This window comes from Ferruginibacter sp. SUN106, from assembly GCF_050611765.1.
Taxonomy (GTDB): Bacteria; Bacteroidota; Bacteroidia; order Chitinophagales; family Chitinophagaceae; genus Ferruginibacter.
Window position 1 is genome coordinate 173,015 of the sequence record NZ_JBODJC010000001.1, and the last position, 922,746, is coordinate 1,095,760.

The 922,746-nt window shown below is 38.3% G+C and carries 748 protein-coding genes, 12 tRNA genes, 2 pseudogenes and 1 riboswitch (2 of these 763 only partly in view); of the genes and pseudogenes, 416 read left to right on the top strand and 346 right to left on the bottom strand.

From position 1 onward, the window contains the following. On the bottom strand, positions 1-440 hold the beginning of the coding sequence (locus ACQ334_RS00670; protein WP_430986221.1) for an alpha/beta hydrolase. It extends 472 nt beyond the left edge of the window; only the first 440 of its 912 coding nucleotides appear in the window; its start codon is at positions 438-440; the stop codon falls past the left edge of the window. 116 nt (positions 441-556) lie between these two features. Between ACQ334_RS00670 and ACQ334_RS00675 the strand changes: the two genes are divergently transcribed. Beyond that, positions 557-3,490: a M16 family metallopeptidase gene (locus tag ACQ334_RS00675; protein ID WP_430986222.1), complete on the top strand. Its 2,934-nt coding sequence runs from the start codon at positions 557-559 to the stop codon at positions 3,488-3,490. Positions 3,491-3,537: 47 nt separating this feature from the next. On the opposite strand, the gene ACQ334_RS00680 is transcribed toward ACQ334_RS00675, so the two are convergent. The 4 genes from ACQ334_RS00680 to acs all read right to left on the bottom strand — a co-directional run bounded on the left by ACQ334_RS00680 (position 3,538) and on the right by acs (position 8,916). Continuing rightward, on the bottom strand, positions 3,538-4,626 hold the full coding sequence (locus tag ACQ334_RS00680) for a C1 family peptidase (protein ID WP_430986223.1): 1,089 nt from the start codon (positions 4,624-4,626) through the stop codon (positions 3,538-3,540). A 97-nt stretch (positions 4,627-4,723) separates the two neighbouring features. Then, positions 4,724-5,218 (bottom strand): CRTAC1 family protein, encoded by a 495-nt coding sequence (locus ACQ334_RS00685; RefSeq protein WP_430986224.1) that lies wholly within the window; start codon positions 5,216-5,218, stop codon positions 4,724-4,726. Further along, positions 5,203-6,924: an FG-GAP-like repeat-containing protein gene (locus ACQ334_RS00690; RefSeq protein ID WP_430986225.1), complete on the bottom strand. Its 1,722-nt coding sequence runs from the start codon at positions 6,922-6,924 to the stop codon at positions 5,203-5,205. Before ACQ334_RS00690 ends, ACQ334_RS00685 begins: the two co-directional genes overlap by 16 nt. 54 nt (positions 6,925-6,978) lie before the next feature. Further along, complete coding sequence (gene acs / locus ACQ334_RS00695) at positions 6,979-8,916, bottom strand: acetate--CoA ligase (protein WP_430986226.1); 1,938 nt, start codon at positions 8,914-8,916, stop codon at positions 6,979-6,981. A 149-nt stretch (positions 8,917-9,065) separates the two neighbouring features. Between acs and ACQ334_RS00700 the strand changes: the two genes are divergently transcribed. From ACQ334_RS00700 to ACQ334_RS00710, 3 genes are read left to right on the top strand one after another with little or no spacing between them, the layout of a single operon-like run. Beyond that, on the top strand, positions 9,066-10,667 hold the full coding sequence (locus ACQ334_RS00700; protein WP_430986227.1) for an MFS transporter: 1,602 nt from the start codon (positions 9,066-9,068) through the stop codon (positions 10,665-10,667). 10 nt (positions 10,668-10,677) lie between these two features. After that, on the top strand, positions 10,678-10,965 hold the full coding sequence (locus tag ACQ334_RS00705) for a DUF6814 family protein (RefSeq protein ID WP_430986228.1): 288 nt from the start codon (positions 10,678-10,680) through the stop codon (positions 10,963-10,965). Positions 10,966-11,019: 54 nt separating this feature from the next. Continuing rightward, complete coding sequence (locus tag ACQ334_RS00710; RefSeq protein WP_430986229.1) at positions 11,020-11,865, top strand: alpha/beta fold hydrolase; 846 nt, start codon at positions 11,020-11,022, stop codon at positions 11,863-11,865. Positions 11,866-11,878: 13 nt separating this feature from the next. On the opposite strand, the gene ACQ334_RS00715 is transcribed toward ACQ334_RS00710, so the two are convergent. Next, the gene (locus tag ACQ334_RS00715) at positions 11,879-12,241 is read right to left on the bottom strand and encodes a hypothetical protein (RefSeq protein WP_430986230.1); all 363 of its coding nucleotides are present in this window, start codon (positions 12,239-12,241) and stop codon (positions 11,879-11,881) included. A 9-nt stretch (positions 12,242-12,250) separates the two neighbouring features. After that, positions 12,251-15,187, bottom strand: coding sequence for a glycoside hydrolase family 3 N-terminal domain-containing protein (locus tag ACQ334_RS00720; RefSeq protein ID WP_430986231.1), 2,937 nt, complete (start codon positions 15,185-15,187; stop codon positions 12,251-12,253). An 82-nt stretch (positions 15,188-15,269) separates the two neighbouring features. Between ACQ334_RS00720 and ACQ334_RS00725 the strand changes: the two genes are divergently transcribed. After that, on the top strand, positions 15,270-15,809 hold the full coding sequence (locus tag ACQ334_RS00725; protein ID WP_430986232.1) for a Uma2 family endonuclease: 540 nt from the start codon (positions 15,270-15,272) through the stop codon (positions 15,807-15,809). Positions 15,810-15,874: 65 nt separating this feature from the next. Continuing rightward, the gene (mutL, locus tag ACQ334_RS00730; protein WP_430986233.1) at positions 15,875-17,716 is read left to right on the top strand and encodes a DNA mismatch repair endonuclease MutL; all 1,842 of its coding nucleotides are present in this window, start codon (positions 15,875-15,877) and stop codon (positions 17,714-17,716) included. A gap of 194 nt (positions 17,717-17,910) precedes the next feature. Here mutL and ACQ334_RS00735 read toward each other — a convergent pair whose 3' ends face one another. The 3 genes from ACQ334_RS00735 to ACQ334_RS00745 all read right to left on the bottom strand — a co-directional run bounded on the left by ACQ334_RS00735 (position 17,911) and on the right by ACQ334_RS00745 (position 22,709). Then, positions 17,911-18,762, bottom strand: a complete 852-nt coding sequence (locus ACQ334_RS00735) for a hypothetical protein (protein WP_430986234.1) — start codon at positions 18,760-18,762, stop codon at positions 17,911-17,913. Between the two features lie 140 nt (positions 18,763-18,902). Next, positions 18,903-21,125: a PKD domain-containing protein gene (locus ACQ334_RS00740; RefSeq protein ID WP_430986235.1), complete on the bottom strand. Its 2,223-nt coding sequence runs from the start codon at positions 21,123-21,125 to the stop codon at positions 18,903-18,905. 96 nt (positions 21,126-21,221) lie between these two features. Beyond that, positions 21,222-22,709: a D-alanyl-D-alanine carboxypeptidase/D-alanyl-D-alanine-endopeptidase gene (locus tag ACQ334_RS00745; protein WP_430986236.1), complete on the bottom strand. Its 1,488-nt coding sequence runs from the start codon at positions 22,707-22,709 to the stop codon at positions 21,222-21,224. A 119-nt stretch (positions 22,710-22,828) separates the two neighbouring features. Here ACQ334_RS00745 and ACQ334_RS00750 point away from each other — a divergent pair, with 119 nt between their 5' ends. After that, positions 22,829-23,815, top strand: a complete 987-nt coding sequence (locus ACQ334_RS00750) for a potassium channel family protein (protein ID WP_430986237.1) — start codon at positions 22,829-22,831, stop codon at positions 23,813-23,815. Between the two features lie 138 nt (positions 23,816-23,953). Here the strand turns inward: ACQ334_RS00750 and ACQ334_RS00755 are convergent, their stop codons facing one another. Continuing rightward, positions 23,954-25,081 carry a formimidoylglutamase gene (locus tag ACQ334_RS00755; protein WP_430986238.1) on the bottom strand — a complete coding sequence of 376 codons (1,128 nt, stop codon included), beginning with the start codon at positions 25,079-25,081 and terminating at the stop codon, positions 23,954-23,956. 127 nt (positions 25,082-25,208) lie between these two features. Here ACQ334_RS00755 and ACQ334_RS00760 point away from each other — a divergent pair, with 127 nt between their 5' ends. The 5 genes from ACQ334_RS00760 (at position 25,209) to ACQ334_RS00780 (ending at position 33,039) form a co-directional block, all read left to right on the top strand. After that, a complete protein-coding gene (locus tag ACQ334_RS00760; protein WP_430986239.1) occupies positions 25,209-27,053 on the top strand; it encodes a 2-oxoacid:acceptor oxidoreductase subunit alpha in 1,845 nt (614 codons plus the stop codon). A gap of 237 nt (positions 27,054-27,290) precedes the next feature. After that, positions 27,291-27,788, top strand: a complete 498-nt coding sequence (locus ACQ334_RS00765) for a hypothetical protein (protein ID WP_430986240.1) — start codon at positions 27,291-27,293, stop codon at positions 27,786-27,788. 178 nt (positions 27,789-27,966) lie between these two features. Next, the gene (locus ACQ334_RS00770; protein ID WP_430986241.1) at positions 27,967-29,649 is read left to right on the top strand and encodes a DUF1800 domain-containing protein; all 1,683 of its coding nucleotides are present in this window, start codon (positions 27,967-27,969) and stop codon (positions 29,647-29,649) included. Positions 29,650-29,667: 18 nt separating this feature from the next. Then, positions 29,668-31,245 (top strand): DUF1501 domain-containing protein, encoded by a 1,578-nt coding sequence (locus tag ACQ334_RS00775; RefSeq protein ID WP_430986242.1) that lies wholly within the window; start codon positions 29,668-29,670, stop codon positions 31,243-31,245. A 45-nt stretch (positions 31,246-31,290) separates the two neighbouring features. Continuing rightward, positions 31,291-33,039 (top strand): gliding motility-associated C-terminal domain-containing protein, encoded by a 1,749-nt coding sequence (locus ACQ334_RS00780; RefSeq protein ID WP_430986243.1) that lies wholly within the window; start codon positions 31,291-31,293, stop codon positions 33,037-33,039. A gap of 72 nt (positions 33,040-33,111) precedes the next feature. Here ACQ334_RS00780 and ACQ334_RS00785 read toward each other — a convergent pair whose 3' ends face one another. From ACQ334_RS00785 to gldA, 7 genes are all read right to left on the bottom strand, one after another. After that, positions 33,112-34,047 carry a hypothetical protein gene (locus ACQ334_RS00785; RefSeq protein ID WP_430986244.1) on the bottom strand — a complete coding sequence of 312 codons (936 nt, stop codon included), beginning with the start codon at positions 34,045-34,047 and terminating at the stop codon, positions 33,112-33,114. Between the two features lie 200 nt (positions 34,048-34,247). After that, positions 34,248-35,162 (bottom strand): DUF6089 family protein, encoded by a 915-nt coding sequence (locus tag ACQ334_RS00790; RefSeq protein ID WP_430986245.1) that lies wholly within the window; start codon positions 35,160-35,162, stop codon positions 34,248-34,250. Positions 35,163-35,218: 56 nt separating this feature from the next. Next, on the bottom strand, positions 35,219-35,875 hold the full coding sequence (gene nth, locus ACQ334_RS00795) for an endonuclease III (RefSeq protein ID WP_430986246.1): 657 nt from the start codon (positions 35,873-35,875) through the stop codon (positions 35,219-35,221). Positions 35,876-35,932: 57 nt separating this feature from the next. Beyond that, positions 35,933-36,172, bottom strand: a complete 240-nt coding sequence (locus ACQ334_RS00800; RefSeq protein ID WP_430986247.1) for a hypothetical protein — start codon at positions 36,170-36,172, stop codon at positions 35,933-35,935. A 90-nt stretch (positions 36,173-36,262) separates the two neighbouring features. After that, entirely contained in the window at positions 36,263-36,571 is a 309-nt protein-coding gene (locus tag ACQ334_RS00805) for an FtsB family cell division protein (protein ID WP_430986248.1), read from the bottom strand. Between the two features lie 64 nt (positions 36,572-36,635). Beyond that, entirely contained in the window at positions 36,636-37,925 is a 1,290-nt protein-coding gene (gene eno, locus ACQ334_RS00810; protein WP_430986249.1) for a phosphopyruvate hydratase, read from the bottom strand. Between the two features lie 20 nt (positions 37,926-37,945). After that, positions 37,946-38,860, bottom strand: a complete 915-nt coding sequence (gldA, locus tag ACQ334_RS00815; RefSeq protein ID WP_430986250.1) for a gliding motility-associated ABC transporter ATP-binding subunit GldA — start codon at positions 38,858-38,860, stop codon at positions 37,946-37,948. 129 nt (positions 38,861-38,989) lie between these two features. Between gldA and ACQ334_RS00820 the strand changes: the two genes are divergently transcribed. From ACQ334_RS00820 to ACQ334_RS00845, 6 genes are all read left to right on the top strand, one after another. After that, the gene (locus ACQ334_RS00820) at positions 38,990-39,343 is read left to right on the top strand and encodes an S-adenosylmethionine decarboxylase family protein (protein WP_430986251.1); all 354 of its coding nucleotides are present in this window, start codon (positions 38,990-38,992) and stop codon (positions 39,341-39,343) included. Further along, positions 39,343-41,235 (top strand): DUF4178 domain-containing protein, encoded by a 1,893-nt coding sequence (locus ACQ334_RS00825; protein WP_430986252.1) that lies wholly within the window; start codon positions 39,343-39,345, stop codon positions 41,233-41,235. The genes ACQ334_RS00820 and ACQ334_RS00825 overlap by 1 nt, the downstream gene beginning before the upstream one ends. Before the next feature lie 198 nt (positions 41,236-41,433). Beyond that, complete coding sequence (locus ACQ334_RS00830; RefSeq protein WP_430986253.1) at positions 41,434-41,637, top strand: DUF350 domain-containing protein; 204 nt, start codon at positions 41,434-41,436, stop codon at positions 41,635-41,637. A 4-nt stretch (positions 41,638-41,641) separates the two neighbouring features. Beyond that, complete coding sequence (locus ACQ334_RS00835) at positions 41,642-43,165, top strand: polyamine aminopropyltransferase (RefSeq protein ID WP_430986254.1); 1,524 nt, start codon at positions 41,642-41,644, stop codon at positions 43,163-43,165. Positions 43,166-43,168: 3 nt separating this feature from the next. Continuing rightward, complete coding sequence (locus tag ACQ334_RS00840) at positions 43,169-44,770, top strand: NAD(P)-binding protein (protein WP_430986255.1); 1,602 nt, start codon at positions 43,169-43,171, stop codon at positions 44,768-44,770. Between the two features lie 11 nt (positions 44,771-44,781). Beyond that, positions 44,782-45,858, top strand: a complete 1,077-nt coding sequence (locus tag ACQ334_RS00845; protein ID WP_430986256.1) for a hypothetical protein — start codon at positions 44,782-44,784, stop codon at positions 45,856-45,858. Positions 45,859-45,917: 59 nt separating this feature from the next. Here ACQ334_RS00845 and ACQ334_RS00850 read toward each other — a convergent pair whose 3' ends face one another. After that, entirely contained in the window at positions 45,918-47,354 is a 1,437-nt protein-coding gene (locus ACQ334_RS00850; protein WP_430986257.1) for a PSP1 domain-containing protein, read from the bottom strand. Positions 47,355-47,457: 103 nt separating this feature from the next. On the opposite strand from ACQ334_RS00850, the gene ACQ334_RS00855 reads away from it, so the two are divergent. Beyond that, a complete protein-coding gene (locus tag ACQ334_RS00855) occupies positions 47,458-47,622 on the top strand; it encodes a hypothetical protein (protein WP_430986258.1) in 165 nt (54 codons plus the stop codon). An 89-nt stretch (positions 47,623-47,711) separates the two neighbouring features. On the opposite strand, the gene ACQ334_RS00860 is transcribed toward ACQ334_RS00855, so the two are convergent. The 7 genes from ACQ334_RS00860 to radA form a co-directional block, all read right to left on the bottom strand. Next, on the bottom strand, positions 47,712-48,962 hold the full coding sequence (locus tag ACQ334_RS00860; protein ID WP_430986259.1) for an ATP-binding protein: 1,251 nt from the start codon (positions 48,960-48,962) through the stop codon (positions 47,712-47,714). Between the two features lie 40 nt (positions 48,963-49,002). Continuing rightward, positions 49,003-49,353, bottom strand: a complete 351-nt coding sequence (locus ACQ334_RS00865) for a hypothetical protein (RefSeq protein ID WP_430986260.1) — start codon at positions 49,351-49,353, stop codon at positions 49,003-49,005. An 83-nt stretch (positions 49,354-49,436) separates the two neighbouring features. After that, positions 49,437-49,811, bottom strand: a complete 375-nt coding sequence (locus ACQ334_RS00870; RefSeq protein ID WP_430986261.1) for an aspartyl protease family protein — start codon at positions 49,809-49,811, stop codon at positions 49,437-49,439. 138 nt (positions 49,812-49,949) lie between these two features. After that, positions 49,950-50,540 (bottom strand): glutathione peroxidase, encoded by a 591-nt coding sequence (locus ACQ334_RS00875; RefSeq protein WP_430986262.1) that lies wholly within the window; start codon positions 50,538-50,540, stop codon positions 49,950-49,952. A 109-nt stretch (positions 50,541-50,649) separates the two neighbouring features. Further along, positions 50,650-52,056 (bottom strand): hypothetical protein, encoded by a 1,407-nt coding sequence (locus ACQ334_RS00880; RefSeq protein ID WP_430986263.1) that lies wholly within the window; start codon positions 52,054-52,056, stop codon positions 50,650-50,652. 20 nt (positions 52,057-52,076) lie between these two features. Next, the gene (locus ACQ334_RS00885; RefSeq protein WP_430986264.1) at positions 52,077-52,778 is read right to left on the bottom strand and encodes a ComF family protein; all 702 of its coding nucleotides are present in this window, start codon (positions 52,776-52,778) and stop codon (positions 52,077-52,079) included. Between the two features lie 155 nt (positions 52,779-52,933). Then, positions 52,934-54,307, bottom strand: a complete 1,374-nt coding sequence (gene radA, locus ACQ334_RS00890; protein WP_430986265.1) for a DNA repair protein RadA — start codon at positions 54,305-54,307, stop codon at positions 52,934-52,936. Between the two features lie 451 nt (positions 54,308-54,758). On the opposite strand from radA, the gene ACQ334_RS00895 reads away from it, so the two are divergent. The 6 genes from ACQ334_RS00895 (at position 54,759) to ACQ334_RS00920 (ending at position 59,640) form a co-directional block, all read left to right on the top strand. Beyond that, entirely contained in the window at positions 54,759-57,017 is a 2,259-nt protein-coding gene (locus ACQ334_RS00895; RefSeq protein WP_430986266.1) for a TonB-dependent receptor, read from the top strand. A 46-nt stretch (positions 57,018-57,063) separates the two neighbouring features. Further along, the gene (locus tag ACQ334_RS00900) at positions 57,064-57,387 is read left to right on the top strand and encodes a 2TM domain-containing protein (RefSeq protein WP_430986267.1); all 324 of its coding nucleotides are present in this window, start codon (positions 57,064-57,066) and stop codon (positions 57,385-57,387) included. A 24-nt stretch (positions 57,388-57,411) separates the two neighbouring features. Then, the gene (locus tag ACQ334_RS00905) at positions 57,412-58,053 is read left to right on the top strand and encodes a hypothetical protein (protein WP_430986268.1); all 642 of its coding nucleotides are present in this window, start codon (positions 57,412-57,414) and stop codon (positions 58,051-58,053) included. A gap of 101 nt (positions 58,054-58,154) precedes the next feature. Next, on the top strand, positions 58,155-58,733 hold the full coding sequence (locus ACQ334_RS00910) for a hypothetical protein (RefSeq protein ID WP_430986269.1): 579 nt from the start codon (positions 58,155-58,157) through the stop codon (positions 58,731-58,733). Between the two features lie 18 nt (positions 58,734-58,751). Next, positions 58,752-59,354: a hypothetical protein gene (locus ACQ334_RS00915; protein WP_430986270.1), complete on the top strand. Its 603-nt coding sequence runs from the start codon at positions 58,752-58,754 to the stop codon at positions 59,352-59,354. Continuing rightward, entirely contained in the window at positions 59,347-59,640 is a 294-nt protein-coding gene (locus ACQ334_RS00920; protein ID WP_430986271.1) for a winged helix-turn-helix domain-containing protein, read from the top strand. Before ACQ334_RS00915 ends, ACQ334_RS00920 begins: the two co-directional genes overlap by 8 nt. 66 nt (positions 59,641-59,706) lie before the next feature. Here the strand turns inward: ACQ334_RS00920 and ACQ334_RS00925 are convergent, their stop codons facing one another. Further along, positions 59,707-61,104, bottom strand: coding sequence for a T9SS type A sorting domain-containing protein (locus ACQ334_RS00925; RefSeq protein ID WP_430986272.1), 1,398 nt, complete (start codon positions 61,102-61,104; stop codon positions 59,707-59,709). Between the two features lie 325 nt (positions 61,105-61,429). On the opposite strand from ACQ334_RS00925, the gene ACQ334_RS00930 reads away from it, so the two are divergent. From ACQ334_RS00930 to ACQ334_RS00940, 3 genes are read left to right on the top strand one after another with little or no spacing between them, the layout of a single operon-like run. Continuing rightward, positions 61,430-62,359: an ABC transporter ATP-binding protein gene (locus tag ACQ334_RS00930; protein ID WP_430986273.1), complete on the top strand. Its 930-nt coding sequence runs from the start codon at positions 61,430-61,432 to the stop codon at positions 62,357-62,359. After that, the gene (locus ACQ334_RS00935; RefSeq protein WP_430986274.1) at positions 62,337-63,230 is read left to right on the top strand and encodes an ABC transporter permease; all 894 of its coding nucleotides are present in this window, start codon (positions 62,337-62,339) and stop codon (positions 63,228-63,230) included. Before ACQ334_RS00930 ends, ACQ334_RS00935 begins: the two co-directional genes overlap by 23 nt. 1 nt (position 63,231) lies before the next feature. After that, positions 63,232-63,930: a LolA family protein gene (locus ACQ334_RS00940; RefSeq protein ID WP_430986275.1), complete on the top strand. Its 699-nt coding sequence runs from the start codon at positions 63,232-63,234 to the stop codon at positions 63,928-63,930. An 81-nt stretch (positions 63,931-64,011) separates the two neighbouring features. On the opposite strand, the gene ACQ334_RS00945 is transcribed toward ACQ334_RS00940, so the two are convergent. Then, positions 64,012-67,692, bottom strand: coding sequence for a PQQ-dependent sugar dehydrogenase (locus ACQ334_RS00945; protein ID WP_430986276.1), 3,681 nt, complete (start codon positions 67,690-67,692; stop codon positions 64,012-64,014). A gap of 428 nt (positions 67,693-68,120) precedes the next feature. On the opposite strand from ACQ334_RS00945, the gene ACQ334_RS00950 reads away from it, so the two are divergent. Next, the gene (locus ACQ334_RS00950; protein ID WP_430986277.1) at positions 68,121-74,858 is read left to right on the top strand and encodes a T9SS type A sorting domain-containing protein; all 6,738 of its coding nucleotides are present in this window, start codon (positions 68,121-68,123) and stop codon (positions 74,856-74,858) included. A 226-nt stretch (positions 74,859-75,084) separates the two neighbouring features. Next, positions 75,085-77,145 carry a TonB-dependent receptor gene (locus ACQ334_RS00955; protein ID WP_430986278.1) on the top strand — a complete coding sequence of 687 codons (2,061 nt, stop codon included), beginning with the start codon at positions 75,085-75,087 and terminating at the stop codon, positions 77,143-77,145. Between the two features lie 282 nt (positions 77,146-77,427). Here ACQ334_RS00955 and pdxA read toward each other — a convergent pair whose 3' ends face one another. Together pdxA and ACQ334_RS00965 are read right to left on the bottom strand one after the other, a co-directional pair. After that, positions 77,428-78,522, bottom strand: a complete 1,095-nt coding sequence (gene pdxA, locus ACQ334_RS00960) for a 4-hydroxythreonine-4-phosphate dehydrogenase PdxA (RefSeq protein ID WP_430986279.1) — start codon at positions 78,520-78,522, stop codon at positions 77,428-77,430. Positions 78,523-78,645: 123 nt separating this feature from the next. Further along, positions 78,646-80,694, bottom strand: a complete 2,049-nt coding sequence (locus ACQ334_RS00965) for a T9SS type A sorting domain-containing protein (protein WP_430986280.1) — start codon at positions 80,692-80,694, stop codon at positions 78,646-78,648. Positions 80,695-81,072: 378 nt separating this feature from the next. Between ACQ334_RS00965 and ACQ334_RS00970 the strand changes: the two genes are divergently transcribed. From ACQ334_RS00970 to ACQ334_RS01020, 11 genes are all read left to right on the top strand, one after another. After that, a complete protein-coding gene (locus ACQ334_RS00970; RefSeq protein WP_430986281.1) occupies positions 81,073-83,490 on the top strand; it encodes a M1 family aminopeptidase in 2,418 nt (805 codons plus the stop codon). A 41-nt stretch (positions 83,491-83,531) separates the two neighbouring features. Further along, on the top strand, positions 83,532-90,839 hold the full coding sequence (locus ACQ334_RS00975; protein WP_430986282.1) for a T9SS type A sorting domain-containing protein: 7,308 nt from the start codon (positions 83,532-83,534) through the stop codon (positions 90,837-90,839). A gap of 122 nt (positions 90,840-90,961) precedes the next feature. Then, positions 90,962-92,800 carry a cytochrome-c peroxidase gene (locus ACQ334_RS00980; RefSeq protein WP_430986283.1) on the top strand — a complete coding sequence of 613 codons (1,839 nt, stop codon included), beginning with the start codon at positions 90,962-90,964 and terminating at the stop codon, positions 92,798-92,800. A 184-nt stretch (positions 92,801-92,984) separates the two neighbouring features. Continuing rightward, the gene (locus ACQ334_RS00985) at positions 92,985-95,159 is read left to right on the top strand and encodes a metallophosphoesterase (RefSeq protein ID WP_430986284.1); all 2,175 of its coding nucleotides are present in this window, start codon (positions 92,985-92,987) and stop codon (positions 95,157-95,159) included. A gap of 80 nt (positions 95,160-95,239) precedes the next feature. Beyond that, positions 95,240-99,583, top strand: coding sequence for a T9SS type A sorting domain-containing protein (locus ACQ334_RS00990; RefSeq protein ID WP_430986285.1), 4,344 nt, complete (start codon positions 95,240-95,242; stop codon positions 99,581-99,583). Positions 99,584-99,647: 64 nt separating this feature from the next. Then, complete coding sequence (gene rsmA / locus ACQ334_RS00995; RefSeq protein WP_430986286.1) at positions 99,648-100,400, top strand: 16S rRNA (adenine(1518)-N(6)/adenine(1519)-N(6))-dimethyltransferase RsmA; 753 nt, start codon at positions 99,648-99,650, stop codon at positions 100,398-100,400. Positions 100,401-100,411: 11 nt separating this feature from the next. After that, positions 100,412-101,308, top strand: coding sequence for a hypothetical protein (locus ACQ334_RS01000; RefSeq protein ID WP_430986287.1), 897 nt, complete (start codon positions 100,412-100,414; stop codon positions 101,306-101,308). 141 nt (positions 101,309-101,449) lie between these two features. Continuing rightward, positions 101,450-104,848 carry a methylmalonyl-CoA mutase family protein gene (locus tag ACQ334_RS01005; RefSeq protein ID WP_430986288.1) on the top strand — a complete coding sequence of 1,133 codons (3,399 nt, stop codon included), beginning with the start codon at positions 101,450-101,452 and terminating at the stop codon, positions 104,846-104,848. Positions 104,849-105,005: 157 nt separating this feature from the next. After that, positions 105,006-105,578, top strand: coding sequence for a hypothetical protein (locus ACQ334_RS01010; RefSeq protein ID WP_430986289.1), 573 nt, complete (start codon positions 105,006-105,008; stop codon positions 105,576-105,578). Positions 105,579-105,651: 73 nt separating this feature from the next. Next, positions 105,652-106,041 (top strand): VOC family protein, encoded by a 390-nt coding sequence (locus ACQ334_RS01015; protein WP_430986290.1) that lies wholly within the window; start codon positions 105,652-105,654, stop codon positions 106,039-106,041. Between the two features lie 86 nt (positions 106,042-106,127). After that, positions 106,128-106,991, top strand: coding sequence for an aldose 1-epimerase family protein (locus ACQ334_RS01020; protein WP_430986291.1), 864 nt, complete (start codon positions 106,128-106,130; stop codon positions 106,989-106,991). An 11-nt stretch (positions 106,992-107,002) separates the two neighbouring features. Here ACQ334_RS01020 and ACQ334_RS01025 read toward each other — a convergent pair whose 3' ends face one another. From ACQ334_RS01025 to ACQ334_RS01035, 3 genes are all read right to left on the bottom strand, one after another. Beyond that, positions 107,003-107,272, bottom strand: coding sequence for a hypothetical protein (locus ACQ334_RS01025; protein WP_430986292.1), 270 nt, complete (start codon positions 107,270-107,272; stop codon positions 107,003-107,005). Between the two features lie 162 nt (positions 107,273-107,434). Further along, positions 107,435-107,797: a hypothetical protein gene (locus ACQ334_RS01030; protein WP_430986293.1), complete on the bottom strand. Its 363-nt coding sequence runs from the start codon at positions 107,795-107,797 to the stop codon at positions 107,435-107,437. Between the two features lie 108 nt (positions 107,798-107,905). After that, positions 107,906-108,487, bottom strand: a complete 582-nt coding sequence (locus ACQ334_RS01035; RefSeq protein WP_430986294.1) for an RNA polymerase sigma factor — start codon at positions 108,485-108,487, stop codon at positions 107,906-107,908. A gap of 1,113 nt (positions 108,488-109,600) precedes the next feature. Here ACQ334_RS01035 and ACQ334_RS01040 point away from each other — a divergent pair. Both ACQ334_RS01040 and ACQ334_RS01045 read left to right on the top strand, forming a co-directional pair. After that, positions 109,601-110,434: a DUF6159 family protein gene (locus ACQ334_RS01040; protein ID WP_430986295.1), complete on the top strand. Its 834-nt coding sequence runs from the start codon at positions 109,601-109,603 to the stop codon at positions 110,432-110,434. A gap of 198 nt (positions 110,435-110,632) precedes the next feature. Further along, complete coding sequence (locus tag ACQ334_RS01045; protein ID WP_430986296.1) at positions 110,633-112,978, top strand: WG repeat-containing protein; 2,346 nt, start codon at positions 110,633-110,635, stop codon at positions 112,976-112,978. A gap of 588 nt (positions 112,979-113,566) precedes the next feature. Here the strand turns inward: ACQ334_RS01045 and ACQ334_RS01050 are convergent. Then, positions 113,567-114,421 (bottom strand): ChaN family lipoprotein, encoded by an 855-nt coding sequence (locus tag ACQ334_RS01050; RefSeq protein ID WP_430986297.1) that lies wholly within the window; start codon positions 114,419-114,421, stop codon positions 113,567-113,569. A 128-nt stretch (positions 114,422-114,549) separates the two neighbouring features. Here ACQ334_RS01050 and ACQ334_RS01055 point away from each other — a divergent pair, with 128 nt between their 5' ends. After that, positions 114,550-115,365, top strand: a complete 816-nt coding sequence (locus ACQ334_RS01055; protein WP_430986298.1) for a histone H1-like repetitive region-containing protein — start codon at positions 114,550-114,552, stop codon at positions 115,363-115,365. A gap of 246 nt (positions 115,366-115,611) precedes the next feature. On the opposite strand, the gene ACQ334_RS01060 is transcribed toward ACQ334_RS01055, so the two are convergent. Both ACQ334_RS01060 and ACQ334_RS01065 read right to left on the bottom strand, forming a co-directional pair. Further along, positions 115,612-115,791 carry a hypothetical protein gene (locus ACQ334_RS01060; protein WP_430986299.1) on the bottom strand — a complete coding sequence of 60 codons (180 nt, stop codon included), beginning with the start codon at positions 115,789-115,791 and terminating at the stop codon, positions 115,612-115,614. A 145-nt stretch (positions 115,792-115,936) separates the two neighbouring features. After that, positions 115,937-116,215: a hypothetical protein gene (locus ACQ334_RS01065; protein WP_430986300.1), complete on the bottom strand. Its 279-nt coding sequence runs from the start codon at positions 116,213-116,215 to the stop codon at positions 115,937-115,939. 563 nt (positions 116,216-116,778) lie between these two features. On the opposite strand from ACQ334_RS01065, the gene ACQ334_RS01070 reads away from it, so the two are divergent. Further along, on the top strand, positions 116,779-117,336 hold the full coding sequence (locus ACQ334_RS01070; RefSeq protein WP_430986301.1) for a helix-turn-helix domain-containing protein: 558 nt from the start codon (positions 116,779-116,781) through the stop codon (positions 117,334-117,336). 162 nt (positions 117,337-117,498) lie between these two features. Here ACQ334_RS01070 and ACQ334_RS01075 read toward each other — a convergent pair whose 3' ends face one another. Beyond that, entirely contained in the window at positions 117,499-118,125 is a 627-nt protein-coding gene (locus ACQ334_RS01075) for a hypothetical protein (protein ID WP_430986302.1), read from the bottom strand. Between the two features lie 316 nt (positions 118,126-118,441). Here ACQ334_RS01075 and ACQ334_RS01080 point away from each other — a divergent pair, with 316 nt between their 5' ends. Further along, positions 118,442-118,864, top strand: coding sequence for an XRE family transcriptional regulator (locus ACQ334_RS01080; RefSeq protein ID WP_430986303.1), 423 nt, complete (start codon positions 118,442-118,444; stop codon positions 118,862-118,864). A gap of 27 nt (positions 118,865-118,891) precedes the next feature. Here ACQ334_RS01080 and ACQ334_RS01085 read toward each other — a convergent pair whose 3' ends face one another. The 5 genes from ACQ334_RS01085 to ACQ334_RS01105 all read right to left on the bottom strand — a co-directional run bounded on the left by ACQ334_RS01085 (position 118,892) and on the right by ACQ334_RS01105 (position 120,998). Beyond that, positions 118,892-119,083 carry a hypothetical protein gene (locus ACQ334_RS01085; RefSeq protein WP_430986304.1) on the bottom strand — a complete coding sequence of 64 codons (192 nt, stop codon included), beginning with the start codon at positions 119,081-119,083 and terminating at the stop codon, positions 118,892-118,894. A 298-nt stretch (positions 119,084-119,381) separates the two neighbouring features. Further along, on the bottom strand, positions 119,382-119,597 hold the full coding sequence (locus ACQ334_RS01090) for a hypothetical protein (RefSeq protein WP_430986305.1): 216 nt from the start codon (positions 119,595-119,597) through the stop codon (positions 119,382-119,384). Then, a complete protein-coding gene (locus tag ACQ334_RS01095; RefSeq protein ID WP_430986306.1) occupies positions 119,581-119,820 on the bottom strand; it encodes a hypothetical protein in 240 nt (79 codons plus the stop codon). Before ACQ334_RS01095 ends, ACQ334_RS01090 begins: the two co-directional genes overlap by 17 nt. A gap of 1 nt (position 119,821) precedes the next feature. Next, a complete protein-coding gene (locus tag ACQ334_RS01100) occupies positions 119,822-120,217 on the bottom strand; it encodes a DUF5675 family protein (protein WP_430986307.1) in 396 nt (131 codons plus the stop codon). 25 nt (positions 120,218-120,242) lie between these two features. Then, entirely contained in the window at positions 120,243-120,998 is a 756-nt protein-coding gene (locus tag ACQ334_RS01105) for a hypothetical protein (RefSeq protein WP_430986308.1), read from the bottom strand. 492 nt (positions 120,999-121,490) lie between these two features. Between ACQ334_RS01105 and ACQ334_RS01110 the strand changes: the two genes are divergently transcribed. Continuing rightward, complete coding sequence (locus ACQ334_RS01110) at positions 121,491-121,913, top strand: XRE family transcriptional regulator (protein WP_430986309.1); 423 nt, start codon at positions 121,491-121,493, stop codon at positions 121,911-121,913. Positions 121,914-122,043: 130 nt separating this feature from the next. On the opposite strand, the gene ACQ334_RS01115 is transcribed toward ACQ334_RS01110, so the two are convergent. After that, a complete protein-coding gene (locus tag ACQ334_RS01115; RefSeq protein WP_430986310.1) occupies positions 122,044-122,754 on the bottom strand; it encodes a competence protein CoiA in 711 nt (236 codons plus the stop codon). 232 nt (positions 122,755-122,986) lie between these two features. On the opposite strand from ACQ334_RS01115, the gene ACQ334_RS01120 reads away from it, so the two are divergent. The 4 genes from ACQ334_RS01120 to ACQ334_RS01135 all read left to right on the top strand — a co-directional run bounded on the left by ACQ334_RS01120 (position 122,987) and on the right by ACQ334_RS01135 (position 127,070). Further along, the gene (locus tag ACQ334_RS01120; RefSeq protein ID WP_430986311.1) at positions 122,987-123,730 is read left to right on the top strand and encodes an HNH endonuclease; all 744 of its coding nucleotides are present in this window, start codon (positions 122,987-122,989) and stop codon (positions 123,728-123,730) included. Between the two features lie 210 nt (positions 123,731-123,940). Further along, positions 123,941-124,900, top strand: coding sequence for a DNA cytosine methyltransferase (locus tag ACQ334_RS01125; RefSeq protein ID WP_430986312.1), 960 nt, complete (start codon positions 123,941-123,943; stop codon positions 124,898-124,900). Between the two features lie 14 nt (positions 124,901-124,914). Then, positions 124,915-126,042 carry a ParB N-terminal domain-containing protein gene (locus ACQ334_RS01130; protein ID WP_430986313.1) on the top strand — a complete coding sequence of 376 codons (1,128 nt, stop codon included), beginning with the start codon at positions 124,915-124,917 and terminating at the stop codon, positions 126,040-126,042. Next, positions 126,039-127,070: a hypothetical protein gene (locus ACQ334_RS01135; RefSeq protein ID WP_430986314.1), complete on the top strand. Its 1,032-nt coding sequence runs from the start codon at positions 126,039-126,041 to the stop codon at positions 127,068-127,070. Before ACQ334_RS01130 ends, ACQ334_RS01135 begins: the two co-directional genes overlap by 4 nt. On the opposite strand, the gene ACQ334_RS01140 is transcribed toward ACQ334_RS01135, so the two are convergent. Beyond that, complete coding sequence (locus ACQ334_RS01140; RefSeq protein WP_430986315.1) at positions 127,047-127,478, bottom strand: very short patch repair endonuclease; 432 nt, start codon at positions 127,476-127,478, stop codon at positions 127,047-127,049. The genes ACQ334_RS01135 and ACQ334_RS01140 overlap by 24 nt on opposite strands. A gap of 152 nt (positions 127,479-127,630) precedes the next feature. Between ACQ334_RS01140 and ACQ334_RS01145 the strand changes: the two genes are divergently transcribed. The 11 genes from ACQ334_RS01145 to ACQ334_RS01195 all read left to right on the top strand — a co-directional run bounded on the left by ACQ334_RS01145 (position 127,631) and on the right by ACQ334_RS01195 (position 140,787). After that, entirely contained in the window at positions 127,631-127,834 is a 204-nt protein-coding gene (locus ACQ334_RS01145; RefSeq protein WP_430986316.1) for a hypothetical protein, read from the top strand. A gap of 205 nt (positions 127,835-128,039) precedes the next feature. Then, positions 128,040-128,399, top strand: a complete 360-nt coding sequence (locus tag ACQ334_RS01150; protein ID WP_430986317.1) for a type II toxin-antitoxin system RelE/ParE family toxin — start codon at positions 128,040-128,042, stop codon at positions 128,397-128,399. Positions 128,400-128,403: 4 nt separating this feature from the next. After that, positions 128,404-128,730 (top strand): helix-turn-helix domain-containing protein, encoded by a 327-nt coding sequence (locus ACQ334_RS01155; RefSeq protein ID WP_430986318.1) that lies wholly within the window; start codon positions 128,404-128,406, stop codon positions 128,728-128,730. 335 nt (positions 128,731-129,065) lie between these two features. Next, entirely contained in the window at positions 129,066-131,510 is a 2,445-nt protein-coding gene (locus ACQ334_RS01160) for an outer membrane beta-barrel protein (RefSeq protein ID WP_430986319.1), read from the top strand. A 446-nt stretch (positions 131,511-131,956) separates the two neighbouring features. Next, complete coding sequence (locus tag ACQ334_RS01165) at positions 131,957-133,042, top strand: sensor histidine kinase (RefSeq protein WP_430986320.1); 1,086 nt, start codon at positions 131,957-131,959, stop codon at positions 133,040-133,042. Continuing rightward, a complete protein-coding gene (locus tag ACQ334_RS01170) occupies positions 133,039-133,758 on the top strand; it encodes a LytR/AlgR family response regulator transcription factor (protein ID WP_430986321.1) in 720 nt (239 codons plus the stop codon). The genes ACQ334_RS01165 and ACQ334_RS01170 overlap by 4 nt, the downstream gene beginning before the upstream one ends. 1,082 nt (positions 133,759-134,840) lie before the next feature. Then, positions 134,841-135,464, top strand: a complete 624-nt coding sequence (locus tag ACQ334_RS01175) for a hypothetical protein (protein WP_430986322.1) — start codon at positions 134,841-134,843, stop codon at positions 135,462-135,464. Positions 135,465-135,766: 302 nt separating this feature from the next. Next, a complete protein-coding gene (locus ACQ334_RS01180) occupies positions 135,767-136,810 on the top strand; it encodes an NAD(P)-dependent alcohol dehydrogenase (protein WP_430986323.1) in 1,044 nt (347 codons plus the stop codon). 116 nt (positions 136,811-136,926) lie between these two features. After that, the gene (locus ACQ334_RS01185) at positions 136,927-137,733 is read left to right on the top strand and encodes an N-acetylmuramoyl-L-alanine amidase (protein ID WP_430986324.1); all 807 of its coding nucleotides are present in this window, start codon (positions 136,927-136,929) and stop codon (positions 137,731-137,733) included. Positions 137,734-137,945: 212 nt separating this feature from the next. Next, complete coding sequence (locus ACQ334_RS01190; RefSeq protein ID WP_430986325.1) at positions 137,946-140,345, top strand: beta-propeller fold lactonase family protein; 2,400 nt, start codon at positions 137,946-137,948, stop codon at positions 140,343-140,345. An 82-nt stretch (positions 140,346-140,427) separates the two neighbouring features. Then, entirely contained in the window at positions 140,428-140,787 is a 360-nt protein-coding gene (locus tag ACQ334_RS01195) for a cupin domain-containing protein (RefSeq protein ID WP_430986326.1), read from the top strand. Positions 140,788-140,799: 12 nt separating this feature from the next. Here the strand turns inward: ACQ334_RS01195 and ACQ334_RS01200 are convergent, their stop codons facing one another. Beyond that, entirely contained in the window at positions 140,800-141,807 is a 1,008-nt protein-coding gene (locus tag ACQ334_RS01200) for a metallophosphoesterase (RefSeq protein ID WP_430986327.1), read from the bottom strand. Positions 141,808-141,964: 157 nt separating this feature from the next. After that, on the bottom strand, positions 141,965-143,467 hold the full coding sequence (locus ACQ334_RS01205; RefSeq protein ID WP_430986328.1) for an oligosaccharide flippase family protein: 1,503 nt from the start codon (positions 143,465-143,467) through the stop codon (positions 141,965-141,967). 148 nt (positions 143,468-143,615) lie between these two features. Here ACQ334_RS01205 and ACQ334_RS01210 point away from each other — a divergent pair, with 148 nt between their 5' ends. Beyond that, a complete protein-coding gene (locus ACQ334_RS01210) occupies positions 143,616-144,254 on the top strand; it encodes a hypothetical protein (protein ID WP_430986329.1) in 639 nt (212 codons plus the stop codon). A gap of 7 nt (positions 144,255-144,261) precedes the next feature. On the opposite strand, the gene ACQ334_RS01215 is transcribed toward ACQ334_RS01210, so the two are convergent. From ACQ334_RS01215 to arfB, 3 genes and pseudogenes are all read right to left on the bottom strand, one after another. Next, entirely contained in the window at positions 144,262-145,305 is a 1,044-nt protein-coding gene (locus ACQ334_RS01215) for a cytochrome-c peroxidase (protein WP_430986330.1), read from the bottom strand. Between the two features lie 2 nt (positions 145,306-145,307). After that, the gene (locus ACQ334_RS01220; protein ID WP_430986331.1) at positions 145,308-146,090 is read right to left on the bottom strand and encodes an MbnP family protein; all 783 of its coding nucleotides are present in this window, start codon (positions 146,088-146,090) and stop codon (positions 145,308-145,310) included. Next, positions 146,090-146,479, bottom strand: a pseudogene (gene arfB / locus ACQ334_RS01225) (alternative ribosome rescue aminoacyl-tRNA hydrolase ArfB); the annotation flags it as partial. The pseudogene arfB and the gene ACQ334_RS01220, both read right to left, overlap by 1 nt. Before the next feature lie 129 nt (positions 146,480-146,608). Here arfB and ACQ334_RS01230 point away from each other — a divergent pair. The 5 genes from ACQ334_RS01230 to ACQ334_RS01250 all read left to right on the top strand — a co-directional run bounded on the left by ACQ334_RS01230 (position 146,609) and on the right by ACQ334_RS01250 (position 151,835). After that, positions 146,609-147,364: a geranylgeranylglyceryl/heptaprenylglyceryl phosphate synthase gene (locus ACQ334_RS01230; protein WP_430986332.1), complete on the top strand. Its 756-nt coding sequence runs from the start codon at positions 146,609-146,611 to the stop codon at positions 147,362-147,364. Between the two features lie 128 nt (positions 147,365-147,492). Beyond that, entirely contained in the window at positions 147,493-148,029 is a 537-nt protein-coding gene (locus tag ACQ334_RS01235; RefSeq protein WP_430986333.1) for an ORF6N domain-containing protein, read from the top strand. 207 nt (positions 148,030-148,236) lie between these two features. Then, positions 148,237-150,009 carry a sensor histidine kinase gene (locus ACQ334_RS01240; RefSeq protein ID WP_430986334.1) on the top strand — a complete coding sequence of 591 codons (1,773 nt, stop codon included), beginning with the start codon at positions 148,237-148,239 and terminating at the stop codon, positions 150,007-150,009. Further along, complete coding sequence (locus ACQ334_RS01245; RefSeq protein ID WP_430986335.1) at positions 150,006-150,767, top strand: LytR/AlgR family response regulator transcription factor; 762 nt, start codon at positions 150,006-150,008, stop codon at positions 150,765-150,767. Before ACQ334_RS01240 ends, ACQ334_RS01245 begins: the two co-directional genes overlap by 4 nt. Before the next feature lie 36 nt (positions 150,768-150,803). Further along, positions 150,804-151,835, top strand: coding sequence for a thioredoxin-like domain-containing protein (locus ACQ334_RS01250; protein WP_430986336.1), 1,032 nt, complete (start codon positions 150,804-150,806; stop codon positions 151,833-151,835). 477 nt (positions 151,836-152,312) lie between these two features. Here ACQ334_RS01250 and ACQ334_RS01255 read toward each other — a convergent pair whose 3' ends face one another. After that, on the bottom strand, positions 152,313-153,869 hold the full coding sequence (locus ACQ334_RS01255; protein ID WP_430986337.1) for a T9SS type A sorting domain-containing protein: 1,557 nt from the start codon (positions 153,867-153,869) through the stop codon (positions 152,313-152,315). A 247-nt stretch (positions 153,870-154,116) separates the two neighbouring features. Here ACQ334_RS01255 and ACQ334_RS01260 point away from each other — a divergent pair, with 247 nt between their 5' ends. Then, positions 154,117-155,310 carry a T9SS type A sorting domain-containing protein gene (locus ACQ334_RS01260; RefSeq protein ID WP_430986338.1) on the top strand — a complete coding sequence of 398 codons (1,194 nt, stop codon included), beginning with the start codon at positions 154,117-154,119 and terminating at the stop codon, positions 155,308-155,310. Positions 155,311-155,371: 61 nt separating this feature from the next. Here the strand turns inward: ACQ334_RS01260 and ACQ334_RS01265 are convergent, their stop codons facing one another. The 5 genes from ACQ334_RS01265 to ACQ334_RS01285 all read right to left on the bottom strand — a co-directional run bounded on the left by ACQ334_RS01265 (position 155,372) and on the right by ACQ334_RS01285 (position 161,161). After that, a complete protein-coding gene (locus tag ACQ334_RS01265; protein ID WP_430986339.1) occupies positions 155,372-156,814 on the bottom strand; it encodes an alpha/beta fold hydrolase in 1,443 nt (480 codons plus the stop codon). Between the two features lie 65 nt (positions 156,815-156,879). Further along, a complete protein-coding gene (locus ACQ334_RS01270; protein WP_430986340.1) occupies positions 156,880-157,707 on the bottom strand; it encodes an AraC family transcriptional regulator in 828 nt (275 codons plus the stop codon). 136 nt (positions 157,708-157,843) lie between these two features. After that, positions 157,844-159,142 (bottom strand): M28 family metallopeptidase, encoded by a 1,299-nt coding sequence (locus tag ACQ334_RS01275; RefSeq protein WP_430986341.1) that lies wholly within the window; start codon positions 159,140-159,142, stop codon positions 157,844-157,846. 31 nt (positions 159,143-159,173) lie between these two features. Beyond that, a complete protein-coding gene (locus tag ACQ334_RS01280; protein WP_430986342.1) occupies positions 159,174-159,905 on the bottom strand; it encodes a LytR/AlgR family response regulator transcription factor in 732 nt (243 codons plus the stop codon). Between the two features lie 32 nt (positions 159,906-159,937). Beyond that, entirely contained in the window at positions 159,938-161,161 is a 1,224-nt protein-coding gene (locus tag ACQ334_RS01285) for a sensor histidine kinase (RefSeq protein ID WP_430986343.1), read from the bottom strand. 189 nt (positions 161,162-161,350) lie between these two features. Here ACQ334_RS01285 and ACQ334_RS01290 point away from each other — a divergent pair, with 189 nt between their 5' ends. The 15 genes from ACQ334_RS01290 (at position 161,351) to ACQ334_RS01360 (ending at position 175,172) form a co-directional block, all read left to right on the top strand. Next, the gene (locus tag ACQ334_RS01290) at positions 161,351-162,643 is read left to right on the top strand and encodes a DUF937 domain-containing protein (protein WP_430986344.1); all 1,293 of its coding nucleotides are present in this window, start codon (positions 161,351-161,353) and stop codon (positions 162,641-162,643) included. 109 nt (positions 162,644-162,752) lie between these two features. After that, positions 162,753-163,925, top strand: coding sequence for a hypothetical protein (locus ACQ334_RS01295; RefSeq protein WP_430986345.1), 1,173 nt, complete (start codon positions 162,753-162,755; stop codon positions 163,923-163,925). A gap of 87 nt (positions 163,926-164,012) precedes the next feature. After that, complete coding sequence (locus ACQ334_RS01300) at positions 164,013-165,806, top strand: DNA polymerase III subunit gamma/tau (protein ID WP_430986346.1); 1,794 nt, start codon at positions 164,013-164,015, stop codon at positions 165,804-165,806. A 176-nt stretch (positions 165,807-165,982) separates the two neighbouring features. Beyond that, a complete protein-coding gene (locus ACQ334_RS01305; RefSeq protein WP_430986347.1) occupies positions 165,983-167,611 on the top strand; it encodes a pyruvate dehydrogenase complex dihydrolipoamide acetyltransferase in 1,629 nt (542 codons plus the stop codon). 102 nt (positions 167,612-167,713) lie between these two features. Further along, the gene (locus tag ACQ334_RS01310; protein WP_430986348.1) at positions 167,714-168,457 is read left to right on the top strand and encodes an energy transducer TonB; all 744 of its coding nucleotides are present in this window, start codon (positions 167,714-167,716) and stop codon (positions 168,455-168,457) included. 60 nt (positions 168,458-168,517) lie between these two features. Continuing rightward, complete coding sequence (locus ACQ334_RS01315) at positions 168,518-169,024, top strand: GbsR/MarR family transcriptional regulator (RefSeq protein WP_430986349.1); 507 nt, start codon at positions 168,518-168,520, stop codon at positions 169,022-169,024. 147 nt (positions 169,025-169,171) lie between these two features. Then, entirely contained in the window at positions 169,172-169,531 is a 360-nt protein-coding gene (locus tag ACQ334_RS01320; RefSeq protein WP_430986350.1) for a hypothetical protein, read from the top strand. A gap of 30 nt (positions 169,532-169,561) precedes the next feature. Next, positions 169,562-169,939 carry a hypothetical protein gene (locus tag ACQ334_RS01325; RefSeq protein ID WP_430986351.1) on the top strand — a complete coding sequence of 126 codons (378 nt, stop codon included), beginning with the start codon at positions 169,562-169,564 and terminating at the stop codon, positions 169,937-169,939. Positions 169,940-169,963: 24 nt separating this feature from the next. Further along, complete coding sequence (locus tag ACQ334_RS01330) at positions 169,964-170,407, top strand: hypothetical protein (RefSeq protein ID WP_430986352.1); 444 nt, start codon at positions 169,964-169,966, stop codon at positions 170,405-170,407. Between the two features lie 3 nt (positions 170,408-170,410). After that, positions 170,411-171,304, top strand: coding sequence for a TIGR01777 family oxidoreductase (locus tag ACQ334_RS01335; RefSeq protein WP_430986353.1), 894 nt, complete (start codon positions 170,411-170,413; stop codon positions 171,302-171,304). Positions 171,305-171,326: 22 nt separating this feature from the next. After that, positions 171,327-171,752 carry a thiol-disulfide oxidoreductase DCC family protein gene (locus ACQ334_RS01340; RefSeq protein WP_430986354.1) on the top strand — a complete coding sequence of 142 codons (426 nt, stop codon included), beginning with the start codon at positions 171,327-171,329 and terminating at the stop codon, positions 171,750-171,752. 1 nt (position 171,753) lies between these two features. Continuing rightward, on the top strand, positions 171,754-172,119 hold the full coding sequence (locus ACQ334_RS01345) for a CoA-binding protein (RefSeq protein WP_430986355.1): 366 nt from the start codon (positions 171,754-171,756) through the stop codon (positions 172,117-172,119). 133 nt (positions 172,120-172,252) lie between these two features. Beyond that, positions 172,253-172,711: a hypothetical protein gene (locus tag ACQ334_RS01350; protein WP_430986356.1), complete on the top strand. Its 459-nt coding sequence runs from the start codon at positions 172,253-172,255 to the stop codon at positions 172,709-172,711. 50 nt (positions 172,712-172,761) lie between these two features. Next, a complete protein-coding gene (locus ACQ334_RS01355; protein ID WP_430986357.1) occupies positions 172,762-174,342 on the top strand; it encodes a T9SS type A sorting domain-containing protein in 1,581 nt (526 codons plus the stop codon). Between the two features lie 356 nt (positions 174,343-174,698). After that, positions 174,699-175,172, top strand: coding sequence for a ribonuclease H-like YkuK family protein (locus ACQ334_RS01360; protein ID WP_430986358.1), 474 nt, complete (start codon positions 174,699-174,701; stop codon positions 175,170-175,172). A gap of 64 nt (positions 175,173-175,236) precedes the next feature. Here the strand turns inward: ACQ334_RS01360 and ACQ334_RS01365 are convergent, their stop codons facing one another. Beyond that, positions 175,237-175,941: a GTP-binding protein gene (locus ACQ334_RS01365; protein WP_430986359.1), complete on the bottom strand. Its 705-nt coding sequence runs from the start codon at positions 175,939-175,941 to the stop codon at positions 175,237-175,239. A 145-nt stretch (positions 175,942-176,086) separates the two neighbouring features. Between ACQ334_RS01365 and ubiE the strand changes: the two genes are divergently transcribed. Next, entirely contained in the window at positions 176,087-176,830 is a 744-nt protein-coding gene (gene ubiE, locus ACQ334_RS01370; protein ID WP_430986360.1) for a bifunctional demethylmenaquinone methyltransferase/2-methoxy-6-polyprenyl-1,4-benzoquinol methylase UbiE, read from the top strand. Further along, positions 176,803-177,534 carry an outer membrane beta-barrel protein gene (locus ACQ334_RS01375; RefSeq protein ID WP_430986361.1) on the top strand — a complete coding sequence of 244 codons (732 nt, stop codon included), beginning with the start codon at positions 176,803-176,805 and terminating at the stop codon, positions 177,532-177,534. The genes ubiE and ACQ334_RS01375 overlap by 28 nt, the downstream gene beginning before the upstream one ends. On the opposite strand, the gene ACQ334_RS01380 is transcribed toward ACQ334_RS01375, so the two are convergent. Both ACQ334_RS01380 and ACQ334_RS01385 read right to left on the bottom strand, forming a co-directional pair. Continuing rightward, positions 177,535-179,790, bottom strand: coding sequence for a S9 family peptidase (locus ACQ334_RS01380; protein ID WP_430986362.1), 2,256 nt, complete (start codon positions 179,788-179,790; stop codon positions 177,535-177,537). Positions 179,791-179,909: 119 nt separating this feature from the next. Next, positions 179,910-181,631 carry a capsule assembly Wzi family protein gene (locus ACQ334_RS01385; protein WP_430986363.1) on the bottom strand — a complete coding sequence of 574 codons (1,722 nt, stop codon included), beginning with the start codon at positions 181,629-181,631 and terminating at the stop codon, positions 179,910-179,912. A gap of 37 nt (positions 181,632-181,668) precedes the next feature. Between ACQ334_RS01385 and ACQ334_RS01390 the strand changes: the two genes are divergently transcribed. The 7 genes from ACQ334_RS01390 to ACQ334_RS01420 all read left to right on the top strand — a co-directional run bounded on the left by ACQ334_RS01390 (position 181,669) and on the right by ACQ334_RS01420 (position 189,908). Continuing rightward, positions 181,669-183,012, top strand: coding sequence for a dihydroorotase (locus tag ACQ334_RS01390; protein ID WP_430986364.1), 1,344 nt, complete (start codon positions 181,669-181,671; stop codon positions 183,010-183,012). A gap of 167 nt (positions 183,013-183,179) precedes the next feature. Next, positions 183,180-184,499 carry a MutS-related protein gene (locus ACQ334_RS01395; RefSeq protein WP_430986365.1) on the top strand — a complete coding sequence of 440 codons (1,320 nt, stop codon included), beginning with the start codon at positions 183,180-183,182 and terminating at the stop codon, positions 184,497-184,499. A gap of 151 nt (positions 184,500-184,650) precedes the next feature. Beyond that, on the top strand, positions 184,651-185,247 hold the full coding sequence (locus tag ACQ334_RS01400) for a hypothetical protein (protein ID WP_430986366.1): 597 nt from the start codon (positions 184,651-184,653) through the stop codon (positions 185,245-185,247). 294 nt (positions 185,248-185,541) lie between these two features. Beyond that, a complete protein-coding gene (locus ACQ334_RS01405) occupies positions 185,542-187,086 on the top strand; it encodes a YifB family Mg chelatase-like AAA ATPase (protein WP_430986367.1) in 1,545 nt (514 codons plus the stop codon). Between the two features lie 183 nt (positions 187,087-187,269). Continuing rightward, on the top strand, positions 187,270-189,072 hold the full coding sequence (locus tag ACQ334_RS01410; protein ID WP_430986368.1) for an ABC transporter ATP-binding protein: 1,803 nt from the start codon (positions 187,270-187,272) through the stop codon (positions 189,070-189,072). A 12-nt stretch (positions 189,073-189,084) separates the two neighbouring features. Next, positions 189,085-189,345 carry a SemiSWEET family sugar transporter gene (locus ACQ334_RS01415; protein ID WP_430986369.1) on the top strand — a complete coding sequence of 87 codons (261 nt, stop codon included), beginning with the start codon at positions 189,085-189,087 and terminating at the stop codon, positions 189,343-189,345. Positions 189,346-189,473: 128 nt separating this feature from the next. Beyond that, complete coding sequence (locus ACQ334_RS01420) at positions 189,474-189,908, top strand: DUF983 domain-containing protein (RefSeq protein WP_430986370.1); 435 nt, start codon at positions 189,474-189,476, stop codon at positions 189,906-189,908. On the opposite strand, the gene ACQ334_RS01425 is transcribed toward ACQ334_RS01420, so the two are convergent. Beyond that, positions 189,905-190,348 carry a DUF2721 domain-containing protein gene (locus tag ACQ334_RS01425; protein ID WP_430986371.1) on the bottom strand — a complete coding sequence of 148 codons (444 nt, stop codon included), beginning with the start codon at positions 190,346-190,348 and terminating at the stop codon, positions 189,905-189,907. The genes ACQ334_RS01420 and ACQ334_RS01425 overlap by 4 nt on opposite strands. A 25-nt stretch (positions 190,349-190,373) precedes the next feature. Further along, the gene (locus tag ACQ334_RS01430) at positions 190,374-191,003 is read right to left on the bottom strand and encodes a phosphatase PAP2 family protein (RefSeq protein ID WP_430986372.1); all 630 of its coding nucleotides are present in this window, start codon (positions 191,001-191,003) and stop codon (positions 190,374-190,376) included. Positions 191,004-191,053: 50 nt separating this feature from the next. On the opposite strand from ACQ334_RS01430, the gene ACQ334_RS01435 reads away from it, so the two are divergent. Beyond that, the gene (locus tag ACQ334_RS01435; RefSeq protein WP_430986373.1) at positions 191,054-192,139 is read left to right on the top strand and encodes a PepSY-associated TM helix domain-containing protein; all 1,086 of its coding nucleotides are present in this window, start codon (positions 191,054-191,056) and stop codon (positions 192,137-192,139) included. 49 nt (positions 192,140-192,188) lie between these two features. Here the strand turns inward: ACQ334_RS01435 and ACQ334_RS01440 are convergent, their stop codons facing one another. From ACQ334_RS01440 to ACQ334_RS01450, 3 genes are all read right to left on the bottom strand, one after another. Continuing rightward, positions 192,189-194,675: a TonB-dependent receptor gene (locus ACQ334_RS01440; protein WP_430986374.1), complete on the bottom strand. Its 2,487-nt coding sequence runs from the start codon at positions 194,673-194,675 to the stop codon at positions 192,189-192,191. 140 nt (positions 194,676-194,815) lie between these two features. Further along, positions 194,816-195,172, bottom strand: coding sequence for a hypothetical protein (locus tag ACQ334_RS01445; protein WP_430986375.1), 357 nt, complete (start codon positions 195,170-195,172; stop codon positions 194,816-194,818). 55 nt (positions 195,173-195,227) lie between these two features. Further along, entirely contained in the window at positions 195,228-195,965 is a 738-nt protein-coding gene (locus ACQ334_RS01450) for a VanW family protein (protein ID WP_430986376.1), read from the bottom strand. Between the two features lie 176 nt (positions 195,966-196,141). Here ACQ334_RS01450 and glpK point away from each other — a divergent pair, with 176 nt between their 5' ends. The 3 genes from glpK to ACQ334_RS01465 all read left to right on the top strand — a co-directional run bounded on the left by glpK (position 196,142) and on the right by ACQ334_RS01465 (position 200,037). Continuing rightward, entirely contained in the window at positions 196,142-197,629 is a 1,488-nt protein-coding gene (glpK, locus tag ACQ334_RS01455; RefSeq protein ID WP_430986377.1) for a glycerol kinase GlpK, read from the top strand. 98 nt (positions 197,630-197,727) lie between these two features. Continuing rightward, positions 197,728-199,284 carry a glycerol-3-phosphate dehydrogenase/oxidase gene (locus ACQ334_RS01460; RefSeq protein WP_430986378.1) on the top strand — a complete coding sequence of 519 codons (1,557 nt, stop codon included), beginning with the start codon at positions 197,728-197,730 and terminating at the stop codon, positions 199,282-199,284. Between the two features lie 30 nt (positions 199,285-199,314). Beyond that, positions 199,315-200,037 (top strand): MIP/aquaporin family protein, encoded by a 723-nt coding sequence (locus ACQ334_RS01465; RefSeq protein ID WP_430986379.1) that lies wholly within the window; start codon positions 199,315-199,317, stop codon positions 200,035-200,037. Positions 200,038-200,043: 6 nt separating this feature from the next. On the opposite strand, the gene ACQ334_RS01470 is transcribed toward ACQ334_RS01465, so the two are convergent. Then, entirely contained in the window at positions 200,044-201,177 is a 1,134-nt protein-coding gene (locus ACQ334_RS01470; protein WP_430986380.1) for an endonuclease/exonuclease/phosphatase family protein, read from the bottom strand. Between the two features lie 202 nt (positions 201,178-201,379). Between ACQ334_RS01470 and atpD the strand changes: the two genes are divergently transcribed. Continuing rightward, the gene (atpD, locus tag ACQ334_RS01475; protein WP_430986381.1) at positions 201,380-202,885 is read left to right on the top strand and encodes a F0F1 ATP synthase subunit beta; all 1,506 of its coding nucleotides are present in this window, start codon (positions 201,380-201,382) and stop codon (positions 202,883-202,885) included. A 93-nt stretch (positions 202,886-202,978) separates the two neighbouring features. Next, a complete protein-coding gene (atpC, locus tag ACQ334_RS01480) occupies positions 202,979-203,230 on the top strand; it encodes an ATP synthase F1 subunit epsilon (protein ID WP_430986382.1) in 252 nt (83 codons plus the stop codon). An 84-nt stretch (positions 203,231-203,314) separates the two neighbouring features. Here the strand turns inward: atpC and ACQ334_RS01485 are convergent, their stop codons facing one another. Together ACQ334_RS01485 and ACQ334_RS01490 are read right to left on the bottom strand one after the other, a co-directional pair. Beyond that, positions 203,315-204,277 carry a 1-acyl-sn-glycerol-3-phosphate acyltransferase gene (locus ACQ334_RS01485; protein WP_430986383.1) on the bottom strand — a complete coding sequence of 321 codons (963 nt, stop codon included), beginning with the start codon at positions 204,275-204,277 and terminating at the stop codon, positions 203,315-203,317. Positions 204,278-204,399: 122 nt separating this feature from the next. Continuing rightward, positions 204,400-204,951 (bottom strand): YqgE/AlgH family protein, encoded by a 552-nt coding sequence (locus tag ACQ334_RS01490; protein ID WP_430986384.1) that lies wholly within the window; start codon positions 204,949-204,951, stop codon positions 204,400-204,402. 145 nt (positions 204,952-205,096) lie between these two features. On the opposite strand from ACQ334_RS01490, the gene ACQ334_RS01495 reads away from it, so the two are divergent. From ACQ334_RS01495 to ACQ334_RS01525, 7 genes are all read left to right on the top strand, one after another. Continuing rightward, complete coding sequence (locus ACQ334_RS01495) at positions 205,097-206,416, top strand: sensor histidine kinase (protein ID WP_430986385.1); 1,320 nt, start codon at positions 205,097-205,099, stop codon at positions 206,414-206,416. Positions 206,417-206,843: 427 nt separating this feature from the next. After that, positions 206,844-208,439, top strand: a complete 1,596-nt coding sequence (locus ACQ334_RS01500) for a vitamin K epoxide reductase family protein (protein WP_430986386.1) — start codon at positions 206,844-206,846, stop codon at positions 208,437-208,439. A gap of 136 nt (positions 208,440-208,575) precedes the next feature. After that, complete coding sequence (locus tag ACQ334_RS01505) at positions 208,576-208,803, top strand: hypothetical protein (protein WP_430986387.1); 228 nt, start codon at positions 208,576-208,578, stop codon at positions 208,801-208,803. A gap of 66 nt (positions 208,804-208,869) precedes the next feature. Beyond that, positions 208,870-210,312, top strand: coding sequence for a TlpA family protein disulfide reductase (locus tag ACQ334_RS01510; RefSeq protein WP_430986388.1), 1,443 nt, complete (start codon positions 208,870-208,872; stop codon positions 210,310-210,312). Between the two features lie 106 nt (positions 210,313-210,418). After that, the gene (locus ACQ334_RS01515) at positions 210,419-212,053 is read left to right on the top strand and encodes a DUF6734 family protein (RefSeq protein WP_430986389.1); all 1,635 of its coding nucleotides are present in this window, start codon (positions 210,419-210,421) and stop codon (positions 212,051-212,053) included. Then, entirely contained in the window at positions 212,050-214,260 is a 2,211-nt protein-coding gene (locus ACQ334_RS01520) for a peptidase domain-containing ABC transporter (protein WP_430986390.1), read from the top strand. The genes ACQ334_RS01515 and ACQ334_RS01520 overlap by 4 nt, the downstream gene beginning before the upstream one ends. Positions 214,261-214,319: 59 nt before the next feature. Next, on the top strand, positions 214,320-215,654 hold the full coding sequence (locus ACQ334_RS01525; protein ID WP_430986391.1) for a hypothetical protein: 1,335 nt from the start codon (positions 214,320-214,322) through the stop codon (positions 215,652-215,654). Between the two features lie 4 nt (positions 215,655-215,658). On the opposite strand, the gene ACQ334_RS01530 is transcribed toward ACQ334_RS01525, so the two are convergent. Continuing rightward, positions 215,659-216,069 carry a hypothetical protein gene (locus ACQ334_RS01530; protein ID WP_430986392.1) on the bottom strand — a complete coding sequence of 137 codons (411 nt, stop codon included), beginning with the start codon at positions 216,067-216,069 and terminating at the stop codon, positions 215,659-215,661. Positions 216,070-216,287: 218 nt separating this feature from the next. Between ACQ334_RS01530 and mraZ the strand changes: the two genes are divergently transcribed. The 14 genes from mraZ to ACQ334_RS01600 all read left to right on the top strand — a co-directional run bounded on the left by mraZ (position 216,288) and on the right by ACQ334_RS01600 (position 235,784). Further along, the gene (gene mraZ, locus ACQ334_RS01535; protein ID WP_430986393.1) at positions 216,288-216,743 is read left to right on the top strand and encodes a division/cell wall cluster transcriptional repressor MraZ; all 456 of its coding nucleotides are present in this window, start codon (positions 216,288-216,290) and stop codon (positions 216,741-216,743) included. 25 nt (positions 216,744-216,768) lie between these two features. Continuing rightward, positions 216,769-217,734 (top strand): 16S rRNA (cytosine(1402)-N(4))-methyltransferase RsmH, encoded by a 966-nt coding sequence (gene rsmH / locus ACQ334_RS01540; protein ID WP_430986394.1) that lies wholly within the window; start codon positions 216,769-216,771, stop codon positions 217,732-217,734. A gap of 31 nt (positions 217,735-217,765) precedes the next feature. Next, positions 217,766-218,110, top strand: coding sequence for an FtsL-like putative cell division protein (locus ACQ334_RS01545; protein WP_430986395.1), 345 nt, complete (start codon positions 217,766-217,768; stop codon positions 218,108-218,110). A 31-nt stretch (positions 218,111-218,141) separates the two neighbouring features. Continuing rightward, on the top strand, positions 218,142-220,307 hold the full coding sequence (locus ACQ334_RS01550) for a penicillin-binding protein (RefSeq protein WP_430986396.1): 2,166 nt from the start codon (positions 218,142-218,144) through the stop codon (positions 220,305-220,307). Then, on the top strand, positions 220,304-221,767 hold the full coding sequence (locus tag ACQ334_RS01555; RefSeq protein WP_430986397.1) for a UDP-N-acetylmuramoyl-L-alanyl-D-glutamate--2,6-diaminopimelate ligase: 1,464 nt from the start codon (positions 220,304-220,306) through the stop codon (positions 221,765-221,767). Before ACQ334_RS01550 ends, ACQ334_RS01555 begins: the two co-directional genes overlap by 4 nt. A gap of 94 nt (positions 221,768-221,861) precedes the next feature. Continuing rightward, positions 221,862-223,151, top strand: a complete 1,290-nt coding sequence (gene mraY / locus ACQ334_RS01560; RefSeq protein ID WP_430986398.1) for a phospho-N-acetylmuramoyl-pentapeptide-transferase — start codon at positions 221,862-221,864, stop codon at positions 223,149-223,151. A gap of 279 nt (positions 223,152-223,430) precedes the next feature. Then, the gene (gene murD / locus ACQ334_RS01565) at positions 223,431-224,771 is read left to right on the top strand and encodes a UDP-N-acetylmuramoyl-L-alanine--D-glutamate ligase (RefSeq protein ID WP_430987248.1); all 1,341 of its coding nucleotides are present in this window, start codon (positions 223,431-223,433) and stop codon (positions 224,769-224,771) included. A gap of 63 nt (positions 224,772-224,834) precedes the next feature. Continuing rightward, positions 224,835-226,088 carry an FtsW/RodA/SpoVE family cell cycle protein gene (locus tag ACQ334_RS01570; RefSeq protein WP_430986399.1) on the top strand — a complete coding sequence of 418 codons (1,254 nt, stop codon included), beginning with the start codon at positions 224,835-224,837 and terminating at the stop codon, positions 226,086-226,088. Next, a complete protein-coding gene (gene murG, locus ACQ334_RS01575; RefSeq protein WP_430986400.1) occupies positions 226,081-227,169 on the top strand; it encodes an undecaprenyldiphospho-muramoylpentapeptide beta-N-acetylglucosaminyltransferase in 1,089 nt (362 codons plus the stop codon). Before ACQ334_RS01570 ends, murG begins: the two co-directional genes overlap by 8 nt. Beyond that, positions 227,169-228,533: a UDP-N-acetylmuramate--L-alanine ligase gene (murC, locus tag ACQ334_RS01580; protein ID WP_430986401.1), complete on the top strand. Its 1,365-nt coding sequence runs from the start codon at positions 227,169-227,171 to the stop codon at positions 228,531-228,533. The genes murG and murC overlap by 1 nt, the downstream gene beginning before the upstream one ends. Positions 228,534-228,577: 44 nt before the next feature. Continuing rightward, positions 228,578-229,840, top strand: a complete 1,263-nt coding sequence (locus tag ACQ334_RS01585; protein ID WP_430986402.1) for an FtsQ-type POTRA domain-containing protein — start codon at positions 228,578-228,580, stop codon at positions 229,838-229,840. Between the two features lie 125 nt (positions 229,841-229,965). Further along, the gene (gene ftsA / locus ACQ334_RS01590) at positions 229,966-231,339 is read left to right on the top strand and encodes a cell division protein FtsA (protein ID WP_430986403.1); all 1,374 of its coding nucleotides are present in this window, start codon (positions 229,966-229,968) and stop codon (positions 231,337-231,339) included. A gap of 168 nt (positions 231,340-231,507) precedes the next feature. Next, positions 231,508-233,412, top strand: coding sequence for a cell division protein FtsZ (gene ftsZ, locus ACQ334_RS01595; protein WP_430986404.1), 1,905 nt, complete (start codon positions 231,508-231,510; stop codon positions 233,410-233,412). A 218-nt stretch (positions 233,413-233,630) separates the two neighbouring features. Then, the gene (locus tag ACQ334_RS01600; protein ID WP_430986405.1) at positions 233,631-235,784 is read left to right on the top strand and encodes a PAS domain-containing protein; all 2,154 of its coding nucleotides are present in this window, start codon (positions 233,631-233,633) and stop codon (positions 235,782-235,784) included. Positions 235,785-235,844: 60 nt separating this feature from the next. Here ACQ334_RS01600 and ACQ334_RS01605 read toward each other — a convergent pair whose 3' ends face one another. Then, the gene (locus ACQ334_RS01605) at positions 235,845-236,648 is read right to left on the bottom strand and encodes a DNA alkylation repair protein (protein WP_430986406.1); all 804 of its coding nucleotides are present in this window, start codon (positions 236,646-236,648) and stop codon (positions 235,845-235,847) included. Positions 236,649-237,076: 428 nt separating this feature from the next. Between ACQ334_RS01605 and ACQ334_RS01610 the strand changes: the two genes are divergently transcribed. From ACQ334_RS01610 to ACQ334_RS01625, 4 genes are all read left to right on the top strand, one after another. Further along, positions 237,077-239,092 (top strand): KUP/HAK/KT family potassium transporter, encoded by a 2,016-nt coding sequence (locus ACQ334_RS01610; RefSeq protein WP_430986407.1) that lies wholly within the window; start codon positions 237,077-237,079, stop codon positions 239,090-239,092. A 122-nt stretch (positions 239,093-239,214) separates the two neighbouring features. Continuing rightward, on the top strand, positions 239,215-239,520 hold the full coding sequence (locus tag ACQ334_RS01615) for a rhodanese-like domain-containing protein (RefSeq protein WP_430986408.1): 306 nt from the start codon (positions 239,215-239,217) through the stop codon (positions 239,518-239,520). A 98-nt stretch (positions 239,521-239,618) separates the two neighbouring features. Then, positions 239,619-240,407: an alpha/beta hydrolase gene (locus tag ACQ334_RS01620; protein ID WP_430986409.1), complete on the top strand. Its 789-nt coding sequence runs from the start codon at positions 239,619-239,621 to the stop codon at positions 240,405-240,407. 34 nt (positions 240,408-240,441) lie between these two features. Next, positions 240,442-241,272, top strand: coding sequence for an alpha/beta hydrolase (locus tag ACQ334_RS01625; protein WP_430986410.1), 831 nt, complete (start codon positions 240,442-240,444; stop codon positions 241,270-241,272). A 4-nt stretch (positions 241,273-241,276) separates the two neighbouring features. On the opposite strand, the gene ACQ334_RS01630 is transcribed toward ACQ334_RS01625, so the two are convergent. From ACQ334_RS01630 to ACQ334_RS01640, 3 genes are all read right to left on the bottom strand, one after another. After that, positions 241,277-241,537 carry a hypothetical protein gene (locus ACQ334_RS01630; RefSeq protein ID WP_430986411.1) on the bottom strand — a complete coding sequence of 87 codons (261 nt, stop codon included), beginning with the start codon at positions 241,535-241,537 and terminating at the stop codon, positions 241,277-241,279. Between the two features lie 21 nt (positions 241,538-241,558). Beyond that, positions 241,559-242,944, bottom strand: a complete 1,386-nt coding sequence (locus ACQ334_RS01635) for a TIGR04222 domain-containing membrane protein (protein WP_430986412.1) — start codon at positions 242,942-242,944, stop codon at positions 241,559-241,561. 62 nt (positions 242,945-243,006) lie between these two features. Next, complete coding sequence (locus ACQ334_RS01640) at positions 243,007-243,918, bottom strand: S66 peptidase family protein (protein ID WP_430986413.1); 912 nt, start codon at positions 243,916-243,918, stop codon at positions 243,007-243,009. Between the two features lie 73 nt (positions 243,919-243,991). Between ACQ334_RS01640 and ACQ334_RS01645 the strand changes: the two genes are divergently transcribed. Then, on the top strand, positions 243,992-247,120 hold the full coding sequence (locus ACQ334_RS01645; protein WP_430986414.1) for a PKD domain-containing protein: 3,129 nt from the start codon (positions 243,992-243,994) through the stop codon (positions 247,118-247,120). An 81-nt stretch (positions 247,121-247,201) separates the two neighbouring features. Here ACQ334_RS01645 and ACQ334_RS01650 read toward each other — a convergent pair whose 3' ends face one another. After that, entirely contained in the window at positions 247,202-248,230 is a 1,029-nt protein-coding gene (locus tag ACQ334_RS01650; RefSeq protein WP_430986415.1) for a S66 peptidase family protein, read from the bottom strand. Between the two features lie 138 nt (positions 248,231-248,368). Here ACQ334_RS01650 and ACQ334_RS01655 point away from each other — a divergent pair, with 138 nt between their 5' ends. Further along, positions 248,369-248,929, top strand: a complete 561-nt coding sequence (locus ACQ334_RS01655; protein ID WP_430986416.1) for an RNA polymerase sigma factor — start codon at positions 248,369-248,371, stop codon at positions 248,927-248,929. Beyond that, positions 248,916-250,625, top strand: coding sequence for a hypothetical protein (locus ACQ334_RS01660; protein WP_430986417.1), 1,710 nt, complete (start codon positions 248,916-248,918; stop codon positions 250,623-250,625). The genes ACQ334_RS01655 and ACQ334_RS01660 overlap by 14 nt, the downstream gene beginning before the upstream one ends. A gap of 56 nt (positions 250,626-250,681) precedes the next feature. On the opposite strand, the gene ACQ334_RS01665 is transcribed toward ACQ334_RS01660, so the two are convergent. Continuing rightward, complete coding sequence (locus ACQ334_RS01665; RefSeq protein ID WP_430986418.1) at positions 250,682-251,452, bottom strand: NUDIX hydrolase; 771 nt, start codon at positions 251,450-251,452, stop codon at positions 250,682-250,684. Between the two features lie 108 nt (positions 251,453-251,560). Between ACQ334_RS01665 and ACQ334_RS01670 the strand changes: the two genes are divergently transcribed. Together ACQ334_RS01670 and metG are read left to right on the top strand one after the other, a co-directional pair. Then, a complete protein-coding gene (locus ACQ334_RS01670) occupies positions 251,561-253,885 on the top strand; it encodes a glycoside hydrolase family 3 C-terminal domain-containing protein (RefSeq protein WP_430986419.1) in 2,325 nt (774 codons plus the stop codon). Positions 253,886-254,224: 339 nt separating this feature from the next. Continuing rightward, positions 254,225-256,363, top strand: a complete 2,139-nt coding sequence (metG, locus tag ACQ334_RS01675) for a methionine--tRNA ligase (protein WP_430986420.1) — start codon at positions 254,225-254,227, stop codon at positions 256,361-256,363. On the opposite strand, the gene ACQ334_RS01680 is transcribed toward metG, so the two are convergent. Further along, on the bottom strand, positions 256,360-258,195 hold the full coding sequence (locus tag ACQ334_RS01680) for a PAS domain S-box protein (protein ID WP_430986421.1): 1,836 nt from the start codon (positions 258,193-258,195) through the stop codon (positions 256,360-256,362). The two genes, metG and ACQ334_RS01680, sit on opposite strands and share 4 nt — an antisense overlap. Positions 258,196-258,461: 266 nt before the next feature. On the opposite strand from ACQ334_RS01680, the gene ACQ334_RS01685 reads away from it, so the two are divergent. From ACQ334_RS01685 to ACQ334_RS01715, 7 genes are all read left to right on the top strand, one after another. Beyond that, positions 258,462-260,840 carry a 3-hydroxyacyl-CoA dehydrogenase/enoyl-CoA hydratase family protein gene (locus tag ACQ334_RS01685; protein WP_430986422.1) on the top strand — a complete coding sequence of 793 codons (2,379 nt, stop codon included), beginning with the start codon at positions 258,462-258,464 and terminating at the stop codon, positions 260,838-260,840. A gap of 161 nt (positions 260,841-261,001) precedes the next feature. Continuing rightward, positions 261,002-261,553, top strand: coding sequence for a transposase (locus ACQ334_RS01690; protein ID WP_430986423.1), 552 nt, complete (start codon positions 261,002-261,004; stop codon positions 261,551-261,553). A gap of 96 nt (positions 261,554-261,649) precedes the next feature. Further along, positions 261,650-263,803 (top strand): DPP IV N-terminal domain-containing protein, encoded by a 2,154-nt coding sequence (locus tag ACQ334_RS01695; protein ID WP_430986424.1) that lies wholly within the window; start codon positions 261,650-261,652, stop codon positions 263,801-263,803. A gap of 257 nt (positions 263,804-264,060) precedes the next feature. Continuing rightward, a complete protein-coding gene (locus tag ACQ334_RS01700) occupies positions 264,061-264,561 on the top strand; it encodes a transposase (RefSeq protein ID WP_430986425.1) in 501 nt (166 codons plus the stop codon). A gap of 207 nt (positions 264,562-264,768) precedes the next feature. Continuing rightward, complete coding sequence (locus tag ACQ334_RS01705) at positions 264,769-265,422, top strand: peptidase M10 (RefSeq protein WP_430986426.1); 654 nt, start codon at positions 264,769-264,771, stop codon at positions 265,420-265,422. 78 nt (positions 265,423-265,500) lie between these two features. Further along, positions 265,501-266,421, top strand: coding sequence for an ABC transporter ATP-binding protein (locus tag ACQ334_RS01710; protein WP_430986427.1), 921 nt, complete (start codon positions 265,501-265,503; stop codon positions 266,419-266,421). Between the two features lie 23 nt (positions 266,422-266,444). Beyond that, positions 266,445-267,245 (top strand): ABC transporter permease, encoded by an 801-nt coding sequence (locus tag ACQ334_RS01715; protein ID WP_430986428.1) that lies wholly within the window; start codon positions 266,445-266,447, stop codon positions 267,243-267,245. A gap of 1 nt (position 267,246) precedes the next feature. Here ACQ334_RS01715 and ACQ334_RS01720 read toward each other — a convergent pair whose 3' ends face one another. Beyond that, the gene (locus ACQ334_RS01720) at positions 267,247-268,158 is read right to left on the bottom strand and encodes a TIGR01777 family oxidoreductase (RefSeq protein ID WP_430986429.1); all 912 of its coding nucleotides are present in this window, start codon (positions 268,156-268,158) and stop codon (positions 267,247-267,249) included. A 112-nt stretch (positions 268,159-268,270) separates the two neighbouring features. On the opposite strand from ACQ334_RS01720, the gene ACQ334_RS01725 reads away from it, so the two are divergent. Next, entirely contained in the window at positions 268,271-269,788 is a 1,518-nt protein-coding gene (locus ACQ334_RS01725) for a hypothetical protein (protein WP_430986430.1), read from the top strand. 81 nt (positions 269,789-269,869) lie between these two features. Here ACQ334_RS01725 and ACQ334_RS01730 read toward each other — a convergent pair whose 3' ends face one another. The 6 genes from ACQ334_RS01730 to ACQ334_RS01755 form a co-directional block, all read right to left on the bottom strand. Continuing rightward, positions 269,870-270,766, bottom strand: coding sequence for a hypothetical protein (locus tag ACQ334_RS01730; protein ID WP_430986431.1), 897 nt, complete (start codon positions 270,764-270,766; stop codon positions 269,870-269,872). 34 nt (positions 270,767-270,800) lie between these two features. Then, complete coding sequence (locus ACQ334_RS01735; RefSeq protein WP_430986432.1) at positions 270,801-271,541, bottom strand: hypothetical protein; 741 nt, start codon at positions 271,539-271,541, stop codon at positions 270,801-270,803. A gap of 74 nt (positions 271,542-271,615) precedes the next feature. Continuing rightward, complete coding sequence (locus ACQ334_RS01740; protein ID WP_430986433.1) at positions 271,616-272,437, bottom strand: hypothetical protein; 822 nt, start codon at positions 272,435-272,437, stop codon at positions 271,616-271,618. A gap of 70 nt (positions 272,438-272,507) precedes the next feature. Beyond that, positions 272,508-275,441, bottom strand: coding sequence for a CHAT domain-containing protein (locus ACQ334_RS01745; protein ID WP_430986434.1), 2,934 nt, complete (start codon positions 275,439-275,441; stop codon positions 272,508-272,510). A 37-nt stretch (positions 275,442-275,478) separates the two neighbouring features. Continuing rightward, positions 275,479-276,345, bottom strand: coding sequence for a hypothetical protein (locus tag ACQ334_RS01750; RefSeq protein ID WP_430986435.1), 867 nt, complete (start codon positions 276,343-276,345; stop codon positions 275,479-275,481). Continuing rightward, positions 276,345-276,962, bottom strand: coding sequence for an RNA polymerase sigma factor (locus ACQ334_RS01755; protein WP_430986436.1), 618 nt, complete (start codon positions 276,960-276,962; stop codon positions 276,345-276,347). Before ACQ334_RS01755 ends, ACQ334_RS01750 begins: the two co-directional genes overlap by 1 nt. Before the next feature lie 203 nt (positions 276,963-277,165). On the opposite strand from ACQ334_RS01755, the gene ACQ334_RS01760 reads away from it, so the two are divergent. The 4 genes from ACQ334_RS01760 to ACQ334_RS01775 all read left to right on the top strand — a co-directional run bounded on the left by ACQ334_RS01760 (position 277,166) and on the right by ACQ334_RS01775 (position 281,542). Further along, on the top strand, positions 277,166-278,149 hold the full coding sequence (locus tag ACQ334_RS01760; protein WP_430986437.1) for a DUF6427 family protein: 984 nt from the start codon (positions 277,166-277,168) through the stop codon (positions 278,147-278,149). 122 nt (positions 278,150-278,271) lie between these two features. After that, positions 278,272-278,943 carry a phosphoribosylformylglycinamidine synthase subunit PurQ gene (gene purQ, locus ACQ334_RS01765; protein WP_430986438.1) on the top strand — a complete coding sequence of 224 codons (672 nt, stop codon included), beginning with the start codon at positions 278,272-278,274 and terminating at the stop codon, positions 278,941-278,943. Between the two features lie 184 nt (positions 278,944-279,127). Then, positions 279,128-279,574, top strand: a complete 447-nt coding sequence (locus ACQ334_RS01770; protein WP_430986439.1) for a protein-disulfide reductase DsbD domain-containing protein — start codon at positions 279,128-279,130, stop codon at positions 279,572-279,574. Between the two features lie 6 nt (positions 279,575-279,580). Then, positions 279,581-281,542: a protein-disulfide reductase DsbD family protein gene (locus ACQ334_RS01775; protein ID WP_430986440.1), complete on the top strand. Its 1,962-nt coding sequence runs from the start codon at positions 279,581-279,583 to the stop codon at positions 281,540-281,542. 4 nt (positions 281,543-281,546) lie between these two features. Here the strand turns inward: ACQ334_RS01775 and ACQ334_RS01780 are convergent, their stop codons facing one another. From ACQ334_RS01780 to ACQ334_RS01790, 3 genes are all read right to left on the bottom strand, one after another. After that, the gene (locus ACQ334_RS01780; RefSeq protein ID WP_430986441.1) at positions 281,547-282,209 is read right to left on the bottom strand and encodes a gluconate 2-dehydrogenase subunit 3 family protein; all 663 of its coding nucleotides are present in this window, start codon (positions 282,207-282,209) and stop codon (positions 281,547-281,549) included. 120 nt (positions 282,210-282,329) lie between these two features. Beyond that, positions 282,330-284,078 carry a GMC oxidoreductase gene (locus tag ACQ334_RS01785; protein WP_430986442.1) on the bottom strand — a complete coding sequence of 583 codons (1,749 nt, stop codon included), beginning with the start codon at positions 284,076-284,078 and terminating at the stop codon, positions 282,330-282,332. A 613-nt stretch (positions 284,079-284,691) separates the two neighbouring features. Beyond that, on the bottom strand, positions 284,692-285,273 hold the full coding sequence (locus tag ACQ334_RS01790) for an RNA polymerase sigma factor (protein ID WP_430986443.1): 582 nt from the start codon (positions 285,271-285,273) through the stop codon (positions 284,692-284,694). A 407-nt stretch (positions 285,274-285,680) separates the two neighbouring features. Here ACQ334_RS01790 and uvrA (ACQ334_RS01795) point away from each other — a divergent pair, with 407 nt between their 5' ends. Beyond that, positions 285,681-288,506 carry an excinuclease ABC subunit UvrA gene (uvrA, locus tag ACQ334_RS01795; RefSeq protein WP_430986444.1) on the top strand — a complete coding sequence of 942 codons (2,826 nt, stop codon included), beginning with the start codon at positions 285,681-285,683 and terminating at the stop codon, positions 288,504-288,506. Positions 288,507-288,848: 342 nt separating this feature from the next. Further along, the gene (locus ACQ334_RS01800) at positions 288,849-290,687 is read left to right on the top strand and encodes a T9SS type A sorting domain-containing protein (RefSeq protein ID WP_430986445.1); all 1,839 of its coding nucleotides are present in this window, start codon (positions 288,849-288,851) and stop codon (positions 290,685-290,687) included. A 91-nt stretch (positions 290,688-290,778) separates the two neighbouring features. Here ACQ334_RS01800 and ACQ334_RS01805 read toward each other — a convergent pair whose 3' ends face one another. After that, on the bottom strand, positions 290,779-291,189 hold the full coding sequence (locus ACQ334_RS01805) for a DUF4293 domain-containing protein (protein ID WP_430986446.1): 411 nt from the start codon (positions 291,187-291,189) through the stop codon (positions 290,779-290,781). A gap of 87 nt (positions 291,190-291,276) precedes the next feature. Continuing rightward, the gene (gene glyA / locus ACQ334_RS01810) at positions 291,277-292,557 is read right to left on the bottom strand and encodes a serine hydroxymethyltransferase (protein WP_430986447.1); all 1,281 of its coding nucleotides are present in this window, start codon (positions 292,555-292,557) and stop codon (positions 291,277-291,279) included. 187 nt (positions 292,558-292,744) lie between these two features. On the opposite strand from glyA, the gene ACQ334_RS01815 reads away from it, so the two are divergent. The 4 genes from ACQ334_RS01815 to ACQ334_RS01830 all read left to right on the top strand — a co-directional run bounded on the left by ACQ334_RS01815 (position 292,745) and on the right by ACQ334_RS01830 (position 298,480). Beyond that, on the top strand, positions 292,745-293,752 hold the full coding sequence (locus ACQ334_RS01815; RefSeq protein WP_430986448.1) for a sugar phosphate nucleotidyltransferase: 1,008 nt from the start codon (positions 292,745-292,747) through the stop codon (positions 293,750-293,752). Between the two features lie 118 nt (positions 293,753-293,870). After that, entirely contained in the window at positions 293,871-294,812 is a 942-nt protein-coding gene (locus tag ACQ334_RS01820; protein ID WP_430986449.1) for an NAD(P)H-dependent flavin oxidoreductase, read from the top strand. A 160-nt stretch (positions 294,813-294,972) separates the two neighbouring features. Next, entirely contained in the window at positions 294,973-297,390 is a 2,418-nt protein-coding gene (locus tag ACQ334_RS01825; RefSeq protein WP_430986450.1) for an SLBB domain-containing protein, read from the top strand. A 25-nt stretch (positions 297,391-297,415) separates the two neighbouring features. Beyond that, a complete protein-coding gene (locus ACQ334_RS01830; RefSeq protein WP_430986451.1) occupies positions 297,416-298,480 on the top strand; it encodes a hypothetical protein in 1,065 nt (354 codons plus the stop codon). Between the two features lie 76 nt (positions 298,481-298,556). On the opposite strand, the gene ACQ334_RS01835 is transcribed toward ACQ334_RS01830, so the two are convergent. From ACQ334_RS01835 to ACQ334_RS01850, 4 genes are all read right to left on the bottom strand, one after another. Further along, entirely contained in the window at positions 298,557-299,834 is a 1,278-nt protein-coding gene (locus ACQ334_RS01835; protein WP_430986452.1) for an ABC transporter permease, read from the bottom strand. 51 nt (positions 299,835-299,885) lie between these two features. Further along, entirely contained in the window at positions 299,886-300,818 is a 933-nt protein-coding gene (locus tag ACQ334_RS01840) for an ABC transporter ATP-binding protein (protein WP_430986453.1), read from the bottom strand. Between the two features lie 129 nt (positions 300,819-300,947). Continuing rightward, positions 300,948-302,549 (bottom strand): NAD(P)/FAD-dependent oxidoreductase, encoded by a 1,602-nt coding sequence (locus tag ACQ334_RS01845; protein ID WP_430986454.1) that lies wholly within the window; start codon positions 302,547-302,549, stop codon positions 300,948-300,950. A gap of 98 nt (positions 302,550-302,647) precedes the next feature. After that, on the bottom strand, positions 302,648-303,037 hold the full coding sequence (locus ACQ334_RS01850; protein WP_430986455.1) for a DUF3127 domain-containing protein: 390 nt from the start codon (positions 303,035-303,037) through the stop codon (positions 302,648-302,650). A gap of 619 nt (positions 303,038-303,656) precedes the next feature. On the opposite strand from ACQ334_RS01850, the gene dnaA reads away from it, so the two are divergent. Further along, positions 303,657-305,090 (top strand): chromosomal replication initiator protein DnaA, encoded by a 1,434-nt coding sequence (dnaA, locus tag ACQ334_RS01855; RefSeq protein WP_430986456.1) that lies wholly within the window; start codon positions 303,657-303,659, stop codon positions 305,088-305,090. A 332-nt stretch (positions 305,091-305,422) separates the two neighbouring features. On the opposite strand, the gene ACQ334_RS01860 is transcribed toward dnaA, so the two are convergent. From ACQ334_RS01860 to ACQ334_RS01870, 3 genes are all read right to left on the bottom strand, one after another. Continuing rightward, the gene (locus ACQ334_RS01860; protein WP_430986457.1) at positions 305,423-305,677 is read right to left on the bottom strand and encodes a GIY-YIG nuclease family protein; all 255 of its coding nucleotides are present in this window, start codon (positions 305,675-305,677) and stop codon (positions 305,423-305,425) included. Between the two features lie 62 nt (positions 305,678-305,739). Then, positions 305,740-305,814 (bottom strand) — tRNA-Pro (locus ACQ334_RS01865). A 212-nt stretch (positions 305,815-306,026) separates the two neighbouring features. Next, positions 306,027-306,115, bottom strand: a tRNA-Ser gene (locus tag ACQ334_RS01870). Between the two features lie 231 nt (positions 306,116-306,346). On the opposite strand from ACQ334_RS01870, the gene ACQ334_RS01875 reads away from it, so the two are divergent. From ACQ334_RS01875 to ACQ334_RS01930, 12 genes are all read left to right on the top strand, one after another. Then, positions 306,347-307,804 carry a CoA-acylating methylmalonate-semialdehyde dehydrogenase gene (locus ACQ334_RS01875; RefSeq protein WP_430986458.1) on the top strand — a complete coding sequence of 486 codons (1,458 nt, stop codon included), beginning with the start codon at positions 306,347-306,349 and terminating at the stop codon, positions 307,802-307,804. A gap of 60 nt (positions 307,805-307,864) precedes the next feature. Beyond that, complete coding sequence (locus tag ACQ334_RS01880; protein ID WP_430986459.1) at positions 307,865-308,554, top strand: hypothetical protein; 690 nt, start codon at positions 307,865-307,867, stop codon at positions 308,552-308,554. Positions 308,555-308,558: 4 nt separating this feature from the next. Beyond that, complete coding sequence (locus tag ACQ334_RS01885) at positions 308,559-309,905, top strand: aminotransferase class III-fold pyridoxal phosphate-dependent enzyme (RefSeq protein ID WP_430986460.1); 1,347 nt, start codon at positions 308,559-308,561, stop codon at positions 309,903-309,905. 53 nt (positions 309,906-309,958) lie between these two features. Then, positions 309,959-311,392, top strand: coding sequence for an NCS1 family nucleobase:cation symporter-1 (locus ACQ334_RS01890; RefSeq protein WP_430986461.1), 1,434 nt, complete (start codon positions 309,959-309,961; stop codon positions 311,390-311,392). Positions 311,393-311,475: 83 nt separating this feature from the next. Beyond that, positions 311,476-312,858: a dihydropyrimidinase gene (gene hydA, locus ACQ334_RS01895; RefSeq protein WP_430986462.1), complete on the top strand. Its 1,383-nt coding sequence runs from the start codon at positions 311,476-311,478 to the stop codon at positions 312,856-312,858. Positions 312,859-312,882: 24 nt separating this feature from the next. Further along, complete coding sequence (locus tag ACQ334_RS01900) at positions 312,883-313,272, top strand: four helix bundle protein (RefSeq protein WP_430986463.1); 390 nt, start codon at positions 312,883-312,885, stop codon at positions 313,270-313,272. Between the two features lie 16 nt (positions 313,273-313,288). Beyond that, positions 313,289-314,155 carry a nitrilase-related carbon-nitrogen hydrolase gene (locus ACQ334_RS01905; protein ID WP_430986464.1) on the top strand — a complete coding sequence of 289 codons (867 nt, stop codon included), beginning with the start codon at positions 313,289-313,291 and terminating at the stop codon, positions 314,153-314,155. Positions 314,156-314,164: 9 nt separating this feature from the next. Continuing rightward, positions 314,165-314,800, top strand: a complete 636-nt coding sequence (locus ACQ334_RS01910) for a hypothetical protein (RefSeq protein ID WP_430986465.1) — start codon at positions 314,165-314,167, stop codon at positions 314,798-314,800. A gap of 20 nt (positions 314,801-314,820) precedes the next feature. After that, a complete protein-coding gene (locus tag ACQ334_RS01915) occupies positions 314,821-316,155 on the top strand; it encodes an NAD(P)-dependent oxidoreductase (protein WP_430986466.1) in 1,335 nt (444 codons plus the stop codon). A gap of 30 nt (positions 316,156-316,185) precedes the next feature. Further along, entirely contained in the window at positions 316,186-316,542 is a 357-nt protein-coding gene (locus tag ACQ334_RS01920) for a four helix bundle protein (RefSeq protein ID WP_430986467.1), read from the top strand. A 31-nt stretch (positions 316,543-316,573) separates the two neighbouring features. Then, positions 316,574-317,842: an NAD-dependent dihydropyrimidine dehydrogenase subunit PreA gene (gene preA / locus ACQ334_RS01925; protein WP_430986468.1), complete on the top strand. Its 1,269-nt coding sequence runs from the start codon at positions 316,574-316,576 to the stop codon at positions 317,840-317,842. 69 nt (positions 317,843-317,911) lie between these two features. Beyond that, positions 317,912-318,448, top strand: a complete 537-nt coding sequence (locus ACQ334_RS01930; RefSeq protein WP_430986469.1) for a GNAT family N-acetyltransferase — start codon at positions 317,912-317,914, stop codon at positions 318,446-318,448. 266 nt (positions 318,449-318,714) lie between these two features. On the opposite strand, the gene ACQ334_RS01935 is transcribed toward ACQ334_RS01930, so the two are convergent. Beyond that, a complete protein-coding gene (locus ACQ334_RS01935) occupies positions 318,715-320,163 on the bottom strand; it encodes a hypothetical protein (protein WP_430986470.1) in 1,449 nt (482 codons plus the stop codon). Between the two features lie 242 nt (positions 320,164-320,405). Here ACQ334_RS01935 and ACQ334_RS01940 point away from each other — a divergent pair, with 242 nt between their 5' ends. The 3 genes from ACQ334_RS01940 (at position 320,406) to ACQ334_RS01950 (ending at position 322,184) form a co-directional block, all read left to right on the top strand. Next, positions 320,406-321,335: a DUF2167 domain-containing protein gene (locus ACQ334_RS01940; RefSeq protein WP_430986471.1), complete on the top strand. Its 930-nt coding sequence runs from the start codon at positions 320,406-320,408 to the stop codon at positions 321,333-321,335. A gap of 202 nt (positions 321,336-321,537) precedes the next feature. After that, positions 321,538-321,783 carry a hypothetical protein gene (locus ACQ334_RS01945; protein WP_430986472.1) on the top strand — a complete coding sequence of 82 codons (246 nt, stop codon included), beginning with the start codon at positions 321,538-321,540 and terminating at the stop codon, positions 321,781-321,783. Further along, positions 321,780-322,184, top strand: coding sequence for a putative toxin-antitoxin system toxin component, PIN family (locus ACQ334_RS01950; protein ID WP_430986473.1), 405 nt, complete (start codon positions 321,780-321,782; stop codon positions 322,182-322,184). Before ACQ334_RS01945 ends, ACQ334_RS01950 begins: the two co-directional genes overlap by 4 nt. 25 nt (positions 322,185-322,209) lie before the next feature. On the opposite strand, the gene ACQ334_RS01955 is transcribed toward ACQ334_RS01950, so the two are convergent. Together ACQ334_RS01955 and ACQ334_RS01960 are read right to left on the bottom strand one after the other, a co-directional pair. After that, entirely contained in the window at positions 322,210-323,373 is a 1,164-nt protein-coding gene (locus tag ACQ334_RS01955; RefSeq protein ID WP_430986474.1) for a trans-sulfuration enzyme family protein, read from the bottom strand. A gap of 77 nt (positions 323,374-323,450) precedes the next feature. Continuing rightward, positions 323,451-323,870, bottom strand: a complete 420-nt coding sequence (locus ACQ334_RS01960; RefSeq protein ID WP_430986475.1) for an OsmC family protein — start codon at positions 323,868-323,870, stop codon at positions 323,451-323,453. A gap of 216 nt (positions 323,871-324,086) precedes the next feature. Between ACQ334_RS01960 and ACQ334_RS01965 the strand changes: the two genes are divergently transcribed. The 6 genes from ACQ334_RS01965 to ACQ334_RS01990 all read left to right on the top strand — a co-directional run bounded on the left by ACQ334_RS01965 (position 324,087) and on the right by ACQ334_RS01990 (position 334,702). Further along, on the top strand, positions 324,087-325,106 hold the full coding sequence (locus tag ACQ334_RS01965) for a homoserine O-acetyltransferase family protein (RefSeq protein WP_430986476.1): 1,020 nt from the start codon (positions 324,087-324,089) through the stop codon (positions 325,104-325,106). A 58-nt stretch (positions 325,107-325,164) separates the two neighbouring features. After that, entirely contained in the window at positions 325,165-326,799 is a 1,635-nt protein-coding gene (treF, locus tag ACQ334_RS01970; RefSeq protein WP_430986477.1) for an alpha,alpha-trehalase TreF, read from the top strand. 93 nt (positions 326,800-326,892) lie between these two features. Next, positions 326,893-328,227 (top strand): MFS transporter, encoded by a 1,335-nt coding sequence (locus ACQ334_RS01975; protein WP_430986478.1) that lies wholly within the window; start codon positions 326,893-326,895, stop codon positions 328,225-328,227. 76 nt (positions 328,228-328,303) lie between these two features. Beyond that, entirely contained in the window at positions 328,304-329,314 is a 1,011-nt protein-coding gene (locus ACQ334_RS01980; protein ID WP_430986479.1) for a carbohydrate kinase family protein, read from the top strand. A gap of 156 nt (positions 329,315-329,470) precedes the next feature. Continuing rightward, positions 329,471-331,423, top strand: coding sequence for an amylosucrase (locus ACQ334_RS01985; protein WP_430986480.1), 1,953 nt, complete (start codon positions 329,471-329,473; stop codon positions 331,421-331,423). Between the two features lie 480 nt (positions 331,424-331,903). After that, on the top strand, positions 331,904-334,702 hold the full coding sequence (locus tag ACQ334_RS01990; RefSeq protein WP_430986481.1) for a family 78 glycoside hydrolase catalytic domain: 2,799 nt from the start codon (positions 331,904-331,906) through the stop codon (positions 334,700-334,702). A gap of 49 nt (positions 334,703-334,751) precedes the next feature. Here ACQ334_RS01990 and ACQ334_RS01995 read toward each other — a convergent pair. The 20 genes from ACQ334_RS01995 to hemA all read right to left on the bottom strand — a co-directional run bounded on the left by ACQ334_RS01995 (position 334,752) and on the right by hemA (position 355,057). Then, a tRNA-Cys gene (locus ACQ334_RS01995) sits at positions 334,752-334,824 on the bottom strand. Positions 334,825-334,851: 27 nt separating this feature from the next. Beyond that, positions 334,852-336,060 (bottom strand): sterol desaturase family protein, encoded by a 1,209-nt coding sequence (locus ACQ334_RS02000; protein ID WP_430986482.1) that lies wholly within the window; start codon positions 336,058-336,060, stop codon positions 334,852-334,854. 10 nt (positions 336,061-336,070) lie between these two features. Then, the gene (locus ACQ334_RS02005) at positions 336,071-336,322 is read right to left on the bottom strand and encodes a hypothetical protein (RefSeq protein WP_430986483.1); all 252 of its coding nucleotides are present in this window, start codon (positions 336,320-336,322) and stop codon (positions 336,071-336,073) included. Positions 336,323-336,480: 158 nt separating this feature from the next. Next, the gene (locus tag ACQ334_RS02010) at positions 336,481-337,371 is read right to left on the bottom strand and encodes an aldo/keto reductase (RefSeq protein WP_430986484.1); all 891 of its coding nucleotides are present in this window, start codon (positions 337,369-337,371) and stop codon (positions 336,481-336,483) included. 48 nt (positions 337,372-337,419) lie between these two features. Continuing rightward, the gene (locus ACQ334_RS02015; protein WP_430986485.1) at positions 337,420-338,187 is read right to left on the bottom strand and encodes a DUF2490 domain-containing protein; all 768 of its coding nucleotides are present in this window, start codon (positions 338,185-338,187) and stop codon (positions 337,420-337,422) included. A 390-nt stretch (positions 338,188-338,577) separates the two neighbouring features. Continuing rightward, a tRNA-Cys gene (locus tag ACQ334_RS02020) sits at positions 338,578-338,648 on the bottom strand. A 75-nt stretch (positions 338,649-338,723) separates the two neighbouring features. After that, positions 338,724-341,651, bottom strand: coding sequence for a TonB-dependent receptor (locus ACQ334_RS02025; protein ID WP_430986486.1), 2,928 nt, complete (start codon positions 341,649-341,651; stop codon positions 338,724-338,726). A 257-nt stretch (positions 341,652-341,908) separates the two neighbouring features. Continuing rightward, positions 341,909-342,634 (bottom strand): Fe-Mn family superoxide dismutase, encoded by a 726-nt coding sequence (locus ACQ334_RS02030; protein ID WP_430986487.1) that lies wholly within the window; start codon positions 342,632-342,634, stop codon positions 341,909-341,911. After that, positions 342,631-343,818, bottom strand: coding sequence for a chromate transporter (locus tag ACQ334_RS02035; RefSeq protein WP_430986488.1), 1,188 nt, complete (start codon positions 343,816-343,818; stop codon positions 342,631-342,633). The genes ACQ334_RS02030 and ACQ334_RS02035 overlap by 4 nt, the downstream gene beginning before the upstream one ends. Positions 343,819-343,945: 127 nt before the next feature. Then, positions 343,946-344,914 (bottom strand): sulfite exporter TauE/SafE family protein, encoded by a 969-nt coding sequence (locus ACQ334_RS02040; protein ID WP_430986489.1) that lies wholly within the window; start codon positions 344,912-344,914, stop codon positions 343,946-343,948. Beyond that, on the bottom strand, positions 344,907-345,500 hold the full coding sequence (locus tag ACQ334_RS02045; RefSeq protein WP_430986490.1) for a precorrin-2 dehydrogenase/sirohydrochlorin ferrochelatase family protein: 594 nt from the start codon (positions 345,498-345,500) through the stop codon (positions 344,907-344,909). Before ACQ334_RS02045 ends, ACQ334_RS02040 begins: the two co-directional genes overlap by 8 nt. Further along, positions 345,487-346,311, bottom strand: coding sequence for a DUF2490 domain-containing protein (locus tag ACQ334_RS02050; protein ID WP_430986491.1), 825 nt, complete (start codon positions 346,309-346,311; stop codon positions 345,487-345,489). Before ACQ334_RS02050 ends, ACQ334_RS02045 begins: the two co-directional genes overlap by 14 nt. Positions 346,312-346,332: 21 nt before the next feature. Continuing rightward, positions 346,333-347,328, bottom strand: coding sequence for a porphobilinogen synthase (hemB, locus tag ACQ334_RS02055; protein ID WP_430986492.1), 996 nt, complete (start codon positions 347,326-347,328; stop codon positions 346,333-346,335). 227 nt (positions 347,329-347,555) lie between these two features. Next, positions 347,556-348,842 carry a glutamate-1-semialdehyde 2,1-aminomutase gene (hemL, locus tag ACQ334_RS02060; RefSeq protein WP_430986493.1) on the bottom strand — a complete coding sequence of 429 codons (1,287 nt, stop codon included), beginning with the start codon at positions 348,840-348,842 and terminating at the stop codon, positions 347,556-347,558. Between the two features lie 80 nt (positions 348,843-348,922). Beyond that, positions 348,923-349,900, bottom strand: a complete 978-nt coding sequence (gene hemB, locus ACQ334_RS02065; protein WP_430986494.1) for a porphobilinogen synthase — start codon at positions 349,898-349,900, stop codon at positions 348,923-348,925. Positions 349,901-349,944: 44 nt separating this feature from the next. Further along, positions 349,945-350,937, bottom strand: a complete 993-nt coding sequence (hemF, locus tag ACQ334_RS02070; protein WP_430986495.1) for an oxygen-dependent coproporphyrinogen oxidase — start codon at positions 350,935-350,937, stop codon at positions 349,945-349,947. Between the two features lie 95 nt (positions 350,938-351,032). After that, a complete protein-coding gene (hemE, locus tag ACQ334_RS02075) occupies positions 351,033-352,064 on the bottom strand; it encodes a uroporphyrinogen decarboxylase (protein WP_430986496.1) in 1,032 nt (343 codons plus the stop codon). Positions 352,065-352,165: 101 nt separating this feature from the next. Beyond that, entirely contained in the window at positions 352,166-352,867 is a 702-nt protein-coding gene (locus ACQ334_RS02080; RefSeq protein WP_430986497.1) for a uroporphyrinogen-III synthase, read from the bottom strand. Further along, on the bottom strand, positions 352,854-353,828 hold the full coding sequence (gene hemC, locus ACQ334_RS02085; protein ID WP_430986498.1) for a hydroxymethylbilane synthase: 975 nt from the start codon (positions 353,826-353,828) through the stop codon (positions 352,854-352,856). The genes ACQ334_RS02080 and hemC overlap by 14 nt, the downstream gene beginning before the upstream one ends. A 5-nt stretch (positions 353,829-353,833) precedes the next feature. Next, a complete protein-coding gene (hemA, locus tag ACQ334_RS02090) occupies positions 353,834-355,057 on the bottom strand; it encodes a glutamyl-tRNA reductase (protein ID WP_430986499.1) in 1,224 nt (407 codons plus the stop codon). Between the two features lie 266 nt (positions 355,058-355,323). Between hemA and hemH the strand changes: the two genes are divergently transcribed. Further along, positions 355,324-356,367: a ferrochelatase gene (gene hemH, locus ACQ334_RS02095; protein ID WP_430986500.1), complete on the top strand. Its 1,044-nt coding sequence runs from the start codon at positions 355,324-355,326 to the stop codon at positions 356,365-356,367. Between the two features lie 74 nt (positions 356,368-356,441). Then, positions 356,442-356,975 (top strand): CopD family protein, encoded by a 534-nt coding sequence (locus tag ACQ334_RS02100; protein ID WP_430986501.1) that lies wholly within the window; start codon positions 356,442-356,444, stop codon positions 356,973-356,975. A gap of 5 nt (positions 356,976-356,980) precedes the next feature. Here the strand turns inward: ACQ334_RS02100 and hemN are convergent, their stop codons facing one another. From hemN to ACQ334_RS02155, 11 genes are all read right to left on the bottom strand, one after another. Next, entirely contained in the window at positions 356,981-358,348 is a 1,368-nt protein-coding gene (gene hemN, locus ACQ334_RS02105; protein ID WP_430986502.1) for an oxygen-independent coproporphyrinogen III oxidase, read from the bottom strand. A 91-nt stretch (positions 358,349-358,439) separates the two neighbouring features. Beyond that, the gene (locus ACQ334_RS02110; RefSeq protein WP_430986503.1) at positions 358,440-360,107 is read right to left on the bottom strand and encodes an NADPH-dependent assimilatory sulfite reductase hemoprotein subunit; all 1,668 of its coding nucleotides are present in this window, start codon (positions 360,105-360,107) and stop codon (positions 358,440-358,442) included. A 269-nt stretch (positions 360,108-360,376) separates the two neighbouring features. After that, complete coding sequence (locus ACQ334_RS02115) at positions 360,377-362,083, bottom strand: diflavin oxidoreductase (RefSeq protein ID WP_430986504.1); 1,707 nt, start codon at positions 362,081-362,083, stop codon at positions 360,377-360,379. An 18-nt stretch (positions 362,084-362,101) separates the two neighbouring features. Continuing rightward, positions 362,102-362,902 carry a uroporphyrinogen-III C-methyltransferase gene (gene cobA, locus ACQ334_RS02120; RefSeq protein ID WP_430986505.1) on the bottom strand — a complete coding sequence of 267 codons (801 nt, stop codon included), beginning with the start codon at positions 362,900-362,902 and terminating at the stop codon, positions 362,102-362,104. A gap of 129 nt (positions 362,903-363,031) precedes the next feature. After that, positions 363,032-363,943, bottom strand: coding sequence for a cysteine synthase A (gene cysK, locus ACQ334_RS02125; RefSeq protein ID WP_430986506.1), 912 nt, complete (start codon positions 363,941-363,943; stop codon positions 363,032-363,034). 9 nt (positions 363,944-363,952) lie between these two features. Further along, positions 363,953-364,783 carry a serine O-acetyltransferase gene (locus ACQ334_RS02130; RefSeq protein ID WP_430986507.1) on the bottom strand — a complete coding sequence of 277 codons (831 nt, stop codon included), beginning with the start codon at positions 364,781-364,783 and terminating at the stop codon, positions 363,953-363,955. A 7-nt stretch (positions 364,784-364,790) separates the two neighbouring features. After that, on the bottom strand, positions 364,791-366,032 hold the full coding sequence (locus ACQ334_RS02135) for a sulfate adenylyltransferase subunit 1 (protein ID WP_430986508.1): 1,242 nt from the start codon (positions 366,030-366,032) through the stop codon (positions 364,791-364,793). 90 nt (positions 366,033-366,122) lie between these two features. Then, positions 366,123-367,031, bottom strand: a complete 909-nt coding sequence (gene cysD, locus ACQ334_RS02140; protein WP_430986509.1) for a sulfate adenylyltransferase subunit CysD — start codon at positions 367,029-367,031, stop codon at positions 366,123-366,125. 45 nt (positions 367,032-367,076) lie between these two features. Continuing rightward, the gene (locus tag ACQ334_RS02145) at positions 367,077-367,811 is read right to left on the bottom strand and encodes a phosphoadenylyl-sulfate reductase (protein ID WP_430986510.1); all 735 of its coding nucleotides are present in this window, start codon (positions 367,809-367,811) and stop codon (positions 367,077-367,079) included. A 366-nt stretch (positions 367,812-368,177) separates the two neighbouring features. Then, positions 368,178-369,431, bottom strand: coding sequence for a homoserine dehydrogenase (locus ACQ334_RS02150; protein WP_430986511.1), 1,254 nt, complete (start codon positions 369,429-369,431; stop codon positions 368,178-368,180). A 173-nt stretch (positions 369,432-369,604) separates the two neighbouring features. Next, positions 369,605-369,727: riboswitch (SAM riboswitch) on the bottom strand. Between the two features lie 108 nt (positions 369,728-369,835). Next, positions 369,836-370,399: a hypothetical protein gene (locus tag ACQ334_RS02155; RefSeq protein ID WP_430986512.1), complete on the bottom strand. Its 564-nt coding sequence runs from the start codon at positions 370,397-370,399 to the stop codon at positions 369,836-369,838. 260 nt (positions 370,400-370,659) lie between these two features. On the opposite strand from ACQ334_RS02155, the gene ACQ334_RS02160 reads away from it, so the two are divergent. From ACQ334_RS02160 to uvrA (ACQ334_RS02210), 11 genes are all read left to right on the top strand, one after another. Then, positions 370,660-373,692: a ligand-binding sensor domain-containing protein gene (locus ACQ334_RS02160; protein ID WP_430986513.1), complete on the top strand. Its 3,033-nt coding sequence runs from the start codon at positions 370,660-370,662 to the stop codon at positions 373,690-373,692. 59 nt (positions 373,693-373,751) lie between these two features. Then, positions 373,752-374,372 (top strand): response regulator, encoded by a 621-nt coding sequence (locus ACQ334_RS02165; RefSeq protein WP_430986514.1) that lies wholly within the window; start codon positions 373,752-373,754, stop codon positions 374,370-374,372. A 92-nt stretch (positions 374,373-374,464) separates the two neighbouring features. After that, a complete protein-coding gene (locus ACQ334_RS02170; RefSeq protein ID WP_430986515.1) occupies positions 374,465-374,848 on the top strand; it encodes an ester cyclase in 384 nt (127 codons plus the stop codon). 215 nt (positions 374,849-375,063) lie between these two features. After that, a complete protein-coding gene (locus ACQ334_RS02175) occupies positions 375,064-376,395 on the top strand; it encodes a LamG-like jellyroll fold domain-containing protein (RefSeq protein WP_430986516.1) in 1,332 nt (443 codons plus the stop codon). Between the two features lie 7 nt (positions 376,396-376,402). Continuing rightward, positions 376,403-376,846, top strand: a complete 444-nt coding sequence (locus ACQ334_RS02180; RefSeq protein ID WP_430986517.1) for a hypothetical protein — start codon at positions 376,403-376,405, stop codon at positions 376,844-376,846. A 17-nt stretch (positions 376,847-376,863) separates the two neighbouring features. After that, a complete protein-coding gene (locus ACQ334_RS02185) occupies positions 376,864-377,646 on the top strand; it encodes a hypothetical protein (protein WP_430986518.1) in 783 nt (260 codons plus the stop codon). A 42-nt stretch (positions 377,647-377,688) separates the two neighbouring features. Beyond that, positions 377,689-379,038: a hypothetical protein gene (locus ACQ334_RS02190; RefSeq protein ID WP_430986519.1), complete on the top strand. Its 1,350-nt coding sequence runs from the start codon at positions 377,689-377,691 to the stop codon at positions 379,036-379,038. Positions 379,039-379,093: 55 nt separating this feature from the next. Beyond that, positions 379,094-379,603 (top strand): hypothetical protein, encoded by a 510-nt coding sequence (locus ACQ334_RS02195; protein WP_430986520.1) that lies wholly within the window; start codon positions 379,094-379,096, stop codon positions 379,601-379,603. 244 nt (positions 379,604-379,847) lie between these two features. After that, a complete protein-coding gene (locus ACQ334_RS02200) occupies positions 379,848-381,881 on the top strand; it encodes a hypothetical protein (protein WP_430986521.1) in 2,034 nt (677 codons plus the stop codon). 31 nt (positions 381,882-381,912) lie between these two features. Beyond that, positions 381,913-382,950, top strand: coding sequence for a hypothetical protein (locus ACQ334_RS02205; RefSeq protein WP_430986522.1), 1,038 nt, complete (start codon positions 381,913-381,915; stop codon positions 382,948-382,950). Between the two features lie 91 nt (positions 382,951-383,041). Then, complete coding sequence (uvrA, locus tag ACQ334_RS02210) at positions 383,042-385,912, top strand: excinuclease ABC subunit UvrA (RefSeq protein ID WP_430986523.1); 2,871 nt, start codon at positions 383,042-383,044, stop codon at positions 385,910-385,912. Between the two features lie 625 nt (positions 385,913-386,537). On the opposite strand, the gene ACQ334_RS02215 is transcribed toward uvrA (ACQ334_RS02210), so the two are convergent. The 10 genes from ACQ334_RS02215 to aspS all read right to left on the bottom strand — a co-directional run bounded on the left by ACQ334_RS02215 (position 386,538) and on the right by aspS (position 395,769). Continuing rightward, positions 386,538-387,536 carry a hypothetical protein gene (locus tag ACQ334_RS02215; RefSeq protein ID WP_430986524.1) on the bottom strand — a complete coding sequence of 333 codons (999 nt, stop codon included), beginning with the start codon at positions 387,534-387,536 and terminating at the stop codon, positions 386,538-386,540. Positions 387,537-387,682: 146 nt separating this feature from the next. Continuing rightward, positions 387,683-388,132 (bottom strand): GNAT family N-acetyltransferase, encoded by a 450-nt coding sequence (locus ACQ334_RS02220; protein ID WP_430986525.1) that lies wholly within the window; start codon positions 388,130-388,132, stop codon positions 387,683-387,685. Positions 388,133-388,203: 71 nt separating this feature from the next. Beyond that, positions 388,204-388,599 carry a group III truncated hemoglobin gene (locus tag ACQ334_RS02225; protein WP_430986526.1) on the bottom strand — a complete coding sequence of 132 codons (396 nt, stop codon included), beginning with the start codon at positions 388,597-388,599 and terminating at the stop codon, positions 388,204-388,206. Continuing rightward, complete coding sequence (locus tag ACQ334_RS02230) at positions 388,596-389,945, bottom strand: hypothetical protein (protein ID WP_430986527.1); 1,350 nt, start codon at positions 389,943-389,945, stop codon at positions 388,596-388,598. Before ACQ334_RS02230 ends, ACQ334_RS02225 begins: the two co-directional genes overlap by 4 nt. Continuing rightward, entirely contained in the window at positions 389,921-391,180 is a 1,260-nt protein-coding gene (locus tag ACQ334_RS02235; protein ID WP_430986528.1) for a replication-associated recombination protein A, read from the bottom strand. The genes ACQ334_RS02230 and ACQ334_RS02235 overlap by 25 nt, the downstream gene beginning before the upstream one ends. Positions 391,181-391,241: 61 nt before the next feature. Then, positions 391,242-391,841, bottom strand: coding sequence for a hypothetical protein (locus tag ACQ334_RS02240; RefSeq protein WP_430986529.1), 600 nt, complete (start codon positions 391,839-391,841; stop codon positions 391,242-391,244). Positions 391,842-391,879: 38 nt separating this feature from the next. Beyond that, on the bottom strand, positions 391,880-392,785 hold the full coding sequence (locus ACQ334_RS02245; protein WP_430986530.1) for an alpha/beta hydrolase fold domain-containing protein: 906 nt from the start codon (positions 392,783-392,785) through the stop codon (positions 391,880-391,882). 66 nt (positions 392,786-392,851) lie between these two features. Continuing rightward, positions 392,852-393,343 (bottom strand): hypothetical protein, encoded by a 492-nt coding sequence (locus ACQ334_RS02250; protein ID WP_430986531.1) that lies wholly within the window; start codon positions 393,341-393,343, stop codon positions 392,852-392,854. Between the two features lie 51 nt (positions 393,344-393,394). Beyond that, positions 393,395-393,871: a hypothetical protein gene (locus ACQ334_RS02255; RefSeq protein WP_430986532.1), complete on the bottom strand. Its 477-nt coding sequence runs from the start codon at positions 393,869-393,871 to the stop codon at positions 393,395-393,397. Positions 393,872-393,939: 68 nt separating this feature from the next. Beyond that, positions 393,940-395,769 carry an aspartate--tRNA ligase gene (gene aspS, locus ACQ334_RS02260; RefSeq protein ID WP_430986533.1) on the bottom strand — a complete coding sequence of 610 codons (1,830 nt, stop codon included), beginning with the start codon at positions 395,767-395,769 and terminating at the stop codon, positions 393,940-393,942. Positions 395,770-395,918: 149 nt separating this feature from the next. On the opposite strand from aspS, the gene ACQ334_RS02265 reads away from it, so the two are divergent. From ACQ334_RS02265 to ACQ334_RS02295, 7 genes are all read left to right on the top strand, one after another. Next, entirely contained in the window at positions 395,919-401,726 is a 5,808-nt protein-coding gene (locus ACQ334_RS02265; RefSeq protein WP_430986534.1) for a carboxypeptidase-like regulatory domain-containing protein, read from the top strand. A 131-nt stretch (positions 401,727-401,857) separates the two neighbouring features. Beyond that, positions 401,858-402,385 carry a hypothetical protein gene (locus ACQ334_RS02270; RefSeq protein ID WP_430986535.1) on the top strand — a complete coding sequence of 176 codons (528 nt, stop codon included), beginning with the start codon at positions 401,858-401,860 and terminating at the stop codon, positions 402,383-402,385. Positions 402,386-402,536: 151 nt separating this feature from the next. Next, positions 402,537-404,765 carry a histidine kinase gene (locus tag ACQ334_RS02275; RefSeq protein WP_430986536.1) on the top strand — a complete coding sequence of 743 codons (2,229 nt, stop codon included), beginning with the start codon at positions 402,537-402,539 and terminating at the stop codon, positions 404,763-404,765. A 48-nt stretch (positions 404,766-404,813) separates the two neighbouring features. Continuing rightward, the gene (locus ACQ334_RS02280; RefSeq protein ID WP_430986537.1) at positions 404,814-405,461 is read left to right on the top strand and encodes a response regulator; all 648 of its coding nucleotides are present in this window, start codon (positions 404,814-404,816) and stop codon (positions 405,459-405,461) included. Positions 405,462-405,533: 72 nt separating this feature from the next. Continuing rightward, complete coding sequence (locus tag ACQ334_RS02285; protein ID WP_430986538.1) at positions 405,534-406,049, top strand: CARDB domain-containing protein; 516 nt, start codon at positions 405,534-405,536, stop codon at positions 406,047-406,049. 61 nt (positions 406,050-406,110) lie between these two features. Beyond that, positions 406,111-407,442, top strand: coding sequence for an OmpA family protein (locus ACQ334_RS02290; RefSeq protein WP_430986539.1), 1,332 nt, complete (start codon positions 406,111-406,113; stop codon positions 407,440-407,442). 35 nt (positions 407,443-407,477) lie between these two features. Beyond that, complete coding sequence (locus ACQ334_RS02295) at positions 407,478-408,734, top strand: hypothetical protein (protein ID WP_430986540.1); 1,257 nt, start codon at positions 407,478-407,480, stop codon at positions 408,732-408,734. Positions 408,735-408,752: 18 nt separating this feature from the next. Here ACQ334_RS02295 and ACQ334_RS02300 read toward each other — a convergent pair whose 3' ends face one another. Then, a complete protein-coding gene (locus ACQ334_RS02300; protein WP_430986541.1) occupies positions 408,753-409,151 on the bottom strand; it encodes a hypothetical protein in 399 nt (132 codons plus the stop codon). A gap of 101 nt (positions 409,152-409,252) precedes the next feature. On the opposite strand from ACQ334_RS02300, the gene ACQ334_RS02305 reads away from it, so the two are divergent. After that, positions 409,253-409,849, top strand: coding sequence for a hypothetical protein (locus tag ACQ334_RS02305; RefSeq protein WP_430986542.1), 597 nt, complete (start codon positions 409,253-409,255; stop codon positions 409,847-409,849). 69 nt (positions 409,850-409,918) lie between these two features. Here the strand turns inward: ACQ334_RS02305 and ACQ334_RS02310 are convergent, their stop codons facing one another. Then, positions 409,919-416,071, bottom strand: coding sequence for an alpha-2-macroglobulin family protein (locus ACQ334_RS02310; RefSeq protein WP_430986543.1), 6,153 nt, complete (start codon positions 416,069-416,071; stop codon positions 409,919-409,921). Positions 416,072-416,442: 371 nt separating this feature from the next. On the opposite strand from ACQ334_RS02310, the gene ACQ334_RS02315 reads away from it, so the two are divergent. After that, positions 416,443-416,940 carry a hypothetical protein gene (locus ACQ334_RS02315; RefSeq protein ID WP_430986544.1) on the top strand — a complete coding sequence of 166 codons (498 nt, stop codon included), beginning with the start codon at positions 416,443-416,445 and terminating at the stop codon, positions 416,938-416,940. 88 nt (positions 416,941-417,028) lie between these two features. Here the strand turns inward: ACQ334_RS02315 and sucD are convergent, their stop codons facing one another. After that, complete coding sequence (gene sucD, locus ACQ334_RS02320; protein WP_430986545.1) at positions 417,029-417,904, bottom strand: succinate--CoA ligase subunit alpha; 876 nt, start codon at positions 417,902-417,904, stop codon at positions 417,029-417,031. Positions 417,905-418,122: 218 nt separating this feature from the next. Here sucD and ACQ334_RS02325 point away from each other — a divergent pair, with 218 nt between their 5' ends. Both ACQ334_RS02325 and ACQ334_RS02330 read left to right on the top strand, forming a co-directional pair. Continuing rightward, entirely contained in the window at positions 418,123-418,671 is a 549-nt protein-coding gene (locus tag ACQ334_RS02325; RefSeq protein ID WP_430986546.1) for a hypothetical protein, read from the top strand. Positions 418,672-418,691: 20 nt separating this feature from the next. Next, a complete protein-coding gene (locus tag ACQ334_RS02330) occupies positions 418,692-419,141 on the top strand; it encodes a hypothetical protein (RefSeq protein WP_430986547.1) in 450 nt (149 codons plus the stop codon). A gap of 20 nt (positions 419,142-419,161) precedes the next feature. On the opposite strand, the gene ACQ334_RS02335 is transcribed toward ACQ334_RS02330, so the two are convergent. The 4 genes from ACQ334_RS02335 to ACQ334_RS02350 form a co-directional block, all read right to left on the bottom strand. Continuing rightward, the gene (locus ACQ334_RS02335) at positions 419,162-419,971 is read right to left on the bottom strand and encodes an ABC transporter ATP-binding protein (RefSeq protein ID WP_430986548.1); all 810 of its coding nucleotides are present in this window, start codon (positions 419,969-419,971) and stop codon (positions 419,162-419,164) included. A gap of 224 nt (positions 419,972-420,195) precedes the next feature. Further along, positions 420,196-420,546, bottom strand: a complete 351-nt coding sequence (locus ACQ334_RS02340; RefSeq protein WP_430986549.1) for a four helix bundle protein — start codon at positions 420,544-420,546, stop codon at positions 420,196-420,198. Positions 420,547-420,682: 136 nt separating this feature from the next. Next, on the bottom strand, positions 420,683-421,420 hold the full coding sequence (locus ACQ334_RS02345) for an MlaE family ABC transporter permease (RefSeq protein ID WP_430986550.1): 738 nt from the start codon (positions 421,418-421,420) through the stop codon (positions 420,683-420,685). 96 nt (positions 421,421-421,516) lie between these two features. Beyond that, positions 421,517-423,862: an NADP-dependent malic enzyme gene (locus ACQ334_RS02350; protein ID WP_430986551.1), complete on the bottom strand. Its 2,346-nt coding sequence runs from the start codon at positions 423,860-423,862 to the stop codon at positions 421,517-421,519. A 263-nt stretch (positions 423,863-424,125) separates the two neighbouring features. Between ACQ334_RS02350 and ACQ334_RS02355 the strand changes: the two genes are divergently transcribed. Then, positions 424,126-427,404 (top strand): S41 family peptidase, encoded by a 3,279-nt coding sequence (locus tag ACQ334_RS02355; protein ID WP_430986552.1) that lies wholly within the window; start codon positions 424,126-424,128, stop codon positions 427,402-427,404. 152 nt (positions 427,405-427,556) lie between these two features. Here ACQ334_RS02355 and ACQ334_RS02360 read toward each other — a convergent pair whose 3' ends face one another. From ACQ334_RS02360 to ACQ334_RS02400, 9 genes are all read right to left on the bottom strand, one after another. Then, entirely contained in the window at positions 427,557-428,021 is a 465-nt protein-coding gene (locus ACQ334_RS02360; RefSeq protein ID WP_430986553.1) for a hypothetical protein, read from the bottom strand. Next, complete coding sequence (locus ACQ334_RS02365; RefSeq protein ID WP_430986554.1) at positions 428,018-428,509, bottom strand: PaaI family thioesterase; 492 nt, start codon at positions 428,507-428,509, stop codon at positions 428,018-428,020. The genes ACQ334_RS02360 and ACQ334_RS02365 overlap by 4 nt, the downstream gene beginning before the upstream one ends. Before the next feature lie 27 nt (positions 428,510-428,536). Further along, on the bottom strand, positions 428,537-429,031 hold the full coding sequence (locus tag ACQ334_RS02370; protein ID WP_430986555.1) for a hypothetical protein: 495 nt from the start codon (positions 429,029-429,031) through the stop codon (positions 428,537-428,539). 90 nt (positions 429,032-429,121) lie between these two features. Next, entirely contained in the window at positions 429,122-429,610 is a 489-nt protein-coding gene (locus tag ACQ334_RS02375; protein WP_430986556.1) for a thioredoxin family protein, read from the bottom strand. A 100-nt stretch (positions 429,611-429,710) separates the two neighbouring features. Next, the gene (locus ACQ334_RS02380) at positions 429,711-431,294 is read right to left on the bottom strand and encodes a C1 family peptidase (RefSeq protein WP_430986557.1); all 1,584 of its coding nucleotides are present in this window, start codon (positions 431,292-431,294) and stop codon (positions 429,711-429,713) included. Between the two features lie 110 nt (positions 431,295-431,404). Continuing rightward, positions 431,405-433,735: a penicillin-binding protein 1C gene (pbpC, locus tag ACQ334_RS02385; RefSeq protein ID WP_430986558.1), complete on the bottom strand. Its 2,331-nt coding sequence runs from the start codon at positions 433,733-433,735 to the stop codon at positions 431,405-431,407. 610 nt (positions 433,736-434,345) lie between these two features. Beyond that, the gene (locus ACQ334_RS02390; protein ID WP_430986559.1) at positions 434,346-439,961 is read right to left on the bottom strand and encodes an alpha-2-macroglobulin family protein; all 5,616 of its coding nucleotides are present in this window, start codon (positions 439,959-439,961) and stop codon (positions 434,346-434,348) included. 153 nt (positions 439,962-440,114) lie between these two features. After that, a complete protein-coding gene (locus ACQ334_RS02395; protein WP_430986560.1) occupies positions 440,115-440,810 on the bottom strand; it encodes a response regulator transcription factor in 696 nt (231 codons plus the stop codon). Further along, complete coding sequence (locus ACQ334_RS02400) at positions 440,807-442,306, bottom strand: sensor histidine kinase (protein WP_430986561.1); 1,500 nt, start codon at positions 442,304-442,306, stop codon at positions 440,807-440,809. Before ACQ334_RS02400 ends, ACQ334_RS02395 begins: the two co-directional genes overlap by 4 nt. A 124-nt stretch (positions 442,307-442,430) precedes the next feature. On the opposite strand from ACQ334_RS02400, the gene ACQ334_RS02405 reads away from it, so the two are divergent. Beyond that, positions 442,431-443,648, top strand: a complete 1,218-nt coding sequence (locus tag ACQ334_RS02405) for a redoxin domain-containing protein (protein WP_430986562.1) — start codon at positions 442,431-442,433, stop codon at positions 443,646-443,648. On the opposite strand, the gene ACQ334_RS02410 is transcribed toward ACQ334_RS02405, so the two are convergent. The 10 genes from ACQ334_RS02410 to ACQ334_RS02455 form a co-directional block, all read right to left on the bottom strand. Then, positions 443,645-444,073: a hypothetical protein gene (locus ACQ334_RS02410; protein WP_430986563.1), complete on the bottom strand. Its 429-nt coding sequence runs from the start codon at positions 444,071-444,073 to the stop codon at positions 443,645-443,647. The two genes, ACQ334_RS02405 and ACQ334_RS02410, sit on opposite strands and share 4 nt — an antisense overlap. Then, positions 444,070-444,372: a hypothetical protein gene (locus tag ACQ334_RS02415; RefSeq protein WP_430986564.1), complete on the bottom strand. Its 303-nt coding sequence runs from the start codon at positions 444,370-444,372 to the stop codon at positions 444,070-444,072. The genes ACQ334_RS02410 and ACQ334_RS02415 overlap by 4 nt, the downstream gene beginning before the upstream one ends. Next, positions 444,373-444,603, bottom strand: a complete 231-nt coding sequence (locus tag ACQ334_RS02420) for a hypothetical protein (RefSeq protein WP_430986565.1) — start codon at positions 444,601-444,603, stop codon at positions 444,373-444,375. It lies immediately after the preceding gene. Between the two features lie 45 nt (positions 444,604-444,648). Further along, a complete protein-coding gene (gene lysA, locus ACQ334_RS02425; RefSeq protein WP_430986566.1) occupies positions 444,649-445,857 on the bottom strand; it encodes a diaminopimelate decarboxylase in 1,209 nt (402 codons plus the stop codon). Between the two features lie 110 nt (positions 445,858-445,967). After that, positions 445,968-446,732, bottom strand: coding sequence for an SMC-Scp complex subunit ScpB (scpB, locus tag ACQ334_RS02430; RefSeq protein WP_430986567.1), 765 nt, complete (start codon positions 446,730-446,732; stop codon positions 445,968-445,970). Positions 446,733-446,819: 87 nt separating this feature from the next. After that, positions 446,820-447,701, bottom strand: a complete 882-nt coding sequence (atpG, locus tag ACQ334_RS02435) for an ATP synthase F1 subunit gamma (RefSeq protein WP_430986568.1) — start codon at positions 447,699-447,701, stop codon at positions 446,820-446,822. A 278-nt stretch (positions 447,702-447,979) separates the two neighbouring features. Next, on the bottom strand, positions 447,980-448,984 hold the full coding sequence (locus ACQ334_RS02440; protein ID WP_430986569.1) for a helix-turn-helix domain-containing protein: 1,005 nt from the start codon (positions 448,982-448,984) through the stop codon (positions 447,980-447,982). A 167-nt stretch (positions 448,985-449,151) separates the two neighbouring features. Next, positions 449,152-451,944, bottom strand: a complete 2,793-nt coding sequence (locus tag ACQ334_RS02445; protein WP_430986570.1) for an outer membrane beta-barrel protein — start codon at positions 451,942-451,944, stop codon at positions 449,152-449,154. A gap of 178 nt (positions 451,945-452,122) precedes the next feature. Continuing rightward, entirely contained in the window at positions 452,123-452,551 is a 429-nt protein-coding gene (locus ACQ334_RS02450) for a tetratricopeptide repeat protein (RefSeq protein ID WP_430986571.1), read from the bottom strand. A gap of 380 nt (positions 452,552-452,931) precedes the next feature. Next, positions 452,932-453,342: a hypothetical protein gene (locus ACQ334_RS02455; RefSeq protein WP_430986572.1), complete on the bottom strand. Its 411-nt coding sequence runs from the start codon at positions 453,340-453,342 to the stop codon at positions 452,932-452,934. Positions 453,343-453,502: 160 nt separating this feature from the next. Between ACQ334_RS02455 and ACQ334_RS02460 the strand changes: the two genes are divergently transcribed. From ACQ334_RS02460 to ACQ334_RS02480, 5 genes are all read left to right on the top strand, one after another. Further along, positions 453,503-453,877, top strand: a complete 375-nt coding sequence (locus ACQ334_RS02460; RefSeq protein ID WP_430986573.1) for a helix-turn-helix domain-containing protein — start codon at positions 453,503-453,505, stop codon at positions 453,875-453,877. Positions 453,878-453,970: 93 nt separating this feature from the next. After that, the gene (locus ACQ334_RS02465; protein ID WP_430986574.1) at positions 453,971-454,120 is read left to right on the top strand and encodes a hypothetical protein; all 150 of its coding nucleotides are present in this window, start codon (positions 453,971-453,973) and stop codon (positions 454,118-454,120) included. Beyond that, the gene (locus ACQ334_RS02470; RefSeq protein WP_430986575.1) at positions 454,117-454,263 is read left to right on the top strand and encodes a hypothetical protein; all 147 of its coding nucleotides are present in this window, start codon (positions 454,117-454,119) and stop codon (positions 454,261-454,263) included. The genes ACQ334_RS02465 and ACQ334_RS02470 overlap by 4 nt, the downstream gene beginning before the upstream one ends. Next, a complete protein-coding gene (locus tag ACQ334_RS02475; RefSeq protein ID WP_430986576.1) occupies positions 454,263-454,574 on the top strand; it encodes a hypothetical protein in 312 nt (103 codons plus the stop codon). Before ACQ334_RS02470 ends, ACQ334_RS02475 begins: the two co-directional genes overlap by 1 nt. A 4-nt stretch (positions 454,575-454,578) precedes the next feature. Next, positions 454,579-455,652 (top strand): MFS transporter, encoded by a 1,074-nt coding sequence (locus tag ACQ334_RS02480; RefSeq protein ID WP_430986577.1) that lies wholly within the window; start codon positions 454,579-454,581, stop codon positions 455,650-455,652. Here the strand turns inward: ACQ334_RS02480 and ACQ334_RS02485 are convergent. Beyond that, complete coding sequence (locus ACQ334_RS02485; RefSeq protein ID WP_430986578.1) at positions 455,640-456,233, bottom strand: DUF6992 family protein; 594 nt, start codon at positions 456,231-456,233, stop codon at positions 455,640-455,642. The genes ACQ334_RS02480 and ACQ334_RS02485 overlap by 13 nt on opposite strands. A 40-nt stretch (positions 456,234-456,273) precedes the next feature. Beyond that, the gene (locus ACQ334_RS02490) at positions 456,274-456,978 is read right to left on the bottom strand and encodes a hypothetical protein (RefSeq protein ID WP_430986579.1); all 705 of its coding nucleotides are present in this window, start codon (positions 456,976-456,978) and stop codon (positions 456,274-456,276) included. A gap of 262 nt (positions 456,979-457,240) precedes the next feature. Between ACQ334_RS02490 and secA the strand changes: the two genes are divergently transcribed. Together secA and ACQ334_RS02500 are read left to right on the top strand one after the other, a co-directional pair. Then, a complete protein-coding gene (secA, locus tag ACQ334_RS02495; RefSeq protein WP_430986580.1) occupies positions 457,241-460,567 on the top strand; it encodes a preprotein translocase subunit SecA in 3,327 nt (1,108 codons plus the stop codon). Positions 460,568-460,742: 175 nt separating this feature from the next. Then, positions 460,743-463,541 carry a TonB-dependent receptor gene (locus ACQ334_RS02500; RefSeq protein WP_430986581.1) on the top strand — a complete coding sequence of 933 codons (2,799 nt, stop codon included), beginning with the start codon at positions 460,743-460,745 and terminating at the stop codon, positions 463,539-463,541. A gap of 57 nt (positions 463,542-463,598) precedes the next feature. On the opposite strand, the gene ACQ334_RS02505 is transcribed toward ACQ334_RS02500, so the two are convergent. Then, the gene (locus tag ACQ334_RS02505; protein ID WP_430986582.1) at positions 463,599-464,378 is read right to left on the bottom strand and encodes a transporter; all 780 of its coding nucleotides are present in this window, start codon (positions 464,376-464,378) and stop codon (positions 463,599-463,601) included. A gap of 234 nt (positions 464,379-464,612) precedes the next feature. On the opposite strand from ACQ334_RS02505, the gene ACQ334_RS02510 reads away from it, so the two are divergent. After that, entirely contained in the window at positions 464,613-465,521 is a 909-nt protein-coding gene (locus ACQ334_RS02510; protein ID WP_430986583.1) for an SAM hydrolase/SAM-dependent halogenase family protein, read from the top strand. On the opposite strand, the gene ACQ334_RS02515 is transcribed toward ACQ334_RS02510, so the two are convergent. From ACQ334_RS02515 to ACQ334_RS02550, 8 genes are all read right to left on the bottom strand, one after another. Continuing rightward, entirely contained in the window at positions 465,518-466,981 is a 1,464-nt protein-coding gene (locus ACQ334_RS02515) for a geranylgeranyl reductase family protein (RefSeq protein WP_430986584.1), read from the bottom strand. The genes ACQ334_RS02510 and ACQ334_RS02515 overlap by 4 nt on opposite strands. A gap of 2 nt (positions 466,982-466,983) precedes the next feature. Then, complete coding sequence (locus ACQ334_RS02520; protein WP_430986585.1) at positions 466,984-468,012, bottom strand: polyprenyl synthetase family protein; 1,029 nt, start codon at positions 468,010-468,012, stop codon at positions 466,984-466,986. Positions 468,013-468,022: 10 nt separating this feature from the next. Then, positions 468,023-468,736, bottom strand: a complete 714-nt coding sequence (locus ACQ334_RS02525; protein ID WP_430986586.1) for a hypothetical protein — start codon at positions 468,734-468,736, stop codon at positions 468,023-468,025. Next, positions 468,714-469,379 (bottom strand): hypothetical protein, encoded by a 666-nt coding sequence (locus ACQ334_RS02530; protein ID WP_430986587.1) that lies wholly within the window; start codon positions 469,377-469,379, stop codon positions 468,714-468,716. Before ACQ334_RS02530 ends, ACQ334_RS02525 begins: the two co-directional genes overlap by 23 nt. A gap of 3 nt (positions 469,380-469,382) precedes the next feature. Beyond that, complete coding sequence (locus tag ACQ334_RS02535) at positions 469,383-470,090, bottom strand: hypothetical protein (protein ID WP_430986588.1); 708 nt, start codon at positions 470,088-470,090, stop codon at positions 469,383-469,385. Positions 470,091-470,096: 6 nt separating this feature from the next. Further along, a complete protein-coding gene (locus tag ACQ334_RS02540) occupies positions 470,097-470,879 on the bottom strand; it encodes a hypothetical protein (RefSeq protein ID WP_430986589.1) in 783 nt (260 codons plus the stop codon). Between the two features lie 34 nt (positions 470,880-470,913). Further along, positions 470,914-471,396, bottom strand: coding sequence for a hypothetical protein (locus tag ACQ334_RS02545; RefSeq protein WP_430986590.1), 483 nt, complete (start codon positions 471,394-471,396; stop codon positions 470,914-470,916). A 203-nt stretch (positions 471,397-471,599) separates the two neighbouring features. Continuing rightward, positions 471,600-472,793, bottom strand: a complete 1,194-nt coding sequence (locus ACQ334_RS02550; RefSeq protein WP_430986591.1) for a pyridoxal phosphate-dependent aminotransferase — start codon at positions 472,791-472,793, stop codon at positions 471,600-471,602. Between the two features lie 46 nt (positions 472,794-472,839). Between ACQ334_RS02550 and ACQ334_RS02555 the strand changes: the two genes are divergently transcribed. Beyond that, complete coding sequence (locus tag ACQ334_RS02555; protein ID WP_430986592.1) at positions 472,840-474,009, top strand: THUMP domain-containing class I SAM-dependent RNA methyltransferase; 1,170 nt, start codon at positions 472,840-472,842, stop codon at positions 474,007-474,009. Positions 474,010-474,107: 98 nt separating this feature from the next. Here ACQ334_RS02555 and ACQ334_RS02560 read toward each other — a convergent pair whose 3' ends face one another. The 3 genes from ACQ334_RS02560 to ACQ334_RS02570 all read right to left on the bottom strand — a co-directional run bounded on the left by ACQ334_RS02560 (position 474,108) and on the right by ACQ334_RS02570 (position 476,072). After that, positions 474,108-474,872: an NYN domain-containing protein gene (locus ACQ334_RS02560; RefSeq protein ID WP_430986593.1), complete on the bottom strand. Its 765-nt coding sequence runs from the start codon at positions 474,870-474,872 to the stop codon at positions 474,108-474,110. 30 nt (positions 474,873-474,902) lie between these two features. Beyond that, entirely contained in the window at positions 474,903-475,532 is a 630-nt protein-coding gene (locus ACQ334_RS02565; RefSeq protein WP_430986594.1) for a Pr6Pr family membrane protein, read from the bottom strand. Positions 475,533-475,718: 186 nt separating this feature from the next. Then, positions 475,719-476,072 carry a helix-turn-helix domain-containing protein gene (locus ACQ334_RS02570; RefSeq protein WP_430986595.1) on the bottom strand — a complete coding sequence of 118 codons (354 nt, stop codon included), beginning with the start codon at positions 476,070-476,072 and terminating at the stop codon, positions 475,719-475,721. Positions 476,073-476,350: 278 nt separating this feature from the next. Here ACQ334_RS02570 and ACQ334_RS02575 point away from each other — a divergent pair, with 278 nt between their 5' ends. Both ACQ334_RS02575 and ACQ334_RS02580 read left to right on the top strand, forming a co-directional pair. After that, positions 476,351-477,304 carry a hypothetical protein gene (locus tag ACQ334_RS02575; protein ID WP_430986596.1) on the top strand — a complete coding sequence of 318 codons (954 nt, stop codon included), beginning with the start codon at positions 476,351-476,353 and terminating at the stop codon, positions 477,302-477,304. Positions 477,305-477,417: 113 nt separating this feature from the next. After that, entirely contained in the window at positions 477,418-478,209 is a 792-nt protein-coding gene (locus tag ACQ334_RS02580; RefSeq protein ID WP_430986597.1) for a hypothetical protein, read from the top strand. Positions 478,210-478,261: 52 nt separating this feature from the next. Here the strand turns inward: ACQ334_RS02580 and ACQ334_RS02585 are convergent, their stop codons facing one another. The 3 genes from ACQ334_RS02585 to ACQ334_RS02595 form a co-directional block, all read right to left on the bottom strand. Next, a complete protein-coding gene (locus tag ACQ334_RS02585; RefSeq protein ID WP_430986598.1) occupies positions 478,262-478,489 on the bottom strand; it encodes a VF530 family DNA-binding protein in 228 nt (75 codons plus the stop codon). 3 nt (positions 478,490-478,492) lie between these two features. Next, positions 478,493-479,371 carry a DUF6263 family protein gene (locus ACQ334_RS02590; protein ID WP_430986599.1) on the bottom strand — a complete coding sequence of 293 codons (879 nt, stop codon included), beginning with the start codon at positions 479,369-479,371 and terminating at the stop codon, positions 478,493-478,495. Between the two features lie 93 nt (positions 479,372-479,464). After that, positions 479,465-480,697, bottom strand: coding sequence for an isocitrate dehydrogenase (NADP(+)) (locus ACQ334_RS02595; protein ID WP_430986600.1), 1,233 nt, complete (start codon positions 480,695-480,697; stop codon positions 479,465-479,467). Between the two features lie 266 nt (positions 480,698-480,963). Here ACQ334_RS02595 and ACQ334_RS02600 point away from each other — a divergent pair, with 266 nt between their 5' ends. After that, positions 480,964-481,848: a T9SS type A sorting domain-containing protein gene (locus tag ACQ334_RS02600; protein WP_430986601.1), complete on the top strand. Its 885-nt coding sequence runs from the start codon at positions 480,964-480,966 to the stop codon at positions 481,846-481,848. 204 nt (positions 481,849-482,052) lie between these two features. Here the strand turns inward: ACQ334_RS02600 and icd are convergent, their stop codons facing one another. From icd to ACQ334_RS02625, 5 genes are all read right to left on the bottom strand, one after another. Then, positions 482,053-483,363: an NADP-dependent isocitrate dehydrogenase gene (gene icd / locus ACQ334_RS02605; protein WP_430986602.1), complete on the bottom strand. Its 1,311-nt coding sequence runs from the start codon at positions 483,361-483,363 to the stop codon at positions 482,053-482,055. A 187-nt stretch (positions 483,364-483,550) separates the two neighbouring features. Further along, positions 483,551-485,335, bottom strand: a complete 1,785-nt coding sequence (locus tag ACQ334_RS02610) for a hypothetical protein (RefSeq protein ID WP_430986603.1) — start codon at positions 485,333-485,335, stop codon at positions 483,551-483,553. Positions 485,336-485,421: 86 nt separating this feature from the next. Then, the gene (locus tag ACQ334_RS02615; protein WP_430986604.1) at positions 485,422-485,880 is read right to left on the bottom strand and encodes a GNAT family N-acetyltransferase; all 459 of its coding nucleotides are present in this window, start codon (positions 485,878-485,880) and stop codon (positions 485,422-485,424) included. Positions 485,881-485,882: 2 nt separating this feature from the next. Beyond that, entirely contained in the window at positions 485,883-486,341 is a 459-nt protein-coding gene (locus ACQ334_RS02620; RefSeq protein WP_430986605.1) for a hypothetical protein, read from the bottom strand. A gap of 2 nt (positions 486,342-486,343) precedes the next feature. Next, complete coding sequence (locus ACQ334_RS02625) at positions 486,344-487,570, bottom strand: trans-sulfuration enzyme family protein (RefSeq protein WP_430986606.1); 1,227 nt, start codon at positions 487,568-487,570, stop codon at positions 486,344-486,346. A 66-nt stretch (positions 487,571-487,636) separates the two neighbouring features. Here ACQ334_RS02625 and ACQ334_RS02630 point away from each other — a divergent pair, with 66 nt between their 5' ends. Next, complete coding sequence (locus tag ACQ334_RS02630; RefSeq protein ID WP_430986607.1) at positions 487,637-488,131, top strand: DinB family protein; 495 nt, start codon at positions 487,637-487,639, stop codon at positions 488,129-488,131. Between the two features lie 56 nt (positions 488,132-488,187). On the opposite strand, the gene ACQ334_RS02635 is transcribed toward ACQ334_RS02630, so the two are convergent. Both ACQ334_RS02635 and mnmA read right to left on the bottom strand, forming a co-directional pair. Next, on the bottom strand, positions 488,188-488,898 hold the full coding sequence (locus ACQ334_RS02635; RefSeq protein ID WP_430986608.1) for a hypothetical protein: 711 nt from the start codon (positions 488,896-488,898) through the stop codon (positions 488,188-488,190). Between the two features lie 22 nt (positions 488,899-488,920). Then, positions 488,921-490,039, bottom strand: coding sequence for a tRNA 2-thiouridine(34) synthase MnmA (gene mnmA, locus ACQ334_RS02640; RefSeq protein ID WP_430986609.1), 1,119 nt, complete (start codon positions 490,037-490,039; stop codon positions 488,921-488,923). Between the two features lie 190 nt (positions 490,040-490,229). Here mnmA and ACQ334_RS02645 point away from each other — a divergent pair, with 190 nt between their 5' ends. From ACQ334_RS02645 to ACQ334_RS02725, 17 genes are all read left to right on the top strand, one after another. After that, positions 490,230-491,024 (top strand): thymidylate synthase, encoded by a 795-nt coding sequence (locus tag ACQ334_RS02645; RefSeq protein WP_430986610.1) that lies wholly within the window; start codon positions 490,230-490,232, stop codon positions 491,022-491,024. Between the two features lie 138 nt (positions 491,025-491,162). After that, the gene (locus ACQ334_RS02650; protein WP_430986611.1) at positions 491,163-491,810 is read left to right on the top strand and encodes a hypothetical protein; all 648 of its coding nucleotides are present in this window, start codon (positions 491,163-491,165) and stop codon (positions 491,808-491,810) included. Positions 491,811-491,894: 84 nt separating this feature from the next. Then, on the top strand, positions 491,895-493,496 hold the full coding sequence (locus ACQ334_RS02655) for an OmpA family protein (protein WP_430986612.1): 1,602 nt from the start codon (positions 491,895-491,897) through the stop codon (positions 493,494-493,496). Between the two features lie 106 nt (positions 493,497-493,602). Further along, complete coding sequence (locus tag ACQ334_RS02660; RefSeq protein ID WP_430986613.1) at positions 493,603-494,094, top strand: dihydrofolate reductase; 492 nt, start codon at positions 493,603-493,605, stop codon at positions 494,092-494,094. Then, positions 494,091-494,675, top strand: coding sequence for a hypothetical protein (locus tag ACQ334_RS02665; protein ID WP_430986614.1), 585 nt, complete (start codon positions 494,091-494,093; stop codon positions 494,673-494,675). Before ACQ334_RS02660 ends, ACQ334_RS02665 begins: the two co-directional genes overlap by 4 nt. Before the next feature lies 1 nt (position 494,676). Further along, complete coding sequence (locus ACQ334_RS02670) at positions 494,677-495,474, top strand: O-methyltransferase (protein ID WP_430986615.1); 798 nt, start codon at positions 494,677-494,679, stop codon at positions 495,472-495,474. Positions 495,475-495,575: 101 nt separating this feature from the next. Next, the gene (locus ACQ334_RS02675; RefSeq protein ID WP_430986616.1) at positions 495,576-496,700 is read left to right on the top strand and encodes a Re/Si-specific NAD(P)(+) transhydrogenase subunit alpha; all 1,125 of its coding nucleotides are present in this window, start codon (positions 495,576-495,578) and stop codon (positions 496,698-496,700) included. Between the two features lie 80 nt (positions 496,701-496,780). After that, the gene (locus ACQ334_RS02680; RefSeq protein ID WP_430986617.1) at positions 496,781-497,089 is read left to right on the top strand and encodes an NAD(P) transhydrogenase subunit alpha; all 309 of its coding nucleotides are present in this window, start codon (positions 496,781-496,783) and stop codon (positions 497,087-497,089) included. Between the two features lie 75 nt (positions 497,090-497,164). Further along, on the top strand, positions 497,165-498,601 hold the full coding sequence (locus ACQ334_RS02685) for an NAD(P)(+) transhydrogenase (Re/Si-specific) subunit beta (RefSeq protein WP_430986618.1): 1,437 nt from the start codon (positions 497,165-497,167) through the stop codon (positions 498,599-498,601). Positions 498,602-498,847: 246 nt separating this feature from the next. After that, on the top strand, positions 498,848-499,444 hold the full coding sequence (cysC, locus tag ACQ334_RS02690; protein WP_430986619.1) for an adenylyl-sulfate kinase: 597 nt from the start codon (positions 498,848-498,850) through the stop codon (positions 499,442-499,444). Continuing rightward, entirely contained in the window at positions 499,441-500,265 is an 825-nt protein-coding gene (locus ACQ334_RS02695; RefSeq protein ID WP_430986620.1) for a sulfotransferase, read from the top strand. The genes cysC and ACQ334_RS02695 overlap by 4 nt, the downstream gene beginning before the upstream one ends. Positions 500,266-500,330: 65 nt before the next feature. Then, the gene (locus ACQ334_RS02700; RefSeq protein ID WP_430986621.1) at positions 500,331-501,458 is read left to right on the top strand and encodes an OmpA family protein; all 1,128 of its coding nucleotides are present in this window, start codon (positions 500,331-500,333) and stop codon (positions 501,456-501,458) included. 52 nt (positions 501,459-501,510) lie between these two features. Continuing rightward, the gene (locus tag ACQ334_RS02705) at positions 501,511-502,161 is read left to right on the top strand and encodes an alpha/beta fold hydrolase (RefSeq protein WP_430986622.1); all 651 of its coding nucleotides are present in this window, start codon (positions 501,511-501,513) and stop codon (positions 502,159-502,161) included. Beyond that, complete coding sequence (locus ACQ334_RS02710; protein WP_430986623.1) at positions 502,151-502,660, top strand: hypothetical protein; 510 nt, start codon at positions 502,151-502,153, stop codon at positions 502,658-502,660. The genes ACQ334_RS02705 and ACQ334_RS02710 overlap by 11 nt, the downstream gene beginning before the upstream one ends. 120 nt (positions 502,661-502,780) lie before the next feature. Beyond that, a complete protein-coding gene (locus ACQ334_RS02715; protein WP_430986624.1) occupies positions 502,781-505,258 on the top strand; it encodes a DUF5686 and carboxypeptidase regulatory-like domain-containing protein in 2,478 nt (825 codons plus the stop codon). A 53-nt stretch (positions 505,259-505,311) separates the two neighbouring features. Further along, complete coding sequence (locus ACQ334_RS02720) at positions 505,312-506,154, top strand: maleylpyruvate isomerase N-terminal domain-containing protein (RefSeq protein WP_430986625.1); 843 nt, start codon at positions 505,312-505,314, stop codon at positions 506,152-506,154. A 74-nt stretch (positions 506,155-506,228) separates the two neighbouring features. Further along, entirely contained in the window at positions 506,229-507,734 is a 1,506-nt protein-coding gene (locus ACQ334_RS02725; RefSeq protein ID WP_430986626.1) for a DUF4394 domain-containing protein, read from the top strand. Positions 507,735-507,859: 125 nt separating this feature from the next. Here ACQ334_RS02725 and ACQ334_RS02730 read toward each other — a convergent pair whose 3' ends face one another. Continuing rightward, the gene (locus tag ACQ334_RS02730; protein WP_430986627.1) at positions 507,860-508,600 is read right to left on the bottom strand and encodes a hypothetical protein; all 741 of its coding nucleotides are present in this window, start codon (positions 508,598-508,600) and stop codon (positions 507,860-507,862) included. A gap of 184 nt (positions 508,601-508,784) precedes the next feature. Between ACQ334_RS02730 and ACQ334_RS02735 the strand changes: the two genes are divergently transcribed. From ACQ334_RS02735 to ACQ334_RS02750, 4 genes are all read left to right on the top strand, one after another. Further along, entirely contained in the window at positions 508,785-509,096 is a 312-nt protein-coding gene (locus ACQ334_RS02735; RefSeq protein ID WP_430986628.1) for a Dabb family protein, read from the top strand. 13 nt (positions 509,097-509,109) lie between these two features. Then, positions 509,110-510,486 (top strand): methyltransferase RsmF C-terminal domain-like protein, encoded by a 1,377-nt coding sequence (locus ACQ334_RS02740; RefSeq protein ID WP_430986629.1) that lies wholly within the window; start codon positions 509,110-509,112, stop codon positions 510,484-510,486. 124 nt (positions 510,487-510,610) lie between these two features. Then, positions 510,611-511,654 (top strand): DPBB and LysM peptidoglycan-binding domain-containing protein, encoded by a 1,044-nt coding sequence (locus tag ACQ334_RS02745; RefSeq protein ID WP_430986630.1) that lies wholly within the window; start codon positions 510,611-510,613, stop codon positions 511,652-511,654. Between the two features lie 5 nt (positions 511,655-511,659). Then, positions 511,660-512,856: a C1 family peptidase gene (locus ACQ334_RS02750; protein ID WP_430986631.1), complete on the top strand. Its 1,197-nt coding sequence runs from the start codon at positions 511,660-511,662 to the stop codon at positions 512,854-512,856. A gap of 82 nt (positions 512,857-512,938) precedes the next feature. Here the strand turns inward: ACQ334_RS02750 and ACQ334_RS02755 are convergent, their stop codons facing one another. Continuing rightward, on the bottom strand, positions 512,939-513,997 hold the full coding sequence (locus ACQ334_RS02755; RefSeq protein WP_430986632.1) for a methionyl-tRNA formyltransferase: 1,059 nt from the start codon (positions 513,995-513,997) through the stop codon (positions 512,939-512,941). Between the two features lie 197 nt (positions 513,998-514,194). Here ACQ334_RS02755 and ACQ334_RS02760 point away from each other — a divergent pair, with 197 nt between their 5' ends. After that, on the top strand, positions 514,195-517,632 hold the full coding sequence (locus ACQ334_RS02760; RefSeq protein WP_430986633.1) for a DUF2126 domain-containing protein: 3,438 nt from the start codon (positions 514,195-514,197) through the stop codon (positions 517,630-517,632). Positions 517,633-517,663: 31 nt separating this feature from the next. Here the strand turns inward: ACQ334_RS02760 and ACQ334_RS02765 are convergent, their stop codons facing one another. From ACQ334_RS02765 to ACQ334_RS02785, 5 genes are all read right to left on the bottom strand, one after another. Beyond that, a complete protein-coding gene (locus ACQ334_RS02765) occupies positions 517,664-517,885 on the bottom strand; it encodes a hypothetical protein (protein ID WP_430986634.1) in 222 nt (73 codons plus the stop codon). A gap of 295 nt (positions 517,886-518,180) precedes the next feature. After that, entirely contained in the window at positions 518,181-519,050 is an 870-nt protein-coding gene (locus ACQ334_RS02770) for a transglutaminase family protein (RefSeq protein WP_430986635.1), read from the bottom strand. 5 nt (positions 519,051-519,055) lie between these two features. Beyond that, a complete protein-coding gene (locus ACQ334_RS02775) occupies positions 519,056-521,635 on the bottom strand; it encodes a circularly permuted type 2 ATP-grasp protein (RefSeq protein ID WP_430986636.1) in 2,580 nt (859 codons plus the stop codon). Positions 521,636-521,810: 175 nt separating this feature from the next. Then, positions 521,811-522,854 carry a hypothetical protein gene (locus ACQ334_RS02780; protein WP_430986637.1) on the bottom strand — a complete coding sequence of 348 codons (1,044 nt, stop codon included), beginning with the start codon at positions 522,852-522,854 and terminating at the stop codon, positions 521,811-521,813. 8 nt (positions 522,855-522,862) lie between these two features. Beyond that, positions 522,863-523,669, bottom strand: a complete 807-nt coding sequence (locus ACQ334_RS02785) for a M48 family metallopeptidase (RefSeq protein ID WP_430986638.1) — start codon at positions 523,667-523,669, stop codon at positions 522,863-522,865. Between the two features lie 117 nt (positions 523,670-523,786). Here ACQ334_RS02785 and ACQ334_RS02790 point away from each other — a divergent pair, with 117 nt between their 5' ends. Next, positions 523,787-524,233, top strand: coding sequence for a hypothetical protein (locus ACQ334_RS02790; RefSeq protein ID WP_430986639.1), 447 nt, complete (start codon positions 523,787-523,789; stop codon positions 524,231-524,233). A gap of 8 nt (positions 524,234-524,241) precedes the next feature. On the opposite strand, the gene ACQ334_RS02795 is transcribed toward ACQ334_RS02790, so the two are convergent. From ACQ334_RS02795 to ACQ334_RS02875, 17 genes are all read right to left on the bottom strand, one after another. Then, on the bottom strand, positions 524,242-524,637 hold the full coding sequence (locus ACQ334_RS02795) for an SET domain-containing protein-lysine N-methyltransferase (RefSeq protein WP_430986640.1): 396 nt from the start codon (positions 524,635-524,637) through the stop codon (positions 524,242-524,244). After that, the gene (locus ACQ334_RS02800; RefSeq protein WP_430986641.1) at positions 524,634-525,059 is read right to left on the bottom strand and encodes an SET domain-containing protein-lysine N-methyltransferase; all 426 of its coding nucleotides are present in this window, start codon (positions 525,057-525,059) and stop codon (positions 524,634-524,636) included. The genes ACQ334_RS02795 and ACQ334_RS02800 overlap by 4 nt, the downstream gene beginning before the upstream one ends. Beyond that, positions 525,059-525,322 (bottom strand): hypothetical protein, encoded by a 264-nt coding sequence (locus tag ACQ334_RS02805; RefSeq protein ID WP_430986642.1) that lies wholly within the window; start codon positions 525,320-525,322, stop codon positions 525,059-525,061. Before ACQ334_RS02805 ends, ACQ334_RS02800 begins: the two co-directional genes overlap by 1 nt. A 32-nt stretch (positions 525,323-525,354) precedes the next feature. Then, positions 525,355-525,867, bottom strand: coding sequence for a type VI secretion system tube protein Hcp (locus tag ACQ334_RS02810; RefSeq protein ID WP_430986643.1), 513 nt, complete (start codon positions 525,865-525,867; stop codon positions 525,355-525,357). A gap of 25 nt (positions 525,868-525,892) precedes the next feature. After that, the gene (locus ACQ334_RS02815; RefSeq protein ID WP_430986644.1) at positions 525,893-527,374 is read right to left on the bottom strand and encodes a hypothetical protein; all 1,482 of its coding nucleotides are present in this window, start codon (positions 527,372-527,374) and stop codon (positions 525,893-525,895) included. A 72-nt stretch (positions 527,375-527,446) separates the two neighbouring features. Beyond that, the gene (locus tag ACQ334_RS02820) at positions 527,447-529,297 is read right to left on the bottom strand and encodes a hypothetical protein (protein ID WP_430986645.1); all 1,851 of its coding nucleotides are present in this window, start codon (positions 529,295-529,297) and stop codon (positions 527,447-527,449) included. A gap of 8 nt (positions 529,298-529,305) precedes the next feature. After that, positions 529,306-530,325, bottom strand: a complete 1,020-nt coding sequence (locus ACQ334_RS02825) for a hypothetical protein (RefSeq protein WP_430986646.1) — start codon at positions 530,323-530,325, stop codon at positions 529,306-529,308. A 76-nt stretch (positions 530,326-530,401) separates the two neighbouring features. Further along, positions 530,402-531,502 carry a hypothetical protein gene (locus tag ACQ334_RS02830; protein WP_430986647.1) on the bottom strand — a complete coding sequence of 367 codons (1,101 nt, stop codon included), beginning with the start codon at positions 531,500-531,502 and terminating at the stop codon, positions 530,402-530,404. Positions 531,503-531,558: 56 nt separating this feature from the next. Further along, positions 531,559-532,962 (bottom strand): hypothetical protein, encoded by a 1,404-nt coding sequence (locus ACQ334_RS02835; RefSeq protein WP_430986648.1) that lies wholly within the window; start codon positions 532,960-532,962, stop codon positions 531,559-531,561. Between the two features lie 67 nt (positions 532,963-533,029). Then, on the bottom strand, positions 533,030-534,934 hold the full coding sequence (locus ACQ334_RS02840; protein ID WP_430986649.1) for a hypothetical protein: 1,905 nt from the start codon (positions 534,932-534,934) through the stop codon (positions 533,030-533,032). Between the two features lie 32 nt (positions 534,935-534,966). Next, the gene (locus ACQ334_RS02845; protein ID WP_430986650.1) at positions 534,967-536,337 is read right to left on the bottom strand and encodes a hypothetical protein; all 1,371 of its coding nucleotides are present in this window, start codon (positions 536,335-536,337) and stop codon (positions 534,967-534,969) included. Between the two features lie 192 nt (positions 536,338-536,529). Continuing rightward, entirely contained in the window at positions 536,530-538,467 is a 1,938-nt protein-coding gene (locus ACQ334_RS02850) for a hypothetical protein (protein WP_430986651.1), read from the bottom strand. Between the two features lie 12 nt (positions 538,468-538,479). Next, a complete protein-coding gene (locus ACQ334_RS02855; protein WP_430986652.1) occupies positions 538,480-540,555 on the bottom strand; it encodes a tetratricopeptide repeat protein in 2,076 nt (691 codons plus the stop codon). Positions 540,556-540,589: 34 nt separating this feature from the next. Next, positions 540,590-541,237, bottom strand: a complete 648-nt coding sequence (locus ACQ334_RS02860; RefSeq protein ID WP_430986653.1) for a hypothetical protein — start codon at positions 541,235-541,237, stop codon at positions 540,590-540,592. Positions 541,238-541,320: 83 nt separating this feature from the next. After that, a complete protein-coding gene (locus ACQ334_RS02865) occupies positions 541,321-542,550 on the bottom strand; it encodes a hypothetical protein (protein WP_430986654.1) in 1,230 nt (409 codons plus the stop codon). 77 nt (positions 542,551-542,627) lie between these two features. Beyond that, complete coding sequence (locus tag ACQ334_RS02870) at positions 542,628-543,932, bottom strand: M12 family metallopeptidase (protein ID WP_430986655.1); 1,305 nt, start codon at positions 543,930-543,932, stop codon at positions 542,628-542,630. A gap of 182 nt (positions 543,933-544,114) precedes the next feature. Further along, complete coding sequence (locus tag ACQ334_RS02875) at positions 544,115-546,031, bottom strand: T9SS type A sorting domain-containing protein (protein WP_430986656.1); 1,917 nt, start codon at positions 546,029-546,031, stop codon at positions 544,115-544,117. 158 nt (positions 546,032-546,189) lie between these two features. Between ACQ334_RS02875 and ACQ334_RS02880 the strand changes: the two genes are divergently transcribed. The 3 genes from ACQ334_RS02880 (at position 546,190) to ACQ334_RS02890 (ending at position 550,840) form a co-directional block, all read left to right on the top strand. Beyond that, complete coding sequence (locus ACQ334_RS02880) at positions 546,190-548,154, top strand: tetratricopeptide repeat-containing sensor histidine kinase (protein ID WP_430986657.1); 1,965 nt, start codon at positions 546,190-546,192, stop codon at positions 548,152-548,154. Positions 548,155-548,250: 96 nt separating this feature from the next. Continuing rightward, positions 548,251-550,188: a tetratricopeptide repeat protein gene (locus ACQ334_RS02885; protein ID WP_430986658.1), complete on the top strand. Its 1,938-nt coding sequence runs from the start codon at positions 548,251-548,253 to the stop codon at positions 550,186-550,188. 28 nt (positions 550,189-550,216) lie between these two features. Then, positions 550,217-550,840: a response regulator gene (locus ACQ334_RS02890; protein WP_430986659.1), complete on the top strand. Its 624-nt coding sequence runs from the start codon at positions 550,217-550,219 to the stop codon at positions 550,838-550,840. A gap of 5 nt (positions 550,841-550,845) precedes the next feature. On the opposite strand, the gene ACQ334_RS02895 is transcribed toward ACQ334_RS02890, so the two are convergent. Further along, entirely contained in the window at positions 550,846-553,887 is a 3,042-nt protein-coding gene (locus tag ACQ334_RS02895) for a two-component regulator propeller domain-containing protein (RefSeq protein ID WP_430986660.1), read from the bottom strand. Positions 553,888-553,899: 12 nt separating this feature from the next. Continuing rightward, the gene (locus ACQ334_RS02900; protein WP_430986661.1) at positions 553,900-555,186 is read right to left on the bottom strand and encodes an exo-beta-N-acetylmuramidase NamZ family protein; all 1,287 of its coding nucleotides are present in this window, start codon (positions 555,184-555,186) and stop codon (positions 553,900-553,902) included. A gap of 177 nt (positions 555,187-555,363) precedes the next feature. Here ACQ334_RS02900 and ACQ334_RS02905 point away from each other — a divergent pair, with 177 nt between their 5' ends. Together ACQ334_RS02905 and pepT are read left to right on the top strand one after the other, a co-directional pair. Continuing rightward, entirely contained in the window at positions 555,364-555,789 is a 426-nt protein-coding gene (locus ACQ334_RS02905; RefSeq protein WP_430986662.1) for an FKBP-type peptidyl-prolyl cis-trans isomerase, read from the top strand. Positions 555,790-555,914: 125 nt separating this feature from the next. Further along, complete coding sequence (gene pepT, locus ACQ334_RS02910) at positions 555,915-557,165, top strand: peptidase T (protein ID WP_430986663.1); 1,251 nt, start codon at positions 555,915-555,917, stop codon at positions 557,163-557,165. Positions 557,166-557,215: 50 nt separating this feature from the next. Here pepT and ACQ334_RS02915 read toward each other — a convergent pair whose 3' ends face one another. Further along, positions 557,216-558,346 carry a PDDEXK nuclease domain-containing protein gene (locus ACQ334_RS02915; protein ID WP_430986664.1) on the bottom strand — a complete coding sequence of 377 codons (1,131 nt, stop codon included), beginning with the start codon at positions 558,344-558,346 and terminating at the stop codon, positions 557,216-557,218. A gap of 161 nt (positions 558,347-558,507) precedes the next feature. On the opposite strand from ACQ334_RS02915, the gene ACQ334_RS02920 reads away from it, so the two are divergent. The 4 genes from ACQ334_RS02920 (at position 558,508) to ACQ334_RS02935 (ending at position 561,219) form a co-directional block, all read left to right on the top strand. Next, a complete protein-coding gene (locus ACQ334_RS02920) occupies positions 558,508-559,434 on the top strand; it encodes an SPFH domain-containing protein (RefSeq protein WP_430986665.1) in 927 nt (308 codons plus the stop codon). 92 nt (positions 559,435-559,526) lie between these two features. Then, positions 559,527-559,883, top strand: coding sequence for a cupin domain-containing protein (locus ACQ334_RS02925; RefSeq protein ID WP_430986666.1), 357 nt, complete (start codon positions 559,527-559,529; stop codon positions 559,881-559,883). 131 nt (positions 559,884-560,014) lie between these two features. Next, on the top strand, positions 560,015-560,692 hold the full coding sequence (locus tag ACQ334_RS02930) for a MotA/TolQ/ExbB proton channel family protein (protein WP_430986667.1): 678 nt from the start codon (positions 560,015-560,017) through the stop codon (positions 560,690-560,692). 125 nt (positions 560,693-560,817) lie between these two features. Next, positions 560,818-561,219, top strand: a complete 402-nt coding sequence (locus tag ACQ334_RS02935) for a biopolymer transporter ExbD (protein WP_430986668.1) — start codon at positions 560,818-560,820, stop codon at positions 561,217-561,219. Between the two features lie 14 nt (positions 561,220-561,233). Here ACQ334_RS02935 and prmC read toward each other — a convergent pair whose 3' ends face one another. After that, positions 561,234-562,097: a peptide chain release factor N(5)-glutamine methyltransferase gene (prmC, locus tag ACQ334_RS02940; protein WP_430986669.1), complete on the bottom strand. Its 864-nt coding sequence runs from the start codon at positions 562,095-562,097 to the stop codon at positions 561,234-561,236. Between the two features lie 30 nt (positions 562,098-562,127). Between prmC and ribD the strand changes: the two genes are divergently transcribed. The 7 genes from ribD to ACQ334_RS02975 all read left to right on the top strand — a co-directional run bounded on the left by ribD (position 562,128) and on the right by ACQ334_RS02975 (position 568,894). Further along, on the top strand, positions 562,128-563,174 hold the full coding sequence (ribD, locus tag ACQ334_RS02945) for a bifunctional diaminohydroxyphosphoribosylaminopyrimidine deaminase/5-amino-6-(5-phosphoribosylamino)uracil reductase RibD (protein ID WP_430986670.1): 1,047 nt from the start codon (positions 562,128-562,130) through the stop codon (positions 563,172-563,174). Further along, positions 563,171-564,055, top strand: a complete 885-nt coding sequence (locus ACQ334_RS02950) for a hypothetical protein (RefSeq protein ID WP_430986671.1) — start codon at positions 563,171-563,173, stop codon at positions 564,053-564,055. The genes ribD and ACQ334_RS02950 overlap by 4 nt, the downstream gene beginning before the upstream one ends. Next, positions 564,048-564,719, top strand: a complete 672-nt coding sequence (locus ACQ334_RS02955) for an IMPACT family protein (RefSeq protein WP_430986672.1) — start codon at positions 564,048-564,050, stop codon at positions 564,717-564,719. Before ACQ334_RS02950 ends, ACQ334_RS02955 begins: the two co-directional genes overlap by 8 nt. 157 nt (positions 564,720-564,876) lie before the next feature. Beyond that, on the top strand, positions 564,877-567,153 hold the full coding sequence (locus tag ACQ334_RS02960) for a gliding motility-associated C-terminal domain-containing protein (RefSeq protein WP_430986673.1): 2,277 nt from the start codon (positions 564,877-564,879) through the stop codon (positions 567,151-567,153). A 210-nt stretch (positions 567,154-567,363) separates the two neighbouring features. Continuing rightward, on the top strand, positions 567,364-567,708 hold the full coding sequence (locus ACQ334_RS02965) for an Mpo1-like protein (protein ID WP_430986674.1): 345 nt from the start codon (positions 567,364-567,366) through the stop codon (positions 567,706-567,708). A gap of 7 nt (positions 567,709-567,715) precedes the next feature. After that, a complete protein-coding gene (locus ACQ334_RS02970) occupies positions 567,716-568,042 on the top strand; it encodes an MmcQ/YjbR family DNA-binding protein (RefSeq protein WP_430986675.1) in 327 nt (108 codons plus the stop codon). Between the two features lie 9 nt (positions 568,043-568,051). Continuing rightward, the gene (locus tag ACQ334_RS02975) at positions 568,052-568,894 is read left to right on the top strand and encodes a hypothetical protein (RefSeq protein WP_430986676.1); all 843 of its coding nucleotides are present in this window, start codon (positions 568,052-568,054) and stop codon (positions 568,892-568,894) included. Between the two features lie 73 nt (positions 568,895-568,967). Here ACQ334_RS02975 and ACQ334_RS02980 read toward each other — a convergent pair whose 3' ends face one another. The 4 genes from ACQ334_RS02980 to ACQ334_RS02995 all read right to left on the bottom strand — a co-directional run bounded on the left by ACQ334_RS02980 (position 568,968) and on the right by ACQ334_RS02995 (position 572,708). Further along, the gene (locus tag ACQ334_RS02980) at positions 568,968-569,579 is read right to left on the bottom strand and encodes a YdeI/OmpD-associated family protein (protein ID WP_430986677.1); all 612 of its coding nucleotides are present in this window, start codon (positions 569,577-569,579) and stop codon (positions 568,968-568,970) included. A gap of 7 nt (positions 569,580-569,586) precedes the next feature. Further along, positions 569,587-570,336: a class I SAM-dependent methyltransferase gene (locus ACQ334_RS02985; RefSeq protein ID WP_430986678.1), complete on the bottom strand. Its 750-nt coding sequence runs from the start codon at positions 570,334-570,336 to the stop codon at positions 569,587-569,589. 205 nt (positions 570,337-570,541) lie between these two features. Next, positions 570,542-571,432, bottom strand: a complete 891-nt coding sequence (locus ACQ334_RS02990; protein WP_430986679.1) for a 3-hydroxyacyl-CoA dehydrogenase family protein — start codon at positions 571,430-571,432, stop codon at positions 570,542-570,544. Between the two features lie 91 nt (positions 571,433-571,523). Beyond that, positions 571,524-572,708 (bottom strand): acyl-CoA dehydrogenase family protein, encoded by a 1,185-nt coding sequence (locus tag ACQ334_RS02995; RefSeq protein ID WP_430986680.1) that lies wholly within the window; start codon positions 572,706-572,708, stop codon positions 571,524-571,526. Between the two features lie 194 nt (positions 572,709-572,902). Here ACQ334_RS02995 and ACQ334_RS03000 point away from each other — a divergent pair, with 194 nt between their 5' ends. From ACQ334_RS03000 to ACQ334_RS03035, 8 genes are all read left to right on the top strand, one after another. Beyond that, positions 572,903-573,454 (top strand): RNA polymerase sigma factor, encoded by a 552-nt coding sequence (locus ACQ334_RS03000; protein WP_430986681.1) that lies wholly within the window; start codon positions 572,903-572,905, stop codon positions 573,452-573,454. Next, complete coding sequence (locus tag ACQ334_RS03005; RefSeq protein WP_430986682.1) at positions 573,451-574,032, top strand: hypothetical protein; 582 nt, start codon at positions 573,451-573,453, stop codon at positions 574,030-574,032. The genes ACQ334_RS03000 and ACQ334_RS03005 overlap by 4 nt, the downstream gene beginning before the upstream one ends. Beyond that, the gene (locus tag ACQ334_RS03010) at positions 574,007-575,014 is read left to right on the top strand and encodes a hypothetical protein (RefSeq protein ID WP_430986683.1); all 1,008 of its coding nucleotides are present in this window, start codon (positions 574,007-574,009) and stop codon (positions 575,012-575,014) included. The genes ACQ334_RS03005 and ACQ334_RS03010 overlap by 26 nt, the downstream gene beginning before the upstream one ends. Before the next feature lie 77 nt (positions 575,015-575,091). Continuing rightward, entirely contained in the window at positions 575,092-575,529 is a 438-nt protein-coding gene (locus ACQ334_RS03015) for a YciI family protein (RefSeq protein ID WP_430986684.1), read from the top strand. A gap of 1 nt (position 575,530) precedes the next feature. After that, a complete protein-coding gene (locus ACQ334_RS03020) occupies positions 575,531-576,001 on the top strand; it encodes a hypothetical protein (protein ID WP_430986685.1) in 471 nt (156 codons plus the stop codon). Continuing rightward, positions 575,991-576,404, top strand: coding sequence for a hypothetical protein (locus ACQ334_RS03025; protein WP_430986686.1), 414 nt, complete (start codon positions 575,991-575,993; stop codon positions 576,402-576,404). The genes ACQ334_RS03020 and ACQ334_RS03025 overlap by 11 nt, the downstream gene beginning before the upstream one ends. 5 nt (positions 576,405-576,409) lie before the next feature. Beyond that, positions 576,410-577,039 carry an SGNH/GDSL hydrolase family protein gene (locus ACQ334_RS03030; protein ID WP_430986687.1) on the top strand — a complete coding sequence of 210 codons (630 nt, stop codon included), beginning with the start codon at positions 576,410-576,412 and terminating at the stop codon, positions 577,037-577,039. A 2-nt stretch (positions 577,040-577,041) separates the two neighbouring features. Then, on the top strand, positions 577,042-577,566 hold the full coding sequence (locus ACQ334_RS03035) for a hypothetical protein (RefSeq protein ID WP_430986688.1): 525 nt from the start codon (positions 577,042-577,044) through the stop codon (positions 577,564-577,566). A 1-nt stretch (position 577,567) separates the two neighbouring features. Here the strand turns inward: ACQ334_RS03035 and ACQ334_RS03040 are convergent, their stop codons facing one another. From ACQ334_RS03040 to ACQ334_RS03070, 7 genes are all read right to left on the bottom strand, one after another. Further along, positions 577,568-578,113, bottom strand: coding sequence for a thioredoxin family protein (locus ACQ334_RS03040; RefSeq protein WP_430986689.1), 546 nt, complete (start codon positions 578,111-578,113; stop codon positions 577,568-577,570). A 32-nt stretch (positions 578,114-578,145) separates the two neighbouring features. Beyond that, a complete protein-coding gene (gene pyrF, locus ACQ334_RS03045) occupies positions 578,146-578,994 on the bottom strand; it encodes an orotidine-5'-phosphate decarboxylase (protein WP_430986690.1) in 849 nt (282 codons plus the stop codon). Positions 578,995-579,003: 9 nt separating this feature from the next. Further along, entirely contained in the window at positions 579,004-579,615 is a 612-nt protein-coding gene (locus ACQ334_RS03050) for an FMN-binding negative transcriptional regulator (RefSeq protein WP_430986691.1), read from the bottom strand. 97 nt (positions 579,616-579,712) lie between these two features. After that, positions 579,713-581,056, bottom strand: a complete 1,344-nt coding sequence (locus tag ACQ334_RS03055) for an FAD-dependent oxidoreductase (protein ID WP_430986692.1) — start codon at positions 581,054-581,056, stop codon at positions 579,713-579,715. A gap of 74 nt (positions 581,057-581,130) precedes the next feature. Beyond that, positions 581,131-582,408 (bottom strand): kynureninase, encoded by a 1,278-nt coding sequence (gene kynU / locus ACQ334_RS03060; protein ID WP_430986693.1) that lies wholly within the window; start codon positions 582,406-582,408, stop codon positions 581,131-581,133. Between the two features lie 100 nt (positions 582,409-582,508). Beyond that, positions 582,509-582,925, bottom strand: coding sequence for a RidA family protein (locus tag ACQ334_RS03065; protein ID WP_430986694.1), 417 nt, complete (start codon positions 582,923-582,925; stop codon positions 582,509-582,511). A 94-nt stretch (positions 582,926-583,019) separates the two neighbouring features. Continuing rightward, entirely contained in the window at positions 583,020-584,480 is a 1,461-nt protein-coding gene (locus ACQ334_RS03070; RefSeq protein WP_430986695.1) for an aldehyde dehydrogenase, read from the bottom strand. Between the two features lie 83 nt (positions 584,481-584,563). Here ACQ334_RS03070 and ACQ334_RS03075 point away from each other — a divergent pair, with 83 nt between their 5' ends. Together ACQ334_RS03075 and ACQ334_RS03080 are read left to right on the top strand one after the other, a co-directional pair. Continuing rightward, entirely contained in the window at positions 584,564-585,088 is a 525-nt protein-coding gene (locus ACQ334_RS03075; RefSeq protein ID WP_430986696.1) for a 3-hydroxyanthranilate 3,4-dioxygenase, read from the top strand. Between the two features lie 106 nt (positions 585,089-585,194). Next, positions 585,195-586,187, top strand: a complete 993-nt coding sequence (locus ACQ334_RS03080) for an amidohydrolase family protein (protein ID WP_430986697.1) — start codon at positions 585,195-585,197, stop codon at positions 586,185-586,187. Here the strand turns inward: ACQ334_RS03080 and ACQ334_RS03085 are convergent. The 3 genes from ACQ334_RS03085 to ACQ334_RS03095 all read right to left on the bottom strand — a co-directional run bounded on the left by ACQ334_RS03085 (position 586,177) and on the right by ACQ334_RS03095 (position 588,721). Further along, complete coding sequence (locus ACQ334_RS03085; RefSeq protein WP_430986698.1) at positions 586,177-586,524, bottom strand: hypothetical protein; 348 nt, start codon at positions 586,522-586,524, stop codon at positions 586,177-586,179. The two genes, ACQ334_RS03080 and ACQ334_RS03085, sit on opposite strands and share 11 nt — an antisense overlap. Next, positions 586,517-587,461, bottom strand: a complete 945-nt coding sequence (locus tag ACQ334_RS03090; RefSeq protein WP_430986699.1) for a glycerophosphodiester phosphodiesterase family protein — start codon at positions 587,459-587,461, stop codon at positions 586,517-586,519. Before ACQ334_RS03090 ends, ACQ334_RS03085 begins: the two co-directional genes overlap by 8 nt. A 159-nt stretch (positions 587,462-587,620) precedes the next feature. Further along, the gene (locus tag ACQ334_RS03095) at positions 587,621-588,721 is read right to left on the bottom strand and encodes an Mrp/NBP35 family ATP-binding protein (protein ID WP_430986700.1); all 1,101 of its coding nucleotides are present in this window, start codon (positions 588,719-588,721) and stop codon (positions 587,621-587,623) included. Between the two features lie 171 nt (positions 588,722-588,892). On the opposite strand from ACQ334_RS03095, the gene ACQ334_RS03100 reads away from it, so the two are divergent. The 3 genes from ACQ334_RS03100 (at position 588,893) to ACQ334_RS03110 (ending at position 590,631) form a co-directional block, all read left to right on the top strand. Continuing rightward, positions 588,893-589,615 carry a carboxypeptidase-like regulatory domain-containing protein gene (locus ACQ334_RS03100; RefSeq protein WP_430986701.1) on the top strand — a complete coding sequence of 241 codons (723 nt, stop codon included), beginning with the start codon at positions 588,893-588,895 and terminating at the stop codon, positions 589,613-589,615. A gap of 126 nt (positions 589,616-589,741) precedes the next feature. Then, a complete protein-coding gene (locus ACQ334_RS03105) occupies positions 589,742-590,260 on the top strand; it encodes a shikimate kinase (protein WP_430986702.1) in 519 nt (172 codons plus the stop codon). Then, the gene (locus ACQ334_RS03110) at positions 590,257-590,631 is read left to right on the top strand and encodes a DUF423 domain-containing protein (protein ID WP_430986703.1); all 375 of its coding nucleotides are present in this window, start codon (positions 590,257-590,259) and stop codon (positions 590,629-590,631) included. Before ACQ334_RS03105 ends, ACQ334_RS03110 begins: the two co-directional genes overlap by 4 nt. On the opposite strand, the gene ACQ334_RS03115 is transcribed toward ACQ334_RS03110, so the two are convergent. Further along, entirely contained in the window at positions 590,615-592,525 is a 1,911-nt protein-coding gene (locus ACQ334_RS03115; protein WP_430986704.1) for a sensor histidine kinase, read from the bottom strand. The genes ACQ334_RS03110 and ACQ334_RS03115 overlap by 17 nt on opposite strands. 102 nt (positions 592,526-592,627) lie before the next feature. On the opposite strand from ACQ334_RS03115, the gene ACQ334_RS03120 reads away from it, so the two are divergent. The 6 genes from ACQ334_RS03120 (at position 592,628) to ACQ334_RS03145 (ending at position 599,681) form a co-directional block, all read left to right on the top strand. Further along, a complete protein-coding gene (locus ACQ334_RS03120; RefSeq protein WP_430986705.1) occupies positions 592,628-595,153 on the top strand; it encodes a DNA translocase FtsK 4TM domain-containing protein in 2,526 nt (841 codons plus the stop codon). A gap of 136 nt (positions 595,154-595,289) precedes the next feature. Continuing rightward, entirely contained in the window at positions 595,290-595,643 is a 354-nt protein-coding gene (locus ACQ334_RS03125) for a four helix bundle protein (RefSeq protein WP_430986706.1), read from the top strand. A gap of 81 nt (positions 595,644-595,724) precedes the next feature. Continuing rightward, a complete protein-coding gene (gene pth, locus ACQ334_RS03130; RefSeq protein ID WP_430986707.1) occupies positions 595,725-596,303 on the top strand; it encodes an aminoacyl-tRNA hydrolase in 579 nt (192 codons plus the stop codon). A gap of 86 nt (positions 596,304-596,389) precedes the next feature. Then, positions 596,390-597,001 (top strand): fumarylacetoacetate hydrolase family protein, encoded by a 612-nt coding sequence (locus tag ACQ334_RS03135; protein ID WP_430986708.1) that lies wholly within the window; start codon positions 596,390-596,392, stop codon positions 596,999-597,001. 63 nt (positions 597,002-597,064) lie between these two features. After that, positions 597,065-597,493 (top strand): DUF2846 domain-containing protein, encoded by a 429-nt coding sequence (locus tag ACQ334_RS03140; protein WP_430986709.1) that lies wholly within the window; start codon positions 597,065-597,067, stop codon positions 597,491-597,493. A gap of 121 nt (positions 597,494-597,614) precedes the next feature. Then, a complete protein-coding gene (locus tag ACQ334_RS03145; RefSeq protein ID WP_430986710.1) occupies positions 597,615-599,681 on the top strand; it encodes an alpha-ketoacid dehydrogenase subunit alpha/beta in 2,067 nt (688 codons plus the stop codon). Positions 599,682-599,718: 37 nt separating this feature from the next. Here the strand turns inward: ACQ334_RS03145 and ACQ334_RS03150 are convergent, their stop codons facing one another. Next, complete coding sequence (locus ACQ334_RS03150) at positions 599,719-602,250, bottom strand: hypothetical protein (RefSeq protein WP_430986711.1); 2,532 nt, start codon at positions 602,248-602,250, stop codon at positions 599,719-599,721. Positions 602,251-603,133: 883 nt separating this feature from the next. Between ACQ334_RS03150 and ACQ334_RS03155 the strand changes: the two genes are divergently transcribed. Both ACQ334_RS03155 and ACQ334_RS03160 read left to right on the top strand, forming a co-directional pair. Next, complete coding sequence (locus ACQ334_RS03155) at positions 603,134-603,931, top strand: hypothetical protein (protein WP_430986712.1); 798 nt, start codon at positions 603,134-603,136, stop codon at positions 603,929-603,931. Between the two features lie 556 nt (positions 603,932-604,487). Continuing rightward, the gene (locus ACQ334_RS03160; protein WP_430986713.1) at positions 604,488-606,743 is read left to right on the top strand and encodes a sigma 54-interacting transcriptional regulator; all 2,256 of its coding nucleotides are present in this window, start codon (positions 604,488-604,490) and stop codon (positions 606,741-606,743) included. A 3-nt stretch (positions 606,744-606,746) separates the two neighbouring features. Here the strand turns inward: ACQ334_RS03160 and ACQ334_RS03165 are convergent, their stop codons facing one another. Genes ACQ334_RS03165 through ACQ334_RS03185 form a run of 5 tightly spaced genes read right to left on the bottom strand, consistent with a single transcriptional unit; the run spans position 606,747 to position 610,950 of the window. Continuing rightward, positions 606,747-607,601: a hypothetical protein gene (locus ACQ334_RS03165; RefSeq protein WP_430986714.1), complete on the bottom strand. Its 855-nt coding sequence runs from the start codon at positions 607,599-607,601 to the stop codon at positions 606,747-606,749. Positions 607,602-607,611: 10 nt separating this feature from the next. Further along, on the bottom strand, positions 607,612-608,649 hold the full coding sequence (locus tag ACQ334_RS03170; protein WP_430986715.1) for a Rieske 2Fe-2S domain-containing protein: 1,038 nt from the start codon (positions 608,647-608,649) through the stop codon (positions 607,612-607,614). Between the two features lie 3 nt (positions 608,650-608,652). Then, complete coding sequence (locus tag ACQ334_RS03175; protein WP_430986716.1) at positions 608,653-609,075, bottom strand: hypothetical protein; 423 nt, start codon at positions 609,073-609,075, stop codon at positions 608,653-608,655. 7 nt (positions 609,076-609,082) lie between these two features. Next, the gene (locus tag ACQ334_RS03180; protein WP_430986717.1) at positions 609,083-609,289 is read right to left on the bottom strand and encodes a hypothetical protein; all 207 of its coding nucleotides are present in this window, start codon (positions 609,287-609,289) and stop codon (positions 609,083-609,085) included. A 5-nt stretch (positions 609,290-609,294) separates the two neighbouring features. Further along, positions 609,295-610,950: a S8 family serine peptidase gene (locus tag ACQ334_RS03185; RefSeq protein WP_430986718.1), complete on the bottom strand. Its 1,656-nt coding sequence runs from the start codon at positions 610,948-610,950 to the stop codon at positions 609,295-609,297. Between the two features lie 162 nt (positions 610,951-611,112). Between ACQ334_RS03185 and ACQ334_RS03190 the strand changes: the two genes are divergently transcribed. Beyond that, positions 611,113-611,295, top strand: coding sequence for a hypothetical protein (locus tag ACQ334_RS03190; RefSeq protein WP_430986719.1), 183 nt, complete (start codon positions 611,113-611,115; stop codon positions 611,293-611,295). Positions 611,296-611,347: 52 nt separating this feature from the next. Here the strand turns inward: ACQ334_RS03190 and ACQ334_RS03195 are convergent, their stop codons facing one another. The 6 genes from ACQ334_RS03195 to ACQ334_RS03220 form a co-directional block, all read right to left on the bottom strand. After that, positions 611,348-611,932, bottom strand: a complete 585-nt coding sequence (locus tag ACQ334_RS03195; protein WP_430986720.1) for a peroxiredoxin-like family protein — start codon at positions 611,930-611,932, stop codon at positions 611,348-611,350. Between the two features lie 51 nt (positions 611,933-611,983). Further along, on the bottom strand, positions 611,984-612,916 hold the full coding sequence (locus ACQ334_RS03200; RefSeq protein ID WP_430986721.1) for a hypothetical protein: 933 nt from the start codon (positions 612,914-612,916) through the stop codon (positions 611,984-611,986). Positions 612,917-612,961: 45 nt separating this feature from the next. Then, on the bottom strand, positions 612,962-613,972 hold the full coding sequence (locus ACQ334_RS03205; RefSeq protein WP_430986722.1) for a VOC family protein: 1,011 nt from the start codon (positions 613,970-613,972) through the stop codon (positions 612,962-612,964). Continuing rightward, complete coding sequence (locus ACQ334_RS03210) at positions 613,938-614,735, bottom strand: aquaporin (protein ID WP_430986723.1); 798 nt, start codon at positions 614,733-614,735, stop codon at positions 613,938-613,940. The genes ACQ334_RS03205 and ACQ334_RS03210 overlap by 35 nt, the downstream gene beginning before the upstream one ends. Positions 614,736-614,795: 60 nt before the next feature. Continuing rightward, a complete protein-coding gene (locus ACQ334_RS03215; protein ID WP_430986724.1) occupies positions 614,796-615,143 on the bottom strand; it encodes a DUF1622 domain-containing protein in 348 nt (115 codons plus the stop codon). A 71-nt stretch (positions 615,144-615,214) separates the two neighbouring features. Beyond that, on the bottom strand, positions 615,215-616,801 hold the full coding sequence (locus tag ACQ334_RS03220) for a GMC oxidoreductase (RefSeq protein WP_430986725.1): 1,587 nt from the start codon (positions 616,799-616,801) through the stop codon (positions 615,215-615,217). Positions 616,802-616,956: 155 nt separating this feature from the next. Here ACQ334_RS03220 and ACQ334_RS03225 point away from each other — a divergent pair, with 155 nt between their 5' ends. The 14 genes from ACQ334_RS03225 to ACQ334_RS03290 all read left to right on the top strand — a co-directional run bounded on the left by ACQ334_RS03225 (position 616,957) and on the right by ACQ334_RS03290 (position 626,861). Further along, on the top strand, positions 616,957-617,487 hold the full coding sequence (locus ACQ334_RS03225) for a TlpA family protein disulfide reductase (protein WP_430986726.1): 531 nt from the start codon (positions 616,957-616,959) through the stop codon (positions 617,485-617,487). A gap of 163 nt (positions 617,488-617,650) precedes the next feature. After that, complete coding sequence (locus tag ACQ334_RS03230; RefSeq protein WP_430986727.1) at positions 617,651-618,181, top strand: carboxymuconolactone decarboxylase family protein; 531 nt, start codon at positions 617,651-617,653, stop codon at positions 618,179-618,181. A gap of 297 nt (positions 618,182-618,478) precedes the next feature. Next, positions 618,479-619,330, top strand: coding sequence for a class I SAM-dependent methyltransferase (locus ACQ334_RS03235; RefSeq protein ID WP_430986728.1), 852 nt, complete (start codon positions 618,479-618,481; stop codon positions 619,328-619,330). A 128-nt stretch (positions 619,331-619,458) separates the two neighbouring features. Continuing rightward, positions 619,459-620,397 (top strand): alpha/beta fold hydrolase, encoded by a 939-nt coding sequence (locus ACQ334_RS03240; RefSeq protein WP_430986729.1) that lies wholly within the window; start codon positions 619,459-619,461, stop codon positions 620,395-620,397. 155 nt (positions 620,398-620,552) lie between these two features. Then, positions 620,553-621,146: a DJ-1/PfpI family protein gene (locus ACQ334_RS03245; protein WP_430986730.1), complete on the top strand. Its 594-nt coding sequence runs from the start codon at positions 620,553-620,555 to the stop codon at positions 621,144-621,146. 124 nt (positions 621,147-621,270) lie between these two features. Further along, complete coding sequence (locus tag ACQ334_RS03250) at positions 621,271-621,906, top strand: thioredoxin family protein (protein ID WP_430986731.1); 636 nt, start codon at positions 621,271-621,273, stop codon at positions 621,904-621,906. Positions 621,907-621,921: 15 nt separating this feature from the next. Next, positions 621,922-622,332 carry a DUF1348 family protein gene (locus tag ACQ334_RS03255; RefSeq protein ID WP_430986732.1) on the top strand — a complete coding sequence of 137 codons (411 nt, stop codon included), beginning with the start codon at positions 621,922-621,924 and terminating at the stop codon, positions 622,330-622,332. 16 nt (positions 622,333-622,348) lie between these two features. Beyond that, positions 622,349-622,543: a hypothetical protein gene (locus tag ACQ334_RS03260; protein WP_430986733.1), complete on the top strand. Its 195-nt coding sequence runs from the start codon at positions 622,349-622,351 to the stop codon at positions 622,541-622,543. Positions 622,544-622,557: 14 nt separating this feature from the next. Further along, entirely contained in the window at positions 622,558-623,184 is a 627-nt protein-coding gene (locus ACQ334_RS03265; protein WP_430986734.1) for a pyridoxamine 5'-phosphate oxidase family protein, read from the top strand. Then, a complete protein-coding gene (fabF, locus tag ACQ334_RS03270; RefSeq protein ID WP_430986735.1) occupies positions 623,181-624,434 on the top strand; it encodes a beta-ketoacyl-ACP synthase II in 1,254 nt (417 codons plus the stop codon). Before ACQ334_RS03265 ends, fabF begins: the two co-directional genes overlap by 4 nt. 3 nt (positions 624,435-624,437) lie before the next feature. After that, the gene (locus ACQ334_RS03275; protein WP_430986736.1) at positions 624,438-625,319 is read left to right on the top strand and encodes a helix-turn-helix domain-containing protein; all 882 of its coding nucleotides are present in this window, start codon (positions 624,438-624,440) and stop codon (positions 625,317-625,319) included. A 36-nt stretch (positions 625,320-625,355) separates the two neighbouring features. Further along, on the top strand, positions 625,356-625,934 hold the full coding sequence (locus ACQ334_RS03280; protein ID WP_430986737.1) for a Crp/Fnr family transcriptional regulator: 579 nt from the start codon (positions 625,356-625,358) through the stop codon (positions 625,932-625,934). Between the two features lie 108 nt (positions 625,935-626,042). Beyond that, positions 626,043-626,396, top strand: coding sequence for a nuclear transport factor 2 family protein (locus tag ACQ334_RS03285; protein ID WP_430986738.1), 354 nt, complete (start codon positions 626,043-626,045; stop codon positions 626,394-626,396). A 9-nt stretch (positions 626,397-626,405) separates the two neighbouring features. Further along, positions 626,406-626,861: a DoxX family protein gene (locus ACQ334_RS03290; RefSeq protein WP_430986739.1), complete on the top strand. Its 456-nt coding sequence runs from the start codon at positions 626,406-626,408 to the stop codon at positions 626,859-626,861. 57 nt (positions 626,862-626,918) lie between these two features. Here the strand turns inward: ACQ334_RS03290 and ACQ334_RS03295 are convergent, their stop codons facing one another. The 6 genes from ACQ334_RS03295 to ACQ334_RS03320 all read right to left on the bottom strand — a co-directional run bounded on the left by ACQ334_RS03295 (position 626,919) and on the right by ACQ334_RS03320 (position 635,091). After that, entirely contained in the window at positions 626,919-628,904 is a 1,986-nt protein-coding gene (locus ACQ334_RS03295; RefSeq protein ID WP_430986740.1) for an amylo-alpha-1,6-glucosidase, read from the bottom strand. Between the two features lie 60 nt (positions 628,905-628,964). Further along, on the bottom strand, positions 628,965-631,577 hold the full coding sequence (locus ACQ334_RS03300) for an MGH1-like glycoside hydrolase domain-containing protein (RefSeq protein WP_430986741.1): 2,613 nt from the start codon (positions 631,575-631,577) through the stop codon (positions 628,965-628,967). Between the two features lie 290 nt (positions 631,578-631,867). Then, positions 631,868-632,674: an SDR family oxidoreductase gene (locus ACQ334_RS03305; RefSeq protein ID WP_430986742.1), complete on the bottom strand. Its 807-nt coding sequence runs from the start codon at positions 632,672-632,674 to the stop codon at positions 631,868-631,870. A gap of 20 nt (positions 632,675-632,694) precedes the next feature. Beyond that, positions 632,695-633,936, bottom strand: coding sequence for a glycoside hydrolase family 57 protein (locus ACQ334_RS03310; protein ID WP_430986743.1), 1,242 nt, complete (start codon positions 633,934-633,936; stop codon positions 632,695-632,697). 108 nt (positions 633,937-634,044) lie between these two features. Continuing rightward, positions 634,045-634,725 carry a Crp/Fnr family transcriptional regulator gene (locus tag ACQ334_RS03315; protein ID WP_430986744.1) on the bottom strand — a complete coding sequence of 227 codons (681 nt, stop codon included), beginning with the start codon at positions 634,723-634,725 and terminating at the stop codon, positions 634,045-634,047. Positions 634,726-634,761: 36 nt separating this feature from the next. Further along, positions 634,762-635,091 carry a thioredoxin family protein gene (locus tag ACQ334_RS03320; protein ID WP_430986745.1) on the bottom strand — a complete coding sequence of 110 codons (330 nt, stop codon included), beginning with the start codon at positions 635,089-635,091 and terminating at the stop codon, positions 634,762-634,764. A gap of 357 nt (positions 635,092-635,448) precedes the next feature. Between ACQ334_RS03320 and ACQ334_RS03325 the strand changes: the two genes are divergently transcribed. The 8 genes from ACQ334_RS03325 (at position 635,449) to ACQ334_RS03360 (ending at position 642,493) form a co-directional block, all read left to right on the top strand. Then, positions 635,449-635,916 carry a YHS domain-containing (seleno)protein gene (locus tag ACQ334_RS03325; RefSeq protein ID WP_430986746.1) on the top strand — a complete coding sequence of 156 codons (468 nt, stop codon included), beginning with the start codon at positions 635,449-635,451 and terminating at the stop codon, positions 635,914-635,916. A gap of 21 nt (positions 635,917-635,937) precedes the next feature. Further along, positions 635,938-636,339 (top strand): DoxX family protein, encoded by a 402-nt coding sequence (locus ACQ334_RS03330; protein WP_430986747.1) that lies wholly within the window; start codon positions 635,938-635,940, stop codon positions 636,337-636,339. Between the two features lie 9 nt (positions 636,340-636,348). Then, positions 636,349-636,849 carry a hypothetical protein gene (locus ACQ334_RS03335; RefSeq protein WP_430986748.1) on the top strand — a complete coding sequence of 167 codons (501 nt, stop codon included), beginning with the start codon at positions 636,349-636,351 and terminating at the stop codon, positions 636,847-636,849. Further along, entirely contained in the window at positions 636,837-637,565 is a 729-nt protein-coding gene (locus ACQ334_RS03340; RefSeq protein ID WP_430986749.1) for an NRDE family protein, read from the top strand. Before ACQ334_RS03335 ends, ACQ334_RS03340 begins: the two co-directional genes overlap by 13 nt. Before the next feature lie 14 nt (positions 637,566-637,579). Then, on the top strand, positions 637,580-638,704 hold the full coding sequence (locus tag ACQ334_RS03345) for a hypothetical protein (protein WP_430986750.1): 1,125 nt from the start codon (positions 637,580-637,582) through the stop codon (positions 638,702-638,704). A gap of 5 nt (positions 638,705-638,709) precedes the next feature. After that, complete coding sequence (locus tag ACQ334_RS03350; protein WP_430986751.1) at positions 638,710-639,324, top strand: TMEM175 family protein; 615 nt, start codon at positions 638,710-638,712, stop codon at positions 639,322-639,324. Positions 639,325-639,363: 39 nt separating this feature from the next. Further along, positions 639,364-641,844 carry a DUF5686 family protein gene (locus tag ACQ334_RS03355; protein ID WP_430986752.1) on the top strand — a complete coding sequence of 827 codons (2,481 nt, stop codon included), beginning with the start codon at positions 639,364-639,366 and terminating at the stop codon, positions 641,842-641,844. A gap of 97 nt (positions 641,845-641,941) precedes the next feature. Further along, positions 641,942-642,493 carry a hypothetical protein gene (locus ACQ334_RS03360; protein ID WP_430986753.1) on the top strand — a complete coding sequence of 184 codons (552 nt, stop codon included), beginning with the start codon at positions 641,942-641,944 and terminating at the stop codon, positions 642,491-642,493. Between the two features lie 56 nt (positions 642,494-642,549). Here ACQ334_RS03360 and ACQ334_RS03365 read toward each other — a convergent pair whose 3' ends face one another. The 6 genes from ACQ334_RS03365 to ACQ334_RS03390 form a co-directional block, all read right to left on the bottom strand. After that, positions 642,550-643,245: an SDR family NAD(P)-dependent oxidoreductase gene (locus tag ACQ334_RS03365; RefSeq protein ID WP_430986754.1), complete on the bottom strand. Its 696-nt coding sequence runs from the start codon at positions 643,243-643,245 to the stop codon at positions 642,550-642,552. 16 nt (positions 643,246-643,261) lie between these two features. Continuing rightward, entirely contained in the window at positions 643,262-643,684 is a 423-nt protein-coding gene (locus ACQ334_RS03370) for a DM13 domain-containing protein (protein ID WP_430986755.1), read from the bottom strand. Positions 643,685-643,735: 51 nt separating this feature from the next. Further along, complete coding sequence (locus ACQ334_RS03375; RefSeq protein ID WP_430986756.1) at positions 643,736-645,409, bottom strand: SMP-30/gluconolactonase/LRE family protein; 1,674 nt, start codon at positions 645,407-645,409, stop codon at positions 643,736-643,738. A gap of 20 nt (positions 645,410-645,429) precedes the next feature. Further along, positions 645,430-645,915 (bottom strand): GlcG/HbpS family heme-binding protein, encoded by a 486-nt coding sequence (locus ACQ334_RS03380; RefSeq protein WP_430986757.1) that lies wholly within the window; start codon positions 645,913-645,915, stop codon positions 645,430-645,432. Positions 645,916-646,008: 93 nt separating this feature from the next. Continuing rightward, the gene (locus ACQ334_RS03385) at positions 646,009-647,004 is read right to left on the bottom strand and encodes a YHS domain-containing (seleno)protein (RefSeq protein ID WP_430986758.1); all 996 of its coding nucleotides are present in this window, start codon (positions 647,002-647,004) and stop codon (positions 646,009-646,011) included. 164 nt (positions 647,005-647,168) lie between these two features. Beyond that, on the bottom strand, positions 647,169-648,029 hold the full coding sequence (locus ACQ334_RS03390; protein ID WP_430986759.1) for an alpha/beta fold hydrolase: 861 nt from the start codon (positions 648,027-648,029) through the stop codon (positions 647,169-647,171). Between the two features lie 240 nt (positions 648,030-648,269). On the opposite strand from ACQ334_RS03390, the gene ACQ334_RS03395 reads away from it, so the two are divergent. After that, the gene (locus ACQ334_RS03395; protein ID WP_430986760.1) at positions 648,270-648,815 is read left to right on the top strand and encodes an RNA polymerase sigma factor; all 546 of its coding nucleotides are present in this window, start codon (positions 648,270-648,272) and stop codon (positions 648,813-648,815) included. After that, complete coding sequence (locus ACQ334_RS03400; protein WP_430986761.1) at positions 648,815-649,585, top strand: anti-sigma factor; 771 nt, start codon at positions 648,815-648,817, stop codon at positions 649,583-649,585. The genes ACQ334_RS03395 and ACQ334_RS03400 overlap by 1 nt, the downstream gene beginning before the upstream one ends. 127 nt (positions 649,586-649,712) lie before the next feature. Here ACQ334_RS03400 and ACQ334_RS03405 read toward each other — a convergent pair whose 3' ends face one another. From ACQ334_RS03405 to ACQ334_RS03465, 13 genes are all read right to left on the bottom strand, one after another. Beyond that, complete coding sequence (locus ACQ334_RS03405; RefSeq protein WP_430986762.1) at positions 649,713-650,105, bottom strand: GIY-YIG nuclease family protein; 393 nt, start codon at positions 650,103-650,105, stop codon at positions 649,713-649,715. Between the two features lie 111 nt (positions 650,106-650,216). Beyond that, positions 650,217-650,453 carry a GIY-YIG nuclease family protein gene (locus ACQ334_RS03410; RefSeq protein ID WP_430986763.1) on the bottom strand — a complete coding sequence of 79 codons (237 nt, stop codon included), beginning with the start codon at positions 650,451-650,453 and terminating at the stop codon, positions 650,217-650,219. A 111-nt stretch (positions 650,454-650,564) separates the two neighbouring features. Next, positions 650,565-650,801 carry a GIY-YIG nuclease family protein gene (locus ACQ334_RS03415; RefSeq protein WP_430986764.1) on the bottom strand — a complete coding sequence of 79 codons (237 nt, stop codon included), beginning with the start codon at positions 650,799-650,801 and terminating at the stop codon, positions 650,565-650,567. Positions 650,802-650,852: 51 nt separating this feature from the next. Then, a tRNA-Met gene (locus ACQ334_RS03420) sits at positions 650,853-650,926 on the bottom strand. Positions 650,927-651,045: 119 nt separating this feature from the next. Beyond that, positions 651,046-651,618 carry a c-type cytochrome gene (locus tag ACQ334_RS03425; RefSeq protein ID WP_430986765.1) on the bottom strand — a complete coding sequence of 191 codons (573 nt, stop codon included), beginning with the start codon at positions 651,616-651,618 and terminating at the stop codon, positions 651,046-651,048. A 401-nt stretch (positions 651,619-652,019) separates the two neighbouring features. Then, positions 652,020-652,580, bottom strand: a complete 561-nt coding sequence (locus ACQ334_RS03430; RefSeq protein WP_430986766.1) for a hypothetical protein — start codon at positions 652,578-652,580, stop codon at positions 652,020-652,022. 38 nt (positions 652,581-652,618) lie between these two features. After that, the gene (locus ACQ334_RS03435; protein ID WP_430986767.1) at positions 652,619-653,335 is read right to left on the bottom strand and encodes a hypothetical protein; all 717 of its coding nucleotides are present in this window, start codon (positions 653,333-653,335) and stop codon (positions 652,619-652,621) included. A gap of 64 nt (positions 653,336-653,399) precedes the next feature. Then, positions 653,400-653,837, bottom strand: coding sequence for a hypothetical protein (locus ACQ334_RS03440; RefSeq protein WP_430986768.1), 438 nt, complete (start codon positions 653,835-653,837; stop codon positions 653,400-653,402). A gap of 69 nt (positions 653,838-653,906) precedes the next feature. Beyond that, positions 653,907-655,274, bottom strand: a complete 1,368-nt coding sequence (locus ACQ334_RS03445) for a dipeptidase (RefSeq protein WP_430986769.1) — start codon at positions 655,272-655,274, stop codon at positions 653,907-653,909. A 225-nt stretch (positions 655,275-655,499) separates the two neighbouring features. Then, positions 655,500-656,033: a hypothetical protein gene (locus ACQ334_RS03450; protein ID WP_430986770.1), complete on the bottom strand. Its 534-nt coding sequence runs from the start codon at positions 656,031-656,033 to the stop codon at positions 655,500-655,502. Between the two features lie 128 nt (positions 656,034-656,161). Beyond that, positions 656,162-659,554: a VIT domain-containing protein gene (locus tag ACQ334_RS03455; protein ID WP_430986771.1), complete on the bottom strand. Its 3,393-nt coding sequence runs from the start codon at positions 659,552-659,554 to the stop codon at positions 656,162-656,164. 129 nt (positions 659,555-659,683) lie between these two features. Continuing rightward, on the bottom strand, positions 659,684-660,439 hold the full coding sequence (locus ACQ334_RS03460) for a superoxide dismutase (RefSeq protein ID WP_430986772.1): 756 nt from the start codon (positions 660,437-660,439) through the stop codon (positions 659,684-659,686). A gap of 6 nt (positions 660,440-660,445) precedes the next feature. Beyond that, positions 660,446-661,897, bottom strand: coding sequence for an LptF/LptG family permease (locus ACQ334_RS03465; RefSeq protein WP_430986773.1), 1,452 nt, complete (start codon positions 661,895-661,897; stop codon positions 660,446-660,448). A gap of 48 nt (positions 661,898-661,945) precedes the next feature. On the opposite strand from ACQ334_RS03465, the gene ACQ334_RS03470 reads away from it, so the two are divergent. Further along, positions 661,946-662,560: a hypothetical protein gene (locus ACQ334_RS03470; protein ID WP_430986774.1), complete on the top strand. Its 615-nt coding sequence runs from the start codon at positions 661,946-661,948 to the stop codon at positions 662,558-662,560. Here ACQ334_RS03470 and ACQ334_RS03475 read toward each other — a convergent pair. Then, positions 662,557-662,937, bottom strand: coding sequence for an START-like domain-containing protein (locus ACQ334_RS03475; protein ID WP_430986775.1), 381 nt, complete (start codon positions 662,935-662,937; stop codon positions 662,557-662,559). The genes ACQ334_RS03470 and ACQ334_RS03475 overlap by 4 nt on opposite strands. Positions 662,938-663,203: 266 nt before the next feature. On the opposite strand from ACQ334_RS03475, the gene ACQ334_RS03480 reads away from it, so the two are divergent. From ACQ334_RS03480 to ACQ334_RS03490, 3 genes are all read left to right on the top strand, one after another. Beyond that, complete coding sequence (locus ACQ334_RS03480) at positions 663,204-664,079, top strand: sigma-70 family RNA polymerase sigma factor (RefSeq protein ID WP_430986776.1); 876 nt, start codon at positions 663,204-663,206, stop codon at positions 664,077-664,079. A gap of 156 nt (positions 664,080-664,235) precedes the next feature. Beyond that, positions 664,236-665,453, top strand: coding sequence for a 2-oxoglutarate dehydrogenase complex dihydrolipoyllysine-residue succinyltransferase (odhB, locus tag ACQ334_RS03485; RefSeq protein WP_430986777.1), 1,218 nt, complete (start codon positions 664,236-664,238; stop codon positions 665,451-665,453). Positions 665,454-665,515: 62 nt separating this feature from the next. Beyond that, complete coding sequence (locus ACQ334_RS03490) at positions 665,516-666,709, top strand: Fmu (Sun) domain-containing protein (protein WP_430986778.1); 1,194 nt, start codon at positions 665,516-665,518, stop codon at positions 666,707-666,709. 159 nt (positions 666,710-666,868) lie between these two features. Here ACQ334_RS03490 and ACQ334_RS03495 read toward each other — a convergent pair whose 3' ends face one another. Beyond that, the gene (locus ACQ334_RS03495; RefSeq protein WP_430986779.1) at positions 666,869-669,268 is read right to left on the bottom strand and encodes a S8 family serine peptidase; all 2,400 of its coding nucleotides are present in this window, start codon (positions 669,266-669,268) and stop codon (positions 666,869-666,871) included. Between the two features lie 297 nt (positions 669,269-669,565). Between ACQ334_RS03495 and ACQ334_RS03500 the strand changes: the two genes are divergently transcribed. Continuing rightward, positions 669,566-669,907, top strand: a complete 342-nt coding sequence (locus ACQ334_RS03500) for an RNA recognition motif domain-containing protein (RefSeq protein WP_430986780.1) — start codon at positions 669,566-669,568, stop codon at positions 669,905-669,907. Positions 669,908-670,018: 111 nt separating this feature from the next. Here ACQ334_RS03500 and ACQ334_RS03505 read toward each other — a convergent pair whose 3' ends face one another. Both ACQ334_RS03505 and ACQ334_RS03510 read right to left on the bottom strand, forming a co-directional pair. Continuing rightward, a complete protein-coding gene (locus ACQ334_RS03505) occupies positions 670,019-671,014 on the bottom strand; it encodes a beta-ketoacyl-ACP synthase III (RefSeq protein ID WP_430986781.1) in 996 nt (331 codons plus the stop codon). Between the two features lie 346 nt (positions 671,015-671,360). Continuing rightward, positions 671,361-672,173 (bottom strand): hypothetical protein, encoded by an 813-nt coding sequence (locus ACQ334_RS03510; protein ID WP_430986782.1) that lies wholly within the window; start codon positions 672,171-672,173, stop codon positions 671,361-671,363. 195 nt (positions 672,174-672,368) lie between these two features. Here ACQ334_RS03510 and ACQ334_RS03515 point away from each other — a divergent pair, with 195 nt between their 5' ends. From ACQ334_RS03515 to sprA, 3 genes are all read left to right on the top strand, one after another. Then, entirely contained in the window at positions 672,369-672,626 is a 258-nt protein-coding gene (locus ACQ334_RS03515) for a hypothetical protein (RefSeq protein ID WP_430986783.1), read from the top strand. Positions 672,627-672,846: 220 nt separating this feature from the next. Continuing rightward, entirely contained in the window at positions 672,847-673,431 is a 585-nt protein-coding gene (ruvA, locus tag ACQ334_RS03520; protein WP_430986784.1) for a Holliday junction branch migration protein RuvA, read from the top strand. Between the two features lie 85 nt (positions 673,432-673,516). After that, a complete protein-coding gene (gene sprA / locus ACQ334_RS03525) occupies positions 673,517-680,707 on the top strand; it encodes a cell surface protein SprA (RefSeq protein WP_430986785.1) in 7,191 nt (2,396 codons plus the stop codon). Positions 680,708-681,028: 321 nt separating this feature from the next. Here sprA and ACQ334_RS03530 read toward each other — a convergent pair whose 3' ends face one another. The 11 genes from ACQ334_RS03530 to ACQ334_RS03580 all read right to left on the bottom strand — a co-directional run bounded on the left by ACQ334_RS03530 (position 681,029) and on the right by ACQ334_RS03580 (position 698,905). Next, the gene (locus ACQ334_RS03530; RefSeq protein ID WP_430986786.1) at positions 681,029-681,505 is read right to left on the bottom strand and encodes a hypothetical protein; all 477 of its coding nucleotides are present in this window, start codon (positions 681,503-681,505) and stop codon (positions 681,029-681,031) included. Positions 681,506-681,679: 174 nt separating this feature from the next. Then, positions 681,680-682,441 carry an SDR family NAD(P)-dependent oxidoreductase gene (locus ACQ334_RS03535; RefSeq protein WP_430986787.1) on the bottom strand — a complete coding sequence of 254 codons (762 nt, stop codon included), beginning with the start codon at positions 682,439-682,441 and terminating at the stop codon, positions 681,680-681,682. 156 nt (positions 682,442-682,597) lie between these two features. Beyond that, positions 682,598-685,933: a PKD domain-containing protein gene (locus ACQ334_RS03540; protein WP_430986788.1), complete on the bottom strand. Its 3,336-nt coding sequence runs from the start codon at positions 685,931-685,933 to the stop codon at positions 682,598-682,600. A gap of 92 nt (positions 685,934-686,025) precedes the next feature. Beyond that, a complete protein-coding gene (locus tag ACQ334_RS03545) occupies positions 686,026-688,638 on the bottom strand; it encodes a PKD domain-containing protein (RefSeq protein WP_430986789.1) in 2,613 nt (870 codons plus the stop codon). 93 nt (positions 688,639-688,731) lie between these two features. Next, positions 688,732-691,383, bottom strand: a complete 2,652-nt coding sequence (locus tag ACQ334_RS03550) for a PKD domain-containing protein (RefSeq protein WP_430986790.1) — start codon at positions 691,381-691,383, stop codon at positions 688,732-688,734. Between the two features lie 85 nt (positions 691,384-691,468). Further along, positions 691,469-692,281, bottom strand: a complete 813-nt coding sequence (locus tag ACQ334_RS03555; RefSeq protein ID WP_430986791.1) for an alpha/beta fold hydrolase — start codon at positions 692,279-692,281, stop codon at positions 691,469-691,471. Between the two features lies 1 nt (position 692,282). Continuing rightward, positions 692,283-693,452, bottom strand: a complete 1,170-nt coding sequence (locus tag ACQ334_RS03560; protein WP_430986792.1) for a DUF4105 domain-containing protein — start codon at positions 693,450-693,452, stop codon at positions 692,283-692,285. 219 nt (positions 693,453-693,671) lie between these two features. Continuing rightward, the gene (gene guaB / locus ACQ334_RS03565) at positions 693,672-695,159 is read right to left on the bottom strand and encodes an IMP dehydrogenase (RefSeq protein ID WP_430986793.1); all 1,488 of its coding nucleotides are present in this window, start codon (positions 695,157-695,159) and stop codon (positions 693,672-693,674) included. Positions 695,160-695,358: 199 nt separating this feature from the next. After that, on the bottom strand, positions 695,359-696,459 hold the full coding sequence (gene dprA / locus ACQ334_RS03570) for a DNA-processing protein DprA (protein ID WP_430986794.1): 1,101 nt from the start codon (positions 696,457-696,459) through the stop codon (positions 695,359-695,361). 44 nt (positions 696,460-696,503) lie between these two features. Continuing rightward, complete coding sequence (locus ACQ334_RS03575) at positions 696,504-698,435, bottom strand: OmpA family protein (RefSeq protein ID WP_430986795.1); 1,932 nt, start codon at positions 698,433-698,435, stop codon at positions 696,504-696,506. A gap of 98 nt (positions 698,436-698,533) precedes the next feature. Further along, positions 698,534-698,905 carry a hypothetical protein gene (locus ACQ334_RS03580; protein ID WP_430986796.1) on the bottom strand — a complete coding sequence of 124 codons (372 nt, stop codon included), beginning with the start codon at positions 698,903-698,905 and terminating at the stop codon, positions 698,534-698,536. A 156-nt stretch (positions 698,906-699,061) separates the two neighbouring features. On the opposite strand from ACQ334_RS03580, the gene ACQ334_RS03585 reads away from it, so the two are divergent. Beyond that, complete coding sequence (locus ACQ334_RS03585) at positions 699,062-699,322, top strand: hypothetical protein (protein WP_430986797.1); 261 nt, start codon at positions 699,062-699,064, stop codon at positions 699,320-699,322. On the opposite strand, the gene ACQ334_RS03590 is transcribed toward ACQ334_RS03585, so the two are convergent. Together ACQ334_RS03590 and ACQ334_RS03595 are read right to left on the bottom strand one after the other, a co-directional pair. Further along, positions 699,309-699,929 (bottom strand): 7-carboxy-7-deazaguanine synthase QueE, encoded by a 621-nt coding sequence (locus ACQ334_RS03590; RefSeq protein WP_430986798.1) that lies wholly within the window; start codon positions 699,927-699,929, stop codon positions 699,309-699,311. The two genes, ACQ334_RS03585 and ACQ334_RS03590, sit on opposite strands and share 14 nt — an antisense overlap. Before the next feature lie 7 nt (positions 699,930-699,936). Continuing rightward, entirely contained in the window at positions 699,937-700,815 is an 879-nt protein-coding gene (locus ACQ334_RS03595) for a bifunctional 5,10-methylenetetrahydrofolate dehydrogenase/5,10-methenyltetrahydrofolate cyclohydrolase (protein ID WP_430986799.1), read from the bottom strand. 100 nt (positions 700,816-700,915) lie between these two features. Between ACQ334_RS03595 and ACQ334_RS03600 the strand changes: the two genes are divergently transcribed. The 6 genes from ACQ334_RS03600 to ACQ334_RS03625 all read left to right on the top strand — a co-directional run bounded on the left by ACQ334_RS03600 (position 700,916) and on the right by ACQ334_RS03625 (position 710,242). After that, positions 700,916-701,749, top strand: a complete 834-nt coding sequence (locus ACQ334_RS03600) for a hypothetical protein (protein WP_430986800.1) — start codon at positions 700,916-700,918, stop codon at positions 701,747-701,749. Positions 701,750-701,785: 36 nt separating this feature from the next. Continuing rightward, positions 701,786-703,894 carry a ComEA family DNA-binding protein gene (locus ACQ334_RS03605; RefSeq protein ID WP_430986801.1) on the top strand — a complete coding sequence of 703 codons (2,109 nt, stop codon included), beginning with the start codon at positions 701,786-701,788 and terminating at the stop codon, positions 703,892-703,894. A gap of 139 nt (positions 703,895-704,033) precedes the next feature. After that, entirely contained in the window at positions 704,034-707,276 is a 3,243-nt protein-coding gene (locus ACQ334_RS03610) for a SusC/RagA family TonB-linked outer membrane protein (RefSeq protein ID WP_430986802.1), read from the top strand. A 27-nt stretch (positions 707,277-707,303) separates the two neighbouring features. Next, on the top strand, positions 707,304-708,716 hold the full coding sequence (locus ACQ334_RS03615; protein WP_430986803.1) for a SusD/RagB family nutrient-binding outer membrane lipoprotein: 1,413 nt from the start codon (positions 707,304-707,306) through the stop codon (positions 708,714-708,716). Positions 708,717-708,792: 76 nt separating this feature from the next. Continuing rightward, positions 708,793-709,851 carry a hypothetical protein gene (locus ACQ334_RS03620; protein WP_430986804.1) on the top strand — a complete coding sequence of 353 codons (1,059 nt, stop codon included), beginning with the start codon at positions 708,793-708,795 and terminating at the stop codon, positions 709,849-709,851. Between the two features lie 79 nt (positions 709,852-709,930). Continuing rightward, entirely contained in the window at positions 709,931-710,242 is a 312-nt protein-coding gene (locus ACQ334_RS03625) for a DUF3467 domain-containing protein (RefSeq protein WP_430986805.1), read from the top strand. A 281-nt stretch (positions 710,243-710,523) separates the two neighbouring features. Here ACQ334_RS03625 and radC read toward each other — a convergent pair whose 3' ends face one another. Further along, complete coding sequence (radC, locus tag ACQ334_RS03630; RefSeq protein ID WP_430986806.1) at positions 710,524-711,225, bottom strand: RadC family protein; 702 nt, start codon at positions 711,223-711,225, stop codon at positions 710,524-710,526. A gap of 73 nt (positions 711,226-711,298) precedes the next feature. Here radC and ACQ334_RS03635 point away from each other — a divergent pair, with 73 nt between their 5' ends. The 4 genes from ACQ334_RS03635 (at position 711,299) to ACQ334_RS03650 (ending at position 715,767) form a co-directional block, all read left to right on the top strand. Beyond that, a complete protein-coding gene (locus tag ACQ334_RS03635; RefSeq protein WP_430986807.1) occupies positions 711,299-712,252 on the top strand; it encodes a ribose-phosphate pyrophosphokinase in 954 nt (317 codons plus the stop codon). Between the two features lie 99 nt (positions 712,253-712,351). After that, a complete protein-coding gene (locus ACQ334_RS03640) occupies positions 712,352-712,984 on the top strand; it encodes a 50S ribosomal protein L25 (RefSeq protein WP_430986808.1) in 633 nt (210 codons plus the stop codon). A gap of 131 nt (positions 712,985-713,115) precedes the next feature. After that, positions 713,116-714,981: a membrane protein insertase YidC gene (gene yidC / locus ACQ334_RS03645; RefSeq protein ID WP_430986809.1), complete on the top strand. Its 1,866-nt coding sequence runs from the start codon at positions 713,116-713,118 to the stop codon at positions 714,979-714,981. Between the two features lie 114 nt (positions 714,982-715,095). Beyond that, positions 715,096-715,767, top strand: coding sequence for a GLPGLI family protein (locus ACQ334_RS03650; RefSeq protein ID WP_430986810.1), 672 nt, complete (start codon positions 715,096-715,098; stop codon positions 715,765-715,767). 56 nt (positions 715,768-715,823) lie between these two features. Here ACQ334_RS03650 and ACQ334_RS03655 read toward each other — a convergent pair whose 3' ends face one another. Next, positions 715,824-716,183 (bottom strand): hypothetical protein, encoded by a 360-nt coding sequence (locus ACQ334_RS03655; protein ID WP_430986811.1) that lies wholly within the window; start codon positions 716,181-716,183, stop codon positions 715,824-715,826. Positions 716,184-716,340: 157 nt separating this feature from the next. On the opposite strand from ACQ334_RS03655, the gene ACQ334_RS03660 reads away from it, so the two are divergent. The 3 genes from ACQ334_RS03660 to ACQ334_RS03670 all read left to right on the top strand — a co-directional run bounded on the left by ACQ334_RS03660 (position 716,341) and on the right by ACQ334_RS03670 (position 719,418). Continuing rightward, the gene (locus tag ACQ334_RS03660) at positions 716,341-717,762 is read left to right on the top strand and encodes a tetratricopeptide repeat protein (RefSeq protein ID WP_430986812.1); all 1,422 of its coding nucleotides are present in this window, start codon (positions 716,341-716,343) and stop codon (positions 717,760-717,762) included. A gap of 145 nt (positions 717,763-717,907) precedes the next feature. Then, complete coding sequence (locus ACQ334_RS03665) at positions 717,908-718,678, top strand: phosphosulfolactate synthase (RefSeq protein WP_430986813.1); 771 nt, start codon at positions 717,908-717,910, stop codon at positions 718,676-718,678. Further along, on the top strand, positions 718,678-719,418 hold the full coding sequence (locus tag ACQ334_RS03670) for a shikimate dehydrogenase family protein (RefSeq protein ID WP_430986814.1): 741 nt from the start codon (positions 718,678-718,680) through the stop codon (positions 719,416-719,418). The genes ACQ334_RS03665 and ACQ334_RS03670 overlap by 1 nt, the downstream gene beginning before the upstream one ends. Positions 719,419-719,425: 7 nt before the next feature. On the opposite strand, the gene ACQ334_RS03675 is transcribed toward ACQ334_RS03670, so the two are convergent. From ACQ334_RS03675 to ACQ334_RS03695, 5 genes are all read right to left on the bottom strand, one after another. Next, positions 719,426-719,851: an acyl-CoA thioesterase gene (locus tag ACQ334_RS03675; RefSeq protein WP_430986815.1), complete on the bottom strand. Its 426-nt coding sequence runs from the start codon at positions 719,849-719,851 to the stop codon at positions 719,426-719,428. Positions 719,852-719,943: 92 nt separating this feature from the next. After that, complete coding sequence (locus ACQ334_RS03680) at positions 719,944-720,930, bottom strand: hypothetical protein (RefSeq protein WP_430986816.1); 987 nt, start codon at positions 720,928-720,930, stop codon at positions 719,944-719,946. A gap of 37 nt (positions 720,931-720,967) precedes the next feature. Beyond that, positions 720,968-721,540 carry an RNA polymerase sigma factor gene (locus ACQ334_RS03685; protein WP_430986817.1) on the bottom strand — a complete coding sequence of 191 codons (573 nt, stop codon included), beginning with the start codon at positions 721,538-721,540 and terminating at the stop codon, positions 720,968-720,970. Positions 721,541-721,593: 53 nt separating this feature from the next. Then, entirely contained in the window at positions 721,594-722,172 is a 579-nt protein-coding gene (gene rdgB / locus ACQ334_RS03690) for an RdgB/HAM1 family non-canonical purine NTP pyrophosphatase (RefSeq protein WP_430986818.1), read from the bottom strand. Positions 722,173-722,190: 18 nt separating this feature from the next. Next, positions 722,191-722,694 (bottom strand): hypothetical protein, encoded by a 504-nt coding sequence (locus ACQ334_RS03695; RefSeq protein ID WP_430986819.1) that lies wholly within the window; start codon positions 722,692-722,694, stop codon positions 722,191-722,193. A gap of 55 nt (positions 722,695-722,749) precedes the next feature. Here ACQ334_RS03695 and ACQ334_RS03700 point away from each other — a divergent pair, with 55 nt between their 5' ends. The 4 genes from ACQ334_RS03700 to ACQ334_RS03715 all read left to right on the top strand — a co-directional run bounded on the left by ACQ334_RS03700 (position 722,750) and on the right by ACQ334_RS03715 (position 725,952). After that, the gene (locus ACQ334_RS03700) at positions 722,750-723,814 is read left to right on the top strand and encodes a branched-chain amino acid aminotransferase (protein ID WP_430986820.1); all 1,065 of its coding nucleotides are present in this window, start codon (positions 722,750-722,752) and stop codon (positions 723,812-723,814) included. Positions 723,815-724,033: 219 nt separating this feature from the next. After that, the gene (gene rpsL, locus ACQ334_RS03705) at positions 724,034-724,414 is read left to right on the top strand and encodes a 30S ribosomal protein S12 (RefSeq protein ID WP_430986821.1); all 381 of its coding nucleotides are present in this window, start codon (positions 724,034-724,036) and stop codon (positions 724,412-724,414) included. 101 nt (positions 724,415-724,515) lie between these two features. Further along, positions 724,516-724,983, top strand: a complete 468-nt coding sequence (gene rpsG / locus ACQ334_RS03710; protein WP_430986822.1) for a 30S ribosomal protein S7 — start codon at positions 724,516-724,518, stop codon at positions 724,981-724,983. Between the two features lie 93 nt (positions 724,984-725,076). Further along, positions 725,077-725,952 (top strand): sugar phosphate isomerase/epimerase family protein, encoded by an 876-nt coding sequence (locus tag ACQ334_RS03715; protein WP_430986823.1) that lies wholly within the window; start codon positions 725,077-725,079, stop codon positions 725,950-725,952. 98 nt (positions 725,953-726,050) lie between these two features. Here the strand turns inward: ACQ334_RS03715 and ACQ334_RS03720 are convergent, their stop codons facing one another. The 5 genes from ACQ334_RS03720 to ACQ334_RS03740 form a co-directional block, all read right to left on the bottom strand. Further along, a complete protein-coding gene (locus tag ACQ334_RS03720; protein WP_430986824.1) occupies positions 726,051-730,541 on the bottom strand; it encodes a PKD domain-containing protein in 4,491 nt (1,496 codons plus the stop codon). A gap of 656 nt (positions 730,542-731,197) precedes the next feature. Next, complete coding sequence (locus tag ACQ334_RS03725) at positions 731,198-731,599, bottom strand: VOC family protein (protein ID WP_430986825.1); 402 nt, start codon at positions 731,597-731,599, stop codon at positions 731,198-731,200. A gap of 3 nt (positions 731,600-731,602) precedes the next feature. Further along, positions 731,603-732,952 carry a hypothetical protein gene (locus ACQ334_RS03730; RefSeq protein ID WP_430986826.1) on the bottom strand — a complete coding sequence of 450 codons (1,350 nt, stop codon included), beginning with the start codon at positions 732,950-732,952 and terminating at the stop codon, positions 731,603-731,605. Next, entirely contained in the window at positions 732,953-734,995 is a 2,043-nt protein-coding gene (locus tag ACQ334_RS03735) for a DUF4836 family protein (RefSeq protein ID WP_430986827.1), read from the bottom strand. 1 nt (position 734,996) lies between these two features. Further along, positions 734,997-735,668 carry a hypothetical protein gene (locus ACQ334_RS03740; protein WP_430986828.1) on the bottom strand — a complete coding sequence of 224 codons (672 nt, stop codon included), beginning with the start codon at positions 735,666-735,668 and terminating at the stop codon, positions 734,997-734,999. A gap of 284 nt (positions 735,669-735,952) precedes the next feature. On the opposite strand from ACQ334_RS03740, the gene ACQ334_RS03745 reads away from it, so the two are divergent. Next, complete coding sequence (locus ACQ334_RS03745; RefSeq protein ID WP_430986829.1) at positions 735,953-739,264, top strand: TonB-dependent receptor; 3,312 nt, start codon at positions 735,953-735,955, stop codon at positions 739,262-739,264. 126 nt (positions 739,265-739,390) lie between these two features. On the opposite strand, the gene ACQ334_RS03750 is transcribed toward ACQ334_RS03745, so the two are convergent. The 11 genes from ACQ334_RS03750 to ACQ334_RS03800 form a co-directional block, all read right to left on the bottom strand. Next, on the bottom strand, positions 739,391-739,585 hold the full coding sequence (locus tag ACQ334_RS03750) for a hypothetical protein (RefSeq protein WP_430986830.1): 195 nt from the start codon (positions 739,583-739,585) through the stop codon (positions 739,391-739,393). A gap of 117 nt (positions 739,586-739,702) precedes the next feature. Next, the gene (locus ACQ334_RS03755; RefSeq protein ID WP_430986831.1) at positions 739,703-740,911 is read right to left on the bottom strand and encodes a hypothetical protein; all 1,209 of its coding nucleotides are present in this window, start codon (positions 740,909-740,911) and stop codon (positions 739,703-739,705) included. Between the two features lie 23 nt (positions 740,912-740,934). Next, entirely contained in the window at positions 740,935-741,450 is a 516-nt protein-coding gene (locus ACQ334_RS03760) for a hypothetical protein (RefSeq protein ID WP_430986832.1), read from the bottom strand. A gap of 12 nt (positions 741,451-741,462) precedes the next feature. Beyond that, positions 741,463-741,957: a lysozyme inhibitor LprI family protein gene (locus tag ACQ334_RS03765; protein ID WP_430986833.1), complete on the bottom strand. Its 495-nt coding sequence runs from the start codon at positions 741,955-741,957 to the stop codon at positions 741,463-741,465. 82 nt (positions 741,958-742,039) lie between these two features. Then, a complete protein-coding gene (locus ACQ334_RS03770; protein ID WP_430986834.1) occupies positions 742,040-742,786 on the bottom strand; it encodes an SIMPL domain-containing protein in 747 nt (248 codons plus the stop codon). Between the two features lie 153 nt (positions 742,787-742,939). Next, on the bottom strand, positions 742,940-743,611 hold the full coding sequence (locus ACQ334_RS03775) for a VOC family protein (RefSeq protein ID WP_430986835.1): 672 nt from the start codon (positions 743,609-743,611) through the stop codon (positions 742,940-742,942). A gap of 27 nt (positions 743,612-743,638) precedes the next feature. After that, a complete protein-coding gene (locus ACQ334_RS03780) occupies positions 743,639-744,184 on the bottom strand; it encodes a hypothetical protein (RefSeq protein ID WP_430986836.1) in 546 nt (181 codons plus the stop codon). 12 nt (positions 744,185-744,196) lie between these two features. Further along, on the bottom strand, positions 744,197-744,664 hold the full coding sequence (locus tag ACQ334_RS03785) for a hypothetical protein (RefSeq protein WP_430986837.1): 468 nt from the start codon (positions 744,662-744,664) through the stop codon (positions 744,197-744,199). Between the two features lie 23 nt (positions 744,665-744,687). After that, positions 744,688-746,127: a serine hydrolase gene (locus ACQ334_RS03790; RefSeq protein ID WP_430986838.1), complete on the bottom strand. Its 1,440-nt coding sequence runs from the start codon at positions 746,125-746,127 to the stop codon at positions 744,688-744,690. A 39-nt stretch (positions 746,128-746,166) separates the two neighbouring features. Then, complete coding sequence (locus ACQ334_RS03795; protein ID WP_430986839.1) at positions 746,167-746,565, bottom strand: VOC family protein; 399 nt, start codon at positions 746,563-746,565, stop codon at positions 746,167-746,169. A gap of 199 nt (positions 746,566-746,764) precedes the next feature. Next, entirely contained in the window at positions 746,765-747,193 is a 429-nt protein-coding gene (locus tag ACQ334_RS03800; RefSeq protein WP_430986840.1) for an SRPBCC family protein, read from the bottom strand. 132 nt (positions 747,194-747,325) lie between these two features. Between ACQ334_RS03800 and ACQ334_RS03805 the strand changes: the two genes are divergently transcribed. Then, a complete protein-coding gene (locus ACQ334_RS03805) occupies positions 747,326-748,327 on the top strand; it encodes a GlxA family transcriptional regulator (protein ID WP_430986841.1) in 1,002 nt (333 codons plus the stop codon). 42 nt (positions 748,328-748,369) lie between these two features. Here the strand turns inward: ACQ334_RS03805 and ACQ334_RS03810 are convergent, their stop codons facing one another. From ACQ334_RS03810 to ACQ334_RS03840, 7 genes are all read right to left on the bottom strand, one after another. Beyond that, positions 748,370-748,957, bottom strand: a complete 588-nt coding sequence (locus tag ACQ334_RS03810; RefSeq protein WP_430986842.1) for an acyl carrier protein — start codon at positions 748,955-748,957, stop codon at positions 748,370-748,372. A gap of 45 nt (positions 748,958-749,002) precedes the next feature. Continuing rightward, positions 749,003-750,820, bottom strand: coding sequence for a glycoside hydrolase family 13 protein (locus ACQ334_RS03815; protein WP_430986843.1), 1,818 nt, complete (start codon positions 750,818-750,820; stop codon positions 749,003-749,005). Between the two features lie 237 nt (positions 750,821-751,057). Continuing rightward, entirely contained in the window at positions 751,058-751,408 is a 351-nt protein-coding gene (locus ACQ334_RS03820) for a hypothetical protein (RefSeq protein ID WP_430986844.1), read from the bottom strand. A gap of 288 nt (positions 751,409-751,696) precedes the next feature. Then, positions 751,697-752,305, bottom strand: a complete 609-nt coding sequence (locus tag ACQ334_RS03825; RefSeq protein ID WP_430986845.1) for a hypothetical protein — start codon at positions 752,303-752,305, stop codon at positions 751,697-751,699. 270 nt (positions 752,306-752,575) lie between these two features. Further along, on the bottom strand, positions 752,576-752,857 hold the full coding sequence (locus ACQ334_RS03830) for a hypothetical protein (protein WP_430986846.1): 282 nt from the start codon (positions 752,855-752,857) through the stop codon (positions 752,576-752,578). A 213-nt stretch (positions 752,858-753,070) separates the two neighbouring features. Further along, the gene (locus ACQ334_RS03835; RefSeq protein ID WP_430986847.1) at positions 753,071-753,994 is read right to left on the bottom strand and encodes a hypothetical protein; all 924 of its coding nucleotides are present in this window, start codon (positions 753,992-753,994) and stop codon (positions 753,071-753,073) included. A 205-nt stretch (positions 753,995-754,199) separates the two neighbouring features. Next, positions 754,200-755,459 carry an aminotransferase class I/II-fold pyridoxal phosphate-dependent enzyme gene (locus tag ACQ334_RS03840; RefSeq protein WP_430986848.1) on the bottom strand — a complete coding sequence of 420 codons (1,260 nt, stop codon included), beginning with the start codon at positions 755,457-755,459 and terminating at the stop codon, positions 754,200-754,202. A 266-nt stretch (positions 755,460-755,725) separates the two neighbouring features. Here ACQ334_RS03840 and pafA point away from each other — a divergent pair, with 266 nt between their 5' ends. Both pafA and ACQ334_RS03850 read left to right on the top strand, forming a co-directional pair. Beyond that, on the top strand, positions 755,726-757,363 hold the full coding sequence (gene pafA / locus ACQ334_RS03845; protein WP_430986849.1) for an alkaline phosphatase PafA: 1,638 nt from the start codon (positions 755,726-755,728) through the stop codon (positions 757,361-757,363). Positions 757,364-757,433: 70 nt separating this feature from the next. Next, positions 757,434-757,835, top strand: a complete 402-nt coding sequence (locus ACQ334_RS03850) for a hypothetical protein (RefSeq protein ID WP_430986850.1) — start codon at positions 757,434-757,436, stop codon at positions 757,833-757,835. A 28-nt stretch (positions 757,836-757,863) separates the two neighbouring features. Here ACQ334_RS03850 and ACQ334_RS03855 read toward each other — a convergent pair whose 3' ends face one another. Both ACQ334_RS03855 and ACQ334_RS03860 read right to left on the bottom strand, forming a co-directional pair. Continuing rightward, on the bottom strand, positions 757,864-758,427 hold the full coding sequence (locus ACQ334_RS03855) for a cupin domain-containing protein (RefSeq protein WP_430986851.1): 564 nt from the start codon (positions 758,425-758,427) through the stop codon (positions 757,864-757,866). Between the two features lie 56 nt (positions 758,428-758,483). After that, positions 758,484-759,767 carry a vanadium-dependent haloperoxidase gene (locus ACQ334_RS03860; RefSeq protein ID WP_430986852.1) on the bottom strand — a complete coding sequence of 428 codons (1,284 nt, stop codon included), beginning with the start codon at positions 759,765-759,767 and terminating at the stop codon, positions 758,484-758,486. A 229-nt stretch (positions 759,768-759,996) separates the two neighbouring features. Between ACQ334_RS03860 and ACQ334_RS03865 the strand changes: the two genes are divergently transcribed. From ACQ334_RS03865 to ACQ334_RS03875, 3 genes are all read left to right on the top strand, one after another. Beyond that, positions 759,997-761,106: a sensor histidine kinase gene (locus tag ACQ334_RS03865; protein ID WP_430986853.1), complete on the top strand. Its 1,110-nt coding sequence runs from the start codon at positions 759,997-759,999 to the stop codon at positions 761,104-761,106. Further along, a complete protein-coding gene (locus ACQ334_RS03870; protein ID WP_430986854.1) occupies positions 761,081-761,791 on the top strand; it encodes a LytR/AlgR family response regulator transcription factor in 711 nt (236 codons plus the stop codon). Before ACQ334_RS03865 ends, ACQ334_RS03870 begins: the two co-directional genes overlap by 26 nt. A 115-nt stretch (positions 761,792-761,906) precedes the next feature. Beyond that, complete coding sequence (locus ACQ334_RS03875) at positions 761,907-762,857, top strand: alpha/beta hydrolase (protein ID WP_430986855.1); 951 nt, start codon at positions 761,907-761,909, stop codon at positions 762,855-762,857. Positions 762,858-763,241: 384 nt separating this feature from the next. Here the strand turns inward: ACQ334_RS03875 and ACQ334_RS03880 are convergent, their stop codons facing one another. From ACQ334_RS03880 to ACQ334_RS03895, 4 genes are all read right to left on the bottom strand, one after another. Continuing rightward, on the bottom strand, positions 763,242-767,219 hold the full coding sequence (locus tag ACQ334_RS03880; RefSeq protein ID WP_430986856.1) for a LamG-like jellyroll fold domain-containing protein: 3,978 nt from the start codon (positions 767,217-767,219) through the stop codon (positions 763,242-763,244). 161 nt (positions 767,220-767,380) lie between these two features. Further along, positions 767,381-768,496: a helix-turn-helix domain-containing protein gene (locus ACQ334_RS03885; RefSeq protein ID WP_430986857.1), complete on the bottom strand. Its 1,116-nt coding sequence runs from the start codon at positions 768,494-768,496 to the stop codon at positions 767,381-767,383. 333 nt (positions 768,497-768,829) lie between these two features. Next, positions 768,830-768,900 (bottom strand) — tRNA-Gln (locus tag ACQ334_RS03890). Positions 768,901-768,980: 80 nt separating this feature from the next. After that, positions 768,981-770,396: a DUF92 domain-containing protein gene (locus ACQ334_RS03895; RefSeq protein WP_430986858.1), complete on the bottom strand. Its 1,416-nt coding sequence runs from the start codon at positions 770,394-770,396 to the stop codon at positions 768,981-768,983. 19 nt (positions 770,397-770,415) lie between these two features. Between ACQ334_RS03895 and ACQ334_RS03900 the strand changes: the two genes are divergently transcribed. Next, complete coding sequence (locus ACQ334_RS03900) at positions 770,416-771,156, top strand: hypothetical protein (RefSeq protein ID WP_430986859.1); 741 nt, start codon at positions 770,416-770,418, stop codon at positions 771,154-771,156. Next, positions 771,153-772,040 (top strand): homogentisate phytyltransferase, encoded by an 888-nt coding sequence (locus ACQ334_RS03905; protein ID WP_430986860.1) that lies wholly within the window; start codon positions 771,153-771,155, stop codon positions 772,038-772,040. Before ACQ334_RS03900 ends, ACQ334_RS03905 begins: the two co-directional genes overlap by 4 nt. 8 nt (positions 772,041-772,048) lie before the next feature. On the opposite strand, the gene ACQ334_RS03910 is transcribed toward ACQ334_RS03905, so the two are convergent. Both ACQ334_RS03910 and cphA read right to left on the bottom strand, forming a co-directional pair. After that, on the bottom strand, positions 772,049-773,095 hold the full coding sequence (locus ACQ334_RS03910) for a hypothetical protein (protein WP_430986861.1): 1,047 nt from the start codon (positions 773,093-773,095) through the stop codon (positions 772,049-772,051). A gap of 67 nt (positions 773,096-773,162) precedes the next feature. Further along, a complete protein-coding gene (gene cphA, locus ACQ334_RS03915) occupies positions 773,163-775,784 on the bottom strand; it encodes a cyanophycin synthetase (RefSeq protein WP_430986862.1) in 2,622 nt (873 codons plus the stop codon). Between the two features lie 178 nt (positions 775,785-775,962). Between cphA and ACQ334_RS03920 the strand changes: the two genes are divergently transcribed. The 5 genes from ACQ334_RS03920 to ACQ334_RS03940 all read left to right on the top strand — a co-directional run bounded on the left by ACQ334_RS03920 (position 775,963) and on the right by ACQ334_RS03940 (position 781,300). Continuing rightward, positions 775,963-777,252, top strand: a complete 1,290-nt coding sequence (locus tag ACQ334_RS03920; protein WP_430986863.1) for an aminotransferase class V-fold PLP-dependent enzyme — start codon at positions 775,963-775,965, stop codon at positions 777,250-777,252. 90 nt (positions 777,253-777,342) lie between these two features. Continuing rightward, positions 777,343-778,227, top strand: a complete 885-nt coding sequence (locus ACQ334_RS03925) for a cyanophycinase (RefSeq protein WP_430986864.1) — start codon at positions 777,343-777,345, stop codon at positions 778,225-778,227. A 95-nt stretch (positions 778,228-778,322) separates the two neighbouring features. Beyond that, positions 778,323-778,820, top strand: coding sequence for a hypothetical protein (locus ACQ334_RS03930; protein WP_430986865.1), 498 nt, complete (start codon positions 778,323-778,325; stop codon positions 778,818-778,820). 374 nt (positions 778,821-779,194) lie between these two features. Continuing rightward, entirely contained in the window at positions 779,195-780,616 is a 1,422-nt protein-coding gene (locus ACQ334_RS03935) for a glycoside hydrolase family 125 protein (RefSeq protein WP_430986866.1), read from the top strand. A 15-nt stretch (positions 780,617-780,631) separates the two neighbouring features. After that, on the top strand, positions 780,632-781,300 hold the full coding sequence (locus tag ACQ334_RS03940) for an SGNH/GDSL hydrolase family protein (protein WP_430986867.1): 669 nt from the start codon (positions 780,632-780,634) through the stop codon (positions 781,298-781,300). Here ACQ334_RS03940 and tyrS read toward each other — a convergent pair. Beyond that, entirely contained in the window at positions 781,297-782,577 is a 1,281-nt protein-coding gene (gene tyrS, locus ACQ334_RS03945; protein ID WP_430986868.1) for a tyrosine--tRNA ligase, read from the bottom strand. The genes ACQ334_RS03940 and tyrS overlap by 4 nt on opposite strands. Positions 782,578-782,944: 367 nt before the next feature. Between tyrS and ACQ334_RS03950 the strand changes: the two genes are divergently transcribed. The 4 genes from ACQ334_RS03950 (at position 782,945) to hscA (ending at position 796,327) form a co-directional block, all read left to right on the top strand. Then, entirely contained in the window at positions 782,945-788,023 is a 5,079-nt protein-coding gene (locus tag ACQ334_RS03950) for a C25 family cysteine peptidase (protein WP_430986869.1), read from the top strand. Positions 788,024-788,224: 201 nt separating this feature from the next. Further along, the gene (locus ACQ334_RS03955; RefSeq protein WP_430986870.1) at positions 788,225-789,331 is read left to right on the top strand and encodes a PorV/PorQ family protein; all 1,107 of its coding nucleotides are present in this window, start codon (positions 788,225-788,227) and stop codon (positions 789,329-789,331) included. Between the two features lie 12 nt (positions 789,332-789,343). Next, positions 789,344-794,404, top strand: a complete 5,061-nt coding sequence (locus ACQ334_RS03960) for a C25 family cysteine peptidase (protein ID WP_430986871.1) — start codon at positions 789,344-789,346, stop codon at positions 794,402-794,404. Between the two features lie 81 nt (positions 794,405-794,485). Beyond that, positions 794,486-796,327, top strand: coding sequence for a Fe-S protein assembly chaperone HscA (hscA, locus tag ACQ334_RS03965; protein ID WP_430986872.1), 1,842 nt, complete (start codon positions 794,486-794,488; stop codon positions 796,325-796,327). Here hscA and ACQ334_RS03970 read toward each other — a convergent pair. Beyond that, positions 796,281-798,245, bottom strand: a complete 1,965-nt coding sequence (locus ACQ334_RS03970; protein WP_430986873.1) for a hypothetical protein — start codon at positions 798,243-798,245, stop codon at positions 796,281-796,283. The two genes, hscA and ACQ334_RS03970, sit on opposite strands and share 47 nt — an antisense overlap. A gap of 177 nt (positions 798,246-798,422) precedes the next feature. On the opposite strand from ACQ334_RS03970, the gene ACQ334_RS03975 reads away from it, so the two are divergent. Next, entirely contained in the window at positions 798,423-799,121 is a 699-nt protein-coding gene (locus ACQ334_RS03975) for a class I SAM-dependent methyltransferase (protein WP_430986874.1), read from the top strand. Between the two features lie 3 nt (positions 799,122-799,124). On the opposite strand, the gene ACQ334_RS03980 is transcribed toward ACQ334_RS03975, so the two are convergent. Continuing rightward, positions 799,125-800,051 (bottom strand): glycosyltransferase family 2 protein, encoded by a 927-nt coding sequence (locus ACQ334_RS03980; protein WP_430986875.1) that lies wholly within the window; start codon positions 800,049-800,051, stop codon positions 799,125-799,127. A 95-nt stretch (positions 800,052-800,146) separates the two neighbouring features. On the opposite strand from ACQ334_RS03980, the gene ACQ334_RS03985 reads away from it, so the two are divergent. Continuing rightward, positions 800,147-800,974, top strand: a complete 828-nt coding sequence (locus ACQ334_RS03985; protein ID WP_430986876.1) for a class I SAM-dependent methyltransferase — start codon at positions 800,147-800,149, stop codon at positions 800,972-800,974. On the opposite strand, the gene ACQ334_RS03990 is transcribed toward ACQ334_RS03985, so the two are convergent. Next, on the bottom strand, positions 800,958-801,545 hold the full coding sequence (locus ACQ334_RS03990) for a riboflavin synthase (protein ID WP_430986877.1): 588 nt from the start codon (positions 801,543-801,545) through the stop codon (positions 800,958-800,960). The two genes, ACQ334_RS03985 and ACQ334_RS03990, sit on opposite strands and share 17 nt — an antisense overlap. A gap of 196 nt (positions 801,546-801,741) precedes the next feature. Here ACQ334_RS03990 and rpsU point away from each other — a divergent pair, with 196 nt between their 5' ends. The 27 genes from rpsU to ACQ334_RS04125 all read left to right on the top strand — a co-directional run bounded on the left by rpsU (position 801,742) and on the right by ACQ334_RS04125 (position 826,494). Then, positions 801,742-801,936, top strand: a complete 195-nt coding sequence (gene rpsU / locus ACQ334_RS03995) for a 30S ribosomal protein S21 (RefSeq protein ID WP_430986878.1) — start codon at positions 801,742-801,744, stop codon at positions 801,934-801,936. 66 nt (positions 801,937-802,002) lie between these two features. Beyond that, positions 802,003-802,905, top strand: a complete 903-nt coding sequence (locus ACQ334_RS04000; RefSeq protein WP_430986879.1) for a tyrosine-type recombinase/integrase — start codon at positions 802,003-802,005, stop codon at positions 802,903-802,905. Between the two features lie 256 nt (positions 802,906-803,161). After that, on the top strand, positions 803,162-803,461 hold the full coding sequence (locus tag ACQ334_RS04005; RefSeq protein WP_430986880.1) for an HPF/RaiA family ribosome-associated protein: 300 nt from the start codon (positions 803,162-803,164) through the stop codon (positions 803,459-803,461). A gap of 185 nt (positions 803,462-803,646) precedes the next feature. After that, positions 803,647-803,719: transfer RNA gene (locus ACQ334_RS04010), tRNA-Thr, on the top strand. A gap of 12 nt (positions 803,720-803,731) precedes the next feature. Beyond that, positions 803,732-803,814: transfer RNA gene (locus tag ACQ334_RS04015), tRNA-Tyr, on the top strand. A 90-nt stretch (positions 803,815-803,904) separates the two neighbouring features. After that, positions 803,905-803,977 (top strand) — tRNA-Gly (locus ACQ334_RS04020). Positions 803,978-804,010: 33 nt separating this feature from the next. After that, positions 804,011-804,082: transfer RNA gene (locus ACQ334_RS04025), tRNA-Thr, on the top strand. 113 nt (positions 804,083-804,195) lie between these two features. Beyond that, the gene (gene tuf, locus ACQ334_RS04030) at positions 804,196-805,383 is read left to right on the top strand and encodes an elongation factor Tu (protein ID WP_430986881.1); all 1,188 of its coding nucleotides are present in this window, start codon (positions 804,196-804,198) and stop codon (positions 805,381-805,383) included. 103 nt (positions 805,384-805,486) lie between these two features. After that, positions 805,487-805,557 (top strand) — tRNA-Trp (locus tag ACQ334_RS04035). 78 nt (positions 805,558-805,635) lie between these two features. Continuing rightward, entirely contained in the window at positions 805,636-805,833 is a 198-nt protein-coding gene (gene secE / locus ACQ334_RS04040; protein WP_430986882.1) for a preprotein translocase subunit SecE, read from the top strand. Further along, complete coding sequence (nusG, locus tag ACQ334_RS04045; RefSeq protein ID WP_430986883.1) at positions 805,833-806,438, top strand: transcription termination/antitermination protein NusG; 606 nt, start codon at positions 805,833-805,835, stop codon at positions 806,436-806,438. The genes secE and nusG overlap by 1 nt, the downstream gene beginning before the upstream one ends. A 51-nt stretch (positions 806,439-806,489) precedes the next feature. Beyond that, positions 806,490-806,957, top strand: a complete 468-nt coding sequence (locus ACQ334_RS04050) for a DUF4920 domain-containing protein (protein ID WP_430986884.1) — start codon at positions 806,490-806,492, stop codon at positions 806,955-806,957. A 153-nt stretch (positions 806,958-807,110) separates the two neighbouring features. Continuing rightward, positions 807,111-807,572, top strand: coding sequence for a hypothetical protein (locus ACQ334_RS04055; RefSeq protein ID WP_430986885.1), 462 nt, complete (start codon positions 807,111-807,113; stop codon positions 807,570-807,572). A gap of 96 nt (positions 807,573-807,668) precedes the next feature. Then, the gene (locus ACQ334_RS04060) at positions 807,669-809,231 is read left to right on the top strand and encodes a serine hydrolase (protein WP_430986886.1); all 1,563 of its coding nucleotides are present in this window, start codon (positions 807,669-807,671) and stop codon (positions 809,229-809,231) included. Between the two features lie 109 nt (positions 809,232-809,340). Further along, positions 809,341-809,877, top strand: coding sequence for a GNAT family N-acetyltransferase (locus tag ACQ334_RS04065; RefSeq protein WP_430986887.1), 537 nt, complete (start codon positions 809,341-809,343; stop codon positions 809,875-809,877). Continuing rightward, on the top strand, positions 809,874-810,893 hold the full coding sequence (locus ACQ334_RS04070; protein WP_430986888.1) for an aminotransferase class V-fold PLP-dependent enzyme: 1,020 nt from the start codon (positions 809,874-809,876) through the stop codon (positions 810,891-810,893). The genes ACQ334_RS04065 and ACQ334_RS04070 overlap by 4 nt, the downstream gene beginning before the upstream one ends. A gap of 175 nt (positions 810,894-811,068) precedes the next feature. Further along, entirely contained in the window at positions 811,069-811,512 is a 444-nt protein-coding gene (rplK, locus tag ACQ334_RS04075; protein WP_430986889.1) for a 50S ribosomal protein L11, read from the top strand. A 25-nt stretch (positions 811,513-811,537) separates the two neighbouring features. Then, positions 811,538-812,227 carry a 50S ribosomal protein L1 gene (rplA, locus tag ACQ334_RS04080; RefSeq protein WP_430986890.1) on the top strand — a complete coding sequence of 230 codons (690 nt, stop codon included), beginning with the start codon at positions 811,538-811,540 and terminating at the stop codon, positions 812,225-812,227. A gap of 33 nt (positions 812,228-812,260) precedes the next feature. Beyond that, entirely contained in the window at positions 812,261-812,788 is a 528-nt protein-coding gene (rplJ, locus tag ACQ334_RS04085; protein WP_430986891.1) for a 50S ribosomal protein L10, read from the top strand. 154 nt (positions 812,789-812,942) lie between these two features. Then, complete coding sequence (gene rplL, locus ACQ334_RS04090; RefSeq protein WP_430986892.1) at positions 812,943-813,314, top strand: 50S ribosomal protein L7/L12; 372 nt, start codon at positions 812,943-812,945, stop codon at positions 813,312-813,314. Between the two features lie 265 nt (positions 813,315-813,579). Next, complete coding sequence (gene rpoB, locus ACQ334_RS04095) at positions 813,580-817,389, top strand: DNA-directed RNA polymerase subunit beta (protein WP_430986893.1); 3,810 nt, start codon at positions 813,580-813,582, stop codon at positions 817,387-817,389. Positions 817,390-817,501: 112 nt separating this feature from the next. Further along, positions 817,502-821,794 carry a DNA-directed RNA polymerase subunit beta' gene (rpoC, locus tag ACQ334_RS04100; RefSeq protein ID WP_430986894.1) on the top strand — a complete coding sequence of 1,431 codons (4,293 nt, stop codon included), beginning with the start codon at positions 817,502-817,504 and terminating at the stop codon, positions 821,792-821,794. Positions 821,795-822,039: 245 nt separating this feature from the next. Continuing rightward, entirely contained in the window at positions 822,040-822,537 is a 498-nt protein-coding gene (locus ACQ334_RS04105; RefSeq protein ID WP_430986895.1) for a hypothetical protein, read from the top strand. Between the two features lie 116 nt (positions 822,538-822,653). After that, entirely contained in the window at positions 822,654-823,262 is a 609-nt protein-coding gene (locus tag ACQ334_RS04110; protein ID WP_430986896.1) for an OmpH family outer membrane protein, read from the top strand. A gap of 55 nt (positions 823,263-823,317) precedes the next feature. Next, on the top strand, positions 823,318-824,766 hold the full coding sequence (locus ACQ334_RS04115) for an APC family permease (RefSeq protein ID WP_430986897.1): 1,449 nt from the start codon (positions 823,318-823,320) through the stop codon (positions 824,764-824,766). A 6-nt stretch (positions 824,767-824,772) separates the two neighbouring features. Beyond that, on the top strand, positions 824,773-825,768 hold the full coding sequence (locus ACQ334_RS04120) for a bifunctional heptose 7-phosphate kinase/heptose 1-phosphate adenyltransferase (RefSeq protein WP_430986898.1): 996 nt from the start codon (positions 824,773-824,775) through the stop codon (positions 825,766-825,768). A gap of 9 nt (positions 825,769-825,777) precedes the next feature. Continuing rightward, entirely contained in the window at positions 825,778-826,494 is a 717-nt protein-coding gene (locus ACQ334_RS04125) for a permease-like cell division protein FtsX (protein WP_430986899.1), read from the top strand. Here ACQ334_RS04125 and ACQ334_RS04130 read toward each other — a convergent pair. Beyond that, positions 826,484-827,161 (bottom strand): DUF6498-containing protein, encoded by a 678-nt coding sequence (locus ACQ334_RS04130; RefSeq protein WP_430986900.1) that lies wholly within the window; start codon positions 827,159-827,161, stop codon positions 826,484-826,486. The two genes, ACQ334_RS04125 and ACQ334_RS04130, sit on opposite strands and share 11 nt — an antisense overlap. Positions 827,162-827,236: 75 nt before the next feature. Between ACQ334_RS04130 and ACQ334_RS04135 the strand changes: the two genes are divergently transcribed. Both ACQ334_RS04135 and ACQ334_RS04140 read left to right on the top strand, forming a co-directional pair. Beyond that, positions 827,237-828,187: an isoaspartyl peptidase/L-asparaginase family protein gene (locus ACQ334_RS04135; RefSeq protein ID WP_430986901.1), complete on the top strand. Its 951-nt coding sequence runs from the start codon at positions 827,237-827,239 to the stop codon at positions 828,185-828,187. 79 nt (positions 828,188-828,266) lie between these two features. Next, positions 828,267-828,959: a 2-C-methyl-D-erythritol 4-phosphate cytidylyltransferase gene (locus ACQ334_RS04140; protein WP_430986902.1), complete on the top strand. Its 693-nt coding sequence runs from the start codon at positions 828,267-828,269 to the stop codon at positions 828,957-828,959. Positions 828,960-828,962: 3 nt separating this feature from the next. Here the strand turns inward: ACQ334_RS04140 and ACQ334_RS04145 are convergent, their stop codons facing one another. The 5 genes from ACQ334_RS04145 to ACQ334_RS04165 all read right to left on the bottom strand — a co-directional run bounded on the left by ACQ334_RS04145 (position 828,963) and on the right by ACQ334_RS04165 (position 836,333). Next, on the bottom strand, positions 828,963-829,874 hold the full coding sequence (locus ACQ334_RS04145; RefSeq protein ID WP_430986903.1) for a hypothetical protein: 912 nt from the start codon (positions 829,872-829,874) through the stop codon (positions 828,963-828,965). Continuing rightward, complete coding sequence (locus ACQ334_RS04150; protein WP_430986904.1) at positions 829,874-832,708, bottom strand: M1 family metallopeptidase; 2,835 nt, start codon at positions 832,706-832,708, stop codon at positions 829,874-829,876. The genes ACQ334_RS04145 and ACQ334_RS04150 overlap by 1 nt, the downstream gene beginning before the upstream one ends. 116 nt (positions 832,709-832,824) lie before the next feature. Further along, complete coding sequence (locus tag ACQ334_RS04155) at positions 832,825-834,222, bottom strand: sugar transferase (RefSeq protein ID WP_430986905.1); 1,398 nt, start codon at positions 834,220-834,222, stop codon at positions 832,825-832,827. Between the two features lie 39 nt (positions 834,223-834,261). Further along, positions 834,262-835,233 carry a Gfo/Idh/MocA family protein gene (locus ACQ334_RS04160; protein WP_430986906.1) on the bottom strand — a complete coding sequence of 324 codons (972 nt, stop codon included), beginning with the start codon at positions 835,231-835,233 and terminating at the stop codon, positions 834,262-834,264. 128 nt (positions 835,234-835,361) lie between these two features. Next, on the bottom strand, positions 835,362-836,333 hold the full coding sequence (locus ACQ334_RS04165) for an acetyl-CoA carboxylase carboxyltransferase subunit alpha (RefSeq protein WP_430986907.1): 972 nt from the start codon (positions 836,331-836,333) through the stop codon (positions 835,362-835,364). A 193-nt stretch (positions 836,334-836,526) separates the two neighbouring features. Here ACQ334_RS04165 and ACQ334_RS04170 point away from each other — a divergent pair. From ACQ334_RS04170 to ACQ334_RS04185, 4 genes are all read left to right on the top strand, one after another. After that, positions 836,527-836,600, top strand: a tRNA-Asp gene (locus tag ACQ334_RS04170). 567 nt (positions 836,601-837,167) lie between these two features. Beyond that, a complete protein-coding gene (locus ACQ334_RS04175; protein ID WP_430986908.1) occupies positions 837,168-839,606 on the top strand; it encodes a glycoside hydrolase family 127 protein in 2,439 nt (812 codons plus the stop codon). Between the two features lie 27 nt (positions 839,607-839,633). After that, a complete protein-coding gene (locus ACQ334_RS04180; protein WP_430986909.1) occupies positions 839,634-842,003 on the top strand; it encodes a beta-L-arabinofuranosidase domain-containing protein in 2,370 nt (789 codons plus the stop codon). Between the two features lie 46 nt (positions 842,004-842,049). Further along, positions 842,050-843,819, top strand: a complete 1,770-nt coding sequence (locus ACQ334_RS04185; RefSeq protein WP_430986910.1) for a DUF885 family protein — start codon at positions 842,050-842,052, stop codon at positions 843,817-843,819. An 89-nt stretch (positions 843,820-843,908) separates the two neighbouring features. On the opposite strand, the gene ACQ334_RS04190 is transcribed toward ACQ334_RS04185, so the two are convergent. From ACQ334_RS04190 to ACQ334_RS04200, 3 genes and pseudogenes are all read right to left on the bottom strand, one after another. Beyond that, entirely contained in the window at positions 843,909-844,910 is a 1,002-nt protein-coding gene (locus tag ACQ334_RS04190) for a 4-hydroxyproline epimerase (RefSeq protein WP_430986911.1), read from the bottom strand. Positions 844,911-844,932: 22 nt separating this feature from the next. Continuing rightward, a pseudogene (locus ACQ334_RS04195) lies at positions 844,933-846,408 on the bottom strand (aldehyde dehydrogenase (NADP(+))); the annotation flags it as partial. Between the two features lie 60 nt (positions 846,409-846,468). Beyond that, positions 846,469-847,383 carry a dihydrodipicolinate synthase family protein gene (locus tag ACQ334_RS04200; RefSeq protein WP_430986912.1) on the bottom strand — a complete coding sequence of 305 codons (915 nt, stop codon included), beginning with the start codon at positions 847,381-847,383 and terminating at the stop codon, positions 846,469-846,471. A 124-nt stretch (positions 847,384-847,507) separates the two neighbouring features. Between ACQ334_RS04200 and ACQ334_RS04205 the strand changes: the two genes are divergently transcribed. Next, positions 847,508-848,386 carry an AraC family transcriptional regulator gene (locus tag ACQ334_RS04205; RefSeq protein ID WP_430986913.1) on the top strand — a complete coding sequence of 293 codons (879 nt, stop codon included), beginning with the start codon at positions 847,508-847,510 and terminating at the stop codon, positions 848,384-848,386. A gap of 3 nt (positions 848,387-848,389) precedes the next feature. Here the strand turns inward: ACQ334_RS04205 and ACQ334_RS04210 are convergent, their stop codons facing one another. After that, complete coding sequence (locus ACQ334_RS04210) at positions 848,390-849,496, bottom strand: DUF6544 family protein (RefSeq protein WP_430986914.1); 1,107 nt, start codon at positions 849,494-849,496, stop codon at positions 848,390-848,392. 33 nt (positions 849,497-849,529) lie between these two features. After that, positions 849,530-849,916 carry a hypothetical protein gene (locus tag ACQ334_RS04215; protein WP_430986915.1) on the bottom strand — a complete coding sequence of 129 codons (387 nt, stop codon included), beginning with the start codon at positions 849,914-849,916 and terminating at the stop codon, positions 849,530-849,532. A 249-nt stretch (positions 849,917-850,165) separates the two neighbouring features. On the opposite strand from ACQ334_RS04215, the gene ACQ334_RS04220 reads away from it, so the two are divergent. Next, positions 850,166-850,564 (top strand): hypothetical protein, encoded by a 399-nt coding sequence (locus ACQ334_RS04220; RefSeq protein WP_430986916.1) that lies wholly within the window; start codon positions 850,166-850,168, stop codon positions 850,562-850,564. 9 nt (positions 850,565-850,573) lie between these two features. On the opposite strand, the gene ACQ334_RS04225 is transcribed toward ACQ334_RS04220, so the two are convergent. The 9 genes from ACQ334_RS04225 to ACQ334_RS04265 form a co-directional block, all read right to left on the bottom strand. After that, positions 850,574-851,638: a response regulator gene (locus tag ACQ334_RS04225; protein WP_430986917.1), complete on the bottom strand. Its 1,065-nt coding sequence runs from the start codon at positions 851,636-851,638 to the stop codon at positions 850,574-850,576. 242 nt (positions 851,639-851,880) lie between these two features. Next, positions 851,881-852,186 (bottom strand): hypothetical protein, encoded by a 306-nt coding sequence (locus ACQ334_RS04230; protein WP_430986918.1) that lies wholly within the window; start codon positions 852,184-852,186, stop codon positions 851,881-851,883. After that, positions 852,173-852,535 carry a phage holin family protein gene (locus ACQ334_RS04235; protein ID WP_430986919.1) on the bottom strand — a complete coding sequence of 121 codons (363 nt, stop codon included), beginning with the start codon at positions 852,533-852,535 and terminating at the stop codon, positions 852,173-852,175. The genes ACQ334_RS04230 and ACQ334_RS04235 overlap by 14 nt, the downstream gene beginning before the upstream one ends. Positions 852,536-852,577: 42 nt before the next feature. Further along, positions 852,578-852,814 (bottom strand): YtxH domain-containing protein, encoded by a 237-nt coding sequence (locus ACQ334_RS04240; RefSeq protein ID WP_430986920.1) that lies wholly within the window; start codon positions 852,812-852,814, stop codon positions 852,578-852,580. Positions 852,815-853,192: 378 nt separating this feature from the next. Continuing rightward, positions 853,193-853,945 (bottom strand): SDR family NAD(P)-dependent oxidoreductase, encoded by a 753-nt coding sequence (locus ACQ334_RS04245; RefSeq protein ID WP_430986921.1) that lies wholly within the window; start codon positions 853,943-853,945, stop codon positions 853,193-853,195. Positions 853,946-853,969: 24 nt separating this feature from the next. Further along, the gene (locus tag ACQ334_RS04250) at positions 853,970-855,067 is read right to left on the bottom strand and encodes a hypothetical protein (RefSeq protein ID WP_430986922.1); all 1,098 of its coding nucleotides are present in this window, start codon (positions 855,065-855,067) and stop codon (positions 853,970-853,972) included. 125 nt (positions 855,068-855,192) lie between these two features. Further along, positions 855,193-855,684, bottom strand: a complete 492-nt coding sequence (locus ACQ334_RS04255) for a hypothetical protein (protein WP_430986923.1) — start codon at positions 855,682-855,684, stop codon at positions 855,193-855,195. Continuing rightward, complete coding sequence (locus tag ACQ334_RS04260) at positions 855,681-855,848, bottom strand: hypothetical protein (protein WP_430986924.1); 168 nt, start codon at positions 855,846-855,848, stop codon at positions 855,681-855,683. The genes ACQ334_RS04255 and ACQ334_RS04260 overlap by 4 nt, the downstream gene beginning before the upstream one ends. A 26-nt stretch (positions 855,849-855,874) precedes the next feature. Continuing rightward, positions 855,875-856,717, bottom strand: a complete 843-nt coding sequence (locus ACQ334_RS04265; RefSeq protein WP_430986925.1) for a universal stress protein — start codon at positions 856,715-856,717, stop codon at positions 855,875-855,877. 462 nt (positions 856,718-857,179) lie between these two features. Here ACQ334_RS04265 and ACQ334_RS04270 point away from each other — a divergent pair, with 462 nt between their 5' ends. The 42 genes from ACQ334_RS04270 to ACQ334_RS04475 form a co-directional block, all read left to right on the top strand. Next, entirely contained in the window at positions 857,180-857,623 is a 444-nt protein-coding gene (locus tag ACQ334_RS04270; RefSeq protein ID WP_430986926.1) for a MaoC family dehydratase, read from the top strand. Between the two features lies 1 nt (position 857,624). Next, the gene (locus tag ACQ334_RS04275) at positions 857,625-858,791 is read left to right on the top strand and encodes an extracellular solute-binding protein (protein ID WP_430986927.1); all 1,167 of its coding nucleotides are present in this window, start codon (positions 857,625-857,627) and stop codon (positions 858,789-858,791) included. Then, complete coding sequence (locus tag ACQ334_RS04280; protein ID WP_430986928.1) at positions 858,788-859,933, top strand: CaiB/BaiF CoA transferase family protein; 1,146 nt, start codon at positions 858,788-858,790, stop codon at positions 859,931-859,933. Before ACQ334_RS04275 ends, ACQ334_RS04280 begins: the two co-directional genes overlap by 4 nt. A 232-nt stretch (positions 859,934-860,165) precedes the next feature. After that, positions 860,166-861,329, top strand: coding sequence for a CaiB/BaiF CoA transferase family protein (locus ACQ334_RS04285; RefSeq protein WP_430986929.1), 1,164 nt, complete (start codon positions 860,166-860,168; stop codon positions 861,327-861,329). 26 nt (positions 861,330-861,355) lie between these two features. After that, positions 861,356-862,207 (top strand): amidohydrolase family protein, encoded by an 852-nt coding sequence (locus tag ACQ334_RS04290; RefSeq protein ID WP_430986930.1) that lies wholly within the window; start codon positions 861,356-861,358, stop codon positions 862,205-862,207. A gap of 17 nt (positions 862,208-862,224) precedes the next feature. Then, a complete protein-coding gene (locus ACQ334_RS04295) occupies positions 862,225-863,259 on the top strand; it encodes an L-rhamnose/proton symporter RhaT (protein ID WP_430986931.1) in 1,035 nt (344 codons plus the stop codon). Positions 863,260-863,350: 91 nt separating this feature from the next. After that, a complete protein-coding gene (locus tag ACQ334_RS04300; RefSeq protein WP_430986932.1) occupies positions 863,351-864,412 on the top strand; it encodes a Gfo/Idh/MocA family protein in 1,062 nt (353 codons plus the stop codon). Between the two features lie 44 nt (positions 864,413-864,456). After that, positions 864,457-865,842, top strand: a complete 1,386-nt coding sequence (locus ACQ334_RS04305; protein ID WP_430986933.1) for a pectate lyase — start codon at positions 864,457-864,459, stop codon at positions 865,840-865,842. A 5-nt stretch (positions 865,843-865,847) separates the two neighbouring features. After that, positions 865,848-868,649: an alpha-d-galacturonidase gene (locus ACQ334_RS04310; protein ID WP_430986934.1), complete on the top strand. Its 2,802-nt coding sequence runs from the start codon at positions 865,848-865,850 to the stop codon at positions 868,647-868,649. Between the two features lie 126 nt (positions 868,650-868,775). Continuing rightward, the gene (locus tag ACQ334_RS04315; RefSeq protein ID WP_430986935.1) at positions 868,776-870,308 is read left to right on the top strand and encodes a glycoside hydrolase family 28 protein; all 1,533 of its coding nucleotides are present in this window, start codon (positions 868,776-868,778) and stop codon (positions 870,306-870,308) included. 175 nt (positions 870,309-870,483) lie between these two features. Then, a complete protein-coding gene (locus ACQ334_RS04320; RefSeq protein ID WP_430986936.1) occupies positions 870,484-873,225 on the top strand; it encodes a glycosyl hydrolase family 95 catalytic domain-containing protein in 2,742 nt (913 codons plus the stop codon). A gap of 109 nt (positions 873,226-873,334) precedes the next feature. Further along, on the top strand, positions 873,335-876,742 hold the full coding sequence (locus ACQ334_RS04325; RefSeq protein ID WP_430987249.1) for a malectin domain-containing carbohydrate-binding protein: 3,408 nt from the start codon (positions 873,335-873,337) through the stop codon (positions 876,740-876,742). 74 nt (positions 876,743-876,816) lie between these two features. After that, a complete protein-coding gene (locus ACQ334_RS04330) occupies positions 876,817-877,803 on the top strand; it encodes an aldo/keto reductase (protein ID WP_430986937.1) in 987 nt (328 codons plus the stop codon). Between the two features lie 26 nt (positions 877,804-877,829). Next, a complete protein-coding gene (locus tag ACQ334_RS04335) occupies positions 877,830-880,220 on the top strand; it encodes a sugar-binding domain-containing protein (RefSeq protein WP_430986938.1) in 2,391 nt (796 codons plus the stop codon). Between the two features lie 167 nt (positions 880,221-880,387). After that, positions 880,388-881,146 carry a DUF3826 domain-containing protein gene (locus ACQ334_RS04340; RefSeq protein WP_430986939.1) on the top strand — a complete coding sequence of 253 codons (759 nt, stop codon included), beginning with the start codon at positions 880,388-880,390 and terminating at the stop codon, positions 881,144-881,146. Positions 881,147-881,185: 39 nt separating this feature from the next. Further along, entirely contained in the window at positions 881,186-884,527 is a 3,342-nt protein-coding gene (locus ACQ334_RS04345; protein WP_430986940.1) for a SusC/RagA family TonB-linked outer membrane protein, read from the top strand. Between the two features lie 28 nt (positions 884,528-884,555). Next, positions 884,556-886,550, top strand: coding sequence for a RagB/SusD family nutrient uptake outer membrane protein (locus tag ACQ334_RS04350; protein WP_430986941.1), 1,995 nt, complete (start codon positions 884,556-884,558; stop codon positions 886,548-886,550). A gap of 155 nt (positions 886,551-886,705) precedes the next feature. Beyond that, positions 886,706-888,370, top strand: a complete 1,665-nt coding sequence (locus tag ACQ334_RS04355; protein ID WP_430986942.1) for a polysaccharide lyase — start codon at positions 886,706-886,708, stop codon at positions 888,368-888,370. 2 nt (positions 888,371-888,372) lie between these two features. After that, complete coding sequence (locus tag ACQ334_RS04360) at positions 888,373-890,022, top strand: pectate lyase family protein (RefSeq protein ID WP_430986943.1); 1,650 nt, start codon at positions 888,373-888,375, stop codon at positions 890,020-890,022. 135 nt (positions 890,023-890,157) lie between these two features. Then, positions 890,158-893,157, top strand: a complete 3,000-nt coding sequence (locus ACQ334_RS04365) for a DUF6298 domain-containing protein (protein ID WP_430986944.1) — start codon at positions 890,158-890,160, stop codon at positions 893,155-893,157. A 222-nt stretch (positions 893,158-893,379) separates the two neighbouring features. Beyond that, on the top strand, positions 893,380-894,726 hold the full coding sequence (locus ACQ334_RS04370) for a glycoside hydrolase family 140 protein (protein WP_430986945.1): 1,347 nt from the start codon (positions 893,380-893,382) through the stop codon (positions 894,724-894,726). Next, on the top strand, positions 894,726-895,628 hold the full coding sequence (locus ACQ334_RS04375; protein ID WP_430986946.1) for a glycoside hydrolase family 43 protein: 903 nt from the start codon (positions 894,726-894,728) through the stop codon (positions 895,626-895,628). The genes ACQ334_RS04370 and ACQ334_RS04375 overlap by 1 nt, the downstream gene beginning before the upstream one ends. Before the next feature lie 9 nt (positions 895,629-895,637). Beyond that, positions 895,638-897,455 (top strand): six-hairpin glycosidase, encoded by a 1,818-nt coding sequence (locus ACQ334_RS04380; protein WP_430986947.1) that lies wholly within the window; start codon positions 895,638-895,640, stop codon positions 897,453-897,455. Position 897,456: 1 nt separating this feature from the next. Continuing rightward, positions 897,457-898,872: an L-fucose/L-arabinose isomerase family protein gene (locus ACQ334_RS04385; protein ID WP_430986948.1), complete on the top strand. Its 1,416-nt coding sequence runs from the start codon at positions 897,457-897,459 to the stop codon at positions 898,870-898,872. A gap of 281 nt (positions 898,873-899,153) precedes the next feature. After that, positions 899,154-899,978, top strand: coding sequence for a transketolase (locus ACQ334_RS04390; protein WP_430986949.1), 825 nt, complete (start codon positions 899,154-899,156; stop codon positions 899,976-899,978). After that, positions 899,978-900,934, top strand: coding sequence for a transketolase family protein (locus ACQ334_RS04395; RefSeq protein WP_430986950.1), 957 nt, complete (start codon positions 899,978-899,980; stop codon positions 900,932-900,934). Before ACQ334_RS04390 ends, ACQ334_RS04395 begins: the two co-directional genes overlap by 1 nt. Positions 900,935-901,140: 206 nt before the next feature. Further along, on the top strand, positions 901,141-902,085 hold the full coding sequence (locus ACQ334_RS04400) for a D-ribose ABC transporter substrate-binding protein (protein ID WP_430986951.1): 945 nt from the start codon (positions 901,141-901,143) through the stop codon (positions 902,083-902,085). A gap of 3 nt (positions 902,086-902,088) precedes the next feature. Beyond that, complete coding sequence (locus ACQ334_RS04405) at positions 902,089-902,715, top strand: DUF2291 family protein (protein ID WP_430986952.1); 627 nt, start codon at positions 902,089-902,091, stop codon at positions 902,713-902,715. 7 nt (positions 902,716-902,722) lie between these two features. Then, positions 902,723-904,219: a sugar ABC transporter ATP-binding protein gene (locus ACQ334_RS04410; RefSeq protein WP_430986953.1), complete on the top strand. Its 1,497-nt coding sequence runs from the start codon at positions 902,723-902,725 to the stop codon at positions 904,217-904,219. Position 904,220: 1 nt separating this feature from the next. Beyond that, a complete protein-coding gene (locus ACQ334_RS04415; protein ID WP_430986954.1) occupies positions 904,221-905,195 on the top strand; it encodes an ABC transporter permease in 975 nt (324 codons plus the stop codon). A 191-nt stretch (positions 905,196-905,386) separates the two neighbouring features. Continuing rightward, complete coding sequence (locus ACQ334_RS04420) at positions 905,387-906,880, top strand: FGGY family carbohydrate kinase (protein ID WP_430986955.1); 1,494 nt, start codon at positions 905,387-905,389, stop codon at positions 906,878-906,880. Continuing rightward, on the top strand, positions 906,877-908,415 hold the full coding sequence (locus ACQ334_RS04425; protein ID WP_430986956.1) for an MGH1-like glycoside hydrolase domain-containing protein: 1,539 nt from the start codon (positions 906,877-906,879) through the stop codon (positions 908,413-908,415). Before ACQ334_RS04420 ends, ACQ334_RS04425 begins: the two co-directional genes overlap by 4 nt. A 2-nt stretch (positions 908,416-908,417) precedes the next feature. Next, positions 908,418-909,875 (top strand): sialate O-acetylesterase, encoded by a 1,458-nt coding sequence (locus ACQ334_RS04430; RefSeq protein ID WP_430986957.1) that lies wholly within the window; start codon positions 908,418-908,420, stop codon positions 909,873-909,875. A 2-nt stretch (positions 909,876-909,877) separates the two neighbouring features. Continuing rightward, the gene (locus ACQ334_RS04435) at positions 909,878-912,649 is read left to right on the top strand and encodes a glycoside hydrolase family 2 TIM barrel-domain containing protein (protein WP_430986958.1); all 2,772 of its coding nucleotides are present in this window, start codon (positions 909,878-909,880) and stop codon (positions 912,647-912,649) included. 68 nt (positions 912,650-912,717) lie between these two features. Beyond that, complete coding sequence (locus tag ACQ334_RS04440) at positions 912,718-913,815, top strand: PDDEXK nuclease domain-containing protein (RefSeq protein ID WP_430986959.1); 1,098 nt, start codon at positions 912,718-912,720, stop codon at positions 913,813-913,815. Between the two features lie 2 nt (positions 913,816-913,817). Further along, entirely contained in the window at positions 913,818-916,574 is a 2,757-nt protein-coding gene (locus tag ACQ334_RS04445) for a family 78 glycoside hydrolase catalytic domain (protein ID WP_430986960.1), read from the top strand. After that, complete coding sequence (locus ACQ334_RS04450) at positions 916,571-917,230, top strand: DUF3826 domain-containing protein (protein WP_430986961.1); 660 nt, start codon at positions 916,571-916,573, stop codon at positions 917,228-917,230. The genes ACQ334_RS04445 and ACQ334_RS04450 overlap by 4 nt, the downstream gene beginning before the upstream one ends. A gap of 9 nt (positions 917,231-917,239) precedes the next feature. Then, a complete protein-coding gene (locus ACQ334_RS04455; protein WP_430986962.1) occupies positions 917,240-918,355 on the top strand; it encodes a sialidase family protein in 1,116 nt (371 codons plus the stop codon). A 97-nt stretch (positions 918,356-918,452) separates the two neighbouring features. Further along, positions 918,453-920,021: a sodium:solute symporter gene (locus ACQ334_RS04460; protein ID WP_430986963.1), complete on the top strand. Its 1,569-nt coding sequence runs from the start codon at positions 918,453-918,455 to the stop codon at positions 920,019-920,021. Positions 920,022-920,366: 345 nt separating this feature from the next. Then, entirely contained in the window at positions 920,367-921,344 is a 978-nt protein-coding gene (locus ACQ334_RS04465; RefSeq protein ID WP_430986964.1) for a dihydrodipicolinate synthase family protein, read from the top strand. A gap of 92 nt (positions 921,345-921,436) precedes the next feature. Beyond that, positions 921,437-922,582 (top strand): iron-containing alcohol dehydrogenase, encoded by a 1,146-nt coding sequence (locus ACQ334_RS04470; RefSeq protein WP_430986965.1) that lies wholly within the window; start codon positions 921,437-921,439, stop codon positions 922,580-922,582. Beyond that, positions 922,582-922,746: the start of a dihydrodipicolinate synthase family protein gene (locus ACQ334_RS04475; protein WP_430986966.1), read on the top strand. It continues 738 nt past the right edge of the window; only the first 165 of its 903 coding nucleotides appear in the window; the start codon lies at positions 922,582-922,584; its stop codon lies off the right edge, out of view. The genes ACQ334_RS04470 and ACQ334_RS04475 overlap by 1 nt, the downstream gene beginning before the upstream one ends.

Below are 922,746 nucleotides of genomic sequence, written 5' to 3' on the forward strand. Positions count from 1 at the left end.
TTTACATCTTCGCTTTCGTAATAGCCAATGGTGCAGGTATTGCCCTCGCTGCTGCCATGCGCCCTGAAGTCTAACTGAAAAGTATTGTAACCCAGTTTTCTGAATGCCTCGGCTTCGGCATTGGTGCCGCTTTTTTTGCCTCCATGGCCGTGAAATAAACATACTGTTCCTTTGGCAACAGCCGCTGCGCTGTACCAGCCTTCTAATTTTAAATGGTCAGCCGTGGTTAAAATAACTTTTTCATTACCGGAATCTGCAGCTGCATTTTGTTGTTTAAAAGCATTGATGCCCAATAAAATTGCGGCGGCTTTGTTTTGTGGTGCGGCTTCGGCAGCATCATAAAAATGGGTGAATTTATAAGCGTGAAAAGCCGTGATGATATTTACCAGGATAAATAACACTAAAACCGTACGCAAAAAATACTTCAGGAATTTCTTCATATCAATGGTGCTAAAAATTTTTCAAATGTAAAGGTAATAATGTTGCGAACGGTATAAATTTAAGAGGGAGAATCAGTATTTTAGCCGCTCATTTTAACTTTTAAAAATAATCTTGTATGCGATTTTTTAAACAGCTGAGTTTTGTACTGTTGCTGGCAATTACGGTTAGCAGTTTTGCCCAGACCGGCAAATACGAGTGGAAAGAAGCCACTTCGGGAGGGTTCACTTACAAATATGTAACCAACGATCCGGCAAAAGCCAGGTTCTACACTTTAAAAAACGGGTTGACGGTAATTTTAAGCCCTACCAATAAAGATCCACGAATTCAATGCTATGTGGCTACAAAAGCAGGTAGTAAAACTGACCCTGCTGATCATACCGGGCTGGCGCATTACCTGGAACATATGTTGTTTAAAGGAACGGATAAATTTGGTTCTTTAGACTGGGCCAAAGAAAAACCAGAGCTGGATAAGATAGATGCCTTATATGAAGAATACAATCACACAACAGATGTTGAAAAACGTAAAGCTATTTATCACCGTATTGATTCTGTATCAGGGGTGGCATCAAAATTTGCGATTGCCAATGAGTACGACAAGATGATGAGCTCAATGGGAGCACAGGGCACCAACGCTTTTACTTCTTTTGAACAAACAGTATATACCGATGATGTACCTGCTAATGCCATTGATAAGTACCTGAAAGTACAGGGTGAAAGATTCAGGAACCCGGTACTGAGGATTTTTCATACCGAACTGGAAGCCGTGTATGAAGAAAAAAACCGTGGATTAGATAATGATGGCAGAAAAGTGCAGGAAAAATTATTTGCCGAATTATTTAAGAATCATAATTATGGTAAACAAACTACCATTGGTACTATTGAGCATTTAAAAAATCCATCTTTAACAGAGATCAGGAAATATTTCAACACCTGGTATGTACCCAATAACATGGGTGTTATTTTAAGTGGTGATTTTAATTGCGATGAAATGATTAAGAAAGTGGATGCTACATTTTCTTATATGCAAAACAAACCAGTTACAAAATATAGTTTTAGTGCAGAAGAACCAATTACTTCACCAGTTGGAGCAGAAGTTATCGGGCCTGATGCAGAAAGTGTAACTATTGGTTTCAGGCTGCCGGGTAATAAAGATAAAGATGTGTTACTTGCAGATTTAGTAGGGCAGATTCTTACTAATGGCAAAGCAGGCTTAATGGATCTTAACCTGGTGAAAAAACAAAAATTATTAAGGGCATCAGCTTCAGCTTTTACACTGATAGATTATGGTATTTTATTTATGCAGGGTAATCCAACACAAGGCCAGTCATTGGAAGATGTAAAAGCTTTAATGCTGGGCGAAATAGAAAATTTAAAGAAAGGCAACTTTGATGATAATCTTATTACAGCCATCATCAACAACCAAAAGAAAAATAAAATACAGGGTACTGAAACATATGGCTCCAGGGCAAACGACCTGATGGATGCTTTTACATCTGAATTAGATTGGAAAGACCAGGTAGCTTATACCGATCAGTTGTCTAAATTAACCAAGAAGGATATTGTGGCTTTTGCCAATAAATATTTCCAGGATAATTATGTTTTTATTTATAAACGCAAAGGAGAAGATAAGAGTATTGTAAAGGTAGAAAAGCCACCCATTACTCCCGTAGAAACTAACCGTGATGCACAATCAGATTTTGTAACTAAGGTAAATAATATGCCTGCCAGTGTGGTAAAACCAGTCTGGCTTGATTATAATAAAGACGTACAAAAAGCAAAAATCGGCCCGGCTGAAGTATTGTATGTACAGAACAAAGACAACAGTATTTTCCGCTTACGCTACCGGTTTGATATGGGTACCTGGAATAATAAAAAATTAAGCCTGGCTGCACAATACCTGCAATTTTTAGGTACAGATAAAATGAGTGCTGAAGAAATTACCAAATCATTTTACCAGATTGCCTGCAGCTTTACCATCAGTGCCGGTACAGAATTTACAACAGTAACTATTGAAGGGTTACAGGACAATTTTACTAAAGCAGTAAGTTTATTTGAAGATGTACTGAAGAATTGTAAAGGTGATGAAGCGGCATTGAAATCTTTAAAAGCAAGATTAACCAAATCTAGAACTGATGCTAAAGCCAACAAAGCAGCTATTATGGGTGGTTTGGTTTCTTATGCAAGATTCGGCAATAAAAATCCTTTCAACTATACATTAAGCAATGATGAATTGCAAAATGCTACTGCCGATGAGTTAGTAAATGCATTACATAGCTTAAACAGTTACAGCCATAAAATTTTATATTATGGCCCTCAGCCGCTGGCACAATTAACTGCAGCTTTAAAAACAGTACATGCAATACCTGCTGCATTTAAAATGGCAGATAAAAAAATGGAGTTCCCTGCAATAACACAAACTAAGAATGAAGTACTATTTGCAGATTACAATATGGTGCAGAGCGAAATACGCTGGGTAAGGAATACAGCGCCGTACAGTGCCGATAAAGAACCGGTGATTGATATCTTTAATAATTATTTTGGCGGTGGAATGGGTGCATTGGTATTTCAAACGATAAGAGAAAGTAAAGCTTTGGCTTATTCTACTTTTGCTTTTTATGCAAAGCCTGATAAAAAAGAAGATCCGTTTTATACTTTAGCTTATGTAGGTTGCCAGGCAGATAAATTTAACGAATCCATTGTAGCGATGAATGAATTGCTGAATGATTTACCGAATGTAGAGGCTAATGTTAAATTTGCCCGTGCCGGTATTAAAAAAGATATCGAAACAGAACGTATTACACAAGACGGTATCATTTTCAATTATCTTACTGCACAGCAAAAAGGATTGAACAGCGATATCCGTAAAACAACTTATACTGCGGTAGATAAGATCAGTTATCCTGAACTGAAAAAATTCCACAGTGAATATATCGCTAACAAACCTTACACGTATTGCGTGGTGGCTTCTGATAAAAAAGTTACAGAAGATACTATGAAGAAATATGGCGAATTGAAAAGGTTGAGTTTGGAAGAGATTTTCGGGTACTAATATTTTAATTTTATTTTTTTTAAGAGCTCCGTTACGGGGCTCTTTTTTTATTCTTTCATTTTATTTTTTATTATCAAAGGAATCGCCTTTTTATTCACCACAATTGCAGCAGTCTTTATGGCAAAATAATTTTCATCCATCAGCATATAACCATCCAGCGCATTATTGGTTCCCCAGGAATTTTTTAGGTAATACCATTTGTGGCCTTTTTCATCTTTTGTTACACCAACAATGTGCATCAGGTGATCCATATAACTGCTGCTGTCTGCAAATGCGGCTTGCCTGCTGAGTACTTTGTTGCTGAAGGTATCTGGTAAAAATGCAATCCCTTTGGTAAAATCAAATGCATCATCAGTAACATCACCATTCCATAAAACGGTGTAGCCGTTCTGTAAGGCATTGTCGGTAATGGCAACAAAATCAGCAAAAGGCACATTCATGTATTTATCAAAAGAGTAATTGTATTTGTTTTCAAAAACAGCTCCCTGGTAATAAGGATGATGGGTGAACGACATGATCTCCATATAATCATCCGGGTTTATTTTCAAAAAATCAGCCGCATAGGTTTTGGGTGTATACAGCTTACCCTGTACAGAAAATGATGCAGGTATTTTGCCAAGGTATTTATCAAAAAGAGCATTGATGTATTTCCAGTCTGCTGCAGAGGGTGTTTTCTTTTTACTTTTTACCAGGCCTTCCACAAATTTTGTAATGGCAGTATCCAGCAAAATATGATTGTGATTTTTTTCTTTCAATGGCTTTCCGGTATACACTTCTTCAGGCACCATACCATAATTTTTTATCACCCATTGTATGTTATGAAATTGTCCGCCGGGAGTTAAGTAATTCAATCCGTTTTTCTCCAGGTGTAATTTTATTTTTTGTAACCATGCAAAACGGGCCGTATACATTTCGCTGATATCAATATTGTTTTTTCCGTTCTTTAATAATTCGCTTTCAAAAAAAGAATTGCCGCCAAAGCTCCAGCAGGTAGATGAAAGGTATTGATCTTTGATACCGGTACAAGGCAGGTTGCTGGTAAATGTAAGTGTATGATTAGCGGTGCTAATGGATTGCGCTGTTATACCAATTGCATTAGAAAGTAATACTGTAATTAATAATAAGCGATGCATCATAAAATGTTTAGTGCAAGTTATGTTGCAGCAGACGATACTGCAATACCGCTTGTTGGGTATTTGTATTAAAATGTTGGTTAAGAAATGCAAAGAGGTATTATTGTTTACCCAAACCTTCTTTTATTTTTACCATTGTGTTCAGGGTAACACCGGTAATGATCTCTTTAGTTTGTTTGGCGTTAGGCCATTGTATTTCTATTGCTTCAATAGATTTTGCTTTGCCAAGGCCGGCTTCTACACGAAGTGTTTGCGAACCAAAACTTCCTCCTGTGGAGACAGTATGATAGAAGTACTGCACTGTTCCATCTTCCATGATGACTTTTATTTTTACTCTTGCACCAATGGCAGCACGGTTGGATGTAACACCTTCCAGTTTTAATTGTATCCAGTGATTGCCCGTGGTAGTTGTATTTTCAAAAAGTATATTTCTAAAACGATCTCCTTCCACGGCGCCACCCATTACTTCATAAATATCCTGGTCGCCATCATTATCAATATCTGCAAAAGCCACGGCATGCCCTTTTTGAATATGCGCTGTGTTGGTGGAATAACTGATGTCTTCAAATTTTTTACCACCTAAGTTGTGGTACAATTTATTAGAAAGATACTTTGAAATTCAGGAGCTCCTGTGCCAAGATAAAAATCGGGCCAGCCATCATTGTCAATATCTCCGTAGTTACAACCCATCGCATAGCTTACATGATCCACACCATATTGTTTGCTTACGTCAGTAAAAGTATTGTTGCCATTGTTATGATAAAGACGTGGCAAATCACCCAATGGGCTCATACCCATCATATCCCGTGCAACATCCTGGGCCACCATTGTAAATTGACGGGTATCATACCCGGAAACATAAAGATCCAGTAAGCCATCATTGTCAAAATCAAAAAACCAGGTAGGAAAACTGTAGATCGGTTCTTCTACACCTGCAGCTTTACTGATGTCTTCAAACATTCTTTCGCCGGCAACAGTGCCTGGTTTGTTAAGCCATAACTTATTGGGTTGCCCTAAAGCAGAAAGATAAAGATCAGGAAAGCCATCGTTGTTGATATCGCCCCACACACAACCCTTAGCAAAAGTGGTAATGTTTAAACCATACTTTGCAGCTTCATCTTTAAATTTTCCTTTGTGATTGATAAATAACTGGCAGGGGTAATTTTCATGCGGTACAAAAAGATCTATCCAGCCATCGTTATTAAAATCGCCCCAGCTGGCAGACTGTGTTGGTGCCGGAGAAAATAATCCTGCCTCAATTGTAACATCTTCAAAAGTGTTGTTGCCATTATTTTTCAACAAAGAGAACGGAAATTTTGCATTCTTGCCCCACCAGCCACCACGTAACACAACGATATCTTCAAAGCCATCATTATTATAATCGGCATGAATTAAATTTAAGCCACCTGTTATGCCTACTAACCCGGATGAAGTGGTTTCTGTTTTAAAAGTACCATCTTTCATCTGGTGCATGTAACGAATCTGGTCACTCAATCCATAAGAAGTAGCCATAATATCAAGCAAACCATCATTATCCAGGTCTTCCACAACACAACCGCCGGATATACCATTCATATCAACACCTTTTTTACCGGCAATATCTTTCAATATAATATTACTGCTATTGCTTTGCGTAAATACTCCTGATTCAATCAACCATTGTTTGGGTACTTCTGCAGGATATTTTCCCAGTGTCATGTAAGCGATGTTCAATAAATATCTTGATTGCAGATCATCAGGGTATTTATTTAGTATGAGTTTATACAATTCAATAGCTACTTCCGAACCATAAGTTAATTTGTGTATGCCCTCGCCTTGTATGGGAATGATGCAGCTTTGCGGATTGTGGTTGGCAGCACAATTTTCCAATTCGCCTTTACGCATATAGCTGATGGCTAACTGATCAAAAAATTGTTTGTATTGTTCGGTAAAATTCTGGCCGGTAATACCCATAGTAGACATTACCTGTTTAAGTACATTAATTGCTTCTTCAGTATTACCTGCATTTAAAGATTCAATGCAATATTGAAAATAGAGATTAACTCTTTTGTTGGGATCTTTTTCTGTATCCAGTTTTTTTCTGAAGATGGCAGCACGCTGCGTATTCATCACATAAAAATCTTCGGGATTGGCATGTTTGCTGATGCTGTCCAGTATTTTCACCATTTTTAAAGTACCCTTTGTTTGAGGTACAGTAGAAATTAATTGTACACCATCAGGTTCGCAACAACTTTTCATTTGTGCGTTTAATGTACTGTTGAGAGTAGTTAATGCAATACAACAAGAGATATAATATTTCATATAGTGCGCCACCTAAATAATAAAGTATAGTATCACCTATCTAAAAAAACGATATTATAATTTACCGTTTTTAATTTCTTCCACCACAGTAGGATCTAATAAAGCAGATGTGTCACCTAAGTTTGTCATTTCACCTTCTGCAATTTTTCTAAGTATCCGGCGCATGATCTTTCCACTTCTTGTTTTAGGCAGGCCGGTTACAAATTGTATCTTATCAGGTTTTGCAATTGCACCGATCACTCTTGTTACAGTTTGTAAAATATCTTTTTTAGTATGTTCTGCATCGCCATGCATATGGCCATAAATAACATACGCATAAATACCTTGCCCTTTTATATCATGCGGATAACCTACTACCGCACTTTCTACCACACCGGCATGCATATTAATGGCATTCTCTACTTCGGCAGTACCAATACGATGGCCGCTTACATTCAATACATCATCTACTCTTCCGGTAATTCTGTAATTGCCATCAGCATCTTTTAATGCACCATCGCCGGTGAAATACAAATTGGGGTAGGTTGCAAAATAGTTGATACGGCAGCGTTCATGATCACCATAAGTGGTTCTTAAAATAGAGGGCCACGGTGCTTTAATGCAAAGGTTTCCTTTCAGCATACCATGCTCATCTTTTTCAGTTACTTCTTTTCCATTCTCATCTACTAAAATGGGTTGCACACCCGGCATTGGTAAAGTGGCCCAGCTTGGCTTTGATGGTGTGATGCCGGCAAGATTTGAAATGAGTACACCACCGTTTTCTGTTTGCCACCAGGTATCAACAATAGGGCATTTTTTCTTGCCGATATGTTCATCGTACCAATGCCAGGCTTCTTCATTGATAGGTTCGCCAACAGTACCTAATATTTTTAAAGAAGAAAGGTCTTTCCCTTTTAAAGGATCTAAGCCAAAACCCATCAGGCTTCTTATAGCTGTAGGAGCAGTGTATAAAATATTTACTTTGTGCCTGTCTACAATATCCCAGAATCTTCCTGCATCAGGATAGGTGGGCACACCTTCAAACATTAATGAAGTACCGCCTGCGCTTAACGGGCCGTAAACAATATAACTGTGGCCTGTTATCCATCCAATATCGGCAGTACAAAAATGCACCTGCCCCGGTTGGTATTGAAACACATTTACAAAAGTGTAGTTGGTCCACACCATATAACCTGCACTGCTATGCACCACACCTTTTGGTTTGCCGGTGCTGCCCGAAGTGTATAAAATAAATAAAGGGTCTTCTGCATCCATTTCCACTGCCGGAAAAGAAACCACGCCATCTTTTTCCACTTGTGTTTCGGCATATTCCATTTCATCTTCCCACCACAGATCCCGGCCCTTGAGCATAGATACAGGAATTCTTGTACGGGTATACACAAATACTTTTTTTACAGTACGGTTGCCTATCAATGCATCATCAATCACACTTTTAAGCGGAATATCTTTTGCACCACGGTAAGCGCCATCGCAGGTAATTATAAATTCGGCTTGTGCATCATATAACCTGTCGGCAATACTTTGTGCACTAAAGCCACCAAATATTACGCTGTGTATAGCACCAATTCTTGCACAACCTAAAATAGCATAAGCCAGCTCGGGCACCATGCCCATGTATATGCAAACACGGTCGCCTTTTTTTACACCGTTGTTTACCAGCATTTGTGCTACCTGGCATACACGTTTATGTAAACGGGCGTAGGTAACAATGCGTACTCTTTCTTCAGGGTTATTAGGCTCCCAGATGATAGCAGGCTTATCGGCCATAGTTTTTAAATGACGGTCGATACAATTTTCGGTAATATTAAGTTTAGCACCTTTAAACCATTCTACTTTGGGCTCGGTAAAATTCCACTCTAAAACTTTATCATGTTTTTTGCGCCATTCAAAATTTTCGGCAATGCTTCCCCAAAAACCTTCAGGGTCGTCTACACTTTTTTTATAATCAGCATGATATTGTTCTAAAGAAGCAATCTGATAAGGATATGACATGATCGTTTTTTTATCTTGCCCAAATTTATAGATACCAATTGATTTAATTGTACTTTAAAAACATTTTGTACATTTTTTTTATCATAACCTACATTACAGGACAGTTGACTTTAAAAACATAGTATCTTTCCCTAACAATTGTTTACTATATGAATGAGCATTCTACAAAAGGAATAGGTAAGGTTATTTTCTCTTCTTCGCTGGGCACATTAATTGAGTGGTACGATTTTTACATTTTTGGTATGCTGGCCAAAACAATTTCCACACAGTTTTTTCCCGAGGGCAATGAAACAGCAGCATTGCTTAGCACACTGGCTATTTTTGCTGCAGGTTTTTTAGTGCGTCCGTTTGGTGCATTAGTGTTTGGAAGATTGGGTGATCTGATCGGCAGAAAATATACTTTTTTATTAACGCTGGTTTTAATGGGCGGCTCTACGTTTTTAATTGGCTTAGTGCCTTCTTATAAAGCTATAGGCATGGCTGCACCATTACTGGTTTTATTATTAAGATTAGTACAAGGTTTGGCATTGGGTGGCGAGTATGGTGGTGCCGCAACTTATGTGGCAGAACATGCGCCAGCACATCGCCGTGGTTATTTTACAGCCTGGATACAAACTACTGCTACATTGGGTTTGTTTGTGGCGTTAGGGGTGATTATGCTGGTAAAAAGCAGGCTTACAGAAGCACAGTTTAATGCAGAGTGGGGCGGATGGCGCTATCCTTTCTGGATATCTATTTTACTGGTAGGTGTTTCTATTTATATCCGTTTAAGGATGAATGAATCGCCGGTGTTTGCAAAACTAAAAGCAGAAAAGAAAACATCGGTTAATCCCTTAAAAGAAAGCTTTGGCCATAAGGCTAATTTTAAAATGGTATTGCTGGCTTTATTTGGTGCAGTGATGGGACAGGGCGTTATCTGGTACACCGGACAATTTTATGCACAATCATTTTTAGAGAATACAGTAAAGATTGAATTTGTACAGAACCGGGAAATATTATTATGGGCAATAGGTTTAGCCACCCCATTCTTTTTAGTGTTTGGTGCACTGAGCGATAAGATCGGCAGAAAATGGATCATGCTTACAGGGATGTTATTAGGCGTTATTTTTTACAGGCCCATATTTGGTACGTTATTAAAAGATGCCAATGCAACAGAATGGAGAAACAGGAATGAAGGCATGCGTTATGCAAGTATTGAAGGACAAAATAATCCTTCGGTAAAATATGATACCGTAAAACGAAAGGAAGAAACTTTAGTTATTACACATGTAAAAAGCGTTTGGCAACTAAGCAGCGGATTAAAATTTACAGAAACCTATGCAGATACCGGTGCGTTGGTAAAGAATGGGGATGTAAAAAGTTATTATAAAGACCAGTCAGGATTTTTGTGGATCAGTAAAGATGTAAAACCGGCGTATTCAGATAAAGTACTTACCAGCGGGTTGAAATGGAAATTTATTGGCCTTATCTGGATCATGATCATTTTTGTAACGATGGTGTATGGGCCTGTTGCAGCGTTTTTGGTGGAATTATTCCCAACCAAAATAAGATATACATCAATGAGTTTGCCTTATCATATTGGTAATGGGGTGTTTGGTGGACTGGTGCCGTTTATAGCTACACTATTGTCTGCAACTTTTACAACCGATCCTTTGGTGGGCTTATGGTACCCGATTGGCGTGGCAGCATTGTGTTTTGTAATTGGTGCTTTGTACCTGAATAATAAAATTGATAAAGAAATTAACGACTAAAAATATTTTTATGAGTGATAATACTGGAATCATAGGCATTCTTAGAGTGATTATGAATAAACTTAAAAGAATAATGGGTTTAGTATGGATGATAGTAGCACCCGTAGTAATTTACTTTTTAGTAATGGGTGCTGTTCACAATATAGGTGCCGGTACAAAAGATATTAATAAGCCTATTCCATGGGTAATTATCATTACCATATTTACACCAATTGCTATTGGCCTGATGATATTCGGTTTCTATGCCTTTAAGGGTGAGTATGATAAATTGCCTGAAAGCTCCGAAGAGTTGAATTAAAAATTTAACACAAGCCTTGTAACAAAAATGCTTTCCCATCGTTCTAAAAAAATTATGAGGCGTACATTAATTTACTCCCTGGCTTTAATTGCAGTATGGCTGTTATTGGCACAATGTTTTATTATGCGTAACCGCTGGAGCGATAAAAAAGCTTACAGTGTCTTCAAATCAAAACAAGTTCCGCTTACTATTTATGATACTATAATTAATGAACGGCATTTGCATTACGCCGTTTGCGGCCCCGATACTTTACCTACACTGGTTTTTATACACGGCAGTCCCGGCAGCTGGATGAATTATATGAAGTACATGTGGGATTCATCCATGCGTAAAAAATTCCGCATTGTAGCAATAGACAGGCCAGGCTTTGGGTACAGCGATTTTGGCAAAGCCATGCACTTACAGGAACAATGCAAAATTATTTTACCGGTATTGCAGCAATTAAAAACCAGCGCACCCATGTATGTAGCCGGCCATAGTATGGGCGGGCCGGTGGCGGTAAAATTAGCCGCAGATAATCCTGCACTATTCAATACCGTAATTCTTATTGCCGGTGCTATTGATATTAACCAGGAAGCCAAAGAAACCTGGCGAAAAATTATGAATGTACGGCCAATGTATTGGGCACTGCCCGGTGCATTTGGCCCCAGTAATACGGAATTACTTTATCTTAAAAATGACCTGCTTCCCTTGCAGGAAGATTTTAAAAAGATTACCTGTAATATTTTATTTGTTCATGGTGATGAAGATACCTGGGTACCTATAAAAAATATTGCTTACGGTACAAAGATGATGGTGAATGCAAAATCAATTACTGCAGATACATTGCATGGTGCCGATCACCAGATACCATGGAAAAGAATGGATGAGTTGAAACAGATATTACTGGGTTTATATTAATGACGACTTATCATTACCTGGCAATATCACTGTAACTGCAATACCTTGAACTATCAATTACTATTTTTAACCCGGTATTATTTTTTTCAATAAATGTTGTGCTGGAATTTTTGTTGCAGAGAATTTTTATAGTGTCAACAAATACGTTCACATCGCAAATGGAATTATTAATAAAAAGATGTTGGTAATCGCCGCTTTTTGTTTTTAGGTCGATATAATCCGGCGAACTGCCACCAATCAAGCTGTAATAATATAATTCAACAGATCTTCCCCTGGTTAACGGAATTGTTTTTCTTATGGTTCGTTTGTTGTACTCATTACAACTAAAAACTGTACAAGTAAAAATAAACAAGAGCAGGTAGTTGATACTTTTCATAAGGCATTTTTACAACCCCAATGCTTTATAAATCGCTTCATGAATTTTTGGCCGCACATTCATGTTCAGTAATTTTTTATTGATATCGCCGCCATCAGGATTAACACGGTTACTTAAGAAGATAAAGATGAGTTTGTTTGCAGGGTCGGCCCATACACAAGTACCCGTATAGCCAGTGTGGCCAAAAGTTTGCAGCGATGCTGATAAGCAGGGGTAAGGCTCAGGCCTTGTGGCATTATCTTTTTCAGGTTTATCAAAGCCATAACCACGGCGGCTGATAGTACTGTGGTAAGCAGTAAATAATGCTACTGTTTCCTTATTCAGATATTTTTTTCCGTTGAACGTACCCTCATTCAAAAGCATTTGCATGATCACTGCTAAATCATAAGCATTGCTAAACAAGCCTGCATGGCCGGATACGCCCCCGAACATGGATGCCCCGGGATCATGTACATCGCCACGTAATAATTGCAGGCGGAAAGTTTTTTCGTTTTCGGTAGGTATTATCCTGTTGAGTGCAAAATGTTCTCTTGGTTTAAAACCTGCAGTGGTTAATCCGAGTGGTGTATAAAATTCTTTTTTGGCATATTCATCCAATGGTAAGCCGCTTACAGCTTCCACTACTTTGCCCAGGAAAATAAAATCATTATCACTGTAAATGTATTTACCGGTTTCTCCCAGTGGGCTTTGCAAAATTCTTTTGTATAAAGTATCTCGCCAGTCGTTACGCATAAATAAATTTTCTGCCACACGAATGCTGAACGAATCTGTTTGTCTGGTGGAATAATATTTAGCTAATGGTTTACCTTCTGCATCAATAGTTTCTTTATAAAAAGGAATAAAAGAAACCAGGCCTGCCTGGTGCAGTAAAATATTTTCAATCAGTAAATGTTCTTTGTTGCTTCCTTTTACCCAAGGCAGGTAATCGCCTAAAGTTTTTTTAAGATCAATTTTTCCGGCATCGTACAATTTCATGATGCTGATAGTAGTGGCACAAATTTTTGTAACCGAAGCCATATCATAAATAGATTCCAGCTGAACAGGCTCTTTGTTATCATAAGTGTAATAACCATAAGCTTTGTGGTAAGCGATCTTACCATCTTTAACTACCAGTACCACGCCGCCGGGTGTGGCGCCTTTTTCAATGGCATCTTTTACAACAGAATCAACAGTGTTTAATTTAACAGGGTCAAGGCCAGCTTCGTCGGGATTGATATGCGGTAGAAAAAAGCCGGAAGCAATAATGCCACTGCCGTATTTATAGTCATCACAAACCGTAACCGGTAATTTTCCTTTAGCAGCAATCTTCCCTTCCAGTAAATCTATCGCCGTATTTTGTATAATATCATCATCTTCATAACAAGCCACCATGTTTTTTGCAGCACACCAGTTTTTTATAGCATAACAATTGCCAAACACAAAAGTGATGGCATTGGTTTGTTGCTGCAATTGTGTTACCAGGTCAACCGCCGCTTTTGAAATACCGAAATTATTTGCAGGCGCCCTGTTATAATTATGAATACCGATGATTACTTTTTTATACACTTTCTTTATAGAATCCACCAGCTTTATATTATCAGCTCCGTTTTGCGAATAATTAAAAAAGAAAACATCTGCAGCGTAATCGTTACGCATGCGTTTTGCAAAAGCATTATCACTGCTGTTACCAATGCTTATGTACGCCACATCATTTGCTACAGGTTTGGCAGGCACCAACATAGGAAAAAATACATCATCAGTTTTTTTCAATACCGTCAAGGCATTTTCTGCAATTAATTGTCTCATTGCAGGCACTTTGCTGTTAAGGTCATTGGTAAGGTTATCTGTATTGATAGGTTGCAATGTGGTTAATCCATATTGGTATTTTGCCAGCAATACTTTTTTACAATGCATTTCAATGTCTGACCAGCTTATTTTTTTTGCTTTAATAGCCGCTTTAATTTTGTCAATTGCTAACGGCACGTCACCAGGCAAACATAACATATCATTACCCGCCACTAATGATTCTACCGAAGCAGCGCCATCAGGATAATATTTTTTTACTCCCTGCATTTCCAGAGCATCAGTAAAAGTCAGGCCCTGGTAGCCTATTTCGTTACGCATTAACTCCGTAACATTTTTAAAACTTATAGAAGTAGGTTTGTTAGGTGTATTGTCAATTGAAGGCACAGATAAATGTGCAATCATCACACTACCAATGCCGGCTTTAAAAATTTCTTTAAAAGGATATAGTTCCAGCGAATCTAATTGTGCCATCGATTTATTGATCACCGGAAGGTCCAGGTGAGAATCAACTGCTACATCACCATGACCAGGAAAATGTTTGGCACAAGCCATCACACCATTATCCTGCATGCCCTTCATGTACTGAATACCGAATAAAGCCACTTTATATTTGTCTTCACCAAAACTTCTGTCGTTAATAACAGGGTTATTGGGATTGTTGTTTACATCAACAACAGGAGCGTAGTTAACCTGTATACCAACCCTCTTACATTGCTCTGCCACAATCTTTCCATATTGATAAGCAATGCCTGCATCCGATACCGCACCCAGCATCATTTGTTTAGGTAACGGCAACACACTGTCGATCATTCGCATGCCCACGCCCCATTCTGCATCTATACACATAAGTACCGGCGTTTTTGCAATGGCTTGTAAATTATTGATGATAGTAGCCTGTTTAACCGGGCTGCCCTGGAAAACACAGATGCCACCAATATTATATTGTTTAATTAAAACGGTAACTAAGGAATCAAAAAAAGTAACGGTCTTTGTCCGGGCATCGTAGGTAGATAAACGAACCACCATTAATTGTGCAATGCGTTCATCATCGGATAAAGTTTTATAAACACTATCTGCCCAGCGGTTGGCCGCTGTGGTTTGTGCTACCGAAAATTTACTGCATAAAACAATGGAAAAGAGTAATAAATAGTGCTTGATCATATCTATAAAAATACTTAATAAAGACAAATATCAGCCATTTTAAATAGGAGGTAGTTTTAAAAATATTTTTTAACTTTACTATATGTCAATTGCAGAAAAATATCGGCCTCATTATACATACGATGAGTATTGCCTATGGGAAGGCAAGTGGGAAATAATTGAAGGAATGCCTTATGCTATGAGTCCTGCACCCGTGCCTGCTCATCAAATAATTGGAGGTAATTTATATGGTGTGTTTAAAGAAGCATTAAAGAAAGGTTGTGGTAAGTGCAAAGCGTATCCTCCAATCGATTGGAAAATTGCAGAAGATACTGTGTTGCAACCTGATTTGTTAGTCGTATGCGATAAAATAGAAAAGAAATTTCTTGACTTCCCCCCGGTTTTGGTAGTAGAGATATTGTCTCCTTCAACAAGCGTTAAAGACAGAGGTTTAAAAAAGGAAGTATACCAATTACAAAAAATAAAATATTATCTTATTATCGATCCTCAGTTTAAAAAAATAGAAATTTACCAATTGGCTGAAGGACAATATCACCTTAATACATTCAATACCGAAAGTTTTACTTTCAATTTAGAAGACAACTGCACAGCCGAAGTAAGCTTTGCAGATATTTGGGACTAGTATAGTTTTATCTCCATTTAGTCAGAAAATTTTGCGACTTTTGCCAACTAAATAAAGGAGGACTTTTGCCCGATATCATTCAATTATTACCCGATAACATTGCCAATCAGATTGCAGCAGGTGAAGTAATTCAGCGGCCGGCAAGTGCTGTAAAAGAATTGCTGGAAAACGCTGTGGATGCCGGTGCGGATGAAGTTAAACTCATCATCAACGATGCCGGTAAATCGTTGATACAGGTTATTGATAATGGCAAGGGCATGAGCGAAACCGATGCCCGTATGGCTTTTGAACGCCACGCCACTTCCAAGATCAGCAATATTGAAGACCTTTTCCGCATAAAAACTATGGGTTTCAGGGGAGAAGCACTGGCAAGTATTGCTGCGGTGGCACAGGTAGAATTAAAAACCAAGAGAGCGGAAGATGAAACAGGTGTGTATCTTGAAATTGAAAATAGTATTGTAATAAAACAAGAACCTGTTGCAGCACCCACCGGTACCAGCATTGCCATGAAAAATCTTTTTTTCAATGTACCGGCAAGAAGGAATTTTTTAAAAAGTAATCCTGCAGAGTTACGGCATATTGTAGATGAGTTTATAAGAGTGGCAATGGCTTTTCCTGAAGTGTTTTTTTCGCTTAGCAGTAATGGGCAGGAAGTTTTTCATTTGGAAAAAGGTACTTTAAAACAACGTATTGTTCAGATACTCGGTAATAATTATAATGCCAAACTGGTAAGTGTACAGGAACATACTGATTACATGAATATTTACGGCTTTGTAGGCAAACCTGAAACCGCAAAGAAGACAAGAGGCGACCAATACTTTTTTGTAAACAACCGGTTTATAAAAAGTGCGTATTTAAATCATGCCCTGATGAATGCTTTTGATGCAATGATTGCTAAAGATAGTTTTCCGATGTATGCTTTGTTTATTGATCTTGATCCATCACAACTGGATATTAATGTACATCCTACTAAACAGGAAATAAAATTTGAAGATGAAAAGATTGTGTACGCTTTTGTGCAGAGTGCAGTAAAACATGCGCTGGCACAATTCAGTATTACACCAACATTGGATTTTGATTTAGATGTTTCCATTCAGCAACTGGATGCAGTAAGCAAACCTTTTACTGAAGAAAAGAAATCATCAGCAACATCATCTTCTTTATACAGTACGTTCACCAAAAAACATCAATCACATTTTATTGAAAGTAAAAGCGAACTGAAGCATTGGAAAGATTTTTACGAACCGGAAAATAAGGTCAATATTGATAATCCGACCTTATCAGGCGACGAAATAGGAAGAGGCCAGCAAGCTTTGCATGCAGCCAACGATCAAAGGACATCTACTGATAATCTTACGCAGTTGCACAATAGCTATATTGTTGTACAAACCAACAAAGGTTATTACCTGGTGCACCAGCAAAATGCCCACGAAAGAATTTTGTACGAGCAGTTTATTGCTGCTGTAGATGGTAAACCAATTGCTACACAACGCAGTTTATTTCCTGCTACATTAGAGCTTTCTGTTACAGATGCGGTTTTGCTGAACGAATTATTGCCCGACCTTAATCACCTTGGTTATTTATTAGAACCATTTGGCAATAATACCTTTGTGATCCAGGGCTCACCTGCAGATGTTACTGATGGTAATGAAAAAGTTGCGGTGGAAAAAATGCTGGAACAATACAAACATTTCAGCAACGATCTGAAATATACCAAAAGAGAAAAACTACTTCGCTCACTGGCATTGCAGCAATCTATTAAAGCCGGTGTAAGTTTAACCGATAAAGAAATGCGGGTACTGATTGAAAATCTTTTTAATTGCAGTACGCCCAATATTACGCCTAATGGCAAACCTACTTATTTGGAGTTTAAAAAAGATGAGCTGGATAAAATGTTTGGCAGGTAGAGTATCATCTCAATGCTGTAATTTTTTGTAAAGGAGTAGCCAGCTATGCCCGCAGGCTGAGAAAAAATATTCAATAATCAACTTTCAATATTCAATGCTCAAGGTAAAATGCAATTGTATTGTACATTGATTATTGAGCGTTGAAAATTGAACATTGAAAAATGCTGTTATTGCATTAAAAGAGGCTTCCTGCTTTAGTAATCCACATCAACCATTGGCACGTAGGTAGTCTCCGGTTTTTTCTCTTTATCTAAAATTGTCAGCAGCTTGCCCAGCATTTCTTTGTACTGCACTGTTTTGCCAAACTGTGTTTCAATATTGATATAACGTTTGTTTAGTTCGCCATAGTACACACTCAGCGATCCGTCCTTATCCACTTTTACATTATCCTGCAAAATACTGTTATAACCCATTGCCGACATTTTAGCAAACAGGTTTTCATCAGTGGTCAATGCAATATCATCTGCATCCTGCCAGTCATCAGCATATACCTGTTTGGCATCGCTCTGTCTTTTGCCACCAGCCTGGTAACTTTTAACTGAATAATCACCATCGGTATTATTATGTAAGGCCACAATACAGGAAGTAGTATCGGGTATCAATTGTAAAAGATGTGCAGCAAATTTTTCCACTTCAATTATTGCTAATGGATTTATTTTTCCTTTTGCTGTTAACGTAAGCCTGATACCTGATGCAGAAAATATCCTGTTGGGGTCAAATGTATACACCACACCTTTAAATGAAAAACTCACCAGTCGCTGTGCATTGTTATCGATCTTTATCAATAATCCCCCTTCCCGTTCTAAAATAGCACGTGCGGCCTGAACTGCTGTGGCTTCATTGTCGTGTACATTGATACAGCAGGTACTAACAGATTCGCCGTATTGAATTACTTTAAAAGAAATGGTCTTATCACCCAATTGATGCTGTACTGTTTTTTCGGCAGGTGTAAAAGTTACCGGTTTCAGCGGCGGTATTGTTGCAGCAGGATGTATTAAACTGCTTATGGTGGTGGTTAAGGAAAGTAATAAGGCAATGCCCGGCATCAAGGTTCAATTTACTGCGAATATATTTATAAATTTTTAACCTCCTGTACTTAACCGGCCGTTATCCACGGGCTGTTTAAAAAAAGATCCTGCAACAATTACGCTGCAGGATCTTTTTCTATTATCATGAAACCAGTGAGCTAGAGTTTGGTAAACCTGGCATAACAGGTTTTGCCGCCGTAAACCACTTTAATAGTGTATAAACCCGGTGCAAGATCATTAACATTAAAGCTAACTACATTGTTGCCGGTTACACCTTGCTGATGTTTTTCTCTTACCTGTACATTTAAAGTGTTGTAGATGTAAGCATCAATCATACCTGGCGCTGTTAATGTTACATTTACATTTACCAGGCTGCTGGCAGGATTAGGGAAGGCCTGCAATTCACATACATTACTTACCACATGTTCAATTCTGATAACACTGCAGAACTCTTTTACACAACCGCCCAGTGTAATTGCTTTTAAACAAACCCTGTAATACCCGGTATCATTAAATACATAGATAGGGTTATTCTGGTGCAATATTACCGGAACTGTTGTAGCCGGAGATAGTTTTGTTATCGTCCAGGTTTGATCCAGTATCGGGAAGTTAGCATTAGCATAGAAATACAATTTGTTCGGCACAATCGGATCTCTCTGGAAAGTATAGATTACGTGAATACTATCGCAGTTGATCTGTGGCAATACTGTAATTGTTTTACAAGTAGTGCTGGCGCAATTAGGCCCACGCCATGCAGTCAGGCAAGCGGTGTATACACCTGGTTGGGCGTAACGATGAATGGCGATCGGGTCGTGGCTTCCGGTGCCGTCACCAAAGGTCCAGGTATATACCACATCAGTAAAGATATGATCAGGAGTAAATTTATATTTCTGTGCATCAGTGCTGAATTTTTCATAAGTAAACTTAGAAAGTTCAAGGCAGCCTGGAGGAGGATTAGGTATCACTACAGTATCACAGGTTTCTTTAACACAGTTAGGAGCAAAGGTTACAGTTAAGCATACCCTGTAAGTTCCGGCTTGTGCGTATTCATGTACTGCATTCCATGTAGTGGCAGTAGTGCCATCCCCAAAATGCCATACCGCAGTGGCCGTAGCTGTTGGCGCAATAGTGGTATTGTTGAAATATACTTTACGGATATTAATCGAATCCCTGTGCATGGTAAAGCTTGCAGGTATATTGCAGGGAGAAAGTACAATAACTGTTTTACATATTTCACCAACACATGGTGTGGTAGAAGTATTAAGGTTTCTTTTTACCCTTAAACAAACATTGAAAACACCAGCTTGTGTATAATCATGTGTTGGGTTAGCAACAGTAGGATCGCTTTGTAAACCACTTACTGAAGTACCATCGCCAAAGGTCCAGCGAACAGAATCGGAAGCATTTGATACCACGCTGAGATTAGTAAACTTCATACGTAACGGATGTAAACTATCCGGTTGTGAACTGAAGTTAGCTACAAGATTACAAGCAGTAGTTATTACAACTGTTTTGCAGATTTCACTTACGCAAGCCGGTACTCCTGCAATGGTTGTATTCTTTTTTACTCTTAAGCAAACAGTATAGGTGCCCGGTTGAGTATAAGTATGAGTTGGATTAACATCAAAAGAAACAGTACCGTCACCAAATATCCATCTTACAGAGTCTGCAGATGAAAGAGGAACACTTAAATTATGAAAAGCAATTACTAACGGACTTGCAGCAGTGCTTGTCCAGTTAAAATTAGCTACCAGGTTACATACAGGAGCTACTACAACAGGTTTACAAAATTCGCTTACACATGGTGCACCGCCGGTGGTATTATTTTTCTTTACACGTATACAAACATTGTAGGTACCTGCGTTAGCATATACATGTGTTGGTGTGGAAAGTGTACCTACTAAACCATTAACAGGCGGTGTACCATCACCAAAGTTCCAACGGATAGAATCGCCGGGAGCATTGGGTAATGATTGATTCTGGAAATGAATGGTATTCCAGTTTAAAGAATCGGCATTCCATGTAAAATAAGCCTGAAGGTTACAAGCTGTGGTTTGCTGAATCAATACAATTTTTGTAACAGAGTCGGCACATACAATAACACCATTAGGATTATGCTTAATGATAAGGTGTTTTACACTATAGCTGCCAACAGAAGCATAAGTGTGTGAAGTAGTAACTGCCGATACGCTGTTACCATCACCAAAACTCCAGTAGTGTGTGGTGTTGATAGAATCACCTATCATTACTGGTGTAAACTGGGCCGTAAAGTTGCTGATGGTAAAATTAAAATCAGCATTACAAACCACAGTAGTTTGGGCTTTGGATGTAAAACTAAATGCTGTGAGTACGGTCAGCAATAGTGTAATAATTTTTTTCATAACAAACATTTTTGATTAAAGGGTAATTTGGTTTTTCTTGTTGTTTAAGGTAGATACCGCCAGTTTCGGATGTGTTGCCTGAGGGGACAGGAAATTTTAATATTTTTCACGGATACCTTCTAAAAACCGCTCTGCTGCACGACGAATGGGAGTAGCGCCGGTTATATAATTATTAGCTAATATAGAAAAAATGAGCAATTTCCCTTTATTGGTGATGAGGTAGCCACTTAATGCACAGTTATTACTTAAAGTACCGGTTTTGGCATAGATAAAGCCGGCATCTTTTTTAAAATAGTTCGCTAATGTGCCTTCACCACCGGTGGCTAAAATATTCTTCATTCTTGCCAAGCCAAATTCATTTTGCATCTTATTTAAAATGTACACAAAACTTTTTGGGGTAAATAAATTATAACGGCTCAGCCCGCTGCCATCCACCCATTTGGGTCGTTGGGGTACATCTTTTAAATCAGTCTTTAAAACGGTATCAATAATTTTTTCATCATTCATATAACCCAAATGTTCATTGCTGGCCATTAATAAAGTTTGCTCTGCAAAAAAATTATCGCTGCGGTGCATCATGGGTTTAAAGAGGGAGTCGGAGGGTTGGGAGTGGATGATTTTGTATTTTGTTAAATCGACATAATCAGATAGACTACCTCTGACCATATCTACTAAAAGAACATTTCTGACTGAGTCTGAGTTTACTTTAGGCTTTAAAGTTGAAAGATAATCTCTATGTTCTTGTTGGGCAGTTAATCTGTTGACTGAATCTTCTTTTATATTTCGATTATACTCAAATTCATACAATAAATCATTCAAGATATATGCTGCAGTATATATACCATTGGTCACAAATGGAATTGTTTGCCTGCTAAAATTACTTGTAGATTGTTTCAGGTAAAAACGGTTTTCGGATATTGATCTTTTCAAGTAAAAGTTTCTTTTGGGCACTTCATAACCATTTTGATAAATCTTGTTTTTATATAATGCCGGATAGGAGATCATATTATTTGTTCCCTGAAAAGGATCTATATAAAATGAATCCTGGTTTAGTTTAAAATCAATAACATTTCCATAAATTGGAAATGGACTTCTTTCGGCCATATAATCATCATTGTAATCATTCCATGACCACCCGCTACCTAAAGCGTCAGCTTGCCAAATTGAATTAATAAATCTTTTTGACCAAGCAATAGTTTTGATATTTTTCTGTAAAAAATCAAATACAGGTTGGATTCTAAAATCTGGGTGTAAAAAAGTTGGGTCCCCTGTGGGAATTATATTATTGATAGAAGTTGAATTGTTATACCTCAACCCCACCAAACTATCCCCCAAATATTTCATCCCTGCATACAATGTAAACAACTTGGTATTACTGGCCGGTATAAAATAATGAGTTGCATCATAATTATACCAGTATTTATTAGTAGCCGGTTCGTAAATACAAATACCAATATGCCCGGTGCTGATGGAAGAATCTTTTAATAAAATAGTATTGGCCTGTTTGCTTATTTGTTTAGATACAGAACAGCCATTTAAAACGCATAATAGTATAAGTGTAGCAAATAAATTGAGTAACCTCATTATATTGTATTTCCGTTAGCGGTTGGGCAAATTAATGTATTTCAGTAACTACTATGACCAATGTCTTTTTTTATCTGGCTTTAAAGTTATAATTTTCGGCCGTTGTTACAATACATTTAATGAAACGACTCTATCTTTTTAAAGGACTATTACAACCACTGCTATTACTCAACAGCCTGATACTGGCCGGCACTATTGGTTATATTCTGATAGAGCACTACAGTTTCCTGGATGCATTGTTTATGACGGTGATCACCATTGCATCAGTTGGGTTTAATGAAGTTAAGCCTTTGAGTGAAGCAGGGCAGGTGTTCACCATCATCCTCATCTTAGTTAACCTCGGTTTATTTACCTATTTCATCACTTTATTATCCCGTTATTTTTTTGATACCGAATTGGTGAAAAAATATAAAATGATCAAAATGGAAAACAGTATTCAGAAATTGCAGAACCATGTTATCATCTGCGGCTTTGGCCGCAATGGAAAAGAGAGTGCACAGGTATTACATGATAATAAAATTCCGTTTGTGGTGCTGGAAGAAAAAGCTGACCTGGAGACTGACCTTCCTTTTGAAGTAAAGTATTTTATTAAAGGCGATGCTACTAAAGATGAAGTTTTGCTGGAAGCAGGCATCAACAATGCCAAAGCCATCATCATCACTTTGCCGGTGGATGCCGATAATTTATTTGTGGTGCTTACGGCCAAACAACTCAATCCAAAAGTTACTATCATCAGCCGTGCCTCACAGGATTCATCTATAAAAAAATTAAAGATAGCAGGTGCCAGTAATGTAATAATGCCTGATAAAATCGGCGGCGCTCACATGGCTACATTAGTAATGTTGCCCGATGTGGTGGAGCTCATCTCTATCATGAGTACAAAAAACAACAGCGACTTCAGGGTAGCAGAATTAAAAACGCAGCAAAATATTTCTTTAGCAGAACTTGATCTCTGGAAAAAAACCAATTGCACTATTTTAGGAATAAAAGATGCAGAAGGGCATTATACCATCAACCCATCTTCCTCATACCAGGTAAACCCCGGCCAAAGCATGATCGTTATGGGCAGCGATGCACAAATAGAAAGTGCAAAAAAATTAGTGTAAATAAACTGCAGCACCAATGCAGCATATATCAATCGCAAACCAATCCGGCTTTAAAAACTCTAAACTCTAAACTCTAAACTCTAAACTCTAAACTCTAAACTCTAAACCAATCAACTAATTAACCAATTAACTAATCAACTACCCCCTCTCCTGTGCCCTCAACCACCGCTCCGGAATTTCATTACGGCTGGCTTGTATATAATCTTTATAACTGCTGGCAATATATTTTTTATCAGGTAATTGCATCCACCAGCGACCTGTTTTCTTACTCTGCAAAAAATTAGTTTCCGTTTCAGTAAAATGGCAATGGTATTCATTAAAGTTGCTACGGTCTTCAATAACAGCTTCCTGCTTAGCCCTGTTTTTACCATCAATAAAATACCAGAGCATTTGTGCAATTTGTTTGGCGGTAAGATCATTTACATCATGCTGTGGCAAATAACCATAAATGCCAAAACTGTTCAGGTTGGTACTCATACCTGCATAGCGGGTAAGCATACAAGCCTCTTCACCAGTAAAGCCATTAGGACTTTGTATAGAAGCAGGAGAATCGCCATACTTTATCGCACAAATATCAAAGCTTAATAAATTGGTGTTGCGTAAAACGGGTTCCATTTCTTCCATATCTTCCTTAGCCATTCCTAAGCGGAAACAATCAAAACGAAGTTTGTCCATTGTTTCCAGCATACGTGGATGCACAAAATAACTTTGAAAGCCGATATGATTGTAATGCTTTACCAGGTTAGGTTCGCCGGTAAGCATTTCCATTAAAAAATTTTCACTGCGTTCGGGGCTTTCGCCACGCAGGTTAATATTGGCATCAATGCAAGTAGCTTCCACCACTCTTTTCAGATCAACATAAGCAAAGTATTGTGCCAGCGTAATATCGTGTGAGCCACCCAATATCACTACTGTTTTATTTTGACGCAGCAATTCAGTTAATACAGTTTTTACGGCGGCATAACTATCATTGAGCGTGGCACCGGTTTTAATATTGCCAATATCAGCAATACTGATCTCCTTATGCCACAAGTGAAGCTGGTACAATTGCTTACGGATGGCATCAGGCGCCGAATGCAGGTTATTGAAAATACCTGCGCCCCTGCTTTCTGTAACACCTACCAAAACAATATCTGCATCGGTAATATCAGGCATCTCTGTGTCATATAAAGCAATATGTTTGGCAAATTGCCCGTCGTTATAGCCATTATCTTCATTAATGGCACTCAGTAAAACAGGCTCTAAAAAGTCATGCAGGTCGTACATCTAAAAAATTTGAGCAAACCTAATTTAATAATTTCAAATTGTGGGAACGTTGCCGGAAAAATTGTATAAATATCAGGCATTTAAAAAGCTTAAAATCGGTAACTTCGCTACCACAATTTTAAAAACGATGAGCTATAAAGAAGAAGTACTTAAAGACGTAGTGATAAAATTTGCCGGCGATAGCGGCGACGGTATGCAGCTTACGGGCAACCAGTTTACCAACAATACTGCAATGCTGGGTATTGACCTGGCTACTTTTCCTGATTTTCCTGCTGAGATACGTGCCCCGATAGGAACCCTGCCCGGTGTGAGCGGATACCAGTTGCGTTTTAGCAGCGACAGGATATTTACCCCGGGAGATGCCTGTGATGTATTAGTAGCTATGAATGCTGCTGCATTAAAAGCTAATTTAAAAGGATTAAAACCAGGCGGTAAAATTATTGCTAATGTAGATGGCTTTGATGCTAAGAATTTGCGGTTGGCTAATTATCCTGAAGGAGTACATCCTTTAGAAGATAACAGCCTGGGCAATTATGAAGTGATAAAGATCGACGTTACTAAAATGACCCGTGAGGCATTGAAGGAGATCACCATGGGGGTAAAAGAAAAAGACCGTGCAAAAAATATGTTTGTACTGGGCTTTTTGTACTGGATGTACAATCGTGACATGGAGAATACCATTAGCTTTATTAAAGATAAGTTTGGTAAAAAGCCGGAAATATTTGAAAGTAATGTGAAAGCATTGCAGGCAGGTTATAATTACGGCGATACTACCGAAACCTTTACTACAAAATATACTGTTGAAAAAGCTAAGATGGAGCCGGGTACGTATCGTTCTATCATGGGTAACCAGGCAGTTGCGTATGGATTGATTGCAGCATCACAAAAAAGTGGTTTGCCATTATTCCTGGGCAGCTATCCTATAACTCCTGCAAGCGATATTTTACATGAGTTAAGCAGGTATAAAAATTTTGGTGTAAAAACCTTCCAGGCAGAAGATGAGATTGCAGCGATCACTTCGGCTATTGGTGCCAGTTATGGTGGTAGTTTAGGCTTAACTACAAGCAGCGGCCCTGGTATTGCATTAAAAGCAGAAGCAATGGGTTTGGCAGTAATGCTGGAAATTCCTTTGCTGATCATCAATATTCAGCGTGGTGGCCCTTCAACCGGCTTGCCTACCAAAACAGAACAGAGTGACCTTATGCAGGCTTACTATGGCAGAAATGGCGAATGCCCGATGCCGGTAATTGCTTCAAGTACACCGAGTGATTGTTTTAGTGCTGTATATGAAGCCGCAAGAATTGCTGTGCAGCACATGACACCGGTAATGTTTTTAAGTGATGGTTATATTGCTAATGGTGCAGAGCCATGGAAATTTCCCAAGAGCGATGACCTGCCGGAAATAAAAGTTCATTTTACTACAGCTAATGATATTGCTGAAAGTAAATTTATGCCTTACCAGCGTGATGAAAAATTAGTAAGGCCATGGGCCATACCTGGTACACCCGGGCTGGAGCATAGAGTAGGAGGTTTAGAAAAACAGGATGGTACGGGTAATATCAGTTACGATAGCGATAACCACCAGCACATGGTTAAAACCCGCCAGGCAAAAGTGGATCTTATTGCTAATTATATTCCCGAACAAAAATTAGACAGTGGTCCGGCTAAAGGAAAAGTATTGGTATTAGGGTGGGGCAGTACCTACGGCTCTATCAAAAGCGCTTGTAAAGAATTGCAGGATGAAGGAGTAGAAGTAAGCCATGCTCACCTGCGTTATGTTCGTCCTTTCCCTAAAAATTTAGGCGACATCCTGAAAAATTTTGACACTGTTTTAATACCAGAAATTAATAATGGCCAGTTGATAAAAATTATCCGTGATGTTTATTTTGTAGATGCAAAAGGCTACAATAAAATTATGGGTGTGCCTATCACCAAAGGTGAACTGGTAGATGCAATAAGAAAACTATTATAATTCTTTCAACATAAAATTTCAGTAAAGTCCCAATTTTAAATTGGGACTTTTTTTATTTCTTATGTATCCTATGTATCCTCTGTGCCTATGTGGTTGAATTTACCACATAGGCACAGAGGATACATAGAAAAACAAAAAAAGTAAAACCTTTTTAGCTATACCATTATTGCTGAGTTTAAAAATGGCATTGATATTGCTGTATCAAAATCCTTAAACCTTTTATCCCAACAACTAACTATGAAAAATACTACACTGCAATCCATTTTTTTATTAGCTGTTATTTTCTTTATCTCCTGTACTAAACAGGAAGCATTGGTGCCGTTACCAGAGCCGGAAATTAAATTATCCTATATCAGTTTTAAGCAAGACACTATTGCGGTAACACTTTCAGTAACAACAGCAAGAAAAGAAAATGTGGGCACTTTATTTACTACAACTATTGAAGGAAAATTACCTGATAGTACTGTACGTAAGAACAATTTAATTATAAGAGTTACCGGCGATAGTGTAAAAACATACAAGGGTAATGAAATATTTGCCAGCTATACAGATTCATTGGGTATTACTTATGCTAATAACGTAAGCGATACCTCAAATAAAGTAACAGTTACAAAATTGCAAAAAATAAAACAAGGTATTGCAGAAGGTAATTTTACGATTAAGGTTAGTAATTCTACCAAAACAAAAATATTATTATTAGCAGAAGGAAAATTTTCTACCAGTTTTTCAGAATAAAAAAATCTTTGGCAAATTATTTGTTAAAGAAACGCATAGAACTACCCTTATCAATTCAGCGCAATGCAAAACACGTTTCCTGAATTTTGATTCCCTGGATATATCAGTAAAGTATTTTTATAAGATTGTATTAACCCTGTTTGATATTTTTTTATAGCTGTTAAACCACTATCCGTTTATGAATGAAACGCTGCTGACTAAAACTACTGTTGCAAAGCAACAACTGTCTCCTGCTGCAAAAAAATTGCAAGGCCCTTTAACTGAGGGTTTACAGGAATATTCCGGCACCTGGGATACGCCGCAAATTGTACATCTTTTAAAGCGAACCTTATTTGGGGCAAAGCAAAAAGACATTCAGTATTTTAAAACAAAAACTTTGTCGCAGGCTGTTGATGAAATATTACAGCCCACTACAGCACCGTCTTCTGTTCCGCTCAATAACTATAATGTTAATGGTTATGCAGACCCCACGGGAGTTGCTTTATGGCAAACCTGGATCAACACTGGTATTAGCCTTGCAGATACAGAATTAAACAGGCATCGCATTGATTCTTTAAAAACCTGGTGGCTGGGGCAGGCTGTACAACCTTCCCGTTCTATTCATGAAAAATTAACCGTGTTCTGGCATAATCATTTTGCTACCAACATTAATAATTCAGGTGATAAAATAAAAGCCAGGTTCTGGTACGATCATTATTTAACCTTGCGCCAGAATGCATTGGGTAATTTTAAAACGATGGCTAAAGCAATTACGTTGGATCCTGCCATGTTATATTTTTTAAATGGAGATAGTAATGTAAAAGGCTCACCCAATGAAAACTACGCAAGAGAATTGCAGGAATTATACACTGTTGGTAAAGGCCCTAATTCAAAATATACTGAAGATGATGTAAAAGCTGCAGCATTGGTACTTACAGGCCATACAGTAAGCCCGACTACTTTCACTTATTTTTTTGATGCCGGAAAACATGATGCTACTAATAAAGAGTTTTCTTCTTTTTACAGCAATAAAATAATTACCGGCTTTAGTGGTGCTAATGGTGCATCGGAAGTAGATGCATTACTGGATATGATATTTTCGCAGGAAGAATTATCCAAACACATCTGCAGAAAAATTTACCGTTTTTTTATTTATTATAAAATTGACAGCAGCATTGAGCAAACGGTGATAACTCCGCTGGCACAAATTTTCAGGAATAATAATTACGCTATTCAGCCTGTACTGTCTACATTATTTAAGAGTAAACATTTTTACGACCTGGTATACTCTTCGGCTTGTGTAATTAAAAGTCCGCTGGACTTTGTAATTGACCTGTGTAATGAATATAATGTGGTAATGCCAGATACTAGCAACAACGAAGCTACTTATGCAGTATGGCAAAGTATACAAAATGAAGCCAGCGAAATGCAACAGGAATTGGGGGCTATACCCGAAGTAGCAGGATGGTATGCTTATTACCAGGAGCCCGCCTTTCATGAATTATGGGTAAACTCTTCAACGTACACCCGCCGTAATATTTTTACCGACAGGATGATTGCCGATGGCATCATGAATAACAATCAAACTATAGTGATTGACCCCATTGCATTTGCTGATCAGTTAGCCAATCCCGGCGACCCTAATTTATTAATTAATCAATCGCTGGAAATTTTATTGCGCTATCCATTATCAGAAAGTGCAAAAGAGTTTATCAAGCGTTCTATTTTATTAAGTGGACAGTTGCAGGATTATTACTGGACCAATGCCTGGGATGCATATAAAGTAGATACCAGTAACCCGGGTACCAAAGCAATTGTTTTAAGCCGGTTAAAATCATTCTATAAATATATTATGAACCTGCCGGAATATCATTTGTGTTAAACCATCCAATTCCATTCTATGCAAAGAAGATCCTTTTTAAAACAAAGTATACAAGGTGCAGTATTGCCCTCAATATTAGGTAGCTTATCTGTAAAAGCATTTGGTAACTCTGCATTTTTACAATCGCTTACCGGTGCAGATAATGACCACGTACTTGTGCTGATTCAGTTAGCTGGCGGTAATGATGGATTGAATACCATTATTCCCCTGGAATTTTATAGTGATTACAATCGCATCCGTCCCAATATTGCGATACCGGAAAATAAAGTGCTGGCTTTAAATAATAATCTTAAATCAGGATTGCATCCCTCATTAACCGGTATGCAGCAAATGTATAACGAAGAAAAATTGTGTGCTATACAAGCGGTGGGTTATCCATCTGCTAATGGCTCACATTTTCGTTCTATGGATATCTGGTTAACAGGGGCCGATGCCGAACAATATTTATCTACTGGTTGGGCAGGAAGATATTTGAATCATCAGTATCCTAATTACCCTGTAGGTTTTCCTAATGATACCATGCCCGATCCATTAGCATTGCAGATCGGCTCTGTGTTATCCCCTGTATTTTTAAGCCCTACCGGTTTTGATGCATTAGCTATTGATGAAAGCTTAAACTTCTATAATTTAATTGATGCCATACAAGACCCTACACCCAATACACCCAGCGGTGTGGAACTAACTTACCTGCGTACTATTGCAAAGCAAACCAATAAATATGCAGAAGTTATTAAAAAAGCAGCTGATAAGGTAACACAGCAGTCAGCATATCCTGCAGATAATTACCTGGCAGCACAATTAAAAGCCGTTGCCAGGTTAGTAGCAGGCGGATTGAAAACAAAAATTTACATGGTAGGCATGGGTGGTTTTGATACGCATGCAGGCCAGGTAAACGGCGGCAATACGCTTACAGGAAATCACGCTGGTTTATTAAAGCAGGTTTCGGAAGCTATTACAGCATTTACAAAAGACTTGAAATTTTTAGGGGTTTCACAAAAAGTACTGGGTATGACGTTTTCTGAATTTGGAAGGCGTATGCAGAGTAATGGCAGCTTAGGTACAGATCACGGTGCCGCACAACCGGTATTTTTATTTGGCGACAGCGTAAAGCAGGGAATACTCGGTAAAAATCCTTCTATGCCAATAACAGGGCAGGCAGTGGATAATGTGCCAATGCAATACGATTTCCGTTCTGTTTACTCAACTATTTTAAGAGATTGGTTTTGCTTGCCTCCGCAGGATGTGGATAGTGTATTGCTTAAAAATTATCAATACCTGCCGGTGATAAAATCCACCGCTTGTAATATGGATATGCAGGAGTTGAATAACCTGGGTGATAACTTAATTATCAATTACCCCAATCCATTTGCCAATTCAACTAAAATTACTTTTAAAACAACAGGTGGCCATACATTGGTACAAATATTTGATACCGCAGGTAAAAGAATTGCCACATTGATAGATCAGGAGTATGCAACTGCAGGTACTTATACCGTAACTTTTAATACGCCGTTATTGCCAACGGGTGTGTATTATGCAAGATTACAAAACGGAGCTTTGCAACAAGTGCGGCCAATGTTAAAAGTAAAAGGATAAATTATTTAATTCAATACCCTTACAACTGTACTTAAAATAAACCTAATGAAGTGTTTTCTTTGTATCATATTTTTTTGCTCTTCATTTTTGATAACTGAAAGAACAGCTGCGCAAATGGTGTATGCTATCCAGCATAGCAGTAGTTGTGCAGGGAGTGCCGTAACTTTTAATTCTACTGCTTTTGAAACAGCACAATTTCCCTCTGTCATTCTCTGGAATTTTGGAGATACTGCAAGTGGCTTATTAAATACAGCAAAAGATATTCAGCAGCCTTCACACATTTACAGTACTCCGGGTACTTATATTGTTACCTTACATGTAGTGGATGGTGGCGCAGGAACTATTGATCTTACCGATACTATTAACTTTGTATTGCCTGTTGCTTACAATTTTGGTCCGGATGTTTTTTTATGCGGCGATACCGGAACATACATCCTTAACGCACCCATTATACCTAATGCCCTGTATGAGTGGAATGATGATACTACAACAATAGGGCCGGTACTTGCAGTAAAAAAATCGGGTACTTACACCGTAAAAATAAATGGTTGTGAAGTAACAGATACAATCGGTGTTTTTTTTACCAAAGAACCCAATCTTGACCTGGGAAAAGATCATACTTTATGCCAGGGCGAACGACTTACTTTAGATGCGTCCAGTGAAAATGCTACTTACCAATGGCGTTTAAATGGAACAGTATTAAGTTACACCCAATCGCAAATACCGGTTATTGCACCGGGCGGACAATACATTGTAAATGTTGGTGTGGCAGGATGCGGTGCTTACAGTGATACCGTTAATATAAATTTCAGTAATTACGCTGCACCGGTTTTTAATTTAGGTCCTGATACTTTATTATGCCCCAAAGAAATCTTTAATTTAACTGCACATGTTGCAGGTGCTACAAGTTATGCCTGGAGCAGTAAGGGCCTGAATGTAAATGATGCCGTATCATACAATATTGATAGGGATTCAACAATTACAATAAACAGCCAGGGGCGTTACTGGGCATTTGTTACTATTGGCAAACAATGCGAAGTAGTGGACACAATGATCGTACGCTATCGTGGCAACAAGCAATTGAATTTTAATGACACTGCACTTTGCCAGGGTAATACGCTGGTGCTGGATGCAGATTTTGGTACCGGTGTTTATAAATGGGAATCTATACCGGCGCAAAGAGATGATCAGAATAATACCAATCAATCTACTTACTTTGTTTATAAACCCGGTTTTTATGCAGTAACGGCAACGGTTGGCCACTGTGTATTTAAAGATAGTTTATACGTAGTGTTTAATGATACCTTGCAGTTAGGCTTACCAAAAGACACTACCTTATGCCGTGGAGAAACATTTATTATTCAACCCAAAGCCAATGCACCGGATTATAAATGGCAGGATGGATCAGTAGGAGGTATGTTTACCGCAACCACTACAGGCTTGTACCAGATTACTGCACAAAATGGTTGTGGCAGAGATACAGCGTCAATGAATATTATTTTTGAAGCCTGCCCCTGCGCTTTATTATTACCCAATGCGTTTACACCTAATGGTGATGGTGTGAATGATAATTTCCGTCCATTACATGCCTGCGATATGCAGGATTACACCATGACCATTCTTAACCGCTACGGAGAAAAAATTTATATCAGCAAAGACCCGTTGGAAGGTTGGGACGGTACACTGAAAGGTACTTTATTAAATATGGGAGCTTATGTGTGGATGGTAACTTATACCAAAATAAGCAACAAGCAAATAATTCAAAAACAAGGAACGGTATTGTTGCTGAGATGATAAATTGTTTTTTCAATCAATAAAAAAGTCCTGAAAATTTTCAGGACTTTTTTTATAAAAATTATTATTTAATTAATGCGATCTCTTTTCTCTGCCCAATACTAAACTTACTTTTACGTTAAAAGTAAAATACGCATCATTGTTTTTTGAATTGCCTCTCTGGTCTCCATCACCGGTAATATGTGTAGGATCCAGTTCGTACTGGCGGTCGTTCAACAATAAGGCGTTGGTTAATTTGGTGCCTGTAAAATAATTGGCAAATAAATTCGGGTCAACGTAACTGGTACTTACATCATCTAAATAATCGGTACTTAAAATGCGGTATAGAATTTCTGCTCTTAAATTTATCATTGGAGACAGCTCGTATTTAGCCCCAACACCAACGGGGATATTTACCTGGTGTAATGAGTAAGGTTTTCTTTTAGGGTATTCAGCAAAGCCTTGCCCTTCTGTACTTAGCGGCTGAAGGTCAACCCAGCGGTTTAATAATTTAGCCTGTGGGTTAAAGGAATAAAAACCAATACCTGCTGCTAAATAAGGAGAGCATCTGGGCACTGTACTATTTTCATCATACCTTTTAAAAATAAACAAAGGATGGATTTCTGCCAACAGGGAGAATTCGGTGATATTACTTCTAAAGCTCAGGTTGCGTTCGTACCGGCCGTTTGTAGAAGCTTTAACAGATTTTAAAATACTATCGTAAGCTTTAACCTGTCCAAAAGTACCTTCCAGCCTTAAAGCAACTGCATTTTTATAAAGGGCGTTGAAAAAAAGACCACCTGCAAATTGCGTATTTCCAAAGTTCAGATCTTTAATAAATTTTTTACCGATCCCTTTTTTACCACCAAGATCAGTAAGGCAATTCATCACACCAACAGATGCCCCCATTTCGTACACCACAGGATTATCATAATAGTTATTATCGTAAAAATAATATTGAGCCGAAGTTTTTTGAGCAGAACAAAGCAGTAAAAAAATGAGTGCGGTAACTGGAGCCAGTTTTTTCATGTACATAAATATCCTTTTGTATTAATATTAATTTTGGCGGTTGGGGGAGATACTTCAAAGGGATATAGATTAAGATACAAATAAAGCGATTATTCCGCAATAAAAATTCAGGTCGTGGATAATTGTTTACAAATTTTAGGATACTTAATATTAAGTATATGCTGCCTGTTACAGCTATTTCATTCAATTACAAAGCTATTTTAGAAAATAAAGCCGATTTTAAAATTCATAGAAAAATAGGCATCATTCTTTTTAGGATTGCCCCGTATGTCGCCAATATTGGTAGCATGCGCCGGATTGATTTCATTTTGCCGGTTATATAATCTCAATGCTTCTGCCAGCTTTTCGCCGTCTAAATATTTCGAGAATAAGCTTTTGTCGATATAAGTGGTACTTACATCATCTAAATAATCGGTCAGTAAAATGCGGTAAACAAACTCGGTACTAAAATTAACACCATTGGCAATTTTATATTTTATACCGGCACCCACAGGAAAATTAATTTGCTTTAATTTATAGATCTTCCTGTCCGGATATTCTGCAAAACCCTGGCCTTCGGTACTCAGCGGCCTAAGGTCTACCCAGGCACTATCGTATTTAGCCCGTGGATTAAATACAAAATAGCCTATGCCTCCCAACAGATATGGAGACAGCCTTGGCAGTTTTTCATTTTGCGAATACAATTTAAAAAAACGGGGATGAATTTCGGTCACCAGCGACATTTCAAAAATAGTACTCCTGAAACTCAGGTTACGGTCGTACCTGCCCAAGGTAGATTCCTTTACATTTTTCAGTACGGCATCGCTTGCTTTTACAATGCCCCATACAGCTTCTGTTCTTAATGCTACGGCATTGCGGTACACAATACTTGTGTATATACTTCCTTCGGGCTGACTGTAACCAACATTTACATCTTTAATAAAATTTTTGCCTATTCCTTTACCTCCACCTAAATCGGTAAGACAATTCATAACGCCTAAGGATGCGCCTACTTCAAGAGTAAATTTGCTGTAGTAATAAGGATCTTCAGAAAAATCAGGCCTTTGTGCAAATACAGTTGTAAACGAGCATACCAATATGATGGCAATGCCCAAAAATGGGATGATTCTTTTCATGAAATAAGGTTTCCTGTTAGTGAAAAATGGGGTTATTTAAGAGGATACCTGGAATTTCACAATTGAATATCTGATTTTTTTTTAATGCGGACAAATTTACAGGCAGTTTTTAAACCACATTCGCTGCATTTGGGACTTCTGGCGGTACAAATATACCTGCCATGCAATATTAACCAATGATGTGCCTTGTACACATATTCGGCTGGAAAATTTTCAATTAATTGTTTTTCGGCTGCCAAAGGAGTTTTGGCATTGGTGGTAAGGCCGATCCTGGCACTCACCCTGAATACATGTGTATCCACAGCCATATTGGGTTGCTGATCTACAACAGATGTGATTACGTTGGCTGTTTTTCTTCCTACACCAGGTAATTGAATGAGCTCTTCCACAGTCATAGGCACTTCGCCACTAAATTTTTCCAATAACATTTTGGCCATGCCAATAAGGTGTTTGGTTTTGTTGTTGGGGTAAGAGATGCTTTTAATAAATGGAAACAATTCTTCAAAACTTGCCTTGCTTAAGGCTTCGGCTGTGGGGTATTTTTCAAAAATAAAAGGCGTGGTAAGATTAACTCTTTTATCAGTACACTGGGCAGATAAAATTACGGCTACTAATAATTGAAAAGGGCTATCAAATAATAATTCAGTTTCCGCATCAGGGGCATGCTCTAAAAAATAGTCAATTACAAACTGGTAACGTTCCTTTTTGGTCATAAAAAAATCCCCCTACATATGTCGGGGGAACTAAATTACGTTAAAAACGGGACGATATTAAACTGATGCAGAAAGTTCGCTGACAGCTTTTTCGGCATAATTCAAAATATTGTCAATCGTTTGTTGGCTAGGTGACATCTTTAAAGTTTCCAGCTGGTTTTGAGCAGCGGTGATCTCTTCAAATTTTTCACGAAGACTCCAGTCATTTTCCAAAGCAGCTTTTATTTCGGCTGTTTGTGCTGGGGAAGTTTCCTTGTACAAATACTGTAATAGATCTTCCGGGGTAAAATTGTGCATAGCAAATGTGGCTTGTGTTAAAAAATTAAATATCCATTATCCGTTTACATAAACGGTATTTTTACGGCGATATTGTATTTTAGCGCAAAATTATTTGCTTTCGGAGGGGGTGGTTATAATGAACAGATCTTCATTATCTTTTTTCATCATATAGTTCTCCCGGGCATATTTCTCAATAGTTTGGGAGTTGGTCTTCAATAAATTACGGTCTTTACTGGTCTCCACTATCAATTTAGTCATGTGCTGCTCATTCTTTTGCAGCTTACTGTAAGTTTCAATTCTATTGATAGTAGATGGAATATCTTTTGGATCAAAGAAAAAAATCCAGACTAAGAAGGCTGTGCCTGCAATCAGGTACTTATTTTTTAGCCAGGATGGTATGTGTGACAGAAGTTTCAAATCAGAAGTTATAAAGTTAAGGGTTATGAGTTACGGGTTATTAACCCGTAACTCGTAACATTTCTTATTGACCAAATTTAATCTTTCCTTTTGGATAAATGCCGCTTTCGCCCAACATTTCTTCAATGCGGATCAGCTGGTTGTACTTGGCCATACGATCGGTACGGGAAGCAGAACCGGTTTTGATTTGTCCGCAATTTAATGCTACAGCCAGGTCAGCAATGGTAGTATCTTCAGTTTCGCCGCTGCGATGGCTCATAATGGTATTATAACCACCTTGCTGAGCCATACTAACCGCATTGATAGTTTCAGTAATAGTACCAATCTGGTTTACTTTTACTAATAAACCATTAGCAATACCTTCAGTAATACCTCTTTCTAATCTTGTTACATTGGTTACAAAAAGATCATCACCTACCAACTGGCATTTTTTACCCACAGCTTCAGTCAGCATTTTCCAGCCTTTCCAGTCATCTTCCGCCATGCCATCTTCAATACTGCAGATGGGATATTGTTTTACCCAGCTGGCCCAGAAATTCACCAGTTGTTCGCTGGTCATTTCTTTACCTGAACTTTTATGAAAAACATATTTTTTCTTTTTGCTGTCCCACAATTCACTGTTGGCAGCATCCATTGCGATAGTGATCTGAGAGCCGGTTTTAAAACCTGCTGCCTGTATAGCAGTCAGTACTGTTTCAATAGCTTCTTCGTTGCTTTGAATGTTGGGAGCAAAACCACCTTCATCACCTACGTTAGTGCTGAAGCCTTTTTTCTTCAATACAGTTTTTAATGCATGAAAAATTTCAACACCCCAACGTAAACCTTCGCTGAAAGAAGTAGCGCCAACAGGCATTACCATAAATTCCTGGAAGTCGATCTTATTATCCGCATGTGCACCACCGTTTAAGATGTTCATCATCGGTATCGGTAAAATTTTTGCATTTGTTCCGCCAATATAACGGTACAAAGGAAGGTTGGCTTCCAATGCAGCAGCTTTTGCAACAGCCATACTAACGGCAAGCATTGCATTGGCACCTAATTTACCTTTGTTGGCAGTACCATCCAAAGCCTGTAGGGCAGCGTCAATACCGGTCTGGTCAGCCACATCCCATCCTAATAAATTATCTGCAATAACTGTATTTACATTCTTCACTGCTTTTAAAACACCTTTACCACCATACAGTTTTTTATTATTATCCCTTAACTCCACCGCTTCATGAATACCCGTACTGGCACCACTTGGCACAGCGGCACGGCCCAAATGTTCGTTCTCTGTTAAGATGTCAACTTCTACTGTTGGATTTCCACGGCTGTCTAATATCTGACGGGCATGAATGGAGGCGATGTAGCTCATTTTCTTTGTTGTTTGATTATTTAATTATTATTTGAGGTTAAATTCCTGAACACTTCTTCCAGGCTGTTATTTTCACTTTGCAAAGAAACAATGTTCCAGTTGTTCCGCAAACTCAGTTCCATTAATTGTTTTCTAATACTTTCGGGATTTTTTGTTGAAAGTTGAAAATTAGAAGCCGAGGGCTGGCTGATACCGGTTACGTCTTGTATAGATTGTAACATTTCTAAAGGCACATTTTCTTTAAACTGTACCAGTACCACATGGTTGCCGGAATTGTTTTTTTGAAGATTACTTAATTTGTCATCTGCCACAATATTCCCTTTGTTAATGATGATCACCCTGTCGCAAATAGCTTCTACTTCCTGCATGATATGCGAAGAGAATAACACGGTTTTATTCTTACCCAGTTCTTTTATCACTTCCCTTATTTCAACGATCTGGTTAGGGTCAAGGCCGCTGGTAGGTTCATCTAATATCAATACATCGGGGTTGTGTATCAGTGCAGCGGCTAAGCCTACACGTTGTTTATACCCCTTGCTTAACTGCGCTATCTTTTTATTGGCTTCTACCTGCAAACCAACGGTGGCTATAACTGTTTCAATCTGTTGTTTAAGATTGTTCACTTTATGTACATTACCTACAAACTCCAGGTACTCTCTCACAAACATATCGTAATACAAAGGATTGGCCTCGGGCAGGTAACCGATTTTCTTTTTGGTTTCGTTGCTGTTTTCATCCACCGCAATTCCGCACACTACTGCATTACCGCCATCGGCTTTAAGATAGCCGGTGATCATTTTCATAGTGGTGGATTTACCTGCACCGTTAGGCCCCAGGAAACCAACGATTTCGCCTTTATTGATGGCAAAGGAAATATTGTTAACCGCTTTTTGGGCGCCGTAAATTTTAGAAAGGTTGCTGACTGTGATAGACATGTAAGACTGGATTACCTGACAATTGAAATATGAATTTTTTATTTCAATTGCGAAAGTACAAAATATAATGCTTAGAAAACATGATAGAAAACACGGGTAAATTTATTGGGATTATCTATTTTTACCGTAATGGAATATAAACCCGGTAAACATCTTATTGCTACCCTGCAACCTGGTATTGCTGAGCTGATAAAGCACTATGCCGGTTTTAAAGACCTGATCAACCATTTGATTACCGAATATCAGCTGGTTAAATTGGGCGAAGTGTACCACAATTTTTCTCCCGAAGGTTTTACTGCCGTGATCTGCCTGAGCGAAAGCCATATTTCTATACATACCTGGCCAGAGCATAACCTGGTAAATGTGGATGTTTACCTGAGCAATTTTCAAAAGACCAATGATAATACTGTGCAGGCTGTTTTTGAAAGTATCACTGCTTACTTTGATGCTGTTGTTTTATCTGTACAAACAATAACCCGGTAATGAGCGATCTGCGTACCATATTACAATGCCCTAAGTGTAATGCCATGGTGGCGTTTGAATACCCGGCATCCAATATTAAAGAATGTACCTGCGGTGCAGTTGTATTAAAAAAAGATAACCAGTTAACAGTTGCCGAAGGGTTAAATAATGTTACTGTAAAAGGATACCAGCTAAAACCCGGCACTACGGGACAATGGGATGGCAGGCAGTTCAGGATATTGGGAAAAATGGGGGTGTGGTTTGAAGAATCTTTTTTCAGTTACTGGTGTATTGTTTTTAAGGATGGTGTCACCGGATTTTTAGCAGAGGGCTATGGCCTGTATTCCATTTTGCTGGAAGACAAACAGGCGGTTATAAAAGACAGCGATCTCGGCAGTAATAAGGTGGGGCAGGTGGTGATCAATACAGATTACCAGTTTCAAAAAAAGAGCAGCAGTTTTTACTGGGAAGTGGAAGGGGAGTTGTACCTTAAAAATTTCAGCACTTATTTTGACGTGTATGAGTATGATGGCGAAGGCGGAAAACTTTTTACAATTTTTAAATGGGGTGATAAAACAACGGAGATCTTTAGTAATAACCCAACTTCATTTGACGATCTTAAGCTGGAAAATATACAGGAGAAAAATCCTTATGGCATACAATTAAAATGCCCGCAGTGTGCTAAAGGAATAGCCATCAGCACTTATCCCATGGCTCAAAGCTGTACCTGCAATGATTGCGGCACTTTTTACAGCATCGAAAAAAAGAGACTGATCGACAAAGGCAAAAATGATAAGAACACCTTTACTACCTTATTACCTTTAGGTACCAATGGGGTTATTAAAAATATTAACTACCGGGTGGTGGGATACACTAAAAAGCAGGAACAAAATGCCTATAAGGCCAAATGGAGGGAATATGTTTTATTTAATCCCACTTACGGTTTTGCTTTTTTAAGTGAATTTGACGGGCACTGGATATACGTTAAGGAAACCCTTGCAGCACCGGTGATATTAAACGAGAATACCAAAACTTTTGAATTTGGTAACGAATCGTTTCATTTGTATAACTCTTATTCATATACAGTAATAGAAGCCCGTGGCGAATTCCCTTATAATGCTTTTGACAATAAAAATACTACGGTAAAAGAATACATTTCGCCACCAGAGATATGGATAAGAGAAAAAGACAGTAAAGAAGGGATCAGCTGGTTTTGGGGCGAACATATTGCGCCTAAAGAAATAAAAAATGCTTTTGGTATTGAGAATGCCATGCCATACCGGAGTGGGATAGGTGCAGTACAGCCTACCGGTTACATCAACATAAAAAAATTAGTGTTGATGAGTGCATTAGGTATTTTAGGTTTATTGCTGGTGTTCATGATCTCTTCCGGCAATAAACAAAATAAAACTTTGGCACAGGATACCTATTATTTCTCGGATTCAACTGATAAAATAAAAATTGTTACCGAAAAATTCATGCTGAATAAATGGCGGAGTAATGTGCAATTTGATATATCGGCACCGGTAAGTAACAGCTGGTTTGAGTTGAGTGCTACATTGGTAAATGTGGAAACAGGTAAAGAGTACACGATGGAACAGGGCATTGAATATTATTACGGCTATACTGATGGCGAAAACTGGAGTGAAGGCAGCCACGACGAAACAGCTTATATTACTAATGTGCCTGCCGGCAAATATTTCCTGGAAATGGAAGGCGCAAGGGAAACAAATTCATCAGTAAAGTTAAACAGCTTTAGTGCAAAAGTAATTTATGATGTAGCTGCCTACAGAAATCTTTGGTTCGCCATTTTTCTGCTATTGCTCTGGCCGGGAATTAACTATTTTAGAAACCAATATACCGAAAAAAGCAGGTGGCAAGACAGCCCTTATTCTAATTACAGCGACAATTAAAATAGTATACAAAATGAATTTTAATTTTTTTAAAAACCGATCACCATTGTTTCAATTCCGGTGGTTTATAGTAACCTTTCTTGCAGTAACATCACTGATGCTTTTTTGTGATATTACAGGAAGGAGAATGTTTTCTCTTAGTAACCAGCAGCAATGGAGCAGCAGCGGACCAGGCAGCCACAAATAAAACTTTTATATATGACACAGCCCATCATCAACTCTCTTTTATATGCTTTTTTAGGCATAGCTATACTGGCCGTATCCTTCGTGTTGTTAGAGATATTAACACCCCGGCATAATTTACGCAAAGAGATATTGGAAAATAAAAATGTTGCCCTTGCTATTTTAGCTGGTTTTTTTATGCTGGCAGTGGCTATAATTATTGCTTCGGCCATACATTAAGATAATGATAAAAAAAGAAAGCAGCGCCCAGTGGATATTACTGATTGCAGTATTTTGTATTGCCACCTGTGGTTTAATTTATGAATTGGTAGCGGGTACGCTGGCCAGTTACCTGCTCGGCGATAGTGTTACGCAATTCAGCACCATCATCGGTACGTATTTATTTGCAATGGGCATCGGGTCTTTTTTTTCCAGGTATTTTAATAATGATATTTTAAGATGGTTCATTAAAATAGAATTGCTAATTGGTTTGATAGGCGGCTTCAGTTCTGCATTATTATTTTTATTATTCCCCTTAGTGGTTTCTTTTAGACTGGTTCTGTATTTAATGGTGTTAGTAACCGGTATTTTAGTTGGGCTGGAAATTCCGTTGCTGATGCGTATACTAAAAGACAAGATTGAATTTAAAGACCTGGTCAGTAAAGTTTTTTCCTTTGATTATATTGGCGCATTACTGGCATCGGTGGTTTTCCCTTTAGTGTTAGTTCCTCATTTGGGTTTGATAAGAACATCGTTATTTTTTGGCATCATTAATATTGGCGTTGGCTGGTACCTGGCCCATTATTTTACCAGCCAGATAAAACAGGCCGTAAGTCTTAAAGCCATAGCTATTATATTATTACTTGTAGAAGTGGTGGCATTTGTATTTTCAGATAATATCATGTCGTACAGTGAAAGCCTAACGTACAGGGATAACATTGTGTTTGCTACTTCATCTCCCTATCAACGTATTGTGATCACCAAAAATAAAAGAGAGTTAAGGTTACACCTGAATGGCAATTTGCAGTTTAGCACTGCAGATGAATACCGCTATCATGAAGCACTGGTGCACCCGGCACTGTCATCCGTTGCCAGCTTAAAAAATGTATTGGTTTTGGGTGGCGGCGATGGTTTGGCTGTAAGAGAAATATTAAAATATCCTTCTGTAGAAAAAATTAAACTGGTAGACCTTGATGCAACCATGACTAAATTATTTTCAACACAGGAAGTATTGGTGCATTTAAATAACGGATCACTACTGAATAAAAAAGTACTGGTGCAAAATGAAGATGCTTTTTTATGGCTGACAAAGAATACCGAAAAATTTGATGCCGTGGTGGTTGATTTCCCCGATCCGTCTAATTTTTCTATTGGTAAATTATACAGCACCATGTTTTATACACTTTTAAAAAAAGTACTTAACCCCGATGGTGTAGCTGTTATTCAAAGCACTTCACCTTATGTAGCGCCAAAAAGTTTCTGGTGCATTAATAATACTATACAAGCTGCAGGCTTTTTTACAAAACCCTATCATAATTATGTGCCTTCTTTTGGCGAATGGGGTTATATCATTGCCAGCATTAATCCCAACCTGCATTGGTTTGCAGCATACCCGGCAGGATTAAAATATTTAAACGATGCTGTTATTCCGCAAATGTTTGTTTTTCCGCAAGACATGCAATACAATAAACCCATACCGGTAAATAAATTGAATAACCAGGTGCTGGTAGGTTATTTTGAAGAAGAATGGGATAAATACCTGGATTAAAAAATGAACAGGAAACAATTTATACAAACTGTTTTAGGGGCAACTGCAATAACCACAGTTGCAGCATCCTGCAATACAAAAAAACATATTGTAAAAGGAGCAATCATTGGCGCTTCTTCAAACATTGGCCATTTACTCAGAGCAGAAAAAAATTATACCATCGCAACAACTATTCAAAAAAAAGTAGTGATAATAGGAGCTGGCATAAGTGGCTTATCTGCTGCAAGGCATTTACAGGCCAATAACATTTCTGATTTTATTTTACTCGACCTGGAAAAAGAAGCTGGCGGTAACGCAAAAAGTGGCGCCAATGAAATATCGGCATTTCCGTGGGGAGCGCACTATGTACCGATACCCAATAATAATCTTACAGAATACATTGATTTTTTATCGGCCTGTGGTATTGTAAAAAGTATAGGCGAAGATAAAATTCCACAATACAAAGAAGAGTATTTGTGTTTTGATCCTGAAGAAAGATTATTTATTAATGGCAGGTGGCAGGATGGCCTCATTCCTCATTTTGGTGTACCCGATGCCGAGCTTGCACAGATAGATATGTTCTTAAAAAAAATGAATATTTACAGGTATACAGTTGGTACTGATGGTAAAGATGCATTTGCAATCCCGGTTAATGAATCCAGTGCGGATGAAGTTTATATAGCGCTTGATCAGATTACTATGAAAGACTGGTTGCTAAAAAATGGATTTACAAGTACTTATTTACATAATTACGTTAACTATTGCACTAAAGATGATTTTGGTACAGCCTATCACAATATCAGCGCATGGGCAGGCATACATTATTTTGCGGCAAGAAAAGGAAAAGCAGTGAATAGTACTTACAGCGATGTAATTACTTGGCCTGAAGGAAATGGATTTTTAGTAAACAAATTAAAAGCTTTATGTGAGCCTCAGACTAAAACCAATTGCCTGGCTACTAAAATTATAATGCAGGATGATAAAGTAGTAGTAGAATATTTTGATGTGATAACACAACAATACATTGCAATTGAAGCAGCACAATGCATTGTAGCCACACCGCAATTTGTAGCCAGCCGTTTGCTACATAACGAAGCAAGGGCAGCTGTGGTAAAAAATAATTTCAGTTATTCGCCATGGATGGTGGCTAATATTACAACCAACGAATTAAAACAAAAAGAAGGAGCGCCAGTATCCTGGGATAATGTGGTGTATGATACAGCATCTCTGGGTTATATTGATGCCACCCACCAGCAATTACAACTGTATAAAAATAAACGTAACCTTACTTATTATATGCCTTTGTGCAGTGCTGATGCTGTAACGGAAAGAAAACAGGCGCAGGGAAAAAAGCATGCAGACTGGACTGAAATAATTTTTAATGATCTGAAAAGGATACATGAGGATATTGAAACACAGACGGAAGAAATTAATGTCATGGTTTGGGGACATGCCATGATTCAGCCCTTGCCCGGTTTTATATCTGGCAAAGCAAGACATGAAATGGCACAATCTATCAATAATAAAATTCATTTTGCCCATACCGATATTGCAGGGATATCTATTTTTGAGGAAGCATTTTACCAGGGCTTACAAGCAGCGAAGAAAGTAATTGCAGCAGTATAAACTATTTCATTATGAAACCACAACCATGGATAGGCAATCGTACCATTGATGTGTTGTTTATTTTACTACCTCCATTTATAAGCCTGCTCATTATTTTTCTTTTTCCGCAGTTGTTTCAAAATGTAAAAGCCATGCCCGATGCAGGCTGGGTAATTTTAATTTTGTTGATTGATGTGGCGCATGTGTACACCACTTTGTTCCGAACGTATTTTGATACCGGTGCATTTAAAAAGCAACGCCTTATTTTATCTGCCATTCCGTTTATAGGATTTGTAGCTGGTGTAATAGCCTATTCTATAAGTAGTATTTTCTTCTGGAGGTTGCTTGCTTATGTGGCTGTGTTTCATTTTATCCGGCAGCAATATGGATTTATGAGGGTGTATAGCCGTAAAGAAATTACAGGACGATATGCTACATTGATTGATACCATTACTATTTACTACGCCACCATTTACCCAATTGCATACTGGCATTTAAAAGGACCGAGAAATTTTAATTGGTTTACCGATAACGACTTTGTTTATTTTAATGCCAATACAATACTTAACATTTTAACCGTGTTATATTTTGTAAATGTATTGGTATTTATTGGCAAAGAAATTTACGGATATATAAAAAGCCATACTATCAATATTCCAAAACTGGCGGTTATTACGGGTACATTGGTATCCTGGTATTTTGGTATTGTATATTTTAATGGAGATATGGCATTCACTATTTTAAATGTGGTAAGTCATGGCATTCCCTACATGGCTTTAGTATGGATCTATGGAAGAAAAAATTATCGGCAACCACAAAAAGGTAATCGCTTTCTTAAAATAGTGTTTAGTAAATATGGTATTCTTATTTTCCTGGCACTAATATTTTTATTTGCTTTTGTAGAAGAAGGGTTATGGGATTTTATAGTTTGGAAGGAACATAGCCTGGTATTTAATTTTAGTAATTTCCCTGCCGTAAATATCAGCGATAAGGCATTAAGTTTTATTGTACCCTTGCTGGCATTGCCACAAATAACACACTATATTTTAGATGGCTTTATCTGGAAAATAAAAGAAGATAATTTTAAATGGAATAACGAAAGCCGTTAGACTGCATTTGTTTCTTAAATAAAAACGCCGGTATTAAACCGGCGTTACTGTATAATGTTTTATTTATTTTCTCCACTATTATTGTTGTTTGGATTGGGCCTTTGCTGATTAGGATTAGGCCGCTGTGGTCCACGGTTTTGTGGCGGCCTTTGTTGTGGCCTGTTTTGCTGGCCGCCGCCTTGCGGTGGTCTTCCTCCCGGCTGATTTGGTCTTTGTTGTTGTGGCTGGTTAGGTCGTTGTTGATTTTGACCGCCACGATTTTGCTGATTGCCCCCACCTTGTTGCGGCCTGTTGCCTTGTTGTCCACCACCTTGCCTGTTACCCATTGACTGTTGCCTGTTATCTCCCTGCCTGTTACCTTGCTGCCCACGTTCGTTCTCTCTCCTTTTACGGCTGGTTTTTTCCAAACTCTTTAAACTGATCTGGCCTACCACATCTGCATAAACCGGCTCGATATCTTTTGGTTTACTGGTCACAACTTCTACAGGTTCCAGGTCTGCAGGGCGTACACCCTGCCTATTCAATTCTTTAATTTTTTTAACCCTTTCAATAGTTAACGGATATTGTTTATTGCTATCCGGCATGGTGTACCACATCAGGTTTTTAAAAATATCCTTCTTCACTAAAAAGGCACGGCTTCTTTCCATTTCCAGCATATCGGCATCATCAGGAAAAAACTGCAATGCATCCATGTATGTATCCAACTCGTAATTCAAACAACATTTTAAACGACCGCATTGGCCGCTTAATTTGGTTTGATTAATGCTTAAATTCTGGTAACGAGCCGCATTGGTATTTACACTTTTAAAATCAGTCAGCCAACTGCTGCAACACAATTCTCTTCCACAACTTCCAATACCACCAACTTTCCCGGCTTCCTGGCGTGCACCAATCTGGCGCATTTCCACTTTCACTTTAAACTCGGCAGCATATAATTTTATCAGCTCACGAAAATCCACACGGTCATCAGCAATATAAAAGAAAGTGGCTTTACGGCCATCGGCCTGTATTTCCACTTCTGCCATTTTCATTTCTAAATTAAGCTGGCGGGCCATAGCACGGCTGCGGATCAATACCTGTGCTTCCCTTGCCTTGGTTTCCTTCATTTTGGCAAGGTCAGTTTCGTTAGCACGGCGCAATACTTTTTTAATGTCCGGGCTTTTCTCGTCCACATTCCTTTTTTTCATCTGTAAACGTACCAGTTCGCCGGTCATATTTACAGCGCCCACATCAAAACCGCTGATGCCTTCTACAGCGATCATATCTCCTTTTTCGTAAAAATGCAGCGTATTATTTTTAAAGAAATCTTTGCGGCTGCCATTATTAAAGCTCACTTCAATAATGCGGCAACTGCTTTCAGGATCGCTGAAAGGTAAGTTAGCCAGCCAGTCGTGTACATTCATACGGTTGCAACCACCGGTGCTGCAACTGCCATGGCTCTGGCAGCCACCTGGTGCACCATCTTTTGTGCCGCATCCTCCACTTCCACATCCCATATCTTAATAATTGATAATTGGTTAATTGATAATTAAAAATGGTTTAACTGCATTTCGTTAGTAACGATGAAGCAGGCAATACATTTTAAAAAGTAGGAATTTTTTGAACCCGGCTGTAGAATTACTATGTGGCCCCGAAAATATCGGGATTTCGCAAGTAAGAAATTTTGAATTCAGCTATATTGCCTTGCTCAACTTTATTGGCGTTGCACTCTTGTGCAGTAAATCATTATTGGGCATTAATGAATTGAATAGTAAAATGCCATAAAAATAAAACGCCTTAATATTGACCAAAGATTATATGCTGATGACAAAATAATCGTTCTTAGTAATTGTCTATTTCCCTGTTCAAATTCCTCAATTCACCAAAATTACTGATTTGTTGCTAATAATGTGGTATAACCTGATAGAAAGGGCATGGAAGAGCATTTTTGCATTAGCATTTCTTTCAATATAGTAGCTGGCCTTGTCTAATTCATTGATGATGGCTTCTTGCTGGCCAATGCCGCATATCTTGTTCAGGCGCAACGCAAAATCATGGTCTGCAGTCTGTTGTATATTATTTGAGTCGCCCAAAGCCCTTAAACGTACTGCCTGTTCCAGCAAATGAATAAAGTATTTGAGGAATTGTTTTTGTTTTTCCCTGCCCAGTTTGGCGGTCTCGTCAATCCATTTTACCTGTGCTACAGGCCCGGTTTTTAAAACAGCGTTCAGCCAATCCCTCAACATCGCCTGCCAATCGTCTTCGGCATGTTGCAATAATTGCAGGGCTTCCCGGTAATTGCCTTCGGCCAAAGCGGCAATTTGTCCCGCTTTTTCTATGCTTACCCCTTCTTTTAATTCCAATGCGGCTTCCACTTCTAAATTGGTGAGCAGTGGAATTTTCACCAGCTGCGTCCTGGATAAAATGGTAGGCAGTATTTGCTCCTCGCTTTCAGCCACAAACAGAAAAAGTGTATTAGGTGGTGGCTCTTCAATCAGTTTTAATAATTTATTACCCTCTTTGCCTAAAAACTCCGGCTTCCACATGATAAGGATCTTGTATTCACTCTCAAAACTTTTCAGGCTCATGGTGCGGTTAATATCATTGCATTCTGTTGCGGTGATATTACCTTGTTTGTTTTCGGCGCCAATAAATTGCAACCAATCATACACATTGCCATAGGGGCTTTGCACCACAAACTCCCGCCACTCTTTTATAAAATCGGCACTGATGGGTTTTTCCCCCGCTTTTTTTGTAATTACCGGGTAACTGAAATGTATATCGGGATGAATTAACGCTGTAGCTTTTTTGCAGGCAGCACATTCGCCGCAACTATCGTTGAAAGTTGAGAGTTGAGAGTTGAGAGTTGGTAGTTGGGCTTCAGCGACAGGTTCCGGCTCTCCAAATAATGATGGCTCTGCTTTCAACTTTTCACTTTCAACTTTCAACTGTTTTCCGTTTACTTTTTCGCAAACAATATATTGTGCAAAAGCCATGGCCAGTTGCAAAGCGCCGCTGCCTTCTTTACCTAAAAATAATAAAGCATGGCTCAGGCGGTTGTGCTGAATCATTTGTACCAATTGTTCTTTGGTATCTTTTTGGCCGGTGATGGAATGGAATTGCATGGATTGCAAAGATAAAGGAGAGTAGATGGAAATGAATTGCCTAAAATGTCCAGAAACGTTTTCTTTTAAAATCTATCCATAATGGCGGTCCATCATCAGTATTTAAAGTTGGCGTTGTTTTATCTTTTGATGAATACGGGGTTATTATCCACCTCCCTTTACGGTCTTTGTGTAATGTTCCGCTTTCGTACAATTCTCCTTCTTTAATACCTGTAAGATTTGCCGGAGCGTATATCCAGATATTATTGCCTTTGATTTTTATTGTACACTTACCTATACATTTATTGTATTCCATATCGCAGTAGTTATAAATATAAGTACCACTCTTGGGTATTTGTGCAAAGGGTATTGCAGTATATAATGTAAAGAAAATTATAAGTAAATTTTTCATTTCAATTTCATCTGAGCGAAATAAGGATGCTCAGGATTTACAATCAATTCCCTGCGATAAGGATGAATCACAACATCTCCCGATTATTCTAATAATTTAATATAAGGTATCGGGACAGGCATATCCTCAAGCGGAATCGCTCCTAATAAAAGTTCATTATCACCGGGAATTACCATGGCATCAACCACACAACGACGATTTTTAAAACGGACTTCAATCGGTCCAACCACATCATATTCTACCACACTGCCATCTGCAAGTTGTCCCTTTCTTTTTTCTACTACAGCCAATTGTAATTGTTCCTGCACCGTTTCGTTGATGCACATATAAACACTGCCGGTATCCACCAGCATATTTACGTGAATACGTTTTATTTCTTCTTCACCAATCTGATGACGTTTTGCCAATCCTAAATCAATAGCATTGATCAGTTCTATATCCGCATATATTAAACCCATTTGCTGCATATTATAAAGTTAATAAAAATGTTGGTATGCTTATCTGGCAAGATGAAAGAACCACAATCGGGGTTGCATAAAACAAAAAGAGGATGCAACTATTTTGTTGCATCCTCTTTTTATAAAATATTTTTAGACTTATAATTTACTTGTGAGCTCTTCACTCATTGGTTCTACCTTGCTGGGAAAATAAGTAATTAAATGTCCGTTTTCATCCAGTAAAAATTTACCAAAATTCCATTTGATTTCTGCATCCAGTACGCCGTTTTGTGCTTTGTTGCATAACCATTGAAAAATAGGTGCCGTATCATCACCTTTTACAGAAACTTTTGCCGCCATAGGAAAAGTAACACCATAATTCTTTTTGCAGAATTCTTTTATTTCTGTGTTGGTGCCAGGTTCCTGTCCGCCAAAATTATTGGCAGGAAAACCTACGATCACTAATTTATCTTTATACTTTTCGTACAGTTTTTCCAGGCCTTCGTATTGCGGTGTATAACCACATTTAGAAGCCGTGTTAACTACTAATATTTTTTTGCCTTTGTATTTTGCAAAATCGATAGTGCCACCATCGAGTGCTTCTACTTTAAATTCGTAAATAGATTTTGCAGCAACAATTACCGGAGGATTGAAGCCTGTTTGATTCTGGCCATCTCCGGATACAATTTCACTTGTTGGCGCTGCTGTACAGGATAATAATACTGTTGCAATCGCTAATACTTTTATCATAGTTTTAAAGTTTACTTTTTTAAATAACACAATTGTTGAAATATTGTTCGTGCAATTTTACTGCCAATTTGGTAAAGCAGCAGTACCGCTTATAAAAAATAATACAGGGCTACTGTTTTTCATAACAACCTAAATCGGGTAAACCAACGTTTCGGTTGCCATCGTCAAGATCTTTTGTAAAACCTGTAGCTACACCTTTGTTAATGCCCGGGGCAGTATTAGTTTTGGTGATCCTGAAATCATAGATACGTTTGCTGATATCAATACTGTCAAATTGAGGGTACAGGTTTTTGATATTGGCCGTTAAAGTGCTGTTGGCAGGGTCGTTTTGTGCCCGGTATAAATTCTTTTCAAATAATACATTAAAGGTATTACTGCCTTGTTTGTTTACCACTACTTCATTATTAACAAAGCCGGTATCGGCCCAAAAAATACAATTACGGAATGTGGCATTTAAATTGGCAGTAACTGTAGTGCCGCCCTGCGTTGCAAAATTACTTACTGTTAACACCGGGTTTTTATGCAATAAGTAGAGATTAGAAAAACTGGCTACAGTACAATTGGTGAAATTATAATCGCCGCCATATATTAAAGCAATATTACTGCCGCAGTTACTGATTAAACTGTTGTTAGCATAGATGCTTGTATTGGCTGCCAACACCCCGGCATCATAAGCATTATCAATAATGCATTGTTGCAAAATAAGTTTTGGATTGGCATTTACAGAAGGGCTTGTTGCCACCACCGCCTGGTAGGCATTTTTAATGACTGCAAATTTCAACACATTGTTTTTACTGTTGCCACGGAAATAAATACCGGGCCAGCCTGCGGGCAGATCTTTATAATCATTGTCCAATCTGTCGCCTGCAAAAACCACTTCATTACTTTTTGTACCATTAATAATAAGTGTACCATCTACAATAAAAGGCGCATCAGCATGACTGTAAATTTTTGTGCCCGGCTGAATGGTTAATGTTGCTGTGGTATCAATGCGCAGGCTTTTTAAAATTACAAATGGCAAAGTGTTTGTCCAGGTTACATTGCCTGTAATAACTTTGTTGGTAAGGTAAACAGCATTTTGCCCGTAAGCTTGTAACTGCACAAAACGATCGTTACCATTATAGTTAATTAAAATACTATCACTAACAATAAAAGGAAGATTGGCCGCATTAGGATTGATGGTTACCGATGCAAAAACATAAATACTATCATTAGCTTCAATTTCTACATTATTCAATTCGGTAGCAGCGGTGCCATTTACATTTATTTTAAAAGCAGATGCAGTGCCGCCCATTAATTTCACTTTACTTAATCTCAGCTTCTGGCTGTTTTCATTAATGATCTTAAATGATTTGGTGATAGAGCCGGTGGTGGTAAAAACAGTATCGTATTTTAAAGAGTCTGCGGTAATAGTAAGCCTGGCTTCTGCACTGGTAATGAAGGAATCTTTCTTACACGATGCCAACACTATCAATACGCAGAAACTAACAAAAAATAAAGACAGGCTTGATTTCATAATTCAAATTTAAACCAAAACTATTTAGCAGCGTGTGCTAATGTGGCAATATACAGTTTTACCTCTTCGGTTTGTAATATTACACTGCCGCAGGCTTCTAAAGTTGCGCCGGTGGTAACCACATCATCTACCAGCAAAATATTCTTTCCTTTTATAATTGCCGGATCTTTAACCACAAAGCTCCCTTCTACATTTTCCCATCTTTCGGTACGGTGTTTACGGGTTTGTGTTTCAGTAAAGCGCTGGCGGATAATAGTATCTTTTAAAACCGGCACATTCATAACCTCAGACATGCCATTGCAGATTATTGCTGCCTGGTTATAGCCTCTTTTACGTTCTTTATCGGGATATAGTGGTAACGGAACCAGGTAATCAATATGGTTAAAGCGATTGCTTTGTAGTAAACTGGTACCCATTAATTCGCCTAAATAAAAACCAATGGCGGTATTGTTTTTATATTTCAATTGATGAATAAGATGCTGTAACAAAGTTTCTTTAGCAAAATAAAACTGGCTGTGTGCGGCAGTAACGGGTATGCGCCCCCAGAATATCTTTTCTACCGGGTTATTATTGAATTGAGCAAAATCAGTGTGCGGCAGATCGTTGATACAATGTAAACAGAGTAAATTATTTTCTTCCAGTAAATCGCTGCCACAACCTGTGCACACGTGTGGGTAGAAGAGGTGAAGGGTAGAGGAGAATATATTTTTTAAAGATTGCATAAATTTAAGTCTCAGGTTGAGGAATAATTTTCAATATTCAATTTTCAACGCTCAATGTTCAATGAAATACACGTGCATTTTAAGTTGAGCATTGAATATTGAAAATTGGGCGTTGAGCATTTTTCTTAAATGCATGGCGAACTTCTTAGAGTTAATCAAAACAAATACTGATACACTTCCTCTACTTTCCCCAACGCCACTATCTCAATATTGGTTTTTTGTTTGGGTAAACTTTTAGCATTGTACTTACTCACAATAATTTTTTCAAAACCTAATTTTTCTGCTTCGGCAATGCGTTGTTCAATTCTGTTTACAGCTCTAATCTCACCACTTAAACCAACTTCACCGGCAAAACAGATCAGTTGCGGCAGCGGCACATCTTCGTAGCTGCTGAGTAATGCACATACAATCGCAAGGTCAATAGAAGGATCTTCAATCTTTAATCCGCCTGCAATATTTACAAAAACATCCTTTACACCAAAATGAAAACCCCCACGTTTTTCCAGTACAGCTAATAATAATTGTAAGCGGCGCAAATCGAAACCAGTTACAGTACGTTGTGGTGTACCATACACACTTTGCGTAACCAATGCCTGCGTTTCAATCAGTAAGGGCCGCATGCCTTCAATAGTGGCAGCAATAGCAATACCACTTAAGGCATCTTCTTTTTGTGTAATTAAAATTTCGCTGGGGTTGGTTACGGCTCTCATGCCTTCGCCGGTCATTTCATAAATACCTAACTCTGCTGTAGAACCAAAGCGGTTTTTTAATGTTCTTAAAATACGATAAGCATAATGACGATCGCCTTCAAACTGCAATACCGTATCCACCATATGTTCTAAAATTTTCGGCCCTGCTATATTGCCATCCTTGGTAATATGGCCGATTAAAAAAACCGGTGTGTTGGTTTCTTTAGCAAAGCGTTGCAGTTCTGCGGCAGTCTCTCTTATCTGGCTGATACTACCTGGTCCGCTTTCTACAAATGGCGATTGCAATGTTTGTATAGAATCAACAATGACTAATTGTGGTTTTAATTTTTTTACTTCCTGGAAAATTGTTTTGGTATCAGTTTCAGTAAGTAAATAAAAATTTTCGCTGGCAATGCCAATTCTGTCAGCACGCATTTTAATTTGTTGTTCGCTCTCTTCTCCACTTATATATAATGTAACCACATCTTTCAGTTGTAAACCAATTTGCAAAAACAAAGTTGATTTACCAATACCCGGTTCTCCTGCAACCAAAACAATACTGCCCATTACAATGCCACCACCCAGCACACGATTTAATTCTGTGTCTTGTGTAAGAATTCTTTTTTCTTCGGCACTGCTTACTTCGTTAATGGAGATGGTTTTTATTTTTCCATCTCTTTTATAATCTGCCCATTCATCTTTTTCTTTTTTATCGCTGCCTTTAACAATTACTTCTTCCACAAATGTGTTCCAGTTATTACAGCTGGGGCATTTGCCTAACCACTTTGCACTTTCATATCCGCAGCTCTGGCAAAAAAATGCCGACTTAGTTTTACTCATGTTGTAAAGTTAACGGAGGATTTGAAATTGAAAATTTTAGATTTATAAAAACAGTTTGAGGACTATTAATTACAAAAATTAAGTAGAAAATATTTTAGGTATGGTTGTACGATATTTTAAAATTACAAACCAATTTCAGTAACGACTAAAAAGTAAAAGGGCTATCATTTCTGATAGCCCTTTATACTTACTAACCCATTAAATTCTATTGCTAAATTACAATTTACGGCCACATAAAAAAATATATTTTGAGCGATGTTGATAAGTTCTGCGTTAAATACTTGCCAGGGCTGGCGGGTAAAGCGCTGCTTTAAAATATTGATAATCAATTTATTAAAAACAAAATTGGAGCAAAAGAATCGGGTAAAACCCAAGGTTAAGAAAAAATTATTTCTTTAAAACATTTGGTTTATAAAATAAACTACTTTACGTTTGTGTAAAATTTAGAAGGATGAAAAATTGGTTTACTTTACTACTTACGGTGTTGATTTTTTCGGCAAAAGCCCAGGTTAAAATCAGCGGTAAAGCGTTGGATAATAAGAACAAACCTCTGGCTGGCGTTAGTATAGTATTAAAAAATACATATGACGGAGCCACCACAGATTCGCTGGGTAATTTCTCTTTTACCACCACCGAAAAGGGGGAGCAGGTTCTTGAGGCTACTTCATCAGGTTACAGGACTTTTGAGCAAAAAATCACCATTGGCACCACAGATATTACAATTTCCGCTACTTTGAAGGAGTTGGTAACCGAACTGAAGGCAGTTGTAATTTCAACAGGTTCGTTTGAGGCAAGCGATAAGAAGAAAGGAGCCGTTTTAACCGATATTGATGTGGTAACTACCCCAAGTGCCAACGGCGACGTAACGGCGGCCTTTAAATCGCTGCCAGGTGCCCAACAGGTGGGTGAAAGCGAAGGCTTATTTGTAAGAGGCGGTACTGCTACCGAGAGCAAGATCTTTATTGACGGTACGCAGGTAAATAACTTCTTCTATAGCGGTACACCCGGTGTCGCACAAAGGGGAAGGTTCAATCCGTTTTTATTTAAAGGCACGGTATTCAGCACCGGCGGTTACTCCGCTTTATACGGCCAGGCTTTATCATCAGCCTTAATTTTAGAAAGTAAGGATTTGCCTGAAAAAAGCGAAGCTGACCTTGGCGTAAGCGTAGTAGGAGTAGGCGGCGGTATTCAGCACCTGGCGAAAGATAAAAAAAGCAGCTGGGGTTTTAGTGGTAACTATACCAACCTTTGGTTAGCATTTAATGTGATCAAACAAAAACTGGATTATTTTAAGATACCGGTGGTCATTGATGGCGATGCTAACTTCCGTTTTAAGACAAAAGGTGGTGGCATGGTAAAATTTTTCTCTTACGTCAGTAGTACCAATGTGGGCAGCCGCAATAATGATATTGATTCTATTGGCATGAAAGATGCGTTTACTATTCAAAACTTTAACCAGTATCATAATATCAGCTGGAAACAACCTTTAAAGAATAAATGGAAATTGAACGCCGGTGTTTCTTACAGCACTAACAAAAATGATATTGATAATGAATTGCAGAATGCCAATAATGTTAAGCAGATCATTACCACACCAATGTTTTATGCTTTTAAAAATTTCTCTCTGACAACTAAAGGTAATTTTTTACAAAACAGAATTGTGCTGGATAAAAAGTTAAGCGGTTTAAGTGCTATTCGCTTTGGAACAGAAGTAAGTGTAAGCAATGAAAAATCTGCTTATACATTATACGATGGCACAAAATATAACCAGACTGTAAAAGAAACCATGGCAGCAGTTTTTGCCGAATCAGATATTTACATCACCAATACACTGGCAGCAAAATTGGGTGTGCGTACCGAACATTCTGACCTGTTGAATAAATGGAATGTAGCGCCAAGAGCTTCACTGGCATACCAGTTAAGTAAAAACAGTTCTGCAGGATTTGCGTATGGTATTTTTTATCAGAACCCCGAAACAAAATATTTACCCAGCAGCAGCTTGTTGAATTTTTCGCAGGCAGCGCATTATATTTTACAATACCAGATGCAAACCGGTGTACAAACTTTAAGAATGGAATTATTCTATAAAAAATATAACGACCTGTATAAAACGGGCTATACTACAAACGGACAGGAAATAGCAAGCAGCAATTCCGGATCAGGGTATGCAAAAGGATTTGAACTTTTCTGGAGAGATAAAAAGACCATAAAAAATGTTGACTACTGGATATCTTATTCTTATTTAGACACTAAAAGAGATTTTTTAAATTTCCCTTCTTTAATACAGCCATCATTTGCTGCAAAACATACGGCTGCCTTTGTTTTCAAAAAATTCTTTTTGCCCTGGAAAACACAATTTAACCTGAGTTACAATTTTGCTACCGGAAGGCCTTATTACCGCATAGCTTATGACAATGCCCAACAGAAAAATGTATTTACTGATATGGGTACTACTATTAATTACAACAGTTGCAGCTTTAGTATAAATTACCTGCCTACCATTGGCAGAAAAGATACCAAAAACTTTGCAGTGTGGGTATTAGGTATCAATAATGTGTTTGGGCAAAACCAGGTGTTTACATACAATTATTCTAACGATGGTAGCCGTAAAGAAGCAGTAACACCACAGAGCAAACGATTTGTATTTATAGGCTGCTTCTTAAGCTTTGGTACCGACAGGACACAAGACGCCATTAATAATAATTTATAAAAATTAAAGTATAGCCATTTAAATTTTTAAAATTAAAAATCACATTATGTCACACTATCGTCAACCTGCTCCCGAAGGAAAGGATCCTGAACTTTGGGAGATTGCACAAAAGAGAGCCGGTTTTAAAAATCACCTGATTGTTTATGTAATTGTGAATGCATTTTTGTGGGGCATTTGGTTTGTTACCGGAAACCAGCATAGGATATTTAATATGGACGAATGGAATATGCATCGTTACCCATGGCCTATATGGACAACTTTAGGCTGGGGTATCGGTTTGGCATTCCATTTTGCAGGTGCTTATATTTTTCCTAAAACAAATTCGGTGGAAAGAGAATATCAAAAATTAAAAAATCAACAAAACAAATAAATCAACACTTTAAAAAATACAACAATGAAAAAGTTAATCATCGTTTCGGCTTTATTATCCATTTCTTTTTTATCCTTTAGCCAAAGTGATAAATATGTGGGTGCTATGAAAAAAAATCTTGCAGCTATTGATACCAGTTTTCAAAATCCTGCAAGCCTTTTAACGCTGGCCAATAATTTTGAAAGGATTGCAACGGCAGAAAAAAATCAGTGGCTGGCGTATTATTATGCTGCATTTTGCCAGGTAAATTATGGTTTTATGTTGCAGGATAAAGATAAAGTAGATGGCTTTGCAGATAAGGCAACTGATCTTATTAATAAAGCTGATTCATTAATGCCAAACAATTCTGAAATTTCCTGTATTAAAAGTATGATTGCAAGTTGCCACATGATGGTAAACCCGATGCAACGCTGGCAGGAATATGGTGCAGAAAGCAATGGTAATATGGAAAAAGCCATGCAGCAGGATCCTAATAATCCAAGGCCTTATTATTTAAAAGGACAGGGTTTAAAATATACACCGGAACAATTTGGTGGTGGTTGCAAAACTGCAAAACCGGCATTGCAAACGGCATTGGATAAATATGCTACTTTTAAACCAGCTGGTGAATTAGATCCTAACTGGGGCAAAGCGCAGGTGGAGATGTTGATAAAAACCTGTAATTAATCTGGTGTAGAAGTTTAGGGTGTAGAGGTTTAGGGCTGGAACAAAATGCGCCTTCTAAACTTCTAAACCCTAAACTTCTACACTCCTAAACCTACACAATAATGGAAGAGGAAAATTTTTCACCGCAAGACAGTCTTCAACTGATACAATCAATGATTGCAAAAACCCGTAGGGATATGGGTGATAACAGCAGTCATTTTTTGCTATGGGGCTGGGTAACTTTTGCAGCCTGTACCGGACAGTTTATTTTAAAAAATGTACTGGACTACGAAAAACATTACCTGGTATGGTTACTTATCATTCCTGCTATAATTTTCAGTGCTTACCTGGGTATAAAAGAAAGGAAGAAAAGAGAAGCCCAAACTTATATTGGGGAGAGTATGAAATATTTGTGGATGGGTATGGGTATCAGTTATTTTGTGTTGAGTATGATATTGAGTAAGATGGGGTGGAATACCAATATTTTTCCTTTCTTTATTTTGTTATATGGATTGGGTACGTTTATTTCCGGTAAGTTGCTACAATTTAAACCATTGGTAGTTGGAGGAATAAGCGCATGGATACTTGCTATCTGCTCTACTTATTTTAATTACGATTACCAGATGTTGTTTGGTGCCGCAGCAATTTTATTCAGTTATATTATACCGGCATACCTGATGCGCCAAAAAAATCATTTGTAAATATTTAATAAGATGGCAATGAACGAAAAAAAAATGACAGAGCAGGAGAGCCTTAATTTAATTAGCGAAACCATTAACAAGGTAAAAACCAGTTACCACGAAAAAGGCATTGGGCCTATACTGTGGGGCTGTATAATTACTGTGTGCAGCCTGGTAAGTTTTTATGCCTTTAAATACAATATTTACTTGCTTTACAATGTATGGTTCCTTACAATTATTGCTGTGGTGCCGCAAATAATTATAAGTGCAAAAGAAAAAAGGGAGAAAAAATTTGTAAGTTTTACTGACGCTGCTGCAGGTGCTATATGGATAACGTTTGGCTTCTCCATGATGGTGTTAAGCATTTTAGAAAATGTAATGAGGGCAAAGTATGACTTGGGGATGCATAGTTCTGTATATATGCTTGTTTACGGGATACCAACTATTATTACAGGTTTAATTTGCAAAGTAAAACCAATGGTTATTGGTGGCATATTTTGCTGGGTATTTGCAATTGCCAGTACATTTGTTCCATACCCTTATCCGCTTTTGTTTATGGCCGCATCCGCCGTTGTTGCCTGGCTTATACCTGGCCTGCTTATAAATGCCAAATACCGCAAACACAAAGCTGCCAATGTTTAAAGAACTGGATCCTATATTACATTCTCAATTGCGTTTAGCAGTTATCAGTTTACTGATAAGTGTTAAAGAGGCAGAGTTTACATTTCTCAAAGAAAAAACAAATTCTACTGCAGGTAATTTAAGTGTGCAGGTGAATAAACTTAAAGATGCCGGTTATATCGATGTAATAAAACAATTCAATAATAACTATCCTCAAACTATTTGTAAGATTACGCCAAAGGGTATTGATGCTTTTGAAGAATATGTAAAAGCATTGCAATCATATATGAATCCTAACGGTAAATAAAAAGCCCCTTCCTTTGCAGGAAAGAGCCTTTGTTTGTGCTTGGTTATCAAAAAGACCTTTATATCGTTATTTCCAGATCAGTAATTTTGAACTGAAGCTTTCATTGTTAGTTGTAAGCCGGATAGTATAATAACCTTCACTTAAAGAAGTGATATTATTTATAATGATCGTGTTATTACCTTCCAGTAATGATGCCTGTTGCTTTAATACTAATTTACCTGTAGCGTCAAAAACAGTGATATCTCCTTTACCTGCCTTTTTAGTGATTACTTTTATTTGAGCATGGCTGCTTGACGGGTTGGGAGAAACCAGCATTTCATTTCCCTTAGGGCTTGCAATTTTAATGATTACGGTATTGGTAAGTTTCATACTGTACTCCAGGTCAGCAATTCTTATGCGGTAATAAATGTATTTGGAATTAAAAGCAGTAACATCATCTGTAAAAGAATACTCCTGTGTAGAAGTTAAATTATTAGCTTTTACATTTCCTGCTACTTCAAAATTTATACCATCAAAACTTCTTTGTATTTCGTAGCTGTCCAGGTTATGTTCCTGCAAACTCGTCCAGGTTACTATTGTTTTTCCTGCAGCATAACTGGCAGCAAAATCTACCAGCGAAACCGGCAAAGGCCCGGCTGCAGGTAAGTTAAAGCAACCAAAACGTACGCCATAATCTCTTGTGGGTTGAATACTACTGCTATTGCAATTAACACCAGGCGCTTTATAATCGTATCCCATTCTGAATGAAATGGCAGTCTGCAAATTGCTGTAAACAGATCTTTCTATAATCTCTGTGCAACCTGCCACACCTGTTCTTTCAGCAGTGCTGCCATAAGTTAATAGCCAACCGCCAACATTTCCACCTTGCAATAATTCGGTTGCCGGGGCACTATAATTTGCAGGATCAAAAGCATTTGTTTTTGCATAACTGATCTCTTTAAACCAACCGTTATTGCCTACATTAAAACCATCCATATCAAAGCTCAGCAAATTAAGGTTGGCTACTGCCATTTCGGTACCGCTTACGGGAGCTCCGTTACCGCTGCTATGCGTATAAAATTTAATGCTGAATTCAACATATCCGGAACGACTGGTGCAGGAAAGTTGTTGATCGGGAGCAATACGTGGTGAGAATAAAGAAGCACCGCTGCCTGCAGCACCTGTTTCTGTAACTATACCATCATCATCTATAGTGGGGCTGCCGGCTCCTGCTAAAGTAGCATTCACGATAGCATCAATGGAAATAACGGCATCTAAATTTAAAGCGGGTATAGCATTGCTGAATTTATATTTTGCTCCTACAGTTAAAGGGCTGCCTGTGCCATTTAATTGCACCGCATTTCTAAAGTCTGAACTTACAGATTTTGCCGGGTCGCAAATATCAAAGCCTGACGTAGTACAGGTTTGAGCAGTGGCAATAAAACCTGCGGCTATTGCAATTACCAGGGTAAAGATTTTTTTCATCTTGTGTGATTTACGGTCTATTAAGTTTACAGAGGTTAATACTTATAAATTATAAGCATCAGGTAAGATCACAGCATAATGGATACGGTAATACATTGCATGGCCAGAATAAAATGACATTTCATTTTATATGACTGCTACAAATAAATTGATCTGTGGGGATGTGTGGTTGAATCAAGAATACGGGTAAGTAGGTAAGCGGAGGCAAACATAGCGCATTTTTTGGGGCTATGCAAGTTTTTTCGGTTGTTTTTTAACCGGCTGCTGTACTTTTGCGAACAAATAGCGCTACTATCCGTTTTACCTTTACTCATATTAATAAATTATGCCGGTAATTCTCAGTGTTAATCGCCTTTCAAAAAAATTTAAAGATCTGATAGCAGTGGATGACCTTTCTTTTACTGTTAATGAAGGAGATGTGTATGGTTTTTTAGGTCAGAATGGTGCCGGTAAATCCACTACCATAAGGATGTTGCTGTCGCTTATTAAACCCAGTTCTGGCGAAATAGAAATTTTTGGTAAGAACCTGTTTACTCACCGCACAGAAATTTTAAAAGAAACCGGTGCTGTTATCGAAAAGCCTGATCTGTATAAATATCTTTCTGCTTATCAAAACCTTTTCATTTTTGCTAAAATGAGCGGCATAAAAGTTAACCGCCATTTATTGATGGAACAATTAGAAATGGTGGGCCTTGCAGAAAGGGCAGATAGTAAAGTAAAAACCTTTAGCCAGGGTATGAAACAGCGTTTAGGCATTGCTGTTGCATTGGCGCATGATCCACGTTTGATAGTGTTGGATGAGCCTACCAACGGGTTAGATCCGCAGGGGATTGCTGACATGCGCAACCTGATACTGAAGCTAAGTAAAGAAATGGGTAAAACCATTGTGGTATCTTCTCATTTGTTAAGTGAAATAGAAATTATAGCAAATCGTATTCTTATAATAAATAAAGGGAGAAAAGTGGTGGAAGGTAATGCTGCCGCATTATTGGACCCTGCAAAAACAATTGTGCAAATAGATACTTTAAATAATAGTGAAGCAAAAGATAAACTGATGCAATCTAAATGGGCATCATTTGTTTTACCTTCGGCAGATGCCATAAAAATGCAAATGAATAAAAATGGAATACCGGAATTAACCACCTATATGACTGGTATGAATATCGGCATCTTATCCATTCAGCCCAGGCATTCTTTAGAAGATTATTTTTTATCACTAACAACTCAGCAATATGTGGACACTGTTAAAAATTGAGTTGTATAAAATTTCTAAAAGGCCCCGTACCTATATTGCTTTTGTTGCAATTGCGGCGATAGCTTTTATTTTTCAGTTTGCTTTTAAAGCAGATGGACAGAACTATATGGACATGATGCTGCAAAGTGTGAAAGATACTTTTGAATTTGAAAGGGTAAAAGCTATCAACGGATATTTTATGTGTTATATTATTTTAAACACATTGCTGATACAAGTGCCTATACTGGTTGCGCTTATTGCCGCTGATTCTATTTCGGGAGAAGCAAATATGGGTACGTTGCGGTTATTGATTTCAAAACCGATAAGCCGTACGCAACTAATTTTGGTAAAATTTGCTGCAGCAACAATTTTTACTATTTTATTACTGCTGTGGATGGCGATAACTTCACTTGTATTCAGCCTTATGATATTTGGTGCCGATGATATGCTCATCTTCCGGTCTAAGGGTGAAGAATCCCAGATACTGCTGATTACAAAAGATGATATTGTGTGGCGGTACATTGCTGCATTTGCATACGCAACAGTAGCACTCACAGTTATTGCAGCATTATCTTTATTCCTTTCCATTTTTGCCGAAAATTCTATCGGGCCAATTATTGCAACAGTATGTATTGTTATTGTATGCACCATTATTTCTAATATTAATGTACCCATCATTGATAAAAATGTAAAGCCGTTTTTATTTACGTCTTATTTAGTAGGGTGGAAGGGGTTCTTTTACATAGGTACCACAGAAGATGGTGAAACGATAAAAGGAAGTATTGAAAACTGGCCTGCAATACAAAGAAGCCTGCTTATTTTACTGGCACATATTTTTATCCTGGTATCAGCATCTGTAATTGTTTTTAAAAGAAAAGATATTCTATCGTAACATGAAAAAAATAAATCCTGTTGTTGTATTGCTGTTCATTTGCAGCCCTTTGTTTTCTGTAGCGCAGGATGTAACTGCACTGGTACAAAAAGTAAAAGCCAAAATTGAAAAGGTGAATGATTATGAGGCCGCCGGTAAAATGAAGACGAACGTAACTTTTTTAAAAATTCCTGTAGCAACCGTAAAAATTTATTTTAAAAAACCTAACCGGCTTAAAATAAAAAACGAAAAGGGAATTTCATTTGTGCCCAAGGGGGCTGTTAATATTAATCTGAATAGCATTATCAGTGGCGGTAAGTTTACAGTATTGGATGCCGGTACAGATAAGGTAGGAAGCATAATTGTAAAGGTGGTGAAATTGTTGCCGGAAGATGATAATGCAGACGTAGTTTTATCTACCTTATATATTGATGAGGCCAACTTGGTGATTCTTAAAGCAAAAACAACTACCAGGGAAAACGGCAGTTATGAATTAGGGATGAGTTATGGAAAATATATCGACTATGGTCTTCCCGATAAAATAATTTTCTCCTTTAATACTAAAGATTACAAATTACCCAAAGGAGTAACTTTTGATTTTGATGATGGCAGCGAACCTAAAAAAACAGAAGATAAAACAAAAGGTAAAAAGGGCAAGGCAGAGATCAGTATCAGTAATTATAGTATTAATAAAGGTATAGCTGATTCGGTGTTTCAATAAATTGTATTCAATTATAAAAAACTCCCGAAGGATTTTATTCCTTCGGGAGTTTTTATTTTAAAAGATATTTATTAAAACTGATTATAGTTTCTGGAACTTGGTTTTAAGCGTAATATCTGTTCCCGAAATATTCATGTAATAAGAACCGGCAGCAAGGCGGGTAATATTTACAGGAATTTCATTGCTGCCTTTCTTCAGCAAAGTGGTACCGTACATAATTGTTCTGCCTGTGTTATCAACAATTTTCCATGTTGCATTACCCGTAACCGGAGATACAACTGTTGCTTTCATATCATTCACCGCAGGATTTGGAGACACAGTGATGGAACCTTTTGTAAGCGGCATAGTAATGCTGATGGTATTTGAATATTTGAATACACCATTTACATCATTAACTTTTAACCTGTAGTAGAGTATTGCTGATTGCTGATCAGCGGCATCAATATCAGTAAAGTCGTAATTAGAAATTGTGCTGGTGTTGCCATGTGCAGTAACTGTACCAATTGTACTGAAATTAATACCATCAATACTTCTTTGTACCGCAAAGTTTGAAGTGTTGATCTCATGATCTGTCTGCCATTTCAATAAAGATGTATTGTCGTTTTGTAACGTTCCTGTAAAAGTTAACTGGTCAACTGGCAATACAACATTATTAGCTGCAAAATAGAAAGAAGAAAAACCAGGAACAGCTGTTTGCAATACGTACCCGTTAGGGCCTTGTTGTAAGTCGGTTAAAACTGTATTTGAAGGGGTAAACAATGTAGTAGCATTTGTAATGGCTGATCCGCAGGGGTCGCTGTTTTTCAGGATCTTTAAATTGCTGATAGAAGCCACACCGCTGGAACCATCTGCAATTAATGCATCTAATTCAGCTTTAGAAATATACAACCTTACTTTTACAGGCGTAGCAAAACTTGTTACTGTTGGTGTAATGGTAATATTTCTATCCAGGTAATGGATGCTACCTGCCACCCTTATAGAACCGGTACCGTTTTTATAAAAAGAGGAAGTAACCACACCAAGGCTCTGGCCCATACAATTTAATTCTGCCAGGATGTTTCCGTCTGGCCCGGTAATAGGCACCCATAAATAATTATTAGAGCCATCAATGGTTATAGTAGTACCCGGTATACAGGTATTTGTTGGTCCGTCGGTAACGTTAACTGATTTTGGTATAGTGCTGAATCCACCTGCATCTGCATAACCTAAGAAAGAGTATTTGATCACACAGCCAGGACAAGCCGGAGTGGTAGGATTACCCACACCAGGGCCGGAAGTAGCAGAGCTGTTATCCATTACCAAAAAGATGTCTTTTCCATTGGGGGCAAAAGCTAAATCCCTGTAGCGGTTTGTACTTTGAAAATACGTTATGGTATCTGAAGTATTCAGAGAATCGAGGTTGCTTGGTAAAGTCGTAGTACCGGTAGCACCTAATGGTAACCGTATAAGGCGGCCCCATTTTAATCCGGCAGCTACTAAAGATTTTTTCCAGCCCGGAATTATTGTATTGGTGTACAGGTCTAATCCCGACCATGCTTCTGAATACCAGTTAGCATTACCCGTATTCACTTTCCATGTATTAGCAATGGTAGCAGCTGGTGTAGGATAAGCAGAAAAAAGAGGGCGCTTAAACAATCCGTTACCTGCTGCATTTATAGTAGCAATATTATTCAATTCGTTACCAACAGGAGGACAGGTTGAATTACCGCTGTTATCGGTAAAAGGAGCGCCTGCAGAGATACTGGTATTAGTACTTGGACTGGTGGTGCCATTATAATTACCTTCGGCATAACCAATTACTAATGGATGGCCATAGTTTCTGTATGGTTCAATGATATTGATCTCATCATCACTATATGGTCCGTGAGAGGAGCCATATAAAATATTTAGTGCTGTATCGTAAGCAAAGCCCTGGTTATTCCTGATACCAATGCTGTACACAGCACTGTTTGGCGAGTAAGGGTTATCGTCAGGTATCCATGGAGAAGTTCCGGCAGGAATATCAGGTACCAGGTTAAACCTTAATATTTTTCCTTCATAAGATCCAGGAATTTGTGCTCTTTGTGGACGGTCCCTGTTTTCAAACTGGCCCGAGCCCATATCACCGGAACCATAGAATAAATAATTGGTGCCGCCTTTAACTACCGGCGCTATTAATAATCTTTGAGAATTGTGATCCTTGCTGCCTGGTAATGTGTCGCATATCACTACGGGAGACCCTAATTTGCCTGTAGCAGTATTATAAGTAAAGCGAACCAGTTTATTTCTGTAGATCAATCCTGCAGGCGAAGAGCCGCCTAAAAACCTGTGTACATAAGCTACATAAACAAAATCAGTATTACCGGTTCCATCTAAAAAATTAGGATGCAATGCCATGCCTGCAAAACCACCTTGAGGCCATGGGCTCCAGCTTCCCATACTCTGGGCATTTAAAGAATCTGATGGTGCCGGAAGAAAAGTGCTGCCACTTGAAAGGTCTAATACAGTTGTTTTTACGCCGGTATTGGGATCCATCTTCTGTATTCTATAGCCCTGGGCCTCAGTTATCCATAAATTATTATCGGGGCCATAAGTAATTTCCCACGGGTAATTAAGTACACCTGCGGGTGATAATACGGTACGTGAAAAAATTTCACTCATACGCCCACCTTTTGTTTGTGTATTGGTAACACAAATATCAAATGTATAATTGGCAGGTACAATTCCTGCAGCATTTCTGTGTATTCTTATATAGTACGTGTTCCCCTGAACCAAAGGATTGGTGATAGCGGGCGTGAGTGTGGCACCGCTTGCACAAGCTACTTCTGTAAGTGCACCACAACTACCTGAAAGCAATTGAACTTTTACATTGCCAATTCCTCCCCAGCCACTACCCTGATTACTTATAGTAATGGTTGGGTTTTTGCTTCTGGCTACAAATTTATACCATACATCCGGTGTATTGGTTGAAGAAAAACATGAAGAAGCAATAGTGTACCCCTGGTCGGTAGCATCCGTGAGCGTTTCTCCTGTAAGTGAACTTGTTCCTGCAACACAGGTAGAATCTGAAACGATCAGTTTAGCATTGGCACAATCGTCATTAGCCGGCGGTTGAAATAATATGGTTTGAGAAAACTGGAACCAGGGGTTATTAGCCGTTGTTGTTGAATTGTCAACAGCCAGGTCGGTACCGGACGCACTTCCTCTTGATGCAGAATAGGTTCTGGTAACAGCAGCCGAAACATTATAACTGCAACCTACTTCAATACATAAACGTTGCCCTGAAGTTATTGATACAGTACCCACATTTACTGAGGTTACTGTACGGTTGGTTAATGCGGCAGCTAAGGCACTGGTTGTAGTATTGCCTAATTCTGATGCGATAGATCCATCAGCATTGATAAGTCTTACATAGACAAACCCCGTACCCGAGGCAGAAGTTAAGCTGCTTAACTGATAACGGATCTGGCCTGTTAAATTTAAAGGCCCTGTTATGGTTTGAGTAGCTAACGGAGCAGAAATAAACTGGTCGAATAAACACTTGCCCGTACTTACTACAGTTATGTTAGTTGATTTGCTGGCACTGGCACTCCCATCTTTTACCGGGCTCATTATATACCTCGTTGCACCGGTAGTAACATTCCAGCCAGGATTGAAAGCAGGGCTTAATGGTGCAGTAGTATTCAGGTTGAGGTAAAACTTGGTTTGAGCAACTGTTATTTTGCTAAAAGCACCCATTAATAATAAAAAGGCAAATAAACTTTTAGTAAAAAAGAATTTCATAAAAAATTGGATTTACAAGGATAAGTTTGATATGTGAATAGGACATATACTACAAGTTGTAGTGCATATCTTACCCAAAAAGTAATTATAAACAGTTAAAATCTAAAAATATTGCGATTTGAAAAAAATATTTATTAAGTGATTTACGCAGTATTTATACGATTTCGCCTCGATTTTATACAATTTTAGCCCTGAATCAGCAAAAACAACCAATATACAATAAAAAACATTTTATGCCGTTTGTAGTAAACCGGCCACATGTTGTATATCTATAATATTACGAAGTTGTATAGTAGTGGTTAGTTTATTTTAGACTCTCTTATATCCTGTTAAACCAATATAAGTTAACTATGGAACCAATTTTACTAAAGCTGCTACGCTGTAAAAAAGCGATACTGTTTTTTTTCGCAGTATTTCTATTTAACAGTTTGGCATTTTCCCAAACCAGGTTTTACCTCAACCTGAACACTACCGCAGCGCTTTCTCCGGCATATAATGCCGGATGGAATGTGACTACCGGGGCAAGCAGGTATGAAATGAGCCCATACAAAGACGCCAGCACTATTACCAGCAAAACAACTGCTAATAGTGGTGCTATTGCAACAAGAAAGGTTTTACTTGATCAATGGGTTTCTGCGCCATTGGCTGCACAGACAATAACAGGAACTTTTACGGGGCAGGTTCGTTTTAACTTAAGTACTACTACAGCTGTAACAGGCCAGGGATTTGTATATTTAAGAGTTATAAATACTGACGGTAGTATTGCTACAGAAGTAGGTAGTTGTACTACTACTAACCTCACTACCACATTAACCAACCGCACTTTGATCTCTTTAAGTGTAGGTACATTAAATATCACCGCAGGGCAAAGAATAGCAGTTGACTTAGGCTGGAATTATTCTATTGGTGTACTTACCAATGTAAACTGTGTAATGTCGAGAGGTAGCTCATCAGCTACTGATTTAGCAGCAGATAACACAACAACAACTGCTAATAATCCATGGGTGCAATTTTCTCAAACATTAATATTTCTTCCACCGGCAAATGATGATTGTGCAGGAGCTGTTAGTTTAACACCCGGTGCATCATGCGTAAATACAGCCGGTACTTTAAATAATGCAACAGCTAATGGAGCAACACCAATAGGCTGTTTTGCTGCAGGTACCTATTATGATGTGTGGTATAAATTTGTTGCAACTACTTTTACGCATACAGTTACATTAAGCAGCTTAGGTGCAAATTTTACTGCTCCGCAAATACAGGTTTACCAGGGTACTTGTGGTGCTTTGGTTTCACTGGGTTGTGCTTCTGGTACCAGCCTTGTTCAGGCAGGCCTTACACCAGGTAGTACTTATTATGTACGTATAGCCAATTTTAATACCAATCCATCAGGCCTGGGTACTGTTGCCGACTTTAATGTTTGTGTAACGTCTCAGCCTCCGGCAGCAAATGATGCCTGTGCCAACGCTACTACATTAACTTCAGCATTTGCCTGCAGTAGTATTACAGGTAATCTTCAATATGCAGCCAGTGCAGCACCGGCAGGTGCATGCGGTGGCGCAACCGCTGCTACCACTTATGATGTATGGTACAAGTATGTGGCAACAGCTACAACTGAAACAGTAACACTTAGTAATCTTGGTACTAACCTTAGTGCAGCCTCTACTTATATAGAAACGTTCAGTGGTACATGCGGCAGCTTAACTTCACTGGGATGCCAGGCTGCAAGTACAAGACAAACCTTAAGCGGTTTAACCATTGGCGCTACTTATTATGTAAGGGTATATGTTACAGCAGCACCAAATAATGCCACTACTGCAAACTGGAATTTTGATATCTGCATACAACAACCACCTGCCAATGATGATTGTACAGGAGCAGTTACATTAACGTCAGGCGCATCTTGTGTAAATACAGCTGGTACACTGGATCTGGCAACCGCAAATGTGGCCACACCAATTGGCTGTTTTGCTGCCGGTACCTACTATGATGTATGGTACAAATTTGTAGCAACTTCGGCTACACATACCGTTACCTTAAGTGGTTTGGGTACTAATTTTACTGCTCCACGCATTCAGATTTACCAAGGTAGTTGCGGTGCACTTACCTCTGTAAGTTGTGTAAGTGGAACAACACTTTTGCAAACAGGTTTAACTATTGGTACTACGTATTACGTTCGTATTGCCAACTTTAATGTCAATCCATCTGGTACAGGTACTGTAGCTAACTTTAGTATATGTGTTACTACCCAGGCACCTGCTAATGATGATTGTGTAAATGCCACCACCTTAACATCCGGTGCCACCTGTGCTACAACTACCGGTAATATACAATATGCCAACACTTCCGCACCGGCAGGTGCATGCGGTGGTGCAACAGCTACTACAACTTTTGATGTATGGTTTAAATATGTGGCCGTATCAACTACTGAAACAGTAACATTAAGCAGTCTTGGTACTAATCTTACGGCTGCAAATACTTATATAGAAACACTCAGTGGTACTTGCGGTAGCTTAACATCATTAGGTTGCCAGGCTGCAAGTACAAGGCAAACGCTTACAGGGCTAACTATTGGAGCCACTTATTATGTAAGAGTATATGTTACTTCGGCTCCAACAAATGTTACTACTGCCAACTGGAATTTTAATATTTGTGTACAACACCAGCCAGTTAATGACGACTGTACGGGAGCGGTTACACTAACACCCGGCGCAGCTTGTGTAAATACAGCTGGTACGCTGGACCTTGCAACTGCAAATGGAACAACTCCTTTAGGTTGTTTTGCAGCAGGTACTTATTATGATGTGTGGTACAAGTTTGTAGCTACTACTACTATAGAAACAGTAACACTAAGCAGCTTAGGTACTAATTTTACCGCACCAAGAATACAGATTTATTCAGGTACTTGTGGTTCGTTAACTTCAATTAGCTGTATTTCAGGAACAACCCTGATGCAAACAGGCTTAACGGTTGGTAGTACTTATTATGTACGTATTGCCAATTTTAATGTTGACCCATCCGGACTGGGCACCGTTGCTAACTTTAATATTTGTGTAACCTATCTTACACCACCTGCTAATGACGATTGTACAGGAGCTATTACACTTACCAGTGCTTCTGCCTGTGCTAATACAGCAGGTACATTTATAAATGCAACACCAAGCAGCAGTTTGCCAGGTTGTGGTAATGCAGGGTCGGCAGATGTATGGTATAAATTTGTGGCACAAAGTAATCACCCTGTAATTACATTAAGTAGTATAGGAGCCAACTTAGGAACAGCGTCGCCACTTATACAATTATTCTCAGGTTTTTGTGGTACACTGGTTCCTTTATCAGGAGCTTGCGTTGCATCACCACTTAATACCGGTGTTACACCGGGTGGTGTGGGGTTAACCATAAACAGTACCTATTATATCAGGATCACCACCAATACTAATACCGGTGTACCAACATCGGGTACATGGACGTTTAATATTTGTGTTACTGAACCAGCAGGAGCTGCAGTGGATTATGCAAAAAGTTATATCAATGTTACCGATGGTACTGTGGGTGGAACTATTGACCCGGGTGATGTATTGGAGATAAGATCTATTCTTGTGGTGCAAAGGCCAAGTACCAGCGGAGCAAACATAGCTATTGATAGTGTTGCTTTTTACGATACTTTATCTGCCGGCAAAGGTTTTGCTTTGCTGAAAGATAGTATGGCGTTAAAAACAAATGAGGGTAAACTTTTCCGTCCTTCAACCACGGCTTATTTTACAGATGCCAGTGATGCGGACGCAGCGTGGATTACCACCGCAGGTGCAGGTACTGATACAGCACTGCAGATTAATATGGGCATAAACGCAAGCAAAACCGTACGGGGAAAAATAAGGTACAATTCAAAACCATCTAACTTTGGTAGTACCTGTATTATAATGGCTACCTACCGGGTACGTGTAAATGCAACTTATGGCACCAAGATTAAGTATGGCGGAGGTGCTTTCAGGTACAGGGATTCTACAACTAATACTTTTTATACTATTAATTTCCCCAGTGATAGTTTGGTGGTATATGCAAGTCCGGGTGCATGCCCGGATGCGGTTTCGCCAACCAATATTGTTGGTGATGAAGTAGGCGGAACTTTCGGCGCACCTTCGGGGGCACCCGTATACCTGCAAAACAGGGGTACTACAACTAATACCAATTATGCTTACGCTCCGTTTGGTGGTGGTAATGGCCCGGGTGATTATTTTTATAGCGTGGCCAATAATACCAGTGGTAATGGTACTATTATACAAACAGTTCCCAAGCCTACTGCCACAACAAGGGTTTTTGGTGTATGGGATATCACTGGTGATCATACCGGTGCTACAAATACGGCAAAAGGAAATCCACCTTGTAACCTTAATGCTCCTATAAGCGCTACTAACCCTTGTGGTTACATGCTGGTAGTAAATTCGGCATATCGTACCGACGTGGCCTTCCAGTATAATTTCAGCGGGGCCTGTACAGAAACCTACTATGAAATTTCAGCGTGGTTAAAAAATATCTGTTCTAAATGTGGTTGCGATTCTAACGGTGTCGGGTCAACCAATGCCGGGTATCAACCTACCGGAGTAGGAGATTCATCGGGTATAAGGCCTAATATCGCTTTCCAGATTAATGGTGTGGACTATTATACCACAGGTGATCTGACATACCAGGGTTTAGGCGGCACACAAAACGGTTCTGATACCTTAAATAAATGGGTAAAACGTTCATTTGTATATAAAACCAAACCGGGTGAAACAGGGTTTACCATGACCTTCCGTAATAATGCTCCCGGTGGCGGAGGTAACGACTGGGCAGTGGATGATATCAGTATCAGAACCTGCTATCCTAATATGTCGTATTCTCCTTCGGCAAACCCAACGGTGTGTGCCGGACAAACCCTTACACTTTCTGATACAGTAAGGTCTTACTATAACGTATACATTTACTACAAGTGGCAAAGAAGTACAAATGGTGGTGGTACATGGGTTGACCTGGCCGGTAGTTCCGGTGTGGCAACGCCAACATTGATCAGTCCTAATAATTACCAGTTTATAAACTCATATACTCTTCCCCCATCTGCAACAGCTCCTTCTAATACCGGTAATTTATACCGTATGGTGGTAGCTACCAATGCAACAAACCTGGCAGGTACTGCTTGTAACTATTCTGATTTTATTCCGGTTACATTAACTGTAAATGGTTGTATTGATATTGATGATGATAATGATGGTATACCGGATTATGTTGAGTTCAATAATCCCGTTGCGTTACAGGATGCAAATGGTAATGGTATTCCAAACTGGAATGATGCTACTTACCCTGGTTATGTAGATTATAACTTTGATGGTGTAAATGATAATTTTGATTATGGAGCCGATGCTAATAACAATGGTATCCCTAATTATCTTGATCCTACCTTCCCGGGCTTTGTAGATAGCAATGGCGATGGTGTAAATGACAATGCGGATAAAGATCTTGATGGTATTATCAACCAGTATGACCTTGACAGCGATAATGATGGTATACCAGATGTGGTAGAGTCTTATGGTGTGGATACAGATGGTAATGGTGTTATTGATAACTATACTGATACTGATAATGATGGCTTTTCTCAAAACGTAGATGCTAATGCTACCGGCGTGGCAGGGTCTGCTACTGGCTTGGGTGCACAGGATTTTGATAATGACGGTATCCCTAATTATTTAGATTCTGATAGTGATAATGATGGTATACCAGACCTGGTGGAAGCCGGCGGATCAGATACTAATAACAATGGTTTAGTAGATAGTTTTACTGATACCAATTATGATGGTATGAGTGATAATAACTTTGCTGCAACTGCATTATTAAAAACAGGACCGGATACCTCACCTGTAGATGGCCGTGCAGATAACTATCCAAATAAAAATCTTGACAGGGACTTCAGGCCGAATGCATATGATATGGATAGTGATGGTGATGGTATTGTGGATGTAATTGAAGCAGGCTTGCCTGACGCTAACTTAAATGGAGTTGTAGACGGCGTAATTGCAGCAAATGGATGGTCTACTTCTGTATCTTCATTAGTAGCTTTAAATTTAAGGAATACTGATGGTAGTGGTAATCCTGATTACCTGGATATTGATTCAGACAATGATGGTATCCCTGATAATATAGAAGGCCAGTCAACAGCAGGATATAAATTACCGGGCAGTGTTGATACAGATGGTGACGGTTTAATTGACACCTATGATAACGTAATTGGTTTTGGCGGCTCAGGTATATTTGTTTACGATCATGATGGAGATGGTATACCCGATTACAGAGATCTTGATACTGACGGTGACGGGCAACCGGATATAATTGAAGGCAATGACTTTAATTTAAATGGCATAGCTGATGACCTGGTTACTTTAACCGGCCTGGATACAGATGGTGATGGTTTGGATAATCGTTTCGATTCATTGACTTCTGTTACCAACCTTAAAGGAACTTCTTACAAAATGGGTAACAGCGGATCGTTGATCGGGGATCCGGCACCTGGTACAAGAGCCACTGTACAAAAGAAAGTACCATCACAAATTGACAGAGACTGGCGCTTTGTAGGTGTAGTGCTTCCGGTAGAAGTGCTTAAGTTTACAGGTGTGCCGCAAAACAATAAAGTATTGCTGGACTGGACAATAATCGCTTCAAAAGAAATTGATCATGTTGAAGTGGAACGAAGCCTGGATAACATTGCCTATATTAAAGTGGGCGTTGTAAATGATGCAGTAAAATTAAATGAACAGCAAAGCTTTGGATTTACCGACGATATTACCGGTATAAGAAATGAAATTATTTATTACAGGCTTAAAATAATTGGTAAGGCCGGAGAGATAAAATATAGCAGTGTATTGGTGGTAAGGCAAAGCCAAACCGGAATGCCTGTTACCATTATGCCTAACCCTGCAAGCAGTAATGTAACCATCAACATGTACGTTGATAAAAATGTGCAGGTAAAAATTGGCCTGGTAGATAAAACCGGCCGGAAAATTTTGAACAAAACGGAAAATTTAAATAAGGGCTTTAATAACATTACATTGAACCTGGATACTTATGCCGAAGGTATTTATGCCATGATAATTGAAACACCTTCTGAAAGAATAGTAAAACAACTGGTAATAATCAGGTAGTTTAACACAATGTATTTATTCGCAATCAAAAAGGCCTTATGCTTAAGCATAGGGCCTTTTTGATTATACTCACCTGTTGTATTTTCATTTACTACAACCTCTGATAACAGTACTATTTATTTTTTTGTAATTTAGTGGCACAGTGCAACCAAACAATTTACCCGGTAAAAAGTCGTTTTTATCTTTCCTGAGTAAATTACTTACACCTGCAATTAAACCAGCTTCCATGAAAAAAATTACCTGCTTAATAATTATAACAGGGCTGGCGCAACAGCTTTTGTTTGCCCAGCAAAAAACTACTATTGATTCATCATTAACACTGGATAAAATTGAGGTTACCGCCTTTGAACAAAACAGGGTGGTAAGTTGTGGCACTATTGTAAAAGTGCTTACTAATAATAATGCCGACAGGTTCAACAAAACATCTTTGGTAAATGCTTTTAATTCCGTAGCCGGTGTAAGAATGGAAGAACGTTCTCCCGGTAGCTACCGCATTAATATCCGGGGTAGTTCATTACGCTCTCCGTTTGGGGTAAGAAATGTAAAAGTATACTGGAATGATATTCCTGTGACCGACCCGGGTGGCAATACCTATTTTAACCAGTTTGCCTTTAATAATTTTTCTTCTATAGAAATATTTAAAGGCCCTGCAGGTAGTATGTATGGTGCAGGCACGGGAGGCTTATTGCTGATGCATAGTTTTGGCAATACCTGGAAGCCGTCTGTAAATATTGACTATGTTACCGGTAGCTACGGACTGCAAAATATTTTAGCTTCAGCAGCATTGGGCGAAAAAAATAACAGAACACTTATTACCTATGCACACAACCAAAGCGATGGTTACAGGGATAATGCTAAAAGCCAGAAAGATAATGTGAGTTATAATACACAGCTAAAAATTTCTGACAAACAACAATTAACTGCCAGTGTTTTGTATACTAATTTATTTTATCAAACACCCGGCGGATTAACCAGGGCAGAGTTTATGGCCAATCCTGAGCAGGCAAGGCCGGCAGCGGGAGGTTTGCCAAGTGCAGCCACTGCCAAAGCTACCATCTATCAAAAGAATTTTTTAGCAGGCCTTAATCACCAATATAATTTTACTTCTGAGTTTAAAAATTCCACCAGTATTTACGGCACTTTTGCTCAAATAAAAAATCCCACATTCCGTAATTACGAACGACGTAATGAACCAGGCTTTGGCGCCAGGACCTCATTTGTGTACGATAAAAAAATAAACGATGCCAAATTGCAGTTAGTGGCAGGAGGCGAATTGCAGGAAGGTTATTTTAATACACAGGTTTCTAAAAATAAAAATGGCAGCCCCGATACACTGCAAACCAACGATGATATAAGATATACCACTTATAGTATTTTTCTGCAGGGCGACATCAGTTTTAAGAATGACTGGATCATTACTGCGGGAGCAAGTATCAACAAATCTAAAGTTGATTTTACAAGACTGAATAGTTACCCGGTATTGAACCAGGGACGTACTTATCAGAACGAAATATCGCCAAGGCTGGCAGTACAAAAGAATATCGGTAAAAATAATACCGTGTTTGCAAGTATTGCTAAAGGATTTTCTCCGCCTACTATTGCAGAATTATTGCCTTCTACCGGGGTTATCAGCACTTTTCTGGAAGCAGAAGAAGGTACCAATTACGAGGTGGGTGGAAGGACAGGATTGCTGAATAATAAATTGCGTGTAGAACTTACAGGCTTTTATTTTAAACTGAATAATGCGTTAGTGTCGAGGAAAGATAACAGCAACGCAGATTATTTTGTAAATGCGGGCAACACTAAACAAAAAGGTTTTGAACTAAGTGCCGACTATACCACTACTTTTGATAATAATATCCTGGATTACCTGGTGATAAGATCTGCGTATACCTTCAGTGATTTTAAATATGGCGATTTTCAAAAAGGAACAACAGATTTTTCAGGAAAATATTTACCTAGTGTACCAAAAAGTATTTTTTCTTTTTTAGCTGATGCACAATTTAAAAAAGGAATTTATTTAAACAGCACTTACTATTATGCCACCAAAATATTTTTGGATGATGCCAATACAGTGGCTGAAGATGGTTATCATTTATTGGGCGGCCGCATAGGTTGGAAAACAGCCATCAAAAAAACTACAAAGTTGAATTTTTATTTTGGTGCTGATAATTTACTGAATGAAACTTATAGCCTGGGTAATGATATTAACGCAGCCGGCGGACGTTACTACAATGCTGCTGCTAAAAGAAATTATTATGCTGGTGTTGCATTACAATTCAATTAAGCTGCAAGGGAGGAGCTGCAAGGGGAGAAGCCGCAAGGGAGAGAAGGCTGCATCAAATAGAATGATTATCCCTTGAAGCTTGTGGCTTGAAGCTGAAAAAAAGTTACAAGGGGAAGAGCTACAAGGGAGAGCAGGCTGTATCAAATAGAATGGTTATCCCTTGAAGCTTGCGGCTTGAAGCTGAAAAAAGTTGCAAGGGGGAAAGCTGCAAGGGCAAGCAGGCTGCATCAAATAAAATGTTTATTCCTTTAAGCTTGTAGCTGATCCCTTGAAGCTTACTAATTAATCTTCAGTAATTTTTTCATCTACAGCCCTTGCCAACATACCGGCACTCATTTTCTTTAAGGGGTTCTTATATTGTGTTTCAAATTCTTTGCGGCTGTTGATAATATCCACACATTTAAAAATGGCTTCTCTAAAGGAGGCTTCATCAGCTTTACCTTTTCCGGCAATATCGAAGGCCACACCATGGTCAGGTGATGTTCTTACACCTTTAAGGCCTGCTGTATAATTTACGCCTTCACCAATAGCCAATGATTTGAATGGGATCAATCCCTGGTCGTGATACATCGCCAGTACACCATCAAATTTTTCATACTGCCCCCTGGCAAAAAAAGCATCAGCGGGATAAGGTCCAAAGCAAAAGATATCTTTTTGTTTGGCCTCTTTAATAGCAGGTTTTATAATTTCTTCATCTTCTTTTCCAATCAATCCTTCATCACCTGCATGAGGATTTAAACCTAATACCGCTATTTTAGGTTTAGTGATTCCGAAATCTCTTTTTAATGAATTATTTACTATCTGCAGTTTGCTTAAAATATTTTCTTTGGTAACAAACTGAGCAATATCTTTTACTGCAACATGTTCGGTAAGCAAAGCCACTTTAATATTTTCAGCTACCATAAACATCGCTACGTCAGCAGCACCAAACAGGTTTTTTAAATATGGGGTATGTCCGGTGTAATTAAACTGGTCGCCCTGTATATTTTTTTTGTGAACAGGAGCTGTTACCAGGCCATCTATCTTCCCTTCTTTTAATGCCTGTGCTGCAGCAGTTAAACTTTTTATAGCATAATTACCACCTGCATCACTTAATGTACCCGGTGTAATATTGATCTCTTCTTCCCAGCAATTGAACAGGTTTACCTGCTTGTGATTAACACGGCTGAAGTCTTTTATGCTTACAAAGTTGATATTAATGTCTGGTACACTTTTGCGGTAAAAATTGATCACCTTATTGTTGGCGAAAATTATTGGCGTGCAAATATCCAGTATCCTGGCATCACCAAGTGTTTTAATGATCAGCTCAATGCCGATGCCATTAATATCGCCACAACTGATGCCAATAACAGGTTTGTTTTCTACAATCGAACTCATATTTTATGCTATTAAAAAGTAAAAATACAATATCTTATTTTAACCAGTTAAAACAGCCTGCTTTAAACAACAAAGCAGCTATAAAAAGCTGCCTTGTTTCTTTATCAATAGGGGGTTAGTAAATTATTGTTTTATCAGTTTTGTAGATTGCGGCGTTGCTCCCGGGGCATAAGTGGTAACCTGGTAAGCCCCCCTGGCCAAAAACCGGGTATTTAATACAACCTGGTTGATGCCCGGTAATAATTGAGCTGTTTGATTACCGATGATCCTTCCACTAAAATCAGAAATACTGATGGTAACCTGTGTTTTTTCGCCGGCATTAATTTTTAATATGGCTTTTTCCTGTGCTACCGGGTTAGGGCTTATGTTTACCATTTCAAAACCTTTTGTTTTTACCATCAACACAATGGTATTACTGTAATAAAATTTATCATTCGGATCAATAATTTTAATGCGGTAGTAATTAAGGCCGCTCAGCGGATGTTCATCTGCATTGTCGAATGGCTGGCTGCACCTTAACTGATCTGCTGTTACCGTTGATAGCGTAGTAAAATGCTGTCCATCGGCACTGCGTTGTATTTCAAAAATTACTTTTTCAGAAGTGCAGTTTACTTTCCAGCTCAATAAATTTTTAGTATCTGCCTGTACACCTTTAAAATAATCAAGTGATACTGCCAGCGGGCCTAATGGTGCACTGGTGATATAAAAACCTGAAAAACTGGTTACAGGAATTTTTACTTCCCACCAGCTACGGGTACTGTTCCAGGTTACGGTAAAGCCACTTATTGCAGTAGTGAAATCCTGCGATGGACCGGTGTAATTATTAGGGTTGGTTCCTGTACCATGAAATTGCCTTAATACCAGGTTGCTGATGCCTGTTGCATCTGCGGGGCCGGCAGGTAATAATTTATAACCGCTATCCACTGCTTTTAAATTGTAATTGTTAAATTCTGATTGCAGGTAATATAAAGTTACATCGGCTGTGGAAGTTGCCGGGTAAGGATTAATGATTGGCTCAATATCATACCTCCTGGCAAGGTATAAAGCAGAAGTGCCTCTTTTGGTAGCACCGGTATCAATTTTTATACAGGTATTAATGGAGTTGCTAACTGCTGTAGCTCCGCCTGTGGGAAGAATGTTGGTGATAAGGTTACAGTTGCCATCACGGTAATTAGTACCCGATGGCGAAACGCTTATGTTCTGGCAGATCTGCGGGCCGCCTGCCACTGCAGCTAAAGTATAAGATGCAGGGTTTACCGTTACGGTTACAGTGGTATTTCCTGTGGCGCTGTTCACTGTATTTAATGCAGTAACCGTATAGGTGGTGGTGTTGGCCGGTGTTGCAATTACTGTTGCACCAGTGGTGGTATTCAATCCCGTAGCAGGAGACCAGGAATAAGTAATATTATCTGGTGTAAAACGGTAAGCATTGGGCATACCGGTCCAGCTTGCGGTATTATTTCTGCCTGTGGCAACTGCTGCAATAGTTCCTGTACTGTTTTCAATACCCTGTGCTTTATTGGCAGCCGTATTGGTACAGTTAGTGGTATGAATTTCTATTACGTTAGTAGTTTCGTATAATATAACCTGTACATTGGCTGTGGCAGAACCACTAAAAAATTTAAGGTTACTGAAATCAACCACAAATCTTCTATTGGGGGCAGACCCCGCCTCAAAGTATTGTAATACTGCTGCATTGGATACACCAGCAAAAGTTAAATCGGTAGTAATTGCATGAATAACATTATTAGGTGCACCTGCATTGGGCAATGTGGTATTAAGCCCGGTGGCAGTGCTATTGGTACTACCTAAACCTACCCAGCCATTAGTACTTATATGTATTGAATTAAAAGTATTGCCATAAAAACGAAAGGTAAATGGTAAGCTGATATTATCCCAACGGCCATCATCAAGGGTACCAAAACTTAAAGGCTCAGCAATACCATTTGCCTGGTCAAAAAGTTCAGTAGTGGCAAACATTGTAGGGTCGTAAGGATTGTTGGCAATTGCAGCTACTGTATAACCAACCGGTGTGGCAGTTGCTGTGATGGATACAGAATTACCTGCACATACATTGGCAGCGGCACTGGTAGGATTAGTTGTAACAGTAAGTTGGGCAAATGCAAAATTGGTAATACAAAGCATTACCACTAACAGGTAGCGATTTTTCATGATAAAGGATTTCTTAATGGTTACAAACGGTTTAGGAAAAAAAATATTGTAGAAAAAATATTACATATATAGTAGCAATAAAAAAAATGTACTTATTTGTATGGTAACGTAAAATCCACAAGTAAAAATACGAAGAGCTTATTTCAGTGTAATAATAGCTTACGCATACCCGAAATTATAGTGCTGATATTCTGATGGTTTGCAATTAAAGTCATCTGAAAACTACATAGCTTGTAGTAAAATAACGTAGTGGTTTTTCATTCTAGTGTAGTAAAAAAATGACAACAATTGTAATGAAAAATACAATTTGTTTACTTTCTTTACGTTTCAACCAATATCTAATATCTAATATCCATTTAAACCAGTAAATCCAATCTAATGAGAAGGAAGTTGTACCTACTTACGGCTATTTTATCTTTTGTACAATTGTGCTTTGCACAAGAAAGAGATACAAAATTTTACTATCACGGTAACCGTACTGCAAATGCCAGCCTTGCACCACACATCGATGTTTCCAACTCAACTGGCCAGAGTGGCACAGGTTCTAATATCGACATAAAATATCATAAAGTATGGTGGAGAATAAATCCTGATTCTATTGTTACTGTCTCTTCTGTAAAGAGAGGATATATCAAAGGTTGGGTGCAAACCAACTTTCTTACCACACAAAATAATGTCAGCAGTATATCATTCGATTTAAACTCTGCACTTACAGTTGATTCTGTTCGTTACAGGGGGGCTAAATTACCAGGAGCAAGTATTGTCAGTTCCGGGAATGTGCTCACTTTAACATTGGGGGTTACTTTAGCTAATAATGTACTCGATTCAATATGGATCTATTATAAAGGCATTACGCCTGCGGTTAACGGTACTGCACAAGGTTATCAATATACCAGTGTAGCCGGTGCCGGTAATATTATTAATACTTTATCCGAATCTTATGAAGACAGAGACTGGTGGCCCTGTAAAGCTGATATGCAGGATAAGATCGACTCTATGGATATCAGTGTTAATGTTCCCTGGGCCACGCCTACTGCAGCCGATACTTTTTGGGTAGCTTCAAACGGAGTATTAATAGATTCTGCCATCAGTGGAAGCAGCCGCACTTTTAAATTCAAAACACGCTATCCGATAGCATCATACCTGGTGTGTGTTTCTGTAGCACATTATCAACGTTATTATAAAGGAGTAAATATCAACGGTACTAACGTGCCGGTAGTATATTACTTACTTAGTGGAAAAACAGCCGCAACCTATACCTCCATTGTTACGGCAATGGATAAGATAAATCTTGTGCTGGCAGCCTTTAGTGCAAAGTTTGGCGACTATCCGTTTAAATTAGAAAAACACGGGTTTTATGATGGCCTTGTTGGGGCAGGCGGTATGGAGCATCAAACATTCTCTGCCATTGACCCTACGGCACTAACTGATCTGCGTACACTGGCACATGAATTAATGCACCAGTGGTTTGGTGATAATGTAACTTTTTCAACATGGAATGATCTTTGGCTGGCAGAAGGCTTTGCCCGTTACAGTGAAGTGTTGTGTGGTGAGTTGGTACCTTCACTGGGCCTCAATCCGTATACAATCAGAAATAGTTTTAAAACTTCGGCCCTGGGTTATACTGCCAACAGCGCATGGATTCCTAATGCCAATGCAAGTACCTCTAATTTAATCTGGAGTTCCACTTATGGATCTACAGTTTATCAAAGAGGTTGTATGGTGGTTTCTATGTTAAGGGCTTTAGCCGGTGATACTAAATTTTTCCAGGCATGTACTAATTACCAAACAGCCCTGGCTGGTAAATCAGCAACTACCGATTCGCTGAAAAATTATTTTAATGCAGTTTTAGGCGCTGATATCAGTGAATTTTTTAACGACTATGCAGGAGGATCCGGCAATGGTGCCATCAGAGGTGGTATTGGTAACCCTATCAATACAGTTAACTGGTATAGCCCATCGGCAAAAAAGTTAGCTATAAAAATTACAGGTCAGGCTAAATCAGCGGGTAGTAATGTAACTTATTTTAATGGCCCTGTAGTATTGCATGTTAAGGGCACTGTTCCGGTAGCAATGGATACTACTATTGTGGTGTACGATTGGGGCGGTGGTAATCTTTCTTATGCCGGTAATGGTTTAAGTGCACCTATACCAGGTAACCTGTTAACCTACAATTTATCTGCTACGCCAACATCGGTACAATATGATGATAGTGCAAGAACTTTATCAACCGGCGTTATCACTAATAACCTGATTGTACTGGCAACTACAGTTGTTGATTTTTCGGGCCGTAAAAAAGCATCCGGAAATGAACTGTCACTTACCTTAAACAGTACTGACCCGATAACAAAAGTAGAATTACAAAAAAGCAACAATGGTACCGATTTTGTTGCCGCAGGCAGTATGAATCTTTTAAACCCGGGCAGCCAAACGATGAATTATAATTTTACCGACGGTACCCCTTACACAGCAGCAACTTTTTACCGGGCTAAAATTTACTACCTGGGTAAAGAAGAGCTGACCAATATTGTAAAAATTCAATCTGCTCAGCTTAAAGAAATCAGTGTTTCGCCTAATCCTGCCAATAAAGAGCTGAGAGTAAATATTGATAATCCTGCCCGTGAAGAATTTAAAGTAAGAATTGTGAATGCGGAAGGAAAGCAAATAAAAGAAACAACAACAAACAGTGATTTTATACATTTTGACACAAGTGATTTACCCGCAGGCATATATATGGTACAGGTAGTACAGCAGGGGCAGGTAGCACAAACCAGTAAATTCCTGGTACGTCATTGATGCATATAATAACTGGCTAATATCCTTTTAAAAATACCAATATGAAAAGAATTTTATTCTTTCTGATCTGCATGATTTGCCTGGCACAAACAGCACTGGCTCAACCGGCAACCTACGGTATACCGGTAGGGCTTGGACGAAATAATTGCGGCAGTGGCGGCGGAACCGACTCTATGTACTTCTTTAACTATGCAGCTGCAGGTTTAACGAGAGCTTCGTATCCTAATGCATACAGGCCAAGGCTTAAAGTAGGTCCTGCATCTACCACAGACAGGTGGTCAATTTTCCAGGCAAGTATTTCATTCAATCCGAAAGATCAGAAATTGTATTATCTCTGGACTGATTACTCACATAATATCAGGCCAACAGGAACATGGACGTATATATGGAGATTTAAGCCAGATACTACTTTTGCTACTGCTGCGTCGCCAGGAACTGCAAACTTTATAGATACCCTCCGGTCATTCCCTTATGATATCGGAGGTGTGGCTTTTGATAATAATGGTATTGGATGGACACTGGAATTTCCTTTAACCAATCCATGTGCAAGGGCTTTTTTCAGACCCATTGATTTTGCTGCCAATATTTATAATGCTGCAGATACGCTTGACTTTACCAGCGGTGCAGGTGGTATAGGAGATACCTTATGGAATCCCGGTAGTGGTGATATTACCATGTTACCCTCGGGCCAGATCTATTACAACTTTGATAATAAATTATATACTCCGGATTATGGTAGTTATGGCGGGCCAACACACCATATTAAATCAACTTATATTGATACTACAAGGCGGCCAGCGGGTACCACTGCGCTGGTAGGATTGGCTTTTGCTGATGGTGATCTGATATCATCTTATGCAACAGGATGTATTTACAGGCGATTGGATCCCGTAACCGGTGATACCAACTATGTCAACTATACCTATGCCGCTAATAAGGGGGTGTATTCTGTTGATATGACGCAGATAAACTCTGGTATTGGCGCTTCTAAAAAACTGGTTTCTGTTACAGCTACAGGTACGGCTAATCAGTATGATGTAGTATACGATGTGTATGTACGGAATTATGGTACGGTTCCGGTCACGAATGTGCAGGTATCAGATAACCTGGGATTGATTAATGGCATTGGTAACGTATCCAATGTAACGGCAGCGTTTACCAGTAATCCGGCAGGACTTTCACTGAATCCTTTATACAATGGTACTGTTGTTACTAATCTTTTATTGGGCACACAAACGCTACCCAACTATCCAACAGCCAATAATAATTTTACGATAAGAATTTCCTGCCGGTTATCAAATATACAGGCCGGTGTGGTGTATAATAACCAGGCTGTGGCTACAGCAGGAGGTTTTAATAATACAGCATTAAGAGATTCTTCTACCAACGGTAATAACCCCGATCTTAATCAGAATGATAAACCCGATGATGTGGGTGAAAGCCAGCCAACACCTTTTGTAATTATACTTACGCCGGTAACAGCACCTTGCGCTGTATTGGGTAATGTATTATACACACAGGATTTTGGTAGCGGCGTTGGTTTAAAAAATGCTATACCAACATCTCCTAATACAGCAAGTACAACCTATATCGGATCAACAACTGCTCCATTATCAATAAACAGGTTTAGTATTACCAATAATGCTGTTAACGGGGATGCTTCCAACTGGATAAGTCTCACCGATCATACGGGTGGTGCAAACGGAAATATGATGGTAGTGAATGCTGACGCTTCAGCCAGTATTTTTTACAGGGATACCTTGCCTGTGGCCTGCCCGGGGCAGCAGTATTCTGTTACATTATGGGCGGCATTTATCGGTAATACTTCTTATCAAACCACCTGTAATGGGTTGGGTGGATTTAAGTATCCTAAGTTTTTAATAAAAATAAGAGACTTAGCCACCGGACTTGTAATTACTCAAACAACTACAGCCGATATTACCAGTACCAGCTGGACACAGTATGGTATGAAGTTTGGTTTACCGGCAGGTTACAGCAACCTTATACTTGAAATTGTGAATGCAGGCCCTGGTGGTTGCGGTAATGATGTGGCGATTGATGATATCCAGTTTGGTAGTTGCAGTGCAGCACCTACAGCTAATGTAAGTGGTGCCGGCGGATGTTTAGGTACTTCTACAACATTCAATTCTACCTTAAGCGATCCAACTGCAATTTCGGGTACACCGGTTTATCAATGGCAGGTGGCCACTGCACTGGCAGGCCCTTATACTGATATTGTGGGAGCAACTTCGGCAAATTATACCATACCTTCTTTGGCAGCATCCGATACCGGTAAATACTATCGTGTTATTGTAGCTTCATCGGGTAATATTGGTATTGCAGGATGTCAATATATTTCTCCGGGAATCAAATTAAATGGTTTGGTACCATCTACAGCACCGGCAAGTGTTTCTGCAACAGCAAGCACTATCTGTAATTCAGGTTCTACCACCTTAACAGCTGTTGGCGCAACATTAGGTACCGGTGCTAATTACCAGTGGGGTACCGGCTCTGTTGTAGGTACTAATCCTATAGTAGGTGCCACCAGTTCAACGCTTACAGTATCTCCATCCAGTACTACAACGTATTGGGTGCAGGTTCAAAATACAACTTCACCTTGTTCTGCCACTACCGGTGGTGTAACAAAAGTGGTAACAGTAAATCAACCATCAGTTGCACCAAGCAGCATCAGTGGTGCAGATTTTTGTAACCCGGGTTCTACTACATTAACAGTAGGTGGAGGCGCTTTGGGTACAGGTGCTAACTATCAATGGGGCACAGGCTCAGTTGTAGGCACCAGTCCAATAGTTGGTGCTACCGGCTCCACACTAACGATATCGCCTACCAGTACTACTACATACTGGGTGCGTATAGAAAATGGTACTGCACCTTGTGCACTTACAACCGGTGGTGTAACTAAAATAGTAACAGTAATGCAGCCGTCTGTTGCACCGGCCAGTGTTTCTGCAACGGCATCTACTATTTGTAACTCCGGTTCTACTACATTAACAGCTGTGGGAGCAACCCTGGGTACCGGTGCTAACTACCAATGGGGTACCGGCTCGGTTATAGGTACAAATCCTATTGTGGGAGCCACCAGTTCAACGCTTACTGTATCTCCATCCAGTACTACCACATATTGGGTGCAGGTTGAAAATACAACTTCACCTTGTGCCGCCACTACAGGTGGTGTAACCAAAGTGGTAACAGTAAATCAGCCATCAGTTGCTCCAAGCAGCATCAGTGGTGCTGATTTTTGTAATCCCGGTTCTACCACATTAACAGCTGGCGGAGGTTCTCTTGGCACCGGCGCCAATTACCAATGGGGTACCGGCTCAGTTATAGGTACTAATCCTATTGTGGGTGCCACCAGCTCAACACTTACGATATCGCCTACCAGTACAACAACGTATTGGGTACGTATAGAAAATGGTACAGCACCTTGTTCATTAACAACCGGTGGAGTAACAAAAGTAGTTACAGTAACGCAGCCATCTGTTGCACCTGCAAGTGTTTCGGCAACAGCAAGTACACTTTGTGGTTCAGGGTCTACAACATTAACAGCTGTTGGTGCAACCCTGGGTACCGGTGCTAACTATCAATGGGGTACCGGCTCTGTAGTGGGTACTAATCCTATTGTGGGTGCTACCGGTTCAACACTTACAGTATCTCCATCCAGTACTACCACATATTGGGTGCAGGTTGAAAATACTTCTTCACCTTGTACAGCTGTAACCGGCGGGGTAACAAAAGTAATTACAGTAAACCAGGCATCTGTAGCACCTAGCAGTGTAACAGGCGCAGATTTTTGTAATCCTGGTTCTACTATATTAACAGCCGGCGGAGGTTCTCTTGGTACCGGTGCTAACTATCAATGGGGTACAGGTTCTGTTGTGGGTACAAGCCCGATAGTGGGTGCCACCAGTTCAACACTTACGGTGTCGCCTACAAGCAGTACAACTTATTGGGTACGTATTGAAAACGGTACAGCCCCATGTGCACTTACAACCAGTGGTATAACCAAATTGATAACAGTAACGCAACCATCTGTTGCACCGGCAAGTGTTTCGGCAACAGCAAGTACACTTTGCGGTCCAGGGTCTGCAACATTAACGGCTGTTGGCGCAACCCTGGGTACAGGTGCTAATTACCAATGGGGCACCGGCTCTGTTGTAGGTACTAATCCTATTGTGGGTGCTACTGGTTCAACACTTACCGTATCTCCATCCAGTACTACCACATACTGGGTACAGGTTCAAAATACTACTTCACCTTGTACTGCTACAACCGGTGGCGTAACAAAAGTAATTACAGTAAATCAGGCATCAGTAGCACCAAGCAGCGTAACAGGCGCAGATTTTTGTAACCCTGGTTCTACTATATTAACAGCTGGCGGCGGCACACTTGGTACAGGCGCTAATTATCAATGGGGTACCGGTTCTGTTGTGGGTACCAGCCCGATAGTGGGTGCTACCAGTTCAACACTCACGGTGTCGCCTACAAGCAGTACAACTTATTGGGTACGTATTGAAAATGGCACAGCCCCATGTGCACTTACAACCAGTGGTATAACCAAATTGATAACAGTAACGCAGCCATCTGTTGCACCTGCAAGTGTTTCGGCAACAGCAAGTACACTTTGCGGTTCAGGGTCTGCAACATTAACGGCTGTTGGTGCAACCCTGGGTACAGGTGCTAATTACCAATGGGGTACCGGCTCTGTAGTGGGTACTAATCCTATTGTAGGTGCCACCAGTTCAACACTCACTGTATCTCCATCCAGTACCACAACCTATTGGGTACAGGTTCAAAATACTACTTCACCTTGTACAGCCACAACCGGTGGTGTAACAAAAGTAATTACAGTAAACCAGGCATCAGTAGCACCAAGTAGTGTAACCGGCCTCGATTTTTGTAATCCTGGTTCTACCACATTAACAGCCGGTGGCGGTACACTTGGTACCGGTGCCAACTATCAATGGGGTACGGGATCGGTTATAGGTACAAGTCCAATAGTTGGAGCTACCAGTTCTACACTAACAGTTTCACCAACAACTACTACCACCTATTGGGTACGTATTGAAAACGGTACTGCACCTTGTGCACTTACAACCGGCGGTGTAACAAAACTGGTTACAGTAAGCCAGCCATCGGTTGCTGCAGTAACAGCTACAAAAAATAAGAATAATATTTGCCCCGGTATTTCCGTTAGTCTTGGTATTACAGGTGGAACCCTGGGTACCGGTGCCAGCTGGAAATGGTATACCGGAAGCCCCGGTGGCACCTTAGTGGGTACAGGAAGTACGCTAAGTGTAACACCATTGGTTACCACTACCTATTATGTAAGGGCAGAGGGAAATTGTAATACTACTACAGATCAGTCCGTAACCGTATTTATATCCTGCGATATTGATAAAGATAAAGATGGTATCCCTGATTTTGTGGAAAGCGGTATGGCAGCAGCATTTGCAGATGCCAATAGCAATGGTGTTATTAATGCTTATGATCCTACTTATGCAGGATTTGTAGACAACAACAATGATTTTATAAACGATAATTTTCAAGCTGATGGTGATTCTGATAACGACGGTATTCCTAATTACCTTGATACAACGTTCCCTGGCCGTGTGGATAGTAATGGCGATGGAGTTGATGACAGATTTGATGCGGACAAAGACGGTATCATAAATATGCTGGACCTTGACAGTGATAATGATGGTATACCTGATGTGGTGGAAGCTTATGGTGTTGATACTAATGGTGATGGAAAGATTGATGGGTTTAGCGATACCGACGGCGATGGTTTATCACAAAACGTAGACGGTAATAATACAGGTGCTTACAATACCGGCCTGGGTTTAGGAAATATTGACCTGGATGGTGATGGTGTACCAAACTTTATTGACCTGGATAGTGATAACGACGGTATTCCTGATGTAGTAGAGTCTGGCGGTGCAGATACCAACAACGACGGAAAGATTGATGGATTTGTGGATGCGAATGGCGATGGTTTACATGATGGATATATTAATGCAAGTGGTTTATTAAAAACAGGTGCCGACACAAACGGTGACGGTAAAGCAGATAGTTATCCTAATAAAAACCTGGACCAGGATCTACGTCCCAATGCTTATGATATAGATAGTGATGGTGATGGTATTGTAGATGTAATAGAAGCAGGTTTACCGGATGCTAACCTTGATGGTAAGGTAGATGGAGTGATTGGTACGGATGGCTGGTCTGGTACGGTATCAGCAATGGCGGCATTAAATTTAAGAAATACAGATGCTTCCGGAAATCCCGATTACCTGGATATTGATGCCGATAATGATGGTATTCCGGATAATATAGAAGGACAGTCTACTGCCGGGTATAAAACACCTGTTACTACAGATACCGATGGTGATGGATTGGTTAATACTTATGATAATGTTTCAGGCTTTGGTGGTTCGGGTATATTTGTGTGGGACCAGGATGGTGATGGTATTCCTGATTACAGGGACCTTGATACTGACGGTGACGGACAACCGGATATTGCAGAAGGTAACGACTTTAACCTTAACGGTAAAGCAGATGACCTGATAACATTAACTGGTTTAGATACTGATGGTGATGGTTTAGATAACCGCTTTGATTCACTGAACTCTGTTACCAATTTAAAGGGTACATCTTATATGATGGGTAATAGTGGTAGTTTGATTGGTGACCCTGCTCCGGGTTCAAGGTGTACTGTTCAAAAGAAAACACCGGGACAAATTGACCGTGACTGGCGCTTTGTAGGTTCGGTATTGCCGGTTCAGTTCCTTGGCTTTACAGGATCAACCCAGAATACACAGGTATTATTAAGCTGGACGATACTAACAACTAAAGAAGTGGATCATTTTGAAATTGAACGTAGCTTGGATAATACCACCTATATCAAAGTAGGTACAGTTTCAGACGCAGTAAAATTAAATGAGCCGCAAAGCTTTGGGTCAACAGATGATATTGCAGGAATAAATAGCGATATCATTTATTACAGGCTTAAAGTAGTAGGCAAATCAGGAGAAATAAAATACAGTAATGTTTTAGTGGTAAGAAAGAGCCTGGTTAAAACGCCGGTAGCTATTATGCCTAACCCTGCTAACGATTATGTTTCGGTAAAATTCTTTGCAGAAAAAGAATCGGAAGTAACCATAAGGCTGGTAGATAACCTGGGTAAGACTGTATTGATACAGAAACAAAGAGTAAGCAAGGGAAATAATGTGCTGCAGCTTAACAATCTTGCCAAATACAGTGCAGGTGTATACACAGTGCAGGTATTTGTGAACGACGAAATTGTTACGCATAAGTTGATACTGGAAAGATAACAGTACTGAAGAAAGTATAATTTTACAGGCTGCCTTTTTACAAGGCAGCCTTTTTTAATTTCCCCGCCATATAGTAAAATGCCTGCGATTGTTTTACTAATTTAGTAGCTTATATAGCAGGTATGTCCGGAAAAATACTGATCACCAGCATTATTATATTCTCCATCACGGCATTTTCTTTTTTCATAAAAAAAAATGAAGCGCCGCCGGAGCCAGTTAAATTATGGTATTTACAAAAGGCCAAACTATTAGAGAATGAAATTGTGCAATTGCAAAAACTGGCAGCAACGGCAAACGAAAAGCAACTACAGCAACAATTTTTAAGAACCCGTTTAGTCTACAAACAAATAGAGACGATCACTGAATATTACTTCAATTTTTTTGCAGTAAAACTAAATGGGCCGGCTATTCCTTTTTTTGAAGAAGATGAACCAGATATGGGGCAGCAGCAACCCAATGGCATGCAATTGATCGAAAGCATGCTCTTTCCTGCCTATAATAAAACAAATGCTACAGCATTAGATGAGGCCATTGCAAGGCTATTGCTGGATACCAGGACGATGCAGGAAACCAACGAATCGGATGCATTCAGTGAAGCATTTGTTTTTGATGCTGTTACCGAGGAGTTATTCCGCATTACTGCTTTAGGTATTACCGGTTTCGATTCGCAATTGGCAATAAACGGCTTGCCTGAATGTGGTGCAGCCCTGAAAGGATTGCAAGAGATAATTGCGGTTTTTGAGAACAATTTTAACACAAAAGAATATGCACAGCTTCAACGGTTACTAAACGATGCTCAACATTATTTACAGCAGCATAACAATTTTAATACTTTCAACAGAATGGAGTTTATCCGGGCTTATCTGAACCCGGTTACGGCAATTATTGCCAGGTATAAACTGGCAAAGGGTTTAGCCGAAAATAAATCACCCATGTTTTACAGCAGCATCAAAAAAAATAATACGCTTTTTGATGCAGGAGTATTTGATGTAAATAAATATTTAGATGACAATACCATCTCTCCCGAAAAAATAGCATTAGGCAAAAGGTTATTTTTTGATACACAACTATCGGTAGATAATAGACGTAGTTGTGCTACCTGTCACAATCCTGCAAAAGCCTTTACGGACGGGCTTTCCACCAGTGTTGCCATGGACGGCCATACCGCTTTGCCACGTAATGCCCCCACCATCTGGAATGCTGCTTTGCAACGGAATTTATTTTTCGACAACCGCAGCTCTTCATTGGAAGACCAGGTAATGCAGGTGCTGAATAATGCTAAAGAAATGCATGGCTCGGCCCAACAGGCAGCTGAAAAGATCATCGCACAAAAAGAATATAAACCTGTTTACGCCAAGGCATTTCCTGCTGCAGAAAAAGCTAATGCGGCACAGAATATCTGTAATGCCATTGCATGCTACGAACGCACCCTAGTGGCGCTTAATTCAAAGTTTGATAAACATATGCGTGGGCAATTAGTGCTGAGTAATAAAGAAATTAATGGCTTTAATCTCTTTATGGGCAAGGCCAAATGCGGCACCTGTCATTTTATGCCTTTGTTCAACGGCACAAAACCGCCCCGTTATTATTATTCCGAAACAGAAGTTATTGGAGTGCCGGATAAAAATTTACCAGCAAAAAATAAACTGGATGAAGATATAGGGAGGTTTGCTGTAACTAACCTGCCCATTCATCAATATGCATTTAAAACAAGCACGTTACGCAACATTGCACTTACTGCACCATACATGCATAATGGCGTATTTAAAACATTAGAGCAGGTGCTGGATTTTTATAATAATGGTGGCGGAAAAGGCTTAAAAATTGCACCATCCAATCAAACATTACCCTTCGAAAATCTGCATCTTTCAGGCAGCGAAAAGGCCAATATTATCCTCTTTTTAAAAACACTTACAGATACTGCAGGGATTTCTGAAAGGCCCGTCCAGAGTAGTTTTTAGCGAATTTCAGAGTGTTTTGTCTTAGTATTTATACTTGTTTCAGGCAGTTTTGTTGTCACTACAGTTTTTTTAGAAAAAAAACTACAGACAAGGACTGTGAGATGAAATTAAACTGTTCTAATTTTAAAAATGTTTCTTAGGCCAATTTTGTGCGCAAGCTTAAATTAACCTATAATCCAGATTTATGAAAACCAATTTTACCCCAAAAAAAACTGTAGTTTTTTTTATTACAGTAGTATTAATTTCAACAGGTTTTGTACAAGCTCAAACCTTAACTCGGGGCCCATACTTACAAGTGGGTAAACAGGATTCAATTACCATTCGGTGGAGAACAAGCAGTGCTACTAACTCTAAAGTTACCTGGGGTACTTCATTTGGCTCTTATCCCAATGTATTTACACAGGATGTTGCTACACCTGTAACTGAACATATTGTTAGAATCGGGGGATTGACTGCCGATACCAAATACTGGTATACCATTGGCTCTACCACTACCACGTTACAACAAACCAACACCAATTATTTTCTTACGTTGCCATTAGATAATACTACCCGTATACTTCGCTTTGTGGCAATAGGAGATTGTGGTAATGCTTCCACTAACCAGGTTGCTGTAAAAAATACATTTATCAATTATATCGGCAGTAATGATATTGATGCCATGATATTATTAGGTGACAATGCATATACCACCGGACTGGATGCCGAATTTCAAACCAATTTTTTTGATATTTATAAAGATGACCTGTTAAAGTACAATAAACTGTACCCTGCACCCGGTAATCATGATTACGGCAACAGCACAGCTAACAATACCAAAACAGGTTCTACGCCTGCTAACAGTATGCCTTATCATTTAAATTTCACCACTCCCATGGGTGGTGAGATAGGAGGGGTACCTTCGGGTGTAAAAAATTATTATTCTTTTAATGTAGGTGGCGTACATTTTATTTCGCTGGATTCTTATGGCAAAGACGGCGGTAATTTATTGTACGATACAACAGGAGCACAAGCTACCTGGTTAAAAGCCGACCTTGCAGCCAATACACAAAAATGGACCATCGCTTATTTTCATCATCCGCCCTATACAAAAACCAGTCATACATCCGATAGCGAAACAGACCTGGTAGCGGTACGTGAAAAATTTATCCGCATCCTGGAACGCAATGGTGTAGACCTTGTTTTGTGTGGCCATGCACATGGATATGAAAGAAGTTATTTATTAAAAGGTTTTTATAATACTTATGCATCGCCATTACTGGATGCTAATTTTAACGCTGCAACGCATACGGCCACGGGTAATACGCAAAATGGTTTGTATGATGGTGCAACAGGTAATTACAAAGCCTTCACCTATAATTCAGGAAAGTATAATCACGGTACGGTATACACGGTTTCCGGTTCGGCCGGGCAAATAGGAGGTACATCAACAGGGTATCCACAGGATTGTATGTATTATTCCAATGCCACCAATGGCGGTTGCTTTTATTTTGAAGTGGATAACAACCGTTTGGATGCTAAATTTATCTCGTATACAACAGCTCCAACACCTGTTATAAGAGACCAGTTCACCATTTTTAAAGATGTAAAACAAAGAACGAATTATTCTATTACTGTCGGACAGTCTTTATCGTTTGATGCTTCATGGCCCGGCAGCTATAACTGGACAATTCCGCTTAATGGCGGATCTGCAGTAGCACAAACTACCCGTTCAATAAGTGCAACTCCAACCACTACAGGTACGTTTGATTATATAGTAGCAGATGATTACGGTGATCTGAAAGATACTTTCAGGGTAACTGTGAATGCCGTGGTGTTACCCATACTGGTAAATTCTTTTACAGCTTCATTAGATAATAATAAAGTGTTACTCGACTGGTCAACTGATGTAGAACAGGATAATAAATATTTTACCATTGAACATTCAACTGATGGCATGAATTTTCTGCCACTGGGTAATGTAAATGCTGCAGGTAATTCCAATAGCTTTAAGGCATATCACATGGTGGATCTTGCCCCTGCAGAAGGCGTTAATTACTATCGTTTATCACAAACAAATTTCGACGGTAAAAGAACTTTATTTGAAACCAGGAAAATAAATTATAAAACCAACAAACCCTTCAGTTGTATTGCGGTCAATCAATCCAATGGTGCAGTGGTACTGGTGATAAGCAGCATTAAAGCTGATGCGCTTGATTTAAGAGTAGTTGATATGTCGGGTAAAGAAGTGCTGGTGAAAGAATGTAGTGTGGCGGTGGGCAACAATACCCAGGCGCTCCGGTTAAAAAATGGCGCTTATATTGTCACACTTACCAATTCGGCAGGTGAAAGAATAAGCAATAAAATTATAGTACAATAAAATTGATAGAAGCCTTAAAACAAGTCTTTACAAAAAATATTAAGTTTTGATACCTATGAAAATATTTAATCCCAATCCGTATGAAAAAATTTTTACTAACGATCATTTGTGCCATTGCCTTTCATGTTTTTGAAAGCAATGCACAGGTACTAAGGGCTTTTGCGCCCCGGTACTATAATGCTTCTGCCAGAGGTAGTATAGTATATGTATCAAATAGTATCGTCTCCTCAAGCGGTATAGGAAGTGGTTCGCCAGGTACCGGGGAAGTTCCTCCTGCCGGCTCCACAACTAATAATAGCAGCACTGCTATTAACATAGATATTGATAATCCTGCACCCACAACAAAGCTGGCTTTTGGCAGTGTATGGAATTATTTTTCCAGTACTACTGCGCCGGCTAATGATGGCTCAGGCAATACCTGGAAACAATCAGCCTATACATTACCTGCCGGTTGGAATACGGGAGCATCTCCTGTAAATGGTGCTGGTAAATATGGATACAATGCTACGCAAACCACTTGTATACCCAGTGGTATTACACCCATTTGTACGCCAGGGGCAGGTGCTAAACGTACAGCCTATTATTTTCGTAATACAGTAAACTTTACAGCAACAGAACTAGCTACTACTTTTTATTCCATTCAAATGGATTTAAAAAGAGATGATGGTATTGTAGTGTACATAAACGGAGTAGAGCAGGTAAGAAACAATATGCCTGCAGGTGGGGTTACTTATGCAACATTGGCATCTTCTAATATTGCAGTAGGTGCTACAGAAAATGTAACAGTTAATTTAAGCCCGTCGGTTTTTACAGCTGGTGTTAATACCATTGCAGTAGAAGTGCATTTAAATGTAGCTACCGCTTCTGATATGTCCTTTGACATGGACATTATTGGATTAGATAATAATGGTACCTATAATTCTTCTGCTGCCAATTTAGGCCTGCCCGGTTGTTCCAATGTGCTTTTTGCTGGTTTATACTGGGGTGCAGGGCAGGGTAGTGGCGGTGCCAATACTGCATGGATGACAGGTGTGGAAACCACTTGTAAATTAAAAGTACCCGGGGCTGCTTCTTATACCACTATTACTTCTTCAAAAACCGATTACTGGAATAATACTTTGATTGCCGGTTATGCCCATACAGGATACCAGTGTTTTTTTGATATCACTTCAATGCTCAACCTCACCAATCCCAACGGCACTTTTACCGTAGGTAATGTATTGCCGGCATTAGGTATTGGGGATGCTTATGGCGGCTGGACGATTGTTATCGTGTATGCCAATCCGTCATTGCCTCCAAGAAACTTAACCGTGTTTGATGGTTGTGCTATTGTTAAAAGCGGTAGTCCGCCGGCCGACGTTGCTATTTCCGGCTTTCTAACGCCACCTGGCGGCCCTGTGAGTTGCGAACTGGGTGCTGTGGTGTACGATGGTGACAGGACTTCTAAAGACTCCTTTTTATTTAAGCAATCAGGTGCAGCAGCATTCTATAATCTTACGCCCAATACATTGGCCAACCTTAATGATATGTGGAATAGTGTGATCTCCTATAAAGGAGCAGTAGTTACCACACGTAATCCGTCTTTTCAAAATACATTAGGCTACGATGCCAGTATACTGGATTTACCCAATACACTTAATGCCCAGCTAGGTAATAGTAAAAGTGCAGCAACCGTTCGTTTTGCTTCACCCAGTGAAAACTATATTGTACAGGTTTTAACAACAGGTATTTCACAGTATAATCCCACCTTTGCTTTTGATAAAACGGCAACAGACGTAAATGGAGGTGCACTTGTGCCCGGTGATGTACTGCGTTATCTGATCAACTACAGTAATGTGGGTAACGATTCCAGCACCAACACCATAATTACAGATAACATACCCGGCGGTACCAGCTTTGTGCCCGGAAGTATAAAAATAAATGGCGTTGCTAAAACGGATGTAGCTGCTGATGACCAGGCAGAGTATAACTTTGCCGGTAATAAAATCCTATTTCGTATAGGCGTTGGCGCTAATGCAGTAAATGGTGGCAATATTGGCATTGGTGTTACCGGTACGGTTCAATTTGATGTGGTTACTACTTCATCCTGCGATGTACTATCCTGTATCGGGCCGGTGCAAAATAGTGCAAGGGTGGATTATAAGGGTAAAACATCATTATCGGTACTTTATGATTCCAGCGGTGTAAATACTGCAGGATGTATAATTAAAGGGCCTGTTAATTTAACAGTTACAGGTAGCTGCTTTTCTCCAAAAGACACTGTGATCATTAACCAGTGTAATAATTTAACAGTAACACTGCCGTGGGTAAAATACGCAGGGTATAAATTTTATGCTGCCCAGCCTTTTATACCGGCAAATGAATATAACCCCTATACGCCGGTAACTTATCCCGGAGGCGTTTACTGGGCTTATTTTTCCAATGGGGCAGGATGTTCTGATACGGCAAGAATTGCAGTGATAATACATGCCTGTCCGGATATTGATGATGATAATGATGGTATACCTGATTACGTGGAATTTAATAACCCGGTGGCTTTACAGGATGCCAATGGTAATGGTATACCTAACTGGAACGATCCTGCTTATCCGGGTTATGTAGACAATAACTTTGACAATGTAAATGACAATTTTGATTACGGAGCCGATTCTGACAATGATGGTATTCCTAATTTTTACGATACCGATTTTCCTGGTTTTGTAGATACTAACGGTGATGGTGTAAACGATAATGCAGATAAAGACAAAGACGGTATTCCCAATCAATATGACCTGGATAGTGATAATGATGGCATTCCTGATACTGTGGAATCTTATGGTGTGGATGCCAATGGTGATGGTATCATTGATAATTATACTGATACAGATAATGACGGTTTTTCTCAGAATGTAGATGCAAATAATACCGGCGTTAACGGGTCTAATGTTGGCCTGGGCGCACAGGATTTTGATGGAGACGGTATTCCTAATTATTTAGATACGGATAGCGATAATGATGGCATACCCGACCTGGTGGAAGCAGGAGGTACAGATACCAATAATAATGGCCTTATTGATGGTTTTGCAGATTCCAACAGTGATGGTATCAGTGATAGTTATATCAATGCAACGGCATTATTAAAAACAGGTGTTGACGTTTCTCCTGTTGATGGCCGTGCAGATAATTATCCTAATAAAAACCTTGACAGGGATTTCAGGCCCAATGCCTATGATATTGATAGCGATGGCGATGGTATTGTGGATGTAATTGAAGCAGGCTTACCCGATGCTAATTTTGATGGCAAGGTGGATGGCTTAATTGGTACCAATGGATGGTCAACTACCATTTCGGCAATGGGTGCCTTGAATCTCAGAAATACAGATGGCGTAGGTAATCCCGATTACCTGGATATTGATTCGGATGATGATGGTATTCCTGATAATATTGAAGGTATGTCAACCGCAGGATATTTATTACCTGTACTCACAGATACCGATGGCGATGGCCTGGTAAATACTTATGATAATGTGGTTGGCTTTGGCGGCTCGGGTATTTTTGTGTACGACCATGATGGTGATGGAATACCCGATTACAGAGACCTGGATACCGATGGTGATGGCCAGTTAGACATTGTGGAGGGTAATGACTTTAACCTGAATGGTATTGCCGATGACCTGGTAACACTTACCGGTTTGGATACCGATGGAGATGGTTTGGATAATCGTTTTGATTCTTTAAACTCGGTTACCAATGTAAAGGGAACTTCTTACCGGATGGGGAATGGAGGAAGCCTTATTGGTGATGCCACTCCGGGAAGCAGAACAACAGTACAAAAGAAAACATCCGGGCAAATAAACCGTGACTGGCGTTATGTAGGTGTGGTGCTTCCTGTACAGATCATCAGCTTTACAGGTACACATCAAAATACACAAGTGTTGCTAAACTGGACGATCATCACGCCAATTGATATCGATCATTTTGAAGTGGAACGAAGCCCGGATAACAGTTTGTATGGTTTTGCGGGAATGGTAACAGATGCGGTAAAGCTAAATGAACAACAGCGCTTTAGTATGATTGATAATATCAGTAATCTTACCAATGATATTCTTTATTACAGGCTTAAAGTAGTAGGTAAAAACGGGGAGGTTAAATACAGTAATACATTAGTAGTAAGAAGAGACCGGTCAGCATCCCCTGTTACCATTATGCCTAACCCTGCAAAAGATTATGTAGCCATAAGGTTTTTTACAGATAAAGAATCTGCAATAAGTCTGCGTTTGGTTAATGATATTGGAAAAGTAGTGCTGTTACAGAAAAGCAATGCTTCAAAAGGATTGAACACCGTACTCATTAATGATCTTGCTGCTTATGGCGCAGGGGTATACACACTACAGGTGTGGCTTAATGGCGAAGTGATAAGCCACAAATTAATATTGACTAAATAGGTGCTTCTGATAGTTTTGGTTAAGCCTCCCGTAAAGGGGGGCTTTTTTATATTACTTTTGTTCTATGTACACACTAAAAAAATCGCTGGGGCAACATTTTTTAAAAGACGAACAGGTTATTCAGAAAATCATTGATGTTGTTAAAGAACAGGTGTTTACCAATTTGCTGGAAGTTGGTCCTGGCGCAGGTGCTTTAACCAAATATTTAATAGACCTGCCGGGTATTAATTTTAAGGCGGTAGAATTAGATGAAGAAAAAGTGAATTATCTTTTTCAAAAATACCCTGTTTTAAAAGATAAGATTATTCACGAAAGTTTTTTAGACATTGCAAAACCATTTGATCAGCCTTTTACCGTAATTGGCAATTTTCCTTATAATATTTCAACACAAATTTTATTTAAGATTTTAGAGTGGAAAGAAGATGTGCCTTGTGTGATAGGTATGTTTCAGAAGGAAGTGGCAGAAAGAGCAGCCTCAAAAGAAGGTAGTAAAGTATATGGTGTATTAAGTGCATTGGTGCAGGCTTATTACAATGTGGAATATTTATTTGATGTAGGCAACGAATGTTTTAACCCGCCGCCAAAAGTACAGAGTGGTGTAATAAGATTAATAAGAAGAGCAGAGCCATTGCACGTAAAAAGCGACAGGGCATACTGGGTATTGGTGAAAACTGCTTTTAACCAACGTCGCAAAACATTACGCAATGCAGTAAAAAGTTTATTTACTGCAGAAGCCTTGCAGGATGATATTTTTAATAAACGTGCCGAAGCCTTAAGTATTGAAGATTTTGCAGCACTTACTTTTAAAATGAGTTGATAGAAAACAGCATGATACAATATTCTGTATTGTTAATCAGTAATTATAAAAAGCTAATTACAAATTGCCTGTTGCTTATTGCCGTTTGTGTATCGCTTTTTTCGTGCTATTCGCCACGTTATGTATATAGCCCGGCTGCACATAATGTGCCCGTGTTTACAAAAAAAGGAGATAGTAAACTGGCGGCAAATTATTCTTTCAATCTTTCGGAAAATACAATAAAAGATAGTGTGCCTGTAAAAGCAAAAGCACATGGCTATGATTTGCAGGCGGCTTATGCAATTACAAAGCATTGGGCGGTACAGCTAAATTATTTTCAGCGTACCGAAAGGAATACGGGTGATTTTGATACCGGTATAAGAGATAGTGTGGTGATCAATTATAAAAGAAACCTTGCTGAAATTGGAGGAGGATATTTTCATTTATTGAAGAACAGACAATCACTATTCCAGGTGTTTGCAGGCATAGGTTTTGGAAAATCCAGCTTTACAGATGATGGTAAAGACCCTAACCGTGTTTATCGCAACAGGTATCATCAAATGAACGTTACCAAAGTTTTTATTCAGCCGGCATTTACAGTAATGAGTAAAAAGAATTTTGCGACTACTTTTTCATCCCGGCTAAGTGCTGTTTATTTTACAAACATCAATACCAACTATACCGCTGCCGAATTGGATAACTATAAATTAGATGGCCTTAATTACAGCCCACGGATTTTTTGGGAGCCTGCAATTGTAAATACTTTTGGGTTTAAAAAGCTACCCGGGCTGAAACTGGAATTTCAGTTAGGTTTTGCATTTTTAGTAAGCCGCCGGTTTGTAGATGCAAGGGCATTCAATCTTTCAGGTGGTTTGTTGTTTGATTTACCAAAACTTTTTGCTTTTACCCAGCATTCATCTAAAAACTAACTACTGTTATTTTTGTAACAGCTTTTACAGGTAAATTTGTGCATAAACCACTAAGGCAGAAAGGCGCAAAGTAGCACAAAGAAAATAAAGATCCCTTTGTGTTTTTAGTGACTTAGTCGTTCACCCAATCGAAATCATTTTATGAGTCTTACATTAAATAACAAAGTCAGAATTGTAACAGCTGCCAGTTTATTTGACGGGCATGATGCAGCAATCAATATCATGCGCCGCATTATGCAGTCCAAAGGTGCCGAGATCATTCACCTGGGCCATAACCGCAGTGTGCATGAAATTGTGGAATGTGCTATTGAAGAAGATGTACAGGGTATTGCCATTACCAGTTACCAGGGCGGGCACGTGGAGTTTTTTAAATACATGAAAGATTTACTGGAACAAAATGGTTGCGGCCATATTAAAATTTTTGGTGGCGGCGGCGGAACAATTTTACCCAGCGAAATAGAAGAGTTGCATAATTACGGTATCACCAAAATTTATAGTCCTGATGACGGCAGAAAAATGGGATTGGAAGGCATGATTGAAGATGTTATTTTATCCTGCGATTTTGCATTGAATGGAAATGGGCATTATAAAAATGCAATGACGCTTGGTGAAGTAAATGATGTAAGAAAAATTGCAAGGCAGATAACAAATGTGGAGAATGGTGTCAATGGGTCTGACGGTATTAAGGGGTCAGACGGCTCTAAGCCGTCAGACCCCTTGATACCTGTACTCGGCATTACCGGAACCGGCGGCGCAGGAAAATCTTCTGTTACCGATGAGATCGTTCGCCGTTTTTTAAATGGATACACCGATAAAACCATCGCTGTAATTTCTGTTGATCCATCAAAGAAAAAAACCGGCGGTGCTTTATTGGGCGACAGGATAAGAATGAATTCTATTTCTTCTCCCCGTGCCTACATGCGTAGCCTGGCAACAAGAGAAAGTGAAAAAGCATTAAGTAAATATGTACAGGAAGCTATTGACATCTGCAAGGCAGCCGGTTATGATTTTATTATTTTAGAAAGCGCCGGAGTGGGACAAAGTGATGCCAGTATTTTAGATTACTGCGATGTAAGTATGTATGTGATGACGCCGGAGTATGGCGCTGCATCGCAACTGGAAAAAATAAACATGCTGGATTATGCAGATGTGGTTTGCGTAAATAAATTTGATAAAGCAGGCGCATTGGATGCCTTGCATGATGTACGTAAGCAATACAAACGCAATCATAATTTATGGACGGCAAAAGATGAGGAGTTACCCATCGTTGGCACTATTGCAGCACAGTTTAATGACACCGGTGTAAACGAATTGTTTGAAAGGCTGATGGAAAAAGTAGCTGAAAAGACAGGTGTGAAATTTCATGGCGAGATAACACATCATGCGCATGTGAAAGACACGGTAAGCCAATCAACGATTATTCCGCCAAAGAGAGTGCGATACCTGGCAGAGATTGCTGAAACCATTGCTGCATATGATAACTGGGTAGAAGAGCAAAGTAAACTGGCTACGCAATACTACCAGTTAGATGGCGTGAAAAAAATATTACCCGATGCAGAAAAGTATATTGGTGAAACAGAAAAGAACCTGCTGAAAAAAATTGATCCTGATAATCTTGATCTCATCAACAACTGGCCTGTTGTATTGGAACGGTATGAAAAAGAATTTTACGAATTTAAAGTTCGTGATAAAATCATTAAGCAACCGCTTACCTATAAGAGTTTATCTGGCACGGTAATACCAAAAGTTATTTTACCTAAGTACAAAGACTGGGGCGATATTTTAAAATGGCAGTTGCAGGAAAATGTGCCGGGAGAATTTCCTTATACTGCCGGTGTGTTTCCATTAAAGAGAGAAGGTGAAGACCCTACAAGAATGTTTGCAGGAGAAGGCGGCCCGGAAAGAACCAACCGTCGTTTTCATTATGTAAGTATTGGCCAGCCTGCAAAACGTTTATCCACTGCATTTGATTCGGTTACATTGTATGGTGAAGATCCCGGTCATCGTCCGGATATTTACGGTAAAGTAGGTAATAGCGGTGTAAGTATTGCCACCGTGGATGATGCTAAAAAATTATACAGTGGTTTTGATCTCTGCGACCCTAAAACATCTGTAAGCATGACCATTAACGGGCCTGCACCAATACTGCTGGCATTTTTTATGAACGCAGCTATTGATCAGCAATGCGAAAAATACATTGTAGAAAATAATTTAAGAGAAGCCGTTAATAAAGCCATTGAAGCAAAGTATAGTATTGAAAGCCTGCCCAAATATGTAGGTGTTGATGGGATAGAAATTGTGCCTGCAAAAGGAAATTTGCAAGGCGTATTGCCCGAAGGTAATGATGGATTAGGGTTACGTTTATTGGGATTGAGTGGCTCTGATGTGCTACCTGCAGATGTATATGCCACCATAAAAGCCAAAGCTTTAGCAACAGTAAGAGGAACAGTGCAGGCAGATATTTTAAAAGAAGACCAGGCGCAAAACACCTGCATCTTCTCCACAGAGTTTGCATTAAAACTAATGGGTGATGTGCAGGAATATTTTATCAGCCATAAAGTACAGAATTTTTATAGTGTAAGTATCAGTGGTTATCATATTGCAGAAGCAGGGGCCAACCCAATTACACAACTGGCATTTACTTTATCTAATGGGTTTACTTATGTGGAATATTATTTAAGCAGGGGCATGAACATTGATGATTTTGCACCTAACTTATCTTTCTTCTTTAGTAATGGTATGGATCCGGAGTATAGTGTAATTGGAAGGGTAGCAAGAAGAATCTGGGCCAAGGCCATGAAGAATAAATACAAAGCCAACGACCGTTCGCAAAAATTAAAATACCATATACAAACATCAGGCCGTTCGCTGCATGCGCAGGAAATTGATTTTAATGATATCAGAACAACATTGCAGGCTTTGTATGCTATTTACGATAACTGTAATAGCTTACATACTAACGCTTACGATGAGGCTATAACCACACCAACAGAAGAGAGTGTGCGCCGTGCCATGGCCATCCAATTAATTATTAACAGGGAATTGGGCACTGCAAAAAATGAAAACCCTAACCAGGGCGCTTTTTTAATTGAAGAATTAACCGACCTGGTAGAAGATGCGGTAATGAATGAATTTAACCGCATTACGGAACGTGGCGGTGTATTGGGTGCTATGGAAAGAATGTACCAGCGCAATAAAATACAGGAAGAAAGTTTATACTACGAAACATTAAAACATACTGGTGAATACCCGATTGTTGGTGTAAATACTTTTTTAAATAAAAACGGTTCGCCAACAATTTTACCTACCGAAGTTATCCGCAGTACTACCGAAGAAAAGGAATTCCAGATTAAAACATTAGAGGCATTTCATGCAAGGCATGCAAAAGAATCGGCCGGCAGGTTGAAAAAATTGCAGTCCGTTGCAGTAGCCAATGGTAATTTATTTGATGAGTTAATGGAAACGGTTAAATACTGTTCCCTGGGCCAGATCACCAATGCATTGTATGCAGTAGGCGGGCAGTACAGGCGCAATATGTAAGCCATTACATTTAAAATTATCGTTTATGCTTGCATTTTACAATGCAAGTGAGTATCTTATGCTCCATATTCATTGTTCCGCTTGTCTTTCCCTCTGAAATCATCACTTCTTTGCCGCTTAATTTTTTAACCATTTACTTAAAACAAAAACCTTTTACATGAAAAAATTTCTTTTTATTGCCTGCACGGCATTGTTTGCTATCAGTTGTACCAACAATGAATCTAAAGATGCCAAACCGGGTGGCGACAGCACCAAAATGGCGGATGCAAAAATGATGGACAGTAAAGCCATTCCGGAAATGCCATATAAACTGGAACAACCGTATCAAAACTGGCAACCCGGCGATCCGCAACATGCTCTTACAGTGATGAAAGGATTGAAGGCATTTGAAAATGGCGATATTAATACCTGTATGGATGCTTTTGGCGACAGTGTGAGGGTAGGGTTTGACAATTACCAGACAAGACTGAGTAAAGACAGCCTGAAAGCATCTTTTACACAGCAAAGAGCCATGTACAGTGCCGTTACAATAAAAATGCAGGACTGGGAATCTGTAATATCTGCCGATAAAAAAGATGAATGGGTAACGTTATGGTATAAAGAATACCATACTGATAAAAAAGGAAATGTAGATTCACTGGGCGTTGTAGATGATTGCAAAATAGTAAATGGCAAAGCGGTGGTACTGGATGAAAAGACACAGAAGCTGGGGCCGCCTAAAAAAATGTAACTAATGGTTTTTCTCATAAAGTCTCCTGTAATTTTGCAGGAGACTTTTTATTTAAAATATAGCCGGTTTTAAAATGCTTAAACTAAATCAAGTTCATCATATCGCCATCATTTGTAAAAACTATCCGGTATCTAAGAAATTTTATACTGAAGTATTGGGCTTTACTATCGAACAGGAAATTTATCGTAAAGAAAGAGATTCTTATAAATTAGATCTTTCTTTAAACGGACAATACGTAATTGAATTATTTTCTTTTCCCAATCCACCATCAAGGCCATCCCGGCCGGAAGCAGCAGGGCTAAGGCATATTGCTTTTGAAGTGGATGATATGGAAGCAACCGTTGCTGAATTGAATAAACACCAGGTTGCAGTTGAACCTGTACGCATTGATGAATTCACCGGTAAAAAATTCACCTTCATTGCAGACCCTGATGATTTGCCCATAGAATTTTACGAAAAATAATCCCCGGTTTTTTATTGGTGTAAATAAGTGTTATTAGTGGCAAAATTTCTTCACCATAATCTCCGCTCAATAATTTATTTTGCAGCATGATAATTTTAGAAAACGAAATACTCCGTGCCACCATTGCACCAAAGGGTGCCGAACTGCAAAGCCTTATTAATACAACAACCGGTATAGAACATATGTGGAGCGGCGATGCGGCTTATTGGGCAAAATTCAGTCCTGTATTATTCCCCATTGTCGGCGGATTAAAAAATGATACTTATTATTTTAATGATACTGCTTACCAATTGCCAAGGCATGGTTTTGCAAGAGATAAAACTTTTGCAGCAGAACAATTGAGTTTAGCTGAAGCAGTGTTTACACTTACTCATGATGAACAAACACTTGCCGTTTATCCTTTTGAATTTGTACTTAAATTAAGGTATCGTTTAAATGGATCAACGCTTTCCTGTACTTACGAAGTGTATAACCCGGGTAAAGAGGAATTGTTGTTTTCTGTTGGTGCACATCCTGCATTTGCAGTGCCTTTTGTAAAAGATACCAACTACTCCGATTACTACCTGCAATTTAATGTGGCAGAAAAATTAGACCGCTGGAAATTAGAGAATGGATTGATTGCAGCACCGGAACCATTGCAGTTTGATAATAATACCTTGCCTTTACAGCCCTCTTTATTTTATGAAGATGCGATAGTGCTGAAACATATGCAGACAAATACAATCACATTGGCTTGCACCAAAAACGATCATGGTATTCATTTTAAATTTGATGATTTTCCTTTCTTTGGTATTTGGGCTGCAAAAGATGCACCCTTTGTTTGCTTAGAACCCTGGTGCGGTATTGCTGATAGTGTAACACATGATCAACAGTTAAAAAATAAAGAAGGCATAAATGTTTTGGCAGCAAATACTAACTGGCAAAGGAGCTGGAGTGTGGCATGTTTTTAATTAAGAAAATCTCACTGCAGCTCTTCACAATAATACCCTGCATTCAGCAACATATTCTCCACTTCCTGTGCGGCCATATTCCTGCCTACTATGCGTAGCACATTATCGCAATCATCCAGGTCAACATTCCATTGCACAATATGCGGATGAATATCCAATAATGATTCTATATCGCTGATACGTTTGGTATCAGTAAGATTAGTTTTAAAAACAAGGATCTCAATACCATTTTTTACCGGCAAAGGAGCGGTGGCTACTTCATGCATTTGAAATTGATTCATTGTTGGATAAGTTTTGATTGCTATAATAACGCCTGCATTTTAATACAGCAGCATAAAAATGCAGGCGTTGTGTAAGATATTACTGCAGGCACTTAATTTGTTATTTTATTGAGTGAGCTGCAGATTTTAAGGAATGAATTGCAGTGTGCAGCCGGGGCAGTTTTAATCTGCCATCATGGTCTCTTCATCTTTTTTGTCAAATCTTCCCCATCTGCCGCCACAGCGGTTCTTCCATTCAGCTTTAAATTTTTCTCTTTCGTCGGGTGTCATTTTATCCCAGCGTTGTTTCATTTTTTCTTTCCAGGCCGGGCTGCCTCTCCAGCTGCCCCTGCCATGAAAGCCCCCAAATAATATTTTGCTCAGCAATAAAATACCCAGGGCCTGCCAGAATGAAATCACTTTTACACTTAACACCTGTACCAGGATGTTATTCCATAAACCCATTACTATAAAGCCAAATACTGTAACAGCAATTGTGCCGAAAATCAGTATCATTATTCCTTTTTTAATCCAGAATTTTTTCATGTTATTTTTTTTATTCCACAGAGATTCCCGGAGGATACACTGAGCAACACAAAGAGATATTACTCTGTGTAGCTTTGTGAAAACTTTGTGTATCTCTGTGCCATTTGTTTAATAATTTAATAATTCATCTTTTAATACACTCAGCCTGCTTCTTAAATGTAATACTGCATACCTTTTGCGGCTGATGAGTGTGGCCACACTTTCTCCGCTTACTGCCGCCATATCTTTAAAAGCAATACCATCAATTTCGTTTTGAATAAATACGTCCCTTTGTTCTGCAGGCAATTCATCTAATGCTGCTTTCAGCTCTTCCCAAAAAAGATTACGCAGGTATTCTGTTTCAGGCGTACTGTCGTTGGTAAACATTACTTCCTTCCAGTCAAAACTATCGGCTTCACTTTCGCTGGTTTGCAGCACATCATCTGCCAGCGGCAGTTTTTGTTTACGATAGCTATCGGTGATCTTATTGCGGGCTACTTTATACAGCCAGGCAGTGGTTTGTTCTATCGGCTCGGGGTTACCTGCAAACTGGAAAAAAACATCCTGCAGAATGTCTTCCGCATCTTCATTACTGGCCACCCGCTGTTTAATAAAACCAAAAAGCTTTTTACTCATCAACCTGATGGTATTGGTAATATTTCTGTTACGTTCAGCAGCCATTGGTATTGCTATGGTCATTGCATCTTCCATGTATATGTATGAAGACGAATCACCTTAAAGAATGTTTTATAAAAACGAAAATATTTTTTAAGGTACCATTTTTTTTACGGGCAGCTGTATTTTACTGGTTATGTGCTGCTTAGATAAGCCTGTAGTACAGTTATAAAACAAGTAGTGCTACTACTACAGGTTTTTCAATCCACTGCTATAAAATATGATATCATGCAGAAGTACATTTGAGTAATGTTTTAGTAAAGCGTCCGTTAATAATCCCATTATCCCTGAAAACTAACCAATCCACTTTACCCATTGAAAAGACTGCCAGTATTTTTGAAAACCCCCTGACCCAGGGGTTTTTTCTTTTATCAATAAGAATTCTCCTTTTTACTAAAAAACAAATTAAACAAATCGATAGTATAACTACTACAAGTTTTTCCGCAGCTTGTCTATATGCCAGAATTAGTTAACGTGTTAATTTTACACCATGTTTTAGTTATTAAATATCCAATATCCAGATTTACCTCTGAAACCAACCACCATTGAGCCACAGTAAACACTGATCAGCATTATTGAAAACCCCCGGTTAAGGGGGTTTTCTTTTATTTTTTTAAAGGCAGGCGGCAGGCTTTTTAGTAGGGCAAATACTACAGGTATTGGCACTAAATTCTATACAAATGCCTGCCAGTACAAAGTACATTTACATCGTGTTCTAAAAGAATATTTCCTTATCCAATCCATCCCTTGAAAGACTTCGGAATTGATTCAAACCCCGGAAAACATTAATCAGTTCCTCTGAAAACCCAGCAATGGGTTTTTTTATTTCTGTTGCACCAGTTTAATCCCAACATACCTGAATGTAGTTATATTACTACACGCTATTTATATATAGGTTGACTAAACCAGTTTACCTGCTGGTATACATTTGTGTTGTATTCAGGCATGAGAATTTTTTCAATATCCAATTATCTTTATAAAACCGGCAAATAATTTTATTACAACAGGAAAACCATTGAAAGTCCTTTTTTAGAAAGCCCCGTAAGGGGTTTTTCTTTTTAAGGTATGCCAGGGCTGTACAAAAGCAGTGAAAGCTTATTTCTCACAGAAAAAAGAAGTACATTTATCATATAACTAAATCTATTTTTTATGGACTTCTTTACCCGGCTTTCTAATGGATGGAAAATTACCATGAGCAGCTTTGATGTTTTAAAGAAAAATAAACAGCTGCTGATCTTTCCTGTTTTATCAGGCATATCGATGGTGCTGATAATGGCGGCAATTATTGTACCTGTACTGGCAGCTGCCGGTTGGGATGTTGACAATCTGAATATTGGTTCGGATAACCAGGTGGTACCCTATCTTTTTACCTTTCTGTTTTACCTGGTCAATTATTTTGTGGTGGTATTTTTTAATATGGCATTGATCCATTGCACCAAATTGTATTTGCAAGGCGAAGAAGTAAGTGTAATGATCGGTATAAAGTTTAGTATGAGCCGCATTGGCGTTATTTTTTCGTGGGCACTATTTGCAGCCACAGTGGGTACTATATTAAAGGCCATACAGGAAAATTCTGGCTGGCTGGGTAAAATTGTTGGCGGTATACTGGGTTTTGTATGGGGTGTTACCACATTTTTTGTGGTGCCTGTAATTGCATACGAACAACTGGGGCCAATTGATGCTTTTAAACGTTCGGGCCAGATGATGAAAGAAAAATGGGGCGAAAGCCTTTCTTCTACTTTTAGCCTTGGGCTGATACAATTCATTGCTTTTATACTCATATTGATTCCCTGCGGATTGATTGCCGTATATGTAAATCCTGTTGCAGGTATTGCATTGGGTTTATTACTGGGCTTTATTGTAATGACCATCATCAGCGCTGCACAAACTATTTTTGTAAGCCTGGTATACCAGAACATCAATGGTAATGTGCAGGAACATTTTAACCAGCAGATCATTGATAACCTGTTTGAAAGAAAATAACAATTCTTTATGCCGGTTTGCAGGGGCTGCCGGTATTTTTCATCAATTAATTTTTAATTTAGTTGCCAGCCATAAAAAGCTGGCAATTTTTTTTAACCTGACCACCCACTTTTCTGCTGTAATCACTTTGAAAATACCCACTATCACTCATTTATTTTTTTTATACCCTGCTTATTTTAGTACCAAAAATATGTTCTGATGAAAAATACAATACTACTGCTGTTGCTGCTGGCAACAAATCATTTATTGGCACAACAGGATTATACCGTTGGGCTGAGCAATAAAGATGGCTTTGCCAATATTTATAAAACCGTTACCACTTACAAAGACCCTTATAATTATAATAACAAAACCGAAACCCGTTACGGGCTGATGGAAATAAAAACACAAAAAACAGTATTGCCCGTTTTGTACAGGATGGTATACACTTCGATGGAAGATAATATTTACGTGGTAAAAGACACGCTGGATATGTTCAGCCTGTTTAATGCACAAACCAAAACCTTTATTACTGCACCGGAATATGCTGCTATCGATTATTTTTCAGAAGACCTGGTGGTGGTACGTAAACCCATACCCAACAGTTATAGCAATGTGTGTGGTGCTATAGATAAAACAGGTAAAGTAATTATCCCGGTAGAATATGATTACCTGGGCAGATCAGCCGAAGGCTTACTCAACTTTAGAAAAGACGATGCCTATGGTTTTATTAATAAGCAAAATAAAGTGGTGATTCCTAACCTGTATAAAAATGCCTCCGATTTTGGGGATGGCCTTGCACCGGCCTGTTTAAAAGATGCGGCGCAATATGGTTACATCAATGCTAAAAATGTTTTTGTAATTGCACCGCAGTACGCTTATGCCGAAAATTTTTATGCCGGTTATGCCGGTGTATATAAATCCAAAGGCAGCAGGAGCAGGGCACAGGGCGGCGATGAAATGGGCATTATCAATACCACCGGAAAAACGATTGTAGAACCCTTGTATGAAAATGTATCCATTAAAAGAAAAGGCGGTGTATTTGTAGTGCGGCAAAAAGATAAATACGGAATGGTGGACAGCACCGGGAAAACTATACTGCCCGTAAATTATAAAAAAGTGGGAGAGTTTAACAACAACGGCTATGCCATTGTGGAAGAAACCGGCGGTACTTCGGGCATGATTGACAGCAAAGGGAATTTTGTATTGCCGGCTGAATATACAGAACTCTACGGCAGTTATACGTCGGATTATTTTATTGCCAAAAAAGATGGTAAGTACACCGTAATGGATAGTAAACTAAAAGTGCTGGTAACACCCGACACTGCTAAAAGAGTGCTGAGCGAAAAAAATAATTTTGCATTGATCTATACCAACATGGTAAAAATATTTGATGCCGGTGGAAAGCCTGTGAAAACTATTCAGCAGGAAGGATTGGATATGTATGGGGTAAGATTTATGGGCGATAAGATAAAAGATTCGATAAGGGTGCCGTATTTTTCAAAGATGGTATTGATAAACTTACAGGGCAATACACAAACCAAAATACCGGGCTACGATATCAGCGATTTTAATGAAGAAGGGATTTTTGTAGTCAATGATAACGACTATTCTTTTTATGATTATACCGCTAAAAAACTCTCCACCAAAAAATACAACCAGGTGGTTAATTTCAGCGAAGGTATTGCAGGCTTAAAAGAAACGTCTACCAGCACGCCTTACCTGGCGGATAAAAATTTTAATAAGATCATGGACCTTACTGCGTATTACACCGGGCCATTTTCTGAAGGTATTGCAGCCACCAAAGGACAATACGACGGTACTTTGTATTACATTGATAAAACAGGTAAAACAGTTTTTAGCATAAAAGCCAAAGAAGGGTATGCCTGCAAAAACCGCCGGATAGTAGTAATGAATGATTACGGTAAATACCTTTATATTACTAAAGAAGGCAAACCACTTAACAATGCTACTTACGACCTGCTGGGCCTGTACACCGAAGGGCTGGCGGGATTTAAGAACAATAATAAGTTTGGCTTTATTGATACCGCCGGTAACGTGGCAATTAATGCCGACTATGATGCAGCCACCAGTTTTACCAGCGGTGTAACCATGGTTAAAAAAGGCACTGATTTCTTCCTCATTAATAAGAAAGGGCAACCGGTTACCACAGATAAATATATTGAAGCTACGGATTGCGCCAATGGTACTTTTCCTGCTAAAAAAGCAAGCGGCTATGGATTGCTGAATACCCTGGGCAAACCCATCATTGAATTTAAATACGAGAGCATTTTGCCTGAATACGATGATATGATATGGGCCCGACTGAATGGCAAATGGGGTGTGCTGAATGCCACGGGTAAAGCCATCACTGCATTTGAGTACGATAATGTGGAAAATTTTAATAACGGTTATGCTAAAGTGCAGCAGGGAAAAAAACTTGGCCTCATCAATAAAGCGGGTAAGATTGTGTTACCGGTATTGTATGATAAACTGAGTACGGTGTATAAGAATATGATTATCGGGTATCTGCCTTCGGGGAGTAATATGGTTTCGGTGAAGTAGAAATTCTTTTTTAATAATAAGCTATTTGGGAAGCAGCTTTTAAATAAAAACTCTTCTTCTTTTTCTTGATAAAAAGAAGCAAAAATCAAGGGCTGCGGAAAAAAAAGCTCCCGAGTTCCGCTTCGCTCTTCGGGACAGGTAAAAATTTATCGTCAAGGGTAAAATGAAATTAGCTCGAACATTTATGCAATACCCAGCTATGTGCGACTTACCAGCTACAAATAAAACCAGGCATCGGTAACATCAATTTCATTTTTACCACTTGCCAATAAATTTTCTTAACGCAATTTTTTCCGAGGCCCGTACTTCAAACCCCTGTGCTGAGTAGGGGAGGGTGGGCTCTTTTTGTTTACAGTCTGCCTGTGAAAAAAGGAAACTGTATAAATTAAAGAGTAGCATTACCAATGCTGAAGCTACAGTAGTACAAAAGTTCAACATAGCTACCTGGCATGAAAGGGATGTAATCTTTCCTGCCTTGATTTTTTTTGTATCAAGACAAAAAAGTAAATAGGGTATAGCCTATACCAAAAAAAGCAAAACAGCAAATGCTGCTACACTAACGTTCAGGAAAAAGAAGGAGAAAAAAGATCAATACGTATTCGTCATATCCTCATCCACACAAATAATAAAATCAGCCTTACCCTTATTTTCTGCAAGCAAATGCAAAATATCTTTCTGGCTTACTGTGGTAACGGTAGCTATTTTAAGATCGGGTTTACTGTGCTTTAAATGCCACACAATACCATCATGATTATCGGAATGATAACTGCCATTGTAATGAATGAATAAACTGCCGGGTACAAAATGCTGCAGAATAAAATGGGCCATGGTAGCATCCTTAATAGCCTGTGCCTTTATCATGTTAGCCGTGCCGTGGCCCGCCATCATGGTAAGCATATTTTTATAACCGGGCAATTCGGCATCATAGGCAATGGGCAATGGAGCTATCCAGTTTTTTGCAAAAGGAGGCACTGTATCCAATGCTTCAAAACCACCTTTGCTAACGGCGGCTGCATATTTACGGGGTATATTGGTGGCAGCAAAAGCAATGTGATTGTCTTTAGCAAAATCAACTAACGGCGCATAATCGGTAGGATAATTTTTCCAGAGGCGTGCCATACTGTCTAAGCCTTTGGCAGATAATTTTCCCTGCAGGTAAAGATCGAGTGCAGGCTGGTTATCCTGTTCAAACATTTCGGCACCCAATACCAGGTCACGTTGTGTTTTTGCATCTTTGGTAATTTCCAGTTCCATCCAGTGGCTGATAGCATTGTTGTGAAACTCGCCAATGAGCACTATATCCTGCTGTGTAAGCAGGCGCATCATTTTTTTATAACTAACTTTTTTACCTTTGGTATTGTATAAAACATAAGCCGGTTTATTTTGCGCCGAGACGCATACGACCAGTAAAAAGCAACAGGCAAGCAAAAATATTTTTTTCATGACCGAAAGGTCGGGAATTTTTAATCGCATTCTGAAGATTTTTTTACTGCCAATAACATTACTGGTACAATTTTAGCGGCTAGGATAATACACTGAAAATTGTTACATTAGTTTTTAAAAACGCAATTATGGCAAAAAAATCCAAAACGGTAAAAAAAGCTGCAGCCAAAAAGGTAGTGGCAAAAAAAGGCAAGGCTAAAAAAGCAGTTGCTAAAAAAGCACCTGCAAAAAAAGCAGTAGCAAAGAAAAAACCTGCAGCTAAAAAACCAGTTGCCAAAAAAGCACCTGCAAAAAAAGTAGTGGCAAAGAAAAAAACAGCGCCTAAAAAAGCAGTAGTAAAAAAAGCAGCCGCTAAAAAACCCATCGCTAAAAAAGCGCCTGCAAAAAAAGCGGTAGCCAAAAAAGCAGTTGCTAAAAAAGTGGCTCCTAAAAAAGCGGCTGTAAAAAAAGCTATTGCAAAAAAAGCGGTTGCTAAAAAGGCGGTGGTTAAAAAAGCTATTGTAAAAAAGATCGTTCCTAAAAAAGTAGCTGCCAGGCCGGCCACTGCAAAGAAGCCAGCTAAAAAAGCCATTGTAAAAAGTATCAGTACAGTTGTGGCAGCCCCTAAGCCTGTAATTGAAACAGCGCCGGTAACCACAGCACCGGCAATAACAGCACCCGAAGTAGTGCAGTCAACCATTCCATTGCCTTCTATTACAGAATCGGCAGACGACCTGGTAGCCAAGGCTGCTAATATTAAAACCACTTTACCTGTGGCAGCAGCAGAAACTGAATCTGAAACTGCAACACCTGCAGCACCAACTGAAGATCCGCTGACCTTATTTGATAAGCATGAATTTGAAAAAGCCACTTCAAAGGGAGATCCGCAGGGTAAACTGCAATTGTCTAATGTAGCTAAGGGCAGTGTAAAGCCATCGGGTAAAAAACCATTGTGGCGCAAGTAAACTCACATTCCCTCTATTATATATGGTGAAGTACGGTGCCGGTTAGCATACCACAGGTTGGTAACAGGCATGAAGAAAAAAGATTGGCTGCGTGATCAGCCAATCTTTTTTTATTGGGTGAGTCACCTCTTCAAAGGAGGCTCACCCTGTATTGTTTTTAAAGTTTGGGATTATTTTCTTAATGGCACCCTTGTGCAGATTTTACCGGGTGAGCCACCCTTACCGGGGTGACCCACCCTGGGGCGATCAAAAAACAAATTGCTGCAGGTCGCTCTCCTGGTACTGGTAATGCAATACCCTTACAATACCTGGGGTGTCTTTTTTACCGGTAATGGCTTTAAAGGATACACGAAGTTTGCCGGCAGTCTTTCTTTTGCCGGTTGGGGTGGTTTTGGTGTTGTGGTTTTTAATTACAGACTTATTCATAGGATGATTTTATAGGGGTGAAAACGATGCAACAGGTTTTCTATTGCGTATGTAATATCTTAAATGTGATGCATTGCTGCAATAGAATAATGATCACTTTGTGTATAGGGATATTACTACAGCAAAAAAGCGGGGCATTTTTTTCTCAATACATTTCTATACCCACATTCAATTCCTCAATGGGGTTGCGGCCCCTTTGCTGCAGCACGGCATTACAGCGGTACAATAAAGCTGCGGGCAAATTAGCTGCATCTGCATTGTTCCAGAAGGTGAGCAACAGGTTTTGCTGTATGGTGGTTAGCGGTTCCTGCAGGCGCACTATCAAATGGTGCAAGGCAGATATTTCATCATCTTTAAGATGGCTGAAGCCCCCATTGGCCAACAGGTCGATAGTAAGCGTAAGGATAGTTTTACTTTGTTGCATGTATAGTTTTTTTCAAGTACTAAATTTCTATCTATAACGTAAAGAAATTGTAAAGATTATGTTATGCAATTGTGTGGCAGCGCAAATGTGTGTAGCGTGTGGATAAGCAGGTGTTTTGGTAGTGCCGTTTTATGCTGCCTGTTGTTGCAGTAAGTTACTACAGCGGGCCACTAATGATTAAGAATGCGGCCTTGTTTTGTAATAATCATTCAACAGATGCTGCAGTCTTTTTACTACATATCTTTTTTATAATTTACAAACTATAATGCTGGTGTTTTAATAGCCTGCAATTGTATAGTACAACTACAACACAACATTAAAATGGCATTAAATCTTTTACTGCCCTGCAGTAAAAATACCAGGCGCATAAATGTAGCTGCTGGTTATATAATTACCACATTTTCGCTCTATGTCACAGCTATGTAAAATGATTTTTTAACAGTTGTTAAAAACATTAATAGCAGATTAAAAAATGAATAGAATTTTTTACCGCCATTTTTTTTGGCACGGTTATTATTTATTGGTAAGGGTAAACAATATTATTTAACTAAACGAACAAACATATGCTTATCAATATTAAAAACATGGTTTGCCAGCGTTGCGAAATAATTGTAAATAATATTTTAACCAATTTAGGATTAGATGTTGCCTGGGTTACCAAAGGCCAGGCAATGATTAAAGGAAGGGTATTGCAATACCAATTACGATTGCTGGACAATGCCTTAAAAGAAACCGGGCTTGAAATTATCATTGATAAAAAAAGCCTGCTGATACAAAAAGTAAAAAACATCATTCACGAAACGGTGTACTGGGATGCCGAACCACCGGCCATAAAATTTTCGTGTTATTTAAGCCAGCGTTTAAATTACAGTTATACTTACCTGGCTAATCTTTTTTCGCAGCAGTGCCATATGACCATTGAACGCTACATTATTGAACAAAGGATAGAAAAAGTAAAGACCATGCTGGTGGCCGAAAATTATATCCTTAGCGAAATAGCGAGCAAGATGAATTACAGCAGTGTGGCCCACCTGTCGGCACAGTTTAAAAAAGTAACCGGCATTACTGCCAGCGATTATAAAGCCATGCAGGGCGAACACATGATGCGCCTATCGGCATAGCACAGGTACGCACAACAACTCAACATATATAAGCAGTTTTGGAAAGGGCCCGGTAATCATTTTCTACAGTTTGCATTACCAGCCCGGGGTGATAAAAAAGATCAGCTGAGCAATTGGCTGATCTTTTTTTTATGGCGGAGCAGGGAGGGGTTTGCAGAGCATTCATGATCGTTTCTTTTTATTTGCGGAAGCTATTTTTTTTAGAGTTTTTGTTTGGGGCCGTGTGCGTACATGCAGCAGGTGGCAGGCTTCTATAAGCTGCAACAGGCGCAGGCGTATAAGCAATAACTCAGCCGCAGCATATTCTTCGCCGGCGGTGCAGTTGGTATATGCATATTCCAACAAGTCTTTCAGTATTTTTTGCCATGCAGGTTCGGTACAGTGGCCTGTAAATTTTTTAATGGCCCTGCAGGGGTTACTGTATTGCCTGGCGCTAAGGTGCCGTGGAAAGGCAGCCCATGCCGCAATGTAGCCCGGCAGCTGCACATAGTTGTTTTGTTTACTGATGTCGGGCAGGCCCGTTGCCTTATCGGGGGGTACCATTGCTGCCGGCGGCAGGTAGTAATTATTATGGATGATAAAAGCAGCCGTAATAAGCTGCTGCAAACTGTTGGTAAAAGAAAAGAGATTGCTGCCACGGCGATTTTTATACCTTTTGTTGCCGGCTGCTGCTGTTACCAGCGCTGTTGCATCTTGTATAGCATGCTGCAAATCGATATCGGAAAAAAAATCCCTGATGCAGTGGCAGGCGTAGGTAAGCTCTTTGTTTTGATTACAGGATGTATCCATAAAAATACAGGGTTATGCAGGCCCGGGCTACAGTGCTGTTGCCAGGCGCTGCTGGTAAATAAATGCTTTTAAAAAAAATGATTGAAGTAACCGGTGTATCTGTACTAAGGGGTTGTGCGGCTGTATCTGGATTAATTGCAGTACAAAGTAATTACTATAAGGCATAGCCGCAAAAAAATGTAGCAGCTAAAATATCCTTTGAGGCGGATATTTTAGCCCAGTTGGTACCCGGAGAAATTTTAATAACAGCGGGTGGTAAATACTGCTACGCAACTTAAAACTATTTATATTTGTAATACACATAACCCCTACTGATATGAGTAATACCATACACCACGGCCGCAATGTAAAACGCTTTAGAGAAATGCTGGGCATTAAACAAGAAGCACTGGCCCATAGCATGGGCGAAGACTGGAACCAAAAGAAAATATCGCTATTGGAAAGTAAAGAAGTAATTGACGATGCCTTGCTGGAGCAGGTAGCTGGTATATTTAAAGTGCCTGCTGTGGCGATAAGGAATTTTGATGAGGAGAGGGCAGTGTACAATATTCAGAATAATTATGAGGGCTCGAATACTAATGCTTCACATATCAATACTAATAATACAGATTGTACAATTAACTACACCGATAGATGGATAGAAGCATTGGATAAAATGGAAAAAATATTTGAAAGATTGCTGCAGGTTGAAAAAGAGAAAAATGAATTGTTGCAAAAATTATTGGACCTTAAGAAATAAGTTTTAATATTCAGGTGAGCGTTTGTATTAATCTGGCTCGCCGAGTAAATCAAAAATCTTCTTTATCTGCAGAATAGTGAAATAACGACCTGTTTTTTCACCAATAACCTGGTTGTGTGGCAGCAGCCACATCCGTAATACTTTAGGTGTTACACCATACTTTGCTGCCAGTTCTTTTGTATTATACGGCTTTACTGCGTTTGCCTTTTGCGTTATCATACCTTTAATGGATGTTAGTTTGTACTATGATATTATTTAAGGTGGATAAGGTGTAATAAAAGTAAGCCGATTTTGGCTTATTTTTTTGATGTTTATACTTAGTAATTGTTAAACCTATAAGTATTTATACCTAGGTTAAAACGTGTAAGCATTTATTGTTAAAAAAAGTAATAAACCAAAGCTGTATACAATTAAAATTAGTGTTTGCACCCATTTGTTATACCATTCGCTCATCTTACTCCTGTACCCCTTTTTTAACTGCGTTTATGCTTAAAGTTTATTACTCTTTTGTTTTTTGTCAGGTGGTTGTTTTTTTGCCTTTATTTTTTTTACTGATATTATTTACCAGTTTTTTACATAAAAGGCTGGTGCCAAAACTTACCACTGCCCCAAGGGCGGCAAGTACTATTGTTTGCAACAATGCGCCTGTGGTAATCTGTAAAAAGATGACCATGCATGTGCCCCCGATAGTACCTGCTGCTGTTGGGGTGCTGCCGTTATCCTGAAGATTCATCTACCTGTTTTACGGGTGAATCGGTAACTGTAGCTGCCTGGCTTACTGTTGAGGCTACTGCGCCTGCAACTGTTAAATAACCGGCAACCGTAATAACGGCGGTGGGTAAGCTAACCGGGGCTGTTAATAAAGCGCCACCTATTCCTGCTACAATAAGCCCCCATTTGCGCAGCTTTTTAAAGAAGGGTGGGGTAGGTGCCTGCATTCTTTGTTTTACATTCATGTTATGCTTTTTTAATTGTTAAATAAACGGGTTTTGTTTGCATGGCGGCAAAGACTTTTGTAAAAAGTGCTTCCACTGCCAGTTTTGATTTGATGCCTATACCGGGCTGTACCAGCGCTGATACCGGCGCAATACATCCCCGTAACTCTTTAATTGCATTATTGGCGGGGTGCATAAGAATGAGGGCCCTGCCCGGCACGTCTGTCAGTAACAGGTGAAACCCTCTTTCTGCCGTCCACCTTTTCAGCAGCAGGTACCTGCCTTCGGGCACACAGGAGTGCTGAGGGGCATTATTAAGCCAGGGGAGTTCAATGGTATAGCATTGAAAGGCTCCGTTGATATACAGCAGGCCATTAGTGCCGGCGGCAAAGTACGAGCGGGAAATTGTGAGTTGCATGATGGATGGTTTTGGTGGTGTACTGTTAAATACCGTTTACGTTAATAATACTTAAAGGATTGAATGCCCCGTTTTTAAGCGGGTATTCTGTGCCGTTAACTACCTGAAAGAACTGAATACCAAAAACCAGGAACAAAGGATGGGAGCTTCCTGCAGGTAAGGCATTTACCAACTGGCTTGCGGCTACCTGCGTTGCGTTCCATGGCAGTATACCTGAATCAGCCGACACGATAGTGAATTCCGCTTTTTCGAAATTGACCTCGCTTGCAGCGGCGATAAGCTTAAAATGAGTGATACCATCGGGACCCACAATATCGTTGGCAGGAATAAATGCCGGAATGTCTACCACAGTATTTCCTGTTGCCCTGTCGATACTGGATTGGTAATGTGCAAATAATGTACTATCCAATACTGCATTAAGGTTAAACTGAAAACCCTGTAACAGCTCTGTTTCGCCATCCATTACATTGCGCATACCCCGGGTACTGGTTGCATCTGCATGCAATACCTTTATCATTTCCTTTAACAGGCGGCTTATTACCCTGCCGTCTTTTGCGTACTGCATCTGGTTACGAAAAGCCTTGCGCAATACTGTTGCCGCAGCGGCTGCCTTTTTAAACTCGGCATTATTTTCCCGTGTACGTTGAAATGCAGGATCGGACTTAATGCGATTGCCAGATACGCTGTTGTTTTTCCTGGCTACGTACCCATCTACTGTTTTCATAAAAGTGATGTCGTCCATCGTGCCTTCAAGTTTAATAATACTTCTTTGTTTTGCCATGTTGTTGTTTTTTGTGCCTCTTTTATTTTTTGGAGGCGGTTAAAAAATAATAATCGTCTATGGCAGCAAGTGATGATCATTAAGCGCTTTTGATGCCATTTGACTTTTGTACCACAAAGATGGGAAGGTGAAAAAAGGCGTTTACCCTTTTGGGCACTAACGGGAATACTTGTATGCAAAATGGATGTAAAAGGAACAGGTTGGCTTAATCGGGCACATTCGGGCACAACCGGGCTTGTTTGAGAGGAGGGTATTTGCCGAACTATCTACGGCTGATCTACGGCTGATCCCCGGCTGATGTAAGGGGCAGGCGCAGGTTGCAGGATATTGTTGTTATAAGAATGAATTGCTGAGGCTACGTTGAGCCCTGGTAAAGGCTTTCTTTAATTTATCTACCTGTGAAAGCGGAGAAATTTTAATAACAGCGGGAGGCAAATACTGCTACGCAACTTAAAACTATTTATATTTGTAATACACATAACCCCTACTGATATGAGCAATACCATACACCACGGCCGCAATGTAAAACGCTTTAGAGAAATGCTGGGCATTAAGCAAGAAAGCCTTGCCCTGAGCATGGGCGAAGACTGGAACCAAAAGAAAATATCGCTGTTGGAAAGTAAAGAAGTAATAGACGATGCCTTGCTGGAGCAGGTGGCCGGTATATTTAAAGTGCCTGCAGTGGCGATAAAGAATTTTGATGAGGAGAGAGCGGTGTACAATATTCAGAATAATTATGAGAATTCAAATAATAGAGGTGGTGTAGGTGTTGATACACAAAATATCGAATGCACTTTTCATAACGATAAACTTGTAGAAGCATTGGAAGAAATTAAAAGCCTTCATATTGCTTTGTTGAAAGAGAAGGATGAGAAGATTGCGTTGTTGGAGAAGATGTTGGAGATGAAGAAGTAAAGTAAATATTATAAAATATAGAGCTTCGATGAGAGGCTTTTTTATTTTTAGGGTTGTCATCTATAAATAATTAGTAGTTTGGAATTGACAATCAGAACGGCATTTGTTGAAGATATAAAGGCAATAATTATTACTTAATATTAATTACTGTTGAAACTAAAGATTCGTCTCCACCATGTTCGATAATAAATTGCTTTTTAGAAATATTTGCTCCAGTACCATTTGAGGTACCTAAGCCTTGGATTATAAAAAAAAGAAATTCATTTCCAAAATCTATATAAACTTGCGCTTTTGCATGTCCCCACACTTGTTTTGGCCTTTTCCATTTAAATCGTTCTCTGTTTTCCTCTCCAAGCATCCTATACTTTGGTGTAAATCCATGCATTTTTGCGAATTTTTCAAATTCCGGAGTGTAAGTATCAAATTCGGTACCCTGAGTAGGATAAGTAATAAAATTTTCAATAAAATGAATGCCATTAATTATCCATATCATATTAGATCCATAAAATTTTTCTCTGGATTCAATTGTTTCTAAATTGATTGGAGAATTTTGTAATTCAATAATTCGACCATGAATTGTTTGAATATCGGCAATATGTTTTTGCCCGGCTCTTATTAAAATAACTTCACAATTTTTTATACCGAATACATTTTTCCACCTTCGATGCCATTCGGTTTCGGGTTTATACCAAGCATCACAAGAAACGACTCTTTTATGTGCCCAATGCCAAGACTTAAAATCTCCACATTTGGGAACCATTTCGCTTTCGCAAAAAGGGCATTGCCCTTTGCTTGTTGGGGAAGCACTTTCTTTGACTCCTTCAACAATGGCATATAGCATATGGAATAAATTATTTAGTAAAAGGTAAGAAATTTTTAGAATTAATTTTATCAGTCTTAGCCTAGCTATTTTAGGAGCAACTGAGACATATTTTAAAAGCAATCGTTCAAGTTTTGGGGATAGATTTTTATCGATGGATATTGCGATGGTTAAAATTGTGATGTGAAATAGAGGTATAGTATGAATTTTTTATAATTATATTTGTAGAGAACCTTATCAACGCAACCTGCGCATGCGCAATCCTAAATGGCATAGGGATGAAATAATCCTTGCGCTCGATTTATACTTTCAAGATGAACGTGGCTCTGTGGATTCACGTAATCCTAAAATAATTGAACTCAGTGAGGTTATTAATCAATTACCAATATTTCAGGAGAGACCTGACGAAGTGAAATTTCGTAACCCAAATGGAGTTTCATTGAAGCTATCTAATTTCATGGCTATCGATCCTGATTTTGATGGGAAAGGCATGACTTCTTTTTCAAAATTAGACGAAGAAGTCTTTAAAGAATTTGCAAACGATAAGAAGAAACTCCACTCGATTGCTACTGAAATAAAGAAGGTTGCTAAAGATATTGAACTAAGGGAAAAGGTTTTTGCAATTGAAGACGACGAAAGTACCTTAACTGATTCTGTAATAGAGGGGCAGGTGCTTTACAAATTACATAAAGTGAGAGAAAGGGACAGTAGAATAATACAATCAAAGAAAAATCATGTACTGTCACTAGTCGGTTTTTTGTCTTGCGAAATATGCGCTTTTGATTTTCACAAATTTTATGGTGAGGCGGGAAGAGGATTTATAGAATGTCACCATAAGACACCTCTTGCAGGATTTAAAGCTTCGACTAGAACAACGCTAGAGGATTTGGCATTGGTATGTTCTAATTGCCATAGGATAATACATCGATCAATTGATGTGTATAATATTGATACGATGAAGGCATTTGTTGAAAATAATAAGAGTTTTAACCCTTAATTGACTTACAAGTAAAACATCAGCCCGCTAACAATCTCGATTTTATTGTCAATTTTCCAAACCCAACTTCATATTGAACCCCTTGCCTAAAATGGGCTTCTGAGATATAATGTATTGGTTCAGTAAGTTTTACAAGGTAACAAGTTATTCAAAGTCGTAACTTTTGTATTATCTTTATTTTTTTATTATCTTTTATCCACAATAAAATTAATGACTTATATTGAGTGTTTAAACTTGCTGTTAAGGCCAAACTTGTGTACTAAGTATCTTGCACTAGACCTGTATGCAGGTAGTGGCGGGTTATCGTTAGGGTTTGAGGCAGCCGGTTTCGAAACAATTGGATATGAGCATAATTCTAATGCATGTAAAACATATAATGGCAATTTGAATGGATATTGTTTTCAAACCGAATTGAACATCGATACAATTTTCCCTAAAGCAGATATATTGATTGCGGGTCCACCGTGCCAGCCTTTTAGCATAAATGGAAATCAAAATGGAGTAAGTGATAGTCGTAATGGCTTTCCAACTTGTTTGTCAGCTATTGAGCAAATTTCTCCAACTGTTTTTGTTTTAGAAAATGTGAAAGGCCTACTAGGGAAAAATAAATGGTATTTAGATTTTTTAATGGAACATTTTCAAAGTCTAGGATACCAATTGAGTATTAATCTTTTGAATTCAAAGGACTTTTTAGTTCCTCAAAATAGAGAGAGAGTTTTTATTATCGGTTCAAAAAATCGAAAAATAGAAATTGATTTTAAACAGTCATTTCATGTTACATCAGGTCAAGCATTGGATAATCTGGCTTTTGATTTTGATGAGAATTCCAAATTCATTACGCCGGATATGGAAATGTACATAGATAGGTATGAGCGTGCATCAAAATGTATTACACCTAGAGACTTACATTTACATAAGCCCTCTAGAACATTAACATGTCGCAACCTTGCCGGGTCTACAGGAGATATGTTGCGGATTTCACTTCCAAATGGTAGGCGGCGGCGGTTAAGCGTTAGGGAAGCAGCTCGTTTACAAAGTTTTCCTGACTGGTTTACCTTTGAAGGGAACGAAACAAGTGTTTTTTCTCAAATCGGCAATGCCGTACCCCCTATGATGGCATTTCATGTTGCCACTCAGATTAAAGCATATTTAGATTCACCTATAACTTAATAAATGTTCACTATATGGCTAAAAAAAAATCTGCTGAAATTGCAAAATTAGCCCCTAAGACTATCGATTACATTTCCGTCGATGATTTGCTTTACGATCCCGAAAATCCTAGATTACCACACACCATTGTTAATAGTCATGATGAAGCGGAAGTGATTAATTGGATGCTTAGCGATGCTTCAATTCTAGAACTTATGGGCTCTATTGGGTTAAAAGGTTTTTTTGAGGCTGAACCGTTATTGGTTGTCCCTGGGAAAGACAATAAATTTATTGTTGTTGAGGGCAATCGAAGGTTAACAGCTGTAAAGTTATTAAGGAACCCAGCTCTTGCTGAAAAACGTTCAAAGGCTGTGCTTGAAATTAGTAAAGAAGCAGTGATGGAAACGGAAACAGTTCCAGTTATTAAATATGAGAACAGAAAACAAATATTGGATTATTTGGGGTTCAAGCACATAACTGGAGTAAAACCTTGGCCTGCTTTAGCGAAAGCGAAATACTTGCAACAGCTTCAACCTGAATACAAAAATCTTAAAAGAAATGATCAATACAAAGCATTAGCAAAAGCTATAGGAAGTCGGTCTGACTATGTTAAAGATCTATTATCTACCGTAGATATTTATGATAAAATGGCAAAAAAGGATTTTTTTGACATTCCAGGATTGAAGGAAGATACGATTGACTTCGGTGTATACTACAATGCAATGAAATATTCTGGAATAGCAAAGTATATCGGCGTTGATGAGAAACTTCAAAATCCAAATGCTAAGTTAGATTTAAATAGATTGAAGGACTTAGCTTCGTGGATTTCAGAAAAAGATGAAAATAAGCAGACTCGACTTGGGGAATCCAGGAATTTGGGTTTATTAAATCAAGTACTTGATAACCCGAAAGCATTAGCCCTGTTTAAATCCGGGAGAAAGTTGGATGATGCTGTTACCTATACTGGAGAGCCTTCTGAACTCGTACAACAAGCCATTAATGAAAGCTTTACTCAGCTACAATATGCTAATACAAACGGTTACTTAGTTACCAAACCCAGTGAATCTGCTATAAATACATTAAAAGAGATTATAGCGATTGCTGAGACTTTAGTAGAAAGTTTTAATGCAAAATTGTTAAAAAATAAAGTCAAAAGGAAATGACCCTTGTAAAGAACTATCTCTCTCTCTTATCTAAAAAGCCAGCTGTAACTAAGTCTTCAATTTGGGCTGATTATCTAGAGCTATTATGTCTTGCAAATATTGACGGGGAATTATCAGATGAAGATGTCATAAAGAGATTAGCGATACGCTTAAGAGATTTAAAGGAAGGAAGTGCAACTGAAATATCGGAAGATGAGGAACTAGATTCTGATGCTGGCGAAAAGGCGTCAAATAGATCAAGAATTTCTGACAAATGGGAAACTGAACTACGGGATTGGTTTGCAGTATTAATTATGAGGCAAGCATCTTATAAAGACTTTTATCCCTTTGTTGTTACTGAGCGAGAAATTTGTTTAAAAAAAAACAAGCTTTCATTAAAAAACAAGTTATATATCTACCTCCTGCTTTGTTCAAACCTTAATCTGTTTTCAAAATTAGAGAGTAATCAGTTAAGTAATTCTTTTGAGCTTTTAAGTCTAGAAGCATTTAAAAATGTAATGCCCAATGATGCCGAAGTGCATTTATTTGGAAAGAATCCATTGAATAAGACAGGACCGTTCAGAGGCAGTTTAAGTCTTTGGGAGAAAATTCATAATCTTGCGAGTCATGTTAATGAATCAGTATCTCAAAGAATGCATAAAGAAGATTTTCCTTCAAGTAATACGGGTGATGGTGGTCTTGATATTGTAGGCTGGATACCTACTAACGATACATTGCCTAGTAAACTTATCTTTCTCGTTCAATGTGCTTGCGGAGAGTGGTCAAAAAAAGTTCATGAATCTTCACCAGAAGATTGGGGTATGAGGATTGATTTTACAACAACTACTGTTAATAATATTTTTATACCATTTTGTTTTAAGCAAGCAAATGGTGGATGGCAAAAAGCAGCTGACATAAGAAAAGCATTTCTCGTTGATCGAAAACGTATATTGGATTATTGTTGTAAGAAAAAAATATTAGACTATAGGCTGCTGCCTGCATTTAAAATTGTAGACGAAATAGTATCAGCAAAAGAGAGTATTCTTTAAAATATTTTGTAGCAATTGCTGTAGTGTAGTTTCAAGGAAAGCTGTTTTCAAATTACACTCCCACACCTCCACCACCTTCCACCCCGCCAACCGTAATGCCCGAATGGCAATATGATCCTTCAACTTATTCTTATTGATTTTGTTGCGCCACCATTCTGTTCGGGTCTTAGGCACCACATAATACTTGCAGCCAGAGTGCCCATGCCAAAAACAGCCATGCACAAAAATCACCGTTTTGTATTTGGGTAAAACAATATCCGGTTTGCCTGGTAATTTTTTATCGTGGAGTTTGTAACGAAAGCCATGTGCATGCAAAAACTTCCGCACCAGCATTTCGGGCTTTGTATCCTTGCCTTTAATACGGCTCATATTATAGCTCCTGGTTTTTTTGTCATGCACATCTGCCATGGTATAAAGCTACAATCTTACCGCTATGTGGCAACCTTACCACAAAATTTTTAAATAACTACCGCTTAACTGCCGCAGCGTTTATTGGCATGGCTATTGTCTCAATAAAGAGCAGACAATATTGTCCGTAACAACTTTTAAATTTTACAACAATGAAAAAGATAATCGTATTACTGGCGCTGAGCTTAGCTGTGGGCAGCTTTAGCTTTGGCCAGGGCATAACGCAGCAACCGCCACAAAAAATGGAGCACAGCGGAGTGCAGCAAAACAAAAAGGATAAAAAAACAAAGTACGAAAAGCACAAGCATAAACATAAGCATAAACATATGAAGCATACGAAGAAGCATAAGAAGTAGGGGAAGGGAGAAGGGGGAAAGGGGAGAAGGGGAAGAGGGGAAGAGGGGAAGAGGGAAAAGTAAATAAAGTAGAAAGGGTAAATAGGGTAGAAAAAGTAAGTAGGGTATATAGAGTAAATGGAGTAGTTGTGCATCACCCTTAATGACCGTAGCTTCAGTTTTGTAGAATAAAACAAGTTTCTAATTTTGGAAACTTATTTTATATTTGCAAAAACGATTTCAATTGCAATATTTCCAGACCCGATTTTTAGAAGAAGCAGATAAATTCATTGCGGGGCTTGACCCTAAGGCTGCCAGGAAAGTGTTCTATAACATTGACCTTGCAGAACAAAGTAATGACCCAAAACTTTTTAAGAAACTTCAAAAAGACATTTGGGAATTCAGAACAAAGTTTGGCGGTGTACAAATCAGGCTACTTGCATTTTGGGACAAAGACAAAGAAACTGAAACATTAGTTTTTGCAACACATGGTTTTATTAAAAAGGTTGACAAAGTGCCTGCAAATGAAATTGAAAGAGCAATTAACATTCGGAAAAAATATTTTGAAAGCAAACTTAAAAAATAACATTATGGCAAAGACAGCAATGAAATCATACTCACTTGCCGAAATGAAAGATAAATACATCGGTAAGAAAGGTACAAAAGACAGGGACCAGTATGAATACGAACTTAGTATGGATGTTTTAGGACGAATGATTAAGACTGCAAGACAGGAACGTAAATTGACACAAGAGCAATTAGGCGATCTTGTTGGGGTACAAAAGGCACAGATCTCAAAATTGGAAAGCAGTGCCAACAGTGCTACAATTGATACCGTATTAAAAGTCTTTAAGGCGTTGAAAGCAGATATTCATTTTAATGTGACCATTGAAAAGCAATACCTGAAACTCGTTTGAAAATAAGGTGAGAAAGGTAAATAAGGTATAAAGCGTATTGAAGAAGCCGGTTGGGGTATAGAGAGCAAAGAAAAATTCGATTATAGTCAGGCAGTCTCGTAGAACGGGGCTGCTTTTTTTATGGGGTTTAGCATAGGCAAAAGGCCCGAAGTACAACTCCAGGGTACTAAAAACGGGGTTTGTATTGGTAAAAGGGCCCGGAGTATAACGCCGGGGTACTAAAAAAGGCTTTTGGCATAGACAAACAGCCCATTGGCATAACAGTTTTTAAAAAGCTTAATGGCCGATATAGGTTTGCACTATCAAAAAAAGTTAACCATAAAAACAAACAGATTATGAGACAAGTAATTTTATTATTCCTGGCCGGTTTATTTGCTGCTAACAGCCAGGCACAGGTAAGCGGTGCTACCAAAGATGCACAGGGTGCGGCTATTACCGGCGCTACTGTAAGCCTGCTGGCAGCAAAAGATTCCAGCATTAAAAAACTGGCGGTGAGCAAAGAAAATGGCGTGTACAGTTTTGCCAACCTTGCCGCTGGTAAATATTTAATTAAGGCTACCAATATTGGTTACCTGCCCGTTTTTAGTGCCCCCTTTGACGTAAATGGCAGTGCAGTAACTGTTGCGGACCTTAAATTAGAAAAAGCCGCCGCTAATTTAAAAGGCGTGGTGGTTACCTCACAAAAACCAATGATTGAAATGAAGGCCGATAAAATGATTGTTAATGTGGAAGGTACCATCAACTCGGTAGGCAGTGATGCGCTGGACCTGTTGCGCAAAAGCCCGGGTGTGCAGGTGGATAAAGATGATAACCTGAGCCTGAGCGGTAAAAATGGCGTGCAGGTATATATTGATGGCAGGCCATCGCCACTGGGCGGACAAGACCTGGCGAATTATTTAAAGACTTTAAACTCGGCACAGATAGAATCTATCGAGATCATCACCAACCCTTCGGCTAAATATGAAGCGGCGGGTAATGCCGGTATCATCAACATCCGCTTAAAGAAAAATAAAGCGCTGGGTACTAACGGATCGGTAAATGCGGGGTGGAATATTGGTGTGTATGCTAAATACAATGCCGGTATTAACTTAAACTACCGCAATAAAAAAATAAACCTGTTTGGTAATTACAGTTATAATAAGGGGTTGAATGAAAGCAGTATTAACCTTAACCGTACCGTGGCCGATAGTTCTTTTAACCAGAAGGGACTTATTACCATGGATAATGAAAGCCACAACTTTAAAGCGGGCATGGATTATTTTATTGATAAGAAAAACACTATTGGCGTAATGGTGAATGGTACCCTGAGCGACCCCGGCGTAAACAACTACGGCAGAACACCGATTGCGTATATCCCTGGTGGTGTGGTGGACAGGATTTTGATTGCGGATAATACCAGCATTTTAAAAAGAAACAATGTAAACTTTAATGCTAACTACAGCTATACAGCAGGTGGTAAGAGTTTAACGGTAAATGCTGACCATGGTTATTATGATATTAACAGCAACCAGTACCAGCCGAATACCTACTACGATGCTGCGGAAAAAAATATTTTAAGCAGCGTGATCTACAGGATGAAAGCGCCTACTACTATCAACATTAACTCGGTAAAGGCAGATTGGGAACAACCTTTTAAAAAAGGTATGCTTGGTTTTGGTGGTAAATTCTCGAACGTAAAAACGGATAATGATTTTCAACGCTACAATGTAAGTGGCAGCGTGGAAACACTGGATAAAGACCGCAGCAACCGCTTTACGTATAAAGAAAACATCAGCGCAGGTTATGTTAATTACAACCGTGCTTTAAAGGGTATTGCCTTGCAGGCTGGTGTAAGGGTGGAGAACACGGATGCGGCAGGTACCAGTAACAGTGAAAAGAAAACGGGTACTGTATACAATCCGTACACCGAAACTTTTAAACGCAGTTATGTTGATTTCTTCCCGAGTGCCGCTATTACGTTCAATAAAAAACCAATGAACCAGTATAGCGTTACCTACAGCAGAAGAATTGACCGCCCTAATTACCAGGACCTGAATCCTTTTGAATTTAAACTGGATGAATATACTTTTCAAAAGGGTAATATCAACTTACGTCCGCAATACACTAACAGTATTGGATTAAGTAATACCTACAAATACAAACTAACTACTACTTTAAATTACAGCCATGTAAAAGACCTGTTTACCCAGGTATTTGATACGGCTGAAAAATCAAAAGCGTTTATCTCTAAACAAAATTTAGCTACGCAGGATGTGGTGAGCTTAAGCATCAGCTATCCTTACCGCTACAAAGCGTACAGCATGTTTGCTAACGTAAACAGTTATTACACCAAATACGAAGCAGATTTTGGTGCCGGCAGAAAAATAAATGTGAATGCCGGTGGCCTTACTTTGTACGTGCAGAACAGCATTAAATTTGCTAAAACATTTACAGCAGAGTTAACGGGTTACTACAGTGCACCTACTGTGTACCAGGGAACGATAAAGGCTAAAAGCATGTATTTTGCTGATGCCGGTTTGCAAAAACAAATATTAAAGGGCAGGGGTACCATTAAAACATCGGTGAGTGATGTGTTTCATACGTTTAAATTCAGTGGCACGAGTGATTTTGCAGGGCAACATTCTGATATCAGCTCAAGATGGGAGAGCCGCCAGTTTAAATTGAATTTTGTGTATCGCTTTGGCAGCAACCTGGTTAAAGCTGCCCGGCAGCGTGGTACTGCTGCTGATGATGAAACAAAGAGAGTGCAGAGTGGCGGGGGAGTGGCGCCGGGGCTTTGATAATGGATAATGGATAATGAAATAATGGATAATGAATAATGAGGAATGCGAAGATTGGAGTTTTAGGATTGGGGCGGAGGGAATGTTCAATGCTCAATGTTCAATGTTCAATGCTCAATGTTCAATATTCAATGTTCAATGAGGAAAGCGGAGAAGGGAATTTGAGAGTGAAAATATAGCAATGAAATAAAACGGTGTTGGGTTGGGTTTGGGGAGAGGGCTTGGGTTAAGCCGGATCCGGCAAACTCAGCCTGGCATCTTTTAATGGAGGTTTAGGATTGGAGCGGAGGGGAATGTTCAATGCTCAATGCTCAATATTCAATGTTCAATATTCAATGTTCAATATTCAATGTTCAATATTCAATGAAGAAGAGCGGAAACTGTGCAGACTTATAACTTAATACTTACAACTTATTACTATTTTTACCAGTAAACGAATAGCAGGTATGCCAAGTAAAAAAAGATATTCCTTATTCACGGTGTTTTGGGTGGTGGCGGCTATCAATATCTTTTTTTTCATACTGGGGTATGCGATATCCAGGTTTGTAAAAACGCCGGATGTAAAAGCTGCTACGGAGCAGGCATTTACTTTAAAATATTTATTGAAGCAATGTATCAGCATCGCTTTTCAAACTTTGTTTTTCTATTTTTCTTTGAATTATTATAACCGGTGCATGATGAGGCGGGAGAGGGCTGTTGCGTACATTGCTTTTTCTGTAGCGGCATTTGCAGTTTGCTTCGGTTATTTTTTAGTGTTGCATTATGGTTTTCCTGAAGTGGCTAATTCGGCTATTGATAATAAAAATGGTATCGGTATTTATATTGTTTCGTATTGCCTGTCGGCTGTATTTTTTACCGGTATTGCTTTATTACTGGCCTACCTGAATAACCTGCGTGACGAAAAACAACAACGCAAAATACTGGAAGCACAAAAGCTGCAACTGGAAGTGGATAAATCGCAGGCTAACTTTAAATTTTTAAAATCGCAGATCAATCCACACTTTTTACATAACACATTGAATTTTTTGTATGCTAAATCATTGCCGTATTCTGCAGAATTATCGGAGGGTATCTTAACCTTATCCGATATCATGCGCTATGCATTGAACGAGGCTACAGGTGCTGATGATAAAGCGCCACTGAAAGATGAGATTGAGCATGTACGGAATGTGATCAAAATAAACCAGCTGCGTTTCAGCAATAACCTGCACGTAAATTTTGAAGTGCAGGGCGTGGTGAATGGTGCCGAGATCATTCCTTTTGTACTGATTACCATTGTAGAGAATGCGTTTAAACATGGCGACCTGCAAAAGCCTGATCAGCCGATTGATATTAAACTGGTGATTGAACATAACCGGTTATATTTTTACTGCCGCAATAAAAAGAAAAGCGGGCCTAAGGAAATCTCCACCGGGCTTGGCCTGGATAATATCCGTAATCGCCTGGACTTTGCGTATGGCAGCAATTATAAACTGCTGATAAAAGACGAAGCCGAATTTTATACCACCGAATTAACTATTGATACTTTATGATACGCTGTTTAGTTGTAGATGATGAACAACATGCCATTGATATTATTGCGCATTATATCGGGCAAACTAATTTTTTAGAACTGGTGAGCAGCACTACTAATCCTGTTGCGGCATTACAAACGGTGATCACAGAAAATATTGACCTGGTATTTTTAGATATCCAGATGCCCGAGCTTTCGGGTATTGATTTTATTAAAGCGATCAATGGCAAAGCAAAGGTTATTCTTACCACTGCCTATAGTGAATTTGCTATTGAAGGGTTTGAGTTAGATGTGGTGGATTATTTATTGAAGCCGATCCGCTTTCCCCGTTTTTTAAATGCGGTGCAAAAAGTAGTGAAGGCCAACACTGAAAAAGCGGAGGCTGCAGAAACTACTGCTGATGACAATTATATTTTTGTAAAGACAGAATCCAAAGGCAAATTATTAAAGATCAACCTTGATGAGATCGAATACATTGAAGGGATGAAAAATTATGTGGCCATTTACCGTGGCGGGCAAAAAACACTGGTGTATACTAATCTTAAAGACCTGATCCTTCATTTACCTGCTAAACAGTTTATCCGCATTCATAAATCTTTTATCATTCCTGTTAACCGTATTACGGGTATTGAGGGCAACCGTGTGGTGTTGAAAAATGTTGCAGCTGAGATTTTGATTGGCGAGAGTTATAAGGAGGATCTGATGGAGATTATTAAGCATCGGATGATAACGTGATGTTGCTTTGCTTCTTGATAAAAACTAATACTTCGAATCTATCACTAAGTAGGATGTTACTGCATTTAATTGTTTTAATAGCTTGTTAATGGTTGTTTTTCTTCTTTTTCTTGATAAAAAGAAGCAAAAATCAAGGGCTGCGGAAAAAAAAGCTAAAAATTGTTCGTCGGGTGTAAAATGAAATTAGCTCGAACATTTGTGCAATTCCCAACTATGTGCGACTTACGAACAAAGAATAAATCCCAGCTTCAGTAACATCAATTTCATTTTTACATCCCGCCACCCAATTTTCTTAACGCAATTTTTTCCGAGGCCCATACTTCAAAGCGCTTTGCTGAGTAGGGGATAGTGGTAGTATAAGTATGCTGGTGTATTTGATTCTGTCAATAGTTTTTGATAGTTGCTTTTCTTCTTTTTTTACTAAATACTTTTATAACTGTTGGTTTCGCCTCCACAGTCGTCCCGAAAGCATTCGGGATGCGTACCTGCGCCGGCGCTGCTTTTTCCCCTTTGAAAAAATTATCGCTGAAGCGAATTTTTTCAATCCCGCCTTCGGCGGTACCGGAGAAAAAGAGGCGCCTTACGCAGGTACTGGTGAGAAATAAATGCAGTGGCTTTCTAATGTTGTCAAAGTTGGAAGAAATCAAATACACTTAAACACACGTAACAAATTATTTTTTAGCATTACAGGAAAAGGAAGGCGACCGACTTTACCACTAAAAATATTTTTAAAAAGTAAAGGCGTTTTATAACGTGTAACAATTATTTGAGTGAATGAGTTGCAGCAGAGTGGTCACGCAGGGGTGGGAGACAAAACGGCCGGAGGCATTCGTGTTTGTCTTGAATTTTTGCTTCTTTTTTTTCAAGAAAAAAGAAGAGCAGCATTTTGCTGACAAGAAAAGGAGGCCAATTGCAAGGAGAAGTTTCCCGGTCTGACAAATTTTTGATGTGACTAAAAAAATAACTCCCTCTTACCGTTTACTAAATAACACTGCACTTTAACTCATATGCAATAAATAATTTTTTTACCAGGCAGTAGGTTTGCCACCACAATGAAATTTACAATACAACAACAACTGCTAATGAGCAGTTTACTTTTAAGCACAACAATTATGGAAGCACAAACAGCAACACTACCAGCCACCGGCACTTATTATTTAGAAGGCGTGATGGAAACCGCATCGGGGTTTAAACTGAATGCCGATAACAGCTTTGAATTTTTCTTTTTTTATGGTGCATTGGATCGTTCGGGAGAAGGACATTGGAAACAGGACGGCGATGCAATAATATTCAACAGCAATAAGCAGCAGGAGGATTATACTTTGCTGCAATCAAAAACACAACCTGCAAAAGGCATTACCATACAAATAAGCGGTAGTAATCCGCAAGCCAACCAACTGGTGCAGGCCATTGTAAAATCAGGGGCAAAAGAAGAAATGGCAAAAGCAGATAGGGAAGGCCGTATGCATTTTAATATGCCGGCGGCAGATAGTATTGTGGTATTGTTTGAATGGTGCCCGGATAAACGTTCGGTATTTGCAGTTAAAAATGCGGCGCATAATTTTTTCGAATTCAGCATTAAACCTTCCTTGCTGGATGTGGTATTCAGCAACTTTACATTGCAGTTAACAGAAGAAGGCCTGGAGGGTGCTCATCCATTGAATACAACAAAATCGTTCCACTACAAAAGAGCGGATAAAAATTAATACCCTTGTTACTGCAGGTGCATTACAATACAGTCTGGTTCGATGGTAATGTGTATAGATATGACCCGGGGAAGAGACAAACTAAAAATGCGTTTACCATTCAGTAAAAGGCTGCCTTACTCCCCGCAATCAACACCTCCGGGACGAATGCATCGGCAACCGGAAAGTATATATGCAAAAATTACAGGTGTTGATGCAATGGCAGGCATTAATTTTTAATTAAAAAAAATGAATAAAAATATTTAGACAAAGGTTTGCAACTTTATCTATTTACATTTGTTGCAACTTTAAAATAAACATACATGTCATCAACAAGATCCTATGCGGCACAAAGTGCCAGCAGTCCGTTAGCACCCTGGACCATTAAAAGAAGAGCTCCCAAACCACACGATGTAGAAATTGAAATTTTATACTGTGGTGTTTGCCACAGTGATTTACATACAGCCCGGGATGAATGGGGTGGTACTAAATACCCCTGTGTACCCGGCCATGAAATTGTGGGCCGTGTTACCGCAGTTGGGGAACATGTAACAAAATTTAAAGCAGGTGATATTGCTGGTGTGGGTTGCCTGGTAGATAGTTGCCAGGAATGTGATAACTGTAAAGACGGGCTGGAACAATATTGCAGTAACGGAATGGTAGGTACTTATAACGGCAATGAAAAAGATGGCAGTGGCTATACTTTAGGCGGTTATAGTAAATCAATTGTTGTACGTGAAGAATTTGTGTTGCGTATTTCTGACAAGTTACCTTTAGAAGCAGTAGCGCCATTGCTTTGCGCAGGCATTACCACTTACTCACCATTGCGCCACTGGAAAGTGAGCAAAGGGCAGAAAGTTGCTGTATTGGGATTGGGTGGCCTTGGACATATGGGTGTAAAGCTGGCGGTATCAATGGGGGCAGAAGTAACGATGTTGAGCCATTCGCCATCAAAGGAGGCTGATGCCAAACGTTTAGGTGCACACCAGTTTGTTTTAACCAGCGATGCTGAACAGGTAAAAAAAGTGAGCGGTTATTTTGATTTTATTTTAGATACAGTTTCTGCAGACCATGATTACACTTTTTATCTGAATCTTTTAAGAACCAATGGAGTAATGGTTTGTGTGGGAGCGCCTCCTGCACCGGCGCAGGTGCATGCATTTAACCTTATCATGGGTAGAAAAAGTTTTGCCGGTTCATTAATTGGTGGTATACCTGAAACACAGGAAATGCTGGACTACTGCGCCGAACATAATATTGTAAGCGATGTGGAAGTGATTGCGATAAAAGACATTAATGAAGCGTATGAGAGAATGCTGAAAGGCGATGTGAGGTACAGGTTTGTGATTGATATGGCCACTTTATAATGGATAATGAAATAATGAATAATTAAAAATGAGCTGCCTGTTTGGGCAGCTTTTTTTTATTGGTGGTAAAAGCAGGAGATGAATTTGCACTAACTTTCATTTTTAAAAAATAATTGATGCGGTACAAAATAATGCTGATGCTTTTTATTGTTGTTATTGGCAACAGTTGCAGTAATAATAAATATGCTGCCACTAATAAAGTGTATAAAAAACAGGCGAAAAAATTAGCGAAGGAATTGAGTAAACAACCGAATACCATTGATAGCGCTATGAATGCCGGGCAATGGGTGGGCACCACCAATTTTGGTATGCGTAAACCTAATTTTGTAATCATTCATCACACGGCGCAAAATGCCTGCGACAGTACGCTGCGTACATTCACTTTGCCCCGTACACAGGTAAGTGCACATTATGTAATTTGTAAAGATGGTACCATACATCATATGCTGAATGATTACCTGAGGGCATGGCATGCCGGCAATAGCAAATGGGGCAATCTTACTGATATTAACAGCAGTAGTATTGGTATTGAATTAGATAATAATGGCTTTGAAGCATTTACAGAACCGCAGATCAGCAGCTTGTTGCTGCTATTAAAAAAACTGAAGAAAGATAATAATATTCCTACTGCCAATTTTATCGGCCATTCTGATATTGCGCCTAAAAGAAAAGTGGATCCCAATAAATATTTTCCCTGGCAGCTGCTGGCACAAAATGGTTTTGGCAACTGGTATGATACGGCGCATGTAAATATTCCGGCTAATTTTAATGCGGTACAATCTTTACGTGTTATCGGGTACGATACGAAAGATTCTGTTGCGGCCATTAAAGCTTTTAAACTGCATTTTGTACAGCAGGATACCATCCCTCAAATAAATGAAGCAGATAAAAAGATCATTTATGATTTGAGTAAGAAGTATTGAGCTACGCTCAAGACTTCTCTGCCACAGATTGCACAGATTACACCAATTTTTTTGTAATACGTGCAGCTTTGTTTTTTTGTATTCATCGGTGTAATTTGTGCAATCTGTGGCAACCCTTTTCGCCGCAGGCGAAATGCCTTAACCCAGAAATAATATGCGGCCTTGCTTCTTGTGTGCTCCATTTACTACCTTAGCAGCTTAATAATTTATCTATGAAGAAAATAATTGTTGCGTCTTGCGTTTTGCTTTTTTGGGTTGTAACGGCTCAGGCACAAAAAGAATTGACCCTGCCTAACGGGTGGTCCCTTTCTCCTGCCGGCAGAAGTTTGCCTTTAGGTGATCTGCCATTGAACATGGCGGTAAGTAATTCTAAAAAATTAATGGCGGTTACCAATAATGGCCAAAGCAAACAAACGCTGCAATTGATCGATATTAAAGCAGAAAAAATTCTTGATAATATAGAAATTCAAAAAAGCTGGCTGGGGTTGCACTTCAGCAGCGATGAAAAATATTTATACGCCAGTGGTGGTAATGATAACTGGATTTTGCAATACGCTATTGTAAATAATAAACTGCTGCTGAAAGACAGTATTAAACTGGGTACCAAATGGCCTAATAAAATTTCTCCTGCCGGAATAGACATTGATGATGCTAAACATTTATTGTACGTGGTTACCAAAGATGATAATTCATTGTACATTGTTGATCTTACCACTAAAAAAATTGTACAACAGGTTGCATTAGCCGCAGAAGCATATACCTGCTTATTATCTCCCGATAAAAAACAATTGTACATTTCTATCTGGGGCGGAAAAAAAGTAGCCGTGTTTAACACGATGGAAAAGAAATTAAGCGGCAGTATTGATGCAGGCGAGCACCCCAATGAATTATGTTTATCTAAAAAAGGCAATTATTTATTTGTTGCCAATGCATTGGATAATTCAGTTTCGGTAATTGATACCAAACAACAAAAAGTTATTGAAACATTAACGGCTTCTTTATATCCTGATGCGCCGCAGGGCAGCACTACCAACGGTTTGGCATTAAGTGCCGATGAAAAATCTTTGTTTATTGCCAATGCCGATAATAACTGCCTTACTGTTTTTGATGTAAGCCAGCCAGGTAGGAGTAAATCAAAAGGGTTTATCCCGGTGGGCTGGTATCCTACCTGTGTTAAAGTAATTGGTAAAAAGATCTTTGTTACTAATGGAAAGGGCTTTTCTTCTTTTGCCAATCCTAAAGGTCCGCAGCCAACTAAGAAAAGAGTAAAACACCAGTCTGATGATGAAGATGGCCCGCAATACATTGGTGGTTTAATGAAAGGCACGATGAGTATAATTGATATGCCATCAGAAAAGCAATTGAGTATTTTTTCGCAGCAGGTATATAAGAACACGCCTTATACCAAAGAAAAAGAAATGCTATCCAAAGGCGAAACGGGTAATCCCATTCCGCAAAAGATAGGTGATCAATCGCCGATAAAACATGTGTTTTACATTGTAAAAGAAAACCGTACTTACGACCAGGTGTTGGGAGATGTGAAAGAAGGAAATGGTGACACGTCGTTGGTTTTATTTGGCGAAAAGGTTACGCCCAATCAACATAAACTGGTGCAGGATTTTGTGTTGCTGGATAATTTTTATGTAGATGGAGAAGTAAGTGCCGACGGACATAACTGGAGCCTGGGTGCTTATGCCACTGATTATTTAGAAAAGAATTGGGTAACGAGTTATGGTGGCCGTGGCGGTGGTTATGATGCGGAAGGCACCAGGGAAATTGCCAATAATAAGGGCGGATTTATCTGGGATGCCTGTAAAAGAGCAGGGGTGAGCTACAGAACGTATGGGGAATTTGCTGATGATTATAAAGCTAATATTCCTGTTTTAGAAAATCATTTTTGTACCTATTATACCAGCTGGGACCAGAAGGTAAGAGATACCACAAGGGTGAATCAATGGAAAAGAGATTTTGATAGCCTGGTAGCGATAAATCAATTACCGCAAATGAATACGCTGCGTTTGATCAACGATCATACAGAAGGCATGAGTAAAAACCGGCCCACACCATTTGCACATGTAGCTGATAATGATTTAAGTGTTGGCATGTTCATTGAATTTTTAAGTCATAGTAAAATATGGAATGAAAGCGTGGTGTTTATTTTAGAAGACGATGCACAAAACGGCCCTGATCATGTGGATGCACACCGCAGCCCTGTGTATGTAGCGGGCCCGTATGTAAAGCGGCATTTTGTTGATCATACACCTTACACTACCAGTGGTATTTTACGTACCATGGAATTAATTTTAGGTGTTGCACCCATGAGCCAGTATGATGCTGCCGCAACACCATTGTGGCGCTGCTTTACTGCTACGCCTGATTACACGGCATACAATGCTGTGCCTGCACAGGTTGATATTACAGAGAAGAATACCGTGTGGAATGAATTGTCACAACGCTCGGCACAATTTGATTTAACCAAAGAAGACCGTGTACCCGACCTGGAATTTAGCGAAGTGATATGGAAAGGGGTGAAAGGTTTGCATAGTGTAATGCCTGCACCAAGAAGAGCGGCTTTTGTAAAAGTGAGTGCGGCAAAAGATGAGGATGATTAAGGGAAAGAAGTATAAAGGGTTTATAAAGTATGTAAAGTAGAAAAGTATGTACAAAGGTTGGCAACCTTAAAAATAATATGCAATGGAGAAAATAAATGTTGAAGAAAAATTATCGTTGTTCAATGATTATTTTAACCCCAGGATTGCAGGAGAATTAAACGGGCAACAGGTAAAGCTGGTAAAATTCCAGGGGGAATTTGTGTGGCATAAACATGATAATGAAGATGAAATGTTTTATGTGATAAAAGGACAATTCAGTATTCATTTCAGGGATAAGGTGGTGGAGATAAAAGAAAATGAATTTATCATTGTGCCCAGAGGTGTAGAGCATAAACCTGTTGCGGAAAATGAAGTGTCCATCATGTTGTTTGAGCCTGCTACTACTTTAAATACCGGCAATACTGAAGGAGATTTAACAAGACATCAGTTGGAGAAAATATAATGGGTTGAAATTTTAATCGAGGTCTTTCATTAAATCCTCCAGTTTAATTTCTTCCAGTATCATTCTTACAGCAGCATCATTATCATCGTACCATTTTACCAGGCGGATATAGCCACCTTCAATTTCTATACCGGTTATATCGCCATCATTAAAACAGCAACAACCGCTGTTGAAATAAGAAGGCCTTAATTTTTCATTGGCATCTTTTTCAATTTTATTAGCAGGGTGATCAGAGTATTTACCCGAGGCAAAAACAGGGCTATGTGTATGGCCTGTAATTAAAACCATATTTTTCCTGTGGCTGCTCCATTGGTACATGAGCTGGTTGTGTTTGTTGCGTAGGGTATAATCTTTGCTGGGTGTGTTTACATTTATTTGCAGGTAACGCTGTATGGGTGCCCATATATGTGCTACAATCCATGTGCTTAATGCATTGTTATCACTCATTTTATCGCCCTGGTGGCCATGCGTACAAAATACAGTGAGCGCTTGCTGATAATTAGTTGTTTTTAAAATAATGCCTTCGTAAACCGGTAAGGGCATCATGAAATAATCTTTCAGGTAATTTTCAACATCCAGTTTGTTTTTCCAGGTAAGATCGTGATTGCCAAAAGTTTTAAAATATTTATCAGGTTGAAAAGCAGCTTCGGCTGCAAACACTGTTTTGTTGGCGGGCAATACACTTGAGGCTTTGTATTTCCACAGCTCTTCACTATCACCTAAATTAATAAAACAATACCCCTGTTGTTTGTAATATTCCAGTGCTTTAATATAATTGAATTCGCTGGCGGCAAAATCATCGCCGCTATTACGGTTGCCTTTATGCTGATCGCTGAAGATGATGAATTTATCTTTTGAAGCATCAATAACGAGGCTGCAAACTCTTTTACTATTTTTCTTTGCGCTGTTATAGAGTTTGGTCAATGATTTAAACACGGCTTCCTTCTCAGGTTTGGCGCTGAGGGAATTGCCCATCCAGGTAAGGGGCTTTCTGAATAAATATTGTAACAGCTTGCGCATGATGGTGAATCGTGAGTTGTGAGTCGTGAATCGTGAGTTGTGAGTCGTGAATCGTCAGTAAAGCAGCAGTCGGAGTGTTATTATACCCTTGTGAATTTAATGCACCTACTCACGTCTCACCACTCACGTCTCACCACTCACCACTCACGACTCACGCTCACGCTTTAAAATATTTTCCAACAACAGGCAATTTTGCCAATTCCTTTTTCTCTACCTGTGCAACAAACCACACATACATTGCCAGCAATACAGTAGCTGCAGCGTGAGAAATAATGATGTTACCAGTAAAAGAAATAATTGCTTTGTGAATAAAAAATAACAGTACCGCAATTACAATATAAGCACATAGTTTTTTCCAGGGATAAGGCACTTTGTATTCTTTTTGTCCCCATACAAAAGAGAATACCATCATGCTGCCATAGCAAAAGAAGGTAGCCCATGCACAAGCCATATAACTGTAATGCCTGATAAAAATATAATTTATAGCTATTGTTATTGCAGCACCGGTTAACGTAATGTAGGCGCCTGCCGAAGTTTTATGGCCCAACTTATACCAGATAGAAAGGTTGTAATAAATACCCAGAAACATATTGGCCAGTAAAAGTATTGGTACCACGGTAAGGCCATCCCATAATTTTTTAGCAATAAAAAATTTCCACACATTGAGGTAGAGTGCTACTACCAAAAACATCATGCAGATAATGATCACAAAAAATTTCATTACCCTGGCATAAGTACGTTGCGGATTTTCGGTGCCGGCTTGTTTAAAGAAAAACGGCTCGGCACCCATACGGAATGCCTGTACAAAAAGGCTGATGAGAATAGATAATTTATAACAGGCGCTGTAAATGCCTACCTGGGTTTCTTTAAAGTCATCTGTACCGGGCACCCACCACTTCAGCATGATGCGGTCCATAGTTTCGTTAATTACGCCGCCCATACCTACAATGATCAGCGGCATGGAGTACACGATTATCTGCCGCCATAATTTTTTATCTATCTTAAAACGGATAGCCAGTATTTCTTTTGACAAAAACAGCAACGTAACAATGGCCTGTATTAAATTGGCCACTACAATATAATATACGGGGTTATGGGAAGTGTCTACCAGTTTGGCATAAAAAGAAGTGGGGTCAGCTTTTGCATGCACATAACAAACTGATAAAAAGAAATACGTAAAGAAGAGGTAGGCCAGTATTCCGCTGATCTTTGCCATAGCATATCGTACCGGCCGGCCTTCGTAGCGTAATTTTGCAAAGGGTATAATAGTAAGCGTATCTATCATAATGATAAAAACGCTGAGTTTAATTAATTCGGGGTAGTTGCCCACGCCGGCAAAATTGGCCAGCTGGTGGTGAAATAATAATAAGGTTGTACCAAAGCACAGTGTACTGATAAGTATGGATGAGGCGGTAGTATTATAAATGGTATCCTTATTTTCGCCATTGTTGGAAAAGCGGAAAAAAGCAGTTTCCATACCGTAAGTGAACAGCACATTTAAAAATGGCAATACCGAATATACCAGGCTCATTTTACCATAATCTTCCCTGGTCAGCACATCGGTTAAATACGGTGTGATGAGGTAATTTAAAAACCTTGCGGCAATAGAGCTTACACCATACCACATTGTTTGCCCGGCTAATTTCTTGATATTGCTCAATTCCCTTGTGATTTAGCTTCAAATTTACCGTATAATTTTAATTTATTTTAAAATAGTGGGGAGAAGGTGACCCGGCTTATTACCGGATTTTGAATATGTAATACAACCATTTGCCAACAAAATATATCTTTGTTGTAAATAATTTGATATGAAACACCTGTTTACATTGATTACCGCTCTTACAGTATACACTTTATCTGTTGCACAGTCCCGTACGGCCACTGTGGAATACCAGAAGATCAACCGCCAGGCCGTGGTAAATGAAATTCCTTTTCCTGAAAAAACCATCAGGGATGCCATTAATAATAAAATGGAACAAATGGGCTACAAAGGAAAAGACAGTAAAGGCTTTACCGTATATAAAGGCGTAAGAATGCCGGAGCTGGGCAACGATAGCTATGACCTGTATTTTATGGCCGACAGGAAAAGCAGGAAGGAAAAAGAAAATTCTACGCTTACTTTAATGGTATCAAAAGGGTTTGACAGTTTTATAAGTGATAGCAGCGATAGCCGTGTACTTAGTAATGCAAAAAATTATTTAGACACCATTAAAAACATGATTGCCGCTTACGACCTGGAGCAGCAAATTATTGCACAGGAAGATGCAGTGAAAAAAGCGGATAAAAAATACAGTAATCTTATTGATGATGCCGCAAGCTTAGAGAAGAAAAGAAAAAGTATTGAAAAAGATATTGAAGACAATAAAAAGGACCAGTCTAATCAACAGGCCGAAATAGAAAAACAAAAACAGATATTAGAAACCCTGAGAGGCAAACGTAAACAGTAGCATACTATTAATGCATGGCAAACCTGGTGCTCCGGGTAAGTGTAGTGTCGCTGAGCGTAAATAAAAAATAGATCAGGTCATTCTTCTCCGCATTGTTAATAGCAATGCGGTTTTTTAATAAAGTATCCAGTGTAGGTTGTGTGGTAACAATACCGGTACGGTAATGATCGATGGCCTGGCCAATACTGTAATATCTGCCGTCGTGCATATAAGGAAATGTAAGGGTTACATTACGCAGGCTGGGCACTTTAAATTTTAAAGAATCATTTTTATTATTGGTGATCCGCATACGGCCATAATCATTTAAATAAGCATTTACTGATAACCCGTTATTGCGGAATGAATTATCGGTGAATAAAGGTTCGGCATGACAAGCGGCGCATTTATTTTTAAAAAATGTATATCCTCTTTCTTCGGCGGGTGTAAATTTGTCTTCGCCTCTTAGTACTTTATCGTACTTGCTGTTGTAGCTGAGTATAGAGCCTGTAAACTGTGCCAATGCTTTTAACATGCGCTGGCTGTTGATCAACGGTGTACCAAATGCTGCTTTAAACATTTTTGGGTAGGCTGTATCTTTTCTTAATTTTTTCAGCACGCTGTCGATAGTTTCTCCCATTTCGTTGTGTGCAGTAAGTGGCGCTAAGGGTTGCACTTCAATGTGGTTGATGCCTCCATCCCAATGCAGCAATGGCATCCAGGCTAAATTAAATAATGCGGGGGCATTTCTTGTGGTGAATAAATTATTAATGCCGTGACTAAAATCGTGTTCGTAAGTTGCAAATGCGGCAAACTGCTGGTGGCAACTGGCGCAGGGAAAATTGCCATCTTTGCTGAGGCGGCCATCATAAAATAATTTTTTGCCCAACTGAAAACCTTGCTCCGTTAAAGGGTTATTGGCAAAAATATCTTTAGCAGGTTTGGGCCATCCTTTAGGAATTTCTAATTTAAGATAAGTAGGTTTATACGGATCGTTTTCTTTTTTTGATGCACCGATAAAAAGAAATGCGGAGCTAACAAATACTATCAATGCTATAATAACTCTGGTTGTCATTTTTATTTGTTCAGCACCTCTTTAATGGTAAACATCCTGTTATAGTTAGCTGCAATTTTTTTGGATAATGTTCCTGGTGTCATGGTAGCAGGTGTGGTGGCAATTTTTAAATCGGTAGCACCTTGCCATAATTTATCCAGGTCGGCCATAATAATAATTTCACTGTTCTTACCTTCTTCTATGTTTAATTTTTTTTGCAATGGCAATGTGATAGTTTGCAATACATTGTCGGCACCGCTGAAACCACCAATATGATATTCTATTCTATGATTAATAATAGTTGAAGCCGGAGAATTGCCTTCTAACTTAAACATTACATAACCACTGTTCCATGTCCAGAACATACCGTTGGCAGGATCGAGTGCACCACTTTGTGCACCACTTACATTTTTCAAACTATCTACACCTACTATAAATGAAATGCTGTTGTACGTATCGGCTGTAGCATCAATAGTAAAACTTAAAGAATTGCTGTCTGCTGCATCAATCAAATGATAACTGTTGGTTTCGGCAAATTGCTGCGATGCGTTGTGCAGTGCAATATTGCTGATATAATATTTCAGTCTTGCTATATGATACTCTTCACCAAAAGGGTTTTTGTAGGCAATACTATCTAAAACAAGCGGCATATTTTTAACCGTATTAATAAAACAGATCTTTACGATCCCTTTTTTTTGAGTAGCCCATTTACCATTCACGATTGACGACTGACGATTCACACTGCTACAAATGATCACCACAAGGCAGGCTACTGTACATACGGATATTTTTTTTAGCGTTGCCATTACCATTTATCAGGCGTTATCTTTTTTCTGAAATCTTTTAAAGTGCCCACTTTCTTTTTAAACTCAATTCTTTTTTCTTTTGCAGCTTTGCCTGGTTTGGTGGCTTTTCTTTTTTTAGGAACGATAAGGGCTTTATTCACCAGCTCATTCATTTTTGTTACCACCAATTGCTTATTGCCCAGCTGGCTGCGTTCGGTCTGGCTTTTTACCAGCAAAAAACCTTCCGAATTGATCTTGTTGGTTAACTTATTACTGATGAGTGCTTTTTGTTCGTAGGTAAATAAAGCTGAGCTTTCCACATGCCAATAGCCTTCCACCATGGTTTCCACCTTGTTCACATTCTGGCCCCCTTTGCCGCCACTCCGGGCCGTTTTAAATTTTATCTCGGCAGATATATCCGTCATTATCACAAATTTACCGATAAAAAGAAGGAAATTGCATCCGGAATCGCCTTATTTACGTCTATTATTTCGGTAAGACGATTTTTTTTTACATTTTTGCAATCAATCAGACAGGGAATGACCAAAGGCATTTATAATTCACTAACCGAACGAAAACAACTGGGCAAAAAATCTTTTGCTGTACTCATCGACCCCGATAAGGTGACTGATGATAATATGGAGCAATTGATACAGCTTTCTGTTGCTGCCGGCGTGGATTATTTTTTGGTGGGTGGCAGCCTTGTTATCTCCAGTTACCTGGACGAATGCCTGCAACTGATCAAAAAAAACTGTTCTATCCCAACCATTCTTTTTCCCGGTAGCCCCAGCCAGGTAAGCAAATATGCCGATGCTTTATTGTACCTCTCATTAATCAGTGGCCGCAATGCCGACCTGCTGATTGGCCAGCACGTAATCAGTGCGCCATTTGTAAAACAAAGCGGACTGGAAATTATGCCTACGGGTTATATGGTGATTGACGGTGGCGCACCTACAACGGTGTCGTATATCAGCAATGCCACTCCTATACCTTCCGATAAAAATGAAATTGCTATGTGTACGGCCATGGCCGGCGAAATGCTGGGCATGAAATTGATTTATATGGATGCCGGTAGTGGCGCCAAAAGAGCCATCACCGAAGATATGATCGCCAAGGTTTCCAAATCCATCGACGTGCCACTGATCATTGGTGGCGGCATCATTGAACCTGAAAAAGCCTATCTTAACTGCAAAGCCGGCGCCGATGTAATTGTGGTGGGCAATGCTATAGAAAAAGACCCCAACTTAATTAAAGAAATGGCCGCAGCGGTGCATAGTGTGCCGGTGAAAGCTTGATTTTAATTGTTGTTATTTTTTACGTTAATACACAATCCATAAGGTCGATATTGCAACGACCGCAAACCTTCTCCTATCTATTTTGGTATCATCTTACCTATTGTAATTTAAAAATAAAAAATATTGCTATGGCGAAGGAAGAATTACAGACGCTAGTGATGGAACAAAAAATATTGAATCGGATATACGTAATTCGGAATCAAAAAATAATGCTTGATGAAGATTTAGCAACGATGTATAAAGTAGAAACAAGACGCTTGAATGAGCAGGTAAAGCGTAATTTAAACCGGTTTCCCAAAGACTTTATGTTTACCCTTACTCAAAAAGAATACGAACACTTGAAGTCGCAAAATGCGATATCAAGTTGGGGCGGAAGAAGGAAATTACCCAATGCATTTACAGAACAGGGAGTTGCTATGCTATCAAGTATTTTAAATAGCGACATTGCCATAGAAGTAAATATCAGGATAATAAGGGTTTTTTCTAAAATGAGAGAGTATGCACTTACGCATAATGAAATATTGGTGCATCTTTCAAAACTTGAAAAGGAAGTGAAAGGAAACAGTAAGGATATTGAGAATATCTTTACTGTATTAAAAGAATTAATAGAAAAACAGGCTAAGCCAGTGCCACCAAGAAATAAAATCGGGTTTAAACACTATTAATAAAATATAATCTGCAAAATAGATAAGTACTAAACTTTTCACTGTTATTTGTCTTCGCCAACTGCAATGCAACCATTATCAACCCGGTCAGATCATATTATCCCTCCTCAATTCAAATTCATTTGCACATTATTCAAAGTTTGCCCTGCCAAAGCTGATTAATTTTCCTTCTTTTGTTAAAGAATGAAAAGCAAGCCAACTTTAAAAATGAAAATTATTTCCTGCCTGTTGGTATTAATTACCACAAGCTTTACTTTATGGGGTCAGAATATAATAGTAGATAGTATTCATCCATTATTTAAAGGGGAATTGAATGGTGATCTGATAAGAGAACAGTTTGCAGCATCTTCCAGTCCGAGAAACGCTGCGATGCTAAAAAATAACCCGGTTATTTCAATCGGTGTTTTTTCTTCTAATAAATTATCTGTCACCAGGCAAATGGCGCATGAAAAATTGCCTGAGTTAAAGAATTTTAATCTTGATTCTTCAGCAATTATGGAAGTACCAGCAGGAGGATACGCCGGAAAATTTGCCATACCTGTGTTTGATTCATCAGGCATTATTGTTACGGTTAATGGAATAACTCAACAGAATGCTGCTGATTATGAATTCAGGGTGCTGGAAAATAAAACTAAAGAGATACTGACATGGCAGCGGGTGAAGTTGTTTTGTGAGCCTTACTTTTTCATTAGTCCAAATGGTATAGATGAAACAGAAGTAGCTTACCTGGGACAATTTAAAACGGGCTTTGGTAACAGCCTTACAATCCAGGTGCGAAAAAAGAATCCGTTAAAAGAGCTGAATACTTTACAAGGTAAATCAGGTTCAGAAAATATCGTAGCCTCTATATCAGCACTCTGGATAAACAGGGCACCATCAGTGTTAGGGGTATTTACTACCAATAATATGCAATCATTCCTGGCTGTTTTTAAAACGCAATGGCAAAATGATGTTTTGATGCTACAAACAGTAGAAGAAAGAAAAACAAAGGACAGCCTGTTAGTATTACAAAAAGAATTTAAACCGGGAGAGAACAATCTTATTTTTTACCTGGATGATAAAATCAGAACAAAGGAGATCATTGAATACAACCTGGTGCTGGATGGAAAAAGCAGCGGCTGGAAAATTAATGATTTTGATCTGAACCTGATCTGGTTGAAAAATCTGGTACCTGGTAAATATGCATTACAAATAAGGTACAGTATACAACGACCAAATGTTTTTGTATATGAGTTTACTGTTGCAGCAGCATGGCATCAAACATTGGCTTTTAAAATAATTGCTGTAGCGCTTACTATTGGATTGATAGGTTTTGTGTTGTTGTTTTTTAAATCCAGAAGGCAAAAACTGCAGTTGCAAAAAGAAGCATTACAAAAACATCAAACACAAACAGAATTAAAATCTATACGATCGCAATTTAATCCGCATTTTGTTTTTAATGCATTAAGTTCCATCCAAAGTCTGATCACTAAAAACGATACAGAAGGAGCCAATAAATATTTATCAGAGTTCAGCACCTTACTGCGTGACTCATTAAAGGGAAGCAGTAATGAGATGATCAGTTTAACTACTGAAATAAAAATGCTGGAAAGCTACCTGAACCTGGAGCAGCTTCGTTTTGGATTTACATATACCATTACTACAGATAGTGCTATTGATAAAAATGCCATTGATGTACCAGCTCTCTTACTGCAGCCATTGGTGGAAAATGCGGTAAAGCATGGGATAGCTTCTTTATACAAGGAAGGTAATTTAAACATCAACTTCAAAAAAGATGCTTCTGATATGCTGGTAATAATTACAGATAATGGCAAAGGATTTGATACCGGTGCAGCAACAAATGGCTATGGTATGAAGCTAACGCATGACAGGATAAGTTTGCTGAATAAAATATTAAAAGAACAATCTATTGAAATGGTAATTGACAGTTCTGTCAAAGGAACAAACATCAACTTATTGTTTAAAAACTGGTTGCTATGATACGGGCTGTAATTATTGATGATGAAAAAAATAATATTGATAACCTTGAAGGTTTGCTGCAAAAGCATTGCCCTGAAGTAGTGATAACGGCACATGCATTGAATGCAGATGAGGGAAAGCAAATTATTTTACAATACCAGCCCGATATTGTTTTCCTGGATATACAAATGCCGGGTAAGAATGGTTTTGACTTGTTGCAGTCGTTACCACAATATAGTTTTGAAATTATTTTTGTCACAGCGTTTGATCAGTATGGTATACAGGCGGTAAAATTTTCGGCCATAGATTATTTACTAAAACCTGTAAATACAGCAGAACTGAAAATTGCTGTTGAAAAAGCGGTAGTAAAAAGTAAAATGAAAATGCAAAACCTTCAGTTGCAAAACCTGATGGAACTATTGCAACACAAGCAAGAAAAAAATGAACACCGGCTGGCATTAACTACTGCAAAAGAAACAAGGTTTGTAAAGCCGGAGCAGATCATCCGCTGCGAATCTTCCAACTCGTACACCAGTTTTTATTTAACGGATGGCAAAATGATCATGGTGTCAAAACCCATTTTTGAATATGAAGAGTTGCTGAAAGAGTATGGATTTATCCGCTGCCATCAATCGCATGTAATCAATACAGCCAAGGTAAAAAGCTGGATAAAAGAAAATGGCAGCCAGTTATTATTAGAAGATGGATCAATAGTACCCATATCCCGGAATAAAAAAGAAATAGTTGCAGAGGCTTTGCGAATCTTTAAAGCCGGTTAATTACAAATATTTATTGATAACAATTAAATAATTACAATGAAAAAACTAATTATTGCTGCGTTGTGCAGTATAGCTTCCTGTACCGTGTCATCACAAAATAATTTTACCATCTCAGGAACGATAGAACGCTTATCAAAAAGCAGGTCTGTTATTTTAAGCAGCAGGGCCGGGCAATTTATTGCACCTGTTGATAGCGCCGGCAAATTTGAAATAAAAGGTACCGTTGATGAAGTGGGCTTTGCATTAATAAAAACGGATAGTTCGGGTGCAGATGGGCTGTGGCTGGAACCCGGTGAATACACTATCCATTGTAAAGAGATAACCAGGGAAGGTGTTAAGGGCTATTTATTCAGGATGCCCGGATTTAAAGGGCCACAGGATGCTACAATCAATTATGGGTTTAATCAGCCACGGTATTATATCAAAGGCGACGCTGTTGGAGAAACTATGTTGAAGCAGAAAAATTTTGCCATGCATTATATTGACAGCATCTTTCAATATTTTCCCACGTCTAAAACTTTGCCTGAAATGATCAGGCTATCACAAACTTTTATAGGCGACGAGGCTGTACTGGCCTACCAGGCCTTATTATCAACCGATCAGAAAAATGATTCCAACTCAAAACAACTGGAGAATTATTTTAAACGCAAAGAGAAAATTAAAACTGACATTTTCTTTGACAACTTTACTATGAAAAATAATAAAGGAAAAAAAATTACGCTTTCTTCTGTAACAGGAAAAAAATTACTGCTGATCGATTTCTGGTCGAGTGATTGTTCACCTTGCAGAAGTAAACATAAAAAACTGGTGGAACTATATCAAAAATATGCCGGCAAAGGATTAGAAATTATAAGTGTATCGCTTGATAACAATAACAAAGCGTGGCAGACTGCAATAAAGAATGATAAGATGACGTGGATAAATGTATCCGATCTAAAAGGCTGGAATAATAGCCTGGCAAAAAGTTATTATGTACAATCTATTCCTTTTGCACTTTGGCTTGATGGGAACAGAAAAATACTTGGAGCAGAACTGAGTGAAAAGGAGATTGAAAAGTATTTAGAATAAACAACGGCTACGAGAAAATTTTCACTCCCTGCCGGTGTCTTCACTGGACGGGAAAGAGGATTTAATGAATTTACAATACCAGTACTTTAAGTGGCAGTATTATGTTGAAACATTTCGGTCGGTGAAGACACCGACCAAGGGAAAATAAAGTGGATTTCACTCCCTGGTCGGTGTCTTCACCGAACGGAAAAAGGAACTTAATCAATTTGAAATACCGTTGCTTGACATAACATCATTATGCTGAAACATTTTGGTCGGTGAGGACACCGACTAAGGGAAAATAATAATTAAACTCCCTTGTCGTTATTATTGAATAATTAATTTTTTTCACTCCCTGGTCGGTGTCTTCACCGAACGGGAAAAAGAACTTAATCAATTTGAGATACCTGTGCTTGACATAACATCATTATGCTGAAACATTTTGGTCGGTGAGGACACCGACTAAGGGAAAATAATAATTAAACTGCCTTGCCATTATTATTGAATAATTAATTTTTTAGAGATTTTTTCTGTTTCTGTTTGCAAAGTGTAGACATATGTGCCGGCAGCTAAAAATAATTTTTTAGAATCAATTGGAATTACATTCCGTCCCTCGGGCATAAAAGCATTTTTTAAAGGGGTGGCCAGCAGTTTGCCCGACATATCGTAGATATAAATACTTACATTTTGTGCGTTGTGTAATTTGAATGCGATAAACGTAAGGTTACTGGTAGGGTTGGGATAGTTTTGTTGTAATACGTTACCGCCATTGTTGCCGGCATTTGCCACAGGGTTATTGATAAGTGCAGTAAATACACGGGAAACACCATTAACATCCATACGGCCCCAGATAGGGCGAACGATATTGTTATGCGCTGTTATGTTAAGGTAATCACCAAAGAATACGGTGCTTACCGGGACAAAAGGTGTTTCACTTATTCGCTCATTGGTAAAAGTATTGCCCCCATCGGTAGAATAAGCCATGTACACATCTGTTTGCAGATCAGTATAATTTCTTCTGTCGTAAAAAGCCGTATATAAATTACCGTTAGACTGATCGATTGTCATCCAGGTAAAAAATTGCTGGCTTCCCTTGGTGTCATCATTTACTTTTTTTATGGCAGACCAGGTGTTGCCACCATCCGATGATTTTGTCATCCATATATCGGTATCGGTTACCCCATTTCTCTGGTCACTCCAGTTTACGTATATGGTGCCTTTGTTTGGCCCGTTACTTACATCGCAAAGTGTGATGGGCAAACCATTGGCCCTGTAAATTCCGGGCACATCAAAATCCCAGCCGCCGGGTATTGGCGTAATTATTTTATCAGCAGCTAACCAGGTGTTACCACCATCCAGTGATTTATTAAAGACGAGGCCATCTGGCCCGGCCCAGCTTACGTAGATCTCCCCGTTAGGGCCAACAGCAGGTACTGCACCTTCTACCGTATTATCGCCGTCAATACAGTCGCCCGATTTTTTATTGATCCTTTTTTGAGTACTCCAGGTATTACCACCGTCGGTAGATTTAGAGAACATGATCCTGCTGCTGTCAGTTGGCGCACTGCTGCCATAGCGGTCAAACTCTGTCCAGGTAACATAAATAGCATTGTTCCTTCTATCAATAGCTGCCCATTGTTTATCCTGTTGTTTGGTGCCATTTAAACCCATAAAAGTTCCCGTGCTCCAGGTACTGCCCTGGTCGGTACTTTTTTGTACCACTATCCTGTCAATAAAAGAACCGTTTCCGGGAACAGGGTTAGACAGATGGAAAAAGAAAAAATGTCCATTGGTATCTACACTGATGGCAGGGTCGCCCCACACGCCATAGGGTGAAGAAAGAAATCCTTTGGACCAGGTTTTACCTGTATCGCTAGAGTAATAGTAATTGTTGAGATTAGCGCCTGCCACCAACCTTGCAGGATTTTTGGGATCTATGATTATTGAAGGCTCTTCAGGATTATTACTGGCATGTATCTCAATGTTTTTGTATTGAGCTGATATTGTTGTACCCATTAAAAGGAACAGTAATAAAAAGAGTAGAGATTTTTTCATTGCTTTTTGGTTGGTTTATAAATGGCAGTTCAATTTCCTTTTATGCTATAATTTTTCAAATGACAATAAAAATGCATAAATCATTGCATGGATTTTTATTTTTATTTTTCAGCAATGCGGCTGTTAATCTGAAAGTGTTTTTTAATGGTCTTTCTCTATTTATTGGCAATTACTTGCAATTCTCTTATATATTTTTTAATTTCATTGCAGTTTAACCCACTTCTTTATTTCGCCAAAGCACTACTGCATGATAAGATCTTTACCTGTTTCTTTTTTTATTGCGGTATTATTGCTCACTTGTACTTCTGCAACAGCGCAGCATACCCAATTTCAAACCGGAGATATTTTTTTAGGCCAGGGTGGCGGCATTATACAATGGCGTGATGCCAATGGAACATTGATAAAAAATATTATTACCGGCGATGGAGGAGGAAATGGCAATGGAACGGGCCTACGTATTCATCCGCTAACAGGCAAATTATGGGTTACCAATTCCAACCTCACTGCCAACAGCACCAATGGCATACGAATAATTAATACAGATGGAACAGTTGGGAATGCTATTGATATTTCTGCCTACCAGCAGGCGCCTACATCAATAACCTTTGATAGCAAGGGCAATGGTTATATCGGCGATCTGTGGAATGGGGTAATAGTAAAAATAAATCCTGCAGGTACAGCCATACTCGATCATTACTCCGTATCAACAGATAATTTTGTGCATGGCCCCGAATGGGTGGAAATGGATTGTAATGATAGTATTGTTTATTACACCAACTTAAAAGAAAGAGTAAAACGTTATAATGTTGTTACCCGTCAGCAGCTTTCCAATTTTACCGACCTTACAGGAATACCTACCTGGCTTTTTGCCATGCGGCTTTTACCAGACAGTAGTATGATAGTGGTGTCTGCGGATAACAGGATATTACGGCTGAATAAGAGCGGCGCCATTGTAAAATCGTATGCACCTGCCAACCTCTGCGGCTTTTTTGGAATGGGGGGCACACCCGATGGAAAAAGCTTCTGGGCGGGAGGCTTAGCTTCTTACGGGCCGATGTATAAGTTTGATATTACCAGCGGCAAAGTGGTGGATTCCTTTTTTGCCAGTGCTAACCAGGGCGTGAATATACATGGTATTGCTGTTTATGGCGATCAGTTAAAAAATTGTGTGGCCACTGTACCCGATCCTGCAATTGTAAAAGCCGGTAACGCATACCCTAATCCCAGCCACGGCAATTTTACATTGCCAACTGAACTTACCGGCAAAGTAACAGTACGGGTATTTAATAAATTGGGACAACCTGTTTTATCAAAGGAATTTAATTTTACTGGTACCAATAATAAAATTCCGGTTAACCTGCTTAATCTTGCAGCAGGTGTTTATGTAGTGCAAATAAAAAACAGGGACGAGGTGCGTTCGCAGAAAATAATTATTAATTAAACTGGTCCTGGCCGGTGTCTTCACCTGCCAGGAAATGGAAAATTTCTCTTTTTCACTCATCTCATTCAACTATCACATTCTTTGAAGTGGAGATAAGTTTTTTATAAGGGTTCTCCATAAACATTTTTACAAAATCAATTCCATCTACACCAAATCCAGAGCCGTGTGCCCGGTTATGAATAATTAATAACTGGCTGTTGGGCATATATCTTTTTATCAGCCTGTTATAAAATGGCCTGCACCAGGGATCGGCATCACCTGCGGATATTAATGCAGGAATAGTGGAATACACTGCTGTTTTAGCTACGGGAGGTTCGGGCTTTACATTCCAGCAACTGCATATGGCATGGTTTACATTGTTGAATGGATAACCCGAAAGCCAGGGCAGCATCAGCTCTTGTTTTTTTACCAGTGCTTTATTGGCATACGCAATTTGTTCGCTGCAATACACCGAGTAGCGCATACCATGTGATAAATTTCCATTGCCGCTAAAATTATCGTCCAGTACTTCTGTTATATATTTTTTGTGGTTGCCATTTATCAATTCGTTTATTACAAAAGGAACTGTTTTTAACTGGCTGTTGTTTATCCTGTTGATCACAGCATCTAACAATTCATTTTTTGTATAGTGTAACTGCAAGCTGTCATGCGTATCTTTTTCAGCATAAGCTATTGTAAAAACTTTTCCATTAATAGCTGTAAAATACTGGTGAAACCGTTCTCTTAAATTTTGGTATTGCAAATTGTTGCCTGAATCTTTTTCGCAATTATCAAATACCTGGTTAAGTGCTTCGTTAATATTAAACAAAGCATCTTCCTCGTAATTAGCGTAACCGGGTAGTGGCGAATTTAATATCAAAGATTTTACAGCTGCAGGATGATTTCTTACTACTGTAAGCATTAAGCCTCCGCTGTATGAAATGCCCAATAAATTCAATGAATCAAGATGCAGTGCCAATCTTAAGTCATTAATATCTGCGGCACTTTCAATGGTATTGTATGCCGATAAGTCAATGCCTTGTGTTGCTAATCTGTTGCGGCATTTTTTTACAGCATCCAGTTCCAAACTATCTTTGGATAAGTTTTCTTTGTAAGCTCTTTTAATGGCTACATTTATTTCATCACATTGCAGGCAGGGTTGTGATAGTTTAGTGCCCCGCTGATCAAATGCAATAAAGCCACCAAATTTTAAAAAATCCGATCTGTAGCGGATGCTGTCGAAATTAGCGATGGTGCTGTACCCTGGCCCGCCCGTAGTATACAGCGTGAAGTTTTTTGCTGCATCCTGTTCTGGTTTTCTTGCTGATACAAAAGGTATTTTTATTTGTCTCCCTGCTGGCTTCTGCCTGTTTTCCGGTACTACCAGGTAACCGCATTTTGATACCAGGCCACTGTCAATTTTAATAAGACAAGGGCATGGTTCAATTGAAGGCGTATAGTTTTGCGCTAAAGATCTTTGTATAATGCATGATAGGAAAAACAGGAATAGAACAACAGGCTTCATGTTATTTTGTTTGTACTGCAATTTATGCTGGCAGTACAAACAAAGAGGGTAAAAACCGGACAAAATCAGGAATGGCATTGTGATAATGGCTGCCCGGTAAATTGTATTACTGCTTTTCTGAAATGACTCATATCGTAATAACCAAAATGGTAAGGAGAAAATAATTCTTTATCGGAAACGTAAGCCGTGAGTGCAGTTCTTGTTCTTACTATGGAAAAATAATTTTTAGGCGCAATACCGATGATACTTTTAAAATACCTGTACATGGTTTTATCTGTAAGTGCAAGTTCGCCGGCAAGTTTATTATTGCTGTACGACATATCAGATTTTTGAAAAGTATGCACTGCCTTCCATACTTTTTGATACAGGTAATTATCCCGGAATTGCACCTGCAAGAGATGTAAAAAATATTCCTGCAGCATTGTTGTCCGCTCTTCAAAAGCATCCAGTTTTTTTAGCTTGCAAAGAAAATCAGCAGGTAACAGGGTGTTGATATTGATGATAGCATTACCGATCTTATTTTGTTCAATGCCAAACACGGCTTCAAAACCACCGGGATGAAATTTTACAGTAAAAATATTATCCGTACGCAGGTTGGTTCTTTCTACGATATTATTTCTTAGTAAAAGGATATCCGTGTGGGCATCAATACAAACCTGTTTCCTGCCATTGCTTAACCGGTAGGGCGACCCAAGGTTGATCCATATTGTAGGTGTATAACTAGGGAAAAGTTTTACAGTAAATTTTTCGGTATTGATGTATTGATTGGTGGCATCAAGAGAAGTCTCTGAAAAAAACTCAATATAATCTGACAACTCCTCACAAGGACTTTTGAATTTGTATAGTTTTCTAATATCGTCAAAAATTTCAATCATGGATAAAAGGGAGATCATTTTTATAAAGCCCTGGTTGGTGAAGACACCGGCCTGGAGCTAAGCTTTATGTGGCTTATAATGGTTCAGCATTCCGGTCGGTGAAGACACCGACCGGGGCTAACACAATTCCCAATTACAAATTCCGAACACTCTCTTACTGTTTCTCCACCCTGCTTGGCGTATCCTTACCGCTAACAATAGTCTTGCTGCTGATAGCAATGGCTTTAATGATCTCGGCCATATTGTTCATATCCAAGGTGCCAATCTCATCACTTTGTTTGTGATAGTTAGGTTCATCATTAGGGGCTTCTTCCATTTTAGAAGTAGAGATAGTATGTGCAGGTACGCCTAATGCTGCAAGGGTAGCATTGTCGCTGCGATAAAATAAATTTTGTTTGGGATAAGGGTCGGGTTCAAAATGAAATTTAGAGCCGGTAAGATTGGCCTGTAATATTTTACCCATATCACTTTTTTCGTAGCCGGTAATGTAAGCGCTGTTATTGCCCCATTTGCTGTCGGTGCCAATCATTTCAATATTAAACATTGCCATTACTTTATCAGCATTCAATTGTTTGCTAAAGTAACGGCTGCCAAAGCCACCAATTTCTTCTGCAGTAAAAGCTACAAAAATTATGGTGCGTTCATTCTTTTCTTTTTGGGCGCTGAAATATTTTGCCAGCATCATTACTGCAGTTGTACCTGCGGCATCATCATTGGCGCCATTGAAAATACTGTCTTGATTCTTATCCGGCTTACCAATTCCCAAGTGATCGTAATGCCCGGCAAATACCACATACTCATCCTTCTTACTTTTACCCGGTAATACACCCACTACATTTTTCAGGTGTTGTTCTGTCAATTGATTTTTGATGTGCAGGCTGATAGTTGCCGGATTAAGATTAGCCGTTAAAACAAATACCTGTGATACACCAGATTGAAATTTTGCATTGCCTGCAAAGCGTTGCATTCCTTTAAAACGCCTGGTATGTGCAGTATCTACCAGCACCAGTACATTCTTTTCCATATCAAAAATGGGGAACACCACTTTTGAAAAATCATCGTCTTTTTTAACCACCACTACTTCATAATCTTTCAACGAGTTGATATTGATTTCTGCAGAGGTGGTGTTGGCTGCAATATTATTCATCGTTAAAGAATCATTGTCCAGCATACCTTTTATCTCAACAGGTTTTGCTTTGGTCATAATAAACTCCTGGAAGTAAGATTTACTATCACCAAAAAACTGGAGTTTGCTTTTTGTAAATTCTCCGGCAATAAAATCCGCTGCTTTATCAATACCCGGCGTAAAAGTTTTACGGCCCTGCATATCATCAGCAGATAATATTTTTTCAATCCGCTCCACTTCAGCAGCGTTTATAATTTTATCAATGTTTTGTGCAAAAGAAAGCAGGCATACAAAGCCTGCTGCAGCTGTTAGAATAAGTTTCTTCATTATCAATTATTAATTATTTAATTATCCATTATTATAAGCTCATCATCTCCTTAAACTTAACGGCCTGCCTGCGGCTTACTTCCACTTTTTCGCCGGCATGCAATTCCAATAAAAGGCCGCCGTTAAAATAAGGTTCAATTTTTTCGATCATGCGCAGGTTAACAATATGCTTGCGGTTAGCACGGAAAAAAACTTTTTCATCCAGTCTTTCTTCCAGGGCGTTTAAAGATTTTAAGATTAATGGTTTGTTGGGGCCAAAAAATACTTTGGCATAGTTACCCACGCTTTCGAACAAACGCACTTCGCCCAGTTTTACAAACCAGCAGCGTTCGCCATCTTTTACAAAAACCTGGTCGGCTTCGGTAAGCATACCACGGTTAATGCTGGCCATTGTTGCAGCCAGTTCTTTTTCTTCGGCCTGTTGTAATTTTTGTAAAGCATCTGCCAGGCGTTTTGGCTCCACAGGTTTCATCAGGTAATCCAATGCATTTACTTCAAAAGCTTTTAATGCATATTCATCGTAAGCGGTAGTGAAGATTACATGTGGTGCTTTTTCTAATTCCTGCAACATGTCAAAACCGGTTTTGCCGGGCATTTGTATATCCAGGAAAATTAAATCAGGAGAAAGGTTCTCAATCTTTTCCAGCCCTTCATTAGCATTGGCAGCTTCACCCACTACTTCAATCTCCGGAAATTCAAGCAACAATTTTTTTAGTTCATTTCTTGCCAAACGTTCATCATCAATAATTACAGCTTTTTGCATACTAGTGTTTACTTTATTTAATATTGACTATTTTAAATGGTTACCGGCATTGTTACTTTACTTTCCACCATATTGCCATTGAGGTTCTTTATTTCAAAATGGGCTTTGCCCTGGTACATCAGGTTTAGCCTGTCCTGTGTACTTTTAATACCAAAGCCATCGCCATTCAGGTTACCATTAAGCTGGCCGGTATTCTGTACCAGTAATTCCAGGTTATCGCCTTTAAAGTCGGCCACAATACGCACTATGCCACCATCCACTAATTTGCTGATGCCATGTTTAATAGAATTTTCCACCAGCGTTTGCAGCATCATCGGGGGTACCTGTTGCCCCAATGTATCCTGGTCAATATCCATTTCTACATTCAGCCTTTCTTCAAAGCGCATGTGTTCCAATGCAAGATAATCTTTTACAATATCCAGTTCTCTTTGCAAAGACACAGTTTCGGCTTTTTCGGCTTTCATGCTGCTGCGTAAAATATTGCTGAGTTCGGTAATGGCGGTTCTTGCCCTTCCGGGGTTTTCATCCACCAATGCCCTTATGCTGTTTAATGAATTAAAAATAAAATGCGGATTGATATGTGATTTTATTGTTTTTAATTCCAGCTCTTTTACGGTGCTTTCCAGCTTTAGCCGGTCCAGCTGGTCTTTTCGGTTTTTATCAACATAATGATACACGATATAGATCAAAAACCAAAGCGCTACCAGTAAAATATTCTGGTAGATCTGTATTGGTACAGTCTTGTCTTCATATTTCCAGCTGCCCTGGGTATTGCGGTGCCAGCCGGTGTTTTTCCTGATGTCTGAAATAGTTTTCAAACTGAGCGAATCCTTTACCGGCGTAGTGGAGTAATAGGCCACTTTATCAAGTCCGGCATTGGCTTCCAGTTTTTTAGCTTTTTCCAGTTTAAAATTCTGGATATAATGATCAAATGAATAATTGGTGCTGCTTTCAATGGCATTACCGCCGTAAGAAAATATCAGGGCAGTAGCTACAATACCCACAATAAAAGCCAGGAAAAGCCGGTTGAAGGAAAACCTTAGCCAGTGTGTCTTTTTTATAACTGTTCTTAAAAGATGGGTGGATATAATGCCGCAGAAGAATAAGATACCGATACTGATCAGGTACTCTGTATCGCCACCATGCTGGTCAAACTGTTCTTTAAAAACAACCAGGTTAAAATAGATATGAATGAGGCTGAAAATACCCCAGCCCAGTATCTGGCAAGCCCAATATCTTACGTTTATTTTACCCATAGTGCAAATCTAAACTTCAAGATAGTGAAAATACGGTGTGTTTTGATTAATGGCGAAATGCAGTTGTGGGAGGTTGGGTTGCTTATTACCCGTAACTGCAACCGGTTTAACCGATTTTTTATGGTTTGTGCAACCCTTTTGTATAGGGTTCAATCTACCACTTATTAACTAAAACTTAAAACAAATAAGATGTCATTTAATCTCATTGATGCAGCAAAAGCTCTTTTTACCGACGAACTGGTAAGCAAGGCGAGTGCTTATTTAGGCGAAAGCGAAACAGGTGTTTCCAAAGCCATAAGCGGTATTTTACCCACTGTTATCAGCGGTTTAGCCGATAAAGCTGCAACACACGGCGGCGCTGCCTCGGTTGCTAACCTGGTTAGCGAACAACATAATTCCGGTGTTTTAGATAACCTGGCTGGTTTTTTTGGTAACAACAGTGGCAGTCTTTTAAATAAAGGTGCCGGTTTATTAAGCAATTTGTTTGGTCATAAAGTAGATGGCATCACCAGCCTGATCTCTGATTTTTCAGGCATCAGAAATTCTTCTGCAACATCATTATTAAGTATGGCAGTTCCTGCTGTATTGGGTTTATTAGGTAAACACTCTAATAATACTGGTATTGCTTCTTTATTAAGCAGCCAAAAAGACAATATTGCAGCAGCAATACCATCTGGTTTAAGTTTAAGCAGCGTATTGGGTAATGCAGGGGGTAAAGTGAGCGATATTGGCGCCAGCGTAAAATCAAGTGCCACCAATTACGCCAATGAAACAGTAAAGGAATCGGGTAGCGTACTGCGTATTTTATTACCCTTGCTTTTATTAGTTCTTGCGGCGCTGCTGGCCTGGTATTTATTTGGCAAAGGTTGCAATAATAGCACAGATAAAGTTACAGATGGTACAGATACAACTGCAAATAAAACTGAACAAACCACAGGCGATATAAAAAATACAGTAGTTGCTACTCCGGGCAAATTGGATATATTAACCGGCGACTGGATATATGATGCCGGCGAAATGGCTACTATTGATTTACCCAACAATGGCGGCGCATTAACTGTAGGTAAAAACAGTACCGAATACAGATTGATCAATTTCTTAAATGACAAAGACAAAGCTGTGGATACCGTAAAAGGCGACTGGTTTGAATTAACGAATGTGCATTTTAAAAAAGGCGGCACAGAATTAACTGATGAATCGATGGCGCAATTGAAGAACATTGTAACAATTGCAAAAGCATATACTGCAGCCAGGTTTAAATTTGGCGGATACACCGATAACAGCGGTACAGATGCTGTGAATATTCCCCTCTCTCAAAAAAGAGCCGAAGCCGTAGCTGGTATGGTAACAAAATTAGGAGCCCCGAAGCAAAATATTGTAGGTGCCGAAGGATATGGCAGCCAGTGGCCGCTACAACCCAATGATACCAAAGAAGGGCAGGCCCAAAACCGCCGTGTAGCAATAAGAGTAAAGGCAAAATAGTTTTTAAGCATGAGCAACAAGAAGCCTCCGGATAGTTCGGGGGCTTTTGTTTTGGGGCTTAACAATTGGCTGATAATTTTAAAAGGCTTTAATCCCTATTTTTGCCGATATGCAATTAATTCCGGTAAACGATAAAACAACTGCCCGGCAGTTTTTACAAGTAGCAGTAGCTATCTATAAAAATGAACCCAACTGGATCCGTCCGCTGGATAAGGATATCAATGATGTTTTTTGTACCGAAAAGAATAAGGCCTTTCGCTTTGGAGAAGCGGAGCGCTGGATATTAAAAGACGAAAAAGGAAATTTAATTGGCCGTATTGCAGCATTTACCAATAAAAAATATAAGAACAAAGGCGACGATGTGGTAGTGGGTGGTATTGGCTTTTTTGAATGTATCAATAATCAGAAAGCCGCAGCGCTTTTATTAGATACCGGGAAAAAATGGCTGCAGGATAGGGGTATGGAAGCCATGGATGGGCCGATAAATTTTGGAGAACGGGACCGCTGGTGGGGATTAGTTACCGAAGGTTTTCACGAGCCTTTGTATTGCATGAATTATAACATGCCATACTACGTTAACCTTTTGGAAAACTACGGTTTTAAGCCTTTCTTTAACCAGATATGTTTTGGGATGGAGCCACAGGCACCATTAGTAGCTAAAGTATGGGACCGGCATAATGCGCTGGAAAAACTAGGCGGTTTTAGTTCTGCCACCATTAAAAAAGACCAGCTGGAAAAATTTGCCGAAGATTTTGCTACCGTATACAACAAGGCCTGGGCAGGACACGGAGGCTTAAAACAGCTGGATAAAAAACAAGTGCTGGCTACATTTAAAAAAATGAAGCCGGTGATGGACGAAAAGCTGGTATGGTTTGCCTATTATAAAAATGATCCTGTGGCTATGTTTGTAAACCTGCCCGATTTAAACCAATGGTTTAAGCATCTCGACGGTAAATTCGGCCTTTTACAAAAATTAAAATTCCTGTGGCTGAAAAAATTTAAGGCCAATGATAAATTTACCGGGCTTGTATTTGGAGTTGTGCCCGAATGGCAGGGAAAGGGGGTGGATGCATATATCATTGCAGAATCTGCCAAAGTAATTCAGACCACTAAATGCCCACGTTACGAAAAATATGAAATGCAGTGGATAGGAGATTTTAACCCTAAAATGCTGAATATTGCAGACAGCATTGGCGAAACCTACCGCAGCCGCAACCTTACCACTTACCGCTATTTGTTCGACAGAACAAAAGAATTTAAGCGCCACCCGATATTAATTTGATTTGAGATTTCAGATTTAAGATTTTAGATTTGCTTAAAGCATTACAAAAGTTCAGGATTGACCATTTACTATTGACCATTGACCATCATGGATAAGTTCATCGTTTCAGCACGTAAATACAGGCCACAAAATTTTTCTACCGTTGTGGGCCAGGCACATATTACCACTACTTTAAAAAATGCCATTAAAAATAATCAGCTGGCGCATGCCTTTTTATTTTGTGGTCCAAGGGGTGTGGGTAAAACCACCTGTGCAAGAATTTTAGCCAAAACTATCAATTGCGAAAATCAAACTAAAGACGGCGAAGCCTGTAATACTTGCCACAGCTGTGTTTCCTTTGATGCAGGTACTTCTTTAAATATACATGAACTGGATGCTGCCAGTAACAACTCGGTGGATGATATCCGCAGTCTGGTAGAGCAGGTGCGCTTTGCACCACAGGCTGGTAAATACAAAGTGTATATCGTGGATGAGGTTCATATGCTGAGTGCTTCTGCATTTAATGCATTTTTAAAAACACTGGAAGAACCACCGCCTTATGCCATATTCATTTTGGCTACAACGGAAAAGCATAAAATTTTACCTACCATTTTAAGCCGTTGCCAGATATTCGATTTTAAAAGGATTACCAACAACGATACGGTAGAACACCTGCAGGAAATTTGTGATAAGGAAGAAATAAAAGCCGATAAAGCCGCACTGCATATCATCGCACAAAAAAGCGAAGGTTGTATGAGGGATTCTTTAAGCATCCTGGATAAGATTGTAAGTTTTACCAACGGGCAATTAACGTACAGCAATACTTTAGAGCACCTTAATATTTTAGATGAAGATTATTATTTTAAGTTTTTAGATTTTATGCAACAGCAAAACATGAGCGATGCCATGTTGCTGTATGATGAAATTAACCGCAAGGGCTTTGAAGGTGATACCGTGCTGGAAGGATTTGCAGAATTTATCAGGAATATATTGGTAAGTAAAGATGCCAAAGCAGCAATACTACTTGAGGTGGCCGAAGATTTTAAACAGAAATATTTACAGGCCGCACAAAAAATAAATGGCGGTTGGCTGATAGGTGCACTCAATCTTTTAAACGAAGCAGAAATAAATTATAAGCAGGCACGTAACAAAAGATTGCTGGTGGAATTAACCATCATCAAACTAAGTTATTTGCAACAGGCCATTGAATTGGTAAACAATGATGGTGTTGTTAGTAAAAAAAAAGTAGTTGAGGCAACAAAACCAGTAGCCTTCAGGGCGGTACCCATAATAAGAGTTAAGGAAGAAATGCAGGCTGCAACCCAAAAGCCGCAAGCTGTAAAGCCACAGGAGGCAAAATTAATTATTGAAGAGCCGGAGGTAAAGACCACAGCAAAAAGGCCTGCTGCAGTCACACAACAATCAACAGAAATTCCTCAACCCAAAACCGGCGGCATTGCTTCGCTGGCAAAGATCCGCCAGCAGGTTACAGAGCAAAATAAAAATACCGGTGTTGTGGCCAAGGAGTTAACTGAGGAAGAATTGTATGTAGCCTGGGGAATATTTATTGAGCGGCTCATCAGCAGAAAAAATCATTCGGCGGTTACCAATTTTAAAATGGCCACACTGAAGATCATTGATAATAACACGATTGAAATTGTAACAGAAAATAATATCCAGCAAAAATTTATTGAGCAGGAAAGGGCCGATCTGGTTGAACATTTGCAAACGCATTTTTGTAACCGGCAGCTGGTGTATACTGTAATTATTATTGAAAAAGAGTACGACTACCAGCCATCAGAAAAAACTTTAACCAGCAAAGAACAATACCTGAAAATTATTGAAGAATACCCGTTGGTGAAAGAATTAAAAGACCGCTTAAAATTAGAGTTGGATTATTAAAAACCAGTTTCAGGTTATGAGTTTCGGGTTTTGATTGTTTGCGAAGTGTTTAAATGTAATTCGATCGCTAACAATCAAAAACAAAACAAACCCGTAACCTGTAACTTTTTCGTTCATTTCCTCTTTTTGCATTAATTTCGAACCTCAATTCATAAAAAATCAGAAATAAGTAATATATGGCAGAAGTGATACGCATGCCGCTGTTGAGCGATACGATGACAGAAGGGAAGATAGTAGCCTGGAATAAAAAAGTAGGCGATAAAGTAAAAAGTGACGATTCTCTTGCTGACGTGGAAACGGATAAAGCCACTATGGAAGTAGTAGGCTATGCAGATGGTGTGTTATTGTACATAGGAGTTCCGGCTGGCGAAGCTGCAAAAATTAACCAGATCATTGCTATTGTGGGTAAGGAAGGCGAAGACTATAAAAGTTTACTGGATGCTGATGGAGGCGCTGCTAAAGCAGCCCCTGCGGCTGCGGCACCGGTAGCGGCTGCTCCTGCATCAACTACGACAGCTCCGGCTGCAGCAAAAGTGGAATTACCTGCAGGCGCAAAAGAAATCAGGATGCCTTTATTGAGTGATACTATGACAGAAGGCAAGATCGTTTCCTGGAATAAAAAACTGGGCGATTTTGTAAAAAGCGACGATGTATTAGCTGATGTGGAAACTGATAAAGCTACCATGGAAGTAGTAGGATATGAAGAAGGTACTTTATTATACGTGGGTGTGGAAGCAGGCAAAGCTGCTAAAATCAATGAGATCATTGCCATTGTGGGTAAAGCAGGAACGGATGTAAGTGCTTATGTGGCTGCAGAAAAATCAGGTGCAAACGCAGGGCAGCCGCAAACGGCAAGTGTTCAACCGCAAGAGCAGGCCGCACCTGCAACAACTCAGCCTGTAGCTGCCGAACCGGTAGCTGCAACAAATGGCAGGGTAAAAGCTTCTCCTTTAGCAAAAAAATTAGCTGCAGATAAAGGTATCGACATTAGTAAAGTTAGTGGAAGCGGTGATGGGGGAAGAGTGACCAAGAAAGATGTAGATGGTTATGTGCCATCAGCAGCACCGGCAGTTGCAGCACCAGCTGTAAAAGCAGCCACAGCCCCTGCATACACAGGTGGTGCAGAAGGCCATACCGATGTGCCGCTTACTCAAATGCGTAAAGTAATTGCCCGCCGCTTAAGCGAAAGCAAATTCAGTGCACCGCATTTTTATTTAACCATGGAAATTAACATGGATAATGCAATGACGGCAAGGGTAGCTATGAACGAAGTAAGTCCGGTTAAAATTTCTTTCAACGACATGATCATAAAAGCGAGTGCCATGGCATTACGCAAACATCCTGATGTAAACAGCAGCTGGATGGGAGAATTTATCCGTCAGAATCATCATATCCATATTGGTAGTGCATTGGCATTACCCGAAGGTTTGATTGTTCCGGTAATTCGTTATGCTGATCAGAAGAGCTTATCACAAATTGCTGCCGATGCAAAAGAACTGTACGGTAAAGCAAAAGATAAAAAATTGCAGCCTGCAGAATTCAGTGGCAATACCTTCACCATTTCTAATTTAGGAATGATGGATATTGAAGAATTTACTGCCATCATCAATCCACCTGACAGTGCTATTTTAGCTGTTGGTGCTATTAAGGAAAAAGTGGTGAAGAAAGGCGATGGCTTTGGTGTAACCAATATTATGAAGCTGACATTGAGTTGCGATCACAGAAGTGTGGACGGTGCTGTAGGCGCTGCCTTCTTACAAACATTAAAGAAATATTTAGAGAACCCGGTTACGATGCTGGTATAATTGCTCTAAAAAGCATAATTGAAAGCGTCCCACTAACAGCGGGACGCTTTTTTTATTTGTAATATTTTAATATCTTGATTGCTTAAAAATAACCGGTAAAATATGAAAAAAACAGTATTATTTTTTGCAGGTATTTTTATTGGGATGATCTCCTTTTCACAGCAAATTTTAAAACAGGTTTTAATAGGCGAAAACGGGGTTACTGAAAACAGGGCAGCAGCCCATTCTTTTATTGCGATAAAAAAATACCCCGGATATTTACAACAACTTCATTACAAAATTGCCGGGCCATTACAAAAGGTGGAAACTTTTTCTGATTCTACATTTACTGTTTTACAGGGAAGCTATTATGAATATGATGTAAACGGAAGAATAACGATCAGTGGTTATTATCAAAATAATGTAAAAGAAAAAGAGTGGTATTATTTTGATGACACTGCAAAAGTTATAAAAGAGGAAAAATATAAAGCCGGTGTGTTAATAAAAACAATTAATCCTGATACGGTTAAAGAAGAAAAGTTGAAGGGAAAAATCAGCACCAGAGGCGAAAGAGAAGCAACATTTAAAAGAGGTAACAGAGATTGGATAAAATACCTCTCAGAAAATATTAATCCCGATGCAGGTAGTGAGTCAGCCAAAGGCGGAGAAGTCAGGGTTGGGTTTACGGTGAATACATTGGGTAAATGTGTGGAAGTGTATATGCGGAAATCTGTTGAACTGGTGCTGGATGAAGAAGCCATCCGCGTAATTGAAAGCTCTCCGGTATGGATTCCGGCACTTAAAAACGGAAAGAAAATAAATGCTTACCGTGTACAGCCATTAGTTTTTGATGTACGGGAAAATTAATTTTCAATAAGTTTTGAAAATTCAATAAATGGTTTATCTTTGTGCTATAAATCATTCATCATGAAATTGACCGAAGCAAAAGCACAGTTTATCAGCAGTTGGGGCGCCTTTGGTACGCATTGGGGTATCAACCGCACCATGGCGCAGATACATGCGCTCTTGCTCATCAGCCCCGATCCAATAACACAGGATGATATTATGGAGCAACTCAACATCAGCCGTGGTAATGTAAATATGAATACCCGAGACCTGGTAGATTGGGGATTGGTAGACAGGGTGCTGATACCAGGCGAACGTAAAGAATTTTTCAGTGCCGAAAAAGATATCTGGAAAGTAGCCACGCAAATTATTAAGGAAAGAAAAAAGAGAGAACTGGATCCGATGCTTAAATTATTAAGCCAGCTGGAAAAAGTGGAAGGCGATAAAAAAGATAAGGATACCAAACAGTTTTTAGATACCGTTGCCGGCATCAGGAAATTTGGCGGGCAGGCAGATAAAATGCTGGATGTGATGATAAAAGCAGATGAGAGTTGGTTTTTGGGAAGTTTATTGAAGTTCTTTAAATAGTTTTTTACATGATCTGACGTCCTCGTCTGATCATGAACACCAGGTCAGACGTGGGCGTAAGACCTGGTGTAAAAACTCAAGCTGCTTTTGCAGCTTTTATTTAACTATGTAGTTTCAATATTTTCTGAAATTATAAAATATACAATTATGAAACAGTTTAAAATAATAGATTTTTGGGTCAACACCGGGCTGATCATTTCTTCTGTCATCATAAGTATTCTCGAAAGAAAGGAGGATTTTCTGCATAATTATTTTTTTGCCGGTTATTTTATAGTTGGAGGATGGCAGGTGATCAGTATGTTGGTACATGTGTTTAATCGCTGCTTTACTGCCAGGTGGACGGCAAGATATATTTACCACTGGATAACTTTTATCGCTATAGTCACTATGCCGGGCTCATTTTGGGTATTGCTGTATGCCGCACCGTTTATGGCAGTTTATTATACTTACTTATGTTATCAAGAAACTTATGTAAAAATGAAACGTCCTTTATCAATACTTAAATAATATTTTATCACAAACATTAAAACGATTTTTATGAATTACATTATCATCACCTACTGCCTTTATCTTACTATCACTATTGCTTTAACCATTTGGGTAGCCAGAACATTATTTAAAAACGGCAAAGTATTTTTAGTAGATATTTTTCATGGTAACAAAGAATTAGCCGACAGTGTGAACAATTTACTTTTAGTGGGCTTTTATTTAGTGAATATTGGTTATGCCGTGTATACCTTACAGGTTACCAGCAGCATCACTAACTTTCAGGAAGTAATAGAAAAACTAAGTGTGAAAGTGGGCTTTATCATTTTAATATTGGGTGCCATGCACTTTTTTAACCTCTACATCTTTTTTACATTAAGAAAGAAAGCTACTATGGAAAAAAGATTTAAAACAAATGTTATCAGTTAACAGGTTCGTTATTGAAGCAGAAAAATGAAAATTGTAAAAACAACATATTTTAAAACCGGGGTAATGTTGGTTTGTATTGCTGTTACAGCTTTTACACTTAGCCGCTATGCTTTATTGATACAGCATTTTTTAAAAGTACAATACAACTGGCAATTTGAATTATTGATGGTTTTAGGTATGTTGTTTTTTCAATACCCGTTCATTTATAGAAATACCTGGCAGTTGAAACTGGAGTATTACTTTAATATGCTGCTTGTTTCTTTAATGGGAGCTGTATTACTCTGGCCTTTACTTATAGTTAATCATTTTGAATACTGCGTTGACCTGGTTAATATCATTTATTTTTTTGCTGTTGTCTGGGTTATGTTTGGTGAACATAAAAGAATAGTAGCCAAACTTTCATTGCCCGTTTTTATTTCGTACACCTGGCTTTTATATCGCTTTATCATTTTAATTTTTATATTGTAAACTATGAAACAGAAAATTGTCATTGCAGGAGGAACAGGATTTGTTGGACAATATCTTACTGAAAAATTCACCACTACAGGATATGAAGTGATCATTATTTCCCGACAACAAGATCATGTGCATTGGGGTGATACTACTTCAATTATCAACGCACTGGAAAATGCTGTGATGCTCATTAACCTGGCCGGCAAATCTGTTGATTGCAGGTATAACGAAAAGAATAAAAAAGAAATTTTTGATTCACGAGTAAACACCACGAAAGCATTGGGAGAAGCAATAGTACAATGTAAAAACCCTCCGGCGCTTTGGATCAATTCCAGTACGGCTACTATTTACCGTCATGCAGAGGACAGGCCTATGACGGAAAGCACCGGAGAAATTGGTTCCGGCTTTTCGGTAAATGTTGCTACCAACTGGGAAAAAACGTTCTTCAGTTTTCATTTTCCTGCAACCAGGCAGGTAGCATTGCGGATGGCAATTGTATTAGGCAAAAACGGGGGCGTAGTTACACCAATAAAAAATTTAGTGCGCTTTGGTTTAGGTGGCAGGCAGGGTAGCGGTAAACAAATGTTCAGCTGGATACATATTGAAGACCTGTACAATGCTATTGTTTTTTTGCAGCAACAGCCGGAGTTAAATGGTATTTTTAATACAGCAGCACCCAATCCGGTTAATAATAAAACCCTGATGCAGTTATTCAGAAAAAATATGAAAATAAGAATAGGTTTACCCACACCAGAATGGCTTTTAAAATTTGGCGCAATGATCATTAAAACAGAAACAGAACTGGTTTTAAAAAGCCGTTGGGTAATTCCTGAGCGGTTACTACAATCAGGTTTTGTTTTTACCTATCCTGTATTGGATGAAGCACTTAAGGATATCCTCACAGGTGAATAAGTCAAAAGAAGAGGAATCAAAAATGAGACGTAACTTTGCAATAGCTATGAAACAACAACCTTTAATATTATTTGATGGCGTTTGTAATTTTTGTAACAGCTCCGTAAACTTTGTCATTAAAAAAGATAAGAAAGCGGAGATACAATTTGCACCGCTGCAATCAGAAAAAGGACGACTGTTTTTAAGGCAATATAATTACCCCGAAAACAATCTGAACTCTTTTGTGTTTATTGAAGATGGTAAAGTGTATACACAATCAACAGCTGCACTCAGGGTAAGCAGGTACTTAAAAGGTTTGTGGCCGTTGTTGTATGGTTTTATCATCGTTCCAAAATTTATCCGTGATGGTGTTTATAACTGGATTGCAAAAAACCGCTACAAATGGTTTGGTGTAAAAGACCAGTGTATGATACCCTCACCAGATGTAAGAGCCAGATTTTTAAATTAACATGACAACAAAAAAAACATTGGTGATAGGCGCTTCCGAAAATCCGGCCCGTTACAGTAACCTTGCAGTAAAAAAACTTACGGCACACCAGCATCCGGTAATTGCATTAGGTAAAAAAAGGGGTGCTATTGATAATACTATTATTGAAACCGAAAAAAAACCTTTTGAAGATATTGACACGGTTACCTTGTATGTAAACCCGTTGCATCAAAAGGAATATTACGATTATATTTTTTCCCTGCACCCAAGGCGTATCATTTTTAATCCCGGTGCTGAAAACGATGAACTGGCAGATCTTGCAACTGAAAAAGGTATTGTTGCCCAGGAAGCCTGTACACTCGTTTTACTCAGTACAGGACAGTACTGAATAACCCTACAAACGGTGTAGTTATTTTTCTAAAAAAGACCCGTTTGATGCATAAATAAAATAAAAGAAATTACACCCCGTTCTGGATTTGTAAACAAGTTATTCATTTAACTTCTTTAAACAGATCCAAATCATGAAAACCCTAATCTCAGGCGTAATGCTAATGTTATGCATTGGTATTGCAACCACTACTTATTCGCAAGGTACTACCGGCGCAAAACCTAAACTCTTCAGTAATTATCCCGGCAAAATTATCTGCTCTGAGCAGGAATTAAGCAAAGTGTTTGCTGCCGGAGTAAATCATACTATCGACCTTAATTTTTCTGATAATTTCTTATTCAGTGGTACAGTAACCAGTAATGTGGTTAAGTATGCCAACCTGCAAACGGCGACTATTAAATCACCTTTTTTTGCGGATGCTGTTTTTGCCATATCTAAAATTACCAATGCCGATAAGAGTACCAGTTATATCGGGCGTATCATCAACACAAAATATTTTGATGGATACGAATTAAAAAAAGACGCTGCTGATAATTATCAACTTATAAAAATAGAAACTGATCAAGTGATACAGGTTTGCAGCCAGAATTAGCAGCCTGTATAAAAATCCCTGAATGAACCTGAACCCTAAATCCACCTACTATGAAAAAGCTATCTCTACTTACCGTTTTAGCATTACTCACCTTACTATCATCAGCCGTTCCAAAACTCAGTAGCTATCCTTCGGCAACTGCCGTAATATTCCTTGATTTTGATGGCCATTATGTACAAAGTACAGTGTGGAATGGCGGGGCACCCATTAACTGTGCACCATCAACAATGTCGGACCTGGAAATTACAGAAGCTTTTAACCGGACTGCAGAAGACTATCGTCCATTTGATATCAATATCACTACAGACTCAACGGTTTTTTTAGCAGCACCTCTCAATAAACGTATCCGCATAATTATTACGCCTACCAGTGGCTGGTTTGGCGGCGTGGGAGGTGTGTCTTATATCGGTTCTTTCACCTGGGGCGATGACACCCCTGGCTTTGTTTTCTGCGACCGCCTGGGGCCAAACAGCCCTAAAATGGTAGGCGAATGTTGCTCACACGAAAGCGGGCACACGGTAGGGTTATCTCATCAGTCCAAATACGGAAGTGATTGTGTAAGCCCCATTGAAACCTATAATATTGGTTACGGTGTTGGCGAAGCCAGCTGGGCTCCTATTATGGGTAATAGCTATTACAGGAACATGAGCAACTGGAATAATGGCCCCACACCTTACGGTTGCACCAATATCCAGGATAACCTGTCCATCATCACTACTCAAAACGGTTTTGGCTACAGGCCCGATGATTATACAGAAGTAATGAATGGTACAACTACCGTGTTATCTGCCGGAAGCTTTGTAAAGAATGGTATTATTACTACCAATACCGATAAAGATGCTTTTAAATTTTCGATGACACAAAATGCTAATTTTCATTTGACAGCAGTGCCATTTAGCGTAGCTGCAAACAACACCGGGGCCAACCTGGATATTAAACTGGAACTGTATAATAATGCAGGAACATTAATTAATACCTACGATCCTGCCGGATCAATGAGTGTTACGGTTGATACTGTATTGAACACCGGTAACTACTATATAAAAATTGATGGCAGCGGCAATGTTAATATTGGGGAATATGGCAGTCTTGGTGCGTATACATTAACAGGGGGAAGTATTGTGTTACCTATAAAAGATATTGCTTTAACCGGCAATACAGATAACAATAAGCATAACCTGGCCTGGAATATTATTGCAGATGAACCTGATAAAATAATTGAAGTGCAGGTATCAGCTGATGGCCTGAATTATAAAAGCCTTACAACAGTAGCAGCAGGCACCAAACAATTCTCTTATGCGCCTTTTGAAAATGCACCTGAATATTACCGCATAAAAGTAACCTCTGTAGTTGGGCAGGAAGCTTATTCCAATGCACTTTTTTTGAAGGGAATTATTGGTAAAACAGATAATAATTTTAAAGTATCAACGTTAATAGAGAACGAAATAACCGTACATGCATCCGTGCCCTACCAATACCAGTTGAGCGATATCAACGGTAGAGTAATCTGCAAAGGAATTGGCGTAAAAGGCTTCAATAGCCTCAACATCAGCAACCAGCCCCGGGGGATGTATATCATACAGTTATTCAGCAATAATCAAGTACAATCAGAACGAATTATAAAACAGTAAGGTAGATTCATGTGTAAGTTAAGGGTCAGCGTTAGGGGCTGGCCCTTTTTTGTTGCATAAAGAAGAGAAATTTTCAACGCTCAATTTCCAATGTTCAATTTTCAATAAAAATATACATGCCTTTCTGTTGAAAATTGTATGTTGAGCATTGAATATTGAACACTTTTTTAACTCTTGCCCTAAACTCCCAAGGCGGACATAAAAAGATATGGCTTAAAAATCTTTACAATTATTAAATGGTTAATTCCTGCCCAATTTAAAGCCATGGCACTGTATCAAAGTAGCTTTCAGGGGATTTAAGAACGAGGCGAGGCTTTTATATGATTTTTTTCAGTAACTTTAAAAAACCCATTTTTATGTTATGGAGAAAATTTAATGGTGATCCTATTCAACTTCCCATCAAAAATGCTGTAGAACAAGCTATCAAAAGAGAAACAGCAAATGGCTTTCATTTAAAAGTTTGTATTGGTACCGACAGCCAGGTAAAAGGCAAAGAAACTGAGTTTGCAACAGTTATTGTTTTTTTGCGTGAAGGCCATGGAGGTTTTATGTTTATTCACAACGAAAAAACATTGCACCAGTACAGCATTAAAGAAAGAATGTTGGTGGAAGTGGCCAAGAGTATTGAAATTGCTTATGAACTGTGCGACCTTTTTACAGAGTACAATGTAGACATGGAAGTGCATGCCGACATTAACACCAATCCGCAGTTTAAAAGCAATGAAGCTTTACGTGAAGCCATGGGCTATATCCTGGGAATGGGTTTTGCTTTTAAAGCCAAGCCTGAAGCCTTTGCCAGCAGCAGCTGTGCTAATAAGGTAGTGAATTAAGGAAGCACTTGTTTTTAAGTGCAGTCTGTAGTTAAAAATTACGGACAGTAAACCTGTCTCTCTTTTATTTTTCCTCTGCCACCTTACTATTCGTCTCTTCAATAAAATTTAAAATTTTATCCCTGCCTAACTTTTTTGTAGCACTCGTAATAAAATACTGTGGTAAAAACTGCCAGGTCTTTTTCATAGCGCTAAAAAAATCCTTGATGTTTTTGCTTACTATGCTCTGGCTTTCTTTATCTGTTTTAGTAAAAATGAGGCTGAATGGCACATCCCATTTTCTTAACTGGTCTAAAAAATCAAGGTCATTTTTTTGCGGCGAATGGCGGCTGTCGATCAATACAAAAACCATCGTAAGGTTCTCCCTTTTACGCAAATAATTTTCTATCATTTGTTCCCAGCGCCGGCGGCTGCTCTGGCTTACTTTGGCAAAACCATAACCAGGCAGATCCACAATATACCACTGGCTGCTGCCGGCATCACCAGCTACTGGCGGTTTATAAGCGGTGCTCTTTGCAGTAACTTTTGCAGCAGGCGCATGCTCATCTTTTGCAGGCAACGATGAAAATATTTCGAAATGATTGATCATTTGGGTCTTGCCGGGAGCAGATGAGGTTTTGGCCAGCTTATCATAATTGCACAGCATGTTAATAAGAGAAGATTTGCCCACATTACTTCTGCCGATAAACGCATATTCCGGTTTGTCGGGTACCGGGCATTTAGTGTAATCGGGGCTACTGATAAGATACTTGGCGTATTTAATGATCATTTTGCAAAGATATAGTTAGTTCGTTGTTTTCAACTGCCCATATGTCGTGAAGATTGCTGTTATAGCAATCCTAAACTACTAAACCCTGACCCTCTAAACTACTAATCCCTAAACCTTAAAGCCTAAAACCTGTTATCTTTGCAGTATGACAGAATTTGCTCATGATACCGTGGTGCCCTATAAAGATGGAGAGGGCAGTAAAAAGCAGCAGGTGGCCGCCATGTTTAATGATATTGCATTTAAATACGATTTTTTAAATCGTTTTTTAAGTGCAGGTATTGATATGAGGTGGAGGAAAAAAGCTATTCAGCAAATTGCCGGGCTGCACCCAAAAAATATCCTGGATGTGGCTACCGGTACAGCGGATGTGGCCATTATGGCGTCTGGTATATTAAAGCCTGATAAAATAACCGGAATTGATATCAGCGATGGTATGTTGGAAATAGGCAGACAAAAAGTAGAAAAGGCTGGTTTAAAAGGAATTATAGAGTTGTTAAATGGCGATAGCGAAACAATAAATTTTAAAGACAATTCGTTTGATGCGGTAACCGTAGCTTTTGGAGTGCGTAATTTTCAGCATTTAGAAAAAGGGTTGAGTGAGATACTGAGGGTGCTGAAACCAGGAGGAAAATTAGTGGTGCTGGAATTTAGTAAGCCCAAAACGCCGGGAGTAAAAAGTTTTTACGATCTTTACATGAAAGTAATAACCCCTAATGTGGGTAAATTATTCTCAAAAAACCGCAACGCCTATAAATATCTCGACGAATCAATTCAAAAATTTCCTGAAGGCAAAAATTTTACTCAAATCCTGGATAACCTGGGATATTTAAACACTTATTGCAAACCACTCAGTTTAGGTATATGCAGCATTTATTGCGGTACAAAATAGCTTTTGTCCTATCGGCTTTTCTGTGTTGTCCTTTATTGGGTATATCTCAGTTAAGGGACGGCATTAATCTGCCCGATCATGACGAAAAGGAATTTCACTTTGGTATCAACCTTGGTTTAAACCGTTCTCATTTCAGCTTTACACATCACCCGATTTTTATGCAGCGGGATAGTGTAATGGTAGTAGAGAGTATCAATAGCACTGGTTTAAATTTAGCATGGCTGGTAGATAAAAGGTTAAGCGAACATTTTAACCTGCGCACTTTTCCGCTGGATTTAACTTTTACTGAAAAAGCATTTGAGTACAATTTGAAATACCCTGACAGGCCGGGAGGAGAAGATTCCATCACTATTAAGAAAGTACAATCCATCTCTTTAACCTTTCCCTTGCAATTAAAATTCAGCAGCGACAGGATTGGTAATTTTAAAGTGTATATGATGGGCGGGGGTAAAGTAGAGTTTGATATGGCCGCCAATGCCGGAGCAAAAAAGGCAGAGAACCTGATTAAACTTAACCGCCTTGATTATGGTATAGAAGCCGGACTGGGCTTTCATTTTTACTACCCTTATTTTGTATTAACGCCAGAAGTGAAAATAGGCTGGGGCCTGGGTAATTTGCACGCCCGTGATAAAGACCTTAAATTTTCTAATGTAATTGATAAGATCAACTCCCGTACCATTACTTTTTCTTTAACGGTGGAATAACTATTTTTTTACCGGTCCTTCTGTATTGATTGTTGGAATACTGAATTGCGTTTTTAGAAATTCTGTAATCTTTGTAAATAAGTGTATTCTTACAGAGTTAGGACTACCATCGCTGATATTATGCAAATAATCAGGATAAAATTGCTGGTCAAACTGTTTGCGGTTCTCAATTAATACTTTGCTCAACTCCATGCTGTTTTGGTAATGCACATTATCATCAGCCGTACCATGCATCAGCAATAAACCGCCCTGGTAATTGGCCGCAAAATTTACCGGCGAAGCATTGTTGTAGCCTTCGGCATTTTCTCCCGGCGATTGCAGCATCCGTTCGGTATAAATATTTTCATACAGGCGCCAGTTGGTAACCGGTGCAATGGCAACGGCCGCTTTAAATTGCCCTGCATATTTGGTAGCCGCTAACGATGACAAGTAGCCGCCGTAACTCCATCCCATGATGGCAACATTTGAAGTATCGATACGGTAATTGTTCTTTAAATAATTTTTAAAAGCAATGATATCTTCCATTTCCACATCGCCGGGTTTTTTATAATTAGCTTTTCTAAAAGCTTCGCCACGGCCGGGTGTGCCACGGGGATCTATACATGCCACAACATAACCCTGGTTGGCCAGGTAGCGCATGGTTAAAGTGGTTTTATCATCCCATTTGTCGGTTACTTCCTGTTTGCTTTGTCCGCCATACACGTAAATAATAACAGGCATTTTTTTGGATGGTGCATCATAGGGTTTTATTACCCATCCTTTTAAATCGTCTTTAGTGCTGTTGGTAAATGATACAAATTCTGCTTTGGGAATTTTGTAGTCATTCATCTTTAATTTCAATTCTTTATTCTCTAATAATTTACCATTGATAGTATTACCGCCTGTGTTATACATCTGCAGGGAAGAAGGTGTATTTAAAGAACTGTACTCATCAATAAAGTAACGGTTGTTAGCGGTTAATTGTACGTTATGGTAACCATCGCCGTCAGTTACTTTTTTTCTTTTAGTGCCATCAATATTTATTTTGTACAAGTGTTTTTCCCTTACACCGGATTCGTTGCCGGTATAATAAATATCGCCGGTACCTTCATTTACTGATTTAATTTCAAATACATCCCACTCACCTTTGGTTACTTTTCTTTTTTGTAAAGAGGCAAGATTTACTTCGTAGATCTGGTTATAACCACTGTCTTCACTCAGCCATAAAAAACTATTGCGGGTGGGAATAAAGTAAATATTACCGGGATCAACTTTTACATAATCAGGTTTTGTTTCACTAAACACAATTGAAGTGCGGCCTGTTTTAATATCAGCAGTAAATACATCCAGTTTTGTTTGTGGCCTGTTTAAACGCTGCACAAATAAAGCTTTACTATCGGGTTGCCATTTAATACCCGTTACATATTGATCGGTATTGAGCCCAAGGTCAACCTTCGACATGATCTTATTTTTAACATTGTAAATAAAAACGCTCACATCAGGCACCATCTCGCCGGCTTTGGGATAGCGCTGTTTATTGGTTTCAGGATACACACGATCGTAATAAGATATAGGAAAAGATTTTACGGCACTTTCATTAAAACGTAAAAACGCAAGATACTGTCCATCGGGGCTCCATTGATAAGCCTGCATCATGCCAAAACTATTTTCGTATAAAGCGTCGGCCATGCCATATAGGTTATTGCCCATAGCACCATCATAGGTTACTGGCTGCACAAGGTCTGTCTGCAGGTCTTTAATATACAAATTACCTTCTCTCACATAAGCCAGTTTCCTGCTGTCAGGCGAAAAACTGCTGTACCATTGCTTTCCTTCGGCAGTAACAGGCTTCAATATTTTTTTAGGAATATCCCAAACGAAATTAAATTCTTTTGTGGAAGTATTAAAGAGCGGCTCGATTTGCGTTTTGATAAGAATTTTGGAATCATCAGGAGAGAATTCATAATCTTCAAAAAAAGCAAAGGTTAATGGTGTGGTATCATTGGGTTGTTGTACCTGGTTGGTAAATACGGTATCAATCAATCTGCCGGTTTCAAAATCCAAAGAAAAGATCATCTCCAGATTTTTTTCGGGGCGTGCTTCTATAAATGCAAACCGGTTAACAGTGTGCATCATGTGAGTTTGTTTTTTCTTCTCATCAAAAAAACCACTCCAGATTCCATCCAGGGATAAATTCAGTTTTTCTTTTTTCTGAGCTTGCGATCCAATTACAAAAAATAGGCATACCAATGTACCAACAAGTTTCCGGCTCATCATAAACTAATGATTAAGGTGGCAAATAAATAATTCTCACTGCTTTACAACAATGATTTATCAAGATAAGGTTTATGAAGTGGCAGGTCTAAGACAGTTCAAAAATAAGGCAAATATTTAATTTAAAAATCGTAATCTCTTTTAAACATGTTTAAGCGTACACCAGCTGAAAATAGTGTTGTGTTAGTTTGCCCGGCTATGCTTGCAATTTTATAGGTTCTGTATTGAAATGATAAGTCGAAGTATAAATTTTCCTTAAACTCATACGATGCCTGAAAAATTCCATTAAAGCAAGTGGCTTTATCACCGCTGCCAATTTTAAAACCGCTTTCCCGTGGCCTGGTGGTATAATTTATTAATGGGTTACTGCCAAAGTTTTTTCCTGCACTATCTAACCCCTGGTAATAATAAATGGCTTTTGCAGTAATATACCATTTAGGTGCAGGTTGAAAATTTATAATGGCCAATACTTCCTGGAAGTTGGCACCCAGTGGATGTGCCAGCGGTTGATTGTAATGGGTGTAATTAGCAATAGTATCGTTATGCGAATAAGTAAAAGGACGTACACGGTTGGCTTCTACCTGTATATCAAGATTGCGTATGCCAAAAGCATCTATATATTTTAAGCCAGCCTGGATCCCAAATTTATTTGTCCAGTTGGTGGGGTCATTTTTTACATTAGACAAAATAAATTCATCTAATAAAAACTGACCGTAAAATTGCATCCTGTGCGCCACGTTAGCTTTAAAATCTAAACCAGCAACAGCATTGTCGGGGCTGCCCACCGTGCCTTCAATATGACGGTAAAAAATGATCGGGTTAAGGTATTGAAAATCGAAATGATTTTTTCTGCCGAATATAACGCCTTCGAATAGACCGACATTAAGCCATTTGGTAACGTTCATGCTCAGGTGGTGCATGGCGGCGTATTTCCTGTCTAATAAAGTATCGCCACCTTTTTTAAACTGCGGCATCAACTCCATAAATAAATTCTGGTAATTAAATTTCCAGATCTTGGTGTTGAGTTTTAAAAATAAATTGCTGTTGCCCCAGTCGCTCAAAAATAAACTGCGGTAACCATTGCCAATAAAATTTTTATCGTAGCCAAACTGTACATCTATATAATTTTTTACAGCGGCAAAAGTAATATACCCCCTGGCATCAAAATAATCGTAGCCATTTGTTTTAAAGGGTTTGTAAAAACCTACACCCGGCACAGCTTTAAATTTATTAACCTGCTTTTGAAAAAATTGCGGCCCACGTTCCTGGTTATCAGTTATCATGGTAGCAAAGCCCAGCTTTTTTCCAATCAAGCCCCGGGCTATCACACCCCGGCTGTTTAAGAATGTTGGTTTGCCGGCACCTTGTTCAAAACCTTCAGAAAATTGCAATACCGGGTTTACGGCCAGGAAGAAATCGTTATGTTTTACTTCTAAAAAATTGGTCTTGGTTTTATAAAAAGTATTAAAAAGCGGTTTCTTGCTCATAAAATCCTGTCGTGGTGCCGATACCCATTCGGTATTATTCATTAAAAAACTGTGCAGGTTGTATTCATCAACCGGGCCAAGGTCAAGGTCGGTCCATTCCGGGTATTTATCTCTTCCGGTAGAATCTGGATAACCCATCCGGGCACTATCTAAAAACTCTGCCTGTCTTACTATTGCTTTACGGTTAAACGGCCTTAAGGTAGAAAAGTTAAGGTCGGTATTGGTTTGCTGCTTAATTTCCAGTCTTTCCACAAAATGAATGTCTTTGGAGCCCTGGTTTAAATAAGTGGATTGTGCTGTTGCCAAAGCAGGACAAATAAAAAATAGCAGTTTGAAAAAGCTTTTAATAATTTGCATTTAAATATTTTATTTTAACAGGTACTAATTTCAAGATATGCAAAAATACCTTTTTAAGAACATACAGGTTGTAAATGAAGGAAAAATAAAAGCCACCGATGTTTTAACAGATGGCCAATACATTGAAAGGATCGATAGCAATATTGAGGTAAAAGGAAATGTTATTGAAATTAACGGCGAAGGAAAACATCTTTTTCCCGGGGTAATTGACGACCAGGTGCATTTCAGAGAACCGGGCCTGACTCATAAAGCCTCCATCTATACCGAAAGCAAAGCAGCAGTAGCAGGGGGCGTAACCAGTTTTATGGAGATGCCTAATACAGTGCCTAATGCATTAACGGCAGATCTGCTGGAAGATAAATATAAAATTGCCGCAGCTACATCCCTGGCTAACTATTCCTTCTTTATGGGTACCAGCAATAATAATGCAGAAGAAGTATTGAAGATGAACGCTCATAAACGAGATGTATGTGGTGTAAAGATATTTATGGGTGCCAGCACCGGCAATATGCTGGTAGACAGCCATACTGCCCTAGATAAAATTTTCAGCGAAAGCGAAATGCTGATTGCCACACATTGCGAAGACGAAAGAATTATTAAAGCTAATTACGAAAAGCTAAAAAAAGAAAAAGGAGAATTATCTGCTGCAGATCATCCGCTGATACGTGATGCAGAAGCTTGTTTTGAAAGTTCCTTAACAGCTATCCAGTTTGCAAAAAAATACAATAGCCGTTTGCACATACTGCATATCTCCACCGAAAAAGAACTGCAGTTGTTTGGTAATATGCTGCCATTAAAAGATAAACGCATTACCACCGAAGTTTGTGTACATCATTTACATTTTACAGCAGATGATTATGAAAGGTTAGGGTATAAAATAAAATGTAATCCTGCCATAAAAGCACCGCATAACAAAGAGGCTTTATGGAAGGCTTTGTTAGATGACCGGCTGGATGTTATTGCTACCGACCATGCGCCGCACACCTGGGAAGAAAAGCAGGGCAGTTACGAGCATGCGCACGCAGGATTGCCTTTAGTGCAACATCCTTTATTGATGATGCTGTACCATTACCAGGATGGAAGGATCAGCCTTACAAAAATTGCTGAAAAGATGAGCCACGCTGTGGCAGATTGTTTCCAGATTGAAAACAGGGGCTATATTAGGGAAGGTTATTTTGCTGATGTAGTGGTGGTGGATTTAAATAAGCCCTTTACAGTGCAGAAAGAAAATATTTTATACAAATGCGGATGGAGCCCTTTAGAGAATTTTACCTTTCCTGCATCTATAGAAAGAACAATGATAAATGGCAGGATGGTATATGACAATGGATTGTGGAATGAAAGTGAGAGAGGGAGCCGGCTTCTATTTGACAGAGGTTGATAGGAGTTACGGGTTACGGGTTATTGTTGTTTTTGATTGTTAGCGAAAAATTATGCGTATAAAAATTCGCAAACAATCAATTAACCCGTAACCCGTAACTCGTAACTCGTAACCCGTAACAAAATAAACCCATAACCCTTAACCAAAATAAACCCGTAACAAAATCAATGCAGGCAGACAAAACTACGCTTACCGATCTATCCATTTTTAACACTGCCGATGAGCAGGCTGTTTTTAATTATTTAGATTTTACCCGTACAGTGGGTGGCAAAGAATGGTTGCGTTTTTTTTTAAGCAAGCCCTTTGATACCATAAAAGCCATAACCGAAACCCAGCATACCATTCAAAAATTTCTTGCAGTGCAGCAGCAGTGGGGCAATACGCTTGTTTCCAATGGCACTATTATGGTGATTGAAAAGTTTTATGAAACCGGCATTGAAGAAATTCCGCATAACCCGGGCTTTATCAGTAGTTTTTATTACAGTATTTTCAGTGCACCTGATTTTTCTTTTATCCGCTATTCTGTAAAACATTTTGCCGATTTTTTTACCGGCATGCAACAGGCAGCAACGCTTTTACAAGCTGATGATAATCCCACATTATTGCAAACCATGCTGGAGCAAATTAAACTACGGTTAAACAAGCCCGGCTTGCAGGCTGTACTGCAAAAAGAAGATGGCAAGGATTTTTCAAAACAGCAATTATTGCAACTGGGCCATTTTTTAAAAAGAAGGTATAAGCAGGAAGCCCTGGACCTTATAGAAATATACAGCAAGCTGGATGCATATTACAGTATGGCCTGTGCCTGCGATAAATACCAGCTCAGCTTTCCATCTTTTACAGATACTGATAAGCCGGAAATAAAAGCAAAACAATTATTTCATCCTTTATTACCCACACCAGTTGCGTATGATGTTGATCTGAATCAGCAACAGAATTTTTTATTTTTAACAGGTGCTAATATGGGTGGCAAAAGCACTTTTATTAAAGCTGTGGGTGTTGCAGTGTACCTGGCACATACAGGGATGGGTGTGCCGGCGCAGCAAATGGAACTAAGTTTGTTTGATGGCTTATTAAGTAATATCAATGTGGTAGACAACCTGGTGCAGGGCGAAAGTTATTTCTTTAATGAAGTACAACGCATAAGAAAAACGGTGGATAAAATAAGCGATGGCAAAAAGTGGCTGATACTGATTGATGAACTCTTTAAAGGCACCAACGTACAGGATGCCATGAAGTGCAGCAGCACTGTAATTGAAGGCTTATTGAAAATAAAAAATTCTTTATTCATTCTCTCTACACATTTATACGAAATTGGCGAAGACCTTAAAAAATTCCCCAACATACAGTTTAAATATTTTGAAACAGCCGTTACTAACGGCCAGCTTTATTTTAGTTACCAGTTAAAAGAAGGTATCAGTAACGACAGGTTGGGGTACCTGATATTGAAGAGGGAAGGCGTAGTGGAAATGCTGGAGAAGTTGTAAATTATTATTAATTGAAGTTTGTGTTTCATCTACCGGAATAATATGTTTCACTAATTGATGTGGGCTAAATTGCAACTGAACACACATTTACTACAGTTGCTGCAACTTACGCCACCAATCTTCTTATGCGTTTTTACTTTTACAGAAAAAAATGAAAAAACTAATACCGGTTTTGTGCTGTTTGATAATATTGTATTCCTGCAAAAAGAACCGGCAACCACTGCCGATACAAGTGCCTCCGCAAGTGCCGCCACAGATGACCTACATCAGCCTTAAGGATACGGCAGTTCGTTTTAACCGTGCCATAATTCTGGATATTGATAACGATGGAACAAAGGACATTTATTTTACAACGTTGCTGGTAGGCGATCCTGTTTTGCAACAAGATAAGATGCAGTGGCTGGTAACCGGTGCCTTTGATACCAATTTCCCGGTAGATGCCAATGAATCAATGCCGGTACTCCGGTTAAATGATGCCATTAGTGTAAAGAATATGCCGGGTTATACCTGGTATAATGCTTCAGCAATTTTGCTGGTGCAAAAAATACTCAGTATTTCGCTTCCTCCGTATTGGGAAGGAGACTGGAAGAATGTAAGCCACAGGTATGTGCCTTTTCAACTGGTTAAAACAGCAGGAATTTATAATGGATGGGTAGACATAAGTTTTAGTACAGATAATGAAAAACTGGTATTGCATAAGGCGGCAGTTTGTAAAGAATTGAATAAAGATATCCAGGCGGGTAATTAACAAGGCATAGCAGTTGGAGTTACAAAATGCAACTTCAAAGTAAGAATGTAAATCTTTCTGCTACAGGATTTGTGTATTGACTGGTTCCTGTATGATATGCACGAATAATAAACATCATCGGTATAAATATTTTAAAAGTACTGTCACTAACGTATATCTGTACTTTGACAACCAGTTGAAATATAGTAATAGCTATAGTGGGGTGGGATATTTAGTATTAAAACGGGAAGGTGTAGTTGATATATTGAAAGAAATAATAAAACCTTCCGTACATTAGCCAAAATTTATTACCCCATGTTAGTTAAAACTTTTGGCAGCGCCGTATACGGTGTAGAAGCTATAACCATCACCGTAGAAGTAAGTGTAAATAACCAGGGCAAAGATTATTTTATAGTAGGCCTGCCCGATAGTGCGGTTAAGGAAAGTTTGCAAAGAGTGGAGAGTGCTATAAAAAGTAACCGCTATTATATGCCCCGTACCAAGCTGGTAGTTAATCTTGCCCCTGCGGATATACGAAAAACAGGCACTGCATTTGATCTGCCCATCGCTATTGGTACATTGGGTGCCACTGAACAAATAGCCAATCCTGAAAAATTAAGTGCGTATGTGATAATGGGAGAACTAAGTCTTGATGGAGAGATCCGTCCTATAAAAGGCGCATTGCCCATTGCCATACAGGCACGTAAGGAAGGTTTTAAAGGCTTGATCGTTCCCAAACAAAATGCACGGGAGGCGGCAATGGTAAACAACTTAAATGTGTATGGTGTTGGCCACATCAACGAAGTGATTGATTTTTTTAAAGACGAAAATTCCATTGAACCAACTATCGTAAATACAAGAGAAGAATTTGCACAGGCACAAAGCGATTTTGAGATTGATTTCTGTGATGTAAAAGGACAGGAAAATATAAAGCGGGCTTTAGAAATTGCAGCGGCAGGAGGGCATAACGCTATTTTAATTGGTCCGCCGGGTGCAGGTAAAACCATGCTGGCAAAACGCCTGCCTACAATATTGCCACCATTAAGTTTGCAGGAAGCATTAGAAACAACAAAAATTCATAGTGTTGCCGGTAAGTTACCGGAGAATGCTACATTAATTTCCAGGAGGCCTTATCGTTCGCCGCATCATACTATTAGTGATGTTGCTTTAGTTGGCGGAGGCGGTAATCCACAACCAGGTGAAATTTCACTAGCGCATAACGGCGTTTTATTTTTAGATGAATTGCCGGAATTTAAAAGAACGGTTTTGGAAGTAATGCGCCAGCCAATGGAAGAAAGAAAAGTTACCATCAGCAGGGCGAAAGTAGCTTTGGATTTTCCTGCCAGTTTTATGTTGATTGCTTCAATGAATCCCTGTCCCTGTGGTTTTTTTAATCATCCCGAAAAAGAATGTACTTGTCCGCCCGGTGCCGTACAGAAATACCTGAATAAAATTTCGGGACCATTATTAGATCGTATCGATCTGCACGTGGAAGTAACGCCAGTTGCTTTTAGTGAATTATCTTCTGCACAACAATTTGAAAAAAGTGAAAATATAAGAGCAAGAGTTATTAAAGCAAGAGAAATACAGGCAGAGCGATATAAAGACAGTGAAGGGGTTTATGCCAATGCACAAATGAGCAGCAAACAATTAAAAGAAATTTGTACCATCAGCACCGCCGGGCAAAACCTGCTTAAAGTAGCGATGGAAAAATTAAATTTATCCGCCCGTGCCTACGACAGGATATTAAAAGTGAGCCGCACCATTGCCGATCTTTCTGCCAGCGCCGATATAAAGCCGGAACATTTGGCGGAAGCCATTCAATACAGGAGCCTGGATAGAGAGGGGTGGGGAGCTTAAGTAATGAATAATGTAACAATGATTAATTAATAATGTTGGAACTTCGTTCGGGTTGTCGAATTTGGAAAAATTATTCATTAACTCATTATCAATTATCCATTCTTCCCTCTGCCATCTTGCCAGTATTGCTTTACTTGTACGATATTTGCACTCCTGAACGCTTTACTGCTCTAAATTTTAGATATGAAGATACTACTGCACTACCTGAAGCCATACAAATGGCTGGTAACCTTTACACTTTTAATGGCTTCTATAAATATTGGTTTTTCCCTGGTGGATCCTATTTTATTAGGAAAGCTGATCAACCTGGCCAACGGGCACCAGGGTGGCACAACACCTCCTGCAAGCAATTTTACCTGGGATAGATTTTTTAATTCTTTTTCATGGGATGCACCCGGTGTTTGGTACGTACTTATTTTTTCTATTTCTGTAGCCATGGTCAGCCGTATTGCAAAAGCTTTCCAGGATTATTTTTTAAATGTGGTGATACAAAAATTCGGGGCAAGGGTATTTACTGATGGCTTACAACATGCCATGAAACTACCTTACCAGCAATTTGAAGATCAACGCAGCGGCGAAACTTTATCTGTATTAACTAAAGTAAGATCGGACGTTGAAAAATTCATGACCAATTTCATCAACATTCTTTTTGGTGTGATCATTGGTGTTGTATTTGTTTTTGTATATGCAGCAATATTTATTAACTGGCGTATTCCTGTGGCTTACCTGGTAGGCATTTTTGTACTTACATTCATTACTAACAAGCTCAGCAAAAAAATTAAACTGATCCAGAAAAATATCGTTGGACAAACCACAGCATTGGCTGGTTCTACAACTGAATCGTTACGCAATATAGAATTGGTAAAAAGTTTAGGTTTAACACACCAGGAAGTGGAAAGGTTAAATACTAATACCTATAAAATATTAGGATTAGAATTGACCAAAGTAAAACGCATCCGCAGTATCAGTTTTATACAAGGTACGATGGTGAATACCTTAAGGCAGGTGATTCTGTTTATATTAATGTGGCTTATTTTTCATGGCACCATGAATGCGGGGCAGCTGGTAACGATGCAGATATTTTCATTTTTTGTTTTCGGTCCGTTACAGGAAATAGGCAATATACTTTTATCCTACCGAGAAGCAGAAGCCTCATTGAATAATTTTGATAACCTGATGAAAAAGGCTCCTGAACAGGAACCTGCTTTTCCAAAACCATTGGGCAATATTGAAACACTCTCATTTAATAATGTGGTATTTCAACACCAGACGGCACCACAAAGGGCAATAGATAATATCAGCTTTGATGTAAAGGTGGGAGAAACAATTGCCTTTGTAGGGCCAAGCGGAAGTGGTAAATCTACCCTGATGAAATTACTGGTGGGCCTTTACCGTCCGCAGGAAGGGAAAATTTTATATAATAATTTAGACGAAACAGAAATTCATTTTGATGACCTGCGTAAACAAATTGGTTTTGTTACACAGGATACTAATTTGTTCAGCGGAACGATAAAAGAGAACCTGATGTTTGTTAATCCTGCTGCAACGGAAGAGCAATTAAATGACGCCTTACAAAAAGCCAGTTGTACCGGTTTGATATCAAGGGCCGAAAAAGGTGTGGATACAATGATTGGCGAAGGAGGTTTAAAATTATCCGGTGGTGAAAAACAACGTATCTCAATTGCACGTGCTTTATTGCGCAAGCCGCATTTGTTGATTTTTGATGAAGCTACTTCTGCATTGGATTCAATAACTGAAGAAGAAATTACAGATACGATAAGAGACCTGTCTTCTCAAAAAGAACAGATCACTGTTTTAATTGCACACCGTTTAAGTACTATTATGCATGCCGACAGAATTTATGTGCTTGAAAAAGGGGAGGTAGTGGAAACGGGAACACATGAAGGTTTACTGGCAGATAAAGGATTGTATTATGCCATGTGGAGGCAACAGATCGGCGAAAGAAAAAAGATCACTTCAGCTTAATAAAAAATAATTATGCCACTAACATTAATAGGCTTTATTGGTACGGCAGCTGGTTTTGTTTCTACCATAACTTTTTTACCGCAGGTAATAAAAATATGGCAAACAAAATCGGCAAAAGATCTTTCTTCGCTTACCTTGTTACTGCTTTTTGTGAATGTATCTCTATGGCTCACCTATGGTATTCTTATAAACGACGGCCCCATTATGGGTACCAATGGCATTGTACTTTCTATGATCATTGCAATGATCTATTTTAAATGGAAGTTTAAGTAGGTGCGTAACTTTTGCGAAGGGAGGGTCACTCCTTAAAGAATGGCTCACCCGGCAAAGCGAAAGAAGTTTTAGATTGCTGGGTAACTTTTGTAACGCAAAAGGTTTTTTACTTTAGTACCTTTGCAGTAATGAACAAGCAACCCACACCTAATTATTTCTGGAGTATTTTAACGATGAAATGCCCGAGGTGCCGCCGTGGGCCGATGTTTAAAGACAGCAATCCGTTCAAAAAACTTTCAGTGAAACATATTTTTGATATGCCGGGTAATTGCCCGGTATGTCATCAGAAATACGACCTGGAAAATGGCTTTTGGTTTGGTACCGGCTATGTAAGTTATGCTTTAGCAGTTGCATTTTCGGTAGCCACGTTTGTTGCCTGGTTTGTGTTGGTAGGGGTATCTACAGAAGATAACCGTATATTCTGGTGGCTGGGATTAAACATTCTTTTTTTAGTACTTATTCAACCCTGGTTAATGAGGATAAGCCGTGTAATTTACATTCGTATTTTTATCAGGTACGACGAAAATTTTGAAGACCATAAATCTAAAGAGTTTGATTACTAAGCGCTGTGGTTTTTAAAAATATCTTCAAAAATATTTCCTTTACTTAATTCTTCAATATCGCTGAGCTCCAGTTCAATGGCTTTAGTACTTTTATTGATTTCTATTAATGAAAGTATGATGGAAACCAATAAAAAAATAAGGCTGGCAGCAAAGATCCAGTGTGATAATTCCACCCATCCCCGGAAGATAGCATACATGCACAGCACACAACATAAAAAACTCATAATGCCAAAGCCTTGCATGTAGCGTATGAGGTTAAGCCTGCTGCGGATATTTTTAATCTGGCTTAGAATATTTTTTTCTTTTTCGCCACGCAGGTATTCATCATGCAGTTTTCTTACCAAGGCCGCCAGTGATAAAAAACGGTTGGTATAAGCCAGCATTAATAAAGTAATAGCAGGAAAGAGTAAAGCGGGTGTGTTGATATTGATGTCGAGCATACAATAAATGTACAACAGAAATATTTTACCAGCGTGCGTTTATTGTTGTAACGGGTTTAAGTTTACGGTACATCATTTTTTGTAGTTTCCAGCCCAGCCATGCGCTGCCTGCACCTACCACTGCACCTGCCAATACATCGCTTGGGTAATGCACGCCCTGGTACATACGTGCCCAGCCCACGCTGGTGGCAAATACATAAGCCGGTGCCACATAATACCATTTGCGATAGCGTAAAGCAATAGAAGTAGCCGTACAAAAAGCAGCAGAAGTATGGCCTGAAGGAAATGATAGTCCCCCGCTTTCATCATCTCTTTGTATAATAAAACTATATTTTTCAAATGGGCGTTGCCGGTTCACTATTCTTTTAGTAGCCTGGGTAATTACACTTGATAATATAAACGACCCACCCATATACAATGCATCCCGTTGTAATTTTTTATCATGCTGTATAAAACCGGCTATTGCAATGCCCGCAGGTAGTCCAACACTTAAAGCCGTAACCGATGAAGCATTCAATTCTAAATATTTATTCTTGAATGTAGTTTCGTTTTTGTTGATAGGCTTTAAGAGGTTGATATCGAAATTCTGAGCAGCAAGCTTGCTACTGTACATGAAGAAAAATAAAACCAATGCAATTGCAGATTGCTTATTCATTTTAATAGTATTATTGCAAGATACAAACCGAAACCGTTAAATAGCAGTTAATGAAAAACAAAGGTCTTATTACTTTTCATTCCATACTGGGATTATTTGCCGGTATTTTTATTTTAGCATTGTCTTTGTCGGGTGCCGTTTTGGTTTTTCACGACGACCTTGATGCTTTTCAAAAGCCGGAAGAGTTTCCAACCTTCGATTACCAGAAAACATTGACTATTGATAGTTGCTATAAAGTGGTGCAAAAAAGATTTCCTTATGCAGCCATCAGCAGCTGCAATATTTCTAAGAATGATAAGGAAGCATTTATGTTCTCTATTTATGATACCACTTACCAAAAAGGAGAAAAAGTATTGCAACTATTTCTGCATCCGCAAACCGGAGCAGTGTTAAAAAGCCGTGGCGGCAGCGATGATATTTCCGAAAACTTTATGGCCTGGCTGGCAAGCTTTCACAGTTCTTTTCATGCAGGTAAAACGGGCGAATGGTTGCTGGGATTTTTTTCTATTGTTTTTGTGTTGAGCATCATAACCGGCATTATTTTATACCGAAAAAATATTATTGCTGTTCTCTTGTTTAAGAAAACAGTATGGCGAAAAAATAACCTGCACCAGCTGATCGGTACCTGGGCACTGTTATTTAATGTAATGATTGGTATTACCGGTTTCTGGATGCAACGCTATGTTTTTAAAAAAGAATTTTACCAAAGTAATAACTGGGTGAGTACGGTAAAAGCTTCACCCAAACCATTATTCAATTTTGATTCGGCTTATAAAGCGGTACAAAAAAGATATCCTGATTTTACTGCGTATGTTATTTATTTTCCACAAAGTGCTAAAGGAAAAACAGCTATTTACGGCAGCAATAAAACCAATGCCTATATACACTCTAAAAAATTTGCGGATGTAATTGCACTGGATAGTTCAGGCGCTGTTGCCAAAACAAGGTTCATCAACGAGATATCATCAGCAGACAGGTACGACATCATCAACTCTCAATTGCATATGGCAAGATATGGCGGCACCGGCATAAAAATTATTTACGCATTATTCGGTTTGTCTTCTGCATTATTAAGTATCACCGGTTTTTTAATGTGGAGAAGAAAAAGACGCACTAAGAAAGTGAATGATGAATAGTGAATGGACAGTAATTTATCATTCACTATTCACCATTGATGCCTGACGCTTAATTAAAATTTAAAGGAAAGCTTAACTTAACCGCAACATTGCGCCCCATATTATAGATACCACTTCTGCCAGATGCATTACCCGGATAAGGTTCAAAATATTTCAACCGGTTTAAGTGCGATTGATAAGCCACATCAAAAAGATTATTTGCCAGGATAGAAAAATTAAAAATGGTTTTCTTTTTTTGGTTAACCACATCGCCTCCAAAACCAATGTTGAATAAAGAGTAACCCGGTGTTGGTGTTTCTGTCCCAAATTCTAAATAGGCTTTATCTTGTTTGGCATACCATTCAAACTGCATTTTTGCAAAGAGGTTGGTAAAGGCACCCGACTTTGGTTTTATGTTAGCACGCAATTCAGAAAAAGTATGCATCGGCGGAATAAAAGGCAAATACTTTGCGCTGTCTGATAAATTCTTTCCACTTACACCTTTATTGGTGCCGTATACTAATGATAATGAATTTTCAAAATGCAACCAGTCTAGCGGATGAGGATGTAAATCAATACTTATTTCTGTGCCATACAAATGCGCTTTAGCTGCCTGGAACTGAAATGTTTCATTACCCGGAATAATTACAGAATCCTGCCCTGCGCTGTTTAATACCTTCTGGTTAAAAATATAATTCTGAATATTGTTGTTGAACAATTCCAGGTTTACAGTAATGTGCTGCGAATTGTAGTTTAAACCAATATCTTCCTGCAAACTGAATTCTGGTTTAAAATTCAAGTTACCCAGCTGGTAAATATTAGTGCCGGGATGTACGCCATTGGCAGATATTTCAGAAATATTGGGCGAACGATATCCTCTTGCCACATTAAATTTAGCACTGAATGTTTTTGAAAAACTATAGGTAGCACCAAGGCTTCCGGTAAGGCCGGAGAAAGTATGTTTGTAAGTATAGAAAGCCTGTGTTGCACCAACAGTATCTGCACCATAAACGGCTTTATCAAATCCTGTAACGGCATCAGGTTTTGTAAATAAAGCATCGTTATTAAAAGTTCTCATATCATAGCGGATACCGCCAGCCAGTTCTAGTTTTTTATAAGATTTTTTGGCAAATAAAAATGGCCCGAAATCAAATTGCTTATAAGACGGAATTACAAACTCAGTACCTTTTTCTGCATCATTGTTTTGATACATACCATTTACGCCACCTGTTATGCTCCAGCCATTCTTTTCAGGTAAATAATACTTGGCATCATATGAGTAGGTATTCAGTAAAAGGTATAGACCCGGTACCGCAATTTCAGGATGGCTGTATTCCCTGCGGATGCTTTTTTGATAACCGAGGTTTAACGCTATCCTTCCACCACCTTTTAAAATAAAATTATTAGCCGTGTAGATTCTGTAGTGTTGCACATGCTGATGTAATGCAGGTATTGCATACGATGTCAATTCCGCATCAGATACTATTGGTCTAACTGTATCCGCTTCTGTAATTTGTTTGGTGAATTTTCTTGTAGCAGAATCCCTGCTGCCATCGGGTATATCCTGCAGGTCATCAAACACCGAAAAACCAATATGAGAATACCCCCAGGTTTTATTTACACCAATCATACCATTCAAATCAGTTTCCCGGAAGCCGGTATTGTACACACGGCCATCGTATTTGTTGCGGTAGTTGGTAGCTTCTTTATATGATGCCCTGCCTCTCCACACAATAGAATTTTTATTGCCCGCTAGCATTGCTGATCCTCCAAATAATCCATTATTGGTTTGGTATTCTGCGGAAATATCTCCTTGTGTTTTTCCAGGCGAAGGAAAATTGGCAGGTATTAAATTGATCACGCCGGCCAGTGCATCCGAGCCATAAATAAGACTGGCAGGGCCTTTCACCACTTCTACTTTTTCTACACTATTCTGATCCACTTCAATGCCATGCTCATCACCCCATTGCTGGCCTTCTTGTCTTACACCATCATATAAAGTTAAGATCCTGGAAAATCCTAAACCACGGATATAAGGTTTAGATACATTAGGCCCTGTAGTAACTGCATTGATGCCCGGCACTTTTGCAATGGCATCAATAATATTAGTACTTAAATTCTGTTGCAAATATTGTTTGCCAATGGAAACAATTGGTATCGGATTTTTTTTGATAGATGTTGCTTTAGAAGTACCTGTAACCACCACTTCATTTTCTTCCACTACCGAAGGTTCTAAAGAAAAATCCTGTATTACATTTCCCTGTATGGAAATATTTTGCAAAGCAGATTTATACCCTACAAATTTTACTTCTACCAGGTAATTACCATTGGGTAAATTATTAATACTGTAATTGCCGTTGGCTGTTGTAATTGTCCCTTTTTTCAGATCTGAAAAATATACAGAAGCCCCTTCTAAAGGAAGCCCTGTTTTTTTATCGGTAACTTTTCCGCTGAGTGTACTTTTTGCAGGATCAGTAAATGTATTTTTTTTGCTTGCATTTGCTGCAGCAACTAAAAAAATAGCTGCTGTAAACAAAAATATTTTTATTAAACGCATTAGTTGAATAGTTAGAGTCTGTAAAATGTATGCAGTAAGATCAGTTTGCCTGAAAAATTTACGTCATACCATTAATGAGAATGAATACTGTATTGGTGTAATAACAGTAAGGCAGCTTACAATAAATCAGTAAGCCTGAATCAGCCAACAAAAGGTGGGCCACGGGTTTCAAAAAAAGAGTAACTATTCTGAAAAGTGAAAGAATAATATGCAGCAGCAGCAGGTTGATACCGTAAGGGTGCAACAAAATTTATTGCTGTTGAAAAAACATCAACATCTTTAGTCAATTGATACTCACAAATAAAACATTTGCTTTCTGCAGTGGAGTGAAAATAGCCGGGTAAGCCGGACCTTTTTGCAAGACTATTTTCCTGGTGTGTTGATGATGGAGAGGAGGCATGAGAATGCGATACCTGTATTATGGTTACCGCAGACAATAACAGCAGCAGTAATGCAGCAGTTAATTTTTTAAAAAGTATGACTTTTTTAAACCTCACCAAACAAAGGTAATAAATTGCTGCAACATTGTTGCAAAATAAAAGTTAACGGAATCTATTGCAGCAGGTTGTAGTTATGGCTTGCGATCACTTCCTGCAATCCATTACAGCTGCTTAAGGTTTTTACTTTTATAAAACCAGGATGCTTTTCGTACTCAAATTCAATTTTGTGCAAGAGGATATTTTCGGCTGCGGAAACTATGCCGGTTAATGAATTTTCATTTAGCGTAAAAGAAAAATAAACCGGGAAATGGTATTCATTTTTAATCCTGCAATCCTTATAACCATAAGCCACGGTAGCATCGCTGCCCAAAGGGGTAAAGCGATCTTCATCTTTATAAATATCAATACTGTGCGGATGGCGTTCCAGAACGGTTAAACCGGTTTGTACAGATAAAAAATAAATAAGCCCTGATAACTGGCAGAGGCCACCGCCTGTAGCTGCCTCCAGTTCGCCATTGATAATTGTCCTGCTTTTTTTATACCCATTTTTTTCGGAAGGATTGCCCACTGATTTCCAGAAAGAAAAAATTTGTCCGGGTGCAATTTCAATATTATTTATTGTGGTAATTGCAAGGTTGAGGTTGGAAATTTTATTGGCACTACTGTCATTTACTTTTACCTGCTGCTGTATGCTAACTGCTTGTTGTATATTTTCAGGAAGTTGTTGCCTTATATTTTTATTGCTGCAAAAGAGTTTTGAATAGCCGTTTAAAAAATCTGCCGCAGCTCTTCTCTGCAATTGCAGCAAAAGTTTTACTGGTGCAGGTATATATTTTTTAAGGCGCAACATTATGTTGTTGAAGATAATAAACTAATACGTTAAAGAAGTCAAGTTTTTAAAAACTTGACTTCTTTTGACAGTCAGCTCAAAAAGCAAGAGAGGGTTAACTTAAAATTAATCCGTTTGAAATACAGCAATGTTTATTTTAAAAAATTCCGCTAACTTGAAAACAAATCATTCTTGCTATGAATCAATACATCCTTTCCCTTGACCAGGGTACTACCAGCAGCCGAGCTATTATTTTCGATCAGCAGGGCGCTATCATTGCTGTGGCACAAAAAGAGTTTACGCAATATTTTCCGCAGCCCGGCTGGGTAGAGCATGATGCCAATGAAATATGGAGTACACAATTAGGAGTGGCTGCCGAAGCTGTTACAAAAGCCGGGTTAACGGTAGAAAATATTGCGGCCATCGGTATTACCAATCAAAGAGAAACTACTGTAGTGTGGGATAGGGCAACAGGCAAACCTGTATATAATGCCATTGTGTGGCAGGACAGAAGAACCGCCTCTTTCTGCGATGAATTAAAAAGAAAGCAGCTAGATACCATCATTAAACAAAAAACAGGGTTGGTGATTGATGCTTATTTTTCTGCCACCAAAGTAAAATGGATTTTAGATAATGTGGAAGGCGCAAGAAAAAAAGCAGAGAACGGTGAGTTATGTTTCGGCACCATTGATACCTGGTTGTTATGGAATTTAACCAAGGGACAAATTCATGCTACCGATGTGAGCAATGCAAGCCGTACGATGTTGTGCAACATTAATACATTACAATGGGATGGTGAGCTGGAAAAAATATTTACTATTCCGGGCAGTATGTTACCACAGATACGCAGCAGCAGCGAAGTGTACGGGCATACTCAAAATATTTTGTCTGCTAAAAATATTCCTATTGCAGGTATTGCAGGCGATCAGCAGAGTGCGTTATTCGGGCAGATGTGTACACAACCCGGCATGGTTAAAAATACTTATGGTACAGGTTGTTTTATGTTGATGAATACAGGGGAGCAACCTGTTACTTCCAATCATAATTTATTAACCACTGTAGCCTGGAAAGTAAATGGCATTACACAATATGCTCTAGAAGGCAGTGTGTTTATTGCAGGTGCTGTTGTGCAATGGTTGAGAGATGGTTTAGGTATCATTCAAAAATCATCAGATGTGGAAGCATTAGCGGCTAAGGTTAACAGTAATGAAGGCGTTTATGTAGTGCCAGCATTCACCGGGCTGGGTGCGCCGCACTGGAACCAGGATGCAAGAGGGACAATTGTAGGGCTTACAAGAGGTAGTAATGCATCGCATATTGCAAGAGCAGCATTGGAAAGTATTGCCTATCAAACGATGGATGTATTAAAAGCTATGGAAGCCGATTCTGGTATTTCTATAAAAGAATTGAGGGTTGATGGCGGCGCTACGGCTAATGATTTATTAATGCAGTTTCAGAGTGATATTTTAAATACTAAAGTGCTGCGGCCAAAAATTACAGAGACCACTGCATTAGGGGCAGCTTATCTTGCCGGACTTGCCGTAGGCTACTGGAAAAGCATTGATGATATACAACAACAATGGTTGATTGATAAAGCATTTGCACCTGCAATGGATGCATCGCAGAGAAATGAATTGAAAGCAGGCTGGCAAAAGGCAGTGAATACTACGATAAGTAATGTGTAAAAGTTCAGGCGTTTAGAGATGTAGACGTTTAGTGTCCTCTTAAAATCTAAACTTTCTAAACCTCTAAACTAAAAGATAGCAAACAGTACAAGTACTTTATGGACAGAATTAAAATGTTGCAACAACTGAATGATGAACCCGGATGGGATATTATTATCATTGGCGGAGGTGCAACAGGTTTGGGCACGGCTGTAGATGCAGCCACAAGAGGTTATAAAACTTTATTACTGGAACAGCATGATTTTGCAAAAGGTACTTCGAGCCGCTCTACTAAACTGGTACATGGCGGAGTACGTTATTTAGCGCAAGGCAATATTAAATTAGTGAGGGAAGCATTAAAAGAAAGAGGATTGCTATTAAAAAATGCACCACACCTCTCTAACAATCTTTCTTTTGTTTTACCCTGCTATAGTATATGGCAAAAAATATATTATGGTGTTGGGTTGAAGTTGTATGATCTGATGGCAGGTAAATTGGGTTTGGGTAAAACAAAAATCATTAACCGCACAACAGCAAAAAATTTTTTACCCACTATTGATACAAAAAAATTGAGTGGCGCTATTGTTTACCAGGATGGACAGTTTGATGATGCAAGGCTGGCTATTAATCTTGCACAGACCGCAGCAGAAAACGGCGCTGCAGTTTTAAATTATTGTAAAGTAATTCGGCTGACTAAAAAAGATGATAAAGTCTGCGGTGTTGTAGTGCAGGATATAATTTCCGGAGCAATATATAATCTGCAATGCAAAGTGGTGATCAATGCCACCGGTATTTTTACAGATGAAGTATTGCAAATGGATGATGCAGCCGCAAAAAATATTGTAAGCCCGTCGCAGGGTATTCATTTAGTGATAGATAAAATTTTTTTTCCGGGAGCCGATGCCATGATGATTCCCAAAACAGAGGATGGACGGGTTTTGTTTGCAGTACCCTGGCACGATAAAGTGGTAGTTGGTACAACGGATACCCCAATTGAAAGTCATTCATCAGAACCAAAGCCGTTAGAAGAAGAAATTATTTTTATATTACACCATATCAATAAATATTTAGCAGTTGAAATAAAACGAAGCGATGTTAAAAGTGTTTTTGTGGGTTTGCGCCCATTGGTAAAAAAAGGCAGTGCTAAAAAAACAGCCATCATGCCGAGAGATCATACCATTATTGTAAGCGCCAGCGGATTGGTAACCATAACAGGTGGTAAATGGACCACCTATCGCAAAATGGCGAATGATGTTTTAAACAATGCAGTGGCAGTTGCAAATCTGGAAAAAAAAATCTGCATAACTGAAAATTTAAAAATTCACGGTTATTTAAATAAAGTGAATAAAAATGATGCAATATATTATTACGGTGCTGATGCTGCACTGGTAAGGAATCTTTGCAAAGCCAATGAAGTATTAAGCGAATTGATTCACCCGGCTGCGCCTAATATTAAAGCGGAAATTATCTGGGCCATAAAAAACGAAATGGCAATGACTGTAGAAGATGTGTTGGCAAGAAGAACCAGGCTTTTATTTTTAGATGCTAAAGCTGCAATGGAAGCAGCGCCGTTAGTGGCACAACTGATGGCTGCAACAATGAATAAAAATAATGATTGGATAGAAGAACAAACAAATGATTTTACCGCTCTTGCAAAACAATATTTATTATCTTGACAAACTTTAATTACTTAATACTAAAAATTTATGAGCTTAGTTATAGCTGAATTTGTGGGTACTGCATTGTTGCTTTTATTAGGCAATGGTGTAAATGCCAACGTATCACTCAATAAAACCTATGGTAACAGCAGTGGATGGATCGTTATTGCAATGGGCTGGGCAATGGCTGTATTTGTGGGTGTGTATGTATGTGCATCATTAGGCGGAGACGGCCATCTGAATCCTGCGGTTACCATTGCAGATGCTATTAAAACAAAAAACTGGACTAAAGTGCCCTGGTATATTGGTGCACAAATGCTGGGAGCTATGACAGGTTCGGTACTGGCATGGTTATCGTATCGGTCTCATTTTAATGAAACCACTGACGCCAATGCCATGCTGGGCGTATTTTGTAATGCACCTGCAATTCCCAATACAGTTAATAATTTAATGACCGAGATCATTGGCACATTTGCATTGGTGTTTGGTGCCTTTTCATTAACCGATGCAAAAATTAATGACGTAGGTATTTCTTTAGGTTCTTTGAATGCATTGCCTGTAGCGCTATTGGTTTTAGCTATTGGTTTATCGCTAGGCGGGCCAACCGGTTATGCTATTAATCCTGCAAGAGATTTAGGCCCACGTATTGTTCATTTTTTGTTACCCATAAAAAATAAAAGAGATAGTAACTGGGGTTATAGCTGGATACCGGTTGTTGGTCCGGTAATTGGAGCAGTAATTGCGGCGCTGGTATTTAAAGTGGTGCATTAACCACAGTTATCTTTTTTCGCCAATTGCAAAATCAGCTACAGTGGGATAATGATCTGAATAAGGCACTTTAAACAGATGGTATTGTAACACCTCAAATTTTTTATCTGCCAGTATATAATCAATTCTTAAAGTAGGCGAAATAAAACGGAATGTTCTGCCGATGCCCATACCTTTTTTTAAAAAGGCATCCTGCAAATTTCCCTTCACTGTAAAATAAGTATAAGAATTAGGCACATCATTAAAATCGCCACATACTATTACGGGGTAAGGGCTTTCCGTTATTTTTTCATGTAAAATATCAGCCTGTACAGTCCGCTTCTTATAAGCATGTTTTAATTTCCATATCACAGCTTTTGAACCAGTGACGCTGGCTTGAGCAGGTTCTTTCAATTTGTACAAAGCGTCATATTCGTTTTGTCCAAAGCTAACTGATTGCAGGTGGGTAGTAAAGATCCTGATAGTTTGAGTATCCACTTTTATATCAGCATAAATAAGTGGCTCAACAGAATCCGTTGGGTTGTACAAAAATTTACCACTTCCAATGATCGGGTATTTCGACATGATCTCAATTCCAATTAAGGTAGAAGTAGTGTACAGCCGTCCGGTATAATTCACTTTTTCAAAATAAGTATATTGATAACCGGCTTCCTTTAAAGCAGGGATAACAGAGTCTCTGTATTTGCGGTTTTTATAATACAGCAATTCCTGGAAGCACACTACATCAGCATCAGCACTTTTTACCAGGTTGACCATATCGGCCATATTATCCCCGTTGTTAGCCCTGTTGGTTTCTCCCCAGCTGGATAAATTCCAGGTAAACACCCTTAATGTAGCGGGTGATTTTTCAGTTTTAAAATCTGATGCCAAATGAAAGCTGAGCATTACACTGATCTGCTGCCAGCCCAATAACAAAGCTGCCACGCAAACAAAAACCCATTTCGACTTTCTTATAGCCCAATAGATCAAAAAAACAAGTAAGGCAAAAAAAAGTAAAGGGAAAAGTAATCCCGTTAATGCTATATAAGGATAATTGCCGCCGCTTGCAAAAGGCACCAGGCATGCCATTAAATACAATACCAGGATAATAATATTGGCCGTAATGAAACTATACCGGGCAATTTTTTTAAGCTTTGGCGACATTTTTTAATTAAAAATTGAAACCTTTTATTGAAGATTTACCGCAAATTAAGCCATATATAGCGCCTGATTTATATTTCAGTGCAATAATGGTTAAATTAGTTAAAACTTAACCCAAAAAGCTCCGCTTCAAATTTCAAATTTCAATCTACAACCCTTACCTTTGCGCCCTAAAATATATACTTTATATACTTAATACTTTTTTATGGCCAATACAGGTAAAGTAAAATCAATCATCGGTGCGGTTGTAGACGTTCAGTTTGACAGCAACAGCAAATTGCCCGAAATTTTAAATGCATTAGAATTAAAACGTGATAATGGCGATACGCTGGTATTGGAAGTACAGCAGCATTTAGGTGAAGATAGTGTACGTACTATTGCGATGGATGGTACTGAAGGTTTGGTACGTGGTACAGTAGTAATTGATACCGGTATTCCTATTGCAATGCCTGTAGGTGATGGCATTAAAGGCCGTTTGTTTAACGTAACCGGAGATGCTATTGATGGTTTGCCACAAGTAAGCAAAGTTGGCGGTCGCCCTATTCATAATAAGCCACCATTATTTGAAAACCTGAGCACTGCAACAGAAGTATTGTTTACCGGTATTAAAGTTATCGATCTGATTGAACCTTATGCAAAAGGTGGTAAAATTGGTTTGTTTGGTGGTGCTGGTGTGGGTAAAACCGTATTGATCCAGGAATTGATCAACAATATTGCAAAAGCATATAGCGGGGTATCGGTATTTGCCGGTGTGGGTGAAAGAACACGTGAAGGAAATGATTTGATGAGAGAGATGATTGAAGCAGGTATCATGAACTATGGCGATAAATTTAAACATAGCATGGAAGAAGGTGGATGGGATTTGAGTGCGGTGAACATGGAAGACCTGAAAGAATCAAAAGCAACCTTTGTATTCGGACAAATGAACGAACCGCCAGGAGCACGTGCCCGTGTGGCTTTGAGCGGATTGACCGTAGCGGAATATTTCCGTGATGGCGATGGCGAAGGACAAGGAAAAGACATTTTATTTTTCGTAGATAATATCTTCCGTTTTACACAGGCAGGTTCTGAGGTATCGGCTTTATTAGGCCGTATGCCATCTGCGGTGGGGTATCAACCAACTCTTGCAACCGAAATGGGATTGATGCAGGAACGTATCACTTCTACTAAAAATGGTTCTATCACTTCTGTACAGGCGGTATACGTACCTGCGGATGATTTGACCGATCCGGCTCCGGCAACTACGTTTGCGCATTTGGATGCCACAACGGTATTGTCTCGTAAAATTGCGGATTTAGGTATCTACCCTGCGGTGGATCCTCTGGATAGTACTTCCCGTATTTTGACTGTTGCTATTGTGGGTGCCGAGCATTACAATACAGCGGACAGAGTAAAATTAATTTTACAGCGCTATAAAGAATTACAGGATATCATCGCCATCCTTGGTTTGGATGAATTGAGCGACGAGGATAAATTAGTAGTATCAAGAGCACGTAAAGTACAACGTTTCCTTAGCCAGCCTTTTTTTGTGGCTGAACAGTTTACCGGTTTAAAAGGTGTATTGGTGCCAATTGAAGATACGATCCGTGGTTTCAACGCTATTATGGATGGTGAAGTGGATGAATATCCTGAAGCAGCATTTAACCTGGTAGGTACATTGGAAGATGCTATTGAAAAAGGTAAGAAATTAATGGCTGCAGCGCAAGCGTAATTAGTTTGGAAATTAGATGATTTGGAAATTCGTTGATGAATTGATTTCGTCAATTAACAAATTTCCAAATTGACAAATCATCATATTGATTTTATGAACTTAGAAATATTAACACCAGAAAGCAAAATTTTTAGTGGCGAAGTGTACGGTGTACAATTGCCCGGCATCAGCGGCTCTTTTGAATTGCTGGAAAAACATGCCCCGATGGTAAGTGCATTAAAAAACGGCAAACTTAAAATTTTGAAAGATAAAAATGCCACAGCTTCTTACGATATCCAAAGTGGTTTTGTAGAAGTGCTGAATAATAAAGTAACCGTGTTGGTAGAAGGAGCAAAAGAATTGTAATTGTACCTGGAGCTCCAGCTTCCGGCCATACATAAAAAAATCCCGCCACTGGCGGGATTTTTTTATGTATTCATTCGTGCACAGCTAATCCAATTGCTTTTTCAATTGTACATGCGTCCATGCCAGTAGCGGCAAAATAAGCAGCAGTAAAAACGACAACCATTGCTTTGTAATTACAAATACCAGTAGCGAAATAATAACCAGGTACAGCGGATAAGCCAGCAACAAAATAGCCACTACAATCGAATCATAATGATCATTATCAAAGGCAGCTTTTTTTACAAACCGCCTTACAGGTAAATATAATGGTGCATGCAACAGCCATCCAATAACGGAAGGAATAAATAGAAATATTTTTTTCAGGAGTGGTTGAGGTACATAAAATTTTTGATGCAATGCTTTTGCATCTTTTTTATCAATTTCAAAAACAAATGGTTGTAATTGTTGTAACAGGTTGGTGTTAAAAGACTGGATGTTTTTGCCATGGCTATTATCACCTTTAATATCATCCGCAGTAATAAAGTTTCCGAAAAATATTTTTACATTCTTGCCAAATTTTTGAAAGGAACTGTAGTTAATACCAACCGGTAGTACTTTCAATGGAATGTCATCTTCCCAGCTACTGATGGCCAATCGGGCCGTGCCTTTTTTTAATGGGCGCAAATGCCATTCGTTAATACATTTGCCTTCGCTAAAGATCAGTACAATGCCATTCTGTTTAAATATTTCTTTACAAAGGTCAAAGGTCTTATAATTCTCTTCTAAGTTTTCCACGCCCTCACTAACGCGGTACACAGGTAATAGTTTCAGGGAGAATAATAACTTACTGATAAATTTTCCTTTAAAAGCATCACCTCTTGCCAGGGAGTACACCGGCTTATCGAATAAAGTACAAAAGATAATCGCATCTAAAAATGAATTGGGATGATTAACGGCAAGCAACAAGGGCCCATCCGTTTGTAAAATATCTTTTTTATTAATAGCAATATTCCTGCAGTAGAATTTTATGGCAAGCCTCGCCAATATCTTTACCAGTTGGTATAACATGCGTTGAAGATAATAAAAGCTGTGGAATTGTGTACGTGAGTCGTGAGTTGTGAGTCGTGAGTCGTGAAGAGGGTGCTTTAAGAAGAAGTACGCAACTCACGACTCACGTCTCACCACTCACGCTAATTCAGTTGCGGATCTATCGGAAAGTTCACCATCATTTCATAATCGCCGCCTAAATGTTTAAGGCTGCCTTTCCATACTTCTTCAGGTTGGGTAGAAAATACTAAATTTTTTGTAGCACCAACAGTAAGCCAGCTTTTTTCATCCAGTTCATTGCTTAACTGGCCATCGCTCCAGCCACTATAGCCAATAAAGAATTTTATTTTTTTAAGATCGATGCTGTTGCTTTTTATTAATGCCGCTACAGTTTCAAAATTGCCACCCCAGTAAATATCATTATTCACTTTATAAGCATCAGGTATAAGATCAGGGTATTGGTGTACAAAGTGAATGGTATCCGTTTGTACGGGGCCACCATAATAAACGGGCAATTGAAAGCCGTCAAAGTTTTCCAGCAATTCGTCTAAGGTTTGTTCAATTTGTTTATTTAATACAAAGCCAAAGCTGCCTTCCTTTTTATGATCGCATAAAAGCACCACAGTTCTTAAAAAATTGGGGTCTTTTAAAAACGGGTCTGCAATCAATAATATACCAGGACCAGGTTCAATCATATTTCTAAAGTAACGCTTAATTACCACACCCAAAAGGCTAAAAGCCGCTTTTTTAAAAGAAATTTAAGTTCTAAACCTTCGTTAAATTTACGCTTTGGCCGTTTTACCATATTTTACAGCCTATTACTGACCTAATTTTGCATGGATGAAGAGAATTTTCCCCATTATAACCATACTGATATTTCTGTCTTTGCTGGGGCTGATTTTCTTTCAGTTTCTGTGGATAGAAAGTGCCCGGGAGGCCAAGGACAAGCAGGTGGAAGAAAACATTAAGCAGGCTATCGATTTTGCGGCTTCTGCATTGTCGCAGGATAATAATTCAATAGTTCCTTTTGGTAAAAAAAATGATATGCTTTTTCCCGGGGAGAAATTGCAGTATTTTAAACCGTCTGTTATGCAGCGGTACTCCAAAGATGATATTACTGAAATTATCCGCAATGCATTTAATAAAAACAATCTTAAAAAATTTCCTTTTGAATTTGCCATTATAGAAAACTCTATAGCAGGTAAACAATTACTAAGTGATAATTTTTACGAGCTTTCGTTGGATAGCGCAAGGAATAAAAATTATGTATATCCTTTGCAACCGCCCAGTGGCAGCAATTATGAAAACCTGGTAGCTGAAGAATTATTATGTGTGATTGTGCCCAACCAAAAAACCATTGTATGGAAAGAAATGTTCTGGTTTATTATCGGCGCTATTGTGTTTACTTTAATTATTACCACCGCATTTTTTATCACCATAAGAACATTGTTGAAACAGAAAAAACTAAGTGAAATAAAATCTGATTTCATCAATAATATGACGCATGAATTTAAAACACCTCTGGCTACTATTTCACTGGCTGTGGATGCGTTAAAAAATGACAAGGTAAAAGGTAACGAAGAAAAGACTAGCTACTTTACCAATATCATCAAGGAAGAAAACAAGCGGATGAACAAGCAGGTAGAAACCATACTGCAGGCGGCTTTGCTGGATAAACAGGAAGTGCAGCTGAACCTGAAAAAATTATCTGCACACGATTTAATTACACTAGCATTAAATAATATCACTTTGCAGGTAGAAGAAAAACAAGGCGCATTGGATGTACACCTGGATGCAGAAAAAGATATGATTCTTGCAGACGAAGTACACTTTACCAACCTGATCAATAATTTACTGGATAATGCCGTAAAATATTCCAAAGAAAACCTGGCTATAAAATTAACTACAGAAAACAGCGGCAACCAGTTAAAGATAAAAATTGAAGATAACGGCATTGGCATGAACAAAGAAACCGTAAACCGCATCTTCGAAAAATTTTATCGGGCCCATACGGGTAATATACATAACGTAAAGGGTTTTGGCCTGGGCTTAAGTTATGTAAAAACCATGGTGGAGGCTCATCATGGCACCATTAAAGCAGATAGTGTACTCGGTAAGGGTAGTACGTTTGTGGTGACGATTCCTTTGGCGGTGGTGTAATTGTATAAATTTTCATCTGACCTTTCTTCCTAAACATTCTCAGCATCCCGGCATATAATTTACCAGCAACCACAAATGAACCGCCAAACCGGAGCACTGTTGCTAGTAAGATTGGTAAAATTGTATCGCAGGGTTATAATATTTTTACTTTTAACAAATTTATTTTTTTTCATTCGAAAATTTATTTTACATTTATTTTGTAATTGCAGTTAATCCTTGCAGTTATAGTAGTTTTTATCTTTCTTTTAAGGCAAACGAAAATACCAATTTGCTAAATGGCCTACACAATTTAGTTTAGCCAATTGAAAAAATTGTCATCTTAAACCTTCTTCCCCGATAACCGAAATATATGTTAGTGTTTGTTTTATTACAAAACACGTGTTGCCACAATTGCAGCATGTATTGTTAATTAAAAATATAATTACTGATGTTTGCACAATATCAACCGAATGTAAAAGCGGCTATTACTTACCTTAAACTTTTAAAAGTTACCGTAAATAATACCACTGTAAATGAAACCCTGCAAAACCACCCTGATTGGCCAAGCCTGCTTTGTATTACAGATAGCCTGAACAAATGGAATATACCTAATGCCGCCGGCAAAATTGAGGTTGACAATATAGATGAACTACCCACGCCATTTATGGCATATACTTATGATGGAGAAAACCCTTTAGCAATTGTAACTTTAGTTACTCCCACCGCAATACGGCTCTACCAAAAAAATTATAGCAAACCAGCCGAAATAAGCAGAGAAAATTTTTTAAAAACATGGAACGGCGTTTATTTAATTGCCGAACCCAATGAACACAGTGGGGAAACCAATTACATAATAAACAGGCAAAAAATTTTTTACAAAACGCTTATTCCATTTGCAGCCATTGCAGTAATGGTAGTGCTGTCTTTATTTTTATTACACACCACAGCAGTTGCCTTAACTGGAAATACTGCTGGTATTTATTTGCAGTATCTTATTTCATTGGCAGGTGTTATAATTACCTCATTGTTACTTTGGTACGAGATAGATAAAAGCAACCCTATTTTGCAAAAAGTATGTACAGGCATAGCCAAAGGCAACTGTAGTGCTATACTTACCGGCAAACAGGCAAAAGTATTTAGTTGGTTAAGCTGGAGCGAAGTGGGATTTTTTTATTTTACAGGCACTTTGCTGGCTTTATTATTTGTGCCTGATGCAATTAACCTTATAGCCTGGCTAAATATACTGGCACTACCTTATACTGTATTTTCAATTTATTATCAATGGCGGGTGGCAAAGCAATGGTGTGTACTATGCCTTGCAGTACAGGTATTGCTAGTGTTAGGAGCAGTAAATAGTATTACTAACAATTTTATCCAATCACCGGATTTTAGCTTGTTCATTTATACTTTAAGCTTACTACTATTTTTATTACCTGCCTTTATCTGGTATGTTGCAAAGCCTTATGTGCTAGAGTTACAGAAAGTTAAAAATACTAAACGGGAATACTTGCGTATAAAATTTAACAGAGAAATTTTTGAAACTCTTTTAAAAAAGCAGAAACAAATTACACTGCCAACCGATGGCTTAGGTATAGATATTGGCAATCCAAACGCCAGCAATACTATTGTAAAAGTATGTAATCCATATTGTGGGCCTTGTGCTAAAGCACACCCTAAAATTGAGGCGTTAATAGAGCAAAATGAAAATGTAAAAGCTAAAGTAATTTTTACTACTTCAAATGATGAAGCAAACCTAGCTGTAAAGCCAGTACGGCATTTGCTGGCAATAGCCGCAGAAGGAAGCAAAATAAAAACAAAACATGCTTTAGATGATTGGTATTTAGCTGATACAAAAGATTATGGGGTGTTTGCAGAAAAATACCCAATGAATGGAGAGTTATTAAAACAAGCTGATAAAATTGATGCTATGGAAAAATGGTGCAAAGCAACTGATATAGCGTTTACACCTACCATTTTTATTAACGGGCAACAATTACCTGATGCTTACAGCATCGAGGATTTACAATATTTTTTACTTGAATAGGCAACAGGTAGAAAACAGTTTGGATGTCTACGTCCCGTTGTGCACAACGGGACTGCCAAACTAAGCCAAAGCCTACGATGCTATAAGCTAAGGTGAAATACTGGATTTTTATTAATAACATTTAAATTTTAAAAAAATGAAAACAACAAAAATGAGCCTTGCTAATATGCAGGGGAAATTAAGCAGAATTGAAATGAAAAACATTATGGCGGGAAGTGGCGATAGTAGCGGCACTTGTTGTGCCCATAATGCAGCCTGGAGTTATTATAACTGTGGTATTAGCATGAGTTATGCACAACAGCTAGCATCACAATACGCCTCCGGTAGTGGACAAAGTGGTTACTGGTGCTGTTCAAGCTGCTAATCTGAGTGGAATTTAAAGCTGTAGTTTCTATCTGGAACTACAGCCTTATTTTAAATTTTTGATTTTATGAAAAAAAATAAAATAATACTTTTATTACTAGCCATTACTATTTTATCTGGTTTTATATTTTTAACTGGTAACTCTGGTAAAGCCAATTTAAATATAGCTACAGGTCTTACTCAAAATATTACTGATTCAATAACAGAACCAGTAACTATTAATACAAAACTTAAAAATCTACACTTCTATTTTCATGATTCAGTATGTTACGGGCACCCCGTTAATTTACGAAGTGAAATTACCAGAGTTAGTATTACCGGACCTACATTACTTTTCGAAGCCTTAGATAAACAAATACCTTATTTTATATATCCCGGAGAAAACCTAACCATTAGGGAAGACGAAAGTAATCATATTCAATTTTTAATTGTTGGAAATACAGAGCGAACAAATGAATTAGATTTTTTTAATCAAATGATTAATGAAACGGGAATAATCTATAATTATGTTCGAAAGCCTCAAATTGTAAATGATTTGCAGCAACTAAAGGAAATTGAAAATATAATTGAAGCTAAGAAGGATAAAAGGATAAAGTTTTTAAATTCTTATTGTATAACGAAAATAATTAGCAATAAATTTAAACAAATTGCAAACGATATAATACAATCAACCTTCATTAGCGATTTGCTATTAGTATATACAGATAATAAAGGATTGCTTTCTAAAAATACTATGTATTCTGCGGAAATAAATAAATGTATTTCACTAATAAATGAATTGAGATATTCTTCATTTTTCCCTTTTGGTAGAGCCTGTCTTTTAAGTGTAAATGCTAACTTTAATAAAGGGCAGGATTTTTTTGTTTCGGATTCAGGTCAATTGAAGAAGATTTATGATTTTGTCTCATCTAATTATATAAACAGGACGAAGAGCTTTTTACTTACTTGCTGTATTTATTATGCAATAAAAGAGAATATTGCGATCCCCAAAGAATATTCACAAAAATATTTCATTGAATGTCCTGACAGTAGCTTTAATAAAATAATCAACTTAGAACTAAATGAAGTCAAAGTAAAGAATGATTTAAAGATATCTGATAAACTTTTGTCTTATGAAGGGAATAAAACTAATTTAAAAACATTTATTTATGAAAATAAGGGACATTTGATTCTACTAGATTTCTGGGCTAGTTGGTGTGCACCATGTAGAAATGAAATGCCCAGCTCTGAAAAATTAAAAACACTGTATAAAAATAAGTCAATTGCTTTTATTTATATTTCAATAGATGAAAGTATAGAAGATTGGAAACGAGCTTGTAGTGAAGAAAGTTTAACTGACGATATGAGTTTTGTTATGCCTAAATCTAATAACACATCGTTTTTAACTAAAAAAGGGCTCAAAACTATTCCACATTATATTTTAATTGATAAAAATGGGAAAATTATAACTGCAGATGCTCCACGCCCAAGCGATCCGAGGTTAAAGATATTAATCGATAAGAATCTTTAGTATTTTATAACATAAAAGCTGCCGTTCTATTTTGGGATTAAATTATTGTAAAACAGTTCACCTTTATTCCATTTAAAAATTATAAGGTAAAATGTAACTACCTCATATGAAATTTATTCAAACCCTTTACTTTAATAAAACTATCAATCCTTTTAATCATCATTTTGGCTGGGCTGCACCGGAGTATCATTTAATGGGCTGGGCTTTAAGCTGCCTGCAATTAAAAAAAATGTATGGTTATGTTGATTTGTATTGTAACAGTATTGCAGCTGAATTATTAATTGATAAGTTGGCGCTGCCCTATAACAATGTTTATATTACTCATGATAATTTAAAAATTGCAGATGAAAAGCTTTGGGCCTTACCAAAAGTTTTTACTTATGGTTTGCAGGAAGAACCTTTTTTACATGTTGACGGAGATGTTTTCTTATTTGAAAAATTGCCTGACATATTACTTAAAAGTGAATTAATTGCCCAGAATGTAGAAGAGGCAACTAATTACTATTTAGATACTCAAAATGAACTGATGAAATATTTTACCTACTTCCCCAATTGTGTAGCAAATGATTTTAATAGTAGTAGTCCCATTAAAGCTGTGAATGCGGGGGTTTTAGGCAGCAATAATATTGAATTTATAAAGGAATATACCAATCTGGCATTTGAGTACATCAGGCGAAATGTACAACACTTCTCTTCTTTAAATGTAGATAAATTCAATGTTTTTTTTGAACAGCATTTGTTTTATAGCCTAGCAAAAGAACGTGAGATACCTATTAATGTGTTGATTAAAGATACCATCATGGATAATCAATATCAGCACCTAGGAGATTTTCATGAAGTGCCCTGTAAAAACAATTACTTACACCTTCTTGGGCATTATAAAAGGGACGAATATACTTGCAGACAAATGGCCTTAAAACTTAAGGAACTATATCCAGAATATTATTTTAGAATCTTATCACTCTTTAAAAGGAAGAAGATTGCTGTATCAGATGCATTATCAACAGACTTAAAATTCGAAAGTTTATTTGATTATAAAACATTTTCTGATAAAGCAAAAGATAATTATAGAGATAGTTTAGACGATGCCAAATGGGAGCATTTTGAAAAAGTAAATCTTAAAAATCAAGAAATAAAATCATTAAACTTCTTTAGAGATTATATACACAAAATTGAGACAACAACTAATTTCTCAAAACAGATTTTAAAAAAAGATTTTAATTTGTTTACAAGAAATTTATCGAAAGCAATAAATAGACAACTTGGTTTTAAACGGAAATATCTGCATGGACGAGACTTGGAAACTAATAGCTGGTACTGCCAAGTTTTTTGTGATGATAAAAGCATTCGTAATAAAATAATTGTTAGGTGTAAAGAAGTTGATATTATTCATTCTAAATTTGATTGGGGAGGATTATTAAATAAACATACTAGAATAGGCGTTAGATATTATGAGTTGCTTGAATTGAATATCGGCCAGTTCTACAATTTAGTTGTACCTGAGTTATTTGGAGATAAATTTTCTTTACATGATATCGATGAAATGGAGCAAATCATTCTGGAACATTTAAAAGAACCTATTTCGATTGAAATATTGTTTAAACAGATGCAGGTATATATTGAAAATGATATTGTAGAAAATCATTTAGCTGAATATGAAAACCTGATAATTACCATGCTGAAACAATTAGTAGTAAAAAAAGCAGTTCGGCCTTTTAATAATAAAGTATCCCATAATTGAGTACAAGTTTCCCTTTTTATAAACAACTTGATGCCATGGATTGCGGCCCTACCTGCCTGCGCATGGTAGCAAAATATTATGGTCGCTCTATATCGTTAGATTATTTACGCAATAAAGCGGAATACGGAAAAGAAGGTGCAAGTATGCTGGGTTTGGCAGATGCTGCGGAAGGTATAGGTTTAAAAACTGTGGGAGCTAAAATCAGTTTTGAGCAACTGCTTAATGATGCACCATTGCCGGCGATTATCCATTGGGATCAATATCATTTTGTAGTGCTTACACCCGGTTCTAAAAAAAATAAATTGGTAATTGCAGATCCGGCAAAAGGTATACTCAAACTTAACAAAGAAGAATTTTGCAAACACTGGATTGCTACAACTGAAAATGAAACAGGAAAGGGAGCAGTACTTTTATTAGAACTAACACCATCATTTAATGAATTAGATTTTGATGACGATACGCAAACTGCAAAAGGGAAAATTGGCAAAGCCTATTTATTTAATTATATACAACAACATAAGGCTTATTTTTTTCAAATTTTATTAGGATTACTTATTGGCAGCGTGTTGCAACTTATTTTTCCTTACTTAACACAAAGCATTGTTGATACTGGTATTCAAACACAAAACCTCAATTTTATACAAATAGTTTTGGCAGCACAGCTAATGCTACTGTTTTCGCAAACAGTGGTGGAGTTTATACGCAGCCGCATTTTATTACACATAAGCACACGTATAAATATTTCTTTGCTCTCAGGTTTTTGGGCAAAACTATTAAAATTGCCCATGCAGTTTTTCGATAGCAAGCACCCGGGTGATATTATTCAACGCATCGGTGATCATCACCGCATCGAAAGCTTTTTAACAGGCACAGCGCTCAATACATTTTTCTCCATCTTTAACCTTATTATTTTTTCTTTAGTATTGCTTCGTTATAACCTGAGCATCTTTATAATTTTTGTTGCAGGTAGTGCACTGTATTTATTTTGGATACAATTTTTTTTAAAATACCGGAGAAAATTAGACTACCAGCGCTTTGCTATTTCGGCAAAAGAAAATAATGCTACCATGCAGCTGGTGTATGGCATGCAGGAAATAAAATTAAATAATGCTGAAAATACTTATCGTTGGGACTGGGAAGGATTGCAGGCAGGTTTATTTAAATTGAATTTTAAAAACTTATCATTAACGCAATACCAGCAAATAGGTACATTTTTTATAAACCAGGGCAAAAATATCCTGATAACATTTGTTGTAGCAAAACTTGTAATTGAAGGACCGCTTACTTTAGGTATGATGTTGGCGATACAATACATTATCGGACAGTTAAACGGCCCTATTGAACAATTGGTTGGTTTTAGCCAACAGGCACAGGATGCAAAAATATCTTTAGAACGTTTAAATGATATTCACACTTTAGAAAATGAAGAACCGACAGGCAAAGAATTTAGTCATTCTATTTCTCAAGAACACGATATAAAAATTAAAGACCTGTCTTTTACTTATCCTGGTGCAGGTAATGAGCCTGTTTTAAAGAATATCAATTTAACTATACCGCAAAGTAAAGTAACCGCAATAGTTGGCATGAGCGGAAGTGGCAAAACCACGTTACTGAAATTGCTATTGAGATTTTATGAAAATTATAAAGGCGATATTTATTTAGGTAACGTCAATAGTAAAACTATCAGTCCTAAATATTGGAGAAGTATAAGCGGCGCAGTAATGCAGGACAGTTTTATTTTTAATGATAATATCCGTAAAAATATTACGGTTACTGATGATAAAGTAGATAATGACAGACTGATGAATGCGTGTAAAACCGCCAATATTCTTCCTTTTATTGAATCGCTGCCTTTAGGTTTTTATACAAAACTAGGTGCAGAGGGAAATGGTATCAGCGGTGGACAAAAACAGCGACTGACAATTGCAAGAGCAGTATATAAAAATCCACAATTTATTTTTTTTGATGAAGCAACAAATTCCTTGGATGCTAATAATGAAAAAGTAATACTGGAAAATCTGCAACAGTTTTTTAAAAACAGAACGGTTATTGTAGTAGCTCATCGCTTAAGTACTGTGAAAAATGCTGATAAAATTGTAGTACTTGATAACGGAGAAATAGTAGAAGAAGGAACTCATGTAACACTAAGTTTTGCAAAAGGAAAGTATTATGAGTTAGTAAAAAATCAATTGGAACTTGGAAACTAATGCGTCAAGGCGGTTCCAAACCGTCAGACGCATAAACTGTCAAACGAATAAATCAAAAAATGGAAATTGAAAAAGATATACCATCTGCTGTTTCACCCTTTGATGAAAATATTTTCGTTACAAAAAATACATTTTCGGAACATGGTAATGAGATTGAAGAAATTATTTCTAACAAGCCTCCTTCAATTGTACGATGGGGAACAGTGTATTTTTTAATACTGTTGCTGCTTCTTGCTGCTGTATGCTGGTTTATTCAATATCCCGATATTGTAAATACAAAAGCAAAACTTACCTCCATCAACGCACCCAAAGACGTAATTACAAAAACAGCAGGCAAACTGATTAAGCTCATTGCAAAAGAAGGGCAAACGGTACAGCAAAATGAATTGCTGGGTTTTATGGAAAGCAGGGCTAATGCTGATGAAGTAATTATGCTTTCGGGTATTACAGATACTTTGCAAAATTTATTGCAGCATAATCAGGCGGAAAAAATCCCATCCTGCTTAGCACAACCATTTCAAAACCTTGGCGAGGTACAACCGGCTTACCAGAGTTTTATACAAGCCTTTATTTTATTTAACCAATATCTTTCTTCGGGCTATTATTTAAAAAAGAAAGTAATGTTGCAAAAAGATATGAGTTACCTTGAAAAATTGCATACCAATTTATTACAACAAAAAAGTATACAGCAGGAAGATGTAGGATTAGCTGATACTACATTTAAAATGAATAAAAAATTACTGGATGAAAAAGTAATAGCCAGCCTGGAATATAGAAATGAGCGGAGCAAATTTTTAAATAAGGCTATGAATATACCGCAGATCAATAGCAGTATCATATCTAATGAAAGCAGCCAACAGGAAAAACAAAAAGAAATTTTACAATTGGAAAATGATATTGCACAACAAAAAGGAATTTTTACACAAGCAGTCCATACTTTAAAGGCACAATTGGAAGACTGGAAAAATAAGTATTTGCTAACTGCACCGCTTGGTGGCAAAATTGCATTTGCTACTTTTCTACAGGAAAATCAGCAATTACAAACCAACCAGATCATTTGCTTTGTAAATCCAGAAAATGCGCAATACTATGCTGAAGTGTATATACCACAAATCAATTTTGGCAAAGTAAGAACAGGGCAGCAAGTATTATTAAAATTTCCGGCCTACCCCTTCCAGGAATATGGAAGCTTAAAAGGTACTATTGATTTTATCAGCAATATCAGTACAGACAGTGGTTATCTTGCTAAAGTGATTTTACCAGAAGGGTTAAATACTAATTATAAAAAGCAAATTCAATTCAGGGATGGCTTAACAGCACAGGGAGAAATTATTACTGCTGATATGAGATTGCTGCAACGGTTTTATTACAACATTATTAAACAAATGCAATAAATCCTCACCGTTTCGCCACCGGCACCACCAGCTTCAATCCACTCCACAACGCACTCACCGCACAAACTTTTATATCCACTAAACTATTTTGCAGGGCAAAATCCCTGATTATATTTTCATTAAGATCAGTAGTTATGCCGGCAGCTTTCTTATACCAGGATACCCAGATGATCACCGTCGTGTTAGCTTTGGCGTAAGGCCGTATTTTTTGCATACCTTTTTCAAAGGCAGCAATATTTGTTGCAAACAGGTGAATAAAGTCGGGGATTTGTTTGCCTTTGATCAGTTGCCCGCTGATATCCTGCTCCAGCAGATCAAAATAGTTGTCCGGCATCTGTATTACCAAAACTTTCATTTCGGGTGTAATGCCCAGCTTTTTTATCAGGGGTGTTCCTGAATACCCGGTTGCAGCCATATTTAAATTGAGTTTTTATTGAAAAACAGGTTATTAACAGCAATGCACAGCTATCCACAGGTAATGCACATTCAAAAATAATCAAACCAACGCCAAAGCCACGCCCATTTTGGGCAAAGTTCATGTGGATAAAAAACTTTATCTAAAAAATGATTAGAAAGTGGGAAAAAGTGTTATTTTGTGTAAGTTTCTGTTTAAGCAGGGCTAAATAATTGAAAATGATAGGTTTCCTCGGTGAATATGAAGCAACTTTAGACTTAAAGGGTCGCTTTTTACTGCCGGCAGGGTTTAAAAAACAGCTGCCACAGGAAGGTGCTACCCAATTTGTACTAAACCGGGGGTTTGAAAAGTGCTTAACGTTATACCCAATCCAAAGTTGGGAGCCTATATTTTCTGAGATCAGCAAACTGAATGATTTTGACCCTAAGGTAAGAGAATTCAGGCGTTATTTTTTAAACGGGGCCACACAAGTGGAGCTGGATAGTGCAGGAAGATTATTGTTGCCCAAAAACCTTAGCGAACATGCCGGCCTGGAAAAAGACATTGTGCTGGTATCGGCCGTTAACAAAATTGAGATCTGGGACAAAAGTAAGTATACACAGTTCTTTGAAACTTTTACACCGCAAGCCTTTAGCGATTTGGCTAACGAGGTGATGAACAAGGTTGTTAATTAGTTAATTAGTTAAATGGTTTATTAGTATGGATAACAAAGGTGAACAGCTAAAACCAAATAACGAGTTAACCAATAAACCAGTTAACGATTCAGTTAACTATCACACCCCCGTTTTGCTACAAGAAGCAATACAAGGTTTGAACATTAAGCCCGATGGCATTTATGTGGATTGCACATTTGGCGGCGGCGGACATAGCCGTGCCATTTTACAACTACTGAATGAAAACGGAAAGCTGTATGTGTTTGACCAGGATGCTGCTGCCAAACAAAATGTACCTGATGATGAAAGGATCGTTTTTATCCCTCAGAATTTTCGTTACCTGCAACGTTTTTTACGCCTGCAGAAAATAACACAGGTAGATGGTATTCTTGCAGACCTTGGCGTATCCAGCCACCAGTTTGATGAAGCAGACAGAGGTTTCTCTACCCGCTTTGAAGCTGACTTAGATATGCGGATGGATCAGCGTGAAGCCGTTACAGCAGCAACCGTACTGAAGGATTTTACCGAACAGCAATTGCACAAAATGTTTGAACAGTATGGCGAAGTAACCAATTCAAAAACACTGGCTAAAACTATTGTACAACAAAGAGCATTGGCGCCTCTTCGTACCATCAATGAATTTAAACTGGCAGTTAAGGCGGCGGTTAAAGGTAATCCTCAAAAATACTTTGCCCAGGTATTTCAGGCACTACGCATCCAGGTAAACGACGAATTAGGCGCATTAAAAGATTTATTAGCACAAACCACTACACTATTAAAACCAACCGGCCGGATCGCAATTATCACTTTTCATTCTTTGGAAGACAGGATAGTTAAAACATTTTTTCGCAACGGAAGTTTTTCCGAAACCGAAGCGGATGAAGTGTATGGGACAAAACCTGAAAGCCCGTTTTTAATCATAAGCAAAAAACCAATCGTACCAACAGAAAAAGAGTTAAAACAAAATCCAAGATCGAGAAGTGCAAAGTTGAGGGTGGCCGAACTAAAGTAAAAGTTTCAAAAAAAATATTCAGTACAAAATAATGCAGGAAGAAAATATTATACCGGAAAAGCAAACCAGCCAAAGGATAGACTGGAAAAGTCTTTTTAGTTATAAATGGGTAGTACAGAACATACCCTTCTTTTTGTTTTTAGCAGCATTGGCTGTGTTGTACATCTACAACGGGCATTATGCTGATAAGCTGACAAGGAAAATTGGTGTAACCGAAAAGCATATTAAAGAACTGGAGTACGAATACAAGACAATAAAAAGTGAAGTGATCTTCAGAAGCAAAGCAAGTGAATTAGTGAAGGCGGTAGAACCAATGGGATTAAAAGAACTAACAGAAGCACCGGTATTATTAACGCCGGAACCAGATAAAAAATAAAACATAATAATCCCTCTTCAGGGGATAGGTCATGGATGTAAAAAAAGACATATTGTGGAGAGTGTATCTCTGTTTTTTAGGGATGATACTGCTGGGAGTAGTGGTATTGGGCAGGGCTTTTTATATACAACGCATAGAAGGAAAATACTGGAAGGAAATGGGCCAGAGCCTGCACTTAAAATATTTACCCGTAGATGCAGAGCGAGGAACTATTTACAGCGAAGATGGTAATATGCTCAGCACCTCTGTTCCCATATTTGATGTGTTTGTAGACTTTGGCGCACCCGGCTTACGTGAAAAGGACGGTAAACGTTTTAAAGATAATGTTGATTCATTAAGTATAGCACTGGCCAATCTCTTTAAGGATAAAACCACTGCTGCGTATAAAAAAATATTGCAACAGGCTTACAAAGAAGAAGACAACTATTTTACTTTAAAGAAAAAGATCTCTTTTGAAGAATATAAACAACTGAGGGATTTTCCATTGGTAAGATTAGGCAGAAACAAGAGTGGTTTTATTTTCGATCCCCGTGATAAAAGAATTAACCCCTATGTTTTACTGGCTAACAGAACCATTGGTTTGTCAAGAGAAGATTCTACCAAAAATGTTGGACTGGAAAGAAGTTATGATAGCTTATTGAAAGGTTCTTCGGGCCAGCGCCTGATGCGTTATATCGCGGGTGCCTACGTACCTGTGGAAGGCGCAGAGCTGGAACCAGAACATGGAAAAGATATCATTACCACTTTAGACACTTATATGCAGGACGTTGCCGAAGTAGCATTGATGAAAATGATGATTGGCAATAATTCTTTACATGGTACTGCCATTGTAATGGAAACTGCAACGGGTAAAATAAAAGCAATTGCCAATTTAGGACAAAGAAAAGATGCCAATGGTATTGCTATAAAAGATAAAGAGGGTAATAGTATTTATGATGAGGACCTGAATTATGGTATTGGTAAAGCAACAGAACCTGGTTCTATTTTTAAATTAGCTACATTAATGAGTTTGCTGGAAGATAAATATGTCACCATCAATTCTAAAGTGGATTGCGAAGGCGGCATAAAATATTTTTATGGCTTAAAGATCCAGGATTCGCATTTAGGTGCCGGTTCCGTTTCAGTAAAAGATGCCTTTGCAGCAAGTAGCAATGTGGCTTTTGCAAAACTGGCCGATCAGTATTATCATTCACAGCCATCAAAATTTATTGATCACTTACATCATTTTCGTTTAGATACACTTACAGGAGTGGATATTGATGCTGCTTCTGCAAGAACAACCATTAAAAAGCCCACCAACCGCAGCTGGGCCAATACTACCATTCCGTTTATGGCGCATGGTTACGAAGAGCTGGTAACACCATTGCACATGTTGATGTTGTACAATGCAGTTGCTAATAATGGTAAAATGATGAAGCCATACCTGGTAAATGCCGTAAGAGAATATGGAGCAGATGTAAAAACAATGACACCTAAAGTAGTGGTAGATAAAATATGCAGCGATGAAACTTTAGCACAATTAAAAGAATGTATGAGAGCTGTAGTGGACAGTGCACATGGCACAGGGCATAAAATTTTATCGGGTAGTACTTATGGTATTGCAGGTAAAACAGGTACTGCTGTAACTGCATTAAATAACAAAGGTTATAATAAAGGCAATAAAATTTACCAGGCGTCTTTCATCGGATTCTTTCCTGCTGATCAGCCTAAATATACCATGGCAGTGGTTATACAAAACAGTAATGAATCAAAATTGCATTATGGTGCAGATGTTTCGGGTACGGTGTTTAAAGAGATCAGTGATAAAATTTATGGCCGCTTTTTAAGCAGTAAACAGTTTACTGCTGCAACAACAACCGACAGTACGTTGTATAATTTTTATGGCACCAAAAATGACCTGGCTGCAGTATTGAATTTTTTAAAAACACCATTTACCGACTCAGCTGTTAAAGGCACCATGAGACAGGCGAATATGAAAAATAATTTTACACTCTTGAATGCACCGCTTTATTCATCCGCATCATCCGGTTCTGTAACCCCTAACGTTGTCGGAATGGGATTGAAAGATGCGGTGTATTTATTAGAGAACAAAGGACTGAAAGTTGCTGCTGCCGGAAGAGGCAGGGTAATGAATCAATCGAAAGTAGCAGGCACAACATTTGAAAAAGGACAAACCATTTCATTAGTATTAAATTGATTTTACAAGACATACTATATAAAGTTGCCATCCGCTCTGTAAAAGGCAGTACCGGTATTGAGGTAAAGGACCTGCAGATCGATTCAAGAAAGATCAGTAAGGGCTCCTGCTTTATTGCCGTTAAAGGCAGTGCTGCAGACGGGCATAATTATATCGATGCTGTTGCAGAAAAAGGCGCTGCAGTTATTGTGTGTGAAGTATTACCAACGGAATTAAAAGATGGCATTACCTATATACAGGTAGATAGTACGGCTGCAACCGCAGGATTGATGAGTCATAATTTTTATGGCGAACCTTCCACAAAAATTAAACTGATTGGTGTAACAGGTACTAATGGCAAAACAACTATTGCTACTTTATTATTCAAATTGTTCAGTGCGTTAAAATATAAATGCGGATTGATCAGTACGGTGCAAAATCAAATTGCAAAAGAGATCATTCCGGCTACACATACTACACCCGATGCTATCAGTTTAAATGCTTTGCTGAAACAAATGGTGGATGAAGGTTGCGAATATGTGTTTATGGAAGTGAGCAGCCATGCTATTCATCAGCACCGAATTGCAGGTTTGCAATTTGCCGGTGCTTTGTTCAGCAATATCACCCACGATCATTTGGATTATCATAAAACATTTGATGAATACATCCGTGTAAAAAAATCATGGTTCGATAATTTGTCTGCTGCTGCATTTGCAATCAGCAATGCAGATGATAAGAGAGGCGCTGTGATGTTGCAGAATACGGTTGCTAAAAAATATTTCTACAGCCTTAAAACAATGGCTGATTTTAAAGGGAAAATTTTAGATAACAGTTTAACAGGATTGCACCTTGTTGTAAATGATATTGAAGTGCATTTCAGGTTGATTGGAGAATTTAATGCGTATAATCTTTTAGCAGTGTATGGTGCCGCTGTTTGTTTAGGTGAAGAAAAAACAGAAGTACTGCAAATACTCAGCAGCCTTGATGGTGCAGAAGGAAGATTTGATTATACCATCAGCACTAATGATAAATTAATTGGTATTGTGGATTACGCTCATACACCTGATGCTTTATTAAATGTACTGGCCACCATAAAAAAATTAAAACAAGGTAACGAGCAGGTAATAACTGTAGTGGGTTGTGGTGGCGACAGGGATAAAACCAAAAGGCCAATAATGGCAGAAGTAGCTTGTGAGTATAGTGATAAAGTGATCCTTACTTCTGATAATCCACGTAGCGAAGACCCGTTGGAAATTTTGAATGATATGCAGGCCGGCGTAAATGCAGCCGCTAAGAAAAAAGTGATCTCTATTGCCGACAGGAAAGAAGCGATTAAAACAGCAGTGAGCCTGGCACAAAAAGAAGATATTGTTTTGATAGCAGGTAAAGGGCACGAGAAATACCAGGACATAAAAGGCGTGAAGTATGATTTTGATGATAAGAAAGTATTGAATGAAATGTTTGTATTGTTAGAAAAATAAAAGTCGTGAATGGTGAGTAGTGAATCGTGAGTGACTGCTTCAATACGCGGCTCATTCACGACTGACGACTCACGACTGACGAAAATAAAATAATATGCTGTATCACTTATTTGATTGGTTTAAAACACAAGGTATTAAGTTCGCCGGAAGTGAGTTGTATCGCTTCCAGAGTATCCGTGTGATATTAGCTATGATCTTAAGCCTGGTGATAACAACTGTGTATGGTAAAAAACTGATTGCTTATTTACGCAATAAACAATTGGGTGAAACAGTAAGGGATTTAGGATTAGCGGGAGAGCAACAGAAAAAAGGAACGCCTACAATGGGAGGTATCATTATTATTCTTGCCATTGTAATTCCAACCTTATTGTTTGCTGACCTGGGTAAAGTATATATCCGCTTAATGTTATTGTGTACAGTTTGGTTAGGCGGTATTGGTTTTATTGATGATTACCTGAAAATAAAATCAAAAAGAGATGCACTGAAAAAAGGAGAAAATTATAAAAAAAGCGATAGCGATGGTTTGGCAGGCAGATTTAAAATTTTTGGCCAGGTGATGTTGGGAATAATTGTTGGCGTAACATTATATTTTACACCAAGTGTTGTGGTAAAACGTGAAGTGCAGGCAGGTATTGTATTAGGCCCTAAAGAAAGAGCTACAAAATTTGATACGGTATTTATTGATGGTAAACAAACGATCTATGCTTCTGTAAAAACTCCAATTACCACTATTCCTTTTGTAAAAAATCATGAGTTTAATTACGCTAAACTTTTACCGGAAGGATTGAGGGATTATACCTATATACTCTACATTCTTATAGTAATATTTATTGTAACGGCAGTAAGTAACGGAGCCAATATTACAGATGGGTTAGACGGGCTTGCAACAGGAGTAAGTGCAGTAATGGGAATAGGCCTGGGCATATTTGCCTACCTGAGTGGTAATATAAAATTTGCAGAGTACCTCAATATTATGTACATCCCCAACATAGGAGAGTTGTCCATTTTTATTGCCGCATTTGTGGGTGCCTGTATTGGATTTTTATGGTACAATTCTTACCCGGCACAGGTTTTTATGGGAGATACAGGAAGCCTTGCATTGGGTGGCATTATTGCAGCCCTTGCCATTATTGTACGTAAAGAATTACTGATACCCATCTTTTGTTTTGTGTTTTTAATAGAGTTGTTAAGTGTGATGATACAAGTGTCTTACTTCAAATACACCAAGAAAAAATATGGCGAAGGAAAGCGGGTGTTTTTGATGAGCCCTTTACATCACCATTATCAAAAGTTAGGTTATCACGAAAGTAAAATAGCAGTGAGGTTTTGGATCATAACGATTTTAAGTATGATAGTAGCAATAGCAACATTGAAATTAAGATAATAATATCCCCTGCGGCTGGGGCAAGTGTTTATTGGAAAACCGCAACCTGGAATTGTCAGAGGCTGACATTCTAAGTTTTTCAATTTTTAAGTAATCAGTATCTGTGGAAAGTTCTTATGATCAGTGAAACCCTATACCCGTTAAATTCTATGCTCTTGAAGAACCCTTTTTAGTTTACGGTGTAGCGGTTGTATTAAAATCGAATTGGAAAATTTGATGCTGTTGAAAAGCCAATTTTTATTCTGTGTAAACGGAATAGTTAAAATGTAAGATTGCATTATTATGAAAAGATTAGTCATACTCGGAGCTGGAGAAAGTGGTGTAGGTGCCGCTATTCTTGCCAAGCAGCAAGGGTATGATGTATTTGTAAGTGATGGTGGTGCCATAAAAGAAAATTACAGAACGGAATTAAGCGGCAACGGTATTGCGTTTGAAGAAGCTATACATACCGAAGCAAAAATTTTAAATGCTGATGAAATAATGAAAAGCCCGGGCATACCAGAAAAAAATGAGCTGGTGAAAAAGATCAGGGCCAAAGGTATTTCCATCATCAGCGAAATAGAATTTGCATACCGTTATAAAGGCAACAGTAAAATAATTGCTATCACGGGCAGCAATGGAAAAACCACCACCACAGCATTAACCTACCACATGTGTAAAATGGGTGGTAGTGATTGTGCGATGGTTGGCAATATCGGGTATTCATTTGCCAAACAGGTAGCGGTTGACCCCAAGCCTTTATACGTTGCTGAAATAAGTTCTTTTCAACTGGATGATATCAAAACATTCCGGCCGGATGTTGCGGTATTGACCAATATCACAGAAGATCATTTAGACAGGTATGACTATAAAATGGACAATTACATCAGCAGCAAGTTTCGCATTGCGATGAACCAACAGGCTGAAGATGTTTTTATTTATTCCTTAGATGATGCCATTACCGTTCAGAGTATTAACAACTATCACATTAAATCAACACTAGCCCCATTTACCATGAGTAAACCACTGCCGCAGGGAGCATACCTGATGAACGCAAAATTGCACTTGAAATGGAAAAACGAAGAAATGCAAATGAGTATTAAAGATTTCGCCCTAAAGGGTAAGCACAACCAGTACAACAGTATGGCTGCAAGTTTAGCAGCATCAGTTGTAGACATCAGGAAAGAAAAAATAAGGGAAGCCTTACAAACTTTTGAAAGTTTGGAGCACCGCATGGAGCCGGTGGCGTCAATTAAAAATGTGGAGTTTATTAACGACAGTAAAGCCACTAATGTAAACAGCACCTGGTTTGCATTGGAAAGTATGGAGAAACCAGTGGTATTAATATTGGGTGGTGTAGACAAAGGCAACGACTATTCTTTAATTAAAGAACTGGTGAAAGAAAAAGTAAAAGCGATCGTATGCATGGGCACTGATAACAAAAAGATACATGAAGCTTTTGGTGATATTATGCCGTTAATGGTAAACACAGCATCAGCAAAAGAAGCGGTGCAGGCAGCATTTCATTTTGCAGCAAAAGGCGATGTGGTTTTGTTAAGCCCCGCATGTGCAAGTTTTGACCTGTTTAAAAATTATGAAGACAGGGGCAATCAATTTAAACAAGCAGTAAAAGAATTGTAAGCGGAAGCTCCAGCTTCCGGCCAAAAAAATAAAAAACAAATAGGTTCCTTCAGGGAATAACCAATGGCAAACTTTATAAACATAAGAGAATTATTTACACCCAACATCAGTAATAACCTGGTTAGTAAAACCAAGGGCGACCGTGTGATATGGGGTATTGTAGTGATCCTCGTTTTAATGAGTTTGTTAGTGGTGTATAGTAGTACAGGTTCACTGGCTTATAAATACAGTAAGAGTACTGAAAGTTATTTGTTTAAACAATTTGCTTTTATCATACTGGGTATATTGGTAATTTATTTTGCCCACAGGGTTAACTATACGATTTATGCAAGAGTGGCGAAAGTTTTGTTTCTGATATCAATTCCATTAATGTTTTACACTTCGTTTTTTGGAGAGGAAATAAATAAAGGAAGCCGTTGGATAAAATTGCCGGTTATTAATATGACATTTCAGACATCGGATATGGCTAAGCTGGCTTTATTCATGTACCTGAGTTTGCAATTAAGCCGTAAACAAAATGTGATTAAAGATTTTAAAAAAGGATTTTTACCAATTGTAATTCCGGTAGTAATTATTTGTGCGTTGATTGCCCCGGCAAATTTATCTACTGCATTATTGGTTGGGGCAACCAGTTTTATGCTGATGTTCATAGGCAGAGTAAATACAAAACATTTGTTACTATCTATTGGTATTGCCATGGTGCCGGTATTGCTTTTGTTTACACTGGCAGTGGGCACTTATGATAAAGCAGCACATAAATCAAAAGATCTTCCTGCAATTTTTTCAGTGGGCCGCATACCAACATGGATAGGTAGAATTCAAACCTTTGTATACAGTAATAAGGAAGACGAAAGCGAAAAATTATACCAGATCAACCAGGCAAAGATTGCCATTGCTAATGGAGGGTGGTTAGGTAAGGGGCCAGGCAATAGCGAAGCAAGAAATTTTTTACCGCACTCTTACAGTGACGAAATTTTTGCGATCATCATTGAAGAGTATGGTTTGTTTGGCGCCGCATTCATGATATTTATTTACCTGCTATTCTTATACCGATGCATCAGGTTATACCGGAAATGCCCTTTTGCGTTTGGGGCATTTCTGGCCCTGGCGCTAAGTTTTACATTAATAATACAGGCAATAGCGAATATGGGAGTAGCAGTAAATGCATTTCCTAATACGGGTGTTACGTTACCGCTGGTAAGTATGGGAGGAAGTAGTTTCCTCTTTACCTGTTTATCTATCGGTATTATTTTAAGTGTGGCAAGAAACGTAGAACAGTTAGAAGGAAAAACTAAACTGGCGGAAGTAAATGAATAATAGAATTATAATAGCAGGAGGTGGAACAGGCGGGCATATTTTTCCTGCAGTGGCAATTGCAAACGCTATTAAAAAAGTACAACCTGAAACTGAAATATTGTTTGTTGGTGCCAAAGGGAAAATGGAGATGGAAAAAGTACCGCAGGCAGGATTTAAAATAGAAGGATTAGATATAGCAGGATTGAACAGAAGCTCTTTGATAAAAAACATTGGGTTGCCTTTAAAGCTGGTAAAAAGTTTTATACAGGTAAGACAGATTTTTAAATCATTTCACCCCACTGCCGTAATAGGTGTTGGCGGTTATTCCAGCTTCCCGGTATTGCGTTATGCTCAATCAAAAAAGATCAAAACGTTTATACACGAAAGCAACTCTTTTGCAGGCAAAAGCAACATCATGCTGGGCAAAAAAGCCACCAGGGTTTTTGTAGCCAGCGATGGCATGGAAAAATTTTTCCCAAAGGAAAAAATAATGATCACAGGAAACCCGGTAAGAGCAAGTATATCGCAAAGCAAAGTAACCAGGGAAGAGGGCATTAAATTCTTTGGATTAGATCCGGAAAAGAAAACCATTCTTTCAATCGGGGGGAGCCTGGGAGCAAAAAGTATTAACGAAGCAATTGATAAAAATATCGGGGAGTTTGAAAAGAATGGATTGCAACTGATCTGGCAAACGGGTAAACCCTATGCCGAAAAAGGCAAACAGGCAGCGGCTGGTAAAAGCAATATCTGGGCAAATGATTTTATTACGCAGATGGAATACGCTTATGCAGCAGGGGATGTGGTAATCAGCAGGAGTGGGGCTATGTCCATAGCGGAATTATGTGTAGAGAAAAAAGCAGCGGTGTTGGTGCCTTACCCCTTTGCGGCAGAAGATCACCAAACGGTAAATGCACAAAATTTAGTTAATAAAAATGCCGGCATAATGGTAAAAGACAGTGAGGCGTTACATCAATTGGCGGCAACCATTATCAGTTTAGCAAAGAATGAACAAGAACAAAACGAATTAAAAACAAACATTGGCAAACTGGGTATTACCAATGCCGATGAAATTATTGCAAAGGAAATATTGAATACTATATAGTGATTGAAATAAATAAAATAACGAGGATATATTTTGTAGGGATCGGTGGTATTGGCATGAGTGCTTTAGCAAGGTATTTTAAATTTAAAGCCGTTGCAGTAAGTGGGTATGATAAAACAGAAACAGTGCTTACAAAACAATTGGTAAACGAAGGCATACAGGTTCATTACGAAGATAATATTGAGTTCATTGACAAAGACGCACAGTTAATAGTTTATACTCCTGCTGTTCCAAAAGATCATAAAGAGTTGAATTATTACAAGGATAACAATTATACTGTTGTAAAACGCAGCGATGTATTGGGTGCTATCACCAACAGTTCTTTTAATATCTGTGTGGCCGGTACGCATGGCAAAACAACCACCAGCACAATGGTGGCGCACATATTGCAACATAGTGGTTATGGTTGCAATGCTTTTTTAGGTGGCATTGCTGTTAACTACAACAGTAATTTTTGGTCGAGTGAAAAAAATGTTTGCGTAGTAGAAGCAGATGAATACGACAGAAGTTTTTTGAAATTAAGTCCTGATGTGGCGATCATCACTGCAATGGACCCGGATCATCTGGATATCTACGATACAGCAGAAAATGTAGAACAGGCGTTCATCGATTTTTCTGCAAGGGTAAAAGATGGCGGTTTATTGCTGAGTAAGTTTGGTTTAAAGAGAAGCGGTGAATTAAAAGCATCACAGCATTTTACTTATCATTTTAATAATGAAGAAGCTGATGTGTATGCTGCAAACATCCATATGAATAATGGTAGTTACCAGTTTGATGTAATAACAAAAAACTGGCAGTTGCATGATGTGGTACTGAATATGGGAGGCATGCACAACATTGAAAACATGGTTGCGGCTATTGCTGTAGCGCACCACCTGGAAATAGATGACGAAAAAATAAAAGCAGCAGTAAGTTCTTTTAAAGGCGTAAAAAGAAGGTTTGAGTACATCGTAAAAAATGAAACGCAGGTTTTTATCGACGACTATGCACATCACCCGGATGAATTAAAGGCACTATTAACCGGAGCGAAAAAATTATTTCCGGATAAGAAATGCACGATCATTTTTCAGCCACACCTGTTTAGCCGCACCAGAGATTTTGCTGATGGCTTTGCAGAAACATTAAGCCTGGCCGATGAAATTGTACTCTTACCCATTTACCCGGCAAGAGAATTGCCAATGGAAGGCGTGACAAGTGAAATGCTTCTGAACAAAATGAGCAACGACAACAAAAGAGTGCTGAACAAAACAGAAATTTTAGATTGGATAAAAAACAATAAAACAGAATTATTAATTACAGCAGGCGCAGGAGATATAGACACATTAGTTGAGCCAATAAAAAAAATATTGACAAACAATAATTAGTAAAACATAATCTTTTCAATTCTTCCTTTAGAGGATAGGAGCACATGAACGAAAAAAAACGATACAGTATTAAAAAAATTCTTCTTGCTGTACTATGGGTAACCATTGGTACAGGCACAACTGTATTGCTGGTAGCCGGTATCAATAAAAAAGATGCTGCAAAATGTAAAGGGGTGGCAATAAAAATATCCGGTATTGAAAATACAGATGGTCCCAAATTTGTAGATGAGGAAGACATTCTGAATACGATTCAAAAAATAAGTAACGGAAATGCAAAGGGTAAAGCAATAGGTACTTTCAATCTGCAAAAAATTGAGATTGAACTGGAGAAAAGTAAATGGGTGAAAAATGCTGAGCTGTTCTTTGATAACAATGATAGTTTAAAAGTAAACCTGCAGGAGAGAGAGCCTGTAGCAAGAATTTTTACAACGGGTAACATGTCATTCTATATTGACACGGCATTAGCGATGTTACCATTGAGTGATAAATTTTCTGCAAGGTTACCGGTGTTCACCGGTTTTCCAACAGATCAGATTGTATTATCTACAGCGGATAGCAGTTTATTAAACGATGTGAAAGTTATCAGTCTTGCCATTCAGAAAGATTCTTTCCGCATGGCGATGATTGACCAGGTAGACATAACACCGGAAAGGAATTTTGAAATGATACCTAAGATCGGTAACCAGTTAATTGTTTTTGGTGATGCCACCGCAGCAGAAGATAAATTTAATAAGCTGGAATTATTTTATAAAGAAGTGATGGTAAAAAGCGGCTGGAGTAAATACAGTGTGATCAACGTGCAATATAAAGGCCAGGTGGTGGCAAGAAGAAGAGGTGCAGAAGATAAAACTGCGGATTCAGTAAGAACATTACAGATCATGCAATTGATAGCAGCTAATGCGGCGCAACAGGCAGAGGATTCTTTGCAAACTATTTTGCAGGATAATAACAACAATACTGCGGATAGCAGTATGATACAACAATCCATTCAAAGAGAAGACAATGTTGAAACTAATAATGCCATAAACGAATCACCTCTAAAGCCACTGAACAATCAACCGGCAGAAAAACCGGTTAACAGTAATCCGTTACCCCCTGTAAAACCAGCGGCTGCAAAGCCAGCTGTACCCAATCCAATTCCTGTAAAAAAACCAATGCCGGCAAAACCTGCGGCAACAAAACCAAATCCGGTCCTTCCTAAAAAACCAGCCACCAATCCTGTTAAACCAAAACCAGCTGTTACTAAGCCACCAGCCGGAAAACCGAAAGTAGTAATGCCAAATAAACCGATTAAAAATGATTATTAAAACAGTTCATAGTTGATAGTTAATAGTTCATAGTAAAGCACTGTAAATTTTCAGGCTCTGCCATGAACCATCAACCATGAATCATGAACCATTAACCAGACACAAACACACAAATACATACAATTATGAATCACGAACAACCCATCATTGTAGGCCTGGATATCGGCACCACAAAGATTGCTGCTATTGCCGGTCGCAAAAATGAATACGGCAAACTGGAGATACTCGGTTTTGGCCGTGCCAATAGTAACGGTGTGCAACACGGCATGGTGTTGAACATCGATCAAACCATCAAAGCCATTGAAATGGCATTAAAGAATTGCTACGACAGTAATCCTAATCTGGAAATAGGAGAAGTGTATGTAGGTATTGCAGGTCATCATATAAAAAGTTTACAAACCCGTGGCGATATTGTACGCCAGGCGGTAGAAGATGAAATAAGCCAGGGAGAAATTGATCGCTTAATTGCAGATCAGTACCGCACTTATATTCCTGCAGGCGACCAGATCATTGATGTGATACCACAGGAATTTACGGTAGATAATTTTCAGAATATTCCTAACCCCATTGGGTACAGTGGTGTAAAAGTGGGTGCTAACTTTCATATTATAACAGGAGATAAAAATGCCATACGCAATATCAACAGAAGTGTGGAGAAAGCAGGTTTGCAAACAAAAGACCTGGTGTTGCAACCATTAGCTTCTGCTGCAGCAGTTATGTGCGACCAGGATCTTGAAGCTGGTGTTGCTATTGTAGATATTGGTGGTGGTACCACTGATCTTGCTGTTTTTTACGAAGGCATTTTAAAACATACTGCGGTTATTCCTTTTGGTGGCGAAAATATTACCAACGACATTAAAACCGGTTTAGGTGTTTTAAAAACACAGGCCGAACAAATGAAAGTACAGTTTGGCAGTGCTTTAAGCGATGAAGCCAAATCAAATGCATTCATTACCATTCCTGGTTTGCGTGGTATGGCACCCAAAGAAATTTCTGTAAAGAATTTAGCGGCTATCATACAGGCACGTATGAGTGAGATCATGGATTTTGTTACCTATCATTTAAAACAGGTTGGTTTAGATACCAGAATGTTGAATGGTGGTATCATCTTAACCGGTGGTGGTTCTCAGTTAAAACATTTAATTCAGTTAACAGAATATGTTACCGGGCTGAATGCAAGAATTGGTTATCCTAATGAACATTTGGCATCAGGCCATATTGATGAATTGGCTAAACCGATGTACAGCACCTGTATTGGTTTAATATTGAAAGGCTATAACGACTACGAAAATAAAAACAAACAATTTGAAGAAACTTTCAGAAAAGTGGAAGTGCCCGATAGTTTGCAGCAACAACCTGTTGATGAAGTATTAGATGTGGTAGCTGAAGAAACCAAACCGGTAAAACTAAAACAACGCAAAACCCTAAAAGGCTTTATGGACGGATTTAAAAACGGCCTGATAGATTTATTTAAAGAAGAAGAAGACGCTAAGTTGTAACAAGGTCAGACGAGGACGTCAGACCATGAAAAAAAGTTCTTAACTAACCCATGATTAATATGCAGTACGTTTTCTTTTTTACTAATTGAAAACAAGTGCTGATAAATTCTAACAGTGTTCATCGGAATTTCCTTAACAAATCCGGTAAACGCTTAAAACAAATAAGCTATGATACATTTTGATTTGCCAAAAGAACAGTCTTCCATCATTAAGGTGATAGGTGTTGGCGGGGGAGGCAGTAATGCAGTAAACCACATGTTCTCACAAAATATTGAAGGCGTAAACTTCATTATTTGTAATACCGATGCGCAGGCCATTTCGCAGAGTAAAGTGCCTAACAAAATTCAGTTGGGGCCGCACCTTACGCAAGGTTTAGGTGCCGGTGCTAATCCTGCAATTGGAAGGCAGGCTACGGAAGAAAGTTTAGAAGAAATAAAACGCATCCTGGAAGTGAATACCAAGATGGCTTTTATCACTGCCGGTATGGGTGGTGGTACAGGTACAGGTGGTGCGCCTATTCTGGCAAAAATCTGTAAAGATCTGGGCATACTTACCGTTGGTATTGTTACCACGCCATTTGCTTATGAAGGCAAGAAAAGAATTGCGCAGGCAGAAGAAGGTATTATGTTGTTGAAAAATCATGTGGATACTTTATTGGTGATCAGTAATGATAAACTCCGTCACCAGTTTGGTAATTTAAAAATGAAAGAAGCTTTTGCAAAAGCAGATAATGTTTTAGCAACAGCAGCAAAATGTATCACCGATGTTATTAATAGTACCGGCCAGATCAATGTGGATTTTGCCGATGTATGCACTGTAATGAGTAATGGCGGTGTGGCTATTTTAGGTAGTGCATCTGCCGCAGGCGAAAACAGGGCACAGCTGGCCATTGAAAATGCATTGAATTCTCCGTTGCTGAATGACAATGATATCCGTGGTGCTAAATGGATATTGATCAATATCAATTCTGCCGAAGGCGAACATGAATTTACTATGGATGAAGTGGAAGTCATTCAGAATTATTTATTAAGTAATGCGGGAGAAGATACCGATGTGATATTAGGTTTGGGGTATGATAATACTTTAGGCAGCGAGATCGGTATTACATTAATAGCTACAGGTTTTGAACATAAAGATCCGTTTGAAAAGAAAGCAGAAGTAGTGGAAGAAGAAAAGAAAACAGATAAGATTATAATGCAACTGGAGATGCCGGTAAAAGAACAACCTGTTAGCAAAGTGATGAAACCTGTACTGCAACCAACCTTACAATTTGATGAAAAAGAAGAAGAGCAGGCCATTGCAGAAATAAGTGAAACACCAGTAATGCAGGCAAAGGAAGATGAGATGATGCCAACATTAATTGAAACAAAAATTGAACAAATAAAAGTGGAACTACCACGTAAAACTACTGGGGAAAAGATTGAAGAAGCGCCAGTGTTTTTTGAAATATCTTCGGCCGCAGATCAAACACCTGTAGTGGCGTTTGATATACCCACAACTCCGGTACCCACAGAAAAACCCATTAGCAAAACCAGCGTTCAAACAAATATTTCAGCTACGAATAAAGAAGCTAGCAATGCCCCTTCGTCGGGGGTTAAATTGGCAAAGCCATCACAGATCTATGTGGAGGAACAGCCTAAACCAGAATCCAATTCTACCGAGGAGCTACCGCCAATGCAGTTAACAATGAAGGCCGACGAACCTGAAATTGAAATGCAACTGGTGGTTAAATCCCATCAAGCGGCGGAGGAAGAGCAACTTGTACAACAAACTCAGCCCATCATGATGTCTAATGTTGAGGAGCCTGCACCGCAGGACGAAACAGAAGAACTCAGGCGCCGGGCTATAGAACGCATTGCGAAGCTGCGTAATTTGTCATTCAACATCAATGCAGCCGATCCGAATAATGAGTTTGAAACGGTGCCAGCTTACCTTCGCCGCAATATGGAATTGCATAATTCCATTGCAGACGTAGAAAATTTTTACAGCAACTATACTGTAAAATCTGATGATAATAATCAAGCTGAGATCAGTACTATCAACACATTTTTAGAAGGAAAGAAACCCGATTAATATTTTTTGCTATGTGAGTTTTACTCACATAGTATTATATACGAAGTTTTGTATTTGGTATGTTTGTGTGGCCCCGCTTTTACAGCGGGGCTGTTTTTTATATAATTTTTGCCTGTAACAAAAGGTATGCTGTTATGGTTTACGTATAAATAGCTATAAATAATAAAAACTGGTTTGTGCATAATAAAAGCTACCTTACTAATTAACCTTATATGTTTATGCGTAAAGTTTCGCAAAACATCAGCAAACCAACTACCACGGCTAATAAAAAGTCTACTGCCACTCATGCTGATGATAATCTTAGTCAACTTGCATTTGATAATGTGGCTGAGGCGCATGTTATTATTATAGTAAGCACTGGTAAAATAATAATGGCTAATAGTGCCTGCTGCAAACTGCTGGGCTATTCTAAAAAAGAACTACTCACTAAAAAGCGGGCTGATATTTTTGATATTAAAGAAGGTAGTTTCAAAAAAATGATGAAGCAAAGAACAGCTGAAGGTAAATCCAAAGCCCTGGTATTTGCAATAAAAAAAAGTGGTAAGCCATTACCCTGCGAAATTACTTCTGCTGTTTTTATAGGAGAACATGGTATTGAAAAATCGATCACTACCATTACAGATGTAACAGTACGTTTACAAAATCAAAAAAACATTGATAGCCGGAAAGCGAAAATAGTGGCGGATGATATTGTGAAGGTAGCCACCAAACAAAAAGCTATCGATGTTAAAAAAGAAAAGGTAGTAGCGGATAATATTGTGATGGCTAAATCTAAACAAAAAGCGATAGATGTAAAAAAAGAAAAAATAATAGCCAATAATATTGTGATCGCAAAATCGAAACAAAAAAATATCGATAAGCAGAAACAAAAAATTGTAGACGACAATATTGCTGAAGCACTTGCAAAAGCAGATGCTATGCTGGCCGAAAATAACGAGTGGATAAAATACATTGCGCAATCCTCTTACGATGTAATGTGGGACTGGGATACCACTACCGGCCAGATATATGTAGGCGATAGCATTGCGGAAGTGTTTGGTTATAAGTTAAAAAATAACACAATGGATTTCAGGGATTTTTGCCACTGCCTGGTTACCGGGGAAAGAGAAGCGGTGGAAAATAAATTATTACAGGCTGTTGCTTCGGGCAGTAAAACCTGGGAGGATAGCTTTACGTTAAAACGACGTGACGGTTCTTTAGCTGCCACCACCAGCAGGGCAAGTATTGTGAGAGATGATGAAGGAAAGGCAATACGTTTAATTGGTGCCATACAAGATGTTAGCAGTGAACAGGACCTGGGGAAAAAACTACAGGAACAAATTGCCATGCATGAAGAAGAAAGCGAAAAGTTTTTACTGGCTACCAGACTTTCTTTTGATGTGATCTGGGACTGGAATTTAACCACCAATGATGTATTTATCGGCGAAGGATTTGAAGAGCTATTTGGTTACCATATAAAAAATAATAAAGGTAATATGATCACCGACTGGAGTAATTACCTGCATCCGGATGATAAAAAAATAATTAAAAAAGAATTACACCTGGCTATTATTTCCAGCACTATGAAATGGGAACATGCTTACCGGGTTACAAGGGCCAATGGTTCTGAGGCAAGAGTGTATGTAAGAGCAAGCATAATCCGGGATACTGCAGGTAAGGCTTACCGTATGATTGGTGCTATGCAGGACCTGAGCCGCCAGAAAGAACTGGAAGAAAAACTGGATATTGAAATAAGGCTGAAGGAAAAACAAATTACCGATGCTGCGGAAGATGCCAAAGAAATGGAACGCTCCAATATTGGTAAAGAATTGCATGATAATATTAACCAGTTACTGGGTGCATCAAGAATGTTCCTTGAAATGGCAAAAAAAGGAGGACCTAATACTGCAATGTACTTAAGCCGTTCTTCAGAATATACACTTACAGCAATTGAAGAAATACGAAAATTAAGCAAAGGGCTTTCTACGGACATTATTAAAAACCTTGGCCTTTGTGCTGCTATTGAAAATATTGCAGATGATACAATGGAAGTAAGTTCATTAAAAATAAAATGTGCTTTATACTCTTTTAATGAAAAAAGCGTAAATGAAAAACTCAAGCTGAATATTTTCAGAATTGTACAGGAGCAACTGAATAATATTATAAAGCATGCAAAGGCCAGAAAAATAACCATCAAACTCTTACAAAATAAAAAAATGGTTCAGTTGGCTATTACTGATGACGGAATTGGTTTTGATACTTTGAAAAAACAAAATGGTATTGGGGTGGATAACATTAAAAGCCGTGCGGCAACGTATAATGGTACCGCCGATTTTGTTTCTCAGCCAGGCAGAGGCTGTGAGTTAAGAGTTGCTTTTCCTATTGCGGTGTGATTGTAAAATTGCAGGAACAAATGTGCTGGCTATAAATGATTGAGATATGGATTATCTCCATCATTTTTTCAAACCCATATAATACCCTTTTTTAGCGGCGGGTAATTTTTCAATAGCACCACGTAATAAAGTACGTGGCATTGTAACTGCATGTTCATCTAAAAAAGCGGATAATTTTTTTGGCTCTTTATCACCTGCAAAACGCAGCATCCATCCCGTTGCCTTGTGTATAAGATCCTCCTTATCTTTTAATAACAGTTCAGCAATTTTAAAAGTATCTGCTGTTTCTCCCTTTCTTATAAAATAACAGGTGCTTAATATGGCTGTTCTTCTTTCCCATATATTTTTTGATTTTGCCAGCTTATATAATACCTGTTTTGGTTTATCAAAAAGATAACTGCCAGTCATATATAAACAACCGAGGTCAACCAGGTCCCAGTTATTAATGCTGTCGTGCCGGCGCATGTACAAGTCGTAGAATGCTTTCAGCCTGGCCGGGGTAATTTTTTTACTCCGGCTCTCTTTATCCATGATACTGATGGCACCGGCTCTTACTTCATGGATATTACTTTGCAAAAGCTTTTCTATTTCTGTAATGGGCATTCCGTTAAATGCGATGGCTAATGCAAACAGCTGTCCCATTTTTACTCCCATAAAAGTATCCCCCTCGCCATATTGCCCTTCCCCCGATTTAAAATAGCGTTGAATCTTTTTCAATTCTTCATCCGATTGTAACGCCTGCAGCCTTGCAATAAAATGTGCGGCAGTAAGTTTTACAGCTGTATCTTTTGCAGTTATATTTTTAACCGCAGCAGTTTTTTTATTGGCTGTTTTTACCGGGCTGGTTTTGTTTTTAGTAGCCATAATTTTAAGCAGCAATATTTACAAAACCCCTGCTTATCTGTAAATATAAATGCAACACTTTGGTTATGCAAGTTTTATGCCCTGAACAAATGCATTTTCAGTGCTGCTGTGCTCTCTACAAATAACCGGGACAGGCGTGGCAATACATACTGCGCCGCAGGCACAACTCATTTTCAGCCCTATTACTTTCTGTAGCAAAACGGGCAGCAGTGCAGGTTTTCTACCATTAAAAATAATCCGCCCCTTATATTTATTTTCAATCTACATTTGTAGCTGTTTTTTAAAAACGGCTTACTATACAGCAATGAAACCGCCGGTAGTACGTTGTTAAGGATTACGGTTCTGTTTGCCAGCAGGCCATAATGCCAGAATGATGCAGGTTGCCTATCTTGCGCCGCCATTCTTTATGAACGTTAAAATTTTTTGTAGTGTCCAAACATGTTAACAAGGTTACGGCAGCAGGTTTAATTGTTGCCTTAGGAATTATTTACGGCGATATCGGTACTTCCCCGCTTTATGTATTCAGTGAAATTATCAACGGGAAAAAGATCGAGCCATTGCTGATCATTGGTGGCCTTTCCTGTATCATCTGGACGCTTACACTGCAAACCACCATTAAATATGTAGCACTTACATTAAGGGCAGATAACCGTGGTGAAGGTGGTATCTTCTCTTTATATACATTGGTACGCCGGCAAAAAAAATGGCTGGTAATTCCTGCCATGATTGGCGGTGCCGCCTTGCTTGCAGATGGAATGATCACGCCTCCTATATCGGTAGCTTCCGCAGTAGAGGGTATGAAGAATATTCCAGGGCTGGAAAAGATCACAGAACAAACTATCATTTTAATTATACTTGGTATTTTAACCTTCTTGTTTTTTATGCAGCAGTTTGGTACCGCCAGCATTGGTAAAATGTTTGGGCCCATAATGCTGATATGGTTTATGATGCTGGCTGTTTTGGGGTTATCGCATATCTCTGATGAATGGGGTATTTTAAAAGCTTTTAATCCCTATTATGCCATTGATATTTTAGTCACTTACCCCAAGGGCTTCTGGTTGTTAGGGGCAGTGTTTTTATGTACCACGGGTGCCGAAGCTTTGTATAGCGATCTGGGGCATACCGGCAGGGCCAATATCCGTTACACCTGGGTATTTGTAAAGATCTGTTTGATTTTAAATTACCTTGGGCAGGGTGCATGGCTGTTGCACAATGAAGGGAAAATATATGCCACCAGCGATCTTTTAAAAAAAATACCCGGCGCTGTTGCAATGAAAAATCCTTTTTTTGAAGTGATGCCGGAATGGTTTTTAGTAACCGGTATCATCATTGCCACTGCCGCTGCCATTATTGCCAGCCAGGCATTAATAAGCGGCTCGTTTACTTTAATAAGTGAAGCAATTCGCCTGAACCTGTGGCCAAAAATGAAGATCATTTATCCTACCGAAGCAAAAGGCCAGTTGTTTATACCCGGTATCAATACTTTATTATTTGCAGGTTGCGTAGGCATTGTATTATATTTTCAAACGTCCAGCGCCATGGGTGCGGCTTATGGTTTGGCCATAACATTATGTATGTTAGCCACCACTATTTTATTTTCCAATTACATGATCTCCCGAAGGGTAAAACCGGTACTTATCTATTTGTTCCTGTCAGTTTTTTTAACCATCGAGATCAGTTTTTTAATTGCCAATTTAGATAAATTCCCTCATGGCGGTTATGTTACTTTAATTGTAGGCGGTGCTTTATTTGCAGTAATGTATGTGTGGTACAGGGCCCGTAAAATTAAAAACCGTTACGTGGAGTTTGTAAGGCTGGAAGAATATATTCCTAAGCTGGAAGAGCTGAGTAATGATGTTACCGTACCAAAATATGCCACGCATTTAGTATACTTAACCAGTGCCAACAATCCTAAAGAAATTGAACATAAAATTATTTACAGCATACTAAGTGGTAAACCCAAACGTGCCGATATTTACTGGTTTGTACATGTAGATACATTGGATGATCCTTATACTTCTGAATATTCGGTAGAACATATTATTCCTAATGATATCATCCGTGTGGAATTCAGGCTGGGTTTCAGAATAGCGCCAAGAATCAACCTGATGTTTAAAAAAGTAGTGGAAGACCTGGTTGCTAACCGTGAAGTGAATGTAACCAGCCGTTATGAAAGCCAGCAACGAAATAATGTAACCGGCGATTTTCAGTTTGTGGTGATGGAGAAATTTTTATCGCAGGATAATGAATTGCCTTTCTTTGAAAAACTGATCATGCGTTTATACTTCTGGGTAAAAGAAGTATCGCTGAGCGAAGAAAAAGGTTTTGGGCTGGAACAAAGTAAAGTGCAGGTAGAAAAATTTCCGTTGATAGTAGCGCCGGTAAGTAAATTAAAGCTAACAAGAATTTATACCGACGAAGAGGAAGAAGACTACGCATCATAAGGGGCAGTACTGTTATTTTACTAACAATCACTGTAAGTTTATGCTGACCATATTCTTTTTTAATTACTTGGGTATTTATAGTTGATATGGATATAAATCTGTAACACTTCAACACGGCAATCATGCAATCCATAACAGCAACAGCACTTTTACAAAAAATTAATGCTAAAGAAGATCTTCAATTGATAGATGTAAGAGAACCTGAAGAGCATGAAGAATTCAATATTGGTGGAGAACTGATTCCACTGGGAGGAATTGCACAACAAGTAGAAAAAATTGCAACTGATAAACCTGTGATTATCTATTGCCGCAAAGGCATCCGCAGCCAGATCGCTATCCAGCGCCTGCAGGAAAAATTTCCTTTTACCAACCTGGTTAATCTTATTGGCGGCACCGAAGCATGGAAGAAAACATTTACCCCTGATTGATAAAGTGGAATTATTGACGTATAAGTTTGATGTTAAGTATAGAATAACTAATTTAACAGCATGCATTAACTACGCACTTATAAACTAACCACTACACATTGCTTCACATCATTCTTTATATCATTGGCGGTATTGCGGTGCTTTCGGTGATCATTTATTTTGTGCAGGAAAAATTTATTTTTAAACCGGAAAAATTACGCCAGGATTTTATTTACAAATACGATGCACCTTTCAGGGAATTGTTTTTTGATGTGGAAGAAGGGGTACGAATAAACGGGCTGCACTTTTATACTAAAAATCCCCTGGGCCTTATTTTATATTTTCATGGCAACAGCCGCAGCATAAAAGGCTGGGCAAAATATGCTAAAGATTTCTATCGCTATAAATATGATGTGCTGTTGGTGGATTATCGCGGCTTTGGTAAAAGCACCGGTAAGCGCAATGAAAAAGATATGCTGAATGATATGCAGTTTGTGTATGATACACTTACTAAAACCTATCCGCAAAATCACCTGATTGTATATGGCAGAAGTTTGGGCAGCGGTTTTGCAGCAAAACTGGCGGCAGATAATACCCCCCGCTATTTAATTTTAGATGCACCTTATTTTAGTTTTAAAAAAACTATTGAACGTTTTTTACCCATCTTACCGGTGAAATATATTTTGCGTTTTCATTTGCGTACCGATAAGTGGTTGCCTAAAGTAAATTGCCATACTTATATTTTACACGGCACCAAAGATTTTTTAATACCCATCAGCAACAGCGAAAAATTACAGCAACTGAATCCACGAAAAATAACTTTGATAAGAATACAAGGCGGCAAACATAATAACCTGCCCACATTTCCGGAATACCATAATTTTATAAGGGATATACTGCAGGTGTAGTGGAAACGAGTAATGAATAATTTAATAATTAATAATGAATAATGAAAAGCAAGGTTTGATGAAGCGCAGGCTCTTCCGCTGGATAAAAGTAATTGTATTGCTGTACTTCATTATTGGTATTGGAATGTTTTATTTGCAGGAATATATTTTATTTAAGCCGGAAAAATTTGCTGCTAATCATGTGTTTCATTTTAACGTACCCTTCCAGGAAATGAAGATTCCTTTTAATGAAACCGATACCATGAGCATGGTAAAATTTTTTCCAGGAGATTCAATAAGAAAAGGAGTGGTATTATATTTTCATGGCAACAAACAAAATATTGAGCGCTATGCAAAGTTTGTAAATGTTTTTACAAAAAATGGTTACGAAGTGTGGATGGAAGATTATCCCGGCTATGGAAAAAGTACCGGCAACAGGACAGAAGAAAAATTATACCGCCAGGCATTGGAACTGCAGCACATGGCATTAAGCAGGTTTGGCAAAGACAGTATTATTTTATACGGCAAATCGTTAGGCTCAGGCATTGCTGCTTATGTGGCATCGCAAACAGATTGTAAAAGATTAATTCTTGAAACACCTTACTATAGTATTCCAGATGTATTTGCAGCGTATGCTTTTATGTATCCCACACAAAGAATGATAACCTATAAAATTCCTACTAACAAATATCTGCAGCAGGTTAAATATCCCATTACCATTTTTCACGGTACTAACGATTGGGTAATACCATACCGTTGTGCATCAAAATTAAAAAGTGTTTTAAAGCCAACAGATGAATTTATAACAATAGAAGAGGGTACGCATCATAACCTGGCTACTTTTGATCTGTATAAACAAAAGCTGGACAGTTTATTGAAAAATTAAATCATTAATAGTAATACAAAAAAACAAGGGCCGGTATAAGGCAGATAAAAAACAAGCCATAAGGACTATTTTTACCAATAGCAGAAAAGCTGAATGCCAGTAAGATAAGATAGATGATCAGGGCGAAAGAGAGTAACAGCAGCATTGCCAGTAATCCAATGCCATTAGCTTGTTCAGTTGTAATACAATAAATGATGCCTGCAATTACCAATGCCAGGCAAATGATAATACTTATTCTGGGCAGGTAGATCTTTTTAAATTCCATGAATATTTTTATGCTGCTAATTTAATCACCACCACCACAGCCACCGCAACCTCCTCCTCCGCAACTACTACCACAACTGCTGCCACAACCGCTGCTGCATCCTGCAGAGCTATCACCTGAATACGATTTTTTTTCTTTAGCCGCAAACGTAGTGAAAGTATTTTTTAATATGCTGTACTCTGCAAAACCTGCAATAGCTGCCGCACCTAAAATAGTAAAGTTGTTAATTACATTGCTGCTTTGCCCATAACTGTTTTGTTCATCCCAGTACACACCCAGGTGATTTCTTACTGTTTTGGTATAAGAAAAATATTGCAGAATTGCCAGTGCAATAAAGCCGAATGCGCCCATTTCAAATACTAAGAAGCCTACCGGTTTATCATTGGCCATACCTTGTAAAAACCTTGCAAAGCCAGGCAGTAAAACAATACCCGGAATGACCAGTTTTAAATAATCTACTTTTTTTGAAAGGCGGTGTAATCGTTCCAGCCCGGGATGTAAAACAGTATCTCTGTCAATTAATCCCAGGCCTTCATTGTAAGTAAAAATATCATCTTCATTAAATTGCCGCATCAGTGGTTGCAACAGTGGATTATCATCTCCTGCTGTAGCATATACTTTAGGCCTTGCAATTTTGTAATCGTTGCCACTGGTTTGTATAATGCCCCTTCTTAACAAATCAACCAATGCGGTTTGATAACACCGATGATTGCCATATAAAAACCTGGCCATCTGGTAAGGTGTAAATTTTTGCGGCAGGTTATTTTCGATGATCGTTTTCAGCCTGCTGTTCTTATGCAACTGGCTGATCAATAACACTACTATTCCTGCAATGCATATAATAAGATAGTAGCCCAAAAAATCTTGTCCTTTGGTATGAAAAAGATTGGTGCCTAAAATAAAAAGTACTACTGCCGATGCAAAAAGGAAAAGTATGCGTTTGAAAAAAGACGGTTCATAAATGTCTGCTTCAATTTCAGTTACGGTTTCATTATCAGGCGGCCAGATATCCTGGGGCGGCCTGGTATTAAACTGTTGTTCATACAACAGTAATGTTGCCGCATACCAGTTTACATGTTTTTCTTTGTCATCAGTACCACCTTTACTGGGATGATGATGAATTTCCTTTGCCAATGTTTTTTTACAAAAATAGTTCCAGTAATTGTCGGTGTAGGTAAGGTGTAAATGCCATACTTCATCTACAATGGTGGAAGGCGAAGCACCGGTGGGAGAGATGCAGCAGAGAAAAATAAATTTTTTGTACTCTTCAATTGCCCTGTTGGTAAATGTGATTGTCCAGTTGTTTTCTTGTGCTAGTTTTTGGGAGAAGGGGAAAGCGGATGCAGGGTCATCAAGCTGAAAGTTTCGGATTTTTTCCCACAACTCCTGTTGTGAAAGTTGGTTCATTTTTCACAAAATTATAATGATGAAAGAGCGGTCTCCAAATTTTTCATGTTACCAAATTGTTGTCATTTTTCTTTTAGCAGTACTGTTTTACCAGTGACTTTTAATTCGTAACTGCCGCCCACTTTCAACGCATAGTTTTCTTTGCCATGACTAACAGGGAAATTAAAACAAACCGGGTAATCATATTCCGCAATAATTTCTCTGATCACTTCATACATCGTTTTTCCAAAAGGCCTTTCGGTATCTTTCATATCAGTAAAACCACCAATGATCAGGCCAGCAAGTTTATCTAACTTACCACTACGTTTTATTTGATACAACATACGATCGATATTGTAAATGTATTCGCCGATATCTTCAATAAATAAAATTTTATTTTTAGTATTGATGTCGGATGCCGTGCCGGTTAAATGCGCCAGTAAAGAAAGATTGCCGCCAACCAGTTCGCCGGTGGCAATACCAGTTGTATTAAATTCATGCGGCGCAATTTTATACGTTGCTTTTTTTCCTGTAATTGCTTTTTGTAAAGATTGTATGAATTCATTTTTGTATTCTCCGTCATTAAAAGCTGCAGCCATAGGTGCATGCAATGAAGCAATTTTTAAGTTGGCATAAATATGACTGTGCAAAACCGTAATATCACTGAATCCTATTATCCATTTAGGATTTTTCTTAAACTTAGTAAAGTCCAGTGCATCAATTATCCTGCCTGTACCATATCCGCCACGGCCACATAAAATGGCATTGATATTTTTATCATCCAGCATTGCCTGTAACTCATCTCTTCGCTCTTCATCAGTAGCAGAAAAATAATTTACCGAACTGCTCCCCAATGTTTTACCCACCATTACCTGGTAACCCCATTGTTGTAAAACAGCAATACAAGTCTGCGCTTTTTCTGCAGCCATATAACCAGCAGGACAGGTAATACCAATGGTGTCGCCTTTTTTTAAATAGAGAGGAATTTTCGCCATGTGTAAATTTTATGCAAAGTATTATAAAATGCGGAATGATTTTTGGGTAAATTTACAAATCCAAAACTTACTTATGCGTATATACTGCCTTATCTTTTTAATGGTATTTGTTTCTTTAGTTTCAAAAGCACAAACAACCTGCACAGCATTAGGGCAAAATCCGGAAACTGCTTTTCCGGTTTGCGGAACCACAACCTTTCATCAAACTACAGTACCTTTTTGTGGAGACAGACCAGTAGCTACTCCTCCAGGTTGCGGAGCCGGGCTTACTGACAAAAACCCATTCTGGTACAAATTTACCTGCTATACTGCTGGCACTCTGGGTTTTTTAATAACGCCAGATAACAATAATGAAGACTATGACTGGCAGCTGTATGATATTACCGGGCATGCTTATAGCGAAGTGTATAGCAATAGTTCATTAATAGTAGGCTGTAATTGGTCAGGCTTATTTGGCGTTACCGGAACAAGTGCTACAGAAACAGTTCTTTTTGTTTGTGGAGGGGGAATACCTATTTTTAGCGCAATGCCTACATTGATTCAGGGGCATGATTATTTACTCCTTGTTAGTCATTGGAGTAACACCCCCAATGGTTATACACTAAGTTTTAGTAAAGGTACAGCGAGTATTACTGACCCGGTTGTTCCCAATATGGTTACCACTACTTCTGCCTGCGATCGCAAGCATGTGAATGTTAAACTCAACAAACGCATTCTGTGCAATAGCATCGCTTCAGATGGATCTGATTTTACTATAAATGCACCAGGCGTTACCGTTACAAATGCGGTAAGTGTTACATGCAGTAATAGTTTTGATACAGACGAATTGACATTAACACTCAGTGCTCAATTACCAGCGGGCCCTTACATTATTACAGCGAAAGACGGCACTGATTTAAATACATTGCTTGATTTTTGCGGCAATCCATTGCCAATAGGTAATACTGTACCAGTTGTAATTACTGCTGTACCTGCAACTTTAGTTGATAATATTTCCTATACCGGCTGTGCTCCAACAGTATTAAATGTAAAACTTACCAAACCGGTATTATGTAACACAATAACTTTCTCTGGTTCCAATGGTGAGGTTACTATTCAGCCCGGTAATATTATTCCTTTATCATTGCAAGGTGTTTGTACTGGCACCAATCCAATAGCTGACCTGATTCATATCAACATGACAAACCCACTACCATTCGGTAATTATCAATTGGTAATTCACCCTGCCAGTGCAGATGGTAATACTTTTATTGATACCTGTAGTAATGAACTGGTTCCCATCTCTATTCCTTTTACCATCAACCAAACCACAGTAGCACCAGCTATTCAATCTGTTGTTTTTGATGAATGCCATCCGGATAAACTGGTGGTGAATTTTGACAGGCCTGTGATGTGTTCCACCATTTCACCCAATGCCAATGAATTTTCTATAACACCGGGTGCATTGCCCATTAGTAATGTAAACTACACCTGTGGGGGTGTGGGTAATTATATTACACAAGCCGTTCTTACGTTGCAAAATCCATTACCTGCAGGCAATTTTGCAGTTACCATTGTTCCCGGTGCTGATGGTACCACATTAGCAGATACCTGTTTTGCCTTTATGGCCAATGGTGCCAATAAAACATTTGTAACCACAAAAGCGCCGGCACCAAAATTTGATTCAGTGCAATTTGATAAGTGTAATCCTTCTTTTGTAAAGTTGTTTTACAGTAATGCAATCAGGTGTGCATCAGTAAATGCTAATGGTAGCGGCTATACTATTACCGGCCCTTCTGCAGTAAATATTACCGGTGCAGTTACCGATGGCAACTGTGGTACCTTAGGCTATACCAAATGGGTACAGTTGCAGTTTGCACAACCGGTAAATGTGTTTGGTAATTATATAGTACATAACGGAGGTGGTATCACTGATACCTGCAGTGCGGCACAGAATATTGCAGAAACAATTGCATTCAATGCATTGGTAAAACCATCTGCTGCATTTACCAGCCAGGTAAAATTTGGTTGTAAAATGGATACGGTTGTTTTATCGCATGCCGGTGGCAATGGTATCAATTCGTGGACATGGTTATTCCCGGATGGATCAACTGCAACAGGCCAAACGGTTACAAAACTTTTTCCTGTTACTACGGCGTCAGTTACTATACAGTTAACGGTAGATAATGGTTCCTGTAATGATGTGATCAGCCAGACGGTTACTTTAGGTAATTCATTTAAGGCCGCATTTGCTACCACACCAAAAGATACCACCTGTATTAACACACCCATTAATTTTGCCAATAACTCCACCGGTACTAACCTGCAGTACCTATGGTTGTTTGGCGATAATACACAGTTTGCAGGACAAACACCACCGACTCATGCTTATACCAGCAATAATGCTTATACTATTAAGCTGGTGGCTACAGATACATATGGTTGTAAAGATACTGCGGCTGCAATTGTACAAGTATTAGCTGCTCCTACCATAGATTTTACAGGCCTTGCTCCTCAGTACTGTTCGGATAAATCGATGACACTTACCAAAGTGGCCGGCCCTACTATTTTAACCTACACCTGGAATGACGGTGATGGTATGACGGTACAGAATAAACCTTCGGTATTATTTACTTATCCTAACCAAGGCGTTTACACGATAACACTTACCGGTGTAGATAAGTATTGCGGTAACGCAGTGGTAAGCAAACAGGTGCAGATATATGCTGTGCCTAATCTGAATTTGGGTAACGATACTGTTTTGTGTCCTGCTACAACATTGCAGATAGGCCCTGCACCAATTGCCGGCTATACTTATTTATGGAGTAATGGTGCTACTACTTCTCAGATAAATACCGCTATTGCTACAGCCAGTTATTCTTTACAGGTAGATAATAATGGTTGTACTGCTTCGGATGCGATATCAGTAAAAGTGTTAACTGCCTGCCTGATAATGGTGCCTAATGCATTTACACCCAATAATGATGGTAATAATGATAGACTGAAGCCTACCAATGCAGACCTGGCAAAAGAGTTTTCCTTTAAAGTGTACAACCGCTACGGGCAATTAATTTATGCCACTAACAACCCGAATGAAGGATGGGATGGTACCCGTAGAGGTGTACGGTCTGATGCCGGTACTTATATTTGGCAGCTAAGTTATACAGATCCATGGAACGGTAAGAAAGTAGTACAGAACGGTACGAGTATTTTACTGAGATAAGGATCACTTAAATTATTTTTAAAGAAGTCAGGTCTTTAAGACTTGACTTCTTTTTTGTAGTGTAAGCGGCGACGGCAAAAACTATTTTATGCTTTCCTCTAATGTAACAGAAGAAGAAGTAACTGTAAGTTTATGTTTGATGCCACACTTCAATGCAAAATTATTTTTTTGATGCCCCACGGGAAAATCAAAAATAACGGGGTAGTTGTACTCTTTTATTTTTTCTAAAACAATATCATAAATATTTTTTCCAAATTCATCGGCAGGGTCTTCGGCAGGTTTTATTTTAAAGCCACCGATGATCAATGCTTTAAGTTTGCTTAGTTTTCCGGTGCGTTTTAAGTTCCAGAACATGCGGTCGATGCTGTATAAATATTCGCCGGTATCTTCTGCAAATAAAATTTTACCGTCAGTATTAATATCGCTTTTACTACCGGCTAATGTTTCCAGTGTTTTTAAATTACCGCCAATTAAAATACCTTCTGCAATGCCGGTTTTATTTTTTTCATTAGGCACAGCAGTGTATTTCATTTTTTCTCCGGATAAACATTTTTGTATCGATTCAATAGTTTCTATCTGCACAGGTTCAGCCTTGCTCCAGTCTGATGGAAAACTATTGCACATTTTAGAATGAATAGAGGCGATACCAAAATTTTTATTAAGATGCGAATGAATAACAGTGATATCGCTAAAGCCAATGATCCATTTAGGTTGCAATGCGAATTTTTTAAAATCGATCATATCAATGATACGCACTGCACCATAACCGCCCCTGGCACACATGATGGCTTTGATGGTTTTATCATCCAGCATTTGTTGCAGGTCCTGCCGGCGTTCTTCATCAGTACCACCAAACGTAAAATCTTTTTTGCCCACTGTGCTGCCGGTCTTTATGGAATACCCCCATTCCTGCATTTTAAGTACCGCAGGCTGAATGTCTTCCAAAGTGATAAAACCGGCAGGGCAGGTAATACCGATAGTATCCCCTTTTTTTAAATAAGGCGGTACTTTAAGTGGTATGTCGGGTTCGTCAATAACTGGTGTATTGCCTGCAGCTGTAAATACAGCGCTTAACGGAATTATGGAAGACAAAAAATGTTTGCGGTTCATTATTCTAATGTACAGTTATTTATTAAAAAAAAGGATTTCAATACTTGCCAATATTTATTTAAAAAATTACCCAACCCTTTTTTGTTGCCACGCAGTTATATATATTACATGAACCAACTTTTACCTAAAAAGCGATTCTTGAGTATAAACCCTGATATACTGATAAAAGGCTGCCAAAACAACGATCTGCAATGCCAGGAACAATTGTACAAGTTATGTTATCCTGATATGATCAAGATCTGTTACCGCTATGCCAAAGATGCTGACGGGGCCGGTACTATTTATAACAATGCCATGCTGAAGATCTTTAAAAGTATTGGAGCTTATAAGGAAGAAGGGAGGTTAATGGGGTGGGTGAAAACTATTGTGGTGCATTGCTGTATCGATTTTTGTAAACAGCAACATTCTTTCAGCCCTTTTGATGCTTATAAATACGAGGAAGAAACAAGCATTAACCCCGAAGTATTCAATACTGTTTCCGGTAAAGAAATTCAGCAACTGATAAAACAATTACCCGGCGCTACAGCAATGGTGTTTAACCTGTATGTATACGAAGGCTTTACACACAAACAGATTGGCGAACACCTCGGTATCAGCGATGGTACCAGCAAATGGCATGTAAGCGAAGCCAAAAAAATATTGAAACCTAAACTTGAAAAATTTACTCAAACAGAATTAAAAACCAATGCAGCAGGATAATAACCATATTGAAAATAATTTAAGGCAACTGGAAAATAAGCAACTGCCCGACCTTAGCCAGATGGACGCACACTGGCAGCAGTTGAAGGCTGACCTGCAACCGCCATTACCCAAAGCAAAGCCGGCGATTGCTAAAGGTATCTGGTGGATGATTGGTGCAGCTGCTGTTGTTGGAAGTGTACTTTTAATTATTCTGCAGAATAGCAAAACAAAAGAAGATATTGTTACAACTGAAAACAAAATTGTAAAAGCAGAGAAAAAAATAATGGCAGATACAATTTCTTCTTTTGCAGCTGTAATTACTAATACCCCGCAGCACAATGCAATTCCCATTGTAAAGCCATCGTCAGTCGCTCGTAAAATTATTGCAGTTATAAAAGAAGATACTGCAATTGCTGTAACTGCCGGCAGCATTGTTACCAAGGATACGCTTGAAAAAAAATCTACTTTAAGTGTTGCCGAAAAGCAATTGATGCTTAATAATTTATTAGTGAATCTGCAGAAGAAACAGGAACAGTTTACAATTGATAATACAAAAGATACCACTGTAAAATGTAAAGAAGGCAGCGTACTATTTATTCCTGCTAATGCATTCAATACAAAAGATTCAGTGGTATTTGAGGTGAAGGAATTTTATAAATATGGCGATATGGTAGCCAATGGATTAACAACCATGTCGGATAACAAGCAGTTGGTAACAGGAGGGATGTTGTACCTGTCTGCAAAAGTGAAAGGTAAAGATGTACAGGTAAATCCTGAAAAAGAGATCAGGGTTTTTATTCCTGGTCTGTCTGTAAAAGATTCGATGGAAATATTTGAAGGGATTACCAATAAAGGAGTAGATACTGTTGCAACAGCTTTTGCAAAGCAAAGCAAAATCAACTGGCAGCTTACAAAGGTTCGTATTGATTCGCCGGTATTGAAAATGTTTATCAGGGCTATTGATCTGAAAGACGACATGATTGAATATTCTGTGTACAATGGAAAAACAAAAGCCGTTTTTCACAGGTCCCGGCAATCGATCTACAGCAAGGAAGAATTGAAAGTGATACTGCAAAAAAAATACGGTGGTTATTATGATAAAATAAGGGTGAGAAAACAATGGGATAGAAATCTGTTGTTCAAAAAAATCGATACTGAGGAGGAAGAATATTATCATGTGGCTTATAACTCTTATGGCGTGGGAGATACTGCTGAATTATTACCGCTTACTATAAAGATCAATAAACTTGATCCTATTGATACGGTATATAAAGTAGTACGATGGGTTAACAAAGGTTTTAAAGAAGTGCGCCGCCCGAATTTTCCTGCCAATACACTCATGAGCATTGGTGAAAAATACAGTATCGGAATAAATAAATTAGGATGGATAAACTGCGACAGGTTTTTTAGTTATCCCGGTAAAAAGGCAGCATTTACGGTGGACTTGAAAGACAGCTCATTTAATTATATGACGTTTGTGGTGTTTGAGAATTTTAAATCGATAATGCAGGCAGGGGAAACCGGCAATTACGCCATTTTTGATAATGTGCCTGTTGGCGAACCTGTAAAAATAATCAGTGTGGGAATCAGAGATGGACAAACTGTGTCTGCTATAAGAAGCACAGTAATAACAGAAGGTATCTATAAAGATCTGTCATTTGAAACCACTTCTGCTTCAGATTTTAAATATGCATTGAGCAAAATAGAAAAGTAAACTTTGGGGGTTTATTTTTATTGTTTACGGCTGGCACATTTGTGGCGGCCGTTTTTTTATAATTCAAATCCCATTCCGCCTTTCAATGCTTTTTGATATTTACGCAGATCGAATTTGTAATAATAAGGCGCTTTGTGTGCCACACCTTTTTTGGTTTCGTTCAATCTTTTTAAAATACCGGTGCTTACAATTTTGCGTTGAAAATTTCTACGGTCCAATGTACGGTCTAAAATGGTTTCGTATAATTTCTGTAATTCGGGCATGGTAAATTTTTCGGGTAATAAATTATAACCCAGCGGATGATAATTCAGCTGCATCCGCAGGTCATCCAAAGCCTTATCTAAAATATTCCGGTGATCGAGTATCATTTCAGGAATATCATGGATGTTGAACCATTTACAATCTGAGGAAAGAATATCTGTAACCGGTTGTACTTTAGAAAAATCTACTAAAGCGGTATAACCTACCGTGATAAAACGGTCAAACAACCAGCTTTCTTCCATTTCTATCCCCACATTTTTTAAAAACTGCTTATTGGCTTTTTTTGTGGAACGGCCTGGTTCGCTAAACACATGAAACTGCTGCATATAAATATCATCCACACCGGTACGCTCCTGTAAAATACGTTTTGCGGCATCATCCATATGTTCGTCTTTAAAAATAAAACCGCCGGGCAAAGCCCAGATGCCGGCATATTTTGCCTGTAACAACAGTACTTTCAGCTCATTTTCATGAAAGCCGAATATGATGCAATCCACTGATATGCTACGCAGGTATTTTTCGTGCCCCTTTGCATAGATCTCTTTTATTTCTTTCTCAAAACTCATACGTAAAAGTAAATTGCTGCAGGCAGACTAAAAATAAATTTTCAAATTTCAGGGATTATATTTATCATTGTGTCATAATAACGCAATGATAATTTAAAATTTGCTTGCATGAAAAAGATGATTGCCTGTCTGTTTACAGCTTGTACAGCCTGTTCAGTTTCAGCACAAAACAAAACCGCCAAAGCCCTGGTGGCAAAAATGACCACGGAAGAAAAAGTAAACCTGGTAGTAGGCATGGGTATGGTTTTGCCCGGTGTAAACCAGGGAAGCGGTACCGGCATAGGCCAGATAGAAGATAAAGTACCTGGTGCAGCCGGTACTACTTTTGCCATTCCGCATTTAGGTATTCCCACAACAGTTGTTGCAGACGGGCCTGCAGGCTTACGCATCAGTCCAACACGTAAAGGCGAGGCTAAAACTTATTATGCCACAGCATGGCCGGTTGCAACATTGCTGGCCTCTACCTGGGATACTAAATTGGTAGAGCAGGTAGGAAAGGCAATGGGTAACGAAGTAAAAGAGTATGGTGTAGATGTATTGCTGGGCCCGGGCTTAAACATTCACCGCAATCCATTGGGCGGAAGAAATTTTGAATACTATTCAGAAGATCCTTTGGTATCGGGAAAGATGGCAGCAGCAATGGTGAATGGTATACAAAGTAATGGTGTGGGCACTTCTATAAAACATTTTGCCGCCAACAACCAGGAAAGAAACCGTAATACCGTTAATGCCATCATCAGCGAAAGAGCATTGCGTGAAATTTATTTAAAAGGTTTTGAGATCACTGTTAAAGAATCCCACCCATGGACGGTGATGAGTTCGTATAATAAATTGAATGGTGTTTATACATCAGAAGAATATGATCTGCTCACCACTATTTTAAGAAAGGAATGGGGCTTTAAAGGAATGGTAATGACCGATTGGTTTGGCGGTAAAGATGCCGTGGCACAAATGAAAGCCGGTAATGATTTACTGATGCCGGGTACACCAGAACAAAAAAAATCCATCACAGATGCGATCAGTAATGGTAGTTTAGATATAAAAGTTATTGATGAAAATGCAGAACGTATTGTGAATTACGTTTTAGGTACACCGGCATTTAAAAAATATGCTTTCAGCAATGCACCAGATTTAAAGGCACATGCAGCAATTGCAAGAAAAGCCGCAGCAGACGGAATGGTGTTATTGAAAAATAATAGTAGTACACTTCCTGTTACAGCAGCAAAAAAAATAGCCGCATTCGGCATTACCTCTTATGATTTTGTTAGTGGCGGAACCGGCAGCGGCGATGTAAACGAAGCGTATACCATTTCGTTAGTGCAAGGTTTATCAAATGCAGGATATAGTTTAGATAAAGAATTAAATGATACTTATCAAAATTATGTGAATACAGAAAAAGCAAAGCAACCCAAAAAAACTTTCTTTGAAGAATTCTTTAATCCCACCCCACGTGTTACCGAGATGGTTATTGATAATAGTTTGCTGCAAGCCAAAGCTGCTACTGATGATATTGCATTGATAACGATTGGCAGAAATGCAGGTGAGGGCAGCGACAGAAAAGTAGATAATGATTTTAACTTAAAGGCAGATGAAATAAAATTAATTACCGAAGTAAGCAATGCCTTTCATGCAAAAAATAAAAAAGTAGTGGTGATCATTAATGCAGGTGGTGTAATTGAAACAGTGAGCTGGAGAGATAGAGTGGATGCGATATTGCTCAGCTGGCAACCCGGCCTTGAAGCAGGTAATGCGGTAGCTGATATTATACGAGGTACAATAAATCCGAGTGGCAAATTAGCTACAACTTTTCCGGTACAATATGCAGATGATGTTACCGGTAAAAATTTTCCCGGTAAAGAATTTACAGATCAGCAAACAAAGGGAATGTTTGGTATGCCGCAGATTCCTGCAGAAGTAACTTACGAAGAAGGAATCTATGTGGGCTACCGTTACTACAACAGTTTTTCTGTTAAACCTGCTTATGAATTTGGTTACGGTTTAAGTTATACCAATTTTCAATACAGCAATCTTAAATTGAGTGCAACCGCTTTTACCGGAAAAATTATTGCCACTGTTGATATAAAAAATACAGGATCGGTTGCAGGAAAAGAAGTGGTGCAATTATACATTTCCGCCCCCGCCCAAAAACTACAAAAGCCGGCCGAGGAATTAAAAGCTTTTGGCAAAACCAATCTGCTGCAACCCGGTCAGCAACAAACCTTACAATTTGAAATCACTGCAAAAGACATGGCTTCATTTGATACGCCCTCATCAGGCTGGGTGGCAGAAGCCGGTAACTATACCGTAAAAATTGGTGCTTCTTCAGAAAATATCCTGCAGACAAAAACGTTTTCTCTTAATAAAGAAATGGTGGTAGAGAAATGCCATAAAGTATTGGTGCCACAAGTAACCATAAATGAGTTGAAAAAATAAAAATTCAATAGCTACGATATTCAGTTCAAGTACGATAAAGGCCTTTGCGTAATGCAAGGGCTTTTTCGGTTGCGGGGTACGCAGAGGGGCAGGGAAGGCAGAAGAAAAAGTATTTAAAGTAAATAGAGTCTTTTGTAACAGTTATTTCAAATTGGGTAGCAAGCATTATGATCAAATTTATTAGCGTCCTATTCTCCTCTGCGTGCCATCTATCTTCGCTTCAATAAAATCTGTGCAATCTGTGTAATCTGTGGCCAACACCCTTTTGCCGCAGGCAAAACCACGCTGCATACCAAATTGTTTGGGGATTGCCCCTGCTTTCGGTAATTTTGCACCGCAATGAACAATCCAAAAAGATATTTAATTACATCGGCACTCCCTTATGCGAATGGTTTAAAACATATCGGCCATTTGGCAGGGGCATATTTTCCGGCCGATATTTACGTACGCTACCTGCGTGCCCAAAAACGTGATGTGGTTTTTGTATGTGGCAGTGACGAGCATGGCACAGCCATTCCAATCCAGGCGATGAAAGAAGGGACTACCGCACAGGCAATTATTGACAAGTATCACCAGGCGATGAAAGAGGATTTTGAAGACTTGTCGGTTTCTTTTGATATTTACCACCGCACCAGCGATCCGCTGCATCACCAGACGGCACAGGAGTTTTTTACAAAATTGAATGATGCCGGTGACCTGGAAACCAAGGAAACAGAACAGTTTTATGATGAAGCTACCAATACATTTTTAGCTGATCGTTACATTAAAGGCACCTGTCCCAATTGTGGTAGCGATCGTGCTTTTGGCGATCAGTGTGAGAATTGCGGTACAACACTTAGTCCTGATGAACTCATTAATCCTGTAAGTACTTTAAGTGGTAACACCCCTGTAAAGAAAAAAACGACGCATTGGTATTTACCATTAGGTAAGCATGAAGAATTTTTACGCCAATGGATATTAGAAGAACATAAAGACGACTGGCGTAATACTGTGGTAGGCCAGTGTAAAGGCTGGATAGATGGCGGGCTGCAATCAAGAGCAGTTACCAGGGATTTGGATTGGGGTATTAAAGTACCCGTAAAAGGTGCTGATGGAAAGGTATTGTATGTATGGTTTGATGCGCCTATTGGTTACATCAGTGCTACCAAACAATGGGCTATCAATAATGATAAAGACTGGAAACCCTACTGGTATAACGAAGATACCAAACTGGTACATTTTATTGGCAAGGATAATATCGTTTTTCATTGTATTATTTTTCCGGTTATGTTGAAATTGCATGGCAATATTTTACCTGCCAATGTACCAGCCAACGAGTTTTTAAATCTGGAAGGCGATAAAATGAGTACAGGACGCAACTGGAAAGTAGACATGAGGGATTATATAGATGATTTTGTAAAGAAGGAAAATGGCGGCCCGCAAGCAGTAGATATGCTGCGTTATTACCTTACGCAAATTGCACCCGAAACCAAAGACAGTGATTTTACATGGAAAGGTTTTCAGGATGCAGTGAACAGTGAACTGGTAAGCATTTTTGGAAATTTTGTAAACAGGGCTTGGGTACTGATGCATAAGTTGTGTAATAGCAAAGTGCCACCGCTGCATGCTGATGTTTTAGATGATAATGACAAAAATTTGATTGAAGACATTCAAAATACAAAATCAAGAATTGAAAATTTACTGGAAGAATATAAATTTCGTGATGCATTATTTGAAGTGATCGATCTTAGCCGCAAAGGCAACCAGTATATGCAGAAAAAAGAACCCTGGATTGTTGCAAAAACTTTAGCTGAAAATCCGGGTAATCAAAAATTAATTGATAACGCATTGCACCTTTGTTTGCAGTTAACTGCTAACCTGGCTGTTTTAGTAAATCCATTTTTGCCCAATACAGCAAAAAAAATGCTGGGTATGATGAAGGTGGTGGATAAGATGCTGGATTGGGAAAATGCAGGCAAAATAAAATTGTTAAGCGTGGGCTACAGTTTAAGGGAGCCGCAATTGTTATTCAGAAAAATTGAAGATGAAGAAATAAGCGTACAGATAGAAAAGTTGAAAACCAAATCAAAACCAGCAACGCAAAAAATAAGTAAAGTGGAAGAAAAAAAATCCGAATCTACAGATCCGAAATCCGAAATCACAAACCTGAAATCTGAAATTGTGTTTGATGATTTTGCAAAGATTGATTTAAAAATAGGCACCATATTGGCTGCGGAAAAAGTAGAAAAGGCGGATAAGTTATTAAAGCTGGAAGTAGACCTGGGCTTTGAGAAAAGAACTATTGTATCAGGTATTGCATTGCATTTTAAACCGGAAGATATTGTAGGCAAACAAGTAACTGTTGTAACTAATCTTGCACCAAGAAAAATGAGGGGTATTGAAAGTAACGGGATGATTTTAATGGCTGAAGACAGCGAAGGGAAATTACATTTTGTAAAACCTGAAACTGTAATTAATGCCGGGGCAGGGGTTAGTTAAACAACATATGGCATCGAAATATTTAAGGTACAGCCATTATCAGGGTAAGTGATAATTTCCACTTTACCATTGTAAGCATCAATCCTGTTGAAGATATTGATAAAGCCAATGCCATTGGCTTTTTGTTTTGCTTTATCAAAACCAATACCATTATCACTGATAACAAGGCAGCACTGATTATTTTTTTCTGTTAACGAAAAAGTAGCAGCAGCAGCTCTTGAGTATTTAATAATATTATTGCTTTGTTCCTGTATGATCCTGAAAACAACCAGTTGTTGCTCCTGGGTTAATTTATCAATTACATCTTTGTCAATGTCAACAGTAACAGTGATGTCGTTAAACTGTTTCATATTGCGGGTGATATCAAAAATACTTTGCTCCAATCCCACAGATTTTACAATTGAAGTATTCAACCTTTTGGATAAGCTCCTGATTTCTTCTACAGCCTGCAATAAATAATCCGATGCTTTATTTAAAAGTTCCTCCTGTATATCACTTTTTTTGGCAGCGCCAATATGTAAACGGGCACTCATTAATAGCTGATTTACATTATCGTGTAATTCTGCGCTGATCATACCACGCTCTTTTTCCTGCGCTTCAATGGTAGCCTGGTTAATAAGTTTTTGCTTTTTCACTTGTTCGGCAAGTAACTGAGCTTCTAATTTTTTTCTTTCGGTAATATCCTGGATGGCACCAATTAAACGAACAGGTTTACCTCCATCATAAATTGCAAAACCTTTATCCGCAATGTTCCTGTAAGTACCATCGGCATACTGAAACCGGTATTCATCCTCCCAGTTTCTTTTTCCATCTAAAAGGTCTTTTTCAAAACTTTTTTTAACACGGTCTTTATCTTCAGGATGAATTTTATTGAACCACCAGTTAAGATCACCGGCTACCTGCTCTTTGGTATAACCGGAGATTTTGTAAAACGCATCGCTTCTGTAAATTTCATTGTTTTGGAGGTCCAGGTCCCACACAGCCTCAGAGGTGGCATTAACAGCATAGGTAAAACGTTCATGAATTTTTTTGATCTGTTCTTCACTGTTTTTTCTATCTGTTACATCAATGGCCTGCCCGCCGATGTAGCGTTTGCCATCAGCAGTTTTAAAAATAAATATGTTGGATACAAAATGGATCACAGTACCATCGGGCCTTGTTAAAGAGTGCTCAGTGATCTGTGCCTTATTTTTTTTAAAGGTTTCTTTATTCCGGGCTATTAATTTTTCTGCAAGTTTTGCAGGAAAAATTTCGGAAATATGTTTCCCTATGGGATTGCCTTCAAAGCCTGTGGAATCTGTATAGGCAGGATTGGCAAAAACGATAAAATCTTTTTCATCATATATCCAGCAACCGGTTTTACTCTTTGCCATAAACAGGCTGAAGAAAGTTTCGTCGGCTTGTACAATCGGTGATTGATTTTTACTGTTGTCTTCTGTAATAAGCTTGCTGGTGATTACAACAGTATTATTGTTATTAATTAAACTGGCGGTAGTGTAAAAATGAAGTTGCTTTCCGGCTTGCCGGGTAAAAATAATTTCGCCATTCCAGCTACCGTTTTTTAATAATACAGACAGGGCATTTTGCCGGGAAGTATTTTTAAAATCAAAAGTAATAGCATCACTTAAAGTAGTGGTGGCAATAATATTTTCGGATAAATTAAAAGTAGTTGCGGCAGTTGCATTAAAGCCAGTAATATAAAATTGTGTATTGGTAATAATCACAGCATCGTGCACAACACCCTGGTCGGGTGGCAAATAGGCACCAGCCTTATAGCTTACGCTAAGGAAAGCTTCTGCTTTTTCAGTTTGTTTGTTGGCAAGTGGATTCATGATATTGGATGTGCATTCAATCTTTGTATTACAAAAACAGTATTAAGGCATTTTCAGTTAATTATATTGTTTTATGTTTGACGATTGCCACTTAAACTTCCCCACAAATTGTATAAACGTAGTTTTTCGCATCTTAGTATGTTAATTATACGGTCTTTTACGTTTTTTCACTCTTAAAACTTACCTTCGAATAAAATTAGTTGTTTAACTAACTAATTTCGGTAAAGAGGATTAATTTTGCTAATACATAAATCAATTGCACTTATATGAAAAGAATAATTAAAAAAGTAGCGGTTTTAGGTAGTGGTGTTATGGGTAGCCGCATTGCCTGTCATTTTGCAGGAGTGGGTTTACAGGTATTATTATTAGATATTCAGCCCAAAGACCTGGCTGCAGATGCAAAGCCGGCAGAAAAAAACAAAATAGTAAATGATGCTTTAGCGGCGGCAATTAAAAGCAATCCTTCCCCGGTATATACAAAAGATGTGATCAAAAAAATAAAGACCGGCAACTTTACCGATAACATGAAAGAAATTGCCGGTTGCGATTGGGTGATAGAAGTAGTGGTGGAAAGATTAGATATCAAGCAATCTGTTTTTACTGAAGTGGAAAAATACCGCAAGCCGGGAACACTGATTACTTCCAATACTTCCGGCATTCCCATTCACATGATGGCAGAAGGCAGAAGCGATGATTTTAAAAAACATTTTTGTGGTACCCACTTTTTTAATCCGCCAAGATATTTACGTTTATTAGAAATTATTCCCACTCCATTTACTGATCCTGAAATTGTGGATTTTTTAATGGACTATGGTAGTCTGCAATTAGGTAAAACAACCGTGTTGTGTAAAGATACTCCTGCGTTTATTGCTAACCGTGTTGGTGTATTTGGCATGATGGCAATAATGAATGCCATGGAAAAACTGCAGCTGAACGTGGATGAGATTGATGCATTGACCGGGCCGGTTATCGGCCGCCCTAAATCTGCCACCTTCCGTACTGCAGATGTGGTAGGTATTGATACGTTGGTAAAAGTGGCAAAGGGTGTAGCAGATAATTGTCCCAATGACGAAGCCAAAGAAGTGTTTGCTATTCCTGCATGGTTAAATAAAATGGTAGAAAATAATTGGCTGGGTGATAAAACTGGCCAGGGTTTTTTTAAGAAAACAAAAACTGCAACCGGCGAAAAAGAAATTCTGACATTGAATTTACAAACGCTGGAATACGGTACCAGGCAAAAGCCAAAATTTGCCACTTTAGAAACGGCAAAACCAATTGAAGACCTGCAATCGAGAATAAAAGCTTTGTGTGCAGGTACAGATAAAGCGGGTGAATTTTATCGCCAGTTTCATTACAGTTTATTTTCCTACATCAGTCACCGGATACCAGAGATCAGCGATGAATTATATCGTGTTGATGACGGTATGATGGCAGGCTTTGGTTGGGAAATAGGTGCCTTTGAAAGCTGGGATACATTAGGCGTGGCTAAAACAACTGCCGCAATGAAAACTGCCGGTTATAAAGTGGCGCCCTGGGTTGAAGAAATGATCGATGCCGGTAATAGTTCTTTTTACAAAGTAGAAAATGGGAAGCGTTTATGTTATGATGTAGCCAGCAAAACCTACAAAGCATTGCCTGGGGGCGATGCATTTATAGTGATGAAGAATTTTGATAACCAGACCATCTGGAAAAATAGCGCCTGCCGTACTTATCATTTAGGTGATGATGTTTTAGGATTAGAATGGTACACTAAAATGGGCAGCATTGGCGGCGAAGTTTTAGAAGGTATTCAAAAATCAATTTCATTGGCAGAAGAAAAATACAAAGGTTTAGTCATTGGTAACGATGGCGCTAATTTTAGTGCAGGTGCTAATGTAGGCATGATATTTATGCTGGCTATTGAACAGGATTATGACGAGATTGATATGGCGATACGCATGTTTCAGAATACAATGATGAGAGTGCGCTATTCAGGTATACCTGTGGTATTGGCGCCGCATGGTTTAGCATTAGGTGGCGGTTGTGAAATTTGTTTACATGCTGATAAAGTAATTCCTGCTGCAGAAACCTATACCGGTTTAGTAGAAGTAGGCATTGGTGTAATTCCCGGTGGTGGTGGCACCAAAGAATTTGTATTGCGTGCCGCAGATGAAATGCACGATGGTGAAGTGGATACCTTAACCTTGCAAAATCGTTTCTTAACTATTGCTACTGCAAAAGTGGGTACTTCTGCATACGAAGCTTTTGATTTGGGTATTTACAGAAAAGGAAGAGATACGGTGAGCATCAACCAGGGCCGCCGCATTGCAGAAGCCAAACAGGCCGTGATAGAATTGTACAATGATGGCTATGTAATGCCGGTGCAACGTAATGATATTAAAGTTTTAGGCCGTAGTGCATTAGGCGCAATGCATGCCGGTATCAATGGTATGTGGCGGGCTAATTATGCTACCGATCATGATGTAACGGTAGCTAAAAAATTAGCGTATGTAATGTGTGGTGGTGATTTAAGCGAACAACAATTGGTAAGTGAACAATATTTACTCGACCTGGAAAGAGAAGCATTTTTAAGTTTAACAGGAGAGAAGAAAACATTGGAAAGGATCCAGAGTATATTGAAGAGCGGGAAGCCGCTGAGGAATTAATGATGTGTTAAGGGCATGGTCTGACGTCCTCGTCTGACCATACCCTTAACATGATCTGACGTCCTCGTCTGATCATGTTGAACAACTTAAGTGTTGCTGAAATTGCAGGGTATTACTACAAGCCTTTTCTTCATGAAAGCCTTAACAAAAAATGTTAGGCCATGAAATTTTTACCAGAAAACATTTACCATGTTTACAACCAGGGTAATAATCAACAAAACGTATTCATCAAAGATTTTCACTTCCTTTATTTTCTTCAACTTTATAAAGAGTACGTTACACCCCATTGCGAAACCTTAGCCTGGTGCCTCATGCACAATCATTTTCATTTTATGCTCTATGCCGATAACAGGTGCCTGGAAGTAAAGCAACAAGGGGGATTGCTACTTGATCCTGTTACAAATGGATTTAGAAAACTGTTGAGTACTTACGCTCATGAATTCAATATCAAAAATAATCGCAGTGGTGCTTTGTTCCGGCCCAAGACAAAAGTCATTTGTTTAAATGAAGAAGCAGAATTAAACAGCTGTTTTTTATCAGCACAAGATTATTACCTCAATACCTTTAATTATATCCACTGCAATGCCGTTGAGGCAGGTATAGTAACCAATGCAGCAGATTGGAAATGGTCTTCATTCCGTTCTTATAATGGATTGCGTTCCGGTTCAATTTGTAATATAAAATTGGCGAAGCAAATCTGTGGACTGACATGATCAGACGAGGGCGTCAGATCATGTCAGTCCACACATGGTTAGACGAGGGCGTCAGACCATGTAATTTTCAATACATTTGTTCTTCAATACATCAACATGAAAAAAATATTTTTCTTTCTTACGTTTTTTATCAGTACCACATTACTAGCTCAAAATAAGCTGTTAACCATGGAAGATGCGATGGTTAAAAATCGTAGCACATTAGCTGTAGAAAATTTAAAACAACTACAGTTTGTATTTGGTACAACAGATTATGTGTATTTAAAAAAGATAGAAGGCAAAGAGGTGTGGGTAAAAGGAAATATAAAAACAGCAGAAGCGCCATTTTTAACGCTGGAACAACTGAACGATAAATTAAAAACATCCAATTATGGCGAATTAAAAACCATGCCTGCTATTCAATTCAATGTGTCCACAGATTGGATATTGAATGCGAATGGTAATAAAATTGCATTGAACCCTGTGACGAACCAAACCAAAGAACTAATAAAAAGTACACTGGCTGATAAAACGGCTGTGGAAGAAAGCAGCGCAGGTTTTGTAGCTTATGTAGAGAATAATAATTTATTTGTCAGCTCCGGCTTTTATGGTACCAAACAGGTAACCAAAGATGGCAGTGCCAATATCGTATATGCACAATCTGTACACCGGGATGAGTTTGGAATCAGTAAAGGAACATTCTGGAGCAATAATGGAAAATCACTGGCTTATTACAGGATGGACCAAAGCATGGTAACGGATTATCCCATCATCGACTGGACAACATATCCCGCCGTAAATAAAAATATTAAATACCCGATGGCAGGCGGGCAAAGCCATTATGTAACAGTTGGCATTTACAACGCCATCATTAATTCCACCACCTGGATAAGAACCGGCATACCCACTGATCAATACCTTACCAATATTGCCTGGAGCCCCGATGATAAGTGGCTCTACATAGCGGTATTGAACAGGGAACAAAATCACATGAAGCTAAACCAGTACAATGCTAATACAGGGGAATTAACAAAAACATTGTTTGAAGAAAAAGATGAGAAGTATGTAGAGCCATTGGTGCCCCTGTTGTTTGTGAAAAACAAACCCGATCAGTTTATATGGCAAAGCAACCGTGACGGATGGAATCATTTATACTTATACAATGCCGACGGCACTTTAATAAAACAACTCACCAAAGGCAATTGGGAAGTGCTGGAGGTAAAAGGATTTGATGCAAAGGGAGAAAATTTATTTTACACCGCTACAGAAGAATCTCCTGTCACAAAAAACCTGTACCAGCTAAATTTAAAAACAGGGCAATCAAAAAGAGTCACCACTGCCACAGGTGTGCACACAGCACAAGTAAGTACTGATGGCAGTGCTATTATTGATGCATTCAGTACAACAGATAATCCACGAACCATTCTGGTAACAGAAATAAAAACCGCCAAATCAAAACAATTATTGCAGGCAGCGAATCCCATTGCAGATTATGCTATGGGTAAGCTCAGCATCTTCACCATAAAAAATGCTACCGGCACCGATTTGTATTGCAGAATGTTTAAACCGGTAAATTTCGACAGCACAAAAAAATATCCGGTGATTGTATATTGGTATGGCGGCCCTCATGCACAAATGATTTTAAATGGATGGAATGGCGGCGCAGGTGATTACTGGTTTCAATACATGGCCGAACATGGTTATGTGGTATTTACATTAGATACAAGGGGTAGCGATAACCGTGGTAAAGCATTTGAACAAACCATTTTCCGCAGGGCGGGAGAAGCGCAAATGGAAGATTTGATGAGTGGTGTAGATTATTTAAGCAGTTTATCTTACGTTGATAAAAACAATATGGGTTTATTTGGCTGGAGCTATGGCGGATTTATGACCACTGATTTTGTGCTCCATCATCCTGGCGTATTTAAAGCGGCAGTAGCCGGCGGCCCCGTGATGGATTGGAAATATTACGAGATCATGTATGGCGAACGGTATATGGATACTCCACAGGAAAATCCTGACGGTTACGAAGCTACCAATCTTATTAAGCAGGCAGGCAAACTAAAAGATAAATTATTACTGATCCATGGTTTGCAGGATCCTGTAGTGGTACAACAGCATTCAGTAAATTTTGTAAAAGCTTGTGTGGATGCAGGCGTGCAGGTAGACTATATGATCTACCCGGGCCACGAACATAATGTATTGGGAAAAGACAGGGCACATTTGTATCAGAAAGTGACGGATTATTTTATGAATAATTTAGTACGCTGAAATTTTATTTCGGCTTAGTACATTGAAATTATATTTCGATACATTCATAATCGAAATATAATTTCAATATACTACATACAACGCTTCATTTTGAAATCTCGACTTATTCTACAAGCCGAAATAATTTCTAACGAACGTTTATGCCCGAATAAAAGCCATTTTACAGCAGAAAATTACCCCATATCCAACCCAGCCAGGAAACATTCTTTATTACCTATCGTTTAGTAGATTCTATTCCCATTGCTACAATTAAGGAGATGGAATTAGTGGCGATTGAAAATAAAAGAAGAGCAGTAACAAAAGAAGAAAAGTATAATGAGCAAAAACGTTACTTCGGCTTAATAGATGCGTATCTTGATAGTAACCTCAATGAACCATATTGGCTTAAGCAACCCGGAATAGCTTCTATTGTAACAGACTCATTACATTATTGCAATGAAAAATTTTATAAATTGTGGTGTTATTGTATCATGCCTAATCACGTGCATTTGGTAATTACAACATTAAAAGACGGGCTGCCATTGTATACCATTTTACAAAAGCATAAAAGACACACAGCGCTCCAATGTAATAAGGTTTTAAAAAGGTTGGGGCAATTTTGGGCGCAGGAAAGCTATGATCATATAGTGAGGAATAAGGAAGAGTTTGAAAGGATTATTTTTTACACGATTAATAATGCTGTAAAAGCCGGCTTTGTAAAAGACTGGAAAGAGTGGGAATGGACTTATATTAATCCCGAGCTTGAAAGAATGTTTTAGTACGCTGAAATTTCATTTCGGCTTGGTACATTGAAATTATATTTCGATACATTTTTAATCGAAATGAAATTTCAATGTACAAATACAATGGCAGAAGCAGAATTAGAATGTTTTAGTATGCTGAAATTTTATTTCGGCTTATTATAATTTCGGAATAAAATCCCGAAATAAAATGTATCGAAATATAATTTCAATGTACTAAATACCATGGGCGAAGCAGAAATTTTAAAATACAACAATCAACTCATCATCCATGCTGTAATATTTATTTATGGCGATGCGGCCAATGATGAAATAGCAACATTTATCGCTGCAGATATTGCACATTACTGGAATGAAGCCAATGGTAAAGCCAAAATTAAAAATGAAATGTATGCGGTACAATTTAATATCGAAGGCATCTGGAGTAAAGCATTGATCCCGGAAATGATCTATGAGAATACCAACCCGAGAAATAATTATTTCAGGATAGAAGAATACGCATCGGGCAATATTTCTTTTGTGGATGGCATTAACAGTAACACCGGTTATTTTAAACTGGATAACCTGTTAAATAAATCCACCACCGCAGCGCATGAATTTGGCCATACAATAGGATTGGACCATCCGGAGGACCTTGATATAAGAGGGAAGGGAACGCCGGGTATAATGTACCCAAGAGGCACCATTGTAGATAAAGCCTTTCAATACGATCCCGCTGCCGAAGCACATGCAATTGGTGGCACCATGAGTCCTTTTACAAGAAAAGTATTGCAGCAGGATATAGATAATTTAAAACTGCACAAACTAGATTTTGATGCCGGTGGATTGGCAGTAATAGGAGGCTTTACTTCCTTGTGGCATCCAAAGCAAGTGCCTTAGATTTACCTTTCATAAAATTCCGGCAATTGATGATTGCAAAAATCCCTTACCTTCAAAGCTTAAATAATAATTATTACCATGGCGGTTTTAACGGTAGATAATCTTTCCAAAAATTATAAATCAGTAAGGGCTTTACAAAACGTAAGTTTTTCGGTACCCGAAAAAACAGTGTTTGGTATTTTAGGCCCCAACGGAAGTGGTAAAACAACCTTGCTGGGCATTGTAATGGATGTGTTGAAATCCACCAGCGGAACTTTTTCGTGGATGGGAGAAGAGGGGTCTTCTGAAATTAGAAAAAGAATCGGTACGCTTTTAGAAACGCCCAATTTTTATCATTATTTAAGTGCCACAGACAATTTGAAAATTGCTGCCAAAATAAAAGGTAGAGGCGAAGAAGATATTGATAAAGTATTGCAGATCGTAAACCTTTATGAACGCAGGGATTCTAAATTCAATACCTATTCGTTAGGGATGAAACAAAGGTTGGCTATAGCGGCAGCGTTGTTAGGTGATCCTGATATTTTAGTTTTTGATGAACCCACCAACGGATTGGACCCTGCAGGAATTGCAGAAATAAGAGAACTGATAAAAGAGCTTAACCGCAAAGGCAAAACCATCATCATGGCCAGTCATATACTGGATGAAGTGGAAAAAGTTTGTACGCATGTTGCTATCATACAAAAAGGTGTTTTAAAAACAGTAGGTTCGGTAAGAGAAGTAATGTCTCATACCAGTGGTGATGCTGCAGTAACGGTGCTTATAGAAGTAGCTGCAGATAATGACGAAGCCTTGATAAAAGTATTACAACAGATGGATGGCGTACAGGATGTGCAGTTGATTGACAATGTACTGCAGATAACCTGCAGCGAAAATGTTACTGCTGCACAGGTAAATAAATTTTGTTTTGATAATGGTATTATATTAAACCGCCTTAATGAAAAAAGAAAATCACTGGAAACAAGATTTTTGGAAATTACCGGTAAACAAAGTGACAGATAAATTAACCTTAGAAAAAATTAATTATGTTCAATCTCTTTAAAATAGAATGGCTTAAAATAAAAACATACAGAACATTTTGGGTACTGTATTTATCCTATATGCTTTTTACGCCTTTGTTTATAATTTTTGTTGCTTATAAATTCATGTCAACAAAGTATAGCAATTTTGAAGAAATGACCTTAAAGGCATTGGCAGGCACTCCATTTATCTTTCCTAAAATCTGGCATTCAACCACTTATTTTTCAGGATTGTTTTTTATCGTTCTTGCCATGCTGTTTATATTGCTGATAACAAATGAAGTGCAATACCGAACTCATCGGCAAAATATTATTGATGGCTGGAGCAGACTGGATTTTATTAAAGCAAAATTTTCATTGTTGATTTTCTTTGTGTTGTCGGCTGCGGTAATAACATTTTTAACGGCTTTAATAATTGGTTTCACTTATTCTCCTTCAGGAGCTGATATAATTGGCGGATTAAAATATATCGGCTATTTCATTTTGATGTCTACAATTTATTTAGTCGTTGCATTCTTGGTGGCGATATTGGTAAAGCGAACCGGTCTTTCAATCATTATCTATTTTGTGTTAGTCGTTATCCTGGATAACCTGCTATGGCTGGGACTTACTTTTAAACAAAGCCAGGTCGGTTATTTCCTTCCGTTAGAAACTGTCGATTCACTGATACCTAATCCTTTTAAACCGGCTGCGTTTGAGTCAAGAACAGTCAGCGACATGGCTTTAATGATTAGTGCAGCCATTTACCTTGCTGCTTATATCTATACGATCGTTAGGTATTTTCGTACTACCGACCTCAAGACTTAAATTATTTACCAACCAGGTCTTCCAAAGCACTTTCAATATTTTTAAATTGAAAACTAAAACCTGTTGCCACAATTTTTTTACAACTTACCGCAGCACTTTTTAATATTTCAATGCTTCTGCCACCCAGCATAAGTTTTAAAATAAATGTGGGTACATGTAAAGGGATAAAAAATAAACGCTTCATTTTTTTTGCCAGCGTTATTGTAAGCGTTTTATTATTTACCGGCTCGGGAGCCACAGCGTTATAAACACCAGTAACGTTTTCGTTTTCTATAGCAAACAAAAACATGTTGCACAGGTCATCAATATGTACCCAGCTGATGATTTGTTTACCGTTGCCTAAAATTGCAGCCACCCCCAATTTAATGGGCGTAATAAATTCTTTTAGTGCCCCGCCTTCTTTACTTAACACAATGCCAATTCTAAATTTCACCAGCCCGATGTTTAATTTTGTAACAGGTGTTATACTTTCTTCCCAAAGCCTGCAGGTATCCCCCAAAAAACTATCGTCAGCTACTTCTTCTTCGGTATGTAATTGTTCGCCGGGTGCATACCAGCCAATAGCACTGGCACTGATCACTTTTTTTACTTTATTGGTATTGTTCTTTAAGCTATTCACAATCAGTTTTGCACTCTCTACCCTGCTGCTTACTATTTCATCTTTATACTCAGGGGTCCATTTTTTATCCATCACACCAGCTCCTGCAAGATGGATGATATAGTCTGCTTCCTGCAAAGCCGCAATATCCATCTCTTGTTTTTTTACATCCCATTTAGCCGTGCTTATACCACTGCCTGGCATTGCAGTTGCCTGCCTGCTCAGTACTATTACTTTATAGCCTTTATTTACCAGGAGTTTACCCAAAGCCTTGCCCACCATTCCGGTGCCACCACTTATTAAAACGGTCTGCATTTTTGTAAATTATTTAACTGTTTATGTAATCACAAAATTTCGTACATCTTATTAACGTAAATTAACGCTATTGGTTTTTAAATCGTAATTTTAATTATAAAGATCCTCATTCATGAACCGCATCATTTTTGTTATTGCTATATTTCTTGTATTGCCTGCGTTAGCTTTTTGTCAAAAAGTTACATACTCAGATTATGAGCAGGAAGATAATAACCGGGATATTAATTTCGAAATCATTGGTAAGATGAACGGCCATTTTTTAGTGTACAAAAATGTAAAGTGGCGTCATAAGATCAATATTTTTAATTACGACATGACCATTAAGGAAACCGTTAAATTAGATTTTGTTCCTGAAAAAACCTTTAATGTTGATTTTGTAATTTATCCGGATCATTTTTTTATGATCTATCAATACCAGAAGCGCAATACCCTGCACTGTATGGCTGTAAAATTAGATGGAGATGCTAAAAAAATAGGGGAGCCTTTTGAATTAGATACCACACAGATTTCTATACTGGCCGATAATAAAATTTACACCACCATCAACAGCGAAGACAAGCAGAAAATAATGGTGTTTAAAATTCATAAAAAATATGACCACTACAGCCTGGTAACACTTTTATTCGACAGCAGTTTGCACCTGCTCAATAAAAGCAGGCGTACATTGGAGTATAACGAACGCAGGGATAATTATGATAATTTTTTACTGGACAATGATGGTAATTTTGTTTTTACAAAAGATAGTAAAAATGGTAACAGGGATAACAGCAATAGTTTAAGCCTGGCTATAAAAGCGCCTTCTGAAGACAGTATTATCTTTCACGAGATAGACCTCGAAAAATATTATATTGATGAAGTAAAAGTAAAAGTTGATAACCTCAACAAAAAGTATCTTATTAATTCCTTTTATTACAAAAAAAACCGTGGTAGTATTGAAGGGTTATTTACTTACGAATGGGACCGGGATAGTGCCAAGACCTTTCTACGTGATTTTACCGTTTTGGGCGATACCATAAGGGACGAAGCCAAAACAAACGGGCAGTTGCGTTTTGCATTAGATGATTTTTTTATTCGCCAGGTATTTGTAAAAAAGGATGGAGGCTTTTTACTTACTGCCGAAGACTATTCTACCCAGGGACGTGGCAATAACAACCCATGGAATCGCTGGGATTACCTTAACAATTCTTATTACAGCCCGTATTCCTCTTACTACTATAATCCTTACTATAATTATTACCGCCCCTTAGGTAGTTATAATTCCAACCAAAGCACCAGGTATTATTATGCCAATATTATGATCTTAAGTGTAGATAAAAATGGTAAGCTGGAATGGAGCCGGGTGATTCATAAAGATCAGTTTGATGATGACAATGAAAATTTTCTATCTTTTTCCACTATGAACAGCGGCGGCGAAATCCACTTTTTATTTAATGATGATAAAAATAAAAACCAGATCATCGCTAACCACAGCATTACTCCTGCTGGTGTAATTACCCGTAACCCCACATTAAAAAGCCAGGAACGTGGCTACCAATTTATGCCCAGCCTGAGCAAGCAGGTAGGCGCAAGTCAGTTGATTATTCCATGCATGTACAGGAGTTATATCTGTTTTGCCCGGGTGGATTTTTAAGATAAGAGCAGATAAGCCAGGATTACAAAAGGTATTTTGCCTTTAAGTTTTTCATCAATAGATTTCTTAGTCTTCTGATAATTATTTTATTAGCAGTATAGCTCCGTCAGCAGATATACTTTCTACTTCAATTTTTAATTCTTTGTTTGCTGTAAGTATTTTATCAATTATTTCTTTTGTTTTAAGCGTATGCTTTACTTCAAGTATTGCAATACTGTTACTGTAATTATCACTGTTAAGATTGCTGATGCCTTCCGTTTTTTCAATCCGGGATACGATTGTAGAGAGTTGATTGTACTTAATATTTTTTATAGTGATTTTTGTATTAATCGTTTTAACACTGCTCGTATTTCCATTGTTATTTGTATTTCCACCTGCTGCATTGTCATCTGCATTGTGTAAACCTATTGTGATCACTTTTGGTGTTACATCTTTACAGGGTTTGTCTTTTTTGGGAAAAACAATACCTGTTACAGCGGTTAAAATTTTTTTCCCCTCGCCGGCTTTTGCTGCATATACATTTGCCCTGGATGTACTGTCAACATTACTGGTTAATGCTGATGAAACCTCATCAAATGTTGCTTTTTTTACTTTTTCAGTTGGCGCTTTAATGCCTTGGTTTATGGCAGTATTAGCGTCAATACTATATATTGCTACTGCTATAATTTCCAGGGCATCGCAGGCACTTTCGGCTTCAAATACCTGGTCTTTAAGTGCAACCAGCAAGTTGTACTGTTTTTCTGCTGCAGCTGATAAGTTTTTATCCTGCAGTTCCTGTATTGTTGCCAGGTATAATGCGCTGATATCTGCTTTGTTTTTCCCTGAAAAATAAATTCTTTCAAAGTAGTCTACTTTTCTTTCATTGTCGTCAGCAGGAGTAACACCCTGGGCTAAACAGTGTACACTAAATGATAAAACTAAAAGAATAATCAAGATAGCGGGCCTGGCAGTGGTTCTTTTATTTTGACTGAATTTCATAAGCATAATTTTAGGCGTTCTAAAATGAAACATTTTACTTCCATGTGATATTGATATCTTTTACTTCTATAATAACATCTTTTTTATCACCGCCGCCATTCCAGTTTGCACTTCCGCTGGGGATGTTTATCAGGCTGAATTTTGATACAGATGGTAATACGTTCAGAAATTTTATAGATCCATTAACCGGAATGTCCTTAGGTAATTGGCTTTTAACCTCATATTTACTTGTACTTTGGCCTAAAGTGGCATTGCCAAATTCAAATTGATTGCCATTGTTATCAAACGCCATCGCTTTTTTTCTGTAATCATAATTATGGCCATGAGGGCCTACCCAAATTAACTGGTTTACTTTTTGAGTATTAGAAAAAGTAAAAAAAACAGTTACGGTTTGTGCGGTTGCATCACCTATACAACTGGTGACTGAAAAATTAATATTATTATCCAGAGTTTTAGTAGTGGAATTGTTATTAATAGTTTCCTGCTGAGGCGTTTTGTTGTTATTGTCTTCTGCCGGCCATTTTTTTGCTTTATTAGTTCTCTCTCTTTGTACTTCGCTATTCAGCTTTAAGCTATCAGCAACCTGTTTTTCATGAGCAGGATATTTTCTTTTAAAAGGATTTATAGAGTCTGCAGGGTTTCTTGCTCTATAAACTTTTGTATCTGTTTTACCTGTTTTGTTTACTGCGGTATCAATATCAGCAGCCATTTTACTTTGAGATAAGGATAATTTACAACTGAATGCAATTAAGAGAGTAATTAATAGTGTTTTCATTTTTTTTATTTGTAGTCAAAAATAATTTTATGTGTAAATATTGTTGTACCCATCATAGGGACTTATTAATTTTTTTATAACAACCCTACCCGTTTTAAATAAGCTGCCGCATTTCTGGCATCACCAAAGCGGAGACCAAAAATATTTTCTGCCTTTTTAAGTATGCGTTTATTATAAGTATCTACAGTGCCTTTTTCTATTTTAAAAGCCTTGGCAATCATTTCACTGGTTACTTTTGTTTTACTGTCATATCTTTTTAGTATCCGCAATTCCTGGATAGAAAAGCCTTTTGTTTCTTCAAATTTTTTCTGCGCCAGTTTTTTCACCAGGTCGTTATTTCCGGAAGCTGATTCGTGTTCATAGAACATTCTTGAATGATAATCTTCATTGCTTAGTTCTTTTATAATGGTAAACTCACTCAGGTAGGCCGTTACCTTATTATCGCTGGTTAATTGAAAAGGATAGCATTGCCTTTTGCAATAAAAGTATTTGCCTGTTTTGTGTTTTAGCGCCAGTGTTGTAACAGAGCAGGGGTATAAGAATTGTGCGGTTATCTGATTATTTATAAGCGCTTCAAAAAAAGCCAGTGCATAAAAACCCTGCACCACAGCATGTGCCGGATGTATTGCGGCTACATAATTTTTTTGAGTAAAATGAGCATCAGTATAACCCAGCCAGGTACTAATACCATTGCAGAATGATATAGCTCCTGATCTTACATCGGTTATAAAATAAAACTGCTCTTTTTTTATCAGTGCATTTAATTGCTGTAATACTGCTTGTTGTAATGGTATGGTAATAATTGCAGGTTGTATATTTTCATGCAGATACAGCTGCGCCAATGCAGTATAAGATTTATTTTTATTAAATAATTGATGATTGGGTATCTGCAGCATAATACTGGTATTGCTATTGTAGTAATAGCAATAACCAGTAGGTTATCATCACCCTGTAAAGATTTTTTAATTATTGTACCAGCGTAAATGCTGCCCAATAGTATGGCGGATATTTTTTGCGCATGAATTGCTGCGTAGTTAAAAAAGCCTGCCTGGTACTTTTTCCGGCAAGCCTGTTGCTGTAAAATATATGCATAAACTCAGCAGTTTCTTTATCAGGTACCTGCCATAAAGAAGCCATGATATAATTAACTCCTGCTATTTTAAAAGCTCTTTGTAAACCGAATACACCTTCGCTGCCACGTAATTCGCCGGTGCCTGTTTCGCAGGCAGAAAGTACTGCTAATTGTGTATTGGGTAAAGATGCAGCTGTTATTTCCAGTGCAGTTAAAATGCCGTCATCTTCACCTGCAGGGCTTCGTCCTTTCCAGCCTTTGTTGCCACCTGCAAGCACAAGGCCGCTGCGTAATAAAGGATTGTCACTGATTTTAAAAACGGAGCCAATGTTTTTTTTAGTAGCTGTATCAGGTATGGTAAAACCATGGGTGGCAAAATGAATTACTTCTGGTGAAGCTTCCCCATCAAGGCTCCTGAAAGCTGCTTCTGTAGCTTTGTCGCCTATATAAAATGATACATTCTTTTTTTGCAGGTCCATATTCTTTTTTATACCAGCCACTTCTTTTAATGTACCCGGCAGGTAAACAAATGAATCCGGCGCAGAGCTCCTGCTTTGCTGGTATACGTAACTGTACTGGTAAGGTTTTACAATACCGGCGGTATCAGCACTTTGTTTATTATAATCGATGCCGCCAAATAATGCAATGGATGCAGGCGGTTTCTGATAAGTATCTTTAATTGCTACCTGCCTTGTAGAAGTTACTTGTATCAGGCTGTATGTATCGCATAATACGCTGCCATTTTTACCAGGAATGGCGGCGAAAGCAATATTGTGCAATAACCCATCCGGTGCAAAGTACACTGTGGTTACATTTGATAAGTACGGCTCAAGTGGTTGCCAGATTAAATGGTATACCCCGCTTGTAGTATTTTTTGTACTGGGTATTTTATTGATTGGTTTACCACTTCTTGTTACGATAGGTTCTTTATATGCAAAGCTTTTAAGTGCCGCCTTTAATGCACTTTCTTCAAAAAGCTTTATAAACACAGGCACACTGTCTTTTGGCCGTAATACCATGGCAGCATAGTAAAAATTATAATTAAAATCGTTGCCAATTTCTTTAAAGCGGATAAATTCTATTGCGGCTTCAGCTGGTGCCAGGTTATTACGTACATCCTGCCACGTGATATTGAATTTTTCTTTGATATTCCGGAAGCTTTCAGATTGGTGCATCAGATCTTTTTCCTGCTGAATAGTTACATCGGCCAATGAGTCTGAATTAATTACTCGTGCTGTAACCGGTTGTGTAAGCGTTTTATTTAGTAATGATTTATTGCTTTTATAATTCTTCCAAAGGTTTACGGTTATACTATCTTTTGATTGCAGCATTTCTTTAGAAAGAACGGACGTGTTTTGAATGGCTATGCCGTTTATAAGCAGCCTGTTATTATAAGCAGCTTTTAAAAGATCGGGTAAATTATAATGTGCTAAAGAAGAATAGGGCATGGAAAAAGGTGTTTCATTATTTTTTACATGAGCTATCAACTGGCTCTCTGTTAAAAAATCCAGTTTATTTAGCAAAAGAAATTCTTCAACAGCTAGGTTTTTTAATGCGGCTTTACTTGCCGCCGCATAATTTTTTGTTAACAGGTATAATTCACACTGATTTGAAATCAAATTGATATAATCCTGGTTAGTTTCTCCTGAGATGTTTTTTCGTACAGAAAGAGCTTCTTTATATAAGGAATCGGCAACCGTAAAACTTTTTTTTCTTGTGTAATAAAGTGCCAGGTTATTAAGTGTAATGGCATAATCAGTATTATTTGTTCCAAAAAGTTTTCTCCTGGTTTCAAGCGATTCTTTAAGCATCATCTCCGTAGCAGAATCTTTACCACTTTTTATATACAAAAAAGCAAGATTGTTAAGCGAGGTAGCATATTCAGCACTATTTTTACCAACTGTAATTTCATTAACCGACATTTGATGCCGGATCAATTTTTCGGCACGGCTATATTCAAGTAATTGCTGGTAAGTAGATGCCAATAATCCTTCTGTAAGTGCATATTGCGGATTTTTATCGCCTGTTGTTTTTTCAAAAATGGAAATGGCTTTATCAAAAACTGTTTCTGCCGCTAAAAAATTCCCCAATACATAATAGACTACGCCAAGGTTGCTCAAAGTATGACCGTAATCAAAACTTTCTGCACCAAATACTTTTCGTTTAATTGCTGCGGTTTCAATAAATGTTTTTTCTGCAAGCGCTAATTTACCAGTGGCATAATATAAGCCGGCGAGGTTGTTTTTAAAAGTTAAATAATCAGCACTTTCTTCTCCTTCTGTATTTTTAAAAATAGCACCGGCTTTTAAGTATAAACTTTCTGCTTCGGTATATTTACTTTGTAAGCGGTATAATACTGCAAGGCTGGTAATATAATTAGCATAAGCAACATTGTCTTCTCCCGAAATTTCTTTTTGAATTTTCACAGCCGATAAAAAATAATTTTCTGCATCGGCCCATTCGGCTAGTTTTTCGGCTACATTGCCCAGGTTATCCAGTTGCATTGCATAAGCAGCACTTTTTTCACCTTCTTTATTTTTAATGATGGTAATAACTTCTTTAAATGTTGTTTTTGCTTCTTTGTAATTACCATTAGAAAAATACGACTCTCCAAGGTTATTCATAGCTGCTATATACGAAGTATCGGTAACAGCTACTTTTTGCTTTAAAGCAGCCACATTTTTTTCCGCCCAAAAAATGGCGGTTACAAAATTGCCTTTGTTGAAATAATACTGCATAGAATCCTGCAATATTTTTTGCTCCTGGGCAAACACAACAGTACTCAATAATAAAACAGGTAAAGTAAACACCAGAATTTTTCTGATCATCGGTTAAAGAATAAAAGTTAATTAGTTTATAAATATATTACTCCTGTAATGCTTTCAATAAAGTTGCAGCCATGGTTTTGTATCTATAGTAGGTACTATTGTTGCTTATTATTGCAAGTAGTTTACCGGCCTCCGCAACATCGCCTTTTTTTATGTATCCCAGCGCCAGGTACCATTGTGCTTTTATTTTAAGTTTTGCATCATCGGCATTTTGTTCTATCCATTGCAGGTTGCTTAATGCCTGTGGTATAGTATTGGTTTTTAAAAAAGCAATGCCTTTGTAATAATGGCCCAGTTGCAAAATATTTTGCCTGCTCTCTATCCCCCGGGTGGCTGGTATGTTAGCCAGGTCTATTTTTTGTATAGCAGCATAATCGTTATCCTGGTAACTGGTAAAAGCCTCTGCCAGGTATACAGGATAATTTTCCGGTATAGTATCGACAGAAAAATATTGCCGGTATAATGCAGCCAGTTGTTTTATTTTGTTACTGGTATCTATTGTAGCTGTAGTTATTAACAGACTGTCATTTTTCTTAACATCAGGGGTATCAATATTTTTTACAACCAAAGGGGCGATATTCTTTTTTGGCTGTAGCAATAGTACTGAAATTATTATGGCTGCAAAGGATGCTGCAATTGCAAAAGAAAACCAATTACTTTTAGTTACGGGTATAACTGGCATTTCTTTTATTAGCTTATTGTTGTCTCCAATAGCAATATCTTCCTTTACACTTTTATTAGTAGTAAACGCAAAACTATCCCTTACACTTTGCTCAAAATCCAATTGCTTACGCATTTCGGGGTTACCTGCCAGTTCTTTTTCAAAAGCCTCCATGTCTTTTACCGACATGGCAGCGTCTAAAAAGTTAACGATGCGTTCATATTGTTCTGCACTTATACTCATCAGCTATTTGTGTTTTCAGTTAAATTTCTCAGGCGTTCCATACATCTGTAAATCCGGTTAGTGGCCGACGCCTTAGTAATACCCAAAAGCGCAGCAATCTCATCACATGTTTTTTCATCCAGGTGTCGCCATATAATTATCTGCCTGTCTGCTGGTTCCATTTTAGAAAGCGCCAACTGTAATAGTGAATAGCGTTCTTCAATAGCTTCTTCACTATCTATATTAAGCTCTGTAGCTTCTTCTCTGTATCCAAGTGTATATTTTTCTTTTTTCTCCAGTAGTCTTTTTTCAGATTGCAGGTTTTGCCTTAAAGTAGTCATGTAAAAACCTGATAAAACAGATTTAATATTTACGTTACCATCGTAAATATTTCCAGCCCTGGCTTTTGTTGTAAAAAGTAAAATGCTATCTGTAAAAGATGTGTTGGATACAAAAGCCATAAATTCCTCAGGATAACCGTTATAAATTATGGAAGATCGTTTTATAAATTCCTGTTTAAGACAATTGTAAAAGCAGGATACAATTTTATCAGCATCCTGTTGCAGGTTTGCTGTAAAAACTGCTACTATTGCCTCAATGTTAGTCTTAAAAATGGCCTTGCATTCATCGGGGCACATATAAATACTTTGGATTTGGCTTAATGGTTTATAAAAATCTCACCAGGTACAGGAATTCTACAAGTTATCATTAAAGATAATTTAATCTGATAATAGAAATACATAACATTAAAATAAATTTTTATAAAATCTTTTTATTCATCTAATAATTAACCACCTTTGCAAAACATTATTAATTATTCATTCTCAACTATTGATTACCTGTGACGGGCACTTTTAAAGCCAACAATCCTTACAATACCTTTTTATTGCTGATCTATGGCATCTTATTAAAGCTGCCAATGTTTTTATATCCCAAAGTGCCACAGGAGCAGCAGATTGACGGCTTTTTGTACAGGGCTTTATTAAAATGGCTGCATCCGCTTGCAGGTGGTATACCCGTTATTTACCCTTTTATTGCTTATTTGTTATTGTATACACAAGCCGTTTCTTTTAATAAACTGGTGAATGAACTGAAGCTGATGCAAAAGCCTAACTACCTTACCGGTATGAGTTATTTGCTGGTTACTTCTTTGTTCTCAGAGTGGAATATGCTTTCCTCACCTCTTATTATCAATACACTAATAATTTGGGTGTGGGCTAAAATGAGCGGTTTGTATAACGATGAAAATCCCAAACGATCATTGTTCAATATCGGTATTGCCATCGGCATTGCTACTTTTTTTTATTTCCCATCCCTGGCCTTTGTAGTGCTGGTGATTTTTGGGCTGGCCATTATCCGCCCCTTTAAATTATCAGAATGGTTTATCGCTTTGGTGGGTATTGTAACACCCTATTATTTTTTACTGGCCTGGGCATTTTTAACTGACAGGTGGAAAAATTATCAGTTTCCGGGTATTGCGGTTACCAGCCCAAAATTCAATCAAACCAACTGGTCTTATGTAGCCATTATTGTGGTGTTGATCACTTGCGTGGCCGGTTTCTTTTTTGTGCAGCAGAATTTCAGGCGCCAGTTGATACAGGCACGCAAAAGCTGGAACCTGGTGTTTTTATACCTTGTAGTAGCTGTTTTTGTGCCTTTTATAAATGCCACTCACACTTTCGAATACTGGATATTGTCTGCCGTGCCACTTTCTGCACTTTTAGGTGCTGCATTTTTATACCCCAATAACAGAAAAATTCCACTGCTGTTGCACTGGGTAATGGTGGCTTTTGTAATTGCTATCAGCTACTTTGTTCACTCTTGATATCAGATTGGCAAAATGGCAAATATTGCCCGGCCCGGAAGCGCCTGGTATCCACACATTCTGTATCCGTAAATTCGGTATTCCACATTGTTGTTTTACATTTGCAATTAAAATAGTTCGTTATGAAGTTTGGCGTAGTAGTTTTTCCCGGTAGTAATTGCGACAGAGACATGATTGAATCCCTGCAAAATGATTTAAAGCAGGAAGTAATTCAGCTTTGGCATAAAGATAAAGACCTGAGCATGTTTACTACCGATGATTGTATTGTGCTACCCGGCGGCTTCAGTTACGGCGATTATCTCAGGTGTGGCGCTATTGCTCGCTTTAGCCCTATGATGCAGAGCGTAATTGAATTTGCCAATAAAGGCGGTAAAGTACTGGGTATCTGTAATGGCTTCCAGATATTATGTGAAAGTGGATTACTTCCCGGCGTACTATTACGTAACAGCCAGCAACAATTTGTGTGCAAAAATATTTTTATGAAAGAAGCCGCTTCCGAAAGCTGCGAAGCAATAAAAGTTCCGGTGGCGCATGGCGAAGGCAGGTATTTTGCCAATGACAAAACTTTGGAAGAACTGGAAATGCACCGCCAGATCATTTACCGCTACTGCGACGAAAACGGCAATATTACCCACGAAAGTAATCCTAACGGTGCTATACATAATATTGCAGGCATATGTAATAAAGAAAGAAATGTATATGGTATGATGCCCCATCCTGAAAGAGCCACCAGCAATATTTTAAGCAATGAAGACGGCAGAAAAATATTTAACCACCTGTTTGGTATCAATTAAGAATATTTAACAGGCGGTGTTAATTGCATTAACCTGATTTTGTCGGCTATTTAACAATTGTGATTAAAGTGTGGGGTTAAATTTGCATATTGAATGGAGGAGTTGAATAATCATTGTATTGCTGCCCAACCATAAGTAAATTAAAAACATCTTGTTTAAGTAAACAGGATATTAAACATAAAGAATGAAAAAAATAATTGTTGCAATCGGGTTAATGATATTTACAATAGGTGCTGTTAATGCACAAAAGGTTGCCTGGTCTTACACTGCAAAAAAATTAGCCGGTGATAAATACGAATTACATATTACTGCGCAGCCCCCTACTGGCTGGCATATTTATTCTCAAAACACACCCGATGGAGGGCCGGTACCAACTACTTTTAAATTTAATAAGAACCCACTGGCCACTATTGCAGGAAAAGTTAAAGAGAATGGTAAGCTGGTATCCTATTATGACAAAAGTTTTAAGGTAAATGTAAAATATTTTGAAGGCAAAGTGGAGTTTACACAAATAGTTTCGGTAAAAGCTAAAATTAAAACCAATATCACCGGCGAAATAGAATCAATGATCTGCAACGACAGAACTTGTATGCCACCATCTACTGAAACATTTGCCATCCCTATTCAATAATTTTTAATGATATTAAAGTTTGTTTCCAAATACTTAAAGCAACTGGCTACATTGTCACTGTTGCTTTTTTTATCTGCAGTATTATTTGCGCAAAACACAGGGCAGCTTAAGTGGCAGCTATCTTCTCAAAAAATAAATGATAAGGAATATAGTATTACTGCAAAGGGAATTGTTGCAGATGGCTGGCGTGTATACAGTAATAAAACAGTAATTGACGGCCTGGAAAAAGCAGCTATTAATTTTACCGATAGCAGCATTAAAAAAAATGGTGAAGCTGAAGTGGGTGGTGCAGAAAAAAATATCACCGACCCGGTGTTTAATGTAAAGGCAGTAGTTGTTGAAAAGGAAGTTACACTGTCTCAGAAAATTATTTTTACCAGTACCATTCCTGCTAATTTAAAAATTTCGCTTGCTTATAGTTTTGCAAAAGGTAACGACCAGTTTTTTCCAGAAGCCGGAGAAAAATTTGATGTAGCCATTGAAGGCGGTGTAGCCGTATCAGCAAATGATAACCGCATTAAAATAAATTCAATAGATTTAAAAAATCCTGTTGCAAACTGTGGCAACACAACAGCCGAAGAAAGTAAAGGGTTATGGCAGATATTTTTAATTGGCTTTTTAGGCGGATTGATTGCATTGCTTACACCTTGTGTTTTTCCAATGATTCCATTAACGGTTTCTTTCTTTACCAAAAAAGAAACCAACCGTAAAAAAGGGGTATTTAATGCATTGATCTATGGTGGTTTTATTTTTTTGATTTACGTATTACTAAGCGTGCCTTTTTATTTTTTACCAAAAGGCAATGAAGAGATCTTAAATAATATCAGCACCAATCCCTGGTTAAATATTGCGTTCTTCATCATCTTTATTGTTTTTGCATTATCGTTTTTTGGTTTGTACGAAATTACATTGCCATCATCTATTGCTAACAGAGCCGATGCTAAATCCAACACCGGAACTTTAGTAGGTATTTTCTTTATGGCACTTACCTTGGCAGTGGTATCGTTTTCATGTACTGGCCCAATTTTAGGAAGTTTGTTGGTAGGAGCATTAAACGGTGGTGCCATAAATCTTACTGCAGGCCTTGCTGGCTTTGGTTTAGCATTGGCTCTGCCTTTCGCAATATTTGCATTATTCCCACAATTACTTTCTTCTTTACCAAAAAGCGGCGGCTGGCTTGGTGAAGTAAAAGTGGTATTAGGATTTATAGAACTGGCCATGGCGATGAAATTTTTAAGTAATGCAGATCTTACACAACATTGGGGCGTTATTAAAAGAGAAGTATTTATAGGCACCTGGGTTTTTTGCGGGCTATGTGTTACACTCTATTTATTAAACCTGCCTCCGTTTAAAAGAAAATACCCGGTTAAATCTTCTAAAGCAAAATTGATTTTTACGTTATTGTTTGCTGCAATAACCATTTACCTTATTCCCGGTGTAACCAATACAAAGTATGCAAAACTTTCTTTGGTAAGTGGTTTTCCACCGCCATATTGTTATAGCGTGTACCAGCAGCCTTTTTATTGTGATGAACCGTTGAAGGATTATAACGAAGCACTAAAACTGGCCAGGGAAAGAAACAAACCCATCATGATTGATTTTACGGGATGGAATTGTGTGAACTGCCGCAAGATGGAAGAAAATGTTTGGCCCGATGAAAAAGTAAAAAAACTGATGGGAGAATTTATCCTTGTTTCATTATATGTGGATGACAGAAAAAAGCTGCCGGCATTTAAACAATTTACCTACACTACCACTGATGGCACAAAAAAAGATATTGTAACGGTAGGGGATAAGTGGGCAACATTTGAAGTAGAGAATTTTGCACATACTTCGCAGCCCTATTATGCACTTATTTCCCCTGATGAAAAATTATTGAATACACCGGAGCCTTATGAGTCAAGCCCGGCGGCTTATGCCGCATGGCTGCAGTGTGGACTGGATGCATTTGCAAAAATGAAAAAGTAATTCGTTATTTCGCATCAAAACTCACACACTCTTTCAATTCTTTTTCTGTGTAAGCTTTATTGTATTGCTTTAATACATCAGCAGGCACACCGTTCCATTGTGTAGGAGAGTTGCCGGCGTAACCAATATCTTTTACGCCGATTTCAGAAGTATAAAAACCCGTAGCAGTAAGATTACGCATCAGTTTAAAAAATTCCACCCCCTGGCTCATTTCGGGCTTTGCTTTTTTAGGGTAGGCGATCATATCTACCATTTCAATCTGCTGCTGCTGGCTGCAATCTTTAAAAGCTTTTTCGTAACGGGTAAGGCATTGCATATCTAACCAGCGCAAACCACCTCTTAATGGTAACTGGTGTTTAGGCATATCCTTTACAATAAACTCAATAAAGTCTGGTACTTTGGCATCACTGGCACTACCGCTTACTGCATCTTTAGGTATAATGATATCTCCTAAAATGGTGATCGTAGCCATTTCTTCAGTGGTAAAGAATTTCTCTTGTGCTAACAATTGTTTTTCACGTTTCAACTCTGCCGGGTTACGGTCCAGGTTGAATGTGGGTTCTGCCGCTACGTCAGCTTTTTTATCGTTAGGTGTACAACCTTCTATAACTGCTGGTGCAACAAAAGCGCCGGTAGCTAAAAGTTTTAATGATTTTCTTCTGTCCATTTCGACAAATATTTTTTGTTTAAAATAAAGCTTCAATCTCTTTATTCAATCTTAGCTTGTATTCATTGAACATTGAATATTGAGCATTGATTATTGAACATTTTTTCTGAGAGCCAAAAACTACAAATTATTTTTCTTCATCTCCTCAATAATATATTCCGATGCCCTCATACTCAACGCCAGAATCGTCCACGTAATATTTTTATCGGCCTGGCTCACAAACTGCCCGCCATCTACACAAAATAAATTTTTACAGTCATGTGCCTGGCTGTATTTATTCAGGGCAGATCTTTTAGGATCATTGCCCATCCTTACCGTACCACCTTCATGAATAATTTCTCCCGGCTTGGTCAACCCCCAGTTATTTTTTTCATCATCATCGCCACCCGAAGTAATGATAGCGCCCATATTGTGCATGATCTCTTTAAAAGTTTCCTTCATGTGCTTAGCCTGGTTAATTTCATAGTCACTCCATTTTACATTGAATTTTAAAACAGGAATGCCATATTGATCAACAGTAGTGGGATCGATAGCGCAATAATTAGTTTCTACCGGCACTGCTTCGCCACGGCCGGCCATACCAACGCCTGCACCATAAAAATAACGGTAGTCTTCTTTTAACGATGCCCCGTAGCCGCCGGCTTCTTTTTGTTTACCATTCACTACATATTTGCCATTCAGGTTTTCAATATTAAAACCAAAGCCATAAGCAGGCTGGCTTTGTCCTCCCCAGTACTCAATATGATACCCTCTTGGAAAATCCAGTTTTTTATTGTCTAACCACCAGGGAGAATAAATATGCATGCCACCAACACCATCTTCATTATATCTTTTTCTGCCAAATAACTCCGGCAATACGCCTGATACAGACGCACCGGTAGAATCATGCAAATATTTGCCTACCACATTACTGCTGTTGGCCAATCCATTTGGGTGGCGTTGCGATTTTGAGTTGAGTAATAGCCTGGCGCTTTCGCAGGCACTGGCAGCCAGTATCACTACTCTGCCATTTACCTGGTATTCCATCATGTCATCTTTTAAAATGTAAGAGACACCGGTTGCTAATCCTTCTTTATTGGTCAAAACTTCTCTTGCCATAGCATTGGCCACCACATCAATATTGCCCGTTTTCATAGCCGGGTAAATCAATACATTGGGCGAAGAAAAATCTGCTTTTGCCATACTGCAGTTTCTGCCACATTGGCCACAAAAAAAACATGCTTTTCTATCCGCATCATTTTCTATTGGTTTTGTAAGAATAGAAAGACGGGACGGAATTACCCTTACCCCCGATTGTGTGGCTGCAGTTTTTATAAACAGTTCATGTAATCTTGGCCTTGGCGGAGGAAGAAAAATGCCATCAGGGTCATTCTCCAAACCTTCATTGGTACCAAAAATACCGATCATCTTATCTAACTTATCGTAGTAAGGTTTTACATCTTCATAGCCAATCGGCCAGTCATCGCCTAAACCATCAATACTTTTTCTTTTAAAATCTTTAGGACCAAAGCGTAAAGAGATTCTTCCCCAGTGATTGGTTCTTCCTCCAAGCATTCTTGCACGCCACCACAGCCAATCTGTGCCTTCTTCTTTTGTATATGGCTCGCCCTCTAAACTCCAACCGCCATAGCAGGCATCAAAATCGCCAAAAGGCCGTATTGTGGTACTGGCACCACGGCGTGGAGAATCCCAGGGATGTTTAAGCTGCGTAATATTTTTTTGAGGATCATACATGTAACCAGCTTCAAGCATGCATACTTTAAAACCGGCTTTAGCTAATGTATATGCAGCCATACCACCACCGGCGCCGGAGCCAACTATTACAACATCGTATTGTTTGGCCTGTTTCTTAATCTGTAAATCTCCCATACAGCAAAAATGTTTTTTATATCGATTGAAAATTTACAGCAATATTTTTTAATAAAATGATTTTGGTTAAAGATTTTATGGGTAAAAGCAGGAATGGTGGAAAATACAGGAACACGGATGACACGGATTGAACGGATAAAAAAGATTTTTATTTAAATAAGCTTATTACTTCAAATAAAACTTTCTGAAAAGGATTACCATTGATCTTTCTGCTACGCAGAAAATGTTTTTGGGTAAAGATTGTATGGATAAAAGCAGTAATGGTGGTAAATACAGGAACACGGATGACATAGATTGAACGGATAAAAAGATTCTTGTTTAAATAAGCTTATTACTTCAAATAAAACTTTCTGAAAAGGATTACCATTGATCTTTCTGCTACGCAGAAAATGGTTTTGGGTAAAGATTGTATGGGTAAAAGCAGGAATGGTGGTAAATACAGGAACACGGATGACACGGATTGAACGGATAATACTTAACAAGTTAAGCAGTATTTTTCTCCACATAAAAAATCCTTTTTTATCCCTCTAACCCGTCTAATCCATGTTCCTAAAAACAAAAAACCCTTCAAAAAATTTTGAAGGGTTTCAATTTGTATCGGGGGTTACAAAATTTATAGAGCAATTTGCTTCTCAGTCATCAGCTTGCGCAGGTTAATTAAACCATAACGCATGCGGCCTAAAGCAGTATTGATGCTGCATTTAGTAAGATCAGCAATTTCTTTAAAACTTAAATCGGCATAATGACGCAGGATAATCACTTCACGTTGGTCTTCAGGAAGCATATCTACCATTTTCCTGATCCTTTCGTGGCTTTGGCCACTCATCATTTTGTGGTCAGCACCAGGTTCGCTGAAGTTTAATACTTCAAAAATGTCCCTGTCGTCGCTGGTCTTGATGGTTGGGCTACGTTTCACTTTTCTAAAATGATCTACACACATGTTGTGTGCAATACGCATTGCCCATGGCAGGAATTTTCCCTCATCGGTATAACGGCCACCTTTTAAAGTGTCGATAATACGGATAAATACATCCTGGAAGATGTCTTCAGTCAGGTACTTGTCTTTTACTAATAAGTAAATAGAGGTGTAAATTTTGTCCTTGTAACGCATTACGATGGTTGCAAGAGCATCAGCGTCGCCTTCCATATACAAATGAATAAGCTGCTGGTCGGTAAGATTGTTAAGGCATTTCATAAACTTCTACAGTTTTAGTGTGTTAGGACTTTAATTACAGGACCAAAAAATGGGAAAATTGCGTAGAAGTCTTTTAGATAGGCTTTTTCGGCTTTTCACTTTTTTGGATATTGGACTGTAAAAATAATAGATGTTTTGAAATTATTATGAGTAGAAACACTCAATTTTTTCACACCGTTAACATGGTAAAAATACTAAAATGAATTTCTCCACAATAGGTGGATAAGCGCTTTAAGAAAAGTTTCACATATTACAGGCAGCATAATAAGGCCACAGGGATACACGGACCAGGCTGGAGTTTTACAAAGATTTATGGCTGTGAACCTTTGTGTAATCTCCGTGTATCGCTTTGACATAAAATAAAGTAATTTTGAAAATATAGAGGGTAATAAAGTATAAATAAGGTTATGGAAGTAAAAAAAGTAAGTAAAGCAGTTAAAATAAATAAGACAGATAAAGTACCGGCAGCTAAACCAACTACCGGTATAGAGATAAAAGGAGCAAGGGTACATAATTTAAAAAATATATCTGTTACTATACCCAGGGATAAATTGATAGTGGTTACCGGTGTTTCAGGTTCGGGTAAATCATCCTTAACTATTGATACCTTATTTGCAGAGGGCCAGCGCCGCTATGCCGAAAGCCTGAGTGCCTATGCCCGCCAGTTTATGCAGCGCATGGATAAACCCGATGTGGATTATATAAAGGGTTTGTGCCCCGCTATTGCAATTGAACAAAAAGTAATTACCCGTACACCACGCAGTACCGTTGGTAGCATGACGGAAATTTATGATTACCTGCGCCTGTTATTTGCAAGGGCGGGTAAAACCATTTCTCCGGTAAGTGGTAAAGAAGTAAAAAAAGATGATGTAAATGATGTGGTAGAATTTATGGCGCATTTAAAAACCGGCGATAAAGTGTTGGTACTGGTGCCATTTAAACAACAAAAAAACAGGGATGCCAAAGAAGAACTGAATATTTTATTGCAGAAAGGTTTTTCAAGATTATACCAGAATAAAGAAATAGTAAGAATAGAAGATTTGCTGGAGGCAGAAAAGCCACCAACAAAAATCGATCAGAAATCAACCTTCTTGTTAATTGACAGGTTTGTTGTAAAAGCTTTTGACGAAGATGATAAACATCGCATTGCCGATTCTGTTAACACTGCTTTTTATGAAGGTGAAGGAGAATTGTATTTAGAAATTAATGGTAGCGATAAAAAACATTTTTCCAATAAGTTTGAAGCAGATGGCATTGTGTTTGAAGAACCGGTACCTAATTTATTTTCATTTAATAATCCTTATGGTGCCTGTCCCACCTGCGAAGGTTTTTCCCAGATACTGGGCATTGATCCCGATCTTATTATTCCAAACAAACAATTAAGTGTATACGAAGGTGCAGTAGCGCCATGGAAAGGAGAAAAACTTAGTGCATGGAAAGACCAGTTTGTGAGAGCTGCAAAAAAATTCAACTTTCCTATTCATACACCTGTTATTGATTTAACACAGAAACAATCAGATGATCTATGGAATGGTAATGAGCATGTTGAAGGCATTAATGATTTTTTTAAAGAAGTAGAAGCTAACCTGTACAAAGTACAGTATCGTGTTTTATTATCCCGTTACAGGGGAAGAACACAGTGTACAGATTGTAAAGGTTACCGCTTACGTAAGGAAGCATTGTATGTACAGGTAGGAGGTAAACATATTGGCCAGCTTTGCGAAATGCCAGTAAAAGATCTGCAGGTATGGTTTGAAAAATTAAAGCTGAATGAATATGATGCGGTAGTTGCCAAACGAATACTGATAGAAGTTCATCACCGCATAAAAACATTAATGGATGTAGGTTTAGGTTATCTTACCTTAAACCGTTTAGCCAATAGTTTAAGCGGCGGCGAAAGCCAGCGTATTCAGTTAACCAGGAGTTTAGGCAGTAACCTTACCAACTCACTATATATATTAGACGAACCTTCTATTGGCTTACACAGCAGGGATACTGAAAGACTAATAAAGGTATTAAAAGAACTACGTGATCTCGGTAATACTGTAGTGGTGGTGGAGCATGATGAAATGATGATGAGAGAAGCGGATCACATTATTGATATGGGGCCATTGGCCAGTCATTTAGGCGGGGAGATAACTGCAGAAGGAAATTATAACGCTATCATCAGTAATCCGGCCAGCCTTACCGGGAAATATTTATCCGGAGTTTTAAAAATTGAACCACCTAAATCAGTTCGTAAATGGAACCGTTCAGTTAAAGTGGAAGGCGCAAGACAGAATAACTTAAAAAACATCACGGTAGAATTTCCTTTAAATGTATTGTGTGTGGTGAGTGGTGTAAGTGGCAGTGGTAAAACAACTTTGGTAAAACAAATTTTATTTCCGGCATTGCAAAAATTAAAAGGGGAATTTATTGATAAGGCAGGATTGCATAAAGCTATCACCGGTGATGTGGATCATATCTCCCAGATTGAGATGGTAGATCAGAATCCCATTGGCAAATCTTCAAGAAGCAACCCGGTTACTTATATAAAAGCTTATGATGAAATAAGAGATTTATATAGCAGCCAGCCATTGAGTAAGATGAGAGGATTTCAACCCAAACACTTTTCTTTTAATGTAGATGGAGGAAGATGTGATGCTTGTAAAGGAGAAGGCGAGCAAATTGTGGAAATGCAGTTTTTGGCAGATGTACATTTAACCTGCGATGTTTGTGGCGGTAAACGTTTTAAAGAAGAAGTACTGGAAGTAAAATACAGGGATAAAAATATTTATGAGGTACTGGATATGAGTGTAGATGATGCGGTGGATTTTTTTGCCGATGAACCCTCTGTGGCCAATAAAATAAGGCCATTAAGCAATGTAGGCCTGGGCTATGTAAAATTGGGCCAATCGTCTGATACTTTAAGTGGCGGTGAAGCACAAAGGGTAAAACTAGCCTCATTCCTGGGCAAGGGCAAATCGCAGGGCAGTATCCTGTTTATTTTTGATGAACCTACTACGGGGCTGCATTTTAATGATATAAAAAAGCTGCTGGCTTCTTTTAATGCTTTGATAGAGCAGGGGCATTCTATATTGGTAATAGAACACAATACTGATGTTATTAAAAGTGCCGACTGGGTAATTGACCTTGGCCCCGAAGCAGGTGATGGTGGTGGTGAACTGGTTTTTGCCGGCACACCAACTGATTTAAAAAAGAATAAGATTAGCAATACTGCAAAGTATTGCTAATCAATGCCTATATTGTAGAAAAATAGCTACATTTTGAATTTAATGAAAAAAAATGTTGGATAATTAAAACCAGCACCGTATTTTTACGAAGTAAATAAGTACCCTAACCTTACTTACCTCCCTAATTTCAAACTGTAACCCAACACAGAAACAGAAACCAATTCAGTTTTCTTTATTCTTCTTTTAATAAGATTATAATGTCTTATTGAGGAAAAAAATATGACCTTTAACGTCCTTTCAGATATTCTTTCCGATACCTAAGAAACCTATCCTGTCCATTTCCTGCTTGCATTAACCTTCAGCTTATCACACTTTATTTATTTAAAATTAAAAATGGACAACATGAAAAAGTTTTTACTTAACTCGAAATCATTCGTCATCACATTGGTGTTTGCGAATTTGTTTTTTATCTCCAACCTAAAAGCTCAGACAAATACCTGGGATGGTTCATCAAGCACAGCGTGGGCAACAGGGGCAAACTGGTCTTTAAATCATGCTCCTTTGGCAGCAGAAGATGTAGTAATTCCAATTGGTACAGCTGGTACAAACTGGCCCAACTTAGCGGCTAGTACTACTATTAAAAGTTTAACGACACTAGGTAGAGATGCATCAGGTGGTGCACGTGGTGGAAATTTAACAATCAGTACAAATGGCATCACATTAACCATCACAGGAAACCTCACAATAAATGGTGCTACAGGGGGTACTACTGAAAGCACTTTAACTGGTATTACTCTTACAGGTACAACAAGCTCTTTAACTGTAAACGGAAATATCACTGCGACCAATGGAACTACTACCGAGCAACCTGAAATTACCTTAGGAACAGGCACTCTTACCGTTGGTGGTAATATTACAATTGGTACAACAGTTGGCTATACAGTTTCAAACGGTAATGTTGTTTTAAATGGTACAACACAGGCTATTACTTCTCCGGCTGCTACGTATAAAAATCTTACAATATCAGGCGGTGGTACAAAAACCCTATCAGCTAATACTACTACTTTAACTGGTATTTTAACGCTTAATAGTGGTATTTTAACTATACCTGCAGCTGCAACACCTAACCTGATCCTTAATGCCAGTCCTGCTAATGCAATTGCCGGTACTTTTGGTGCAACTACACATATTAAAGCAGCAACTTCAGGAGCTAACAGTGGTTTAATTCGTGTAAACAATATCACCGTTTCTTCTGCTTATACTTTCCCTGTTGGCGATGGTACTAATTATTTACCGGTACAACTTACTTCAAGCAATACTTTAGCTAACAACAGCTTTAGTGTAGGTGTATTTGATGGCGTAACTGCAAACGGTGCTCCAAACGGAACAGCTTTTACTGCAGCTCAAAAATTAAAAATTGTTGACGCAGTATGGATTGTGAATTATAATGGCACTGGTACACCAACAGCTCCATTGGGCGTTAATATGAAATTAGACTGGGTTACCAGCCTGGAAGGAACTTCATTCACTGCAAATCCTAACGCATTAGTTGGTATTGCTCACTACGGCCCGTCTTGGGGAACTTGTCAGCAAACAAGTGCTAACAATGGTACCAATACCGTTACACTTAATGGTATAACTACTTTCTCCCCTTTTGCAGTAGGTACAATTAATGCCGGTGGCGCACCTTTGCCTATCAAGATCTATTACTTTAATGCATCTAAAGGTAATGTTGCCAATACTTTAAACTGGAATGCAGAATGTACCAGCTCACAAGCTACTTTTGAAATTGAGCGCTCTGCAGACGGTAAAAACTTTACCACTATTAACAGCTTTACTGCAACCCAGGCTCGTTGTGCATTGCCATTCAGCTACGATGATGCGGCTCCATTAACAGGTACTAACTTCTATCGTATCAAGATTATTGATATTGATGGCAGAATTAACTACACTTCAATTGTAAAAGTAGGTGCCCAGGTAAGAGATATGCAACTGGCAGGTATTTTACCTAACCCGGTTAGTAACACTGCCCAGTTAAGCATCACTACTTCTAAAAAAGATAAAGTAGAATTGGCTATCGTTTCTCTTGAAGGTAAAGTAGTATACAGGAATACCGTACAGGTACAGTCTGGTTCCAGCCTTGTTAGCCTGGATGTTTCAAACCTTGCTACTGGTACTTACTTTGTAAGAGGCGTATTCAGCGACGGACAAACTAATTCAGTTAAGTTCGTAAAACAATAACACACACATCAATCTATAAAAATGAAAGAGCGTCCTGTAGAAATACGGGACGCTCTTTTTATGTAAACGATTTTTAAGAAAAATGTATTTTTTATCTCAGCCTGTCACTGTCTTTTACCCGCTTTTCATCTTTATTAATAGCCCTTGCTGCTAAAAAAAATAAAAAGACTGCTATACCATGTAACATAGCCCATAATGAATAAGTACCCAGTGTAAAAGTGCTCACTTCCCTGTAGTATAAAAAGATCAGCAGCGCTTCTAATACAATGCCCAGCACGCAAAGCCTTAACTGCAAGGGCCTTTTTTTAAAAAGAAAAATAATCAGCAATGCCAGCAAAGTGGTAATTATAGTAGTGCTGAATAACAGGAAGTTTTCTGTAGCCTTTAACTCGTAAGAGGCAACTCCTTTTGCATTGGTACCACTGTAATAAGGTAGTTTAACGCTAAGCCCAATACAAGTAGCTGCAAGTAATAGCCATACAGATTGAATGCGTTGTATCATAAAAAAAGTTTTAGGAGTTCAGGGTTTAGAAGTTTAGAGGGTTAGAAGTTCAGCATAACGTGTACTAAACCTCTAAACCCTGCACTTTTAACCTAATTCCGGGTATAAAGGAAACTGTTGCATAAATGCTTTTACTTCTTTGGCAATGGCAGCCAGTACTGCTTCATCATCAGCATTCATTAAAGCTTTATCAATAAAGTTTATTACAGTTGCCATGTGTTCTTCTTTCATCCCTCTTGTGGTAATAGCAGCAACGCCTACACGAATACCACTTGTTACAAAAGCACTTTTATCATCGTAAGGCACCATGTTCTTATTAACAGTAATATCGGCTTTGCCTAAAACCTGTTCTGCTTTTTTACCACTGATATTTTTATTTCTCAGATCGATCAGCATTAAATGATTGTCGGTACCTCCACTGATGATCTGGTATTCTTTATCATTAAGCGCTTTAGACATTGCCTGCGCATTAGCAATTACCTGTTTTGCATAAACCGTAAATTCATCAGTAAGTATTTCGCCAAAAGCGATGGCTTTAGCTGCAATAACATGCTCCAGCGGCCCGCCTTGTGTACCCGGAAAAACTGCCATATCCAGCAAATTACTCATCATCCGCACGTTGCCTTTTACATCTTTTAAGCCAAACGGATTTTCAAAATCTTTTTTCATCATGATAATACCACCTCTTGGCCCACGTAATGTTTTATGGGTGGTGCTGGTTACAAAATGGCAATGTTCAAACGGAGAACTTAATAAGCCTTTTGCAATAAGTCCTGCAGGATGAGCCATATCGCACCATACAAAGGCACCCACTTCATCCGCCACTTTTCTTATTCTTGCATAATCAATATCACGGCTGTAAGCGCTGGCACCACAGATAATTACTTTCGGTTTTTCAGTACGGGCTTTTTCTTCCAGCATTTCGTAGTCAATAAGGCCGGTTTCTTTTTTTACACCATAAAAATGAGGTTGGTATAATTTACCACTGAAGTTAACCGCACTACCGTGGGTGAGATGCCCGCCCATGCTCAGATCCAGTCCTAGTATTTTATCGCCTGGTTGTAAAATAGCCAGCAATAATGCGGCATTAGCCTGCGCTCCGCTATGAGGCTGCACATTGGCATATTCGCAATCAAAAATCTGTTTTAAACGGTCAATGGCCAGTTGCTCTACCTGGTCTACAATTTCGCAACCACCATAATAACGGCGGCCGGGATAACCTTCCGCATATTTGTTGGTTAAAGACGTGCCCATGGCCTGCATCACCTGAAGGCTGGTAAAGTTTTCTGAAGCAATCAGTTCAATGCCATTGCGCTGCCTCTCTAATTCTTTGTTGATGAGGTCAAAAATTACAGTATCTCTTTGCATTAAGTATTATTTGGCGCAAAGATAATTGCAAGAGGGTTGCTAACCTTGGTAATGACATAACAATTTTTTAAGCAATTATCAAGGTTAGCAACCTTGTGGATTTCGGTTGTGTAAAAAATACATCGCCTTATCAAAAAATCGCTAATTTCACATCCTTTTAAAAAAACGCTTCACAAATATTCAAAGCATGAAGGCCATTATACCGGTAGCAGGCGCAGGCACTAAACTTCGTCCGCATACATACACACAACCTAAAGCGTTAATTCCACTGGCAGGAAAAACAATTCTGAGTATTATTATCGACCAATTGAAAGATGCAGGAATAAATGATTTTGTTTTTATTATCGGATACCTGGGGGAAAAGATACAAGATTATGTAAAGGAAAAATATCCGCAACTGAATTGCCATTTTGTGCAGCAAAATGAAAGGCATGGCACCGGGCATGCCATCAATCTTACCAAAGAAATTATAGGGAGCGACGAAATACTAATTGTACTGGGCGATACTATTGCAGAATACGATGTAAAAGAAATTATCAATACCCCACACTCTATGTTGGGGGTAAAAAAAGTGGATGACCCACGCAATTTTGGTGTTGCCGAAATAGATGAGGATGGTTTTATAAACCGTGTGGTGGAAAAGCCAGCTATTCCCAAAAGCAATATGGCCCTGGTAGGGGTATACAAGATTAAAGAAACCGGGTTTTTATTTTCCTGTATAGAAAAAATAATTGCCGCCGGTATTAAAAGCTACGATGAATTTAACTTAACCGATGCGTTGGAGTGTATGATACAGAATGGCGTTAAGTTTCAGCCATTTAAAGTGCAAAACTGGTTTGATTGCGGTAAAAAAGAAACTTTACTGGAATCTAATGCCACACTGCTTAAGAAATTTGGCGGTAATATAGAAGAAAAACATACATTCGAAAATACCATCATCATCCCCCCGGTAAGTATTGGCGAAGGTTGTGATATAAAAAATTCGGTGATTGGGCCAAATGTAGCCATTGGCGAATACTCAAAACTAAATCATGCCATCATCAAAGATTCCATTATCGGATCTTATTCCAATCTTTTTGAAATAGTGCTGAACAACTCCCTTATTGGCAGTGATGCCGAAGTGAGAGGTGTAAGCCGTAGCCTTAACATAGGCGACAATACCGCTATTGACCTGGGCGGGGGACACAAAAGCTGATTTGAAAACAACCATCAAATTAAATAAACCTTGGATTTATAAAATAAAATCTTTTACTTTGCGTTTCAAAGTACTTTTTGTTTTGTTTAAAAACTGAACAAATTATTGATAGTTAAAAATGGAGAACAGAGTAACACAACTTTTTAATATTGATTACCCCATTGTGCAAGCCGGAATGATATGGGCCAGTGGCTGGCGCCTGGCTAGTGCCGTAAGTAATGCCGGAGGATTGGGGCTTATTGGTAGTGGCAGTATGTATCCCGAAGTGCTGCGGGAGCATATTCAAAAATGCAAAGCAGCAACGGGTAAACCATTTGGTGTAAATGTTCCTTTGCTTTACCCGGAGATAGAAAAACATATCCACATTATTATAGAGGAAAAAGTGCCGGTGGTTTTTACATCAGCGGGCAACCCTAAAACCTGGACTTCAGTTTTGAAAGAAAACGGGATTAAAGTGGTACATGTGGTAAGCAGCAGCAAATTTGCACTTAAAGCGCAGGATGCAGGTTGTGATGCAGTGGTAGCTGAAGGTTTTGAAGCCGGTGGGCATAATGGAAGAGAAGAAACTACAACAATGGTATTGGTTCCTGCAGTTTGTGCAGCGGTTACTATCCCGGTAATAGCTGCTGGCGGTATTGCAACTGGCAGGCAGATGTTGGCGTCTATGGTGCTGGGTGCCGAAGCAGTACAGATCGGTAGCCGGTTTGTAGCAAGTGAAGAGGCCTCATCTCATATTAATTTTAAAGAAGCCGTTATACATGCCAGCGAAGGCGATACCATGCTGTCGTTAAAGCAACTAACACCGGTACGGCTGCTGAAAAATAATTTCTTTACGCAGGTGCAACAAGCGGAGCAGCAAAATGCATCGGCAGAGCAGCTGAAACAATTATTAGGAAAAGGACGAGCAAAAAAAGGCATGTTTGATGGTAACCTGGAAGAAGGAGAATTGGAAATAGGCCAGGTAAGTGTAATGATAGGATCTATACAGCCGGCTGCAGCAATTGTTCAGGAAGTATGGAATGAATTCAGGCAACAGCAAAAGCAAATGTCACATTTTTAATACAACAGAAAACATGATCAAAATGACAAAAAAATTAAAACCCTGTTTTTCGGGTTTCAGTAATAAAACATAGCAAATTCTGGTGTGCATAGCTTTGAAGCACCCACTAAAATAATATATTATCTTTGCCATCAAATTTTTGAAAATCAACCCCCAACAGATGTTAATAAACTCACGACAAGTAAGCCGCTATATAAAAAAGCTATTAATAATATCTTCATTAATTTTTTGTGTTAGTGTAAATGCCCAGGGGCAATCTCCGGTTAAACTAGATCCAAGTGGCGCCACACCCGATATACCCAGCCAGATGGATCCGGGTACCTTAAAAACATTTCTTGCAGATAAAAATCCTGATTCAAAATCTACCCTTGGCATAGATAATAACAAGGCGCTAAATAAAAAGATCAATACCGACAGTCTTGTAAAAGAAAATACACCACAGTCAAATAATGTTACAGAAGATATTTATGGAATGCACTTATTCCGGAATGGTGTTGTGGCGGCTATTACAGAATTATCTACTCCTCCTTTGGATTATCCCATTGGTGTTTACGACCAGATCATCGTATCCTTATGGAACGGGGCAGAAGCTACATTAGATTATACTGTAGCAAGAGACGGTTCTATATTTCCTGCCGGACTGGGTAAAATATATCTTCAGGGCTTAACTTTTGAGCAGGTACGGTCACTCATTATTCAAAGATTTAAATCTTATGTTCCTGCCACTACCAATATCACTGTTTCTTTAGGCCAGCCACGAACCATCTCGGTTAATGTGGCCGGAGAGATCAATAACCAGGGGCCGGTAACAGTGTCTGCATTTACCAATGCTTTTAATATTATTGCGCTTGCCGGTGGGCCAACCAATATGGCTAACCTGCGTAATATTTTAATTAAACGTAACGGCAGGGTAATTGACGAGCTGGATGTATATAAATACCTTACCACAGGCGATTTTGGTAAGCATATTTATATGGAAAATAATGATTTTGTGATTTTACAAACTGCTCAGAAAAAAGTAAAAGCAGAGGGACGATTTAAAAGGCCCATGTATTATCAGTTGAGAGATGACGAAAACATGAAAGCACTTTTAAGATACTCCGGTGGTTTGCAAACAGACGCTTTTTCCAGTGGTGCTAAAGTTTACAGAACTGAGCTGGAACAACAAACGATAAAAGATGTGAATGTTACTGCAATTGTAAATCCCACCAACGACCCCCGTCTTGTAAAAGAAGATTTTGATTTGAAAGATGGTGATATTGTTAAAGTGATTGCGGTAAATCCCGGGTTATTAAATAAGGTAGAACTTAAAGGAGAAGTATCTTACCCCGGCCAGTATGAAATTAGAAAAGGAGATAAACTTTTTGACCTGATCAACAGAGCAGGCGGTATTACCAGGAATACGTATTTGCCACGAGCCTACATCTTCAGAGGGGGTGGTGATAGTACCAATATTAAAACGAGCCGGGTGGATGTTAATCTTAGCGGTATAACCAGTAACGATACTTCAAGTATTTTTAATGTGCCCATTTATGCTAATGATCAGATATTACTGTTCAACAATAACCAGTTTGGCGACAGGCAATATGTAGAAATTTTTGGAGAAGTAAGAAAAGAAGGGAAGATCAATAAATATGGTGGTATGACCTTACAGGATCTGTTGTATTTATCAGGTGGTTTAAAACAATCTGCAGAATACGGGAGAATTGAAATTGCCAGCGTATTGGATCTTGATTCTGCCAAAAGAGAACAAACCCCCACCCGTGTAGTATTAAAGCAGATAAAAGTGTCACCAAATTTAGATGTAGATAGTGCTTCTGCTGCAATTGTATTGAAGCCTTATGACCAGGTATATGTAAGAAAAAACCCCACTTTTGAACTGCAGCAATTGGTACAGATCAACGGGTTGATACAATACCCGGGTCCTTATCCACGCCTGAATAAACACGAACGCTTATCATCTTTTATAGACAGGGCCGGAGGAATAAAAGAAGGGGCAGATTTAACCGGGGCAATTTTATACCGCAAAAAAGTACAGTATTTCAGGGAAAATGTAACCAATAAAGTGAATTCACTAACAGATTCTTTGGGTGGAATAATTTTAGATTCAGTAAAAACTGACCTGAGTGAGGTTTCGCAGGAGCCGGTAAGCATTGATCTGTACAAAGCCATGAAATACAAGAACTCAAAATATGATGTGGTATTGCAGGAAGGCGATGTAATATTTGTACCGGAAATAAATCCTTTTGTTAGCGTAAAAGGAACTGTGCAATCTCCTTTAAAACTCACTTTTGATAAAGAGCACACTAATTTATTGTATTATGTAGATAAGGCTGGCGGATATGGAAGACGACCCTGGAAAAGCCGCATCTATGTACAGTATGCAAACGGCAAGAGTAAACGTACTAAAAATATTTTCTTTTTTCATTTGTATCCAAAAGTTGCCGAAGGAAGTACAGTGAATGTACCATTTAAAGCCGAAGGTAGCCAGGTGGTTGACATAGTTAAACAGGCCGGCCTTTCTATCGTCACCATTGTTACAGGTGTTTTAGTTGCTAAAGTAGTATCAGGACTGTAATTGAAGTAAATTAATAAACATTCAGATGAACAACATAGAACTTATTAAGCAGGTTGTAAAACGGTTAAAGAAATTCAGCTGGTTAATTGCTTTGATAGCCATAGCATTTGGCGGATTGTTTTACTTCCTGGCAAAACAGGGAGTGCCGGTTTATACATCAAAATCTACCGTTTTCCCATTAAATAGTTCCAGCGACAACAATATTTCAGGTTCTGCAATAAGCAATATTTTAGGATTGTCTGATGCGCCAAAATCTTTTAGTGGCGAAGCCTCTATTAATATTGTGGAGTTAGCTACCAGCCGCAGAACGAGGGAAGCAGTTTCTAACGCAAAAGTGCCTTCCATGCAAAATAAAACAATTGCCGAATTGCTGGTGGATGAAAATAATAAGCACACGGGGTTTATGCAAAACGAAAAGATTGTTGTAGATAAAAAGGATACTGTAAAGATGGTGAATATTGCCAGCAATATTTTACGCAATACTTTTACCGCAAAGATCAACAAGAATGGTATACTTGAATTGTATTACAGTAACACCAACGAGGAAATTGTAAGAGTAGTAAGTTATGTTTTTATCGATAAGATATCAGACTTCTATATTGATCTTAAAAAGAAAAAAGCACAGATAGATTATGAATTTGCAGTTAACAAAGCAGATTCACTGTTGAAGGTTTTAAATTTACTGGATGAACATGCCATCAAACTGGATGAAACCACTTTTTTTACTAATAACGAACTAAAGCGTTTTAGCCTGCCTAAGATTAACCTGGACAATGATAAGCAAACAGTACAATCACAATATTATTATGCTGTAAATAACAGGGAGGCGGCTGCTTACAAACTTCAGAAAGAAACGCCTATTATTGAACCATTGGATAAACCGGAAGGCCCTTACGATATGGATGGTAAATCAACCAAGCTATATGCTTTTATAGGGTTGCTGCTCGGAACTTTTATTGGCATTGTGGTTGTAAGCTGGAAAATAATCAGCAATTACCTTAGCGAAGAATTGAATAAAGCTATAGAAAAAGCAGCAAAACCAAAAGAACAACCACAGGTACAACCGCAACCGGAAATAGCCAAAGTGTAAAATATTAATTGTATCATGATCAATAAAAAACCGGTTTGCAATTTGCAAACCGGTTTTTTATTATGGTAGAAAAAAGTTATTTACGAAATGCCCACCTGATCATTTCTTTCCAGCTTGGTTTTTTACCATACATTAAAATACCGGTACGGTAAATTCTTGCTGCAAACCATGTAGTGAACATAAAACCGGCAATCAGCAATGCCATTGATAAACCCAGTTGCCATAATGGAACCGTGTTAGGCACACCAAAAGGAATGCGTGCCATCATTACTATTGGTGCACTGAATGGGATGATACTTGCCCAAACTGCTAATGAACTATTAGGGTCTCTTACTACTGTCATCATTATAAATATGGAAAATATCACCAGCATAGTAATAGGAAAACTTAAAGATTGCGCCTCTCTCATATCTTCATTTATAGCACTGCCAATGGCGGCATATAAAGATGCATAAAAGAAAAATCCACCCAGCATATAAAAAATAAAAAGGCCTACTACCAATGGAATATTAACACTGGTAAATACATTTTGAATCTGGCCTACCATTGATAAAGAGGAATTATCCCCCGCTGTTGTCTTACCAATATTATAAATGATAAAAATACAGGCTATCCAAATAAGGAACTGAGTTAATGCTACCAGCCCGATTCCAACTATTTTACCAATCATTAACTGAAAGGGCTTTACAGATGAAACTACTACTTCGGCAATACGGCTTGTCTTTTCTTCTGTAACACCCATCATTACCTGGGAGCCGTATAGCAGTAAAATAATGTACATTAATATGCCTGACACATAACCAATAACTGTAGCAATTCCTGCATCGGCATTTTTATCTTTTTCGTTATTTACTTTTACACTTAATGTACTGCTCATAATTTGCTGCATTGCAGCATCAATACCAAGGCTGTCTTTTTTTATCTGTCCCCACATTTTGTTTAACTTTTTTTCTATAGGCACCAGTGCACCAATGCCGTATGTTTTTTTGGTGTTGACTGAAAAATTATTGCTGTCAATGCCCGTTTTCCAATTAAAATTTTCAGGGACTACTATATAGCCATTGTAGCCAAGAGAATCAAAATGCTGTTGCAGTACATCTATATCTTTGGTAACTAATTTGATTGAATTGGCAGTATCGTTTTGGTTAAATGTATTTACTAGTTTTTCGGTAAATAAACCGGATTTATCAATTAAAGCAATTTTTACATTTTCCTTGGTTTTATCAGCAATATAACCGGTTCCAAACATAAGCCCCAGGTACAATACCGGGAAAAGAACAGTACCAATAATGAAAGTCTTTTTTCTTACACGGGTAAGAAATTCTCTTTTTATGATTAAGATAATTTTATACATCTTTTATAAGTTTAATAGTAAAGGGTAAATGATGAGTGCAACAATGAACAATCAATTATCCATGGTTTGAAATTGCCTTGCTGTTGGCGTGCCTTCCACCAGCTTAATGAATATATCATTTAATGAAGGCAATATTTCTTTAAAAGAAACGATTCCACTTCCGCCATTAATAAAATAGCCTAACACATCATTAGCTTTAAAACCTTCATTGATCTTTACAATAAGCTCATGCTTATGGGTATTGATTATTTCAAATGCATTGCTGTTGATAGTGGCGGGAATGTTTTCCAGCTGCAGGCTAAAAAGGTTTTCTTTAAAATCCTGTTTTACATTTTGCACTGTACCGTCTAGTATTTTTTTCCCTTTATTTACCAATACAATATTGTTACAGATCTCTTCTACCTGCTCCATACGATGTGTACTGAAAATTATAGTAGTGCCATTTTGCGCCAGTCTGTAAATTTCATCTTTTATTAAATTGGCATTGATGGGATCAAGGCCACTAAAAGGTTCATCCAGTATGATCAGATCAGGCTCATGCAAAACAGTGATAACAAATTGTAATTTTTGTCCCATACCCTTGCTCAGGTCTTCCACTTTCTTATTCCACCAGCTTTCCATCTCCAGGCGTTTGAACCACTCTTTAATTTTATGCATCGCATCATTCTTGCTGAGCCCTTTAAGCTGTGCAAGGTATAATGCCTGTTCGCCAATTTTCATTTTTTTATACAAACCTCTTTCTTCGGGCATGTAACCAATGTACCTGGCATCGTTTTCAGGATCAAACTTTTTCCCTTTTAAAATAATACCTCCGGAATCAGGATAAAAAATTCCTGTGATCATTCTTATCAGCGTAGTTTTACCGGCACCATTAGGGCCCAGTAAACCAAAGATGCTTCCCTTGGGAATCACCATGCTGATATCGTCCACCGCTTTTTGTGTGGCAAAATATTTTTTAAGATTGTGCAGTTCTAAAATATTCATTAAGGGTTGTTTTAAGCGTGAAGGTAAAGGAGCACTAAAATAAATAAAATACAATTTTAAATACAGTACTTATTTTACAAGTGGTAATTTCAACGGCTTTAAAGATAGGAATAAAATTTACGGAGGCTTTTATGATTTTAATGCGGCTATCTGAATAGCGATTCTTTCGCCATCCATAGCTGCACTTACAATACCGCCTGCATAACCGGCTCCTTCGCCGCAAGGGTATAAATTTTTTATCCCGGGGTGTGTAAGAGTGTCGTTGTTTCTTGGGATGCGTACCGGCGATGAGGTACGGCTTTCCGTAGCAACCACCACAGCTTCATTGGTAAAGTAACCGGGCATTTTTTTGCCAAACTCAACAAAGCCTTTAGCTAAGGATTGATAAATAAAATCGGGGAGTACTTCATTTAATTGTATTGAATGTAAACCAGGCTGATAAGAACAAACTGGTAATGAAGCAGAAGATTTTCCATTGCTGAAATCAACCATGCGCTGTGCAGGTGCCACAAATTTTCCTCCACCGGAGTTAAAGCATTTTTGCTCCACCATTTTTTGAAACTCCATTAATACTAATGGGTGTTTTTCATTGAGCATTGAATATTGAACATTGCTCATTGCGTATTTTTTTATCTCCTTCACTGCATCCTCCAGTTCCACCTGTACCACCATTCCACTATTAGCAAACGGATTATTTCTTTTAGACGGGCTCCAGCCATTTACCACTACTTCTCCTGCTGCAGTAGATGCCGGTGCAATAATACCACCCGGGCACATACAAAAAGAAAATACACCACGGTTATTTACCTGTTTTACTAAACTATAAGAAGCCGGGGGCAAAAAATCGTTACTGGCATTACTTTTATACTGGCAACTGTTGATGAGCATTTGCGGATGTTCAATTCTTACACCCAATGCAAAGGGCTTTGCCTCAATTAAAATATTTTTCTGGTGCAGTAGTTCAAAAATATCCCTGGCACTATGTCCTGTAGCTAAAATAAAATCATCAGCAGTAAATGTATTGCCGTCTGCAGTTTTTACTGATCGTATTTTTTCTTTTTCAATAATACAATCCACTACTTTTTTTTCAAATAAAAATTCGCCACCGCAATCAGTAATTTGCTGGCGCATTGCAGTGATGATATGCGGCAATTTATTAGTGCCTATATGCGGATGAGCTTCGTATAAAATTTTTTCTTCGGCACCAAAACGAACAAACAGGTTCAGTATCCGGTCTATATCGCCACGTTTATTGCTACGGGTATATAATTTACCATCGCTGTAAGTGCCGGCGCCACCTTCGCCAAAGCAGTAGTTGCTTTCAGGATTAATAATGCCGTCTTTGTTCAATGATGCCAGGTCCCTGCGCCTTGCCCTCACATCTTTGCCTCTTTCTAAAATAATGGGTTTGATACCTTTTTCAATTAATTGCAGGGCAGCAAATAAACCTGCAGGACCAGCTCCAATGATCACTACTTTTTTTTCAGCACGGCTAACATCTGTAAAATAAAAAGGCTGGCTATCTCTTTTATAAAAAGGCTCATCAATAAAAGCATTAACAGTAACATTAACCCAAATGGTTTTTGCCCTTGCATCTATTGATTTTTTCAGGAGATGAAAACCTGTAACTAGGCTTTCTTTTTTGCCGCATGCACCGGCAATTCTTTTTTTTATAATGGACTCATCTGCAGCTTCTGCAGGAAGCAATTTAAAAGAAATTTTCTGTTGCATATAATAAATGCCGGATACTTATTCCGGAAATTTTTTTAGCTGAAATCTATTAGATAATCTCCTCCGTAATCAGTTCCCCCTTCAGGGAAACGGGGGAATTAAAATGGCAAATCATCCACTGCGTCCGGAGGTGCTGAAGAAAATGTATCTAATGGCTCCAGGTATTCATTGTCTGTTTTAGCAGTTGCACCTGGTTGTAAAATCTGTTCAATCCTCCAGGCGTCTAAATTGGTAATATAATTTACTTTACCATCTTTTTCCCACTTGCTGCCTTTGATATTAAAATACACTTTTACATCATCACCAATATTCACCCTGTCTACAATTGCGGTTTTATCCTGTACACACTGAAATTTTACATAATTGGTGATAGTACGGCCATTAATGTCGTCTGTTTTTTCAACAGCAAATTCCCTTGTTTTAAAAGTCTCTGTACGTTGAACGATGTCGTATTTAGCAACTAATTTGCCAGTTAATTCATAACTCATAATGATAATTTAATATGCCAAAAGTAATTCTATTTATTGATAAAATTTTATTCCCTATTTTCTTTGCTGTTAAAAAAAATAACTACCTTCCTTTTGTATTTCGCCTTAACCCTCAGCTAAAACCAGCATATTCTTTTTTTCAGGAAAAATAGTAGGATTGTGAGATTGGTAAACCCCATTGCCACCAGGTACTTTCTGTGTGAACGGGATAGTACCGGATAGTTTGTTTGAAAAATAAAATCATCTTGGTTGACAAAGGGAAAATAGAACTGCTGTAAAAAATTAAAACGATTGCTGGCAGTGATCTTAGAGGGTTAAAAGACCAATAAAAACGGCTAACAGAATAACGATATGCAGTATGAAACAGGACTCTGTTAGAAGCATAGAACGGCACTAAGGTTTTAAAGGGGTTTAACCAAAAAAAATGTCAAAATCCAATACTGTGATTGTTGCGAAAAAAACAATTGAATAAAAAATTTTTTTTTCAATAATTTATTCGATATTCGCTGTCCTGCTAAAAATTAATTTTCATTTAAAATTGAAACTGATTTTGGCAAGGAAATCCCCCGGAAAATATTCTTAAATCAACATAAATTCTAAATTGCTTAAGTAAGGACTGATGGATAAAGCGTTTGAAAAAGTATGGGCTAATTGTTTAGAGATCATCAAAGACATTGTTGAATGGCAACATTTCAAAACGTGGTTTGAACCTATTAAGCCGGTTGCACTTAAAGAAAAAATATTAACGATTCAGGTACCAAGTCAGTTTTTTTATGAGTACCTTGAAGAACATTATGTTTCGCTTTTAGCAAAAACATTAAAAAGAGAATTAGGAAAAGAGGCCCGTTTGGAATACAGGATTATGGTGGATAGCGGTAACAGTAAAAATAAACCGCTTACGATGGATGTGCCGGGCCATGGATTCAAATCATATTCAAATAACGAAATGGATTTTCCGCTCGTAATAAATAATCCTGTTAAGAACCCATTTGTAATTCCGGGTCTTAAAAAGATGCAGATTGATCCGCAGCTTAATCCTGCTTATACATTCGATGCATTTATAGAAGGTGATTGCAACCGGGTTGCCCGCCGTGCAGGTAAAACCGTTGCAGAAAAACCAGGTACTACTTCTTTTAATCCTTTGGTAATTTATGGTGGTGTTGGTTTGGGTAAAACACACTTAGCCCAGGCAATAGGCAACGAGGTAAAAAGATTACACACTAATAAAGTAGTGTTGTATGTTAGTTCAGAAAAATTCATCAATCAGTTTATAGATCATAGCCGCAACCAGGCTATCAACGATTTTATACATTTTTACCAGTTAATAGATGTATTGATCATCGATGATGTACAATTCTTTAACCGTGCCGAAAAATCGCAGGAAGCTTTTTTTGCAATTTTTAATCATTTGCACCAAAGTGGTAAGCAGCTGATCTTAACCAGTGATAAGCCGCCTAAAGATCTGGAAGGTGTACAGGAAAGGTTATTAAGCCGTTTTCGTTGGGGGTTAAGTGCCGATTTACAGGTGCCCGATTACGATACCAAGATTGAGATACTGGAAAAGAAGATGAAGAATGACGGGTTGGATATGCCTCGTGAGGTAGTAAAATATATAGCCTACAATATTAATAGCAATGTTAGGGAATTAGAAGGGGCATTAATATCATTATTGGCACAATCTTCGCTTAATAAGAGGGAAATAGACCTCGAATTGGCTAAAAAAGTATTAAGAAATTTTGTAAAATCCTCCAGTAAGGAAATCACCATCGATGCCATTCAGAAAATGGTGTGCGAATATTTTGACGTGCCTTACGATAAGCTATTGCAAAAAACCCGTAAAAGGGAAATTGTACAGGCAAGGCAGATCACTATGTTCCTTTCTAAAGCCTTTACCAAAAACTCATTAAAAACTATAGGAGAGCATTTTGGCGGCCGTGATCACACCACGGTAATTCATAGTTGCCAGACTGTAAAAGACCTGATGGATACGGATAGCCTGTTTAAAGAAAGCGTATTGGAATTGCAACAGAAAGTACAGTTAGCAGCCATGTAAATAAGTAATGTATAAAAATAATTGAATCCAGATCCGGCAACGGGTTTGGATTTTTTGTTTTAAGTAGTGAAATATTTGAGCAGCTACTAAATAAAAAAGCCCTCATTTAAAATTGAAGGGCCTGGGTTGTTATGTCGGGATGACAAGATTAGAACTTGCGACCTTCCCGATGCGAATCGGGACTGGATAACCAGGCTATGCTACATCCGAAAAATGGTTTTGAAAATTTATCCAATAAAAAAGCCCCTCAATAAAAATTGAAGGGCCTGGGTTGTTATGTCGGGATGGTCACGCCTCGAAGCGTGACGACCTTCCTGCCTTAAAGCGGGACGCTATAATTCAATTTGAATGTTATTGTCCACAAGGAATCTTCTGATACCTCTTTTTTTAATTTTTATTTCCAATTGCATAGCCGCCGATTTATCAACACATTCAATTGTAAAGATTAATTTCCACGGCAAGCCAGCTTTAGTACTTAAGCTTTGGCCGCTATTATGCCTTTTTAAACGATCTGAAACGTCATTAGAAACGCCAACATAATACTTTTTTAATTCATCACTATAAAGGAAATACACATAGCAAGACATAATAGAAGCTTTTGAACATAAAAAAGCCCCTCAATAAAAATTGAAGGGCCTGGGTTGTTATGTCGGGATGGCAAGATTCGAACTTGCGACCTCCTGGTCCCAAACCAGGCGCGATAACCGGGCTACGCTACATCCCGAACGAAAAAATATTTGTTGGGTTTATTGGGAACACCCGAACAATGTAAAAAGTTAATAAGAGCTTTTTTGCGGAGAGGGTGGGATTCGATCCACCGCGGCGGAACAGTTTAACCCTACTTCTCTCCATTTCAAATGATCTGCGGAGAGGGTGGGATTCGATCCGCCGCGGCGGAACAATTTAACCCTGCTTCTCTCCATTTCAAATGATCTGCGGAGAGGGTGGGATTCGAACCCACGGTACAGTTTAACCCGTACGACGATTTAGCAAACCGTTCCTTTCGGCCACTCAGGCACCTCTCCTAACCTGCCCAAACCTTTACCATTTAACTGGTATTGTTTAAGGGGTGGCAAAAATACAATTCCATACGGTATTACCCAAAACTAAATGCATTTTTAATGTAAATAATTTTCAGGGTCTTTTAAGGGGCGATTTTATTTACCTCCCTTCATGCATAAGATCAATGGCGTACTTCTTTTAAATAAGGCAGTTTCATTTATTTTCTTTAATTTATGGTTAATTAAAATGTGCATATGAAATACGCCCCGTTACAAAATTATATCAACGGAAAATTTGTTGATAGTGCCGCTTCCAGAACAATAGAAGTCATTTCTCCCATCGATGGCAATCTGTTATCCACTGTACCCATGTCATCAGCAAAAGATTTGGATGAGGCAGTAAAAGCTGCTAAAGGTGCTTTTCCTGCATGGAGTAAAATGCCTATCAAGGAAAGGGTACAGGTTTTCTTTCGCTATAAAACTTTACTGGAAAAGAATGTAGAAGAGCTGGCAAAATTATGCAGTGAAGAAAATGGAAAAACTTATGGTGAGTCTGTAGCCGAAATAGAAAAATGTATTGAACTGACAGAATTTGCCACTTCTTTACCCCAGTTAATTACCGGTGAATTATTGGAGGTAAGCAAAGGAGTAGAATGCCGAACAGAACATGTGGCACTAGGTGTAGTGGCATCTATAGTACCCTTTAATTTCCCGGCCATGGTGCCCAATTGGACAATACCGAATGCCATTGCTTTGGGCAATTGCATGATCATTAAACCATCAGAAAAAGTGCCGTTGAGCTGCGGACGATTGGCCGAACTTTTAAAAGAAGCAGGTTTACCCGATGGTGTTTTTAATATAGTACATGGTGATGTGGAAATTGTAAATGCCATCTGCGATCATCCGGGTATTGAAGCGGTTTCATTTGTTGGCAGTACAAAGGTTGCGAAGATTGTTTACCAAAGAGCTACATCCAACTATAAAAGATGTTTGGCATTAGGCGGCGCAAAAAATCATTTGATGGTTTTGCCTGATGCCATACCTGGTATGACGGCGCAAAATGTTGCTGCAAGTATGAGTGGTTGTGCAGGGCAACGTTGTATGGCAGCCAGTGCAATGATTGGTGTAGGCAATGTGGATGCGATCATTGATAAGATTTGTGATGAAGCCAGGAAAATTATTCCCGGTGAAAATTTAGGTGCTGTTATCAGTAAAGAAAGTAAAGAACGTATTGAAAAATTTATCGGCGAGGCTGAAAGGGATGGCGCTAAAATTTTAGTGGATGGGAGAAATACAATTGTTGCCGGAAAAGAAAACGGCACTTATGTTGGGCCTACAGTTATTGATTTTGTAACACCAACAATGAGTGTGGCAACAGAAGAAATTTTTGGGCCTGTAATTTCTATCATGCGTACCAATACCGTTGATGAAGCACTAGCCATTGAGAATGCCAATCCTTACGGTAATGCTGCCAGTGTATTTACACAAAACGGTGGTATGGCAAGATATATTATTGACAGGGCCAGCGCAGGTATGATCGGTGTGAATGTAGGCGTACCCGTGCCCCGTGAGCCATTTAGTTTTGGTGGATGGAATGAAAGTAAATTTGGTGTGGGTGATATTACGGGAAAGAGTTCAATTGAATTCTGGACGAAATTGAAGAAGAGTACGATAAAATGGAATGCAGAGGCGGGGGTTAATTGGATGAGTTAAGGGCAGTTCAATTCGTGTTCAAAAGAAACATCTTACAATAATTAAAAAAACTGGCATTAAGTGCTGATAAAACAAATTCTAATTGCGTATTCATTTTTAATTTCCGCAAATGTATTTGCACAGGATAAAACTAATGATCAATGGCAAAAACTGAAAGTAGATGAAAATTTAACTGCGATGTTTCCTAAAGATGTTGAAAAGATAGATACACTGCTGCAAAAGGATAATATAGAGATGAAATTCAAAGTATTTAAAGCCACAACAGCTTATGCTAATTTGGGAATAACGGTGACTACAGAAGGTACAGATATTAAAGCGGATAATGCAGAAGATTTAGAACGGGCCTACAAAGGAATAGAAATTGGATTCAGGAAAAATGCCACCTCGAGAGGTTTGACTTGTATTTTTAGTGACACAGTTGTTGACAAAATCACCGGAAGAAAAGCAGTATTGTACACTAAAGATCAGGAAAACTCTTCTTCAGCAGTATTCTATCTTTTTCTGTTAAACGATAAGCTTTATGAAATTGCTTCAAGCCCAGTTGATGGGAGTGCTATGGAAATAACAGACAGGAGTAAACTTGTTGCGGGACTTCACTTTACGGCAGTGGAGATAAGCGAAAAAAAATTTGGATCAAAAGCAGAATCCTGGGGATATAAAATTGGTGAACTGATTGGCGAGATAATTGGTTTTTTAGCTATCGCAGGATTAATAGTTGGAATTATAATTTATATTACTAAAAGAAAATAAAAATATGGCAGCATCTAAAACTTTATCGGAAGCCACCGAAGTAATCCAAAATAATTTGGATTACACCTTATTCTCCTGGAGTAAACAAAAAGGCATTGCACCCATTGCCGTAAAATATGCCGAAGGAGTTTACCTGCATGATTATGATGACAAACGTTATATCGATTTTTCATCGGGATTGATGAATGTAAATGTTGGCCATGGCGATCAGCGTATAACCGAGGCTGTGGTAAAGCAAATGCAGGAAGTAAGTTATGTTACACCAAGCTGTGTAACCAAAGTAAGGGGTGAGCTGGGGAAAAAGCTGGCAGAGATTTGCCCGGGTGATCTGAACAGGTCATTCTTTACTTTATGCGGTGCTACATCAATAGAGAATGCGATTAAGTTAGCCAGATTATATACAGGCCGGCATAAAATTGTTACCCGCTATCAATCTTATCATGGTGCTTCTATTGGTGCCATGGCAGCAAGTGGCGACCCACGCAAATTACCGGTAGATGCACAGCAAGCTCCCAATTTTGTACATATCGACATCCCGATTTTATATCGTTGGGAATATGGCGAAGAAAAATTATTAAAAGAAACCGTGGCGCAATTGGAAAGGTTAATTGCTTATGAAGGCCCCGGAAATATTGCCGCTATTTTACTGGAAGGTGAAAGCGGTTCATCAGGTTGCCTGAAATATCCTGTTGGTTATTTAAAAGCGGTACGGGCAATTTGTGATAAGCATGGCATTTTATTAATTATGGATGAAGTGATGAGTGGCTTTGGAAGAACAGGTAAATGGTTCGGATTTCAAAACCATGATATTGTTCCGGATATGATTGCAATGGCAAAGGGATTAACCTGTGGTTATTTGCCTTTTGGTTGTTTACAGGTGAGTGATAAGATTGCCGCTAAGTATGATGATGCCATGTTACCACTTGGATTAACTTATTCTGCACATCCGGTAAGCTGCGCCGCAGCTTTAGCCACCTTAAAAATTTATGAGGAGGATAATTTAATTGCCAATACAGTGGCCATGGGGAAATATATGGAGCAGCAAGTGGAAGCAATGAAAGCCATTCACCCTTCTATTGGTGAATTTAGAAATACCGGCTTGTTAGGTTGCATAGAATTAGTGAAGAACAGAAGCACAAAAGAACCTATGGCTCCTTTTAATGCAAAGCCTGATGAAATGGATGTGATGAATAAAGTGGCGGCTAAGATCAAAGAATTAGGCATGTACACTTTTGTAAGATGGAATTATATTTTTACTGCACCACCATTATGTGTTACTAAAGAACAAATTGATGAAGGGCTGGGGATAATAAGTGAAGCGATAAAGATTGCGGATGAAAATACAATTTAACCACGGATTACACGGATTAACACGGATTGATTTCTTTGTCAATAAAATTATTTATGGTTGAAAATTCATCTCTCATCAATGAAGATCTTGCGCCCATTCCGCAAAGCAAACGTACATGGGGCACATGGAATTATGCAGCCCTATGGATAAGTATGAGCTTATGCATACCTACGTACATGCTGGCAAGCTCACTTATACAAGGCGGTATGAACTGGTGGCAGGCAATCCTCACTATTTTTTTAGGTAACACTATTGTATTGATACCAATGATACTAAACGGCCATGCCGGTGCAAAATATGGTATTCCGTTTCCTGTTTTAGCAAGAGTAAGTTTTGGAACAAAAGGTGCGAATATTCCTGCCATGTTAAGGGCCATTGTTGCATGTGGTTGGTTTGGTATTCAGACATGGATTGGTGGGGCATCGCTCTATAATATTTTACGGGTATTAAATCCTTCGTTGGAAGAGATCAGCTATGCAGGATTATTTCCACAGGCATTACCGCTATTATGTTTTTTTATTTTCTGGTTGCTGAATATGTTTATTGTTTATTTAGGTGTGGAAAGTATCAGGAAATTATTGGTATTTAAAGCTATCTTTTTACCAGTTGCTGCATTGGCATTATTATTCTGGGCCATTAGCGCTGCACATGGCCTGGGACCGATATTAGAGCAACCTTCAAAATTTGCAGATACACCTTCTTTCTTAAATTTCTTTTTTCCTGCATTAACAGGCATGGTAGGTTTTTGGGCTACACTCTCTTTAAATATTCCTGATTTTACACGCTATGCAAAAAGCCAGCAAGCACAGGTCAACGGACAAATAATTGGCTTACCGCCAAGCATGACATTGTTTGCATTTATTGGTGTGGTGGTTACTTCTGCTACTGCAATTATTTATGGACAAAGTGAATGGGATATTGTAAAACTGGCAGGAAGATTTGATAGCAAACTGATGGTAATTATTGCAATGATTGGTATTATCATTTCAACATTGGCTACCAATATTGCAGCTAATATTGTAAGTCCGGCGAATGACTTTTCTCACCTGGCACCAAAAAAAATAAATTTTAAAACCGGAGGTTATATTACAGGAGTCATTGGTATTTTAATTTTTCCATGGAAATTAATTGCCAGCCCGGATGGATATATTTTTACCTGGCTGATTGCTTATTCCAGTTTGCTGGGTCCTGTTGGTGGCATCATGATTGTTGATTATTTTTTTATCCGGAAGAAAAATTTAGTGGCAGAAGATTTGTATAAACATGGCGGCGCTTATGGTTATGCAAACGGATTTAATTATAAAGCAATCATGGCATTGCTGATTGGTATTGCTCCAAACCTGCCGGGCTTTTTATTGCAGATAAAATTAATTTCTGCAACAGCGTTTCCGGGATGGATATCGGATCTGTATCATTATGCCTGGTTTGTGGGGTTTTTTGTGAGTGGAATTATTTATTTATTATTTATGCAAAAAATTAAACGCTGAGAAAAAGAGAAGCAGAGATTACGCTGAGTATCTCTGCGAAAAACTCCTTATCTCTTTTTCTCTGCGCTAAAAAATAAATTCAAATGAGCATTCTGATTAAAAACGGAAACATTATTACTGCTACAGATAATTATGTGGCTGATATTTTTATTGAAGGTGAAGTCATAAAAACTATTGGAAAAAATTTATCTGTTACTGCAGATAAAACGATTGATGCTGCAGGCAAATTAGTCTTCCCTGGTGGTATTGATCCGCATGTGCATTTAGATATGCCTTTTATGGGAACCTATTCAAGTGATAATTATGAGACGGGAACAAGGGCCGCATTATACGGCGGCACTACCATGGTGATAGATTTTATTTTGCAAAAACAAGGCAACAGTTTGCATGATGCATTAAAAGAATGGCAAGGCAGAAGTGATAATAATTGTGTTGGAGATTATAGTTTTCATATGGCAGTAACCGATTTTAATGATAATACAAAAACCGAAATAAAAGATTTTATTGACAAAGAAGGCATCACTTCTTTTAAAACTTTTATGGCATACAAAGGGGCATTAATGATTGATGACCGGCAGATGATCGGCCTTATGGAAGAAGTAAAAAAGCATGGCGGATTAATAAATGTGCACGCTACTAATGGCGATATGATCGATTACCTTACACAAAAACATAGGGGAGAAGGGAAGTTAGCACCGCTCTATCATTATCTATCGCAACCCGAAATTACAGAAGCAGAAGCCAGCGAACGTTTTGTGGATATGGCTTCTTACACAGGTTGCCCGGGCTACATTGTACACTTAACATGCGAAGGCGCATTAAATGCTGTGCGTAATGCAACAAAGCGAAATCAAAAAATGTTTGTGGAAACCTGTATTCAGTATTTGATTTTAGACGCATCATTGTACGAACAAAATTTTGAAGGCGCCAAATGGGTAATGAGCCCGCCTTTAAGAGAAAAGAAAGATCAGCAAACTTTATGGGCTGGAATTAACCAGGGATTGGTGCAGGTTGTTGCAACTGATCATTGTCCTTTTAAATGGGAGCAGAAATTAATGGGCAAGGATGATTTTAGTAAAATTCCAAATGGTCATCCTGCAATAGAGAACCGGATGGAATTATTATTCAGCGAAGGTGTTGCAAAAAATAAAATCACGTTGAATAAATATGTGGAAGTAGCTTGTACCAATCCTGCAAAAATATTTGGTATGTTTCCCCGCAAAGGAACCATTGCTGTGGGTAGTGATGCGGATATTGTAATTTTTGATCCGAATGAAAAACATACGCTTTCTGCAACAACACATCACATGAATGTTGATTACAGCGGTTATGAAGGCTGGGAAGTAACAGGTAAAGTAAAAACTGTTTTATTAAGAGGTGCAATAGCAATTGATGAAAACAAATGCTTATTACAAAAAGGTTTTGGTAAATTTATAAAGAGAAATAAAGTAGGACAAATAGTTTAGAATGATAAGTTTAAAGTTTATAGTATGTTAGACCCTAAGAATTCAAAAAGCATAATATCAAATAAAGCGTATTCTTTTGCTTTGAAAGTTATTGAAGCGTATAAAAATCTGGTACAGGAAAAAAGAGAATTTATAATCTCTAAGCAATTCCTAAGAAGTGGGACTTCAATTGGAGCAAATATTAATGAAGCTTTGAGCAGCGAATCTAAAAGAGATTTTGTGCATAAGTTATCTATTTCTTTGAAAGAAGGAAGGGAGACAATTTATTGGTTAAATTTATTACACGATACTGGTTATTTACAAGTAAATCAATACGAAGTTTTAAATAATTTATGTGCAGAAATTTTAAAAATGCTAACTAGTATTATTAAAACGACTAAGGAAAAATATTTTCCACAAAACTCTAAACTTTAAATTCAAAACTAAATACATGCCAAGAATTATTAAGTCTGGTTTGATACAAATGTCCTTACCTAAAACAGAAGGTGAAGGAACCATTGAAGAAATAAAAGAAGCAATGGTGCAAAAACATATTCCGTTGATTGAAGAAGCAGGAAAAAAAGGCGTGCAGATACTATGCCTGCAGGAAATTTTTAACACGCCATATTTTTGTCCGGGGCAAGACAGAGCCTGGTACGAAAGTGCAGAAACCGTTCCCGGACCTACAACCGACCGGATGGCGGAGTACGCTAAGAAATACAATATGGTAATTATTGTTCCGGTATATGAAAAGGAACAAGCCGGTGTGCTATACAATACCGCAGCAGTAATTGATGCAGACGGCACTTATCTCGGTAAGTACAGAAAAAATCATATTCCGCATACTTCCGGTTTTTGGGAAAAGTTTTTCTTTAAGCCCGGAAACCTTGGCTATCCTGTGTTTCAAACCAAATACGCCAAAGTGGGTGTGTACATTTGTTACGATCGCCATTTTCCTGATGGCGCAAGATGTTTAGGTTTGAATGGCGCTGAAATTGTTTACAATCCCTCTGCAACTGTTGCAGGCCTCTCACAATATTTATGGAAATTAGAACAACCGGCACATGCAGCAGCTAACGGATATTTTATGGGCTGCATCAACCGTGTGGGTGAAGAAAAACCATGGAACCTTGGTAAGTTTTATGGCAGCAGTTATTTTGTTGATCCGAGAGGGCAAATATTTGCACAAGCCAGTGAAGACAAAGATGAATTACTGATCAGCGAATTTGACCTGGATATGATTGAGGAAGTAAGAAGTGTATGGCAGTTTTTCAGGGATAGAAGGCCGGAGACTTATGGAAAACTAACTGAACTATAATTTGGATTAATGAATATTTACTATTTTCTTGCTTCTCTTACAGGATTGTCAACTATAATAATTTGGTTGGGAAAGTTTATTATTACAAAAACTGTTGATACCGGAATAGAGAAGTATAAGGCTGAACTTACAAAAGATATCGAAAAACATAAAGCTGAGTTATCGAAAATCACATTGGAGCATCAAGTCAAATTCTCCAAATTGCATGAACAAAGGGCAGATAAAATAAAACTATTGTACAATAAGGTGAAAGAATTGGAAAAATCTTTACAACATTCCACAACAGTTTTTCAAGGACCAGAATTTAGTGATGATACACAAAGAGACAGCGAAACACTTAACCAAATAGTATCTCTAACCGATCTAGTTGATGCTGAAAGAATTTACTTTTCTGAGTCAACAATTTTAAGATTTGAATCTTTAATACAGAAATCAAGGGAGATATTAAAAGGAATGAGAAATGTTAGACTTTCGCATCAACAATATGATAGCTTAATCAAGCGAAATAAAGAGGTGCCACAAAAAATACTCGAAGAAATGGATAAGTGGACTGAAGTTGATGACAAGGTTGAGGATGAATTTAAAGGGCTCAAGCTTGAACTTGCAAATGAGTTCAGGAATTTATTAGGTATTAGTACTAATTAATAAAAGTTACTTTAATTATTATGCCGATAACAAATAATAGATTATCACAACAACAATACACCGAAAACTTCAGCGATATTCATCCGCCTTTTGAAACGCATAACGCAGCATTGGTGGAAGCTAACCGTTGTTTGTTTTGTTATGATGCGCCTTGCATTAAAAGTTGTCCAACAGGAATTAATGTTCCAAAATTTATTAAACAAATTACTTCTGATAATATAAAAGGTAGTGCACACACAATTTTTTTGTCTAACATTATGGGAGCCGGTTGCAGTAAAGTTTGCCCGGTAGAAAAATTATGCGAAGGCAGTTGTGTATTTAATTTAATGGACGAGCCACCCATTCCCATTGCTAAACTGCAACGATACAGTACAGAAAAAGCGATGCAACAAAAATGGCAATTGTTTGAAAGAAAAAAATCTTCAGGAAAAAAAGTTGCGGTTATAGGTGCTGGCCCGGCAGGATTAAGTTGTGCTCATGTTTTATCAAGAGAAGGTATTGATGTTACCATCTATGAAAAAGAAAGCAAAGGTGGGGGCTTGATGACTTACGGTATTGCGGCATATAAAGTAACACCACAATTTTGCGAAGATGAAGTAAACTATATTTTATCATTAGGTGGTATTGAAATTAAATACAACCAGGAATTAGGGAAAAACATTTTTTTAGCAGCGCTGCAAAAAAATTATGATGCCGTTTTTTTAGGCATTGGCGTAGGATTGGCAAGACAACTGGATATTCCCGGCGAAGATCTGGAAGGCGTTGAAGATGCAATAGAATTTATTTATGATCTGAGAAGTAAAGGTTTTCCTGCAATACCTGTTGGAGATAAAGTGGCTGTTATAGGTATGGGTATGACGGCGATTGATGCTGCTACCCAGGCCAAACGTTTGGGGGCAAAAGAAGTAACGATGCTGTACAGAAGAACGCAGGAAGAAATGCCTTGTACACAACATGAATTGGATATTGCGATGTTGGATGGTTGTAAAATAATATGGTTAGCTGCACCAAAAGAATTAAAAGGTGTTGATGGAAAAGTAACTGAAATCATTTGCAGTGTGATGCAACTAGGTGAACCAGATGCCAGCGGCAGAAGAAGCCCTGTTGAAACCAGTGCAACATTTTCACTGGACGTTGATATGGTAATTAAAGCCGCAGGGCAAATGCCGTTTGAGCAATTAATAATGGATAATGGAATAATGAATAATAAGGGAAAGATTGCCATCAACAATTCAGAAACAAATATCAAAGCTGTATTTGCTGGCGGTGATGCCGTGAATGGCGGTAAAGAAGTTGTTGATGCAGTGCAGGCGGGAAAGGACGGAGCAAAGGCTATTTTGAATTATATATTTTAAATTTTGAATTAATTATATTGTTATGGCTTTATGAAAACTGAAAATAAGATATTAGAAATGAGCTTTGACTTTTCATTACGGGTAATTGAACTTTATAAGTTATTAGTTGAAAGAAAAGAGTACGTTCTTTCAAAGCAATTACTCAGAAGCGGAACAAGCATTGGTGCAAATGTTGAAGAGGCAATGGCAGCGCAATCAAGAAAAGATTTTATTTCAAAAATGTCGATAGCGTCTAAGGAAGCAAGAGAAACGAGGTACTGGCTTAGGCTTTTGGAAAAAGGGAAGTTAGTAGATATTGATTATTCCTTCTGCCTGGCAAGTTCAGAACATATCATCAATATCCTTACAAAAATTGTAAAGACCAGCCAAGAAAAAGAGCCGCAATAATTCAAAATATATAATTCAAAATTTAAAATAAATGGCTTCACTTACTTCAAACTTCCTCGGCATAAAATCCCCCAATCCATTTTGGTTGGCCAGTGCACCGCCTACGGATAAAAAATATAATGTGCTTCGTGCATTTGAAGCCGGTTGGGGCGGCGTGGTTTGGAAAACATTGGGCAGCCAGGTAAAAAATGTTTCTTCACGTTATTCTGCGGTAGATTATGGTGGGCAAAGAGTGATGGGTTTTAATAATATTGAATTGATCAGTGATCGTCCTTTGGCAATAAATTTAAAAGAGATTGCAGAGTGCGTAAAATTATTTCCCGACAGGGCAATGATCGTTTCTTTAATGGCCGACAATGATAAAAACAGCTGGCATGAACTTATAAAAAAAGTAGAAGATACCGGTGCACATGGATTAGAATTAAATTTCGGCTGTCCGCATGGTATGACAGAACGTGGCATGGGTGCCGCTGTTGGTCAAGATCCTGAAATTGCCTGCATGGTTGTAGAGTGGGTGATGGAAAAAGCAACCATACCTGTGATTACAAAACTTACACCCAATGTACATTCGGTAGTGCCCACAGGAAGGTCAGTTGTAAAAGCAGGAACGAACGCATTGTCATTGATCAATACTATTCAATCAGTAACCGGTGTTGACCTGGATACATTGGTCCCTAATCCTTATGTGGCAGGTAAATCTGTTTTTGGAGGGTACTGCGGCCCTGCAGTAAAACCAATTGCATTAAAAATGCTGACTACCATTGCGCAAGATGAGTTAACAAAAAAAGTTCCGGTAAGTGGTATTGGTGGAATTGAAACATGGAAAGATGCTGCAGAATTTATGTTGCTCGGTGCCAGTAATGTACAGGTGTGTACGGCGGCTATGAAACATGGTTTTAGAATAGTGGAAGATATGATTGAAGGTTTGAACAACTGGATGGATGAAAAAGGTTTTAAAACACTGGATGATTTTATTGGTAAATCTGTTTCCACTATTACACATTGGGAAGACCTTGATATCAATTATCACCACATTGCAAAAATTAACCAGGATAAATGTATTCACTGCGGTTTATGTTTTATTGCTTGTGAAGACACTTCTCATCAATCCATCAAATTGGATTATGGAAAACCTTATAATAAATATACGGTCATTGACGAAGAATGCGTGGGCTGCAATTTGTGTAAATTAGTTTGTCCTGTTGATGATTGCATTACCATGGAGGAACATCGTGTGGCACCTGAATATTTAAACTGGATCGATTTTCAGAAAAAAGGCTTGCCATTGAATGATCATTAATTGCTCTGCTCTATAATTTACGGTTTATTAATCTGCTTAGTTATACCTTGCAGCCCAACCTTATTAAGCATGATTACATTAGAATATTTTACCAATAAAGATTTTACGGAGTTAATGGGATGGATCAGTGATGAAGAAATTTTAATGAACTGGTCCGGTGCCTTATTCAGTTTTCCATTAACTCAATCCAGTATGGAATGGTATGTAGAAGATGTAAATGATATAAAAAATTCCGAAGCATTTATTTATAAAGCAGTAGATGCTGAAACCGGGAAAACTGTAGGCCATATTTCTTTAGGTGGCATCAGCAAAAAAAACAGGGCCGGAAGAATAAGCAGGGTATTGGTAGCACCCGAATACCAGGGTAAAGGCTATTGCAGGCAAATGGTAAGTGCAGTATTAAAAATTGGTTTTGAAGATTTACGACTGCACCGTATTTGTTTGGGTGTATATGATTTTAATAAAGCCGCTATCAGTTGTTATCAAAAAGCAGGATTAGTGATTGAAGGCACCAACAGGGATTGTTTATTGTTTAAAGGAAAATGGTGGAGCTTGGTGGAGATGAGTATTTTAGAAGATGAGTGGGCAGCCCCGTCCGCACCCTAAAGGGGGAAATGGGGAAGAACTTAGCGAAGATTATGAAGGAGATTTTGTTTATTGCTCCGTGGGAGCTTAAGGCGGGTAGAAAAAATAGGCAAGAAATTTCACATCGTCCCGTAGGGACGACAGGTGCTTGAGCAAAACACAATTAAAGTTTAGTAATGGTATGCAGTACAAGTGAGTGACACAACGATGTTGAGCATTGTATTGCTGCACGTTACAAAAAAAAAAGGAACACTGCAAGTGTTCCTTTTTTATTAACCGAAATAATTTTATTGCAACTTAGCTAACCACAAAGAAGCATTCATGAACAATGGAATATGACTATAAGTTGTCCAGCCATTAAATAAAGTATTCCCGGAAGCACCGGTACCATCATCAATCGGAGAGCTATCTGTAACTATATACACACGGCCCGTGCCGTAAGTAGAGGATGCAGACATTAAGTTGCTGCTGTTTTGTGTTACACCTGTTTTCCAGATTAATCCCTGTACAGTAGGATTAGCTGTTGCATTTAAAGTAAGCGTGGCACCATTGTGAAAATCGAGTTGTGTTACATTGCCTTGTGTGCCATGTAAAATAGGATTGGTAGCATTGCCTGTTAACACATTGGCCGTAAGTTGTGTGATGTTGGTGAGGTCTACTGTAAAACCAAAGGGATTAGTTACAGTGCCATTATTATTCATCAGATCGTTCCAGATATCGGGAGAATCCCAGCCATCATTATTTCTATCTGATACGGTGTGATCGGAAACCATAAATAAACCACCACCATTGCTTACAAAATTTAATATCGCAGTTTTTTCTGTAGCAGTAAAACGGATATTAGGTTCGTCTATCACAAACACATCATATTTCGAAAGGTCTTGAGCGTTAGAAGTGTTGCCATATGTAATAATTCCTGTTGATGGTAAAGTCTCAACAGTTTGCCCTGCTTTTACTAATGCAATACCCCAGCTTGAAATAGCGCCGGTCCAATAAGTTTCTACCGTACTTGCGGTAATAGTGGATTGCAAAGGGGTAGGAATTTGTTGCGGACTTGCATCCTGATCAATTACCCAATCTGCATTGCCGGCAGTTTCTGCTTTGGTATTGTCAAATAAAAATTTCTTGCCTGTACCGCCGCCACCACCTGATCCAAAATCAGTGATGCTGATATCATCAAAATTAATACGGTTAGCGCTGCCGTCAGTTTTACGAATTTCGAAACGGATAGTGCCTGAAATATTTACCGTAAAAGAAGTGCTTTGCAGCGTAGTACTGCTGGTAGTAATGGTTGCACCGGTTTGTGTATAGCTGGTGCCGCTGTTAGTGCTATACCAGAGCTGCCAGGTACTATTAGCATCGGTGCCATATTTAGCATGCAAAACAGTAACAGTTGCTGCGCCATTGGTTACATCAAATTTCATAGTAAGCTTACCACTGTTACGTACACGTGCAGATTGGGTGCCATTCTTTCTGTCACTGGTGGTGTTGCCAATTAAGGCATCATTTAAATTCCATACACCAGTAGTTAATGTAACATCTGCTGCTGCATAAGCAGCTTTGGTACCGGTTTCAAAATTTTCGGTAGTGGTTACCAACGAAGCAGCTGCAACTGCAGTTGCAAGACCATTGTTGTTAATTTCATTTACTGTTGTTGATTCGGCAAGCGGTTGTTTTTTGCAGGCAATAAAAAATACCAATACAAAAAACGGTAAAATTTTTTTGAATGTTTTCATTGATAGATGTTTTAGTTAAGGGTAAAGTAAAAACTCTGGTATTAACTTAATATGAATGCAATAAAGCGTTATACACCTCTTATGCACGCCATGGTAATTTTACGGCAAATGAAAATGCATACAGGCATTACTACTAAGCATTGCTACTAAAAAAACAGATTACTGCTGTAAATATCCGGCATGATAATTTCTTTTTCTCAACTATTTACCTTTTCTTTATTTCATAAACCAAACGTACTGTTATGAAAAAAATGTTTTTATTTATTGCGGCCGCTATTTTTTGCTCCACTATTGCAATGGCCAAAGGCGATACAGATTCTGCTTCGCTTGCACTTGCCAGCCAGGTAAAACTGGTTGATTCTATTGAAAAAGCGATGAAATATGAAACAGGTAATATCGCTTTGCCTAATGGTATCATCAAACTGAATGTACCTGCCGGCTTTAAATATTTAAATGCCGAGCAAAGCAATTATATATTAACTGATGTTTGGGGTAATCCTCCTCAAACGGGTATTTTAGGGATGTTGTTTCCTGCAAATTCCGGCCCGTTCGGCGAAAATTCTTATGCCTTTATTCTTACTTACGATCCGGCAGGATTTGTAAAAGATGATGATGCCGATAAAATAAATTACGACGACCTGTTGAAAGATATACAAAAAGAAGAAGTGGAAGAAAATAAAACGAGAACAGCGCAGGGCTATGCTGCCATCAATATAGTGGGCTGGGCTTCCCAACCTTTTTATGATAAAAAAAATAAAGTATTGCACTGGGCAAAAAATTTACATTTTGCAGGGCAGGATGTAAACACATTAAATTATGAAGTACGGATACTGGGTAGAAAAGGAATTTTATCTATGAATGCAGTAGCTACAGTAAACGAAATTGATTCTGTAAAAAAAGATATTGATAAAGTGTTGGCCATTCCTTCTTTTACTGAAGGTAATACTTATAAAGATTTTGATTCTAAAACTGATAATGTTGCCGCATGGACCATTGGAGGATTGGTAGCAGGAAAAATTTTATTAAAAGTTGGCTTCTGGGGAATTATTGTTAAATTTTTAGCCGGTGCCTGGAAATTTATTTTAATTGGCCTTGTTGCTATATGGGGTGCAATAAAAAAATTCTTAGGTAAAAAACCAATTGTAGAAGAAGATCATTCGGTGCCACAATAATTACTTCCAATTTAAAAAGGATATTTGAAGAAGGCTTTGCAGCCTTCTTTTTTTTGAGACGAACATTTGTTTTTCATGGCAGCATCGTTGCGTCACTTCCCGATGCATCGGGATACGGCATACCATTGGGGAACTTTAATTGTATTTTAAAATTCAATTGCAGGAATTGCAATTTTTTGTAACTTTAGTAAAATAATTTATTATGGGTACTGTAGCAGAAAATAAGAGCCCTTTAACCAATCTGCAATTAGAGTTATTAAAAAGCCTTAAGTATATGGCTTCGGAAAAGCAATTGCAAGAAATCAAATCATTGCTACGCTATTATTTTGCTCAACAATTAGATGCAGCTATTGATAAGGTAGAAACTGAGAAAAATTACAGTGCGGAAATTTATGAAAAATGGCTTCAGGCAAACAATAACAATGATAACAGTTTTGTTGCAGCATGAAAATTGTAATTGATACAAACTGCCTTATCAGTTCAATTGGAAAAAAATCTCCCTATAGAAATGTATTTGATGCTTTTCTAAATAATAAAATCACATTTTGCGTTAGTAGCGAAATATTATTAGAGTATGAAGAAGTTTTTTTGAGGCATTGGGGTAAAGAAGTTGCTGATAATTTATTGGGCTTGTTTGAAGTAAGTGATAATTTTGAGCAAGTGCAGGTATTTTATAATTTTCTGTTAGTTGAAAAAGATAAAGACGATAATAAATTTGTTGATGCATATATAGCTTCAGGAGCTGTACATTTAATTTCAAATGATTCATCAATTACACGCCTTAAGAATAATGTTTTTCCTCCATTGTCAATTCTAACTTTACAGGAATTTAGTAGCATTCTTCTCTAAAAAATTATATTGAACAGCTCTGCCTTTAGCATTGCTTCAGTGCCCCCAAAATATCTCCCAAAATATCATCTACATGTTCCAGTCCAACAGAAATTCTTATTAAGCCCGGTGTAATATTCACGGCAGCTCTTTCTGCTTCGGTAAGTTTGGCATGCGTAGTACTTGCAGGGTGAGAGGCAATACTCCTGGTATCACCCAGGTTAGCCGTAAGCGATAGCATTTTTAAATTATTCAAAAATGCACGGCCGCTTTCTAAACCGCCACTTAAATTAAAACTAATTAAGCCTCCACCATTTTTCATTTGCTTAACAGCAACTGCATGTTGCGGATGACTGGGTAAAAAGGGATATTTCAACCAACTTATTTTTGCATGGCCTTCTAATGCTTTTGCAATATGTAAGGCATTGGATGCATGCCGTTCCATACGCACATCCAGTGTTTCTAAACTTTTGCTTAATACCCATGCATTAAAAGGCGATAATGCCGGTCCGGTGCTGCGGCAGAATAAATAGATCTGTTGTATCAATTCTTTTTTGCCTAATACAATACCTCCCAAAACTCTTCCCTGTCCGTCAATCCATTTAGTAGCAGAGTGAATAACTAAATCAGCGCCAAAATCAATAGGGCGTTGGTTTACCGGTGTGGCAAAACAATTATCTACATTCAATAAAACATTATGCTTTTTAGCCAGTTTACTTACTACGTCTAAATCGATAACATCCAAACCGGGATTGGTAGGTGTTTCCATATAGATCATTTTAGTGTTGGGCTTAATAGCAGCTTCCCAGCTTGCCGGGTCATTCGCACTTACATAACTTACTTCAATACCATAGTTAGGTAAATATTTATTCAGTACAGTAATGGTACTGCCAAAAACAGAACTGCAGGCAATTAAATGATCACCTTTTTTCAGCAAAGCCATAAACGATGCAAACACCGCACTCATGCCTGTTGCAGTTGCATAACCAGCTTCTGCACCTTCTAATGCTACCATTTTATCGGTAAATTCCTGTACACCCGGATTGCTGAAACGGCTATAGATATTGTCATTGCTTTCATCCGCAAATGCTGCCCTCATATCTTCTGCATCATCAAAACAAAAACTGCTGGTTAAAAACATAGGTGTGCTATGTTCCATTTCATTGGTACGGTCTGTCTGTATTCTTATCGCTTTCGTTATCGGATTCATGATATTGCTTTTACTAATAAACTAATTAACCAGTTAACAAATAAACTCCCGAAATGATCGGGACGTTCCGCAGTTAACTAACTAACCACCACTTCCCATGTAAGGTCGGTGCCACTTTTTCTTAATGTTTCTGCCACACTGCAATATTTATTCATTGATAATTCGCAGGCACGATAGGCTTTTTCTTTATCGATATCTCCCTTTAAAAAAAAGGTGATCTTTGCATTGGCCCACAAAGAAGGTTCTTTGCCTGCCTCTCTTTCCCCGGTAACTTTTATGGAAAAATCCTCTACCGTTTGGCGTTGCTTTTTCAATATCATTACTACATCAATAGCACTACAACCGCCCAGGCCCATCAGCAACATTTGCATAGGCCGAACACCAAAATTCTGTCCACCACTTTCATCGCTGCTATCCATGTGAACGATATGTCCATTGGCATCTTTGGCTTCAAAACCAAAGTCGCCCGATACCCGCTGCATATTAATTTCTATCATTTTAAAACATTTTTACAAATATAAATATTGCAAGCCTTTACTTTGCATTTTATTTGCCCCTTCCGCCCCCTAAATGGGGAACTTTTTGCGAAGATAGAATCGTAGGGTGGGTCACTCCTTAAAGAGTGGCTCACCCGGCAAAGAAAATAAAAAATGGTTGCATTTTAAATTGCCTGTAAAGGAGTTTAAGGCAGAAGAAAAAGACGTTACAAATAAATGAATGTATTTAAATATACCGATAGTTTTACCTTAGAAAGTGGCTTTACCTTCCCTGCAATTGATATTGCGTACACTACCTATGGCACATTAAATGCCGATAAAAGCAATGTGGTTTGGATATGCCATGCACTGACTGCCAACAGCGATGCGGCAGATTGGTGGAATGGAGTGGTGGGCAATGATCATGTAATTGATCCGGAAAAATATTTTATTGTTTGTGCTAATATACTGGGCTCCTGCTATGGCAGCACCGGGCCGCTAAGTATTGATCCAACTTCCGGGCAACCCTATTATGGCAATTTTCCATTGATCACCATCAGGGATATGGTGAATGCTCATATTCTGTTGCGCAAACATTTAGGTATTGAAAAAATATATTTATTAATGGGTGGCAGCATGGGTGGATACCAGGCTATGGAATGGTGTGTAATGGAAAATAATGCGATTGAAAATTTATTGTTGCTTGCCACATCGGCGAGTGAAAGCGCCTGGGGTATTGCTACACATACTGCACAACGCCTGAGTATTGAAGCTGATGGCACCTGGAATACGCCATCACCAAAAGCTGCTGCAAAAGGATTAAAAGCAGCACGTGCTATTGGTATGTTAACCTATCGCAATTATGGCATTATGGTGCAACAACAAACAGATGCTGATGCGGAGAAAACAGATAATTTTAAAGCATCTTCCTATATCAATTACCAGGGGCAAAAATTAGTGGATCGTTTTAATGCCTACACTTACTGGCAACTCACCAAAACTATGGACAGTCATCATCTGGGCCGTGGCCGGGGTGGAAATTTAGAAGCCGTATTAAAAACAATTACTCCTAATACTTTGATCATTGGTATCAGCAGCGATATTCTTTGTCCGCTGATTGAACAACGTTTTTTAGCACAGCATATTCCCGGTGCGACAATGATAGAAATTGATTCTGATTATGGCCACGATGGTTTTATGGTAGAATCAACAATTATTTCGCAACACCTGGCGCAATGGTTAGCGTTGAAAGCTTAACATCTCCCTGCATCACATTAAAATTGTTTTTCCTAATTTGTACTATTAAAAAATATGTATGAAGCAGTTGCTTATTCTCCCCCTGTTATTTTTATTGATAAAAAATAGTGCAGCACAACAGCCGGCAGCACCCGATAAAATTTACGGCCAGTTATTTGTTGATGTGCAGCTGGCAAAAATTTTTCCTGATGGCAAAACATTTGTGGATTGTACACCCAAAAGAAAGGTGAGGGATATTATGTACGATTATGGTTTGATAAAAGGCCCCAACCTGAATTTAAAAAAGTTTGTAGACGATAATTTTAATACACCACCGCCACCACCTGCCTTTAATTACATTATTAAGGAACCGGTAGCTGCCAATCACATTAAAAACCTGTGGAGTAATTTACAAAGAGATGCAGATAAAGCGGTGGAAGGATCTTCGCTGTTGCCTTTGCCCAAACCTTATATTGTACCCGGAGGCAGGTTCAGAGAAGTGTATTACTGGGATAGTTATTTTACAATGCTGGGTTTAAAAGAAAGCGGGCAAACAGCAATGATAGAAAATATGGTGGATAATTTTGCATTTCTGATAGACACTTACGGTCATATTCCCAATGGTAACAGAACCTATTATTTAAGCAGAAGTCAGCCACCTTATTTTAGTTTGATGGTAGAACTGCTTGCGGAGATAGAGGGTGATAAAGTATATAAAACTTATTTACCTCAGTTAGAAAAAGAATATAACTATTGGATGGAAGGTGCAGATAAAATTAAAAATGGTGATGCATTTAAGAGGGTGGTAAAATTAGATAATGGTGTTGTGCTGAATCGTTACTGGGACGATTATAATGCACCAAGACAGGAAAGTTATAAAGAAGATTTTGAATTGGCGGAAAATGTATCGCAGGAATTAGCCATGCGGATTAGGATGTCTTCGCCGGAAGCGTTAAAAAAAATACTGGATGAAAGCAAAGCTGCTGTTTATAGAAATTTACGTGCAGGAGCCAGTAGTGGTTGGGATTTTAGCAGCAGATGGTTCGCCGATGAGAAAAATATTTCTTCTATCCAGACTGTTAATATTATTCCGGTAGACTTAAATTGTTTACTGTATAAATTGGAATTGACATTGGAAAAAGCCTGCAAAATATCAAAACAGGAAAAGAAACGTAAACGATTTAATACCCTTGCATTTAATAGGGAAAAAAGTTTTCGCTCAGTTTTTTATAGTAAGACTTTAAGCTTTTTTTCTGACTACAATTTTGTTACAAAGAAAACAACTGATATTGCTTGTGCTTCTTCAGTAATGATCTTAAGTTATTTAAGAGAACCTAATCCGGAGGGTATAGGTTCTTGGGGAAATAGCGGTGCTAATTTTATAAAAAAATATTTGCTTAGAGATGGTGGAATTGTTACAACAACAAATAATACAGGCCAGCAATGGGATGCACCAAATGGCTGGGCTCCTTTACAGTGGATTGCAGTTACATCGTTAAATCGTTGCTTTCAAAAACAATTGGCAAAAGATATCGCCACACGTTGGCTGACATTGAATGATAAAGTGTATGCCGCCACAGGCAAAATGATGGAGAAGTACAATGTAGAAGATCTTGCCAAGGAAGCCGGTGGCGGCGAATATCCATCACAGGATGGTTTTGGCTGGACGAATGGTGTGTACCTGGCGTTGAAGGCTTTTGTTACTAAAAAGTAAGTTCTTCCTATTCTTTATCCACCACAAACGTTTGCAGATTTTGACGGCAGCTTGTTTTGATTACATTTATACCAACGATTCAAAACACTGCTAATGACCTTTACCAAACCGCACTTAAGTTTCTGGCAAATTATCAATATGAATGTGGGGTTCTTTGGCATTCAGTATAGTTTTGGGTTACAACAAAGTGCCGTTAATCCCATTTATGATTTTTTAGGTGCCAGGCCGGATGAAATTCCCTGGCTGAATTTAGCAGGTCCGCTTACAGGCTTATTGATCCAGCCTGTTATTGGTGCATTGAGCGATAAAACATGGATACCAAAATTGGGCAGAAGAAAACCTTATTTTTTCATTGGCGCCATGGTATGCAGTATTGCATTATTTCTTTTTCCTTTCAGTAGTTCATTATGGATGGCCGCAGGTTTGTTATGGCTTTTAGATGCCGGCAATAACACAGCAATGGAACCCTACCGTGCATTTATTGCTGATAAATTAGATGCCTCACAACAGCCAACAGGTTTCCAGGCGCAAAGTTTTTTTACCGGCTTCGGACAAACATTGGCAAATGTTTCTTTGTTTATTTTTCCTATGATCTTTTTGGGTAAAACCGGCAAGCTACCTACCTGGGTTTTTGCTTCTTTTATTTTAGGGTCAGTCTGTTCTATTGGTTCGGTGTGGTGGAGTTCCAGAACCACTGCAGAAATACCTCCAACAGAAGAGGAATTGAAAAAAATGAAAGCTGAGCCTTTGAATATTTTATCTCCTTTCATCGACATTGTAAAAGCAATTAAATACATGCCGATGGTGATGTGGCAACTGGCGCTGGTATATTTATTTCAATGGTATGCGTTGTTTTGTTACTGGCAGAACTCATCTAAAAGTATTGCATTGTCTGTTTGGAAAACCACACCGCAACAGGACTCTAAATTATATGAAGAAGCAGTGGGCTGGACAGGATTAGTAAATGGCTGGTATAATATCGTTACTTTTTTATGCGCTTTTGGTTTAGTGTGGTTTGCAAAAAAATATTCACCTAAGCTGGTACATTTTGGTTGTTTGGTTTTAGCCGGCATCGGTTTTTTAATCTTTCCGCACATTGAAAATAAATATTTACTTTTTCCTGCCATAACAGGTTTTGGTATTGGCTGGGCAAGCATGATGGGCATTCCGTATTTAATGGTGGTAAGTAAAATTCCCAAAGAAAGATACGGCGTATACATGGGGATCATTAACATGATGATCGTAATTCCTATGTTCATTCAAACCACCACTTTTGGTTTTATTTTAAAACATTTTTTAAATAATGATCCAAGAAATGCCATTTCATTTGCCGGTGTGTTTTTATTAATTGCAGCAGCACTAACACTTTTAATAAAAGCTGGTAAACCAACTGATGATGTAGTATTACCGCTTGGTGGCGGGCATTAAAAGCCCCTGACCCCTAAAGGGGAAAAGCGGAGATTAGTGCGAAGTGAAAAATAGTTTTAATTAAGTAACGAGTTAAATGCAAAATACAAATACAAAAGAAAGTAACAATCTTAGTTCCCCTTCAGGGGACAGGGGCAATAAAATACTTTGCATAGGAGAAGCCTTAATAGATATGATCTGCACAGACAAAGGCAGTTCATTATCTGACGGTAATAATTTTTTAAAGAAAGCAGGCGGTGCACCAACTAATGTGGCAGCAGCCATTGCTGCATTAGGCGGTAATGTAGAGTTAGCAGCTAAAGTGGGCGTTGATCCGTTTGGAAAACATCTGATAGAAGTGATGAATGATTTTGGCGTGAGTACAAAATGGATGTTGCAGGACGAACATTATTTTACCACGTTTGCATTTGTATCACTGATGGAAAATGGAGAAAGAGATTTTTATTTTAACCGTGGTGCAGATGGGCAATTGAGCAGGCAGGAAGTGGAAGCGATTGACCTGGATGAATTTTCTATTATTCATTTTGGCTCGGCAACGGGTTTTTTACCGGGGCCATTACAGGCTGCTTATCAGGGCTTATTACAAAAAGCATTATTGAAAGATATTTTCATCAGCTTTGATCCTAACTACAGGCATTTGTTATTTAAAAATGATACCCAGGCTTTTATTGACCAGTCATGGAATTTTTTAGACTGCTGCCATTTTTTTAAACTGAGTGATGAAGAAGCGATATTGATAACCGGCGCTGCAACATTAGCAGATGCTGTAACCATCTTGTTAGAAAAAACAGATGGTGTATTTGCAATTACATTGGGTAAAGAGGGCACGATGTTGGGCTTTAATAACACCACAATTATTATTCCCAGCATTGAAGTAAAACCTGTTGATACCACCGGCGCCGGAGATGCATTTGTTGGTGCGGTGTTGTATCAGTTAAGTGATAAAAATTTTGCACAGATAAAAGCCATGTCTGAAACACATTGGAAGGCAATTGTAATGAATGCGAACAAGGCCGGAGCAAGAACCTGCGAATACATGGGCGCCATGGAAGCATTCAAACATTTAAACAATAGCATTTTTAAATAGAATTTTCTAAATATTATTAGCATTATGTTAATTATACTTTGCCAGATGCATGGCCTGCCAAAAGAAGTCGAGTCTTTAAGACTTGACTTCTTTAACCATTACTTTATAATTAACATAACACCAGTAAACTAATTAACTAATCAACCAATTAACTAAGTGTACGATCCGGAATTACATAAAACCATCAGCACAGTACTTCGCAAAAAGAAGATCGATATCGGCAATGCCGACAATATGTTTTACACCCGTTTTGTTGCCAATGCCACTGCTATAAAATTTTTGTATTACGAATTATATAAAGAACATCCCGAAGCAGATAAGTTATTCAACCAGCTGATTGAAACTATGGCGAAAGCTTATACTGAAAGGCCTGCAGCATTAAAAGAAAGGGATGAAGAAAAAGAAAAAAAAGGCAATTGGTTTTTAAGTAATGAGATCACCGGCATGAGTTTGTATGTTGATCGTTTTTGCGATAACCTTAAAACGTTGGGCGATAAGCTGGATTATTTTAAAAAACTCGGCGTAAATTTTTTACACCTGATGCCGGTAATGGAAAGCCCGGAAGGTGAAAGCGATGGCGGTTATGCGGTTGCTGATTTTAGAAAAGTGGCGGAACGTTTTGGCACTATGAAAGATTTGAAAACAGTGCAGCAAAAGATGAGTGCTGAAAAAATGTACCTGATGCTGGACATTGTTTTAAATCATACTTCCAGTAAACATGAATGGGCGCAAAAAGCAAGATCAGGAGAAAAAAAATACCAGGATTATTTTTACATGTACAATGACAGGCATATACCCGATCAGTTTGATAAAATGATGCCGGATATTTTTCCTGAATCAGCACCAGGCAATTTTACTTATGTGGAAGAATGCAATAAATGGGTGATGACGGTATTTCATAATTACCAATGGGATTTGAATTATGCTAACCCATTAGTGTTTGTTGAAATGCTGGATACGATTTTCTTTTATGCCAATTTAGGTGTTGATATTTTAAGAATAGATGCACCGGCATTTATCTGGAAACAATCGGGCACTACTTGTCAGAATTTACCACAGGCCCATACAATTTTACGTTTGATAAAACAATGTGTACAGGTAGCAACACCGGGCATGGCATTATTAGGCGAAGCAATTGTGGCACCTAAAGAGATCATGAAATATTTTGGCACCGGTTTATATGCAGCCAAAGAATGTGATTTTGCCTACAACGCTACACACATGGCATTGCAATGGGATGCTTTGGCAACAGGCGATACAAGAGTGATGCTGGCTGCACAACATGAGATTCTGCAAAAGCCTTTTGGCACTTCGTGGATCACTTATACAAGATGCCATGATGATATTGGATTAGGCTATGATGATTATATGATTCAATACGCCGGTTACAATGCTTATGAACACCGCAAATTTTTAAAAGAATATTATTCCGGTGTGCATGAATTGTCTCCTGCAAAGGGTGCATTATTTTCTGTAAATCCAAAAACGCAGGATGCCCGTATCAGCGGTTCTTTAGCATCATTATGCGGATTGGAAAAAGCGATTGATAATAATGATGCAGTTGCCATTGACATTGCGATAAAAAAAATACTGCTGATGCAGGCGCATAGTTTTTTTATTGGCGGAGTGCCCATGTTGTTTTATGGGGATGAAGCTGGCTATACTAACGACTACAGTTATTTAAATGATGCCGGTAAAAGTTATGATAACCGCTGGATGCACCGTCCTGTAATTGACTGGAGCAAAAATGCAAGAGCCGATGAAGCAGGTACGGTGGAACAAAAAGTTTTTTCCGGTACACAACAGCTGATCAGTATCAGAAAAAAATTGGAAGTAGTAAGTGATTATAAAAATCTGACCTGGCTGCAACCGCATAATATACATGTTGCAGGCTACCTGCGTACGCACAACGAAAGCAAGCTATACTGTATTTATAATTTTACAGGAGAGCCGGCATTCTTAACCTGGTTTGCTTTTAAACAACATGGACAGGTATCAGAAAAGTTATATGATCACTGGAAGGGAGAGTACCACCAGGTAGGATTTGATCATGAGTATTTTATTCTTGAACCATACAGTTTCTATTTGATGGAACCAGTGTGGGAATAGAGTTATAGCAAAATCCGGGTGTTTTATACTGAGGGTGATAACTCAGTATTTTTCATATATGCAGTTAGTTTTGGTAAGAGCCCCCGTTTTTACGGGGGCTACCTTTTTGCTGGTCACAAGAACTCATTCAAATAACTGGATAGCTGTTTGACTCGAAAAAAAGTTTGAACACAGATGACACTGGTTGGACGGATGGAAACGGATTTTTATTCTGCTTTGCAGAACAGTTTGGATTGTTTAGATAATACAGTTCGAAAAGATTTGAACACGGATAACACTGGGTGGACGGATAAAAAGGGATTTTTATTCTGCTTTGCAGAATAATTCAGATTTTTTAGATAATCCTTGTTCATCGAAATAATAAATCCTGTACATCCATCAAATCCATTTCATCCGTGTGCCTGTATTCCTTTTTTACAGGGCGGCACATGATAGTTTACGCTTTTAAAAAGGTATTTTTAAAGCTGCTTAAATGGCTATATGAAAAGAAATCTTGTTTTTATTTTGACGCTTTTACTGGTGGGTAAAAGTTTTGGTCAGCAACTTACAATTGCGAATTTGCAATGTGAACATAAAGTAAATCCACCGGGCATTAACACTACAGCACCACAATTCAGCTGGCAACTACAATCTCCACAACGCAATGTTGTACAAACGGCGTACAGAGTTTTAGTTTCAGATAAGGTTGAACTACTTCAAAAAAATGTGGGTAATATCTGGGATTCAAAAAAGATCAGCAGTAATCAATCGATACAAATTTTATTCAAAGGGAAAAAAATAAGTGCCGCTGCAAAATATTTCTGGAAGGTGCAGGTATGGGATAATAAAAATAATACTACCTGGAGTGAACCTGCAAATTTTACAACAGGATTATTAACTATCAATGACTGGAGTAATGCTAAATGGATTGGCTATGAAGAATTACCAGATTCTCTATTGACAGTGCCGGGAGTGCATAGTCCTGATATAAAAAGAAAATTGGGTCCTGATAAATTAAAGCAAAGAAGTATTGTGCCCTTATTCAGAAAATTATTTACAGCAGAAAAAGAAATTGCTGCTGCAACAGTTTATGTAAGTGGATTAGGCCAATATGAATTAAGTATTAATGGAGAAAAAATCGGGAATAGTTTTTTAGCACCTGGGTGGACCAATTACGATAAAAAAGTATTGTACAATATTTATGATGTAACCAATATTGTAAAGCAAGGCGATAACGTTATTGGTGCAATTGTGGGTAACGGATTCTATAATATCAGCAGGGAAAGGTATATTAAATTGGCAGTAGCTTATGGTTATCCAAAACTCATTTGTAAAATGGTTATCACGTATACGGATAGATCATCTGCAATTGTAGTAAGCGATCAGTCATGGACAACAACACCATCACCCATTACTTTCACCAGTATTTATGGTGGCGAAGATTATGATGCCAACCTGGAACAGAAAGGATGGGATAATAAAAATTTTAATGATGCCGGTTGGAAACAGGCGATAGCAGTTACCCCGCCAAAAGGATTACTGGAAGCAGAGATGGATAATGCCATAAAAGTAAATGCGGTTTTAAATGTGCAAACTGTAATTAAACCAAAGGATAGTGTATACCTGTTCGACTTTGCACAAAATCTTTCCGGGATAATTGAATTAAAAGTTCAAGGTAAAAAAGGACAGGTAGTAAAATTATCTCCCGGCGAATTAGTTCATAGCACTAAACTCATCAATCAGAATGCAACCGGGAAGCCTTACTATTATTCCTACACTTTAAAAGGTGATGGTGTGGAAACCTGGCGCCAACGTTTTACTTACACCGGTTTCAGGTATGTGCAGGTGGAAGGTGCCATACCTGATACGGTAACTGCTTCCGGCGACTTTGCAAAAATTATCAGCCTTACTTCTTTACATACCGGTAATTCATCCACATTAAACGGATCGTTTGAATGTTCCAATAAATTATTCAATGATATTAACCATTTAATTCAATGGGCTATCAAAAGTAATTTACAAAGTGTGGTTACTGATTGTCCGCATAGGGAAAAACTAAGCTGGCTGGAACAGGATTATTTAATGGGCGGTTCTATCAATGCCAATTATGATGTATATCAACTCTATAAAAAATTAGTGTATGATATGATGGAAGCTCAAACTGCAGAAGGCCTGGTTCCTGATATTGCACCTGAATTTGTTTTCTTTGATGATAATGGTTTTGGCTTTCGTGATTCGCCGGAGTGGGGCAGTGCTTCGGTAATTGTGCCCTGGTTGTTGTACAAATGGTACGGCGATGAAGCGATTTTAAAAACAGCTTATCCCATGATGAAAAAATATGTAGCTTATTTACAAAAAAAATCTGCCAGCAATATTTTAGATTTTGGTTTAGGCGATTGGTATGACTATGGCCCTAAGCCACCAGGTGTTGCACAACTTACGCCCAAAGCTTTAACTGCAACGGCTATTTATTTTTATGATGTGCAATTATTATCACAGATAGCAACAGTAATAAAAAATAATGCTGATGCTGTGGAGTATAAAAAATTGGGATCGGAAATAAATACTGCATTTACCAATAAGTTTTTTAATACTGCAACAAAAGTATATTCTACTGGTAGCCAGACAGCTATGGCCATGCCACTTTGTGTTGGATTAGTAGCTACAAAAGATAAAGCTGCTGTGATGAAAAATATGGTGGACTCCATTATTGCATCCGGAAAAAAATTAACCGCAGGTGATATAGGTTTTCATTTTTTAATACAGGCCTTGCATGAAGGCAACGCATCGCAATTAATTTATGATATGAATTACAGGGATGATGTGGCTGGTTATGGCTATCAGTTAAAAAAAGGAGCTACTGCTTTAACAGAATCATGGGCGGCATTAGCAGAAGTATCCAACAATCATTTAATGCTGGGGCATATCATGCAATGGTTTTACGAAGGGCTGGGAGGAATACAACAAGCAGAAAATTCAGTTGGCTATAAACAAATTGTGATTAAGCCTGAAGTTGTTGGCGATATCAGTTATGTAAATGCTAATCATCAAACCGTATATGGTAATATTGTTAGTCAATGGAAAAAAACTACTGGAGTTTTTGAATTGTATGTAGAAATTCCTGCTAATACAACGGCAACAATTTATTTACCATCTAAAGAAATAAAAAATATTACGGAAGGTGATAAAGCCATTACCAATGCAAATGGTATATCAATTGCAGGTGTGGAAAATGGAAGGGTGAAGATAAAAATTGGTTCAGGGAAATTTCATTTCAAAGTAATCAATCCTCTTTTTTAAATACTTGTTTATTAGGTTGACTGGAAGCTGGAGCTTCCAGGTATATTTGACGCCGTGGGTGGATTCGAACCACCGTAAAAAGGTTTTGCAGACCAATACCTGTCCAGCTCGGTCACACGGCTGTATCTGGAAGCTCCTGCTTCCAGTCATTATTTTAAAACATAACGGTAATAATTTTTTTGCAAAGTAGTATAATATGAAATGATCATCGCCAATACAAAAATGATGACCGCCGTTTTTATTTGCCAGTAACTGGCGGAATAAAAAGGTAAATAAAGTAATACGGCCAGCCTGATATATTCCATATAAAATACCCAGCGTTTTTGCTCCATTATAGCGCCACAGTTGATCAATGTTAATACAGTTACCAATGCAAAAGCCACTTTAATATTAAGTGAAGCATATTGCTCCAGTAAAATAAAAATGGAAAGGCTGATCAATAAAACGATCATCTGCCACACCACATATTTATTCAATGGCTTGTCGATGGCAATCTGATTCTGGTGTACATTAAAAATTTCTTCAGCCTTCTTACGTAATGAAGGATCCACTTTATCGGGTCTTCCAAACAATACTTTTATTTTTTCTTTAAAGCCATCGGCATTTTTTATCGCCAGCCACAATTCAATAAAAAAGTGAAAGTGCTGCCAGAGAAAACTATAAGTATTTAATGGTTTGGTTAAGCCATACACTGGTTCTTCTTCTTCCTTTACAAAAGTGCCAAAGAGTTTATCCCAGATGATGAGTACATCGCCATAGTTTTTATCAAGGTATTTTTCATTGCTGGCATGATGCACACGATGATGTGAAGGTGTTACTAAAATATATTCTAAAATGCCAAGCTTTCCTATCAAACGGGTATGAATAAAGAATGGGTACAAACCATGTACTAAAAGTATGGCAGTTATCATGCCTGCATTAAAACCTAACAAAGGCAATACCAACCAAAAGCCGTGACGAAAAATGGCCTGTAATACGGTGATACGTGCCGACACGGTTAAGTTATAATCTTCGCTCTGGTGGTGTACAATATGCGCCATCCAGAAAAGATTGATCTCATGCCCAAGGCGATGATACCAGTACCAGATAAAATCGGTAGCGATAAATAAAAGTATCCATACAAATACACCGGACTGAATATGAAAGAGACCATATTTTTTCTGTACTGTATCGTACACAAAATAAAATACACCGGCTACAAAAACATCAGCCAGTCTTTCTGCAATTCCAATACTGATATTAGCAATAGAATTGTGCAGGTTAAAATAATGCAGCCCTTTCTTTTTTGCAATACTATATTCAAGCAAAATAAAGCCTACAAATAAAGGGATGGCAAAACCAAGGATGTTGATGTGCATGCGATGAATTTTATTTTTCCTTTAATTTAATAACCAGCTTTTGTGTGGTACTTGAAATAGTCAGTTTATAACTCTCGTAGTTTTTGTGACAAATAATTAATGTAATAGGCAGGGGCATCCAGGTAGCAATTTTAAATTCTCCTTCATCTGTAGTAGTTGTTTCTTCAATCCTCGGAACAAAATATACCTGTGCTCCCCCTACAGGGATGTTAGTATTACACAATACTTTTCCTTCTATAATGGCAGGCAAAAGCTGTTGCATATTGTTGTAGGATAAAATCATGATGACTGTAAAATAATGCTGTTGTAAATGTAAGTAATTTAATTAGTCTATCAAAATTATAGACTAATTAAATATACTTTTAACAATTTCATTTTTAGCACAAAAATTTAATTCGTTTTTAATCTCAGTGGAAATAATTATTCGCCTTTAGAAGCGGCATATAATTCGTACCAGTCCTGGCGGTCGAGATCAACAGAAAAAGCATTCACTATATTTCTTATCCTTTGCTCGTTAGTAGTGCCAATAATTGGTAACGCACCTAATTTTATTAACCAGGCAACAGCAGTAGACTCTACATTAGCGCCATATTTTTTACCAATGTCTTCCAGTTTTTGTTGTACTCTTATTGCTAATTTATCTGTACCGGTTTCAATTCTGCCGCCAGCCAGCGGTGCAGAAACTAAAGGGCGCATGTATTTCTGTTTGATATAATCCAGTTGCCCGTTATCTAATGCCACAGTGTTTAATAAATTTAATTCGATATGATTAGTTACGATAGGTGTTCTTAAATAAGAGGCCAACAACTGGTGTTGAAAAACGGTAAAGTTGGCAACGCCAATATTTTTTATTTTGCCCGAGCTTCTTAATTGATCTAAAACCAATGCTGTTTCCTCTAAATTTGAAATAGGATCTAAATGATCTAAAAGAAAAATGTCAATATAATCCGTCTTTAATTTGCGTAAGGAATTATCAACGCTTTGCAGGATATGTTCTTTTGAAGTATTGTAATGCTTGATACGGATGTCAGGATTACCGGGATTAGGAATATTCAATCCGCATTTTGTAAACAACACAATATCTTCTCTTTTAAAAGATTTTTGTGCCAATACTTTTCCAAATACTTCTTCACTTTTCCAGGAGCCATATACATCGGCATGATCAAATGTATTGATGCCAAGTTCCAAACAAAGGTTCACAATTTTTTCCATGGTGGCAGCGGTATTATCTACTTCTGTACTCCATCTCCAGAAACCATAAATAGCGGGAGAAACTTTTGGGCCTGCGTCGCTTAAATATATTTTTTCCATACTGTTATTTTTTGTTTTCTAAGTTAACTACAAATTATTGAATTACTATTATGACTTCTTTTTCCTGGCATCAATATTCTGAAAGAAGAATACTCTGGCCACGTTAGTATTTTTATATTTGTTACCTGCAGCTAACTGCTGAAACACATTCATATATCCAAACTGCAGGTTGCTGGCTTCACTTACCTGGTATTTCAGCCCGAGAAAAAACCTGTTCTGATCAAAATAATTATTTACAATTTGTTTGCCGAAATTAATATGCACTTCATCATTTGCAATAAACGACCAGGCTTTGGGTACAACGCCTTTCTTACTTAAGGGAACTTCGTACCAGAAATTGTAACGCAGTTTCCAGCCAAAGCCATAACCATCAGCCAGAGTGGAATCGTTTAAAATTTTGCGCTTATATTTTTCTTCCAGCCTGAACCATTGCATCATTCTTTTTTTACCATATTTGGTATGCCACTGAATTTGCTGCCATGGCCGGTGCTCCGCTTGTGAGATTTGCTTATGATTATCGCCGGGATAATTAGTTACATAGGCATAACCTAAAGTGAATTTTGTAGCATCGTTAATATAATAAGTCAAGCCCAGTCTTATAATGCTCTGCGAAAAATTATCTACAAAATCTTCTTTGGTTCTCAAATGCAGGTCTGTCCATATGCCCCATTTTTTAGTCAAACGGGTTTGATTAAAATAACCCAGCCATACCTGGTTTAGTTTTTCAGTTTGTTTGGTTTGAGCAGTACTGCTCACGCCAAACAATAATGCGGTGCAGCATAAGCAAATTTTTAAAGCACTTAATTTCGTTTTCATCAATTCTTTTATTTTGTTGAACTGCAAATGATTTATTTATAAGGTAACCTGTAATCTTTTATTGTTTTTTAATTTGCTGGAAGCCGGAGCTTCCAGGTACATCTTGACCCTCTGGATGAATTCGAGCCAGCGTTTGTTTTGTACCTGGAAGCTCCAGCTTCCAGGTGTATCTTTTGACGCTCTGAGTGGATTCGAACCACCGTCTGTGATTTATGAGATCACTCAGCCTCCTATGGCCAGAGCTGTGTAAGGGCATTCCTAAGAATAGGATTGCCGGTTAACGATTGTGCTATGCTCTAAAGAATCGTTTTAGTTTAGTGTGTTGTACCTGGAAGCTCCGGCTTCCAGTTTTATCTTTTGCTGGAAGCTGGAGCTTCCAGGTACAATTTGACGCCCCGGTTGGATTCGAACCAACGTAAAAGATTTTGCAGATCCTGGCCTGTCCGCTTGGCTACGGGGCTGTAAGTAAAGCTCCCTTAGGAATAAGGGCGCTTTAACGATTGCTTGCTATGCTATATGAAAAAAAGGGTAGTGTCTTATTTGTTTAATAAACCGTCAACAGTAATGGCTGCATAGTATAATGCACCAATGGTTGGCCCACCTGCATATTGAATATGCCTGTTGTTTAAAATATCTGTGCCTCCTAATTTGATGGTAGATTTAATTTTAGGTAAACGATAAGTAACCTGTGCATCAATATTATTAATGGCATCAACTGCACCTGTTACTAACGGACTTTCCCATAAGAAACTATCCTGCCATTTCCATACAATATTAAAACCGATATTTCTTGTAATGGCCCTGTTACCAAAAGAAATGTTACTGGTGAATTTTGGTGTATTAAAACCTGTTACAAACAGATCAGGTGTACTGTTGCCTTTAATATTATTGTAGTTAACATTACCTGAGATAGTAAAGGTTTTATAAAAATTATACGTTACACCTACTGAAGAACCATAAGTAGTGTATTTGTTTTTTGCATTGGTGTATACACGGTAACGCTCCTGGCCTTTGCTGGCAGCATTACCGCCACTTGCAGTGGTAGCATCCCTGTTCCTGTCAATCATTGCAATGGTTGCAGCATCCGAACCAACAGTTTCTCCAATGGGAACATATACCTGTACCTGGCCAAGAAAACCATCATAAATGTTTGCATAAGCATCTACATCAATAAATACTTTGTTGTTATCCAATACTGCTTTATAACCTACTTCGTAAGAGTTGATGCCTTCAGGACGGCCATCAGGTAAGTTGGCCACCTGCAATAAATTTTTGTTAGCTATTGCCGCAGCATCTGTATTACCTGCAGCTTTTACTGCAGCGTTAAATACAGCAACAGATGATTGGGTGTAACTATTTTCCCTGTAGCCTAAACCTTCATTGATGATTGGTAAGATACCAACACGTTTTACCCTGCCATTATTTACATAAGATAAGGCTTCAAACAATGCAGGGAAGCGATAACCTTGCTGAAAAGTAACCCTGAAATTATGTCTTTCATTAGCAGTATAAACTGCGGCTATACGTGGGGTTAACTTTGCAGTAAATTCCGGATTGTAATCTGCACGAAGTGATCCCCACAATTTTAATTTTTCATTAAAGAAAGTTTTGGTTGCCTGTACAAAGCCACCGATCTTTTTATAGTATGTGTCTTTACCAAAACTGCCATCTGGTAAAACAGTATTTCTTTCCGCAATAGGACGGGTAAAGTCAACAAAATTATTACCATCAGGTATCAATGCATACAAGCGGGCATCACCACCTACTAATAAATTAAAATACTTTACCTGTTGGGTAAGATCTAACTGGCCTTCGATATGATACAAATTACTTTTTTGAATTAATGCAGCACCACCGGTTACAGGTGCATTAGGGATAGTGCTTGATTTAATATCCCAGTTGTTAATTTTAATGATAGAATCTTTTACAATATTGAATCTTTGTGTACCCGGTTCAACACGGCCAAGGTCGGCCTGCTGGCGGGCATACGCTGTTGCTGCTGCAAGGTTAGCAGATGTTAAACTGCCACCGTGATCTGCGGCATAACCATTTAATGCGGTTTTATACTTGGTACCCCATGCGCTTGCACTTCCACCTGTATACAGATCTAAATTATCTGCCAATGGTTTTACGTTGTAAGAATCACCTGTATTTTCATTGGTGGTGTACGCTTTAATAGTAAAACTTTTTCCCTTCAATTCCAATTGGTGATTTTGCACCACAACATTATCCAGTTTTACTTTATTACCTCTTTGAAAAACGCCATCCATTTTACCAATGCGGTAGGTATAAGTCAGCTGAGTGTTTTTAGTAAATTTATAAACGAGTGCTGCATCAAATTTTAAATTATCTACTTTAGGATCAACAAGGTCTTTTTCCCAATAACCGGTACGTGCAACAGTTAATGTTCTGTTGGCAGTACCATCAATGTTTAAGCCTGTTACAGAAACAGTATTACTTCCTGCCAGTGCATCATCCCCGTATTTATTCCAGCCATCAAATGCCACATTGTTAGCGCCATCAAGTGCTGAATAGGCAGGGTTAGCAGTATTTTTGTTATTGGGGTTTTGATCGGTTTGTGTATTAGAAATCCAGTCAACACCTTGTAAATAACTACCGTTAATTTTAAAAGCGAATTTATTTTTAAAGGCTTTGGCATAACGGAAAGCCGTTTCAGTTAATAAACTTGTACTGTGGTCGGTACCATCAACATGGTTTACACCAGTGCGTTGAAATACGCTTAAGCCTTGTGTAGTGAACGGATTTTTAGTGATCAGGTTTGCCATGCCGTTAATGGCATTCATTCCGTATAAAGCCGATGCTGCGCCAGGTGTAACTTCAATACTTTGTATATCCAGTTCTGTGGGGCCAATGGCATTACCTAATGGCACACCTAATGTTGCTGCCTGCATATCTATTCCATCCACTAATTGCATAAAACGAAAATTGTTGGGAATATTAAAACCTCTTGTGTTAGGCACTTTAAATGTTATTGATGAAGTGGTAAGCTGTACACCTTTTACATTGCCCAGCGCATCATAAAAAGATGCAGCGGGTGTTTCTTTCAATGCTTTCAAATCGAGCTTTTCAATGCTTACCGGTGATTTTAATATTTTTTCAGAAGTGCGGCTTGCGGTTACCACTACTTCATTAGCTAAAAAAGTCTGGCTGGTTAATTGAATAGCCAGTTTGGCATTGGTACTTTTTACTTCTAACTCCTGTGGCGCAAAACCAATGGAGGAGATAACAATAGTGAAAGGTAATTTCTGGTTGATCACTAAAGAAAATTTACCGGTAGAATCGCTGCTGGTACCAATAGTAGTCCCTTTTATGGCAACACTTGCTCCTGCAAGCCCTTCGTGGTTTTCTCCTACTATGCGGCCACTTAAAATTAAAGCACCGTTTAATTGTGCTAAGGTGAATAAAGGTAAAATTGTAAATAATACTGCTATAATTCGTTTCATGTTAATTTGTATATAATAGTTGTAGTAAAGTCTATAAAAATAGTAGACTAATTAAATAAAAAAATTTAAATCATATTGAATCGCATTCGGTGGCAACATCGTTGCAGGGGTGGGAGCGCATAAATTATAAAGTCAGTCTGTTTCATCAAAATATTTATTTGATTGCAAAGATAAGGGGATTTGTATTAGTCCACCAAAATAATAGACTTTTATTTTAAAAATATTTTTACCAATGAAAATAGCAGTAAATAAGAGATTTACCTTGTTATTTTAATTGCTGTATTCAAACGTTGAGCCGCATTATCCCAGTTGATAATATTGAAGAGAGCATCAACAAAATCGGTGCGTTTGTTCTTATATTTTAAATAGTAGGCATGTTCCCACACATCAATTACCAATAAGGGAATGGCGCCCCATTGTGTAAGTTTTTCGTGGTTTTCGCATTGTAAAACATTAAGGCTATCGCTGTAAGGTTGGTAAGCTAAAATGCCCCAGCCATTGCCATCTACGTTTTTTGATGTTTCGGCGATAAGGCCTTTTAATTTATCATAGCTGCCGAAGTTTTTTTCAATGCGCTTTAGCAGGTCACCTTTGGGATCAGTTTTTTTATTGGTAAGATTGGTCCAGAAAATGGAATGCAATACGTGGGAAGAAAAATGATAGGATAATTTTTTTGTCCAGTAATCTACTGTTTCTAAATTATTTTCATCCATCGCTTTTTTTATCATTTGCAGATCTTTATTAGCACCTTTTACTGCACCACCATGATGGAAAGTATAATGCAGGTGCATGGTTTCTGCATCCATATATGGCTCTAAAAAATTTTCGTTGTAGGGCAATGGTTGCATGATATAATTACCATTGGCATCTGTTAGTTTATCAATATCATTATCAGTCAGGTTTTTTGCAAAGGCGTTAGTAGTACCTAATAAAGTTGCAGCGCCGGTAATAGCACCTGCTTTTAAAAAATTTTTCCTGTTCATATAACAAGTTTTAAAATGATACCAATAATAGCGGCCACAATAATGATATATGGCTCCTGTAACTTCTTAATGTAAAGTAGCGAAAATATAGTTGCTGTTGCAATCAAAATAGTTGGTATATCAACAATTTTTTCAGAGCCAATAAAAATGCTTCTTCCGGCAATAACAAATACAGCACCAACCAATGCACCAACTACAGCAGCGGTGATACCATCAACAAATGCTTTTACCGGTTTGTTCTTTGCAATTTTATGAAAGTAGGGTGCTGGGATAACAGTAAATAAATAGCAAGGCAAAAAAGTAGCTATTGCTGCTACACAGGCTCCCGGAAAACCTGCCACCAGGTAACCAATAAAACCAACTGTAATTACCACGGGGCCGGGAGTGATCATAGCAACAGCAACAGCATCTACAAACTGTTGTTCGGTAAGCCAATGATTTTGGGTAACCACGCCGCTGTGTAAAAATGGAACAATGGCTAGGCCGCTGCCAAAAACAAAGGCACCTGCTTTTGTAAAGAAGATGGCAATTTTCTGCAATGTGGTATATTGAAAATCCCAAAAGCCAATCTGCAACAGTACAAATGAATTGGCTAATTTATCCGATGAAAATTTTGGAGGCGATTTTATAAACATGTACAATAGACCTGCTCCTACAAACAATAAAATATTTTCACTTTCCGTGATAAAAGTTATTATGGCTGCAGCAACAAAAAATAACCATAACAACCAGTTTGTTTTAAAAGATTGCAGGTTGAATTTGCCGATTGATTTTACAGTAAGCTTATAAGAACTCATGATGATAATGCCGATTACTGCAGCACCTACGCCATAAAATACAGCATTCATCCAGGGCAGGCCGCCAAATAATTTATAGGCAATGCCTAACAACACTACCATTATAAAAGAAGGAAGAACAAATGCTAGTCCTGCTAGAGTTGCACCTAAGAGGCGGTAATGCACAAAACCTAAATAAATCCCTAATTGCGCTGCTAATGGTCCTGGTGCTAATTGCGCTAAAGCAAGGCCTTGTTTATATTCATCTTCGGAGATCCATTTTTTATTTTCTACGAGGTCTTTATGCATGTAACCTACCAATGCAACCGGGCCGCCAAAGCCAGTACTGCCTAATTTTAGAAAATATTTTATCAGTGATGATAAGGAGTAAGATGGTTTTGGCTCCATGATATAATTTACGCTTCAATGAAAGTTTAATAATGGTAAACCGTACAAGAGTGCGACGCAACGATGTTCAATTGAAAAGCGAATGCTGGTTACCAAAGGCTCATACAAAAGCTTTGCTTTTGCATGATTACTTTAAAAATATTGCCCTGCAAATTGTGATCAGTCCGCAAATGATTACAACAATACCTACAGCAATAAACATTTTTTTTGTAGGTAATTTTGCAGTAAGCATTGCAGAAAATGGCGCAGTAACAATACCACCAATGAGTAAACCTGCAACAACATTCCAATGAGAAATACCGATAGTGAAAATAAATGTAACTGCACTGGCTACTGTAAGAATACATTTTGCAACAGTAGAACTACCAATAACAAACCTGGGTGTATGGCCATTTTTTATAAATGTACCAGTAACTAACGGTCCCCAGCCCCCGCCACCAAAAGAATCGATAAAGCCACCAATTAAACCCAATACAGTGATGTTGCTTTTTTTCTTCTGCTCGTTAATGGTTTTCTTTTTAAATGCATTCTGTAAAATTTTTATGCCCAAATAAATTGTGTAAGCAGCAATAAACGGTTTGGTAACCTTGGCGTATTTTTCTCCTACATAAGTTAACAGCAAAGCACCTATTACAGCACCGATGATTGCAGGAATGGCCAATGCTTTTACTAATTTTTTATTTACATTACCCAGCTGCCAATGGCTGAATGATCCTGCCGCACTGGTAAAAGCTTCGGCAGAATGTATGCTGGCGCTAACTACCGGTGGCGGAACATTTAATATTAATAGTAAGGAAGTACAGATAACGCCATAGCCCATACCCATTGAACCGGCAACCACCTCGGCACCAAAACCTACCAGTAACATCCAGTAAAATCTGTAATGATCCTGTTGCAATGTCAGTTGTAAATTAGTAAGCTGCTCAGCAGATAAAAAAAGATAAGTAGATAGCAATACCAGTAAAATAATAAATATGGCTACCATATATTTATTGATCACTTTTCTCCTGGAAGAAGTTAATTCCTGTTCGGCAACCACCACTTCTTTGGAAAGGGTTATCTCTTCAATCGTTTCTTCTGGAGTATGATCAGGCATTGTTGTTTTTTTGAGATAATGTTTTGGTGAGTTCGTTTAATTGTTTCACTTTTTCGGTAAAGTCGCCGCTCATTTTATTGCGTATGTTTTGCATATTGTCTAACAAAGTGTCAATTTCATCAGGGATTGTTTCATGCAACATTTCTTTTACCCTTTTGGCAATAGTGGGTGATTTACCGTTAGTACTAATAGCAATTTTTAAATTTCCTTTTTTTACAACTGAGCTCAAATAAAAATCGCATAGTTCGGGTTTGTCAGCTGCATTCACTAAGATCTTTTTGTTTTTAGCATCTTCAGCCACCTGCCTGCTTACAAGTGGATCGTTGATGGCTGCAATAATAATATCATGGCCTGTCAGATCATCAATATGGTAAGGTTTTTCTATTAAGCTGATATTGGGATATTGTGTTGCCACATTTTTTATTTCATTACTTATTTGTGTTGCAATAATAGTAATTTTCGTTGCAGGCGAATTGCTGATCACAGCTTCTAATTTTTCCATGCCTACATAACCACCACCAACAATCAGCAAATGGAGATTTTCTAGTTTTAGAAAAACAGGAAATAAATGATTACTGCTTTGCATGTAATGAAATGGTTTTATAGTAAGTAAGCGTTAAAATATGCTGCGATGTATTTGCAGGTAAACGTAACCACATGTAGCCTGCTTGTAATTGCGTTGACTTATTAAAATAGTACACCCCGTTTGCAATAAGTCTATTCTGATCGAAGGACCAACTGTTATGTGCATGTTGCTGCATATATTCATCGGCTATTAATAAAGCCCATTTGGCAGAAAATTTTTGCAGCAACTGCGGTTTTATCCTATAGCGCAATGCATGAAAAGCAGCTTTACTGCTGGTAGCAGAAAAGGAACGTTCTTCTGCTCTTGTCCTTATCTGCAATTGCAATTTTGGGTTAAGGTTCGTTTTGTAATTCAGCTCCTGCCAGTAACGAAATTCTTTTGCAAATTCTTTATTTTGTTTTGTAAAAGAAGTACGGGTAAAAGAGAACGCAGCCCCGGCTGTAACGCTCCATTTATCATTTATAAAATACCTGAGTCCAAAACGGTGCAGGTGCTGTAACGCAGCCGTTGTATTTCCTAAAGTTCTGTAATTAAGATCATTTTGAATCTGCCATCTGGCATTCAGTTGCAGGGGTAAGTGCACACTAAGCCAGGTGCCTGCAGAAGGCCTTTGATTTTGCGCTGTTGCTGATGACAGTAAAGATGGTATTGCTACTATTGCCTGCAGGATGAATAATTTAACGCTAAGGTAGTGTAATTTTTTATTAGTCCATAAAAATAATAGACTAATATTTTGTTTAAGTTGAGATGAGCATAAATGAAGTAAAAATTTAGGGGAATACAACATAATCATCGGTTCAATCTCCTTCATTTACCTTTTTGGAGATAGGAGCTAGTACTCAATTTTTTCAATCCATTCTTTGGCATGCCTTGCTGCATAAGAAATAATGATATTGGCGCCGCCACGCTTTAAAGCTGTCCATACTTCAATATGTGCTTTATCTCTTTCGATAATATTATTTTGTGCCAGCAGCTCAATACTTTGATATTCGCCGCTTACATGGTATGCAGCCAGGGGATGTTTAATCGTGTTACTCAATTCATGTATCACATCCAGGTATGGCAGTGCAGGTTTTACCATTACAATGTCTGCACCTTCTTCAATATCTCTTAAAGTGGAAAGTATGGCATCGTTTTTATTGAATGCAGATGCCTGGTAAGTTCTCCTGTCGTGAATATTGCAGTTGTTGCCTGGCGTGGATTTGCAGGCATCCCTGAATGGCCCGTAAAACTGCGAACTGAATTTTGCAGAATAACTCATGATACTGATATCATCAAACTGGTTTTCGTTTAACGTTTCTCTTATTGCACCAATTCTTCCATCCATCATATCACTTGGTGCAATGCAATCGGCGCCGGCTTTTACTACCTGCAATGCATATTTTGATAATTCTATTACAGATTCAGTATTCAACACTTTATCACGGTTGGCATTTAAAATGCCGCAATGGCCATGATTGGTATAGGCGCATAAACAAAGATCAGCCGCAATCCATACGCTATTACCAAATTTTTTCTTTATCTCCCTTATCGCATTAATGATAAAATGATAATCAAAATTCGATACACTTTTTTTTGCCGGTACCGGGAAGAGTAAAAATTTACTGATGCCTTTTTCCAGGTCTTTTTCAATTTGTACTAATGCAGATTGAATAGTATCGGAGTTAACTTCATTTAATGTGTCAATAACTGTTTGAGTGCTTATCGTTTCATCCAGAAATAATGGCTGGATGAATTCTTTGTGGTTCAACTGAATGGTGGTAGCTAATTCTCGGATATGCTGATTAGCCCTTATCCTGCGGCGGTTGTTATAATAAGAATCGTTCAAGAGGTTTTCTGTTGTTTAGATTTTTTTGGTTTGGATATATAACGCCAAAAATATTTGCAAACCTGCAATCTTCTTTAAACGCATAGCCCATACCTTGCTAATATACCACTATAATTTATAACATTTAACGGGAATGCAAAAATACTGATTTCCTATCAGCTTAGTAGACTGATTAAATAAATATGTCTCCGGCCAGTGGTATTTCAAAAGTAGATATGTTGAAATGATCAGCCAATTTCCTGTAAACTCTCTTTCGTTTTTCGGATAGTTTCGTCTAAATCGGTGTAGGTGAGCGCATTATTAAGGAACCAGCTTTCAAACGCAGAAGGTGGCAGGTAAACGCCTCTTTTCAACATAGCATGAAAATATTTTTTAAACAGATCATTATTGGCTGATGCTGCAGTTGCAAAATCGGTAACTGCATGATTGCTGAAGTGAATACTGATCATAGAGCCAAACTGGTTAATGACATAGGGTTGTGCCCATGCTTTTAATACTTCGTCTAAACCATTTTTTAAGTAAATGGTTTTTTCTTCCAGTTCTGTATAAATTGAAGGATTACTTTTTAATTCCGTGAGCATAGTAAAACCTGCGATCATTGCAATGGGATTACCACTTAATGTGCCTGCCTGGTAAACATTGCCCAACGGAGCAATATGCTGCATAATGGCAACTTTACCACCAAATGCACCCACAGGCATACCGCCGCCAATTACTTTTCCGTAAGTAACCAGATCGGCTCTAATGTTTAATTTTTGTTGTGCACCACCGGCAGCTAGTCTAAAACCTGTCATCACTTCATCTAAAATGAAAACAATATTTTCTTCATCACAAATTGTTCTGAGCGCTTCTAAAAATCCCGGTGCAGGTAAGATACAACCCATATTGCCGGCAACAGGTTCAACAATAACAGCAGCAATTTCATTTTTATTTTCTGCTACTAATTTTTTTACCGCATCAATGTTATTGTAGGGGGCAGTTAAAGTATCGTTGGCCACTCCTGCAGTAACACCAGGCACTGTTTGAATATTAAATGTTGCCACGCCACTCCCGGCCTTTACTAAAAAAGAATCAGCGTGGCCATGATAGTGGCCTTCAAATTTGATGAATTTATTTTTTCCTGTATAGCCTCTTGCTAAACGCAATGCGCTCATACAAGCTTCGGTGCCGCTGCTTACCATGCGTATCATATCTACATTGGGCACCATGCTGATGATGAGTTCAGCCATTTCAATTTCCAATGCTGTTGGTGCACCAAAAGAAGTGGAGCCTAATGCTTTCTCTTGTATAGCTTTTACCACAGGTTCATAAGCATGGCCTAATATCATTGGTCCCCATGAAGCGATGTAATCAATATATTTATTGCCATCGGCATCGTAGAGATATGCACCTTTTGCATTGGTCATAAATACTGGTGTACCACCTACACTTTTGAATGCACGTACCGGAGAGTTCACACCACCGGGAATTGATTTTTGTGCTCTTTCGAATAGCTGCTTACTTTTTTCGTACATGGGTTTTATTTTAACCACAAAGGCGCAAAGTACTCAAAGTTTCATTAAGAATTCTTTGTACTATTTTGTGTCTTCGTGTTTTAGTGGTTCAAAATTCTTACTGCATCTTTTGCAAAATATGTCGCAATCAGATCTGCACCTGCTCTTTTAAAAGAAGTTAATGTTTCAAGTATCGCTTTATCTTCATCGATCCATCCCATTTTAGCCGCTGCTTTAATCATAGCATATTCACCGCTGATATTATACACACTAACAGGAACGTCTACTGCATTTTTTACTTCTCTTACAATATCTAAATAAGGTAAACCTGGTTTTACCATCACAATATCTGCACCTTCTTCCACATCCATTAAGGCTTCTTTCACTGCTTCAATTCTGTTAGCATAATCCATCTGGTAAGTTTTTTTATCGCCAAAGCCCGGAGCACTATCCAGTGCATCACGGAAGGGGCCATAAAAACAAGAAGCATATTTGGCGCTATAAGCCATGATACCGGTATTGATAAAATTATTTTCTTCCAATGCTTTCCTTATAGCACCAATGCGGCCATCCATCATATCGCTGGGGGCAACAAAGTCGGCGCCAGCCTGTGCATGGCTCACACTCATTTGTGCCAGTACCTCAACAGTAGGATCGTTTACAATTTGCCCGTTCTCTACAATACCATCATGGCCATAAGAAGAAAATGGATCCAATGCCACATCTGTCATCACCAGCATTTCAGGTACAGTATCTTTAATAGCTTTTATACTTCTTTGCATCAATCCATTTGGGTTTATTGCTTCAGTCCCTTTATTGTCTTTTAATTCGTCTTTTGATTTTACAAAAAGTAAAACTGATTTGATGCCCATGCGCCACAACTCTTTTACTTCTTTAACAGTATTATCTATGCTATAGCGGAAATAATTGGGCATAGAAGCAATTTCCTGGGTTATATTTTCTCCTTCGGTAATAAATAACGGAACGATAAAATCGTTTGGTGTAAGCATAGTTTCAGCAACCATTGAACGAATGGCTGGTGATTGACGCAAAATGCGATTTCTTCTTTGCAGATACATAATTGTTTTTTTGTGAACTTTTCTAATCAACCGCTGACTGGGTTTTAGCAAGAGTTCGATTTTTTTGCCCATTCATTTTTTTCTTCTTCACTGATTGTGGCTAACCAGTCTTTTGGATGCAGACATACTTCCTGCATTTTATATTCTTCTGTTCCGTAAGCAGGCTGATAATTATATTCAAAACGTACGGTAGGGGGTAAGCTCATCAAAATACTTTCAGTACGTCCATTGGTTTTTAATCCAAACAAAGTGCCACGGTCGTGTACCAAATTAAATTCCACATAACGGCCCCTCCTTATTTCCTGCCAGTGTTTGTTCTCAGGCGTATAAGGCATTGCTTTTCTTTTTTCAACAATGGGGATATATGCTTTAATAAAACCTTGCCCGCATGCTTTAGCAAGGTTCATCCAGAAATGTACATCCTGTTTTTCAGTTGGCCGCTGGTGATCGTAGAAGATACCACCAATGCCTCTTCTTTCTTCATTGCGGTGATGATTTACAAAATAGTCATCACAGGTTTTTTTAAACTGCGGATAAAATGCAGGGTCGGATGCATCGCAGGCATCTTTATAGGTCTGATGAAAATATTTTGCATCTTCTTCAAATAAATAATAGGGTGTAAGATCGGTACCACCACCAAACCAGCGGTCGGCAAGGTTATCATTTTCATCATACAATTCAAACATCCTGTAATTGCAATGCACGGTAGGTACAAATGGATTTAATGGATGTATCACAATACTTATTCCTGCAGCAAACCATTTGCTGCTATCAATGCCTAAATGTGTGCGCATTTTTTCTGTTACATGTCCGTATACTACTGATGTATTCACGCCACCTTTTTCAAATACATTGCCGTTTTGTATCACTTTGGTTAATCCACCGCCACCCTTTCCCTCAGCTCTTTGCCACGGATCTTCAATAAAGGTTGCTTTTCCGTCAACTGCTTCCAAAGCGCTGCATATATCATCCTGTAAATGATAGATAAATTCAATCCATTGCCCACGCAGTTCGGCTGTTTCGGTTTTGTGTGTCATAATCGTAAGTTGTGAGTCGTGAATCGTGAGTGGTGAGTCGTGAGAAGCAGACCTGAGCAGTTAGCTTTCTCCACTCACGGCTGACCACTTACTACTCACGATCCGTATTCTTTTACTGCATCTACAAATGCTTTTGCATGATCTACCGGAACGTTCGGTGTAATGCCATGTCCTAAATTAGCAATGTAATTCTGAATGCCAAAGGCATCGATCATTTCTTTTACTGCTTTTTTAATATCCGGTATTGGTGCCAGTAATTTTGCAGGATCAAAATTACCTTGTAACGTGATTTTATTTTGCGTAAGCTCTCTTGCCATTTGCGGCGAAACGCACCAATCGATGCCAACACCTGCTGCACTGCTTTCACTCAATTCTTTCAATGCATACCAGCTTCCTTTAGGGAATAGAATCACAGGGGCATCATCTTTTAATGCATCTGCAATTTGTAATAAATAAGGCTGTGCAAATATTTTAAAATCTGCCGGGCTTAAAGATCCTGCCCAGCTATCAAAAACCTGTACCGTATCGGCACCGGCTTTTACCTGTGCTTTTAAATAGTCAATAGTGATAGTAGTTATTTTTTGTAATAAAGCATGCGCCAGTTCAGTTTGGGTATAAGCAAATTGTTTGGCTTTGTCCCATGTTTTGCTTCCTTTACCTTCAATCATGTAACATAAAATGGTCCATGGTGCACCGGCAAAACCAATCAATGGTACACGGCCATTCAGTTCTTTTTTAGTAAGACTTAATGCATTCATCACATAGCTTAAACTTTCTTCGGCACCGGTGGTAATTAATGCATCAATATCCGCTTTTGTTTTAATTGTTTTGGGTAGTGATGGCCCTTTGCCTTCTTCCATCAATACTTCCAGGCCCATTGCTTGTGGTATCACTAAAATATCAGAAAAGATAATAGCAGCATCAACGCCTACCTGGTCAACAGGTTGTAAAGTTATTGCTGTTGCTAACTCTGGTGTTTGCACACGGGTAAAGAAATCATATTTATCCCTCAGCTTTATATAGTCGGGTAAATACCTTCCTGCCTGGCGCATCATCCATACCGGAGGGCGCTCAACAGTTTCTTTTCTTAAGGCTCTTAGTAACAGGTCGTTCTTTAGTTGTGTCATAGTCGTGAGTCGTGAGTTGTGAGACGTGAGTCGTGAATGGTGAATCGTTAGCGAAAAGTCTTCAATTTGCAGACTGCCACTCACGACTGACGATTCACCACTCACGTAAAATATTCCATCATTCGTTGTACCAGGTTTTCTTTTCCCGGCGCATCGCTGATGATGATTTTATTGTTAGTGAATTTTTTTATTGTTGCTGCTGTTGTATTACCAATGGCAAACAAAATTGTTTGTTCCGGAATTTTATTATTGCTGAAAAAACTTTCTACCGCACTGGGGCTGAAAAAAAGTATGCCATGGTAAGCAGTAGTAATTTTATGTGGTACAGCTATCGTTTGATAGACTGTAATTTCATTTACTTCAACATTGTTTTGGCGCAATATGTCTGGTAATTCATCTCTTCGCTGATCACCACAAAAGAAAATTACTTCGTCAATAAACCTGTCCCCGGCAATTACGTTGGCTAATTCAGCGGCGGAGTTGGCTGTGCCTGCAATTTTATCAGCGCCAAAATATTCTTCTGCCAGTTTATGAGTAGTGGTGCCAATGCTATAAATATTCCAGTCCGGTTGCTGTTCATCTTTCCACGCAGCAACGGCTTCCACAGCATTCATGCTGGTAAAAACAATAGTGGAAGATAAAAGCAATGCCTGTTCAATTTCCTGTTGTACTTCTATTGTTTGTACAGGTTCTGTTTCAATAAAAGATAATTCATCAATAGTAATGCCTTTAGCAGCTGCCTCTTTAACCAAAATTGTATTTAATGGCCTGGTGCATAGTATAGCAATCTTATTTTGTTGCATTGCGGATGTCGTCGGCAATTTTTTGTCCACCGTTAGCTAATAAATATGCTGCTGCAATTTTTCCAAAGTTGTCTGCTTCAGCAATGGGAATATTTTTTTCAATCACCACTTTTTCTTTACCATCAACAGATAAAATATTGCCTTTAAAAATTATAGTATCATTGTTTACTTCAGCCAATGCACTAATTGGAGTAGAGCAACCTCCTAATAATATTCTTAAAAAATCTCTTTCTATTTTTGTGCAGATGGCTGTATTGGTATCATTAAAATGACCGCAGGCATCCAAACAGAAATCATCCCCTTGCCTGCAAACCACCATGATAGCGCCTTGTGCAGGTGCAGGTAACATCCAGTTTAATTCAATACTATTTACCGGACGAAGATTAATTCTTTCTAATCCTGCAGCAGCAAAGATGGCACCATGCCAATTGCTTTCTGCTACTTTTCTTAAACGTGTATTTACATTGCCACGTAAATTTTCAAGTATATGATTGGGAAAACGATTGAGCCATTGTGCTTTTCTTCTGATACTGCTGGTAGCTATCGTGATTGGTGATTGGTGAGTGGTGAGAGAGGCTTCAAATTTTGAAGGGTCTTCATTCACCATTGCCCATTCATCATTTACCAATGCAGCATCTTTGTACACTAAAATATCTTTGTACGAGGCTCTTTCTAAAACTGCTGCCTGCACAATACCTTTGGCTAATTGCGTAGGCACATCTTTCATAGAATGAACGGCAATATCAATTTTATTATTAAGCAAAGCAATATCTATACTCTTAGTGAAAATACCCTGCACCCCCATTTCATATAATGGAGTTTGCAGGTCGATATCGCCCTCGCTTTTGATGTATACTAATTCTGATTGAAAATTATTTTGTGCCAGCAGTTGCTGCACTTTTGTAGCCTGCCAAACAGCTAACTGGCTTTCTCTCGTTCCAATACGAATGATTTTGCCCATCTGTTTTAGTTTGTGCCGGTGGCAATAAATTCATTAATAGCTGCAATATAGCTACAACCTTTTTGATTGTGGTTGCGCATTTGCATGGCCATGCCGTTCACCACTTTCTGAATTTTAATTTCGGTATTGTTAGCAGTATACACTACCGCATTTTGACGGGCAATATAACTGGTATACAAGTTACAGTTATGCATGGCGTGCAATTTGCTTTTTATGGATTTTAGAGCGGGAACATTTTTACGCATTTCATGCCATTCTAAAAATTCAAATATCTGTTCTTTAATGATATCCTGTGCTTTTGGTACTTCAGCTTCTCTTTTATGTAAAGTGGCATCTTTAATTTTAGACAGATCATCTACATTAACAAAAGTAATATTACTTAATTGCTGTGCTGCAGTGGCTACATTGCAGGGAATTGACAGATCAATAATAATTTTATCACCCTGGTTTAGAACATGAGAGGCGAGGAGAACAGGCTCTGCACTATTAGTGGCCACTAAAATAATATCGGCACTTGCAATATTATTTTCTAAATCTTCAATCGGTGCATATTGCAATCCTAATTCATCAGCCAGTTCTGCTGCTTTTGATTCGGTGCGGTTGATCAAAGTGATATTTGTTGTTTCCAGGTAATCCACCAGGTTTTTGCAGGTATTACGGCCTATCTTTCCTGTTCCTATCAGCAATATTTTTTTGCCGGAGATGTCAGTAACATTTTCTTTGATGAACTGAATAGCAGCAAAAGAAACAGAAACTGTTCCGCCGCTTAAACCGGTGTTGGTCTTAATTAATTTAGAGGCCTGCAATACCGCATTGATCATCCTGTCTAAATAAGCGCCGATAAAATCATGTTCTCTTGCAAACTTAACAGCCAGTTTTAACTGGCCTAATATTTCATAATCACCTAATATCTGGGAATCCAGCCCGGCAGCTACATCAAATAAATGTTGTATGGCAGTTTTGCCGTTTTTTATATAAGCGATCTGTGTAAACGTTTCAACACTACCTTGTGTTTGGGTACATAGTAAGCTGCAAAGATTAGCGGCGTTTTCTGTAAAGCCATAAATCTCAGTGCGGTTACAGGTAGAAATAATAAATAATTCACTCAGGTTAAATGAAGGCGCTAAACTAAGGATATTGGCATATTGATCGGTACTGATGGCGAACTGCCCCCGTAATGCAGCGTCGGTTTTTTTGTAGTTGATACCAGCTACAAAAAATGTTGACATGTCTTTTGGTAATTGATCGGGCATTTAAAATTCGATTGCTTTTTTTAACAACACAAAAATACTTTCGATCATTCGTGTAAACTAATTTCTTTGTCATTGCATTGTCATTTTGCCTCCTGATTGTAATCAGTTGCGTTTCTGAGCAAAGTCATATAGGTAGAACATGCAATTGGAGGTGTATGAATTGTAATTTAGCGCAACAAAAATTTTACTATACATTGAACTTTTACCGGGTGTAGTGGTTACTTTTGATATAATTTTTTTCTATGGCAATTAAAAGAGGTATTGTATTGATGAACCTGGGTTCCCCGGATTCTACATCAGTTAAAGATGTAAGGCGTTATCTGAATGAATTTTTAATGGATGGAAAGGTGATTGATGTACCTTACCTGTTGCGGCTGCTATTGGTAAAAGGGATCATCGTGCCATTCAGGGCACCTAAATCTGCAGAAGCTTATGCTACCATCTGGACAAAAGAAGGTTCACCATTGGTAGTGTTGACAGAACAGTTGCAACAACAACTGCAGCAGCATGTGGAAGAACCGGTTGAAATAGCGATGCGCTACGGCAATCCCAATCCTGCAACTGCATTTGATAATTTAATGAAACGCCAACCTGGATTAGAAGAAGTGATTGCAGTGCCGCTCTATCCGCACTATGCTATGGCTTCTTATGAAACAGCGGTGGATTATGCTATCGATATTCATAAAAAAAATAAATATCCTTTCAAACTCAGTTTTATAAAACCATTTTTTGATGAAGCTGATTATATAAAAGCAATGGCGGAAAATATACGGCCGTATCTGGATGAAACATACGATCATATTTTATTCAGCTATCACGGCATACCGGAAAGGCACCTTAAAAAAACTGATCCTACGCACTCGCATTGCATGATGGTAAATGATTGCTGTGATGTAGCATCACCGGCACATAGCAAATGTTACCGCCATCAATGTTTTGTTACTACCAAACTGGTAACTGATGCATTACATATTCCCAAAGAAAAATTCAGTATCTCTTTTCAATCAAGATTAGGCAAAGGATGGTTAACGCCTTTTACTGATATCCGGTTGGAAGAAATGCCGAAGGAGGGCATTAAAAAATTACTTATTCTTTGCCCGGCTTTTATCAGCGATTGTTTGGAAACCCTGGAAGAAATTGAAGAACGGGGTAAAGAAAGTTTTATGAAAGCGGGAGGGGAATCGTATAAAATGATCCCTTGTTTAAATACTAATCCGTTGTGGGTGGAAACTTTGGATAAATGGGTGAAGGAAATTAATACCGGAAACAGGGAGATGATATTGTGAGTGGTGAGTCGTGAATAGTGAGCCGGCAGTAGTCTGCTATTTGTTGTATATAATAAAAAAGGAGTAAAAAATAAATGCCTTATAATTACATTAAAGCGCTGCATATTATTTTTATCGTTACCTGGTTTAGCGGTATGTTTTATATTGTAAGGTTATTTATCTATAATACCGAAGCAGGAGAGAAGGAGGGCATTGAAAAAGAAATTTTACAAAAACAATTCTCCATCATGATAAAACGGCTGTGGATGGGAATTACATGGCCGTCAGCAATTCTTACTATTATTTTCGGAGGGTGGATTGTTTCCACTTACCCGGTAATCCCACAATGGCTCTGGATAAAATTAGGATTCGTTGCTGGTTTGTATGTGTACCATTTTACGCTGCAAAAAATTTATGCTGATCAGATGAAAGGTATATTCCGTTACTCCTCCAATCAATTAAGGGTGTGGAATGAAGTAGCGACTATTTTTTTAATTGCCATTGTAATGATCGTAACCGTTAAAGATAATATGAGCTGGTTATGGGGACTTATCGGGCTTGTTCTATTTACCGTAATATTAATGAGTGCGATTAAAATTTACAAGATCATCAGATCAAAAAATAAATAACACTTTTAAATAGCTTTGCTGAATCTTGGTGTTGCAGTTGCCACCTGGTTACGCAATAAGTGCAGATCAAAAGCTTTGCAAATATTCCTGATAAAATTATATCCTAAAGCTGTTACGGTTGCGCCTTCTTCATTCCATTCTACTAATTCATCTACTTCCAGTTTTTCCAGTTCAGAAAAACTGTATTGCCTCAATAAAGGCAGGTGTTCTTTTTTAAAACTCGTTTTGCCTTTGCAACTGATGTCTAAAATGTATTGTTTAAAATCCACATCTTCATCGCTTAAAAAATAGCCACGCTTTACAGGTAATTCATTGCGTTCGATAGTAGCATAATAATCATGTAAAGTTTTTTCATTTTGTGCAAAAGCTACACCTGCATCGCTGATGCTGGATACACCAAGCCCTAATAATAATTTGGTATGCTGTGTGGTATAGCCCATAAAATTTCTGTGTAACCTGCCTTCTGATTTTGCAATGTACAAATCATCCGAAGGCAATGCAAAATGATCCATACCAATATCGTGGTACCCATTTTCCGTCAGTAATTTTTTGCCCAGTTGATACAGTTTCATTTTATCATCTGTAGAGGGCAGGTCTTTTTCATCAAACAGTCTTTGTCCACGGCTTGTCCAGGGTACATGAGCATAACTGTAAAATGCAATACGGTCTGGCTGCATGGCAATAGTTTGTTCAATCGTTTTTTGTAAACTGGTAACAGTTTGCAAAGGCAAACCATAAATCAGGTCAAAGTTTACCGATTTATAACCTACAGCTCTTGCAGCATCAGTTGCCTGTCGCACATTTTCAACCGGTTGAATCCTGTTGATGATCTGTTGCACTTTGGGATCGTTATCCTGCACACCATAACTCACACGGCGAAAACCAAGATCGTATAATGTTTGCAAATGTTCTCTTGTGGTATTGTTGGGATGCCCTTCAATACTAAATTCATGACCAGGTGCGATGATTGATTTTTCGAAAATGATATGGAGTAAACGGTTTAAATTTTCAGGCGTGAAAAAAGTAGGGGTACCACCACCTAAATGTAATTCTCTTATCACAGGTGGTTCATTCATCAGTTGCAGGTACAATGCCCATTCTTTTGCAATTGCCTGCATATATTCTTCTTCCACACTATGGTTGGTGGTTATTTTTTTATTGCATCCGCAATAGGTACACATCGATTCGCAAAAAGGAAGATGAATGTATAAACTGATACCTTCTTTTTTATTGTGCAGGTTAAATTGCTGTTGAAAAACATGTTGCCATTCTTTGCTATCAATATTATCTTTCCAAAAGGGAACTGTAGGATAACTCGTATACCTGGGCACAGGTACATTGTATTTGTTCAATAATAAAGATTCAATAGTCATAGTCTTGTTTTGTCGGTACAAATCTATTGGTTACCACAAAAAAACGGGCTGATGTAAATCAGCCCGGCTATTGAACAATATCATATTTCAGCTATACTAATGCTTTTCTTACAGCAAAGTCGCCGAATTTTTCTTTTGTATTTTTTTCTTTTTTATAAGCAGCAAATAGACCATCCAGCTCAGCCAGTATTGCCGGTTCTTCTAAATTTTCTTTATACATTTTATTCAAACGTTCTCCCTGGTTATCGCCACCTAAATGCAAATTGTATTTGCCGGGAGCCGTACCAATAAAACCAATTTCGGCTGCCGCACTTCTGCCGCAACCATTGGGGCAACCGGTCATACGTAAAATAATATCTTCATTGCTTAATCCATGTTTATCTAACAGTGGTTCAATCTTGCTGATTAATTCTGGCAGATAACGTTGAGCCTCTGCCAATGCCAGCGGGCAGGTAGGCAACGCCACACAGGCAATAGAATTTTTGCGAAGCAATGAAGCACTTTCAGTATGTTCAAGCAATTTAAATTGCTGCAGAATAGTATTAATGCTTTCTTTATCAGCAGCTGCCACATCACTGATAATTATATTCTGGCTTGATGTAAAAAGGAAACTACATTTATCTGTTTTTGCAATTTCCAGCAAAGCCGTTTTCATCGCCAGTTTTTCATCATCCAGTACCCTGCCGTTTTCTACAAACAAAGTATAATACCATAATCCGTTAGGTGCTTTCTGCCAGCCATAAAAATCTTTGCGTTCATCAAATGTATATGGCCTTGCAGGTTCCAATGGAAAGCCCGTTCTCTTTTCAACTTCTTCTTTATATTTTTCTACCCCTAATTTATCAACGGTATATTTTAGCCTCGCTAATTTTCTATCGCTGCGGTTACCAAAATCTCTTTGTACGGTAACTACTTCATAAATAGTTTTTAATATTTTTTCTTCGGTATCTACAAAGCCAATTACTGTTGCCAGTCTTGGATAGGTTTCTGTATTACCATGTGTTGCAGATAATCCACCACCAATGGCGATATTGAATCCTTTCAATTTTCCTTCTTCAATTATTGCAATTAATGCCAGGTCGTTTATTAAAACATCTACTTCGTTATTAGGAGGAATACCAATACCGATTTTAAATTTTCTTGGTAAATACCTGTCCTGGTATAAAGGATCAACTTCTTCATTTTTATCAGCCACCTTTTCATCATCGATCCATATTTCGTAATAGGCTTTTGTTTTTGGAAATAACAGATCACTAATCTTGCTGGCATACGCAAATATCTCCGCATGTAATGGCGATTGCACAGGGTGAGATGCGCAGGTTACATTACGATTGATATCACCGCATGTTGCAATGGAATCTAAATTGGCTTTATTGAATGCACTAATGGTAGGTTTTATTTTTGATTTTACAATACCGTGTAATTGTATCGTTTGCCGGGTAGTGATTTTTATTACACCGGTAGAATTGCCGTTGGCAATTTCATTGGCAGCGATCCATTTTTGGGCACTGATAGCGCCACCGGGCAATCGTAAACGGATCATAAAAGAATACAAACGGTCTAATTTTTTTTCTGCCCGTTCTTCTCTTCTGTCACGGTCGTCCTGCTGGTACATGCCATGAAATTTTATTACCGCCTGGTCATCTTCACGAATAGCACCGGTAATTTCATCGGTCAAACTTTCTTTAATAGTGCCCCGCAGCCCATCACTATTCACTTTTATTTTTTCAATTGCGGATAAATTATTTTTTCCTGACATTATCTTTTTCTTTTGAGCCGGGCCAGGAAGTTCTATTGAGCTTCATTGGCGTCGCACTCTTGTACGTTAAATCTTTATTGAACTTTAATTGTGTTTTTTGAACTGGGTGAGCCACTCTTAAAGGAGTGACCCACCCTACACCAACCGGGTGAGCTACTCTCTAAGGAGTGATCCACCCTACACCAACCGGGTGAGCCACTCTTTAAGGAGTGACCAACCCCACGCTACAATCTTCGCAAGTTCCCCTTCAGGGGGTTTGGGGGCATTACTTAATACACATCCTTCTCATACCTTCCCTCTTCTTCCAGGTGTTCTAAATATTTTTTTGCTTCTTCAGCAGTTTTGTTACCATATTTTTCGATGATCTGCAGTAATGTGTTTTCCACATCAGTGCTCATCGGGTGTTTTTTACCGCATACAAAAAATGAAGCGCCGCCATTCAGCCATTCATATAAGGCTTCGCCATGCTCCAGCATTTTATGTTGCACATAAATTTTTTCTTTCTGATCTCTGCTAAAAGCTAAATTCACTTTATTCAACACCCCGGTTTCAAACCAGTTTTGTATTTCCGTTTGATATAAAAAGTCGGAAGCAAAATATTGTTCACCAAAGAACAACCAGTTTCTGCCTGTGGCACCTGTGGCATCACGCTCTGCTAAAAAAGAACGGAAAGCTGCAATGCCAGTACCAGGCCCAACCATGATGATATCTTTATTTTCTGCAGGCAAACGGAAGCGCTTGTTAGGTTGTACAAAAAATTGTTGGGTACTGTTTATTTTCAGCTTACTTAAATAATCAGAGCACAGACCAAATCTTTTTTTATCGTTTACGTAGTAGGTATCTTTTACCACCACAATATGTACTTCGCCTTCATGCGCCGCAGGGGAAGAAGCGATGGTGTATAATCTTGGAGAGATGGCATTCAGCGTAACTAATATCTCTTCAAATTGTGCAGCATTTTTTACCGGATATTTTTTCAAGAGGTCCAGTAAATCATATCTGCCGGCAGGAATTGCATGACCGGTTGCAGTAGCATATAATAGCACTAACCTTTCAGTGAGGTGAACAATATTGATCTTTCTTTTCAATAATTCGTACACTGTAAATTTTTCTTTTTTAAACTCTAGTGATTTGTTGCCATCAACATTGGCAGTGGCAATGATATCGGTAACCAGCTGTGAATCATTTTCGGAAAGTATACCGATAGAATCGCCACATTGATATTCCAAACCTTCTGCTTCAATTTCTATATGATAAGTTTCTTTATTAGAACCCCTGTCGTTTAAATTGATAGCAGTTAATACTTTACCGCTATAAGTTTGTTTGCCTTTTTTTGCAGCAGGTGCAATTACAGGAGCCGCAACTACGGCAGCAGTTTCTTTTTTAGGGGTGGTTATATTTTTTAAAACGGTATTGATCCAGTTATTAGCTTCATCATCATATTCCACATCGCATTTTTGTAATGGTATTATGCGGTTAGCACCAAGCTTGTTAAGTTGTTCATCAACATCTTCGCCTGTTTTGCAAAATAAAGGGTAGGACGTATCACCCAACGCCAATACACCGTACTGCAGTTTTTCTAATTTAAATCCGTTGTTGTGTATATGATCGTAAAACTTTTTTGCAGCTGCAGGCGGCTCACCTTCACCGTGCGTACTAATGACAGCCAGTAAATATTCTTCTTTGGTAAGATCGGTTAAGCGGTATTGGTCCATACCAATCACTTTGGCGTGCACATGATTTTGTTTTGCTTTTGCAGCAAAGTCGGTAGCTAGTTTTTTTGAATTGCCGGTTTCTGTTCCGTAAACAATAGTGATTTTTTTTGTGGCGCCATCAGTTACGGCTGTTGCAGGCGCAGGCGATGCTATTTTATTTTTTACAATGCCATTCAAATAGCCATTCATCCAAATCAACTCCTCGTTGTTTGAATTTTTGATCAGTTCTTCCAGTACTTTCAATTTTACATCAGCCAGCATTGTTCTACATTTTTATTTTTAACTAACAGGTTTAAAGTAAAGTTCGTCGGTGTGACTGCTTTTATGCCAGGCAAATTGCTGGTGCAATGCCACCACTTTTCCTATGATCACTAATGCAGGAGAAGCAAATGTTTTCCCTTTTAAAGTGTTGTCATAGTTATATAAATTACAAACAGAAACATTTTGCATAGGCGTAGTGCCTTGTTCAATCACCGCCAGTAATTTAGACGCATCAATTTTATGTGCAGTTAAATGATGCACCACATTATCAAGTGTTTCACTACTCATATAAAAAACCAGGGTGTCTTTTGTTTCAGCCAGTTCTTTCCAGTATTCATCCGTAACAATTTCTTTTCTGTACGAAGTAAGAAAGCGGACGGATGTTGCATAACCTCTTGCAGTAAGCGGTATACCTGCGTAAGATGCAGCACCTGATGCTGCAGTTACGCCGGGTATAATTTCAAAGGGAATATTATTATCTGCTAAAATCTGCAGCTCATCTAAAATATTACTGAAAAAAGAAACATCACCCCCTTTTAACCTTACCACGAATTTATTTTGCAAAGCATATTTTAAAAGCAAGTGGTTAATTTCCTGTTGTTGTACAGAAGCATCTTTATTATATTGTTTGCCTACATAAATAATTTCAATACCAGGCTTAACGTAAGTCTTTAAAATTTCTTCGCTCACTAACCTGTCCGTTAAAATAATATCCGCCTGCTGTAAATAGCGGGCTGCTTTTACGGTAATTAATTCAGGATCGCCGCAACCTGCAGCTGCTAAAATTACTTTGCCGGTATGGTGGTTAGTTTCTGTCATTTTACCTTTTGACCTCACCCCAACCCCTCTCCTTGAGGAGAGGGAACTCGAAGGGGGCAGCTTTATTTTTTAAATCTTTTTTAATCTTCGCTTTTATCTCCTCCATTTCCCAGTTTGGAGAGGAGGGAGTTAATACAACCCCTCAATACTCAAATACCTTTCTCCAGTATCATAATTAAACGTCAACACCTTTGACCCGTTTGGAATGTCTGCTAATTTTTTTGCAACGGCAGCTAAAGAAGCGCCGGTAGAAACACCCACAAAAATCCCTTCTTCTTTTGCGATGCGTTGTGCATAGCTGTATGCCTCGTCTTTTCCTACCTGTATAATGCCATCTAAAATTGTAGTGTTTAAAATAGAGGGTACAAATCCTGCACCAATACCTTGTAACGGATGCGGTGATGGTGCACCCCCACTTAACACAGGTGATAATTCCGGTTCTACTGCAAACACTTTAAGATTGGGCCATTTTGCTTTTAATACTTCTGCAACGCCGGTGATATGTCCGCCGGTACCAACGCCGGTAATGATATAATCTAATCCATCAGGAAAATCATTTAGAATTTCCAAGGCAGTTGTTTTACGATGTATCTCGCTGTTAGCCGGATTGTCAAATTGCTGAGGTACCCAGGCATTTTTATTTTCAGCCGCTAATTCATTTGCTTTTTCAATCGCACCTTTCATGCCTTTTTCTCTTGGTGTTAAAACAAACTCAGCACCATATAAACTCATTAGCCTGCGCCTTTCAATGCTCATGCTTTCAGGCATTACTAAAATTATTTTATAACCCTTTACAGCAGCTACTAATGCCAGTCCAATGCCGGTGTTACCACTGGTGGGTTCAATAATTACACTGTCTTTATGTAATAAGCCTTTGCTTTCTGCATCTTCAATCATTGCTAATGCAATACGATCTTTAATGCTGGCTCCGGGATTATTTTTTTCTAACTTGATCCACACTTCGTGATTATTACCAAACAAGCGGTTGATCTTTACATGCGGTGTATTACCTATCGTTTCTAAAATGTTATTTGCTTTCATCTGTTATGTTTAAATAAAATAATTATAAGGTTCTGTAAATGTTTTTTTATCTCTAATGGTGATCTCTGATTGCTGAAATACAATAGAGAAAGGTTGCACCGCTTCTGTTAGCCAAACGTTCCCACCAATCACACTGTCATGGCCTACAACTGTTTCGCCGCCTAATATGGTAGCATTAGAATAGATCACTACATTATCCTGGATAGTAGGATGCCTTTTTTCACTGGCTTTTTCTTTTTGTACCGTTAATGCACCCAATGTAACACCCTGGAATATTTTTACATTATTGCCAATAGTAGTGGTTTCGCCAATTACAATACCGGTGCCATGATCAATAGAAAAAGATTCGCCGATAGTTGCGGCAGGATGAATATCAATACCTGTTTTGCTGTGGGCATATTCACTGATGATACGTGGCAGCAATGGGATTTTTTGCTGGTGCAACTGGTGAGCAATACGGTGCGCTGCTATCGCAAAAAAACCGGGATAGGCGATCAAAACTTCATCAATATTTTTTGCAGCAGGATCTGCTTCAAAAATAGCGGTTGCATCCAGCAATAATTTTTTGTAGAGCTGTGGTATCGTTGAAAAAAAAGTTGTGGTTTGTGTTTCGCTATAGCTGCTGCTGTGCAATACAGGGAACAATAAAAACTGCAACTGGCTTTCCAGTTTTTTTAATTGCGATTGAATTTCAAACTCATTATTATCAGCTTCGCTTTTGCAAATGAATAAGGCTTCGAATAATTTATTTACAAAGATCTTTGCTCCTGAAGCATCAGGAAAAGAACAACCTTGTTGTTTTTTAAAATTGACTATCGATGTATAAAATTGTTGTTCCATAAAATAATTATTGAAATAAAACTGCTGCTACTGTTGCATTGCTGGTTTCATCAATTAATATGGCAGCGCCATTGCTACGGTTCTTTTTATAACTATCAAACACCAGTGGTGCTGCAGTTTTTATTGATGCTTTTACTATTTCATTCAGTTTTACCTGCTGTACATCTTCAATATGTTCTAAACTGTTCACGTCTATTTTGTATTCCAGGTTTTTAATTACAGCTCTTACACTGCGGTTGTTATGCTGCAGCAAATATTTATTGCCGTTTTGTAAGGGTTTATCACCTAACCAGCAAAACAGTACTTCTGCTTCGTTAGATGCTGCAATAATTTCAGTGCTTTTAATAATGGCATCGCCACGGCTGATATCAATATCATCAGTTAATAAAAGTGTTACACTCTGCGGAGCAAAAGCCTCTTCCACTTCCACGCCGGCAATTTCAATTTTATCAATGGTGGTTTCAATACCTGCAGGTAATACTTTTACTTTATCACCTTTTTTATAAATACCACTGGTGATCTTTCCTGCATAACCTCTGTAATCATGTAAGGCTTCTGTTTGCGGACGGATAACATATTGCACCTGGAATCTTGTGTCGGTATGATTCACTGCATTTTTAATTTCCACTTCTTCTAAAAACTCTAAAAGAGGTTTGCCTTCGTACCACGGTGTTTGTAAAGATTTCTCTACTATGTTATCGCCATTTAATGCACTCAACGGGAAGTAGGTTACATTTTCAATACCTAATTGTTGTGCCAGTTTGCTGTATTCAATTACAATATTGTTGTACACATCCTGCGAATAATTAACCAGGTCAATTTTATTAACCGCAACCACTACATGCGGAATACCTAATAAAGAAGAGATGATACTGTGACGGCGTGTTTGTTCTACCACACCATGCCTGGCATCAATCAGTACTATCGCCAAATCAACATTGCTTGCACCGGTGATCATGTTACGGGTGTATTGCACATGGCCGGGTGCATCGGCAATAATAAATTTTCTTTTATCAGTACTGAAATAGCGATACGCCACATCAATAGTGATGCCTTGCTCTCTTTCAGCTCTTAAACCATCAGTTAATAAGGCCAAATCAATTTCACCATTCTCTTTATTCTTGGTGCTTTTTTCAATGGCTTCCAGGTGATCAGCTAAAATACTTTTGCTGTCGTATAATAAACGGCCAATTAATGTACTCTTGCCATCATCAACACTTCCTGCAGTTATAAATCTTAAAATATCCATGTGAGTTATATGTATTAAGTAGTAAGTAATAAGTTTTTGTGATGGTTTAAGTTGTATTTACTTAGTACTTACAACTTATAACTTATCACTTTAAAAATAGCCTCCCTTTTTTCTATCCTCCATTGCTGCTTCTGTTACCTTATCATCAATTCTGGTTTCGCCTCTTTCGCTTATCCTTGTTATTTTAATTTCATTCACCACTTCATCTAAAGTTGCAGCCAGGCTTTCTACAGCAGCAGTACAGGTCATATCTCCAACAGTTCTGTAGCGCACTTGTTTTTTAACGATCACATCGGTTTCATCAATTCTGATAAATGGAGAAACGGCGATCAGTTGTCCTTCATGTTCAATCACTTCACGTTCGTGAGTGAAGTAAATGGAAGGCAGCGAAATTTCTTCGGCACGGATATAATCCCATACATCTAACTCTGTCCAGTTGCTGATAGGGAATACCCTTACGTTTTCGCCCTTGTGAATTTTACCATTGAAGATATTCCATAACTCAGGCCTTTGTAATTTTGGATCCCATTGGCCAAACTCATCTCTTACAGAAAATATTCTTTCTTTAGCCCTTGCTTTTTCTTCATCACGCCTTGCGCCGCCGATGCAGGCATCAAAAGCAAACTCTTCAATGGTATCTAATAAAGTGTAAGTCTGCAACCAGTTACGGCTGGCAAATTTTCCTTTAGGTTCAGTTAAGTTTTTTGCTTTAATGGTATCTTCCACTTTACGTACAATTAAAGTAGCGCCCACTTCATTGGCTAACCAATCCCTGTAAGCCAATGCTTCAGGAAAATTATGACCGGTATCAATATGCACTAAAGGAAAAGGAATTTTTCCCGGTGCAAATGCTTTTTTTGCCAATTGTACTAAAGTGATAGAATCCTTGCCACCACTGAATAATAAAGCCGGCCTTTCAAACTGTGCCGCCACTTCTCTAAAGATGTGGATGCTCTCTGCTTCTAATTGCTCTAAATAATTTAATGTGTGTTTGCTCATAATTTATTAGTCTATCGATTTAGTAGACTGCTGTTTAAAAAATTTTTATCTATTGATTTTTATTTCTTCATGCACATGTAAGCCGCATTCTTTTTTGTCGGCATCTTCCCACCACCAGCGGCCGGCCCTGAAATCTTCGCCTGGCTTGATGGCTCTTGTACATGGTGCACAACCAATGCTTACAAAACCTTTATCATGCAAAGGATTATAAGGGATATGATTTTTGCTGATATGCGCTTTTACTTCTTCTGTTGTCCAATGTAATATAGGATGATACTTAATGATCTGGTTGGCTTCATCCCATTCAATGATGGGTAAGTTGGTCCTGTCTGCTGAATGTTCGGCACGTAAGCCTGTTATCCAGATCGCATTTCCGGCCAATGCCCTTTTCAAGGGCTCTACTTTTCTTATAAAGCAGCATTGTTTCCTGTTATCTACAGATTCATAAAATGAATTCGGCCCTTTTGCTGCTACAAATTCCTGCAAAGCGTTTGCCTGCGGATAATAAGCCTCGATTTTAGTTTGATATTTTTCATTGGTACTGCTCCATACCGAATAAGTTTCTGCAAAAAGACGTCCCGTATCTAAAGTGAAAATTTTTACCGGCAAATTATTGCTGAGTATTTCATGCGTTACCACCTGGTCTTCATAGCTAAAGCTGGAAGAAAAAGTTACCTGCCCGGGAAATTGCTCCGTAAGCAACTGTATAAATTCTGCGGCGCTTAGTCCACTAAGCTGGTAGAGTAATTGGGATATAATATTTTTTTGTGTAAGTGACATTTTTTAAAACTTGATTAAGTTGAGTGATTAGTTACAGTATGGCTTAACAACGGTAAACCATTACAGTGCAACATTTGCACATACACATTATGTGAGGGATATAGAGCATAGCATTTAAAGTCTATATAATTGGTAGACAAAGATAATGAATAAGTTTTAAACCGACCTCAAAAATTTGCCTGCCACACTAATTTTAGAAAAATATTAATAAACAGTAGTAAAACCGTTGGAAATCCGTGAACATTATTTACGATAACGTTGCCAATTTAATAGTTTGTTGCATAAATATAAACGGCATTCGTTCCGTTCGGTGAAGACACCGACCAGGGCGAATCTCCTCCGTCGGTGTCTTTACCGAACGAAATATTATACCACACCCGCCAGTTCAAGACTGCGTTTGCTTATTTTTTTATAATCAATATTTTCAATAATGGCATCGGGGTAAAGTATCAGCGAAACACCCGCTTGTTTCCACCAATCAGTATTAAACAATTTGTCTGCATGAATAACACCGGTTAACCAACTGAAATTAAGTTCATTATGCCATTCTTCAATCCATTCAAAATCTTCTTTGTTCAGCTTGGCAATTTCATCCACGCTTACAAATACTTTTAAATAAAAATCATTGCTTAAAACAGTATCGGTCTGGTGATGGATCTTTTTGTATTCATATTTATAATCGTAGCGCAAAGCAGATATGTCGCTCAATACCGCTGATGCAGTAGGGAAGGCACCGGCACCTTTGCCTTTAAAGAAATGTTTATCAGAAAAAGTACTTTCGGTAGTTACTGCATTGAATTCATTTTTTACATGGTACAAGTCATCAGTTTCTGCAACAAATTGCGGCAATACAAATGCCGCCAGTTTGCCATTGGCTAATTTTTGTGCATTGGCCACTAATTTAATGGCGTAATGTTTTTCTTTAGCAACTACTGCATCATTCAATGAAATGTTTTCAATACCATTAAAAATAAAAGCATTGGTTTTAGCCACCACACCAAAAGAGTGCGCTAACAGGATAGCCAATTTATTAGCTGCATCAAAACCACCGATATCTAACTTAGGATTGCTTTCTGCAAAACCCAGCTGCTGTGCTAAAAGTAAAGCTGCATTAAATTCTAATTGCTCATCAAAAATTTTACTCAATATAAAATTGGTAGAGCCATTGATGATACCTCTTATCGATTGCAGCAGGTCATTATCATAATACTCCTCCAGGTTACGTATGATAGGCATGCTGGCGCAGCAGGAAGCCTCGTATAAAAATGGCGTATTGTGTTTTTCCTGTAATGCCAGCAGTTCTTCAAAATGTTCAGCGATCATTTTTTTATTGGCACTTACTACTGCCTTACCATTTTGCAAAGCAGTTTTTACAATTTCAAAAGCAGCATCGGCATCATCAATTAATTCCACAATTACATTAATGTTGGTATCGTTCAGTAAAACAGCAGCCTCGGTAGTAAAATTTTCGGGAGCAATGCTTCTTTTTTTACTGGCATTTTTTATGCAGATCTTTTTTATAGATGATTGTAAGGTAGGCGTGCTGTGTAATACATCGTATAAACCTTTTCCTACTACGCCAAAGCCAAACAGGCCGATGTTTAATTGATTTGTTGACATTCTTTTTTGTTAATTAGTTTATTTGTTAACTGGTTAATTAGTTAATGAACACACCTATCGAGAGGGAGATTTATGACTTGCCCCGGGCTTCAGCCCAGGGCAAAAAAAAGCTCATCCGTAAATCAGATGAGCTTTTAATATTTTTTTGATGAAGTATTTAAGGCTGTTAATCTGACTTATCTGTCACGCCGATGGCGTGATGGAATTGGCACCTTTGCTATGGTCTGTGAGACACAAACCACGGCTGGTTGTCAAGGCTTCATCGGGCCATTACCCTCTGCCTTTCTTGATAAGAGATGTTTAAAGAACTACTGCAAAGATATAATCACAAGGCTGAAACTTCCAAATAAAAAATGTCAAATAATTGTAAAGAAGCCTGAAATCCTTTGTGGTATTGGCTTTTATCAGGCCGGGTTTTTAAAATTACGTTCCAGCCATTCTTCCTGAGAACTGGCTGATTGCTCCAGCGTAACTGCAGCGGCAATTTTTGCCTGGCCTTTAATGATGGATTTTGTAACCAGCGAATGCTCAATCACTTCGTCTTCTTTCATGCCCAGTAATTTCATCATCGGGATCATTTTTTCGCTGCCGAGGTGCTTGAATAAGGGTTCATCCATAGCGCTGTACACCACAATTTTTTGTGAAGGCCAATGTTCTACCAGGGCAATTTCTTTGGCATGTAAAGGATAATGCTCAGTAAATACCGGGATTTTATTTTGCAGCATGGCGCTGTGTATTTGTTTGGCATCAATCACTTTCACTTCATCCAAACCATGTTGTATAAAAGCTGCCCTGAAATTTTTAAGTGTTTCAGTAAACCAGCAGATAAATAAAGTATCCGGTTGCGCTTTAGCTAATGCAATGCAGGCATTGATCTTTGCTGCAGTAGTCATGTAAGTCTTGTCGGTAAAAATGCTTTCCGGTGCAGAATCGTCTTTCTTGCCAAATAAATTAAATAAGAAATCCATGTTGTGGGGTAAATATTTTTTTGTAAAGTGACAAAAAAAAATACAGTAAGCCAAATATTGAATGCCCTTAAGGTAAATAATAATGTGGCAGAAATGGCTTGTAATACCATTAACCGCAATTGTTAGGAGTATCTAATAATACTTATATAAAACCTTCGGATTTTAATATTATATTACATATTTAAAAGAAGGGTTTACAAGTATCTTTTTTATTGTAAAATATCGGCCGATGCAATGTTGCTGATATAAAAATACTACTATTGAAACTACCTTATAAATATTACCTGCTTTTTTTGCTGCTGAATTTTTCTGTACTTGTAAGCCAGTCTCAAACCAGTAATTTTTTCTTTACCAACTATACAACAACACAAGGCCTGCCCAACAATTATGTAACCTCAATAATGCAGGATAGCCGGGGTTTTTTATGGATTGCTACACAGGAAGGGTTAAGCCGGTTTGATGGAAAAAATTTTAAAAATTTTTATGCGGCAAAAAATGACAGCATAGTAAAAAACAATCTTTTCAGTAATATTTCTGAATATAAAAAAGGACATTTGGTTTTAAATAATTCTGAGCATATTATCTGTTTTAATACTTATACAGAAGAATTTTACAACGTACCTGTGTTCGGAGTAAAACCAACTTCTCTTGATAAGCAACAGCATGGTAACACTTATTATGTAAATTCTTTAAACAAAGGGTACCTGCTCAATAATAAATTGGAAATAATTGACAGTATCAACAAGCCTCCGGGTGCTGAAGGGGATGACTGGCTGCATATTTTCTATTTAGAAGGCGATTCAGTTGTACTTCAACACAACGGAAAACTTTTTCTGTACAATACACGGCAAAGAAAATACGAATCATTTCCTTCCGGCTTTGGTTTTTCTGATAAAAATCAACCATCACTATTTTATTATTTTGACTCCGTAAAAAAAGAAATATATTTTAGTGACCGGCCTGGTTTGTGCAGGTATTCTTTTTTAACAAACACAACAGAACGTTTAACTATTTCATCCAATGGGCTGCCCTATCCCCAATCCTATATTAATCAAATTATATCCAAAGAAAAAAATGAACTGTGGTTTCTTACAGTTAATGGTATACAAATATTAAACACTGTAAATAATACGCTTACCAATGTTATATCAAACCCTGTTAAAACTAATTCTTTAATATTTGACGATGTGCGTAGCGGCTTTATAGATAAGGATAATAATTGCTGGATAGGTACCAGGAATGGATTGAGTAAATTGAATGCCAACACAGAAAAAATAAAAAGCTGGTCAGAAGGCTTTATGACAAATTCAGAAAATGTATTACTGAGTGTGGTAAAAGGTGCCGATGAAAATATGTATGCATCTGTATATGCCAATAAAGCCTACCAGGTAAACATCGTCACTGGTAATGTAGCAGCATGGCAGCATCCTCTTAATAGATATAACTGGAATTTGTTTACCAAAGGAGATGAAGTGATACGTACAGGAGGTACTAACAAATTGTTAAGCTATAATACAAAAACAAAACAGTTTAAAGTGCTGGATTTTTTAAAACCATATTACCCGGATATCGAACTTATAACGATCGGTTTTGTACATAGTAATGGAGATGAATGGTATTGCGCCAATCATGGTGTGGGGTTTGTGCGTAAGCTTGCTAACAGTAATATTTTTAAAACCTATAAAAAAGATGACGGGATCAATCACTTTAGTTATGGCTATTATACATCTTATACTGAAGATAAAAATAAGGACCTGTGGTTTGGTGTAAACAAAAGTAATAAGCTGCTGCATTGGGTTTACAAAACGGATACGTTTATTGATATAGATTTTTATAAAGTTAAGGGGGCAGAAAATGTAATTTATGGAGCAATCAATGATATAACACACGATGCCACAGGCAATATCTGGATTGGTTTTGAGGGAAGCGGATTAATTAAATACAATCCTGTATCTAATACAGCTATCCATTATGCTATTGCCGACGGCCTGCCCACCAATTATATTTCCGGCCTTCAGTTTGATAATAAAAACCGCCTGTGGCTAAACACCGTCAATGGGCTATGCTGTTTTATTGTTGATGAAAATAAATTCATCAATTTTAAAAAAGAAGATGGGCTGCCAGATGATCATTTTACAGATTATTGCAGGTATTTTGATTCAGCAAAAAACCAATTATGGGTTGGGTCTAACAATACATTAATGGCATTTGATCCTGATGAGTTATTAAAATCAGGCAAACAGGCTTTTCCTGTGTATGTAGATGAGATTATTATCAATGGCAACAGGTATAAAGACACCTTGCAAAATGATTTATTATTATCTCCTTTTCAAAATAATTTGCAGTTTCATTTTATAGGTGTTGATTTAAACAAAGGAAAAGATATTGAATACAGTTACAAATTACAAGGGGCAGATAAAGACTGGAATTTTAGCGGTAGCAATCAATCGGCCTCTTATGCCAATATAAAACCGGGTAGATATTTGTTTAAAGTACGGGCAAGGCATAAAGGAGAGAATGAGTGGATTGAAATAAAGGAATCATTACAATTTACCATTGCTACACCATGGAATAATAGCTGGTGGTTTATATTACTGGTATGTGTTGCAATTGGTTTTGTAATATGGATAATAAGCAGGGCGTATTATTTACGAAGAATAGAAAAGCAACAAGCCACTATAGAAAAACAACAGGCCATCAGTAATGAACGTAGCCGTATTGCTGCCGATATGCATGATGATATGGGTGCCGGCCTCAGCCGCATACGTTACCTGAGCGCCACAATGAAAAAAGAAATACAGGATGATGGTTTAAAGAATGATTTTGATAAACTGATAACCGGCAGTGATGAACTGGTAGATAAGATGAACGATATAATATGGCTGCTTAACAGCGGTGATGAAACCCTGGAAAATGTACTGTACTATATACGCAGCCAATGCAGCGAAATGCTGGATCATGCAAATATAAGTTTTGAATACAGTCTGCCTGGTATCTTTCCCGGTAAAATGATAAGCAGCGAAGAAAAAAGGAATCTATACCTGGTTGTAAAAGAAGCGGTGCATAATGTTATAAAACATTCACTGGCTACAAAAGTTAATTTATACGTGCAGATTGATAAACAATTAAAAATCATTGTTGCTGATAATGGTAAAGGCTTTAATGCAGAAGAAAATAAATTTAAAGGCAATGGCCTTGGTAATTATAAAAAAAGGATGGACATGCTAAATGGTAACCTGGATATTCAATCAAGTGCAAGCGGAACCATTATAAGTTTTGAGGTGCCGTTATAGATTATTTATCTAACAAAACTTATACTGATTAGCTTGGCAGTTCTATTTAATTTTACAAAATGATAAGTGTAATAGTAGCCGAGGATTTACCGGAAATAAGAAACAGTTTAGTACGGCTGTTACAGCAGCAGGATGATATTATATTATTGTCTGCATTCCCAAATGCAGAGGAAGCTTCCGCCGAAATTATACTTGCACAGCCCGATATCGTAATTATGGATATTAATATGCCGGGCATGAACGGCATTGAATGCATACGAAAAATAAAAGACGATTGCCGTTCTACACAGTTCATGATTTTTACCATTTATGAAAATGACGAAAAAATATTTGATGCCCTGGCAGCAGGAGCAAGCGGTTACCTGCTAAAGAAAACGCCACCTGAAAAAATTATAGATGCCATTAAAGAGTTGTATAATGGCGGCAGCCCTATGAGCAGCCAGATTGCCCGTAAAGTAATTGGGCACTTTAAAGAAACAAAACAGCAGGGGCACGATGACCTTACTAATAAAGAGAACGAAGTGTTGCTATTGTTATCAAAAGGTTTTTTATATAAAGAAATTGCTGCCCAGTTATCTATAACTGTAGGTACCGTTACCCAGCACATTCACCGCATTTACGAAAAACTTCATGTTGCCAACCGCACCGAAGCAATCAATAAAGTTTTTGGCAGAAAATGACCGTTTTTTTTCGGCTTACTACAAACAGGGTATAAGGAAAGTTATATTGTCCCGATATTTTTCTACAAGTAGTTTTGATAAAACTTTCAAATATGGAACAGCTAAAACAAAACAAAGAATTTATCGTCCGCTATTTTAAAGCTCTTAGCGGTGTTGCCAAAACAACTGATTTGGTAAAACAATACGTTACCGATGAAGGACTGATTGAGCATATTGCTTTTTTTGACAAAGCATTTCCTCAATATGAATTGGTTGCTGATGAGATGACTGCAGAAGGCAACAGGGTAGTGGTAAAGGCCAGGTTTAAAGGTGTGCACCAGGGAGAGTTTAATGGCATCTTACCTACCCACCGCACTGCCGAATTTCCTTTTGTAGTTAGCTATGATATTGAAAACGGGAAAATAGTACACCACTGGCTTATTGCCGATTCAATGATAATGATGGAACAATTGGGTGTAATGAATGTGCCTGCATAAGTAACGGTAAAAGAATCGTTATCTCAGCTGAGGTCCACAAATATCCTATCCAGAATTTTTATTACAGCTTTTAAAGTATTGCAAGCAGCATCAGACTTGCATGGCATTGCTTTGCCTGATTATTGAGTAAGTAAATTTTTGTTGTATTAGTAGTATACAAACAAACTGCATTGCAGTAACACAAATTTTTTGGGGATAGTTAAATCATTATGAATATGCCAGCAAGTAACTATAAACTAATTTTTCTTTTTAATAAGAACAGGATAACAGCAAACAATTATTTACGTATAGGATTTATATTGTTGCTGGCCATTTTCTTTGTTAAGACGTCTGTTGCACAATGCGATAATTACCTGCATGTTGCCACAGCTGCATCGGGAGTTCAAATCGGCCAGCTTGATATGGTAGGTAACCAGCTAACCATAGAAGCGATATTTAAAAGAACTGACCCTTACAGCGGCGGGCTATTATTTGCCGGCGACCTGGTTTCAAAACATTCCAACAGCTCCGACTGTAATTATTTACTACGGCCTAACGGTGTTGCCATAGCTACCACAAATGGTTTTAGTTCTGTAGATATTACTTGTGAAATTGAACTCAATAAAACCTACCATGTTGCGATGGTTTATGATGGAAGTACGCTAAAATTTTACAGGAATGGTGTACTGAAAGGTAGTGCTGCCGCTTCTGGTAATTTGATAACAAATAATCTTATCACTACCATCGGGTCTTGCGCTTTTTATCCTAACAATTATAATGAGGATTTAATAGGCTATATAAATGAGGTAAGATTTTGGAATGTTGCCCGCACACAGGCAGAAATAAACCAATACCTTATTACAAGTTTACCCAATCCCACAACACAAACCGGTTTGTTGGCTTATTACCAATTTGATGATCTTTTAAACAAACAAGGTAATGCAATGTGGAATGCATCCATACTTGGTAATGCCAGCATTAACGCTACTAATCCTAACTGTACAAATGCGCTGACAGATAATTGCCTGACATTACCGATAAAACTACTTTCTTTTTCTGCCGCATTACAAAACGTAAACAATGCCATCCTTCAATGGCAAATAGCTACTGCAGAAGATGCAAGTAAATACGAATTGCAAAGAAGTACTGATAGCAGAAACTTTATGGCCATTGATTTGCAAAGAGGAAATTCTTTTGCTACCCGATTTAATTATACTGATAACACATTACATAATGGCACTTACTACTACCGGTTAAAAATAACTGATCACACTGGTAAACTATCTTATAGTAACACGGCTGTTTTAAAAGTGGGAAGTAAAGAACAATTATTTTCTGTGTACCCCAATCCTGTAAAAAAGGGCGAGAGCCTTCAACTGAATTTACAAAATATTACTGCTGATAAAATTGAAATTGTAAATATTGCAGGGCAGGTAGTGTACAGTAATGCTAATAAGCAAACCGGCAGTTTTAGTTTACCCATTTCATTTTTATTACCATCAGGGTATTATATACTTAAGGTAATAAGCGACTATAAAATATTTACTCAAAAAATATCAATACAATAAGCAACAAATGAAACGACTACTTATCTTTTCAATTATTTGCGCCTGCCTTGCGCCTGTCCATGCACAGTTCTTAAAAAAGCTAAAGTCTAAGGTCGATCAGTCTGCAAAAGATGTAAAGGCTAAAGTAAAAGACAAAGCTGAAACTGCCCCTGATAGGGTAGTTGATCATACTGCCAACAAAGTGGAAACAAAGGCCGAAAGTAAAATTGATAATAAAGAAAATAAGGCCAATGGTACAGTAGATAAAACAGTGGATAAGGTAGATAGTATTAAAATAAAAAAAGTAAAAACTGAAGAAGCAAAAGACTCAACCAAAAAAAATACAAGAATAATTTTTTTGAATGAAGTGAAAAAGAAAACACCTGCACCCAAAAATACAGAGCTGTCACTTTACAATCTAATTAATAAAGCTATTTCGTATTCACACAAGCACAACAACCCTTTTATTTAATACGCTAAAAAAATAGTATGAAATTTTTTTTCAAAACACAGAAAGAACAGTATTATACAAAGAAACTTATTTTATTCATAGTTTTTTACATTACTGTAATAAAAGCTGAAGCACAAACCAGTGGTTTGTTTATTGGAACAACATCCGGCTATAAGATTTTCAATCCTGATGGCTCATTGAATTTTAAAGGGGGAATTACCTCTGCAATAGCCGCTTTAAGAGTACAAATAATTAAACCCAGGGTTGATAAGAAAATCACCTCGCCTGTTGATCCTAAAGTACAAATTTCTGAAACTAATATTGACTCAGTTGTAACTAATAAAGATGAAATAAAAGCAGTTTCCCAGCAGGCTGTTGCAGCACCGGTAACCAGAACCCTGTCAACAATTTATGATATCCCGGGAAATACTTCAGTTAATCAATACACTAGTTTGCAGGCAAACTTTCAATTCTTATTTTTCGATCCATCTCAGCGTATACGTACACCATCTAACCCTGCAGGAGTAATTGAATTATATAAATTGGAAAAAGGTAGCAACACCCGTACATTTTGTATTCCTTCAGGTAATTGTTCATCTGTAAATATACCCATACAGATAACGGAAAACGGGCAGCCTGTTGTTGCAGGTGCTGGAATAAACGGAGCAACCGCAGGAGCAGGGGTTGGTAAACCTCCAATATACATGGTGGTAATACCTAACGGTGGATATTTACAACCTGGCGAATATGCTTTCATCGACAAATCTTCGCTTAAACCTGATGGATCTGCATTGGTATGTTTTACGTTTACTGTACGGTAATAGAAAAGAAAAATTATTTCAATCAATCCCTTTTTTTATATCATGAAAAAATTTATCGGCATTTGCCTGTTATGCGGATTTACAATAATTACCCATGCACAGTTACTAAAAAAAATAAAAGACAAAGTAAACAAAGGCATTGATAAAAAAATTGATAAAGCTGTTGGTACTGAAAAGCCTACCACAGAAACAGAAAAAAAAGAAAATGCTGCAAGCGATCAATACAGCGATGTAACAGAAAATAATGAAAGACCCATCTTTGTTGATAAAGCTCCCGATAATGGCAGGATGGTATTGCAATTAAAAAAAGACGATCTTTTTTGGGGAGGTTATATTCAATTAAAAGGACAGCCTAAAAAAACTGCAGCTAATGCTGTTATTTTGGATTCTATAGCAGCAAGAGTGGGTAGTTTTTACACCAAAGGAGAAATAAGCAGCTATGCTATTTATGTTGATGGGCAGAGATTTTTAAATGATTCATCCGCAATTCCGCTACGGCCAAACTTTATTAGTTATGATGTAAATAAAACGCCTTTCTTTATTTCAACAGAAGGTAAAGTGGGCACACCTGATCCTATGGCTGCGGTAGCAGCAGTACAGGCAAAAGGAAACAAGCCTTTAACAAAAGAAGATGAGGCAGAATTTGCCAAAACATTGGGAGGGCAAACTATTCAACCAACATTTACTTTTAAATACAACGGTAAAACATACGGCCCCTTTGAGGGTACAGGAGAAAAATTACTGGTTTTAAAATCAATGACAGATGGTAAACCAACAGAAAAATTTTATGGCTTTGGTTGGCAGATGGTAAAGGTGAGTGAAAAACAAATGGTCGCACAGGGCTTGCTACAAACAGAAAAAAAACTGTTGCATATAAAAGATTATGTAATAACCACCCTTATGCCTTCTTATCCTGCCGGTATAATGGCTTTTGCGCAAGGAGTAAATAATCATAGTTTTTCAAACGGCAAAACAGTGGCAGTAGTAAAAATTGCAGGCATTGCAGATGGCTTAATGAATTTGTACACTGCAGACAATAAATACTATTCAGAAGTTTATGGTACCGACAGTGGACATGTTGTAAGCATTGTAAAACTAAAAGACATAACACAAGCTGATAACACTACAGAAGCATATATAGATTATACCATCAAACTAACTTATCCTGTAAATATTACAAAGAAAAATTTGTTGGTTGCAAGTAATCCGGCAAAATCTGTTTTATATAAGCAGCACACTTTGTATTACGCCGATGGAACCAAAGAAACTATCGACAATGTAGGCGATGCACAAATTATAAATTTTAATGGCAAAGACTATATCGTTTGGTTTGAAATGATGAAAAATGCCGGTGGGCACCAGGTGTATGTTTGCCAAAAGGAATTGAAATAATTTTTTACGTTAGCTTACCATAAACTATTTCTATTTATTAACAAATAATAAAAAAATGAAAAAATTATTTTTCATTACTGCAATACTTTTATGTTACCTCTTTACAAAAGCACAGCAGGTAACCAGCATGTATTTTATAGATTCCTGCAACAACTACTATGGAGAAATAGCAAAGACCGAAGCCACACTAAAAGAAGGGGATGTGCCACTAAAAACAGGTACAAAAAAAGATGTTCAGATAACGATGGTTAAAAACACTACCGTTTATGTTATTAATAATAGTGTAATATCCAAAGCGCCGAAAAATAATACAGGAATCAGGAACCGGTTTTATTCAAATGTAAATCCTCCTTATCCGCCTAATAATAGATCGGGCGGTGCTCCACCCCGCTATCTGCCTCTTAATAACAAGCTATACAAAGCTGAAGTAGATAACAATGGCATGCTGACTTTTTCTATACCTGCCGGGGCTAATGGGAATACCGCAAAGGAAATATCCAATGAGTTTGGATGGGGTGGCAAAGTAATTGTGTTAGTTTACCGCAGAGTCAGCGTTATTTTTTGAATGTTACTTCTTACATAACTCTTGATTCACTACCCCCGGGGGACTATGTATTTGTTGATATCAATTCTTTAAATGCAGATCATACAAGGGTTAATTGTTTTCCCTTTAAAAAGTATTATTAAAGAAAGCTACACCAGCGCACAGGCAGTAAAATTAAATAGTAAATAAGGGTAATCTGCGGTCATAAAATAAAGCTATAGCCAAAAAAGAATTGAAATAATTTTTACATCCGTAATAAATTATCATGAAAAAAAATATTCTCACAATCATTATCATTTTTCTTTTCCTGAATAATGGTTTTTGCCAGGCACCCAGCCAGGCACAGATAGATAAAATGATGAAAGATGCACAATCGATGCTGGGAAAATTTGAGAAGCAGGCAAAAGATACAGCGGCATTAAAAAAAGTATCACAAAAATATGTGCCCATACAACCGCCATCAACAGTAGAAATCATTCCTTTAAAACAACCCCTGCAAATACCAACTGCTGCGCAGGCAAAAGACCGCTTACTATGGTACAAAGGAAAAAAAATGAATGACAGTACGATTGTTACTCCAAAAGGTTTGCTGGTGTTATATAAAAAGAAAATAGGCAGGGTTGTTGCACAGCCTTTAGAAAAGGAAGATACTTTCAGGATACTGGTAAAAAATTTAACCCGAACAGCAAAAATGACCAATGATTTTGTAGTGAAAGAAGTAGCTAAAAAAAACAGTTTCATGAATTATCCTTTGGTGCAAATGAGTGTTGACGAATTTAAAATGATAGATGACCAGATGAATGAAATTGTAAAGAATACTATTGATTTGCCTGAAACTGATTTAACGCCACCACAAAAATCTAAAGGCGGTGATGGTGAATCAGGTATTGAAAACATGGAAGATCTTAATCAAATGCACGAGCAGCTTAAACAACTTTTGGCAAACAAACCATCGCTAAATTTTGATGCTCCTCCTAAAAGAGATTTTAGCATTAGTTATTTTTGCGATACCAATGCCCGGCACCGCTACATTGAAGAATTAAAAAAATGGAACGAAAATTTTTTGGAATATGAAATGGAATTGGCGGGAAAAGTAATGCAAATTGAACGCTCTATACAATTGCTGGCTATCAATCCAGATGCTAACCCATCGCTTAGAGCCGATCTGGACGAAGGTTTAAAAGCCGCTTTTTCAAGGTGGGATGAAAAAATAAAATTACTTACTGCCCAATACAGTAAAGATGTTTTTAGGCAGGAGTGTGTGATAACCGCTATTTTATCTAATGAAAGACAAAAGCAATTAATGGGAATATCATCATCTGCCAGCCTTCTCGATATTAATTTTTTATTTGGCCCCGAATTTGAAAATTATATTAACGAACAAATCAGTAAAAAGAATTGGGACGTGATATTGAATATATCCTTCTTTCTTGGCAGGAAAAGGCAGGCGCAATTATTTGGCATGGATGAAGCAAGTGGAAGAATAAATGCCCTTTTGGAAAAAACACTAAAATTAAACCGCTTTGCATTAACTGCCAATATAGATTTTAACATTGAGCTTATTGATGATGATGGTAAGCCTGTAATGAAAGCAAATGGTGAAGTAGAAACCGCTGACAAAGTTTATGTATCGATGTATGTAAATAACAAAGGATGCAATTGGACACTCCTGCTGTACACCCCAGATTTTGAAACTGCCAAAGAAATAGACTATTATATTCCAATGAAAGTAACGGGTGGCAAAAAATTAGTAAAAGAAGATAAAGAATGGAAGACCTATGCATACACTGGCCCGGCAGAAATGCTTTTTCACTTCCCGGTTTTTCGCATCAGCTTTATGGAAGGAAGTGAACAGGATTCGGCTACGCTGCAAACTATGCGCTACCTGTCCGAAGAAAATCTGACAAACAATTTAACAAAAGGATACACAACAGACATGCTTACGCTTATGAACCACGTTTTTATGGTATTATCCGAAGAGCCGGACAAGGGAAATAGTATGATGGATGTAGTCAATTCCATGTTGAGTAAGTTTGGCAATGTATTTAAGCCCGCTACCAACGAATCGCCGCTTGAAACTTTAAAAAAGAGATACGAATTAATGCAGCAAAAACAAGAAGCCGAACAACAGACTTCAATGGCAGGTTTTAATAACAAGATGGTTGTTCTTTTTAACGCTGCTAATAATTCAGGTATTTTAATTGATCAAAGTATTGATACCAAACATAAAGAAGAAGGCATTGATTTAACAAAAGGTATCATCAAAATAAAAGTGGTGCATGACCCTGTTACTGACTAATTAAAGACGCACACATTCAATTGTATAATTAATGAAACTTGTAGTGAACATTTTATTCCTGCTGTTTTCTTTTGAGAGCATTGCCCAGGATTGTACCCGTGAAATTGCTCAATCCGTACCAACAATTCTTGAAAAAGGATTTGATAAAAAAACATACGAAGTAAAAGATGCTTATGGTAAAAAACTGGGCGATAATTGTTATCCCATCTTTGCAAATGCTATTCAGCAATCAAAAGGCCTGCATGGTAACTTTAGTATTACAACCGCTAATGAATATTTTCCCGGGCTATCAGGTTACAATGTGTATGCCTATATGTTTTACGTATATTGTACAAAAGAGCACAAACTGGAATGGAAAGGATTATCGGGTTTAAATTTTAAAGCGTTTTCAAATGTTATCAGAGATGATATTGGCAATGAATTAAGAGATGATCAATTAGGTACCGGCAGTGATCATTTTGTGTACCTCGATAATAATATTATTTACACACTACAACCACATAAACCCGGCGCAGAAATTAATGGTTATCCTTTTATTGAAGCGGTGAACAGCAATGTTAACAATGCCGTTTTAATTACAAAAAAGGGCACTCCATTTTTCACCGCTGTTACCCGCAGGCAATACCTTGCATTGATGAGAAAAAATGCAGCGCTTTCTCTTGCGGTACAAAAAAAAATGCTGGCAGAATCGATACAGCAAAAGCTGGGGATGGAAAATGCTATTACATCAGTTATTGATTATTCTTTAAATGATATTAAGCAAATCGATGCTTTTATTGCCGGGCATAATGCGGAGTATTTAAATAAACCCTGCATCACCATTCATAAACTGGAAAGCCTTAATGGTAAATCGTTTGCAGCCGATGCTCCCTATTTTTTTGACGTAACCGGCCAGGGAAATGAATGGGTGATAGTAAACCCTTCCTATATCAATAAAAAATTACCTGCCTCAGTGCCACAGTTTTTTTCTATAACGTGGAGCCAGGGCGAAAAAGAAGTGGAAAAAAAGGCTGCTTTATTATTTAAGCAAACTTTTGATTTTAAGAAAATGGAGGCTATTTTACAATGACAACCTAATACTCACCAGTAACGAATTTTGTTTTATCCACTAAACTAAATACTTTAGTTTTTGTTTGTATCTTTACAACAAGTAAGTACAAATGGGTAAAGTAAAAAAGGCTTCCGCTACGGAAGCAATCAGCAACAACGATTTTATAGAAGTTTTTGGTGCAAGGGAACACAATCTTAAGAATATTGATATTAAGATCCCTAAAAATCAATTGGTGGTTTTTACCGGCCTCAGCGGCAGCGGTAAATCATCATTGGCGTTCGATACTATTTACAACGAAGGCCAGCGCCGCTACATGGAAAGCTTTGGCGCTTATGCCAGGCAATTTGTGGGTGATATGGAACGGCCTGACGTAGATAAGATCACGGGATTATCGCCGGTAATTTCTATCGAACAAAAAACCACCAACAAAAATCCACGAAGCACTGTAGGTACGGTTACAGAAATTTATGATTTCCTGCGCCTGTTATACGCAAGAGTAGGAGAGGCATATAGCTACAATACCGGAAAAAAAATGGTGAAGTTTAGTGAAGAAGAAATTGTGACTGCCATTTTTGATCGCTACGAAAATAAAAAGATCAGCTTATTAGCGCCATTAGTAAGAGGAAGAAAAGGGCATTACAGGGAGTTGTTTGAAGAAGTAAGAAAAAAAGGATTTTTAAAAGTAAGGGTAGATGGAGAAGTAAAAGACCTGGTGCCTAAGATGCAGGTGGATCGGTATAAAATTCATGATATAGAATTAGTGGTGGACAGGTTGCCGGTGAATGATGATATGAGGGTGCGGTTAAGCCAGAGTGTACAAAAAACTTTGCAATTGGGTAAAGACCTTCTTTTTTTATTGGTAGAGGGTAATGATAAAATTGTGCAGTTCAGTAAACAACTGATGTGTATTGATACCGGTATCAGTTACGAAGAGCCATCGCCTAATGCATTTTCATTCAACAGTCCTTATGGTGCCTGCCCAACCTGCAAAGGCTTGGGTAATGTGTATACTATTGATATGGATGAAGTGTTGCCTGATAAAAGCAAAAGTGTAAAAGATGGTGCCATTGTTCCTTTAGGTGAAGAAAGAGAAGCCAGTGTGTTTCAGCAAGTAGTTGCTTTTGCAAAAAAACATAAAATTAATTTAGAGAAGCCGTTAAAAGATCTGCCGCAACCACAGGTTGACCTGTTGTTGTACGGCGACCAGGGAATTAATGGTGATCTGAACCTTGACCTGAGTGATGATACTGTTCCTTTAGAATACACCGGCAGTTACGAAGGTATTATACCGATGCTGAAAAGATGGTTCTCTTCTCCTAATAGTAATGAAGCATTAAGAGCATGGGTGGAAAAATATATGCAGCTATCTGATTGTACCACCTGCAACGGTACCCGTTTAAAAAAAGAAAGCCTTTGGTTTAAAATAGACGAAAGAAATATTGCCGAACTAAGTGCGATGAACCTGGATAATCTTGCAGCATGGTTTGATGGGCTTGAATTGCGGTTGAGTAAAAAACAAAACTCCATTGCAAAAGACGTATTGAAAGAAATAAGAGAGCGCCTGCAATTTTTATTAGACGTGGGATTAACGTATCTCACTGTTGGCCGTCCTTCCAGAACATTGAGTGGTGGCGAAAGCCAGCGTATTCGTTTAGCCACACAAATTGGTAGTCAATTGCAAGGCATCACTTATATACTGGATGAACCGAGTATTGGTTTGCACCAGAGAGATAACCAACGCTTGATTACTGCGTTGCAGAATTTACGTGATATTGGAAATAGTGTTTTAGTAGTGGAGCATGATAAAGATATTATGCTGGCTGCCGATTATTTAGTAGACATTGGCCCCAAGGCCGGCAAGCATGGTGGTGAAATTGTTACTGAAGGAACACCGGCATTTGTGTTAAAATCTAATTCGGATACCGCACAATATTTAAATGGTAAAAAAAGTATTGCAGTGCCTGAAGAAAGGAGACAAGGCAACGGGAAATTTATTGAACTGACCGGAGTAAGTGGCAACAACCTGCAAAATATTTCAGTAAAATTTCCACTAGGTAAATTAATTGTAGTAACCGGAGTAAGTGGCAGTGGTAAATCAACTTTGATCAATGAAACATTATACCCGTTGCTGAATAAATTTTGTTACAACAGTAAAGCCAATCCATTGCCCTATAAAAATATTAAGGGCATGGAGCAGATCGATAAAGTAATTGAAATTGATCAGTCGCCCATTGGCCGAACGCCAAGGAGCAATCCTGCAACCTACTGTGGTTTCTTTACTGATATCAGAACATTATTTGCTGCAGTGCCTGAAGCAAAGATCCGTGGTTATAATGCAGGCCGTTTTTCTTTCAATGTAAAAACAGGAAGATGCGATGTGTGCGAAGGTGGTGGCATGAGAGTTATTGAAATGAATTTTTTACCCGATGTATATGTGCATTGCGAAAAATGTAATGGCAGAAGATACAACAGGGAAACATTAGAGATCCGTTACAAAGGAAAAAGCATCAGCGATGTATTAGATATGACAGTAGATGAAGCAGTGGATTTTTTCCAGGCCGTGCCATATATCTACCGTAAAATAAAAGTATTGCAGGAAGTAGGTTTAGGTTATATCACATTAGGACAAAGCGCCGTAACATTAAGTGGTGGAGAAGCCCAACGTGTAAAATTATCTACCGAGCTGGGAAAAAAAGATACCGGCAAAACGTTTTATATTTTAGATGAACCTACAACCGGTTTACATTTTCAGGATATACAACATTTATTAGTGGTGTTGTATAAATTGGTAGACCGAGGTAATACAGTTTTGGTAATTGAACACAACATGGATGTGATAAAAGTAGCTGATCATATTATTGATATTGGTCCCGAGGGTGGTGATGGTGGCGGAAGAGTTTTGTTTGAAGGTGTGCCGGAAGGGTTGGTAAAAGTAAAAGAAAGTTTTACAGGTCAATTTTTACAGGCAGAATTAAAATAAAATTCATTAACTACTGTGTAGTTTTTTGTTGCCACTAATTACACGGATTGACACGAATAAAACCCATTAGTGTCAATTCGTGCAATTGGTGGCAATCTCAATTCATACAGTGAATTTTAAAAATATCAGGTAGCATAAAATTATTGTTATGAGCGATGAAAATATCGGACGCTTCTTCAATTATCATGACGATGAAGATGATAGTGAAGATAAAAGCGAAGTAATCCAATTTATTCAGCAAAGCAGAATAAGAAATCCGTGATCATCCGTTCAACTCGTCTCACCCGTGTTCCCGTAAAATAAAAAATTCACCCTTAAAGGATGAATCTTTTATAAGAAACTGCTTACAAACACAGACAAATTAGTTCAAAGGATAGTAACGAAATCGTAAGATTGTGGTTTCAGGGGTAGCAAGGCACTTAAATAAGTTCCTCGGTTCCTCGGGGGTTGACTTCTGTTGTATCACTTTGTACTACATAATCGTTAATGGGTTAAAATTTTATGTAGTGTAAAATTAAAAACATACAGGTGGCTAATACAAATGCCGCTTTTAATGTTACCGGGTTGATGTGTAGATTGTTGTTCATAATATTGGTTTTTTATGGATATTGATAAACTATTACTATTAATAAACCGACGGACACCTGGTTTGTCTTGCAGCCCTTCTTGCAAAAGAACTTTCATAAATAGGTCCCAACCTGAATCCAACTTTTAATACTACTGAAAAATAAGTATCTGCATTTTTCAGATCACCACGCTGCGTACCTTCAGGATATCTTGTCATACCAGGATAAATAATGCCGATGGCTTTATCACTTAATTTAGTAGCTAAAGAAGCAGTTTGTGATGGTAAGTATTTAGCAAAGTTTTTTGGATCAATATATTTCTTGCTTACATCATCAAGATAATCAGTAAATGTTTTGCGGTATAAAAATTCAGCACCAATGTTTACCCTGTCGGATAAAAAATATTTTAAACCGCCACCATATAAAACATTCAGTTGAGTTAGCTTATAAGGTTTGCTGTAAGGATATTCTGCCATGCCTTCACCTTCTGTACGTAAAGGTTGTAAATAATACCAGCTTTTATCGCCATTAGAAGCTTTGATAGAACCTTGTGGGTTAAAATGATATATACCAGCGCCGATCAAACCATAAGGCCTTAACCTTGGTTCGTTATCAGGATCTGCAGCAAATATCATGGTTGGAAAAACTTCAATAGAACCATTTACTTCTGTTACATTGGTTCTGAAATCGAGGTTACGCTGTTTACGCCACAATTCATTAATACCGGTAGTGTTAATAGTAGCATCATCGCCTTCAAGATAAGTAAGGCTGGCAGCTAATCTTAAGCCCACCCATTTATTGGGATACATTGTGATGTATGCACCCTTCATTAATTTAGTAAATTCTAAGTTGAGATCTTTCAGGTTGTTGGTACCCTTCCCGGCATTACCACCTAAATCACCAAGGAAGAAACTGGGGCCAAAATTTACGCCTACTTCCCATTTAATTTTTTCGTTGCCAAAAATAAATGCCTGGGCGTTTGATTTGCTTAAGAGAGAAAAGCAAACCGTAAAAAGCAGCAAGGCTTTACCAGCAAATTTGGGTAAACTTGGTTTCATCAGATATTCAGATTTAGTGTTTTCTACAGAAATTGGATAAAACGTGCAGTGTGTAAATCAACTACAAAACCTTGCTCACTAACAATAAATTACGACACTACTCAACATAAACGGAAGGTTTTGTTAAATATTGTTTTTGTTAAAAATTATTTTGACAGTAACATTTCAATATGGGGAATATTGTCTTCAAGGTATTGCTCACTGCATTGAACAAAGCCAAGGCCTTCGTAGAATTTTTTTAAATACAGCTGGGCGCCTATTTTAATTTGTGTGCAGTTGAATTGTTCCAATGTATTTTGTATACTCAATTTCATTAATTGCCGGCCGGCACCGGTGCCACGGTATCTGGAATTCGTAACAACACGGCCAATACTGGCTTCGGTATAGGAAATTCCCTGCGGAATTATACGTGTGTAGGCAACAAGCGTATCGCCATCCCAGCCCATAAAGTGTAAACTTTCCTGGTCTTTATTATCCGCATCCTGGTAAGGGCAGTTTTGTTCTACTACAAATACTTCGTTGCGTAATTGTAAAATAGCATAAAGCTCACTAATACTTAGTGCATCAAATTTTTTTAGCGTCCACTCCAGTTCCATAATTCAGGTTCGTATTTGGCGATATTTATTTTTTTCTCCCTGGCCGGTGTCTTCACCGACCGGAACTGTTTTTATAATATAGAATGATTATTATTTGCATTGCTCATCTTAAACAACATTACACTTGCAATGGATTGTGCCCTCACTTTTGCAGAGGAAGCAATCTTCCCTTCAAATAATTCATCTACAGTAGCAGCAAACAACTGCATCCAGCTTTCAAAATGTTCTTTTTGCAAGGGCACTTTTTTATTCAGGTCGTAATGCACTTCCATCGCATTCTTTTTATACACAGGGTTGTCTAATAAAATACTTTCCCAAAAATCAACGATCACCGGAATATGATGAGTCCAATCAATTTTTACCACATCATTAAAAATAAATCCAATTGTTGCATCTTGTTTTACTTTTTCATAAAAGGAAACTATCAATGCTTCAATATCAGCTCTCGATGCAATATCTTTTTTCATTGGTGTGATTTTATGTAAGGCAGCACTTCATTTATACTCACCGGCTTTTGCTGATCATCAATTTCAAATACAATTACATAACCGTCAGCACCACCGGCTTTCTTTACAGCATCCACTAATTTTTGCTGATCACTTATCGTTCGCTTACCATCAATGCCGCTCCATATTTCTTTGGTAGCTAAACATCCTGCAGTGGGTGTGTAAGGATAATAAGTTTGTCCTTTGTAATACTCAGGATCAACAGTAGTACCGTGTGCAATGATCTCTGTACGGCCGGCACGGCTTGCAGTATATGTTTCATACAAAGCAATATCGCTTTGTAAACTTTTAGGTAAAAGTTTACGGTATAATTCTTCAGTCCAAACGGTATCCCTAACAGAACTATCTTTTAAAAAATGTTGAATTGATGTTTCAAAAGGCATAGTAAGCTGCAGGTTTTCAGTTGGACCAAGTGCAGGGCTTTTACTTACGGCAAATCCATACATCCTGAAAAGTCCCTGTGGTGTATTGCCATTAGTTAAATAGCCTGGTAGATTGGTTATGCTTCTAGCTAATTGTGGTACAGAAAAAATATTGCCCGTATCATCCGTAACAAAATTACCATCCTTGCCTCTTAACACAACAAGACCGGGATAATTTCTGTTCTTACGCTGAATACTATAAACAATTGTATTAGATGATAAATAATCTTTCTTAAATAAAGATTTTAATTTTTTTGCAAAATCTTTATCTGAACTTACACTGTTGTAAATACGAGCTTCCATAGCTTTAAAAATTGCTTTACAGCTTTCAGAAGAATCAAGAAGTTTAATCAGGGGTATAGCTTTTGTAAAGGCAATACTAAACACCGCCAGGCTATTAGCATGATCCTGTTGTACCAAGTATTCTGCACCCATAGCAAAATTTTTTGCAATAGTTGTGTTGTTAATAAAACGGAATACTTCTTCTTTAAAGTCTTTGGGATAATTTGTGTAACATAATTCCAGCAATGCTCTTTGAAATGTTGCAGAGCGCCTCTCTATTGAATCAAATGCTGTTTTAATTTTCTCTTTCACCCACGGCTCCTTATAATTAATTAATTCCGTTGCAGAAAAAGCATCTTCCCAATCAGCTTCGGTACTATCACTTAACGGTAAGGCTAAATTTTGTGTGATAGAATTTTTGATGATACTGTTGTATGTTTTTTCTCTGTTAGCTTTAATAGCACCTTTAAATACAGGTACCACATCAGTTTGTGCAACTGTTGCTAAAGTCAGTAAGAGAAAAAAAGGAAGTATAAGTTTTTTAAAATGCTTCATCGTTACAAAGTAAGTGCATTGCTTTAATAGCCGTATTTGTTTTTCCATAAAGTTTTTAAAAACTTTCTTAACTCTTCTTCACGGGCATTGGCACCTGGATTGTAAAATGCAGTGCCTTTTATCTCGTCAGGTAAATATTCCTGCGGCGAAAAATTATTATCGTAATTATGAGAATACTCATAACCTTTTCCATAACCTTCCTTCTTCATCAGTTTTGTTGGTGCGTTGCGTATGTGCAGGGGCACAGAAAGATCACCTTGCTGTTTTACAGCCGCCATAGCTGCACCAATAGCAACCGTGGCAGAATTGCTTTTGGCACTTGAGGCTAAGTAAATAGCACACTGCGCTAATATCAATTGACTTTCGGGATAACCAATTTTATTTACCGCATCAAATGTAGCATTGGCTAACAACAAAGCATTGGCGTTGGCATTGCCAATATCTTCACTGGCCAGTATCAGCATCCGGCGTGCAATAAATTTCACATCTTCTCCACCTTCTATCATTCTTGCCAGGTAATACACCGCAGCGTTTGGATCACTACCACGAATAGATTTTATAAAGGCTGAAATGATATCATAATGCTGCTCTCCTTTTTTATCATACAAGGCAATGCGTTGCTGTGCAATTTCCATTACGGCATCGTCAGTAATTATAGCATTGTTGCCTAAAGTGTCGGTAACCAGTTCTAAAAGGTTTAATAATTTTCTTGCATCGCCTCCCGAAATATTGATGAGTGCTTCGGTTTCTTTCAGTTCAATCTTTTTTGTTTTTAAAACCTCATCTTCTTTAATGGCATGATGTAATAATGTAACCAGGTCTTTTTCATCTAATGCTTTTAAAATATACACCTGTGTTCTGCTGAGTAATGCACTGTTCACTTCAAAAGAAGGATTTTCAGTAGTGGCACCAATTAAAGTAATGATACCTTTTTCTACAGCACCTAATAATGCATCCTGCTGGCCTTTATTAAAGCGGTGTATCTCATCAATAAATAAAATAACATTGTTTTGTTTTTTTGCCAGCTCAATTACTTCACGTACTTCTTTTACACCGCTGCTGATAGCGCTTAATGTATAAAAGGGTACCTGCAATGTATTGGCAATAATATTGGCAATGGTGGTCTTGCCTACACCCGGTGGCCCCCATAATATCATGCTGGGCACTTTGCCTGCTTCAATAGCTTTACGCAAAATACTTCCCTTGCCGGTAAGGTGTTGTTGTCCGGTTAAGTCATCCAGCGATGTGGGGCGCAAACGTTCGGCCAGTGGGGGAAGATTCATGAAACAAATTTACCGGTTTTAATGATTACCGGTAAATTCAATTATACGGTTGTTATTTTACTTAATACAGTTCGTTCTCAAATGGTGTAAAGTCCTGAAGTTTGGGCAACGGCCTGATGAGTATTTTCTTTTTTTTATTACTTAAAATTTTATCTGAATCAGCTCTTTCAGTAATTACAATTTGTACACCGGTGGAAAGATTAAAATCACTTTCAGTGATCGTTCCTCGTCCGTCTGCGTAAACTGATGAGCAACCAATAAGTTCGAAATTATTGTGCTGAAACCTGAATTTATGTTCATAATGTCCCCGCAATAATTCGATATTGATACTTACAACTCCTTTATTGATAGTGATATCAGAAAATCCATTGCCGTTTGTACCTGCTTCCTTCCCGCTTGGAAATTGAGGATCTATTGCCTTGGTAGTGCTAACAATTAATTGAGGGTCACCTTTGGCCTGGCCGAAATAAATTTGTAAACGATAAGGGGATTCGTTGTTGAGGGTATCTTGTGTTACAACTACAAAATCAATAATGCCATCTTTATTTAGATCTGCTTTTACTTTTGTTATTTCAAAATCAAAACTGTCTTTTATTACAGTAGTTTGTGCAAACAAATTACCGGAGGCATAAATAAATAACAGGAGAATGATTTTCTTCATCAAATTGTTTTGTAATTGCCTTCGGTCATGATAATTAATTATGGCATATTCGCAATAATAAAAGCCTGTATTTTATTAAATGCATCTTTATATATCGCATCACCCCAATCATCGCCATGGCCCTTGCCGGGATATAAAACATATTGACTGGCCACGCCAGCAGTAGTCAATTTTGTTTGCACGGCTACAGATTGTGAAGGGTTTACCAGCGGATCGTTGCTGCCATGCAATAAAATGGTAGGCGGTGAGCCTGCACCAATGAAATTTACCGGGCTGGAACTGGTATACAAAGCTGCATTGTTTGCCGGAGTTGCACCAATGGTTTGCGCCAATACTAACTGTGCTAATGTAGGGTTGGGGCCAACAGGATTGTTATACATATCCGTTAAATCGCTTGGCCCGAATAAAGACACAATAACTTTTGGTTTTAAAGGCGTACTGTATTTGTAACCCTGCAACATGCCCAGGTGTGCGCCGGCACTTTCGCCAATAAAAACATATTTGTTACTGATGAAATAATCTGCAGCATGATCGTAAATAAATTGCAAGGCTGCTTTTACATCATTTTCCTGTGCAGGAAAAAGATTGGTGGTACCCGTAGACAGGCGATAGTTAATATTAAATATCGCATAATCAGGAAAACGTGTTTTTAAAGTGTCGGTGATCACCATACCAAATTGCGATGTACTAAAATCTTTTTTATCACCGCCGCTCCAGGCACCGCCATGTATCAGTATAATTACTTTGGTGCTAGCAGTGCTGCGGTTGGCAGGTAAATATACATCCATCTTTTGTGCGGCATCTGTACCATAGGTTACATCTAAAAAAGTTTGGGCAGAGAGAGGGCTTGTTCCACCGCCACCGGTATTGCCACCATCAGATTTTTTGCAGGAAATAAAAAATGAAATGAAAACAACGAACGGGAGTAGTGCATGCAATTTCATAGTTCAGTTTTTTTGATAACGAAAAGATAAGACAAAAAATACTCTGAAAAAACCAGGAATACAAATTTAACTTTCGGTTTTATTACCCAATGCTGATACCATGTTTATTATCTGGGTTTTAAACTTTCTTTTTATGATCCAGTAGCTGATGCTTAAATAAACTGAAGTAATAGTAAAGAAAAAGTAGATCGAATAAAAAAATATTCCCCTGGTGGTGGTGCTAAGACTGTACTTAAAATAATCATTGATCAGATCAATGAAACCTATGACCAATAACACGGATAAGATATTGAAAAATATGTAACAAACTGTTCCGAATATATCCGCTCTTTTAGAAAGTTGCAGGCCTGTTTTACATGCTTTGTTTAAAGTGTAACAAGCAAAATTAAATGGGGCAACCACTAATATAAACAGTAGGCTCAGGAATACAAAAACAAACAGGAAGTGTTCCGATGTATTATCAGAACTAAGATTTACAACAATTGCATTACCCAAAAAAGCTAAAAACAGGGTAGCATTTAAAATATAATTCAGTTCAAATAATTTCCTGTTTTTCATTTATAAAATTCAGCTTTTTGATAGTGAAAAGATAAGAAGAAAACCACCAGCTTATGATGACGTTAATTCCAGTGAACGTATTCCTGGTCTCTTTATCCTGAATGTTAGAATAAATACAGATAGCTGGCAAATGAAAATGCAAATAGCAACGATGTTCTCAATGCTGCTTATATGCTTCCTGAAAGCAGATGTTTTAAAGACGTCACTAAAATCTATATGTTCGGGGCCAAACCATCGGCTGATATTCTCCCAAAAAGACAGTGCCGGAAGAAACATGGCCACTATTCCGGTTATCAGAATAATGATGAATATCTTTTGCTTGCGAAATCTTACATAGAACAGCGGTAGTACAAAAAATGTAAACATCGCAATAAACACTATTGTAATTAAAATATCAAACCCAATTCCCAAATTAAAATCGATGTTTAATCCACTGTTGTCAGTTGATAAAGCTGCTTCACAAATACCCAAAGAAATTAAAAGTGCTATGCCTGTATAGCATAGCACTTTATAAATTGATAACAGCATCCGATTTATGTTTTACTTAAATAATCAGTGTTAATCTATCTAATCTGTGTCATCTGTGTTTCCGTGTTCTAAGCTTTCAAATCCAACTTTATCTGCAATTCTTCAAACTGCTTCGCATCAATAGTACTTGGCGCATCAATCATCACATCACGGCCACTGTTATTTTTAGGAAAGGCAATAAAATCACGGATGCTTTCGCTACCGCCTAAAATAGAACATAGCCTGTCGAAGCCAAATGCAATACCACCATGCGGCGGTGCACCATATTCAAATGCGCCCAGCAAGAAACCAAATTTATGTTGTTGCTCTGCTGCGTCCATACCCAATGCGGCAAACATTTTTTCCTGCAATTCTCTCTGGAATATCCTGATAGAACCACCACCAATTTCATTGCCATTCAACACCATATCGTAAGCATTCGCTTTAATATTGGCGTAAGGATGTTTTAAATATTCTGCAGCATTTTCAATTACAGGATTGTTATTGATCATCTCTGCAATTTGTGTTGGCTTAGGACTGGTAAACGGATGGTGACGGGCAACCCAGCGGTTTCCTTCTTCATCATATTCAAACAGCGGAAAGTCTAATACCCACAATAATTTAAAATCGGTTGGTTTGCGCAAACCTAATTTATCAGCCATGTACATCCTAAGGTCACTGATGGCTTTTCTTGTTCTTTCTTCCGCACCTGCTAAAATTAAAATTAAATCACCTGCTTTAGCGTTGGCAGCTGTTGCGATAGCTTTTAATTTTTCTTCGTTATAAAATTTATCCACGCTGCTTTTAAAAGTACCATCTGCATTACACTTAATAAATACCAAACCCTTCATGCCAATCTGCGGACGTTTAACCCATTCTGTTAATTCATCGGTTTGCTTACGGGTGTATTCGCTGCAGCCGGGTATAGCAATAGCCACCACCGTTTCTGCATCATCAAACACACCAAAGCTGGCACCATCAATTAATGCCGATTGATTTTCTTTGGTTGGAAAAGTATGCGAAGGGAATTTTAAGTTGCAGATAGCAATATCAAAACGAATATCCGGTTTATCATTACCATAATTCCACATCGCTTCTTCCCATGTCATGCGTTGAATGGTTTCGCTATAATCAATATTCTTTACATCTTTAAAAATACGTTTTACCAAACCTTCAAAAGTTTGCAGGATATCTTCCTGTTCTACAAAACACATTTCGCAATCTATTTGTGTAAACTCCGGTTGCCTGTCGGCTCTTAAATCTTCATCACGAAAACATTTTACAATCTGGTAATAACGATCGTAACCACTCACCATTAATAATTGTTTAAAAGTTTGCGGCGATTGTGGTAAGGCATAAAACTGCCCGCTGTTCATTCTTGAGGGCACTACAAAATCCCTTGCACCTTCAGGTGTACTTTTAATTAGGAAAGGCGTTTCAATATCCAGGAAATTATTTTCGTGCAAATAATTTCTTGCACTACGGCCAACAGCATAACGCAGTTCTAAATTTTTCTTTACAATGTTTCTTCTCAGGTCAAGAAAACGATATTTCATCCTCAGCTCATCACCACCATCGGTATCATCCTGTATAGAAAATGGTGGTACAGCCGATTTATTCAATATTTTAAATGATACCACATTGATCTCAATATCACCTGTTGGGATATTTGCATTTTTACTGCTGCGTTCATTCACACTGCCATTCACCTGCAATACAAACTCACGTCCTAATGGATTGGCATCCAGTTCGCCATTCAGCGCTTCAGAAAATAATAATTGGGTAATACCGTAACGGTCTCTCAGGTCCACAAAAGTGATGCTGCCGAATTTTCTTACGGTTTGTACCCATCCGGCCAGGGTTACGGTTGTTTTTACGTCAGTTAGCCTTAATTCGCCACAGGTATGAGTTCTGTACATTATGAGTAGTGTTATAAATTATGAATTGGCGGCAAATATACAAATTTAAGCAGGGGCTGCCAACCCAAAAAAAGCGAGTATTTCAAAAAAGGCGGAGTCATTTATGTATTTTCAAAATTCTGTACATCATAGGGTTACAAAAATTGTTTATGAGGAAAGTATTGACCGTGTTATTATTGCTGTGCCCTTTTTTTAGCCTGTGCCAGCAAAATTTAAAAAAGATCCGTACCAGTAGTTGGCAAACATTGGTGTATGCTGTTTCCGCCGTTGATGCTGAACAATTTATAAAATGGGATTCAATACCGGTAAAACAGTTTGAAAATGCAGTTCCAGTGTTGGTAGCTTTTTCAGATTCCTTAAATACAGATACTTTACCAGTAGGGCATTATGTACAGCTGAATATTATTGATAATAACGTTAATGCTGTTCTTTTTAATAATACCAACCTGTTGGTACTTACTATAAATAATAAAAACCGGTTGCAGTTAGATGTAAGGACAAAAACCGGGACATTGCAAACGGCGGCGCAGGCTTTTTTAAAAGGCCGTGAAATAAAATTCAATACTGATTCTAAAACCTTCTGGATAAACAGTCACAAGTTAGATGAGACGGTGGTAAAAGTATGTACTCCCGGCGATACCACTTTTATAGAATTGGCCGCAAGCGAAAATTATACCCGTAGTGTCAGCGAACAAAGAAGACAGTATTACAGGGGTTCTAAAATATACAAAATATTGAACTGGCTGCCTGCAAAAATAAAATCCATTTTCAAACCCCAAAACAAGTGGCGCAGCAACAGGATAGGCGCCAGCGGATATGTTATTTTCAATCAGCCGAAGTATAAACAACTGGATACAGTGAAATTTAAAGGGTATGTGGTAGGCAAAAAATTACGGCAATACAAAAAGCCAGTTGATGTGTATCTTAGTTATTATGCTAATGGTAAATCGGTAAACCAATTGCTGTACACTTTGCAGCCATTAACTGATGGCGCATTTACCGGGCAATTTATTGTAGCAGATAGTATACCTATTGATATCAGGTGTGAACTTTATTTCAGAACAGCATCAAAAAAAGATATCATACACAATTCTTTTAAAATAGAAGATTATGTATTGGATGATATGGGAAGCTTTAGTTTTAAAGCAGATAAATACAATTACTATAAAAACGACAGTATTTATTTTTCAGCAAACTCCAAAGACGCCAATGGACTTAATGTTATGGATGCCGCTGCAACTTTAATTGTAACTACTTCAGGTATTACCAAGTTTTATAAAGACAGTTTATTTGTAGTAGATACACTTTACCGTGAAGAAAAAAGATTGCTGACTACTACTGATACAAAATTTGCTGTGGCAACGAATAGTTTTCCTGCAGCCGATTTTTCTGTAAATGCGAAACTCATTTTTAAAAACAGTAATAATGAATTGCATGAAGAAAACGAAACAGTACATTTTATTTACAAGGCTGCCGATATCATTATTACACAGGAAGCGGATAGCATAAAAGCAGTATTTAAACAAAACGGGAAAGAAGTAGCTACAGAAGGAGAACTGGAAATGAATAATAATGATGCTGTAAAAATTCAATTCCCTTATAGTGCTAAGATTGATCCAATTGCCGAAGATTATACATTTTACGCAAAAGATAAAACCATTGGTAAGCAAATTAAAACTGATTATAAAATAGAAGATGATTACCGGCTTTCGTTTTTGCAGGTAAGCAAGGGAGATACACTTGGTTTTGATCTTGCAAATCCTTATAAAATACCGGTTTATTTTTCTGTATTCTATGGTAATAAATTAATGGCTACATGTAAACAGGCTGATGCAATCATTAGCTGGCGGAAGATAATGAGCGACCGTCGTAAAGTTTATAAAGTGCGCTGGCAATATATCTGGGCAGGTAAAGAAAAAAAAGGCGAAGAAGGCATAGGCTTGCTATACAAATTACTTAATATAAAGATCAGCAACAGCGAAACAGTTTTCCCTGGCCAAAAGGATTCGGTGAGAATTGAAGTAAAAGATTATAAAGGAATGCCTGTAGCCAACGTTAATCTTACAGCAGCAGGTTATAATAACCAGCTTGCCAAAGATATTAATGTTGCTACGCCGCCTTACCTGGCAAAGTATAAAAGAAAAAATTATTTATTAAGAGAAGGTTTTGAGAACGATGGCGATTACCTGTTAGCTAAAAAATATCAGTTGGGTAAAAACAAAGCCTGGATAAATAAATTTCATTTAGACAGCATGATTTATTATAAACTGCTGTTTCCGGAAGTACCCTACTTTGATGCGGTTACACTAACAGATGAAATTTTACCACAGTTATCTGTTAACGTGGTAAAACAAGGTGTACCACAGGAAATATACCTGCTGTACATTAACCGCAACCTGGTTTATTATAATGGTGTAACCGATAAAGCCAATTACTCTTTTACGGTTTTGCCCGAAAATGTGCAGATAGGAATACGGTTAAAAGATAAATACATTAAGATCGACAGTTTGTATATGCAGCCGCATTACAAGCACGACCTTAGCTTTGATCTTGATAATCTGCCGCCGCACTCTACAGTTACTACGGTTGAAAAATACTGGAGCAACGCAGAACTGGATTTATTAGAAAGAACAATGTGGCAAATGAAAGATTCTTACATAAGTAACTATGCCTTTGTGTGGCAGAATAATACTGTTGTAAAGCTTAATGGTAATGGACGGCATTTAGTAGGACCTTTTACTTCTGCCGGCATGACTTTTTATGACCCAGGTAATTTTGATATCAGTTTTAGTTTTGAAAATGGTTACGAATATAGCCTGAGCAAGCAGGTGGCAAGGCTGGAAAAGAAAGATATTTTTCCTGATAAAAAACATAAAAATTTTCTTCGGTATTACAACTCTACGTTTTTAAAATTAGGCGATACTATTATTGCATCGCCGGAAATCGCTTATAACCTGCCTACAAAAGTGAAGTATTTAACAACATCTTCAAATGCCGGAGATTACCTGTATTATGCAATACCGAAAATTGGTAAAGGCCGGTTACTATATACATCAAAAAAAGATACTGTTATCCTTTATACCATACTGCAGTCTGTTACAGATTCTGTACAGCCGATAATTTTAAATTATGTGCCTGATAAGATCAATAATATTGAGCCCGGTACTTATCATCTCTATCTTGTTACCAATCACTTTTATACACTAGAGATAAAAAATATAGTGATCAATAAGGATGGCACTACCTGTATCAAAACAGATTCGGTAAAGTTTGTTGGTGATAATAGTTATATCGATCAATTGACTGATAAGCAATTGCAAATAGCTTCGGTAATTGTAAAATCTAAATCACTGGAGCCGGAAAAAGTGTACACTACGCCGGACAACGCTATTTACGCCACATCTAATGGTGCAACTATTACAGGAAAGGTTACTGATGGAAAAGGGAAAAATCCAATTCCGGGTGCATCAGTTGTGATCAAAGGGTCTACTATAGGAACACAGTGTGATGCTGCCGGAAACTTTACACTTAGTAACCTGCGAAGTGGAAAACATATTTTAGTATTTATGTCTGTAGGATATAAAACGGAGGAAGTAGTAACAGAAGTAAGAGCCAATCAGAATATTTCTTTGCAGGTATCGCTTAAAGTTTCTGTCTCCTACCTTAGTGAAGTGGTGGTGATAGGTTATGGTACTTCAAAAAGAAAAGATATGACAGGAAGTATCAGCAGTATTGCTTTGAATGAAATTAGGATGACGAATATCAATCAGGCTTTAGCAGGTAAGGTGGCTGGTATACAATTAAGAGGGCAGTCGGGAAAAATGTTACTTGATTCTGCACCAATCAGGCTTCGGGGTATGACAAGCCTTTCACCAGGAAGTTCGCCATTGTATGTGATTGACGGAATTGTTTATGATGAACTGCCTAAAACAATTAATCCAGATGATATTTCAGATCTTTCTGTTTTAAAAGATGCGGCTGCAACTGCTATTTATGGAGCAAGAGCTGTAAATGGCGTTGTTGTTATTACTACTAAAACAAAAACCTTCCGTAAATCTTTCCGGGACTATGCTTTTTGGCAGCCCAATTTTTTCACTGATAAAAACGGAGCAGCATCTTTTGAAGTTACCTATCCTGATAATATTACAGGTTGGAGAACTTATGTAGTGGCGATGGACAAAAAAAGAAGGATAGGCAAAGCTTCTGTTCTTACACAATCTTATAAACCTATTGTAGCACAACTGAGTGTACCGCAATTTTTAATTGCCGGCGATAGTGCTGTTGTAATTGGTAAAGCCATAAATTATACTGCTGATCAGTACACTATTGCAACTGCGTTCAATATTAATGGAAGAGAAAAAAATATGCCATCACAGCCGTTGCCGGCAAATGAATCGCTGAACAATGAACGATTTGTTGTTGCAGCAAATGATACTATTAAAGCAGCTTATACTATAGAAACTACGACTGGTTTTAAAGATGGCGAAGAAAGAACGATACCGGTATTTAAAAAAGGTAGCGAAGAAGCAGTGGGCAATTTTTGGGTGTTGCAAAATGATACTACGATAAATTTTTCTGCTGCTGCTAACAATAGCGAACTTAATATTTATGCACAAAATAATACACTGGATGTATTATTGAATGAAGTAGAACATTTAAAGCAGTATCCTTATTACTGTATGGAACAAACGGCCTCCAAACTCACAGGCTATGCCATGGAGAAAAAAATAAAGGAACAATTGAATCAACCTTTTAAAAATGAGAATGAAATAAATCGCCTGATCACTAAATTACAAAAAGCACAACAGTTTGATGGGGGCTGGGCCTGGTGGGAAAAAGGGAAAACTAATTTTTATATCACTAATTATATTGCAGCAGCACTGCGCAATTACAGGGCTGATGCTTTGGTGGAAACCAATGTACGGAATGCTTTTTTATACCTGCAGAACCAGTTGCCTTTTTTGAAAAGAGATGAATTGTTGGCTGCCCTAACCACACTAAGTAATGGCAGGCATGAAATGAATTATGAGGAATGGATAAAGCAGATCCACTATGATTCTTTAACACAGCACCAGCAGTGGCAATGGGTGGCAATATGCCAGCAGCAAAAATTAAATTATCAAAAAGAATTAAAAGCACTGGTGGATAAAAAAATTGAAACACAGCTTGGCGGGACACATTGGGGAGTGGAAAACTATAGCTGGTACAGTAATGATATTGCTACTACTGTAATTGCATTTACTGTTTTACAAAACGAAGCAGCATACAAAAACCTGTTGCCATCTGTGATACAATATTTTCTGGAAAGAAGAAAAGGAGGCTACTGGATCAATACGGTTGAATCGGCTTCTGTTGTAAGCACCATATTGCCTTTTGTATTAGCACAGCAGAAAAACTTTATACAGCCTGCAACTTTACAAATAGCCGGCGATACCAGTTTTGTTGTTTCAAAATTCCCATTGGAGTGGCATACTAAAAATACCGCAGTCAAAAATATCAATATCACTAAAACAGGCGGGGGATTGGTGTATTGTACAGCCTATCAAAAAATATTTAATGAAAATCCGGTGCCGGTGAATGATAAATTTATTGTGCAAACCAGTTTTCAAAAGAATGGTCAAACAGTAACTGATATTAAATCTGGCGAAAAAATAAAAATGATCGTTACAGTGAATGTTTTAAAGGATGCTGATTATGTAATGTTGGAAGTACCAATACCTGCAGGTTGCAATTACGCCACCAAAAATAATAGCGACTGGCAAACCTATAAAGAGTTCTATAAAAATAAAATGTTGTTGTTTGCCGAAACTTTAAAATCAGGCATGCATCAATTTGAAATAGAACTGGAACCAAGATATAATGGTACTTACACACTTAACCCTGCCAAAGCAGAATTGATGTATTACCCGATATTTTACGGTAGAAATGAAATAAAGAAGGTTGTTATCACTAAATAGAGCTATTGACTGGGCTATTCGTATTGGACTGCCATCACAGTATATTTTTTTGGAATGATAAGTATTACAAGTAATTTTACAAGATATTTCCACTGCAACAGGTTGCTTAAATATTTTAACTAAAATACTTTATGAAAAAATTAATTCCTTTTATTGGACTGGTACTTTGTGCTTTTTCTGTATCAGCACAAGCAGATAGTACGAAAATTATCCATGATTTTGCCAACCATCTTTCCATGTCAATTCCCGGAGATGTAAATGTGATGAATGCTGAGCAGATTCGGGTTAAGTATCACAAAGCGAAAGATGAAACCACCAACTTTTATGGAAGTGAGGATATGAGTTTCTCTATTGTAGTAAGTGTTGTTGCCCCAGGCAATGTAAAGGAAGAAGATATGGTAAAACATAAAGCAGAATTGCTTGCAGCATATAAGAGCAAGCATAAATTACTTACGGAAGAAGTTCGTACAGTAAATAAACATAAATTAATAGTAGTTTCATTTTATAGTGATGTAACTGATGGCAAAGTCTTAAATAAACAAATTTTTGGAGTCGTGAATCAAAAGCTGGTATCAGTGGAATTTAATGCTACTGAAGCAGAATTATTAAAGAGAAATCCGCAAATGGAAGCTTGTATAAACTCAATAGTCATTAAGTAAAATTTTATTTCCCTTCAACTGTAGCTGTTTTTGCAAATGAGGCCACTTAAACAATATTCATGACGTAAATGGAGTACAATATTATTAAGAGGCCTTTTTTATTATTAAATTTTGTATTTTCCTGCTTATTTAAAACTATCCAGTTGCAGGTATGGCATTTAGAAGATACATATGGTGTTACACAATCTTTTGTTCTGTATTTGTATTATGCAGTAAAAAGGTAGCTGCACAATACAGCAAAACTGATTCCACAACCGTTTTTTCCACCATTGATAAAGCAGAAGAATTCTTCACTAATAGCAATTACGATTCTGCACTTTTTTATTGTAACAAAGCAGAAGAGTACAGCAGGTTGCACAATTTTAAAAAAGGACAGGCTTATGCACAGATAGAAGCCACCGATATTTATATTGATAAAGATGACCTGGTTAAAGCAGATATTACTGCCGCTGCGGTAAATAAACTGGGCCTTCAAATCAAAGACTCACTTATTACTGCTGTATCGTGGATGCAGATGGCACAAATAAAAATGTACAGCGATAAATTTGATGCCGCAGTACCACTGTTTGAAAAAAGCCTTCAGTATTACCTGGAAAAATACCCTACCAAATATTCGGCGCTTGCTTATAATGACCTGGGGTATACCTGGGGCAGAAAAGGCGAATTGAGCAAACAGGCTGATGCGTTGTTGAAATCCATCCGCATTTATGAAAATTATTTTCCGGACAGGCATGGTGAATTAGCAATTGCATTAAGTAATCTTTCTACTGTTTATTATGGCCTTAATCAAAAAGACAAAGCCATTGAATATGCCAAAAGATCATTGGTATACAGAGAGAAGACTGGTGATATAGCAAGGTTATCGTTGGGCTGCTGTAATATCAGCCAGTATTATATTGGTGTTAATAATGACGAGGCCGAAAAATATTTACAGCAGTGTGTTAAATATGCTTTGCAAAGCAAACAGGAAGCCCGTATAGTTCATTCTTATGTTACGGCTGCTTATTTATACAATACCAATCATAAGCCAGGGCAGGCACTGGAATATGAAATGAAGGCCATTGCAATGATGGAAAAAAGTAAAAAAGATTCTGTGATGCTGGCCAGGCGGTATATGTCAGCCGGTTCTATTTGCCAGCAGTTGAAAAAAGATACCGCTATTACCATGGCTTACTACAACAAGTCGCTGGCTATTTTAAAATTATTGCCGGATAAATTTAACCTGAGGGATTTTTACCTGCAATTATCTAATTACTACAAAGAAATACAGAATTACGATGCAGCTTATAACAGTTACAAACAATACATTTTGTACAAAGACAGCATTGTATCTGCCAATACGCAATCTTCCATTGCAGAAATTGCCACCAAGTATGAAACAGAAAAGAAAGATAACGAGATCAGCAAATTGCAGATCAACCAGAAAATAAGGCAACTGGAAATTGAAAAACAAAAAGCCATCATTGCAGGTAATTTGTCAGAGGCAAAGCAAAAGCAAAATGAGATCACTTTGTTGTCTCAACAAAAAGAATTACAGGATGCCAGGATAAAACAGCAAGGCGAATTATTAGAGAAGCAGCAACTGGTTTCTAAAAATGATCAGCAGCAATTGAAATTATCTCAGCAGGAAAGAGAACTGAAAGAAAAAGAACTGCAGGTACAAAAGCAATTACGGAATATTATCATTGGAAGCGGCGCCGCACTTTTAATTCTTGGAGGATTTATTTTTAACCGCTACCAGTTAAAAAAGAAACTGGAACAGCAAAATGAATTGCTCTCTGTCCGCAACAATATTGCCCGTGACCTTCATGATGAGATCGGTTCCACACTTACCAGTATAAAAATTCTTTCTGAAGTATCGCGGAATAATATTGAGAAGGACAGTAAAAAGTCTTCCAGGTTATTATCACAGATAACTGAGCAGTCGGCACAAATGCAGCAGGGCATGAGTGATATAATCTGGGCCATAAAGCCTGATAACGATAAACTGGAAAATATTCTTGCCCGAATGCGTGAGTACACCAATTATGCGCTGGAGAATAAAAATATTGCTGTTGCATTTAGTGTGAATGAAAAACTGCTTACGGAGAGCCTGAGCATGCAACAACGAAGGGACCTGTTTTTGATTTTTAAAGAAGCGGTGAATAATGCTGCAAAATATTCAGCCGCAACAAAAGTGGATATTGTGTTACAGAAAGAAAATGATAACATTATATTACAGGTAAAAGATAATGGCAAAGGTTTTAATGAAGTTAAAAATCCGGGAGCAAACGGGCTTATTAACATCAGGTCAAGAGCAGCGGCGCTGGGTGGTATTGCGCAAATTATTGCTGCGCCTGGTGAAGGAACAACCGTGTCAGTAAAAATTCCTGCTACATGATGATGTGGTATTGTGAAATTTTTTCTGCACTAATTTTGAAAATTGATTATGGCAATTAAAGTACTCATATACGATGATAATGTGGCGCTGCGTAACAGCATGGCAGTATTGCTGAACGACATTGATGATTTTGAAGTGGTGGCCGCAATGCCCAATGCTGAAACCATTGTAACAGATCTGCAAACATTTACACCTGACGTAGTATTAATGGATATTGATATGCCTGCTGTAAATGGTGTGCAGGCGGTAAAAAATATCCGTAAGATAAATGATCAGTTACCGGTGATCATGCTTACGGTATTTGATGACAATGAAAATATTTTTAAAGCTATTTGCGCAGGTGCCTCAGGGTATATTTTAAAAAGATATGCCACCGAAGAAATCCCTGCCGCTATACGCAATGTACTTACAGGTGGTGCGCCCATGACGGGTTCGGTAGCAAGAAAAGTATTGCAGATGGTGCCACAGGCAAAAGATGAACAACAGGAAAAAGCAGACCTCTCGAAAAAAGAAACGGATATATTGCAATTGCTGGTCAATGGCTATAGTTATAAAATGATTGCCACTGAAATTGGTATCAGTATTGATACCGTTCGTTTTCATATTAAAAAGATCTACGACAAACTTCATGTACATTCCGCTACAGAAGCCGTTTCCAGGGCACTGAAAGACAGGTTGCTCTCCTTCTTATTTTAGTATTACCACATGATGATGTAGTTGTATAAAGCAGCATGCACGGGTATTTTTGGTTATTAAAATTAACCGGAAATGAAAACACTATTTCAATTCGCCTTGTCTATTTTCTTTGCAATAATGTGCTATAGTGCGATAGCTCAAACGCCTGTTATTCCAAAGGGCACCACGCCGGGTAAAATAAATTTACCCACACCAAAAATTGCAGTGCTAAAACCCGACCTGCAGTTTGTAAGCTCCAATATCATTGCGGTGGAAGAGTTAACAACACAGCATCTTATCCGTATCAAACTATCCATCACTTATAAAAATGCAGGCGCTGCAAATGCAGATAAAGATTTCAGTCTTGACCTGCAGGGATTTTTTGGCGATCGTGGCGGCACCAATCACTCACAGATAGGAAGCAATTGCACCCTGCACCCGCTGGCGGTCGGGCAATCACGTACAGAAGAATGGTGGTTTTTAAAAGATGTAACTGCATTGGGCAGGGGCCATCATCAATGTGTGGTACGTATTGATTGTACCGACAGGATAGCAGAATCGGATGAAAGCAATAATAATTCACCACAGTTTGATATTAACGTACAATAAACTGCTTAACGTGCCAGGTTTTAAAACCAGGTACGTTTTACTAAACTATAAAAATTAAAACATGAAACCTCAATTCATTTTACTTGCAGCAGTACTCATCTGCGCAGAAGCGAACGCACAAACTATTGGAAAAAGAGTAAAGGACAGGGCTGCTACTAATGCTAATAATAAAGTAGACCAGAAAGTAGATAATGCAGTGGATAGTGCGTTTAATAAAACGGGCAATGCCATCAATAATATTTTTAAAAAGAAAGATAAAAGCAAGACCGATAAAACAACAGAAGGCAACAGCACTGCTACTGATAAATCTGCAACTTCATCCGGCAATAGCAATACAAACAGTTCCACATCAGGAACAAATGGTGGCACAAAAAACAGCCTTAATTCTTTTTTGGATTTTGTTCCCGGCAACAACGTAATCTTTGAAGATGATTTTTCGAAAGATGCGTTAGGTGATTTTCCTGCCAAATGGAATACTAATGGCAGTGGCAAAATAGTTACCATTGATGGCCAGCAGGGAAGATGGCTGGAAGTAGTGCATAATTCTATCATCAATCCCGTGATGGATAAAGCGCTCCCTGAAAATTGTACTATTCAGTTTGATCTGTTCCTTCAATCTGATGGACAGCATACCACACCGTTCATCCAGTTTGGTTTAACCAATGTTCGTGATATTTTAAAAGAAGACATGTTTTATAAAGACAGGTTCTTCATGAATATTAACCGCTATACAGAAGTGGATGGTAAGACAGTTGAGTATGGCCTTAAGAATGATGTGGTAGGAAACAAAAGTGATTTTCCTATCACTTCTTACGCAAATAAAGTTTTGCATGTGGCTATGTCAGTTAATAAAACACGTATCCGCATTTATCTCGACGAAAAAAAACTGATAGATCTGCCAAGGGCACTCACTCCCGAAATGCGTAATAATTTCTTTCTGAATAATAATTATATCATTCCTGCATCGGAACTGGGTATGCTGGTTGGTAATGTACGTATTGCCAGTGCTGATGTGGATGCCCGTAGTTTACTTATTAAACAATTAATGGAAGAAGGCCGTGCAGTAACCAATGATATTTTATTTGATGTAAACAGCGATGTGATCAAAAGTGAATCATTTGCACTCATCAACCAGTTTGGTGATGCCATGAAAAATAATCCTTCCCTTAAAATAAAAATAACCGGACATACCGATAGTGATGGTAATGCAGCTGCTAATACAGAGCTCTCTAAAAAAAGAGCAGCGGCTGTAAAAAAATATTTAGCCACTAACTATGGTATTACAGATGACAGGATTCAAACTGATGGTAAAGGTGCCATGCAACCGGTGGCAGATAATTCAACTGCATCAGGTAAAGCAAAAAACCGCAGGGTGGAATTTGTTAAGCTATAAAACAACAGGATTACTTCTTCCAATAAATAAGCGATATGAAATTGATAACAACGTTTTTGATTTGCAGCTTTTTTTGTGTGGTATTAAGGGCGCAACCCGATAGTACCCGTCGTGACTCTGCTGCATTTTTCTGGCCGCAGGGTAGCGCACAGATAATGCGTGCTCCAATACTACAGGGCACTTCGCAGGGAACAACCATTGTACCACGCCAGCAATTTTGTTTTGACGCCACCATTGAGATAGAATTATTTTATGGCGGAAGAAGAAGTATCAGCACCTGCTTATTTCTCAATTCAACAGATGGATATATTGGATACACCACGCCTGGGCCTGGCGGCGCCATAAATGTGCTGATGCCGGAAATCGAAAATTTTAGTTTTAGCATCATTAACTTTAAGATGAGTAATGTATACTTTTACCATAATCAAAAAGGTAATAATAACCAGTTAGTTCACGTTGTGTCTACTTCTAATACAGATAGCCACGAATATCAAATGACGAATTTATTAACCTCAGCGCCGCTGGCACGTAAAAGCGAACGGCGTACTTATTGTGAAGGCAGTGCAGAAGCGCTGGCTTACAAAAGAAGTGATGAGCCTACCACATGGTTTTTGTATGGCGACAGGTTTCCTGCTTCAATTCAGGCGCAAAAATTTTTCGGTGCATTTGGTGTAGGCGTTGTGCGGACAGACCAGGGAAATTATATTGTGATGGAACGCACAGCAGGAACGAGCTATACAGTTATAAAACGTATCACTAAAGAAAGAGTTTGCTTTGATCCTTCGGGATATAAAATGTCGGAAGCAGATTTTTATACCAAACGTGCAGCAGACCTTGTAGCCGAACGGGAAAAAATTAATCGTGACGAGGCTGCAGCACAAGATTCCAGGAGATGTGTAGCAGAAAAAATGGACCTGATCAACTTCAGGAGAGAGCAACTACGCATACAGGAGGAAAATTTGCGGAGGAGCCAGTCTGGTAATTTATTGCAAAACCGTACTGCACAAAAAGGTATGCTGGATATGATGGACCCCATAGCATCTGTACAAATGGGAATATTACAGGCAAAGATCGGTATCTGTAATGCACAGGAAGATGCCGCCGACAATCCCGGTCATGCCGCCGCCGATGCAGAAAAAATCAATTGCCTTAACCAGCAAATTACCATATTGCAACGTGCAGAAAGTGAAATGCATGCAGCGGATGCAAGGTATGCCGCAAACATAGCGCAGGCACTTGTAGAAAAATCAAGGATATACATGACAGCACTGCGTACTGCAGGATGTAACTAAAAGAGAACAACCATATCATTACATTGTTTCTGTTACATTTTTATGCCTCGGCCTCCAGATGAGGTAATAATAAATTAAGAAAAGCAAACCGATGCAAAATGGTATCATCGCAGTTTGTTTGCCTGTTAATCCAAACAATAATATTTTTTCATCAAACTTAAAGAACTCACTGATCATCCAGAAACTGTTAGCACTTATCCAGAACACGATAGCAAAGTTGTGACATACTTCGCTCATAAATTTTTTATTTTTAAAAGCGATCCAGATTGCAATCACCAATGTTGGAAAAATCATGATGATGCCTAACGGCCGCCATACCATACACCAGCTGATATCTTTAAATAACCAGAATACAATGTGCAGGTTTTCCATTTTTCGGAAACGGAGTGGAATGGAATAATCAGAATCTTGCGGCATTTTACCAGTATTAAAATTGTATTAAAAAATGGGTTCGTAAAGAATAAATATAAAAATAATACGTTTACGCCGTGAAACTAATTTTTACCTAAACCAAAACAATGAAAAAATTTTTACTTGCAGCAACGGCCATGTGCCTGGTAACTGTATCCAATGCACAATTTATTAAAAGCGACTTTGGTGCTTCTATCTTTATTGGAAGTGCTTCTTTAACAAAAGGTGGCGAAACCGTAAAACTACAACCCAGTTTTTACGGTGTATCATGGTATCCAAGATTTATGTTGGGAAGTTCTGTGAGTGTAGGCGTTCCGCTTACCTTAGGTTTTTCCGGATCGTTTAATTCAAGAGAAGGTGGTTCTTTTTCTTTTGGTTTGGATGCACCCGTTGCAGTAGATTATAATTTCGGCTACGGCGCTGCTGGTCCTGATGAAGAGAGTGAAAGCGGCTTTGGCGGTTTTGTAGGCGCTGGTTTTGGCTATACTAAAACAGCAGCGGCTACACCTGATAATTACAATACCACTATCTGGAATGAAGCAGATTTTTCTGCATCAAGAAGTTATGGCCCAATGGCGCATGCCGGCGTTCGTTTCCCTATTCAACAGGGCGACAGGTCAATTACAATAAGATTGTCTTATAAAAAAGGTTTGGAAACAGAAAAATTTAACTTTTTTGGCGGCACTTTATTGTATGGTTTCTAACCTTTAAAATCATTAATAAAAAAAATCCTGTAAATTATTTTACAGGATTTTTTTATGCGCTGCAATTTGTTATTCCACCGTTACTCTTATGCCTTCACTATGCGATGTAAACTCTGGAGCATACATGCATTGTATTGAGGTAATACCATTGCTGAAATTACCGGTATGGGTAACAAACATCGGGTATTCAAAAATGTAAGTGCCTTTGCTGATGCGACTGAAAAAGAAATTAGTGCTGGCGTCTTTAGTGCTTTCGTAATAACCTAATCCGCCCTGGTATTTATATTCACTTAATACATTTACCGGTTCCATACACGCTGCTCTCATGTCTTTCATGTGTACGTATTCCATCTCCCTGTCTGCTTTTAATTCAATACGCACTTTTATTTTGTCACCCACTTTTAATGTGGCTCCATCTGCCAATGCTTCCAGTACCGGACCTTTATCTGTATTTCTTTCAATAAATAATTGCTTTTTCAATTTCAATGGAGTTTCGGCAGGCGTGATTTTATCTAAGTCTTCAAAATATTGCCAGTACACACTTCCCCAGCTTGTGCTTGTTTGGTTTAGAGGCTTGGAGCTGGAGGAGTTTAGGGTGACTGTAATATTCCCCATTTCCGGTTTTACTTTTTCACCTGCAATTCTTTTTTTGAAATAACCGGTACCAGCTTCTGTTGCATCATCATTACTCTTGATAACAGTATTACCTAAATTGACTACTACTTCTTTTTCTTCACTCAGCCAGTTACTGCCGCCCAGTAATAATGCATAGCATGCTTCAGCAGTTGCTTTGGTGGTTTTCCAGTTTTGTGTTTGCTTTTGTTTCAGCAACCAGGTTTTTAAATCGTCAACTGTAGCAGTATTCTTTTCAATATCACCAAATGCTTCCACCATCATCGCCTGCGATTCTATCGGAGCCTGCTGCCAGTAATAGCCGCCTGTTGTCCATTCTTTCCAGTACATACCCATCTCTTCTTTAATGATGGCATTTTCTTTTAAGGATTTAAGAATGGCCTTTGGTGTTACTTCATCTTTAGTACGGTATAAAGCCAATGCAATCATCGCTTGTGTATACTTGCCATTGCTTAACCAGAATTTCTGCGCTTGTCCACGATAATAATTGTAAGCTGTAGTTGAAGCATCTGCAATTTTATATTCAGAGAAGAAACTACGCATGTACAAATACTGCACCTGTATATCGCTTAAATTGTTGTTGGTTAATTTTGCTTTATAACGAATTAAATTATCGTAATCTTCTTTTATTTTTTTATCGAGATATACAACGCCTTTATCAACAATAGCTTTTACTTTTTGATAATTATCACCACTTAATGCGTTCAGTTTTCTTAAATGGCCAATGCCGGTGATGATATATTGTGTGATGTAACGATCATCAGGACCGCCTTTAAACCATACAAAACCACCATTGCTGCTTTGCATGGCTTTTAGTTTATTAAATGCTTTATCCATTTCGCTGCTCATCTTTACCATATCAAACAACAGCGCTATATTTTTCTTCTGCTGATTTTCGTTTTGTGCATCTAATACCCATGGTGTTTCCTGCAATAAGGCTGATTTTAATTCTTCATTTTTTTGCAGGTTAGACAATAAGGCTGCAGTATCAGCAGTTTTCCATTTTTCAAAAACAGCTTTAATTTTTGGCATGCTGTTGCTAACGAAGGTTGCTAATGCATTGGCATAATAACGGTTGAAAGTTTGCTCAGCACATTCGTAAGGATATTCCATCAGGTAAGGCAATGCCTGTACCGCATACCATGCAGGGTTGCTGGTGTACTCCACAGTAAGCGCATGATTGCTGATGGTGGTGCTGTTACCACTATTCAATAATTTATCAAACTTAAAATTCTTTGTGGTTTGATTACGAAGATTGATCGGCATTGATTCTGTAACCAAAGTACGGTTGGTTAAAACAGGTATGGCCATTTCTTCGCCATCGCTGGCGTTTTTTGTTTTTGCAATAATGCGGTAGGTCATCGCACTGTTAAAATTAAACGGCACTTCCATCGGGAATTTAACTGCAAAACTTTGCCCGGCTGCAATAGTAAAATATTGATTGGGAAAAACATTTTTAAACCAGCCATCAACAGGTTTATTAGTTGCTGCGTCTAATAATTCTAATTGTGCAGTACCGGTTACTTCACTATCGCTCATGTTTACAATTTTAGCGCTGAATTCCATGGCATCACCTTCACGTAAAAAACGGGGCGCATTAGGTTGTACCATTAATAGTTTTTGTGTAAAGGTTGTTTTTTCGCCGTAACCACTGGCTAAATCTTTGGTATGCGCCAGTGTCATCAGTTTCCATTTGGTTAATGCTTCAGGAATAGTAAATTCAAAACTGACATTACCATCGGCATCTGTTGTAAGATCAGGAAAGAAGAAAGCGGTTTCATTAAAATTTTTGCGTACCTGTACGGGGGCCTCGGTTTCATCTTCTCCAATTCGTAAAAAAGGTACGGCTGAAGTAATCACTTCAATTTTTTTCTCAAGAATTCTCCCACTGGATTTTACTTTGCTTGTGCTGCCAACATCCACACGGTCAAAAAGATAGCTGGTTGTAGCCATATCTGAAGCAACAGGTGCTGCAAAATTAGCTTGTGCTCTGTATTCAAGCCCGGAGCCATTGCCAACTTTAAATTGAGGAGCATAAATATCACCCATTCCAAAATACACTTCCTCCTTATTAGTTGTATAGTTGCCCAACCTGTCATAAGTTTTAACAATCGGGTCTGCATAAGCAATCTCTCTTTTATTATACTCTTCACTTTCTACTTTATTAAAACCTTTTTCTTCCCAGTTTACAGTATTGTATAAGCCTGGCCAGATGTTTAACCTGTTCCAGCTATGCGGTTTAAACTGGTCTAATGATGCATCATACATACCTGCTAACATTTCTGCAGCTACCTGTTCGCCTTTATGTCCCGTAATTTTTACGGTCCACTTTTCGTTGGCACCAGGTAATAATTTATCCCTGAATGTTGAATAAGTAATGTTCAGTTCTTTATTGCTCCAGGGAATATCAAAACTTTCGCCGCCTTTGTATATGCGGTTGTGTTGCACAAAAGCATAACTCATAGCCATACCACCGCGGTCTTGTTCTCCCGCAGATTCGACAAATGGCGTTGATTTATTTTTTGCTATAGACTGATAAGTAGTGTTGGTTGTTTTATCCATTTTTGTCAACGTATGAATCAACCAGATATTTTCAAATCCGGTAGCAATATTGTATTCAATTTTTTCGCCCGGTTCAACAGATTGTTTTTTTACCGCAACAGCAATGGGTTCGTTAATAAGCTTGTTAGCTGACGAGTTAATTAGTTGAATGTATTTTTCTGCTTTTACTTCTTCTCCATATTTATCTTTTGTTGTTGCTGTAATTTTGTACCAACCAATTTCTGCGCCACCTTTTTCTTTTTCCCACAATCCATTTTCTCTGGTAGTATCTTCCTTCACATAAACTTTGTCAAGAAGTGGCCAGGTAGAAGTTTTATCTTCATCTTTGTATACGTCATAAGGGAAATAGCCGGCGTATTCATTTTTGCTCATCACAAACTGGTCAGGCATATCCCAATACCTTTCTCTGTAAATTTTTTCCGGTGTTTTTAGCCTGGTAATTGAAACCAGCACTTTTGCTTTTTCAAAAATATCATTCAGATTAGTACTGCTGATTTTCAGTTGAAAACTGTCCGCAACAATTTTATCAGGCATGTCAATACTCAGTTGCAGCATTTGATACGCTACAGCCACAGAAGTATTACCACTTCTTGTTTCGCCATTAATATCAGTAACATCAGCACTTACTTCGTAATAAAATACAGGCTGGCTTTTTTTGTCAACGCTTTCATCGGGCAATGCTTTAAAAGTTATTTTGAATTCGCCTTTGGCATCCGTAACTACTTCACCATTGGTAATTTCATTTTCTTCGCTTCTGCCATAAATCGGATTGATCTTACGCCTGCTGGTAAAACCCCATTCCCACCAGATGGGGTAACGCACTTTTCGTACCACACGGTATTTTACAGTAGCACCATCAACATTATTACCTGCATAAGCTTTTGCATTACCGGTAATTTTTATGCTGTCATTTAAGCGATAGGTGCCTTTTGGTTTTTCCACTTCTACAAAAAACTTAGGACGTTTGTATTCTTCCACATTAAAACGCTCCATGGAGTTAGTAACACTGTCAAACAAACTGAACTGTCCGTTTAAAACACCTTCGGGTAATTTAAAAGAACCTTTATAGCTACCGTATTCGTTGGTTGTTACTGTTAGTTCTGTAACTTTTTGATAATTGGCGTCACGTAATAAAATTTTTGTTTTAAAATCAGGCACCACAGCAGTACTGCCCGATTTTTTTTCACTTTTTATAACAATACCTTTAAAATAAACTGTTTGCCCGGGGCGGTAAATGCTACGATCGGTAAATAAAAATGCTACGGGTTTTAGTTCGGGAATATCGAGGCTGTTGTAAGTATTGTAACCTTCGTTCTCATCCATAAACAATTCATCATTGTTATATTTCAGTTGCAGTAAAAAATTACGGTAGTCTTTACTGGCTTTCATTTTAAACATACCGTTTTTGTCTGTGGTATATTTTTCTGCTTTTATTTCATCGGGGCTATTGGTTTGATAATTGTATTTGCTTTCCCATACCTGTACCTGTGCATTAGGCAGCGGCTGTCCATTATCCCTGTGCAATACATAATACTCATTGCTGTTATTATGTATGTAACTGATATTACTTACATACACGGTTTGTTTAGCTATAATGTTTTTGGCAAGGGAAAAATTTTCAGTAAGGCTGGCTAAAATAAAATACACACCATTATCAAGTCCATCTATTTTAATTTCTGTACCATGCTCCTGGTAATCTGAGGGGTCTGGTAATGTAACGCTCCAGCTTTTTACGGCTTTAAGGTTTACATAATAACTCCATAATTTTTCATAATCCCTGCGGTCGATTTTTTTTATTTCTTCTTTTGATGTTTTAATAATTCGGAAATAAACTTTAGGTACATTTTTATACACTACCAATGTGCGGAAAGGATCGCTGATGGTATTTACTTTTTCTGTTTCAATATTTAATGTAGGTTGTATAATAGTAGCTATAAGATTCTGGCTATAGATACCACCTTCACTTTTTGGAAATTTTTTAGCGATGGCTTCACATAATTCTTTCGCTCTTTTTTTCTCAAACTGGTTCTCTGTTTTACCGTTGGCTTCAAATTGTTCTCCACGGTCAAAATATATTTTTGCTCTTAAATAAGCGGCTTGGGCTACCGCCGGGTTTTCAGGATATTTATCTTCAATGTTTTTTAAAGCCGTTTCGTATAATTTTTCTTTGCCCTCAATAGTGCTGTACTGGTTTACAAAATTCAATCGTATCAGGTCAGCATCAATTAACGCATCGGGTTTAGCATCGTTGAAATGAAATTTTAAAATATCCTGCAATAGCAAAATAGCTTTGTGTTGCAGTGATGCAGTATCTTTTGTTTTAAAAGATGCAGTAATAAATTCTGCTGCAGGTGCAAATACCCTGGCATCATTTATTTTGAATTCGTAAGCAGGCTTGGTTAATTGATTCTCATCAGTCATAAAATAAGCCAGGGCACGATGCGCTAAAAAATCGTAGAGTGTAGGCCTCAACTGTTTGGTATTTTGCCCTTTAATAATGATGGGTGCAAATGCATCCAGTTTTGTTGTTTTTAAAAGATTTTCGTTTTGTAATGACGCTTTAAATAATCCGGAGATCACACTATGTATCTTATCAATGCTCCAGGTGGTGATGTCTTTATTTTTGTCTTCCTTTAATTTAGTGCGGTCGTAAAATTTCCAGCGGTTGTTTTGCAGGTATTGCCAGAACATTTCTGCCTGCATACTTTGTAAAATATTTTTTGCCGGGCCTTTTGCTTTATCAATTAAAGTATCTGTAAAAAAAATATTGTTCTCATGGCTTTCTTCTTCCACCATGTTCCTGTATTTAATTTGATACATACTGCTTTTTATCTGCTGTGCATCATTATTATCTTTTATGGCAAGATTATAGATCGTCACCACTTCTGCCAATGCAGATTTGGTAAGGCCTTTCTTTTCCAGGTCTTCTACCTTCTTCCAGTTTTTTAAATAGTCGTTGTTTGTTTGTGCCATGGTGGTAAATGCGAAGCCGGTAAAAATCACCAGCAGAATTTTCTTTAAAAACATAAGGAACTTATTTTAATTACAAGATACAATTTGTTATTGAGCGTTTGCGCATGAATGATTTAAAATACTTTTTAACTACTGCGTGGTTTTTGTTGCCACGGATTACACTGATTTCACAAATTATCTGATTGTATTTATCTGTGTAATCTGTGCAATCTGTGGCTAACTCAATTCACGTAGTGAATTAAAAATCATTGCAGCTATTAACAGATGTGTAAGCTGCATCTTTTTCATAAATAAGCAAGATCTTTTTCTTTAACGTTTTATTAAGTGTTCGTATGGCATACGGCATAAGGTTTGGATATTCTGTAGTAAGCAGCAAAAAAAATAAAAACTGCGAATTGTATTTTTCACTTTTAAATTTTACTACAATGAAAAAGATTTTTACATTTTTAGCCGTGATGGCCATTTTCTCATCCAGCTTTGCACAATGGCAGGGCGGTAACGACAGGGGAACAAAATACGATACCCGTAACAACAGTTATAACAGCAGTTCCTTAGTTATTAATGCCTTTACTGAAAAACGTTTTACAGTAATGATTGATAACATGCAATACGAGCTGAATGACAACTATCGTAACACAAGGCGTGATAACAGTATTGCCGTAGGTGCCATGAGCCCTGGCAGACATACTGTAACTGTGTACGAATACAGAAGTAGCTTCTGGGGTAAACAAAAACAAAAAGTAATGTACAGCTCAGTATTGTTCTTTAAACCAGGTGTTGAAACTGCTTTAAACATCAACAATTACGGACAGGTAAACATTACCGAAAAACAAGGCTATCAAAATAATGGTTATGGCCGTGATGACAGAAGAAGGGATGATGACAGAAGGCATGATAATGACCATGATGGATGGCGTCACTAAGACTCCTTTGGATTCTGCATACAAAAACAAAGCCCCGAAAAATTTCGGGGCTCTTGTTTTATGACTTCGACAGGCTCAGCCTGGTAAATTATTTTTTTAAAGCTTCAGCCATTGTTTTGCCGATATCAGCAGGGCTTGCGGCAACATGAATACCACATTCTGCCATAATTTTCATTTTAGCAGCAGCAGTATCATCAGCGCCACCAACAATAGCACCTGCATGGCCCATACGACGGCCGGGAGGAGCAGTCTGGCCAGCAATGAAACCAACTACCGGTTTTTTATTACCGGTGCTTTTAATGTATTCAGCCGCTTCTGCTTCCATGCCACCACCAATTTCACCAATCATTACAATGGCGTCGGTTTCAGGATCGTTCATAAATAATTCTACTGCTTCTTTAGTAGTCGTGCCAATGATAGGGTCACCACCAATACCAATGGCTGTAGAAATACCCAAGCCAGCTTTAGCTACCTGGTCGGCCGCTTCGTAAGTTAAAGTACCGGATTTTGACACAATACCGATCCTGCCTTTTTTAAAGATAAAGCCGGGCATAATACCCACTTTACATTCATCTGCAGTAATTACACCGGGACAGTTTGGACCGATTAAACGGGTGGTTTTACCCAATAAATAATTCTTCACTTTCACCATATCCTGTACCGGTATACCTTCTGTAATACACACTACCAGTGCAATTCCGGCTTCAGCAGCTTCCATAATAGCATCGGCAGCAAAAGCCGGTGGTACAAAAATGATGCTCACGTTAGCGCCGGTGGTTTTTACCGCATCGGCTACAGTATTAAAAACAGGCTTATCCAGGTGAGTAGAGCCGCCTTTACCAGGCGTAACGCCGCCTACTAAATCGGTGCCGTATTCAATCATTTGTGTGGCATGAAATGTACCTTCTGTACCGGTAAAACCCTGTACAATTATTTTAGAACTTTTGTTAACGAGAACTGACATGGTTCGATGAAGAGTTAATTGGTTAAAAATGTGCGGCAAAGATAGGGCAGATGGGTTATTATAGAAAGGGATATTTTGGAGACGGGTATTTAGGTGCAGGTGGGCTATATTGGTTTCTGAAGTTCGGGACCCCTTTCAGAGATATATCCTTGATTCAGCTTTTATTAAAGCGGAAGAATGGAGCAGAACTTATGTATATTTAATTGCTAATTGAACGCATGAAAATTTTCATCCGCATACTTCTTCTCCTCCTGGTGATATTTTTGGGTGTTATTGGTATTATATTGGAATTCGGAGGTAATGAGATCGGTTTTATGTCTTATTTTAAATATTTGTCTGCACTTTGTTTGCTTAGTATTGGTATTATTACATTTTTTGTAGAATGGAATAATTACAGAAAGAATAAAAAGCTGTTGGAGTTTTCGGTTACTTGTATTGCACTTTTATTTTGTTCCGTTATTTTTTATGCTATTGCCAAAAGATCATTTATAGAAAATACAACCGTCTTCACTAAAGTTTCCAACTTGCCAGCTGCAAAGAATAGAATGACTTTTGAATTCAGGGAATACCATAATTTAAAATTGATAGAATACAGTGGTTCAATACTAACTGTATATTACGGCAAGTATAAAAGAAACGGAGATACAATAAGTATAAAGGAATCGAATTATGATGGCTATGTAAAAAAACTTCCGGCATTTGGCGTGATAAGAAATGATACGATGTTCTGGAATAAATTTGATACCATGCTTGTAGATAAGCGATAAATGATTCTAATAAATTAGCGATGCTTTCAGAAAAACAATTTAATAATGATGATGTTCAGATAATTGAAACTATGCTGAGCAGGTTTAAAGGCAGGGTGGTTATTTGCTCAATTATTAGTGTTCCTTTGTCAATGCTTTTGGGTCTTTTGGGGCTTCTTACAAAAGAGTATGGCTACTGGCCTGTAACAATTACATTTTATATAGCCATGGCAGTTGTTTTTATGTGGATACTTATAAAAGACCAGGTAGCTTATAGAAAGGATCTGTCAAAGCAGGTTAAATTATGCGGCCAACTGACTGTAGTAAAAAAGTCATTAAAAAATGGTTATGCGGATATTTATACCAACGACAAACAATTGAAAAAACTGCACATCCGGAATAAAAAAATAGTTGATAATATTTTAGAAGGAGACGTACTTACTGTAGAAATAGCAAAGTATAGCAATAAACTGTTACTGTTAGAAAAATGAATAGGAGTTTGTATAAAAAATTATTTCAGCAATTCATCCATATTCCTGTCATCACTGATTTTTCCCTTAGCTTCCAGCATACGCATATCTTTTGCATCCTGTAAAAATTCTGATGCAAAGATGAAACTGTTAAGCCGGTCGTTCTTGGAAAAAATAATTTCTTTATTATTACCACTCCATTCTTTTTGGCCCTGGTACATGTATAAAATATTTTCACCAATTTCCATTACACTGTTCATATCGTGGGTATTGATAACGGTGGTCATGTTAAACTCCTTGGTGATCTCGTAGATCAGTTTATCAATTACCATACTGGTTTGAGGATCGAGGCCGGAGTTAGGCTCATCGCAGAATAAATATTTTGGATTGAGTACAATGGCACGTGCAATACCTACACGTTTTTTCATACCACCGCTTATTTCTGCAGGATATTTTTTATTAGCATCTACCAATGCCACCCTTGCTAAAACCTCATTCACTCTTTTTTGTTTATCGTGGCTGCTAAGGTTAGAAAACATATCCAGTGGAAACATCACATTTTGTTCCACTGTCATACTATCAAACAAAGCACTACCCTGGAAAAGCATTCCGATCTGCTGGCGCAATTCTTTACGGTTTTCTTCCGTCATGTCAGTAAAACTAATGCCATCATAAATAATTTCCCCTTCATCCGGTTCAAATAATCCTACCAGGCATTTTTGTAAAACGGTTTTGCCACTACCACTCGTGCCAATGATTAAGTTGCATGCACCGGTCTGCATTACATGACTCACATCATTTAATACAATTTTGTCTCCAAAAGATTTTTTTATGTTTTTAAACTCAATCATGGGAAGCTTCAAGGGGAGTAGCTGCAAGGGCGACCCTGATTATTTTACTCCTTTTAGTTGTTTACATTTAAAAAGCTAAGTTAAGGGAAAAGCTGCAAGGTGAAAAGCTTCAAGGGGAGTAGCTGCAAGGGAGAAGTAAAAGAATTATAAACTCTTCTAAGTAACTAACAAGGTAGCAATACGGAAATTTACCCTCTTGCAGCTACTCCCCTTGAAGCTTCTCTCTAACTCAGTTTTATGATCAGCGCATTCAACATCTTCTGCACCTCAATACAAATGCCGAGATTAATTTCACAAACTGTTTTTAGATCTGGGTACAATTCTATAATAGCAAGCAGTGCGGTTTCAACTTCGTAAGCACTACCTAAAGCATTATCCAGGTAAGTTTTTTTATGAGGGTTGGTCGCTTTCGCACTCCCTTCAGCAACGTTTGCAGTAATAGAAAAAGCAGCACGCCTTAATTGTGAACCAAGTTCGTATTTTTCTTCAGGAGGTAATTTTCTACAGAACTTATGGCAATCAATAAAAAGGCGAAAACTTTTTTGCCAAACAATGAGTCTTTTAAAATCTTTCATTCTTTGTGTTTCTCAAAAGAATGAAAGACGATTAAAAAAGTTGCACCCTTGCAACTAAATCATCCACCTTAATATTTCAAAAATAAAAGGACTTCGGTCAAAAAGTTTGTCCCTTGTAGCTGCTCCCCTTGAAGCTCTACAAAAAGATGGCTGCCAAAATATAATCCGCAAATAAGATCATAATGCAACTCACTACCACACTTTTTGTACTGCTTCTTCCAATTTCAAGTGCACCACCTTTTACGTAGTAACCATAATAAGCAGGAATGCTGCTGATGATAAATGCAAACGTAACGGCTTTGTACATGGCAAAGCGAACGTTGAAAGGCATAAAGTTTTCAATCAGTCCCCGGTCGTAGGTATCAGTAGATAAAATACCCGATGCTGTGCCGGCTAATCTTCCGCCCCAGATGCCTAAAGCCATTGCCAGTATTACAAGCAATGGAATGGTGATTAATGCAGCTGCAATTTTGGGCATTATCAGGTAAGCCCTGGTATTGATGCCCATTATTTCCAACGCATCAATTTGTTCACTTACCCTCATATTACCCAGTTCACTGGCAATTTTACTGCCAATTACACCGGCCAGTACAATACACACCAATGTAGGGGCAAATTCTAAAATGACCGTATCTCTTACAATTTGTGCAATAGTAGATTTTGGAATGATAGGGCTCACCAACTGGTAAGCAGTTTGTACCGCACTTACCGCACCCATAAACACAGAGATGATCACCACAATGCCTAAAGCGCCAATGCCTATCTCAACGCATTGGTGCATAAATTCTTTCCAGTACATCTTCATGTTCTCGGGCTTGCTGAACATGCCCTTTAACATCAACAGGTAACGGCCGAAGTGGGTGAAAAAAGTCATTTTTTGTTTTAGATTGACGATTGCAGATTTTAGATTTCAGATAAAACCACAATTGCAATATGGGCAAATCTAAAATCTAAAATCCGAAATCCGAAATTATAAATCATGGCTGGTCTTACGGAACTTTTTCCACCATTTACTTTTCTTAACCACTTCCTGTGTGTTGGTCTTGCATTTTAACTGTGCATCCACTACAGCAATTAATACCATATTGAATATAGAACGTATGGAACTGCCTAGCTGCAATACATGCACCGGTTTATTTAAACCTAATAAAACAGGGCCTATTGAATCTGCACCGCCTACTTCCTGCAGTAAGTTGTAAGCAATATTGCCTGCTGCAAGATTAGGGAAGATAAGCGTATTGGTTTCTCCGTTTATCAGTTCGCTGAACGGGTAATTCTCTTTTAAAATTTCTTTATTAAAAGCCATGATGCCTTGTACCTCACCATCACATACCAGTTCAGGATCTTTTTGTTTTACAATTTCCCTGGCCCTGCGAACCAGTTTTGCTTCCTCACCCTCGCTGCTGCCAAAGTTGGAGTAGGAGAGCATGGCAATACGTGGTTTAATATTGAATTGTTTTACTTCTTTAGCTACCAGCAAAGTAATTTCTGCCAGTTCTTCTGCAGTAGGGTTAAAATTGATGGTGGTATCCGCTAAAAACAATGGCCCACGTTTGGTGAACATGATGTACATGCCTGCGATCTTTTTTACGCCATCTTCGGTACCAATTACCTGCAATGCAGGTTTAATGGTATCTGGATAATTCCTGCTTAAGCCGCTGATCATGCAATCTGCTTCACCGGTTTCCACCAACATGCAACCAAAATAGTTGCGGTCCTTCATCGCTTTATAAGCCTCATACTTATTTACACCACGGCGCTGGCGCTTGGCAAAAAACTGGTCGCCCATTTTTTTGCGTAACTCTTCCTGGTCATCTGCTTTAGGATTAATGATGGGCATACCTTCCAGGTCAATACCATTAGCTTCTGCCAGTTTTAAAATGCGTTGCTCATCACCTAATAAAATAGGATAAGCCACACCTTCTTCCTGTGCCAGTTGTGCAACTTTTAAGATCTTTAAATTTTCTGCATCTGCAAACACCACTCTCTTCGGATCTTTTCTTGCTTTATTACCAATAACACGGCTCAACTGATTATCTAATCCTAATCTTTGATTGAGTTGCAATTCATAAGCCTCCCAATCGGTAATAGGATTTTTTGCAACACCGCTTTCCATTGCTGCTTTAGCAACAGCAGGTGCAACCGTGGCTAATAATCTCGGATCAACCGGTTTAGGTATAATATAATCAGGGCCGAAAGAAATGGTTCTTTCATTGTACGCCATGTTTACAATATCGGGTACCGGCGTTTTGGCCAATTCAGCCAAAGCTTTTACAGCAGCCAGTTTCATAGCTTCGTTAATAGTGGTGGCTCTTACATCCAACGCACCACGGAATATATACGGGAAGCCCAAAACATTATTTACCTGGTTAGGATAATCACTTCTTCCTGTCGCCATAATTACATCCTTACGGGCATCAGTAGCCGCTTCGTAAGTAATTTCCGGATCAGGATTTGCCATGGCAAAAATGATCGGGTTCTTGGCCATCGATTTTACCATTTCGGTAGTAACCACATTGCCTTTACTTAAACCAATGAACACATCAGCATCTCTCATGCCTTCTTCCAGCATAAAGGCTTTGGAAGTGGAGATAAATTCTTTTTTGATGTCGTCAAGATCGTTGCGGCCGGCATGTATCAATCCTTTGCTATCGTAAACACTTATGTTCTCTCTGCTGGCACCCAAACTGATATATAATTTCATACAGGATATTGCAGCAGCACCGGCACCATTTACAACGATTTTTACTTTACTCAGTTTCTTTTTCTGTAATTCTACTGCGTTCAATAATGCGGCTGCAGATATGATGGCCGTACCATGCTGGTCATCATGCATGATCGGTATCTTGCAACGTTTTTTTAATTCCTGTTCAATGTAAAAACATTCGGGTGCTTTTATATCTTCTAAATTAATGCCACCAAAAGTAGGTTCCAAAGCCTGAACGATCTGTACAAATTTTTCCGGATCAGTTTCATTGATCTCGATATCAAATACATCAATGTCGGCAAATATTTTAAACAGTACACCCTTGCCTTCCATTACCGGTTTACCAGCTTCCGGGCCAATATTGCCCAGGCCTAAAACCGCCGTTCCATTACTGATCACACCTACTAAATTTCCTTTAGCAGTGTATTTGTATACATCTTCAGGATTAGCAAAAATTTCCATGCAGGGCACAGCCACGCCGGGTGAATATGCTAATGAAAGGTCTCTTTGTGTTTTGGCTTCTTTGGTGGGTATCACTTCAATTTTACCCGGCCTGCCTTTTGAATGATATTCTAAAGCTTGTTGCTTGCGTAGTTCTTCTTTTTGCATAATTAAAATTGCCCCTGTTAATATTGCAGGAGACGATTTTTTTAATAACTATAATTCTTATTGAACTTTGAGCATGCAATTTAGGTAAATATAGGGAGAGAAGCAGCTATTCAAATAGCCAATGCTTATGATAAATATTACACCATATAAAGCGGGACATTGGTACAGCCGTAAATAATACGTACTATCAAATCAAATTTCGGATTCTCAATTTTTGTTTTTAATATTATAATCCTTACTTTTTTCACTCTTAACCAAAAACTATGCAACGCTGTAAACAATTCTATGGCTTTATGCTGTTCTGTATTTCGGGTTTTATTACCCCGGTTTTTGCAATTGATAATACCGATACCAGGATGCTTTCTCAACCTGCTGCCAGTGCAAATAATATTGCCTTTATTTATGCAGAAGATCTGTGGGTGGCCAAAGCCGACGGATCGCAACCCAGGAGGCTAACAATTGACAGAGGTGTTGAAACAAGCCCGGTATTTTCTCCCGATGGAAAAACAATTGCCTTCAGTGCACAGTACGATGGCAATACGGATGTATTTATCATTCCCGTTGAAGGTGGTGTGCCTAAACGCCTTACCTGGCACCCATCGCCAGATATTGTAAGAGGATTTACACCAGACGGAAAATCAGTACTGTTTGCTTCGCAAAGAAATGTATTTACCGGCCGCTACGCTCAATTATTTACAGTTGCAATTACAGGCGGCATGGCTACGCAGTTAGAAATACCCAATGCATTCTGGGCAAATTATTCGCCTGATGGAAAACAAATGGCCTACACACCCTTAAGTGATGCATTTAGGCAATGGAAACATTACAGGGGCGGTACGATATCTGTCATAAATATTTTTTCGTTTGCAGATAAAAGCGTGGTAAAAATTCCACAACCCGCCGAAGGATGTAATGATGTAAGCCCGATGTGGGTTGGTAACACCGTTTATTTCAGAAGCGACCGTAATGGAGAATTTAATTTATTTGCCTATAATACTGCCACAAAAAAAATTGACCAGTTAACTAAATATAAAGATTTCCCTGTGCTGAATGCGAGTGCCGCAAATGGTAATATTGTTTTTGAACAGTCCGGCTATTTGCATACCTATTCAATAAACGGAGCTGCTGCAACAAAATTAAAAATTGGGATTGCTGCAGATTTACTGGAACTAAGAGGCCGCTTTGTAAAAGGAGGTGATTATATCCGTGCAGGAGATATTTCTCCGACTGGGGCAAGAGTAGTTTTCGACAGTCGTGGTGAAATTATTACTGCGCCTGCAGAAAAAGGAGATTACAGGAATATTACACAAACCCCCGGGGCGCATGAAAAATATCCTTCCTGGTCGCCTGACGGAAAAACTATCGCCTATTTCTCTGATGCCAGTGGCGAATACCAGTTATATTTAAAACCCCAGGATGGAAAAGGCGAAGCAAAAATTTTTAAGCTTAACGGCACAGGATTTTATGCTTACCCTGAGTGGTCGCCTGACAGTAAAAAAATAAATTTTACTGATAATGGAAGAAATTTTTATGTTTTAGATATTGCATCAGGAGCCATTACAAAAATTGATGCAGATGAATTATACACACCCGGCTCATTCCGTTATTTGAATGGCAGCTGGTCGTTCGATTCCAAATGGATTGCGTATACTAAAATAACCGAAACGCAATTTAAACGGGTTTATCTATATTCAATAGAACAAAAAAAATCCTTTGCCTTAACTGATGGTTTAAGTGATGCATCAGATCCTAAGTTTGATAAAAGCGGAAAGTACCTTTACTTTTTTGCATCCACTGATGCAGGGCCTGTTATCAACTGGTTCGATCAGTCTAATGCTGATATGCGCTCAACCAATTCCATTTACCTGGTTACACTGCAAAAAGAAACCATTTCTCCTTTTGCAAAAGAAAATGACGAAGAAACTATAAAACCTGATACTGCAACAGCAACAACGGGTAAAACAGCTGATAAAAAAACAGCAGCACCGGATAAAAAAGATGACCAGCTACGTATTGACTGGGATGGTATTGAAAACAGGATCGTTGACCTGCCGCTTGCCGCTGATAATTACGGACAATTGGGTACAGGAAAAGAAGGTGAATTATATTATGTTGTTTTTCCTGCCGATAACCAGGGTAGTGGCATGATGCATAAATACGATTTAAAAGCCAGGAAGGATGCTGAGGTTACTGCAATGGATGGATATATCCTTTCTGCGGATGGTAAAAAAATGTTGTACAGCCTTAATAACAGTTGGGTGATAACAGATGCAGGTAGTAAACCGGCACCGGGCAAAGGAAATATTAACACCGCTGCAATTCAAATAAAAACCGACCCCGCTGCAGAGTGGAAAAATATATTTGAAGAAGCATGGCGTGTAAACAGGGATTATTTTTACGACCCTGGTATGCATGGCGCCAACTGGATTGCAGTTAAAAAGAAGTACGAAGTTTTTTTACCCGACCTGGCATGCAGGAGTGACTTAAATCTTTTGATACAATGGATGTGCAGCGAATTGGGTGTTGGGCACCACCGCATTTCAAATCCCGGGGATCAGTTGTACACACCACAAAGAATTAGTGGCGGTTTATTGGGTGCAGATTATACTATCAACAACAATCGTTATCAGATTAAAAAAATATATGGGGGATTAAACTGGAACCCTAATTTAAAATCGCCTTTAACCGAACCTGGTGTAAATGTAAAAGCAGGCGATTATATTATAGCCGTAAATGGTAACGATATTAATGCTGCAGAAGACCTGTACCGTTATTTTGAAAACACTGCCGGTAAAATAACAGAGCTTACTGTAAGCAGCAATGCTGATGGTGCAGCATCCAGAACTGTAAAAGTAGTTCCGGTTGAAAGTGAATCGGCTCTGCGTAACCGTGACTGGGTGGAGGGTAATTTGAAAAAAGTAACTGAAGCCACCAACGGGCAGGTAGCTTATGTGTATGTACCCAATACTGCCGAACTGGGGCATGATTATTTTAAAAGATATTTTTATCCGCAGGCCAACAGAAAAGCCATCATTGTAGATGAAAGATTTAATGGCGGTGGCAGCCTTGCAGATTATTATATCAACTTATTATTAAATCCACAACAGGCTTACTGGAACATGCGGTATGGTAAAGACCTTAAATCACCAAGCGCATCTATACAAGGGCCTAAAGTAATGTTGATTGATGAAACTGCAGGATCGGGAGGTGATATGTTGCCCTGGATGTTCAGGAAATTTAAAGTAGGTACTTTGGTGGGCAAACGTACCTGGGGCGGCCTTGTAGGTATCTTAGGATTTCCTGAATTTATTGATGGCGGTTCGGTAACAGCACCTAATGTGGCCATCTGGACAAAAGATGGTTTTATTGTAGAGAATGTTGGTGTGGCACCGGATATTGAAGTAGAGCAAACGCCGTCTGAAGTAATAAAAGGAAACGACCCGCAATTATTAAAAGCCATTGAAGTGGCTTTAAAAGAACTGGAAAAAAATCCGCAGGTTACGCCTGCCAGGCCACCATACCCGGTAAGAGGTAATAACTAAGGCCAGGCATATTATTTTTATAAGAGGTTCGTTTTAACGAACCTCTTTGTTATTGGCTTTTATATTTGTATTCACCATCAATGTATTTTTTTTCTGCACTGTTCAGTCTATTGAACTTTGAGTATGCATTTGTAATAAAATACTAAACAATATCAGAAAAGAAACCGTGTTAAAGAGGAGAGGCCAAGAGCTAAAAGCATGGGCATAAAAATCAATATAAGAGATAGTATACGATCCAGCAGAGAAGGTTTTGTTGCTATTTTCTTTTCCCAAATAACTTCGTAATTAAAATGGCTTATTGTCATCCATGTAAAATCTTTGTTCTGAAATTCTTCTGTTATCCATTGCTTTTTTATAAAGAACTGGTTTAAAACCTGGTATTTCTTTTTAATTACCCAAAGCAATAAAATATAAAAAAATAAAATTGAACCACATAGCATTACTTTATTGTAATCTTCTTTTTTACTTACAAAACCTATTAATAGTGTAATTGAAAAGAAAATTAAAAATGTCTGTATGAACCTGTTATGGAAATATATTTTCTGCGACTGAAAAAAATACACATAAAAGAAAAGGAATAAAGGAAAGAGGTAAATTAAATTCTGCAATATCTTCATAAACTGGTTCTTGCTTTAAAACTCCAGGTAATTAAAAATTCTGCCACCACTTCTCCATCAGCATTAGTGCCCGTGCTTTTTGCTGTTACGGTTTTACCTTGCCCGTCTGAAATAGCATCTTCAATAGTTTGTTTTATTAAAAGACCATCAGTACATGTAAAAGTGGTTTTACCAACAGCCTTTTTAAAAAAACTGCCGCTGATATTTACGACTAACATGCTTACTGCAGGATTGCGTTTATAAATATGTGCCAGGCCTAAAACACCGGTGGTCATTTCTGCAGCCATACTAAGGCAGGCGAAATAAGTGCTCTTAAAAGGATTTTGGCTCAGCCATTTAAAAGGAACAGTTGTTATGCATTTATTTTCATCTGCAAATTGTACACGAACACCACAAAAAAATGCGCTGGGTAGTTTGGAAAATAAAAAAAGATTGAACTTAAACCGGTTATTGATTAATTGGAAAAAATTACTGTTATTATCACTCATAATTTTAAGTATAAACGTTACAAACGATCAATCAAAAATTTCATCAGTGATTTCAAGTAGGTTGTTACTCCTGAAGTCACTCAAAGAGCCTTTTCGGGTTTTATTAATACCATTTATATTGGTTGTCTTATTTGTTTTTAGATCGATGATCTTAATACCTGTTTTAACGGTGTTTCCCCTGGCAAAATAGGTATTGTACACCACATACCGAAAGCTGTTATTATCGAAATATAAATAGTCAAGATCCATTGCTTCATTTGCCAAACCGCCACCTCTTAAATAGAAAGCGTATTTAAAATTTGTCCAGCTTGTTTTACGGTTCGATGGAAATTCGAATTCTATTTTATTAGCAGAACCATACCTGTAGACAATGTAAGCATTAGCAGTATCTTTAGCAATTACTACCTGTTTGCCTGCTTTTGTTTTAAATGAAAAAATATTGACTTCGTTAGCAGATAAAAAATTTTGCGCCTGTATAGAAGCGGAACAAAAAAAGAAAGCTATAAAAAGTAAAATTCTCAAAATACTGTTGTTGGTTTTGATTGTAGATTTTTCTAAATCAGCTACAGCCTTTGTAAATCTGAAATCGTAAATCTAAAATCCAAAATCGATTTAATCGCCATACATCTTAGGGTTCAACGCATTCGGGCTCCACATTTCTAAAAAAGCCTGTACTTTATTTTTATCGTAACTCTTTTTACCATCTTCAAGGTACTCGCTGTTTTGTGTGTGAATGCGTTTACCATCACCATCTAAAATAATAAATACCGGAAAACCGAAACGTTGCGGATAGCCATATTTGGCAAACAGTTTTTTGTTTTCATTTTCTTTGCTCCAGTTAAAATGATACCATACATAGGAAGCATTGATAACAGAATCAATTTTTTTATCGGCTTTACAAAACCTGGCAAATTCAATGCACCAGCTGCACCAGTTACCGCCGCCTTGCAATAACACATATTTATTTTCGGCTTTGGCTTTTTTTATGGCAGCTGCAATATCTTTTTCTGCATCGGCGGCGGGGTTGTAGAGTTTTGTGTCCTGTGCTTTTGATTGAATGGATACTGTAATACCAAGAAGAAGGCTGAATAATAATTTCATAAGTGAAAAGGGTTAATAAATTTGACGTCAAAATATTTTATGATTGTCCTGACACTGTCAGGACAATCATAAAATAAAAATATAAATCGAGTCGGGGCTTTTAATTCTTATCAATCTCCACCACACATCCCACCACATTTTTTTGTTCCGATGCATCAGCTTTAAAATAAATATTGCCCGTACTGCTGTTACTGAATTTTACATTACTGATAGCCATGCTGCTGATGGCTTCATTTAATTTACCGGCATAAGTAGACTGCGTACTTTTATTAATGGCGGCATTTAATGCAGCATAATCCAAAGGTTGTTTACTTACCACAATAGCCATAAAATCTTTATTACCGATACTATCTGCCATTAAAGCTTCTTTACGGGGAAATAAACGATAACCTGTTACACCAAAATACGGCGAGTGAATAGGTTTGTAAGGAAACAAAACATAACTGCTGTTATCAGTTTCCATACCAAAAATATAAGCGTAACATTCTAAAGCATTCTTAAGTTCTATCCTGAATTTGGTGCCTTTTTTTATTGGGGTAACAGTGGTAAAAACATTGCCGGAACCTGCACGTAAAGCGATGTATTGTTTAGTAGATCCATTTACCAAACCAATATTGCACTCAAAATCTACATTTAATGCGGCGCCTGTTTTGGGTAAGGGATCAATACCATAAGCTTCTCTTACAAATTTTCTGAAATCGCCATAGCGTATATACCCAAGTCCTTTGTCTCCCCATTCTGGCCCCCAGCTGTTCATGATTTGAAAAGCGCCACCTTCAATGCGGTCATCATAGCCAATCACACACATCGCATGGCCACCAAAACCCTGCATGGTATAATCATCTTGTGTTGGGTGCCATACTTTCTGGCCCATCATATCCTGCATAAAACTCCCACCTACCATCATACCAATTACCACCGGGGCATCTTTAGCTAAATGCTCTTTAATAGCACGGAAGTTTAACACACTTACACCGTCATCATCTGTTAAGCGGTTAAAACCATGAATTTTGTTATTGGCAGCAACGTTTAATAAGGAATGGCCCTGATCGCTGCAACTCTGGTCGGTATAAGGAAATTGTTGTAAGGGTACTGCACCTTTCTGCTGCATAAATTCCATGGCTTTAATGATGTAAGAACCCTCACATCCATCAAGGCCGATATTGTTATATAAAAATGAAGGGCTGTAGGCAATTGTATTAGCATTTTCATGAGTGCTGGTACTTTGCAGAATAGTACGTGCTGCATAAGCGCTGCTCCAGGCAACGCAACTGCCCTGGTGCCCTTGGTTTAAACGATCGGGGGCATAGCGTGCTAATGAAACAGCTTCTGGTAACGGGTTCTTTCCATTATCATCTGTAAGGCCTTCATACACGCTGGCCTTCTTAAACTCATTCGGGTCTAATTTACCACCTGTGGCAAATTGTGAAACAGCATTGCTTACCAAACCAGCGCAGGATTGATTGCGCATTAAAAAAAATGCAGCGCCGGCAATAACCAAAAGAAAAATTATTTTCTTACCACCTCCGCCACCACCTCTGAATAAGCCGAGTATCAGGGGTAAAAAATTAAGTAGTCCGCCGGCACCTCCGCCGCTATTTGATCCACCACGGCCACCGGAGTTGTCATTTTGTTCATTATAGTCATCCTGGTTTTCCTGGTCATCAACCATTCTTATTGGCATAGTAGTAAAATTTAAGTCATTAAAAATAAGCAGAATTTTTATAATCTGCCTTTGTGTTTATCAGTTTGTACAAATAGATAGCTGCAGGAATGATTTGGTTGCAGGAAAGCTTATTGCTTTTCTTTTTCCAGTATTTCAAACTGGCGGCTTACACTCAAGCCATTTTCATCTACTAATGTAATGATATGAATACCAGGTGAGGGGTTTAAAGCCATCTGGTGAAAATTTTGCGTAGTACCGATAAAATTATCATCGAGGCTCCAGAAAATTTTTGCGCTGCTGCGTCGGTGTGCAGCAGTAAAAACAGTATTACCTCTCTGACCACTTACTTCCAGCGGTACATAAATTTTTGCATCGGGTTGGGGGTAGATGATCTCCATTACTTTGCCCGTTTCTGCAAATTCGCAACCGGCTTTAAATGGCGGCAATACTTTATAGTCGGCATTTTTTTGTTTATAATAATATTCCATTGCAGGGGTAAGGATGAACCAGCTTTTATGTTGCATGGCAGAAGGGCTTTCACATTGCTCTGTTACACGAAAATTAGCCTTGGCATCTAAGTGAATTATTTTGTGATATACGCATTGCGGTACTTTTGTTCCATTGGGCGGCATAAATAATGTATCTACATCGGGGCAATCAATATTGGCACGGTAGCCACTTTGCCTGCATACCGGTACAAATGAATAATTGTATTTCGGTTTTTCGAACCAGTTAACGTTGGGCAATAGCCGAAAAATATCAAATAAGATTGGCGCTGCAGTTTGTACGCCAATTAGTCCCGGCCTTCCTTCTCCATCGGTATTGCCAACCCAAACGGCCACTACATTTTTTGGGGTAACACCAATTGCCCAGCCGTCTCTGAAACCAAAACTGGTGCCTGTTTTCCATGCAATTTTTTGTGAAGAAGTGAATTGCTGCCATAACCCTTCTTCTCCCGGCCGCATTACTTCCTGCATAGCCTGGAAGGTGAAGTAGATGGAAGTTGCGTCTAAAGGCAAGTTATTAGCTGATAGTTGTTTGTTGTCAGTTGTTTGCCTTGCAATATAATACGGTGGATGAAAATCATTAGGATCAAGCTTGCCATGATTTTTTGTTTGATGATTGAGAGTACGGGCCATGCTTGCATACACACCTGCAATATCCCATGCGGTTACTTCGCAACCACCAAGGATTAAACTTAAACCATAGGTATCTGCATTCCTGTTCAATGTAGTGATGCCACATTGTTGCAGTGTTTCGTAAAAACGCTGGTACTTATATTGCTGCAATAATTTTACTGCAGGAATATTTAAACTTCTTGCCAATGCCCTGTTAGCGGGCACGGCTCCATCATACCCCAGGTCAAAATTTTGCGGTGCATAGCTGCCTATTTGGGTTGGAATATCAGGGATGATAGAATTAGGCAGGATCAAACCATCACTTAACATGGCCGCATACAAAATAGGTTTTAATGCACTGCCCGGAGATCGTGGTGCTGCAATAACATCCACATCGCTTTCCATTTCTTTATTCAACGGATCGTAAATATTGCCTACATACGCTAAAGTGTTTCCTGTTTCCACATCTAATACCAAAGCGCAGGCGTTGTTGATGCCATTGCCTTTTGAAACAGCCTGGTGTTGTTGCACAATAGCAGCTACATTTTTTTGCAGGGCACCATCTAATGTTGTTTTAATTTTTGTGCTGTTGCTTAAATTTTTATTGTCTTTAATAAAACGTTGCAGGAGATGAGGAGAATATTGCGGCAATGGCAAAGGATTACCAGGTAAAGATTCCAGCTTGGCTAATGTGCAACTGCTGCTATCAATTTTACCGGCATCTAATAATTTATCTAAAAGTGCATTTCTTTTTTTTAACAATACATCCCTGTTTTTGCCGGGATGCACTAATGCAGGAGCATTCGGTAACACAGCTAATGTTGCCATTTCGCCCCAGCTTAATTTATCAGCACTTCTGCCATAGTAACGCCATGCAGCAGCATCTAATCCAACTACATTGCTGCCGAATGGAGCATTGCTGGCATACAATGCTAAAATTTCTTTTTTTGAATAAGACATTTCTAAACGTACAGCCAGGATACTTTCTTTTAATTTATTCCAGATACTTCGTTTATCATCTTGTTTAGAAAGCCGTATTACCTGCATGGTTAATGTACTGCCGCCCTGCACCACGCCTTTGTTTTTTATATTTTTTACCACCGCTCTGCCAATAGAAACGGGATCAACACCTGGATGTTTGAAAAAACGTTTGTCTTCAAATGTAGTGATGCAGTCAATAAATTTTTGCGGCACATTTTTATTGTAAGGAAAACGCCATTGGCCATCGGCTGCGATAGTAGCATTGAGTAAGTTGCCGGCTGCGTCTTCAATTACATAACTGGTAGGGGCATTGAATAATTTTTTTGGTAGGGAGAAATAAAACCAAATTAATAATCCCAACACAATCAACAATTTTATTTTGGTTGCTGTGCGGAGAGATTTTATTTTGGAGAGAAGTCTTGAAAAATACATTATTAATTTTTCAATTTTCGATTTTTAATGTAATTATTATTATAGCATGTAGTGTCAAGAATCTGATAGATTGTACGGAAAAATATTTCAGCACTGTCTAATGTTTCTTTTGTGTATTTGTCACGTTCTTCAGAAAACCTAATATTAAAAAAGCGGCTATTCTCAAAAAAAATTGCAGAATCGCAATAACTTGACATAAAGAATTTTCCGTTTTTGGTTTGATGCTTTTCCATGCAATCGCAAAATTGTTGTGCAAGTACAAATGGGTTCTCTTGCTTGCTTTTATTCGTACAAGAAGAAAATATAAAACTAATTAGAACAATAATCACATATCTCATAAAATAATTTCAGTTTTCTATTTAGATGCTGAAAGCCAAAATTTCACTACCATGATTTATGCAAAACAAAATTAAAGTTCAATAAAGGTATAATGTACAAGTGAGTAGCACAACGATGTTAGATAGAATTACCCAAGCTTGTTCAAAAAAAAATACAACCGCTGCCGGGGGTGAAAATCGCCGGCAGGGTTGCGCAAAAATTATTGGTTTACCACTTCTACCCATTTACCATTTACACCTGCACTGATCGTATTATCATACATCGCTTCGCAGAATGTACCGGGAAGAAAATATCTTCCAAGATATGAAGCATTTAATTGCACGTAATAGGTCAATGTTTCATTGGGGTTAATATTGAAATAAGTGTATACCCTGTCATCACGAATATCCTGGTACGTAGAGAAAGATGATTTGAATGCACCTTCACCGCCTAACATTCTGGCATTTAAAATCTCCCAGCCACTGGGAAATATCTGTGATAATGCCATTTGCGAATAATAGCCACGGCCTCCGGGATTTTTCAATACTACTTTAGCAACAAAGTCGCTGCCTTGTGTTAGTTTGTTAATGTCGATCGCTTTTCCATCTTGTGATACATAGCTCACACTCATATTTAATACCGCAGGATTGTTGTTCACCTTTAAACTATCGCCTGCCAATGGCTGGCCTTTGGTTACCAAACGAACATACAAATTGTTGCTGCCTTTATTGGTGATCACCACATTGCTTGCATTAGTACTTTTAAAAACAACAGGTAACTGACGGATATAAGTAGCCGAATTGATGTCGGTTTGTTTACCATCAATGTTTGCAGAAGAAATGATCTTTGCGCCACTTGGGTTTTTACCACAGAATTTTGCAATAGCAATTAAACTATATGCTGTTGTTTGCGTGCTGTACCAATAATCCTGCGCAAGATTAGCAGCTATCATACGCATCAGTTCTTCTGCTTTTGTTTTCTTATCCTTGCCTAACAAAGTCAACGTTTCCAAAACCATCGCCTGGTCCCTTACATCAGAACCATAGGTAATGCCCGGACTTGTTCTTACACCAAATGTTGTTGGCAAACCACTGATAAGATCAAAGGCTGTATTATCCTGCCCAGCTAATTTATAAGCAGCAGCCAAACGCCATTTTGCTTCTGGAGAAAGATATTTAAATTCTTTTAAACGATTCATCGCTCCAAGTTCAGGCGCTTTTGCCAGTGCTAATGTATACAAGCGATAAGATTGTGTAAGATCGCCGCCATAAAAATTACTGGTGCTGGGTACCCAACTGTTGGCTTTGCCACGCTGGTAATTTTTCCATTGCTGCAACATATAGTCACTAACAAAATAGCCATTCGCTTGTGCTTCCACTAAAAAGTGGCCGGCATAATTACTGCCCCATTCATCACTTTCACTACCACCCGGCCAGTAACTAAAGCCACCATCGGGCCGTTGAAAATTTTGCAGTTTTCCAATGCCTGCTTTTACATTTTTATCTACCTGCGATTTTTTGTAATCATCCAGGTCAGTTAATTGATTTAATACCAACTGCGGAAAAACCGATGATGTGGTTTGTTCAATACAACCATGCGGATATTCAATTAAATAATCCAAACGCTTTTGCAAATTCATAGATGGCACGCTGGAAATTTCAATGGTAGCTGAACTTGTTGCTGCCACACCAATTGGCGCAGCAGTGGTTTTCCATTGCTGTCCCGGCGCTAAAGTAATTTCACTGATACTGGTTACAGGTGGATTAGGATTCCTGATATCCAGCTCTACTTCATAATCCGCTTTTTCTCCACCAGATGAAGCTAATAATTTTACTTTACCAATACCTGTATTGGGTTTTACTCTTACATCAAAATACGCCATTTGCTCACCGGGTTGTGTAAAGCTTATGTTTTGTGTGCTGCCACCTACTACTTCTAAAAATGGGTTGGATTGCAAGGAGAGATTTACATTTTTAATATTATTCTCCATTGCAAAAACAGTAACGGGTAATTTTATTGTCTCACCTGGGCCAAGTACTCTGGGCATAGTTGCCAATAACATCAACGGTTTTTTTACAGCCACCGCTTTTTCTGCAAAACCATAACTGCCTTCATGTGCAGCTACTACCATTGCTCTTACAGAACCAATATAGGAGGGTAATGTAAAAGATTGTTTTTGTGTTTGCCCGCTGCTTAAATGAAATGGCCCAAGATATTTTACCACCGGTTTAAAACGGTTAGCAGTTTTTTGTTTGCCACCTGTTGCATCCGCATCACCACCAATGGTTAATATTCTCTCTAGGTCGCCGCCCCATGCGCCAATTACATAATCAAACATGTCGAAACTTTTTACACCCAATGCTTCTCTTGCATAAAAAGCTTCATGCGGATCGGGTGTTTTAAATCTTGTAAGATCTAATAAACCTTCATCAACTATTGCAACACAATAGGTCATTTCTTTTCCCTTTTCCTCACTCACCGTAAACGATACATTTTGTTCGGGACGAATACTGTTAGGGATATTGAGTACCGGTTTTAGTATCGTATTCTTATCTTCTACAAAAATGGGAATGGAACCGTACATTCTTATAGGAAGATCATTAATCGTTTGCGAATGAGGCTGCAATAAACTTACTGTGGCATAAACATTCGGTGCCATGGTTTTATCTGCTTTAAATTTCACCACGGTTTGTCCCTGTATAGTTTCCTGGAAGAAGGATTGTAATACTTTACTTCCGTTTTCAATGCTTACTAAAACCCTTCCGCCTTTACTACTTGGAATGTTTAATGACACCTCATCACCTACATTGTATTTTTCTTTGCTGGCTTTAAAGGAAAGCATTGATGCAGCAGTCTGGTCACCATCGCCACCACGGCTTTGCCAGCCAGGTTCATCAATGTATAAAGTAGAACCGGAAGTGTGGCCGCTCTTTAAATCTTTTACTAAAATTAAATATCGGCCCCATTCATTTTCTGATGTACCAAATGTCCATTGCCCACGGCCGTTGCTTAAATGCACCGTTTCTTTTTTCAGCAACTTATTGTATTCATTTTGTGTAAAGTTGCTGAGGTTATCGCCATTATTATCCCACCACCAGCGCCATTGAATGCGGTAGAATTCCACTTCCACATCATTGTTACCGCCAATTAAATTTCCTTTACTGTCTACATTTACAATTTGTGAAGTATGATTTTTTCCTGCCAGTAAATAATCAAAAGGTTTTTCACCATCAGGTAATTTTAAACCTACATAACTGGAGTATGGACTATAGGGAATACTCATATTATCAATACTGAAAGTACCACCCGGCTCAAAAACTTTTACTACCAGGTTTGCCGTTAACATACCCGGTGCAGTTTCATCAATCTGAAAATCTGGTTTTAATGTAGCATTGCCTTCGGCATCTAATGTGCCATCATAAATTGTTTTTTGTTGGGTAGAATAATTTGCTGTGGGGTTATCAAAATCAAATCCTGCAAATTTGGCGAAGCAAGTTGTTTTAGCATATAATGATGCATCGATCTTTGCTTTTAAATTTTTACCCACTGCACCAAATAACCATTTGGCATTGATTGTACCTGCTGTAGTATTGCCATGGCCCAGCACAGCATCTTTTCCAAAATCAACATTTATTTTAAGGCGGTTAGGCATTACCGTTTCTACCTTTACTCTTTTTTCAAATGTGGCACCACCTACTTTTACTTTTGCCAGCCAGTTACCTGTTGGTGAGGCAGCGTCGGTATTGGTTTTAAAAAGATAAAAACCATCGTCCGCATTGTTCTGCACTACATGTTTATACAATTGCCCGGTAGGAGTGAAGAGGCTGAATTCAACCGGGTGGTCTTTTGGTAATTTACCTTCCTTATCTTCTACAATAAAATTAATGTACATGGTATCGCCGGGGCGCCATACACCACGTTCGCCAAAGATGAAACCTTTAATGCCATTTTTTACTTCTTCGCCACTTACATCAAAACGGCTTAAGGCTAATGAATTACCATCATCTAATTTTAAGTAGCCTCTTTCAGTGCCTTTTTTGGCAATTAATAAATAAGGTTTGCGTTTTAGATCAATGTCTGCAAAACCATCACTGCCGCTTTTGGCTTTGCTGATAATAGTTTGCTGGTAATCCATAATTTCTAATTCTACATCACCCATAGGTTCGGTAGTAAGAATATTGGTTACAGCAATTTTTATACTGTTATCATTGCCACGTTTTGCAGTAAGGCCAATATTGCTGGCCAAGATATTTCTTGTTGCCCAACGGTCTTTGTTATAATAGGATTTACTGGAAGGATCATCTCTTCTTTCCCAATTATACCCGTAAGGATAATATTGGTCGTAACGGTCCCAGAATTCGTCATCATCATCTACGCCATTTCTATTGTATTCACCATAACCTTCATCATAACCTTCTTCTTCACTGTCTTCGCTTTTACCTTTTGTTGTATCTGCTGATTGTGATTGATACATGGAATACTCCGGCCTGAAACCGATGGTAACACGATAGATTGCTCCTTGCTCTGTTTTTAAAAACTTATCAATATCTAAAGAGAAATGTTGTTTTTTATGCAGGTCTAAAGTTTTGTCATCATCCAAACGCAAAGTTTTTTGAACGATAGGTTTTGCCACTCTTCTTAATTCGCTGTTGCCACTCAGATCATTTTCCTGTAAAAACTGTGGTACATTATTTTCGTAAATTTTAATGATGCTGATATCCACCGCATTTAAATTGATCGATTCAAAGGGCAACACTAACCTGCCGCTGTTAGGTAAAATATTTCCTTTGCCATGAATTTTTACAGAAGGCATCCTGTTCTGGAAATTGATGTTAGCGGTAAATCCTTTATCCAGCACATCGCCCCAGGTATTTTTTATGCCCGAATTAATATTTACAGTATAGTTACCATCTAATTTTCCGTTGCCAAAAACTTTTACTTCACTGCCATTAATGGTGTAAGAAATATCTGATTGCCCGCTGATATTAATAAGGCCTGTCAATTCCTGGCCAACAGCAATTGGATCACTGAATTGAACGGATGCATATTGTTGTGCATCGTTAATGGCTGTTACATCTAAAACTTTAAAATCACCAATTGCCGGAACCGCTACTGCACTATTGCCTTTTACTTCCATATTCATCGGGCTGCCATCCCAGTGTAAGTCAACATTACTTACAGATGAAACTCTTTCAATATTATCAATAGTATAGCTATGCGTTTTAGTAGCATCGTTATGCTGCCAGTTTATTTTTAAAGTTTTGCCTGCCTGAGTAGCCACCAGTAATTTTTCAACTTCAGCGCCTTTTTCTACATCGGCTGTTTCAAGGTCCCCGCTCAATGTCATTTTATTTTTTACGCCGCTGCTTCGCAAACCTTCATCGCTTACTTTAAAAGATGGTTTAACCGTTTGCATGCTGAATTTAAAGTCTTCATACTTCTCCGGTACTTTGGTTACGTTACCCAGTTTGAATTTTACAGTATACAACTGGTTAGCTTTTAACCAGGCCTCCGGTTTAAATTCAATTGTTCTGGCATCTAACCAAAATGCTTTTCCTTTTACGGATGGCGAAAAATCAAAGAGATCATCTTTTACGGCTTCTCCCACCGCATGTGTGGTGTTGGCATCTGTTGCCAGCTGAATGCGTACAGCAGATGTTTTGGAAACGGTGCCTGTAGTGTAGGCGTCAATGTACTTGCTGAATGCAGGATCTACATCAATCCATTTGTCTTTTTTGTTGCAGGATGAAAACAAAGAAAGGATTACTGTCAGGTACAGCATTGCCCTAAAAGTTGCACTGAACTTTTCAGGACGGGGAACACGGTCGTGATCCATAAATTTAAAGTTGTAATTTTTTTGTTCAGCAAAACCAGGACGGTTTTACTGTTTTTGTTTTGATGACGTAAATGTGATAAGAATTTTTGGATTCTGCAATAGTGGGGAGAAATATTTTTAGTTAAAGGTTGTATAAAACTAGCTAACGGTTGCTTAAGAAGATACCAGCTTATAACCTTTACCTCTTACATTAATGATAACCACTGATGGATCGGCGCTTAAATATTTTCTTAGTTTGGAAATGAATACATCCAGGCTTCGGCCGGAAAAATAATCATCGTTGCCCCAAAGTTTCATCAGCAGGGTTTTCCTGTCAAGCATCTGGTTCCTGTTAAGCACCAGTATTTGTAAAATTTCTGCTTCACGTGAAGTAAGGTTACGGTTAATGCCCGCCTGGCTTAATATTCCTGCAGGGTAATAAAAACTGTATTTGCCTATTTCAATGCTTTGCTGTAGAGTGGTCTCTTTTTTAATGAGCAAACGGTTACTGGTAAGCAGTGCCTGGATACGCACTATAAGTTCGGCTATGCTGAATGGTTTTTTCAGGTAATCGTTTCCGCCTTTTTCAAAACCATTTACTACATCTTCGGGGCGGGAACGGGAGGTTAGAAATAAGATCGGGGTTTCTATATCGGTGGATCGTATCTTAACAGCCATATCAAAACCATCACCATCGGGCAGCATTACATCCAGTACAATAATGTGTGGCTTTACAGCATAATATTGTTTAAATGCAGTGGCAGCATCTGCGGCATGTACTACAGTAAAACCTTTATGCTGCAGGCTTTCGCTCACAATCTCTGCCAGTGCAGGCTCATCTTCCACCAGTAATACAATTGTATTTTTCATATCGGCCATGCTAATGAAACTACAGAACCCTGCCCGGGCTTACTTTTTAATAAATACCACCCGCCATGCAGGTCTACAATGCTTTTTACATAATTCAATCCCAGTCCGTAACCTTTTACCAAACGTGTATGCTCCGTTTTTACACGGTAAAACTTATCAAACACAAAGGGTATTTCTTTTTGAGCAATACCTGTGCCGTTATCGGCAATGGAAAGCACAAGGAAGTTATCTTTTACAATACAATCAATAGTTATTGTTACGGGATTGCCGGAGTATTTTATGGCATTATCTATCACATTATTCACGGCATGATGAAACTGTACCTTATCTCCCTTAATAAGATCTACGCCAGTGTTATTGCTGAAAGAAAAATGAATTGGTTTTACAGCAGCAACCAGGTGCGATTGAATGATCATTTGCACGGCTTCTTCTATATTGATCTGTACAGGCTTTAACTCCACTGTACTGTTTTCATAAATGGAGATATTCAACAATTGATCTACAAGGCCGGACAAGCGTTGCAACTCATTTTTTGAATGTATGAGATAGCGGTTTGTTTTTTCTTTGTCTTCCAGTACATCAAAATCAGCTAATGCTTCCACGGCAGCCGATACGGTGGCAATGGGTGTTTTAAATTCGTGTGTGATATTATTGATGAAATCATTTTTAATGGCAGACAGCCTTTTTTCCCTGAACCACATTTTAAACAGTAAAAACATACTTGCCAGTACACAAAGAATAAGTAAAATAGAACTGATAAAAATAAACTTCATTTTACCGATGATATAAGCCGAAGGGTTAACAAACATTGCCCTTACATAATGGCTATCGTCAACTAACTTATAAGTGGGATACGATTTTGTGATGACGGGAAATTTTGCAAGCAATGCTTTAGGAAAATTGTTTTGGTTCATTGTGCTGTCATCCTGCTTTAAATAAAATTGAAAGGGTACAGTAATATCTCTTTGTAAAAGATAATGAGTGAGCACCGGCCTTAATCTTGTTGTATCAAAATTGTACTGCTTCACTTTCTCATCCATAAAACTACCGAGGTTTTGTGTACGATACCATACCATATGGCTTTCCAGGTCGTGTGTGCGGAGCGATTCTGTAAATCTGATGGCTATATTTTTTTTAAGTATGATGTCATTATCAACAATTGGGGCGTTTATGCCATGTAGAGAAAATGACCACTTGTCTTTTGCATTATGTTTATTACTGACGGTGTACTGGTAAGTAACGCTATCCTTTTTACGCTCGCTGGTTATTTCAAATTCGGTAGTGTCCATTAATTTATCTACTATCAATTGTGTAATAGTATCGCAGCGAAGGCTGAATTCTTTTCTTACAGCATCCTCAAATGCAAGGTTCACTTCTTTTTCAAAACCTGCTTTATGTACAGCGTAATAATTTTTTATCCAGTAAAACTGTAATGTAAGCAAACCGGCAATGGCCAACGTGCAAAATAGTATTAAAAGCCTGGCATGTCTTTGCATATTATCAAAAGTAGAAAATATAATACTGGTAATAAGTACGATAACATAAAATAACATTCCTTAACACAGCGGATAACATTTTATACAAAAGAATAGGCAGAGTTTTGAATGATAAATATAAAATATGAAAAAAGCCCTTACAGTTGTGCTACTCTTTATCAGTTCGTACAGTTTTTCACAAGTTGACCTGTTAAAAGCCGGTGACAGATTACCTGACCTTATTATAAAAAATATCATCAATGCACCAGTAAAACAATTGGAGGTGAACGATACCCAAAATGAGAAAGTGATAATCCTGAATTTTTGGGGCACCTGGTGCAGCCCCTGCATTCCGGAGATGGATAATTTGGCAAAACTGCAGCAAGCGAATGCAAAAAATATACAGGTGATCGGTATTTCTAACGATCTGCCGGAAAGATTGCGAAAATACCTTATCACAAAACCATCAATGCTATGGCTGGCAACAGATACCAGTTATTTTTTGTACCAGTTATTTGGTTTTGCTTCGGTTGGGCATAGTGCTATTATTGGTGCTGATAAAAAAATAATTGCGTTGGTGAACACTGATTCTGTAGATCAAAAAATGATAAATAAAATATTGAAAGGGGAGAAGGTTTTATCGAGTGCAAATATTAAAGAGCCTGCCATCAATACAGCAGAAGACCCGTTTGGAATAGATTCTTTAACCGATCACAGTTTTACCATAAGAGGATATATGTACGGTGTGCAAACGATGAGTAAAACACCGAATGAAGGCCCTTATGCATACAGGCGCATAAGTTTTTTTAATCTTTGTATTTCAGAAATATGCCGGGATGCTTTTGATATTCATTCGCCAAAACAAATGATCTATGAAATTGATAAAAAGCAACTTTGCAATTTTGATGATAAGAAGAGTTTGTATTGCGTTGACATAGTAGTGAAGCCCGGGGATAAAGATAGCCTGCTGCCACTGCTGCAACAAAAATTAATAACTGCTTTACCTTTTGCAATTAGAACAGAATATCGCAACATGCCAGTGTATATTTTAAAACAGAAAGAAGGCGTTGCTTTAAACATGCCTGTTTCAACTGCTGCAAGATCTTCTTACGGGTTTAGCGGTAATGGTTATGAAGGAACCGCAGTACTGGTGACAGATTTTGCAAAGAATTATTTAACTAATGAATTGCAGATGCCGGTAATTGATGAAACAGGTTTAACAGCACGTTATGATATAAAAACAGTAAATGAATTAAGAACAGCGCAGAACACAATTGCAGCAGTTGAAAAACTGGGATTGGTATTGGAAAAATCTGAACGACAAGTAAAAGTTATTGTAATGGGGGCTAAGAAAATTGATTAATCTAGTTTAACCACTTCCACATTATAAGTGCCGTTGGTAATAGAAGAAGAAGTTTGTTGCGTATAAGATCTTCCGGATGTAGCAATGATCTTTACATGAATTTCGAGGTTGGAAGGAAAGTCAATTTTATTTTCGTTGCGGATCACTTTGTCCAGTTTTAGAGTATAAGAGCAGTTATCCTGCCAGGTAATGCTGAAACGTACCACAGCTTTCAGCGATTCACTGGATTCAGTCTGGTAACCACCTCTGCGTTCTGCAATGGTTACCACACCCACTCTTGTATCTGCAATTCTGAATTTGCCTTCTTTAAATTTAAAGCAATCTGCTGTTTGGCTGAATGCAGTGGTTGCAGATAAAAAAAGGAGGGCCAGGGCGAAGCTTATTTTAAACATTCTTAAATATGGGGTCTTGTGATTCAGTTTCATGGCTTTCTAAATCGTTTATCAGGGTGTCGGTAACTGCAATGAACAGAATAAATAATCACCGTATCTTCTTCTACCTCATACACAATTTGATATGGAAAGCTTTTTAGCATAACATCACGGATTATATGTTGGCCATCAATAAAACCATAATATTGAGGGTGATTCCTTATTTCGTTATACCTATCCAGTACTTCTGCTAAAAAACGATCACCTAATCCTGCTTGTATTTTTTCATAATGTTCATAGGCCCCGGCTGCATCTTCTGCTGCAGCTTGTAATGTTACTAAACGATAAGCCATTTACAATTTATTTTGACGAACGAAATTCATGAATTCTTCAGTAGTAAGCGTTTGTGCATTGCCACTTTTATATTCGTTCCGGCGGGTATATATTTCCGCAAGCTCTTCGGTATTATATTCGTAGTTTGTATTTATGCTGTCTTTTAGCACCAGGTAGATGGCTTCAAGTTTTTTTTCGTCTGCGGTATCAATATACTCATGCAGGGCTTCTTTTATTTGTACTGCTTGCATAATGATTTTGTTTACATCAAATTTACTTAATTTTTCGCAGAGATGCTAAAGCACCTGGTTACCCAGTATATCCTCAAATGTATCTCTTTTTCTTATCAGTGTTGCCTTGCCATCTTTTATTAAAACCTCAGCCGGTTTGTAGCGGCTGTTGAAATTAGAGGACATTTCGAAACCATAAGCACCGGCGTTTTTAAATACCAGCAAATCACCTTCTCTTATTGCAGCAATTTTTCTATCCCAGGCAAAAGTGTCGGTTTCGCAGATATTACCCGTTACGGCATAATGCTTTTCTTCGCCGGTTGGGTTGCTGATATTTTCTATCTGGTGATACGCATCATAAAACATAGGGCGTATCAGGTGGTTGAAGCCGGTATTCAATCCAACAAAAGTGGTATTGGTATTTTCTTTCATCACATTTACTTCGGCAACCAGGTAACCCGATGCACTCACTAAAAATTTACCCGGTTCAAACCAAACCTGCAAATGTTTACCATTGGGGTTGGGGTGATTGGCAAATGCTTCATTTACTTTTTGTGCCAGCAAAGGCATATCGGTTTCTGCGTCGCCTTTTTTATAGGGCACTTTAAAACCACCCCCCAGATCAATTGATGATAATTCTTTGAATTGAGGAATGATGTCGAACAACACTTCAATACCTTTTACAAACACATCTACATCTTTAATGTCGCTGCCCGTATGGATGTGGAGATTCTGAATGAACAAATCATCTTGCGCTACCAATGCCATGATTTTATCTAACTGGTCGATAGGGATACCGAATTTACTTTTATCATGCCCGGTAGAAATTTTTATGTTACCACCCGCCATAATGTTGGGGCGTAAGCGAATACCAACAGGGTAACTATGCCCAAATTTTTGCCCGAATTTTTCCAGGTTGCTCAGGCTGTCGATATTAATATTCACGCCTAAACTTTGTGCTTCTTCTATCTCACTGAAATGAATACCATTGCTGGTGTATAAAACATTGCCCGGTTCAAAACCAGCCAGCAAAGCCAGTTTTACTTCGTTGATAGAACTGCAGTCTACATTACAGCCAATGCTTTTAATGTGTTTTAAAATATTGATATTGGTGAGTGCCTTGCAGGCATAAAAAAACTTAGTATCAGTTTGTGCAAATGCGGTGGTAAGGCGCTGGTATTGTGCGGTAATATTATCCGCATTATAAACATACAAAGGCGTACCAAACTCCTGTGCAGCGGCAATTAATTGTTCGTTGGATAATTGTTGTGACATTTTGCGAATTTACGAAGGAATGGAACACGGATGACAGGATCAGATGGATTTACACCGATAAAAAAAGGCATGAATCATTTCATGCCTTTTTTTAAATTGTTACAATATTTTTAGCCTTCGTTTTCTTCTTTATCAGCATCTGGCTTTTCTTCAATAATTTCTCCCTCTTCAGTAACGGCTAAAACAGTTTCTTCTTCTGTTTCGGCAACTACAATTTCTTCTTCAACAACCGCCTCTCTTTCCATTGGGGTACCATGAGCAACATCAGATTCGTATTCCAGTTGTTCATTCTTAGCTTCAATTACATTGGTAGCATTCACCAATTCTTCCATCATCACTTCACTTATCTTGGGCAGGTCATCTGCACTGTTGATACCAAAATAATCCATAAAAGATTTTGAAGTAGAGTAGATCAATGGCTGGCCCACTGCATCTTCTTTTCTTCCTGATATTACCACTAAATCTTTCTCTAATAATTTTTGTACAGCATAATCGCAGTTCACCCCACGGATAGCTTCCATTTCGCTTTTGGTGATGGGTTGCTTATAAGCAATGATAGCCAATGTTTCCAAAGCTGCTGTAGAAAGACGTTTTAAAAATTTATCGCCGTTTAATAAAGCAACTGTTTTATAATATTCCTTCTTGGTTAAGAATTGTAAACCACCACCAATTTCTCTTAATTCAAAAGCATAAAACTCCGCACTGTATTTTTCTCTTATGCCATCAAGTGCTGCATCAATCTGTTCGCTGGTAGCCCGGTCTTCAATAAAGCCTAAAGCATTATTCAACAGGTCCACCAGTTCCAGCCTGGTCAATGGTTTATCACTTGCAAAAACCAATGCTTCTATATGAGGTATAATCTGAGAAAGCTCCATTTTGATTGTAGATTTTAGATTTATGATTTATGATTTAAATTGCGCTGTTAAATCGGCAATCTAAAATCTAAAATCACAAATCGTTTTTTATCCGTTCAATGCTGCTGCGCCACTTACAATTTCTGTAAGCTCTGTAGTAATAGCAGCCTGCCTTGCCCTGTTATAACTGATCTTTAATGATTTTAATAATTCGTTGGCATTTTCACTGGCTTTATCCATCGCCGTCATCCTTGCACCATGCTCACTGGCATTCCCGTCAAGTATAGCTTTGTATAATTGCGTATTTAAAATCTTAGGCATCAGCTCGGCAATCAATACTTCTTTGTTAGGTTCAAAAATGAAATCTGCATTTTTTTGTCCTGCTGCTTTTTCAACTTTTGATACCGGTAAAAATGGTTCTGCAATAAAACGTTGCGTAGCAGCATTTTTAAATTCGCTGAAAATTAATTCCACTGCATCTACTTCTTTGTTAGCAAAAGCATCCATAGCATATTTTGCAGCAGCCTGTACTTTATCAAAGCTTAAGCCGGTAAAAATATCCCAGTATTTATCTACTACTTTAAAACCATTCTTAGTAAAGTGTTCATATCCTTTTTTACCAATAGGCAATACCTGTACATTTCCTTTTGCCTGTTGCTGAGGGTATTTATCTTTAATAACCTGTTTGGCTAATTTAATCAGGTTACTGTTGTAACCACCGCACAAACCCCTGTCGCTGGTAACCAACATAATTAAAACTTTTTCTACCGGCCTTTCAGCAGCTAATGCCACTTTTACGTCACCATCGCTGTTGCTTACAATATTGCTCAGCATTTCCTGCAATTTGTGTGCATAAGGACGCATTTGTGTAATGGCATCCTGTGCACGGCGCAATTTTGCCGCACTCACCATTTTCATGGCTTTGGTAATCTGCTGTGTGCTCTGCACACTTTTAATTCTGTTACGTACCTCTTTTAATGCACCTGACATATTGAAATAATTAGAAAATTAACGCTTGGTTTTCGGGTGGCAAAGGTAGGGCAAAACGGGCAAAAACAAACACCCTTTATTGAAATGAAAAAAGCCCGGGTAATCGGGCTTTTCATTGTGGTTTCATGGGACATTATCGAATTATTTGCTGTAATCGGGGGTTTTACCAGTTTTTCAGGATAGTGGACTTTAAATTGGCTTTAGAGGTAAAATTAAAAGAAACCTTTATGGTTCTTGTTTTGAATGCGGCTTTATAGTAGCCGTATTAGCTATTTTTTCTATAATATTTCCTGTATTTCGCTGGGCAGATAGCTGAACTCTTTTTTAAATGCCACAGAAAAATTACTCAGGTTCTGATAGCCCAGCATGGCACCTACCTGAGAAATATTATGTTTGCGGGAGCCCAGCAATTCCTTTGCTTTATGCATCCGGTTTTTTTGGTAATATTGATAAATGGCCATACCATAGGCTTTTTTAAACAACTTTTTCAGTTTGCTTTTGCTCATATAGGCCGTTTTGGCCAGCGCTTCAATAGAAGGAAAATCGGCAGAGAAATTTTTTAATAGCAGGTGTTCTACTTTTACTATGGCCTGAAAATCTTTCAGGTTAGCAAATTCAGGCATATTAGTTAAGCCTCTATGGCAAAGCCGGGTAAGAAATTGTTCTGTTAACCGCAATACCCTGCTTTTAATAAAAAGGCCGGGCAGCAGACTTTGTTCTGAACTAATAAAAATATCATTTAAAACTTTGCGTTGTTTGGCACTGATGAAATCGGTAATGCAATCTTTTTGTTTTATCATTTCCAATTTCTCTGGTGTAAGATCTTTTATGTTTTCTTTTAACCAGGCTTCAGATAGCTGAACAGATAATCCTTTTACAATGGTGCCTTTTTTTAATCGTAAATGTTGAGGGGTTAAACTGTTGGTCATTAAGGCAATACTGTAATATTTGTCATTACTTTCTATGATTGTACTACCCGTTTTGCAGTATACTTTTTCATCAAACTGTATCTCGTAAAAATAGAGCATCAGGTGCAGTTCGTTGGCGGCAGTACGCATGCATTCAAGGTCTGTATGGAGTGTGTAGTTTACAATCCGGTAAGATAAACCGGGTTCAACATTTTTGGCTTTTGCATACCCTGCAGCAAAGTTTTTGGGATATTCTATCCGGTCGGCAAGTGTTATTGCTTTAATATGGTTGCCAAAATCGGTTACCCATTTTTCATAATCCTCCTGGTAATAATTGAAGACCAATGGATTAGTCCCAAGATTTAGCGCATTCATAAAAGATAAGTTTGTAATGTATGCTCTCAAGATGGAAGGCTATAGGAAATGGTTGCAACAGCAATCAACTAATTTAGACACAGGCCTGACCGAAAAAGACAAACGGGGAATATTGTATAATTTTCTTTATACAATATTCCCCGTTTGTGTATTTATTACAATAGCCTTTAAAACATTCTCATGGCAGGCCCTCCCATAGAACGCATATTGCCACCTTGTGCCGCCTGGCCCACAAATTTTTGAATGCGGTAAGTGAAAGTTAATAAAAAGTAACGGGTTAATTTATTAGTACGGGTATCAGTGATGGAACTACCATATATACTGCGGCTGATATTGGTATTCTGTTTAAAAAGATCGTACGCCGCAAATTTTATAATACCATTTTTCTTTTTAAATAATTGTTGCTCTAATGAGGCATTCATTAAAACAGGATTTTGGCTAACGCTGTTGGCAAGGCCATTGTTCATCGTATAATCAAGATCATATTTCAATACCAGTCTTTTGGTGGCATTCACATTAATGTTGTTGGTCAGCGTCCAGGCATTACTGCTGCTGTTTACAAAAGTGGTAGGTTTATCCGAAGTGCTTTTATATTTCACATCATTTAAGCTGTAGTTAACGCCACTTCCTAATTGTAACCATTCCTTTAAATTATATTCAAAACCAAAGCCCTGGCTAAGTACCCAGTTTTGCCCGATTGTTTTAATATCATCAGTAAGGTTGATATTATGATTAAAGTTAGCCGAACCATTCAGGCTGAAAACATATTTGCGGTTTTTAAATGGTTTTGAAAAATTATAGAAACCTGTAAGATTGTAATAACCATTTACATTTTGGGGAAGGCTGGTTCTGTAACCTGTACTTTTATTAATAATGCTGTTATTGATGATCTGGTTTTTAATAGTGCTGAAATTAAGGGCAGTAAATAATACTTTGCCCGTGATCAGGTTAAAACTGTTGTAGGTTAAATTGATATTTTGAGTAATCGATGGTTTTAAGTTGGGGTTGCCAATAACAACATTTTGAATATTAGTGGAATCTACAACCGGCTGCAATTGAGTAAACGTAGGCTGAGTAGCATTGCCACTATAAGTAGCATTAATAGCTTTTGTACGACTGAAATTATATACCAAACGTGCAATAGGAAAAATGTTTACCCTGGTAATGGATTTATAAGCACTGTCTTTGGTAATTGATTTTCCCTGCAGATCAACCGGCTGCACACTTACACCTAAAGTGTAATTGTATTTTTTCATAGTAGTTCTCAGCGAAAGGCCGATACGGTTATTATAAAAATCGTTTTCATAATCATTACTTAAAAGGCCGTTCATTGTTTTAAACTGGGTAAGCGAATCTACATTGTAGGTTTTCTTGTCGTTTCGGGCATAGTTTAAATTATGAGAATAAGAAAGATCTAAACTGCGGTATTTATTAATAGGTTCGGAGTAAGTAAAACGTACACCATAATTATGGTTATCATTTTGCTGATCGATGTATTGAAAAATATTTTTGGGGCCGATAAAAGGCCCCTGGTAATAATAACTCAGGTTAGTTGCATCCTGTGTAGAGTTGCTGCTTGAATTACCCAAACTTCCGCTGGCTGAAAAATTTCGGCCACGTTTCCTGAATTTGTGGTTGTACAAAACATTTACACTAAGATTGGGTGATTTTGAATCACTTAAATTTTTATTGCTTCCATCAGTTGTTTTACCGCTACCGGTTTTAGTGTTATTGAAAACAGTATTGCTGTTACCATCGCTGTTGCTGTAGCTAAAATTGGGCGTAACTTTTAAATAATTGAAGGAATCAATCTGGTATTCTACATTAAAAGTTGCCCGGTGACTGCCGCCAGTAGTTAAGGAATTAGCATCCTGCTGATTAATGAATGTACCATTGGCAGAATTATTTTGCGAAGAGATACTTTGTAACTGGCTGGTATTTCTATGGCTGTAACTATAACTGCCATAAACACTCACTCTTTTACCCCATTGGTCCCTGTAGTTGAGGCCGGTAGAATTAGTAGCAGTAATGCCTGAATTGCCACCGCCGCCAAACTGGCTCATATCTATTCCTCCGCCACCACCCATTGCTATCATACTGCTCATGCCGCGGTTGCCGCCACCGCCAAAATTAAATAAAGAGGCATTGGTATTATTACTGTTACCTACAAGAGATATCTGTGTGTTGTTATTAAAGTAATTACCGTTGAAAGAACCCAGGTACCGGTCTTGCGTACCTGCACCTACAGTAGCCCGGCCAAAAAATCCTTTATTCTTATCTTTTTTAAGCTGTATGTTGATCACCTTATCAGGGTCACCATCTTTAATGCCACTCACCGTTGCCTGGTCGCCGTAATCATCAATTACCTGTATTTTGTCTACAATATTGGCAGGTAATTCTTTGGTAGCAGTTTTAAGATCGCCGCCAAAAAAATCTTTACCATTTACTTTTACCCTGGTAACACTTTTGCCTTGTGCTTTTACATTACCATCTTTATCTACATCTATACCAGGTAATTTTTTCAGCAGGTCTTCCACCACTGCGCCTTCCTTGGTTTTAAAAGCATCGGCACGGTATTCAACGGTATCTTCTTTTACAATTATTGGGGCAGATTCTACAATCACTTCATCCAGCAATTTGGCACGGCTGGCTAAAACAACAGTACCAATACTGATGGTTTTTTCCTGTTGCTTTACAGGAACAAATTTTGCAACCGGCGCAAAACCACTATTGGTAATGATCACAGAAAAATTTGAGGCGGGTACCACATCAAAATTAAACTCGCCCTTGTCGTTGGTAAAAGTATAAGTGGTATCAGTGGGGTTGGTTTTAATAACCAGGCCTACAACGGCTTTGTCTATTGGTTTTTTTGAGGCAGAGTCAATTACAGTACCCTTTACCTGGGCTTTTGCAGCAAATATGCCTACTGTTAAACACAAACTAAGTACAAGTCTTCTCATAAAAAAGTTATGGTATTACGAAAAATTTCGTGTAAAAGTAATGCCCCAAACTTTATTTCAGTCTTTTTTTTTATAAGTGGTAAGCAGTTTATAAAATGATTAACAAATGTAAAGGCTGGTATAAACAAACAATCTGTTTGTTTATACCAGCCTTTGATGTTGAGAAATCATTAAAAAACTAATTGGAAATCGGAGCAGGAGCATTTTTAATTTGATCTTCAATCTCCTGTTTCCTATTCTGCATTATAGAAATAATATCATTCCAACGCTTGTCATTATGTAACGAGGTAAATGACTTGTTCGCTTGAAGTTCTTCATAATCAGTATAAGGGCTTTTTTTTGCGATACGATATAATTGATAAAAAGCGCTATCATTATTATTCAATAAAGCCCAACAAGATGCTGATTTCAGCCTGTCTTTTACTTTCCCCATATTACTATTGGCATTAAATGCTTTAGAATAATAGTTTGCCGCTTCTAAATATTGTTTGTTATTATAAGAGATATCTGCTTTTTGAATAAATGCAGAATAGTCAGTACCACCATTTTGAGCAAAGCTGACTATACTTATTAGAAGAATAAAGGCTGTAATAATATGTTTTTTCATCTGTTTAAAAATCAGGTTAAAATATTTTAATATAATTTTTCACATTTTTTTTACTACGGAAATCATAGCTTTCCGCAACTTTTTTTAATGCTAATGAAACACTATCCCAATATTTCTTATTAGCAACACTATCTTTGTATTTATTGTAAATTGTAGTGTCTATTGAATTTTTTTCTACACAATAAAAGGATTTATTAATAGACGGTAAATTCTTTTTTTGAAAAATAACTGGGGAAGAGTCGTGTTGAGATATAATAGTTTGTAGAAAAATTACAACTATTATACTTGACTTTAATGTTGTTGAAATAAACATGATATTTTCATTTAAACCTACAATGATAATTTGAATTGTCTTTTATAGGGGGTATAAAAGTTAATAATTAATACGCCGTACTCCACCATGCTGTTAAAATTTCTCCTGTTTCACAATCGTACAAACACCACCATTGAGAAAGTACAGGAAGTATAAATTTGGGCAACTGATTGACAGTACAGAGTGATTTTTTTTCATTCTTATCCAAACAGTATGTTTCCTCAGAATTCCAACCTCCAAGGCAAACACTAGACGCCAATTCACCATGTTTTTTTAATATGAAGTTAATGATTTTTGCTTTCGCAGGATCTTTTGTTGATTCCTTAAGCCAGTTATCCATTTTTTCTTTTGTAGTTACTTGAAAAATATTTTTTCCTACGTATACTTTAGACTCATGCAGAGTTGGTTCAGTATTATTAGATTTAAATGAAGAAAAACTAATAAAAGAAATAATTAATGCCAATGCAGTCAGTTTCATAATTTAATTTTTTATTTTGCCTTTACTTTGAAAGTGGAGAAAGGCTTAGCCAGTTTTGTTAAAATTGAAATTATATAGTAATGAAATGATGTGTAGAAAATTTAGTTATTATGTTATTAAAGTATTTTAATACTTTAGCAATACCCAAATCACTAACACTATGGCAACAGCAGGAGCAAAAATTAAAAAGCTCAGGGAAATTCGTAACTATAGCCAAAGCTATATGGCTGCAAAACTTGGTATTTCTCAAACACAGTACAGTTATTTAGAGAATAAGCAAAAGCACATACCCGATGAGGATATTAAAACCATAATTGCCTTATTGGATATTACAGCTGCTTATTTTGAAAATTTTGAACCCGCCCTTATCATTGAAGATGGAACTTCTATAAAGGAAAAATTATTACTACAGGATTTTACAGGCAAAAATAATAGCTCCGAAAAAGAAGCATACCTGGATCTGATTGCAAGGTTAAAAGAAGAACTTACTGAATTAAAAAAACAAATTTCCTTTTTGAAAAGTAACCAGAAATAAATGCACGCCATAACAACTTCAAATCTTTTATCCGTGTAAATGGGTATTGCCATTTTGATGATTTAGCATTAGTTTCACCGGTAAATGTAAAAGATGAAACAGTATTTCCTGGATGTGGTGGAGGAACCCTGGCTGCAAAGAAATGGCAGGGATATTATTGTACTCACCATAATGGCTTTAGTAGCTATTGCAGCCATTGTGGGTATTTTTATGTGGATCAAAAAAAGAAGAAAAGCCAAATGAAAATACTCCTTACTTTATTAGATGGTCCTAACCTGGGAGTAATGGCTGCTTTGTCTTTTGTATTTATCATTCTTCCGGCAGCAGCTTTAATATTGCTGATCTGGGTTTTTATTAAGCGGAAGAATAAAAACAAAAACAAATAATGGGAGCCTGGTTTTATTTTGCAGTAACATTAGTGATTGAGTTACCTATTGTATTATTTTTTTTTAAAAAGGAGAGAAAATTTGCTTTGCTGATCGGGTTTCTATTAAATCTTTTTACCTGGCCGGTATTGCATATTTTACTTTTTTACACCAGCATCAATATTAATATTTTAGAAATTGGCGTAGCCATAACAGAAAGCATCGGCTACTATTTATTAATGCAATGCAGCTGGAAAAAGGCACTGGCACTCGGTTTTATGGCAAACGCCATGAGCTATGGGATAGGATTGATACTGAATAATTATATATAGATAAATGCTGACAAAACATCAACCATCAACTGTCAACTATCAACCTGCCCTCTGGGGTTTACTCCACGGCCTCAACGATTTTGCTGCAGGCTTTATACTTGCCAGCTATACCTATCATCATAATGCTTCCAATAGTTTTTTATTTATCGTTATTTATTCTATCATTGGTTTTGGCGGTCAGCTACCTGTTGGTTTTTGGTTAGATTATACAAAACAAATCAAACCATTTGCAGCAGCTTCGCTTATTTTATTACCGGCATCAATGCTGTTGTTTTTTATTAATGCAGAAACGGGCATTATTTTCTCGGGTATTGCATCTGCCTTTGTACATGTAACCGGCGGGGCTGTATGTTTACAAGTGCATGAAAATAAAACAGGTCCACTGGCATTGTTTACAGCACCTGGGGTTTTGGGCTTAACTATCGGTGGCGCTTTGGGAATGTTTTCAATGTATAGTTTGTGTTTTGTGATAGTTGCTATTATAATAGTTGGTATAATGATCTGGAAAAATAATTTACCGGTCTATGAAACACCAGAAAAAAAGCAAAGCGAACTGGATGCACACGATTTTATCATGCTGAGTATTTTACTCATCATGTGTTTCCGCTCTTTTATTTTTGATATCATCAATCATGTGGCACATGATTATGAAAATGGTATTCTTATTATTGGCATCAGTGCATTCCTCGGAAAAATAATCGGTGGTTTTGTAGCTGATAAAATGGGCTGGAAAAAATTTGTGTATATCACACTACCCATTGCATTGTTGCTGTTTCAATTTGGTAAAGAGAATGTTTACGCACTGGCGTTTGGTATTGCCTGTTTGCAAAGCAGCGTACCTATAACACTATTGTTAATGAGCAGGAGCCTGCCATTATATCCTGCAACAGCCACGGCTTTAAGCCTGGGTACATCTGTAGCTTTAGCCGGCTTGCCGGTTTATTTAATCAGCGAAAAAAAAATTATAATCAACGGTTTCAATAATAGCTGGCTAACAGCCATTGTATTTATTATTTTACCAGCAGTAGCAGTAATTTTATTTTTTGTAATGAATAAAAAACGATTTCAAAAAGTATAAATAATTGCCGCTTCTGCACCGGTTCCTGTTACCTGTAATTTGTTGGTAAAATTGTTCAGTTGCTTACCGTGTTGACGATGTACTAAATACATGGCGAGGTCAAACAAAAATAAAAAGCTGCCATTAACCATCACAGCGTTTCCGTAACCTGTTAATCTTGAAGGATCTGTTTTGCGCCTGCTTCTTTCTTTTAACAAAGCACCTCCGGTTACATAAGCCACATCAAGCCCGGCATTAAATAAAAATGTTTTCTCAGTTTTATTTTGGTGTTTTAATACATCCGTTAAATTACTATTGGTAAAACTGCTTTTTCTTGCATGCAAATAACCAATCGTGGCAAGGGAAAGATTAAATCCGTTCCATATAATATTCATCTCATTAAAATAATGAGCTTCTCTATTGCTGCTATTTAAGGCTATTGTACTTACCAGCATATTTGCAGCAGCCCAACTTCCTAAAACAGTCATGCCTGTTTTATCGGCGGCAACACGTTTTTTTTCAAAAGATAATAATGTTGTGTTTTGTGCGCCAACAACGTAAGCGATTATAAAAAAACAGAAGGATAAAAATATTTTCTTCATAGCCAGGTTTTGTTACCTAACATACGAAGTAAAAATAGGTTTAGTTGTTAAGTTGGATAGTTACAGGTTTTAAAGCATAACTGATCGTTATCTTTCCACCTTCGGCAGTACTTTGTTGTAGCGGAATGCTGCGGTATAAAGTTGCTTCCAGTGTTAATGTCTTGGTTTTTTGGCGTTTCAATTCTTTAGTAGGTATCACAATAGCATTGCTTTTATCTGCAGCGTTATGTGTTACACTAAAGCTACTATCGGTATTATTGGTACTTACTTCAATATAATCATCACCTTGCAAGGTTGTAGTTTCAAAATTCAGGTTAAAAGATTGTTTTTTAGAAATGGTGGCCGGTACATTTACCAGTTTAAAATTATCGAATGCAAAATCATTTTCCAGTTTTTTATTGTCGGTAGTGGTGAAAGTAAGTGTGTGTTTGCCCACAAAATTTGCGGCAGGTTTATAAGTCCTGTAATAAGCCCCTCCGCCGGCACTACTGTCTACAGGTAACTTTTCTCCGTCAAATTGCACCTGGCTGGGGCTATTTAATACCAGCGTTGTGCCATTCTTGCCGGCAAACCTGAACTGGCAATATATTTCTGTATTAGTATTACCTTCAGTATAACTGATAGAATATCCCTGGTAAATTTTATCCTGCGCCACATCTTTACTATCGCCTATTTCGTTGCTGCTGCAGGCTGTTAATGCAAAAACAACTGCAATTAAAACGGGTGCTGGTTTACTTTTAAACATATCGGTGAATTTTTGCTTTATGCCCTGTTTTATAAAAAAGTTAGTTAACAAAACCCTAAACCACTGAACTCTAAACCCCTCAACTGCTAAACCTCTAAACTCAAAACCTCCAAACCCAAACTATTTGCTACCTTTGCCACCCTCATTAAACCGGGGACAATTGCTGTCAATTTGGCTTTAATTCTGTTTTCAGCACCATATTTGACAACACAATAATCTTTATAATTAATTATTTATACAATACCCAACAACACTGAATTTTATGTTAGGCATTATTTCAAAACTATTTGGCGGCAGTAAGAGTGAGAAAGACGTAAAAAAAATTACCCCACAGGTAGATAAGATCAATGGTTTTTTTGCGCAATACCAATCATTAAGTAATGATGAATTGCGTGGCAAAACTGCTGAATTTAAACAGCGCATCGCTGCTCATCTTACTGTAATCGACAAAACCATTGCCGATAAAAAACAGGCGGCAGAAGAATTGCCCGTTGCAGAAATCAACAACAGGGATATCATCTACAAAGAAATAGATGAACTGAAAAAAACAAGAGATAAGCAGATTGAAGAAATTCTGGAGCAATTATTACCCGAAGCTTTTGCTGTAGTAAAAGAAACCAGCCGTCGCTTTAAAGAAAATGAAACACTGGAAAGTACAGCTACTGATTTAGACAGGGATTTAGCGGTAAAAAAAGACCAGGTAACAATAGCCGGCGATAAAGCTATTCATAAAAATACGTGGACAGCCGGTGGTGGCGCAGTAACCTGGAACATGGTGCATTACGATGTGCAGCTGATAGGTGGTACGGTATTGCACTCCGGTAAAATTGCCGAAATGGCAACGGGTGAAGGTAAAACGCTGGTAAGTACTTTGCCAGCCTACCTGAATGCGTTGGCAGGCGAGGGTGTACATATAGTAACCGTAAATGATTATCTGGCAAGAAGGGATAGTGAATGGAACGGGCCAATTTTTGAATGGCTGGGCTTACGTGTGGATTGTATTGATAAACATGAACCTAATACTGATGCAAGGCGCAACGCCTACAATGCCGATATTACGTATGGTACTAACAACGAATTTGGTTTTGATTACCTGAGGGATAATATGGTGCATACACCCGATGAAATGGTGCAGCGCAAACCACACTTTGCCATGGTGGATGAGGTGGATAGTGTATTGATCGATGATGCCCGTACACCTTTGATCATTAGTGGCCCTGTTGGCCATAGCGATAATACCCAACAGTTTTTTGATCTTAAACCACGTATTGAAAAACTATTAGACGCACAACGTAAAGCGGTTAACCAATACCTGATTGAAGCCAAGAAAAAAATTGGTGAAGGTAATGATGATCCTAAAGATGGCGGCCTGGCTTTGATGAGAGCACATCGTGGTTTACCAAAGAATGGTGCATTGATTAAATTTTTAAGTGAACCAGGTATAAGGGTAAAATTGCAGAAGAGTGAAAACTACTATTTAGCCGACCAGCAAAAACAAATGCCTAAGGTTGACGAAGAATTATTTTTTAATATCGACGAAAAAAATAACCAGGTAGATCTTACTGATAAAGGCATTCAATTAATTACAAGAGCAGGAGAAGATCCCAATTTCTTTATCGTTCCGGATATCTCTACCAAATTAGCTGATATTGAAAAAAGTGATGTTAGTGCCGAGGATAAATTACACAGCAAAGAAGCATTACTGAATGATTACTCTGTAAAAGTTGATCGTATACATACTGTACAGCAATTATTAAAAGCCTACACTTTATTTGATAAAGATGTGGAGTATGTAATTATTGATGATGCGGTAAAAATTGTAGATGAACAAACAGGCCGTATTATGGAAGGCCGTCGTTACAGTGATGGCTTGCACCAGGCACTGGAAGCAAAAGAAAATGTAAAGATCGAAGCATCTACTCAAACCTACGCAACCGTTACTTTACAGAATTACTTCCGTATGTATCACAAACTTTGTGGTATGACCGGTACTGCCGAAACAGAAGCAGCAGAATTGTGGAGCATTTATAAATTAGATGTGGTAACCATTCCTACTAACGTAAAGGCTATACGAAAAGATGAACAGGACCTGGTGTATAAAACCAAGCGTGAAAAATATAAAGCTGTAATTGATGCCATTGAAAAATTACGTATAGAAGGAAGGCCTTGTTTAGTGGGTACCACATCAGTGGAAGTGAGTGAATTGCTGGCGAGGATGCTGAAACAAAAAAATATTCCACATAATGTATTGAATGCAAAACAACATGCCAAGGAAGCACAAGTGGTTGCCGAAGCAGGTTTTGCAGGTGCTGTTACTATTGCTACTAACATGGCCGGTCGTGGTACCGATATTAAATTAGGCCCCGGCGTTAAAGAAGCAGGTGGTTTGGCAATATTAGGTACGGAGCGTCACGAAAGCCGTCGTGTAGACAGGCAGTTGCGTGGCCGTGCAGGCCGCCAGGGTGATCCGGGTAGCAGTCAGTTCTTTGTAAGTTTAGAAGATGACCTTATGCGTATGTTTGGCAGCGAACGTATTGCAGGATTAATGGACAGGATGGGGTACAAGGAAGGTGAAGTGATTCAGCACAGCATGATCTCTAAATCAATTGAAAGAGCACAGAAAAAAGTTGAGGAAAATAACTTTGGTATAAGGAAACGGTTGCTGGAATATGATGATGTAATGAATAAGCAGCGTAATGTGGTGTATGGCAAACGTAACCATGCATTGTTTGGAGAACGTTTAGCGCTTGACCTGGATAATGCATTTTATTCTGTTGCAGATGGTTTGATCAATTCATTTAAAGAAGGCAATGATCATGATGGTTTTAAATTAGCTGCTATTGTAAACTTTGGTATTGATACCACTATTACTGCAGAAGAATTAGGTAAGGATGATGCTAACAGCTTAACTGAACGTTTGTACACTGAGGCGATAACACAATACCGCCGTAAAACAGATGCAATGATTGAGCAGACTTTGCCCATCATTAAAAACATACGTAAAGAACAAGGCACGCATATTGAAAATGTACAGGTACCGTTTACAGATGGTAAAAAAGGTATACAGGCATTAGCAAACCTCGATAAATATTTGGCCAGCAACGGAAGGGAATTGAATGATGCCCTGGAACGCAGCATCACTTTAGCTTTAATTGATGATGCATGGAAAGAGCATTTACGAGCTATGGATGACCTGCGACACAGTGTACAGACCGCCGGCTACGAACAAAAAGACCCATTGGTGATATATAAGATAGAAGCCTTTAGTGCATTTAAGCAAATGGATGATGAGGTGAATAAAAATATCGTAAGCTTCCTTTGCCATTGCGGTATACCAATGGAACAACAACAGCCGGGTAATTTAAGAGAAGGTCGTGAACAAAAGACTGACCTTAGTAAAATGCGTGCTAACAAAGCAGAGATTGATGCAGCAGGTGAAGATTATGCAGCTAATGAAAAAGATTATTACGATCCTTCTGAAGGCGTGAAGCAAGCACCGGTAAAAGTAGAGAAAATGCCGGGCCGTAATGATCAATGTCCATGTGGTAGTGGCAAGAAATATAAAAACTGTCACGGTAAAGAGGCATAGATTTCTTTAAGTAATATTAATTGTAACCGTCCCTAACTTGTTGGGGACGGTTTTTTGTTACCCAACTGTTATTCGAACAACCAGCTAAACGCAGTTGTTTTAATTACTCAATTTATTTTATTAGTTTTACTGCCTGCTTGTTATCCCGCTTTTTATCAACCAAAACCATGTTATTATGAGACAATTATTATTGACAGTATCCTTAATTTTCAGCAGCTACCTTTTGTTTGCACAACAAACAGTAACGGTTAAAGTGAAAGATGTAAAAACAGGGGATCCTGTAACCAGTGCATCAGTAGTTGTAAAATCAACCGGCAAAGGCGCTTCTACCAACAACGATGGTGTTTTTATCATCCAGGTTAAAGCATCTGATGTTTTGGAAGTAACCAGCGTTGGTTATAAACCTCAGTTAGTAAAACTTAACGGCTCAAATGAAATCACTGTTTTTCTTGAAGTGGCTTCTCTTGACCTGGGTGATATAGTGGTAATAGGTACACGTGGTGCCGCAAGAGCAAAAACAGAAACTGCTGTTCCTGTTGATGTGATCAAAATAAACCAGGCCGGATTACCTACTGCAAAAATGGATCTTACTTCAGTTTTAAATATGACGGCACCATCATTTAACTACAATAAACAAAGCGGAGCAGATGGAGCGGATCATGTTGACCTTGGTACATTGCGTGGCCTTGGCCCTGATCAGACGTTGGTTTTAATTAATGGAAAACGCCGCCACTCTACCGCCTTTGTTGCATTATTTGGTACAAGGGGCAGAGGTGCATCGGGGTCTGACCTGAATGCATTTCCACAAAACGCAGTAGACAGGATTGAAATATTACGTGATGGTGCTTCAGCACAATATGGTAGTGATGCCATGGCGGGTGTAATGAATATCATTCTAAAAAAAGATATCAATCACTGGACGATCAATACCGGCTGGGCAGGTTACTATGATAACAAATTCAATACTTCAAAATTTAATGAAGGCAACCAGTATTATTCCGGCAACAAAATTGATGGCGGCACATTTACCTTCTCTGCAAATAATGGCTTTGGGTTAGGTAAAAACGGCGGCTTTATTAATTTTTCACTGGATTATTTAACACAAAATAAAACTTATCGCCAGGTAGATACCACCAACTGGCAAACGGATAAATACGCTTTACCTTATATCAATAGCGGCCGCAGGGCATTCGGTGATGGTTCTGTAAAAACATACGGCACCATGTACAATATGGAGATACCTGTAAAAGATACAAAAACAGTGTTCTATTCTTTTGGTAGCGTTAACCAAAAAGAATCGGATGCATTTGCCTACTCAAGAAATTTAAGCGCTAAACCCAAACGCTTTCCTACAAGTGCAGGTGGCGCCCCGATATTTGTACCCGGTATAATGAGAGTATCTAATGACGGAGAAACTTATTACAATCCTCATATCGGCACTAATATCAATGATGCCTCTATTGCTTTAGGCTTCAGGGGTATCAGTACAAAAAACTGGAACTGGGATGTGAGTCTTACCAATGGAAAAAATGACTTTCAATATTTCGGAGATAAAACTTTTAATGCTTCATTAATAGGCAATACAGAAAAAACTTATTTCCTCGATGGTGGATTCAGGTTCAGGCAGGCTACTTTAAATGTTGACCTGAGCAAATCATTTAAAACTGTTGCACAGGGATTAAATATCGGTTACGGATTTGAATACCGTAACGAAAAATATACTATCAATAAAGGAGAAGAAGCCTCTTATGCGGCTTACCCTAACAGTTATGATCTTGCGCCTGGTGCACAGGGGTTTCCCGGCTTCAGTCCTGCTGACGTAGTTGACGCAAGGCGTTACAACTTCAGTGCTTATGGAGATGCTGAATTAAATGTTACTGATAAATGGCTGGTTGATGGTGCGGTGCGTTTAGAAACCTATTCTGATTTTGGTTCGGTAGCTACTTTTAAATTTGCTACCCGTTACAAAGTGGCTGATAATTTTAATTTAAGAGGTTCAGTAAGTACGGGTTTCAGGGCACCTTCTTTACAACAAATTAATTTCAGTAATACGCTTACTTCTTTTAGTAACGGGCAACTGGTGCAGTCACGTGTTTTACGCAATGGCGATCCCATTACCAAATCAATTGGCATTCCTGACCTGAAGGAAGAAACTTCATTAAATGCCAGTCTTGGTTTTGCATGGAAACCTGTGAGTGGCTTTACTGTTACCGTAGACGGGTACATGATAAAAGTAAAAGACAGGGTAGTATTATCAGGTTTGTTCAGCCAGGGAGATCCTTCTTTACCACAAAGTTTCAATGATCAGTTAGCAGCCTTAGGTGTGTCTACTGCACAATTTTTTACCAATGCAGTTAATACTACTAATTACGGTGCAGATGTGGTGGCGGATTATACTAAAAAATGGGCTAATCATAGTTTTAAAATATTACTGGCAGGTAATTTTCAGGATATAAAATTGGACAAGATAAATGTACCGGCTGCATTAAGTACTACCACACTGAACAAAAATACTTTTTACAGTGACAGAGAAATTGCATTCTTAAAAGCATCAGCACCAAAAGCGAAATTTAATTTAAACCTGGAGTATGGTTGCGGTAAGCTGGGTTTTGGCACACACCTTACTTATTTTGGTGGTATTAAGTTATTGGGCTTTGGAGATTCCACGCCTGATAATCCATATAACTCTGGTATCAATCCGATGGTGCCTTCTGATGCCAACGGTACTTATGTGCCTGAAGTATTTGATTACAAAGGAAAGTTAGTAACGGATCTTTTTGCTTCCTATAAATTTTGTAACCAGGCTACCATTTTTATTGGCGCCGATAATATACTTAATGTGCATCCTAACCTTGGCGTTAATCCTTTAGCAAAAGGCTGGGCTGGTGATAATGAAAGTGGCGGCCCCTGGGATAGTGTACAGATGGGTTTTAATGGCATGAAATTATTTACTAAGCTGGTTCTTAATTTTTAATAGCATAAACTATCTTTTTTATAGGAGTTGTAGATTTATTAAGCAATAAAGTTTTAATTATTTATTGTTGGTTTTAAAACGGAAAGAAGCGCCTACGGTAAAAAAAATATCAGGCGCTTCTTTGTTTAATCCAAATCCTGCAGAAGCATCCACTTTAAAATTATTATTGACATAATAAGCGATACCGCCATCAATACTATTTTGTGGTTTATTATTCTTCCAGATAAAACCAAAAGCTTCAATATAAGCTTCCCAATTATCATCAATATTAAATTTAGGGGAAATGGTATAAATGTATGCAGGAGCATCACCGAATCTTTCCCACTCCAAGCCAATATTGTAATTAAGCGATATGGTTTCCGAAATAGTATGATGAAAGGCAAAACGCAAATTTGCACCATCAATAGAATCATTGTTGGTAGTTCGCAAACTGTGAAAATTATAGTTTGCTATAAATGACGTTTTAGGTATAATTCCTTTTTCATTAAACAGGTTAACCATTCCACCCACCTCAACATTGGTAATCCCTGTTCTAATTTGAGTTAAGTTTGAAGCTTCATTTTTAATTGTGCCCCACTCAGTTTTTATTCTTAGTTCCAGTCTTTTACCTAATCCATATTTTGTTAGTAGTGATGGATGCTGAAAATATATGTCCCGATATGGAGGCGAAAATTTATCAACTTCTTTAAGAAATCCAATTTCTGATTGTATCCATTTTTTGGGAACTGTAAAAGCAGTGTTTGTTTTACCTGGCCTGTCTGTAATAATTCTTTCTGTTTGCGCAAATCCGATAAATGGCATTGTAATTAGAACAAAATATAAAATTAGTTTTAGCATGCGATATAATTAGATAAAATTTCAAATATATTCTTACTAAGAGATTTGTTAGATATAAAAATCTTTTAGTAATGTTAAATAATATTTGTGTTTCATTTTTAAATTATTAAGGAAGTATTTTTAGATAACGATTCAAATATTTACCTTAATTTGTATTATAGAATTGATTAATAAACTTGAAATAATATATATATTAAAGAGATGAATAATTTAAATAAAGGGTTGCATCAAACAATGCCGAAACAATATTTTTACCGTTTTATACTAACAATTAGCCTTACACTATTTTCAAATATTTTATCAGCCCAAAATAAAATTGTTGTCTTTCAATCAGATTTTGGAGTAAAAGATGGTGCCGTATCCGCAATGAAAGGTGTAGCCATGGGAGTGGACAGCAGCCTTAAGTTATTTGATCTTACCCACGAAATTCCGGCTTACAATATCTGGGAAGCGGCATATCGCTTGGAACAAACCGTGCAGTACTGGCCGGCAGGTACCGTGTTTGTTTCTGTTGTTGACCCTGGTGTGGGAACGGATAGAAAATCCGTTGTACTAAAAACAAAAGCCGGGCATTTTATTGTTACGCCGGATAATGGAACGCTTACTTTAATTGCCGCATCAGAAGGTATTGCAGCTATAAGAGAAATTGATGAAGCAGTGAACAGGAGAAAAGGTTCAGAAAAATCTTATACTTTTCATGGCCGTGATGTATATGCATATACTGCTGCAAGGTTAGCCGCAGGGGTAATCAGTTTTGAACAGGTGGGGAAATTATTACCTGATGAAGTAGTGAGCATTCCTTATCAGAAAGCAACAGCAGAAAATAAAAAAGTAAAAGGCACGATCGCTATTTTAGATATCCAGTATGGAAATATATGGACCAATATTCCTGCAGATATTTTTAAACAGCTGGATGCAAAAGTGGGTGATGATCTGCACGTGGTAATTTATCAGCATAAAATAAAAAAATACGAAGGCAATATGCCTTACGCTTCAACTTTTGGTGCGGTGGCAAAAGGCAAACCATTATTGTATCTAAACAGTTTGCTGCAGGTATCTTTTGCATTGAACATGGATAATTTTTCTGCAGTGCATAAAGTGTATAGTGGTAGCGAATGGACGGTAGAAGTGAGTAAGCGTTAAGTTTTCTTCATATTTTTTACTACATGCCCTGCAACAGAAAATGTTTTTGCAGCAGTCCGTAATAACCAGCGGCCATGCACAGCAGGGTTGTTTTTAATTTCATCAATTAACGAAACTATAAAGTTGGATACTTCTGTTCCACCACTTAGCATTTGTTGGGGATCTTTTAAAATATGCTCCAATGTTTTTGCAATATCTTTTCCTCCCTGCGTAATTGATTTTAAAATGAATGCACTGTTGAGCGCTTTATGAGAAGGGTAGGTGCCTTCAAAAATTCCGGCAATAGTGTCGGCATAATTTTTATCTTCTTTAGCACAGGAAATAATTACCGATAATAATTTCATCCATACCGGTGATAAAGTTTTATTACGGGGAAATTGTACTAATAAATTCGACAAGGCAAAATCATAACCCTGTTCCTGGTTTACTTTTTGGCTGTAGGTATTCATTGCAACTGCAGAAAAATCATTTTTTGCAAAACAGGTTTGCAAAGCTTCTGCAGCCCATCGGGCACTTAACAAAGCATATTGAATACCGTCACCGCTAAGCGGATTAATTAATCCTGCCGCATCACCCACTAATAATATACGGTTGCCGCTGATGGGAATATCAGGGTTATAAAATTTTATTGGCCAGCCTTCAATCTTCCCTTCAATGGTTCCATTGCCAATACGTTTTTTTATTTCAGGATTTTGATTGATGTGCTCTGCAAGCATTTCACGAACCTGTTGCGGTTTGTTGGGTAATGTCTGGCTTATCATTGCCATGCCAATATTGGCGCCATGAGGTGCTTTAGGAAACATCCAGAATATGCCGGGAAAAACTTTATCGCTGAAATAAATATCCACCCTGTCTGAAGGGCCATTTACATTTTCGTAATAAGCACGTAATCCTAGTAATTGAAATTCGTCTGAAGGTTGTACCCCATGCATTTGCCGGGCTATTGCACTCCTGCTGCCATCCGCACCAACAATTATTTTTGATTTAATAGTAATAGTTTTTTGCTGCTGCTTTAATTGTGCTACAACAGCATTTTCATTTATCCCGTAACTGGTAACCCTTGCATTTTCGATATAAGCAGCACCGGCTTTTTTTGCTGCTTCATAAATCCAGTTATCCAACTCTATACGTGGTATTATTCTTGCATGAAAAGGTAAATGCTCAGGTTTAGACAGGTCAATAAATACTTCATCGTTTTTTATAAACAGCCCTACTTTATTAATCTCATTTGCTTTGGCAAACTTTTCGGTATTGGTAATACCCATGGCGTGCAATTCTTTTAATGCAATAGGGCTTACCCCATCGCCGCAAACTTTATCACGGGGAAATTTTTCTGCTTCTGCAACAATTACTTTTAATCCTGCTTTGGCAAGATGATACGCAAGGCCACTACCTGCAGGTCCGCCACCGGCAATAAGCACATCACAATCGTATTTTTGTATTGCTTTGATGGTGATCATGATCAGTAATCCCTGTTTATCATGTAAAGAATAATACTTTCAATCAATTTTTTGTCCTTTGAATCTTTCAGCCCGGAAAAAACAGTGTAGAATTCTTTTAACGCACCACCAGCCATATACTTGGCAGTTTTTTTTCCATGTTCAATAGAATGATATTTATGCATGAGTTGCAATATCCATGCGGCAGTGTCAGTACTTCTTTCTTTTATAGGTAAAGCCAGGTATTGCTGAATTTTTTCTAGTTCAGTTTTGTTGCAGTTTTCTAAAAGATGTATCAGCATCAGGGTTCGTTTGCCTTCCATGATATCACCACCAATTTCTTTACCGTATTTTTTTTCTTCAGCAACAAGATTCAACACATCATCCTGAATTTGAAATGCAGTACCCATAAAATACCCGAGCCGGTTAAAAATATCCGGATCAATTTTTCCACTGGTACCAATGATGGCACCAATTCTTAATGGATGCATACAGGTATACCAACAGGTTTTTTTTAAGATCATCCGCAGGTAATCTTTTTCTATGAGTGTACAGATATTATCCTTGCGCCAGCCCAGTTCAAGCGCTTGTCCTTCCACACTTTCTAAAACCATATGCTGTACTTCAGTAAATATTTTTTCAGAAATTTTCGGGCCAACAATTTCTTTGTTTTTAAAAAGCGGGTAAAGCGCCAGCACATTCATAGCATCGCCAACGTTGATGGCAATAGCCCTGTTGTTGTATTCATGCATGGTGGGTTTATTGCGGCGGTAAAAACTTTCGTCTTCCACATCATCATGAATTAAAAAAGCATTGTGTAATAATTCCAGCGTAACGGCACTGTTCAGCGCTAATTGTAACGAACCACCATAAGCCTTACACGCTGCAATGCACAAGCCCGGCCGGAACCATTTGCCGCCACGTTCCGGGTAATCGTGGATAAGATCGTATAAATATTTCCGGGGTTCTTTGCTGGGGATAAAATGCTTTATGCCTTTAAGGGTATCTGCTCCATATTCTGCCAACATTTCTTTCATCAATGTCTCATGCATAGGTATGGCTTTATGCGGTTACTGTAATTTCAAAAACAGTTTTTACTAAAGTGTTATTGGCATCGGTAATTAAAGAGCAATAACGGCCGGCCTTTACAGCTGCAGGTAATTTTACAATGATGGTAACTTCTTTTTCTTCTCCCGGTTTTAAATTAAATGTAGCCGGTGTAAGTGTTATATACCGGGAAAGAATTTTTTGGGTGCCATTGCCCGTCAGATTATTTTTAACCAACTGCACTTTCACAGTTTCCTTTGTAGCTGTGTTGCCAATGCTCATAGATAATTTTATTGTTTGCCCGGCTTTGGCAGGGGCATCGGCTTCAATTACAGTAAATACATTGGCAGCAGCATTGGTTGATTTAGTTGCTGTTGTTGCTTCGGCAGTATTATTTTTTGTAAGTGTGGTATTCAATATACCAACCTGTTTACTTAATGCAGCAAAAGCATCCAGGAAAATATCGATGGCCTCATGGGTATCCCTGCGTATACGATTCATCAGGTCATCAGGGTCACTTTTTAAACTATCGGTATCAATTACTTTTTTTTCAATTCTTTTTGCCGCTAAAATACCTGCAGCAATTTCTTCTTCCAATACATTTACCGCACTGCTGATCACACGTTGTGCATTGCCTAATACATTATCGGGGTTAAGCAAATCAAATAAGTTATCGGTAAGTGTTGCACCTTTTTTTTTGCCTGTGCTATTTTGTTTGTTTTCTGCCATTACCTTTCTGTTGCGGTTTGTTTTCTTTTAAAGTAAGCTGTATCGAAAAAAAAGCAGGTTCAAAACCCTTTACCTGTACATTGCTGATATAAGTGCCGGGGCCAGCAGTTTTATCTGTAGCAATTTCAATTTTTACAGTTTGTACGCCACCTGGTTTTAATTCAAAAGATTGCGGATTAAAAATAGTAGTGAATTTTTTCTGTACTGTAGTATCGTTTTCAAATGTATAATCCGTATTTACCAATTGGCAGATTACAACATCAGTTTTTACGTTATCCAATACAAATTGAAGATTAGCTTTGTCACCTGCAATTGTTTCCGCTTTTAATATAAATGCAGGGGTTGCAATGTCGGGTTCGGTTGCTTCACCCGGAACAGTATCTTTTGTAATGCTTTGTTTGGCAATGCCCACACCAAGATCAATCAGGTTTTTAGCATGCTGTAAATTAAGTTTCAGGTAGGCATTAAAAGCATTGGTTAAGGCTTCGGGTTGAACAAAGCCAGCAGGTTTTGTATTATTACTTTGAGAAGTGAATTGCTTAAAAATGTTTGCGCCTTCACTTAAAAAAAATCTGTTGGCTTCAATTGTTTTATTTACCAGTTCTTCAATATCTTTTGTTACGCCTGATTTTTCCTCGCTCATAATTTATTTGTTTACCGGGGTAGCGGTGTTAGTTAAAACATTGGTGCCTGCAATATTTCTTTTAGGCTCACAATAAAAATGTGTTTTCCAGCTTTGCCATTTCAGTTTGTATTGTTGTTCGTCTTTGGGTTCTGCTGTAATTGCGTTATGATCATCAATTACCAGTGTAAAACAAATATTCTGATTGATATCTTTTTCACGCATTACAATTTCGGTAGTATAAGTACTGCCATTGGCAAATTTTGCAAGGTCCAGCATTAGCAATACCTGCTCGCTGCGGCCCGGAGTTAAGGTAACGCTGGTCTTATTTAGTTTAGGTTGTTCAGGTGCAAGAGTGCCATTTTCATCATTCAATTCTCTTACGCCAACACGAAATGTTTTGGTATGGCTGCAGGTGTTTTTTATCATAAATGGTACAATGATCCTTTCTCCCACCATAGCACAACGTTTAATGCTTGCAATACAATGCGGAGGACAATTCTCTTCCGGCGGGCAGCAGTTACAGCTATCCTGTAATTTTAGCTGAGGTATTTTTATTTGAGGCATTTTAAAAGTACCGCCATTACCATAAACAGATTTACTCATATCGTTTACATTACTCATCATGCCATCAATCACCGGCTTTAACATTGATAGAGACGAATCGGTAAGGCTTTGCATACTTTCTCCTAAAATTTTCTGTATGCCATCTAAGTTTAAATTATTAGCCATAAAAAATTATTTAATTTTTTTGTCGTTGTGTGCTTTAACGGAGTAAGTGATTTCTTTATCCCAAAAACGTACACTACCATTGTAGTCATTTGCAGCATCGCAATTGGCAGGTAAAGTAATATCCAGATGTATTAATTTGCTTGCACCGGGAGCAATGATCTCTCCCTTTTCTTCAATAGTTGCTCTTGCCCAATCGGTTAAATTATTGCGTACATTTTTTGTAATAGCATCCATCACCTGGTTATAGGTTTCCGCATTTTTTTCTCTGAAACCAATGCCAAAAGCTTTGCAAAGCATATCCATATCAAGCGCCGCAACATGTTTTATATCGGGTACCTGGAAGGGCATATTACCCATATTAGTAAGCGTAAAAACAGCAGTATGTGTTTTGCCCGGTGTGGTATCCTGAAAAGTAAAATCGCCGGGATAAATACTGATATCAATATGAGGCTGCACAATCATTTTTACTGCCCGTGCCTTGCCACCAACATTTAAAGTGCTTTCATAAGTGCCTGGTGGTGTTTGTGGATTGATGCGGTGTAAAATTCTTTCCGTTCTTTCTTCACCCGGCGCTAACCTGCAGGAAATCTGCAAGGGCATATCAGTTTTATATGCACCGCTGTTTTGTTTTACAGGTATAAGCTCAAGCGTTTTAATTCTTACGGCATCTTCGTGGTTATTACGCAGGTTAACATGGCCTCTTAAATTTCCCGGCGGGCCATTAAGAATAATTTCATCATTACCCACGCTGAGTTTTTCGTGGAATTCCTTACTGGTAATGGTGAGCATGGCTTAAAAATTTATGGTGAACTACAATTACTTCTTAACCGTGGGTTTTTTCTTTTGGTTCAGGAAAAGGGCGTGTATCAGGTTCGCAGCAATCTGTTTCGCAGCGTTCGGCGGCGGTGGGTATGTAGGGCTCGGTAATTACCTGGCTTTCGCCACTCAGGCAAATGTTGAACATCTCTATACCAAATGCTTTAAAACAAATGTTGGAATAATTAGGTATGCGTACCCTTACTTTCTGCATGTCTTTAATATCCTGCAGGGTAAACCGGGGTAAATTCAGAATTTCTATTTTACTATCCGTAGCTACAGGTTCTTTAGCATCGCCTTTAAGTTTTAAAACGCTGTCTGTTGTTAACAGGCCACTAACTTTAGTTTCAAGGCTGCCACTGTGTTTTGCATCGATGCCGCCACTAAGTTTGCTGCCAAGCTCGCCGCTAATATCGGGATTTATATTAAAATCTCTTTCGGGAATCAGATGGTGATCAAAAGATCCGGAGAAGCTGCTAGGTACACCCATAATATAAATTTTTATTTACATACAAAATAGAAAGTCTTTTGTTAAAATGCAACTGAATCAGGTTTTATTTTAATAAGACTTATCAACAATTGCAATGCTTTCTGAAAGGTGATCTTTGAGCCCTTACTGCATTGGCGAAAAATTTTATAAAAGAAATCCCCGCAATTTTGCAGGGATTTATAAAATATTTTATGGTGTATTATTTATACTCTTCCGGGATATTCTTCCAATGCTTTCTCTAAACAATCCATTGCCGCATTAATTGCTGTGGTATTTAATACATATGCCAAACGCACTTCCTGTTTGCCTAAACCCGGCGTGCCATAAAAACCCGTAGCAGGTGCCAGCATTACTGTTTGCCCGTTGTAACTAAAAGATTCCAATAACCATTGGCAGAAGGTATCACTATCATCAATCGGTAATTTAGCCATGGCATAAAATGCACCACCAGGGTTAGGACAAAATACCCCGGGGATAGCATTCAATCTTTTTACAATGGTATCCCTGCGTAATTTATATTCTGCTTTGGTGGTATCAAAATAATCATCCGGTAAATCAACAGCTGCTTCGCCTAAAATTTGTGCAAATGATGGCGGGCTTAATCTTGCCTGTGCTAATTTCATTGCAGCACCAAGTAAAGCGGTGTTTTTTGTTACAAATGCACCAATGCGTCCGCCGCAGGCGCTATAGCGTTTGCTTATAGTATCCATCAACACTACGTTGTCATCCACACCGGTTAAGTGCATCGCACTCGTATGTGTGCCTTCGTAACAAAATTCACGGTAAGCTTCATCAGCAAATAAATACAAATTGTGTTTGAGGATGATCTGCTTCAATACTTCCATTTCTGCAGCGCTATATAAATACCCTGTTGGATTATTAGGGTTGCAGATAACAATCGCTTTTGTTTTTGCAGTGATGGCTTTTTCAAAATCTTCAATGGGAGGTAATGCAAAACCATTTTCAATAGACGAAGTAATGGGTTTTACAATTACACCGGCTTCTACAGCAAAGCCATTGTAGTTAGCATAAAATGGCTCGGGAATAATTACTTCATCGCCTGCATCCATACAAGCCATAAAACCAAAGATGATGGCTTCACTTCCACCAGTCGTTATGATGATCTGTTCTGCTGTTACATTAATGCCTACTTTTTTATAATACTGCGTTAGTTTTTTGCGGTAGCTTTCATTGCCTGCACTATGGCTGTATTCCAATACTTTAAAATCGGCATGGCGCACTGCATCCAGGCATTGTTTGGGTGTTTCAATATCGGGCTGGCCGATGTTTAAATGATACACTTTGGTACCTTTCTTTTTAGCCGCTTCGGCATAAGGCACCAGTTTACGAATGGGAGAGGCGGGCATTTGTAAGCCCCGGTTACTGATTGTTAGCATAAAAGCAAAGTTATAAGTTCTAAGTTATAAGTTTTAAGTTTGCAGCATGCAAATTTTTGAAACTACCAGCCGTATAATTGTTACCTGCAGCAATCGTCTTTCGCCACATTTACAAAAGGAAATTGAAGCATTAGGATTAAAACCTGTACGTATTTTTAAAACAGGGGTGGAGTTAAGTGGTACTTTACACGATTGTATCAAGCTGAACCTGAATTTGCGTTGCGCCAGCCAGGTATTGTTTTCTGTAAAAGAGTTTACTGCTTTTAATGCGGATGCTTTGTACAAAACCTTATTAGATTTTGAATGGGAAGATATTATTCCTGCGGAAGGTTATTTTTCTATCACCAGCAATGTAGATAATGAAACCATCACCAATAATTTATTTGCCAATGTAAAAGTGAAAGATGCTATTGTTGATCGTTTCAGAAATAAAACAGGGCAACGCCCCAACAGCGGGCCGGAATTAAATCAAACGGTAATTCATTTATACTGGAAAGAAAGTATTGCAGAATTATTTATTGATACTTCAGGAGAAACTTTATCCAAGCATGGCTACAGAAAAATTCCCGGTAAAGCGCCAATGCTGGAAAGCCTTGCTGCGGCAACTTTATTAGCCAGCCGCTGGGATAGAAAATCTGCATTTATTAATCCCATGTGTGGCTCGGGAACAGTGGCTATTGAAGCGGCATTATTAGCGACTAATCGTAAACCCGGTTTATTGCGCCACAATTATGCTTTTATGCATTTGGTAAATTATGATGAACAATTTTATTTAAAAGAGTTTTCAAAATTAGAAGCGCAGGTTACTGAAGTGCCAGAACTGAAAATTATTGCCACTGATATCAGTGAAGACGCAGTAAGCATTTCAAAAATAAATGCCGGCATTGCAGGCGTGGAAGAAATGATTGAATTTGGTGTGGGTGATTTTGAAGAAACAAAACTGGTAGAGAACGAAGCCGGCGTGGTGTATTTTAATCCTGAGTATGGTGACCGTTTAGGTGTGGAAGCAGAACTGGAAATTACGTACAAACGCATGGGTGATTTTTTAAAAAAGAAATGTAAAGGGTATACGGGCTATATCTTCACCGGTAATTTAGAGCTGGCAAAAAAAATTGGCTTAAAACCAAAAAGAAGAATTGAGTTTTATACGAGTAAGATTGATTGCCGATTATTGGAGTATGAATTGTATGATGGGAGCCGTGAGAAGCAAGCGTAAAAGAGTATGCCACAGAGTTGCTCAGAGGTTACACAGAGAAACACTGAGTTTACTTTGTGAATCTTTGTGATAGCCTCCGTGAATCTCTGTGGAATTATTCACGATTCTTTGTTCCTGATATACACCAGCTTTATCCCCGCCTTATCCGTTTCTCTTTTATCAATTTCAAATTGTGGTAAAGATTTTATCAATGGTGTTAGTTTTTGAAAACCATAATTCCTCGGATCGAAATTGGGTTGTTTTTTCAATACTAAATTTCCTACATCACCTAAAAATGCCCAGCCGTTTTCATCTGCCAGATCATTAATGGTATGAGAAATCAATTTCAACGTTTCTTTATTCAGCTTATCTACTAAAGCTTTGGGTTTTGGATTAACGGATTTTGTTTTTGTGGTACTGGTCTCTTCAGGTTCGGCTTCAAATGCAGGAATAATTTCCATGTAAATGAATTTATCGCAAGCCACAATAAAAGGATTGGGTGTTTTCTTTTGGCCAATGCCAAACACTTTCATGCCGGCTTCTCTTAATCTTGTTGCCAGCCTTGTAAAATCACTATCACTGCTTACAATGCAAAAGCCATCTACCTTACCGGAGTATAAAATATCCATGGCATCAATGATCAAAGCACTGTCGCTGCTGTTTTTGCCGCTGGTATAACTGTATTGCTGAATAGGGGTAATAGCATTTTCCAATAACACATTTTTCCAGCCACTGATAGTAGGTTTGGTCCAGTCGCCATAAATTCTTTTAAAAGTGGGTGTGCCGTATTTGGCAATTTCTTCCATCACACCTTTTACATTGCTATAAGGCACATTATCGGCATCAATTAAAACAGCCAGGCGAATATCTTTTTGTATTTCCATTTTTGTATTTCAAATACAATTTACTCTTTTTTATGCAGAACGTTTGCTCATTGCTTTTGCAATGCCGATAAATAGAACGGCAAAAGCAACAAACACAGCGCATACTCCTGCACTATTGATAAGCACTTTACTATAGCCCAGTTTTATCACATCCAAAAAAGGATAAGGATACCATTGCGCCATTGGGCCACGTAATAAAGAGTATCCTAAGTACACCAAAGGAAAAATTGTCCATGGCAAAATAGTTGACCATTGTATATTTTGCTTAGGTACAAACTTAAACCAGAAGACCAGGTAAATAACCGGAATGATAAGATGTAACAATTCATCAGGAACCCTGGTTAAACCAGTTGGTGCCCATTGAAAACGCAGTATTAAATTATAGGTTAACGCCACAATACAGATATATACTGCAGCAGCAGTAAGTGTGTTAGCTCTTGCAAAAAAATTGCCTTTATCTGTAATGCCTTTTTTATACACCATAGTAAAACAAAGCGCCAGTAAAATATTGCTTTCCACAGTGAAGTAGCTAAAAAAACGAACGATAGTTTCGGGGATACCTGCAATGCGGTTTTGTATAGCCACATACAATTGGAGTAGTAATGAAAGCCATACAATCACGGCGCCAATGCCGGCAAAGGTTTTTGTTGATGACTGCATAAGGTTTAGTTTATAAAATAAAGTTAGGGGAAAAATAGCTTAGAGCGAATAACGCCTTTTTTAATGCGTTTTTAGCATTTTACCTGTTGGTTTTTGAGAGGAAAAAGAAATGTGAAAGTGATAAGCAATTCACTATCTGAGCTGCTAAAAATAAGCTTTTACAAAATGGTTGGAAAGCCGATCTCTTCAAATGTTTTTCTCAGCTATTTGGAGCAATAATAATGTAATATTTTGCTGTTGCTGTAGCATGATTTCCATAACACTTTTGGGTACAGCATAATAATTATCCATTTGTACCAAATTGTTGTAAGTTAAAGTCTTTGGGTCAATCACTATTGTTTTAGATTCGGATTGGAGTAAATGATCTAAGCTTACATTAAATTCGGTAACTATCCTGTTAATAATATCTAGGGTAAGCGTGCTTTTATCGTTTTCATATCTGCTATAGGTAGATTGGTCCATCAATAGCCTTTCGCTCATATCTCTCTGTGATAAATGATGCTGTTTTCTTATGTCCTTTAGTTTTTTGCCCAAACTCATTATAAATTCTCATTTAAATAGTGAAAACTCACGCACTTGTTTTGAATGCCAGCTTATTGGTAGATGATTGATTAAAGTAAAAAGTTGCACAAATGCGCCAGCCTAACCCCAATAATGAATAATTACTTTTTTTCTACTTCCATTCCACGTTTAGGGCTTGCTTTATGCAAACTTCACATAGGTTTATTAAGTATTTGCATAGGTATTATGAAAAGGTTGGGTAAGATTTGTATTGATAAAAAATTAATTTCTTCACAAAAAATTTTACTCTTTCATTTATGAGACTTAAATCAGCGCTAATAATATTTTTGGGATTATTTTTAATAAAAACAAACGCTCAAAATTTGTCGATTTCTAATGGGACTTTAAAATTTCCCTCTTTAGCGATATATGAGCAGTATGCCGACAATACTTTAGATAGAAATGATATTGTCAATGCAACAACTTCATTACAAACATTGGGTAAACAATTAGGAATATCGCCCAAAGATGATACTACAGAATCAATTTATCCAGAATTTTTATTGCAAATTTTGAATGCAGATAAGATTTTTACTCTAAGTAGATTTTTTGTAAAAATCGATTTAGAAAATAGTCAGGCTTTGGTAATTGATGTTAATGTTCCAAACGCATACTCTGCATTAGTTTCAAACAACACACAAGCAGATGGTATCATGGTATTTAATGATGAAACGGATAATGCAATGGATATATTAGAAGGCATTGAAAATGGAACTTTAGCTGCAAGTAATTATCAGTCTGCTGTAAATACAGATGGATTGTTCAGGCATTGTAGTGGGGCACCAAGAAACACAGATAAAGGCATTGAAATTTGGAACAGAGCACCAGATGGCGAATACTTTGCAATGTCGAATAAAGTAGTTTACCAAAAATTTATTTTCTTTTTTTCACTCCAGGCCAAAGAAGAGAGTCATAGAAGTTACAACCCAAATTCTTTTCCACATTTTTACAGAGCAATATTAAAATACAACATAAATGTAAAATATGTAAAAGTTAATGATTGCAATAAAGAATGGATAAATCAGAAGTCATTTAATGGATGTTCACTTGGGTATACATTAAATGAAACCTGGTGGCGGGCATATGAAGGTAGTAGGGCGTTAAGGAAATACGATTTATCGGCAAACTTTTATATTAAGCACAATATTAGCCCTTGTACATCAACAGATTTTTATCCTTCAAGACTATATCGTATAGTCTCAGGGTATTAAAGCGATCTAAAGTAGCAGGTTTGAATTATAGATGCAGCAAACTTTACTCACAGGGATTAAGATTGACTTAGATACTTGTATTACCTTTAAAGTAATATTAAGAAATAATGTGTATGATTAAAACACAAATATTAATAACAATTTCTTTTTTTTATTTACAAAATGTAACAAGCCAGAAATTATTTATTGTACCTGGTCTTGTAGGCCAATACAGCTATTTTTCAAAGGCAACACCCAAAGAATCTGATTTTAGTACAAAGCCCAAGTTTAATGGAACCTGGTTTATTGATGTATGTTATATGCCCTCAAAGACTTTATTTAAGATTTCATTAAAAGAATCTGTATTAGGGGAGAACTTTAATATTAAAACTAATTTTTCGGATACCAGCCTGGGTTTCCGAAAAATTGAACATTCAGATGGAATAGATCAGTTGGTTTTAACTTTTCAAGTTCAAAAAGATATTTTTGCCAACACAAACAAATCCGATTATTACTTAAATTGGTTTTATACTTTTGGGGCTGGCATTGGGTTTAACAGAGCTAAATACTATTATGATTCATTTTTGATCGCCAAGACTATAAGATGGGATGGTATGTATAATTATGCTCAGCATACTACATCCTTTGTTCGAAAAGGATTAGGATTGTTTCTGTCTTCAGCGATTGGCTTTAAATGGATTAATGGCAAAGGGAAAACAATTTTAATTTCTGAGCTTTATGCAGATTTAGGGTTAACAAGGATGTTAAGAGTAAACGTAAATTATGAATATGGGACATACTCAAACCCGTCATTACATAGAAAGGTTGATGACATGGAATTAAATTCGACAGGCACAACTTTTGGTTTAAAAATCGGAGTGCCTATAAAAGTTTTAAAGAAGGAAAGACATAAAAAAAGGGCTTAATTTTTTTGCAAAATTTAAGAAGCCGGATAAGTTTCCCTCATGTCATTTTATATCACCAGCCACCATCAATTGAACCGATATAAAGTGCTTCCACTTTTTTTCTTGCCCACTCTGTTTTGCGTAAAAATTTTAATGAAGAATTAATACTGGGGTTATCAATAAAGCAATTGATGCGTATAGTGTCACCCAATTCTTCCCAGCCATATTTGTTGACTAAATATTCCAGGATGGCTTTTAAAGTGATACCATGCAGAGGATCTTTATTGACAGCGTTGTTCATCAATTATTTATTGCTTAAATAATAATCTGCTTTTATGGTCATCGGTACTTTTTGCCCTGCCATTTCCATATCCGCTTTCACATCCATTTTGTACGAACCATTTTCAAGATAGCCATCTTTCATTTTTATAGTGAGCATCCCTTTCTGCGTTCCCGACATCGACATACCGATTGACATGCCATTCTGTTTCATATCTCCCTTACCATCAATAAGGCCATCCACATCAATATCAGCCAGGCCATTCTTAACACCCACCAATTTATATTTTATGCTTACCTGCATATCTATATTGGCAAGGTTTACTTTTGATTTTGAGGTCCAGGTTTCTCCTACTCTTACAGGTTTGGAAGGATACATGCTGAACATCATACCAAACATATTATTCATCTGGTCTTTCGAAAACATTTTTTCCATCATCTGCTTGCTTGCCTCATTGTCGGTGCTGTTCAGCATCAGCGAATCAAAACCTTTTACCTGTGTAATTTCGTTGGTAGGAGATAATTCTATAACAACCGATTTGCCGATCATTTTTCCAATAGATTCATTCATAATGCTATCCATATTAATTGCCCCCATGGCTTTATTGCCCATATCCATTCCCATATGCATTTTGGTATAGGTCAATTTTAATTCCTTGCTGGTATTGGTAGTATCTGCTACTTCAAATGTTATACCTGCATCCATATTCATTTTCATGTCCATTGGCTGCCCCATCACATTCATCTTCATGTTCATATCCATTTTAATATTCTGATGAAAAGTATCTGCTTTACTCATCCGCATTTTAATGGTATAGGCTTCGCCTGTAAGGCCATTGTTGCAGGAGAATAAAAGCAAACTGAATGCTGTAGCAATTAAAAAGAGCAGGTTATTTTTTTTCATAAAAAGTGTGATTGGTTGATTAATGAGGGTATAAATGTAAACTAAAAAGGCAACTATTACAGTTGCCTTTTATTATTTCATTTTTAATTGATTTTACAATCCCATTTTCGCTTTTAAATTAGCGTCAATAGCGTCTAAAAACTCTTCAGTGTATAAATAATGGTCACCATGTTTTACTTTGTTGCCATGTATACAAACCGCAAGGTCTTTAGTCATTTTACCACTTTCAACAGTTTCAATACAAACAGTTTCCAGTGCATTACAAAAATCGATCAGTGGTTGGTTGCTGTCTAATTTACCACGGAAGGCCAAACCTCTTGTCCATGCAAAGATTGATGCAATAGGATTAGTAGAAGTTGGTTTTCCGGCCTGGTGCTCCCTGTAGTGACGGGTAACGGTACCGTGTGCAGCTTCTGCTTCCATGGTTTTTCCGTCGGGTGTAACCAGTACAGAAGTCATTAAGCCCAATGAACCGAAACCTTGCGCTACGGTATCACTTTGTACATCACCATCATAGTTTTTACAAGCCCATACAAAGTTGCCATTCCATTTTAATGCACTGGCCACCATGTCATCAATCAGGCGGTGTTCGTAAGTAATGCCTGCTTCTGTAAAGGCAGTTTTAAATTCTTTCTGGTATACTTCTTCAAAAATATCTTTAAAACGGCCATCATATTTTTTAAGAATGGTATTTTTTGTAGACAGGTATAAAGGCCATTTTTTGCTCAGTGCCATATTAAAGCAACTTCTTGCAAAACCATAAATACTTTCGTCGGTATTGTACATGCACATAGCCACACCATCACCTTTATAATTGTACACTTCAAAAACCTGTGGTTCGCCGCCACCTTCCGGTGTAAAGGTCATGGTTAATTTTCCTTTGCCTTTAATTACGGTATCAGTAGCACGGTACTGGTCGCCAAAAGCATGACGGCCAACAATGATCGGTGCCGTCCAGTTAGTAACTAATCTTGGTACATTCTGCATTACAATAGGTTCACGAAAAACAGTACCGTCTAAAATATTACGGATAGTACCATTGGGAGATTTCCACATTTGTTTCAGCTTAAATTCTTCCACCCTTTGTTCGTCAGGTGTAATGGTAGCGCATTTGATACCTACCCCACAGGCTTTGATGGCATTGGCCGCATCAATAGTTACCTGGTCGTTGGTTTCGTCACGGTATTCCATACCCAGATCGTAATACTGAATAGGCACATCCAGGTAAGGAAGAATTAATTTGTCTTTAATGAATTTCCAGATGATTCTTGTCATCTCATCGCCGTCCAGTTCCACCACCGGATTCGCTACTTTTATTTTTGCCATATCAATTAAATTGTTTTGTGGTAAAATTACAGAAATACTGGTGTATTATCAGCATTTTAGTCATATTGATGAACAGGGTATGCCTGTAATTATGTTTTACCCTGTATTTTAATAAAAATAACAAGTATACAAAGGGGTATAAAATTTTCTGCAAACCGATACAACTATTTTCCTCTTAAGATCGACTAAGAACCTGAAACAAACTCCTTTGAAAGGTTAAAGAACTTTTTATTTACACTATTTAATCATTTTAAAACAAGAGTTTGATGAAAAAATTATCTACTTTATTTGCTTCTTTATTATTTTTATTTTCGGCACATGCCACGCTTTACACCGGTAGTTTAAGCAGTGCAACAGGAACTGCGGGTAGTGCTGTTACAGTTACCTTTAATCTTACCAGCGGCCCGGCCATTAGCGAATTGGTGATTTATTCTTCAATTTTGGGCACGGTTACCCCGCTTACAACAGCCAATAACCCGGTTTTTGGTATTTATAATAATAATTACACGGCCACTTTTACCGTACCATCCGGATATCCGAATGGCACACCCGTTTTTTTTACAATAAGTACCAACCCGTTCGGTACTGTGTATGGTAATACCAGCCCGTTCCCTATGTATACTATTTTACCTATTACCTATATCAGCAACTCGGCTAAGTATATTGAAGCCGGAAATAAAGTGGCTTTAAACTGGAAGATCGGCTCTGCAGACGGCGTAAAAGAATTTAAGGTCATGCGTAGTACCGATGGCTTCAGCTTTACAACGATCGGTACTGTGTTACCGGGTTCAACCACAGATTATACCTACGAAGATTACCTGCCTAATACTGCCGTAAATTATTATTACAAAATTTCGGGTGTAACCATGGATGGTATGGTTAAGGAAACAGGAAGAATGCTGATTAAAAAAAGCGATAAAAATGCAGCACCGGTTATTTTAAATAGCGGGAATGTAAAAAATGAATTGCTGGTTACGGGTGTTAACCTGATGGATTATAAAGCCGGTGAAATAAAAGTTTTTGATGTAACCGGCCGCAGTTATACAGCTGCTATACAAAGCAGCAATTCCATTTATGTTACTACTTTATCTGCTGGTATGTATTTTTTAAAGATCAAAGATTTGCCTGCCCTCAGGTTTATAGAAAAATAATTTACAACAGCACCCTATCGATAGCACCCTATCGATGCTATTTAAAGAATAGTTTATTTATCATAGCAGCATCGGAAATCATACTCATGAAAACAAATAAAATCTGAATACCTGACAAGCCAAAATAGCACGCAGAAAAAACCCGGTTATTGCCGGGCTTTTTTATTACTGTAATTTTTTAAGTATTTAGAAATTCAACAGTTATTACAAACTTGAGCTTTTTTTCAATTGTGCTTCGCCTGTTACCGTGCCCATATTATTTATAATTTCATTGCCAAACTCACTTGTTTTTAATAAGGTAGCGCCGCTCATTAAGTTATAAAAATCTATGGTTACCCGCTTGCGCATAATAGCTGCCTGTAATGCATCGGTGATCAAATCTGCAGCTTCTTTCCAGCCGATATATTCCAGCAACATACAGCCACTTAATATTACCGAAGAAGGGTTCATACTGTTAGTACCTGCAAACTTAGGTGCCGTACCATGCGTAGCTTCAAATACGGCATAACCGGTTTTATAATTGATGTTGGCACCGGGTGCAATACCAATACCACCCACTTCAGCAGCCAGGGCATCAGAAATATAATCGCCATTTAAGTTTAGTGTAGCTACTACAGAAAAATCTTTTGGCGCAATCAATATCTGCTGTAAAAAATTATCTGCGATCACATCTTTTATCAATAATTTTCCTTCGCTTAGTGCTTTACGTTGTACTTCATTGGCATGTGCCTCGCCATGATCTTTCTTCAGCTGATCCCATTCATCCCAGGTAAAAGTTTTGTCGCCGAATTCCTGCCTGGCTACTTCGTAACCCCAGGTTTTAAAACCACCTTCGGTAAACTTCATGATATTGCCTTTATGCACCAGCGTTACTGAGGACAGGTGATGCTCCAGCGCATGTTCAATAGCAGCCCTTACCAGTCTTTTGCTGCCTTCATTACTAACGGGTTTTACACCATAACTGGAGTCGCCCGGAAAACGGATATTTTTTACGCCCATTTCTTCAATCAGAAATTTTTCAAATTTTAATGCCTCGGCACTACCGGCTTTCCATTCTATACCGGCATAAATATCTTCTGTATTCTCCCTGAAAATTACCATATCCACCTGCTCAGGATGTACTACCGGGGAAGGCACTCCTTTGAACCATTTTACCGGGCGCACACAGGCATACAGGTCAAGGTCCTGGCGCATTGCTACATTCAGTGAACGGATACCACCACCAATGGGAGTAGTTAGAGGCCCCTTTATAGATACAATATAATCTTTTGCGGTTTGTAAAGTATCAGCAGGCAGCCATTCGCCGGTTTGTTTAAATGCTTTTTCACCGGCCAGCATTTCTTTCCAGTTTATTTTGCGGGTGCCTCCATAAGCCCTTTCCACAGCGGTGTTAAATACTGCTTCCGCTACTTTCCATATTTCGGGGCCAATGCCATCGCCTTCAATAAACGGGATGGTGGGATTGTTGGGAACATTTAGTTTTCCGTTGGTACCCATGGTAATTTTTTCTGCCATAAATAATTTATTTTGTTTAAACAGTTATCTTAATGCAGCACACATTAATGGCGCCTGTCCCGAGAGAGATTTGTGTGCCGCCTCGGGATGGCACTCTTGTACAGTAAATCTTTATTGAACTTTTTGTGTTGCAAATTTACAACATGTGCTGATATGGGAAAGCAGAAGAGTTAGAAAAGAATAAATACTATTTGCGTCTCGTTCTGAACGAGGCAGAAATAGTATGTTGAATATTCGGGTTGGCAGTTTCAAAAAATACTCCGGAAAAATTACCGGCTATAAATTGGCCTACAGGCCCAAATTCAGTTATGTGCAATGTAGTGGTGCCAGGCGACAAAGGTCTGGCATTAACTATGGTACCTGAGTAATAGTTGGATATATATTGATAACTGTTTAGTGTGGGGTTATGGTTATCGAAATTAAGCATTATATGTGTGTTGGATATAACTCTTTCATAAGCCCAAATCCATCCTTCGGGTGTTCCTATTGTACCACCAAGACTAATTGAGTCTTGAGGCATGGTTAATAAATGGCTTATTCCATCTTCGTTATAATAAAAAAACTCTGCAGCAGAAATACCACAGGCTTTTATATCGCCAACATTGTTAACTCCGGCAGCGAGTGTTATATTAAGTGAGTTGCTTTGCTGTAAAGTTGATGCATCTTCACCAACCAAAATAACAGCTGCCGCATTGCCACAGAGTACTTTTGAAAAATTAAAAGCACCTGCGCTATTTATATCATACTTCGTACATTGATTAGGCTCTAATACAATAACATATCCATTTGTAACCGGGCTATTGTTACAATTTGTAACTGTTCCGGAAATTATTGCAGTAGATGAATTGTTGATTGTTACACTACCTAAAGAAACAGGTGTATTGGTTGTTGTAAATGTTTGCGAATACGACGGTCCACTACACAGCGAACCGAATACTTCTAAAAGCAATTGACTATTATCTGGTACTAATCCGCTAACATAACCCAATGCGTTAGTGTAGCCGGCTGTGGCATTGAACGGATTAGCCACAGATGATATTTTAACTCTGGTATTTTGGATAGGTTGTCCTGTAGAACTTATAACAGTGCAATTAAATTGTACAAAATTACTCGGTACATCATAATTCCAAAAAGAAAAATGACTTACATCCCCTATATAATTACTGCCGGTTTTTGTTGCGCTGCCGTCTTGTTTCCATAGGCCGGTAGCTTCCTCTAAATACCATAGAGGAATTGATGCAGGTGCTGTTGAAGATAATGCGGTTGGAACCGGTAAACTTAAAGTTGCTTTTTTGCCGGTTGAAATTTGTAAGAGTTCACCATTGCTACCAGTTAATTCTACCGCTGCCATTCCGTAAGAAGTAAGCAGCTGTGTATAACCTTCTGTATTTACACCCCGTAAGTCACCCGGCATTATATTAGATAAGTCCTTACTTGTTGGATCTATCCAGGCGGCACTAACGGTTATCATACCAGTGTAAAAATTACCAGTGCTTACAGTAATGGTACTTCTGGCCGATAAAGTGATACTTAGGCCATTGGTTAATGCAACGGTACCACCTGTGTTTCCATTAATAATTCCTGCAATCTTTTTAGGAATTAGTTTTATTCTGAAAAAAGCACTTTTGCCAGTAACTGCAATATGAGTTTTGACATTCTTGAAATATCCTGTTTTAGTAACAGTAACCGTTGCTGCATCTTTTACCACCTCAATATTCTTTGCTTCAAAATAACCGTATTTATCTGTAGAGATTGTAGCAGTACCAAACTGAACGCTGGCATTTTTTACAGGCAGGTCGTTTTCATCCGTTACAAAACCACTTACAGAAGAGCTTACTTTGGTAGTTAAATCGGGCGGGCTTAATAAGGTGTTTTCATTAGTATTCTTCCTGCAACCTGTAAAAACAGCGATGCTGCAGCATATGATAACAGGTAATACTACCAGAATATTCAACCGGAAATGTCTTCTCATAATGATGTATAAGCGTTAGCTGATATACGGACAAGATACATTATAAAAAAGTTGCCTGCAATAAGAAGTATGGAGAAAATAAAATACTATAAAGGGAAATTGATACTGCAATTCACCCATTCGCCATCAAACTTTACCCCATCTAATTTTTTATAAAAATTTATCGCCGGTTCATTCCAGTCTAATACCTGCCACATCATGCCACTGAATTGTTGTGCTTTACATTCTTCAATAAGGCTATCAAACAATAATTTACCAATGCCCTTGCCCCTCATTTTTTCGGTAACCAGCAGATCTTCTAAATACATGCGTTGCCCTTTCCAGGTACTGTAGCGTACATACCACAATGCAAAACCTTCTACCCGGCCATTCTCTTCGGCAACAAATGCCCACCACACCGGGTTTTTTCCAAAGCCGCTTTTTACAAAATGATCAAAGTCTACTGTTACTTCTTCGGGAGCTTTTTCATACAATGCTAATTCGTTAATGAGTTCCATCATCCTTACACAATCTTCCTGTACTGCTTTTCTTATAATTACTGGCATGCTCAAAATTTTATGACTGAAAATACAACTGTTAATTGTAATGTTATGGCAATAGCCAGGCAAATGACCCAGCCCCAAAACCATTTAAGTGATACGCCTGAGTTTTTTACATTGCTGAAATATAAAGCAATCATTACCGCCACTGCAATCAACAAAGACGAAACAAAAAATATTGCTGAATTATTATTACTCCATGTAGCCATTACCGCATACGGCAATAAAATTATTGAACCCACCAAACAGGTTGCGCCAATATTTTTTATAAAATCCCATTTTTTATTTTTTAAAAAGAAAAAGGCCAAAGCAATTTGCAAACTCCATTTAGCACCTGCAATACCTGTTGATAATAATTTTTGCTGCAGGCTGCTGTATAGCGGGCATACATCTACAAACCACCAGGTAATTGCAGTAGAGAGTATAAAATAAATTATAGCCAGGGAGATCTTTTTGCTGTCGTTCATATTTATTGCAAGGCCTGGTCTAAGTCCGTTAAAATATCCTGTACATTTTCAATACCTACACTCATGCGTATCAGGCCATCGGTAATGCCATACAATTCTCTTTTCTCTTTAGGCACACTAAAATGCGTCATGCTTGCTGGGTGACAAAGTAAAGTATCGCAGGTGCCTAACGAAACTGCACGTATGCACATCTGTAAGTTATCGATACATTTTTTAGCTGCTTCCAAACCATCTTTCATTTCAAAGCTCAGCATAGCGCCGGGATGACGCATTTGTTTAGCACCGGTTTTATAATCCGGGTGAGAATGTAATCCTAAATAATTCACTTTACTGATAGCAGGATGCTGTTCTAAAAAATTAGCTACTTCCATTGCATTATGGCAATGGCGATCCATGCGCACTTCCAGGGTTTTCATACCCATGGTTAATAAGAAGGCATCAAAAGGATTACTGTTGCCACCTAATAAACGATGCACTTTTGTGACATGCGTATTCATTTTTTCTATGTCTCTGCCGATCAATACACCGCCAATGGCAGTACCATGCCCGTTTAAAAATTTTGTAGTGCTGTGAAAAACATAATCCACGCCGTACTTAAAAGGCTGTTGTAAGTATGGGGTTGCAAAAGTATTATCACAGGCAACAATTAAGTTATACTGTTTAGCAAGATTGGTAAGTGCTTCAATATCTACACAATTTAAAGTAGGATTAGCAGGGGTTTCCAAATACAACATTTTGATGCTGCTATCTGCTTTCATCAGTTCTGCTGCTTTATTCAGATCTCTCAGGTCGGCAATGATAGCTTCAATGCCCAACGGTGGTAAAATTCTTTCCACTAAATCCTGTGTGCCGCCGTACAATGAAAAATGAGTGAGTATTTTATCACCACTTTTTAAATTGCTGATGAGTAATGTACTTAATGCCGCCATACCGCTGGAATGTAAAATGGCTTTTAACTCCAAAGGATTGCCTGCATGATTGGTAACACCAAAACTTTCCAGTGCTGCAATTTTTTCTTCTGATTCTGAAATGGTAGGATTACCCCAGCGACTGTAGATATAACCTTTTTCTTCGCCGCTAAACCTGCGCATGCCTTGCTCTGCTTCATCAAACACATAAGTGCTGCTGGCGTAAATGGGAGTTAAGTGTGCATAGTTAGGATCGGTGGTGTGACCAGCATGGATGGCGAGAGAACTGAAACCTGTAAGCGGCATTTTTTTATCAGACATTTTTTTTAATTGAAACTGTTGTAAGTAATAATTGATAATTTAGGGCATTCAAAAGTACAGAAAACCATGAAGGAATTATTACAACAGTATGCCGGTTATAATGTTTGGGCCAATAATATTTTATTTGAAAGAATACGGAAGCTTAGTGAAGAAAAGATACAGCAGGAAATAGTAAGCAGTTTTCCCTCTGTGTACAAAACGATAGTGCATATGTGGCAGGCCGAAAATATCTGGTGGCAACGCCTTCAGTTAGTAGAAAATATCAGCCCTTTAAGCGAAACTTTTAAAGGCAGTTTTGCTGATGCAGTTGCAGGCCTTGCCCTTCAAAGCCGGCAATGGGCTGACTGGGTAAATGGGGCTAACGATACTCAGTTAACTGATGTATTTGCATTTGTACGCAATAAAGAACCGTTTACCATGAAAGTAAATGATATGTTGTTACATCTTTTTAATCATGCCACTTTTCATCGTGGGCAACTGGTAACTTTATTAAGGCAACTGGGCGAAACGGATAATATTCCTTCCACCGACTTTTCTACGTATACCAGGCTCAAAAACTAGGGCAATAAAAAAGCTGCATTGTACATGCAGCTATATTTTTTTTGCAAGAATTATATTTAGTTGTGGTCGATCATTTTTAAAATAACGCCATAAGAATTATCAGAGTATGTGCCGTTAGCATTGCCTTTGTTCCAGTATAAAAAATTACGGTACACCAAACCAATACCTTTTGCATATTTTGCTTCACTAAAAGTTCTGTCAATTGCAGTCTGGTCATCTATTTCTGAAACTTTAATGGTACTGTCTACTGTTAAGGTGCCAATTTTTGCAGGCATGTTCAGACTATCATAATAATAATCCCAATCATCATAATATTTAAGATAAGGCGTTTGCGAATTAGTATTGATGTAAGAATTGCCTTTCCAGGTATAATCCTGCTGAATAGGTTCTTTTAATTTCATGAAGCGAAGATTGTTCTCTACCCATTCAAGTGTAGTGCCGGTATTGATAGCCATAAAAGTATTATCAGCCACCCATGCAGCGGTTGGTGTACTGCGGATGTACCTGATAATACGATAGCCGGGCCTGCCCAGGTTATCAGTTATTTGTGCGTCCACTACCTGTTTTACCTGGTAGCTTTTTGTAGAAGCTGAAGTACCGAAATTATCGTAGTAAACAATAGAATCTAAACTATAGGTGATGTATTTACCCACTGCTAAAGGGAAATAATCGCTTAACGGGGCAGTAGGAAATTTTTCTGTAGTTTTTTTACAGGCACTAAAAGTAACCAGTGAAGCGGTGGCAATAAAGGAAAATAATTTTCTCATAAGTTATACATTACAGACGCTATTATAAGCTAAAAGGCTGCTCATTCCGCTGAATAACTCCTCCACCAATCACATCATCACCTTCATAAAAAACAGCACTCTGCCCGGGGGCAATACCTTTTACATTATCATAAAAACGTACATTGATGCCATTTTCGTATGTGAAGAGGTTAGAAAGCGCACCTTTATCTTTATAGCGGATCTTTGTTACGGCTTCCATACCTTCTGTAACACCTTCATATTTTAACCAGTTGAGTTTGGTCACTTTCATTTCGGTGCGGTTCAGGTCATCTTCTTCGCCTAGTACAACGGTGTTGGTTTCGGGGATGATCTCAGTTACAAATGCAGGTTTTCCTAAAGCAATGTCTAATCCCTTACGCTGCCCGATGGTATAAAAAGGATAGCCTTTATGTTTGCCTAATATTTTACCGTTTTTATCTACAAAAGACCCTCCATCCACTCTTTCTTCCAGGCCTTCTACCTTGCGTTTTAAAAAACCACGGTAGTCATTATCGGGCACAAAACAAATTTCGTAGCTCTCGCTTTTTTTAGCCAGTTCGGGGTAGCCAAAATCATGCGCCATCTGGCGTATTTCTGTTTTGCGATACGTACCCAAAGGCAAAATAGTACGGCTTAGTAAATCCTGCTGTAATCCCCACAGGGCATAGCTTTGGTCCTTGGTTTCATCTAAACCTTTACGTAAAAAATACCTGCCGTTGGTATGCTGGTGCACCTGGGCATAATGACCGGTACTAATGAAATCGCAGCCCAACGCATCGGCACGTTTCATCAGCGCACGCCACTTGATATGCGTATTGCACATCACACAGGGGTTGGGCGTGCGGCCGGCAATATATTCATCTACAAAATTCTCAATTACAAAATCGCCAAACTCTTCCCGTATGTCTAATATAAAATGCGGGAAGCCATGTTGTACAGCAGCTTGCCGGGCATCATTAAAACTATCCAGGTTGCAGCAGCCGGTTTCCTTTTTGCCCGATGTGCCCACACTGGTGGCATAATCCCATGTTTTCATGGTAATACCCACTACTTCATACCCTTCTTTATGAAGCATCAAAGCCGCCACAGTACTGTCTATACCGCCGCTCATCGCCATTAAAACTTTTCCTTTTTTACTCATGATAATTTCTCCGCTGCAAAGATAAAGAATAGTTGATGGTTGATAGTTGATAGTTGATAGTTGGGGTTTTCGATTTGGGGAGTTTTTAATTTTTCCGGCGGTAAGTTGGTGTAAATGATGCTGTTAATTTTAAACAGTTTCTGAATAACTTTCAACTTACCACTTTCAACTTTTCACTTACTTTGCAGCCATGCAACAATACCTTGATCTAGTTAAACATATCATAGACACCGGAACCGATAAAAGCGACCGCACCGGCACTGGCACAAGAAGCGTTTTTGGTTACCAGATGCGCTTTGACCTTAGCAAAGGATTTCCATTGGTTACCACCAAAAAAACACATTTAAAAAGTATCATTTACGAATTGCTCTGGTTTTTACAGGGCGATACCAATATCGGCTACTTAAAAGAACACAATGTAAAAATTTGGGACGAATGGGCTGATGAAAATGGCGATCTGGGGCCCGTTTATGGTAAGCAATGGCGCAGCTGGACTGGTGCCGATGGTGTGGAAGTAGACCAGGTGAAAGACCTGATTCACCAGGTAAAAAATAATCCCGACAGCAGGCGTATGATCATTAGTGCATGGAATGTGGCGGAATTGCCAAAGATGAAACTGATGCCTTGTCATTGTTTGTTTCAGTTCTATGTCGCTAACGGAAAATTAAGTTGCCAGTTGTATCAGCGTTCAGCAGATGTATTTTTAGGCGTGCCTTTCAATATTGCCTCCTATGCTTTATTAACCATGATGATTGCACAGGTTTGTGATTTGGAACCGGGAGAATTTGTACACAGTTTTGGCGATGTGCATTTATACAGCAATCATTTTGAACAAGCTAACCTTCAATTAACACGTACACCATTTCCATTGCCAACAATGAAAATCAATCCCGAAGTAAAAGATATTTTCAGTTTTAAATATGAAGATTTTGAATTGCTGAATTATGAAAGTCACCCGGGTATAAAGGCGCCGGTAGCGGTGTAAGATATTTTCCCACAAAGCCACAGAGGCACCAAGCCAGGATTATAGAAAAGGCTAGAACAAGAAATTAAGATTTTCTCGGTGGCCTTTGCGCCTTTGTGAAATATTTTTCGCATCAGTCCACTAAATAAAACCTGCTCAATGAATCTTCTAAATAAAATAACCAATCTATTTTCTAAAACAACAGCAAATGCTCATGTAGCCTCTGAAGATTTCTCTCACCTCTATTGTGCAGATGAAAATTTTTCAGAAGAATTTTATTCTAATCTTATCAGAACAATAATTTATACAGAAAATATCATCAGCAAAATTGAAGATATTTCCAAGGTAAATTATACAACAATACTGCGTTCGGTAAATCCTGTTTACGAGGGTAAACCATTCTACACTTTTACCAATACTCCTTATGGCTATATAGCCAACTCAATATATCACCCCTTTAATTATGAAATCATTTTACAGCAAGGGTTAACTGTAAGAACAGAGACAGTGTTACCGAAAGGCGATCTTAAAAAACTCGGCAGAATCCTTGTGTTTGACAATGATATAACTACCTATGACGGTGCGGCCGCAGCTGAAAGTGGATTTGTTGACAATGGAGATATTCCTCCATTAGACACATGGTTTTATGTTACAAGAACAAATTTATATTGCTGGATACCAACAATGTTTATAGATAAAATGGCTGATGCAATTGCAGTAGAGATATTTGATAGCTATCACTGGCTTGATAAATCGGAACCCTTTTTGTACCTGGAGATTTTTAAAAAACTCAACCATATAAGCTAAAAGCATTTCGCTGATTATATTTATTTGCCCGATCACATATTAAATTACTCACTTTTTCGTTGTTACATAAGCCAATTTTATCTTATGAAGACAACTTTTACTTTTTGTGCCCTTATTACATTGCTTTCAACCGCTGCAGCACAGCCTGCTATTGATACCACTTTAAAAGAGCAAAAGGAAAACGTAATTAAAGAATCCACCATCATCAAGGTGGAAAACCTTGGAGAATTGATCAATACCGATCACCCCGAAATGCGGCCCACTATTTCTGCCGATGGGGATCTGTTGTTCTTTATCCGCCAAAACGATCCTGCCAATATTCAGTACCAGACAGTACCCAATTCGCAGGATATCTGGTATTCCACCCGGGATAGTGCCGGAAAATGGAGTAAGGCCAAACATTTAAGTGCTAAAGTAAATGCCTCGCAATACAATGCGGTGTACTGGATATCTCCCGATTTAAATACCATTTTATTAAAAGGTTCTTTTATCGACGGCCAGTATTTGGGTATGGGGGTGAGCATGATCCACAAAAGACCTGATAACAGCTGGACCAATGCCGAAATGCTGAAGATCAGGAATTTTAATAAGTTCAGTTTTACACAGCAGATCGGCGCTTCGATGGGCCACGATGGAAAGACTTTATTGTTTTACATGACCGATAAAAAAAATAGTACCGACAATGACTTGTACGTTTCTTTTTTAGAAGGTAATGATATCTGGACAGCACCTAAAAGTTTAGGTAAAAAAATTAACCTGCCTGATTATAATGAGATGAGTCCGTTTATTGCGGCTGATGGGGTTACCTTATATTTCAGCAGCGACAGGCCCGGAGGTTTGGGTGAAAATGATATCTGGATGAGTAAACGTTTAGATGACAGCTGGACGAAGTGGAGTGATCCTGTAAATCTTGGGGCACCAATAAATACTGCGGGCTCTGAAGCATTTTTTACTTTGGACGCCGGTGGCGAATATGCTTACCTTACTTCCAGCGATGGAGCTTTTGGCGCCAGTGATATTGTAAGGGTAAAACTTTTAGAAAAAGAAAAACCAAACCCTGTGGTATTGGTGAGTGGCAATGTATACAATGCAAAAACCAAGGAACCATTAACGGCACAATTGATCTACCAGACATTACCTGATGGTGCCGATGCCGGCAACGGCGTGAGCAGTCCTATTGATGGCTCATTTAAAATTGTTTTGCCCTACGATAAAAATTACAGCATCAGGGCATCAGCAGATAAATTTTTCGCTATTTCAGAAAATTTAAATTTAGATTCTTTAATAAAAGCAGGCTACAAAGAAATTCATAAAGACCTGTATTTAGCACCGATAGAAATAGGACAGGTATTTCGTTTAAACAATGTATTCTTTGATTTTGATAAATTTAATTTAAGGCCGGAATCCTTTGTGGAACTGGATCGTGTAGTGAAATTCTTAAATGATTATCCCAATGTGGAAATTGAAATGAGTGCACACACCGATAGTAAAGGTTCGGATACTTATAACTTTACCTTAAGTGATAACAGGGCGAAATCGGTAAGAGAATATATTTTATCCAAAGGCATTGCCGCATCAAGAATTATATCGCAAGGCTATGGCGAAACCAAACCTGTTGCCACTAACGAAACAGATGAAGGCCGCCAGCTGAACCGCCGTGTAGAGTTTAAAATTCTAAAGAATTAAAAGTTAGCCACAGATTGCACAGATTACACAGATAAAACACAATTTGTGTAATCTGTGCAATCTGTGGCAAAAAAACATTCGCAGCAGATTCCTTACTTTTGTTTTTATGATCTCAATAATTGTAGCAGCATCCGAAAATAATGCCATTGGCAGGGAAGGTGAATTACTGTGGACCTTACCCAACGATATGAAGTTTTTTAAAAACACCACCTGGGGTTTACCTGCCATTATGGGGCGTAAAACTTATGAGAGTTTAGGTAAGCCGTTAGCCGGCAGAATTAATATTGTAATTACAAGGCAGGCCGGATGGAATGCAGAAGGCGTGATGGTGGCAAAAGATATTGAAGAAGCCCTGGCAAAAGCTGCTGAAGCTAATTGCAAAGAAATATTTATTATCGGCGGTGGCGAAATTTATAAACAAAGCATGGAGGTTACCGATAGAATTTATTTAACCCGTGTACACCATTCATTTAATGATGCCGATGCTTTCTTTCCTGTGATAGATGAAAATATATGGACATTAAAATCCAACGAAGATTTTGATTTTGATGCAAAGCATGCTTACGCCTATTCATTTCAAGTCTGGGAAAAGAAATGAATTTTACTGTAGAATATTACTTTTATTTTTTTTCCGGCACTTATATGCAGCTTCATCTTTTTGCTGCGATTTTATTTTTACTTGGGGCTACATTTCTAAAAGGCAATTATAAAACAGAATCCTATAATCTTTTGTATGTCTTTAATACGTTAGCGGCCTGGTGTATTCTTTTATATTTATTGTTCTATTTGGGAGAATTATTTTTAGCCTGGTATGGACAAAATTCATACGAATGGTATGCTTTTAGCTCTGACAATACTTCTGTAATAAATACATTGCCATGGATGTTGGTTAAAATATACTTTCCTGTAGTATTAGGATTATTGCTTTTTTTTAGAAAATTAAGAAGTAACAGATGGTTTACTTTCATTTTTTTACTGGTAACAAATATTGACTTAATAGAAAAGCTATACAATCGTTTTTCAAGAGATTATCTTCCTTCATATTGGTCTTTCCCGGGTCTAATAAGCCTTTTAGATATTTTACTTGGTTATTTGGTGATTTTGATTTTGCTGGTTGTTATTTATTTCATTGCAAAGAAAAGAAACAAACTTCCTTGCCCTTCCGTATTTTTGAAATAGCATGTACAGCAAATTTCAGTTAACTAAAAAATACCTGCACTATTATTTTACCGCTTCCAATGGAAAAGGCCATGGTATTCATTCACCTTTTGTATTTGATTTTATTATTAACGTACTGAATGATAAAAAAAAATATGATTGTTATAATGACATTGAAAAACGAAGATTGGAATTATTAAACGATGCAACAGTTATTGAAGTAGAAGATTTTGGCGCCGGTTCATCGGTTATAAAAACCAATGCAAGAGTGGTGAAAAAAATTGCACGATCTTCTTTAAAGCCAAAGAAATTTTCGCAGCTGTTATTCAGGATGGTGCAATATTACCAACCCAAAACAATTGTGGAATTGGGAACTTCCTTCGGTATCACCACTGCTTATCTTGCTTCAGGTAATACCAACGCACAGGTATCTACCTGCGAAGGTGCAAAAAATATTGCCCATATTGCAAAACAAAGTTTTGAGCAACTCAATTTGAAAAATATTATTTTAACCGAAGGCGATTTTACAACAACCTTACCGCCGCTTTTAAATCAATTACAAACAATCGATCTTGCTTTTGTAGATGGCAATCACCGCAGATTGCCTACCCTGGATTATTTTACACAGCTGCTTAAAGTTTCCACACCTTCAACCATTCTTATTTTTGATGATATTCACTGGAGTGCCGAAATGGAAGCTGCCTGGAATGAAATTAAACAACATCCTGCTGTAACCCTTACTATCGATCTGTTCTTTATAGGCATTGTTACTTTAAATAATGATATTAAAGTAAAACAACACTTCGATATCCGGTTTTAATGATCATTGTCACCATTAGTTGAAAATTACTGTTTAAAGTCATGTTGATTTTTTAAGGAGATAGAGCCAATTTCTGTACCTTAGCAGCAATTAATTTTCTTATGACAATAGGCGTTTTAAAAGAACCATCCCCCGAAACCAGAGTCTCTTTACTGCCAGAACATTTAGCTACCCTTAAAAAATGGAATGTAAATGTTTGTATCGAAAACAATGCCGGCGCTATGGCTTTTGCCAATGATGACAAATATACTGAGGCAGGAGCAACGATACAGTCAAGAGCACAAATTCTGCAAAACAGTGATATCATTTTATCCATAAACACACCCGATAAATCCGAAATCGAAAATCTAAAATCAAAAATTGTATTGGGTGTTTTTCAGCCTTTATTTAACGCACAATTGATGAAAGACTGGTCTGCAAAAGGTGTAACAGTTTTTAGCATGGATATGCTGCCACGTACCACCAGGGCACAAAGTATGGATATACTCAGCAGCCAGGCTAACATTGCAGGGTATAAAGCAGTGTTGACAGCAGCGAATCTATTTCCTAAATATTTCCCCATGTTTATGACAGCAGCAGGCAGTGTACCTCCTGCAAAAATGCTGATACTGGGTGCAGGTGTTGCAGGCTTACAAGCCATTGCAACTGCAAAACGTTTGGGGGCAGTAGTAGAAGTTTTTGATACCCGCCCTGCAGTAAAAGAAGAAGTAATGAGCCTGGGTGCAAAATTTGTAGAAGTGGAAGGTGCAGCTGATGCCAGTAAAGCCGGCGGTTATGCAGTAGAACAAACAGAAGAATTTTTGCAAAGACAAAAAGCAAAAATAGCTGAGAGTGTAGCCAAAGCAGATATTGTAATTACTACAGCACAAATACCCGGTAAAAAAGCACCGGTATTAATTACCACTGCCATGATCGAAGGCATGAAGAATGGCTCAGTGGTAATAGATTTAGCCGCAGCTACAGGCGGCAATACAGAATTAACTAAAACAGACGCCACCGTAATTCATAATGGTGTAAGTATTGTAGGTAACTCTTATTTAGCAGGTACGATGCCAAGTGATGCCAGTAAATTATACGGAAAAAATATCCTTAACTTTTTGCAACTGGTCATTACTAAAGAAGGTGCCATCAATTTAAATTTTGAAGATGATTTAGTGAAAGGTACTTGTGTGGTACATGATGGAGTAATCACTAATGAAAGAATAAACGCAATAATTAATGGATAATGGTGTAATGAATAATGGATAATGCATTCAATACAACCATCAATTAACTAATCAACCAATAAACTAATTAACCAACCAAAATGGAAAATATTTTAGCATGGATTTCTGAAAATCAACAGATCATCTACATCGTTATCCTGATGATATTTGTGGGTATAGAAGTGATTGGCCGTGTACCCAGTGTGTTGCATACGCCTTTAATGAGTGGCGCAAATGCCATACATGGTGTGGTGATCATTGGTGCTATTATTGTAATGGGCAAAGCAGAAACAGATAATTATTTAGCATTAGGCCTGGGTTTTTTTGCCGTGATACTCGGTACATTAAATGTGGTGGGTGGTTTTGTGGTAACAGATAGAATGCTGGAAATGTTTAAGAAGAAGAAATAATAACACGAATTAAAACTAATAACACGAATTAAAAATCTCAGCGGCGGCTGCGTCTCTGCGTGCAAAATATAAACAATGGAATTGAATCTTTTGACACTCTGTTATCTTATTGCTTCAGTAACTTTTATCCTTGGATTGAAAATGTTATCCAATCCTGCAAGTGCACGTAAAGGAAATTTAGTAGCGGCATTTGGTATGACCGTTGCCATTTTCGGTACTATCTTTTTATTTGAAGACAATGGCGAAAAGCTGCACAACTACATCTGGATATTTGCAGGTTTATTAATTGGCACTGTTGCTGGAACGCTCTCTGCAAAAAAAGTAAAGATGACGGCTATGCCCGAGATGGTGAGTTTGTTTAATGGAATGGGTGGAGCCTGTGCGGCATTAATTTCTGCCGCAGAGTTTTATCATATTTATAAATTGCACGAAGCATCTCCTGAAACACCGTTTGCAGAACTGGCCACTGTTGGCCATTACATCACTATTGTTGCAGGTGCCATTATTGGTACCATTTCTTATACCGGTAGTATAATTGCATGGGGAAAGTTGAATGGGAAGGTAAAAGATTTTTCTTTTAAAGGTCAGCATATTGTAAACATGATTGTGCTGGTATTGGTAATTGCAACAGCAGTATGGGTTTATCAATCCAATATCGGCAGTATGTATATTCCGTTTTTGCTGATTGGATTTTTTGCATTCATCTACGGGATATTATTTGTAATGCCGATTGGTGGTGCAGATATGCCGGTAGTAATTTCTCTCTTGAATTCTTTCACCGGTGTAGCTGCTGCCTGCGGTGGATTTTTATACGATAACAAAGCGATGCTTACCGGTGGTATATTAGTTGGTGCAGCAGGAACTTTGCTTACCATACTGATGTGTAAAGCGATGAACCGTTCTTTAACCAATGTGTTGATTGGGTCTTTTGGTGGTGGTAATAAGGCTACTGTTGAAGGCGGCCCTGCAAAAGCGCAAGGCAATTACAAAGAAATAAGTTTAGCCGATGCTGCAATGGTAATGGGCTATGCTACCAAAGTAATGATCGTTCCGGGTTATGGTTTAGCTGTAGCGCAGGCGCAACATATTTGCCATGAACTGGAAAAAATATTAACTGAAAAAGGAGTGGAAGTAAATTATGCTATTCATCCTGTAGCAGGACGTATGCCCGGCCACATGAATGTATTGCTGGCAGAAGCTGATGTGAGTTATGATAAACTGATGGAGATGGAAAATGCAAATGATGAATTTAAAACTACTGATGTGGTGTTGATATTGGGTGCGAATGATGTGGTAAACCCTGCTGCAAAAAATGATCCTGCCTCACCCATCTATGGAATGCCCATATTAGAAGTTGAACAGGCCAAAACGGTAATTGTAAATAAACGTAGTATGAAACCCGGTTATGCCGGTATTGAAAATGATCTCTTCTTTCAACCTAAAACAAGTATGTTATTCGGCGATGCTAAAAAAGTTTTACAAGACCTTTGCGCCGAAGTAAAAGCAATTTAAACTACTGCAATAATTTATAACAACGATTTTTTTTAAGCAGTTATGTTAACCGCTTGTAAATTAAAAGCTGATTAAAATAGGATTAAAAAATTTTAATGCTATTACTTCACTACGTGTATTATTTTTGTTCTGCTATCACACACAAAATATTTACCCAACCATTTTAATTTATTGTTCATCTTTTTATTGAACAGGTTTTAAACTGTTCTGTAAAAAGTAAGTCCATTCATTTTAAACAAAACTAAAATGATCATTCAATTTTGTGGGTTGTCGGGTTCGGGTAAAAGTACATTAGCAAGAGCTGCAGAAGCAGAACTACTAAAACAAGGTATTGAAGTAGAGATCATCGATGGTGATGAATACCGTGCCACCTTGTGTAAAGGCTTAGGATTTTCCAGGCAAGATCGTTTTGAAAATATGCGCCGTATGGCCTTTGTGGCACATCAACTGTCCAAACATGGCGTTGTAGCTATCATTTGCGCTATTAATCCTTATGAGGAGATACGTACTGAAGTTAAAACGACTTATCCCAATGTATTAACAGCATTCATCGATTGTTCTGTTGAAACATTAAAGATACGTGATACCAAAGGTCTCTATCAAAAAGCATTTCTTCCCCTACATCATCCGGATAGAATTAATAACCTTACTGGTATCAATGATCCGTTTGAAGAGCCGTTAACCCCGGATATTTATATCAATACAGATAATGAAACTATCATCAGTTGCGTAAATAAGATGGTGGTTTTTGTAAAAAAGAATTTGAATAAAAAACAATCTGTTCTTTTACCGGGTTATTTAAAAAACAATATTCCTTTTTTTAACCGTTACATTAATTCATGAATTCTAAAGTACTCATCATAGCAGGAATGCATCGCTCCGGTACATCAGTTGTAACCCAGTGGTTAAATCGTTGCGGACTTTTTATTGGTAATAATTTATTAGGTCCCGGTATTGGAAATGAACAGGGGCATTTTGAAGATGCAGATTTTTTAAGCCTGCATCAGAAGTTTTTGAAAAAACGAAATTTTCCTGATACCGGTTTAATTACAAAAGCAACCGGCAGTTTAACCGAAATAGAACAGATGGAATTGAAGGGCATGCTGGAAACAAAGAACCGGAAACATGATGAATGGGGATGGAAAGATCCACGTACCTGTTTGTTTCTGGGCGAGTACAGTAAATTAATTCCTTCTGCTTATTATGTTATAGTAGTGCGGAATTTTAATGCTACTGTAAGCTCTCTGATTACAAGGGAATTTAAAATGAATGAAAAACGGTTTCTGCAAAAAAGAGGGTTATCTAAACTGAAATGGCAGTTATTTAAAAGAAAAAGCCTGGAGAAAATATTTGAAAAAGAAACGGACCGGTTTTTAAAAGTGTGGGTGCATTATTATGAAGAGATCTTACAACATGCCCGCTCTTTGCCAACTGATAGTGTAGTGTTTTTAAATTATAATACGTTGATGAAAGCAGATGCAGATATTTTTTCAACCATCAGGGATCAGTGGCATTTTGCTGTAAATTATTTTCCTTTTACAAATGTGTATAAAAAAGAATTGCTGAGTGAGGAGCAGGATATAAAAAAATATATTAAAAATAAAGACCTGGAAGCAAGGGCACTGGCAATAGAAGAGTATATGATGCAACATTATGCTTTGTAAATTTCCTACGGTTCAATTTTTAAAAAGCTCACTTATGCATTTAATTTTTTAAATTGCCTTAAAAATTGAATCCATCAAAGTACAGGCGCAGTTTAATTATAATTTTTTTCTTTTTATTTTGTTGTAGTACTGTAGAAGCACAAAACCTTTTTGCCAACCCGGGTTTTGAAGCTATTAATAACTGCATTGAATTTAAAGCCGATTGTTCACCTGAAGCATGGTTCAATATTCCCGCCGGTAATTTTTTAGTGAATGGTCGCATTGCCCCTAGGCCTGTAATTGGCAATATGGTTTTGATTGTACCCGTTGGCAGTGTGCTTGCAAATTTTAATCACCCAAGATATGTATACACCGGTTTATGCTGCCAGTTGGTAGCGGGAGAAAAGTATGACCTTTCTTTTTATCTGAATACTGCAAAAAACAATTTTAAACAGCTGGCTTTTTATTTTACAGAAAAAGAGCCTATGCTGGCTACAGTTAAAAATTTGTCTGCAACACCTTCAGTAATTATTACAAAAGAAAATGTAGATGGCGATTATAAAGACTGGAAGCATGTGAAATGCGAATACCTTGCAACAGGCAATGAAAAATTTTTTACGATTACCACTGCCGGGCTTGCTGAGGTGGAATATAGTATGGGTGACGCCATGAATAAAAGCGGCGATGTTTTATATTTTATAGATGAAATTAAGTTACAAGCTCAAGGTAATGCACCAGTTTGCGCCCAATACGAAGCCAACATTACAAAAATGTTCGACTATAATTATCGCCACACAAACAACGTTCCTGTTTTTAAAGAAGAACCCGTTATTGCACCGGTTGTAAAATTTACAACGGATACAATTGTTATTCCCGATCTGTTATTTGATATAGGAAAATATGATCTGAAACCAGGATTGAAAAATATCCTCGATAGTCTTGTTACAAAACTTACCATAAAAAAATTTTTAACTATCGGCATCACAGGCCACACTGATAATTCCGGTAACGAAAATAAAAACCAGGTACTTTCTGAAAACAGGGCGATAACTATAAAAAATTATTTGACAGAAAAAATTCCCGGAGCTGCTGAAAAAATAACTGCTGCAGGTAAGGGGCAGTATTTTCCTGTAGCAGAAAATGCCACTGCTACCGGAAGACAAAAGAACAGAAGGGTGGAAATTGTGATCACTTATCTGAATATTAACAAATAGAGTTATTGAGTTGCAATTTTTGCAGCCAGCTTCTGATAGTGTAATTTGCATTATGACAATTTATTTTCTTAGCGGACTTGGTGCCGATAAAACGGCCTTTAAGTATTTGACATTTCCAAAGGGTGTTACTGCTGTATTTATAGACTGGCTTGCGCCAGAAAAAAATGAAACAATACAGGAGTATGCAAAAAGAATAGCGTGTAAAATAGACGTTTCAAAACCTTTTATACTTATTGGTTTATCTTTTGGCGGTATGCTTGCTACTGAAGTAATTGAATTTGTAAAACCAGAAAAAACGATACTGGTTTCCAGTGCTGCAAGAAGACAGGAATTACCTGTATATTATAAACTTGCAGGTGTACTTGGTTTAAATAAGTTACTGCCTAAAAGAAGTATTCACAAGAGTAATATTTTTACAAACTGGCTTTTTAGTATTTCGGCAAGCAATGATAAGATACTGTTAGAGGAAATACTTACTGCTTCCAATCCTGATTTTTCCAAATGGGCCATCAACGAAATTGTAAACTGGAAAAGAACCACGGCTCCTCCAAATATTATCCGCATACATGGCGATAAAGATAAAGTATTACCCATAATCAATTTTAAGCCGCAACATCTTATAAAAAAAGGCGGACATTTTATGATTGCTAACAGAGCCAATGAAATTTCATCGATACTTACAGCAATAATTAATGAAAAATAACAAAGCATATACTTGGGGCATCAGGGGTTTAAGCCTTATTGTATTTTTTCGTTTGCTGTTGTTACTGTTTTTAAGTTATCAAACAAGGAATATTGGAACTTTTGTTTACAAGATGCCTGCTATAAGAATTTTTACATGGCTTGAAATTGCTGTAATGCTATTGGTGATACTGGAAGCTGTTACTTACGGTGTATTAAAGAATAAAATACAAGCTAAAGCCTGGATCAGGTTACATGTATGGAGCCTGTTCTTTGTCATGTTTTTTATACCATTACTTATGATGGGGTTAATAATGATTGGTTTGCTTTACATAGATAAGAGCGAATTAAAAGAGTTGATGCCCCGGATCAATACTGTACGCTATTATCTTGCCTGGGCATTAACAATAACAGGCCATGGTGCTTTTATTATTGTACTCATAAAAAGTTTAAGTATAAAAAATGAAACCGGGGCTGTTGAAACGCCATCGGGCATTCTTGATGAATTTACCAGTGAGTAAAGACAGTTATGGTACAGCCCTCCTTATTTATTTGTTAATTAATATCTAATAAATAATTACTGTATACGGCTCTCAAAGTTTTATCGCATTTTTATAATCCTTAACCTGGCCAACTGTATTATGCGATCGATCCTTTTAATTATTTCCATTAGTTTTTCTGTCCCTGCTTTTAGCCAGTATCATAAGGTATATGGCAAGATCACCAATGGCAGGCAAGACCCACTGGCCTTTGTAAGTATACAGGTAAAAGAGATCAGGCAAGGCACTGTTACCAAAGAAGATGGCAGTTATTCAATTGCATTGGAAGAAGGAAAGTATGATCTTGTAATTACGTTAGTAGGTTATAAGCCACAGGTTATTACTGTAATTGTTGGCAAAGCAGATTACCTGCAGAATATTATTATGGAAGCGGCTGATGCCACCAATCTTTCTGAAGTGGTGATAAAAGGAAAAAACCGTGACAGGGCAGAAGAATACATTCGTAATGTAATAAGAAATAAAGATGCTGTTGAAGCGGCTTCCGGTGCTTATTCCTGCAAAGTATACATTAAAGCATTGCAGGAAGATTCTTTGCCGCAGAAAAAAAGCAAAAAACCGATAAGCGATTCCTTATTAAAAATACAACAGGCCAATGCCGAACTTAACCGTATGGCAATGGCAGAAATTGTATTGCAACTCGATCATGGTTCCCCTAAAAATATTAAAGAAGAAAGAACGGGTATAAAAAGAAGAGGCAATACACAGAGTTTATTTTTTCTTTCTACAACTGAAGGCGATTTTAGTTTGTATAATAACCTCATCAATATTCCTTCTGTTTCGCAAACACCTTTTGTATCGCCGTTAAGTTATAGTGGTTTGCTGGCCTATCGCTATAAAGTAATAAAGACGGAGATCGTAAACGGGAGAAAAATATTCACCATCAGTATTAAGCCACGGCAATTAAGCAACGCTACAGTAGAAGGAGAAATAACTGTGGCCGACAGTCTTTGGGTAGTACTGCATACTAAGTTGCGCTTACCTAAATATCATTTGGCAGAGTATGATTTTTTTGAAGTGGAGCAACAATACAGTTTGATACACGATAGCGCCTGGATGCTGAGCCGGCAGCAGTTTACTTACAACGCTGCTTCCGGAAAAAAGAAATCGTCAGGCCGCACAGTTGTTAGCTACAATAATTTTGAATTGCACAAACAGTTTGAAAAAAAATATTTTGGTAACGAACTGAGTGCAGCTACAATGGAGGCGTATAAAAGAGACAGCACTTTCTGGCAAATTAATCGTACCGAACCACTAACCGAAAAAGAAGTTCGTTTTATTCATTATAAAGATAGTATTTACAGTGCCACACATACCAAAGCCTATCTCGATTCGATGGATAGAGTGATCAATAAAATTACTTTAGCCAATATCTTTATTAAAGGGCAGAACTTTAATGACCATGTAAAAAGAAGGAACTGGTATATTCCACCTATTCCAAATTTATACCAACCATTGCAGTTTGGTGGCACCAGGATACAACCTTCATTTTTTTATTTTAAAACTTATGAGTCCAGGAAAAATGTAAGCCTGTTTACAGAACTCAGTTATGGTATCAGAAATAAAGATATTAACGGAAGTATTCAGTTGAACAGAATGTATAATCCATTTAATCGTGGTGCTTATACTATACGGTTGCAAAAAAGTTTTGATTATATTTTTAATGGCGATGCCTGGATAAATATGATTAGCAGAAGCAATCTTTATCTTAACCAGGGACTGGGTGCAGGCCATAGTTTAGAATTAGCAAACGGATTGTTTTTTTATTCAGATGTGGATATGGCATTCCGCCGTTCATTAAAAGATTATAAAAGAGGAACGTTTCTCGATAGCTCTTCATTAGGAAATATATTCGACAGCAGTAGTAACCAGGTGGCAGTTTTTGAACCCTACAATGCTTTTTACGGAACGCTGAAGCTGGAGTATACACCACACCAGCGTTATATACGTGAGCCCAAAGAAAAAGTAATACTCGGTTCTTCATGGCCCACATTTTATACGCTGTGGAAAAAAGGTATCCCACAAATATTCGATAGTAAAGTAAATTTTGATTACCTGGAATTTGGTGTGAAGCAATCTATTAAAATCGGTACCGTAGGCATTTCGTCGTACACTTTAAAAACCGGCTCCTTCTTTAATACAAAAGACTTGCGACTGGTGGATTACAAGAGGGAAAGACGAGGCGATCCGATTTTCTTTTCCAATCCCAACGAAGCATTTCAATCCCTGGATTCTACCTTTCCAGTTTTTAAACGTTTTTACGAAGGGCATTATGTGCATGAATTTAATGGTGCCTTGCTAAATAAAATTCCATTCTTTAAAAAGATCGGCCTGCGTGAAATTGCCGGCACAGGTTTTTTAATAGCACCCGAAAGAAATAACCTGCGTTACATTGAAGTATTTACCGGTGTTGAAAGAGTATTTAAATATCCCTTTAATCAAATGGGTAAATTTAAACTGGGTGTTTATGTGTCCGGTTCTGCAGCCAATCAATTCCGCAATCCGGTGCAATTTAAAATTGGTGTAACTACCTGGGATAAGAAGAAAGGGAAATGGTTTTAACTAAACTGTTTTTATTTAATTGCTTTTGATAGCTTTGTATCATTTACTGTGTGATGCAAAATACTACCAACCAAATACCATTACAAACCTTACATCTTTTTCCGGCTCTGGATAAAGCATTAATTGATCTGCTTCAATCATTAACTGCAGAAGAATGGCAATTGCCAACCATTGCAAAACTGTGGACCGTTAAAGATATTGCATCGCATTTGCTGGATGGCAACCTCAGAACAATTTCTTATTACCGTGACAACTATCTCGAAGCAGTGGGTAATATTAATTCCTATGCCGACCTGGTGGTTTATCTCAATCAATTAAACATGTCGTGGACCAATGCTACCAAACGATTAAGTCCGCAGGTACTGATTGAATTGCTGGCATCAACAGCAAAAGAATATATAGAACAGTTACAAAAACTCGATCCTTTTGAAACAGCAACATTTTCAGTTGCATGGGCCGGCCAGGAAAAATCGGCCAACTGGTTTCATATTGCCCGGGAGTATACCGAAAAATTTATACACCAGCAACAGATACGTGAAGCTGTTGGCAGGCAAGCCATTCTTACCAAAGAATTATTTTACCCTTTCATAGATACCTTCATGTATGCATTGCCGCATACCTACAGAAATGTGGAAGCGGTAACAGGAACAGTAATACAAATAAAAATACTTACTGATATTGGTGGCGAATGGAATATTGAAAAAACCGGATCGGGATGGGAATTGAAAAAAAATATTACTTCTACGCCTGTAGCCATCGTTAATATTACTCCTGAAATTGCCTGGAAACTTTTTTCAAAAGGCATTACACCAGAAGAAGCACTCAAAAAAATTACCATTAACGGCCATGAAAAATTGGGTGCTGTTGCATTGCAGATGATATCGGTGATGGCCTGAAAATAAAAATTAATTTCTCTAAAACCCATGTTGTTGTTTCTCCGTAAATGCTTGTAAAGCAAAATTAACGACACATGAAAAAATTAATCTTTATCCCTGTTTTAGCAGCAATTATTGTAGTTTTTACCGGATGTAATAAAGACGACGATACGATGGTAACACCACCGGTTACTGTAGTAAAACCTGATCTTGTATTCTTCGGTATTTCATCCTCTAATCAATTAATAAAATATAATGCTAACGCTGTAGAAAATGTCGCAGCTCAGTTTACTATTACTGGTTTACAAACAGGCGAGAATATTTTAGCCATCGACTTCAGGCCTGCAACGGGGCAATTGTACGGCCTTGGCAACAGCAGCCGTATTTATGTTATTAATCCGGAAAGCGGGGCTGCAAGGGCTATTGGATCAACAGCTTTTACTCCTGCGATAAGCGGTACAGTTACAGCTTTTGATTTTAACCCTACAGTTGATCGTATACGTGTGGTAACCAATACCGGGCAGAATTTAAGATTGAATCCTGAAACAGGAACTGTAGCAGCAACAGATGTGGCTATTAATCCTGCTGCTGTAATTACCGGTGCAGCGTACACCAATAGTGTTGCAGGCGCAGCCTCCACAACGTTGTTTGATATTGACGGACAAAAATTATATAAACAAGACCCACCGAATAATGGTACGCTGGTAGAGGTAGGTAGTTTAGGTATATCGGGTATGGGTAGCAGTGATTTTGATATCAGCCCCGATAATAAAGTAATACTGGCACCAATAACTGTTGCCGGTGTAAATAATTTATACCAGGTAGATACCGCTACTGGTAAAGCTACTAATTTAGGTACATTGGCCACCCCGGTTATCGGCTTAGCTATCCCTACAAGGCCTGTTGCTTACAGTACTGATAACGCTAATAATTTATTGATCTTTAATTTAACAAGTCCTGGTACGCCGGTTACAAAAGCAATTACCGGTTTACAGGTTGGTGAAAATATTTTGGGTATAGACATGCGTCCTGCAACAGGCCAGTTATATGCATTGGGAAGCAGCAGCAGAATTTATACTATCAATATGTCCAGCGGCGCAGCAACTGCGGTTGGTACAGCACCTTTTACAACACTTTTATCAGGTACTTCTTTTGGTTTTGATTTTAACCCTACTGTAGATCGTATAAGAGTAGTGAGTAACACCGGGCAGAATTTACGTTTAGATCCTAACACCGGTTTAATTGCCGCAATAGATGGCAGTTTAAACCCTGGTGTACCTGCGGTTGCTGCTGCAGCATATACTAATAATTTTGCCGGAGCCACTACAACTACTTTATATGTAATTGATCCGGCAACAGATAAATTGTATATGCAAAACCCTCCCAACAATGGCACATTGGTTGAAGTAGGGGCATTAGGTATTAATGTAGAAACTGATAATGGATTTGATATTGGTGGCAGTTCTAATAAAGCTTACGCATTATTGACAGTAGGCACCATGTCAAAAATTTATACCATTAATTTAAGTACAGGTGCTGCAACAGCCGTAGCAGATATTGCGGGCCTGGCAAGAGGTTTTGCAGTTGGTTTAGGGTTTTAAATATTTCATGGCTATAGTTTGTTATCCTACATCCGGCAGATTCTTCTGCCGGATTTTTTTACATAAAAAGATAATAAAAAAGATGACAACCTTTACGGCTGCCATCTTTAATCAAAAACCAGTCTCTAGTATTTTTTTGCGATGGTGTAATAAAAGAATGTTGGCGGACCTTCTACTCCGGCAGCAGCCATTTTATCTTTCAGGTCTTTTGAAGCCATAAATGCTTTTGCTTTTGCCATATCAGTAATAGCAAAAACTATTCTTACCAAATGATTATCATCAATGCTATGCCCAACTACCCGGTCTACAAGGCCGGCATCCAGTCTTGCCTGTTTGTGGCTGTCAAATTCTTTTTTCCAGGTATCCCAGTCTTTTACTTTGTGGGTAACCATTACACGGGCAACGGTATTAGCCATAGTGCTGGTGTCCATCATTACGTTCTCTTCAAAAAACATAGTAGGCACTCCAATCACACCACCCTGTTTCATTTTTTCTTTCAGTGCAGGCGAGTTGGCCATTGCTTTTGCTTTTGCAGGATCAGCCATTTTTAAAGCCACCAATACAGTATTAGAATCCTTATCCATTCCTCTGCCCAAAACATAATTACTCAGGCCATTGGCCATTCTTGCAGAATCATCCGACTCATACAATGGCAGCCATTTGGTGTAATTGGCCACTTTGTGAATAATAACGGCAACATTAAAAAGAGGTGCCGGGGTGGGCGCAGTTTCTTTGGGCTTTGCGGCAGATGTATCAGGAGTTGCAGCGGTGGTGGGTTCAGTTTTTTTATCATCTGCATTATTGCAGCCCGTAAAAACAAATGCCATAATAATTGGAATGGCAGCCAAAAATTTGAATTGCTTCATTGTTGGTTAAATTTTTAGAATTAACAATAAAATTTCAATGTAGTACAGCGCAATCGTTTAGAAGGGGAGATGATTGACAAAATAAAGTTTATATTTCATTAATGCAAGAGAAATCTTAGCACAAAAAATAAATATTAACCGCATGGGGTTAACTTTGTTACTTAAACTTAAAACAATTATCATAATGCAAAACGTTTTTATACACCATGTTTTTTTCTGGTTAAAAGAACCGTCTAACGATTTACACCTGCAACAATTAATTGAAGGCCTGCAGAAATTGTCGGCAGTAACTACTATCAAATCTTTTCATATTGGTAAACCTGCTGCTACCAGCAGGGGCGTTATTGATACAACTTATTCCATCAGCTGGTTAAATACTTTTGAAACTGCAGCCGACCAGGACAGCTACCAGGTAGATCCTGTACACTTAAACTTTGTAAAAGAGTGTTCGCATCTTTGGGAAAAAGTGGTGGTGTATGATAGTATTGCTGTATAATAAAAAATGACTGTTGAATTTACCGGAATCATTATTACAATCCCTGCAACAGGTAAAAGGCTTTGACGAAGAAGCTTTTAAAAAAGTTCACTTGTCTGGTGAGCAGATCACTTCTGTGCGGTTGAACCCGGCAAAAACATTTAACCTTCAAGCTTTAACTTTCCAGCTTCAGCAAGAGCCTGTGCCCTGGAGCAACTATGGGTTTTATCTTTCTGAAAGACCTTCTTTTACGGCTGATCCTTTATTTCATGCGGGTGCTTACTATGTGCAGGAAGCCAGCAGTATGTTTTTACAACAGGCTTTACAACAAACGGTTGATTGTTTGCAATCTGTAAAAGTGCTGGATTGCTGTGCTGCTCCGGGTGGAAAATCTACTTTAATTCAATCGCTGATTACTGCAGATAGTTTATTGATAAGTAACGAAGTAATAAAGACAAGAGTAAATATTTTAAGTGAAAATATTACCAAGTGGGGTGCTGCAAATGTAATTGTAACCAATAACGACCCTAAAGATTTTCAGCGCCTGGAAAATTACTTTGATGTAATTGTAGTAGATGCGCCTTGCAGCGGCAGTGGACTATTTAGAAAAGATAATGCAGCGATAGAAGAATGGAGTATCAATAACGTGGCACTCTGTAGTCAGCGCCAGCAAAGAATTCTAGCTGATGTGATAGCTTCGCTGAAAGAAAATGGGATACTGATTTATTCTACCTGTTCTTACTCAACTGCAGAGGATGAAACTATTTGTGATTGGCTGATTGAAGAACTGGATGTGGAAACTGTAGCATTAAAATTGTTGGCTGAATGGAATATTGTGGAAACTATTTCTGAAAAAAAGCAAGCTTACGGTTACAGGTTTTATCCCGACCAATTAAAAGGCGAAGGTTTTTTTATTGCAGCATTTAAAAAAAACGGCGCAGCTTCTTTTACTCAGCATGTAATAAAAGAAAGAAATGCGGCGGAGAAAATTTCTAAAAATGAAATTGAAATTGTAAAACCCTGGTTGAAAAATGCGGATGATTTTTTCTTTATAAAACAAAATGATGAGATCATTGCCATGCCACTTCATTTGCAGGAGGAGTTCAATTTTATCCAGTCGTCTTTATACATAAAAAAAGCCGGCGTAAGAATGGGAACGGTCATCCGTAATGAATTAATTCCACACCACGAACTGGCACTGAGCACTATTTTAAAAGACGATATCCCGTATTGCGAAGTTGATCTTGAAAATGCGCTGCAATACCTGCGTAAACAGGATGTAAAGATGGAGACCTCCATAAAAGGCTGGGCATTAATAAAATACCAGCAAATGCCTTTAGGCTGGATAAAAGCCTTGCCCAACCGCATTAATAATTATTATCCCAAAGAGTGGCGGATACTCAACAAATAATGCACTATACTTTTACCGGCAGAAGACTTACAGCTTTATTGTGCGCTGCATCCGGTTGTTAACAAGTAAATGGCTCTGTAAACCAACTAATTTTTGCATATTTGCAAACATAATGCGTTAGAAAATGAAGAAATTATTTTGTCTCTTGCTTTTAGTACCCTTTTTTGCCATTGCACAAAAAGTGATCACCCATACCGTAGGGCCAAAAGAAAGCTTAAGTAGTATTGGCCGCTTATACAATATTAATGGCCGGGAACTGGCAAATTACAATAAGATAGATTATGATAAGGGGCTAACAATCGGGCAGGTATTAAAAATTCCTGTAAAGCCTGGTGCTGCAACTACTGCGCCACCACCTGTTGTAATTAAAGAAACCCCACCGGTAAAGGCGAAAGATGTTCCGGTAACAAAACCGGTTGGTGTTGCAAAAGAAAATGGTATTGGCAAACCTATTTATCACACGGTTACAAAAAAAGAAACTTTATATCATATCAGTACCTTGTACAATAAAGTACCTATTGCCGATATAAAAAAATGGAATAACCTTACCAGTGATGCTGTAAGTGAAGGAGCCCAGCTGATAGTAGGTTATACCAAAGAAACGGGAGCAGCTGTGTCACCAAAAGAAACGGTAAAAACAGCACCATCAAAAACTAATGATGATGAGGCTAAGAAAGCAGCACAACAAGCTGCAGATAAAATGAAAGAAGCTGCTGATGCTGCAGCAGCAAAAGCTAAACAACAGGACGCTAAAAAAGAAGAAACAAAAACGGAAGACGTAAAGCCTGTAAAAACTATTGAGCAGGTAAAAACTCCCGAGATTGCCGTTAAAGCAGCTGATTTTAAGGGCGGCATTTTTAAATCAGTTTTTGATGACCAGGCAAAAGGTAAACAATTAATAAACGAAAATGGCACCGGAGGCATTTTCAAAAGTACCAGTGGCTGGGAAGATGGAAAATATTATTGTCTTCATAATAATGCAGCGCCGGGCACCATTCTAAAAATAACCAATACCGCCAATGGTAAGGTAGTATATGCTAAAGTATTAGACCTGATTACTGATATTAAGCAGAACAATGGCCTCATACTAAGGTTAAGTAATGCTGCTGCAGATGCTTTAGGTGTGGCGGATAATAAACTGGATTGTACAATCAATTATTCAAAATAAATTTTATGAAGAAAGTGTTTTTGTTTGCAGTAAGTACTGCAATGTTTATGGTGGGCATGGCACAAAATGATGTTCAAAATGCTGCACCACAGGCAGTAAAACCTAAGGCGGCTAATGAAAAGGATAATCCAAGAAACCCTGCCAACTATTTTACTGTGGACAAAAGCATTGCAGCTACCAGCGTAAAAGATCAGGCCATGACGGGTACTTGCTGGTGTTTTTCCACCACATCATTAGTGGAAAGCCAATGCCTGAAAAATAACTGGGGCGAATACGATCTGAGCGAAATGTATAGTGTAAGAAATATTTACATTGAAAAAGCAAAGAATTATATTTTAAGACAGGGGCATGCACAATTTGGCGAAGGTGGTTTAGGGCATGACCTGATAAGAGCCATTGCTACTTACGGTGCTGTACCTGAGTCGGTGTATAGTGGTTTAAAAGCAGGACAAACACAACATAATCATGTAAAGTTATCGGCCAACCTTAAAAAATATGTGGACAGTGTGATGGCAATACACCCATTACCGGAAAATTGGCTGACCGGTTACACCAATATACTGGATACCACGTTGGGTACACCTCCTGAAAAATTTACTTACAATGGTAAATCATATACACCGCAAACATTTGCTGAAGAAGCACTCCATTTTAATGCTAATGACTATGTTAATATTACTTCGTTTACCCATCACGGATATTACCAGCCCTTTATTTTAGAAGTGCCGGATAATTTCAGCAACGGGGCTTATTATAACGTGCCATTAGCAGATATGATACAACTGACCAAAGACGCTTTAAATAAAGGCTATTCGGTTTTGTGGGATGCGGATGTGAGTAACGACGGATTTCAGCAAAGGCTTGGCGCAGCAGTAAACCTTGGTGCAGCATCTGATGTAATGGTAAGTAAAATGAATGTACTTACAGGCGATGTGAAAGAAGCTAAATCAGATGCGGCAACCCGCCAGGCTTTATTTGAAAATCTTACCACACAGGATGATCACCTGATGCACATCACCGGTATTGAAAAAGCTAAGAATGGTAATACTTATTTCTTAGTAAAAAATTCCTGGGGAGATGTGGGGCCTGCTCATGGTTATATCAATGTATCTGAATCTTACTTTGCTATCAACACTATAAGTTTAGTAGTTCCTAAAGCCGCTTTAAGTAAAGCCTTGCTGGAAAAATTGAAATTGAAATAACATGTTTTAAAGGCGTCGGACGGCTTGAAGCCGTCATGACGCCTTTCGCATGATCTGACGCTCTCGTCTGATCATGCGAAAATTAAAATCTATACCCTCTTAAAAAATCTTCCGTAGTCATTTTTTTCTTTCCTTCCAGTTGTAATTCTTTTACTAAAATATAGCCATCAGCACAGGCAAATTTTAAAAATGTTTTTCCATCGGTCAGGTAGGCGTCAGACGGTTTTGAACCGTCATGATGCCTGCCTGGCTCTTTTTCACTTTTATATAGCTTCAATGTTTTACCCTCCAATGTTGTGAAAGCCCCGGGAAAAGGAGAGAGGCCGCGGATTAAATTGTGCACTTCTTCTACTGTTTTGCTGAAATCAATTTTGCAGGTCTCTGTAAAAATCTTGGGAGCATGTTTAAGAGAGTCGTGAGTGGTGAGAGGTGAGTCGTGAGTAGTTAAAGATGTGCTGTTCTCTCTCACGTCTGACGTCTCACGACTCACGACGGCAGATTGTGGAGTTTCTGTCAGCGTTCCTTCTGCTAATCCTTTCACTGTACTTACTAAAACCTGTGCGCCAATTTCTTTCATTGTGTCGTGCACATCGCCGGCAGTATCATTTTCTCCGATAGCAAAACTTTGCTGCAATAAAATATCACCGGTATCTATTTCATGTTTTAATTTAAAGGTGGTAACACCCGTTTCTTTTTCGCCATTAATAACAGCCCAGTTAATAGGTGCTGCGCCACGGTATTGCGGTAATAAACTGCCATGCAGATTTACAGAACCCATAGGCGGCATATTCCAAACCACTTCGGGCAACATTCTGAATGCCACAACAATCTGCAGGTCGGCTTTTAATGCTTTCAATTCTTCTAAAAATTCAGGATGCTTTAATTTTTCCGGTTGCAAAACTTTTAAATGATGCGCTACAGCATATTTTTTTACTGCACTTTGTTGCAGTTGCATGCCACGGCCGCCCGGCTTATCCGGCGCAGTAATTACCCCCACAATATTGTAGCCGGCATTTACTAATGCGTTTAAACTGGCCACCGCAAATTCCGGTGTACCCATAAACACAATACGCAATGGCGTAAGGCTGATATTAAAAGTGGTGGCTTTATTTTCTTTTTCTTTTAGTTTAACTTCAATCATTGCTGCGAAGGTAGCAAAGGGTTGCCAACCTTAGCAAACGGGGGTACAAATTTGTATAAACCGGCGAAGGCTGGCAACCTTGAATGCACGCTTAACTAAATCTGCGGGCAAAGCATAAATAAAATTTTTCTTTCCCCCGATTGAATGCTATATTTAAAAAACGATTGTATTGCTGATCAACATAAATAAAATTTATTATGGCAATACGGGTAGCAATCAGGCATAAAACAGTGTATAGTTACGACAGGCCAGTCGCAGTTTCTCCGCATATATTCAGGTTAAGGCCAGCCGCTCATTCCCGTACTGCCATCGAATCGTATTCGTTTAAGATTGAACCGAAGGAACATTTCATCAACTGGCAACAGGATCCTTTTGGTAATTACCAGGCCAGGGTGGTATTTCCTGAAAAAACAACACAACTTAAAATTGATGTGGAAGTAATTGCCAACCTGGTAAGCATTAATCCCTTTGATTTTTTTGTGGAAGAATATGCAGAAAATTTCCCTTTTAAATACGAAGGGCAATTGCCTAAAGAACTAGTGCCTTACCTGGAAATAAAAGAAAGCGGGCCAAGGCTGATGCAATGGTTAGAAGGAATTGATAAAAGTAAAAAGACCATCAATGATTTCCTGGTATACCTCAACCAGAAATTAAATAAAGATATCAACTACTCCATACGCATGGAAGTGGGTGTGCAAACCTGCGAAGAGACTTTAGAAAAAACATTAGGTTCCTGCAGGGATACGGCCTGGTTATTTGTACAGGTGTTACGCCATTTGGGATTAGCATCAAGATTTGTATCCGGTTATTTAGTACAACTTTCTGCCGATGAAAAATCATTAGACGGCCCATCAGGTCCTGAAAAAGATTTTACTGACCTGCATGCCTGGGTAGAAGTGTACATACCTGGTGCAGGATGGATCGGCCTGGATGCCACATCGGGTTTATTTGCCGGCGAAGGACATATACCACTGGCATGCACACCCGATTATGCAAGCGCTGCACCCGTTGTGGGTGCTACAGATAAATGCGAGGTAAGTTTTGAATTTGAAAATTCAGTAACCCGTATTTATGAAGACCCACGTGTTACCAAGCCCTATACCGAACAGCAATGGATAGAGATAAATGCTATAGGCGAACAGGTGGATAAAGATTTAGATGCCGGTGATGTACGCATGACCATGGGCGGGGAACCTACTTTTGTATCTATTGATGATATGGAATCGGCGCAATGGAATACTGCGGCCGATGGGAAAGAAAAACGTATTCTTTCTCATGATTTAATTTTCAGGTTGAGAGAAAAATTTGGCCCCGATGGTTTGATCCATTACGGACAGGGTAAATGGTATCCGGGAGAACCATTACCAAGATGGCAATATGGTTTGTTCTGGCGCAAAGATGGTTACCCCGTCTGGAAAGATGTATCGCTGATTGCTCACGAAAAAAATAATAAAAAATATACGCATAAAGAAGCCGGGCAATTTGCTACGGAACTGGCTAAATGCCTTGCGGTAAGCCCGGAAAATATCAGTGCCGCATACGAAGATGTATTTTATTTTTTATGGACAGAAGGGAAAAACCCGGTGAATGTAGATCCGTTGAAAGCTAATTTAAAAGATCCTTTTGAGCGGCGTACACTGGCACAATTGCTTAACCAGGGATTGGGCGACCCTGTAGGATATATTCTGCCACTGCAATGGAATTACTGGAACAGCCAGTGGCTGAGCTGCAAATGGGTTTTTAACCGGGAACATTTATTTTTAATTCCGGGTAATTCACCTATCGGGTTACGCTTACCGTTAGAATCACTGCCGGTGGTGGCAAAATCAAAAATGCCGCAACGGGTGGAGCGGAGTTTGTTTGAAGAGTTACCGGTACTGGAGCATTTTCATGAGACGATCACTACACGTTACGGATCAATAACTATTCACGAACAACCGCCACAACGTGTAATACCGCAGGTAAAAGAAAAAATACTCAACGAAGCAGAAAGAAAGAAACTGGAAAAAGAAAAAAAAGAAGAAGAGCCTGAACCGGAAATTGCTTTTGAAGTGGCTACGGTAAAAACTGCGTTGAGTGTGGAAGCAAGGGAAGGGAATATTTATGTGTTTCTGCCGCCAATGGATTACCTGGAACATTATTTAGACCTGGTGGCGTCAATAGAATCCACAGCAGCACATTTAAAAATGCAGGTGCGTATTGAAGGTTACGAACCGCCACGTGATAACCGCATGGAGCGTTTGGTGGTATCTCCCGATCCCGGTGTGATAGAAGTAAATATTCACCCGGCAAAAAACTGGAAAGAGCTTTTAGCCAATACAGAAACTTTATATGAGCAGGCAAGATTATCGAGATTAGGCACAGAAAAATTTATGCTGGATGGAAGGCATACCGGCACCGGTGGCGGTAATCATATCACCATTGGCGGAGCTAAACCTGCCGATAGCCCTTTGTTGCGAAGGCCCGATGTATTGCGGAGTTTAATTACTTTCTGGCAACACCACCCGGGTTTATCTTATTTATTCTCCGGTTCTTTTATCGGGCCAACCAGCCAGGCGCCACGTATCGACGAAGGTTTGGAAGACCGGTTGTATGAAATGGAAATTGCTTTTAGCCAGGTTCCTGAAAAAGGGTATATCCCTTTTTGGGTTACGGATAGAATCTTCAGGCATTTGCTTACCGATATTACAGGCAATACGCACCGCTCCGAATTTTGTATTGATAAATTATTTTCTCCCGATTCCTCTTCGGGACGCTTAGGTATTTTAGAATTCAGGGCTTTTGATATGCCGCCGCATAAGCAAATGAGTTTATTGCAGATGCTGCTCATACGGGCACTGATAGCCGCTTTCTGGAAAAAGCCGTACAAGCATAAATTAGTGCGTTGGGGTACTGGCCTGTATGATAAATATTTGTTGCCGCATTATGTAGAACAGGACCTGGGAGATGTGGTAGAATATTTAAATCAATCCGGCTATGCATTTGACATCAACTGGTTCAAACCCTTTTTCGAATTCCGTTTTCCACATTATGGTTCGGTGGTGGTTAAAGATATCAGTATGGAAATACGCATGGGTATCGAACCATGGCATGTACTGGGCGAAGAAATGAGCAGTACCGGTACCGCACGTTTTGTAGATTCTTCATTGGAAAGAGTGCAGGTAAAACTTAAAGGGCTTACCGAAGGCAGGTATATTTTACTCTGCGGCGGTATTCGTGTACCCCTTACAGGTACAGGCGTAAAAGGCGAATATGTGTGTGGTATCCGCTACCGGGCCTGGCAACCACCAAGTGCATTGCATCCTACTATTGGTGTGGATACGCCGCTTACTTTTGACATTGTGGATACCTGGAATGGCCGCTCCATTGGCGGTTGCACTTACTATGTATCACACCCGGGCGGCAGAAGTTATGATACTTTTCCTGTTAATAGTTTTGAAGCAGAGAGCCGCCGTGTAAGCCGCTTTGGTAATACCAGCCATACGCAGGAGCCTCGTTTTGTAAAAACACTGGTTGCCGTGGTGGAGCATTATGTAGAAAATAACCGTGGTAGTTTTGTATACGATGCCCCTGCACCGGAAATTAATAGTGAGTACCCTTGTACATTGGATCTGAGGTTGGGAAAAAGATTATAGGAGCAGCAGGCTCCTATAATCAAAATGAGGGTTACAATTTAAGCCTTGTTTTTACAGTCAGGTGCTGGTTAATAATAACAGCATCTGCATTTTTTGCAGGCATATTATTAATGGGCCAGATCTTTTCCTGGGCTAATTGAGGTTGCGACGTTTTCACGGGGATAATCTTTTTTGTGCTGTCTGCTTTTTTAGTTTGTGCAAATGCTGTACAACATATTACAGTAAATGCTACTGGTAAAATAAAATGCTTCATGTTAGGGTTAAGTGGTTTTCATAAAAAAAACGCAGACTGTTTAGTAATAGTATGTACTACAATAAATAAAAGTGTTGACATTAAAGATGCATTTTATACGATAGGAATTACAGGGTATTTTCAACAAGGTTATTAAAAAGAAATGTTATTTCAGAGGGAAAATAAAGTGTATCATAAATATTTTGCATAGAATTTTTTCTACAAAAAAATCACATTACAATGTAGAAAAATGCAATGTGATAAATTGAAAAATAATTTGCAGGAAGAAGTTGATGAAAATCTATGATAATAAATACTACATTCTCTTTACATCTACAGATACCCTCATCTCATGAGGGCTGCTGCTCATGATCACGCCTTTCAAGGGAACAATGTCAAAGTAATCACGGCCCCAGCCAACAGTGATGTATTGCTCATCGGGGATCTTATTATTAGTAGGGTCAAAATCCACCCAACCCATTTCGGGAATGAATACAGAGAACCAGGCATGTGAAGCATCTACACCGGTAAGTTTTTCTTTTCCTTCCGGTGCTAATGTTTCAATGTAGCCACTGATATATTTTGCAGGTAATCCCATAGCATGCAAACAGGAAATGCCTAAGTGTGCAAAATCCTGGCATACGCCTTTTCTTTCTTTCATCACAGTAGAAAGGGGAGTAGAGATAGTAGTAAAGCCGGGGGTAAATTTAAATTCTGTATAAATGCGTTGCATTAAATGATACACAGCTTTAAATAAAGATTGGCCGGGAGTAAAAGATTCTGCTGCATAATTACTGATGGCAGTTGTTGGCGCAGTCATGTCGGTTACAGCAATAAATTGTTTCTCATTAATATACTGCCCGGTAGAAGTTTGAAGCATATCTCTTACTGCTTCCCAACTGATAGTATTGACAGGCGCATTTACAGGTAAAGGTATTTTTTCTATTACAGAATTTACCGTAACAGAAAGGGTATCATGTTCCTGTTCTACCACAAAGTACACCGCCTTGTTCCCAAAAAAATCGGTGTGTTTGTCCAGCACTTCAGGTAATGGTGAAATAATAATATTACTGCTCCTGCATACTTGTGTGGCTGTATCTCTCGGACTTAACATGGCTATGTTGTGGCAAAGGCTTACCTGCTCGTGGTACAAATAAGTAGTGGTATGTGTTACAGAATACAGCAATGGTTTTATAATAAGTTAGTGGTAAATAATTGTTTTTGTGTTTGACTATGACTGAAATAAGTTTTAGATACCAGCATAGAAGTGCTGATAAGCAGATCATATAATTTATCTAAAAACTCATGCAATATTTTATATTCTTTACTGCTGCTATCATATTGCGCTAAAGTAATACCATCCACTAATTTTAACATGGTATCTGCTTCCAGTATCAATCTTTCCTGTTCGCTCAGCGTGGTATCGTTTCCTGTTTGCGGAAGATCTGAAACATACCATTTTATTTTACTCACTAAATAGGCCAGCGATTTAGGATAATTCATATCCAGCATCAGTAGTTCCAAAACTAATGGCAGTTGCAAATGATCACGGTAAGTATACCGGTAAGTAATTAAACTCTGCGTGGCAATCATCACCGATTCCAACAAGTCATATTCAGTTTGTTCGTTTTGTTTTTGAAAAAAACTGTTTTTTAAAAGCGTGATGATGTATAAAGATTGTTCCAGTTTACGGCCAAGATCTAAAATATTCCAGCCCTGTTCTCTTCTTACACTTTCACGGTTCATGCCTAAAAAGGCAAACATGGATGTATTTAATTTATCGATGGTAGTGATCATTCTTAAATGATCGGCATTGTGTTTTTGCCTGGCTTTATCCCAATCTTCTTCCATCTGGCGCAGTACACGCCAGGTATCCAGTGCCCAGAAATTTCTTACACTGTATACGGAATTTTTTAATAGCGAAATATTATGGCTAAGGCTGCCATTTCTTTTTTCATTGTATAAAATATCCGTTAGTTCTTTCCAGGGAGTATCATAGTTAGCATTTCTTGTTTCGGTATCTTCTTCATTAAAAAATCCCGGGAAGGTATAAGTGCAACCGGTTAATATCTGCAGCAACAATGTTTCTGTAATTTCATTTTCTTTACTCAATGGACGATTATTTTTTAACATCCATTGCATTGCGGTACGTTGCAGCCTTGCATTATAAATTACTCTTTCGGTATAACGGCCCACCCAAAAAAGATTTTCAGCAGTATGGCTTGGTAAGGACCGCTTTTGCGGAGCATATACGGCAGCATCGGTTTTTAATTGTAATAAAACCGGTTGTTGCTCATCTTCATTAGCAGCAATTACCCAGGTATCTTTACTGATGCCCCCCAGCTGATTGGAAATTAAAAAATTATCTTCTGCTGCACTTGTACGGGTTAAGCCGCCGGGCATGGCAATATAGCTGTTGTTATGACTAACCAAAAAACTTCTGAATAAAGAATGACAGGGTTTTATTTTGCCTTCCACCCAGGAAGGCGTGGAAGAAAAATTTATTTTTTCCTGGCCGGTGTATAAATGTGGTTGAGCTTTAATTTGTGCGATGAGTTCTTTTGTTTTTTCTGCAGTAAGCGAAGCACCATCAATAGTGGCACGGGTACCGGCTTCGTGCCGGAAAATTCTTTTTATCACTAAAGATTGAATATTGTCAATCACATACTGCATTTCTTTTGGTTGTCCGCACCACCAGGTAGCAATAGAAGGCATGATCAGTTCTGTATTCCAGAAATGTTTTGCAATAGCTGGTAAAAATGGTACCAGCCCTGCATTTTCTACAATGCTGCTGCCAAGAGGGTTGGCAATGGCAACATTGCCTTTTCTTACAGCCTGCAATAAACCGGGTACACCTAATAAGGAATTGCTTTTTAATTCTAAAGGATCACAATAACTATCATCTAAACGACGTAGTATCACATCAATTTTTTCTAACCCTTCAATGGTTTTAAGCCAAACAAAATTATCTTTTACAATCAGGTCATTTCCTTGCACTAATGTAAGGCCCAGGTATGCAGCCAGGTAGGAGTGTTCAAAATAAGTTTCATTATCAGGCCCCGGCGTAAGGATAACAATTCTGGGATTGTCATTGTTGTGTGGTGCAATGGCCATCAATGCTTTTTGTAAAGCATCAAAATAAGGTGATAATCTTTTTACAGATAAGTTGTTGAAAAATTCCGGCAACACCGTACTCATGGCATGGCGGTTTTCCAGCGCATATCCGCTACCGGAAGGCGCCTGGGTTCTGTCGCCTATTACCCAGATGCGTCCATCGCTGCCACGGGCCATATCGGCAGCATATAAAATTAAATGTTGTGTACCGGGCAATGGAATATTAACACAAGCCCTTAAGAAACCGGGGTGCAGGTAAATTAATTCCTGTGGAATAATACCTTCTTTAATCAGTGTTTGCGCACCGTAAATATCTTTTAATATCAGGTCGAATAATTCAGCTCTTTGTATCAATCCTGCGTTAATGGTCTCCCAGTCTTTTGCAGGAATGATCTGCGGAATGGGATCCAGTTCCCAGGGACGGCTTTGCCCGGAAGGGTCGTTGTAAATATTATAGGCTACGCCATTTTCTTTTAACAGGCGCAGGATATCATTATTACGCTCTTCTATTTCTGCAGTGCCGGTTTGAACAAGTGATGAAAAAAATGTTTTCCAGTCTGGCAAAATCGTCTTGTCTTCAGCAAGAATTTCATTGTACACACCAATATCGGTAATATAGTTTTGTAGTAACGAATTAATTTGTGTGTGATCGGGCATATAGTTTTGGTGCTGCTTGATAGCCTAAAAATACAAAATAAATCAGGAATGGGATTTTTGACTGTACGCTGAGGACAGTTACAACGAAATAACAATGGGTTAGATTTTTTCAGAGGCATATCAATACCCTTACAGTACAAGTTGTAATTTAAGGGTATTGATAAAAAGATATTCATTATGGGCCTGGTTTGATATTTTTAAATATCTCACCGTTTAGCGATAATCCATTGGATAAAAAATGACTGATGTTATACCCCATAAAACCAGCCCAGTAAGGAGTTAACAGCCTGAATTTATTTTTTTCTACCCCGGCATTAGAAGCATAGTCTGTAAGTATAGTGGATAAAACAATGGAAGCTTTTGCATGCTCGTCGGGTAAATTATCTGCAAATACAAATTTTTTAGGTTGCCTGCCATCAAATTTAAATGCAATAATGGAGCTGGAGGTAAGAAAAGAGGCATCTTGTGTAACCAGGTATTTTTTCATCACCATATTGTTTTGAATATTGTAGCTTTTTAAACCAGCCCAATCCAGCTCAGGTACTTCAAGCATCAATCGCCTTATCCAATCTATAGATGCTCTTTCTGCCGTTTCCACCGCTTCTTTATTATATAACCTTGCACTATTGTCTTTATGTAATGAATCGTGTGACACATGGCCTTTAAAGGGTTTTGCATAAATGCCTGTAAACAGATTCATTTTTTTTCTTGTGCTATCAGGTACATCAAACCATATCGGCACAGGAGTAATTTTTTTAGCCATATAGGTATTTACCCAGTTAGAATGCGAATAAAAGTCCTGGATGATATGTAAGCTGGCGCCTAAAATATTAAAGACTACAATTTGCCTGAACCCTGGTTCAACTGTAGAGGCAGCAGAAAATTTTCTCAATGCAGCTTTGGTATTATCAAATATCAGTTGCCAGTTTTTTTCAAGATCTGCAGTAGAATATATGGCATCAAAATGAAGAAAGTCATAAGAATGATCGCTGCGAAAAAGGTCTTTATTTATTTTTATTTTATCCAGTTCGTCATTACCCATATTAAGTACGGCCATAAAATCGGTAAAGTAATTCGATACCTGTGTTGCCAATCTTGCATCCGGAGAAAAACCATTTGCTACCATGGCTTTCCTCGTGCATTCTGCATGCCACCAGGTATCAAATGCCATTGCCTGTAATGTGCAGCAACAACTTAGTAACAGTAATAATTTTTTCATAACAAAGTTTAAGGTTTAAGGTATTGTGTTTTTATTTCAGGAATTAAGGCAGATAATTTTTTTATTCTTGTTTCATCCGAAGGATGTGTAGATAAAAACTGTGGTAACTTATTCCCTTTGTTTTGTGCGGCCATTCTTTGCCAGAAAGGAATGGCTTCTTCAGGATTATAACCCGCCATGCTCATAAAAATTAATCCGAGTTTATCAGCTTCACTTTCCTGCATGCGGCTGTTAGGTAAAGCAATGGCAAGATTGGAGCCGATCATATACAAACCAAGAAAAAGTAATTGCGTCTCTTGCTTTTTTTCTTTTAACGCTTCTTCTAAAACTAATCCGCCGAAATTAATGAGTAATCCTTCACTCATGCGTTCGTTACCATGACGTGCAATGGCATGTGCAATTTCGTGTCCCATCACCACTGCCAGTGCAGTTTCATTTTGTGTAACCGGTAACAAACCGGTATACACTACCACTTTGCCGCCCGGCATGCACCAGGCATTAATGGTTTCTTCATTGATGGTATTGTATTCCCATTTAAAACTTTTTATTTCTTTACTCATATTGTTTTGAAGCATGTAGGCCTCTACTGCTTTCTGAATTCTTGAGCCAACCCTTGTTACCATTTGTGCCCTTGTATCATATTGCGAAAGGGTGTTGCTGATCTTAACAACAGAGTCGTACTGCGAAAATGCCATTGCCTGTATCATGGCATTGGGTACCAGGTTCAATTGTTTGCGGCCGGTTACAGGTACAGTTTTGCAGGCGTATAACATACATGATGTAAAAAAAACAGCTGCCCAAAGAAAGCGTTGCATGAATTATAATTTAGAAGATAAAAGTATTCTTTACAAATAGCCATTGCAATCCTGTAAAAAGGGGAGTTTATAAATCCAGGCAGATGGTATATTTATGCAGTAATTAATAATATAGAAATGAAATGTTTATTACTCCTTTCGTTTGTATCGATAAGCATAAAAACAATTGCACAGCAAAACCCGGGTATAATAAAAGATACTTTGCCTGCAAAAATGGTTATTAAGAACAATGTGCTTACTAAAAAAGCTGCTGCAATATTATCTGTTGAGGCTACAATTGAAAATGAATTGAATAAAATAGTTGCGGCTTATACTAATCAACCCAACACAGCAGCAACATGGATACAGGTTAAACAGGCAGCAGATAATTTGTTGTATCAATATTTTAAAACAGAGAAATTAATGGGTACAAAAAGAGAACAGGCCTACTATATTAAGATGGGAACAGAGACGATGACTGCAACAGATATAGCTAATCATAAAATGATATTGATTGCAGGAATAGCTACAATAAAACCAGCAGAATTTATAATGATACGCATTGAAAAAACCTGTACACAATGAAAATAGAATTAACGATAGGGAATATTTCTTGACTCAAACCATTCTTTAAATTCCTGCCCTTGTTCTCCTGCATAATTAATGCAGATCTCTTTGCCGGCAGGGATATCTTCCAGGGCAAAGAATGTGATCTGTTTAGTTTCCCTGTCTAAAACATATGCAGCATTGGAATTAACCGCATGATTGTATAATGAGCCAAAGCCTAAGGCTAAAGCTAGTGTACTTTCTTCTTTATTAAAATTAAAAAAATAATCAACCAGTTGCGACGCTACCAGGGTATCATAATCTTTTGCCGGTAATGCAAGCACAGGACACACTTCAATTACTTCATCTCTGTTAATCGGCCGGTTGCAAAAAACGCCACGCCCTTTGTTTTTTACTTTTTGTATGAATAATTCTTTTTTCATACCGTTGATTCTTCAGGTGGAAAATAAACCGGTGTGGTATCATCGGGGCTGCCGTTATAGTTTAATGTGATCTCATCGCCTGCATGAATTGTTTTGCAGGCTTTAATTATTATTGCCGCACCTTGCAATGAAATGCTGTATACAGCATTGGCATTGTATGCATGATTGTACAAAGAACTATAACCAAGCCCCAGTGCCACAGGTGTTTTTTCATCAGCTACTACAAAATAATAACTGAAAAGGGTAGTGCCCTGCAAAAAATCTCTTTCTGCTTTTTCTAATAATATAACCGGTGCAGTTTCAATAACAGCACCGGGTTTAAAATACTTACAGGCAAACACACCTCTGCCATGCAAGGGGCTTTGTTGTACAGCAATACCCTGCGGCTGACGGATTTTATTTTTTGTAAACCAATGCAGCATCAGCCTTTATGTGGTTTGCTTACAGCAGGGCTTTCTTTCATTTGCACCGGTGCGGTCTTTTTAATGTGGTCGAATTTTATAGCTTTATCTGTTGCTTTATTAGTTGTGCCGATCTTAATTGATTTTAATGAATCAGTTGCAGCTATTGGTTTTAGCAATACCGGCTTTACAGTTTCTTTTTTTATTGCTGTAGTATCCTGCGCTTTTACTTTTACGCCAGCAAAAACCAACAGTGAGCTAAAGAGCCCTAATACTTTTTTCATGTTAAAAATTTTAAAGTAAAAAATTATATTGATTAAAAATTTGTCCATTCAGCATTGATGATGGCATCCCATCCGAATTTACGGGATACTGTTGATGAGCCGGTTTTCGAAATGGAATAATACGTCCATCCGATGCGGTTGGCCTGTAGCGAAATGGTGGTATTGGTTATGCCGTTACACCCCATGGCCTCTGTGCATGCTATTACTTTTACCTGTTCCAGTTTGATGGTGTAGGAAATGGCTGGTGCACCCAAACCATTTGGAGCCATTGCAACCACATCTCCCGAAGGAAGTAACTGTCCCGTAGCCATTGCTTTTTTTAAATCTGCAGAAGCACCACTAACCGCCATGGTAAAATTAAATTGCGTATTGTTTTTTCCTGCAGCACTGGTTGAGGTAGCTTGTATTTGTCTTTCAAATCCCTTTACTACCGATTCGCCTTTGATTATCTGACCGGTGGCATCAGTAAGTTTAATATAGATGTTTGTGTTTTGTGCAGTTGACAATAACGGGGAGAGCATCAGTAATAAAATAATTGTACGCATGAGTATTGTTTTTTTTGTTGATGATTTATTTAGCAAGTCCATATTGAGTATAAATACCTGATCCGGGATAATTGGCATCTAAGAGATTTAAAATTCTGGCGCCTTTTATGCATGACCAATACACATGACAGGTTTTGTCTTTGTTTTCAATCTTTGAAAAATGTATCTGCCAGCTGCCAGGTATGGTAAAATTGCCGGATGATTTTACCTGGTTAAATTTTGCACTGCCCACCATACCATTTACAACTAATAGTTTCCAGTTGTAAGTATTGCCCGGGCCAAAAACAAATTCTTCATTCGACTGGTTCATGTTCATACCGGCATATTCACCGGTATATACATTGTACATCTGTTGTATTCCGGTAAAATCACTTGTCCATTTTCCTGCAAAGTCTGCGGCATCTATAGCAAATTTATTATAGCCTACCATGTTTGCCAGAGGCCTCAACAGATCTGATTCGCTATCCCATTGTATAGTTTCGGGATCAAATTTATATTGCTGAATAAAGCTGTTTTTGTCGGGAGAAATAAACTCAAGCCAGCCGCTTTTACCCTGCCGGAAGAAAACAATAAACACTTCTTTTCCCGTTGCGTTTTCAGTAGCCGTGCCCATTCCCAGGTAAGGCCTGTCAAAAGTAGTGATAGTAGCAGTCTTATAATTTTTAAGGTTGCTGTAGCGTGGGGCTACTAAAATATTCCATGCTGCTGTAGTTAATGGTTCAGGATCGGCAGGAAAAATAGTTCCTGCCCTGGGGTAATGCAACAACACTTTAATACTTCCCTTTGTCACTGCTACCCAATCGGCCTGTTCTGTTGCGGTCCAGCCATCATCAAAGTTGGTGGTGTTAAATTTATATCCTGAACTTATTGCAGGTGTTATATTATTTTCTGTTGTTTGATTTTGCACCTGTACTTGTTGCTCCTGTGGTGCATTGATAGTTTGTTGTTGTGCTATGGTATTATTTTGTTGTACATCATTTTGCACTTGTGGTGGTGCAATAATTCCTGCAGGAGCCTGGTTGCTTTCTCCAAAAAAAATATTGATTTCTTTTTTTGCAATTAAAAAATAAGCTAAAATATTTTTATCATTTTGTTGCAACCAGTAATATTCCTTATCGCCTGTTGCAGCTAAAGTCCAGCCGGCTTGCTGTACGGCCAATGCAAAAGAGTCGATATTATAACCATTATTTGTTGCCGGTGGTAAGGAAAGTACTTCAGTATTTTTTAAAACAACACCATTTTTTTTACCTTCCATTTCCAATAGCATTTGTGCACTGATTACGCTTAATGTACGTTTATCCTGTTTGCTGCCTTCTGGTAATGCAATGCCTGTAAGTGGCGAATTTTTTACAGGTGCTAGTTTTTGGGCGATGGTATTCTGCAAAACAAAAATCAACAGCAATAACAGGCTGATCTTTTTAAGTGTATCCCGGCATTGGCGGCTGATATTTTTGCCACCATAATGTTGTGGCGTTTTTGTAAATGATGACGTATCAACTGCTTCCATAATTGAATAAATTACAGGTCAAATATATCTCCTGTTTACAGTTATTGTTATCCTATAAAAAGGGGATTTTACTTACAGCCTTGCAATTTTTATATTGGTAATGAAGTATTTCTCCGATGCTGCGTTGCTGTTAAGGTGTGCAAATTGCAGCCAGTTGAATGAAGTACCTGCGGGCATAGCTTTCGGTACTGCCGTGATTAATTTACTATCAATAAAATACTCCAGTGTTTCGCCTTGTTTTTTAATACTCACTTTTATTTGGTTAATGTCGGTGTTATTAGAAAAACCGGGAGCATCATAATATACTTTTGTGCCGGCGAAATAACCTGTTCCAAAATTTCCCTGCAGTGATGTTTCCCCGGCACGGCCATCAAACCCTGGTTTCAGACGGAGCAATATCCGCTGGCCATTTTCTTTATAACTACCCTCGGTTCCCAGGTACATTTCAAATGCTTTAGCACCCCATGTAAAATCTTTGGGTACAGCTATATCAAAACTCAATTCAAAATTTTGTGGCAATGGTTTTTTTAGATTGTTGGGAATTAAACCGCTATGCCCTTTTACTTCCAGCCATTTTTTATTTTGTAAGGATACTACTTTACTGTAACTGCCCTGCTGATTAGTGGATGAAAACCAGCCAGCAGGTTTTTGATCGATACTATTGCCTGAAAAATCTTCAAAGAAATGTATATGGTTATCCTGTGCTGCATTTTTTGCAACATTGGATTTTTCTGCAGCCACTACAGCTTCACTTGAATATGGCGAATGCAATGGTTTGTATAATTGCCCTTTTATTTTTTCCGGGGCGTAAAAGAAATCATACAAATATTGAAAATTGAAATTGTTGATGATAGATTCGTGCATATGGCGTGTACGTTCGTCACTCAGCTGCCAGTTCCAGGTAACCCTTATCCACAATGGTTTATCCTGTTTTGATTGTTCAATAATGCCCGGGGCAAATTTGTAAACGGGGAACACTTTACCTGCAATTGTTTTTTCTTCAATTTGTGCACGGGTAAAAATGTCGTAACCATTTACAAAATCTATATAATCAAATTTAAAAGGGATGTATGCCCATTCGTTTAAACGGTTTGTATACTTTTCTTTATGCTTGCTTAGCGTTACTACTGCTTTCTGGTAATTTGCATTTTCGTATTGTGTAAAGTAGTCGATGCTTTTTTGATTGTCTTTATTTTTTTCTTTGATGTCTTTTAATTTGGCCGCATGAGATTCCTCTATCATTTTTCCCGCTTTTGTTATCAGCTCTCCAACGCTTACTTGTATAAAAGGAAGTTTATTGTCTTTGCACAATAAAACTGCTTCCACAAAACCTGCATTCCTGTCGTAGCGTGATGCGGTACTGTGTGTAGTATTGTACCGGGCAAACTGCGGCAGCGTTTTTATATTATACCGGTCAACAATTTCTTTAGGTACATTCTCGTCAAAGGGATTAATTTCTTCCATAAAAAAATAATAATCACCATCAGTGCATAAATTTTCCATCGCAATCCCTGGTACTTCATTAGCGGTAATGCCCCACGGAATTTCGGTTTCCTGTATCGGCGTGGGCTTACCATTTTTCATTTCTAAGGTCCAGGTATATGATGTAGCGCCGTATCCCTGTGGCGAAAACTGCTGGTGTTTATTATACAAACCAATTGCAGGCATGATCACTTTTCTTACATCGCCAATGGTGCCCTTAGGAAGATAGCTGGCTTGCATCCAGTTGGCAAATGAATCGCAGATGGAAAGTTGTGCAATGCTGAAAGTACGGTTACCTAATGTACGTGGAACTTTAGCGCCTTTGAAATTGTAAATTTTCATCCAGCCAAAACTGCTATCTGCAATAATCTGATTGGTAGTTTTTTGAGCTGCCGTAATGCAGGAAAATAATAACAGTATTATGGTTGATCTTATTTTCATTTTACTGTTTACTTAGCATCAGGCAATGCAATTTTTACATTATTAGATGAGAGCGGATTATAAAGCCAGGAATTATTGAAAACGGTATTGCCACTAAATGGGCCATCTCTGTTTGTGGCTTTATCTGCCTGCAACACCAGTGCCCATATTTGTGTGCCGGAAAAATAATGTTTGGTAAACTGGTAAGTCATTTTTTCTAATGGTTGGTTTTGGGAGTTCATGAGTTTACCCCATTTATCTGCACCGTCTTTTTTACTCCAACCTTCCAGTACACTTTTTTTAGGTGTAACAGTTATGGTATTTCCACTAACCTGGTAAGTACCGGTTTCTTTGCCCAGTATAATTTTTTCCATCAACGGATCAAAAGCTTTACTTACAAAACTATACGTACCATTGCTGTTAAAAGTATATTGCCTGCTGATGTAATTCATCACACCATTCTTTACCCTGAAACTGGATTGGTCACTTGCAGTGGCCTTCCAGTCGCCGATGATGGATTTATTGTCGCTTACATCAGTTTGCGTTTGTGCGGTAGAGGTAGTATCAGGTTTTTTTAAATCAAGCGAAGCTAATAAGTCTTCAATATCTTTTATGTAACACTGGTTGCTGGTGGTAGAAACAATGCTGACACAACGGTTGTATCCACTCATAGTAGTAAGCAATACCATAGCATTGCTGTTATTGAATATAAATTTGCCGGCTCCTGCTTTTATTTTCCAGCCTTCCGCTTCCTGTACTTCATTTCCCTGCGGCGCATCAGTAACTTTATAACTTTTAACTACCAGTTCCTGCCATTCACTTTCAAAATCTTTTTCAATATCGCCTTTGCTGGTAGTACTTTTTACAATCGATATCTGGCACCAGCCATTGGTTTTCTTATCTGTAATGGTAAAACTGGTAAAATTTTCTTTTACTTCTTTTTTCCATCCTTTGGGCGGTGTGTAACTAACTATATCAAAACTTGCCTTTTGAGCAAACGATATTAATGCAAGCGCACAGGCAATATTTATGAGGATGATCTTTTTCATGATTTTGATTTACTATATCAAAACTATTCTTATCAGGCGGCGGCTACCATCCTGTAAAACAGGGAATTTTATGATCTTATTTACCCAGCATATTTTTCAGCAGGTTAAAATCAACAGCTTTAATAATGTCTGTATAAAATTTTGCTGCAATTGGTTCTTTATGATTCGCCCTTACATATACACAAAAAAATTGCGGCACTGATCTTGGTAGTTTTTTATTAAAGTAGCCCGGGTTGGGTTTAATAAGCACTTTTCCAAAAGGGTCATCATCAGTAGTAAAGAGATAGTTGAAAGTACTTTTTGGATCAATCTTTACAATGGCAGGTTGCTCCAGTTCGGCAGCCGGCATTGTAAGCTGTGTTTCGATGGCTGCAAATGCAGGAGCATATGTTTTTTGATTTTCTGCTAATAGTTTTTCATATTTGGTCTTTTGTACCCCGTATTCTTTTTTCATGTACTGCTCCATTTTAGCAGGATCGTTTTTAAATTCTTTTTCTTTAAACGATTTTTCGATATCAATATTCTTAAGAGCGTCTTTATATCCGCCTGCAGCCATTTCCTGCATAGCGGTAATAGCTTTTATTCTCTTTTCTAAAAATTCTTTCCTGGTTACATAAGCATAAGGAAGTTTATCATCGTAGGTGATGAGCCACATGCTGCTTTTACCTGTCATTCCAAAGCCTAGATTGGCATCAATTTCGCCAAAATACCAGTAACCATCTTTTTTAATTGGTATATCCGGCATTACGTTAAAGCATTCCATTAATAAACGATCTCCCTGTGCAGTATCATAAATTTCAGCCTCAAACATATTTACGCCCAGTTGAAAATAAGAGGAGGTTTCATCAGCCACTTTTACAGTTGTGCCATTGCAATAAAAATTCAGCGGCATGATATTGTAGTAATAGCTATTGGCAGGCATGTTGGAATATGGCCGGTTGTAGGCACCATGAAAATTAGCCTGTACACCCATCGGGCTGTATTTTGTTTTTATCATGGCATGCATTGCTGCCACGATCTTTTTTTCTTTTACCAATTCTGCGGCTGTTCCTCCTTCGGAGCCTTTAGGACTTTCTTTCCAGGAGCCATTTTTTTGTATCAATGATTGTGGTGTACAATCCTGCGCATTACATAGTGTAGCTGATAGAACAGCGATGATCAACAGCGAAAATTTCATGTTGCTGTAATTTGAGGAAGCTTATAAAGATCAATATCGATCTTTATTCAATACTATTAATTTGCCTTGCCGTAGGCAGAATAACCCGGGTAAGTAACATCCGATAACCATAATAAGCGGCTTCCTTTTACGCAGGAAAAATAGGCGTCGTAAGTTTTTGGTTTACCCTCCATTTCTGAAAAATATATCTGCCATGCACTGGGTAATGTAAATTTTCCATTTGATTTTGCACTTTGAAATTTGATATTGCCCACGAAGCCGCTGGCAACACCGATATCCCATTTGTAAGTACTGTTTTCCCCAAATATAAATTTTTGAGAAGAAGCATGTGTATCAGCACCGGCACTGGCTCCCGTGTATGCGTTAACGTATTGCGTCATGCCGCTAAAGTTATTGGTCCAGGTTCCGTTAAGGTCACTGGCAGCTACGGCAAACTTATTTCTAAACTGCATATTGGCAGTTTTGTCCCAATCGAATTCGGTATTGTGATAAGGGCCAAATTCTTTTTCATAATCTGCTTTGGTATCGGTAACAAATTCAAGGTAGGCACCGCTGCCATTACTGTAATGTTTTTTGAATAAAACGATGTGTACTTTTTTGCCTGTTGCATTTTCTGTAGCATCTGCCTGCACAAATGTTATGGATTGCCAGCTCTGTATCGTCTTCCATTCAAAATTGCTCATGTTACTATAGCGGGGTGCTACTAAAATATTCCAGGCATTATAATCCTGTTCTTTTAAAACTGAATTATAGGCATCTGCTTTTGCATTGGGGTAATGGATCAATATTTTAATTCCTCCTTTTAATACCTGTACCCAATCTTCCTGTACAGTACTCGTCCAGCCATCATCAAAGTTGGTGGTGGTAAATGTAAAACTGCCTTTTTTTGCAGGTGCAGCAACAGGAGGAGCAACCGTATTGTTTGCAGTGGTATTGGGTTTACTTACGGGAGTGTTTGTTTTTGCAATGGTAGTTGCCGGCTTTTTAAAACTTAATGATTCCATAAAAGCGCTGACTTCTTTTTCGTAAGCGCCGGTATTGGTAATTATTACAAGATTGATCATGTGTTGATAACCGGTTACTGTAGCAAGTACCACGACGCCTTTGCTGCCTTCAGCCTCAAAATTAGCAGAGCCGCTTTGTACGTCCCATTCATTTTCTTTAGCAGGTTCCTGCATTTGCGGAGCATCTTTTACCGTAACAAGGCTTTTGATTATTGTTTCCCAGGCATCATCAAAATTTTTCTTTGCATCGGCAGAGGCTTCCACAGATTTGTATAAAGTGATGGCACAGTAAGCACCTGTGGCTTTATCCTGTTTGATAAACTGTACCACATTTCCCTGCAATTGTTTTTTCCATCCTTTTAAAACAGTGTAAGTGGTAAGGTCCAGGGTTTCTTTTTGAGCAAATGCTATTGCTGCGCCAGCCAGCAAAAAAAACAAGAAGCATATTTTTTTCATGATGATCAATTTATGCTTAAAGGTATTATGGCCAGGTATATTAGTATATCCTGTAAAAAAGGGAATTTTATTCTTTTTTGATCTTTACATTACTCATATATACTTTAATAGTATCTGCGTCATTGGTGCTGTTGCTCCAGAAAATGGTATTGAATTTTGTACCGGCAGGCACACCGCAACTGATGCATTTGCCGCCATAGGTCATTTTAAAATCGGTGCTTACGGCAACAGCTTTATTATTGATGAATACGGTAAGCACATTATTTTTAACTGTAACCGCCACATGAATTTTTGTTTTTTTGTTTGTAAATTCCCGTAGCGGATATTCATATACCAGGCCACCTGAATAATTTTCAGTATTTACTTCAGGAGTTGAATTGATCCTTATTCTTACAACACCCCTGTAATTATTGTTGTCATAATCTCTTTCATTACCGGAAATAACATCCATACTGATTTTAGTGCCATTACCACCATTTACCTCTGTGCCATCTGCTGTTGCCGGCCGGGTATTTAAAGACAGGCTGACGGCACCACCGGTACGGGAATCAAAGTCGCCATCGGTTATTAAATCGTACTCTAATGTAAAATTTTCTGGTATTGGTTTTTTTAATAAAGAGGGATTTACCGGGGTATTATAACCCAGTTGCAACCATTTACCGGGCTGATTTTTTATTGTTGTAACAAATGCATGCTTGCCATATTTTCTAAAAAACCAATTTACGGGTTCTCCGCCTTCATTGCCGGACGAAAAATCATCTGCAAAAAAAGTATTGGCAGGTAAAGCTGCGGTGTTGGCAACAGGATTAAGAGCTGCAACAATCTTCTTCCTGTAATTATCAAGTCTTGCTTTTAACTGATCTTCATTAGCGGCTGTATATGCTTTGCCTTTTACTTTCTCAGGATCAAAGAAATAATTATAAATATAATCGTAGTTCAGGTTTTCCGTCATAGAGCGGTACATCTCGTATAATTGGTTGCCTTTCTCTTTATTTTGATAATAAAAGTAGGCTACTATCCATTGCGGCTTATCGGTTTTACATTTTTCCAGTACCTCTTTTGTAATTTTATAAACAGGGTACACAGGATCGGAAACGCCTTTTTTAAAAGGATCAATATCACCATAAAAATCATTGATAGTGGGTTGTAAATGATTTACAAGAGCAGGATCATTCAGATGGTCTTTGTACACATCAAGCCATTTACGGATACCTTTTCTAAAACGATCAAACTCAGTTTCCTGGTACGCATAAAAACTTTCCCTTCTTTTTACAGTTGCTTCATCGGTGCCCTTGTTCTGATCAAGTATATCATCTTTTTTCTTTTGTAATTCTTTATCAATACCAGCAAAAGCGCCATTTAAGTACTCACCAATAGTTACTTCTACAAAGGGTGGTTTATTGTTTGGTGCCAGTAGTACAATCTGCGATTCATTACTACGGGTTACATATTTACTAATGGAGGGGAATTTTTTAAGGTCAAGGTCTTTTTTGTCATTTGCATTAGCGCCATAACCATCTGTTGGCCAGGTAAAATAACTATCTCCGTTATAATTCAGAAAGGGCACTTTATAACTGGCAGGTACTAAGTTGCACCATACGCCAAAAGGTGTATTCTCTTCCGGTATAGGTTTAAAACGTCCTTTTTCATCTGTCCATTCTTTATCATGGCTTACATTCCATACTAAAAATTTAACGCCAAAGGATACACTATTATTTATACGGGTAACAGTTCCAAGGCCACCTATCGGAGTGTAACTTTTTTTCACCCAGTCTACAAACAGGTTAGTAATGTCTACCCTTTTTTTTTGTATCGGATCGGTGGTGGGTTTTAAAGCATTGTCAAAGCGATTGTTATCCCACCAGCCAATCACGCTATCTGGTATGCGTTGTTCCGGTGTAAGTTGTGCAATTGATTGTAACGATAATAAAATGATAAAGGTGAATAATGCAGCGCTTGTTTTTTGTGTCATAATTTTTTTGGGTTGTATATAATTCCTTCTTTTTATTTTGATTTTACCAGTCTGTATTGCATGCCACCGGCATCCATGCACAAGATCCTTCCGCCCCGTATTACTTTAAACCAGCTGTTAAAATTTTCTGTTTTACCTTCCCACCTGTTGGTGGCTGTAATGCTCCAGTTGCTAACAGTATACCTGCCTTTATAATTTTGCTGAAAGGTGTTCATTGCACCCACTACACCGGTAGCGCCATTGTGTATGCTGGTGTAATTACCGCCTGTATTAAAATTAAATGTAGCACTCCTTGCAGCCACTGTCATCCCGGCATAACCACCCGGGTTACCTGATGCAGCAGTATAATACCATTGCATTGTAGCTGTGTTTCCATCCTGCCAGGTGCCTGAGATATCATTTTCACCGATAGCAAATTTGTTGTAGCTACCCATGTTTGAAAGATCGGATGGAGACCAGGCATCTCCATTTGCTTTTGGAAATTGCTGCCATAATGATGCTTCATCTTTTGCACTTGCGATGGTAATATAAGCTGTGTTGGGTGAAATATCCAAACGCATACCTATAAATCTTTTTTCGCCTGATTGTTTATCAGTTGCCCATCCTTCTATATACCTGGGTTTTTGTGAGCTCATTACTTCTCCATTATCCTTGTATTGTTTTGTTTCTATGTTGAAATATTTTGACACATAGTTATCCCAATAGTAATCCCTGTCCACTATTCCTGTTCCAGAAAAATCACTTGCATTATAAGGCAATGCATACCACAGGTACACTTTTATATCTCCTTTACTTACCAGTATCCAGTCGTCTTGTATCACACTGCTCCAGCCATCATCAAAATTGGTGGTGTTAAATGCATAGCCGTCTTTTACAACAGGTTGATCATTACTTTGTGTGGGCTGCTGTACATCAGTTTGCTGTGTAGTGGTTTGCTGTGCAGTGGTTTGGTTTTGCTGCTGCATATCAACACCTGTAGTTGTTTGCTGTTGTGCCGAAGCGCCGTTTGTTTCTCCCAAATACAATTCTGTTTGATTTTTTCCGGATGAGATATAAGCTATTACAGCATGTCCATCTTTTTGTAACCATTGACACTTTTTATCAGTTGCAGAAGGAGTGGCAGTCCAGCCTGATGTATTGAATAACTGGTTCAGCGAATCTGCGGTGAATGTTACCGGGAGGTATAACACTTCAATATTGTTAACAGTGGCGCCTGTATTTTTTGCCTCTGATTGCAACAGTGCCTTTGCTGCCACTTCTGTCAGCAGCCTGCTGTCTTTTTTAGCACCTGCAGGTAATGTTATGGCAGTAACAATTGATTGCGTAGCAGGCATTACTTTTTTTTGTGCTGTACTTAGTTGTGTAATTAAAATACATACCAGTGATGTAATAAAGTATTTCATAACCGTAAATTAAAATTGAACAATTATTTCTTTTCACAAATGGTTTATCGTATGTTGTGCAGTCCGAATAGCACCAACTGCTACTTAATAAATAACATTCCCATTGTTTGTGTTGTAAAGATGGTATTTGCAGCTATGCTTTCCAATCCTGTAAAAAAGGGATTTTAGTTTATACAATACATAAAGATGTGGCTAATTTTTACTGATCTTTATATTGCTGATATAAACATTCACCGCATTGGATTTGCTATCGGGGCTCCAGTTTTGCGTATTGTTGGTGAATGTGATCTTGCGGAATGCGGTGCCCGGCGGAATACCTTTACAAACACAATTGTTGCAGTAATCCTTTTTAAAATCTGTTGATACTGCAACTTGTTTATCATTGATAAAAAGAAGGGCACCGCCATTATTTACTTTAATTAAAACATGCAGCGCTGTTTTTTTATTGGTAAATTCACGCAGGTCATGAGTGTAGTAAAAAGCCCCTTCATAACTGCTTACTGTGGAATTAATTTTTATTTCGGCATTGCCCCTGTAATTATTGTTGTTGTAATCTGCTTCGTTTCCGGCTTCAATCCTTAATGAGAGTTCAGTGCCTTTTGAGTCAGGGACAACCCAACCTTCACCCGTAGTTGGGTATGAACTTAAATTTATAGTTACCGCACCGCCGGTTCTAAAATTAAATTCATCAGTTGCTACATCAAACTCCATTGTAAAATTTTCGGGTAACGATTTTTTTAATGCAGTGGACGGGGAAAGATTGTTATGCTTACCAAGTTGTACCCATTTACCTGGCTTGCCGTTTAATGCAACAATAGTTGCAGGGTTTGTTTTTGAATCGTTCCATCCAGCCGGCCTGTCGCCATTGGCGTTGGCTGAAAAATCATCCATAAAAAATACGCCCTGCGGCAATGGGTTAGTTTCAGTAACAGTATAATGTTTTTTCAACCGCTGTATTTGTTCTTTTTGTTCTGCGGCATTGGATGGTGCGTAAGCAATGCCTTTCACTTTTTCCGGATTAAAAAAATAGTCGTACACATAATCATAATTAAAATAACATAGCATGGCTTTGTACACTTCAAAAGATTTTACCCTTGTACCTTTCTTTTCCAGGGGCCAGGTAATTTCTACCCAAAGCGGCTTATCTTTTTTGCTGTTATCAATGGCCTCTTTTGTATAACGATAAACAGGATATCCCGGAATATCCTGGTACCAGTCTTCTACAAAAAGGGTGGTATTACTGTTTACAAAATCAGCAAATGACGGGCCTGCCCAACCATACAAAACAGCAGGTTCATTCAACCGGTCTTTATATTTCCCTTTTAATGTGTTGAGGTTTTTTATGCACTGCGGATATTGTTTTTCATCCAGGTCTTTTATTACACCGGCATAATAGGACGGGTTGTTGGATGACATATGCCTTGCTTCATCTTTTTTTCCCTCCAGTTCCCTTTGTAAACCTTTTTCACAAAGCGCCAGTACTTCACCTTTTGTTAATTGCACAATGGGCAGTTTGTTGCCGGGTGTTAATACAACGGTTACCCAGCTTTGGGATAGAAAATAGACCAGGTATTTTGAAAACCTGCTGTCATCATGCAATCCAAATTCTTTTACCTCATCTATTAACTTTTGATTGGTAAAAGTACTGGCATAATTGTCTTTCTGCATGGTAAAATAAAAACAATCGGGTGAACTAAGCAGTGCAGCATTATTAATACCTGCAAGGGTATTCGTATAAATGAAGACATCGTTATGGTCTTCATTTGGCGTCATTTCATATTTGCCTGTACGCTGGTTTTTATAAAATCCATAAATGCCCGCCGTCATTCCAATACTTTGTGGCACCGGAAATTTGTTTTGCCGGGAGGTAAAGTCTCTCTGGTAAATATCTCCAAAACCACCGATAGGCACATAACTCCGTTGCATCCATGTAATAAATGAATCCCTTAATGATTGCTGGTACGGAGAAAATGTTTGTCCATCAACAACCAGTGGTTTATATTGTTTATTTTTAAAATCAGCCAGGCTTTTCCATCCTATAACACTGTCCTGTATACGCTGTTGCATTGTGGGCTGTGCAAAGGAGGGTGATATTGCTGTAATAAAAAGTATTAAAACAATTGTCTTCATTGCTGTAAAAAATTATTTCTGAAAAATACCAGTGCCATAAATAGAGCCACTGCCACTGATCAAACTTACTTTTCCTTCTATACCTGCGTCAATTGAAACATCACCAACACCTGCAGCTGCACTTACGCCCCCTACTGTATATACATCACTTACTCCATTCCTGTCTATTTCCATACCAATACGACCCCCTGCAGATACACCAACAGTTAATGGGCCTGTTTTTACTGTCTTACCTATTTGTGCGCCCACTTCCACGTTGCAGGTCATAAACTGGTCGGCAAAAGTTTCCTTATCCATGTTTTGTTTTAAGCCCAGTTTAATAATACCTGCATCCAGTTCTGTGGTCATCCTGCTGCAGTCTGATTTTATACTGCCTAATCCCAGTTTCAGTTCGCTGTGGTATTTACAGGCCACATCATCAAATTCCGACAGTTTCCCTGCTGCACCGGGAGTTGGTTTTACGCATTTGTAGGTAGTAATGGATTCAAAGCCCACAGGCTCTTTTCCTTCAAGTACACCCAGCCATGTCATTTGGGTTTGTAATTTTGTGGCTTCAAACATTTCAGGCCATTGCACATACATCAGCCAGTAAGCAAGGTCATTCAGGTAAGGTTTTTCAAAAGACAAATATTCTTTGTATAAATTTTCCAGTTCACTGTTGTAACCACTTAAATACTGGTCGCAGGTAGCTTTGTATTTCGGACAGAAGTCAACGTTAGGCAACCCTTCCCCGGTTTGTTCCAGGTCTTGTTTACGCAGCAATTCCATCGAAGCTTCGTAATTCTTTTTTAACTGAACCGCTCTTCCCGACAGGAATGCCGTCATTTTTTTTGACCATGCTTCCAGTTTGCGGCCGTACTCCTCTGTAACCTGGTTTGCTTTCAGTGATGCCGCCGCCGCATGCAGAGGCATGGCTGTTAACATGCCCTGCGGGCTACCTGCATTCAGCGAAGCTTTTACCATGGCAAAATCGGCCTCAGTTCTTTTCTGCTGCATGTCGGCAGCAACTTTCATAGCATCTTTGTATTGCTTGCCCAGCATATTGAGCTTACGATCCAGCTGCTCCCTGTAACCGGCCCATACGGGCTCAAGGGCAATACACTCATCAACCGACTTTGGAAAAGATGGTGGTGCAGAACCACCAAGATTTAATGGATCTACTTTTGTTTTAGGGGGCAGCTTTACATCATCACTATTCATTTTATAACCCAGTTTGCGTAACCTGTCTTCTTTATCTTTTGAATACGCATGCAGCATCGATTTTTTTACCAGGCTCACCGCTTCTTCTTTATTTCCTTTTTCTTCTGCAATAAATGATTTGGTAAGATTAGCCTGCGGATGATTGGCATAGATGCGTATGGTACTGTCTAAGTATTTTGTGGATTTATCCATATCACCCAAACCAAACCAGGCCTGTCCCAGGTTATTCAGGATTGTGCTGTTGCCGGGATATTTTGTGTTAAGATAGTTAAGCATGGGAATTGCCGATTGCTGTATGCCACACATTGATATCATAGAGGCATAGTTGGCCAGGTTATCATTATTAGCAGCATCTTCAACACAAATTTTGCCCATGATGTATAAAGCCGGTTGCAATCGTCCCATTATCCATAAACCTGTTGCAGTATTGCCAATGGCATCACTGCTTTTGCCAGATGATTTTAACTGGCTGTAAATTTTTTCTGCCAGCGTTTTTGATTCGGGCCATAACAATTGCAATGTTTTATTATGCACATCCGTAACAAATGCAGCTACACTGCCGGAAGATAAAGGTGTTTTAAGAATAGCGGCGATTCTGTCATTATCTCTTTTAGGTACAATAAGATTTTCTGTTTCCCATGCCTGGGCCAGTTGTTTATCACTTACTTTGGGCACGTTTTTTAATGAGGGCATTTTAATACCCATACTATCCATCATTTTTTTATCCTCCGGGCTCATTTCATCCACCGCCTTCTGTGCCTCTTTCATCATGTCTTCCATTTCTTTTTGTGTAGGCGGCTTTTCTTTTGGCGCAGGTTTTTTACCCGGTTGTGCCAACGAAAAAAAACTGGCGGAGAGCAAGAATAATAAGAAGAAATACTTTTTCATGAAAGAATATTTATGCGTTTAAATTTTAGTGGTATTAAAATGTACTGCCTATTGAAACAGGAGAAGGTGTAAAAAATGCACCATCCGCAGTTGCTTTAAGCAACCAGTTGGCATTGGTTAAAAGCCCGTTGGAAATATTGTATTGTATTACCCGGTTTCCGAATGAAGGATGCAGGTTGCCAAACTGGTCTTTAAATTCTAATGTTACTGTTATGCTTTCAATCTTCCAGGCATCAGTAATAAAATTCGGACTATAATACACAGCAAAATATAAACCTCTTGCCTGTAAATTGTCTAAAGTGTAAGCAGCCGCTGCAGTAGCAGGAACTCTGTCAAGTAACATTTCAAAATTGGAATTTACTTTAAATTCACTTTTGGATCCGCTTTGAAACAGATCAGTTCCTTTACCCCATACGCCATCTTTTTCTCTAAAAAAGAAGATCATATTAGACGGGGTTTCTTTATTATCATTACCGGTTCTGATATTAACTTTTGCAGAAGTGAGTGTGTATACACTGGGTGCTACAGTTTTTGGTGCCGGGGCTTGTGTTACCGGCGCTCTCTGAATTATAGTTTTTTTTATTGAGGAATCTTTTTTTATTGATACAGGCGTTTGTATCTGCGCCCTGGATGCCACAGTAAAAAGAATAACAGTTATAAGAAACAGGAGTATTTTTTTCATGATTAATTTGTTTTTTCAAAAATGCTGCAGGATAGCAATAAAAACCATCCTGTAAAAACGGGATTTATTTTTAATAGAAATTTTTACCTGATATTACCTACTGCATTCATCGCCGCTTTACTCATTACCCAGTTGCCACCGCCGCTTACATTTGTATTGCTGCCCCATGTGCCACTGAATGTTCCATTAGCCTGCATTGTTGCGGCAAATGAAAATTTACCGGAAGAAGTATAGGTATAACTGCCAGTCAATTGATTGTTGGAAAAACTATAATTACCATTGGCTATTACTGCACCTATATTGGATACCACCTGCATGGTGCCATCTGCATTTAACCTGAAGGAATAAAAATTAGGGCCGTTATTATTAGCTGTACCATAAGTGCCGGCCCATGTACCGGCAACACTCGTACCAACAGGCATGTTCACTGTTTTAACTCCACCAACCGTTTTGGTATTACCCATTTGTGTGTTGCCGGTATTGGCAGGTGGTACTACAGGATCGGGTGTAAATTCAACTTTAAATAAAATAGTATAGTTGCCATGGTCTCTTAAATTATTAACCGCTTCTTCATTATAATTAGTAGCAATAACTCCATTACCAAATCCCATATTGCTACGGGTTATATCAGCCAGGCTGGAAGTTTTTAATGGTACTGCAAGCGGAGTAAAGTCTCCGTATTTTTCCATACCAATGGGTCGTGTACCGGCCCTTCCTAATTCCCCCTGGTCGCCACCGGCTTTAATTTTTGATATACCAAGAGCTGTTACAGGTACTATCAATCCGGCGAGATTGCCGGTAGCAATATTGATACCTATTGCAATAGGTGCCAGTTTTTGAGCAATACTGCTGTAGGCGCCTTTTATAGTTGTGGTAAATGATATTGAATTATCAGCGATAGGGTCATGCTCCCAACCAACAGGAATTACAGTAAGCACATCACCATCGGCCATATCATATTCGCTGATAAGATCATTGCAGTAATATTTATCACCGCCTTTTATACCCCCCTTGTTATTACCAAACAGGTCAACACAGCTGCCAACACTGATGCGATTTGAAAAAGGACCGGTTGCATCTCCATATACCGAAGTACGTTTTTCGTAACTGCGCTTTACATTGCCATTCCTGTCGGCCTGTATAAAATTGAAGGTAAAAAATACTTCATCTCCTTTTCCATCGGCATTAAGAATATCATCCCAGGTTTCCCTGAAGCATTCAAAGCCGGCAAAGTAAACACGTATGCGGCCACTTTGTGCAAACATTGTATGTAGTGTAAAGGTTAAAAAAAACAGTAGCATTATCTTTTTCATTGTATAAAGTTTTATGGTACAAATATGTTTTGAATAGAGAGGTTATGCAATCCCTTAAAAACAGGATTTTATGCTGGTTAAAGACAACTGTCTTTATTCCATGATAAAGTAATTCTGCAACCACCCTTAATGGCCGGGAGCACATTCCATTTATAATTTAATAAAGTATGAACGCCTAATAATTTTGCTTTCCAGAAACTAATGCCTTTATTCACATCAATTTCATTCAGCGGAATTTGTATGGTTACAGTTGTCCTGTTTTCTTCTTTTATTAAAGAATGATTTTGTACCCACAAAAATGTTTCTGTATTATTTGTTTTGGGTATGCCGATCTGTTTCCACCAGGTTGTTTTTTTTGCATTTAATTCGCCCAATTGCAGGGTGAATTCTACTTTGTCTGCCGGTACTGCATTGTAGTCTACTTTAAAATCAACCATGTCGCAATCGTCTCCTGTACGTAAAGTGCCACTTGCACTGGAAGGTGAAACCGGGAAAGGGTATAACTGCCTTGCATACTGCCGGTCAATAGTTGAAAAATCAGTATTAAAAGGTGATCCTACACCATTGGTTGTAAGTTCTGCATCAAATGCATAATGCATAATAGAAAGCGGGTCATACGCGGAAAAGTTAGTGGTAGTTTTTGAATACTTCGCAAAAATATTAAAGTCAACATCCGCTTTTTGCCAGTTGTTAGGCGGGCCTGCAAAGTAGGCATATACTTTTTCTTTATCCCATTGTATACCACCGGCAGCAGGAGATTGATGTTCGTGGATAAATCCAAGCGCATGTCCAAATTCATGTTGTATCACTCTCCGGAATTCATCTTCAGCAGTGCTATTATCAAACATACCAAAATGCACCGTATAAAATTGAAGTGGGTTGAAGAGCACATCACGTCCTATCCATGACCAGCTTTTGTTATCATTGCCAAATTCCACTTTAATTTGTGCGCTGCTGAAACTGGCAGAAAAATCAAATTTTATATTAGCAATATTTTCCCATTGGCGGGCATAAAATCTTACTTTATCTCTTATAAAATCAGATGCGTTATTTGGAGAAATAAATACGGTAATAGTTTGCCCAGGGTCCCACATTTTATTGGTTTCTCCTGCAAGCGGTTGGCGGCTTACTCCAACTGTTGCATAACTGCCATCGCTGTTAATTTTTGGTGGCAATTTAACAGCAGCGAAATTTCTTTCCGGAAGATTGCCGGTAGAAGGAGCCCTGTCTATACACATTTTTATCCTGCTGAAATCATAAGTGGCAGGTAAATTTTTTATGGTCTTGTTTATAAGAACCGGTTTCTCTATCATTTTAACCGGTGGCTGTGCTTTAATAGTACAACAGCAAAACAGCGTAAGTACAAAAAATATTAGTTTCATTTTCAATTTTTTTTATTGTTGATAATTGATACTGTAAAGATGATATGTTGTACAGCTGTTTACAATCCTGCAAAAACAGGATATTATGAAATGAATAAAAAATCATGGAAAACAGTGAGGAGGATACTGTAACAATAACGGCGCAATTATGCGCCGCTGTTGTTATGAAGTGGTAGAGTAAATTATTGTTTAACAAAAGAAAAAGCTTGCATGGTTTTATCTTTCTTTATCAAATGAAGCATGTAAAAACCTGCGTTTAAGTTTTTAATATTCAACTGCATATTTACTGTTACTTTTTGTTGCAGCAATAGTTTCCCATCTGCTGAAATTACCTGTATAATATCATCTGTCAGCGGGTTAATATTTTTCAGTTGTAGTATTGCTGCCGCAGGATTTGGATATACCGTAACCTGGATATTTTTATTCAGCGTAATTTTTATTGTTGTTGAGTAAATAAACCTGCCATCAAGATCAACTTGCTTTAACCGGTAGAACAATACATTATCTGTTACATTGGTGTGAATAAAACTATAATTATTTTTTCCGGGTACATTATTTGCTTTTACAGTGGCCAGTTTTTTGTAGGTTATTCCATCTGTGGAAACTTCCACGTCAAAATGCGAACTATTGATTTCATTTTCAGTATTCCATACCAGTGTAACATCATTTCTTTTTACGCTAGCATCAAATGAAAGCAGGTGTAGTGGTAGTGTTCCGCCTGCAGAAATTTTTGATGAATAAATATCATAGTCGAGTGTGGTTCTTAAATCTGTCCATGCAATAAAAGCGCCGTTGGCCCCATCAGTAATAAGTTTTGCGGTAGTTTGTGCATGGCCTTCATTGGCAACTGGCACACCATTAACAGCCCATAGTGAAGCACCTGTAGCATCAAGGCCTTGTGCATAAATATCCGGTTGAGCACTGTTCCTGGAATCTGTCCACACAAATAGAGCGCCTCCTGCTGTTCTGGCAACCAGTTGCGGCTCTGTTTGTATATCGGGGGTATTGCAAACGGGAATGCCGTCTGCGGTCCATTGTGCAGCGCCAGCCGCATTAATCCGCTGGGCGTAAATATCCCTGTCTGTTCTCCGGTCTTCCCAGGTAATGATGGCACCACCAGCTGCATCGGCAATCATTTGTTGCGAAAATTGTATACCACTTGCGGTACAAATTGCTATACCATTGCTTGTCCATTGCACACTACCGGAATTGTTTACACGCTGTGCATATAAATCGGTATTCGATCCAAAATTTCTTTTATCTTCCCAGCACATAATAGCGCCCCCGCTGCCATCGGCAACCATTTTTGTATTGCTCTGCGCTGCAAAGTTTGGCTCAGAACAGATCACCACGCCATTAAATGTCCAGTCAGTAAATCCATTAGAGATATGCTGTGCATAAATATCCGGCTGTCCAAAATTTCTCCAGTCTTCCCATGCTACAATAGCACTGCCTGCACCGCCATCACTTATTATCTGCGGAATGTTTTGTAAGGATGATGCATTGCACACAGATATACCATCGATCGTCCACAAAGGTGCGCCTGCCTGGTTAAGGCGCTGTGCGTAAATATCAGCATTGGCACTACCGCCCCGGCCATCACTCCATACAATCATTGCCCCGGAGTTATCCGCCAGTAATTGCTGGTTGTTTTGTATACCCGTTGCTGTACAAACAGGTAAACCATCTGCCCCCCACTGTACTACTCCGCTTGCATTTACACGTTGTGCATAAATATCATAATTTCCTGCGCCGCCACCATTCCTGTCATCTATCCATGCAATAACGGCACCGCCTGCACCGTCTGTTACTATTTTGGGATTGAGCTGATTGAAAGCCGCCGTACATAAGGGTATGCCATCAGCAGCCCATAATAATGCGCCTGTTGCGTTTACACGCTGAGCATAGATATCAGTGGAAGAATTGCGGGTATCTTCCCATACTGCAATGTAGCCTCCGGTACCATCAGCTACCATTTGTACATTGGTTTGGTTACCGGTAAAATTACACACCGCATTATTTACCGAAGCGTTGCTGCTCCATTGGGCGTTGCTATAGTTACAGCATAATACTAAAAGCAATAGGTAGGTTTGTCGCATAAAGTTTTTTTGTAACAGCAAACCTATTGTGCAATCGCAGCATTTACTATCCTTTAAAAACAGGAGATTTTAAAAATAAAAATCCTGTAAAAAGGGGAGGTGGTTTAAGGTGTACTTTAGTTTATTTGTATTACGGATACAATTACTTATTTTACTGTATGAGAAAAATTATACTCTTCATCATTTGTCTTATCCCTTTTGCAGGAATAGCACAGAATAATGTTTTCGATAGTATCCGCAACCGCATTAAAACCCAGCCGAATGATACAGAAAAAGTAAGGCTGCTGGTACAGCTGGGTAATAAAATAAAATACAAAGACACCGTAGAGGCATGGCAGTGCCAAAAAAGAATTGACTCTTTTTCGGTCGCAAAAAAAAATGATTTTTTTAAGGCGCAATCTTATTTTTTGGCAGCCACTATACAACTGGCCAATCAAACGCAACCTTCCATTGATAATTATGAGAAAGCGATAAAAATATTTTCGAAGTACCCGGATAATTTAAGGTCAAGGGTATCGATGGGTACCAGTTATATTAACCTGGGATTACTGCATGCTAATAATGCTGATTACGAAACTGCCACTTTTTATTATTTAAAGGCAGAAGAAATTTATTTGAAGGATAATCCGAACAACAGCGACCTGGGTGTTTTATACAGTAATCTTTCTATTGCCTATGGTACTATCAACAGGTGGGATGAAGGCATTAGATACAGTGAAAAGGGATTGGCATTTGCCAGGCGGAATAATGATAAAGCCAACCTGCTGAATGCATGGTACGCCTACGGTGGTAGCCTGGTGAATGCTAAAAGAGATGCTGAAAGAGGTTTGCTGATACTGGATTCTGCAAAACAAATTGCGGTGGAGATGAACAACCTGAATATGATCTACTCCTGCGATTTTATGAGTGCGATGTATTATTACAATACCAAACAATACCAGAAGGCGATTGATTATTATACACTGTGCCTGGACTTTGCCAGGAAATATAATTTTACTGCGGGGATCGGTAATAATTTTTTAAATATTTCTGCCAACGAAGCAGAATTAAAAAGGCCAAAGCTTGCAGCAGCGCACCTGGATTCTTCGGCAAAATACCTCGACTATTCCCAGATCACTTCATCTAAACAAATGTATTTTGAAAACTATGCAGAAGTGTACAAGCAGTTAGGCAATTTTACCAAAGCCTTTGCTTATAAAGATTCTGTTGGTGTAATTAAAGATTCTTTATACCAGGCAGATAATATCAGGCAAATGGAATTCAGGCAGGCCAGGTATAATTATGAAAAAAAACAAAGTGAAGTGAATGAACTGGAAGCAGAAAAAAAGATCCAGGAATTATCTATCCGGCAAAAAAATATACTTAATTATATTTTGATTGGAAGTGCAATAACAATATTGTTATTATCATTACTTGCTTATCGTAATTACAAACAGAAACAAAAATTGCAGCAGCAAAGAATTGCCGAATTAGAAACACAACAACAATTAACTGCAACAGAGGCGGTATTAAAAGGAGAAGAGCAGGAACGCACAAGGCTAGCAAAAGACCTGCATGATGGTTTGGGTGGCATGTTGTCGGGAATAAAATATTCATTCAACACTATGAAAGGAAACCTGGTAATGACGCCGGAAAACAGCCAGGCATTTGAACGTAGCATGGATATGCTGGACAGTTCTATTAAAGAAATGCGGCGTGTGGCACATAATATGATGCCGGAAGCTTTAGTGAAATTTGGATTGGATACGGCACTGAAAGATTTTTGTGCCGATATTAACCAGAGCGGTGCATTAAAAATTAATTATCAATCCATAGGAGTAGAAAATGCAGATATTGATCAAACTACTGCCATTACTATTTACCGCATTGTGCAGGAACTGATCAATAATACATTAAAGCATGCTGCTGCAACTACTGCCATTGTGCAGGTAACAAAATCAGACGGGCAATTATCGGTAACTGTAGAGGATGATGGCAAAGGATTTGATGCTGCAATACTGCAAGGCGCAAGAGGAATTGGCTGGAGTAATATTCAAAGCCGGGTTGATTTCTTAAAAGGAAAACTGGATATTAATTCGCAGGAGGGAAAAGGTACTTCTGTTTTGATTGAGTTGACTGTATAGCACCGGCTCCTCTTAATTAATACAAAATCCTGTAAAAAGGGGAGAACTACAATCTTATACTATTAGTTTATTTGCATAATTGCCATAGATACAGCCATGCGAAAATTTCTTTTGATAATTATTTTTTTTTCAACCCCTGTTGTTTTTTTTGGGCAGCATAATTCTGGTAAAGATAGCTTGCTGCACTTGCTGGCCATTGCAAAAACAGATACAACCAAGGCAAATCTTTATTTTGCAGTATCCGAACTATACGAAAATTCGGCGCCTGATTCTGCCCGCTACTATATTGCAAAAGGTGGCGATTTAAGCAAACAGCTGAACTATAAAAAAGGTATCCTGAAATCGTACAGGATGTTTGCCTATGTTCTTTCTTTTCAGTCAAAATTCGATTCGGTATTATACTATAATAAACTGGTGCTGGATATTGCCCGTAAGGATAAAGACTCATTTAATATTGGCGTATCGCTTTTTAATATCGGCACTGCTTACCGTTTTATGAGTGAGTTGGATAGTGCAGTACAATATACATTAGAAGGCTCAAGGATACTTGATGGTAAAGGATACTACAATATTGAAAGTACTGTTAATGATGGGTTGCAATCGCTTTACATGACGCTGGGCCAGTATGATAAAGCTATTGAATATGGCAATAAGGCTGTATCACTGGCAAGAAAAATTAATGATAAGGGACAACTGGCCAATGCGCTCAGCAACCTCGGACTTTCTTATGCAGGCCTGGATAAATTAGCTGATGCAAAAAAACTTTTTAATGAAGCGATAGCGATTGCGAAAACCGACGAGAATAAATCCCTTGAAGCAGTGGGGTTAAATAACCTGAGTGATATTGCAATAAAAGAAGGCAATTTTGAGATACTGCAAACTTATGGTGAGAGAAGTGTTCAGTTGGCCGGTGAAATGGGAGACGATGGTACGATGGTGGGTGCAAAACTGGTGCTGGCCGTGTATCATTTAAGTAAAAGAAATTATGTACAGGCGCAGTCGCTTGCAAACGAAGCCTTACAACTGGCGCAAAAACAAAACCTGCTGGAAGGAAGAAGTACATCACTGGGAATGCTTTCTAATATTGCTTTTGCTATGCAGGATTATAAAAAAGGCTTTCAATATTTTTATGAAAGGGATGATGCGCAAGCCAAGGCGTTCAATGAATCGATGCAGCAAAAAGAAGTAGCGACCAGAATAAAATACGAAACCGAAAAAAAAGACAACCAGATATTATTGCAGCAGGTGCAAATTCAAAAAAAGAACACACTTAATTATTTGTTGATGGGAGGTGCTGTAGCATTGGTAATAATTTCTTTGCTGGCCTACCGTACATTAAAACAAAAGCAAAAACTGCAACAGCAACGTATCAACGAATTAGAAACAGAACGACAGTTGACCGCAACAGAAGCAGTATTAAAAGGTGAGGAGCAGGAACGTACAAGGCTGGCAAAAGACCTGCACGATGGTTTGGGAGGTATGTTATCAGGAATAAAATATTCATTCAACACTATGAGAGGAAATCTGGTAATGACGCCTGACAATGCTCAGGCTTTTGAACGCAGCATGGATATGCTGGACAGTTCTATTAAGGAAATGCGCCGGGTGGCACATAATATGATGCCCGAAGCGCTGGTTAAATTTGGATTAGATACGGCATTAAAAGACTTTTGTGCAGACATTAATAATTCCGGTGCATTGCAGGTATCCTATCAATCTATTGGCCTGGAAAATGTAATGATCGATCAGACGGTTGCCATTACTATTTACCGTATTGTTCAGGAACTCATCAATAATACGATGAAGCATGCTGCCGCTAAAACAGCTGTGGTGCAAGTGAGTAAAACCAATAACCAATTAACTGTAACCGTGGAGGATGATGGCAAAGGTTTTGACACAGCTATTTTAAATCGGTCGGGAGGAATTGGCTGGAGCAATATTCAAAACCGTGTTGAATTTTTAAAAGGTAACTTAGATGTGCAATCCGGAAAGGAGAAAGGAACTTCAGTGCATATTGAGATCAATAATTTATAAATTTAAATTCCTCTTTTGGGGATAAGGCATGGCAATAAAAATTTTTATAGTGGATGACCATTACATGGTGATAGAAGGTATTCATTCACTATTACAAAACGAAAAAAATATTGAATGGATGGGCCATGCCACCAATGCCGCATCCTGCCTGGCTTTTTTGCAACAGCAAAAACCGGATGTGATTTTAATGGATATTAACCTGCCTGACAAAAGCGGTATTGATCTGTGTAAAGAAGTGAAAGATAAATACCCTGCAATAGCTGTTTTAGGCTTAAGTACTTTTAACCAGCAAAGCTTTATTGAAAAAATGATTGCCAGTGGCGCATCGGGTTATGTTTTAAAAAATGCTACGCAGGAAGAACTGATGGAAGGCATTGAAACTGTAGTGAAAGGAAAACAGTTCTTAAGTTTTGATGCAGCGCTCGCCCTGAGAAAAACAGATACGCAAAATAATATGCCGGTTATCACCCGTCGTGAAAAAGAAGTGCTGGAGTTAATTGCAGATGGTATGACGAATAACGAAATTGCTCAAAAATTATTTATCAGCAGTACTACGGTAGATACACATCGTAAAAATTTACTAGCCAAATTTGAAGCTAAGAATATTGCAGCACTTATTAAAGTGGCAGTGCAGATGCATATGATTGAATGAGCAATTTATTTTTTTTCTGCATAGGGAAATTCCATTAATGCAGAAGTGCCTTCATTAGTTTTGGTACGGTAATCCATCTTTCCTTTTAATATTTTTATCCTGCTCTCAATATTCTTTAAGCCCATGCCTTTGTTTTTTAATCCTTCTTCTAAAACAAAGCCTTTGCCATTATCTTCAACAGTAACATACAGCCGGTTTGAATTATAACTTAATTGCACGATAGCATTTGCAGCGCCGGAATGTTTGATAATGTTATTAATAAGTTCCTGTACAATTCTGAAAATATGAAAAGCCTGTTCTTCGGTGAGCTGTATTTTTTCGGTGTCCAATGCACTGAAAGCAATATTTAATACACCAGGTTGTGTCATGCTATTACAATAGTCCCTCAGTGAATTCTCCAGTCCGTTATACATTAAATTTTCTGACGCAATGCTATGAGAGATGTTACGTAATTCTTTTATCGATTCATTAAGCTTATCAATAGTAGAGTGAAATTGTGTTTGTTGATTATCATTCAGTGTCATTTCATTCTTCATGGCCGAAAAAGAATGTTTAATACCGCTCAGCATACTGCCCAGCCCGTCGTGCAGTTCACGTGCCATCCTGATGCGTTCCTGTTCAATAGCATTTTGTTTTTCCAGTTCCGATTTTTCTTTTTCTAACTTTTGTGTATAATAAGTTTTTATTAAATACCAAACGGCTAAAGCAAGCACTGCTATCAGTAGTAAATTAAACCACCAGGTTTTATTCCAGGGTGTGGCAATAAAAAAGTGTAAGGGCTGTTCAGTTTCATTCCAGCGATTGTCGCCTTTATGTTTTGCTCTTACCCTGAAAGTATAATTGCCGGGTTTGATATTAGCATAAGATGCGGTTTGATTAACGCCGGAAAATATCCAGTCTTTATCTGCGCCTTGCAGCAGGTAACTGTATTCAATATCTTTTCCTTTATTAAAATCGATGCCGGTAAAATGAAATTGTAAATTATTTTCTGATGGGTCCAGCATTAAATTATTCTGAAGGGTATCATCATATTTTTTTCCATTCAAAATAATTTCATCTGTATAAACAGGAAATTTTTCTTTGCTGATATCCAGTAATACATCAGGGTCAAATTCCATTAATGTATTGTTGCTGCCAAACCATAAAATATTTTTTTCTTTATCGTAATAGCTGCAATGGTCTGTAAAGTCATCTGCAGGTAAACCATCTTCTTTTTTAAAATTGATGAATTTGTTTTCATTAACTATAAAACAACTCAAACCTTTTAAAGTGCTTATCCATAAACGGTTTTTATTATCAAACTGAAGGCCGGTAACAAAATTGCTGGGTAGGCCGTCTGCAATATTATAATTAACCGCAGTGTTTTTAACGGGGTCATATTTTATTAAACCACTGCCATCAAATGCCACCCATATATTATCAGCACTGTCGTGCGTTACCATATTAATTCCCAGATGACCAACGTTTTCGGTTCCTTTTATTGTAAAGAAATTGATTTCATTAAAACGGTCTTTCAAATGGTCCCAGTGTAATAAACGATCAGTTTTATTAACACCAAACCAAAGGTTTTTTTTACTGTCTTCTGTACAGCTGGTATAATAGCCGTTGGTAAATGAGTTTACGCCATCATCTTTTTTATAGGTTTTGTAAGTGTCGCTACCCGCAAGCTTGCGCACAAAACCTCCACCACGATTGGCGCTATACCAAACATCTCCATTGCTGTGCACAAAACCCAGCACAAGCAATTCTATATCAGGATAAAATTTTTTTAAACTATTGTCGGTTTTAAATTGCCGGTTGCTGGTATTGTAAGTTAACAAGCTGTTGCCTGCGCCTGTTCGTATTACTTCATCATCTTTAACAAACAGGTCCCAGTTGTTGATATTACCGGGATGTTGTAAAGCATTTACTTTTCCGGTATTGGTATTTAACTGGTATGCCTTACCAAAATATACAGAAGCATACATGTTATCATCAGCTCCTTTTACCACGCTCATTAATCCATTCCCGTCACTGGTTATAAATTCATCGGTCCAGCTTTTAATAGATAAGGCATTGGCATTTAATTTATAAATACCTCCTTTTGTCCCTATCCAGAAATTATTAGCTTTATCTGTGTAGCTGGTAAAAGCAACACTATTAAATACAGAACTGTTGTTGTCTTTGGCAGCAGTAATAAATGAAATGGTATTGGTGTGGGTATTAAGAATACGGATACCGCTTTCTGCTAACAACCACAACTCGTTGTTTGGCTTGGGTACAATTTCATACACAAAACTGTTGGTGTAGTAAAGCCCATTGGCATCTTTTACTAAATGCTCTGTTTTTTTTTCTTGCAGCGAATAACGGAAAATGCCAAGCCGGTATTCACTAAAATACAATTGCTGTTTTGCAGAATCGTAATACCTGAAAAAAGGGATAAAACTTTTATCAGGTAAATTAAATGCTATCGATAACGGGGTGCTTTTTTTTGTTATAGTATTATAAATGGCAACTGTGTCGTAAGCCTGAAGTAAAAGTAAACTGTCTGTTAAATAAAAAGCATTTAATTGATTACCGGTAGTTGCTTTTCCCGAAAGTGTAATACTGTCGGTTATTACAAGCCTTTCATTAGCTATATAAACTTTAGAAAGTGCACTTAAATAAAAAATATTTTCCTTCGGTGATTTGTCAATCCAGGCAAATGGCTTATCAGGAAGTGCTGGCGAATAAAATTTCTCAGTGTAAGTATTAAAACAAACAATACGGGTATAATTAGTAAATAATAAGTGCCCTTTTTTATATTCGTAAATATTGCTGAAAGAATTGCTTTTTACAATCGTATCATTTTTTGGAGCGTAAAAATTCTTGAAATTTTTCCCGTCAAACCTGCTGAGGCCTTCATTAGTGCCTATCCAGATAAAGCCACGGCTGTCTTGCGTTATAGATTGTATGATGTTATCACTAAGCCCCTGTGCGGTAGTGTACCGGGTAAAGGAATAATTTTTTTGCTGGCCCAATACATTACCGGCATACAAAAGCAATATGTAAATAATAAGCCGGCGCATGCAGTATCGGGTTTATTCGAAATCTTTGTACAATAAATATTTTTTGCGGATGATTTTAAATGCAGCCAATTGGGGTGCCCAGCTTTTTCTTATTTCAGCTTCTGGTACGCCATTTTTTAATTGCTGCATCAGCTCGGCATTGCCGGCAAGTTTATTAAAAAAATAATCTTCTGCCTTACCGCTTTTAGGTTGCAGAAAAAAACTATCCTTGCCCGGGAATAACTGGTAAGCCTGAAGCAAATATTTTAATTGTATTTTTTTGTCTGCAGCTTTTAAAACTTCCTCAGTAGTGCCGCTGATATTCCAGCCATAGCAAACCTGGTTAAAACATTTGCTGCTTTTAGCACCAGCATTAGGCATCGGTGTAAACGCAAATAAATTTTTGGGTAAAGAAGGATGCCCGAAAATTTGAAATGGATGATCTGTTCCTCTGCCTTCGCTCAGTATAGTACCTTCAAAAAAACAGGTGGAAGGGTACAGGTAAATACTTTGCATCTGTTTTAAATTAGGTGAAGGATTTACCGGCAAAACATAAGTTGTGTTATGATCGTAGTTTTTGCATTTGATAACTGTTACATGAAAAGGGGTATCAGCAGTTGGTTCAGTTGTAACATTGTAAGCATTAATGGCATTAGCCGCAGGCGATAACCAGTTTTCTCCTGCAAGCATTAACGCATATTCACCCATCGTCATACCATACACAATGGGTACAGGCTGCATGCCTACAAAACTTTTAAATTTCATATTCAGTACAGGGCCATCTACATAAAAACCATTGGGGTTGGGCCTGTCTAATATCATCAGGGGTTTGTGGTTTTCCAGGGCGGCTTCTAAATAATATTGTAAAGAAGAAATAAAAGTGTAAAATCTTACACCTACATCCTGTATATCAAATACCAGGATGTCCACATCCTGCAGGTCTTCTTTTGTAGGTTTTTTATGATCGCCGTATAAGCTGATGATGGGAATGCCGGTGGTTTTATCTTTATCATCAGCAACATGTTCGCCTGCATCGGCAGTACCCCTGAAACCATGCTCCGGGCCGAATATCTTTACTATTTTGATCCCTTTTTTTAACAAGGTATCCACCAGGTGAGTCCCTTTTATCAAACTGGTCTGATTAGCGAAAACCGCTACAGACTTGCCTTTCAGGTAAGGGAGGTACACTTCCATGCGATCGGCACCAGGCATGATTGCAGATTTTTGATTGCTGATTTCAGATGTAAGATTGCCTGTTTGGGAAATGGCAGCCTTAACTGCAACAAACATTATGACCACGCCAAAAATTGCCTTTTTCATGTGGTAAAGTTGCCGAAAAGTTTTTAAATGCCGTATTTCATTTATGGATAAATTTGCAGTTTAATTTTGTCCGCACATTGATTTTAAAAGATCGTAAAGGTGGAAGGCGTAAATCCTCCAACCTGCATTATCCTTCCAAGTCCCGGTTCAGACAAATTCATACAAAAACAAAAAACAATGCAAGCAAAAAACGGAGATAATGTTAAAGTACATTATACAGGAAAATTAGTGAATGGCGAACAATTTGATTCTTCAGCAGGAAGAGAACCATTGGGTTTTACAGTAGGCGCTGGCCAGATGATCAAAGGATTTGATGCCGCTATACCAGGAATGGTAGTAGGAGATAAAAAAACTATCAATATACCTGCAGCAGAGGCTTACGGTGAAAAAGACCCTACAGCAATTATTGAATTTCCTAAAGAACATGTACCTGCCGAAATGAAACTGGAACCAGGTATGCCATTAACCTTAACCGATCCCCAGGGTAACCCTGTACCGGTAATTGTAGTGGAATTAAAAGATGATGTGATTGTTTTAGATGCTAATCATTTTTTGGCCGGACAAGAACTGATCTTTGATATTGAGCTGGTAGAAATTAATTGAGTTAAAAGTTATACGTTTTAAGTCATAAGTAAAAAAAGCAGTTTGCATTTGCAAACTGCTTTTTTTATGAAGTATTCTCTATTTTTACTTATAACTTACAACTTAATACTTATTACTTTTAAAAGATGATACAAATTAGCCCCGATCTCATTGCCGAACGTTTTATGCGTTATGTACAGGTAGATACACAAAGTGATCCCACCAGTAGTGCACACCCTACATCAGAAAAACAAAAAGACCTGAGCAAAATATTGCACCGGGAATTGCTGGGCCTTGGTATTACTGATGCTACTACAGATGAATATGGTTATGTATATGCAACTATTCCTTCTAACAGCGATAAAAAAAATATACCGGCAATTTGTTTTTGTGCCCATGTGGATACAGCGCCCGATTGCAGCGGCACTAATGTAAAGCCTATTCATCATCGTTATTATGATGGCAATGATATTGTGCTGCCGGATGATACAACACAGGTATTAAGCATCAGCAATTCACCTTACTTAAAAGAACATATTAACCACGGTATAATTACAGCAAGTGGTTTAACATTATTAGGCGCCGATGATAAAAGTGGCGTAGCTGCTATTATGCAGGCCGCAGTTTATTTTATGCAATACCCTGATGTAAAACATGGCGATATAAAAATTTTATTTACACCTGATGAAGAAGTGGGGCAAGGCACGGCCAAAGTAGATATGCAAAAATTAGGCGCACAGTTTGGCTATACTTTAGATGGTGGCGAAGCAGGCAGCCTGGAAGATGAAACTTTTAGTGCAGATGGAGCAACAATAACTATTCACGGAGTAATTGTACATCCCGGCTATGCAAAAGATAAACTGGTAAATGCTTTAAAAGTTGCCGGTGCAGTATTGAATGCGTTGCCAAAAAATGAATGGAGCCCCGAAACAACAGAAAAGAAACAAGGCTTTGTACATCCTGTTGCTGTAAATGGTATTGCAGAAAAAGCTACCCTACAATTTATTGTAAGAGATTTTACTACCGATGGATTAGCGGCTCACCATAACCGTTTAAAAGATATAGCATCAGCAGTTGTAGCTCAGTTTCCTGGTGCTACCATGGAATATGCGCAACTGGAACAGTATCGCAATATGAAAGCAGTACTGGATCGTTATCCCCAGGTAGCTGCTTATGCTAAAGAAGCGATAGAGCGTGCAGGACTTAACGTAAAAATAGAAAGCATCCGTGGCGGTACTGATGGCAGCCGCTTTAGTTATATTGGTATGCCTTGCCCTAATATTTTTACGGGCATGCAAAATATTCACAGCAAATTAGAATGGATCGGCACAAAAGATATGGCCAAAGCTGCAGAAACGATTGTGCATTTGAGTATGATATGGGAGGAGAGAAGTTAAAATCAATTAATTGAAAACTTAAATCCCGGCAAATTAATTGGCGGGATTTTTTATTCTTCATCTGCCTGGTTTAATTGTTGTGTAAACTCCTCTACTGTTGGTAATGCCTGTTTAATATTATTGGGTAATTGTGTGTAAGTAAATTCGCTTACCCCCATAGGCTTATTTATATCCTGCAAACTAAAATCAACCACTACATTATTTTTGTTTTTGCAGAGTAAAATACCAATGGTGGATTTGTCTTCCGGTTCTTTTACCAGTTTATCAATAGCCGTTAAATAAAAATTCAGTTTGCCTAAATATTCGGGTTCAAACTCCGTTACCTTCAACTCAATAAGGATATAGCATTTTAATTTGGTGTGATAAAAGAGCAGGTCTGTTTTAAATTCCCGGCCACCAACACTCAGTACAAATTGCCTGCCCATATAGGCAAAGCCTTTGCCTAATTCCAGTAAAAACCGGGTGATATTGTCCACTAATTTTTGTTCCAGTTCATGCTCTTTTACATGAGCGGTAAGGTTTAAAAAATCAAAATTATAAGGGTCTTTTAGTAATGCATTAGCAAGGTCACTATCAACTTCTGGTAAAGTGCTTTTAAAATTGTTGATGGCTTTACCTTGCCTGTTGTATAAGTCACTTTCTATTTGCATTTCCAAAACCGCTCGGCTCCAGTTGTTTTCTACGGTTTGGGTAAGGTAAAAGGCTACTTCTTTTTTATCTTTTACCTTTTCGATGATTGTAATATTATGTATCCATGGTATTTTTAGGCAATGCTGTAAAATAGGAGGATAAGAATTTTGATCTGCCAAATGCTGACCGATCTCCAAATGTCCCGCAGCTTGCGGGATATTTGGAGATACTATTTGTCCAGCAAGCTGCGGGACAAATTCAAATGATTGATTGTAAAACAGGTAGAATTTCTTAGTTGCAAATAAGTTTGACCGTGAAAAACCACCCATTTCCGGAAACTCAGCTTTAAGATCCTGGCTCAACTGGTCTATAAAACCAGTACCCCATTTAGCCTTTTCCTGTTTTTCTACAATCTCCCTGCCTAAATTCCAGTATAGTAATATCAACTGGCTGTTTACTGCTATAGCGGCCTTTACCTGGCTTTGCTTTATGGTTGATTTTAATTCAAATAACCATTTTTTGTAGTCGGTGCTTTTTAGTAACGTACTCATGGGTCAGGTATTTTTATTCATCTAAATATTATCAGACAGGCTTGTTCAAATGTTGGTTGCGTATTGGCATGATTCATACAGAATAAATACAAAGAAGTAGTCTAAAGATTTTCCTTTGCTAACACTAAAAATTCTATACCTTCAATTTAAATTTTATAATTATGAATGATTATATTCAGTATTGGTGGGTAGCAGTTTTAATAGTAGCCATTTTAGGTTGCTTTGTTACCATTAACCAGGGACTTATTGGTGTGGTTACCATGTTTGGTAAGTACCGTCGTATCATGCGGCCGGGATTGAATTTTAAATTGCCCTTCCTGGAGCAGATCTACAAAAAAGTGAGTATTCAAAACCGTTCGGTGGAACTGGAGTTCCAGGCCGTAACGGTGGACCAGGCAAACGTGTATTTTAAAAGCATGTTGCTGTACTCTGTTATTAATGTTGATGAAGAAACCATTAAAAATGTGGCTTTCAAATTCATCAGCGATAAAGACCTGATGCAGGCATTGATCCGTACAGTAGAAGGAAGTATCCGTGCATTTGTATCTACAAAAAAACAAGCTGAGGTATTGAATGTGAGGAGAGATATTGTAGAAAATGTAAAAGAACAGGTGGATATTACTTTAGAAAGCTGGGGTTATCATTTGCAGGATCTGCAAATTAACGACATCACTTTTGATGAAGCGATCATTACCAGTATGAGTAAAGTAGTGGCATCAAACAATTTAAAAGCTGCCGCAGAAAATGAAGGGCAGGCTTTATTGATTACCAAAACCAAAGCTGCCGAAGCAGAAGGTAATGCGATTAAAATTGCAGCAGAAGCAGAAAGACAAGCAGCTCAGTTACGTGGACAAGGTGTGGCTTTGTTTCGTGAAGAGGTAGCTAAAGGTATGAGCCAGGCGGCAGAACAAATGAAACAAGCTAACCTGGATACCAATGTGATTTTATTCAGTATGTGGACAGAAGCGATCAAAAACTTTGCAGAATATGGCAAAGGCAATGTGATCTTTCTGGATGGCAGCAGTGAAGGCATGGAAAAAACCATGCGCCAGATAATGGCTATGCAACAGATGGATGGAAAAAGATAACAAGGTCTGACGTCCTCGTCTGACCTTGTTGAAAAAATAATAAAAAGAGTGCCGTATTTTACGGCACTTTTGTATTGATAAAACTTTATACTATGCCTCACTTTAAACAAGACAAACCTTTTGTAGTACCCACAACTGATGGTAAATTAATCGAAGAACATTTTGGTGCGTCCACCAACGAAACTAATTTAAGCATTGCACATATGCTGGCACCTGCAGGCTGGAGTGAACCTTTTCAAAATCCTGAATTTGATGAGTACACATTAGTAAGCCGTGGAAAAAAAATGTTTGAAGTAGATGGAGAAAAAATTATTGTGGAAGCAGGCCAAAGCATTTTAATTAAAAAAGGCAGCCGTGTGCGCTACAGCAATCCCTTTGAAGAACCTTGTGAATACTGGAGTGTTTGCCTTCCTGCATTTTCTATTGCATTGGTGCACAGGGAAGATTAACAATTCTTTAAGCAGCATTTTTGCATTGTGTTCGTTTAGGTTTTAATCTTGCAATGGATTGGCACAATTATAGTGTACAGGAAACTAATTATAAATTAAACAATTACTTTTGTTCCTAAATCAGCTTAACTATGTTTGATATTCTTCTACAGATCGACAGCACCGGAATGGTAAAGGCTTTGGCCGTACAAAAAGAAAGTGTGATGGGCCTTTTGGTAAAAGGCGGTATATTAATGATCCCATTGGCCATATTATTTGCCTTAGCCATTTACTTTTTTATTGAAAGACTGATCGCTATCAGAAAGGCAAGTAAGATAGAAGATAACTTCATGAGCATTATACGTGACCATGTAATTACGGGTAATGTTACTGCGGCCCGTAGCCTGGCAAAAAATACCAATAACCCTGTTGCCCGTATGATTGATAAAGGCCTGCAACGTTTAGGTAAGCCGATTGATGCTATTGAAAAAAGTATGGATAATGTAGGCAAGCTTGAAATTTACACCATGGAAAGAAACCTGAATATACTTTCTGTAATATCACGTATTGCACCGCTGTTTGGTTTTGTGGGTACAATATTTGGTTTGATCTTATTATTAAAAGATTTTGCCGCCGCCGCCAATCCTGCTATCAGTGATATTGCAGATGCGATGTATGTAAAAATGATCACTTCTGCAACCGGGCTGATCATTGGTATACTGTCATTTTTAGGGTATAGTTTTTTAAATACGCAAATTGATAAAACAGTAAACCGGATGGAGGCCGCAAGCGCTGAGTTTATTGATATTTTGCAGGAGCCAACAAAGTGAGGCGTGAGTGGTGAGACGTGAGTAAGAGAAATCAAGTTGCATCAGAAGGTTACAAACTCACGACTGACGATTCACCATTCACAACTGACGTAAAATAATGCTACACTAATAAATTATTTTTTATAATGAGTTTACGCAAACGTTTAAGGGAATCACATAGCGAAGTGGATACAGGCCCGTTGAATGATATCCTGTTTATTCTGTTAATGTTCTTTTTGCTGATCTCTACATTAGCGAACCCTAATGTTATTAAAACTAATTTACCCAAAGGTAAAAGTGATACTAAAATGCGTCAAAGCGTTACCGTTGGTTTAAATAAAGATGGCAAATTGTATATGGGGCAAATGCCTATTAGTTTTGCAGAACTGGATTCTGTGGTAAAAATAGAAGCTGATAAAGTAAAGCCTGATACACTTTCCATTGTAATAGCTGCAGATACAGCAAGCAAATACGGGGATGTATTTAAAATATTTTATGCTGCTAAAAAAGCTGGTGCAAAAGCAGGGTTTAATGTTACACCTAAATAATTAAAAAAATAAAATCAGAAAGAAGCGATCACCATTCTTTCTTTTCCAAACATATCTTTTTTTACAATTACCTGGTGGTAGCTGGCACTAAACAGTTGCGCCACCTGTTGCGTATAATCTTCATGCGTTTCTACAAAAATTTTACCGTTGTAGTTTAAATGGCTGCGGCCAAATTTGGCGATCTTTTCATAAAATAACAAAGGATTATTATCGGGTACAAATAAAGCCGTGTGTGGTTCATAATTCACCACATTCTTATCTAAAAGCGTTTTTTCTCTATCAGGAATATAAGGAGGGTTGCTGATGATAATATCAAATAACATTAATTCCGGCCAGCGGCTTTCATCTAAAAAATCAAACAACGTACATTGAATATTGGTCTTATTGGTGATCGCATTTGTTCTTGCAACTTCCAAAGCATCTTCGCTGATATCTAATGCAATAACTTTTGAAGAGGGCAGGTTTTTTTTAATAGCAACAGCAATACAACCGCTTCCGGTACCAATATCCAGGATGCTGATCTGCTTTTGTTCAAAACGGTAATTATTGATCACCATATTAGTAAGCTCTTCTGTTTCTGGCCTGGGTATTAACACCTTATCATTTACCTGGAACTGCATGTTGTAAAATGTGGTATTGCCCATTACATACTGCACCGGCTTGTGTTGTAATAACTCTTCCTGCTTTAAGGCTAATTTTTTAAGAATAGGGTCGGGCACTTTTTGCAGGGGATTTTTAATAAGGTCTGCTTTTTTTATATTGGCAATATTCTCAAATACCCAGTCGGTAATTACAGTAGCTTCACTCAGGTCGTAAACAGATTGTAATTCCACTAAAAAATTCCGGTATAACTCTTTACTATTCATTTTTGCAAACATACTTTATTTTTTGATGCTTATTTTTGTCCCTTGACCGATAATGAAAAATATATATACCGTTGCCTGCAGCTGGCCCGCCTGGGTGCAGGGCTTGTAGCACCTAACCCCATGGTTGGTGCCGTGTTGGTATATGAAAATAAAATTATAGGAGAGGGCTATCACCAGCAATACGGGCAGGCGCACGCCGAGGTAAATTGCATTAACAGCGTTGCTGCAGAAGAACAGGTGTATATAGAAAAAAGCACCTTATTTGTTTCGCTTGAACCTTGTGCACATTTTGGTAAAACACCGCCTTGTGCCGACCTGATCATTAAAAATAAAATTCGCAATGTGGTTATCGGATGCAGGGATAGTTATACTGAAGTAGATGGAAAAGGTATTGCAAAACTAAAAGCCGCCGGTATAAATGTAACAGTAGGAGTCTTGCAAAGAGAAGCACTCGATCTGAACAAACGTTTTTTTACTTTTCACCAGCAACAAAGGCCCTATATAATTTTAAAGTGGGCACAAACTAAAGATGAACAGATAGCAGGTAAAGATGGATTACCATTGCATATCAGTAATGAATTTACCAACAGGCTGGTGCATCAATGGCGCAGTGAGGAAGCGGCAATAATGGTGGGTACAAATACTGCTTTAAAAGATGATCCGGCTTTAACTACAAGATTATATCCCGGAAAAAATCCTTTGCGTATTGTGATTGATATGGAACTTAAACTTCCAGCCTCATTACAATTATTTGATAATACTGTAAAGACAATTGTTTTTAATGCAGAAAAACAAAGTGAAAGCGAAATGCTTTCCTTTTATCAGCTCAATAAAAATGAGCAAATCATCCCTCAGATTTTAAAGGTGTTGTACAGTTTAAAAATTCAATCGGTAATTATTGAAGGTGGTACAAGATTATTACAATCATTTATCGATGATAATTTTTGGGATGAAGCCAGAATAATTACCAATGCCGAAATGACAATTGGAGAAGGAATACTTGCACCGCTACTGCGACATCAAAAATTATTACAAGAAGAAATTATACTCACCGACAAAATCAACTATTTCACAAACACCAAACAATGATCTATTTATTCGGCAGCATTCTTTTCAGTTCTTATTTAACGCTTTCATTTAAAGTATTACAAAGGTTAAAGATCAATACGCTGCAGGCAATTGTATTTAATTATATCGCCTGTGTGCTTACAGGTTCGGTGGTTAATGGCTCCTTCCCGGTAAATAAAACCAACATAACGGCGCCATGGTTTGTATGGGCATTATTAATGGGTGCTATGTTCATCAGCATTTTTAATGTGATAGGATTTACCACACAAAAATTAGGTGTGGCAGTAGCATCTGTGGCCAATAAATTATCCATGGTGATTCCTTTTGTTTTTTCCTTGTATTTATACAACGAAAATTCGACCGGGTTAAAAATTGCAGGCATTGCTGTTGCATTGATAGCCGTGGTATTAACCTGTTATCCTTCGCAGAAAAGTGATGGCACAACAAAACAAAGCCGGCAACTTTTATTACTGCTGCCGCTGTTATTATTTGTAAGCAGTGGTTTACTGGATACTTTAATTGTGTATGTGAAAAATAATTTCTTTATCAACCCAGAAGATAATTTTAATACTTTTCTCATCTCTGCTTTTTCTGTTGCAGCATGTATCGGCTTTCTTATTTTAGTGTTGCAGGTAGCTACAGGCAAACAACAATTTTCTTTTAAAGCAATTTTGGCAGGCATCATCATTGGTATACCTAATTATTTTTCCATCTGGTGTTTGGGAAAAGTGATCACGGCTTACAAAGGCAACTCATCTGCAATAATACCGGTAAATAATATGGGTATTGTTTTGTTCAGTGCAGTAGCCGCATGGTTATTATTCAAAGAAAAATTATCATTGGTCAACTGGATCGGAATTGGTTTGGCTATTGCGGCGATTGCATTAATTGCCTATGGATAAAACTTTAGTGCTAGCAGTAAGAAGAGACAGAGATTTAAGAATAATTTTATTAGAAATGAGCGAACAAGATTTTTATTATACCATAACACAATCCTCTACTGCTGAATTTAAAGACAGGGGCAGTAAATTTATTGCCTATGCATTTCCTATAGAAACGGCAGATGATTTTAAAACGCAATTGCAGCTGTTAAAAAAAGAACATCCCAAAGCAGTACACCATTGCTTTGCCTATCGTATTGGAACAGATGGCAACAATTTCCGCAGCAGCGATGATGGCGAACCTTCAGGTACTGCAGGCAAACCCATACTGGGACAAATAGATAGTAAAGAACTTACCAATGTTGCTGTAGTTGTCGTGCGCTACTGGGGCGGTACATTGCTGGGCGTGCCGGGTTTGATCAATGCCTACAAAACCACAGCGGCACTTGTTTTCCAGGTTACGCCAATCATTCAAAAGCAGGTAGAATTAAAATACACTATTGAATTTGATTATACTCAGATGAATGATGTAATGATGATACTAAAACAATTTAACTGCACCATCATCACACAGGAAATGCAATTATTTTGTATGATAAAAACGGGCATTCCTAAAAATCGTTTGGAAGAAAGCCTTTACCGGCTGAAAGAGTTGCAAAATGTAACCGTAAAAAAAATTGTATAAAAAAGGATTTAAGTTTTTTTGAAAAGAATTAATATAGATTAGAAAATAGCGCAAAGAACATTTACACAATAATGAGTTTTTTGAGATTTGCCTGAACACAAATTATTTGTTAGGAGTATATGAAAAAATGATAATTTAGGAGTGGCAAAACTATTATATGAAAGCCCTGCTCTCTTTCTTTTTTCTCTTAATTTTTATACATCCGGTTCTTGCACAGCGGGGTAATAATTGGGTTTTTGGCAACAAAGCATGGATCAACTTCTCCACTACACCAGCGTCTGTAGCAACCAGTGCAATGATACAGTTAGAAGGATCTTCATCTATTTCGGATGTTAACGGAAATCTGCTGTTCTATTCTGATGGGGTTACCGTATGGAATGCACAACACCAGGTAATGCCAAATGGCACCGGACTTTTTGGACATTTCTCCAGCACCCAATCATCTATGATCGTTCCTTTTCCGGCCGACTCAAAAAGATATTATCTCTTTACAATGGATGTAATTAATGGTGTACATGGTTTGAGTTACTCAGTGGTGAATATGGACCTGGATAATGGCAGGGGAGACATTGAAATGAAAAATAATTTCCTGGTTGGCCCTTCGGCTGAAAAAGTGACCAGTGTAAACCATTGCAATGGAAAAGATGTTTGGGTAACTACAGCACAAAAAAATTCTGACAAATTTTATTCTTACCTGGTTACTGCATCCGGGATACAACCTCCGGTTATTTCTTCCATTGGTGTTCCTAATAATTTTTTTTCAATAGGCTATTTAAAATTTTCGCCAGACGGCACAAAACTGGCATGTGTTAATTTAGGAACAGGCCTTGACCTTTTTGATTTTGACCCCTCTACGGGGCTAATATCAAATAGAAAAATTATCATGAGTGGTGCAAACCAACAGCCATATGGCGTTGAATTTTCACCCAATTCAAAGGTGTTATATGTAGCTAATATATTTGAATTACAGCCCCTCTCTCACAGGTGTGACGTACGCCAGTATTCCGGTCTTAATGCCGATGCTTTGTCGATAATTGCAACAAAAGTTGAATTGGATTCAGCTTATTTATCAGGGACACAAGGAATCGCCTATTTTAGTGCGCTTCAATTGGGCCCTGATGGTAAAGTGTATGTATCATGTTTTGGAACTGCACTTGGCATAATTGGTAAACCGGATGTAAAAGGGGTTGGATGCAGTTATTTAAAGTCAGCATTTCCTCTGGCAGCAGGCACAAGTAATCAATATGGTTTACCTGATTTTAATCAAAGCTATTTTAAAGGAACTTTTGGCTATAAAACTTCCTGTACAACAAAGGATGTGGAATTCTATTACTCAAGACCCAATAATGCAAGTGCTGTAAAATGGGATTATGGCGATCCTGCGTCAGGAATAAATAACACATCTGCCAACGACAGTTCAGCTCATACTTTTACCAATCCGGGTACTTATGAAGTAACACTTATTACTTTTCTTAATTGCAGAAATGATACGATGAAAAAAACAATAATCGTTGATCCGTTAACGGTTAATCTTGGCCCGGATAAAGAATTTTGTGGTGTTATGAATTATCTACTAGATCCGAATAGCGGCACAAACAGAACATATTTATGGCAGGATAATTCAACCAGCCCAACATTAACCACATCGCTAAGTGGCTTGTATTGGGTGGAAGTAAAAAACAGTAATAGCACCTGTGTGCTTCGGGATAGTATTCAACTGAATTTTAAACCAAATCCTGTTGTACAACTTGGTATGGACACAACTATTTGTGAACAAACAACACTTTTATTAGATGCTGGTAATCCGGGAGCTACCTACCTATGGCAGGATAACAGCAGTAACCAGAAATTACTGGCAAAAAAAACTGGCAGCTATTTTGTAAAAGTAAATTTGAATGGTTGCGAATTATCTGACACGATCGTTATAAAAAACAAATTAATACCAGAAGTGCATCTCGGAAATGATACAATGATTTGTAACGGCATGACGATACTATTAAAACCCCTTTTGAAAAATGCTGAAAATGCAGAATTTTTGTGGAGCAATGGAAATACCACCACTACTATTGCAGTAATGCAACCGGGAAATTATTCAATAACTGTAAAGAACAGTTGCGGAATAACGTCAGATGGGATCATTGTAAAACCAGGTGTTTGCCAACTTTATATCCCTTCTGCATTCACTCCTAACAATGATGGTAAAAACGATATTTTTAAACCGGGTTATGGAGATAATATTGTAAGCTATTCAATAGAAATTTATAACCGTTGGGGTGAGAAAGTTTTTACGAGTAACCAGATTAATAAAGGCTGGGATGGAAAATTTAAAGGCGTTTTGCAACCGGCAGGAGTTTATGCCTGGTTAATCCGGTATAGAGTTTTTAATAACTCAATGGAATACATCGAAAAAGGAACTTTAATGATGTTACAATAAATGAACCATCGGGCAACCTTGTTACCAGATGAATGATAGGCAAAGTATTGCTGAGAAAAAGCCGGTTGATCAAACGGGGTTTGTAATTTTCTAAAAATAATTTTTTATGTACGGTTGATTCTACTCAATAAGGGTGACTGATTCTGTAAAGAAAGACTGCTGCAAAAATAAATACGATAAATTCCGTAACTTTCTAAAAATACAATTGCTATGGCTACAGAAAAAAAATACAAAAGCTTCTGGAGTTTTTATCCTTACTACTTAACAGAACATGGCGATGCAAAAAACCGTACGCTGCACTTTATAGGTACTGCCGGTTTGCTTACAATTTTAATTGTTGCTATTGTGTTACAAAAATGGTGGATGCTGGCGCTGATACCGGTTTGTGGTTATGGCTTTGCATGGGTAGGCCATTTTTTTATAGAGAAAAACAGGCCAGCTACATTCACTTATCCATTGTATAGTTTGGGCAGCGATTTTGTAATGTTCTGGCATATACTAACCGGGCAGATCAATAAAAAATTAGAAGAAGCAAAAAAAATAATTCAACCCTGATCATAAAATGGACATCGAACAACTAAGAGAATATGTTTTACAAAAACCTTTTGTTACAGAAGGTTTTCCTTTTGGAGAAGACACTTTAGTGTTTAAAGTAAAAGAGAAAATATTTTTACTCACCGGTTTAGATAGCAGCCCGTTACGGTTTAATGTAAAATGCGATCCGGATAAAGCGATTGAATTAAGAGAAGAATTCCCCGACAATATTTTGCCCGGTTTTCACATGAATAAAAAACATTGGAATACAATTGTTGTGGGTAGCGCAATACCCAAAAAATTGCTGGAAAAAATGATCGATGATTCCTATAACTTAGTGAGTAAGAAAAAATAACATTAAGCTATGGAACAAAATGAAAAATTTTCCGACGACCCTCAGGAAAATTTCAGGATTGAAAATGAAATTCTGAAAATAAAATTAAAGGCGCAGTACGGCGACGCATTTCTTATGCAGAGTAACGAAGGCTTGCCTCCCGAAATTGAAAATCAATTTTTAAAAAACATTATTGCATTTGAAGATGCTCATGTTAATGCCGAACTTACTACCGTGTATGAAGGCATTGGTAAGCCCACCTATAAAACTGTAGAAGAATTAGATACCACGGCAATTACAAAAGAGCTAAAAAGGATACTAACTATTATGGAAGAGCATGGTATTAATCTGGATATTAATGACGGGCCCTATGATGATAGTATAATTTATAAATTTATTACCGAAGAATTATTTGCACACGAAATTGACAAAACTCCTGTTTTCGGAGGTAGCTGGAATTTTATTTACGAAGAATTTCATCCTAATGACAAAGTAGAAATTGAAAGAAATACCCATCAGTTTTTGGGGCATTGGTTTAGCAGGCATTTTGATGATTATTCCGGCGAACTGGGTAATGAGCTAATAACTGCAGATGGCAGGATATTAAGTTATAAGGAGCTGCTGCAAAAATTGCAACCATTTTTTGAATCTTTCACCGATTTTAAAGATGGCGGGTATAATATTGACGAAATAAAATTTGAATTACAGGATGGGGGCAGAGCACTTGGACATGCAGAAGGCATGTTGAAGTATGATGCGGTAATGGAAAATAGAGAAACAATTCATTACGAAGGGCCTTACAAATTATACATGCAAAGAGAAGATAAATGGTGGACGATATTTTATTTTGTAATGCCCGGATTTGAATGGTAGTGAAAAGTGAATCGTCAAAAGTGAATGGTCAAAAGTCAAAGATGAATACAACTCACGTTTCACCATTCACGACTCACGCCTTGTATTTCCAGTTACGGCTTTTCCCTTCTGCCATCATTTCAATAGCGCTGGCAATACGTTTGTTCCTCGTCTCTTCTGTTTTGGCTTCAGTGATCCATTGTACATATTCTTTTTTGTGAGAGTAAGCAAAGGCGTCAAATACCTGCTTTGCTTTTTTATTTTTGCTGATTGCTTTTGTAAAATAATCAGGCACCACCAATTCTTTTTTCTCTGCAGGTTTTGGTTTAGCTACTTTAATACCTTTATCATTTAAAGCCATCGCTTCTTTTATCCATGCAGCTATTTTTTTATCGGAGGGCAGATCTTTCATTGATGTTAACCTACCTAAATGCCCCATTGATATTTCTGATTGGGCATTGGCCATCAGTATAGGATCTTTCATCAGTGAGGCTTTCCAGAAACTCATTACAGCATGTTGTTTAAATGCAGCCATATGGCATAGCATCTCACCTTTGTAATCAAAGAAGGGCATGCTCCATTTCATTTTTTCTTCAGCATCCGGGCAGGTTTTGTGTACCAGCTCACGAATATGATTTAAAATGGGTTTTGCAAAATCTGCTGATTTAGCAATGTAAACATCTACTGATTTTTCTTTTTTTGCCATAATGCATTTATGATTTTTTAGTAGCAGTACACATCCAGTCCCAGGGATAAGGCTCGGCCAGCCATTTTGGTGGCTTGTGAAACTCTGTGGTCCAGGGATAATTTATTTTTTTTACCAGGGTTACTTCAAAACCTTCCTGTGCCAGCAGGAATTGCAGTTCTTCTTTTAAATAATGTTTGGTAGGTACATTATCAATATCTGTAACACCCTGGTTAAAATTTTTTATTTTTTGAATCGCTTCTTTAAGTGCAGGCGTTTTATCATTTTCTGCATCATCTACATTCCATCTGTCGGCAATTATGTTGGTATATAATTTCGATTCTAGTGATGGCACCACCAGTACCAATTGGCCTCCTTTATTTAAACACATAGAAAGTGATTGAAAAAAATTAATTCTTTTTTCAAGAGAAGCGGTGAGGATGGCATTGATACAGATAGCAACATCACATGGTATTACGGTAAGGTCGTTAGCAGACATATCCATGCGATGGTATTCCACATTATCATATTCAGGATACCTTTCTTTTGCAATCTCCAGGTTTTTGGCAGAGATATCGGCTGCAATAACCTGTTTGAATTTTGGTGCCAATACAGGTATCCATTTGCCTACAGCACAGCCGATGTCAATTACAGTTTTATCAGCAGCAGCCATTTTTTCAATGGCAGCAACTATACTGCCTGATACATCATTCTGCAGTACATCAAAAATTTCTTCGTCGTAATTGGGGGCAATTGTTTCCCAGTATTTTCTATCCATAATCGGGCAATATTAAAAAACAATTTTGCAAATGATAATTCAAGATGAAATTATTCAACTTTCGATCATCAATTTAAAAATTTATTTTTTATCGCCGAAAATATAAAGGCCTTTTTTTTACAGGAGATATACACCATAGAAATAAAATGGTAATAAAAATGCTTACACTTTAAGCGTAAGCATTTTTATTTTGCAAATTGTAATATTACTTAAACCTTTCACTCACCACTAACTCTTTACTTCCGGCAATATATTTATAAAATCCTTCCCCGGTTTTAACGCCTAATTTATCTGCCATAACCATATTCACCAGTAATGGGCAGGGTGCATATTTAGGATTGCCAAAGCCATCATGCAATACATGCAAAATAGAAAGACAAATATCAAGGCCTATAAAATCGGCTAATTGCAATGGCCCCATCGGGTGCGCCATGCCTAGTTTCATCACAGTGTCAATAGCTTCTACATTAGCAACGCCTTCGTATAAACTGTAGATCGCTTCGTTGATCATCGGCATTAAAATGCGATTGGCAATAAAGCCGGGATAATCATTCACCACACAAGGTATTTTGCCCAATTGCCTGGTCAGCTCAATAACGGTTTGCGTAACTTCTTTTTTAGTTCCATACCCATTTATGATTTCTACCAGTTTCATTACCGGCACGGGGTTCATAAAATGCATACCAATAACCTGTCCCGGCCTTTTGGTAATTGCTGCGATTTTTGTAATAGAAATAGAAGAAGTGTTAGTGGCTAAAATGCAATCTGCCGGAGCATCCATATCCATCAGTTTAAAGATGGTGAGCTTGGAATCGATGTTTTCTGTTGCAGCTTCCACCACCAGCCCTGCATCTTTTACACCTAATGCAATATCTGAGAGTGTGGTGATATTAGCAAGGGTTACTTTTTTATCTGCTTCCGTAATGGCAGCTTTTGCAATCTGCCTGTCCAGGTTTTTTTCAATGGTTGCCAAAGCCCTGTGCAATTGCGTGGGGTTAGAATCAATTAAATTTACTGTAAAACCACTTTGTGCAAATACATGGGCAATACCATTACCCATGGTGCCTGCGCCTATGACGCTGATATTTTTAATCATTTCCTTAAATTTTTATTTGTCTGATTCAAATATAAGTAAGCTCAAAATAAATTTCGCTGATGTATCTCAGTTGCCCGGGTAACAGGCGTTATTATTTAAACGCATTCAGCCCTGTCACATCCATACCCGTGATAAGCAAATGAATATCATGAGTACCTTCATACGTGATCACACTTTCCAGGTTCATCATGTGGCGCATTACCGGATATTCGCCGGTAATGCCCATGCCACCTAACATCTGTCGGGCATCTCTTGCAATATTCGTTGCAATTTCACAGGCATTTCTTTTGGCCATACTCACTTGTTGTGGTGTTACTTTTCCTGCATTCATCAATACACCCAGGCGCCAGTTTAATAATTGTGCTTTGGTAATTTCAGTTACCATCTCCGCCAATTTCTTTTGCTGCAACTGAAAACCACCGATAGGCCTGCCAAACTGAATTCTTTCCTTACTGTATTCCAAAGCAATATGATAACAATCCATTGCTGCACCAACTGCTCCCCAGGCAATACCATAACGGGCTTTGGTCAAACATCCTAACGGGCCTTTCAACCCTTTTACATTAGGTAAAATATTTTCTTTCGGAATTTTTACATTGTCAAAAACCAGTTCACCGGTGGCGCTTGCACGAAGACTCCATTTGCCATGTGTTGTGGGTGTGGTAAAACCTTCCATGCCCCGTTCTACAATCACACCTTGTATCTCATCCTGTTCATTTCTTGCCCATACCACTGCCACTTGCGCAAAAGGTGCATTGCTGATCCACATTTTGGCGCCGTTTAATATTACATGGTCACCGGCATCTTTAATATTAGTCAGCATGCTCGAAGGATCGCTGCCATGATTGGGCTCTGTTAAACCAAAACAACCCAGCCATTCGCCACTTGCCAGTTTAGGCAAATATTTATTACGTTGTGCTTCGCTGCCATATTGGTAAATAGGAAACATTACTAATGAACCTTGCACACTGGCAGTAGAACGAACACCACTATCGCCTCTTTCTAATTCCTGCATCATTAATCCGTAGGAAATATAATCCAGTCCGCCACCGCCATATTGCTCAGGTACCGTTGGCCCAAAGCAACCGAGGTCGCCCAATTGTTTTACTATCTGCACAGGAAATTCCGCCCGTTGTGCATAGTCTTCAATAATGGGAGAAATTTCTTTCTTTACATAATTGCGAACACTTTCTCTTACCAGTTTGTGTTCTTCCGTTAATAATTCATCTACATTAAAATAATCCGGAGATTGAAAATTGTCTGTTTTAGCTGCCATGGAATCGTTAATTAGTTTATTTGTTTAGTGGTTAACTGGTTATTAGTTAATTCGTGTAATTAGTTTAATTCGTGCAATCAATAGCTATTCCGGTACAAAGATAATACCTTCATTCCCACGAAAATCCCTGTTTTTTTACCTTTGATGCAACATTGTTGAAACCTTCTTGTCTCTACTATTAAAACCTTTCTTTTTTGGAACTGACGGTATTGCCACATCACGACGAACTGATTGAACGCTGCAAAAGGGGCGAAGCGGCCGGCTACAAGGAATTGTACCAGCGTTATGCCAAGGCCATGTTCAATATCTGCCTGCGTATTGTGTACAATGTTACAGAGGCAGAAGATGTGTTGCAGGAGAGTTTTGCAGAAGCTTTTAGAAACCTGCACCATTTCGAATACCGAACCAGTTTTGGCGGTTGGTTAAAACAGATCTGCATTAACCGAAGCATTAACCAGCTTAAAAAAAGAAAAGTTACCTGGGTGGATATTGACGGCACCGATACGCACAACAAGGCAGAAGAAACATTGATTGATGAAAATGAAATAAAACTGAAAGTGGAAGCTGTAAAAAAAGGAATTATGGCTTTGCCTGATGGTTACAGAACAGTATTGAGTTTGTATTTACTGGAAGGTTATGATCACGAAGAAATTGCAGAGATCTTAAACGTAGCAGAATCTACCACCCGTACACAATACATGCGTGCCAAACAAAAATTATTACAATACTTAAAAGAGAGTATATGAGCAGGAAGTTAGAAAAATTTATTGGTGATAACCGCAACGAGTTTGATGATGCCATGCCATCGGGGAAAGTGTGGGAAAACCTGGCAGCTGGTTTCCAGGAAAAAAAACAAAAAAAAGCAATACTGGCACCAATGTTTAAATGGAGTATTGCAGCAGCTTTGGTAATTACTGCGGGCCTCACTATTTTTTTAGTACTCAATAATAAAAAAACTAGTACCGGAAACCCTGATGTGGCAAAAATTGATACGACTACCATTAATTCCATTGCACCGGAATATGCACCAGAGGTAAATGAGTTTGCAAAAATGGTATTATTAAAACAGGAAGAATTAAAAGCACTGGCACCGGAGCAACCGGAATTGTATAAAACATTTGCCACCGACATTAACCAATTGGACAGTTCATATAAATCCCTTAAAACTCAACTCAGCAATACACCCAACCGTGAAATGCTGATTGAGGCCATGATTCAAAACCTGCAGCTGCAGCTGAATGTATTGAATCAGCAATTAAATATTATCAATCAAATTAAACAATCAAAAAGTAATAACCATGAAAAGAATAATCAGACTATTTAGTGTAGTACTGTCATTATGCATCATACAGCAAAATGTTTGCGCACAAAATGATAATGACAACGATAATAAAAACGAAAAGAACAAAAAATACGAGTTTGTAAAAAACAAATCCGTAAACAAATCTTACAGCGTTTCTTCATCCGACAAATTAAAAATTGACAATTCGTTTGGTGGTGTGGAAGTACATACCTGGAATAAGAATGAAATAAAAGTAGATGTTACCATTGAAGTATCTTCTAATGTGGAAGCAACAGCACAAAAAATAATTGATGGCATCACTATCGATGAATCAAAAAGTGGCGGCGATATCAGTTTTAAAACTTCCATCAAGGGATCTAACAATGGCAAAGGTGAAAAGAGCACTATGAAAGTAAATTATGATATTTCAATGCCTGCCTCAAATCCATTACGTATTAATAATGAATTCGGCAGCACTGTTGTGCCAGACTTTAGGGGAGAAGTTGAACTGTCGAGCAAATTCGGTTCTTTAACTACCGGTACATTAAGCAATGCTAAATCTGTAAATGTAGAATTTGGCAGTGCTAAAATTGAAAGTACCAATGGGGCTGTTAGTATTAAATATTCTTCTGCAACAATTGGTAAACTGGTAGGTAATGTAAAATTGAACCTGGAATTCAGCAGTGCCACAAAAATAAATATCGATAATAGCCTTACCGGCCTTGATGCAAAACTATCCTACTCTTCAATGAACTTAAAACCAACCAGTGAGCTCTCTGCATCATACGATATCTCTACCAGCTTTGGAGATTTTAAAAACAGGACCAATATAAAGTTTGATGGCGATGATGGTGAAGATGAAAGCAAAGGCCCAAAGTTTGATCATAGTTATAATGGAAAGTCAGGCAGCGGATCTGTACCTGTTAAAATACATTCCAGTTTTGGAAAAGTAATCTTAGGAGAACCCAACGCAGATGACATGAAAGCCAAAGAAAAAAATAAATCAAAAAGCAAGACCACCTGATAGTACTGTATAGCCATGACTGATAAAAGGTTCGTAATTATTACGGACCTTTTGTATTTTCGGTTAAATAATTTTTTATGCATTATGCCATAAAGTTTTTATTAGCAGCAGTTATTGTTGTTGCTGTTTGTAATTACACCACTGCACAAAGTAAAAAAACTCAGGTTACACCCAAATTAGAAAATCAGGTTAAACAATACTGGTTTGTAATGCTGATTGCTGGCAAAGACCGTACCCAGGATTCTGCCACCGCAGCTAAAATTCAGGAAGGCCATATGGCGAATATTAATCGCTTATATTACGAAGGCAAATTAAAAGTAGCCGGCCCCTTTGGTGATGATGGCAACTGGAAAGGGATTTTTATTTTTGATTGCAAAACAAAAGAAGAACTGGAAGCGTTGTTGAACACCGATCCTGCCATAGCTGCTGGCAGACTGGCTTACGAAATTCATCCCTGGTGGACAGCGGCAACGGGAAGCTTCGTTCCTGGTAAACCTAAAAAAACAAAACCGTAATATGAAACTGATTACAAAAATACGCCTGCTGATTTTATTTTTTATAGTGGCATTAATATTAAGTGGAGTCACTGCATTTCCGGTTGAAACAGAATTGCGCTGGTTACTGAATCATCCTGAATTGATTCCTTCTTTTGCACAACAATGGTTACAGGATGTGTATGCGGCATTAGTAGAAACCAACACCAAATATCCCATGCTGGCTTATGGATTTGACTGGCTGGCATTTGCACATATTGTAATTGCGATGGCATTCATCGGGCCATTAAGAGACCCTGTAAAAAACAAATGGATCATCGATTGGGCCATGCTGGCTTGCCTTGCAATAATTCCTTTGGCATTTATTGCGGCACCCATCAGGCATATTCCACTCTTTCATGTTTTAATTGATTGCAGCTTTGGTGTAATAGGATTGATCCCATTATTAATTTGCAGAAACTGGATTAAACAATTGGAAAAATATGAAGGCTAAAACGCAAAGTATAATTGCTGTAATTACAGGTCTGGTTGTTACCACTGCAGTAGGTGCAGCTTTAATTCCCCTGATGAAAATGGTTTTAACAAATATCTACACCAATTCTTTTCAGAAAGATTTACCCCGGGATGTTCAAATCTATGGGTATATTTTTTTATGGACGGCCATTTCATCTTTTATTGGCGGCTATGTTACCTGCTGGATCGCTATGGAAAGAAAAGTATTTGCAGCATTGTTGATGGGGCTGTTGGCATTTATAATACTGGTATTATTGGGAACTGTATTTGGCATAGCCAGCGTATCAGGTGTTTTAACTGCACTAACAATAATTCCATTGGCATTAATGGGTGGCATTGTAAGGCAATTGGTAGAAAATAAAAGAGAAGATCAAAATTTTTGATAGTTATGAAGTATTCTTATTTAGCATTAGGCGATAGTTATACTATTGGAGAACAAGTGTTGCCCGAAGAAAATTTTCCTAATGAAACTGTAACACTCTTAAATCAAAGCCCGTCAGCGGTAGCAAACCCTCACGGTGGTGGTAGTTATTCTGCCCCGGAAATAATAGCCACTACCGGTTGGACAACTGATGAGTTAGATACTGCAATTGATGAAGCCAACCTATCTTCAACTTATGATATTGTTTCCTTACTCATTGGTGTAAACAATCAATACCGTGGCAGGTCCGTGGAAAATTTTGCCATTGAATTTGAAGGGCTGCTTAAAAGAGCTATACATTTTGCCAGCAATATACCCAACCATGTTTTTGTTTTAAGCATCCCCGATTGGGGCGTAACACCTTTTGCCGAAGGAAGCGATAAGAAAAAAATTGCCGAAGAAATTGATGCTTATAACAATGTTTGTAAGTTGATTGCCGAAAAATGGAATACACATTACATTGATATAACCTCCTCACAAAGAAAAGATGGTTATAAGCAAGAATTTTTAGCAGCAGATAAGCTACATCCTTCCGGTAAGGAATATAGAAAGTGGGCAATACAATTGGCAACAGTAATACAATCCGTGTTTAATTAATTATGCATACATTCAGCGAAGTACAAAGATTCAGGGTGAGGTGGGCATGGCTTGGAACCATTGCCTTAAATGGTATTTTTCTTTACGCTATTGTACAACAGGTTATTTTAGGTAAACCATTTGGTACAAGGCCTGCATCGAATACTGTTCTGATCTTACTGGAAATATTTTTTTTATTACTCCTTGTCTTTATAAGATCAATTAAATTGAAAACCACCTATAATAGTACCGGTATTCAATACCGCTTTTATCCGTTTCAATTTAAAACAACCCATATTGAATGGCATGAATTAAGTGATGCGTATATACGTGAATATCATTCCCTGTATGAATACGGAGGATGGGGCATTCGTATAGGTTCTCCAAAAACAGGCCGTGCCATTAATACTTCGGCTTCCTGTAACCAGGGATTACAACTGCGTTTCAGAGACGGCAAATTACTATTGATCGGTACTAAAAACCCTGCGTCAATTCAAAAAATTTTAGATGAAGTTATTATTGCCGGAAAAATAAACAGGATAGTATAACCTAGATTTTATTCTCTTTAAAACGAGCCGCAATAATTTCTAATGCCTGGTCTGAAAGGGTAGAAGATGACCTTAATAAATTAATAAAAGCAGCCACTTCCGGTTCACTTGCAGGGCAACCAATATTATCGCCGGCTTCATCTTTGCTAACACCTTCTTTACGCATAAAACTATCTCCTAACAATTGCCCATCCTTATTTAAAATTACCCAGAAAGGCAATCCTGCTTTATCGCCATGGTATTTTAATCTTACAGCATCACCACCTGGATTTTCTAAATCTTTTTTTTCCTTGGATTCTTCTACAGTAAGGTGTATAGTTACATAATTATCATCAAAATATTTTTTGCATTTGGCATCTTCCATGCTGGCATCCATTTTTTTACACCAGCCACACCAGCTGGCATGAAAAATAAGGATCACATTTTTATTTTCTTTTTTTGCCCGGGCGTAAGCTTTGTCCATTACTTCCTTTGCAGGCAATACTTTTGTTTGCGCCAATACTGCAACTGAAAAAACACAGGCAACAATTAGTGTAATAAATTTCATGGTGATTGTTTTATAACTAAAAGTAATACTAATTAAAGTGCAGCTGTTGTTAAATAATGGCTCATTTCTGTTTGATACTGTTGTGCAATGGCTCTTGCTTCTGCTGCAAAATCTTCTTTTTCGCTGGCAAAGATGATAGCACGGCTTGCATTTACTAATAGCCCGCAATCTTTGTTCATGCCATATTTACTTACCTCTTCCAAACTGCCACCCTGGAAACCTACGCCCGGTACCAATAAGAAATGTTCAGGAATAATATCTCTTATATTTTCAAACTCTGTTGCCTGTGTTGCACCCGTTACAAACATTAAATTATCAGGATTGCCCCAGGTAGCTATTTTTCTTAACACACGTTCATATAAAAATTCAGGACGTAAATGTTCGCCCTGGTTAGCATCTTCACTCACCAGTCTTAACATCTCAAAATCATTAGCGCCTTTGTTACTCGTTAAGCCTAAAACAATCGTCCATTTATTTTCATATTCTAAAAAAGGACGAATACTGTCTTCACCCATATAAGGCGCCACAGTGATCGCATCAAAATTCATCGTTTCAAAAAATGCTTTGGCATATTGAGAAGACGTGTTACCGATATCACCTCTTTTAGCATCTGCAATTTTAAAAAGACCTTTGGGAATATAATTTACGGTCTGCTCCATCGCTTCCCAGCCTTTTAATCCTAATGCTTCATAAAATGCGGTGTTTATTTTATAGCCAACACACAGGTCTTTGGTAGCATCAATAATAGCTTTATTGAATTCAAAAATGGCATTGGGGTGCGATTGTAAATGTTTGGGGATTTTTGTAAGGTCAGTATCTAATCCTACACACAGGTAAGATTTCTTTTGTTGTATCTCGTCAACTAATTGTTTTCTTGTCATGTTGTAAAATTATAATCTCTTTTCCATTTCCACGGCAATTGCAGCAGAATTATAATCGCCACGTTTTTTTAATTGTTCAATAATATTTTTTTGAGAGTCGGTATCACGGTTCTGGCTGAGCTTAAAAGTATTTTCCATGCTCTCCACTTCAATGGTAAAACCCACGATGGCTTTTACCATATGATCAATATACTCTTTAGATAAATTATCAAAAGCCCCGGCAGATGTGGTGCCTTCATACTTATCACTAACCGCTTTTACGGCATCGATAGTACCTTGTTCATCTGTAAAAGTTATTGTGCCTTTTGCCTGTACCGTTAAATAATTCCAGGTAGAACCCACACCTGGATTAGTATACCAGCTGGCACTAACAAAGCAATGTGCTCCTGTAAAAAGTACCATCACTTTATTGTTTTTTTCAAAAGTAAGGTGATGATCTGTCTTTCGCATAAGGTGGCCGCTCAAAAATATTTTGCCATCTTTTATTTCAATAGCTAAAGGAATTTGTGTAGCTACAGGATATTGTTCTCCTATGCCGGTAACTAATGCGAATGCATTTTCTTTCATAAAGGCAATTACCTTTTGCTCATCTTGTTCGGTGTAATATGGAAATTTGTACATAAAATTAGAGGGCTGAAGCCCATTGGTTTTTATCCGTTGCCCCGGGCTTAAGCCCGGGGTAACGCAATTAAATGTATTCGGGCTTTAGCCCCTTTTATTAATTCAATAGTTTTATTATAAGTTGCTCCACCTCTTCACCCTGCCAGCTATTTTCAATATCCGGCAAAGCCATCACTTGTTGCATTATTGCTTCCTGCCTTATGCTATTCTTTAATGCATCGCTGTACCTTATCTGCGGACTGAATGTTACCTGTGTATATGCAGGTGTCCACTTGTCGGGATGTTTTTTGCTAAAGGCGGCTTCAATTTTTTTCTGTAATAAAAATTTAGGATCACCCACTTTATCCCTCATCTCTATAAAATTATTTAAGGCCAGTTCAGCAATGGCATCACCATCAGGTTTGCGTAATGTTTGGTATTTGTCTAAAATAATTTGCCAATCGTCATTGTATTTGCCGATCAATTCATTTAATACCCGGCAATCTTCAAAACCGCAGTTCATGCCTTGTCCAAAAAAAGGAACTATCGCATGTGCTGCATCACCTATCAATGCAAATTTGTCTTCTCTTATCCAGGGAAAACATTTTACAGTGACCAAAGATGAAGTAGGGTTATTGAAAAAATCTTCTGTTAATGTGGGCATTAATGGTACGGCATCTCCAAATGTTTTTTCAAAGAATGATTGCACCTTTTCTTTGGTATCAAGAGATGCAAAAGAAGGGTCGCCATCAAAAGGGAAAAATAAAGTACAGGTAAAACTACCATCAATATTCGGCAAAGCAATTAACATATAATTTCCTCTTGGCCAGATGTGCAATGCATTTTTCTCCATCATAAATTCACCATTGCTGCCTGCAGGAATATTTAATTCTTTATAACCAAAATCGATATAGTATTGCTGGTATTGAAAACGGTCGTGTTGCAGTTGGTGTGTTAACCTTGCAGCAGAATAAGCGCCATCGCTGCCAAAAGCAAGTTGAAAGTTGATAGTTGAAAGTTGATAGTTTGCAGCGTTCTGAAATGAGATCTCATTTTTTTTCCAATCTATATTTTCGCATTTTTCATTGAATGAAATCGATACTCCATTTTTTTCTGCCAGATCCATCAGCATTTTATTCAATTCCCCCCTTGATACAGAATTAATAAATTGTCCCTTATTACCATAAGGCTGGTAAGCAGTACTCCCGTCTGCATTGTGGATGTACCTGCCATGCATGGGTATGGCGATCTTTTTTATTTCCTCCATAATACCCACTTCTTCCAGGGCTTTAATACCTCTGTCGCTTAATGCCAGATTGATTGAACGGCCGGCAATAATTTTTTCTTTACGCATATCAGCCCTGCGTTCATACACTTTTACATTATACCCTCTCTTGCTTAAATAAATAGAAAGCAAAGAGCCTACTAAACCTGCACCGATGACAACCGTTTCTTTTTTCATTTTTTAACCTGGCTATTTAATATTTGCTGCTATTGACAATAATGAATCTGCAAAAATCATAATCATCATAATAATCAGCGTTCCAAAATGGCTTTTACAATTTGTCCGAATGTAAACACATCGTTGAAAGTATTGTACAAGGGCACGGGTGCCACTCTAATCACATTTGGTTCTCTCCAGTCTGCCAGCACACCATGTTGTTTTAATGCTTCAAAAACTGCCGCACCTTTTTCCAGCATCAGCATACTTACCTGGCAACCTTTTTCTTTTGCATCCCGTGGTGTAATTACCTGGATCAACTTTTCTTTTAAATCATTATTTATTTCATCAATAATAAATAATAGATAATCACTTAATAGCTTTCCTTTCTCTATTAAATTATCCATTCCTGCATCATCAAAAATATCTAACGATGCCTTATGTGCGGCCATGGATAAAATCGGGGCATTACTCAATTGCCAGCCTTCTGCAGTGGGTATGGGTTCAAAACCTTTCTCCATTTTAAAACGGGTATCTTTGGTATGGCCCCACCAGCCGGCAAAGCGTGGAATGCTTGTATCAGCAATATGTTTTTGATTAATATAAATTCCGGATACACCACCAGGCCCACTGTTTAAATACTTGTAAGAACACCAGCAGGCGAAGTCGGCATTCCAGTTGTGGAGCTGGAGCTCCACATTACCTGCAGCATGTGCTAAATCAAATCCTGCAATAGCACCCACTGCATGTGCAGCCTCAGTTATTTTTTGTATATCGAAAAACTGGCCGGTATAATAATTTACGCCACCAAATAAAACCAATGCTGTGCTATCACCGTGTTCCTGTATTGTTGCAAGAATATCTTCTGTTCGTATCGCATATTCGCCTGCTCTCGCACTTACTTCAATAACCGCTTCTTCGTAATTGAAGCCATGATATTTTACCTGCGATTCCATAGCGTATTGATCAGAAGGAAATGCTTTTGTTTCACAAATAATTTTATAGCGTTGCTTTGTTGGCCGGTAAAAACTCACCATCAGCAAATGTAAATTCACGGTGAGCTGATTCATCACCACAATTTCTTCGGGCAATGCACCAATGATCTTTGATAATTGCGTAGGAAAAATTTCATGATAAGGCATCCATGGTTTTCTGGCGTGAAAATGTCCCTCCACCCCGAAGTTCGCCCAGTCTTCCAGTTCATTCAATACATAATCCTGTGTGGTCTTTGGTTGCAGGCCAAGAGAATTACCCGTGAAATAAATACATTCTTTTCCATTGATGATAGGAATGTAGAATTGGTCTCTGAAATGTTTCAGTGGATCATTCTCATCAAGTTGTTTAGCAAATGCCAGGATGTTTTCAAACTTCATAAAATAGTTGATGGGCTAAAGCCCTAAGCTTTGTTTGCATTGCCCCGGGCTTAAGCCCGGGGCAATGGATTTTTATATTCGCAGGGCTTTAGCCCATTGATCAATTTATTGTAGCAATCACTTTTAATTCAATAGCAATGGGTGTAGGTAAACTTTTTACTTCCACAGTTGTTCTGCATGCCTGCACTGTTGTAAAATATGCTGCGTACACTTTATTATAAATCGGAAAATCTTTTTTCATGTTGGTCAAAAAAACTGTTACATCAACAATTTTATCCCAACTGCTGCCACTGGCTTCCAGTACAGCTTTTACATTGGCAAAACATTGATGGCATTCTGCTTCAATATCATATTTTAAAATATTCCCTTCGTTATCTAATTCCAATCCAGGAATAGCATTATCTGTTGCATTCCTGCTGCCAATACCGGAGAGAAATAATAAGTTGCCCACTTTTCTTGCATGCGGATAAGCGCCTAATGGCTTTGCTGCGGTTTCAGTATTTACAATTTCATTCATTTTATATTTTTTAAACGCAGAGAAAAGGAGGGAAAGAGTTTACGCAGAGCATCTCTGCGAAATTCTCTGCTTCTCTTTTTCTCTGCGTTGTTTTTTAAAATTGTATACAAACATTTTTCTGTTCCGTAAAAAAGCGCAACGCTTCCCAGCCACCTTCTCTTCCCACACCGCTATTTTTCATACCACCAAAAGGTGTTCTTAAATCTCTTACCAACCAGCAATTGATCCAGGTAATTCCTGATTGTACTTTTGCAGCCATCAAATTTGCTTTACTGATGTCCTGTGTCCAGATGGTAGCAGCCAATCCATAATGGGTAGCGTTGGCTAAATGTAAAGCTTCTTCCGCAGTGTTGAATGATTGTAAAGTAACCACAGGCCCAAAAATTTCTTCCATATTGGTTTTACAATCCGGGCCAAGGTTTTCAATTACAGTGGGGGCAATAAAATAACCATTAGCACATCTTCCTTCCACAATAATCGAATTACCGCCACATAGAATTGTTCCGCCTTCTTCCTTAGCAATAGCTATACAATGCATCACTTTATCAAAATGTACTTTACTTACAATTGCACCTTGTTTCGAAGCTTCAAGTAGCGGATCTCCAACAGTTAGTTTTTTTACTTCTTCAACAAATGCTGTTTTAAATTTTTCGTAAATAGATTCTTCTATTAAAATTCTGCTGCTGCATAAGCAAATCTGTCCCTGGTTACTAAAAGAAGAACGAACTGTTTCCTGTAACATCTTTTCCCAATCGCAATCAGCAAAAATGATTGCAGGATTTTTGCCGCCTAATTCTAAAGATAATTTTTTAAACACCGGTGCTGCAATAGATGCTATTCTTTCTCCTGCTCTTGTACTTCCGGTAAAGGAGATCGCTTTAATGTCGTGGTGCTTTACAATAGCTTCACCACAATCAGGGCCATCACCATGAACAATATTTAAAACACCATCAGGCAATCCGGCTTCCTTGCAAATTCGTGCTAAAAGAAAAGCAGTAACCGGTGTTACTTCACTGGGCTTAGCAATTACGCAATTGCCTGCTGCCAATGCTGGTGCAATTTTCCAGGTAAATAAATATAATGGCAAATTCCAGGGAGAGATGCAACCCACAATACCAATGGGATTACGCAGCGTGTAATTGATGGCTTTATCTTCCATAGCATGGCTTTCGGCAGCAAAGTGCATAATGCCGGTTGCAAAAAAACGAAAGTTATCAGATGCTCTTTTGATATCCATTCTTTTACTCAGCCACAATGGTTTGCCATTGTCATTAGTTTCTGCTACAGCCAATGCTTCAAAATGCGTATCGATCAGGTCGGCAATTTTATTCAGTATGGCAAAACGTTTTTCTGTAGCAGTAATGCTCCATTCAGGAAATGCTTTTTCTGCCGCTTTTACGGCAGCATCAATATCTTTTTTATTGCTGTTGGGTATTTGTCCTACCACTTCACCGGTTGCAGGATTCACATTATCTAAAAACTCGCCGCTTAAAGGGCCGCTAAAATGTCCGCCAATAAAATTTTCTAAATGATATGGAATGGCAAGATTCATCATGTAAAGTTAATAGTTTATAGTTCATTGTTGATAGTTGAGGATTAGTAAAAAAAATATAACTTACAATCCTAAAATGTAATGCTATGCCAGTTATTGCGCCTTTCAATTTAAAGAAATGGATTGACGAACACCGGGACTTATTAAAACCTCCGGTGGGCAATCAATGCATTTATAAAGATGCGGAAAATTTTATTGTAATGGTAGTAGGCGGCCCCAATGCCCGTAAGGATTATCATTATAACGAAAGCGAAGAATTGTATTTCCAGGTAGAAGGCAATATTGTTTTAAAGATCATTGATGATGGCGTGCCAAAAGATATTGCCATCAATGAAGGCGATATGTTTTTATTACCACCCAAAACACCCCACAGTCCGCAACGTGGACCAAATACCGTTGGTTTGGTGATTGAAAAAGTAAGAGCAACAGAAGAAGATGGTTTTTTATGGTATTGCGAAAACTGCGGCAATAAATTATATGAAGAGTATAAAGTGATCACAGATATTGTTACCCAATTACCGCCGGTAATGGAAGGCTTTTATAAAGATGAACATAAAAGAACTTGTTCAAAATGTGGAGCTGTAATGGCACCCCCAATAAAAAAAGGATAGCGAATTTTTCACGCAAAGCAAAAAAGGAGCAAAGCAAATACATAAGAAAATCTTTGCGTCTTATTTTCCTTTGCGACTCTGCGTGAAAAATTCCGCCAAAAAAATTATGAAGATCGACATCCACACACATATAATGCCGGAAAAAATGCCCAACTGGGTACAAAAATTCGGCTATGGAGAATTTATACATCTTGAACACCGTAATTGCAAAGCCTGCATGATGAAAGGCGATAAATTGTTCCGGGAAGTAGAGGACAATTGCTTTGATGCAACACTGCGTATGAAAGAAATGGATGATACAGATGTAACCATACAGGTGCTCTCCACTATTCCCGTTTTATTTAATTACTGGGCAAAGCCCAAAGATGGGTTGGAAACCAGTCGTTTCTTTAATGATCATATTGCAGATACGGTTGTAAAAAATGCCCAACGTTTTATTGGCATTGGTACTGTGCCATTACAGGATATTGACCTGGCGATACAAGAAATGGAACGTTGTGTTACCGAATTAAAAATGCCTGGTTTAGAAATCGGTAGCAATATTAACGGTGCTAATTTATCAGATAAAAAATTTGTTCCGTTTTACAAAAGAGCAGAAGAATTAGGTTGTGCTTTATTCATTCATCCCTGGGAAATGATGGGAGAAGATGCGATGCAAAAATACTGGCTGCCCTGGCTGGTAGGTATGCCTGCTGAAACGTCCCGTGCTATCTGCTCCATGATATTTGGCGGGGTATTGCAAAGCTTTCCAAAATTAAGAGTGGCATTTGCACATGGCGGTGGTAGTTTTCCCTTAACGATCGGTAGAATTGAACATGGCTTTAATGTGCGCCCGGATTTAGTGGCAGTAGATAATGCGATCAACCCAAGAGATTATATTGGCAAATTCTGGATCGATAGTTTAGTGCATGATGAAAAAGCGATGCAGTATATCATTGATGTAATAGGTGAAGATAAAATTTGTTTGGGCAGCGATTATCCTTTTCCATTGGGCGAACATCATCCCGGCAAATTAATTGAAGCCATGCATTTTCAAAATGAGTTGAAAGAAAAGTTATTGTTTAAAAATGCAAATGATTGGCTGGGCATTACTGTTTAGATTTGCTATCCATCAGCAACAAAATAAAAACCAACGGCGTTAACAGCACTACGGCTGCATCAATAAAATTCAGTTTATCTTCCTGTAATAAATGTATTAAATGACTGCCATGACTATACAATTGTTGTACAGTTAATGCGCCAAAAAACCAAACAAACCATTTTGGCCTTTTTAATAAACCATACATGCAGATAGTACAAATGCCAATGAACAAAGTGTGCCGCCATGCCGGTGTGGTATCAAAAGGTTGCACAGCGCCAACAGTATGATACAGCATGGCTGCAAAAGCAAGCCCGGCAAATACCATAAATAAAATATGCCTTGTCTTACTACTCATTAAATAAATTGGGGTAATCAGAAATAACACCATCAACACCCAAAGCTTTTAAACGGTCAATTTCTTTTTTATCATTCACCGTCCAGGGAATGATCTTGATGTTTTGATCATGGCATTTTTTTATTACTGCTTCAGTGGCTAAAACATACGCTGGACTGTAAATTGTTGGTGTAAATCCTAATGCGGTAAGCTGCTCTTCAAAACTACGCTTATCAAAATCTTCAATAAGCATCGCTGTTTTTATGGTGGCATAATGCAGGTGCAAGTATTGTAGCGTTCTGAAATCAAAGGATTGAATAATTACAAGATCTTCCATCCCGTTTTCCTTTATCACTTTCATTAAAAGTTCTACAAACTCAGCCGGTGCAGGATGAAAAATATTATCTGTTGCAGGAGTTGTTTTAGTTTCAATATTAAAATAAGGGAAAGGCCTTCTCCTGGTCACCATGTCTTTTTTTACTGCTTCAAAAACATCAGCCAGCAAGGGTTTTATGGCTTTCATTTTTTGTTGCTGCGGAAAACGGGGATGTGGTTTCATGCCCACATCATACTTAATGATCGAACTATAATCCATGTTGTACATGTTATAATTCTTTTCTTCTTTTTCAGTTATAAAACTACCATCAGGTGTGGTGGTTATTTCATGATTAAAAAATGGTTCGTGAGAAAGAAAAGCTTTTTTGTCTTTACTGAAACAGATATCCATTTCCAGTGTAGTTACGCCTAATCCTATTGCATTCAACATGGCAGGAATGGTATTCTCCGGCATTAAGCCACGGCAACCTCTGTGGCCTTCTTTATCAAAAGCCGCAGTACTCCCTGCGCCTGCGGGGGAAGATTTTTGCGGTGTGCTGTTCATAGCATTATTTTTTTTAGAAGAAGAGCAGGAAAGAAAAACCAGCAACAGGGAAAGCGCTAAAGAAAAATATGTTTTCATAAAACATCTTTTATGGATTGTTTGAAATACAATGGAGTAACAACTTTGTTGTTTTTGTTGCCACCAATCACACGAATTGCCACGAATGTTAAAATCCCATTCGTGCTAATTAGTGCCATTAGTGGCAAAACCAATTCACGCAGTGAATTGTAAATAAAACTAACCCTCCACAATTTCCTGTATCTGTGTAGGCGCAAGATTTGCATTACGCATAGCAATACCCCTAACCGCATTACCTGCAAATTCTTCAAAAGCTTTTCTGCTGATGGCATCATCACTCACCATCACAGGAATACCAAGGTCGCCACCTTCACGTATGCTTTGTACAATGGGTATTTGTCCCAGGAAAGTCAGTTCAAATTCTTCTGCTAAATTTTTGCCACCGTCCTTTCCAAAAATGTAATATTTATTATCAGGCAATTCTGCCGGCGTGAAGTAACTCATATTTTCCACCAAACCAATAACCGGTACTTTTAATTGTGCCTGACCAAACATAGCCACACCTTTTTTAGCATCAGCTAGAGCCACCAATTGCGGCGTAGTAACCACAATAACACCGGTAACGGGAACAGTTTGTACAATCGTTAAATGAATATCACCAGTACCCGGTGGCATATCAATTACTAAATAATCCAGCTCACCCCAATCCACATCACTTACAAACTGGCGGATGGCGCTGCTCACCATCGGCCCACGCCATACCACGGCCTGCTTTTCGTCGATCAGCAAACCGATGCTCATTATTTTAATACCAAACTTCTCAATAGGAACAATCATGCCTTTGCCGTTACCATCGTCTTTCATCAATGGCCTTTCGCCACGTATGCCAAACATAATATGCTGGCTGGGGCCGTAAATATCGGCATCCATTAAACCCACTTTAGCACCACCGGCAGCTAAAGCCAGTGCAAGGTTGGCACTCACGGTACTTTTACCTACGCCGCCTTTTCCACTTACCACAGCAATAATATTTTTTACGCCACCTAAAACAGTTTTGGCATCCTTACGGTTACTGCTGGTATTGGCAGTAAAATTTACGGTTATCACCGCTTCTTTATTCACCAGTATTTTTATAGCATTTTCACTCGCCATACGCATCATGTCCTTCATAGGGCAGGCGGGTGTGGTTAACACAATCGTGAAAGCAACATTATTACCATCAATTGTAATATCTTTTACCATGTTCAAGGTAACCAGGTCTTTACCCAGGTCAGGCTCCTGCACATTGCTGAGCGCCTTCAGAATATCCTCTTTTGTCATCGTTCAATTATTTGTTAAAAATCCACCAGAGATGCAAATTTAAACACTCATGCCTTTACTTTGTTTATTAATTAAGGAATGTTGCTATTTTTGGGGACAAGCTTTTGTAATGCTATTTAGCTTCATTGGCGTCGCACTCTTTTACAGCATACCAAAATTCAACTTTTATTGATGCGTAGATTTTTACCCATATTCTTACTGTGTTGTTTTCTTAAGCCAGTGCAATCCAAAGCGCAATTTGAAGCTTTTAAAGATTCTGTAGTGCAGTTGTATGGCATTGTAATGACGGCCGATAGCCTGAAAGGATTAGAAAGTGTGAGTGTGGTGGTAAAGGGGCAAAACCGGGGAACGATCACCAATGATAAAGGGGTTTTCAGCATTGTGGTATTAAAAGGCGATGAAATTGAGTTCAGCAGTGTGGGGTATAAAAACAAATCTATTTTTGTTCCTAAAGATCTTACAGGTAACCAGCAAAGCGTTATTCAGCTGATGGTAAATGATACCGTGTATCTTCCTGCAACAATTATTAAAGCAAGGCCTACCAGGGCACAGTTTGAAAGAGATTTTTTAAACAACCCTGTGCCAGATGATAATATTGCCATAGCCCGGAAAAATAATGAAGCTGCCACACGGCGTATCCTGGTAGCCAATATGCCATTGGATGGAAGGGAAGCCAGCTCCCAATATTTAAAGCAGGCCAGTACCAAAGCTTATTATGCAGGCCAGGTTGCACCACAAAATATTTTTAATCCTTTTGCCTGGGCAGAGTTTATTAAAGCCTGGAAAAGAGGAGATTTTAAAAAGAAGAGTTCCTCTACTTCATCCTCTACTTCTACATCTACGGCGCCTTCCACAACGCCAACACCTAATGATATTTATAAGCCGAGGCATTAAGGCAGCCCCTCCGCCCCTAAAGGGGAACTTTATTTTAGCAAAGATTGAATTGGAGATTATTTTAGAGATTTTAATTAAGAATTTTTATTCGTGTAAATTTGTGTCATTAGTGGCAAAAAAATAAACATGAACGATTCGGATAAGCCAGTGCATAATATATTTCTCATCGGCTTTATGGGCAATGGTAAAACATACTGGGGCAAATTATGGGCAGCCGAAAGCGGGCTTGAATTTTTTGATCTTGATCATGTAATAGAAAAGGAAGAGCAAAAAACAATTGCTGCCATATTTGAAGAAAATGGCGAAGCCTACTTCCGGCAAAAGGAAACCGATGTGTTGAAAACATTTTCCCAAAAAACAAATTGCATTATTGCCTGCGGTGGCGGCACGCCATGTTTTAATAATAATATGCAGTGGATGAATGATAATGGCACTACAGTTTACCTTGCTGCAACACCTGCCGATATTTTTAAAAGAGTTATTGGCGAACAGGCTAAGCGGCCGCTGATAAAAGATCTTTCTCCCGATGAGTTGATCATATTCATCGAAAAAAAATTACAGGAAAGAGCACCTGTTTATAATACCGCAAAAATAATTTTACCGGTTACTGAAATAAACGCAGCTACCATTAATACTTTGTTATGAAAAAGAGTTTTTTAACTGCCGGTGCCTTACTTGCAGCAGTGGCAGTAATTGGCGGTGCTTTCGGCGCTCATTATTTAAAAACCAAATTACCTGCAGAAAGTTTACAAACTTTTGAGACTGGTGTACGCTACCAGTTTTATCATGCATTGGCATTGCTTGCTGCAGGTATGTTGTATAAAGAATTTCCCGGTAAGCTGGTGCAATGGGCGGGGTATCTTTTTATTGGCGGCATTATTTTATTTTCCGGCTCCCTGTATATTTTATGTGCTGCACCTTCAATGAAATGGGTAGGCCCGGTTACACCTTTGGGGGGCTTATGTTTTATTTTGGGTTGGTTGCTGCTGGCGTATGCATTTACGAAGAAAAATTAAAATCGTTGATCACCCGGTGCAATGTAATTAAAGTGCCATTATTATTTTCAATTGAAAAATTGATACCGATATCCTCCATTCTTTTTTTCATGTTTTTTAACCCGTTACCAAATTGGCGCAGTTTATCAAAATCGATGCCGGTGCCGTTATCCTGGATCAATAGTTTAAGCCCGTCGGTAACTCTTTCCAATGTAATGGTAACTTCTGTGGCACGGGAATGTTTCAATACATTGTTCAAAGCTTCTTTTACTACTAAAAAAACATTTCTTCTTATCTCTCCGCTTACTACAATATTGGGTAGGCCGTCAGGAATGCTGATGCGGCAATTAACACCCGAGTCCTCAAAATATTCCAGTGAATAACTGCGGATATAAGCCACCATATTACCCAGCGAATCGTTGCTGCTGCTCATACTCCAGATGATGGCATTCATTTTATTCAACAGTTCATTGGCCGAAGAAGATATCTTTTCAATTTCAGGAATAGAAGTATTATCACCAATGCGGCTTTTGGCTAGCTCGCTGTATAACCTTATGGTGGTCATACCGGCGCCAAGATCATCATGCATATCTGCACTGATACGGTTGCGCTCTTCCTGCTGCGCTTTAATGATGGCGATCTGCTTTTCAAAATCTTTTTTCTCCACATCTAATTTTAAGGATTCCTGTTCCTGTATCTTTTCAACAAGCTCACGCCGGTTTTTATAGGTTAAACCCAAAAGAAAAAAGGACATTGCAAATACCAGTGCTATATCGTGGTAGAATAAAGCGTGAAAAAATATCGATTTAGGCTGCATTCCCATCAGGATGATAGTTAACGAAACAATACTGAAGAAAATAGCAAAAGCACTACCCAACGCTAAATAAACAATTAATTTTTGTTTTTGCTTAAAAGCTATAATGATAAATAGAATACCCACACTCAAAACAATATATTTCATCAGGCTCTCCAGCATGGCTTCAACTAAATACCATTCAGTTAAATAATGGGTAACAGTAAAAGCCAGTAAAAGAATTACTAAAAGCCACTCTTCTATCCTGAAAACTTTATCCAGAATTGTATAATTGTTTTTTGTATTAAGGAAATGCCGGGAAAAAGCCAGGTAAAAAACATTGCCCATGATAAGCAGAAAAACATCGAGGTAACCATTTAAAAAAGCGGGAAAACTTCCCCAGGTGCCACCGGTAATTGCATAAAGAAGTACCAACAAAAACATCAGCAGTGCATAGCCAAAATAATACAGAAACTCTTTTTTCCGGTTAAGTATATAGTTCACCACAATAAAGAGCAGCATAAGAAATAACATACCGCTCATTAAATAACCGAAGCTTACAATTCCTGATGACCTGCTGCGTGCAACAGAAGCATAAGTAGACCAATAATGCAGTTGCACTAACTGAGGCTTCAGGTAATTAAAATCGTGGCGACAAAAATCAAGTTTAATGAAAAAAACTTTTTTTTCGTTTGGCTTTAATATAAGGTTACAGAATCCATATTTTGAGCCATCTCCAGTATATTTTAAATTTCCGTTGGAAGTCTTTTCATAAAAAAGTATTTTATCAAATAATGCACCCGGAAAAAGGGAAACGGTGTCTTTTACTTTAGCACTGTTACTTACACCAATTTGTAAATAGGCAAATGTAGATACCAGTCTGCCCGGAATATGCTTCTGATCGATATAACTGTACCGGTCAAAGGGTAAAAATTTTTGTTGAGGTAAATTTTCGATGGTGGCATTGTTAGCAGTGTCGAAAAAAAGCAGGGTTTTATCAACAGCTAATACAGAATCCCTGATGAGTGCAATATCTATATAATTGCTGTCGGGAATTGTTTGACCAATACCTGAGAATTGCAGTAAAATAAAAAGGGCCAGAAATGAATGTTTCTTAAGCATCCGCTAGTTTATAACCAAACCTACAATTTTTTTTAATATAAATAACAGGTTTGGCGGCTTTGCTTTGGTATGCAGTAATGGTTTTCTTTATCTTTGTTGCTAATGGCAACTAAAACAAAATCTGTAAAAACAAAAGCCGAAAAGCCTGAACAGTTGAAACAGGAAAAGGAAGAAACGGTGGAAGTAAAGCAATTACTTCAGGATGAACGTACCCATAAAATTGCCGGTAGCATTTTATTACTGATCGCAATCCTGCTTTTTGTGGCTTTTACCTCCTATTTATTCACCTGGGCCGAAGACCAGGATAAGTTCAGCTATCGCATGTTGCTGGCCAACGATATTAAAGTGCAAAACCTGCTGGGCACTTTTGGGGCCTTTGTATCAGAAGTTTTTATTCGCAAAGGTTTTGGTGTGGCCAGTTACCTCATCTGTACTTTCTTTTTTGTAATTGGCGTAAATCTCTTTTTTGGCAAAAAGGTATTTTCAGTTTCCAGGAACATTAAATATTTAATTGTTGGCTTACCTGTAATAAGTGTAGCGGCCGCAGTTGTTTTTAACGGACAGGCTTTTCCATGGGGTGGCGCAGTGGGGGATATGATAAAAGAATGGTTGTATAAAACCATCGGCCAGGTTGGAACGATCGGCGTGTTGGTGGTAGCTGTATTGTCGTATATCATCTGGCGTTTTAATCCAGTATTTAAACTACCTTCTAAAAAAGATTTTATTCCTGCCGACAATAATATCATGCCTGCAGAAGAGGAAGCGATTGCAGAAACTGTAGAATGGCCTGTAGATGAAAACACCACCAATGCAACTGCTAAAATAAATGCACTAAAAGGAGAAGGGAATGTTTTAATTACTCCGCCACCGGATAATAATACCCTGAATCATGAAATTACTTTGATAGAAAAAGACGAACCTGAAATTGAAGAAGAGGCAGAAGATGAAGAAGAGATAAAAGAAGAATTAGTAATACCGGTTGAAGAAACTATTAAACCGGTAACGATAACACCAAAGCTAAAAGATAAAAATATTGAACCGCTGGAACTGGAAATTAAAACAGTGCCCGATAAAATTGTGGAAGAAGAAATAGCGCCGGTAAATCCTAAATTGCCCAATGCAAAACCTTACGACCCTATTTTAGATCTTCGTGATTATAAATATCCTACACTTGATCTGCTGGAAAATCATGGCAGTGATAAAATTGTACAGGACAATTCTGAGCTGGAAAATAATAAGAACCAGATCATTAATACACTTAAAAATTACGATATACAGATACAGAAGATTTCTGCCACTGTGGGGCCAACAGTTACATTGTATGAAATTATTCCTGCAGCCGGGGTGCGTATTTCAAGAATTAAAAACCTGGAAGATGATATTGCATTAAGCCTTGCTGCATTAGGTATACGTATCATTGCACCTATACCCGGTAAGGGCACTATTGGTATTGAAGTACCCAATGCCAAAAAATCAATTGTAAGTATGAAGACCTTATTGTCTTCAGAAAAATTCCAGAATAATAATTTTTCTCTGCCCATTGCAATTGGTAAAAAGATCGACAACGAAAACTTTATTGTCGACCTGGCCAGCATGCCGCATTTGCTGATGGCGGGTGCAACAGGGCAAGGTAAGTCGGTGGGATTAAATGCAATATTGGTTTCGTTGTTATATAAAAAACACCCATCGCAATTAAAATTTGTTTTGGTTGATCCTAAAAAAGTAGAGCTGAGTATTTATAAAGCGATAGAAAAACATTTTTTGGCAAAATTGCCGGGAGAGGAAGATGCGATCATCACCGATACTAAAAAAGTAGTGCATACATTAAATGCCTTGTGTATTGAAATGGATAACCGCTACGATCTGCTGAAAGAAGCCGGTTGCAGAAACATCCGTGAGTACAATGAAAAATTTGCAGCCCGAAAATTGAATCCCGAAAAAGGCCACCAGTTTTTACCCTTTATAGTGTTGGTGGTGGATGAATTTGCAGATCTGATAATGACTGCAGGTAAAGAAGTGGAAATGCCGATTGCCCGTTTGGCGCAGCTGGCAAGAGCTGTGGGTATACATTTAATTATTGCCACACAAAGGCCATCCGTAAATATTATTACGGGTACTATTAAGGCCAACTTCCCGGCACGTATTGCTTTTAAGGTGAGTAGCAAAATTGATAGCCGTACTATTTTAGATGCCGGTGGTGCCGAGCAGTTAATTGGTAAAGGCGATATGCTGATCAGTTATAATGGAGAGCTGGTACGTTTGCAATGTGCTTTTGTTGATACCCCGGAAGTAGATAAAATTGTTGACTTCATTGGTGAACAACGTGGCTACCCACAAGCATTTTTATTACCGGAATACATTGATGAAAAAGAACTGGAGGCAAAAGGTGCTGATCTTACCGACAGAGATTCACTATTTGAAGATGCTGCAAGATTAATTGTGGCCAGCCAGGTGGGTAGTACATCTTTGTTACAAAGAAGAATGAAGCTGGGGTACAACCGTGCAGGCCGTTTAATGGATCAGCTGGAAGCAGCAGGAGTTGTTGGTATGAACCAGGGTAGTAAAGCGAGGGATGTTTTAATAAAAACAGAAGCCGATCTGCAACAAATATTTGATACGTTAATTTAAGACCCCGTGAGTGGTGAATCGTCAGTCGTGAGTGGTGAGTCGTGAATGGCGTATGCCGGGTTGAATCTAATGCAACGGGATTGTATGAATTTAAGTCTGAGAAATAAGCCATTCAGGCAAATCAAAAGCTCAGTTTATGTTTTTACAATTAGCACATACCAGGCTTGATGTTTTTATTGTTGGGAAAGATTTGGTGTTATCGTGTTATAAAGTTTCGAAATTGTTGCCACCTGATGAGCGGTTTAATATGACGCAACAGTTACGAAGAGCGGCATTGTCAATTCAATTGAATATAGCAGAGGGCAGTTCCAGGAAATCGGCTATTGAGAGAAGAAGATTTTACGAAATTTCAAGGGGATCCTTAATTGAAGTGGATACTATTTTTGATTTGGCTGTTGAATTGAATTATATGAGAAAGGAAGATTTAAAAGAAACAGGTACATTGCTTGTAAGGACCTTTCAGATACTTAGTAAAATGATCATTTATTAAATTTATATCTCACGACTGAAGACCGGCGACTGATCATTGAGATCTCACCACTCACGACTGACGACTCACAACTCACGATACATGTCTAAATTTTTAATCGTCGGTCTAGGAAATATTGGTGCAGAATACGCCAACACCCGTCATAACATCGGCTTTGATGTAGTACATGCTTTTGTAAAAAAACACGGCGGTAATTTTGAAGTAGGCAGATTAGCCTATGTTGCTACAGTAAAATGGAAAGGAAAAATAATTGTATGCATTTGTCCTACCACTTACATGAACCTTAGTGGTAAAGCCTTTAAATACTGGTTGGACAAAGAAAAGATAGCAGTGGAGAATACCCTTACCATTGTAGATGATGTGGCATTGCCTTTAGATAAAATACGGTTGCGCCCCGCAGGGAGTGCCGGCGGGCATAATGGATTAAAAGATATCCAGGCTGTTTTAGGCACCGATGTGTACCCTAAACTACGGTTTGGCGTAGGTAACAATTATCCCAAAGGCATGCAGGCCGATTTTGTATTAGGTAAATGGCTTAAAGCAGAAGAACCCACCATTTTACTGAAAATAGAAAAGTGTATTGATATTATAGAAAGTTTTATTGCATCGGGTATTGATCAAACCATGAGTGCCTATAATAACAGCTCTATAAAACCATAACTGGTGTCATTGCTACACATTGTTGTTTTTTATATGCTATTTGCCTATATTCGCTCTTGAAACCTATCCCTCTAAAAAAGCACTAAATGAAGATAATTTGTGTAGGCCGCAATTATGCGGACCACGCCAAGGAACTTGGCAACGACATACCCGAGGAGCCGGTAATATTTATGAAGCCGAAAAGTGCATTGCTGCAGAGCCATACACCTTTCTACTATCCGGAATTCAGCAACGAACTGCATTATGAATGTGAGTTGGTTTTACGTGTTTGTAAAAATGGTAAATACATCCAGGAAAGGCATGCATCTAATTATTACAATGGTATTACCGTTGGTATAGACTTTACAGCCCGTGATATACAGGATGAATTAAAAAAGAAAGGCCTGCCATGGGAAAAGGCGAAAGCATTTGATAATTCTGCTGCGGTAGGAAAATTTATCGATGTTACACCAGCCATGAACCGGAAGAATATCGGCTTCACGTTTTTTAAAAATAAAGAACTGGTGCAAACAGGCAATTCGGGTAATATGATCTTCAGTATAGATTCTTTGATCTCTCATATCTCCAATTATTTTTCTCTAAACATCGGCGACCTGATATTCACTGGTACACCAGCCGGCGTAGGGGAGTGTGTAGTGGGTGATGTACTGGAAGCATTTTTAGAAAAAGATAATTTGCTTACGGTAGAAGTAAAATAATTGAAGGTGATCCTGGAAGGGTACAGTTGATGGTCCGTTCTTTAATCAATCAAATAAAAATAAATGAAAAATATTACCATTCTTATTATAGCAGTTTTATGCTGCTTTAAAGTATCGGCACAAACCACCGGCAGTTATATTTATGTTTACCGCACAGGCCAGTGGGGAGCTGCATTAACCAATTATGCAGTGTTTTTAGACGGCAAAAAAATATGTAAGCTCAGCAACGCAAAATATATTAAAATTCCGGTATCGCCGGGTACTCATGAATTACAGGCTAAAAAAGGCGGCGTGGATATTTTGAAGAAAGAAACCTCTTTAACTGTTGAAGTGGAAGCAGGCAAGGACAATTATGTAAGTTGTTCTATTAAAAGCTCCATCACCCGCCAGAGAATGGAGATGACAGAAGTGGTAAAATCCAATGGTGAAAAAGCCATTGCAGATATGAAGCCGGATAATTGCCAGGATGATGTAGAAGAGAAGGAGAAATAATATATAGTATTAAAGTTAGTATATAAGCTGCCTGTTTACGGCAGCTTTTTTAATAATGGATAATTAGACAGGAATATCCAGCCGGATGAGTAGATGTACAATTATGTTTTACATTTGACCAATGATTGCCACCGAAATTTTATTAAAAGCTTACCGCCTGATGTGTACTGCCAAAGCCATGGCAGTAACCTATGAAGCCAACCGTCCAATTTGCAAATACGTGCACTCCACTTCAAGAGGCCATGAAGCGATTCAACTGGCTGCAGCATTTCAATTATTGCCCTGCGATTATGTGAGCCCTTATTACCGTGATGAAAGTATGTTGCTGGGATTGGGATTTACACCTTACGAAATGATGCTGCAATTACTGGCCAAAGGCAATGATATTTTTACAGGCGGCAGGGAATATTATTCGCACCCCAATTACCGCGGCGATGATAAACCCAATATTATTCACCAAAGCAGTGCCACCGGTATGCAGGCCATACCTACTACGGGTATTGCACAAGGCATAAAATACCTGGAAAAGTTGAGAGTTGATAATGTAGAGTTGAAAGTAACCAATACAAATGCTGTTGTCATTTGTTCATTAGGCGATGCATCGGTTACAGAAGGAGAAGTAAGCGAAGCCTTTCAGTTTGCAGCCCTACACCAGTTGCCCATTATTTATTTGGTGCAGGATAATGGTTGGGGTATCAGTGTAACATCTGATGAAGCCAGGACCACCAATGCCAGTGAAATGGTAAAGGGTTTAAAAGGCATCAGCAGGATCAGCATTGATGGCAGCGATTTTTTGCAGAGTTATGAAGTGATGAAAAATGTAGTGGAAGAAGTGAGAAGAGAAAGGCATCCCTTTTTGGTACATGCAAAAGTGCCCTTGTTGGGGCATCATACCAGTGGTGTGCGAAAAGAATTTTACAGAACTGAAGAAGACCTGGCCAAACATGCTATGGATGACCCGGGCCCCAAACTGAGAAAAAAATTAGCAGAACTTGGTGTTACAGAAGATGAATTAATACAAATAGAAAATGAGACTGCTGTAGCTGTTGCTAATGATTTTAATGCAGCCATTGCTGCGCCGGAACCTGATCCATCATCAGTAAGCGATTTTGTTTTTGTACCTACACCGGTTACTGAAGAAAAAGGCGAACGCTCTCCTGCAGGCAAAGAAAAAATATTAATGGTAGATGCCGGTTTGTTTGCCATAAGAGAAATTATGGAACAATATCCTGAAGCACTTTTATACGGGCAGGATGTAGGGCGCAGGCTGGGCGGCGTTTTCAGGGAAGCAGCAACATTAGCTGAACAGTTTGGCGATCATCGGGTTTTTAATACGGCAATACAGGAGGCGTATATTATTGGCAGTACCGTTGGTATGAGTGCAGTAGGTTTAAAACCAATAGTAGAAGTGCAGTTTGCAGATTATATCTATCCGGGATTGAATCAGCTGGTAACCGAGATCAGTAAGAGTTGTTATTTGAGTTGTGGTAAATTTCCGGTGCAGACTTTACTTCGTGTACCCATTGGCGCTTATGGCGGTGGCGGGCCTTATCATAGTGGCAGTATCGAAACAACTTTACTTTCTATTAAGGGAATTAAGATTGTATACCCTTCTAATGCAGCAGATATGAAAGGATTGATGAAAGCGGCTTTTCTTGATCCTAACCCTGTAGTAATGCTGGAACATAAGGGCTTATACTGGAGTAAAGTGCCAGGCACAGAAGATGCTAAAACTGTTGAACCGTCAGCTGATTATATTATTCCATTGGGCAAAGGCAATATTATTCTACAGGCAAATGATAATTGTATTGAAGAAGGAGAAAGCTGTTGTGTAATTACCTACGGGATGGGGGTGTATTGGGCAAAATCTGCTGCAAAAAATTTTGCAGGTAAAATTGAAGTGATTGACCTGAGAACTTTATTTCCATTGGATGAAGAACTGATCTTTACCTCAGTAAAAAAACATGGTAAATGTTTAATTGTAACCGAAGAACAACAAAATAATTCTTTTGCAGAAGCTTTGGCAGGCAGAATATGCAAGGCCTGTTTTAAATACTTAGATGCACCGGTTGACGTTTTGGGTGCTTTGAATTTACCTGCCGTGCCAATGAATATTGCATTGGAAAAAGAGATGTTGCCCAATGCAGAAAAAGTAACAGATAGAATCCGGCAACTGTTACAAAATTAAACAGGCTTAGTTAAGGGCTGCTTTGTAAGGGGCAATTTTATTTATTCAAAACTAATATCTCATCGGCCTTTTTATTAGTGCTGTAGTTAAATAGTAATGATCCGGCAGCATTGCTTTTTATTCGGTTGCTTATTTTACCATTTACAAAAATGCTGTAAAAACTATTGGGTCTTACGCCGTTCACCTGGTAAATCAATTTACCTGAATTAATGTCTTTTGAAGATTGTGTCCACTTGATTTGATCAGCTTCACATAACTGCATATCAATAGTTAAATTGCTCATTGCTGCAGTAGTAATTTTTAAAGACGCAATATCATTACTACCTTTAAAGTAAAGCAGTTCATTGGCATTGCTAAAGAAACCGAAGTTAGTTGCAGACATAATTTTAAACCTGTCATTTGATACAGCATACTTATTCATATCAAGATCGATCAGCAATTGCTGGTCTCTGTAATTATATTTTACCTGCGTGCCCCGTAAATCTTCAGTAATATTCGGTTCCAAATAAAGACGATTGTACAAAGGGTTGATACCATAAATGGCCTGGTATAAACCAACTACCGAAAGACTGTTGCCCGATAAGATATCATCACCCAGTCCGTCTTGTTTATTGCGGCCATATCGCTGAAAGGCTAACCCGTCTTTTGCATATTGCGCCAGTACATTTTTTACATATTTCAAAGCAAGTTCAGGTTTGTAAGCCGCATAGGCTTTTACACCTACCGATCCCCATGATAAAAAAATATCACCATTTTCATAATTAGGAAATGGAAATTGCCAGTCGTTGCCCTCGCCTTTAGTGTAACTGTACATGCAAAGCGGCCAGAAGAAAAGTTGTTCTTTCTGCATCTGCACTTCTATTGCATCCAGTATTGTTTTTGTTCTGTTGCTATCATCGCAAATACCATAAGCAATCGCCATAAAATTTACCGGCGTTACCATATTGTTCCCATGGGTAGAACCATCCTTATCCCTCCAATGGATATAACATTTTTTATTATCATCCCAAAAGCCTCCTGCAGAAATGGGTTTATTAAAATTTATTTTTAGTTTTTCAGCAAACGCCTGGTAGTATTTTTGTTTTGTGGTATTGCCCAATTGTTTTTCTATATCAGCCCACAACACCAATGCATGATAAAGCTTGGCATTTACAAAAGCATTTTCATAAGATGCCCAGATGATGTCTATCCAATCGCTGCCTTTTTTTTGAGTATGATTATCCGTTATCATTTCAACAAGCCCATTATTGTTACTGTCTCTTTGCAGTATCCAGTTCAATGCTTTTTCGCAGGATTGTTGTTGTGTTCTTATCCATGTGGTGTTGCCTGTCTGGTCGTACAATTCTGCAACATTGGTAACAAAATCCGGGTTTGCATCTAATAAATAACCCCATTGTGCTTCATAAAAACCTTTATCGGTAAATTTATCCGGCATGGCATCTTCGTTGCTGTAAGCCCAGCGTGGCCAAACCCTGCCGTCTGCTTTAATAGCATTGTCACGGTAAAAATCCAGGCATTGCTGGTAGCCGTTTAAATAATTTTTATCATTAATAGCAAGGCCCATTTGTGCAATATACTGTTCATGCAAACAGATAGGGCCATAAGGTGTATGCCAGCTGTTGCCACCAAAATGCTGTTTATCTATCACCCCAATTCTTGCAATAGTATTTAATACAGCATTTACCTGTTCGCCGTTTATGCCAACCAGGTTTCCGCGGCCAAATTGCTCTTTAAAATCAAAATAAGAAAGTGTGATACTTTGTTTTGTTTCACCGGCGCTCATTGCAACAGGTGCCCACACATCATCCCTGTCACGTAAGAATAGTCTTCTGTTAGTACCAGAATCAAAACGGGGGGCTATTTCTTTTTTATCAATAGCAATAGTATAAGCTAATTTATTTTCTGCAGTGCGGCTATAGCTCATTACAGCCTGCCTGCCTGCAGCATCAACTGCAACAGTTAATCCATTGCCGGTTTTGCTATTCCAGAATTGTGATGTGCTGCTGTGTACGCCATAAGTATCCAGTTTCTTATTAAAGAGATAGAACCACGCCAGGCCGCCATAATCCTGGTAGGCACCTTCCCAGGTATCGATACTACTAAACATAAATACTGGTAACGCCATTTGCTCGGCGATGATTGACTTTGATAAATTCCTGTTTATATCAAACCGGATATTTTTTTCGGTGATGATAAAAGTCCAGGTTTCATTTATAGTCAAATCCTTATCGCCATAGGTAATTGCCGAAATCCTGATTGTATTATTGGTAATCTTTACTGAAGGTACCGCTGTGAGATGCAAAGTTGAATACATTGCATCTTTTGTTTTGATAGTGGAATAGATACCTTGATCACCCGTTATAACCTGCTGGCCATTTACCTGCAACAGGGAAACATTTATTTTTTTATCGTAATCAAGCGTTACGTTTATTTTTTTGTTTCCAAATACGATCTTTTTATTGCCTGCATCATTATTGATCTTTATATCCTGGGCAAAACATACACTTACTAATCCTGTAAAATAAATAATCAATAAAAGAGGCAGGCAGAATTGTTTTTTTATTATCATAGTTTGTAGTTATTAGGCAAAACGAATTTATGCTTTATAGAATGATTGTTGCATTAAAAATGAATAGCGCTTTATAAGTGGTTCTTACATTTGAAAGTAAAGTGGATTTAACAGCACCCGGATTACCAATGCCGAAGGTGCACAACTTTAAAAGAACGGATACCGGGTAAAAGGTTATTGGAAAATTTCTGCAAGAGCGCTTTTTATTACCGGGAGCAGAGAATTACCTAATCAGATTATAGAAGATTTTATCTTTTTTGCCGAAACTTTTGGTGTAGCAATTTTGAAAGTGTTATTGCCGGACCTGCTGGCAAAACAGACAAAAATTGTAAGTTTATGCCGCGGTTCTAAACCGTTATGATCAGTGGGTATAAGTGACTTAAACGGGGAGATTTTTTTTCTGTAATTTATCAACGTCAATTATTTATCATCAAACTGCAACATTTTTTTAAGTTTTTATCATTCTTTTATTAATATTTAGATAATTTTATATATATTTAATTTCCTCAGAGGCACAAGTTAAAAACAAAGTATTATCAATACCGAATTGTACTATTCGTTTTTAGTTACAACTGATGCATGTAAAACGTCTTATTACTCCGGAGAAAGAGCAATTAATACTTAGTGGCATTGATCATTTTCAGGTGCAGCAAGTTTTGTGATGCAAGAACAGTGTGGTAGTTGAATAATAAGCATCATAGCATCTTGCTTTATCTGTTGGCTGTATTTTTATTCTAAAAAATAATGCTACTTACGCAGCAGGGTAAACGAAAATACTTTTGCCCCGTTTTGCAATGTTTATTGTGCCAGGCATTCAATGATAGTTAAAATTATTTTACACGTTAATAAAGGAAAAGATTGTTAAAAAGCTAAAACTATAATTATGATAAAACAATGGACAAATGCCGGTGCCTCCAATGACTGGTATACCGCCTCAAACTGGACACCCGCTACCGGCGCCGGAGCATGGTTGCCAACTGATATTGCCGAGTTTAAAAATACCGGCACGGCTACTTCAGCACGAATTAATATGAGTGCCGGAAATCTCTCCCTTGGCGCAATTAGCTTATCAGCAAGAACCCGTAATTTAACTATCGGGAACTCCAGCCCGGTGGCAGGAACCGGAAGGCTGCAGCTAAATGGAGCAACTGTTAATGGCATTAATAATGTGATATTAAGCTCAGGAACAAATATTCCACCGTACACTCTTCTTATTAAAAACAGACTTTCGGGCATTGTAAGTCTGATGGAAATGGTGTTAGGTAACAACGTAGATAATATTGTGCTGCTAAATGGCGAAGAAGGTAGTGCAATGAATATCAGCGCACCTATCAGCGGAGCAGGCAAAAAGCTAACACTTAAAACAACTACTTCTTCGGGAGGGATATTAACATTGTCCGGAGCCAATACATATACGGGCCTGACCACGGTTAATGCCCGGCACGGATCCATAGTGTTAGCTAAAACCGGCGGCGGTACGCTGCCATCCACCAACGATGTTGAGATACTTGATGGTAAGTTGCAAATTAAAACTAACCAAACATTACGAAATGTAAAAGTGGGAGGTTTAGGGAGTTTACTAATTGACCCAGGCGTTAAGCTAACTATAACGGGTATACTGGATGATGGTACCGCCCTTTTTCCGGGTGGGGGTATTATTGGTACCGTTGTTTTTGTATAAAAGATCTCGATAACAATAAAGTAATTGCCGTAGGTTGATACCTTGCAGGAAATTTAATTATTCATCCTCCCAATCAGCAGCAAAATCTAAGTGTGATATTTCGTCGGGTATTTTGCAAGTTCACTTTATCATTACAATTGGAGATATGGTGTATTCAAAATAATAAAGCCTGGATTCTTCTAAAGAATTCAGGCTTTATTTTGTACCGGTGAGCAGACTTGAACTGCCGTCCGCCGTGGCGGATATGAATCTGATGCAATAGGTTATAAGTTTTTAATAAAATCCCTTCCTGTTCCCGATTTAAGGCCACAGCTTTTGGAACAATCTGCAATAAAAATAGCTGCAATAATTCCGATGATTTTATTACTCATGGAAATGCAACAACAACCTTTACAAATCAGGCTAATCAAAGGTTTGTCAAATCAGGTAATAGCCTTGTGCAGTCACAAAAATTTGTCGTTGCACTGACATCGACGGATATTAAATTAAAATACCTTGCAATTTATTATTATTTTTATCGGCAACAAACCGGATTAGTTTTTCAAATTTTACTGCAATGGCAAAAACTTCCTTATTGGATTTTGAGAAAGATCTAAGTCTTTCTCAATTTACATTTGAAAATTTACAGGAAGGCGTTTTCTGGGTAAATGCTAATGGAGAGATCCTCAATGTAAACAATACAGCCTGTTTAATGACCGGCTATTCCAAAAAGGAATTGCTAAAGATGAAGGTGCATGATATTAATCCCTCTGAAATTGTAATGGACTTTCCTGAATTTTGGCAACGGCTTAAAAAAGAGAGAAAATTCAGGTTTGAAGCAAAACACAAACATAAAACCGGCTATTTATACGATGTAGAAATTACAGGTAATTTTATTGAATATAAGGGAGAGGAGTTTACCTGCAGTATTGTACGAGATATCCGCAAAAGAAAGATGGAAGAAGAATTGTTGCGTACAGTTTCTGAAGCCACTTCTAATCAAGTTGGTTACGATTATTTTAAAGAACTTACAAAATATATTACGCTTACGTTGGGTGTAAAATATGCGCTGGTAACTGAATGTGCTAATGAAGCAAAGACGAGGTTACGTACCATTTCCTTTGTGGACAATACTACTCCATTAGAAAATATCGAGTACGATTTGGAAGGCACACCTTGCGAAATTGTAATGCAGGGCAAAGATTATTTCTGTGCTAATGAATTAGAAAAAGCTTTTCCAAAAGAAAAGGGAATGCAGTCTTATATTGCCGTTCCCATTTACAGTCCTGCATCTAATGAAGTGGTTGGCCATATTGCGGCGTTAGATAATAAGCCGATGAATGAAAGCCAGAATCAAACTTCTATACTAAAAATATTTGCTGCACGGGCAGGATCTGAGATTGACCGGATAAAGGCAGAGGAAAAATTACGACTTGCTAATATAGAATTGGAAAAAATGCTGGGTGAAAGTGAAGAACGTTTCCGTGATCTTTTTGAAGAAGCGCCAATTGCCTATGTTCATGAAGGCCTGGATTCAAAATTCATAAAAGCTAACCGGGCAGCATTAAGAATTTTAGGTGTGAGGCCTGAAGATGTACCGAATACTTATGGAAAAACGATGGCGCCTGATACACCTGATGCACAACGCCGGATGAAAGAAGCATTTGAATCAGTTGGCCGTGGTACAGATACCAGTGGTGTGGTATTAGAAATGCGGCGTGTTGATAACGGCAAACCGTTGTGGATTCAATGGTGGTCAAACCCGGACAAGGGCGGCGAATTTACCCGTACCATGTTTCTTGATATTACTGATAAAGTTTTAATGGAACAAGAGCAAGCCAGGCTGCAGGCGCAAAATCAGTACTTACAGGAAGAAATAAAACTGACGTATAATTTTGAAGACATTATTAGTAAGAGCAAGGACTTTCATAAAGTATTGCAACAAATTGAAAAGGTAGCTTCCACAGATGCCACCGTTTTAATTTTAGGTGAAAGTGGTACCGGAAAAGAATTGCTGGCAAGGGCTGTACATAATATCAGCAACAGAAGCAAAAGGCCCCTGATAAAAATTAACTGTGCTACATTGCCTGCTAATTTAATTGAGAGTGAATTATTCGGTCACGAACGTGGCGCATTTACCGGCGCTATGGAAAGAAAGATCGGCCGCTTTGAATTGGCTGATGGCGGAACCATCTTTTTAGATGAGATTGGCGAATTGCCGGTGGAATTGCAAGCTAAATTATTAAGGGTATTACAGGAAGGTGAATTTGAAAGATTAGGCAATCCCAAAACCATCAAAGTAAATGTACGGTTAATAGCTGCCACCAACCGTAACCTGCAGCAGGCTATTGAGAAAAAAGAATTCAGGGAGGATTTGTTCTATCGCCTGAATGTTTTTCCAATCATATCACCTCCATTACGTCATCGCAAAGAAGATATCCCTTTGCTGATAAAACATTTTGTAAAAAAATATGAAGGCAAAATGGCTAAGGATATCAAACACATCTCTGATAAAGTTATTAATGCATTGATGCAATACGACTGGCCTGGAAATATCCGTGAACTGGAGAATCTTATCGAAAGAGCTTTGATATTAACTAATACTAACACTCTTGAATACGGTGATTGGATTCCGGCAGCAAAAAATACAAGCTCAAATGGAAAAGCATCTTTACAAAAAATGGAGGATGTAGAAAAGGAACATATTATCAGTGTGCTGAATAATACTAATTGGAAAGTGAGTGGCGAAAAAGGGGCTGCAAAAATACTCGGCCTTAATCCTACTACTTTAGAAGCAAGAATGAAAAAACTGGGTATAGAAAGAGAGAAGTAAAAACTATTTCATGCAACCATCGATGCAGGAAGCGATTTCGGTTGGTGATTTGTACAAACTGATTCCTGAAATCCTGTTAATTTTTTTATCCATTACATATAAGATAATCCAATCGTCTTGCTGCACAACATGTGCAGTAATAGCAACAGGCTCTGCAACATAATCCTGCACAGTCTCATTCATAGGTTCCCCGTTGGGGCCAACAATTAAATAATAATTCTGTTCCCCTTTTTCGTTCAGTACTTTTAATACCGGGGGAATACCTCCCAAAATGCAACGTATAGCACAATCACGATGCACTTTACCTTCACCCGGCTTCATTACACCAAAATAACATTTAGGATCAATGATCTCTCCGTTTATAGTTTGTACTCCTAAATCTTTTTGCGCTGTCAGCAAAGTGGAGTGAGCAACTCCTCCAATTTTCACTACAGGATTTTCATCTTTATTTATTTGCAATAATGTTTTTCCATCACTGTATAATAATGTACCTTTTAATGTAAGTTCTTTATTATTGAAAGCACTATTTTTTTCTTTTTCTAATTCCATAAGTGCAGTTGCTGCTCCGTGTTTACCATAACCTACTAAAGGGATAGTAATATAAGATGCATTGCCCCATATATCTTTTCCGGCTACAACTTTTAACATTGGCAAAGGATTGTTTATGTAGATACCCTTTACTTCAGTGAGTGTACCAAATTCAAAATTAGCCGAAGAAAATTTTTTTTGAAATGATGCCATCAGTAACGCAACAATTACTGCAAGAGGTAAAAGAAATAGCAGTACTCTCCTGATTTGCTTGGCAAACGATGACGGTGCTTTAGGCATCCACCCTATATAAAACTCTGCATTATTCATTGTTCATTAATTATTTATTTATAATTGCCCCGGGCCTCTCTGTTCCTTCAGTAAATGGAATTGGGTTTAACCATACTTTAGAGCCGATGATTTTAATATCATAAGTACTTACTTTCTCTGAAAATGGCGGAGGCGATTGTCCATTCTGCGGCAAATACTGATAGCCATGCCAGGGACATGTAATACAGCCATCAATAATTTTTCCCTCGCCCAATGGCCCGCCCTGGTGCTTGCACACATTATGCAATGCAAACAATTTGTTCCCGTGTTTATACACGGCTATTCTTTCTGTGTCAATACAAAATATTTTTGCCCGGCCTTCTTCAAAATCATTTATATCACATACTGCTACAAAACCATCTCTTGCAACATCAAATTTTTCATTGTCTTTTTTTATTTCTTTTCTTCCTGCAACCAGGTGTAATGTTATCAGCCACAAGGCTCCTATACTAACCAGTAATACAAATACGGGGTGTGTTTCGTACTGAATAACCCCCAGCATCACATGCAGCACAATTAAAAAATAAGCTACGTAAACAAACATGTGTAAAGTCTTCCAAACCTTCGGGGAAAGATTATGTAACCAGAAATCGTGGCTTGTAATTGCCATTAAAAAGAAAATGAGCAATGCAAAAAATCCTAATGCCTGGAAAGGAAAACCACTTAATGAAAAGAAATTAGTATTGGAGGTAAACAGTGATATAAAAGGATTTACATTACCCAGAGAATGAAATTGAATGATGCTGAATATACCATGCACAGCAGCGATACAAAACATGGTAACACCCAAATGCCTGCGATTATATAAAAGCGGCAGGAATTTTTTGTTGATCCTCGCCAGCGGGCCGATGCTTAAGATAACATGCAATAGTAATACGGCTAAGGTAGATGTAGAGCGTATCAACAGGGTTTCAAAAGTATAATCGGGATTTAAAAATGCTGTAATTACTATAAATGTGGTGAGATACAGCACGCAAAATCCAAAAATAAACCAATCGTATAATTTCTTCTGCCTGTTCCAACCTACAGCTGTATAACCTGCACTCATAATTTAAAAATTTAGGGTATCAATATTTTGCTGGTGAATAATATCATACAAAAGAAAATTATAGCTGCCTGTGCTATCCGCTTTTAAGGGGAAATAATAACTGCCTTTAGTTGCGGTTCTTCCTATCAGCTCTTTATCATTTTTATGGATTTGATAAATTAATGAAGATGGTGTTGTTGATTCGCTGATAATACTTATCTGCAGCTGGTAATTCTTTCTGTCGGTACTGCTTCTGAGAAAGGCGACATAATTTTTTCGTTGAAGCTTTTTTATTTCAACAGGTAATGCAGCAGCTTTATTTTCTTCAATCAATTTACTTAATACTTTTTCAGGCACTACGATATAGGCACTGATGATTCCTGCAGGAATTAGTATGGCCAGCAAACTCCATATTTGTAAATGCCTTCTGCGTAGTGGCTTTATCATGTTATACTTATTTTGCTTTTCTCCATTTGTTTAATAATACCGGCCAAAGAACAATAATACCAGGTAAAATGATCAGCCGGAATCCCCAGCCTGAGCCATGTGCAGCAACATCCACTTTCTGTATCCCTTTGCTTAAGAAGAAAATAGCAAACAAAAATCCGGCGATCAGGTATAGCGCTGCCACCACGAAAATTATTGTTACCAATATTGTCATGCATTTTAGTTTTCTATCATTAATAAACTATTGAAACCATTCAAGCCATCAGGTTGCCTGTAAGGATTGTCGATATCTTCCAGCCAGATCTTATCATCCACAAAAAATTTGTACTGGTAAGTACCTTTTGGTAGCATCGGAATTTCTATTTTCCATAAACCATTTTTTGTGGGTTCCATGAGTAACGCATCATGTGCCCAATGATTAAAACTTCCGGCGAGAGAAATGTGTGAAGCACAGGGGTTTTGAATATAAAACTCAATGGCTTTTTTTCTTTTGTTGATAAATGGGGATGTATGTTGTTTCATAGAAAAAAAATTTTGTAAGGTTTTTATAATTGCTTTTCCAGGATGAATGATGCCATAACCTTGCTGCTCTGCAGGCAAACCGGGTAATCTTTTGGCAGTACTAAACAAAATGGTACGAATCTGCGCTGGCGTAAGGTGGGGATTAATTTCAAGCAACTGTGCAATCACTGCTGTTACTATTGGTGCTGCAAAAGACGTGCCGTCTACATGCATGTAATGTGGCGAAATATATTTGCATTGCTGTATCCTGTCTGCAATTTGTTGCCTGATAAAAGTTACATCTTTTTTTTCTGTTTCATTATAACTAATGCCGGCTTTAACACACAGTGTGCATATCTTCTCTTGTAACTCCGGGTCACTACATTGGTGTAATTCATATAAAGCAACAGCTGCTTCCTGTGCCGGCGTACCTGGCAAAATTGGGGCTGCTATCCATATTGCGTTGGCAATCAATTCCGGTTTATATAATTCATCGTCTGTTTTGCCATATGAGGAATGGTACAATTTATTCTCCTTGCCATTTAAACAATTGTTATCATCCCAGCCACCAACGGCGATAACATTAGGTGAATTGGCCGGGGGCTTAATGGAAGCCTTATCATCGTTGCCGGCTGCAGCTACAATGGTAATACCTTTTGCAATTAATTCTTCGGCAAGCAAATCTACTTCGCTATTTGCCCACAAGCCTGTGGCATCATCACCCAGCGACATATTAACCAACCGGATGTCATATTTTGAATGATTGCTCTTCACCCACTGCAGGGCTTTAGTAATATTTTCAGTGGTTATCTTTCCATCCTCATTCATCACTTTCAGTAAGACCAGTGACGCATCACTTGCAATCCCTTTGTATAAACCATTGCTCAAATAACCATCGCCTGCACCTACTACACTGGTCATAGTACCATGCCAGGATGCATTGTGCGGTTGAGAAAAATATTTAGTTGTTGTTTTGGGATTAGTTATATCAACGATTTTTTTTATCCGGTTTTTATTTTGTACCAGGTCGGGATGTAAATAAAATCCACTATCGATAAAGCAGATAGTAACACCTTTGCCGGAATATTTCGGGTTGGTGTTTACCCGTATGGGTGTTGGAAGAATAATAAAATCATCCGCACTTTTTACAGGAAAGTAGGGGCCAATTTCCGGCAACATTTTTTGTTCCAGCAATATTTCAGTATTAAAATAATCCAAACAACGGCTACAGATACCATCTTCATTAGCCCAAGCAGGATTGTGTAATTTTATTTTCTCCAGGATCACCTGCTCACTTTCAGTATGAAAACGATAAAGTAATTTATCTACTGCATCATTGCACAGCGGGCAGATAATTTTTTCTTCGTTATTCATGAATGAAGTTTTAAGTACGACAAAGAAAATAAAGAGCTGCAGTAACATTTGTCATTTAAATGACCAGAATAAAAAATTAAGTAAAATAAATAATTTACGTCTTTTAAAAGACAAATATTTACCAGGCAACCAAGTAGATTTATAGAAATAAAATTGCTTGTTATGATACACAAAAGATTTAACCACACCAGGCATTTAATATGGACAGCTTTTATTTTAACTGTATTTACAGGCCCTGTAATTTCACACCGCAGTAATGAAATTAAACCATCGCAACAGCCAGAGGTTACAGAAAAAATCCATCCGGTTCAGCCTGTTTTAATAAATACTGTTGTTATAAAATAAAAGGGTGCCATTCATTTGGCACCCCATTAATCAATATTGACTTAAAGCGAATTTATAAATGATCAAGAATATCCTGTACGCTGGCACGCTTCCTGTAGTCTGCATCAAAATATTTAAAGATTATTACACCCTCCTTATTAATAATATAAACAGCCGGAACCGGTAAGTTAGCACCATTGGTACCATTCACCTCAGCAAAATCAATTCCGTAGCCTTTGTATTTTTCAACCGTTTTATCATCTACCGTAAACGCTACATCATAGCTCTTCATTATTTTTAATCCATCATCGAATAAGATAGGATAAGATGCTTTTGTTTTTGCTATTGTTTTACTGATATTTTCCTGTTTTTCGGGAGTTACGGCAACAAGCGTTGCACCTTTAGCAGTAATTAACGACAGTGAGTCTTCCAATCCTTTTAATTGCTTATTGCAATAAGGACACCATTGGCCACGATAAAATATCAGCACTACTGCACCTGACTTTAATTGACCTTTTAGACTGACCGTTTTTCCTGATTGGTCCATTGCAGAAAATACAGGCGCTTTGTCGTTTACATTTAATCCTTTAGGTTTATCCTGTGCATTTGAGGTAATGGCAGCAATGAATAAGCCAACTGATAACATTAGTTGCTTCATAAAATTTTAATTAAAGTTAGTGATGGGTTTAGTGGAGTTATAACTCCGTTATTAAAAATTGATCTTATAATCCAGTGAGGCTACTACAGAACGGGTTAAACCATCCGGCCTGTTGGTACGTACTACAAAAGGACTTCCAATGCCAAGTTCAAATCCGCTTTTGGCGTTTAGCTTATAGCCGGCAAATACAACCGCATTAAGTGTAAGGCCGTTTGATTTTGGAATTTCCCTTCTTACATCAGAGGCATCTAAGTACGTATCATTAGCTTCATGATAAATAGATAAGAGGCTTGGACGAACAGAAAACTTTTTATTGTTGAGTTTGATGTTATAAGAGAATCTTAATAATACATCTCCCTTTCTTACAAATTTGTTTGTAGGCAGATATTCTGACGCCAGTTTATTTAATGGATAATTCTGTGGAAGAAAACGATTGCCGTTTGCAGGTTTTAGTGGTTGTTGCACGGCAATGGTGGCGCCAAAAGATTTTTTAAGGAAGTTTAAACCCAATACCAGGTCCGTAGTACCCAGGCTGGTTTGGTAAGGCATAGGAAGATATATACCGTTCTTAATTATGTTGCCATCATCGAGAGGAATTTTCAAACCCACTATAAAAGATTTTTGCCATTTCTTTTTGATATCAAATGCATGGTTAACTGAAAGGAACAGATCACTCAGGCCAGAGGTATTAGCTAACTCACCTCCAACTGCAGAAAAACTTAATTTACCAGTAACCGAAGTTTGGATACCAAGGCTCCTGGTATATTCAACTGAAGTGGTATAATCATTCGTTTTTCTTTCTCCCTTGCCAAAAGAAAATCCGACTGTTACCTCGTTCTTTGTTTTATCAGTGCTTTCTCCTTCGGTATTATTTTTTATAGCATGAATGGTACAAACACCGGCATCACTACAGCCCTGTGCACTAACATTGTTGAGGCTACAAACAAATACTGCTATACTAAACAGTGTAATAATTTTTCTCATTCCGTGATTTTATTTTTGATATACAAAATTTTAAGCAGTATAGTTTTATTGAACTATTTCTTTTATCAGCATAGCATGTCCATCGGGGTCTTTTACGATAAATGACCTGGTATTTTTTCCATTTTCATCATGTAGTACAAGTTCTTTTGATACAAATGTATACCTGGAAGCTTTTAATTTATTATAGAGCGCCGCAGCATCATTAGTGAATAAAGTAGTTTGCCAAAACCATATATCATCGGCCCTTGTATCAGCAGGATACATTTTGCCAGGCCCGGGTTTAAGGTACTGTAAAAATTCAACGCCGGGGCCTTCAGTTGTTCTATAGCCGGTAATGTGCAGGCTTGCACCTTCAACGTTATTTAAGTGTTCCTGCTCCGTTCCAAAATTCCAGCTATCGCCTTTTTTTTCAATGCCTAAGATATCCATATAAAACTTTTGGCTGCTTTCGGTATTGCTTACGCCAATAGCGGTATGATCAATTCCTAAAAATATTTTATTGCCGGAATTCTGCCATTTAGGATTGCCCTTGCCTTTTGGAAACCAGATCAGTTCTAAATTGTGGTTGTCTGCATCATGAAAATAAAATGCCTTTATTCCTGCAGCTGCTGTATTGGTAACTGGTAAAGTTTGCGGTGCAGTAGAAACAAATTCCACATTGTGCTTTTTCAATTGCTCAAAAGCTTTATCCATATCACTTACCACAATAGCAATATGTTGAAAAAAAAGATCATTGCTTTTCTGGTCTTCAGGAATACTTCTTCCACCAGCAGTTAAATAATCAGTTAACTCAATATACTCATCACCCAATTGTAGTTTCGCAACACGAAAGTGTAAACCAAAAATGCCTTCTAATTTTTCATATGCTTCACCAGAATACTCTTGTTCAGACACTTTTTTAAACCCAAGTACTTCCTGGTAAAATTTTTCAGCCCGGCTCAAATCTTTTACTGTAATACCAATAGCATCTACTTTATTTACCTGCGCAGACAAATAATTATTATTGGTAAAAACAAACAGGCTAAAAAGTAAAATCCTTAAATATTTTCTCATCATTTCTATTTTTTAAATTCAGGTTTTTATGAACGATTCTCAGGCGGCATCTTCTTTTTACTGATTCAATGCTTAGAAAACATTCGGCGGCTAAAAGCATACCGGCGAAAGGAATAAGCATGTAAATCCAGAAGGCGGTGTAGATGCCGGAAGGAAAAGCTGAAGCAAAACTTCTTGCCGGATTCATACCAAAACCACTGATGGGGCCGGCAAAAATTACGTAGCAACAAACGAGGCATGCCGCAAACTTTCGGGTATGTTTTTTAAATCGCTTGCTGGCTGACATAAATAATACCATTGATATCATTACAAAAGCAATAAAAAATTCAGTGATAGCGGCATTCATTGTGCCAGCTTTTCCGGGAACTGTTACGGCACTGTTTACCGGTGAACCAGTAAGTGTTTTACCCATCAACCATTGCATTGTAAACACTGCCACAGTGCCGCCAATAAATTGAAAGAGAATATAGAAGGCGGCATTTTCCTTGCTTATTTTTCCCAGGCGTAAAAAAGTAATTGTAACCGCAGGGTTAATGTGTGCGCCACTTGGTGCGGTAACCGGGGAGTAAAAAATGAACAGCGCAGTTAACCCCATCATTAGCCCCATCAAAATATTTCTTACCATATCATTAAGAAATAAATGATACCAGGAGCTACCAGGAGAAAAAATCATAGCACCAAAAAAACAAGCTGATACCATAAAAATGGCGAGGCCAAAGGCTTCCATTAGGTACAATCTCCAGTTGTTTTTAAATGCTGCTAACATAACACAAAGAGAAATCAAAAGGGGAAAAACTGCTGTCGCATAGTTGACGAAAACAAATAATTAACTCATGTGGCTCTTTGTTTGATGCATATGACTGAGTTCTCTTTCTAAAAAATAATTTAGTATGGTCCGTATTGTTGCAATCGCAGCCAGTTTTCCAATATCATTCCAGCTTGGTGCCACCGCTGTTGTCAGTACATCTCCTCCTAATAAAAGTTCTAATGCTACTGCTACTGAGCTGCCGAATTTTACACGGGCTTCTTCAGCGGTAATAATCTTTTTCTTTTTAATTGCTGACTTAAAATAATCAATAATAAGTTGCAACAAAGCTGTAGCAATAACCAATGCCGAAATGATCTCAAGTGTGTGGCTGATATATTCCGTAATTGTTTTTGCTATTTCTTCCATCTTTTAATTTTAAAAAAGGCGACAGCTCCCTGTCGCCTCAACTCAAAACCGCATCTATGAGAAACTGGATTTTACATTGTTACTACAACAGCCGTTTTTTTATTCTCTATTTCATTTGCTAATACGTTATTGGCAATATGTTCTCCTACACGCAATGCATTAGCTGCAATGGTTAATGCAGGATTAAATGCACCGCAACTCGGAAAAAAACTTGCATCCACTACGTATACATTTTCAAGGTCGTGTGTTTTACAATTCAAATCAAGTACGCTGGTTGAAGGATCACTGCCAAAACGCAGTGTACCATTCTGGTGGCTCATGCCACTTACATCTAAATCATAGCCGCCCCATTGTACGTCTGCATAGTCAGGATCAATTTCTCCCAACTGCACGAATACCTGTTTTAATTTCTCTTTTAATTTTTCGTAAGCGGCGTAGTTGGTCCTGCTGTAGTCAACTTTAATCGCACCGTCTTCACGCAGTATGACTCTGTTATCTGGCGATGGCAGGTCTTCAGCCGTTAACCAGAAATCAATTGTCATTGCTTTCAGTTCTTCATAAGTTTTGCCGGGCGCAATTTTTTCAGCCATCCACAAAATTGTGTCCGGGTCATTGCGCCCCATTAGTTGAATTTCACCTAATGGCAATGTACTGTCATCGGCCCCATGATAAAAATCTGCCAGGCCCAAACTTTTTTGAAACACACAATCATTTTTCTTTTTGGTAAATGCCACTAAACACCCATTATGATGCAACATTAAATTCCTGCCCACCTGCCCGGAAGAATTGGCCAGTCCGCCAGGATGTTTATCGTTGGCGCTGCGCAAAAACAAAGCTGCACTGTTTACTGCACCACAGGCAACAATAACGATATCTCCACTAAAAATTATTTCTTCACCTTCTACTATTGCCACCACCGCAATTATTTTTTTTCCACTTTCATCGGTCAATAATTTTTCTGCATAAGCATGTGTTACCAGCGTAACATTATCATTCGTCAATGCGCTGTTCAATGCCGATGTTTGTGCATCAGCTTTGGAATCTGTAGGATCAGGAAAGCCATCGAAATTTTCCAGTGCCACCGGCGAAGCATTTTTATTATGATCCTGGGGAAGGTTTACACCCATTGGTAAGGGAAAAGGTTGTAAACCTATCTGTACCATTTTATGCTCCAGGTCTTTTATCAAAGGTTCATAGGGTAAGGGAAGCAAGGGATATGGCATTGTTGTTTTTGGTTCGCTGGGATCAACACCACGCTTTCCATGAACATGATACATTTTTTCAGCTACATCATAATAAGGTGCTAATGTTTCGTAACCAAACGGCCACGCCGGGCTCGTGCCACCATAATGTTCTACTGCTGCAAAATCACTTTCTCTGAAACGGAACATAGCTGCGCCGTACACTTTGCTATTACCGCCAACATTGTAATGTATAAATGGTAAAAAAGGTGTATCGTCTTTATCGTACCAGTTTTCTTTTGGCCGGTACCGGCCGTTAACTACTACTTCTTTTGCATCCCAGTTTTCCTTTTCTTTTGGAATAAAACCCCCTCTTTCCAGTATTAAAATTTTCCTGCCGGTTTCTGAAAGCTTTTTTGCAATAGTACTGCCACCACTCCCGGTGCCAATGATAATGATGTCGTAGTTGTTATTCATAAAAATAATTTCACTACAAAATGAAATATTTGGCTACATATTTCTTGTCTTATAAATGACGAATCTGTAAAAAAAACTGTTTCAGGAAAAAACTATAATTGTCTGCAATCTTACAAATGACCATTTTGAGATAGTATAGTTTTATAAATAAAAAAATGAAAAAGATCATCGGCCTTAACATCCTTGCTTTATTATTGATAACTCAGATTGCCGTGGGCCAGGATGAAGCAGCAAAAAGATCTGCTGCTATTGAATTATTTAAAACCAGTATTATAAACAAACCTCTTGCTGGTTTTAAATTTACCAGTTTAGATAAGCAGGTATTGGACCTGAAAAAATTAAAAGGCAAAGTTGTAGTGATCAATTTCTGGTTTACCTACTGTGGTCCCTGTATTAAAGAAATGCCATTCTTAACAGCACTTGTTGCAGCTAATAAAGAAAATCCTGTTGTATTTATTGCACCAGCGCCGGAAAATGAAACGCAGATCAGAAAGTTTTTACAAAAAAATACTTTTACCTACCAGATAGTTCCTTCTTCACTGGATTATATTAAGACAATGCACATCGAAAATTTTCCAACTCATTTGGTTATAGATAAAGACGGCACCATTCGCCATGTTTTTATTGGTTATACCGATGATATTAAATTGAAATTGCAGGAAGCGATTGATAAATTGCTGCAATAGAAATACCACACGTTAACATTACAAGCAGGCACATGATTCATGTGCCTGCTTTTTTTACAGAAAAAATTATCCATTAAGGGGCGTTCATCATCCATTCTTTACGGGAAGTTGCCGGTGCATCTTTGCACTGTCAATAACGACATCAAATTTAAAAACATAAAAAATGAAAAAGTTTACAGTACCAACAAGAGATGAAGTAGCACCAGCTAACCAGGCAATTTTTGATAACCTTACCAAGGCATTGGGATTTGTGCCCAATCTTTATGCAACCATTGCTTATTCTGATAATGGGTTATCAAGATATCTTGCCTATCAAAATGCAAAAACAACTTTAAGCAACAAAGAAAAAGAAGCAGTTAATTTAGTAGTTAGCCAGGTAAACAATTGTATCTATTGCCAAAGTGCACATACAGTGATAGGTAAGATGAATGGTTTTACTGACGAACAATTACTGGATATCCGTAATGCAAAATCAGAAGCTCCTAAATTAAATGCACTGGTTAAACTGGCTGCCGATATTACTAAAAACCGTGGTAACGCAGATGCAGTATTAGTAGATGATTTTTATGCACAGGGTTATACTAATGAAAACCTGGTGGATCTGATTTTGCAGGTAAGCGATAAAACTGCCATGAACTATTTACATAACCTTACAAAAGTTCCGGTTGATTTTCCTTTGGCCGCTGCATTGTAAGATAAAAAAAGTATTCTGTCACCAGCATAATTCAAGTAAAAGTCAGGAATAGAAGTTATAGTCATGGATTTATGAAAAGCTAAAGTGCCGTCCCAAAAGCAATTGCGGGGCGGCTTTTTTTATGTACCATAAATTGGGTCAATTATTCAATTGGTAGTCAAAATTCTCTATCTAAAAGTGTCGGCTATCTTACATTTTTATGTTTTAATAGCAGATACATTGAGTAGGATATTAAACAGGCACACGCATTTTAAAAAATAAAGCATCTAATTCTACATCACATAAACCCAAATTAAAATGACAGCACAACTTGAATTGATTCGCCAGCAACAAAAAGATTCCTGGAATAAGATTGCTTTTGGATGGAAGAAATGGGATAGTATGACTATGGATTTCTTAAAGCCAATGGGTGACGAAATTATCCGGTTTCTTAAACCATCCGGTAAAGAAATTGTACTTGATATTGGAGCAGGCACAGGCGAACCGGGTTTAACAATTGCTACAATGCTTACTGGTGGTAAAGTTTTTATTACTGACATTGCCGAAAATATGGTAGCTATTGCAACGGAAAATGCAAAGCAAAGAGGAATCGAAAATATTGAAGCAGTTACCTGCGATGTTAGCGATCTGCCATTTGAGGATAATACATTTGATGCTATTAGCTGCCGTTTTGGTTTTATGTTTTTCCCTGATATGGAATTAGCGGCAAGAGAAATGGTTCGTGTATTAAAGCCTGGTGGAAGAATGGCAACCTCTGTATGGAATGTTGCGGATAAAAACTTTTGGGTTACTGCAATTATGAGTGCGATAAATAAAAATATCGAAATGCCTCCTGCGGTGCCGGGTTCACCAGGGATGTTCAGATGCTCTGATAGTGTTTTTATGACGGATATGTTTATGCAGGCAGGCCTGAAAAATATTACCAAGTCAGAAATATATGGCAAATTAAATTGTCAAAATGCAGAAGGATATTGGAATTTCATGAATGAAGTGGCAGGGCCGGTAGCAGCAGCTCTGAGTAAAGTGGATCATGAGACAAAAGAAAAAATAAAAAAAGAAGTGCTGCTATCAATTGATCAAAAATATCCTGAAGGAAAAACTTTGGTTGATTCTAATGCATTTGTTATTTACGGAGAGAAGAAATTATAGTTGGTGTTTAATTTTTTGTATTCCGATAAAATATGTCCATCCTTTTGCGCTCTTCCTCCATTTTAAAATTTTAATTACCGAAGCATCTTTGTACTGTCAATATCGACAACGTAATTAAAAAAAATAAAATGAAAAAGATTACCAAACTATTAGCAGTAACGGCGTTACTAATTATTTCTGTTGCTTCATTTGCACAGGTTGCTTACAAAAGTATTAAAGTGGATGGTTTAAACATTGCTTACAGAGAAGCAGGAAATCCTGCTAATCCTAAGATTGTTTTGTTACATGGTTTTCCTGCAGGTTCACACCAATACCGTGATCTGATTCAATCTCTGTCGGACAAATTCCATGTAATTGCTCCTGATTATCCCGGCTTTGGTTTAAGCGATATGCCTGATCCTGCAACCTACGATTATACGTTTGAAGGCATTTCACAAATCGTTGAACACTTTTTACAATTAAAAGGCTTTGATCATTATGGCTTATTTGCACAAGATTATGGCGGACCTGTTGGCTTTAGAATTGTAGGACGTAATCCGAAAGCATTGGACTGGTTAATTATTCAGAACACCAATGCATATGAAGTTGGTTTTACTCCTGCATGGGACGGATTTCGTGGAGCCTTATGGAAAAACAGGAATGCAGAAACCGAAAAGCCTTTAGCCGGATTTCTTACACACGATGCAATTAAAAGTATTTACTTATACGGAGCAAAGAATCCAGAATTGATAAGTCCTGATAACTGGGAATCTGATTATTCATTTATGCAAAGGCCCAATGCAGTACGTGTAAACCTTAATTTATTTTATGATTATCGCACTAACGTAGAGTTGTATGCTGTTTGGCAGGAATTCCTTCGCAAGAATCAACCAAAGACAATAATTTTCTGGGGACAAAAAGATATTTTCTTTACCCCCGCAGGTGGTGAAGCTTACCTGAAAGATCTTCCTAATGCAGAAATGCATCGTTTGGATGCCGGTCATTTTGCAGTAGAAGATAACCTTGATTATATTTCAAAAGCAATGCACCAGTTTTATGCAACGAAGGTAGCAGGTAAGGGAAAGTAAATTTAAATAAAGAATGCAATAGTAAAAGCTGGCCAATAGAACCCGGCTTTTACTTGTTTAGAAAATTACGAAAAAGGTTACTGAAAATAATTTTATAGTTGTAAGATACCGGTCTTTAAACTACATTAACAGCAGCAATTAAACAATAAAGCACAATGACAGTAGCAGTATTATTATTTAACAATTTTGAAACGTTGGATGCATTTGGTCCTGTAGAAATATTTGGCCGGTTAACTGATCAATACCAGGTTTCGTTTTATTCTCTTGCCGGGGGCTTGATCGGAAATGCACATGGCGTATCTGTGATGACCAAAAATTTAGCAGAAATAGAAAATGGGTCAGATATATTTTTAATTCCCGGGGGTTATGGAACAAGGGAAGAAGTGAATAATGCTTTGTTGATTGATATGATCAGAAAAATCTCACAACAAAGTAAATATGTTTTGACTGTTTGCACGGGCACATCATTGCTTGCAAAGACAGGGCTCCTGGATGGGAAGAACGCTACTTCTAATAAAATTGCATTTGATTGGGTAACAACGCAAGGGCCAAATGTAACCTGGGTTAGAAGAGCACGTTGGGTTGTTGATGGAAAATATTACACCTCATCCGGTGTAAGTGCAGGAATGGATATGACACTCGGATTTTTAGAAAACATTCACGGAATTGAATTCGCCAGGAATGTAGCTCGTACAATTGAATACAACTGGCAGGAGAATAAAGAAGAAGATAGTTTTTGCACGCAATAAAAAAATAAAATACCACAGAAGTTGATCTGCCGGGAAAATTGTCCATCCCTTAGCGGCATTCCTCCATTTTAATGCAGCCAGTTTATTCAGACCTTTGGTGTATAAAAAAAGATAAAATAAGAAAATGGAAACAGTAGCTAAGAGAAAAGCATTAAAAAAAGCAGATTACGCAAAATACATACAACTGGGTATTAGTTATCAGCAGTACAAAAATAACATGGCTGAAGACCTGGCTTTAAATACTGATAGCAGAACCAGGGAGTACATAAACTTAAATCAACGCAGGATGCACAGGGTTGAAAAAACTTTTGAGATTTCAGCAACACTGGTAACGCAAATTAAAAACCTTAAGCACAAAACTTATTGGCTCATCTTAACGGAGCATTGGTGTGGCGATGCTTCTCAAACACTTCCTGTATTCAATAAAATTGCAGAGGCAAGTGCAGGTAAAATTGAAATGGCATTGGTTTACCGTGATCAGCATCCTGAATTGATGGATGAATATCTTACCGATGGAACCCGTTCTATTCCCAAACTTATTCAGCTGGACGAACATTTTAATGTTACCGGCTTTTGGGGGCCTCGGCCTACAGCAGCACAACAGTTAGTAAAAAAGTTAAAGTCAAATCCTGTAACTGCAACCACCTATGCAAATGATTTGCATTTGTGGTATGCAAAAGATAAACAGCATTCGCTTGAAACAGAAATTGCAAAATTAATTTTCAGGGCCAATTTATATTGTCCTGAATGTTTATCATAACTAAAAACAATTATCATGGAACAAAAATTTCCTCTTCCGCCGTTTACAATGGAAACCGCATTGCAAAAAGTACAACTGGCTGAAGATGCCTGGAATAGTAAAGACCCTGAAAGGATTTGCCTGGCTTATACAATTGATACAGAATGGCGCAACCGCACCGATTTTATAAACGGTCGTGAAGCAGTAAAGCAATTTTTAAAAGGTAAATGGGAAAAAGAATTGAACTATAAATTAAAAAAAGAATTGTGGGGCTTTCGTGAAAACCGGATGGCAGTAAGGTTTGAGTATGAGTATCAAAATGCCGAAGGACAATGGTTCAGAGCCTATGGAAATGAAAACTGGGAGTTTGATGAAAATGGTTTAATGAGGAAAAGGTATGCCAGTATCAATGATCTGCCTATTAAAGAATCGGACAGAAGATTATAAAATAAATAAAATGGTTATGGAAAAGAGTACAACAAAAGATGAGGCATTAAAAGAAGATACAGTGTTAATTCCTGAGTTAACTAAAGAAATTAAACAACCTGACGCAGAAGAGATTGTTTTGTATGATGAATGTGGTGATACGCTCTGGGACAGGGTTTTAAGACAGGAAGAAAATAAGTTAAAAGTTGCTTCTGTACAGAATGCCAAATAATTAAAAGTTACAGCATGGCAAAAAATTTCGCATCCATAGCTTTTACCAAAGCAGTAAAAGAAATGCAGGAAAAATCAGGCAGCAGGAAGAGCTACGCCAGGATGGAGCAAGATACTTATGTAGATGGGCTAACAGAAAACGAAGTAGATTTTATTTCGCAGCGGGATAGCTTTTATATGGCGTCTTATGGAGCAAATGGATTTCCATACATACAGCACCGTGGTGGGCCTGCCGGTTTTTTAAAAGTGCTTGATGCCAAACGCCTGGGTTTTATAGATTTTAAAGGGAATATGCAATACATATCTGTTGGCAATATCGCCACTAATAATAATATTGCTCTGATCATGGTAGATTATCCCGCAAGAGCAAGATTAAAAATATATGCTACAGTGGAAATTGTTGAACTGAAAGATGATTCAACTTTATATGATCAGCTCGATCTGAAGGAATATAAATTTAAACCCGAGCGGATGATGGTATTTAATATTGAAGCATACGATTGGAATTGTCCGCAACACATTACACCACGCTATACCATTGCAGAAATTGAAAATGCATTTGCACCTCAGCAACAACAGATCGCCAACCTGGAAGCAGAAATAAAAAGACTGAAGGAACAATTAAAAAATCAAAATGTATGACAAAAGATTTAAAACGGGTAGTGATCACGGGTATGGGGGTTGTTACTTCGCTGGGGAATACAGTAGACGAATTCTGGAAAAATATTATTGCCGGAAAAAGCGGCGTGGGTTTGATCACAAAATTTGATACCACTAATTTTAAAACCAAATTTGCCGCAGAAATTAAAAATTTTATTGCGACTGATTATTTTGAAAAAAATGAAGCCCGTAAATACGATTTGTTTACGCAATATGCAGTAGCTGCTGCAGACGAAGCCATAAAAAATGCAAACATTAATTTTGATAATTTAAACCGCAATAAGATCGGTGTTATCTGGGGTTCAGGCAATGGTGGCATTCAAACTTTCCAGGACCAGGTAGGGGAATTTATAAAAGGAAATAAACAACCCCGCTTTAATCCGTATTTTATTCCAAAAATAATTGCTGATATTCCTTCCGGTGTTATTTCGATCAGGCATGGGTTAAGAGGATTAAATTTTTCCACCGTTTCAGCATGCGCATCTTCCAACAATGCGATCATTGATGCTTGTAATTATATCCGTTTAGGTAAAGCAGACATGATCATTACGGGTGGATCAGAAGCCCCCATAAATGAAAGTTCGATCGGGGGATTTAATGCATCAAAAGCATTATCAACAAATAATGACAACCCGGAAGGAGCATCCAGGCCCTTTGATATCAATAGAGATGGTTTTGTAATGGGCGAAGGTGCAGGGGCTTTAGTAGTAGAGAGTTTGGATGCTGCAATTAAAAGAGGGGCAACAATACTGGCAGAAATTGTAGGTACTGGTATGGCAGCCGATGCATTCCATCTTACAGGTACTCATCCTGATGGGGAAGGCGCTTATTTAGGGATGATAGATGCCTTAGAAGATGCAGCTATTGATGCAACAGCGATTGATTACATTAATGCACACGCCACATCAACACATATGGGTGACGAGAGTGAACTAAAAGCAATTATGAGGGTGTTCGGGGAAAGAAAGGATTTAAATATTAGCGCAACAAAATCCATGACCGGGCATTTGCTTGGCGCTGCAGGTGCTATTGAAGCCATTATTTCAGTAAAAGCTATTACTGAGGAAATTGTACCACCAACAATAAATACCGGCGAGGTAGAACCTGCTTATAACAATAAATTCAATTTAACTTTAGGTACCGCCCAAACAAAACAAATTAATTATGCAATGAGTAATACCTTTGGTTTTGGAGGGCATATTGCAACTATCATTTTAAAAAAATATAAATAACCAATGCTCAACCAATCTACTTTTACACTGGTAAATCAGCAGAACGGGAATCTTGCGTTTAAACTTTTTCATTTTGAAGACAACGGTTTTTTTGATCATATTCAGCGCAACAATTATTTTTCATTGATCTGGGTTACCGAAGGAACAGGAAAAGTGATAGCCGATTTTGCAGAATATGATTTTGAAGGAAATAGCCTATTTGCATTCGCACCTTATCAACCTTTTATGTTTTCAGGCACACAAACAATTAAAGGGACAGCCATCTATTTCCATCCGGAATTCTTTTGCATTTATAAACATGATAAAGAAGTATCCTGCAATGGAGTACTCTACAACAATGTGTATAAACCGCCTTTTGTAAAAGTTGATGACCAATCTGCCGTAACTTTAAAAATGCTTTGCGGTCAGCTTGAAACTGAAATGCAAAATCCTGCACTGGCTCAATATGAATTGCTGGTTTCTTACCTGAAAATATTTTTAATAACAGCATCACGTTTAAAAACACAGCAACAATCTGAAGCTGCCATATCAGTAAGCGGTAATGAAGAACCTTTTATACTGCAAAAGCTGAAAGATGCTATTGAAGATAACTTTAAGACCAAGCACTCACCGGCAGATTATGCAGAGATGCTTTACATCTCTCCAAAAGCATTGGCAAAAATTACTAAATCTCATTTTAATAAAACACTCAGCAGTTTAATAAATGATCGCATTATAATTGAGGCTAAAAGAGAATTGTACCTCACCGATAAAACTGTTAAAGAAATTGCCTGGGAACTGGGTTATGAAGATGAATACTATTTCAGTCGTTTCTTTAAAGTAAATGCTGATGTATCACCACAACTGTACAGGGATACTGTGGGCTATGCAAGGTCAATGGCTTAGAGAGGGAAAATTTATAATTTGTTGTATTTTTAAATCATGTTTGAACTCATACAAAAAAATATTGCCAAACATATAGATCTGAAGGAAGATGAGTTTGCTTATTTTACATCCTTACTTCAATTAAAACGTTTAAGAAAAAAGCAATTTCTTTTGGAGGAGGGGGAAGTTTTTCAATATGAGTGTTTTGTAAACAGTGGCTGCCTGCGCCAATATTATTTAGATGAAAAAGGCCAGGAACATATCATTCAGTTTGCCATCAGCGATTGGTGGATCGGTGATCAATATAGTTTTTTAACCGGCCTGCCATCAACCAACTTTATTGATGCCATTGAAGAGTCTCAGGTATTACTGATCAGTAAAAATAATCTTGAACAATTGTATACCCGGGTGCCTAAATTTGAACGTCTCTTTCGTATTTCATTTCAAAATAGTTATGTTGCTTTACAAAGACGTATCCTTTCCAACCTCAGCCAGACTGCAGAAGAGCGCTATCTCGATTTCAACAAACGGTATTACGAAATAGAGCAAAAAGTTCCCCAGCACCAGGTCGCTTCTTACCTTGGTATTACTCCTGAATCACTAAGCCGTATCCGCAAACAATTAGCGGGCAAATAAATTCTCTTACCATAGATCAATACAATTTCTTATCCTTTATCATTGGAACAGGTATCTGTTGTGATGCAATTTTGTGTTCTTATTTATTATCAAACAAAATAAATTTTTATGCACACGATCTTAGAAAAAATTAATCATTTAAATCAATTGGTTTTAGATGGCAAAATGCTCGATGCTTTTGAATTGTACTATCACGATGATGTAACGATGCAGGAAAATACCATGCCGGCTACGGTTGGTAAAGCAGCCAACAGGGAAAGAGAACTGGAATTTTTAAACAATATTACAGATTTCCGTGGCGCCAAAGTATTGAATGTGGCTGCAGGCGAAAATGTATCTTATGTAACCTGGCAGTATGATTACTCACACAGGGAATGGGGTGAAAAAAATTATACCCAGGTTTCTGTGCAGCATTGGGATGATGGAAAAATTATTAAAGAACATTTCTTTTACGGAAATTAAAACATAGCCATGAAAAATATTTTTAAAACAAATAATGACTGGACGGGTTTCTTGTTAAGATTAACCATTGGCATTGTACTATTTCCACATGGAGCACAAAAGCTATTAGGTTGGTTTGGTGGTTACGGTTTTACAGGAACAATGAATTTTTTTACTGCTACAGTTGGTTTGCCGTGGATCATTGGCCTTTTGGTTATTATCCTGGAATTTTTCGGGAGTATATTGTTGGTGATTGGTCTTGGTTCAAGAATAATTGCATTAAGTATGATCGCACTTTCTACTGGTATCATTTTTACATCGCATATTCAGAACGGCTTTTTTATGAATTGGTTTGGCAATCAGAAAGGAGAAGGATGTGAATATTTTTTATTGCTTATCGGACTTAGTGCAGCATTACTACTAAACGGCAGTGGAAAATTATCACTGGACAAATTGTTGTATAAATCAAAAAATGCCGGTTTGTAATACCTGGCATTTTACATTAACCTTGTTTTAAACCATACCGATTTTACACTGCTGCCATCAATTTTTCTTTGTTTTAGCAGTTGGAGCTTTATACAACTCATAATTTTTTATCACTCTTAAAACTTCTGCCACGCCCCATGCTTGTGCAATGCAACCTCGTGGATGATGTGGCGCATCTGCATCAAATATTTCTGACACGGAACCAATGCAACCTTCATTGAGATGAAATTTAAAATTGTTGATTATTTGCTTTGCCTTTGCTTTGCCTTTGGCACCATATACTTTAACAACAGCATCAACATAAGCGCCAAGCAACCAGCTCCACACTGTTCCTTCATGGTAGGACGAATCCCTGTGCCATTGATCACCACCGTAATGATGTACATAATGTATGTCATTAGCAGGCAAACTCCTCAAACCAACCGGGGTATATAATTTTTCAGTGACAACCTGTAGCACATTTTTTGCTTTATCATCTTCCAGCAAAGCAAACGGAAGACTAATTGCAAATAATTGATTTGGCCTGAGCTCCGCATTTGGCTTTTCATTTTCATCAATTACATCATAAAAATATTTACCTTCGGCATACCAGAATAATTTTTCAAAACTTTCTTTCACTTTTGCCGCAACCGCTTCTATTTTTGCTGCATCAGATTTTTGTTTGTTCATTCGCAGTAAAGCAGCAAATATTTTTAGTGCGTTATACCACAATGCCTCTATCTCTACCGGCTTGCCCATTCTTGGTGTTACCACCCAGGAGCCAATCCTTGCATCCATCCAGGTTAGTTGCTGGCCAATTTCGCCTGCGTATAACAAGCCGTCATCATCAACATGTATGTTATACCTGGTGCCTTTAAAATGCCAGTCGATAATTTCTTTCAGCACTGGCAGTATTTCATTCAGTATAAATTTTTTATCATTACTGACCTGTAAATATTTGTATGCGGCAACAAAATACCAAAGTGTTCCATCAACATTATTGTATTCCGGCGGTTCATTATTATCTTGGAAACGGTTGGGCAGCATACCCATACTCACACTGTTTGCAAAGGCCGATAATATTTTTTTGGCATCTTCAAAACGGCCGGTGCTTAGGCATAAACCAGGTAAACTTATCATGGTATCCCTGCCCCAATCTGTAAACCAGTGGTATCCGGCAATAACAGTTTTTAAATTATCACCACGTTTTACAATAAATTGATCTGCTGCCAGCACCAATTGTTGCAGTGTTTCATCCTGCGGTTGTTCATTTAATAATTCCTGTCTTCTCAAACTTTCTTTTGTCAATAGCGCCTGCGCATCTCTTCCTGACGGATCTTCGGTAGAAATGATAATGCCAATTGAATCACCCTTTTTTAATTGGACAGTAATTACACCATGATTAAAAAGGTCTTCTGTATAATCCAATCCACGATATGCTTCCACACTGTATTTAAAATTTTTAAACCAACGTGGAGCATGCGTATAAGTTGATCCGGGAACATTGATGTACAAATTCAAATTACCGTCTGGCTGGTTATGAAAAATACCGTCGTTAAAATCAACATCCCAATGCATTTGCGGGCCTTCGTGTTGCATTACATGATAAAACCTGCCTGCCATTAAGGGCAAAAGTTCTAATGTGAATTTTTTGGTTGCTTTGATTACTTCATACAAAACAACCACCGTGTTTTCTTCATGTATCATAGCAATTGTTTTTTTCAACTGCACACCTTCTATTTCATATACCCATTCAGGAAATAATTCTTTAGTGAAACTTTTTAAAAATTGATTACCGGCGGGATGAACAACATCACCGTCATAAAGGTTGGACCCTAATTCAATTCTTTTTTCATTCAGCACAATTGTTTCATCCAGTTTACTAAGCAGTACTGTTCTTTCTGCCGGAGGATTGGTTGCCGCAACCAATAATCCATGATAGCGTCTTGTGTTTGCATGAATGATAGAAGAACTACTCCAGCCCCCAAGACCATTTGTCTCCAGCCACTCATGTTTAATGGCCTCGGAAAAGTCTTGTAAAATAATTTTATCTTTTTTCAGCATCACTATTTTTTAATTCATTAATATTTCTTCCTTATTCGATTTCACTGGTTGTTTTGAAGGTTAACTTATCCTGTTGATCAATTCTGCAACCACACCAGTCCAGCCGGTTTGATGTGAAGCACCTACACCTCTTGCAGTATCACCATGAAAATATTCATAGAATAAAATTAAATCCCTGAAGTGTTCATCCTGATAAATTGCGTAGTTATCATTCACCGGCCGGTGTCCGTTATCACTCAATTGAAATGTAGATACTAATCTTTTCGCTATTTCATTGGATACCTCACTTAATAAGATCTCATTGCCGGATCCCGTTGGAAATTCCACTTTAGTATCGTCCTTATAGTATTCGCAATATTGCTGCAACGCATTTATCAGTAAATAATTCATCGGCATCCATACAGGGCCACGCCAGTTACTATTGCCGCCAAATAATGCACTGGTACCTTCTGCAGGTTGGTAATCCAGGCCAAATTCCTGTCCATCTATATTCACCGAATACCCGTGCTCATGTATTTTTGAAATAGAACGTATGCCTCCCTGTGATAAAAATTCCTTTTCATCCAGCAGCGCTTTTACCAGGCGTTCTAATTTTTTCCTTGGCACCAGTGAAAGTAAGATATCGTCATGTTCGTTTAGTTCTTCTATAACTAAGTAGTCATTATTTTTTTCCCTGTATTGCTGAAACCATTTTAAACGATTATAAAAATCGGGTAACTTTTTTAAAGTCTCCTTCTTCAATACCAATACTGCAAACAAGGTGCTTAACCCTACAAGGCTGCGTACTTTTACCGGAATGTATCTTCCGTCGGGCAATGATAACACATCATAGAAAAACCCGTCTTCATCATCCCAACTGCCTGTCCAATCTGCACCCATGCGGTTTAATGATTCGGCGATATAAGTAAAGTGCTCAAAGAATTTTGTAGTCACATCTTCGTAGCTATCGTCATACTGTGCAATCTCCAAACTCATTTCTAACATATTCAAACAATACATCGCCATCCAGCTGGTACCATCTGCCTGTTCTAAAACACCACCACCAGGTATTGCACTGCTTCTGTCGAACACGCCAATATTATCCAATCCTAAAAATCCGCCTTCAAAAACATTATTACCTTTATGATCTTTACGATTTACCCACCAGGTAAAATTTAAAAGTAATTTTTTGAATACTCTTTTTAAAAATTTTATATCTCCTTGCCCGGTTTTTGCTTTATCGATCTTGTATACCTGCATGCAACTCCATGCATGCACGGGTGGATTAACATCGCCGAATGCCCATTCGTATGCAGGCAACTGTCCATTGGGGTGCATGTACCATTCTCTTAAAAATAATATTAGCTGGCTCTTTGCAAAACCGGCATCAATCATAGATAAAGGCACACAATGAAAAGCTAAATCCCATGCAGCATACCAGGGGTATTCCCATTTGTCCGGCATTGAAATAATATCTTCATTATTTAAAGTTGGCCAATCATGGTTACGGCCTTTCTTTCTTGTTTCCGGTGGCACAGGCTGACCGGGATCGCCATTTAACCAGCGGGGAATATCAATATTAAAATATTGTTTGCTCCACAACATACCAGCAAATGCCTGTCGCTGAATATTGATAAGGTCTTTGTCTTTTGCTGTAGTTATTACAGCATAAAAATCGTCCGCCTCTTTAATTCTGTTTGTAAATACTGCGTCAAAGTTTTTATCAAAAGGATTTTGTTGATGCGGTTGTTTACTTAAACGAAGTTTAACTGTAACGGAAGATTGTGCTACAATATTAAATTCATACATAGGAGCACACTTTGTTCCGTCTTTTTTTTCTGACAGCCATTCAAAATTATTTTCTGTAACAGCTGTGTGAAAAGTATCTTTTACAAAAGGTGACGGATTAGGTTGTCCATACAAACGTGCTGTATTGGTTTCGTTTTCGGTAAACAGGGTACGAACAGGATTGTCAAAATAAAAATGATAGTCTCCGGGGGTAGGATGTTCAACTTTTATTGTTCCATAGTTCTTTTCTTCTTCCTGCAAACGGAGCGTTGGTTTTGTATCCATCAAACCAAAGTTCCATAAATTGCGAAACCACAATGTGGGAAGCAGAGCGATATAGGCGGTTTCATTTCCACGATTGTGAATGGTGATTTTTATACACAGGTCCTCTGCATTATCTTTTGCATATTCCGTAACTACATCAAAGTATTTTCCCTCATTAAATAAATTTGTATCCAGTAACTCAAATTCTTTCTCGTATTTATTCCGGTTGCGATTAATATTTACAAGATCAGCATAAGGATATTCCGCATGCGGATACTTGTACAGATGTTTCATATAAGAATGCGATGGTGTATTATCTAAATAATAATATAATTCTTTTACATCTTCGCCATGGTTACCCTCGCTGCCGGTTAAGCCAAACAAACGTTCTTTAAGAATAGGATCTTTGCCGTTCCATAACGCAATGGCAAAACAAATGCGTTGCATATCATCGCTTATACCGGCAATACCATCTTCGCCCCAGCGATACACTTTGCTCCTGGCATGGTCGTGGGGAAAAAAATCCCAGGCTTCACCATGTTCACTATAATCTTCACGTACAGTACCCCATTGACGTTCGCTTAAATAAGGCCCCCATTTTTTCCATAAAGGGTCAAATAATCGTTTTTCTTCAGCGTTCATTTGTTGATGTTTTTATTTTTGGGGCCGAACTAAATTTCTTTGTTCAACTTCATTGGCAGAGTTTATCTCGAAAGCATTCGGGACACTCTTCAACTATATTTCTTTATTGAGCCTTAATTGTGTTTTGCTTTAAAATGCTGCCCCGATGGGGCTTTTAAAACAACACTTCATTTTTGTGCTACCAAAATACCGCTCCCATGGAGCTAAAACACAGTCGTCTTGTCAATCCTCGCTAAGTTCTCCTCCATTTCCCTCTCCTGCAGGAGAGGATAGGTGAGGTTCCTCCGCTTCTATCCATTGTCCTCAAACCCAGGATACAATGTCATACCCCCATCCACAAATAAGGTGGTTCCATTTACATAATCACTATCATCACTGGCTAACCATACTGCTGCTTTACCAATATCATCGGGCTTGCCTACACGCTTTTGCGGAATTAATTTCAATAACTCCTGCAGATGGGCTTGTGTATCCCATGCGTCATGATTAATGGGCGTAGCAATTGCACCCGGAGCGATACTGTTGATACGAATCATTTTGGGTGCAAACTCCTGTGCGATGGTTTTCATCATCAGCATAACACCACCTTTGCTGGCCGCATAGTTAGCGTGGCCCGCCCATGGAATAACTTCATGCACACTACTCATACAAATAATCTTACCTGCACTTTTTGATTTACCATTTACACCACGACGCAGAAATTCTTTGATTGCTTCACGTGCACATAAGAATTGCCCGGTGAGATTTACGCCTAACACATAATTCCATTGTTCTAAAGTCATTTCTGTAAAAGGAGCGTCTTTTTGTAAACCGGCATTGTTCACTAAAATATCTACAGTTCCAAATTGTTGTATTACATCTGCAAACATCAACAGTACTTCGTCTTCCCTGCTTACGTCGCATTTGTAAGAAACAGCTTTGCCGCCTGCTTCAATAATTTCTGCTACTACAGTTTCTGCCATTGCTTTACCCTGAATTATTGGATAGTTTACCACCACTGTGGCGCCGGCATCAGCCATTTCCTTAGCACAGCCTGCGCCTATGCCACTGCTTGCTCCTGTAATTATGGCTACCTGGCCTTGTAATTTTTTTTGCATGTTTTTATAATAAGAGTTATTTAATAAAGAACCGAATGTGCTGAATTGGAAAATTTGTGAGGGTTGTCTTGTAAACACGATTTGATCATCGAAATTTCAAAGTCTGTTAGAATATTACTGTAGGTTTTAAATGCATCCCTGGCACTACAGAAAGGATTCAATAAATGATAGGCATCTCCTTCACATCGCTGATGGGCCGACATAAAATAAAAATAATCCACGGTCTGTAATTTTCTCCAGGTAGCAGTTATTTTTTCATCACCACTTTTTAATACCATATTTTCCAGGCTGTAAATTTTCCTGATCGTATTATGTTGCATTACATTTTCTCCCCACAAACAGCAGTCGTTATTCTTATCTTCCCATGATATTGTTTCCGGCACATCATAAACATCTTTTGGATAGCAATGTGCTAACGCTTCTGTGGGTGTTTTAAAATAAAACTCCGGGTTGGTAAGGATCTCAGCAGGTAAATGTTGTAAAAATTCAAAAATACCCGTGTCTACTTTTTTATGAATTCCGAATGTTTCATAATCGAAAAATAAATTGATGTTGCAGGTATCTGCAGAAGTATGTGCATGAATCCAGTCGGCAAATTTTTGTGCCGTTAACGGATGCTGACTCCAGCCGGTTGCTCCAAAGCGAAAGGCAATGTCATCTGATAACTCCATGTTGCGCAGCAGTACGCCAAAATCATTATTGCCGGGGCAAGCATAGGTTTGATTAGCTGTTCTTCCATTTAATATTCTCGACAAACCTTCGCAGAGGATGCCTTTGTAACCGGCCGCTGCAATAAACTGCACCAGTTCATTATTATAGATCAATTCGGTATTTCTGAAAACTACTGGTGCTGTGTCAAATAATTCTCTGATCAGCAAACTGTGTTTTTCAACCTGCAATGCAAATTCTTTTTTTGAATGCAGCCAGCTTAAAGAATTATTATAAGTTTCGGCGAGTATTTCCACACAGCCGGTCTTTATCAATTCTTTAAAAGAATCAATTACATCTTTACGATACAATTGTAATAACTCCAGTACAGTTCCGCTAATAGAAAATGCTACCTTAAATTTTCCGCCGGTTGCTTCTATCTGGTTAAGAATAATCTTATTCGCCGGCAAATAACATTCATCAGCAACTTTGTTTATTGCTGCTATGTTAGCATCCTCGTCATCATAACAATGCAATACATCGATATCTTTAAATTCATATTGTTTCAATCGATAAGGCTGATGTACCCTAAAACAAAAACTTATTGAAGGCATAAAATATTAACTTACTAAAACTTATAGTTGGAGATTACTGTTTAAAAATTACAGCGTAAAAATAGCAACCGTGTTAAACATCATTTGTAAAGCAGTTTACAATAAAAATCAATTTACCAGGTAGCGACTGTTAATTTCAATATGTTTCCGGTTGTAATACAGCAGACCGGTGTCTTTTAGTTCATTTAGTAAGGTAGTAACACTCTGGCGGGATGTGGAAATAATACCCGCAATATCGTTATGTGTTAAATAATTGTTCAGTTTTATTTTATCTCCATCCCTGCTGCCTTCACGGTTAGCCCAGTCTTTAAAAAAACTTATCAAGCGGCTTTTAGCATCCTTAAATACAAGGTTGGAATGGCGGCTTTCTAACCTACGATATTTGGCACTGATATGTTGCATAAAATTCATGGCAAGGACAGGGTTAGATTGCATAAGCATTTTAAAATCTGCCGACCGGTATGAACAGATCACTGTATTATCTGTAAATGATTCGGCAAACTCATCATCAGAAATTCCTCCGTTTAATGCCACATCTCCAAAGATATCAGTAGCAGTTAAAACTTCTTTTATCAGTTCATCACCGCAGTCGTCAATTTCGGAGATTTTAATTTTTCCTTTTACTAAAAGATAAACCCTGCTTTCAAAGCCATCTTCCATGTAAATACTTTCTCCCTTATTTACATTTTTAACTTTTACATTTTCAGTCATCTCCAAAATCTGTGTGTCAGTTAAACCGGTAGTAATTTCGTGTTGCTTCAGATACAAAAACTTAATTTCTGTGTGCATGGCTTGATATTTTAAGTTTGGTTAAATAAATTATAGTTAGCTTTTTTGATTAATGGCGTTTTCTATTTTTGCAATCAGTGCATTTTTTGATATCATCCCATTTACAAAATCTATTACAATTCCGTTTTTATAAAATAGTATTGTTGGCAATTCTATAACACCTAACTCTTTTTTCAGCATGGGTGATTCTTCCACATCAACTGTAAAAAAGCCGACACTACTACTATAATTCATCGACAACTCTTTATAAATCGGAGCCATCATCTGGCAGGGGCCGCTCCAATCTGCATAAAACTTAACTACCTGTATTCCCTGTTCATTTAATATCTTTTCTGTAAATCCTTTTTTATCTGCTACTAATTTCATATTGCTTTTTTATTTGGCACAATTGTTATAGCCAAACGGGATGCCACGTTTTATCTGAGCCTTTTTACGCTTCTGAAACCCTTTACTGTAAAGGGTTTTGTTGATTTTAATAAAACGTAACAAGAGGATTTACGCTCTTCTTTTTTCACAACATATTGGGAATGTCACAACATATTGGGAATGGATTCCCAATACCGTTTTCACCAGTCAATCCGGATTAAACTATTTTAAGCAGGTAGTATATTTCTGTAGGCATTGTATATTTTTCTTGTCTTCAACCTTTTTGTTTTTCTGTCATGTACCCGACAGAGGTCCGGGACACTGCCGTCTACATTTGTGTTATAAAAAATCAATTACATGAAATCAATTTTGTTTTTTACAGCCTTTTTAATTTCTACCACTATCAGCAGTTTTGCCCAGGATGCAACTGCGCTCAACAAAAAGCATTTTAATCTTGATGATGGTATAGCAATAAAGGGTTACGACCCCGTTGCTTATTTTATTGCTAACAAAGCGGTAAAGGGAAGCAAAGACCTTGCAGTATACCACCAGGGTGCTACTTACTATTTTTCTTCTGCAGGTAACAAAGAATTATTTAAAGCAAACCCATCTAAATATTTGCCGGAGTATGGTGGCTGGTGTGCCTATGCTATGGGGGCTAAGGGCGAAAAAGTAAGTATCGACCCGGAGACCTATAAGATTGTTGGGGGTAAACTCTATCTTTTTTATAACAAGTTTTTTAACAATACCCTTAAAGACTGGAATAAAGATGAGGCTAACCTGAAGAAAAATGCCGATGCTAACTGGATAAAAATATTTCACTAAACAAATTTTATAATAACCGTCATGACATTTTCAACTATCGGCACCTGGATACTGCGTTTACTGGCTGCCATTATTTTATTGCAAACGCTATTCTTCAAATTTACTGCTGCGGAAGAATCGGTATATATTTTTACACAAATTGGTATGGAGCCATGGGGCAGAATTGGTATTGGCATCATGGAATTGATAGCCGCTATTCTGATTCTTTTTCCTAAAACAACACCTTACGGTGCTTTGCTCGCTATTGGATTAATGGCCGGAGCAATTTTTTTCCACCTTACAAAATTAGGTGTGGTTGTAAAAAACGATGGCGGGCAATTATTTGTATATGCACTAATTGTTTTGGTGTCGTCAGCAATACTGCTGGTTATTTTCCGGCAGCAGCTGGTGGCAACAACAAAGTCAATCCTGAAATTTAATTAAGCCAACTATATGCAACTGCAACAGTCTATTCAAAACGTATTTGTACAGATCAGCGAATCGCTGGAACAATTAACCTGCGAGCAATACTGCAAGCCGAGTAAAATTTTATTTGGTGCTACTATTGGCCAGCATGTAAGGCATATTATTGAGCTGTTTATTTGCCTGGATAATGGTTACAATACAGGTATTGTGAACTACGAGAAAAGAAAAAGAGATTACGCAATTGAAACAGATAAAAATTTCGCTAATTCACTTTTAAAATCGATTTACCTCACGCTGGATAAAACAAATAAAGATCTGATGCTGGAAGCAAGCTTTGATGATCAATCTGAAAATTGTATTTCGATTGCAACTAATTATTATCGTGAAATAGCTTACAATCTTGAGCATACAGTGCATCATATGGCATTGATAAGAGTAGGGATCACAGAAGTGTCAAATATTGAATTGCCTGCAGGTTTTGGTGTAGCAGCATCCACAATTAAATACCGACAGGCATGTGCACAGTAAGTTTTATACCAACGAAAGATAAATTTTATCTCACTTCCAACAGAGATGAGAAAGTGTTGCGTAAAGCGGCACTGCCGCCTGCTGTATATTGGGGAAACGGAAGCGGCCTGGTATATCCCAAAGATGCAGAGGCTGGTGGTAGCTGGATTAGTATAAGCCAGAACGGCAACGCCGCAGTTTTATTAAATGGAGCTTTTACAAAACATATTTCTCAGCCGCCTTATCGTTTAAGCAGGGGAATAATTTTCCTGGATATCATTGGTGCAGCAAGGCCTTGTTTTGCCTTTACCAAAATCAATCTCCACAATATAGAACCGTTTACTATTATCATTTTTGAAAACAACGGCTTGTTTGAGTGCCGCTGGGATGGACAACAAAAACACTGTAAACAATTAAAAAACTACAGGCCGTATATCTGGAGTTCATCAACACTGTATGAAGAGGAAGTAGTAGCAAAAAGAGAAAGCTGGTTTATCCAATGGCTAAATAAAAATCCCAACCCAACACAGGAAGATATTTTACAGTTTCATCAATTTACAGGGGATGGTGATATTAAAAATGACCTGATGATGAACCGTGATGGAAAAATGCTCACCGTAAGTGTTACCGGTATCGAACTAGAAAAATACTCAGGTAAAATGCAATACATTGACTTGAAAAACAATTCTGCCACAATACAGCAATTCGCCTTTGGTCATTTACAAAAAGTAGCATAACAAACAGCATGAGCATGATAAAGAAAATATTGCAAGTTCCTTTTTTTATAAAACTATTTAACTGGGAATACTGGCCATTTGCTGTTGTATACAGTCCCATATATTTTTATTGGGTACTGTTGGGTATTCGCAACAAAAGCTTTTTCTTTTTTAATGCCGCCAATCCCACTATAAAAAACGGAGGTTTTTTGATGGAATCAAAAAAAGAGATTTACGATTTGTTACCATCTGGTTATTATCCCCGTACCTTATTATTTAAAAATGATAACAGTACCACCGGAATTATAGAGCAGGTAGCACAAAATAATTTTACATACCCTTTAATTGGCAAACCCGATATTGGCATGCAGGGCATCGCAGTTAAAAAATTAGAGAACGAAGCTGATGTTATTGCTTATGCAAAATCTTTACAGGTTGATTTTTTAATACAGGAATTTATTCATTTGGAAAATGAAGTGGGTATATTTTATTACCGCTATCCGGGAGAAACAAAGGGGCATATTTCAGGTATTGTAAGCAAAGAGTTTTTATCTGTGACCGGGGATGGTATTGCTACTGTTGAAGAATTATTACAAAGGGATCAACGCTATATTTTGCAAATACCTTTTCTTAAAGCAACTAACAGCAATTTATTGCAGCAGGTATTGCCTGAAGGAGCAATTGAAGTATTAGTACCTTATGGCAATCATGCAAGAGGCGCAAAGTTTATTGATGCCAGTCATCTTATTAATAAAAAATTAGAAAACACCATTGATACTATTTGCAAACAGGTGAATGGCTTTTATTTTGGGCGTATGGACCTTAGGTATAACACCTGGGAAGAACTGGAACAGGGAAAAAATATTTCTATCATTGAATTAAATGGTGCCGGTAGTGAACCCACGCATATGTACGATCCGAAACATTCTGTTATTTATGCCTGGAAGGAAATCATCAGGCATTGGAAAATACTGGCTAAGATCAGCCGCATCAATCACCGGCAACTGCAAATACCTTATATGCGCTTTACTGATGCAAAGAAAATGTTCAGCGATAACAATAACTATGTAAAATTGATTAAAGCACAGCATAACAATAACGAAACAAAACTACAGAGTACAGTACACCATCTTGAATTGCCAAATATTCTCTTTACCTGATACTGATGAATACTTCCTCCGGCATACAGCAGCAAAAAGAAACCATACGCATTGAAACTTTCAGCGATGGTATTTTTTGTATTGCAGTTACACTATTGTCGATCGAAATTGGAATTGAAGTAGAGGAGGGAATGACAAATGAAAGTCTTGCAATAGCCCTGTTGCATAAGTGGCCAATTTTATTAGCGTACGTGATCAGTTTTATTAATGTGCTGCTGGCATGGATTGGGCACCACAGCCTTTTTAAAAAAATAAATACCACCAACAGCTTTGTTATGATAAGCAACGGGGTGCTGCTGATGTTGGTGGCATTGGTTCCTTTTCCTACAAAAACATTGGGCCTGTTTTTATTAACAGGGGCTTTTAAAACTGCTGTAATTTTCTATACCGGTTATTTTGTTCTCATAAGCCTTGCCTTTCGTTTGCTTTGGTTTGCTGCGTCAACTAAAAGAAGTTTATTGGTACAGGAAATAACGGAACCGGAAATAAAGGCCTTTACAAAAAACGAAAATCTTGGTTTAATCTGCAATAGTATAATTATGATTGTTGCTTTTTTTAGTCCCTGGACGGCATTGGCTTTAAGCTTTGTAATGTGGATATACTGGATAGCGATGGGCTGATAGTATTAAGGCAAACTTTAACTAACAGAAAATAGAACAATGAACAAACGAATTTTAACGCTTTTACTTTCTGTTATCGTGATCAATACACTTTCTGCTCAAACAAAAGTGATTAAAGGATTTGTAAAAGACGGACACTCCGATGAGTTTTTGCCTTTTGCCAGCGTACAGTTTAAAAATACAGGCGTTGGTAAAACCACTGATTCTTCCGGTGCCTTTATATTCAGGCTAAGCAAATGGCCTTCTGATACATTGCTTATTACCAGCATCAGTTATAAACCTTTCTCTATTATTATTCCAAAAGATAAAGACACGGTTGATATTTTAGCCGCTCTTGAAGCCGGCAATGCCAGTGCCGAAGTGGTTATTAAATCAAAGCAAAAACACAGCAGAGGCTGGTACCTGTGGAAAAAAGTAGTAGCTCATAAAGACAGCAACAATATTTTCAAAAATGATAATTTTACTTACAGGGTTTACAATAAATTAGAGTTAGACATCAATAATGTAAACAAACAAAAAATTGAAAAGAGCAGGTTACTAAAACCGTTCGGCTTTATTGCCAATAATATTGACACGGTCTCAGAGGAAAAACCTATTCTGCCTACATTTTTTTCAGAAACATTGTCCGATTATTATTTCCAGAAGAATCCACATCGCACAAGAGAAATCATCCTGGCCAATAAAGTAAGCGGTATTAAAAATGAAAGTATTACCAAATACCTTGGTGGCCTTTACCAGAACATTATCATCTACGCCAATTATATCCCGGTGTTTGATAAAGAATTTATCAGTCCCATTAGTGACAATGGCGATAATTATTACGATTACCGCCTGGCAGATACACAAAGAGTGGCCGGAAGAAAATTATTGCACCTCATTTTTATACCCAAACATGCCGGAGAAAATACCTTTAGTGGCGATTGCTGGATACATGATACTACGTTTGCTGTACAAAAAGTTATTCTGCATATCAATAAAGAAGCCAATATTAATTATGTAGATAAATTAAGTTTAGTGCAGGAGTTTAAAATGATTAACGACAGCACCTGGTTTTTAAGTAAGGACAAATTTATTGTAAATCTCAATCCAATTGGTAGTAAAAACACAGGCTTCATTGCACGAAAAACAACTACATATGATAAAGTGATCGTAAACACCAATGCTGTTGCACCTGTGATAGCAAAAAACAAAGTAGTAGAAGAGGTAGAAGTGCCGGAATCTGTCCGTGATAAAAATATCAATTGGGATAGTGCACGTACAGAACCATTAACCAAAACTGAAAATGGAATTTATGTGATGATAGATTCATTGCAACATTCGCCTGCTTACAAAAAGTATTACAGCGCTTTATATTTTTTAACCACCGGGTATAAAAATACCGGTAAATTTCAAATTGGTCCATGGTTTACGTGGATCAGTGGCAATGCGTGGGAAGGTACGAGGTTGCGCTTTGATTTAGGTACCAACATAAAGTTCAGTAAAAAAATATGGCTGCACGGCTATCTTGCATATGGATCCGGGGATCAGAAATTTAAGGGAATGGGGGAGGTGTTGTGGTTATTAAAAAAGAATCCATGGCAGACATTGCATTTTTCATATCTAAATGATCTCGACCGTACGCAACATTACAACACCGATATTCCTGCTGACAATGTATTGGCAGTTGCAGTACGTAAGAACGGCATTCCTATAAAATTCATTAACCTATCTCAGTTGAAATTGGAATACGTAAGAGACACAAAGATCGGCCTTTCAACAACGTTTGGTCTGCTGCATAAATCTTACGATCCTTTAAAAAATATACCTGGTAAAACATTTTTTCCTGTCACCTCAGGAGATCCATTAACCACAACAGAAGCTTCAGTGAAATTTCGTTTTGCTTACATTGAAAAATTTTACAGCACTAATTTTTTCCGTTACAGCTTAGGAAGTCCATATCCTGTTGGAGAGGTGGAATTTACTGCAGGCATTAAAGGAATTCTTAACAGCAGTTACAATTACCAGAAAATTTCAGGAAGCTTAAGTCAGCAAATTTCAGTGGCGCCATTGGGTAAGTTAAGTTATAACGTGTTTGCCGGAAAAGTATTCGGCACACTACCTTATCCATTGCTGGAGGTACATCCCGGCAATGAAACTTATTATTTCAATAAATATGCTTTTAACCTGATGAACAGGTACGAATATGTTAGTGACAGGTATGCTGGTTTTTCACTGGAGCACAATGTAGGCAATGGAATATTTCGTTTTATCCCATTAACACGTAAATTAAAGTTCCGTCAGTTCTGGAATATTAAAGGTGTAACCGGAAACCTTGGTAATGATAATAAATTATTAAACTATACACCAGAACATAGTTTTACTGCATTAGACAATAAATTATACTTAGAAGCCGGTACCGGCATCGACAATATATTTAAAGTATTACGTCTCGACTTAGTATGGAGACTATCCCCCCACCCATTACCTGTGATTAAGGCAAATCGTTTTGGAATTTTTGGAAGTTTTAAGATACAGTTGTAAGGCTGTCTTTTATAAAATTTTAACTTATCTGTATAAGCACTTGTCATCATTTTGACAATCTCATTTTTTTAAGCGACGGAATTTTGTAGAAAAAAAAATGAAAAAAAGTATTTTGTTTTTGTCTGCCGTTACAATTGCGTTAGTATCGTGTAAAAAAAATAAGACCTCTGCAGATGGGGCACAAGTAAATTTAGCTGCTACAACATTTTACAAAGATGGCAGCATGGAAACCAAAAGAGACCGAAGTGGAGCTTTTAATACCACTTCTTATGGTCAGCTGACAAATGATGGCGGCACCAATAAATTTTTGGTAAATCTTGGAGCAGCTGGTACAACACATACACTGGCAGTATTCGGATTAAGCTTTGTTTTTAACCGACAAACTACAGCAGAGGGAATTGCTGGCAGCTATAGTTTTCCACGAGACCAGGCAATAATTCGTGTTACACTCCGTAACGAAGTTGTTAATACAGTTTCGGAAAATTTATTTTTCCCTGCCAGGGGAACAGTAAATTTTGCTTACGATACAGCTTCAAAGAAAATAAGTGGTTCGGTACAGGATCTTGAATTCAGCATTATTCCAAATGATCCTTATAACAGGTACAGAATTACTGTTGACGGAAGTTTTTCTGCAATTCCGGTACAATAAAAAAATGCCGTTTGATAAATTTATCAAACGGCATTTCAAAAATATTTTGAAAGCGCCTATCCGTTATTGTAGATCTTTATTACTGGTTCCCTTAAGGCACCGGCTTCTTCAGTACAATAAAAATAAATGCAGTCAGCGATTACCTCAGCCTTTACCCAGGTATTAAAATCTGCACCAGGCATAGCTTTCCGATTCTGTAGTGTATCAATAGTGCCGGGTACAACAACGCTGGTAACCACGTTAGTGCCTTTAGCTTCGGCATTCATCAATTCTGCCAAACGAAAAATTAATGACTTGCCTAAACCATAAGCAATCATACCCTTGCTATTATCAGCGCTTAGGCCGGGTTTTGAGCCAATTAAAAATATCCGGCCATTTTTTTGCAGTAACATTTGTACAAAAACAGGGCGGGCAATATTGTAAGCCGTTTCAAAATTCAGTTGGTATTGTTTATGAATGTCGGCTGTTTTTGTATTGGCAAAAGTGCCCATTGCAAAGCCGCCTACTGTTAGTACTACAGCATCAATACCACTATATTTTGTAATTATATTTTGCACAAACTGATCCGTATCATCTTCGTTCACCAGATCAACAACTATTTTCTCCAGTTTTTTATTATCAATATCTAACGGTACAGGATCGTTGGGTACTATCGTTCCCACCACATGATAACCTTCTGATAAAAACTTTTTTACTACAGCTTGTCCCAGGTTACCTGAAGCGCCGGTTACGATTGCAGTCTTACTTGCCATTGTTCGGTATTTTAAATTATTGCAACAATGCCCATCCAAATAAATGATTGTACTGGCGGCAATGTATCAAAGCGTATTTATATTCTGAAAAATTAACCATACCAGTAATGTTATATACCTGGTTACCTCCAGTTGCTTTTAATGCACCCAGGTCAATGAATGTTACCGGGTACATTTCTTTTGCTACATAAACCCTCAGATCCGGACCATTGCTGCTGCTAAAACTCATAAGCTTTAGCACATTCCCACTATCACTTTTTAAAATTCTGGCTTCGCCACTCACTGTTCCATAAGGGCCACTTGCAAACATGCCGGTATAGTTTAACATGGCAGTGCTATCAGCCATTTCATTTAACACTACTTCGGGAGTATTATTTTTTTTACAAGACGATAAAAAAATAATAAAAATTAAGGCGAGCAGGGGTGTAACTTGTTTCATACAATGTAATTTGGTTTACCCATATACGTATCCGGTAACTGAAAAGTTTAGTTACTGCCAGCTGAATTTGCCGCCGGTGTTCACACGTACTTTATACAGGCTGGTATGCGCTGTCATGTACAATGTCTTTCCGTCTGCATCGCCCCAGGCCATATTTGCGGGGCGCTCAGGAGTTACAATTTTGCCCAATAATTTTCCTTCAGGCGATAATATCCACACACCTCCCGGTGCAGATACAAATAAATTTCCTTCCTTATCCACTTTCATACCATCCAATGCCTCATCATCTTCTGTAAAACTAAAATCGAAAAATACTTTACCGTTTTTTAAAGTACCATCAGTGTTTACTTCGTAACGCCACAATGTTTTGGTGTGATGAATATCTCTGATATCCCAATTGGTAACGTACAAATATTTTTCATCCGGAGAAAATGCCAGCCCGTTTGGCCCGCCCAGGTCTTTTGATACTACTGTAACTTTTCCTTCCTTAACCATAAACACTCCCGAATAATCCAATTCTTTTTTTGCGTCGTTAAAAAAACCAGGCAGGCCATATGGCGGATCAGTGAAATAGATAGTGCCATCACTCTTCAACACAATATCATTGGGGCTATTAAATTTTTTGCCATCAATATTATCTGCCAGAATAGTAACGGGTCCTTTCTTTTCATGCCTTATCACTCTTCTGTTGCCATGTTGATCAACAATTAATCTTCCTTCTTTGTCAATAGCTAATCCATTACTTCCCGGTTGCCCATAATCACCAATATCAGCACCCGTGTAACCGGAGTGTGACATGTAAATAGTTACATTATTATTGGCAGGATTGTAACGATAGATAGTGTTTGTATTTGGATCGCTGAATAACAGGTATCCATCAGGATGCCACACCGGCCCTTCTGTGAAAGAAAACCCGTCAGCAACTTTTTCAATATTGCTGGCGGGTGTAATAATGCTGTTTAATTTTTCATCGATAGTAAAGATCTTTCCAATATTTTTCCAGTCTTTATTAACAGGTAATCCATCTTTATAAAAGTCGATAACTGCACTGCGAACCCAAATATAGTTTTCAGGAATTTTTCCTATAGGTCCGTTAATACCCAATATTGCAATTGAAAAATGCTCGCCCGCTTTTGCATTGTTGGTTAAAATAACCCTGTTACGGGTATTGTATCCTGCAATTAATCCATTGCCTGTTTGTCCAAATCCCAGCATTTGTTTTCCATTCACCCATATTTCGCTATAGTCATCAACAGTAATTTCAAACACAGCAGTAGAGCCGTTGGTTTTTAGTTTCCCAATTGTTTCAGGAATGGTAAGTTCAACTTTATACCAAACAAAAGAAACCAAACCGCTACCTTCTCTTAATTCAAGATCATTGGGATTTATCATTTTAAAAGCTGCATCAAAATCAACATCGCCAATTTGCGGATGAATTGTATTGGTTTTAATGATATCTCCCGTAGGATACAAAGCCAATGGTCCGCCATTTTTTATTGGCCCCGGCGATCTGAACTCCACTACATTAATATTTGCAGGCTGTACAAACCATTTTGCATTTACCAATACTGCGCCGGATGTTGTTTTTAAATCGGCAATAGCATTGGGTTTATCTATTGCCAGCTGCCTTGTTTCCTGGGCAAATAATTTAAATGATATCATTGTTAGCAGAAGAACAATAAGAATGACCAGGTAAATTTTTAAAATGGAATATATCTTTATCATAACAGTAGTTTTAGAAAATATTAATTGCTGATGTTGGCTTTGGTTCCTGCAATCGCAATGTCTTCGTCCTGCTGTGCACTTGCACTGCCGCTTACACCAATAGCACCTACAACCTGTCCATCGATTGTAATTGGAATACCACCTTGTAAAAAAGTGTGTCCAACAGTAATTAAAGCCTGCCTGCCGCTATTTATAGCATTTTCCAATTTTGCAGAAGGCGCTTTAAACAGTGCGGAAGTATTGGCTTTCTTTATCGCCACTTCCGATGCTGCAGCAAATGTTCCATCAAGGCGTTCTAAATAAATTAAATTGCCGCCATTATCCACTACCGCTATTGCTCCACCAGGGGCTGCTTTTTCTTTTGCATAAACTACTGCAGCAGCAACAATTTTTTTTGATGCCTCAAGAGATAATGTTTTCTGGGTTATTAATTGCGCTTTTGCCGGTATTGAAAAAATAACTGCAGCAATCAATAACAAGGGAAAATGTTGTTGTAAAAATTTCATGGCTATACTTTAAGTTGAATAAATAAATCTGTGACTATCGGTCTGATCAGTGTCATCCGTGTTCTTACATAAATGCGAATAGCATTTTCATTTTTAATCCATTGTTTTGGCAGGCTCGTCAAATTCTACTGATTTTCCTGCTTTTTTTGCTACTACTTTAGGCCAGTATTCATCAGCCTTTTGAATGCTTGCGTTTAAATCTTTATTAAATCTTTTATACGCATCTTGTGAATGTTGTAAATACAGCTTGCCATTTTCTATTTGAAATATGGTGGGATCGATCGGCCTTAATTTACCAAGGCTCATAGCATAGCCACAGAAGGCCCCATATTGCGGAGCAAACATCTCCGGATGATCTTTAAACATATTGGCATTAGCTTCTGTAGAAAACCAATAAGTAGCACCGTTGTAACGGGCAAAATATTTTTCATTACCCAATACGGCTTTGTTTTCAGTAAAATAGGATACGGCATCATAGCCCTGCAGTATCACACCTTCTTTATCAATATTGTTTAAATAATTCTTCTCTTCGTCTGTTGTAATTTGTTTGCCATGTTTGGATGAAACCTTGGGCCAGTATTTATCTGCCTTAGCTAAATTTCCTGTCACATCTTTGTTCCAGCCTTTTACCGCACGTTCGTTATGCTGTATCACCAACCTGCCATCAACAATAGAAAATGTGTTAATAATAATAGGTGCTACACGGCCCAATGAAACCGCATAAGCACACCAGCCCCCAAATTGTGGTTTATATTTTTCCGGGTTGGCTTTAAACAGGTTCTCATGCTCCTGCGAAGCAAAATAGTAAATGGCATCTTCATAAGCATATTGAAATTTTTCATCTCCTAACACCGGTTTATTATCTGTAAAAAATGCTACCGGATCGTAACCATCCAATATCACCCCTTTATCATTAAGGTTGTTGAAATACTTAACAGAATTACCTTGTGCATGTACACTACCTAAGGCAGTAAATACCAGGCATAACGCAAAACACACTTTTAAAATAATAGTAAGTTTATTTGTTTTTGCATTGCGATAGTAAGAAATGGCTTTTAATGTCCTGGGTGTTTTTATAAACTGTTTCATGACTTTGTTTTTTTGAATACAAAGAAACAGCAGGTTAAAAGCCATGCCTGTCGTGTATTTTACATTACTGCAATTTGTGAAATAAAAATGCCCGGCATTTGTCGGGCATTTTACAAACATTACTTTATTGATGATGCTTATTGTTATTATAGAATTGGAAAATTTTAGTACAACTCCATCAATATTTTTTTTATCGTATCGTATTTGGTCCAGGGTATGAAATGATTGGCACCTGGTATTAAAGTAAGATTAACAGATGCGGCATTAATCAATTTCTTTTGTACAAAGATGGCATTACCTACCGGGACCAGCGGATCTTTTACCCCATGCACAATAAATACTTTGCATTTTACCAGTGCAAATTTATCCTGCAATGCGTACACGTCTTTTTTAAAGAATTTTAATTCAGTATTACTTGGACGCATTGCACCTGGCACCAGGTAACGGAATACACCTGCATCAAGAATATATCGCCACGATTCACTTTTTTCTTCTGCAGGGTCTACTGATCCGGCTAATAAAACGAGTCCATCAAAAAGCCCTGGATTGTCTGCATTCAATTGTATGACCATCGGGCCACCTAAGGAATGGCCCACCAGGTACATTGGTTTGTGATTTTGCCATAGCTTAAACAAGGGGCTGATCAATGTTGACTGTTCCTCTAAATGCCTGGCGTCACCAAAATCGCTATAACCAAAACCCGGACGGTCAATTGAGATCATCCGGAATTTCTGAAGCAGATCTTTATCCTGCATATATCGGGCAAATGCATCCCAGCTTCCGGGTGATCCATGTACAAAAATGATTGTAGGCAACAAATCGCTACCTGTTTTCGCATAATGTATTTTAGCTTTGTCAACTGTAACAGTTGTGGTGGTCAAACTTATTCCTTCCTTTTTAAAATTCGCTTTTGCTTCTGAATCACTTATTCTGAATTTCATACAGCTCTGCGCTACAATAACCCATATAAATAATAATACTCCCATTATTAAAAATGATCGCTTCATGATTTTTTTCCATTTCATTTTTAAAGCTACTTAAGGGCGCTCCTGAAATTGTCGGGTATTTTACAATTCTCACTATATAAAACTGATTCGTATATGTAATTGGGCAGATACCGGCCGGCTCACACTGTAAAAAAAAGTGCAACTATTGTAAGCCAACTGACAATAGCTGCAAAAAATCTTCCTTTTTCCTTAAATAAAGATATTTTTTTAAACCCTCCTTACCATTTACTTTTACAGCCAGCAACCAATTCCCATTTCTTGACAGCAATAAAAACATATACTGAAGACGACCTGATATCGGCTCTTAAAAAGCATGATAATGATGCATTTGAGTATTTGTATACTAACTACAAAGCAGCGTTGTTTACTATCATTCACCAGATTATAGCTGATAAAGAAATTGCACAGGATGTGTTGCAGGAAGCCTTTATTACCGCCTGGAAAAATATTGATAAATACGATGTTACCAAAGGACGTTTGTTTACATGGTTGTTTAATGTAACCCGTAACTGCGCCATTAATACTACCAGGAGCAAGGCTTTTAAATCCGAACAAAAAAACGATTCCTTCGACAATTACGTTTCTTATGTGGATGAAAAGGATAACCTGAGCCAGAACATTAACCAGATTGGCTTAAGAAAGCAGGTACACCTGTTGAGAGAAGAATATAAAAATGTGTTGGAACTTTCTTATTTTAATGGCTTTACGCATGAAGAGATCGCTAAAATATTAACCATACCGGTAGGTACCGTAAAAACAAGATTAAGAAATGCGTTGATAGAATTGCGCAAACAATTTGTATAATGGATATTAACAATTACATATCGTCGGGCATTATTGAAATGTATGTGATGGGTATTTGTTCGCCGGAAGAAAAGGCGGAACTGGAATTGTTGCGTCTACAATATCCCGAGCTGCATACTGCAATAATTGAATTTGAAAAAGCATTTGAAAATAATTTATTACACAGTGGCACCGAAGAACCTGGAGCAGCAACAGACGAAAGTATTTTACAAACATTAAAAAGCCTGCAGGCTCCGGCGCCAGTTATCAGTATCAATGCTAAACCAACTGAAACTAAAAAAGCAAATTGGATGATGCCTGTTGCTGCCACTGCTATTTTATTATTGGGCATCAGCGGCATTTATAATTATACGATGTATAAAAAAGTGCAGGCACAGGAATTGGCTTTGGCAACAAAAGACAAAGACAGTTCATTGCCTGCTGCTGATTATGCTGTAATGAAAAATCCGGCTATTACGCCTGTGGCCATGTATGGCGTAGCACCATATACCCTATGCCGCTGCACAATGTACTGGGATAAAAAAACAGGCAAAGCGTATATTATGATCCATCATTTAATTCCCTCACCGGAAGATAAAAAATACCAGCTCTGGGCAATGGTGAACAATAAGCCGGTTAACGTGGGTATGGTACATGATGAAATCCGTGATCGTTTTATTGAACTGGCAAATGTACCTGAAGGTGCTACTGCATTTAGTGTAACCTTAGAAAATATTGGCGCCAATCAAACACCCTCTACCGATAAAACTTTTTTATACGGTAAGATCTGATTTAAACTTCTTGCTTCATTTGCCTCTGCTTGTGCATAATCAAATAAGCAGCTCATCGAAACAAGCCGCTCATTGATATCAATTTTAATTTTCTATTTTGACCATGTAAAACCTGCGACACCTTTTTCTATTTCTTTTCCATCAGGCGTTGCTTCAATTTCATCAGGTTATACGGAAAATAAAAAAAGGAGCTTTCAAAATAATATTGAAAACTCCTATCCTGTATCGGGGAGCAGACTTGAACTGCCGTCCGCCGCGGCGGATATGAATCTGATGCAAAAGTTTGTAAATACTTAATAAAATCCCTTCCTGTTCCCGATTTAAGCCATTTTTCATGCTTCATGGCTTCGGCTTTATCAGAAAATTCCTTTGTGTAAATGACTACCCATAGTCTGTATTTAGCAGTCCAGCCACTACCGAGTTCATTATGTGATATTAATCTTTGTTCAAGATTACTGGTAAATCCTGTATAATGTTTTTTGTGGCTTACAGAAAATAATATGTACACAGTGTATGGCATTTGAGAAATAAAAAAGCCCGAAAACTTTTTAGGAATTCAGGCTTTGTTTTGTATCGGGGAGCAGACTTGAACTGCCGTCCGCCGCGGCGGATATGAATCTGATGCAAAAGGTTATAAATTCTTAATAAAATCCCTTCCTGCTCCTGATTTAAGCCATTTTTCATACTTCATGGCTTCAGCTTTATCAGAAAATTCCTTTGTGTAAATGACTACCCATGGTCTGTATTTAGCAGTCCAGCCACTACCGAGTTCATTATGTGATATTAATCTTTGTTCCAGATTACTGGTAAATCCTGTATAATGTTTTTTGTGGCTCAAAGAAAATAATATGTACACAGTGTATGGCATTTGAAAAATAAAAAAGCCCGAAAACTTTTTAGGAATTCAGGCTTTGTTTTGTATCGGGGAGCAGACTTGAACTGCCGTCCGCCGCGGCGGATATGAATCTGATGCAAAAGGTTATAAATGCTTAATAAAATCCCTTCCTGCTCCCGATTTAAGCCATTTTTCATACTTCATGGCTTCGGCTTTATCAGAAAATTCCTTTGTGTAAATGACTACCCATGGTCTGTATTTAGCAGTCCAGCCACTACCGAGTTCATTATGTGATATTAATCTTTGTTCAAGATCACTTGTGAATCCTGTATAATGTTTTTGGTGGCTCGCAGAAAATAATATGTACACAGTGTATGGCATTTGAAAAATAAAAAAGCCCGAAAACTTTTTAGGAATTCAGGCTTTGTTTTGTATCGGGGAGCAGACTTGAACTGCCGACCTTCGGGTTATGAATCCGATGCTCTAACCAGCTGAGCTACCCCGACATCCATTTCCGCTGAAAGCGGGGTGCAAAAGTAAAGCATTGAAGGCAATTTCTGAAATCAAATCAGCATAAAATGTCCATTATTTCGTAAATGCTATAGTAGCAAAGGAGGTATATCCTTTACTGCTGTCCCGGTTTTATGGGAAAACGCACGGCATTATTAACGGGTTTTATACTTTTCAGGTAGCTGAAAATTGCTTTTACATCTTCATCGGCCATTTTTGCATAATTAAACCAGGGCATTGGGGGAAGTAACTGCCTGCCACCATCCTGGCCTTTAAATTTTCCTTTAGTGAGTGATTTTTTAAACTGCTCCTCTGTCCAGCCACCAATGCCGGTAGCGGTATCTGGCGTAATATTGGCCGAAAAACTGGTGCCCCATGGACCGGTAGCTGCAGTTAAATCAGGTGCGAAAACAGAAAACCCTGCTGCTAAAACATTTTTATCGCCTTGTGGTATGGGCATATCCTGGGAATAGCCGGATAGCATTAATTCAGGCACGAGTTCCGGGCCATTAGGACCGGGCTTCTTAGGAGAATGGCAATCATTGCAGCCGGAAATTTGTACCAGGTATTCTCCACGTTTAATCAACTCTTCTTTGGTTGCAGTTGGCTTGGTTGTTTCTTCTTTGCTTTTACAAGCAACTAATACAGCAACAAAGATTAAAGCCATGGCAATAACAGGATGTTTCATTTTTTTAGTTTAAGGTTTGAAGAATAAAAAATGTACAATTTCAGCCGGTAAAAAGCAGCAATGATTTTGCTGTGCTTTAAAAATAGGGAAGTTTTTGAAAATATACTAATGATTACTGCTATGCGATGATTTACAGGTAACAGATCAGCATTGTTGTAAATACTATAACCAGTATAGCAGTTATAATAACCTGCAACAACTTGTAAAGCATTTGCGCCAGCAGCCTGTTTTTTTGATCTTCTTCATACTCCATATGGTAGAAAAAGATGCTGCTGTTTTACAAACTGTTGCTTAACAAATAAAAAATTATTCAGCAATACAGATAATCAAGTGACAGGGTGTACGAAAATAGCATTTGCAGCAGCTGATATTTTGGAACTGGTTAAAACAGTACGCAGAAATTATTTATCGTGGAATGACAGGGTACTGAATATCTCTAAAACAAGTTGCTCTTGTTGTGCCGAAAAATTTTGTCCGTAGATACTTAAACAGCTTTCACTTTTGCAATCCCTGATCTGTATTTCCACCCGTTGTTGCCCTTTGATAATTGGTGTTCTGATAATAGCTACTTTCCCGTCAATAGTATCCAGTTTTAAATGATACAGTTTGTTTGCTTCGTGAAAATAATCCTGTTCATCATTTTGAATTGTTTCTTTTGCCATTTTTACCTGGTAAGCAAAATCGCAGGGATCATAATTTAATTTTCCTTTCAGTGTCCTTTCCCTGTCCGAATCGTAATTCAATAAAATGCTGTCTGCTTTTGAAACGATATAACCTGGTTGAGAATCGATGCCATGCAAAACTGAATCTTTAAAAGCAACAGGTAAATAAATACTCCAGCCGTTGGGTAAATTTCTTTTGGTCCAGGTGGGATTAATAATCCTTGCTTTAGTAGCAGTTTGTGTACAGGAAAAAAGCTGTAAAAAGAACAGGAGAAAAATTAAGTGAGCAAACTTTGGCACAATACAGGATTTTAGTTTGATTTTTATTTTATACTAAGTTAACGGATATACTTCTTGGTTTTAGTTATCTGCCGGTCTTTAAACTCATATTCAATGCTGAATGTTTTGTCGGTTACATTGGTTAAATGTATCCGGTTAAGTTTTTCCGGCTCATCAAAAATTTCTTTTGGAAAAGCATATTGCCGGTTCGTATTTTTTTTGGTATCAAATAAACTCATGCTATCTGATGGTGTCGGCACATCTGCTTTCGAATATAAGAGTACTTGCCTTGCAGTATCAACATCAATCCAGGCGCTGCCATTCGCAATTAAATTGGTTGCCGTTTCCTTATCGTATAACTGAATATAATCCGGGTTGCCACTGCCATAAGATTGCACAAACACAAAACTATTATCAAAGTCGGCACCTACATAACCCAGGTTTTTATACAAAAGTCCTAACGAACAATTGCCGATGGTGTCAATTATTTTTTGCCCTTTTTGATACAGTAAATATTGATCTTCCTTGTTGTACTGAAAGGAAATAGAAAAGCCTCCTTTTAATGCAGTATCATATTCAGCGGCGTAGGGGTTTTCTTTTATGGCTTCAACCATGGCTAAATAATTACTATCAATGGCAGTTGAATGTGTAGTATCAGTAATAGTTTTAATTATAGCCGGTTGCGCAGAATCTTTTGGTGAAACAGGATTTGTCTTGTTGTTGGTACAAGAAAATAACAGTAGCAGGAAGAATGGTAAAGAATTGCCAGGTGTCATAGTTTATGGTGTTGCAACAATTTAGTGTTGAAGTTATTCCATTATTTGGATTTATTGTATCATGTTATACATCAGGTGTAATGGGTTTTCGTTCAGTTAACTTATACAGAAAGGACGCAATTGTTACACTGGCAAAATAAGATAAAGGAAATTCAAGATCACTTTTGAGGTTTAAAAAATCAGTACCAAAAAAGAAATAAAATGTAATTGTAATGTAAATGGCTGCTACCAGTAGTAATATTAATTTAATAATGAAAGGAGATAGGGGAGTCTGCAATAAATATCTGTATGAAAGATAGTATACCCCAAGTGCCGGTAAAGAATAAAGTAACGATACTCCAAGGATAATCAGTCCAAATCCAATAAAAGCAGGGAGACCTGCCAGGCTTTGAGAATCAATTGAAGCAATAATAAACGCAAATATCAGGGGGAGCACTAAGCTGGTAGACCAAACCTGGAACGCATAATTTTTATTGTATGCCTGCTTCATAGTGTCTGACATTATACCACAATTTAATAAAAAAATCCCGGCAAGTTATTGCCGGGATTTTAATACTTTATTCAACTCTTCTTAACTCATCTCCGCAAAACACTTATGGAAATAAGGAATCGTTTCAATGCCTTTATAAAAATTATCGAGGTTGAATTTTTCGTTAGGGCTGTGCAGGTTATCACTATCTAATCCAAAACCCATAAACACAATTTTAATACCCAGCTCTTTTTCAAACAATGCACAGATAGGAATACTGCCACCACCACGAACAGGGATTGGTGTTTTACCAAATGTAGTTTCCATCGCTTTAGCTGCGGCTTTGTAAGCTTTGCTGTCAATCGGTGTCATATAAGGTTCGCCGCCATGGTGTTCAAATGCATGTACACTAACGTATGGTGGAGCGATCTTTTTAAAATGTTCCAGCAACATCGCCGTAATTTTTTCTGAAGATTGATTGGGTACCAAACGGGTGGAAATTTTTGCAGTAGCTTTTGATGGCAAAACAGTTTTAGCACCTTCGCCCTGGTAACCGCCCCAGATGCCATTCAATTCCAAAGTAGGACGAATACCCGTTCTTTCATTGGTACTGTAACCCTTTTCGCCCCATAATTCTTTTACACCCAAATCATCTTTGTATTCCTGTTCATCATATGGTGCTAAAGACATTAATTTTCTTTCTTCTTCAGTAGCATTTAATACATCATCATAAAAACCGGGAATGGTAATATGATTGTTTTCATCATGGCAACTGGCAATCATTTTTGCTAAAATGGTAATGGGGTTGGCAACTGCACCACCGTAAACGCCACTGTGCAAATCACGGTTAGGGCCGGTTACTTCCACTTCAATATAGCTAAGGCCACGTACACCAATATCAATACTTGGGGTATCTAAACTTATCATTGCACTATCGCTGATCAATACGCAATCTGCTTTTAATAATTCAGTATGCGATGCTACAAATTTCCCCAGGTTAGGAGATCCTACTTCTTCTTCGCCTTCAATACAAAATTTAATATTAGTGGTAAGGCTGTTTGTTTTCACCATTGTTTCCAATGCCTTTACATGCATGTAAAATTGTCCTTTATCATCGCAACTGCCACGGGCAAAAATTTTACCGTCAACAATCACGGGCTCAAATGGTCCGCTCTTCCATAACTCCAAAGGTTCGGCAGGTTGTACATCGTAGTGCCCATATACCAATACAGTTGGTTTGCCCGGGTCAATCATTTTTTCGCCATATACCAATGGATGGCCATCAGTAGGGTAAATCTCTACCTTATCGGCGCCGGCTTCAAGCAATCTTGCTTTAACTGCCTCAGCGCATTTTTGCATATCAGCTTTATGTTCGCTTTTAGCGCTGATGCTGGGTATACGTAACAGGTCTAAGAGTTCGCTTAAAAAACGGTCTTTGTTTTGTGCTTGATAATCTTTCCAGGCTTGCATATAGTTTATACGTTTAGAGTTTGAAAGTTTAGTGTACGAAAGTAGGCGTTTTTGATGGAAATTGTTTTACCAAAATTTTATATAATCGGTTGAATTTGTACCGGCTAATGCGTTTACATTTGTTGTAGATTGTTTGTCAACCTCCGTAGGTGGACAAGTATGTTTATCAGCCTTTGTTACCGTTGCATTTTTGGTGAGTGCTTCGTTGGCAAAGGCTGAGCCAATTCAGGCCAGTAAGGAACTCATTTTCTTTTGACTTACAGCATAAATTAATCCTGTAAGGCAATATAATACGGCTAACAAAGCCAATACCCATTTTATAACAGAACATATAGCGGTACATAAAGCCACCGTTTCGGAGGTGGGGCCGGATAAAGTGTATAGCATGCCGGCATTTTCCAGTATATCTAAAAAGCCTGCAATTAATGCGCCTTTAGCAAATAGTATTCCGGCCTTGCTAAATATGCCATTACTCAACCTTGCAATTTTTTTACAGGTAAAAAATAAAAACAACGAGTAGAAAAACAGAAAGATAAAATCCAGCCAGGTATTAATTTTTGCAGCGCCGATATTATTCGCCGGGGGATTAAGTACCCACGCAGTTTTTACATCATTAGCCAAAGTAGTGTTATAAGCGAATTCTAAATCTAAAATGCCTTTGGGGGTATCAGGCGTTTTTAATGTAGCACCGGTTTTTGTCATTACCACAATCATTACCAAAGTACCCACTAACAAAAATAACAGGGAATATTTTTTCATAAGCTTACAATAAGTTTGGTTGTTAAAGTACAACTAATAATGATAAAAAAGAAACAGTCCATACTCAGGTATTCCAGAAAGAACCTGGAAATACCAAAGCATGAACTGCATGTGCCGGGTACTGATTTTTATAATTCTACTTCTCCTATAAATACTTCGCCTTGTTTGTCTTTTTCCATTTGCAGGGTGATGATCTTTTTTTCTTCATTAACAGCGCCATAATGTAAATAGATCTCTGCCATTACTGTGGTGGGGCCGGCAATGGTAACCTGCCTGTCGCTGTAATAATTAATTTGAATTTTGTATTTCCCTTTACTACCTGTTTTAAGCATGAATTGTTCAGGGCCAAAACCTTCGGTAAAATCATCCGAAATGCGGCCACCCATTTCTGTTAGCTTATGACTGTAAAAACATTTTTCGCCATTGGGGTCAGTTACCCAAAGGTCAATATCAGAATTGTTTTTGTTCCAGTTCATTACTACCCTTACATCAGTTGGCATGGGAGCAATAATATTTTTATCTATCTTTTTAAGGTCCAGTTCTTTTTTGTGCAATGCTATGATGCGGTTGATCTCAGTTAAAAATATTTCTTCAATGCCATTATACATCCGGTTCATTTCGCTGCTGTAACTTTTGGTCATGCCTTCGTATAACATATCCAATGCCTGCTGGTAATTACCCAGGTCCAGGTAAGCTAATGCACAATCCCTGAAACTTTGCGGATCAGAAGGGCGCAGCTCCATTACTTTTTTAAAGGCAGATAATTCTCCTTCGTAATCGCCGGCTTCTTTTAATTTATAGCCCAGCATTTTGTATAATTCATAACTGCCATTTTCAAGTTCAGCCAGGTTAGTAAGTATAGTAATGCCATTAATTTTATCACCTGTTTTTAATAAATAAGAAGCGATGTCAAAGAAATAAGTAGGCCTGCTGCTATAGTATTTACGCAGTTCTAAATATTTTAAATAACGACTGGCTTTGTCGGTTTGCTTTATCGCTTTCAGGTAATCAAAACTTGCCGGATTAAATGTAGGGTCAACAGAATCGGTAAGCAGGGTTGCAGATTTATAATATACGCCGGTGGTGTTTTTGCTGCCGGCTCCTGTATTGGTTGTTGCATTTTTATCATTCAGCATTGTGCGTAATGTCGCAGCATCATCCGGGTTAAGTGGACTTCTGTCTTTCAGTATTTCACCATCACCAAAATTTACTGCTCCTGAATTTGCGTCAAGGCCAATTTGCCCACGTAAACCAACATTATCATTAGCGCCGGGTGTGGCAGCAGACTGGCTTCTAACCTGCACTCCGGGTACTTTTCCGGCTAATGCATTATTTACATTAGTTTGTCTTACCGTATTTAGTTGTTCACTGCTTACGTTTTGAACACTGCTACCTGTAACCATTGTTCTTTTTTCCGAGCCATAGCCAATCACCACCACTTCCTGCAATTCTATTCTTGATTTTTCAATTACAACAGAAATCATACTATTGTTACTGATGCGTTGCTCAAACGGAATAAACCCTGCTGCAGAAAATTGTAGCACATCGCCTTGTTTGGCACGTATACTAAAGCCGCCATTAAAATCTGCTGCTACGCCGGTACGGGTACCTTTTATTATTACAGTTGTTCCTGCAACAGCGTTACCATCTTTATCAGTTATTTTACCTGAAAGAGTTTTTAGTGCCCCAACTGGCTTGGGTATTATGCCAACCGGCCGTTGTGTGGCAACCGGATTATTTTGAACCGGTGTTGTAACAACTTCTTTTTTGTCATACCATCCTTTCAAAACCGCCATCATATTTAACGAACTTCTCAGGTCGGCTTCTTTTTTTGTAATGATATCACCACCACGTTGTTTCATTATTCTGTCGTATTCCTGTCTTAACTCTGCAGGTGGTTCTATTTGATATTGTATGTAATCGTTGAGTGTTTCTAAAACAATTAAAGAAGTGTTTCGGGTAACTACGCCAAACTGTTTGCCCAATCTTTCAATCTCCTGTTTATTTTGATGGTATTGAATATCCAGTTCTGCAATTTTCTTTTGTGCAAATACTTTAGTGATGTCGAAGTTTTCGCAAAGTTGCTTGTCAGAGTTGATGGCAATTGTTTTTTCATAGGTCACTGTATTGCCGTAGCCAAATTGCAAAATAATTTCCTGAATAGCTTCATCAGCAATACCTGCTACCGCAAAATTATCCCCCACTACAACGGGTATGGAAGGATAGTTTTCTTTATTAAAATTATTTTGTTTGATACCTAAGAAACGGAAAGGTTGATTGATCAGTTTTTTTAATGCATCAGGCACTGTTTCATTTTGAATATCGATAACAAGGCCGCCTGTTTTACCTGCAATAAATTTCAGGTTGCTGTAATCTGCAGTGATGGAACTGTTGATACAATACACCGGTTTGCTATTTAACTGCAGGGTTTTGTTGCCTAATGTTTGATGTCCGTCACTCACCAGTAAAAATTCATCTGCTTTTATATTTTTCAAATTCAAGGTACCAAGGTCAGTTGCACCATCGTATTGCAATGCTTCAATATCTTTTTTTAATTCATCCCAATTACCATTTACAACCGTATAGGTTTTTGTGTTTTTTATCGAGTTACTGAAAGCAATAAAATTTATTGTTGCTGTATTTAATTTTTTAAAATACGCATCCAGCAATTCCATTTCTTTTTTTATGTTTCTTCCGGCACCACTTAAAGAAACATCCCATAACAAACCTATTGCTGAGGGGGCAGTTTTTTCTCTTTCATTTTTTTGCAGCCTGGTGTTGATGAGGTAATAATATTTATTTTCAAATTCCTGTAACATTACTTCGGCTGCATCCATTGGTTTGGGTATGCTGAAGGAAAGCGCATAACCGGGTACATAACTGGTCTTATGCAATGTGGCATTGTACTGGTTATTGCTGTTGGTAAAATTGATGTTTTCATTCAGGGACGAATCAAAAACGGGCTGTGTAGCGGATTGTATAACGGATAGATCAAGATTAAAATCAGCAACGGTATCTTTTAAATTTAAGGGAAGATAATAATGCAATGCAGCATCACCGGCCAATGGCAATTCTTCTTCATAACCAATTAAAACAGTACGGGTATTATTAGGGTTGATAGGATAGATACGGGTACGAAAAGTATTACCATCTACTTTTTCTAAAAGGCCCGGGTCTACTCTTCGTCTTTCTATTGTTTCAAACACTTCGGTGCCTTTCGCCCTGTCAACAGCAACGGCTTCTCTCATTTTTCCATTGATGTCTAATGCATAACGGCTTATACTCAATCCATCTTTAAGCGGAAAATTTAAAGTGCCTTCCAGTATTTTAGAGGTGGTATTTTTAAAGGTCATTTGCCAGGTGGTTCTGGCAACGGTACCGCATACTTTTACATCTATTTTTAATGCCTGTAATTGCACGCCGTTATTGGTTTTGCCATCAATGGTAAGTTGTGGCATTTGTGCTTTTGTAATAATGCAGCATAACAAAAGTAATAGGGCAATCGAAAAATATTTTCTCATAAACTGTTTGGCAACAGGATGAGAAAATAAAAACGATTACATAAAAAGGAAAAATATTTTTATGTAATCGTTGAATATATTTTACAAAGGAAGTCAGGTCTTCAAGACTTGACTTCTTTAATCGGTGCATTATAATTTTTCAAAACGCTGCTGCACAAAATCCCAGTTCACCACGTTCCACCAGTTCTCAATATAATCAGCCCTTTTATTTTGATATTTTAAATAGTAAGCATGTTCCCAAACATCTAATGCTAATAGTGGCGTGCCTTTAATTTCACTGGTATCCATTAAAGGATTATCCTGGTTTGGCGTAGAGCCGATTTTTAAATTTTTTCCGGCATCAACGTACAGCCATGCCCATCCGCTTCCAAACCTTGTAGTGCCTGCAGTAGCAAATTGTTTTTTAAATTCATCAAAAGAACCAAAAGTTTTAGTGATAGCAGTTTGCAAATTGCCCGTTGCTATATTACCGATTTGTTTTGGGCGCATGCATTGCCAGAATAATTCATGGTTGTAATGTCCGCCACCATTGTTACGCATCTTGGCAGAATATTTTGAGATTTTTGCCAGCACATCTTCCAATGGCTTGCTTACGTCTACTCCTTCTGCTGCAGCCGCTTCCTTAACATTTTTACTGTAAGCTGCTGCATGTTTGCTGTAATGAATTTCCATCGTCATGGCATCAATCACATTTTCCAGCGCATCATATTTGTACGGTAATGGCTGCTGATCAAAATTAGTGAACACTAAAGTTTTTGCAATTGGTTTTGCTTCAGCGCAGGATGCAATAAAAGTTCCCGCTGCACTTAATCCTACACTTGCGGCAATAGCGCCTTTGGCAGAATTAGTAATGAATTTTCTGCGGCTTTTTGATATTGATGACATAGTAAATTATTTAGAGATTTGTAATGTGTCTTTTGCTTTGCTAAATGTACTTAAAAACAGCCTGAATCTTTTGAAAACCCTGTTATAAAATTCCTTGCTGAATAATTGGGAGTCGTGTAATGCCTTATAGGTAAGAAAAATACCTACCGGTATCAATACCAATACAGAGAGCCACATACCCAGCAGGGGAGAAGCGATGTCTTCTTTTACAAATTTTTCGCCAAACATATTCAGCAGGTGAAAGATGAGGAAGAATACAATGGCTACCACCAGCGGCATGCCTAACCCGCCTTTGCGGATTATGGAACCCAGTGGGGCACCAATAAAAAATAATACCAGGCAAGCAAGCGAAAGCGAATACTTTCTGTGCCATTCCAGTTTGTGAAACTTGATCTCGTTATCCTTATTGGTTATCTCGGTAATATTATTCTGAATAGTGTTACGCATAAAGGTGGCCGTATTGGTAGCCGTTTCATATACGTTAAGCCTGGCACTATCAGGTAAAAGATTATCGATAGTTTCTGCCTTTGCAGTAACTGTATTTTTTTTCCAGGTGCTGTCTTTAATTGTAAAGTAATGAACGAAGCCGTTTATTTCAGCATTGATTCTTTTGTACAGCGAATCATCAATTTTTTTCAAAGAGTCGATACCGAGGTTGAGTAAACGCACACTCTTCATTTTGTAATTACTCTTGTAAATAGAATCAGGAGTGGCACCCATCCGCAGGGCAGTCAGGTCAAATAATTTTTTAAACGTCTTAAAACCCAGCCGTATATATTCTGTTGCAGTATCACCAGAATTACCTCTTTCCTGGTAGCGGTACCCGTTTTGTAAATTAAATTCTAAATATTGTTTATCATCGGATGTTTTCATTATCCCTGTTTCTGCTACAATACAATTGTCCTGCATAGGGTTAGATTGTTCATAGATCAGCACATTATGTATCGTTTTACCATCGTCATCTTTTTTGCCGATCTTAATGGCATAAGTAGGAATGTGCGTATAAAAAACACCTTCCTTAAGATCAAGTGCCGGCTTTTTATACATGATATCGTTATACAAGGCCGTGGATTTAAGATAGGCTACCGGTATCAGGTAGTTGGCAAAAACAAAAGTGATACCACATAGCAATAGTGCTACAAAAAATAAAGGCCGCATAAAACGCAGCAATGAAATACCGGACGATTTAATGGCCACCAGTTCAAAACTTTCGCCCAAGTTACCAAAGGTCATTATAGAAGATAATAAAATAGAGATCGGCATGGCCAGCATCAGCAAGGTGGCGCTCATGTACCAGATAAATTTTCCAATTGTCCAGAAATCAAGGCCTTTTCCCACAAGGTCATCAATATACTTCCACAAGGTTTGCATTAACAGGATGAACAGTGTAATAAAAAAGGTAGCAATAAACGGCCCCAGGAAGGATTTAATAATAAGCTTGTCTAATTTCTTTATCATACCCCGGAGTAAAGGCTGTTAAAAGTTATTTGTAAATTGTATGCTAATATGACTGAAACATCAAAATTAACGCTTTCTTCCGGTGAAATGCAATTGGTAACTAATACGGAATGGATTTTAACGAAACGTATAATTATCGGTAAGGTTAATTTGTTTTTTGGAGCAGTGGCAGTTGCCATGCAGGATATTGTTGAAGCCGAGCGGGAGTATCTTCCAGCTGCAGCTATTATGTCTGCACCTAAAATAGCAAAAGGAGAAAATTATGGGCAATTGCCTTATGTGTTACTGGATTATCCCCGCTGTTTTGAAAAGGAAAATATATTCGCCATCCGCACCATGTTCTGGTGGGGTAATTTTTTCAGTTGTACCCTGCATTTATCGGGCAGCTATAAAACGATGTTTAAACAGGCTTTAATTAAAAACAGTACTGCGTTGCAACAAAATAATTTATACCTCTGCATTAGTAATAATGAATGGGAACATCATTTTGAGCCAGACAATTATGTAGCTGCCAATACTATTGATATAGGGGAAATAAACAAAATACTCTCACAACAGCACTTTATAAAAGTGGCTGCAAAATTTTCATTGCACCAGTGGCATGAAATGGATGTATTGTTGCAAAAATCTTTTTCAGATGTGTTGCACCTGTTGAAATATTAACTGCCTATACGATGGAAAAGATCTTTGATCTGGTATTCCCACAATTGGCTTTGATCTTTAATATCCTTTTTCTCTGCAAAGTCCTTTATTACCAAAATGGTTTGGTTAGTAACTTCAGATTTTTCAATGCTCCATTCAAAATACTCACCCTTAGGCATATGCGACCAATGAAAGCGTACAAATTTATCTTCTTCGCTTTCCAATAACTCAGCTTTATCAGTAGTGCCATTCCATGAAAAACTAAAAACGCCATCACGTTCATCCACTTTATCTGCAAACCATTCCTGTAAGCCCGCTGGTGTACTTAAAAACTCATACAAAATGCCGGGTGAACATCTAACCGGGTATTCTAATGTAAATAATTGTTTCTTACTCATCCTTATATTTTAATAAATCCTTTCAAGCATGCAATAATAACAAAATAATTCTCGTAACAAAATATTTGCGCATTTATTTTACGCATACTTATTAACATACCGCATTGCGAAAATGCCTTTTTAAAGCTGCTGAAAGACAGGTTGTTACAAAAAGTTTTTTGGTCAGATACTTTAAATAGTATAAATTACGTTAATAATAGTAATATTTTTTAACAAATCATTAACCGCAAACCATTTCTAAACTTAACCTTTAAAACTGCAGGCTTATGAGCATGCGTCAACTCAAGATCACCAAGTCCATTACCAATCGTGAGAGTCAGAGTTTAGAGAAGTATTTACAGGAAATTGGAAAAGTGGAATTAATCTCTCCCGAAGAAGAGGTTTCCCTCGCTATCCGTATCAAAAACGGCGACCAGGTAGCATTGGATAAACTCACCAAAGCCAATTTGAGATTTGTAGTATCTGTTGCCAAACAGTACCAGAACCAGGGGCTTACTCTACCCGATCTTATTAATGAAGGCAATCTTGGTCTTATTAAAGCAGCACAGCGTTTTGATGAAACCAGGGGCTTTAAATTTATTTCCTACGCTGTATGGTGGATACGGCAGAGTATTTTACAGGCATTGGCCGAACAATCAAGAATTGTAAGGTTACCTTTAAATAAAGTTGGCCTGTCTAACAGGATCAGCAAAGCCTATTCTTTATTAGAACAGGAATTTGAGAGAGAACCCAGTGCAGAAGAACTGGCTACTTTTTTAGAGATGGATATTGAAGAAGTAAGAGCTACGCTGGGCGCAGGTATCCGCCACGTAAGTATGGATCAGCCTTTGGCAGATGGAGAAGATAATACCCTGATGGACGTGATGATTAATCCCAACGCTATCAGCACCGATAATGAACTGGCTTTTAAAGCTTCCTTAAAAACAGAGATAGAACGTTCCCTGAGTACGCTCTCCGAAAGGCAGAAAGATGTGATCCGTTACTTCTTTGGCATTGGTATCGACCATGCCTTAAGCCTGGAAGATATTGGCGAAAGATTCAACCTCACCCGTGAAAGAGTAAGGCAGATAAAAGATAAAGCCATTACTAAATTAAGAACGGCCTCAAGGTGCAAGATCTTAAAAACCTACCTGGGAACATAAATATTCTGCAAGAACCAGGCTAACAAAACACCCCTTAAAAATATTAGTTGTGCAGCTTAAACAGGCTGCACATTTACTTTTCAATGTATTTCTGCAAATCAATTTCTATAATCCTTTATTTTCCCCGAAATTTGCACAACTCATAAAAATAAATAGATGGCAATCGACATAAAAGTTCCTACTGTAGGAGAAAGTATAAGCGAAGTAACTTTAGTAAAGTGGCTTAAAAAAGACGGGGAGTATGCTAACAGGGATGAAGTAATTGCAGAACTGGAAAGCGAAAAAGCTACTTTTGAATTAAATGCAGAGCAGGCCGGCACTATTAAAATAATTGCACAGGAAGGCGACACCCTTAAAATTGGTGATATCGTTTGCAGCATTGATACTGATGCTGCCAAACCAGAAGGTGCACCAGCGGCGCCGGAAAAAGCAGCCGCAAAACCTGCTGAAGCCCCTAAATCCGAAATCGTAAATCCGAAATCTGAGATCGAAACCAAGGCAACTCCCGTTGCAGCCGCCATCATTGCCGATAAAAAAGTGGATGTTAAAACGGTTACTGCCACAGGTTCTAACGGAAAAATAGTAAAGCAGGATGTATTGGAAGCATTAAGTAATCCCGGTAGAAAACCAGGTGTTGCAATGTTTGGCCGTAAAGACAGGCCCGAAAAAATGAGCAATCTCCGCAAAACTATCAGCCGTCGCCTGGTAGAAGCAAAAAATACCACGGCAATGCTCACCACTTTTAATGAAGTGGATATGAGTGCCATCATGGAAATAAGGTCTAAATACAAGGATAAGTTTAAAGAAGGGCATGGTGTAAACCTGGGCTTTATGAGTTTTTTTACCAAAGCCTGCACTTACGCTTTAATGGAGTGGCCATCTGTAAATGCTTACATTGATGGAGAAAATATTATTTACCATGAGTATTGCGATATTTCTATTGCAGTGAGTGCCCCTAAAGGTTTGGTGGTGCCGGTAATAAGAAATGCAGAAAGCCTGAGCATGGCGGAAATTGAAAAGAAAGTGGTGGAACTGGCAACCAAAGCAAAAGATAACAAACTCACTATAGAAGAAATGACCGGGGGTACCTTCACTATTACTAATGGTGGTATTTTCGGGTCGATGATGAGTACACCGATCATCAATATTCCACAATCAGCTATTTTGGGCATGCATAATATTCTGCAAAGGCCAATGGCCGTTAATGGCCAGGTGGTGATTAAGCCGATGATGTACCTTGCCTTAAGCTACGATCACCGTATCATTGATGGCAGAGAATCAGTAAGTTTCCTTGTAAGGGTTAAGGAATTACTGGAAAATCCAGCGCTGTTATTATTCGGAAAAGATCCCGTAAAGAGTTTGCTGGAACTATAATATAAACAGAGTTTCAACGTTTTTAAGCCTGTTGTTTCGCAACAGGCTTTATTTTTGTACCCATGCGCTATCAATCCTATTTAAATACTAGCAAAAAACTACTTGAATTATACAAGGGAGAGGAACCTTTTGCCAGTTATTTAAAAAAGTTTTTTGCAGCCAATAAAAAATACGGTTCTAAAGACAGGAAATATATCGCCTCCTTATGTTATGCTTATTTCCGGTTAGGAAAAGCTGCAGCCACCGGTTCTGTTGAAGATAATATTTTAACAGGCTTGTTTTTAAGCGAAACTATTTACAACGAAGTCATACATTTTTTTAAACCGGAATGGGATGAATGGATGGGGAAGCCTATGGAAGAAAAAATAGCATTGATTAAATTTTCTGCAAAAGAAATATTTCCTTTCAAAAATGAATTAACCGCTGCTGTAAGCCATCCGGAATTCTGCGAATCTTTCTTACAGCAACCCAAATTATTTTTAAGGGTAAGGCCGAATAAAAAAAATATTGTTATTCAGAAATTGCAAAAAGCAAAAATTCCACTGGCCTTAATAGATGAAGATTGCATTGCATTATCCAACGCCACCAAACTGGATGAAGTAATTGAAACCGACAGGGAAGCAGTGATACAGGATTATAACTCCCAGCAGGTATTTAATTTTTTAAAAGGATTTGCAACAGGCAAAGCGCCTGTTACAGCATGGGATTGTTGTGCAGCAAGCGGGGGTAAATCTATTTTATTATTCGATACGTTGAAAAGAAACATTGAACTTACTGTATCAGATATCAGGCTGAGCATTTTGTTAAACCTGCACCAGCGTTTCAATAAGGCCGGTATAAAAAACTACAATTATTTTTTAGGAGACCTGAATGCCCCGGAGTTTAAATTTCCGGCATTAACAGCAAAAGGTACGCAAGGCGTATTGCCCCTGTATAATTACCAGATGATTGTTTGCGATGCACCTTGTACCGGCAGTGGTACCTGGAGCCGTACCCCCGAAAATCTTTTTTATTTTAAACCGGAAACGATAGCGGAATTTGCACAGCGTCAAAAACAAATTGTAACTAACGTAATGCCTTACCTGCAAAATGAAGGGCTGTTTTTTTATATCACCTGCTCGGTATTTAAAAAAGAAAATGAAGATGTGGCACACTTCATCAAAGAAAAATTTAACCTGCAGATACTGCACATGGAACTACTGAAAGGCTATGATATAAAAGCCGATTCTATGTTTGTGACGGTACTGAAAAAGTAATATAGAGTAAAATAGTATCAGGGTAGTCAGCCTGAAAATAATGCTCAATTTTCAACACTCAACATACAATATTCAATTGAAATGCACTTGTATTTATATTGAATATTGAGCATTGAACATTGTGAATTGCACATTCTCTTTTTACTTAGCTTGCCCTGGCTACCGGTTCACTATTTGCTTCACCATTTCTTTTTTATCATTTACAAATACCAAAACATAATAAACACCTGACGCCATTTGCTTCATCGGTATGGTATAGGTTTGTGTACCTGCAGCCTGTTGCCCGGTGGTGCTATACATTTTTTCTCCGAGCGCATTATAAATGGCAAGCTCTACTTTTATCGCATTTTTATTGGTAACCACCACTTTAAGTTTGTCACTCACCGGGTTAGGACTGATAGTGATTTTATCAATGATAACCGGACAAAGCTGCGGATCATTATTCAATGTTACCAATGCAGTATCCGAACAACCGGAAGTATTAACAACGATCAAACGATAGGTTCCTGCAACATTTACTGCAGCCGGTGTAGTAACGGATGCACCACCAATTGTCCATGATGGTGTTAAACCTGTTGTGGTAAACAGCGTAGTTAAATTAAAACTGCTATCGGTACATTTTGCAACCACCTTATCTGCGCCAAGGTTTGGTTTGGCAATAAAATTCAAGGTTACCAATGCCGTATCTGCACAACCCGAAGTATTGTTGCCCGTTAATTGATAAATGCCTGAAACACTTACTGCCGAAGGATTAGCTACGGCAATGGTATTTAAGGTCCATAATGCTGTTAAACCAGTGGTGCTGTATAGCGTGGTTAAATTTAAACTACTGTCACTGCACCGGGTGATTGATTTGTCATTGCCCAAATTTGGTTTGGGTACAAAATTCACTGTTGCAGAATCTATATAAAAACTGGTATCGCTGGCAATATTTACTTTAAGCCTGTATTTAATAGTGGTGCTGGTAATAGCAGCAAGGTCATCAGTGTAGGTAAAATTTCTTGCAGCAAATGCACCTGTTGAGCTGAGCGTATTAAGCGGAATATAATTGATATCAGCAGGTAATTTTCTTTCTACTACTAAATTGATAACAGAATCGGTTTTTACATTCCATTGTAAATTGGTTTTACAGTTAGACACAGCAACCTGTTGTGAATGTAATTGGTTTATCAGCATCACAAATGATTTTTTCATGTCCGGTATACCATACCCAACCCGGTCATCGGGGTTAGCAGCTTTTGTAGCCGATTGTTGTAGTGTATTGATGATCGTCATGTTGTTTACTTCAGGAAAAGCCTGCCATAAACAAGTGCTCAATCCTGCCATATTGGGGCAGGCAAATGAAGTGCCATTACCAAATGTAGGCAGGCCATTAGAACTATTGGCAATTACAGCACCAACGCCTACAGCAGCTACGCTGGGTTTCACCTGTCCGTCGCTGCTGGGGCCAAAACTGCTGAAGCCGCCCACAACACCGGCGGTAGTTACAGCACCAACCGCCATCACGCTGTCAGCATCAGCCGGCGTAATAATATAGTGCCAGCTGCTGGTACCTTCATTACCTGCGGCAACCACTATCAGCATCCCTTTTTTTGCAGCCATATCTGCAGCTTTTGCAATAAGGGTGGTATTGCCATCCATATCAGCATAAGTATGATTGAACGCTGCATTGTCAAAAGTAAAATAGCCTAACGAAGTAGAACAAACATCTACACCCAGGCTATCTGCTTTTTCAATACCTGCAGCCCAGTTCTGTTCTTCAATCGGGTATTCTGAATTCACATCTTCTGTACGGTATAAATAAAAAGATGTTTTAGGAGCAGTGCCCATAAATACACCGGGCATATTGGCGGCAATTGTACTCAGGCAATTCATGCCATGCGTATGGTCTTCATCCACACTGGCATTGCCGGCAACAAAATCCCAGGTACCCAGCACCTGGTTATTATTTCGTATACTGTCAAACGTTGGTAAGCTTAAATAGTGATAAAAACCAGCATCCAGGATCGCCATCTGCATACCATCTCCCCTGAAGCCACGGTTGTGTAAAAATTCACCATTATGTAAATGTACCTGGCCAAATGACTGGCCGTAACTGTAATAATCGCTTATTGTATTTTGTGGCAGGTGATCACCGGGGGCAAAATTTCCTGCAGCATCCAATTGCTTGTTTACTGGTACTTCGGTGGGTTGTATCAATGCCGCAATAGGGGCGGTGCTGATAACAAATGAAAAAGTACTGATCTTATTTAAGGCATTAACATCTGTAGTTTGTATGGCCACCTGGTTCAGCCACTTACTACTGTTAAGAATGGTTACAGCCCCTGCCAGGCGAATGCTATCTATATACCTTGGCGTTATCGGCAGATCCGAAGAGTCAATGGCCAGGTTATACCTGGTACGCCTTTGAATAGCACGGTTGGTAAGATAAACCGAAGGATTACTAAGTGAATAAGGGCTGGTGCCTTTATCTTTAAAACGTATAATAAACCGTGTGGATTGCGAAAAGCTGTAGTTAGCAAAAAAGATAACCAATAAAAGTAAAAGTATTCTTTTCATAGATTGCAGTTAGGCAACAAATATAACTAATAAGTGAAGAATTTCCATTGGGTAAAACCCTCCGCAAAATTACTATGGCTTGTTAAAACTCAGGCTGGTAAAGCTTCCACAAAAAATAAATACCCCTTTGTGGCCTTATTAGTGTATGTTTGCATTGTATTATCGTATTTAGTTCAAAGTATTATTGATAGATTCTATTTTTCAAATTTTCTCACCACAATAGTTTTCCCGTCTTTATAGTTTGCTTTCTCCTTAATGCAAAGGCATTTAATTTATTTAATTTTTAATTTTTTTATCATGAACATTTATGTTTCAAATTTAAGTTTCAACACTTCTGATGCAGAATTATCAGATCTTTTTTCAAAATTTGGTGAAGTTTCTTCAGCTAAAGTAATTACAGACAGGGAAACAGGCAGAAGCCGTGGTTTTGGTTTTGTAGAAATGGGTAACGACGAAGAAGGTAAAGCTGCAATGGCTGGCCTTAACAACAAAGAAGTAGAAGGACGTGCAATGTCAGTTTCTGTAGCTAAAGAAAGAGAAGCAAGAACCGGCGGTAGTGGTGGATACGGCGGCGGCGGAAGTCGTGGCGGTGGTGGTTATTCTAACAACCGCGGTGGCGGTGGTGGAAGCAGGTGGTAATATGTAATATCACATTCAACCTATTATAATAAAGAAAGCCTCTGACTAATCAGAGGCTTTCTTTATATACTTAATACCTTATTTACTTTGTACTATGCGTACTTTGTACTTTTAACTATTATACGCCCATTTCAACCAGGTAGCTCCCCAGGTAAATCCTCCGCCAAAAGCAGCTAAAATAATATTATCACCTTTCTTCAATTGCTTTTCCCAATCCCACAAACATAAAGGCAAAGTACCGGCGGTGGTATTGCCATATTTCTGAATATTGATCATCACCTTTTCCCTCGGCAAGCTCATGCGGTTGGCAGTAGCATCAATAATTCTAAGGTTAGCCTGGTGTGGCACCAGCCATGCAATATCATCAGCAGTTAAATTATTGCGTTCCATCAGTTCGTAACTAACATCGGCCATGCCTTTTACGGCAAATTTAAAAACTGCCTGGCCTTCCTGGTAAGCATAATGCTCTTTTGCTAAAACGCTTTCCATAGTAGCTGGCCTTACCGATCCACCGGCCTTCATATGCAGATACTTGCTGCCACTGCCATCACTTTTTAAAATACTATCTAAAACACCATTGCCTTCTTCATTCGGTTCTAATAATACCGCTCCGGCACCGTCGCCAAAAATAATACAGGTCGTTCTGTCGCTGTAATCAATGATGCTGCTCATCTTATCTACCCCAACCACCACTACTTTTTTATAGCGGCCACTTTCAATAAAGCTGGCACCAGTGGTAAGCGCAAACAAAAAGCCTGAGCAGGCCGCACCAATGTCAAATCCAAATGCGTTAACTGCACCAATTTTATCACAAACAATATTGGCGGTGGCAGGAAAAACCATATCAGGTGTTACAGTAGCGCAGATCAGGCATTCAATTTCGCTGGGGTCAATACCTCTTTTTTTACACAGTTCTAACACAGCAGGTACAGCCATATCACTACTGCCCAGGCCTTCGCCTTTTAATATTCTTCTTTCTTCAATACCTGTACGGGAGCGTATCCATTCATCATTGGTATCCACCATGGTTTCCAGTTCTTTGTTAGTAAGCCTGTATTCGGGTACATATCCGCCAACAGCGCTGATTGCAGCAGTAATTTTTTGCATGTAAATCGGTAGTTTGTTTAATCGGTTCTGTTTTATTGGTTTCTGAGCAATAAAAGTACATAAAAAATAGCTATTGGTATTTTGAGGCGGGTGCGTACAAATTATTCCTGGTTTCCGGCTGATAGTTAATGCTTTGCTTCCGTAAACCTATGGTAAATAACAGCATTGGCGAAATGCTTATTGGCGCAAATGTTCTACCGTAGGTAGTTCACTTGTGCCTGCTGATCTTAGCGGTTTGCAACCGCAGCACACACTAGCCAAAACAAAAATCTTTAACTTTTTTAATAATCCCACCTTTGCCTCTTTTCCTCGGTCGGTGTCTCCACCTACCGAAATCCTTCTTACTTCACCTCTTCCCTTTCTTCATCGCCACCCTTTCTTCAGGTGCAGGCTTTTTCTTTTTAGTTACCATTGCCCGCAATTGCTGTTTCATCGCCCTTTTTTCCTTCAGTAATGTAGCCGCTTTCTTATCCATACTGCCCACAGCCACTACCTTCATGGCCTGCATCGGAAAAGTGCCATCCGCCTCATTATTAAAACCCCTTACACAGCGCAGCAGCACAAGATGATCAGTAACTTTTGCAGCCAGCTCAAAAACAAGATCGCAATACAGTGGCAGGTCATCGTTCATCGATATCCATGCCGTTTTTTTGCATGCATGTATACACCTGTTTGCATCACTGTGCCAGTTTAATACCACCACTTCCAAAAAATAGCAATTGCAGCGGTCTGTCCTGTAAGCATGCTGCTCCAGGTTAAGTTCAGCAACAATGCGTGTATTGGAAAATTTTACTGTGCAGGCCCTGTCATCACAGATCCCTGAAAAGGCATACTTCGGGTGCACTTCCATATCCATTAACTCATCCAGCAGCAATACACGAACTGCCGAAGGTTCTTTTCTAAAATACGAAAGCAGCGAATGATACATGCCCGTGGGAGGAAAATGTGGGGCGTATAGATTTATAGCATTCTTAATATCGGCTGCCAGTAAATTAAGGGAGCTGTTCCTGCTGTATTGTTTTTTTAGTACCGGGTCATTCTTTCGTGCGCCTGCCTTTGGTTGCGCCCTTGTATGAACTCCATATTTGCTTTCCACAAATACTGTTCCCGAGCGTTTATCCGTCCCTGATAATTTTATCAGCCCTTTTTGCCTTGCCATAAAATATTTTTTGTAACTTCATCCAACAAGAGTAGGCCGATAAAAAAAAGGTTGCAACGCCATCAGTAATTGCAGGGTAGCTTATTGACTTAACACTACACTCACAGGAAATTTACAGGACACTTACAGGACACTTACAGGACACTTACAGGATCTTCACGGGACTTTATCAGGACTTTATCGGGTTTCTACTTCATGGCAAATACAAGGCTGCGGCTATGCTGCTTTATTGTTAACTCACTTTGCACCCGTACCGGAGGTTATAAAAAGCCAACACAACTTGTCTTTCTCTTCTCCCTGGCCGCTGTTGTCACCAACCGGAAATTATTATTTATCCAGGTAGATGATCATAGCTATCATAACCATCATAAAAATCTGCGTTCCAATAAAAACACGCCGCAGGCGGTGTTATCCCCTTACTGGCATTCTATAATAAAGGCTTTTTTAAAATAAGCAGCTAGCCCGGGCTATGGGCAAGCTATTGCAACCAGCTTTATCCTAACCCTACCCAAAAAGCCCCCTTAAAAATACCTATTGCTATTTTAACAACGATGCTCACAAATTATTCCTATTTTCGCTATGTAAAAGTAGAGGTTAGTGTAAATTGTTTAAAGTGCGGAATTACTTAAGCCGAAACTCGTAACTAAAAAAACTCGTAACTCGTAATTAGGTAATGTACGCATATTTACAAGGGAAATTTATCGACAAAACACCGGCACAGGTATATGTAGATGTTAACGGGGTGGGATACGAGGTAAATATCAGCCTCAATACCTATTCGCATATTCAAAACCTCAGTGAAGGTAAATTGTACACTCACCTGCAGGTAAAAGAAGATGCACATGTGCTGTTTGGTTTTTTTGAAAAGTCGGAAAAGGAAATGTTTTTATTATTAATAGGCATTTCCGGGGTTGGAGCAGCTACTGCACGAATGATGCTGTCCTCCCTAAAACCCGAAGAAGTAAGCAGGGCAATTATTCAAAGCAACGTTAAGTTGCTGGAAAGCGTCAAGGGAATAGGAAAGAAAACTGCTGAACGTTTGGTACTGGAGCTTAAAGATAAACTCGGCAAACAATCTTTAAATGAAAGTATTTCACCCAATTGGGGCAATAGTTTGGAACAGGATGCGTTAAATGCCTTAGTTGCCCTCGGTATTTCAAGGCAGCAAGCAGAGCAATCCATCCAAAAAGTTATCCTGAACGAACCATCTGTATCTAAATTAGAAGATTTAATTAAAAAAGCCTTAAAAACCATTTGACAGAACTCTACGTTAATTGATTTACCGGATGTTGCTTATTAGAAAATTTTTTCCGAACATAATCTGCTGTGGGGTGCTGTCAGTAATGGGGGCACTATTTGCTGTAAATAAGGCTGCCGCCCAGGATTCATTACATTATCCTATACATGACAGGAGGGGTGACCCCGTTTCTGATCCTAAAAAAAATACGCTCGATCTTAAGAACCCTTCTAACCTGAGGGATTCTGTAGTATACGATCCTCAAACCAAAAGATATACCGTATATGAAAAAGTGGGTAATAAATATTACCGCACACCCACCACTTATTCATCCGAAGAATACTGGAAGCTCCGTGGCCGGCAGATGGAAATTGAATATTTTCAAAAAAGGGCTAACACCACCACCATACTTAACCGGGGCAAAATAAAACCCAAACTATCCATCTACGATAATTTATTCAACCGTTTATTTGGTAATGGAAAAATTAATATCACGCCGCAGGGTAATGTAGGTATCACTGCCGGTTACCAGGGCCAGAATATTAAAAACCCCACTTTACCAGAAGCTGCAAGAAAAAATGGTGGTTTCGATTTTGACCAGCAGATACAATTGAATGTAAATGCTGATATCGGTGGTAAATTAAAATTCCCAATCAATTATAATAACCTCGCCAATTTCGGGCAGGATAACCAGTTGAAATTAGATTATACCGGCCTTGATGATGAGATCATCAAACGTTTTGAACTCGGTTCTGTTTCTTTTCCCAGCCGCAGTACTTTAATACCAGGCGCACAGCAATTATTTGGTATAAAAACACAATTGCAATTCGGTAAACTTTTTGTCACAGCTGTTTTAGCTAATCAAAAATCGCAGCGGCAAACGGCCAATTTACAAGGTAATACTTCATCACAGTTATTTGAAGTAAAAGCCGATGAATACGAAGAAAACCGCCACTTCCTGGCAGCACAATATTTCAGGGCCAATTATAATAAGGTAATGTCTACCATACCTGCAGTAACTGCCCCAATCAAAATATTAAGAATGGAAGTTTGGGTAACCAATAAAACCGGCGCTACTGTAGAAACAAGAGATGTGGTAGGTTTAGCCAACCTGGGCGAAGATGGTAACCTTGTAAATCCCGGTATACCTACCAATGGCTCAAACGCATTATATTCCAGCATCATTTCCAATTCCAGTAACCGTAACCCTTCTGCAGTATACAATAACCTGATAAGCCTGGGCTTACAACCGGTGCAGGATTTTGAAAAGACCTATGCCCGTAAATTAGATTCCACGCAATACACTTTTCATCCTTCGGTAGGGTTTATTTCTTTAAGCCAGCCTTTACAAACCGATGAAGTACTGGCAGTGGCCTATCAATATTCTTACGCTGGAAAAATTTTCCAGGTGGGTGAATTTTCGCAGGACCTTCCCCCGGATAGTGCTTCAGCTACGCAAAAAATATTATTCTTAAAATTATTAAAAGCCACATCGCAACGCCCCAGCTTACCGATATGGAATTTGATGCTGAAGAATGTGTATGCCATTGGTTACGGTACCTTAACACCAACAGATTTTAAACTGGATGTATTGTACCAGGAGCCGGGCCTGGGTTTAAAAAGATATGTGCCATTTGGAAATAAAAATCCAGGTTTCCCAATCATTTCATTGATTAACCTGGACCGTTTAAATAACCAGGGCGATCCGCAACCGGATGGTGTATTTGACTATGTGGATGGATATACAGTGTTTCCACAGTTCAGCAGGGTAATGTTCCCGGTGCTGGAACCATTTGGGCGAGACCTGGCGCAGGGCATTTATACCAATCCCAATTCGCCTACCATAAAAGATACTTTGTATTATGCTTTATATGATTCCATAAAAGCGGTGGCGCAGCAATACCCTAACCTTAACCGTTTTGTGCTTAAAGGATCGGCAAAAATTTCGGGCTCCTCCGATATCAGTATCGGGTATAATATTCCCCGTGGTTCGGTAACCGTAACTGCTGGCGGAAGAACCTTACTGGAAGGCGTAGACTATGATATCAACTACGACCTGGGAACCATTAAGATTATTAACACCGCCATCATTAACGCAGGTTTACCGGTGCAGGTGAATTATGAAAATAATGCCGGCTATGGTTTGCAGACAAGAAATTACACCGGTTTAAGATTTGATTATAATGCTAAGAATACCGCTAAAGAACAACTTTCCTTTGGTGGTACACTGGTACGCCTTGGCGAAAGGCCTTTCTTCAACAAAACCAATATTGGCGAAGATCCTATCCGTAATACCATGTATGGCCTGGATGTAAATTATCGCAAAGAAACCCCACGCATTACCAAGTTATTGGATAAGCTGCCGTTTTACTCTACCACAGCACCGTCATCAATAAATGTATTTGCCGAAGGTGCCGCTTTAAAACCCGGCCATGCACCACAAATTGGTAAAGGGTCAAACGGAACTTCTTATTTAGATGATTTTGAAAGCAGCAAATCCGGTATCGACCTGCGCTTTCCGCAAAATATATGGACATTAGCTTCTACTCCTCAGGGAGCCACAGATGTTTCTGGTAATCCAAAATTTCCCGAAGCTGCATTAAATGATAATATTGATTATGGTAAAAACAGGAGCAAAATAGCCTGGTACCAGATTGAACAAACTTTACAACAATACAGGGGAGCTAATAATCCTCTCGGACCTGATCCTATCGAATTAAGTGATCCCAGGGTGCGCCAGGTTTATCAGAAAGAAATCTTCCCTCAGCGTACTACCGGCTTTGGCGAAAGCTTTTTACAAACCTTTGATCTTTCTTATTACCCTAACGACAGAGGACCTTATAATTACGATGATGTAAACGTTACCGCAAATGGTAAGTTAACACAACCCAAACAGCGTTGGGGTGGTTTAATGCGTAGTTTAGATCAGACCGATTTTGAAACCAGTAATATTGAGTTTGTTGAATTCTGGATGCAGGATCCTTATATCAATTCAGAAAAAAGGCCAACTGCCGATGCGTCAAACGGCGGTAAACTGTATTTTAACTTTGGTAATGTATCGGAAGATATTTTAAAAGATGGCAAAAGGTTTTATGAGAATGGTTTAAGTACACCAAATGCACCAGCCCCGGTAGATAATACCAATTGGGGACGTGTACCACGTAACCCGATACAGGTAACCAATGCTTTCAGTAATAATCCTGACGACAGGGTATACCAGGATGTTGGTTTGGATGGTTTGGATGATACAGCAGAAGTAAATAAACGCAGTGCCTACCTTAACCAGTTAAGAATCTCTTTTGGTGCCGGTTCAAAAGCTTACTTAGATGCTTTAAAAGACCCTTCAAGTGATAACTACCAGAATTACAGGGGCGATAATTTTGACCAACAGGGAACAGGTATACTTGGACGCTATAAGAATTATAACAGTCCCCAGGGTAACTCACCTATTGCTGATAATAACAGCACTTTTACTTCGGCCGCTACTTTATACCCCGATGCAGAAGACCTGAACAGGGATAATACCCTCAACCAGACAGAAGAATATTTTCAGTATATAGTAGATATTAAGCCCGCCAACCAGATGAATGTGGGCAGCAATTTTATTGTAGATAAAAAGGTAGTTGCCGTAAGCCTGGCAACTGGTAAAAGCAGGAATGAAACCTGGTACCAGTTCCGCATACCATTAGATGAGTACAACAAAAAGGTTGGTAATATTCCTGATTTTAAATCCATACGTTTTGTAAGGATGTTCCTTACAGATTTTGATGATAGTGTTACATTACGTTTTGGCGAATTACAATTAACAAGAAATACCTGGCGTAATTTTAATTACAAGATCGATACTTCGGGCCAGTACGCACCGGTGCCTAACCCCGGTACAGTGTTTACTGTGGGTGCCGTTAATATTGAAGAGAACGATAAACGTTTACCACTGCCTTACCGCACACCAAGAGAAATTGAAAGGCAGCAAACATTAAGCAGCAACGGTGTAAACCTTTTGCAGAATGAACAAAGTATGAGCCTGCAGTTTTGTAATATGGTTAAAGGCGATGCAAGAGGGGTATTTCAAACTTTTGCCAACCGGGACCTGCGGCAGTACAAGAAAATTGCCATGTATATACATGCAGAAAAAAAGAACAAGCTTACCACCTTAAATGATAAAGACCTTACTGCAGTAATCCGTATAGGAACTGATTTTGTAAATAACTATTACCAGATAAGGATACCATTGAATTTAACCAGTTTAGATGTGGCGAGTATGGATCCAAACTCTAATGCATACAACGATACCTTATGGCTGGGTTCTAACTCACTGGATGTAAACCTGCAGGACCTGATAAGATTAAAGCAAAACCGTAATGCAGACCCTGCTGCATTAATTACAAAAATATACCGGAAGACGCAGGCTAACGGACAGGAATACGCTGTAATTGGTAGTCCTAACCTGGCAGAAGTAAGAGGGCTTTTGATCAGCGTGGAAAACTCTAATCAGTCTGCAGGTGCCTGTGGCGAAGTGTGGGTAAACGAATTACGCTTAATATCGCTTGATGAAAGTGGTGGTTATGCAGCATTGGGCAGGGTGGATATGAATCTTGCCGACCTAGGTACCATATCCTTATCTGGCAATATACATACCGCCGGCTTTGGTACTTTAGAACAAAGAGTAAATGAAAGGTACAGGGATAACCTGAATCAGTTTGATGTATCTACCACATTGGAGCTGGGTAAATTATTACCTAAGAAAGCGGCCATATCGGTTCCGGTTTTTGCCAGCTATTCTCAGTCGGTAAGTAAGCCACAGTATGACCCGTATGATAAGGATATTAAACTGAATGACAAATTAAAATCAGCAAAGGATAAAGCGACAAGAGATTCTATAAAAAATGATGCGATAGATTTCACTTCTACTACTACGGTTAATTTTACCAACGTACGTAAAAACAGGACGGGTAATAAAAAACCTAAGATCTATGATATCTCCAATATTGATATCAGCTATTCCTACCTCAATACCAAAAGGCATAATCCTTTAATTGAAAGTGATGAGGTAACCAAACATCATGGTGGTATTGGTTATTTATTCAATCCGCAGCCCAAATATATTGAACCATTTAAAAGGATCTTCAAAAAAACAAAAACGCATTGGTTCGACCTGGTGAAGGATTTTAATGTAAACCTTATTCCTTCTACTTTAAGTTTCAGGGCAGATATTAACCGCCAGTTTGGTGCCATCAGGCCAAGAAGTGTGGGCGCATCTAAATATGCTATACCCGAAACTTATGACAAGTATTTTATCTTCCAGAGAGATTATATTTTACGCTGGAACTTTACCCGGTCATTAAATTTTGATCTTACTGCCACCAACAATTCAAGAATTGACGAACCTGCAGGAAGGCTGGATAACAAACAAAAGAAAGATAGCGTTTGGAAAAACTTTATGAAGGGTGGAAGAAATACTTTGTACAGGCACACCGCTAATTTTACCTATACTTTGCCTACGGCTAAATTCCCTTTACTGGACTGGACAACCGTTAACGTTAGTTACCAGGCCACTTACGGATGGATCGGCGCTTCACGCCTGGCAGTAAACCTGGGTAATATTATAGAAAATGGCCAGCAAAGAGAAGGAACCGCTCAGTTAGATTTTACCCGTTTGTATCAAAAGTCTAAATGGTTACGCCAGCTGGAACAACCTTCTAATAAAGATGACAGGGAAAAATGGAGAAACAGGATACAAAAAGTAAAAGACACTGTGACTTTAAAGAGCGGTAAAAAAGTGATCAAGACACGTAAGATAATTGACAGAACAGCGATGCCTTATGTTGGCGGTGTGGAAAAAGTATTTGGTAAATTATTAACCAGTATCAAACAGGTTGGGGCTACCATTTCTGAAAATGCCAATACCCGTTTGCCAGGTTATGCAGATAGTACAAAATATTTGGGACAGAACTGGAAGAGTATGGCACCAGGCGTAGACTTTATACTGGGGCGGCAACCCGATACTGCCTGGCTGAATAACGCCGCACAAAAAGGGCTAATAACGAAAGACACTACTTTCAACTCATTGTTTACGCAAAACTTTAACCAGACCATTACACTTACCGCACAGGTGGAACCCGTAAAAGACCTGACCATTTCTGTAAACCTTAAAAAGACCTTCAATAAAAATTATTCAGAAACTTTCCGCTACGCAGACACGAGTGGTGGTACCAATTATAAATTCGGGCACCTTAATCCCTATGCAGGTGGCGGTTTTGATATCAGCTATATCTCTTACAAAACCTTATTCGGTAAATTCGATCCTAACAGGGTTTCTGAAACCTTCAGAAAATTCCAGGATTACCGTTTGATATTATCGCAACGTTTAGGTAATGCCAACCCTTACAGTAAAGCGCAAGGTGCCGGAGCAGATGGTTATTATTATGGATACGGTAGATATGCAGTAGACGTATTAGTGCCTGCATTCATAGCAGCGTACACTGGTAAAGATCCTAACTCAGTGGCACTCATAAAACAAAGCAATCCAAATATCAGGTCTAATCCGTTCAGGGCAATTTTACCAAAGCCCAACTGGAAAGTGGATTATAACGGATTAAGCAGGGTGAAAGGGTTAGAGAAAATATTTACCAATTTCTCTTTATCGCATGGTTACATTGGTAACCTTAGTATGAATGGATTTACTTCGGCATTGTTGTACCAGGATGTTTCAAGATATGGTTACCCGTCTTTTTACGATACCTTATCTAAAAACTTTATTCCTTATTTCTTAGTACCTAATATTTCCATCGGCGAGCAATTTGCACCGCTATTAGGTGTGGATATGATGTTCACCAACCAGATGCAGTTTAAATTTGAGTACGCCAAATCAAGGCAACTGAGTTTAAGCCTGATCGATTTTCAGTTGAGTGAAGTACGTAGTTCTGAATTCAGTATCGGGGCCGGCTACAGAAAAAGAGGCATGAAATTATTAGGCGGTTTAACCTTACCTAAATTCCTGCAAAGTAAAAAACCTAACGCCAGCAAAACCAAACTGGAAAATGAAATTAATTTCCGCTTAGATTTTAAGATCAGGGATAATGTAACTGCTAACAGCCGTTTAGACCAGGATAATAATTTTGCCACCGGCGGTAGCAAAGAGATCACTATTAACCCTACAGTTGACTATTACCTTAGCAACAGGGTACAGATCAAATTTTACTTTGAACAACGAAGGGTAATTCCTTACATCTCGTCAAGTGCGCCTATTACCAATACAAGGGCAGGCGTACAGGTGAATGTTTCCTTAGCGCAATAACAATAATATTTTAAATGTATATTTTACAGTCCTCATCGTTTGGTGGGGACTTTTTAATTGACGAAGAGTCTCAGTGAGTGTTAACAGGAGAAAAATGTTCAATGCTCAATGTTCAATGCACAATACTCAATATAAAATACAAGTGCATCTTCCTTGAATATTGAAAGTTGAGCATTGAATATTGAACATTTCTTACTGCTCAATAGTAACGCAATGCCATTGCTTAATAATACCCTGAAACTTGTCATCACTTGCTTCTAAAACAAAAGAGTCCCGCATTATACAGGACTCTTTTAAATTATAACCAAGCAAAAAACAATTTTATTTAACTTTTTTCAGCAGCATAACATAGCCGCATAAATTCTTTTTCTTTTTATTTACCTGAACCGGTTTCATCATATGGTATTCAGAAAACTGTGGTATGTAAGAATAGCTGATCACATTGCCATCCACATCGCCCCACATCTTTTTCTGGTACACCACCTGCTTTTCGTTCCAGTCAAACATTCTTACTTCATATAGTTTTGAGGTAATATCGCCAATAAAAACAAACTGGTACCAGCTACCTTCTGTAAGCGGAACAATTACCGGCATTTCGTATTCGCTTTCCATTTCCATAGATGCCTCTTTAACCACGATAAAACCCTGCTTTGCCAATTCCTGCTTAATGCTGTCTGCCTGGTGGGCAATAGCCGGACTGGAGCATGGTTGCTGGCGTATTACATCCTGGGCATTAACCCGTAAAGCCGGTAAAATAATGGAAACAATAATGATGGATAAGGTTATAAGGCGTTTCATTGGTCTTTCGCTTGAGTAATAGGATATACAATTTTACAACTTTTTACCCGGTTTTCATAATTTTTTACGGTTACGGGTTAAGGTCGCCAATTGAACGCTATTTTTAAAGCCAATATTGTGCCACAGAAGTTAAATAAAATATATCCTGGTTATAAATATATTCAATTAGCTAATCTATTGATTTCTATTAAAATAAAAAGCGTCTGCCTGTTGGGTGGGGGTAATTATTAAATCGTTGATGCACACATGTGCAGGAAGGTGGCAGCAATAGAAAATGGTTTCAGCAATATCGGCACCTGTAAGCGGGGTAATGCCATTATATGTGGCAGCAGCCGTTGAAGCATCTCCTTTATAGCGTACCAAAGAAAATTCAGTTTCCACAGCACCCGGGTGTATGCCGGTGACTTTAATATTATGTTTTAAAAGATCGATACGCATGGCCCTGTTCAAAGCATCTACAGCAAACTTACTGGCGCAGTAGCCATTGCCTTTTTCATACACTTCTTTACCTGCAACAGAACCCATGTTCACAATATGCCCTTTTTTTTGTGCGATCATAAATGGCAATACCGCCCTGGTAACATATAACAGACCGTGCACATTGGTGTTTAGCATAGTTTCCCAATCGTTCATATTGGCATCTTCAAAACTATCCCTGCCCAGGGCAAGCCCGGCATTATTAATTAAGATAGTAATGGTTTGCCATGCTGCAGGCAAATTACTGATAGCGGTAAACACCGCTGCTTTATCCTGAACATCAAAACAAAGTGGTAATACCGAAATACTGTAAGCAGATTCAAGTGCTGCTTTTAATGTATCTAACCTGTCTTTTCTTCTTCCTGTAATAATAAGATCATGTTTGGCAGCTGCAAATTTCTCAGCGCAGGCTTTTCCAATGCCCGAAGTAGCGCCGGTAATTAATACGATATTATTCATGCCTGCAAATTACGCAGCAACGGGGTAATAAAAAAGTAGTGTTTAAGCCTGGATTTGTCTGGCATAACGTAATTGTATTTTATATTGAACATTGAGCATTGAATATTGCGCATTGAACATTTCTCTGTATTCTGCTACATCTGCGGGCCATTTTCCTTACTGCCTTATCAGCACCGCATACCCCTTCTTCTTTTTCACTTCCCCTTTATACGTTACTCCTTCCGCCATCCACACAAAGGTGGCAGGATCCTGCCCTTTACCACCATAAATGCCATCCCATCCTTTACCAATTTCGGTAGTGCTGTACACAAGGTTACCAAACCTGTTGTATACCCTGAAATAGCGAAGTTCCTTCATGCCCAGTAAAATGGGTTTTAAGATATCATTGTTGCCATCGCCATTAGGTGTAAATGCAGTAGGTACATACATATCCGGATCTACTTTAAACACATGCACCAGTATACTATCGGTGCCAATACAACCACCCGCCGATGTTGCAGTAACTACATACAAAATATCGCTTTGTGGTAAAGAAACAGGGTTGCGTATGGCAGGGTTATTCAACCAGGTGATGGGATTCCATAAATATGTAACACCACCGGTAGCATTTAAAGCTAAAGGTTCGCCCAATACTACGCTGGTATCTTTTGGCCCGGCATTGGCAATTACTTTAGAATATACATTTACCCAAACGGTATCTTTTACCGGCTTAGGGCAACCCAGTGTATCCGTAACTGCCACAATGTATCGTATGGAAGCAGTTGGGTTTACAGAACGGGGATTAGCAATATTGCGGTTATCTAAAAAAGTAGCCGGCGTCCATAAATAACTGCTGCCACCAGTGGCAATCAGCTGGGCAGAAAAACCGGGGCAAACCGAGGCATCCGGCCCTGCATTAGCAGCAGGGTAAGGCACTACTTTTATTGTTATATCATCCTGGCTCTGGCATTTACCGATATTGGCTACCAGGTGATAGGTAATGGTATTAAGTGGTTTGGTAAAAGGATGCTTCAATGTATCAAAGTCCAGGTAGGTGGAAGGCGTCCATTTGTAATGCAGGGCATCACTTTGTGTAGCGAGTAAGAAGCCATCAGTCTGGCAGATGGTGGTATCATTACCTGCAAAAAGCGTTACATGATCTTTTACATCTACAAAAACGGTATCATCGCTATGGCAACCAAATGCATCTGTTAGCCGTACAAAATATCTTGTAGGTACATCGGGGCTTACCAGCGGACTGGGCACTGTAGTGCTGCTGATCATATAATTGGGGCTCCAGGTGTAATTGCCGGTACCCGTAGTAGTGAGTTGCAAAGTATCGGTATTGCAGATGAGCGTATCGTTGAGTAAAGTAAGTGGTGGTGAAGGTTGAACAGTAACTATTAAACTGTCGCTTCTTGTTTTGGGGCAGCCGGTAACGCCAACAGCTACAGTATAAATGGTAGTAACACCGGGTGATGCAATGGGGTTTGCAATATTGGGATTACTTAAACCTGTTACCGGCGACCAGCTATACGTATTACCACCGCTAGCCGTTAATTGCGTGGATTGCTGACCGGTGCAGATAACCGGGCTTGGCCCTGCATTAGCTACCGCCAATGGCTTTACGGTAATTAATTTACTGGCCGTAGCCACACAATGTTTGCCCCAGGTAGTAGCAAGAATATAATTGGTGGTTACCGTTGGGTAAACTCTTGTTGTTCCGTTTGTGGGAGATTCTACCGTTGCCGCCGGGCTCCATTGCCAGCTTACATTGGGTGCATAATTACTGGTACCCGTTAAAGTTACCGTATCCTCCTCACAAATAGGGCTGGGGCCGGTAAAGGCATTGGTAAGATCGAACTTTGGCGTAACCGTTACCGAATCTTTACTGCTGCAACCGGCCAGGTTGGTAAGCGTAGCATAATATTTTGTGGCAGTGGTGGGAAATACTATTGGCGTTGCCGTATTGGCACCGATGATATTGGTATTGGGCAGCCAGTTAAAACTACCGGTACCTGTTCCCGTTAGTTGTATAGAATCCAGGCCGCAGTAAATGGTATCGGCGGGAAATACATCTACTATGGGAAGATCAGAAACAATGATATTTTTTGTCATAGTTTTTTCACAACCCTTGCTGTTGGTTACTTTTAGTTCAACAGTATAAGTGCCGGCCTGCGCATAGGTATAAGTTGTGGTTTTTAGATGGCTGGTATCTGAAAAGATAGGCGGTGGATCACCAAAGTCCCAGCGCCAGCTATCTATAGCACCATATGCAGTATAACTGGTGTCGGTAAATTGGATAGGTTGATTAACACAAAGTGCGGGAGAAGTTATAAAACCAGGTAAAAAACCAGGATAAACTCTTATTGTCCGGTATGCGGTATCAGTGCAAGGTTGTCCACGATTAATGATAAACCTTACAATGTATACGCCAGTGTCGGGATAAGTATAGGAAGGACTATTAAGTATTGAAGTATCTGCAAGAGTTGAAGGATCTCCAAAATCCCAAAATACATCATTAGCTCCTGAGCTGTTATGAAAAAAGTTTACAGTAAACCCGTCACAGGTAGTGAAACCAGGGTTCGGATTTGCTGTAGGTATATCGCAATCACTGACGTTCAACATAAAATCCTTTCTGTGATTACTGATTAAGACGCCATTTCTATATTCACTGATACAAACGCAAACAACATATTTGCCGCTAAGTGGTGGGGCTTTACCTGAAATAATACCAGTTTGTGTATTTAAAATTGCTAAAGAACCTAAAGGATTCGTTCCTGAAAATCCATTAATATAAGTTACGCTCTGATAAGGTGGAGGATTAGGATTTACATTGCCGGCGTTAATAGATACGCCTCTGTCAAAAGCATTGCAAAATGAATAAACCAATGAATCACCATCGGGATCATTGGCATGAAAATTTAATGTGAAAGGGCTGCCATGACAAACAGGCCCTAACTGGGTTACAAATTGAGGACTGCTATTATGGCCAACTGGCAATTGAGCCGTGCCGGGTATGTTGCATACATAAGAAGATCCTTCGCCTTGTCCCGCCGCAGGATTAAAAACATTGATTAAGGGGTTACTGCGGCAACAGGTTTGATAACAGGCAGTGTAACCATTTAAATTATCCGGTAAGTCTACAATTAAATCATAAAAACCAACATTGTAACTAATAGGTGGGGGATTATTCATGCAAGGCGGTGCAGGGTCAACAGGAACCGGGGTTCCAACGGGGCCATTTACAAGAAATACTGTGAAAGCCTGGCCCGGTCCCGGGTATTGGGCGTTGGTTCCGTTATCAAAAATACCTATAAATACACTTGGTGGCATTGCTGCCCCACCTGTAAGTTCGTCTCTGAAAAGTTTTAAAGTTATTTTGTAACTGCTGGTGCCGGGAGCTGTTCCAGGGCCTAAATAAACATATATCATTTCACCCCCTGCAATATGCGTAGCAAAGGCACTTAAAATTGACAAAGTAAAAAAGCAGGCTAATAGAATCTTCTTCATAAACGGCCCTGGCGTATCTGGTAGGGGCTAAAACTAACAAAAAACGCTGTCTTTTCAAAGGAGACAGCGTTGTAAACTATAAACATTTTGGGTTACCGTATCAAAACCACGTAACCCTTCTTCTTGATTTTAGTACCCTTGTAATCTGTTCCTTCGGCGTACCATACATATGTGGCAGGGTCTTGCCCTTTGCCGCCGTAAGTACCATCCCAGCCTTTTTGTGCATCACTGCCGCTGTACATCAGCTGGCCCCAGCGGTTGTACACACGAAAGAGGTCTAAAGATTTCATACCAATAATGATCGGCCGGAAATAATCATTGCTGCCATCGCCGTTGGGCGTAAAGCCACTGGGTACATAAATGCCGGCATCCAGTTTAAATAAATGCACCCTGATGCTGTCGTAATCAAAACAACCGGCATCGTTGCTCACTTTTACAATGTATTCAATATCGGCCTGTGGTAAACTTACCGGGTTGGAAATACCGATATTGGTAAGCCATTGTGCAGGGCTCCACAAATAGTGGGTGCTGCCGGTAGCTTGTAATAATAATGGCTGGTTCAGTACTACTGAAGTATCTCTCGGCCCTGCATCGGCTTTAATACGGGCAACAAAAACCACTACCGTATCTTTTACAGGTTTGGGGCAACCCAGTGTATCTGTAACTGTTACTGTGTATTTTATGTTGGCTGTTGGATTAACAGAAACGGGATTATAAATTAACCGGTTGTTTAAAAATGCTGCCGGCGACCATGAGTAAGAACTGCCGCCGCTGGCAATCAGCTGCGCCGATTTACCAAAACAAATGGTTTGATCAACACCGGCATCGGCATTGGGATAAGGCACCACTTTTACCCTGATAGTACTTTGTGCTACACATTTACCAATGCTGCCGATGACGGAGTAAGTTGTATTGGTAAGCGGTGTAGCCGTTGGGTTTTTTATGTTGGGATTATTTAAAGTATTGCCAGCCGGGAACTCCGTCCACTGGTAATGGAGTGCATCACTTAAAAGCCTTAGTACGATGGCATCTGTTTTACAAATAGTAGTATCATTGGGTGCAAACTGTGTAACCTGGCTTACCACACTTACCTTAACCGAATCGGAACCCACGCAACCATAAGGATCGGTAAGGGTTACATGATAAGTGGTGGTAACATCCGGGCTAACCAATGGGTTGCTGATATTGATATTGCTGATATTATAATTGGGATTCCATACAAAAGAACCGGTGCCGATAGCGTTGAGTTGTAAAGTATCAATGATACAAATTAAAGTATCGTTAGGCACAGCGAGGGCAGGTTTGTCGGTAATTAAAATAGTTTTAAGAACGGTATCTATGCAGCCTACACTGGAAGAAACAATTAATTGCACATTATAACTATTAGAGCTTACATATGTATGTGTCGGGTTTCGTATTGTAGATGTGTTTGTTCCTGAACCAATTTCTCCAAAGTTCCAACTCCAGTTGTTTATGGTACCATATGTCGCAGTACTGATGTCGTTAAATTGAATAGGAGTGTTTTTGCATTGACCGGTTACTGTAAAATCGGGATTAAAACCTGGGAAGAGTTTTAATTGTTTTGTCACAGAATCAACACAATTAGCAGAACCAGTTATAGATAATTTAACATTGTAAATGCCGGCTGCGGTAAAAGTATGTGTTGGCGTCTGAGCGTTTGATGTGTTCGCTGCGCCACTGGCAGGGTCGCCAAAATCCCAGGAATAAATACTTGGATTACCTGAACTGGCTTCTGTAAAAGTGACAGTAAGACTTTCGCAATTAATTGGAGCAAAGGTAGGGTTCGCAGCAAGTGGCGTACAAGTGTTTACTGCCACAATTAAGTCTTTTCTATGAGTGCCGATGTATTGTCTGTTTTTATACTCAGATACACAAACGCATAAAACATATTTACCCGATGACGGAGCTATACCGGAAATGATACCAGTTCGTGGGTTTATTGTTACCTGTGACCCCATTGGAGAACTTCCCGTATATGGGGGGGCATAATTTACTGAGCCATATGGCGGGCCAACCGGGTTTTGAAAATCTCCTGCATCAGCAGCTCCTCCATTATAGGCATTACAGAAAGTATAAACTAAAGAATCTCCATCTGCATCAGTGGCACTGAAATCAAGATTGAATGGAGAATTTGCGCAAATCACCGAAATAGGTAATTTGTATTTGGGGCAATTATCCGTTAGTGGTAATGGCAATGTACTTAACCCCGGAACAATACAGCTATATGTTGCACCCTGGTTAGTAACTATGTTAAATGAATTCTGACGACTAAAAGTTTGAAAGGCAACAGTGTAACCTAAATTATTATTGGGCAACTCAATGGTGAAAGAATAAGTCTTATAAGTGTAAAGTAAAGTTGTGTCACCTGTAATACACGGAGATACGGTAATTGGCACGGGCAATTTTCCTGAGAAATCTTCAATTGCAAGCCAATTACTATTATTGGCAGAACCCGGTATTTTTTGGCCATTATCATTATTGAATACACCAACTACATATTGATTTATTAAATCAGCACCTCCTGCATCTCCTTTTAAAAGCAATAACCTTATTCTATATTGTTTGGAGTTTGGCGACGACCCAGGACCGATATATTCATACCGCATTTCACCACCAATTATATGGGTGGCAAAAACAGTAAAAACAGAAAACGAAAGTATTATTATAAGTAAGGATTTCTTCATACACAACTATATAATATATCAGACCTAAAAATAATGCAAAACGCTGTCTTTTCAGTAAAGACAGCGTTTTAAAACGTTAAAACAACATTATTATTACCGTAACAACATTACATATCCCTTCTTCTTTATTTTATTATTCTTGTAATCGGTGCCCTCGGCATACCACACATACGTGGTGGTTTCCTGTTTTTTACCAGCAAAACTGCCATCCCAGCCCTGGGCGCCGGTACCGCTGTATACCAGCTGCCCCCAACGGTTAAACACTTTAAATAGGTCCAGCGAACGCATGCCAATCAATATCGGGTGAAAATAATCGTTGTTACCATCACCATTGGGTGTAAAGGCATTGGGTACATAAATGCCGGCATCCAGTTTAAAAAGATGCACCATAATACTGTCGTAATCAAAACAGCCGGCATCGTTGCTCACTTTTACAATGTAACGGATATCGCTTTGCGGCAATGCTACGGGGTTGGCAATACCGGTGTTGCTGAGCCATTGCGCCGGGCTCCATAAATAATGGGTACTACCTGTGGCATTTAATGCCAGCGGCTGGTCCAGCACTACCGAAGTATCAGAAGGGCCGGCATCAGCTTTTATTTTCGCCACAAAAACAATTACAGTATCTCTGCCGGGCTTGGGGCAACCCAAAGTATCGGTTATGGATACCACATATTTTATATTGGCAGTAGGGTTGGTAACAGTGGGATCAGCAATCAGACGGTTATTTAAAAATGCAGCCGGGCTCCAGGAATAAGAGCTGCCGCCACTGGCAAAAAGTTGTGTTGAATTGCCGAGACAAATAGTTTGGTCTGCACCGGCATTAGCTGCCGGGTAAGGCACTGCCTTTATAGTGATGCTGCTTTGGGCCATACATTTACCGATACTGCCCACCACATGGTAAGTAGTGTTGGTAACAGGGGTGGCAATGGGATTTTTTATATTGGCATTACTGAGTGTATTGCCTGCCGGGCTTTCCGTCCATTGATAGGTAAGGGCATCGCTGACTAAATGTAATATTACGTTATCAGTTGTACAGATGGTGGTATCGTTAGGTGCAAATTGCGATACCTGGCTCACCACATTTACTTTTACAGAATCTTTTGCTGTGCAACCTATGTCATCAGTAAGGGTTACACGATAAGTGGTAGTTACATCGGGGCTTACTAATGGGTTGCTGCTGTTTACACTGCTGATATTATAATTAGGTGACCAGGAAAAAGCCCCGGTGCCAATAGCATTCAGTTGTACAGTATCAATGGTACACATCAAAGTATCATGGGCAAGGCTTAAAGACGGGCCGCTGGTGATAAGGATTGTTTTCAGTACCGTATCAATACAACCTTTATTATTGGCAACAATAAAACGTATATCATAACTGTTGGCGGCGCTGTATACATGCGTGGGGTTTTGCAGCGAAGAAATATTGTTGCCCGTAGCCGCATTAAAATCGCCGAAATTCCAGTACCAGAAATTTACATTGCCATAGGTAGAAGTGGTGAGGTCGGTAAATTGCACCGGCGCATTGGCGCATTTATTTTCCAGTTTAAAATCGGGCTTAAAAACAGGGTACACTTTAACGATAGACGTGGTGGAATCGGAACAGGAAAGCCCCCTGTTAACCACCAGTTTCAATACAAAATCCCCGGCCCCGCTGTACGTATGCGAAGGAAACTGCAGGTCCGAAGTGTTATTTACACCACTGGCAGGGTCGCCAAACTCCCAGTAAAAACTTTGTATGATATTTCCGGTAACACCATTGCTGAAGCTCATATCAAAATCATCGCAGCTGTAATACTCCGGTTCCAGTAAAGCTTTGGAAGAAACACAATCGGCCACTTCAATATGCAACGATTTTCTTACTTCGCCTCTTTTAATCGTAGTGCCTTTGATGAATTCGGTTACGGTAACAGTAAGCACATATACTCCTGAAGCGTCCGGTGCTATACCACTTACCATACCTGTGTAGGGGTTGATCTTTACGGTTCTTCCCAAAGGTTCACTGCCGGTATAAGGCGCCTGGTATTCTGCCGAATTATAAGGCGGAGGAAGCGATACTTCATTGGCGCAACTACCACCGGTACCACCATCGGGTGTGCCGGCATAGGCATTGGTAAATGCATAGCTTAAAGAATCATTATTAAGATCGATTGCCCCGAAATTGTAAGTAAAATAATTGCCCCTGCAAATAATGGCTGTATCATTCTGGGGAAAACGGGCACTTGAATTGGTGGGGCATAAGGGGCTGGCAGCATTGCCGGGAATATTCACCGTCCAGGTATCTCCCACAACAAAAGTGGGTTGCTTAAGATTGATAATGCCCGAAATGCGGCAGCAACGCTGGTAAGAAATAGTATAACCATAAGCCGTAATGGGCAATTCTTTTATAAATTCATAGGTAGTTATTTTGTAGCAAATGGGTGCAGGTAAAGGGCTTACGCAGGGGTGGCATTCAGCAGTAGGGCAATTACGCATATTTACCGAATCGGGTGAGCCGATCACCTGCCGCTCCAGCAACAAATTACTGGCCGCACTAAAAATACTGATGACTACAGTAGGGCAATATTGCGCCGGGTTATCTAAAACGCATTTGGTATATATTTTAAGGGTAATTCTGTAACGGGCACTATTGGGGCTGCTGCCAGGGCCTAAATAAGTGTAATACATCCAGCCGCCCTTGGTATGTTCGGCCATTGCCGTATAAGCCATCACAATAAAAAGCAATGATGTAAAAAGCTTTCTCATTAACACTGAATTATTGTAAAGGCAGGTCAAGTAACTATGCAGCTGGCTGATAGTAATGGTTCCTGTACTTTAAACGATATAAAATTTATTCTGGTTGCCCTTGTAAAAATTCCAGCAATGCAGCATTGGCTTTGTCCGCTTCTTCCAACATACCCATATGTGCGCTATTGCGTAATATGTATATGTACGATAGATCGGGTAAATAAGATTGCTGCAGACCTTGTGCAAAAGGCACTGCCTGGTCATGTTCTCCAATAATAAACAAGACCGGGGCTAAAAAGTTTTTAAGAATGGCGGTTCTGTCGGGCCGGGCAATCATGGCCTGGTAGTATTTAATTAAGGCTTCGGGGGTGAAGTTCCTGGATTTTTCTACGAGTACGTCGATATAGGGGGCTGACGGCTTGAAGCCGTCCTGACCCTGAAAGAACAAACCGGGGATAGCTGTTCTTAAAAATTCGTAAGCACCATTGCTTTCAATAAAACCAATGGATTTTAAACGGGCGGCTTTTTTATCTTCACTATCTGCAAAAGCAGAAGAGTGGAATAAGCCTAAACAATTTAATAGTTGCGGATATTTTTCGGCAACAGCTAAAGCGATATAGCCGCCCATACTGTGACCTACCATACTTATTTTGGAAGAAGGATGAAGTTCAAGCCTTGTAATTTCGTTTATTACATCAGCCATTCCTTCAATGCTCATGTCGGCAATTAAATCAGATCTGCCTGAACCTGGTAAATCAGGAATGATGAGAGTAAAATAGTCTTTTAAAAAATCAATTTGCTTTTCCCATATATCACCATCTTCGCCAAAGCCATGCACCAGTACAACGGGCTTTCCTGTGCCGGTAATGCGGTAAAAAATAGTAGCGTTTTGATATGAAATATTTTTCCGTAACATATTAATTGTTTTCAAAAAAAACTTTTGTGGCGCTACGGTAGATCAATAGTAATACAAAGGGAATTAAGGAGACATTTAAATGTTGTTTTAAAAAGAACCAGGCCAGCAATACCATTACCATGGCTACTGAAGTAACGGCAAAATATTTTTTCACCCAGTCTTTTTTACTGTTAACAAAAAATGCTACGAGTATATGTGTAGGCCATGCCCACAATAAATTAAAATTATTTTTTGTCATGCTGTGGTCGGTGCCAAACCACATAAAAATTAAAATAATTCCCAACAGCCCGGTTAAAAAGAACAGGAGGCCATCAAAACCCTGGGTAAATCTTTGCGCAAATTTATTTTTTGATAAACTGATCAACGCAATTATTACCAGCAATAAACTAAATACCACTAAAGGGCTAAAGAATGATTTTGAATCCGATGTGGTATTGATGGTATATAAATTCTGATGCGAAAGAATTAAAGGATGACTGGCGCTGTCTAAACTTGTCATCAGGTTGTCCGGTAAAAACTGCATTTGCTCAGCCGTCATTACTTTATCACAAGGCTGGCCCAGTAAAATATCAATGCCCAGTTTACTCCATTGTTTATCGTTTTTATCCAGGTACTGATAAATAGCCTGCCTGAATGTGGTACCCAATGGCATTACCGGTTTAATGGTAAAAGAAGAGTCATGGTTTTTCTTGAGGATATCCCTTAGTCTAGTAGTGCAGTTATCAAAAAAGAAATCGTATTTATAATAGCGGTTTTCTTCCCGTAGATTATTATTCAGGAAATTTTGAATAGTAATTTTTTCGGCCGCAGTTAAATCCAATACCTGCTCAGTAATACCCCTGTTGGTAGATTGATAAGTATCCCGGAAATCCTGGAAACCTTCGGCAGAAACATAATATAATAATTTTCCTTGTACGAATTTTAAATAAAAGCCATCATCATCAAAATTAAAAGTGCCGTAATTGTACACCACATCCCTGAAATTATCATTGAATGATTTGCTGCTATCAACAATTCTGTAAGCACTATGACCGAATGTAGCATACAATTCATCCCCGGGAGCGCAGGTGAGCAGAGAAATTCTTAAGTGAGAAGAATCCTGCGCAAGAGCACCAAACTTTGTTAATGCTAACAGGCAAATGAAGAAAAGAGATTTTAATAGTTTATTCATTGAGATCTGATGGGTATTATTGATCGGCTCTAAAAAAATGTTCAATGTTCAATACTCAATGTACAATTTTCAATGTAAGTCAACTCTCTGATAATGCCACCATCTGGCATAAATTCAAAGTATTATACCATGCGTTTCTATTGAACATTGAGTATTGAAAATTGGGCATTGAACATTTCCTTTCCTCTTCCATAATCAGTTCTTTCACCTAAGCAGTGGTTACCTGCTGTAATTCGGAGCTTCTTTAGTAATATCAATATCATGTGCATGGCTTTCTCTCATACCAGCATTGGTGATCTTAACAAAAGTGGCTTTTTGTAATTCAGTAATATTCTTTGCACCACAGTAACCCATACCTGCACGTAAGCCACCGGTAAACTGGTGTACCACTTCCCTTAAATACCCTTTAAAAGCCACACGGCCTTCAATACCTTCAGGTACAAATTTTTTCACATCATCTTCCACATCCTGGAAGTAGCGGTCGCTGCTGCCCTGGGCCATAGCACCTAAGCTGCCCATACCGCGGTATTGCTTGAATTTGCGGCCTTCATAAATAATGGTTTCACCGGGGCTTTCTTCGGTACCTGCAAAAACATTACCCATCATTACACAACTGGCACCGGCGGCTAATGCTTTTACCATATCGCCGGTATACCTGATACCACCATCGCTGATGATACCTACTTTTTTATTTTTTAATGCTGCAGCAGCTTCCATTACAGCTGTTATTTGAGGAACACCTGTACCTGCTACAATCCTGGTAGTACAAATAGAGCCGGGGCCAATACCCACTTTTACCGCATCAGCTCCTGCTTCGGCTAATGCTTTTGCGCCGGCTGCAGTACCCACATTACCTGCAATTACCTGTATGTGTTTGTATATCTTTTTAATTTCTTTTAAAGTATTGATCACTCCTTTGGTATGGCCATGTGCACTATCCAGGCAAATTACATCTACACCAAAGCTATTTAGTGCAGCTACTCTTTCCAGGCTGTCCTTAGTAATACCAACACCGGCACCTACAAGCAGGCGGCCCTTGCTGTCTTTTACTGCATTGGGATTAGATTTTAATTTTAAGATATCGCTGTAGGTAAATAACCCGATCAGTTTGCCCTGCTTATTTACAATAGGCAATTTTTCAACCTTGGTTTGTTTAAATAACTGTTCCGCTTTTTTAATATCGGTGCCTTCCGGAGCAGTGTATAAATTCTCTTTCGTCATGGCCGTACTCACTTTTGCCTTGTAATTGGTTTCAAAGCGTAAGTCACGGTTGGTAAGTATGCCCACTAATTTATGTTGTGCATCCACAATGGGAATACCGCCGATCTTATTCTCTTTCATCAGCCTTAAAGCCTCGCCAATAGTGGCATCTGGCGTAAGGGTTACGGGGTCTACAATCAGGCCGCTTTCGCTACGCTTTACTTTACGTACCTGTTCGGCCTGCTGTTCTATACCCATATTTTTATGCAGAATACCCAATCCGCCTTCCCTGGCCAGGGCTATAGCCAATGATGCTTCCGTAACGGTATCCATTGCTGCACTCAGCAGGGGTACATTCAGCGTAATGGTTTTGGTGAGCTGGGTTTTAATTTCCACTTCACGTGGTAAAATCTGGGAATAGGCGGGCATTAGTAGCACGTCATCAAACGTTAAGCCTTCGCCGAAAAATTTAGTTGATTTGTTGGAGGAGTAATTTCTTATTGCCATGTGCAAAGATAAAGGGCAAAGTTGAAACTACAAAGTTGGAGGTAAATATGGTCTTGTTTTGAATAACGCCATTTCTTTTTGTGCCCGATAATTCGTTACTGAGTTTCCCATTTGGCTGTAAGTGCATAAAAAATGGTACTTACAGCCAAACCTAAAGGTTGTTCCGGATGAAATAAAAACCGGTATAACTGCAATATTTTTACACCAGCTTATATACCTTCCCTGGCAGGGAAAGTATCACATTCTGCATTTCCAGCATCAGTAAAGCCTGTGCTACAGCACTGCTGCTTAAACCGCTTCTAAAATACAACTCATCAATTTGGATATTTTCCCTTTGTTGTAAAATAGTTGTGATGATTTTTTCATCGGGCGTAAGTTCAATAAATAATTCCCGCTGCTTTTTTTGTTGCAGTTTTTCTTTGGGTACCCAGTTCATCAGTTCCACCAGGTCGGCGGCACAAGTAATTAATGAAGCTTTATTTTGCCGGATCAGGTAATTGCAGCCTTCGCTTTTATTATCGGTGGTTTTACCGGGAATGGCAAATACATCTTTATTGTAGCCATTGGCTAATTCGGCAGTAATTAAAGAGCCGCCCTTTTTGCCGCTTTCAATTACTACTATGGCATCGCACATACCTGCTACAATACGGTTGCGCTTGGGAAAGTTTTGTTTATCGGGATTAGTATTGCTTATAAAATCTGTAAGCAGGCCACCCTGTTCCGTCATTTGCTTGGCAAGGTTTTTATTTTGAGTGGGATAAATTCTGTCTAACCCATGAGCCAGCACGCCAACAGTAGGCAGGTTATTTTTTAAAGCAGCCCTGTGTGCAATGGTATCAATGCCAAAAGCAAGGCCACTTGTTACCAGTATGTTTTGTTCTGCCAGGTCTTCAATTAATTTTTCACAAACAAATTTGCCGTACTCGCTGTTACTCCTGGTGCCTACAATAGAAATAACTTTAGCGGTATTTAAGTCGGCTGTGCCACGGTAATATAATAAGGCCGGGCTATCATAAGCATTTAATAAACGTTGCGGATAATTTTTATCAGTAAGAAATAAAGGAGCGATCTTATATTTCTCTATAAATTTTATTTCCTCTTCACAACTGGTAAAGTCTATAAAGCTTTTGATGCTGTTAGCCCTTACCGTTCCCACACCTTCAATAGCTTCCAGCTCCTTTTTCTTTGCCTTAAATATAGTATGGGCATCACCGTAAATGTTTACTAATGCTTTGGCATGCACATCGCCAATATTGGGTACAAGGGTTAGGGCAATCTGGTATAGTAAGTCGTTAGTCATTAGAAAAGCAATAATAAAAAAATCTTTTTATTATTCAGTCATTTCTAATTACTAATTACAGATAATTCTGTTCTCCTGTTCTGCGATTTACCGGTATCGGTAGTATTATCAGCCATAGGCTTTGTAGCGCCGAATCCTTTAAAACTAAGTCTTGCCGGCGCAATCCCTTTGCCAGATAAATAATCCACCACTGCTTTTGCCCTGTTGTTAGATAGTGTGAGATTATCTTTTGCCAACCCAACATTATCAGTATGGCCGTCAATCTCAATTCTCAGTTTAGGGTTATCGTTTAGTAACAATACCACTTTGTCTAATTCTGCGATTGATTCCGGTTTCAGGTCAAATTTTTTGGTGTCGAAGAAAATATTTTTCAAAACAATGAATGCTCCTGCTTCAAGTGGTTGCAGTGGTATGTCTTTGTGAAAAACTGAATCAGCAGTGTTGGCATCCAATGCAAAATTATCTGAATAAAATAAATAACCTCTACGGTTTACATTAAACGCATAATCTTTTCCTACGGGTAAAGTAGCCAGGTAATTGCCTTCCTCATCGGTTTGTATTTTACTGATGGTGTTCCGGGTTTTTAAATTGATCAGTTCTACAGATGAAGGCAATCCTGCCATTGTTTTTTTATCAAATACTTTTCCGCTTACCCACAATGTTTTCAGCGGACGGATATCTTCTCTCATTTGAAAAGTGTACAGATCGAGTCCTCCTTTTCCATCAGCACGGTCACTGGCATAGTAAGCAGTTTTTGCATCGGCTGCTACAATTAAAGACCCTTCATCGTCGATGGTGTTGATAGGATAGCCAAGATTTTCTGCTTCCAGCCAGGAAGTATCACTTACTTTTTTTGTAAAGAACAGATCGGTAGACCCATAACCCGGACGTCCGTTGCTGTTAAAGTATAAAGTTTCATTATCGGCATGCATAAAGGGGCAACTCTCATCCCCGCTGGTATTAACGGCGGCGCCCAAATTTTCAGGGCGGCTCCACTTTCCTGTTAGCGAGCGATGAGTAACCCAGATATCCCTGCCGCCAAAGCCACCTGCAACAGCGCTGGAAAAATACAGGTCTCTTTTGTCAGGAGATAGCGAGGGCGAAGATTCCCAAAAATCGGTGTTCACCATCGGACCTAAATTTTCAGCTTCGCTCCAGCCATTTTTTGTTTTGTAAGAAATGTAGAGGTCACATTCGCCCTGGCCTTCGGGGTAATTGCAGCCTGCAAATATTATCCATTGCCCATCCTGAGAAATGCATTGTGCACCTTCATTAAAATTGGTATTTACTTTACCGGCTAATGGTTTTGCCTTACTCCATTTACCATCTGCAAAATTGCTTTCATAAAAATCCTCATCACTATTTATCCGGCGTGTAAATACCATTTTGCTGCCATCAATCGTAAGAGAAGGATAATATTCCAATGCAGAAGAATTAATACTGTCTCCTAAGTTCTGTGGTGCAAACACATAGTTCTTTACAGGATGAGTTTTATCATAATTTAATGCAAACTCGTAAGTGGTTTTTCTGAAGTTGCCGGCAGCGATGCTTTTTTTATTCAGCTTTTCGTCGGTCAGAAATTTATTGACTGCATCTAAGGCCAGTTGAAATTTTCCTGTTCCTGCTAATGAAATGGAGTAGGGGAGCAGGTAGTCTTTTGAATATACCGAATCAAGTGCAAAAGCCTGTTCATATCCCGTTATAGAAGAATCGTACTTTTTTAAAGTACCATAAATTGCTGCTTTTGAAATATAAGCATCTACTAATTTAGGATCTAGTTTTATTGACTCGTTAAGATAGCGGATAGCAGCGTCATAATTTCCTGCAACGCCCTCGTTAATGGCTTGTCCATAAATATCACCGGCTTTTTTATTTACTTTTTCAGGGTCGTACCATTGCGCAGTACAAAAACTGATAACAATAAATTGAAGGCTTATAGTAAGAAAAAATGGAAGAATATATTTTTTAGTAAGCATCTGTTTTATTTCAATTATTGAAGATAAAACGAAAACTGCTTATTATTAGTGTACGGGGATTTAATAACAAGCTTTTATAGTTTCAATTCTTTGTGTAGCTAGGGGCACTGCCTGAAAAAAAGTTTTTTGCCGTACCTGGTTTCCCAGGTGCTCCTGGCTGTATCGTTGCTGTTGATGACCAGTATGCCTATACCAGCCCTGTTGCAGCTGTCTTTGTACATACCGCAGATAGTGTCGCAAATGGTATTAGCGTGAATTGCATAAGTAGTATCAATTTCCAGTACAACAGTATCATTATTGTTATAAGCCAGAAATGTATGCCTGCTACGTGTACTGTCTTTATACAACCAGAATGCGGTTCTTTCGTAGCATGGATCTAATACAGCTTGTTTGGATGTTGCAATAAAACTGATAGCATAAAAGAGGATGCCAATAACTAAGATGGTACTATATAATATTTTTCTTTTCATACGAAGAATAGCTTACAGTAAGCAGGCTTATCATTACGGCTATTAATAAATCTACCCAGTCAAAAGTAAACCGGGCTGAAAAAAATACCTGCATGATTTCCGTTAAAGACACTAGTAAAACGATTAAAGCTGCCCTGGTATTTTTTTTTATTGTATTTGAAAAACACAACATTAAAAAGCAGGTTAAAGAATAATCCCAAAGAGCATCAGGGATATGGTTTAAGAAAAATATGGCAAGGGGCTTGTTTTTTACCTGCTCATAAAAATCAGGAAGGGAATGAGAGTCCGCCAGCCATTGGTGAAGCAGCAAATCAGGTTTATGAAAAAACAGGTATATTATTAAACCAATTAACAAAGGAAATACACAGTGCCAGGCAATCCGCTTTAACATCTGTATACTTGTTTAAGGCACATTAATGTATTTGTGTATCTGCAGGCTCAATTCCCATTTAGGATTAGTCTTTATGAAATCGATAATTAACGGGGTAACAATTGCTGCCTTATCCCATTCCGGCTGTAAAAATAATTTACAGCCAGGCGAAACCTTGCTGGCGTAATCCTCTGCCCATTCAAAGTCAGTTTTATTAAATATCACCACTTTCAATTCATTAGCTAAGGGCAGAATTTCGGGTAAAGGCGCTTTAAATTTTTTAGGAGACAGGCAGATCCAGTTCCAGCTGCCGCTTACAGGGTGTGCCCCTGATGTTTCAATATTGGTTTCTAAACCTTTTGACTGCAATGCGGCAGTTAATGCATCTAAATTATGCATCAATGGTTCGCCACCGGTAATTACTACCAGCTTAGTACCTGATTGCTCAACAGTGGATACTAAATGATCAATATTGTATACAGGGTGTTTACTTGCATCCCAGCTGTCTTTTACATCGCACCATACACAGCCTACATCACATCCGCCCAGGCGAATAAAATAGGCAGCCCTGCCCTGGTGAAAACCTTCACCCTGTAAAGTGTAAAAATGCTCCATCACGGGCAGCAGAACTTCTTCGGTATTTGTAGTAGTCATTATTAATTTATCCCTTATTCAGTAAAGCAGCATTATAGGTATTCATCATCAGCGCCCCAATGGTCATTAATCCAACGCCACCGGGCACAGGTGTAATATAGCTGCATTTAGGCGCTACATTTTCAAAATCAACATCGCCTTTAATAGCAAAGCCGCTTTTTTTGGTGGTATCTGGTACTCTTGTAATGCCTACATCAATCACTACAGCATTTTCCTTAACCATATCAGCAGTTAAAAAGCCGGGTTTACCTAAAGCAGCAACAATAATATCAGCCTGTAAACAAATTTCTTTTAAATTGGTAGTGCGGCTATGGCATACTGTTACAGTGCAATTGCCGGGATAAGTATTCTGGCTTAATAAAATACTCATAGGCCTGCCAACAATATTGCTGCGGCCAATTACAACTGCATGTTTACCGCTGGTTTCAATTTTATAATGTTCCAGCATCAGCATTATGCCATAAGGTGTGGCAGGAATAAAAGCCGGTAAACCCTGTACCAGTTTACCAATACTTACAGGATGAAACCCATCTACATCTTTGTCAGGATGTATCAGGCTGATGATCTTTTCTTCACTTATTTGCTGGGGTAAGGGCAGCTGTACTAAAATGCCATCGATATCTTCGTCGTTATTCAACCGTTCAATAGCGGCAGTTAAATCAGATTCAGCTATGTTTTCGTCAAAGCGAATCAGGGAGCTTTTAAAGCCAATCTCATGGCAGGTTTTTACTTTGCTGGCCACATAGGTTTCGCTTGCACCATTGCTGCCAATTAATATGGCTGCCAGGTGAGGAACCCTTTTTCCTTCGGCTTTTAATAAGTCTGTTTTTGTTTTCAGCTCATTCTTTACATGTTGAGCAACTATTTTTCCATCTAAAATCTGCATGCTGCAAAAGTACTTAAGAAATGCCTATTTTAAGAAGATCGGTGCATGACAACCATTTTATATTTATCCCGGTCTTTAAGTATAATAAATGTTTACTGCTTTGAGATATCCAGTTCCCTTTGTCATCTTTCTTCTGGCGATAAATTCTTTTAAAATAGCGATAGCTCAGTCGCTCCGGTATCACGTTGCCTTACCTTATGTGGGATTATCTGCTTATTCCGGTAGCCAGAATGACCCCTTTTCTTTTACAGCCAACCAGGCCGCATTGGCCAAAAATACACAGGCAGGTATTGGGTTGTATGGCGAACAACGGTATTTATTGGCTGCAACAAATTCATATGCGGTAGCAGGTACTTTACCTACTAATATGGGCAGCTTTGGTATGCAACTGAACTATTCCGGTTTTAAAAACTATAACGAACATACTATTGGGCTAGCCTATGCCCGTAGCCTGGGTGCCAAAATGGATATTGGTATTCAGTTTAATTATTTCGGTTATAGCATTCCGGCTTATGGCAATGCCTCCACCATAAATGTTGAAGCAGGAGCAATAATCCATTTTACGGATAAATTAAACGGCGGCTTTCATATATACAACCCTGCAGGCGGAAAGTTGAATAAAGCCGATGGTGAAAAACTGGCAGCTGTTTATACTATGGGCTTAGGTTACGATGCCTCAACAAATTTTTATGTAGGCGCCGGGATAATAAAAGAAGAAGACAAACCGGTAAATGTGGAAACAGGCTTTCAATACCATTTTTCCAAACAGTTTTTTGTACGGGGCGGCTTCATGAGCGTTTCTTCAACAGCTTTTGCCGGTACAGGGGTGGGGTGGAATAATTTGCGGCTGGATGTTTCCGGTAGTTACCATCCGCAATTAGGATTTTCGCCGGGTGTTTTGCTGATTGCGTACTTCGGAAATAGAAAAGAATAACGATTATATAAACATTTTAAAACACAAACTAATATTGTGCTGTTACTTGCTGCTGCATATAACTATCGTGTAAAAGCTTTTAAAGCAAAGCAGGTATTGCTCAGTTTCGCAATTTGTCTGTATACTACATTTTCACTTGCTCAAACCCCTGAATTGCCAGCTACTGCCACAGAGCAACAATTAGAAAATAATACAGAGAATAATGCTGATGCAGAAACAGAGGATGATACTTACCTGCAACAAATGCAGGAATACAGCAGGCACCCCATAAACTTAAATACTGCTGATGAAAATGAGATCCGGGAATTAAAAATACTTAGTCCCTTGCAAATTCAAAGCCTGATTTCATACAGGAATATTTTTGGAAAATTGATTGATATTTATGAATTGCAGGCTATACCCGGCTGGGATATTCCAATGATACTAAAGATACGCCCTTATATAATAGTTTCTGCTGAAGCAGAATTGGTAACTACTATCCTTAAACGATTTAAAAGCGGCGAAAACAGCATGCTGGTAAGAGCGAGCCAGGTGCTTGAAAAAGCGAAAGGTTACCGGGTAGATCGGTCGGCAACCACTAATTTTTATCCCGGCTCGCCGCAAAAATTATTAGTACGGTATAAATACCAATTTAAAAACCTGTTGCAATATGGTGTAACAGGTGAAAAAGATGCCGGCGAACAGTTTTTTAAAGGCGCTCAAAAGCAGGGATTTGATTTTTATTCCGCTCATTTTTTTGTGCGAAAGACCGGCATTATTAAAGCTTTGGCTTTAGGTGATTTTACGGTTAATCTTGGGCAGGGTTTAACGCAATGGCAAAGTCTTGCTTTTAAAAAAAGTGCAGCAGTAATGAATATAAAAAGAGAAGCAGAGGTTTTACGTCCATATAATTCTGCCGGGGAGATCAATTTTCACCGCGGTGCAGGAATTACTTTAGCTAAGGCTAAATGGGAAGCCACTGCTTTTGTATCCTATAAAAAAACAGACGCCAACCTGGTAACAGACACAACTCAAAACCAGGATGATTTCATTTCATCACTGCAAACTTCCGGTTACCACCGTACCAAAAGCGAAACTGAAGATAAAGGCATACAGCAACAACTGGTTTTTGGAGGTAACCTGGCATACAGGTACCATTCTTTTCATCTTGGATTAAATCTTGTACAGTATAAATTTAAACTACCTGTCATCAAATCAAATGAACCTTACAACCTGTATGCATTGGCAGGCCGTTCTTTTGGTAATTATAGTGCAGATTATAGCTATACCTTTAGAAATGTACATCTCTTTGGCGAAGCGGCATGTTTCAGTAACGCCCAAAAGGCTGTAGTAACAGGTGTTTTAGTGAGCGTTGCCACTGATGTGGACATGAGTTTCTTATACAGGAATATATCAAAAGGGTACCAGTCACTATACACTACTGCTTTTACTGAAAATACTTATCCAAATAATGAAAAGGGCTTTTATGCAGGGGTATCTGTTCATCCGGGCAGCAGCTGGCGCATAGATGCTTATGCTGATCTTTATAGGTTTCCCTGGCTTAAATACGGGGTGGATGCACCATCCGTTGGAACTGAATATTTGGTGCAGCTAACGTATAAGCCTAATAAGCAACTGGAACTGAGCAGCCGTTTACGTAGTGAATCAAAGGCAGCAAATGATGATCCCGGTCAACTTACACTTTCGCCGGTAGTACCACAGCCAAGGCTAAATTGGCGCACACAATTCAGTTACAAAATAAATACGGCAATAACTGTCAGTAACAGAAGTGAAATGCTTTGGATCAACAGAAAAACAGCAGTAGCTGAGCACGGGTTTTTAACGTATATAAATTTTTTATATAAGCCGTTAGTAATGCCATGGGCGGCAAATATGCGCCTGCAATATTTTGAAACCGATAGTTACAGCAGCCGGGTATATGCTTATGAAAATGATGTTTTGTACAGTTTTTCCATTCCTGTTTTTTATGACAAGGGGTTCAGGTATTATATAAATTCAAGTTATGACTTTAACAAAAAACTGACTTTTTGGATAAAATGGAGCCAGACAATTTATCCTGGTAAAATGCTTATTGGTAGCGGACTTGACGAGATAAGCAGGGGTAAAAAAAGCGAAATAAAACTCCAGTTCTTGTACAAATTTTAACATTTTTTTGACCCGTTAAGCAGCTAATTCAAACCTTAATTTGTCCTTTATAAATCTAAGGGTCTTAAATATTTAACATTTTTTTGACTTTAAAGAAATATTCCTATTTTTACACATCATTAAACTTAATTAAACGCACATGAGAAGATTTTTATCACTGTTCACAATGCTGATGCTCTGTGGGGTGTTTGCATTTGCCCAAAACCGGGTGGTGTCCGGTAAGGTTACCGACAAGGATGGTAACCCGGTACCTTTTGCTTCTGTTAAGGTTAAAGGATCACAAGTTGGTCTTTCTGCAGATGCAAGTGGCGCTTATACTATCAAAGTAAAAGACGGAGACGTTCTTGTTATTTCAGGTTCAGGTTATAAAGCAACCGATGTACCTGTAGGAACATCTGCTTACCTTAACACCGTACTTGAACCAAATTCAGAATTAAAAGAGGTGGTGGTTTCAAGTGCTTATGGAGTTAAACGTAGCTTAAAAACTACCAGTTCCAATACACAGGTGGTTACTTCAGAACAATTGAATACAATCCGTAACACCAATATCAACGAAGCGTTGGCTGGTAAAGTTTCTGGTATTCAGTTACGTGGTCAGTCTGGTGCAAAATTAAGCAGCACTGGTGCAATCCGTTTGCACGGTGCAACTTCATTAGGTGGTAACTCTGGTTTGTTGTACGTTTTGGACGGAACAAGGGTTTCTGCTGATGATATTAACACAGATGACGTTGAAGACGTTTCTTTGTTACTTGGTCCTGCTGCTGCTGCTCTTTTCGGTCCTGATGGACAAAATGGTGCAATGGTAGTAACTTCTAAAAAAGCTAAGAAAGGCGCATCTAACAGCATAGGAATTGATGTTAACCTTGGTGTTAGATTTGACAATGTTTATATTTTACCTAATTATCAGAACTCTTATGCAGGTGGTGATTTTCAGGATATGAAAAAATATACCTGGAAAGCAGGCCAACCAATTGAATGGAAAGCATTAGATGGTAAATACTATCCTGATTATTCTGAAGATGTTAGCTGGGGTCCACGTATGGTAGGCCAGGAATATATTCCTTGGTATGCATGGTATGGTGGTCATGAAAGATCTTTCAAAACAGCATCACTGACTCCTCAGCCAAGTAATGCCCGTGATTATTACGAAACTCAGTTTAAGAAATTTAACACTATTTCTTTTACTAAAGCTAACGATAATTCAAATGTTAAGATAAGCTATACTAATGTAGATGTAAAAGGTTTAGTACCTACTACATGGTTAAAAAGAAACCAGTTTACTACTGCTACTTCTGTAGATTTAAGCAATCGTTTAACTGCTGGTTTCAACATTAACGTGATCAACCAAAAATCAAATGGTGACTTTAATGATGCTTATGCTAACCAATCTTCGGGTTCATTTAACCAATGGTTTCACCGTGACCTGGATATGAGCATTGTAAAAGAATTAAAAGATCTTAAAACTCCGGGTGGTATCCAGGCTAGCTGGAACCATAATGGCCCTGATGCATATAATGCAGCTAATCCTAAAGATTTCTACGGCCCTTACTACTGGCAGAATTTCTACACTGCCTACGACCAGGTTCAGCAATTGAACAATTTTACTAAAGTATTAGGTGATGCATCTTTAACTTATAAAGTAAGCAAAGACCTTAAAGTAAGAGGTACTTACAGGATCAACGAATTAGTTTCTTTCAACGAATTAAAAGTGAGCAGCGATTTAACTGATATGAAATTTGCATCTCAGGCTGCTTTTGGATTTACTAAAGGTGGTTACGCAAGTACTACTAATACCCAACACGATGAGCATATCGAATTGACTGGTATGTACTCAAAAATTATCAAGGACTTCAACATAGGTGCAACTGCCGGTTTGGATATCCATAGCTTTAACAGGCACTCTAACTCAGGTTCTACTTCTGACGGATTTAATACTCCTAACCTGTATACTTTAGGTAACTCTAAAGGAACTATCAGTTCTACGGATGTTCGTCAAAAACAAAAAGATAATGCAATTTTCCTTTCTGCAAACTTTGGTTTCAGAAAATTCATCAATGCTGATGTTACTGTACGTAATGACTGGTTCTCTACATTACCAGCTGGTAACAACGACATCCTTTCTAAAGCATTCGGTTTATCATTTGTTGCCAGCGACCTGTTAAAAGGCCAGGCTTCATGGTTATCTCTTGCTAAATTAAGAGCTTCTTGGGGTGAGATTCCTACAAGTATTGGTATTTATCAATACCCAGGATCTTTATACAACCAGGGTGCTGTACAATGGAATGGTAACTTTATACAAGGTGTAAGCAATGCAGGTATCGATCCAAACATTCATGGTGCTGTTGCAACTGAAAAAACTGCAGGTGCTGATTTCAGCTTCCTGAAAAATAGAGTTGGTTTCTCAGTTACTTATACTGAAAGAATCAGTAAAGACTTCCCGACTAACGTTGTATTTAGCCAGGCTTATGGTTATCCAACTTTGTTGACTAATGCAGGTGAAATCGACTTTAAAGGTCTTGATCTTACTTTCAATGTTAAACCAGTTTGGTCTAAAAACATTAAATGGGAAATTAACGCCACTTATGCTAAAACAATTGATAACACAGTGGTGGATATAGATGGTCAGCCTCAGTCTGTATGGAAAAATGCAGGTGCTGCAGCTCCTTCTATTACAGTTGAAACTGCAACATTTGGTCCTACATTACGTGCTACTGAAGGTCAGCAATGGGGTCAGCTTTACGGTCATGGTATTAAAAGAGATGCCAGCGGTAATGCTTTATTGAATACTAACGGTACTTATGTTTATGATAACAACGCTAACTTCGGTAGTGTATTACCAGACTTTACCGGTGGTTTCCAAAACTCATTCACTGTGTTTGGTAACTTCACTGTAAATGCAAACGTGGATTTCCAGAAAGGTGGTAAATTCTATTCTACTTCTACCAAATGGGGTAACAGCACAGGTGTATTAGCAAAATCTGCAGGTCTTAACGACAAAGGAATTCCAGTAAGGGATCCAGTTGCAGACGGTGGTGGTATCCATGTATTTGGTGTTGACGCAACCACACTTAAACCAGTTGATTATTATGTAAATGCAAGGGATTACCTGAATGGTAGCAACAACACATTTGATAATGATATCTTCGATTTAACCTATGTTAAATTACGTGAGGTTTCTGTTGGCTATAATATTCCTGTAAGCAAATTAGGAATGGGCAAATGGATCAGAAAAGCTAACTTCTCAGTTGTAGCAAGCAATGCTGTTTTGATCTATGCTAAAACTAAAGATTTTGATCCGTCAGAAATTTCTGGTCAGAGTGGTGAAGGTGGACAGTTCCCGGGCTTACGTGGATTTGGTGTTAACCTAAAACTTGGATTCTAATTTTTAGACCCTTTAAATAAAAGTAAAATGAAAAATACTCATATAAAAATTGCTCTTTTTTCAATGGGGCTTACAACTTTGGTAAGTTGTAATAAAATAAAAGACTTTGGTGATACCAACACCAATCCAACGGCTATTACCACTCCTGCTACTTATGCCATTCTTACCAACGTTGAGTCTGGTATCTCTGGTTGGGCAAAAGACGGTGCGGCAAGTGCCTGGATACAATACAGTTCAGAAACTCAATACCCAAGTGAAGGTATCTATGATGTTACCACTACTTACTTTGGTTTTGGAACTTACAGTGGTACTTTGTTAAACCTAAAGACCATCATCGATAAGAATAACAATCCTGATGAAGTAGCTGCCGCAAGAGTACTTACACAGTACGTTTACTGGCACTTAACTGATGCATTAGGTGATATTCCTTATTCTCAGGCATTCGCAAGTAAAACTCCTGCTTACGACAAACAGGAAGATATTTACAAAGGAATGATTAAAGAATTAAAAGCTGCTAAAGCACAATTTGCAAATACAGGCGGTTTAAAAGGTGATATCCTCAATGGCGGAGACGTTAACAAATGGATAAAATTTGCTAACTCTTTAAGGGCTATGATGGCTATTCAGTTAACCAAGAGATATCCTGGAGCTACTGATTATGCAGCTACTGAATTTAAAGCTGCTTTGGCTGATGGCGTAATTGACAATAATACAGACAACATTAAATTAGTTTTCCCTGGTGGTTCATTCAAAAATCCATACTGGAGCGATTATGATGGTGCACGTGATAATGGCGAAAGCACTACCATTTATGCTATGTTGGCTAATTTAGGTGATAACAGGCATGCAGCATTTGGTACTTCAGCTAAACCGGTTCCTTTTGGTTTAAAAGAAGCCAGTATCAATGACTGGATCAAAAATAACGTGGGTTGGTCTCATTTAATGGCCGATAACCAAAGGTTAGAAACAAGCCCTGTTTACATGTTAACTGCATCTCAGTTATATGTGGCACGTGCAGAAGCTGCTGTAAGAGGTTGGACAAGCGAAAATAAAACAGCCATGTTAGTAGCTGGTGTAAATGCTTCTTTTGCTCAATGGGGCTTAGCATTACCTCCTGCATCTTACTTTACTCAATCTGGTGTTGTTTTAGATGGTACCAACGATATCAAGAAAGTTGCTGAACAGGCATTTCTTGCTGGTTTCCCTAACGGCAGAGCTGGATGGAACGTTTGGAGAAGAACAGGCTATCCTGTTTTAACCAATGCTCCAGATCCTTTAAATGCTGCTCATACCACTATTCCAAGAAGGTATATATACACTCCTGCAACTGCTTCAACTTTCTCTGAATACAGTTTGAACGCAGCGAATGTAAATGCAGCAGTAGCAAAGTTGGTGCCTGCAGCGGATCAACCAGAATCTAAAATATGGTGGGATCAATAATACTTTTCATGAAACCCGGTATTTAACCCCCGGGTTTCATGTTATAATTTATTAAAAAACTAAAACATATACCAAAATGAAATATTTACAAATTACAAAACAATTTGCCGCTTTGGGTTTAGCAGCGATGTTGTTTTCTGCCTGCGATAAAGTAGAAACAACTGCCCCATTAGGTGATGCAGGACAAAATCTTGTTACAATTTTACAAGGTGCTACTCCTTATAATATAATTAAAGATCCGGTTGATTTTGTGGCTACTCCTACTACTTTAACCAAAGGTGTTATTGATATCAGAAGGGAAGTACCTACAGCTGCTGCTCTTAATCAAACTATGACAGTTACCATTAAAGATGATACTGCGGCGGTAAGAGCGGCTAATCCTGCTTATATTCAGTTCCCTACATCTTTGTATACCCTTACACTTTCTAACGGTGTTACAAAAGTTGGTGGACAAGGTGGTACTTTCACTGTAGTTTTTAAACCAGGTGAATTTGCAAAACAGATTTACATCAATGTTCCTAATGCAACTTTATTGAACCCAAGTGCTTTATATGCATTAGGCTTCACTATTACTACTGCTGATGCTGGTGGTAAAATTGCTACTGCTAAAGCTGTTGTAGTTGAAGTGGGTGCTAAAAATAACTGGGATGGCCTTTACGAAATGCACGGAACTTTCAACGATGTATCAAATACAGCCTTTACTTACTATGGTGACCAGGAATATGCATTGGTTACAGTAGGTGCAACTACCTGCGATGTAGTAAATGTTGACTTAAATACTGGTTATCCAGGGTATCTTTTCTTAAATGCTGGTTCAGGTACTTATTACGGAAGCTACGGTTTGGTGATTTCATTTAACCCATCAAACAATACTATCAGTGACCTGCATAACTATTACGGTGACCCTTCCAAAGCTGCTACAGCAGGAGGAACTCCATCATCGGGTACGGGAGCGCCACTTTATGCTGCAAGTAATACCCGTAGGGCTGTATTAGACCCAACCGGAGCCAATGCTGCACAGGGTAATAAAGATATCCTTATCAAGCACTGGTTAGTTCAACCAAGCGTTATTACCGCTTCACCTAACATTCGTACTTATTTCGACGAAAAATGGACTTACTTAGGTCCTAGATAATATTTAAAATAAAAATTCTTTTATTTGCAAAGAGCCCCGTTTAGGGGCTCTTTGTTTTTATCTTTGTAAAAAATATATCATGACAAATACCGAACAACCCAATCAACTTAATATAGAAATATCAGAAGAAGTATCCGAAGGTGAATATGCCAACCTGGCCATTATTACCCACAGCCATGCAGAGTTTGTTATTGACTTTGTAAATGTAATGCCGGGTACACCTAAGAGCAAGGTAAAAAGCCGTATTATACTAACTCCCTTTCATGCCAAACGTTTTATGAAGGCAATGATTGAAAACATTAAGAAATTTGAAACTGCTAATGGCACTATACAGGATATGGAAGCAGTGGAAATACCGTTTAATTTTGGAGGGCCAACAGCGCAGGCATAAAATGCAGGTTATTTAGTTTTTAGTTCTTGGTTGAGCAGCCTGGATCTTACCGTTATTTTTTGTTGTGCCGGTATTTAAATTTTTGGCCACGCAAATACGATTTACCTGGTCAGTTAAGCCAAAGTGTTTGGCAAATTTGCCTGTCGGGTCTTATCAACTCAAAAATTTTCTGGCATAATACTATTGATTTCTGCCAGATTTTTAATTCTTTAAAATCTTGAATTGTAGCCATAAATTATACTGATAAATGTTTTTAAAACTAAACGACTAAAAACTAAGAACTAAATCATCCCATTATCCGCAAAACTGTAATACCCTTCCTCACTTACTATAATGTGGTCAATTAATTTTATGTCGAAGTATTTAGCGGCTGCTGCAATTTTCCTGGTAAGTTCTTCATCAGCCCGGCTGGGTTTTAAGCTACCAGACGGGTGGTTATGGCTTAACACAATAGAAGTAGCATCTTCATCTAGTGCTTTTTTTAAAATAATCCTGGGGTCGGCAACAGTGCCTGTAATACCACCACGGCTGATGATCTCAAAATGATTGATCTTATTGGCACGGTTTAAAAATAATACCGCAAAAACTTCGTAAGAAAAATCTTTAAGCACCACCTTTAAATACTCGGCAATGTCTTTACTGCTTTGTATGGTTGATTTTTCCAATGTAGCAGCCGCCTGCCTTCTTCTCCCTAATTCTAAAGCAGCTGCTATAGTTATTGCCTTTGCAACGCCGATGCCTTTTACCTGTTGCAAATCTTTAAGGGAAAGCTTTCCCAGTTCGCTCAGGTTATCACGGCCCAGTTTTAATATCTCTTTGGCCAGAACAACTGCAGATTTATCTTTACTGCCATTATTGATCAGGATAGCAAGTAATTCCGAATTGCTTAATGCATCACCTCCTTTGGCCAGCATTTTTTCTCTTGGCCTGTCATCTATACTCCAGTTTTTGATAGATGTGGATGGCTTGTTGAAATTTTCCATGACTTCAAATATTATTCGTGTAAACTAAACGATACTTTTGCGGCATCTTATTTTTATTATCTCAAACAACTATATGGAACCAACAGCAAAGATTTTCTCCGGAACAGGCTCTCAGTACTTAGCCGAAAAAATTGCACAGAAATTTGGCGAACCACTGGGTAAAGTAAATATCCAGCGCTTCAGTGATGGTGAAATTTATGTAGAGTTCCAGGAAAGTATCCGTGGCAAATTTGTGTTTTTAATTCAAAGCACTTATGCACCTTCTGATAACCTGATGGAACTGCTGCTGATGATTGATGCTGCAAAAAGAGCATCGGCGTATAAAGTAATTGCTGTAATACCATATTATGGTTTAGCTAGACAAGACCGAAAAGACCGCCCCAGGGTTGCCATCGGTTCAAAATTGGTAGCTAATATGCTCACCGCTGCAGGTGCCGACAGGGTGATCACCATGGATTTACATGCGCCACAAATTCAGGGGTATTTTGACATACCTGTGGATCACCTGGAAGCATCCGCTATATTTATTCCTTACATCGAGAAGCTTAACCTGGCAAACCTCACTTTTGCCGCACCCGATGTGGGTAGCGCTAATCGTATTCGTGAAATTGCTTCTTACTTTGAGTGCGAAATGGTGATCTGCGATAAACACAGGAAAAGAGCCAATGAAATTGCCAGCATGGTGGTAATTGGAGATGTTGCAGGTAAAGATGTGGTGCTGGTGGATGATTTATGTGATACCGGTGGTACCCTGGTAAAAAGTGCTGCATTAATGAAAGAAAAGGGCGCTAACAGCGTAAGAGCACTTATCACCCACCCGGTTTTGAGCGGCAATGCCTACCAGAACATAGAAAATAGCGTATTGGAAGAACTCGTTGTTTGTGATACTATTCCGTTAAGAGGTGAAAGCAGCAAAATTAAAGTACTATCTACTGATGAATTATTTGCAGTAACTATACGTAATGCCTTTGAAAATAAGAGCATTAACAGCCTTTTTATGCGTAGCAGGATGGCAAATAAAAAGTGATAAGTAATAGGTTTTAGGTAATAAATGAATAACTTCAAACTTATCACTTAAAGCTTATAACTTTTTATTACCTTTGCGCCTCACAAAAAAATCATAATAATGAAATCAATTACAATCGAAGGACAACTGAGGACCGAAAGCGGAAAAAAAGCCACCCGCCAACTTCGCTCTCAGCAACTGGTGCCAGCTGTAATTTATGGTGGTAAAAAAGAGATCAACTTCTCTGCTCCGGCTACTGCTTTTAAAGACATTGTGTACACCTCAGAATTTATGTTGACAGAAGTTAAAATTGACGGTGCTACTTACCGTTGTATTTTAAAAGACCTGCAATTTAACAAAGTTACCGACCTGCTTACGCATGTTGATCTTTTAGAACTGGTAGACGACAAAAAAGTAATTGCTACTTTACCTTTAAAATTTACCGGTACACCTGCAGGTGTTAAAGCGGGTGGTAAATTAGTTACTAAAATGAAATCTTTTAAAGTAAAAACTTTACCTAAATACCTAAGAGAATTTATTGAAGTAGACCTTACTAAACTGGAACTTAACGAAAACGTAAGGGTAGAAGATGTGAAACTGGAAAATATCGAAGTTTTAAACTCTCCACGTATTCCTATTGCTTCAGTAACAATGACACGTCAGTTGAAACAGGAAGAAGCTACAGCACCAAAGGCCGCTGCTGCTGCACCTGCCGCAAAAGCTGCTGCACCTGCTGCCGCTGCCAAAAAATAAAACCCAACTTTTTGATGAATATAGCCCCTGCCAAAAGCAGGGGCTTTTTTGTAAAAAAGGGGCTAATATCTTAAGGGGCTTAACCCGTAAGTTTCCCTACCTTTGCGCTCTTAAATTATTTTACAATGGGAATGGACAGGAACACGGTCATTGGGTTTGTATTAATTGGTGCCTTATTAATAGGGATGTTTTATATTAATAGCAAAAGCAGCCAGGCTCAGCAAGCACTGGTAGCACAACAAAATAAGACAAGAGATTCTCTTGCAGCTATTAAAGCCAAGAGTGATACAACCGCAACAAAACTGGAAGCAAGAAAACTGGACTCTTTACAGAATGCTCAAAAGCAATTGCCTCAAACTTATCAAACAGCAACTACCGAGCAACTGACTACAATCGAAAACGATGTTTTAAGAGTAACTTTTACCAATAAAGGAGCACAGCCTAAAACAGTAGAATTAAAAACTTTTAAAACCTTTGATGGCAAACCACTTTACCTGCAGTCGGGCAATTTTAATAAGCTCTCTTATAAAATAAATGCGGGAGGGGCTAAGGAAACTTCTGATATCCTTTTTGTAAAAGGTGCCGTTAAAATGAATGCCGACAGTTCTCAAACTATAATGTATAGTATTAAGGACTCTGCCGGCAGCAAAGATTTACTGGTACATGAATTTACTTTGCCGGCACCTCACAAAGACGGCTACATGCTTGATTTTAATATTACCATGAATGGTGCAGACATGGTAACACAAAATAGTATGAACCTGCTATGGCAAACAGAAATGCCACAGGTTGAAAAAACCATTACTTACGAAAAAACACAGACGCATTTATGTTATCTTGAAAATGGTAAGTACGACTTTCATCAATTAGGTAGCGGTGGAGATGAAAAACTGGATAAGCAGGTAAGCTGGCTGGCTGTTAATCCGCAGTTTTTTGTAGCTACCTTACTGGCTAAAAATAAATTTGAAAATGCTGAATTAAGATGGGTAACACCGGCTGATTCATTAAAGATCATTGCGCAAAGCTCTGCACAATGCAGGATTAACGTGCCATCCAATGGCATTATTCCTTTGCAATTGTATTATGGGCCTAACGATTATAATATCCTGGATAAGTACAATAATGATATGCACCAGATTGTAACTTATGGTAGCGGGCCCTTTTCATTTGTAAAATATATTAACCGCCATTTTCTTTTACCTGTCTGGGATTTCATCAGGAGCCACGTGGCCAGCTATGGTATCGTTATTCTTTTACTTACTTTGCTGATACGCCTTATCACTTCGCCGATACTTTATAAGAGCTATTTAAGCGGTGCTAAAATGAAACTGTTAAAACCGGAAGTAGATGCCTTAAAATTGAAATTTACTGATAAGAGCGGTACTATGGATCAGCAGGCATTTAGTATGGAGCAGATGAAACTGTGGAAGTCGGCAGGCGTAAGCCCTTTGGGGGGATGTTTACCGGCGCTCCTCCAGATACCCATCTTTATGTCGCTGTATTATTTCTTTCAAAGTAATATTGCGCTGCGTGGGCAAAGTTTCTTATGGTCAAAAGACCTTGCAGCATATGACTCCATTCTTAATTTTGGCAATATTCCTGTTATCAGTTCACTTTATGGCGATCATGTTAGCTTATTTACCATTACGGCCACCCTTACCAGTTTACTGATCTCTATTTACAGTATGAGCAATATGCAGGATAACACCAATCCTGTAATGAAGTATATGCCTTATATCTTCCCGGTTTTGTTACTGGGGGTATTTAATAAATTGCCTTCGGCATTAACCTGGTATTATACGGTTTCCAATACCATTACATTACTTCTTCAGATCATTATCCAAAAATATATCATTGATCATGATAAGATACTGGCCCAGATATCTGAAAACCGTAAAAAACCGGTGAAGCAAAGCAAGCTGCAGGAACGGATTGCGGCAATGCAGGAAAGCCAGAAGAAAATGCAGGAACAGAAAAATAAGAACGGTAGAAAATAGAAAGTTAAGTTAAAAGCATTGGCCTGCAACCTATTTACACGGTTGCAGGTCTTTTTATTTACAGCTGCAATTTCTTTGGCACGGGATTTTGTTATCTTTATTAAAACTTATAAAATGAAAAAAATACAAAGGGCAGGATTACTGGTTTTATCACTGGGATTGTCTGTTTTTTCATTTGCTCAAAAAACAATTTCTGAAGGAACGATCATGTATGATATCGTTATTCAGTCGGCGAATAAAGAACCCCGGATGGCTGATGCATTGGATGGGGGAACGGTTACTGTATATCTTAAAGGCGCACAAAGCCGTTCAGACATGGTGAGTTCAATAGGAAAGGAATCTACCATTCATGATACCAAGACCGGTAATGCAGTTATTTTAAAAGAATACAGCAGCCAGAAACTGATGATCACTTTAACTAAGGATAATTGGGCCGAAAAAAATAAAGCTTACAATGATATAAAATTCGACATCACCGACGAAACAAAGATCATAGCAGGGTATACCTGTAAAAAAGCAATTGCTAAAATGCCCAATGGTAAAACCTTTACGGTGTATTATTCACCTGATGTGGTGGTTACTAATAAAGAGTATGATGCTACTTTTAAAAACTTACCGGGGTTAGCAATGCAATATGAATCCGGTTCGGCAAACTATAAGTATACGCTTACACTATCTAAAATAAATTTCGAACCTGTTGCGGCTTCTAAATTTGATATTCCTAAATCGGGTTACAGGGTAATGACTTATGATGAAAATCAGCAGATGAGAAAAGGAGGACAATAGTAAGCAGCTAAAGAAACAAACATAAAAAAACCTCTTGGTGAAAGAGGTTTTTATTTTTAATGAGATTTAGTTTTTATCATCAGTTTCATCCCTGTGGCGCCATTTGCTTTGATATCCGGCATCACCACTTTTTGTTTGTAAGGAATAATGTAAACAGTATTTCCTTTTTGGTATGAAACAAGTGTATTACTTATCATTGAATTATTTAGAGTCCGCTGGTTAATTAAAATACTTCCTGTATATCTTAAACCTGATCTCAGGTTGAGAGAAACGGAATTTCTTAAAGTAGTAGGGGTACTGATGTTTAAAGTAACTTTTGCTTTACTTTTTTTCGATATGCCTCTATCAGCCAAAGCACTTAGTGCCGGCCCTAAAAGCACAACAACTGCAAGTGTTAATTTTGATAATTTTATCATTGGTGATAATTTATGTTACAAATATATTAAAAAATATCGGGTATTTGTATACCATTCATACATTCTTTTGTCATTTCTTTAACGTTTTACGGAAAAAAAAGTTACAAAAACTTGTATAGTTATTTAAAAGGGGGTAATTTACAATAACTTATACCGTATGAGCAAATATCCTTACCGTCAGGACAGAGATGAGTTAAAAGAGTTATTGCAGCAATACGATAACCTTAAATCAGGAAAACCTAACTCCTTTATAGAGGAGGACTCGTTTGAAAGGTTGATTGACCATTTTGACGAAAAGGAACAACTATCGCAGGCATTGGAGGTTTCTGAATATGCCGTTAGCCAGTATCCTTATTCTTCCACATTACTTTTAAGAAAAGCAGACCTGTTAATAGCGTTACGCCATTATAAGGAAGCATTGTACATCCTGGACCAGGCAGAATTGCTTGACGGAAAAGACACCGACCTGTATATTCTGAAAACAGACGCTTACCTTGCCTTAGACCAGCAGGAAAAAGCGGCTGCAGTTCTGGAAGCGGTAATAGATGATTTTGATGGCGAAGAAAAAATAGATCTGCTATTTGAATTAGCCGATGTATATGATGACTATGAAAATTTTGAAAAAGTTTTTGACTGCCTGAAAATGATCTTGGAACAGGAGCCTAATAATGAAGAAGCACTCTATAAAATTTGTTTCTGGACGGATTTTACCGGCAGAAATGAAGAAGGCATCAGGCTGCATCAAAGAATAATAGAAGAGTTTCCATTTAATGAACTGGCATGGTTTAACCTTGCCGCTGCTTACCAGGGTTTAAAGCTGTATGAAAAAGCGATTGATGCGTATCACTATGCTGTAGCTATTGATGATAAATTTGATTATGCATGGCGCAATATGGGGGACGCTTTTTTGCGCCTGAGAAAGTATAAAGAAGCAATTGAAGTATTAGAAAAAGTGTTGGAACTGGCAAGGCCCGAAGATGTGATCTATGAAGCTATAGGACATTGTTACGACAAGATGGGCAATTTTGCGCAGGCACGGTTTAATTATAAAAAAGCGGCACATTTAAATCATAATGATAGCCAGCTGCACTATAAAATAGCCTGCACTTACATGAATGAAAGTAACTGGAGCAGTGCAGTAAAAAACCTGGAAATTGCCTTACGTGCACATCGCTTACAACCTGAATATAACCTTGCTTTAGGGCAATGTTTTATGGAAATGGGTAAGCTGGATGATGCCATTACCTATTTTGGCAACGTGGTAAGAGTCAGGCCTAAAAATTTAAACGGGTGGACTGAATTGCTAAAATGTCTTTACAAGGCAGGCCTTTTAGAGGAAGCGCTGGAGTATGCCGGATTTGCATATGATCAGACAGATGGAAAAACGATCTTTATTTTCTATAAAAGCGCTATCCTTTTTGCAATGGGTAAATCAAAGGAAGCCCTGCTGCAACTGGAAAATGGCATGCAAAGAAGCCCCAAGCTGATAAAAAAAATAATTGAACTCAATCCTTCTATTTTACAAAGCCAGCAAGTAGTGGATGTACTGGCCAGGTTTAAGAAAAAAAGATCTCATTAACCTTTTGCAGCCCGGTAGTAATAAAATTTGCTTTCTGCTGCCCAAAACATTTATCCCAAACTGCTTATTGTAAGGGCTTTATTACCATTTCCATTGCCTATTGCTTATTTGTTTTTACATTTGCACCACTTAAAAAACAGCAGGCATGAATTTTAATCTTTCTCAAATTCCCGATAGAAATAAGAAACCCCGTGATCATGGTATTACAATGGTGATGGACAAGGGTTTAAGTATTGAAGAAGCAAAGAACTTTATGAGTGTTTCGCATCCGCATGTGGATGTGGTAAAGCTTGGATTTGGTACTTCTTATGTAACACCTAATTTAAAAGAGAAACTGGAAGTATATCGTTCTTATGATATACCGGTTTACTTTGGTGGTACGCTGTTTGAAGCCTTTTTGATCAGGAACCAGTTTGACGATTATATAGAGGTTTGTAAAGAATTCGGAGTGGCTTACGTAGAAGTTAGCGATGGTTCTATTACAATACCACATGCTGAAAAATGCGGTTATATTGAAAAACTTACTAAACATTTTACTGTATTGAGTGAAGTAGGTAGCAAAGATGCTGCGCATATCATTCCTCCCTATAAATGGATTGAATTAATGAGGGCTGAATTGGAAGCAGGCTCTACCTATGTAATAGCCGAAGCAAGAGAAGCAGGTAATGTAGGTATTTACCGTGGTACCGGCGAAGTAAGAGAAGGGTTGGTACAGGAAATTCTTACCCAGATACCCGAAGGGAAAATTCTTTGGGAAGCACCGCAAAAAGCACAACAATTATACTTCCTGGAATTGATAGGCTGTAATGTAAACCTGGGTAATATTGCTCCTAACGAAGTAATACCTTTAGAAACCATGCGTATTGGTTTACGTGGCGATACTTTCCATTTGTATTTAGATTCAAAAGAATCCTGATGAAAATATATGGTATCATAGGGTTTCCTTTAGGCCATTCTTTTTCAAAAAAATATTTTACCGAAAAATTTGTTAGCGAAGGGATTGAAGGCTGCAGCTACGAAATATTTCCGCTTCAATCTATTGAAGAGCTTAAGCAGATGCTGGCTCAAAACCCCGGGCTTAAAGGGTTTAATATCACCATACCGCACAAGCAATCGGTATTGGCTTATCTTGATGACAGATCAAATCTCCCGGCAACTTTAAGTGCTTGTAATTGTATTAAGATTGCAGATGGAAAATTATCCGGGTACAATACAGATATCATCGGTTTTGAAAGATCACTTTTACCACAGTTAAAAAATTATCATACCCATGCTTTAATATTGGGTAATGGTGGTGCAGCTGAAGCTGTAAAATTTGTACTCAGCAAATTGAATATTGCTTTTAAAGTAGTGAGCAGAAAATTACATGAAGGCTCTGATTTAACCTATACAGATCTTGATGAAAAAATAATTAAAGAGCACCTCCTTATAATTAATACCACACCATTAGGTACTTTTCCAAATGTTGATGAATGTGCTGCTATTCCTTACGAACATTTAACAGCCGGTCATTTTTTATACGACCTTGTTTATAATCCCAACAAAACTTTATTTCTGCAAAAAGGAGCGGCGCAGGGAGCGGCTACTAAAAATGGTTATGATATGCTGGTGATACAGGCGGAAGAAAGTTGGAGGATATGGAATGATCACGGATAATTTATTTTTACAAGATACTTTTCAGCTTCTCCGGAATACTAGCCACTTTTCTAATTGCATAATCATAACATACCATTCCCGTTTTAGCCTGAGCCAGCAAGATATTTTTTTCATCTCTGGTTGTAGACAATTTATAAAACAATTCAAAACTTACTTTTGATATTTCTCCAACGGAAATGCTTACTTCAATAATGTCACCATAAAAAGATTCGTTCTTAAACTCCACCACTAAATCGGCCAATATTAATCCTGTGCCTTCAATATTTAATTCGGTATAACCATGCCTGTACAGCCATTGCATCCTGGCTTCATGAATGATGGCCACAAAAGCATCATTACCCAGGTGATTGCCGTAATTAATGTCGGTTATCCTTACAGGAATGGTAATGACAGCGATGGTATTTTCCGGCATCTCTAATTTTATCCTGGCCATTTTTAATTAAAGATAATATTTCCTTTAAAAAACAAAGCCTCACATTTTTTGTGAAGCGCTGCTTTGGGTACTGAATTTTGAAACGGGCAATGTTATTTATTTTTCTCTTCCAGGATTTTACTCAGTTCAATAATATCCATAAAGTTTGAAAAGGATAGCGCAACAGTATTGTAGGTCATTTTATCACGCCATTCTGCAAATGTTTTCCTCCAAATGGCACTCTCTTCAATGATAACGTCAATATTTTCCTGCGTATCAGGATTGCCCTCCACCAGGTAACCAATAAGGTTAGAAAATTTAGAGGATACCTTTACAGTTTGCCCATCGGCGCCGGTTATGCTGATATAAGTGTTAGGTGTATTCATCAAAGCAATGTCCATTGGTATTTCGCCTTTGCTGTTTTGCAATTTTTCTTTACTGCTGCCGGACGGCACTTGTGCCAGGTCAGCAACCTGGTTGCCTTGTATATAATCCTGCAGATTATTAACCCCTTTTTGAATATTGATTTCTTTGGGCTGATTATTTGCAATACCTGCTTTTACAGGAGTAATTTTTTGGGTATCAGCAATAGTATTATTGGTGGTTGAGTTTGTTTGTGCAGTTTGTTCAGTGGCATTTTTAAGACTTCCGGTTGCAACAGGTTCATCGACTGGCTGCGTTTTTTTAGCAAGTGGTAAAATAGCCCACAGTATAATAGCAACAACTGCGGCTGCAGCGGCAACTCGTAAATATATACTCCTTAGCTTTCTGCTTGCAGAATGCAGCGGTACTATTTTGGCTTCTTCTTTATCCAGCTCAGCAATAATATTGCTCCATGCTGCAACAGGGGCAGGTTCTGTGTGGTTTTTAATTCTTTCGATGTATGCAGGCGCAGATTGGTTATCTTCTTTATCCAGCGCATTGAAAATATTAGTTAATGCGCCAATTGGTGGTGTAGCCTCGTGTGCAAGCATTTTGGTTTTCAGGTCCCCGCTGATCGGTTCATTTTCATTATCCAGCTCATTGGTTATATTTACCCAGGCCTGCTCCGGCGGAGCAACTTCGTGACTGAGTATTTTATGTAACCAATTAGAAGCCATGATACTTTAATTGAGATTAGGTTTGTTTCGTTTTATTTTAATTAAGTTCCTGCCTGCTTTGCTCCAGTTTATCTTCTACCATTTTTTTTAGTATCCCTTTGGCCCTTGCTAACTGGGATTTACTGGTGCCTTCACTTATGCCTAAAATATCCCCGATGTCTTTATGTGAATAGCCTTCAATCACATACATGTTAAATACCTGCCTGTACCCGGGGCTAAGCTCCTGAATCATTTTTATTATGTCTTTCTCAGCAAGGTTATCAAGTGCATTCCAGGAGGGGTCTTCAAGTAGTATTTCCTGCGTTTCAGTTACAGAGAAACTCTTTAGTGATTTTCTGAAATGTTCAATAGAAGTATTTACAAATATCCGGCGTATCCAACCCTCAAACGAACCATCTCCACGAAACTTGTCCAGGTTCTTAAATATTTTTACAAATCCATCCTGTAAAAGATCCTGGGCATCTTCAGCATCCTTACAATACCTCAGGCAAACTGCATACATTTTAGATGAAAAACGATGATAGAGCATTTCCTGCATCTTTCTATCCTTGTTTAAACATCCATTTATTAAGTCGGCATCAGACACATTTAGGTTGCTTTCGGTATTCAATTTTTAAATAGGTTGGTTTGTTTAATAATTCTGGCCTTTTCAGGTGCTGGGCTTTAACGGGAGTTCAGAAATCCGACCAGTTTTTCCATAGCTTTCTTTCTATGGCTGAATACAGATTTTTCTTCCATCGTCATTTCTGCAAAGGTCTTACTGCTCCCGTCGGGGATAAAGACGGGATCGTACCCAAAACCGTTGCGTCCCCTTTTTTCCGCAATTATTACACCCGGGCAGATACCTTCAAAAAAATATTCCTTATCATTCAGAATGAGGGAGATAATGGTTTTAAAACGGGCATTCCGGTTGCTTTTGCCGGCAAGGTTTTGCAACAATTTTTCAATATTGTTTTCAAAAGATCTGCCTTCCCCCGCATAGCGGGCACTTTTTACTCCCGGTTCGCCGTTTAAGGCCTCTGCTTCAAGCCCGGTATCTTCGCTAAAACAGTTTTTTTGAGTCAGCCGGTGAATAACCCCTGATTTCTCTGTCGCATTAGCCTCCAGGGTATCATGGGGTTCAGGAATATCAATATCTATCCCGGCCTCTTTTAAAGTGATTATATTAAACCGGTTGCCTAATACCAACCGTATTTCATCAACTTTATTTTGGTTATTGGTAGCAAATATGAGTGTGTCCATTAAATTATTAGATTTAGATCAGCCAATAGAGAAAATTTGTTTCAGGCAATTCCACAATTTCGTTTTCTCGCCTTTATCTGCTGCAATAGCGGTGAGTGCAGGGGCAGCCAGGTAAACCTGGTTGTTGAATTTCTGAATTTGATAAGGAGGAAATTGCAGTGGTAATTGCAGTTGCGAAGGGGCTACACCAAAGAGTAATATAGTCTCAGCACTCAATTCCTCCTGAATTTTACTGTAAGTAACAGCGCCGGTTTTTGCAATATTTACCAATGCCACATCGGCCATAGAAAGTTTACAGGCATTTAAAATGCCCATCAGAAAATTCAATTCTTCATCGGGCAGGTAAATAGTGGTGGTATCATCTGCAATAATGGTTACCTGTTTTTGATTACTGCCCAGGAATGCAATGCCGGTTGTTTTTTCAACAGGCTTTTTTACAATGCCTCCATCTATGTCTACCAATGAATTTTTGAACAGATCCTGTAAAACAATTGCCGGTAGTTGAATATTATCTAAACTCATAAAAGCCTGCTTTATACGCTGTTTTTTTTGTTTCTTTGCTGTAAAATTAATGAATATGACAGCAGCTGCGGATATAAATGTTACAAGAGCAGAAACCAGTAAATTAAAAGACATCAATCTTGAAAATATTCCTTTTGGCAAATATTTTACTGATCATATGCTGGAAGTGGATTATGAAGACGGGAAGTGGAAGAATGCTGAGATCAAGCCTTATCAGCCTTTATTGCTGGCACCATCTTTAGCAGCCCTGCATTACGGACAGGCTATTTTTGAAGGCATAAAAGCGTATAAAAACGATGCCGGAGAAGCTTTTATTTTTCGGCCTTATGATAACTTTAAACGTTTTAACACTTCTGCAGAAAGAATGGCCATGCCCCAGGTACCGGAAGAAATATTTATGGAAGGTATGCGTATGCTGATAGATATTGATAAAAGCTGGATCCCGGGTCAGAAAGATCATTCTTTATACATTCGTCCCTTTATGTTCAGCAGCGACGAAATGATAGGGGTAAGGCCAAGCGAAAAATACAAGTTCCTGATCATTTTAAGCCCTACAGGCCCTTATTATGCAGCCCCTATGCGTATTAATGTGGAAGAGCATTATGTACGTGCAGTGCCCGGCGGTGTAGGCTTTGCCAAAGCAGCTGGTAACTATGCCGGCGCTATGTATGCTACAGCACAGGCAAGAGCAAAAGGATTTGACCAGGTATTATGGATGGATGCACTGGAGCATAAATATGTACAGGAATGCGGTGTTATGAATGTATTCTTCATTATTGGCAACACTGCTGTTACACCAGATTTAAAAGAAGGTACAATTCTGGCCGGTGTAACAAGGGATAGCGCCATCGTTCTTTTAAAAGAAATGGGCTATACGGTTGAAGAAAGAGCCATCAGTATAGATGAAATTACAGAAGCCTATAAGCAAGGCACTTTAAAGGAAGTGTTTGGAACAGGTACTGCAGCTACTATTTCCATGATAAAAGCCCTGAATTACAAAGATTTTGAAATGATCTTTGATGTGGAGCAATGGAAAGCTGCCCCTGAAGTAAAAAGAAGAATGGATGCGATAAAAGCAGGGGTTGAAGTTGATAACCATGGATGGATGTACAAGATTTAAGATTTTAGATTGCCGATTTTAGATTTGGGAGTCAGCGAATAGTGAAGGCTTTTAAAAAGGCCGGATCCATTGGGTACATTTGCTGGTTTTCCACAGAAAAAGCCTCATAATTGGCTTAAAAACCACCTTTTTATTAAGGCTGCAAAAAAATCTTACATCTAAAATCTAAAATCTAAAATTTTCCCCTACCTTTGCCGTCCGAAAAATAAAAGCATTATAATGCCTACAATTCAACAGTTAGTAAGAAAAGGAAGACAAATTATCAAAGCTAAAAGCAAGTCAAGGGCTTTAGATAGCTGTCCTCAGCGCCGTGGAGTATGTACAAGAGTATATACCACAACTCCTAAAAAACCAAACTCAGCTTTACGTAAAGTAGCTAAGGTTCGTTTAACCAATAAAATTGAGGTTATTGCCTATATACCGGGTGAAGGACACAATTTGCAGGAGCACAGTATTGTATTGATCCGTGGTGGAAGGGTAAAAGATTTACCAGGTGTACGTTATCATATCGTACGTGGTAGCCTGGATACTGCCGGTGTAAAAGACCGTAAGCAAAGCCGCAGTAAATACGGTACTAAAAAAGAAAAAGCTAAAAAATAATCCCTCAACCCCTAAAGGGTAACAGGAAAATAAATATTTTAAAAACGGTTGAGTAAAGTTTTAATACTTGAAGAAATTCAGCCTAAAATCAAAATTAAACAATGCGTAAATCACAACCGAAAAAGATACCCTTAGCACCAGATCCGAAATTTAACGATAAACTGGTAACACGTTTTGTAAATAACTTAATGTGGGCAGGTAAAAAAAGTGGTGCTTATATTATTTTTTATGATGCTTTGGATAAAGTAGCTAAACAAACCGGCGAAAACGGTTATGAAGTTTGGAAGAAAGCTTTAGCTAACATCACTCCGGGTGTGGAAGTTAGAAGCCGCCGTATTGGTGGTGCTACTTTCCAGATTCCTGCTGAGGTTCGTGCCGACAGAAAGATTTCTTTAAGCATTAAATGGATGGTAAAGTACAGCCGCGACAGGAACGGTCGTAGCATGGCTGATAAATTAGCTAATGAAATTGTAGCAGCAAGCAAAGGTGAAGGGGCTTCATTTAAAAAGAAAGAAGATACACATCGTATGGCAGAAGCTAACAAAGCATTCGCTCACTTTAGAATCTAACAAATGTAAATATATTGGTAAAGCCGTCTTTTTTAAGGACGGCTTTTTTATTTTCCCTAACTTTAGTTTTTAACTAAATCATATTGTTGCTGTATGAACACAAGAAGAACCTTTATAAAACAATCCGGCTTATTAACGGCAGGGTTAATGATGAATCCATCAGACTTGTTGAAGAAACAAAAAACAGTAGGCATTCAACTTTACTCAGTAAGAGATGAAATTGTAAAAGACCCTAAAGGGGTATTGCAAAAAGTTGCAGCTGCCGGCTATAACGAAGTAGAGATGTATGGGCTTTCTGCTGATAATAAATTTTATGGCCTTACAGTAAAAGAACTGGCCCGGGTTTTAAAAGACAACAACTTAAAAACTCCAAGCGGCCATTATGCACCAGAAAAATTTCTGTTTGATAATGGCAACGGCGACGATGTAAAAAATTTTTGTGAAGTAGGGCATACCTTGGGGAATAAATATATCATCATCCCTTATTTAAAAGAAGAAAAAAGGAAAACTATCGACCAATACAAAGCATTGGCAGATAGAATTAATAAAGCTGCTGAAATATGCAAGCAAGCCGGCCTTCAGTTAGCCTATCATAATCATGATTTTGAATTTATTGATATCAACGGAGAACATGGATATGATATCTTTTTAAACAACACCGATAAGGATTTGGTAAAAATGGAAATGGATCTGTATTGGGTGGTAAGGGCAGGATACGATCCTGTGGAATTGTTTAAGAAGCACCCCGGCCGTTTCCCTTTCTGGCACGTAAAAGATATGGATAAGGCAGATAAAACTAAAAACACAGAAGTAGGTAACGGTACTGTGGATTTTAAAACCATATTTGCCAATGCAAAATTAGCTGGTGTACAACACTATATGGTAGAACAGGAAAATAATTACAAGCCTGAAATTTTCAGTAGTATAAAAACAAGTTGCAGTTACACTAAAACAACATTGTTAAAATAAAACTTTTGATTATTTATCCTGATTTTATAAAGGAACAAATTTAATAAGTGCAGGGCCATTATGCTTTTAAACATAATGGCCTTCTTAATAATTGAATTTTACCTTATTAATATTACCGAGCCTTTTCCACTTATAGCTTTTCCATTAAAAGCTATACCCTGCCAATTGTACACATAAGCTCCCTGCGGTTGTGCAGTACCGTTAAATGTTCCATCCCAGCCACTGTTGCTACAGTTATTTTGATGATACACTATTTGCCCGTAACGATTGTATACTGTAAAAGAGGTTAAAGCCTGCAAGCCGGAACAGGTAATATGAAACTTATCATTTACACCATCGGCATTGGGCGTAAAGGCATTAGGTATAAACAGGTATTTATCCCCGGCAAATACTTTTATTGTAAGCGTGGCATTACCCTTACATCCCTGTGCTGTTGTGCCCTCTGCAACAAGGGGGTATATGCCCGTTACAGAAGCAGTAAATACAGGATTACTGCTTGTGGCATTGTTAAGATTAGAAGCCGGTAGCCATGTGTAGGTGGCTGCTCCGGTAATGCTTATTTGTACAGGCTGTCCTGTTACCGCATTGGTATCAATAGCAGGGGTAGTAAAAAGTTGCACAGGTGTGATACTGGTATTTTTGGTAGTTGTGGCAATACAGTTATTGGCTGTAGCTACCTGCAGCTTAATACTATAATTGCCGGGAGCATTAAAAATAAATTGTGGTACTACACCGGCGCTTTGTTGTGCATTGCTGGTTTGCCAGGCATAGCTGGCAATAGTACCTGTACTGTTATTGCTGATAGTAATATTTTTACCCATACAGGCTTCGGTGATATCAAAAGCTGCAACCGGGTAATCATCTATAGTTATCGTTTTAGTAATGCTGTTTGCACAGCCATTTTGGGTAGTTGTTGTAAGTTGTATGGTTTTTGTACCGCTTGCCATAAAGCTAAAATCAGGAACTGCAGCGGTGCTTGTTTGCCCGTCATTCGTAGTCCATAAGTACTGTACACTTCCCACTGTATTGTTATTGATACTGCCGTTGGTAATTACAATGGGTTTACCCACACAACCCCCTGATGCAGTAAAAATGGTGGTTGGATATTTTTCTACCACTACTGCTTGCACTGCTGTATCACTGCCACAGCCGGTAGCACTTGCGGCAATTACTTTATAAACATAAGTACCTGCTATGCTGTTATCAGTTAAAACACTATTGGCAGATGATTGTACCACGCCATCTTTTAACCAGGTATAGTTGGTGATGTTACTTGCACTAACGCTGGCAGTAGCGGTTAAAACATAATTAGTATTCTGGCAGGCATTGTTGCTATAGCTGATATTTACAACCGGTTTATCCTTTACTACAATAGTTTGATACACCGTATCACTTGCACAACCAACACTGCTTTTAACTACATACTTTATAGTGTAGCTGCCATAGTTAGAATAAGTATAAGTTGTATTGTTGGGATTAATGATACCCGAATTGCCATCGCCATAATTAACGTAATGTGTAGTAATAGCATCATTAACTACAAAAGCCGAAGCTGTAATTGCGATGCTCTTGCTTCCGCAATTGTTTATCGCATTTATAGCAGCGGTGGGTTTACTTACAACCGTTATAGTTTTTACAGCCGTATCTCCCGGACACCCCTGTGCACTGGTAGCTACCAGCTTGTACGTGTAAGTGCCTGTGGGGTTGGTTTCAGCAATGGTATTGGTATTATTGGGTAACAGAACATTGTTTTTTAGCCAGACATAGCTGCTAATGGTACTTGCACTTACGGTAGTATTGGCAGTAATACTGTAACTGCTGTTGTTGCATACACTATCCCTGTTTGTAATTAAGTTTACCTGTGGTTTATCTTTTACAGCAATAGTTTGATAAACCGTATCGCTGGCACAACCAACGCTGCTTTGCACCACATATTTTATAGTGTAGGTGCCATAGTTAGTGTAGTTATAAGTGGTATTGTTTGGATTAGCAGTGCCGGTGTTTCCATCGCCATAGCTTATAAAGTGACTGGAAATATTATCGTTTATTACAGTGGCTGTGCTCGTAATATTTATTTGTTTGCTTCCGCAATTGTTTATTGCATTTATTGACGCAGTGGGTTTACTTACTACAGTTATAGTTTTTATTGCAGTATCACTAAAACAGCCCAATGCGCTGGTGGCAACCAGCTTGTATGTGTAAGAGCCAGTGGGATTAGTCTCTGTAATAGTGTTGGTATTGTTAAGCAATAATGCATTGTCTTTAAGCCAGACATAATTGGCAATGCTACTTGCATTTACCGTAGCATTAGCGGTAATTGTGTAACTACTGCTATTGCATACACTATCTCTTGCGGTGACCAGGTTTACCTGTGGCTTATCTCTTATGATGAGAGGGAGTAAAAAAGTATCGCTGATACAATTGAAATTACTTTTTACCACCTGCTTTATTACATAACTGCCATAGCTGGCAAAGTTGTAAGTAAAGCTGGTGCCTGTACCTATTAGTGTAGTTCCCGAATAGTATTCCTGCTGTACTATTGTACCGGTAGCAATGGTTGCAGCGCTGGTAAAATTAACTTGCAGGCTACCGCAATTTGTAATTGCTGAACATGCCGCCAAAGGAGTGGATTTAAGTATTATACGCTTTACAATAGTATCCTGCTCTACACAATTTAACGGACTTTTTATGATCAGCCTTACGTCAAAACTATCGTAGGCAGCAAAGGTAAAACTGTTATTAGGCAGTGTGCTGTAGTTGGTATAGGCTGTTGCAGGTGCAAGGGCCGGCTTCCAGGCATATTGGTAAGTTATGTTTGGATTGCCGTTTAGCTTACTGCTATCCGTAAACGCTACAGTTAAATTGTTGCAGCTAACAGTAGCGCCAAATTTTGCAGTAGGTTTAAATGCAACTTTTACATTAATAGTATCATACAGGTAACCACAGGCAGTGTATGCAGCTATAACATAACGGCCCGAATCTTTTATAACTAATGTATCACCTGTTGTAAAAATATTGGGGCCAATAAAATAATGAGCGCTATTAGCAGGGTTATTGTAGATAATTCTGATTGAATCTCCATTACAGATTGTGGTATCGTTACCTAAGTGCGGCTGTGGTATAAAATTGATCACTGTAATGTATTGCGTAGTGGTATCTGTTCCTGCATCATTTGTGGTAACCAGGCTTACCGGGTAAACTCCCGCCTGGTTAAAAGTAATGCTGTGTACATTGGGTAAGTAGAGAGAATCTAATTCTGAAATATTTGCCTCGGGTGGAAAAATCCAATGCCATGTTTTTGGTTCATTGTAGCTTCTGTCGTACAAAAACAATTTGGAATCTTTACATACAATATTATTAAAACCATAAGAGTTTAGAGGGAACCAAAAAAATTTAGACTTGGGGCCTTTTAAAGGCAAACAAACGTTGCTTATTTTTTTTAACGGAACATCTAAAATTATTTGAGTATTTGGCTGTAGTGTAATTGTATCAGGTACAAAATTCAGCAACGGTTTATCTAGTACTTCCAGGCTATCATATTTAAATAGTAAGGGTTCGTCAGTGGCATTGCAGGTAGCATTATTGCCAGCTGTATCAATAGCAGATAATGAAAATCCCACTTCTTCATCTGAAATAGTATTATTAGAATTTGAGTTTGGATAATGTGCTGAAAAATTAAGTAATTGATTGTTTTTATTTACCAGCACATTTTGTGTTTCATACAAATTGTTTATACCATTTTGACTTTGAAAACCACTGGTATCTGCAGTGCCATAAATATGTAACCGTTTATTCCATTTTATTTGAAGGGCTGAATCAAATTTGGATATACGTGTTCTGAAATTATTGGATAAACTATCATTCATAAAATTGTTATGGTCGCTAAAACTGGCATACCCTGAGCTTGTGCAATAAATACTATTATTAAAAAAATGAAAAGATGGCTGGTTATAATTTGAATATTTTGGTGCATATCCCGAACAAAACAAAAGAGACTGATTTTGGAAATTGCCTGTAGTATTTAAGTTATACTTAAGTAAAAAATTATTTTCATGCAAATAACCGGTATCAAATTGATTACGTACCAGTTTATTGGAATACATAATTCCGCCAATTATTAAATCATTCCCTGATGCAGAAACGGATGTTATAGCTCTGCTGGCATCATTTAATTGCCTGGAAAAAGTATTATTTAAATTAGTATCTATAACCAGGAATTTATTTAATTGTCCCGGGTAAAAGTAATAATCATAGCGATTGGGAAAGATAATAATGTCAGTATTGTTTTTTTTAAGTAATCCTGTTTTAGAAAGTAATCCGATAATAAAATTATTATTTCCGTTACTATTAACTACTTTACTACTTATAACATTTAAGTTATTGTCTAATTTCAGTAAATGAAAAAAGTATATAAAATTTAAATTAGTAAGGAAAGTCAGAACGTAATTATCAGGTTTATATTCGATAATGCCAGGGTTCAAAAATTCATAAGAACCGCTTTGAGTTCCATAGGTGCCAAAATACTTGTAATCAGAAGCAATATAATTCCCATTTAACCCTATTTTTAATACTTGTACTCCATATGACAATTGAGTATTTGGAGGGGTTGGAAAATAATTTTTCTGGCAAACAAAAATAATTTCATTGCTGCTATTTAAAATAGCCTGGTTTATATAACAATCCGGGAGGTTTTTTACCCATAATGTATCGAAATTATTATTTAGTCGAATAATTTTACCATACCTGGAATATATTAAGATTCCACTGTCTCCCAAATTTAATGTACTACAGTTCCCGGTATAACTACCCAGGCCAACTGCATATTTTTTTTCCGTAATTAGTTGAGCATTGCTACTCATAGAAACATGCAACCCAAAAATTAAAAAAAGTAATTTTAGTTGCTTCATAATTAATCTTCTGGTTAGTTATCCGGAATTTAATCAAAATGATAAAAGGATTATTATTTTGTTGAGCAAGTTTTATATTATCAATGGATATAATGTAACAAACTACTGATTTAATGAGCGGTGTAATTTATCAGAAAGGTATATAAGAACGACACATAGACCTGGCCGGGCCGGGGTAAAGCTGTGGCAAAGCCGTGGTAACTATATGGAGACTTTTGGCTGAACCCTCACCAGGGCACTGTTGAATCCATCAATGCATGTCCCCTGGCAGCTGGTCAAACTGAATGGCAAAGCAATGCAAATCTATATCACCTATAGCTGCGTCTGCTGCTTTTCTATTATTGTTCTTGTTTCTTCGGTTCAATCATATCCCACAAATTACCATAGAGATCTTCAAAAACAGCTACCGTTCCATAAGGCTCTTCCACCGGCTGGCGCACAAACTTGATTCCTTTTTCTGTGTAAGCTTTGTGGTCTCTCCAAAAATCATCAGTATATAAAAATAAAAATACCCTGCCACCGGTTTGATTACCCACACGGCTTTTTTGTTCTTCAGTTGCAGCTTGTGCAAGTAACAGGCTGCATTGTCCTTCTCCCTTTGGTGCTACCATTACCCAACGTTTGCTTTCACTTAGTTTGGTGTCTTCAATAAGTACAAAGCCTAATTTTTCTGTATAGAATTGTATCGCTTCATCGTAGTTAGCCACTACTAAAGCGATGTGTGCAATGCGTTGATTCATCGGTTATAATTTTATTATTGGCAGATCGTTCTTTTGTTTCTGCAGTATGCATTCAAAATAAAGCTGGTTGTTTTTTTTATTTATAGTAAGCTGTATCGATTCCAGGTTAGCCACTGCTTTTACAATACCAGCTGGTAAATACCGCAGCAGGTCTTTTGGAATTTTAGTCAGCATCAGTTTAAAGAAAAGTACAGCCTGGATATTCCTGTCTATTGATACCGGCTGATAATTTGCAGCTGTAATATTTAATGTTGTTTCAGATTCTTTAGTGCAATAAGATTTCACAAACGGCATACTGGTGAAAAGCTGGCCTGCAGCTGTTGGTTCCAGTTTATTATTGTGCTGCCAGTAATTATAAATATTGGAGACACTGTCGCCTGTAATGGCAAAATTAAAATCAGGTTCCTGTACAGTATTAACCACTGTTTTTTCTATCTTATTAAAGTCATTATCATAAGTATAACTAATTGCAGAATCTGTCCTCGTTTTGATAGCTGAAATACCCAGGTTGTAGTTTTTATTAGTGGGCAGAAATACGGAATCAATATCCTGGCTCAGTGCTTTTGAGATATTGGATTTATCAGTATTGCTCAACAGGCTGAAGACAGCATCTGAGGGTTGCGTAAAGGCAAGCGTGCAAAGAGAAGTGCTGTTACAATCAAAGTTGTTCGCACTAAATGTAAATTGTTTTTTTTGCGTTGCGGTGCAAGTGATTTCAATTGTATTCTTATCGAAATTGCCGGATATAACGGCAGGCTCTGCTAAAAAATTATTCGACGCTATATAAACTGCTAAATGGCTTTTTGCTGTAAGGGCTTTTTCCAGGGTTTGTTTTGCGATATAGTTTTTTTGTACAAAGAGTTTATTAGCTACCTGCAATAAATTGGCATTGTTTTCTGAAGTGGAATTTGTCAGCAGTATTTTATCTCCATTCCTGAAAAAAGTTAAAGCATAATCTTTGCTGGTGTAACTGTTGCTATCCAGTTTTTCAAAATGATAAACCTGCAATCCCTTTGCAAAATCTTTTTCATCTTTTATATTTAATACAAGATACCATGTATTCAACGGTTGTTCCTTTACATGAAAGGCTAAAACATAATCGGGTATGTCTATCATATCCTTCCAGCTCACTTCGTTTTTACTGCCTGCAGAAAAACTGATCTTCTTCCATTGACTGGGAGTAGTGATGGTATTCCAGATAACTGTATTGGTAATTCTTTTTACATCTATTGCAATAATACAATCAGCACTGCCAGTAACAACGGCAGTGCTGTAAGTTTTGTAAAATAATTTCAGGTAACCAAATACTACTATTGCAATCAACACTACTAATGCCCATCGCTTTTTGTTCATTTAGTTTACCGTTTTATCTTTTTCCTGGTGATCTTTTTCGATGATGTTGTTAATAGCATCCATCATGTTAAAGAAAAACTCAAGGCTGTTGCTGTGATTACCTTTAATGCCCATGGTAGTGGTTCCCTGTATCATGCCATCCTTCATCCCGCTTTCCATTTTAAGGTCACCCAGGTTTTCCCTCATATAGTCACCTATTTTTTTATTCATATCAGTAGTGAATTCGGGGCCTAGTTTTTCTATCAGTTTTGTAGCGCTGATCTTTAATGAATAGTTATTGCTGAGGATAGAGTTTTTTGTTGCCGCATCTGTAGCAAAAGCCGTATTGTTAAGCGTCATATCTACAACTGTTTTAGAAGTAGTTACTATCGCTTTGCCATCTTTCACCATAAAATATAAACTGCTGATGGGATATTTGCCTTCTTCAAAAGCCAGTTCGTAATAACCACCTTTGTCTTTATAATTATACTTTTCCTTTTCAGCATACTTTAAGGGCAGCCGGGCAATCTTTTCCATAAAACCTTCTTTTTTGGTTTCCATTATAAAAGTAAAATCAGGAGAAAGTTCCTGCTTCGTTTTCTTTACTTCTTTTTTATTGAATTCCTTATCGTAATCATAATCCGTATAACTAACGGTTTTTGTTTTCATGTCGTGCATTACAAACAAATAATTGCCTGGTGTTAATTCTGCTATTCCTTTTTCGTCAATCAGTATCTGTAAAAAATCTATATACACATCCACAATAGCTGCATAGTCATTGGTGCCGGGCATGCCGCTGATATATTTCTTTAAAAGGGTGTAATAATAGTTGGCCATTGCCTCGGTATTAATACTCATAGAGAAATAGCCAATATTATCGGGGTTTACATAATTTACTAAGGAAGGATTTTGTTTACTGTTCATTACTTCGTTGCCCATTTTAGCAATTTTGGTATCGGCAGCAAAGGTTTTTTGTTCCATCCTCATCTGGTCTTTATCAAAATAGATATTTACAGACGATTTAAAACCATCAGTAGTGTCCTTAATGATCTTTGGCATATTATGTAAAAAATAATAAGACCCCCTGTATAAATAATTCCAGTACTGGCTTGAAATACTTTCGGTATTGATCCACACACTGGCATGTGCAGCAGGGTCAATAATCTTTTTATAAGCCACTTCATTTTCTATTGAGCTGATGCTGCCATTAATAGTGCTGCTCATTATTTTTTCAGCCACCCACTGTTGTTTCTTTTTAGCAATCATATCCTGTTGTTGCTCCCACAATTCTCTTTTTACATTGTTAATGCTATCCTGGATATGGTAGTTGTAATTCTCGTTCACATAAACTTTTTTGGGCGCCGCTTTTTTAGCAGGTGTTTTACCTTTTGCAGTAGCAGGTTTTTTAGCACCAGCTACAGGCCTTTTTTGAGCACCTGTAACTTTACCTTTTACAACTTTAGGCGGTGGTGGTGGCGGAATGCTGTATGCGTTATCTTCTTCTTTAAGCTCTTCGATGGCGGCTACAGCAGTATCAGCTTTTACACTAATCGTATCGCTGCTGTATAAATACTCGTAATAGCTTTTTTTATTTTGATAAGTGGTGTTTACCACTATTGCCATTGTTTCATTCCAACCAATATAGGTTTCAGGAGATACAGCTAAAAAGTCGAAACCATCTTTTTTCTCTGTTTTTGCAGCCATCCCTGTTTTGTATGTGCCTTTGATCAACTGTAAAAACTGCTGTACATTATTTAAGTGCAGCAAGGTTACAAAACTCATAGAAGAATCTTCGGTAGTAATATACTGGTAGGTATCCTGCTCAAAATTGATACCGATGTTCTTTAGCGAAGTAAGGGTATCTATATGCAGCATTTTAAAAAAGCTGTGCTTAATAAAACTATACGCATCTAATTTCTGAATGGGTACATTTTTACTGAAATTATCACCCGAGTATTTAATTACTACAGAAGATGATGAAGGCACTTTGGCTAAAAAATTTTGTGCCTGTACTGCAGGCAGTACAATACAGGATAGGGCTACGGCAAGAATGAATTGTTTCATTTTATTTGTTGGTTAAGGTTATTTTATTTTCTACTGATTTTTTTTCTGTGATAATATCCAGGGCATTTTGTTTTAGCATGGTGGCTTTTTTGCTGGGTGATATTTGAGTGCCTTTGTTAGATGCAGCTGCAACAGTAGCTTCAAACTTATAAATAGAAGTGTAGTTGGCAGTTGCAAATACTTCTTTATCAGCATTACTCAGTTTTTTATAATCGTCCTGTATAGAAAATTTATTTATCCTGCTAAAGGTATTGGAGGCCGCATCATAGTCATAAGTTTTCTCTACGCCTTTCAGTTTGCCGTTTTCTTTATCATACACATTTTTTACTGCTGCATTCAGCTGGCTTACTTTGTTGAAATTACAGCTTATTGTGGCGATGTAATTATCAAAATCCACACTTGTTTTTACAGCACTTAAACCGGGTGTTTTGGCAACTGCTTTTTCAATTTCTGTTATCCTGTATTTGATGTCGCCTTTACTCGGCACATCATGCCCGTTAATAGTTTGCATTTTGATGATGGAATTGAGCTTGGTTTTGCTCTTACTCAGATTAACCACCAATTGAAAATTGCCGGAACCATCATTTTTTAAAAATACTGTTTCAATAATTTCGAAACAACTCTGTAATAAAAACAGGCAGGAAAATAGCAACAGGTAGGCAATTCTTCTCATGATACAAAATTAAAAATCGCAACAAAGCTAACTCTTTATATTATCCAAAAAATATATCTGGAGAAAAAATAAGCGGTTATGCATTAAAATTTCAGTGTTAGCAAGTGCAAATATTGCGGATATCATATTTGGATGTGTATTTTTTAAAATTTCACACTATATATCTTTTATTGGTATGCGTTCTGTAAAATTTGGTGTTAAAAAGCAATAGCTATTTGTTAACAATTACATAAAGTTTAAACAATGATTTTGACGCATCTTTGCGGCTTAAAACAAACTAAAAGATGAGATTGAAATTTTTACTAACATTGTTCTTAGCAAGCGCTCTTTCGTTTGCTTTTGCACAAGAAACCACATCGGAGATACAAGGTATTGTTACCGATGGCAGCAATGGCCTGGGCAATGCCACCATCGTTGCAGTACATAACCCAACAGGTACTAAATACAGTACCACCAGCCGCAGAGACGGTCGTTATAACCTTCCTAACTTACGTGTAGGTGGTCCTTACACTATTACTGTAAGTTTTGTTGGATTTAAAGCTGAACAGCAGGATAACATTACGCTGTTGTTAGGCCAGGCTTACAAAGCCGATTTTAAACTGGCTTCTACTTCTTCTACTTTAGGTGAAGTGGTAGTAGCAACAAAAAGGCAGGATAAGATTTTCAGTAATAACAGAACCGGTAGCCAGGAAGTGATCAACCGTACACAGATTGAGCGTTTACCTACTATCAGCCGTTCATTACAGGATTTTACAAAACTGGAACCTACTTCAAACGGTCTTAGTTTTGGTGGCAGAAGCAACCAGTACAATAACGTGACTGTTGATGGCGCTAACTTCAACAACTCTTTCGGGTTGTCGGGAACGTTAGGCGGACAAACAGGCTCTCAGCCTATCAGTCTTGATGCGATTGAACAGATACAGGTTAACGTTTCTCCATACGATATCCGCCAGGGTGGATTTACCGGTGCCGGTATTAATACTGTTACACGTAGCGGTACTAACCAGATTAGGGGAACTGTATACACGTATTTGAAAAACGAAAATAACCAGGGGTATAAAGTTGCGAATACGCAATTAACTAAAACACCCATTACTTTTAACTTAAGAGGTTTTTCAGTTGGCGGTGCTATCATAAAAAACAAAGTATTCTTCTTTGTAAGTGCTGAACAGGTAAGACAGGAATTACCTGCTACCAGTTATATTGCTTCTGATGCCAGCCACCCACCTGTTAATGGCAGCGTATCTCAGGCAAATGCAGATACTTTGGCTAAACTGGCCAGCTTTTTACAAACCAAGTTTGGATATACTGCAGGACCATTCCAGGGGTACAACCAAAAAACACAGAGTGATAAGATCACTGCTAAAATAGACTGGAATATTAATGACAAGAATACACTTACTTTAAAATACAATTATCTTAAATCAAGTGCCGACCAGTTTGCAAGTACCAGCAGAAACGGATTTTCAGGATTTGTAACCGGTGGTCAACCTGGTTTTAATTCTATGCCTTTCCAGGGTAGTGGATATGTGATCAATAACAACTTCAATATTTTTATTGCTGAGTTAAATACCAGGTTCAGTAATAAGATCGTAAATAAATTCCAGGTAGGATTTACACAGTTACGTGATTTCCGCAGCACACAAGGAAATTCTGATTTGCCATTGGTAGATATTTTATCAGGTGGTAACATTTATACTACTTTTGGTTACGAACCTTTCACTTACAATAACAAACTGAATACAGATAACTTCCAGTTTTCTGATATCCTTACTTTTTACAAAGGAAGTCATGAGATCACTGCAGGTACACAAAATTCTTTCAAGAAATACCTGAATGGTTTTGCACCTGCTTACCAGGGCGCTTACCAGTTTTCAAGTCTTACAGAATTTTATAACAGTGTAAACGATCCAACAGGTAACTCTAAAGCACTTCGTTATGCAGTACAATACTCTGCATTAAAAGACGGTTCATTCCCTTATGCAAAAGCCGGGTCTAATGATATCAGTTTATTTGTACAGGATAAATGGAGTGTAAAAAAGAATTTCACTTTAACTTATGGTATCAGGTTTGATAATTCTTCTTACACAGGAAGCTTTGATCAGAATCCTGATTTTGCAGCTTTAACTTTTGCTAATGGTGCAACATACGATGTGGGTAGAAAACCTAAAAGCGCTTTGCTTGTTTCTCCACGTTTAGGCCTTAACTGGGATGTGCTGGGCGATAAGAGTTTACAGGTAAGAGGCGGTGGAGGTATCTTCTCTGGCCCTCCTCCGTTTGTATGGATCAGCAACCAGGCAAGTAACAATGGAGTGCAGTTTGGTTCTGTTATTAAAACAGGCGCTACTGCTGTGGCATTTAATGCAGATCCTAATGCCAATAAACCTACTGCAGGTGCAGCTAATACAGCATACAGTGTAGCACTTGTTGATAATAAATTCAAATACCCATCTGTGGTAAAAACCAGTTTGGCTATTGATAAAAAATTAAAACACGACTGGGTATTGACTTTAGAAGGTACGTACACTAAAGATATCAATGCAGTTTATTATTCTAATGTAAACCTTAATGAAACAGCTGCATTTGCTTTAGCAGGTGCCGATAACAGGTTGCGTTATAATACTTCTACCACCACTACACTAAACAACAGCAGCAAATATTATTTTGCCGGAACTTCAGCTGCTAATCCAAATTTAGGTAATGCAATTTTAATGAAGAACTCAAGCAAAGGCTATTCTTCAACAACAACTTTCAGGGTACAAAAAACTATTAAGAGTTTGTACCTGAGTGCAGCCTATACGCATTCAAAAAGTAAGAATACAGCAGAAGGCGGAAGTACTGCAGGCAGCTTATGGAGCGGCAGGGCAGTTTCAGGAACTGATCCTAACGAAGCTAACTTGTCTAATGCATCATGGTACCAACCACACCGTGTAGTTGCTTTTGCATCTTACAAATTTAATTATGCCAAATATTTTGCAACCAGCTTTGGTTTGTATTTTGAAGCAGCACCAAACGGTGTAACTTCTTACATCTATAATGGCGATTTAAATGGTGATGGTAATAATAACGATCTTATTTTTATCCCTGCTGCTGCTAACCAGATCAACCTGGTGAAATCAGGCTCAGGTGGTTTAGGTACAGGTACAAGTACTGATACACGTACTGCTGCACAGCAATGGGCACAGTTGAATGCGTTTATCAGCCAGGATAACTACTTATCTGCTCATCGTGGAGAAGTAGCAAAAGCTAACTCAGTAATACTGCCTTACTTTAAAAAACTGGATGTGAACATTACACAGGATATCTCTCTTAAAACCGGTAAAGGCGCTAATGGCGACCGTCATACATTGAGATTGTCTCTGGATATTTTAAATGTGGGTAACCTGCTGAACAAATACTGGGGGCTTGTAAAATCTCCTACTGTTACCAACTTCTTACGTTATGAAGGTTTGGGAGCAGATGGTAAAACACCTAGCTTCTCTTTCACACAACAGGATGCTGCTAACCTTACTCCTTATGTAAACAGTTTTGCAAACAGCACCAGCATCGCTTCACGCTGGCAGATGCAGTTTGGTATCCGTTATTTATTTAACTAAGCGCTTAACTACAATAATAAAAAACTGTCCCCGATTTATTGGGGACAGTTTTTTTATGCAATAGAATTTGTATTTTTTAATTAAAGAAGTCAGGTTCTTAAAACCTGATTGCTTTAATTAATAGCACTACGTAGCTTTATCTTTTGTATTGCGCACAAGGCCAATGCCTGCAAAAAAGAAAATAGCGCCAATTATACCGGCGACAATAATACCTTTAACGTTCCTGGTACCTGTGCCGCCATTCATAAAATATACGCCTGCATATATAAGGCCGGCAACACCTAACAGAGAAAGAATTATGCCTAATACCCGCTTTTCCATAACTTGTTTTTTTACAAGGTAGGGTTATAAAACTGTTGTGGCTGGTAATGTGGGAATGATGTAAGCAGTAGCCGAAATTATGTAAGCATGTTAATACAACGCACCAGGTAGTTTTGATCAGAGTAAAATGCGTTCAAAATAAAGTTCTTCCTCACGGGAAGGGGATTCTTTTTTGTAAAACAGCCATATTTCATTGTTGTTGATCTCAAAATAATCCACAAAGGAATACCTGTCAATACGGGTATCGGCATTCATTACAAATGATTTTATGGTGCGTTGATTTCCTGCTTTATCAAATAGCACCAAGCAGGTGGAATCCCATCTTTTATCAACCTGTGTAATAAAATTCCCGTTGCTTAATGGCTTGGGTTTTAAATAAAACCACCTGTTGCTGGGCTCGATGGTCCAAATAGCATGACGTTGCTTATCCAATAGAGAAATTTTAAAAACAGATGTCCAGCTATTTTGAGATAAAGCATAAGTTGAGTCAATAAAAACTACACGACCGCCATCGGCAAGCAATACTTCACGGTCTGTTTTTTTATCTTTCGGAATAAGTTTTTCCCTTGCTGTAACAGAATAATTTAAATCCTTGTCACTGCTTATTTCCAGTAATGAATCTGTATTATAATAAGGGTAAACTAATTTTTGCTGCTGTGCCAGAAAGTGAATACTGTCGCCTGCAATAGTAAGGTCAGATAAATAGCATTTATCGAATAATACTTTATTCAGCATTGCGCCATCGGATGAATACTTTACCAGGTAAGCACCTTTAAAATCCTGTTGCTTATGATCAATAAAATACGGGGCCGTTAATACAAAAACACTACCTTCTTTGTCTACGGTAAAATCGGTAAAACCACTTTGATGTGGAAGATCATCGATCTTAAACTGCGATTCTAATTCCCATTTAGCAGTATACACAAAGCAATTGCGATAAAATTCCTTTTTTATATTTTGTAATTCCTTGTCCAGCAAATAATATTTATTATTAAAAGCTTTAAGCACCGGCCTGTTGGCATATTGAGAAAGTATGGTAACGAAACTGATATTGCCTTTTTCATCAATCCTGCTCACCAATAATTCAGATTTGCCTTCATTCTTCTTTTCCCAATAACTATCGGGCCTGTGGCTGGTAATTACGTACATATTGGAATCAACACCTTTAATAATGGATTTAAGAGAATGAAAGAACTGGCGATGGATGTACCAGGAATTGTTATCCGTTGATTTTATCCATGCCTGGGCGTTACTGTTATAGTTGCAAAAAAATAAAATGGTAATGCTTAATGCTTTCAGGAATAGTTTATTTTTTTGGTGGTGCATAAACTTATATGGAATTTAAGGTGTCAGTAATTCGGTTTCAACTGCAGCTGTTTAAATTTTTTAAAATATTTCTTCTTTGTAAGTGTCATGATAATGATGCCGCTTCGCCCTTCATAGCCATAGATTGCTGTGGCCGCAGGATCGTTGGGGCTCACTAAATAAACCTCCTTAATATAGGTTTGGTTTAGCAGTGTTGCCAGCTTCACAATTTTATAGGTTGCTGTTTTGTTATCAATAAAAAATGGAGTGTCGTCAATTATAATCAGTGGCTTGCCATCTCCATATTTACGATTACCCAATGAGTCAACAATTTTAAAGTTGGTTTTAATTCTGTCGTTATAAAGTTGCCTCACATAAACATTGGTGTCAGCCAGTAACCTGTCTCTTATACTCAGCAGTTGCTGATCGAATGGTAATGTTTTCACACTGTCCATCCATTTGTTATTTTGTTCCCGTGTAAGAATTAAATTTTTCAACTGCCCGAAAGCAGTTGAAAAAACAAAGAAATATACGATGAGTAATGCTAAAGATTTCTTCATAATACCGCTTATTTAATTCATAAGTGATTCCAGTTTTCTTATTCTATCCAATGTTTCTTCAGTATAAGCTTCGTTGCTCATTGCGTTACAGGAAGAGCCTCCTTCGCAGTTGATATGTGCTATTTCCACATTGGCATCCCTGGTTTTTATCCATTGTCGCTGCGAATTAATAATAGCTTTTTTAAGGCGTTGATTCTGGTCAATACTTTTGGTGCGGAAATATATTTGGTCTTTATCCGGAGTTTTGGAAAGCATTTTTTCCCTGGCCAATGCAATTTGATCTGCCTTAATTTCTTTATCTATAGTTCTGAGTATGCTTTTATATAAACGATTTAATAAACTATCGGCAAACTCGGCTTTAGCACCCGAACAGATATTTATTTCCACAGTACCTGTGCCTGTATCGCAGGGAAAAGTATGGGCTTCGTATATGTTTGCTACACTTGATTGTGCAGGCGAATGAAAAGGGATGCTATAAAAGATGAGGAATAAGACCAGGGATTTCATGGTTATATTTTTGCAATACTGATTAATGGATGCCCGGAAAGTATTTTTTACACAGTTCATGTAAATCATTCGTTTTGTAATTTTAATTGGATACTTCGTAGACTACAGTGATCTTTTCTTCCAGCTCAGTTTCTTCAACCTGAAATTTATCGAAGGAGGTCTTATAACTGATATCTGTATCTCCAACTATTTTCGCCGGAGTAAATCTTACATAACTGATTTCATTTGCAAATACCTGGGTACGGACATTTTCTTTATACACCTGCTTAACCTTTATTATTGTTAGGCCTAATTTTTTTGAAATATTAGCTGCATTTGCTTGGGCATTTTCAATTGCTGATTGCACTAACAGCACCCGGGTTGATTTTTCTAAACTATCAGAAATACCGGTTTCATAATTAATGTCCAGGTCTTTAAAATTATTGCCTTGTATTTCATTATAAAATGCGTCAATTAATTTATTGTCGAGCCAGAATTCTACTTTTAAAACATTTGATGCGGTATATGTTTTTTGTCTTCTGTCGTCGTCAAAGGAACTGGAAATACGGTAGTCTGATACCTTTACAGCTTTATTTTGAAACCCCAGTTTTTCCAAAGACCGGGAAAGTGATTCAACTTCTTCATTGAGGATTTTAATAACATTCTTTTCTATAGTATCTGTTTTTTCAATTGTAAGTGTGAATGTAACCATATCTGGCCTCACTTTTATTTTTGAACTGCCTTCAGCCGTAATTTCGGCTGATTTTTTATTTTGTGAAAATGTACTGTTGCTAAATAGTGCTGCAGTTGCCAAAATAATTGCGATGCGGAAAGAAATCATATTGCTCATAATGAAAGTTTAGTGTAGAGATTCAAATTAGTTATTGTTCCATAAAGCTGTGGTAACTGAAACTAAATGTATAAATAAAAACCGGTGATTTGTATATGGATAGCAGCCTGGAATAAATTATTAACATTTTGCCTGATTTTAATAAAGCTCTTGTTACCTGCCGGCGTACTCTTCATTCATTATGATTTCGTGTACTAATCCACCTGTCGCAATTTTTATTTTTGTATAATGCTTTTCAGCCTGCTGTTGTGTAGGATACCATTTCCTGTTTGTTTCAACAATTATAAACAGGCCATTATCGTTACCCAGCGTAACAAATTCTTTACTTTTAGTGCCCTTGGTAAAAACGGGTAGTTTATTATTGAGTATGAGTTGGTCTGCAAGTACTATTGGTGCATCGGTAACTATTCCTATTTCACTTATTGATTGAATGGATGAAATATCGAAGGGTTTATCTGTTACATCGGCAAGGTCGAAACGTGCAATGAATTCTACAATATTCTTATTGTTATCATAAAAATAAATGGCTTTTGCATTCCAGCTTTTAAAGTCGGCTACAATTCCATTATCAGCAGTTGCTATTAAACTAAGTTTTGCTTTTGCCCATTGTATGGCTTCGTCAAGTTTATTGTGTGGAATATTAAACGCAAAATGATACGTCGGATTTAAGTGAATTGATTGTATAAATGTTAGTGTTGATTGTCCTGCTGAAAATGAAACAGCATTTGGTGTTTTGTTTGCCAGTTGCATTCCTAAAACGTCTGCATAAAATGATGCAGTTGCATTAAGATCACCAGTCTGAATCTCTATTCCCAATATATCCATGTCTGTAGTTTGTGCTGTAGTATTATACTAAAATGAATACCCTATTGAAGCACCAAGCCAATGCTTCAATCCCGAATCGATATAAAACGGGCAATAACAAATGCGCCACATAATACCATTGTCTTCTACCGGTTGATGCCTGAAGCCAATATTTAATGAAGGGTATACTCTTAATTTATTTTCGTATGTCCATATTTTTTCAACAATACTGTTGTTAGTGATAACCACTGCATTTACGCCTAATTCAAAATGATTGGGGTTTACGCCACTCAATCCCCAGTTTCCAATAACATTATAACCTGCAACTAAAACATAAGCAATGCCTTTATCTTTCCTCACTTGTTTTGAAGGATCCGGAAGCCGATAATATTTGGGTGAAATGCCAATTCCTATACGGATTGCTCTCAGGTCAACAGAATGACTTTCCTTAACAATTGTTTTTTCAAAATTCAAAGTTTCAAATATCCCTGTCCCTCCGGCTTCCACATAAATAGAATAATTTTTTTGCGCAAATAAAAATGCCGGGTAATACAGCAATACTGAAATGAAAAATATTTTTTTGGATAGCTTCACTGTTGATGGTTACTATAATAAATCAGTGTCATTATGTGTATAGTCAAGACGAACCACATTTTCTTTTTCAAAATCCGGCATGTCAAAATTCTTTACCAGGCCTTTCTGTAACAATACCGATTGAACATTACTATTGATAGCTCGAATTTCATCATGCTCCCGTTTGGTTCTTTCGGCATCATCGGGATAAACCGGCCAACCAAATTGTCTTTCAAAATTCTCCAGGTTTATAATGGTGCCATCATGTTCAATTCTCTTATGCCAGGAATAATCGTCAGTAATTGTAAACAGGTCGAGATACCATTTTTCGGTTTCATTTTTTGCAATGAAAAATCTTACATGCATTGCACCTCTCATGACTGCCGTAAAAAATTTTATTTCATTGATCTTGCCTTGCTGAAAGTTACCAGGAAAATTGATCGATCCGTTGTTAGCTTTTTTAAAAGCTTCTTTAAAAATGTTTAATTGTTCATCATCCATACTATAATTTTTTAAACTAAAAACTATTTCCCCTCCAGTTCTTTTAACCTGTTTTTTGCCTCCTCATATACCGGTGTTATTGCAAGTGCTTTTTTATAATAACGGATAGCTTCTTCTTTTTTATTCAGTGCTGCATAAATATTACCCATGGTTACCATTACAAGGTCCTTATCCGGAAACGCAGCAACATTATTTTCAGCAATTACTTTTGCATCTTCATATCTTTTAAGATCGTATAACTGTTGTGCTATAAAATTCATCGAGATCCAATCAATATAATAATGAGCCGTATCAGCTTTCATTTTTTTATATTCCTCTGTAGCTTTAGCGGTGCCTGATTGTTGAATATACATTTCCATTTTTTTGTGTACCGGCTGTTTCAGGTTAACAGGCTTATTGTACAACACTTTATACAAATTATTGGTGATGCCAAAAAAATCGGTCGGCGAACTATTGCAGAGTATTGCCACAAAACTATTGGTAGAAGGAATGCGGCGAATAAAAGAAATAAATCCTTCTGTCATGCCCAAATGAAAATTTGAAGCCACACTATCAACGGGGGTGTATTTAAACTGTTTATTAAACCAGCCATAGCCATATTGTGCTGCTTCAATACCGGGAGTGAACATTTCAGTCGTCAGCTCTTTATTAAGTAAACTGTTATCGGATAAAGCCATATGAAATTTAAAAAGGTCTTCCACCGTTGAATAAATATCTCCCGTGCCCATCGTGTTCGACTGGTCCCTGAAATCGGAACTGGTATAGCCACCAAAACTATAATCATAACCTGTTGCCCTGTTGGGTACAATCTGCGTATGATAATAAGAACCTGAATTAACCATGCCGTTTTTTTTAAAAATATCATCGGCCATTAGTTGAGCGTACGATTTATTGGTCACTCTTTCCATGATATAACCCAATGTAAAATATCCCCAGCTGCTGTACGCATAATGAGTGCCGGGTATAAATGCAAGGGGAGAATCAATAAACACTTTTATATACTCTTCCCTGCTGTAATGCTGGCGGCTTATCCTTGGAAAAAAGTCTTTTATAATATCGTAATTCGGTAGGCCAGATGTATGGCTCAGCAGTTGCCTGACGGTAACTTTTGCCGCCGGTTTATTTTTAAATTCAGGTAAATAATCATCAATCGTTTTATCTAAACCTATTAAACCTTTTTGCACCTGTATCAACATCAATACGGCCGTTAAAGGTTTTGAAACAGAACCGATCATAAACTTCGTATCTGTACGGTTAGGAATATTCCATTCCCTGTTGGCTAAACCAAAAGCATCTTTGTAAATGATCTTTCCGTTATCAGCAACCAATACAGCACCATCAAACATGTTATAGTTATGATAGGCTTTCATGATTGCTGCCAGCTTATCTTTTTTATTTTGAGCAAATATTACTGGCCCTGTAGTGAGGATGAAAAGCAGGAGGAACATTTTTTTTGAATTCATATGCACTTATTTAATAGTAGCCATTCACGTAACCATTTGTTATATTTTTTTCTGAATCTGCCAATAATGCCCGAAAGGATCTTTAATAGTTCCCTGCCTGTAACCGTAATCATAATCCTGTGCAGGGTTTATTTCAGTTGCTCCTGCTTTAATGGCATTCTGCATCACAGCATCCACATCAGCAACAAACAAACCAATACAAACTGTGCTGCCATTATTTTTATCCGGAGAAAAATAAGAGGCACTTGCTGTTACTTCATGAAGGTGAAATATGGCTCCTTCAATCGAAAGTTCTGCAACGTGAATACTTCCATCATCGTTATTAAAACGCAGTTGCTCTGTTGCGCCAAAAGCTTTTTGATAAAACGAAATATCTTTTACGCCGTTGTTGATGAAAAGTTCAGGCGCAAAAAAGGTTTTCTTGTCTTTTGCGGTCATATTTTTTTCTTTAAATAATTGAAAAGACGTAATACTATCAGTTACACTAAATGATCAAACCGCCGCAGGCGGTTTGAAAATATTTTATTGAAGTTAAGCATTAAAATACACTGGTGCAAGCGCAGGAAGGAGATAGCTGGCGGAACAAAAGTATGGGTACGGGAGAATAGGAATAGCGAAAATATATTTTAATGAATCTCTATTGCAACTTGTGCTTAAGATTTTCCATGTATTTTGTCCATGCACCTGTGCAGGAATCATAACATTCAATCTGTGGCACGAGGCCGTCGTGGGTAAATGTTAGTGTTGTTTTATTTCCTTCGGCGGCAATATCAAAACTGATCCTGGTATCAACCCATTCAGCAGGATCACTTAAAAAACTAAGGTTACTGTCTGTTACCTGCCAAACAATCTTTTTGTTGGGTACAAGCTCCACTAATTTTTGTTTGGAATAATGAGCGCCGCCACCTGCGTTAAAAGTAAACTCATCATTAAGTTTTTTGTTTTTACCTTTTATGGTTTCTTCATACAAACCTGTCCACCATTGTTCAATATCCAACAGTAATTCAAAAATGGCTTGCGGTGTTTTTGAAGAAGTGAAACTATTGGTATAACTGCCTTTTCTCATTTTTTTTATTTTAGGTATTTTAAATGTATCCTGCAAAGCTACTGTCTGTATATTACTTTAACGGGGTGCAAAATGGACTTTCTGATGGGTTGTTTTGGACAAGCTGTTTTTATACCTTTATCATAAAAAACGATGAAGCATTTAACAATCCTGGTGCCCGACGGAGAAGGGAATAACCTCAGCAGCATAGTAGGTGCTTATAAAATATTTACCCGGGCCAATGAATATTGGTTGCAGACAGAAGCAGGGAAACAAAACGGTAAGAAGCAATTGTTCCAGGTGGAAGTAGCAGGCATATCAAAAAAAGTGGAGTATTATGATGGTTTGTTTTCGGTAAAGCCACACAAAAATATTGCTGCCATTGCAAAAACCGATCTCATCATTATTCCCTCTTTAAACCACAATTATCAAAAAACAATTAAGCAAAATAAATTGATGGTGGACTGGATTGAACAACAATACAGGCATGGTGCCGAAATTGCCAGCATTTGTACCGGTGCTTTTTTACTGGCTACCTCTGGTTTGCTGGATGGAAGAAGCTGCTCCACACATTGGTCTGCTGCAGATAATTTCAGGGCACTGTTCCCCAAAGTGAATTTAGAAACGGATAAGCTGATCACTGATGAAAAAGGAATATATACTAACGGTGGTGCTTATTCTTTTCTTAATCTTATCATTTACCTGGTGGAGAAATACTACGACAGGCCAACAGCTATTTTTTGTTCTAAAGTATTCCAGATTGAAATGGACAGGCAAAGCCAGTCGGCATTTATTATTTTCCGTGGACAAAAATTGCATGACGATGAAGTAGTGAAAAAGGCACAGGCCTATATTGAAACTAACCTGCATGAAAAAATATCTGTTGAAAATTTATCCACCCGGCTTGCAGTAGGCAGGCGTAATTTCGACAGGCGTTTTATAAAGGCAACCGGCAATACACCTGTGGAGTATTCGCAACGTGTAAAAATTGAATCGGCAAAAAAATCACTGGAGACAAGCCGCAAAACTATTAATGAAGTAATGTATGAAGTGGGTTACTCAGATGTAAAAGCATTTCGTGAAGTATTCAGAAAAATTACAGGTATATCGCCGCTGGAGTACAGGGGAAAGTATAATAAAGATGCAGTGGTGTAGGAGAAAGCGTACAATTGCAACAGGCTTATTTTTTGTACAGTTTTAGTCGACACCTAAATCGTCAGTAAATATTTTTTCGATCCCGATTTCAGAATAGTCTACGCCAATTTTGTCTACGGTAATTCTCATAATGGCAATATAGATTTCATACTTTGATTTGTACTCTATTGCATGGGCATTGCTGTTCAGATTTTTTGCAAGAGTTATGTCTATAAACTTCTTCCAGGTGATCTTGTTAAAATCAATATCATCTATTATTGTCAACCACCGTTTTACATTTTCCAAAATTGGATTGCTGTTTTCAGGTTTAAAATAGATACCAGGCAATTTTAAATGTAATTTGCTTTCAATCGCTTCGATTAAGGCTTTGTCCCGGGTATCTAAATTATCTGCCACTTTGCTGCTTATTAAGAAGTCACCGGAATCTTTTCTGTGGCTTTGTAATTCAATTTTGAATAATGAGAATGTTTTTTCCCTTAAGGTGAAGTCATAGGATTTAATGCCAAGAATATTTGCTACACAGTCTACGAGCTTACCAACGGTGTAAGCTTTCTCCGCTTCACGGTCCGGGATGGAGATAGAAAAATGCTTTTCTACTTCCATTATTAATTCAACGCTGTCGAGTCCCATAAAAATTACTAGGGTAGAAGTTTATGAAATTTAAATCTGTTGTTGTCATTTATTGCCCAGCACTACAACATCCATTGCATTTACATTAACCTGGTTGCCGGCAGCTGAGTGGGTAAACAAATTTTTATACCGCTGCTTTTTTAATTCAGGGTTGGTGAATGATAATGCTTTGTTGCTGCGGTTAATGATAACGATCACTTCTTCGTTGCCCAGTTTACGTGTGAAGGCATACAATTTTTTTTCATCATCAATAGCTAACGTATTATAGCTTCCCAGCTTAATGGATCTGTATTGTTGACGGAGTCCAATGAATTTTTTGTACCAGTCAAACAGATCTTTGTCAAATACCACTTCATCAGCATTGTGTTTGGTTTGATCGGGATTAAAAGTTTCCGCATCATATTTTTTATCGGGCCACAACATTGGTTTACGGCAGTCAGGATCGTTGGCGCCCCACATACCGGCTTCATCACCATAAAAAAACATGGGGGCTCCTAAGTAAAGCATCTGAAAAGCTACTATCAGTTTTTGCTTTTGTCTTTGTGCTGCTGTTGGTTTCTGTGCATTATAATTTTTGTTGTTACTCTTCTGGCTCCAGCCAAAATATTTCCCCCAGTCACCAAACTTTTTACCATCGGGATTTACTACGGCACTTGCAAGTCGGGTGGCATCATGACTGTTCATCAGGTTCTGCATATTTAAAGCCACATCTTCGCCAAAAGCCTCCCGTAATTCTTTCAGCTTTCTGTCAAACTCTGTAACTGTTGAAGCAGTGGTATCCTGCACAAAAAAATCATGCATGATAAAAGCAAAATTGTAATTCATGGTAGCATCAAATTCATCGCCCTGCAAATACGGCCTGGTCTTGTCGATAGGGTACACCAGCTCCGCTGTTAAATAAGCATTAGGATTAATACTGCGAACCCATTTACGCCAATCTTTCCAAAAAGGATGGCCAACATCATAAGCCACATCCAGCCGCCAGCCATCAATACCATAAGCTACGCCTTTGTTCATCGGGTTCATCCAGCGCATGGTGGAATTAAAAATGTATTGCTTCGGGCCTGCAACAATACCGGCACTGTCTTCTTTTAATTCAGGTAATGTTTTTACACCAAACCATCCGTTGTAATCAAACTTTGTACCTTTCGCACTGTCACGCCAGCATTTTATTTCAAACCAGTCTTTATATTCAGATGCCTCTTGGTTTTTCACCACATCCTGGAAGGCAAAATTCTTTACACCTAAATGATTGAACACACCATCAAAGATGATGTACATTTTTCGTTTGTGTACTTCTTCAATCAATTTCAACGCCAGCAGGTCGGCCTTTGTCCATACCCATGTTTCGGGCTTCAGCGGATCTTCTTTTTGCATCATGGCTATATCAGCTTCCGGGTCGGGGCCAAAAGTGGGATCAACATGATGATAACAAAGTGCATCATATTTATGTGATGAAGGCGACCAGAAAATAGGCGTCATGTATATTGCATTAACACCTAGCGATTGTATGTACCCGAGTTTATTAATTACACCCTGCAGGTCGCCACCATACCTTCTCCGCTGCAGATTGTAATAAATATCTTTCCCGTTTTTCTGTTCGTAGGGTTGCAATTGATACCAGTCACTTGTCCACGGATGAATCTCGAATGGGGAAGTATCATCAAAGGGATAGGCTCCGTTCTGGTCCCTTACTTTTGGGTCGTTAGTGGGGTCTCCGTTGCTGAATCTTTCCGGAAATACCTGGTACCATACCACGCCTTTGCTCCATTGGGGCGCAAGATTGTTTTGTGCCGCAACCGGTAAGGTATTGGCTAAAAGTATTTGAACTAAAAGAAGGGTTGTGCATATTTGCTTTTTCATTTTCTTAGTATTTGAAACGTACTGTGGCAGGCGTTGTTTGTAAATTAGAATTGTGTTTGCCATTGCTGCTGCTGAGTGAAAATATTTTGTTGAAGTTAAGCATTAAAGTACAGCGATACAAACGCAGGGAGTTGCAGGAGTTGTTAAGGAAGCAGGGTGTCCGGAGGTTAAAGTATGTTGTAAAGTCTTCAGAAAAATTACAGGTATGTAGCTGTTGTAATACAGGGTCACATCACTTTACCATCCAGGTCCAATTTTTTCATTGGGTTCTGGTTCTATTATTCTCATATCATTTAAAGCCATAGGATCTTCACCTTTTTTTATTCTTTTATGCATGTCCAATAGCATTGTTAAAAGAAATATGATTCCTTCATATTGATCACCTTCTTGTAGTTTCAGTTTTATTAATGCCTTTTGCGAAGCTTTCCAGAAGTAGTCACGGTTTTGTGGTGCAAAAGTTCTCAGATCAAAATTGAACATGATATTTTCATCACCTCTGATAAACCCTCCAAATCCATTATAGATATCGCCATTTTCTTCCCCCCGGGTAGACAAATTCTTGCAGGTATGCATAAAAATCTTCCGCATCTTTCATTTCTTTTAGCTCATCTGTTATAAGCGCTAACATATATGCCATCCCTGCCCATCTCCTGGCTAATGTTCGTCCATCTTCAAGTGTCCAAAATGCTGATGCCATAGTGTTTAAATTGTGCCAAATGTTCAAGGCTGCTTTATACAGGGTAGATTTTTTTTTCATCAACCCCGGGAACCGCTGCCGGTAAATTAGTTTAATTGACAGTAAGAGTTAAAACCCGTCCAGGCAAAAATGCTGAAGTTTTATTTGTTTTTATACAGTTCATGTTACCTGCTGGCCTTTTAAGTCCGCTGCTTTTTGCTTTCAATGTTTTTGGTCATTTGTTGGTAGTAAATATCAGATGTATCTGTCCAACTAACTTTAATTTCTTTTTGAGCAAGGGTGTTAAATAATTCTTCAAAATGAGGTCCTTCATTATCGTAATAATCCATTTCCAAACCAAAACAGTAAAATTGATAATCTTTGTCTGCCTTTATTTTTATCCATTTATAATCGTAAGGAAAAAAAGCTATAACAAAAAACTCTGTCACAACATTTTTAATAAGCTTTGATTTGATGTTATTCCAAAACGTTTCTGTCCATTCTTGTCTAAAAATTATTGAATTCATTTTGTCAAATTTGAATACAATATGTTTTTTAAAAAAGGGTAATTTATTTACGATTTCAAGTCTATCGTCAAAAACTCGAATGTCATTATTTGTCAAACCTGCATATAAGTAGCCGATTATAAAATAAGCCACAACAATAATTGTCCACCCTAAAAAAGTAATTTGTGTCAACCTGAAATCTGTTGTCAAAAAAAGAATAAAATAGAAAACTGGTAAATAGCAAATTGTCAATAGAAAAAAAGTGCCTAATGAGTTACCTATTTTACTTTTAAATTCTTGCATAATGTTGTCAAAACTGCTTTAGATTATTAAACAGGATTGAAGTGTTAATGTAGGCTTGCAGGCAACTCTTGTTCACTAATTAATTGAATGGTAATAAAAAAATGAACAAAAATTTTGCTTTAAATACCTGGTCGTAGTTTTAGTATTAAAAATAATCATTAAACAGGTATGCGGAAAATTATTCTTAAGCATTAGAATTCTGCGTTACGAAGGCTGTAAAAATGGTTTACCTTTTTGAGAACTTAGTTGCAGTGGGCTTCGGAAAAACCGTTAGCAGAGCGTTGTTTTAAGAGCCTCAATTCTTTTTTCAAGGTCAATAATGTATTCTTCATCATCCTTATCTCTTGAATTGTTTTCTTTACGGGCTTCATTGAAAATAGTTTCATGACTAAGTTTCAAAGATTTTAAAACATCGGTCCAGAAATTTTTTCTTTCCAGGTCTGTATGACATGGCCCATCTTTTTCATTTTTAAATTTTGAAGGGTCTATAATTAATAAATCGTTATAATTAAAGCCAAGCATCTTTGCTTTGTCTTCAATACTCTCTCGCAAATCCCAATTGTCAAACCAATGCTCACCATAATCATTATCAAGTAAAAAATATCTTCCTATCCAAACGGCTTCATGCCATTCAGTTAAACCAACAGCATCTGCAATTTTTTTTATAATCGTTGGTTATTATAAAGCAATCTAATTCTTCTATATATTTAAAAACTTTAACCATTTTGATGTTTCGATTGATATTCTGCTAACTCCAATGCAATGTTAGCTGCTGTTTTTGTCACGGTTGAGTTGCGCAATTTCATCAATCCCTCTTTTTTCATTCAAATGATTGAAACATTTTTTCAAGTCGTCAATGACTTCTTGTTCAATATACTTTAACTGCTTTTCCCTTTTCTTTTTAAACTCAAACGAACATAAAAAACGTCCCAGCCCTTTTCTGGTCTTATAATTTCTATCAGAATTTAAATAGGCGGATATTATTTCTTTTGTTTCAAATGTTTTAAGTATGTCATTTGACACTTCTTCATAGCTTGGGTATGCTGTCCAAAAGTTATCAGTTCGTCCAAAGGTTTGAAGAAGTGCAATTATTTGTTTCTGCCTGTCGGGAATTTCGATATTGAGGTCATTAATGAGAGAAGTCAGGAAACTGTTGTCAGGATTATTGATTTTTGACCAATACTTTTTAAAAGATTGCGGGGCAATGTCAAGCCATTTTCTTTCAGCTACACGATCTTCCTCCATATTTCTTTTTTCCTTAATTCGGTCTTCTAACGGTTTTGTGAAACCAAGGTCAGCAAGAAACGTTAAGAGGTCGTCGCTTTTTGAAAGTCCTGCGTCTCCATTCCATTTGTGATAGCGAATAGAAACTCCGTGATGAAAACCAATGGTGGCATTGATTTGATCGTCGCTGTATAGTTCAATTGCATAAGTGCCTGAGCACATACAATAAAATCCAGTATTATTTTCGTCTATTGCTAACAGCTCATTAAACTTTTGAATCTTATCTGCTTGTGAAATAATCAATAGGATTTTGTCAGACATTGCCCTGTGCTCATAAACACCGTTGTCCTTAATTACAACTTTGTTAACCCCGTCGAACAGTTTAGCCAATCCCTCATTTGATGGCTTTGGAAGTTTGTTATGTTCCTCCAATGATTTTCTATTTGTCAAGTCTAATGTCGGCATAGAAGGATGGTCTTTAAAATAACAACTAACTCTTGCATTTACGCAACTCTTATCCACCAATCAATTGATTGTTAAATGCGAAATGAACAACAATTTTAATTTATGGGGCTGCTGTTTGTTACTAAATAAAAGTAATGTTTAATCCCTGAAATAAAAAATCCTCCCCAAATCATTGAGGAGGATTCAAAATATCATTCAAAAAAAATTACGCAAAACTTTTCTCCGCCATATCCGGAATATCCACTGCTTTATATGCACCGGCATCCAGTTTCTTTTTGGTGGCTTCAAAAGCCTCTAATGTTTTTTCAATATCCGCATCGCTGTGTGATGCTGTGGGGATAAGCCTGTAAATAATATCGCCTTTAGGTATTACAGGGTACACCACAATGGAGCAGAAGATACCGTAATTCTCTCTCAGGTCCATTACCATTTGCGTTGCTTCAGGTACATCACCTTTCATGTAGATAGGTGTAACCGGGCTGTTGGTATGTCCTATATCAAAACCACGTTCTTTTAAACCACTTTGTAATTTATTTACATTGCTCCACAGTTTTTCTCTCAGTTCGGGCATGGTCTTAATCATATCCATACGTTTCAGCATGCCTTCCACCACTAACAAGGGAACACTCTTAGCAAATATTTGTGAGCGTACATTGTAACGCAAATATTTAATTACCGCTTTTGGTCCGCAGATAAAACCGCCCAGGCTGCCTAAGCTTTTTACCATGCTGGAAAAATAAAGATCGATACCATCCTGGCAACCTTGTGCTTCATCAGCACCGGCACCGGTAGGGCCCATATAACCAAAGCCATGTGCATCGTCTATAAACACACGGAACTCATATTTTTTCTTCAGTGCCACAATTTCTTTTAAAATACCTTGTTCGCCATCCATACCAAACACCCCTTCGGTAATAACTAAAATACCACCACCGTTTTTAGTGGCCATTTCAGTGGCACGCTGTAATTGTTTTTCGCAATCTTCAATATCGTTATGTTTAAAAGCATAGCGATGGCCCATGTGCAGGCGCACACCATCCACAATACAGGCGTGAGATTCTGCATCGTACACGATCACATCACGGCGGTTTACTAACGCATCTATACAACTCACCACGCCCTGGTAACCAAAGTTCAGTAACATGGTATCTTCACGGCCTACAAAATCGCTGATCACTTTTTCCAGTTCTTCATGTTTAGCGGTGTTGCCACTCATCATCCTTGCACCCATGGGATTGCCCATGCCGTATCGGGCAGCTGCTTCAGCATCTACTTTTCTTATTTCAGGATGGTTTACCAAACCCAAATAATTATTCAGGCTCCATACCAATACATCTTTACCACGAAATTTCATGTGCGGCCCCAACTCACCCTCTAGCTTAGGGAATGCAAAATAGCCATGTGCCCTGTCCATATAAGCACCAATCGGGCCACCATCTTTTACTAACTTTTCAAAAACATCCATGTTGATTTATGATTTTTGATTTATGAATTTTGATTTTGTTTTCAATATCCTGGTCTGTGCACTTGATTTGTACTTAGGATTTTAAGAGGAAACAATAAAGAGTAGCTAATGTTCAGCATCCTTTTAATCTTTATTATCCTTCTAAATCCCCGTTCCAACAATTCCGCAAAAATAACGTAATCCCACCAAAATGCATAACATTGGCATAACAATGCAGTGCGGTATAAATCATGTGGTTAAAGATTATCTTTGCCAAAATTGTCATTATGCACAGGAGATATTCCCTTGGTTTTTATTTTGTATTACTGGCGCTTGTTGCCGGGTTGAGTTTTAGTTCTTCAGCACAGGCACCTGCCAAACCAAAACTGGTGGTAGGCCTTGTAATTGACCAGATGCGGTGGGATTACCTGTACCGCTACAATGCTTTATATGGCAACGGTGGTTTTAAAAGATTAATGAAAGAAGGGTTTACTGCAGAAAATACTTTGATCCCTTACCTGCCTACTTATACAGCTGTGGGCCATACCTGTATTTACACGGGCAGTGTACCTGCAATTGCCGGCATTGTGGGTAATAACTGGTTCGATAAAACAACAAATAAATTTGTGTATTGCACCGACGACAGTACCGTAAGTACAGTGGGCAACAATGGCATAGCCGGAAAAATGAGCCCTGCCAATTTGTGGGTAACCACTATTACTGATGAATTGCGGTTGAGCAATAATTTTAAAAGTAAAGTAATTGGTATTGCATTAAAAGACAGGGGCGCTATTTTACCCGCAGGCCATAGCGCCAATGCCGCTTATTGGTATGATGGTGGCAAATGGATCAGCAGTACGCATTATATGACTCAACTGCCTGATTGGGTAAATACATTTAATGCCAAAGATGAAGCCGGTACTTTTATGAGTAAAGACTGGAACACTTTACTGCCGATAGATAAATATGATTTGAGTACTGCCGATGATAAGCCTTACGAGAATATGATCCGTGGAGAAAAGACGGTGGTGTTTCCGCATAAACTTTCTGCTATTGATGCAGGTAATAAATATGAATCTTTCCGTACCACACCTTTTGCCAACACTTTTACTTTTGATTTTGCAAAAGCAGCTATAGAAAGTGAAGGCCTTGGAAAAAATACCGTACCTGATTTTTTAGCGGTGAGTATTTCTTCTACTGATTATGTAGGCCATGCATTCGGACCTAACTCTATAGAAATTGAAGACACTTATTTACGTTTGGATAAAGACATCGAAAGTTTTTTAAATTATTTAGATGCTAAAATTGGTAAGGGTAATTACACCTTGTTTTTATCCGCCGATCATGGTGTGGCGCATATTCCGGCTTTTTTAGAAGAACACAATATACCCGGCGGTACATTTGATGATGCGGATGTGCAGAGAGATTTGAATAAACAGGTAGAAGAAAAACTGGGCGTAAAAGCCGCCATAAAAACAGTGATGAACTACCAGGTGTACCTGAATAAAAATAACATTACTGATGCCGGTAAAACAATGGCTGAAGTAAAACAGTTTGTGATGGATGCTTTAAAAGAAAAAGATTTTATCATTGAAGCAATTGACCTGGCTAAAGTGGGTGAATCATCTTTACCGGAGCCACAAAAAAAGATGATGATCAACGGCTACAATCCTAAACGCAGCGGCGATATACAATTTACTTTTAAGCCCGGTTATTTTGATGGTGGTAAAAGAGGTACTACCCATGGTTTATGGAATCCCTATGATGCACACATTCCCTGCTTATTTTTTGGCTGGGGCGTAAGGCCGGGTAAAACTCACAGAGAAACTTACATGACGGATATTGCGCCAACAGTGGCAGCCATGTTGCATATTCAAATGCCAAGTGGTAGTGTGGGAAAGGTGATTGCAGAGCTGGTAAAATAATTGAATTGAACACACCGCTATTAATTTGCTGAAAGGGAAACGATAAGAACACAATAACAAAAAAGGATTTATGAGAAGAATAGCTTTTAGCCTTTTTCTGCTGGTGTTTTTTGGATGCATGAACAAGCATCATAATTTTTACAATGAATCTGACTATGTGCTTGTAAAAACAGATTCCTTTAATGGTAAGGTTGACAGAGAGTTGTATGTTTATAAATATGATAGTGCAAGAAAAATGCTGATCAACTATTGGGATAATGGCAAAGTAATGGGCAAGGGGTTTTCTTATAAAGGACAGTTAGATGGAAGCCTTAATGTGTATGATATGGATGGAAAGCTTTCTGCAACCGATTCCTTTAGTAAGGGCAAAAAAATATCTTCAAAAGAATTCTTCACCCCCGACACATCAGTTAAAATATTCAGAAATGGTAAAATGGAACCATTTACCAGTATTGATTCTTTAAAGCAATAATCAGCCTGCCCCACATTGTAATAAAAAATCATTTCACTTTCAATGGCGGCCCTGCAATAATCATATCATGATCGGTAAATGCTTTTGCCATTTCTTCTTTTGAAGGTGGCCTGGTCCATGCAGCAGTGGTTTTAAAAAATGCTTCCATCTTTCCTGCAGGTAAATAGGTGACCATCATGCTTGCTTTTTCGGTAAGCTGCACAAAAGCATGTGGTACATTTTTAGGTAGAAAAATAGTATCACCGGCCTCCAGGTAAAATGTATCTTCCCCCACCTGGAAATAATATTTTCCTTCTACAACATAAAACCATTCATCTTGTAAAGGATGAATATGCAATGGCGGCCCGCCATTTAATGTATGGCCTGTCTGTTCAAATACCGCAATGCCTTCATCGGTATCTTTGCCCGAAATTTTTATATCTAAAGTATTTGCAGTTACACCCTTCATGGTGTAATGTTCGCCAAACCTGGCTTCGCCTGCTTTTACTGTAAATCCTTTATTGGTTCTTTCCATAAATTGATTTTTGAATTTTGCAAAAATGCTTATCGGGTACAGGGCTAATGAAGCCAGGAGGAATTTTCTGCGTTGCATAATTGTTGGTTTTATTTTTTACTATATTTAAAATGATGCACTGTGCATGCGGCAGTTTATTTTTCTCTCAGCGAATGATCAAAAATATATTGGCCTATTTTTCTTCCCATGGCTTCGCCGGAATCTACTGCCATACGGAAATGATACCCCACATATATTCTTGATAAAGAAATTTCCCTTGTTGCCTGTGTGAGGCTGGTAAAACTCCTGGTGATGCCCGGTAGCGAAGCACTGGTGGTAGAAAAAGAAATATCATCCTTGCCAAAAAAGTTTTTAATAATGGTCATACCGGCACCACCGTCTGTAGCATGATTGGAAGGGTAATCGGGCACCGGTGGTGTGGGCGCTGCCAGTAAATTCCATGCAGGATCACCAATGGTAACTGTATTACTATCTGTATCGCCTGCACGAACAGCTGTAACCGGCCGCCAGAAATTGTAAAAAAACTTGGCATCAAAGCAACTGATATTGGCATCAGCTTCTGCCATATGCAATAAAGCCAATAGCCGGGCAGCTTTCCATGCGCTTAAATTATTTTGTTTAATAAAAGCTGCAGCGATGCGGTTTAAACTTGCCGGAACATTTTCCAGCCAAAACATTCCGATCTGTGTTTGATCTGCACTTCGGTCGGGGCAGGAAGTACAACCCATTTTTTTTATTTCATTATAATCAGCGGCATACGCGGCACTACTGGTTAAATAAGGGGCACCTACCCTGAATTGTGCTGCTGAAGCTAAACCAAATAGTTTTACTTTTCCCCAGCCTGGCAATAATACAAACCCTGCATTAGGCCCGGCATCAAAAGGTGGGGTAGACCTGTATTGGCCAGGTAAAGTGCCCTGGGTATAGGGATATTGGGCAGTAGTTGAGCCATCGTTGGTACGCATCGTTATCATGACTGTTGCCGCCGATTTTCCCAATGCAATTCCCTGGTCTTTATCAGTACCGGCAGCAATGCTGTTCAGGCTTACATCCAGCAAACTATCGGCAAATGTTTTTTGCGGCGGTAAAAGGTACAGCAATACATCGTGTGCGGCCTGTGCCACCGCTGCATCTGCATTAGCACCACTTACCACTGCATTGTTTAGTGCATAGGTTTCATATTTAGGAATAATATTGTTTAACACATCATGTATGGTTACATTAAGTGTTGCTGTTATCCTCGATTCCAGCATGGGTGGCAAACTACCGGTGCGGCGCATCGCTTCCATGCCTGCATTGTTCCATTGCAAAACCATATTGGCAGATGTGTTTTCTGTTTTATCTGCAGTGTCCTTATTTTTATTGCATGCAATTATTGCAATGCTGCAGGCAATACAAATTGTTAGTAATGATTTCATAATTTTTTATTTAGTGTTTAATAGAATAAAAGTAAACGGTAGAAAATTCTGAAAATGATTAAGTAGATGAATGTGGTAATTGGGAAAACAGACAACGCAATTGTTGCATTTTTGACTGGGTATGAGCTACAGGCTGCTGTTTGTCTTCAAAACAATGTCGTTTGTCTACAAAAGGTTAAGTGTATAGGCAGCGGATGTATTTAGTTGTATTTTTGGAAAAGCTCCGGAAATGATACGTCAACCTTTATTTGCAAATCATAAGTGGGTAAAAAAAATAGCACCTCACTTTTTATTCTGGCTTATTGTACTTGTTTATTTTGCCTGGGGTTTTGGCACCGGAATAAATTTCTCCGCTTCTTTTTATAATATCCTTATTTATTTGCCGGGCTTTATGATTGCGGTTTACCCAATGATATATTTTCTTACACCACGTTTTCTTTTCAAAAAAAAGTACGGGTATTTTTTCGCCGGCTTATTTATCGTTTTATTATTATGCCTGGGCTATTCAGAAATAGTGCATGTGGTAGTTAAAAGCAAGGTTTTTAACGGGCTTACCATGAGAGAGGGCAGGGGCGTATTGCCATTTATTCATATTGGAGGTATTGCTATTTCTATCAACCTTTTAAAATACTGGTATCAACAAAAACAACAAACCATTGAGGCAGAGCAAAAGAAAACCGCAGCCGAACTGGAATTATTAAAATCGCAGGTGCATCCGCATTTTTTATTCAACACACTTAATAATTTGTATTCGCATGTTTTAGATCAATCACCAAAGGCACCGGAAATTGTGTTGAAATTATCTAATCTCCTGCGCTTTATGATCTATGAAAGCAGTGTGCCATTGATCCCACTCACTAAAGAAATTAAATTGCTGCAGGAATATATTTCATTAGAGCAATTGCGCTATGGCGACAGGCTGGATGTGTCGGTTACTGTAACCGGATCGCTGGAAGATAAATACATAACACCTTTACTGATGTTGCCATTGGTAGAGAATGCTTTTAAACATGGCACCAGTAACCAAACGGATCAATGCTGGATAAGTTTTGACTTGCATGTAACAGAACAAAGCATGCATTTTAAACTGGTGAATAGTAAAGATGGTGGGCAAACAACACCAGGTAACAACAGCAAAGGAATTGGTTTATTAAATGTAAAGCGCAGGTTAGATCTTTTATACAATGGCCATTATACATTTGCTACCGAGGAAGATAAGGAAGTGTTTATCGTAAACCTCGAAATACAATGGGATACGACTGCTAAAGAAAAAACTGCAGCAACAATTATTAACCAATCAATCAACCAGCAATATGAAATGGAAATGTTTACTGGTTGATGATGAGCCACCGGCATTAAATATTCTTGAAAAATATATTGCTCTTATTGAACAGTTAGAGGTAGTAGATAAATGCAGCAATGCCTTCCAGGCCATGGAAGTACTACAAAAGAAAAAGGTAGACCTTATTTTTTTAGATATACAAATGCCTAAATTATCCGGCACCGGTTTTTTAAATACCTTGAAAAATCCACCGAAAGTGATTTTTACCACAGCCTTTAAAGAATACGCCAGCGAAGCATTTGATTTGGATGCGGTGGATTATTTAGTAAAGCCGGTTTCGCTGGAACGATTTATAAAAGCCGTTAACAAAGTAACACAAGCAAATAATTTTATAGAAGAAAAACCAATTGCCACTGCTGAAACCACAGGATTTTTATATTTCCGTGCCGACCGTAAAATGGTAAAAGTATTTTTAGATGATATTGTTTATGTAGAAAGCCTGAAGGATTATATCAAAATCTACAGAAAAAACGAAAAGCCTTTAATGGTAAAACAATCTATAGGCACATTGGAAGCAATGTTGCCGGAGCATTTGTTTTTACGGGTGCATCGTTCATTTGTAGTGGCGATCAATAAAATAACTGCATTTACAAATCATGATGTGGAAGTGGGGGAGATGGTAATACCGATTGGAAGACAATATGCAGCAAGATTGCAGCAGTTTCCGGGATTCAAAAAATAGCATTTTATTAAAATAAAAAGTTGGCATAAATGTATGCCAGCTTTTTTGTTGTTGTTCCAGTACAATTTTAGCATCTTTTTATTGCAGATTTAAGGAAATTAGCTAATATTATTCTATGACAGGTAAACGCCGTAAACTTTACAAAAGAATATTTTTTATTGTAACAGTATTCTTTTTGTTGATCAATCTTATTCTTATAGGCCAGGCTTATCACCTCACACATTTTTATGAGCACGGTACTGTTAAATCTATCGAAGAGCAAACAGGTAGCTTCAGGAACCAGGCACAAGTAGTGTTGTTTGGATTGAAGCAGGAAAAGCTAATCGGAACCAAACCGGATTCTGCCTTCAGTAATATTAAATTGAAAACAAAGGACAGCTTAGTTTTGGATGCGTGGCTCATTCGTGTAGCTCATTCAAAAGGAACGATCGCTTTATTTCACGGGCATGGCAGTGAAAAATCTGCAAACCTTTCTCAGAGTAATACCTTCAATGAAATGGGGTATTCAACTATATTGGTTGATTTTAGGGCGCATGGGCAAAGCGAAGGGAATACATGCACCATTGGTTATCGGGAAGCAGAGGATATAAAGCTGGTTTACGATTTCCTGGAAAAAAATGGCGAGAAAAATATTATTTTGTATGGCATTTCAATGGGAGCTGCAACGGTTACAAAAGCTATTAACGATTATGATCTGGCGCCTAAAAAAATAATTTTAGAAATGCCTTTTGCATCTTTAAACGAAACTGCAGAAGGTAAAATGAGGATGGCCGGCTTACCTGCAGAACCACTGGCATCTTTGCTAACCTTTTGGGGAGGCGCAATCAATGGCTTTTGGGCATTTAATATGAGGCCCAAAGAATTCGTAAAGAAAATCAAATGCCCGGTATTATTGCAATGGGGAAGACAGGATAAAGGCGTGTCCGGAGCGGAAATCAACGAAATATTTAAAAACATATCGTCTACAAAAAAGTTAGTGGTGTATGAAAAAAGCGGCCATGAAAATCTTTGTGAAAACGAGCCGGAAAAATGGGAAGGTAATATAGATGCATTTTTGGAGCAGTAGTAAGATTGTATTTGAAAATCTCAACTTCCAGGCCAATATCTTCAACGAAAATTAGATTCACGTTTTTGCAGGCATGCTAAAAAATAAAAAAAGGCTTTGAATTTTCAAAAGCCTTTTTATTTTACCTGTTGACTTTCACGTACAATTTTCGAATTATTTTATAATAGATTTAAACAAGCTTGCGGCTATAACAGCATGAGTTGTAACAGTAGTCAAGCACAGCACTGGAAAATTCCTGATCTATCTTTTTACAACTGCTTTTTTATTATCTGCAGCTACTTTACTTGCCGGTGTATAGTCCTAAAATAATAAAACCCGCTATAAAAGCGGGCCTTATTCCTGAAACCTTAGCTTATCATTCTAAAGTAGTTGTAGGTATGACTGTTATTCTTTGATGAATTTTATATTTACACCATTTTGTAAACGTAATATGTATACACCAGTTGGTATACCCGATACCGCTACTTTTTGTCGCAGCTCAGTAATGTTAATTACGCTAATGGTTTTGCCGTTTACATCAACTAACACTGCTGGTGTATGCAGCAATTTGGTGTCTTGTATACTTAATGTAAATACATCTGTTGCCGGGTTTGGGTAAATTGTAGCAACGGTATTTTGTTTGTTGCTCACCATAGCGATGCCGGAATATTTGTATTTACCATCCGTATCAATAGATTTAAGGCGATAATAACGCAAATAATTCGTCCATGCACTGGCATCAGTAAATTGATAATTATTAACACCACTTAAATTTTTAGCAGTTACTGTGCCTGTTTTATAAAAATTGATACCATCAATGCTGCTTTCCACTTCAAAGCGATCCGCATTTTGTTCGTTGCTGGTTTGCCATTGTAATAATACCCCTGTGTTGATTTTAGTTGCACTGAAATCAATAAGCGTTACAGCCAAAGTGCCAAAGTTTGTTTTGATAAAAAAGCCACTAAAACCTGTTACAGGAAAAGTTACTTCCCAGCGATTGAATGTTGCATTCCATACAATATTTGCATCCGGCGGATTAATAGTTATAATGCTTCCTGTATAAGTATTCGGTAACCCGGAGCCATCACTACTTACTCCGCTACGCTTTTCTATCAAAAGATTAGCAATACCGGTAGCATCGCCAGGGCCGCCTGGTAATTTAGTTGTATTTACTGCATTAAAGGCATCAAACTCACCCTGTGTAAAAAAGAGGGTAACGTTGGCTGTTGCAGTAGCTGCGCCTGAAGCAGGTGTAATTTCGTAGTGGCGTTTTACATAATTGGGCGCCTGTGAAGTTTCTATCCATACTTTGGCAGTAGTGCTGCCGCTAACCGGGCTTGCACCATTAGGTGTAACACCTGCAATTAACGAAACACAATTATTACTGAAATAAGTGGCTGCTGAAACATTTAATGTTTGTGTGGTAGCAACCGTTGCCATAGCAGGCAAAGGATTTACCGTTATAGTAAACGTTTGAGCAACACTCGTACAACCGTTGGCGGTTGCGGTAACAGTAATGGTAGCCACTATTGGGGATGCGGTACTGTTTGTTGCAGTAAAGGAAGGAATTGTATTTCCTGTTCCGCTGGCCGCAAGCCCTATACTGGTATTATTATTGGTCCAGTTAAAAACGGTTGCAGGAGCATAACCTGCTTCTATATACAATCTTTTTGTTGGTCCAACACAGGGATCAGTAAAAGTGGCATTGTTAGCGGGAATGCTAACAGAGTTTTGTCCTGTAATTAATCCGGCAACGATTGTTGCACTGTTTACCTGGTGGCAGGTGCCAATTGTAAAATTGCCGCATGTGCCGTTAGGCAGGCCATAGCTTGCAAACACAACAGAGGTGAATGTGTTGCCTGCAGGAGCTGTTAATATAACATTCGAATTTTCGGTAGCATTACCGCAAACCGTACCCGAAACCGGCGTAAATGTAATTAACGCTGTTGCAGTATTGGCACACAAGGTTTGATTGCTTACAGCGAATGCAGGCAACGCTTTTATGGTAATGGCTACCGGCGTTCTGCTGCTTTCGCAGCCATTGGCATTTACCGATGTTACATAATAAGTACCCGCTGTAACTATTGTGCTGCCGGCTAATGCCGAGCCGCCTGTAGCAACATTGTACCAACTTACCGTAGCACCCGGCGCAGGCACTAAACCTGCTACTGTTGTACCCGGACAAACATCCTGTGCAGCCGCAACAGGTGCAGATGGAACACTAATACCGCTTGTAACAGGCGATGCAGGTGTGGCCAGCCAGTTGGATGCAGTGCCTGATAAAGCAAAGTTGGTTAATGTACCATTGTTGGCACTTACTGTAGCATCTGTAAGGGTAGTGGTTGCAGCATTGGCACCGCCATCTATACCCTGGTTAAATTTATAATAACGTATCAACCCGGTTTCGGTGCCGGCAAGTTCACAATTTTTTCTTCTTATAATATCGCCTGCAGTTTGATCGCTATTCCAGATACGTACTTCATCGATACTTCCTTTAAATATTTCACCGGTGTTATTACCGCCAATAAGCACATTATTGGTAGAAGTGGCAAAGCTTGAACCTGTAACACCTGTTGTAGTAGCTTTTAACACGCCGTCCACATATATCTTAATGTCGGCACCATTCCATACACCTGCCAGGTGCTGCCATGTATTTATCACTACAGTTCCTGCGGCAACTACTGATTTAAATCCAGTGCCATCATCTACCCAAAAGCTATAACCGGTACCATCTCTGCGCAGCAAAAACTGTAATCCTGCACCGGGGCTGTTGTAATTGCCCACTATCATACCATAACCTGTATTGGTTTCTGGCCTTACCCATGCTTCTACAGTTATTTTATTGAGGGGATCTATTGCAGTATTTATTGTTGTGCCCAGGTTCACCACATCATCCGAGCCATCAAAATTTAAATAGCTGGCTGGCGGCACGGTAAATACCCAAGCTGCACCGGTATTGGTGGCATCAAAATCGCCACCTGTAACAGCTGTACTGCCATCGGCAGAAAGCGCTACAGACATGCCCTGGTGTGAGGTGCCTGTTCCGCCGGTACCTACCAGTTTACTGCCCTGTTGTGCCCATGTACTGCCGCTGCGGCTCCATACCCATGCAGCACCTGTACCGCTATTATCTAAATATCCGCCCACTACAGCGGTGTTACCATCTGCAGAAAGTGATACAGATGCCCCCTGCACAGCTATACCTGAGCTACCCGTACCCGTTAGCTTACTGCCCTGCTGTGTCCATGTACTGCCACTGCGGGTAAACACCCATGCGGAACCAATACTGCCATTATCAGCTATACCACCTATCATAGCGGTATTACCATCGGCAGCAATGGAAACAGCATAACCTTGCTGAGCTGTACCTACCGACCCCGTGCCGGTTAATTTACTGCCCTGCTGGCTCCATGTATTGCCACTGCGGGTAAATACCCACGCAGCACCTGCAGTGCCGAAGTCGCCGGGAGCACCTTCTATAGCGGTATTACCATCGGCAGAAAGTGCAACAGCAAAGCCCTGGTTAGAGGTGGTACCGTTTGCTCCCGTACCCGTTAGTTTACTGCCTTGCTGGCTCCACGTGCTGCCGCTGCGGGTAAATACCCATATAGCACCTGCGGTACCGTTATCGCGGCTTGCGCCTGTTACTAATGTATTTCCATCTGCAGAAACGGCAACAGCACAGCCCTGGTAAGAGCCACCACCGCCGGTTCCTACTAATTTAGTTCCCTGTTGTGTCCATGTACTGCCACTGCGTGTAAACACCCACGTTGCACCGTCGAAACCATTATCATTATAGCCACCTACCACAGCGGTGTTACCATTTGCCGAGAGTGCAACAGCACCCATATTAACTGAAGTACCTGAGGTACCTGTACCTACCAGTTTTGTACCCTGCTGGCTCCATGTGGTGCCACTGCGGGTGTACACCCATACCGCACCAATACCGCTGTTATCGTTAAGTCCACCTACTAATGCCGTATTACCATCTGCAGAGATAGCCACCGAACCGCCTTGTTTGGCAGCACCTGTTGCACCGGTGCCCACCAGTTTGCTGCCCTGTTGTATGCTTGGTACCGAGCCTGTAACCGGGGTGAAGTTGCTGCTGCTGTTGCCAGTACCCGCTGCTGTAGTGATACTGACGGTGCCGGTAGCAGTGCCCGGCATTACCAGGCCCACCAATACAGTGCCTGTGTTAGATAAAACTATTGCAGGTTTACCACCTATGCTAAATGCGGTGGGGGTACTCATGTTGGTACCCGTAACTGTTACCAGGCTGCCCACAGGGCCGGATGCCGGTGTAAAAGAAGTGATGGTTGGTTGCGCAACTGCACTTGCTGTAAATAATAAGCAGATCACAAGGAGTGCATAAAGGTTCTTCATGTTGTTGGTTTTAAGATATTGAATATTGTTAGGAATAAATATTTACACATAGGTAGTGTAAATACTACAGGCAATTTAAACGCAATAACTACTACTGTAATATAGCCCTATCAGACAATCTGTTGCCCGATAAGACATTTGGATACCCAATAAGACAAAGCTTAATTTTCTGAACCTAAATACTCGGAGGGGAGCATATCAAAATGCTTTTTAAAGGCTTGAGAAAATTTCCCCGCATTTTCGTAACCCAGTTTGTTGGCCAGTTCTTTTATGCGCAGGTCGTCGGTTTTCATCAGTTCGCTGGCCAGCAACATTTGCTTTTTTTGGTAGAATTGGAAGATGGGCATACCAAAGATGGCCTTGAAATCATTTTTTAATTTAGAAGGAGAGATGTTGAACTTGCGGGCTATTTCGTCAATACCTTCAAATTTTTGTAATAAATTATCTGATAAGTACTTTTCTACTTTTATAATCCGCATACGATCGTTGTTGGCAATCTCCATGTGCAGATCAGCCACCTGCTCTGCTTTATACTTTTCAAAAAATGCCGTAAAAAATTCTATGGTAAGCATTTTAAGTTGTAATATATCTGCTACCTCATGCCCCGTTTTTTCTGCAAATAAATTTTTTATGGCAGTGTAGGTTGCCGGTAGTTGCGGCGTGTTATCGGGCCACATGATATAATTACGATCCGACTCGAAAAAATCATTAAGCTTATTTTTTTTGAAAAGGTCGCTATTGTAAAGGTTCTTCTTTAGCCAGTCCTCATTAAAATAAAAAGTAACATAGGTTGCCGTGGTGTGTTTAAAATGGCTGTCTGCCACGCTGGTCCCGGGTTTAAAAAGGCTCCACGACCTGTTGGAAAATTCAACGTCGTTTACTTTTGTGCCAAATTTTTCAAATGCATTTTCAATGATATTGTAACTTAAAAAATAATAATCAGCGGGGATAAATCTATCGTAGATCAATGAAAAACTAACGTTGGCCTTATATTCCATCTTGGCATTGTATAACCATAAGCCTTCTTCCAGTTCTTTATAATCCAACCTCCCTTTTACAAAAACATTGTCAATCTGCAGCAGTTGTTTTTCGGGATTAAATTGTGTAAAGGGCATTTTGCCAAAACTTTCTATCATGGCCTTTGGCGAGTTGGCCAGGTAGCTTAATTGAAAAAATCCATTTTTATAAGTAAAGAAATATTGCTTGGCATGCTGAAACCAATTGTCTAATCTTTTTAAAAGCATGGTATAATTGTTAGCGGTTGAAAGTAAGCTCAAAAAAGCCTATAGGTTAAAGGGGTTTATTTTTTCAAATATAACTATTTATGTTACAATTGGTATTGATTTTTAATCTGTGGTTCGATTCCAAAGAAGCACGCTTCTGTAAATTTTGGATAGGTTATTTTAGATTTACGATGGCATTCAAATAGAATCAATGCTTTGCAAATTTTGAGGCGGTTCAATAAGAATTTTTTGAACAAAAACAAAAGCGGCGATGATAAATTAATTGATGAAAAAAGGTAATTAAGCTAAATTCTAAAAGCCTATACAGTAAAGGGCTTCAGGCGAAAAAAAAGAAAGGAAAGCTGCATTAGCTTTCCTTTAATCAAGTTGGGTTACTAGGATTCGAACCTAGAAAGACAGAATCAAAATCTGTTGTGTTACCATTACACCATAACCCAATCGTTCCGCAATTGCTTTTCAGAATTGGGAGTGCAAAAATAAGGTTTCAACCCTTTTCAGCCAAAAGCTTTTTGACTTATTACTTAAAAATGAAGAAAAAAAGCAATGTGATAACAAGATTGCTGATGATATTCACCGCATCATTAGTGCACCAGGTGAATCCTTTTAGTTTTTTAGCGCCCGTAATTGGGTCATCTGAAACGATGCCATCAGAAGTTCTATACTTCAGTTGTAACCAGCTGCCTAAAATACTGTCTGTCAGCATACCTGTAAATCCTGCAACAGCAATCCATATGGATGTTGTAAAAGAAAAATGGTAGCAATACAGGGCTACAGCAGCAATCAATACCGCTCCTGCAAGGCCGGCCAATGTGCCTGCCAAAGAAACACCACCTGAAACACCAACCGGCAATTTTTTAAAAGATAAAATATCATAAGTGGGGCGTTTAAAATAAACACCCAGTTCTGAACTGCTGCTATCGGCCATGCTGATACAAAACGAGATGATAGCGGTAATTAAATAAATATTTTGTTGTGTGATGCCAAACAAGATCATGAATACAACTCCGATAATACCATTGGCAAAAACCTGTATCGCATTCCGGCCTTCTTTTTCTTTTTGTGGTTTATTAAGTTTGGATAAAAGGCTGCCGCTGATTAAAAAAATACCTGGTGCAACAAAGGCTTTGTATCCGCCTGTAACATACAACAGTAATGCCACCCAGCATGCGGCAACTGCACCACTTACAGTAAGCCATTTTTTATACACCGCAAATATGGATAGCGCAGTAAATAAGGCAACAGATAAAAATAATGTCAGCAACTGCCGGTCATCAAAATATAGTATGAGCAAGGCCCAGGTTGCAGTAAAAACGGGTACCGTAAAATTATCGCTGCCACGGTAACTGAATAATTCTGTAATTGCTGGTAAAAGTGATAATGCAGCACCAAGTAAAATACTGTGAAATGAAAAACTATTAAAATAAAATATAGAAATGATAAAGGCAGAAATATAAAATGCAACAAAGCCAATTACTGATTTATTTTCAAAAAGAAAAGTGATTTTTTGTTTGCCAAAGTATTCGCCGCAAATACCTGCTAAAGCATCGCTGAAACCTAATATTAAAACTGCATATACAATAATAAAACCGGGAAATGCCGGAATGAATAATAGTACAGCAAATGATAAAGGGAAAAATGCAATACCATAAGTTCTGTACTCATTCACCTGCATCCATCCTTTGCGGATGATAGCCAGTAGTATAAAAAAGAAGAGTAAAAAAACACAGGCTAAGAATATCCTGTTCTCAAAACTATGAATGGCCCATGCACAAGTTCCGATGGCGCTGCAATGCAATAATTTTCTGGCCAGTAGTTTATTTAACCATTTATTTTTTACAGCCAGTTCAATAATAAGCAACGCAACTGCAATTACGGCTATTGCTGTTAAACCGGTAAACAAGTCGTGCTGCGATAAATGCATTATATTGTACATTAATGCTGTAATTTAAGCAATGATAAAAGAACTGGAAGATTATAATTGGTTTCCGAAAACGCTGCGGCGCTGGCAATTGGAATTTGTGGGTAGCGTAAGTGTGTGGACCAAATTATATCAGCCTTTATCTCCTGTACTTGATGAAATGATTGTGCAAAATAATATTACTGCTTTACAGGATCTTTGCAGCGGCAGTGGTATTCCTGCTATATATATGCACCAGCATTTAAAAGAAAAAATCCCCATGCTGCTGACAGATCAATACCCTGATACAGATTTTAAAAATAAACCTGCTGTTGAATATTCTTTACAGCCTGTTGATGTGTTGAAAATGCAGCCAGTTGAAAATACCGTTTACACGATGTGTAATGCGTTTCATCATTTTTCTGCGGTGCAGCAAAAAGAATTGCTGCAAAAGATGGCAGCAAATAAAGCCCCGGTTGTAGTTGCTGAAATACTGGAGCCTGGGTTATTGAACATTATAAAAATAATTTTTACTACTATCATTATTCAATTGTTTACAGCGCCATTTGTACAACCGTTCTCTTTATTAAGGTTGTTGTTTACTTATATCATTCCGGTAAACCTGTTTACGGTAACTTATGATGGTATTATTTCTGTGCTGAAATCGAAGACAGCAGCAGAGTATAAAGAAATAGTAAAAAATATTTCAACCCAATCGTACCACATCACCGTACATACCGTAAACAATTGGAAAGGAAATCTTGTTTACATTAAAGGAGCACCAATAAATACATGAAAGCAGCAAAGATACTCTGGCAGTTCAGCAGGCCACATACCATTATTGGTTCTGTATGCAGCATTACTGCTTTGTACATTATTGCCAATAATGGAAGCAATTTATTGCAGCATGGCTGGCTGTATGCTACTACTTTAATTGCAGCATTGGCCTGCAATGTGTTTATTGTGGGTATTAACCAGCTTGCGGATGTGGAGATGGATAAGATCAATAAGCCTTATTTGCCATTAGCAGCCGGTACGCTATCGAGAAAAAATGCTTTGATCATAGTTTATACAGCATTAGTGATGGCTTTGGTTTTCGCTTTGCTGGCATCTTTATTTTATTTCGCACTCATCATCATCATACTTTTAATTGGTATTGCGTATTCATTACCGCCGCTGTATTTAAAGCAACATCATTTGCCTGCGGCACTGGCTATTACTTTGGTAAGAGGGTTGCTGGTAAATGTGGGTATCTTCCTGCATTTTCAAAAAACGATCAATGGTAATTATGAGTTGCCGGGCCATATCTGGTGCCTGGCTTTTTTTATCATGGCATTTAGTATTGCCATTGCATGGTTTAAAGACCTGCCCGATACGGAAGGCGATAAAAAATTTCATGTACGCACATTAGCAGTTTTGTACTCTAAAAAAAATGCTTTGCTTGGCGGAACATTATTAGTAGGAGCGGCCTATATTTTCGTTTTGGCCTGGAGTTTTCTTTATGCTATAAAAAATCCGTGGTATCTTATTGTCACCCACGGATCGTTATTTATATTTTTCTTACTCAATTATTTTTCGGTGAAACTGGAGGATAAAAATTCGGTAAAGAAATTTTACCTGCGCTTTTGGGTATTCTTTTTTGCTGAGTATATTTTGTTTGCGGTGTGGGTGATGTTGTGAGTATGATTTTAGTCCCATTTTCTGAATTTATCTACTACTTTTTCTTTTACAGTTGGATTAGCTTCGAAGTAAGCTGTCATTTCTTCAAAAACAATTTGCTTAACTTCATTGCGGAGTTTTGGCATTCCTAATTTTCTTTTGGTACTTCCATAAAATACAAGATCTTCACCTTTTACTGCAGCAATTAAATTCAGGTCTTCAAGAACAAGTTTTTTTGAAATAGTTATTTCTAAATTATCTTTTTGAGCAGCATGTTTTATAGCTTGTATTAACCCTGCAATAATCCCATCGGGTAAAGAGCCCCCTAAATAAGTTTCAGTATTTCCTGCATAAGATTTTATTACAGCTTTCTCGATATACAGATAGGCATAACAAATGCCAATCTGGTAGAAAAATTTATCTGTTTGTTTTTCTATATTAAGCCTTAACAATGGCTTTTCATATAATTGTTTTGAAAGGATGAAATCAAGCTGTTTTAAAACACCAGTAGGGTAACAAAAAACATTTCTTTGTAACTCTTCTGTCATTCTGTCGATACTGATTATTTTAAGAGCAGGGTTGAGAAAAGCAAATTGCCTTAAAAAAATATTTATCTGCTCGTAAGAAAAGCTGATTTCCTTGAAAGTTTCAGTGTCGAGTGTATAATCTATGATAATATTACTTTTATCAGGAACTGATGCAGGTATAGTGATTTTATTATTGCCATTTTTACCTTGTAAAATCAATGAAGTGGACAGGTCTGTAGAAATTGAAATGTTTGAATTGAGGGTAACAAAAACTGCCAGCCCCAGGCTGCCTTTGGAGTTTAGGTGTTCAATTCTGAAAAATAATTTTGTCGTATCAACATTAATTACCTTTAATTTAAACCTGCTTAATGGATAGAAGTCAATTTCGAAAACAGGGCCTTTGTTACAATCTTTTAATAACTCTTCAAAAAACGTTTCCAGCATATAATTAAAGCCAGCAATGTTTAATCCGCCGATGAACATTGCTGGCCGTTTTCGAATATGTTCGCTTAAACTAATTTCTTCAATTCCCTGCTCTTTAATAGACATGTGCAATTAGTACGAATATTTAATGTTTAGATAGTAAAACAGAAAATTATTTATTTTATATAATCAATCACTCCATATCCTCCTTCTCCTTCAAATTCTTTATCAGGTCCAAAGCTTCCGCTACCACATCACACATGATCGTAATTAAACTGCCCGGTTTGGCATTGTCGTAGGCAAACATGATCGCTTCCTTTTCATTGTAGATAATATTTACCGGGATGTCTTTTGTTTTGGTTTCATTGATACCTTCTACCAAAAGATTTACAATTTCTTCTGCCGTACGGCCACGTAAATGTTTATCCTGGCGGATAATGATCTCATCAAAAGATCGTCCGGAAATTCTTCCTAATTCCCTGATATCATCATCACGCCTGTCGCCGGTGCCGCTGATGATACCTACTTTAGGTTCGCCATCCATTTTGCTGATAAAATCACACAATAATTCCAGGCCGGCAGGGTTATGTGCAAAGTCAACTAAAAATTTAAAATGTTTAAACTGGAACATATTCAGTCTGCCCGGTGTTTGTGCAGGAGAAGGCACAAATGTTTGCAGCGCCAGTTTAATATCGTCGATAGAAATATTACGCCAGAAATAAGTAGATAACACTGCAGGTAAACAGTTCATAATATTGTGTACCGCTTTACCACCGTAAGTCACGGGCACTTCAGTAACTTTCACCACCCGTATCTTCCAGGTGCCTTTCATAATGGTGATATAACCATTTTCAAACACCGCCGCATAGCCGCCTTTTTTACAATGGTCAATAATACGTTTGTTGTTTTCATCCATACTGAATAAAGCAACATTACATTGCAGGCCATCTTTCATAGCATATACTAAATCATCTTCTGCATTTAAAATGGCATAGCCATGTTTAAAAACAGTTTCCGGAACAACCGCTTTTACTTTCGCCATTTGTTCCATCGAATCAATTCCACCTAAACCAATATGATCGGCACTGATATTAGTTACCACCGCCACATCACAATTCTGAAATGCCAATCCGCTTTTTAAAATACCACCTCTTGCACATTCCAAAACGGCAAAATCAACTGTAGGGTCTTTCAATACAAATTGCGATGAGATCGGGCCGGTACAATCTCCCTTCATCATCATCTGGTTTTGAATGTACACACCATCGCTGGTAGTGTACCCTACTTTATAACCAGCTGTTTTTGCTATATGCGCTGTTAGTCTTGTGGTGGTCGTCTTACCATTGGTGCCTGTGATAGCGATGATAGGAATATTACCTGCGCTGCCTTTCGGGAAAAGCATATCTACCACAGGTTCTGCCACATTACGGGCCAAACCAACCGAAGGCTCAATATGCATCCGGAAGCCAGGGGCAGCATTTACTTCTAAAATAGCACCACCGTTTTCTGTTACGGGTGTACGAAGATCGGTAGCCATAATATCGATACCGCAAATGTCTAAGCCAATTATTTTTGCAATGCGTTCGCACATAAAAATATTGGCTGGATGCACTTCGTCTGTAACATCAGTTGATGTACCGCCGGTACTTAAGTTGGCCGTTGGTTTTAATAATACCAGTTCATCTTTTGCAGGGATAGTGTCTAAAGTATAATTCTTTTCGTCCAGCATTTTTTGTGTAAACTGGTCAATGGTAATTTGTGTCAGCACTTTTTCATGACCATATCCACGTCTCGGGTCTTTGTTGGTTTCATCAATTAAATACTGAATGGTGTTTGTTCCATCACCCACCACGCTTGCAGGCGTACGTAAAGCGGCGCAAATAAATTTATAGTTGATCACCAGTATCCTGAAATCAAAACCGGTAATATATTTTTCAATGATCACACTGCGGCCATATACTTTTGCTGCTTCAAAGGCACGCAATGCCATTTCCCAATCGGTGATGTTGGTGGTATTGCCTTTACCATGATTGCCATCAATAGGTTTTATCACACAAGGGTAACCAATTCTTTCAATCGCATCTTTCAATCCTTCTTCTGTTCTTACCACATCACCTTTTGGTACGGGAATTTCGGCAGCGCCTAATAAATTTTTTGTTTCTTCTTTATCGCAGGCAATATCAACTGCAATGTTTCCTGTGGTGCTTGCAATGGTTGCCCGTATTCTTTTTTGATGCACACCGTATCCCAATTGTACCAAACTATGTTTGTTTAAACGGATATAAGGAATGCCTCTTTTCGCCGCTTCATCTACAATACAACCGGTGCTGGGGCCAAGCCTGGTATCTTCACGTATCTCTCTTAATTTCTGAATGTCATCATCAAGGTCGTAGGTTTCATCAAAAATTAAAGCATGTGCAATGCGTACCGCAGCTCTTGCAGCGTATACACCGGCATCTTCTTCCATATAACTGAAGCACACATAATATTCACCTTCTTTGCCGGTACCCCGGGTGCGGCCAAAGCCGGTATCCATGCCTGCTAAAGTTTGTATCTCTAACGCAATATGCTCAATTACATGGCCCATCCAGGTGCCTTCTTCCACACGTTCAAAAAAACCACCACGGGTGCCCACGCTGCAACGGTGCTCAATTAATGAAGGTAAGAGTGCTTCTAATCTTTCCCTGAAACCGGGAATAGCATTGGTAGGCATCTGTTCCTTTTCTTCCAGGTCTAATTTCATCTGGATCAGTTTGGTGCGGCGTACGCTCCAGTAATTCGGGCCTTTCAATACTTTAATTTCAAGAATCTTCATAAATAGTTTTTTGGTTACACTGAGTTTCACAAAGCAGCACTGAGTTACACGGAGTTTACTCTGTGTTGCTATATCTCTCTGAGTATCTCTGTGAAATTCCCTCAGAAATGGAAATTACCGAAATCATCTTGCTTTACAAAAAACAAAATCAGTAAATTGTAATCCTAAAATTAAAAGCATGGCTAACCGTCGTTCTTTCCTCAATAAAATATCGCTGTTATCAGCATCTGCGTTAACTGCCGGGATGTTTCAACCTGCGTGGAGCCGGAATTTAAAAAGCGCTTTAAAGAATGCAGAAAATGTGGCACCCGGTGACTTAGCTACCGATGATGAATTCTGGTATTATGTGCAGCAATCGTATACTATCTCTTCAGGATTTATCAATTTAAATAATGGCGGTGTATCGCCTGCACCAAAAGTAGTGGCCGATGCTATGAAAAGATATTACGATATCAGCAATGAAGCGCCCAGTTATTTTATGTGGCGGGTAATTGACCAGGGCAGAGAACCATTAAGAAAAAATTTAGCCCAATTGGCAGGATGCGATAAAGAAGAAATTGCCATGCTGCGTAATGCATCAGAAGCATTGGAAGCGGTGATATTTGGTATTGAATTAAAAGCAGGCGATGAAGTGGTATTAGCCAAACAGGATTATCCCAACATGATCGGCGCATGGAAACAAAGAGAAAAAAGAGAAGGCATTAAATTAGTCTGGATAAATTTAGAACTGCCCAGCGAAGACGAAAAATATTTAGTGAAACAATATACCGATGCATTTACAGATAAAACTAAAGTGGTACAGGTAACGCACATGATCAACTGGATCGGACAAAAAATGCCGGTTAAAAAAATTGCCGATGCGGCAAAGAAAAAGAATATTGAAGTATTAGTGGATGGTGCACACACATTTGCACAATTTGAATTTTTAATTCCTGATTTGAATTGCGATTATTTTGGCACCAGCCTGCACAAGTGGCTGGGCGCACCTATTGGCACCGGCCTGTTATACATACGTAAAGAAAAAATAAAAAACATCTGGCCCATGTTTGGTGCTGGAGAAAAAGAAGAAGATAATATCCGCAAGTTTGAACACTTAGGCACAAGGCCTTTCTTTATTGAGGAAGCGGTTGATAAAGCCATTGATTTTTTTGATATGATCGGCGCTAAACGTAAAGAAGAAAGACTATTGTATCTGAAGAATTACTGGATGGAAAAAGTGCAGCACATTCCTAAAGTACAAATACATACTTCGCTAAAAAAAGAATTTGGTTGTGCTATTGGTTCGGTAAGTGTGGAAGGTAAAAAGCCTGCTGAATTAGATAGTTATCTCTGGACGAATTATAAAATTCATACAGTAGGAATTGAATGGGAAAATATACATGGTGTAAGAGTTACACCTAATGTGTATACTACAACAAAAAATTTAGACCGTTTGGTAGAAGGGATTGAAAGTTTTGCCAAAAGTTAATTCCCTGTAATCAACAGCAGTTAATAACAAAACAACAAGCTTAAAACACGATTTCCCTTATTTTTGCGTTATCATAACAAAAAGGATTAAATGCAATTTGCCAAAGGAAAATTGATTGCGATAGGTGGAGCCGAAGATAAAGGGACAGAAACTGACAAAGACGATTATAACCGCAACAACCTCAACTTTTTTGAACTCGGTATTCTCCGCAGGATTGTGGAGGAAGCAGGTGGCCCCCTCAGCCGTATAGAAGTGATCACTACTGCCAGCACTATTCCCTACGAAGTGGGCGACAATTACCTCAATGCTTTTGGAAAGATCGGTTGCACCAATATTGGTTTAATGCATATCCGCAACCGTGCCGATACCAATAATCCCGATTATTTACAACGTATCAAAGAATGTGATGCTGTTATGTTCAGCGGTGGCAACCAGTTGCGCCTGAGTGTAACTGATGGCGGCACTGAATTTTTATCCATCATTAAAAAACGCTATGCCGAAGAAAATTTTGTAATAGCGGGCACTTCTGCCGGCGCCATGGCTATGAGCAATACCATGATCTATGAAGGCAATGCTGCAAAAGCGCATTTAAAAGGTGAAGTGAAGATGACGACAGGCTTAGGTTTTTTAGATTCTGTGATCATTGACTCCCACTTTGAAAAACGTGGCCGTTTTGGACGATTGGCACAGGCTGTTGCCTGTAACCCCAGTTGTATTGGTATTGGTTTAGGAGAAGATACCGGGATGCTGATCACTGAAGGCAATAAAATGGAAGCTATAGGAAGTGGTTGTGTGATCATTATTGATGGACACGATGTGAGCTACAGCAATATTGCCGATATACCAGATGGTAACCCCTTCAGTTTAGAAAATTTAAAAGTACATATCTGCGAAAAAGGTAATGGCTATTGGGTGAATGAAAGGAAATTTATTCCTGAGGTGGAGTACCTGGAAGCTCCAGCTTCCAGCCATTAACTGAAGTGAAGCTTTAGTTTTTATCGAAATTGTTAATGTTAATTGCATCACGAAAATAAGAAGACTGGAAGCTGGAGCTTCCAGCTACAGGTACAATGCAAAAGTCTTTCTACAGACAAAAGCTTCCACATAAACAGGCAGAAAATGCCACTTATTTTGTTACGTATCGATTATATGATTCTATTGCTATGCCGGTAATTAAACAATTACAGGAAGAGCATCAACAATCTATTCAACAACTTTTAAAAGACAAAAACCATAACACTGTAAGTGAGTATGATCTCCAAAAGAAATACTTCGCTCAATTCGATAATTTTTTAGATCGCAATCCAAATGGCCCATATTGGTTGCAGCAAACAGCCATTGCGCAGATCGTTTATGATTCACTTATACACCTTGCTGCTACCAGCATTGATTTAAATTGTTTTACTATAATGAGCAACCATGTGCATGCCTTGTTTTCGTTAAAAGATACCCAACAGGATTTGTTTAAAATAATGCAATCACATAAAAGCTTTACGGCTAAAAAAGTAATCTTATTTTACAAAGAGAAGGCCCCTTTTGGGAGCCAGAATCTTATGACCATATTGTAAGGGATGGCGAATACGAAAATATTGTAAATTACATTTTACAAAATGCCGTTAAAGCCGGGTTGGTTAAAAAGTGGGAGGATTGGCGGTGGAATTATTTAGCAACGTAGTTTGGAAGCTCCGGCTTCCAAATAAAAGGCTGGAAGCTGGAGCTTCCAGGTACAACAACATGAATAGAAAAAAATTATACAACAAACGTCACTTGCGGTAACAGGTATACTGCTCAGTAATTATTCTTTTGCAAAGCGTAGTGTTGTTTTTTCATTAGTAAGAATAGCACAAAGCCAGCGAAAATTTAAAAGTCTGTTCTTAACGTAGTTTGGAAGCTCCAGCTTCCAAATAAAAAACTGGAAGCTGGAGCTTCCAGGTACAACAAAATGAATAGAAAAAAATTTATACAACAAACTTCGCTTGCTGCAACAGGTATACTGCTCAATAATTATTCTTTTGCAAAGCGCAATCCCGATTTTCCTTTAGTAAGAATAGCGGAAAGCCAGCGAAAATTTAAAAGCCCCGCAGTAGAAAAATTAATTGCCGACGTAAAAAAGAATATTGGCAATAAAGAGTTGGGGTGGTTATTTGAGAATTGTTTTCCGAATACATTAGACACTACTGTTGATTTTGAAATGATCAATGGCAAGCCTGATACATTTGTAATTACAGGTGATATTGATGCCATGTGGTTAAGAGATTCTACTGCACAGGTATGGCCTTACCTGCCATTGATGAAGGAAGATAAAAATTTACAGGAACTGATCAAAGGTGTGATCAACCGCCAGGTAAAATGTATTTTAAAAGACCCTTATGCCAATGCATTTTATAAAGATGAGAATAAGATCAGCGAATGGAAAGACGATAAAACAATAATGAAACCGGGTGTGCATGAACGCAAATGGGAGATAGACAGTTTGTGTTACCCGATACGTTTAGCTCACGGATATGTGAAAGCGACCGGTGATAGTTCCATCCTTGATAATGACTGGAAACAGGCTATGCAACTGGTAATAAAAACTTTTAAAGAGCAACAACGCCTGGGAAATGACGGGCCTTACAAATTTGAACGCACTACAAGCTGGGCAACAGATGGTGTGCCATTGGGTGGTTATGGTTATCCCACAAAAAAGATCGGTTTAATACATAGCATGTTCAGACCAAGTGATGATGCAACGTTGTATCCATTTCTTGTACCTTCCAATTTTTTTGCACTTAAAGCTACAGAACATTTAAGCGATCTTTTTTCTACAGCCGGAGTTTCGAAAGAATTAAATGATTCGGTTTATCAACTGGGTAAAACAATATCGGCTGCACTCGACAAAAACGCAATTGTAAGAACTGAACGATTCGGTAACGTGATTGCTTACGAGATCAATGGTTTTGGTAGTTACAACATAATGGATGATGCCAACGTGCCCTCAATAATATCGTTGCCTTATTTAATTGGCGATCATATTGGTAAAAAAGAAGAATATATCAATACAAGAAAATTATTATTAAGTGATAACAACCCTTTTTTCTTTAAAGGTAAGGCAGGAGAAGGGATTGGTGGTCCTCACGTGGGTATGGATTATATCTGGCCAATGAGCATTACCATGAGGGGTTTAACCAGCAATGACGATAAAGAAATAAAATACTGTTTGGATATGCTGCAGAAAAGTCATGCCGGCACTGGTTTTATGCACGAGGCATTTCATAAAGATGATGTTACTAAATTTACTAGAAAATGGTTTGCCTGGGCCAATACTTTATTCGGGGAATTTATCTGGAAAGTGTACCGGGAAAGAAAACATTTATTACATTAATTTCAATTGATTGTTATGAAAAAATTGTTCGCTGTTTTATTTACTTTATCAATGCTTGCATTTATGCCCAAACAAAAAAAACAACGTGTCGTTTTCTTTGGCGATTCTATTACGCAGGCTGGCGCAAATCCCGGCGGGTACATTATGCGTATAGATAGCATGTGTAACCTGGAAGGCAAAAAAGCAGATTACGAATTTATAGGTGCAGGCATCGGCGGTAATAAAGTGTACGATCTGTATTTACGCATGGAAGAAGATGTGCTGGCGAAAAATCCGGATATGGTTTTTATTTATGTGGGAGTGAATGATGTATGGCATAAAGCTACTTCCGGCACAGGTACCGATGCGGATAAGTTTGAAAAATTTTACCAGGCCATCATTAAAAAATTAAAAGATAAAAATATAAAAGTGGTGTTGTGCACGCCTGCAACAATTGGTGAGAAGAATGACTTCAGCAATCCACAGGATGGCGATTTAAATCAATACAGCAAGATCATCCGTGACCTGGCCGCAAAAAATAGCTTACCTGTAGTGGACCTGCGTAAATTATTTTTAGCGTATAATCTCACCAACAACCCGGAGAATAAAACCAAGGGCATTCTTACTACAGACGGAGTGCACCTGAATGCAAAAGGCAACCAGTTAGTAGCTGATGAAATGTGGAAGCTGATAAAAGGTAATTAAACCGCTTTCACCAGGTAATAGTTTTTCTTTCCTTTTTGTAATAAAAGGTATTTGCTGTGCAACAGTAAAGCAGTTTCTATTTTAGTATCAATGCTTTCAATTTTTTTCCGGTTGATACTAACGCCACCGCCCTGTACATTTTTTCTTGCTTCGCCTTTGCTGGGGAAAATATTGGTTTCTGCTAAAAAAGAAACGATATCAATTCCGGTGCTGATCTTATCTGCACTGTAATCTATTTTCACAATGCCTTCCATATTATTCAGGTCATCTTCACTTAAATCTTCTGCAGATGCATTCTGATTGGCAAATAATTTTTCAGTGGTTTCTATGGCCTTATTGTATTCTTCTTCTCCATGTACAAAAACGGTAATTTCTTTAGCCAGCGTTTTTTGCAAAATTCTTTTGGATGCATCCTGGTGATGTGCTGCAATTAAATCATCAATAGTTTTTTGATCTAAAAAAGTAAATATTTTTATCCATCCTTCCGCATCAATATCATTGGCATTTAACCAGAACTGGTAAAATTGAAATGGGGTTGTCTTATTGGCATCCAGCCAGATATTTCCTTTTTCTGTTTTACCAAACTTGCCACCGTCTGCTTTTTTTATCAACGGGCAGGTAAAGGCAAATGCTTCGCCGCCATCTTTTCTTCTTATCAGTTCGGTACCTGTAACAATATTGCCCCACTGGTCGCTGCCGCCCATTTGTAATTTGCAATTCTTGTTTTTATACAGCCAGTAAAAATCGTAGCCCTGTACCAGCTGGTAAGTAAATTCTGTAAAGCTCATACCATTCTCGCCTTCCAGCCTTTTCTTCACACTGTCTTTTGCCATCATGTAGTTTACGGTGATGTGCTTGCCGGTATCCCTGATAAAATCTAAAAAAGAAATATTTTTAAACCAATCGTAGTTATTAGCCATTTCAGCTGCATTAGGTTTGCTGGCATCAAAATCTAAAAACTTTTCCAACTGTGCTTTTACGCAGGCTACATTGTGGTTCAATATATCTTCACTTAATAAATTGCGTTCTTCACTTTTACCACTCGGGTCGCCCACCATACCGGTGGCACCGCCTACCAAAGCAACAGGTTTATGTCCTGCCTTTTGTAAATGAATTAATAAGAGAATGGGTACCAGGCTGCCAATATGCAGACTGTCTGCGGTGGGGTCAAAGCCAATATAAGCCGTGGTCATTTCCTTTGCCAGCTGTTCTTTTGTGCCGGGCATAATGTCCTGTATCATGCCCCTCCATTGTAATTCTGCTATCAGATCCTGCATAAAAATTATTTAAAGCCTGTTTTTTGGCAAAATTGCTTATAAAAAATGATAAAACCACATCTTCACATCCAATAGAATAAATTACTGGTAAAAGCATCTATTTTTTATGTCACAGCGTCTTTAAAATGACAATAACTATTATTTCTGTAAAAAAGGATAGTTATTGCTGTTGAAAAGCAATACCAGCAAATAAAAAGAGCAGGTTTGTTATTGAGGTAATTGAGCAATGGCCTGCTTTTTTAGCCATCATTACAAAATTTTTTGACGTATTTTTAATGCAGACTTTACCGGCAGCTGAATACTGAACTTTTTAGTTGCATACACCATTCAGCCAGTTGAAAATAAAATACATCACAAAGGACCAGTTATGAAAAAATCTTTACTTACTGTAGTTCTTTTATTGATCATTGCAACGGGTTATGGTCAATTGAACAATAATTGGATCGACTATAATAAAACCTATTATAAGTTTAAGATCACCCGGGACACACTTTGTCGTTTGTATCAGCCTGCTTTGGCAGCTATCGGGCTTGGCAGTACACCTGCGCAAAACTTTCAGCTGTGGCGCAATGGCCAGCAGGTAAGGTTATACACTTCCGTTACTACAGGTACATTGGGAGCTACGGATTTTATTGAATTTTGGGGAGAGATGAATGATGGCAAGCCGGATAAATTTTTGTACCGTGATACGAGCTCACAACCGGATGATAAATACAGCCTGTTCTCTGATACAGCTACCTATTTTTTAACCGTTAATACCACCGGTGCAAATTTGCGTTATGTGCAAACTGCTAACCCGGTGGCAGGCAATGTGTTGCCTGCAGATGCTTATTTTATGCGGAGGGTACAAACACATTTTAAAGATCAGATCAACAGGGGAATGGCCGCAGATTTTGGTGAATATGTTTATTCCGCTGCGTTTGATTTAGGTGAAGGTTGGTCTACCGGTGATATAGCTCCCGCCAGTGTATTTACCAATACTATCAACGGGCTTAATAAATATACTGCAGGGCCTGCCAACAGCGTTACTTTTACATTGTCTGCTTTCGGTAATGCCTTATATACAAGAGACCTTGGAGCAAAAATTAACGGCACCAACGTTTGGGCTGTACCCAATCCTATCCCTAATTTTTCCTACCATAAAGACACGGTGAGGAATTTACCCTTGTCAATTTTGTCAAGCCCTTCATCATTACAGGTAGATATACAAGCACTTAATTCTTCCAATGCATCCGTTGATCGCATTGTAGCTTCCTGTTTTTCGGTAACCTATCCGGCTACATTTGATTTTAATAATGAAAAGAATTTTTATTTTGAATTAGCGCCATCTGCAACTGGCAACTATGTAGTGATAAATAATTTTAATAATAATGGGGTGCAGCCAATATTATATGATATCAATAATGGCAGAAGATACCTGGGTGATATCAGTACTGCCGGCCAGGTAAAATTTGTATTGCCTGCTTCTTCAGATGCGGTTAGGAGATTTAATTTGATCAGCCAGGACGCAACTAATGTGTATACCATTGCTGCATTAACAACAAAAACTTTTTTAAATATCACTGCTACTGCCAACCAGGGTGATTATATTATTATCAGTAATCCCGTATTGTATAACAATGGCAGTGGTACAAATTATGTAGACCAGTACAGGCAATACAGAAGTTCGGCTACCGGTGGAGGTTATACTGCTAAAGTGTATGATATTAATGAACTGACTGATCAGTTTGGTTTTGGTATCAGTAAACATCCTGCAGCAATAAGAGATTTTATCCGCTATGCTAATCAGCAATTTGGAGTTAAACCAAAATTTGTGTTTTTAATAGGGCGTGCAGTTGCATATAATGAGTATAAAGTTAACCAGGCCGATCCTGCAGCCGACAAACTTAATTTAGTGCCCACTTTCGGCTGGCCTGCTTCTGATGTACTTTTAGTGAGTGAGCCAGGCACTGTACTACCAATAGTTCCCGTGGGAAGGATTGGTGCTGTTACAGGAAACGAAGTTGGTAATTACCTCGAAAAAATGAAACAATATGAGCAGGCACAAATGTCAACCATTCAAACCATTGCCGAAAAAGCGTGGATGAAAAATATCATCCATATTGCCGGAGGTGCCAGTGATGCTGAAAGTGCAAGTTTTGTTTCTGATTTCAGTGCTTACCAAAGAGTAGCAGAAGATACTTTATTCGGTGCCCGTGTGGAGACCTTTATTAAGTCTGGCTCTGGCCCGGTGCAGCAGGCCAGCAGTGCTTTTATTGAACAATTATTTAAAGAAGGTTTAAGCTTTATCGGTTATTTCGGGCATTCATCAGCCAGTACACTGGCATTCAATCTAAGCAGCCCGGAAATTTATGAGAACCAGGGCAAATATCCCTTTATAAATGTTAGTGGCTGCAGTGCCGGTAACTACTTTAATTTCGACCCCACCCGTTTAGCAGGTAATACATCATTATCTGAAAAATATACTTTTGCAAGCCAGAAGGGTAGTATCGGTTTTTTTGCAGATACACATCTGGGTGTTGAACCTTACCTTGATCATTACAATAACTATTTTTATAAAGAATTCTGTATAAATAATTATGGTGGCACAGTGGGCGACCAGATGAAAAAAACTGTGCAGAATGTACTTAACAATCCACCGCCAATTGATCTGTCTCCGGGCTACTTTAATACAAGATTACACCTGGAAGAGTTGTCATTACAGGGTGACCCGGCCTTGCGTATAAACTGGCATAGTAAACCGGATTACATTGTAGAAGAGCAACTGATAAAAATAAGCCCTTCTGTTATCACTGTTGCAGATCCTTCTTTTAACCTGAATGTAAAGATGCTGAATATAGGAACAGCCATTAATGATACTATGAGGGTTACAGTTAAACGTAAACTACCCAATGATACTATCCAGGTATTATTCAACCAGCGTATCCCTGCAACTAGGTATAGTGATTCTGTTGTGTTACCTGCTGTTCATATAAATCCTCTTACCGATAAAGGCCTGAATAAAATAATCGTAACGCTGGATGTAGATAATAAGGTGAGCGAACTTTCTGAGTCCAACAATACTGCCGAAAAAGAATTCTTTATTTATGAAGATGAATTACGCCCGGTATATCCCTATAATTTTTCTATCGTAAATCAGCAAAACATCACATTTACTGCCAGTACTGCCAATCCATTAGTACTGCAAAGGCAGTATGCAATGGAAGTTGATACTACAGAGTTGTTTAATTCGGCATTTAAGAAAACATATACTGCATCAGGTAATGGCGGCGTAATTGAATTTAAGCCTTCTAACCTGACCTTTACTGATAGCACCGTATATTATTGGAGAACATCAATGGTGCCAATCGGGTCAGCGGCTCCTATATGGAATACTTATTCGTTTACTTACCTGGCTTCGGGCACTGCTGGCTTTAATCAATCGCATTATTACCAATATTTAAAAAATGATTACAATAATATTGATTACTTAACCAGCAGAATATTTGACTTTAAAACCACTGCAAAAACAATTGCCTTTAACGCAGGGATATATCCATATTATGCAGGTGCAGATATTAATGTACAACTGGATAATAATATCATAGAGAAATATGGCTGTAAATATGGCTCATTGCAATTTTATGTATTTGATTCAAAAACACTGGAACCCTGGCAAAATTATCCTGTAAACCCGGGTTCCGGAAGATTTGGCAGCTGGTCGCCGGCTTGTGATGTATCTCATGAAGGCGCAACCCGTAGATTTTTTGAATTCCCGTATACAGACCCTGCTTACAGGAAAAAAGCGATGGATTTTATAGACAGCATTCCCGATGGCATGTATGTAGGTATTAACAACCTGGGATGGACACCGAATACAACATTTGTTGCCGATTGGCAGGCAGATCCTGCACCTAATCTTTACCAGAAATTAAAAAGCCAGGGCTTGAATAAAATTGACAGCTTTTACAGAAACATACCTTTTGTATTGTTTTTCCAAAAAGGACCAACAGGTTTTGTTCCTGTGCAGGATATGGGCGCTACTGCCGATGCCTTTATTGCAGAATCAATATTACTAAATGCAAAAGCTATTGCAGGTACTATCGCATCCCCGGTTTTGGGACCTGCAAAAGCATGGGGCCAGTTCCATTACAGGGGGAAAAATATAGAAACGATAAGTACTGATTCTATAAATTTTCAAATTATAGGAGTAACACCCACGGGAGCTGAAGCAACAATATTTACATTAGATTCAACTAAGCATGATTTTGATATATCATCGGTGAGTGCAACTCAATATCCATATTTGAAATTAAAAATGTTTACTAAAGACAGCGCTAATGCAACGCCTTATCAATTACGTTACTGGAGGGTAAATTATACACCCGTGCCTGAAGGTGTCATTGCACCCAATATTTTGTTTAGCATGAAAGATACTGTAGAGCAAGGTGAAGTAATTGATTTTAAAGTAGCTTTCAAAAATATCAGTCCTGCTGCATTTGATAGTGCTATGAAATTTAAATTTACCATTACCGACAATAATAATTTGCCGCACCAGATCAACCTGGCCAAAGGGAAGATTCTGATTGCCGGGGATACACTTTCTGTGCAATATAAAATTGAGACAAAAGACTATCCGGGCAACAATACTTTATTCATTGATGTAAATCCGAATAACGATCAACCTGAACAATCGCATTTTAATAATGTATTGTTTAAAGATTTTTATGTGAGGCCGGATAATTATAACCCATTGCTGGATGTAACTTTTGATGGGGTACACATTTTAAACAGTGATATTGTTGCTGCAAAGCCACATATCTATATAAAGCTTAAAGACGAAAGCCGTTTTATGGCTATTACCGATACAGCTTCATTAAAAGTGCAGGTTCGTTATCCCGATAACACTTTACATAATTACAACTTTGGAGATACCATGCGTTTTAATCCTGCCAATCTTGCCAGCGGTGAAAACAGTGCCAGCATCGACTTTACACCTTATTTTCCGATTGATGGTGATTATGAATTGATTGTTTCGGGAAAAGATGCGGTAGGCAATAAAGCCGGTGCACTGGAATATCATGTAATGTTTAGTGTGATCAACAAACCCATGATATCAAACCTGCTGAATTATCCTAATCCATTCACTACCTCAACAGCCTTTGTGTTTACAATAACGGGTAGCGAACTGCCACAAAATATACGCATACAAATATTAACCATCACCGGAAAAGTAGTACGTGAAATCACCAAAGATGAATTAGGCCCTATTCACATCGGAAGAAATATCACCGATTTTAAATGGGATGGTACCGATACTTATGGACAAAAATTAGCGAATGGAGTGTACTTGTACAGGGTATTGACCAATTTAAATGGACAGTCATTAGAAAAATACAAAGGAAAAGATGACAGAACCGACCAATACTTCAATAAAGGGTACGGTAAAATGGTGATCATAAGGTAAGCTGCCAAATTTCTAAGCTCTTAAAGCATCCATTTAGTGAGAAAGAGAGTCTTTAAAGCGACAGTAATAATTGCTGAAATATATTGTATTTGATAGCTATATATTGGTTAATTTTATTTCCGATATTAGCACAATTTACCAAGTATTATTACGTTTTAGTTGATAATATCCTATAAAATTCTGAATAACCCCTAACATATTATGAGAAAATGTACAAAAACAGGCTTGCTATTGTTCTTGCTATGGCCGGCTGTAAGTTTTGCTCAGTTTAGAAAATACTCCAACGAATTTTTAAACATTGGGGCAGGTGCAAGGGGACTTGCTATGGGTAGTGCGCAGGTAGCTTCGGCTAATGATGCCACTGCCGGCTACTGGAATCCTGCAGGCCTTGTAGGGGTAAAAGATAATCCCAATTTAAATTTAATGCACGCCGAATATTTTGCAGGCATTGCAAAATATGATTACGCCGCTTTGGCAATTCCCATCAATGATAATAAAAGAACTATTGGTGTTTCAGTTTTGCGTTTTGCAGTAGATGACATACCTAATACACTTTACCTGGTAGAACCTGATGGTAGCATTAACTACAATAACATAAAAACTTTTTCCTCGGCCGACTGGGCATTTTTATTATCCTTTGCCCAAAATATAAAAACCTCCGAACATAAAAATATCAGCTTTGGTGCCAATGCTAAAGTGATCTACCGTAAAGTGGGCACATTTGCTACTGCATGGGGATTTGGTCTTGATGCTGGTATACAAATGCATGGCAAAAGAGGCCATTTTGGTATTGTTGCAAAAGATCTTACTACTACATTTAATGCCTGGTCCTTCCATTTTACTGATAAAGAAAAAGAAGTTTTATACCTTACCAATAACGAAATACCTGTTAAATCAACAGAGCTTACTGCACCACGACTTGCCATTGGCGGCGGTTACAATTTTAAGATCAGCAATGGATTTCACCTGATGGCCGAAGGCAATGTAGATGTAACTTTTGATGGTAAAAGAAATACGGTATTCAGCACAGATCCTGTAAGCATTGATCCGCACCTCGGTTTGGAGGCGAATATTAAAGATGTGTTTTTTGTAAGAGGTGGTATCACCAATTTTCAAAAAGCCCTTGCAGATGGCGATACACTGAACCAGAAAAAAGTATGGATCTATCAGCCCAGTGTTGGTGCAGGCTTTAAAATAAAAAACGTAATGCTTGATTATGCATTTACCAATCTTGCCAATCAATCCAATCCTTTGTATACCCATATATTTTCTTTACGCATCAACCTGGTGAAAAAAGAAAATCAATAAAATGCAATTTTTATGAAGAAAATTTTATTTACTTTATTTGTAATGACGCTTGCTTTTGCAGGCTTTTCGCAATTAAATAACAGCTGGATAGACTATAATAAAACCTATTATAAGTTCAAGATCACTAAGGACACACTTTGCCGTTTGTATCAACCTCAATTGGCAGCAGCCGGCCTTGGCAGCACCCCTGCACAAAACTTTCAACTCTGGCGCAATGGCCAGCAGGTAAGAATATATACCTCTGTAGCAACCGGCACTTTAGGCGCATCAGATTTTATAGAGTTCTGGGGGCAAATGAATGATGGCCGTCCAGATAAGACTTTGTACAGGGATGCTGATTTTCAGCTGGATGATAAATACAGTTTGTTTACAGATACCGCCACTTATTATCTTACTGTAAATAGTATCAGTGCAAATTTACGTTATGTGCAAACTGCCAATCCTGTTGCCGGTAACGTATTGCCTGCAGATGCCTATTTTATGAGAAGGGTGGAAGCTCACTACAGGGACCAGATTAACAGGGGATATGCAGCTATATTGGGCGAAAGTGTATACTCGGCAGCGTTTGATATGGGTGAAGGCTGGGCAAGCAGCGATATTAATTCCTGCTGTGCATTAAGTAATGTGATAACAGGGATTAATAAATATGCAGCAGGGCCAGCTAATAGTGTAACCTTTACCGTATCAGCTTTTGGTAATGCATTATATACAAGAAACCTGGGTGGAAAATTAAATGGTATAGTGGCTTTACCTGCTGTAAATCCAATGCCTTATTTTTCTTATCATAAGGATACCGTTAGAAATCTTCCTTTGTCGATACTTACCAGCCCAACATTTGTTGCTGTAAGTATCAAGCCCGAAAATTCATCAAATACTGCCAACGATCGTATTGTTGTACCCACCTTTTCGGTAACCTATCCGGCTACATTTAATTTTAATAATGAAAAGAGTTTCTATTTTGAATTAGCGGCCTCGGCAACAGGCAACTACCTGGTAATAAATAATTTTAATAATAACGGCATTGAGCCAATATTGTATGATATGAATAATGGCAGAAGATATCTTGGAGATATCAGCACTGCCGGCCAGGTAAAATTTGTGTTGCCGGCTTCTTCAGACGCTGTTCGCAAATTTAATCTTATCAGCCAGGATGCGGCTAATATTTATACTGTAGGGGCATTATCTGCAAAAACTTTTTTAAATATTACTGCTGCGGCCAATCAGGGTGATTATATCATTATCAGTAACCCGGTTTTATATAATAATGGCAGCGGTGTAAATTATGTAGACCAATACAAACAATATAGAAACTCTGCGGCTGGCGGAGGATACAATGCAAAAGTGTATAGTATAGATGAACTTACTGAACAATTTGGTTTTGGTATCAATAAGCATCCTGCAGCAATACGGGATTTTATCCGCTATGCTAATCAGCAGTTTTCCGTTAAACCAAAATTTGTTTTTTTAATTGGCAGGGCAGTTACTTACCTGGAGTACAAGGCAAACCAGGCTGATCCTGCAGCCGATAAACTTAACTTAGTACCCACTTTTGGCTGGCCTGCATCGGATGTGCTGTTAGTAAGTGAGCCGGGTACTGTGGTGCCTATCGTTCCTATTGGAAGAATTGGTGCAATTTCAGGAAATGAAGTAGGCAACTATCTTGAAAAAATGAAACAATATGAGTTGGCTCAAAAGTCTACCATTCAAACATTGGCAGAAAAAGCATGGATGAAAAACATTGTCCATATTTCAGGAGGTGCTGATAGTACAGAAACAGCAAGTTTTTCGGCTCATTTACATCAATATGAGTTGGTAGCAGAAGATACTTTGTTTGGTGCAAATGTGGAATCCTTTGCCAAATCAGGTTCTGGTTCGGTACAGGAAGCCAGCAGTGCAAGGATTGATCAGTTATTTAAAGAAGGGTTAAGTTTTATTACTTATTTCGGCCACTCTTCGGCAAGCACATTGGCATTTAACCTTAGTAATCCTGAGATATACCAGAACCAGGGTAAATATCCATTTATAAATGTAAGTGGTTGCAGTGCCGGTAACTTTTTTAATTTCGATCCAACCCGTGTGGCAGGTAATATGTCATTGTCAGAAAAATATATTTTCTCTCCTCAAAAAGGAAGTATTGCATTTTTAGCCGATACACATTTTGGTATTGAACCTTTCCTTAATTATTACAATACCAATTTTTACGATGAATTCTGCAGGCTGAATTATGGTGGCACTGTAGGTGATCAGCTTAAACAGGTTAACCAGGTTGTGGGGGTTAATCCCCAGGCACTGGATTATTATACCAGGATACACCTGGAAGAATTAGCGTTGCAGGGAGATCCGGCATTAAGGCTGAATTCCCATACAAAACCTGATTATATAATTGAAGAACAGTTGATCAAAATAAACCCTTCTATTATTACTGTTGCCGATCCCAGCTTTAATCTTAATGTTAAAATGCTGAATATAGGAATGGCAATTAATGATTCTATAAGGGTTACGGTTAAACGCAAATTGCCTAACGATAGCGTTAATGTTTTATTCAACCAGGTTATTTCTGCAATGAAATACAGCGATTCAATAGTTATGGTGGTTCCCATCAATCCGCTTACAGATAAAGGGCTGAATAAAATAATAGTGACCCTTGATGTAGATAATAAGGTTAGTGAACTTTCCGAATCTAATAATGGCGCTGAAAAGGAATTTTATATTTATGAAGATGAATTGCGCCCGGTATACCCTTATAATTTCTCTATCGTAAATCAGCAAAATATAACTTTTACCGGTAGTACTGCTAACCCATTGGTAGAACAGCGGCAGTATGTGATGGAAATTGATACGACTGAAACATTTAATTCTTCTTTTAAGAAGACATACAACGTATCTGGTAGTGGGGGCGTAGTTGAATTTAAGCCTTCTAACCTAACCTTTACAGATAGCACCGTATACTATTGGAGAACATCAATGGTACCAATCGGGTCAGCGGCTCCTATATGGAATACTTATTCCTTTACTTACCTGGCTTCAGGTAGTGTAGGATTTAATCAATCTCACTATTACCAGTTTTTAAAAGATAATTATAACAGTATTGATTATTTAAACAACCGGTTGTTTGATTTTAAAACCACCACCAAAACAATTGCCTTTAACTCAGGTATATACCCATCTTACGTGGGGTCTGATATTAACGTACAAATTGAGAATGTAACTATAGAAAAATATGGCTGTAAATATGGTTCATTGCAATTTTATGTATTTGATCCAAAAACATTGGAGCCATGGCAAAACTACGCTGTTAGTCCTGGTGTAGGAAGATTTGGTAGCTGGTCACCAGCATGCGATGTGTCTCATGAAGGTCCAAACCGCAGGTTCTTCGAATTCCCGTACACAGATCCGGCATACAGGAAAAAAGCAATGGATTTTATAGACAGCATTCCCGATGGTATGTATGTAGGTATTAATAACCTGGGATGGACACCGAATACAACCTTTGTTGCCGATTGGAAGGCCGACCCTGCTCCTAATCTTTACCAGAAATTAAAAAGCCAGGGACTAAATAAAATTGATAGCTTTTATAAAAATATACCGTTTGTAATGTTCTTTAAAAAAGGGTCCGGCAGTTTTGTACCTGTGCAGAATATGGGTGCAGCAGCTGATACTTATATTGCAGAATCTGTTTTATTAGGTACCAAATCTATCGCAGGTACAATTACATCACCGGTTTTTGGCCCGGCTAAATCATGGAGCCAGTTCCATTACAGGGGAAACAGCATAGAAGCAGTAAATGCCGACTCAATTAATTTTCAGATCATAGGGATAACACCTTCCGGTACTGAAGCCACGGTATTTACATTAGATTCCACTAAGCATGATTTTGATATATCATCTGTTAACGCAACGCAGTATCCATATCTTAAATTGAAAATGTATTCTGAAGACAGAACTAATGCAACGCCTTACCAATTGCGCTACTGGAGGTTGAATTACACTCCTGTTCCGGAAGGTACTATTGCACCTAATATTTTGTTCAATATGAAAGATACTGTTGAGCAAGGTGAAGTGATTGATTTTAAGGTAGCTTTCAAAAATATCAGCCCTGCAGCATTTGATAGTGCGATGAAATTTAAATTTACCATCACTGATAATAACAACCTGCCGCACCTGATCAATTTACCAAAAGGTAAAATCCTGGTTGCCGGTGATACATTAACAGTGCGCTATAAAATTGATACCAAAGATTATCCTGGTAACAATACCTTGTTTGTAGATGTTAATCCGAATAATGACCAGCAGGAACAATCGCATTTTAATAATGTATTGTTTAAAGATTTTTATGTGAAGCCTGATAATTATAACCCATTGCTGGATGTTACGTTTGACGGAGTACATATTCTCAACAAAGATATAGTGGCCGCTAAACCGCATATCTATGTAAAACTTAAGGATGAAAGTCATTTCATGGCATTAAATGATACAGGATCACTTAAAGTGCAGGTGCGTTATCCTGATAATACTTTGCACAACTATAATTTTGGAGATACCATGCGTTTTAACCCTGCCAATCTTGCCAGTGGTGAAAATAGCGCCAGCATTGATTTTACACCTTACTTCCCCCAGGACGGCGATTACGAATTGATTGTATCAGGAAAAGATGTGGTGGGCAATAAAGCTGGTGCATTGGAATATCACATTATGTTTAGTGTGATCAATAAACCGATGATATCAAACCTGCTGAACTATCCTAATCCATTCACTACCTCAACAGCCTTTGTATTTACCGTAACCGGCAGCGAAGTGCCGCAGAATATGAGGATACAGATATTAACCATCAGCGGTAAAGTAGTGAGAGAAATCACCAAAGATCAATTAGGCCCTATCCATATTGGAAGAAATATCACCGATTTTAAATGGGATGGTACCGATACTTATGGACAAAAATTAGCCAACGGTGTTTACCTGTACAGGGTGTTGACTAATTTAAACGGACAATCATTAGAGAAGTATAAAGAAAAAGGTGATAAAACCGACCAGTTCTTTAATAAAGGATATGGTAAAATGGTGATCATAAGGTAGAGAAGAGAGAATATAAAATATTACTTCAGGCTGTCTTAACGGACAGCCTTTTTTATTTGCTAACTTTGCAAAAAAAATTACATGGCTAAAATAGCTATCAATATAGCAACGGGAAGTTTACAACAAGATGAAATGATTGTGGGTATAGATTTGGGCACCACCAACAGCCTGGTGGCTATCATTCACCCGGAAAGTAAAAACCCCGTGGCACTAAAAGAACATAATGCCAGCTCATTAGTACCCTCGGTCATTCATTTTGGAAGCAGCGGAGAACTGGTGGTAGGTGATGAGGCAAAGCAATACCTGGTAACAGACCCTGCCCATACTATCTTTTCTGCTAAAAGGCTGATGGGGAAGACCTATAATGATGTTGCCGGTAATGCATCATCATTGGCCTATAAAATTATTGACGATGAAGGAAGATTAGTGAAAGTACAGGTGGATGATAGATTCTATTCTCCAGTAGATCTATCCGCACTTATTTTAAAGGAATTAAAAGTTAAGGCGGAGCATATTTTAAAAACTACTGTAGGTAAAGCTGTAATTACAGTGCCGGCATATTTTAATGATGCCCAGCGCCAGGCTACAAGGGATGCAGGAAAACTGGCAGGCCTTGATGTTTTGCGCATAATTAATGAACCCACTGCAGCAAGTTTAGCCTACGGCTTTGGTATAAAAAAAGATGAAGCAAAAACAATTGCAGTGTACGATTTAGGTGGTGGTACTTTTGATATTTCCATCTTAACAATTAACGATGGCATATTTGAAGTGTTGGCTACTAATGGCGATACTTTTTTAGGAGGTGATGACCTGGATATGGCTGTAGTAAATTACTGGGTAGGTAAAAATACTTTTGCAGAAGATAAAAATGAAACAAAACAACAACTGCGTTTAAAAGCCGAAGAGGCAAAAAAATATTTATCGGCTAATGATGTTTTTACAGGCACATTTCAAAATGAAAATATAAGTCTTACAAAAGATGAATTTGAAACGATTATTAAACCCATTATCGATAAAACAATAACCTGTTGCGGTAATGCTTTAAAAGATTCCGGCTTAACCAAAAAAGAAATTGACGAAGTAATAATGGTAGGTGGAAGCACAAGAACCCCATTGGTTAAAAAAATGGTGAGTGATTTCTTTGGCAAACAGGTAAACGATACAGTTAATCCTGATGAAGTAGTGGCGTTGGGTGCTGCAATACAAGCCGATATTTTAGCCGGTAATACCAAAGATCTTTTATTGCTTGATGTTACGCCGCTTTCGCTGGGATTAGAAACGATGGGAGGATTGATGGATGTTTTATTGCCCAGGAATTCTAAGATACCTGCAAAAGCTGCAAGGCAATACACTACTTACAAGGATGGACAAAGTGGAATGAAGATAGCCGTTTACCAGGGTGAAAGAGATATGGTACAGGATAACCGCAAGCTGGCAGAGTTTAATCTTTCCGGGATACCGGGAATGCCTGCAGGTCTCCCAAAAGTGGAAGTGAGTTTTTTGATAAATGCAGATGGTATACTGGTGGTAAAAGCAAAAGAATTACGCAGCGGTATTGAGCAGGCTATACAGGTAAAACCACAGTATGAATTAACTGATGAAGACGTGGAAAAAATGTTGCTGGATTCTATGCAGAATGCAGAAAAAGATATTGCTACAAGAGCGTTAGTAGAGGCAAGAACAGAAGGAGAGCAATTGCTGGAGACAACAGAAAAATTTATTCAGAAAAATATTGCAGCATTAACACCGGAAGAAATTACTGCAACTTCATTGGCGATGCAGGCTTTGCAACTGTCACTTGATATGCAGGATAAAAATTTAATTCAGGCAAAAACAGAAGAATTAAACGCCATTTCCAGGCCTTATGCAGAACGTATTATGGATCAGTCTGTATCGTTGGCGATGAAGGGAAAGGCGGTTTAGTTTTTAGCACCAGCAGCAGTATACAATATAACACCAATGCCGACAAACTAATCAGCATTGACCATTTAATAAAATAAGGCTCAAAGCTGAAGGTGATTTCGCTCTGCCCCTTATTTACAGGCGCACTCATAAAATTAATTCCAAAACTACCGACCGTGTTTTTTTGATTACCGGTTTTATAATACCAATGCGGATATAAATTTTGTTTCAATACAATTACAGAAGCACTATCAGCATTGGTATGTATTGAAATACTGTTTGGAGAAAACGCACCAACCGAAATACTCTTCAAAGATGAATCACTGCCAAAAACAAAAGGCTTATCTGTAAAAATTTCATTCGGTGCAGCTAATCCTTTCTCAAAATAAGTTTTCATGTTTTTTAAAACAATGGGGTAAGCTACTTCTTGCCTGGTACCAATTTGTTTATTATACATACTCCAGTCGCCAACTAAGCCTCTCTCTGCTGTGCTTAAAGTATCGTTTTGTAATAAAGATTGCAAAGCAGGAATGGGAATGCCTTTTGGTGATTTGTTGAGCACTGCCTGTACCTGCGCTACAGAAGCTTTACCTACACCGGTAAACGGAATATTAAGCAGGCAGGCTAATATCATATCTGCCACTACAATTTTTTTAAGCAGGTTATACTTATTTAATTTCAATGACCGGCTTATGGCCCATAAAATAAATAATTGCAGTATGCTTTGTATCCAGATGGTGTCATAAAAACTGATAGTATCAATAAGTGTTTTCAATTTCATTGCAAAGCCGGTTTCACTCAACACTTTTTTAAATTGAAATACAATACTGTTATCAGTAGAAAATGCATTGTACATCCCATAGATAGCGCAGGCCAATAAAATTGACCCGATGAATAAGATCAGCCATTTTATCTTGTTTGCAGATTCGTTCTTGTTTTGTATAAACTTGTTTAATTGTATGGCGGCGATAATAATAAAGCATAGTATGGCAAATATCCTGAACTCTCCGTTCAACCTGACGTATCCAATAAACGGAATAAATTTATAAGCAAAAGTTTTAAAAATACCGCCGGAAGATAATAGTGCAAAAATTATTCCTGTGATCAAAAGAAATTTTTGCCAGCTATCTTTTTTGCTGATGATCGCTAAAAGAAAAAATAATAAAAGCACAACACTGAAATAGCTGTTACGCATACTGGGGTCAGTATTGTAAAAGCTATCATTTTTAACCGTCGCAAAAGGTAGCAAAGCACTGATCCAGCTTTGCAGGTTAGCAGGGTTTGAAAGAGAATCGGCAAGGCTTATTTTTTCTCCTCTTACAAAGTAAGGCAGCATATCAAAATACCCTGCAAGCATACCGGTGCTTAAAATTAAAAGCAGCAACAGTAATAAACCGTTTGCTTTGCCAATGTTTGTAATTCTTGTTTTTAATGAATGGCCATTTTTATTTTTAAAGAAATGAAAAACCAATACTGCCGCAAAAAAATACACTGCACAAATTGTAATGCCAGGATGTGCCGAAGAAACCAGCATGTAAAAAAATAAGGCTGCTGCAATCGCTTTTTTAAAAGAAAAATTGTTTAGTAATTGCAGGTAACTCCAGAAGCACCAGGGTAAAAAAGCAGCGCCGCTAAGCCAGTTAAAATGCTGCAGGTGCCCGGTGGTATAACCACAGCACATAAAAGCAATACCTGCAATAATTCGTACCGGCTTATCTAATTTCCACAAACCGGTAAGGGTGTACATGCCAATGCCACCGAGTAATATGTACAACAATACTTCAAGCGTAAGCGTATAAGCATTGTAGCCGATAGTGCTTGCTATTAACCAGGTGACAGGGCTCCAGTAACCACTGCTCATATCACCATATTGCGGTATACCAAAATTGATATAAGGATTCCATAGCGGCAGATGGCCGGCATGTATACTTTCACTCATAAAAAATTTAGGTGGAAAGTATCCGTTAAAAGCATCATTCTTTAAAAAAAACAGGAATGAGGAAACCGGCAAAAAGGCAAGAACTAAAACAATAATAAAAAACAGGATAGTATTTAGCGAAAGCCTGTTTGAATTTGCGTAAACTTGCATGGAATAAAAATACACTATTCTTAAAAAATGAGTGAAAGAACTTTTGATGATTTTGATGACTATGCAAAAGATTACAGGGCTGTGCATACGGAAAATGTAAAATTATCCGGTGCCGACAGTTTTTATTTTGCAGCAATGAAAGTGCAATTGCTGCAGCAGTTTGAAAAAAATAGTACTTTAAAAATACTGGATATTGGTTGCGGTGATGGTGCAACAGAATTATTTATGCAACAATATTTTCCTCAGTGGCTGGTAGAAGGTATTGATGTTTCGGAAAAAAGCATTGCAGAAGCCAAAGCAAAGAATATAATCAACAGCAGGTTTAGTGTTTATAATGGCACACAAATTCCTTTTGAGGATAATAGTTTTGATACTGTTTTTATAGCAGGCGTTTTACATCATGTTGATTTTGATTTGCACCCAATAATAATGCAGGAGATTTTCAGGGTGTTAAAACCTGGCGGCAGATTGTATCTTTTTGAACATAATCCATTAAACCCGGTAACCAAACATCTTGTAAATACCTGTGTGTTTGATAAGGATGCAAAACTATTGCGTAATAATTATACCAAAAGACTGATTAAAAAAAGCGGACTTACAATCGGCCATAATAAATTCATCATCTTTTTTCCACGAAAAGGCTTGCTGAGTAAATTTATTTTTTTAGAAAAATACCTGCAATGGCTGCCTTTGGGTGGGCAATATTTTATCCGGGCCTGTAAATAAAATTTATTCCGTTTCAGGAAAGTTTACTTTTTTATTAACCAGGTATAGCGGCCGGTTTTTTGTTTCTGTAAATAAACTGGCGATGTATTCTCCTAATAAGCCGATGGCTAATAATTGCGTACCCCCTAAAAACATTACTGCTATAATTAAAGATGCCCAACCGGGAATGGTGTTGCCCTGGAAATAAGCTACTAAAGCAAAAATACCAAAACCAAAAGCTGCCAGTGAGATCAGGCTGCCAATAAGCAATGCTATCCTGAGGGGTTTAAAGCTAAAAGAAGTAGTACCTTTTAAAGCAAGCTTAAGCATCTTACCAAAAGAATATTTTGTAGTGCCATATTTTCTTGCAGGCGCATCAAATGAAATGGTAGCAGTTTTAAAACCTATCCAGCTAAACAGGCCTCTTAAAAAAAGCTCTCTTTCTTTAAATTGTAAAACACTTTTCAGCACTTTACTGTTGAAGGCTTTAAAGTCTGCAACATTAGCTTCTATTTTTGTATCCGAAATAAAATTGATAAAACGATAAAAGACAGCAGCCAGTATTTTTTTAAACAGCCCGATATTTTCGGTGGAATTTCTTTTGGTACTCACAAGGTCATATCCTTCATCTAATTTATCCAGCATTGCCGTAATTAAGGCAGGAGGGTGTTGCAGGTCTCCATCCATAATGATAATGGTGTCGCCGGCAGCATGGTTCATTCCTGCCATCAAAGCATTCTGGTGGCCAAAATTCCTGCTTAGCGAAATGCATTTGTAGCGCCTGTCAGTTGTTGCAATGGCTTCAATGGCCGTTAATGTTGCATCAGTGCTGCCATCATCAACAAAAATTACTTCGTACTCAACTTTGCAATGCATGCCTAATTCAGCATAAAGCGGTGCAATATTTTCCGCTTCATTATAAACAGGAATGATGATACTAAGCAATTTCATTGTTTAAGTTTGTAACTTGAAGATAAATTTAAAAGTAGAGATAAATTTTATATTTCCTGCAATCTGCTTTAAATAAAATCAATGCACAAGATAAAATGAACTTTAAAAAATATCTGAGCAGTTTTATACGTAAGACAAATCTTGCCAAAGTTGCTGATAAAATACGTTTCTATATACAATACAGCAGCAATTATTTTGCTAATAAAAAATTTGCGGCGCAAAACCCGGCAGCAAAATTTCCACCACCTTATTTTTTGTATGAAACCTATGAGATTAATTATAAAAGCTATTATGAAGATGGTTTTATAACCGCATCAGAAATCGTGGCGCTTTTTCAATCTCATTTAAATTTTAATGAAGCCGGGAAAAAATTACTCGACTGGGGTTGCGGTCCCGGCAGAGTGGTGAGGCATTTGCCTGGGATATTAAAAGATGCACATCCGGTTTATGGCTGCGACTATAATGAAGCATACATTAACTGGTGCAGTAAAAATCTTACCAATATTTCATTTGTAAAAAACGAACTGGGGCCGCCTGTTTTATTGATGAGTGATTATTTTGATGGCATCTACGGGCTCTCTATCATAACGCATCTTTCACTTAAGAATCATATAAGCTGGATCGCTGAATTACAAAGAATATTAAAACCGGGAGGACTATTGCTCATTACTTCACAAGGCAATCAGTTTAAAGAAAAATTGCTGCAGCACGAACTGGATATGTTTAATGCCGGAGAATTGGTAGTGAGGGATACTGAACATGAAGGGCACAGGGTGTATGCAGCTTTTCAGCCGGAAGCTTTTATGAAAATAGTATTAAAAGATTTTACCCTGCTGCGGTTTATACCGGGCGGTAGCAAAGAAAGCATTCATGGATTACAGGATACCTGGCTGGTACAAAAACCTTTTATTTCAATTGCATAAACCGGTGTACATATTTTCCTACCATATCAAATTCAATATTTACCTTATCGTCTTTTTTTAAAGTATTGATATTGGTATGATGATATGTATAAGGGATAATTGCTACCGTAAAAGTATTGACGCCTACATTAAAAATGGTAAGGCTGGTACCGTTTAAACTGATAGAACCTTTTTCTATAACCAAATGCCCGAACGCCTCAGGAAAAGTGAAAGTATATTCCCAGCTACCATCTTTTTCAACTATTTGGCTACAGCTGCCCACCGTATCCACATGTCCCTGCACAATGTGCCCGTCCAGCCGGCCATTCATTTGCATGCAGCGCTCTAAATTTACCACTGCCCCGTTATGCAATTGTCCCAGGTTGGTCTTTAAAAGGGTTTCTTCAATGGCGGTAACCCGGTGCATGCCATCTTTTATTTCTTCTATTGTAAGGCAAACCCCGCTGTGGCTAAGGCTTTGGTCGATTTTTAAATCATTGGAAAGAGGAGAACTTATCCAGAAAGTTTTGTTAGTGCCACTGATCTCAATAGCTTCAACGATGCCCGTATTTTCAATTATTCCTGTAAACATGCCTCAAATTTCGGAATTTGTGAGTACATCGAAATCACATTTCAAATATTAATAGCAGAAACTTATTTTATTGATAAATGGCTCGAAATAAAATTTCCATGTACAAGATTGCCTTTTTTTAAATATTTCTGCTATCTTTGCGACCCTGCTTTAAATAGAGGCAGCATTTAAATCACCTAAAGGAGGTATATATTATATGTTAATTATTGACTCAAAAGATTGCGAAAACATCGACAAAGCGCTTAAGAAGTACAAAAAGAAATTTGAAAAAAGTAAAATTTTGTTACAGCTTAGAGACAGGCAGGCTTTCACCAAACCATCTGTTAGGCGTCGTAAAGAAGTGTTGAAAGCAATTTATAAGGATCAGGTTACCGCTGGTAAATTCGATTAATAACTTATAGCACAAAATATATTCAACTGATACCCGGTTATTGTAACTTCGGGTATCAGTTTTTTTATGCCCATAACCAATCCCAAGGCGCTACAACAATTTATTGATTACCTTAAGTTTCAAAAAAGGTATTCACAGCATACTATCATTTCTTATCAAACAGACTTAGTTGCTTTTTTTGATTTTACAGAACTCACTTTTGGCAGTATTTCTTTGGCGGAAATAAAGCCGGCTTTTGTTCGTACCTGGCTGGCCAGTTTAAAAGAACAGGGTATGGAAGCCAAAACCATCAACAGAAAAATTTCTTCCCTCAAATCATTTTTTAAGTACCAGCTTAAAGAAGAACTGGTGCAGGAGAGCCCGATGAGCACCATCATTTCTCCAAAAACAAAAAAAAGATTACCGCAGTTTGTAGAAAAAGCAGACATCAACACCTTGTTTTCTTACGTAGAATTTCCTGATGATTGGCAGGGGAAAACCGACAGGATATTATTACAGTTATTTTATAATACCGGCATAAGGCAGGCAGAGCTGGTATCGCTAAAAGAAAGCCAGGTAGATTTGTTTAAGAGTTCCATCAAAGTATTGGGAAAAGGCAATAAAGAAAGAATTATACCTGTAAGCGCAGAGTTACTGGGGTTATTAAAGAATTATATGCTCGAAAAAAGACAGGTTTTTGAACACTATGATGCTGAAATTTTGTTGATTAATGAAAAAGGAAATAAGCTGTATCCAAAGTATGTGTATAATTCAGTTAAAAAGTACCTTAGCATGATCACTACTATCAGTAAAAAAAGCCCCCACGTACTGCGCCATACTTTTGCTACCCATTTAATGAATAATGGGGCCGATTTAAATGCAGTAAAGGAGTTATTGGGTCATAGCAGCCTTGCAGCTACACAGATTTATACACATAATTCAATAGAGAAGTTAAAAGACATTCATAAAAAAGCTCATCCCAAAGCCTGAATAACCTTTTAAACCAGGGCTAAAGCTGCCCGCTATTTGCCCTTGAAAATTTGATTAAGCTTTATTCCTCTAACTACTTGAGCAATATTGTTAAATTTAGTAGGTCCTTCATAAAATTTTATTTTGTAAACTACGTTTCAAATGTTAACTTCATTATCAGATAAAAACCAGTAAAAACCCATAACAGATTGCCTATGATTTAAGTGTACCTAAACAAGTTCTTTTACATTATTTTTCACAGATTAAAATCAGAAGTATGAACGTAAACATTCAAACTGTGCATTTTGACGCAGATTCAAAGTTGGTATCTTATGTAGAAAAAAAGGTGGCTAAATTAACACAGTTTCACGACAGGATTACCAAAGTAGATGTGTATTTAAAATTAGACAACGTAGTACACAATATTAAAGACAAGATCGCCGAAATAAAAGTTCACATACCCAGGTATGAATTTTTTGTAAAACAATCATCTAAATCATTCGAAGAAAGTTTTGACGTAGCACTGGATTCCGTAATAACCCAGATAAAACGAAAAAAAGATAAACAAGCTGCTTAAAAAATAAAAAACCCACCCCACGGTGGGTTTTTTATTTTACAGTTATTCACATTTGTAAAAACTATTCTAAAAATTTCTTCATCAAACTTTTTGTATTAATCATTTTCTCTTACCTTTGCCTTCCGAAAAAAAGGAGGGTGTATTTTTATGTCTTCTTTTAGAGGGAAGTTCTTAATGATAAATAAGCCGAAATAGCTCAGTTGGTAGAGCAACTGATTTGTAATCAGTAGGTCGCTGGTTCGACTCCAGTTTTCGGCTCTATTTTGGTTTGGGCAGATGGCCGAGTGGTTAAAGGCGACAGACTGTAAATCTGTTCTCTCCGGAGTACGTAGGTTCGAAACCTACTCTGCCCACAGTTCTTTGATTTATGATTTTTGATGTTGGGTTTGTGAAATTGGGTAAACCATTCATAAATCATCAATCATGCATCATAAGTCCTATTAGCGGAAGTAGCTCATTTGGTAGAGCGGTAGCCTTCCAAGCTTCAGGTGGCCGGTTCGAGCCCGGTCTTCCGCTCAGTTTTCTGCCTGCGATGGCAGAATGGTTCAAGCCGTCGTAGCTCAGGGGTAGAGCACTTCCTTGGTAGGGAAGGGGTCGTGAGTTCGATTCTCACTGATGGCTCAAAGAAAAATAGAGTACAAAGTAGTAAGTACGGAGTGCATAAAATATAAAAGTCCACGGTTCAAAGACTTAAAATAAGAACCGATTTCAAAACAAATATTAAAATTTAAACAATGGCAAAAGAATCTTTCAAAAGGGATAAACCCCATTTAAACGTTGGTACTATTGGTCACGTGGATCACGGTAAAACAACACTTACAGCCGCTATAACCGATGTTTTGTCAAAAAGAGGTTTAGCGGAGAAAAAAAACTATGATGATATTGATGGTGCTCCTGAAGAAAAAGAAAGGGGTATTACAATTAATACAGCTCACGTTGAGTACGCTACTGCTACTCGTCACTACGCTCACGTTGACTGTCCTGGTCACGCTGACTATGTGAAAAACATGATCACTGGTGCTGCTCAGATGGATGGTGCTATTCTTGTAGTTGCTGCAACTGACGGTCCAATGCCACAAACTAAAGAGCACATCTTATTGGCTCGTCAGGTAGGTGTACCTCAGATCGTTGTTTTTATGAACAAAGTTGATTTGGTAGACGATCCTGAATTATTAGAATTAGTAGAAATGGAAATCCGTGAGTTATTAACTTCTTACGGTTTTGATGGCGATAATACTCCTATCATCCAGGGTTCTGCAACCGGTGCTTTAGCTGGCGAAGAAAAATGGATCGCAAAAATCAACGAATTGATGGATGCTGTTGATAGCTATATTCCTTTGCCTCCACGTTTAGTTGATTTACCATTCCTGATGAGTGTTGAGGATGTATTCTCTATCACTGGTCGTGGTACTGTTGCTACTGGTCGTATCGAAAGAGGCCGTATCAAAGTGGGTGAAGCAATCGAAGTAGTAGGTTTAATGGAAAAACCATTATCTACAACTTGTACAGGTGTGGAAATGTTCAAAAAATTATTAGACGAAGGTGAAGCTGGTGATAACGCAGGTCTTTTATTACGTGGTATTGAGAAAACTCAGATCCGTCGTGGTATGGTACTTTGCAAACCAGGTACTATCACTCCGCATACTGAATTTAAAGGTGAGGTTTACGTATTAAGCAAAGAAGAAGGCGGACGTCATACTCCATTCTTCAACAAATACCGTCCTCAGTTCTATTTCCGTACTACTGACGTAACTGGTGAAGTTACTTTGAATGCTGGTACTGAAATGGTTATGCCCGGTGATAACACCAACTTATCTGTTACATTGATCCAACCAATCGCAATGGAAAAAGGTTTGAAATTTGCGATCCGTGAAGGTGGCCGTACTGTAGGTGCTGGTCAGGTAACTGAAATTATAAAATAAGCAGGAAGCGGAAAGCTTTTAGCTTTAAGCAAATAATTTTTATATATTTGCAACACATTCTAAAAGCTGTCCCGCCTAAAGCGGGATAGCTTTTAGCTTTTATACGGGCATGGTGCAACGGTAGCATACGGGTCTCCAAAACCTTTGATCTGGGTTCGAATCCTAGTGCCCGTGCTGAGAACGTTACATAATAAAACGTTTATAGTACGAAGTAAGTAACAGGTTATTCAATTAACTAATTAACAGAGCGACATGAATAAATTAAGAGCATATATCAGTGATTCCTATAAGGAACTGGTACAAAAAGTAACCTGGCCATCATGGGATCAGTTACAGCAATCTACGATGATTGTTTTGGGCGCTACACTCGTTATCACCGCCGTGGTTTGGGTGATGGATGTGGCCGCAAGCAATTCGTTGAAATTTATTTACTCTTTATTTAAATCATAATGGAAGAAACAACACCAATTATTGAAAAAGCGGAGAAGCCTGAAAAGGAGAGTAAGTGGTACGTACTTCGTGTGGTAAGTGGTAAAGAGCGTAAGGTAAAAGAATACCTGGATAAAGATATTATCCGCAATGGCTGGGGCAATATTGTAAAACAGATCTTTTTGCCTGTAGAAAAAGTATACAAAGTAGCGAATGGTAAAAAAGTGATGAGGGAAAGAAACTTCTATCCTGGTTATATCATGATTGAAGTGGCTGATGGTAAATTGCATGATGATATGATCCAGAGCATGAGCAATGTGAGTAATGTAATGCACTTTTTAACTGATGGTAAAGGTTCTAAAGGAAATATTATTTCTCTGCGTAAAGCTGAAGTAAATAAAATGCTGGGTAAAGTGGATGAGTTGAGTGAAGTTGGCGGTGTTACTATGAGCGAACCATTTATCATTGGAGAAACTGTTAAGATCATCGATGGGCCTTTCAACGATTTCAATGGTGTAATTGAAGAAGTGAACGACGAGAAGAAAAAACTGAAAGTTCAGGTAAAGATCTTCGGACGTGCCACACCGGTAGAACTAAGCTACATGCAGGTAGAAAAATTAGCATAAAATATGTAAGCCACTTTTTTAGTGGCTTTTTTTAACCATAAAATTTATAGTATGAAAAAAATATTCTCTTTAATTACTGTAATGATGATGGGGTTTGCAGTAATGGCACAGCCCCCTAAAGGCCCGGCAAAAAAAGGTATGAACTTTGGTGCTAAAACCACCGTTGCAGGTGCTGTTGCAGCCAACGAATTGACCAATGTATTAGCTGATAAAACCACTGCCGATGTAAAAGTAAAAGGCAAAGTAGTGGAAGTATGTAAAGCAGAAGGTTGCTGGATACGCATGGAAACCGCAAGCGGCCCGATGTTGATCAAAATGAAAGATCATTCTTTTACCGTTCCTTTGGCATTAAATGGTAAAACCATTGTTGCAGATGGCGTTGCAGAATTAAAAGAAACTTCTGTTGAAATGCTGAAACATTATGCAGAAGATGCCGGAAAAAGCAAAGATGAAATTGCAGCAATAAAAGAACCTAAAAAAGAAATTATTTTACAGGCGAAGGGCATTTTGGTACTGTAAGCACTCAATAATATTTTTGTTTTATCCCCCGTTTAACGGGGGCTTTTTTTTAACATATCATCCTGATCTTTTCTGCACTGGTATTAATTTGTATTCTGTAATAGTTTTAATTTTGAAAGGACTGTTAGTAGATACTAAAACGATATTACTTTTATGAAATTACTGAAAGTATTGTTTTTTGTCTTTTTGATTACTCTTATAAATTCCTGTGGGGTATTTGAAACAAAACAGGATAAACAAGGTGATATTCCTTTGCTTGGAAGATATCGGCTTAAGCTGGATATAAATACCAGCTCCAATTGGTTTGTTGATCTGTATTCATTTGATGGTAAAAAATACACGCCTAATGGAATTCGTTTCGGTGCAGACAGCGTTGCAATAAAGGGTTCAATGATTTATTTAAAGTGCACCAGGTTTTGTACAAACGAAATTTTAGAACCAAAAGACATAGGTTTTTGTACAATAGACACCCAAACCGGTATTGAAAAGATAATTAACGAAAAAAAAGAGCTTGATAATTACCTGTATACTTTAATTGGCAGCGGACTTAAATTTAATGCATCAACTGATATTTATGACGAATGGAATAAGTCAGGCAAATTACCCTGGAAATAATGGGTAAACAAAAACACTTGCTTATCAGAGAAGAAAAATATAAAAGACAAAATGCTTTACATTTGAAAATAAAACCAGGCACTAAAACTATCATTCATGAAAAAGCTTTCTCTGATTACAACCGCAATTGCATTTTTATTTACAATTTCGGTTAATTCAACTGCACAAGTCATCACTTCTACCCAAATAGATTCATTAGCAGAGTTAACTTTAAAAACCTTTGATGTACCGGGCATAGCAGTAGGTGTTATAAAAGACGGGAAACTCATTCATGCAAAAGGTTATGGTGTAAAGTCGTTGCGTACTATGCAAAAAGTAGATGAGAATACTTTGTTTGGTATAGCCAGTAACAGCAAAGCTTTTACAACCGGCGCTTTGGGTATGTTGGTAGATGAAGGCAAATTAAAATGGGATGATAAAGTAACAGACTATATTCCTGAATTTAAAATGTACGACCCTTATGTTACAGAAGCTTTCACAATACGAGACCTCTTAACGCATCGCAGCGGTTTGGGTTTAGGCGCCGGTGACCTGATGATGTTCCCTGATTCTAACAACTTTACTAAAAAAGATATTATACACAACCTGCGTTATTTAAAAGCCGTATCCGGCTTCCGTACAAAATACGATTATGATAACAACCTCTACATTGTTGCAGGCGAAGTAGTGGCAAGAGTAAGCGGCAAAAGCTGGGAGGATTTTATTGAACAACGCATTATGCAGCCATTGGGAATGATGGCAAGTAAAGCATCTATCAACAGGCTGAGCAACCGCAACAATATTGTAATGCCCCATGCACCTGTTAATGGAAAAGTAACCACCATTGATATTGAATGGAGCGAAATAGCTAATGCAGCCGGAGGTATTGTAAGCAACATTACCGACCTCAGCAAATGGCTTATCATGCAAATGGATAGTGGCCGTTATGATGGCGGCAAAAAATTATTTAGTGAAGAGGTACATGAAGATTTCTGGGCGCCACAAACTATAATTAATATTAGCGGTACAGGAGCTTACAATACCCATTTTGCGGCTTACGGCCTGGGTTGGTTTTTGAGTGATGTAAAAGGGTATAAGCAGGTAACCCATACCGGTGGATTGGCAGGTATTGTTACGCAGATCACTTTAATACCAGAATTAAAACTGGGGATTATTGTATTGACCAACCAGCAATCCGGTGCTGCATTCACCGCTATCACTAATACTATTAAAGACAGTTACCTGGGCGTAAAAGGTGCCGACAGGGTAAAGCAAATGCATGACCGTGTGGTAAAAAATGAAGCAGAAGCAAAGAAGATCACGGATACTATCTGGGCGGGTATTGCCGCACAACAAAAAAGTACTGCTCCTAAAGCTGATATCAAAAACTTTATTGGCACTTATACCGACCAGTGGTTTGGCGACGTAACCATTTCTATTAAAAACGGGCAGCCCTGGTTTGATAGTAAACGTTCTCCAAAGCTAAGTGGAGTATTGTTGCCTTTTAAAGGCAACACATTCGTTGCTAAATGGAATGACCGCAGTATGGATGCAGATGCTTACGTAAAATTCGACCTGGACGAAAATGGAAAAGCTTCCGGTTTTAAAATGGCAGCGATTTCTCCGTTAACAGATTTTAGTTTCGATTTCCAGGACCTAGATTTGAAAAGGATAAAGTAAGCTTAAGTAATATTGCTGCAGAGAAAATAAAGTTTGTCCACGGCTATGCATTCGTTTGGTATGTCTTGTTGTGGTGTTTAAATTTCAAAAAAAAACATAAAGCCATATTATGGAAATAACTGCAGAAAATCTTGTCATAAAATTTGCTTCTAAAGATGAATTTGATGAAATATTCAGATTGAACCATACCATTTTTGCCGATGAAATTCCGCAGCATGAAAAAAAGGAGAATGGCTTGTTGCAGGATGCTTTTCATCAAAACAATACTTATGTGGTAGCCTTGTTGGAAAATCAATTGGTGGGGATGGTTTGTTATAACCCTACCAGGCCTTTTTCGCTTGATAAAAAAATGAATGATTTAGATACTTATTTACCGCTCCATAAAAACCTTGTTGAAATAAGATTGTTTGCTGTAAAAAAAGAATTACGAAAGCAGGGGATAGCAATCAGGATGTTGCAGTTTCTTATTCCTAAATTAATAAAAGCCGGTTACGATCTTGGGGTGATATCTGCCAGTTTAAAAGAATTGGAACTATACAATAATATCGGCGCAAGATCATTTGGAGAATTGGTAGGTACTAAGGAAGTGCCTTACCAACCGATGTACTTTCATATCACCAACTTAAAAGGTGCTTTTCAGCAATGATTAACCTTACTACGGGACCGGTTAAAATTACAGATGAGGTTATCGCAGCATTAAACTCTCCTGTTATTTCTCATCGCTCCGAAGAGTTCATGCATATATTTAAGCAGGTGGAGCAGGAGCTTTGTTCACAACTGCAGGTACAAAAAGCTTTTATACTAGCTGGTAGCGGTACACTGGCTAATGATGCGATGCTGGTGCAGGTAAAAGCAAAAGGTAAAAAAGGGCTGGTTCTGGTAAATGGAGAATTTGGAGAACGCCTGAAGCACCAGGCTTCAAGGCTTAATATTAACTACGCTTGCCTGGAGAAAAACTGGGGAGAAACATTTGATATTGATGAAATAAAAGCCGCCATCATTCTTCATAATGCTCAATGGCTCCTGCTATGCCATTGTGAAACCTCTACCGGGCAAACGGTGGATATTGAGCAGGTAGCTGGTTTATGCCAAAGCATGGGAGTGGAAGTTTACCTTGATTGCATGAGTAGTTTTGGAACCATGCCCCTTAATTTGGAAAATATTGCTATGGCTACAGGCTCTACAGCAAAGGCAATAGGTATGGTTGCCGGGTTGGCACTGGTTTTTTCCAATACCACTATATTGCCAGCCGGCAATGTGCCCGTTTATCTCGATCTGCATCATTATCAACAATGCAAAGGAGTACCTTTTACCATATCCTCTAACCTGGTAACAGGACTGCTATCGGCACTTAATATAGAAAAACAACAATTTGCCTGGCATAATTTTAAGGTCAATGCAAAATTGATATACCAAAGGCTGCGCCCTGCAGGCCTTATTCCATTTGCTAACACCAATACCCTGATCTTTACTTTAGTACTGAAAAAACAATCCGCTTTTGAACTGGGTAAAGTACTGGAAAGCAACGGTATGTATACTTCTTTTCAAAGTAATTATCTCAGGCAGCGCAACTGGCTGCAGGTAGCCCTGTTCAGTACTTATGAAGAGCCGGAGGTTGAACAGTTACTGGATATGATTGTAGGTTTTTTGCGCAATAACTAATAGCAAACGCTCCAAAGGCAGAGCAGCAGCGCTTTTCTTAAAAAAATCTCCAAGCTGCAATCAAAAATCTAAAATAAACCCCTACCTTTGCCGTCCCAAAATAGTTCTTAAAGGAATATTATTGTATTGGGAGTCCTGGTAAATGCCCGGACGTTATCACCAAAAAATGTAAACAATGGCAAAAGAAATCACTGGCTATGTGAAACTCCAATGTAAAGGAGGACAAGCCAATCCAGCACCGCCAATCGGACCTGCCTTAGGTTCTAAAGGTGTGAACATCATGGAGTTCTGTAAGCAATTTAATGCAAGAACCCAGGATAAACCAGGAAAAGTTCTTCCTGTATTAATCACCGTTTATGCTGATAAGTCTTTCGACTTCATCATTAAAACTCCTCCTGCTGCAGTACAGCTTTTAGAAGCTGCTAAATTGCAAAGCGGTAGTAAAGAACCCAATCGTGTTAAAGTTGGTAAAGTTACCTGGAGCCAGGTAGAAGAGATCGCTAAAGATAAAATGGCTGATCTTAACGCCTTTACTTTAAACAGCGCCATGAGTATGGTTGCTGGTACTGCACGTAGCATGGGATTAACTGTTGACGGAAAAGCCCCTTGGGAAAATTAATTATTAACCGAAAAATTTGTAAGAAATGATTACGAAAAAAAGAAAAGTAGCAAATACTAAGGTTGATATTAACAAAGCTTATTCCCTTAAGGAAGCATCAACTTTAGTAAAAGAAGTAAACACCACAAAATTTGATAGTTCTGTTGACCTGCACATTAAATTAGGCGTTGACCCTAAGAAAGCAGACCAGGCCATCCGTGGTACGGTTTCATTACCGCACGGTACAGGTAAAACAAAACGTGTATTGGTTTTGTGTACACCAGATAAAGTAGCTGAAGCAACTGCTGCAGGTGCTGATTTTGTTGGATTAGAAGAATTCATCACAAAAATTGAAGGTGGCTGGACAGATATTGACGTTATTGTTGCCACTCCATCAGTAATGCCTAAGATTGGTAAACTGGGTAAAGTATTAGGTCCTCGTAACTTAATGCCAAACCCTAAAACCGGTACGGTAACTAATGATGTAACTGGTGCAATCAATGATTTAAAAGGTGGTAAAATTGCATTTAAAGTAGATAAAGTGGGTATTATCCATGCATCTATCGGCCGTGTAAGTTTTGCACCTGAAAAAATTGCAGAAAACAGCCAGGAATTAATTAACGCCATTATGAAATTAAAACCTTCTTCTTCAAAAGGTACTTATTTAAAAGGCGTTAGTATGGCAAGCTCAATGAGCCCCGGTATTGCAATTGACACTAAATCTGTTCAAAACTAATCCCGATAGCCATCGGGACAAAAAATATTTGTTATGACAAAACAGGAAAAAAACGAAGTGATCGAATTTCTGAAAGAGAAGTTTAATCAATATGATAATTTCTACATCACTGATACAGAAAGTTTATCTGTTGCACAGGTAACTAAACTGCGTCGTGTATGCTTTGATAAGAATGTAGAAATGAAAGTGGCTAAGAACACTTTAATTAAAAAAGCATTAGAAGGTATCGACACTGCAAAATATGCTGGTGTTTATGATTCTTTGCATAAAGTAACGGCTTTATTGTTCAGCGAAAATCCTAAGGAACCAGCTGTGATTTTAAGCAGTTTCCGTAAAGAAAGTAAAGGTGAAAAACCTGAACTTAAAGCGGCATTCATCAATGGAGATGTATTTGTTGGCGACAATCAATTGAAAGCGTTAACTAACATCAAAACCAAGAATGAATTGATTGGTGAAGTTATCGGCTTATTGCAATCTCCTATACAACGTGTTATTGGTGCTTTGCAAAACAGACCAGAAGCCGCTGCTGAAGTTGCAGCTGCTGCACCGGTAGAAGGTTAATCAATAAGTTTATTGGTTAATTAGTTAACTGGTTAATTGGGAGAAACCAATCAATTAATAAACAAATTAACCAGTTAACGACAAAACAGGAAACAATTTTTTTAATAACTCCGCCGGAGTCAAAAACAATGAAGGCGGAAAAAATTTAATCATTATGGCAGACGTAAAAGTATTAGCTGAATCATTAGTAAGCTTAACAGTTAAAGAAGTTCAGGAATTAGCTGAATTCTTAAAATCAGAATACGGTATTGAACCAGCTGCAGCTGCAGTTGTAGTAAGTGCTGGTGGTGGCGAAGCAGCTGCTGCTGAAGAGAAAACATCTTTCAATGTTATCCTGAAAGCTGCTGGTGCTAACAAATTAGCGATTGTTAAGATCGTTAAAGAATTAACCGGTTTAGGACTTAAAGAAGCTAAAGATTTAGTGGATGGTGCTCCAAAACCAGTTAAAGAAGGAGTTGATAAAGCAACTGCTGAAGAATTAAAAGTAAAATTGACTGAAGCTGGTGCTGAAGTTGAGATCGCTTAATTCTCAGAAAGTTTCTAAAAATAGCTTTAAAAGCCGGTCCGCCTTTGGTGGGTCGGCTTTTTGCTTGAAAAGACTGCCAAAAAGTTAAAAAACCGCTGTTATCCACAAAAACCCTTCCAAAACCAGAAAAATCCAAAATCGGAAATCAAAAATCTAAAAAAAATCCCTACCTTTGCCCTCCTTTAATTTAGGCTTAGTGGCATCAATAGCTTTCAAAGCCGGATTTTAAAGGATCTTCTGCACACTTAAACGTCTTAATTACAATATGTCTGCAACAAAAACACCCGCTGCTAAGCGTATCAATTTTGGAAAAGTTGAACTCTTGGCAGAACAACCCGATTTGCTCGGAATCCAGATCCAATCTTTCAGAGACTTTTTCCAGCTGGAAACAACCCCTGATAAAAGAAACGTTGAAGGATTGTTCCGTGTATTCAAGGAAAATTTTCCTATTACTGATACCCGTAACATCTTCGTACTGGAATTCCTGGATTACTTCGTAGATCCGCCACGTTACACTATTGAAGAGTGTATCGAAAGAGGACTGACTTACGCTGTGCCTTTAAAAGCAAAATTGCGTTTAAGTTGTAACGATGAAGAACATGTGGATTTCCAGACAATCGTTCAGGATGTGTTCTTAGGAAACATCCCTTACATGACCCCACGTGGTACTTTTGTTATCAATGGTGCCGAAAGGGTAGTGGTAAGCCAGTTACACCGTTCACCTGGTGTATTCTTCGGCCAATCTATTCACCCCAACGGAACAAAAATATATTCTGCAAGGGTTATTCCTTTTAAAGGAGCCTGGATGGAATTTGCAACAGACATCAATAACGTGATGTATGCATACATCGACCGTAAGAAAAAATTCCCTGTAACCACCTTGTTACGTTCTATCGGCTTTGAAACTGATAAGGACATCCTGGAATTATTCGGTATGGCTGATGAAGTAAAAGCAGATAAAAAAACTTTAGCTAACTATATCGGCAAACGCCTTGCTGCTCGTGTATTACGTACATGGGTAGAAGATTTTGTGGATGAAGATACCGGTGAAGTGGTTTCTATCGAAAGAAATGAGATCGTTTTAGAAAGGGATACTTTATTAGACGAGTCTAACATCGCTATGATCCTGGAAATGGACGTGAAGAGCGTTTTCATCCAGAAAGAAGAAGTGAGTGGTGACTATGCGATTATCTACAACACATTAAATAAAGATACTTCTAACAGTGAACTGGAAGCGGTACAGCACATCTACAAGCAATTGCGTGGTGCCGATGCCCCTGATGATGAGACTGCACGTGGTATCATTGATAAATTATTCTTCAGCGATAAGCGTTATGATTTAGGCGAAGTAGGCCGTTATAAAATTAACCGCCGTCTTGGTTTAAACTTCCCTATCGAGAAGAAAGTATTAACTAAAGATGATATCATTGCCATCATTAAAACATTGGTGCTATTAACCAATGGTAAGAGTGAAATTGATGATATTGATCACTTAAGCAACCGTCGTGTACGTACCGTGGGTGAGCAATTATATGCTCAGTTTGGTGTTGGTCTGGCCCGTATGGCCCGTACCATCCGTGAAAGAATGAACGTACGTGACAATGAGGTGTTTACTCCTGTAGATTTGATCAATGCAAGAACATTATCTTCTGTTATCAACTCTTTCTTTGGTACCTCTCAGTTATCCCAGTTCTTAGATCAAACCAATCCTTTGAGTGAGATTACGCACAAGCGTCGTATCTCCGCACTTGGACCCGGTGGTTTAAGCAGGGAAAGAGCAGGTTTTGAGGTTCGTGACGTTCACTACTCTCACTATGGTCGTCTTTGTACGATTGAAACTCCGGAAGGACCAAACATTGGTTTGATATCTACACTTTGTGTACATGCCAAGATCAATGACATGGGCTTTATCGAAACACCTTACCGTAAAGTGACTGATGGTAAAGTGGATATGAAAAAAATCACTTTCCTTAGTGCAGAAGAAGAAGATACGGCGAAGATTGCACAGGCAAATATCGATATGGATGATAAAGGAAACTTTGTTGAGGATATGATCAAGAGTCGCCAGACAGGTGATTTCCCGATCCTTCCAAAAACAGAAGTGGAATACATGGATGTGGCGCCTAACCAGATCGTTGGTTTAAGTGCTTCATTAATTCCGTTCCTTGAGCATGATGATGCTAACCGTGCCCTGATGGGATCGAACATGCAACGCCAGGCTGTACCATTGATCAAACCAGAAGTGCCGATTGTAGGTACAGGTTTGGAAGGTAAAGCTGCCCGTGATGCAAGGATTCAGATTCATGCAGATGGAGACGGTGTGGTAGAATATGTAGATGCAAACGAAATTCATGTAAGATATAAGAGGAACGAAACACAACAATTAGTTTCTTTTGAAGAAGATTTAGTAGTGTATCGCTTAACTAAATTCGTTCGTACCAACCAGGAAACTACTATCAACTTACGCCCTGCGGTAACCAAAGGACAAAAAGTTGGTGAAGGTGATTTCTTAACTGAAGGATATGCAACCAAAGGTGGTGAATTAGCTTTAGGTAGAAATATGAAAGTGGCGTTCATGCCATGGAAAGGCTACAACTTCGAGGATGCGATCGTGATATCTGAAAAAGTGGTTAAAGAAGATCTGTTTACGTCTATTCATATCAGTGAGTTTGAAATTGAAGTACGTGATACTAAATTAGGTGAAGAAGAACTGACGCCTGATATTCCAAACGTAAGTGAAGAAGCAACAAAAGATCTTGATCAGAATGGTATCATACGTATCGGTGCTCATATTAAAGAAGGCGACATCATCATTGGTAAGATCACTCCAAAAGGCGAAAGCGACCCAACTCCTGAAGAGAAGTTGTTACGTGCCATCTTTGGTGATAAAGCAGGTGATGCAAAAGATGCCTCATTAAAAGCACCAAGCGGAACTGAAGGTGTGGTTATCGACAAAAAATTATTCCAGAGAGCTAAGAAAGATAAGAATGCCAAGGTTCGTGAAAAAGCTCAGTTGGATAAGATCGAGAAAACACACGAAAAGAATGAAACCGATCTGCTGGAATTATTGATCAACAAACTGCAGACTTTATTGAAAGAGAAGAGCAGTGCAGGTGTAAGCAATAATTTTGGTGAAGTATTGATTGGTAAAGGTGCAAAATTCAATGCTAAAAACTTAGCCAACATCGACTATCAGAATGTTAACCCATTAGGATGGACAGGTGATGCTAAAGTAGATGAATTGATCAACATCTTGCTGCATAACTACAACATTAAGTACAACGAAGAATTAGGAAGGTATAAGAGAGAAAAATTCAACATTTCAATTGGTGATGAATTACCAGCAGGTGTGTTGAAATTAGCCAAAGTGTACTTAGCGGTTAAACGTAAATTAAAGGTGGGTGATAAAATGGCGGGTCGTCACGGTAACAAAGGTATTGTTGCCAAGATCGTTCGCCAGGAAGATATGCCTTTCCTTGAAGACGGAACACCGGTTGATATCGTATTGAATCCATTGGGTGTACCTAGTCGTATGAACCTTGGACAGATCTACGAAACAGCGTTAGGCTGGGCAGGTGAAAAATTAGGCGTTCGTTTTGCAACACCAATTTTTGACGGTGCTTCAGTAAATGAAATTGCAGAAAAAATTGACGAAGCAGGATTACCTAAATTCGGTCACACTTACTTATACGATGGAGAAACCGGCGAACGCTTCGATCAGAAAGCAACTGTGGGTATCATCTACATCATTAAGCTGCACCATATGGTGGATGATAAAATGCATGCCCGTTCAATCGGACCATACAGTTTGATCACACAACAACCGTTAGGTGGTAAAGCACAGTTTGGTGGACAAAGATTTGGTGAGATGGAGGTTTGGGCATTGGAAGCATACGGTGCATCTAACATTTTGCAGGAATTGTTGACGCTTAAATCTGATGATATCATCGGAAGGGCAAAAACTTACGAAGCAATTGTAAAAGGTGATAACGTACCAAGAGCCGGTATTCCTGAATCATTCAATGTATTGGTGCATGAATTAAGAGGTTTAGGTCTTGATCTTAAATTCGAATAACGAGGCGTGAGACGTGAATCGTCAGACGTGAGACAGAGCGCAATAGTTCTCTACTCACGTATCACGACTGACGAAGATTATTCATTATTAATTACTAATTATTAATTATCATATGGCATTCAAAAAAGAAAACCGTCCGAGGGCAACATTTTCACAAATCACTATTGGTTTGGCTTCTCCGGATAGTATTTTGGAAAAAAGCTATGGCGAAATTTTAAAGCCTGAAACAATCAACTATCGTACTTACAAACCTGAAAGAGATGGTTTGTTTTGCGAAAGGATTTTTGGGCCGGTAAAGGATTATGAATGTGCCTGCGGAAAGTACAAGCGTATCCGTTATAAGGGTATTGTGTGCGACCGTTGCGGTGTGGAAGTAACAGAAAAGAAAGTACGTCGTGAAAGAATGGGCCACATTAAACTGGTGGTACCTGTAGTGCATATCTGGTACTTTAAATCTTTACCAAATAAAATCGGTTACTTATTAGGAATGAGCTCTAAGAAATTAGAGAGCATTGTATATTATGAAAGATTTGTGGTGATACAATCTGGTATCCGTGCTGATAAAGGACAGAACTATGGTGATTTATTAACTGAAGAAGAATACCTGGATATTTTAGATACCCTTCCAAAAGATAATCAGCATTTACCTGATGAAGATCCAAACAAATTTATCGCTAAGATGGGTGCCCAGGCTGTACATGATATGTTACAGCGCATCGATCTGGATCAATTAAGTTTTGATCTGCGTCACTCTGCAGCAAATGAAACCTCTCAGCAACGTAAAGCAGATGCTTTAAAAAGATTGAGTGTGGTAGAAGGCTTCCGTGATGCCAATACAAGAATCAACAACCGTCCTGAATGGATGGTAATGCAATACATCCCGGTAATTCCACCGGAATTACGTCCGTTGGTTCCATTGGATGGTGGCCGTTTTGCATCTTCTGATCTGAATGATTTATATCGACGTGTTATTATCCGTAATAACCGTTTGAAAAGATTATTAGAAATTAAAGCACCTGAAGTAATCTTACGTAATGAAAAACGTATGCTGCAGGAAGCGATAGATAGCTTATTTGATAACAGCCGTAAATCAAATGCTGTAAAAGCAGAAGGTGGACGTGCATTGAAATCATTAAGTGATGTATTGAAAGGTAAACAAGGACGTTTCCGTCAGAACTTATTGGGTAAACGTGTGGATTACTCTGGTCGTTCTGTAATTGTGGTAGGACCGGAATTGAAAATGCATGAGTGTGGTTTACCAAAAGATATGGCTGCAGAATTGTTTAAGCCATTTATTATTCGCAAGCTGATTGAAAGAGGTATTGTGAAAACCGTGAAGAGTGCACGTAAATTAGTAGATAAGAAAGAAGCTATTATTTGGGATATCTTAGAAAATATTCTGAAAGGTCACCCGGTAATGCTGAACAGGGCCCCAACCCTTCACCGTTTGTCAATCCAGGCCTTCCAGCCAAAATTGATCGAAGGTAAAGCGATACAATTGCATCCATTGGTAACCACGTCTTTCAATGCGGATTTCGATGGTGATCAGATGGCGGTACACGTACCGTTAAGCAATGCAGCAGTATTGGAAGCTCAGTTATTAATGCTTTCTTCTCACAATATTTTGAACCCACAGAATGGTACACCAATCACCCTTCCTTCCCAGGATATGGTTCTTGGTTTGTATTACATTACCAAGGGTAAAAAAACTATCGGAGATGATATTGTAAAAGGCCAGGGTAAAGCGTTTTATTCTGCTGAAGAAGTAATTATTGCTTACAACGAAAAGCAGGTTGATCTTCATGCTAACATTAGAGTAAAAGCCAATGTGCGTAATGCAGATGGTACTTTAACCAATAAATTAATTGAAACCACTGTTGGCCGTGTAATTTTTAACCAGCACGTTCCAAAAGAAGTTGGTTTCATCAATGCATTGTTAACTAAGAAATCTTTGCGTGAAATCGTTGGTGATATCTTAAAATGGACCAATGTTCCGGTTACAGCTAAATTCTTAGATGATATTAAAACATTGGGATACCGCATGGCGTTCCGTGGTGGACTGTCATTCAACATTAATGACCTTATTATTCCTGATGTTAAAGAACAATTGATTGATAATGCACAGGGTGAGGTGAGTGAAGTGTGGGATAACTATAACATGGGTTTAATTACCAATAACGAGCGTTACAACCAGATCATCGATATCTGGAGCCGTGTGGATACCAAGGTTACTGAAACATTGATACGTGAGCTGGCAAATGATAAACAAGGTTTCAACTCTGTTTACATGATGTTGGATTCGGGTGCCCGTGGTAGTAAGCAGCAGATCAAGCAGCTTGCAGGATTGAGGGGATTGATGGCTAAACCACGTAAATCTGGTTCATCAGGATCTGAAATTATTGAAAACCCGATTTTGGCAAACTTTAAAGATGGCTTAAGTGTATTGGAGTACTTTATCTCTACGCATGGTGCCCGTAAAGGTTTGGCGGATACGGCTTTGAAAACAGCGGATGCCGGTTACTTAACACGTAGGTTGGTGGACGTTTCTCAGGATGTGGTTATCAATGAAGAAGATTGCGGCACTTTACGTGGTATTGCAACTTCAGCATTAAAAGATAATGAAGATATTATTGAGCCATTGAGCGACAGGATTGAAGGCCGTACTTCTTTACATGATGTATTCCATCCGGTAACTGAAGAATTGCTGATCAATGCCGGTGAAGAGATCAGTGCGGATATGGCTAAGAAGATTGACGAAAGCGGTATTGAAACCGTTGAAATACGTTCAGTATTAACTTGCGAAAGCAAACGTGGTGTGTGTGTGAAATGCTATGGTAAAAACCTTGCATCCGGTATGCTGGCACAAAGAGGTGATGCTGTAGGTATCATCGCTGCACAGTCTATTGGTGAACCAGGTACACAGTTAACCTTACGTACTTTCCACGTGGGTGGTGTGGCAGGCTCTGCTTCTGTAGAATCTACTTTGCCAGCTAAATTTGATGGTACCATACAGTTTGATGGTTTACGTACAGTTGCCACTGAAGATAATGAAGGTAAGAAAGTACATGTGGTTATAGGACGTACCGGTGAGGTAAGGATCATGGATGTGAAGAACGATCGTTTATTAATCACTAATAACGTTCCTTACGGTGCCACACTAAATGTAAAAGACGGACAGAAAGTAACCAAAGGAGAAGTTATCTGTACATGGGATCCGTTCAACAACGTTATTGTTGCTGAAGTGGGTGGCCAGGTTAAATTTGAAGCTTTATTGGACGGTATCACTTATCGTGATGAATCAGATGAACAAACTGGTCACCGTGAAAAAGTGGTTATCGAAACAAAAGATAAAACCAAATTACCTACTATCATTGTAGAAGGTAAAGAGAAAAAATCTTATAACTTGCCAGTAGGCTCACACGTAGTAGTTGAAGAAGGTGATGATGTAAAGAGCGGACAGGTTTTAGTTAAAATTCCAAGGGTATTAAGCAAGTTGAAAGATATCACGGGAGGTCTGCCACGTGTAACTGAATTGTTTGAAGCAAGAAACCCAAGCAACCCTGCGGTGGTTTGTGAAATTGATGGTGTGGTTGCATTTGGTGCTATCAAGCGTGGTAACAGAGAGATCATTGTTGAAGCTAAAGACAGCGTGGTGAAGAAATACTTAGTTCCATTGTCCCGCCAGATCCTGGTGCAGGATGGTGACTTTGTAAAAGCTGGTGCTGCATTAAGTGACGGACAAACTGCTCCTGCGGATATCTTAGCTATTAAAGGACCTTTCGCTGTTCAGGAATATGTGGTAAATGAAATCCAGGAAGTATATCGTTTGCAAGGGGTGAAGATCAATGATAAACACGTTGAAGTTATCGTAAGACAAATGATGCGTAAAGTAACTGTTGAAGATGCAGGTGATACTAAATTCTTAGAAGGAGATACAGAAGACAGGCACGACTTTAATGCAGAGAACGATTACATCTTTGATAAGAAAGTAGTAACCGAGCATGGTGATAGTACTAAGTTGAAAACCGGACAGATCGTTACCTTACGTGATGTACGTGAAGAAAACTCTGTATTGAGAAGAGCAGATAAAAAACTGGTTGAATTCCGTGATGCACATCCTGCAACCTCTTCACCGTTGTTGTTGGGTATTACCAAAGCATCATTGGGTACACATAGCTGGATATCTGCTGCATCATTCCAGGAAACCACCAAAGTATTATCTTCTGCTGCCATTCAAGGTAAGACAGATGAAATGCTTGGCCTGAAAGAAAACGTTATCACAGGACATCATATACCAGCTGGTACAGGTTTACGTGAATTTGAAAATATGATCGTAGGTAGTAAAGAAGAATACGAGTTGCTGATGACTACAAAAGAAGCAATGAGTTTTGATGACGAAGAGTAATTAGAAGTACAACGAATTTCCAATTCGTTTAAAATATCAAAGAGCAAGACGTAAGTCTTGCTCTTTTTTTGTTTTTAGTACAATGAATTTTCAATTCGTTTTTCTTTTGCCGCTGGCAAAAGATATTGCCAGGTTTTAAGGCAAAGAGCCGGAAAAACCGGGCCCGCAAATATTTTATGTTTAATGATTTACCTATCTTAGTTTATATAATTAAACCATTTTTATAACCCTGAAAGCCCAGCCAGATGGAAGACTCTACTCATGTATTAAATGAAAGATTAAAAAGAATAGAACCCACATCAAAGAAATGCAGTTATTGTTTTGATGGGAAGGTTGAAAAAGTAAATGATTCTTATTTTGTACCCATTTTTAAAGAAAAGGATAGAACTAATATTATCGTATACCGCTCCGTTAAATATGCTAAACTTGATATTGGAATTCCAAGATGCCCCAACTGCAGATCGATCCATGAGGCATCTAAAAAGAAAGCATTGCTGTTTTCTATACTGGCAGCAGTTGCAGTATTAGCATTTATAGTTTATAATTTTATAGATTTTAACGTTATAGTAAGCGTTATACTATTCTTCCTGGCTGGCTTTGTTGGTTTTGGAGGATACGTGTACCTGCAAAATAATTTTTCCCGTAAAGCCGGTATCAATACTTTGAAAGAAGGTGTGGAAAATGATCCCCTGGTGCAGGATTTTTTAATGAAAGGCTGGAGTTTAACATTGCCCAGCGCATAAATTATTTTTGACGATAAAACCGAAAAACATACCGTTAACCCTTTCCTAAAACTTAGCCTGTAAGCATTGCCAAATCTTGTTTTGTCGTTATCTTGCTGCTTGTAAACAGATGTGAAATGAATAAGCTATCGATTGCTATAAACCTTGTCCTGCTGGCCGCTGTTGGTTATTTGTATTATAATAATTTTTCGGTAAAAAAGGGAGGAGATAAAATAGCGGCGGAAAATAAAATAACTAAAGACAGCTGCACCACCCAGCACCGGATAGCTTATGTAGAGCTTGATTCGCTGAATGAACACCTGGTATACCTTAAGCAAAACCGAAAAAGCCTTGAAGCTGATCAAAAAGTGGTGGAAGCAAAAATTGCAGCTGATTATAAAGCACTGGAAGCAAAACAGGAAAATTTCAAACAAAAAAATCCCAACCCAAGGCCCGAAGACATACAGAATTTACAGGCTCAGTTAATGCAGGAGCAACAAAATATAGAAGCAGAAAGGCAGAAGCAATCGCAGATATTTAATCAAAGAAGTTTCAGCCTGATGGAAAAAATCCAGAAAGACCTGAAAGCATTTTTATCTGAATATAATAAAGAGAAAAAGTTCCAGTACATATTTACAACAGGTGGTGGTATGGATTATCTTATTTATAAAGACAGCACCCTTGATATTACCAAAGATGTGATTATAGGCATGAACGAAAGATTGAAGCCTGATACCAATAAGTAATTCAATCCAATAAAATTATTTATCTTGTTCCGGTATAATAAACCGGAACTTTTTTATGGCAGAAAAAACCACTGATCTATTACAGGATAATTTAACCCAACCATCTTTTAAACCCAGCCTGGGCTTATTTGATGCTACCATGGTAGTTGCCGGCAGCATGATAGGCTCCGGTATTTTTATTGTAAGTGCCGATATTACCCGTAATGTGGGCAGTGCAGGCTGGCTGATTGCAGTATGGCTGATAACCGGTTTTATGACGCTGACTGCTGCAGTAAGCTATGGAGAATTGAGTGCGATGTTTCCTAAAGCAGGAGGGCAGTATGTGTATTTAAAAGAAGCCTTTAACCCACTGGCAGGATTTTTATACGGCTGGAGTTTTTTTGCTGTGATACAAACAGCCACTATTGCTGCAGTAGGTGTGGCATTCAGCAAATTTGCAGCTTACCTTTTTCCTTTTTTAAGTGAAAAAAATATTATTGCCGACCTGGGATTTGTTACCATATCGGCAGCACAGATTGTATCGATCGTTTTAATTATTTTTCTTACCTATGTTAATACCAAAGGTATTGAGGGAGGCAAGCTGATTCAACGGATCTTTACCTCTACAAAATTGTTAGCCCTTTTTGGGTTGATCATATTTGGGTTCTTTGCTGTAAAACATAGCTTTTGGCAGGAGAACTGGCAAACAGGTTTTACTGCCATGCAACACAATACAACAGATGCAGGCCCCGCCTGGCTGCCCATTGGCGGCAGTGCGTTAATTGGCGCCATTGCAGCATCAATGGTGGGCTCTATCTTCAGCAGTGATTCCTGGAATAATGTAACTTTCATTGCAGGAGAGATTAAGAACCCTCAAAAAAATATAGGCCTCAGCCTTTTTTTAGGTACCCTGATAGTTACGATAATTTATGTGTGTGCTAATTTGATGTATTTAAATGCTTTGCCTTTACACGATATTGCTTTTGCAGAAAACGACAGGGTAGCGGTTACCGCAGCTAAAAATATTTTTGGCGATGCCGGTACTTATGTAATTGCCGTATTAATTATGATTTCCACCTTTGGTTGTAACAATGGATTAATACTTGCAGGAGCAAGAGTGTATAATACGATGGCTAAAGATGGTTTGTTTTTTAAGAAGGCCGCTAACTTAAATAAAAATTCGGTTCCTGAATTTGCATTATGGATACAATGCCTGGTAGCCGCTTTACTTTGCCTTAGCGGTAAGTACGGCGACCTGCTGGATATGATCTCGTTTGTAGTGGTATTGTTTTATGCACTTACCATTATCGGTATTTTTATTTTAAGAAAGAAAAGACCCGATGCTGAAAGACCTTATAAAGCTTTTGGTTACCCGGTGCTGCCTGTTATTTATATTATCCTGGCATTGATATTTTGCGTGTTCCTCATTTTAATGAAACCGCTGTATGCCGGAATAGGTTTGGGGATTGTACTAATTGGTATTCCTATTTATTATATTGCTATCTCTAATCAGAAAAAGGTGTAATGTTCTATGGCTGTTATTGATTTTGAAAAATTATTTCACCAGTTTAGTCAATTGAAAGTTGCTGTAATAGGCGACGTAATGCTGGATACATATTGGTGGGGAAAGGTGGATCGCATTTCTCCTGAAGCACCCGTGCCTGTAGTGGCAGTAAGTAAAAAAGAATTACGCATTGGTGGTGCAGGAAATGTGGCACTTAATTTACAATCGCTGGGTGCTGCGGTAAGTGTATTGAGTGTATTAGGCAAAGATGACGATGGCGAACAGCTCACTAAATTATTTGAAGATAATCATATCAACACAAAATACCTGGTGTATAGTGAAGAACGCATCACTACTAATAAGATAAGGATCATCAGCCGCAACCAGCATATGATGCGGCTGGATGCGGAGCTCACCACTGATATCAGTACTGCTGATGAAGAAAGATTGTTGTTTGCATTTGAAGAATTTATTGCTGCGGTATCACCAGATGTAGTGGTGCTGGAAGATTACAATAAAGGAGTACTTACAGAAAATGTGATCACAAAAATTATCAGCTTATGTAAGCATCACAATATCATTACTACAGTTGATCCCAAACGCAAAAACTTTTTTGCTTATAAAGGTGTTGATATTTTTAAGCCTAATTTAAAAGAAGTAAAAGAAGGATTAAATATCCTATCTGATGATATTACTTTAAGCCTGCTGAAAGATATTCACTTACAATTGCAGGACAAGCTGCAACATAAGATTTCCTTTATCACTTTATCCGAAAAAGGAGTTTTTTATAATGATGCGGCCACTGCTGCACTTATTCCCACACATATACGTAACATAGCAGATGTAAGCGGTGCAGGCGATACCGTTATCGCCGTGGCTTCATTGGTGTATGCAGCTACAAAAAATATTACCTTAATGGCTGATGTGGCCAATATTGCCGGGGGACTTGTTTGCGAAGAAGTAGGTACTGTTGCTATTGATAAAGAAAAATTATTGCAGGAGTGTATTCAGCTACTTAAATAAACTGATCAGATGCAAAAGATCTGCCTTGTTGTTTTTATTTGTTGGCTGTATTCATGCCATACAAAAAATAGTATTGACAGCAGTAAATGGCAGATGTTGGACTCTTTCCGTGGATTAAGTTATAGCATTACCGAAACAGGCAAAGGAGAAAAAGGAGATATATCGATAAAATATTTTGGCTGGAAGAAAGATGACAAAGTGATAAGCGATACTGCAGCGGAACGCCAATTTATAGTTGAACAACTGATTACGCCTGCACTTATGGCGAATGAAAAAATCAAACAATTGCCCAAGGGTACTACCGGGTACATCAGTATCAATACCTCAGATTTTTTTCAGCAAAATTATACAGATATCAGGCACTACACTTTATTTTTTTCTGGCGTGGTGGCGGATAAGACACTTAAAGAAGATTCACTAAAACTGGAATCAATGAATGTGTTTAAAAGAATTGAAATAATAAACTCTGCAAAAGCCCTTGATAAATTTACAGAAGATAATGATACAACATGGAAGTCATTTATCAAAAGTAACCCGTTGCCGGCCTCCATTGAACTTACACTAAAAAAAGAATTTCTTACTAAAGAGAAATATGATTCTATTAAAAATATTCTTTCTGAACTACTGCCCGTTTCAGAAATTCAATTGCCATATGTAAATGGTTTACTGGATGCAGAGAATGGGATCATAAAACAAGAGTTAGTGTATAAGTTTGTTATTTTTTAAGCTGATCTTTCAACCGTTGCTTTTTTTCTGCTATCTCCAGTAACCTGTCCAGGTTGACAAATAATTCAAAGAAAATTTTTATTACCACAAATACCAGTATAAATATTTTTCCTGCACCAAAGGATAAAAATATACTGCCCAGGATCACTACAAACTGTTGCACAAAAATTCTCAGGTAGGGTTGAAATAATAACCTCCCCATGCTGATCGTCTTGTATTCCCCCGAACTAAAAAAACTAAAAACATTTTGTGCGGTATAATAAACAATAAATATCAGCAAGAGCAATCTTCCGTTTGGCCCCAATAGCGCTGGTATCTTTGAATATCGCATTAACATTGAGCCATCAGGTAACATGCCGGTGATGGCAAAAAATATCTGTGTTTGCACAAAAACAAAAAAGCCATAGTGCGCAATAAAGAAGAAAATAAATAACCAGCCGCTTTGCATACTGCTACTGCCGCCATTCTCCCATACATCCTGCTTTTTTACAAAAATGGTTACGCAGGCCATTTTAACTACATTAATCAATCCTACAATTACAGTTTCCATACAATACACCAGGAACACTTGCCTGGCATCCCAGTTCTCAAACCAAACACCATACAAAGGAACCAGATTAACAACTATTAAAAGGAAATCGCTTATTGTTAACTTACGTTTAAACATTGGTTAAAAATTGTAGAAGTTTTATGGCAGTAAATTAAATACTTTTGAGCATACAACTAATACCCACCAACACGTATGCAAAAGTTATCGATTGCAATTCACGGCGGAGCCGGAACTATTTTAAAAGAAGATATGACACCAGAGCTGGAGGCAGCTTATTTAAAAGGACTTAATGATGCATTAAGTGCAGGCTATGCCGTATTGGAAGAAGGTGGTACAGCAGTGAATGCGGTAAAAGCCGCCATAGTAATACTGGAAGATAACCTGATGTTTAATGCCGGCCGTGGTTCGGTATTTACAAAGAAGGGCGTACAGGAAATGGACGCTGCAATAATGAATGGTAAAGACCTTACTGCCGGTGCAGTGGCAGCAGTGCGTAATGTCCGTAACCCTATAGAGCTTGCTGCAGAAGTAATGCTTAACAGTAATCATGTTTTTTTAAGTGGAAAAGGGGCCAATGATTTTGCAATTAAACAAGGCATCAAATTAGAGCCAGATGAATTTTTCTTTTCACAGTTCAGGTACGATCAGTGGAAAGCGATAAGAGACAGCGATAATTATTCTCTCGATCATACACACCAGGGGTTGGAAGAATTATTTAAAGATAAAAAATTTGGTACCGTTGGTGCAGTAGCATGCGATGGTGATGGCAATATTGCAGCAGCAACAAGTACCGGTGGTATGACCAATAAAAAATATGGCCGTATTGGCGATAGCCCTTTAATTGGCTGCGGCACATATGCTAATAATAAAACCTGCGGCATAAGCTGCACCGGCCATGGCGAGCCGTTCATTCGTGCGGTAGCAGCACATGACGTAAGCTGCCTGATGGAATATAAAGGCCTGAGCTTGCAGGAAGCGATGGATGAAGTAGTGAATAATAAATTACCAAAGATGGATGGTGAAGGCGGAATGATTGGTGTGGATGCAGCCGGAAATGTTGCAATGGTATTAAACAGTGCAGGTATGTATCGTGGTATGAGAAATAGCGATGGAGAAGATTATGTAAAAATATACCACGACTAGTTTGCGTTGAAGCAATTTATTTTATCTAAGAATCCTATCGTATTTTTGTGTACTCATTAATTTAAGTACTCATTTTATAATGGAAGAAAATACAATTCAGTTAAAAAAGGTTGCAGTTATTGTAGCCGGTGGTACCGGAACCAGGATGAACAATACGGTGCCTAAGCAATTCTTATTATTAAATCACAAGCCGATTGTATACTATACCATCAATACTTTTTTACAATCGTATGATGATATGCAGATCGTTTTAGTTTTACCAGAAGAGTATGTTGCAGCGGGACAGGAAATTATAGATGCTTTTTTTGATTACAGCCGTATTAAAATTACTACTGGTGGCCGCACAAGATTTCATTCAGTACAGAATGGCCTGCGTTTAATTAAAGAAGAATGTATTGTATTTGTACACGATGCCGTACGTTGTTTGGTAAGTAGTGACCTTATTAAACGCTGCTACGATGCTGCTATTGAATTCGGATCGGCTATACCTGTTATTGATAGTAAAGACAGTATACGTATTGTTACTGGCGAAGATAACGCTGCTGTAGAACGAAACAGTGTTAAGCTGGTGCAAACACCACAAACTTTTCATAGCAAAATTTTATTGCCCGCTTTTAATATTGATTACAAAGATAAATTTACAGATGAAGCTACTGTTGTGGAAGCATTTGGATTAAGGATTCACCTGGTAGAAGGTGAGGATGATAATTTTAAAATTACAAAGCCTGCCGATCTTATTGTGGCAGAACAGATCATCGCCGGTAACCAATAACAATTATTTTTTTAAAAATTTAAGTAAACGGGGCAGCCTGTTTAATTTAATACCGCAACACTTTTCTTCCATTGCACCAAAGCTGCTATAGAAAAATGCCAGTGACCGGATATCACTCCCCTCAAAATCAAGTAATAAATTTTGCCCGGCATGATCTTTTATAAATGCATTGATCAATGCATGAGATGCGCCAACAGTTTTTCCATCCGGGTGATTACCTACCAGTATATAATAAGCCCTTGCCTGATCAATAAAAAATGCTGCTGAAGCTACCAGTTGCTGATTACTGTAAGCACCATAGGTAACAGCTTTATGTTGCTGATGCAATAAATTGTACAGGTTGCTGATGCGTTTGAAATCATCATCATCAAGTGTAGCAAATGCTCCGGTTTGTTGTTTTGATAAGGTTATCACCTCCGGCACAGGAATATCTTTTTTTATTTCGCCTTTAAGCTGTGCGAATTTTTTTATGTTGCGTTGTGTGGATTCTTTGAACTTACTATAAAGATCTTCGTACGTTGAATTGAGGTGTAATATATAATTCATCCGCTCATACAATGAAAAACCAGACAGGGTAAAATAATTTCCATGGTTAAAATAGATATCCCAGTATTTAAATTTTTCCGGGATGGCTGAAAGGAATTTATTTAATAAATCTGCTGTAATATTATTACCAAACATACCCAGGGCAGCAGTAAAGGGAGGTTGATACAAATAGTTAATGCTGTATTTGGTATTAAACGTTAATGGCATTACCGCCTCGTAATCATTCAATACAAGAGCATCCCATTGTTTTGCCATGGTATCTAAATAAAAGGAATATCCATAAATAAGCCCGTTGGCTGAGTTATCAATACACTGGTCCCATTTTTTTTTATCGATCTGCTGATGTAAAAGATATTGAATGCTTTCCATCAAAAAGGAATTTGAGGTATTAATTTTCTCAATGATACATTTTGAATATCGATACTGAAGGAAATTGTCTTTACAAATCTTTTTTCCGGAATGGTAGATAAAAAATAATCCTTGTATACTTTGCTGTATAAAAGCGGGAAGTATACATTGAGTACATTTTTAAATAAAGATAATTGCAGCCCTGCATCGTAAACAAAGCGGCCGGTAACTGCATTTTTTTGCCATGCTTCGGCATAAGTACCAATATCTAAAAATGCCTTTAATGGAATTTTTACCGGTAGCATTTGCAAGGGGTTGATATTTTTAGGTATATCAGTTGTAAAGTTGGCGGCAGCAAGCCAGTCGTCTGTTTTGCCGATTTTATTACTTAACAAATCGGTTCTCACTTTAAAAGCGCCATCACGAGCCATGATCTGTTGAGCAGAAAATTTATCGAATTCATTACGGCCGAAAAAATAATTGCTGTAGGTATAATCTTCATAACCTTTTGGCCCGGTCATATTCAGGTGATAAGGATCGGTTTCAAATTGTTTGATAAAAGTTTTATCACCTGTATAAAAGAATTTGCCTGCAAAAATCCTCATATTCATTCCACCACCTTTGGCATAGTTGAAAAAATAATTGCCGGTAAATGCAGTGCGTACAAAACCATCGCCCTGGTCTATACTGAGATTGCCTTTGTAAGGATATAATGCCCTGTTATTTTCTAATACAAACTGCAGCTGGTTTATATACCTTGATTTAACAGGGTAGGTGATAATATCGATCTGCCTGATATCATCTCTGGTAAACAGCAACTGTTGCTCATTAATGAGAAAAGTTTTCCATTGTACAAATTTTGTAACACGGCTCCTCGGGTTTTTATTAGCAAATACGAATTTGAGGGAAGGAACAATTTTTGAAAAGTATAAATAATTCAGTTTTGCAGTGGAGTCTGTAAAAGTATCGCCATTGAAAGATGCACCAGAAACTGATAACTCGGCTTTCTGCCCTTTATTACCAGGGAACCAACTGTAACTTATTCGCCCAATGCCATTTATTCTTTTGCTTTTAGAAGAATACAAAGGTGCTGCTACAAATTGAAATTTACTGGCAGGAAAAGTATAATTATGGAATATACCACCCAGCATTAATTTATCATAAAAATTATAACCCACTGCTGGTAAAAAAGAAATGTAATGGTGCTTATTGCTTTCCCTGGCATTAAATAAAAAAGCAAAGCGGATATCCTTTTTAGTATTATTTTTTACAATGCTTCCTTTTGTATTTAACAAAGAAAATGCGGAATCTAAATTTTTACCACTTACTTCCTCTAATACTTTTTTAAAATCTTCAGGATAAGGATGTTTAAAACTCCAGCGGTGATAATATTCTTTCATGCAACTATCAAATACCTGCCGGCCTGATGTGTTTTCCAGCAACTTCATCCATTGCCCGGTTTTGGTATACGCTACCATATTGTAATTCGCTACATTAAAATTTTCTGAGGCAGTAGCTATAGGCTGATCTTTTTTGGCATTGGTCAGCGCCTGTAAAACACTGGGCTCTATATCGGCCGGCAACCTGTTTTTTATAAATGCAGGTTTAACCTGTAAGTCCAATGAAGTATTGCCGTATTGCTGCAATGCATAACGGTTATCATAATACGTGTTCATGCCTTCATCCATCCAGGGATGCAGGCGTTCGTTGCTGGCCAGTATGCCATAAAACCAGTTGTGGCCTACTTCGTGGTTAATAACAAAGTCGAGCATTTTTTCGCTGCCTCCGGCATCTAATAAAGTGATGGTTGGATATTCCATTCCGCCACCATTGCCACCATCAACAACACTTACAACATTGTAGGGGTATTCGCCCAGCCATTTACTTTTTGTAAGTATTGCCTGTTTGGTTAATGCAATACTATTGGCCCAGATGGTTTCATTAATTGCGTAATAAAAAATATTCACTGTTATTATTCTTCCGGAGGGCAATTGTAAAGCATCAGTTTTAACAGAAAATGTTTTATCAGCAAACCATGCAAAGTCGTGTACATTATTTTGCAGGTAATGAAGCGTTTTTGTTTTTTTTGAAGAAGCAACAACGGGTTCTTTAACGGAAGTTATTGTGATTTTCTTTTTTTCTTTTTTATCGATATAAAAAGCTTTACGGGCTTTCAGCCAGTTTTTTTCATCTTGCTCCTGCAAATCACCGGTAGCTGCTACCACATAATTTTCAGGCAATGTTATTTGTACTTCATAATTTCCAAACTCACTGTAAAATTCACCCTGGTCTAAGTAGGGAATAGGATGCCAGCCTTTGCGGTCGTACACTGCCGGTTTGGGATACCATTGTGTGGCCTGGTAAGCTTGCTCAACATGGCCGCCTCTGGAAAAATTATAAGGCAGCTTTACATGAAATGGTGTTTCTATTTTGCAACTGTTTTTAGGTGCCAGCGGCGTTGGTAAAATTAATTTAATGATGTCCTGGTGTTGCGGATGATCTTCTGTTTTTGCAGTAATAGAATTCACACGAAAATTGAGCCGGTTGATATAACCATGTTTATCGTTATCAGCAAAATAAAATGCGGTGCTGCCATTTTCAAGTTGCTGATCGCTGAATGCTGTGCGGTCATTTTTATAAGCATTGGGCCAGAGGTGTATCCAGATAAAATAAAGTGTATCCGGCGAATTGTTGATGTAATCCATCTTTACAAAACCGTCTAATGTATTATCGGCGTCGTTCAGGGTAACATCAATTTTATAATTTACCTGTTGCTGCCAGTAGGAGGGCAATTGGCACCAGGCAATTGGCACCAGGCAATAAGAAACTATTACTAAAGCTAATATCTTCTTCAATACAAAATGGTTTCTTCAAAAATAAACAAATCAGTGCATTAGAGAGAACTTTATCACTAAAAGTTGGGGTTTAACAGTTATAAGGTTCCGGTTGCCAATTGCTGATTGTCTATTGCTTATTTTCCTTTGCCGCTGAATATGATTTTTATTGTATGTAGCATGATCTTAAAATCGAGGGCAAGAGAGACATTTTCTACATACATCAGATCGTAAGGCATGCGTTCTATCATTTCGCTTACCGAGGAGGCATAGCCAAATTTTACCATGCCCCAGCTGCTGAGGCCCGGCTTTACTTTAAAAAGATAATTATATTCGGGGTGTTGCTGAATGATCTGATCAATATAAAATTTTCTTTCCGGCCTGGGGCCTACCAAACTCATCTCGCCTTTAATGATGTTCCATAATTGCGGTAATTCATCCAGCCGCCATTTGCGCATTACCCTGCCCCACCGGGTTATCCTGGGGTCGTCATCAAAGCTTAACTGAGGACCGTTTTTTTCAGCGCCTTCCTGCATGCTGCGAAACTTATACATGATAAAAGGCTTGCCTTTGTAACCGATTCTTTCCTGTAAAAAAAATAAGGCACCTTTAGAAGAAGTGATGACCCGTAAAGCAGTAAAAATTATTAATGGAGAAAGGATGATGCTTGAAAGCAATGCTATTGCAATATCCAGTAAACGTTTTATGTTTTGCTGCCAGGAGCTAAGCAGCCCGGAGTGTAAATCGATCAGTGGTACACCCAGTACGTTATTAGTTTGAACAGCACCAGTTAAAATATCCACTGTATCGGGAGTGATTTTTATGTTTACATTTTTATCGCTCAGTTGCTGTAATACTTTTTCAATTTTTTCTCTTTCTTTTTTTTCTACAGCAATAATTACTTCTTCAATATTGTTATCGGTAATTACCTGCACCAGGTTTTCTGTACTGCCAAAATTTATTATGGCGGCTGGCAATTGCGAGCCATTGTTACCATTAGTATTTACAAATCCCGTAATCCTGTAACCAGTTTTTTCTTTATTATCAGTGATTGATTTATACAGGTCAAGTGCATTATTGCTGGACCCAACAATAAGGGTATTGAAGAATACCGTGCCATTTTCAAGCTGTGTTTTTACTTTCTTTAAAAAAAATACCCTGATGGTATAGGTAATAAAAACCTGTATACCCAGCAGTGAAAGAAATTCTTTATAATAGATATTGTAATCGCCGGTGGCATCGTACAATAAAAAAAGAAAAAGTATAATGATGCTGCCTGCAAAAGAATGATTAAAAGTGTTTAATAATTCCAGCAGCCTCGATTTGTGATAGATATTATTATAGCTTCCTGCAAGATGGTATAAAATGATCCATGCAAGCGGATATAAAATTAACCCCAGGTAAAATTTATGTCCCACTAAAAAAGCTTCGCCGATAATTTCTTTTCTTACGAAATAAAAAATTACCCAAGCTATTACCGCTGCGATAAAATCGCCTGCGGCATACCATCCAATATGTATCCTGAACTGCTTCAAATAAAGATAAAAGGGTTGAGAATTATTGCGTTACATGCATCAGCTATGGTTTGCTTTGCTGATCTTTTCTAAAATCTGGTGTGCCACATCCATTGCCCTGAATCCATCTACCACACTCACAGGTGTGTTGGTGTTATTCAATATAGCATTCCTGAATTCTTCCAGCTCCATTTTAATGGCATTTACTTCCGGTACGTTGGGATTGGCAATAGCAATCGTTTTTTTACCGCTGTTAGTTTCTATATCAAAAGTAAAAACATTTTTATCTCCCGGGGTATTCAGTTTAATGATCTCTGTTTTCTTTTCTAAAAAGTCGATACCAATGTAAGCATCTTTTTGAAACAGGCGCATCTTACGCATCTTCTTCATCGATATCCTGCTGCTGGTAAGATTAGCCACACAACCATTGTCAAACTCAATTCTTACGTTAGCAATATCAGGTGTGTCGCTCATTACAGAAACTCCGTTGGCACTGATATAATTCACATTACTTTTTACAAGGCTTAAAATAATATCAATGTCATGTATCATCAGGTCCAGTATTACACTTACATCAGTACCTCGTGGATTAAATTGTGCCAGGCGGTGCACTTCAATAAACATTGGCTGAAGGCTATATTCCTGCAAGGCTAAAAAGGCGGGGTTAAATCTTTCCACATGCCCTACCTGGAATTTGATATTGGCTTCCTTAGCTAGTTTTACTAATGCCCTTGCTTCGTCCATGGTATTGGCCAATGGCTTTTCTACAAATACATGTTTCCCTTTTTTTATAGCAGCTTCGCATAGTTCAAAATGAAAACTGGTGGGGGCTACAATGTCTAATGCATCGCAATCATCAATTAATTTTTCAACAGAATCATAGCGGGGTAAATTATATTTTTCACTTACCAGCCTGGCATTTGCATCGTCGGTATCACAAAAGCCTATCAACTGTACGCCTTCAATTTCGGCCCAATTGTTTAAATGAAATTTACCCAGATGTCCTGCACCAATAACGCCAACTTTAAGCATAAAAGCAAATGTTTAAATCAAAGTTACTTGATTATTGCAAGTGATTGAAACTTAGTATTTAACAGGGTGTCAATAAAAAAGAGGCCGTTAATGGCCTCTTGATGAATTTATTAAGAATGTTGCAGTTACTACTCATCCCAGAATCCCATCTTCCCAAATTTCTCGATCCGTTGGTTTATTCTTTCCTGTGCCGGAATTTTTTTAAGTTCGGCAATAACCGGTAATAAATAATTTTTTAGAATTTGTCCGGCCTCATCATAATCCCAGTGGCTGCCACCCAACGGTTCAGGTATAACACCATCCACCAGGCCAAATTGCAACATATTTTCGCCGGTTAACTTCAATTGATCGGCGGCAGTTTCTTTTTTATCCCAGGTACGCCACAAGATACTACTACAGCTTTCGGGGGAAATAACGGTGTACCAGGTGTTCTCCAGCATAAAAACCTTGTCGCCCACACCAATACCTAAGGCTCCACCACTGGCGCCTTCGCCAATGATAACGCATATTACGGGCACTTTCAGACGTATCATTTCGTAAATATTACGGGCAATGGCCTCGCCCTGGCCTCTTTCCTCAGCTTCCAGGCCGGGATAAGCACCGGGAGTATCTATTAAAGTGATAATAGGTTTATTGAATTTCTCAGCCAGGCGCATCAGCCGTAAAGCTTTTCTATAGCCCTCCGGGTTAGCCATACCAAAATTCCTCAGCTGCCGCATCTTGGTATTGATACCTTTTTGCTGGCCAATGATCATCACAGTTTCTCCATCCAGCTGGGCAAAACCACCTACCATGGCTTTATCATCTTTCACGTTCCTGTCGCCATGTAGTTCAATAAAATTAGTACACATTTTATCAATGTACTTCAGGGTATAAGGCCTGTCGGGATGCCGGCTCAGTTGTACCCGCTGCCATGGGGTAAGGCTTGATGTTAATTCTCTTTTTGTCTCTACAATCAGGTTCTCCAGCTGCTGTATCGTTTCGCTGAGGTCCAGCTTTTTATTTTTTTCTGCACTCTCTTTTTGTAATGCTATCTGGTCGTACAGGTCCTTTATGGGCTTTTCAAAATCTAGGAACTGTCTGTTTTTAAGCTCTGGCATGTAAGTTTATGCGGTTTGGTTTACAATTCGTTTACTGGCAAAAGGTTTTTCTTATTGTAAGATAGAGTGTAAAATTAGGGATTACAATATTTTAATAAAAGTTTTGGAAGGAGAAAATCAAAAACCTATCTTTGCACTCCCGAAAAAAGAAGGCAGGTCAATTCCTGATTTTGCATTCCACACTTGGGTAGTAGGATCGGTAGTTCAGTTGGTTAGAATGCTGCCCTGTCACGGCAGAGGTCGCGGGTTCGAGTCCCGTCCGGTCCGCAGAAAGAGGTTGTTTAAAAACAACCTCTTTTTTTATGTAGAATGCCACCGGCAAGTCTCCTTTTACAAATGGTTGGTTGATTTCCTCTGAGTCCTCTTCAGATTGAAAAATATTATATAATAACACTTAAGCGTATCGTACCGGTCTGGTTTATAATCTTGCACCAGGCTTTTGGCTATATAGTTATACTTAGTAATTTAATAAGGCAATAATGTGTGCTTACACGGGTAACATCGTGCTGTAAAGACTAATTTTTTGTTGTGCCCGTTACGCCATATAAACCAGGTGGTGAAATTATTGCAGGGATTTTTTTTCTTATACCACTTTTCTATTTTAGCAATTAGTATGATTTAATGAATCAGAAAAGAATAATTAACTTATTTTATCCTTGAAACACCTTCTTGTTTTAAAATGGGTTAATATTAGTTAATAATCAGCTAAATAAGGATTGCTCTTACTGGGCATCCTCTTATAGTTTTGAAGAGCAGTTTTTAATTGGAGGCAAGTGGTGTAAATATGTTACTCCTCTATATTCATTTCCTTAGCCGGCGAATAAAATTAAAATAATGAAAGCGTATAAATGGTTTAAGAATAAAATTATTTTTTGCATAGTTGCAATAGGAATGCTTGTGCTCATGTTTATTGCCGATCCGGCTGCAGCGCAGTTAAAAAATGACTATCCCATTCAGCCGGTTGCTTTTACACAGGTGCATGTAACGGATAATTTCTGGGCACCAAAAATAAAAGTAAATGCCGATGTAACGATACCGTATACCCTGCAACAATGTAAAAAGACAGGCCGTATAGATAATTTCTTTCGTGCGGCGGGAACATTAAAGGATGATAAGAACACCACGTACACTTTTGATGAAAGTGATGTGTACAAAGTAATCGAAGGCGCCTCTTACAGCCTGCAGGCAAAGCCTGATGCTGGATTGGAAAAATACCTGGATACGTTGATCAGCTATATTGCTGCTGCACAGGAAAAAGATGGCTACCTGTACACTTTCCGTACCATGCACAATTCCAAACCACACGAATGGATGGGTGCAAAGCGCTGGGAAAAAGAAGAAGACCTGAGCCATGAATTATATGATGTGGGGCATTTGTATGAAGCTGCTGTGGCGCATTACAGGGCAACAGGCAAAAAGAACCTGCTTAATATTGCCATAAAAAATGCCGATCTGCTGGTAAAAACATTTGGTTGGGGTAAAGAAGAAAAATTTCCCGGTCACCAGATCATTGAAACCGGGCTTGGTAAATTATACAGGGTAACCGGAAAAAAGGAATACCTGGAGCTGGCTAAGTTTTTTTTGGATCTGAGAGGCACACCAGGTCATCTTAACCAGGAGTATAGTCAATCTCATATCAAAGTAATTGAGCAGCACACTGCTGTTGGGCACGCAGTAAGGGCAACCTACATGTACACCGGCATGGCAGATATTGCAGCACTTACAGGCGACAAAGAATATTTAGCTGCCATTGATGATATATGGCATGACGTGGTGGATAAAAAAATTTATATCACAGGTGGTATTGGCGCAACCAATAATGGCGAAGCTTTTGGCGATGCGTACGACCTGCCTAACATGAGTGCCTATGCAGAAACCTGTGCGGCTATAGCCAATGTATATTGGAATAGCCGCATGTTTTTATTACATGGCGATGCTAAATACATCGATGTAATGGAACGCACTTTATACAACGGTTTGCTTTCGGGTGTTTCGCTTAGCGGCGATCATTTTTTTTATCCTAACCCTTTGGCGTCAATGGGGCAGCATCAGCGCAGTGCATGGCACGATTGTGCCTGTTGCATTTCTAATATGACCAGGTTTCTTCCTTCCATGCCCGGTTATATTTATGCGCAGGATAAAAATGACCTGTATGTAAATCTTTTTGTTGGCAGTACTTCAACAATAAAAATACCTGCTGCAAAAATTACTATCATACAAAATACCAATTATCCATGGCAGGGTAAAAATGAAATCACTATTCAGCCTGATAAAAGTGCTTTATTTACTGTACGCATACGTATACCCGGATGGGCAGTAAACCAACCTTCACCCGGCAATTTATATTCGGATATCGATCAGTCAGCAGCAGTTGCTACTATCTTACTAAATGGTAAACCCATAAAGTACGAAATGGAAAAAGGTTATGCTGTTATAAAGCGTAGCTGGAATAAAGGGGATAAAATAATGCTTGACCTGCCAATGGATGTTAAAAAAGTAATTGCCAACAGCAATGTGAAATCGGACAAAGACAGGTTTGCATTACAGATGGGCCCCATTGTATATTGCCTGGAAAGTCCCGATAATAAAGACAGTGCAGTAATGAATATTGTAGTAGATAAAAATGCCGCTGTGCAAACGGAATATAAATCGGGTATGCTTAATGGTATTGCTGTTTTAAAAATGCAGGGCCTCTCTGCTAAAAGGCAATTAAATACTGATGCACTGATACAATCAGCACAGGAAGTAACGGCTATTCCGTATTATGCATGGGCTAACCGTGGCCCTTCCGAAATGGAAGTATGGATACCTTATGATGCATCAGCAGCAAGGCCTAAGCCTGCTGCAACCATTGCTTCAAAAAGTAAAGTGTCTGCATCAATCAATAATCCACGAATGTTCCGTTCACTTAACGACCAGTATGAGCCTGCTGATTCAAAAGATGCCAGTGCTTCGTTTTTGCATTGGTGGCCAAAGAAAAATACTACAGAGTGGGTGCAGTATGATTTTGATTCAACGTATACTGTTTCCGAATCAAAAGTATATTGGTTTGATGATAGCCCATGGGGAGGTTGCCGCATTCCTGCATCCTGGAAATTGTATTATAAAAAAGACGGCGAATGGGTGCCTGTTAAAAACACCTCATCGTATACAGTTACCAAAGACAACTATGATACGGTACATTTTGAACCGGTTACCACCACCGCTTTAAAACTGGAAGTACAATTACCGGTTGATAATGCTACCGGCATTCATGAATGGATAGTGCAATAGCTTTTTAAAATATTCAGTAAAGGGAAAATGAAAAAAAATATTTTATTTTTTGTATCACTATTGCTGGTTGCGGCAACAAGCGTACAGGCGCAATCTTACATTGCCGAAAAAAATTACAACAAAATGAAAGTGAAGCCTGTTACCGATATACAGGCTTATGCTTTTGACATAAAAGATGTTCGTTTGCTTGAGGGCAGCCCTTTTAAAAATGCAATGGATAAAGATGCTGCCTACCTTTTATTGCTGGAGCCCAATCGTTTGCTGCATCGCTTTTACAAAAATGCAGGCTTGCCAACCAAAGGCGATGTATATGGCGGATGGGAAAGTGAAGGTTTGTCGGGCCATACATTAGGACATTATCTTTCTGCCTGTGCCATGATGTACGCATCAACTGGTGATAAAAGATTGCGGCAGAAGGTAGATTATATTGTTGATGAACTGGCACTTTGCCAGCAAGCACGTAAAACAGGTTACGTAGGTGCAATTCCCAATGAAGATTCTATTTTTGGAAAGCTTGCCAAAGGCGAAATAAAAAGTGGCGGCTTTGATTTAAATGGCGGATGGAGCCCATGGTACACGGTACATAAATTAATGGCGGGCTTGCTGGATGCTTATTTACAATGTGACAATAAAAAAGCATTGCATGTGGTGAAAGGGATGGCAGATTGGGTGGATAATACACTGAAAAATTTATCTGCCGAACAAATACAAAAAATGCTGCGTTGCGAATGGGGTGGCATGAATGATATTCTTGCTAACCTGTACGCTGTAACAGGAGAAAAAAAATACCTTGACCTGTCGTATAAATTTTACGATGATTTTGTGATGAAACCATTGTCTCAAAAAGTTGATCCACTTCCCGGCAAACATTCTAACACCAATGTGCCCAAAGCTATCGGCAGCGCCAGGCAATATGAATTAACAGGCAATGTGTCTGATAAAACCATTGCAAGTTTTTTTTGGGAAACCATGGTGCATCACCACAGTTATGTAATTGGCGGCAATAGTAATTATGAATATTGTGGCGAAGAAGATAAACTGAATGACCGCCTGAGTGATAATACCTGCGAAACCTGCAACACCTACAATATGCTGAAGTTAACACGACATCTTTTTTCGTGGAAGCCGGATGCTGCATTGGGAGATTATTATGAAAGGGCTTTGTACAATCATATCCTGTCATCTCAAAATCCTGAAACAGGGATGATGTGTTATTTTGTTCCCTTACGTATGGGTACACAAAAATCTTTCAGTGATTCCTTCAACACCTTTACATGCTGCGTAGGTAGTGGCATGGAAAATCATTCTAAATATGGCGAAGGCATTTATTATGAAGGAAAGGATGGGAGTTTGTATGTGAATCTTTTTATTCCATCGGTACTGAGCTGGAAAGATAAAGGCGTTACTATTAAGCAGGAAACTACTTATCCTGAAGCAGGCAATGCTACATTAACTATTAGTACAAAAAAAGAACAACTATTTGCTATTAAAGTGCGTAAACCATGGTGGGCAAAAAGTGGTATTACTTTTAGGGTAAACGGAACCGGTATTTTTCCTTCGGGGGAAGAAAATGGCTTTATTATAATTAACAGAAAATGGGCAAATGGCGATAAGTTAGAATTAAAAATGCCCATGAGTGTATATACCGAAAGCATGCCGGATAATCCAAACAGGATCGCTTTTCTTTATGGCCCGTTGGTGCTTGCGGGGCAATTGGGCAATACTATGCCCGATCCAATGACCGGCGTTCCGGTTTTGTTGACAGATAACAGAAATATCAATGACCGGATAAAACCAGTGGCAGGAGAATCATTGAGTTTTGAAACAAAGGGAACAGGAAAACCTTTTGATGTAAAACTGATCCCGTTTTACAAAACCTATAAAGAATATTACAGTGTGTATTGGGATTATTTTACCAATGAACAATGGATAGCACGGCAGGAAGAATATGAGAAAGAAAAAAAGGAACAGAAAGAAATTGAAGCCAGGACGATTGATAATTTCCGCATTGGCGAAATGCAACCTGAAAGAGACCACAACCTTAAAGCAAGTGAAAGGTCTTATGTAAGCGATGCCATGGGTGTAAACGGCAGAGAAGCCCGGGCAGCTAATTATTTTTCTTTTGAAATGAAAGTACAATATGCTGCAGGCGGCGGAAACAGTTTATTACTCACGTATATTGGTGATGATAAAGACCGTAAGTTTGATATTATTGTGGACGGTCGCAAAATTGCAACAGAAGAATTAAAGGGCGGCACCACCGGAAAGTTTTATTACAGAACTTATCCATTGCCCGGAGAGCTGATTGAACGTAAAGAAAAAGTGACTATAAAAATTGAGGCCAGCTATGGCAAAACTGCGGGGAGAATTTTTGGGGCAAGAGTAATAAAAAATTAAATACTGATAATTTTATTTAAATATTCCACCAACTAACTATACAGGTATGAAAAGAAATTGCCTTCTTGTTATTGTACTGTGCTTTTTATTATCTCCGCATATCATTGCACAAAAATCTCCCACATCAGCATTATACGCTCAAACCAGTGAGATGGCCGACATGATGATAAGGTACGATGCAGACAAAAGCAGCGTCCTACGTTTTTATGCTGTTGAAGTATCAGAGGGAGAATGGTGGATGCGGCAAAACAACGATTACAATTCACCGGAATGCAGGCAACATCTGCAGCAGCTTATCACAGATTACCTGAAAGAACTTGAAAAGGTAGATTTTAAAAACATGAATGTGAATGGTAAAGTAGATTACCTGCTGTTTAAAAAAGATATTGAAGATGAGCAATACAAATTGCAACAGCAGCAAAAATTGTACGACCAGGTAGCACCATACTTTACATTTGGAGAAAGAATTTATACTTTAGAAAAACCACGCCGCAGAGGCATTGCTGTAAACGGCGAGTCGGTTGCCAAAGAATTAAACGATATCAATAAAGATATTACTGCGGCTATTAAAAAACTTGCAACAGGGGATAGCATAGAAATTAAACAAGCCAGGTATGCAGCATCTGCAATCAATTCATTAAAAGGCGGATTAAAAAATTACTATAATTTTTATAATGGTTACGATCCCATGTTTACCTGGTGGGTACCAAAAACATATACCGCTACTGATAGTTTATTGAATGTGTATGCCCAAGCACTAAAAAAGAAAGGCAGATTGACCACTTCACAAAAAGATGATGGCAGCGGTATTATTGGTAATCCTATTGGACATGATGAACTGGTGCGCCAATTGAAAATGGAATTCATTCCGTATACGCCTGAAGACCTGGTAGATATTGCCAATAAAGAATTTGCATGGTGCGATGCGGAGTTACTTAAAGCATCACGTGAAATGGGCTTTGGTGATAACTGGAAAGCAGCACAGGAAAAAGTAAAAAATTCTTTTGTTGCACCGGGCAAACAACCGGAAGCGATGTTTGACCTGTATAGCCAATCAGTTGATTTTTTAAAAAAGAATAAGCTGGTTACTATTCCACCACTTGCAGAAGAAGACTGGACAATGTTTATGATGTCGCCGGAACAGCAACGTGTGAACCCATTTTTCCTGGGAGGAGAGTCACTCATTGTGTCTTATCCTACCAATACTATGACCTATGATGAGAAGATGATGAGTATGAGAGGGAATAATCCCGGTTTTTCAAGGGCTACTGTACACCATGAATTAATTGCAGGCCATCATTTGCAGGGATACATGACAAGCCGTTACAAAACATATCGTCATTTTGATACGCCGTTTTGGGTAGAAGGGAATGCACTGTATTGGGAAATGTTGTTGTGGGATATGAAATTCCCAAATACACCTGAAGAAAAAATAGGTATGTTATTCTGGCGCATGCATCGTTGTGCAAGAATTATTTTTTCTCTTAATTATCATTTGGGAAAATGGACACCACAGCAGTGTATCGATTTTTTGGTTGATCGTGTAGGCCACGAAAGAGCCAATGCAGAAGGTGAAGTGCGTCGTTCATTTACAGGAGGGTACGGGCCGTTGTACCAGATCGCCTATATGATCGGTGGATTACAATTCATGGCATTAAAAAGAGAGTTGGTGGATACACATAAAATGACCTACATGCAATACCATGATGCGGTATTACATGAAAACAGTTTACCGATTGAAATGTTAAGAGCTATCCTTATTGATCAGCCACTTGAAAAAGATTTTAAAACAACATGGCGTTTTTACAATAAATAATATTGTGCAGGAAACTGCTTAATTAAAATAAAGCTTCCGCCAATAACATAAGCCTTCACCTGGTAATTATTGTAGCCTGGTATCATTTATCAAATTACCTGGAAGCCATAAGCATATGGATCATCCTCGGGGTCGATCCAGATAGTATTATAGCCATATATTTTTGCCCAACCTTCAATGCCCGGCCTTATAGCAGGCTTGCCATTCACTGTTGTTTCTTCTTCAATTGTTCCGGTAAATTTTGATCCGATTATACTTTCATGAATAAACTGATCGCCTTTTTTTAATTTCCCTTTTGTATACCATTGTGCCATCCTTGCAGAAGTACCGGTACCACAGGGAGAGCGGTCGATAGCTTTATCGCCATAAAATACTGCATTTCTTGCGGTGGATGTTTTATCCAGTACAGCACCGGTCCATAAGATATGTGAGCAACCATTAATAGTTGAATCATCAGGATGTACAAATTCGTATTTTTCGTTTATGCGTTTACGCAATTCTCTTGCCCAGGCAATTAATTTATCAGCTGCATAATGCTCCAGGCCTTTAAAGTTTTTTTGTACATCAACAATAGCGTAAAAATTGCCGCCGTAAGACACATCAATTACCAGTTCGCCCAGGTCGGGGCAATCTACTGTTAATTCCGTTGCAGCAAGATAGGCCGGTACATTAACCAGTTTAACTGATTTTACTTTTCCGCCTTCTTGTTTATAACTGATGTTTACCAAGCCAGCAGGAGCTTCCATTCTTACAATACCTGGTGTATGCGGAATGATCAATCCTTCTTCAATAGCGATGGTGATAGTACCGATAGTACCATGGCCACACATAGGTAAACAGCCACTGGTTTCAATAAATAAAACTGCCACATCATTCTGCGGATCGTGTGGGGGAAATAATATGCTGCCACTCATCATATCATGGCCACGTGGTTCAAACATTAATCCTTTTCTTATCCAGTCGTATTCCCTTAGAAAATGCTGCCGTTTTTCACTCATGTCTTTTCCTTCCAGTACCGGGCCACCACCGGCAACTAATCTTACCGGGTTACCACAGGTATGGGCATCTACACATAAAAAGGTTTTCTTCATTGTACTACGATAAAATTTATTTTTAAAGAATAGCGTCTTTACTAAACTGGTTATTTACCAAACGCCATATACTTAATGGGTTGCTGTTTTGTAATGGACCAGGTAAAAGTTTGTCGTAAAAATTCTGAAAACAAACCGGCCTTACCCAGCGTTTAATTGCAGAAGTACCTACAGAAGTAAACCTGCCGTCGGTTGTAGCAGGGTAGGGTCCACCATGTACCATGCTGGCGCAGACTTCAACCCCGGTTGGTGCCCCATTAAGAATAACTCTTCCGGCAAGGTTTGTTTGCGCTTCTATAATATCCGGGTAATTTTCAAAATCAACTGCTGTTCCCATAATGGTTCCCGTTAGTTGCCCTTTTAACGAAGATAAAACAGCAATCATTTCTTCCTTGTTTTTACAAACCACGGCCAGTGAATAAGGGCCAAACACTTCTTCGTGCAGTTTTGGGTTTTGTAAAAAAACTGCTGCAGTAACTTTAGCTATACCCGGCTGTGCTTCCATTGCAGCCGGTTGCTGTGCAGATTGTGCCAGCAGCGTAATATTGTTTTGCTGCAACATCGTTTCCACCCCTGCATTGTATGCATTGTAAATACCCTGGTGCAACATTTTTTGTGGCACAGCTGCAGCAATAACCGCTTCAGTTTTCGATAAAAAATTATTCAGTGCATCGCATTCCATTAGCAACATTAATCCCGGGTTGGTACAAAACTGCCCTGCACCAAGGTTTAATGAAGCCACAAATTGCTGTGCTAATGTATCTGTATTTTGGGCAATGGTATCCGGCAGAAAAACAACCGGGTTAATACTGCTCATTTCTGCAAATACAGGAATGGGAATTTCTCTTTGCCTTGCATATTCTACCAATGCTTTTCCACCTTTATAAGAACCTGTGAACCCAACACCTGCAGTTTTAGGATGGATGACTAAATCTCTTCCAATATCATTACCTTCTCCCACTACATGCTGCAGCGTATGCAAAGGCATATTGGATAATTGAATCGCTTCAGTTATTGCTTCATAAATCAATAAAGATGTTTTGGGATGTGCAGGATGTCCTTTTACAACAACAGTACAGCCGGCAGCTAATGCACTTGCAGTATCGCCCCCTGCGGTAGAAAATGCAAAAGGAAAATTGCTGGCACCAAATACAATTACAGGGCCTGTTGGCAAAAGCATTTTCCTGGTATCGGGTTTGGGCGGTGTGCGGTTATTATCTGCGGTATCAATAACTGCTTCAACCCAGCTGCCTTCTTCAAGCAAGGCTGCAAACATATTCAGCTGTCCCGTGGTGCGGCCAATCTCGCCATTTAATCTTGCCGCCGGAAGGTTCGTTTCTTCATTAGCGACCTGTACGAGCGTTTCTCTTTTTTTCTCAATACATATAGCGATTAACTTTAAAAACGAAGCCCTCTCAAAGGGCTTCGTTTTTTTATATTGATCAAATGCCATTGCAGATTGCAACATTACCTGGTTAATAGTACTCTGGTCCATTGTTTTTAATTTATGTTGCGTTAACTGTTTTTTATTCGTGTTGAACTCATTTTTATAAGCCTGTCAGAGTGATAAATAATCAGGAAGTACCGGCCTTGTGGCAATACCATGATCAATTATTTTAAGTACTGCTTCTCTTTCAGCACCCACCAGCGTTAATCTCGGTGCTCTTACAAATTCACTACCAATGCCTGCCTGTGCTTCTGCCAGTTTAATATATTGTACCAGCTTTGGATGAAGGTCCAACTCCAGCAAAGGTAAAAACCAGCGGTGTATTTTTAATGCTTCTTCAATTTTACCTGCTTTTACCAGGCGGTAGATAGCAACAGTTTCAGCAGGAAAAGCACAAACCAATCCGCCAACCCATCCTTCTGCACCCATCACCATTTCTTCCATAGCAATAGTATCAATACCACATAAAACTTTTAACCTGTTGCCAAAACGATTTTTTACTCTTGTTACATTGGATACATCCCTGGTAGATTCTTTTATGGCCTGGATATTACTGCACTCAATCAGTTCTTCAAACATATCTAATGTTATTTCTGTTTTATAATCAACAGGATTGTTATACACTATAATCGGCAGATCAGTGGAGTTGGCTACAGTTTTAAAATAACTTACCGTTTCCCTGTGATCAGTTTTGTACCGCATTGGCGGCAGCATCATTAATCCTTTAGCACCCCATTGCTTTGCATACTCAGCTTGTTGCAATGCTTCCCTTGTTGAGCCTTCGGCTATATTAAGTAACACGGGTATTCTACCGTTAACTATTTCAACCGTATGTTTTACCAGGATTTCTTTTTCCTGTGTGGTTAATACGCTGGCTTCACCCAGTGTTCCGCCTAATATCAATCCATCGATACCAGCTTTAATCTGGATTTCAACATTCTTTGTATAAAGCGGCAGGTCCAGTTTATCGTCTTCAGTAAACTTGGTTGTAATTGCAGGGAATACCCCTTTCCAATCTATTTGCATACTATATTTTTTTGTCAAAATTATTTGTATCGGTAATTAAAAAGAATGCAATACTTGACTAATATTTTACCAATATTAACCATAATTATCTTTTTTTAAGAAAAATGTGATAATATTGGATAAGATGAAAGTAATACAGTTTACCATACCGGTTGCAAAAGAACATGCTGTAATTGTGCAGGAAGATGTGATGCCGTATTTCTACAATCATTTACACCGGCATAATGAAACGCAGATCACCTGGGTGATAAAAGGGGAGGGCACATTGATTGCAGGTAATTATATGCAGCCTTTTAAAGCCGGGGATATTTATATACTGGGTGGCAATCAACCGCATATTTTTAAAAGCGACCCTGCGTATTTTGATAAACGCAGAAAAAAGCAGGCACATTCCCTGACTTTCTTTTTTAATCCCAACGGCATTTTTAAACCTATTCTTGAACTTACAGAATCAAAAGCGATTAAAAAATTTGTGGACAATACCAATTACGGATTGCACCTGGCTTCGGGCAAACAAAATAAAATTACGGGAGAGATGCTGAAAGTGAAAAATTCAAAACAGGCGCTCCGGCTGGCTGCATTTATCCGTATGCTGCATGTGATGTCGGGCATAAAAGAATGGGAGAAATTATCTACCATTCCATCGGCATTTTCTTTTTCAGACCTGGAGGGGCTTCGTATGAATGATGTATACCAGTTTACGATGAGCCACTATTCTGAAAATATTAAACTAAAGGAGGTGGCTGCTGTTGCTTACATGACACCACAGGCTTTCTGCCGTTATTTTAAAAAAAGAACGGGGAAAAATTATATTGTTTTTTTAAATGAGATCCGCATCAGCGAAGCCTGTAAAAAAATAACTGCCGGAAGTTTTGATAGTATTTCGTCTGTTGCATACGATACGGGATTCAGCAGTGCAGTTAGTTTCAATCGTGTATTTAAAAAAATTGTGGCAAAATCTCCCCGGCAATACCAGAAGGAATACCTGCAGAAGATCGATTGATTTTTATGGATACACTTCGGGTATATTATACTCCAGTGCGGTCAATTCAATAGCTGCCCAGGTAAAGTCGCCTGTTTTTAATTGCCAGGTTACTTTGTTCTTATAAGGAATGCGGATACCATTAAAATTGGCATAGCCAGTTACGGTGACCAACCATTTTTCTACACCAGCTTTTTCATTACTGCCATAATACCGGTTGGCAGAAAAAGAAACGAGATCACCGGCTTCAGTAAAGGTAAAAATTCCCGAAACGGTGTAGTGGTTACAAGTCATCGTTGCTTTTGCAGAAAGAGAATCTATCGCTTCCCATTTGATATAATTGCTTAAAGCAGCAGTAGGAAAAAAACTTGTTTCTGAAAGAAAACGAATAAGTGAGGCAGAATTGACCTTGTCATTATTGCCATCTTGCGCAACAGTAAAAACTGATAAGGCTTTTATTAATAATTCTCCTTGCCCTTCTTCTAATTTATCTCTTCCATACAATGTTATCAGCGGCATCATGGCTACCTCAACTTTCCACACAAAAGCTGGTGCTTCAATTGTAAAATACTGGCTGGCTTCAAAAGGCATCCATTTGCCATCGGGTTTAAGTTTTAATGTGCCTTTTTGTTTTAAACGAACAGTATTTGTTTTTTGCTTACCAATAACACCTGAATGGGTAAGCCATTTTTGTATTACCGGTGGCAGGCCTGTTAGCATTGATGCTGTAATGACGGTGTTATCGGAATGTGGTATTCTTGCAAATACTGTTTTTACTTCTTTATTTACCATATTATTAAAATACATATTGGCAAGTGCAGGTATAGCTACCAGTAAAATGATGAGGTTGGCAATGGTACCGTATTTTGCATCTTTCCACGAAGCGATAATAACTATTTGCGATAGTACCACTGCTGCAATAGCAATGATTGCCCAATTCTCTTTTTTTAATACCCATAATATTGCTGTAATTGTAAACAATACCGCAGTGATTAGCCAAAATGCGCCCCATGATTTTGAAATTGCTTTTGTTATTGCAGTGATATTGCCATAGCCAAATGCTTTTGCAAAACCCATACAATGAATAAGCCCATGAATGAGCATGATAAAAGCGAAAAAATATTTTAGCATGTGATTAAATTGAAAGGTGAAAACAAAAATTGTTTATACAGCCCATTTGCCTTTTAGTTGATAAGCAATCAGTATTACTAGTAATCCTGCACCGAGATATACAAATTGTAACCAGTGAATAGTATTGATCAGTAGCATTTGTATAATAATCCAGCCACATATCACTACGCCGCCTGCCATTGCCCAGTTGTACCGTTTACGGTATTTGATAAAACAGCATATTAATGCTAATAAATTAATACTGCCTACAACCATAGTTAAAATAATGCCCGGGATAAGAAAATTTTTAAACGGTGTACTGCTTAGAACACTCAATTGTATTTGTAGTATACCCCCATCCGGATGGCTTATTAGTATTAGCCCGGATATTAAAGCCGTAAGCGCAATAAAACCAAGCAGTATCAATAAAAGTATTTTCATGTGATTGCATAAAACGATGTAAACAAAACAAGTGTATTTGCTGTTAGTGTAAAATGCCGGCGATCAACTTTTAAAATGATTCCTGTCAGCTATTGATTATGTTAAAGAGGGGTATGGAGGATGATTGATGAAAGTCAGCACACACAGTGATGAAAATTGCTTTTCTATACATTAGCGAAGTATATCTTTATGTTAACACAACTAAAGTGCATTGGAATAATTATCCGTTATGTTTTTAAAACAGGAAGTATGCCCGAGTTAAGATTACAACAATTACAATTTGAGATTGGCGCCATTAAAAGATTGCTTTCTTTTATGATGGAAGAGAATGTGCACCTGAAAAACCGTATCTCTGAAATTTTAAAAAATAATTTTGAAAAAATATTGCTTGGTAAAATTGAAGTATTTCATAACCGGTTTATTATGGAAGATGAAATAATTGGAATATTACGTAACAATATTGCTGAGCTGGATAAAATACTACAGGCACAAAAGCTTTTGCAGGATGAATACAAAATTCATGATATGGGAAAAAAGATAAGGCAGCTGAGTGTTAATATCGAAAATACACAGGGCCAGTTTATGTTACTGAAAACAGAGTTTAATAATTTTCTTTTAGAGAATACCGAAGCTTACGAAAAAGTTTAAGTGCTGTAATTAATTCAGTAATTGTTCCAGTTTTTTTTGATTCAGTATACTGATACCCCCATCGCTTTTTATTGCTATCAGTTTTTCATTTCTAAAATCACTCAATGTGCGAATCAATGATTCTTTGGCTGTGCCGGCAATTGAAGCAAGGCTTTCCCTGTTCATATCTATTACAAAGTTTTCGGTTTTTTGTTCTTCCTGGTATTTCTTTTGCAGCATAATCAATGCTTCGGCTACTTTTTTGCGTAGCGAATTGTACGCAAGGCCCACCAGGTGACTTTCTTTTTCAGAAATATTTTTTGCCAGCAGTTGTACAAATTTTTTCATTACCTGTGGATTCTTGTTGATCAGTTCATCAAAATCTTCTTTGGGTATCACGGCTATTTCTGTATCTTCAAGTGCTTTGGCAGTATCTTTATAAGGCGCTTCTTCCATCAGCGCCACATACCCTAAAAAATCGCCGGCACTAAAAAGATCAGTAACCAGTTCTTTACCATCATCATTAATTTTGTATACTTTCACTTTTCCCTTTACAATAAAATACAACCTGTTGGGATGGTTACCTTCGGAGTAAATGATCTGTTTCTTTTTATAAATATTGGTATTGCGCCCTTCAATAAAATCTTTCACGGCATCTTTTCCAAATGATGTCTCCAGCAGATGCTGCACACCACCAAGGCCGGGCTGCAGATCTTGTTTCAGCATATCAATTTTCCTGATCCTGCTTTCTACAGCATTTAATAATTCTGTTCCGCTAAATGGTTTTGTGATATAATCATCAGCACCCATTTCCATTCCTTTTCTAAAATCAGCACGTTCTGTTTTTGCTGTCAAAAAAATAAAAGGGGTATTTTTTATGGCTTCATTTTTGTGAACTGCGTGCAGCACACCATAGCCATCAAGTATTGGCATCATAATATCACAAATGATGAGGTCGGGCATATGTTCTATCGCTTTTTCCACACCAATTTTTCCATTTTCAGCCACTAATACTTTGTAGTTGGATAACTCCAGTATTTCTGCTGTGTTGCTGCGGATATCATCATTGTCTTCAATTAGCAATATCTTTTTCATCCTGGTATTTTTATAAGATAATCCTGTGTTAGTTACAACGCCTCAATCACCTACTGTTTACAACTCAAATCGGGTGATAAGCTATGCACAAATTGGCTTATAGTTTATGACTGCTGTCAGGTAGTATTATGAGAGTTAACAGGCAGGAATGATTGTTGGCCCGAACAGGCCCGGAAGTAATTTCAAAATGGCAATTACAGGGGAGGGGTTTGTATTGTTGATTTAAAATACATGCATCTGGGTTACCGGCCTGCCTGTTTTTTTTGAAAGAGATGACTGATCTTTTCTCCGGCTTTTTCTGCAAGTTTATCAGTAAGTATTGTAGCACCAAAGGAAAAAATATTTTTCAATAAGTTCTGGTTACCGGATTTATTTTCTATTGTATTTCTAAGTACCGCACTAAAAGTATTTGCTGCAATAGAGGAAGGTTTCGCACACTCTTTTAATTCTTCCCATTGGTATTGTAGTTTCCTTTCCAGTTCTTGCTGCTGTAGTTTTATCCGTTGCTTTTCCTGCAGTAGTTGTTTGATATTTTTAATTTTCCTCATCTTCTACGGCCTTAAATAATTGTTTGATAAAGGCATTCATAATAGGCAGGCGTAGTAATTTTTCTCTTGCCGTCCACAGCAGCACACCGAGCAGTAAATACAAAAAGGCAACAATTAAAAAACCTGCCCATGTTTTATTCAGCCATTCACCAAGGCCTAAAGCCAGGGCAATGCCGGCAAATACAATAAAGAATATAAACACCATTGCAGCAAGTACCCTGGCCATTGTATTGGCAATAAGGGCAGAACTTTTTTCTGCTGCATTTAATTTTGCTGACTCAATAGTGGTGTTAATATATTCTTTAATTGTACCGGCCAGCTCTTCTGCTTTGGCAAATGCCTTTTCCATGTTAGTTTTTTTACTGATCACAAAACGCTGTAGTGATATTACTCAGGCAAATTCTTCTGCTTTTTCTCTTACTGTTTTTGCGATATCTTCTTTTAACCCGTTCAGCTTTTCTTTTCCTTTTTCAAAACTGTCTTTTACATTATGAGCAATTTTCTTTCCCTGTTCATTTATTTTTCGTCTTGTTTCGCTGCCTTTATCGGGAGCGAATAGAATACCTAAAATTGCACCTGCTGCAACACCTGCTGCAACAGCGGTTAATATTTTACCAGTGTTGTTCATAAAAAATATTTTAATTGTGAGAACTGTATGTAAGATAAAGTAACTGCCACTCCATACAAATGACAGTACTCATCATTTGCAGTGATGATGATCAAAGCATGCGTTTTTTTAATGACCTCAATCATCGGAAACGTTGATGATTACTATTGCGAAGCAGTGATGAGGTTGCTATTTTTAATTAAGTTTTTCATAGGATATTGGGTCATATAACGGGGCTGGATTTTTATCCGGCCTCATTATTAATGTAGCAATGATGATAATGGAAACAAAAAACGATTGGTAAAAATTGAATTGGCCTGGCAAGATGTTTGCAATAAAAAATTGCCGGTTATTAAGCCGGCAATTTTTATTATAGCAAATGGAGAAGTGGCCTGGATTTTATCTTGCTACAGCGCCACCATCAATAGTGATATCTGTGCCAGTGACAAATAAAGATTCATCTGAAGCCAGGTACAAGGCACCCCAGGCAATTTCTATAGCATCTGCAACTCTTGCCTGCGGCGACATGTTTTTGATGGTTTCATCCATGCCCGGCAGTTGCAAAACATTTTCCGTCATGGGCGTGAGCACTGCTCCGGGGCAAATAGTATTTACCCTTATCTTATGTTTTGCCAATGTAACAGCAAGGTCTTTACTCAATAAACGTAAACCACCTTTTGAAGACGAGTAGGCTACGCCGTTACCTCCCACCAAACCTGCAATGGAAGCAATATTTACAATGGAACCACCGCCTGCTTTTTTCAGGTAAGGGATGCAGGCTTTGCATCCTAAGAACGGGCCAGTCAGATTGATCGCAATAACTTTATCCCAAAGTTCTTTACTGGTTTGTTCTCCATCCATAAAACCCGGGAATATGCCTGCGTTATTTACTAGCACATCAATCTTTGCATATAAGGCAATTGTTTTGTTGACCACCAGTTGCCAGTCTGTTTCGCTGGTTACATCATGTTTCAGGTAATCAATGGTTAATCCTTCTTCTTTTGCCTGCAATACCCATTGTTCTAATTTCTCCTCCTGTATATCTGTGGCCATCACTTTGGCTCCTTGCTGTGCAAACAATTTTGCTTCAGCGGCACCCATGCCACCTGCTGCACCGGTAATGATCACTACTTTGTTTTTTAACCTGTCCATCTTAATTTTTTTATAGCGTTGCCGTTAATAATATTTGATCAGTGCTATCTGCTGGTAATTTTTCAAAACATCTTTATCAACAAACTCCACATCGCCACCTTTTTTCAATACTTTTTCCATCACATCATCAACGGCATCCTTGATGTAAGAAAATTTATTGAAGCGTTCATCTGCCTGGTAAATCACATCCTCGCTGCCACCATGTTCTGCAGGATACATAAAATCTTTTTCTACAATTAATAGCTTTCCTTTCAGGCTCATGGCTTCACGCCAAACATCCTGCATGCCATAAGCCAGTTTTTTTTCGCCGGCAGCTTCTTCCAGTTGGTTCAGTATATCTTTTTGTTTTATCTTTTTCCAGTTGGCGATATAAGGCAGTAAAATTTCCCTTAGCCTGGGTAAGCTGGCTTCTTCATAATTGCCATAGATATATTCAACTACTGCGGCTTTGTGTTTGGTAAGACTATTAAAATGCCCCAGTACTCTTTTAGTACCCAAAACAAAAAGCGGCAAATGATAAGCATTTAAAATATTGTCCAGCACATGATCTATATGATGCAGGAATTTTTCCATTTGTATTTCTTTGTATTCGGCAGTAGCAGCAAAATTGGCTACTTTGTCTGCGGTATCATTTATATTTCCATACATGGCTTCAGGTACATTAGAAGCAATTTTTACAAAACTGTCGGCGTTGCCCAGGTACACCTGGCTTTCTTTTCCGCTTAATAACAGCACGAGGTATTTATGCAATTGTTTCTTGCTATATACCAGGTCACGTATCTCAAATGATTCATCAATGATTGTTTTTTCTTCAACGGGAATATCAAGATAGAGTACTTTTTCAAAAACGGGTGACACATAAATAGCGATACTTTTTTTATGAGTGTTGTAGTTGAGATTTTTAATCAGCGCTCTTAATTTTTGTATCACCAGCTGGTAAATTTCATCAGGATAATTGTTACGCAATTCCTGTTCTACCCGATCGGTTACAATTTTAAGCGAATGGGCCAGTTCATTCTTTAAACCCATTTTGGGTTCAAATGGCATGATGATGGATACTGCAGGGCGGTAATGCACTGCTGTTGTTATTTCCCGTATTTCAGGGGTCATGAGCATATTCATAGCAAGTAATTTAGATAGTGAAACTACTTGTAACTATTGCAGGAAACACTGACTGCAATCACTGCTAACTTTGATTGTACTCAGTTTAAAGAATTGAGGTGAAGCCGGATAACTGAATTGATACGTTACAATGGCCTGTTATCTTTTTTTTGCCAGATAAATGTATTGCTGTTATTTTTTAGAAGAATAACCATAGCCACTGCCATAATAACTGTAGCGGGAAAACCGGACCCCACACCAAATGGAACGATGCAGAGTAAAAATACAATGGCACCGATGCAGCCTGTTTTAAACATCCATCCTTTAAGTAACATGGCTATTGCAATAAACCCCTGGCATATTGCAATGCCGCCAACCGCCAATGGTATATGCGCTGCAAACCAGCCATGAATGAAATTACTGTACCAGTGGCTCCAGGTAAGATTGGCATAATCAATATATGCCTCAGGAGTTTGTTGCGATGTGGTCCAGTTCATCCAGCAGGCCCAGGCAAAAAGTAAAAAAAATGAAAGCCTTGCCCATTGTGGCCATTTTATAGCTGCGATTACCTGCAATAGGGCAATGCCATTAGAAATTAAAAGTAATATCAGGTAGAGTTGATTATCCAAACCTTTCATGATAATTTATTTTTGCTTCGCTTTTTTATTTCAGCTTTTATTGATTCAGGCATTGGCCTGCAGTGGCAATGTTGGGCATGGGCTATATGCCATTGTATGCGTTGCTGCGGCGTAGGTTTTTCGGGCATGCGGTTAGCCTGGTGCCATTCTTTGTTGAACTTCATAAAATTATTGTTGCCGGTTTGTACAGTTACAAGTGCGCAATAAAAATAGGTTGTGTTACTACTTTCATTAAAAAATCGGCCGGGTTCTTTTTAAAAAATTCAGATAAACCATTTCGGCCATAAGCGCCCATTACTAAAAACATATTTCTTTTCTTAAACAGGAAGTCGAATAATTTAGTATCGGTATTACCTTTCAATACTTCAAAATGCAGATTGGTATAATGATCGTTAAGCCACTCTTTAAATTTAAATTTATCGGTACCATTCCATTCTCCTTCTTCATTTACCTGAACAATAGTGGTTTTGGCATTGCACAGTTGCGGAAAAAGATAGGTGAATTGTTTAATAGCAAAAACAGAAGAGGCAGCACCGTTATAAGTAAATACCAATTCATTAAGCGCTTCATATTTTTCAGGAGCAATAATCACCGGGCATTCTGCAGTTTTAAGCAGGGTGCGTACAAATTCAGATGGCACACCTGTAAACTGGTGGTGCAATGATAATGCAGCATCGGTAATTAAAATATCCGCAAAACGGCTTTCTTCAACCAACTCCTGCAACGGCATACCACGATCGAGGTGAATATAATAATTCACATCTCTTGCTATACAGCTTTCTTTAAACATGGCAATATTTCTTTCAATCACCTGTTCTTGTTTAGCCTTACGGTTATCGGCATTTTCTTTTTCCCGCCAGTCCAGGGTGGTCATGCTGTGCAATTGATGCACTACCGGCCTTATTTGCGGCTCCATATTTTCTAAAAACACCCCCGTTATTTTTGATTTGGTTAACCTGCCCAGGTAGCAGGCAAATTCCAACGCATTTTTGTTGGGATTTACAGCATCCAATGCCAGTAATATCTTTTCCATACAAACAATTTTCTTCAAAATTACCTGCAGGCAAAACTGTTTTTTATGATAATAGTTAGCAATTAGATTGATTGTGATCAAAGTAAAAATGGTTGCGTTTTGGAACAATAACAGTATATCTTATAAATATCGAAATATTGCGGCGCCAATGCGTTATGAGTATTGCTTTGGTTCTTTAATAGTTCATATAGTAAAATCTGCCATCATTACAGTAAAACCTTACATTGAATACCGGGCTACTTGTTTTTAATTTGAAGTTCAGTTTTGCAGGTGTTTTTTAAGATCAGGAAACTTTGCAGGCTTACGATTGTAAATGGTTGAATTGATGGACAAAATTGCTGTATGATATTTTGTTTTCGTATTGCATCCCAGGTATTAAATCCTACCACCCATTACACCAACTACTGCAATTTCAGCTAACAAAGAACGACCATTAACCAAACTGCAGGGTGCAGCGCTATCATGTTTGTAAAAAAATATTTTGAAGAATTTGAACTGAATAACATTCGCCAAACTAAAGGGCGTACGGTTACTGAAACCGATATTGTAATTCATGCAGGCCAGTCAGGCGATTTTTTTCCTCATCATATGGATGAAGAATGGTGTAAAACGCAGCCGTTTAAAAAACGCATTGCACATGGTACGTTAATTTTTACCATTGCCGTTGGGCTTACTGCCGATGTTATAAATGAAGTGGCCATGACCTATGGTTATGAAAGATTACGATTTATCAAACCGGTTTTTATTGGCGATACGATAAAAGTTACCATTACCATTAAAGATAAAAAAGATCATAAGAAACCAGGTTTTGGATTGGTTACAGAACTGGTGGAAGCTTTTAATCAGCATAATGAATTAGCAATGGTATGTGAACATATTTTACTGGTGAATAAAAAAGAAGCATAAAATGGCAGGGATAATTTTGCAAGGCATAACATGGGGGCATAGCAGGGGCATTACTCCTTTGCTGGCCGCTTCGCAGCGTTATAGCGAATTGCACCCTGGCGTGGAGATACAATGGAAAAAGAGAAGCTTACAGGAGTTTGCCGATTTTCCTATTGAAAAACTAACAGCGCAATACGATCTTTTAATAATCGATCACCCATGGGTGGGTTGTGCTGCGGCAACCAATTGTGTATTGCCATTGGATGAGTATCTGTCACCGGAATATTTACAGGACCAGTTAAATAATTCGGTAGGGTATTCCCACGAAAGTTATAACTACAAAAATAAACAATGGGCATTGGCTATTGATGCTGCAACGCCTGCAGCAAGTTTTAGAAAAGATCTTTTAATGAAGCATAAGATCATGCTGCCTCGTAAATGGGATGATGTACTTACCCTGGCAAGGTTTGGTAAAGTAGCTGTGCCTGCAATACCCATTGACCTGCTGATGAACTTTTACAGTTTTTGTATTGCTCATGGGCAAAAGCCATTTCAATACAAAGACAAAATAATTGATGACACTACAGGCGTGCAGGCCATTGAAACAATGAAAGAACTGTATTCGCTGCTAGATAAAAAAATGTTTAATTGTAATCCTATTGCAGTGGCAGAATTAATGAGTACTACAGATGAATACTGGTATTGCCCGTTTGCATATGGTTACTCCAATTATTCAAGAACGGGCTATGCAAAAAATCTGTTGCATTATGCCGATGTGGTTACTTTTAATGACAATAAATTACAAACCACTATCGGAGGCACAGGATTGGCCGTATCTGCATTTAGTAAACATAGTGCTGTTGCGGTTGATTTTACAGAGTGGGTGGTATCTGCAGAAATGCAACGTACTTTATATGTACAGCATGGCGGGCAACCGGGTCATGGCAGTGCATGGACAGATAGCGATGCCAATCATTTAACGAATGATTTTTTTAAAAACATATTGCCTGTAATGGAAAACGGGTACGTGAGGCCGAGATATAATGGGTACCTGCATTTTCAGGATCATGCAGGAATACCTTTACAAAAATGTATTATGCAAAATGAAGATCCGCTTAAAGCATTGCAGGAGATGAATACGATATACCAGCAGAGCCTGCTTCACCAAAATAATATTGTTGCAGCATGATGAACTTACCTTTAAAAGGAGTAGTGGTACTGGAGTTCAGTCAATACCTTTCCGGCCCTTCGGCAGGTTTACGTTTGGCTGACCTGGGGGCAAGGGTTATTAAAATTGAGCGGCCGGGTAAAGGTGATGCCGGAAGGAAACTGGCCATCAAAAATTTATGGGTGGATGATAATTCTTTATTGTTTCATACCATCAACCGCAATAAAGAAAGTTTTACTGCCGATCTTAAAAATGCAGAAGATCTTGCAATTGTACAAAAACTGGTTGCAAAAGCTGATGTGGTGATGCATAATTTTCGCCCCGGTGTAATGGAGAAAGCCGGCTTTGGTTATGAAGCGGTACAACAGATTAATCCACGGATCATTTACGCAGTAATATCAGGTTATGGTAAAGAAGGGCCATGGCAGAATAAACCGGGGCAGGACCTGTTGTTACAATCCATAACAGGGCTTGCATTTACAACCGGTAACGGCACCAATGGCCCGGTGCCATTTGGTATCTCTATTGCAGATATTTTATGTGGTGCACAATTGGTACAGGGAATTTTAGGCGCATTAATAAGAAGACAGAAAAGAAATGTGGGCGCATTAATTGAGATCAGTTTAATGGAATCTTTGCTTGATTTTCAATTTGAATTATTAACTACATACTATACCAATCATCAGCAACCGCAAAGAAGTAAAATTAATAACGGTCATCCTTTGCTTGGAGCACCTTATGGCATTTATAAAACGGCTGATGGATTTCTTGCCTTAGCCATGATGGATATAAAATTGCTTACTAACGCTATTGAGTGTAAAGCGCTGGAAGGTTTTTCGCAGGAACTGGCATTTGCAAAAAGAGATGTAATAAAAGAAATTTTAGCAAAACATATTATTACACAAAATACCAGCCATTGGTTGATGCGTTTGCAAAACGAAGGGCTTTGGGCAATGGAAGTATTGGATTGGGAGCAACTGATCAATCATGAAGCGTATAAAGTATTGGCAATGGAGCAGGTGATTTATGCCGGCGATGAAAAAATATTTACCACCAGGTGCCCCATTCGTATTAACGGTAAAAAATTGTATGCCGGTAAACCTGCACCACAATTAGGAGCCGATAATGAAAAAATAAAAGAAGATTTTTCAATTGCAGAATAATAGCGTTAAATACTTTTAAAGAGTGATTTTGTTTTATGTTCCGTAGTAACAGCAGGTGGGTAGAAAGAAAATAATATGGTATTTAAGTCCCTTAGGAACGACAGGTGCTTTTAGCAAAACATAATTAAAGTTCAATAAAGATTTGCTGTTGAAGAGTGCCCCGAATGCTTTCGGGATAAACTCTGCCAATGAAGTTGAACAAAGAAATATAGTTCGGTACAAAAAGAGAAACATGAATTTATTACAAGATATTATTGTTGTTGATTTCAGCCAGTTTTTATCTGGCCCTTCGGCTGCATTGCGGCTTGCAGATATGGGTGCGCAGGTGATAAAAATTGAGAAGCCCGGTAATGGAGATATCTGCAGGCAATTGTATGTATCGGATGTGATGATAGAAGGAGAGTCCACCATTTTTCATGCCATCAACCGCAATAAACAAAGTTATGCTGCCGATTTAAAAGATGCAGATGACCTGGAAAAAGTAAAACAATTATTGACAAAGGCAGATGTGATGATGCATAATTTTCGCCCCGGTGTGATGGAACGTATCGGTTTGGATTATGCCACCGTAAAACAGATCAACCCTTCAATAATTTATGCCGAAATAAGTGGCTATGGCAGTGAAGGGCCGTGGAAAGACCTGCCGGGCCAGGATCTGTTATTGCAGGCTGCATCCGGATTGACCTGGTTGAGTAATAATAATGATGAGAGCCCTACGCCAATGGGTGTTGCAGTAGTGGATATTATGGCGGGCACACATATTGCACAAGGTATTTTAGCCACCCTGTATAAAAGAGCCATCAGTGGAGATGGTGCATTGGTGCAGGTGAATATGTTTGAAAGTATTCTCGATTTTCAGTTTGAAGTACTCACTTCTTATTATAATGATGGCAATCAATTGCCGGTTCGTGGTGCGGTTAATAGCGCCCATGCCTACATTGCGGCGCCTTATGGAATTTACAAAACAAATGATGGCTATATTGCTTTGGCAATGAGTGATATTTTAACTTTGTCGGCCTTATTGCAATGCGAACCTTTGCGTAAATACAGTGATAGTAACAGCTGGTTCGAAAAAAGAGACGAGATAAAAAAAATACTGGCCGATCATTTGCTTACTAATAGCGCTGCATTCTGGTTAAGTGTGTTGGAAAAAGCAGATATCTGGTGTGCACCGGTAATGGATTATGATAAACTGGTACAGCAGGACGGTTATAAACTGCTGAATATGGAAATTACAGTGAAAACCAGTAACGGTCTTACTATCACTACAACAAGATGCCCGATAAGGGTGGATGGAAAATTATTAGTTGCTGATAAAGGAGCACCGCAACTGGGCGAACATAATGAAACGATTGACAAGCAATTTGAGCTGGAGAAAATTTTCCAGGAAAAATAATTACGGAGCTTATTTTAGCCCTAACGATGCAACGCATAATTGATACACATATACATGTTTGGGATTTGCAGCGGGCAGCTTACCCCTGGTTGCAGAATGATACCTCTGTTTTAAATCAAACCTGGCACATTGAACAATTAAATGAAGGCAGAGAACAGGCTGGTATTTCATATGGCGTATTGGTACAGGCCAGTAGTAATTTAGAAGATACACAACTGATGCTGGAAACAGCTTATCAAACCTCCTGGATAAAAGGAGTGGTGGCCTGGTTGCCGTTGAAAGATCCTAATGCAACATTGGAAATATTGGAAGTGCAATTACTAAAGGAAAAATATTGTAAAGGCATACGCCACCAGATACATGATGAACAAGACAGTAAATGGTTGTTGCAGCCTGCAGTAATTGATAGCTTAAGCATACTGGAAGAAAAAAATATTCCTTTTGATGTGGTAGCTGTTTTACCGGAACATATTGAAACCGCTTTGGCGGTGGCAGAAAAAGTGCCGGATCTTAAAATGGTATTTGATCATTTAAGTCAGCCGCCGATAAAAACTAAAGAGCAGTTTGGAAGATGGGGAGAGTTGATGAAAGTTGCTGCACAACACAAAAATTTCTATGCAAAAATTTCAGGACTGGGAACTACCTCGGGTGATTTTGAAAACTGGAGTGCAACAGATATTAAACCTTATGTACATTTTGCGTTGCAGCATTTTGGAACAGACCGGTGTTTTTGCGGTGGTGACTGGCCGGTAGCATTATTAGCAGGATCTTATACTAAGGTATGGAATGTATACAAAGAAGTGATCAACGATTTGCTTGATCCTTTTGATAGCGATAAAGTTTTTTACAGCAACGCACAGCATTTTTACAATCTATAAAACAACGCAGCAATAAAATGGAATTGATCAACGGAGTATTGTTTCATGCTACAGGTGCATCTAGTGCTGCGCTGTGTTACACACCACAAAAAAAAGTAGTGGGCTGGAGCTGGCAAACCTATTGGCTGGCACAGGCATTTATCTGCTGGCTGGCATTGCCGGTTATCATGGCATTCATTACCATTCCCAATTTAATGACGGTATTACAGGAAGCGCCATCAGCTGCCATGATAAAATCTTTTTTATTAGGCATGGCTTATGGTATTGGCGGTACTGCATTTGGTATTGCAATAAGATATGTTGGCTTTTCATTAACCTATGCTATTGCGGTTGGTATCAGTTGTGTGTTGGGCACTTTGTTGCCGCCATTGGTACATGGTACATTGGGTGATGTATTAAAAAGTAACGGTGCTGCGTATTTAATAATTGGAATTGCATTAGGAGCTGTAGGAATTGCATTATGCGGTTTAGCCGGACGTAATAAAGAAAAAGATATGGAGAAAGATCAAAACAATACCTCCGCTTTTTCTTTGGCAAAAGGATTGCCACTTTGTATACTTGCCGGAATATTATCGGCGCTGTATGGTTTTTCATTAGACCAGGGACAACCCATTGCAGATGTTGCTGCAAAGTATGGCGCTGCAAATTTCCAGGGCAATGTGATCTATATTTTTTCTAACTCCGGTGCTTTTGTAACTACATTATTGTATTGTTTCTATTTGCATAATAAAGAAAAAACTTTTGGCCAGTACGCTAGTGCAGGTAATAATAGTTTGGTAAAAAATTATTCCATGGCAATTCTTACAGGTTGTTTATGGTATGGGCAATTTTTCTTTTATGGCCTTGGGCATGTGCGTATGGGAAAATATCAATTTACCAGTTGGGCCATTCACATGATCATGCTGGTATTATTCAGCAGTGTGGCAGGTTTGTTGATGAAAGAATGGAAAAACTGTGGCAGTAAAACAATACGTTTGTTAATGTTGGCTCTGTTAGTATTAATTACTGCGGTATTATTACTAACTTATGGTAATTACCTGGGAAGTTTGTAAATACAGGGCAGATAAAATATAAAAAGTAATATAAAGTTGCCTGGTGCTATAAGGGTAGAAGAATTAATAAAATTGAAAGCAGATACAATCGATGTTGCACTATATTCCTCAATCGTCTAAAATAAACCCGGTTTATATCATCGGTGCAGGTGGTATTATCAATGCGGCACATTTACCGGCTTACAAAATTGCCGGCTTTAATGTGCAGGGCATTTATGATATCGACAATGCAAAAGCGATTGCCACTGCAGCAAATTTTAATGTGCCGCATGTATTTACCAGCGTGGCAGATATGGTAGCACATGCACCTGCCAATGCTATTTTTGATGTGGCTGTTCCAGGTTCACAAACCATTGCTTTGTTAAATGAATTACCCCAAGGTGCAACAGTGCTGTTGCAAAAACCTATGGGAGAAAATTATAGCGAGGCAAAAAAAATACTGCAACTCACACAGCAGAAAAAAATGCTGGCGGGTATTAATTTCCAATTGCGGTATGCGCCTTATATTTTGGCTGCAAAAGAACTGATCAATAAAAATTTACTGGGAGAGCTGAATGATATTGAAGTGAATGTAAATGTATATACGCCCTGGCATATCTGGGATTTTTTACAGGCTGCGCCAAGAGTGGAAATTTTATACCACAGTATTCACTACATCGACCTGGTAAGAAATTTATTGGGCAATCCCAATTCGATGTATGCGAAAACAACGAAGCATCCTTCAATGCCGCAACTGGCATCGGTACGCAGTAATATCATTATGGATTATGGCGACATGATAAGGGCAAATATTCTCACCAATCATTGCCATAATTATGGTACACCTAAGCAACAATCTTATATAAAAATAGAAGGCAGCAAAGGTGCGGTCATCATCAATTTTGGCGCACTCATTAATTATCCCCGTGGCGAAGCAGATAGTTTTGAATATATTTTATTAGAAGAAGGCGCAGTACCGCAATGGCAGCAAATGCAGATAGAAGGTAGTTGGTTTCCGCATGCGTTTATTGGTAGTATGGATCAGATGATGCTGGCAGCAGAAGGAAAAATTGTAACACCTGATAATAGTGTGGAAGATTGTGTTCATACGATGGCGTGTATGGAAGCGGCGTATGAGAGTAGTGAGAGAGGGGGAGTTGTTCCTCCTTTGTAAAGTAGTAAGTAAATAAAGTTTATAAAGTAAGTAAAGTATATAAAGTGAAAAATACATTTTTAGTGATTGCTGTTTTTTTTCTGCAGCAGATCAATGCTCAGCAAATTGCTTTTCCCGGTGCGGAAGGTTTTGGTAAATATGCAACAGGAGGCCGTGGTGGAAAAGTGGCTTTCGTTACTAATTTAAATGATGATGGCGAAGGAAGTTTCAGGAATGCATTGGAAAAATTTCCCGGAGAACCACTGACGGTAATGTTTAAAGTATCGGGCATTATTGAATTGCAATCTAAAATACAGATCAAAAGATCTAACCTGACTATTGCAGGACAAACAGCACCGGGTGATGGCATCTGTTTAAAAAATCAATCTTTAATTTTAAATGGAGCCGCTGCAAAAGGTAATCATGGCAATATTATTATCCGCTTTATTCGTTCACGTCCGGGTGGCACTTTAAAAACCGGTTTGTATGGGTATGATATGGAAAACTGTCATGATGTAATTGTAGATCATTGCAGTTTTAGCTGGGCCAACGAAGAATGTGCAGCGATGTATGATACCAAAAATACTACCGTGCAATGGTGTATTGTAAGCGAAGGTTTGTACGAAGCCGGACATGCCAAAGGTCATCGTTCTTATGGTGGTGTCTGGGGCGGACAGTATGCAACGTATCATCACAATTTAATTGCACACCAAAATAGTCGTGCAGTTCGCTTTGATGGTGCAAGGGCACATGATACTATGGCGGTGATCGATTACAGGAACAATGTGATCTACAACTGGGGCAACCCCAATGCCTGTTATGGTGGTGAAGTAAATATTGCGGGTGGCGTATCGCAAATAAATATCGTCAACAATTATTACAAACCCGGTCCGGCAACACCTTCCACTTTAAAATTTGTACATGCTTTATTTGAAGCAGATAAAACCAAAGGCATCGCTGAATGGTATTTGAATGGCAATGTAATGGAAGGAGATAAACGCCTTACTAAAAATAATTTTGACGGATTAGATCTGACTGAGCCCGGAGAAGCAGGATCAGTTAAAGCAAAATCACCGTTTAAAATTGATGTGCCCATTGCAGAACAAAATGCAAAAGATGCTTACGAAGCAGTATTAAAAAATGCAGGTGCAATACTTCCTAAAAGAGATGGCGTTGATACAAGAGTAGTAAATGAAACCAAAACAGGTACCGCAACAGGTATGGGCGTATTTGGAAAAGCAGGAATAATAGATTCGCCAACTGCAGTAGGTGGCTGGGGCGAATTTAAAAATGGTGTTGCACCAATAGATACAGATGAAGACGGCATGCCTGATGAATGGGAAAAGAAAAATAATTTAAATCCCAATGATGCCGGTGATAGAAATAAAGTAGGTGCAGATGGATTTACCATGCTGGAAAAATATTTAAATGAGATGGCGGTAATCAAATAAATAAGATGAAATTCAGAATAATTATATTGTTTTTATTGGTTACAGTGATATTGATTGGAGAAAAACTGGTTGCACAAAACAATAAAATTATACCTGGAGAAGAAATAGTTATAGATGTGTTTAAGCTCAATTCTCCAAGAATTGAATTTGGAGTAGAAAAACTTAGGAAGGCTTTACTCCAAAAAGGGTATCAGGTTATTGTAAATAGAAAATCTCCTGTCAGTTCTGGTAAACGAAATATTGCTATAATTGACATAACTAAAGCACTTGAAGAGTATCCGGAAATGCTTACAACATACGAAAGGAAACACATGCCTTCAAAAGAAGCATTCATTATTGAGTCTGAAAAAAATGGGAATATTAATCTGCAGGGTTTTAGTGCAAGTGGCATTTTGTATGGATGCTTAGACCTTGCTGATAGAATAACCGCTGCTGGAAAATTACCTCAAAAAATTAATAAAGTAGACAGTCCCGAAATGGTGCTCCGCGGCCAATGCATCGGTATACAAAAATCAACTTATCTCCCCGGAAGAAATGTATATGAATATCCTTACACTCCCGAAACATTTCCCTGGTTCTACAATAAAAAATTATGGTTACAGGTGTTGGATTCTATGGTAGATAACAGGATGAATTCTTTGTATCTCTGGAATGGTCATCCCTTTGCTTCATTGGTAAAACTAAAAGATTATCCTTATGCGGTTGAAGTAGATGATAGTACTTTTAAAAAGAATGAAGCAATGTACCGCTTCATTACTACCGAAGCAGATAAGCGTGGCATCTGGGTGATACAAATGTTTTATAATATCATCGTATCCAAACCATTTGCCGAATACAATCATATTAAAACACAGGAAAGAGAAAGGCCCATCATTCCGTTGATTGCAGATTATACCCGAAAATCAATTGCAGCATTTGTAGAAAAATATCCTAATGTTGGCTTAATGGTTTGTTTGGGAGAAGCAATGGAAGGAGTAGGTAAAGATGATATTGAATGGTTTACCAAAACAATTATTCCCGGTGTGCAGGAGGGAATGAAAGCGTTAGGTAAAACAGAAGAGCCGCCCATTGTTTTAAGAGCACATGATACTGATGCACCATCAGTAATGGAAGCTGCATTGCCTCTGTATAAAAATTTATACACCGAAGCAAAATTTAATGGCGAAGCATTAACCTATGCAAGGCCAAGAGGCGAATGGGCAAAGCTGCACCAGACATTAAGTCATTTAGGAAGTGTGCAGATTGAAAACGTACATATCCTTGCTAACCTTGAACCCTTCCGTTATGGTGCTCCCGATTTTATTCAGCAATCAGTAATTGGTATGCATGAGGTAATGGGCGGCAATGGTTTGCATTTATATCCGCAGGCATCTTACTGGGACTGGCCTTACAGTGCCGACAGTGTGAAAGGAGGAAAACGTTTGTTACAAATAGAAAGAGACTGGATATGGTACAAAGCCTGGAGCCGCTATGCATGGAAAGCAAACAGAAGCAGAGCAGATGAAATCAATTACTGGAGTAATTTATTGGCTGTAAAGTTTGGATGTACTAATGCAGATGGCAAAAAAATACTGGAAGCATACGAACAATCAGGAGAGATAGCACCCAAATTATTACGCCGCTTTGGTATTACTGATGGCAACCGTCAAACATTAACATTGGGTATGCTGATGACTCAACTCATCAATCCTTATCGTTATGGTTTGTTTACATTGTTGTATGATGGTGAAAGCCCCGAAGGCGAAATGCTTACACAGTATGCAGAGAAGGAATGGAAAAAGCAAGAGCATATTGGCGAAACCCCGGTACAGATTATCAGTGAAGTAAAACAACATGGCGATAAAGCTGTGGCAGCAATTACAGCCGTTGAAAAAAATATCAAAAAAAATAAAGAAGAATTTAAGCGCATAAAAAATGATATGCTTTGTTATAAAGCAATGGCTTATCATTATGCAGAAAAAACAACAGCTGCTCTGGATGTATTGCGGTATAAATATTCTGATGATATTAATGATCTGAAAAAAGCAATGCCATTGCTGGAGAAAAGTGTTAGCAGTTATAAAGAACTGGTTGCTTTAACGCAAGGCACTTATTTATATGCCAACAGTATGCAAACACAGCAACGGAAAATTCCTATCCGTGGTGCGAATGGAACTTTTAAAACATGGGCTGAAGTGTTAGGGCCATTTGAAAAGGAACTATCAAGATTTAAATATGCGGTGGATTCTATTTACAAAAGAAATACTGCTGCAGTTGAAACTTCAAGCTTAAAGGAAAGGTTGCAAAATGCAGAGGTAAAAATTGTGCCAGCGGATTTGAAATTTTATGCAGTGAATGATTCGCACACTATATTTTCGGATACTGCATTAAAAATGGAAAACTTTGCCGGCGATATTAAATTATTGAATGGGCTGCAATTATCATGGAAGGAACAATTGTCTAAAGGAACGGAAATAAATTTCACTACTGATAAACCTGTGAAAGTGTTAGTAGGTTTTTTCAAGCTAAAGAAAGCAGCGTTTTCAAAAGACACCACTTTTTTAAAAGAACCAGAATTAGAAACCAATGCCAGTGCCAATGATTACGGCCAGGCAGAAATAAAAATTGCCAATGCCCTGGTGATAAAAGGAATGCCGCCGGTGAATATTCATACGTATAGTTTTCCGGCAGGGGCTAATAAATTAAAATTGGCAAAAGGTGTTTGCTTAATACTGGGCTTTGTAAAAGATGATGACATAATTCCGGTGTATGATGCCGGCTTAACAGAAGATGGCGTTAAAGTAGAAATTGATTGGTTATTTGAATAAAACCACTAAAGCACAAAGTACACAAAGCTTCGCAAAGAATTTATTTTTTGCTTTGTGCCCCTTGGTACCTTAATTAATGTCTTTATGGTTAAAATAGAGAAATATACTTTCGTTAAAAATAAGAATATGAAAAAAGGGATAGTGATTCTGATACTTAACTGTTTGTACGTAACTGCAATTCATGCACAGCAATTTTACGACGTAACAAAATACGGTGCAAAAAAAGACAGCAGTGCTAAAGCCACTGTGGCTATTGCCAAAGCTATTGATGCAGCTTCAAAAGCCGGTGGTGGCACCGTGTATTTTCCTGCGGGGAAATATTTAACCGGCCCGATACATTTAAAAAGCAATATTGTTATTTTTATTGATGCCGGCGCAGAATTACATTTCAGTGATGACTTTGATGATTATTTGCCAATGGTAGAAAGCCGGTATGAAGGCGTTGATCTTAAAAGTTTTTCTCCATTGTTCTATGCTTACAAAGTAGAAAATATTACGATAAAGGGAAGAGGGAAAATAAACGGGCACGGAAAAAAATGGTGGGACTATGTATTGAGTTTTCCAAAAGATCAGCCAAGAAATAAATGGCAATTGGCATTTGATGCGGCTAATAAAAATATTATCCTGTCTGATGATTCTGCACAAACCAAAAGAGGTTTTTTAAGGCCGCCATTTATACAACCCATGTATTGCAAAAACATTCTGATAGAAGGTATCACTATAACTAATTCACCTTTCTGGACGATCAACCCGGAGTTTTGCGAAAACATAACAGTGAACGGAGTAACGATCGACAATCCGAAATCACCGAATACAGATGGCATCAATGCAGAGTCTTGCAAGTATGTACATGTATCCAATTGCCATATCAGTGTAGGTGATGATTGCATAACCATTAAATCGGGAAAAGATGTACCGGGCAGAACGAAAAATATGCCTGCAGAAAATTATACCATCACCAATTGCACTATGCTTAATGGCCATGGTGGTGTGGTGATAGGAAGTGAAATGAGCGGCGGTGTTAAAAAGATTGTAATCACTAATTGTGTATTTGATGGAACAGACAGAGGCATAAGAATTAAAACCACAAGAGGCCGTGGAGGAATTGTAGAAGATATACGTGTTGATAATATTGTAATGAAGAATATAAAAGAACAGGCTATAGTGTTGGATATGCAATATTCAAGAGTACCACCAGAGCCGGTGAGTGAACGTACACCACAATTCAGAAATATACGGTTGAGCAATATTACTGCTTATACAAAACAAGCCATGTACATTAATGGGCTGGATGAAATGCCGGTGCAGGAAATCAGTTTAAATGATTGTGTATTTGAAGCCGAAACGGGTATTGTAATTAAAAATGCAAAAGATATTCAATTGCATAATGTAAGGGTGAATACCAGAACCGGTAGTGCATTAACGGCGGATAAAACACAGCGCATAGATATTGATGGACTCACTTCTGCAAAACCGATTGCTGATGTGCCATTAATAAAACTGAATAATGTACAGGATGTTTTATTACGTAACTGCTGGCCATTTAATGGTACAAAAATATTTGCAGCAGTTAACGGTGCTGAAACTAAAAATGTAAAATTATTGAATAATGAATTGGGCGAAGCAACGGTAGTATATGGAGATGAAGTGAAAAAATGAGTTTTCTAACGCAGAGAAAAAGAGAAAAGGAGTTAACGCAGCGTATCTCTGCGAAACCTCATGTATCTCCTTTTCTCTGCGATAAAATTAAATGATGCTAAAAAATACAATAAAATATCTGCTTGTGGGTGCATTCATAATATGTACTCAATTTCTATCAGCACAGAATTTAAAATTGTCGTATCAACAACCTGCCATTAAATGGACAGAAGCTTTACCTCTCGGTAATGGAAGGATCGGTGCCATGGTATTCGGCGGTATTGAACAAGACCGTATTCAATTTAATGAAGAAACACTATGGACAGGCGGGCCGAGAGATTATAATAAACATGGTGCGTATAAATATTTAGACAGCATCCGCAATTTATTATTTGCAGGCAAACAAAAAGAAGCAGAAGCATTGGCAGAAAAGGAATTCATGGGTACTAAAAGTGAAGAGGGAAAGAAAGAAGTGTGGACTAAAAATATTTTATCATTAAAAGGCATTAATGGAAATCCTGCGGAAGAAAATTTTGACGATAGTAAATGGAAAACAATGCAGGTACCTTCATACGATGGTTGGGAAGCCGTGGGCTTTGAAGGATTAGATGGTGCTGTATGGTTACGCACCAGTTTTGAATTGCCGGAATCATGGATAGGTACGCATTCAGGAATGTTTGTGTTGGATTTAAACAGGATAAGAGATTATGATCTCACTTATGTAAATGGAAAATTGGTTGGCTCACAACAAAATGGTGATCCAAGAAAATACATGGTATCAGGTAATCTTTTGCATGCAGGTAAAAATGTGATCGCAGTGCAGGTACTCAATTATTTTGATAAAGGCGGTATTGCAGGATATAAAGACACTACAAAGCATATTAGTATTTATCCCATGGTAGAGGAAACGGATACAATTTCATTAAATGGCCAATGGAAATATTTTATCCAGGATGATAACCCGCCTGCTACAGGAGTGTACCAGGCCAGCTATCAGCCATTCGGAGATTTATTTTTGCAATTTAAAAATACAACAGGCGCTACGAATTACGAACGTGAATTAAATATAAAAAATGCAGTAGCTGCAACATCCTATTCGCTCAACAATATTGACTACAGGAGAGAATATTTTATCAGCCAGCCCAACCAGGTAATGGCTATTCATTTAACCGCATCACAAAAACACAGTATCAGTTTTGATGCATCGTTGAGCAGTCTGCATAAAAATTTTACGGTACAAAAAATAAATAATAACACAATAGCACTTTCAGTTAAAGTGCGGAATGGCGTATTGCGTGGCGAAAGTTATTTGCAAATAAAAATCACCGGTGGTACTTTAAACATCAGTAATAATAAAATAGTAATTGCAGATGCAGATGACGCCACTCTGTATTTAACAGCTGGCACCAACTATAAAAATTACAAAGATGTGTCTGCAGATCCTGCAGTGCCATGTACCAATGCATTAAAAAGTATTGCAACAAAAACATACGACCAGGTAAAAGCAGCACATATAAAAGAATACCAGGAATACTTTAATACTTATTCTATCAACCTTGGTAGAGATGAAGCGGAGATATTACCAACTGACAGGCGCCTTCAATTATTTGCATCATCAGGTGTAGTTGATGCTCCGTTTGTAGCGTTGTATCAGCAGTATGGAAGATATTTATTGATAGCATCTTCACGCCCCGGCACCAGGCCTGCCAACCTGCAAGGCATCTGGAATGATCTGTTAACGCCGCCATGGGGCAGTAAATACACTACCAACATTAATGCAGAAATGAATTACTGGCCGGCAGAATTATTGAATCTGTCACCTATGCATCAATCACTGTTTGATATGATTGGAGAATTATCACAAACAGGAAAAGAAACAGCGAAAGAATATTACAACGCACCGGGTTGGGCAGTGCATCACAATACAGATATATGGCGTGGCACTGCAGCCATCAATGCATCCAATCATGGTATATGGGTAACAGGTGGCGCATGGCTGTGCCAGCATTTATGGGAACATTATTTATTTACACAGGATAAAAATTTTTTAAAAAACAAAGCTTATCCGGTAATGAAGCAAGCTGCTTTATTCTTCAATTCATTTTTGGTAAAAGATCCTGCAACAGGATATTTGATCAGTGCGCCATCTAATTCACCCGAACAAGGGGGATTGGTTGCCGGGCCAACAATGGATCACCAGATAATAAGAGCACTATTTAAAAATGTGATTACTGCAAGTGAATTATTAAATATTGATGCAACATTAAGAGAAACCTTACAGGAAAAATACAAAAATATTGCACCGGATAAAATTGGCCGATACGGGCAATTGCAGGAATGGATGCAGGATGTGGATGACACCTCAAATAAACATCGTCATATTTCTCATTTGTGGGGTATGTATCCCGGCAATGAAATTAATTGGGAAGATAATGGCGAAATGATGAAGGCAGCAAGGCAATCATTGTTGTATCGTGGCGATGCTGCTACCGGATGGAGTTTAGGGTGGAAGATCAATTGCTGGGCCCGTTTTAAAGATGGTAACCATACTTTTAAAATGATACAAATGTTGCTGAGTCCGGCGGGCAGTAATGCAGGTAGTTATCCTAATTTATTTGATGCTCATCCGCCATTTCAGATTGATGGCAACTTTGGTGGTGCTGCTGGCATTGGTGAAATGTTATTGCAATCGCATACTAAATACATTGATATTCTTCCTGCATTGCCTGATGCATTACCCTACGGTGAAGTGAAAGGTATTTGTGCCAGGGGTGGGTTTGTGATTGATATAAAATGGAAGAATGGTGAGTTGGAAAATGTAACGGTACTTTCAAAAGCAGGAATGCCTTTGTTATTGCGTTACAAAGGGAAAGAAAAAAATATTGCAACAACTAAAAACGGAATTTATAAATTTGATGCATCGCTTAATAAACTATAATTTTTTTTGGCCTGTCCCGATTATTTCGGGAGGAACAAGCTTTTTTTTTAACCACAAAGGCAGAAAGGCGCAAAGGTTCACTAAGGCTTTGTGTTGCCTGGTGTTCTTCGTGTCTTTGTGGTTCCATTCAGTCGCCCAACAAAATATAAGAGAAGATATATTACTCAACAACGATTGGACTTACAGCACCGGGATAAATAACTTACAATCTTTTCCTCCCAATACCAACAATTACTATTTTACAAAAGTTAATTTACCTCACAATGCAGATGCATATGATGGTTACCGGAGATTATTACATGGAAATAAACATGGCGATATCTGGTACAGGAAAGTATTAAAAATTGTTCAGCAAAATAAAAGCCGCCGCAATTTTTTATATTTTGAAGGCGTAGGTTCGTATGCAAAAATTTATCTTAACGGAGATTTTATTGGCGAACATGCAGGCGGAAGAACAACTTTTACCATTGATGTTACTGGTAAATTAAAAACCAATGGATATCCAAATGAGATTTTAGTTTTTGCCAGTCATCCTGCCAACATAAAAGACCTGCCCTGGGTTTGCGGCGGCTGCAGCGATGAAAGAGGTTTCTCCGAAGGTTCTCAACCAATGGGCATTTTTCGCCCGGTACATTTAATTGTTACTAATGATGTGCGTATTGAGCCATTTGGTATTCATGCATGGGCAGAAATAAAAAACGACGAGGCATTATTATCTGTCAACACTACTTTTAAAAACTATTCATTACAAAATAAAATTGTTACCATAGTTAATCAACTGGTAGATGTAACAGGTAAAATTGTAAAAGAAGTTACGCTACAGCAATCTTTAAAAGCAAAAGATTCCATTACTGTTCTTCAAAACAAAATAGTTATCGATAACCCCAATTTATGGAGCGTTGAAAATCCTTATCTCTATAAAATTATTTCTCTTATCAAAGAAAATAATTTAGTTATTGATAAAACAGAAACTGATTTTGGTTTTCGTACCATCAATTTTAAAACAGCATCGCATCAATTTATATTAAACGGCAAACCTGTTTTCATCAATGGCATTGCCGAATACGAACATTTATTGGGCGGCAGTCATGCCTTCAGCAATGAAGAAATTATTGCAAGAATGAAATGGGTACAGTCTGCAGGCTTCAATGCTTTTCGTGATGCCCACCAGCCACATAATTTATTGTATGGAAAATTATGTGATGAAAAAGGAATTTTGTGGTGGACACAATTCAGTGCACATACCTGGTATGATACAAAAGAATTCAGAGAGAATTTTAAAACCTTATTGAGAGAATGGGTGATTGAAAGAAGAAATGATCCTGCGGTAATTTTATGGGGGCTGCAGAATGAAAGTAAACTGCCGAAAGATTTTGCAGCAGAATGTACCGCACTCATTCGTTCACTTGATCCCACTGCATCTACACAACGTTTGGTAACCACCTGCAATGGTGGCGAAGGAACAGACTGGGATGTGCCGCAAAACTGGACGGGTACTTATGGTGGCAATCCCGCTACATACGGTAATGATTTAAAGAAACAAATTTTAGTTGGCGAATATGGTGCATGGCGCACTTTAGATCTTCATAGCGAAGGGGGCTTTATGCAAAACGGCATTTTAAGTGAAGACAGAATGACACAGTTGATGGAACAAAAAATTCGTTTGGCAGAAAGTGTAAAGGATAGTGTTGCCGGGCATTTTTTTTGGTTACTCACTTCGCATGATAATCCCGGGAGAGTACAGGGTGGCGAAGGGTTAAGAGAACTGGATAGGATTGGCCCGGTGAATTATAAAGGACTGCTTACGCCGTGGGAAGAACCCACTGATGCGTATTATATGTTCCGAAGTAATTATGTCCCGAAGGAAAAAGAACCAATGGTGTACATTGTTTCTCATACCTGGCCCAACCGTTGGATGAAACCGGGAATAAAGGACAGCATCATCGTATATTCTAATTGTGATGAAGTGGAATTGTTTAATGATATTGACAATGTTTCTTTGGGTAAGCAAAAAAGAAAAGGGATTGGTACGCATTTTCAATGGGATAAAGTGAATATCAAATACAATGTATTGTATGCGGTGGGTTATGTTGATGGAAAGACAGTTGCAAGAGATACGATTGTGTTGAATCATTTGCCAGCATCTCTTAACTACAATAAATTACTGGCCAATACAAAGAACATAACCAAACCAAAAACAGGTTATCAATATGTAGAAAGAGTTAATTGCGGTGGCGGCATTGTTAAAGATGAAAACGGAAATACCTGGTGGCCGGATAGAAATAATTTTTCATCATGGACAACTGATTTCGAAAGCATGCCAAAAGATTTTGCAAGCCAACGAAGAACTTTTGCTCCGATTAAAAACAGCAAAGATTGGAAATTGTTTCAAAGCTTCAGGTATGGAAAAGATAAACTGAAATTTGATTTTGATGTAGAGAACGGTGAATACCTGGTAGAGTTGTATTTTATTGAACCATGGCTGGGAATTGGGGGGATGAATGCAAAAGGGATGAGAGTATTTGATGTGTCTATAAATAACAGAGTAGTTATTGACGATTTTGATATCTGGGCTGCTGTAGGTGAAAATACTGTAATTAAAAAAACATTTACTGTAAGAACAGTTAACGAAAAAATTCTTATCTCTTTTCCTGAAAGCAAGGTGGGGCAGGCTTTAATATCAGCTATTGCTATTGCTAAAAAGGGAGAAAATGTAAATAGAAGAACTGCCACTAAAAGGTCAGGTGCATATCGAATGCAGTCATGGCTGGATGTTGGCGATAAGCAATTTGAAAATGCATCCATTCAATTTAATTCCTTACCATCAAATTTATTTGGTGCCGATTGGATACAATTAAGATCAAAGGAAGCAGAATGGGTATTTCAGCATCATTTTTATTCTTCAACTGATTTGTTTTTGTCAATTAAGGAAGGTGAAAAAGCCACTGGCCTGTTAACCGGATTTGAAAATACCAACACTCAAATTATTACTGATGAAGATAACGGTACAAAATATAATGTTTATCGTAAAAGATTTGCGAAAGATGATACGATGATAATTAATATCAATTCAAATATTATCCTTTGCATGCAACCTGTAACTAACATGCAGCCAGCATACGACCTTAAGCCAACTATATCTTACCGCCCTGCAACTGCAAAATTAATTGGTGATAGTCTCATCAGATCAATGATCAATGAAAAAGAAACCATCAGCTTTAATAAAAATAAAACGGCTATTGAATGGAATATCAATATCGGTGCAGCCGATATTTATTCTTTAAACCTACGTTATACTAATCCTGCCGATAAAAATCTTTCCGGTACATTGCAAATAATTATGGCAGACGGTACAGTTATGAAGAATGAAAAAATTACTTTTACACCTGCTAAACCCGGAAAGTGGAATTATATTTCCACTACTACAGGTTCTATGGTAAACGCAGGAAATTATATTATAAGGATAACAGCAGATGATGCTGTTGGAGTTGGTATTTCAGGTTTAGATGTGCAATAGCTTTATAAGAATTGAAATTGTAATGACTTACCGGTGGCTTCTGCCACCGGATAAAAATATTAAAATCAATAAAAATGGAATTAAGATCATTAGGAAAAACAGGCATCAAGGTTTCAGCTATCAGCTTAGGTACCTGGCAGGTAGGTGGCAAATGGGGCGCAGGTTTCAGCGATACCAATGCGGATACAATTTTAAACAAAGCTATCGACGAAGGCGTAAATTTTATTGACACTGCAGATGTGTACAGTGATGGCGAAAGTGAAAAAGCTGTGGGAAGATTATTGCGCAACCGGAAAGAGAAAATTTATGTAGCCACAAAATGCGGCAGGCAAATACAACCGCATGTTGACGCAGGATATACGGTTGACGTGTTAAGAAAATTTGTGGAGAATAGTTTGCGCAATATGCAATTGGATACTATTGATTTGATACAATTACATTGCCCTCCAACAGCAGTGTATTATCGCCCTGAAATTTTTGAGCTGTTTGATAAACTAAAACAGGAAGGGAAAATTCAACACCTGGGTGTAAGTGTTGAAAAAGTAGAAGAAGCATTAAAAGCAATAGAATATGAGAATGTAACTACGGTGCAAATTATTTTCAACATGTTTCGCCAGCGTCCGGCACAATTATTTTTTAGTGAGGCAACAAAAAAAAATATTGGTGTTATTGTAAGGGTGCCGTTGGCAAGCGGATTATTGACAGGAAAGTTTAGTGCTTCAACAGATTTTGCATCCGGCGATCACCGCCAGTTCAACCGCAATGGCGAAGCATTTGATAAAGGCGAAACTTTCTCCGGCATTAATTATGAAAAAGGAATTGCTGCTGTTGAGGCGTTGAAGAAAATATTTCCTGGTGAAACAAACTTAGCACCCATTGCTTTAAAATGGATATTGCAGTTTGATGCCGTAAGTTGTATTATTCCAGGTGCTTCCAATATGGCACAGGTCAATTCTAACCTCAGTGCATTTACTGTGCCTGATTTTACTGCAGATCAGTTAAAAGCAGTGCAGGAAGTATATGAAAATTATATTAAGCCGTCGGTGCATCAGCTGTGGTAAAAATGAAAAAAAAATATCTTCTTATAATGGTGATTTTGTTGTGCCATGTATTGCATGCACAGGTTAGGCAAACCATTAATTTCGATAATGATTGGAAATTTTATTTAGGCAATGATAGCACTGCAAGCAACGAAAATTATAACGATGCTTCATGGCGCAATTTAAATTTGCCACATGACTGGAGCATTGAAGGAAAATTTTCAAAAGATCATCCTGCTACTAACCAGGGTGGCGCATTGCCTGGCGGTATTGGTTGGTACAGAAAGACGTTTACACTCCCGCTATCTTCCAAAGAAAAAAATATAACCATTGAATTTGATGGTGTGTATAGAAATAGTGAAGTGTGGATCAACGGACATTATTTGGGTAAACGCCCCAATGGATATATTTCTTTTCAATACGACTTAACACCGTATTTAAAATTTGGCAAAGATAAAAACGTCATTGCAGTCAAAGTAGATAATTCACAACAACCCAATTCACGGTGGTATAGTGGAAGCGGTATTTATAGGGATGTGAGATTGATAATTAAAAGCGATTTTCAAATCGATGAAAAATCTTTATTCATTACGACGCCTATTGTAAGTAAAGATTCTGCGACAATAAATGTAAAGGGAGTTTTTAAATCACCTGTAGCACATTACTTGGCATTAAAAATAAGAACAATTGTGTTGTCTGCTAATAATGAAGAAGTGTATTCTGAAATAACCGGCTTGGGTAATGTAAATAATGCAGGAGGTATCAATAGTAATTTTAGTATAAAAACTCCTTTGTTTTGGAGTATGGATAATCCAATTCTATATAAACTAAAATTAGAGCTGTTGAGCTTGAGAAGCGAAATTTTGGATTCAATAACAACAACTTTCGGTATCCGCTCTTTTCACTTCGATAACAAAAAAGGGTTCTTCCTCAACAACCAACCACTAAAAATAAAAGGCGTTTGCATGCATCATGATTTGGGTGCATTAGGAGCTGCCTTTAATTACCGTGCAGCAGAAAGGCAATTGCAAATTTTAAAAACCATGGGTTGTAATGCTATCCGCACTGCACATAATCCACCTGCACCGGAGTTTTTAGACCTGTGTGATAAGATGGGTTTTTTAGTAATGGACGAAGCATTTGACATGTGGCAGAAAAAGAAAAACAAATTTGATTACAGTAAAGATTTTAAAGACTGGTATAAAAAAGACCTGGAAGATATGGTGCTGAGAGACAGAAATCATCCTTCCATTTTTATGTGGAGCATTGGCAATGAAATAAGAGAGCAGTTTGATTCAGCAGGAAAAACAATGGCAAAGGAACTGGTGGATATAGTAAAGCATATTGATCCTACACGTCCTGTTACATCTGCTATGACAGAAATTTTTTTAGAAAAGAATTTTATTGCTCAATCCAATGCATTAGATGTGTTTGGGTTTAATTACAAAGATTACGATTACGATAGTTTGCCCCAACGTTTTCCTGGTCAGCAATTTATTGCATCAGAAACCGTATCTGGCCTGGCAACCAGGGGAGTGTATCAATTTCCTTCAGACACCAATCGCATATGGCCGCCCAATTATAAAGTACAGGATACATTTACTGGTAATAAAGACCTTACCTGCGCTGCCTATGATAACACGTATGCCTACTGGGGCAATACACATGAAAAAGCATGGCTGGCTGTAAAAAAACGTGATTTTATTGCCGGCACTTTTGTATGGAGTGGTTTTGATTTTTTAGGAGAACCGGTTCCCTATCAATGGCCGGCACGGAGTGCGTATTATGGCATTGTTGACCTGGCCGGTTTTCCAAAGGATGTGTACTATATGTACCAAAGCGAATGGACAACAAAACCGGTGTTGCATATTTTTCCGCATTGGAGCTGGAAAGCAGGTGATACAGTGGATGTATGGGCTTATTATAACAATGCAGATGAAGTGGAATTATTCCTGAATGGCAAATCATTAGGCACCAGGAAAAAAACAACTGAGGCATTGCATGTAATGTGGCGTGTACCTTTTGCACCGGGCACAGTAAAAGCTATTTCCAAAAAAAATGGTAAAATAGTTTTAATAAAAGAAATTAAAACTGCAGGTGCTCCTGCAAAAATTGAATTGACAGCGGATAGAAAAATAATTCATGCCAATGGTAAGGATCTTTCTTTTATTATGGCAAGAATTGTAGATAAGGATGGTAATGTAGTTCCCGGCGCAAATAATTTAATTACATTCTCTATCGCAGGCAACGCAAACATCGCTGCAACCGATAATGGTTACCAGGCAGATACTGCTTCTTTTTCCAGTCCTCAAAGACGGGCATGGAAGGGTATGGCCCTGGCCATAGTACGATCGTCTGCAAAAAAGGGAAATAGTACATTAACTGCAAAAGCACCCGGATTGATTTCGGGAACGATTGCGTTGAAGATAGCTGAATAGTAGCGCTCCGGGCTATTTGTAAGCCCACTTTCTTTTTTTGTAAATAGTAAAATTGTACATCTTTATAGCAAAACCTTACATTGTTCTCTTTTATATGCACCTGTACCTTTAGGCAGATAAAATGAATATTGGTTCTCGTTCATTTTTAACGATTTAAAATGCGCTAAATGAAAAGGTTCAAGCTTGTTATTATGGATATGCAATCTTTGAGTAGTGCTTCGCACAAACAAAGTTTTTCAGTCCCTTTTTCACTCCGTTTTTTTTCAATCAGATCAGTAGTATTACTGGCAGCAATTGTATGCAGCCTGGCTACCAATGCGCAACAGGTAGACACTGCTTATCAAAGAGTATTGGCAGAACGCACTGCAAAAATTGTAAACACATTAGGTATTACAAATGATGCAGTATACAAAAAAGTACAGCAGCAATTGATTGAACAGTACACACAACTAAATACAATACAGGATAATAGTAAAGCCGCAGTAACTGCAGTAAAAGCAAAACAACAGGAAAAAGAAATTACTGATGCTGCAGTTAAAGCTGAGGAAGAAAAAAAAGCTACTGCCTTAAAGCAGCTTCATGAAAAATTTATTGCTCAATTAAGTACAACACTTACGGCTGCCCAGGTAGAAAAAGTAAAAGACGGGATGACCTACAGCATTTTGCCTGTAACATGGACGGCTTATTTAGAAATGATCCCCCGCCTTACACAGGAGCAAAAAGATAAAATGTATGCCTGGTTAGTTGAAGCAAGAGAATTGGCAATGGATGAAGGCAGCAGCGATAAAAAACATGCGGTGTTTGGAAAATACAAAGGCAGGATCAACAATTATTTATCTGCAGCCGGGTATGATATGAAGAAAGAAGGGGAAGACTGGGCTAAAAGAATACAAGCTGCAAAAGACGCTAAACAAGCACAAAATTAATTTTATACAACGATTTTAATTTTTTTAAACCAAAGCTATATGACAAAGCACTTTTTAAAGAAGGCACTGCTCCTTCAGTTTTTTCTCCTGCTTAGCTGCATATTATTTGCACAGCAAAAAACCGTTACCGGTAAAGTAATGGATGCCGAAGGCAAACCATTGCAGGGCGTTAATATCAGTATTAAAGGAAGTACAGTTGGTACTGTTACAGATGAGAATGGAGCATTTTCCATTGTTGTTCCTGCAAAGGAATCGGTGCTTAAAATTTCAAGCGCCACTTTCGCTTACCAGGAAATTGTAGTAGGTACTAAAACTTCCATTAATGTTACGCTGCAAAAAGATACCAAGCAATTGGATGATGTGGTAGTGATAGGGTATGGTACACAAAGGGTTAAAGCCGTAACAGGTTCAGTAGTTTCGGTAAATACCAAAAAACTGGAAGACCTGCCGGTAGCTTCTCTTACAGAAATGTTGAGGGGGCAAGTACCTGGTGTTAACGTATCAGGAGGAAGTCAGCGCCCCGGTGCTATGGCCACAGTGAGTATTCGCCAGCAATTTAACTGGGGTAAAGATGGCGGTGGAACAATACCGTTGATCATTATAGATGATGTGGTACAGATTGACCCTGCTACTAATCTTCCAACATTAGATAAATTTAATTTACTTGATCTGTCAGAAGTAGAAAGCATCACTGTTTTACGTGATGCAAGTGCTGCTATCTATGGTACACGTGCTTCTCAGGGCGCAATCGTGGTAAAAACAAAAAGAGGGAAATTAGGAACACCTAAAATAACTTATTCGGGTAAATTTGAAACTAACGATGCTGTAAGTCATAGCAAGGTGATGAATGCAAGAGAATATGGAATTTTTGCGAACAGATTCAACAGGGCTTCAGGTAACACAAGTGCCGATACCTATTTCTCCGCTGCAGAATTGGATAGTATGAGTAATCTAAATTACGATTGGCTACACAATGACTGGAATAGCGCCGGTGCTATGCAACACTCTATCAATGTAAGCGGAGGTACAGACAGAGCAACTTATTTCACAGGCGGGTCTTATTATAACCAGGGAGCTAATTTGGGCTCACAGGATTTTGGCAGGTGGACATTCAGATCAGGTACTGATGTAAAAGTGATGAACAGTATGAAATTCTCTGCTACAATTTCAGCCAATAATTCCAACCTGGAAAAATCATTCACAAAGATCAATTTCTCTGATGGCTATGCAAGTGGTGGTGAACAAAATGACTATAGTGTGTTGCTGCACATGCCAAGATATATACCATGGCAATATACTGTTAATGGTGTGAATCAATATATTTCACCTGCAATGGGGCCAAATAAATTAGGGTCTGCAAGTGGTAATAATTCATTAGGTAACTGGAACTATTATGCGCTTTTAAATAACGGTTCAAAAACCACAACAAAGCTTTTCAGTTACAATGCCAATTTTTCATTACAATATGATGTACCTTTCATAAAAGGCTTATCTGTTAAGGGTAATTATTCAATAGGGTCTACTGCCGGTAATACCGAGCAGATAATGTTGCCTATTACATTGTTACTGGCTAATAATACAAACAAAGCGAACACACATTTGTATTCTCCAACAACAACAACCTGGAATGCCCCTGTTATCAATAAGTCAAACTCAAGGGTTACTTATGACAATACAACAGGCTCATCTGAGCAGATCAACTTTTTTGTAAACTATGACAAAACTTACCGTGATCATACAATATCAGCGATCTTATCCGGTGAGCGGTCAAAAGTTACTTATGATGACCGTTACCAGATCTATGATAACCCGGTTCCTGGTGTATACAACGGAACATCCGTTTCTGCAGGTACTTTAAATACCGGTAATACAATTACAAACAGGTCAGAAGGTGGTACAATGTCTTATTTAGGACGTGTTAGTTATGGCTTTAAAAACAGGTATTTTGCCCAGTTCCTTTTCCGTAGCGATGCTTCAAGCAAGTTTGCGCCTGAAAATTACTGGGGCTTTTTCCCAAGTGTTTCATTGGGTTGGGTAATTTCAGATGAAAATTTCTTTAAAGAAAGATTTAGTGCAATCAATTATATGAAGATCCGTGCATCTTTAGGTAAAACAGGTAATGATAATGTAAAAGCCTGGAAATGGATGCAATTATATTCTGCTGCAACGGATAAGGGTATGGCCTTTGGTACCGCTGGTGGTAACTATACTGTAGGGCTTACTCCGGAAGTAACTCCTAACAGGGATATTAAATGGGACAGGACTTTGCAGAGAAATATAGGAATAGATGCAACATTATTAAAAAACCGGTTATCACTTACATTGGATGGTTATTATAATTCATCTACTGATTTGTTAACATCGATGACTACGGCAACTAATGTTCCTATTTCAGTAGGTGGTGCTTTTGCTGAGCTGAACTTTGGTGCTGTTAATTTCTGGGGTGCAGAAGCTTCTGCAACATGGAACGATCATGTAGGCAAAGTGAATTTTTCTGTAGGGTTGAACTTTGGTATATCTGATAACCAGGTTAAACAAGCTGTAGATATTCCTTTCAGCTACCCATCAACATATGCAGGTGCTAAACGTGAAGGTTATTCGCTGATTGGCCCGCAATGGGGTTACAGAACATGGAAACAAACTTCAACAGGTGATGGTTTGCTGAGAACAGATGCTGACCTTGATGCATACTGGGCATATCTTACTGACCTTGCTACCAAGGCTGGTACTACGCCGTTATACAATGCAGGTGGTGCAAATATTTCTACAAGGGCAGGTATGAAGAAAGGTATGCTGGCGTATGAAGACCAGGCAGGAGCTTTAAATTCTATTACACAAACTATTGCCGATAAAAATGGCCAGATAGTAGATGACCAGGATTATGTACAACTGGTAAAAAGAAACAGGTCATATGGTATTACCACAAATCTTAGTGCTTCATACAAATCTTTCAGCCTTTTAGCGCAGATAGCTACAAGCTGGGGTGGGTACAATAGCATGGATAGGGTAAAACAAGGTACCAGCAGTACTAATGCAATGTGGTCTCAGGTAGCATATCTGAATGATATGTACGATTCAACAGATAATCCTAATGGTAAATATCCAAGCCAGTATTTTTATGATAATGCATATAAAACATCTGACTTCTGGACCTTACCAACTTTCAGGTGTGTGGTACGTTCATTAAGTATTGGTTATACTTTGCCAAAAGAATGGATAACTAAACTGCATGTTTCAAATGCCAAGTTTGTATTATCAGGATATAACTTGTGGGATTTGTATAACCCTTATCCGGGCAAGTACCGCAATATGTATGATGCACCAAACGTAAACTATCCAACGTTGCGAACATGGGCACTTGGTGTAAACCTGGGATTCTAATCTTAATTTATCGTTCAACAAATTGTATATGAAAAATAAAATATTATATCTGATAACTTTTACGGCGATCACAGCGATTGTGGCAACAAGTTGCAAAAAGAGCTTTTTAGAAGACATGAAAAGTTATGACAAATACGACGAAAGCGTTTTTACCAATGAGGTATTAACAGGCCAGTATATCGACAGGTTATATAACTACTATTTTGCAGCATACAGAAGCCCTGTACAGGCTGAAGCTACATTGGGAGCTTATGATGACTCCAAAACAAAAAATACCGAAGAAATGGGGGGTACGGTTAGTAACTATATCAACCCAAATAAGAACCTGCAACTGGCAAGCGATGCAGATGCATATTATGGAGCGGCACTTACAGCCAGTGTTGCCAACAATCCATATACACGTATCCGTTTTTGCAATTTCCTGCTCGAAAAAATGGATGCTGTAGGACAAGCCCTGTCACCATCATTTCGTGCTACTGCCAGGGGCCAGATGTATTATCTCAGGGCATTACAATATTATAATTTAGTACGTGCCTATGGTGGTGTTCCTATTGTTACAACCGTTAGTGATGCCAGCAATACAGATGAAACGATCAGAACACCAAGATCTACAGCCACTGCATGTTTCGTTCAGATCACTAAAGATTTTGATTCGGCTGCTGCATTATTACCTGCAAGATGGGCAACAGGAGGTACAGATTATGGCAGAGCTACAAGTGCTGCTGCGCTGGCAATGAAAAGCCGTGTGCTGCTTACTGCTGCCAGCCCTTTGTTTAATACCGACTGGGATAATGCAGGTAGTGCCAAATGGCAGGCGGCATTACAGGCAGGGTTAAACGCTGAAACAGCTTTGACCGCTGCAGGTTACGGACTGTATGGTACTACAGCGAAAGAATGGGCCGAGATGACCTATGTAAATGACAATGCTTTTAATAAAGAAGCCATTATTGTACAATTGCTTTCTAACACAGCTACTTCTTCTGTTGGGTATAATAATTCCTGGGAAAATTCCATAAGGCTTAAAGATGCTCTTGGTGGTGGAGGAATTTCAGTTCCAAAAGCCATGCTGGATTTATTTCCTTTGGCAAATGGTGCCAGGCCAACCCAGGCTAATGGTTATGTAGATACTTTCTTTTTTGAAAACAGGGATCCAAGGTTCTACCGGACATTTGCTTTTTCCGGCTGTAAATGGCTGGTAAAAGGTACAAATACCAACAAAGCTGCATGGTTATACAGGTGGAGGCCAAGTGCAACAGGAACTGCTGTATATTATGCTGCCAATACATCAAACAGTCCTGCGGTGGTTCGCAAAATGTCGAACCCTGCGGCAGATAGTACTGCGCTGGCATTTTCAGGTACAGATATTTTTGAATACCGTTATGCAGAACTTTTATTGAATATTGCAGAATGTTATGCAGCCAAAGGCGATATTCCTAATTGCCTGGTTTATCTTGGAAAAATACGTGCCCGTGTAGGTATACCTGCTGCTAATAATTATGGCATCGGAACACCTGCCAGTAAGTATGCCGCTATTGAAGCATGTTTGTACGAACGTAGGGTAGAGCTGGCTTACGAAGGAAAACGCTATTGGGATATCCAGAGATGGTTATTATATGATGGTGTGTCAGCAACTAACACTGCAGCAAACACCTGCACCAAGTTGGGTATTCCGCCAATCAATGGTACTAACAGAACAGGTTATTACTGGCAGGGTATTAATTACACCAGTGCTGATCCATTAACAAATGCAGACAGGGCATCAGTTTTGATTGATCCGGATGCAGCTAACTTTGCAACTCAGATAGCAAATCTTAAAACATTGTATAAATCTAAGTTTGTAATGACACCGCTTGACCAGGCCTGGGATCGTGATGGTACTACTCCTGTTAATATTTTATTCAGGCCTAATTATTATGTCTCAGGATTAACTGCAACAATATTATCATTCAATCCATGGTTGTTACAAAACGTAGGATGGTCTGATTATAATGGAGCTGCCGGTACATTCAACTCAACAGAATAAAATAATAATAAACGGCTCCTGATATAATATAATTAAGAACCGCAATTAATAAAAAAGAGAAAGCATCCCTTTCTCTTTTTTTAATCAAAATAAATAAAAAAAAGCAACAGCATTTTTATAAAAAATCGTCTAATAGTTTTCAAACTATCATCACAATGAATACATCATTTAAAAAACTGGTATTGTTATCTTCAATAGTGTTGGCAATAACAAATTCTGCCAACGCACAATACCCCGACATTTCCCCCGAAGTAAAAAAATCATCCGACTCTTTAATGGATGCGGCACGCAAACATTCCGATTCTGCATGGGCCATTGCTTTTCCTATTGTGGAAGAAGAAGCTGCAAAATTTCAAAGGCCTTATGTGCCGTGGGCAGCACGTCCTGTAGATTTACCACAGGCAGGCATACCCGCTTTTCCGGGTGCAGAAGGTGGCGGCAAATATAGTTTTGGTGGCCGTGGGGGAAGGGTGATTGTAGTTACCAATTTAAATGATGATGGCGTAGGTAGTTTACGCTGGGCATGTGAACAAGGGGGCGCAAGAATTGTAGTGTTCAATGTATCCGGTATTATCCGCCTTAAAACGCCACTGATGATAAGAGCGCCTTATATTACTATTGAAGGGCAAACAGCACCGGGTGATGGTATTTGTGTGGCAGGCGAATCTTTCTGGCTAAATACACATGATGTTATTGTTCGCTTTATGCGCTTTCGCCGTGGCGAAACATGGGTAGGCAGAAGAGATGATGCGATTGGTGGAAATCCGGTTGGTAATATCATGATCGATCATGTGAGTGCCAGCTGGGGCCTGGATGAAAATATGAGCATGTACCGCCACATGTACAATGACAGTACCCCTAATTTAAAAGCAGAAGAAAAATTAGGTACCGTAAATATTACTATTCAGAATTCTATTTTCTCTGAATCATTAGATACCTGGAACCACGCCTTTGGCAGTACTTTAGGTGGAGAGAATTGTGCTTTTGTAAGAAACCTTTGGGCCGATAATGCAGGTCGTAACCCTTCAATTGGATGGAATGGTATTTTTAATTTTGCCAATAACGTGGTGTTTAACTGGGTACACCGTTCAACTGACGGCGGCGATTACACGGCAATGTATAATATCATTAACAATTATTACAAACCAGGGCCGGCAACACCCGACCAGACACATCCTATTGCCCATAGAATTTTAAAACCGGAAAGCGGCCGCAGTAAATTAGGTTACCTGGTTTTTGGCAGGGCATATGTAAATGGCAATATTGTAGAAGGCAACGAAGCAGTAACAAAAGATAACTGGAATGGTGGCGTGCAGGTAGAAGAAGAAGCCAATGCGGGAAAATATACTGCTAAGATGAAATGGAATAAACCATTGCCTATGCCGGAGTTAACAATCATACCGGCAGTTGCTGCAAAAGAATTTGTCTTAGCCAATGCCGGCGCTACACTACCTGTAAGAGATGCCGTTGATAAAAGAATTGTAGAACAGGTAAAAACCGGCAAGATTACAGTGTCGCCCGATGTAGTGGCACCCACCACACAATTTAAACACCGCAGGCTTCCTTTGGATTCTTATAAGATCGGTATCATCACAGATATTTCGCAGGTAGGTGGTTATCCTGACTACAAAGGAACACCTTACAAAGACAGCGATAATGATGGCATACCTGATGCATGGGAAACAGCTCATGGTTTAAATGCGAATGATGCCAGCGATGCTGCAAAAATTACAAAGAGCGGTTACAGTAATATTGAAGTGTATTTAAACAGCGTGGTGGATGTTAAAAAAGTAACACCTGCAACAACAGTAAAAAAATAATAGTGAAAAAAAATATTCTTTCAGCAGCGTTTTTATTGGGCGGATTATTATTGAAGTTGAATGTTCATGCTCAATACCCGATCATCCCTCCTGCAATGGAAGACTCTGCTAATAAGGAAATGAAACGTTTCCAGGATAGTTCCGATGAAGCCTGGAAGAAAGCTTTCCCAATAATTGAAGCAGATGAAAAAAACGGGAAGCCATTTATTTTATGGGCTGGTAAATCAACCGATCTGCCGCAGGCAAAAATTCCTGCTTTCCCGGGTGCAGAAGGTGGAGGAGCTTTTACTTCGGGTGGCCGTGGTGGTAAAGTATTTGTAGTTACAAGTCTTGAGGACAGGGGTAAAGGAACATTACGTGAAGCCTGTGAACAGGGCGGCGCAAGAATTATTGTTTTTAATGTAGCGGGAATTATCAGGTTGAAAAGCCCGATCAATATAAGAGCGCCTTATATCACTATTGAAGGACAAACCGCACCGGGTGATGGCGTTTGTATTGCAGGTGAATCGGTATTGATCGATACACATGATGTGATCATTCGTTTCATGCGTTTCCGCAGAGGTGCTACAGAAGTAACGAGAAGAGATGACGGATTGGGTGGCAATCCTGTTGGTAATATTATTTTAGATCATGTTTCAGGTAGCTGGGGATTGGATGAGAACATGTCTATTTACCGCCATGTATATGATAGAAAAAATGATGGCAAAGGCGAAAAGCTACCAACCGTTAACGTTACTATACAGAATTGTATTTTTTCCGAAGGGTTGGATACTTACAATCATGCATTCGGCAGCACCATTGGTGGAAGGAACAGCACTTTCATGAGAAATCTCTGGGCCAACAATATTGCAAGAAATCCATCTGTGGGTATGGATGGTGATTTTGGTTTTGCCAACAATGTAATTTTTAATTGGTGGAACAGGAGTGCTGATGGCGGCGATGATAAATCTTTTTTCAACTTCATTAATAATTATTACAAACCCGGGCCCATTACACCAAAGGATAAACCAATTGCCTATCGTATTTTAAAACCAGAATCCGGCAGGGCACACAAAGACAGCCTTGTTTTTGGTAAGGCTTATGTAAATGGAAATATTGTAGAAGGAAATGAAACGGTTACCAAAGATAATTGGGCAGGTGGTGTGCAGATACAGGATTTACCTGATGCAGGAAAATATACAGCCGCAATAAAAGTGGATCAGCCTTTTCCGATGGCCGCAATTTCAATGATGACGGCCAAAGAATCCTATGGCTATGTGTTGGATAATGCCGGTGCCATATTACCTGAGAGAGATGCAGTGGATAAACGTATTGTGGAAGATGTAAGAACAGGGAAAATAACGTACGATAAAAATGCCGTGCCTTATACAGCTAAATTTGTTAAGCGCCGACTGCCGGCAGATTCTTATAAAGATGGTATTATTTCCGACATCAGCCAGGTGGGTGGGTATCCTGAATATAAAGGAACACCATACAAAGACAGCGACAATGATGGTATGCCGGATGAGTACGAAATAAAAAATAAACTGAATCCCAAAGATGCCGGTGATGCAGTAAAAATTACAAAGAGCGGATACAGTAATATTGAAGTATATTTAAACAGCGTAGTTAATATTAAAAATGTAAAACCGGCTACGCCAGTTCAACAATAGTTTTTTGTAACGGGCTTTAGAATGGCTAATGAGCTGCAGTGGCAGAGTTTTATCCCGAAAGCATTCGGGACACTCTTGTACTACATTTCTTTATTGAGCTTTTACCGAAGCGAATAAAAAAACACAATCGCTAAAGTGACTATAAAAAAAACATATCAGCAACTCTTTCTCATAGCAGCAGTAGTTTTTAGTTTTCAGCAGGCTTTATTGGCGCAAAAACCTTTAAAGCCTGCTCCTTTATTACCTTTATTTGTAGAGAAAGGCGCATTGTCTTACACACCCGATTCTCTCGGTAACCGCATTCCCGATTTTTCTTATTGTGGTTATAAAGCATCAGAACAAGCCATTCCAAATGTAGATATAAAAGTAGTGGTGCCGGTTACAAAGGGTGATGCTACTTTACGCATTCAATCGGCATTGGATTATGTGGCATCATTACCTGTTGATGCTAATGGTTTTCGTGGCGCCGTGCTATTACAAAAAGGAAGCTATGAAGTTCTTGGTCAATTAAGAATTACTGCAAGCGGTGTAGTATTGCGTGGAAGCGGAACAAATACAAATGGTACAACGATCATTGGTGCAGGAACAGGAAGATTAGCATTGATAAAAATTATCGGGCAAAAATCCGGGCAACAAATCGGAAGCAGTGTACTGAAAATAACTAATGCATATGTTCCGGTAAATGCCACCACATTTAATGTAGATGTTGATCTATCTAACCGTGATATTGTCAATACAATAATTATCCATCGTCCATCAACAAAAAACTGGATAGCCACATTAGGTACAGATATTTTTGGGGGCGGTATTTCTGCATTAGGATGGAAGCCCGGCGACAGAGATCTGTTCTTTGATAGAACCATTACAAAAATAGAAGGCAATAAAATAACTATTGATGCACCGCTTACTACCGCATTAGATACCGCTTATGGCGGCGCTTCTGTTTATTTTTATAATGATAATGGCAGGATAAAAAATTGCGGTATTGAAAATATCAAATTGATTTCTGTCTATGATAAAAATAATTTAAAAGATGAAGATCACAGATGGAATGCTATCAATGTAGAAAATGCAGAAGATGCGTGGGTTCGCCAGGTCAGTTTTGAAAACTTTGCAGGCTCTGCAGTAAGTGTATTGGAAACATCTAAACGTGTTACGGTGGAGGATTGCAAATCATTACATCCTGTTTCGGAAATTGGCGGGCAACGGCGGTATACTTTTTTAACCACCGGGCAGCAAACCTTATTTCAACGCTGCTATGCCGAAGACGGTTATCATGATTTTGCAACCGGCTATTGTGTTCCCGGCCCTAATGCATTTGTGCAATGCGAATCGCATCTGCCCAATAGTTTTAGCGGCGGTATTGATAGCTGGTCATCCGGAATTTTATTTGATGTGGTAAATGTTGATGGCAATGCTTTGCGTTTTGGTAATCGTGGCCAGGATGCTAACGGTGCCGGATGGGCTACGGCAAACAGTGTGTTCTGGAATTGCACTGCTGCAAGAATTGATTGTTACAAACCACCCACGGCACAAAACTGGTCATTTGGTAGCTGGGCGCAATTTAGCGGTGATGGTTATTGGGGCGAATCGAATAATACCATTAATCCAAGAAGTTTATTTTACGGACAATTAGCAGCAAGGCTCAATAAAAAAACAGATGACCTGGCGCAATTTTTATTCATTCCCGGAGAGGCATCCAGCAGCCCTTCGGTTGAAGTAGCAACTGAGCTAACAAAAATTGCCGCCAAACCCAGAATGCAAATGCCCGAATGGATCGACCTGGCTTACCAGAGAAATCCGATTACTACTAATGCCGTTGGTGTAAAAACAATTGACCAGGTTGGAATAAAGAAAATAACAGCGCCAGCAATGGCTGCTGCAATGCAAATAAAAAATGGCTGGCTGGTTAGAGGTGATGAAATTTTAGCTGGCGCAAGAAATATTGTTCCCTGGTGGAATGGTGGCGTGCAGGGGAATGACCTGGTTACTGCAAAACCACATATCACACGTTTTGTGCCCGGAAGAACAGGTAATGGATTAACCGACGACCTGGATGAAGTGGCCAATGAAATGAAAACAAAACATATTGTGGCGATGGAGCATAATTATGGTTTGTGGTATGATCTGAGGAGAGATGACCATGAAAGAATAAGAAGAATGGATGGCGAAGTATGGCCGCCGTTTTATGAATTACCTTTTGCAAGAAGCGGCAAAGAATTAGCATGGGATGGATTGAGTAAATACGATTTAACGAAGTATAATTTATTTTACTGGAGCAGGTTAAAACAATTTGCCGACCTGGCCGATCAGAAAGGCCTGGTGTTAGTACATCAAAATTATTTTCAGCATAATATTATTGAAGCCGGCGCACACTATGTGGATTTTCCATGGCGTACAGCCAACAATATCAACAATACCGGCTTTCCTGAGCCGCCACCATTTGCTGGTGATAAAAGAATTTTTTTAGCAGAACAGTTTTATGATATCACTAATCCTGTTCGTAAAGAGCTGCATAAAAAATTCATTCGCCAATGCTTAAATAATTTTAAAGATAATAATGGTGTGATACAATTTATAGGGGAAGAATTTACAGGACCGTTACATTTCGTAAAATTCTGGTTGGATGTAGTGAAAGATTGGGAAAAGGAAACCGGCAAACATCCTATTATTGGATTATGCGTAACCAAAGATGTGCAGGATTCTATTTTAAGTAATCCGGCTTATGCAACAGTGGTTGATATCATTGATATCCGTTACTGGCATTACCAGGCCGATGGAACTGCTTATGAGCCAAAGGGTGGATTAAACTTAGCGCCACGCCAGCATGCAAGATTACTGAAGCCAAAAAAGACTTCGTTTGAACAAGTGTATCGTGCTGTAAAAGAATACAGAGAGAAATATCCAACCAAAGCAGTAAGCTATTCAGGTGATAGTTATCCTGAATTTGGTATAGCAGCTTTTATGGCCGGTGGAAGTCTGGCAGTGTTATCTGCAGATATCAACCCTGAAATAGTAAAAGCTGCAGTGGGTATGAAACCTGTAGCTTCTTCCAATAAAAATGAATATGTGTTGAGTGATGGTAAGCGTAGTATTGTATACAACGTGGATACAAGAAAATTTGAGATACAATGAGAGTTACACAGAGATACATAAAGAAACACAGAGATACACAGAGCAATACCTTTGTGCATCTCTGTGAAAAAACTCCGTGAATCTCTGTGACACAAAAAAAAAGAAAAAAAATGCGATAAGGTTACGCAGAGATACACAAAGAAACGCAGAGATACACAGAGCAATACCTTTGTGCATCTCTGTGAAAAAACTCCGTGAATCTCTGTGGCATAAAAAACGAAAATGAAAAAATATTTTACGATAGCCTTATTATTAGCAACGATTTTTTCTGAAGCACAAACGCAACCGTTAAAAATTTCTGCTAACAAAAGATATTTTCAAACCAAAGACGGTAAACCATTTTTTTGGTTAGGGGATACCGGCTGGTTGTTATTTAAAAAATGTAAAAAAGAAGATGCCATTAAATATCTTGATGACAGGAAGTCAAAAGGATTTAATGTGATACAGGTAATGCTATTGCATGAATTGAACATTACGGATGTTTATGGTGATTCTGCATTGATCAATAAAAATATAGCAGTACCCAATCTCCTGGGCCTGCATGGCAGCAGTTATTGGGATAATGTTGATTTAATAATTAAAGAAGCAGAGAAACGTGGTATTTACATGGCATTGGTGCCTGTGTGGGGTGGCAACATCAAACAGGTTTCGGTAGAGCAGGCCAAAATCTATGCAGCATTTTTGGCTAACCGCTATAAAAATTACAACAATATCATCTGGTTGAATGGAGGTGATATAAAAGGTGGCGATGCATTGGAAAAATGGAATGCCATTGGCAATACCATCCGGTCAATCGATAAGAATCATTTGATAGGTTTTCATCCGAGAGGAAGAAATTCTTCTTCTGCATGGTTTCATAATGAAGCCTGGCTGGATTTTAATATGTTTCAAAGCGGCCATAAAAGTTATGAGCAAGACACTGCATACAATGAAACATTACATTACGGAGAAGATAACTGGCGTTACGTAAATGATGATTATGCATTAAAACCGTTGAAGCCAACATTTGATGGCGAACCATCTTACGAAAATATTCCACATGGCTTACATGATTCTGCAGAAAAAAGATGGACGGCGGCTGATGTTCGCCGTTATGCTTACTGGAGTGTATTTGCCGGCGGCTGCGGATTTACCTATGGCAATAATTCTGTAATGCAGTTTTACAGAAAAGGCAATAAGGATATGAGCTTTGGTGCTAATAAAGATTGGGATACAGAATTAAATACGCCCGGAGCAGCACAGATGCAATATTTGAAAACATTGATATTGAGTAAAAGTTATTTCGACCGTGTGCCGGATCAATCATTGGTAACTGATAATGGCGAAAAATATAACCGGGTAATGGCGACCAAAGGAAAAAATTATGCTTTGTTCTATGTTTATAATGCAAGAGCATTTAAAACAAATTTGGCTACATTAAATTTTAAACCGGGTAAGGCAACATGGTTTAGCCCGGTTGACAGCCAGGTGATACCAATAAAGAATTATAAATACGCAGTGCAAAAAACATTTGATCCGCCGGGAGAAAAAGGGGATGGTAATGATTGGGTTTTGATATTGGAAAAATAATGACCAGAAAAATTGTAACGATATTAATTGTAATAGCATTTGCATCATGCTCCAATAAAGTGTACCTGTTTACATCTTTTCATGAGCCGGCAAATGAGGGGTTGAGGTTATTATATAGTAAAGACGGGTATCACTGGACAGCAACGGATAGCATTTATTTAAAACCATTGATTGGTAAAGATAAGATCATGAGAGATCCCTCAATGTTGCAGGGGCCTGATGGGACATTTCATTTGGTTTGGACAACAGAGTGGAAGGGAGGCAATGGTTTTGGTTATGCATCTTCAAGAGATTTAAAACACTGGAGTCAGCAACAATATATTCCGGTGATGGAAAACGAACCAACCGTAGCCAATGTTTGGGCACCGGAATTATTTTATGATGAGGTACTGGAGGAATATATTATTGTATTTGCTTCCTGCATACCCAATCGTTTTGAAAAGGGAATAGAAGATGAAAATAATAATCACCGTTTATACTATACCACAACAAAAGATTTTAAAACATTTTCAGCAACCAGATTATTCCTTGATCCAAAGTTTAGTGTAATTGATGCAGTGATTGTGCAAAGAGCGGTAAAAGATTATGTGCTGGTGTTAAAAGACAATACAAGGCCCGAAAGAAATATTAAAGTTGCCTTTGCAAATAATCCGCTGGGGCCATGGGAAAATATTTCAAAACCCTTTACAGAAAAATTCACAGAAGGGCCGGCCGTAGCAAAAGTAAAAAATGGGTATCTCATTTATTATGACGTGTACCAGAATAAAAAATATGGGGCTTCCTTTACTAAAGATTTTACAACTTTTGTAAAGGCGGATAGCTTGATCAGTTTGCCGGATGGACATAAGCATGGGACAATTTTGAAAGTGAGTAAAAAAATAGTACGACAATTAAAATACTAAAAGAAGTAAATGAAAATCAAACTCACGATATTGTTTATTATTCATTGTTCATTATTAAATGCACAGGACACTATTCGTTACACTGGCACTACTTTATCCAATATAGATTATCATCACGGACAATTATCTCCTGCTATTGGTGTACATAACGTACAAACTCTAAGAGTTAACAGGGCAGATACTGGAACAACCAACTGGACTTACAATCACCAACCTATGCTGGCTTACTGGAACAATACTTTTTACCTGGAGTACCTGAGTAATCCTGTTGGCGAACATGTAGCGCCGGGAAGAACTTTATTACAAACTTCGAAAGATGGATACAACTGGAATAGCCCTGTTGTAATTTTTCCGCCTTATAAATTAATTGACGGCACAGTAAAAGAAGGGAAAAAAGATTCGGCCAAAAATATGTTTGCGGTAATGCACCAGCGGATAGGATTTTATACTTCTAAAAATAAAAAATTATTTGCCTTGGGCTACTATGGAATTGTGCTGGGGCAACATGATGATCCTAATGATGGCAATGGAATTGGCAGAGTGATAAGGGAAATAAAAGCAGATGGTAGCTACGGGCCGATTTATTTTCTACGTTATAATCATGCTTTCAATGAAAAGAATACTTCGTATCCATTTTATAAAACCTCAAAAGATAAAGACCTTGTAAAAGCCTGCGAAGAAATTTTGGCTACTCCATTACTCATGCAGCAAATGGTGGAAGAAGCTGATCGTAACGATCCGTTGATCCCTTTACAAAAAGATTTTAAAGCTTTTAACTATTATCATTTACCCAATGGCAATGTGGTGGGACTTTGGAAATACGCTTTGACTAGTATAAGTAAAGATGAAGGAAAAACATGGCAGTACGGACCGTTAAGAGCGCCGGGCTTTGTAAATGCCAATGCCAAAATATGGGGACAAAAAACTTCTGATAATAAATATGCCACTGTTTATAATCCATCAGAATTTCGCTGGCCATTAGCAGTAAGTGTAAGTGATGATGGGTTGAAATATAAAAACTTATTGTTGGTAAACGGAGAGATCAGCTCCTTGCGTTATGGTGGGGCTTATAAAAGTTATGGTCCGCAATATGTACGTGGAATACAGGAGATGGATGGTACGGTGCCTGGCGGAAATATGTGGGTGACGTATAGTATGAATAAAGAAGATATCTGGATCGCAGAGATTCCTGTGCCGGTGAGAGATAAAGTAAATACAGATGTGAATGATATTTTTAATGATAAAAAGGATGGTGAAGAATTAAAAGAATGGAATTTGTTCAGCCCCGTTTTGTGCAGAACGGTTATTGAAAAGAAAGCGAACACAAAATTATTGGCATTGCACGACAGCGATCCGTTTGATTATGCAAAAGCAGAAAGAATTTTTCCTGCTGCAAAAAAAGTGTCGGTTGAATTTTCAATTACACCGCAACAAAACAACAACGGAGATTTAGAAATTGAAATGGTGAACGCAAAGGGTACACCATGTTTGCGGGTGATGCTGGATTCAACAGGAAACGTTTTAACCAAACAAGGCTACAGAAATAAATCTCTTGCGAAATATAATGCCGGTGAAACACTGAACATCAAAATCGAATTGAATACGGCAACAAGGTTTTATATGGTTACTATCAATGGCAAATCTTCCAATAATATTTGTTTTGCACCGGTAGAAAGTGTGGAAAGAATTGTTTTCAGAACAGGTGCTGTACGCCGCTTTCCTGATGCTGATACTCCCACAGACCAGGATTATGATCTGCCCAATGCGAATGCAAAGGATAAAGATGCCGTGTATTTTATTCATTACTTAAAAACAAAATCATTATAAGATGGCAGCAACCAAAAACAGCACATTAGGTGTGATCATTGGCAACAGAGATTTTTTTCCTGATAAATTAGTAGCTGAAGCAAGAACAGAAATACTGGATCTGTTTAAGCAATTAAATATAACGCCGGTAATGCTAAGCGATGCAGATAGTAAATTAGGCGGCGTGGAAACATTTGCAGAGGCACAAAAATGCGCTGCGCTGTTTAAAAAACACGCCGATGATATTGATGGCATTTTAGTAGTGTTACCGAATTTTGGTGATGAAAAAGGAGTGGCAGAAACGATTAAATTATCCGGCTTAACCGTGCCGGTTTTAATACAGGGATATCCTGATGACCTGGCAAAGATGGATGTGGTAAACCGTCGTGATGCATGGTGCGGAAAAATTTCGGTATGCAATAATTTGTATCAATACGGCATAAAATATTCTTTGACTACAAAGCATGTGGTTAGCCCAAGGGATGAATCATTTATTATGGATTTAAAAAATTTTACTGCTGTTTGCCGGGTGGTAAATGGTTTGCGTAAAGTGAGAATTGGTGCAGTGGGTGCAAGGCCTACCGCTTTTAATACCGTCCGCTACAGTGAAAAATTATTGCAGCGCAATGGAATTTCTGTTACTACAGTTGATCTGTCGGAAATTTTAGGCAATGCCAATAAATTAACCAAAGATGATGCCAGCGTAAAAGCAAAGCTGGAAAAAATTCATGCTTATACCAATACAGGTTTAACGCCACCGGATAAATTAGTGCAGATAGCAAAGCTGGATGTGGTACTGGCAGATTTTATGGTGGAAAATAGTTTAGATGCTACGGCTATTCAATGCTGGACTTCCATTCAGAAAAATTACGGATGTAATGTATGTACCAGCATGAGTATGATGAGTGAGAACATGCTGCCCAGCGCCTGCGAAGTGGATGTTACGGGAACGCTAACCATGTATGCAATGCAATTAGCAAGTGGCTCTCCCAGTGCGTTAGTAGACTGGAATAATAATTATGCAGATGATGATAGTAAATGTGTATTGTTTCATTGTGGCAACTGGGCAAAATCTTTTTTACCGGATATCACCATTAGCACGGCGCCGATATTAGGCACCAGTGTAGGAACAGAAAATACTTATGGTGCATTAGATGGCCGTACACCGGCGATGCCATTAACCTATGGTCGTATCAGCACTGATGATTGTAAGGGTGTTATCAAAGCATATATTGGTGAAGGCGAACTGACTGATGATGCATTAAAAACATTTGGTAACAGGGCAGTAGCTCAGATAAATAATTTGCAAGGCCTGATGAATTATGTATGCCGCAATGGATTTGAACATCATGTGGTGATGAATGCCAGTAAGACTGCCGGGGTATTGAAAGAAGCGTTTGAAAATTATTTGGGTTGGGAGACTTACACGCATGCGTAAATTCACCTCACCTATCCTCTCCTTGAGGAGAGGGAACTCGAAGATTGAAGTGAAGATTGGAAAGAAGATTATGTTTTGAAATGGCTCCATAGGAGCTTAAGGTGGGTAGAAAGAGTAGTGTTCGTGTTTTACAACGTCCCGTAGGGACGACAGGTGCTCATAACAAAACACAATTAAAGCTGAATAAAGAAATATAGTTGAAGAGTGCGACGCCAATGCAGATGATCAAGGTACAAATGCTCGCCTCAAAAAAATAAAAATTCTCCGAAGGAGATTTCGATATGACGATAAAAGAATTAAAAGCCAAATCAATTAGCTACAGAAAAAAAATTCTGCAATACATTGTTGGTGCGAATGCCGGGCATACCGGTGGTAGTTTGTCCTGCACGGATATTTTGAATGTTTTGTACAATGAAGTATTGCATGTAACGCCGGAAAATTTTTCTTCTCCGGATAGAGATAGATACATACAAAGCAAAGGCCATTGTGTGGAAGCTTTGTTTGTGGTGCTGGCAGATAAAGGATTTTTCCCCGAAGAAGATCTGAATACGTTGTGTAAATACAAATCGCATTATATCGGGCATCCAACTAAAAAAGTAAAAGGAGTGGAGCAAAATACCGGTGCATTAGGACATGGTTTGCCAATAAGCGTAGGCACCGCAATCGCTGCAAAAATGGATCAAAAAGAGTATAAAGTGTATACTTTGATGGGGGATGGTGAAATACCTGAAGGCAGTAACTGGGAAGCGGCATTAAGTGCAGCACAATATAAGCTGGATAATTTGTGCGCTATTGTAGATAAGAATAGTTTACAGATAACTGCCGCAACAAAAGATGTTTGCAATACGGATCCGCTTGATAAAAAATGGGAAGCTTTTGGTTGGGCCGTAAAAGAAGTGAATGGTAATGATGTGGAAGAATTATTGAGTGCCTTCAAAAGTTTGCCTTTTGAAAAAGGAAAACCTTCTGTGATCATTGCCCATACCACCAAAGGCAAAGGCGTGAGTTATATGGAAAATCAATTGAAGTGGCACCATGGTGTACCTTCCAGCGAAGAATACGTAATATCGCAACAGGAATTAGATAAAGCATTAAGTGAATTATAATGGCAGAACAAATAAATACCAATAGTTATAAAGCCAACCTGGAAGTTTTTTCAGCAACATTGCAGCGTTTAGCCGTTGATGATAAAAATATTGTGGCAGTAACCAGTGATAGCCGGGGTTCAGGAAAGCTGGTACCCTTCGGGCAAAAATTTCCGGAACAGATGGTGGAAGTAGGCATTGCCGAACAAAATTTAGTGGGTGTTGCTGCAGGTTTAGCATCGTGCGGCAAAAAAGTATTTGCGGTTTCTCCGGCCTGTTTTTTAACAGCAAGAGCATTGGAACAAATTAAAAACGATGTGGCGTATTCTGATAACCCGGTAAATATAATCGGTATAAGCGCTGGCGTTAGTTATGGGGCATTGGGTAGTACACATCATAGTCTGCATGATTATGCAGCACTAAGAGCCATCAATAATATTATGGTAGTAGCACCTGCAGATAATTTTGAAACGGAAAAAGCCATTGAGTTGGCAGCTGCAACCAATCAACCCATTTATTTACGTTTTGGCAAAAAGCCGATGCCGCCATTGAAAGAAATTAATGATGATGTATTTGAATTTGGTAAAGGGAGAGTGATTTGTGAAGGCAATGATGTGGCGATCATTGCTACAGGCGAAACTGTATATCCTGCATTGGAAGCCGCAAGAAAATTACAATTGCAAAATATTAATGCAACGGTGGTTAGTATGCATACAATAAAACCATTGGATACTGCATTGCTGGAATCACTGGCAAAAAAATGCAAAGCGATTGTAACAGTAGAGGAACATAGTGTGTATGGTGGATTAGGGGAAGCTTGCGCATCTTATCTGATGCAAAATAATCATCATAATAAATTTAAGATCGTTGGTATTCCTGATGAATACACTGTAACAGGTTCGCAAACAGAAATCATGGAGCATTATGGTATTTCAGAAAAAGGGATAACAGATATTGTTGTTACACTTGTGGGCTAAAGCCCAGAGAAAATTTACTAATGATCCACAGGCTAAAGCCTGTGGCAATTGAAAAGGAAAGATTAATGAAATAAAATAAAATGTATTTATTACTTGCCCCTGGCTTCAGCCAGGGATAAATAATAAAATGTTTTAACGGGCTTTAGCCCACCATGATCAGGCTAAAGCCTGTGAGAATAAAAAAACAAAATAATAAATTGAACTATATGAAAAGATTCTCTTTCTTGTTATTGATCGCTTCTGTTTTTATTTTCTCTGCCTGCAATAATTCCGGGGGCGAAAAAAAGAAAGCTAAAAAAATGGCGATCGTAGTATCTACATTAAACAATCCCTGGTTTGTTTTTTTAGCACAAACTGCCGAAGCAAAAGCCAAAGCATTAGGCTACGAAACAAAAGTATTTGATTCGCAAAATAACACCGCTACAGAGACGGATAATTTTGAAAATATTTTAGTGTCGGATTATTGCGCCATTCTATTTAACCCTACAGATGCAGATGGTTCCGTTGCCAATGTAAAAAAAGCGAAGGAGGCAGGCGTGCCTGTTTTTTGTATCGACAGGGAGATCAACGCAAAGGGAATTGCTACCTCACAAATATTATCGGATGGGTATTCGGGCAGCGTGGAAATTGCAAAATATTTTGTGGACGTGCTGAATAAAAAAGGAACCTATGTAGAATTGTTGGGTATCACAGGAGATAACAATACCAAAGCAAGGTCAGCTGGTTTTCATAGCGTGGTAGATAATTATCCTGATATGAAAATGGTGGCACAGCAAAGTGCCGACTTCGACCGCAACAAGGGTATGGAAGTAATGGAATCAATGTTACAGGCACATCCTGATATCACCGGTGTATTTTGTGGCAACGATGCAATGGCAATGGGTGCGTACCAGGCATTGGTAGGTGCAGGAAAAGATAAGACGGTAAAAGTATTTGGTTTTGATGGAGCAGATGATGCCATAAAATCTATTAAAGAAAATAAACTGGCTGCAACCGGTATGCAGTTTCCAAAAATTATGGCAGAGAAGGCTGCTGAATTTGCAGATGAATATTATAAAGGCAAAAGAGATTTTCCTGAAAAGATTCCGGTAGCAGTAGAATTAGTGACCGCAAAAAATGTTGATGCATATATGGGTTTTGGAAAAAAATAATTCATGAACAAAAAACTGGTTAAATATATTGTACTGATTGTTGTAGCTGGTTTACTGGTTTACAATAGTGTTTATTTTAAAAAGCTGGATGCTCCAACTAGCGGAGTTGAAAATAACAACACTGACCCTGCGGCTTTTGCACGTTCATTTTGGAACGGGGCGTTTAGCAAAGCCATTGACTCCGCAACTACAATAGAAGTTTTTGAGAAAGAATTTTTTGAAAAAGGCGCAGCAATTACAATCAGTAAGTATTCACATTCGCAGGGTGTAAGCAATATTGCTGATGTGCTACTTAAATTTAGCGGCAGGGTAAAAGAAATAACTGAAGATAAGATAGTGTTAACAGTAGCAAACAGCAGGACTAATAGTTATGTGTTTAATATGGGGAATTATTTTGGGAATGGAGTAAGAGATGCTACAGGCTTAATTAAAATGGGCGACTTTATCAACACTATGGATTACAATATGGTTTCAACAGAGTTAAACAAAATAGTAAAAAAAGATGTCGTCCTGGCTGTAAAAAATAAAATAAAAGCAGGTGATGATCTTATAGTGGTTGGCTGTGTTGAAATAAAGGAAGGCAAATTGGAAGATGAAATACTTCCTGTAAAAATAACAATCAACAATTAATATTACTTTGCTGGTAACTAAAAACATAACAAAAAAATTCCCCGGTGTTACCGCACTGGAAAATGTCAATCTTCAAATTGATGCAGGAAAAGTTACGGCTGTAATTGGAGAAAATGGTGCAGGCAAATCTACCCTGATGAAAATTTTGTCTGGCGTATATACAGATTACGAAGGGCAAATTATTTTTAAAGATAAGCCGGTAAATTTTTCAGGAACTGCAGCAGCGCAGGATGCAGGCATCGCCATCATTCACCAGGAATTAAACTTGATTCCTTATTTAAGCATTACCGAAAATATTTTTTTAGGCAGGGAATTGGTAAATGCCTTTGGCTTGCTGGATAAAAGGGCAATGCATACTAAAGCGAAAGCCTTACTGCATACTTTGCATCTTGATGTGGAACCCGATTCAACTATTGCCAGCTTAAAAGTGGGGCAGCAGCAAATGGTAGAAATTGCAAAAGCATTATTGCTGGATGCCGATCTCATCATTATGGACGAACCTACTTCTGCTATTACAGAAGCTGAAGTAGATGTTTTATTTACTGTAATTGATCAGTTGAGAAAAGAAAATAAAGCAATCGTTTACATATCTCATAAATTAAATGAACTGTTTAAAATTGCAGACAAGTATATCGTTTTAAGAGACGGTAAAACCATTGAGTCGGGTATTATGTCAGCTATTACACATGATGAGCTGATTAAAAGAATGGTGGGCAGAGAAATTCAGCCTATGCAAAAAAAAATGGGTACTGCCAGCGAAACAGAGTTATTACGACTGGAAAATATTTGTCAAAAGCAAAAAAATAGAACAGATAAACTCAGCAACATTTCTTTCACCGTTAACAGCGGAGAAATTGTTGGCATTTTTGGTTTAATGGGTGCCGGCAGAACAGAGTTGCTAGAAACTATTTTTGGATTACATCCCACAATTTCTTCCGGTAATATATTTGTCAATAATAAAAAAATTGCGATCAATAAACCTGCCGATGCAATTCATGCAGGTATTGTGTTACTGCCGGAAGACAGAAAAAAAGATGGCCTGGTATTGGGTATGGAAGTGAAAAAAAATATCAGCCTGCCCTGCCTGCAGGAAGTTGAAGCAATGGGCCTGTTGAATGATAAAAAAGAAACCACACTTGCCAGAAAGCATATTCAGCAATTAGGTATTAAAACACCTTCTGAAAATCAGCTCACCAAAAATCTCAGCGGGGGTAATCAGCAAAAAATTGTATTGGCAAAATGGCTGGAGCGTAATCCGAAAATATTATTGCTCGACGAGCCCACAAGAGGTATTGATGTAAATGCGAAAAACGAAATGTATAAACTGATGCAGGAACTGGTGAGTAAAGGAATGAGTATTATTATGGTTTCATCTGAATTAACAGAAATATTAACGGTATCTAACCGCATACTGGTAATGGCGGAAGGAAAAATAACAGCAACGATTCCTTACAGCGAAGCAACAGAAGATAATGTACTTAAAGCAGCTATAGCAATTAACTAAAATGAATGTACAACAATATAAAAATAATTTCGGCAAACTGCAATCACTGATTGCATTGGTAATACTTTGTATTGTGTTTGCGATGTTGTCGGATAAATTTTTCACGGCTGCTAATGGTTTAAATGTGTTCAGGCAGATATCAGTAAATATTTGCATTGCGGTTGGTATGACGTTGATCATTCTTACTGCCGGCATCGATCTGTCCGTGGGCTCTCTATTGGCTTTGTGCGGTGCTATAACTGCCGGCCTGTTAAAACATGGACTTTCTTTTCCGGCTATAAATTTATTTGTAGGCTTTACTATTTTGGGGGCAATCCTTGCAGGGATTTTTGCAGGAGCAGTACTTGGCTTTTTCAATGGATTTGTAATTACAAAATTTAAAGTACCGCCCTTTGTGGCTACACTTGCCATGCTTACTATTGCAAGAGGGCTCACCATGTTGTATACCGGAGGTAATCCCATCAGTTCGTTTGATAACACTTTTACATTTATTGGAGCAGGCTGGTTTCTTGGGCTGCCTGTTCCTGTTTGGATCGCTGCTTTAATTGTGATTGCGGCTATTATCGTTACAAAAAAAACAAGAACCGGCCGCTATATTTACGCTATTGGCGGTAATGAAAGTGCCGCTAAACTTTCCGGTATCAATATCAATCGTGTAAAAATTATCGTGTATACTATTGCGGGAGCATTGGCTGCTATTGGCGGCATTATTGTTACAGCCCGTTTAGATTCTGCACAGCCTAATGCAGGAACGAGTTATGAATTGGATGCTATTGCAGCAGTAGTCATCGGTGGCACGTCGTTAAGTGGTGGCAGGGGAAGTATATGGGGTACTGTGTTAGGCGCCGTTATTATTGGCGTATTAAATAATGGGTTGGTGTTACTGGATGTATCACCTTTTTGGCAACAGGTGGTAAAGGGAGCTGTAATTTTACTGGCGGTAATTATTGATAAGATGAATGCAAAGAATGAATAATTTTTGGGGAACGGGCTTTTGTTTTTCATGGCATCATCGTTGCGTCGCATGGAACATCCCGATTTGGCAGGACTCTGGTACTTTGAATGCTTTATTCAGCTTTTATTGAAGCGTAGATAAAAAGCATGTGTCGTTCAGCAGGAACGACAGTTGTTATAGAAAAGTTTGAATAGTAAGAATATGAAAAATAAATGACAATAAAAAAATACATATTAGCAATCGACCAGGGCACCAGCTCTACCAAAGCATTACTATTCGATGAAGCAGGTATTGCAATTGCCAGGGGTGCAGAAAGCTTACATACTAATTATTTTGATAATGGCTTTGTAGAACAGGATGCCGAAACAATATTTCAAAACGTATTGGCTGCAGTAAAAAAATGTTTAAATGATTTTGAACAAAAAGGATTTGATAAAAATAAAATTGTAACCATTGGTATCTCTAACCAAAGAGAAACATTTGTGGTGTGGGATAAAAACGGAACACCCTTGCATAATGCTATTGTGTGGCAATGCAAACGTTCGGTACATATTTGTGAACAACTAAAGCAACAAAATCTTTCTGCAAAAATCAATCAAAAAACAGGGTTGATAATTGATCCTTATTTTTCTGCAACCAAATTGATCTGGTTGGTACAAAATAATAAGACAATAAAGGAAGCGGTGCAAAATAGGAATGCTTTTTTTGGCACCATCGATACCTGGTTACTATACAAACTTACCAACGGAAAGGAATTTGCAACAGATTATACCAATGCTTCCCGAACATTATTATTCAACCTGCATACTTTGCAATGGGATGAGGAATTGATTCAGGCATTAGGATTAACTGGAATTAACCTGCCACAAATAAAATCATCTTCCGCAGCATTTGGTGCAACAACATTAAATGGATTATTGCAGTCTGCAATTCCTGTAACGGCCTTGGTCGGTGATTCGCATGCCGCCGCATTTGGCGAAGGTTGTTTTGAAAAAGGTTCAGCCAAAGCCACCTTGGGTACCGGTTGTAGTATTTTAATGAACATTGGCAACCAACCGGTACAATCTCAAAACGGGATGGTAACAACGGTGTGCTGGAGTATAGCCGGAAGAATTGATTATGCATTGGAAGGTGTGATTGTTAGTTGCGGGGCAACAATAGAATGGTTGAAAAATGAATTGAATTTATTCAACGATAGTAAGGATACCGCTGCAATGGCGAATGCCGTTGCGGATAATGGCGGCGTGTATTTAATTCCTGCTTTCAGCGGATTGGGCTCGCCGCATTGGGATATGGAACGTAAAGCTTCTTTAACCGGGATGAGTTTTGGTACTACAAAAAATCATGTGGTAAGGGCCGCATTGGAATCTGTTCCATACCAGGTTAAAGACGTGATTGTAGCAATGGAAAAAGATGCCGGCATACAATTGCAAACCCTGATGGCCAATGGCGGTATTACTGCAAACGAATTTGTGATTCAGTTTCTGGCAGACCTGTTACAAAAAAATGTGGTCACCATCGGCAATCCTGATGTATCTGCCTTGGGCGCAGCGTACCTTGCAGGGCTGCAGGCTGGTGTGTATGCAGGTATTGAAGATTTGCAACAACTCAATAAAGAAAAAAAACATTGCCAGCCTTCTGCAAACAACGCTAAAGTAAATGAAGGATATAATGGCTGGCAGCAAACTATAAAATTGAAACATTGAAAAAATATTGTACCATATTATTGATCATAGGTTTGGCGTTTAATGTGTCGGCACAAACCAATCAATACAAACCATTGCTGTTAAAATCTGCAGCTTACAAACATTATGTAGATCGTTTCAACAGTATGGAAGATGAGAACATAAAACAAGCGATACCTAATGACAGTGCGTGGGATTGGATGAAAGCCAATATTCCATTATTCGATTGTCCGCAGAAAAATTTTGAAGAATTATTTTATTATCGCTGGTGGACTTTGCGCAAGCATATCAAACTAACTGAAAAAGGGTTTGTATTCACAGAGTTTTTAGTACCGAGGACTTATGCCGACAAATACAACCTCATATCCAGTGCACTCGGTCATCATCTATATGAAAGCAGGTGGCTGCATGATAAAAAGTATATGGATGATAATTTACTCATCTGGTTCAGGGGTAATGACGGTAAGGCAATGAAGAAATTACGTTTTTACAGTGGCTGGAATGAAGATGCTGTTTATAATCGCTATCTGGTGAATGGCGATAAAAAATTTATCGTTGACCTGTTACCCGAACTGGAAGCTGATTATGCGGCATGGGAACAGGAGAAAAAATTACCCAATGGATTATTCTGGCAATATGATGTAAGAGATGCGATGGAAGAAACGATCAGTGGCGGAAGGAAAGAAAAAAATCCAAGGCCGAGTATCAATAGTTATATGTACGGCAATGCAAAGGCGCTGGCTTTAATAGCATCGGAAGCAGGTGATGTTGCACTGGCAGAAAAATATATAGCCAAAGCAGATTCTATTCAATACCTCACTAAAAATAAATTATGGAATAAGGAGCAGCAGTTTTTTGAAGTGAGAAAAGAACAGGGAGATACTTTAGCTAATGTAAAAGAAGAAATCGGTTTTATTCCATGGTATTTTAACATGCCCGATAGCAGCCAGGATATTGCATGGAAGAATGTTACAGATATCAAAACATTTTGTGCGCCTTATGGCATTACCACTGCAGACAGAAGCCATCCTTTATTCCGTACTCATGGTTGTTGTAAATGCGAATGGGATGGAGCGGTATGGCCCTTCGCTACTTCACAAACATTAACAGCCATGGCCAATTTGCTGAATAATTATAAACAGCATTATGTAACCAACACAAATTATTTTGATCAGTTAGAAACACTGGTAAAGTCGCAATATGTAAATGGTAAACCGTACATCGGTGAATACCTGGATGAAAAAACAGGCGTATGGTTGAAAGGCGAAGAACGCAGCCGCTATTACAATCACTCTACATTTAATGATTTAATTATTACAGGGTTGATTGGTTTAAGGCCTAGAGCTGATGATGTGATTGAAGTAAATCCTTTGTTGCCTGCTAACAAATGGAATTGGTTTTGTTTGGATAATGTGTTGTACCACGGAAAAATAATTACGATCATCTGGGATAAAACCGGAACGAAATATAAAAAAGGAAAAGGATTGAGTGTTTGGTGTGAGGGCAAAAAAATTGCAGCAGCAACAACATTAAAAAAGGTTATTGGTAAAATGTAAATATGATCAGGATCGGGAAAATATTTTTTTTGCAAATGTTATTGCAGGTATCTGTCAAAGCATCTGCTCAGTTATCAGTACCAAAAATCATTGGCAATGATATGGTGTTGCAAAGTAAGCAACCGGTTCCCATTTGGGGAAATGCCAAAGCCGGGGATGAAGTGGTTGTAACATTCGGTAAGCAACAGAAAAAAATAATTGCGGATAATAATGGTAGCTGGAAAATAATGCTGGATGCAATGCCACCTTCTGCAGTACCCGGAAAATTATATATTAAAACACCCACATCCACTATTGTTCTAGAAAATATTGTAGTGGGCGAAGTATGGTTGTGTTCCGGCCAGTCAAACATGGAATATACCATGCGGAAGAACAGTAAGGTAACGATGCCTGATAGCATTAAAGACTGGCCAGTGAATGAATTAGAAACAGCTCATAATAAAAGCATCCGTATTTTTTTAGTGGACAGAAAAAAAATGAAACCAGATTCCACACACTCTGGTTGGGATATTGCAGAAGATTCTGCATTACGCTCTTTTTCTGCGGTAGGATATTTCTTTGCAAAAAAAATGTATGAAGAATTGCATGTGCCCATAGGCATCATTGCGTCTTCCATCCCCGGTAGCAGGATAGAACCCTGGATGCCGGAAGAAGCATTTAAAGCATTGCCTTTCTTTCGGGATCAACCTGATTCTACCCATAAAATAGATGGAGAGCCCGGAAAGTTTTATCAAACAATGATCGCACCATTAGCACCATTTGCTTTAAAAGGATTTTTATGGTACCAGGGCGAAAGCAATTGTTTTTTAGGCGAACGTTTGCAGTATGCTTATAAAATGAAAGCATTGATCAATCAATGGAGAAAGATATGGAACAATAATACATTGCCATTTTATTATGTACAGATAGCACCGTATGCTTATTCTAAACAAAAGGGGAAAGTAAGTTATACTGAAGAAAGCGAACCTGAATTTTGGGAAGCACAGGCATTGGCTTTAAAAATTCCACATACAGCAATGATTGCTACAACTGATTTGAATTTCGATCTTGATAATTTACATCCGCATTTTAAATGGGTAATCGGAAAACGTTTAGCGCTTTGCGCTTTGGCAAATGATTATGCTAAGAAAGCAATAGTTGCCATGGGACCGGTATATGATAAAATGAAAGTGGCCGGAAACAAAATAATACTCGATTTTAAATATACCGGAACCGGCCTGGCCAGTAATGACGGGCAGCCATTAAATAATTTTACGATAGCCGCTGCAGATGGAAAATTCGTTCCTGCAAAAGCAGTTATTAAAAATAACAGAGTAGAGGTTTCAACTGAAAGCATACAACATCCGGTAGCAGTAAGGTTTGGCTGGAACGAAGCCAATCATTCCAATTTATACAATAAAGACGGATTACCTGCTTTACCTTTCAGAACAGATAACCCTTTAACAATAAAATTTAAATAGTAATGCAGTATCGTTGGAAAAAAATATTTTTTTTGTTGTACCTGTTATTGCCATTTGTGGCAATAAGCCAGTCTACAGAAAAAATATATTTATCCGGCACAGGCCCTAACGATGCAAAGCAATGGCAATTCTTTTGCACCGGAGGAATGAATGCGAATAAATGGACAACCATCGCTGTGCCATCCTGCTGGGAGTTACAGGGTTTTGGAAAATATGATTATGGTTTTGCAAAAGATAGTGTGAGAGGAAAAGAACAAGGGTTGTATAAATATGAGTTTAATGTTGCTGCTGCATGGAAAAATAAAAAAGTGAACCTGGTTTTTGATGGCGTGATGACAGATGCGGAAGTGAAAGTAAATGGCAGATCTGCCGGCGCTGTTCACCAGGGCGCATTTTATTCTTTCAAATATGATATCACATCATTGCTTAATTACGATGCAAAAAATTTATTGGAAGTAACGGTATCAAAACATTCTTCCAATCAATCAGTAAATGAAGCAGAACGCAAAGCTGACTTCTGGATTTTTGGCGGGATTTTTCGTCCGGTGTATTTAGAAGTATTGCCTGAAATCAATATTGATACTGTTAGAATAAATGCAAGAGCAGACGGGGTTGTAATAGCAGAAGTTTTGACAAATGAGCATGTTGATGAGGCAAGTTTAGAAGTTAAGTCATCCGACGGCAAGAAACTGCTTTTTGTGAAAGCGCCGGTCTTTTCAAAAATTCAAAAGCAATTTGTTTTTTATAGCGGAGTAAAAAATGCAAGGTTATGGACTCCTGAATCGCCTGTTCTTTATAAAGCAGTTTTTACAATTTATAAGAATGGGAAAATAATTCATAGTGTAGAGAAAAAATTTGGTTTTAGAACTGTTGAACTAAAACAACGTGATGGCATTTATGTAAATGGTATTAAAGTAAAAATGAAAGGTGTTAACCGTAGCCCATTCAGGCCGGAAACGGGAAGAACCTTGAGCAAAGAAAATAGTATTGAAGATGTGGTAATGATAAAGGACATGAACATGAATGCAGTGCGATGCAGTCATTATCCACCAGACGAACATTTTTTAGATGCTTGTGATTCACTCGGTTTATTTGTGATGGATGAATTGGCCGGATGGCATGGTAACTATGATACGGAGACAGGGAAAAAATTATTGAAAGAAATGATCGGCCATGATGGGAATCATCCGTCCATCATTATGTGGGCTAATGGAAATGAAGGTGGACATAACCTGGAACTGGATAAATATTTTACGGAGTTTGATGTACAGAAAAGGCCAGTTGTTCATCCATGGCAATTGTTTAATGGCATAGAAACACAGCATTATCGTGAATATAATTATGGCATTGGTAACTATGAGAACGGGAGAGAGATCGTAATGCCTACAGAGTTTTTACACGGACAATTTGATGGCGGCCATGGTGCAGGCCTGGAAGATTATTGGGAAAAAATGTGGCACAACCCTTTAAGTGCCGGTGGTTTTCTCTGGGATTTTGCCGACCAGGGAGTAGTAAGGCATGACAAGAATGATTCATTAGATACGGATAAATTCAGGGCTGCAGATGGTATTGTTGGGCCGCATCATGAAAAGGAAGGCAGCTACTTTGCAATTAAAGAAATATGGAGCCCGGTTTATTTTGAGCGAAGAGAAATTACAGATGCATTTGATGGCACATTCAATATTGAGAACAGGTATTATTTTACCAATACTAAAAATTGCAGTTTTAGCTGGAAGTTAAAACGTTTTGAAGTTAAAGATTTCAAAGAAAAAAACGGTACTGCACTTGCTCCCGATATACAACCACTTGCAAAAGGCGTGTTACAAATTATAATGCCAGATGATTGGAAAAATTATGATGTATTGTATGTAACAGTAAAGGATCAATTTCAAAAGGAATTATTTACGTGGAGTTTTCCAATCAGTAGTCCTGCAAAAACAGGAGCAAGAATGATTGTAAAAGAAGATGCAGAAAAAATAAAAATTCTACAGGTAGATACTACCGGAATTTATGTGGATGTAAAAGATGTGCAATTGATTTTTAATGAAGTGAACGGGAGGTTGACTTCTGTTACCAATAAACAAGGTGCATTACCTTTTAATAACGGCCCGGTGGTACAGGAAGCTGTGAATAATTTTAAAGGAATAAAAAATCATTGGGAAGGAAATAATTATATCATCGAATCAACATTTGATAAAAAAGAAAGTTACAATACATTGAAGTGGACGATCTATCCATCAGGTTGGGTAAAACTGGAAGTGCAATATTTTCCAGCGGCATACTTCACCAGTTTCGCAGGTGTTAATTTTTCTTTTCCTGAAAGTGAAATACAATCTGTTACGTACATGGGCAATGGCCCTTATCGTGTTTGGAAAAACCGGATGAAAGGCGGGCAATTTGGCGTTTGGAATAAAATGTACAACAATACTGAAACAGGAGAAGCTCCCTGGAACTACCCCGAGTTTAAAGGTTACTATTCCAATTTTTATGGCGGTTATTTCTTTACCAGGAATAATCAATTTACCGTGGTAGCAGAAAACGAAAATATGTTTTTGCGTTTGTTTACTCCGGCATGGAAAACCGATCAATGGCATAATTACGAACCTTTATTTCCTTGGGGGGATATTTCTTTTATGCAGGGTATCAGTAGTATTGGTACCAAAACACAACGTAATGAAACCACCGGCCCAATGGGAGAAAAGAATATTTTTTATGATTATGAAAAAGATCCGGCGAGAGCATTGAAGATGGTATTATATTTTAATTTTAATTAATAATTTTTTGAAAAGTATATGGCGCAACGGTTTTGTTTTTCTTTCGGTCTTGATAATAAACAACAAATATGATCTTAAAAAATTACAAGGTTATTATTAAAGAATTGAAGTCTGTTATACTGGCAAGCCGTTACCGGGCTGCTGCATTGGCAAATAAAGAATTGTTGGTGCTTTATTTTTCGGTAGGAAGATTGATAAGTGATAAATCACGGGAAGGAGAATGGGGTACGGGAGTTTTAGAAAAGTTATCAGAAGATTTACAAAAAGAATTACCGGGGTTAAGAGGATTTGGTTCAACAAATTTAAAGAGGATGAGAATTTTTTATGAAGCCTGGAATGCAGAATATGAAATTCGTCCGTTGCTGACGGACGAATTAAAAGGCTTTAAAAAAACGGCTGAAAAAAAAGCATCAATTCGTCCGTTGCTGACGGACGAATTGATGAATAGCTTTAGTTCATTAAGCTTTACTCATCACAGCGAAATTTTGGCTAAGGTAAAAGAATTAAAAGAGCGGATATTTTACATTCAGCAATCTGCAATAAATTATTGGAGTGTTACAACTTTGCAACACCAGATAAAATCAAATCTTTTTAAAAAGAAAGCTAAACTACCTAACAATTTTAATAAAGCCATAACTAATGAAGCTCAAAGAGAAAAAGCATTACAGGCTTTTAAAGATGAATATCTTCTTGATTTTATAAATATTGAAGATCCGGAGTTCGCCGATGAAAAAGAGTTTGAAAATCAAATAGTCCGTAATATCAGGAAATTTATTTTATCTATAGGAACTGACTTTGCGTTCATTGGGAATCAATATCGGTTGGTTGTAGAAGATGAGGAATGTTTTGTTGATTTATTATTTTTTAATCGTAAGCTGCAAAGCCTTGTGGCATTTGAATTAAAGAAAGGGAAATTTAAGCCTGAGTATTTAGGTAAAATGAATTTTTATTTGTCGGCACTAGATGAAATGGTGAAGCAGCCTCATGAAAATCCTTCAGTGGGGATTATACTTTGTAAAAGTAAAACAGATAAAGTGGTAGAATTTTCTTTTAGAGATTTTAATAAAGCCATGGGTGTTGCAACATATAAAACCAGTAAAGAATTGCCAGCAAAATATAAAGGTATATTGCCTGATGCCAGGGCGCTTAAAAAACTATTAGGATAAAAATGATAAAACGGATTAGCTATACAGTAATGTTTGTCTTTGTTGTTGTTCATCTATTGAATGCACAGGTTGTGGTTAAAAATCTTCGCTGCGAAATGTTGGCTAACCCTTTGGGTATTGATGCACAACAACCAAGATTTAGCTGGCAATTGGAAAGCAACCAAAGAAATATTGAACAATCATCTTTTCAGATTATCGTTAGCAGCAGCGAACAAAAATTAAAAACCAATGATGGTGATGTATGGAATTCGGGCATAGTAAATGATAGCAGATCGTTACTGATCAGCTATGCAGGCAAACCATTGCAAGCTGCAACAAAATATTTCTGGAAAGTAAAAGTAATTACTAATAAAGGCGAAGCACTTGCAAAAGAAACAGCCTTTTTCTCCACGGGCTTATTAAAAGGATCCGATTGGAAGGCAAAATGGATCGGTTACGATAAAGCATCTGCATGGGATAGCATCACAACATGGTCCAGGTTATCAGCCCGATATTTAAGAAAAGAATTTCAAAATATGTCGCCTGTAAAAAGGGCCACTGTTTATATAGCCGGTTTAGGCATGTATGAATTATATATCAATGGCAAAAAGATCGGCGACCAGGTGTTAGCACCTAATCCCACAGACTACCGGAAATCTTTTTTTTACAATACACATGATGTTACTGCAGAAATTATAAAGGGAAAGAATGCGATAGCTGCTGTGTTAGGTAATGGCCGCTTTTTCACCATGCGGCAGAATTATAAAACTTATAAGATAAATAATTTCGGTTACCCCAAATTATTAGTGCAATTAGAAATTGAATACACAGATGGTACTAAAAAAATAATTGTAAGTGACCAAAGCTGGAAATTAAATGTGGATGGCCCCATAAGAACCAATAATGAATATGATGGTGAAGAATATGATGCCACTAAAGAATTCAAAAACTGGACGAATGCAGGATTCAATGACAATAAATGGATGAAACCGGAATTGGTGAAAGCGCCGCCGGGAAAAATCACTGCACAATTTGCCGAGCCAATTAAAGTGATGCAAACAATAAACCCGGTTGAAATAAAAAAAATCAGCAATGAAAAATACATTATTGATATGGGACAAAATTTTGCAGGCTGGTTACAACTGCAGCATATAAAAGGGAAAAGAGGAGATAAGATCACATTGAAATTTGCTGAAAGCTTACAGACAAACGGAGAATTATTTATTGCTAATTTAAGAGATGCAAAAGTTACTGACGTGTACACTTTAAAAGGAACTGATGCAGAAAGCTGGCATCCCACATTTGTGTATCATGGCTTTCGTTATGTAGAAGTTACCGGTTTCCCGGGAACGCCCAGGCTAAATAATTTTGAAGGCAAACTTGTCTACGATGCATTGGAAACAACAGGTTCATTTGAAACATCCAATACAACTATCAATGCCATTTATAAAAATGCCTGGTGGGGCATTGCATCTAATTATAAAGGCATGCCAATTGATTGTCCGCAACGCAACGAACGACAGCCATGGTTAGGTGATAGAGTAATTGGTGAGCAAGGCGAAAGTTTTTTATTTGATAATGCAAAGCTCTATGCCAAATGGATGGATGATATAGAGCAATCGCAGACGGCTGAAGGTGCGATACCCGATGTGGCTCCTGCATTCTGGAATTATTATTCCGACGATGTTACGTGGCCTGCGGCTTTCATCACTATCAGTAATAATTTATACAACCAATATGGAGATATCAAACCAATCCAAAAGAATTATGCAGCCATGAAAAAATGGATAAGCTATATGAAAGGGAAATACCTGGTAAATGATATCATGACAAAAGATAAGTATGGAGATTGGTGTGTGCCGCCGGAAAGTTTACAATTGATTCATGCAAAGGATTCTTCAAGATTAACTGATGGTAAACTAATTGCAACAGCCTATTACTACAAATTGCTTTCTTACATGCAACGCTTTGCAAAGCTCACAGGCAATGATGCAGATGTAAAAGAGTATGCAACATGGGCAGATAATATCAGGATCGCTTTTCAAAAAACATTTTATGATCCGCAGCAACATGCTTACTCCAACAATACTATCACTGCAAATTTATTGCCATTGTATTTTGGTATTTGTCCTGATTCAGTAAAAGAAAAAGTATTTGAAAATATTTACCAGAAAATTCATGTGGAAAGTAATGATCACATCAGTACCGGTTTAATTGGCACGCAATATTTAATGCGTGGCTTAACGGATTATGGTAATATCAACCTTGCTTTCAAATTAGCATCCAATACTACTTACCCAAGTTACGGTTACATGATCGCCAATGGCGCTACCACCATTTGGGAATTATGGAATGGCAATACGGCCGACCCTAATATGAACAGCCAGAACCATGTGATGATGTTGGGAGATTTATTAATATGGTATTATGAAAACCTGGCAGGAATAAGAACAGATAAAACGGATGTAGGTTTCAAAAAAATAATTATGAAACCATCTTTGCCGGATGAACTGCAATTTGTAAATGCTTCTTACAAAAGTTCATACGGGTTAATAAAAAGCAACTGGAAAAAAAATACGGCAACATTTGAATGGAATATTTCAATCCCGGCCAACACATCTGCAACAGTATTTATTCCTGCAAAGTCGTTGAATGATGTATTGGAGTCAGGAAATAATTTAGCTAATGCAGAAGGGGTAACGAATGTAAAATTCGACAATGGTAAAGTTGTTTTACAGGTGGCTAGTGGCGATTATCAATTTAAATCACAAATGAAATGAGGACGAATACAATAAGAGGAGTTATCATATTGGCACTGATTATTCTTGTTGCAAACCCTGCTAAAGCACAGGTGGATACAGCATTGGAAAATAAAGCGGCAAGCTGGACTGCTGCATTGCAACTAAACGATAATACAAAAGCAAAAAAAGTACAGGATGCCATTCTTACACACCTGACTGCAGTAAAAGACTGGCACAATAACAATCCTTTTACTTTAGTGCCCGAAGGCATTAACCCTGCTAACGGCAATAAATTATCAGAAATGGACAGGCAGATCATTATCTGTTCCACCAAACCAAAATCTGTTCATGAAAATTTAATGGCCGTATTGAAAACAGAATTGGATTCTGTACAAATAGAAACCATTTTGGACAAATACACCATTGGTAAAGTAGAGTTTACTTTACAAGGTTACAGAGCAATTGTTCCCGACCTTACCGTAAAAGAAGAAACAGAGATACTGAAGAATTTAAAGCAGGCAAGAGAGCAGGCGATAGATTATAAAAGTATGAAAGAGATTTCTGCCATCTTTGAAATTTATAAAACTAAATGTGAACAGTATTTAAATAATAACGGCCGAAACTGGCGCCAGTTATTTAAAACTTATGTAGATAAAGTAAAAGCAGAGAAGGAAGCCGCTAAAAAGCAACAATAAAATGTATTTATGAAAATGAAAATTTTATATGGATTTCTTTTTCTTTTTTGTGCCGTTCATGTGGCTGCACAAAATAAATGGAAGAAAGGTATACTGGTAGATGAATTTATTTTTGATACCGCATCATTTCCTCAAAGCCATGCCAGTACTATTGCCGAAACGCCGGATGGTTTAATTGCTGCATGGTTTGGTGGTACTAAAGAAGGTAATAAAGACGTGTGCATCTGGACAAGCAAACTTGTGAATGATAAATGGACCGCTCCTGAAAAAGTTGCTGAAGGAATTATTAATGATACTTTGAGGTATGCCTGCTATAATCCTGTGTTGTATTATGCCAATAATGGTGAGCTGTTATTGTTTTATAAGATCGGGCCTAATGTAGCTGGCTGGACAGGCTGGATGATGCGAAGTAATGATAATGGCAAAACCTGGCAGAAAAGAGAAGCGTTACCCGATGGTTTTTTAGGGCCAATAAAAAACAAGCCGGTATTAATTGGTAACACATTGGTTTGCCCTTCAAGCACAGAAAAAAATGGATGGAAAGTACATTTTGAATATACCAATGATTATGGTAAAACATGGACAAAGTCCGAGGACATCAATGACGGTAAAATTGTTTCCGCCATTCAGCCGAGCATTTTAAAATATAAAGATGGCCGTTACCAGGTATTGTGCAGAAGCATGAACAGAGCCATCAATGAAAGCTGGAGCAACGATGGAGGAAAAACGTGGAGCGCCATGACTGCATCAGCATTACCCAATAACAATTCAGGAACAGATGCAGTAACATTACAAGATGGCCGGCAATTATTAGTATACAATCATGTAAAACCGGATGATAGTTTGCCCAGGGGAAAAGGTGCCAGGACCCCATTGAATGTAGCTGTTAGCAAAGATGGAAAAAAATGGTATGCCGCAGTGATGCTGGAAGATTCACCCATCAGCCAGTATTCGTACCCGTCAGTGATACAAAGTAAAGATGGTATGGTGCATATTGTGTACACCTGGCGCAGGCAGAAAATAAAGTATGTAAAAATTGATCCTTCCAAATTAAAATTGAAACTGATCAAAAATGAAAAGTGGCCGGGTTTTACGCCGGTGGTAACTAAGCCTTCGGTGGACTAATCTGAACCACAAAGACGCAAAGTGACGAAGCTGCACAAAAACTTTTCTTAGTGGCACTTTGTGATCTTAATGCTTTTGTGGTTTACAAAAATTAACGATGAACAACTTGCCCATAATTGATATCGCTATCATTGTTGTCTACCTGTTGGCAATGGTAGCTATCGGTTTTTATTTTTCCAGGAAGAATAAAAATACGGAGCAATTCACCAAAGCATCCGGAAAAATTCCTGGTTGGGCAATCGGACTTTCTATTTACGCAACGTTCTTAAGCAGCAATACATTTTTAGGCAATCCTGGTAAAGCATTTGGTAGCAACTGGAATGTTTTTGTATTCAGTATTTCTATGCCATTAGCGGCATGGGTGGCCACAAAATATTTTGTACCCTTCTATAGAAAAACGGGAGAGATATCGGCGTATACCAATTTAGAAAAACGTTTCGGCCCATGGGCAAGAACCTATGCAGTGATTTGTTTTTTGCTGACACAATTTGCAAGAATGGGAACGATATTTTTCGGCATGGCATTAAGCTTGCAGGCACTCACAGGTTTTTCTATGCAGAGCATTATGATCGTAATGGGATTGTGCATTATCATTTACACTGTACTCGGCGGAATGGCGGCGGTGATCTGGACAGAAGTGATACAAGGTATTATAAAAACTTTAGGTGCCTTACTCATTTTGTATTTAGTGATCAAACAAATTCCCGGTGGATTTACCAAAGTGATTGAGATTGCCAAAGCAGATAATAAATTAAGTTTAGGAAGTACAACATTTAATTTTACACAACCTACATTCTGGGTAGTGTTGTTGTATGGTTTTTTTATCAACCTCAATAATTTTGGTATGGACCAGAATTATATACAGCGCTACCATACGGCAGCATCAGAAAAGCAAGCTGCTAAATCAGTGTGGCTTTGTGTGTGGATGTATGTGCCGGTATCCTTGTTGTTTGTGATCATCGGTACATCGTTGTATTCTTTTTATCAATTGCAACCCGACCTGATCGATCCTGTAAAAATAAAATTGGCAGCAGAAAAATTAGGGGCACTTGCAACGCCTGCACAAATACAAAATTTAGCAGCCACATTTAAACCTGCGGATTATGCCGATAAAGTATTGCCTTATTTTATGGTAACGAAAGTGCCGACAGGATTATTAGGGTTGATTGTTGCAGCCATTTTATCTGCCGCCATGAGCACTATCAGCAGCAACATGAATGCAAGTGCCACGGTGTTTACGATGGATATTTATAAAAGATATTTTAAGCCGGGCATTAATGATAAACAACAATTATTTTCTTTACATATTGCCACAGTTATTTTTGGTTTGATCGGGTTAAGTGCCGGCCTGGCAATGATCGGTGCCAAAAGTTTACTGGATACCTGGTGGAAACTCTCCGGTATTTTTGCCGGCGGCATGCTCGGTTTATTTTTATTGGGGTTGATCAGCCGGCAGACGAAAAATGCGGCCGCAATTACTGCCACCATTATTGGCGTACTGGTGATTGTATGGATGACATTCAGTGAAAATATAAGTGACCAATACAGTTTTGTGCGAAATAGTTTGCACAGCAATATGATCATTGTGGTGGGAACGCTGACGATATTTTTAGCAGGAATATTGCTGACGCAATTCAGCAGGAAGAACCAGGCCCCAAAACAGTAAAATTGTACAGGATAATAGTAGTATAATACATTTTTAATACGCACAAAATATTCAATTTTATAGCACGTTGAAATTCCATTTTGGTATAGTACGCTGAAGTTTCATTTCGGCATAGTACGCTGAAATTTCATTTCGGCTTAGTACGCTGAAATTCCATTTCGGCTTTTAAAAACAAATCGGAATAAAATTCCGATGTACAAAAAAGACACTATATGAATGACACAAAATTTGTTCCGGTAATGATAACACCGTTCAACTTAAAAGCAAATGCATAGTACGCTGAAATTCCATTTCGGCTTTTAAAAACAGATCGGAACAAAATTCCGATGTACAAAAAGACACTATATGAATGATACAAAATTTGTTCCGGTAATGATAACACCGTTCAACTTAAAAGCAAAAGTTGACCTGGATGTAGTAAGTAACCTCATTGATTTTTATTTAGCCGCAGGTGTAAAAGGTTTTTTTGCCAATTGCCTCAGCAGCGAAATGTACAGCATTACTGAAGATGAAAGATTGGAATTAACACAACATATTGTGCGGTATGTAAATGGCCGTGTGCCGGTGGTGGCTACAGGTTCATTCGGATTAACGGTGAATGATAAAGCAGAGTTTACAAAAAAGATCTATGATACTGGTATTGATGCCGTGATTTTAATTACAGGCCATTATGCCAACGTGGAAGATAGTGATGACGTGTTGTTGAAAAATTTCGATCGCATGTTCAAGCTCACCGGCAATATTCCGTTGGGTATGTATGAGTGCCCGGCGCCGTACAAAAGAATAATTGGCCCTGATGTTTTTAAGACTTTGTTATCGGCGAATCGTTTGGTGTATCATAAAGACACTTCCATTGATTTAGAAAAAGTAAAAGCAAAAATTGATATCGTAAAAGCAACCAAATCTAACCTGGAATTTTTTGATGCACATTCTCCCAATGCCATGTACAGTTTACAAATGGGTGCAAAGGGAATGTCGTCTATCAGCGGAAATTTTTACCCGGAAATTTTAGTCTGGATGGTGAACAATGCCAACGACCCTGCAAAGCTGGAAGAAGTAAAATGGTTGCAGGCAGAGATCAGCCGTGTGGATCCGTTGATACATGTGGCATATCCCATGAGTGCAAAATATTTTTTGCGTAAGAGAGGTTTGCCGGTGCGTACCATCAGCAGAGCTACTGCATTGGAATTAACACCTGATCAAAAGAAAACATTAGATGAAATACATGGTAGCTTTACAATGTGGTGCGAAAGATTAGATATTAAGCCAGTAGATGTGGAGCAATTGATGTTGCCGAAATATCCGTTGGATGCAGCAATTTGATGTGAATGGTGACTTGCCCCGGGCTTCAGCCCGGGGATAATAAACAAACGATGGGCTTTAGCCCAACATTTTTTAAGACATAGAACAACAGAATGACTCAACGATTGCAAATTATTTTCCCCGGCAAATTAATTTTTGGCAGCGGATCATTAGAACAGTTAACTGATGAAGTACTGCAATTAAAACCTGCAAGAGTTTTTATTGCCACCATTACTCCATTACAAAATGCGATAGCCAATTTTACTACAGTATTAAAAAATAATAATGTTGAAATGTTGATCGACATTTCAATTGTTGCAGAACCATCTTTTGCAGATTTTGAAAAGCTGATGCAAACGGTAACACCTTTCAATCCTGATATAGTGATTGGGATCGGTGGCGGAAGTGTGTTGGATATTGCAAAATTAGTTGCTGCACAATTAGAGAATGAACAACAGTTAAAAGATTATGTGGGCATCGGTTTATTAAAAGGCAGAAAAAAGAAACTGATCTGTGTGCCGGCCACTTCAGGAACCGGTAGTGAAGTCTCTCCCAATGCCATTTTAGTAGACGACGATAATCAGAAGAAAGGCATCATCAGTCCTTTTTTAATACCGGATATCGTTTATGTAGATCCGATGTTAACCATCAGCGTTCCGCCAGCCATAACAGCAGCAACAGGTTTAGATGCTTTAACCCATTGCCTGGAAGCTTATACCAATAAATTTGCACAACCTTTTATTGATATGTATGCCTATGAAGGCATGCGATTGATTGCAGCGCATATTGAAACCGCTGTAAAAGACGGCAGCAATATTGAAGCAAGAGAAAAAGTAGCGATGGGAAGTTTGCTGGGCGGATTTTGTTTAGGCCCGGTGAACACAGCAGGAGTGCATGCGTTGAGTTATCCATTAGGAAGTATGTTTCATTTAGCACACGGCTTATCAAATGCATTGTTGTTGCCTTATGTAATGCAATTCAATATTCCGGCTGCAACAAATCGTTATGCAGATGTTGCAATGGCATTGGGATGCGAAAAGCAGGGCAGTGATACTGCAACAGCTTATGCAGGCGTACAAAAAATAAGAGAACTTATAAAAGCATGTGGTATTCCTGCAACATTAAGGGAAGTAAATGTACCGGAATCAGCCATTCCACAAATGGCTGTCGATGCGATGAAGATTCAACGTTTATTAAAAAATAATCCAAGAGAAATTACAGAACAAGACGCTATCGCAATTTATAAAGCAGCATATTAATGTACACAGATAAAAAATACAAGGGCATTATTGTACCGGCCATAACGCCGCTTACAAAAGATTATACAATTGATATAGCAGGAGTAGAAAAGATATTTGCAAATTTCTACGAGCACAATATTTCTCCCTTCATATTAGGGACCACTGGTGAATCAGCATCTTTA

Excerpts from the sequence above, each read along its gene's own strand:
- ACQ334_RS00675 (WP_430986222.1), top strand. The coding sequence starts at position 557 with ATGCGATTTTTTAAACAGCTGAGTTTTGTACTGTTGCTGGCAATTACG.
- ACQ334_RS00680 (WP_430986223.1), bottom strand. The coding sequence starts at position 4,626 with ATGATGCATCGCTTATTATTAATTACAGTATTACTTTCTAATGCAATT.
- ACQ334_RS00690 (WP_430986225.1), bottom strand. The coding sequence starts at position 6,924 with ATGAAATATTATATCTCTTGTTGTATTGCATTAACTACTCTCAACAGT.
- acs (WP_430986226.1), bottom strand. The coding sequence starts at position 8,916 with ATGTCATATCCTTATCAGATTGCTTCTTTAGAACAATATCATGCTGAT.
- ACQ334_RS00700 (WP_430986227.1), top strand. The coding sequence starts at position 9,066 with ATGAATGAGCATTCTACAAAAGGAATAGGTAAGGTTATTTTCTCTTCT.
- ACQ334_RS00705 (WP_430986228.1), top strand. The coding sequence starts at position 10,678 with ATGAGTGATAATACTGGAATCATAGGCATTCTTAGAGTGATTATGAAT.
- ACQ334_RS00710 (WP_430986229.1), top strand. The coding sequence starts at position 11,020 with ATGAGGCGTACATTAATTTACTCCCTGGCTTTAATTGCAGTATGGCTG.
- ACQ334_RS00715 (WP_430986230.1), bottom strand. The coding sequence starts at position 12,241 with ATGAAAAGTATCAACTACCTGCTCTTGTTTATTTTTACTTGTACAGTT.
- ACQ334_RS00720 (WP_430986231.1), bottom strand. The coding sequence starts at position 15,187 with ATGATCAAGCACTATTTATTACTCTTTTCCATTGTTTTATGCAGTAAA.
- ACQ334_RS00725 (WP_430986232.1), top strand. The coding sequence starts at position 15,270 with ATGTCAATTGCAGAAAAATATCGGCCTCATTATACATACGATGAGTAT.
- ACQ334_RS00735 (WP_430986234.1), bottom strand. The coding sequence starts at position 18,762 with ATGCCGGGCATTGCCTTATTACTTTCCTTAACCACCACCATAAGCAGT.
- ACQ334_RS00740 (WP_430986235.1), bottom strand. The coding sequence starts at position 21,125 with ATGAAAAAAATTATTACACTATTGCTGACCGTACTCACAGCATTTAGT.
- ACQ334_RS00745 (WP_430986236.1), bottom strand. The coding sequence starts at position 22,709 with ATGAGGTTACTCAATTTATTTGCTACACTTATACTATTATGCGTTTTA.
- ACQ334_RS00750 (WP_430986237.1), top strand. The coding sequence starts at position 22,829 with ATGAAACGACTCTATCTTTTTAAAGGACTATTACAACCACTGCTATTA.
- ACQ334_RS00755 (WP_430986238.1), bottom strand. The coding sequence starts at position 25,081 with ATGTACGACCTGCATGACTTTTTAGAGCCTGTTTTACTGAGTGCCATT.
- ACQ334_RS00760 (WP_430986239.1), top strand. The coding sequence starts at position 25,209 with ATGAGCTATAAAGAAGAAGTACTTAAAGACGTAGTGATAAAATTTGCC.
- ACQ334_RS00765 (WP_430986240.1), top strand. The coding sequence starts at position 27,291 with ATGAAAAATACTACACTGCAATCCATTTTTTTATTAGCTGTTATTTTC.
- ACQ334_RS00770 (WP_430986241.1), top strand. The coding sequence starts at position 27,967 with ATGAATGAAACGCTGCTGACTAAAACTACTGTTGCAAAGCAACAACTG.
- ACQ334_RS00775 (WP_430986242.1), top strand. The coding sequence starts at position 29,668 with ATGCAAAGAAGATCCTTTTTAAAACAAAGTATACAAGGTGCAGTATTG.
- ACQ334_RS00780 (WP_430986243.1), top strand. The coding sequence starts at position 31,291 with ATGAAGTGTTTTCTTTGTATCATATTTTTTTGCTCTTCATTTTTGATA.
- ACQ334_RS00785 (WP_430986244.1), bottom strand. The coding sequence starts at position 34,047 with ATGAAAAAACTGGCTCCAGTTACCGCACTCATTTTTTTACTGCTTTGT.
- ACQ334_RS00790 (WP_430986245.1), bottom strand. The coding sequence starts at position 35,162 with ATGAAAAGAATCATCCCATTTTTGGGCATTGCCATCATATTGGTATGC.
- nth (WP_430986246.1), bottom strand. The coding sequence starts at position 35,875 with ATGACCAAAAAGGAACGTTACCAGTTTGTAATTGACTATTTTTTAGAG.
- ACQ334_RS00800 (WP_430986247.1), bottom strand. The coding sequence starts at position 36,172 with ATGCACAATTTTACCCCGGAAGATCTATTACAGTATTTGTACAAGGAA.
- eno (WP_430986249.1), bottom strand. The coding sequence starts at position 37,925 with ATGAGCTACATCGCCTCCATTCATGCCCGTCAGATATTAGACAGCCGT.
- gldA (WP_430986250.1), bottom strand. The coding sequence starts at position 38,860 with ATGTCTATCACAGTCAGCAACCTTTCTAAAATTTACGGCGCCCAAAAA.
- ACQ334_RS00820 (WP_430986251.1), top strand. The coding sequence starts at position 38,990 with ATGGAATATAAACCCGGTAAACATCTTATTGCTACCCTGCAACCTGGT.
- ACQ334_RS00825 (WP_430986252.1), top strand. The coding sequence starts at position 39,343 with ATGAGCGATCTGCGTACCATATTACAATGCCCTAAGTGTAATGCCATG.
- ACQ334_RS00830 (WP_430986253.1), top strand. The coding sequence starts at position 41,434 with ATGACACAGCCCATCATCAACTCTCTTTTATATGCTTTTTTAGGCATA.
- ACQ334_RS00835 (WP_430986254.1), top strand. The coding sequence starts at position 41,642 with ATGATAAAAAAAGAAAGCAGCGCCCAGTGGATATTACTGATTGCAGTA.
- ACQ334_RS00840 (WP_430986255.1), top strand. The coding sequence starts at position 43,169 with ATGAACAGGAAACAATTTATACAAACTGTTTTAGGGGCAACTGCAATA.
- ACQ334_RS00845 (WP_430986256.1), top strand. The coding sequence starts at position 44,782 with ATGAAACCACAACCATGGATAGGCAATCGTACCATTGATGTGTTGTTT.
- ACQ334_RS00850 (WP_430986257.1), bottom strand. The coding sequence starts at position 47,354 with ATGGGATGTGGAAGTGGAGGATGCGGCACAAAAGATGGTGCACCAGGT.
- ACQ334_RS00860 (WP_430986259.1), bottom strand. The coding sequence starts at position 48,962 with ATGCAATTCCATTCCATCACCGGCCAAAAAGATACCAAAGAACAATTG.
- ACQ334_RS00865 (WP_430986260.1), bottom strand. The coding sequence starts at position 49,353 with ATGAAAAATTTACTTATAATTTTCTTTACATTATATACTGCAATACCC.
- ACQ334_RS00870 (WP_430986261.1), bottom strand. The coding sequence starts at position 49,811 with ATGGGTTTAATATATGCGGATATAGAACTGATCAATGCTATTGATTTA.
- ACQ334_RS00875 (WP_430986262.1), bottom strand. The coding sequence starts at position 50,540 with ATGATAAAAGTATTAGCGATTGCAACAGTATTATTATCCTGTACAGCA.
- ACQ334_RS00880 (WP_430986263.1), bottom strand. The coding sequence starts at position 52,056 with ATGAAATCAAGCCTGTCTTTATTTTTTGTTAGTTTCTGCGTATTGATA.
- ACQ334_RS00885 (WP_430986264.1), bottom strand. The coding sequence starts at position 52,778 with ATGCAATCTTTAAAAAATATATTCTCCTCTACCCTTCACCTCTTCTAC.
- radA (WP_430986265.1), bottom strand. The coding sequence starts at position 54,307 with ATGAGTAAAACTAAGTCGGCATTTTTTTGCCAGAGCTGCGGATATGAA.
- ACQ334_RS00895 (WP_430986266.1), top strand. The coding sequence starts at position 54,759 with ATGAAAAATTGGTTTACTTTACTACTTACGGTGTTGATTTTTTCGGCA.
- ACQ334_RS00900 (WP_430986267.1), top strand. The coding sequence starts at position 57,064 with ATGTCACACTATCGTCAACCTGCTCCCGAAGGAAAGGATCCTGAACTT.
- ACQ334_RS00905 (WP_430986268.1), top strand. The coding sequence starts at position 57,412 with ATGAAAAAGTTAATCATCGTTTCGGCTTTATTATCCATTTCTTTTTTA.
- ACQ334_RS00910 (WP_430986269.1), top strand. The coding sequence starts at position 58,155 with ATGGAAGAGGAAAATTTTTCACCGCAAGACAGTCTTCAACTGATACAA.
- ACQ334_RS00915 (WP_430986270.1), top strand. The coding sequence starts at position 58,752 with ATGAACGAAAAAAAAATGACAGAGCAGGAGAGCCTTAATTTAATTAGC.
- ACQ334_RS00920 (WP_430986271.1), top strand. The coding sequence starts at position 59,347 with ATGTTTAAAGAACTGGATCCTATATTACATTCTCAATTGCGTTTAGCA.
- ACQ334_RS00925 (WP_430986272.1), bottom strand. The coding sequence starts at position 61,104 with ATGAAAAAAATCTTTACCCTGGTAATTGCAATAGCCGCAGGTTTTATT.
- ACQ334_RS00930 (WP_430986273.1), top strand. The coding sequence starts at position 61,430 with ATGCCGGTAATTCTCAGTGTTAATCGCCTTTCAAAAAAATTTAAAGAT.
- ACQ334_RS00935 (WP_430986274.1), top strand. The coding sequence starts at position 62,337 with ATGTGGACACTGTTAAAAATTGAGTTGTATAAAATTTCTAAAAGGCCC.
- ACQ334_RS00940 (WP_430986275.1), top strand. The coding sequence starts at position 63,232 with ATGAAAAAAATAAATCCTGTTGTTGTATTGCTGTTCATTTGCAGCCCT.
- ACQ334_RS00945 (WP_430986276.1), bottom strand. The coding sequence starts at position 67,692 with ATGAAATTCTTTTTTACTAAAAGTTTATTTGCCTTTTTATTATTAATG.
- ACQ334_RS00955 (WP_430986278.1), top strand. The coding sequence starts at position 75,085 with ATGAAAAAAATTACCTGCTTAATAATTATAACAGGGCTGGCGCAACAG.
- pdxA (WP_430986279.1), bottom strand. The coding sequence starts at position 78,522 with ATGAGTTCGATTGTAGAAAACAAACCTGTTATTGGCATCAGTTGTGGC.
- ACQ334_RS00965 (WP_430986280.1), bottom strand. The coding sequence starts at position 80,694 with ATGAAAAATCGCTACCTGTTAGTGGTAATGCTTTGTATTACCAATTTT.
- ACQ334_RS00970 (WP_430986281.1), top strand. The coding sequence starts at position 81,073 with ATGAGAAGGAAGTTGTACCTACTTACGGCTATTTTATCTTTTGTACAA.
- ACQ334_RS00975 (WP_430986282.1), top strand. The coding sequence starts at position 83,532 with ATGAAAAGAATTTTATTCTTTCTGATCTGCATGATTTGCCTGGCACAA.
- ACQ334_RS00980 (WP_430986283.1), top strand. The coding sequence starts at position 90,962 with ATGTCCGGAAAAATACTGATCACCAGCATTATTATATTCTCCATCACG.
- ACQ334_RS00985 (WP_430986284.1), top strand. The coding sequence starts at position 92,985 with ATGAAAACCAATTTTACCCCAAAAAAAACTGTAGTTTTTTTTATTACA.
- ACQ334_RS00990 (WP_430986285.1), top strand. The coding sequence starts at position 95,240 with ATGAAAAAATTTTTACTAACGATCATTTGTGCCATTGCCTTTCATGTT.
- rsmA (WP_430986286.1), top strand. The coding sequence starts at position 99,648 with ATGTACACACTAAAAAAATCGCTGGGGCAACATTTTTTAAAAGACGAA.
- ACQ334_RS01000 (WP_430986287.1), top strand. The coding sequence starts at position 100,412 with ATGATACAATATTCTGTATTGTTAATCAGTAATTATAAAAAGCTAATT.
- ACQ334_RS01005 (WP_430986288.1), top strand. The coding sequence starts at position 101,450 with ATGAGTCTTACATTAAATAACAAAGTCAGAATTGTAACAGCTGCCAGT.
- ACQ334_RS01010 (WP_430986289.1), top strand. The coding sequence starts at position 105,006 with ATGAAAAAATTTCTTTTTATTGCCTGCACGGCATTGTTTGCTATCAGT.
- ACQ334_RS01015 (WP_430986290.1), top strand. The coding sequence starts at position 105,652 with ATGCTTAAACTAAATCAAGTTCATCATATCGCCATCATTTGTAAAAAC.
- ACQ334_RS01020 (WP_430986291.1), top strand. The coding sequence starts at position 106,128 with ATGATAATTTTAGAAAACGAAATACTCCGTGCCACCATTGCACCAAAG.
- ACQ334_RS01025 (WP_430986292.1), bottom strand. The coding sequence starts at position 107,272 with ATGAATCAATTTCAAATGCATGAAGTAGCCACCGCTCCTTTGCCGGTA.
- ACQ334_RS01030 (WP_430986293.1), bottom strand. The coding sequence starts at position 107,797 with ATGAAAAAATTCTGGATTAAAAAAGGAATAATGATACTGATTTTCGGC.
- ACQ334_RS01035 (WP_430986294.1), bottom strand. The coding sequence starts at position 108,487 with ATGGAAGATGCAATGACCATAGCAATACCAATGGCTGCTGAACGTAAC.
- ACQ334_RS01040 (WP_430986295.1), top strand. The coding sequence starts at position 109,601 with ATGGACTTCTTTACCCGGCTTTCTAATGGATGGAAAATTACCATGAGC.
- ACQ334_RS01045 (WP_430986296.1), top strand. The coding sequence starts at position 110,633 with ATGAAAAATACAATACTACTGCTGTTGCTGCTGGCAACAAATCATTTA.
- ACQ334_RS01050 (WP_430986297.1), bottom strand. The coding sequence starts at position 114,421 with ATGAAAAAAATATTTTTGCTTGCCTGTTGCTTTTTACTGGTCGTATGC.
- ACQ334_RS01055 (WP_430986298.1), top strand. The coding sequence starts at position 114,550 with ATGGCAAAAAAATCCAAAACGGTAAAAAAAGCTGCAGCCAAAAAGGTA.
- ACQ334_RS01060 (WP_430986299.1), bottom strand. The coding sequence starts at position 115,791 with ATGAATAAGTCTGTAATTAAAAACCACAACACCAAAACCACCCCAACC.
- ACQ334_RS01065 (WP_430986300.1), bottom strand. The coding sequence starts at position 116,215 with ATGCAACAAAGTAAAACTATCCTTACGCTTACTATCGACCTGTTGGCC.
- ACQ334_RS01070 (WP_430986301.1), top strand. The coding sequence starts at position 116,779 with ATGCTTATCAATATTAAAAACATGGTTTGCCAGCGTTGCGAAATAATT.
- ACQ334_RS01075 (WP_430986302.1), bottom strand. The coding sequence starts at position 118,125 with ATGGATACATCCTGTAATCAAAACAAAGAGCTTACCTACGCCTGCCAC.
- ACQ334_RS01080 (WP_430986303.1), top strand. The coding sequence starts at position 118,442 with ATGAGTAATACCATACACCACGGCCGCAATGTAAAACGCTTTAGAGAA.
- ACQ334_RS01085 (WP_430986304.1), bottom strand. The coding sequence starts at position 119,083 with ATGATAACGCAAAAGGCAAACGCAGTAAAGCCGTATAATACAAAAGAA.
- ACQ334_RS01090 (WP_430986305.1), bottom strand. The coding sequence starts at position 119,597 with ATGAATCTTCAGGATAACGGCAGCACCCCAACAGCAGCAGGTACTATC.
- ACQ334_RS01095 (WP_430986306.1), bottom strand. The coding sequence starts at position 119,820 with ATGAATGTAAAACAAAGAATGCAGGCACCTACCCCACCCTTCTTTAAA.
- ACQ334_RS01100 (WP_430986307.1), bottom strand. The coding sequence starts at position 120,217 with ATGCAACTCACAATTTCCCGCTCGTACTTTGCCGCCGGCACTAATGGC.
- ACQ334_RS01105 (WP_430986308.1), bottom strand. The coding sequence starts at position 120,998 with ATGGCAAAACAAAGAAGTATTATTAAACTTGAAGGCACGATGGACGAC.
- ACQ334_RS01110 (WP_430986309.1), top strand. The coding sequence starts at position 121,491 with ATGAGCAATACCATACACCACGGCCGCAATGTAAAACGCTTTAGAGAA.
- ACQ334_RS01115 (WP_430986310.1), bottom strand. The coding sequence starts at position 122,754 with ATGCTATATGCCATTGTTGAAGGAGTCAAAGAAAGTGCTTCCCCAACA.
- ACQ334_RS01120 (WP_430986311.1), top strand. The coding sequence starts at position 122,987 with ATGCGCAATCCTAAATGGCATAGGGATGAAATAATCCTTGCGCTCGAT.
- ACQ334_RS01125 (WP_430986312.1), top strand. The coding sequence starts at position 123,941 with ATGACTTATATTGAGTGTTTAAACTTGCTGTTAAGGCCAAACTTGTGT.
- ACQ334_RS01130 (WP_430986313.1), top strand. The coding sequence starts at position 124,915 with ATGGCTAAAAAAAAATCTGCTGAAATTGCAAAATTAGCCCCTAAGACT.
- ACQ334_RS01135 (WP_430986314.1), top strand. The coding sequence starts at position 126,039 with ATGACCCTTGTAAAGAACTATCTCTCTCTCTTATCTAAAAAGCCAGCT.
- ACQ334_RS01140 (WP_430986315.1), bottom strand. The coding sequence starts at position 127,478 with ATGGCAGATGTGCATGACAAAAAAACCAGGAGCTATAATATGAGCCGT.
- ACQ334_RS01145 (WP_430986316.1), top strand. The coding sequence starts at position 127,631 with ATGAAAAAGATAATCGTATTACTGGCGCTGAGCTTAGCTGTGGGCAGC.
- ACQ334_RS01155 (WP_430986318.1), top strand. The coding sequence starts at position 128,404 with ATGGCAAAGACAGCAATGAAATCATACTCACTTGCCGAAATGAAAGAT.
- ACQ334_RS01160 (WP_430986319.1), top strand. The coding sequence starts at position 129,066 with ATGAGACAAGTAATTTTATTATTCCTGGCCGGTTTATTTGCTGCTAAC.
- ACQ334_RS01165 (WP_430986320.1), top strand. The coding sequence starts at position 131,957 with ATGCCAAGTAAAAAAAGATATTCCTTATTCACGGTGTTTTGGGTGGTG.
- ACQ334_RS01170 (WP_430986321.1), top strand. The coding sequence starts at position 133,039 with ATGATACGCTGTTTAGTTGTAGATGATGAACAACATGCCATTGATATT.
- ACQ334_RS01175 (WP_430986322.1), top strand. The coding sequence starts at position 134,841 with ATGAGCAGTTTACTTTTAAGCACAACAATTATGGAAGCACAAACAGCA.
- ACQ334_RS01180 (WP_430986323.1), top strand. The coding sequence starts at position 135,767 with ATGTCATCAACAAGATCCTATGCGGCACAAAGTGCCAGCAGTCCGTTA.
- ACQ334_RS01185 (WP_430986324.1), top strand. The coding sequence starts at position 136,927 with ATGCGGTACAAAATAATGCTGATGCTTTTTATTGTTGTTATTGGCAAC.
- ACQ334_RS01190 (WP_430986325.1), top strand. The coding sequence starts at position 137,946 with ATGAAGAAAATAATTGTTGCGTCTTGCGTTTTGCTTTTTTGGGTTGTA.
- ACQ334_RS01195 (WP_430986326.1), top strand. The coding sequence starts at position 140,428 with ATGGAGAAAATAAATGTTGAAGAAAAATTATCGTTGTTCAATGATTAT.
- ACQ334_RS01200 (WP_430986327.1), bottom strand. The coding sequence starts at position 141,807 with ATGCGCAAGCTGTTACAATATTTATTCAGAAAGCCCCTTACCTGGATG.
- ACQ334_RS01210 (WP_430986329.1), top strand. The coding sequence starts at position 143,616 with ATGAAACACCTGTTTACATTGATTACCGCTCTTACAGTATACACTTTA.
- ACQ334_RS01215 (WP_430986330.1), bottom strand. The coding sequence starts at position 145,305 with ATGACAACCAGAGTTATTATAGCATTGATAGTATTTGTTAGCTCCGCA.
- ACQ334_RS01220 (WP_430986331.1), bottom strand. The coding sequence starts at position 146,090 with ATGGCAACGCTAAAAAAAATATCCGTATGTACAGTAGCCTGCCTTGTG.
- ACQ334_RS01230 (WP_430986332.1), top strand. The coding sequence starts at position 146,609 with ATGACCAAAGGCATTTATAATTCACTAACCGAACGAAAACAACTGGGC.
- ACQ334_RS01235 (WP_430986333.1), top strand. The coding sequence starts at position 147,493 with ATGGCGAAGGAAGAATTACAGACGCTAGTGATGGAACAAAAAATATTG.
- ACQ334_RS01240 (WP_430986334.1), top strand. The coding sequence starts at position 148,237 with ATGAAAATTATTTCCTGCCTGTTGGTATTAATTACCACAAGCTTTACT.
- ACQ334_RS01245 (WP_430986335.1), top strand. The coding sequence starts at position 150,006 with ATGATACGGGCTGTAATTATTGATGATGAAAAAAATAATATTGATAAC.
- ACQ334_RS01250 (WP_430986336.1), top strand. The coding sequence starts at position 150,804 with ATGAAAAAACTAATTATTGCTGCGTTGTGCAGTATAGCTTCCTGTACC.
- ACQ334_RS01255 (WP_430986337.1), bottom strand. The coding sequence starts at position 153,869 with ATGAAAAAATCTCTACTCTTTTTATTACTGTTCCTTTTAATGGGTACA.
- ACQ334_RS01260 (WP_430986338.1), top strand. The coding sequence starts at position 154,117 with ATGATAAGATCTTTACCTGTTTCTTTTTTTATTGCGGTATTATTGCTC.
- ACQ334_RS01265 (WP_430986339.1), bottom strand. The coding sequence starts at position 156,814 with ATGAAGCCTGTTGTTCTATTCCTGTTTTTCCTATCATGCATTATACAA.
- ACQ334_RS01270 (WP_430986340.1), bottom strand. The coding sequence starts at position 157,707 with ATGATCTCCCTTTTATCCATGATTGAAATTTTTGACGATATTAGAAAA.
- ACQ334_RS01275 (WP_430986341.1), bottom strand. The coding sequence starts at position 159,142 with ATGAAGAAACTTATTCTAACAGCTGCAGCAGGCTTTGTATGCCTGCTT.
- ACQ334_RS01280 (WP_430986342.1), bottom strand. The coding sequence starts at position 159,905 with ATGCAAAAAGCTGTAATTATTGATGATGAACGTTTGGCAAGAAATGAA.
- ACQ334_RS01285 (WP_430986343.1), bottom strand. The coding sequence starts at position 161,161 with ATGGGTAAAATAAACGTAAGATATTGGGCTTGCCAGATACTGGGCTGG.
- ACQ334_RS01290 (WP_430986344.1), top strand. The coding sequence starts at position 161,351 with ATGTCATTTAATCTCATTGATGCAGCAAAAGCTCTTTTTACCGACGAA.
- ACQ334_RS01295 (WP_430986345.1), top strand. The coding sequence starts at position 162,753 with ATGCAATTAATTCCGGTAAACGATAAAACAACTGCCCGGCAGTTTTTA.
- ACQ334_RS01300 (WP_430986346.1), top strand. The coding sequence starts at position 164,013 with ATGGATAAGTTCATCGTTTCAGCACGTAAATACAGGCCACAAAATTTT.
- ACQ334_RS01305 (WP_430986347.1), top strand. The coding sequence starts at position 165,983 with ATGGCAGAAGTGATACGCATGCCGCTGTTGAGCGATACGATGACAGAA.
- ACQ334_RS01310 (WP_430986348.1), top strand. The coding sequence starts at position 167,714 with ATGAAAAAAACAGTATTATTTTTTGCAGGTATTTTTATTGGGATGATC.
- ACQ334_RS01315 (WP_430986349.1), top strand. The coding sequence starts at position 168,518 with ATGAAATTGACCGAAGCAAAAGCACAGTTTATCAGCAGTTGGGGCGCC.
- ACQ334_RS01320 (WP_430986350.1), top strand. The coding sequence starts at position 169,172 with ATGAAACAGTTTAAAATAATAGATTTTTGGGTCAACACCGGGCTGATC.
- ACQ334_RS01325 (WP_430986351.1), top strand. The coding sequence starts at position 169,562 with ATGAATTACATTATCATCACCTACTGCCTTTATCTTACTATCACTATT.
- ACQ334_RS01330 (WP_430986352.1), top strand. The coding sequence starts at position 169,964 with ATGAAAATTGTAAAAACAACATATTTTAAAACCGGGGTAATGTTGGTT.
- ACQ334_RS01335 (WP_430986353.1), top strand. The coding sequence starts at position 170,411 with ATGAAACAGAAAATTGTCATTGCAGGAGGAACAGGATTTGTTGGACAA.
- ACQ334_RS01340 (WP_430986354.1), top strand. The coding sequence starts at position 171,327 with ATGAGACGTAACTTTGCAATAGCTATGAAACAACAACCTTTAATATTA.
- ACQ334_RS01345 (WP_430986355.1), top strand. The coding sequence starts at position 171,754 with ATGACAACAAAAAAAACATTGGTGATAGGCGCTTCCGAAAATCCGGCC.
- ACQ334_RS01350 (WP_430986356.1), top strand. The coding sequence starts at position 172,253 with ATGAAAACCCTAATCTCAGGCGTAATGCTAATGTTATGCATTGGTATT.
- ACQ334_RS01355 (WP_430986357.1), top strand. The coding sequence starts at position 172,762 with ATGAAAAAGCTATCTCTACTTACCGTTTTAGCATTACTCACCTTACTA.
- ACQ334_RS01360 (WP_430986358.1), top strand. The coding sequence starts at position 174,699 with ATGTTATGGAGAAAATTTAATGGTGATCCTATTCAACTTCCCATCAAA.
- ACQ334_RS01365 (WP_430986359.1), bottom strand. The coding sequence starts at position 175,941 with ATGATCATTAAATACGCCAAGTATCTTATCAGTAGCCCCGATTACACT.
- ubiE (WP_430986360.1), top strand. The coding sequence starts at position 176,087 with ATGACAGAATTTGCTCATGATACCGTGGTGCCCTATAAAGATGGAGAG.
- ACQ334_RS01375 (WP_430986361.1), top strand. The coding sequence starts at position 176,803 with ATGCAGCATTTATTGCGGTACAAAATAGCTTTTGTCCTATCGGCTTTT.
- ACQ334_RS01380 (WP_430986362.1), bottom strand. The coding sequence starts at position 179,790 with ATGATGAGCCGGAAACTTGTTGGTACATTGGTATGCCTATTTTTTGTA.
- ACQ334_RS01385 (WP_430986363.1), bottom strand. The coding sequence starts at position 181,631 with ATGCAAATTATTAAAAGCTTTTTCAAACTGCTATTTTTTATTTGTCCT.
- ACQ334_RS01390 (WP_430986364.1), top strand. The coding sequence starts at position 181,669 with ATGCAAAAATACCTTTTTAAGAACATACAGGTTGTAAATGAAGGAAAA.
- ACQ334_RS01395 (WP_430986365.1), top strand. The coding sequence starts at position 183,180 with ATGCAGGCAGACAAAACTACGCTTACCGATCTATCCATTTTTAACACT.
- ACQ334_RS01400 (WP_430986366.1), top strand. The coding sequence starts at position 184,651 with ATGAAAAAACTAATACCGGTTTTGTGCTGTTTGATAATATTGTATTCC.
- ACQ334_RS01405 (WP_430986367.1), top strand. The coding sequence starts at position 185,542 with ATGTTAGTTAAAACTTTTGGCAGCGCCGTATACGGTGTAGAAGCTATA.
- ACQ334_RS01410 (WP_430986368.1), top strand. The coding sequence starts at position 187,270 with ATGAAGATACTACTGCACTACCTGAAGCCATACAAATGGCTGGTAACC.
- ACQ334_RS01415 (WP_430986369.1), top strand. The coding sequence starts at position 189,085 with ATGCCACTAACATTAATAGGCTTTATTGGTACGGCAGCTGGTTTTGTT.
- ACQ334_RS01420 (WP_430986370.1), top strand. The coding sequence starts at position 189,474 with ATGAACAAGCAACCCACACCTAATTATTTCTGGAGTATTTTAACGATG.
- ACQ334_RS01425 (WP_430986371.1), bottom strand. The coding sequence starts at position 190,348 with ATGCTCGACATCAATATCAACACACCCGCTTTACTCTTTCCTGCTATT.
- ACQ334_RS01430 (WP_430986372.1), bottom strand. The coding sequence starts at position 191,003 with ATGAATAAGCAATCTGCAATTGCATTGGTTTTATTTTTCTTCATGTAC.
- ACQ334_RS01435 (WP_430986373.1), top strand. The coding sequence starts at position 191,054 with ATGAAAAACAAAGGTCTTATTACTTTTCATTCCATACTGGGATTATTT.
- ACQ334_RS01440 (WP_430986374.1), bottom strand. The coding sequence starts at position 194,675 with ATGCGTTTAATAAAAATATTTTTGTTTACAGCAGCTATTTTTTTAGTT.
- ACQ334_RS01450 (WP_430986376.1), bottom strand. The coding sequence starts at position 195,965 with ATGTTGCGCCTTAAAAAATATATACCTGCACCAGTAAAACTTTTGCTG.
- glpK (WP_430986377.1), top strand. The coding sequence starts at position 196,142 with ATGAATCAATACATCCTTTCCCTTGACCAGGGTACTACCAGCAGCCGA.
- ACQ334_RS01460 (WP_430986378.1), top strand. The coding sequence starts at position 197,728 with ATGGACAGAATTAAAATGTTGCAACAACTGAATGATGAACCCGGATGG.
- ACQ334_RS01465 (WP_430986379.1), top strand. The coding sequence starts at position 199,315 with ATGAGCTTAGTTATAGCTGAATTTGTGGGTACTGCATTGTTGCTTTTA.
- ACQ334_RS01470 (WP_430986380.1), bottom strand. The coding sequence starts at position 201,177 with ATGTCGCCAAAGCTTAAAAAAATTGCCCGGTATAGTTTCATTACGGCC.
- atpD (WP_430986381.1), top strand. The coding sequence starts at position 201,380 with ATGGCCAATACAGGTAAAGTAAAATCAATCATCGGTGCGGTTGTAGAC.
- atpC (WP_430986382.1), top strand. The coding sequence starts at position 202,979 with ATGAACTTAGAAATATTAACACCAGAAAGCAAAATTTTTAGTGGCGAA.
- ACQ334_RS01485 (WP_430986383.1), bottom strand. The coding sequence starts at position 204,277 with ATGTTATACCAACTGGTAAAGATATTGGCGAGGCTTGCCATAAAATTC.
- ACQ334_RS01490 (WP_430986384.1), bottom strand. The coding sequence starts at position 204,951 with ATGATTGAACCTGGTCCTGGTATATTATTGATTGCAGACCCGTTTTTA.
- ACQ334_RS01495 (WP_430986385.1), top strand. The coding sequence starts at position 205,097 with ATGAAGAGAATTTTCCCCATTATAACCATACTGATATTTCTGTCTTTG.
- ACQ334_RS01500 (WP_430986386.1), top strand. The coding sequence starts at position 206,844 with ATGTTTGCACAATATCAACCGAATGTAAAAGCGGCTATTACTTACCTT.
- ACQ334_RS01505 (WP_430986387.1), top strand. The coding sequence starts at position 208,576 with ATGAAAACAACAAAAATGAGCCTTGCTAATATGCAGGGGAAATTAAGC.
- ACQ334_RS01510 (WP_430986388.1), top strand. The coding sequence starts at position 208,870 with ATGAAAAAAAATAAAATAATACTTTTATTACTAGCCATTACTATTTTA.
- ACQ334_RS01515 (WP_430986389.1), top strand. The coding sequence starts at position 210,419 with ATGAAATTTATTCAAACCCTTTACTTTAATAAAACTATCAATCCTTTT.
- ACQ334_RS01525 (WP_430986391.1), top strand. The coding sequence starts at position 214,320 with ATGGAAATTGAAAAAGATATACCATCTGCTGTTTCACCCTTTGATGAA.
- ACQ334_RS01530 (WP_430986392.1), bottom strand. The coding sequence starts at position 216,069 with ATGGCTGCAACCGGGTATTCAGGAACACCCCTGATAAAAAAGCTGGGC.
- mraZ (WP_430986393.1), top strand. The coding sequence starts at position 216,288 with ATGATAGGTTTCCTCGGTGAATATGAAGCAACTTTAGACTTAAAGGGT.
- rsmH (WP_430986394.1), top strand. The coding sequence starts at position 216,769 with ATGGATAACAAAGGTGAACAGCTAAAACCAAATAACGAGTTAACCAAT.
- ACQ334_RS01545 (WP_430986395.1), top strand. The coding sequence starts at position 217,766 with ATGCAGGAAGAAAATATTATACCGGAAAAGCAAACCAGCCAAAGGATA.
- ACQ334_RS01550 (WP_430986396.1), top strand. The coding sequence starts at position 218,142 with ATGGATGTAAAAAAAGACATATTGTGGAGAGTGTATCTCTGTTTTTTA.
- mraY (WP_430986398.1), top strand. The coding sequence starts at position 221,862 with ATGCTGTATCACTTATTTGATTGGTTTAAAACACAAGGTATTAAGTTC.
- ACQ334_RS01570 (WP_430986399.1), top strand. The coding sequence starts at position 224,835 with ATGGCAAACTTTATAAACATAAGAGAATTATTTACACCCAACATCAGT.
- murG (WP_430986400.1), top strand. The coding sequence starts at position 226,081 with ATGAATAATAGAATTATAATAGCAGGAGGTGGAACAGGCGGGCATATT.
- ACQ334_RS01585 (WP_430986402.1), top strand. The coding sequence starts at position 228,578 with ATGAACGAAAAAAAACGATACAGTATTAAAAAAATTCTTCTTGCTGTA.
- ftsA (WP_430986403.1), top strand. The coding sequence starts at position 229,966 with ATGAATCACGAACAACCCATCATTGTAGGCCTGGATATCGGCACCACA.
- ftsZ (WP_430986404.1), top strand. The coding sequence starts at position 231,508 with ATGATACATTTTGATTTGCCAAAAGAACAGTCTTCCATCATTAAGGTG.
- ACQ334_RS01600 (WP_430986405.1), top strand. The coding sequence starts at position 233,631 with ATGCGTAAAGTTTCGCAAAACATCAGCAAACCAACTACCACGGCTAAT.
- ACQ334_RS01605 (WP_430986406.1), bottom strand. The coding sequence starts at position 236,648 with ATGGCTACTAAAAACAAAACCAGCCCGGTAAAAACAGCCAATAAAAAA.
- ACQ334_RS01615 (WP_430986408.1), top strand. The coding sequence starts at position 239,215 with ATGCAATCCATAACAGCAACAGCACTTTTACAAAAAATTAATGCTAAA.
- ACQ334_RS01625 (WP_430986410.1), top strand. The coding sequence starts at position 240,442 with ATGAATAATGAAAAGCAAGGTTTGATGAAGCGCAGGCTCTTCCGCTGG.
- ACQ334_RS01630 (WP_430986411.1), bottom strand. The coding sequence starts at position 241,537 with ATGGAATTTAAAAAGATCTACCTGCCCAGAATAAGTATTATCATTTGC.
- ACQ334_RS01635 (WP_430986412.1), bottom strand. The coding sequence starts at position 242,944 with ATGAACCAACTTTCACAACAGGAGTTGTGGGAAAAAATCCGAAACTTT.
- ACQ334_RS01640 (WP_430986413.1), bottom strand. The coding sequence starts at position 243,918 with ATGGCGAAAATTCCTCTCTATTTAAAAAAAGGCGACACCATTGGTATT.
- ACQ334_RS01645 (WP_430986414.1), top strand. The coding sequence starts at position 243,992 with ATGCGTATATACTGCCTTATCTTTTTAATGGTATTTGTTTCTTTAGTT.
- ACQ334_RS01650 (WP_430986415.1), bottom strand. The coding sequence starts at position 248,230 with ATGAACCGCAAACATTTTTTGTCTTCCATAATTCCGTTAAGCGCTGTA.
- ACQ334_RS01660 (WP_430986417.1), top strand. The coding sequence starts at position 248,916 with ATGCAGCAGGATAATAACCATATTGAAAATAATTTAAGGCAACTGGAA.
- ACQ334_RS01665 (WP_430986418.1), bottom strand. The coding sequence starts at position 251,452 with ATGAGTTTTGAGAAAGAAATAAAAGAGATCTATGCAAAGGGGCACGAA.
- ACQ334_RS01670 (WP_430986419.1), top strand. The coding sequence starts at position 251,561 with ATGAAAAAGATGATTGCCTGTCTGTTTACAGCTTGTACAGCCTGTTCA.
- metG (WP_430986420.1), top strand. The coding sequence starts at position 254,225 with ATGAACAATCCAAAAAGATATTTAATTACATCGGCACTCCCTTATGCG.
- ACQ334_RS01680 (WP_430986421.1), bottom strand. The coding sequence starts at position 258,195 with ATGAATCCACTTGCCAACAAACAAACTGAAAAAGCAGAAGCTTTCCTT.
- ACQ334_RS01685 (WP_430986422.1), top strand. The coding sequence starts at position 258,462 with ATGAAAAGAATAATTAAAAAAGTAGCGGTTTTAGGTAGTGGTGTTATG.
- ACQ334_RS01690 (WP_430986423.1), top strand. The coding sequence starts at position 261,002 with ATGAAATTTTTACCAGAAAACATTTACCATGTTTACAACCAGGGTAAT.
- ACQ334_RS01695 (WP_430986424.1), top strand. The coding sequence starts at position 261,650 with ATGAAAAAAATATTTTTCTTTCTTACGTTTTTTATCAGTACCACATTA.
- ACQ334_RS01700 (WP_430986425.1), top strand. The coding sequence starts at position 264,061 with ATGGAATTAGTGGCGATTGAAAATAAAAGAAGAGCAGTAACAAAAGAA.
- ACQ334_RS01705 (WP_430986426.1), top strand. The coding sequence starts at position 264,769 with ATGGGCGAAGCAGAAATTTTAAAATACAACAATCAACTCATCATCCAT.
- ACQ334_RS01710 (WP_430986427.1), top strand. The coding sequence starts at position 265,501 with ATGGCGGTTTTAACGGTAGATAATCTTTCCAAAAATTATAAATCAGTA.
- ACQ334_RS01715 (WP_430986428.1), top strand. The coding sequence starts at position 266,445 with ATGTTCAATCTCTTTAAAATAGAATGGCTTAAAATAAAAACATACAGA.
- ACQ334_RS01720 (WP_430986429.1), bottom strand. The coding sequence starts at position 268,158 with ATGCAGACCGTTTTAATAAGTGGTGGCACCGGAATGGTGGGCAAGGCT.
- ACQ334_RS01725 (WP_430986430.1), top strand. The coding sequence starts at position 268,271 with ATGAACCGCATCATTTTTGTTATTGCTATATTTCTTGTATTGCCTGCG.
- ACQ334_RS01730 (WP_430986431.1), bottom strand. The coding sequence starts at position 270,766 with ATGAAATTCAGTCAAAATAAAAGAACCACTGCCAGGCCCGCTATCTTG.
- ACQ334_RS01735 (WP_430986432.1), bottom strand. The coding sequence starts at position 271,541 with ATGAAAACACTATTAATTACTCTCTTAATTGCATTCAGTTGTAAATTA.
- ACQ334_RS01740 (WP_430986433.1), bottom strand. The coding sequence starts at position 272,437 with ATGCTGCAGATACCCAATCATCAATTATTTAATAAAAATAAATCTTAT.
- ACQ334_RS01745 (WP_430986434.1), bottom strand. The coding sequence starts at position 275,441 with ATGATCAGAAAAATTCTGGTGTTTACTTTACCTGTTTTATTATTGAGT.
- ACQ334_RS01750 (WP_430986435.1), bottom strand. The coding sequence starts at position 276,345 with ATGAGTATAAGTGCAGAACAATATGAACGCATCGTTAACTTTTTAGAC.
- ACQ334_RS01755 (WP_430986436.1), bottom strand. The coding sequence starts at position 276,962 with ATGTGCCCCGATGAATGCAAGGCCATTTTTAAGACTAACATTGAGGCA.
- purQ (WP_430986438.1), top strand. The coding sequence starts at position 278,272 with ATGAAGTTTGGCGTAGTAGTTTTTCCCGGTAGTAATTGCGACAGAGAC.
- ACQ334_RS01770 (WP_430986439.1), top strand. The coding sequence starts at position 279,128 with ATGAAAAAAATAATTGTTGCAATCGGGTTAATGATATTTACAATAGGT.
- ACQ334_RS01775 (WP_430986440.1), top strand. The coding sequence starts at position 279,581 with ATGATATTAAAGTTTGTTTCCAAATACTTAAAGCAACTGGCTACATTG.
- ACQ334_RS01780 (WP_430986441.1), bottom strand. The coding sequence starts at position 282,209 with ATGGACAGAAGAAAATCATTAAAACTTTTAGCTACCGGCGCTTTTGTT.
- ACQ334_RS01785 (WP_430986442.1), bottom strand. The coding sequence starts at position 284,078 with ATGGGAGATTTACAGATTAAGAAACAGGCCAAACAATACGATGTTGTA.
- ACQ334_RS01790 (WP_430986443.1), bottom strand. The coding sequence starts at position 285,273 with ATGAAATGCCTTAACAATCTTACCGACCAGCAGCTTATTCATTTGTAT.
- uvrA (WP_430986444.1), top strand. The coding sequence starts at position 285,681 with ATGGAAGTAAAAAAAGTAAGTAAAGCAGTTAAAATAAATAAGACAGAT.
- ACQ334_RS01800 (WP_430986445.1), top strand. The coding sequence starts at position 288,849 with ATGAAAAAGTTTTTACTTAACTCGAAATCATTCGTCATCACATTGGTG.
- ACQ334_RS01805 (WP_430986446.1), bottom strand. The coding sequence starts at position 291,189 with ATGATACAACGCATTCAATCTGTATGGCTATTACTTGCAGCTACTTGT.
- glyA (WP_430986447.1), bottom strand. The coding sequence starts at position 292,557 with ATGCAAAGAGATACTGTAATTTTTGACCTCATCAACAAAGAATTAGAG.
- ACQ334_RS01815 (WP_430986448.1), top strand. The coding sequence starts at position 292,745 with ATGAAGGCCATTATACCGGTAGCAGGCGCAGGCACTAAACTTCGTCCG.
- ACQ334_RS01820 (WP_430986449.1), top strand. The coding sequence starts at position 293,871 with ATGGAGAACAGAGTAACACAACTTTTTAATATTGATTACCCCATTGTG.
- ACQ334_RS01825 (WP_430986450.1), top strand. The coding sequence starts at position 294,973 with ATGTTAATAAACTCACGACAAGTAAGCCGCTATATAAAAAAGCTATTA.
- ACQ334_RS01830 (WP_430986451.1), top strand. The coding sequence starts at position 297,416 with ATGAACAACATAGAACTTATTAAGCAGGTTGTAAAACGGTTAAAGAAA.
- ACQ334_RS01835 (WP_430986452.1), bottom strand. The coding sequence starts at position 299,834 with ATGTATAAAATTATCTTAATCATAAAAAGAGAATTTCTTACCCGTGTA.
- ACQ334_RS01840 (WP_430986453.1), bottom strand. The coding sequence starts at position 300,818 with ATGAATATTTTAGAACTGCACAATCTTAAAAAATATTTTGCCACACAA.
- ACQ334_RS01845 (WP_430986454.1), bottom strand. The coding sequence starts at position 302,549 with ATGCAACAGAAAATTTCTTTTAAATTGCTTCCTGCAGAAGCTGCAGAT.
- ACQ334_RS01850 (WP_430986455.1), bottom strand. The coding sequence starts at position 303,037 with ATGAGTTATGAATTAACTGGCAAATTAGTTGCTAAATACGACATCGTT.
- dnaA (WP_430986456.1), top strand. The coding sequence starts at position 303,657 with ATGGATAAAGCGTTTGAAAAAGTATGGGCTAATTGTTTAGAGATCATC.
- ACQ334_RS01860 (WP_430986457.1), bottom strand. The coding sequence starts at position 305,677 with ATGTCTTGCTATGTGTATTTCCTTTATAGTGATGAATTAAAAAAGTAT.
- ACQ334_RS01875 (WP_430986458.1), top strand. The coding sequence starts at position 306,347 with ATGAAATACGCCCCGTTACAAAATTATATCAACGGAAAATTTGTTGAT.
- ACQ334_RS01885 (WP_430986460.1), top strand. The coding sequence starts at position 308,559 with ATGGCAGCATCTAAAACTTTATCGGAAGCCACCGAAGTAATCCAAAAT.
- ACQ334_RS01890 (WP_430986461.1), top strand. The coding sequence starts at position 309,959 with ATGGTTGAAAATTCATCTCTCATCAATGAAGATCTTGCGCCCATTCCG.
- hydA (WP_430986462.1), top strand. The coding sequence starts at position 311,476 with ATGAGCATTCTGATTAAAAACGGAAACATTATTACTGCTACAGATAAT.
- ACQ334_RS01900 (WP_430986463.1), top strand. The coding sequence starts at position 312,883 with ATGTTAGACCCTAAGAATTCAAAAAGCATAATATCAAATAAAGCGTAT.
- ACQ334_RS01905 (WP_430986464.1), top strand. The coding sequence starts at position 313,289 with ATGCCAAGAATTATTAAGTCTGGTTTGATACAAATGTCCTTACCTAAA.
- ACQ334_RS01910 (WP_430986465.1), top strand. The coding sequence starts at position 314,165 with ATGAATATTTACTATTTTCTTGCTTCTCTTACAGGATTGTCAACTATA.
- ACQ334_RS01915 (WP_430986466.1), top strand. The coding sequence starts at position 314,821 with ATGCCGATAACAAATAATAGATTATCACAACAACAATACACCGAAAAC.
- ACQ334_RS01920 (WP_430986467.1), top strand. The coding sequence starts at position 316,186 with ATGAAAACTGAAAATAAGATATTAGAAATGAGCTTTGACTTTTCATTA.
- preA (WP_430986468.1), top strand. The coding sequence starts at position 316,574 with ATGGCTTCACTTACTTCAAACTTCCTCGGCATAAAATCCCCCAATCCA.
- ACQ334_RS01930 (WP_430986469.1), top strand. The coding sequence starts at position 317,912 with ATGATTACATTAGAATATTTTACCAATAAAGATTTTACGGAGTTAATG.
- ACQ334_RS01935 (WP_430986470.1), bottom strand. The coding sequence starts at position 320,163 with ATGAAAACATTCAAAAAAATTTTACCGTTTTTTGTATTGGTATTTTTT.
- ACQ334_RS01940 (WP_430986471.1), top strand. The coding sequence starts at position 320,406 with ATGAAAAAAATGTTTTTATTTATTGCGGCCGCTATTTTTTGCTCCACT.
- ACQ334_RS01945 (WP_430986472.1), top strand. The coding sequence starts at position 321,538 with ATGGGTACTGTAGCAGAAAATAAGAGCCCTTTAACCAATCTGCAATTA.
- ACQ334_RS01950 (WP_430986473.1), top strand. The coding sequence starts at position 321,780 with ATGAAAATTGTAATTGATACAAACTGCCTTATCAGTTCAATTGGAAAA.
- ACQ334_RS01955 (WP_430986474.1), bottom strand. The coding sequence starts at position 323,373 with ATGAATCCGATAACGAAAGCGATAAGAATACAGACAGACCGTACCAAT.
- ACQ334_RS01960 (WP_430986475.1), bottom strand. The coding sequence starts at position 323,870 with ATGATAGAAATTAATATGCAGCGGGTATCGGGCGACTTTGGTTTTGAA.
- ACQ334_RS01965 (WP_430986476.1), top strand. The coding sequence starts at position 324,087 with ATGAATGTATTTAAATATACCGATAGTTTTACCTTAGAAAGTGGCTTT.
- treF (WP_430986477.1), top strand. The coding sequence starts at position 325,165 with ATGAAGCAGTTGCTTATTCTCCCCCTGTTATTTTTATTGATAAAAAAT.
- ACQ334_RS01975 (WP_430986478.1), top strand. The coding sequence starts at position 326,893 with ATGACCTTTACCAAACCGCACTTAAGTTTCTGGCAAATTATCAATATG.
- ACQ334_RS01980 (WP_430986479.1), top strand. The coding sequence starts at position 328,304 with ATGCAAAATACAAATACAAAAGAAAGTAACAATCTTAGTTCCCCTTCA.
- ACQ334_RS01990 (WP_430986481.1), top strand. The coding sequence starts at position 331,904 with ATGAAAAGAAATCTTGTTTTTATTTTGACGCTTTTACTGGTGGGTAAA.
- ACQ334_RS02000 (WP_430986482.1), bottom strand. The coding sequence starts at position 336,060 with ATGCACATCAACATCCTTGGTTTTGCCATCCCTTTATTTGTAGGCTTT.
- ACQ334_RS02005 (WP_430986483.1), bottom strand. The coding sequence starts at position 336,322 with ATGCAACAGCTTTTGCCTGCCATTATAGAAGGAAAAGTATTGTGTAAT.
- ACQ334_RS02010 (WP_430986484.1), bottom strand. The coding sequence starts at position 337,371 with ATGGAAAAAATATATTTAAGCGACGCAGGCCCAAAAGTTTCTCCCGCT.
- ACQ334_RS02015 (WP_430986485.1), bottom strand. The coding sequence starts at position 338,187 with ATGAAAACGAAATTAAGTGCTTTAAAAATTTGCTTATGCTGCACCGCA.
- ACQ334_RS02025 (WP_430986486.1), bottom strand. The coding sequence starts at position 341,651 with ATGAAACGAATTATAGCAGTATTATTTACAATTTTACCTTTATTCACC.
- ACQ334_RS02030 (WP_430986487.1), bottom strand. The coding sequence starts at position 342,634 with ATGAACAGGAAAAATTTTTTAAAAGCAGGTGCTATTACCGGCGCTGCA.
- ACQ334_RS02035 (WP_430986488.1), bottom strand. The coding sequence starts at position 343,818 with ATGGAGCCAAAACCATCTTACTCCTTATCATCACTGATAAAATATTTT.
- ACQ334_RS02040 (WP_430986489.1), bottom strand. The coding sequence starts at position 344,914 with ATGCCTGATCATACTCCAGAAGAAACGATTGAAGAGATAACCCTTTCC.
- ACQ334_RS02045 (WP_430986490.1), bottom strand. The coding sequence starts at position 345,500 with ATGCAAAGCAGTAATCATTTATTTCCTGTTTTTCTAAAACTAGAAAAT.
- ACQ334_RS02050 (WP_430986491.1), bottom strand. The coding sequence starts at position 346,311 with ATGAAGGAGATTGAACCGATGATTATGTTGTATTCCCCTAAATTTTTA.
- hemL (WP_430986493.1), bottom strand. The coding sequence starts at position 348,842 with ATGTACGAAAAAAGTAAGCAGCTATTCGAAAGAGCACAAAAATCAATT.
- hemB (WP_430986494.1), bottom strand. The coding sequence starts at position 349,900 with ATGTATCTGCAAAGAAGAAATCGCATTTTGCGTCAATCACCAGCCATT.
- hemF (WP_430986495.1), bottom strand. The coding sequence starts at position 350,937 with ATGACACACAAAACCGAAACAGCCGAACTGCGTGGGCAATGGATTGAA.
- hemE (WP_430986496.1), bottom strand. The coding sequence starts at position 352,064 with ATGACACAACTAAAGAACGACCTGTTACTAAGAGCCTTAAGAAAAGAA.
- ACQ334_RS02080 (WP_430986497.1), bottom strand. The coding sequence starts at position 352,867 with ATGCAACAAAATAAGATTGCTATACTATGCACCAGGCCATTAAATACA.
- hemC (WP_430986498.1), bottom strand. The coding sequence starts at position 353,828 with ATGGGCAAAATCATTCGTATTGGAACGAGAGAAAGCCAGTTAGCTGTT.
- hemA (WP_430986499.1), bottom strand. The coding sequence starts at position 355,057 with ATGTCAACATTTTTTGTAGCTGGTATCAACTACAAAAAAACCGACGCT.
- hemH (WP_430986500.1), top strand. The coding sequence starts at position 355,324 with ATGGCAATTAAAAGAGGTATTGTATTGATGAACCTGGGTTCCCCGGAT.
- ACQ334_RS02100 (WP_430986501.1), top strand. The coding sequence starts at position 356,442 with ATGCCTTATAATTACATTAAAGCGCTGCATATTATTTTTATCGTTACC.
- hemN (WP_430986502.1), bottom strand. The coding sequence starts at position 358,348 with ATGACTATTGAATCTTTATTATTGAACAAATACAATGTACCTGTGCCC.
- ACQ334_RS02110 (WP_430986503.1), bottom strand. The coding sequence starts at position 360,107 with ATGTCAGGAAAAAATAATTTATCCGCAATTGAAAAAATAAAAGTGAAT.
- ACQ334_RS02115 (WP_430986504.1), bottom strand. The coding sequence starts at position 362,083 with ATGCTGGCTGATGTAAAATTGAAAGTACTGGAAGAACTGATCAAAAAT.
- cobA (WP_430986505.1), bottom strand. The coding sequence starts at position 362,902 with ATGACAGAAACTAACCACCATACCGGCAAAGTAATTTTAGCAGCTGCA.
- cysK (WP_430986506.1), bottom strand. The coding sequence starts at position 363,943 with ATGAAAGCAAATAACATTTTAGAAACGATAGGTAATACACCGCATGTA.
- ACQ334_RS02130 (WP_430986507.1), bottom strand. The coding sequence starts at position 364,783 with ATGGAACAACAATTTTATACATCGATAGTCAATTTTAAAAAACAACAA.
- ACQ334_RS02135 (WP_430986508.1), bottom strand. The coding sequence starts at position 366,032 with ATGGATATTTTAAGATTTATAACTGCAGGAAGTGTTGATGATGGCAAG.
- cysD (WP_430986509.1), bottom strand. The coding sequence starts at position 367,031 with ATGAGCAAACACACATTAAATTATTTAGAGCAATTAGAAGCAGAGAGC.
- ACQ334_RS02145 (WP_430986510.1), bottom strand. The coding sequence starts at position 367,811 with ATGTCACTTACACAAAAAAATATTATATCCCAATTACTCTACCAGCTT.
- ACQ334_RS02150 (WP_430986511.1), bottom strand. The coding sequence starts at position 369,431 with ATGTCAACAAATCAATTAAACATCGGCCTGTTTGGCTTTGGCGTAGTA.
- ACQ334_RS02155 (WP_430986512.1), bottom strand. The coding sequence starts at position 370,399 with ATGGATTTCTTATTTAATTTATTTGGCAAGAAAGACGATTCTGCACCG.
- ACQ334_RS02165 (WP_430986514.1), top strand. The coding sequence starts at position 373,752 with ATGATAAGTGTAATAGTAGCCGAGGATTTACCGGAAATAAGAAACAGT.
- ACQ334_RS02170 (WP_430986515.1), top strand. The coding sequence starts at position 374,465 with ATGGAACAGCTAAAACAAAACAAAGAATTTATCGTCCGCTATTTTAAA.
- ACQ334_RS02175 (WP_430986516.1), top strand. The coding sequence starts at position 375,064 with ATGCCAGCAAGTAACTATAAACTAATTTTTCTTTTTAATAAGAACAGG.
- ACQ334_RS02180 (WP_430986517.1), top strand. The coding sequence starts at position 376,403 with ATGAAACGACTACTTATCTTTTCAATTATTTGCGCCTGCCTTGCGCCT.
- ACQ334_RS02185 (WP_430986518.1), top strand. The coding sequence starts at position 376,864 with ATGAAATTTTTTTTCAAAACACAGAAAGAACAGTATTATACAAAGAAA.
- ACQ334_RS02190 (WP_430986519.1), top strand. The coding sequence starts at position 377,689 with ATGAAAAAATTTATCGGCATTTGCCTGTTATGCGGATTTACAATAATT.
- ACQ334_RS02195 (WP_430986520.1), top strand. The coding sequence starts at position 379,094 with ATGAAAAAATTATTTTTCATTACTGCAATACTTTTATGTTACCTCTTT.
- ACQ334_RS02200 (WP_430986521.1), top strand. The coding sequence starts at position 379,848 with ATGAAAAAAAATATTCTCACAATCATTATCATTTTTCTTTTCCTGAAT.
- ACQ334_RS02205 (WP_430986522.1), top strand. The coding sequence starts at position 381,913 with ATGAAACTTGTAGTGAACATTTTATTCCTGCTGTTTTCTTTTGAGAGC.
- uvrA (WP_430986523.1), top strand. The coding sequence starts at position 383,042 with ATGGGTAAAGTAAAAAAGGCTTCCGCTACGGAAGCAATCAGCAACAAC.
- ACQ334_RS02215 (WP_430986524.1), bottom strand. The coding sequence starts at position 387,536 with ATGAAACCAAGTTTACCCAAATTTGCTGGTAAAGCCTTGCTGCTTTTT.
- ACQ334_RS02220 (WP_430986525.1), bottom strand. The coding sequence starts at position 388,132 with ATGGAACTGGAGTGGACGCTAAAAAAATTTGATGCACTAAGTATTAGT.
- ACQ334_RS02225 (WP_430986526.1), bottom strand. The coding sequence starts at position 388,599 with ATGAAAAAAGATATTGCATCGAGAGCTGATATTGAAGCATTGATAGTT.
- ACQ334_RS02230 (WP_430986527.1), bottom strand. The coding sequence starts at position 389,945 with ATGGAAAAACAAATACGGCTATTAAAGCAATGCACTTACTTTGTAACG.
- ACQ334_RS02235 (WP_430986528.1), bottom strand. The coding sequence starts at position 391,180 with ATGAATCTTCCCCCACTGGCCGAACGTTTGCGCCCCACATCGCTGGAT.
- ACQ334_RS02240 (WP_430986529.1), bottom strand. The coding sequence starts at position 391,841 with ATGAAGAAAATCATTCTCCTGTTATTTATTTATGCCTCCGGTAATTTG.
- ACQ334_RS02245 (WP_430986530.1), bottom strand. The coding sequence starts at position 392,785 with ATGAAATTGCATGCACTACTCCCGTTCGTTGTTTTCATTTCATTTTTT.
- ACQ334_RS02250 (WP_430986531.1), bottom strand. The coding sequence starts at position 393,343 with ATGAAAAACAGGAAATTATTTGAACTGAATTATATTTTAAATGCTACC.
- ACQ334_RS02255 (WP_430986532.1), bottom strand. The coding sequence starts at position 393,871 with ATGCTGTTATCAATTTATAAAGTGCTATGCTATACAGGCATAGCACTT.
- aspS (WP_430986533.1), bottom strand. The coding sequence starts at position 395,769 with ATGTACAGAACTCATACCTGTGGCGAATTAAGGCTAACTGACGTAAAA.
- ACQ334_RS02265 (WP_430986534.1), top strand. The coding sequence starts at position 395,919 with ATGAGGAAAGTATTGACCGTGTTATTATTGCTGTGCCCTTTTTTTAGC.
- ACQ334_RS02270 (WP_430986535.1), top strand. The coding sequence starts at position 401,858 with ATGAAAAAATTAATTCCTTTTATTGGACTGGTACTTTGTGCTTTTTCT.
- ACQ334_RS02275 (WP_430986536.1), top strand. The coding sequence starts at position 402,537 with ATGGCATTTAGAAGATACATATGGTGTTACACAATCTTTTGTTCTGTA.
- ACQ334_RS02280 (WP_430986537.1), top strand. The coding sequence starts at position 404,814 with ATGGCAATTAAAGTACTCATATACGATGATAATGTGGCGCTGCGTAAC.
- ACQ334_RS02285 (WP_430986538.1), top strand. The coding sequence starts at position 405,534 with ATGAAAACACTATTTCAATTCGCCTTGTCTATTTTCTTTGCAATAATG.
- ACQ334_RS02290 (WP_430986539.1), top strand. The coding sequence starts at position 406,111 with ATGAAACCTCAATTCATTTTACTTGCAGCAGTACTCATCTGCGCAGAA.
- ACQ334_RS02295 (WP_430986540.1), top strand. The coding sequence starts at position 407,478 with ATGAAATTGATAACAACGTTTTTGATTTGCAGCTTTTTTTGTGTGGTA.
- ACQ334_RS02300 (WP_430986541.1), bottom strand. The coding sequence starts at position 409,151 with ATGCCGCAAGATTCTGATTATTCCATTCCACTCCGTTTCCGAAAAATG.
- ACQ334_RS02305 (WP_430986542.1), top strand. The coding sequence starts at position 409,253 with ATGAAAAAATTTTTACTTGCAGCAACGGCCATGTGCCTGGTAACTGTA.
- ACQ334_RS02310 (WP_430986543.1), bottom strand. The coding sequence starts at position 416,071 with ATGTTTTTAAAGAAAATTCTGCTGGTGATTTTTACCGGCTTCGCATTT.
- ACQ334_RS02315 (WP_430986544.1), top strand. The coding sequence starts at position 416,443 with ATGAAAAAGATTTTTACATTTTTAGCCGTGATGGCCATTTTCTCATCC.
- sucD (WP_430986545.1), bottom strand. The coding sequence starts at position 417,904 with ATGTCAGTTCTCGTTAACAAAAGTTCTAAAATAATTGTACAGGGTTTT.
- ACQ334_RS02325 (WP_430986546.1), top strand. The coding sequence starts at position 418,123 with ATGAAAATTTTCATCCGCATACTTCTTCTCCTCCTGGTGATATTTTTG.
- ACQ334_RS02330 (WP_430986547.1), top strand. The coding sequence starts at position 418,692 with ATGCTTTCAGAAAAACAATTTAATAATGATGATGTTCAGATAATTGAA.
- ACQ334_RS02335 (WP_430986548.1), bottom strand. The coding sequence starts at position 419,971 with ATGATTGAGTTTAAAAACATAAAAAAATCTTTTGGAGACAAAATTGTA.
- ACQ334_RS02340 (WP_430986549.1), bottom strand. The coding sequence starts at position 420,546 with ATGAAAGATTTTAAAAGACTCATTGTTTGGCAAAAAAGTTTTCGCCTT.
- ACQ334_RS02345 (WP_430986550.1), bottom strand. The coding sequence starts at position 421,420 with ATGACTTTTTTCACCCACTTCGGCCGTTACCTGTTGATGTTAAAGGGC.
- ACQ334_RS02350 (WP_430986551.1), bottom strand. The coding sequence starts at position 423,862 with ATGCAAAAAGAAGAACTACGCAAGCAACAAGCTTTAGAATATCATTCA.
- ACQ334_RS02355 (WP_430986552.1), top strand. The coding sequence starts at position 424,126 with ATGCAACGCTGTAAACAATTCTATGGCTTTATGCTGTTCTGTATTTCG.
- ACQ334_RS02360 (WP_430986553.1), bottom strand. The coding sequence starts at position 428,021 with ATGAAGATATTGCAGAATTTAATTTACCTCTTTCCTTTATTCCTTTTC.
- ACQ334_RS02365 (WP_430986554.1), bottom strand. The coding sequence starts at position 428,509 with ATGAGTGATAATAACAGTAATTTTTTCCAATTAATCAATAACCGGTTT.
- ACQ334_RS02375 (WP_430986556.1), bottom strand. The coding sequence starts at position 429,610 with ATGAAATTATTATTCAGCCTTCTTCTTGGTATTACAGTATCCATTCAA.
- ACQ334_RS02380 (WP_430986557.1), bottom strand. The coding sequence starts at position 431,294 with ATGCCAATAAGAATGGTTGATGACCAGGAAAACCAGGATGACTATAAT.
- ACQ334_RS02390 (WP_430986559.1), bottom strand. The coding sequence starts at position 439,961 with ATGGATCACGACCGTGTTCCCCGTCCTGAAAAGTTCAGTGCAACTTTT.
- ACQ334_RS02395 (WP_430986560.1), bottom strand. The coding sequence starts at position 440,810 with ATGAAAAATACAATTGTATTACTGGTGGAAGATGAGCCTGCACTGGCA.
- ACQ334_RS02400 (WP_430986561.1), bottom strand. The coding sequence starts at position 442,306 with ATGCAAAGACATGCCAGGCTTTTAATACTATTTTGCACGTTGGCCATT.
- ACQ334_RS02405 (WP_430986562.1), top strand. The coding sequence starts at position 442,431 with ATGAAAAAAGCCCTTACAGTTGTGCTACTCTTTATCAGTTCGTACAGT.
- ACQ334_RS02410 (WP_430986563.1), bottom strand. The coding sequence starts at position 444,073 with ATGAAACTGAATCACAAGACCCCATATTTAAGAATGTTTAAAATAAGC.
- ACQ334_RS02415 (WP_430986564.1), bottom strand. The coding sequence starts at position 444,372 with ATGGCTTATCGTTTAGTAACATTACAAGCTGCAGCAGAAGATGCAGCC.
- ACQ334_RS02420 (WP_430986565.1), bottom strand. The coding sequence starts at position 444,603 with ATGCAAGCAGTACAAATAAAAGAAGCCCTGCATGAGTATATTGATACC.
- lysA (WP_430986566.1), bottom strand. The coding sequence starts at position 445,857 with ATGTCACAACAATTATCCAACGAACAATTAATTGCCGCTGCACAGGAG.
- scpB (WP_430986567.1), bottom strand. The coding sequence starts at position 446,732 with ATGGAGCTTTCTCAGATTATACCTCATATAGAAGCATTGGTTTTTGCA.
- atpG (WP_430986568.1), bottom strand. The coding sequence starts at position 447,701 with ATGTCAGGTGCATTAAAAGAGGTACGTAACAGAATTAAAAGTGTGCAG.
- ACQ334_RS02440 (WP_430986569.1), bottom strand. The coding sequence starts at position 448,984 with ATGAATGCGCTAAATCTTGGGACTAATCCATTGGTCTTCAATTATTAC.
- ACQ334_RS02445 (WP_430986570.1), bottom strand. The coding sequence starts at position 451,944 with ATGAGAAGACTTGTACTTAGTTTGTGTTTAACAGTAGGCATATTTGCT.
- ACQ334_RS02450 (WP_430986571.1), bottom strand. The coding sequence starts at position 452,551 with ATGAAAAAACATATTATTACAGCCTTTATTCTTCTAATAAGTATAGTC.
- ACQ334_RS02455 (WP_430986572.1), bottom strand. The coding sequence starts at position 453,342 with ATGAAACTGACTGCATTGGCATTAATTATTTCTTTTATTAGTTTTTCT.
- ACQ334_RS02460 (WP_430986573.1), top strand. The coding sequence starts at position 453,503 with ATGGCAACAGCAGGAGCAAAAATTAAAAAGCTCAGGGAAATTCGTAAC.
- ACQ334_RS02465 (WP_430986574.1), top strand. The coding sequence starts at position 453,971 with ATGAAACAGTATTTCCTGGATGTGGTGGAGGAACCCTGGCTGCAAAGA.
- ACQ334_RS02470 (WP_430986575.1), top strand. The coding sequence starts at position 454,117 with ATGAAAATACTCCTTACTTTATTAGATGGTCCTAACCTGGGAGTAATG.
- ACQ334_RS02475 (WP_430986576.1), top strand. The coding sequence starts at position 454,263 with ATGGGAGCCTGGTTTTATTTTGCAGTAACATTAGTGATTGAGTTACCT.
- ACQ334_RS02480 (WP_430986577.1), top strand. The coding sequence starts at position 454,579 with ATGCTGACAAAACATCAACCATCAACTGTCAACTATCAACCTGCCCTC.
- ACQ334_RS02485 (WP_430986578.1), bottom strand. The coding sequence starts at position 456,233 with ATGAAGAAAATATTTTTATCCTTCTGTTTTTTTATAATCGCTTACGTT.
- ACQ334_RS02490 (WP_430986579.1), bottom strand. The coding sequence starts at position 456,978 with ATGTTTAAAAGTAAACCAGCACCCGTTTTAATTGCAGTTGTTTTTGCA.
- secA (WP_430986580.1), top strand. The coding sequence starts at position 457,241 with ATGTTAGGCATTATTTCAAAACTATTTGGCGGCAGTAAGAGTGAGAAA.
- ACQ334_RS02500 (WP_430986581.1), top strand. The coding sequence starts at position 460,743 with ATGAGACAATTATTATTGACAGTATCCTTAATTTTCAGCAGCTACCTT.
- ACQ334_RS02505 (WP_430986582.1), bottom strand. The coding sequence starts at position 464,378 with ATGCTAAAACTAATTTTATATTTTGTTCTAATTACAATGCCATTTATC.
- ACQ334_RS02510 (WP_430986583.1), top strand. The coding sequence starts at position 464,613 with ATGCCGAAACAATATTTTTACCGTTTTATACTAACAATTAGCCTTACA.
- ACQ334_RS02515 (WP_430986584.1), bottom strand. The coding sequence starts at position 466,981 with ATGATCACCATCAAAGCAATACAAAAATACGATTGTGATGTGCTTATT.
- ACQ334_RS02520 (WP_430986585.1), bottom strand. The coding sequence starts at position 468,012 with ATGCATGAGACATTGATGAAAGAAATGTTGGCAGAATATGGAGCAGAT.
- ACQ334_RS02525 (WP_430986586.1), bottom strand. The coding sequence starts at position 468,736 with ATGGCAGAAAACAAACAAAATAGCACAGGCAAAAAAAAAGGTGCAACA.
- ACQ334_RS02530 (WP_430986587.1), bottom strand. The coding sequence starts at position 469,379 with ATGAGCGAGGAAAAATCAGGCGTAACAAAAGATATTGAAGAACTGGTA.
- ACQ334_RS02535 (WP_430986588.1), bottom strand. The coding sequence starts at position 470,090 with ATGGCTAATAATTTAAACTTAGATGGCATACAGAAAATTTTAGGAGAA.
- ACQ334_RS02540 (WP_430986589.1), bottom strand. The coding sequence starts at position 470,879 with ATGCTCACCATTACCAGTAAGGAATTCCACGAAAAACTCAGCGTGGGT.
- ACQ334_RS02545 (WP_430986590.1), bottom strand. The coding sequence starts at position 471,396 with ATGGGTGTACCTAGCAGCTTCTCCGGATCTTTTGATCACCATCTGATT.
- ACQ334_RS02550 (WP_430986591.1), bottom strand. The coding sequence starts at position 472,793 with ATGCTAACAATCAGTAACCGGGGCTTACAAATGCCCGCCTCTCCCATT.
- ACQ334_RS02555 (WP_430986592.1), top strand. The coding sequence starts at position 472,840 with ATGCAAATTTTTGAAACTACCAGCCGTATAATTGTTACCTGCAGCAAT.
- ACQ334_RS02560 (WP_430986593.1), bottom strand. The coding sequence starts at position 474,872 with ATGGAAATACAAAAAGATATTCGCCTGGCTGTTTTAATTGATGCCGAT.
- ACQ334_RS02565 (WP_430986594.1), bottom strand. The coding sequence starts at position 475,532 with ATGCAGTCATCAACAAAAACCTTTGCCGGCATTGGCGCCGTGATTGTA.
- ACQ334_RS02570 (WP_430986595.1), bottom strand. The coding sequence starts at position 476,072 with ATGAGTTTGGGCAAAAAACTAAAGGACATAAGAAAACAGCATCATTTA.
- ACQ334_RS02575 (WP_430986596.1), top strand. The coding sequence starts at position 476,351 with ATGAGACTTAAATCAGCGCTAATAATATTTTTGGGATTATTTTTAATA.
- ACQ334_RS02580 (WP_430986597.1), top strand. The coding sequence starts at position 477,418 with ATGATTAAAACACAAATATTAATAACAATTTCTTTTTTTTATTTACAA.
- ACQ334_RS02585 (WP_430986598.1), bottom strand. The coding sequence starts at position 478,489 with ATGAACAACGCTGTCAATAAAGATCCTCTGCATGGTATCACTTTAAAA.
- ACQ334_RS02590 (WP_430986599.1), bottom strand. The coding sequence starts at position 479,371 with ATGAAAAAAAATAACCTGCTCTTTTTAATTGCTACAGCATTCAGTTTG.
- ACQ334_RS02595 (WP_430986600.1), bottom strand. The coding sequence starts at position 480,697 with ATGGCAAAAATAAAAGTAGCGAATCCGGTGGTGGAACTGGACGGCGAT.
- ACQ334_RS02600 (WP_430986601.1), top strand. The coding sequence starts at position 480,964 with ATGAAAAAATTATCTACTTTATTTGCTTCTTTATTATTTTTATTTTCG.
- icd (WP_430986602.1), bottom strand. The coding sequence starts at position 483,363 with ATGGCAGAAAAAATTACCATGGGTACCAACGGAAAACTAAATGTTCCC.
- ACQ334_RS02610 (WP_430986603.1), bottom strand. The coding sequence starts at position 485,335 with ATGAGAAGACATTTCCGGTTGAATATTCTGGTAGTATTACCTGTTATC.
- ACQ334_RS02615 (WP_430986604.1), bottom strand. The coding sequence starts at position 485,880 with ATGCCAGTAATTATAAGAAAAGCAGTACAGGAAGATTGTGTAAGGATG.
- ACQ334_RS02620 (WP_430986605.1), bottom strand. The coding sequence starts at position 486,341 with ATGAACGACAGCAAAAAGATCTCCCTGGCTATAATTTATTTTATACTC.
- ACQ334_RS02625 (WP_430986606.1), bottom strand. The coding sequence starts at position 487,570 with ATGTCTGATAAAAAAATGCCGCTTACAGGTTTCAGTTCTCTCGCCATC.
- ACQ334_RS02630 (WP_430986607.1), top strand. The coding sequence starts at position 487,637 with ATGAAGGAATTATTACAACAGTATGCCGGTTATAATGTTTGGGCCAAT.
- ACQ334_RS02635 (WP_430986608.1), bottom strand. The coding sequence starts at position 488,898 with ATGAGAAAATTATTTTCCTTTATTGCCACCGCTTCACTGGTTACTTTT.
- mnmA (WP_430986609.1), bottom strand. The coding sequence starts at position 490,039 with ATGAGTAAAAAAGGAAAAGTTTTAATGGCGATGAGCGGCGGTATAGAC.
- ACQ334_RS02645 (WP_430986610.1), top strand. The coding sequence starts at position 490,230 with ATGCAACAATACCTTGATCTAGTTAAACATATCATAGACACCGGAACC.
- ACQ334_RS02650 (WP_430986611.1), top strand. The coding sequence starts at position 491,163 with ATGAATCTTCTAAATAAAATAACCAATCTATTTTCTAAAACAACAGCA.
- ACQ334_RS02655 (WP_430986612.1), top strand. The coding sequence starts at position 491,895 with ATGAAGACAACTTTTACTTTTTGTGCCCTTATTACATTGCTTTCAACC.
- ACQ334_RS02660 (WP_430986613.1), top strand. The coding sequence starts at position 493,603 with ATGATCTCAATAATTGTAGCAGCATCCGAAAATAATGCCATTGGCAGG.
- ACQ334_RS02665 (WP_430986614.1), top strand. The coding sequence starts at position 494,091 with ATGAATTTTACTGTAGAATATTACTTTTATTTTTTTTCCGGCACTTAT.
- ACQ334_RS02670 (WP_430986615.1), top strand. The coding sequence starts at position 494,677 with ATGTACAGCAAATTTCAGTTAACTAAAAAATACCTGCACTATTATTTT.
- ACQ334_RS02675 (WP_430986616.1), top strand. The coding sequence starts at position 495,576 with ATGACAATAGGCGTTTTAAAAGAACCATCCCCCGAAACCAGAGTCTCT.
- ACQ334_RS02680 (WP_430986617.1), top strand. The coding sequence starts at position 496,781 with ATGGAAAATATTTTAGCATGGATTTCTGAAAATCAACAGATCATCTAC.
- ACQ334_RS02685 (WP_430986618.1), top strand. The coding sequence starts at position 497,165 with ATGGAATTGAATCTTTTGACACTCTGTTATCTTATTGCTTCAGTAACT.
- cysC (WP_430986619.1), top strand. The coding sequence starts at position 498,848 with ATGATCATTCAATTTTGTGGGTTGTCGGGTTCGGGTAAAAGTACATTA.
- ACQ334_RS02695 (WP_430986620.1), top strand. The coding sequence starts at position 499,441 with ATGAATTCTAAAGTACTCATCATAGCAGGAATGCATCGCTCCGGTACA.
- ACQ334_RS02705 (WP_430986622.1), top strand. The coding sequence starts at position 501,511 with ATGACAATTTATTTTCTTAGCGGACTTGGTGCCGATAAAACGGCCTTT.
- ACQ334_RS02710 (WP_430986623.1), top strand. The coding sequence starts at position 502,151 with ATGAAAAATAACAAAGCATATACTTGGGGCATCAGGGGTTTAAGCCTT.
- ACQ334_RS02715 (WP_430986624.1), top strand. The coding sequence starts at position 502,781 with ATGCGATCGATCCTTTTAATTATTTCCATTAGTTTTTCTGTCCCTGCT.
- ACQ334_RS02720 (WP_430986625.1), top strand. The coding sequence starts at position 505,312 with ATGCAAAATACTACCAACCAAATACCATTACAAACCTTACATCTTTTT.
- ACQ334_RS02725 (WP_430986626.1), top strand. The coding sequence starts at position 506,229 with ATGAAAAAATTAATCTTTATCCCTGTTTTAGCAGCAATTATTGTAGTT.
- ACQ334_RS02730 (WP_430986627.1), bottom strand. The coding sequence starts at position 508,600 with ATGAAGCAATTCAAATTTTTGGCTGCCATTCCAATTATTATGGCATTT.
- ACQ334_RS02735 (WP_430986628.1), top strand. The coding sequence starts at position 508,785 with ATGCAAAACGTTTTTATACACCATGTTTTTTTCTGGTTAAAAGAACCG.
- ACQ334_RS02745 (WP_430986630.1), top strand. The coding sequence starts at position 510,611 with ATGAAGAAATTATTTTGTCTCTTGCTTTTAGTACCCTTTTTTGCCATT.
- ACQ334_RS02750 (WP_430986631.1), top strand. The coding sequence starts at position 511,660 with ATGAAGAAAGTGTTTTTGTTTGCAGTAAGTACTGCAATGTTTATGGTG.
- ACQ334_RS02755 (WP_430986632.1), bottom strand. The coding sequence starts at position 513,997 with ATGATTGAAGTTAAACTAAAAGAAAAAGAAAATAAAGCCACCACTTTT.
- ACQ334_RS02760 (WP_430986633.1), top strand. The coding sequence starts at position 514,195 with ATGGCAATACGGGTAGCAATCAGGCATAAAACAGTGTATAGTTACGAC.
- ACQ334_RS02765 (WP_430986634.1), bottom strand. The coding sequence starts at position 517,885 with ATGAAGCATTTTATTTTACCAGTAGCATTTACTGTAATATGTTGTACA.
- ACQ334_RS02775 (WP_430986636.1), bottom strand. The coding sequence starts at position 521,635 with ATGCCCGATCACACACAAATTAATTCGTTACTACAAAACTATATTACC.
- ACQ334_RS02780 (WP_430986637.1), bottom strand. The coding sequence starts at position 522,854 with ATGAAAAAATTATTACTGTTACTAAGTTGTTGCTGCACATTACAGGCA.
- ACQ334_RS02785 (WP_430986638.1), bottom strand. The coding sequence starts at position 523,669 with ATGCAACGCTTTCTTTGGGCAGCTGTTTTTTTTACATCATGTATGTTA.
- ACQ334_RS02790 (WP_430986639.1), top strand. The coding sequence starts at position 523,787 with ATGAAATGTTTATTACTCCTTTCGTTTGTATCGATAAGCATAAAAACA.
- ACQ334_RS02795 (WP_430986640.1), bottom strand. The coding sequence starts at position 524,637 with ATGAAAAAAGAATTATTCATACAAAAAGTAAAAAACAAAGGGCGTGGC.
- ACQ334_RS02800 (WP_430986641.1), bottom strand. The coding sequence starts at position 525,059 with ATGCTGCATTGGTTTACAAAAAATAAAATCCGTCAGCCGCAGGGTATT.
- ACQ334_RS02805 (WP_430986642.1), bottom strand. The coding sequence starts at position 525,322 with ATGAAAAAAGTATTAGGGCTCTTTAGCTCACTGTTGGTTTTTGCTGGC.
- ACQ334_RS02810 (WP_430986643.1), bottom strand. The coding sequence starts at position 525,867 with ATGCGTACAATTATTTTATTACTGATGCTCTCCCCGTTATTGTCAACT.
- ACQ334_RS02815 (WP_430986644.1), bottom strand. The coding sequence starts at position 527,374 with ATGGAAGCAGTTGATACGTCATCATTTACAAAAACGCCACAACATTAT.
- ACQ334_RS02820 (WP_430986645.1), bottom strand. The coding sequence starts at position 529,297 with ATGAAAATAAGATCAACCATAATACTGTTATTATTTTCCTGCATTACG.
- ACQ334_RS02825 (WP_430986646.1), bottom strand. The coding sequence starts at position 530,325 with ATGAAAAAGATCATCCTCATAAATATTGCCTGTGCGCTTGCATTAATA.
- ACQ334_RS02830 (WP_430986647.1), bottom strand. The coding sequence starts at position 531,502 with ATGAAATTTTCGCTGTTGATCATCGCTGTTCTATCAGCTACACTATGT.
- ACQ334_RS02835 (WP_430986648.1), bottom strand. The coding sequence starts at position 532,962 with ATGAAAAAAATATGCTTCTTGTTTTTTTTGCTGGCTGGCGCAGCAATA.
- ACQ334_RS02840 (WP_430986649.1), bottom strand. The coding sequence starts at position 534,934 with ATGACACAAAAAACAAGCGCTGCATTATTCACCTTTATCATTTTATTA.
- ACQ334_RS02845 (WP_430986650.1), bottom strand. The coding sequence starts at position 536,337 with ATGAAATACTTTATTACATCACTGGTATGTATTTTAATTACACAACTA.
- ACQ334_RS02850 (WP_430986651.1), bottom strand. The coding sequence starts at position 538,467 with ATGAAGACAATTGTTTTAATACTTTTTATTACAGCAATATCACCCTCC.
- ACQ334_RS02855 (WP_430986652.1), bottom strand. The coding sequence starts at position 540,555 with ATGAAAAAGTATTTCTTCTTATTATTCTTGCTCTCCGCCAGTTTTTTT.
- ACQ334_RS02860 (WP_430986653.1), bottom strand. The coding sequence starts at position 541,237 with ATGAAAAAAATACTCCTGTTTCTTATAACTGTTATTCTTTTTACTGTG.
- ACQ334_RS02865 (WP_430986654.1), bottom strand. The coding sequence starts at position 542,550 with ATGAAAAAGATAATGCTACTGTTTTTTTTAACCTTTACACTACATACA.
- ACQ334_RS02870 (WP_430986655.1), bottom strand. The coding sequence starts at position 543,932 with ATGAAACTAATATTTTTTGTACTTACGCTGTTTTGCTGTTGTACTATT.
- ACQ334_RS02875 (WP_430986656.1), bottom strand. The coding sequence starts at position 546,031 with ATGCGACAAACCTACCTATTGCTTTTAGTATTATGCTGTAACTATAGC.
- ACQ334_RS02880 (WP_430986657.1), top strand. The coding sequence starts at position 546,190 with ATGAGAAAAATTATACTCTTCATCATTTGTCTTATCCCTTTTGCAGGA.
- ACQ334_RS02885 (WP_430986658.1), top strand. The coding sequence starts at position 548,251 with ATGCGAAAATTTCTTTTGATAATTATTTTTTTTTCAACCCCTGTTGTT.
- ACQ334_RS02890 (WP_430986659.1), top strand. The coding sequence starts at position 550,217 with ATGGCAATAAAAATTTTTATAGTGGATGACCATTACATGGTGATAGAA.
- ACQ334_RS02895 (WP_430986660.1), bottom strand. The coding sequence starts at position 553,887 with ATGCGCCGGCTTATTATTTACATATTGCTTTTGTATGCCGGTAATGTA.
- ACQ334_RS02900 (WP_430986661.1), bottom strand. The coding sequence starts at position 555,186 with ATGAAAAAGGCAATTTTTGGCGTGGTCATAATGTTTGTTGCAGTTAAG.
- ACQ334_RS02905 (WP_430986662.1), top strand. The coding sequence starts at position 555,364 with ATGCAAGCAAAAAACGGAGATAATGTTAAAGTACATTATACAGGAAAA.
- pepT (WP_430986663.1), top strand. The coding sequence starts at position 555,915 with ATGATACAAATTAGCCCCGATCTCATTGCCGAACGTTTTATGCGTTAT.
- ACQ334_RS02915 (WP_430986664.1), bottom strand. The coding sequence starts at position 558,346 with ATGAGTACGTTACTAAAAAGCACCGACTACAAAAAATGGTTATTTGAA.
- ACQ334_RS02920 (WP_430986665.1), top strand. The coding sequence starts at position 558,508 with ATGAATGATTATATTCAGTATTGGTGGGTAGCAGTTTTAATAGTAGCC.
- ACQ334_RS02925 (WP_430986666.1), top strand. The coding sequence starts at position 559,527 with ATGCCTCACTTTAAACAAGACAAACCTTTTGTAGTACCCACAACTGAT.
- ACQ334_RS02930 (WP_430986667.1), top strand. The coding sequence starts at position 560,015 with ATGTTTGATATTCTTCTACAGATCGACAGCACCGGAATGGTAAAGGCT.
- ACQ334_RS02935 (WP_430986668.1), top strand. The coding sequence starts at position 560,818 with ATGAGTTTACGCAAACGTTTAAGGGAATCACATAGCGAAGTGGATACA.
- prmC (WP_430986669.1), bottom strand. The coding sequence starts at position 562,097 with ATGTTTGCAAAAATGAATAGTAAAGAGTTATACCGGAATTTTTTAGTG.
- ACQ334_RS02950 (WP_430986671.1), top strand. The coding sequence starts at position 563,171 with ATGATCTATTTATTCGGCAGCATTCTTTTCAGTTCTTATTTAACGCTT.
- ACQ334_RS02955 (WP_430986672.1), top strand. The coding sequence starts at position 564,048 with ATGGATAAAACTTTAGTGCTAGCAGTAAGAAGAGACAGAGATTTAAGA.
- ACQ334_RS02960 (WP_430986673.1), top strand. The coding sequence starts at position 564,877 with ATGAAAGCCCTGCTCTCTTTCTTTTTTCTCTTAATTTTTATACATCCG.
- ACQ334_RS02965 (WP_430986674.1), top strand. The coding sequence starts at position 567,364 with ATGGCTACAGAAAAAAAATACAAAAGCTTCTGGAGTTTTTATCCTTAC.
- ACQ334_RS02970 (WP_430986675.1), top strand. The coding sequence starts at position 567,716 with ATGGACATCGAACAACTAAGAGAATATGTTTTACAAAAACCTTTTGTT.
- ACQ334_RS02975 (WP_430986676.1), top strand. The coding sequence starts at position 568,052 with ATGGAACAAAATGAAAAATTTTCCGACGACCCTCAGGAAAATTTCAGG.
- ACQ334_RS02980 (WP_430986677.1), bottom strand. The coding sequence starts at position 569,579 with ATGGCAAAAAAAGAAAAATCAGTAGATGTTTACATTGCTAAATCAGCA.
- ACQ334_RS02985 (WP_430986678.1), bottom strand. The coding sequence starts at position 570,336 with ATGGATAGAAAATACTGGGAAACAATTGCCCCCAATTACGACGAAGAA.
- ACQ334_RS02990 (WP_430986679.1), bottom strand. The coding sequence starts at position 571,432 with ATGATTAAAAATATCAGCGTCATAGGCGCAGGCACCATGGGTAATGGT.
- ACQ334_RS02995 (WP_430986680.1), bottom strand. The coding sequence starts at position 572,708 with ATGGCAGCTAAAACAGACAATTTTCAATCTCCGGATTATTTTAATGTA.
- ACQ334_RS03005 (WP_430986682.1), top strand. The coding sequence starts at position 573,451 with ATGAGCAGGAAGTTAGAAAAATTTATTGGTGATAACCGCAACGAGTTT.
- ACQ334_RS03010 (WP_430986683.1), top strand. The coding sequence starts at position 574,007 with ATGAAAAGAATAATCAGACTATTTAGTGTAGTACTGTCATTATGCATC.
- ACQ334_RS03015 (WP_430986684.1), top strand. The coding sequence starts at position 575,092 with ATGCATTATGCCATAAAGTTTTTATTAGCAGCAGTTATTGTTGTTGCT.
- ACQ334_RS03020 (WP_430986685.1), top strand. The coding sequence starts at position 575,531 with ATGAAACTGATTACAAAAATACGCCTGCTGATTTTATTTTTTATAGTG.
- ACQ334_RS03025 (WP_430986686.1), top strand. The coding sequence starts at position 575,991 with ATGAAGGCTAAAACGCAAAGTATAATTGCTGTAATTACAGGTCTGGTT.
- ACQ334_RS03030 (WP_430986687.1), top strand. The coding sequence starts at position 576,410 with ATGAAGTATTCTTATTTAGCATTAGGCGATAGTTATACTATTGGAGAA.
- ACQ334_RS03035 (WP_430986688.1), top strand. The coding sequence starts at position 577,042 with ATGCATACATTCAGCGAAGTACAAAGATTCAGGGTGAGGTGGGCATGG.
- ACQ334_RS03040 (WP_430986689.1), bottom strand. The coding sequence starts at position 578,113 with ATGAAATTTATTACACTAATTGTTGCCTGTGTTTTTTCAGTTGCAGTA.
- pyrF (WP_430986690.1), bottom strand. The coding sequence starts at position 578,994 with ATGACAAGAAAACAATTAGTTGACGAGATACAACAAAAGAAATCTTAC.
- ACQ334_RS03050 (WP_430986691.1), bottom strand. The coding sequence starts at position 579,615 with ATGTACAAATTTCCATATTACACCGAACAAGATGAGCAAAAGGTAATT.
- ACQ334_RS03055 (WP_430986692.1), bottom strand. The coding sequence starts at position 581,056 with ATGAAAAAAGAAACGGTTGTCATCGGTGCAGGTTTAGTAGGCTCTTTG.
- kynU (WP_430986693.1), bottom strand. The coding sequence starts at position 582,408 with ATGAAGTTTGAAAACATCCTGGCATTTGCTAAACAACTTGATGAGAAT.
- ACQ334_RS03065 (WP_430986694.1), bottom strand. The coding sequence starts at position 582,925 with ATGAATGAAATTGTAAATACTGAAACCGCAGCAAAGCCATTAGGCGCT.
- ACQ334_RS03070 (WP_430986695.1), bottom strand. The coding sequence starts at position 584,480 with ATGATGAATCTTGCCATTCCATATCATTTAGAAAATTTTATTGGCGGA.
- ACQ334_RS03075 (WP_430986696.1), top strand. The coding sequence starts at position 584,564 with ATGCCAGTTATTGCGCCTTTCAATTTAAAGAAATGGATTGACGAACAC.
- ACQ334_RS03080 (WP_430986697.1), top strand. The coding sequence starts at position 585,195 with ATGAAGATCGACATCCACACACATATAATGCCGGAAAAAATGCCCAAC.
- ACQ334_RS03085 (WP_430986698.1), bottom strand. The coding sequence starts at position 586,524 with ATGAGTAGTAAGACAAGGCATATTTTATTTATGGTATTTGCCGGGCTT.
- ACQ334_RS03090 (WP_430986699.1), bottom strand. The coding sequence starts at position 587,461 with ATGAAAACATATTTTTCTTTAGCGCTTTCCCTGTTGCTGGTTTTTCTT.
- ACQ334_RS03095 (WP_430986700.1), bottom strand. The coding sequence starts at position 588,721 with ATGACAAAAGAGGATATTCTGAAGGCGCTCAGCAATGTGCAGGAGCCT.
- ACQ334_RS03100 (WP_430986701.1), top strand. The coding sequence starts at position 588,893 with ATGCGTAGATTTTTACCCATATTCTTACTGTGTTGTTTTCTTAAGCCA.
- ACQ334_RS03105 (WP_430986702.1), top strand. The coding sequence starts at position 589,742 with ATGAACGATTCGGATAAGCCAGTGCATAATATATTTCTCATCGGCTTT.
- ACQ334_RS03110 (WP_430986703.1), top strand. The coding sequence starts at position 590,257 with ATGAAAAAGAGTTTTTTAACTGCCGGTGCCTTACTTGCAGCAGTGGCA.
- ACQ334_RS03115 (WP_430986704.1), bottom strand. The coding sequence starts at position 592,525 with ATGCTTAAGAAACATTCATTTCTGGCCCTTTTTATTTTACTGCAATTC.
- ACQ334_RS03120 (WP_430986705.1), top strand. The coding sequence starts at position 592,628 with ATGGCAACTAAAACAAAATCTGTAAAAACAAAAGCCGAAAAGCCTGAA.
- ACQ334_RS03125 (WP_430986706.1), top strand. The coding sequence starts at position 595,290 with ATGTTTTTACAATTAGCACATACCAGGCTTGATGTTTTTATTGTTGGG.
- pth (WP_430986707.1), top strand. The coding sequence starts at position 595,725 with ATGTCTAAATTTTTAATCGTCGGTCTAGGAAATATTGGTGCAGAATAC.
- ACQ334_RS03135 (WP_430986708.1), top strand. The coding sequence starts at position 596,390 with ATGAAGATAATTTGTGTAGGCCGCAATTATGCGGACCACGCCAAGGAA.
- ACQ334_RS03140 (WP_430986709.1), top strand. The coding sequence starts at position 597,065 with ATGAAAAATATTACCATTCTTATTATAGCAGTTTTATGCTGCTTTAAA.
- ACQ334_RS03145 (WP_430986710.1), top strand. The coding sequence starts at position 597,615 with ATGATTGCCACCGAAATTTTATTAAAAGCTTACCGCCTGATGTGTACT.
- ACQ334_RS03150 (WP_430986711.1), bottom strand. The coding sequence starts at position 602,250 with ATGATAATAAAAAAACAATTCTGCCTGCCTCTTTTATTGATTATTTAT.
- ACQ334_RS03155 (WP_430986712.1), top strand. The coding sequence starts at position 603,134 with ATGATAAAACAATGGACAAATGCCGGTGCCTCCAATGACTGGTATACC.
- ACQ334_RS03160 (WP_430986713.1), top strand. The coding sequence starts at position 604,488 with ATGGCAAAAACTTCCTTATTGGATTTTGAGAAAGATCTAAGTCTTTCT.
- ACQ334_RS03165 (WP_430986714.1), bottom strand. The coding sequence starts at position 607,601 with ATGAATAATGCAGAGTTTTATATAGGGTGGATGCCTAAAGCACCGTCA.
- ACQ334_RS03170 (WP_430986715.1), bottom strand. The coding sequence starts at position 608,649 with ATGAGTGCAGGTTATACAGCTGTAGGTTGGAACAGGCAGAAGAAATTA.
- ACQ334_RS03175 (WP_430986716.1), bottom strand. The coding sequence starts at position 609,075 with ATGATAAAGCCACTACGCAGAAGGCATTTACAAATATGGAGTTTGCTG.
- ACQ334_RS03180 (WP_430986717.1), bottom strand. The coding sequence starts at position 609,289 with ATGACAATATTGGTAACAATAATTTTCGTGGTGGCAGCGCTATACCTG.
- ACQ334_RS03185 (WP_430986718.1), bottom strand. The coding sequence starts at position 610,950 with ATGAATAACGAAGAAAAAATTATCTGCCCGCTGTGCAATGATGCAGTA.
- ACQ334_RS03190 (WP_430986719.1), top strand. The coding sequence starts at position 611,113 with ATGATACACAAAAGATTTAACCACACCAGGCATTTAATATGGACAGCT.
- ACQ334_RS03195 (WP_430986720.1), bottom strand. The coding sequence starts at position 611,932 with ATGAAGCAACTAATGTTATCAGTTGGCTTATTCATTGCTGCCATTACC.
- ACQ334_RS03200 (WP_430986721.1), bottom strand. The coding sequence starts at position 612,916 with ATGAGAAAAATTATTACACTGTTTAGTATAGCAGTATTTGTTTGTAGC.
- ACQ334_RS03205 (WP_430986722.1), bottom strand. The coding sequence starts at position 613,972 with ATGATGAGAAAATATTTAAGGATTTTACTTTTTAGCCTGTTTGTTTTT.
- ACQ334_RS03210 (WP_430986723.1), bottom strand. The coding sequence starts at position 614,735 with ATGTTAGCAGCATTTAAAAACAACTGGAGATTGTACCTAATGGAAGCC.
- ACQ334_RS03215 (WP_430986724.1), bottom strand. The coding sequence starts at position 615,143 with ATGGAAGAAATAGCAAAAACAATTACGGAATATATCAGCCACACACTT.
- ACQ334_RS03220 (WP_430986725.1), bottom strand. The coding sequence starts at position 616,801 with ATGAATAACAACTACGACATCATTATCATTGGCACCGGGAGTGGTGGC.
- ACQ334_RS03225 (WP_430986726.1), top strand. The coding sequence starts at position 616,957 with ATGAAAAAGATCATCGGCCTTAACATCCTTGCTTTATTATTGATAACT.
- ACQ334_RS03230 (WP_430986727.1), top strand. The coding sequence starts at position 617,651 with ATGAAAAAGTTTACAGTACCAACAAGAGATGAAGTAGCACCAGCTAAC.
- ACQ334_RS03235 (WP_430986728.1), top strand. The coding sequence starts at position 618,479 with ATGACAGCACAACTTGAATTGATTCGCCAGCAACAAAAAGATTCCTGG.
- ACQ334_RS03240 (WP_430986729.1), top strand. The coding sequence starts at position 619,459 with ATGAAAAAGATTACCAAACTATTAGCAGTAACGGCGTTACTAATTATT.
- ACQ334_RS03245 (WP_430986730.1), top strand. The coding sequence starts at position 620,553 with ATGACAGTAGCAGTATTATTATTTAACAATTTTGAAACGTTGGATGCA.
- ACQ334_RS03250 (WP_430986731.1), top strand. The coding sequence starts at position 621,271 with ATGGAAACAGTAGCTAAGAGAAAAGCATTAAAAAAAGCAGATTACGCA.
- ACQ334_RS03255 (WP_430986732.1), top strand. The coding sequence starts at position 621,922 with ATGGAACAAAAATTTCCTCTTCCGCCGTTTACAATGGAAACCGCATTG.
- ACQ334_RS03260 (WP_430986733.1), top strand. The coding sequence starts at position 622,349 with ATGGAAAAGAGTACAACAAAAGATGAGGCATTAAAAGAAGATACAGTG.
- ACQ334_RS03265 (WP_430986734.1), top strand. The coding sequence starts at position 622,558 with ATGGCAAAAAATTTCGCATCCATAGCTTTTACCAAAGCAGTAAAAGAA.
- fabF (WP_430986735.1), top strand. The coding sequence starts at position 623,181 with ATGACAAAAGATTTAAAACGGGTAGTGATCACGGGTATGGGGGTTGTT.
- ACQ334_RS03275 (WP_430986736.1), top strand. The coding sequence starts at position 624,438 with ATGCTCAACCAATCTACTTTTACACTGGTAAATCAGCAGAACGGGAAT.
- ACQ334_RS03280 (WP_430986737.1), top strand. The coding sequence starts at position 625,356 with ATGTTTGAACTCATACAAAAAAATATTGCCAAACATATAGATCTGAAG.
- ACQ334_RS03285 (WP_430986738.1), top strand. The coding sequence starts at position 626,043 with ATGCACACGATCTTAGAAAAAATTAATCATTTAAATCAATTGGTTTTA.
- ACQ334_RS03290 (WP_430986739.1), top strand. The coding sequence starts at position 626,406 with ATGAAAAATATTTTTAAAACAAATAATGACTGGACGGGTTTCTTGTTA.
- ACQ334_RS03295 (WP_430986740.1), bottom strand. The coding sequence starts at position 628,904 with ATGCTGAAAAAAGATAAAATTATTTTACAAGACTTTTCCGAGGCCATT.
- ACQ334_RS03300 (WP_430986741.1), bottom strand. The coding sequence starts at position 631,577 with ATGAACGCTGAAGAAAAACGATTATTTGACCCTTTATGGAAAAAATGG.
- ACQ334_RS03305 (WP_430986742.1), bottom strand. The coding sequence starts at position 632,674 with ATGCAAAAAAAATTACAAGGCCAGGTAGCCATAATTACAGGAGCAAGC.
- ACQ334_RS03310 (WP_430986743.1), bottom strand. The coding sequence starts at position 633,936 with ATGCCTTCAATAAGTTTTTGTTTTAGGGTACATCAGCCTTATCGATTG.
- ACQ334_RS03315 (WP_430986744.1), bottom strand. The coding sequence starts at position 634,725 with ATGCACACAGAAATTAAGTTTTTGTATCTGAAGCAACACGAAATTACT.
- ACQ334_RS03320 (WP_430986745.1), bottom strand. The coding sequence starts at position 635,091 with ATGAAATTAGTAGCAGATAAAAAAGGATTTACAGAAAAGATATTAAAT.
- ACQ334_RS03325 (WP_430986746.1), top strand. The coding sequence starts at position 635,449 with ATGAAATCAATTTTGTTTTTTACAGCCTTTTTAATTTCTACCACTATC.
- ACQ334_RS03330 (WP_430986747.1), top strand. The coding sequence starts at position 635,938 with ATGACATTTTCAACTATCGGCACCTGGATACTGCGTTTACTGGCTGCC.
- ACQ334_RS03335 (WP_430986748.1), top strand. The coding sequence starts at position 636,349 with ATGCAACTGCAACAGTCTATTCAAAACGTATTTGTACAGATCAGCGAA.
- ACQ334_RS03340 (WP_430986749.1), top strand. The coding sequence starts at position 636,837 with ATGTGCACAGTAAGTTTTATACCAACGAAAGATAAATTTTATCTCACT.
- ACQ334_RS03345 (WP_430986750.1), top strand. The coding sequence starts at position 637,580 with ATGATAAAGAAAATATTGCAAGTTCCTTTTTTTATAAAACTATTTAAC.
- ACQ334_RS03350 (WP_430986751.1), top strand. The coding sequence starts at position 638,710 with ATGAATACTTCCTCCGGCATACAGCAGCAAAAAGAAACCATACGCATT.
- ACQ334_RS03355 (WP_430986752.1), top strand. The coding sequence starts at position 639,364 with ATGAACAAACGAATTTTAACGCTTTTACTTTCTGTTATCGTGATCAAT.
- ACQ334_RS03360 (WP_430986753.1), top strand. The coding sequence starts at position 641,942 with ATGAAAAAAAGTATTTTGTTTTTGTCTGCCGTTACAATTGCGTTAGTA.
- ACQ334_RS03365 (WP_430986754.1), bottom strand. The coding sequence starts at position 643,245 with ATGGCAAGTAAGACTGCAATCGTAACCGGCGCTTCAGGTAACCTGGGA.
- ACQ334_RS03370 (WP_430986755.1), bottom strand. The coding sequence starts at position 643,684 with ATGAAACAAGTTACACCCCTGCTCGCCTTAATTTTTATTATTTTTTTA.
- ACQ334_RS03375 (WP_430986756.1), bottom strand. The coding sequence starts at position 645,409 with ATGATAAAGATATATTCCATTTTAAAAATTTACCTGGTCATTCTTATT.
- ACQ334_RS03380 (WP_430986757.1), bottom strand. The coding sequence starts at position 645,915 with ATGAAATTTTTACAACAACATTTTCCCTTGTTATTGATTGCTGCAGTT.
- ACQ334_RS03385 (WP_430986758.1), bottom strand. The coding sequence starts at position 647,004 with ATGAAACAGTTTATAAAAACACCCAGGACATTAAAAGCCATTTCTTAC.
- ACQ334_RS03390 (WP_430986759.1), bottom strand. The coding sequence starts at position 648,029 with ATGAAATGGAAAAAAATCATGAAGCGATCATTTTTAATAATGGGAGTA.
- ACQ334_RS03400 (WP_430986761.1), top strand. The coding sequence starts at position 648,815 with ATGGATATTAACAATTACATATCGTCGGGCATTATTGAAATGTATGTG.
- ACQ334_RS03405 (WP_430986762.1), bottom strand. The coding sequence starts at position 650,105 with ATGCCATACACTGTGTACATATTATTTTCTGTAAGCCACAAAAAACAT.
- ACQ334_RS03410 (WP_430986763.1), bottom strand. The coding sequence starts at position 650,453 with ATGCCATACACTGTGTACATATTATTTTCTTTGAGCCACAAAAAACAT.
- ACQ334_RS03415 (WP_430986764.1), bottom strand. The coding sequence starts at position 650,801 with ATGCCATACACTGTGTACATATTATTTTCTGCGAGCCACCAAAAACAT.
- ACQ334_RS03425 (WP_430986765.1), bottom strand. The coding sequence starts at position 651,618 with ATGAAACATCCTGTTATTGCCATGGCTTTAATCTTTGTTGCTGTATTA.
- ACQ334_RS03435 (WP_430986767.1), bottom strand. The coding sequence starts at position 653,335 with ATGACACCTGGCAATTCTTTACCATTCTTCCTGCTACTGTTATTTTCT.
- ACQ334_RS03440 (WP_430986768.1), bottom strand. The coding sequence starts at position 653,837 with ATGTCAGACACTATGAAGCAGGCATACAATAAAAATTATGCGTTCCAG.
- ACQ334_RS03445 (WP_430986769.1), bottom strand. The coding sequence starts at position 655,274 with ATGCAAGCCTGGAAAGATTATCAAGCACAAAACAAAGACCGTTTTTTA.
- ACQ334_RS03450 (WP_430986770.1), bottom strand. The coding sequence starts at position 656,033 with ATGAAAAAATATTCCCTGTTATTTTTGTTAGTGGGTACTTTGGTAATG.
- ACQ334_RS03455 (WP_430986771.1), bottom strand. The coding sequence starts at position 659,554 with ATGAGAAAATATTTTTCGATTGCCCTATTACTTTTGTTATGCTGCATT.
- ACQ334_RS03460 (WP_430986772.1), bottom strand. The coding sequence starts at position 660,439 with ATGTCATCAATATCAAAAAGCCGCAGAAAATTCATTACTAATTCTGCC.
- ACQ334_RS03465 (WP_430986773.1), bottom strand. The coding sequence starts at position 661,897 with ATGATAAAGAAATTAGACAAGCTTATTATTAAATCCTTCCTGGGGCCG.
- ACQ334_RS03470 (WP_430986774.1), top strand. The coding sequence starts at position 661,946 with ATGACTGAAACATCAAAATTAACGCTTTCTTCCGGTGAAATGCAATTG.
- ACQ334_RS03475 (WP_430986775.1), bottom strand. The coding sequence starts at position 662,937 with ATGAGTAAGAAACAATTATTTACATTAGAATACCCGGTTAGATGTTCA.
- ACQ334_RS03480 (WP_430986776.1), top strand. The coding sequence starts at position 663,204 with ATGAGCATGCGTCAACTCAAGATCACCAAGTCCATTACCAATCGTGAG.
- odhB (WP_430986777.1), top strand. The coding sequence starts at position 664,236 with ATGGCAATCGACATAAAAGTTCCTACTGTAGGAGAAAGTATAAGCGAA.
- ACQ334_RS03490 (WP_430986778.1), top strand. The coding sequence starts at position 665,516 with ATGCGCTATCAATCCTATTTAAATACTAGCAAAAAACTACTTGAATTA.
- ACQ334_RS03495 (WP_430986779.1), bottom strand. The coding sequence starts at position 669,268 with ATGAAAAGAATACTTTTACTTTTATTGGTTATCTTTTTTGCTAACTAC.
- ACQ334_RS03500 (WP_430986780.1), top strand. The coding sequence starts at position 669,566 with ATGAACATTTATGTTTCAAATTTAAGTTTCAACACTTCTGATGCAGAA.
- ACQ334_RS03505 (WP_430986781.1), bottom strand. The coding sequence starts at position 671,014 with ATGCAAAAAATTACTGCTGCAATCAGCGCTGTTGGCGGATATGTACCC.
- ACQ334_RS03510 (WP_430986782.1), bottom strand. The coding sequence starts at position 672,173 with ATGGCAAGGCAAAAAGGGCTGATAAAATTATCAGGGACGGATAAACGC.
- ACQ334_RS03515 (WP_430986783.1), top strand. The coding sequence starts at position 672,369 with ATGGCAAATACAAGGCTGCGGCTATGCTGCTTTATTGTTAACTCACTT.
- ruvA (WP_430986784.1), top strand. The coding sequence starts at position 672,847 with ATGTACGCATATTTACAAGGGAAATTTATCGACAAAACACCGGCACAG.
- sprA (WP_430986785.1), top strand. The coding sequence starts at position 673,517 with ATGGGGGCACTATTTGCTGTAAATAAGGCTGCCGCCCAGGATTCATTA.
- ACQ334_RS03530 (WP_430986786.1), bottom strand. The coding sequence starts at position 681,505 with ATGAAACGCCTTATAACCTTATCCATCATTATTGTTTCCATTATTTTA.
- ACQ334_RS03535 (WP_430986787.1), bottom strand. The coding sequence starts at position 682,441 with ATGAATAATATCGTATTAATTACCGGCGCTACTTCGGGCATTGGAAAA.
- ACQ334_RS03540 (WP_430986788.1), bottom strand. The coding sequence starts at position 685,933 with ATGAAGAAGATTCTATTAGCCTGCTTTTTTACTTTGTCAATTTTAAGT.
- ACQ334_RS03545 (WP_430986789.1), bottom strand. The coding sequence starts at position 688,638 with ATGAAGAAATCCTTACTTATAATAATACTTTCGTTTTCTGTTTTTACT.
- ACQ334_RS03550 (WP_430986790.1), bottom strand. The coding sequence starts at position 691,383 with ATGAGAAAGCTTTTTACATCATTGCTTTTTATTGTGATGGCTTATACG.
- ACQ334_RS03555 (WP_430986791.1), bottom strand. The coding sequence starts at position 692,281 with ATGTTACGGAAAAATATTTCATATCAAAACGCTACTATTTTTTACCGC.
- ACQ334_RS03560 (WP_430986792.1), bottom strand. The coding sequence starts at position 693,452 with ATGAATAAACTATTAAAATCTCTTTTCTTCATTTGCCTGTTAGCATTA.
- guaB (WP_430986793.1), bottom strand. The coding sequence starts at position 695,159 with ATGGCAATAAGAAATTACTCCTCCAACAAATCAACTAAATTTTTCGGC.
- dprA (WP_430986794.1), bottom strand. The coding sequence starts at position 696,459 with ATGACTAACGACTTACTATACCAGATTGCCCTAACCCTTGTACCCAAT.
- ACQ334_RS03575 (WP_430986795.1), bottom strand. The coding sequence starts at position 698,435 with ATGCTTACTAAAAAATATATTCTTCCATTTTTTCTTACTATAAGCCTT.
- ACQ334_RS03580 (WP_430986796.1), bottom strand. The coding sequence starts at position 698,905 with ATGAAAAGAAAAATATTATATAGTACCATCTTAGTTATTGGCATCCTC.
- ACQ334_RS03590 (WP_430986798.1), bottom strand. The coding sequence starts at position 699,929 with ATGACTACTACAAATACCGAAGAAGTTCTGCTGCCCGTGATGGAGCAT.
- ACQ334_RS03595 (WP_430986799.1), bottom strand. The coding sequence starts at position 700,815 with ATGCAGATTTTAGATGGAAAAATAGTTGCTCAACATGTAAAGAATGAG.
- ACQ334_RS03610 (WP_430986802.1), top strand. The coding sequence starts at position 704,034 with ATGAGAAGATTTTTATCACTGTTCACAATGCTGATGCTCTGTGGGGTG.
- ACQ334_RS03615 (WP_430986803.1), top strand. The coding sequence starts at position 707,304 with ATGAAAAATACTCATATAAAAATTGCTCTTTTTTCAATGGGGCTTACA.
- ACQ334_RS03620 (WP_430986804.1), top strand. The coding sequence starts at position 708,793 with ATGAAATATTTACAAATTACAAAACAATTTGCCGCTTTGGGTTTAGCA.
- ACQ334_RS03625 (WP_430986805.1), top strand. The coding sequence starts at position 709,931 with ATGACAAATACCGAACAACCCAATCAACTTAATATAGAAATATCAGAA.
- radC (WP_430986806.1), bottom strand. The coding sequence starts at position 711,225 with ATGGAAAATTTCAACAAGCCATCCACATCTATCAAAAACTGGAGTATA.
- ACQ334_RS03635 (WP_430986807.1), top strand. The coding sequence starts at position 711,299 with ATGGAACCAACAGCAAAGATTTTCTCCGGAACAGGCTCTCAGTACTTA.
- ACQ334_RS03640 (WP_430986808.1), top strand. The coding sequence starts at position 712,352 with ATGAAATCAATTACAATCGAAGGACAACTGAGGACCGAAAGCGGAAAA.
- yidC (WP_430986809.1), top strand. The coding sequence starts at position 713,116 with ATGGACAGGAACACGGTCATTGGGTTTGTATTAATTGGTGCCTTATTA.
- ACQ334_RS03650 (WP_430986810.1), top strand. The coding sequence starts at position 715,096 with ATGAAAAAAATACAAAGGGCAGGATTACTGGTTTTATCACTGGGATTG.
- ACQ334_RS03655 (WP_430986811.1), bottom strand. The coding sequence starts at position 716,183 with ATGATAAAATTATCAAAATTAACACTTGCAGTTGTTGTGCTTTTAGGG.
- ACQ334_RS03660 (WP_430986812.1), top strand. The coding sequence starts at position 716,341 with ATGAGCAAATATCCTTACCGTCAGGACAGAGATGAGTTAAAAGAGTTA.
- ACQ334_RS03665 (WP_430986813.1), top strand. The coding sequence starts at position 717,908 with ATGAATTTTAATCTTTCTCAAATTCCCGATAGAAATAAGAAACCCCGT.
- ACQ334_RS03670 (WP_430986814.1), top strand. The coding sequence starts at position 718,678 with ATGAAAATATATGGTATCATAGGGTTTCCTTTAGGCCATTCTTTTTCA.
- ACQ334_RS03675 (WP_430986815.1), bottom strand. The coding sequence starts at position 719,851 with ATGGCCAGGATAAAATTAGAGATGCCGGAAAATACCATCGCTGTCATT.
- ACQ334_RS03680 (WP_430986816.1), bottom strand. The coding sequence starts at position 720,930 with ATGGCTTCTAATTGGTTACATAAAATACTCAGTCACGAAGTTGCTCCG.
- rdgB (WP_430986818.1), bottom strand. The coding sequence starts at position 722,172 with ATGGACACACTCATATTTGCTACCAATAACCAAAATAAAGTTGATGAA.
- ACQ334_RS03695 (WP_430986819.1), bottom strand. The coding sequence starts at position 722,694 with ATGAGTTTAGATAATATTCAACTACCGGCAATTGTTTTACAGGATCTG.
- ACQ334_RS03700 (WP_430986820.1), top strand. The coding sequence starts at position 722,750 with ATGACAGCAGCTGCGGATATAAATGTTACAAGAGCAGAAACCAGTAAA.
- rpsL (WP_430986821.1), top strand. The coding sequence starts at position 724,034 with ATGCCTACAATTCAACAGTTAGTAAGAAAAGGAAGACAAATTATCAAA.
- rpsG (WP_430986822.1), top strand. The coding sequence starts at position 724,516 with ATGCGTAAATCACAACCGAAAAAGATACCCTTAGCACCAGATCCGAAA.
- ACQ334_RS03715 (WP_430986823.1), top strand. The coding sequence starts at position 725,077 with ATGAACACAAGAAGAACCTTTATAAAACAATCCGGCTTATTAACGGCA.
- ACQ334_RS03725 (WP_430986825.1), bottom strand. The coding sequence starts at position 731,599 with ATGAATCAACGCATTGCACACATCGCTTTAGTAGTGGCTAACTACGAT.
- ACQ334_RS03730 (WP_430986826.1), bottom strand. The coding sequence starts at position 732,952 with ATGAACAAAAAGCGATGGGCATTAGTAGTGTTGATTGCAATAGTAGTA.
- ACQ334_RS03735 (WP_430986827.1), bottom strand. The coding sequence starts at position 734,995 with ATGAAACAATTCATTCTTGCCGTAGCCCTATCCTGTATTGTACTGCCT.
- ACQ334_RS03740 (WP_430986828.1), bottom strand. The coding sequence starts at position 735,668 with ATGAGAAGAATTGCCTACCTGTTGCTATTTTCCTGCCTGTTTTTATTA.
- ACQ334_RS03745 (WP_430986829.1), top strand. The coding sequence starts at position 735,953 with ATGAGATTGAAATTTTTACTAACATTGTTCTTAGCAAGCGCTCTTTCG.
- ACQ334_RS03750 (WP_430986830.1), bottom strand. The coding sequence starts at position 739,585 with ATGGAAAAGCGGGTATTAGGCATAATTCTTTCTCTGTTAGGTGTTGCC.
- ACQ334_RS03755 (WP_430986831.1), bottom strand. The coding sequence starts at position 740,911 with ATGCACCACCAAAAAAATAAACTATTCCTGAAAGCATTAAGCATTACC.
- ACQ334_RS03760 (WP_430986832.1), bottom strand. The coding sequence starts at position 741,450 with ATGAAGAAATCTTTAGCATTACTCATCGTATATTTCTTTGTTTTTTCA.
- ACQ334_RS03765 (WP_430986833.1), bottom strand. The coding sequence starts at position 741,957 with ATGAAATCCCTGGTCTTATTCCTCATCTTTTATAGCATCCCTTTTCAT.
- ACQ334_RS03770 (WP_430986834.1), bottom strand. The coding sequence starts at position 742,786 with ATGAGCAATATGATTTCTTTCCGCATCGCAATTATTTTGGCAACTGCA.
- ACQ334_RS03775 (WP_430986835.1), bottom strand. The coding sequence starts at position 743,611 with ATGGATATATTGGGAATAGAGATTCAGACTGGTGATCTTAATGCAACT.
- ACQ334_RS03785 (WP_430986837.1), bottom strand. The coding sequence starts at position 744,664 with ATGGATGATGAACAATTAAACATTTTTAAAGAAGCTTTTAAAAAAGCT.
- ACQ334_RS03790 (WP_430986838.1), bottom strand. The coding sequence starts at position 746,127 with ATGAATTCAAAAAAAATGTTCCTCCTGCTTTTCATCCTCACTACAGGG.
- ACQ334_RS03795 (WP_430986839.1), bottom strand. The coding sequence starts at position 746,565 with ATGACCGCAAAAGACAAGAAAACCTTTTTTGCGCCTGAACTTTTCATC.
- ACQ334_RS03800 (WP_430986840.1), bottom strand. The coding sequence starts at position 747,193 with ATGAGAAAAGGCAGTTATACCAATAGTTTCACTTCTTCAAAAACACCG.
- ACQ334_RS03805 (WP_430986841.1), top strand. The coding sequence starts at position 747,326 with ATGAAGCATTTAACAATCCTGGTGCCCGACGGAGAAGGGAATAACCTC.
- ACQ334_RS03810 (WP_430986842.1), bottom strand. The coding sequence starts at position 748,957 with ATGGGACTCGACAGCGTTGAATTAATAATGGAAGTAGAAAAGCATTTT.
- ACQ334_RS03815 (WP_430986843.1), bottom strand. The coding sequence starts at position 750,820 with ATGAAAAAGCAAATATGCACAACCCTTCTTTTAGTTCAAATACTTTTA.
- ACQ334_RS03820 (WP_430986844.1), bottom strand. The coding sequence starts at position 751,408 with ATGCGGAAGATTTTTATGCATACCTGCAAGAATTTGTCTACCCGGGGG.
- ACQ334_RS03825 (WP_430986845.1), bottom strand. The coding sequence starts at position 752,305 with ATGCAAGAATTTAAAAGTAAAATAGGTAACTCATTAGGCACTTTTTTT.
- ACQ334_RS03835 (WP_430986847.1), bottom strand. The coding sequence starts at position 753,994 with ATGCCGACATTAGACTTGACAAATAGAAAATCATTGGAGGAACATAAC.
- ACQ334_RS03840 (WP_430986848.1), bottom strand. The coding sequence starts at position 755,459 with ATGGATGTTTTTGAAAAGTTAGTAAAAGATGGTGGCCCGATTGGTGCT.
- pafA (WP_430986849.1), top strand. The coding sequence starts at position 755,726 with ATGCACAGGAGATATTCCCTTGGTTTTTATTTTGTATTACTGGCGCTT.
- ACQ334_RS03850 (WP_430986850.1), top strand. The coding sequence starts at position 757,434 with ATGAGAAGAATAGCTTTTAGCCTTTTTCTGCTGGTGTTTTTTGGATGC.
- ACQ334_RS03855 (WP_430986851.1), bottom strand. The coding sequence starts at position 758,427 with ATGCAACGCAGAAAATTCCTCCTGGCTTCATTAGCCCTGTACCCGATA.
- ACQ334_RS03860 (WP_430986852.1), bottom strand. The coding sequence starts at position 759,767 with ATGAAATCATTACTAACAATTTGTATTGCCTGCAGCATTGCAATAATT.
- ACQ334_RS03865 (WP_430986853.1), top strand. The coding sequence starts at position 759,997 with ATGATACGTCAACCTTTATTTGCAAATCATAAGTGGGTAAAAAAAATA.
- ACQ334_RS03870 (WP_430986854.1), top strand. The coding sequence starts at position 761,081 with ATGAAATGGAAATGTTTACTGGTTGATGATGAGCCACCGGCATTAAAT.
- ACQ334_RS03875 (WP_430986855.1), top strand. The coding sequence starts at position 761,907 with ATGACAGGTAAACGCCGTAAACTTTACAAAAGAATATTTTTTATTGTA.
- ACQ334_RS03880 (WP_430986856.1), bottom strand. The coding sequence starts at position 767,219 with ATGAAGAACCTTTATGCACTCCTTGTGATCTGCTTATTATTTACAGCA.
- ACQ334_RS03895 (WP_430986858.1), bottom strand. The coding sequence starts at position 770,396 with ATGTACAATATAATGCATTTATCGCAGCACGACTTGTTTACCGGTTTA.
- ACQ334_RS03900 (WP_430986859.1), top strand. The coding sequence starts at position 770,416 with ATGATAAAAGAACTGGAAGATTATAATTGGTTTCCGAAAACGCTGCGG.
- ACQ334_RS03905 (WP_430986860.1), top strand. The coding sequence starts at position 771,153 with ATGAAAGCAGCAAAGATACTCTGGCAGTTCAGCAGGCCACATACCATT.
- ACQ334_RS03910 (WP_430986861.1), bottom strand. The coding sequence starts at position 773,095 with ATGTCTATTAAAGAGCAGGGAATTGAAGAAATTAGTTTAAGCGAACAT.
- cphA (WP_430986862.1), bottom strand. The coding sequence starts at position 775,784 with ATGAAGATTCTTGAAATTAAAGTATTGAAAGGCCCGAATTACTGGAGC.
- ACQ334_RS03920 (WP_430986863.1), top strand. The coding sequence starts at position 775,963 with ATGGCTAACCGTCGTTCTTTCCTCAATAAAATATCGCTGTTATCAGCA.
- ACQ334_RS03925 (WP_430986864.1), top strand. The coding sequence starts at position 777,343 with ATGCAATTTGCCAAAGGAAAATTGATTGCGATAGGTGGAGCCGAAGAT.
- ACQ334_RS03930 (WP_430986865.1), top strand. The coding sequence starts at position 778,323 with ATGCAAAAGTCTTTCTACAGACAAAAGCTTCCACATAAACAGGCAGAA.
- ACQ334_RS03935 (WP_430986866.1), top strand. The coding sequence starts at position 779,195 with ATGAATAGAAAAAAATTTATACAACAAACTTCGCTTGCTGCAACAGGT.
- ACQ334_RS03940 (WP_430986867.1), top strand. The coding sequence starts at position 780,632 with ATGAAAAAATTGTTCGCTGTTTTATTTACTTTATCAATGCTTGCATTT.
- tyrS (WP_430986868.1), bottom strand. The coding sequence starts at position 782,577 with ATGCAGGATCTGATAGCAGAATTACAATGGAGGGGCATGATACAGGAC.
- ACQ334_RS03950 (WP_430986869.1), top strand. The coding sequence starts at position 782,945 with ATGAAAAAATCTTTACTTACTGTAGTTCTTTTATTGATCATTGCAACG.
- ACQ334_RS03955 (WP_430986870.1), top strand. The coding sequence starts at position 788,225 with ATGAGAAAATGTACAAAAACAGGCTTGCTATTGTTCTTGCTATGGCCG.
- ACQ334_RS03960 (WP_430986871.1), top strand. The coding sequence starts at position 789,344 with ATGAAGAAAATTTTATTTACTTTATTTGTAATGACGCTTGCTTTTGCA.
- hscA (WP_430986872.1), top strand. The coding sequence starts at position 794,486 with ATGGCTAAAATAGCTATCAATATAGCAACGGGAAGTTTACAACAAGAT.
- ACQ334_RS03970 (WP_430986873.1), bottom strand. The coding sequence starts at position 798,245 with ATGAGTGAAAGTATACATGCCGGCCATCTGCCGCTATGGAATCCTTAT.
- ACQ334_RS03975 (WP_430986874.1), top strand. The coding sequence starts at position 798,423 with ATGAGTGAAAGAACTTTTGATGATTTTGATGACTATGCAAAAGATTAC.
- ACQ334_RS03980 (WP_430986875.1), bottom strand. The coding sequence starts at position 800,051 with ATGAAATTGCTTAGTATCATCATTCCTGTTTATAATGAAGCGGAAAAT.
- ACQ334_RS03985 (WP_430986876.1), top strand. The coding sequence starts at position 800,147 with ATGAACTTTAAAAAATATCTGAGCAGTTTTATACGTAAGACAAATCTT.
- ACQ334_RS03990 (WP_430986877.1), bottom strand. The coding sequence starts at position 801,545 with ATGTTTACAGGAATAATTGAAAATACGGGCATCGTTGAAGCTATTGAG.
- rpsU (WP_430986878.1), top strand. The coding sequence starts at position 801,742 with ATGTTAATTATTGACTCAAAAGATTGCGAAAACATCGACAAAGCGCTT.
- ACQ334_RS04000 (WP_430986879.1), top strand. The coding sequence starts at position 802,003 with ATGCCCATAACCAATCCCAAGGCGCTACAACAATTTATTGATTACCTT.
- ACQ334_RS04005 (WP_430986880.1), top strand. The coding sequence starts at position 803,162 with ATGAACGTAAACATTCAAACTGTGCATTTTGACGCAGATTCAAAGTTG.
- tuf (WP_430986881.1), top strand. The coding sequence starts at position 804,196 with ATGGCAAAAGAATCTTTCAAAAGGGATAAACCCCATTTAAACGTTGGT.
- secE (WP_430986882.1), top strand. The coding sequence starts at position 805,636 with ATGAATAAATTAAGAGCATATATCAGTGATTCCTATAAGGAACTGGTA.
- nusG (WP_430986883.1), top strand. The coding sequence starts at position 805,833 with ATGGAAGAAACAACACCAATTATTGAAAAAGCGGAGAAGCCTGAAAAG.
- ACQ334_RS04050 (WP_430986884.1), top strand. The coding sequence starts at position 806,490 with ATGAAAAAAATATTCTCTTTAATTACTGTAATGATGATGGGGTTTGCA.
- ACQ334_RS04055 (WP_430986885.1), top strand. The coding sequence starts at position 807,111 with ATGAAATTACTGAAAGTATTGTTTTTTGTCTTTTTGATTACTCTTATA.
- ACQ334_RS04060 (WP_430986886.1), top strand. The coding sequence starts at position 807,669 with ATGAAAAAGCTTTCTCTGATTACAACCGCAATTGCATTTTTATTTACA.
- ACQ334_RS04065 (WP_430986887.1), top strand. The coding sequence starts at position 809,341 with ATGGAAATAACTGCAGAAAATCTTGTCATAAAATTTGCTTCTAAAGAT.
- ACQ334_RS04070 (WP_430986888.1), top strand. The coding sequence starts at position 809,874 with ATGATTAACCTTACTACGGGACCGGTTAAAATTACAGATGAGGTTATC.
- rplK (WP_430986889.1), top strand. The coding sequence starts at position 811,069 with ATGGCAAAAGAAATCACTGGCTATGTGAAACTCCAATGTAAAGGAGGA.
- rplA (WP_430986890.1), top strand. The coding sequence starts at position 811,538 with ATGATTACGAAAAAAAGAAAAGTAGCAAATACTAAGGTTGATATTAAC.
- rplJ (WP_430986891.1), top strand. The coding sequence starts at position 812,261 with ATGACAAAACAGGAAAAAAACGAAGTGATCGAATTTCTGAAAGAGAAG.
- rplL (WP_430986892.1), top strand. The coding sequence starts at position 812,943 with ATGGCAGACGTAAAAGTATTAGCTGAATCATTAGTAAGCTTAACAGTT.
- rpoB (WP_430986893.1), top strand. The coding sequence starts at position 813,580 with ATGTCTGCAACAAAAACACCCGCTGCTAAGCGTATCAATTTTGGAAAA.
- rpoC (WP_430986894.1), top strand. The coding sequence starts at position 817,502 with ATGGCATTCAAAAAAGAAAACCGTCCGAGGGCAACATTTTCACAAATC.
- ACQ334_RS04105 (WP_430986895.1), top strand. The coding sequence starts at position 822,040 with ATGGAAGACTCTACTCATGTATTAAATGAAAGATTAAAAAGAATAGAA.
- ACQ334_RS04110 (WP_430986896.1), top strand. The coding sequence starts at position 822,654 with ATGAATAAGCTATCGATTGCTATAAACCTTGTCCTGCTGGCCGCTGTT.
- ACQ334_RS04115 (WP_430986897.1), top strand. The coding sequence starts at position 823,318 with ATGGCAGAAAAAACCACTGATCTATTACAGGATAATTTAACCCAACCA.
- ACQ334_RS04120 (WP_430986898.1), top strand. The coding sequence starts at position 824,773 with ATGGCTGTTATTGATTTTGAAAAATTATTTCACCAGTTTAGTCAATTG.
- ACQ334_RS04125 (WP_430986899.1), top strand. The coding sequence starts at position 825,778 with ATGCAAAAGATCTGCCTTGTTGTTTTTATTTGTTGGCTGTATTCATGC.
- ACQ334_RS04130 (WP_430986900.1), bottom strand. The coding sequence starts at position 827,161 with ATGTTTAAACGTAAGTTAACAATAAGCGATTTCCTTTTAATAGTTGTT.
- ACQ334_RS04135 (WP_430986901.1), top strand. The coding sequence starts at position 827,237 with ATGCAAAAGTTATCGATTGCAATTCACGGCGGAGCCGGAACTATTTTA.
- ACQ334_RS04140 (WP_430986902.1), top strand. The coding sequence starts at position 828,267 with ATGGAAGAAAATACAATTCAGTTAAAAAAGGTTGCAGTTATTGTAGCC.
- ACQ334_RS04145 (WP_430986903.1), bottom strand. The coding sequence starts at position 829,874 with ATGGAAAGCATTCAATATCTTTTACATCAGCAGATCGATAAAAAAAAA.
- ACQ334_RS04160 (WP_430986906.1), bottom strand. The coding sequence starts at position 835,233 with ATGCTTAAAGTTGGCGTTATTGGTGCAGGACATCTGGGTAAATTTCAT.
- ACQ334_RS04165 (WP_430986907.1), bottom strand. The coding sequence starts at position 836,333 with ATGCCAGAGCTTAAAAACAGACAGTTCCTAGATTTTGAAAAGCCCATA.
- ACQ334_RS04175 (WP_430986908.1), top strand. The coding sequence starts at position 837,168 with ATGAAAGCGTATAAATGGTTTAAGAATAAAATTATTTTTTGCATAGTT.
- ACQ334_RS04180 (WP_430986909.1), top strand. The coding sequence starts at position 839,634 with ATGAAAAAAAATATTTTATTTTTTGTATCACTATTGCTGGTTGCGGCA.
- ACQ334_RS04185 (WP_430986910.1), top strand. The coding sequence starts at position 842,050 with ATGAAAAGAAATTGCCTTCTTGTTATTGTACTGTGCTTTTTATTATCT.
- ACQ334_RS04190 (WP_430986911.1), bottom strand. The coding sequence starts at position 844,910 with ATGAAGAAAACCTTTTTATGTGTAGATGCCCATACCTGTGGTAACCCG.
- ACQ334_RS04200 (WP_430986912.1), bottom strand. The coding sequence starts at position 847,383 with ATGCAAATAGATTGGAAAGGGGTATTCCCTGCAATTACAACCAAGTTT.
- ACQ334_RS04205 (WP_430986913.1), top strand. The coding sequence starts at position 847,508 with ATGAAAGTAATACAGTTTACCATACCGGTTGCAAAAGAACATGCTGTA.
- ACQ334_RS04210 (WP_430986914.1), bottom strand. The coding sequence starts at position 849,496 with ATGCTAAAATATTTTTTCGCTTTTATCATGCTCATTCATGGGCTTATT.
- ACQ334_RS04215 (WP_430986915.1), bottom strand. The coding sequence starts at position 849,916 with ATGAAAATACTTTTATTGATACTGCTTGGTTTTATTGCGCTTACGGCT.
- ACQ334_RS04220 (WP_430986916.1), top strand. The coding sequence starts at position 850,166 with ATGCCCGAGTTAAGATTACAACAATTACAATTTGAGATTGGCGCCATT.
- ACQ334_RS04225 (WP_430986917.1), bottom strand. The coding sequence starts at position 851,638 with ATGAAAAAGATATTGCTAATTGAAGACAATGATGATATCCGCAGCAAC.
- ACQ334_RS04230 (WP_430986918.1), bottom strand. The coding sequence starts at position 852,186 with ATGAGGAAAATTAAAAATATCAAACAACTACTGCAGGAAAAGCAACGG.
- ACQ334_RS04235 (WP_430986919.1), bottom strand. The coding sequence starts at position 852,535 with ATGGAAAAGGCATTTGCCAAAGCAGAAGAGCTGGCCGGTACAATTAAA.
- ACQ334_RS04240 (WP_430986920.1), bottom strand. The coding sequence starts at position 852,814 with ATGAACAACACTGGTAAAATATTAACCGCTGTTGCAGCAGGTGTTGCA.
- ACQ334_RS04245 (WP_430986921.1), bottom strand. The coding sequence starts at position 853,945 with ATGGACAGGTTAAAAAACAAAGTAGTGATCATTACCGGTGCAGCAGGT.
- ACQ334_RS04250 (WP_430986922.1), bottom strand. The coding sequence starts at position 855,067 with ATGAATATGCTCATGACCCCTGAAATACGGGAAATAACAACAGCAGTG.
- ACQ334_RS04255 (WP_430986923.1), bottom strand. The coding sequence starts at position 855,684 with ATGAAAGGTTTGGATAATCAACTCTACCTGATATTACTTTTAATTTCT.
- ACQ334_RS04260 (WP_430986924.1), bottom strand. The coding sequence starts at position 855,848 with ATGAAGTTCAACAAAGAATGGCACCAGGCTAACCGCATGCCCGAAAAA.
- ACQ334_RS04265 (WP_430986925.1), bottom strand. The coding sequence starts at position 856,717 with ATGGAAAAGATATTACTGGCATTGGATGCTGTAAATCCCAACAAAAAT.
- ACQ334_RS04270 (WP_430986926.1), top strand. The coding sequence starts at position 857,180 with ATGTTTGTAAAAAAATATTTTGAAGAATTTGAACTGAATAACATTCGC.
- ACQ334_RS04275 (WP_430986927.1), top strand. The coding sequence starts at position 857,625 with ATGGCAGGGATAATTTTGCAAGGCATAACATGGGGGCATAGCAGGGGC.
- ACQ334_RS04280 (WP_430986928.1), top strand. The coding sequence starts at position 858,788 with ATGATGAACTTACCTTTAAAAGGAGTAGTGGTACTGGAGTTCAGTCAA.
- ACQ334_RS04285 (WP_430986929.1), top strand. The coding sequence starts at position 860,166 with ATGAATTTATTACAAGATATTATTGTTGTTGATTTCAGCCAGTTTTTA.
- ACQ334_RS04290 (WP_430986930.1), top strand. The coding sequence starts at position 861,356 with ATGCAACGCATAATTGATACACATATACATGTTTGGGATTTGCAGCGG.
- ACQ334_RS04295 (WP_430986931.1), top strand. The coding sequence starts at position 862,225 with ATGGAATTGATCAACGGAGTATTGTTTCATGCTACAGGTGCATCTAGT.
- ACQ334_RS04300 (WP_430986932.1), top strand. The coding sequence starts at position 863,351 with ATGTTGCACTATATTCCTCAATCGTCTAAAATAAACCCGGTTTATATC.
- ACQ334_RS04310 (WP_430986934.1), top strand. The coding sequence starts at position 865,848 with ATGAAATTCAGAATAATTATATTGTTTTTATTGGTTACAGTGATATTG.
- ACQ334_RS04315 (WP_430986935.1), top strand. The coding sequence starts at position 868,776 with ATGAAAAAAGGGATAGTGATTCTGATACTTAACTGTTTGTACGTAACT.
- ACQ334_RS04330 (WP_430986937.1), top strand. The coding sequence starts at position 876,817 with ATGGAATTAAGATCATTAGGAAAAACAGGCATCAAGGTTTCAGCTATC.
- ACQ334_RS04335 (WP_430986938.1), top strand. The coding sequence starts at position 877,830 with ATGGTGATTTTGTTGTGCCATGTATTGCATGCACAGGTTAGGCAAACC.
- ACQ334_RS04340 (WP_430986939.1), top strand. The coding sequence starts at position 880,388 with ATGAAAAGGTTCAAGCTTGTTATTATGGATATGCAATCTTTGAGTAGT.
- ACQ334_RS04345 (WP_430986940.1), top strand. The coding sequence starts at position 881,186 with ATGACAAAGCACTTTTTAAAGAAGGCACTGCTCCTTCAGTTTTTTCTC.
- ACQ334_RS04350 (WP_430986941.1), top strand. The coding sequence starts at position 884,556 with ATGAAAAATAAAATATTATATCTGATAACTTTTACGGCGATCACAGCG.
- ACQ334_RS04355 (WP_430986942.1), top strand. The coding sequence starts at position 886,706 with ATGAATACATCATTTAAAAAACTGGTATTGTTATCTTCAATAGTGTTG.
- ACQ334_RS04370 (WP_430986945.1), top strand. The coding sequence starts at position 893,380 with ATGAAAAAATATTTTACGATAGCCTTATTATTAGCAACGATTTTTTCT.
- ACQ334_RS04375 (WP_430986946.1), top strand. The coding sequence starts at position 894,726 with ATGACCAGAAAAATTGTAACGATATTAATTGTAATAGCATTTGCATCA.
- ACQ334_RS04380 (WP_430986947.1), top strand. The coding sequence starts at position 895,638 with ATGAAAATCAAACTCACGATATTGTTTATTATTCATTGTTCATTATTA.
- ACQ334_RS04385 (WP_430986948.1), top strand. The coding sequence starts at position 897,457 with ATGGCAGCAACCAAAAACAGCACATTAGGTGTGATCATTGGCAACAGA.
- ACQ334_RS04390 (WP_430986949.1), top strand. The coding sequence starts at position 899,154 with ATGACGATAAAAGAATTAAAAGCCAAATCAATTAGCTACAGAAAAAAA.
- ACQ334_RS04395 (WP_430986950.1), top strand. The coding sequence starts at position 899,978 with ATGGCAGAACAAATAAATACCAATAGTTATAAAGCCAACCTGGAAGTT.
- ACQ334_RS04400 (WP_430986951.1), top strand. The coding sequence starts at position 901,141 with ATGAAAAGATTCTCTTTCTTGTTATTGATCGCTTCTGTTTTTATTTTC.
- ACQ334_RS04405 (WP_430986952.1), top strand. The coding sequence starts at position 902,089 with ATGAACAAAAAACTGGTTAAATATATTGTACTGATTGTTGTAGCTGGT.
- ACQ334_RS04415 (WP_430986954.1), top strand. The coding sequence starts at position 904,221 with ATGAATGTACAACAATATAAAAATAATTTCGGCAAACTGCAATCACTG.
- ACQ334_RS04420 (WP_430986955.1), top strand. The coding sequence starts at position 905,387 with ATGACAATAAAAAAATACATATTAGCAATCGACCAGGGCACCAGCTCT.
- ACQ334_RS04430 (WP_430986957.1), top strand. The coding sequence starts at position 908,418 with ATGATCAGGATCGGGAAAATATTTTTTTTGCAAATGTTATTGCAGGTA.
- ACQ334_RS04435 (WP_430986958.1), top strand. The coding sequence starts at position 909,878 with ATGCAGTATCGTTGGAAAAAAATATTTTTTTTGTTGTACCTGTTATTG.
- ACQ334_RS04440 (WP_430986959.1), top strand. The coding sequence starts at position 912,718 with ATGATCTTAAAAAATTACAAGGTTATTATTAAAGAATTGAAGTCTGTT.
- ACQ334_RS04445 (WP_430986960.1), top strand. The coding sequence starts at position 913,818 with ATGATAAAACGGATTAGCTATACAGTAATGTTTGTCTTTGTTGTTGTT.
- ACQ334_RS04450 (WP_430986961.1), top strand. The coding sequence starts at position 916,571 with ATGAGGACGAATACAATAAGAGGAGTTATCATATTGGCACTGATTATT.
- ACQ334_RS04455 (WP_430986962.1), top strand. The coding sequence starts at position 917,240 with ATGAAAATGAAAATTTTATATGGATTTCTTTTTCTTTTTTGTGCCGTT.
- ACQ334_RS04460 (WP_430986963.1), top strand. The coding sequence starts at position 918,453 with ATGAACAACTTGCCCATAATTGATATCGCTATCATTGTTGTCTACCTG.
- ACQ334_RS04465 (WP_430986964.1), top strand. The coding sequence starts at position 920,367 with ATGAATGATACAAAATTTGTTCCGGTAATGATAACACCGTTCAACTTA.
- ACQ334_RS04470 (WP_430986965.1), top strand. The coding sequence starts at position 921,437 with ATGACTCAACGATTGCAAATTATTTTCCCCGGCAAATTAATTTTTGGC.